Below are 912,561 nucleotides of genomic sequence, written 5' to 3' on the forward strand. Positions count from 1 at the left end.
CGGTGACCAGCGAGTTGATCTCCCGCGTGCCCTCGTACGAGTACACCGCCTCGGCGTCGGCGACGAACCGGCCGACGTGGTAGTCGAGCACGATCCCGTTGCCGCCCAGGATCTCCCGGGCCCAGCCGACCGCCTCGCGCATCCGTGACGTGCAGAACGCCTTGGCCAGCGAGGAGTGCTCGTCCCGGTAGACGCCCTCGTCCTGGAGCTGGGCCAGCCGGACGACCATGCCCAGCGACGCCGTGACGTTGCCCAGCATCTTGACCAGCAGGTCCTGCACGAGCTGGAAGCCGGCGATGGGCTTGCCGAACTGCTTGCGCTCCTTGGCATAGGCCAGCGCGAGATCGTAGGCGCCCATCATCACGCCGACCGACTGCCAGGCCACGCCGCCGCGGGTCTGCCGCAGAATGTCCGCGGTGTCCCGGAAACCGTGCGCGTTCTGGAGGCGATTCGCTTCCGGCACACGGCAATCGGTCAGGGTGATGTCGGCATTCTGCACGGTCCGCAGGGCCATCTTGTGCTCGATCTTGGTGGCGGTGAATCCGGGCGTGCCCTTCTCCACCACAAAACCCTTGACCTTGTTGTCGGCCTCGTCGCGGGCCCACACGATCACCAGGTCGGCGAAGGTGGCGTTGCCGATCCAGCGCTTGGCCCCGTTGAGGATCCAGTCGTCACCGTCGCGCCGGGCCGTGGTCTGCAGGCCGCCGGCCACGTCCGAGCCGCCGTTGGGCTCGGTCAGCGCGAAGGCGCCGATCTTCTCCATCCGGGCCATCGCCGGTAGCCAGCGCTGCTTCTGCTCGTCGGAGCCGCAGCGGTTGATGCTGCCCATGGCCAGTCCACTGTGGACGCCGAAGAAGGTGGCGATGGACGGGTCGACCCGGTTCATCTCCAGCGCCAGGAAACCGGTGAGCAGGCTGCGGGCGCCGCGGTAGGCCAGGCCGGCGATGTCCAGCTCGGCGAAGCCCTTCACGATCTGGTGCGGGAACTCGGCGTCGGCCCAGGACTCGTTGGCGATCGGCGCGACCTCGGTGCGCAGGAACTCCCGCGTCTTCTCGACGATCGCCTTCTCCTCGTCGGTGAGCAGGCCCTGGAAGTCGTAGAAGTCACCGGACATCGTCGTCACGCTCCTTCAGTGCAATGATCTCGAGCTGTTGGCGGTCGCGCTCGGCGGCGCGCTTCTCGTTGTCCGCCAACGGATAAACGGTTTCGGCCTGGTCGGCCAGCCGGGCCTGGACGTCGACCGGGATGTAGGGCATCAGGTGGGACATCATGTGTCGCAGCCCGCCCGGGCCGCCGCCGAGGTGGAACGCCAGGAACGGGCCTACCGTGGCCCACCGGACACCGACCGAGTTGGTGACGATGTCGTCCAGCTCGGTCATCGACACCACGCCCTGCTCGACCAGGTTCACGCACTCCTCGAACAGCACGCGCTGCAAGCGATTCGCGACGTGGCCGCGCACCTCCTGGTGCACCACCACCGGAACCTTGCCCAGCGAGAGGTAGAACTCCTTGGCACGAGCCACTTCGTCCGCCGAGGCCCCGACCAGTTCCACCAACGGGATCAGGTGCGGCGGGTTGAACGGGTGGCCGACCACCAATCGTGCCGGGTCGGCCATCTTCGACGACATCGAGGACGGCGTCAGGCCCGAGGTCGATGACAGGATCAGCGCGTCGGCCGGCGCGGCCTTCTCAATGGTGGCAAAGAGATCCTGCTTGAACTCCAGGCGCTCCGGCCCGTTCTCCTGCACCGCCTGGACACCGTCGACGGCTTGCTCGACCGAGCCGACGATCTCCACCCGGGACAGGAGTTCCTCGACGTCACCGGTGAAACCCGGGACGGTCGGGGCGAATTCGCGCACCGCGTCGCGTACGGCCTGCGCCAGATCGGGACGGGGGTCCGTGACCCGCACGGTGTGTCCCTTGGCCAGCATCAGGGTCGTCCACGACAGGCCGATGGTGCCGGCGCCGACAACTGCCACAGTCATGGTCAGCGCTCCTTGAGGTAGTCGAACACCGGGGTGACGCCGGACAGCGTCAGGTCGGTGATGATGTGGCTGGCCGAGACGACCTCCAGCACCGGCAGGTCGGCCAGCGGGGCCAGCACGTGCTGGAACAGTTGCAGCCGGGCCGGTCCGGTCCACGCCGCCTTCACCGTGATGTCGGTGATCTGCGTGCGGACCAGCTCGCACACCCGCGGCGCCCGCTCGTAGCCCGGCACGATCTTGACCATGTACGTGGGCAGGGTCAGCTCGGCCTTGGCCTCGTCCAGGTCCATCGGGTAGTGCTTGTAGCCCATGGTCGCGGTGGCCACCCGCTGCGAGCCGTAGTCCAGTGTGCCCACCAGGGCGCCGGCCTCGGCGAACAGCTGCGGCGAGCCGGTCGACTTCGGGTACGCGCTGATCTCCCGGCCGGCCACCGTCGCGGCCACGTTGTCCAGGTACATCGCGTGCAGGTACTCGCCGCGCTCCTCGCCGAAGCGGACCGGGATCACCTGCCCGGACTCGGTGTACGGGCCGAAGCTGGTGCTGTCGCCCATCTTCATGACCTCGAAGCGCACCAGCGGCTCGTCGAACTCCAGCGGCTCGGGAACCGCGGCCCGCAGCGCCTCGGGATCGGTGCGGTAGACGATGTTCAGGTACTCGCGGTCGGTGAACCGCGACCGGACCGGGGCCCACGCGGGCGCGGTCAGCGGGGTCGCGAGCCGACGGGCGACTTCCGATGCCTTCACTGGTTACCTCCTCACCGTGACGCCGGCCTCGGCCAGCTCACGACGGTCGTCCTCGGAGTACCCGAGCTCGCTCAGCACCTCGTCGTTGTCCTGCCCCAATCGCGGCGCGTGCCTGCGCACACTCGCAGGCGTGGCCGAGAACCGCACGGGGGAACCGATCACCCGATAGGTGCCCTCGGTCGGGTGTTCCGCGCATTCCAGCAGGCCCATGGCCTTGACGTAGGGGTCCTCGGTCACGTCGTCCAGGTCCAGCACCGGCGCGAACGGGATGCTCAGCCGGGCGCAGGTCGCCTCCCATTCGGCGGTCGTCCGCTGCGCCGCGTACGTCTCGATCAGGTCGTAGAAGGCGTCGAAGTTGGCCGCCAGACTGGCCGAATCGGCGAAACGCGGGTCCTCGAGGTGTTCGGGGTGGCCGACCTCGGCGAAGAAGTCGTCGATGTTGCGGCGGCTGTACGGGAGGATGCAGGCCCAGCCGTCCTTCGTGCGGACCGCGCGGTGGCCTGGGGACAGGCTGCGGGAGAAGCCCATCAGGCCGGCGGCCGGTTCGAACGTGCGGCCGGCGAGGTGCTCGACCAGGTTGAACGCCAGCATGGTGTCGGTCATCGGCACCTCGACGCGCTGGCCTTCGCCGGTGCGCTGCTTGTGCACCAGTGCCGCCAGAACACTGTAGACAATAGTCAGTCCACTGACCTTGTCGCCGAGAATCGTCGGCATGTACGTCGGCGTGCCGGTGGCGCGGCGCATCAGATCGGCCGTGCCGGACGCGGCCTGCACGATCTCGTCGTAGGCGGCGCGGTCGGCCAGCGTCGAGTCGCTGCGGAAACCCTGGGCGTTGCAGTAGATCAGGCCCGGATTCACCTCGGCCAGCTGCTCGTAGTCCAGGCCCAGCCGGTGCAGCGCGCCGGGGCGCATGTTGGTCACCAGCACGTCGGCCGTCTTCACCAGGTCGAGGAAGACCTGCTTGCCGCGCGGGTTCTTCAGGTCGACGGCGACCGCCCGCTTGTTGCGGTTGACGTTGAGGGCCAGCGAGCCCATGCCCTCGTTGCGGTACGGGGCGGTCAGCCGGCTCATGTCGCCGGCCGGCGGCTCCACCTTGATCACGTCGGCGCCCAGGTCGCCGAGGATCTGCGTGGCGTACGGGCCCATGACCACCGTCGCGAGGTCGATCACCCTGATGCCGTCCAGAGCCCCCATGCTCTCCGCCTCCTTCAGTTGTTTGCCTTACATCAACTACCTTGCTCCTCTCGGACGGCTTACGCAATGTGATACCGTTCTACCCATATAGGTAAGGAGGACACTGGTGGCCGAGCTCCGTCCGCACCACCGGGCCGTGGACCGGATCGCCGAGATCCTCGAGGCCGTCGTCACCGAGCCGTCCGGTCTCACCCTCACCCAGCTCGCGTTGCGTCTCGAAGCCCCCGTGTCTTCCGTGCAGAAGCTCGTCAACGGCCTCGTCGCCGTCGGCTACCTCGAGGAGGACGACAAACGCTTCCGCCTCGGCGCCGCGCCCTACCTCTTGGCCATGCGCTCCGGCCAGCGGCTCGTCTCCACCGTCGGGCACTCCGATCTTGTCGACCTACACACTCGCAGCGGTCTCAGCGCCGTGCTCGCCGTGCGTACCGGCGACACCTCCGTCTACGCCGATTGGGCCGGCACCGACGATCCCTTCAACTACCTCACCGTTCAACAGCTCCGCACCCCGTTGCCCGAGACCGCCGTCGGTCGCATCCTGTTGGCCTTCACGCCCGACCGTGAACGCCACTCCCTCGTCTCCGCCCGCTATCCTTCCGACCCCTCCGCCGCTTTGGCGTTGTTGACCGAGCTCAGCTCCATCCGCGAGGCCGGCTACACCATGGGCGACAGCGGCCCCATGCTCCGTGGCATCGCCTCCGTGGCCGCCCCGGTGTGGGAGCAGGGTTTGGTGGTCGGGGCCGTCGCTTTGGCCGGCCCCCACGACAAAGCCGTCGACCGCCTCCCCGAGCTCGTCAACCTCCTCCTCGACGCCCTGCACAAGTTCAGCCGGCGGCGGGTGAACTGACCCAGGCCGCGATGTCGTCGATCACCTGCTGGTCGACGTGGGAACCGTTGTCCTGGAAGAACATGTGGTCCAGGTCCGGGTAGATCCGGGCCTCGGCGCGGGGGACGCGACGCCAGCCGGGGAGGTCGTCCTCGACGGTGACCTGGTAGTCGCGGCCGCCCTGGAGGGCGAGGACGGGGCGGTCGATCTCGATGGCGGTGGCGACCTGGTCGTACTCGCGGAGCTGGAGCCAGTAGGTCGCGGGGAGGCCGAAGGGGAGGTCGCCGGCGGGGGTGGTGGGGGAGAGGTCGGGGCTGGCGGCGCGGGCGGCGAGGCGGGTCATGGTGTCGACCTCGAGGCCGAAGTGGCGGGCGACGCGCACGACGGCGGCGGGCATGGGGGAGGTGTCGGCGGCGAGCAGGATGAGGCCGGCGACGGTCGGGGCCCACTGGGCGACATTGGGGGCGATCTTGCCGCCGGCGCTGTGGCCGGCGACGTACACGCGGTCGACGTGCTGGCGGAGCAGGTCGACGCCGGCGACGGCGGCGGGGACGTACTCCTCGATGAGGGTCGGCGTGTCGGTGGGCTTGTCGAAACGGACAGAGGCGACGCCGAGGGAAGCCAGGCCCCAGGCGAGGTCCTTGAGCATCTTCATCGGGCCGGCGGTCTCGTCGCGGTCGAACGCGCCGGCGCCGCTGAGCAGCACGATGCCGGCGCCGTTTCCGTTGTGGGGCAACACCAACGCTCCAGGTTGATGGCCGACGAGCACCTCCTGCTCGGTGAAGCGGTCGGGCTGCACGTACGACGGCGGCTGCCACTGGGCGTCCGGAGCGGTCAGTCGAAGACCGTTGACCCGGCCGAGGGAGTCCATCGACATCCGCAGTTCGACGTCTCCGTTCAACAGAACGCTGAACCGGTTGTCGCCCAACGGGATCGGCTCGCCCACGTGGCGCACCGCGCCGACCTCCTTGGCCCAGGCGATCCGCATGATGTCAGCCGACACCGCGGCCCGCAGCTCCGGCGCGAACAGTTCGGTCAGCTCGTCGAAGCGGCCGGCGGCGGCCAGCTCCACTAACGTTCTCAACATATGCGAACGGTAGCACGATGTGAGAACATAGGGGTGTGACTGCCAAGGAGCTGCTGGCCCACCCGGTGCGGATGCGGATCGTGCATGCGTTGCGGGGCCGCGAGTTGACCACGGGGCGGCTGTGCGAGCTGCTGCCGGACGTGTCGAAGGCGATGGTGTACCGGCACGTCGAGGCACTGGCCGCCGGCGGCGTCATCGAGGTGGCCGAGGAGCGGCGGGTTCGCGGCGCGGTGGAGCGGACCTACCGGCTGCGCCAGGCGACCATCGACACCGAGGACCTGACACCGGACGACTACCGCCGCGGCTTCGACCTCGCCCTGGCCACGCTACTGGCGGAGTTCACGGCTTACATGGATCGCGACGGGGTCGACCCGACGGCTGATCTGGTCGGCTTCCGGCAGCATGCGGTGTGGTTGAGCCGGGAGGAGCTTGAGGAGCTGATCGCCGAGCTGCGCAACGTGATCGTGCCACGGCTGGGGCATGAGCCGAGTGCGGAGCGGACCCGCTACCTGTTGAGCCCCATCCTGTTTCCGGCTGCGGAATGAGCACTGCCCCGGACGCGCGAACGCGTCCGGGGCAGCATGACGTGAAAACTCAGCCCAGGCCGCCGCGCATCGCGGAGGCGAGCTCGCCGTTGGAGGTGTCACCGTCGGCGGACCAGAAGAAGGCGCCGCCGAGGCCCTGGCTCTTGGCGTAGCTCATCTTGCCCTTGACGGTCGACACGGTGTCGTAGCTCCACCACTGGCTGCCGCACTTGGCGTACGCGGTGCCGGCGATGGTGCCGGTGGACGGGCAGGACGTCTTGAGCAGCTTGTAGTCCTGGATACCGGCCTCGTACTTGCCGGGCGCGGCGCCGGTGGCCTTGCCGCCGGGGGTGGCCTGCGTGACGCCGGTCCAGCCACGGCCGTAGAAGCCGATGCCCAGCAGCAGCTTGGACGACGCGATGCCCTTGCCCTTGAGCTTCTGGATGGCGGCGTCGGCGAAGAAGTTGGCCGTCGGGATGCCGCTGTAGCTGGTCAACGGGGAGTGCGGCGCGGTGGGACCGGTGGGGTTGAAGGCGCCGAAGTAGTCGTAGGTCATGACGTTGTACCAGTTCACGGAGGCAGCCGCGCCGGCGTAGTCGGCGGCGTCGATCTTGCCGCCGCTGGTGCCGTCGGCGGTGATCGCGGCGGTCACCAGGGCGCCGGAGCCGAACTTGGACCGGACGGCCGAGACGACCTTCTTGAACGCCGCCGCGCCGCTGCTGTCACAGCTGAGGCCGCACGCGTTCGGGTACTCCCAGTCGATGTCGATGCCGTCGAAGACATCGGCCCACCGCGAGTCCTTGACCATGCTGTAGCACGAGTTGGCGAAGGCGGTCGGGTTCTGGGCGGCCTGGGTGAAGCCGCTGGACAGGGTCCAGCCGCCGACCGAGAACACCACCTTGAGCCCGGGGTGCATCTTCTTCAGCTTGCGCAGCTGCCCGAAGTTGCCGTACAGCGGCCCGGTGTCGGCCTTGCCGTCCACGCTGCTGCCGGCGTCGAACACCTTCTGGTAGTCGGCGTACGCGTCGGTCAGCGAGCACTGCCCGTTGGCCGTGCTGCCGAACGCGTAGTTGATCACGTTCAGCTTGGCCGCGGTGCCGCTGGTCTCCAGGTTCTTCACCTGGTAGCCACGGTCGTAGATGCCCCAGTTGGTGAAGTAGCCGACCATCGTCGAACCCGCGGCGGGGGCGGCCGTCGATGCGGGCGCGGCGCCGACGAGCGAGGCGGCGACCAGGCCGACCAACGCGGCGGCGCCGGCCATCAGCCGCCGCTTTCCGAACACTGCCATGCGTTTCTCCCTGAATCCGCAGGAGGGATCCCGGCACGGGGCGGCGGCGGAGGGCCCGTGCGAGGGACCGGTAAAAGGGACAAAGCGTGTGCTGCGCATCACGGTAGGTGGTCTGGACCACTTCGTCAACGGCACCGCCGCGAATGGCGTCGCGCGAGGTTGGCTAACCTGTGACTCGGCAGTATTGACAAAGCCATGACCCGATTCAATCGAGGAGTGCTGTACCCGTGATGCGCACGCACGAGGCCGGGACGCTCCGGGCCGAGCAGGCCGGGCAGTCCGTCACCCTGACCGGGTGGGTGGCGCGCCGGCGCGATCACGGCGGCGTCATCTTCATCGACCTGCGGGACGCCTCCGGCGTGGCCCAGGTCGTGTTCCGCGAGGGCGAGATGGCCGAGCGCGCCCACCGGCTGCGCGCCGAGTACTGCCTCAAGGTCACCGGCGAGGTCGTGCGCCGCCCCGAGGGCAACGACAACCCGGACATCGCCACCGGCCAGATCGAGGTCACGGTCACCGAGTTCGACGTCCTCTCCGAGGCCGCGCCGCTGCCGTTCCAGCTCGACGACAACCTGGAGGTCGGCGAGGAGGCGCGGCTGCGCCACCGCTACCTCGACCTGCGCCGCAGCGGCCCGGCCAAGGCCATCCGGATGCGCAGCCACGCCAGCCGGATCGCCCGCCGCGTGCTGGACGACCGCGACTTCGTCGAGATCGAGACGCCCACGCTCACCCGCTCCACCCCCGAGGGCGCGCGCGACTTCCTGGTGCCGGCCCGCCTGGCCCCCGGCTCCTGGTACGCCCTGCCGCAGTCGCCCCAGCTGTTCAAGCAGCTGCTGATGGTCGCCGGCATGGAGCGCTACTACCAGATCGCCCGCTGCTACCGGGACGAGGACTTCCGGGCCGACCGCCAGCCCGAGTTCACGCAGCTCGACATCGAGATGAGCTTCGTCGAGCAGGACGACGTCATCGAGCTCGGCGAGGCCGTGGTCAAGGCGCTGTGGAGCGAGCTGGCCGGCCACACCATCGAGGGCCCGATCGCCCGCATGTCCTACGCCGACGCGATGGCCCGCTACGGCACCGACAAGCCGGACCTGCGCTTCGACCTCCAGCTCACCGAGCTCACCGACTACTTCAAGGACACCCCGTTCCGGGTGTTCAAGGCCCCGTACGTCGGCGCGGTGGTCATGCCCGGCGGCGCCGACCAGCCCCGCCGCACCCTGGACGCCTGGCAGGACTGGGCCAAGCAGCGCGGCGCCAGGGGCCTGGCCTACGTGCTCGTCGCCGAGGACGGCACGCTCGGCGGCCCGGTGGCCAAGAACCTGTCCGACGCCGAGCGCGAGGGCCTGGCCAAGGCCGTCGGCGCCAACGCGGGCGACTGCATCTTCTTCGCCGCCGGCGACCCGTCCGACGCCCGTGCCCTGCTCGGCGCGGCGCGGCTGGAGATCGGCCGCCGCGTCGGCCTGATCGACGAGTCGGCCTGGTCGTTCGTCTGGGTCGTCGACGCCCCGTTGTTCGAGTCGGTCGACAAGATCGGCGACGACGTGGCCGTCGGCAGCGGCAAGTGGACCGCGGTGCACCACGCCTTCACCTCGCCGACGCCGGAGTGGATCGACCGGTTCGAGGAGGACCCGGGCAAGGCCCTGGCCTACGCCTACGACATCGTCTGCAACGGCAACGAGATCGGTGGCGGGTCCATCCGTATCCACCGCCCGGACGTGCAGAAGCGGGTGTTCGCGATCATGGGCCTCGGCGAGGCCGAGGCCGAGGAGAAGTTCGGCTTCCTGCTCGAGGCGTTCAAGTACGGCGCCCCGCCGCACGGCGGCATCGCCTTCGGCTGGGACCGCATCGTCATGCTGCTGTCCGGCGCGGACTCGATCCGCGAGGTGATCGCCTTCCCGAAGTCCGGCGGCGGCTACGACCCCCTGACCGCCGCGCCCGCGCCGATCACCGCGCAGCAGCGCAAGGAGGCCGGGGTAGACGCCAAGCCGGCCGTGAAGGGCGAGCAGGCCAAGGGCTGAGCGCCACTCCGTGCCGGGGGTACCCGATCAGGTGTCCCCCGGCCGCACCAACCCGTTACCAAGCCGTATTCCAGCGCGGTGATGCTCGAACATGACGGGCGCAGCGACTGCTCCGGGTAGCCGATTGTGCCGATCGTGTAGACGTGCTGTGCACTCGAAGGAGTAGGGTCGGAAGGGATGAGCGTGGAGACCACCGCCGGCCCCGCCAACGCCGCCGGGGCAGCGGACAACGAGGTCCTGGCAGCCGTTGCGGCCGCCGAAGCAGTGCTCACCAGGCGTTTCGGGGCGTCGATCAGACTGGCGGATCCGGAGGATCTGCGGGGCAGCGGCAAGTCGACCGTACTTCGGGTACGGGTGGCGTCGACGCCGTTCTCGCTGCCGCGCACCCTGGTGGTGAAGAGCTATCTCGAGCCGCCGGTCGGCGACCTGGTCGACCCGTTCCCCCATGAGGCGGTGAGCTACCAGCTGTTCACCGCATTGGGGCAGGACGACCGCATCTGCCCCGAGCTGATCGCGCACGACGGCGCCAAGCGGGTCATCGTGTTGGAAGATCTCGGGCGGGCTCCCACGCTCGCCGACAAGCTGCTCGACCACGACGCCCGCGGCGCCGAGCGGGCGCTGCTGGCCTGGGCGCGGGCGCTGGGCCGGCTGCACGCCACGACGGCCGGCCGTGAGGCCGACTTCGACGCGCTGACCCGACGCCTGGGCGGCAGTCCGGGCCAGGATCCGCTGGCGCGCAAGGCCAAGGTGGCGCTGGCCGAGCTGCCTGACCTGCTGCACGACGTGCTCGGCGTGACCGTCGGCGCCGATGCGCTCGGCCACGCCCGCGAGGGAGGCCGGCTGCTCACCAGCAGCAGGCACCGGGCGTTCAGTCCCTCGGACGCGTGCGCCGATAACAACCTCATCACCGGCAAGGGCCTGCGGGTGCTGGACTTCGAGGGCGGCTGCGTGCGCGACGTCGCACTGGACGCTGCCGCGCTGCGCATCCCGTTCCCGCTCTGCGGCTGCTCGTTCCGGCTGCCCAACGGCATGACCGAGGCGATGGTGGCGGCGTGGCGGGCCGAGGTCAGCCCGGTCTTCCCCGACCTGGACGACGACGAGGTGCTGATGCCCAAGCTGCTGCACGGGCAGCTGCTGTGGGTGTGGCTGTCGACCTGGATGTACCTGCCGCGGCCGGGTGTGCCCGACGGCCCGATCACCACGCGGCTGGCTTCGCCCCGGCGCAGCAGCGCGCTGCACGCCCGGTGGCAGCGGCTGCGTGACGACGCCGCCCGGCTCAAGGTGCCGGCCGTCGCCGAGCACGCCGAGCAGGTGGCGTCGGCGATCGCCGCGCAGCACGGCGCCGAGGCCGTTCACCTGCCGTTGTTCCCCGCATTCAGCTGATCCAACTATTCTCCGAGCCGTCCCCGTCACGCCACCCGGCCATCACCAGGAGTGATTCTCCGCGGGTGATCGTGGACGGGTGACGGTTCAGGCGATGTCGGAGAGCGTGCCCGCCCGCCGCGCGGTCGGACGGCTCGTGGTGCTGGGGGACTCGACCAGCGTCGGTCTCGGTGATCCGCTGCCCGGCGGCGGCTGGCGCGGCTTCGGTCCGCTGCTGGCCGACGCGCTCGGCGGCTGCGACCTGACGAACCTGTCCCGCACCGGGGCCCGCATCGGCACCGTGCGGCACGAGCAGCTGCCGATGGCGGCGGCGCTGCGCCCGGACGCCGTGGTCGTGGTCGCCGGCATGAACGACACCATGCGCTCGGACTTCGATCCGGCCCGATTGCGAGCGGACCTCGACCACGTGGTCGGCAAGCTGCTCGACGTGGGCGCGGTGGTGGTGCTGGCCAGTTATCACGACCACGCAAGGGTGTTCCGGCTGCCGGCCCCGCTTCGGCGGGCGCTGCGCCGGCGGGTGGACGAGCTCAACGCGGTGATCCGCTCGGTGGTGCTGGCCCGCGGCATCGGCTGCGTCGACCTGGACACGCTGCCCGGCGCCTACGACCTCGCGGCCTGGAGCGTTGACCGGCTGCACCCGTCCGAGCTGGGGCACCGCATGCTGGCCCAGGGCTTCTCCCAGGAGCTGGAGCTGGCCGGCTGCCAGATCGAGGCGCCGGTCAGCCTGGAGTGCGCCGGCGGCCGGGTGGTGGCCGCGTGGCAGCATGTCGCGTGGCTGGTGCTCAAGGGCATTCCGTGGGTGTGGCGACGGGGTTCGGATCTGGTTCCTTATGCGTTCACTGTCTTGTTCAGGACAGCCGTAGGCGATTCGCGCCATTCGTCGTGGGCCACCTGGACGAATTATTCACAAGAGAATTCCGTGAATAGTTGACGTAGGCTCGGTCCGTAATTGCGTGGGTACGCTCCCGATGTTGGACGAGTTCTTCCATTTCAGGAGGACAGGTGTCGGGAACGTTCGTCAGATCAACCCTGCTCGGCGTGAGCGCGGTGGCCGTCGCCGCGCTCACCGCTTTTGCCCCGGTCGCCCAGGCCGCCGGTGATCCGCACGTCGTCACGCCGCAGGTCCAGTCGCTGCGGGCCCAGGTCCACAACGGGACGCTGCTGCGGTCGCACGGCACGCTCGCGCCCTGCGCGTTCTGCCAGTCCAAGCTCGTCACCGCCGCGCCCGGGTCGAAGACACCCTGTCGACCACGGTCCCGGTCGGGTACGGCGCGGGCGACCTGGCCGCCGCGTACCACCTGCCCGACGCTGCCACCGGGGCCAAGGGCACGATCGCGATCATCGACGCCGGCGCGTACCCGAACCTCGAGGCCGACATCAACGCCTACCGGTCCCAGTACGGCCTCCCGGCCTGCACCACGGCCGGCGGCTGCCTGAAGATCGCCGGCTTCGACGGCGGCGCCACGCAGCCGCCGGCCACGTCCTTCCCGAACACCTACTACGAGGAGCAGGTCGGCGTCGAGACCGCGCTGGACGTGGACATGGCCTCGGCGGCCTGCCCCTCGTGCAACATCATCGAGCTCCAGCTGCCGATCACCGACGCGCTCACCGGCACCAAGCAGCACATGGACGCGGCCATGGCCGACTTCGGCACGGCCGTCAACACCGCGGCCAAGTTGGGCGCGTCCGCGGTCAGCATGAGCTACCAGTACCCCAGTGACACCGACGTCGAGTTCGGACAGGCCGGCCGCGACCTGTTCCACCCGGGCATGGCCGTGCTGGCCTCGTCGGGCGACTCCGGCTACGAGGGCAACGTGCACACCGGCTGGCCGCAGAACCTGCCGTGGGTCGTGTCGGTCGGCGGCACCTCGCTGTTCCAGAACGGCGACGCCTACACCGACGTGGCCTGGTCCGGCGCCGGCAGCGGCTGCGAGACCGACCTGCCGGCCGCGATCGGCGCCCCGACCTCGGTCAGCGCCAACTGCGGCGGCCACCGCGCCGCGTCCGACGTGTCCGCGGTCGCCGACCCCAACACCGGTGTGGCGGTGTTCGACACCTACTCGCCGTTCAGCGGTTCGCCGTACAACTGGATCCTCGTCGGCGGCACCAGCGCGTCGTCGCCGTTCGTGGCCGGCCTGTACGCCCGTGGCGGCCACACGTCGCAGGTGATGGGGCCGAACACGCTGTACACCGCGCCGGCCGGCGCGTTCACCGACGTGACGCTGGGCCAGAACGCCAAGCCGCACCAGTGCCCGACCGCCACGCCGGCGCTGTGCGCGGCGCAGAAGGGCTGGGATGCGCCGACCGGCGTCGGCGTGCCGAATGGACTGGCCGGGTTCTGATTCATTGATGAATTGTGGCGGGCGGTTTCGGTCACCGCCCGCCACAATTTCGTTCCGGTCCGAATAGATGGTCCGATTCACTCCGTTCGTTGTGGTCTCGTCGGCGCAATGTGTTCACAGTGGCGTCCGCGTGAATGGATTCCCGTATTTGTGTTGGTAGCCTCGCGCTGTTGGTCCCGGTAATTACTTTCCTGGAGGACCCGTGTTCGCGAGAAATTCCCTGTTCACCCTCGGTGCGGCCGTTGTCGCCGCGGTCACCGTGCTGGCCCCGGTCGCCAAGGCGGCCGGCAATGATCCGCATGCCGTCACCCCGCAGGTCCAGTCGCTGCGCGCCCAGGTGCACGCCGGCACGTTGATGAAGACGCACGGCACCAAGAAAGCCTGTGACGCCTGTCAGGCGCAGATCGTCACCACCGGATCCGGGTCGAAAACACCCTGTCGACCCCGGCCCCGGCCGGCTACGGCGCCGACGAGCTCGCCGCCGCCTACAACCTGTCCGGCGGCGCCGCCGGCACGATCGCGATCATCGACGCCGGCGCGTACCCGCCGGCCAACCTCGAAGCCGACGTCAACGCCTACCGGGCCCAGTACGGTCTGCCGGCCTGCACCGTGGAAAGCGGTTGCCTGAAGGTCGCCGGCTTCGACGGCGGCGCACCACAGGCGCCCTCCACCGACCCGAACCTCAAGCTGGGCGATGAAGAAGTCGCCGTGGAGACCGCGCTCGACATGGACATGGCCTCGGCGGCCTGCCCCGGGTGCAAGCTGGTCGAGCTCCAGCTGCCCATCCTCGACGCCTTCTTCGGCGACCAGGCCCACCTGGACGCGGCCATGGCCGACTTCGGCACGGCCGTCAACACGGCGGCCAAGCTGGGCGCGTCGTCGGTGAGCATGAGCTACCAGTACCCGAGCGACAAGACCGTGGAGTTCGGGCAGGCCGGGCGGGACCTGTTCCACCCCGGCATGGCCGTGCTGGCCTCGTCCGGCGACGGCGGCTACGAGGGCGACCAGCACGGCGGCTGGCCGTCGAACCTGCCGTGGGTCGTGTCGGTCGGCGGCACCTCGCTGTTCCAGACCGCTGACGGCTACACCAACACCGTGTGGTCCGGCGCCGGCAGCGGCTGCGAGACCGACCTGCCCGGCGCGATCGGCGCGCCCGCCTCGGTCAGCGCCGTCTGCGGTGGGCACCGCGCGTCGTCCGACGTGTCGGCCGTCGCCGACCCGGCCACCGGCGTCGCCGTGTACGACACGTACGCGCCGTTCACCGGTCAGCCGCTGAACTGGATCACCGTCGGCGGCACCAGCGCGTCGTCGCCGTTCATCGCCGGCCTGTACGCGCGGGGCGGCCACCTCTCGCAGGTGATGGGGCCCAACACCATGTACACCGCCCCGGCCGGCGCGTTCACCGACGTGACGTTCGGCCAGAACGCCCCGATCCGCTCCTGCACGCCGGCCGAGATCGCGCTGTGCAACGCCCGTGCGGGCTGGGACGGCCCGACCGGCGTCGGCGTGCCCAACGGGCTCGCCGGCTTCTGACCGATAGCGGGCGGTCTCGACGAGACCGCCCGCTTCGCTTGTCAGCTCAGGGTTTTCCCCAGTGCCCGGCCGGCCGCCCGGCCGGAGAAGATGCAGCCGCCGAGGAACGTGCCCTCCAGCGCGTTGTAGCCGTGCACGCCGCCGCCGCCGAAGCCGGCGACCTCGCCGGCCGCGTACAGGCCCGGGAACGCCTCGCCGTCCGACCGGATCACCTGGGAGTCCAGGTTGGTCTGCACGCCGCCCAACGTCTTGCGGGTCAGGATGTTCAGCCGGACTGCGATCAGCGGGCCGTGCGCCGGGTCCAGGATGCGGTGCGGCTTGGCCGTGCGGGCCAGCTTGTCGCCCAGGTAGTGCCGGGCGTTGGCGATGGCCATCAGCTGGAGGTCCTTGGTGTAGCTGTTGCGCAGCTCCTGGTCGCGGGCCCGGATCTGGCGCAGCATGTCCTCATAGGACAGTTGCGGGCCCCGGGACAGCTTGTTCATGCCGGCCACCAGGTCCTGGAGGTTGTCCGAGACGACGAAGTCGACGCCGTGCTCCTTGAACGCCTCCACCGGGCCGGGCGCGCCCTTGCCCAGCCGGCCGGTCAGCGTGAGCTTGAGGTCCTTGCCGGTGATGTCCGGGTTCTGCTCGGAGCCCGACAGCGCGAACTCCTTCTCGATGATCGACTGCGTCAGCACGAACCACGAGTAGTCATGGCCGGTGGACAGGATCGCCTTCATCGTGCCGTTGGTGTCGAAGCCCGGGAAGTTGGGGGAGGGCAGCCGCTTTCCGGTGGCGTCGAACCACATCGACGACGGGCCCGGGATGATCCGGATGGCGTGGTCGGGCCAGATCGGGTCCCAGTTGTTGATGCCCTCGGTGTAGTTCCACATCCGGTCGCGGTTGACGATGGTCGCGCCGGCCGCCTCCGAGATCGCGATCATGCGCCCGTCCACGTGTGCCGGCACGCCCGAGATCATCGTCTTCGGAGCCGGCCCCATCCGCTCGGTCGGCCAGTTCTTGCGGATCAGGTCGTGGTTGTGGCCGATGCCGCCGGACGACACGATGACCGCCTTGGCCCGCAGCTCGAACTCGCCGACCTTGGTCCGCGAGGAGGCAACGCCCCGCTCCAGGTCGGTCGGCTCCAGCACGGTGCCGCGGACGCCGACCGCGCGGCCGTCCTCGACGATGATGTCGTCGACCTGGTGCCGGAACGCGAACTCGACCAGACCGCGCTTTTCCCCTTCCAGCACGGGTTCCAGGAACACCCGGACCACCTCGGGGCCGGTGCCCCAGGTCAGGTGGAAGCGGGGGACCGAGTTGCCGTGCCCGTCGGCCAGGCCGCCGCCGCGCTCGGCCCAGCCGACCAGCGGCGTGATCCGCAGGCCCAGCGCGGCCAGATAGTCGCGCTTCTCGGTGGCCGCGAACTTCACGTAGGCGCGGGCCCACTGCCGGCCCCAGAGGTCCTCGTCGTCACGGTCGAAGCCGGCCGAGCCCTGCCAGTCCTGCCAGGCCAGCTCCTCGGAGTCCTTCACGCCCATCCGGCGCTGCTCCGGGCTGTCCACCAGGAACAGGCCGCCCAGCGACCAGAAGGCCTGGCCGCCCAGGTTGTTGCGGTTCTCCTGGTCCAGCACCAGGACCTTGCGACCCGCCTTGACCAGCTCGTGCGTGGCGACCAGACCGGCCAGGCCGGCCCCGACCACGATGACGTCCGGCTCGATTGTCATGACCGTCCTCCGGTTTCGATGCTGTAGGCCGTCAGGACCCGTTCGAACAGGTCGGTGCGGCGCCGCCACACGGCGGGATTGTCCGGTTCCAGCAGGCACTGCACCGCCGTGCCGTCGTGCACGGCCACCAGCGCCTGACCCAGCGCCACCTGATCGGGTGTTTCTCGGCCGATTTCCGCCAGCAGTGCCGCCACCACGGGCGTGATCGCCCCGCCGATGGCCTCTTCCCTGGTCTTCATCACCCGGCCGAGGCCCGGGTTGCGCAGCGCGTGCGCGGTGAACTCGGCCGTGATGCGATACCAGCTGTCGTCCACCGGCACCGCCGGCGTGACCAGCTCGACCACGCCCCTGACGTCGGTCACCTTGGTCTTGTCCATGTGGTGCAGGGCTTCTCTCAGCCCGTCGATCAGCTCCGTCGAGCGCTGCTCCCACATGGCCAGGAACAGGTCGTCCAGCGAGGCGAAGTTCGAGTAGAACGCGCCTCTCGTGTAGCCGGCGCGCTCACACACCTGCTCCACCGTCGAGCGGCCGAAGCCCTGCTCGGCGAACACGTGCAGGGCGGCGTCGAGCAGCCGCTGGCGGGTCTCGCCGCGGCGTTTGGTCACTCGTTTCGGGGTCGTCTCCATCTGATACAGAAATGTATCGGATACATGAGTGGATTGGAAGCGCGAAGTCGGGTAGTTGTCCACACACTGAGGTCACGCAGAGTGTCCGGAGGTCACCGAATGTTTGCTGCCTTGGCCGCAGTCCTGCTGGCGTCGTCGTCGCTCGTCTCCGTCTACCCCGACACCACCGCCCTGCACCACCAGGTGCAGTCCGGGACGCTGCTGCAGAACCACGGCGTCATCGCCACCTGCGACGTCTGCGACTCCGAGGTCGTCACCGTCGCCCAGGGCTCGGCGACGCCGCTCACGACGCCCGTGCCCATCGGCTACAGCGCCGCCGAGCTGGCCGCCGCCTATCACCTGCCGGCATCCGGCGGCGCGACCGGCACCGTCGCCATCGTCGATGGCGGCGGCTATCCCTCTTTCGAGGACGATCTGGCCAAGTACCGGTCGCAGTTCGCCCTGCCGCCGTGCACCTCCGCGTCCGGGTGTCTGAAGGTCGTCGACTACACCGGCGGGCCGCCGCTGCACCCGGACGGCACCGACGAGGAGAAAGAGCTGTCCCTGGAGACGGCCCTGGACGCGCAGATGGTCTCCGCCGCCTGTCCGGCGTGCAAGATCCTTCTGGTGCAGGCGCCGACGCGCGACTTCTACCTGTCGTCCCTGCACACCGCCACCGAGGCCGTGCCGTCCATCGTCAAGGGCGTGTCGACGGCCATCGCCGCCGGGGCGTCCGCCGTCAGCATGAGCTTCGGCTATCCGTCCACAAAGGACATCAACACCGGCCCGCTGTCGGCCGTGTTCTCCCATCCCGGCATCGCTTTCGTCGCCTCCTCGGGCGACAGCGGCTATCACGGCAACGTGCACGGCTACTGGCCGCAGAACCTGCCGACCGTCATCTCGGCCGGCGGCACCGCCCTGTACGAGACCTCTGACGGCTTCCTGTCCAACGCCTGGAACGAGGCCGGCAGCGCCTGTGAGACGGACCTCCCGCCGGCGCACGGGCAGCCCGCCGCCGTCGCTGCTTTCTGCGGCGGCCATCGCGCCTCGTCCGACCTTTCCGCCGTCTCCGACCCGTCCACCGGTGTCGCCATCTACAACTCCTATGCCCTCGACGGCTGGCTCACCGCCGGCGGCACCAGTGCGGCCGCACCCTTCATTGCCGCGCTGTACGTCCGCGCCGGTCATCTGTCCCGTGTGGACGGTCCCAACACCGTTTATGCCGCCCCGGCCGGCGCTTTCACCGATGTCGCCCTCGGTCAGAACGCCGCCGCCCACTCCTGTCAGACCAAGTTCCCGCAGCTGTGCGTCTCCGGTGCCGGCTGGGACGGGCCCACCGGCGTCGGCACCCCGAACGGCCTGGCCGGCTTCTAGGTGGTGCTAGCACCACCTACTTTCCTGGTCCTGGTGCCCGCTGATTTCGGGTACTGATGCCAGTGCATTCCTTGCCGCCGGCGGCAAAGCTGATCCCATGCCATCTCTGCTCAGACGCGTCACCGCCGGCCTGGCCGCCGTGGCGCTGGCCGCCGCACTGATACCCGCCGCGCCGGCCTCGGCCGCGCCGCCGCTGTCCTGGGGAGCGTGCCCGGCCGACGCGTCCGTGCCGGCCGGGGCGCTGCCGCTCGACCACTACCAGTGCGCGACACTGGCCGTGCCACTGTCCTATCGGGACGTTCATGGGCCGTCGATCTCCATCGCGGTCGGCCGCTTACCGGCGGCCGACCAGGCCCACAAGCTCGGCACGCTGTTCTACAACCCGGGCGGCCCGGGCCAGTCCGGGCGGATCCCGCCGGTGCTGACGCCCGAACTGCACCGGCGCTTCGACCTCGTCGGCTTCGACCCGCGCGGCATCGGCGCGAGCACCACCGCGCACTGCTTCACCTCGCTCGACCAGGTGGCCGTGCTCCAGCGGGTCGCCGCCCAGTTCCCGACGACGCCCGAGGAGACCAAGCAGGAGATCGCCGACGCGCTCACGGTCGACGATCTGTGCGCACGCAACGCGGGGCCGCTGTACAGCCACCTGTCCACCGCGAACGTCGCCCGCGACCTCGACCGACTCCGGGCCGCGGTCGGCTCGCCGACCCTGTCGTACTACGGCCTGTCGTACGGCACGGTGATCGGCGAGACCTACGCGAACCTGTTCCCGGACCGGATCCGCGCCGCCGTGCTCGACGCCGTCGACGATCCGGTGAACTGGACCACCGGCTACCGTCCGGCCGACGCGAACGTGCCGTTCAGCGTGCGCCTCGGGGCCGACCTCGGCGCGCAGCAGACGCTGCGGTCCTTCCTCGCCGCCTGCGCCGCTGACACGCGCTGCGCCTTCCGGCAGCCCGGAACCGACCTTCTGGCCAAGTACAACCATGTTCTGGACCGGCTTGCCGCCGGGCCGGTCACGTTCATCGACCCTGCTACCGGAAAGCCGGCCACGATCCGGTACCCGGACGCGGTCTCACGGATCATCGAGTACCTCACCGACGCCGCCAACTCGCCGGAGCTCGCCCGTTTCCTCCAAGCACTGTCGACGCCGACCGCGGCCGGTGCCGTCGCTGGGCCGGCCCCCATTCCGACCGAGTTCGACAGCCTGCTCGCCGGCGCGGCGACCTACTGCGCCGACTCCGTCAACCCGACCGATCCCGCTGTCTGGCCTCGGTTCGGCGCCGCCACCGATCTCCGTGCCCGCGGTTTCGGGCCGCACTACACGTATCTCTCGTTGCCGTGCGTGCGATTCCCGTCCGCCGACGCCGATCACTACGCCGGGCCGTGGAACCGGCCCACCGCGCATCCCGTGCTGCTGGTGGGGAACAGCCAGGGCGATCCCGCCACCCCGTACGACGGCGCGCAGCGCACCGCCGGCCTGCTCGGCAATGCCCGGCTGCTCACCCTCGACACGTTCGGGCACGGCTCGTTGGGCCACAGCCAGTGCGTCGACGATGCCGTGGACAGCTACTTCCTCCGGCTCCGCCTGCCGGCGGTCGGCACCGTGTGCGCGCCGAACCACGGGCCGTTCGAGCCGTGACCGATGGGTGTTTCGTGCACACGCGCAGTCGTCGGCGGACATGACCGATTGCCAAGTCGTTGCCACGGTGCGAAAGTCACGCCCATGACTGCACAGGCGCGGCTGCTTCCGGGACTGGTCGAGCACTGGGCGGAGGCGAAGCCCGACGCCGAGGCGATCAGCTACGAGGGGCAGAGCTACACGTGGGCGCAGTGGTGGGACCGCATCCAGCGGGTCGCCGGCGCGCTGCGGGCCGCCGGCATCGGGCGCGGCGACCGGGTCGCCTACCTGGACAAGAACAACCTGTCGTGCCTTGAGGTCGCGCTGGCCGCCGGTGCGCTCGGCGCGTCGACGGCCATCCTCAACTGGCGGCTCGCCGCCGACGAGCTCGACTACGTCGTACGCGACTCCGGGGCCCGGCTGCTGTTCGTGGCCGACGAGCTGCTGCCCGGCGTCGATGGGATCGTCGACCGGCCGGCGACCGTGCTGCTCAGCTCGTACGAGGAGCTGATCGCCGCGGCGTCGCCGGTCGGCATCGATCCCGAGGCGCAGGCCGAGGAGCCCGTGCTGGTCATGTACAGCTCCGGCACCACCGGTCGGCCCAAGGGCGTGTTGCTCAGCCACGCCAACGTGCTGGCCCATGCCCGCAACACGGGCGACGCCATGCCGGTGACCTCCGACTCCCGGAGCCTGGTGGCCATGCCGCTGTTCCACGTCGGTGGCTCCTGCTACGCGATGTCCGGCTTCCGCGAGGGCATTCCGTCCACGCTGTTGCGGGAGCCGACCGGGCCCGGGCTGCTCGGGGCCATCGCCCAGGGTTGCACCCACGCCTTCCTGGTGCCGGCCGTCGTCGCCGGCATCATGGCCGCCGGGCAGCCCGCCATCAGTGCGTTCGGGCGGCTCCGGCGCCTGGTCTACGGCGCGTCGCCGATGCCGCTTCCGTTGCTGCGCGCCGCGTTGACCGCGTGGCCGGACATGGAGTTCGTGCAGGTGTACGGCATGACCGAGATGGCCGGCGCGATCACCGTGCTCAGTCCTGCCGACCACCGCGACACCGACCACCCCGAACGGCTCACCTCCGCCGGGCGGCCGATCGGCGAGGCCGAGATGCGCGTCGTCGATCCGGCCACCTTCGAGGACTCGGACACCGGCGAGCTCTGGTTCCGTACGCCGCAGACCATGCTCGGCTACCACGGCCAGCCCGCCGCCACCGCCGACACCGTCACCGCCGAGGGCTGGCTCCGCACCGGCGACGTCGGCCGCCTCGACTCCGGCGGCTACGTGTACATCGTCGACCGGGTCAAGGACATGATCATCACCGGTGGTGAGAACGTCTACTCGCCCGAGGTCGAGCGCGTGCTGGCCGAGCACCCCGCCGTGGCCGACGTCGCCGTCATCGGCGTGCCCGACGACCGCTGGGGCGAGTCCGTCAAGGCCGTCGTCCAGGCCGCCGACGGCCAGTCCCTCGACCCCGACGAGCTCGTCGCCTACGCCCGCGCGCACCTCGCCGGCTACAAGGTCCCCCGCAGCATCGACGTCGTCGCCGAGATGCCCCGCAACGCCACCGGCAAGATCCTCAAGAAGGTCCTCCGCCGCCCCTACTGGCCCGACCGCGCCATCTAGTCCCGTATTTTCGGGATTCTCGTGAACACCGATTATTCGCCCGCCGAATATCGATCACTCCACCCGGCGGATTGACCCTCGTCCCGATTACTGCGGCCGGGGGTCAAATCCGCCGGACAAAGTGCGCATCGGCTACATCTTGTCCCTGCGTGCCGGTCGTGGGCGGAGGGAGGTCGCGGCGGTGCTCAAAGGGTTCTTTTCCTGGTTCGAGAGCTATCTGTCCAGGTCCGGTGTGGTGGGTCTGGCCGAAGGGGTGCTCGGTGTGCTGGCGTTCGGCGGGGCATTGTCGGCGGTGCTCGGCGATTCCTCGGCAAAGCTGGCCGCGGTCGTCGCGGTGCTGCTGGCGACCCTTGGTCTGATTGTGTTGCTGGCCGCGAGTCGGGCGGAGTGGCAGCGCCGCAGCGAACTCTACGATCATCTTGTCACCCGGTACTGCACCGCTTTCACCGATGACAACGTCTCGTCCTGGCAGCTGAAACAGTGGATCGAGAGCCATCGCATCGATGCCGACGGCGATGCGACCGTGCTGATCACCGTGCATGCCGTGGTCACGTGCAGTGTGCTGCGGCTCTACCGCTTTCGCGTCGGCGCCGGCTGGAACCAGCCCGAGAAGATGCGCCAGCGGGTCGATGTCCAGGTCAGGAGCCTGGTGTTCGACGGCATCGGCGGCGCCCGGTGTGATCTGACCAAGCACTGGCTCGACGACGGCCGGCTCGAGGTGCTCGTGCACTTTCCGTCACCGGTGCGGCAGGGCAGCGAGTTTCGGGTGCTCATCGAGAGCCGGTGGCCGGCCCGTTCGAAAATGCTGGTCAAGGATCGGCTGCCGGAGGATTTCTGCGTGCAGGTGAAGAGCCCTCTCGACCTGCTCGAGTACACCGTCGTGCTGCCGGCGGGTGAGGAGGCGTTCGTCGACCCGATCGGATTCCGGCCCGACGACCAGCGTTTCCTGCTCGTGTCGTCCGGTTCGGACGGAACCGGCCGGCAGGAGATCCGCCTTGTCGGCCGGGGAATCGGCGACACCGGCCGGACCGGAATCCGTCTCGATCTCAAGCGCAAAGCGCTCCTGTGACCTGCTGGAAGCGCTTTCCGACAGTGCTACTTGTCATTTCCGTCCGACTCGCCACCGGGCGCGCTGTCGGGGAGCGGGTAGATCATGAGCGTTCCTCGCGTATTATCGGGATGGTGCGGAAGACGGCGAGTGGGGGCCGTCTGGTAGCGGCGGTCCCGCTTCTTCCCTGGTTGCGGTAGGAAGATCGTACTGAACCGAACGGTCCACCTTCGGGGTGGCCCCCTCCTTGCCAACACAAGCACGACTTTCGCCGGCCATCGCCGGAACATAACGGGCCGGTCCGCCCGTCACCCTTTTGTGTGACACCGGGATCGGCGTGACCTGGAGAAACCGCTGCGCCCGCGTCCCCCGGTCGAGTAGAACCGTGCCATGGCCACGCATCGCATCGCCCCCGGACTGTTCCCGCCGCCCACCTATTCGCACAGCGTCGTCGTCGAGCCCGGTGAGCAGTTGGTGTTCACCGCCGGCGGTGTTCCGCTGGACTCCGACGGCAACCTGGTCGGCCCCGGCGACCGGGTCCGGCAGGCCGAGCAGGTGCTGGCCAACCTGGGGGAGCAGCTGGCGCAGGCCGGCACCGACCTGGAGCACGTCGTCAACACCACCGTCTACGTCGTCGCCGAGCAGCCGTCGGATCTCGTCGCCGTCTGGGATGTGGTGACGGCCTCCGGGCTGGCCAAGGGGCCGCACAGCTCCACCCTGCTCGGCGTCAGCATGCTCGGCTACGGCGGCCAGCTGGTGGAGATCACCGCCGTCGCCGTCATCCCGTCCTAGCAGCGGCAGAAGGCCGGTACGCCCGCGAAGTCCACGCTGTGACGGCCGGGTTCCGCGCACGGGACGTCGCCGCAGATGTGGACGGCGGGCCAGCCACCGGCCGCGGCCAGCGCCAGGTCGGTGCTGCTGTCGCCGGCCAGCAGGCACACCTCGCGGCCGTCCAGTGCCTTGATCAGTGCCTCGGCGAACTCCGGGCTGCCCTTGGGACGACCGACCTCACCCGACACGAAGATCCGCTCGAACCGGTCGTCGAAGCCGGAGCGTCGCAGCTTTTCTCGTTGCAGCGAACGGCAACCGTCGGTGGCCAGCCACAGGCTGTGCCCCTCCGCCAGTCGATCCAATGCCGCTACCGCACCGACGAACGGCACCACCAGCTGGCTTCGCTGCCTTACGTAGGCCCTGTTCAGGGCTTCGGCGTCGGCACCAGGGCAGGCCGCCCGCCACACCGTTACGGCATGGCCGCTCAGCGCTTCGGCGATTTCCGGCAGCACCGTGAAGTCCGCCCACAGCGCCTCCCACGAGCTGACCCGCTCGACCTCGCGATGCCCCCGATACGCATTGGCCCGCCACGTCTCACGGGCCGCGGCCAGCACCGCGTCGACGTCCTCGTGAAGGGAAAACTCCTGCAACACAAGGGAAATCGCCGCACGCGCGGCGGAGACGTCCGGGATCAGCGTGTCGTCGAGATCGACGAGGACAACCGGCCGCATCAGGCGGCCGAGGCCGTCTCGGTGGTCCAGGCGGCCAGTTCGGCGGCGGCGCGGTCGGGGGTGGTGCGGCGCATGCCGGCGTTCAGGCAGCGGCGTACGACCGCCGGCTGCTCGCGCCACAGCCGCAGGCCGCGGCGGATCAGCACGTGCAGCGGTTTGCGGGCCTCGGTGACGTCGCGGACGAAGCGGCGCACGAAGGTCTTCGCCGCCGACGGGGCCAGCACGATGGCGTCGGCCAGCACACCGGCGTCGCGGCAGCCCTGGACCAGCCGATCGGCGAACAGGCCTTCGGCCAGGAACACCGGGGAGTCACCCAGCGCGATGTCGTGGCAGCCGGTGCGGCGGTCCTCGCCGAAGGAGTAGACCGGCGCGGACACCTGGCCCGTCGAGGCCAGCTCGACGATCGCGGCCAGCGCGGCGTCGGCATGCCAGGAGTTCTCGTGGTCCCAGTCGACCCGGCCGGCATCGTCGCGCGGGAGCAGCGGATCCGTGCCTTCACGGTAGAAGTCGTCCAGACGCAGCACGGGCCAGCCCAGGTGGGCGGCGAGGGTGGACTTGCCCGAGCCCGAGGGCCCGGCCAGCAGCACGACGCGCGGATGAACGGAAGCTGACGGCACGGGTAACGAGTATCTCACACGCGCGGGCGTTGTAACGTCGAACTTATGAGCGACCAGTTGTACGACGGCGGGCTGTTCGGGGCCGACGTCGAGGAGCGGAGCAAGGCCCAGGTGGCGGCCAACGCCCCGCTGGCGGTGCGGATGCGTCCCCGGTCGCTGGACGAGGTCGTCGGCCAGGGGCACCTGCTCGGTGCCGGCGCGCCGCTGCGCCGGCTGGTCGAGGGCGCCGCGCCCGCCTCCGTGATGCTGTACGGCCCGCCCGGCACCGGCAAGACCACCCTGGCCACCCTCGTCTCGCAGGCCACCGGCCGCCGGTTCGTCGCCCTGTCCGCGCTGTCCGCGGGCGTCAAGGAGGTGCGCGAGGTCATCAACGAGGCGCGCCGCCGGCTCGGCCGGACCGGCGAGGCCACGGTGCTGTTCATCGACGAAGTCCACCGTTTCTCCAAGACCCAGCAGGACGCCCTGTTGGGGGCCGTCGAGGACCGGATCGTGCTGCTGGTCGCCGCCACCACCGAGAACCCGTTCTTCTCGGTCGTGTCGCCGCTGCTGTCGCGTTCCCTTGTGCTGCAACTGAAATCCCTCACCGACGACGACGTCCGCGAGGTCGTCCGCCGGGCCGTCACCGACGAGCGAGGCCTCGGCGGCTCGCCCACCTTGTCGCCCGAGGCCGAGGACCACCTCGTCCGCCTCGCCGGCGGCGACGCCCGCCGTGCGCTGACCGCGTTGGAGGCCGCCGCCGAGTCGGCTTCTTCTACCGGCGCCGCCGTCATCGACCTGGCCACGCTCGAGGCCACCGTCGACAAGGCCGCCGTGCGCTACGACCGTGACGGCGACCAGCACTACGACGTGATCAGCGCCTTCATCAAGTCCATCCGCGGTTCCGATGTCGACGCCACCCTGCACTACCTGGCCCGCATGATCGAGGCCGGCGAGGACCCTCGCTTCATCGCCCGTCGGCTCGTCGTGCATGCCAGCGAGGACGTCGGCATGGCCGACCCCACCGCCATCCAGGTCTGCGTCGCCGCCGCGCAGGCCGTGCAGCTCATCGGCATGCCCGAGGCTCGGATCAACCTTGCCCAGGCCGCCATCCACCTCGCCACTGCCCCCAAGTCCAACTCCGTCGTCGTCGCCATCGACGCCGCCCTCTCCGACGTTCGCCGTGGGTCCGCCGGCACAGTTCCCCCTCATCTCCGCGACGGCCACTACGCCGGCGCCAAGAAGCTCGGCAACGCCCAGGGCTACCGCTATCCCCACGACGTTCCCGAGGGCGTCGTCACGCAGCAGTACCCGCCCGACGATCTGGTGGGGACGGACTACTACAACCCGACTTCCCGGGGGAACGAGCGAGCCTTGTCCGAGCGCGTTCCCAAGCTGCGCAAGGTGATCCGCGGCCAGGAGTGAAGTCGGCGGCCTCGACGCAGGATTGTCGGTGCCCGCACCTACGATGCGAAGCATGCCCCGATATGTCGACGAGGACCTCAACGGTGCCGAGTTTCGAGAGTGCGACCTGACCGGAGCCCGGCTGATCGGCGTCGTCATGCAGGATGCCGTGATCGACGGATTCGTCACCAACCTCGTGGTGAACGGGGTCGAGGTCACCGAGTACGTCGAGGCGGAGCTTGACCGGCGGCATCCGGTGCGGGGGCTGCTCCGCGCCGAGGAGCCGGCCGATCTGCGCGAGGCGTCGCGTCAGCTCCATGCCGGCTGGGCGGACACGATTGAACGAATCCGCCGTGCGCCGGGCATCGAGCGCCGAAGCGTGAACGACGAGTGGTCGGCGGTGCAGACGCTGCGCCACCTGGTGTTCGTCCACGACTCGTGGTTCCGCCGCTGCTGCCTGGGCTCGACGGCAGGGTTCACGCCGATGGGCATCGGGCCGAGCGTCGAGCCCTACCGTGAGGCGCACGGGCTTGACCGTTCGCTCGATCCCGACCTCGACGAGATCGTGAGCGTGCGTGACGCGCAGACCGCCGAGCTGGAGGCCTGGCTGGACGAGGTCACGGCCGCGCAGCTGGCAGCGCGAGCGCCGGTGCCGGACGACGATGTCTGGCCGCCGTACGCCCGGGGCCGCTCGGTGCGGCAGTGCCTCGGCACGGTGCTCAACGAAACGTTCGAGCACCACGGCTTCTGCGTCCGCGACCTCGACCTGATCGAGGCACAGAACGCCGAATAGTCAGGCGTTGGTGTCGGCCCAGGCGTTCAACGCGTCTTCGTACACGGCCGCATCCGGTTCGAAGTTGAGGTCGTGCCCGGCGTCGGGCAGCACGGCGGCGGTGAAACGAAGCGAATGCGCAAAGTAAGGCCGTTCCTCGGAGGCCAATGCAGCGGCGGAGGAACAGGAGCCGCCGAGCAAGCCTCCGCAGAACAAGGCGTCCAACTCGCCGTCGACCAGGTACACGGGCCGGGTGATGCCCAACGACGTGGGCAGGGCGAAACCGAGGGCGATCGCGTCGGCCATCTCGGTGGCGGACACGACGCCCTTGGTGGCCTCGTCGTAGGCCAACATCGCGGGATCGGGATGGGGCCCGTAGAACAAAGCGGCGCGACGACCGGGCACGGTGGTGAGATAGCCGGGGTCGTACCGAGATGCCAGCGGCCCGGGGTCCACAGTGACCGGACGGACGTCGAAGGCCAACGCCGAAGCCAAACCCTCCGGTGACACGCGATGCGTCAGGGCGGTCAACGCCACGGCGGAAGCGTCGTTGTACAGGGAGGTCTCGATCAACGCCACAGCGCTGCCGACGGAGTGCCCGACCAGCAACACGGTCCGGAAAGAGGTCCGCAGCCACGAAACGACCTGGTGCACGGTCAGGGCCTGGGTCAAAGCGGTCAGCAGCACGCTGGGCTCACGCGTGCTCGCCCCGTAGCCGACGCGGTCGATGGCCAACGTCGCCCAACGGTCGCCAAGCGCCCGCCGCACGTACGAGAACCGGCCGCCGCCAATGGGCTCGTCCCAGTATCGGCCGTCGTAGGTCGCCCCGTGCACCAACAGCTGCACGCGGTCGGCCCCGCCCGGCGGCAGGCACAGCCGGCCGTGCACGGAGGCCGGCAACAGCACGTCGAGCTGCACGGGCACGGTGACGTCCGAGCACGAAGGAGCAGCGGCAGCGGGCGCGGCCAGACCGACGATCAGCGCCACGGCGAGGACCACCGCCTGCCAGCGCACCACGGCCTCCCGAAGATCGACTCGGGAGGGAGGGTAGACCTAGAAAGGCTTTTCCGCGCCTGGCCGGCCCAACCGAATGTGGTCCGTAAGGAGTCGCTGGGCCAACAGGGTGCCCCCGGCGGTCGCCGCCGGCATCACGATGATCGCCAGCAGCGGCACCAGACACAGCAGGTACGCCGGCAGCGCGAAGCCGAAAGCCATCGCCCGCCGCTGCCCGAGCACATGCCGCCGTGCGGCCAGCGGCAGCCCCCGCCGCGAGAACGGCACGACGCTGAGCTCCAGCCCGAACATCCAGGCGGCCACGCAGACGCCGATCACCGGCCCGACGGTCTCGCCGACGACCGGCACGAGGTCGATCAGGAACAGCGGGATGGACAGCAGCGCCGACGCCCCGACCACCTTGGCGTTGTCCACGGTGTCGGTCCACCACGACGTGTCGTGCTCGGTCGGCACGCCGCCGAAACGGTCCTCGACCCGCCGCGCGATCGACTCGTAGAACGGCGCGCCGATGGCCAGCGTGGCCGCGGCGAACACCAGCAGCCCCAGGTAGAGCAGCCCGACCACGAGCGCAACGGCGACAAGGTCCCGGAAGACCTCCTGGTAGGCGTGGTCCCAGCCGTCGGCGAACGGCGTGGCCAGCGCGACCAGGTTCGGCGCGAACACGGCGAGCGTGATCACCAGCCCCAGCAGCAGGCCGCCGGTGAGCACCGCCGGCAGCGCCCCGAGCAGCAGCAGCCGGGGCGTCCGGAAGACGATTCCGAAGCCCCGCAGCAGCAGGCCCACGCCCGCGAAGAAGTCCCTGATCATGAGGCCAGCAGGATAGCCGGTGGAAACGCCCGTAAAACCCGATTGCCCCTCGGGGCGACGACATCGACACCGAGGCGCGACAAATGCCGGGACACCCGCCCGACCACGGAGCTAGCGTGCCGCCATGACCTCACGCCGCGAGCTGATCGACGCCTCGATCCCGCTGATCACCGCCAACTACGTCTTCCCGGACATCGCCGAGAAGGTGGTGGAGGTGTTGCGGCGCAACGACTACGAGCACCTCGCGAACATCGACGAGTTCGCCGCGGCGGTCACCGCCGATCTCCAGTCGGTCAACGGGGACAAGCATCTGCGCCTGCTGCACGAGGAACCCAGGCCCCGCGCGGCGACCGAGCACCACGGCTTCGACAAGGTGGAGGTCCTCGACGGCAACATCGGCTACGTCGAGAACACTTGGCTACGGGAGGCCGGCCGGTTCGGCGACTTCGCCGTCGCCGCGATGACGCTGGTCGCCGGCACGGACGCGCTGATCATCGACCTGCGCCGGTGCCGCGGCGGCGACCCGGGCATGGTCTCGCTGATCTGCGCCTACCTGTTCGACGAGTCCAAGCACGTCAACGACATCTACAGCCGCCCGGACGACCTCACCATCCAGTTCTGGACCCCGCCCTACGTGCCGGGCCGGCGCTTCGGCGGCACGAAGCCGGTCTGGGTGCTGACCAGCTCGTTCACCTTCTCCGGCGGCGAGGAGCTGGCCTACGACCTCCAGCAGACCGGCCGGGCGACCCTCGTCGGCGAGACCACCCGCGGCGGCGCGCACCCGACCGACTGGCACGAGCTGGCCGAACACCTCTATCTCACGGTGCCCGAGGCGCGGGCGATCAACCCGAGGTCCGGCACCAACTGGGAGGGTGTCGGCGTCGTGCCGGACATCGCCGTTCCCGCTGATCAAGCCATGGACCACGCCGTCGAACTGGCTCGAAAATTCCTGGCCGACCCGGGCAACTGACGGCCCTGCCGCCGCGTCCTCGATGTGACGTATCACACCTTTTGTCGGGAGAGGTCATGAACAGAACCAAGTCGCTGGCCGCCCTGGTCATCGCCCTGCTGGCGATGCTCGCGCTCGTGCCGTCGGCCGGCGCCGCGCCCAGCGACACCACCGCGTACCTGACCAACATCCGCGTCGGCGCGCACCCCACGTACGACCGGGTCGTGCTCGACGTGACGAACCTGCCCAGCAGCTTCGCCTACACGCCGCAGGACAAGCTCTACTACGACCCGAGCGGCCTGCCGGTGAACATCCCCGGCTGCACCTTCGGCCGGCTGGCCATGCAGGGCGCCACCGAGCACACCGACAGCGGCCAGCTCACCTACACCGGCCCGCAGACCTTCACCACGCCGCAGCTGACCAACGTCCGTGCGGTCGCGGTCATCGGCGACTTCGAGAAGGTGCTGAGCATCGGCCTCGGCCTGCGGCACGCCGCCGCCGTGCACGTCTTCACCCTCACCGCGCCCAACCGTGTGGTCATCGACGTCAACCACTGAAGCTGCCGCACGGTTTTCTTGCCGGTGAAGGCAACGCGCTCGACGATCTTGGCGTTGACGAGGCGTACAGCCAACACCGCAGGGGGGAACACAACCCATGATCAAGACGAAGGCGCTGGCCGCCGTGCTGGCCACCGCCCTGGCGATGGTCGTCGCCGCACCGCTGGCCGGTGCGGCGACGCAGGGTGTCGACGGCCCGCAGCTGACCGACATCAAGGTGCAGGCGAACGCCACGTTCGACCGGGTCGAGCTGGACTTCGACTCGCTGCCGGTCGCCAGCTGGGAGCAGGTCGACGAGCTGGTGGCCGACCCGAGCGGCAAGCCCTACAGCCTGCCCGGCAACACCTACATCTCGCTGGTGGCCCAGAACTCGAGCAGCTTCGGCACCTACTCCGGCTCCCGGAAGTTCACCACCCCGACGCTGAGCAACGTCCGCGCGGTCGGCATCACCGGCGACTTCGAGCGGGTGCTCAGCGTCGGCATCGGCCTCGATCACTCCGCCGCCATCCACGTTTCGCCCCTCACGGGACCGAATCGCCTGGTAATCGACGTGGACCACTGATCGCTGGCAGTGATCGCCGCACCACTCCTTTGACCGATGACCCCGCCGCCGCCAGCCCGTAAGTTGGGGCGGGTCAGGGTCCCCTAACTGGGAGGTTTGTCGATGGAGAGCGGCCTGCTGATCAGCGTCGAGTCCCTGGACGCCGCGGTCGACCGCGGCAAGGCCAACGGCGCCGTTGCCGACAACGACGGCAACGACTGAGTGACCGGCATTCCTCAACTGGCTGACCTCGTCGCACCGATCGAGGTCAGCCAGTTCTTTGCCACGGTGCAGGGCCGGACGCACCGGCGGTTCGCCGGACAGGCCGGCCGGTTCGCCCGGCTGCTGCCGTGGGCGGACCTCAACCGCGCGCTGCGCCAGCACCGGCTGGACTTCCCGCGGCTGCGGCTGGCGCTGGACGGCGCGGTCGTGCCGGTGCACACGTACACCGAGATGGTCGACACCCGCCGCAACGGGCAGGTGCCGCGCCTGCTCAACGCGCCGCTGTCCGAGCAGCTGCGGGCCGGCGCCACCCTGGTGCTCGACTCCGTGCAGGAGATGTTCGAGCCGGTCGGCGACCTGGCCGCCGGGCTCGAGCACGACCTGCGGGAGAAGATCCAGGTCAACCTGTACGCCGGCTGGGGCACCACGCACGGCTTCGACGTGCACTGGGACGACCACGACGCGTTCATCATCCAGATCGCCGGCCGCAAGCGCTGGCGCATCCACGGCGTCAGCCGCCCGTTCCCGCTGATGCGCGACACCGAGCTGCCGCAGCGCCCCGAGGGCGAGCCGATCGACGACTTCATGATGGAAGACGGCGACGTGCTCTACCTGCCCCGCGGGCACTGGCACGACGTGTCGGCGGTGGGGGAGCAGTCGCTGCACCTGACCATCGGCTTCAACCGGGCGACCGGCGTGGACCTGGTGTCGTGGCTGGCCGACCAGCTGCGGGTGGAGCAGGTGTTCCGCGAGGACCTGCCGCGGTTCGGGTCGACCGAGGAGCGTCAGCAGCGGGCCAAGGAGATCCGCGAGCAGCTGGTCGCGCGGCTCACCGACGACGTCGTGGACCGGTTCCTGACCGATCGCGACGCCCAGGCGCCCGCGCACAGCCGGCTCGGCCTGCCGTTCACCGCGACCCCGGGCCTGCTGCCCGAGGGTGACGAGGCCGAGGTGCTGCTGGTCGTGCCGCGTGCGGTCGTGGAGCACGGGAACGGCACGGTCGCGCTCGCCGCGGCCGGAAAACGCCTGGTCTTCGCCGCTGCCGCGGCGCCGGTGCTGGAGGCTTTGCTTCCCGCGCAACCGTTGTCCGTCAAGACCTTGGTCGAGCTGGCGGCCCCGACACTCGATCGGCGTACCGTCCGGGCCTTGTTGGGCGAGTTGGTCACACACGGGGTGCTGTCGCCACGGTGACTGTGTAAGATTAGGTATGCCTAAGGTAACTTCCGAGGATGCTGCACGAGGCTGTGCCTTCGTGACCAGGCTGCTCGGTGGCAACCCGGCCGGGACCGCGGCCCTGATGACCTCGTGGCTGCTCATCGAGCAGCCCGGGCCGTGGCCGGCCGACGCGCTGGAGAACGTGCTGACCGAGGCGTTCCCGGACGGGCGGATGGAGCAGCTGCGGGCCCGTGGCCTGCGCCCGCTGCTCATCCGCACGCCGGGACGCCACCAGCGCGACCAGCAGGCATCGCGAACCGTTTTCGTCGCCAGCGGTGTGCCCGGGGCCCGTTGGCTGGAGCGCCTGACGATCACCGACCTGTCCGACCTGTCCGAGCTGGCCGCCATCGACCTCGAAGCCGTCGTGGATGGGCGGGCCGGTCACGGCGAGCCGGTGGCCGGGCCGCTGTTCCTGGCGTGCACCCACGGGGCCAAGGACATGTGCTGCGCCGTGCTCGGCCGGCCCGTCGCCGCCGCGCTGGCCGAGAACCACCCCGGCCTGTCGTGGGAGGTCAGCCACGTCGGCGGCGACCGCTGGGCCGGCAATCTGCTGGTCGTGCCGGACGGTTTCCTGCACGGGCAGCTCACGCCGGCCGAGGCCGTGCTGGTGGCCAAGGACGCCTTGAAGGGGCAGGTGCAGCTGGAGCAGCTGCGCGGGCGGACCGCTTCGCCGACCCAGTGGACCCAGTACGCCGAGATCATCGTCCGCCGGCACGCCAACCTGCGCGGTCTCGACGACGCCGTCGCCACCGGTGAGCGTCTCAACGCCGACGACACCCGTACGGTGACAGTTCGCTGCCCGTTCGGGGTGTACGAGGTGACCGTCGGTCGCGAGGCCGCGGACCGCGCCGGCACCAGCCGCTGCGCCGGCAAGGTCGCCCCCACCGGCTTCCACGCCTCCGCCCCCCGCCTCCTCGCCACGGCCTAACCCCCACCTGAGTGGCTCATTTGCGCTTGGACCCCACCTGAGTGGCTCATTTGAACCCGACAGTGCCCGAGCGACCCACGTGAGTGGCTCAGTTGGCCGCCAATGCCAAATGAGCCACTCACGTGGCCCGAAAATGCCAAGTGAGCCACTCAGGTGGGGAACGGGGTGGGCAAGATCAACTTCTGGCGGTGGAAGGGCTGGTCGGTGCGGGTCGTCCAAAGGCACGGCGATATGGTGAGCGCCACCCCACGTCTCGCCTAGGAGGATCCGTGTCACCGGAGTGGATCACCGCGCTGGTGGTGGCCGCCGTCGTCGTCGTGCTGGCGGTGGTGGTCGTGTTGGTGATCGTGCTGGTCAAGCTCGGGCGCACGCTGGACGAGGCGACCAAGGCGATCCGCAAGGCGCACGAGAACAGCGAGCCGCTGTTCGTCGAGGCCAACACCACGCTGACCCACGTCAACACCCAGCTGGAGCGGGTGGACGGCATCACCGCGAACGCCAAGGCGGTCAGCGGCAACGTCTCCGCGCTCACGTCGCTGTTCACCGCGACCCTGGGCGGCCCGCTGGTGAAAGCGGCTGCGCTTTCCTACGGGATCAGCAAAGCTGTACGGGCCCGCCGCGCGAAGACGGCGGCCAAGGAGAACCGGCGACCCAAGCGCGGGAGGCGATGATGAAGCGGCTGTTCTGGCTCGGCCTCGGCGTCGCCGCCGGTGTCGTCGCCACGCGTAAAATCGCTGGTATGACCTTCAAGGCCACCCCCGCCGGCGTTGCCGAGAACCTCGGCGACGCCATGCGCGAGATGGCCGGCGCCATCGGCACCTTCGGGGCCGACGTGCGGGCCGGCATGAGCGAGCGCGAGGACGAACTGGCCCGCGAGGTGCAGGAGAAGACCGGTCACAGCTACTCGCGTAGCGCCGAGGCGCGAGCGCGCAGGGCGGGCGGCAACTAGTTCCCGCCCGCCGTGTCCGCGCCCACCTTCACCTGACCACGCAAGGAAAACAGCCGTGCAGACCCACGACATCATCAAGCGCTTCCGCGAGCACTTCGAGCGCAACGGCCATACGGTCGTGCCCAGTGCCTCGCTCATCCTGGACGACCCGACGTTGCTGTTCGTCAACGCCGGCATGGTGCCGTTCAAGCCGTACTTCCTCGGCGAGGCCCCGGCCCCGTACCAGCGCGCCACCAGCGTGCAGAAGGTCGTCCGCACCCCGGACATCGACGAGGTCGGCAAGACCACCCGCCACCTCACCTTCTTCCAGATGGCCGGCAACTTCTCGTTCGGCGACTACTTCAAGGACGGCGCCATCCGGTTCGCCTGGGAGCTGATCACCAGGTCCCAGGACGACGGCGGCTACGGCTTCGACCCGAACCGCATCTGGGTCACCGTCTACCAGGACGACGACGAGGCCATCGAGCTCTGGCAGAAGATCGCCGGCCTGCCGCCGGAGCGCATCCAGCGCCGCGACGGCCTCGACAACTACTGGGACATGGGCGTGCCCGGCCCCGGCGGCCCCTGCTCGGAGATCTACTTCGACCGCGGCCCCGAGTACGGCAAGGAAGGCGGCCCGGTCGCCGACGAGGACCGGTACCTGGAGATCTGGAACCTGGTCTTCATGCAGGACGTCCGCGGCGAGCAGAGCCCCAAGTACGGGCACAAGCCGATCGGCGAGCTGCCGGCCAAGAACATCGACACCGGCATGGGCGTCGAGCGGGTGGCCATGCTGCTTCAGGGCGTGGAGAACGTCTACGAGACGGACCTGATCCGGGCCGTGATCAACAAGGCCGAGCAGCTGTCCGGCAAGCGCTACGGCGACAACGAGGTCGACGACGTCCGGTTCCGGGTCATCGCCGACCATGCCCGCAGCGGCATCATGATCGTCTCCGACGGCGTGAGCCCGGGCAACGAGGGCCGCGGCTACGTGCTGCGCCGCCTGCTGCGCCGCATCGTGCGCTCGTCCCGCCTGCTCGGCATCACCGAGCCGGTGCTGGGCGCCTTCGCCGCCGTGGTGCGTGACGAGATGGGCGAGTCCTACCCCGACCTGGTGAGCAGCTTCGAGCGGGTGGACGCCGTGGTCCGGGCCGAGGAGGACGCCTTCCTGGCCACCCTGACCACCGGCTCCAGGATGTTCGAGACGGCCGCCGACGAGACCCGGTCGGCCGGCGGCGCCACGCTGTCCGGCGACAAGGCCTTCCAGCTGCACGACACGTTCGGCTTCCCGATCGACCTGACCCTGGAGATGGCCGCCGAGCAGGGCCTCAAGGTCGACGAGGAGGGCTTCCGCCGCCTCATGGCCGAGCAGCGGCAGCGGGCCAAGGCCGACGCCGCCGCCCGCAAGACCGGCCACGGCGACGCCTCGGCCTACCGGGCCGTGCTCGAGGGCCACGGGCGCACCGACTTCCTCGGCTACAACCAGCTGGGCAGCGAGGCCCGCGTGGTCGGCCTGCTGGTCGGCGGCGTGTCCGTGCCGGCCGCCCCGGCCGGCGCCGAGGTCGAGGTCGTGCTGGACCGCACCCCGTTCTACGCCGAGGGCGGCGGCCAGCAGGCCGACTCCGGCCGGATCGTCGCCGACGGCGCCGTGGTCGAGGTGCACGACGTGCAGTCGCCGGTGCCGGGCCTGACCGTGCACCGCGGCAAGGTCGTCTCCGGCGAGATCCTGCTCGACGCCGCCGTGCAGGCCGACGTGGACGTCACCCGGCGCACCGCCATCGCCCGCTCGCACTCGGCCACCCACCTGGTGCACGCCGGCGTGCGCAAGGCCATCGGCGAGACGGCCGCCCAGGCCGGCTCGCTCAATGCCCCTGGTCGCCTGCGCTTCGACTTCACCTCGCCCGGCGGCGCCGTGCCGGCCAGCGTGCTGGCCGACGTCGAGGACGAGGTCAACGACGTGCTGCTGCACGACTACGACGTGCAGGCCGAGATCATGACCATGGACGCCGCCCGCAAGTCCGGCGCCATGGCCCTGTTCGGCGAGAAGTACGGCGACCAGGTCCGCGTGGTCACCATCGGCGACTACTCCAAGGAGCTGTGCGGCGGCACCCACGTCGGCCGCTCCGGCGAGATCGGCGTGATCAAGCTGCTGTCCGAGGCCTCCATCGGCTCCGGCGTGCGGCGGGTCGAGGCCCTGGTCGGCCTGGACGCCTACCGGTTCCTGGCCCGTGAGCACGTGCTGGTGTCGCAGCTGGCCGAGCAGTTCAAGGCCCGGCCCGAGGAGCTGCCCGAGCGCATCGGGCAGACCGTCGAGCGGCTGCGGGCCGCCGAGAAGGAGCTGGAGAAGCTGCGCGGCGCCCAGCTGCTGTCCTCGGGCGGCGCCCTGGCCGACGGCGCCGAGAACCTGGGCGGCACCTTCCTGGTGGCTGCCGCCGCCCCCGACGGCGTCTCCGGCAACGACCTGCGCGCCCTGGCCATGGACGTGCGTGGCCGCCTCGGCGACAAGCCGGGCGTGGTCGCCCTGTTCTCGGCCGACGGCGACAAGGTCGCCTTCGTGGTCGCCACCACGGCCGCCGGCCGTGACAAGGGCCTGGCCGCCGGCAAGCTCGTGCCGGTGTTCGGCCCGGCCATCGGCGGCCGCGGCGGCGGCAAGCCCGACCTGGCCCAGGGCGGCGGCACCCAGCCGGGTGGCATTCCCGACGCCATCGCCGCCCTGCGGACCGAGATTCAGCGTGGTTCGTAGCAAGGACAAGCGGCGGCCGGTCCCGGAGTTCCTGCCGGGGCCGGGCCGCCGCCTTGGCGTCGACGTCGGTTCCGTTCGGGTCGGCGTCGCGTTGAGCGACCCGTCGCCGATGCTGGCGTCTCCGCTGGTCACGCTGCCGCGCGACGGCAGCGTGGATGCCCTGGTGGCGCTGGTTCGGGAGCACGAGGTCGTGGAGCTGGTCGTCGGGCTGCCGCGGACGCTGGCCGGCAAGCACGGCACGGCCGCCGAGATCGCCACCGAGTTCGCCGGCCAGTTGGCTGAACGGCTCGACATGCCGGTGCGTCTAGCCGATGAGAGGCTGACCACGGTCACCGCGACCAGGGTGCTCGCCGATGCCGGCGTGCGTGGTCGGCGGCAGCGTGCCGTCGTCGACCAGGCCGCCGCCGTGGAGATCCTCCAGGCGTGGCTGGACGCGCGGGCCGCCGCACTCGCCAGGGAGGGCAGGCCGTGAACGACGTGAACGACCAGGTCGAGCAGCACGAGGACGGGTTCGATCTCTTCGAGAGCGACGAGGACGCCGGCGGCCGCGGGAAGAAGCGCAAGCCACGCCGCAAGGTCGTGCTGCTGTCCATCCTGCTGGTGGTGTTGATCGGCGGCGGCTGGGGCGCGTACTACGGCGCCGGCTCCTACCTGGGCATCGGCAGTTACGGCAACTACGGCGGCGACGGCGACCAGGACGTGCTGGTGCGCGTGGACAACGGCGCCACCACCCGGGACATCGCCGACATGCTCCAGTCCCAGGACGTGGTGCGGACCGTGCGGGCGTTCCTGAACGCCTCGGCCGGCAACGCCGAGATCGGCAACGTGCAGCCCGGTTTCTACGTGATGAAGACGCACATGTCCGGCGACGCGGCGGTGACCCGGCTGATCGCGCCGGCCAGCCGCGTCGGCAACGTGCAGATCAAGGCGGGCACGCAGCTCGACGACACCAAGAACCCCGACAACTCGGTGAAGCCGGGCATCCTGTCCCAGCTGGCCGCGGCCAGCTGCGTGACGCTCAACGGCACCAAGAGCTGCGTGTCGGCCGACGACGTGAAGAAGGCCGCGCAGACCGCCGACCCGGCCAAGCTGGGCATCCCCAGCTGGGCCGCGCCGGCCGTGGCCAAGGCCGACCCCGTGCACCGGCTGGAGGGGCTGATGGTCTCCGGCGTGTACGACGTCAAGCCGGGCACCGACGCCGTCACGCTGCTGCGGTCGATGCTGACCCAGTCCGGGGCCAAGCTGGCCACGCTGCCGCAGACCTCGCAGGACACCGGTATGTCGCCGTACCAGATCCTGGTCATCGCCTCGCTGATCGAGCGCGAGGCCATCACCTCGGACTTCGCCAAGGTGTCGCGGGTGATCTACAACCGGCTGGCCCAGGGCATCCCGATGGGCGACGACTCGACCATCAACTACGTGCTCGACCAGCCGTTGATCCGGACGTCCGACGAGAACCGGGCCAAGCCGGGGCCGTACAACACGTACCTGAACACCGGCCTCATGCCGACGCCGATCTCCTCGCCGAGCCCGGAGGCGCTGGCCGCCGCGCAGAAGCCGGCCGACGGCCCGTGGCTGTTCTTCGTCAAGTGCGACAAGGACGGCAACTCCTGTTTCGCCGTCACCCAGGCCGAGCAGGACGAGAACGCCCACAAGGCCCAAGCGGCGGGAGTGTTCTAGGTGGGGTCACGGCAGGCGGCGGTCTTAGGCTCGCCGATCGAGCATTCGCTGTCGCCGGTGCTGCACGGCGCGGCGTATCGGGAGCTGGGGCTCGACTGGACGTTCTCGCGCGTGTTGTGCACCGCCGAGGAGCTGCCCGCGTTCGTCGACGGGCTCGGGCCGGAGTGGGCCGGGCTGGCCGTGACCATGCCCGGCAAGCGGGCCGCGTTGGCGTACGCCACCGAGCTGACCCGCGTCGCCGAGCTCGTCGGTGCCGCGAACACCTTGGTGCCTCGTGACGGCGGTTGGCTGGCCGACTGCACGGACGTCGAGGGCATCGTGGGGTCGCTGACCGCCGCCGGGGGAGTGCCCGACGGTGGCCGGGCCGTGGTGCTCGGGGCCGGCGGGACCGCGACCGCCGCGCTGACCGCGTTGGAGGCCTTCAAGATCCCCGCCGCCACGATCGTCGTGCGGGACCCCGCTCGGGCCGATGAGGCGTTGGCCTGCGCCTCGCGCGTCGGGCTCGACGTCGACCTGATCCGCTGGGACACGGCCGATTTCGCCGCTTTGTGCGGCGAGGCGGATCTGGTCGTCAGCACCGTGCCGACCGGGGCCGTTGAAGCGGTTGCCTCGGACATCGTCCGGGCCGGCTGCGTTTTCGACGTCATCTACCACCCGTGGCCGACGCCCTTGGCTTTGGCGGCGCAGAAGCAGCGCACCCGGCTCGTCACCGGGTTGGACATGCTGCTGCACCAGGCTTTCGCGCAGGTTCGTTGGTTCACCGGCCAGGACGCTCCCCGTGAGGCGATGCGGGTGGCCCTGCGTTCCGCCACCGCCACCGAGCTCCAGCTCCCCGTCTAGGTCCCCACATGCGCTTCCTATGTGGCATCTGATGCCACATAGGAAGCGCATGTGGCTTTCGATCCGGTGCTTGTGGACAGACACGGGTAGTTAGCCCGGGCGTCGCTTTGCGTGACCGGAAGTGCAGTCACTTGGGCAACTCCCTTGGGACGGTTGGCTTCCGACCCATGCGGCCTCTTGACTTGCGTGATCGCCGGGCGGAGGGTGTGGCCACCAATTGGTGTAGACCAACCAGGGAGCTGGACATGCCCCGCACCAGAGGCAGGGTCGCCGTCGCGGCGGCCGTGATCGCGATGGCCGGCCCGTTGCTGGCGGTTCCGGCCGTGGCCGCGACTGCCAACCACCACCCCCGACAGGACGACGGCCGCGTCGTGTCGGCCTACTTCGCCGACTGGGACGTCTACGGACGGGCCTACAACGTCAAGGACATCCCGGCCGACAAGCTGAACGTCATCCAGTACGCGTTCGGCGCGCCCACGTTCGACCAGGCCACCGGCGCCGTCGGGTGCTCGATCCTGGACCCGTGGGCCGACTACCAGCGGCCGATCGACGCGTCGCTGGCCGTCGACGGCGTCGGCGATGTCGCCGGGCAGCCGCTGTTCGGCAACTTCAACCAGCTGCTCAAGCTGAAGAAGGCCCACCCCGGTCTCAAGGTGGAGATCTCCCTCGGCGGCTGGACGAAGTCCACGTATTTCAGTGACGTCGCGGCGACCGCGCAGCGCCGCCAGGACTTCGTGAAGTCCTGTGTGGACACTTTCATCAACGGCAACATCCCGGGCCTGGCCCCGGGTGCGGCCAAGGGCGTGTTCGACGGCATCGACATCGACTGGGAGTACCCGACCCAGTTCGCCGGCGGCAACCCGGATGCCGGGCCCGCCGACAAGCACAACGCCACGCTGCTCATGCAGGAGTTCCGTCGCCAGCTCGGCGCGGACCACCTGCTCACGGCGGCGTTCCCGGCCACCTCCAAGGCCGGTGACTACTGGGAGCTCAACGCGGCGATCGCGCCGATGAACTGGGTCAACGTCATGACCTACGACTACAACATCCCCAGTGGTGGCGTCGCCGCGCCCGACACCCTGTTCACGCACAGCTTCCGCGACCCCAACGCCGCGGACCCGTCGTGGAACACCGTGGGCACGGTCCAGTACTACCTGGCCGCCGGCATCCCGCCGAACAAGATCGTCGTCGGCGTTCCCTTCTACGGCAACCAGTACCTGCGGTCGAGCGGCCTGTGGGAGAAGTCCGACAACAGCGGCCTCGACCCCAACAGCCTGGTGCCCGACCAGAAGCCGCAGCCGACGTACCACGACCTCGTCGACACCGCCAAGATCGTCGGTGCTGGTGGCTACACGGCCAACTGGGACGTTCAGTCCGGCGAGCCCTGGCTGTTCAACCCGGCCGGCGTGCACAACCTGTGCTCGACCTTCGCCGCCGACGGGACCTGCGCCGCTCCTTACGTGGCAACGGTTCCGACCGTGATCGCCTACTCGGACCCCAAGTCCGTTGCCGAGCGCACCACGCTCATCAAGGGCTGGGGGCTGCGCGGGGCGATGGCGTGGGAGATCAGCCAGGACTCCGACAGCCACGCGCTCATCTCCGCGCTGTCGCCGCTGTTGAAGTGATGCTTGGGTAGGAAGTGGTTGCCCCGCCCGGGATTTCCCGGGCGGGGCTTCTTCTTGTGGTGCGACAGCGCACAAGCCCCAGCCGCCGCACGCCCGCTGTCGAAATGTCACATGAGCGTCGTTGTTGCCTCTATAGGGCACATCCGGACCGCATGTGACGTTGAGTGGGGGCGCACGCAAGGGCCGCACGTGACCGGGGAGTGGTCACGTGCGGCCCTGGTAGAGCGAAGGGCTCAGGCCTCGTCGTGGTCGGTGGCGATGAGCGCCGCGACCGTCTCAAGGGCCTGGTCCGCACCGGCTCCTTCGGCGGACAGGATCACCTCGTCACCGTGCATCGCGCCCAGCGTCATCAGGCCCAGCACGCTGGCGGCGTCGACCTGCTCGCCACCCTCCTTGCGGATGGAGACGGGCACGGCCTGCCCGGCGGCAGCCTTGGCCAGCAGAGCGGCCGGCCGAGCGTGCAAACCCACCTTGCTGGCCACGGTGACCCGAAGTTCCGGCATGGTCTTTCCCTTTCGTGCGGTGTGGCGGACCCGGGAGAGTCCTAGCTGGACTGGTTGCGGGAGCTGGTCGTCTCGGGCACGGAGCCGCCCTCGGCGATCTGCTCGTCGGCGTCGTCCTCACGACCCGGGGTGCGGAGGTTCCACTTGATGATCACGAAGCGGAACGCGAAGTAGTAGATCAGGCCGTAGATCACGCCGATGATCAACAACAGCCAGGGCTTCTGGGCGATGCCCCAGTTGATGACGAAGTCGATGGCACCGGCCGAGAACGAGAAGCCGTCATGGATGCCCAGCGCGTTCACGATGGCCAGCGAGGTGCCGGTCAGGATGGCGTGGATGATGTACAGCGGCCACGCCACGAACATGAACGAGAACTCGATCGGCTCGGTCACACCGGTCAGGAACGCGGTCAGCGCGGCCGAGATCATGATGCCGCCGACGATCTTCTTCTGGGACGGCTTCGCGGTCTGCCAGATGGCCAGCGCGGCCGCCGGCAGGGCGAACATGAAGATCGGGAAGAAGCCGGTCATGTAGCCGCCGGCGCTCGGGTCGTGGGCGAAGAAGCGGGTCAGGTCGCCCGTGACCTCCTTGCCGTCGGCGCCGGTGAAGTGGCCGCTGAGGAACCACACCACGGAGTTGATGACGTTGTGCAGACCGAACGGGATCAGCAGGCGGTTGACCACACCGTAGATGCCGCCGCCGACGATCGGGTTGTTCGAGACGAAGTTGCCGAACGCGGTCAGGCCGCTGTTGAAGATCGGGTACAGCAGGCCGAAGATGATGCCCAGCACGATCATGACCAGCGAGTTGACGATCGGCACGAACCGGCGACCACCGAAGAAGGCCAGGTACGGGGGGAGCTTCGTGCGGTAGAAGCGCTGCCACATCAGGGCCGACACGATGCCGACCAGGATGCCGGCGAGCACGCCGTACGGCCAGCCGCCGGGCGGGATCGGGGCGTCACCGACCTTCTTGGCCTGCACCGGCGCGAACACCTGGACGACCTGGGTGAACACCACAAAACCGACGACCGCCGCGACGGCGGTGGAGCCGTCGCCCTTGCGGGCGAAGCCGATCGCGATGCCGACCGCGAACAGCAGGGGCAGGTAGTTGAACAACCCACCGCCCGCCGCGGCGAAGATCGCCGCGACCTTCTGCATGAAGTCGTTCTTGAAGCTACCGAGCAGGTCGTCCTGACCGAGCCGCAGCAACAAGCCGGCGGCGGGCAGCGTCGCGATCGGCAGCATCAGGCTCCGGCCGAGGCGTTGCAGCCCGGCCAGACCCTTGTTGCCGCCGGCCACCGTGGGGGCGCTGGCACTCATCGGTTTCCTCCGTGGGCGGAAAGCGGACCGGAACCCGGGTCGCCCCGGTCCAATTGCATGGTTACCTGGTAGAGGTCGCCCCGGTACCAGGACGTCATGTCCTCGATGGCCTCGCCGTCGGCGGTCGAGATCCGTCGGAACACCAGCACCGGCGAACCGGTGCGAACCCCCAGCAGACGAGCGGTCTCGCGGTCGGCCGCCTCGGCCCACACCGTCTGCCGGCCGTGGCTGAGCTGCACGCCGAAATGCTCGGCCATCAGCGTGTACAGCGACCGGGTCAGGTCGAGGTCGAGCAGGCCGGACAGCCGGCCGGCGTTGTACCAGCCGCGTTCGACCGCCAGCGGCGTGCCGTCGGCCCGGCGCAGCCGGAACAGTCGGTACGCCGAGTCGGTGGACTCCAGCCCCAGCGCGGCGGCCGCCGCGGGCGGCGGCACCTCGTGGGCGCAGGACAGCACCTCGGTGCCGGGCTCGTGCCCACGCCGCCGCATGTCGTCGGTGAAGGACTCCAGATAGAGCTGGGCCTCCATCCGCCGCTGCGCGGTGAACGTGCCACGGCCACGCGCCCTGGCCAGCAGGCCTTCGGCGACCAGCTGGCCGACCGCGGCCCGCACCGTGAGCCGCGACACGCCGTACTGCTCGGCCAGGTCGCGTTCGGACGGGATGGGGGAGCCGGGCGGCAGGTCCTGCTGGGCCAGCTTGCGCAGGATTTCCCGCAGCTGGGCATGCTTGGGCTTGGGGCCGTCGACGATCCGGTCACCGGTGCCCGAAACACCGTCGAACACGGCCATGGCACCTCCCTGACGGTCTCGATTCGGCCCCACCTGTCGATCCTCGCCGCGAACATTGGTACGTTCCGGTCTAGACCAGTGGTGCGGGGAGGATGCGCCGCCGGGCGACCGGGTGTCAACCGCCGTTACGAGTTCGTGCTGCTGGCGGCGACCATCCGGCCGACTCGGGTGAGACTGGCGGAAGTCGTGTCCAAAACCGACTAGTGAGAGCAGGCGACGAGATGGCAGACGACAGGGCGGCGCAGATCATCGCCGCGATCGGCGGCGCTGACAACATCATCGAGATCGAGCCGTGCATCACGCGGCTGCGCTGCGAGCTCGAGGACGGGTCCAAGGTGGACGAGGCCGCGCTCAAGAAGATCGGCGCGCACGGCGTCATCCGCGCGGGTTCCGTGGTCCAGATCATCGTCGGCCCCGAGGCGGACACGATCGCCTCCGACATCGAGGACCTGCTGTGAGTGTCAAAGTCCTGAGCCCCGTCAAGGGTGTGCTCGCGCCGATCACCGAGGTTCCGGACCCGGTGTTCGCGCAGGCGATGGTCGGCCCCGGCCTGGCCGTGCACCCGGAGCTCACCGCCGGTGACGCGGTGTCCCCGGTGGACGGCACGGTCGTCACGCTGCACCCGCACGCGTTCGTGGTCGCGACCGCGGAGGGCCCGGCGGTGCTGGTGCACCTGGGCATCGACACGGTCAAGCTCAAGGGCGAGGGTTTTACGCTGCACGTGGCCAAGGGCGACTCGGTCAAGGCCGGCCAGCCGGTGATCGGCTGGGACCCGAAGGCGATCGAGGACGGCGGCCGCTCGCCGATCTGCCCGGTCGTGGCACTGGACGCGACCGCGGAGAACCTGGTCGACGTGCGCGAGCCCGGCCCGGTCGAGGCCGGTGACACGCTGTTCACCTGGCAGCGCTGAGCCACCAGCGACGGCGGCCCTCCCGAACGGGAGGGCCGCCGAGCTGTCCCATGTGGACGATGACACCGGCGGTCACGGCGGTCCGAGGTGATTTGCAGCGGCGCCCGAGCCGGATGTGAAAGGATCCAGGGGTGCTGCGCTGGATCACCGCTGGAGAATCGCACGGACCCGCGCTGGTCGGTGTCCTTGAGGGCATGATCGCCGGAGTGTCCGTCACCACCGAGGACCTCTCGGTGCAACTGGCCCGTCGGCGGCTGGGCTTCGGCCGCAGCCCGCGGATGGACTTCGAGACGGACAAGGTCGAGTTCCTCGGCGGTGTGCGCCACGGCCTGTCCCAGGGCGGGCCGATCGCCGTGCACATCGACAACGCCGAATGGCCGAAGTGGCAGAAGGTGATGGCCGCCGACCCGGTCGACCCGGCCGAGCTGGAGGGGTCCGCCCGCAACGCGCCGCTGACCCGGCCGCGTCCCGGCCACGCCGACCTGCCGGGCATGCAGAAGTACGGCTTCGACGAGGCCCGGCCGGTGCTGGAGCGGGCGAGCGCCCGCGAGACGGCCGAGCGGGTGGCGCTGGGCACGGTGGCCCGCAACCTGCTGCGCCAGGTGCTGGGCGCCGAGATCGTCAGCCACGTGGTGTCCATCGGCGCCGCGGAGTGCTCGCCGGACGCCCCGCTGCCCAAGCCGGAGGACCTGGCCGCGATCGACGAGAACCCGGTGCGGGCCTTCGACGCGGCCGGCACCGAGGCCATGGTGGCCGAGGTCGAGGCGGCCAAGAAGGACGGCGACACGCTGGGCGGCGTGATCGAGGCCATCGTCTACGGCCTGCCGCCGGGCCTGGGCTCGCACGTGCACTGGGACCGCCGCCTCGACGCGCGGCTGGCCGGCGCGCTGATGGGTATCCAGGCCATGAAGGGCGTGGAGATCGGCGACGGCTTCACCACCGCGCACCGCCGCGGCAGCCAGGCCCACGACGAGATCGACCGCGGCCCCGGCATCACCGGCGTCACGCGGCGGTCGAACCGGGCCGGCGGCCTTGAGGGCGGCATCACCAACGGCGAGCCGCTGCGCGTGCGCGTGGCGATGAAGCCCATTTCGACGGTGCCGCGCGCGCTGGCCACGGTCGACGTGGAGACGGGCGAGGCGGCGGTGGCCATCCACCAGCGCTCGGACATCTGCGCGGTGCCGCGGGCCGGCGTGGTCGTGGAGTCGGTGGTGGCGCTGGTGCTGGCCGACGCGCTGCTGGAGAAGTTCGGCGGCGACTCGCTGGCCGAGACCCGGCACAACGTCGAGGGCTACCTGAAGTCGCTGCAGGACCGCTGGTGAGTCCGAAAGCAGTGGTGGTCGGCCCGCCGGGCGCGGGCAAGACCACCGTCGGCGAGCTGTTGGCGGACAAGCTGGGCGTGCCGTTCCGTGACGTCGACGCAGACATCGTCGAGCTGGCCGGCAAGCCGATCGCCGACATCTTCACCGATGACGGCGAGGCGGAGTTCCGGCGCATCGAGGGCGAGGCGGTGGCCCGCGCGCTGCTGGAGCACGACGGCGTGCTGGCGCTGGGCGGCGGCGCAGTGTTGGCCGAGTCGACCCGCAAGCTGCTGGCCGAGCACACGGTCGTCTTCCTCAACGTCGGCATGGCCGAGGGCGTGCGCCGCACCGGCCTGTCCACGGCGCGCCCGCTGCTGGCCGGTGTGAACCCCCGGGCCACGTTCCGCGCGCTGCTGGACGCCCGGCTGCCGCTGTACCGCGAGGTCGCCACCGTCGAGATCGACACCGACAAGCACGAGCCCGCGGGCATCGTCGACGAGGTCGTCAAAGCACTCACCGAAGGAAGCTGATGTCCGACCCGACCCGCATCCACGTGGCCGCGGAGCGCCCCTACGACGTCATCGTCGGGCGGGGCCTGCTCGGCGACCTGGTCGACACGCTCAAGGGCGTGCCGACGGTGGCGATCCTGCACCAGCCCACGCTGACCGCGACGGCCGAGGCCGTGCGGGATGAGCTGGCGGCCGCCGGCATCGACGCGCACCGGGTGGAGATCCCGGACGCCGAGGACGGCAAGGCGCTGGCGGTGGCCGGTTTCGCCTGGGAGGTGCTGGGCCGGATCGGTCTCGACCGCACGGGTGCGGTGATCGGCCTCGGCGGCGGCGCGGTGACCGACCTGGCCGGCTTCGTCGCCGGCACGTGGCTGCGCGGCGTGAAGGTCGTGCACGTGCCGACCACGCTGCTGGGCATGGTGGACGCGGCGGTCGGCGGCAAGGCCGGCATCAACACCGACGCCGGCAAGAACCTGGTCGGGGTGTTCCACGAGCCCACGGCCGTGCTGGTCGACCTGGCCACGCTGGAGACGCTGCCGGCCAACGAGCTGGTCGCCGGCATGGCCGAGGTGGTCAAGGCCGGGTTCCTCAACGACCCTCGGATCCTGGAGCTGATCGAGGCCGACCCGAAGGCCGCGGTCGATCCGGCCGGCGAGGTCATCGGCGAGCTGGTCACCCGGGCCATCCAGTACAAGGCGAGCGTGGTGTCGAGCGACCTGCGTGAGGCCGGGCAGCGGGAGTTCCTCAACTACGGCCACACGCTGGGCCACGCGATCGAGCGCCGTGAGCGCTACCGCTGGCGTCACGGCGCGGCGGTCAGCGTCGGCCTGGTCTTCGCGGCCGAGCTGGCCCGGCTGGCCGGCCGGCTGGACGACGCGACGGCCGACCGGCACCGCTCGGTGTTGACCTCGCTCGGCCTGCCGGTGAACTACGAGCCGGGGGCGTTGCCGCAGCTCATGGAGGGCATGCGCAACGACAAGAAGACCCGTGCCGGCGTGCTGCGGTTCGTGGTGCTGGACGGCCTGGCCAAGCCGGGCCGGCTGGAAGGCCCCGACCCGAGCCTGATCGCCGCCGCCTACTCGGTCATCGCCGGCGAGGAGCCGTCGAGCGGAAAGGTGTTGCTGTGAGCCGGGTTTTCGTTCTCAACGGCCCCAACCTCGGCCGGCTGGGCGCGCGGGAGCCGCTGATCTACGGCTCGACCACGCACGCCGACCTGGTCGAGCTGTGCGTGGCCGCGGGCAAGGAGTACGGCCTGGACGTCGAGGTGCGGCAGACCGATTCCGAGGGCGAGATGATCGGCTGGCTGCACGAGGCCGCCGACGCCGAGATCCCGGTGGTGCTCAACGGGGCGGCGTGGACGCACTACTCGATCGCCATCCGGGACGCCTGCTCGCAGCTGACCTCGAAGCTGGTCGAGGTGCACATCAGCAACATCCACAAGCGCGAGGAGTTCCGCCACCACAGCGTGATCTCCGCGGTGGCCGACGGCGTGATCGCCGGACTCGGCGTGGACGGCTACAAGCTGGCCCTGCGCTGGGTGGCTGACCACAGGTAACCCACACGGGTGACCGGATTCCCTACACTGGCCGGGATTCGCCGTCACTCGATCGTGGAGGAAGCGCCGGCATGCCGAGACCCATCAGGGCCACTTTCGGCTGCCTGACGCTGGCCGTCGTGCTCACGGCGTGCGGCAGTGCCGAGGGCATCACCACGCCGTCCACGACCGGGCCGACAGCCGTGCAGAAGCGGGCGGACCAGCCGCCGGCCGACGCGGCCGAGGCGCCGTTACGCACCGATCGGCCCAGGCCGCCGGCCGGCACGCTGGTGTCCGGCGGCCCGGAGGCGCCGTACAACTACGCGCCGACCGCGATGTTCGACGGCGGCCGGTACCGGATCTGGTGGTGCAGTCAGCTGCCGGACGTCGGGGTGCCCGGCGACGACGTGCTGACCTCCTCCGCCGACAGTCTGACCACGGCGTTTCCCTGGGGAACCGCCGTGCTGCACGGTTCCGGCACCGGATTCGACGGCGAGCACACCTGCGACCCGTCGGTCATCAAGATCAACGGTGTCTACTACATGTACTACACCGGCGCGGCGAGCGACGGGGACGACCTGGTCAACTCCATCGGTCTGGCCGTCAGCGGCGACGGCGTGCACTGGCAGCGCCGGCCCGACCCGATCGTGTCGCCGTCGATGGACAAGCTGCGGCCCAACAAATACGGCGTCGGCCAGCCGTCCGTGCTGCATCTCGACGGCTGGTTCTACCTGATGTTCACCGACACCACCGGCCTCGCCGCCAATACCGCCGGGGCCGCGCAGTTCGTGCTCCGCTCGCCCGACCCGACCTTCGCCGCGTCCGTGCAAGCGTTGACCCCCAACGGTTTTCGGGACGTTCCCGGCACGAAGGCCCAGCGTTCGCTATCCGTGGCCAATGCCTTCAGTGCCGACTGGATGTGGGTCGACGCGTTGAACGCCTTCGCCATCGCCCACGAGGTCGATGGCAAGGGCACGGTGATCTCGTTCTGGGACAAGGACTTCACCACGCACCCGTACCAGGACGTGGCGCTCGGCGGGGCGTGGAAGGAAGGTCCCGGGCTCGTTCGCCGGGCCGATGGGCATGCACCCGCGTCGGCCGAGGATCCGTGCGGGCGAGTGCCGCTCGACGTCGTACGGGCCACCGGCGACGCCGGTCATGGGCCCACCGACCTGCGCCTGTTCGGCATCGACATCACCAATGCCGACGGCTGCAAAACCCTGGCCACCGCCGAGGGTGTGGCCATGCCGTCGCCCGACCGCATGATCGTCATGGTGTTCGGCGACCGGCTGGTCAAGATCGAACGGCGGTCGGTGTCGGCCCAGATCGCCGTGAAGGTCCTGGACAAGCCGGTGCCAGGGCTCGACTCGCTGCCCGTCGTGGCGTTGATCAAGGCCGGCACGCCGGCCGTGCACGCCCCGAACCGGCCCTACGCGTTCCTGTTGGACGGCAAGCTCTGGCCCGTCGGTGCGGACGCGGTGCAGGCCAACTCCTCGCCGGTCACCGAGACGACGGACGAGGATTGGGACGCGCGGCCCAAGGGCGGCGACCTCTCGGCATTCCGGGGGAATTAGCGAGGGGGCGGCCCGCGATCGCGGGGACTGCGCCGGGCGACTGTGGTGGGGTGCGGGTGGTGGGTCGGCGTGCGGCGGGCGACTGTGGTGGGGTGCGGGTGGTGGGTCGGCGTGCGGCGGGCGACTGTGGCGGGGCGCGGGTGGTGGGTCGGCGTGCGGCGGGCGACTGTGGCGGGGCGCGGGTGGTGGGTCGGCGTGCGGCGGGCGACTGTGGCGGGGCGCGGGTGGTGGGTCGGCGTGCGGCGGGCGACTGCGGTGGGCGCGGGCGGTGGGTCGGCGTGTCGTGGGGGCTGGGCGTTGGTGTGGCGGCGGTCAGCTGCGTTCTTGGTGAGGTTGGGCTAGGCCGGGACGGTGGGCAGCTGTTTTCTCGGCGGGGGCGTGGTGGATCGGGGTGGGCGTTGGGTTGGTGTGCCGTGGGGCTAGGCGTTGGTTGGGGCGGCGGGCCGGGCCATCTTGCCGAACAGCAGGCCAACTGCCGCCGGGACCAGCACCAGCAGCGCGATGAACGCGGCCCCGCCGGTGATCGCCACGGGCAGCGCCTCCGCGCCGGTGTCGTCGACGAACACGCCCTGGCCGATGACGCCGAGCACACCGCCGACGGGGCCGGCGACCAGGGACGCCTTGAACCAGGCCAGGCCCCGGCCCTCGAGGCCGCGCCAACCGTCGATGCCGCCCCACACCACGGCGACGGCGACCAACACGCTCAGCGCGGTCGGCCGTAGCCAGCCGACGGCGGTGGGATCGCCGGCGCGCACCCACGCCTGGGCGGTCTGCACCGCGGCGTGCACCACCGCCAACACCAACCCGCGCACCAGCCACACCTTCATAGGCCCAGGGTAAACCCGCGGCTGATTCCGGCTGGGTTGTGCCCCTTGTGGGTGGTGGGTGGCGTTTGGTGGGTGAGTGGGTGGGTGGCCGCGCCGCGCGGTTGGCGTTTGGGGGGATTTATTCGGTGTGGTCGCGTGGATTTGGTGTGGAGCCTCTGCGCGATGGCCCAAGGGCTAAAAGCGGGCAGGACGAGCCTGCCCTTGGCCTGTCAATTGTACGCCATCGCGCCCCTCCACACAAAATCCACGCGACTGGTACGAGTTGCCGTGTTGTGGTGTGGCGGGAGGAAATAAAAGCCTTTCTGCTCGGCGGGATTCACCCGTTAGGGATTCGTGTTCGATCTTGTGTTCGAGTATTCTCAGAAGTATGGAACTCACCTGCGAGATTGAGAACATGGAACCCATCGGGGCCATGTTCGATCTGATCGTCGGTGCGGATCCGGCGAGCCTGACCCAAGAAGACTTGGTCAATTTTGTGGGGGTGGCCCGGAAGGTGCGGGCCGTGTGTGAATGGGCCGAACATGAGGCCCTCAACCACATCGACGACCTCACCGAATTGGCAATGGCCACGAAGGTCTCGGAGCCGGCCCTGGCCCGCTCGCAAGAGATCGCCGCCGCCCTGGAGACTCACCCTGCGCTGGCGGAGCGGTTCCGCCGGGGAGAGATCGACCTCGCCCGGTTCGCGGCGGTCCACGAACGGACCCGCCACCTCTCGGACCCGGCCCAGGTCGCCGAAGTGGACCAGGCCCTGGCTGAGGAGGCCGCTGGTATGACCCGGACGCAGGTGTGCCGCAAGGCCACCGCGCTGGTCGCGAAGGCCGATCCGGATGGTTATGAGCAGCGCTGCCACAAGGCCAAAGACGACCGGCAGGTCGGGCTCTCGGCCTTGCCCGACGGCATGGCCAAACTGGTGTGGATCCTCCCCGCCGCTGAGGCCCACCAGCTGTTCCAGCAGATCTGCGCCGACGCCAAGTCCCTACCGAAGGACGAGCGCACCACCGACCAGAAACGCTCCGATGTGCTCTGGGACCGTCTGCGGGGCAAGCACACCACCTGGAACGTCCGCACCTTCGTGACCATCTCCATGGAGACCCTGCTCGGGTTGACCAACGACCCCGGCCAGCTCGCCGGCTACGGCCCGATCGCGGCCGAGGCGGCCCGCGAGCTGGCCATGCACGGCCCATTCCGAGGGCTCCTGCTGGATGAGTACCAGCAGATCTCCGCGATCAGCACCGACACCTACCGGCCCACGGCGCTGATGAAGGAGACGTCCGTTGCTCGGGCCGGCGGGACCTGCACTGCCCCCGGCTGCACCCTGCCCATCCAGGAACACGACCACATCACCCCCTGGCCAGCGGGCCCCACCCAAGCGACCAACCTGCAAGGGCTCTGCACCTGGCACCACCACCGCAAACACGACAACTACACAGTGACCCAGGATTCAGACGGCACCACCCACTGGATCACCCCGGCCGGCCGCCATCACATCACCCGCCCCCTGCGACACTAACCGGGGAACGGGCACCGGGAAAAGGACTTCCCGCAGCCACCACAAAAAGGGCGCACAGCGGGAGCAAAACCCAGCCACCGCCATTCCTTCACACCCCGATCGCCAACTCCCGAATTGGGTCGATTTTGTGTGGAGGGGCGCGATGGCGTACAATTGACAGGCCAAGGGTAGGTTTGTCCTGCCCGCTTTTAGCCCTTGGGCCATCGCGCAGAGGCTCCACACCAAATCGACCCATAACCCGAAGAACCCCGGGAAACTACGCAGCACGCGCGCAAAACCCAACCACCGCACAAACACAACCACCGCACAAACACCCCCAACCCTCCCGCACGTAATACCCTGTTCGGCATGGCTGAGGTGCACGGCAGGAGACGGAACGCGCTGCGACGGCTGCTCGACGACCGCAGTCTGGATGCGCTACTCGTGACCAATCTGCTCAACGTGCGGTACCTCACGGGCTTCACCGGCTCCAACGCGGCGCTGCTCGTGACGAGGGACAACGCCATCTTCTGCACCGACGGCCGGTACGAGACCTCAGCCCAGTCCCAGGTCCCCGACCTGCAACGCGTGATCGAACGGGACTGCGCCTTGGCGCTGGCCGCCCGCGCCAAGGGCCGCACCGGCTTCGAGAGCGATCACGTCACCGTCGACGGTCTCCAAGCCCTCACCGAAGCCGCCACCGCAGGGCTGCACGCAGAGCTGCACAAAGCCCCAGGCCTCACCGCCGAGCTGCGGATCGTCAAGGACGAGACGGAGATCGAGGCGCTGCGGATGGCCTGCGCGGCGGCCGACCGGGCCCTGGCGGCGTTGATCGAGCACGGCGGCCTGCGCCCCGGCCGCACCGAGCGCGAAGTCGCCCGCGCCCTTGACGACGGCATGCGTGACCAGGGGGCCGAGGGCCCGGCGTTCGCGACCATCGTCGCCGCCGGCGAGCACTCGGCCATCCCGCACCACGAGCCGACCGACGCCCAGCTCAAAACCGGTGACCTGGTCAAGATGGACTTCGGCGCGCTGGTCGACGGCTACCACTCGGACATGACCAGGGTGGTCGTGCTCGGGCCGGCGGCCGACTGGCAGACCGAGCTGTACGCCCTGGTGGCGGCGTCGCAGGCGGCCGGCCGCAAGGCCCTGAAGCCGGGCGCGACGTTCGCCGAGGTGGATGACGCCGCCCGCTCGGTGATCGCCGCCGCCGGCCGGTCCGAGCAGTTCATGCACGGTCTCGGACACGGCGTCGGGCTGGAGATCCACGAGGCTCCGGCACTGAGCAGGGCCGGGACCGGTACACTTGCCGCCGGCATGGCGGTCACCGTCGAGCCCGGCGTCTACGTGCCCGGGCAGGGTGGGGTCCGCATCGAGGACACTCTCATCGTGCGCGAGGGTGCGCCCGAGCTGCTCACCTTGACCACGAAAGAGCTCGTGGTCGTCTGACGCACGACCCGAACCCCGGCAGTCCGCGACTACAGGAGATTCCACCACCGTGGCCACCACCAACGACCTCAAGAACGGCCTCGTGCTCAGCCTGGACAACGGGCTGTGGACGGTCGTCGCGTTCCAGCACGTCAAGCCGGGCAAGGGCGGCGCCTTCGTGCGCACCACCCTCAAGCACGTGCTCACCGGCAAGGTGGTCGACCGGACCTTCAACGCCGGCACCAAGGTGGACACCGCCACGGTCGACAAGCGCGGCATGACCTACCTGTACAAGGACGGCGCCGACTTCGTCTTCATGGACGGCGACACCTACGACCAGATGACCATCCCGGCCGACACGGTCGGCGACGCGGCCAACTACATGCTGGAGAACACCGAGGCGATCGTCGCCGTGCACGAGGGCGTCGCGCTGTTCATCGAGCTGCCCACCTCGGTCGAGCTGGTCATCCAGCACACCGACCCGGGCCTGCAGGGCGACCGCTCCACCGGCGGCACCAAGCCGGCCACCCTGGAGACCGGCGCCGAGATCCAGGTGCCGCTGTTCGTCACCACCGGCGAGAAGGTCAAGGTCGACACCCGCGACGGCCGCTACCTGGGCCGGATCAACAACTGATGGGTGCCCGTAGCAAATACCGCAAACGCGCGGTCGACGTCCTCTACGAGGCCGACCTGCGCGCCGCGGACGCCGTGACGCTGCTCGCCGACCGGGTGGGCTCGCCCGACGTGCCGCCGGTCAGCGACTACACGATCACCCTGATCGAGGGCGTGACGGCCAACCGGACGCGGATCGACGAGCTGATCTCCGAGCACGCCGAGGGCTGGACCCTGGCCCGGATGCCGGCGGTCGACCGGGCGATCCTGCGGCTGGGCGTGTACGAGCTGCTGTGGGAGGCCGACGTGGACGACGCGGTGGCCATCACCGAGGCCGTCGAGCTGGCCAAGCAGCTGTCCACCGACGACTCGCCGCGCTTTGTCAACGGCGTCCTGGACAGTATCGCCCGTATCGCCGTGCACCTTCGCGCGGCGCTGTAGCGCTGGTTCAAATCTGGAAGGCCGCACCACCGGAACTCGGTGGTGCGGCCTTCCAGCGTTTGTCCCCAGGCTGTTGCGCGCTACGCGCGCCTTAATCCTCCTTGGACGGCCTTGCCTCAGGCGGCAGGACACCCCAGTCGATGAGCTGCTCGGTGAGCTCGCCGGGGGTCATGTCGTAGATGATGGCCAGCGACCGCAGGTCCTCGGTGCGGATGGAGAGCACCTTGCCGTTGTAGTCGCCGCGCTGGCTCTGGATGGTGGCGGCGTAGCGGGCCAGCGGACCGACCTTCTCCGCCGGCAGCTGCTGGAGCCGCTCCAGGTTTATGACGATCTTCGTGGCCGGCTCGGCCCCGGACGGCACGCGGCCCTCGGGCAGCAGCTCGGCCACGGGCACGCCGTAGAAGTCCGCCAGCTCGGCCAGCTTCTGCACGGTGACCGCGCGGTCGCCGCGCTCGTAGGAGCCGACGACGACCGCCTTCCAGCGACCGCCGGACTTCTGCTCGACGCCATGCAGTGACAATCCCTGCTGCTGGCGGATGGCGCGGAGCTTGGCCCCCAGCGCCTTGGCGTAATCGCCCATGTGGCGGTTCTCCGTTCATTCGCCCCGTCGGCCGGTAGCCATCGCCGCGGGGAGCCTGAGATCAATACGCAGAGTAATGGTCGCTCGCTGTCGTCACCAGGTCAAGCTGACTTCGCTGCGTCATGCGGGGGAGGGGGCCCCAACCACCCGGAAGGGCTACGCAGCGTGGCTGGTAACGTAGGTCCTGAGCTCGGCAGATGCCGAGCCGACCCGACGTCCTTTAAGGACCCGTCCGGTGAGGCGGGGAAGGAGGTCCACCGTGGCGCCGCGTGTTCGCGACGCGACGGACCCGGCCGAGCGTGAGCTCCTCTCGGCCGGCGATGTCGCGCGCACCATCGCCCGAATGGCCCATCAGATCATCGAGAAGACCTCGCTCGGTGGCGAGGCCCACCGCCCGGTCGTCCTGTTGGGGATCCCCAGTCGAGGGGCCCCGCTGGCCCGCCGGCTGGCCGAGTTGATCGCCGAGTTCTCCGACGTGACCGTTCCGGTCGGCGCGCTCGACGTCACCCTCTACCGCGACGACCTGCGGCGGCGGCCCAACCGGCCGCTGGAGTCCACCACGCTGCCCGACGGCGGCATCGACGACTGCCTGGTCGTGCTGGTGGACGACGTGCTGTTCTCCGGCCGCACCATCCGCGCCGCCCTCGACGCCCTGCGCGACGCCGGCCGCCCGGCCGCGGTGCAGCTGGCCGTCCTGGTCGACCGCGGGCACCGCGAGCTGCCCATCCGCGCCGACTACGTGGGCAAGAACGTGCCGACCTCGCGCACCGAGGAGGTGGCCGTCTGCCTCGCCGAGCTGGACGGGCGCGACGGCGTGTACCTGCGACGGGAAGACCACCAGTGAAACACCTGCTCTCCACCGACGGCCTCGACCCGGCGCAGGCCACCGCGGTGCTGGACACCGCGGACACGCTCAAGCGCACGCTGCTCGGCCGCGAGGTGCGCAAGCTGCCCACGCTGCGCGGCCGGACCGTCGTCACGATGTTCTACGAGAACTCCACCCGCACCCGGGTCTCCTTCGAGGTCGCGGGCAAGTGGATGAGCGCCGACGTGATCAACGTGTCGGCCGGCGGCTCCTCGGTCGGCAAGGGCGAGTCGCTGCGCGACACCGCTCTGACGCTGTCCGCGGCCGGCGCCGACCTGGTGATCGTCCGCCACCCCGCCTCCGGCGCGGCGCAGCGCCTGGCCGGCTGGCTGGAAGGCACCGGAACCGGCGTGGTCAACGCCGGCGACGGCATGCACGAGCACCCGACGCAGGCCCTGCTCGACGCGGCCACGCTGCGGGAACGCCTCGGCACCATCGCCGGCCGGCGCATCGCCATCGTCGGCGACGTGCTGCACAGCCGGGTCGCCCGGTCCAACGTCCACCTGCTGACCGCGCTGGGCGCGGAGGTCGTGCTGGTCGCGCCGCCGACGCTGCTGCCGACCGGGGTGGAGAGCTGGCCGGTGTCGGTCTCGCACGACCTGGACCCGGAGCTGCCGGCGCTGGACGCGGTGATGATGCTGCGGGTGCAGGCCGAGCGCATGCACGGCGGCTTCTTCCCGTCGGCACGGGAGTACTCGATCGCCTACGGCCTCAACGAGCGCCGGTTCAACCAACTGCCCGAGCACGCCGTCGTGCTGCATCCCGGGCCCATGCTGCGCGGCATGGAGATCGCGGCGGCCGTCGCGGACTCGCCGCGCGCCGCCATCACCGAGCAAGTCCGCAACGGGGTGCACGTCCGCATGGCCGTGCTGTACCACCTGCTCGCGGGGGAGGAAGAAGCCGCATGATGCTGATCAAGGGAGTCCGTCTCTACGGCGAGGGCGACCCGGTCGACATCCTGGTGCGCGACGGCGTGATCGCCGAGATCGGCCCGTGGCTGGACGCCGCGAGCACCCAGGAGCTCACTGATGTCGAGGTCATCGACGCCGACGGTCTCGTCGCGCTGCCCGGCTTCGTCGACCTGCACACGCACCTGCGTGAGCCGGGCCGTGAGGACACCGAGACGATCGCCACCGGCTCGGCCGCGGCGGCGCTGGGCGGCTACACCGCCGTGTTCGCCATGGCCAACACCGACCCGGTGGCCGACAACGCCGTGATCGTGGAGCACGTCTGGCGCCGCGGCCGCGAGGTCGGCCTGGTCGACGTGCACCCGGTCGGCGCGGTCACCGTGGGCCTGAAGGGCGAGAAGCTGGCCGAGCTGGGCACCATGGCCCGCAGCCAGGCGAATGTCCGCGTGTTCTCCGACGACGGCCACTGCGTCAGCGACCCGCTGATCATGCGCCGGGCGCTGGAGTACACCAAGGCGCTGGACGGCGTGATCGCGCAGCACGCCGAGGAGCCGCGGCTGACCGTCGGCGCGCAGGCCCATGAGGGCGAGCGGGCGGCCCGGCTGGGCCTGGCCGGCTGGCCGGCGGCGGCCGAGGAGTCGATCGTGGCCCGGGACTGCCTGCTGGCCAAGCAGACCGGGGCGCGGCTGCACGTCTGCCACGTCTCCACCGCCGGCACGGTCGACGTGCTGCGGTGGGCCAAGGAGCGCGGCACCAAGGTGTCGGCCGAGGTCACGCCGCACCACCTGCTGCTGACCGACGAGCGCCTGGCCACGTACGACCCGGTGAACAAGGTGAACCCGCCGCTGCGCACCGAGTCCGACGTGCAGGTGCTGCGGGAGGCGCTGGCCGAGGGCATCGTCGACTGCATCGCCACCGACCACGCCCCGCACGCCCCGCAGGACAAGGACTGCGAGTGGTCGGCCGCCCGTCCGGGCATGCTGGGCCTGCAGACGGCGCTGTCCATCGTGGTGGAGACGCTGGTGCGGCCGGGCCTGCTGGACTGGCGCGGCGTGGCCCGCGTGATGAGCGAGAAGCCGGCGGAGATCGCCGGTCTGCCCGACCAGGGCCGCCCGCTGGCCGTCGGCGAGCCGGCGACGCTCGTGCTGGTCGACCCGCAGGCCCGGTGGACGGTGCGCGGCACCGAGCTGGCGAGCATCGCCGGCAACACCCCGTTCGAGGGCATGGAGTTGCCGGGGGTGGTCCGCACCACGATGCTGCGCGGGCGGGTCACCGTGTCCGAGGGGAAGGTCCAGTCATGACGCGCCTGGTCTTGGTGCTCGTCGTGCTGGCCTTCTTCGTGCTGTGCGCCGCGGCGATGTGGTGGGGCTGGCGCAACAAGGGCCGCCGGCAGGCGCGGACGCTGCCGGCCTTCCCGACCGCGCCGGCCGAGCTGGGCAGCGAGCTGCTGCCCGAGCAGAGCGGTGTGTACGTCAGCACGACGCTGGACGACAGCTGGCAGAACCGGGTCGCGGTCGGCGATGTGGGCTTCCGCTCGGAGGCCACGCTGCACCTGCACGACAAGGGTCTGCTGATCGACCGGGTCGGCGCGAGCCCGGTCTGGATTCCCCGCGAGACGGTGCGGGACGCGCGGGTCGGCCAGGGCCTGGCCGGCAAGGTGATGTTCGGCGACGGTCTGCTCATCGTGCGGTGGCAGGTCGAGGACCAGCTGCTGGACAGCGGGTTTCGCGCGGACGAGAAAGAGCACTACCAGGAGTGGGTGGCCGCGCTGCGGTCCATGGCAGGCGTTGGAGGTGGCGCGCAGTGAGCGCTCGCGAGCAGGCGGCGTTGGTGGTCGAGGACGGCCGGGTCTTCCGTGGTGAGGCGTACGGGGCGCTCGGCGCGACCCTGGGCGAGGTCGTGTTCTGCACGGGCATGACCGGCTACCAGGAGACGCTGACCGACCCGTCCTACCACGGCCAGATCGTGGTGCAGACGGCGCCGCAGATCGGCAACACCGGCTGGAACGACGAGGACGACGAGTCGTCGCGGATCTGGGTTTCCGGTTACGTGGTGCGGGATCCCGCCCGCCGCCCGTCCAACTGGCGGGCCACCCGCTCGCTGGACGACGAGCTGGTGCGGCAGGGCATCGTCGGTATCGCCGGCGTCGACACCCGCACGCTGACCCGGCACATCCGGGAGCAGGGGGCCATGCGGGCCGGGGTGTTCTCCGGCGCCGAACTGTCCGATGTGGACACCATGCTGGCCAAGGTGAAGGCCGCGCCGCAGATGAAGGGCGCGGACCTGGCCGGCGACGTCACCACCGCGCAGACGTATGTGGTGCCGGCCGACGGCGAGCGCCGGTTCCGGGTGGCCGCGCTGGACCTGGGCATCAAGTCCAACACCCCGCGGATGATGGCCGCCCGCGGCATCGAGGTGCACGTCCTGCCGCTCAACTCCACGCTGGACGACATCCTGGCCGTCGAAGCCGACGGTGTGTTCCTGTCCAACGGCCCGGGCGACCCGGCCACGCAGGACCACGGCGTTGCCTTGACGCAGGGCATCCTGGAGCGGCGGATCCCGCTGTTCGGCATCTGCTTCGGCAACCAGATCCTGGGCCGGGCGCTGGGCCGCGGCACGTACAAGCTCCAGTACGGCCACCGTGGCATCAACGTGCCGGTGATCGACACCGCCACCGGCCGCGTGGCCATCACCGCGCAGAACCACGGCTTTGCCCTGGAGGGCGAGCCGGGGGAGCGCTTCGACACCCCGTTCGGCGCGGCCACCGTGAGCCACTACTGCCCGAACGACGGCACGGTGGAGGGCCTGCGCTGTCTGGAAGCGCCGGCGTTCTCCGTGCAGTACCACCCGGAGGCCGCCGCCGGACCGCACGACGCGGCCGCCCTGTTCGACGAGTTCTGCCAGCTGATGAGTGAGGCCCGCTGATGCCGAAGAGGACTGATATCGAGCACGTCCTGGTGATCGGCTCCGGACCGATCGTGATCGGCCAGGCCTGCGAGTTCGACTACTCCGGCACCCAGGCGTGCCGGGTGCTGCGCGACGAGGGCCTGCGCGTCAGCCTGGTCAACTCCAACCCGGCCACGATCATGACCGACCCGGAGTTCGCCGACGCCACCTACATCGAGCCGATCACGCCCGAGTTCGTGGAGAAGGTGATCGCCGAGGAGTTGGCGCTCGGCCACCCGATCCAGGCCGTGCTGGCCACCCTCGGCGGGCAGACCGCGCTCAACACCGCCGTCGCCCTGCACGAGCGTGGCGTGCTGGAGAAGTACAACGTCGAGCTGATCGGCGCGGACATCGGCGCCATCCAGCGCGGCGAGGACCGCCAGCTGTTCAAGGACATCTGCGCCTCCGTCGGCGCCGAGACCCCGCGCAGCCGGGTCTGCAAGACCATGGACGAGGTCCGCTCCACGGTGGCCGAGTTGGGTCTGCCGGTGGTCATCCGGCCGTCGTTCACCATGGGCGGCCTGGGTTCGGGCATGGCCCACACCCCGGACGAGCTGGAGCGGCTGGCCACGGTCGGCCTCGACGAGTCGCCGGTGACCGAGGTGCTGATCGAGGAGAGCGTGCTCGGCTGGAAGGAGTACGAGCTCGAGCTCATGCGGGACCGCAACGACAACGTCGTGGTCATCTGCTCGATCGAGAACATCGACCCGATGGGCGTGCACACCGGTGACTCCGTGACGGTCGCGCCGGCCATGACGCTGACCGACCGCGAGTACCAGCACATGCGCGATGTCGGTATCGACGTGCTGCGCGCGGTCGGGGTGGAGACCGGCGGCTGCAACATCCAGTTCGCCATCCACCCGCGGACCGGACGCATGGTCGTCATCGAGATGAACCCGCGCGTGTCCCGGTCGTCCGCGCTGGCCTCCAAGGCGACCGGCTTCCCGATCGCCAAGATCGCCGCCCGGCTGGCCATCGGCTACACGCTGGACGAGATCCAGAACGACATCACGAGCCGAGAAGATGGGCACAGTACCCCGGCCTCGTTCGAGCCGACCCTGGACTACGTGGTCGTGAAGGTGCCGCGGTTCGCGTTCGAGAAGTTCCCCGGCGCGGACCCGACGCTGACCACCACCATGAAGTCCGTCGGCGAGGCCATGTCCATCGGCCGCAACTTCTCCGAGGCGCTGAACAAGGCGCTGCGCTCGATGGAGACCAAGGATGCCGGGTTCTGGACCCGGCCCGATCCGGACGGCGTCACGCTGGAGGACACGCTCAAGGCGTTGGAGCGGGGCCACGACGGCCGGCTCTACACCGTGGAGCGGGCCTTGCGGCTCGGCGCGACCGTGGACCAGGTCCACGAGGCGTCCGGCATCGACCCGTGGTTCATCGACCAGATCCTCGCCCTCGGCGAACTCCGCGAGGAGATCGTCGCCGCGGCCGTGCTGGACGAGGCTCTGCTGCGGCGGGCCAAGCGGGCCGGTCTGTCCGACCGGCAGATCGCCGCGCTGCGGCCGGAGCTGGCCGGTGAGGACGGGGTCCGCACGCTGCGGCACCGCCTGAACGTGCGGCCGGTGTTCAAGACCGTCGACACCTGCGCCGCCGAGTTCGCCGCGTTGACGCCGTATCACTACTCGGCCTACGAGTCCGACCCCGCGGCGGAGACCGAGGTGCTGCCGCAGCCCGACAAGCCCAAGGTGCTGATCCTGGGCTCCGGGCCGAACCGCATCGGGCAGGGCATCGAGTTCGACTACTCGTGTGTGCACGCGGCCATGGAGCTGCGGCGGGCCGGGTTCGAGACCGTGATGGTCAACTGCAACCCGGAGACGGTGTCCACCGACTACGACACCTCCGACCGCCTCTACTTCGAGCCGTTGACGTTCGAGGACGTGCTGGAGGTCGTGCACTCCGAGCGCGAGTCGGGCACGGTCGCCGGCGTGATCGTGCAGCTGGGCGGGCAGACGCCGCTGGGCTTGGCGCAGCGGCTGGCCGACGCGGGCGTGCCGGTCGTCGGCACCTCGCCCGAGGCCATCCACCTGGCCGAGGACCGCGGCGCGTTCGGCGAGGTGCTGACCGGCGCCGGGCTGCCGGCGCCGAAGTACGGCACGGCGACGTCGTTCCCGCAGGCCAAGCGGATCGCCGACGAGATCGGCTACCCGGTGCTGGTCCGCCCCTCGTACGTGCTGGGCGGGCGCGGCATGGAGATCGTCTACGACGAGACCACGCTGGCCGGCTACATCGCCCGCGCCACCGAGGTCTCGCCGGAGCACCCGGTGCTGGTCGACCGCTTCCTCGACGATGCCATCGAGATCGATGTGGACGCGCTGTGCGACGGCGAGCAGGTCTACATCGGCGGGGTCATGGAGCACATCGAGGAGGCCGGTATCCACTCCGGGGACTCCTCGTGTGCGCTGCCGCCGATAACGCTGGGCCGTAGCGACCTGGAGGCGGTGCGCCGCTCGACCGAGGCCATCGCCCACGGCGTCGGAGTGCGTGGGCTGCTGAATGTGCAGTACGCGCTCAAGGACGACGTGCTGTACGTGCTGGAGGCCAACCCCCGTGCCTCGCGCACGGTGCCGTTCGTGTCCAAGGCGACGGCGGTGCCGCTGGCCAAGGCGGCGGCCCGGATCGCGTTGGGCGCCACCATCGCCGAGCTGCGCGAGGAGGGCGTGCTGCCGGCTACCGGTGACGGCGCGGAGATGCCCGACGACTGCCCGGTCGCGGTCAAGGAGGCCGTGCTGCCGTTCCACCGGTTCCGCACGCCCGAGGGCCACGGCGTGGACTCGTTGCTGGGCCCGGAGATGAAGTCCACCGGCGAGGTGATGGGCATCGACTTCTCGTTCGGCAAGGCGTTCGCCAAGTCGCAGACCGCCTCGTACGGGTCGCTGCCGACCAAGGGCCGGGTGTTCGTGTCGGTGGCCAACCGGGACAAGCGGGCCATGGTGTTCCCGGTCAAGCGGCTGGCCGACCTGGGCTTCGAGATCCTCGCGACGACCGGCACCGCCGAGGTGCTGCGCCGCAACGGGGTGGCCTGCACCGTGGTGCGCAAGCACTTCGAGGGCGAGGGCAACATCGTGGAGAAGATCCTGGCCGGCGAGGTCGACATGATCATGAACACGCCGTACGGCAACCACGGGCCGCGCGTGGACGGCTACGAGATCCGGACGGCGGCGGTGGCGCGGGACATTCCGTGCATCACCACCGTTTCCGGGGCTGCCGCGGCCGTACACGGCATCGAAGCCCTCATCCGGGGTGACATCGGCGTGCGCAGCCTCCAGGCGCTCCAGGCCGCGTTGAAGGGTGCGAACGCGTGAGCGAGCTTGCGAGCGAACCAATGGGCACAGTAGCGGCGCTCGCGCTGCCGACGAAGGAGGCGGCGTGAGCGAGTCTTTCGGTGTTCGGCTGGCGGCGAAGGTCGCCGCCAGCGGGCCGCTGGTGGCCGGCATCGACCCGCATCCCGGGCTGCTGGCCGACTGGGGCCTTTCCATCGATGCAAACGGCCTTGAGCGCTTCGCCCTGACCTGTGTCGAGGCGTTCGGGGCGGAAGTCGCCCTGGTGAAGCCTCAGGCCGCCTTTTTCGAGGCCTTCGGGTCCCGAGGGGTGGCCGTGCTGGAGCGGACCATCGCCGAGGCGCGGTCGGCCGGCGCGCTGGTCATCGTGGACGCCAAGCGGGGCGACATCGGGTCGACCATGGCCGCCTACGCGACGGCGTTCCTGTCCGACGACTCGCCGTTGGCCGGCGACGCGCTGACCGTCTCGCCCTATCTCGGATTCGGATCTCTTGATCCGGCTTTGGAGCTCAGTGCGAAAACCGGTCGCGGACTTTTTGTGCTGGCCTTGACATCGAACAAGGAAGGCGCGTCCGTGCAAAGGGCCCGTACCGACACGGGTGTTTCCATCGCGCAGTCGATCGTCGATTCCGCCGCCGAGCGCAATCATGGGGCCGATCCGCTGGGCCATGTGGGTGTCGTCATCGGGGCCACGGTGGGCGAGACAACGTTGGATCTGTCCCGACTCAACGGGGCCGTGCTCGCGCCCGGTCTTGGCGCCCAGGGCGGCACCGTCGCCGACCTGCGGCGACTTTTCGGCGGCATTTCCGGCCAGGTGCTGCCCAGTTCGTCACGGGATGTGCTGCGGCACGGGCCCGATGTGGCGGCGCTGCGCGCCGCCGCCGTCGCGACCAGGGAATCCGTCCGCGAGCTGGGCGAATCCACAGGCGCGGCAGGGCATTCCGTGAGTTGATCTTGGAACCCCGCTGGTCGTGCATAGCACACGGGGCCGGCGGGGCACATCACCGGTGGCGGTGATCAGGCTGTCGGGGGTCCTTGGTAGTACTTCTTTCACGTCGTGACCGCCGCAATGGTCGAGATGCACCCGACCGGGTGGGGGAGTGTCACCGCATTGGTTGTGCGTTGTCACCACGGGGACCCACGTTGTACCGGGCGATGCTCGATCGGTACGGTCGCGACACCGATCCCACTGAAGAACACCCACACCACGGAGGAGATCGTGGCCCTTCCCCAGCTGACCGAGGAGCAGCGGGCCGCAGCGCTGGAGAAGGCGGCTGCCGCTCGTCGCGCCCGGGCCGAGCTCAAGGAGCGCCTCAAGCGTGGCGGCACGAACCTGAAGGACGTGCTGACCGCCGCCGACACCGACGAGGTCCTCGGCAAGATGAAGGTCTCCGCACTCCTGGAGTCCCTGCCCGGCGTCGGCAAGGTCCGGGCCGCCCAGATCATGGAGCGGCTCGAGATCGCGACCAGCCGCCGGCTGCGTGGTCTCGGCGACCGCCAGCGCAAGGCCCTGCTGACCGAGTTCGGCGGCGAGTGACCAAGAAGGACGAGATGGGGTCGGGCACCCGTGCCCGGCCCCGCCTCACCGTGCTCGCCGGCCCGTCCGGCGTCGGCAAGTCCAGCGTGCTCGACGAGCTGCGCACGTTGGGCACCGAGGTGTACTACAGCGTCTCGGTGACGACCCGGAAGCCGCGACCCGGCGAGGTGGACGGCGAGCACTACCACTTCGTCGACCGCGACGAGTACGACCGCATGGTCGCCGACGGCGAGCTGCTCGAGCACGCCGAATACGCGGGCAACTGCTACGGCACACCGCGCCGACCCGTCGAGGCCGCGCTGGAGCGGGGAACTCCAGCGATCCTCGAGATCGAGGTCCAGGGCGCCCGCCAGGTGCGGCGGGCCATGCCCGAGGCGCTGCTGGTGCTGCTCAAGCCGCCGACGTGGGAGGTCCTGGTGGCCCGGCTGACCGGCCGGGGCACCGAGGATCCGGCGGTCGTGGCGCACCGGCTCAAGGTGGCCGAGGAGGAGCTGGCCGCCGAAGGGGAGTTCGACGTGGTGCTTGTCAACTCCGATGTTCGTACCGTTGCCCGCCACTTGCTAACCTTGGTGGTCGGCTCGCCCACCGAGCGTGTGTCCAGCGAGCCGTGACTACCTCCAGGAGCGTTGTCTTGACCATCCCGAGCCACCTGTCCGCCATCGGCGAGCCCGTCAGCACGCCTGAGGGCATCACCAACCCGCCGATCGACGACCTGCTGGAGCAGGTCAGCTCGAAGTACGCGCTGGTGATCTACTCGGCCAAGCGCGCGCGGCAGATCAACGACTACTACGCCCAGCTCGGCGAGGGCCTGCTCGAGTACGTCGGCCCGCTGGTCGAGCCGGGTCCGCGCGAGAAGCCGCTGTCGATCGCGCTGCGCGAGATCCACTCCGGCATGCTCGAGCACACCGAGGGCGAGTGACCTCTCCCCAGATCGTTCTGGGTGTGGGCGGCGGCATCGCCGCCTACAAGGCGTGTGAGGTGCTGCGCCGGCTGACCGAGTCCGGTCACCGGGTGCGCGTGGTGCCCACCGAGGCCGCGCTGAACTTCGTCGGCGCGGCCACCTTCGAGGCGCTGTCCGGTCAGCCGGTGGCCACCGGGGTGTTCACCGACGTCCCGGCGGTCCCGCACGTCAAGATCGGGCAGACCGCCGACCTGGTCGTGGTCGCCCCGGCCACCGCCGACCTGCTGGCCCGCGCCGCCCACGGCATGGCCGACGACCTGCTCACCGGCACGCTGCTCACCGCGCGCTGCCCGGTGCTGATGGTGCCGGCGATGCACACCGAGATGTGGGAGCACCCGGCCACCCAGGCCAACGTGGCCACGCTGCGCTCCCGCGGCGTGGTCGTGGCCGAGCCGGCCAGCGGCCGGCTGACCGGCAAGGACACCGGCAAGGGCCGGCTGCCCGAGCCGGTCGAGATCGTCGAGCTGGCCCGGCTGCTGCTGGCCGCCCCGACCGCGCTGCCGCGTGACCTGGAAGGCCGCCGCGTCGTCATCTCCGCCGGCGGCACCCGCGAGGCGCTCGACCCCGTCCGCTATCTGGGCAACCGGTCGTCGGGCAAGCAGGGTTACGCGCTGGCCCGGGTCGCCGCCCAGCGCGGTGCCGACGTCACGCTGGTCGCCGGGCACACCGCCGACCTGGCCGACCCGGCCGGCGTTCGCGTTGTCCGTATCGGCTCCGCGGTCGAACTGCGCGACGCCATGCACGCCGAGAGCCCTTCGGCCGATGCGGTGGTGATGGCCGCCGCCGTGGCCGACTTCCGGCCGCTGGGCCTGTCCCCGTCCAAGATCAAGAAGGGTGACCGGGAGCCGGCGCCGATCCGACTGGCGGTCAACCCGGACATCCTGGTCGAGCTGGTCAAGGCCCGTCCCAGTGGGCAGATCGTGGTCGGCTTCGCCGCCGAGACCGGGGACGAGACCGGGGACGTGCTGCACCACGGCCGGGCCAAACTGGCCCGCAAGGGCGTCGACCTGCTGGTCGTCAATGCCGTCGGCGACGGGCTGGCCTTCGAGATGGAGGACAACGCCGGCTGGCTGCTGTCCGCCGAGGGTGACGAGCGTCCCATCCCGCACGGTTCCAAGGCGCGCCTGGCGGCCACACTGTGGGACGCCGTGGTTCCGTTGCTCGGGACTTGAGTCGGCCACGACGTCACGCCCGATAATGTTGTGGCGATAGAGAGCCTGATCGAGCAGCCCACCTGGCGCCGCCAAGTGAAATACCTGTGAGGAGTTGTCGTGAGCGAACACAGCCGGAGGCTGTTCACCTCTGAGTCGGTCACCGAGGGCCACCCCGACAAGATCTGTGACGCGATCAGCGACTCCATCCTGGACGGGCTGCTGTCCAAGGACCCGCGCAGCCGCGTCGCCGTCGAGACCCTGATCACCACCGGTCAGGTGCACGTGGCCGGCGAGGTCACCACCGAGGCCTACGCCGACATCCCGACCATCGTGCGGGAGAAGATCCTCGAGATCGGCTACGACTCCTCGGCCAAGGGCTTCGACGGCAACTCGTGCGGCGTGAACGTGGCGATCGGCTCGCAGTCGCCCGACATCGCCCAGGGCGTGGACACCGCCTACGAGTCCCGCGTCGAGTCGGCCGAGGACGAGATCGCCCGCCAGGGCGCCGGTGACCAGGGCCTGATGTTCGGCTACGCCACCACCGACACCCCCGAGCTGATGCCGCTGCCGATCGCGCTGGCCCACCGCCTGTCCCGGCGGCTCACGGCCGTGCGCAAGAACGGCGCGCTGCCCTATCTGCGGCCCGACGGCAAGACCCAGGTCACCATCGAATACGCCGGCGACCAGCCGGTTCGCCTCGACACCGTGGTCGTGTCCTCCCAGCACGCCGACGGCATCGACCTGGAGAAGATGCTCGCCGTCGACGTTCGTGAGCAGGTCGTGCTGCCCGAGCTGGCCGAGCTGTCCCTGGACACCGAGAGCGTGCGACTGTTCGTCAACCCCACCGGCCGCTTCGTCATCGGCGGTCCGATGGGCGACGCCGGCCTGACCGGCCGCAAGATCATCGTCGACACCTACGGCGGCATGGCCCGCCACGGTGGCGGCGCCTTCTCCGGCAAGGACCCGTCGAAGGTCGACCGCTCGGCGGCGTACGCCATGCGCTGGGTCGCCAAGAACGTCGTCGCCGCCGGTCTGGCCACCCGGACCGAGGTCCAGGTCGCCTACGCCATCGGCAAGGCCGCCCCGGTCGGCCTGTTCGTCGAGACCTTCGGCACCGAGGTCGTCGACCCCGCCAAGATCCAGCAGGCCATCAGCGAGGTCTTCGACCTGCGGCCCGCCGCGATCATCCGCGACCTCGACCTGCTGCGGCCGATCTACGCCCCCACCGCCGCGTACGGCCACTTCGGCCGTCCGGACCTCGACCTTCCGTGGGAGCGCACCGACCGCGCCGAGGCCTTGAAGTCCGCCGCCGGCGCGTGAGTTCACCCCTTCCCGACGAAGCCGCCCGTGACCTCTACGGGCGGCTTCGCCGTTTCCTGCCCGGCCCGCTCTTGGACGTCGGCTGCGGCGTAGGCACCGTCGCCGCCCAACTCGGCGGCCCTCTCGTCTTGCTCGACGCCGTCGACCTGCGCGGCCCCGACGCACCCGCGGCACCCTTCCTCCGCGCCGACGCTTGCGCCCTACCCTTCGCCGACGGATCTTTCGCCGGCGTGCACCTCGCCCGGGTCCTGCACCACGTCTCCGATTGGCGGCTCGCCCTGCTCGAGGCCCAGCGCGTGGTCCGCCCCGGCGGCTCCGTCGCCGTGACCCTCGGCGGCCGCATGTTCGCCTCCGAGCTGTCCCGCTCCGCGACGCCGTCTTCTCCGAGGGCCAGCGCCTCGGCCTGCACGGTGCCCATCACGTCCACGGCCCCTCCGGCTACGAGGACGTCGATTCGATCCTCGGCCCCGGCGAGCCCGTCGAGGTGCGGTTCCCACAGCTCGACACCCCGCGCCAGGTCGTCTTCGACGCGGCGAGTCACCCGTATGCTTGGCTCCCCGGCCAGGACCTGTCGCCGCTACAGGCGATAGCCTCCCAGGTGCTGGCGAGGTCCGGGTTCGAGCCGGACGTGCCGGTCGTGCACGAGCGGGTCATCTCGTATCGCGTGTACCGCAAGGGGGAATGACCGATGCCGGACGACCCGGCCCCGAACGACGCGCCGACACCGCCGCAGGGCGTGCCGGTGCCGCCCTACAGCCCGCCGTCGCCATGGCAACAGCAGCCGGAGAGCTCTCCGACGCCTTACTACCCGACGTCGCAGCCCGCCAGCCCGCAACAGCCGTCGCCCCAGCAGCGGCCGGAGGGCAGCCCGGGCGGCTGGAGCGGTCCGCCCAGCTACCTCGACACGCCGGCGCCGCCCGCACCTGTGGTGAACCGGGCCGACCTCGACAAGCCTCCCGCGGATTTCGACGGCTGATGGTTCCCAGCACCTGGCTCACAGTCGTCCTGTTCCTGCTGCTGGTCTCGCCCGGCCTGCTGTTCGACCTGCTGGCGGTGCGCCGCCGCACCGGGGCGGTGGAGTCGGCGTTCCACGAGACCAGCCGGATCGTGCTGGCCAGCCTCGGGTTCACGGCGCTGGCCGTGGCCGTGCTGGCGGTGGTCGCGGCGCTGTTCCCGGGACTGCTGCCCGATCCGAAAGGTCTGCTGGATCCGGACGGCCGCTACGCCGCCGACCACTGGCCGGCGGTGATCGGCGCGCTGGCGGCGGAGTCGGTGCTGGCCCACGCGGCGGCGCTGCTGACGCACGGGATCCTGGTCCGCCGCGGTGGGGCGACGATCCGGCCGATGAGTGCCTGGACGGCGTTGTTCCGGCGGGATCGGCCCAAGGGCCACCGGCCGTACGTTCGGCTGCGGCTGACCGGCGGCATCGTGTACACGGGAACGGTCGTGAGCTTCACGTCCGACCTGCCGCTGGCCGACCGGGAGCTGGTGCTTGGGCCGCCGCTGTACAGCAAGACGGGGGACCGGCAGCTGTCCCCGCTGCCGCCGGACTACACGCGGGTGGTGATCCGCGGCGCGATGATCGAGACGATGGCGGTGGAGTACCGGCCGTCATACGACGGCGAGCCGGATGCGATAGGTCCACCACCAGGTGCGGGGGTGGGGGATACGGCGCTCGGCGACCTCGCGTAGCCGGGTGAGGCCGATCTCGTCCTCGGTGAGGCCGCGGTCGAGGAGGGCGACGACGCCGCCCTGGCTGCGCAGGATGTCGACGAAGCGGGCGGCGTCGCCGGTGTCGGTGGCGTGCAGGGCGAGCTCGGAGACGTGGCGGAACAGGCCGGACTCGCGCAGGCGGGCCACATGGTCGGCCTTGGTGGCATAGGCGGGACGAACGCCGTGCCGCACCTCGAGCACCCGGTAGTGAGCCTCGACGGAACGGTAGGTGTCGTCGCACTCGGGGTCGACGGTGGGCGGCCAGTCGCAGTCGAACGCGGCGAACACGCCACCGGGGCGCAGGATGCGGGCGATCTCGGGGAAGGTGCGCTCGGGATCGAACCAGTGCAGGGCCTGGCCGGCGGTGACGATGTCGGCGCAGGCGTCGGGCAGACCGGTGGCCTCGGCGGTTCCCTCGACGACCCGGACACCCCGAGCGGCGGCGACGGCGCGCATGCCGGGGTCCGGCTCGACGCCGAGGGCGTCCGGCCACAGCACGGTGGACAGTCCGGTTCCGGCGCCGAGGTCGACGACATCGGGCTCGGCCTTCCCGGACCACTGGGTGAGCAGCGGGACGAGCTCGGCCGGCGGCTGCGGCCGAACGCGGTCGTACTCCTCGGCGAAGCCGCCGAAGCGGGCGGTGGCGTCCGTCATGCCGGGCAGGCTAACAGTACGGACGTACGGTTTGCTAGCGGTCAGACGGCACTCATCACGTGTTTCACCCGGGTGTAGTCGTCGAGGCTGTAGCCGGAGAGGTCCTTGCCGTGCCCGGACAGCTTGAACCCGCCGTGCGGCATCTCGGACACCAGCGGCCCGTGCGTGTTGACCCAGACGCAGCCGAAGTCGAGTGCGGCGCTGACTCGCAGCACCCGGCGGTGGTTGTCCGACCACACCGACGAAGCCAGCCCGTAGGGCACGCCGTTGGCCAGCTCGACGGCCTCCTCCTCGGACGAGAAGGCCTGCACGGTGATGACCGGCGCGAACACCTCCTCCTGCACGATCTCGTCGTCCTGGCCGACCCCGGAGACGACGGTCGGGGCGAAGAAGAAACCCCGGTCGCCGAACCGGTGTCCGCCGCAGTGCACGACGGCCCCGGCGGGCAGGCGCGAGATCAGCCCGGTGACCCGGTCCAGCTGGGCCTGGCTGTTCAGCGGCCCGAAGTCGGCGGCCTCGCGCGAACCGCGGCCCGTCCGCTGCGCGGAGGCGACCTTGGTCAGCGCCTCGACCAGCTCGTCGTGCACGTTGGCGTGCACCAGGACGCGGCTGGCGGCGGTGCAGTCCTGCCCGGCGTTGTAGAACGCCGCGCCGACGATCTTCTCGGCGGTGTCGGCCACGTCGACATCGTCGAACACGATGACGGGAGCGTTCCCGCCCAGTTCGAGATGAGTCCGCTTCAGCGTCGCCGCCGCGCTTGCCGCGACCTGCATGCCGGCCCTGGTCGAGCCGGTGATGGACACCAGCGCCGGCGTCGGGTGCTCGACCAGCAGCCGGCCGGTCTCGCGGTCGCCGCAGAGCACGTTGACCACGCCGGACGGCAGGTGTTCGCCGGCCAGCTCGGCCAGCAGCACGGCGCTGGACGGCGTGGTCTCGGCCGGCTTGAGCACGGTGGTGTTGCCGGCGGCGACCGCCGGGGCGATCTTCCAGACGGCCATCAGCAGCGGGTAGTTCCACGGCGCGATCTGCACGCACACGCCGACCGGCTCGCGGCGGATCGTCGAGGTCAGCCCGGTGGCGTACTCGCCGGCTGCCTTGCCGTCGAGGTTGCGGGCGGCGCCGGCGAAGAAGCGCAGCGCGTCCACACAGGCCGGGATCTCCTCGTCCAGCATCACGTGCCACTGCTTGCCGGTCTCCGCGCATTCGGCGTCGGCCAGCAGCTTGGCGTTGTCCTCGACGGCGTCGGCCAGTCCCAGCAGCGCGTTGGCCCGCTCGCCGGGCGTGCCGCGCCGCCAGGAGCGGAACGCCGTCGCGGCGGCACGCAGCGCGTTGTCCACATCGGACGGTCCGGAGATGGGAGCGCTTCCACGGATCTCGCCCGTCGCCGGGTCGACCAGGTCGGCCGTGTGTCCGTCCACACCGGACAGTCGCTCACCGTTGATCACGTTGTGCGCCATTGCACCTCCTGGTGGGTCGGCGCGAACATCTTGAGCACCGCGGGCAGCACGACGACGCTCGGGCCGTCGACCGCCAGCGAGTTGATCATGTCGGACGTTAGCCGGGCCGGACTGCTCAGGGTCGCCGGCACGCCGAACGACCTGGCCAACGCCACGAAGTCCGGGCGGGTCAGCTCGGTCCCGTACGGGGTGTCCATGTACTCGCGGAGAATCCCATAGCCTCCATCATCCACGATCAACCACGTGACGCGCAGCTTGTGCTGGGCCGCCGTCGCCAGTTCGGCCAGTCCGTACATGGCCCCGCCGTCGCCGGAAACGGCCAACACCGGCCGGTTTCCGCGCTGTGCGGCGGCCGCGCCGACGGCCGCCGGGAACGCCCAGCCGAGACCGCCGGAACCCTGCGCGGTGTGCATGCCGCCGCGCCGGGGGTCCCAGGCTGACCAGGCCCAATAGCCGAGAATAGTCATGTCCCAGAAACTGGGAGCGTCGTCCGGCAGCGCTTCCCTTATGGCGGCCAGAGTGTCGCGCTCTAACGTCAGCGACTGCCCGTCCAGCCGTGCCCGCACCCGGGCCAGCAGGCCGGCCGTGTCCGGCGCCGGCCGGTCGGCGACAGTGATGTGTTTGACAACTTCGGACAGAAATTCCCCGGCGTCGGCGTGGATCCCCAATGCTGGGTAGTTCGCCGCCAGCCGGGCTGAGTCGGCCTCGACCTGGATGACCCGTCCCGTTGGGCGGAACGTGCCGTAGTTCGTGGACAGTTCGCCGAGTCCGGAGCCGACCACCAGCAGCACGTCGGCCGAGGCCAGGAACTCCGTGGTGTGCCGGTCCTCCAGCCAGGCCCGCAGCGACAGCGGATGCTCCCACGGGAACGCGCCGCGGCCGCCGAACGTGCTGGCCACGGGCGCGCCGAGACGTTCGGCCAGTGCCAGCAACGCTTCCTGGGCGCCGGCCCGCACCACGCCGCCGCCGGCGAGGATCATCGGGCGCTCGGCCGCGTCGAGCAGTTTTGCCGCCTCCGCGACCAGTTCTGCTTGCGGCCGCAAGGTTCTCGGCTCGGCGTCGACCGAAACCACCGGTGGCTGGATGGTCGGCCCGGCCAGCACGTCCTGCGGAATTTCCACCCATACGGGGCCGGTCGGCGCGGTCGCGGCGGTTCGCCACGCCTCGGCCAGCGCCGCCGGGATCTGCGCCGAAGTGCGTACCACGTGCACGGATTTCACCACATCGCGGAAACTTGCCGCCTGGTCGGGAAGTTCGTGCAGGTAGCCGCGCCGCCGCCCGCCAAGGCCGTCCGACGGGATCTGGCTGCTGATGCCCAACACCGGTGAAGAAGATGAGACTGCCTCATGTAGTCCGGCCAACGTGAGCAATGCGCCGGGACCCGTTGACACGACGAGCGGTGTCACCCGTCCGGTGGTCCGCGCGTGCCCGTCGGCCGCGAACGCGGCCGACGGCTCGGTGCGGTTGCCGACATAGCGCAGGTCGGAGCGGCGCAGCGCGTCGAACAGGGCGAGCGCGTGCTGCCCGGGCTCGCCGAACACGGTGTCCGCACCGAGCGCCCGCAACGTCTCGACGACAAGATCGGCCCCGATCCGAGGCAAATCTGGCCGAGTCACGCCGACACCCCCATCGCCAGCAGCGACACCAGGTCGTAGGCCACGTGCGAGGCGGCGATCGACGTGATGTCCGCGTGGTCGTAGGCCGGGGCGACCTCGACCACGTCGGCCGACACCAGGTTCGTGCCGGCCAGACCACGCAGGATCTCCAGCAGTTCACGGCTGGTCATGCCGCCGGCCTCCGGGGTGCCGGTGCCCGGCGCGTGGGCCGGATCCAGCACGTCGATGTCGACCGACACGTACAGCGGCCGGTCGCCGATGCGTTCCCGCAGCCCGCCGACCACCTCGTCGACACCGCGCCGCATGACATCGGCCGAGGTCACGATGCCGAAGCCGAGCTCCTTGTCACCGGTCAGGTCGGCACGGCTGTAGAGCGGCCCCCGGATGCCGACGTGGCACAGCGCCGAGGTGTCCAGCACGCCTTCCTCGACGGCCCGCCGGAACGGCGTGCCATGTGTGTAGGACGCACCGAAGTAGGAGTCCCATGTGTCCAGGTGGGCGTCGAAGTGCAGTAACGCCACCGGTCCGTGCCGCCGTGCCATGGCCCGGAGCAGCGGCAGCGCGATCGTGTGGTCGCCGCCGACGGTGACCAGCCGTGCGCCACTGTCCAGCAACTCGCCGGCTTCGCGTTCGATCGTGCCGATGGCCTGCGGGATGTCCATCGGGTTGGCCGCGATGTCGCCGGCGTCCACCACCTGCGCCCGCTCGAACGGCGACACGTCGAGGCCGGGGTGGTACGGCCGCAGCAGCCGACTCGCCTCGCGCACCGCCGCTGGGCCGAACCGTGCGCCCGGGCGATAGGAGACGCCGGAGTCGAACGGGACGCCGACCACGGCCACGTCGGCCCGGCTCACCTGGTCGATGCGCGGCAGCCGGGCGAACGTGGCCAGGCCGGCGAAGCGCGGGACGACGGACGAGTCGATCGGGCCGATCGGGGTCATGCGGGCACTCCAGCGAGTCGTTGTTCCCAGGTGGTCAGCACGGACGCCGCAGTGCGCGGGGTGGCCAGGCTGACCGCCACGTACACGACGAGGCTGGCGAGCAGGCCGTAGTAGATGGGCTCGTCGGCCAGCAAGCCGAAAGTCAGCATGCACGCGATGACGGTGGCCGCGCCGGCGATCATGGACGCCATGGCGCCGACCCGTGTTCCGCGCTTCCAGAGCAGCCCACCGATGATCGCCACCAAAAGGCCGCCGACCAGCAGGTTGTAGGCCACGGTGAGGGCCGCTACCACGTCGTCCACGATGATCGCAATCAAGATCACCACGACCCCCAGCGCGAGGGTGGCGATGCGGTTCGCACCCACCCCGCCGCGCCTCAGGATGTCGTTCTGGGCGACGGTCGAGCAGGCGATCAGCGCGCCCGAGGCGGTCGACATCATCGCCGCCAGCGCGGCGGCCAGCACCAGACCGCGCAGACCGGCCGGCAGCAGGCCGGTGACGATGGTGGCGAAGGCGGCGTCCGGCTTGGGCAGGTTCGGGTACAGCACCTTGGCGGCGCTGCCGATCAGCGCGCCGGCGATGGCATAGACGACGCAATACAGGCCCGAGGTGAGGCCGCCGGCCGTGGCCACGCGAGGGGTCCGTGCGGTGAACACGCGCTGCCAGATGTCCTGGCCGATGAGCAGCCCGAACACGTAGATCAGCAGGTAGGTGACGATGCGGCCGGTGCCGATCGAGCCGACGTCGAAGAAGCTGGCCGGCAGCCGCGCGTGCAGGCCGCCGAAGCCGCCCACCGCGATCAGCGCCGTCGGCAGCAGGATCAGCAGGATGCCGACCGTCTTCACGACGAACTGCACGATGTCGGTCATGGTGATCGACCACATGCCGCCCAGCGCCGAGTACAGCACCACGATCACGCCGCCGATGACCACGCCGCCCACCTTGGGCAGGCCGAACAGCACCTCGAACACCGTGGCGTAGGCGATGGTGGACGTCACCGACAGCATCAGCGTGTAGCCCCACATCACCACGCCGGAGACGATGCTGGTGGAGCCGCCGTAGCGCAGATCGAGCATCTCGGGGACGGTGTAGACGCGGAGGCGGACGATGCGCCGGGCGAAGAACGCCGACAGCGCCAGGATGCCGAGGCCGATGGTGAACACCAGCCAGGCGCCGGAGATGCCGAACTGGTAGCCGAGCGCGATTCCACCAATTGTAGAAGCGCCGCCCAGAACGACGGCGCTCATCGTGCCGGAGTACATCGCCCAGCCGAGCCGGCGGCCGGCGACCAGGTAGTCGCTGCGGGTGGTCGCGCGGCGTGCGCCCCACCAGCCGACGCCGACCATGCCCAGCACGTACGCCGCGATCACCACGTAATCGAGAGCCATCGGCTTCCTCCTGTCGTTCAGGTCACCCTAGGAAGCGACGGGGTGCGTCCGCTGTGGCCGAAGTGCACAATCTCGTGCCATGTCACCGGGCAGAACGTCCACAGTCCCTCTCGGCGCGCTGGTGCGTCGGCCGGAGCTGCGGCTGGCCGTGCTCACCGGGTCGGACCAGTTGGACCGCCCGATCCGGTGGGCCCACGTCAGCGAGCTGCGGGACCCGGTGCCGTACCTGCTCGGCGGGGAGCTGCTGCTGACCGCCGGCGTGAACTTCCCCGATGACGTCGACGGGTACGTGCGCGGGCTGGTCGTGGCCGGCGTGCAGGCACTGGGCTTCGGCGTCACGCCCGTGTACGACGAGGTGCCGCCCGTTTTGGTTGAGGCGTGCGCGCGGCACGGATTGCCGTTGCTTGCGTTGCCGCCGTCGACGCCGTTCCTCGCCGTGAGTCAGGCCGTGGGCGTGGCGCTGGCCGAGGCCGAGCACGCGGAGCTGCGGTGGCTGTCCGAGGCGCAGTCGGCGTTGACCCGTGCGGCGCTGCGACCCGATCCCGTACAGGCGGTGGTGGCGGAGTTGGCCACGCTGGCCGACTGGTGGTGCGTGTTGTTGGACGACGCCGTTGTTGCTGCGCAGGCCGGGATCGATGACGTCGATCCGGTGGTCGTGGAGTTGGCGTCGCGGCTTCGTGGAGGCAGTGGTCCGCGTAGCGCCGCCACGGAGGTCGGGCCGTGGCATGTCGTCGGCTATCCGGTCGATGCCGCCCGGGTGTTGGTGGTCGGTGCCCTGGTGCCGTTCTCCGTGGCCGATCGCGCGGTGATCGCGGTTGCCTTGGCGCTGTTGGCATTGGCCGAGCGGGCCGACGGTCGTTTGGTCACGAAAATGTTGCTCGGCGACGACGACGGCCGGGAGTACCGGGTCGTGCGGGGGCGGCGGAAATCCAGTCAGGCCAAGGACATCGACCTCGGCACCGCGTTCGTCGACGTCGAAAACGGCGAATTGCGTGCCGTCGTCACGACTTCGCCGGATGTCGTTGCGGCACAAGCGGCCGGTTGGCTGCTGGCGGTGAGCTCGCCGGTCGGTGTCGGAGAACTGCCGGCCGCTGACCGGGAAGCCGGCCGCATGCTGGACCGGGCCGTGGCCGTCGGCCGGCCCGTGACCGCCGCCGACGGCGTGTCGGCTTTGGTCGATCCCGGGGCCGCCGCCCGATTCGCCGCCTCGGTGCTGGCCCCGTTGGCCGACCGTCCCGAGCTCGTGCACACCCTGCGAATCTGGTTGGCGTGCAACGGGAACTGGGACCGGACGGCCGCCGAGCTCGGCGTGCACCGCAACAGCGTGCGGCACCGGATCGGCGTGGTGGCCCGGGAACTGGACATCGACCTGTCCGATGTGCAGCGGCGGATGGAACTTTGGTTCGCTTTGCGCTGGTCTGACTGATTCAAGGGTTCGTGCCAAGGGGTTTCCCGCTTCTGCCGGCCGGGCGTGCCTCCTTAGCGTTGCCGTGCAGCGTTTTCCCACCCCTGCACGAGGAGAACCCGTCGTGAACACGCGCCTGCGTATCGCCATCGCCGTGCTCGCCCCGCTGGCGTTGGTCGGCTTGGCCACTCCGACCGCCACCGCCGCCCCCGCGCCGCACGTCCACAAGCCTTTGAACCACGGTCTGTCGCACAGCACCAGCGGCAACTGGGCCGGCTACGCCGTGACCGGCGCCAAGTTCACCAGCGTGTCGGCCAGCTGGGTGCAGCCGTCCGTGAAGGCCACCTCCCAGGACGCGTACTCCAGCTTCTGGGTCGGCATCGACGGCGACGGCAGCAACTCCGTCGAGCAGCTCGGGACCGAGGTCGACTACATCAACGGGCAGGCAGAGTACTACGCCTGGTACGAGATGTACCCGGCCTACCCGGTCAACTTCAGCGACACCGTGCGCCCCGGCGACCACTTCACCGCATCCGTGACCGAGACCACCGGCGGCAAGTTCACGCTGAAGATCGCCGACACCACGCGGGGCTGGAGCCACACGATCAACAAGACCTACTCGGCGGCCAAGCTGGCCAGCGCCGAGATCATCGCCGAGGCCCCGTCGGACAGCAACGGCACGCTGCCGCTGGCCGACTTCGGCAGCGTCGCCTTCAGCAACGCCACCGCCAACGGCCAGGCCATCGGCGGCCAGAACCCCGACCCGATCACCCAGGCCAGCGGCGGAGTCACCAAGGACGCCGTGTCCGGCCTGTCCGGCGGCACCAACTTCACCTGCACCTGGAAGCACGTGTAAGCGTCGCGTGTGGACCTTCGCTTGGAAGGGGCCCTTCCTCACGTTGAACGTCAGGAAAGGCCCCTTCACAGCATTGGCGGGGTGTCTCTGGTAGACCTCAGGCGTGGCATCCAGCGGGCAGGTCCGGCGTGGTGAGCGGCAGCCCGCCGCCACCGCGGCTGTCGCGCGGGTGAGTGTGGACGTGCCGCTGCCGTACCACCTCGACTTCCCCTTCGACTACCGGATCCCGGCGGAGTGCGATGCCGACGCGCAGCCGGGGGTGCGGGTGCGGGTGCGGTTCCGCGGCAAGCTGACCGATGGTTTCCTGCTGGAGCGGGTGGCGCACACCGAGGTCGCGGACAAGATCAAGTACATCGAACGGGTGGTGTCGCCGGAAGTCGTGCTGACGCCGGAGATCCACGGCCTGGCCCGCGCGGTGGCCGACCGGTACGTCGGGTCGCTGGCCAACGTGCTGAGGCTGGCGGTCCCGCCCCGCCACGCCAGGGCAGAGGCGCGCCCGGCTGACGATCCGGTGGCGCCGCCGGCGCGTCCGGCGGCGGAGGGCTGGCAGCGGTACACCCGTGGCCCGGCCTACCTGGATGCCCTGGCCAACGGCCGTTCGGCCAACGCGGTGTGGCAGGCGCTGCCGGGGGAGGACTGGCCGGCGCGGCTGGCCGAAGTTGCCGCGACGGTGGCGTCCACGGGCAAGGGCGTGGTCATCGTGGTGCCGGACTACCGTGACGTGAAACGCGTTTTCATGGCGTGTGACGCCATCATCGACGGTGTCGTGGCGTTGTCGGCCGACCTCGGGCCGGAAGCGCGCTACAAGCGGTGGCTGTCGGTGCTGCGCGGCACGGTACGAGTGGTCGTCGGCACGAAGGCCGCCACGTTCGCGCCCATCGCCGATCCCGGGCTGTTCATCGTGTGGGACGACGGCGACAGCGGCCATGCCGAGCAGCTGGCGCCGTATCCGCATGTACGGGACGTGCTGGTGCAGCGAGCGCACATGGCCGGGGCGTCGCTGCTCGTGGCGGCCTTTGCCCGTACGGCCGAGGCGCAGCTGCTCGTGGACACGGGATGGGCGCCGGAGATCGTGGCGTCACGGGAGCAGCTCCGCGCCGCCGCGCCGCGCGTCACGGCCATCGGCGAGACCGACACGCAGCTGGCGCGCGACGAGGCAGCCCGTACGGCTCGGCTGCCGGCGATCGCCTTCGAGGCGGCGCGCGAGGCCCTCAAAGCCGGACGGCCCGTGCTCGTGCAGGTGCCACGCCGCGGCTACGTGCCGGCGCTGTCGTGCGCCAACTGCCGCGTACGGGCGCAGTGCCGCAAGTGCGCCGGGCCGCTGTCCCTGCCCGGCGGCAACGACGACGGCGCGCCACGCCCGGCCGAATGCCGGTGGTGCGGGGCCGTGGAGGTCATGTTCCGCTGCGCCGCCTGCGGCTCCCGCCGGCTGCGGGCCGTGGTCGTCGGCTCCAAGCGCACCGCCGAGGAGCTCGGCCGCGCGTTCCCCGGCACCGTCGTACGCACCTCCGGCGCTGGCGAGGTGCTGGCCGAGGTGCCCGACGCGCCCGCACTCGTCGTCGCCACGCCCGGCGCCGAGCCCCACGCCGTCGGCGGCTATGGCGCCGCGCTGCTCCTCGACGGCTGGGCCATCCTCGGCCGCGCCGACCTCCGTGCCACCGAGGAAGCCCTCCGCCTGTGGATGACCGCCGCCGGCATGGTCGTCCCCGGCACGCGCGGCGGCCGCGTCATCGTCACGGCCGAGTCGTCGTTGCCCACCGTGCAGGCCCTCGTCCGCTGGGACCCCGTCTGGCACGCCAACCTGGAGCTGTCCGGCCGCACCGAGCTCGGCTTCCCGCCTGCTGTGCGGATGGCCACCATCGACGGCGTCCCCGACGCCGTCAACGCCGTGCTCGACGAGCTCCGCCTACCCGCCACCGGCGAGATCCTCGGCCCCGTGCCGCTCGGCACCGATTCCCATGGGGAGGACAAGGAACGCGCCCTCGTCCGCACCTCCCGCGCCGAGGGCCGCGCCCTCGCCGAAGCCGTCGCCGCCGCCATCCGCGTGCGCACCGCCCGCAAGGACCCCGACCCCGTCCGCGTCCGCATGGACCCGCTGGAACTGCTCTAACCGACCAGCTCGACCCGGCAGAAGGACATCGCGGTACGGGCAAGCCGGCCATCCGCGGTCACGAGGGTCACGCCGCGCGCCTCGGCGAGTGCGACGTACGCGGCGTCGTAGCCGCTGACGTTGCCGCGAAGCTCCCACATCCTCGGCAGCAGCTCGTCGAGCGAAACGGTCTTCACCCCGACACGCGGCAGCAGGCCCACCACGCGAGATGCCTGTGACTCAGTGATCTTTCCGCCGAGCGTCAGCCCTCGAACGACGGAGAAGACCTCGGCCTTCCAGTGCTCCGGCGCGATCCATTCGATGTCCCTGGCCAGTACGGCGCGAGCCTTTCGACCGCGCTCGTCGGTGTATACCAGCATGTTCGACATCGCCGAGGCGTCGACCACAATCACGCGGCACCGCCGTCCCCGTGCGTCCGGCGGCCGCTGTGCCCGGCCTCGCGGCGAGCCGCGTCCAGCACATCAGCCGCGTCGGGTGCGTCGTCCCCGGCCCCGCCACCCTCGGCCAGATCCCGCTCGATTTCAACGAGCAGCTGTCGGTTACGGCTGAACGCAGCCTGTTGCTTGAGGACGGCCAGTAAATACGCCTGGAGCGACTGGCCGCGCTCCCGCGCTTCCAGGGTGAGCGCGGCCTTCACGTCGTCGGGCACGTCGCGGATGGTCAGAACGGAGGTCATGACTGCATTATGCAGTCATTTTAATGGCAGAGTCAATTTAGTTCACCGTCCCCTGCCCGACGATCCGGCCCTGGGCGTCGCGGGCGATGAGGGTGAACGGCCCGGAGGCCTCGGCGAGGAACATGCCGGTGTCGAAGGCTGCGGGGGCGTTGTCGACGGTGACGGAGGCGACGTTGCTCGCGGTGACGCCGTAGGCGAGGCCGAGGTCGTGGAAGGCGGTGTAGCTGGTCGGGCCGATGCTCTGCCAGGTGGTCGAGGACCACGTGCCGTGCCCGCCGGTGATGACGCACAGGCCGAGGGTGTTGCTGCGGGTCTCGAGGGCGAGCTGGACGCCGCCGCCGTCGGGGCGCGGCAGGTAAGGGCCGGTGACCCAGGAGCCGGAGCCGTGGTCGGGGCAGTAGGTGCTCAGGCGCAAGCCGGCGGCCAAAGCGGGAGCCGACGACGGGGACACGGAGGGCGAGGCGACGGGGGCGGGGGTGCGAGCAGGGGATAGGAGCAACGCAGTGGTGACGCACGCGGTGGCGATGAGGGCGGCGGCGACAAGGTAGGCGCCACGGTGGCTGGGGCGTGGGCTGAACGCGGGCAGCACACGGGCCCGCAACCGCAGCCGGACCTCGGGCGGCATCTCCCGGTACGGGGGCAGTTCCACGGCTACATCTCCTCCTGAAGCAACGAACGCAGCCGCGCACGGGCCCGGGACAGCCGCGACCGCACGGTGACCTCGGCGACGCCGAGCACGACGGCGGCGTCGGCGGTGGAGACGTCGCCGAGCAGGCACAGCCGCACGGCCTCCTGCTCGGCCCGGGGCAACCGGTCGACGGCGAGGAGCACTCGGCTCATCCCCTGGTCGGAGTCGACCTGGTCGGCGACGTCATCGGCATGGTCGACCTGGTCACGGCCGAGCGGCAGCCGGGCGATCAGTGAACGGAACCGGTGCGCCCGCCGGAACTCGGTACGGGCGAGGAAGCCGGCGACGGCGTAGAGCCACGGCCGGGCGCTGTCCCGCACCAGGGTGAGCTCGCGACGCCGCCGCCACGCGGTCATGAAGGTCATGGACGTCAGGTCCTCGGCCAGCGACCACGAGCCGGTCAGCCGGTAGGCGTGGTTCCACACGGCCTCGGCGTGCCGCTCGAACAGCTCGGTGAAGGCCTCGTCGGCCCACAGCTCGCCGTCACTGGGCCCCAGCACCTGTTCCCCCTGCCTCATGCCATGAGGTGTCCGGCAACCGCGAGGTTGTTGCGGTCATCCCGAGGGATGACCGACGGAATGCGACCGCACGCCGACGCCCGATGACGACCGCGGGAGCGAACCTTGAGTCACGATCCACCGGAGGAGACACCATGACCACGCTGACCGCCACCCCGACCACCATCACCGTCCACTGGCCGGCGCAGCTGCTCAAGGCCCTCCTGACCGCGGCCAGGTTCACCGGGCACTTCATCCTGGCCCTGGCGACCGTGCTGTTCGTGGGGGCCGACTACGCAGAGCACTGATCTCCTAAACTGGGGCGGCCAGACCGCCACAGCCCAGGGAGACCAGTGACCGTCCAGCCCATCCGCCTGTTCGGGGACCCGGTGCTGCGCACCCGCGCCGCCGAGGTGACCGACTTCGACAAGGAACTCCGCGGCCTGGTCGCCGACCTCTGGGAGACCATGGAGGACAAGGGCGGCGCCGGCCTGGCCGCGCCGCAGCTGGGCGTGGGCCTGCGGGTGTTCACCTACCACTGCGACGGCTTCGAGGGCCACCTGGTCAACCCCACCTTCGACGTGGTCGGCGAGGAGATGCAGGAGGGCCCGGAGGGCTGCCTGTCCATCCCGGGCATGGCCTGGGACTGCAAGCGCCACCTGCACATCGTGGCCAAGGGCTGGAACATGCACGGCGAGCCGGTCGAGATCGAGGGTAGCGAGCTGCTGGCCCGCTGCATCCAGCACGAGAGCGACCACCTCGACGGCGTGCTGTTCCTGGACCGCCTGGACCAGGCGACCCGCAAGGAGGCCATGAAGGCCATCCGCGAGGCGGAGTGGTTCACCGGCGCGGCCCCCGTGATCAAGCAGAGCCCGCACAGCCTGTTCGGCGGTGGCCACTGATGCGGCTGGTGTTCGCCGGCACGCCGGAGGTCGCGCTGCCCTCGCTGCGGGCGCTGATCGCCTCCGAACGCCACGAGGTGGCGGCCGTCGTGACCAGGCCGGATGCCCCGGCCGGCCGCGGTCGGCACCTGGTCCGCAGCCCGGTGGGGGCGCTGGCCGACGAGCACGGCATCGAGGTGCTGACGCCGGAGAAGGCCGGCGCGCCGGAGTTCCTGGACCGGCTACGTGAGATCAACCCGGACTGCTGCCCGGTCGTCGCGTACGGGGCCCTGCTGCCGCAGCGCACGTTGGACATTCCGCGGCACGGCTGGGTGAACCTGCACTTCTCGCTGCTGCCGGCCTGGCGTGGCGCGGCCCCGGTGCAGGCGTCGGTGCGGGCCGGTGACGAGATCACCGGCGCGAGCACGTTCCGCATCGTCAAGGAGCTGGACGCGGGCCCGATGTTCGGCACGCTGACGGTCGAGGTCGGCGCGCACGAGACCGCCGGCGAACTGCTGGACCGACTGGCCGTCGCCGGCGCGGACCTGCTGGTCGCGACCCTGGACGGGATCGAGGACGGCACGCTGGAGGCCCGGGAGCAGCCGGCCGCCGACGGCGTCAGCTACGCGAGCAAGATCACCGTGGACGATGCGCACCTGGACTTCTCCCACCCGGCGCAGGCGGTGGACCGGCTGGCCCGCGCGGTGACGCCGGAGCCGGGGGCCTGGGCGGTGTTCCGCGACGAGCGGCTCAAGCTGGGGCCGGTGCGGCTGTCCGATGTGGACGACCTGGCCGCCGGCGAGATCCGGGTGGAGCGCAAGCGCGTGCTCGTCGGCACGTCTACTGTCGCCGTGCAGCTGGGCGACGTGCAGGCGCCGGGCAAGAAGCGAATGGCCGCGACCGACTGGGCGCGCGGCTCGAGGATCGAAGCAGGGGAGCGGTTGGCGTGACGGAGCGAAGCGGCGGACCGAGCAGGCGTCCGTCCCGGCCGGAGCGCCAGCACCCGCCGGCCCGCCGCCAGGGACCGCGCCGCCCGCCGGAGGACGACCCGGCGCGGCAGGCCGCCTGGGACACGCTGAAGGCGATCCGCGAGCGCGACGCGTACGCCAACCTGGTGCTGCCGAAGCTGCTGCGGGACCGCCGCATCAACGGCCGCGACGCCGCGCTGGCCACCGAGCTGGCCTACGGTGCGGCGCGGGCCAAGGGGCTGCTGGACGAGATCATCGCCGCCTGCTCGGACCGTCCACTGTCCGAAATAGACGGACCTTTCCTCGACGCGATGCGGCTGGGTGCGTACCAGTTGCTGCGTACCAGGATTCCGGCTCACGCCGCGGTGGCGTCCACTGTGGACCTTGTACGGGGTGCGCACGGATCCGGGCCGGCCGGCTTCGTCAACGCCGTGCTGCGGCGGGTCGGCGAGCAGGACGAGCAGGCGTGGGTCAAGCAGCTCGCCCCCGAGGACCCGGTTGGCTACCTGGCCTTCGCCAACGCCCACCCCAAGTGGATCGCGCAAGCGTTTGCCGATGCCTTGGGGGACAAGGGCGACGAACTCGCGGCCGCGTTGACGGCCGACGACGCCCGGCCGCTGGTCCACCTGGCCGCGCGGCCGGGCGAGGTCAGCAACGAGGAGCTCGCCGCCATCACCGGCGGCGACGTCGCCCCGTACTCGCCCTACGGCGTGCACCTGGAGCCGGGCTCCGGCGACCCCGGCGACCTGGAGCCCGTACGTGAGCGGCTGGCCGCCGTGCAGGACGAGGGCAGCCAGCTCTGCGCCCTCGCGCTGACCACGGCCCCGCTCGACGGCCGGGACGAGCGCTGGCTGGACCTGTGTGCCGGTCCCGGTGGCAAGGCGGTGCTGCTGGCCGCCCTGGCCCGGTTGCAGGGGGCCACGCTGGACGCCGTCGAGAAGGCCCCGCACCGCGCTGAGCTGGTGCGCAAGGCCACCACCGGTCTGGAAATCACCGTGCACGTCGCCGACGGCCGCGACTCCGGGCTGCCCGAGGGCAGCTTCGACCGCGTGCTCGTCGATGCCCCGTGCACGGGCCTCGGGGCGCTGCGCCGCCGGCCCGAAGCCCGCTGGCGTCGCAAGCCCGATGACGTCTCCGACCTGACCAAGCTCCAGCGTGAACTGCTCACCGCCGCGCTGAAGCTGGTCCGCCCCGGCGGTGTCGTGGTGTACGTGACGTGCTCGCCGCACCTGCGGGAGACGATCGGCGTCACCAGCGACATCGTGCGCAAGGGCCTGGCCGAGGCCGTGGACACCCGGGAGTTGTTCCCGGGTGTCCCGCAGCTCGGCGACGGCCCGCACGTGCAGCTCTGGCCGCACCGGCACGGCACCGACGCGATGTTCTGCCAGGTGCTGCGCCGAATTTAGGGAAGCTCACCAGGTCCTGGACGGTGTGTCCGGGACCGGCGGCGGCGCCGGTGTTGTTCACGATGTGCGTGATCGTGCCGGCGTTGCTGCCGAGCATCACGGTCACCATGTCGTGGAACTTGACGCCGCTGCTCGGGGTCTCGATGGCGTGCGCGTTGGAGATGCTGGCGTCGTTGACGAACAGGCAGTAGACGCCGAGTCCCCACGCCTCATGGCTGGTCACCGAGCTGCCGACCTTGTACGACGCCCAGCCCTTGGTCGAGCCGTTCATGTACGCGCCCTGGTTCGGCGGGTCGTAGGGCATCTCGGACTGGTAGAAGATGGTCTTGCCGCCGTTGCCGTTCCAGATCACCTGGTACTGCTGGTAGTGCTCGGCGAACAGCCCGTACGCGGTGACGTTGTTGCCGTTCACCACCAGGCCGTTGGCCGCGGTGTTGCTGTTCCAGCCGACGCCGTTGCCGTGGTCGGCCCGCCACAGCCAGGTGTCGTCGGTGATCACGTTGTTGCTGTTGACGACCAGCGACTGGGTCGCCTTGCCGACACCGGCGCCGCCGATGCGGAAGTGCACGTCGGACAGCACGGTCGGGTCGGCGGCGTGGTTGGCCGTCGAGCCGGTCGGACCGACCCGCATGAGCACCGGCGAGTTGGTCGGGCCGGCGTCGATCAGCAGCCCGGCGATCTTCACGCCGTTCACGTCGGCGGTCTGGATGGCGGTGATCCCGTTGTCCGGCACCAGGGTCGCGATGCCCAGCCCGAGCACCACGGTGTCGGCCCGGGTCACGTTCAGCGTCTGGTTGAGGTGGTAGATGCCCGGCGTGACAAGGAGATTCTTGCCGGCGGCCAGCTGCGCGTTGATCGTCGCCGCCGAGTCGCCCGGCTTGACGATGTAGAAGCCGCTGATCGGCAACGACGTGCCGGCCGGATTGCCGTTGGCCCACGACGTGCCGGAACTGTTGGTACGCAAGGCCGGCACGAACACGTTGTAGTTGCCGGCGCTGTCCACGTACAGGAACGGCTTCTCGGCGATCACCGGAGTCTGCGCGACCGCGGTGTACGGCGGCTTCGGGAACGAGTTGGCTGCCGGCGCGCCCTGCACACCGGAGAACACCATGTTCCAGTTCTGGCCGGTCCACGCGCCGATCTGGTCGTTGCGCGACAGCCACTGCTGCTGGCTGCCCGACCGGACCTGGCCCGTCACCCGGGAATCGGCCAGGAAGCCGCCCGACGACCAGCCGCCGTCGTCCAGCTTCAGGTTGCCGTTGACCTGCACCCGTCGCAGCGGGTCGGCCTGGGACACCGCCCAGGTGTCGGTGCCGCCCGGTGGATTGATGGTCAGGTTTTCCGCGTCACGCCAGAAGTTCAGTGTGGCGTTGCCGCCCTGCCAGTCGGCCTCGGCGTGCACCTGGCCGTTGATGGTGACCTGGCCCGGAAGTAGACCAAGGCCCGAGACCTGCTCGTAGAAGCCGACGTTCGCGTCGACGTTGTAGGTGCCGGGCTTGAACAGCAGGGCGGTGCGGGCGTTGCCGAACTGCGCCTTCTCCTGCGCGGAGAACACCGAGTTGAGCTTGCTCTGGATGGACGACGCCGACATGGAGGGGTCGAAGATCGTCACGTTGGGGCCGAAGTCCGGCGTCGCCTGGGGTGCGCCGGCTGCCGGCAGTGCGCCGGCGGCGGTGGAGATCGCGGTCAGGGTCAGGGCTGCCGCGGCGATCGCCGCGGTCCGCATACGGGCCACCTCGGGTCCTCCTGCATCGGTGGGAGAGGACGGTGTCAGGGCGGCTCCGACGGCTTCGAATGCTATTGGGGGACAGGAGGAAGCGTCAATACACGACTTAATGCAAGAGTGAAGGAATGAATCCGATAGGTCGGAAGGATGCAACGGTGCCGAGGCACCCTCGCACCCCTGGGCACAGCCGACAACCGGACGTATAGTGCGAGATATGGGAGCGCTTCCAGGAGCGCACGCCGCCTCTCATCGGGTCGTCCGCGCACTTCCCTGCCAGGAGGTTCCCTTGCCCCGCATCAGGATTCCGCGCCCAGTCCTCGCCGCCGCCGCAGCACTGCTGGCCATCGCCGCGGTGACCACGCCGGCCACCGCCCAGCCGCACGCCGGCCTGCCGTACCAGAATCCGGCCCTGCCGGTCGCCGACCGGGTCAGCGACCTGATGGCGCGGATGAGCCTTGACGAGAAACTCGGCCAGATGACCCAGGCCGAGCGCACCGCGCTGAATCCGCAGAGCGACCTCGCGACGTACCGGATCGGCTCGGTGCTGTCCGGCGGCGGCTCCGCGCCCAGCCCGAACACCGCGCAGTCCTGGGCCGACATGTACGACAGCTTCCAGCGGACAGCGCTTTCCACCCCGCTCGGCATCCCGATGATCTACGGCGCGGACGCGGTGCACGGCCACAACAACGTGGTCGGCGCGACGATCTTCCCGCACAACATCGGCCTCGGCGCGACCCGTGATCCCGCGCTGGTGCAACAGATCGGCCGGGCCACCGCCGAGGAGGTCGCCGGCACCGGCGTCAACTGGGACTTCGCGCCCTGCCTGTGCGTGGCCCGCAACGACCGCTGGGGCCGCACCTACGAGTCCTTCGGCGAAGTGCCCAGCATCGCGACCTCGATGACCACAATCGTCACGGGCCTCCAGGGCACCACGCTCGGCGCGGCACCGGCGTCCGTGCTGGCCACGGCAAAGCACTACCTCGGCGATGGCGGCACCACCGGCGGCGTCAACGAAGGCAACACCCAGCTGTCCGAGGCCGACCTCAGGGCCATTCACCTGCCGCCGTTCAAGGCGGCCGTGGACAAGGGCGTCGGCTCGGTGATGATCTCGTACAGCAGCTGGAACGGGGTCAAGGACCACGGCAACCGGCACCTGATCACCGACATCCTCAAGGGCGAGCTGGGCTTCAGCGGCTTCGTGGTGTCGGACTGGGCCGGCATCGACCAGATCGACGGCCAGTCCGGCTTCTCCGCGGCCGACATCGACGCCAGCATCAACGCCGGCATCGACATGGTCATGGTGCCGACCAACTACAAGCAGTTCATCAGCATGCTGCGCACCGAGGTCAACAACGGCCACATCTCACGGGCCCGGATCGACGACGCCAACCGACGCATCCTGACCAAGAAGTTCCAGCTGGGCCTGTTCGAGCACCCGCTGGCCGACCGCACCTTCACCGGCACCGTCGGCTCCGCGGCACACCGGGCAACCGCCCGGCAGGCCGTCCGCGAATCCCAGGTGGTGTTGAAGAACGCCGGCAACATCCTGCCGCTGTCCAAGTCGGCCAAGGTGTTCGTGGCCGGCAAGTCGGCCGACGACATCGGTAACCAGAGCGGCGGCTGGACGATCAGCTGGCAGGGCGGCAGCGGCAACGTCACGCCCGGGACCACTGTGCTGCAAGGCATCCGCAACACGGTGGCCGGGGCCGGCTCGGTCACGTACAACCGTGACGGCAACGGGATCAACTCCAGCTACACCGCGGCCGTCGCGGTCATCGGCGAGACCCCGTACGCCGAGGGCGCGGGCGACCGGCCCGGCGGCATGGGACTGGACCAGACGGACCTGGCCACACTGAATCGGTTGCGTGCATCGGGCGTGCCGGTGGTGGTCGTGCTCGTGTCGGGCCGGCCGCTTGACATCAGCGCGCAGCTGCCCGACTGGCGGGCGCTGGTCGAGTCGTGGCTGCCGGGCACCGAGGGCCAGGGCGTGGCCGACGTGCTCTTCGGCACCGTCCACCCGACCGGGAAACTGCCGGTGAGCTGGCCGCAGAGCGCGTCCCAGGAGCCGGTCAACGACGGCGACGGCAAGACGCCGCTGTTCCCGCTGGGCTTCGGCCTGACCTGGTAGATGTGACCTACGGCCTATCGGGACGATCGGCGCGCGGCCGGATACATGCGGGTCCGGCAACTAGACTCGGTCTGTGCCACAGTCGCCGCTGATCGCCCCGAGCATCCTGTCCGCCGACTTCGCCCGGTTGGGCGAGGAGGCCAACGCCGTGACCGGCGCGGACTGGCTGCACGTGGACGTGATGGACGCCCACTTCGTGCCCAACCTGACCCTGGGCCTGCCGGTGGTGCAGGCGCTGCGCAAGGCGACGGACATCCCGCTCGACTGCCACCTGATGATCGACGACCCGGACCGCTGGGCCATCGGGTACGCCGAGGCCGGCGCCTACAACGTGACCATCCACGTCGAGGCGGCCGCCGATCCGGTCAAGATCGCCAAGGACCTGCGGGCGGCCGGGGCCAAGGCCGGCCTGTCGGTGAAGCCCGGCACCCCGCTCGAGCCCTATGTGGACGTCCTCAAGCACTACGACACCCTGCTGGTGATGTCGGTCGAGCCGGGCTTCGGCGGCCAGTCGTTCATGCCGGAGGTGCTGGACAAGGTCCGCACCGCCCGCCGACTGGTCGACACCGGCCACCTGACGCTGCTGGTGGAGATCGACGGCGGCATCAACGACGACACCATCGAGCAGGCGGCCGACGCCGGCGTGGACTGCTTCGTGGCCGGCTCGGCGGTCTACGGCGCGCAGGACCCGGCCGAGGCGGTCCGCAAGCTCCGGGCCAAGGCGGCCCGATGACCGACGCAATGCGGGCGGCGATCGAGGCCAGCGAGGCGACGCGGGGCGTCACCAGCCCCAACCCGCCGGTCGGGGCGGCGATCGTGTCGGCCGGCGGCGAGATCGTCGGCATCGGTGCCACGCAGCCGCCCGGCGGCCCGCACGCCGAGGTCATGGCGCTGCGCGCGGCGGGGGAGCGGGCCAGCGGCGGCACCGCCTACGTGACGCTGGAGCCGTGCTCGCATTACGGCCGCACGCCGCCGTGCACGCAGGCGCTGCTGGCGGCCGGCATCAAGCGCGTGTTCTACGCGGTCCCGGACCCCAACCCCGAGCGGCCGGCGGTGCTGACGTGCTGCGCGCCGCGGGCGTCGAGGTCGAGGGCGGCCTGCTCGGTGAGGACGTGGAGCGGGGGCCGCTGCGCGCGTGGCTGCACTACGCCCGTACGGGCCGTCCGCACGTCACGTGGAAGTACGCCGCCAGCCTCGACGGCCGCGTGGCCGCGGCGGACGGCACGAGCCGCTGGATCAGCTCCCCGATGTCCCGCGCCGAGGTGCACGACATCCGCCGCAAGGTGGACGCCATCGTCGCCGGCACCGGCACCGTGACCACCGACGACCCGCAGCTCACCGCCCGTGAGGACGACGGCACGCTGTCGGACCGGCAGCCGCTGCGCGTGGTCGTCGGCACGTCCGAAATAGACGCGGCCGCCCGCGTGTTGGACGACGCGGCGGAGACGCTGCACGTGCGGAGCCACGACCCCGACGAGGTGTTGGCCGCGCTGGCCGAACGGGGTGTGGTGGACGTGTTGCTCGAAGGCGGGCCGAGACTGGCCGGTGCCTTCCTCAAGGCGCACCGTGTGGACCGTGTGCTGGTCTACGTCGCCCCGATACTGCTGGGGGCCGGGCCCGCCGCTCTGCTGGACGCCGGCGTGAACACCATCACCCAGGCGCTGCCTTTCGCCATCGAAGACGTCACCATGAGCGGACCCGACGTGCGGATCTCCGCAGTGCCGGTCAAGACCGAGTAAGGGGATTCCCGTGTTCACCGGGATCGTCGAGGAACTGGGCGAGATCGTCGCCGTCGAGCAACTGCCCAACGCCGCGCGGTTGACAGTGCGAGGGCCGCTGGTGACCTCGGACGCCAAGCACGGCGACTCGATCGCCGTCAACGGCGTGTGCCTGACCGTGGTGGAGACCGGCGACGGCACCTTCACCGTCGACGTGGTGGACGAGACGCTGCAGCGGTCCAGCCTGGACAAGATCCACGAGGGCGACCGGGTCAACCTGGAGCGCGCGATGGCCGCCGGCCAGCGCCTCGGCGGCCACATCGTGCAGGGTCACGTTGACGGCGTCGGCCTGTTCCTGGAGCACCACGACGGCGGCCTGACCAAGTTCGGCATCCCCGCGTCGCTGTCCCGCTACCTGGTGCAGAAGGGCTCGGTCACCATCGACGGCATCTCGCTGACCGTCGTGGACGTCACCGACGACACCTTCTCGGTGGCGCTGATCCCGACCACGCTGGAACTGACCACCATGGGCCGCCGCCAGCCGGGCGACCGGGTCAACATCGAGGTCGACGTGCTGGCCAAGTACGTCGAGCGGCTGGCCACGCCGCACCTGGCCGCGCTGGGCAACAAGGAGGTCCGGTGAGCAACCCGATCAGCACCCACGCCGCCATCGAGCAGGCGATCGCGGACATCGCCGCCGGCAAGGCCGTCGTCGTGGTGGACGACGAGGACCGTGAGAACGAGGGCGATCTGATCTTCGCGGCCGAGAAGGCCACGCCGGAGCTGATCGCCTTCATGGTCCGCTACACCTCCGGCTACATCTGCGTGCCGCTGCCCGAGTCGGTGTGCGACCGACTGGACCTGCCGCCGATGTTCCACACCAACCAGGACGCGCGCGGCACCGCCTACACCGTCACGGTCGACGCCAAGCAGGGCGTGACCACGGGCATCTCGGCCGCCGACCGCGCCCACACCATCCGCCTGCTGGCCGACCCCCAGTCGGTCGCCAACGACTTCAACCGCCCCGGCCACGTCGTGCCGCTGCGGGCCCGTGAGGGCGGCGTGCTGCGCCGCGCCGGCCACACCGAGGCGGCGGTGGACCTGGCCAAGCTGGCCGGCCTGCACCCGGCCGGCGTGCTGTGCGAGATCGTCAGCCAGAAGGACGAGGGCGACATGGCCCGCCGCGACGAGCTGATGGTGTTCGCCGCGGAGCACGAGCTCCAGATGATCACCATCGCCGACCTGATCGCCTACCGGCGGCGCACCGAGCGGCACGTGATCCGGGTGGCCGACGCCCGCATCCCCACCGCGCACGGCGAGTTCCAGGCCGTCGGCTACGACTCCACGCTGGACGGCATCGAGCACATCGCGCTGGTCAAGGGCGAGCTCGGCGACGGCGAGGACGTGCTGGTCCGCGTGCACTCCGAGTGCCTGACCGGTGACGTGTTCGGCTCGCTGCGCTGCGACTGCGGCCCGCAGCTGGACGCGGCCATGGAGGCCGTGGCCGCCGAGGGCCGCGGCGTCGTGCTGTACATGCGCGGACACGAGGGCCGGGGCATCGGCCTGCTGCACAAGCTCCAGGCCTACCAGCTCCAGGACCGCGGCGCCGACACCGTGGACGCGAACCTGGCCCAGGGCCTGCCGGCCGACGCCCGCGACTACGGCACCGGCGCGCAGATCCTCGTCGACCTGGGCATCAAGTCGATGCGGCTGCTCACCAACAACCCGGACAAGCGCGTCGGCCTGGAGGGATACGGCCTCAAGGTGGTCGACCGGGTGCCGCTGCCGGTGTGGCCGAACCCGGAGAACCTGCGCTACCTGAGGACCAAGCGCGACCGCATGGGACACGACCTGCATCATCTAGAGCAGTACGAGTCCGACAGCGATGGGGTAGAGCAATGAGTGGCGACGGCCGGCCGACCATCCAGGTGCCGCAGTGGTGTGAGGACCTGCGACTCGCGGTGGTGGCCACCCGATGGCACGAGACGATCACCACCAACCTGCTGGAGCGGGCGCTGACCGCGGCGTCCAAGGCCGGCATCAAGGAGCCCACGGTGGTCCGGGTGGCCGGCGCGATCGAGCTGCCGGTGATGGCGCAGGCGCTGGCCAAGCACCACGACGCCGTGGTCGCGCTGGGTGTGGTGATCCGTGGCGGCACCCCGCACTTCGAGTACGTGTGCGACGCCGTGACGGCCGGGCTGACCCGGGTGTCGCTGGACGAGTCCACACCGATCGGCAACGGCGTGCTCACCTGCGACACCGAGCAGCAGGCGCTGGACCGCTGCGGCATGCCGTCCTCGGCCGAGGACAAGGGTTTCGAGGCGACGGTGGCCGCGCTGGACACGGCCGTGCAGCTGCGCAACATCAACCGGCCGTGGACGGATCGGGGCCTGGCATGAGCGCCGAGACCGTGACCTGCCGGCCGCGCCGCGTGCGGTTCGTCGCCATCCCGGCGGCGGCCGGCCTGGTCGCGCTGTTCGTGATCATCGCCATCCTGCTGCGCAACACGCCGACCGGCGCCTACTTCGAGGTGTCCGACCAGATCGCCATGGCCATGGTCGGCGTGCTGCTGGCCTGCGGCGTGCTGTTGCTGACCCGGCCGCGGGTGCGGGCCACGGCCGAGTGGATCGAGGTCCGCAACCTGCTCGGCGCCACCCGGTATCCGTGGTCCGAGGTGCGCGGCCTCAGCTTCCCCGACGGCTCCGCCTGGGCCCGCCTGGATCTGCCGGCCGACGAGTACGTCTCGATCATGGCCGTGCAGGCGGCCGACGGCGCTCGCGCCGTCACCGCCATGCGGGGTTTGCGGGCCCTGTACAAGGAGTCCTCGGTTTACACGGAGGCGACCAGCAAGCCGCGTTCCTGACCGAATGCGCGGATGCCTCATAGGGCAGCGATCTCCTTTTATGGTGGGGATGTCGGGCAACGCCCGGGATGCTGTGGCTCACTGACCACTGAGCCAGGAGACATCCGTGATGCGAGCCGTTCGACGGCGCGCGGTGCTGGGCGGGCTGCTCGCGGCAGCCGTGCTCGGCACCACGCTGGTCGTACCCCCGCAGGCCTCGGCCGCCGCGATCGACGACAATGCGTTGGCCAACGTCCTTGTCGGCGACTACGTGCGCTTCGCCGACAAGGACCGGGACTACGCCAAGCACCTCGTCGCCAGCGCCGAGCTGCTCGACTACCGGGCCGCGCACCCCGACAAGGACGAGCAGGCGCTGGCCAAGCACCTCAGCGACGTGCAGCTGGCCATCGAGAAGGCCGTGCCGTCCTCGCTGGGCCAGGACTACGAGATCGCCGGTGCCGCGCTGGTCGCCGTGCACAGCGTCGCCGACGCCACGATGACCGGGCCACAGATCGAGAAGCTGCTGGTCGCGCTGACCGCGCGCGACATCCGCCCGCAGTCCGGCCTGATGGTCGACCGCCTGTCCGGTGAGTTGCAGGTGTACTCCTGGACCGTCGGCTACGAGAATGCGCAGGCCGATGTGTGGGCCGGCGTCGCCGGCTCGGCCCGGGCCGACGCCAAGTTCGACAACGCCTGGTTCTCCGCCCTCGGCGCGCAGGTCGGTGCCGGCGGGTTCCACGCCAGGTCGACGGCGCTGGACGTCTCCAAGATCCCCGAGTTCAAGCTGGCCTTCAACGCGGCCGACTACCTGGCGCTGCGCGACGATCCGACGCAGCTGAAGGTGTACACCGAGAAGAAGATGCAGGACCAGATCGCGCAGACCGAGCTGGACATCAAGAACGGCAAGATCAAGCTCGAGGCGGCCAAGCCCGACGGGACGAAGACCAAGGAGCAGCTGACCAAGGAGCAGGAGGAGCGACAGCAGTACATCGACGGCGCCAAGTCCGCCTTCGACGGCCTGTCCTGGTTCCTCGGCGCGGTCGGCGACAAGGACGCGGCCCGCGACCTCAAGGCGTTCGGCAGCGGCGCGATCCAGGTCGCGACCGCGATCAACAAGTGCATCACCGCGTTCCAGGCCATCAACGCCGTGATGTCACTGGCCACGGTCGCCTTCACCGGCAACGTGATCGGCGCGATCAGCACGCTGGTCGGGCTGTTCGCCGGGGCCGGGCCGGACATGAACCTGCAGATCCTCCAGGAGATCCAGAACCTGCGGCAGGACATCCAGAACCTGCACAACGACATGCTCAAGCAGTTCGCCCGGATCGACCAGCGGCTGGCCGACATGACCCAGCGGCTCAACCTCCAGCTGGACCACATGCAGGGCACGGTCGACCAGATCAAGAGCCAGGTCGGCACCATGATGACCAACCTGACCGCGATCGACGACACGCTGCGCAACATCGGGTCCAGCACCGCGGCCGGCTTCCAGGGCACGCAGGTCGCGCCGGTGCTCAAGCAGGCCAACACCGCGCTCGACGTCACGCTGACCCACCCCGACAAGACCGTGACCGAGCAGATGTACAAGGACGCCGAGCCGGAGTTCTACACCGCGGGCAACGACATCCCGGTCATGCCGTCGGTCTTCACCACCGACACCGCCTCCCTCGGCGACCACACCACGCACACCGCCGTCGACCAGCTGGACAAGTACGGCCCGACCGGCAACATCACCTATCTCGCCGCACTGGCCAATTCCCGGTGGAGCGCGAAGATCCAGGTGCCCGACCACGTGGCCAACGCCGACATGTGGAGGTTCGGCTCGACCGCGTTCACCCTGCTCGACTTCCAGAACCCGGCGCTGGCCAGGGCCAACGGCAGCACGGTGTGGGCGAAGGACCTGCTCACCCGGGGCCACGACGTGGTCAACTCGGCGCAGGCGTTCGGCCAGGTCGGTCCGGACGGCGCGACCAGCCCGCTGTTCAACGGCCTGATGGGCGACTACAGCCGGGCGCTGGCCGGCTACTTCAACAGCCTGATCCCGCTGGAGAACGACGTCACGTCGACCAGCGACCACTCCAACTACAACCTGTGGGCCGGGCCGACCCAGCCGACCTCGCTGCTGCCCGACACCGACGCGAACGACCAGATGGAGATGTGCAACAACGGCAGCACCGACTTCCGGATCGCCCGGCCGGACAACATGAAGGCGTCCCAGCTGCCGCCGGCGACCATGTTCGCGCGCAACGTCTTCGGCGGTCACGCGGACGACCCGAAGCGGCCCGGCTACGGCGTCTGCTGGTACGCGACCTTCGAGAACGAGCACGACGTCCAGACACAGGGCGTCGAGTGCGGCCAGCAGGGCGAGCACCCGATCTACTGCACGCAGCACGACACGTACGCCGACCTGAAGGTGCGGGTGACCCAGTCGACCTGCTTCCCGGGGGTCAACTGCGGCATCGAGGGGGCCGACCAGGCCTCCCGCGGCGGCACGATGATCGTGAAGCAGAACGTCCGCCTGCGGTGGTCCTGGGTCGGGGCCGACGGCACCGGGCGCGGCGGCGCGGACTTCCACCTGGACCCGCGGGACCTGCTGAAGAAGGACTGGGACTCGACCTATCGCGGCATGTTCGAGCACAGCGCCGACGTCTGGGTCGCGGACGACGGCGAGGCCATCGCCAAGACGCAGGTGGAGAACTTCCTGCGGGCCAGCCAGGCCAAGTACTACGCCCGCGTGGCGGGCAAGGGCGATGACCCCGTCTTGGGGCAGTTGCAGGACTCGATCCGGCTGATGCGGGGCTACAGCGAGCTGGCGTTCCCGCGGTCGCTGCAGACCGACGACCAGTTCCGGGGCCTGCTCTACGGCGGCAAGTCGCTGCTGTCGAACTTCCTGGGCATGCCGGTGGACAAGGACAACGGGCCCCACCCCATGCTGAACGAGGCATTCGCGCGGGCCGCGGCCAACCTCAGGGACAGCAGTCCGCGCCTGGCCTGGGATCAGGAGCAGTTCGACGGCGACGTCAGCAAGCCGTGCGGGCACGTGGACGGCATCTTCAGCGCCGACCCGTTCGCCAATTGCATGGCCTGGAGCGCGTCGCTGCGGCTGAACTCGCTGGCCGACCGGTACAAGGCGCATCTCAACCCGCATGCCGACGAGAGCCTGCCGGACGTGCAGAACCAGCTGCGCAACCTGTGGCTGGTCACCAAGTGGGTCTTCCCGAACGCCGGCGACCTCGGCGGGCCGATCGACCCGAAGCAGGACACCGTACAGGTCGACGCCGACTACGACGGCGACCACAAGACCGACAGCGCGTTCTGGCGGCCGTCCGACGGCATGTGGTCGGTGCGGCCCAGCACCGGCGGCCCGGTCCGGACCGTCCAGCTGGGGCAGCCGGGTGACCTGCCGGTGCCGGCCGACTACGACGGCACGGGCAAGGCCGAGCCGGCGGTGGTCCGGCCCACGGCGAACCAGTTCTACGCCCGGCAGCTGCCCGGGGACACGCCGCCCGCGTCGCAGGAATGGCTGCGGCCGGACTACCAGCCCGTGCCGGCCGACTACGACAGGATGCAGCTGCTGGCCGGCCGGCTGACCCAGCTGGCGTACCAGTTCTCCAGCGGTGGCAAGGGTTCTGACGCGCCGATAGCGCAGACTGTGGCCCGGGACATCTTCCGCAAGCTGACCCAGGCCGACGCCCGCTACCGGTCGCAGCTGGCCAACGCGTCGGTCATCCTCGGCTCGTTCCTCGACGGCGCCGGGAAGAAGACCGAGGCACTGGCCCCGACCCAGGAAGGCGTGGACATCTTCCGGGCGCTCGGCGACAAGCCGAACCTGGCCTGGGCGTTGACCAATCTCGCCTACCGCTTCTCGTCGGCCGGCCGGGTCACCGACGCCCCGCCGGCGGAGCGGGAAGCGCGGGACATCTATCGGGCGCTGGGCGACAAGCCGAATCTGGCCAACTCGTCGGTGCTGCTGGGGTCGTTCGACACGGGCGCCAAGTTGTACGACGAGTCGGTGACGGCGACGCAGGAAGGCGTCGACCTCTACCGGCAGCTCGGGGACAAGCCGCATCTGGCGTGGGCGTTGACCAATCTCGCCTACCGATTCTCGGCCGCGGGCAAGCCCGCCGACGCCCCGGCGCCGGAGCAGGAGGCCCATGACATCTACCGGTCGCTCGGCGACAAGGCGAATCAGGCCAACTCGGCCGTGATTCTCGGCTCGTTCCTGAGCGGCGCCGGACGGCACGACGAGGCGATCGTCGCGGCCAAGGAAGGCGTGGACGGCTATCGACAGCTCAACGACCAGGACCACCTGGGCTGGGCGTTGAACAACCTCGGCTATCGCTACGCCGCGGCCGGCCGGCCCGCCGACGCGGCGACCGCCGAACGGGAGTCGCGGGACATCTACCGCACCCTGGCCAAGACCGACCCGCGGACGTACCAGCCGCAGTGGGCCGAGGCCGCCTTCCTGCTCGGCAGCTGGCTGAAGCAGGCCAACCAGATCCCCGAGGCCCGGACCGCGGCCCAGGAGGCCGTCGACCAGTTCACCATCCTGGCCGCCGCCAACCCCGCCTACAACGCCCGCCTCACCGACTCCCGCACCCTCCGCGCCTCCCTCGGCTAAAACGCTGGGAAGGGGGCCTTCCTACACTCCGAGTGCAGGAAGGCCCCCTTCCCAGCGTCCAACTCAGGCGGTGCGGACGGCGCGGATGGCGTCCTGGCATTCGCGGACGGCGTGGAGCTGGCGGTACTGGGCCGACTCCGTGACGAAGTCCTGGAGCTTGCGCCGGACCCGACCCGACCGCAGCCGCACCACCATCGGCAGCACGGACTGGATCAGCTCGCACGCCGCCTCCGGCTCGCCGGTGGCCAGCCGGGTGCGGGCCAGGCCGATCACGTCGAACACCCGGCTGCGGGCCCGTGACGGGTCGCGCAGCGCCAGCGCCCGGCGGATGTGGCGCTCGGCCAGGGGAGCCTGGGTGGGGTCGTGCCGGGCCAGGTCACGCAGCCGGGCGCCGATCACCCCCTCCATCTCCGCCTCGTCGAACGAGGCCATCCAGTTCGGCTCCGACGACCGGTCCCGCGCGCCGAAGCACTCCTGCGCGTGGCCGACCGCCCGGTGGAACTCGTTGACCCGGCCCATCAGCGCGTACGCCCACGCCTCACGGGTGTGCAGCAGCGCCCGCAGCGCCGGCGTGGCCGTGCGGCGGGTGCCGTACTGGCCCAGCTGCACCAGCTCCAGCCCGTCCTCGGCCCGGCCGAGGTCGAACATCTGCCGGGCCATGGACGCCAGGCACAGCGCGCCGAACGGCTCGTTGCGGCTGGCCTTGGCCATCCGCACCGCCAGCACGTAGTAGCGCTGGGCCGAGTCGTGCAGGCCGGCGTCGAACGACATGCTGGCCGCCATCTTGGACAGCTCCGCCCCCAGCTGGAACGCCTGCTGGGTGGTGGGCGAGTCCGGCGCCCGGCGCAGCCGCTCGGCCAGCTCGTTGAGCTGCCCGAGCACGGCCTTGCGGGCGACACCGCCGCCGCCCGACCAGCCGCGCAGCCCGTCGACGACCATGCGCATCGCCGCCAGCTCATCGGCGCTGATGACGCCGCCCGCCGCCCACTTGGCCAGCGGTTGCAGCGGTGTCAGCCAATGCTGCATCGGTTCGACGAGAGAGGGTCCTACCGCTACCGCGGCGCCTGCGGTCAGCGCCGCTCGTCTGCTGAGAGTCAAGTCGCTCCTCGTCACCTCTTCGACGGACCGGGCAGTGCTCAGCGCGTCCCAGGACGGGGTGAAGACGTCCTGGGCCGTGGAGCCCTCGGGGTCACGGGGTCGGGGAGGGCCCGTGCGGTCGAACCAGAGGCGTTCCGGTGGCACCCGGAGCACCTCCGCGAAGGCGCGCAGCTTGTCGATCCGGTCGATCGGGTTCTCCCCGTTCTCGTACCGGGACAGCTGTGCCTGGCTGATGCCCAGCCAGCCCGCCATCCGGTCCTGCGTTATCCGGTGCGGGTGCTGCGGGTGGTGTCGGTACGCGCCGATGAGGCCGCCCATGCTCTGGTCGGCGAAGGCCTCGGCGAGCACCGGGTGGTCCCAGAAACCCTCGGGCAACGGGGGCGGGCCGAACACCTCGTCCCGCGCGCCGCGGCGGCACGCGGTGCACAGGCGGTCGGAGTTGTCGGCCGCGATGCGGGCGCCACACGGACATGTTCGTCCGGTGCTGGCTTGCCGTAACCTGATCGGTTCCATGGCACCTCGCACCCGTCACTGAGCGTGTTCACAGTGTAATCGCTGGTGAGAGCCTGTCTATTCACCTCATGCATGAACCGGTCGACCCTTCATCCGGACCGGTGATGCAGCAGCCGGATAGAACCCATCCGGGTGCGGTTTGGCGGTGGCCCGGCGTGTCGGCGCACCCTGCTGGCACACAGGGCGCCCGGCGACGAACCCGCCGGTCACCGCCGCAGCGACCGCCCGACCCGGGAGGACGTCCGCCAATGCGTACCTCGACCCAGCCGCCACGAGCCCCGCAGGCCGTCGTGCAACCGCCGCAGCCGCCCGAGAGCAGCTTCGGCCGGACCCTTGGCGAGGTCGTCGCCAACTACCGGATGCTCGGCTGGCGGGTCAACGTCACCGAGCAGGGCGTGCTGCTGCCGCTCGGGCCGACCACCACCGCGCTGGTGATGCCGGCCCGTATCGGCTCCGCCGTGCTGGCCGAGCTGCGGGCCCGGATGCTGGCCGGGCCGACCCTGGTCATCCCCAGCCCCCAGGAGAACTGGCTGTTCCTGGCCGAGCTGGTCGCCCTGCTGCCGGCGCAGCTGCGCACCCCGTCCGAGATCCGGTTCGTGAAGTCGCCCAGCAGCATCGTGCTGCCGCCGACCATGACGCCGTACGGGCGGGTGCGGTGGGCCAACGCCCCCTCCTTCAGCCGGCACTGGCTGCCGCCGTTCACCGCCGTGCTCGCGGTGGCGCGCACCATCGCCAGCTCGGCCAACTGACCCCCTGCCGCTGCCCTGCCCGCTGAGCCCTGTCGCGGGGAATCGGCGCCTACCCGCGTTCGGGGCGCGGGTAGGCGCCTCTTTGTCGGAATTCCGCATTCTCTGAGCAGATTCCGAGGTCCGAATTCCGGCCGATTCACAGGTGATACGGATGAACCCCTGATCTCACGGCCACGTGTATCTGGTGGACTGTGCCTTACCCACCACCTTGCACGGAGGCTTGTTTTGAAGACGCCCGAGGTCATCGCCAACCCGAACCGCCGCCAGGTGCTCTGCGGCCTGGTCGCCGCCCTGGTCGCCGGCGGCGCGGTCACGACGGCGTGCAGCAGCCCGTCCAGCGCCTCGGGCGGCACCACCACCGACAACCAGCCCAAGGCGGCCGCCGGCACCGAGATCGCCAAGCTGGCGTCCGTGCCGGTCGGCGGCGGCCTGCTGGTCGACGAGCCGGGCGGCAGCGGCAGCAAGCTGCTGCTGGTGCAGCCCAGTGCCGGCGAGGTCAAGGCGTTCAGCGCCATTTGCCCGCACCAGGGCGTCACGGTCGGTGTGCCGCAGGGCGGCACCATCACCTGCCCCGGCCACGGCAGCCAGTTCAACGCGGCCAGCGGCGCCGTCACCCGCGGCCCGGCCACGACCGGCCTCACCGCGGTCAACGTGAAGGTCAACGGCGCCGCGGTCGTGCTGGCCTGACGTGCCTCCCACACGCTTCGCCCGATGCAGGGAAGGACGCCTTACCTGCGCTGGATGCAGGTAAGGCGTCCTTCCCTGCATCGGGTCGGCGACCGCGTGCGGGAACTGTCGGACCACGGCCGTAGGCTGGACGGGTGGCCGACCCGTCGACCTATCGCCCAGCCCCAGGCACGATCCCCGACAACCCTGGCGTGTACAAGTTCCGCGACCAGCACCGCCGGGTGATCTACGTCGGCAAGGCCAAGAGCCTGCGCAGCCGCCTGTCGTCGTACTTCGCCGACGTGTCGACGCTGCATCCGCGCACCCGGCAGATGGTCACCACGGCGGCCAGCGTCGAGTGGACGGTGGTCAAGACCGAGGTCGAGTCGCTCCAGCTGGAGTACTCCTGGATCAAGGAGTTCGACCCGCGGTTCAACGTCCGCTATCGCGACGACAAGTCGTACCCGGTGCTCGCGGTGACGCTGAACGAGGAATTCCCTCGCCTCTACGTCTATCGCGGCCCGAAGCGCAAGGGCGTGCGCTACTTCGGCCCCTATTCGCACGCCTGGGCCATCCGGGAAACGCTGGACCTGCTGCTGCGCGTGTTTCCGGCCAGGACGTGCTCGAACGGCGTGTTCAAGCGGCACGGCCAGATCGGCCGGCCCTGCCTGCTCGGCTACATCGACAAGTGCTCGGCCCCGTGCGTCGGCCGCGTGTCGGCCGACGAGCACCGCGACATCGTGCTGGACTTCTGCGACTTCCTGGCCGGCAAGACCGACGGTCTGATCAAGCGGCTGGAACGGGAGATGCTGGCCGCGTCCGAGGAGTTGGAGTTCGAGCGGGCAGCCCGGCTGCGCGACGACCTCGGTGCGGCGAAGATGGCACTGGAGAAGCAGGCGGTCGTGCTCGGTGACGGCACCGACGCGGACGTGGTGGCCTTCGCGCAGGACGAGCTCGAGGCGTCCGTGCAGGTGTTCCACGTGCGCGGCGGGCGGGTCCGCGGCCAGCGCGGCTGGGTGGTCGACAAGGTCGAGGAGACCGACACGAAGGGACTGGTGGACCAGTTCCTCAGCCAGTTCTACGGCGACCAGGCGGACATGGCGGAAAACGCGGAGCAGACGGGCAGCGCGGTGCCACGCGAGGTGCTGGTGCCGGAGCTGCCCGACGACGCCGAAGCCGTCCAGGACTGGTTGTCCGGCCTTCGCGGCTCGCGAGTGCAGCTCCGCATCCCGCAGCGCGGCGACAAGCGCGCGCTCATGGAGACCGTGCAGCGCAACGCCGCCGACGCCTTCACTCAGCACAAACTGCGCCGTGCCGGCGACCTGACCGCCCGCTCGGCCGCGTTGCAGGAGCTCCAGGACGCGCTGGGCCTGGACTCGGCCCCGCTGCGCATCGAGTGCACCGACGTCAGCCACGTGCAGGGCACGGACGTGGTGGCCTCGCTCGTGGTCTTCGAGGACGGCCTGGCCCGCAAGTCGGAGTACCGCCGGTTCGCCATCCGTGAGGGTGCCGAGGGCGGCGACGTCGGCTCGATCGCCGAGGTGGTCCGCCGCAGGTTCGCCCGCTACCAGCAGGAAGCCGCCGCCCCGGTCGACCCCGATCGGCCCGGCATCGACCCGGAGACCGGCAAACCGCGTAGGTTCGCGTACCCGCCGAACCTGCTTGTGGTCGACGGTGGCGCGCCGCAGGTCGCGGTGGCCGCCGACGTGCTGGCCGAGCTCGGCGTGACCGACGTGGCCGTGATCGGCCTGGCCAAGCGCCTTGAGGAGGTGTGGGTCCCGGGCGAACCCGATCCGGTGATCCTGCCGCGGACCAGCGAGGCGCTGTACCTGTTGCAGCGCGTGCGGGACGAGGCTCACCGCTTCGCCATCACCTACCACCGTCAGAAGCGCGGGCAGCGCATGACCGTCTCGGAGCTGGACCAGGTCCCCGGACTCGGCCAGACCCGGAAGGCGGCGCTGCTCAAGCACTTCGGCTCGGTGCGCAAGCTGCGCGAGGCCACCGTGGATGAGATCAGCGGTGTGCCCGGCGTGGGCCGGCGCACCGCCGAGGCCGTGTACACCACCCTGGCGAGTGCCGGGAAGGAAAGGGAAACGCCGTGAACGCACCCGCCAACAAGTCGGGCATCGAGGTCGCCGTGGTGACCGGGCTGTCCGGCGCCGGCCGCAGCACCGCCGCGAAGTGCCTCGAGGACCTGGGCTGGTTCGTCGTGGACAACCTGCCGCCGGAGCTGATCGCCACCATGGTCGAGCTGGGCGCGCAGGCCCGTGGCGCGATCACCCGGGTCGCCGTCGTGATGGACGTGCGCAGCCGCGCCTTCACCGACGACCTGGCCGCGATCATCAAGGACCTCGACGCCCGCGGCTACAAGCCCCGCGTGCTGTTCCTGGAAGCCACCGACGACGTGCTGGTGCGTCGCTTCGAGTCCGTCCGCCGCGGCCACCCGATGCAGGCCGACGGCCGGCTCGCCGACGGCATCGCCGCCGAGCGCCTGCTGCTGACCCCGCTGCGCGAGGCGGCCGACCTGGTGCTGGACACCAGCTCGCTGTCCGTGCACCAGCTGCGGGCCAAGATCGAGGACACCTTCGGGTCCGAGGCCAGCGCCCGCACCCGGGTCACCGTGCTCTCCTTCGGCTACAAGTACGGCCTGCCGATGGACGCCGACCTGGTGATGGACGTGCGCTTCCTGCCCAACCCGTTCTGGATCCCCGAGCTGCGCGAGCAGACCGGCCTCGACGCCGACGTGCGCAACTACGTGCTGAGCCAGGAGGGCGCCGAGGAGTTTCTCGACCGCTACCACGAGCTGCTCAAGCTGATCGGCGCCGGCTACCGGCGTGAAGGCAAGCGGTACTTGACCTTGGCAGTGGGGTGCACCGGTGGTAAGCACCGAAGTGTGGCCATTTCCGAAGAACTTTCAGGACTGCTGTCGACGGAGGACGGGATGACCGTGAAGGTCGTGCACCGGGACCTGGGTCGCGAGTGATCCCCGTGCAGCCTTCCGGCGCGCATGACAAGCCCCTCCGGGCCGTCGCCCTCGGCGGCGGCCACGGACTCCAGGCGACCCTGCGCGCCCTGCGCCTGCTCACGCCGGACGTCACCGCCGTGGTCACGGTGGCCGACGACGGCGGCTCCTCCGGCCGTCTGCGCCGTGAGCTCGGCCTGCTGCCGCCCGGCGACCTGCGCAAGGCGCTGGCCGCGCTGGCCGCCGAGGACGACGCCGGTCGGATGTGGGCGGAGGTGTTCCAGCACCGCTTCGGCGGCAACGGGGCGCTGGCCGGCCATGCCGTCGGCAACCTGCTCATCGCCGGCCTGCTGGAGACCCTCGGCGACCCGGTCGCCGTGCTGGACGAAGTCGCCCGGCTGATGGGCCTGCGCGGTCGGGTGTTACCGATGTGCAATGTTCCGCTGGACATCGAGGCGGACGTCACCGGGCTGGACGAGGACGTCACCGCGGTTCGCCGGATCAGGGGACAGGTGGCGGTCGCCACCACACCCGGTCAGGTGCAGCGGATCCGGCTGCGGGCCGACCGCAACGGGCCGCCGGCCGCCTGCCCGCAGGCCGTCACGGCGGTGCTCGACGCGGACGTCGTGCTGCTCGGACCTGGATCTTGGTTCACCAGCGTGCTGCCGCACCTGCTCGTGCCCGAGCTGCACGAGGCACTCGTCGAGACCGCCGCGTGCAAGGTCGTCGTGCTCAACCTCGTCCCCCAACCAGGTGAGACCGCCGGTTTCTCCCCCGAACGCCACTTGGACGTACTCTGCCAACACGCACCGAGACTGCGGGTCGACGCCGTTGTCGCCGACGTGGACTCGGTGCCGACCCCGGAGCGGCTGCGCACTGCCGCGGCCTCCCTGGGGGCAACGGCGCACCTGTCCACCGTGACGGCCGGGGGCGCCGCCGACCGGCACGATCCGGCGGCGCTGGCGCTGTCCCTGCGGGACGCCCTGCAGCTGCACGGACTGCACGACCGAGTGTGAAGTAGAGGCGGAGGAGACCACCAGTGGCGATGACCGGCGCGGTCAAGGACGAGCTGAGCCGGCTGGCCGTGGCCAAGACCTGTTGCCGCCGGGCCGAGGTCTCCTCCCTGCTGCGGTTCGCCGGTGGGCTGCACATCGTCGCCGGGCGCGTGGTCGTCGAGGCCGAGCTGGACACCGGCGCGGCCGCGCGGCGGCTGCGCAAGGAGATCCACGACCTGTTCGGGCACCACTCGGACGTGCACGTGCTGACCTCCGGCGGGCTGCGCAAGGGGACCCGCTGGGTGGTGCGCGTGGTCAAGGACGGCGAGGGGCTGGCCCGGCAGACCGGTCTGCTGGACCCGCGCGGCCGTCCGGTGCGAGGCCTGCCCGCGCCGGTCGTGTCCGGCGGCACGTGCGACTCCGAAGCCGCGTGGCGCGGGGCGTTTCTGGCGCACGGCTCATTGACCGAGCCCGGTCGCTCCAGCGCTTTGGAAGTTACCTGCCCCGGGCCCGAGGCCGCTTTGGCTCTTGTCGGCGCCGCGCGGCGGATGGGCATCCAGGCCAAGTCCCGTGAGGTGCGCGGGGCCGACCGTGTCGTGGTTCGTGACGGCGACGCCATCGGCGCGCTGCTGACCCGCCTCGGCGCGCACGACTCCGTGATGGCGTGGGAAGAGCGGCGGATGCGCCGCGAGGTCCGCGCCACCGCCAACCGCCTGGCCAACTTCGACGACGCCAACCTGCGTCGCTCCGCCCGGGCCGCCGTCGCCGCCGCCGCTCGGGTCGAGCGGGCGTTGGACATCCTCGGGCCGTCCGCGCCGACCCACCTCGTCACGGCGGGACGGCTGCGGCTGAGCAACCGTCAGGCGTCGTTGGAGGAGCTCGGCCAGCTGTCCGAGCCGCCGATGACCAAGGACGCCGTCGCCGGCCGGATCCGCCGGCTGTTGGCCATGGCGGACAAGCGCGCGCACGAGCTCGGTCTGCCCGACACCGAGTCCGCGGTGACTCCCGAGATGTTGGAGGTCGAGGAGGCCGACGTCTGACCGGCCCAGATTCCCTCCAGCACCGGCAAAGCACGCAATCCGGTCGCTGAGCGGGCGCCACCCGATCCAGACCTTGCCGCCCGGGCGGCGCTGCCGCGACCATGGCTGCGCTCGTCGCTGAGGGGAACGTGACATGACCGAGGACCGGTTAGGCGATCAGGTCCGCACCCTGCTGCGAAACTCCGGCCGCGCCCGACCGTTCCGGCGGGGCGAGGTGCTGATCGTGGAGGGCGCGCCCAGCGACGAGGTGCTGCTGATCGAGACCGGCAAGGTCAAGGTGGTGCTGCACGGCCCCAACGGCGCCGATTCCATTCTCGGCTTCTACGGCGCCGGCGAGCTGATGGGCGAGATGGGCGTGATGGGGGAGCGGCCGCGCAGTGCCGACGTCATCGCCCGCACGCCCGGCATCGCCCTGCACGTCGACGCGCACACCTTCCGCACCCTGCTGCGCGATCACCCGGTGCTGGCCGCCTACGTCACCGACGTGTTGAGCAAGCGGCTGTTCCAGGCCGACCAGCGGCAGCGGCTGCACGCCTCGTTCGAGGTGTCGGTCCGGGTGGCCAAGCAGCTGTTGAGCTGGGCTCAGTCCTCCGGCGAGGCCGTCGCCGGCGGCGGGCTGCGGGTGAAGGGCCTGACCCAGCTGGAGATCGCCCAGTTCGTCACCGCCTCGGCCAAGACCGTCGACCACGTGCTCAAGCAGCTGCGCTCGGACAAGCTGCTGGAGACCGGCCGCCGCAGCTACCTGCTGCCCGATCCGTCGCTGCTGGAACGCTGCCTGGCCGACCCCGAATGGCGGCCCGGTCGGGGCGATGTCTCCCGCTTTTCCGGGAGACCGGACACCTTCGCCCAACCAGACTCCACACGTGCCTGCTGACGCGCAGCCTGGAGGAGCCGTGGAGTCGATCGTCCCCGAAATCCGGACCCTGCTCGGGGTCGACGTGATCGACTCGGCCCGGACCGCGCCGCACCTGCGGCCGCAGGTGCCGGCGGTGCTGGAGACGCTGCTCTCGGCGGGCATGGCCGCGGTCGGGATCTCCCGGGACGAGGCCGTGGACGCGCAGTACACCGGCGACGGCTGGCTGTACGCGTTCCCGATCGGGTTGCTGGGCCGGGTGGTCGACCTGGGTCAGGCGCTGGACGGGATCGTCGCCGAGCACAACAAGTGGAACAAGCTGGAGCTGCGGCTGCGGCTGGCCGTCGACGCCGGGCCGCTGCCCGACACCCAGGGCTTCCACGCCGCGAACATCGCCCGCGCCCGGCTGCTGGAGGCGCCGGCGTTCAAGCTGCTGGCCCGGGAGTGCATGGCCGCCCGCCCGGACGGCTCGATGAGCACGGCGATGATCATGTCCGACACCGCGTACCGGACCACCTTCGACGGGGCGTACGCCAAGGTCGCGCGGGCCACCGACTTCGCGTCGCTGGCCGTGACCAACAAGGAGTTCACCGCCCGCGCCTGGGTCGCGGTGCCCGGTTTCGACGCCAGGACCCTCGCCGAGATGGCCGAGCAGGACGGCACGGCGGCATCTGCACCGGTCGAGGAGAGCGAGCCCACACGCCGCGGCCGTGTGAAGAACACCATCAAATCGAACTCCGGCCACGCCGTGCAGGCCGACTCCATCACCGGCGGCATCACCTTCGGCCGCGGCCCCCACTGACCCCCGCCGCCCACGTTTCCCGCTTGGCGCACAGCGCCTTGCGGGAATTTCCGCCGGCCTCGGTCTGGATCAATTCACCACGGTTCCCTAGCCCGAACGGAGCAGTGTCTGCTGGCTCGATCAAGAAAGCTGCCATACCACTGTGACCAGCGCTACTTCGTAACGCTAGTGTTGCCGGCAGGCAGCGTCGCCGCATCTACTGGGCTCCGGCATTCGACCGGTTCGAGTTTCGAGGAGACACACCGTGACGGTTCGCGTAGGTGTCAACGGCTTCGGCCGCATCGGCCGCAACTTCTTCAGGGCGGTCAAGGCCAGCGGGCACGACATCGAGATCGTGGCCTTCAACGACCTGGGTGACGTCGCGACCATGGCGCACCTGCTGAAGTACGACTCCATCCTTGGCCGCTTCCCGGGCGAGGTGGCGCTGCACGACGAGGGCATCGAGGTCGACGGCACCGTCATCAAGGCGCTGGCCGAGCGCGACCCGGGCAAGCTGCCGTGGAAGGACCTCGGCGTGGACGTCGTGGTCGAGTCGACCGGCTTCTTCACCGACGCCGCGGCGGCCCGCAAGCACGTCGACGAGGGCGGCGCCAAGAAGGTCATCATCTCCGCGCCGGCCAAGGGCGAGGACCTGACCGTGGTGCTCGGCGCCAACGACGACCAGTACGACGGCTCGCAGACCGTCATCTCCAACGCCTCCTGCACCACCAACTGCCTGGCCCCGCTGGCCAAGGTGCTGCACGACGCGTTCACCATCGAGCGTGGCCTGATGACCACCATCCACGCGTACACGCAGGACCAGAACCTGCAGGACGCGCCGCACAAGGACTTGCGCCGCGCCCGCGCCGCCGCGCTGAACATCGTGCCCACCTCCACCGGTGCGGCCAAGGCCATCGGCCTGGTGCTGCCGGAGCTCAAGGGCAAGCTGGACGGCTACGCGCTGCGCGTGCCGGTGCCGACCGGCTCGGCCACCGACCTCACCGTCACCGTCGGCCGCGAGGTCACCCTGGACGAGGTCAACGCCGCGTACAAGGCCGCCGCCGAGGGTGCGCTGTCCAAGTACCTGCGCTACAACACCGACCCGATCGTGTCGGCCGACATCGTCACCGACCCGGCGTCCTGCATCTACGACGCGCCGCTGACCAAGGTCATCGGCAACCAGGTCAAGGTCGTCGGCTGGTACGACAACGAGTGGGGCTACTCCAACCGCCTCGCCGACCTGGTGTCGCTGGTCGCCTCGAAGCTCTGAGAGGGCAACCGCAAGTGAAGACTCTCGACGACCTGATCGCCGAGGGCGTGGCGGGTCGGCACGTCTTGGTGCGTGCCGACCTCAACGTCCCGCTGGACGGCGACAAGATCACGGACGACGGCCGCATCCGGGCGTTCCTGCCCACCGCGCGGCGCCTCACCGAGGCCGGCGCGCGGGTCGTCGTCACGGCCCACCTCGGCCGTCCCAAGGGCGAGCCGGACCCGAAGTTCTCGCTGGCCCCGGCCGCCGCCCGGCTGGGTGAGCTGCTGGGCGCCGAGGTCGCGCTGGCCGCCGACGTCGTCGGCGACTCGGCCAAGGCCGTGGTCGGCGCGCTCACCGACGGCGGCGTGGCGCTGCTGGAGAACATCCGCTTCGACGCCCGCGAGACCAGCAAGGACGCCGCCGAGCGCGAGTCGCTGGCCGACGACCTGGTGTCGCTGGTCGGTGACAAGGCCGCTTTCGTGTCCGACGGCTTCGGCGTCGTGCACCGCAAGCAGGCGTCGGTCTACGACGTGGCCGCCAAGCTCCCGCACTACGCGGGCGGCCTGGTGCTGGCCGAGGTCGAGGTGCTGCGCAAGCTCACCGACGACACCGCCCGCCCGTACGTGGTCGTGCTCGGCGGCGCGAAGGTGTCCGACAAGCTCGGCGTCATCGCCAACCTGCTGACCAAGGTCGACCGGCTGCTCATCGGCGGCGGCATGGCGTACACGTTCCTCAAGGCCCAGGGCAAGGAGGTCGGCAACTCGCTGTTGCAGGCCGACCAGCTCGACCAGGTCAAGGGGTTCCTGGACGAGGCCGCCAAGCGCGGCGTCGAGCTCGTGCTGCCGGTCGACGTGCTGGCCGCGACGACGTTCGCCGAGGACGCCCCGTTCGAGGTCGTGTCCACCGACGCCATCCCGGCCGACCGGGAGGGCCTCGACATCGGCCCGGCCACCCGTGAGCTGTTCGCCGGCAAGCTGGCCGACGCCAAGACCGTGTTCTGGAACGGCCCGATGGGCGTGTTCGAGTTCGCCGCGTTCGCCGACGGCACCCGTGCCGTCGCGCAGGCGCTGGTCGAGTCCGACGCGTTCACCGTGGTCGGCGGCGGCGACTCGGCCGCCGCCGTGCGCCAGCTCGGCCTGCCCGAGGACGGCTTCTCGCACATCTCCACCGGCGGCGGCGCGTCGCTGGAGTACCTGGAGGGCAAGGAGCTCCCCGGCGTGAAGGTCTTGGAGGACTGATGGCCCGCCTTCCGCTGGTCGCCGGCAACTGGAAGATGAACCTCAACCACCTCGAGGCCATCGCCCTGACGCAGAAGATCGCCTTCTCGCTGCCGGAGAAGTACTTCGCCAAGGTCGAGGTGGCGGTGCTGCCGCCGTTCATCTCGCTGCGCAGCGTGCAGACCCTGGTCGACGGGGACAAGCTGCTGCTCAAGTACGGGGCGCAGGACCTGTCCCCGCACGACTCCGGCGCCTACACCGGCGATGTGTCCGGGGCGCAGCTGGCCAAGCTGGGCTGCACCTACGTCGTGGTCGGGCACTCCGAGCGCCGCGAGTACCACCACGAGGACGACGAGCTGGTCAACCGCAAGGTCAAGGCCGCGCTCAAGCACGGTCTGACGCCCATCCTGTGCGTCGGCGAGCGGCTCGAGGTCCGTGAGGTCAACGGGCACCTCGAGCACTGCAACACGCAGTTGATCGCCGGGCTCAAGGGTCTCAAGGCGGAGCAGGCGGCCAAGGTCGTCATCGCCTACGAGCCCGTGTGGGCCATCGGCACCGGCAAGGTCGCCACGCCGTCCGACGCGCAGGAGGTGTGTGCGTCGATCCGGTCCACGCTGGCCGACAAGTACGGCCAGGAGGTCGCCGACGTCGTGCGGGTGCTCTATGGCGGCTCGGTCAAGTCCGGCAGCATCGCCGACCTGATCAAGCAGCCCGACATCGACGGTGGTCTCGTCGGCGGGGCCAGCCTCGACGGCGACGAGTTCGCCAAGCTGTGTGCGCTGGCGGCCGGCGGGCCGCTGCCGTAGATCGTTGTCGCAGGTCGGGGCCTCGCTCGCGTTCGGGCGGGGCCCCGGTTCCGTTTCCGTGACTGTTCCTTTCCGGACCGTGCGCCGAAGGCCGGGGTGGAGCAGGTAACCTGTAGCGTCTATACGCCTTACAGCGAGGGTGAGATGAACCTGTTCCTGCAGATCCTGTTGATCGTCGCCAGCCTGCTGCTGATCCTGCTGGTGCTGCTGCACCGTGGTCGTGGCGGCGGTCTGTCCTCGCTGTTCGGCGGCGGCATGCAGTCGAGCCTGTCCGGGTCGAGCGTCGTCGAGAAGAACCTGGACCGGATCACGCTGTTCGTGGCCGCGATCTGGATCATCAGCATCGTCGGCATCGGTCTGCTGGCCAAGCTCGGCGGCTGAGTGCCGTCATCCGTCACTGGGGTTGTTCAACCACGTCTTGTGGGAGTGTGAGGGTCGATGACTGGCGGTAACGCGATCCGCGGTACCCGAGTCGGATCGGGCCCGATGGGCGAGTCGGAGCGCGGCGAGTCCGCGCCCCGGCACCGGGTGTCGTACTGGTGCGCCAATGGCCACGAGTCGCGTCCGTCGTTCGCCCTCGAGGCCGAGGAGCCGGAGTCGTGGGACTGCCCGCGGTGCGGGCTTCCTGCCGGGCGGGACGAGAAGGCCCCGCCCGCGCCACCGCGCAACGAGCCGTACAAGACGCACCTGGCCTACGTGAAGGAGCGCCGCTCCGACGCCGACGGCGAGGCCATCCTGGCCGAGGCGCTGGCCAAGCTCCGGGCCCAGCGCGAGGGCGAGTTCTAGCCCGATCCGACCCGAAAGGCCGCGCTGCCCCGGCAAGTCAGGGGCAGAGCGGCCTTTCCGCGCTTTCAGCCCTCCGTGGTCGCCGCCGCCCGCCCGACTTTCGGCGACGGCGGTCCGCCGGACTCTCGCCCACCGTGGACTGCCCGCCGAGTCCGGTCGCAGCGGTCCGCCTGCCGTGGTCGGTCGCCTCGGTCCGCTTGCCGCTGACCGTCCCGCTCTGCTGTTTCCGCCGGGCCTGCTCTGCGGTTCTGCCCGTCCGCTGGCCCGTTCTGCGCTGAGCTCTGCCGTCCTCTGGCGCTGCATTCCGCCCGGCCCGCAGGCTCACCGCAGGCAGTTCCGCCCCACGTCGGCCGCCTCGCCCGCCGCGTCCCGCCCTGCCGCACCTTTCCCTGCTCGCCTCCCCTTCCTTTTCCTTCCCGTCCCACCAACACGAAAGCCGCTTTGCTCGCGACGTGCGCAAGCAAAGCGGCTTTCGTTGCGTGGCTGATCAGGAGAGGGGAGTCCCGCGCCCGGCTTCCCCTCCGGCCCGACCCTCCTATGCGTGCTGGGGAGCCTGCGGCGCCGGCACACCGGGCAGGGCGAGCGGGAACCGTGAGGTCACCACGAACCCACCGTCCCGACTCGGCTCGGCATGACAGCTGCCTCCCAGCAATTCGGCCCGTTCGGTGAGTCCGACCAGGCCATGGCCGCCAGAGGGCAGGGCAGGGGTCCGCTGTCCTCGGGGCCGTCCGTTGCGCACCCGCACCTCCAGTTCGTCCTCGCCCACCTGGACGAGCACGGACACGGCGGCCGACGGGGCGTGCTTGCCGACATTGGTCAGTGCTTCCTGCACCGTCCGGTACGCGGCGGCCGACACCGGCCGCGGGATGCTCTCGATGTCGCCGTCCACGTTGAGCGTGACGGCGAGGCCGCAGTCGGAGACCATGCGGCGAAGGTCGGTCAGGTCGGTAAGGCCGTCGTCATCGTCGCTGGTGGTCCGCAGAACGCCGACCAACTGGCGCAGCTCCTCCAACGTCTTGGTGGACAGCCGGCGAATGGTGTTGGCGATCTCCCGCGAATCGGCGTCGGTGACGGTCATCTTCAGCGCGCCGGCCTGCATGGCGATCAGGGTGACCTGGTGCGACACGACGTCGTGCATCTCGCGGGCCAGCCGGGTGCGCTCCTCGGCGCGGATGGCCTGGGCCTGTAGCTGCTGCTTGCGCTCGCGTGTGGCGGCCAGCTCGGTGAGTCGGCGCACGAGCTCCTTGCGGGTGGTGACCAACAGACCCAGCGCCAGCGGCATGCCGGCGTTGATCACGGCCCACAGCAGGTTGAGCAGCTGGTGCCGCCAGTCGAGGCCGACGAACTCGGACAGCGGCCAGATGATGAACGCGCACAGCATCATCAGCACCGCGCCGGCCATGGTCTGCCAGTTCCAGGCCTTCTTCTTGGCCAGCGAGTACAGCGCGATCATGCCGGCGAGCTGGGACCAGCCGGCGAGGTAGCCGGGCACGGTGGCCAGCAGCACGAGGAACGGGTAGCGGCGGCGCAGCACCAGCGCGAGGCAGGCCACGCCGGACAGGATGTGTGAGTACAGCTCGGCGTCCTTGGGGAACACCAGCAGCACATCGAGCAGGGCCAGCGCGATGGCACCGACATCGCTCAGCGGCCCCGAGTGCCGGCGCACGAAGCGGCTGCCCCGGTCGCGCAGCTCGGCCAGCGGGCCGGGACGGTGCACGACAGTGCTCACGATGTCGGCCGCTTGCGCGCCGCTCATCGGCTGGCCGGTCCAGATCCTGTCGTCGTTGTCGCGCTGGGTCGGCACACCGACCTCGGACATGTCGGGACCGTTCACGGCGTGGCGCGGCCGATTCGGCACGGCTCCGTCCTCCTCGGGCAGGGCGAGTTGGTCTTGTGCTCTTAGACAGTCCTAACACTCGTTCGGGACGCGCCTCCCGAAACTTGTGTGCATCTGCACACGTCACGTGTCCACCCGTACACCCAACGTGACGTCTGACCTGCGGCTTTGTCGGAAGACTAACACGCCTCGTCACGCGCAGTACCGGTCGAACTACCTGTTAACGGTGTTCAGGATTAACCGAAAAGACCAGACCATCGGGGGTTGACCCAACGCGATCGATCGCGTTCGACCTCGACACGCCCTCTCGCGACGGCCGGCGGTCGGCGCTGAGGCGAGGAACAGTCGGCCCGGCCGCTGTCACTCCGTGACGAACCGTCGGCGATCGGGGACCGCGGCCAGGAACGCCTCCGTGTCGTAGAAGGCCCCGATCGGCAGTTCCTGCCACACGGCGTCCAGGAACCGGTCGACCGCCGCCCGTTCCTCGGCCGGCCAGGTCGGCAACACCTTGCCCAGCACGATGCCCGGGTCGAGCTCACCCGTGGTCACCAGACTCTGGAGCAGCGTCGGCAGCAACGCCTTCACGTCGGCCTCGGTGCCGACCGTGTTGCCCAGCTTGATCGTCAGCCAGAACAGGTCATGGTCGGCCACTCGGACGTCACCGCGGCAGTGCGGACAGCCTTCGAGCACGGCTCGTCGCGGGTAGGCGGCGAACACGGTCTCGATCTGGGCGAGTGCCTCCGTCAGCCGGGTGGTCATGCCGTCATTGTGGGATGAGGCCAGCGCTGCTCGCCTCTCCATTCCGATCCCGGTCGGATGTACCTCCAAACGTTGCAGTGACCATCAGTGGTGCGAGACGCCCGCCGGGCTCACCGTCGACGGGCGTCTCGTCGACCGCTAGAACCCGGCGCGATCCTGGCTACGCGGGTCGTCACGGATCAGGTGCGGCTCATAGAAGCCGGCGCGGGCGGTTCGCCGCCACGGCCGGGCCAGGTACTCCACGTTGCCGTCCAGATCCGCGACGGCGATCGGGCCGTCGTCGGTGCGGGCGATCCACTGGCCGTCCGGCGAGATCACGCCGGAGCCAGCGTCGGAGGCATAGCCCACCCAGTAGCTGTTGGTCGCGGCGTGGGCCTGAGCCTCGGTCGCGAACACCTCGGTCGGCGCGGCGGTCGCGAACAGCACCGCGTCCACGTCCAGCCGCTCGTACTCCAGGAACAGCTCCGGGAAGTGCACCTCCATCCCCAGCGCCAGCCCGATCCGCACGCCGTCGACCTCGAAGGTCACCGGCGCGGCGCCGGGCGTGTACAGGAAACTGACCTTGGTGTTGGACAGCATCCGCTCGTCGTAGCGGGTGACCACCTCTCCCTTGTCGGACAACACATACAGGCTGTTGTGCGGACGGTTCGGCGGGGTCAGCCGGTGCACCGCCCCGACCACCGTCCACAGGCCGAGCTCCCGGGCCAGGTCGGCGATGCGGCCCAGCTCGTCCCGCAGCACCTCCCACTCGACCAGGCTCCAGTCGGCCGGTCCGACGCGGTTCGGGTCGGCCGACATGATGCGCTTGTGCGGCGAGCAGGTCGCCCCCTCCGGAAACACCACCAGCCGCGCGCCCGCCGCGTAGGCGTCACGCATCAGCCGGCGGATCTCCCGCCCGCTCTCCCGTACCAGATCCGCGTCCCGCGGGTCCTGCCGCAGCGTGGTGCGCGCCGCGGCCAGCCGCAGGGTTTTCGTCTTCGGCATCTCGTTTCCCGATATCGGGCGGAAGTGCCGAAGCGCGGTCGTGTACGACTGCCCGGTCTTGGCCGCGCGGGCCCTGACCCGTCGTTTGAAATTGCCTCTCGCGGTCACGTCCTCGGCCTTCCACGTCCCGGATCAGCGATCCCCCAGCGATGCGCACGTCCGGAACGGACGGCTTCGGATGGCGACCCGAGACAGGAAGTCCCTTTGCCTCCGCGGGGAGCCGGGCTGGGGCCGGCTCGTGGAGGTGAGGCGTGGGTCACGCGCAGAAACACCGTAGCACGTGTCGAGGACGGTCCGTCGGCGCCGACCAGAGGGCAGGGAACCGAACAGAAGGAGTTGGCATCATGGCGATCCGCGTGCACACCTCGATGACCCTCGACGGCTTCTCGGCCGACGAGAAGGGCTGGCCGGTGCTGCTGCACATGCCCGCATTCCAGTCCGGCGTCTCGTACGGACACGAGGAGTTCTTCGCCCAGTGCACGGCCGTGATCATGGGCCGGCACACCTTCGAGCCCGCGCTGGGTGCGCAGAGCTGGCCGTGGCCCGGCAAGAAGGTCTTCGTGCTCAGCTCCGGCTCGGTGGACGTGCCGGTTGACCAGGACGTCACGGTCTGCGCCAATGTCGCCGAGGTGCTGGCCGCGTTGCCGGACGGCGACGCTCAGCTGCTGGGCGGACCCAGCACGATCGCCGCCTTCCACCAGGCCGGCGCGATCGACCGGTTGGAGATCGTCCTGCTGCCTCTGTTGCTGGGCAAGGGAAAGCCGCTGTTCCCGTTGGGCGACGACACCGCGCCGCTGGCCTTCGACGAGCAGGTCGTCTATCCGGACGGCACGGTCAAGTTGTGCTACAACGTGACGACGACCTTGCCGCGGGCGTGACCCTGTTGCACGTAGCGAATGGCGGCAACGGCTTCGGCCAGCGGGAAGGTGCGGTCGAGGACCGGCGTGACTGCTCCTTCCGCGATGAGCCGCTTGAGTTCGAGCAGGTCGGCGGGGTTTTCCGCGGTGGCGATCAGACCCTTGAGCTGGTGGCTCACGAATGGCGAGAGCAGGGCGGCGCGCAGGGTGCGGGCGACGCTGCCGACGAGCTTGCCGCCGCCTTCGCCGCCGACGATGACCAGTGTGCCCTTGGGCGAGAGGTGTTGGCGCAGTTGGGAAAGCGGTCGGTCGCCGGCGGTGTCCAGGATGACATCGTAGCGGCCGGTGATGGATTCCTTTTGTAGTCAACGATCTCGTCGGCACCGAGCATCTTGACCAGGTCGGTCTTGGCCGTGCTGCACACCCCGGTCACGTGGGCCTGCCGGGCCTTGGCCAGCTGCACGGCGTAGCTGCCGACCCCGCCGCCGGCGCCGATGACGAGCAGTCGCTGTCCGGACTGGACGGACAGTAGCCCCTTCAACGCGGTGCAGGCCGATACCGGCACGGCGGCGGCCTGGTCAAAGGCCAGATTGGCCGGCTTCGCGACGACCCTCGACGCCTTGGCGATCGCGTACTCGGCGAACGACCCGTCGGCAGTGCCGAAAACCTCGTCGCCCGGACGGAGGTCGGTGACGCCGGGGCCGATTTCCTCGATGGTGCCGGCAAGGTCGAGGCCAGGTACCAGTCTTCTCGGTCTGCGTAAGCCGAAGCCCAGCAGACGGATCAGGTACGGCTGGCCGCTGGTGAGGTGCCAGATGCTGGGGTCGACGCCGGCCGCGCGCACGCGGACCGCAACCTCTCCGGGGCCGGGCCGAGGCCGTTCGATGTCCTTGAGCTGCAACACATCCAACGATCCATAGCGGTCGCTCACGATGGCTCTCACGGTGAATCTCCCTCCGGGTACTGGAAAACGTCGTCGAGTGGCACCCCGAACACGCGGGCGATCTGGAACGCCACCTCGAGCGACGGCGAGTACTTGCCCTGCTCGATCGCGATCACCGTCTGCCGCGTCACGCCGATCCGGTCGGCCAGCTCGGCCTGGGTCATCTCGCCCTCGGCGAAACGCAGCGCGCGGATCGAGTTCGTCACCCTGGTCGGCTTCACCATGTCTGGAACCCCCGCCGGTAGCCGACGATGCGCGCTACCGAGCCCAGCACCGCTGACAGCGTGAAGGTCAGGTAGATGACGTTGGCGATCCAGAAGTGGTCCAGCCGGAACATCGCGAGGAACATCGCGAGCACCCCGCCGACCACCACGAACGACTGGCCGACGCGGTCGCCGAACTGCCCGATCTCCCGGTCGCGCTGGTCGCGCCGGCTGTCCTTGGGGTTGCGGATCGACACCGCGATGGTCAGCACGATTGTCGTCACGATCGAGGCCGCCGTGACCCACAGCAGTGTTGCCACATAGGGCACCTGGGTCAGTGGTGTCGGTCCCGATCTGCCCAGCACCATCACGGCGTACACGGCATAGCCGATCGCCGACACCACCAGCATGATCCACGCGCGCTTCTCTTCGTAGGCCACGGCCGCGCTCCTCCCCGCTCGATGGCGTCAAATGTAAAGAAGCTTGGACATCGTGTCAAACATTCTTAACTTCACCCGGTCGGTGGGGCCATGCGCGGTGACATCACCGCGGATGTGGTCGCGCTCAGCGCCACTAACGGCACATTGGTGGCGCGGCGGTCTCCCGGCCGGTCTCCGCGAAAGTGTCAGACCCTGCCGGCACGATGACGGCGTGAACGTTGAGGTGGCGAGCAAGCGGCGGAGGTCGGCGTTCCCGGCGGACGTCGTGGTGGTGGATGTGACCTCGCGCGGGCCGGAGCCCTGGGTGCGGCTGAGCCCGTTCTATCCGCATGGCGGCATCCCGGTGCCGTTGTCGCCGGGCGAGGTCGGCACGTCGGTGGAAGGCATCTGGCAGGCGCTGAAGGTCTTTGCCGACAACGATGTGGACGCGTCGAAGCTGGCCGTCACGAGGATGACCGGTCTCAAGAGGACGGTTCGCCGGTTCGGGCCGGTGCTGGGGCATCGTGGGGGCCTGCGGGGGAGTGGCCTGCTGGACTACGAGACCGCGCGGCGGCGGATCTATCTGCCGGCGTACCGCTGGATGCTGGACAACTGTGTGCAGGACGAGCTTGCGGCGCTGAGGGCGATCGCCGCGGCGAAACCGTTGGTGCTGCTGGACTACACCACCAACGGGGACGTGGCGAACCTGGTCACGCCGCTGTCGCATGCCGCCCTCGTGGCCCGATACCTGACCGACCGATGGGACGAATGAGGAGTAGGTTGCGGGCGGTTGATTTTTCTGAAGCTGTTGTGCGGCAACGAGTTAATCGCACTCGGAGGGTGACCGTGGGACGCTGTTGATCAGCGGATTGCGCATCGCGGGAAAACGTCCGGCGGGTGGAGTTGAATCGGCGGCATGAACACAGCACCGACCGACGGGGACCGGATCCACCGCACCTACGACACCACCCGACGAGGCATGGACCGCCTACTGTTCGCCGACAACATCCTCGGCCTGATGCCCACCGGCCGGGAGTGGGACCGGGAGGACCCGTCGTCTGGCTGGCCGCAGTACCCGACCTGCGGCAGGGCCCGGCCGGTCGCCTGCGCAGCGCCGGCCCTGAAATCCGTTGGACCCGATGACATGATGGGGAGGTGGAGTCCACCCGAGTGGACCGCTGGCTCTGGGCGGTCCGGCTGACCAAGACCCGTCCGGACGCCGCGGCGGCCTGCCGGGGCGGCCATGTGCGCGTGAACGACAAACCGGCGAAGCCGGCGACCGTGGTGTCGCCCGGCGACGAGGTGCGCGCCCGGGTCGGCGACCGGACCAAGGTCGTCGAGGTGGTGCGGGTGATCCAGAAGCGGGTGGGTGCCGCGGACGCCGCGACCTGCTTCATCGACCGCACGCCCGCGCCCCCGCCGGAGGCCGCCATTCCGGTCGCCCGCCGTGAGCGGGGCGCCGGCCGGCCGACCAAACGGGAGCGGCGCGTGCTGGACAGGTTCCGTTCCGGCCAATTCTAGTCAAGGAACTCGTCCAGCAACGGGAGCAGCAGCTCGGACCGCAGCGTCACGTTCATGTGCGTGGTGTTCGGCAGCACCGCCAGGTGCGAGCCGGGGATCAGCCGCTTCATCAGTGCGCCGTGCTCGATGGTCGTGAAGTCGTGGTCGCCCAGCACCAGCAGCGTCGGCGCGGTGATGCCGGCCAGCTGGTCGTCGGTCCAGCCCTTGAGGTCGGCGGCCGAGGCCGACATCGTGGCCAGGAACTCGTCGAAGTGCTCCGGGTGCGGCGACAGCCGCTGGTAGGCGTCCCGGAAGTCGGCGAAGTCCTGCTGCGTCGGCAGCCGGTCGGAGGTCGCGTGCCGGGACGGGTCGAGCAGGTCCTCGTGCATGCCGTCGGGCCGGACGCTCGCGGAGATCGGCACCACCGAGAGCACCCGGTCCGGGTGGCTGACCGCCAGCTCAAGGGCGACCGCCGCCCCCATGCTGTGGCCGAGCACGTGGGCCCGGTCGATGCCGAGATGGTCCAGCAGCGCCACCACGTCGCTCGCCAGCGCGGCCGGGGTGATCGCCCGGTCGATGTCGGCGGTGCGGCCGTGGCCCTGCATCTCTACGCCGATCACCTGGTGCTTCCGGGCCAGCGTAGGGATGAGGCCGGCGAAGTTCAGGTCGATGGTCAGCATGCCGCCGTGCAGGAGGACCAGGGTGTGCCGGCCTCGCCGTGCCGCTCGTAGTACAGGTGCAGGCCGTTCACGTCGGCATAGCCCATGACCGTTTTCCTCTCAGCGCAACGTTCGTTGTCACCAGTGCGTCGAATGGAGGTTCACCCGGATCGACACGTCCCTAGAGTTTTTCGTGACGAGTTTTCGCGTCGATGACGTGCGTACCGCGACCGAGCCGCTGCCCACCCTGCCACTGGCCGAGGTGCAGGCCGAGTTGTTCGGCGAGGTGCTGGCCAGTGGTGGTGACCCCGATACGCCGGTGATCGAGCCGAACGGCGTGCACCCGTTGCTGGACGCCGTGTCCCGGGCGTTCGGTGAGCACCGGCCGCTGGTGCTGTCGCCTGATGCCGTGTGGCTGACCATCGCCCAGGGTGTGGCCCAGCACATCCGGCTCCACGCGGAGGAGCTGCGGCCGAAGCTGGTCGGGCGTCCGGGCCGCGAGGCCCTCGTGCTGGAGATGCTGGAGCCACCAGCCAATGCCGACGAGTGGCGTGCGGTGATCGAGCAGTTGGGAAAGGAGGTGGCGAGCCGGGCAGCAGGTGCGGACCTGTTCGAGTGCGACTTCACCACCAGCACGGAGGTCGAGCGGACAGCCAGCCGAGTGATCATGCTCGACGGCTACTCGCCCTACTTCTCGTACTGGATGAAGTTCGTGTGCGGCATCCCGCGGATCACGCTTACCGGCACGGTCGAGGACTGGCGGAAGATCCGCTCGCGGGTCGATCGCCTGCCCGAGTTCGGGTTGGAGAAGTGGGTCCGGTCGCTGGTGCCGATCGCCGACGAGTTCGTCCGGGCCGCGAGCGGCGAGCCGAACCTGTGGTTCTGGCAGCGCATCTACAACCCGGCCGATGCCTATGGTGGTGCGGTGATCACGGGGTGGGCCGCGCGGTTCTACCCGTATCTGCGGGTCAGGGGCGTCAGTGACTGTTCGAATCCGCTGTTGGACCTGCCGATCGGTGAGCCGCGGAATGTCACACGCAACAGCTATGGCGCTGTCGAGAGCCCGTCGATCACGACCGAGCAGGTCCCGGCCACGCTGTCCCAGGCAGTGGTGCGGATCAACAACATGGTGACCGGCGAGAACACGGCGGTGGCGCTCCACGGCGGCCTGGTCGGGGTGACTCAGGACCGCAACTGGCAGCTGCAGCCGATCGCCGGCTGGCACATCACGTTGGCGACTCCGGCAGTCGGTCCGGTGCTGGACCGCATCATCCGGGACCACGAGACGACGCCGCCGGTCGATGTGCCGCAGTTCTTTCCCGCTTCGGCCGAGTACATCGAGCTCTATCGGCGGATGGGTTCGGCCGGCTTGCATGGCGGCGCGGCCCGGATCGTGCCGCATGAGGAACAGCGCAAGGTGTTTGCCGGTACCAGAGAGCGCACGCTGCTCGGTGTCGTCGAACTGGCCGACGGGCGGACCGTGGCCATGGCCACCGACACGGACGACATCCACTGGGTGCTGTGCCGGTTCGAGCCGGATACCGAGAACGAGCAGCCGAAGCGATGGCGGCTGGCCGAAAGTCGTGCCGACGCGCTTGACCTGGGCACGTCGCTGGCGATGGTGCTGGACGTCCTCCTCGACGGGGACGAGCTTGAGCGGTTGGAGGTGGGTCGGCTGAGCGACCTGGACTCAGGGGGTCTTTAGCAGCAGGGCACGGGTGTAGAGGAGGTCGAAGCCGCGGCGCTGGACGTTCTGCTGGGACTTCGTGCCGGGGCCGGTGGTCACGGTGGCGATGTCGCAGCCGGCGGCCTTGGCCATGCCGAGACGGGAGGCGATGAGAGCGGTCTGCACGCCGCGACGGCGGTGCTGGGCCAGGGTGGCGGTGCCGGCGAAGTAGGCGACGCCGTCGGAGATACGGAGGGCGCCGGTGGCGACCGGGATGCCGTCGATGAGGGCGAGGTAGCGCCGGGTTCCGGCGGCGTCCATGTCGCGGATGGCGTTGCGGAGGGCGTCGCGTGGGAAGTCCTCGTCGGTGGCGGCACCCTCGGTGTCGGGGGTGAGTACGGCCTCCAACAGGAGGTCCAGCGCGGTCTCGGACTCGTCGTCACGGCAGGGCCGAACCTCGACGCCGACCGGAGGCTCGACAGCGGGCAGGTCCGCGAGGGCGATGCCGAGCACGTTCTCGTAGCCGGCCAGGCGGTAGCCGCGATCGGTGAGGAACTGGCCGACGGCCGGTTCGGCAAGGTTGGACAGCTCGACCTGGACGGGGGCGCCGAGGTCATGGAAGGCCTGCTCGACCTGAGCCAGCTCGTCCGTCTCGGGCACGCCGGCGAAGCCGAGGCCGGCGACCTTGTTGAACGGCGAGTCAGGCTCGGCGTAGCAGGCGATGCCGCCGGCGATCGCGCGCGCGAAGGCGACCTGGTCGCCGCGGCGGGCGGTCGTGGCCTCGGTGGCCTTGGCCATGAAACCGGCTTCGACGCGTTCGAGCCGCTGGGCCAGGTCGGTGCCGCAGAACAAGGGTGTCCGAATCGTCATGGTGCTCGCAGTCTCGTGATCGGCGTGCCCGCGCGGCAACCGGTTTTCGTGTGGAAGTCTGCTGCACATGCGAGTGGCCGTCGTTGCCGGGCCGGACGCCGGTCACGTCTTTCCCGCGGTCGCGCTGTGCCTGCGCTTCGCGGCGGTCGGCGACGAGCCGGTCCTGCTCACGGCGGACGGCTGGCGTGATGCGGCGGTGTCGGCTGGGGTCGAGGCGCCGCCGTTGGAATGGCTGAAGTTGCGGGCCGAGGCCGACATCGGGCAGTGGCTGTACGAGCGGGCGGCGGGGTTGGCGCGACAGCTTGTGCCGACGCTGGAGGCGTTGCGCCCGGACATCGTCGTGTCGGATGTGTTGGCGAAATGCGGTGGCATGGCGGCCGAGTTGCTGGGGCTGCCGTGGGTCGAGTTGTCGCCGCATCCGCTCTACTTGCCGTCGCGGGGTCTGCCGCCGATTGGCAGTGGGCTGGCCCGAGGTGTCGGCGTTGGTGGTCGGCTGCGGGACGCCGTGCTGCGGGGCTTCACCGCTCGATCGCTGCGTCAGGGACGGCGGCAGCAGTTCGCCGCCCGTACGGGAATCGGTTTGCCGGCAAGGGATCCCGGCCCGGCCGCGCGGTTGATTGCCACGCTGCCGGCGCTGGAGGTGCCGCGTCCGGACTGGCCGCGTCGGGCGCACGTCGTCGGGCCGCTGCTGTGGGATCCGCTGCCGGTGGGGCTCGAGCCACCGCCCGGTGCTTGGCCGCTGGTGGTGGTGGCGCCGTCCACTGCGGCGAGCGGTGCCGCCGATATGTTGTCCATAACCCTTGCCGCGCTTGACGGTCTTGATGTCCGGGCGGCGATCTCCACGTTTCGGCCGCCGGATGGTCTGCCGTCGTGGGTCACTGCTGGGGCCGGCGGTCAGGACGACCTGCTCCGGCAGGCGTCCGTTGTGGTGTGCGGTGCCGGGCATGGCTTGCTGGCCAAGGCTTTGCTTGCCGGTGTGCCGGTTGTCGCCGTGCCCGGTGGTGGCGACCAGTGGGAGCTCGCCAACCGTGCCGCGAGGCAGGGGAGTGCCGTGATCGTCCGACCGCCGGATGTCGCGGCTGTGCGCGCGGCGGTACGGAAAGTATTGGCAGATCCTGATTTTGCCGCCGCGGCGGCCGAGGCTGGCAAAACCGTCGCCGATGTGGCCGATCCGGTCACGGTGTGCCGAGCCGTGCTCTAGGCTCCCCCGGCGTGGCTGCCCCGACGCTGATTCCCATTGCCTGCGAGCCTTATCGCACAGAGACGATCGGCCGGTATCGCGACGGCCAGTTCTTCGCCAAGATCCTCAGGGCCGGTCGGCCCAACGGCTGGTACGTGTACATGCATCTGTTCGACCACGAGGGGAACTACGTCTCCTCGGACATCACGATGGTCGGCGAGGCGGATGTGCTCCAAGGCGAAATGCGCGAGCGGGCGGAGCGGCGGCTGGCGGAACTGGTGGCGGGGCTGCCGGAGCGGGAGTTCTGCGACATCGCGATCCGGCTGTTCGAATTCGATCACGACGGCGTGCGGTTCGCTCTGGTCGACGAGTCCGAGCCGGAACGGGGCGACTGGGTGGAGCTCTATCCCGAGCGGTACGGGTTCCACGAGCCGTGGGACGGCCTGTACGACACGTGAGCGGGCAGGATGACCGGGTGACCGAATACCGACTTGATCCCAGCGCCGACACCGTCACCGACGTCTTCGACCGTGACCGGCCGTCGGTTCTGACCGTGGATCCGGGGGACACGCTGGTCGTCCGGAGCCTCAACGCACACGGGTATCTGGGCGCGGACCGGCACGGCGAGAAGCTGATACCGGATCGCCGGGGGCACTGCCTGACGGGACCGATCGCGGTCCGCGGGGCGGAGCCGGGGATGATGCTGGCGGTGCGGCTGGGTCACTCCAGCCGGACGATTGGGGCTTCACGGTGACCGGGGCGGACACTCCGCTGAACCGACGGCTGAACACGGTGTCGGACGAGCGGACGTGGCTGCACTGGGACATCGCGGACGGGAAAGCGGTCAACAACCTGGGGTTCGCGGTGCGGCTGGCGCCGTTCCTCGGGGTGATCGGCTTGCCGCCGGAGGAAGCGGGGGAGCACTCGACGATCCCGCCACGACCGTGTGGCGGCAACATCGACTGCCGTGAGCTGGTCGCGGGCTCGACGCTGTATCTGCCGATCACGGTGCCGGAAGCGTTGCTGTGCCTTGGCGACGGGCACGGGGCGCAGGGCGACGGGGAAGTCTGCGGCACGGCGGTGGAGTGCGGCATGACCACGCGTCTGGTGCTGGACCTGGTGACGGACCCGCCGATCCGGACGGCCCACGCGACGACGCCGGCGGGGCGGGTGACCTTCGGGTTCGACAGCGACCTCAACGAGGCGTCGGCGCAGGCGCTGTCGGCGATGCTGGACTGGATGGCGGTGAGCTACCAGGTCGACCGGACCACGGCCCTTGCACTGGCCAGTCCGGCGGTCGACCTGCGTATCACGCAGATCGCCAACGAGACGTGGGGTGTGCACGCCGTGCTGGCCGACGACGCCCTGCTCAAAGGCTGATTCGCGATCACGGTGGCGGCAGGCTGACCAGCGCGTGAACGCTACTGGCGGGCCTACCGGAGTCACGCGTGAGCTGCTACTCGTAGTGATCGCTTTGCCTCTCGTCCGCTATGCCTTCGAAGACGGAGACAGCCATGCGTCGTCTGGCCCTGCTGCTCGTCCCTGTGATCGCGATCCTGTTGCCGGCCACGGCCGCCGCCGCGCCGGCGGCGACCGCCAAGTACGTGGCGCTCGGTGATTCCTACGCCGTGGGCGTCGGCACCTACACCTACGACGACCCGAACGACGCGTGCCGCCGCGGGCCGTTGGCCTACAGCCGGCTGTGGGCGGCCGCGCACCCGTCCACCACCTACGTCGAGGCGTCCTGCTCCGGGGCGGAGGTGGCCGACGTCGTCAACCAGAGCGCGGCCCTGACGCCGGACACCTCGCTGGTCACCGTGCAGGTGGGCGGCAATGACGTGGGCTTCGTCAGCACCTTGGAGACGTGCATCCTCAACCTGCCCGACTCCACCTGCATCAACGCCGTCAACACCGCCATCAGCACCGGCCGCTCGGTGCTGCCCGGCGGCTTGGCCAACCTGTACTCCGGGATCCGGGCCAAGGCCCCGTCGGCACAGGTCGTCGTGATGGGCTACCCGCGGATGTACAAGATCGGCGGCAACTGCCTCTTCGGGCTCAGCGACACCAAGCGCACCGCCCTGAACAACGCCGCCGACGTGCTCGACGGCATCATCCAGACCGCCGCCGCCAACGCCGGCTTCCGCTTCGTCGACGCCCGTACCGTGTTCGCCGGCCACGAGATCTGCTCCGGCAACTCGGTGTGGATGACCAGCCTCCAGTGGGACAAGCTCAACGAGTCCTACCACCCGAACGCCAACGGCCACCAGGGCTACTTCGGCGCGCTGAAGGCGATCACCGGCTGATTCCCTTGTGGTGGAGGGCAGGCCGCTGCCCTCCACCGTCCAGGGCGACGGTCAGTCCGCGAGGACGACGTCGGACCGGCCCCGGCGGGGTAGTCCGTGGGGGTGATTCGGCGGTCGGGCCAGCCTGCCGTCGACGTTTCCACAACAAACTGCTGGTGTGGCTGAGCCTGCCGATGTGCGCAACGACCTTGGCGGCACGGTGCACGGGCCGGCGTTGCAGATCGGGGCCATGCACGGTGTCGTGATGACCGGCGCCGCCACGACCACCGAGCGGCCACGGCAACTGCCGTTGGCGATCGGGCAGTTCACCGGGCGCGTGACGTACCTGGAAGCGCTGAACGCACTCGTTCCGGGCGATGCCGTGGTCATCACCGCGATGGACGGCACCGCCGGCATCGGCAAGACGATGCTGGCGGTGAGCTGGGCGCACAGCGTTCAGGACCGGTTCCCCGGCGGCACTCTGTTCGCGAACCTGCGTGGCTACGGTCCCGGTGCGCCGGCCACCCCCGAGGAGGTGCTGGACGGCTTCCTCCGTGCGCTCGATCCGGCGTCGGACCGGATCCCCGTCGGCGTGGAGGCAAAGGCGGCGCGGTTCCGTTCGTTGCTGTCCGGACGACAGGTGCTGATCGTGCTGGACAACGCCGGTAGCGCGGAACAGGTGCGGCCGCTGCTGCCGGGTGAGCCCGGATCGATGGTCGTTGTGACCAGCCGCGACAGCATGCGCGGCTTGGTCGTGACGGAGTCGGCACACCGGCTGACCGTCGGACTGCTGCCGGAATCCGAGGCGGTGGAACTGGTCGCACGTATCGTCGGACCGGCCCGCGCCGCGCACGAACGGCAGGCCGTGACGTCGCTGGTCGAGCTGTGCGGACGGTTGCCCCTGGCAGTGCGGATCGCGGCGACCAGGGTCGCCGCGTCGCCGTACAACACGGTCGCCGGTGTCGTGGCCGAACTCGCCGACGAGCGTGGTCGGCTGGACGTGCTCAGCCCGGACGGTGACGAGCGGGCCGCTGTGCGGGCCGTGCTGGGCTGGTCCTACCGGCGTCTTCCCGACGACCAGGCCATTCTGTTCCGCCGCCTGGGTTTGCACCCCGGCCCCGAGTTCAGCGTGCACGCCGCTGCCGTCGTCGCGGGCCTCGAACCGCCGTCGGCGCGGCGACTCGTCGAGGCCTTGGCTGCGGCCCACCTGATCGAGCCGGTGGCGCCGGACCGCTACCGGTGCCACGACCTGCTCCGTGCCTACGCGGCGGAGCTGACCGAACAGAACGACAGCCCGGTGGTTCGCCGAGCAGCGATCGCCGCGTTGGCCATGTGGTATGCCCGGATGGCCTGGGAGTGCGACCGCCTGGCCTTTCCCGGCACTTTCCGGCTGCCGTTCGACGCTCCCTACGTCGGACCGGCGATTGTCGACGGCCTTCGGGCGTTGGACCGGCTCGATACCGAGCGGTCCAATCTCCGTGCGCTGCTGCACATGGCCGACCGGCACGGTCTGGGCGCGGAGGTTGTGCGTCTGGCCGAGGGCGTGCGGTTTCTCTGGATGAGAGGCACGGTGGAGGATGCCGTCGAGCTGACCGGTCTCGGGATGCGCGCCGCTCGGCGCGTAGGCGACCGCCTCGCCGAGTTCTGGTTCTGCATCAGGCAGTCGGAGAACCATTACCGCGGCCATGACTGGAGCGAGGCAACGGCGCTCGTCGACCGTGCCGCGGAGTTGGCCGTGGGGTTGGCCGATCCCGTGCTTCGGGGCATCGCGTTGGACAACCGTGCGTGGCTGCACGTCTATCGGGGCGACTTCGCCGACGCACTCGCATGTGCCCAGCAGGCGCTGTCGCTGGTGCAGGGCAGCGGCCGTTCAGAGGCCGTCGCCAGAGAGGCTTTGGCCTGGGCGCTCAACGGACTCGGCCGGCATGAGGAAGCCCGTCGCCAGGCCGAACTCGGCCTGGCGTGGCGGCAGGGGCGGGATCCGATCGGTGCGGCCCAGGCGATGCACCAGGTGGGGGTGGCGTGGCAGGGCCTCGGCGACGACCACAAGGCCATCGACATCCTGCGGGAGGCGATCGCCCGCGGCCGGGCCTTTGGTCACCTGGAGGAAGCCGTCGCGGCGCCGCTGATGACCATGGCCGCGTCGTTGCGGCGCGTGGGCCGGGAGGACGAAGCCGTGGCCTGCTGGCAGGAAGCGGCTGAGTTGTACGACGACTACGGCCGTCCGTGGCACGCGGCACAGGCCCGACAGAGCATCCAGGGCCTCAGCTGACCAGGTCGGCCAGTTGACGGACGACGTCGTCGAGGACCCTGGTCAAGCGCGGGCCCATTCGATGGCCTGGCGCAGCCGGGGCAGGTGGCTGGGAGCGGAGTCGAAGGGCAACGCCATGGCCAACAGGGCGGTTTCAGCCATGTAGGAACTCGACCACGTCGAGAATACGGTCCAGGGCCGAGATGTGACCGTCCGAAGGGGACGGACGGAGGGTGGCGTCGGGCAGGTGGCGGGTGAGCCACTGGGCGTGGGAGAAGGGGATGACGCGGTCCTGCTCGCCGTGCAGGAGCAGCACGGGGCGGCGGATGTCGGCGACGGAGAAGCCCCAGGGGGTGACGTAGGCGAGGTCGTCGTCGATCATGCCGTCGAAGCCGTTGGCGGTGGCGAGCTCGGCGTTGCGGCCCAGGTCGGACCACGCGCCGGTGGCGGAAGTGGCGGCATGGTCGGCGGGGGTGAAGGCGTTGGGATCGAACAGGCCGGTGGCGAGCTGCTTGGCCAAGGCCTCGCGGCCGGCGACGGTGGCGCGGAGTTCCTCGGGCGCGACCATGCCGGCCCACCAGTCCAGGTCGTCCGGTTCGAACGGGGCCAGGGCGCCGACGGTCACGCAGCGGGTGACGCGGTCGGGCAGCAAGGCGGCGCAGGCCAAGGCGTGGTTGGCGCCACCGGAGTGGCCGAGTACGGAAAACTGGGAAACGCCAAGGGAATCGGCGATGGCGGCGACGTCGGAGGCGGCCGAGGCGATGGTGCGGCCGGGGTGAGCGGTGGAGCCGCCGTAGCCGGGACGGTCGTAGGACAGCCAGCGAATCCCCGGCAGGGCAAGGAGAGGCGCGGGCACGGCGCCGATCTGCGGGGTGCCGTGATGCCAGAAGACCGGCGTGCCGGTGCCGGTGTCGTAGAGGTGCAGCGTGCGGCCGTCGGCGAGGACGAGGTCGGTCTCCATGGAACGGAGCCTAGCCGTGGGGTATGACAAACGGCCCCCGGCGGAGCCGGGGGCCGTCAGCACAACAAAGCTCAAGACAACTTGGCCGCGGCGGCGGAGTCCAGCAGCCACAAGGTGCGGTCGGTGCCACGAGCGCCGGCCGCGGGGATCTCGATCGGGGAAGCGCCGGCAAGGGCACGGGCGACGGGGTCGGCCTTGGCCTCGCCGGTGGTCATGAGCCACACCTGGCGGGCGCGGCGGATGGCGGGCAAGGTCAGGGAAACCCGGGTCGGCGGGGGCTTGGGGCAGTCGCGGACGGCGACGACCGAGCGCGAAACCTCATGCACGGCAGGGGAATCGGGGAAGAGGGAGGCGGTGTGCCCCTCCTCGCCGACGCCCAACAGCAACACGTCGAAAGCGGCGGAGCCGATGACGGAGGCGTAGTCCGAGGCAGCGGCGTCGGGGTCGTCGCCGAAACGGCCGTCGGAAGGCTCCATGGCGTGGACACGAGCAGGGTCCACACCAACATGGTCCAACAGCGCCGCGCGGTTCTGGGTCTCGTTGCGGTCGGCGTGCCCGGCGGGCAGGAAACGCTCGTCGCCCCAATAGAAATCGACCCGGGACCAATCGACGGCCTGAAGAGCCGGACTGGAGCGAACGTGCTCCAGAACGGCATTGCCGGTACGACCGCCGGTCAGACCGAGGGACGCGACGCCGTGATCGGCCTGGGCGTCCACCAGGGCGGTGATCAGACGGGCCGCAGCGGCGGCGGCCAGAAGGTCGCCGCCGCTGTGGACCACAACATCGGAACGGGTCACGAGTCAGCCTTGGCGGTCGCCTTCTTCGAAGAAGACGCACGCTTGGGCTTGTCCTCCGCCGGAGCCTCGGCCTTGGGCTTGGCGGCCTTGGCCGGCGCCTTCGCGGCAGCGGGCTTCGCGGCAGCGGACTTGGCCGCCGGCGTCGCCACCCGACCCTTGGTGACCTTCGGGACGGCCATCAGGGCGTCCTTGTAGATCTCGTCGGGGTCGAGCCGACGCAGCTCCTCGGCCAGGCAGTCCCGAACGGAACGGCGCTGCAGCGCGATCCGCCGGTCGGGCTGGCCGGGCTGCGTCAGGGTGCCGGTCTTGGCATCCGGCCGAACCAGGTCGACGGCGCCGGACCGACGCTGCAAGGTCACCTGCACGATGCCCTCGCCGCTCGACGCCTTGGACCGACCCACCGGCACGCCCAGCCGCGAGGCGAACCAACCGGCCAACAGCTCGGACGACGGCGAGTCGGCCTCACCGACCACGTTGGCCGCGGTGACCTTCTCGTGCGGCGGCAGGTCGAGCGCCGCCGCGAGCTGGGCCCGCCAGTTGGTCAACCGGGTCCAGGCCAGGTCGCTGTCACCGTCCGAATAGGACTTGCGCCGCTGCTCCAACGCCTTGATCGGGTTCTTCTCGGCGGCGGAGTCGGTGATCCGGCGGGTGGCCAGCTGCCCGATGGAGTCCTCGGCCGGCACGTCCGGCGCCTCGGACGGCCACCACGCCACCACCGGCGCGTCCGGCAGCAGCAGCGGCACCACGCAGCTGGCGGCCTGGTCGGCCAGCGGCCCGTAGAGCCGCAGCACGATCACGTCGCTGGCGCCGGCGTCGCCGCCGACCCGGATCTGGGCGTCCAACCGGGCCGCGGCCTTGCGGGCCCCGCGGGCCAGCACGATCACCCGGCACGGGTGCTCGCGGCTGGCCTCGTTGGCCGCCTGGATGGCGTCCTCGGTCTTGGCGCTGTCGTCGGTGACGATGACCAGCGTGAGCACGCGGCCGAGGGCCACCGCCCCGCCGGTCTCGCGGACCTCCACCAGCTTGCTGTTGACCTGTGCGGTCGTGGTGGACGGCAGGTCGATGATCACGGGCGCCTCCAATGACGACCGGTGCGGGTGAGCATCTGGTCGGCCGAGGGCGGACCCCAGCTGCCGGGGGCGTAGCCCTCGGGCATGCCCTGCTTGGCCCAGTGGTTGAGCACCGGGTCCAGGATCTGCCAGGACAGCTCGACCTCTTCGTTCATCGGGAACAGCGACGGCTCGCCCAGCAGCACGTCCAGGATCAGCCGCTCGTAGGCCTCGGGCGACGACTCGGTGAACGCGTGGCCGTAGCCGAAGTCCATCGTGACGTCCCGGACCTCCATGGTGTTGCCCGGCACCTTGGAGCCGAACCGCATGGTCACGCCCTCGTCCGGCTGCACCCGGATGACCAGGGCGTTCTGCCCCAGCTCCTCGGTCGCGGTGGAGTCGAAGGGCAGGTGCGGGGCCCGCTTGAAGACCACCGCGATCTCGGTGACCTTGCGGCCGAGCCGCTTGCCGTGCCGCAGGTAGAACGGCACACCGGCCCAGCGGCGGGTGTTGACCTCGAGCGTGATGCCGGCGTAGGTCTCGGTCTTGGAGTCCGGCGCGAAGCCGCCCTCCTCGAGCAGGCCGAGCACCTTCTGGCCGCCCTGCCACCCGCCGACGTACTGGCCGCGCGCGCAGGTCTCGTCGTACGGCCCGGGCACCCGCGCCGCCGAAAGCACCTTGATCTTCTCGGCCCGCAGCGCCCGCGGGTGGAAGGAGACGGGCTCCTCCATCGCGGTCAGCGCCATCAGCTGGAGCAGGTGGTTCTGGATCACGTCGCGCGCCGCGCCGATGCCGTCGTAGTAGCCGGCGCGACCACCGAGACCGATGTCCTCGGCCATGGTGATCTGCACGTGGTCCACGTAGTTGGCGTTCCAGATCGGCTCGAACATCTGGTTGGCGAAGCGCAGCGCCAGGATGTTCTGCACCGTCTCCTTGCCGAGGTAGTGGTCGATGCGGAACACCGACTCCTCGGGGAAGACGTCGTTGACGACGTTGTTGAGCTCCTTGGCCGACTTGAGGTCGTGGCCGAAGGGCTTCTCGATGACGACCCGGCGCCACTGCTCGGCGTCCTGGTCGGCCAGGCCGGCCCGGGACAGCTGCTTGGTCACCACCGGGAACGCGCTCGGCGGGATCGACAGGTAGAACGCGTGGTTGCCGCCGGTGCCGCGCTGCTCGTCGAGCTCTCGCACCGTCTTGGCCAGGTTGTCGAAGGCGTTGTCGTCGTCGAACGTGCCCTGGACGAACCGGATGCCCTCGGACAGCTGGTTCCACACCTCGGCCCGGTACGGCGTGCGGGCGTGCTGCTTGACCGCCTCGTGCACGACCTCGCCGAAGTCCTCGTTGGCCCAGTCCCGCCGGGCGAAGCCGGTGAGCGCGAAGCCCGGCGGCAGCAGACCCCGGTTGGCCAGGTCGTAGATGGCCGGCATCAGCTTCTTGCGGGACAGGTCGCCGGTCACCCCGAAGATCACCAGGCCGCACGGCCCGGCGATCCTGGGCAGCCGCTTGTCGCGCTCGTCCCGCAGCGGATTGCGCCACGTGCGCAGAGGGCTGCTCACCTCTTGACCTCCTGGACGGCCTTGGTCAGCTCGACCAGGCCGGCGGCCCGGTCGGTCAGGTGCAGGCGCAGCACCGGACGCCCGTGCTCGGCCAGCACGGAGCCGTCGCCAAGGGCCTGCGCGTGCTGGAGCACGCCCAGCGTGTACGGGCGGTCCGGCACGTCGAGATCCTGCTCCACCACACCGGTGATCTGCAGGAACACGCCGTTCTGGTGACCGCCCTTGTGGTACTGGCCGGTGGAGTGCAGGAACCGCGGGCCCCAGCCGAACGTGGTCTGCAGCCGGCTGGCCCGGGCGACGGCGGGCCGCAGCACGGCCGCGGAGGCGTCGTCGAGCCGGTCCAGGTACGCCTGCACGGCCACGTACCCGTGATCGGGGGCGGCGGCCAGGAAGGCGTTCAGCACATCGGCCAGCGTGGTGGCGGTGGCCGGCAGCCAGTCGCCGCTCTGGTGCACCTCGACCGAGCCGACGGTCAGCGCCGGAGCCGCCTCGGGCTCGCCGCCGACCGGTTTGTCGAGCAGGGCACGCGCGGCGACCTTGGCCGCCTCCACGTCCGGCTGGTCGAACGGGTTGATCCCGATCAGCCGGCCGGCGATGGCGGTGGCGAACTCCCACAACAGGAACAGGCCGCCGAGCTCGCCTGCGGTGCTCATGAACGCGGCGTCGACGTCCGGGCCGATGGCGATCGGAGTGGCGTCGGTGCCGGCGGTGACGAAGCCGGGCGCGTCCGCGTTCTCCACGGCCACCGGCAGCAGGCCGATGCCCTCCTTGCCGGTGGACTCGGCGATCAGCTGCTCCGCCCAGTCGGGGAAGCCCTTCACGCCAGAGCCGGTGTCGGCCAGGATGACCTTCTCCGCACCGTTCGCGTGCGCCGCGCCCCACGCCGCACCCAGCCACAGGGCCGGGTTCTGGTCGTCGTCACGCGACAGCAGCTCGAACGCCGCGGCGGCGTCGTTGAGCAGCGTGTTGATGTCCACACCGGCCAGGCCGGCCGGCACGAGGCCGAACGCGGTCAGCGCCGAGTAGCGGCCGCCGACGTGCGGGTCGGCGGTGAACACCTTGCGGTAGCCCGCTTCTTCCGACATCTTCTGCAGCGGCGAGCCCGGGTCGGTGACGACCACGATGCGGCTCTTGGCGTCGATACCGGCCTCGGTGAAGGCCTTCTCGAAGATGCGGCGGTGGCTGTCGGTCTCGACGGTGCCGCCCGACTTGGACGACACCACGATCACCGTGCGGGACAGGTCGCCGGCCAGCGCGTCGGCCACCTGGCCGGCGTCGGTGGTGTCCAGCACGACCAGCGGCACACCCGCGGTCGCGGTGATCACCTCGGGGGCCAGCGACGAGCCGCCCATGCCGGCCAGCACGACGCGGTCGATGCCCTCGCCGGCCAGCTCGGCCGACAGCGCCTCGATCTCACCGACCAGCGGCCGCGAGCTCTCGTGCAGCGTGGTCCACGACAGCCGGATGGACGACTCGGGCTCGGCCTCCGGCCCCCACAGCGTCGCGTCCTTCGCGGCCAGCCGGGACGCGACCTTGTCCGCGATCAGCTGGTCCACCAGCGGACGCGCCTTCTCGGCGAGTCCGTCGTGGACGATGTCGACGGAGATCCCCACAGTTATCCCCTCAGCCCTTCGCCTTGTCCAGCTGCGACTGCACCGTCTCGAGCAGCTCGGCCCACGACTTGTCGAACTTGTCCACGCCCTCGGTCTCGAGCACCTCGTAGACGTCGTCGATGTCGATGCCGGCCTGCTCCAGGGAGTCGAACAGCTCCTGGGCCTGCTCCTCGGTGCCGGAGACGGTGTCGCCGCGCAGGTTCGCGTGGTCGGCCACCGCGTCCAAGGTCTTCTCCGGCATGGTGTTCACCACGTTGTCGACCACGAGCTCGTCGACGTAGCGGGTGTCGGAGTAGGCCGGGTCCTTGACACCGGTGGACGCCCACAGCGGACGCTGCGCGTGCGCGCCGGCCGCGGCCAGCTCCTGCCAGCGCGGCGTGCTGAACGCGCCGACGTAGGCGGCGTAGGCCAGACGGGCGTTGGCGATCGCGGCCTCGCCCTTGAGCGCCTCGGCCTCGGGCGTGCCGATGGCGGCCAGGCGCTTGTCCACCTCGGTGTCCACACGGGACACGAAGAACGACGCCACCGAGTGGATCTGCGAGATGTCGTGGCCGTTGGCCCTCGCCTGCTCGATGCCGGCGATGAAGGCGTCCATCACGTCCAGGTAGCGCTGCACCGAGAAGATCAGCGTCACGTTCACGCTGACCCCCTCGGCCAGTGTGCGGGTGATCGCCGGCAGGCCCTCGACGGTGGCCGGGATCTTCACCATCAGGTTCGGGCGGTCGACCGTCTTCCACAGCTCCAGCGCCTGCGCGACGGTGCCGTCGGTGTTCTTGGCCAGGCCCGGCTCGACCTCGATGGACACCCGGCCGTCCTTGCCGCCGGAGGCCTGGTAGGTCTCGCGGAACACGTCGCACGCGTTGCGCACGTCGGTCGTGGTCAGCTCGCGCACCACGGCGTCGACGTCGGCGCCGCGGGCGGCCAGCTCACGCACCTGCTCGTCGTAGGCCTCGCCGTGCGACAGCGCGTTGGCGAAGATGGTCGGGTTGGTGGTGACCCCGACCACGTGCTTGTCCTTGATCAGGCCGACCAGGCTGCCGGTCTGCAGCCGGCTCCGCGACAGGTCGTCGAGCCAGATCGACACGCCGGCCTCGCTGAGCGCGGCCAAGTTGTTGGCGCTCATGATTACTTTCCCTCCACCTTGGCGATGCTTCGGCGTGCGGCCTCGACGACGTTCTCGGTCGTGAAGCCGAACTCGCGGAACAACGTCTGATAGTCAGCGGATGCCCCGAAGTGCTCCAGCGAAACGATCTCGCCGTTGTCGCCGGCGAACCGGTACCACGGCTGGGCGATGCCCGCCTCGACCGTGACCCTTGCACGGACGGACGGCGGGATCACCTGGTCGCGGTACGACTGGTCCTGCTCGTCGAACCACTCCACGCACGGCATGGACACCACACGGGTGGCAACGCCGTCGGCCTCGAGGACCTTCCTGGCCTCGACCGCGATCTGCAGCTCGGAGCCGGTGGCGATGATCACGACCTGCGGCTCGCCGTTGCCGGCGTCGGCCAGCACGTAGCCGCCCTTGGCCACGCCGTCGACGTCGGTGCCCTCCAGCACCGGCAGGTTCTGCCGGCTCAGGGCCAGACCCGTCGGGTGGTCGTGCCGCTTGACCAGCGCCTGCCACGCGAACGAGGTCTCGTTGGCGTCGCCGGGGCGGACGAAGGCCAGGCCCGGGATCGCCCGCAGCGCCGCGTAGTGCTCGACCGGCTGGTGGGTCGGGCCGTCCTCGCCGAGGCCGATCGAGTCGTGCGTCCACACGTAGGTGACCGGGATGCCCATCAGCGCGGCCAGGCGCACCGCCGGGCGCATGTAGTCGCTGAAGACGAGGAAGGTGCCGCCGTACGGGCGGGTCGGGCCGTGCAGGGCGATGCCGTTGAGGATCATGCCCATGGCGTGCTCGCGGATGCCGAAGTGCAGCGTGCGGCCGTACGGGTTGGCGTTCCACGTGCTGGTGGAGATGGACGTCGGGCCGAACGAGTCGGCGCCCTTGATCGTGGTGAGGTTGCTCTCGGCCAGGTCGGCCGAGCCGCCCCACAGCTCCGGCAGCGCCTCGCCCAGCGCCGACAGCACCTCGCTGGACGCCTTGCGGGTGGCAACGCCCTTGGGGTCCGGGGTCCACGTCGGCAGCTTCTCGGCCCAGCCGGCCGGCAGCTCCCGCGCGGTCAGCCGGTCGAGCAGCGCCTTGCGCTCCGGGTTGGCCGCCGCCCACACGTCGAAGGACTTCTGCCACTCGACGTGGGCCGCGTTGCCGCGCTCGACGGCCTTGCGGGTGTGCGCGAGCACCTCGTCGGCGATCGGGAACTTCACCTCGGGGTCGAAACCGAGGATCTTCTTGATCTCGACGATCTCGTCCTCGCCCAGCGCGGCGCCGTGCGCCTTGCCGGTGTTCATCTTGGTCGGCGCCGGGAAGCCGATGATCGTGCGCAGCACGATGATCGAGGGCCGCGCGGTCTCGGCGTTCGCCGCCTCGAGCGCGTCCAGCAGCCCCTGCACGTTCTCGCCGCTCTCGACGACCTGCACGTGCCAGCCGTAGGCCTCGTAGCGCTTGGCCGTGTCCTCGGACAGCGCGATCGTGGTGTCGTCCTCGATCGAGATCTTGTTGTCGTCGTAGATCAGCGTGAGGTTGCCCAGCTGCTGCGTGCCGGCAAGCGAGGACGCCTCGGAGGTGACGCCCTCCTCGATGTCACCGTCGGAGGCGATCACGTAGACGTGGTGGTCGAACGGGCTCTGCCCGGGCGCCGCGTCCGGGTCGAACAGGCCGCGCTCGCGGCGGGCCGCCATGGCCATGCCGACCGCGGCGGCCAGGCCGCTGCCCAGCGGGCCGGTGGTGATCTCCACACCGGCGGTGTGGTGCACCTCGGGGTGGCCGGGGGTCTTGGAGCCCCACGTCCGCAGCGCCTTGATGTCGTCCAGCTCGAGGCCGTAGCCGGCCAGGAACAGCTGGAGGTACAGGGTCAGGCTGGAGTGCCCCGCCGACAGCACGAACCGGTCCCGGCCCAGCCAGTGCGGGTCGGTCGGGTCGTGCTTCATGACCCGCTGGAACAGGGTGTACGCGGCCGGGGCCAGGCTCATCGCGGTGCCGGGGTGGCCGTTGCCGGCCTTCTGCACGGCGTCGGCCGCCAGCACCCGGATGGTGTCAACCGCGCGCTTGTCCAGCTCGGTCCAGTCCTTGGGCAGATGGGCGGTGGTCAGCCGGGTGACTTCGTCGGTGTCGGACACGGACCTGAGCTCCCACTCTTCACGTCAGGCAGGTGGGGGTGTGGCGGCGCTGGTCGAACGGCTCTTGATCGATACCGTAAGCCGACCGTGCCCAGCCCCTCCCGCTCGCTTCGCTCGTCGTCGGCAAGCCTAGTCCCGACGTCTCGAATATGTGATCTCAACATGGCTGAGTGAGTCGTGACGGACCTCGCAACGACCCCACAAGAGCGCGTCGGCGGCACGCGGTTACGATTCATGCGATCGGTGGGACGCCCGCCGGTCCCCATTCTTGTCAACTGTCCGATTCGAGGAGCGAGATGCCGCCGGTGAGCCCCGCCAAGGGAATGCCTGGCAGCACCGCCGTCGACGCCACCACCACATCCGGTCGCTCCGTGCGCGCCGTGCTCGGGGCCTACATCGCCCTGATGAAACCGCGCGTGATCGAACTGCTGCTGGTGACGACGATCCCAGCGATGTTGCTCGCACAGCGTGGAATTCCGTCGGTGTGGCTGGTGTTGGCCACCCTGCTCGGCGGCACCATGGCCGCCGGCAGCGCCAACGCGCTCAACTGCGTCTGGGACGCCGACATCGACGCGGTGATGAAGCGCACCAAGGCCCGGCCGCTGGCCAAGCACTCGGTGCCGGTGCGCAACGCGCTGATCTTCGGGCTGGCCCTCGGCGTCGCGTCGTTCGCCTTCCTGTGGCTGACCACGAACCTGCTGTCCGCGGTGCTGGCCGTGGCCACGATCATGTTCTACGTCCTGATCTACACGATGGTGCTCAAGCGGCGCACCGCGCAGAACATCGTGTGGGGCGGGGCGGCCGGCTGCATGCCGGTGGTGATCGGCTGGTCCGCGGTGACCGGCACGGTGGGCTGGCAGCCGCTGGTCATGTTCGGCGTGATCTTCTGCTGGACTCCGCCGCATTTCTGGGCGCTGGCCATGAAGTTCAAGGACGACTACGCCGCGGTGAACGTGCCGATGCTGCCCGTGGTGGCAACTCGGGAACAGGTTTCGCGACAGATTGTCGTCTACTCCTGGGCCATGGTCGCGCTGTCGCTGCTGTTGCTGCCGGCGACCAGTTGGATCTACGGCGTGTTCGCCGTCGTGTTCGGCGCCTGGTTCCTGGTGTTCGCCCACCGTTTGCACAATGAGGTGCGGCGGGGCCAGGAGGGCAACCCGATGAAGCTGTTCCATCTCTCCAACACGTATCTGATGCTGGTGTTCGTGGCGCTGGCGGCGGACGCCGTCGTCGGCCTGCCGGTCATCGGCCTGCCGTTCTGACGGACGCACAAAAGGGCCATTCCGTTCACGGAATGGCCCTTTCGCGTGTCAGAGCGTGATGGACGGCGTGGTGAGTGACACGTCCGTGGCGCTCACGACCAGGTGGGCCGGGCCGTGGCGAAGTCCGTTGATGGTGAACCGGCCGTGCACATCGCTGCGGGTGCACAGGCGCTGGTCGTCGGTGCGCAGCTCGACGTCGTGGCTGCCGGGCGGGGAGAGCCGGCCGTCCATGCGCACCGTTCCGTCCCGGTTGACGCCGACGCTGAGGCTGATGGTCAGCTCGTCGCTGTCGAAGGTGATGCGGCCGAGGTCGTCGGAACCGGTGCGCTGCCGGCACACCGCGACCGACGGCGGGCCCAGTCTCAGGCCGTGCAGCGCGACCGCGCAGCGCACCCGCTCGACCAGGTCGGCCGGCGGCGGGTCGGCCGCCGACCACAGGTCGCGAACGGCGGCCAGGATGCGCAGGTCCAGCTCGTCGATCGGGTCGTCAGGGCGCGGGGTCATCCCCACTCTCCTTCCGGGTCGGCGATCAGCAGTTCCCGTAACTTCGCCAGGCACCGGCCGCGGGTCGGGCCGATGCTGCCGCGCGGCATACCCAGCCGGTTCGCGACCAGGCCGTAGTCCGGGCGGGGCGTGAAGGCGACCACCCGCAACAGCTGTTGGCAGCGGGTGGACAGCTGGTCGACGGCCCTCCACAGCCGTCGCCGTTCGTCGGTGGCCATGGCCCGCTCGTCCGGGCCGTCGGCCGCGTCCAGCAGGTCGGCGAACGCCTCGTCGCTGGCCACGATCTCCTGCCGGTGCGCGTCCTTGGCCCGCCACGCCTCCCGTTTCGTGGCGGTCACCAGCCAGGCCGTCAGCGCGGCCGGGGTGTGGATGTCGGCCAGCGAGCGCAGCAGGTTCAGCCAGGTCGTCTGCACCACGTCGGCGCAGTTGGCGGCGTCGAGTCCCTGGGCCCTGGCCACGTGCCAGAGCAGCGGCGTGAGCTCGACGATGAGCTGGTCCATGCCGCCGCGCGGGTCGGCGCGGGCGGCTTCGAGCAGGTCGGCGATCTGTTCGTAGCGATTGTTGGGGTCCCCGTTGCCGGAGTCCCCGCTGGTGTCCCCGTCACCCATGTCGGTCGGTGGCCTGCCCGGTCCGTGCCGCGGGTGTCCCACCATCCACCCCCTCCTCTCGTCCTTCAATCAGGGACGGCCGGGCCGGGTGGGGATACCTGGCGGTAGGTCACGAACAGGTAACGCGGCGGGCCCGTTAGGCTCGCGGACCATGCGCACTGCCGGCCTCGCGGCCCTGATCCTCGCCACCCTGCTCTCGGCGGCCGCCTGCGGCGGCTCCTCCACCGCCGGGTCCCAGACCACGTCCACCGGGCCGACCAAGACGTGCACCGCGGACGACATCCAGGTCAGCGGCGCGTTCGGCGCCAAGCCGACGATCACCCTGCCGACCACCTGCCTGCCGCCGAAGCAGCAGCTGAGCAAGGACCTCACGCCCGGCACCGGCGCCGAGGTCAAGGTCGGCGACTCCGTCGCCACCTACTACGACCTGATCACGTGGTCGGACAAGCAGGAGGTGGACTCCTCCTGGGCCCACCAGCCGTTCCAGCCGTTCCCGGTACAGCCGGTCGGGCAGGCGCCGGTCATCCAGGGCTGGAACGACGGCCTGGTCGGCATGAAGCAGGGCGGCCGGCGGCTGCTGATCATCCCGCCCGACAAGGGCTACGGCCCCGACGGCAACTCCGGCATCAAGGGCAACGAGACCCTGGTGTTCGTCGTCGACGCCGTCACGGTGACGTCGGCCTCCTGAGCTGGGAGAACGGCACCTGCGGTCCGGTCGGTTCCGGCCGGACCGTATGGTGCGCTCGTGACCGGAGACGATGAGGAGGCCGAGTTCGTCGCGGACTCGGTGGCCGAGCAGATGTACACCGTGTGCCACCAGTGCGGTGGCATCGGCGAGGTGCCCATCCCGGTGCTCGCGGTGCTGGGCGGCGTCGGCCGCACCGCCACCGCCAACCGCACGTGCCACGTGTGCGACACCAACGGCCGGCTGACCGGCATGGTGCCGCCGATCTGACGGTTGTCCACAGCCCCCGAGTTGTCCACAGGCGGCGGGTTTGCAAGATCAACTTGGGGTCGGGGCGGGTAGAATGGTGCTGGGGCGGCCACCCCAGGGAGGGCGGGGGTTTAGGATCACTCAGCGTCGCGACTGGCGTGTTGGGGTGGAATCGACCACCGGGGAGCGACTGGAAACGGTGGCGTCGCGCGCCTGGGTGTCAGCTGCCACAACCGACATGGGAGTTTGACGATGCATCAGCCCGCACTCAACGCCCTCACCGCGGCCGATCCCGAACTGGCCGGACTGGTCGAGTCCGAGGCCAAGCGGCAGCACGACAAGATCCGCCTGATCGCCTCCGAGAACTATGTCTCCACCGCCGTGCTCGAGGCCACCGGCACGGTGCTGACCAACAAGTACTCCGAGGGCTACGCCGGCAAGCGCTACTACGAGGGCCAGCAGTTCATCGACCCGATCGAGCAGCTGGCCGTGCAGCGGGCCAAGGACGTGTTCGGCGTCGAGCACGCCAACGTGCAGCCGTACTCGGGCTCGCCGGCCAACCTGGCCATCTACCTGGCCTTCCTCAAGCCGGGCGAGACCGTGATGGGCATGGGCCTGCCCTCGGGCGGCCACCTGACCCACGGCTGGACGGTGTCGGCCACCGGCAAGTGGTTCAACGCGGTCCGCTACGGCGTGACCAAGGAGACCGGCCGCGTCGACATGGACGAGGTGCGCGACCTGGCCCTGGCCGAGCGGCCGAAGGTGATCTTCTGCGGCGGCACGGCCATCCCGCGCACCATCGACTTCCCGGCCTTCGCCGAGATCGCCCGTGAGGTCGGGGCGGTGCTGGCGGCCGACATCGCGCACATCGCCGGCCTGATCGCCGGCGGCGCGCACCCGTCGCCGGTCGGCCACGCCAACGTGATCTCCACGACCACGCACAAGACGCTGCGCGGCCCCCGTGGCGCGATGCTGATGTCCGACGCCGAGCACGCCTCCGCGCTGGACAAGGCGGTCTTCCCGGGTCTGCAGGGCGGTCCGCACAACCACACCACGGCGGGTATCGCGGTGGCGCTGAAGGAAGCCGGCACCGACGACTTCCGGACGTACGCGCACACCATCGTGGCCAACGCCAAGGCGCTGGCCGAGGCGCTGGTGGAGCGGGGCTTCGACCTGGTCTCCGGCGGCACCGACAACCACCTGCTGCTGATCGACCTGACGTCCAAGAACGTGGCCGGCAAGCCGGCGGCCAAGGCGCTGGACCGGGCCGGCATCGAGCTGAACTACAACACGGTGCCGTTCGACCCGCGCAAGCCGTTCGACCCGTCCGGAATCCGCCTCGGCACGGCCGCGATCACCACCCGCGGCCTCGGCGTCGAGCAGATGCCGCAGCTGGCCACGTGGATCGACCGGGTCGTGACGGCCGCGGCCGAGGGCGACGAGTCCGTGGTCGACGCCACCGCGGCCGAGATCTCGGAGCTGCTGGCCGGCTACCCGATGCCGGGCTGGGCCTGACCACATGTCCGGGGAGTCTCTCGGCTACGCCGTGGTCGAGGGCTCGCTGGAGCGCATCACCTACGCCAACGAGGAGACCGGGTACACCGTCGCCAAGGTCGACACCGGCCGCGGCGGCGGTGACCTGCTGACCGTCGTCGGAGCACTGCTGGGCGCGCAGCCGGGGGAGAGCCTGCGGCTGCGCGGCCGGTGGGGCAGCCATCCCCAGTACGGCAAGCAGTTCCTCGTCGACTCGTACAGCACGGTGCTGCCGGCGACCGTGCAGGGCATCCGGCGCTATCTGGGTTCCGGGCTGGTCAAAGGCATCGGGCCGCGGATCGCCGACCGGATCGTGGAGCATTTCGGGCTGACCGCGTTGGACGTCATCGAGACCGACGTCGGCCGGCTGATCGAGGTGCCGGGGCTGGGACCCAAACGCACCAAGCTGATCGCCGGCGCGTGGGAGGAACAGAAGGCCATCAAGGAGGTCATGCTGTTCCTCCAGGGCGTCGGCGTGTCGACCTCGCTGGGCGTGCGGATCTACAAGACCTACCGGGACGACTCGATCCGGGTGGTCAAGGAGGAGCCGTACAAGCTGGCCGCGGATGTGTGGGGCATCGGCTTCAAGACCGCGGACGTGCTGGCCAAGGCCGTCGGCATTCCGCACGACAGTCCGCAGCGGGTCAAGGCCGGCATCCAGTTCACGCTGTCGCAGGCCTCCGATGACGGCAACTGCTTTCTGCCGCAGGATGAGTTGATCGCCAAGGCGGTGGAGATCCTGGAGGTCTCCAGCGTGTTGGTGGGGGACTGCCTGCGGGAGCTGGTTGTTGAGGAAGGGGTCGTCCGGGAGGAGATCTTCGAGGGCGACCCGGCGGCGATCTACCTGGTTCCCTTTCACCGAGCCGAAATCTCACTGGCTAATCAACTTACTCGGCTGTTGCGGTCCGATGTGGACAGACTTGACGCCTTCGCTTCGGTGGACTGGGGCAAGGCGCTGGACTGGCTGCGGCGGTCGACCGGCACGACGCTGGCCCCGGAGCAGGAGCTGGCCGTTCGGTTGGCGTTGACGGAAAAGGTCGCCGTGCTGACCGGGGGACCGGGCTGCGGCAAGAGTTTCACCGTGCGTTCCATCGTGATGCTGGCGAAAGCCAAGGGGGCCAAGGTGTTGCTGGCCGCGCCGACCGGACGGGCGGCCAAGCGGCTGGCCGAGCTGACCGGCGTGGACGCGGCGACCGTGCACCGGATGCTGGAGCTCAGGCCCGGTGGTGACGCCGCGTACGACCGTGATCGGCCGCTGGACGTCGATCTGCTGGTCGTCGACGAAGTGTCGATGCTGGACCTGTTGCTGGCCAACAAGTTGCTCAAAGCCGTGCCGCCCGGCGCGCATGTGCTGCTGGTCGGCGACGTTGATCAGCTGCCCAGCGTCGGGGCCGGCGAGGTGCTGCGGGACCTGTTGGCGGCCGAGCCCGTGCCGCGGGTCCGGCTGACCCAGATCTTCCGGCAGGCCCAGCAGTCCGGTGTCGTCACCAACGCGCACCTGATCAACTCCGGCCGTCAGCCCGTGACCGACGGCCTGCCCGACTTCTTCCTGTTCGCCGAGGACGACACCGAGACCGTCGCGTCGCTGACCGTCGACGTCGTCGCCAACCGCATCCCGCGCAAGTTCGGCCTCGACCCTCGCCGTGACGTTCAGGTCCTTGCCCCCATGCACCGCGGTCCCGCCGGCGCCGGGGCGTTGAACACCTTGCTCCAGGAGGCTTTGACCCCGTCCAAGCCCAACCTGCCCGAGCGCCGCTTCGGCGGCCGCGTGTTCCGGGTGGGTGACAAGGTCACCCAGATCCGCAACAACTACGACAAGGGCGTCGCCGGCGTCTTCAACGGCACCGTCGGCGTGGTGACCGCGCTGTCGGCCGAGGAACAGACCCTCACCGTGCGGACCGACGAGGACGAGGACGTCGACTACGAGTTCGGCGAACTGGACGAATTGGTCCATGCCTACGCCATCACCATCCACCGCTCGCAGGGCAGCGAGTACCCGTGCGTGGTCATCCCCATCACCACCAGCGCGTGGATGATGTTGCAGCGCAACCTGCTCTACACCGCCGTCACCCGGGCCAAGAAGCTCGTCGTGCTCGTCGGCTCCCGCCGCGCCATCCAGCAGGCCGTCCGCACCCCGTCCACCGGCCGCCGCTACACCGCCTTGGCCCACCGCATCCGCACGGCCTGAGCACGGGTCAGGCCGGGGTAGGGCCCGTCGAGCGGCGGATGCTCAGCGACAGCGGGGCGGTGACGTGGGTGGGGGCGGTGCCGTCGATGTCGGCGAGCAGGGCCTGGACGGCCAGACGGCCGAGGTCCTCGGCGGGGATGGCGACGGAGGTGGCCTCGGGGGCGAGGTAGCGGGCGAGGTCGACGTCGTTGAAGCCGATGAGCGAGAGGTCGGCGGGGATGGCGACGTGGAGCTGGGCGCAGGCCCGGTAGAGGGCGGCGACGAGGATGTCGTCGTCGCAGAAGATGGCGGTGACGGGGGTGCGGCGCAGGAAGCGGGCGGCGGCGGTGGTGGCCTCGGTGATGGAGAAGGGCGAGCGGTAGCGCGCCGCCGGGGGAAGGCCGAGGCGGGAGAGCTCGGCGGCGAGGTGGTGCTCGCGGAGCTGGAAGGTGCTGCGCCGGAGATCGGCCTGGGCGTGGCCGATGTGGCGGTGGCCGAGGTCGGCGAGGTGGGTGACGACGTCGCGCATGGCGGCGGCAATGTCGATGTCGACGGACGAGCGGCCGGCGGGGTCGGGGCACTCGATGAAGACGACGGAGTCGAGGTCGGCGGCCAGACGGGCGGTGACGGGGGCGGGCTCGGCGTAGACGATGGCGCCGGCGAACAGGCCGACGCGGCTCATGTCGACCAGGCGGTCGGTCCAGGCCGGGTCGGCGGCGGTGTCGACGAGCAGCACGGCCAGGTCGGACTCGCGGGCGGCCTGCTCGGCGCCGAGCAGCACGCGGGCGAAGTACGGATTGCGCACGTCGGGCACGGCGAGGGCGAGCACCTGGGGCCGGCCGCCGCGAAGCACCCGGGCGGGGCCGGAGGGCACGTAGCCGAGCTCGGCGGCGGTGGACTCGACCAGCTCGCGGGTGCGGTCGGAGACGCGGCCGGCGGCCCGGCCCGAGAACACCAGGGACACGGTGGTCTGCGAGACGCCGGCGGCCCGGGCCACGTCGACGCTGGTCACGGACCTACGTCTGGTCAACGGTGTGTCCTCCTCGGCGAGCCCGTGCTAGCTTGCCACGTACTACGTAGTACCCAACGTGAGGACCCGCCATGACGGCCACCCGGATCGACTGGACGCGCGAGCACTGCCGGCTGCTGCACAGGATCCGGGAGGAGTTTGCCCGGACCCGCCCGTTCGAAGGCCGGACCATCGGCACCGGCATCCACATCGAGGCCAAGACGGTGGCGCTGCTGACCACGCTGCGCGCGGGCGGCGCGGCGGTGGTGGCGACCGGCAACCTGAACAGCACCCAGCCCGAGGCGGTCGAGGCGCTCCGGGCCGAGGGCGTCACGGTGATCGGCGAGCCGACCAAGGACGAGCACGAGCACCGCGGCTACCAGCGCCAGCTGCTGGCCACCCGCCCGGACCTGATCTTGGACAACGGCGGCGACCTGTTCGCGCAGTATCTCGACGACCCGTACCCGGGGCTGCTGGGCGGGACCGAGGAGACGACCTCGGGCCGGATGCGCCTCGCCCCGTTGCGGGACAAGCTGAACCGGCCGATCCTGGTGATCAACGACAGCCCGATCAAGCAGTTCGCCGAGAACCAGCACGCCGTCGGTCAGAGCACGCTGGAGTCGTTGCTGCGCTTGACGAATCGGGCAACTAACGGTCTGCGCGTTACTGTCTTCGGCTACGGCGCCTGCGGCCGTGGCGTCGCCGACAACTTCCGCGGCGCACACGCCAAGGTCTCCGTCGTCGAGGTCGACCCGGTCACCCGCCTGCGGGCCCACCTCGACGGCTTCGACACCCCGTCCCGAGACCAGGCCGTCGCCACCGCCGACGTGATCATCACGGTCACTGGCGCCCGGGACCTGATCACCGCCGATGATCTGCCGCTGCTGCGGGACGGCGTGATCCTGGCCAACGCCGGTCACTTCCCGGTCGAGATCGACGCCGACGGCCTGCTCGCGGCCGCCGACGCCGTGCGCGAGTACCAGGACGACCTGGCCACCCTGGAGCTCGCCGACGGTCGCCGCATCCATCTCGTTGCCCGTGGCCACATGGTCAACCTCGCCGGCCCGCGCGCCCTGGGCAACTCCATCGAGTCCATGGATCTCGGCTTCGCCTTGCAGGCCCGCTGCCTCGAAGCCGTTGCCCTGGGCCAGGTCGACGCCGCCAGCAGCGTGGTTCCGGTGCCCGCGGCGATCGACGCCCAGGTGGCAAACGCTTACCTGGCCGACCGGTATCAGTAGCGGACGTCCGAGGCCAACAGCGGTGGGTACACAGTGGACTCCACACCGTCCACAGTGGTCCCGGCGAACTGGAGCATCGCCTGCTGGGCGCCGTGCATGGGGGCGGGATAGTCGAGCGTCGGGGCGGAAATCTCGTCGAGGACACGGAGGTGCTCGTCGGTCAGCACGACATCCAAGCCGGCCAGGTTGTCGGTGAGGTGCTCCAGCCGGCGCGCCCCGACGATCGGCACGACAGTGCCCCGGCGAGCCCGGAGCCAGGCCAACGACACGGCAGCGGAGGTGGTCTCGAGCTCCTCGGCGATCACAGCCACGGCCTCGATCACCTCGTACTCCTCCTCGGTCGGGCCACCGACATAGGCGGTGCGCTCGGAGTCGGCGACCATGGTGCCGCGGCGGTACTTCCCTGACAGGAAGCCGTTCTTCAACGGGCTCCATGGCGTCAATGCCATGCCCTGGTCCACCGCGAGCGGCGCGAGTTCGCCCTCGACGGTCCGCGCCAGCAACGAATACTCCACCTGCAACGCGATGATCGGCGTCCAGGACCGCAGGAGCGCCATGGTCTGGGCTTGCGCGGTGACCCACGCGGGCGTGTTGGAGAAGCCGATGTAGCGAATCTTGCCGGCGGCGACGAGGTCGTCCAGCGTCCGCATGGTCTCCTCGATCGGCGTGTGCCGGTCCCAGTTGTGCAGCCAGTACAGGTCGAGGTGGTCGGTGTTGAGCCGCCGCAGGCTCTCGTGCAGCTGCGCGATGATCGACGCCCTCCCGGCGCCGCCGCCGTTGGGGTCGCCGGGATACATGTTGCCGAAGAACTTGGACGCCACCACCACGTGCTGGCGGCGACGGCCGAGGAAGTCGCCGACGATCTTCTCGGAGTGGCCGTTGGCGTAGAAGTTGGCGCAGTCGATGAAGTTCCCGCCACGTTCGAGATACGCGGCCATGATCTTCTCGGACTCGCCGACGTCGCAGCCGGCCGAGCCGGGATCGGTGCCGAAGGTCATCGCGCCCAGGGCGAACGGGCTGACCCGCAGCCCGGAGCGGCCGAGGGTGACGTAGTGGTCGAGCGGCATGGTCGGGCTCCCCGATCTTCTCGGATGTGGTGACCGCTCCATGACACCGCCCGAGGCCGGTCGACCGGTAGGTCGATCCGACCCGGCTCTTGCCCGATCCTGCCGTTCTCGCCGCGATCGGGTTGCCGGCGCGGCCGGCCGGTGCTGTCCTGGTGGCATGGCGCTCGACGAGATCCGGGACCTGATCGCCCGGCATGCCCGGCCGGACATGGCTTCCCCGATCGACGGCCTCCAGGTGTCCAGTGTGGACAGCACCGAGGAGCACCACTCGCTGACCGAACCGCTGCTGGTCGTGCTGGCGCAGGGTGGCAAGCGTTTGCTGCTGGGCGACGAGGTGCACGAGTACCGCACCGGCGACTGCCTGGTGGTCAGCGCCGAAGTGCCGGTGAGCGGCCATTTCTTCGACATCGGCAAGGACCGGCCGGCGCTGGGTGTCGGCTTGGCCCTGCGCCCCACCGTGATCGCCCCGCTGCTGCTGGCCGCGCCGGCCGATCGCCGGGCCGCGCCGGCGATTGCCACCGGCAAGGCCGAGCCGGCGCTGCTGGACGCCGTGCTGCGCATGCTCCGGCTGCTCGACCACCCGAGCGACGCGCGAGTGCTGGCCCCGCTGTACGAGCAGGAGATCCTGTGGCGGCTGCTGACCGGTCGGCACGGGCCGCTGGTCCGCCAGATCGGGCTGGCCGACAGCGGACTGTCGCTGGTCGGCCGGGCCATCCGCTGGATACGGGAGAACTACGCCGAGCCCATCCGGGTGGCCGACCTGGCCCGGCTGGCCGGCATGAGCGAGTCGGCGTTCCACCGGCACTTCCGCGCGGTCACCACGATGAGCCCGATCCAGTACCGCAAGATCATCCGGTTGCAGGAGGCGCGGGCGCTGCTGGTTGCCCGTCCGGGCGATGTCGCCGGCATCGGGCATCTCGTCGGCTACGACAGCGCGACCCAGTTCAGCCGCGAGTACCGCGAGCTGTTCGGCGCGCCGCCGGGCCAGGACGCGGCCCGGCTGCGGGCCGACGCCGGCACGTTCGGGCAGCACCGGCTCCCTTAATCGGTGGACGCCGCCGGAAATGCCGGTTTCACTGGCCCGATGCGACTTCCCGACGGCTATCGGACGCTGCGACCGGCGCTGGCCGACGTCGACGAGATCCTCGACCTGGTGCACGCCACCGAGGAGGTCTACCTCGGCTACCGCGACTACGAGCGCAGCGAGGTGGTCGACGCGCTCACCGGCCCCGGCGTCGACCTGAACGCCGACGCCTGGCTGGTGCGGGACGGCGACGACCGGCTCGTCGGCTGGGGCCAGCTGTACCCGTCGGGGCCGTTCTGCGACGCCTACGCCCGGCCCGGCGAGGGCCCGTCGGTGCAGGCGTACCTGATCGAGGCGCTGCTGGACCGTGTGGTCGAACGGGCCGACGGCAAACCGCTGGTCAAGGCCGGTGCGTTGCAGACGGAGGAGCAGTACATCGGCGTGCTCGCCGAGGCCGGCTTCGAGTTCAATCACCTCCACGCGCGGATGACGCGGCCGCTGACCGGCGACGAGCAGCCGCCCGCACCGGTCCCCGGCTACACGATCCGCCCTCCCGCCGAGGAGGAACTGCCCGCCGCCGGCGACGTGCTGCGCGCGGCGTTCACCGATCAGCACGACTACGAGGGCACGCCGAGCCTGGTGTTGGCCGAATGCCTGGTCGCCGCAGCGGAATCCGGCGAGCTGGGCGGCGTGCTGCTGGCATCCGCGCCGTCCGAGGTCACGGGCGAGGGCTGGGTGAAATGGCTCGGCGTGCATCCCGATCACCGCCGCCGCGGCCTGGCCGCGGCGCTGCTGACCACGGCGATCGCCGCGAATGCCCGACTGGGTCGGCCGTTCGTCGGATTGGGCGTTGACACCGACAGCCTGACGCGGGCCTTCGACCTGTACGAGCGGCTCGGCTTCACGGTGAAGTACCGGGCCAACGACTACCGCGTCGATCTTGGGCCGCGCATGATCGGGGATGAGGTTCATACCCCGCCGGACGGACATCCGGCCGCGCCACCCCGAGGACTTCGACGAGATCTACGCCGACCGGGCGCCGTGGGACGTCGGCCATCCGCAGCCGGCGATCCGCGCGCGGGCCGGCGAGTTCGCCGGGCGTGTGCTGGATGTCGGCTGCGGGACGGGGAACACGCGCTGCTGGCCGCGAGTCTGGGACTGGCGGCGACGGGCATCGACACCTCGCCCGTGGCCATCGAACGGGCCCGGGCCAAGGCGGCCGAGCGCGGGCTTGAGGTCCGTTTCGAGGTGGGCAACGCGCTGGAGCTCACCGGCGAGTTCGAGACCATTGTGGACAGTGCGCTGTTCCACGTGTTCGAGGACGACGACCGGATCCGCTACGTGGCCACGCTGGCGGCGGTGACCCGGGCCGGGGCCCGCCTGCACCTGCTGTGCTTCAGCGACCGGCAGGAGGGCGAGTGGGGGCCGCGGCGGATCAGCGAGGCCGAGATCCGCGCCGCCTTCGCCGACGGCTGGCACGTCGACTCGATCGAACCGTCCACAATGGACCTCGCGGGCGGCACGGTCGAGGCGTGGCTGGCCTCGATCTCCCGGCTGTGACAGAAGGGGGTGTGCCGGAGGCACACCCCCATCTGCCCTAAGCGAAGGCGAAGTAGTCCAGGTTGGCCACGCCCGGCGACGAGCCCAGCGCCACCAGGTACACGTCGTGCACGCCGGCGGTCGGCGTGATCGGCATGGACTGGTCGGTGTAGGTGTCGAAACCGCCGGTGGACAAGGCGGTCACGGTAGTGATCACCGGTCCGGTGAGGCTGTCCAGGCGGACCTGGAACTGGCGGCCGGCGTAGGCCGGGTCCTCGCCGACGCTGCCGTGGAACCAGGTTCGCCCGCTGCCGAAGTCGACGGCGGTGTACTTGGCCCAGTCGCCGCCGTCGAAACTGCCGAGCACGACACCGGTTCCGGCGGCATGCCGGGCAACGCCGCTGTTGTCGGCGTAGCGCTCGGCCTGCACGGTGGTGCGGTCGCCGGGCGCGCCGGCCGACCACTTCGGTGCGCCGTACTGGTACGCGCCGGCGCTGGGCTTGCGGTCGCGGTAGCCGTCGGTGGCCGGCGGGCGCACCACGCCGAAGTTGCGGGCCGGCGAGCCGGACTGGAGCGAGTAGTCGTACGCCGATGGGTTGGCGAACAACGGATCCGTGGAATACGGCAGGTTGTTGGTCACCGTGGCCCCGGCCCGCACGTCCACGTCGCCGATGTTGTTGGCGAACTCGCTGTTCGGGTAGCTGCTGCCGAACAGCGACACCGCCTTGGGATCGGTGCCGGACGTGTTGTTGTAGATCTTGTTGCCGGTCGAGGAGTCGCCGTTGAGCAGCACCACGCCATAGGTGTTGTGCCAGGCCACATTGTCGTACGCGGTGGCGTTGTACGCGCCGTTATCCAGGTAGATGCCGGGCGTCAGGTTGTTGTTGGGCGTGGCCGCCGGGTCGTGCAGCAGGTTGTGGTCGAACACCGTGCCGGCGAGGTTGTTGTGGCAGCACACGTAGATCGCGCCGCCGTCGTTGACCAGGTTGTTCCAGTCGGAAAGGTCGTTGTACGAGACCGTTTCGCCCGGCACGGTCTGGCTGGTCATCTTGTCGTCGATGTTGACCGGGGTACGGCCGACGCTCGAGACCGTGTTGTGCGTGACGGTCTCGTACGGGCCGATGATGTTGATGCCCGAGGCGTAGCTGGCCATGTAGTCGGTATGCAGAATGGTGTTGCCGGTGACCGTGTTGTGCGAGCCGCCGACCACCACGCCGTTGCCGGCGCTCCAGTCGATCGTGCTGTTGCGCAACGTGTTCTGCGTGCCCATGAGCATGACGCCGGAGGTGCTCTCGCCCGCGGTCAGGAACGCGCAGTCGTCCGGGTTCTCCACCATGTTCGGGTCCGGCGCGATGTCGTCGTACGCCGACAGGTAGCGCCCGGTCAGGCCGTCGATGACGTCGTGGGTCGAGGTGGCCGAGGTCTGCACGGTGGTGCCGCGCACGCCGAGGTTCTTCAGCGTGGTGTACGACCTGCCGGCCAGATCGAAGCCCAGGTTGCGCTGCTTGGCCTCCACGGCGTGGCCGGCCGGCGAGTCGCCGTCCAGCGTCCACAGGTAGAGGGAACCGTTGGTGTAGAACCATTCGCCGGCGTGGCCGAGCAGTTCGAGGCGGCCGCTGAGCGAGTACGTCTCGACGCCGTTCGGGGCCAGACCCACACAGTTGTGCCAGCCGTCGGCGGTGACACTGCCGACCGCGGAGGCCGTCACGGTCTCGGTCTCGGTGATGAACCAGTTGCGGGCGGTCAGCCGCGCACCGATCCAGTAACCGTCGGGTTGCGTGAGGGCGCTGTCGGACAGGCTCTTGGCGGTGCCGCCCTGGGCCGTGCCCAGGTTGGGGTGCATGGGATTGGTGCCGGGGTAGACCAGCGCCGCCTGGGCACTGAGCGCGCCGTCGACGAAGACCTGATTGCCGGGCAGCTTCGGGTTGAGCGTGACCGGCGCGCGGTAGATGTGGCCGGCGTTGACGCCCGCGGCGAAGGGAGAGCCGGGGATGTGGCTGTCGCCGGCGGCGAGTGTGGCCAGGTCACCGGCGGTGACCTGGGCCCAACCGGTGACCGGGTCGGTGCCGTCGACCGTGACGGCCGCGCCGGGGGCGGCGGTGTAGGTGATGGGGGAGTTCGCGGTGCCGCTGTTGGCCGGGGTCACGGTCTCGCGGTACGTGCCGGCGGCGATCACGCAGGTGTCGCCGGCGGTGAGCACCTTCGCGCACTGCTGGACGTGCTGGAAGGGCTTGGCCGAGCTGCCGGCGTCGCTGTCGTTGCCGGTCGTGCTGACGTAGAACGTGCGGCCGTGCTGGGCGGGGGCGGCGTGTGCGGTCGCGCTGGTGACCAGCAGGGCGACGGCGACCAGGGACACCAGTCCCGATCTCGAGGGCGTCATTGCCGATCCAATCGGTAATCGATTAGTGGCCGGACGGTAGGCAGCGAGGCCCGCCGGTGTCAATGGCTATCGGTTATCGTTTGATCTCGACGACGATCAGGGGGAGGGCGAGATGGCCTCGATGCCCGAGGAGGCGCTGCCGCGGGTGCTGCTGTCCGACCAGGCCTACGAGCTGGTGCGCCGGTGGATCCTGGACGGCACCCTCGAGCCGGGTGACCGCATCGTCGAGTCGGAGATCGCGCGGCGGCTCGGGGTGAGCCAGGCGCCGGTCCGCGAAGCGGTGAAACGCCTGGCCCACGAGGGTTTGATCACCTCGCTGCCGCGGCGCGGCAGCTACGTGACGCAGATCTCCACCGAGGACGTGGATGACGCCCGCGAGGTGCGAGCGATGCTGGAGGAGGCGGCCGCCCGCGAGGCGGTGACCCACTTCGACCCGCCGGCCCGGCAGCGGCTGGAGGGCTTCGTGGACGGCATGCGCCGGGCCGCCGAAGCGCTGGACTTAGCCGCGTTCCGGGCGGCCGACATGGGCTTCCACCGCAGCGTGGTCGAGCTGTCGGGCAACGTCTACCTGCCCAGGCTGTGGGACGTCATGGAGTCGCGGCTGCTCAGCCTGCGGGTGGTCGGCGACCCCGGTTTCACCGGCAGCTGGGCCGAGATGGCCGAGGCCCACCAGGACCTGATCGAGCTGCTGGCCAGCGGAAACCGCGGTCGGGCGGCGGCCGCGTTCCATGATCACGCGGCCGGCCGGGAGCTGCCGGGCCGGCCCAACCGGGACGGGTAACGGCTCCGTCACGAGGGTTGACGGCGGCCGCCTCCCCGTCTTTCGATGGTTCATCGCTAATCGATAGACGATTGAAGGTGTCCCATGAGACGCACACACCGCGGTGTGCTGGCGGTCGCCGTGCTCCTGCTGGCGACTGCCTGTGGGGGTGGCTTCCAGCAGTCCGGCGAGTCCGGTTCGACGACGTCGGCGCAGCTCAGGATGCTGGTCAACATCACGCCGGTGCTGACCAAGCAGTTCTACGCCGACCTCGTCGCCCCGTACGAGAAGGCCCACCCCGGCGTCAAGGTGACGGTCGAGGCCCCGACCGCGGCCGACGTCAGCGCCACGCTCCAGCAGGAGCTGGCCGCCGGCTCCGCGCCCGACCTGGTCACCGGCAGCCTGTCCACGGCGATCGTGCCGCAGCTGACCGCACTGCCGAACGAGCCGTGGGTCACCGACGCGCCCTATGCCGTGCAGTCCAAGGTCGGCGGCCAGATCTGGCAGGTCGGCAGCGGCACCCAGGCGCAGTCGATCGTCTTCTACAACAAGGACGCCTTCGCGAAGGCCGGCATCGCGGCGCCGCCCAAGACCTTCGACGAGTTCACCGCCGACCTGGTCAAGCTCAAGGCCGCCGGCTACGTGCCGACGCAGACCGCCGGCGACTGGGTCACCGGGGCGCAGGCGCAGATGATGGCCAATCCCAACGTGTTGAACACGACGGCGGACTGGTTCGCCCAGCGGAACAAGACTTCCGTGACCTTCGCCGACAGCAACTGGACCAAGGTGCTCGGCGTGTACCAGAGCTGGATCGGGCAGGGGCTGACCTCGCCCAACGCGATGGGCCTGAAGTACCAGGACTCGATCGACCAGTTCGTGGCCGGCAAGTCCGGCACGTACATCATGGGCAGCTGGCTGGTGCCCACTTTGGACAGTGCCAGGCTGCCGTTCCAGGCCGGCGTGTTCTCGATGCCGACCTTCGACGGCTCACCGGCGCCGCTGGCCGGCGGCCCGTCGGTGCCGTGGTCGATCCTCAAGTCGTCCAAGAACCAGGCGGCCGCGCTGGATCTGGTCAAGTACCTGGTCAGCGACAAGGCCGCGGTGACCGCCGAGCTGGCCGCCGAGGGCAACTTCCGTACCGGCTTCGACTACCCGGCTTCGGCGCTGAACAAGGAGGTCGGCGCGATCGTGGCCGCGGCCAGGACGACCGTCGTCGCTTCGGCCGGGCAGGGCGACAACTCCGCGCCGACCGGGTTCGGCGACGAGGTCAACAAGCTGGTGCAGGGCTTGTACGTCGGGCAGACGGCGCCGCAGGTGATCACCGCACTCGACGACTGGTACACCGCCAATGCGAAGTAGCGCGCAGCGGGCGCTGATGCTCGGGCCGGCGCTGGTGCTGCTGGCGGTGTTCATGCTGGTGCCCATCGCCATCGCCGGCTACCTCAGCTTCACCGACTGGGACGGGCTCACGCCGAACCCGAATCCCGTGGGCTGGGCCAACTACCAGCGCCTGCTGTCCGATGTGGACGTACGGAACGCGGCCGTGGTGACGCTGGTGATCACGGTCGTCGGCACGATCGGCTGCAACGCCGCCGGGCTCGGGCTGGCGCTGTTGCTCAACCGCCGCAACCGTTTCACCAGTCTGCTGCGGGCCGTGGTGTTCTATCCGTACGTGGTCGGGCCGATCATCATCGGCTTCCTGTGGTCGGCCATCCTCGGCGCGGACGGCGTGATCGCCAACGCGGTGATCCCCGTGCCGTTCCTGTCCGACCCGGTGTGGGCGGTCGGCAGCATCACGTTCGTCGTGGTGTGGTCCCAGTTCGGCGTGAACGTCGTGCTGTACCTGGCCGGGTTGCAGACCGTGCCACCGAGCCTGCTGGAAGCGGCCACTGTGGACGGTGCCGGGCGGTGGCAGACGTTCCGGGCGGTGACGTGGCCGGTGTTGGCGCCCTCGGTGACCGTGAACATCGTGCTGGTGCTGGTCGGGTTGCTGCGGGTGTACGAGATCGTGCTCGCCCTGACCGGCGGTGGCCCGGCCGGCCGGACCAGCACCTTCGCCTTCCTGATCCTGTCGAGTTCGTTCCGCAGCAACCAGTTGGGCTACGGGGCGGCGCAGGCGATCACGTTGATGGTGGTGATCGGCGCGCTGGCCCTTGGCGTGACGGCGTTGCGGCAGCGGGCCGAGAAGGCGGTGGCGGCATGATCCGACGCCTCATCCTGCTGCCGGTGGTGATCTTGATGGTGGTGCCGGCCTACCTGCTGGTCGTCAACTCCTTCAAGTCACAGCAGGACATCACCCAGGAGCCGTTCGGCATCCCGCTGCCGCGGCTGTCGGTCGACTACCTGCTCGGCGCGCTCAACTCGCCGGACTTCTCCTTGGTCAAGGCCTATATCGTGACGGCGTTGTTCGCCGTCGGGGTGAATGTGCTGTCATTGCTGGTCAGCGGCCCGGCGGCGTACGTGATCGCCCGCGGCACGCGGATCGGGCATCGGGCGCTGCTGGTGCTGTTCCTGGTGGGTATGTTCATCCCGAGCCAGGTTCTGGTGATCCCGGTGATCTACGTGCTCAAGACGCTGGGCCTGATGGGCACGGTGCCGGGATTCCTGTTGTTCGAGACCACGCTGACCCTGCCGATCTCCATGTTCCTCTACGTCTCGTACATCAAGACGCTGCCGCGGGAGCTGGACGAGGCGGCGCGGATGGACGGCGCGGGGCCGTTCACCACGTTCTGGCGGATCATCTTTCCGCTGATGAAGCCGGCGGTGGTGACGGCGATCGTGTTGCACACCATCGGGGTCTGGACCGACTTCGTCAACCCGCAGATCATCCTGGGGCCGGCGTCGAGCCTGTACACCGTGACGACCAGCGTGTACGCGGCGATCGGCAAGTACTCCACCGACTTCACCGTGGTGTACCCGAACCTGCTGGTCGCGGTGGTGCCGGTGTTGGCGTTCTTCGTGTTCCTGCAACGGAACATCGTGTCCGGGCTGACGACGGGGGCGACGAAGGGATGAGCACCACCGCCTCCGCGACGACGCCGCTGGTCCAGCCGCCACGCTGGGCGCTGTTGCAGCGCGAGCTGTTCGCGTTGCTGGACCAGGGTTGGCGGCGGTTCGAGGAGCTGTACTGCGCCTCGGACGGCTCGCTGGTCTACGCCGGCCGCACCTTCGGCCGTGACGGCGTCGACGACTTCTACGAGCCGTTCTTCAACTGGCCCATGCTCTATCTGCTCGGCGGGGCCGATGACCTGCTCGACGCGTGCAAGCGGCACTGGCACGGCGTGACCGCGCAGCTGACCGAGCGCGGCCTGCTGACCAATGAGTTCGAGGACGGCTACGACTGGTTCCACCAGGGCGAGTCGCTGCTGTTCTTCTACACCCTCTGCGCGGCCGATCCTGAGTATTTCCGTGACAGGGCACTGAGATTCGCCGACCTGTTCCTGCCGGACTCGCCGGTGCACAACTACGACGGTCGGCGTCGGATGATGCGGGCACCGCACGTCGGCGCTCTCGGTCCGCGGCCGGGGCTCGGCGAGGACCAGCCGTTCTCGGCGTCCAACACCGGAATGCGGAAGTACGGCCTGCCGTTGCGGGACGTGCGGGGCATTCTCGACTGGGACGATCTCGCGCAACCGCTGCTGGCGCACCGCATGGCCGACGCGATGAACGCCCGTCTCGGCGTCGGCGACGTGCCGTTGAACCTGGCCAGCACGTCGTTGGCGACCAATGCCTGGCTGTACGACCATGATCCCCGGTACTCCGGCTTCGTCAAGTCCTATGTGGACAAGTGGGCGGGCAGGACCGTGGACGGTCTGCTGCCCGACAACGTGGGGCCACGGGGCGAGGTCGGCGAGATGCACGGCGGCCGGTGGTACGGCGGCCACTACGGCTGGACCTGGCCGCACGGGCTGTACAGCGTGCTGGCCCCGGCGTTGATCGGCGCTTCGAACGCGACCGTGGTCAGCGGCAAGGACCGGCCACTTTCCCTGCCACGGGACATGATCAAGGCGATCTTGGGGTACGCGCGGCATGCGGCGATGGATCCCGACGACGCCACGTTCTTCGACCACTGGCAGGAGCGGCTGGGCGACGGCGTCCATGACGAGCTGCTGCTGGTGCCGTATCGGCGTGACGAGAAGGGCTGGTTCGACTTCCAGCCGCTGCCGCCGGCCTACCTGGCCTGGCTGTGGTGGCTGACCCGCAGTGTCGAGGACCGCCGCCTGATCGAGCGTATCGCCGCCGGCTCCGGCTACGAATGGCCGACCGTCAGGGATTTCCGTGAGAAGGAGGAAGCCGGTCACGAGCCGCCGTGGCTGACGTATCTGCTCGGCGACAACCCGGACTGGCCCGAGGAAGCTCTGGAGATGGCGATCCGCCAGGTGCGTGTGCGGCTGCGGCTGATGGAGGAGCATCCGACACCGCCGCCGGACGACAACATCCACTGGTGGCAGGAGCTCAACCCGGTGGTCACCGAGGTGTTGACCCAGCTCATCGCCGGCGCGCCGCAGATGCTGTACAACGGCGGGCTGCCGTACAGCCAGCTCCGCTGGACCGACGCCCTGCGTAATCGGCCCGGCCTGCCCGAGGACGTTGCTGCCCTGGTCGAGCAGCTCGACGACTCGACCGTCACCGTGCAGGTGCTCAATCTCGGGGCCGCCCAACAACTTCTGCGCCTGACCGGCGGCGGCTACGGCGAACATCCGTTCACCGAGCTGACGGCCGACGGCGTGACCATGCCCGTCGACCAATCCCTGCTGGTGGACCTGCCGCCGCGCACCCGTATCCGCCTGCGGCTGCGGTTCCAGCGGTTCGGCCGGCGACCCGCCCATCAACCGAGAGGACTGTGAATGAGCTGGCCCCTGCCGGTGCGCGGCCCGGCTTACACCCGCGCCGACGCCGAGATCATGGCCGCGCTGCAACCGGTCAGTAGTGCCACGGCGTGCGCCCAGCTGCACAAGGACGGCATCACGCGCACGTTCATCGAGGGCCCGAAGCCGTTGAGCCTCGGGCAGCGGATCGTCGGCTCCAGCGTGACATTGCAGTTCATGCCGCAGCGGGAGGACATCGCCAGCGGCGTGGCCCAGGAGTACGTGGAGCGGACCACCGCGCTGTGGGCCGTGCTGGAGACCGTGCAGCCGGGCGATGTCCTTGTCGTGCAGGCGTATGGCAGCGCCTATACGGGATGCCTCGGCGACATGCTCGTGCGCTACTTCAAGCGCCGCGGCGGGGCCGGGATCATCGTCGACGGCCGTATCCGCGATGCGCCTCGGGTGCGCAAGCTCGGCGTGCCCATCTGGTGCACGGGATCGACGCCGCACTATGCCTCGCAGTCGGAGCTTTTCCCGTGGGCGTATGACGTTCCCGTCGCTGTCGGCGGTGTCCTGTGCCTGCCCGGTGACGTTGTCGTCGCCGATGACGACGGGGCCGTGGTGGTGCCCCAGCGCAGCGCGGCCGATCTCGCGCGCAGCGCCGGTGATCACGAGGAGTGGGAGGTGTTCAGCCGCATGAGGATCGACCAGGGGGCGACCCTCAGCGACTACTACCCGCTCACCTCCGACAGCCGCGCCGAATACGAGGCGTGGCGGGAGGCCCGTGACACCATGGGGACATGACGACACGGGTGATCCTCGACTGCGATCCCGGGCATGACGACGCGTTGGCCATCCTGCTGGCCGCCCGGCGACTCGACCTGCGGGCGATCACCACCGTGGCCGGCAACCAGACGCTGGCCAAGACCACGATGAACGCCCGTCGGATGTGCACGGTCGCTGGTATCACCGACGTGCCCATCGCGGCCGGCGCCGACCGGCCGTTGGTCCAGGAACCGTTGTACGCCGGGGAGATCCACGGCGACAGCGGCCTGGACGGGCCCAACTTCCCGCCGCCCACCGTGGACGTCGACCCGCGCGGGGCGTATGAACTCGCCTCCGATGTACTCACCGAGCCCACCACGATCATCGCCACCGGCCCGCTGACCACTGTGGCCGGGTTGGTGGGGCACAAGAACATCGAGCGCATCGTGCTCATGGGCGGCTCGACCGGCCGCGGCAACATGGCACCGTTGGCCGAGTTCAACATCCTGGCCGACCCGGAGGCGGCGGACGTGGTCTTCCGGTCTGGAGTGCCGATCACCATGTGCGGGCTGGACGTCACCCACCAGGCCTTGGCCACGCCGGATGTGCTCGCCCGCATCGCCGCGATCGGCACGCCGTTGGCCCAGGTGTGCCATGACCTGCTGACCTACTTCAGCGATACCTACCGGACGTATTTCGGCTTCGAGTCCCCGCCCGTCCACGACCCGGTGGCCGTGGCGGCGGTGATCGACCCGACGATCCTTGCGGTACGGCCGTTGAATGTGGAGATCGAGCTGACCGGCACCTACACGCGCGGCGCGACCGTCGTCGACGTGGACCGGGTCACCGGCCGCAAGCCCAACGCCATGGTCGCCACTGGATTGGACGCCGCGAGGTTCTGGGACCTGATGATCGGGGCGATGGGGGGATAGGTGAGGGTTGGGTGCGCGTGCCGCGCGGTTTCCCGGGGGTTCTTCGGTTTGTGGGTCGATTTGGTGTGGAGCCTCTGCGCGATGGCCCAAGGGCTAAAAGCGGGCAGGACGAGCCTGCCCTTGGCCTGTCAATTGTACGCCATCGCGCCCCTCCACACAAAATCGACCCAATTCGCGGAGTTGGCGATCGGTGTGTGAAGGGAATGGCGGTGGCTGGGTTTTGACTCCCGCTGTGCACCCTTTTGGTGGTGGCTGTGGGAGGTCCTTTTCCCGGTGTCCGTTCCCCGGTTAGTGCCGCAGGGGGCGGGTGGTGTGGTGGCGGCCGGCCGGTGTGATCCAGTGGGTGGTGCCGTCTGAATCCTGGGTCACTGTGTAGTTGTCGTGTTTGCGGTGGTGGTGCCAGGTGCAGAGCCCTTGCAGGTTGGTCGCCTCTGTGGGGCCCTCTGGCCACGGGGTGATGTGGTCGTGCTCCTGGATGGGCAAGGTGCAGCCGGGTGCGGTGCAGGTCCCGCCGGCCCGAGCAACGGACGTCTCCTTCATCAGCGCCGTGGGTCGGTAGGTGTCGGTGCTGATCGCGGAGATCTGCTGGTACTCATCCAGCAGCAGTCCCCGAAAGGGGCCATGCATGGCCAGTTCGCGGGCCGCCTCGGCCGCGATCGGCCCATAACCGGCAAGCTGACCGGGGTCGTTCGTGAGGCCGAGCAGGGTCTCCATGGAGATGGTGACGAAGGTGCGGACGTTCCAGTTGGTGTGCTTGCCCCGCAGGCGGTCCCACAGCACGTCCGAGCGTTTCTCGTCGGTGGTGCGCTCGTCCTTCGGCAGCGACTTCGCGTCGGCGCAGATCTGTTGGAACAGCTGGTGGGCCTCAGTGGCGGGGAGGATCCAGGTCAGTTGGGCCATGCCGTCGGGCAAGGGAGAGAGCCTGACCTGCCGATCGTTTTTGGCTTTGTGGCAGCGCTGCTCATAACCATCCGGATCGGCCTTCGCGACCAGCGCGGTGGCCTTGCGGCACACCTGCGTCCGAGTCATACCGGCGGCCTGTTCGGCCAGGGCCTGGTCGACTTCGGCGACCTGCGCCGGGTCCGAGAGGTGGCGGGTGCGTTCCCACACGGCGGCGAAGCGGGCGAGGTCGATCTCTCCCCGGCGGAACCGCTCGGCCAGCGCGGGATGGGTCTCCAGGGCGGCGGCGATCTCTTGTGAGCGGGCCAGGGCCGGCTCTGACACCTTCGTGGCCATCGCCAATTCGGTGAGGTCGTCGATGTGGTTGAGGGCCTCATGTTCGGCCCATTCACACACGGCCCGCACCTTCCGGGCCACCCCCACGAAATTGACCAAATCTTCTTGGGTGAGGCTCGCTGGATCCACACCCACCACCAGATCGAACATGGCCCCGGTGGGTTCCATGCTCTCGATGTCGCGGGTGAGTTCCATACCTTTGAGAATACTCGAACACAAGATCGAACACGAATCCCTAACGGGTGAATCCCGTCAGGCAGAAAGGCTTTTCTTTCCTCCCGCCACACCACAACACGGCAACTCGTACCAGTCGCGTGGATTTTGTGTGGAGGGGCGCGATGGCGTACAATTGACAGGCCAAGGGCAGGCTCGTCCTGCCCGCTTTTAGCCCTTGGGCCATCGCGCAGATGGCTCCACACCAAATCCACGCGACCACACCGAATAAATCCCACCGACAAGCCGCACCTATTCGCTGAGCAGGCCTTTTCGAAGGTCCACCAGCGTCCGGGCCAACAGCCGCGACACGTGCATCTGCGAGATGCCGATCCGGTCGGCGATCTGCGTCTGCGTGAGGTTGCCGAAGAACCGCAGCAGGATGATGGTCCGCTCCCGCTCCGGCAGCTGCTGCAACAGCGGTTGCAGGGCCTCCCGGTTCTCCACGCCCATCAGCTCGGGGTCCTCGTCGCCGAGAGCGTCCCCGAGCGACACCGACTTGTCCGTGCCGACGAGCAGCTCGTCCAGCGACGAACTGCGGTAGGCGTTGGACGCCTCCAAGCCCTCGTACACCTCGTCCTTGGTGATACCGAGATGAGTGGCCAGCTCGCTGGGCGTCGGCGCGCGGCCGAGGTGCTGGGACAGCTCGTTGGTGGCGCCGGTGATGGCCAGGTGCAGCTCCTTGAGCCGCCGAGGCACCCGCACCGACCAACTGGTGTCCCGGAAGTGCCGGCGCACCTCGCCCATGATGGTGGGCACGGCGAAGGACAGGAAGTCGCTGCCCCGCGTCGGGTCGAAGCGGTCGATGGCGCTGATCAGGCCGACCGTCGCCACCTGCACGAGGTCGTCGTGCGGCTCGCCGCGCTGCCCGAAGCGCCGCGCGATGTGCTGGGCCACCGGCAGGAACTCGGTCACCAGGCGGTCCCGCAGCTCGGTCCGGCGGGGATCCGCAGCGTCCAGGCCGGCCAGCTCGGCCAGCACGGGATCCAGGTGCGCGTAGTCGTTGGTAGCGCGTTCAGAAGACTGTGTCACAGGCCCACCACGTCGTCGGCCCGCTTCTTCACCAGGTCGAACCGCAGCACATGCCCGCCACCGGGGCCGGGGACGACCCACGTGTTCACCGAGTCGGTGAGCGCGGTCAGCACCCGCCAGCCGAAGCTCTCCCGGCTCGGCGGCACGACCGTGCTGGTCGCCGACTCGGCCGAGAAGTGGATCTGCTCGCCCTCCACGGAGAACCGGCACACCAGGTCCCCGTCGGGCACCGACCGGGAGATCAGCTCTGAGCAGGCCTCGTCAACGGCCATCTTCAGGTCGGAGATCGCGTCCAACGTGAAGTCGGCCCGCATCGCCAGGTCGGCGGCGACCGCCCGGACCACGGACAGGTGCGCGGGCGAGGCCGCGATGCGCACCTCCACGTCGGCCCCGGACGCGGGCTTGTCGCTGGTGGTGGTGCTGGGCTCGTGCTCGCTCACTGTCACCTCGGTGCCGTCGACGTCTACCTCGCCCATTGTTCCCCCCAACCCCTCAGCCCGGCGCGCCGACCGCGTCGTCCCGGCTGGGAAACGTGGTCAACACCTCAGTGAGCCCGGTGATCTCCAACGGTCGCCGCACCGACCGGCCGGCCGCGACCAGGCGCAGCTCCACCTGCCGGCTCCGCGCCTCGTGCGAGGCCTCGACCAGCACGGCCAGCCCGGCCGAGCCGAGGAAATCGACCCCGGACAGGTCGATCACCAGCACCGTGCAGTCATCCAGCTCGGCCAGCACCACGGCCCGCAGGGCCGGTGCGGTGAGCATGTCCACCTCGCCGGCGACGGTGGCCACGGCCACGCCGTCGGCGGGCCGGTCGACCACCACGTCGATCGGGAGTGCACTGTTGTTCTCGGTCACGTTCAGGCCACTGTCCTCACGTCCACGGAAAGGGAACTGTCGGGAGTTCGACACCGACGAAGACGCGGCGGCTGGCTGCTCAACCACTGCGTCGAACACGTTACCCGAGCCGGTGATCATCCGAGTGCCTGCCAGGTCACCCGCGCGGCCTGCACGGCAGGCGGCGGCGGCACCGTGGTCGGACCGGTGTCCGGCTCCTGCTCGCCGACGGGCGCGCCGCCGACCACCTCGACCAGCGCGGCCGAGATGTCCCGCAGCTTGACGTTGAAGTGCTGGCTGGTCCGCACCAGCGTGCGGAACGCGGCCCCGGCGTCGCAGCCGACCCGGCCCATGACCAGGCCCTTGGCCTGCTCGATGAGCCTGCGGTTCTGCACCATCTCCACCATCTGGTCGGCCCGCAGCATCTCGTCCGCGCAGAACTCGATGACCGCGGTCGCCGTGGCCAGCAGCGGCTCGACCTGGTCGATCAGCCGGAGGTCGTCCTCCTTGGGCTCGTGGTCGGTGTACACCGACAGCACCGACGGGCCCTCCTGGGTCCAGCTGCCGGGCACGGCGGTGAGCCACGTCATGCCGTCGGGCAGGGCCTCGATCAGGGTCTCCTCGCCGGTCGCGGCGGCCACCACCGGGCCTTCGCCGCGCGCCCACTGCTCGGCGTCCCGCTTCGCGGCGGCGCCGATCGCGCGCAGGCTCCGCGAGTTCGTGCTCACCCCGGCTCCGTCGCAGCCGGGCACGCGCTCGACCAGGTGCCGCAGCAGCCGGTCCAGCAGTTCGGGGCCGAATCTCACCTCGTCCACGGGCCCCGGATACCCGGTCGGGGGAGATCGTCAAACCCGAGGTTTGGGTACTTCGCGGACGGGTACCAGATGGCGGACGACGAGTACCTCAAGGAGGCGCACATGGCCGACGTGCACCGGCTACCCATCCCGGTCTCCGAGAACTGGGACTGGCAGCGCCTGGGCGCCTGCCGCGGCGCCAACAGCGCTGTCTTCTTCCACCCGGACAGCGAGCGGGGCTCCGCGCGGCAGGCCAGGGAGGCCAATGCCAAGCGTATCTGCCATTCCTGTCCGGTGCGCGCCGAGTGCCTCCGGCACGCGATCAACGTGCAGGAGCCGTACGGCATCTGGGGCGGCATGGGCGAGAACGAGCGCCGCGCGGTGATCTCGGCAACCCGCCGGCGGCTCAAGACCCACGCCAGCTAGGCCACGACCGTCACCGATTCGGGCGCACCCGGGGACTTCGAGCTGTACAGCACGGTTCCCGGGACATCGATCTGCGTGCCGCCGAGGTTGCAGACGACCCGCAGCCGGCCGCGGTGCAGCGTGACGACGCGACGGTCCTCGTCCAGGTCGACGGTGAACTGATGCAGGCGGGGATCGGACAGCTCGGGGTGCTCGCGCCGCAGCGCGATCAGCGCGCGATAGGTGGCCAGCACCTCGCTGTTGTCGGCTTCTTCCCACCGCAGCTTGGACCGCTGGAACGTGGCCGGGTCCATGGGATCCGGCACGTCCTCGGCGGCCCAGCCGTGGTCGGCGAACTCCTTGCGGCGGCCGGTGCGCACGGCGTCGGCCAGCTTCGGGTCCGGGAAGGACGCGAAGAACTGCCACGGCGCCGACGCCGCCCACTCCTCGCCCATGAAGATCATCGGCGTGTAGGGGGAGCACAGCACGATCGCCGCCCCGCAAGCCAGCAGGCCGGGGGACACGGTGGCGGACAGCCGGTCGCCGGTGGCGCGGTTGCCGATCTGGTCGTGGTTCTGGAGGTACGCCAGGAACCGGTGGCCCGGCGTGGTGAGCGTGTTCACCGGGCGGCCGTGGTGGCGGCCGCGGAACGAGGACCAGGTGCCGGCATGGAAGAACACCCCGGTCAGGGTGGCCGCAAGCGCTTGCAGCGAGCCGAAGTCGGCATAGTAGCCCTGGGTCTCGCCGGACAGTGTCGAATGTAGACAGTGGTGCAGGTCGTCGCTCCACTGCGCGTGCAGGCCGTAACCTCCAGCCTCGCGCGGGGTGACCAGCTTGGGGTCGTTCAGGTCCGACTCGGCGATCAGCGTGAGCGGCCGGCGCACGTGGGCGGCCAGAGCGTCCACTTCGGACGAAAGCTCTTCCAGCAGGTGCGTGGCCCGGCGGTCGGACAGGGCGTGCACGGCGTCGAGGCGCAGGCCGTCGATGTGGAAGTCACGCAGCCAACTCAGGGCGTTGTCGATGACGTACCGGCGGACCTCGTCGGACTGCGGGCCGTCGAGGTTGAGCGTCGGGCCCCAGATCGTCTCGCCGGCGAAGTACGGGCCGAAGCGGTCGAGGTAGGCGCCGGACGGCCCGAGGTGGTTGTAGACCACGTCGAGCAGCACGGCCAGACCCCGGTTGTGGCAGGCGTCGACGAAGCGCTTGAAGCCGTCCGGGCCGCCGTACGGGTCGTGCGCCGCGTACCACAGCACGCCGTCGTAGCCCCAGCCGTGCGGACCGTCGAAGGCGTTGACCGGCAACACTTCCACGAAGTCGATGCCGAGCTGGACCAAATGGTCCAGTTTGCCGATGGCCGCGTCGAAGGTGCCCTCGGCCGTGAACGTGCCGATGTGCAGCTCGTACACCACGCCACCGGGTAACGGCCGCCCCGACCAGGCGGAATCCGTCCACTGGAAGGCATTGTGGTCGTACGTGCGGGACCGCTGGTGCACGCCGTCGGGCTGCCAGCGGGAGCGGGGATCGGGCAGCTCGTCGGGCTCGTCGTCCAGCTGGAAGGCGTAGTCCGGCGCGGCAGCGGGCACCTCGGCCCGCCACCAGCCGTCCGCGTCGCGGCTCATCTCGTGCACGGACAGTCCATTGTGGACCCGAACCCGGGATCGGTTCGGGGCCCACACGGAGAACTCGGTCACGAACGCACCACCAAGGCAACCGGATACGTGGACAACAGCTCGGACAGCAGGGGAGCTCCAAAGTTATCAGTGCTGCTCGTCGGTCGACCGGTGATCACGTCGGTCCACTCCCCGGCGGGCAACGGAAGCACGGTATCGCGCCAACCCCCGGCGGCCGCCAGGCCGATCGGCAATCTCGTGCACACTGCGACAAGTCGGTCACCACGGCCGAACGCCAGCGCGTGCTCGGCCGCCGGGCCCTGTGCCGGCACGACGCGGTACCCGGTGAACAGCTCCGGCCGCTCCCGTCGCAGGCGCAACACGCGGCTGGTGACCAGGAGTTTCGCCGCGCCGGACGCGTCGATCTCGGGCAGCCAGCCGTCGTCGATGCGGGCCAGCAGCGCGGCCCGCTGCTCGAAGTCCACCGGCCGCCGGTTGTCCGGGTCGACCAGCGAGAAGTCCCACAGCTCGGTGCCCTGGTACACGTCCGGCACACCCGGGCCGGCCAGCTGCACCAGCTTCTGCCCCAACGAGTTCGACCAGCCGGCCGGCGTGATCCGGTCGACCAGCTCGGTCACCTCGGCCATCAGCGCCGCATCGCCGAACACGTCATCGGGCCAGGCGGCGATCGCCTTGTCCACCTCGGGATTGCCGTCCACCCACGAGGTGGCGGTCTTGGCTTCCTTGGCCGCTTTGGCCAGATAGTCCCGCAGCCGGTCGGCGCTGATCGGATACGCGCCGACCACGGTCTGCCAGCCCAGCCGCGTCAAAGACCGCTCGGGCAACGGCTTGCGCTCGCTCCAGCGGGCGAACGCCGTCTCGAACTCCACTTCGGACAGTACGGCCAGTCGGGCCCGGACGTCCTCGGCCCGCTTGGTGTCGTGAGTGGACAGTGCCGTCATCGTCTCCGGCGACCCGGACTCGCGGGCCTGCATGGCGACGTGGAACTCGGTCGGCGACACGCCGAACCGGGACGGGTCGCTGCCGACCTCGTTCAGCGCCACGAACCGGTTGTAGCGGTAGAAAGCCGTGTCCTCGACGCCCTTGGCCATCACCATGCCGGACGTCTGCTGCACGCGCGTGGCCAACTCACCGTGCGGATCGGCCAGCATCAGCCGCGCGATCTCCGCGCACCGCGGGTTCGCCGAGGCCGCCTGCTCCAGCGAGTTCCGGCCCTCCGGCAGATAGCTGCGGTAGACCGGGAACATCGACAGCAGCTCGATGACGGCTTCTTCGTCGTCGAAGGGCAGCAACGCGTTGATGCGCCGCACCTCCGCGCGCAGCAACGTCCGGGCCGCCGTCTCCTTGCAACGATTTTCCAGGAACTGCAACGATCCCGCGTTCGGCGGCTCGCCGTTGGGGTCGATGAACAGCCCGCAGATCTCACGCATCGCGTCGTAGCCGGTGGTGCCGGCGACCGGCCACGACACCGGCAGCGACTCGCCGACGGCCAGGATCTTCTCGGCCACGATCCACATCTCCGGCGCGGCATCGCGCAGCCGGCGCAGGTAGCCGCCCGGGTCGGACAGGCCGTCCGGATGGTCGATGCGCAGGCCGTCCACGCCCCAGCTCAGCACGTGGGCATGCGTCGCCTCGAACACCTCCGGGTCTTCCACCCGTACCGCGGCCAAGGTGTTGATGTCGAAGAACCGCCGGTAGTTCAGCTCGGTGTTGGCCGTCCGCCAGTGCACGAGCCGATAGTGCTGCCGCTCATGGACTTCCTGCGGCGCGCCACCGTCCGTGCCCGGCGCGACGGGGAACATCTGCTCGTAGTAGACGAGACGGTCCCCGTCCAGCTGCAACTCCTCGAGGCCGTGCTCGTCGCCGAGGATCGGCACCATGATCGGCCCGCGCGACCAGTCGATGTCGAACTTGCTGGCGTGCAAGGACTCCTGGCCGTAGCGCAGGACGTCCCACCACCACGGGTTGGCCTGCGGCACCGAGATGCCGACGTGGTTGGGCACGATGTCGACGACGAAGCCGAGGCCCAGCTCACGCAGCCGGGCGTGCAGCGCCTGCCGGCCGACCTCGCCGCCCAGCCCGGCCGACGTCGCCGTCGGATCGGTGACGTCGTAGCCGTGCGTGGAACCGGGCGTGGCCTGCAACAGCGGCGACGCGTACAGCGCGCCGACGCCCAGCCGGTCCAGGTAGGTCGCGATCTGCTTGGCCCGCGCGAAACCCATGCCGGGCCCGAACTGGATCCGGTACGTGGACGAGGGAATCATTCGGCACTCCGACGCAGCACGACCAGCGACCGGGCCGGCACCGGCAGCGTGGCGCCACCGGCCAGCTCGGTCTCCGGCTCCTCGTTCGACTCCACGGACGTGTCCACCACGACCAGCCAGTTGCTGCCGTACTCACCGTCCGGGATACGGAAGTCGACGGCCTCGTGCCAGGCGTTGAAGCACAACAGGAACGAGTCGTCGGTGACCCACTCGCCGCGCCGGTCCAGCTCGTCCATGGCGTCGCCGTTGAGGAAAACCCCGACGGCACGGCCGAAGTCGGCGTCCCAGTCGGCCTCGGTCATCTCCTCGCCGTCCGGGTTGAACCACGCGATGTCGCGGCGGTCGTCGTCCCGGCGCAGCGGGCGGCCCTGGAAGAACTTGCGCCGCCGGAACACCGGGTGCTCGGCCCGCAGCGCCGCCATCCGCCCGGTGAACTCGACCAGGTCGGCATTGTCCTTGGCCAGCGCCCAGTCGACCCAGGAGGTCTCGTTGTCCTGGCAGTACACGTTGTTGTTGCCGTGCTGGGTGCGGCCGAGCTCGTCGCCGTGCAGCAGCATCGGCACGCCCTGGGACAGGAACAGGGTGGCGATGAAGTTGCGCCGCTGCTTGGCCCGCAGCGCCTGCACCTCGGGATCCTCGCTCGGGCCCTCGGCGCCGCAGTTCCACGACCGGTTGTCGTCGGCCCCGTCGTTGCCGTCCTCGCCGTTGGCCTCGTTGTGCTTGTCGTTGTACGACACCAGGTCGTTCAGCGTGAAGCCGTCGTGCGCGGTGACGAAGTTGATCGAGGCGAACGGCCGCCGCCCGTCGTCCTGGTACAGGTCGGACGAGCCGGTGATCCGGGAGGCGAACTCGCCCAGCGTGCCGGCCTCGCCGCGCCAGAAGTCCCGTACGGTGTCGCGGTACTTGCCGTTCCACTCCGTCCACAATGGAGGGAAGTTGCCCACCTGGTAGCCACCGGGGCCGACGTCCCACGGCTCGGCGATCAGCTTCACCTGGCTGACCACCGGGTCCTGCTGCACGATGTCGAAGAAGGCCGACAGCCGGTCGACGTCGTAGAACTCACGGGCCAGGGTGGCCGCCAGGTCGAAGCGGAAGCCGTCCACATGCATCTCGGTCACCCAGTACCGCAGCGAGTCCATGATCAGCTGGAGGGTGTGCGGGTTGCGGGCGTTGAGCGAGTTGCCGGTGCCGGTGTAGTCCATGTAGTAGCGCGGCTCGTCGTCGACCAGCCGGTAGTAGGCGGCGTTGTCGATGCCGCGCATGGACAGCGTCGGGCCCATGTGGTTGCCCTCGGCGGTGTGGTTGTAGACCACGTCGAGGATGACCTCGATGCCGGCGTCGTGCAGCGACCGCACCATCGCCTTGAACTCCTGCACCTGGTTGCCCAGCGCGCCCTGCGAGGCGTAGCGGTTGTGCGGGGCCAGGAAGGCGATCGTGTTGTAGCCCCAGTAGTTGGACAGGCCGCGCTCGGTCAGGTGGTGGTCGTCGACGAACTGGTGCACCGGCATCAGCTCGACCGCCGTCACGCCGAGCCGGGTGAAGTGCTCGATCATCACCGGATGCGCCAGGCCCGAGTAGGTGCCGCGCAGGTCCGCGGGGATGAACGGGTGGTTGATCGTGGTGCCGCGGACGTGCGCCTCGTAGATCACGGTCTCGTGGTACGGCGTGCGCGGGCGGCGGTCCTCGGCCCAGTCGAAGAACGGGTTGATCACCACCGACTTGGGCAGGTGCGGCGCCGAGTCGGCGTCGTTGCGCTGGTCGGGCTGGTCGAAGTGGTAGCCGAACAGCGACTCGTCCCAGTCGATGGTGCCGTCGACCGCCTTGGCGTACGGGTCGATGAGCAGCTTCTTCGGATTGCACCGCAACCCGTCGGCCGGCCGGTACGGGCCGTGCACGCGGTAGCCGTAGCGCTGGCCCGGTCCGATGCCCGGGAGGTAGCCGTGGTGCACGAAACCGTCCACCTCGGGCAGCCGCACCACCGTCTCCGTGCCGTCCGCCTCGAACAGGCACAGGTCGACGTACTCGGCCACCTCCGAGAACAGCGCGAAGTTCGTGCCGGCGCCGTCGTACGACGCGCCGAGCGGGTAGGAGTTGCCCGGCCACGGACGCATTGCCGCTCCTTCCAGCGTTGGTGCCGAACGATCAAATCATCCAGCCGGTCACCGGGCCACTGAACCATGAAAGTGACAGCCTGGTGTGGTGGGCGAAGAGTTCGACCGGTTCGCCGGTCAGTGGTGGCGGCCCGACGGTCCGTTCGCGATGCTGCACTGGCTCGCCGCCGCCCGGGGAGCACTTGTGCCACTCGCGGAGCGACCTGGGGCGTTGCTCGTCGATCTCGGCTGTGGCGGCGGGCTGCTCGCACCCCATGTCGCCGGCCTCGGCTACCGCCATGTCGGCGTGGATCTGGTCGACAGCGCGTTGTGGGAGGCCCGCGCACACGGTGTCGTGCCGATCAAGGGTGATGTGCTTCACGTGCCATTGGGTGACGGGTGTGCCGATGTTGTCGTCGCGGGCGAGATCCTGGAGCACGTGGCCGACCTCGACACGGCGGTCAGCGAGGCCTGCCGGCTGCTGCGGCCGGGCGGTCGGCTGGTGCTGGACACCCTGGCCGACACGTACCTGGCCCGGTTGCTGGCCGTCACGCTGGCCGAGCGGGTGCCGGGAGTGCCGCGGGGCCTGCACGACCCGGCGCTGTTCGTGAACCGCGAGCGGCTGGTCCGGTTGTGCGCGGCGGCCGGTGTGCCACTGTCGCTACGGGGTATTCGACCGTCCGTGCCCCAGCTCATCCGGTGGCTGCCGCGCCGAACGGGCAGGGTGGAGCTGGTGCCGTCGGCGTCGACGGCCGTTCTGTTCCAGGGCCGGGGGATTAAGGAGGCGGGATGACCGCCGTGAGCATCGCCGGCATGGGGCGGGCGCTGCCGGCCGCCGTGTCGCAGCACGAGCTGTGGGACGGCTACTTCCGGCAGCGCGTGGACTCACCCGGCTTCGGCGAGCGGATCTTCGCCAACTCCGGCGTCGTCCGCCGGCATGCCGCGGTGAATCCGCTGGTCGAGGACGTGTCGCGATGGTCGACCGGGCAGCGGATGAGTCGCTACCTGGCCGAGGCCGTGCCGTTGGGGTCCGGCGCGGTGTCGTCGGCGCTGGCGGAGGCTGGGATTGCCGCGTCGGAGGTCGGGCTGTTCGCCGTCGCCTCGTGCACCGGGTACGTCAGTCCTGGCGTGGACGTGCACGTGGCGGCGGAGCTCGGGATGCCGGTTGACCTGCGGCGACTGGTGTTCGGGCACATGGGCTGCTACGCCGCGATTCCCGCGTTGGGGGCGGTGTCGGACTACGTTGCCGCGCGCGGTCGGCCGGCCGTGCTGCTCAACGTGGAGATCACGTCGCTGCACGTGCAGCCCTCGTTGTCGCGGGACCAGGTCGTGGCTCACGCCCTGTTCAGCGACGCCGCCGTCGCCACCGTGCTCACGCCCGGTAGTGGTCTGGAGGTCGTGGACCTGGTGGCGCTGACCGATCCCGGCACGCCCGACCACATGACCTGGGACGTCACCGACCTGGGGTTTCGTATGGGCCTGTCACCCAAGGTGCCCGACGTGCTGGCCGTGCATCTGCGGCCGGCGGTCTCGGAGCTTCTTCGGCGCAACGGCGTCGACTCCGTCGCCGGCTGGGCCGTGCATCCCGGTGGGCCGCGGATCCTGGAGACCGTGGAGGACGTGCTGGGGCTGCCGCCGGACGCGCTGGACGCCTCCCGGGCCGTGCTGGCCGAGCACGGCAACTGCTCCTCGGCCACGGTTCTGCTTGTGTTGCAACGGCTTCTGGCCGTGGACGGGCCGATCGTGCTGCTGGCCTTCGGGCCAGGGCTGACCCTCTACGCCTTGCTGCTGCGCCACCAATGACGGCCGACGATCAGCTCCTCCAGGCCGCTGAGCCGCTCCGCCGTCAGGTCGGGTTCGTGGTTGAGGTCGTAGGCCACGAAGTACGCCTCACGGGCTTCGCACTCCGTGCGCAGCACGTCCTTGTGCGTGGCCGTCGCCTCGGCGACCAGGTCGAGCACGTCGGCCTCGTGCCGGCCGCTGAAGCGGATCAGGAAGAACCAGTCGTCCATCGGCTCGCCGAAGCGGGCCCACTCGAAGTCCAGCAGGGCAGTAACGGTCTCACCGTTACTCAGCCAGTTGTCCCAGAAGCAGTCGGCGTGCACCGGGACGGTGGTCTTGGCCCGCTCGGGCGCGTTCCCGGCGATCGCCTTCAGGCCGTCGACCAGGTGTTGCGGCACGTCCTTGAGACGGTCGATCTCCAGCTGGAGCGCGTCCTTGCTGGTGAAGCCGCCGTGGTCGAAGTCCGCACGCAGCGTCGGCAGGGCCTCGGCCGGCGGCGTCCAGTCATGCAGGCGTTCGAGCGTGTCGATCGCCTGCACGGCCAGGGTTCGCGCGGTCTTGGCGTCGATGTCGTCCATGCGGGGTGGTGAGCCGGGCAGGCGGGTGTAGCAGGCGTAGTTGACGCCGTCCTGTTGGCCGCTGGCCAGCAGCGGGGCCGTGATGCCGGCCGGCAGGTACGGCGTGAGCGCGATCTCCCGGCTCAGCCTGGTGTGGCGGTCGTTCAGCTTCACCACGATGTCCGTGCCCAGGTAGACCTGGTTGGACCGGCTGGCGGCCTTGGTCAGCGGGCCGGGGTCGCGGCCCAGCGCGGCGGCCGCGATGCCGCGGGGGTCGAGGTTCATCGCAGGCTTTCGGTGAAGGCGGCCAGGTTCTGCGTCCCCAGTACCGCGAAGACGACGTGCTCGAAGAACCTATTCTCGTCGATCGCCGCCCGGAACGCCCGCGAAACGGTGATCGGGTCGTTGCCGAAAACGCCGCATCCCCAGGCGCCCAGGACAAGTCGCGTGTGGCCATGCGCCGCCGCGACCTGGAGCACGCGGGCCGCACGCCGGCGCAGGATCGCCGGGATGTGGTGGGTCCGTTCGGGTTGGTTGCGCTCGACCGCGCCTCGGTTCGGCGCCGCGGCCGTCAGAAAGCTCACCGTGTACGGCTGGTTGAGCAGGCCGCCCCGGTCGTCGCGGAACACCGGCACGTCGGGGGAGTAGATCACCCGGTCGCTGTAGGTGAGGTCCTCGTGCGCGCGGTGGTGCGCGTAGAAGTCGCCGGCCTTCAGCTGATACGGGTACAGCGCCGAGCTGCGGGCGATGCTTTCCTCCTGGGCCTGCGCCCCGTTCAGGAAGCCGCCGCCCGGATTCCGGGCCGAGGCGAAGACCAGGGCCGCCGCGTTCGGCAGCCGCCGGGCCGCCTGGAGCGTCGACTCGTTCGTCACGTCGATCACGGGCAGCGATTGCCGCTCCGGCCGGTCCAGGGGCTCATCCGGCCGGTACAGCCGGGTGCGGTCCGGCTCGACGGTGATCTCGGCCCGGCCGGTCGCCGTCTCGTACCAGCCCCGATCACAGATCGCCACGGTCTCGGCGGCGGTCGCTCGCAGTTTCTCTCTCATCTCCCGGCCATTGTCCGGGCCCGGCGCAACCGGTTTCCGGGCCCGGACCCGGCGTCAGCCGACGACCTGCCAGTGGTTGTACTTGTTGATCATCTGGTAGGTGCGGCTCGAGCAGTGGTAGGCCGCGTCACCGGAGTCGAAGCGGGTGTCCGAGTTGGCCGTGCTGGCCGCCGTCCAGGTGGTGCCCAGCCGCACCTGGATGTTGTTGGCCGAGAACGTCTTGTTGGCCATGTCCGTGCAGGCGTAGCTCTGGCCGTTGCTCTGCAGCTCCGAGTACAGCTCGTTCACGTCCCAGCCGGTGGTGCCGGCCTGGGTGCTGCCCGAGGACGTGTAGAGCTTGTCGTAGGCCTTGGTGCTGTAGTTGTAGAGGTAGGCCACCCAGGTGCTGCCCGTCGTCTTCACGATCTGCGTCGTGTACGCGCCGCCGCTGGTGTACTTGCTGACGAAGGTCGCGTTGATCGCCACCGACGCCTCGAAGTCGATGTGGTTGCACCAGTCCCACGCCTCGACCGCCTGCGTGGTGTTCGTGTACACCGTCGTCACCTCGATGCACGAGCCGCCCGCCGGGTACAGCGTCGGCGTGTAGATCGTCGTGCCGCCGTTCTTAGGCTTCAACGCAGTGGTCACGCTCTGCGCCGCCGACGCGCCCGTGTTGTTGCCCGTGTTGATGAACGCCGTGCCGGCCGACGGGTGGATCGTCGCCGGCGCCGCCACCGCGTGGCCGCTCAGCCGCCGCCCCAGCAGGCCCTCGTGCGCCGTCAGGAACGACTCCTTCTGCTGCGCCGTCGCCTGCCGCACCGCGTCACCGCGCTGCACGCCCGCCACGTCCTGGCCCATCGGGTCGGTCGCATTCGCCGGCGCCGCCATCAGCACCACCGCCGCGCACGCCACCACCCCGGCGCCCATGCGCCGTAAAATGCTCGCTCGCATTGATTTGTCCGCTCGTCGCAGGGTTACGAGTGGCCCTCGACGCTACCGACGCCGCCGCGCCCGCGAACCGTCCGGAAGTCCTGTCCGCCGGCCAGGAAATCAACAGTGAACGGGTCGTCCGGGCTCGTCCAGCCACAGCGTCCACCCGTTCCCGCCGACCGTCAGCCCGAACCGTTCCCATCCCGGATCGCCGTGGTCCCGCCACCACTCGTAGGCCCGCTCGACTGCCGCCCACAGCGGGGTCGGTCCGCCTTCTCGTACGACGCCTTCGCTTACGTGGCACCAAGAGCCGTCCGGCGACCGCAGCATCGACGCTGTCGGCTGCCGGGTGGCCGGATCCAGTGTGTAGCCGTAGCGCAGACCGGTCGGGAGTGCTCGGGCCGCCAGGAACCACACCTCCCGGTGGTCGTCCCATGGCCGCGCCGGCGCCGTCGTCCTCCGGTGGCCGTGTCCCTCCGCCTTCGGCGCCTCGGCCAGATCGACGTCGCCGTCGTGCCGCATCGCCATGAACGCTGCCCACCGCTTCGTGAAGCGCCCCTCGAGACAGTCTTCGTGCTTGGTCAGCAGCACCAGATTGCCCGCGCCGGTGTTGACCTTGACGTCCACCAGCACCTTGCCGCCGTCAGTCACCTGGCCGAGCCAGGCCGTCGGCACGTTCGGCACCGCGCAGGTGGCGATGATTCGGTCGTACGGGCCGTGCTCCGGCCAGCCGCCGACGCCGTCCACCTCCGCCAGCCTCGGCCGCCGCCCGATCTCCGCCAGCCGCTTGCGGGCCATCCGCACCAGCTCAGGAGCCACGTCCACCGAGTACACGTTCTCGTCCCCGAGCCGATGGGCCAGCAGCGCCGCGTTGTATCCCGTCCCCGTGCCGATCTCCAGCACCCTCGGCGTCTCCGCCACCGCCGCCGCCCACGCCGGATCCGCCAGGTCACCGCTGTCCCGCAACCGCTCCGCCAGCGCCGCCGCGCTCACCGCCCAGCCCTCGCCCGTCACGCGGGCACCCCCGTCAGCAGGTCGGCGAGCTGGGCCGTCAACGGTGCACCGGTGGCGTTCTCCACGAACCCATACTGGCCGGAAGTACGAGGAGTAACCCGATTGAGGGGTACAAGCTGTCGCGGCCTGCCGGAGTGAATTCCCGGGCCCACCGGGAACGTGCTCCCTGGCGGTCGGGACGAGCCCGGTCGAATACTCGGGCAATGGTCACATTCACGGGAAAGGCGCTGCTCACGGTCGGTGTGGCGGCGGTGCTGGGGTTGGGGCTGGCGGCCCCGGCGCAGGCGGCGAACGGGCTGATCTACAACAACGGCACGGGGCAGTGCATGGCGGTGGATCCGAACCGGATCTACGTGGGAGCGCCGGTGGTGCAGGCGAGCTGCAACGCCTACGAGGCGCACTGGAACTGGGGGCCGCTGGGCCTGTTGAGCAACCAGCGGGCGGGGTTGTGCCTTGAGGTCCCGAACGGCGGCGGCTACGCGTATCTGAACAACTGCGGCGGCCCGTACCAGCAGATGGACCTGACGCCGTCGACCGGCCTGATCGGGGTGCACAACGACAACCGCCGGATGCTGGGCATCGACGGGACGGGGCGGGTGCTGTCGTCCCTTTACGGCGCGTCGAACCAGTACTGGTCCTGGTGAGCTAAAACCCTGACTCTTCGAGTCAGAACTAGAGTAGTCTGGGTTCGTGAAGATCGTGCTGCCGGGCGGGACGGGACATATCGGCGAGCTGCTGGCCGGGGCGTTGCGGGACGAGGGCCACGAGGTGGTGGTGCTGAGCCGAGGCCCGGGCCACGTGTGGTGGGACGGGCGCACCCAGGGCGCATGGACCAGGGAGATCGACGGCGCGGATGCCGTGGTCAACCTGGCCGGACGCAGCGTGAACTGCCGTTACACCCCGGCCAACCTCCGGGAGATGATGGCCTCCCGGGTCGACTCGACGCGGGCGGTGGGGGAGGCGATCGCCAACGCGAGCCGGCCGCCGGCCGTGTGGCTCCAGATGAGCACGGCGACGATCTACGCCCACACCTTCGGCCCGCCGAACGACGATGTCACGGGGGTGATCGGCGGCAGTGAGCCGGACGCGCCGGGCTACTGGGAGTACAGCGTCCGCATCGCCAAGGCGTGGGAGGAAGAGCAGCGCAAGGCGGTCACGCCGACCACCCGCAAGGTGGCGCTGCGGACGGCGATCGTGATGTCGCCGGGCCGCGGCGGAGCCTTCGACATGCTGCGCCGCATGGCCCGGCTCGGCCTGGGCGGACCGATCGCCGGCGGCCGGCAGTTCGTGTCCTGGATCCACGAGCAGGACTTCGTCCGGGCCATCGATTTCCTGCTGGCCGGCGACATCGACGGCCCGGTGAACATCGCGGCCCCGAACCCGTTGCCGCAGCGGGACTTCAACCGCATCCTGCGCACGGCCAACGGCCGCCTGATCGGCCTGCCGGCGACGAAGTGGATGGCCGAGATCGGGGCCTTCGCGCTGCGTTCGGACACGGAGCTGCTGCTCAAGAGCCGCCACGTCGTCCCGGCGCGGTTACGGCAGGCCGGCTTCGAGTTCGAGTTCCCGACCTGGTCGGAAGCGGCCTACGACCTGACGGCCCGAACCTAGAGCAGCTCCAGCGCCAGCTCACGCGCCGAGTCGACGTCCCCGGCCACCCGGACGAGGGAACTCTCGGTCACCCCGCCGGCCGGATCACCGACGACGACGTGCGGGATGCCGGCCAGCAAGGCCAGGAGATGCCCGTGCAGGTCGTCGGTCACGAGCACCCGCCCGCCGCCCAGCACGGTCAGCGCGTACTGCACGTGGGCCTTGGACAGCGGCACGAAGGTGGCGGACAGCGCCCGCCAGGTGCGACGGGCGAACTCGGGGTCGCGGAACGCTCGTGAGCGCAGCTCGGCGTTGGCCCGCGCGGTCACGCGCTGACGCGGCGTGTAGGCCGGTTCCGGCGACTCCCAGGACACGACCCGGCTGCTCACGCCCTCGGGCGGCGCGCCGTCGGCGCAGTGCCACAGCACGTCGACCTCGACGCTGCCCAGCCGCGGTAACGCCCCCAGGGCCAGCGCCAGCGGCGGCGCCTTCAGGTCGGCGAGGGACACAACCGGCAGGTCAGACCCCACGGAGACACCGCCGGCCAGCAGCAGCGGCCCGTCAACGGCCTCCGGGCACAGCGTCTCCGACAGGCACTGGTACGCCACCCGCACGCCCAGCCGCCGCAGCGCGATCCGGGTGCCCAGCCACGCGGCGGGCTCACCGGGGGAGTCGGGGTCGGGAAAGTGCACCAGGGAGACCCGGCGGGCCTCGCCGAGCACGGCGCGCAGGCCGTCGTCGACAGCCGTGTTCAGCGACCGGAGCAGCGTGCAGTCGGGATGCGGCACCAGCAGATCATGGCAGGCTCGGCTGTCACCTAGACTGGGAGGGGAGAGAAAACCACGCGCGTGTCCGAACCGCGGGTGGCTACGCTGATCGAATCAACTTGCGAATCAAATGGGATCGCCACCGGTGACTGCTGCCCACATCGAACTGCCCCAGCTGATGCTGCGCGACGAGCATCGGCTGCGTCGGCGTATCGACGGCACGCGCAAGATCCGTGACGAGGCGAAACGCCGCGCCGCGCTGGCTCAGATCGACGACGAGGTGCTGGCCGCGCAGGCCAAGCTGGCCGCCCGGGTCGCCGCGGTGCCGCGGATCGATTACCCGGCAGAGCTGCCGGTCAGCCAGCGCCGCCAGGACATCCTGGACGTGATCCGGGACAACCAGGTGGTCATCGTGGCCGGCGAGACCGGCTCGGGCAAGACCACCCAGCTGCCCAAGATCTGCCTCGAGCTGGGCCGGGGCCTGCGCGGCGTGATCGGCCACACCCAGCCGCGCCGGATCGCCGCCCGCACGGTGGCCGAGCGGGTGGCCGAGGAGCTGCGCACCGAGTTGGGCAAGGTGGTCGGCTACAAGGTCCGCTTCACCGACCAGGTCGGCGACGACACGCTGGTCAAGCTGATGACCGACGGCATCCTGCTGGCCGAGATCCAGAACGACCGGCTGCTGTCCCGCTACGACACGCTGATCATCGACGAGGCCCACGAGCGCAGCCTCAACATCGACTTCATCCTGGGCTACCTCAGGCAGCTGCTGCCGCGCCGCCCCGACCTGAAGGTGATCATCACGTCGGCGACGATCGACCCGGAGCGGTTCTCCCGGCACTTCGGCGACGCCCCGATCGTCGAGGTCTCCGGCCGCACCTACCCGGTGGAGACCCGGTACCGGCCGGTGATCGACCCGGAGGATCCGGACGCCGACCCGGACCGTGACCAGGTGCAGGCCATTCTCGACGCGGTGGACGAGCTCCAGGCCGAGGGCCCCGGCGACATCCTGGTGTTCCTGTCCGGCGAGAGGGAGATCCGCGACACCGCCGACGCACTGTCCAAACAGGACCTGCGCAACACCGAGATCCTGCCGCTGTACGCGCGACTATCCGTGGGCGAGCAGCATCGGGTGTTCCAACGCCATACCGGCCGCCGGGTCGTGCTGGCCACCAACGTGGCCGAGACCTCGCTCACGGTCCCCGGCATCAAGTACGTGATCGACCCGGGCAACGCCCGCATCTCCCGCTACAGCCACCGGCTCAAGGTGCAGCGGCTGCCCATCGAACCCATCTCGCAGGCGTCGGCCAACCAGCGCAAAGGCCGCTGCGGCCGAGTGTCCGAGGGCATCTGCATCCGGCTGTACTCCGAGGAGGACTTCGAGTCCCGCCCCGAGTTCACCGACGCCGAGATCCTGCGCACCAACCTCGCCTCCGTGATCCTCCAGATGATCGCCGCCGGCCTCGGCGACATTGCCGCCTTCCCGTTCATCGACCCGCCGGACCGCCGCAACATCAACGACGGCATCGGCCTGCTCCAGGAACTGGGCGCGCTGGACAAGGACAAGCTGACGCCGATCGGCCGCCGGCTGTCCCAGCTGCCCGTCGACCCCCGGCTGGCCCGCATGGTCGTGGCCGCCGAGGAGAACGGCTGCGTGCGCGAGGTCATGGTGATCGCCGCCGCACTGTCCATTCAGGACCCCCGCGAGCGGCCGACCGAGCAGCAGGAGCAGGCCCAGCAGCAGCACGCCCGGTTCCGGGACAACGACAGCGACTTCATCAGCTTCCTCAACCTGTGGAACTACCTGCGGGAGCAGCAGAAGGAGCTGTCCTCCAACCAGTTCCGCAAGATGTGCCGGGCCGAGTTCCTGAACTACCTGCGGGTCCGCGAGTGGCAGGACATCTACGCCCAGCTGCGCCAGGTGGTCAAGGGTCAGGGCGTGTCGGTCAACGGCGGCGACATCGACACCAAGGGCATCCACCTGTCCCTGCTGGCCGGGCTGCTCTCGCACCTGGGCATGAAGGACGTCGTCACGAAGGGCGTGCCGCGCAAGGGACCCACCGAGTATCTCGGGGCCCGTGGGGCCAAGTTCGCGATCTTCCCGGGCTCGGCCCTGTCCCGCCAGCAGCCGCAGTGGGTGATGGCCGCCGAACTCGTCGAGACGTCCCGGCTGTGGGCCAGGACCGTGGCCAAGATCGAACCGGAGTGGGCCGAGAAACTCGGCGCGCACCTGGTCAAGCGCAACTACAGCGAGCCGCACTGGGAAGCCAAGCAGGGCGCGGTGATCGCCGTCGAGAAGGTCACCCTGTACGGCCTGCCGATCGTGGCCGCACGCCGGATCAACTACGGCCGTATCGACCCCGAGGTGAGCCGCGAGCTGTTCATCCGGCACGCGCTGGTGGACGGCGAGTGGCGCACCAGCCACCAGTTCTTCCACCACAACCGCAAGCTGCTCGACGACGTCGAGCAGCTGGAGGACCGGGTCCGCCGCCGGGACATCAAGGTCGACGACGAGACCCTGTTCGACTTCTACGACAAGCGGGTCGGCGCCGAGGTGGTGTCGGTGCGGCACTTCGACACGTGGTGGAAGAAAACCCGGCGCGAGCAGCCCGACCTGCTCACCTTCGATCCGGACATGCTGATCAACGACAGCGCCGACGGCGTCACGCCGGCCGACTACCCGGACCACTGGACGCAGGGTGGCGTGGAGCTGCCGCTGACGTACCGGTTCGAGCCCGGCCGTCGCGACGACGGCGTCACGGTCCGAGTGCCGCTGCCGGTGCTCGGCCAGGTCGACGGCGACGGCCTGGCCTGGCAGATCCCCGGCCTGCGGCTGGAGCTGGTGACGGCGCTGATCAAGTCGCTGCCCAAGCAGATCCGCCGCAACTTCGTGCCCGCACCGACCTTCGCCAAGGCCGTGGTCGACCGGCTCGGCCCGAACGACCAGCACGTGCTGGAGTCCGTCGAACGCGAGCTGCGCACGCTGTCCGGCGTGACCATCCCGCGCGAGGCGTGGCAGCTGGACCAGGTGCCGGATCACCTCAAGACCACCTTCCACGTGGTCGACGAGCAGGACAAGACGCTGGCCGAGGGCAAGGACCTGGCGGCGATCAAGGAAGACCTGCGGGCCACCATGCGCGCCGCGCTGTCGGCCGCGCCCAACGACATCGAGCGCACCAACGTCACGACCTGGGATTTCGGCACCCTGCCGCGCACCCATCGCCAGGCCGTCACCGGCTACGAGGTCACCACGTACCCGTCGCTGGTCGACCGCGGCGACCACGTGGACGTGAAGCTGCTGGACAGCGCCGCCCAGCAGCGTGCGGCCATGGCCCTCGGCACGCGGCGCCTGCTGCTGCTCCAGCTGCCGTCGCCGGTGAAGCTGATAGTCCGCAGCCTCAGCAACGACGCCAAGCTCACCCTGAGCCGCAACCCGCACGGCGGCGTGCCGGCGCTGCTCGACGACTGCATCGCCACCGCCGTGGACAAGCTCGTGGCCGACGGCGGCGGTGTCGTGTTCGACCAGGCCGGCTTCGAGAAACTGCTGGTCCGGGCCCGTTCCGGGCTGAACGAGACCGTGCTGGACGTGGTGAACCGGGTGCGCCGGGTGCTCAACGCCGCGCACGCCGTGGAACGTCAGCTGCCGGCGGCCAAGTTCGCCCCGGACGCCTCCGTCGCCGACATCCGGGCGCAGCTGCGCAGCCTGGTCCACGCCGGTTTCGCCGCCGAGACCGGCTACCAGCGGCTGCCCGACGTCGAGCGCTACCTCAAGGCGATCGAGCGCCGGCTGGAGAAGCTGCCGGAGAACCCGCAGCGGGACGTGCAGCGCACCGAGGAGATCGCCGAGATCACCGGCGAGTACCGGGCGCTGCTGGCCGCCGTGCCCAAGGGCGAGCCGGTGGACAAGGCGCTGCGGGCCATCGGCTGGATGATCGAGGAGCTGCGGGTCAGCTACTTCGCGCAGACCCTCGGCACCGCCTACCCGGTGTCCGAGAAGCGGATCTACAAGGCGATGGACGAGCTGTGAGCGAGCTTGCGAGCAACTTCGGCCCGGGCCGCGGCGTCTAGCCTGTCGATGTCCTTCGACGAGTTCGTGCACGAGCACCAGCAGGCGCTGGTCCGCTATGCCACGCTGCTGTGTGGCGGGCAGGGCGACGCCGAGGACCTGGTGCAGGAGGTGCTGATCCGCGTGTACCCGCGGTGGGACGCCCTGGAGGGCTCCCGCTACGCCTACGTGCGGCGGGCCGTGACCAACGAGTTCCTGTCGTGGCGGCGACGGTGGAGCACCCGGCACATCTTCACCACCGCCGAGGTGCCCGAGGAACGGGTCGAGTTCGGCTGGGACGAGCCCGACCAGCGCCTGGCCCGTGAGCTGCGGAAACTGCCCCGGCAGCAACGGGCGGCGGTCGTGCTGCGTTATTACGAGGACCTGACCGATCCGGAGATCGCCGCCTTGCTCGGCTGCCGCGAGGGCACCGTGCGGGCCCACATCAGCCGCGGACTGGCGGCGCTGCGGTCGGTGCTGGGATCGGAACGCGTCCAGGAGGATGTCGGAGGGTGGGGCCATGAGTGACGAGGAGGACGAGCTGCGGCGGCTGTTGGCGGCTCGGGCCGACCGGGTGCACTCCAGCCTGTCCGGCCCGGCCATTCGGGCCCGCGCTTCGGTCCGCTCACCGCTGCGGCGCTTCGCACCGGTTCTGACGGCCGCGGCCGTGCTGGCGGTCGTCGTGGTCAGCCTGGTGTTGTTGCAGCGTGGCGGCGGTGCGCCGGTGCCTCAGGTGCCGCCGGCCGCGCCCGTGACCACGTCGCAAACGGTCACCGTCTCGCCGACCACGGCCGTGGAGACGACCACCAAGCATTCGTCGGACAGCACCACCTCGCCGACGAACACGACCAGGACGACCACCGAGACGACCACCACGAAGACGCACTGAAACTTTTTCCCGGCCGCTGCAACAGATCCGGCCCGGGCCGCATGGAAGTGGTGTCAGACCCTCAGAACCGAGAGGACACCCCTCCAATGCGTATCCCCGCTGTGCTGCGCTCCCGTAAGGCCATCGTGGCGGCGGCGGTCACCGTCGGCGTGCTGGGGGCCGGCACGGTCGCCATGGCGGCGACCTCGGCGTCCGGCGGCTCGCCATCGCCGACCGTGACCACCAGCCCCGCCGCGTCGGCGCCCGTGACCACGTCGCCGATCGAGACGACCAGGACCACGGAGCCGACCTCGTCGCCGATCGAGACCACCAAGGTCGCCTCGCCCACCGAGACGACCAAGGTCGCCGGGCCGACCGAGACCACGCGGACCGCGTACCCGACGGAGACGACCAACAAGTACCCGACGGAGACGACCAGGACCACGACCTACCCGACGGAGACCACGACCACCAAGCACCACTGATCAGCCGAAGCTCCGGACGACCCCGGCCGCCCAGCCGGGGTCGCCGGTCTCGGCGAACCGCACCCAGGCCGCGTTCATCTCACTGGCCAGCTCCCGCGGCGGCTCCGACCCGACCAGCCCTTCGGCACTGGCCAAGGTGTCGAAGACGAACGGCAGCTCCAGGCCGTGGCAGGCGCCGAGCCGGCCGTCGAACAGCGGCGACCGCCAGTCGAAGCGGTACCGGTAGGCGCGGCCGGGATGCTCCTCGGCCAGCCGCCGGGCGCCGTCGGCGAACACCAGGTCGGTCATCGCCTCCAGGAACATCTCGCCGGTCGGCCGCTCGCCGAGGCCGTAGCGTTTGAGGATCTCGGCCGCGTCCGGCCTCGAGTTGGCCAGGAGCGCCACCGCCTGCTCGTCGGTGATCACGTCGAGCAGACCGCTCGGCACGAAGTAGAGCCGCATCTCCTCGGCGTTGCTGCCGGCGATCAGGTCGACGTCGGCGTCCATGTTCTCGCGCGGATGGGTCGGCAGCACGTCGTCGCCGAGCACCGGCTGGAACGGCGCCAGCCCGACGCCCGTGTCGACACCGTTGGCATCACGCATGTCCAGCGTCTGGCCGGGCGTGATGATCTCCGTCTGCACCGCTTGCAGCTGCGCGGTGGACAGCGTCCGGAACGCCGCCGCGGTCGCCGGCACGCCCAGTTTCGCGGCCAGCCCGTCGACCAGCACCCGGGCGTTGTCCGGGGTGCGGACCATGTCCGGGTGGCCGGACTCCACGATGGCCCGCCGGAACAGTCCACGGGCCAGCGGCGAGCCCAGCAGGCAGGAGATGCTCATCCCGCCGGCCGACTCGCCGAACACCGTGAGGTTGTCCGGGTCGCCGCCGAACGCCGCCGCGTTGTCCCGCACCCAGTGCAGGGCCGCGATCTGGTCGCGCAGGCCGAGGTTGGTGTCACCGCCGTCGAGCGGCAGGAAGCCGTCGATGCCCAGGCGGTAGTTGATCGTCACGAGGACCACGCCGCGGCGGGCGAACGCCATGCCGTCGTACACCGCGGCCGACCCGGTGCCGTAGACGAACGCGCCGCCGTGGATGAACACCATCACCGGCAGCCCGCCGGCCGACGGGTCGGGCGTGTGGACGTCGACGGTCAGAAAGTCGCCGCCCTGCCGGTGATCGCCGCCGAGAATGGAGCCGAGGTCAAGGCCCGGCAGCTTGCGCACGGTCTGCGGCGCGATCGGTCCCGGCCTCGTCGCGTCCCGCTCACCGTCCCATGTGGACGGTTGCGGCTTGGCGAAGCGCAGCTCACCCTCCGGCGCCGCCGCGTACGGGACGGAGCGGAACCGGTGGATGCCGTCGACGACCTCGCCGCGGATCCGGCCGGAGCCGGTGCTGATCACGGTCACGCGAACACCTTCCCTGGGTTGAGAATCCCGTGCGGGTCAAGGGCTTTCTTGACCGCGCGGTGCATGTCCAGCACCGCCGGACTGAGCTCCTTGACCAGGCCCGGACGCTTGAGCAGACCCACCCCGTGCTCGCCGGTCACCGTGCCGCCGAGCCGGAGCGCGTCGTTGATGATGTCCTCGAACGCCGCCTGCGCCCGTCGTCGGGCACCGTCGTCGTCCAGCGGCGTGATCAGCAGCGGGTGCAGGTTGCCGTCGCCGACGTGCGCCACGTTCGCGATCACCGTGTCGTGCCGGCGGGCCGCCGCCTCGATCCGGCCCAGCATCTCGGCGATCTTGTTCGTCGGCACGCACACGTCCTCGGTCAGCACCGGGCCCAGCCGCTCCAGCGCCGGGTAGGCCAGTCGGCGGGCCGAGAACAGGGCGTCGGCCTCCTCCTGGTCGGTCGACATCGCCGCCCAGGTCGCACCGGCCTGCTCGAAGCACTTGAGCATGGCCGCGGCCTCGTCCTCGCCGGGCGTGTCGGTGCGGCCCAGCAGCACCACCTCGGCCTCGGCCGACAGTCCCATGTTCTTCCAGGCGTCCACCGCCTTCAGGCAGTGCTTGTCCACCAGCTCCAGCGCCGACGGCACCACACCCGCGGCGACCACCGCCGCCGCGGCCTCACCGGCCGCGACGATCGAGTCGAAGTAGCCGGCCACGGTCCGTTCCGCCGCCCGCTTCGCCTTCAGCCGCACGGTGATCTCCGTGATCACGCCCAGCGTGCCTTCGCTGCCGACCATCAGGCCGGCCAGGTCGTAGCCGGCCACCCCCTTGGCCGTGCGGCGGCCCAGCCGGACGATCTCGCCCGTGCCGGTCACGACCTCCAGGCCCAGCACGTAGTCCCGGGTGACGCCGTACTTCACACAGCACACCCCACCGGCGTTGGTGGCCACGTTGCCGCCGATCGTCGACCAGGGCGAACTGGCCGGATCCGGCGGGTACCAGAGGTTGTGCCCGGCGCACGCGGCCCGTAGGTCGTCGTTCACCACGCCCGGCTCGACCACCGCCAGCCGCTCCACCGCATCGATCTCGGTGATCCGGTTCAGCTGGTCCATGGCGACGACCACACAGCCGTCGACCGCATTCGCCCCACCGGACAGCCCCGTGCCGGCGCCCCTGGTCACCAGCGGCGTCCCGTGCTCGATGCAGGTTTTCACCACTGCCTGCACGTCCTCCGCACCACGCGGCCGCACCACGGCCGCCGGCAGCGCCCACGGCGCCCATTCGGCTTCGTCGTGCGCGTAGCTCCGGAGCACGTCCGGATCCGTCACCACGCGATCCTCGGGCAGCACCGCTCGCAGGTCGTCGATCAGCACGCCGTCCAGGCTAAGCCCGCAACCTCACTTTCTCCCGGTCAAGATCGGTGATGGAGTTGGCCCCCACCAGCCTCATCGTGCGTTCCAGCTCCTCTCGCAGGATGGCGATCGCCCTGGCCACGCCCCGTTCCCCGCCGGCCATCAGGCCGTACAGGTAGGGCCGCCCGATCAGGCAGGCTTTCGCCCCCAGTCCCACCGCGGCCGCGATGTCGCCGCCGGTGCGGACGCCCCCGTCGACGTAGATCTCCAGCCGGTCGCCGACCTCGTCGGCCACCGGTGCGACCAGTTCCAGCGGCGCCGGGCCCCGATCCAGCTGCCGGCCGCCGTGATTGGACAGCACCACCGCGTCCGCGCCGGCCTCCGCCGCCCGCTTCGCGTCGTGCCGGCTCTGGATGCCCTTGACCACCAGCGGTCCGCCCCAGGTCTCCCGGAGCCAGGACACGTCGGCCCACGTCACGTTGCGGTCGAACATCTTGGTCCCGATGTCCGACGGGGCCAGCGAGCCGTCGCCGTCGAACGTCGCGAACCGGAGCGGCTCCGTGGTCAGCAGGTGCCACCACCAGCGGGGCTTGCTCGCCCCGTCCAGCAGGGTCTTGATGCCCAGCCGCGGCGGCAGCGTCAGGCCGTTGCGGACGTCCCGGACCCGGTTGCCCGGCACCGGCGTGTCGACCGTCAGCACCAGCGCCGTGTATCCCGCGCCGCGGGCCCGTTCGATCAGGTCGGTCGTGAAGCCCCGATCACGCCAGACGTAGAGCTGGAACCAGAGATCGGTGCCCTTGAGGTCCTCCGGAGCGGTCGTGCCCATTGTGGACAGTGTGTAGGGGACACCGGCTTGCGTTGCCGCGCCGGCCACTGCCGGCTCGCCGAGGTGGTGCATCATCCGCGTGTAGCCCGTCGGCGCCAGCACCAGCGGCAGCGCCGCCGGCCGGCCCAGGATCGTCGTCCCCGTGCTCACCTCGCCGCCGACCAGCACCCGCGGGCTGAACTCCACCCGTTCGAACGCGGATCGGTTGCGCCGCAAGCTGATCTCGTCGTCGGCCCCTCCTTCCACGTAGTCGAACACCGACCGCGGCACCCTTTTCGCCGCCGCCGCACGGAGATCTCTCAGCGTGTGGGCCCTCTTGACGGGATCCAGCTCCGGTGCTCGGGGCTGCAACAGCGGTCGAAGATCCCGCCAGCGGGGCACACGTCGGCTCATGCCGGCCAGTCAAGCACTGTGCGCCAGGCGCTTTCCACCTCCTCCGGGGTCGTCGCGCCGACACTGCGCCAGGCGATGACGAAGTCCGGTCGTACCAGCGTGGCCCCCTCGGGCGTGATGCCGTACTTGGCGAAGAACTCCGGCTCCTCGATCACGTGCACGTCGATCGGCAGGCCCTTGAGCGCCGGATTTCCCGTGAGCACGACAAATCCGTGCCCCAGCCGGTCGGTGGTCGAGCCGTCGGTCAGCCTCACGAACGGGGCCCGGACGCCCGGCCGGCCCGTCGGCCGCTCCGGGTTCTCCCACAGGTCGTCGCCCGGCTCGGCCACGATCGCCCCGCCCAGTTGGCGGTAACCGAAGAACAGCGCGCTCACCGGCTCCACCGGCGCGGGCAGCGTCGGGTCGTCGGCCAGATCCGGCCGGCCGCGCTGGGTGTAGAGCAGGTACTGCTGGTCGGCCAGGATCGTCGAGTACGGCCGGCGTTCCGGGTCGTGGCCGGCCAGCAGGCCCGGGCCGGCCTCGCCCCTGGTCACCATGGCCAGCTTCCAGGCAAGGCTGAAGCCGTCCATGATCGCTGTGTTGCCGCCGAAGGCGCCCGTCGGCGGCATCATCCTGGCCGCGTCGCCGACCAGGAACACCCGGCCGTCGGTGAACCGCTCGGCCACGCCGTGCCTGGTCTGCGACCGGCCGTGCGGCAGGTCCAGGATCTTCGGCTCCAGATCCGGAATCCCCGTGGCCGTGCGGATGATCTGCTTCCAGTCCTTGTCGCCGACGGTGTTCGACACCCCGACCGCGTAGCGGCCCGGGACGTCCGTGCTCACCAGCACGCCCGCGCCGCCCGGCAGGTCCGGGTTCAGCAGGTAGGCCAGGAACTGTTGCTGGCCTTGGAGATCGGCCTCGAAGAGCGCCCCCGTCCCCTCTCCGAGCACGCCCCTCCCCACGAGTTCGATGCCCAGCGTCTGCCGGATCGGGCTCCGGTGGCCGTCGGCCGCCACCAGGTAATCGACCTCGACCGTTTCTTCCGTCCCGGTGTCGAGGTTCCTGAGCACCGCCGTGACCCCGTTGTCGTGCTGCCGCCACGACACCAGTTCCGTACTGAACCGCAGGTCCGCGCCCAGTTCGCGGGCCCGGTCGGCCAGGATCGGCTCCATCCGCTCCTGGCTCACGTCGGCCCAGGGCGCCTGCGACAGGTGCGTGAAGTCCGGGGATTCGGTCAGGATCTCCTGCAGCACCGGGCCGTTCAGGCTCACCGCCCGGATGATGCGGAACTTGCCGTCCTTCGGCGAGGCGTCGAGCACCCGTTCGTCCACCCCGGCCACCCGCAGCGCCTCCATGACGTGCGGAAACTGCCCCCTGGCCTTGGGATGCACCGATGTTGTCGGGTGCTTCTCCACCAGTAACGGCGGCGCCCCGTGCAGTGCCATGAACATCGCCGTCGACAGCCCGGACAGGCCGCCGCCCACCACCAGCACACTCATCTTCTCCACCCCTTCGAACCCCGTTCGTTTCTCCGAACACCGTTTCTAGTCGCGAACGGCGTTCGTGTCAACTAGGGTGTGGGGGTGTCACTTCCCGAACCGCCGTGGCGGCAGCCCAGGCGTCGTCAGCTCAGCCGCGAGTTGATCGTCGACGTCGCCTACCGGCTGCTCGACCAGGTCGGCATGGACGGCGTGAGCATGCGGCGGATCGCCGTCGAGCTCGACACCGGGCCCGCTTCGCTGTACGCGCACGTCAGCAACAAGGACGAGCTCCAGGAGCTGCTGCTCGAGCGCGTCCTTTCCGAGGTTCCGCGCGAGGCCCCCGACCCCGCTCGCTGGGCCGACCAGCTTCGCGAGCTCTGCCGGCACACCCTCGACGCCTTGATCACGTACAACGGCATCGCCCAGGTCGCGCTGGCCACCATCGTGCCCGCCGGCGAGGCCTCTTCTCCCAGGCCGAGGCCATGCTCGGCCTCCTTCGCGCCTCCGGCCTCCCCGACCCCCAGGTCGCCGTCGCCTTCGACGTGCTCAGCCTCTACGTCACCGCCTACGCCGTCGAGGCCAACGCCGTGCGCTCCGGGCAGTTCAGCGAGGCCGAGATCGCCGAACGCACCCGCCAGCTCGGCCAGTACATGGCCGCCCTGCCGCCCGACCGCTTCCCCGCCCTCCTCGCCCTCGGCCCCTTGTTGGGCTCCGGCGACCGCTTCGCGGCGGCGCTGGACCTGATCATCGCCGGCATCGAAGCCCTGGCGGCGCGAGCGTCAGAGATCAGCCAGAGCCAGTAGGCGGTCCATCTCCTCGACCGGCAGGACAGGCGAGCCGGCCGCCGCCTGCGCCACCCATTCCGTCTCGTCGGCCAGGAGGGCGACCAGCGCCGATGCCGGCAGGTTCGGGTGACCGGCGACGGCGAGGCGCACCTGGTTGCTGGGATCCCTGGCCAACTGCTCGGCCAGCTCGGCCGGCAGATCGGGATCGCGGGGCGCCAGTTGGCGCATCCAGCTGTCCGGGTCGGTCGCGAAGCGCCGCAACGTCTCCGGGGAGAAGTCGAACATGTCGGCCGGTCGCCACCGGGTTTTGCCGACCGGCGCGAACTCCCGGTCAATGCGCTCCATCGTCGTCGCGTCGACCTGATCCGGCGCGTGTCCGGCCATGGTCGTCCGCACCCTGCTGTCCGGATCGTCGAGCAGCCGCGCGACGACATCCGGCGCGAGTTCCCGGTTCGCCGCCGCGGCCGCCCGGAAGCACGGGTAGGGCGAGTCCACATAAGGCAGCGGATCGGCCTTGACCCAGGACAGCCGGACGGTCGCCAGCTCCAAGTTGGCCCAGTGGTCGGCAATTGCCTTCCCGCGTACCGCTTTGTCGACGTCACGGGCGAACATCGTCAGCACCGGGTCGGGGCCACTGCGGAGCTGGGCGTAGATCGCCGACCGCAGCTCCTCGGGGGTGTCCGGGCGGGTGAACACGCTGACCCTGACCCGGTTGTCGGGATCGGCGGCGAGCACGTCACGCAGCTCCGTGGGCAGCTGGGGATGCTTCGCGAGTTCTTGACGGACCGTGTGATCCGGATCTTCGACCAGGCGGGCGGCCGTCTCGTGGTCCAGGTCCACATGTCGGAGCACCCCGGTGCGGGTGGCCGGGTCGGCGAGCAGGGCCGGGATCAGGTCGGCCGGCGGCACCGGGTGCGGGCCCCGGGCGTAGTACGTCGAACAGGCCGCCGCTCGAACCTTGGCGTCCCGGTCGGTCAGCAGGGCCCGTCGAACCTCGACCGGCGCCTCCGGCCACCACCGCGCCAGCGTCGCCCTGACCTCGGGGTCCGGATCGGCCGCGAGCCTGCGGCGCTGCGCCACCGTCAACCGGTCGGACTGGGCCAGCAACTCTCGGGCGAAGCGGTCGGGGTCGTCGATCAGCGGCTCGAACAGCTCGGGCGGAGCACCTTCGCCACCGATCACCAGCGCAGACCGGATCATGTGGTCCGGATGCCGCGCCAGCCGCTGCCGGAACTCGTTGGGCAGCTGTTGGTTCAGTGCCAGCATGTGGACCAGGTCGGGCCGGTCGTCGTCGAGGATCTCGGTGATCATGTCCGCCGTGAGGTCAGGCCGCTTCGCCACCCGGCCCATGCCTCTGCCGCCCTTCAGCAGCCGCCGGACCATGTCGGCCGGCAGCGCCGGGTTCAGCCCGAGGGCGTCGAGCACCTTCACCAAATGGACGGGGACCGACATCGGCGTGCTCCCAGGGCTCCGCGCGTTCGCTACGCCGTCGATTCTGGGGTGTGGCCGATGCAGCCCGGGCAACCTTCCCCTTGGAGCGTAATCCAGCACGACAAAGCGGTCTGCCGCCGTGTCGTGATGTGCGATCCTCGCGGCGTGATGGAAGCGGCGAGACAAGAGCTGGCCAAGGTGCGGGCACGGGCGGAGTGGCCGGAGCTGGGGTACGAAGAGGGCAAGGATGCGGAAGGGCTCACGTACGACCGGAACGCGGTGCGCCGGGCGAAGGTGTTGTGGGCCCTGCAGTACGACCATGGGCCGGAAGATCTGCCGCTGGTGCGGTGGATTGCGGAGCAGGAGGCGCGCTGCCGGCACGAGGCGCCGTTTCAAGGGATGACGGAAGAGACGGAGCTGGCGGGGTTTCTGCTGGCGGAGCACGGAGAGCTCCAGGACGTCTGGCGGCACTGGCAGATCAAGCGGGCCAACTTCGACACGTGGTGCGGCTACGACCTGCAATACCTGGTGGCGGCGGGGGTGCGTGCGACGGTGGACTTCGTGCGGGCCAGTGATGATGCCGAACGGGACGGCGTGCTGGAACGGCTGCTCGACGGTGCAGGGGAGCCGCACGTGTCCGAAGAGGAGCTGGACGAGTGGCGGCAGCACATCCGCCAACGTTTCTCCACCGACCCGAACGACGAGGATCCGCTCACGTGGGTCGAACGGGCGAAGCTGGCCGGGGAATTCGAGCTGGCGCGAGGGGACTTGACCGACTGGGCCGCCGGGCGGCCGCGGGACAAGGCGACGTTGAGTGTGCTGAGCTACGAATGGGCCGACCTCGGCGATTTCGCGGCGGCGGCGGAGGCTCAACGCGAGAGTGTGGCTTTTGCCGACACGGCATGGGATTCGGCCTCGGCGTGGCAGCGGCTGGCCGGCCTTGAACGCCAGGCGGGCGATGCTGAAGCGGCGTGGCAGGCGCTGGTCGAATGCCGCAAAGCCCTGGCCGATGTCGCCGACTGGCAGGGAGTTGGGCTCGGTCGCATGTACGTGGAGGAGCTGTTCCTGCTGACCGCCACGGCCCCGGCCGACCTGGCCCCGACCGTCTTCGCCGAGGCTGACCGCCAGGCCCGAGAAGTCCCCGGTCTGCCCCTGGTCGTGCTGCGCGCAGCGGTCGACGCCGCCGAAAGCGTCAACGACCAGGCCAGCGCGGAACGGTATCGCGACCTCCGCGATGCCGAAGAAGAACGCATCCGGAAGCCGTAGGGTCGGCGGCGTGGGGAGCTTCGACAAGACGTACCGGGTTGTGGACGGCCAGCGGATCGAGGGGGTGATGCGGCCGGCGTTCATCAACAACGGCGGCCGCTACTTCCTGACCAACCTGAGGATCTACGCGGACGGCATGGTCGACTGCTGGGGCCACTGCACCCTGGAGGAGTTCGCGGACAAGGTCCGCAAGGGCTGGGTGGCGACGGTGCTGCCGGACGGCGCGCAGGCCTCGGCCCTGCACGTCGGGCACTGGACGATGTCCGAACCCGGCGGCTGGGTGGACGCGGACGGGCTGATCGGCGAGGTGGCGGACGAGATCGACACGCTGGCGGGTCGGCCGGACTCGACGAAACGCTGCCTGGCCACGGTGGACGAGTACCTGGCCGAGCCGACGGAGGAGAACCGGAAGCGGATAACCGAGGCGTACCAAGCGATCCCGGAGCACCTGAGGATGTACGCCCTGGGGGACATGGACCGCAAGGACCGGCCGCTGCAAGCGCTGGCCTTCGATCAAGGTGAAGAGGCACGGCAGCACGCCATCGCCTACTTCGCCCAACAGCGCCAGATCAAGGAGACGTACGAGACCAAGGTGCCGGCGGATGGTCCGGACACCTCGGAACGGTCGACGATCACGATCCGCGGCACGGTCTACCCGAAGGGATGGCCCACAGATCCGGGATTCGAGGTGCTGCAGAACAAGTTCCCCGCGCCGATCACGGTCGGCGACGCCACCTATCCGACCGTGATCCACGCGTACTGGGCGCTGAGCACCTCTGACGACGAGCAGCGCCAGCTGATCGCGGAAGCCGAAAACCCTTACCAGGCGCAGAAGCTGGCCGAAGCCGTGCCTCGGCGCCCAGGCTGGGCCGACGCTCGGCTGGCGGTGATGACCGGCCTGCTGCGGGCGAAGTACCGACAACACCCGCAGCTGGCCAAGGTCCTACTGTCCACAGGGGACGCCACCCTGGTGTCGAACGAATACGCATTCTCCGGATTCTGGGGCCCGAACGGCCGGCACTGGGTGGCGCGCCTGCTGGAGGTCGTCCGGTCGGAACTGGCGGCCGAACGCATCACACCGATGCCACCCACTCCTCGATGAGCTCGGCCAGCACGGACAGCGGCACCGGGCCCTCGCCGAGCACGGCCTCGTGGAAGTCACGGATGTCGAACCTCGAGCCGAGCCGGGCCTCGGCGTCCCGGCGCAGCCGCTGGATCTCCAAGCGCCCCACCATGTACGCCAACGCCTGCCCGGGAGCGGCCAGGTAACGGTCCACTTCGGACACCACGTGGTGGGGTGCCATCGGGGTGTTGGCCAGCAGGTAGTCCATGGCCTGCTGCCGCGACCAGCCCTTGGCGTGCAGGCCGGTGTCGGCGACGAGCCGGCCGGCCCGGGTGGAGTCCATCATCAGCATGCCGAGCCGGGACAGGTCGTCGGAGTACAGGCCCATCTCGTCGGCCAGCCGCTCCGAGTACAGCGCCCAACCCTCGCGGTACGCGGTGACGGAGCCGGTGCGCCGCAGCATGGGCAGCTCGGTGCGCGACTCGGCGTTGGTCACCTCGAAGTGGTGCCCGGGCACGGCTTCGTGGAACGAAGTGACCTCGTTCTTGTATCGCACGGACTCCTCGGGCACCGCGGTGTTGACGTAGTACGTGCCGGGCCGCGAGCCGTCGAGGGAGCCGTGCCGGTAGGCCGGCGGCGTCGAAGCCGGCACGGACGGCGGATACGGCATCACGGCGCACGCCGTGGCCGGCAGCCGCCGGAACCAAGCTGGTGCGGCGGCCTCGGCCCGATGCACGGCGACCTCGGCGGCGGCGACCATCTCCTCCGCCGTGGACCACCGCAGCGACGGGTCGTCCCGCAGCCGACGGAAGATCTCCTGGAGGTCGCCAACCCCGAACACAGCCGTCCCCAGGTCGACGTATTCACGGGCGAGCCCGTCGATCACGTCCAGCCCGATCTGGTGCAGCTCGTCGGGCGTCAACGCGGTGGTGGTGTGCTGACGGGCGAGGGCCGCGTAGCGCTCGTCGCCACCGGGCAGCCAACACAGCCCGGCGTTCGAGGTGTCGCGGCCGCGCGGCAGCATCTCGGCGGCGAGGAAATCCCGGTACGCCTTGATCGCCGGCGCCACCTGCTCCATGACGACCACGCGGCACGCTTCCGACCGGATGAAAGCGTCCATAGAGGTCTGATCGAGGTAGTCGATGGCCTGCTGCACGAGATGCGCCACCGGGGTCAGCCCGTCGGCCAGCCCGGCCCGCTGCCGCTGCGCGATGGTCTCCAGCACGGACGGCACCGCGGCCAGCCGCCGCGGGAAGTCCTCGCTCAGCGGCACGTCGAGCAGCGACGTGAGCATTCCGGCCACCGGCGTCAGCATCAGGTTGCTGACCGTGAACTCGACGTAGCGGCCCTCGATCTGGGCCGCCATCCCCGAGGCCTCGTGCACGATGGTCCGCTTGGTGAGCCGGTCGGACGGGCTCAGCCCCTCGTCCGGCACGGCCCGGGCCTGGTCGGCGATGGCCGTGACGGCGGCGAGGAAGCGCTGCTCGGCGGCCGTGCCGAAGTCGGTGAGCCGGTCGTCGTGTCCGGGTATGCCCATGAAGCTCGCGGCGAACGGGAACCGCTCGATCAGCAGGTCGAAGAGGTTGTCGGCGAGGTCGGTGACTGCTGACATGCATCCCCCAGGCACTAGATGTCAGTGGGGGAGGACACGACACGGCGGAAAACTGCCGTTATGCTTGCGTGCCTCGGTTCCCCCTGGCGGCGACCCTACCGGGATCGCCCTTCCGCCGGTCGGCGCCGACGAGCACGCCGATCGCCGCGCCCACCCCTACTCGCGGCTCGGGCGCAAGCACCTCTGGATCGGTCCCACCTCGGCGACTGACCGACTGGTTGAGACGTACGTCCGACTGATCCGCGGTCTTCGCCCGGCGAGCCCGGATGTAACCGTGTGACCTGCGGATTCGATATGTCACATGACCGCGCCGTCACTCCGATACACCAAGATCTGGCGGAGCGGCGGGACTGTCACCTGAACGGAGGTTAGGTATGGCTAACCTCCTAGAGAACCCCTATAAACCGAACGTAAGATCCCTAAACTTGGTTGAGTCCAAGGTTGCGCTCAGGCAGAGTGATATTGGCCACAGCGAAGTGGAGACACTGAGGGAAGCCGGAACGACATGAGATCTGGGGAGTGAGAACCCATGGGACGACTGGACATCGACGACAGCCCTCGCACCTGGAGCTGGAACTGGGGCGAGGAGGAAGGCGACGGTCAGGAGCTGCCGCAGCAGAGCCTGGTCTGGGACGCCGACCGTGAGGACGGCTACGAGCCACTCATCATGCGCGGCTTCGAGTAACCGAACCGCCAGCCGACCTTCCCCGGCCACCAGCTCGGGGCGGGACGCCACGTGATGACGGACGTGCTCCCGCGCGAAAGTGAGGGGCACTGCGGCTACCGCCGCCATGTCGATGTCGTCGCACCCGACGGCACCGAGTCCTCCGGGCCCAGTGCCCGGAGCGCGCCGAACGCGAGCAGGTCGCCGGCCAACCGCCCGACCGGCCTGCGCGTTCCGGCCAACACCCGCTCTCCGGTCACCGGAGACCACGTTCATCGCGCCCACCTCGACGGCCCGTAGCCCGCCGGGACCGCGCCCGGTAGCCACAAGCACCGCGCGCCCCCGATTCCGGTGCTGCCGGCCCCGCGCGATGGACAGCGGGAGCCCTTCAAGGGTCCCGCAAGCCGCGCGCCCGCGGCCATCGCATCGGCTCGGGCGCGGCGTCCTTCGACGTGATCACGCCGTCGAACCGGTCGAACGCCCCGCCCTCGCGAAAAGGCAGCGTTCTCTCCTGATCGGGTACTAAATCGTTTCAAACAGCAGATTGCCTGGTCGCGATGGTGATACTTGACACCATCGGGTGGAAACGGCACGCTCCACGGGGCGGCAAATTGAAACGATTTAGGAGGCGTGGGTGCGGATCGACCTGGCGGAGGTGAGCAAGTCCTTCGGCGCGGTGCAGGCCCTGCGCGAGGTGTCGCTGACGCTCGTCCCGGGTCGGGCCCACGCGCTGCTGGGCGAGAACGGCGCCGGCAAGTCCACCCTGATCAAGGTGCTGGCCGGCGTGCACCGGCCGGATGCCGGTCGGCTGCTGCTGGACGGCGCGCCGGCCCGGTTCGCCTCGCCGGCCGACGCCAAGGCCGCCGGCGTGGCCGTCATCTACCAGGAGCCGACGCTGTTCGGCGACCTGTCCGTGGCCGAGAACGTCGCCATGGGGCGGCATCCGACCCGGCGCGGCGGCATGGTCGACACCGCCGCCATGCGCGAGCAGGCCGAGCGGCTGTTCGAGCGGCTGGGCGTGGACATCGACCCGCGCCGGCCGGCCCGTGGCCTGTCCATCGCCGACCAGCAGCTGGTGGAGATCGCCAAGGCCCTCAGCTCCGACGCCCGCGTGATCGTCATGGACGAGCCGACGGCGGCGCTGTCCGGCGCCGAGGTGGCGCGGCTGTTCGGCGTGGTCGGTGCGCTGCGGGAGCACGGCGCGGCGGTGCTGTTCGTGTCGCACCGCATCGACGAGGTCTTCGAGCTGTGCCAGGACGCGACCGTGCTGCGTGACGGCGGCTTCGTCTGGTCGGGTCCGCTGGACGAGCAGACGCCGGACGGGGTCGTGCGGCTGATGGTCGGCCGCGAGCTGGCTGCGCTGTTCCCCAAGCAGGACGTCGTCGCCGGTGAGACCGTGTTGTCGGTACGCAGGCTGACCCGGGAAGGCGTGTTCACGGACGTCACGTTCGCGGTCCGCGCCGGGGAGATCGTGGCGCTGGCCGGGCTGGTCGGGGCCGGACGCAGCGAGATCGCCCGTGCCGTGTTCGGCGTCGACCGGGCCGACGCGGGCGAGGTCCTGCTGCGGGGTAAGCGGATCCGTGCCGGCTCGCCCGGCGCGGCGATGGCCGCCGGCATCGGGTTCGTGCCCGAGGACCGGCGGCAACAAGGGCTCGTGCTGGCGGCGTCGATCGAGCGCAACACCGCCCTGGCCTCGCTGAACCGGTTGTCCCGCTTCGGCTTCATCCGCCGCTCGGCCGAGCGGGCGCTGGCCCGCGACTGGGCCGTCCGGCTCCGGCTGACCTTCGCCCGGCTCAGCGACCCGGTCGGCGTGCTGTCCGGCGGCAACCAGCAGAAGGTGGTGCTGGCCAAGTGGTTGGCCCGGCAGCCACAGGTGTTGATCGTGGACGAGCCGACCCGCGGTATCGACGTCGGCGCCAAGGCCGAGGTGCATCGGCTGCTGTCCGAGCTGGCGGCGCAGGGGGTGGCGATCCTGATGATCTCGTCCGAGCTGCCGGAGGTGCTGGGCATGGCCGACCGGGTGCTGGTCGTGCGGGAAGGCCGGCTGGTGGCCGAGTTCGGCCGGGCCGAGGCCGACGAGGAGCGGGTCGTGCTGGCGGCGACGGGGGTGGCGGCCGGATGATCCGTGAGCTCGGCATTCTCATCGCGCTGGCCGTTGTCGTCGCCGTGACCGCTCTCGTGAACACGCTGTTCCTGAGCGGGCAGGGGATTCGGGACCTGCTGCTGAACGCCTGCCTGGTCGCGCTGCTGACCGTCGGCCAGACGATGGTCGTGATCACCCGCAACGTGGACCTGTCGGTCGGCTCGGTGCTCGGGCTGTCGGCCTTCGTCACGGCCGACACGTTCGCGGTCAACCCGGTGCTGGCCATCGTGGTGGGCCTGGTGGTCGGCGCGCTGTGTGGGCTGCTCAACGGGGTTCTGGTCGGACTGGGCCGGGTGCCGAGCCTGGTCGTCACGCTGGGCACGCTGAGCGTGTTCCGCGGGCTGGACTTCATGTGGGCGCAGGGCCGGCAGATCAACGCGGCCAACCTGCCGGACGGGTTCCTGGCGCTGGGCAGCGGCAGCGTGCTCGGCCTGCCGTACCTGGTGATCATCACGGTGCTCGTGCTGGCCGTCGCCGCGCTGCACCTGGGCAGTTACCGCAGCGGCCGCGAGCTGTACGCCATCGGCTCCAACCCGGAGGCGGCGGTGTTGGTCGGCATTCCCGTGGGGCGCAGGGTGTTCACGACTTTCCTGATGTCCGGCACGGTCGCCGGGCTGGCCGGCGTGTTGGCAGTGGCCCGTTACGGCACGGTCGACGCGACGGTCGGCACCGGCCTGGAGTTGCAGGTGATCTCCGCGGTCGTGGTCGGCGGCGTCGCGATCTTCGGCGGCAGCGGCACGGTCGTCGGGGCGGCGCTCGGGGCCTTGTTGTTGTCCACCATCGGAAGCGCGCTGGAGGTCGTGCACATCGCGCAGTTCTGGCAGCAGGCGATCACCGGCGCTCTGCTGATCGCCGCGATCGCGCTGGACCGGTCGGTCGCGCTGCGCGTGGCCGCGCGGCTGCGCCGGCAGTCGAGGGGAGTCAGCGCGTGAAGACCTTGCTGCGCTGGGAAAGCGCCCTCTTCGTGCTGCTGGTGCTGGTGGTCGTCGGCGGTTCGGCCGCGACGGGCGGCAGCTTCCTCACCGATCGCGGCGCGTTCAACGTGGGCAGCGACCTCGCGGTGATGGCGCTGATCGCGCTGCCGTTGACGCTGGTGATCGTGGCGGCCGAGATCGACCTGTCGGTGGCGTCGGTGCTGGGGCTGTCCAGCGCCCTGATCGGCGTGCTGTGGAACGACGGCTGGCCGCTGGAGGCGATCCTGCCGTTCGTGATCGTCGTCGGCGCGGTGTGCGGTGCGGTCAACGGGTTTCTGGTGACCAAGCTCGGCCTGCCGTCGCTGGCCGTGACCATCGGGTCGCTGGCCCTGTACCGGGGTCTGGCCTTCGTGGTGTTGGGGGACAAGGCCGTCGCCGATTTCCCCGACAGCTACACACAGTTCGGCACCACACCGGTGCCGGGAACCTGGATTCCGTACCCCATAGTGCTTTTTGTCGTGCTGGCCGTGGTCTTCGGACTGCTGTTGCACGCCACCACCTTCGGCCGCGCGGTGTTCGCCATCGGCGCCAACGAGGAAGCGGCGCGGTTCTCCGGCATCCGGGTCAAGCGGACCAAGTTCATCCTGTTCGTGCTGACGGGCGCGGTCGCCGCGCTCGCCGGCATCGTCTACACGCTGCGGTTCGCCAGTGCCCGGGCCGACAACGGCACCGGGCTGGAGCTGGAGGTGGTGACCGCGGTGCTGCTCGGCGGCGTGTCCATCTTCGGCGGCCGCGGCACGATCGGCGGTGTCGTGCTGGCCACGCTCGTGCTCGGCGGCCTGACCGACGCGCTCATCCTCGACGACGTCGCCACCGAGGTCGTCACGCTCGTGACCGGAATCCTGTTGCTGGCCAGCGTGTTCGCGCCGGCCGTCACCCATCGCCCGACGAGAGGCACACCATGAAGCGGATGATCGCCATCGTCGCCGCCGCACTGCTGCTGGCCGGCTGCGGCGGCACCACCAAGAACAACTCGGGCGGCGACAGCGGCGCCGGGCCGACCTCCGGCGCCGCCGATCCGAATGCGCCGACGGCCAAGGATCTGAAGATCACGTTCCTGCCCAAGCAGGTCAACAATCCCTACTTCACGGTCGCGCAGGGCGGCGCCGAGAAGGCCGCGGCCGCGCTGGGCGAGCAGCTCAAGGCCACCGGGCCGTCCAGCGCCGACGCGTCTTCCCAGGTCACCTACATCAACACCGCCGCGCAACAGGGCCAGAACGCGCTTCTGTTGGCCGCCAACGACAGCAATGCCGTCGCGCCGGCACTCAAGGCTGCCCGCAAGCAGGGCATGAAGGTCGTGACCTTCGACTCGGACGCCGCCCCCGACGCCCGTGACGTGTTCATCAACCAGGCCTCGTCCCAGGAGATCGCCGCCGGCCAGGTGAAGCTGATCTCCGACGCGATCGGCGGCGCCGGCGAGATCGCCATCCTGTCGGCCACGGCCAACGCGACCAACCAGAACGCCTGGATCGCGATCATGAAGCAGGAGCTGGCCAAGCCGGCGTACGCCAAGATCACGCTGGACGAGATCGCCTACGGCAACGACGACGACCAGACCTCGTTCCAGAAGACGCAGGGTCTCCTCCAGGCCCACCCCGACCTCAAGGGCATCATCTCGCCGACCACGGTCGGCGTGGCCGCGGCCGCGCGCTACCTGGACTCCTCGTCGTACAAGGGAAAGGTCGCGCTGACCGGGCTCGGCACGCCCAACCAGATGCGCAAGTTCCTCCAGGACGGCACGGTCGGCTCGATCGCGCTGTGGGACCCGGCGCAGCTGGGCGCGCTGGCCACCTATGCCGCGGTCGCGCTGGCCTCCGGCCAGATCACCGGCAAGCAGGGCGAGAAGTTCAAGGCCGGTGAGCTCGGGGAGTACACCGTCGGGGCGAACGGCGAGGTGGTGCTGGGCCCGCCGCTGACGTTCACCAAGGACAACGTGGACAAGTACAACTTCTGACCCGCTCAGCTGAAGGAGACCGGCCGTGGAAGGCGTGAAGGCGCAGCTGCGCAGGCACCGGATCGAGACGCCGTCGTGGGCGTACGGCAACTCGGGCACCCGGTTCAAGGTCTACGCCCAGGCGGGCGTGCCGCGCACGCCGCAGGAGAAGATCGCCGACGCGGCCAAGGTGCACGAGCTGACCGGCGTCGCGCCGAGCATCGCCCTGCACATCCCATGGGACCGCGTCGACGACTATCCGGCGCTGGCCCGGTTCGCCACCGATCACGGCATTGCTGTCGGGGCCATCAACCCCAACGTGTTCCAGGAGGACGACTACCGGCTGGGCAGCGTCTGCAACCCCGATCCCAAGATCCGCCGCAAGGCGATCGACCATCTCCTGGAGTGCGTCGACATCGGCATTCGGACGGGGTCGTCGATCCTCTCGCTGTGGTTCGCCGACGGCACCAACTATCCCGGCCAGGACTCGATCCGGGCCCGGCAGGACCGGCTGGCCGACGCACTGTCCGAAGTGTACGGTCAGCTGCCCGGCGACATGCGGATGCTGGTGGAGTACAAGCTGTTCGAGCCCAGCTTCTACACCATGGACCTGCCGGACTGGGGCACCTCGTTCGCGCACTGCGTGAACCTGGGGCCCCAGGCGCAGGTTCTGGTGGACACCGGACACCACGCGCCCGGCACCAACATCGAGTTCATCGTGGCGGTGCTGCGGCGGGCCGGCAAGCTCGGCGGTTTCCACTTCAACAGCCGGTTCTACGCCGACGACGACCTGATGGTCGGGGCGGCGGATCCGTTCCAGCTGTTCCGGATCATGCACGAGATCGTGGCCGCGGACGCGTTGGCGCCCGAGGCCGGGGTGGCGTTCATGCTCGACCAGTGCCACAACATCGAGGCCAAGGTGCCGGCGATGATCCGGTCCGTGCTCAACGTGCAGGAGGCCACGGCCAAGGCGCTGCTGGTCGACCAGGAGGCGTTGGCTGCCGCGCAGGCGGCCGGCGATGTGTTGGCGGCCAACGCGGTGCTGATGGACGCCTACAACACCGACGTCCGGCCGCTGCTGGCCGAGCTTCGGGCCGAGGACGGGCTCGACCCGGATCCGATCGGGGCCTATCGCCGGTCGGGCTATCAGGAGAAGATCGAGGCCGAGCGGGTGGGCGGCTCGGCGATGGGATGGGGCGCGTGAATCCCGCTGTTTCCTCGTTGCTGGACCGGGCGCACGCTCTCGGCGCGGACCGGCGGAATACGAACTTCGCCGGTGGCAACGCGTCGTGCAAGGCGGTGGACCGGGATCCGGTGACCGGCGGCGACGTGGAACTGATGTGGGTCAAGGGTTCCGGCGGCGATCTGGGCACCCTGACCTCGTCGGGTTTGGCGGTGCTGCGGCTGGATCGGTTGCGTGCCTTGGTGGACGTGTATCCGGGGGTGGAGCGCGAGGACGAGATGGTCGCCGCGTTCGACTTCTGCCTGCACGGGCGTGGCGGGGCCGCGCCGTCCATCGACACCGCCATGCACGGGCTGGTCGACGCCGCCCATGTCGACCACCTGCACCCCGATGCCGGGATCGCGTTGGCGACGGCCGCCGATGGGCCGGCGTTGACCCGGGAGTGCTTCGGCGACCGGGTGGCGTGGGTGGACTGGCGGCGGCCGGGTTTCCAGCTGGGCCTGGACATCGCCGCCATTCGACGGGCCCAGCCGGCGGCGATCGGCGTGATCCTCGGCGGGCACGGCATCACCGCCTGGGGTTCGACCTCCGAGGAATGCCAGGCACATTCGTTGGAGATCATCCGCCGGGCGCAGGAGTTCCTCGACGCGCGAGGGTCTTCGGCGCCGTTCGGCGCGGTTGTCGAGGGCGGCGAGCGCTTGCGGATGGTGATCGGCGCGCTCGTGCGGCCGCGTTGGCCCCGGTGATCCGCGGGCTGGCGTCGACCGATCACCGTCAGGTCGGGCACTTCACCGATTCCCCTGAGGTGGTGGAGTTTCTTGTCGGGGCGAAGGCTCCGGCGCTGGCGGCACTGGGGACCTCGTGCCCGGATCACTTCCTGCGCACCAAGGTTCGGCCGCTGTTCGTCGACACCGCGGCCGACGCTCCCATTGAGTCCGTTGTGGAGCGTCTGCGGATGCTGCACCACGAGTACCGTGAGGACTACCGGGCCTATTACTCCCGGCACGCTGTCGAAGGCTCGCCGGCGATGCGCGGCGCCGACCCGGCGATCGTGTTGGTGCCTGGTGTTGGCATGTTCTCCTTCGGTGCCGACGAGCAGACTGCCCGGGTGGCCGGGGAGTTCTACGTCAACGCCATCAACGTGATGCGCGGGGCCGAGTCCGTGTCCCGGTATGCGCCGATTCCGGAGAGCGAGAAGTTCCGGATCGAGTATTGGGACCTGGAGGAGGCGAAGCTGCGTCGGCGGCCCAAGCCTCGGGCGTTGGCCGGGCGGGTCGCCATTGTCACCGGCGGCGGCTCGGGTATCGGCCGTGCAACCGCTTTGCGGTTGGCTGCTGAAGGCGCATGCGTCGCGGTCGCCGATCGCGACCTGGCCGCCGCCGAGTCCGTGGCCAAGGAGATCGGCTCCTCGGCCGTCGCCGTTGCCGTCGATGTGTCCTCTTCGGACGCTGTCGACTCCGCCATCTCCGCTGCCTGTCTGGCTTTCGGCGGCATCGACCTGGTGGTCAACAATGCCGGGCTGTCGGTGTCGAAGGCGTTGGTGGACACCACCGACGAGGATTGGGACCGTCAGCACGACGTGATGGCCCGTGGCTCGTTCCTGGTGTCCCGCGCCGCCGCTCGCGTCATGATCGCCCAGGGCATCGGCGGCGACATCGTCTACGTGGTCAGCAAGAACGCCGTGTTCGCCGGGCCCAACAACGTTGCCTACGGCTCGGCCAAGGCCGACCAGGCGCATCAGGTCCGTCTGCTCGCCGCCGAACTCGCGGCGCACGGCATTCGCGTCAACGGCGTCAATCCCGATGCCGTCGTCCGTGGTTCCGGCATCTTCTCGTCTGGCTGGGGCGCGCAGCGGGCGGCCGTGTACGGGGTGCCCGAGGAGAAGCTGGGGGAGTATTACGCGCAGCGGACGCTGCTCAAGGCCGAGGTTCTGCCCGAGCACGTCGCCGCCGCTATCTTCGTGCTCACTGCCGGCGAGCTGTCCCGCACCACCGGTCTGCACGTGCCCGTGGACGCCGGCGTCGCCGCCGCCTTCCTGCGATGACTTCCTACGCCGCCGTCGACCTCGGCGCGTCCAGCGGCCGTGTCATGCTCGGTCGCGTCGAGGCCGACACCTTGTCCTTGCAGGAGGTTTCCCGCTTCTCCTACCGTCCCACCGTCCGCGACGGCGCTCTGCGTTGGGACGCTGCCCTGCTTCGTCGTTCCGTGGAGGATGGCTTGCGGGGCTTGGACGTTCGCAGCGTAGGCATCGATTCTTGGGCCGTCGACTACGGCCTGCTCGACTCTTCCGGCGAACTGCTCGCCGATCCCGTCTGCTACCGCGATTCCCGTACCGACGGCATTGTCGATCAGGTCCTTGGCGTTGTCCCGGCTCATGAGCTCTACGGCCTCACCGGCATCCAGATCCTGCCCATCAACACCTTGTTCCAGCTCGTGGCCGATCCTTTGGCACAGCGGGCTTCCCACCTCCTGCTCATCCCCGACCTCGTCGCCTACTGGCTCACCGGCGAGCTCGGGGCCGAGCACACCAATGCCTCCACCACCCAGCTGCTCGATGTCCACACCGGACAGTGGGCCACCGGTTTGCTCTCCCGCCTCGGTCTCCCCACCTCCATCTTTCCTCCGCTGCGCCAGCCGGGTTCTCCCATCGGCGGCAACCTCGTCACCGTCGGCTCCCACGACACCGCCTCCGCCGTACACGCCATTCCCGCTTCGACCGACCGCTTCGGCTACATCTCCTGCGGCACTTGGTCTCTCGTCGGCGTCGAGCTGGACCGTCCCGTCCTCACCGCTGACAGTCTCGCCGCCAACTTCACCAACGAGGCCGGCGTCGGCGGCACCGTCCGTTTCCTCCGCAACGTCATGGGCCTGTGGCTCCTCGAGGAGTCCCTCCGCGTCTGGGGCGTCGACCGGGATCCTCTGCTCCGCGCTGCTGCCTCCCTGCCTCGCCGCTCGATCATCGACCCCAACGCCCCCGAGTTCCTTCCCCCCGGCGACATGCCCGCCCGCATCATCGCCGCCTGCCGCGATTCCGGTCAGCCGATACCCGTTGACCCGCCCGAGATCGTCCGCTGCATCCTCGACAGTCTCGCCTCCGCCTACCGCTCCACCCTCCTCGACGCCCAGCGCCTCTCAGGCAAGGAGATCGACGTCGTCCACCTGGTTGGCGGCGGTTCCCGCAACTCCCTGCTCTGCCAGCTCACCGCCGACGCCTGCCGTCTCCCCGTCCTCGCCGGCCCCGTCGAGGCCACGGCCCTCGGCAACCTCCTCGTCCAGGCCGCCGTCCCCAACCCCCACCACCTCGTCGCCGCCACCCAGGAGATCCGCCGCTACGACCCGACCGGCTGAATCCTCACGCCGTGGCGATCACCCAGCGGTTGCCGGCGAGGGGGTCGGCGGGCACGGGGAGGGGGCCGGCGCCGTAGCGGGTGGTGAAGTCGAAGCAGGTGTGTACGGAGACGGACCAGCCCAGCGAAGCGAGCAAGGCGGCGGAGTCGCGGGGGACGTGGTCGGCGAACAGGGCGAGGAGGTCGATGCCGGTCTCGGCCAAGGTCTCGGCGTAGAGGGGGCCGGCAACGGCGGGCGTCGCGACGATCTCGTGGAAGAGGCGGCTGCCGGGCTCGGAGAGGGTGCTGACGGTGCGTACGAGCGAAGGGGAGAGGGTGAGCAGCACACCCTCGGCAACCCAGGTGGTGGGCAGACCGGGACGGAAGCCGGCGTCGACGAGGGCGGCGGACCAGTTGCCGCGGAGGTCCACGGGGATGGGGGTGCGCCGGACGACGGGGAGGGCCCCGACGGAGGCCAACACCTCGTGCTTGAAGTCGAGGACGGCCGGGCGGTCGACCTCGAAGACGTGGGAGTCGGCGGGCCAGCGCAGGCGGAAGGCGCGGGTGTCGAGGCCGGCGCCGAGCAGGACGGTCTGCGGAGTGCCGATGACGAAGTCATCGACCAAGCGGGTACGAAGGCCGAAGTAGCGGCCGAGCCGGCCCCACAGCGGGCGGGAGTCGAGGTCGTCGGACCAGACGGCGGGCCATGAAACGCCCGCCGCCCCGACGAAAAGGCGGGCGAACTGGTCCTGGGCCAAGGAATCGGGACGGGTGGCCTCCTGCGCCCGGGCGGCGGCGACCAGCAGGGAAGTCAGCCCGACATCGGCCATGACATCTCCTCATCGGGGCAGCCGCCCCCATGCGGGATCGTCATGGGACGCGGTCCTCACGGCCCCAGTGTCGGGGCGGCGCGAGGCGAGCACAACAACCCGTCACCGGAAGGTGTGAGCGCGTTTTCCCAGGCGGGACAAGGCAATACGGCAAACGGGGGCGATAGTGCGGCGACCGGGGGACTCGCGCTACCCGAACGTGAAGTCGTAGGCCTCGACGCCCGGTGTGAAGGCCAGGGTCATTGTCGAGCGCTGGTACGGCCCGTTGTTCACGAGCGTGTACAGCTTCGGCACACCGGACACGTCGATGGTCTTGGTCGTCTTGCCGTCCATCTGCACGGTGACAGTGCCGGATCCGCCCAGCACGAGGTACACGTCCCGGGCCTGGTAGCTGAGTTGGAGCTGGGCGTCGGGGCCGGAGGTCAGGGACTCGGGGCCGCCGCGCCACGCGCCGGCCAGCGCGAAGGTGTCCGGCTGCACGGCCGAAGGGAACTGGAACAGCTGATTGTTGTTGCCACCATTGGGAATTGGGCCGCTGGCGTGCAGCGGGGCGTACTGCGAGCCGAGGTAGGTCTCGGGGGTCTGCTGCTCGGCCGGCGTGGTGTCGGCGACCTCGGTCTCGGCGGGAAGGTCCACAGTGGACGAAGCGCTGGTCAGCAGCTGGCGGATGAGCTGCTCGGTGCCGCTGTAGTCGCCCTCGCCGAAGTTCACGTGCCGAACCGTGCCGCCGGCGTCGATCAGGTACTCGGCCGGCCAGTACTGGTTGCTGTAGGCGTTCCAGGTGCCGTAACCGTTGTCGACGGCCACGGGGTACTTCACGCCGAGCGTCTTGGACTGCGCGGTGATGTTGGCGACGTCGTGCTCGAAGGCGAACTCCGGGGTGTGCACGCCGATGATCTCCAGACCGGCCTGGTGATAGGCCTGGTACCAGGACTCGACGTGGGGCAGGGTGCGCAGGCAGTTGATACAGCTGTACGTCCAGAAGTCGATCAGCACCACCTTGCCGTGCAGCCCGGCCAGGGTGAGCGGCTTGGAGTTGATCCAGTCGCTGATGCCGGTCAGCTCGGGCGCCCTGCCGCAGTCCTTCAGGGTCTGGCCGCCGGGCTGGCAGTTCACGCCCGGCGCGGCGGTGGAGGGGGAGGTGTTGTCGGGGCTGCCGTTGAGCTTGTGCAGTTCACCCTGGGCCTGGGCGTCGCCCTCGACCGATTGCTGCAACGCGCTGGTATATCCCGGGACGGCCGTCTGCAATCCGTCGGTGAGGTTGAATGCGATTGCCACGGCCACGACCAGCATCACGACGCCGCTGACGAGGCGAAATCCACGGGCTCGCGTCCGAATGGCCGACAGGCGCCGGGTGATGGCGTCACCGGCCACCGCGAGAACGAGCAGCGGCACACCGCAGCCGATGGCGAATGCGGCGGTCAGGGCCAGCGCGCCGGCACTGAACGTGTGATTCGCGCCGATCACGGCGATCGTCGCCAGCACCGGCCCGGCACACGGCACGAATAGCAGCCCGAGGCCGAGACCGAGCACGATTCCGTTGCCGTTCGGATTGACCGGACGGCCGCTGAGCCGGGCGAACGGGCGTTCCAGCAGATCGCCGAACCGCGGCCAGATCAGGCCGACGCCGATCAGCACGAGCACGGCGATGCCGGCGTCGCGCAGCAGCGTCTGGGGCAGCCCGAGCGCGCTCAACACCAGCGAGCCGAACAGCGTGGACAGCGCGAAACTCAGCACCAGCCCGGCGATGACCAGGTACGGCCGCCCCTTGCGGCGCTGCGGCCCGCCCGAGGTGAGCACGACCGGCAGCACCGGCAGCACACAGGGGGAGAGGCTGGTGATCACCCCGGCCAGAAACCCGACGACGACCAACGTGACCATGGGGCAAGGTTACTGCCCGCGCGCACCCGACCACGTTACCGATCTCTTACGCCCGCCGGCCCAAGGGAGTCCGACTGCCGTGCTACCGTACGCGTCTGAACGGTTCCCGTTGGTGATCGACGGCGGTTCATGCGGCTTTTACGCCGATGCCGGCGTCAACTCCAGTCGCCAAGCGGGTGTATTCTGAGATTGCTGTTAACAGTTACAGTGGCGTTCTGTCCGGTAATTCGCATTAGTGCGAAAACTAGGGACGATCGGGCGTCCTGTGCTGGCGGGAAACGCGCATAGGCTCCGGCGGTCCGTTATGGAGTCGCCCGGAATGAGGTGTGCGCGGATGGTCCGCCAACAACGCCGAAGACTGGTGCTCGTCGTGGCCACGGTCACCGGCATGCTCGCCGCGACCGGCCCGAACGCGCTGGCCGCCACCGCGGCCGCCGCCGACCAGGCTTTGGCCCAGGGGAGCAAGCAGTCGGTGATCGTGGTGTTGAAGAACCAACATCCCGAGTTATCACCGAAGGCCCAGCGCAGCCAACGCCAGCAGACCGTCGGCCAGGAGCAGGCGCCGCTGGTCAACCAGGCCAAGCAGGTCGGCGCGCAGAACGTGAAGGCGTTCGACGTGCTCAACGGCTTCTCGGCCAAGGTGACCGACGCCGAGTCGGCCAAGCTGGCCGCCGACCCGAACGTCGCCGCCGTCGTGCCTGACCGCACCCGGGCCGTGAAACCCCTGAGCACGGCCCAGAAGCAGCAGATCCAGGCCACGCCGCCGCCGGACCAGCCGCTCGCCGCGGGCGCGTGCCCGACCGACCCGGGCAAGCCGGTGTTGGAGCCCGAGGCGCTACAGACCACGCACACCGCCTTCACCAACCCGAGCGTGCCGCAGGCGCAGAACATCGTGGACGGCAAGGGCGTCAGCGTGGCGTGGATCGCCGACGGCATGGACCCGAACAACCCCGACTTCATCCGGGCCGACGGCAGCCACGTCTTCACCGACTACCAGGACTTCTCCGGCACCGACCCGAACGGGCCGCAGAGCGGTGAGGAGGCGTTCGGTGACGCCAGCTCCATCGCCGCGCAGGGCCGCGTGACCTACGATCTGTCCACTGTGGTCGCCGCCGCGCACCCGCTGCCCAAGGGCTGCAACGTCACCGTGCGCGGCATCGCGCCCGGCGCCAGCCTGGTCGGCCTGAACATCTTCGGCAGCGCCGAGCTGGTCACCAACTCGATCGTGTTGCAGGCCATCGACTACGCCGTGAACAACGACAACGTCGACGTGATCAACGAGTCGCTTGGCGGCAACCCGTTCCCGGCCGACGGCGTGGACCCGGTCGCGCTGGCCAACGACGCCGCCGTCGCCGCGGGCGTCACCGTGGTCGCCTCCACCGGCGACGCCGGCCCCAGCGGCACCATCGGCACCCCGGCGGTCGACCCGCACGTGATCTCCGCCGGCTCCGTCACCAACTACCGGCTGTACGCCCAGACCGGCGAGCGGGGCGCCCGCACCTTCGCCAAGACCTGGGCCAACGACAACATGTCCTCGCTGTCCTCCGGCGGAATCGACGACCTCGGCCGCGTGCCGGACCTGGTCGCGCCGGGCGAGTCCGGCTGGTCGGTGTGCGACGCCGACCCGCGTTTCGCCGGCTGCACCAATGAGCAGGGCCGCCCGTCCGCCATCCGCACGTTCGGCGGCACCAGCGAGGCCGCGCCGTTCATCGCCGGCGGCGCCGCGCTGGTCATCCAGGCGTACAAGAACACGCACAACGGCGCCAAGCCGAGCCCGCAGCTGGTCAAGCAGATCCTCACCAGCACCGCCACCGACCTCGGCCACCCGGCCGACGAGCAGGGCGCGGGCGAGATGAACACCTACGCCGCGGTGCGGGCCGCCATGTCCATCCAGGACGGCAACGGCAAGCCCTCGGCCCAGGGCGCGGGCCTGCTGGCCACCACGACCGGCGGCGACACGCAGCTCACCGCCGTGGCCAAGCCGGGCAGCTCGGTCACCGAGCCGCTGACCATCACCAACACCAGCCCCAACACCCAGACCGTGTCCGCGCACGGCCGCGTGCTGGGCAAGACGCTGGCCGACACGACCAGCAGCATCGCCCTGGACGCCACCTCGGCCACCGCGCCGACGTTCATCGACGGCACCAGCGCCACCCGCGTGTACGCCAAGACGACGTTCCAGGTGCCGTTCGGCGCCGACCACCTCCAGGGCAGCCTGGCCTGGCCGGGCAACCCGTCGCAGAGCGCGACGGTCCGGATGGCGCTGATCGACCCCAACGGCGTCTACCAGTCCGACTCCCGCCCGCAGAACAGCGGCGCCCAGTCCAACCACGGCCGGGTCGACGTGCACTACCCGGCCCCGGGCACCTGGACCGCGGTGTTCTACGTGACCAAGGGCGCGACCGGGTTCAAGGGCAACGTGGCCTACCAGTTCACCAGCACCAAGTACGTGGACTTCGGCTCGGTCAGCCCGAAGACGCTGACCCTCAAGCCCGGCCAGTCCGGCACCTTCCACGTCACCGCCAAGACGCCGGACCAGCCCGGCGACCTGTCGGCCGCGGTCGAGCTGGACACCCCGCTCGGCGGCGTGTCCTCGGTGCCGTTCACGCTGCGCAGCCTGATCACGACGGCCAACGGCGGCGCGTTCAGCGGCACCATCGTCGGCGGCAACGGCCGTGACTTCGCGCCGGCGCAGACCCAGACGTACTGGTTCGACGTGCCGGCCGGCAAGAAGGACTTCGGCATCGACGTCAGCCTCGGCGGCGACCCCAACCAGGTCGTCTACGCGGCGCTCAAGTCGCCCAGCGGCGAGGTCGTGTCGCTGTCGACGAACCAGCAGCAGGGCGCCGGTGGCGTGGTCCGCACCAAGTCCATGCAGGGCTACGTGCACGCCCCGGAGAAGGGCCGCTGGGAACTGGTGATCAACGTCAACCAGGGCGTCAGCGGCACGGCGCTGTCCCAGCCGTTCACCGGGCACCTCAAGTTCAACGTGGTCGACGCGTCGGTCACCGGCCTGCCCAGCGGCAAGGTCGCGGCCGGCAAGCCGATCACCGTGCAGGTGAAGGTGCGCAACAACGGCGTCGCCCCGGAGTCGGTGTTCGTCGACCCGCGCCTGACCACCGAGTCCGACCAGACGCTGGTCGTGCTGGGCGGCACCTCGGCCAACCAGACGTTCCCGCAGCCGGCCACGGCCACCGGGACGGCCTGGCTGGTGCCGACCGAGTCGCGCTCGCTGACCATCCAGCAGAACGCGACGCTGCCGGCCGACTTCGACGCGTCCGGCTTCAGCGGCGTGTCGGAGATCCGCGGCACGCCGCGGGGCAACTCGGCCACCGGCAGCACTGCCGCGCCGGAGGTCACCCAGGGCCAGTGGCTCGCCGTGGCCACCCCGGTCGGCCCGGAGAACGCCGAGGTCAGCGGCTCGGCGTCGCTGGCGGCGCAGGTGCACGCGCAGGACTTCGACCGCACGGTCACCAGCACCACCGGCGACCTGTGGCGGTTCAGCGTGGACACCGACGGCAACTTCGCGCCGGTGCAGCTGGCCCCCGGTCAGAGCGCCACCATCAGCGTGACCATCACCCCGACCGGGGCGAAGGGCACGAAGGTGAGCGGCGTGCTGTACGTGGACAACTTCAACGGCGTGCTGCTCAGCGGTGACGAGCTGGCCGGCGTTCCGTACAGCTACACGATCGGTTAAGCCTGTTGCGCTTCGGGGACCCCGTCGGACACTAGGTGTCTGACGGGGTCCCCTCGCGTTTGGAGGAACCGTGCTCACCGACCACCTCGCCGCCTGGGCCGCGAGCAACTCCGACGACGCCGCCATCACCTACGTCGACCACAGCACCAGCCTCGACGGGCTGTCGGTCACCGCGACCTGGGGTTCGCTGCACCGCCGGGTCGCGTCCACCGCCGCCGCGCTGCGACGCGTCGCCGGCCCGGGCAGCCGCGTCGTGGTGCTCGCGCCGCAGGGCGTGGACGACGTCGTGGCCCTGCTGGCCGCCATGTGGGCCGGCGTGGTCGCCGTGCCCATCGACCTGGCCGACCTCGACGACCAGCCGGCACACGTGAGCGCCGTGCTGTCCGACTGCCTGGCCACGGCCGTGCTCACGACGAGCGCCGCCAAGCCGCGGGTGCAGGCGGTCTTCGACGCGCCCGTGGTCCTCGTGGACGCCATGCCCGACGACGAGCTGGCCCGCTACCCGGCCGTGCCGCGTGACATCGCGATGCTGCGCTACCCCGTCGACCCCGGCGCCGATCCGTACGGCACGCCGCTCAGCCACGGCGACCTGGCCGCCGCGGGGCAGCGCGCGGTGACGGCGTTCCGGGCCGTGACAGGCCGCTCGGTGACCGTGAACTGGCTGCCCCTGTGCTACGACCTGGGCTTCGTGCTCGCCGTCGCCGCGCCGCTGGTCGGGCGGCTGCGGGCAGTGTTGCTGGAGCAGTCCTCGGTACTTGAGCAGCCGCGCCGCTGGTTGCAGGCGTTGGCGTCCGGGCAGGACGTCATCACCGCCGCCCCCGACTTCGCGCTGGCCTACTGCGCATCGCGTACCACCGAGCAGGACCGCTCGTGGCTACGGTTGTCGCAGGTCAGCACCATGTTGGACGGTGGCGAGGCGATCAACGCCAGTACCGTGCGGGTGGCCATCGACGTCTTCGGGCAGTGCGGGCTGCCGCCGCAGTCCCTGCGTACCTGCTACACCGCGCTCGGGGCCGTCGGTCCCGTGACCGTGACGCCGGCCGGCGCGCCGCCGCGGCGGATCACCGTCGACCGGGAGCAGTTGGCCGCCGGCAAGGCCGTGCTGCGTACCGACGGGCGGTCGTCGCTGCTGGTGTCCAGCGGCCTGCCCGTCGACTGCTCCGTGCTCGTCGTCGATCCCGGGGCCAGCTGGCCGCTGCCCGACGGCATGGTCGGCGAGATCTGGATTGCCGGGCCCGCCGTCGCCGTCCGGCAGCCACTGGTCTCTTTGGACGGTCGGTCGTGGTTGCGTACCGGCGATCTCGGCTTCCTGCACGAGGGCGAGCTGTTCGTGCTCGGGCGGCAGGAGGACCTGCTCACCGTCGACGGCCGTCGCCTCGACCCCCATGAGGTCGAGCTCGTCGCCCGCGCCGCCCACCCCGCCGTCCGCCCCGACCGCGTGGTCGCACTGTCCTTCGGCGAGGCCGTCGTCATCGTCGCCGAACGCTCCCAGCACGTCCCGCCCACCGACCTCGACCTCACGGAGATCGTCTCCACCGTCCGCGCCGCCGTCGCCAAGCGCTTCAACGTAGGCGTCCGCGACGTCGTCCTCGTCGAGTCCGGCCGCATGCCCGCCGGCTGGTCCGGCCACCCCACCCGCGCCGCCATCAGGCGCCGCTACCTGGACGGCACCCTGTAGTCAGCGGCGTCGGGCCCGGCGGCGCTCCTGTCGGCGGGTGCCGACCCGGTACGGCCAGCTGTGTTCCCAGCCGCCGCCGATGTGTGGTTGGTCCGCGCCCGCCGCCAGCGCGAAACCGCCGATCATGAGGAGTGCTCCGCCGAGCGCGATCGGCAGCGGCCCGACCCGGTCGACCGCCGACAGCTCTTCGGTCGGCACCCGCCCCAGCGGATCCGCCACCACGCGCAGCGTGCTGCCCGCGACGATCGGCGAATCCGGGTTGTGGACGATCATGGCTCGCTGGATGCCGTCGAACCGGACCGTGTAGACGTACTCGTTCTTGCCGTGGCTCACCTGCACGTCGGAGACCGTGGCCAGCACGGTGTGGCCCGCGGTGGCCAACACCTGGTCGTCGATGTAGTTCGGCCCGGCCAGGCCCAGCATCACCGCGCCGGCCACCACCGGGAAGGCGGACAGCTCGAGCGACCCCAGCCACCAGGCGGCCCCGACCGCGAGCAGCGCGCCGCACACGGCGACGAGGACCTGCGAGACGCCGTCCTTGTCCGATCCGAGGGTCAACCAGGTCATCCCGGCCTGGTAGCCCAACACCGCCACTGACGCCGCGGTCGTCCAGACCACAACCTGCCGCCGGCCCCAGGCCGGCCGGTTGCGACCGATGCCGCGCAACCGGAGTCTCTTGCGGCGAACCATCACTGCCCCCTCGCGTCCCAAGCGGACGCTCGTCAAGGCGATGATCCTCCCGCCGGGTCAACCCGGCGGTGTCTGTCCGGACACAGTTTCAGGGGATGATGACGCCGAAGACCACCGTCAGTAGGTTCCAGGTGGCGAAGGCCAGGCCGAGCAGGATCAACGCCACCACCAGGGTCACCATCAACCGGCGGTGTCCCCTGGACCGGTTGGCCGACTCGGCGAAATCGGTGACACCGGCCAGATAGCCCTCCACGGTGTAGCCGTTGCGGACGCGTTCCATCCGGTCGAGATGCTCGGCGAAGGCCCTGGCCTCGGGATCGTCGCGGTCCAACCCGACAAGGTCGTCCTCGAAGCGGTCCTCAGGCCCCGGCGGCTGGTGCCCTTCCATGCCCGACACGGTACTCAGCTTGGCACCGAGACGGCCGCGCCTTAGGCTGGCGCTCCGACGCAGAGCCGAACAGGATCTCGCACATGTCCGTTCAGCCACCCGACGGCGCCCACCCCCAGTTGGCCGTAGACATCGTCGACCGGCTGGAATGGGTGTCCGGGCTCTACCCCGGCTACCGCCGGGCGCACGCGAAGGGCTCCTGCTACCGCGCGGTCTTCCTGCCGACGGGCGCGGCCGCCGAGTACACCACGGCGGCGCACCTGCAGGGCGACCCGGTGCCGGCGACCGTGCGGTTCTCCAACTTCTCGGGAAATCCCTACATCTGGGACCGGACGCGCTCGGCCCGCGGCCTGTCGGTGGCCTTCCACCTGCCCGGCGGCGTGGCCACCGATCTGGTGTCGGTCAGCCAGCCGGTGTTCGTGGCGGCGACCCCGCAGGCGTTCCGCAACTTCCTGGAGGCGGCCGAGCCGAACATGTTCACCGGCTCGCCCGACCCGGAGGTGGTCCGCCGCTACGCCACCGAGCACGCGGAGGCGATGCGCGGCCTGCGCGCGGTGAAGAACACGCCGATCCCGGTGAGCTACGCCACGATTCGCTACTGGGCGGTACATGCCTTCATCTGGCTGGACAAGATGCGCCGCCGCACGGCGGTGCGCTACCGCTGGGAACCCGAGGCCGGCGTGCAGCAGCTGTCGGACGAGCGTGCCTCGGAGAAGTCGCCGACCTACCTGTCGGACGAGCTGGCCGACCGGTTGGCCTCGACCACGGTGGCGTTCCAGCTGAAGGTGCAGATCGCCGAGCCGGGCGACCCCACCGACGACTGCACGGTGCTGTGGCCCAACGACCGCGCCGAGATCACCGCCGGGCGGCTGCTGGTCACCGGGCCGGTGGAGGACCAGGCCAAGTGGGACCGGCGGATGTTCGACCCGACCCGGCTGGTGCCGGGCATCGAGCTGTCCGACGACCCGGTGCTGCGGTTCCGTGGCCAGGTCTATTCGGTGTCGCACGGCCGTAGGACGCAGGGGAAGTGAGCATGGCGATCGTCGCCACCAGGAACGGGCGGGTCCGCGGCGTCGATCTCGGTGGGGCGGTGGCGTGGCGCGGCATCCCGTACGCGCAGCCGCCGACGGGGTCGCTCCGGCACCGGCCGCCGCTGCCGGCGGCGCCGTGGTTCGGCGTGCGGGACGCGACGACGTTCGGCGCCCGGGCCATGCAGCCCGTGCTGCCGCCCGAGACCGTTCCCGGGCCGCGACCGTCCGCTGTGGACGATCCACGGCGGATGAGCGAGGATTGCCTGTACGTCAACGTATGCGCGCCTTCTCGCCCTTCGACGGCGCCGCGGCCGGTGTTCGTGTGGATCCACGGCGGCGGGTACCTGACCGGCGCCGGGCCGGACGGCATCGGCGATGGCGAGATGTTCGTGCGCAACCACGATGTTGTCGTCGTCACCTTCAACTATCGGTTGGGGGCCTTCGGTTTTCTCGACGACACCAACTGCGGGGTGCTGGACCAGATCGCCGCGCTGCGGTGGGTGCGGGACAACATCGTGGCCTTCGGTGGGGATCCGCGGCAGGTGACCGTCGGCGGCGTGTCGGCCGGGGCCAAGAGCGTCGCGACGTTGTTGGCCGTGCCGGCGGCGGCCGGGCTGTTCCAGCGGGCCATCTCGCAGAGCGGCGGCGGTGATCACGTCACGACCGTTGACGTCGCGCGGGCCACCGTCGACCGGTTGGGCATCTCCCGTCGGCTGATTCCCGTTGTGCCGGCAGGGGAGTTGCTCGCCGCGCAGCAAGCCGTGTCGCCGCCTTTCTACGGCGTGTGGACGTGGCGGCCGGTCGTCGACGGCGCTCTGCTGTCCGACCTCCCCGTACGGCGGGTCGCCGCCGGCTCCGCCACGAAAGTCGCTTTGCTTGCATCCAGCGCCACGAACGAGTCCGGTGCCTTCGTCGGCTTGGATCCCCGAGCCGCCTCCCACGCGCCCCGCGTGCTCACCCAAGCTTTCGGCGAGGCCCGCGCCAAGGAGATCTTGGCTGTGTACGGCAATGATCTCGCCGCCGTCATGACCGACGAGCGCTACGGCATTCCCACCCTCCGCCTCGTCGACGCCCAGTCGTCCTTCGCCCCGACGTGGCGCTACCTCTTCGACGGCACCCTGCCCGGCGCCATTCCCGCCGCCCACGGCACCGACGTCGCTTTCGCTTGGGGCATCGGCGATTTCGGCGACCCCGCCGCCAACGAGCTCTCCCGCGCCATGCACACCGCGTGGGGCTCTTTCGTCCGCGACGGCAAGGTCCCTTGGACGCCGTACTCCACCGCCACCCGCCCCACCATGATCATGGCCACGCCGCCGCGGCTCGAGGACGACCCCGGCTCCACCCGCCGGCAGGCGTGGGGCGATCTCACCTGGCCTTCCGGCACCTGGTTCTAGCTTCCCCCGAGTTGTGCGGTGGTTCCGTCGGCTGCCCGCGGTTGACGACTCCCTGCGCTCACCACGTCATCGGCCTTCTCCGTCACCCATCCGTCGTCGCCTCCGCCCATCGCCACACCCCATCGCCTACCCTTCCTGGGTGAGCTCGGATCCCTCGCCGCAGCAGCGTGCGGTCGTCCACCCGCAGCCGCCTCGCGAGCGTCGCGCCCGGGTCTGGCTCGGTGGTCTCCTCCTGCTCAGCGGCGGGTTCTTCTTCGGCGACACCCTGCATCGCCTCGACACCGTCTGGGTGATGCTTGCGCAGTGGTGGCCATGGGCGTTGATCGTGTTGGCCGTGGTCAACCTGGCGAGGTCGTTCCTCCGCGTGGAATCCCTGCTTGCTCCCGGTCTCCTGGTGCTGGTCGCCGTGGTCTTCCTGGCCGTGCGTCAGGGGATCGAGGCCGGCATGGTCATCAACTTCGCCGTTCCGCTGGTTGCCATCCTGGGCGGCCTCACACTGCTCGTCTCCGTCGGCTCAGCTGCCGGCCGATCCTGGACCCGGATCCTGGTCACCGGCCGCGTGGAGGCCGTGGGGCCGGTCACCCGGACCTTGCGTCCCCGTGCCGTCCTCGGCGAGGTTCGGGTCGATCTTCGTGGTTGCCCGGGCCGCGCCGACGGTGGCCCGATCGTGGTGCATCCGACGGTGCTGTTCGGACACGTGCGGCTGGACGTACCCAAGCACTGGGTGCTGACGATGAAGCGGGACGGCGCGCTGCTCACTCAGATCCGGGATCCCGGAACGAATCCCTCCGAGGCCGACAGGACGGTAGAACTGGAGATATTCGCGCTCGGCTTTGCCGGTGTGATCAGTGTGGCGCGCGGGGACTAGTCGTGGTGGTAGCGGGGAGTGTCCCCGTTGGCGTCGGCAAGTCCGTGTGCCTCCCGGTCGGTTTCCCTTGGTGCCAACAGGAAGTCGGACAATGCTTCGAACGTGGTGCTCTCCTCCTTCCGTGTCCTCGGGAGTTTGTAATGAAGTGCCTTGAGCATGTCGAATCGGTGTAGGTCGTAAGCGACGTGCAGACACGTGTTGAATCGGGTTGCGGCGGCGATGGAACCCGTGTAGCACAAGCACATCAGGATCAGTGCGAGTGCGGGAATCCAGTAATTGACCGGCTCGCGGTAGAGGCCTGCGACGCCGAGCACCGCGACCAGGAAGAAGCTGACGGTCAGGTTGGCGGCGGTGTCGACAGCGTCCCGAGCGGCGTCGCACACCTCCGCGAATTTCGGCGAGAGCTGTGGGTACAGCCTCGGCCAGGAAGCGATCGTGTTGAGCCGGTACCGCTCGCCGGCTGAGATTTCGCCGGTACGCAGGGCATTGCCCAATGCCGTCGGCAGCAGTGGTGTCGCGTTCGGTCGATCCCAGTCATCCGGATCCAGGCCAGAATCTTGATCGTGGATGCCCTCCACCGGCGCCTCCGGATAGCGAAGTATCCGCTGTTTGACGCGGTCGAGTTCGGATCGGCGGCGGACGCTGTCGCGCAGCGCCGCCGCCTGCTCGGCCAGACCGCGCACCGGCGGCCCGGGTTCGAGCTCTTCATTCAGTTCACTCTCACGTTCCAGCAGCCGATGCAGCCGACGACGTTGGAATTCGATGAACACCGGGGCCAGTCGGGCGGTCGGTGCCCATCCGGACCAGTAGCCCTCCAGCAGGCGCACGACGCGGACCTGGAACGGTTGCAGGATCGCGGCCAGCACGGCGATCGCAACGAGGGCGAGCAGGATCGCGAACGCGTCTGAGGCGGTCGTGCTGGGCAGCACCGCGGACCAGTCGCTGTTGCCGGTGAAACTGTGTGCTCGAAGCAGGGTCCAGAGGAAGAAGACCGGGAGGGCATTGGGGATCAGCACCGTCATCAGCAGTCGGCCGAACGTCGCCGAGCCGGAGGTGAGCAGGGAAGCGAACCACATCGCTGCCTCCTAGGCCCGCCGAAAGTCTGTGGGTGTCGGCTTGGCCGCAGTCGCCCGGAAAACCGGAGCTGGATGGTGCGTGCGCCGTCCCCAGCTTGCTTCGCACTTCAATGCAGTACTCGTCGACCGCGCCGTCCCGAAAATGAGCCGCTCGCCGCAACCGGTACATTTCTTGATAGCGCGTATGGACGTACGGTGATTGTTCGCGCAGTTGGGTGCCCGCACAGGCCGCTGGGCATACACCTGCACGACTTCAGTACAGGTGAAGCAGACCCGCGCGAAACCGTCCCGCCTGGCATGCGCTGTCGGCATGCCAGGCAGCTCTTCACGTTGGTCGAGCAGCAGGAGAGCGATCAGGGTTCGGGCCAGACGAACTGGTCCCATGCTCCTCACCGCCTGATGCCGGGGACGGTACGGGCTACGAGAGTACAAGCGGGGCGGGTGCGGTCCGGATGCCTCTGCCGGGCAGCCAACCCGAATGGAGCAGCTTCAGTCGGTCCACGTCGATGGCGTGGTCTGAAAGGGGAAGCAAGGACAGGGTACGGACCGGCAGACGAACAAGCGCACCCGGCGGAGCCGGGTGCGCTTGCGGACAACAGAAGCTCAGTGCACGGTGTGCGTGGCCAGTGCCGGGGCGAAGCCGTTGGCGAAGTTGGCGTCGACCTGGCTGACCTCGGCCGCCGAGGGGATGGCGTTCTTGCAGGCGGTGCCGGGGCCGTGTCCGGACATGACCTCGCTGCACGGACCGGTGTAGTCGTCGGGCAGGCCGAGGTTGTGGCCGAACTCGTGGGTGATGATCCGGGTCGGGTCGAAGCCCTGGGCGACCTGCTGGCGGTCGATGTAGATGTCGCCGTGGCCGTGCCCGTCGGTGTTGGTGTACGAACCACCGCCGTTGATCTCGTGCAGGCGGATGGTGGCGGTGCCGCCGGCCACCAGCTGCACGTTCTTCAGCCGGGTGTCCCAGTTCTTCACGGCCTGGACGACCTGGGCCGAGTAGTGCGTGATCCCGCTCGCGCTGTAGTGCAGGGTAACCACGGCCGGCGCCGCGTCCGCGGGCGCGGCGACAGCGATGCCGGCCAACGGGAGCAGGGTGGCGGCAAGGCCGAGGGTCAAACGTCGAAGCATCTCGTCACTCCTCTGGCGTGGACGTCCGGCCAGGTTGGCAGGGCCGGATGTGACGCAGCCACCTGCGTTCGTCGGGCCGCTTTCACGGTTGACCCGGGTAATTTGAACGACCATGAGCCTGTCCGAGGAACTCTCGCTCACCGTCGACGGACCGGTGGCGACGCTGACGATCGACCGCCGGGCCAAGCGGAACGCGTTCGCGCTGCGCATGTGGCAGGCGATCCCGGACGTGGTGCGCACGGTCGAGGACGACGAGTCGGTGCGGGTGCTGGTGATCCGCGGCGCGGGCGACGGACCGTTCTCGGCGGGGGCGGACATCACGGAGTTCCAGACGGTGCGCCGAGGCGAAGAGGCCGCGGCGGCGTACTCGGAGGTGGTGCACGAGGCGGAGCGGGCATTGGCAACGATGTCAAAGCCGTCCATGGCGCTGATTCAGGGCTGGTGCGTGGGCGGCGGCTGCGAGCTGGCATTGGCCTGCGACCTGCGAATTGCCGACAACACGGCCAAGTTCGGCATAACGCCGTCGAAACTCGGCGTGGTCTACCACCAGATGTCCACCGCCCGCGTGGTGGAGACGGTCGGCGCGGCCTGGGCCCGGTACATCCTGTTCACCGGTGAGCTGCTCGACGCCGACGTGGCTCTGCGCATCGGCCTCGTGCACGAGGTGCACCCGGTGGACCGGGCCGCGGCCAAGGCCTACGCCCTGGCGGAAACCCTGGCCACCCGCGCCCCGATCACGTTGGCCGGGGCCAAGCAGCTGATCGCCCGGGCCGCCGCCGGCACCGCGGCCGACGACGAATGGGCGCACCGCTGGTACCGCGCCTCCTACGCCAGCCGCGACTACGCCGAAGGCGTCGACGCGTTCGTGGAGAAGCGCCAGCCGGACTTCACCGCCATCCCGTGGCCCAAACTGGACCAGGACGGCGCACCGTCATAACGCCCAGCCGTCACCGTGTCAACACCTTGACGTTGTGAACGGACCGTTCCAAAACTCCGAGTAGAGGAATGGTCCGTTCCGAACGATCAGGCCACGGCGGTGTCGAGGGGGTGGGAGTCGAAGAAGGACCACATGATCTCGTTGGGGTCGATCTTCGGCAGGGCGAAGCCCTTGGCCATGGACTCGGGGGTGCCGGGCCACGAGTGCCGCTGCCCGGTCACGGTGTACAGCACGACCTGGCGGCCGTCGCCGCAGTTGCTGAACGTGGTGCTGACAACCCCGGGCACGACCTGCTTCTGCACGCCCTTGCCGCAGTGGTCGGCGGCGGCCCAACGCTGCGCGGCGACGGGCACGCTGTAGGACCAGTAGAGCTGCTTGCTGCCGTTGTACGGGTTGGTGCCGTCGGAGGTGCCGTGGAAGGACAACACCGACTGCGGCCGGCCCAGCTTGCAGTTGCCGGGCATGCGCAGCCCGGACATCGGGGCGATGGCGGCGATCTCGCCGGCCAGCTCGCAACCCAGCTGCGAGGTCATCCGGGCGCCGCCGGAGAAGCCGGTGATGTACACCCGCTTGGGGTCCACGCACAGCGCCTTGTTCATGGCGGCGATGGTGTCCCGGATGAACTGCACGTCGTTGGGCGCGCCGTGCGGGACGGGCACGCCGTTCATCAGCGGCACGCCGGGCACGTTCCAGGCGAAACCGTGGGACTTGCCGGCGATGAACGGAATGCCGGCCTGGGGCGCGACGACCACGAAGCCGTGTTTGTCGGCGGTGGCGGCGATTTCCGAACCGGCCAGCTGCTGCAGCGGGGTGCTGCCGCTGCCGTGCAGGTCGAGCACCATCGGGATCGGCTTGCCGCCCGGCTTGTGCCCGTGCGGGTAGTAGACGACGACGGTGCGCCGCATCCCGCCGGACATCACGTGCTGGGTGCTCAACCCGGCCGGCACGTCGGGCTTGGCGCAGGTGGAGCCGGTGGCGGCGGACACGGCGGCCTGGGGCGACGGCTTGATCGAGGAACCCTCGACTGCACCGGACGCGCACGCGGTAGCGGTCAGCGCGACCAGGAGCGCACCCGTGGCAAGCACGGTGCGGCGGCGCGTGGCGGCGGCGGTACTCATCGGCGGTTCCTCTGGCGGCGGCGGTGGGGCCGACGTCGTCGTCGACGGTCGGCCCCAAATCTACGTTAAGAAGATTCTGAATTTTCCCTGTAGACGTGTTATCCGCCGGTGGGGTTGCAAACGTTCCGCCTGACAACGTTGTCATCGGCCGGATGTGGCCGGGATTACACGGTGTGCGGGCGCAACAGGTCGGCCAGGCCGATCCGCTCGTAGAAGGCCGAACGCAGGCGGTCGGCCACGGCGTTGACGACCTCGGCGCCGTCCTGCGACGGGTCGATGTGGGTGCGCAGCGGGCGCCGGCCGAACGGCGTGTCGACCACGCGGACCACGGCCCGGGCGACCTCGGTCGGGTCGGCGTCGGCCGGCTCGAGCTCGGTCAGCTTCTCGGTGATCTGGGCGCTCAGCCCGGCGTAGAACTCCTCGTACTGCTCGGCCACGGCGGTGTCGGCCGGCCGGCCCGAGTTGGTGAAGTGGTTGGTGCCGCCGGTGAAGGCGCCGGGCACGATGATCGAGGTCTCGATGCCGAACCGGGCCAGCTCGACGGCGTAGCTCAGGGCCAGCGAGTCCATGGCCGCCTTGGCCGCGAAGTACGGGGCGAGGTAGGGCGGCGTGCCGGCCCGGGCCGAGCTGCTGCTGCTGTTCCACACGACCAGGCCGCGGCGGGCGGCCCGCATGTGCGGCAGCACGGCGCGGTTGACCCGCTGCGAACCGAGCACATTGGACTCGTAGAGCTCGCCCAGCTGCTCGGGGGTGAAGGCCTCGGCCGGGCCGAGCACCATGTGGCCGACGTTGTGGAACAGGACGTCGATCCGGCCCTCCTCGCCGACGATCCGGGCCACCGCGGCGTCGACGGACGCCTGGTCGGCCACGTCCATCTCGACCGCCCGCAGCTTGACGCCGTTCTCGGCGGCGTACTGCTGGATCTGTACGACCTTGCCGGCGTTGCGCCCGGCGGTGGCCCGCATGCCGGCGTACACGGTGTGACCGGCGTCGGCCAGCCGGTGCGCGCTCATCCAGCCGAAGCCGCTCGACGCGCCGGTGACGACCACGACCTGCTGCTCGCTCATGGTTCCTGCTCCTCATTTGTGGACGGTGTGTACATATAAGCATTTAGGAGACAGTGTGTCCATATCTACGGGTGTGACGGCGGTCATGACAAAGCGGCCCGACCTCGCAGAGGTCGGGCCGCTGGTGAGCGCGGGGATCAGTGCACGGGGACGGTGGCGTGCCCGTTGGCCGGGCGGTTGGCGTCGCCGAACAGGTCGAGGGCGGTGTTGCCGGGCGGCAGGTCGAGGGTGAACAGCGTGACCGGGGAGCCGTTGTTGCCCGACGCATACGCCTCGTACCACGGGAACGCGTCGACCAGGCCGCTGAAGCTGACCGCGCCGGTGAACGGGTCGACGCTGAACCAGCCGTTCATGTCGGCGGCGGGCGACCCGGACAGCAGCGGCATCGACGCCGAGCCCTCGTACCAGATGTGCACGGTCTGGTCCTGGATGTGCGGCTCGGCGAAGCCGCCGTGGCACTCGGCGGTCTTGCTGTCGACCACGGTGCCGTGCGCGTCCAGCGCGTGCGACTCGCCGCACATGTTCCACTGGAACGAGATGTGCGGCCGGCCGGTGTTCAGGCCGACGATCTCGACCTCGGAGTGGATCCGCGACGAGGCGTGGATGTCCGAGCTGTAGCCCCGGTTGTCGCCGGCGAAGTACTGGTAGTTGAACAACAGCCCGGCGCCGGGCGGCGAGTCGACCCGCTCCGGCGAGATGAAGGCGTTGATCCAGAACTTCACGGTGTGCAGCCCCGCGTGCGACCAGTCCGGCGCGGTGGCCACCGGCGGCGCGGTCGTCACGCCGCCCGGCAGGCCGCCGTCCAGCGCGTCGGACGACGCGTGCGTCGCGTGCACCGGCTGCCAGTGGGTGCCGTCCCACCACCAGTTGCCGTCTTCGGACCGATGAGCGCCCTCGGGCACAGTCATGTCGCCTCCCCCTGTAGGAGAGGTCAATTCTCACCGCGACCGCCGGCCCGGCCCATGTCCGTTCGGACGGCCGAAGAGGCAGCCGGCGCAGCCCGCCAGTTGCCACATGCGCTTCCCATGTGGCACCAGGGCGCAAGTGGGAAGCGCATGTGGCGCGAGAGGTGGTGGGGGTTGGTCGGCGTGGATACGCTGCACGCGGGGCCCGACCGGTGGGGCTTTACCTGTCGTTGACGGGCGCTTGTGGGTAGGTTGGCGCGGATTCCGCACCGAGGGAGCCTTCACCATGAGCAGAACCCGGATCGCCGGGATTGTGCTGGCCGTCGCCGCCGTCGCGATCACGGCCATTCCCGCGGCCAACGCGGTGCCGCAGTCCCCGGACCACGCCTCCGGCCCGACGGTGATCGGCCACCGCGGCGCGTCGGGCTACCGGCCCGAGCACACGCTGGCCTCCTACGAGCTGGCCGCCCGGATGGGCGCCGACTACGTCGAGCCCGACCTGGTGTCCACAAAGGACGGGGTGCTGGTCGCCCGGCACGAGCCGGAGATCGGCGGCACCACCGACGTTTCCAAGCACCCGGAGTTCGCCGACCGCAAGACGACCAAGATGCTCGACGGCGTCGCGGTCACCGGCTGGTTCACCACCGACTTCACGCTGGCCGAGCTGAAGACGCTCCGTGCGGTCGAGCGCCTGCCGCAGGTCCGCCAGCGCAACACGGTCTACGACGGCCGCTACCAGATCCCGACCTTCCAGGAGATCATCGACCTGGTCCAGCGGCTGGACCGGGAGCTGCACCGGGACATCGGCATCTACCCGGAGACCAAGCACCCCACCTTCTTCAAGAACCTGGGCCTCGGCACCGACCAGAAGCTGGTGGACACGCTCAACCGCAACGGCCTCAACCGGCGAGGCGCCAAGGTGTACGTGCAGTCCTTCGAAGTGGGCAACCTCAAGGCATTGCACCGCCAGCTGCGGGTGCCGCTGATCCAGCTGACCGAGGCCACCGGCCAGCCGTACGACTTCACGGTCAGCGGCGACAAGCGCACCTGGGCCGACATCACCTCGGCCGCCGGCCTGCGTGAGGTTGCGACCTACGCACAGGGCATCGGCCCGGACAAGAACCAGGTCATCCCGCGCGACGCCACCGACCACCTGGGCAAGCCGACCTCGCTGGTCAAGGACGCCCACGCGGCCCGCCTCAAGGTGCACCCGTACACGTTCCGGCCGGAGAACGTGTTCCTGCCGGCCGACTTCCGCTCCAGCGCCGACCCGACGGCCTACGGCAACCTGTTCGGCGAGATCGAGACGTACCTGCGGGCCGGCATCGACGGCTTCTTCACCGACACGGCCGACATCGGCATCGTGGCGCGCGACGAGTTCCTGCAGGGCTGAGAAATGCCGGGCCGAGAAAAAGCTGGGCCGAGAAAGGGCTGGAGCCCCTGTCCGGGGGTAGGCAAGGGCTCCAGCTGTCGCCTGCCACCAGGGGGATTGGTAGCGGCAACCTCAGCTTAAGGCCAATGCGGCCCACCCGGGGCCGCATTGGCGGAACTCAACTGCTGGTGGAGAGCAGCTGGGCCAGCGCGGCGTCCACCCCGTTGCCGTTCTGCACCGAGGCGAGGCTGCCGCCGGTGTCCTGGGCGATGGCGCTGAGCTGGTCGTGGTCCACGTTGCCGCCGACCGCGATGATGTTGACCGACACCGGCCGCTTGCCGTCCTTGAGCTGGCCGAGCTGGGTGCGCAGCTGGTCGAACGTCGTCCCGCCGTCGTTGCGGCCGGCGACCACGACGACCACCCGGTTGTGCTTGCCGTCCTGGTAGTTGGCCAGCACCGACTGGTACACCGCGAGAATGCTGCCGTAGAGCTGGCTGCCGTTGCCGGGGGCGAGCTTGTCGATGCCGGCGTGCAGCTGGTCGGTGCCGGAATCGATGCGCACCACCGGCACCAGCTGCTTGTACGGCTTGTCGCCGTCAAGACCGGCCGCGTACGCCCACAGCCCCATCGAGCCGGACACCGTCCGGTTGACCTCGCCGGTCAGCGCGTTGCGCACCGCCCGCACGCCGTCGGCGCCCATCGCCGGCGAGGTGTCGACGAGCACCGACAGCACCTCGTTGCCCAGCGCGGCCGCGGTCCAGCTGGCCGAGATGTCCTGGGTGGTCGTGGCGTCGGCCGGCACCAGCGTCTGCGACGTGGCCGGCCAGCGCATGCCGACGGCGTCGGTCGGGTGGTCCGGCGTGGCCGCCACCCGCAAACCGGCCGTGGCGAACAGCTTCTGCTGCGCCGGCTGCCGTACGAAGTCGCGGAACTGCTGCGCCGCCTTGTTCTGCGTCGAGCCGACCCAGCTGCCCGAGAGCGTGACGAACGGGAAGTCGGCGGCCGGGGTGGCGCCGCCCATGGCCACCTCGTACAGCGGGGTCGCCGGCTTGGGCGCGCCGTCCTTGCCCAGGTTGCGCCGGTACAGGTCGACCTCGGTCACCGGCACCGCGCTGTAGCTGGCGGTGCCGATGTCGGCCGCCTTGGCCAGGCCGTCCAGCGCGTCCAGCGTGTCGGCCGGCGCGCCGGAGGCCCGCGAGTTGGCCAGCTTGCTGATGGTGTCCTTGGCCCCCTGCTGACCCAGCAGATCGGTGGTGACCGGGCCGGCGCCGTTGGCGGTTGCGCCGGCCAGCGCCGACTGGACGGCCAGCGCGGTCGCCGGGTTGGTCGCCGGATCGGGCATGGCCAGCCGGAACTTGCCCCACTGCGGCTTGCCGTAGCCCGACCAGCCGCTCGGCGCCGAGGTCAGGCCGGGCAGGTCGGTCCACTGCACGAGGTTGCCGCTGGCCAGCGCGTCCGCGCCGGCCTGCTGGGTGGCCAGCACCACCGGGCTGGTGGCGATGGACTGCGGGGCGGTGCCGACGATGCCGTTGTTCTGCGCGGTCAGCCGGTTGGCCCACAGCATGGAGTCGGGCAGCCACGCCGCCGGCTGCTCGCCGAGCTTGCCGCTGTCCCACTTGGTGGTCAGCCCGGTCAGCACGGTCTGCGAGTCGACCGACTGCACCTGGAGCCGTACGCACTCGTCGTCGATGACCGGGTGCGTGTCGGTCCAGCGCTGGGCCGCGTCCCGCACCGGCTGCGCGATGCTCGGCGTGACGGCCACCCGCAGCACCACGTCACCGCCGGTGCAGCCGTTGGCCTCGGCGGCGGCCCGCCGCTCCAGGACGCCGCCCAGCCAGGTCCAGGCCAGCCAGCCCAGCAGGATCAGCACCACCAGGCCGGTGATCGCGACCGGCCACTTGGCCATCCGCCGCCGGACCCGCGTCACCAGTGCGCGGTGTCGAGCCATCACGTCCCTCTCCGAGGCCCCCAGGTCAACTAGGTGAAAGGTGACCGACGGGCTGTGACATCTGCGTCATGAAAGCGCAGATTCTGCCCTACGCGAGAAGGCGGCGGTGCCCGATCGGGGGACTGGCCCCCCGACCGGACACCCTGGGTCACCGTCCGCTTACGTGAGTGCCATCCCGGACGGTGCCTACGTACTCCTCGACCAGGTCTTCCAGTGCCACCACGCCCAGCTGCTGCCCGTCCGCGTCCACGGCCCGGGCCAGGTGGCTCTGGGCCCGCCGCAGCGCGGCCAGGGCGTCGTCCAGGCGGGCGTCGGCCGGCAGCTCCGGCAGGCCACGGACCCGGTTGCGCGGCACCGGCGTGCCCGGCGGCTGGTCGGCCAGGTCCAGCACGTCCTTCACGTGCAGGTACCCGACCAGCCGGCGATCGGCCCCGAGCAGCGGGAACCGGGAGAAGCCGGTCGCGGCCACCGCCGCCTCCACGTCGCCAACGGTCGGCTCGGCCGGCACGGTGGTCAGCCCGTCCAGCGGCACCAGCACGTCCTTGACGGTCCGCGCCGCCGAGGACAGCGTCTTGGCCAGCCGCCGGTGCTCCGGCTCGTCGAGCAGGCCTTCCTGCCGGGACTCGCCCAGCAGCGAGGCCAGCTCGTCCGGCGTGTAGGCGCCTTCCAGCTCGTCCTTGGGCTCCACCTTGATCAGCCGCAGCAGCGCCTGCGAGATCGCGGTGAACGCGTTGAGCAGCGGCCGGGTCAGCCGGCAGAACGCGAAGTGCACCGGCACCAGCCACAGCGCCGCCCGCTCCGGGCCGGCGATGGTCAGGTTCTTCGGCACCATCTCGCCGATCACCGTGTGGCAGAACGACACCACGGCCAACGCGACCACGAACGAGATGCCGTGCACCACGGTCGCCGGCACGCCCAGCGGGGCCAGCGGCTCCTCCAGCAGGCTCGCCACGGTCGGCTCGGCCAGCGCACCGAGGGCCAGCGAGCACACCGTGACACCGAGCTGCGCGCCGGCGATCAGCAGCGGCAGCTGCTGACCGGCCCGGATCACCGTGCGGGCGCGTTGCTGCCCCTGCCGGGCCAGCTCCTCCAGCCGGTCCCGGCGGGCGGTGATGATCGCGAACTCGGCGCCGACGAAGAAGCCGTTGCCCAGCAACAACACCACGGTCAGGAACAAGGCGAGCACGTCGTTCACGCCGTCACCTCGCTCGGGGCCGGGGCGGGGACCTCGCTGACCTTGGCCACCCGCAACTCGGCGATGCGGTGCCGGTCCATGGCCATCACGGTGATCCGCCAGCCGTCCACCCGCAGCTCGTCGCCGACGTCCGGGATCTCGCCGAGCCGGGTCAGGACCAGGCCGGCCAGGGTCTCGTAGTCGCCGTCGGGCATGCGGAAACCGGTGGCCTCGGCCACCTCGTCCTCCCGCAGCAGCCCGGACACCATCCAGCTGTCCCGGCCCAGCGGCCGAACCGGCGCCTTCTCGCGCCGGTCGTGCTCGTCGCGGACGTCGCCGATGATCTCCTCGACCAGGTCCTCCATGGTCACGATGCCGGCGGTGCCGCCGTACTCGTCGACCACGATGGCGATCTGGAGCCCGGAGCCCAGCCGTTCCAGCAGCGCGTCGGCCTCCAGGCTCTCCGGCACCGTCGGCACCGGCCGCATGAGCGAGGCCATCGGCGTGGTCCCGCGTTCGGCCGCGGGCACACCGAAGACCTGCTTCACGTGCACGACCCCGCGCACGTCGTCGAGGTCGCCCTCGTGCACGAGGAAGCGCGAGAAGCCGGTGCGCAGCGCGGCGGCGGTCAGGTCGACCACGGTGTCGTCGCAGCGCAGCGCCTCGACCTGCACCCGTGGCGTCATGAGCTCGTCGGCCGTGCGGTCGCCGAAGCGCAGCGACCGGTCCAGCAGCGTCGCGGTGCCCTGGTCGAGGGTGCCGTGCGCGGCGCTGGAGCGGACCAGCGAACCCAGCTCCTGCGGCGACCGCGCCGACCGCAGCTCCTCGGCCGGCTCCACGCCGAACCGGCGCACGATCCAGTTGGCCGAGCCGTTGAGCACGGTGATCGGGGCCTTGCAGGCGCGGGAGAAGGCGTACTGGAAGCCGGCCACCGCGCGCGCGGTCTGCATCGGCCGGGCGATCGCCAGGTTCTTCGGCACGAGCTCGCCCAGCACCACCGACAGCGCCGACGCCAGCAACAGCGCCAACGCCGCGCCCACGGCCTCGGCACCGCCGGACGGCATGCCGACGGCCGTCAGCGGCACCTCGATCAGGTCGGCCAGCGCCGGCTCGGCCAGGGCACCGGTGACCAGAGTCGCCAGCGTGATGCCCAGCTGGGCACCGGACAGCTGGAACGACAGCGTGCGGTGCGCCTTCTGCACAGTGCGCGAGCGCGCGTCGCCGACCTGGGCGACCGCCGTGTCGACCTGGCTGCGTTCCAATGTGGTCAGGGAGAACTCCGCCGTCACGAACACCGCGTTGGCCGCGGTCAGCAGCAGCACGGCGAGCAGACAGAGGACGTCGAAAAGGTAGCCGGTCATCGCGGACTCACGTCCGTGACCGGGTTCGTATCGCAGCCGGGGCTTTCCCCCGGCTCACTACTGTGGCCAGGTGACCGCGCGTCAGGCACGGAGACAGTCACTCCTCAGATGGTGAACGTGGCACGTCAACTGCCAGTGTAAGGGCTGCGTATGTGCGACGGCCGGACAGCCACGTGTCCGTCACGAAGATTTCGTGCGGTGGTGTGTGCGCCGGGTCACCGTTCAGGCACACCAGGTCAGCACGGCGGCCCACCGCGAGCTCGCCCCACTCGCGCTCGGCCTGCGCCTGCCACGCCACGCCCGTGGTCTGCGCGGCGAACGCCTGCGCCACGTCCAACCGCTCGCCGGGCAGCCATTCCCGGGTGATCGCGATGCGCAGGCCCGCCAGCGGATCGGCCGGGCTGACCGGCCAGTCGCTGCCGAAGGCCAGTCGCGTGCCCAGCCGGGCCAGCGTGGCGAACGGGTACTGCCGGCCGGCGCGGACCGGGCCGAGCCGGGGGATGGTGAGCTCCGTCATCAGCGGATCGGTCTGCGCCCACTGCGGCTGCACGGTCGCGATCACGCCCAGCTCGGCGAATCGGGGCAGGTCCGCCGGATCCACCACCTGCACGTGGGCGATCACCGGCCGGCGATCCCACGGTGGATTGGCGTTGCGTGCCCGTTCGACGGCGTCCAGGGCCGCCCGCACGGCCGCGTCGCCGATGGCGTGCACGTGAACCTGGAACCGCTCGGCGTCGAACGCCGTGATCGCGGCGGCCAGCTCCGGCGGCGACCACACCGGCATCCCGTGCGAATGCGGCACATCCACGTACGGCTCCAACATGGACGCCGTGCCGGTCTCGATCACACCGTCGGCGAAGAACTTGACCGTGCGGGCGGTGAGCAGGTCCCGACCGAAGCGCTTGACCCGTTCCCGTTGGACGGCGAAAGCGTGGACCTGATCGCGCCAGTGGTCGGGATCGGCCCGCTGGGCCAGATCCGCCCGGAACAGCAGTCGTTCCTGTTCCACGGCAAGGAGATACGCGTCCACCATGGCCGGTTCGACCCAGGCATCCTGCACCCACGTGACGCCCGCGGCGGTGTAGGTTCGGCCGGCTTCCTCCAGCGCCGCAACGAGATCCTGCTCCGGTGGAATCAGGTCCAGCACGAGATCGCAGGCGTGCCACTCCAGCAGTGTCCCCAGTGGACTGCCGTCGTCACGCCGCAGAATCCGCCCCAGCCGCGGATCCGGCGTGTCTTCGCTGATCCCGGCCTTGCGCAGGGCGGCGGTGTTGCACCACACCGCGTGATAGTCCCGGGACCGCAGCGCCACCGGCCGGTCCGGCACGACCGCGTCCAGCCAGCGGGCGTCGAACGCGCCGTCGGCGGCCAGCGTCGGGTCGTAGCTCGCGCTCAGAATCCAGCCGTCGCCCGGATTCTGCTCGGCCCAGTGGCCGACCGCCGCCACGATGCCGTCCACAGTGGACTCGTCGGTGATCGGCGGCCCCTGCCGTTCCAGGCCGCCCAGCACGGGATGCGCGTGCCCGTCGCCGAAGCTCGGCGACAGGAAACCGCTTCCCAGGTCAACGACATCCGTGATGCCCAGCTCTTCGGCATCCGGTCCGATCGCGACGATCCGGTTCTCGGCGATGGCCACCGACTGGGTGGCCGTCCTCAACAGGATCAAAGCTTCCGGGTGCTTTCCCGCAGCACGACCTCGGCCGCGATGCGCACCGTGCGCGGGCTGCCGTCGTGGTCACCCAGCGCCATGTGCGCCGCCCGCGCGCCCATCTCCTCCAGCGGCAGCCGGACCGTGGTCAGCGTGGGGGAGACGTCCCGCAGCGTCGGGATGTCGTCGAAACCGGCCACCGAGATGTCCTCCGGCACCCGCACCCCGGCCGCCCGCATGGCCGCCATCGCACCCAGTGCCATCACGTCGTTGACGGCGAAAACACAGGTCGCGTCGGTGCCTTCGGCCAGCAGCTCGGTCACGGTGTCGTAGCCGCCGTCGCGCGTGAACTCACCGTACCGAATGGACTCCTCGGCCAGCTCGACGCCGGATTCGGCCAGCCCTGTCCGGAAACCCGCGACGCGGTCCCGACTGGTCAGCAGCTCCTCCGGCCCGCCGAGCACGACGAACTTGCGGTGCCCCAGCTCGGCCAGCGCCACCGCCAGCGCCTTGGCGCCGGCCCGGTTGCCCGGCACCACCGTGTCGACGGCCAGCTTGGCCTGCGACACGCACGCCACCCGGCCGCCCTGCTCGGTGAACGCGGCGACTTCTTCGGCCAGCTTGGCCGTGATGGACCGCTTCGTGGTGCGGCTGCCGATCATCACCACGGCCTTGGCCCGGTGTCCGCGCAGCGTGGCCAACAGCTCCCGCTCCCGGTCGGCGCTGCGCGCGGTCGTGCCCAGCACCACAACCAGGCCGGCGTCCTCGGCCACCCGGGTGACACCGGCGGCGATGCTGGAGAAATAGGGATCGGCGATGTCGTGCACCACCAGGCCGACCAGCGAGCTGCTGTTGCGCGCCAAGGCCTGCGCCGAGGCGTTGGGCAGGTAGCCGAGCGAGTCCGCGCTGGCCATCACCCGGTCCCGCAACGGGTCGCTGACCTGCCGATCGCTGCCGTTGATCACCCGTGACGCCGTGGCCAGCGAGACCCCGGCGTGCCGGGCCACCTCCGCGAGCGTGATCTGCCGTCCGGGCACGGGCTCACTCCCTTCGCCAACTGAACAGGGACAGTACCGGTGACCTGTGGACCGGACGCGTCACCGGTCCCGGCTTGTCGCGGACAGGGCGCGGGTTGTCACACGCCTGAGCGCGTCGGCCGTGGCCTTGATCGCCGGGCGACGACTTGTCCGCTCCCGCCACACCGTGAACAGCCGTCGCGTGGGCACCGGCTCCAGCGTCACCGCGACCACGTTGTCCGGCAGTGCAGCGCGGCCCAGTCTCGGCATCAGCGCGATCCCGATGCCGGCGCGCAGGAACTCCAGCTGGCTCTGGTATTCCGGGACCACGTAGGACACCACCGGCTCGTGGCCGGTCGAGCGGACCGTGGCGACCAGCCAGTCGTGGCAGATCGATCCCGGCGGCTGGCACAGCCACCGCTCGCCGACGAGATCCTCGGCCCTGACGGCTTTTCGTCCGGCCAGCCGGTGATCGGCCGGCACCAGCAGATCGGCCACGTCCTCGCCGATCACCTCACGGGCCAGGTCGTCCGGCATGGCCAGCGGGGCGATCTGCCAGTCGTGCACCACGGCCACGTCGAGTTCGCCGCGCTGCACCGCCGTGACGGCACCCGGCGGATCGATCTCCACCACGGTCACGTCCAGCGCCGGGTGCTCGACCATCAGCTCGGAGACCACCGACGGCAGCAAGCCGCGGCAGCCCGTCGCGAACGCGCCCAGCGCCACGTTGCCGACCGGTTGGCCGCGCTGCTCCTCGAGCTGGATCTCCGCCTGCTCGACGAGCTTGAGCACCTCGGCGGCGGTGTCGGCCAGCGCCTGGGCCGCGTCGGTCAGCACAACACCGCGGCCGCGGCGCTCCAGGAGTGTGGTTTGCGTCTCCCGCTCCAGCTTGTTCAGCTGCTGCGAGATCGCCGATGGCGTGTAGCCCAGCGCCTCCGCGGCCCCGTTCACCGAGCCGTAGACGGCAATCGCGTGCAGCGCCCGCAGCCGACCCAGGTCAATCATGTAGCGATGCTACCGCGAACCGTGAAGAACTATTTGCTGGTGCTTAACTGATCGGCCGCCGAAGCTGACGACATGCACCCTCGTCACCTGCTCGCGGCGGTCGTCGTCGCCCTCATCTGGGGCATCAACTTCGTCGTCATCGACATCGGCCTTGAGCACTTTCCGCCGTTCCTGTTCACCGCGCTGCGCTTCACCGTCGCCGCCGTGCCGGCGGTGTTCTTCATCGGCCGGCCGCAGGTGCCGTGGCGTTGGGTGTTGGCGGTCGGCCTGTCCATCGGCGCTTTCCAGTTCGGCTTGCTGTTCCTCGGCATCCATCTCGGCATGCCGGCCGGACTGTCCTCGCTCGTGATGCAGTCGCAGGCGGTGTTCACCATGGCCTTCGCCGCGCTGCTGCTGGGGGAGCGGCCGGGGCGTTGGCAGATCGTCGGCATGGTCATCGCTCTGGCCGGCATGGGGTTGGTGGCGTTGGACTACGGGCAGGCCAGCCCACTGCTGGCGTTCGTATTGGTCCTTGCGGCCGCGGCCAGCTGGGCGTTGGGCAATGTCGCCACCCGTAAGGCCGCGCCGCCGGACGCCTTCAAGTTCATGGTCTGGGTAAGCGTCGTCCCGCCATTGCCCATGTTCGCGTTGTCGTTGCTGGTCGAGGGCGTCGGGCCGGACCTTCAGGCGCTGACCCGCGTGACCTTCCCGGCGCTGTTCTCCCTCGGCTTCGTCGCGTGGCTGTCCACCCTCGTCGCCTACGGCCTGTGGGGCATGCTCATTCGTCGTTACGGCGCAACGACCGTTGCTCCTTACTCTCTGCTCGTGCCCGTGTTCGGAATGTCGTCGTCGGCGCTGGTGCTGCACGAGAAAATGTCCGGCATCGCGATCGCCTCGGCCGGCCTCGTGATCGTCGGCGTCGCTCTGACCTCGGGTTTCGGCCAGAAGCTGACGGGGTGGCAACGGGCTCGGACGGCCGCGCGCTATGGTGCGGGCCACGACGTTGAGTGAACGTCGTATTGACTGAGAGTGCACCACAGGAGGTAGTCGGTTGAGCGCCACCGTTGAGAGCGCGAAGCCGCCCCAAAAGGGCTTCTTCGGCCACCCTGCCGCTCTCGGGCCGCTGTTCTTCACCGAGTTCTGGGAGCGCGTCTCCTACTACGGGATGCGCGCGATCCTGCTGTTCTTCATGTACAGCAAGCTCAGCGAGGGCGGCCTGGGCCTCGATCCGACACTGGCCAAGAGCCTGATGTCGATCTACGGCGCCAGCGTGTTCATGTCCGGTGTCGTCGGCGGCTGGCTGGCCGACCGCGTCCTCGGCTCGCGCCGGGCCGTGCTCTACGGCGGCGTGCTGATCATGTGCGGGCACATCGCGCTGTCGTTCCCCTCGGGCGTGGCCGCGCTGTACGTGTCGATGCTGTTGATCACCATCGGCACCGGTCTGCTCAAGCCGAACATCTCCAACATGGTCGGTGGCCTCTACGACGAGAAGGACCGCCGCCGCGACGCCGGCTTCTCGATCTTCTACATGAGCACCAACCTCGGCGCCGTGGTCGCGCCCCTGCTCGTCGGCACCCTCGGCCAGCAGGTCAGCTACCACCTCGGCTTCTCCGTGGCCGCCGTCGGCATGTTCCTGGCGCTGGTCATCTACCTCTTCGGCCGCAAGCGCCTCGCCGCCGTCGGCGATGCCCCCGGCAACCCCCTCACCGCCGAGGAGCGGGGCAAGGTCCTCACCCGCATCGGCATCGGCGCCGTGATCGTCGTCGTCGCCTTCATCGGCGTCGTGCTGGCCGGCCTGTTCACCGTCAAGCTGGTCATCAACGTCATCAGTGCGCTGGGCATCATCCTGCCCACCGCCTACTTCGTGACCATGATCCGCAGCAAGCAGGTCACGTCGGTCGAGCGGTCCCGGGTGATCGCCTACATCCCGTTGTTCATCGCCTCGTTGTTCTTCTGGATGATCGAGGAGCAGGGTTCGGTGGTGTTGGCCGACTACGCCGACAAACGCACCGACCTCCACATCGGCGGTCTCCCCCTGCTCGCTTCGTGGTTCCAGACCCTCAACCCGGGTTTCATCGTCGTCTTCGCGCCCCTGTTCGCGCTGCTGTGGACCAAGCTCGGCTCCCGTCAGCCCTCCACTCCCGTGAAGTTCTCCCTCGGCCTCGGCCTTGCCGGCCTCTCGTACCTCTTGATGATCCTGCCGGCCGCTTTGTACGGCCCCGACGCCAAGGTCAGTCCTTTCTGGCTGGTCGGCAGCTTCTTCATCGTCATCATCGGCGAGCTCTGCCTTTCCCCGGTCGGCCTCTCCGCCACCACCCGCTTGGCCCCCAAGGCCTTCGGCGCCCAGATGATGAGCCTCTGGTTCCTCTCCGACGCCGCCGCCCAGGGCATCTCCGCCCAGATCGTCCCCTTCGCCACCCCCCAAACGGAGATCCCCTACTTCGGCATCGTCGGCGGCGTCACCATCGTGTTGGCCATCGGCCTGCTCTTCCTGGCCCCCGCCATCTCCCGCAAGATGCAGGGCGTCGACTGAGTTTCCGTTGCCTGGCAAAGGGCCTCGTCCTTGCGGACGGGGCCCTCTGTCATGGCATCGCCGCCGACACCAACGCCTTTGCCTTGCGCAGCGCCCGGTCCCGGATCACCGGCGGCTCCGCCCGCAGCGACATCGCCTCCGCCAGCGCTTCCATGCAGTCATCCCACTCCGGCGGTCTTTCCCAGCGTGGATCGTCCGGCGCCCAGCCGTGAAAGCAGCTCAGCAGCGCCAGTCCCACCGCCACCACGTACGCCACTTGGTTCCCGTTGCCCTTCGGCATCCGTCGTCGCGGATCCGCTTCCCCTACGGCCACCGCCAGCACCGCTTGCCTCAGCTCACACAGATACCGCCCGTCCGCGCCCGCCTTCCGCAGCGCGTTGTCGATCAGTGCCAGCAGATCCTCCGTCACCGCCGTCCGCATAATCGTCGCCACGTTCCCGTCCCTCCGGTGGATCTCCACACACCGCCGGGCCGTCCGCAGCAGATCCCTGGCCAGCCCTCCCGACCACACGTGACATCCGTGCGTCAGCACCGTCGGAAAGTTCGCCACCCTCCTCCAGGATGTCCTTCGACTCGGTCAGCGTCAGTCCCCGCATCCTGAACACCGTGTCGAACGTCGAGTCAAACGCATCCCGAGCCGCCATCCCCCGCTGCTCGAACTGCACCAGCGCATCGACGGACACCGACACCACGAAATGCACCCCCGGGATGTGCATCAGGTCTTTGATCCCGTTGACCGCCTCGGTCAAATCCTCCATCTTTGCCATCTTCTCCAGTTCGTCGATGAAGACGACAAACCGCTCCTTGCTGGGATCCGTCCGATCCCTGGAAAACTGCGTCAGCATCTCCCGGAAGTCGGCCACCAATTCCGGCAGCGACCTCTCCCGCCGCTTTCGCGTAACACTGTCCTCGCCGCCCAGTGTCAGCAGACCGGTCAGCAGCTTTATGGAGCCGGACTCCTTCTGTCCGTGTTCCAGGTTCCATGCCAGATCCTCGAGCGCATCCACCGCCAGTCGAACCGATGACGGCAGAGCGAACGGTGTCGGCCCGGTCCGGTGCAGAAGGGCCGACGCTACCGGTGCCATGACAACCAGGATCAAGAGGACGCTGGCGGCCAAGCCGAGTGTCAGCTGCCACTGCCACGCCAACGGGCTGTTGTTGTCGACGGCCCAGAGAAACACCGCGCAGGCAAGCACCGCGAACAGTCCCACCGTCAGCGCGTTGCGAATGCCCCGTTGCGTCCGGAACCGCCGGCGTCGCACCCGGTGCTCCGCCTCAACGTTGTGCCCCGATGCGGCGATGATCTCCGCCGCCGCCTGGGCAAACAGCCGTCGCGTGAAGTCCATCGCGTCGTACTTCACCGGAGCCGTCAGCAGCACATGGTGTGTGACCAGGTCTTCGGCGTTACGGACCGCCTCCATCAGCGTCGACTTTCCCGCCCCTCGCGACCCGGCGATCCCGATTGCCGACGTCTCGTGGTTCCGAATGAAGTCGACCACGTCGGCATGTGTTCGCGACGGTGATATTTTGCCGCTCGACAGTTCCACCAGGGTCGGAGCCGTCATCGGGAAGACGAGCACCCCGGTGCTTCGGTAGGCATCTGTGACACATCGCCGCAGCACCTCTCGAACTGCATGGGTCAACTGTGCGGCGTAACGGCCCTCCGCAATCCTGGTTCTCTCCCTGTGCATCTGCGTGATCAGCCTGCGGTCGCGAACCATGGTGGTGCTCAGCCAGATCATCGAAACGGTGAGGCCGATGGCTACCAAGCCGATGGTCCAGACGGACCAGGTCGGAAGTCCGGAGAACCATCCGAGGAACAGTGCCGCCGTACCGGCCAGGCCGACGGCGAGGAGGCCGAGAACGGTGGGAACGGGGACAATCAGCGGCAGAGATATCCCCAAGGCGAGCAAGGACGGGATTTGAGCATCCAGAATTAAATCCCAACGCATGGTCAGCGCGAAGGGCTCGGCCGGCTCCAGGAGGGCGTCGTACAGGGAGTCCGACAACTCCGGGCGGCTGGCCAGGAAAGCCACCCGGATCTCGGTCTCCTTCTCGCGGTAGCGGACGAACTCGTCGGTGGCCATGGCGGCGTCGAACTCACGCTCAAGCTCCGCCGCGGTGGGGCGCGACTCCTCCTCGGGCACTACCTGTCATCGCGGTGGGTACCGCCGGTGTTACTCGTGGCTACCGCCAGGAAATGGGCGCTGGCGTTGATGAGCAAGGGATCCTGTTCGACCAACCTGGCCGCTGCCAGCGCAGCCGGGGCCAACGTGTCGAAACTGTCGATGCCGGCGGCGTCGAGCGCGGTCCAGGTGGGGCCTTCGATGCCGTAGACCTCGACGTCGGGCAGGCCGGCGGCGGTGAGTTCGTCGTGGAGCTCGGAGGCGGTGTGCCAGTGGGTGGGGAGGAAGCCGGCATGGCCGTCGTAGCGGCCGGAAGCCATGACGGCGGAGAGGGAATCGGCCAAGCCGGGGTGGAGGGTGCCGGCGGAACCGGTTTCCATGAGGGTGAGGTAACGGCTGATGGCGGCGGCGATGAGGAGACCGCCGGGGCGGAGGATGCGGCGGGCCTCGGCGAGGGCCTGAGCGCGGTCGGCGGGGGAGACGAGGTGGTAGAGGGGGCCGAGCAGGAGAACGACGTCGACGCTGGAGTCCGGAGTGGACAGTTGGCGGGCGTCGCCGACGGAGGCGGTGACGCCGGGAAGTTGTGCTGCGGCCTGGACGTGGGTGGGGACGACGTCGATGACGTGCACGGTATGGCCGTCGGCGGCCAGCCACTCGGCGTGGATGCCGGTGCCGCCGCCGACGTCGAGCACGGTGGTGGGAGCGGGAAGATGTCGGCGGATGAGCTCCTGGGTGCGCAAGAATTCCAGGCGGCCATGGGGAGTCCGGGACAGCCGCAGCTCTTCGCGGCTGGCGGTGTAGTGCTCGACGATGTCCATGCGGCATGGTCGTGGCCCGAAAGCCCCCGAGGCAAAGCATTAACGCGGCCGGCGGGGAGTTTCTTGCTGCTGGCAAGGATTGTGCGACGGTCGGAGTGATCCCGCCCGCGATCGGAGTGACGGTGACGAGCGGTGGCCGCAGGGATGTCGAGTGCGTGGCGCGGGCTCACCGCCGTCATGGTCGTTGCCGGAACGTCCTTGTGGCGAAGGGCCAGCGCGGTTCGGCCGGCACGCTCCCCGTTTGCTGGCCGAGGATCGCGGGGCGGAGCCCCGCCTCGGGGGGTGTGGGGGGTCGTCCCCCCACAGTGAACGCGGGCCGAAGGCCGGCGCTTTCCGCCGGCATGCGGCGGCGAGCAAGCGAACCCCTCGATCCGCCACGGCGGCGGGGCGGCGGATCGAGGGGCGCTGGTTCCAGAGTGCCTGAAGAATGGGGAAAAGCGGAACGTCATGACCCGAACGGGTGGGTGACGCGGGTCTCGTTTGACGGTTCGTGGTCAGGCGATCGCGGCTGGTTGACGGGAAGTGACCCGAACGGGCAAGCGGAGGGGACCGCGGACAGCCCGGCTGGCGCGGCGCTGGACGGTGCCGCCAAGGCGTAGGTCGGGGAAGCGGCGGAAAAGGGCACGAAGGGCAATGGCACCCTCCATCCGGGCCAGACCGGCGCCGAGGCAGTAGTGGACGCCGGAAGAGAACGTCAGATGATCACGGGCGTTGTGACGGTCGGGGTCGAAGCGGTGGGGATCGGGGAAGACCGAAGGATCGCGGTTGGCGGCGGCGGTCAACAACACGACGGCGCGGCCCTTGGGGACGACGCGGCCGGCTATGCGGGCGTCGTCGGACAACGGGAGTCGGGCGGTGTACTGAATGGGGGGATCCAGGCGGAGGATCTCCTCGACGATGTTGTCGGCGGCGGCGGGGTCGTCGACAAGTCGTTGCCGCACAGAAGGATTGGACAGCAGGGCCAGGACGCCGTTGCCGATCAGGTTGACGGTGGTCTCGAAGCCGGCGGCCAACAGCAAACCGGAGGTGGCCAGGAGTTCGAACTCGGTCAGGTCGCCCTCGGCCAGCATGTGGCCGATGACGTCGTCGTTCGGCTCCGCACGACGTAAGGCGATCCGTGCGGACAGGAAGTCGTTGAGCTCCCGGAGGGTGGCCCGAAGCTCACGGACCTGGGCCATGCTGCCCATGCCGTCGATGGACGCGGCAAGGGTGGTGCCCCAGTCGATCATGCGGCGGTGCTCGGCATCGGGCACGCCGAGCAGGTCGCAGATGATCTTGATGGGGACCCGGGCGGCGAACTCGCCGACCAGGTCGAACTCGTCGCGGCCGGCCAGCTGGTCCAAGAAGTCCTCGACCACGGCCTCGATGCGGGCCTGGCGCTCGTGCATGGCCCTCGGCGTGAAGAGCGGCGACACGACACGACGCAGCCGGCTGTGCTCGGGCGGGTTGCGGAAGATGAACGAGTCCTCGAGCGGGTTGACCAGACCGTCCATACCGAGATCGGGCTGGCCCATCTCCTTGTTGGGCGCGACGCCGAACGCGGGATCGCGAAGGACCGCGCTGCACAGCTCGTGGTCGGACACCAACAGCATGCCGAGCTTGCTGGGCACGACCTTGCCTCGCGCCCGAATGCGCTCGTAGTGCGGATACGGATCGATGGCCTGGGACGGCCTGATCAACATCGCGCCCGGATCGTCCAGCAGCCGGAACCAGCCGAGCACGACCTTGCCCACGGCGATGGAGGTCGCGAGTTGCCTGTCGGACATGGTGTTCTCCTCACCCCGTTGCCGTCTTTGTACCACCGCCTTGACCGTGCGGGTCGGCGGATGAGAATCTCTGCCACTAAGAGATAGGGGGTGGGCATCATGTCGCTGCCCGAACCGGCCCGCTCGGAGATCGCGGTGCCGCTGCGGCTGTCCAACGACGACCGCGAGCGCGCGGTGGAACAGCTCAACCGGGCGGTCGCCGACGGCCGCCTGACCTGGCCGGAACACGCCGAACGGGTGGAGGCGGTCTACGCCGCCCGGGTCACCGACGACCTCCGGCCGCTGCTGGCCGACCTCGGCCGCGCGGACGTGGTGCCGCTGGCTGACGGCACGACCGAGGTGTCGGCGCTGCTGAGCAAGATCGTCCGTGTGCCGGACACCAGCCGCCGCATCCACGCCCGCTCGCTGTTCGGCGCGGTGGTGCTCAACCTCGCCTCGGTGCCGGCCGGCCAAGAGGTCGAAGTGCAGGTGGACGCCTTCTGCGGCAAGGTCCAGCTGATGGTGGCCGACGACGCGACGGTGATCGACGACGGCGCGGCGATCCTGGGCAAGCGCGCGGTCTACGGCGAGCAGGAAGGCCTGGACGGCCCGCGAATCCGCCTCACCGGCACGGTGAAACTGGGCAACCTCAAGGTCTTCAGGGTCTGAGGTCGGCCGCCACTTCGGCGACCCGCTCGCGCACCCACACATGCGCCGGGTCGGAGTTGAGCCGCGGGTGCCACACCATGCCGTACGGGAAGGGCGCCGCGATCTCCGCCGGCGCCTCGATCAGCCGCACCGACGAGTCGTTGCGGCGGGCCTCGACCAGTCGCCGTGGCACCAGCGCGATCAACAGGGTGCCCGGTAGGGCGGTGAAAGCCGCCTCGAAGTACGGCACCCGCAGGCCGCTGCGCTGGGTCACGCCGAGCTCGGCCAGCCGCCGGTCGATCACCATCACCTGCTGCGGCAGCACGACAACGCTGACCCGGGGGTACTCGGCCAGCTGGTCCAGGGTGAGCCGCGAGGCGGTGATCGGGTGGTCAAACGCCACCGCGCAGACGTAGTCCTCCTGGAACAGCGGCTGCCAGTGCAGGCCGGACGGCGGCTGCACCGGTGACAGCGCCAAGTCGACGCGGCCGTGCTCGATCTCGTCGTACGTGCGTGGGCTGAGCGGCTCGACGGTCAGCGACAGCCGCGGCGCCTGCTCGAAGATCCGGCCGAACAGCCGACCGCCCAACACGGTGACGGCGTAGTCGGTGCAGTTGACCCGGATCGAGTCGGCCGAGGTGGCCGGGTCGAACTCGCCGCCACGGACCAGCGCCCGCAGCCGGGGCAGGATGAACTCCAGCTCCTGCTGGATGGCCCGGGCTCGCGGCGTCAGCTCGTAGCCACGGGTGGTGCGGACCAACAGCTCGTCGCCGAAGGTCTCGCGAAGGCGGCTGAGCGTGCGGCTCATCGCCGACTGGCTCAGGTGGAACCGGGCCGCGGCCCGCGACACGTGGCGCTCCTCGAGCAGGACATCGAGCGCCTTGAGCAGGTTCAGGTCGGCGTTCTCGATATGCATGACACACATAGTACTGCTGACCAATGTGCACTGGACGCCTCGATGGGCCGGACGCAGACTCGCTGTCAGGAATCCGTGGAAAGGGGCAGTCTGATGATTCTCGACGCGATGGCGGACGCGCTCGGCGGTCGGGCGGCGCTGGCCGCGACCACCACCGAAACTGTGACGGCAACCGGCGTCCGGCGTCACCCGGGCTGGGGAAAAGTGCCGTCAGAACCGGAATTGGTGGCCGAATTCGCCTACACCCAGACGGTCGACGTGGTCGCGCCGCGCTACCGGCTGGAACTGGAGGCCGACACCAAACTGGTGCCGACCAAGCTGCGCTACACCGAAATCGGCAACGGCAGCGTCGGATATGTGGACGGCATCGACTTCATGTTCGACCCGCGCCCGGCTTCCACGGCCATCCCGTCCTGGCGGGTGGCGGCGCGGCAGCGGCACATCGACCTGACCTCGGTGCCGCGCCTGGCGACCAAGCTGCTGGACCCGGCGGCTGACGTGATGATCGACGGCTCGACCGTGACGCTCCGCGAGACCGGCCGGCCGCCGGTCCGGGTGGTGCTCGACGACGACAGCCGGCCGGCCAGGCTGGAGATCATCGAGGAGCACTCGCCGCACGGTGATGCCCTGGTCGAAGTGCGATTCGACGACTACCGCCCGGTCGGCGCGCTCGTGCTGCCGCACCACGTGGTGATCACTGTCGACGGCCTGGTCGTGCACGACGAGACCCGCACGGTCGAGCTGGACCGCGAGGCCGACTTCCGGGTGCCGGACGACGCGGTCGTCGATGCCAGCGCCGCTCAGTCGGCCTACGCGAACTACGCCACCGAATGGCTCATGAACTACGTGCTGGCCGGGGTGCGGTTCTATTTCGACCTCCAGACCACGCCGACCGATCCGGAACCGGTGGACGTCGCGCCGGGTGTGAAGATCGTGCTCGGTCCCAGCCACAATGTGCTGGTGGTGGAAATGGACGACCATGTGGTGGCCGTCGACGCCCCGCTGTACGACGAATACACCCGGGCCGCGCTGGCTCAGGTGAAGAGGGCATTTCCCGGCAAACCACTGCGCAAGGTCATTGGCACGCATTTCCACTACGACCACATCGGCGGCATTCGCGAATTCGTGGCCGACGGGGGAGTGCAGGTCATCGTCGGCGAACCGAGCGTGCGGTATTTCCGGGATCTGCTGAACAGTCCGCACACCGTCGACCCGGACCGCCTCGCCGGCCACCCGGTCGAGACCGAGGTCATCGGCGTCAAGGACAGCCTGGAGCTGCCCACGGCCGACGGCGGCGTGATGCGGATCCTCCGCATCAAGACCGACCACACCGAGGACGGGCTGGTCGTCCACCTGAGCAAGCCGGGCCTGCTGTTCGAGTCCGACCTGTGGAACCCGACGCCGGTGATGCCGGCCCCGAATTCCGGCCGCGGCCGCCTGGCCGTGCAGCTCTATGACGGCATCAAGGAGCTCGGCCTGGATGTGCAAACGATTGTCAGCGGGCACTCCGGCACCGATGGTCACACCCTTGCCCACAGTGCGCCGTTGGGGTTCTTGAAAACGGCGGCCGGTTACTAACAGCGAGGCCCCGCCCCTGCTTCGCCCGGTTGGCGGATTTCGGCCGCCGCTAGGGACGCGCCCCACCACGCACGCCGACGCGGCGGGCTAAATCCGGCAAGGGCGAGGCAGGGGTCACGAGGGGCCGAGCGGCGACGCCGGAGGCGGCGCAATCAAGCACAGTCGCTGCGGCGGTGGCGGCGGACGGTCTCCTCGACGAGGTCCAGCACGGGGCCGAGGTCGTCGGCCGGCAGGCCCATCGCCAGGTGCGAGACCAGGCCCTCCAGCACCAGCTCCAGGAAGTCGGAGAGCACCTCGACGGCCACGTCGTCACGCAGGTTGCCGGCCTCGCGCTGGCGGCGCAGGCGGTCCTGGGTGGCCTTGGTCAGCTGCTCGGACCGCTCGGCCCAGCGGGCCCGGAAGTCGGGGTCGGTGCGCAGCCGTCTGGACACCTCGAGGCGGGTGCCGAGCCAGTCGGCCGGGTGCTCATCGGCATCCGAGTCCTTGCGGCCGTCGAGCAGGTCGCGCATGACCTGGACGAGACCCTGCTCGGCGACCACCTCGGCCATCCGCAGGGCGTCGTCCTCGGCCAGCGCGAGGAACAGCGACTCCTTGTCCCGGAAGTGATGGAAGATCGCGCCGCGGGACAGTCCGGTAGCCTCTTCCAGCCGCCGTACCGTGGCCCCCTCGTAGCCGTGGCGGGCGAAACAGGCACGCGCGCCGTCGAGGATCTGGCGGCGGCGGGCCTCAAGATGGTCCTGGCTGACGCGGGGCATTCGACCATGGTCGCAGCGGAGAGCCGAAAACTGCAATCCGTACGTACGGATTGCATACAGAACGTAACCGATGAAACATCCTATGACGTCAGTGCCGAATGAAGGCAAGCGCTTTCCCCATTGACAGCGTGACGGACAAATGGTCTGATCCACCTACGGTCGCAGTTATTGCCGGCCGTTCCGCCGCCACAGACCCCGAACCCCTGCTGTGGGAGGAATCGTGGCACCCCCGTCCCGCCTGAGGCTGGCGCTCGCCTGCGGTCTGTCCGCGGTGGTCGCCCTCGCGATCACGGTCCCCGACGCGCTGGCCGCCCCGCAGGCCAGCACGGTCTACGAAGCAGAGAGCGCGTCGCTTTCCCAAGCGACCGTGGCGAACAATCACACCGGTTACACCGGAACCGGATTTGTCGACTACACAAACATCGTCGGCAGCTATGTCGAGTTCACGGTCAACGCGCCGGCCGCCGGCAGCGCGCGGCTGGACTTCCGCTACGCCTTCGACGCGCCCGACAACCGCCCGATGGACGTGACCGTCAACGGCACCACGGCGGTCAGCAACCTCGGCTTCCCGACCACCGGCAGCTGGACCACGTGGCAGGTGGCCACCACCACCGTCAACCTCAAGGCCGGCAGCAACAAGGTCCGCGCCACGGCCACCACCGCCAACGGCGGCCCCAACCTCGACAACGTGACGGTGACGCCGAACAACGTCGACACCACGCCGCCGACGCCGCCGACCAACCTGGTGGTCAGCGACATCACGCCGACCACCGCCCACTTCACCTGGGGCGCCGCCACCGACAACACGAGCGTGGTGCGCTACGAGGTCAACCGCGGCGGCAACGTGCTGAAGACCGTGGACGGCAAGACGCTGTCGGCCACTGTGGACACTCTGACGCCGAACACCGCCTACGACATCTCGGTCGGCGCGTTCGATGCCGCGGGCAACGCCTCGCAGCAGAGCAATGTCGTCACGTTCACCACGCCGCCCAGCAACGACCACACCCCGCCGTCGGTGCCGCAGAACCTGCGCTCCACCGGAGTCACCGCCGACAGCGCCGCACTGGCGTGGGACGCCTCCACCGACAACGGCGGCGTGATCGCCGGCTACGACGTGTACCAGGGCAGCACCAAGGTCGCCACGACCAACTCGACCACCACCACGGTCACGGACCTCAGCCCCAGCACCAAGTACACGTTCACGGTGACCGCGCGCGACCCCGACGGCAACACGTCCGCGGCCAGTAACGCCCTGTCCGTTACGACGTCGGCGCCCGGCGGCAAGGGCGGCATTCCCACGTACGAAAAGGATGTCGCCAAGCTCGACCTGCCGTGGGGCATCGACTGGCTGCCCGACGGCTCCGCGCTGGTGGCCGAACGGGACCGGTTCGAGATCGACCGCGTCACCCTCGACGGCCAGGTGACCGTGCTGGGCAAGGTGCCCGGCGCCGTGACGACCAGCGGCGAGGGTGGCGTGATGGGCCTGGCCGTCTCGCCCAACTTCGCCAACGACCACTTCATCTACATCGACCACACCGCGGCCAACGACAACCGGATCGTGCGGATGACCTATCAGAACGGTCAGCTGTCGACCACGTCGACGCCGATCCTCACCGGCATCCAGAAGAACCGGTACCACAACGGCGGCCGGCTGCGCTTCGGTCCGGACGGCAAGCTCTACGCCACCGCGGGCGACGCCAAGAACGGCGCCAACGCGCAGGACAAGAGCTCCCTCAACGGCAAGGTGCTGCGGCTCAACGCCGACGGCAGCGCGCCGTCCGACAACCCGTTCTTCTCGCAGGGCGGCAACGCGCGGTACGTCTACAGCATGGGCCACCGCAACCCGCAGGGCATCGCCTGGGACTCGCGCGGCCAGCTGTGGGAGACCGAGTTCGGTGAGAACAGCCAGGACGAGCTGAACCTGATCCAGAAGGGCGGCAACTACGGCTGGCCGTCGTGCGAGGGCACGCAGGGCAACTGCGGCGGCTTCATCGCGCCCAAGCAGACCTGGGCCACCGCGCAGGGCGGGCCGAGCGCCATCGAGATCGTCAACAACTGGATCTACGTCGCGGCGGTCACCGGCGAGCGCATGTACGTGGCGCAGATCAACTCGGCCGGCACCGGCACGAGCACCCCTCAGTCCATCTTCGCCGGACGCTGGGGCCGACTGCGCACCGTGGTCAAGACGCCCGACGGCGGGCTGTGGGTGACCTCGACCAACGACGACAAGAACGGCGGCACGCCGAGCTCCAAGGACAACGTCATCGTGAAGCTGAAGTTCCCCTAGTCGACGGCCGGCCGTGTCGCCTCGGGCAGCCGGGGCGGCACGGACGGTCGGAAGTCCTTACCAACAGGTGAACGAGCGCCAGGTCGGGCCGGGAACGCCGTGCGATTGTCAGACCCCCGTGTAGCGTCGGAACGACGACGATCACGAAGGGTGGTAACGGTGACTACCGTCAGTGTTCCTCCCGCCACCGACTCGGCGCCGGACTTACTCCGCGACCGTGAGCGGGCCGAGGCCTACGTGGCCTCGGTCTGCTTCAAACACGGGCCACCGCGGTACGTCGGCGCTGAGATCGAGTGGACGGTGCACCACGCGCAGGACCGATGTCAGCCGCTGGACCCGCAAGTCCTGGTGAAAGCCCTGGGGCCGCACGCCCCCGCCACGCTCCGGCCCGACAGCCCGAACCTGCCGCTTCGCGGTGGTTCCCCTGTCACCGTCGAGCCCGGTGGCCAGGTGGAGATCTCCACTCCGCCCAAGACGACCGCAGCCGACCTGCTCACCACCGTCTCCGCCGACATCACGCAGCTCACGGGGCTGCTCGCGGCGGAAGGTCTGGAACTGGGCACGGCCGGCGCCGATCCCCATCGCCCGCCGCGACGCATCCTCGACACCCCGCGCTACGCGGCGATGAACTCCCGTTTCGACCGGTACGGACCCGACGGCGTCACCATGATGTGCAGCTCCGCCGGGCTTCAGGTGTGCCTGGACACGGGGGAGCAGAAACAGGTCGCCACCCGCTGGAACGCGCTGCACGCGCTGGGTCCGGCGCTGCTGGCGGCGTTCGCCAACTCGCCGGGACTGTGCGGCCGCGACACCGGCTGGGCCTCGGCCCGCACCCGTGTGGTGCTGGGGGCCGAGCCCGCGCGCAGCGGCCCGGGCGATACCGGCGACGACCCGGCGGCCAGCTGGGCCCGGCGCGTGCTGGACACGCCGCTGATCTGCTTCCGGCACGGCGGCGACAACTGGGACGTGCCCGGTGACGTCACGTTCGCCGAGTGGATCGACGGCGCGCTGCCCGGCGTGCCCACCACCGAGGACCTCGACTACCACCTGAGCACCATGTTCACCCCGGTCCGGCCGCGCGGCTACTTCGAGGTGCGGTACCTGGACTCGCAGCCGCCGGACGACTGGAGCCCGGCGGTCGCGCTGCTCATCGCCCTGTTCAGCGCGGACGACGTCGTCGACGCCGCGCTGGACGCGGCCGCGCCCGCGGCGGGGCGCTGGCTGCCGGCGGCCCGGCACGGACTGGACGACCCGCTGGTCGCCCGGGCCGCGGCCGCCGCACTGGAGCTGGGCCTGCGTCATCTGGACCGGCTCGGCCTGCCGACGGAGCTGTCCGCGCCGGTGATCGAGAGCCTCGATCGCCGCCTCGCGACGGCCACCGCGAAGCTTGGAGGCACCTCGCTGTGACTGCAATTGATCTTCGTTTCGCCATCGCGGAGGCTCTTGAGCGCTCCCGTGACCGCAGCACCCGGCTCACCGATGCCGTCGACGACAACGACCTGGTGCGCCAGCACTCCAAGCTGATGTCCCCGCTGGTGTGGGATCTCGCGCACATCGGCAACCAGGAGGAGCTCTGGCTGGTCCGTGACGTCGGCGGCCGCGACCCGGTGCGCCAGGACATCGACGAGCTGTACGACGCGTTCCAGCATCCGCGGGCCGAACGGCCGGCGCTGCCGCTGCTCAACCCGACCGAGGCCCGCGCGTACGTGCGCGAGGTGCGGGACAAGGTGTTCGACGTGCTGGACCGCACGCCGCTGGAGGGGCGCAAGCTGGTCGAGAACGGCTTCGCCTTCGGCATGATCGTGCAGCACGAGCAGCAGCACGACGAGACCATGCTGGCCACGCACCAGCTCCGCACGGGCGCGCCGGTGCTGCACGCGCCCGAGCCGCCGGCGGCTTCGGGTGAACGCCTGCCGGCCGAGGTGTTCGTGGCCGGCGGTCCGTTCGAGATGGGCACCTCGCTGGAACCCTGGGCGCTGGACAACGAAAGGCCGGCGCACCAGGTGCAGGTCGACTCGTTCTGGATCGACACCGTGCCGGTGAGCAACGGGCAGTACCTGGCCTTCATCGACGCCGGCGGCTACGACGACCAGCGCTGGTGGAGCGAGCGGGGCTGGGCCTACCGCAACGAGGCCAACCTGACCGCTCCTCGGTTCTGGCGGCGGGACGGCGACGGCTGGCTGCGCACCAGATTCGGCGTGGTGGAGCCGATTCCGCTGGACGAACCGGTGGTGCACGTGTGCTTCTGGGAGGCGCAGGCCTACGCGGCGTGGGCCGGCAAGCGGCTGCCGACCGAGCCGGAGTGGGAGAAGGCGGCCCGCTACGACCCGGAGACCGGGCGGTCCCGCCGATATCCCTGGGGCGACGAGGATCCCACGCCCGAGCACGCCAACCTGGGCCAGCGGCACCTGCGGCCGGCCCCGGTCGGCGCGTATCCGCTCGGGCAGTCGGCCTACGGTGTGCGGCAGCTCGTCGGCGACGTGTGGGAGTGGCTCGACTCCGACTTCCGGCCCTATCCCGGCTTCAAGGCGTTCCCGTACAAGGAGTACTCCGAGGTGTTCTTCGGCGGGGACTACAAGATGCTGCGGGGCGGGTCGTTCGGCACCGACAAGGCGGCGGTCAGAGGCACCTTCCGCAACTGGGACCACCCGATACGGCGGCAGATCTTCGCCGGCTTCCGGTGCGCCCGCGACCACCGGCCGGACTGACGCCGGTGTGCCGCCATCTGGGCTACCTGGGCCCCGCCGTGCCGCTGACGGAGCTGCTGCTGGCGCCGCCGCACTCGCTGCTGCACCAGTCGTACGCGCCGCAGGACATGCGGCACGGCGGGACCATCAACGCCGACGGTTTCGGCGCGGGCTGGTTCGCGCCGGGCGAGAAGTCGCCCGTGCGCTACCGGCGTGACGTGCCGATGTGGACCGACGCCGCCTTCGCCTCGCTGGCCGGTGCGAGCACGGCCACGGCCGTGGTCGCCGCCGTGCGGTCGGCGACCGTCGGCATGCCCGTCGTGGAGACGGCCAGCGCCCCTTTGCCGAGGGGAACTGGCTGTTCAGCCACAACGGCGTGGTCCGCGGCTGGCCGGACAGCGTTTCACTGCTGGCGCAACGACTTCCCGTGGCCGATCTGCTCACTTTGGACGCCCCGACCGACGCCGCCCTGCTGTGGGCGTTGGTCCGGCATCGGCTGCGGGCCGGGCAGGAGCCCGTCGACGCCGTCGAGGCCGTCATGCTCGAGGTCGCCGCCGCGGCGCCCGATTCCCGGCTGAACCTGTTGCTGGGCAACGATGAGCTGCTCGTCGCCACCGCGTGGTGGCACTCGCTGTGGGTGCGGCCCGGTCCCGGCGCCGTGACCGTGGCGTCCGAGCCCATCGACGACGACCCGGCCTGGGTCGCCGTGCCCGACCACAGCATCGTGTTCGCCTCCAAGACCACTGTGGACATCCGACCCCTGGATCCAGGACGGCAGGAACCATGACCAACCCCGTGGTGGAAAACCACCTCACCGCCGACCACATGGCCCGCGCGCTGCGCAACGACGTGCGGGCCGGGCTGGCCGGCCCGCTGAAGTCGTTGCCGCCCAAGTGGTTCTACGACGCCGTGGGCAGCGATCTGTTCGAGCGGATCACCGAGCTGCCCGAGTACTACCCGACCAGGGCCGAGCGCGAGGTGCTGCGGGCCAGGGCCGGCGAGATCGCTGCCGTGACGCAGGCGCGGACGTTGGTCGAGCTCGGCTCCGGCTCGTCGGACAAGACCAGGACCCTGCTGGACGCGTTGCGGGACAACGGTTCCCTGCGGCAGTTCGTGCCCATGGACGTGTCCGAGAGCGCACTGCGGGCCGCCGCCGAGACCATCGTCGGCGAGTATCCCGGGCTGTCCGTGCACGCCGTCGTCGGCGACTTCACCGAGCATCTCGCCCTGCTGCCCGGCGAGGGGCCGCGGATGATCGCGTTCCTCGGCGGCACCATCGGCAACCTGCTGCCGGCCGAGCGGGAGAAGTTCTTCCGCTCCATCCGCGAGGTGCTGGAGCCGGGGGAGTGGCTGCTGCTCGGCACCGACCTCGTCAAGGATCCCGGCGTGCTGGTGCCGGCCTACGACGACTCGGCCGGTGTCACGGCCGCGTTCAACCGCAACGTGCTCCGGGTCGTCAACCGTGAGCTCGACGCCGACTTCGACCCGGACGCCTTCGCCCACGTGGCGCTGTGGGACGCCGAGAACGAGTGGATCGAGATGCGGCTGCGGGCCCTGCGGGCCATGCACGTGCGGCTGCCCGGGGCCGGCGTCGAGATCGACTTCGCCGAGGGCGAGGAGCTGCGGACCGAGATCTCGGCCAAGTTCCGCCGCGAGGGCGCCGGTGCCGAGCTGGCCGAGGCCGGCTTCGGCCTGTCGCACTGGTGGACCGACGAGGCCGGGCGGTTCGCCGTGTCCTTGTCCCGCGCGGAGTAGTGCGGGTCACCGGCGGGTGCCTTTCGGCACCCGCCGGTGTATCTTTCGACCCCCATCGTGACGGCGTAGAACCGTTCGTGCCCGCACGACCGTGTGCACGCCATGAGGACACTTCGAACCTTCCAGCTCCCCGCCGAGGTCACCGGTTCGATCTGGGACATCGCGCTGGGTGTCGAACTCGTCCGTGCCTGGCAGACCGACGGCATCCTCCAGGTGGCCACCGACAGCATCGCCAACGCCGTCACCGCTGCCGCGCTCCGTGAGAGTCGCCGGTTCTTCGCGTTGCCGCTGCGTGACAAGGCACGCCTGGTCAGCGATCTCACCTATGCCGGCTATGTCGCCTCCGGTGAGGAGGTGACCGCCGGTGAGCAGGACTTCTCCGAGATCTTCACGGTGTGCAAGGACCTGCCGACCACCGATCCGCGCGTCCGCGCCGGCTGGCCCGGCCACGGGCCGGTGCCGTGGCCCGATCCGGTCTACCGGGACGTGATGACCGCCCTGATGTTCCAGTTCGGCCTCATCGGCGACAAGATCCTCAAGCTCACCGCGTTGGGCCTCGGCCTGCCCGACATGAACGTCCTGACCGAGCTGGCCACCGACGGCTGGCACCACATGCGCGTGCTGCGGTTCCCCGCCCGCTCCGCCGTGACGGCCCGTGGCATCGGGGCGCACACCGACTACGGCATGCTGGTCATCGCCACCCAGGACGACGTCGGCCAGGGCCTGTTCGTCCGTCCCCCGGTCGACGGCGAGAAGCGGCCCCGCAACTGGCTGGAGCACGAGAGCTCGGCCGGCGTCTTCGAGCACGAGGAGCCTTGGCACCTGGTCGATCCCGTGCCGAGCACCTTCACCGTGTTCCCCGGCGACATCCTCCAGTTCCTCACCGCGGGGGAGCTGCTGTCCACGCCGCACAAGGTCAAGCTGGCCGACCGTGACCGGTACTCCGTGGCCTACTTCCACGAGCCCGACTTCCCGGTCACGCTCCGTCCGGTCAACGGCGGCGACCCCGAGGAGACCATCCACTACGGCACGCATTTCACCAACATGTTCATGCGCTGCTACCCGGATCGCGTGACCACACAACGCATCCTGGCCGAAAACCGCCTCTCCATCCTCACCCGCATGCGCGAGTCGGCGCTGACCCCCTGACCCCCGCGAGTCCCGGTTAGCGTCACACCGAAATGCGGGTTCCGGCATGCGCCCGCTGGGGTGGCGTGGCGGCGGCATACCCCGCGAGTCCCGCTCTCGGGCGCCTTGGCGAGTTCCGCCCTCGGGCCACTTCCAGCGTGGTGCGTAGGTGGGTGGGCCCGAGGACGGAACTCTCCAGCCCGAGAGCGGGACTCGCGTGGGCGTGGGGTCAGTTGGCTGGGACGAGGGTCCAGCGCTGGTTGGCCCCGTTGTTGGCGGACCACTGGATGACGGCGGCGCCGTCGGTCAGGGAGTTGTTGTAGGCGTCCAACAGCAGGCCGCTGGAGGCGCTGGTGATGGTGAGGCGGTTGGGGCCGGCGTCGGCCAGCCGCCAGCGGGAGTTGGCGTTGCCGTCGTCGTGGTACTGGATCAGCTGCGTGCCCTGCGTGGTGGAGCCGCCGGGGACGTTGAGCAGCTTGCCGCTGTTGACGTTGGTGATCGTGTAGAGGCCGCCGGCCGCCGGGGCCAGCGTCCACAGCTGGTCGGCCTGCTCGTTGTCCTCCCACTGGAGGACCTTGGCGGCGTCGGCGGTGGAGTCGTTGTCCACGTCCATCCGGCCGCCGCTGTTGAGGTTGACGAGCTTGTAGCGCGTGCCGGCGTCGATCACCGGCGTGAGCTGCCACTGCTGGTCCGACGATCCGGTGCCGACGGCCTGGCTGGCGTTGGCGCCGACGACCAACCCGTTGAGGGCGCTGGTGATCGTGCTCCCGGACACCCGCCACTGGGCGGCCCCGCCGGTGTCGTGGGACTGGACCAGAGTGGCGCCAGGGGTGGAGTTCGGCACGGTCAGCAGCCGGCCGGTGCTGCGGTTGACGAGCTTGACCGTGCCGGCGCCGGTGCTGACGGCTTGCCACTGCTGGGTGGTGCCGCCGTTGGCCGGGCGCTGGACGACGGCGGAGCCGTCCGTGGAGGACGTGACGTCGAGGGCACCGTTGGCGTTGCCGATCGTGTAGTACATGCCGGTGTAGTGGAAGCCGGCGGCGGGCACGACCCGGAGCAGCCGTGAGGCATGCGGCGCAAGGGATGCGCTGAACGTGTTCGTCGCGGTGCCGAGATCGGTGTGCGTCCACAGGTCACGCACCGAAGCCGTGCCGCCGAAACCGAGGTCGCTCCACCGAGCGGTGACGGTGGCGGTGGAACCGGTGAGGTTGAACAACGCCACGGTGTAGCTGCCGTCCGCGTTGCCGGTGGCCCAGGTCTGCAACTGGGTCAGCCGGTCCACCGGCCGGGCGGCGTTGCCGCGCTGGTCGACGGCCAGCACCTCGTCGTTGGTGAGCAGCGACAGGTCGTCGGCCGTGAGCGCGGTGAGGTCGGTGCCCAGGGTGATCGGCGAGGCCGTGACCGCCCACAGCGTCATCGCGGTACGGCGCTCGTCAGCGGTCAGGCCGGTGTTCGAACCGCCGATTTCCAGCGAGTCCGGGTCGTTCCAACCGCCGGCACTGGCCCAGTCGGTCCAGTTCGGCAGGTCGCCGAACCGCTGCGCCACGTTGTTCCAGTTCGTCAGCGTCGAGCAGTAGCACTCGACGTCGCCCTCGATGCGCCAGCCGTTGGCGTACTGCTTCCACGTCGCCGCGTCGGACAGCGCCAGCGAGTTGGACAGCTCGAAGTGGATCGGCCGCCCGGCCTGGTTGAGCGCCTGCGACCAGTGCTGCACGTCCGGGATGTCCCAGTCGCCGACGCCGTCCAGCTTGACGTAGTCCACGCCCCACGACGCCAGCTGGTTCGCCCAGGAGTTGAGGAACGCCTGCGCGGCGGCCGGGTTCTTGGCGTAGTCGATGTAGTACATCGAGCCGTTGCCGAAGTTGTAGTTCGTCTCGTAGCGGCTGGTGTCGGAGACGATGTCGCGGGCGTGCCAGCCGGTGCCCTCGATCGGCGTGTTCTGCTGGTACGCCGCGACCGGGATGCCCGGCGTCAGGTACATGCCGAACTTCTCACCGAGACCGTGCACATAGTCGGCCACGACCGCCATGCCGTGCGGGAAGTGACCCGGGTCGATGGCCCAGCGGCCGCCGGAGTCCACCGTGGTCTTCGGGTTGAGGTAGTAGAAGTCGTCGATGTTCAGATAGGTGTAACCGTGCGTGACCAGGCCGCTGTCGTGCATGGCCTTGGCCTGCCCCTCGATGTTCGCCTCGGTCGGATTGCTCCGTACGAAGCTCCAGCTGCTCCAGCCCAGCTGCGGCGTGGCCGCGACGCCGTTGGCCTGCATCGGCGCCAGGCCACCCGACGTGACCTGGTTACGGTCAGGCTCCGCGTGTGCGGCTGGCAGGGGCAGCACGCACAGCAGGGCCGCGCAGAAAAGTGAATGTGTCAACCGTCCGAAGTGCAACGCCCACCCTCACAGGGTCCGGGGCGGCGGAGACGACGTCACGTTGTCATACGAGGCCGGCACGGTCAAGACGCCGTTTGGTTCGACAATGTGAATCCGCTGTTTTATCGGCGTTACCGCCACAAAACGTGAGAAGTTGCCCGTTGAATCATTTGAATCCACGGCGCAGTGGCCTCGTCGAGATGGCGGACTCGACGATGCCCGACCCGGGGGATGTGGTCAGTCCGCGTTCTGCCGCCGCTGCACCGGGATCCGCCGGGACCGCCGGGCCGCCACCGCCGCGCTCTCCCAGCGCTCCGACGGGCAGCCCAGCACCTCGCTGAGCCAGTTGCGCCAGTAGGGACCGGGGATGCGCTTGCCGCGCTCCCAGCGCGACACCTCCTCCCTGGTCACCGCGTCGTTGCCGGACACCCCCGCCAGCTGGTCGGCCAACTCGTACTGGGTCAGCCCGTGCTGGCCCCGGAGATGGATTATCAACTCGCCGATGGAGAGTTGCGTACGCATTCCAGTGCCGCCGATCACGTTCCACTCCCTGCTGCATGCGCCGGAATAGTGGATCCACGCGCGTCACATGCTCACCGCCCAAGGACCGTTTGGGATCCTATCGGCGGGTGCCCGCCATAGCTACGGTCCGTGCATGGTTTGTCGGAGAGATTCGGCCGTGTTGCCGGCCACGGATGAACGGAACTCACGCGCAATACCCGGAATGGAGTAGATCCGGGCCGCCCCGGTCGCCGCACCGGCCGCTGCACGCGCATTCGACCGCACCCAGCCGCTGTCACGATGATCGGTCGTCCGCCACCTGGGTCTCGCGGCGCAACGCGAAGAACAACGCAGCCAGCAGACTCAAGCCGATCATGCCCACCGCCGACGCCGTCAGCGCGCCCTGCGCCGTCAGCGCAAGGATCAGCGGCGCGCCGATCAGTGCGCCGGCCGGGCTGGCCAGGGACAGCACCGCTCCCCGAGCAGCCAGCACCGGAGCCAGCTGCTCCTTGGGTACTGCACGCTGGAACAGCACCGTTGTGGTGGACGGGAACGGCCCCCACGTCAGACCACACAGCCCGAACGCGAGCCAGCCGATGTACACCGAGCCGCTCAACCCCAGCGGCAACAGCACCAGACCGAAGCACAGCACGGTACCGACCGTGGTCAGCCGCATCGGCCAGTTCTTCAGGTAGCCAGCCAGGATCGCACCCAGCACTGCGCCGATACCGAACGACGTGTAGTAGCCGGCTAGTTGTGCCGCCGATCCGTGCAGGTCTTGGGACACATGTAGCGGCAGCGCGACCGTGACCGGGCCGAACAAGACGAAGAAGCCGAAGGACAGCACCACCAATCCCAGCAGTTCCCGGCTGCGTCCGATCAGCTGGAAGCCGGCCGAGCGCCCCGACGTCGCCTTGACCGAGACGGCCTTGGCTTCCGGGGGGACGGCACGCCCATAGGTCAGTGCCAGCACCGCGAACGTGGCAGCATCCACGGCGATCACCGCCGCCGGACCGACCAACCAAATGATCAACGCGGCCAGCGGCGGACCGCCGACCGTCGAGAACTCGAGCAGCACGTTTACCACGGCGTTGCCGGCCAGCATGTGCTCGTCGGGCAGCAACTCGGCCAGCAGGGTGTACCGCCCGGCCTTGCCCCAGGCGCTGAGCAGCGAAGACAGCGCGAGCAGCACAACGTACAGCACCGGCGACAGCGCGCCGAGCACGAAGCACAGCGGGATGGCGCCCAGTAGCACGGCCCTGGTCACTGCATCCCAACCGGCGAGTTGGGCACCGGAGCGTCCGCGAAGGAAGCGGTCGAACGCCACGGCGCCCAGCGCGCCGGGGAGCACGTACGCCGCCGCCGCGAGGGCGACCCACGTGCCGCGCTGGTCAGGGGCGCGATCTGCAGTGCCAACCATGCGATGGCGATGGTGCTCATACCGTCACCGATGCTGGAAAGACCGATACCCGGCAACACCTTACGCAGCACCGGGTGGGTGACCACCGGCCAGTACGGCGTGCGCTTCACCGCAGTCAACATCGCAGAACTCCGCCCCTGTCGTTGCTTGTCCCGGCTTCAGCCGAGGTAGTTCTCCGGCCCGCCGTCGCGCACGACGTCGAGGGTCACGCAGTGGAAACCGCCGCCGAGCACCCGCTGGTGGCGCAGCCGGTGTGGGACCACGGTGATGCCGCGCCGCTCCAGCGTCGCGAGCAGCGCGGGCTGGTCGGCGTCGACGACGGCGTGCTGTTCATCGAGCATCAGCAGGTTCATGCTGATCCAGCGACCACTCAGCGCGTGATCCATGGCCAGCGGACCCTCGTCAATCGGCGGGCACCAGACGACGTCCCAGCCGGCCAACGGCGCGGGCACGGTGTCGGGCGTGATTCGCTCAGGGTTGAGCAGGACCAGACCGGGCCGCAGGAATGCGATCGTGCTGTCGATGTGCGTGTAGCCGTACACGTCGCGCAGCGGGTGCACACGCACATCGCCGACGAGTCGCATGGTCGACTCCAGCCAGCGCAGGCCTAACTCGTTGCCGCTGCGGGAGACCTGGTACAGCAGGTCTCGGCCGAGCCGGAGCACGTTGGCAGCCTCGAAGGCGGGCTCCGTCTCGCCGAGGACCGGCAGTCCCTGCTCGTCCAGCGCGAACAGCTCGTCGGTCAGCCGCGGCCGCGGCGCGGCCAGCCACTGCGCGCCCTGCGCCAGATAGTCCTGCAACAGCGGGCGCAGGCCGAACTGCTCGAAGTAGCGCGACCGTGCCGGACTCGGCGTCTCGATGAGGGTCGAGCCGACGACGAGGGTGAGGTCGCGCGGGCAGTAGGTGCTGAAGCCCGTGGTGTGCCAGTCGGGTGTGCCGAACCGCGCGCTGTGGTCGATCGGGACCGGCCGGCGCACTGTGACCCCGAATTGCTCGAGCAGGCCGACCAGACCGGCCAGGTCCTCGTTGGTCTCGTCGATGATCCACTGCGGGTAGCGGCCGGTGCGCACCGCGGCCAGTTCGGACGCGGTGAGCTCCGGGTAGTAGTTGAGCCAGGCGGACGGGTCCGCGGTCAGGTCGGGAATGGCGGCGCCGGTGGCGTCCCCTACTACCACTTCCCGCAAAGTGGTGAACTCGTCCCACGAGTTGACCACGGGACGGGTGGCGGGCTCGGCGCGGGCGTGCTCGCTCGGCGCGAGCAGGTGCTCTACGGTCATGACGGTGGTGTCTCCGGACGCGTTCAGGCCGAGCCGACCGGCAAGGCGTCGATGGTCGCGATCACGGCCTCGGCCGACTCATAGTCCTCGCCGACGATGCAGTACATGACGATGCCGTTGACGTCGACGTAGTTGCCGGTGAGCACGACACCAGTACCGGTCGTGGCATCGAACTCCAGTCCCGCCGCACGCAGCGCCTCGACGGCGGCGACGAAGGACGGGACCGTCCAGGCCGCGCGTTCGATCATGACCCGGTGGCCACGGTGTTCCGGTCGCAGCATGCGGTCGCGCAGCGTGATGTGCAGATGCGTCGACCCGGTCAGCCGGCCGTTGGTCTCGCTGAACACGATTCGGCCGTCGCTGGTGCGGATCGCGTCAGCGCTGATGTTGCCCCGGTAGCCGAGGCCACGGAACGCCTCGCACAGTCGGCGTCCCTCGTCCACGAGTTCCTGGTGCTGCTCGGGGCTGACACCCTGCGGCGGCACGATCTCGCCGATGGCCACCGGCTCCATCAGGATCTGCCCGGTACCGCGCAACTCGCTGGCACGCTCTCCGACCTCGAACTCCGAGTAGACGGTGACCGCATCGGTGAAGTACTGCTCGATGACCAGCCGGTCGTCGCGGCCGCCGGTCAGCCACGACCAGCGCTCGGCGACGTAGTCCTTGATGGCCTGTTCGTCAGGCAACACGACAACCTTGCGCGCCCCGGCCGGACGCACCCCCTCGGCCGTCGCCAAGATCTCGTTGCCGAAGCCGCCGCCGGCGAACTCCTTCTTGACGATGACGGCGTCGCCGTTGCCCAGGATCCGGGCGATCGTGGCCTCGGCCAGCTCCGGACGACCGGCGATCGCGCCCGGCGCGATGGCAACTCCGATACCCGCCGCGACGGCCCGGAAGGCGGCCTTGCTGTTGACCAATGCGTCGCCACCCTGCTCGCTGAAGGCGAAGCCGGGCAGGGCAGTCTCGATGCCTACGGCCCTGGCCAGTTCGATGACGTAAGCGTCGTCGTAACAGGTGACGATCTCGTCGATCTCCCGCCCGGTCAGCGCCTGCTCCAGTTGTGCACGCAATCCCGGGTCGGTCAGCCGGTCCGGGGTGAGCAACTCGGCACCGAGGTAGCCGGGCGACGGGACGAGCAGGGTGAGGGAAGCGCGGTCGACGCCGGTCCGGCCGAGGACGTAGTCGATGTAGTCGTCGTCCGCGATCCACGGCAGGACGAGGATGTCGCCGTCGTCGGCGAACCAGAACATGCGCTGAGCGCCCCAACCGCCCGCGACGCGCTCGGCCGGCGTCAGCAGCGACAGGTCGCCGACCATTTCCTCGGTGCGGCTGTTGGCGATGATCAGTTTCGACATGCGAAGTCCCCCTACAGGCTCACATGGTTGTGACGGATGCTCACCTGGGAGAAGACGCGCGAGGGCCCGGAACTCCGAACCCGTCCCCCCTGACGAGCCGCCGGACGTTCACCCGGCGTTCACTTCGCACCCTAAACGACCCTGGCGGTGCCTGTCCTGGGATTCGGCACCGAACACCGGGCCGAAAGGGCCGTCACCGGGAGGATCCCGGTGACGGCCCTGGACGCGGTCAGGTCAGCTGTTGACCATCTTGCGCAGCACGTACTGCATGATGCCGCCGTTGCGGTAGTAGTCGGCCTCGCCGGGGGTGTCGATGCGGACGACCGCGTCGAACTCGACGGTGGTGCCGTCGGCCTTGGCCGCGGTGACCTTGACGGTGCGCGGCGTCGAGCCGTTGTTCAGCTCGGTGACGCCGGCGAAGTCGAAGGTCTCGGTGCCGTCGAGGCCCAGCGACGCGGCGGTCTCGCCGGCCGGGAACTGCAGCGGGAGCACGCCCATGCCGATCAGGTTGGAGCGGTGGATGCGCTCGAACGACTCGGCGATGACGGCCCGCACGCCCAGCAGGCTGGTGCCCTTGGCGGCCCAGTCACGCGAGGAACCCGAGCCGTACTCCTTGCCGGCCAGGATCACCAGCGGCACACCGGCCTCGATGTAGGCGGCCGACGCGTCGAAGATGGTGGTCTGCTCGCCATCCGCGAGGAAGTTGCGGGTGAAGCCGCCCTCCACGCCGTCCAGCAGCAGGTTCTTGAGCCGGATGTTGGCGAACGTGCCCCGGATCATCACCTCGTGGTTGCCACGGCGGGAACCGTACGAGTTGAAGTCGCGGCGCTCGATGCCGTGCTCGGTCAGGTACTTGCCGGCCGGCGAGTCGGCCTTGATGGAGCCGGCGGGCGAGATGTGGTCGGTGGTGACCGAGTCGCCCAGCAGCGCCAGCACCCGCGCGCCGTTGATCTCCGTGACCGGGGACGGCTCCAGCGCCATGCCCTCGAAGTACGGGGGCTTGCGCACGTAGGTGGAGTCGTCGGCCCAGTCGAAGGTGTTGCCGGTCGGCGTGGGCAGCGACTGCCAGCGCTCGTCGCCGGCGAACACGTCGGCGTAGTCCTTGGTGAACATCTCGGCGGTGACCGCGGTCGAGATGACGTCCTGCACGTCCTGCGGCGACGGCCAGATGTCGGCGAGGTAGACGTCCTTGCCCTCGCTGTCCACGCCGATCGGGTCGCTGCTCAGGTCCAGGTCCATGGTGCCGGCCAGGGCGTACGCGACCACCAGCGGCGGGCTGGCCAGGTAGTTCATCTTGACGTCGGGGTTGATCCGGCCCTCGAAGTTCCGGTTGCCGGACAGCACCGACACGATGGCCAGGTCGTTGTCCTGCACCGCGGCGGAGATCTCCTCCGGCAGCGGGCCGGAGTTGCCGATGCAGGTGGTGCAGCCGTAGCCGACCAGGTTGAAGCCCAGCTTGTCCAGGTACGGAGTCAGGCCGGCCTTCTCGTAGTAGTCCATGACGACCTTGGAGCCCGGGGCCAGGGTGGTCTTCACCCACGGCTTGCGGGACAGGCCGCGCTCGACCGCGTTCTTGGCCAGCAGCGCCGCGCCGATCATCACCGACGGGTTGGACGTGTTGGTGCATGAGGTGATTGCCGCGATGCCGACGTGGCCGTGGTCCAGCGTGGTCTCGGTGCCGTCCTCCAGGGTCACCGACACGACCTTGCGCGGGCGGGCGCCGTTGGCGGCCGCGTTGTGCGCCGGGGCGTCGCTGGCCGGGAACGACTCGTCGATCTCCTCGTCCACGTTGTCGTCGGCCTTGACGTAGTTGCGCACGTCCTGCTGGAAGCGCTTCTTGGCCTCGGCCAGCTCGATGCGGTCCTGCGGGCGCTTGGGGCCGGCGATCGACGGCACGACCGTCGCCAGGTCCAGCTCCAGGTTCTCGGAGTAGACCGGCTCACGGCTGTCGTCGTGCCAGAGGCCCTGCTCCTTGGCGTAGGCCTCGACCAGCGCGACCTGCTCGGCCGAGCGGCCGGTGAGCTTGAGGTAGTCCACCGTCTCGCCGTCGATCGGGAAGATGGCGCAGGTGGAGCCGAACTCGGGGCTCATGTTGCCGATGGTGGCGCGGTTGGCCAGCGGCACCGCGGACACGCCGGAGCCGTAGAACTCGACGAACTTGCCGACCACGCCGTGCTTGCGCAGCATCTCGGTGATGGTCAGCACCAGGTCGGTGGCGGTGGCGCCGGCGGGCAGCTCGCCGTGCAGCTTGAAGCCGACGACGCGCGGGATGAGCATGGAGACCGGCTGGCCCAGCATGGCCGCCTCGGCCTCGATGCCGCCGACGCCCCAGCCCAGCACGCCGATGCCGTTGACCATGGTGGTGTGGCTGTCGGTGCCGACGACGGTGTCCGGGTAGGCGACGCCGTTGCGGATCATCACCACGCGGGCCAGGTGCTCGATGTTGACCTGGTGCACGATGCCGGTGCCGGGCGGGACGACCTTGAACTCGTCGAAGGCGGTCTGGCCCCAGCGCAGGAACTGGTAGCGCTCGCGGTTGCGCTCGTACTCCAGGTCCACGTTGCGCTCGAAGGCGTCGGGGCGGCCGAAGATGTCGGCGATGACCGAGTGGTCGATGACCAGCTCGGCCGGGGCCAGCGGGTTCACCTTGGCCGGGTCGCCGCCCAGCTGGGTGACGGCCTCGCGCATGGTGGCCAGGTCGACCACGCAGGGCACGCCGGTGAAGTCCTGCATGATCACCCGGGCCGGGGTGAACTGGATCTCGGTGTCGGGATCCGCGGTGGGGTCCCAGCCCGCCAGCGCACGGACGTGGTCGGCCGTGATGTTGGCACCGTCCTCGGTGCGCAGCAGGTTCTCCAGAAGGATCTTGAGGCTGTACGGCAGGCGCTCGGCGCCGTCGACCGCGCTCAGTCGGAAAACCTCGTAGGAGGCGTCTCCGACGGTGAGCGTGCCACGGGCGCCGAAGCTGTCCTTGCTCGCAGGTGCAGTCACGTCAAACTCCATCGTGCGACGGCGCTGGTCAGGTTCGGGAACGTAGGGACCGAGTGTCGCGCACCTTGGTGGGGTGCGCCGCCGGACCCTGCTCGGCTTTAACAGTACGCTTGTCCTGTATTGGCCTTCAAGTGGGGTCTTGCTCACGTCAATCTCTCATCGCGTCTGCCAGGATCGGCCACCGGGAGGGGTGCGGTTGATCACTGTCGACGGGGTCTGGATGCGCTACGGCCGGGGGCCGATGGTGCTGTGGGGCGTCGACCTGGATCTGGCGCCCGGCTCGGTGACGGTGGTGCTCGGCGAGAACGGCTGCGGCAAGTCGACCCTGCTGCGGATCGCCGCCGGCGTGACCGTGCCCAGCATCGGCACGGTCCGCGGACGGCCGGCTTCGGTGTCGTACCTCCCGGAGCGGTTCCCCGACCAGCTGCGCCTGTCGGCCCGTGCCTACCTGCGGCACTTTGCCCGCATCCGGCGGCTGCCCACCCGTGTCGAGCTGCTGGACCGCCTCGGCTTCGCCGGCGACCTGGACCAGCCGATGGCCGAGCTGTCCAAGGGCAACGCCCAGAAGGTCGGCCTCACCCAGACGTTCGGTGCGATCGACGGCTTCCTCGTCCTGGACGAGCCGTGGGCCGGTCTCGACGTCGCGGCCCGGGCGGTGCTCAGCGACCTGGTCCGCGAGGCGGCCGACGCCGGCGCGACGGTGCTGGTCACCGATCACACCGGTGCGGCGGCCAAGCTCCCCGGCGCGACCGTGTACCGCATGGTCGACGGGCTGGTGCAGCCGGTCGAGGACGTCGGCTTGGTGGAGGTCGTCGTGACCTGCACGTCCGAGGCCGTCGACCAGGTCGCGAAGCTGCCCGGCGTGCACTCGGTGCGGAGGGCCACGTGATCCGCTACCTGCTGGCCGACCTGGTCAAGTCCCAGCGCTGGCTGCCGCCCGCCTTCGTCTACCTGGCCATGATCGGCGTGCTCTACGGCGGCGACCCCGGCACACCGCTGCCGCCGTACGGCGTGTCGGCCATGGTGCTGTTCCCGTTGGCGGCGTGGGTGACCGTGGTGCTCGTCAACAACGAGGATCCGGTGCAGCGTCACGTCACCATGGCCGCCGTCGGCGGTTGGCGCCGGCTGCTCGGCAGTCTCGTCGCCACGGCGTTCGTGCTCACCGGCGCGCTGGTGCTGCTGGCCACGCTCGTGCCGGCCGTCATCCACCACCACCCGTACGCACTGTCCGATGTGGTCCTCGGCTTCACCGCCCACGCCATCAGCGCCGTCACCGGCGTCGGGCTCGGGGTGCTGTGCTCACGGCCGCTCATCCCGACCACGGGTTGGTCGCTGGTGGCCGTCCTCGGCGTGTCGCTGCTGCTGCTCGTGGTGGCCAACCGCCTGCCGCCCGTCGGGGCCATGGCCCACCTGCTGTTCACCAACGGGCCCGTGCCGGTGGCATCGGTGCTCGTCCAGGTGGCCGTGGCGCTCGTGGTCGCCACGGCCTGTTTCGTAACGGCCCACCGCCTGGGCCGCCGCCGCTTCTAGCTTTGGCACATGCGGACCGGATGTGCCGCTGGGAGGCAACAACGACGCGCATGTGACATTCGAATGTGCGTGGTAGCGGATTTCGGTGTGACGGAGAGCGGGACTCGCGGGGGTGGGCCGTCTGGTCCAATGCGGTGATTGGACTGGTCCCTTCGCGTCGAACATCCCAAGGTCGGGCGTTGACGCGCCGACAACCTTGTCAGGGAGCACCACGCCGTCCATGAGGGAGGCCCCCATGAGCCGGTCGAAACACGAGCCGCGGCCCGAAGGGCCCACGCCGGACCTGCCGATCCCGTACCCGCGGCGACCGCTCGGGTGAGTGGTTGGCGTGCGGGCCACCGCTTCCCCTTCACCAAGTGGCCCGCACGCCGGCACGTGGGTGGCGGCGCTGCTCTCCGCTACGAAGAGGCAACGTAGCGTGGCGCGGATACCCCCTGGCCGTTCTGTCACCCGATGGGCCCAGCAGCGCTGCCTCTGCGTGCCATTTGACGCAGACGAACGCCGCAGCGGTGGTTAGCCTTGCCGCGACGGGGCGGCAACTTACGATGGCCGGGCGAAGATCGTGAGCGACGGGGAGGCGCGGGTGGACTCTGCTGGCCGGCCGCGGCTGCCGGAAACCGTGCGCAACCGGCTGGTGGCGCTGCTGCTCGAGGTGGACGAACTCCAGGACCCGACCACCCGCGGCTCGATCGTGACCGAGCTGCGCAACCGCCTCGGCCCCGGTTTCGACGTGCCGACCCAGACGACCGACCGGCTCTACACGATCGCCCTGGTCGAGGAGTGCCAACGGCACTACGGCGGCCTGCGCAAGCTGGTGGACGCGCTGCGCCTGTTCTGCCAGGGGCACTACCGCGTGGAAGAGGCCGCGGACCTGATCGCCGGGCACGTGCCGCTGGAGATCCTGTTCCCGGCCGAGCGCGCGGATCTGCGCAAGCTGCTGTCGCCGCTGACCGGCGAGGTCGACGCGCACAGCGTGTACCGCGCGTCGTCGGGACCGCTGGCGCCGCCGCTGGAGTCGGCATCGGACGATCTGCTCGGCGTGGCCGACGAGCTCGTGAACCGGATGATGCTGCCCGGACAACTGCCGCCGCTGCTGAACTTCATCGAGTACCTCGCAGCCTTTGTGGACGGTCGTGGGCAGACGGCGCAGGCGTTGCGCCGCTGGAACGCGGACGTGGTGCGCCGCTGCGAACTGCCGTCGCAACTGCTGGCCGTGGCGCGGGAGAACGCGCACCTGCACGTGACCAAGCGCGTCGGCCGTGCCTCGCTGCTCGTGCAGATCGAGGAGGACGGCCTCGACCACAACCGGTACCAGGTGTCGGTGTGGCTGTGGCTGGACACCGACAGCCAGACGCTCGCGCGTGACGACCACTCGTACGCGCTGGAGGAGATCCGCGACGTCGTGGACCGCGCGTTGCAGGACTGTGTCGGCCTGTTGGTCACGGATGCCGTGGTGCCGACGGTGGAGTTCATCCTGCCGCACCGGTTGCTGGTGACGGACGTGGACAAGTGGCTCGTCACACACGGCAGTCCGTTCGGCCGCCGGCTCGGCACCTACTACCCCGTGGTCGTGCGCAGCCTGGACCGCCTGCGCACCACGTCGCTGCCCTTGCGCCAACTGTGGCGTGCGAAGTGGCGGTGGTTGCAGGAACACAGCGGACTGCACCCGGAGTCGGCGGTGCGTTGGCTCGGCGACGAAGACGGCCGCGACCCGCAGCGGTTGTACCGCGAGCTGAGTGGGGACCAGCAGCCCGTCGCAGTCGCGTGGCACGGACCGCCGCCGCCGGAACACCAGGCGGCCGACTCCGTGCTGGGCGCGGCGGTGTGGGCCGGCACGCCCGTCGCGCTGTGGTGCCGTGAGCACCACGGCGAGGGCGGTCACCTCCAGCTGGCCGACATGCTCACCAACCGTCCGCTGCCGGGACTGCCCGACCACGCGCTGCGCGCCCGTATGGAGGCCGACGCCCCCGGCGCCGCCGACGACCACTGCGGCAACCACCTCAGCCTGCTCTGGGACGACCCGTCCCGCCTGCCCGAGCCACGATTCGGGCTGTCCGCGCCGAGCTCAACGGGAGGATCCCCACCATGACCGGGGATGAGGACTGGCTGATCTACCGGGGTGCCGGCGAGCCGCACGACGGCATCGACCGCCTCCCGCCGCCACCGCGGTGGCGTGAGTTCGGCGGCCTGCCCCTGGTGGAGCCGCTGCTCGGCACGGACGGTTCGGGCGGCCGCAAGCTGGGGGAGCAGGAGCGGGCCACCACGTACCGCGCCGACAGTGAGGTCACGGAGATCGTCAACGCGGCGCTGTACCTGCGCCGGCCGCTGCTCGTCACCGGCAAGCCCGGCACCGGCAAGTCCACGCTGGCGTACAGCATCGCCCACGAGCTCAAGCTGGGGCCCGTGCTGCGCTGGCCGATCACCAGCCGCTCCACGCTCCAGGACGGCCTCTACCGCTACGACGCGGTTGGCCGGTTGCAGGACGCCAGCCTGCGCCAGGGCAGCGCGCGGCCGTTGCTGCGTACGGGAAGTGGCGAGCCGGCGGCGCCGCCGAGCATCGGCCGCTACATCCGGTTGGGCAAGCTCGGCACGGCGCTGCTGCCGCAGGCGCGGCCCCGGGTGCTGCTGATCGACGAGATCGACAAGAGCGATGTCGACCTGCCCAACGACCTGCTCAACGTGTTCGAGGAGGGCGAGTTCGAGATCCCCGAGCTCACCCGGCTGCCCGACGACCAGGCCACGGTCGAGGTGATGATTGCCGACGGCACCGACCGGGTGCCGATCCAGCGCGGTCGCGTGCGCTGCAACGCTTTCCCGGTCGTGGTGCTGACCAGCAACGGCGAGCGCGACTTCCCGCCGGCCTTCCTGCGCCGCTGCCTGCGCGTGGACATCCGCACGCCCAACCGGCAGCAGCTGACCGACATCGTGACGGCGCATCTCGGTGCCGACGCGGTGACCGCCAGCGAAGACGTGATCGATCGCTTCCTCGAGGACCGCCGCGTCGGCGACCTGGCCAACGACCAGCTGCTCAACGCCATCTACCTGGCCGCGTCCGGCGGCCGTCCGCCCGAGGAGACCCGGGCCCGGCTGCTCGACGCGCTGCTGCGGCCGCTCAGCCAGCCGGGCCAATGAGACTGGAGCGGCTCGTCGACGCGCTGGCGGCGGCCCAGGTGGACGTCACCGGCGAGGAGCTGGCCGACGCCATCTGGCTGGCCGGCTTCTTCGGCGACGCCCGGTCCGTCGGCAGCGAGCCGGTGCCGGAGCGGGAGGTGCTGCCGCCGCCGGTGGAGCCGGAGGGGCCGGTTTCCACGGACGCCGTGGAGACGGATCGCCGGCCACGCCTGGGATCCCGGCCGTCGCCGGGGGCCACGGAGGTGCCCGCGTCTTCGGCGGCCATGCACCTGCCGGGGCGCGGGAATCACGTGGATGGCATGAGCGCCTTGACCATGCTCAGCCCGGCGGCCCCGGCGCTGCCGGACACGCTGCGGCTGTCGCGCGCGCTGCGGCCGTTGAAGCGGCGGGTGCCCGACCCGCACCGGCTGGTCGTCAACGAGCAGGACACGGCCGACCACATCGCCGACACGGGCCTGTGGCTGCCGGAGTTCCAACCGGAGATGACGCGCTGGCTGGAAGTCGCGCTGGTCGTCGACTCCGGGCCGTCCATGCGGATCTGGCAACGCGCGGCCGTGGAGCTGCGGGTGTTGCTGGAGCGCATGGGGGCGTTCCGGGACGTGCGCGTGTGGGAGATGGACACCCGTGAGGACGAGCCGCGGCTGCGGCGACCGGGTGCGCCGAGCCGCAGTCCCCGTGAGCTGATCGACCCGAGCGGCCGTCGACTCGTGCTGATGCTGAGCGACTGCGTCGGCGAGGCGTGGGTTTCCGGTGCCATGTCACGGTTGTTGACGCTGTGGTCGAAGTCGGGGTCGGTGGCGATCGTGCAGACGCTGCCGCAGCGGCTGTGGCACCGCACCGGTGTGGTGCCGGTTCCGGTGCGGCTGCGGGCTTTCGAGTCGGGGCTCCCGTTCCGGCGCTTCGAGTTCCAGCCGCGCAACCAGGGTTTCGGCGCGCCGCCGCCGACCGGGATTCCCGTGCCCATCATGGAGTTGGACCCGCGGTGGATCGGCCGCTGGGCGTCGCTGCTGGCCGGCGAGAACCGCGGCTGGGTCGACGGCGTGGTGGTGTTGGCCGGCGGCGAGATCGGGGCCCGTCCGGAGTGGATGGTCGACGTGCCACCGGACACGCCGCTCGATCTCGTGCAGGCCTTCCGCGCCACGGCATCGCCGACGGCGTTCCGACTGGCCGGCTTCCTGTCCACGGCCCCGCTGAACCTGCCGGTGATGCGCCTGGTGCAGGCGACGATGCTGCCCGAATCGGGGCCGGCGCACCTGGCCGAGGTGTTCCTGGGGCAGCTGCTGCACCGTGTGGGGGAGGAGCAGCCGCGCGAGGACCCGGACGACGTCCAGTACGACTTCCACAAGGGCGTAAGGGAAACGCTGCTGGGCACGCTGCGCCGGGACGAGGCCGTACGGGTCTTCGGCGAGGTGTCGCGGTTCGTCGGCAGCCGGATGGGGCAGCCGCTGGACTTCGCCGCCATGCTCGCGGATCCCTTCGGGCACAACGGTCCTCGGCTGTCGCCGGACAGCGTGGCGTTCGCCCAGGTGTTCAAGACGGTGCTGGAATCGTTGGGACCGCCGTATTCGCAGGCGGCCAAGCGTTGGAGCGAGCTCGCGCCGCCGTCGGAGGACGACGGCTCACCGGCCATGGTCGAACTGACCACTTTGGACGGTGGGGAGACCACAGCGCAGATTGAGGCTGGTGAACTGGGCACGGAGGAAGTCGAGCGCACGGAACGGATGGCCTCGCAGATCTGCCTCTGCTACCACCCTCGGGACTACGCCTGGGCGGAATGGCTGCGCTGGGAACTGGACCGGCTCGGCTACGCCGTGGTGATCCGGCCGCTGTCCGAGGCGTCGACCCCGGACGGCCTGCGCCGGCTCGCCGCCGAGGCGCTGGAGAACGGCCGCTACGTCATCACGGTGATCTCCGCGAGCACGGTCGCGCTGCCGTTCGCCGGCGAGGCGTGGTTGCAGGCGCTGATCGACAGCCCCGGCACCCGCGGCCGCGTGCTGGCGGTGACCGTGCACGCCGGGCTGCTGCTGGCCGAACTGGTGGACCGGATCGACGGCGTCACGTTCGAGGGCAAGGACGCCCGCACGGCGCTCAACGCCATCGTCGACTGCCTCGGCCGGGTCGCGGCCCGGCCGGCGCGGACCACGCCGCCGGAGGTGCTGCGCTTCCCGCCGCCGCCGTTCCCGGGCGACGAGTCGCACGTCGGCGAGCCGGACAGCCAGGGGCCGGTGTGGGTGCTGACCGAGATCCGCGCGGGCGGGCGGTCGCTGCTGGCCCGCGGCGGCGCTGACGGCGCGGTGCGGCTGATCGACGTGGCCACCGGGCAGACCGTGCTCAACCTGGAGGGCCACACCGGCCCGGTCCGGGTGCTGGCGGCGATTCCCTCGGCCGACGGCGGCCACGACATGATCGCCAGCGGCGGCGTTGACGGCATCGTCCGCACGTGGGACCTGGATTCCGGCGCGCTGGTCCGGGAGAGCCGGTTCCTCGAGGGCGAGGTGTGGGCGCTGGCCACGGTCCGCGTCGGCGGCCGGATCTGCCTGGCCGGCACCGGATCCGGCTCGATGATCCAGCTCTGGGACCCGGAGACCGGGCAGCGGATGCGCACCCTGGTCCGCCGCGGCGGCCGCGTGTGGGCGCTGGCCTCGGTCGCGGTCGGCGGCCGCGAGCTGCTGGCCAGCGGCGGCGCCGACGGCACGATCCGGCTGTGGGATCCGGAGACCAGCGCGGTGCTGCGGACCATCCAGGCCCATCGCAGCACGGTGTGGGCCCTGACCACGATCGACGTGGACGGCCAGTCGCTGCTGGCCAGCGGCGGGGCCGACGGGATGATCCACATGTGGCATCCGCGCACCGGCGCGCTGGTCAACTCGTTCGTCGGGCACGTGAGCACCATTCGCACGCTCGCGGTCGTGCCCAGCCGCAACGGCGATCTGCTGGCCAGCGGCAGCGCCGACAGCACGGTGCGGCTGTGGAATCCGCGTGGCACAAGGGATGGCGTCGAGCACCGGTTCAACCACCACACCGGCGAGGTGTGGGCGCTGGCCGCGGTCGAGGTGGATGGCCGGGTCCAGCTGGCCAGCGGCGGCGTGGACGGCACGATCCGGCTGGCCGACCCCGTCACCTTCCAGACCGACGAGCTCCAGTCCGTACGGTCGAGTGCAGTCTGGGCGTTGACCTCCGTGCTGCTGCCGGACCGGACCCTGCTGGCCAGCGGGGCGCTGGACGGGTCGGTGCACCTGCACGAGCTGTCCGGCTTCTCCGAGGAGCGGACCCTGCGTGGACATCGCAGCACGATCCGGGCGCTGGCCTCGGTTCCCGGTCCGGGCCGGGTGCTGCTGGCCACGGGTTCCTCCGACGGCACCGTACGGATCTGGGACGCCGACACCGGTGAGCATCTGTCGACCAGGGCCGAGCACACCGGCGAGGTGTGGACGGTGACGCCGCTGCTGGTCAACGGCGAGCGTTTCATGGCCAGCGGCAGCGCCGACGGCACGATTCGGCTGTGGCCGCTGGACCGGGCCGAGGAGTCGCAGGTGCTGCGGGGGCCGGCGGCCGAGGTGGTGTCGCTGGCCGCGATCGACAGTGCCGACGGGCCGCTGCTGGCCAGCGCGGACAGCGACGGCCGGGTGCTGCTGTGGGATCCGGCCTCGTGCGAGCTGCTCGGCACGTTCGACGATGGCCTGGCCGGCGTGGTCACGCTGACCGTGGTCGACGGCCGGCTGGCCGCCGGCTGCCAGGACGGCACCATCGCCGTCGGCGATCCCGGCGGCGAGGTGCGGCTGGTGATGGACAGCGGGCTCGGCCACGTCGGGGCGCTCGGGCCGGCCCGGGTCGGTGACCGCCGGCTGTTGGCCAGCGGCGGTTTCGGTGGGCTGGTGCAGTTCTGGGACGTGCGGACCGGCGAGCTCGTCGGCGAGTACCAGGCCCACGGCGGGACCGTGCGGGCGCTGACCCGGGTCCGGGTCGACGGGCTGCCGCTGATCGCCAGCGCCTCCGACGACGGCGACTTCCTGCTGTGGGATCCGGCCAGCCGAATGCGGCCGCGGACGTGACGATGCTGAGCGAAAAGGAAACCAAGGTGCGCAGGCTGGACGCGCTGGATTGGGTGGCGATCGGGCTGCTCGCGGTGGGCCTGGTGTTCCTGGCGACGGGCCTGCTGCCGCTGGCGCAGGCCGAGGCGACCATGGTTCGGATCGGGCCGATCCTGGTGTTCCTGGGCGCGGTGATCGTGCTGGCCGAGCTGACCGCCGAGGCCGGTGTGTTCGACGCCATCGCGATCCGGCTGACCATCCTGGCCCGCGGCAACTTCGTGCTGCTTTTCGTGCTGTGCGTGCTGTTCGCCGCGATCACCACCGCGACTTTGAACCTGGACACCACGGCCGTGCTGCTCACCCCGGTCATGCTGGCCGTGGCCGCGCGGCTGGCCATTCCGGGCGCGCCGCTGGCCATGACCACGGTGTGGCTGGCCAACACCGCGAGTCTGCTGCTGCCGGTGTCGAATCTGACGAACCTGTTGGCGATGAACCGGGTCGCGCTGAGCGCCCCGGCCTTCGCGCAGCGCATGGTGTTGCCGGAGCTGGCGTCCGTGGTCGCGACGGCCGTCTGCCTGTGGATCTTCTACTGGCGGCGGGGCCGCCGCGGCATGGACCGCTACGAGCCGCCGACCGCCCCGAAACCGGCCGATCCGGTGCTGTTCGGGATCTGCGCCGTCGCCTGCGTGATCTTCATCGCCGGTGTCGTGGCCGGGGTGGAGCTGGCCATCGTGTCGCCGGTCTGCGCGGCCGTGGTGGTGATCGCCTTCGCCGTACGCAAGCGGGGCTCGCTGCGCTGGGGCCTGCTGCCGTGGCGGCTGCTGGTGTTCGTCACGGGCCTGTTCTTCGTCGTCCAGACGATCAGCGATCTCGGGCTGGCCGGCATCATGCACGCCGTGATGGGCGGCGACAACGGCCCCGGCGGCGTGTTCCGGGCCGCCGGCGCCGGCGCCGGGCTGTCCAATGTGCTCAACAACCTGCCGGCCTACACCGCGGGCGAGGCCGTGGTGCCGGTGGCCAACCACAACCAGCTGCTGGGCCTGCTGATCGGCACGAACGTCGGGCCCATCGTCACGCCGTGGGCCTCGCTGGCGACCTTGCTCTGGTACGAGCGGTGCCGCTCGGCCGGGGTGAAGGTGGCGTGGGCTCGATTCGTGCGGACCGGTCTCGTCACGGCGCTGGCCTGCCTCGCCGCCGCCACCGGCGCGCTCGTGCTGACCGGCTGAACAGGCGGATTTCCGGCAACTCGGGTACCGGCCCCTTGCTGATCGTGATCGATTCACTACAGAGTGGCGGGCATGTCTCCCCTGCGTGCACTGGCCCTCGGGGTCGCCGCGCTGACCGTCGCCGGCACGGTCACCGGCGCCGCGACCGCGGCCACCGACCACGGCCACTCGAACCACATCGTCGGCGCGTACTTCACCGCCTGGGAACACGACGCGTTCCCGGTGTCGAAGATCCCGGCCGCCGTCACCAACGTCTTCTACGCCTTCGGCGGCATCGCCAACGGGGTCTGTGCCGCGCCGGACGCCGGCAACGTCGCCGACTTCGCGGCGTTGAAGCAGCTCAAGGCCGCGCGGCCGGGCCTGCGGGTGTCGATCTCCATCGGCGGCTGGGGCGCCGGCGGCTTCTCCGACGCGGCGCTGACCGACGCCTCCCGCAAGAAGGTCGTCGCCTCCTGCCTGACCACGTTCTTCACGACCTATCCGGGCACGTTCGACGGCGTCGACATCGACTGGGAGTTCCCGGTCTCCGGCGGCCCGGCCGAGATCACCGCCCGGCCGGTCGACAAGGTGAACGCGACCTTGCTGGCCAAGGAGTTCCGGCGTCAGCTGGACGCGCTGGGCGGCGGCCACAAGCTGGTCACCGCGGCGCTGCCGGCCGGACGGCTGCAGACCGGCAAGGGCAAGTACGGGGACCCGTACGACCCGGCGGCCAGCTTCGAGCTGGGCCAGATCGCCCAGGTGCTGGACTGGATCAACCTGATGACCTACGACATGGGCACCGGTTTCTCCCCGGTGTCCACGTTCAACGCGCCGATGGGCCAGGTGCCGGCGGATCCGCTGGGCCAGCCGATGAAACGCTGGAACAACGTCACCGGCGCGGTGCGGTACTACGAGCAGCACGGGGTGCCGGCCGACCGGATGGTGCTGGGCGTGCCGTACTACGGCCGCGGCTTCCACGTGACGCAGGCCGGGCCGAACCACGGGTTGTTCCAGCCGTGGGACAGCGGTTTCGACCCGGGCAGCTGGAACGACATCAAGTCCACGCTGCTCACCGACCCGGCCTGGGAGCAGCACTGGGACGCCGACGCCCGGTCGCCGTGGCTGTTCAACCCGGGTAAGCAAGTTTTCGTCAGCTACGAAAACCCGCGGTCCATCGGCATCCGCGCCGACTTCGCCAAGGCCGCCGGCCTGCGCGGCGCCTTCACGTGGGAGATCGCCGAGGACGACGCCCAGCACAGCATGCTCAACGCCATGGCCCGCCCCTGGTGATCATCACTCCAATGCAGGTAAGGCGTCCTTCCCTGCATCACGGGTCAGTCCTGGTCCACCAGTGACGCCAGGATCGTCACCACGTCGCCGTGCAGCGCGTCGACGTCGAGGCTGTCGATGCCTTCGATGCGCTGCACGGCGGTGAGCAGCGCGGCCAGCCCGCCGTCGCGCGTCATGCACGTGCGAACGATCGCGCGAACGTCCGTGCGGGCGCGCGTGCTGCGCGGGATGGACACTCGGATCTGCATCGGCAGCTCCTCGACCACGTCCCGGCGGGCCATGTCGTCCACCATGGACGGCACGCGCAGGAACGCCTCGGCCAGCGCGTGCAGCGCCTCGTCGGGGGCGCTGCGCATGTCGTGCTGCGGCCAGCGGGTCCGAGTGGCGTCCATCAGCGACGGTGACTGCCGGATGGCCTGCACCAGCTGGCCGACCAGCCGCTCGCCGCCGGGCACCACGCGCACCACGCCCGCTTCGACGTCCAGCACCAGCGGCCGCCGGTCCGGCTTGGTCGCCACGGCCTGCGTGACGCCGCCGCGCAGCCAGCCGACGGCCTCCGTCTCCTTGGCGCTGACCTGCACTTCCGCGTAGCTGTCCGGGGCGGCGGCCGGCTCGCCCAACACGACGTGGCGGTAGAAGTCGTCCGACACGATCATCGACAGCGGCGCCTCACCGCGCTTCAACGCGTCCCGCACCGGGTGGCTGTCGACCAGCCGGCACGCGTGGATCACCGCCGCGGCCGACGCGCCGGTGGCGTCGAAGAACACCTGTCCGTGGTGCAGCGCCACCCGCAGGCGGATCTGCGCGCCGTCGGCGTAGCGGCTGTTGTGCTCACGCAGCAACAGCTCCAGCTCGTGCGGCAGCTGCCGCACGAGCCGGCTCTCCGGCACGTCCGAGGTGAGGAACACGACCACGCCGTCACCGGTGTCGTTGTGGTACCCGGCCTCGTAGTCGTGCCCGATACCGTGCAGCGATGCGGTGAGCATCTCGCGCAGACCGGCGCGGACCAGCCGCCGGTGGTCCTCACTGCGGTGGCCACCGCTGAAGCTCTCCACATCGACAACGAGGATCGCCCGGTACACCGAAGGCTGACGCTCTGACATCCGTGTCGTGCCCTCCCAGCAACTACTCTTGCCGAACACCATAGGGGAGGTGATCGCGCTGACCGGTCCGGCCGGCACGTTCTGGGGGCGGCTGTCACCGGCCGAGCAGGCCGCGTTCGCCACCGTGGCCACCCGCAGCCGGTTCGCCGCCGGCGCGGTGATCGTCGGGCAGGGCGAGCAGACCAAGCAGGTCTACGTGGTGCTCGGCGGCCACATCAAGGTGATCGCCGGGGCCGCCGCGGGTCACGGCGTGATGCTGGCCGTGTGCGGGCCCGGCGAGGTCCTCGGCGAGCTGTCGGCCATCGACGGCCGGCCGCGGTCGGCCACGATGACCGCCATCGACGCCGTCGATGTGCTGCAACTGCCGGCCAGCCGGTTGCAGGGCCTGTGCGACCTGCATCCCCGTATCGCCTGGTCGCTGCTGGAGGTCATCGCCCAGCGGCTGCGGGAGACCGACCAGCAGCGCGCCGAGTACGGCGGCGGCAGCACCATGCAACGGGTCGTCACGTTGCTCCTGGACCTCGCCAACCGCCTCGGCCGGCTCACCCCCGACGGCGTGCACATCGCCTCGCCGTTCACCCAGCAGGAGCTGGCCGAGACCGCCTCGACCTCACGTGAGTCGATGGCCCGCATGCTGCGGGAACTGCGCGAGGAAGGCGTGATCACCACCGGCCGGGGCTACTTCGTGATTCACCGGATGGAACGGCTTCGCGAGCTCGTTCGTTGAACTAGACGCCGGTGACGCCGTCGATGGCCTCCCGCAGCAGATCGGCGTGGCCGTCACGTCCAGGGACTCGCCCGCCAGGCCACCGTCTTCGATGTGGTCCCTGCGCGTCCCGCCCGGCGTCACACCGAAACCCGCTCTCACGCACCTCCGAATGTCACATGCGCGTCGTTGTTGCCTCCTAGAGGCACCTCCGGTCCGCATGTGCCGACACCGCCGTTGCTCTCACCGACCCCCCCGAAAATGTCACATGCGCGTCGTTGTTGCCTCCCAGCGGCACTTCCGGTCCGCATGTGACAACGGGGTGGGGCGGTGACCGCCAGGCGGGCGGAGGGGGCGTCGGCCGGTCTGCGAACCACAGATGGCCGGCATGCAAGTGCAGGGCGAAATTTCGTCGTGTGTGTCATGTGACGCAGAACTGGGCCGCCGTGCGGTCTACAAAGGTACTGCGTGCCTGATCAGGCAGGCAGAGGAGGGGACCACCGATGAGCACGAAGCACGAGGAGCGCCGACCCTACAACCGAGTCTTCACCCGTGTCGTCCTGACCGCTTTCTTCACCGCGGTGCAGCTGTGGGCCACGGTCGTGCTGCTGACCCAGATCCACGTCGGCGGCGTGGTCGCCGTCGCACTGGCCGTGGTGATGGCCGGCAGCGTGCTGGCCGCGATCTACGGCTGGCAGGAGGTCCGCGCGGCCAGCCGGCCGCAGACGGGTGACGACGAACTGTCCGACCGGGTCCGGTGGGCCCGCGACAACACCCGCTTCCTCGACGACTTCTACCCGATCGAGCAGCGACAGCGCCGTCGGGACCAGCGCGACCAGATCGCGGTCTAGGCCGAAAGGTCGCCCCGGATCGAGGTGGTCGTCGGCCGGGGACTCGGGACCGCCCGCCTCACGCTCGGGGGAGCGTGGGGCGGGTGAGCAGCACCGGGGGTGGGAGAGGGACCGCCCGCCCGGCCCATTCGGGGAGCCGGGCGGGTGTGCCAGGAAGAGAACCGTGACGCTTCCCGGCAGGGGCGGGAAGCGCCACGGTTCGCTTCCTTTTCGGGAAAAGCTCGACATGACCGGCCGTCGCGAGGTTAATCTCCGCCAATGCAGTTGCCGTGGCGCACGTCCGCTCGCACCGGCCTGAGCAGCGGCAGTTCCGTCGTGGTGGCGACGGTGACCGGTCTGCTCCTGGCTTTCGTCGCCGCATCGGCCGTGTTGTGTGCGGTGAGCACCGGCAACGCCGCGCTGAGTTACCAGGTCGGCCGCGCCTGCCCGCAGTCGTTGGCGGCCACGGTCAACGGGCTGGGCGCGCCGCCGGACCAGGTCGCGCGGATTGCCGAGGACGCCAAGCAGGTCGCACGACAGCAGGGCTTCCCGCAGCCGTTGTTCGGTGCCTACACCCGGCCGACCCGACTCGATCTCGGCGGCCGGCCGTCGCCGGTGATGCGGTTCGGTTACCGCGACGACGCGATGCGGAACCTGCACGCGGTGCAGGGCGGCGCGACGAGCGGCATGTGGCTGGCGCAGAGCCCGGCGCAGGACGCGCATCTGGGGCTCGGTGAGCTGAGCAGCGGGCTGCCGCCGGTCACGGCGATCTACGCCGACCTCGAGGAGCCGGTGCCGGCGTTCTGGTGCAGCGAGGTCGCCAACGTCGTCTACAACAAGCTGGCCGGCGACGGCGGCAGCGCCACCACGGAGTTCCTGCCCACGCTGGCCGACGTCACGAACTTCGGGGAGCGGCTGGACGTCTCGGTCCGCTTTCCCGTGACGGCACCGCGGACCATCGCCGAAGCCCGCGACCTGGCTGCCCGCACCGATCGGCTGGCCGCCGCGCTGCGGACGAAGTTCGCTGCCGACGGTCTGACCGCCTACGCCCCGGTGCGGCAGCCGTTCGTGTCCTCCTTGGCCGAGGCGGAGAAGGCGCAGCGCAACGTGATCGCCTTCGTGCTGCCGCTGACCGCGATCAGCCTTTTGGTCGGGCTGGTCGGCGTCGGGGCGATGGCCGCGCAGTGGTGCCAGCGCCGGCAGCCGGTGCTGCGGCTGCTGTGGGCCCGCGGCAGTTCGCCGCTGGCGTTGGGGGCCAAGGCATTGCTCGAACTCGCCGGCCCGCTGGTGGTCGGCGCCGTGGTCGGGCTGGTGGTCGCGCGGGCGGCGCTGCCCTGGTACGCCCCGGTGGCCTCGTTGGATCCCGGCACGACGACGTGGGCGGCGCTGGTGGTGCTGGGCGTGGTCCTGGCCGCCGGCGCGGTGTTGACGGCGACGGCGGCGTGGCGCACGCACCGGATGTTCCAGGCGCAGGCGCGCCGCCGGATTCCTCGTGTGCTGCGGCTGATTCCGTTCGAGCTGCCGGTCGCCGTGGCGGCAGTGTTCTCCGGGCTGAGCCTGACCCGGTCGGTGCCGTCGACCGGCGGCGTGACGCCACCGCTGGACGCGTTTGCGCTGGCGTTCCCGGTGTTGGTGGTCGTGGTGATCGCTGGCATTGCCGCCCGGCTCGGCCGACTGCTGCTCACGTGGTCGCATCGGCTGAGCGTGTGGTCGCTGCCGTCGGTGCAGCTCGCCGTTCGCCGGCTGGCCGCGGCGAGCACGGCGGCGACGGGTGTGCTGCTGGTCGGGGTGCTGGCTGTCGGCACGCTCGCGGTTGGCAACAGCGTCAACCGGGCCGAGCAGGACGCGTTGGCCAGCAAGTCCGGGAACCTGGTCGGCGGCAACACTTCCGTGCAGATCTCCACCTCGTTCGGTCAGAGCAAGCAGCCGCTGCCGGCCACGGTCGGCGCACACGCCACGGTGGTCGGCGTGGTCGACCGGGGCGCGAGCAACATGGTCGCGGTCGACCCGGACACCTTCGCCAACGGCGCGTGGATCGAGCCCTCCCGGCGGGCCGAGCTGCTGGACCTGGTCGCCAAGCTGGGCCACGGGGCGGCGATCGCCGTCGGAGGTGCGAAAACCGGTTCGGGCATCAGCATTCCCGGGTTCACGCCGCTGCACACGGTCGGCACGCTGCCGGTGTTTCCCGGGATGCCGAACAACATCGGGTACGTGACGGCCCGGTCGGACATCACCACCGCTTCGGAGATCAACTCGTTCTTCGTGTGGTCGAGCGAGGATGCCCCGGCCGTGCTCAAGGCCCTCGGCGACGCGCACATCGACCACATCGCTTACAAGACAACCGAATTGGCGCTGGATGCGTTGCCGTTCTACACGGTGGCATGGACTTTCGGGTACATCGCGTCGGTCGGCGCGCTGCTGGCCGTGATCGCGGCGGCTTCGCTGCTGCTGGCCGTCGGGGCGCGGCGCAGGCAGACGGCGTTGTCCGGGGCTCTGGCGACCCGGATGGGGCTGCGGCCGATCACGTTGATCACAAGTCATCTGCTGGAATTCGGGGCGGTGGCCGGGGCGGTGCTGCTGGCCGGGGTGACGGTCGGGCTGGTCGTGGCCGCGTTCTCCGTGCCACGCCTGGATCCCGCGCCGTGGCTGCGGCCGGTGTCGGTGCTGCCGGACTCGGTGATGTTCGTGGTGATCGCGGTCGTCATCGCGGCCGCGGTGGTCGCGGCGGCCGGTTGGATCGCGGTGCGCGGGGTGCGCACCGCCCGAGTCGGGGAGCTCATCCGTGGCTGATGTCCTTGCCGCCCAAGGGGTCGGTGTCGACTACTCGACGCCGGCCGGCACCGTGACGGCGATCGACGATGTCACGGTTGTGGTGCCCGACAACGGGATCACGGTATTCGCCGGCCCGTCCGGCTCGGGCAAGTCGACGCTGCTGCGCGTGCTGGCGCTGGTCGAGCGGCCAACGCGGGGCGCTGTGGATCTCAGCGGTGAGACGGTGAGCCGGCGTTCGCACCGGCAACTCCGAGCGCTGCGGCGTCAGACCATCGCGCTGATGTTCCAGAACCCCATGGAGAATCTGCTCCCGGAGCTCACTGCCGCGCAGAACGTCATTGCCGCTGCGCAGAGTGCTGGTCGCACAGCCGATCTCGGGTTGCTCGGCGTTGTCGGGCTCGATGGCATGGGCGATTACCGCGTGCCGGCGCTGTCCGGTGGGCAGCAGCAACGGCTGGCGCTGTGCTGCGCGCTGGCCCGTGATCCCAAGGTCGTGCTGGCCGACGAACCGACCTCACAGCTGGACGACGCGTCGGCCGGTCTGGTACTGGAATCGCTGAAAGTATTGGTGGACCGGGGAGTTCCGGTCGCGGTCGCCTCGCACGACGACCGTCTGATCAGCCTGGCCGACCGCGTGGTGCGGATGGAATCTGGGCGGGTGGCGTGATGGCGCTGGTGGCGCAGGGGATCGGCCGGTCCTTCCGGCAGGTCGAGGTGCTGCGCGGGGTGGACCTCGCGGTGGCGCCGGGTGAGTTCGTCACGATCGGCGGACCGTCCGGCTCCGGCAAGAGCGCGCTGCTGTCCATCCTGTGCGGCTTCGACCGGCCGGACGTCGGCAGCGTGCTCATCCGTGACGTGGAACTGGACGGCGCGCCGAGCTGGCAGCGCTGCGCCGTGCTGCCGCAGGCCCTCGGGCTGGCCGGCGAGCTGACGTTGGCGGAGAACACCGCGCTGCCGCTGCTGCTGACCGGGTCGCCGGAGGCCAAGTCGCGCAGCGTCGCCGTGCTGACCGAGCTCGGCATCGGCGAACTCGCCGACCGGTACCCGAACGAGGTGTCCTACGGCCAGCAGCAGCGGGCGGCGCTGGCCCGGGCGATCGTCGTCGAGCCCGAGGTGCTGCTGGCCGACGAGCCCACCGCGCACGTCGACCAGGCCAGCGCCGAAGTCGTGCTGACCGTGCTGCGGCGGGTCGCCGACCGCGGCACCGCCGTGATCGCCGCGACGCACGATCCCCGGGTGCACGCCGTGGCCGATCGGCAGCTTCGGCTGGACAAGGGTCGCCTCGTGGCGTAGCCAGGAGTACATGCGGGACGCGATGCGACTGATCGGCGGGGCCTGGCGCATCACTGTGCTCACCGGGGCCGGTGTGTCGACGTCGTCCGGGATTCCCGATTTCCGCGGGCCGAACGGCGTGTGGACCAAGGATCCCGAGGCGCAGCGGCTGTCGTCCTTGCAGGACTACCTCGCCGACCCTGCAGTACGGGTTCAGGCCTGGCGCAGCCGGGCCGTGCACCCGGCCTGGACGGCCGAGCCCAATGCCGCGCACGCGGCGCTGGTCGAGCTCGAACGCTCCGGCCGGCTGCGGGCGTTGCTCACGCAGAACATCGACGGCCTGCACCAGAAAGCCGGTTCTCAGGCGGTCGTGGAGCTGCACGGATCGTTGATCGAGACGGAGTGCCTGAGCTGCGGTGACCGGCGGCCGATGACCGAGGCCCTCGGCCGTGTCGCCGCCGGCGAGGCCGATCCGCCGTGCCTGGTGTGCGGCGGACTTCTCAAGTCGGCGACCATCTCGTTCGGGCAGGAGCTCGACCAGGACGTGCTGCGGCGGGCCCAGCAGGCCACGTTGGACTGCGATCTGTTCCTCGCCGCCGGCACCTCGCTGACCGTCTTCCCGGCCGCCGCGCTGCCGGAGTTGGCCGTACGGGCCGGGGCCGCGCTGCTGATCTGCAACGCCGAGCCCACCCCGTTCGACGACCTCGCCGACGCCGTGGTGCGTGCGCCGCTGACCGAGTCACTGCCCGCTTTGGTGGCCGCTGAAACGATCGAGCCGCGTGGTCGCCTGTCGACGTGGGGCGATCCGGCCACTTGGTAGCTAGGGTGTTGTGATGCGGGTCCCACTCACCGTCAGTGACTTCCTGGACCGTGCAGCGACGGTCCTCGCCGACAGCGTCGCGATCGTGGACGAGCCGGCCCAGCCGGCCGATCCCGTCGCCACCACCACCTACCGCGAGCTGGCCGGGCGGGTTCGCGCCTGGCAGGCCGGCCTGGACGCGTTGGGCGTCGGCGAGGGCGAGCGGGTCGCCGTCGTCAGCCACAACTCGGCGCGGTTGATGGAGTTGCTGCACGCCGTGCCGGCCAGCGGGCGCATCTGCGTGCCGGTCAACTTCCGGCTGCGGGCCGACGAGATCGCCTACATCGTCGAGCACAGCGGCGCGTCCGTGCTGTTGGTCGACCCCGAGCTGGACGACCCTCTCAAGGGCGTGACGGCGCCGCACCGGTTCGTGTTGGGGGCGGAGACCGAGCAGCTCATGCGCTTCGACACCGAGCCGCGGCCGTGGTCGGCGCCGGACGAGGACGCCACCGCCACGATCAACTACACCTCCGGCACCACCGCGCGGCCCAAGGGCGTGCAGCTGACGCACCGCAACATCTGGACCAACGCCGTCACCTTCGCCATGCACGTTCGGGCGTGGGAGCGGGATGTCTATATGCACACGCTGCCGATGTTCCACTGCAACGGCTGGGGCATGCCGTACGGGTTGACCGGCGTCGGCGCGCGGCACATCGTGCTGCGCAAGGTCGACGGCACCGAGATCCTCCGGCGCGTTCAGGACCACGGCGTGACCCTGATGTGCGGCGCGCCGGCCGTGTGGAACGCCGTTCTCGACGCCGCCCAGACCTGGTCCGGCGAGATTCCCGGGCGCGACAAGGTTCGCATCGTCTGCGCCGGCGCTCCGCCGCCCACCCGGACCATCGCTCGCGTGCAGGACGAGCTGGGGTGGGAGTTCCTCCAGATCTACGGTCTGACCGAGACGTCGCCTCTGCTCACCTTCAACCGCACCCGGCCGCAGGACGTCGACCTGCCGCCGTTGGAGCGCGCCGCCAAGCTCTCCCGCGCCGGCGGGGCCGCCCTCGGCGCCCGGATCGCCATCTCCGACAGCGGTGAGGTGCTCGCCCGGTCCAATGTGGTGCTCGAAGGCTACTGGGAGAACCCTGACGCGACCGCCGATGCGTTGGCCGACGGATGGTTCCACACCGGTGACGGCGGTTCCCTCGACGAGGAGGGCCATCTCGTCATCTCCGACCGCCGCAAGGACGTCATCATCACCGGCGGCGAGAACGTGTCGTCCATCGAGGTCGAGGACTGCCTGTTCAGCCACCCCGCCGTCGCCGAGGTCGCGGTCATCGGCGTGCCCGACGAGAAGTGGGGCGAGACCATCAAGGCCCTCGTCGTGCTCTCCGCCGAGGCCACCGAGGCCGAGCTCATCGCCCACTGCAAGCAGCGCCTCGCCGGCTACAAGGCCCCCACCTCCGTCGAGTTCCGCGAGGCCATCCCCCGCACGGCCACCGGCAAGATCCAGAAGTACAAGCTCCGCGAGCCGTACTGGAGCGGCCGGGACCGTAAGGTCAACTGACGTGAGCCGCTATCTGCTGGACAACCGCCGCCCGGAAGCCGGTGAACGGTTCGTCGCGCTGGCCGAGCTGTTCGATCCGTGGACGTTCCGCCATCTCGACGACGTGGGCCTCGGCGCGGGCTGGTGGTGCTGGGAGGTCGGCGCCGGCGGCGTCTCGGTGCCGAACGGCCTGGCCGAGCGGGTCGGGCCCGGCGGCCGGGTGCTGGCCACCGACATCGACGTGTCGTGGACCGAGCCCGCGGCCGGCGGTGCACTGGAGGTCCGTCGTCACGACGTGACGACCGACCCGCCCCCGGCCGAGCAGTTCGACCTGGTCCACGCCCGCCTGGTGCTCGTTCACCTGGAGGATCGCGCGGCCGCGTTGCAGGTCATGGTCGATGCGCTCCGGCCGGGCGGCTGGCTGGTGATCGAGGATGCGGACCCCGCGCTGCAACCGCTGGCCTGTCCGGACGAGCGCGGTCCCGCCGAGGAGTTGGCCAACCGTCTGCGCGCCGCAACCCGCGCGCTGATGGTCGAGCGCGGCGCCGACCTCGCCTACGGGCGCACGCTGCCCAGGCTGCTGCGTGAGTCGGACCTGCTGGACGTTCGCGCGGAGGCTTACTTCCCGATCGGATCACCCGCCTGCACCGTCCTGGAAGCCGCCACCATGCACCACGTTCGCGACCAGTTGCTGAGCGCGGGACTGGCGACCCCTGAGGAGATCGAGACCCACCTGGAGAACCTCGCCGCCGGCGACCTACAGCTCATGCTGGCCCCGATGGTCACTGCCTGGGGCCGGAAACCGACGCCTTGACTCTCAAGTCGGTTGAGATCCCATAGTGGCCGGTGTGAACGAGCTCTATCCCATCGGGGACGTCGCCCGCCGCACCGGCCTGAGCGTGAGCGCGATCAGGTTCTACGCCGACGAGGGCGTCGTCACGCCCAGCGGCCATACCGAGGGCGGCTTCCGGCTGTACGACGTGCACGCCATCGCCCGTCTCGAACTCGTGCGCACCTTGCGTGATCTCGGCGCCGGTCTGGACGACATCCGCCGGGTGCTGGCCGAGCAGACCACCCTGCACGACCTGGCCGTCGCGCATCTGCGGCTGGTCGAGGACCAGCTGCGCCAGTTCCGGGCCCGCCGCGCGGTGCTGCGGACCATCGTGCGCCAACACACCACTACGGAGCAGGTGAGCCTGATGCACAAGCTCGCGTCGATGTCCGACGACGACCGCGACCAGCTCATCACCCGGTTCTGGGACTTCGTGACCGACGGCCTCGACGTCCACCCCGGCTACGTCGAGCAGCTGCGCGACCGGCGGCCGCACCTGCCCGACGAGCCCACCACCGCACAGCTCGAGGCCTGGATCGAGCTGGCCGAGGTCGTGCAGGACGACCAGTTCCGCACGGCGCTGCGCGATCACCTGCACCGGATCTTCGGCACCGAGCAGGGCAAGCTGATGACCTCGCCGGAGATGATGGCGCATGCCGAGACGCAGCGGCAGCTCTTCCTGGAGGCCCAGGCGGCGCAGCAGGCCGGTGTGCCTACGACGTCACCGCAGGCCCGGGACATCGCCGAGCGCACGGCCGCCCACCGCGCCGAAATGGTCGCCGCCATGACCGGGCGGCACGACGCCGCCAAGTCCCGGCGCAGCATGGTCGACTTCGACCGGGGCCGGGCGGCCGAGCTCCGGGCCAGGATGACCGGGCTGAACCTGATCACCCGGTACGGCGCCTTGGTGGCGACGATCAACGGCACGCCCCAGCCGGATCCCGAACGAACGACGACGGTGCAGGAATGGCTGGCCGCCGCCCTGCGTCACGACCCCGCCTGACACCGCTGTCCGGCAGTCGTGAATTGGTTTCATGACTGCCTCGGGCGGAGGCCTGGTCGGGCCTGCGGTGAGTGCGCCGTCAACCACCCATTACCCCTGCTGAGGGGCCTGTGCGTAGCACGTCGCTAGGCCATTGGTGTGACACGTGTGGCTGATGATGGGTGAGTTTTGCACGGGGTATGTGGCGTGCGTGGGGCGGGAGTGGCACAGTGGCCTCGTGCCTGGTTGACGCCGTTCGGCTGTGCGCAGTACGCCGAACGGCCCAACCTTCGCGAGGAGGTGCGGGGTGGTTCGAGCAGCGGTGCTGGCCGGGGTGGTGCTGGCCCTGGTGATGGGCTCGGCCGGAGCGGGCAGCGCGGCGCCCCCGCCGCCGAACAACCCTTCGGACACCGACATCAGTGCCGGCCAGGACGCGGTCAAGGACAAGGCGGCGAAGGTCGGCGACCTGAGCAACCAGCTGGCGGCCGCGGACGCGAAGCTCGAAGACCTCCAGTCCCAGGTCGAAGCCCGGATGGAAGAGGTCAACAAGGCCCGGGTCGACCTCGAAACGGCGCAGGCGGCGGCGCAGCAGGCTGGCGACGAGGCGGCGGCGGCCAAGCTGGAGTCGGACGCGGCGTCGAAGGCGATGGACGACGCCCGCAAGCGCCTCGACGACTTCGCGGCGGCCAGTTTCTCGCAGGGCAGTGCGGTCGGCGGCTTCTCGGCCCTGTTCGACGCGACCAGCCCCGACAACCTGCTGGCCCGCGTGCAGATGCTGAACGCCGTCAGCGAGTCGGAGCTCAAGGCGATGGACGTGACGCAGCGGGCCGAGGTGGACCGCGCGAACAAGGAGTCGGCCAGCCGCAAGGCAGTGCAGGTGGCCAAGGAGAAGCAGGACGCGGCCGACGCGGCCAAGCGCAAGGTGGACGCGGCGATGGCGGCGGCGGTGGCCGCGCGGCAGAGCGAGGCGGCGCAGGAGAAGCAGCTCCAGTCGTCCAAGTCGGACATGGAGGGCCAGCTGTCGGCGGCCCAGGCCAACGTCACCGACCTCCAGGCCCAGCGCCAGCGCTACGTCGACTGGCAGGCGCAGAAGAAGAAGGAAGAAGAAGCGGCTGCGGCGGCCGCTGCTGCGGCGGCGGCCTCGCGACCGGTGGGCAACCGGCCGGCCCCGCCGCCGCGCCCGGTGCCGGTCGCGGCCGCCGGACGGGCGGCGGCGGTGATCGGCCGCGCGATGGCCGAGCTGGGTATGCCGTACGCGTGGGGCGGCGGCACGCCGAGCGGCCCGAGCCGCGGCATCAGCGACGGCGGCGGCGACGCCGACTACTACGGCGACTACAACAAGATCGGCTTCGACTGCTCCGGCCTGATGGTCTACGCCTTCGCCGGCGTCGGCATCTACCTGCCGCACTACAGCGGCTACCAGTACTACGCCGGCCAGCACGTGCCGCTGTCCCAGATGGCCCCGGGCGACATGCTGTTCTACGGCAACCCCAGCAACATCCACCACGTCACCATGTACATCGGCGGTGGCCGCATGATCGAGGCGCCGTACTCCGGCTCCTATGTACGCGTGGTACCGGTGCGCTGGGGCGAGATCATGCCGTACGCCACGCGCGTCCTCTGAGGCCGCCGCAGCGTGAACGGCGTGGCCAGCGCCAGCACGCCGGCCACAGCGATCGCCTCGCGCGGCCCGATCCAGCTGGCCAGCAAGCCCCACAGTGCCGTCATGAGCGCGATGCTGACCTTGGTCGTGACCGACCACGCCGACAACACCCGGGCGACGTTGTCGTGCGCGGAGTTCTCCAGCCGGGTGGTCGCCGACACCGGGGCGTAGATGCTGCAACACACGATGATCCCGAACTCGAGGCCGATCACCAGCAGCAGTCCGGGCAGACCCGGCCCGACGAAGGCCAGCCCCACCACCCAGATTGCCCTGAGCGCGCCGGAAAAGTACAGCACACGGTCCTGGCCGAACCGCCGCACGAGCGGCCGTGACAGCCGTGAGCCGACCAGGCCACCCAGGCACGGAATGCCGAACGCCAAGCCGTATTGCCACGGTGTGAAGCCGAGGTCGCCGAGCATCAACACCGCCAGCAGCGGGGCGGTCGCCATGAGCAAACCGTTGTACAGCGCGGAGTTCACGAACAGCGGCCGCAGCACCGGGTGGCGCACGACATGCCGCCAGCCGTCGAAGATCTCGCCGGCACCGAGCTTGCGCGCCTGACCCGGTGCCGGCTCCTGGCCGTTGATCGCCCGAATTCCCAACGCCGACAAGAGAAAGCTCACCGCGTTGGCCACGATCGTGGTCAACGGCCCGAACGCGCCGATGGCCAGCCCGCCGGCCGGCGGCCCGACAGCGGTCGCGGCCCAGGCCGTCGCCTCGAAGCGGCCGTTGGCCTGGAGTAGATCTTCCTTGGCCACCAACGACTTCAGGAACGCCCCGCTGGCCGCCGTGAACACGATGTCGGCCGTGGCGACCACCACCGACACCACGACCAGCTGCCCGAACGTCAAGGCGTGCACCAGATACGCCGCCGGCAGCGTCAACAGGGCCGTGAACCGCAGCAGGTCCATGGCCACCATCACCGGCCGCTTGCGCCGGAACTCGACCCACGGCCCCAGCGGCACCGCGACCAGCGCGCCGACGATCAGCCCGGCCGCCGCCAGCAGCGACACCTCGGCCGGCGTGCTGTGCAGCACCAGGATCGCCACGAGCGGGAAGGCGTCGAACGCGAACCAGGTGCCGACCGTGCTGGCCGCGTAGGCCGCCCACAGCCAGCCGAAATCCCTACCCATACGGCGATCTTCACGGCTGTCGGCCGTGCCGGCAAACAACCCCGGGCCGGCGAGCCACAACCGGCGGTTGTAGCCTCGCGCCGTGGACCTCAACGCCGTGCGGACCTTCGTGGTGTCGACCGAGGAGGGCCAGCTCCAGGAGGCCGGCGTCGAGCTGGGCATCAGCCAGCAGGCCGTGTCCAAACGCATTGCCGCGCTGGAGAAGGAACTCGGCGTCCGGCTGTTCACCCGCACCGCTCGCGGCATCCAGCTGACCGCCGACGGCCAGGCGTTCCTGCCGCACGCCCGCGCCCTGCTCGACGCCGCCGACCGGGCCGTCGCGTCGATCAGGCCCGGCGGCCGGCCGCTGCGGGTCGACGTGCTCGGCCGCCGGGTGGTCACCGGCACCCTGCTGCACGAATTCCACCGTCAGCACCCGGAAATCGAGCTCGACGTGGTGGTGCTGGCCCATGGCGAGGAGGCCACCGCCGCCGTGCTGGCCGGCACGGTCGACGCGGCGTTCCGCGCCCAGCTCACGCCGCCGCCGGCCGGCGTCGAGATGATGCGGGTGCACGACGAGCCCCTGGATTTTCTGGTCGGCCCCAGGCACGAACTCGCCCACAACGCCGAACTGACGCTGAAAGACCTTGTGGGCCACCGGATCTGGATTCCCGGCATCGCGCCGGGCACGGAATGGGGCGCCTACTACGGGGAGCTGGCCGCCGAATTCGGCCTCTCGATCGACGGCGACGGCCCGAACTTCGGCAGCGACACCATGCTCGACCTGATTGCCGACACGCCGAAGCTGGCAACCCTGTGGGGCACCGGCATTCGCAACGCAGTGCGAGCCGACCTGCGCAGCATCCCGCTCAACGACCCGACGCCGGCCTACCCGCACTCGCTCATCTGGCGCGCCGACAACCGTCATCCGGCGCTGGCCGAGCTCCGCCGGCACCTGGCCGACCACTGGCGGTCCAGTCGCCGGGAGAACGTCTGGACCGCCGGCTCGTTCTAGAGCGCGCGGACGATGTCCTCCACGCGTTCCTTGGCGTCGCCGAACAGCATCTTGCTGTTGTCCTTGAAGAACAACGGGTTCTGCACACCGGCGTAGCCGACGGCCATGGAGCGCTTGAACACGATGACGTTCTGCGCCTCCCACACGTGCAGCACGGGCATGCCGGCGATGGGGCTGCCGGGATCGTCGGCCGCCGGGTTGACGGTGTCGTTGGCCCCGATCACCAGCACCACCGAGGTCTGCGGGAAGTCGTCGTTGATCTCGTCCATCTCCAGCACGATGTCGTACGGCACCTTGGCCTCGGCCAGCAGCACGTTCATGTGCCCGGGCAGCCGTCCGGCCACCGGGTGGATGCCGAACCGCACGTCCACGCCGCGTTCCCGGAGCTTGCGGGTCAGATCGGCGACGGGGTACTGGGCCTGCGCGACGGCCATGCCGTAGCCGGGCGTGATGATCACGGTCTCGGCCTCGCGCAGCAGCTCCGCGGTGTCGGCCGGGGTGATCTCCCGGTGCTCGCCCTGCTCGATGGCCGCGAACGTGCCGGCCTCCACGCCGAACCCGCCGGCGATGACCGAGATGAACGACCGGTTCATCGCCTTGCACATGATGTACGACAGGTAGGCGCCGGAGGAGCCGACCAACGCGCCGGTGACGATCAGCAGGTCGTTGTCGAGCAGGAAGCCCGAAGCCGCGGCGGCCCAACCGGAATAGCTGTTCAGCATGGACACCACGACCGGCATGTCGCCGCCGCCGATGGACGCCACCAGGTGCCAGCCCAGCAGCAACGCGATCGCCGTGACGGCGGCCAGAATGCCCACATTCGGCGTGATGACGAAGAAGACGGTCAGCACGGCAAAGGCGACCAGCGCGCCGAGATTGAGGAAATGCCGGCCCGGCAACATCATCGGGGCCGACCTGATCCGGGCCGACAGCTTGAGGAAGGCCACGATCGAGCCGGTGAACGTGACGGCGCCGATGAACACGCCGATGCACACCTCGGCGTGGTGGATGCCCGGCAGCGAGCCGGCATCGGCGTCCAGATAACCGTTCCAGCCGACCAGCACGGCCGCCAGACCGACAAAGCTGTGCAGCAGTGCGATGAGCTCGGGCATGCCGGTCATCTCGACGACCCGGGCCCGCCACAGGCCGATGCCGCCGCCGGCCGCCATCGCCACGATCAGCAGCACGATGCCGAGGACGGCCATTCCCTGGAGCGCCAGCACAATGGTGGCGATCAGGGCCAGCGCCATGCCGGTGATGCCGAACAGCACGCCGTTTCGCGACGTCTCGTGCTTGCTCAAACCGGCCAGGCTGAGCACGAAGAGCAGTGCTGCCACGAGGTATGCGGCCTGCGCCGCCGTTGCCACGGTCATGGGTCAGCTCCTCGAGAACATGCTGAGCATGCGCCGGGTCACGGCGAATCCGCCGAAGATGTTGATACTGGCCAACAGCACCGCCGCCGCGGACAGCACGGTGACCGCGATCGTGCTGTGGCCGATCTGGAGCAGCGCGCCGACCACCACGATGCCGGAGATGGCGTTGGTGACCGACATCAGCGGGGTGTGCAGGGCGTGGTGCACGTTGCCGATCACGTAGAAGCCGATCACCACGGACAGCGCGAACACCGTGAGGTGACCGATCAACTCGTTGGGGGAGAAGCCGACCAGGAGGAACAGCGCGATCGCCGCGGCGGCGACGACCACGTGCCGCGCCCGTCGGGGTTTCTCTTCCTTTTGTGGCGCAGGGGTTTTCTGCACCTGTTGCGGTGGCGCGGCGCTGACGCTGATCTTGGGCGGCGGCCAGGTCGTCTCGCCGTCGCGGACCACGGTCATGCCGCGCAGCACGACATCCTCGAAGTCCAGCACCACTTCGCCGTCCTTGCCCGGCGTCAGCAGCTTCAGCAGGTTCACCACGTTGGTGCCGTACAGCTGCGAGGACTGCGCCGGCAGCCGTCCGGCCAGGTCGGTGTAGCCGATGATCGTCACGCCGTTGGCCGTGGTCACGACCTCGCCGGCCACCGTGCCCTCGACATTGCCACCCTGCGCCGCCGCCATGTCGACGATCACGCTGCCCGGCCGCATGCTGGCCACGTGTTCGGCCGTCACCAACCGGGGCGCGGGCCGGCCGGGGATCAGGGCGGTGGTGATGATGATGTCGACATCGCGGGCCTGCTCGGCGTAGATCTCGGCGGCGCGCCGGTCGTACGCCTCCGAGGTGGCCTTGGCGTAGCCGTCGGTGCTGGCCTCCTGCTCGACGTCGACGGCCAGGAAGTCGCCGCCCAGCGACTTCACCTGCTCGGCGACCTCGCTGCGCGGGTCGGTGGCCCGCACCACCGCGCCGAGGCTGTTGGCCGTGGCGATCGCGGCCAGCCCGGCCACACCGGCCCCGGCCACCAGCACCTTGGCCGGCGGCACCTTGCCGGCCGCGGTGACCTGGCCGGTGAAGAACCGCCCGAACCGGTTGGCCGCCTCGATGACGGCCCGGTAGCCGGCGATGTTGGCCATCGAGCTGAGCACGTCCAGCGACTGGGCTCGGGAGATGCGCGGCACCGCGTCCATGGCCAGCACGGTGATCGGCCGCTCGGACAGGGTCTGGACCAATTCAGGCCGTAATGCCGGGCCGATCATGCCGATCAGCGTCGCCCCGTCGTGCAGGGCCGCGATCTCGGGTTCGGTCGGCGGGTTCACCTTGATCACGACATCGGTGGCCCAGGCCTCGCCTCGGGTCGCGATCCGGGCCCCGGCCTGCGCGTACGCCTCGTCGGGGCAGCTCGCGGCGGTGCCCGCGCCGGCCTCGACGAGCACCTCGTAGCCGAGGGCGGCCAGTTGGCGCACGGTCGCCGGCGTGGCCGCCACCCGCGTCTCGCCGGCGGCCGACTCGGTGACCACGCCCAGTGTCCGACCCATCACGGCTCCCGTCTGTGTCGCTGGCCCCCACTCCATCTTCGTTCACAATGACCATTCCGCGACTCATTTCGGTTCACACGTGAATCTCGATCGGGAAATGCACCGGATGGCGGAGCGTCTACAGTGCACACGCCCAGGTAGATGTGACGGTTGCCACAAAAGGCTTGTTAGGCCTGTTCCAGCCGTCCGAGCCGGGGCATGAGCAGCAGTGACAGGGCCAGCAGCACGCCGCCGATGATGATGGGGGCTCGCACGTCCAGCAGGGTGCCGAGCACGCCGCCCAGCGCCGCGCCGATCGGGCCCGCGCCCCAGCTGATCAGCCGGTAGGCGCTGGTGACCCGGCCCATCAGGTCGCGCGGGGTGAGCCGTTGGCGGACCACGACGGCCTGCACGTTCCACAGCAGGATGCCGAAGCTGCCGATCGTGTAGCCGACCGCGACCAGCGGGATCGACCCGGCGACCCCCACCACCAGCAGCGAGACCGCCATGGCCCCGATGGCCAGGCCCAGCCCCACACCGAGGCTCAGGTGCCGTCGGACCCAGCCGCCGGCGAGGCTGCCCAGCAGGCCGCCGACCGCGCCGATGGCCAGGATCACGCCGTACAGGGCGGCCGGGGCGTGCAGCGTGTTCACGATCAGCAGCACGAGCATGGTTATCGCCATCTGCACGCTCAGGTTGGCCAGGCCGAGCTCCAGCGCCAGCAGGCGCAGGCCTTTGTGTCGCCACAGCCACCGCACGCCTTCGGCGATGTCGGCGCGGATCGTCGTCGTCACCTCGGCTCGGGCCGGTGCGTGCCGGGCTCGGATCGCGAACACCAGGCCCGCCGCCGCCACGAACGTCACCGCGTCCACCACCAGCGGCGCGCCCGCCGACACCGCGAACAGCGCCGCCCCGAGCGGCGGTCCCAGGAACTGAAAACTGATCAGCTGGGCCGCTTGCAGCCGCCCGTTGGCCTTGGCCAGGTTGTCGCCGTCGATCAGATCGGCGATGAACGATCCCGCGATGGTGTCGAACACCGCCCCCGCGCTGCCGATCAGGAACGTCATCAGGACCAGGCCCCACAGCGGCGGCGTGGTCGTCAGGACCCAAACGGCAAATGCCGCCACCAGCACTCCGCGCCCCAGATCCATGCGCCACATCAGGTTGCGCCGGTCGTGCCGGTCCGCCAGCGCCCCGCCGTACAGCGTGAACAGCAGAATCGGCACCGTGCCGGCAAACGTCACCACACTGACGGCCGCCGCCGTCGGCGACAGCACCGCCGCGAGCAGCGGCAGCGCCGCCGTGCGAATCCCGTCCCCGAGCAGCGACGTCGACGCCGCCGCCAGGAGTTTGGTGAAGTCAGTGGTACGAGTTTCCGACGATGCCCCCATCGCATGGAGGCTAGCCGACTTCGCGCTCGGCCGACTTTCCTGGTTCGGGGCGGCCGAAACGGGCGGCGGCGCGGCGGGCGGGCCAAGCGGCGCCGAGGAGTTCGTAGCGGCGGAGGGCCTCGGTCAAGGCGGCCTCGCCCTCGGCACGGCGGCCGGTGGCGGCGAGCACGACGGCGAGATCTTCCAAAGTCTGGGCCAGTTCGACCGGGCGGCCGACGGTGCGGTAGTGGGCGACGGCCTGGGCGACGGAGGCGGGATCGCGGTCGGCGAGCCCGCGGCAACGCAGGAGGGCGGCGGCGGCGCGGGTGGGGACGACCTCGCGGGCGGCCTCGCCGGCGCAGATGGAGAGGGCCTGGGTGACAAGGTCGGGGGAATCGGCCTGTAGGGCAAGGCGAACGACGTCGGGGAGCCACTGGTGCCGAAGCATCATGGGCGCATAACGGGGATCCAGAACGGGGGCCAAAGCGATGAGGGCCTCGTCGAAACGGCCGTCCCGCTCGGCGGCCTGGGCCTCGGCCATCAACAGGAAGTCGCAGTTCTCCCGGTCGGCGGTGGTGAGCATGGGCAGCTCATCGGCGGCGGCGAGATGGGCGGCGACCTCGTCGCCGTCGTCACGGAGCGCGGCGATCAAGGCGGCGACGCCGTGCGAGAGCAACAACATGGGACTGCTTTCCCGCAACCCGAGGAAAGCCAGCTCGGGCCCGGACCGGGTGATGATGCTGAGCTCCAGCAGCCCGTCGCTCCACCGGCCGGCCCAATAGTGGTTGACGGCAGTGGACATCGGCAAACCGCCGGGCAGCTGGTACCGGTGCACCAGGCTGCGTACGGCCAGCAACGCCTGGTCGGCCTCGTCGAGGCGGTCCAGGTTCTGTAGGCTGAACACGCGGTTGTCGAGCAGGCTCAAGTGCAGGTGGGCCAGGCCGGCGTCCTCGGCGACGACGGCCAAAGCCTCGTCCACGTACCGCAAAGCGGCGGCGTGATCGCGGTCGATGGACTCGAACAACCACAGTGCCTGCAAGGCGAAGGCCACGGCGAAGTTGTCGCCGGCTTTCTCGCCCCGGTCGATCGCCTCGGCGGCGGTGACCTCGGCCCGGTCGAACTCCAGCAGCCCCATGCCTTCCCGCACGGCCAGCAACGCCTGGCAACGGGCCTGCCACGTCGGCGAAATCTCCGGCGCGTCCGAAGCTTCCCGAAGCGCCGCAACGGAGTTGTCCTCCTGGCCGCGGCGATAGTAGATGACGGCCCGAATCCACTGCATCTCGCCGGACAGGTCGGGATCACGGGTCAGGGCCAACACCGACCGAACCTCGTCCTCGGGCAGCTCGCCGCGCCAATACAGCACGCGAGCCAACACGGCGGTCAGGTCCACGTGCCGGGGATCGTCGGGCTCGCAGACGGCGACAACCCGGCGCAGCAGGTCCAACCCGATGTCCGGCGCCCGGTGGGCGATGCGCTCGCCGTGCTGGAGCATCCAGTCGATCACCCACGAGTCGACCGCCACCGGTGACGCGACCAGTTGCCGGGCAACGGTTTCCATCGACGCGCCGGCCCGGTCCAACCGCTCGGCGGCCTGCCGGTGCAGCACCGTCCGTACGGTCGGCGAAGTGGCGTCGTACAGCGCCTGGCGGATCAGGGCGTGTCGGAAGGTGTAACGATTCCCGTTGGCCAGCAACACCTTTGCCGCGGCGGCCTCGTCGAGCGCGGGCAACAGCGAGGCCGCCGGGCGGTCCATCAGCACGCTCAGGTCGGCCATCACGAACTCGGTGCCGAGCAAAGCCGCACGCCGCAACACTTCCGTCGTGGCAGTACTGAGAAAACCCAGCCGGTGCGTCAAAGCCGACGACAACGAGGTCGGCACGGACACGTCCTCGCCGGCGCACACCTCGGCCTGCCCGGACGACACCTCGACGTGCCGGTCCCGCAGTAAAGCGTCGGCCAACTCGCCGACGTACAACGGGTTTCCGGCGGCACGGTCGGCCAGCCCGAGCAGACCGGCGCCGGGCGTGCCGCCGACGATTCCCCGCAGCAGCTCGGCGACCTCACCGCCGGCCAGCGGGGCCAGTTGCACCACCGCGCCACCCCGCTTGGCCACGATGTCCCGGACCCCGTCCAGCACCGCGGTCCGCGGCACCGGCCGCAGCGCGCCGACCAACAACAACGGCAGCGTGGCGGTCTCCATGGCCAGCCGGCTGAACACCAGCAGGCTGGCCTCGTCGGCCCACTGGATGTCGTCGGCGACCAGCGTGAGCGGGCCGTCGGCGCACATCTCCCGCACGATCGCGACCAGCTCGTTGACCACGGCCAGCGTCGGATCGCCGCCGCCGAGCGGGTCCCGGTTGGACTGGGCCAGCCGCATCATCTCGGCCACCCGGGCCCGGGCCGGATCGGGCGAGTCGGCGTCGATGCCCAGGCAGTCCAGCATGAGCCGCAACGGAAAACGGCTGGCCAGCTCGTCGCCCGCGCCCCAGACCAGCTGTACGCCTTGGTCTTCGCAGTCGGCCAGGCCGGTGGTCAGCAGCTCCGACTTGCCGATGCCGGGCTCGCCCTCGACGAGCAGCACGCCGCCGAGGCCGTCCGACACGCGGCGTACCGCTTGGCGCAGAACGGAAAGCTCGGCCGCCCGGGCGACGAACGTCCGGGCGCGGGGACGGGGCCGCGCGGCCCACCACGCCGGCCGGCGCTGTTCCTTCACCGGGGTGGACACGGCCGGCGCGGCCAGAGCCGGGTCGTTGGTCAGGATCTGCTGCTGGATCTCGGCCAACCGCGGACCGGGCAGCGTGCCGAGTTCGGCCATCAGCACCTGGGCCACCGCCCGGAACTGATCCACGGCGTCGGCCTGCCGACCCACCCGGTACAGCGCGATCATCAGCAGCCCGCGCAGGCCCTCGTGCAGCGGGTTCTCCCGCACGAGCGCGGTCAGCTCGGCCACCAGCTCCGCGTGCTGACCGGCGGCCAGGCCACCGACCGCACGGATCTCCAGCAGGTCGAGACGGTCGGTGAGCAGCCGGTCGCGCAGGCTGGCCGCCCACGGGCCGGGCAAACCGGACAGCGGTTCGCCGTGCCACAGGGCCAACGCCCCGTCGGCGGCTGAGACCGCGGCGACCTGGTCGCCGTCCGCGCGGGCCTGCTCGGCCTTGCGCCGCAACGCATCGAACTCGTGCAGGTCGATGTCGTCGGCCGGAATCCGCAGCCGGTAGCCGGGTCCTTCGGACAGCAGCACGGACGAGACGGCACGGTTGCCGCGATCCGGCTCCAGAGCGCGGCGCAGGCCGGAGACGTAGGTGTAGATGCTGCCGTCGGCCGACGCGGGGGCGTCCTGGCCCCAGATCGCGGTGATCAGGTCCTCGCGGGACACCACTTTGTCCGGCCGGGAGGCCAGTACGGCGAACAGCGCGCGCTGGCGCGGGGCACCGAGCTTGCGCTCGTCCCCGTCGACCCGCACGAGTACCGGTCCCAGCAGTTCGACCCTTGGTTCCCGGGCCCGTTCAGCCACTGCGTTCCCCAGTCTCGATTGCCCCCGAATGCCCGGTCACCTTACCCACCAGGTCCGGCCGCGAGTCCACCCCCAGCTTCTGCATCACCCGCGAGACATGGGCCTGCACGACCCGGCGCGACAGTGCCAACTCGGCGGCGATGTCCGGATTGGACCGGCCGAGCGCGACCAGCTCGGCGACCCGGATCTCGTCTCCCACCAGGGAATGCCAGCCGGCGACGGTCGGCTGGCCGGTCGACACGCCGGCCCGGCGGATGCCGAATTCGCGCAGCCGCGACTCGGCCCGCCGGATGTCCCAAGAGGCACCGAGTTCTGCATAGACGAGCATGGCTTGCGGAAAGATCCGGCGGGCCCGGTCGACCTCGCCGCGGCGGGCCAACAGGACGGCGGCGTCCTCGCTCGTGACCGCGAACTCGATACGCCGTCCGGATTCCCGGTACCGCTGGGCCACTTGCAGCAGTGGCTCGGCGTCGCCGTCGATCAACGCCGCGCAGCGCTCGGCGGCGTTGGAGGCCCGTGCCGGCACGGTTTCCGAGGCAGCCTCGGCCTGGGCCAGCCGCAGCGCCGCCTGCGCCACGTCGCTTGCGTCGGCGTCCAGGGCGAGCCGGGTCAGCTCCGGCAACCACTGATGCCGCAACGTCATCCGACCATAGGACGGGTCGAGGATCGGCTCGTAGGCCGCCAGCGCGGCCGGCAGATCGCCGTCCTGCTCGGCCGCCATCGCCTTGGCCGCCAGGAAGAAGTCGCTGTTCTCCTGGTCCGACGGCGCGATCACCGGGTACGAGCCGGCAGTGCGCAGATGGGCGTGCAGCTGCTCGGTGTCGCCGCGGTGCCCGGCGATCAGCGCCGCCGTGCCGTACTGCAACAGCGGCACCCGGGACCGCAGGTCGAAGATGGTGATCTCGGGCTCGCCACCGACGATGGCGTCGAGCTCGGCCAGCGCCTCGTCCCAGCGGCCGAGCCAGTAGTAGTGCACGGCCGCGCCGATGTGGATCCGCCCGGACGGGCGGCCGGCCCGACGGGCCATCGCCTTGGTGCGGGCCACCGTGTCGGTGCCGTCGGTCAGCCGGTCCAGGTTCTGCAGGCTGAACAGCCGCGCGCCGAGCAGGTTGATCTGGAGGTCGACCAGGTGCTGGTTGCCGGTCGCCGCGGCCAATGCGTTGTTCACGTGGGCCAGCGCCGCGGAATGGTTGCGGCGCACCGATTCCACGTACCAGAGCTCCTGCTCGGCGGCGGCGATGGCCGGGGCGTCGTTGGCCTCGGTGGCCTGCGTCAGGGCGGCCGTGGCGGTGACCTCCGCCGTGTCGAGGTCGTCCAGGCCTGTGCGTTCGAACTGGGCCCGCAGTGTGTCGTGCCGCGCCACCCAGAAATCCGGCGCGGCCGGATCCGCTGCCGCCGCACGGAGATCGGCGATCGCCTGCGCCACCTCGCCCCGCCCGTACGTCAAACAGGCCAGGGTCCACCGCATTTCCGCGGCATGGGCCGGATCCCGCGTCACGTCCAGCAGCGCGCGGGCGGCCGCCTCGGGCTGCCGGCCCAGCCGGAACTGCCAGCGAACCTGGCTCACCAGCAGGATTTCCCGCTCCTCGGGCGTCGGCGAGGTGCTGTCCAAGGCGCGGTCCAGCAGGTCGAGCACCAACGCCGGATCACGGCCGGCGACCGTCTCCACGTTGGCCAGCAGCCACTGCACCGACCAGTGGTCGAACTCGCCGGCCACCGCCAGCTGCGCCGCGACACGCTCCACCGGCACGCCGGCGTGGGCCATCGCCTTGGCCGACTCGCGGTGCAAGGTCGTGCGGACCGCCGCCGAGCGCTCCTCGTACAGCGCCTGGCGGACGGCCGGATCCCGGAAGGCCAGCCGGTTGCCGGCGTCGACCAGCAGGCCGGCGTCGGTGGCCTCCTCGACCGCGCCGACCAGGTCGGCCGGTGACGTGCCGACGACCGCCGCCAGGTCGGAGAGATCGAACTCGACGCCGAGCAGCGCCGCCCATCGCAGGCGATCCAAGGCGCTGGGGGAGAGGAACTCCAGTCGCCGCGCGGCCATCGCCGCCATCGTCGGTGACAAGTCGAGACCCGGATCGATCTCGGCCACACCGCCGGCGGTGTGCAGCACCGCGTCGCGGATCAACTCGTCGACGAGTTCGCGCACGTGCAACGGATTGCCGGCGGCGTGGTCGACCAGGCCACGCAGCACCGGACCCGGCGCCGCGCCGATCACCCGGGCGACCAGCTCATGCACGTCGTCGGCGTGCAGCGCGCCGAGGGCCAGCGTGCGACCGCCGGCCAGGTCCACGTGGTGCGCGGTCGGATTTGTGCGGCGTGCACCGACCAGCAACAGCGGGAGCTGCTGGGTCAGGCGGGACAGCCGGTGCCACGCCAGCAGACCGGTCTCGTCGAGCCACTGCACGTCGTCGATCACCAGCACCAGCGGCGCCTCCGCGCATGCCTGGTCGACGAACGACAGGAGCCGGCTGATCGGGGCCAGCGGGCCGTCGCCGGACAGGTCCTCGCCCAGCGCCCACACCACGCGACAGCCGGCCACCGGCGCATCGGCCAGACCCACCGCCAGCAGCGCCGACTTGCCGATGCCGGGTTCGCCCTCGATCAGCACACAGCCGCCGGCGCCGTCGGCCAGCGCCACCACCAGCGCCCGCAGCCAGCCCACCTCGCGCGGCCGGCCGACGAACTGGGCCGGCGCCTCGGGCTGACGGGTCGACGGAGCCAGTTCGTGCTGCGCGCCGATGCCGGGGATCGGCACCGTCTGCTGGGCCACGATCCGGTCGTGGATGTCCTGCAACGCCGGCCCCGGGTCCAGGCCGAGCTCGTTGACCAGCACCTCGCGGGCACTGTCGAACTCGGCCAGCGCCTCGTCGCGACGGCCGGCCCGGTACAGCGCGACCATGAGCAGCCCGCGCAGGCCCTCCCGGCGTGGATGCTCCCGCACCAGGCCGGTCAGCTCGGCAACGGCGGTGCCCTGGTTGCCCAGCGCCAGCAGCAGCGCGCACCGGCGTTCCAGCGTGGCCAGCCGCAGCTCGGCCAGCCGCGCCCGGTGCAGCTCGGCGAAGGGGCCGGACAAACCTGAGAGGGCTTCGCCTTGCCACAGCGCCAAGGCCGCCGTCACCGACCGCAGCGAGCCGCCGAGGTCGTCGGCCGCCGCGCGAAGTTCGTCGAACCGGGTGACATCCAGCTGCTCCACGCGCAGCACGTAGGCCGAGCCCATGGACTCCAGCACCGGCTCGGCCGACTGCTTGCGGGCCGGCTCGTGCAGGGATCGCCGCAGGTCGGAGATGTACGTGTGCAGGATGCCGACCGCGCGGGCCGGCGGATCCTCGCCCCAGACGCCGTCGACCAGCTCCTCGCGGGTCACCGCCCGGCCCTCGGCCAGCGCGAGGATGGCGAACACCGCGCGCCGTCCGGCCGAGCCGAGATCCACCTCCTGCTCGCCGCGCCAGGCGCGGACCGGGCCGAGGAGTTGCACCCGCAGTGGAGCGGTCACGCCTGAGCATCCCCGGGACGACCTGCGGCGACGGAGTCCATGTGCGGAGTGTAGCCATCGGCGGAGACAATGCTGTCCCGCCGAAAGGTCGTGATCGCCAGCGTTCCCCGTCACAGTGGGAGAGGAGTCGGACATGGCCGGGTACCCGCCGATCGAGCCGTACGAGCAGGGGTTGCTCGACGTCGGCGACGGCAACCAGATCTATTGGGAGACCAGCGGAAATCCCGACGGCAAGGTCGCGCTGTGCGTGCACGGCGGCCCCGGCGGCGGCGGAACCCGGGGCTCCCGCAAGGCGTTTGATCCCGAACGTTTTCGGATCGTGCTGTTCGACCAGCGGGGTTGTGGCTCCAGTCGGCCCAATGCCGCCGATCCGGCCGTGGACATGGAGGTGAACACCACCGAGCACCTGATCGCCGACATGGAGCGGTTGCGCGAGCACCTCGGCGTGGACAAGTGGCTGCTCTACGGCGGTTCGTGGGGCTCGACCCTGATCTTGGCCTATGCCCGGCGCCATCCCGAGCGCGTCTCGGAAATCATCCTGGTCTCGGTGACCCTGTCCACTGCGGCCGAGAACGACTGGCTTTACGGCGGCGGCCTGCGGCTGCTGTTGCCCGATGCCTACGAGGCGTTCGTCGCCGGTGCTCGGTCCGATGACGTGGTGGACGGGTACTGGCGGCTCGTGAACAGCCCGGACCCGGTCGTCCGGGAACAGGCCGCAGCCGACTGGTGTGCGTGGGAGGACGCCGTCATCGCGCACGAGACCCTTGGCCGTCCCGGGCAGTACAGCGATCATGCCGGCATGCTCGCGATGGTGCGGATCATCGTGCACTACGCGCGGCACGGGGCGTGGCTGGCCGACGGGCAGTTGCTGCGGGACGTGTCCAAGCTGGCCGGGATTCCGGCCGTGATCGTGCACGGGCGGCGGGACCTCAGCTGCCCGCTGCTGCACGCGTGGGACCTGGCGCGGGCGTGGCCGGACGCTTCGCTGGTGATCGTCGAGGACTCCGGGCACACCGGCAGCCAGGCCATGGCCGACGCCATCGCGGCGGCCGTCGAGCGGTTCTCACCGCCCCGGCAAGTTTGATGCCGGACCGGGTCCTGTTCCCCTCCGGTGCGCGAGCATGGCTGGTCGACGCATCGGCAAGGGGAGAAACGCATGGGCTGGAAGACAATGGCGGCGGCGGTCGTGCTGTTGACGGCGGCGTCGACGACACCGGCGATGGCAGCGGAAACGCCGCACTGGCAGGTGACGCTGTTGCCGATGCCGGCCGATGTGCCCAATGCCCTGGCCTATCTGAACGGGGCCGACGGGCACGGCGGCTACGTCGGCACGATCGGGACCGACGACCGCTTCCTGATCGTGCGGTGGCACTGCGGCGAGGTCGTCGTGCAGCCCGGGCCGCCGAACGGCAACGACTACCCGCGGGTGAACGGTGAGAGCCGGGACGGCACCGTTCTGGTCGACAGCTTCACGCTCGACCGCGCGGGCGTCTACCACCCGGTGTCGACCGGCCCGTGGCGGTACGCCGGGCCGTCGAAGATCGGCCCGCGTGGCGATCTCCTCGGCGCGGGGGACGATCCGGTCACTCTGTCGCCCGTGGTGCTGTACTGGCCGTCGCCGAGCGCCGAGCCGGTGGTACTGACGGGGGCGCTGCCGGGTTCGTGGCCGACCGCGATCGACGACGACGGCACGGTGTTGCTCGGTCACCCCGACGGGCCCTACCTGCTGCACGACGGTGTCGTGCGCAAGCTGGCGCTGCCTGAGGGCTACCGCAACGGGCGCGCCGACGCCATCCGCCACGGCGTCGTGGTCGGCGCGGCCACGCCGACGGACGGTCCGGGCGACGGAGGCTTGGTGTGGGCGTCGCCGGACTCGCCACAGGTGCTGCCCAACTCGCGCTACGCGCAGGGCCTGAACAGCCACGGCTTGGTCGTCGGCGGCGACTCCAACGGCACCACGGCCGCGTGGCAGGACGGGCAGGAGCTGGGGCCGCTGCCGGGCCCGGACGGGCTGCCGAAGGTCTTCAGCTACCTGGTCGACGACGACGGGGCCATCCCCGGCGAGGCCACGCCCGCCACGTCGGGACTCGGCTACCGTGTGGCCGTGTGGCGGCCTACCACGGGGTGAAGGGCATTCGTCGGCGGGTGATCGGCGTCGCGGCCGTGCTCATGGCGACAGCGTGCGCCGCACCGCCGCCGCCGCAAACGCCGCACTGGCAGCTGATTCCGTTGCCGCTGCCGGCCGGTTCGGCGCCCCACGCCACCGCGGAACTGCAAGCCTCTGACGGCCATGGCGGCTACGCGGGCATTGTCTACCGCGGCGGCGGCCGCCCACCGGCCATCGGGAGGTGGCACGACGGCCGGGTCGACGTGTTCGAGCTGCCGGGTGACCCCGGACCGGGTCGACGAGTGTGCTCGGGGAGAGCCGCGACGACACCGTCCTGCTCCAGGCGTCGCCGGGCTATTTCACGCTCGACCGCGGCGGCGTGTACCACCCGGTGTCGACCAGCTCGCTGGATGGCGGCTACCCGCAGTTCATGGGACCGAACGGCGATCTGGTCGGCGAGGCCCTCGACCCGGACAATCCCGGGAATTACATGGCGGTGTACTGGCCGTCGCCCGACGCCGAGCCGTCGCGGCTGGAAGGGATGCAGGGCGGTTCGAAGGCCCAGGCGATCGACGACGAAGGCACGGTGCTGGTCAACTGCGCCTGCGGCATCTACCTGCTGCACGAGGGCGATACGCGCCTGCTGGACGGGTCCGGCCAGCAGGGGTTCTCCATCGCCCACGGCGTCGTGGCCGGCGTCGGCAGTGACCGGGACGCCCCGGCCGGGGTCGGGATGCTGTGGATGTCGCCGGACTCGCCGCAGGTGCAGGAGAACTCGCAGCGCCTGTTCGCCGCGAACAGCCACGGCCTGAGCGTGGGCCAGGAGCGCAACTCGCGTCAGGCCCGCGGTCCCGTGGCCGTGTGGCAGGACGGCCACGAGCTGGGCCGCCTGCCGGCCGCGGACGGGTTGCCGTTCGTCCGGGCCAAGTTCGTCGACGAGGACGGGACCGTCGCCGGCGTGGTCTCGCCCGACGAGGCGCATTCCGACGGCGGCCCCGTGCAGTGGCGGTTCGTGAGGAGCTGACGGCGCTAGGGTCCACTGCGTGACGGATTTCGCGGCCGTACTGCTGGCCGGCGGCGGTGGCCGCCGGATGGGCGGGGTGCACAAGCCGGCGCTGGTGGTGGCCGGCAGCACCCTGCTCGACCGCTGCCTCCAGGCAGTCGCGGACGCCTCGCCCGTGGTCGTCGTGGGGCCATCCACGGAGACCGCGCGGCCCGTGCGGTGGACGCGTGAGGACCCGCCCGGCGGCGGTCCCGTCGCCGGGCTGGCGGCGGGCCTGAAGCTGGTGGACGCACCGCTGGTGGCCGTGCTGGCCACGGACCTCGTGGGCGTCACGGCGAAGACGGTGCAGCGACTGCGAGCAGCCGTCACCAACGACGGCGCGGTGCTGGACGACGGCCACCGGCAGTGGCTCATCGGCGTGTGGCGGACCGAAGCCCTGCGTAGAGTGCTGCCGGAGGACCCGGCGGGCGCGTCGCTGCGCTCCGTGCTGGGGGCGTTGGACTACGCCCCGGTGGCGGCCGAGCCGGGGGAGACAGTCGACGTGGACACGCCCGCCGACCTGGCCCGGGCTGCTTCACAGCACCCACACCGGTGATCGGGTTACCTACCGTCGGAGCACGCCGTCATCTAGGAGGTCCGCACGTGAGCGAGCCCGTTGTCACCGAGGGCACGCCGCCGAACACGCCGGCTCGGGACGCCCAGCTGCTCGAGCGCACGGTGTTCGAGGTCAAGCGGGTGATCGTCGGCCAGGACCGGCTGGTCGAGCGCATGCTCGTCGGCCTGCTGGCCAAGGGCCACCTACTGCTGGAGGGCGTGCCCGGCGTGGCCAAGACGCTCGCCGTGGAGACCTTCGCCAAGGTGGTGGGCGGCAGCTTCAGCCGGGTGCAGTTCACCCCGGACCTGGTGCCGGCCGACATCCTCGGCACCCGGATCTACCGCCAGTCCAGCGAGTCCTTCGACGTGGAGCTGGGCCCGGTTGTGGCCAACTTCGTGCTGGCCGACGAGATCAACCGCGCGCCGGCCAAGGTGCAGTCGGCGATGCTCGAGGTGATGGCCGAGCGGCACGTGTCGATCGGCGGCAAGACCTTCCCGATGCCCGACCCGTTCCTGGTGCTGGCCACCCAGAACCCCATCGAGAACGAGGGTGTCTACCCGCTGCCCGAGGCCCAGCGCGACCGGTTCCTCTTCAAGATCGTCGTGGAGTACCCGACGGCCGAGGAGGAGCGCGAGATCGTCTACCGGATGGGCGTCACCCCGCCGCAGCCGCAGCAGGTGCTCGGCACCGACGAGCTGGTCCGGCTGCAGGACGTGGCGGCCAAGGTCTTCGTGCACCACGCGCTGGTGGACTACGTGGTCCGGCTGGTGCTGGCCACCCGCTCGCCCGGCGACCACGGCCTGACCGACGTGGCCGGCTGGGTCGCCTACGGCGCGTCGCCGCGTGCCAGCCTGGGCATCGTGGCCGCCGCCCGTGCGCTCGCGCTGGTCCGCGGCCGCGACTACGTGCTGCCGCAGGACGTGGTGGACGTGGTGCCGGACGTGCTGCGGCACCGCCTCGTGCTGTCGTACGACGCGCTGGCCGACGGCGTGCCGCTGGACCACATCGTGGCCCGCGTGCTTCAGACCGTGCCGCTGCCGCAGGTGTCGGCGCGGCCGCAGGGCGGCCAGCCGATGACCGGCCCGCAGGTCCAGCAGCAGCAGCCGTTCCAGCCGCACCTCGGGCCGATGCAGCCGCCCGCGCCGGTCGGTAGGCCGTGAGCGAACCTCGTCCCCGTTGGGCTCCTCCCGTGCTGCGGGAGGAGAAGCTGGAGTCGGCGCTGCGCACGCTCGAGTTGGACGTGCGACGCCGCTTGGACGGCCTGCTTCAGGGCAACCACCTGGGCCTGGTGCCCGGGCCCGGCACGGAGCCGGGGGAGGCGCGGCCGTACCAGCCGGGCGACGACGTGCGCCGCATGGACTGGGCCGTCACCGCGCGGACCACGCTGCCGCACATCCGTGAGACGGTCGCCGACCGTGAGCTGGAGACGTGGCTGGCGGTCGACCTGTCGGCGTCGTTGGACTTCGGCACCGCGGCGTGCGAGAAGCGCGACCTGGCCGTTGCCGCCGTGGCCGCTTTCACGCATCTGACCGGCGGCGGTGGCAACCGCATCGGCGCCGTGCTGTCCACGGGGCAGGAGACGGTGCGACTGCCGGCCCGTGGCGGCCTCGCGCATGCCCGCGGCCTCGTACGCCGCGTCGCGACGACGCCCCGCGCGCCGGAGGGCGTGCGTGGTGACCTGGTGGCGCTGTTGGAGCAGCTGCGCCGGCCGCCGCGCCGCCGTGGCCTGGCCGTGGTGATCTCCGACTTCCTCGGTGACCTCTCGTGGCAGCGGCCGCTGCGCGGGCTGTCGGCCCGGCATGACCTGGTCGCCGTGGAGATCGTTGATCCGCGTGACATCGACCTGCCCGAGGTCGGCCTGGTGACCCTGGTCGACCCGGAGAGCGGTCGGCAGCGCGAGGTGAACGCGTCGCCGCTGCTGCGCCGGCAGTTCGCCGCCGCGGCCGACGAGCACCGCGCGCAGGTCGCTGCCGGGCTGCGGCAGGCCAACTGCGCGCACCTGGTGCTGCGCACGGATTCCGACTGGATCGCCGACATGGTCCGGTTCGTGGTGGCCCGCAAGCGGCGGTGGTCCGGGGAGTAGCGGGATGAGCTTGTCCGGGTTCACGGACCCGTGGTGGCTGCTGCTGATCGGCGTGGTTGCCGTGCTCGCGGCCGGCTACCTCGTCATCCAGCGCCTGCGTCGCCGGGACACCAAGCGGTTCACCAATCTCGAGCTGCTGGCCAAGGTCGCCCTCGGCGTCCCGGCTGGCAGCGCCACGTGCCGCCGGCCATGCTGGCCGTCGGCCTGATCCTGCTCAGCGTCGCGCTGGCCGGGCCGACCGCCGAGCAGAAGGTGCCGCGCAACCGAGCCACCGTGATGCTGGTCATCGACGTGTCGTTGTCCATGAACGCCAAGGACATCCCGCCGTCACGGCTGGCCGCCGCGCAGAAGGCGGCCAAGTCCTTCGCCGACCAGCTCACGCCCGGCGTCAACCTGGGGCTGATCGAGTTCGCCGGCTCCGCCACCACGCTGGTGTCGCCGACGACCGACCGCACCCAGGTCAAGGCCGGCATCGACGCGTTGAAGGCGGCCGAAGGCACCGCGACCGGCGACGCCATCGCCGCCGCCGTGCAGGCCATCCAGTCGTTCGGCAAGCTCATCACCGGCCCGGACGGGCCGCCGCCGGCCCGCATCGTGCTGCTGTCCGACGGTCGGGAGAACAACCCCGCCGACCCCAACGCCGCGCGCGGCGCGTACACCCAGGCGAGGGCGGCTCGACAGGCGCAGATGCCGATCTCCGGCATCTACTTCGGCACCAAGGGCGGCAGCGCCGACGTCGAGGGGCAGGCCGAGGACGTGCCCGGCGACCAGCAGGCCATGCAGCAGGTCGCCCAGCTGTCCGGCGGCGAGGCCTACGACGCCGAGAGCGCCGGGCAGCTGCAGAACGTCTACAGCTCGCTGGCCTCGCAGATCGGCTACGAGACCAAGACCGTCGACGCCAGCCAGCCGTGGCTGGCACTGGGCACGCTGATCTCGCTGCTGTCGGTCGCCGCTTCGGTGCTCATCACTCAGCGGATCTCCTGATCATCCTGCCCGTTTAGCCCGACAGGAGGCCGAAGGGCACCCGGTTGCTATCAGGACGCCCAGAAAGTCGATCTTGATCTTGCCTACGGGCCGTGACGCTCGCGATGATGCCGGTATGGGGCGCTGCCGGTGGTGAATGGGAACCGTCCCGGCGGCCTTGGCGGCTATTCCATCCTGTGGGCCGGGCAGATCTTGTCGGTCAGCGCGGCCCGGATGGTCAACTTCGGTTTCGGCGTCTGGCTGTTCCTCCAGACGCACAGCGCATTCGACCTGTCGCTGATGACCGGCGCCGCCTTCGTGGCCACCATGCTGTGCAGTCCCTTCGCCGGCGCCGCCATCGATCGCCTGCCCCGGCGGCTGACCATCGCCGTCGGCGATGCCGGCACCGTCGTCGTGCTCGGCACCCTGCTCGTGCTGTTCCACTTCCACGGCGTGCACGTGTGGGAGTTGTTCCTGGCCAACACCCTCATCGGCGTGCTGGTGGCCTTCGAGGTGCCGGCCTACTCGGCCACCATCTCGCTGATGGTGGCCAAGGAGGACCTGTCCCGGGCCAACGCCATGCGAACGATTGCCGACTCGGTGCAGAACGTCGTCGCCCCCACGCTCGGCGCGATCGCCTTGCAGTATCTGGGGATCGACGTGGTCGTGCTCATCGCCGTGCTCGCCGGCGCCGTCGCCGCCGGCACGGTGTTCCTCGTGCGCATCCCTCAACCCGACCGCTCCGACGCGTGCGCCACCGGCTGGTGGAGCAGCGCCGTCCTCGGCTTCCGCTACATCGCCGCCCGACCCGGTCTCGTCGGTCTCCAGCTGACGTTCTTCGTCGTCAGCATGCTGTCCGTGATGGGCTGGCAGGTCCTGACGCCGATGGTCCTGTTACGTAGCGGCAATTCGGAGCTGGCCGCCGGCCTGGTCCAGACCGTCGGCGCCTTCGGCGGCGTGGTCGGCGGTGTCGTCATGCTGTTACGCCCGCCACCGGTTCGTCCCGTCCGTTCCGTTCTGCTGGCCGTGCTGGCCTACTACTCGCTCGGCCGGATCGTGCTCGGCATGGGCGACGGCATCTTCTGGTGGTCAGCCAGCTGGTTCTGCTCCTGGGTCTGCATGCCGTTCCTGCGCGGCAATCTCGACGCCATCTGGCAGGTCAAGGTCGATCCGGCCATGCAGGGCCGCGTCTTCGGCGCCCGCCAGGTCATCGACAACCTCGCCCTGCCGCTGGCCCTGCTCATCGTTGGTCCGCTCGCCGACGACGTCCTCGAGCCCGGCATGCAACCCGGCGGCACCCTGCTCGCCGTCTTCGGCTCCCTCGTCCCCGGCGGTCCCGGCGGCGGCATGGCCCTCGTCTTCTTCGGCACCGGGGTGCTCGGCGTGGTCGTCGGCCTGTCCGGGTTCCTCGTGAAGGTCGTTCGTGACGTCGACACCGACCTGCCCGACCACGACGCCCTGCCCGATCTCGTCACCACCCCCAGCCACGCCTGAACTCCTCAGGCGACGATGCCGAACGACACGGCGATTCCGGTTGTGCTCATGGTGTTGCCTCCCTTCGGTTGTCGTTCGGTGTGGCGATGCGGAGCTCAGGCCTGGTCACCCGCCGCACCGAGCTGCCGGAGCAGACCGAGGTCGTCGCGGACAGCCCAGTGCTCGACGAACCTCCCGTCGGCCAACCGAAACACGTGCACGGCGGGCCAGCTCACGGGCCGCCCTTCGGGGACCCGCCCGTGAGCCAGCTGCGGAAACGCGTTGCCGGTGTGCCGTCCGCGCACGACCCACCAGGCCAGCACCAGCTCACCGTCGACACCAACTGCCCGCAGATCGATCGCGAGGTCGCCGAAGCTCGCCGTGAGCCAGCCGCGCACGGTGCGATAGATGTCCGGGCCGACCTGACCGCTCACGTGGTCGTGGTGGTCGTCGGCGACGACCTGGGCCAGCAGCGACTCCTCCCCGGTCAGGAAGTACCGGATCAGCGTCTGCACCTCGTCCATGCCGCTGACGCTGCCCGACGGCGCTGTCCGGGAACACCGACAACCGCACTGACAAATCGCTACCATGCCGACCATGGACCTGGCCGGGTTGCTGCGGGCCTGCCGGCTCCGCGCCGGACTCACCCAGGAGGAACTGGCGGAACTCGCCGGCCTCAGCACGGATGCGATCGGCCTGCTGGAACGCGGCGAGCGTCGTCGACCGCAGCGACACACTGTCGACCGACTCACCTCCGCGCTCGACCTCACCGGTGCCGCTCTCGACGAATTCCGCCGGGCCGCACGTGGCATGCGCGTCGTCGCGCCGCCGGCGCCGACAACGCCGCTGCTCGGCCGGGAACGTGAGCTGGCAGAGATCGAGGAACTACTGGCCGAGGTCCGCCTGGTGACACTGACCGGACCGGGTGGGGTCGGCAAGACACGGCTCGCCATCGCCGTGGCGGCGCGGTTCGGGGCCGCGTTCCTCCCGCTCGCCGAGCTGTCCGATCCGGCTCAGCTGGCGTCCGAACTGGACCGAGCCCGGCGCGGCCGGCCGCCCTGATCGTCCTGGACAATTTCGAGCACCTGCTCGGCGCTCGCGGGCTGGTCGCCGATCTGCTGGCCGACGCGAAGGTTCTGGTCACGAGCCGGGCCGCGCTGTCGCTGAGCGGCGAACACCGGTACGAGGTCGCCTGTCTGCCCGCCCGGACCGCGTCCGAGCTGTTCGAACAGCGCGCCCGCGCCGTGGTGCCCGGATTCACCACCGACCCGGCCGTCGAACCGATCTGCCGACGGCTGGACGGCCTGCCGCTGGCCATCGAGCTGGCCGCGCCCTGGCTGCGAGTTCTTTCCCCGCAACAACTTCTGGACCGGTGCCACACCCTGCTCACCGACGGGCCGCACGACAGCCCGGCCCGCCAGCGCACCCTGGACGCAACGCTCAACTGGAGCTATGAGCTGCTCGATGCCCGCCAGCGCACGCTGTTCGCGAACCTGGCGGTGTTCGTCGGCGGGTGCACCGAGGCGGCGGCCGCCGCCGTGTGCGACGCGACGCTGGGGGAGTTGGCCTCGCTCGTGGACCTGAGCCTGCTGACCGTGTCCGGCCAGCGCTTCGGCATGCTTGAGACCGTTCACGACTACGCGACCCGGCTCGACGACTCCTCACCGGACCGGCATGCAGCCTACTTCCTCGATCTGGTCGAGCACATCGAACTCGTCGGCCCGGGCGAGCTGGACCACCGGGAGACGTTGGACCGCGAGCGGGCCAACATCCATCGCGCCATCGGGCACGCGGTCGCGGCGCGAGACGTGTCGGCGTGCATGACCTTCGCTCGGCGACTCTGGCGCTACCGACCGCTCAACGCCTGGCTGCCCACCATTGTCGACGTGGTCGGCGAAGACCCCGAGCTGTGCCTGTGGGCCGGGATGGTGGCGCGGTCGCGGGATGATCACCCGCTGGCCAAGAAGCTGTTCCACACATGCATCGCCGCCTGCGACGCCACACTGTGGAACACCAGAGTGGCCGCCGAGCACAATCTGGGCGTCACGTATTTCGAAGAGGGCGACTACCAGCGGGCCGCGGAGCTCGAACGCGCGGCACTGGCCGCGGCGCGGTCCGTGAACAGCGGGTACGGCGTGCCGTTCGGTCTCGTCTCGCTCGGTGACGTCGAGTGGGCGATGGGAGATCTCGCCGCCGCGCGCGCGTGCTACCGCGAAGGCCTGACGCTGTTCGAGCAGTTGGGCCACAACGCCGGCATCTCGCACGCGCAGACCGGCCTTGGTCGGGTCGCGCTGCGGTGCGGCGACACCGCGGAAGCCGCCGAGAGGTACCGAGCCGGCCTTGCCGCCGGCGGCGATCCGGTTTTCGCCGTCGAGTGCCTGGAAACGCTCGCCGATCTCGTCGGTCCGGCGGAAGCGACGGACCTGCGTGCGCGGGCTGCCGTGCTGCGCGAGGACGACGAGACGCTCTGAGTTGGCGTTGGTTTGTCGGTGCGGTTGTCGGTGGTTGCCTCGAGGAATTGGCGAGGCTCGACGATGTGCTGGCCACCGCCGACCCCGCCACGACCTGTCGGACTCTGTGGCTGACCGAGTCGGCACCGGAGTTCTGGACCCGCCGGCACGCCCACGAGTTGGCCATCCACCGTGTCGATCTCCATCACACACTGAGCCTCGCTCGGCTACCCATCTCACCCCCTCCGGCGGGCCTTCCCCACCCCCGCCGCCGTCCCGGGCGTATGCAGAATCCATGGCCGCCCCGCTACGGCCTGGTCCGCGGCCCGGAAAAGGTGCCCCTCACCTGGTAAATCGCAGCTACGCTGCGAGCCATGCCGACCCTGTCCACGATCCTGCTCTTCATCGCGGCGACCATGGCACTGTTGGTCTTCCCCGGCCCGGCGGTGCTCTACATCGTCACCCGCTCCATCTCCCAGGGCCGTGCCGCCGGCCTGGCCTCGGTGCTGGGCGTGCACGTCGGCACGATCTTCTTCGTGCTGGCCACGTCGTTCGGCCTCTCCGCCCTCCTCGCCGCCTCGGAGACGGCGTTCCAGATCGTGAAGTACCTCGGCGTGGCCTACCTGCTCTACCTGGGCGTCCAGAAGCTGTGGCTGTCCCGCGCCACCGCCGCCGACGACAACCTCCGGCCACCGGCGCCGGCCTCCCTGCGCCGGATCTTCACCCAGGGCGTCGTCGTCAACCTGCTCAACCCGAAGACCTTGATCTTCTTCGCCGCCTTCCTGCCGCAGTTCGTGGACCCGGCCCGAGGCTCGGTGACCCTGCAACTGGTGTTCTTCGGCGTCGGCTTCATCCTGCTGGGCATTCTCAGCGACGGCACGTACGCGCTGGCGGCCAGCGCGATCGCCGGCCGGCTGCGCCGCACGGCGAAGGCCCGCCGCCGGCTGGACCGGTCGAGCGGGCTGGTCTATCTGCTGCTGGCGGCGTTCGCGGCGACGGTACGCCAGACCTGAGCGTCCCTCGATAGGGGGATGCCGGTTGCCGACCCTGGTGAGCGGGATAACGCTTTCCATCGGGAGGCCGTGATGATGACGAGTGCCGAGAAGCGCGCCGCGGTCGGTGGATTCCTGTGGATCGTCGCGATGGTGCAGTACTTCGTCGCGCAGTTCGCGGTGGCGGCGCACTGGCGGGTCCCGTACAGCTGGCGGGACAACCCGATCAGCGACCTGGGCAACACGGCCTGCGGCGACTTCATGGGGAACTACGTGTGCTCTCCGCTGTACGGGGTGATGAACGCGTCGTTCATCATCGCCGGCCTGCTGACGATCACCGGCGTCGGCCTGCTGCGCTCGATCTGGCCGGACACGGCCGTGGCGACGGTGGGCCTGCTGCTGCTGATCCTGGCCGGTGCGGGCAAGGTGCTGGTCGGGGCGGTCCCGGAGAACGAGGACGTGGGCCTGCACATGATCGGCGTGCTCAACCTGCCGGTGGCCGGCGTGGCGATCCTGCTGCTGTCGCTGGCGACCCGGCACACGAGGCTGGGCATGTTCGGCCTCGTGTGCGCGTTCTTCAGCCTGCTGGGCACGGCGATGACCTTGTTCGCGCCGCAGCTGCTTGGCGTGGGCGGCGCCGAGCGACTGGCCGGATATCCCGGCTACATCTGGGTTTTCATCGTCGGCGGCGCCGCCCTGCTGCCCAAGCGCCGGTCAGCCGAGGTGGTCCCGGAGATGGCGTAGCTGCCGCTCCACGTGCCCGCGCGGCACGTCGTGCCCGCCGAACGGGGACACGGTGATCTCCTTGGGCGCCTTGATCTCGTTGTACGCGGCGTACACAGTGGACGGTGGGCAGACCGCGTCCATCAGCCCCGCGCTGAACAGCGTGGTGGCGGTGATCCGCCGGGCCAGCAGCGCACAGTCCACGTACCGCAGGGTTTCGAACACCGCCGGCACCAGATCGATGTGCTGGGCCAGGAAATCGCTGATCTCGGTGAACGGCGCCTCGGGCGTGATCCTGACGGCCCGGTGGAAGTCGCACAGGAACGGGATGTCCGCGTGGCACACCCGAACCCGGTCCCCGCACAGCGCCGCGGCGGCCAGCGCCAGCCCGCCGCCCTGGCTGCCGCCGCTGACGGCGATCCGCGCCGGATCGACACCGTCCAATTCGGACGCGACGTCGACCGCCCGCACCGCGTCCACGAAAAGCCGGCTGTAGTAGTACGTTTCCGGGCTGGCGATACCCCGGGTCATCACGCCCGGGTACTCGGGCCCGGCCGGCGTGCGCCCCGGGTCGCCGGTCGCGCCGATGGCCCACTTCGCGCCCTGCCCCCGGGTGTCCATCACGAGCACGGCATAGCCGGCGGCGGCCCACAGCGTGTGGTCGTGCGGCAGGCCCCGCCCGCCGCCGTATCCGATGTACCGCACCACGATCGGCAGCTGCTGGCCCTCGGAACCGGCCGGCCGCAGGTACCAGCCGCGGATCCGGTCGCCGCCGTCGCCGGAGAACTCCACGTCCCACACCGGCATCGGCCCGTACGCCAGTTCATCGTGCCGCACAAGCGAAACCGGCTCGGCCACGGCCCGCGCGGCGGCGATACGGGCCGCCCACCACGCGTCAAGGCCGTCCGGCTCGGTCGCGGTCACCCTGTGCTCGGCCAGCTCCGACGGTTCCGAGAGGTCGAACAGGGGCATGTTTTCCTCCTACTGGCAACAGGTCAGGTCCTTGGGCGAGTATCGCAGCAGCACGACATCGCCGACCTGGGTGCAGCCTAGGAGTTTCATCCGGGCCGTAGTGCCGCCGGGATAGTTGGCCGGGCCGAGGAAACGGGGCGCCTCGGCCTGCCCGACAACGAGCGGCGCGATCGCCACGTGCAGCTCGTCGGCCAGGTTGAGCGCCACCAGCTGGGTGTGCACGGTGCCGCCGCCCTCGACCATGAGCCGGTCGACACCGCGCTCGCCCAGCCGGGCCAGCACGGTATGCCAGTCGAACACCGCGCCCGTGCTGACCACCTCGGCAAGGTCGCCGAGGCGGTCATGCAGCTTCTCCGCCGCCGAGTCCACGGTGAACACCAGTTTTTCGCCGCCGCAGCCCCACACGGCCAGGTCCGCGTCGAGGTCGCCGGAGCCGGTGACGACGACCTTCATCGGATACGCCGGCAGGCCCCGGGCCTGCCGCTGCGCCCGGCGTTGCTCCGAGCGCACGATCAGTCGCGGATTGTCACGGCGAACCGTGTTGGCCCCGACCAACACGGCGTCGGCGTCGGCGCGGACCGCGTCGACCCGGTCGAAGTCCTCCGGACAGGACAGCAGGAGGCGCTGGCACCCGGCGTCGTCGAGGAAGCCGTCGATGCTCACGGCCGCCGACAGCACGACATACGGCAGTTTCATGGGCCTCAACTCACGAGACTGGACAGCGTGATGGTGTGTCCGGTGTGGTCCACCTTGGCCCGCAGGTAGCGCAGGTTGGTCTCGGTGGCGAACACGCCGGTCGGCACGCGGCGGCGCACCGAGACGCCGAGCGCACGCAGCTGCTCGGCCTTGTCCGGGTTGTTGGAGAGCAGGTCGATCTTGCGCACGCCCAGCGCGGCCAGCATCTGCGCGCCCGCGGTGTAGTCGCGGCCGTCCTCGGGCAGGCCCAGCGCCGCGTTGGCCGCGTACGTGTCCAGGCCGTTGTCCTGAAGGGCGTACGCGTCGAGCTTGTTGTACAGGCCGATGCCGCGGCCCTCCTGGCGCAGGTAGAGCAGCACGCCGCCGGTGTTGGAGATGCGCTCGACGGCCTCCCGCAGCTGGGGGCCGCAGTCGCAGCGGGCGGAGCCGAAGACGTCGCCGGTCAGGCACTCGGAGTGCATGCGGACCAGGGGAGTGCCCTCGGTCGGGTCGCCGAAGACCATGGCCACGTGCTCGAGGCCGTCGGTCAGGCCGTGGAAGGTGACCGCGTCGGCAGTGACGGAGAAGCCGTCCGCGAAGCGCAACGGGATGCGCACGCGGGTGCGGACGGTTGCTTCGGCGCCGCTCGTCGACATGGTGGACTCCGATCTGCCAGTGGCCGCGCTACGACCGTGTTCCTGTTCAAATTTCAACAACATCGCGGCGGCCCGGTATGGTTTCCCGGACAGATGTGACCTGCGTCGCATGTGCTGCGCCCTGGTGAAGCATCGCCGAGCCTAACTCCTCTCCCTCTACCCCAAGACACGATCACCGAGGCCTCCTGGTTCATCCCAGGTTCAGGGAATTCGGTTGCGCGGACGTGCGCCGTACGGGCCGCCGCCTGGTCGTCCGGCCAGGTGACGGGCCGTGGTGGTGTTGTTCGGCCGGGTGTTCGGTGACAGTTGACGGTAGGTTTCGCGTCGACTGTGGAGCGACCGGAACTCGAGGTCCGTCCGGTACCTCCCGATCGCCAGGTCACGCCGCCCGGCTACCCGGTTCGGCCGGGGTGTCAAACCGACTCGGGATCCGGTCCATCCGGACGGCCGGTGCGATTCCACTCCTGACTGCCGGACAATGCCCGGATGGCGATCACTGCTGCTCGCGTGGAGATCTCCGACGCCAGCCGCCGGCGCGTCGTGGCCGTGCTGCTGCTGTCGGCCTTGATCACCGTCTCCTACATCCTGCTGTGGATCTTCGCTCGGGACGTGGTCGCCAGCGAGACCCGGCCCGGCTACGTCGAGTTCGAGAACTCCTTCCCGTTGGCCGACACCTGGCTCCTGGCCTGCCTGCTCGGGGCCACGTACACCCTGCTCACCCACCGACCGGCCGCCCTGTTCTGGCTGGTGGCCGGCGGCGGCGCCGCCATCTACCTGCTGTGCATCGATTCCCTGTACGACATCGAGAACGGCATCTGGTGGCTGCCCGGCGGGGCCGGCCTGATGGAGCTCGGCATCAACCTCACTACGCTCGTCGTCAGCGTCGGCCTGCTCCGCTGGGCCTGGCGCCGCCGCTACGCGCTGCTCTAACGCAGGATCGCGGCCAGCATCAGACCCCGGATCTCAGCGGCGATGTCGGCGACCGGCCACGGCGGCTGGTGCGCCTGCCATTCCCGCAGCAGACCGGTGATCGCGCCGACCAGCCCGATGGCCGTGAGCCGGTAGTCGCGATCGGGGGCGACGCCGTGGGCGGCGGCGTGGCGGGCCTCGGCCTCGATGAAGTCGGCCCAGCGCGTGACCCACTCCTGGTGCTGCCGCTCCAGGTCCTCGCTGACGCCGACGGCCTCCACGTAGTTCAGCCGCGGCAGCCGCGGATCGGCGGTGACGCTGGCGACGAAAGCGTCCAGCAGCAAGGAGATCCGCCTCACGACGTCGTCGGAGTCCAGCGTCGCCAGGGCGCTGCGGACCCGGTCGAGGGCGACGGAGTTGATCAGGTCGTGCAGGGTCAGCAGCACCTGCTCCTTGCCGGCGAACTCCTCGTAGAAGTTGCGGGTCGACACGCCGGCCTCGGCGCAGATCTGCACGATCTTGGTCTGCCGGTAGCCGATCGTGGTGAACAGGCCGAGAGCCGCTTCGAGCAGCCGCTGCCGGCGCTCGGCCCGGCGCTGCTCGGCGTCCACTCCCGCGTAGGCGCGTCTGGCGATGACCGGCTCCTCACCCGCGTGACAAATTCTGGTAATCGGGATTGCCAGATTACCCGACCCGGCCCTACCTTGTGAAAATCCTGATTACCACTTCAGCTCGGAGGCAACGATGCTTCGCCGAGTGCTCGCGCCGCTGCTGGGCCTGTCCCTGCTGATGGCCACCCCGACCGTCGCCCAGGCCGATGCCCGGCCGCCGTCGCCGACCCAGGACCCCTTCTACACGCCGCCCTCGCCGCTCGAAGGCCAGGCCGGCGACCTGATCCGGCAACGCCAGGTCGACTGGTACCCGGAGCCGTTCCGCGTGTTCCAGGCCCCGGTCCACACCTGGCTGGTGCTCTACCGCTCCACCTCCGCCACCGGCACGGCCAACGCCGTCTCGGGCATGGTGCTGGTGCCGCCGATCCCGTGGAACGGCCCCGGCCCACGGCCGGTCATCGCGTACGCCATGGGCACGCAGGGCCTGGGCGACGACTGCGCGCCGTCGTATCACCTGCGTACGGGCACCGAGGTGGAGATCGCCTTCCTCGCGCAGGCGATGCTCAAGGGCTACGCCGTCGCGTTGACGGACTACGAAGGCCTTGGCACGCCAGGAACTCACACCTACGCCGTGGCCAACTCCGAGGGGCACGCGCTGCTCGACGTCGCCCGCGCGGCGAGCAAGGTCGACGGCGCCGACATCAGTGCCGACGCCCCGATTGGCCTGTTCGGCTACTCCCAAGGCGGTCAGGCCGCGGCCGCGGCAGGGGAGTTGCAGCCGTCGTACGCACCGGACGTGCACGTCGTCGGCGTCGCCGAGGGCGGCGTGCCGGCCGATCTCAGCGAAGTCGCCGCCTACAACGACGGCAACCTGGGCTTCAGCCTCGTCGCCGGCGCCGCAGTCGGTTACGCCGCAGCGTATCCCGAGCTGCCGTTCGCGAACGTCTTGAACGCCAAGGGCCGTGACGTCGTGCAGAAGGTCGAGACCTCCTGCATAGTCGAACTTGCCCTCGCGGATCCCTTCGACCGCTTGGACAATCTCACCACGACACCGGGCATGATCAAGGATCCACGCTGGCAGGCCCGGCTGGCCGAGAACCGCCTCGGCGCGCACAAGCCGACCGCCCCCGTGTTGCTCTATCACGGCACACTGGACGAGCTGATCCCGTTCCACGTCGGCGAAGAGCTCCGCGACCGCCTCTGCGCACTCGGCGCTTCCGTTCAGTGGCAACCAGTTCCGCTCGCCGGGCACATCGTCGCCGTCAGCGTCTACGGCACCGCGGCGCTGAGCTGGCTCGGGGATCGCTTCGCCGGCAAAGCACCCACCCCGAACTGCTGATCGTGATAGGCAGGACGGGTGGAACTGTTCACCCGCACCTGGGGTTCGCCCGCCGCGCCGGCCATGGTCCTGCTGCACGGCGCGTCGGGCAACGGCGGCGCCTGGCAGGAATTCGCCGCCAGCTTCTCCGACCGCTGGCACGTCATAGCGCCGGACCAGCGGGGACACGGCCAAAGCCCACGGGCCGACGCCTACTCGTTCGACCTGTTCGCCGATGACCTGCACGGCCTGCTCGACGCCTTCCACGTCGAGCAGGCCGTGCTCGTCGGGCATTCCATGGGCGGCGTCGCCGCCTATCGCTACGCCGAGAAGCGCCCGTCGCGTGTAACCGCGTTGGTGCTGGAGGAAGCGCCGCCGCCGGTTCCGTTGGGGCTGCAACTGGCGCCGCGCCCCGAGGGCGAGTTGGACTACGACTGGGCTCTCCGCCCGCAGATCATCGCCGAGCTGAACGCCCCGCGGCCGCTGGGAAAGATCGCCGTGCCGACGCTGATCGTGGCCGGCGGGGAACAGAGCCACCTGCCGCAGGCCGAGATCGCCGCCATGGCCGAGCAGCTGTCGGCCGAGCTCGTCACGATCGACGCCGGCCACCTCGTGCACCGTAACCGGCCGGCCGAGTTCGCCGCCGCCGTACGAGCCTTCCTGGCCGACACCAACAGGTGAATCACCGTGCTGTCACCGGCTTTCTGGCCTAGCGTGACGGCGGGTGAGGACGGTACAGCTTGTCGCCGTTGGCGTGGCGATCGCGGTGCTCGCGACGGGCGGCATCATCGCCTTCCGGCTCGACACCGGCACCCGCAAACTCGACTACATCGCCGGCAGCAACGATCCCAACCGGGTCGAGTTGGACGTGACGCTGCAACGGGTCGACGTCACCGGGCGCGAACTCGACCTGCGCATCGTGCCGATCCTGTACGGCAACCTGGCCGACGGCACCGACGCCGTGCCGGCGCGTGACCTCGAGATCGACACCAGTTCGCTGACCACCGGCCTCCTGCGGTTCAAGGCGCACGACCGGGTCTCGTTGCAGGACGTGCGGATGGGCGTGGACGAAGGCCTGGTGTCGTCGTACCCGTTCGACAGCTACGCGGCCACGATCGGCTTCTTCGTCACCGCGGGCGACCAGAATGTGCCGGTCTCGCTGCGGTTCCGCAGCTACGACGCGCTGTTCACGGCCGAGCTGACCGACGCCGCGTGGCCGACCGGCCAGCTCAAGGCCAACGTGCTGGCCGGCCGCACGTTCAGCTCGTCGGTGCTGGCCTGGTTCCTGATGGTGGCGATGTGGGCGCTGGCGCTGTCCGTGCTCGGCGCTGCGTTGACCATAGTGTCCAAGAAGATGGGCCTGGTCTGGCCGGCGATGGGCTGGATGGCTGCCACGCTGTTCGCGCTCGTCGGCTTCCGCAACGCCGCGCCGGGGTCGCCGCCGATCGGCGCGCTGATCGACTACGGCGCCTTCTTCTGGGCCGAGCTCCTGACCACCGCTTCCCTGGTTTACGTGACAGTGAACGGGATCCGGCGCGCGCGGCTAACCTGAGCGCCGTTCGAGCAGCGGGCTGATCCGGTAGCCGACCAGCTCCCGCATCACCAGCGCCGTGCTGGTCCGCTCCACGCCGGGGATGGCCAGCATCAGGCCGGCGATGCGGTACAGGTCGTCGCCGTCCTGGGCGACGACGTGCACGAACAGGTCGGGCTGGCCGCTGATGCCGTGCACCTGGAGCACTTCCGGCACGTCGGCCAGCGCGGCGGCGACCTCGTCCAGCCGCTGCTGGGTCACGACCATCATCACGAACGCGGTCAGCGGATAGCCCAGCGCGCGGGGCGGGATGCGGTGCTCGAACGTGTCCAGCACGCCCGGTTGTTCCAGCCGCAGCAGGCGTGCCTGCACGGTGTTGCGGGACAGCCCGGTCTGCTCGGCCAGCGCCACAGCGGTGGCCCGCGGCTGCTCGGCCAGCGCACGCAGCAGGCGGAGGTCGGTCTGGTCGAAGCGGTCGTCGTTGCGCACTCTGCTCGCTTTCGCCGGGTGGTTCGGGCGCCGGATTGTGCGATCTGCTCAATTGAGCGTACTCACATTGTGCGTAGTGAGCGTTGGTGTTGTCATTCTGGCACGTTGTGCCCATGTTGGAGGGTGGCGGAGATGACCAGGCAGAGTCCGGCGGCGCCGGCCGTGCTGACCGAGATCGAGCAGCGGGTGCTGTGGCTGTCCACCGCCATGATCCATCACGCGAACCTGGTGCGCCCCAACGATTCCGGCCTCAAGGTTGGCGGGCACCAGGCGTCCAGCGCCTCGATGGTGTCGATCATGACCTCGCTGTGGTTCCGGCACCTGCGCGCGGAGGACCGCGTCTCGGTCAAGCCGCACGCCTCGCCGGTGCTGCACGCGATCAACTACCTGCTCGGGGAGCTGGACGAGTCGTATCTGACGACACTGCGCGAATTCGGCGGGTTGCAGAGCTACCCGAGCCGGTCCAAGGACCCCGATCCCGTCGACTACTCGACCGGATCGGTCGGAATCGGTGCCACCGCGCCGATCTGGGGCGCGATCGCCCGTCGTTACGTGGGCGCGGGAACCGGGCGGCAGTACTCGCTGCTGGGCGACGCCGAGCTGGACGAGGGCGCGGTCTGGGAGGCGGTGCTCGACCCGTCGGTGGCCGAACTGGGCGAGATCGTGTGGATCGTCGACCTGAACCGGCAGTCGCTGGACCGGGTCGTGCCGCAGATCGCCGGTGACCGGCTGCGCGACATGTTCACCGGCGCCGGCTGGCAGGTCATCACCCTCAAGTACGGGCGGCTGCTGGCGGAGCTGTTCACTCGTCCGGGTGGTTCGGCGCTGCGGGCGCGCCTCGACACCATGCCCAATCCGGAGTACCAGCGGCTGCTCCGCTGCGACGCCGCACAGCTGCGGGATCGTTTGCCGGCAGGGGATTCCGCCATCGCCGAACTGGTGTCCGGTGTGGACGATCCGACCCTGCTGGCGGCGATCCGCAACCTCGGCGGGCACGACCTGGCGGCGCTGGACGGGGCCTTCGAGGAGATCGACGACGGCCGGCCGACCGTGATCCTGGCGTACACTGTGAAGGGCAACGGGCTGCCCACCCAAGGGCACCCGCAGAACCACTCATCACTGCTGACCGCGGAGCAACTGGCCGAACTCGCCCGACGTCTTGGTACCCACGTCGACGATCCCTGGCTGGCCTTTCCGCCCGGCACCGATGCGGCCGACCTGTGCGAGGACACGGCAAACCGCCTGCGACGCGACGGCGTCGCGACCGCGGAACCGCCTTCGATCCCGCTCGACCTCGGCCGGGTTCAGCAGGGCACGACGACGACTCAGGCAGCCCTCGGCCGAACGCTGCTCGATCTCACCCGCCGTGCCCCCGAAGCCGCCCAGCGTGTGGTGACCGTGAGCCCTGACGTCAGCTCCAGCACCAACCTGGGCGGCTGGGTCAACAAGGTCGGCGTGTGGTCGCCCGACGAGCGCGTCGACTGGTTCGCCGACGACTCCGACACGATCCTGCATTGGAGGGAAAGCCCTGGGGGACAACACATCGAACTCGGCATCGCCGAGACCAACCTGGTCGGACTGATCGGGGAGCTCGGCGCCACCTGGAGTCGCTGGGGCCAACCGCTGCTGCCGATCGGCGTGCTCTACGACCCGTTCGTCTCGCGGGCCCTTGAGCCCTGGTCGTTCGGCATCTACGCCGGCGGGCAGTCCATTCTGGTCGGCACGCCGTCCGGGGTCACACTGGCCCCGGAGGGCGGGGCGCACCAGTCGATCACGACGCCGTCCATCGGGCTGGAGCAGCCCGGCTGCGTCACGTACGAGCCGGCGTTCGCGATCGACGTCGAGTGGACGCTGCTGGCCAGCCTGGCCCGGCTGGGCCGGCCCGACGGCACCTCGGCCTACCTGCGCCTGTCGACCCGGCCGGTCGACCAGTCGCTGGCCGACGTGCCGGCGGACCCGGCCGCCCGGGAACGCCGCCGCCGTCAGGTCGTGGCCGGTGCGTACTCGTTGCGCCGCAAGGACAATCCGGCGATCACCATCGCCGCGATGGGTGCGGTCGTGCCCGAGGCGCTGGCCGCCGCCGACCGGCTGGACCAGGTCGGCATCCCGGCCGACGTGGTCTGCGTGACCAGCCCGGGCCTGTTGTTCCAGGCCCAGCAGGCCAGGCACGGCCGCGCCGACGCCCCGTCGTGGATCCTGGACCAGGTGCTACGCCCGACGCCGCTGGTGACCGTCCTGGACGGCCATCCGCACACGCTCGCCTGCCTGGCCACGGTCAACCGGGTGCCGTCGATCTCCCTCGGCGTCACCCGGTTCGGCCAGGCCGGCGCGCTGGCCGACGTCTACCGCTACCACGGCCTCGACGCCGACAGCATCGTGCGCGCGGCGCTGGATCTCAGCTGACCTCGACCACGCGCCGGTCGAAAGCCACGTAGTCGGTGAAGTCCTGGCCGACGCGGCTGACCGCGTCGGCCGGCGGCTGGGTGTAGCTCCAGCCGGCGTCGGTCTGACCGGCCACGGTGTGGTACTGGGCCACGCCCTTCCACGCGCAGGTGTACGGGGTCGGGCTGGCCACGAACTCGCTGTCCGTGAGGGACGACGGCGGGAAGTACCAGTTGCCCTCGATCGACACGACCTCGGACTCGGGGGCCTCGGCCACGACGCGGCCGTTGATGGTTGCCTTCATGTAGGCGTCAACGGCCGGCCGTGCCGCGGTAATTCCGTCGTGTGTCCGAACGGGCAGCAATACGCTCGGTCCAGTGACCCCGCCTCCAGTGACGCCGCCGCGGCGCCTGCTGGTCGACGTCGCCCCGTTCCGCCGGTCGCCGGCCTTCCGCCGGTACTGGATCGGTGCCGGGCTCTCGGCCATCGGCACCCAGATGACCCTGTTCGCCGTCACCTATCAGGTCTTCACGCTGACCGGCAGTTCGCTGGCCGTCGGCGGCATCGGGCTGTGCGCCGCCGTGCCGGCGCTGGCCTTCGGCATGCTCGGCGGCAGCATCGGCGACGCCGCCGACCGCCGCAAGGTCGTGCTCTACACCAGCCTCGGGCTGGCCGCCGTGTCGGCGCTGTTCGCCGTGCAGGCCATCCTCGACCTGCGGCAGCTGTGGCTGCTCTACGTGCTCGCGGTGCTGGAGGCGCTGATCGTCTCGGTCAACGTGCCGGCCCGGCGAACGTTCACGCCCCGCCTGCTGCCGGCCGAACTCCTGCCGGCCGGCGCGGCGCTGAACTTGATGACCATGCACCTGAGCAACACCGTCGGCCCGCTGCTGGCCGGGGCGGTCGCGGCGGCCTGGGGACTCAAGGCCTGCTACGTGCTCGACGTGCTCAGCTTCGCGGCCGCGCTGTACGGCGTGTTCCGGCTGCCGCCGATGCCGCCCGAGGGCGGGCCGGCCAAGCCCGGCCTGAAGGCCGTCGTCGAGGCCGTCGGCTTCATCCGAGGCTCTCAGGTCCTGACTGGCACCCTGCTGGCCGACCTGTCCGCGATGACCTTGGGCGCGCCGTTCGCCGTGTTCCCGGCGATCAACGCGGCGTTGTTCGGCGGCGGGCCGCAGACCCTCGGCCTGCTCAACGCCGCGCCGGCGATCGGCGGCGTGCTCGGCTCGATGCTGTCCGGGCCGGCCGGGCGTGTGTCGCGGCAGGGGCGGGCCCAGCTGATGGCCGGCATGGCCTGGGCGGTCACGCTCGTCGGCTTCGGACTGTCCACCACGCTGTGGCTGTCGCTCGGGCTTCTGGTCGTCGGCGGTGCGGTCGACGTGATCGGCGTGGTGTTCCGGACGACCATCCTCCAGACGGCCACGCCCGACCGGTATCTGAGCCGGGTCGGGGCCGCCGAGTACGTCGTCGGCTTCGGTGGCTCGCAGCTGGGCAACTTCCGTGGCGGCGCGGCCGCCGCCCTCAGCACGCCCGGGTTGTCCGCCGTGATCGGCGGTCTGTCCACCATCGTCGGCGCGCTCCTGTTGTGGCGCAAGCTGCCCGGCTACGCCACATACCGAGCGCCATAACGGATCTGCTCGGTTTCGGGTTGGCGTTTCAGGCAACAACACCGTGACAATTGTCCCGAGCAGGTTTGAAACGCTCGCGTGCGCGGCCGGTGAGCGCTCGCACCGGCAGCGTGACCTGCGGCGAGAACCGTGACCGTGACAAAGGTTCACGCCTTCTACCGGTTGCGGACCGACCACTTTGGCGGTAGATCTCTAAACCTGCTCGTAACCCGCCGGCCACATGTGCGCGAACGTTTCGGCAACGCACGCGACATCGGGGAGAATTCCATGACAGCAGCCAGTGCCGCCGGGACGGCGACGCCACAGGTGAGCCTCGTTCCCGCCAGAATGGACCGGTTGCCGTGGACCCGGTTCCACTGGTCGATCGTGATCGGCCTGGGCGTCTCGTGGATCCTGGACGGCCTCGAGATCCAGATCGTGTCCGCGGGCGGCTTCGAGCAGACCCTGCAGATGACCACGTCCGAGGTCGCCCTCACCGGCACCATCTACCTGATCGGGCAGGTGGTCGGCGCGCTCTACTTCGGCCGGCTGACCGACAAGATCGGCCGGAAACGGCTGTTCATCCTGACGCTGGCGATCTACCTGCTGGCCAGCGGCCTGGCCGGGTTCTCGTTCAGCGTGTGGTTCCTGTGGATCTTCCGCTTCATCGCCGGGCTGGGCATCGGCGGCGAGTACACCGCCATCAACTCGGCCATCGACGAGCTGATCCCGTCCCGCTATCGGGGCCGCGTCGACATCGCCGTCAACGGCACCTACTGGGGCGGCGCGATGATCGGCGCCACCGCCAACCTGTGGCTGCTCGACCCGAACGTGATCGCGGTGGACTGGGGCTGGCGCATCGGCTTCTTCATCGGCCCGGTGCTCGGCCTGATCATCATCTACCTGCGCCGGCACATCCCGGAGAGCCCGCGGTGGCTGATGACGCACGGCAAGCTGGCCGAGGCCGAGCGCACCGTCGACGAGATCGAGGCCGGCGTGCGGCGCGAGGGCGTGACCCTGAGCGAGGTGCCGCCGGAGAAGGCGATGTCCATCGTGGAGGCGCCGCGGCTGGGCTTCCGCACCGTGTCGGGCATCTTCCTCAAGAAGTACCCGAAACGCTCGTTCCTCGGCTTCTCGATGATGGTCACCCAGTCGTTCCTGTACAACGCCATCTTCTTCACGTATTCCTTGGTGTTGCAGAACTTCTACCACATCAGCAAGGCCGACACCTCGGTGTACTTCTTCCCGTTCGCGGTGGGCAACCTGCTCGGCCCGCTGATCCTCGGGCCGTTCTTCGACACCATCGGCCGGCGGAAGATGATCCTCGGCACGTACGGCTTCGCCGGGCTGGTGCTGGCCATCTCGGCCGCGCTGTTCCAGGCCGGCACGTTGAACGCCACCACCCACACGATCTTCTGGTGTGTGTCGTTCTTCTTCGCCTCGGCCGGTGCGTCGTCGGCCTATCTGACGGTCAGCGAGATCTTCCCGCTGGAGCTGCGGGGGCAGGCGATCTCCTACTTCTTCGCCATCTCCCAGGCCGCCGGTGCGACCGCGCCGGCCGTGTTCGGCGTGCTGATCGGCGACGGCACCACCCGCGGTCCGCTGACCATCGGCTACTTCGTCGGCGCCGGCATCATGATCGCCGGCGGTCTGATCGCCTGGTTCTGCGGCGTCAACGCCGAGGGACAATCCCTTGAGGACGTGGCCGATCCGCTGTCCAAGGCGCCCGCGGCCGCGGCCGGTTAGTATCCGCGACGACGAGGAGGTAAGCCGTGGCTGATGTCATCGTCGTGGGCGTGAGTGTCCGTAGTGGATCGCCCACCGCGCTGCGCTGGGCCGCCGACGAGGCTCGTCGTCGGCGGTGCGGCCTGGTCGCCGTCCGTGCCTGGCGGGCCCCTCGGCCGCCGGCCGCCCCCGGTGGGCATCCGCCCGCCGTCAGCCGTGACGTCGACGCCGCTTTCGCCGACAGCGAGGAGAAGCTCCGCGCCGATGTCGCCGCCGCGCTGGGCGACGAGGCCAAGGTCGAGTGCCGGCTGGTCAAGGGCACGCCCGTTTCGGTGCTGCTGAAGGAAAGCGAGGGCGCCGTCATGCTGGTCCTCGACGCCCCTCGGCGCACCGACATCAAGGCCAACACCCTGTTGGCCCATCGGCTCATGTACCACGTCGGTTGCCCCGTCGTGGTCATGCCGCCCGCGCTCACCCTGCCCGGTCCCGGCCCGGCCGCCCGGCTCGGCAAGCAGGTCGGCACCCGGTTGGCCAAGGCCGCCGCGTCCGCCGGCCGTCCCGGTATCAGAATTCCGCGCCAGGCCGACTGAGCACCGTTTGCCGAAGGTCCGAGCCCACGGGCTCGGGCCTTTTCGGCGTCCGGCCCGTGATCGCGATCGCCGCACCGATCAGCACGATTCCCGCCCACTGCCCCGCCGACAGTTCCTCGTGCAGCGCCACCGCCGCGATCACCGCCGCCGCGGCCGGCTCCAGCAGCGTGATCGTCACCGCCGCAGCCGCCCCGATGTGCTTGATCCCCCGGGCGAACAGCCAGTACGACAGGCCGGTAGTCACCACGCCCAGATACCCCACCCCAGCAATCCCTTGCACCGTAAGCAGTTCCGCCGTCGCCGTCGTCACGATGACCGGTGTCATCAGCACCGCCCCCAGCGCCAGAATCCCCGTCAGCGCCGTCGCTTCATCGTGCCGCTTGGTCAGCGCTTGAATGGACACCGCCTGCAGGCTGAAAAACGCCGCCGCCAGCACCGACAGTCCCAGCCCCACCAGCGAGAACGTCACCGCTTTGGTCAGCGCCAGCAGACAGAGCCCACCCACCGCCACCGCCGTCCCGACCATCCACCCCGCACTCGGCACCCGCCGCTCGGTGATCGCGGTCCAGAGCCCCGTGAACACCGGCGACAGTCCGATGCCCACCGCCGTGCTCACCGCCACCCCCGCACTCCCGATCGCCCCGAAATAGGCAACCTGAAAGCCCGCGATCCCCACCGCCCCACCCACCAGCGGCCCCACATCCGCCCGCGTCCACGAGCCCGCCCGCCGCACCCCAGGCCCCAGCCGCCCTCTGACCCCACCCGCCGACGCCAGTGCATCGGCGCGTATCCGAGAGCGGGTCCGCCACAACCCGCGCCGCGACCGGCCGCTGGTCGAACCCGCCGACGCCAGTGCGTCTGTGCCCGCCTGCCCCGCCTCGGCCACGCCCACTGACTCCAGCCCATCCGCCCGCGTCCGCCATAACCCGCGTAGCGGCCGGCCTCTCGCCACGACGACCAACACCAGCGCGCCGACCGCCAGCCGAATGCCGCCCGCCGCGATGCGGTCGCCGGTGTTGAACAGCGCCGCGACCGGCCCCAGCGTGCCCCACAACAATGCTCCGGCGACCGCGCTGGCCGTTGCTTTCCCGCCGCTACCCATGCCGCGACGGTAATACGGTATGACAGTCATACGCAACGGTCTGACCGCTATACTCACACGCTGTGACGGCGCTTCAGACGACCAGCACGCGGGATGCCCTGGTCGCGGAGGTACGCAGGCTGATCCTCAGCGGGGAGCTGCCTCCGGGTGCGAGCCTGACCGAGACGATGCTGGCTTCGCGGTTCGGGGTGGCCCGGCCGACGATCCGGTCGGCGCTGCAAGAGCTGGTGGCGCGGAATCTGGCGCAGCGGGCCAACGGGCGGTCGCTGATCGTGCCGGTGCTGACCGAGGCCGATATCAAGGACCTGTTCCTGATCCGCACGCCGCTGGAGCTGGAAGCGGTGCGGGTGATCGTCGAATCGGGGACGTCGCTGGCCCGGCCGGAGCGCATCCTGGCCGAGATGGACGCGCTGGCCGCCGATGCGAGTTGGGCGGACCGGGTGGAGATCCACACGGAGTTCCACATCGCGCTGGTCGAGCTGGCGGGAAGTCCGCGCCTGAATCGGATCTACCCGGCGCTCCAGGAGGAGATGCAGCTCTGCCTGGCGCAGCTGCACAACTTCTACCCGGGCGGCACCAACCTGGCCGACGAACACCGCCGCCTGCTGGCCGCTATCGGGTCCGGCGATGTGGCGGTGGCGCAGGCCGAGATGCGCGAACACCTGTCCACGGCGGTCCGCCACCTGGCGGTCGGCCGCTGAGCGTCCTGCCCGTAAATCGGTTGCCCCGGTTCGGCCACTTCTGCTCAACTCCTGGCGTACCCGATCAGGGAGTTGAGATGCGAGCAGCTGTCATGTCTACCGCAGATGGAATGCACCCCCTTCTGAAGGACATGACGCTGTATGCCCGTGCTCAATCTGGGAATTCTCGCGCACGTCGACGCCGGTAAGACCAGCCTGACCGAGCGGCTGCTGTTCGCCGCCGGGATCATCGACGAGATCGGCCGCGTGGACGACGGCAACACGCAGACCGATTCGATGGCGCTGGAACGCCGTCGAGGTATCACGATCAAGTCGGCGGTGGTGTCATTCACCATGGCTGACCGAACCGTCAACCTCATCGACACGCCCGGTCACCCGGATTTCATCGCCGAGGTGGAACGGGTGCTGGGTGTGCTCGACGGCGCGGTGCTGGTCGTGTCGGCAGTGGAAGGCGTGCAGGCGCAGACCCGAATCCTGATGCGGGTGCTGCAAAGGCTGCGGATTCCGACGCTCATCTTCGTGAACAAGGTCGACCGCGGCGGCGCCCGATACGACGGGCTGCTGACCGACATCGCGGCCAAACTGTCACCGTCGATCGTGCCCATGGGATCGGTGATGGACATCGGCGCCCGGGCTGCCCGGGCCGTTCCGTTCGGTGTCGACGACGTCGATTTCGTGGAACGACTGGTCGAGCTGGACGACGAGTTGACGGCCGCCTATCTGTCCTCTTCGGACATTCCCTACGGCCGAGCATTGTCCACATTGGCCGCACGATCACGGTGTGGACTCGTGCATCCGGTGTTCTTCGGCTCGGCGATCACCGGTGCCGGCATCGACGCGTTGACCGAGGGCATCACGTCGTTCCTGCCGGTGGCCTCCGAGGACGCCGACGCGCCGGTGTCGGGCACGGTGTTCAAGGTCGAGCGCGGTCCGGCCGGCGAGAAGATCGCCTACGTGCGCATGCACGCCGGCACGCTGCGGGTCCGCGACCGGTTGCCCGACGGCGACGACAAGGTGACCGGCATCGCCGTCTTCGCCGACGGCGCAAGCGTTTTACAACCGGCCGTGACCGCCGGCCGGATCGCCAAGGTGTGGGGGCTCAACGGCATTCGCATCGGCGATGTCATTGGTTCGCCGACCGTGGCGGCCGAGCATTACTTCTCGCCGCCGACGCTGGAGACCGTCGTTCTGCCGGCGCGTTCGGGGGAGCGCGGCACGCTGCGCGCCGCCCTCGATCAGCTGGCCGAACAGGATCCGCTGATCGACGTTCGGCAGGACGAAATCCGTCGCGAGATCACGGTTTCCCTCTACGGCGAGGTCCAGAAGGAGGTCATTCAGGCCACGCTCGCCGAGGAGTTCGGCCTCGACGTCTCGTTCCGGGAGACCACCACCATCAACGTCGAACGCGTGGTCGGCGCCGGCGCCGCGGTCGAGATCATCCACGTGGCGCCCAATCCTTTCCTTGCCACCGTGGGACTTCGCATCGAGCCCGGCCCCGTCGACAGTGGCGTGCGGTACCGATTGGACGTCGAACTCGGGTCGATGCCCTATGCCTTCATGAAGACCGTCGAGGACAGTGTTCGTGAGACTCTCTCGCAGGGGCTGTACGGTTGGCGGGTCATCGACTGTGTCGTCACGATGACTCAGTCCGGCTATTCGCCGCGGCAGAGTCATATGCACCAGAAGTTCGACAAGTCCATGTCCAGCACCGGCGCCGACTTTCGCGGCCTCACGCCACTGGTCCTGATGTCCGCGTTGGCCAGCGCCGGAACGAGGGTGCACGAGCCCATTCACCGCTACCAGTTGGAGATTCCCGCCGAATCCTTCGCCGCCGTGCTGCCCGTGCTCGTGCAACTGCGCGCCGCGCCTTTGACGTCGTCCATCAGCGGCCGGACCCACGTTCTGAACGGCGACATTCCGGCGGCCGCCGTGCATGGTCTCGAACGGCGGCTGCCGTCACTGACCAGTGGCGAGGGTGTGCTCGAGGCCGCGTTCGACCACTACCGCCCCATTCCCGGCGCTGCCCCGAACCGGGCCCGCTGGGACCACAATCCGTTGAGCCGCAAGGAATACCTGCTGCATGTGCTACGCCGGGTGTGAGCTCAGCGGCGGCGGGCCATCACCCAGGCGATATTGGCCACCGTGATCGCGGACAACGCCGCCAGCAGGACGCCGGCCCAGGTCATGCCCAGGTGGAAGGAGGCAACCGTCGCCGCCAGGCAGAGCGTCAGTCCCAGCGCCGCCAGCCACAGCCGCATGCTGCCCGATCCCATCTTGATCATTGGCCCGTTTCGAGCACCCCCCGATCTCCATCCAACCAGATCAACCTGGCAGTGGGGCCGATGGCCGATCGGGGGTGATCTTGGTCGAGTCGATTGTCGGGGCGGCGTGGTTGGATGGAAGACGGGGGCTGCATTTTCAGGGGGCGAAGGATGAGCGAGATCAAGCGGCGGCTGGTGACGTGGTTCCAGCGCAGCATCGCGAACCCGGTGCTGGTGCGGATGCCGGGACGCACGGTGCTGGAGACGAGCGGCCGCAAGTCGGGGCAGAAGCGCCGGACGCCGATCGGCGGCCGGCGGGTGGGCGACGACTTCTGGCTGGTGTCGGAGTACGGCGAGAAGTCGCAGTACGTGCGCAACATCAAGGCGGACCCGAGGGTGCGGGTACGCATCAAGGGGCGCTGGCGGACGGGCATCGCGTACCTGATGCCGGAGGACGACGCGAAGGCCCGACTGCGTGGGCTGCCGGTGGTGAACAGCGCGGGCGTAAGGATGCTGGGCACGAACCTGCTGACGATCCGCGTCGAGCTGACGAATCACACTGCGGGCGGCCGCGCGACGTCGTAGCAGTCCCAGTCGAGCCGGATGAACGGGTCGAGCCCGTGTTCCCGGATGTACTGCCGCTCGACGTCGTGGATGGGGAACAGGCCGGCGATGCTCACCGGCCGCTCCTCGCCGACGTCGATGTCGGTGTAGTCGGCCGGATCGAGCACAGCCGGCGGCCCGACGACGAAGGCGGTCATGGTCGACTCGGGGGAGATCGGCTCACCGAAGTTGATGGTGTCGCCGTAGCAGAACGGGCAGCTGCCGCGGAGGGTCTGGGCCACGTTGCCGGCGACGATCGCCCACGCCGGGTCCTCGGACCGCACGCTGATGCACAGCTCGGGCTTGCTGAGCGGCCACTCCTCGTGCTCGGCCAGGGAAAGGCCGTAGGTGAGGCCGGTGATCAGGCCCTCGGGCAGGCCCCGATAGACGATCGAGGTCACGGCGGGCAGACCGGGCTTGGTCGAGTCCCAGATCTTGTACTCCGCCTCGACGCCGCCGGACAGGGCGTCCAGGTGGGCCAGGTACCTATCGACACGGCTGGTCACGGCTGACTTCCCCTTCGGAGATGGGCGAGCAGGTCGTCGACGAGGTCCTCGGGATCGGCGTTGCCCTTGCCGTCGGCGGCGAGATGCCCGGCGGACGCGAGGTCGGCGGCGCCGTGGGCGAGCGACCGAAGCAGGGACGCGAGCCGGATCGGGTCGCCGGCGGGGAGCAGGCCGGCCTGCTGGGCTGCGGCGACGGTGTCGACGAACCGGGCCTGGGCAGCCTCGGCGGCGAGGTGCAGCTCGGTGGAGTCGACGGTCCACGGCCCGAAGATCAACCGGAATCGGGCGGGGGAGTCGAGCGCCCACCGGACGTAGCTGTGCAGGGCGTCGCGAAGCCGCTCGGCCGGTGACGAGGAGGGCTCGGGGCGGGCGGCGCGGCGTTCGAGCTCACGGGCGGCGAACGCCGCCAACAACGCCTCCTTGCTGGGGAAATGCTTGTACGGGGCGTTGTGCGACACCCCCGCCTGCCGCCCGACTTCCCGCAGCGTGACGGCCTCGACCCCGCCGGCGTCGAGCAGTCGCGCCGCGGCGTCGAGCAGCGCCTCGCGGGTCCCGGAAGCCATGGCGGCATGGTAGCCCGAGGTTGACGCTGTCAACGGACAGAGCTAGGTTGACGGTGTCAACCAAGGGGGAAGTCATGCACGCGGTGGTGACCGGCGCGACGTCCGGCATCGGCGAGGCGATCGCGACGGCGCTGGCCCGATCGGCGACGGTGACAATGGTCGGCCGGGACGACGCCCGGCTCCGAGCAGCGGCAGAGCGGATCACAAAAGCTGTTCCCAGCGCCGATCTGATCCTCGAACGGGCGGATCTGGCCCTGCTCAAGGACGTTCGCGACCTGGCCGAGCGGCTGGACCTACCGGACGTGGTGGTCAGCAACGCGGCGGTGATCACGGATCTCGATGACCGTACGGAGGAGGGCACGCAGCGGCTGCTGGCGGTGAACCACCTGGCCCCGTACCTGCTGCTGCGTCTCCTGGCGCAAAGGATCGAAACTCGTCAGGCCAGGTTTGTGATCGTCGGCGCGGACCCGACAGCGCTGGCCCGCGTACCCGTGGATCTGGACGACCTGGAGTCCGGAAACCTCCACCTGCCCGATCCCGACCTGACGCCGTTCGCCGCCTACGGCCGGACCAAGAACATGAACGCGATGTTCGGCTACGAACTGGCCCGCAGGCTGCCGACGATCACGGTCAACAGCGCGCATCCGGGCATCATCGGCGGCACCGGCCTCGGCCGGAATGTTCGTGGGGCACTGCGGAAACTGGGCGACGAGCTGGGGCGCACGGCGCCAGGACCGGAGGTCGGCGCGGACACGCCGGTCTGGCTGGCGACAACGTCCGAAGTGGACGGAAGGACCGGCGGCTTCTACGTCGACCGCCGGCTCACCGAGACGGCGGAACACACCACGGACCGCGACCGATGTGCCCGGCTGTGGCGGGAAAGTGCCCAGCTGGTGGGAATTTCCCAGTGACGGCAGGGTGATCCGGTAGCGTGACGGCACGTGCGCCGCTGGAACCGTGACTTCTCCCTGTTCTTCGTGGCCCGCGCGGCGGCCCGCCTCGGCGACATGATGTTGCCGGTCGCGCTGGCCGCCGGCCTGATCCAGTACGGCTACGGCGTCGGCGCGGTCGGCGGCGCGATGGCCGCGTTCAGCGCGTGTTTCGCCGGGTTCGTCATCTTCGGCGGCGTGATCGCGGACCGGTTCGACACCCGGGCGGTGATGGTCGGCGCCGACCTGACCAGGGTGCTCACGCAGTCCTCGGTGGCGGTCATGTTCTTCACCGGCCATGTCGTGTTCTGGCAGATCTGCGCGGTGGGCGCGGTGAACGGCCTGTGCGCGGCGCTGTTCCAGCCGGGCATCGCCAGCACGATCCCGCGCATCGCCACGGATGTGCAGAGCGCCAACAGCATCATCCGCGTGGCCGAGTCGGTGATGGGCGTGGCCGGCCCGGCCTTCGCCGGTCTGCTGATCGGCGTCACGTCGGTCGGCGGCGTCTTCGCGGTGCACGCGGCCACCTATCTGACGAGTGCCTTGTGCCTGCTGGGTTTGCGTCTGGGCCGAGCACCGCGCCCGGCCCGGCGCGAGCGCTTCCGGACCGATCTGGTCGAGGGCTGGCGGGAATTCCGGGCCCGCGGCTGGGTGTGGGGCGTGATCCTGGTCTGGATGGTGCTGATGATCACCACCTTCGGCCCGCTGACCCCGCTGGTCGCCACCGAGATCATCACCACCAACGGCGACACCGCGTACGGCCTGGTCAACTCGATCGGCGGGGCCGGCATGGCGGTGGGCGGCCTGATCGCGATGCGGCTGCGCCCCCGGCATCCGCTGCGGGCCGGCGCGATCGCCATGCTGGTCTACGGGATCCAGCCGGTCATGGTCGCGCTGCACGCCCCGATCTGGCTGGTCGCCCTGGGTTTCGCGGTGGCCGGCGGCGTGCAGACGTTCTGGAGCGTGATGTGGGCGACCAGCATCCAGACCCAGATCCCGGGCTCGATCCTCAACCGCATCCACGCCTACGAGGTCGCCGGCTCGCTGGCCATGATGCCGGTCGGCCAGGCGCTGGCCGGCCCGGCCGCCGGCGTGCTCGGCAGCGGACCGGTGCTGCTCGTCGGTGCGGTCGCCGCGGTGGCCGGCATGGTCGCCCTGCTGCTGGCCCGGCCCGTCCGAGACCTCGGCCGCGCCTGCCGGACCGAGCTGGCCGCCGTGTCAGGAAGGGCCCCTTCCTGACGTTGAACGCCAGGATCGGTCCCTTGATCTTGGCGAGAGTGTCAGGAAGGGGTCCTTCCTGACGTTCAACGAGAGGAATGGTCCCTTGATCTTGGGGCGGGGTCGCGGGGGATCGGCGCTGGTGAGAAGGTGGCGGGCATGCGCACCGAGCTGCTTTCCGTCCCCGGCGAACCGGCGCGTGCCAACGAGGACTTCGCGGCGATCTCGCCACTGGGCGCCGCGGTCGTGTTGGACGGGGTGACGCCGCCGCCCGACGGCCAGACCGGCTGCGTCCACACGGTGACGTGGTTCGTGCAGCAGCTGGGCCCGGCGTTGCTGGACCAAGCGGCGGGGCGGCGGGACCAGTCGCTGGCCGACTGCCTGGCCGACGCAATCGGACAAACCAAGGCGAAGCACGAGGACACCTGCGACCTGAGCCACCGGCGAACGCCGCAGGCAACGGTCGTCGCGCTGCGGTGGGACGAAAAGCGGGTCGAATACCTGGTGTTGTCGGATTCGGTGCTGCTGCTGGACATCGAGGGCACCGTGACGCCGCTGTTGGACGGCCGGCTGGACGAAGTCACCGGCCGCCCGGAAATGCGGGAAATCCGATACACGCCAGGGTATTTCGATGCCCTGGAGAGCCTTCGAAACGCCGACGGCGGCTTCTACACGGCGGCGGCCGACGCTGAGGTGGCCAAGCGTGCGGTGACGGGGCAGTTGCCGCGAAACGACGTCCGCGCGGCGGTGGCGATGTCGGACGGGGCGAGCCGCTGGAGCGAGGTGTTCCACTTCGGCGACTGGACGGATCTGTTCGGGCAAGCCGAAAAGAGCGTCGAGGGCCTCGTCGACGCGGTACGGGCGGCGGAGACCGCCGACCCGGACCGCAAGGACTTCCCGCGCGGCAAGGCCCGTGACGATGCGTCGGTGGTGTTCATCGAGCTAGCCGATAGGTGAGGACTGCTCATCCAATCGAGCCAGCGCCGAGGTGAGGGCGGCTCGCGGATACGGCGACTGCCGGCTCTCCACGAACAGCGCGGCGTAGAAGTCGTTGAACGGCACGGCTACCGACTGGTAGCGGCGCAGCAGCTCGGCGGCGGCCGGGGGAAACTCCGTGTCATCGGTGAAGTCGCGGATGAAGTCCATCCGGGACCGCGGCACGGTCGGGTCGACGTCGGCCAGCGCCCGCACCATCATGGTGACCATATGGGCCAGCACGTGGCTGCGGTCGTGCCCGGCATTGGCCACCAGGAACTCCCGTTCCTCGGGTGACAGATCGAAACGGGTCGAGGTCGCCAGTCCGAAGTCGGCGACGTAGAGCCGGTCGCCATCGGAAAGAATGTTGCCGAAATGGGCGTCGAAATGGAACAGACCTTTGCGCTCCATGAATTCAAATGTGGATCGCAGATCGCGTTCGACCACCGGCACCACGCGATCGAACTCGCCGGCCCGCAGCTGGTCCTCGAACCACGGGTGCATCGTGTGCGGGAAGTACTCCATGAACATCGCCACGCCGGCCGGCGCGTCGATCAGCGCCTCGGCCCGTTCCCGCACACCCGGCGCGTTGTGCATGTACTCGACGCACTTGTCGACGTCGAGCAGGTCCTCCCATACCGGCGGCGGCGAGTCCACGACCCGCCAGTGGTAGAGCATCGGGAAATTGGGGCATTCGCCGGACAACACCCAGTTCGTGGCCATCGTGTGCGCGGCGACCTCGCGCCACACGCTGCCGCCGGGGCCGCCGACGCCGTACTGGGTCCAGGGCGGCAGGCCGAACAGATTGGCGGTCGAGCGCAGGTTCTCCGGCCGGCGCTCCAGCTCGGTCAGCGGCGCCTTCTTGACGAACACCTTCGCACCGGCCACGGTTACCACCCCGGCTTTGCCGCCGGCCCCGGACGAGTCGACCGGCACGGCCGACTCCACCAGGTCGGCGAGCTGACGGTCGCTGAGCAACGCCAATGCCGTGGACACGTCCGCGAATCGCCCGGTTCTCGTCACTTCACCACGTTACCGGCCGGGATGATCGGACCGCCAACGGGTTTTGACAATCCTTCTTTCGTCGGGCGTGAGGTGTTGATGCCTGTTGACGCCATATCCCAAGGAATGGGCGTCGAAGTTGTTGTTTTGTCCGCTTTGCCGGGCGATCTGTCACGATCTGTTGACCTATGACGCTCGCTACGTGACGACCCGGTCACGATATGGCCAACCGTGACGGGCGATTCCATACCTTGGTAGGGAATCCATTCCATGGCCGTTCACGGGCTGTTAGTGTTCCGCCTAACTCCCTCGCCGAGGGAAATAACCCCTGCCATTTTCATCTCCCCTGTAGGGATGGAGCAATCGTGAAGCTGACCCGTCGCGCCTCAGTGGCGCTGCTGGTTGCCGCGCCGATGGTCCTGGCCACCGGCGCCGGGTTCACCGCCGCCGCGCAGACGACCCCGAACACCACCCAGCTGGCCAACAGCGCCGCCCCGGGACTCGAGTTCGCCACGAGAACCGGCTCGGTGAGCGCCGACCAGCAGATGCAGGTCGCCGTCTCGCTGAACTACCGTGACGCGGCCGGCCTGGACGCCTTCCTGGCCCGGGTGAACAACCCGAGCTCGGCCGACTACCACCACTACCTGACGCCGGCGCAGTTCCGCGACCGCTTCGCGCCGACCCAGGCCCAGGTCGACCAGGTGCGGGCCTACCTGCAGAGCAAGGGCCTTACCGTCACCAACGTGGCGTCGAACCGGATGCTGATCGACGCCGCCGGCCCGGCCAAGACCGTGCAGAGCGCCTTCGCCACCACGGAGTCGCGCTACCACGACAACAAGACCAACAAGGACTTCACGGCCAACGACGAGGCCCCCTCGGTCGACAGCTCGGTCGCCGGCCTGATCGGCGGCATCTCCGGCCTGAACAACCACTACCAGCTGCACAACTACACCAAGGCGCCCAACGCGAACGCGCCGAAGGCGGGCAGCGGCCCGGCCGGCGGCTACACCGCGCAGGAGCTGCGCTCGGCCTACGGCGTCGACAAGCTGAACAGCGCCGGCACCACCGGCTCCGGCCAGACCGTGGCCATGCTGGAGTTCTCGCACTTCAGCCAGACCAACATCAGCAAGTACGACTCGCAGTACGGCACCGGCTCGCCGACCCCGACCGTGGTCAAGGTCGACGGCGGCGACGACGACACCGCCGGTGACGGCACCGTCGAGGTCGAGCTGGACATCGAGGTCGCGCACGCGGTCGCGCCCAAGGCCAATGTCGCGGTCTACGAGGCCCCGAACAGCGACCAGGGCGAGATCGACATGTGGAACAAGTTCATCACCGACAACGTGTCGGTGGTGTCCTCCAGCTGGGGCGCCTGCGAGCTCGACGACACCGCGTCCACCGAGACGGCCGTGGACAACGTGGCCAAGCAGGGCGCGGCCCAGGGCCAGACCTTCCTGTCGGCCGCCGGTGACTCCGGCGCCTACGACTGCTACCGCCACAGCGGCACGCAGTCCCCGAACGCCAACAACCTCGCGGTCGACTTCCCCGGCTCCGACCCGTACGTGGTCAGCGTCGGCGGCACCGTGCTGACCGAGGGCAGCGGCGGCAGCTACAGCTCCGAGACCGTGTGGAACGAGGGCACGGCCACCAAGTGGGCCGGCGGCGGCGGTGTGTCCAGCAAGTTCGCCCGCCCGTCCTGGCAGACCGGCCCCGGCGTCAACACCAGCGCGCTGCGCCAGGTGCCGGACGTCTCGGCCGTCGCGTCGGACTACTCGATCTACACCCAGGGCCAGTGGACCACCGTCGGCGGCACCAGCGCGGCCACCCCGCTGTGGGCGTCCGTGCTGACGCTGGCCAACCAGCAGGCGGCCGCCAACGGCAAGTCCCGCGTCGGCCAGGTCCAGTCCACGCTGTACCAGCTGGGCTCGTCCAGCAGCTACAGCTCGCTGTTCCACGACATCACCACCGGCGACAACCTGCACTACAGCGCGGTCGCCAACTACGACGAGGCCAGCGGCTGGGGCTCGCCCAAGGCCGACGCCCTCGTCGCGAACCTGTCCGGCGGCACCACCCAGCCGGGCTCCCCGTCGGTGACCAGCCCGGGCAACCAGTCCAACCTGGTCGGTGACAGCGTCAACGTCACCGTGCACGCCACCGGCGGCACCGCGCCGTACACCTGGTCCGCCTCGGGCCTGCCGACCGGCCTGTCCATCGCCTCGGGCACCGGCGTGATCAGCGGCACCACCAACACCGCCGGCAGCTACAACGTCTCCGTCACGGCGACCGACGCCGCCGGCAAGACCGGCAGCGCCTCCTTCACCTGGGCCGTCGGCACCACCGGCGGCAACTGCTCCGGCCAGAAGCTCGGCAACCCCGGCTTCGAGACCGGCAGCGCGTCGCCGTGGAGCTCCTCCACCGGCGTCGTCAGCAACGCCTCGGCCGGCGAGGCCGCGCACGGCGGCAGCTACCTGGCCTGGCTGGACGGCTACGGCTCGACCCACACCGACACGCTGTCCCAGTCGGTGACCATCCCGGCCGGCTGCCACGCGACCCTGTCGTTCTGGCTGCACATCGACACCGCCGAGACCACCACCTCGACGGCCTACGACAAGCTGACCGTCAAGGCCGGCTCGACCACCCTGGCCACCTACTCCAACCTCAACAAGGCCAGCGGCTACGTGCAGAAGACGTTCGACGTCTCCTCGCTGGCCGGCCAGACGGTGACGGTCTCGTTCACCGGCGCCGAGGACTCGGGCCTGCAGACCTCGTTCGTCATCGACGACACGGCTGTCACCCTGAGCTGACGCGACTGCTTGGAAGGGGCCCTTCCTGACGTTCAACGTCAGGAAGGGCCCCTTCACCGCGTTCGGAGCTTGGCCCGGAGGGCCTTGCGGGCTAGAGGGCCTAGCTCGTCCACGACCTCGACGAGGACGGCCAGCCGGTCCAAGGCGGACAGTGCGGCCTCGGCCCCGGCCGGGTCCACGCCCTCGAACAGCTCCAGGCCGATGAAACCGGCGCACAGCGCCTCGGCCAGCCCGCCGATGTCGATCAGATCGGCCACCGGCGACGTGGCCAGCAGGCGGTCCAGGGCCTGGCGGATCGGCGTCACCCACAGGCGCAGCGCGGCCCCGGTCGCCTCGGCCAGCTGCGGATCACCCTGCGCACCGGCCATCATCTGGGCCAGCACCCGCACGTTGCCGCGGGCCTGCTCCTCGGCGTGCAGCTCGCGGCCGGCGGCCAGCAGGTCGCGCAGGCTGGGCACGGTGGCCAGCCGCTCCTCGAACTGGTCCAGCCGGTCCTTGGTCGCGGCCAGACAGGCCGCCTTGAGCAGGTCGTTCACGCTGCCGAAGTGGTAGAAGACCAGCGCCTGGTTGACGCCGGCGGTGGCCGCGATGCTGCGCGCGGACGTGCCGGCGATGCCGTGCTGCCGGATCGTCTCGATCGCGCCGTCGATCAGGCGCCGGCGGGTGTCGGCCATGTGATCACCGTACGAACCGGCTCACCCGGTGAACCAGCCGGGGGCGTCCAGCCGGAAGAAGTTGCCGGGCGTCATGGTGCGCAGGCCGGCCTCCATGTCGCGGAGTCGTTGCGGCCCCAGCGTGTGCGCCCACTCCGCGCGGAGCACCTCGAAGATCTGCGCTGATCGGACGAGCGCGTCCACGCCGCGTGGGGTGAGGCGGACAAGCTTGCGGCGGGCGTCCTGGCTGTCGTCGATGCGTTCGACGTAGCCCATCGCTTCCAGCCGGTCGGCGGTCTTGCCGGCGGCCTGCTTGGACACGCCGAGGCGGCGGCCCATCTCGCTGGCCGTGGTGCCGGCGCGGCCGATCGCCTGCAACGCGAAGCCGTGCGCCGGCCGCAGGTCGGGGTGGCCCTGCGCGGCCAGGTCGGCGTGCAGGCGGTCGATGAGCGTGCGGAAGCCCGCGAACAGCAGCAGGGGCAGGGCGAAGCCAGGCTCGTCGGTATTAGCCATTGCGCAACTCGACAACCTGGTTTACCTTTTCACCGATCGCATCGACAACCATGTTGACGATCCTAGTCCATCCGGAGGAGAAAGTTGTTCGTCGACCACACCCTGGAGACCGCGCCCGAGGCGGCCCGTAGGTCGCTCAAGGCCACCGTCGACCAGCTCGGCTACCTGCCGGCGCCGATGGCCCGGCTGGCCGCGTCGCCGGAGCTGCTTGACGGTTTCCTCAAGCTCACCAAGATGTTCGAGAACACGTCGCTGGAGCCGCTGGCCCGCGAGACCGTGGTCATGACCGTGGCCGTGCGCAACGGCTGCCACGTCTGCATCGCCATGCACACCGCCATGCTCGGCGGCATCGGGGCCGACGCCGACCTGGTGGCCGCGCTGCGCGAACAGCGGCCGCTGCCCGACGTGAAGCTGGAAGCCTTGCGTACCTTCACGATCGAGGTCATGACCACCGCGGGCGGCGTCGATGACGTGGTGCTCAAGGAGTTCCTCGAGCACGGCTACACCACGCAGCAGGCGCTGGAGGTGGTGCTGGGCATCGGCACCTACACCCTGTCCACCTTCGCCAACCGCATGACCAAGGCGCCGCTGGACTATCAGCTGGCGGCGTTCGCCTGATCCTCCTGCCACTGGGCTTCTTGACGATCCGGTTCCTCACGCAGGATCGCCGCATCGAGGAAGCGTTCTGGCACAGCGAAAGCGTCGACCAGTATGCGGGCGTGCGGCCGCAGCTCGGCGCACAGCTTGTTCACCGCACCGTTCACCGCCTTGCCGCGACCGGCCGCCAGCCGGCCGTGGGCCAGGAACCAGGCCAGATCCTCGTTCACCGTGTGCACCGCGTACAGCGTGCACACCCGGTCGAGCAGGCGCTGCACCTCCGGGTCGGCACACCGCTCGACCGCGTCCGCGAACGCTTGCAGCACAACGCGTTCGGTGTGCACGCGGCCGGCGCGCAGCACGTGGTCCTGCGCGCTGTTGAACACCTCGAACGGATCGGCGTCACCACTCGCGGCCCGGCGCAGCCGCCGGGCCAGGCCGTCCAGCACGTGCGCCTCACGGTCCTCGAACGCCCGCAGCTGCCAGCCGCGGTCGTACAGGGCGTCGGCGTCCTCCCGGCCGGGGCCGAGGCTGGGCAGCCGCTCGGCGACCAGGCCGACGAACTGCTCGGCGACGAAACGGGCCAGGCCGAGCGTGCCGAGATCCTCGAACTGGCTGCGGTAGTTGGTCAGCAGGCCCTTGGCCACCAGTTGCAGCAGCACCGTGTTGTCGCCCTCGAACGTGGTGAACACGTCCGTGTCGGCCTTCAGCGTGGTGAGCAGGTTCTCGGCCAGGTAACCGGCTCCGCCGCACGCCTCGCGGCAGGTCTGGATCACGGCCGTGGTGTGCCAGGTGGACAGTGCCTTGATGCCGGCGGCGTGGGACTCCAGCTCACGCTGCCGGCGTTCGTCCGGCTCGGAGGTGCTCTGCAACTCGTCCAGGGACCGCGTCAGGTTCTCCTGGGCGAAGTGCAGCGCATAGGACTTTGCCAAAGCGGGGAGCAGTTTGCGTTGGTGCGCCTGGTAATCCAGTAGCACGACCTCGCGGGCGTCGTCCGGGCGGTTGAACTGGCGGCGGGCGTCGGCGTAGCGGACGGCGACGGTCAGCGCGCGCTTGGCCGCGCTGCCGGCGCTGCCGGCCACGCTGACCCGGCCCCGGATCAGCGTGCCCAGCATGGTGAAGAAGCGCCGGTTGTCGCTGTCGATCGGGCTGCGGTAGGTGCCGTCCGGCTCGACCTGGCCGTAGTGGTCGAGCAGGTTCTCCCTCGGCACGCGGACGTGGTCGAAGCTCAGCCGTCCGTTGTCCACGCCGTTCAGGCCGCCCTTGCGGCCACAGTCCTCAATGGACATTCCGGGCAGTGGATTGCCTTCGTCGTCACGGATCGGCACCAGGAAGGCGTGCACGCCGCGCCCGCGGCCGTCGGTGATCAGCTGCGCGAACACCACCGCCGCACGGCCGTCCCGCGCCGCGTTGCCGATGTAGTCCTTGCGTGCGGACTGATGGGGCGTGTGCAGCACGAAGTCGGTGCCGTCATACGTGGCCGTCGTGCGCAGATGTTGCACGTCCGAACCGTGACCGGTCTCGGTCATGGCGAAGCAGCCCGGCAGCGTCAGGTCCATGATGTCGGCGAGGTAGCGCTCGTGGTGCCGGCGCGTGCCCAGCAGCTGCACGGCCCCGCCGAACAGCCCCCACTGCACGCCGGCCTTCACCATCAGCGACAGGTCGCCGAAGCCGAGCGTCTCGAACGCCACCACCGAGCCGCCGATGTCGCCGCCGCCACCGTAGGCGCGGTCGAAGCCCAGCTTCGGACCGTCCGTCTTGGCCAGCGCGTGCAGCTGTTCGAACACCAGCGCTCGGTGCTCTTCGGTGCTCAGGCCGCTGGTGTCGCGGTACTCGACGCCGGCCAGCTGCTCCCGCACCGTGCGGCGCAGCGTGGCCCACCGCCCGTCCAGGACCTCGGTGATCGAACTCGGCTCCACGGGCCGAGACTACGCACATTTGCGTATGTGCGCCGATCAAGCCGCTGGCCAGGATGTCGCCATGTCACGTATTCGGGCCACCGTGCTGGCGGCTGCCCTCACCATGGTCGCGGCGCTGCTCGGCGCGCCGGCCGCGCACGCCGGCAACGGCTTCTTCACCAAGCAGGATCTCACCGCCACCGCGGGCGCGCCGACGGGATTCGGCCCCCAGGTCGGCTGGACCACGCCGTGGGACAACAAGCGGCACTTTGCCTATTACGGTGGCGACAGCGAGCTCATCGTCGCGTCGGCCGCCGTCGGAGGCGCGTGGAGCTGGACCTCGCTCGTCCGTCGCGAGCCCATCAACACGTTCTACAGCGCGTACGCGTACTCCTGGGACCACAGTTCGCGCATCGTCTATGCCGACGGCGTGACCCATCACCTGATCGAATGGTGGTCCAGCGACACCTCGCCGACCTGGCAGAAGGTCGATCTCACCGCCACCCACAACGGCCCGCTGATCCAGACCGACCCGCACGGCTACGAGCAGGACGGCCAGCAGCACATCGTCTTTCGCGATGCGAACCCGGGGGGACCGCTGTGGGAGGCCGTGTACAAGCCCGGCGGCGACTGGACGTTCACGGACCTGACCGCGCTCACGGGCATCAAGCCGGCGTACAACGAAGGCTGGTGGATCAACGCGCGGTCGCTCGGCCTCGACGGCGAGGCCGTCGGCTACATCGGTGACGACGGCTATCCGCACGTGCTCATGGGGCAGCGTGGCCGATGGCTGGACACCCGGGTCGGCGTGGCCGCCGACGACCACGAGTACTACACCGTGAACTCCATGGCGTTCCTGCGCTACGGGCACCTGCAGCGCTACGCCTTCCGTTACATCACCAGCGATCACCACATGCACGAGGCGGCGTGGCAGGTCGGCCGGTGGACCGACACCGACGTCACCGCGGTCACCGGCGCCGCCCCGCGGCAGGTGCCCAACACGACCAGCGACTCGTTCCTGTGGAATGCCGACGGCAGCGAGCACATGTTCACGGGTACCGACGACGGCACGGTGATCGAGTACGTGCGGACCTACGACGGCCGCTGGTTCCTGTGGCGGGACACCGGTCCCAACCCGAACAGTCCCGGCTGGGTCTGTGCCTTCGCCGCGGCGGACGACTTCACCAGTGGCACCGAGACCGAGTTCTACGTGTACTACGACGACGACAAGCACGTGATCGTCGGCGATCTGACCGCGCCTTTCCAGGCCTGAAAGGGAATCAGTGAGACGCAAGGGCATGCTGTCGCTCGTGTTGGCCGCCGGCCTGGCCGTGCTCGGCGCGCCGGCCGCGCACGCCGGCAACGGCTACTTCACCGCCCAGGACCTGACCACGTCGATCGGCGCGCCCATCGGTTTGGGCCAACCGGTCGGGTGGTCGACTCCGTGGGACCTGAAGCGGCACTTCGCCTACGTCGGCTATCACGGTTCCGAGCTCATCGTGGCCAGCTCGTCGCCGGGCGGCGGCTGGACGTGGACCCGGGCCGTCGATCACGTCTACGGCGGTTTCCTGTCGGCGTACTCGTATTCGTGGGACCACAGCTCGCACATCGTCTACGAGGACGGCGTGCGGCATCACTTGATGGAGACGTGGTCGAGCGACGCTTCGCCGACGTGGCAGACCGTCGACCTGACCGCGACCTACGGCGGGCCCGACGTCAGCATGGATCCGCACGGGTATGAGCAGGACGGCGAGCAGCACATCACGTTCGAGCGGGTCGACACCAACGCCGGCGAGCTCTGGCAGGCTGTGTTCAAGCCCGGTGTCGGCTGGCGTTTCGTCAACGTGTCCGCCGCCAGCGGCGTCCACATGATCGACGACCTCGGTTGGTCCCTGCACGCCACGTCCCTCGGCCTCGACGGCGAGGCCATCGGCTACCTCAGTGCCGACGGCTATCCACACGTGTTGGTCGGCCGGCGTGGCCAGTGGTCCGATCTTCGCGTCGGTGGGCAGTACCAGCTCACCTATTTCAACCTCATCTCCATGGTGTTCTTGCGTGAGGGCCACACCCAGCGATACGTGCTGCGCTATCCCGGTTCCGACGGCGACGTGCACGAGGCCGCTTGGACCGCTGCCGGCTGGACCGACACCGACGTCACCGCCGTGACCGGTTCGCGTGGCATAGCGGAGCCTTTCCTGGCCAACGACTCCTACATCTGGAACGCCGACGGCAGCGAGCACATGTTCGCCACCGACCGCTCCACCCTCGCCGTCCACGAGTTCGTCCGCACCCGCGACGGCCGTTGGTTCTTCTGGACCGACACCGGTCCCGTGCACAACGACCTCGGCTGGGTCGCCGGTTTCGCCGCCCCCGACGATTCCGTGCACGGCACCGAGACCGAGTTCTACATCTATTACGACGACAATTCCCACGTCATCGTCTCGGACCTGTCCGCGCCCTACCAGGCGTGATCGGTGTGGGGGAACAACCGCAGGGGTCCGGGGTGTTGCACGTCGTATGACGACGAGCAAGCCGGTGAAGGTTCCTGACGCGCAGCACCCGATCACCGTGACCGCCCAGGGCCAGCATGTGGTCGCGACGGTCGGCGGGCGGGTCATCGCCGACACGCGGGCCGCGTTGACCTTGCAGGAGAGCACCTATCCCGCCGTGCAGTACATTCCGCGCGCCGACGTGGACTTTTCCCTGTTGGAGCGGTCTGCGCACGAGACGTATTGCCCGTACAAGGGTGACGCCTCGTACTACAGCATTCGGGCGGGGGAGACGTCGGCCGACAACGCCGTGTGGACCTATGAGCAGCCGTATGACGCCGTCGCCGACATCAAGGACTATGTCGCTTTCTACCCGAACGTCGTCGATGTGCAGGTCCGCGAGGACTGAGCCGTGGTGAAGGTGCGGTTGGGCGTCGGCCTCGGCGCCGGCGCCGCCGACTTCCCGTCGGTGGTGGACGAGTTGGAGTCCGCCGGCGTCGATTCGCTGTGGCTGTCCGAGGTCGTGTACGGCGCGAATGTGGAGCCGTTGATCGGCATGACCCATGCGCTGGCCCGTACGGTCCGGTTGAAGGTCGGCACCGGTGTCTCGGTGCTGCCCGGCCGTCATCCCGTCCTGGTGGCCAAGCAGTTGGCCACGCTCGCCGGCTTGGCGCCGAGGCGTGTCCTGCCCGTTTTCGGCCTCCGTCCGGCCCGCCGCGCCGAGTGGAACCTGTTTCCCGTCCCTTCGGGCCGTCGCGCCGCCGTTTTCGACGAGTCGCTCCAGCTCGTGAAGCTCTTGCTCACCTCGGACAACGTCCAGTTCTCGGGCGAGTTCTTCCAGCTGGACGGTGTTTCCCTCGCCGACCGCCCCGCCCGTCCGGTGGACATCTGGGTCGGCGGCAGCGCCCCGTCCGCCCTTCGCCGCGTCGGCCGCCTCGCCGACGGCTGGCTCGGCAGTTTCGTCTCTCCGTCTCAGGCCAAGCTGGCCGTCGAGACCATCAAGGCCGCCGCCGCTGACGCCGGCCGCGAGGTCGAGGAGGACCACTACGGCCTTTCCCTGGCCGTCGCCCCGTTCGGCATTCCTCCCGAGCTGGCCCGCGCCGCTTCCGACCGTGCCCCCGGCATCGATCCCGCCGACCTCGTCGCCACCAGTTGGGACGACGCCCGGCGCCTCCTGGACCGCTACCTCGACGCCGGCCTGTCCAAGTTCGTCCTCCGCCCCGCCGGCCCCGTTTCGTGGTCCGACTTCATGCGGCATTTCCTGCCCCTGGCCGAGGCCTTGCACAACTAGCCTTCAGCAGGTCGTCGAACACCGGCACGTTGTCCTCGATCCGTACTCCCCAGTTCCCGTGATGCACCACCCGATGATGCTCACCACACAGCAACACCAGATTGTCCAACGCGGTCACCCCACCATCAGCCCAGTGCACCGCATGATGCCCGTGACACTGACGCGGCCGGCGATCACACCCCGGAAACGCACACCCCTTGTCCCGCTGTATCAACGCCTTCCTGATCGGCCCCGGGATCGTCCGCCGGGCCCGCCCCACATCCAGCACCTCCGACCTCGCCCCAAGATCACCCGCATCACCTTGCTGTCACACCCAATCCTGCGCACCGAATGCACATTCAGCACACCCCCACCCTCAATCCGCGCGGTCGCCTTCCGCTGCTCGAACTCCGCCATCGACATCGTCAACGCCAGATGCGGCCGCTCCCCACCCTCCACCGGCAGATCCTCACTCGCCGCCGCCATCCCGATGATCTCCACCAACGCATCCCCCTGCCGCTCCACCAACGTACGCGAGTCCTTGCCCGACGTCGGCTTCGCCAACGGACTCAGCAACGCCTCCAACCCCGCCCCCGCCTCCGCATCAATCCGCCCCCTGATCACCACCGACCCATCCCGGCGCGTCTCCACAGACAACTCCCGCTCAGGCCGCGCCAACTCCCGATCATCCGGCGCTTTCCCGTCCTGATCCAACAACTGCAAGATGCGCAGCCCGATCGCCTTCAACCGCGCCCCGTCAAACTCCACCGCGTTCTCCAGCAACACCGCCTCAACCTTGTCCCGATCGACCTCCGGCGCCTCATCCAGAGTCTTCCCGATCACGTTCAGATGCAGCCGACTCAGCACCCCCGCCCCCGCCGCTTCCCTGATCTGCCTGCTACGAAACAACTCCGCATGCCGCAACAGCTCCCGCCCCTGCCCCCGCGTGAGCTTCCACCGCCGCATCAGATCCGTCACCATCGCCCGGCGATCGTCCTTCGCCCCCGGCGTCCGCGACCACAACTCCGCCACCACCCCCACCTGCCGCGCATAATCCCTCCTACGCCGCTCTTCAATCTCCCCACCCACCTCCCACAACTCCCCCTCCCCATACTTCCACAACTCGTCTTCCACAGACTTCCCCCAGCCCTCTTCCATACCCCCATTCTACGCGCCCCAAAAGATCGATTTCCGTTACACACCAACCCATACACGATCGTGTCACCATCCTGAAGCCGCCTTCAGAAAAGCGCTTTCCAGCACCATTCACCCGCCTCCCTCGCGCACCCAACCCACACGACCAGGCGGGCGACATTCTGGAATGTGTTGGGAGAGAGGGATGTCAACCGCGCGGCGCGGGCGCCTGAAGCAGCCCCGGCGGAGCGGATCCTGGCTACAGGCCCCCGACAAAGCTGAGCCGGCAACCACTGCGTGCGAGGATGGGGAGATGCCATCTCGATCGCATGCTGTGGATTCTGACCTGCTGGCCCGGTGGTGTGTGGAGCATCTGGGGAGTGGGCCGGCGAAGGAGCTCTTCAGGTCGGGGCATCTGTCGGCGGTGATGGGGCTGCGGCTGGATGACGGGCGGGAGGTGGTGGTCAAGGTACGCCCGGACTCGCCGCGCCTGGCGGCATGTGTGGAAGTTCAACGCCGTATGTTCGAAGCGGGCTACCCGTGCCCGGAGCCGCTGACGGGCGTGGAGAGGCTGGGCGGCGACATGGCGACGGCGGAAAGGTACGTGCCGGGCGGGGCGGTGCTGCCGGGCGGGAAAGACGCGTCGGTGGCATTTGCGGAAGCGTTTGTGGGGCTGATGGAGCTTGCGCCGAGGCCGGAAGAGGTAGGAACGCTCAACCCGCCACCGGAGTGGATGGACTGGAATCACTGCGGGGAAGGACTGTGGCCCAAGCCCGACCTGGACGGCGTGGCGGGAGCGGAGTGGATCGACGAAGCGGGGCGGAGGGCCCGGGAAAGGCTGCGGGCGGACGAAGGCGCGGCGGTGATCGGGCATTGCGACTGGCTGGCGGGCAACGTGCGCTGGAATGAAGGCGAACTGCTGGTGGTGCACGACTGGGACAGCGTGGCGGCGGAGAGCGAAGCGGTCCTGGTGGGGTGTGCGGCGGCGCTGCATTCGACGGTCGACCCCGAAGAACTGGCCACGGTGGAAGAGACGGAACGGTTCCTCGTGGCGTACGGCCGGGCGCGGGGACGGGAGCTCGACGAGAACGAAAGAAGAAGGGCGTGGGCGGCGGGGGTCTGGACGAGGGCCTTCGACGCGAAGTGTCAACATGCGATGGGGCAACGCATCACGGCGTTGTCGGAGGGCGAGGCCCGCGAACGGCTCAAGCGGGCCTAGAAGCCGAGCCAACGAAGGACGGACTCGGTGTGCTGGCCCACAGCGGGCACGGGACCCATCGAAGGCTCCTGACCGCGAACGGTGACGGGCGGCAACAAAGCCTGGACGTCGCCGCCGGGCGTCGAGACGGTGCGCCAACGATCACGGGACTGTAGCTGGGGATGCTGAGCGAACTCGGCAACGGTGCGCTGCTGACCGAAAGCGATCCGGGCGGACTCCAATCGCCCGACGAGCTCGGAACCACTCAACCCGCCGAAGACGGAGTCGATCACGGCGTCGAGCTCCGAACGGTGCGCCACGCGAGCGGAGTTCGAAGCGAAACGGGCGTCAACAGCGACATGGGGCAGCAGAAGGACAACCCGGCAGAACTCGAGCCACTCGCGCTCGTTCTGCACGCCCAACTGGAGCACGGCGCCGTCACCGGCCCGGTAAGCGCCATAAGGCGCGATGGTGGCGTGATGGACGCCGCTACGAACGGGCGCGGAACCGCCATAAACGCCGTAGTAGTAAGGAAAACCCATCCACTCGCCCAGAGCCTCCAGCATGGACACCTCGAAAGCGCAGCCCCGCCCGGTGCGAGAACGGTCGTACAACGCGGTGAGAATGCCGCTGTACGCGTACATTCCGGCGGCGATGTCGGCGGCGGCGATGCCGACCTTCGCCGGCGACGACGGAGTACCGGTCACGGAGATGAGCCCGGCCTCGCTCTGGATGAGCAGGTCGTACGCCTTGCGGTCACGGTAGGGCCCATCGGAGCCGTAACCGGAGATGTCGCACGTGATGAGCCGCGGAAAGTCCTCGGCCAAGGACGCACCGAACCCGAGTCGACCCATGGCACCGGGGGCGAGGTTCTGGACGAAGACGTCGGCCCGGGCGAGCAGAGCCCGCAACACATGGGCGTCCTGCTTCAGGTCGAGCTCGACGCTCTCCTTGCCACGGTTGAGCCACACGAAATGGCTGGACTGACCGTGCACGGCAGCGTCGTAGTCACGGGCGAAGTCGCCGCCGGGCCGCTCGATCTTGATGACCCGGGCGCCGAGGTCGGCGAGCTGACGGGTCGCGAACGGCGCGGCGACGGCCTGCTCGACGGCGACGACGAGCAGCCCACTCAACGGTCCTGGCATCGGTACCTCCTGATCACCCGCAATAATGGACCCGTGACGCGAATCCTGATCATCGGCGGCGGCATCGCGGGCACGTCGGCGGCCCTGGCCGTGCACAAGGCGGGCTTCGACGCGACCGTGTACGAGGCCCACCCGAACACCGGCGCCGACATCGGAGCCTTCCTCACGCTGGCCAGCAACGGCATGATCGCGCTGGCCCAGCTGGACGCGGCCGAGGCGATCGCCCGGGTCGGCTTCCCGCTGACCAGCATGCGCATCACCGCGAACACCGGCGATGTGCTGGGCGTCACACCGATCGGCGAGCAGGACGACCCGCTGAAGCACTACCGCTGCATCGGTCGGGCCGAACTGGGTGCGGCGCTGCGCGAAGAAGCGGTCCGCCGGGGTATCGAGATCGTGCACGGCAAGCGCCTGACCAACATCGACGACGACACGGTGACCTTCGCGGACGGCAGCACGGCCACCGGCGACCTGATCCTCGGCGCGGACGGCCTCAACTCGACGACCCGGCAGCTGTTCGCGCCGACCACGCCCCGCTACGCCGGCCAGCGCGTCTTCTACGGCTACACCTCGGACGCGAAGCCGGACCACGAGCCGGGCCGGATCGACATGGTCCGCGGCAGCGGCGCGGCGATGGGCTACACGGTGTCGCCGCAGGGCGAGACCAACTGGTTCTGCCGCGTGGCCGACGACGAACTGAGCGCCGACGACATCGCCGCCGGTACGCCCGAGCACTGGCGCGCCGTGCTGTTGCCGCTGGTCGAAGCGGACAACACGCCGGCGGCGGAGATCATCGCGGCCACCGCGGACCGGCTGATGGTGACCAACGCCAAGGATCTGCCGGAAGGCATGCCATGGCGGTCGGGCCGGCTGCTGCTGATCGGCGACGCCGCCCACGCCGCCTCCCCGGCCACGGGCCAGGGCGCGTCGATGGCCATCGAGGACGCGGTGGTGCTGGGCAAGGCCCTGCGCGACCTCGGCGTGACGACCGAGGCGCTGGAAGCCTACGAATCCCTGCGCCGGCCCCGGGTCGAGCAGAACATCGCCACGAGTGCCCGGTTCACCGCGGCGCGCACGTCCTCGCAGACCCCGCCGCAGGCCCGGCCGGCCCCGTCCGGCGACGCGGACCTGATGGCACAGCTCGATTGGTCGCAATCGATCTGATGTTGTAGCCGGATTCGTGTATCTCGGCGCGGAGGGGCAACTCCTGGAAGCCGTGGGGCCTCGGTCGCTACGATGTCCCGTCCCGCCGCGGGTAGGGTCGAGTCACGGGTGCAGGAGAGGGAGTGCCGTTGTCAGTGGCACCGACGCGCTGCGAGACGTGCGGGAACGAGTTGCCGTCGCGCGCCGACGGACCGGGTCGGCCGGCTCGGTTCTGCTCGCCTGCCTGCCGCCAGCGGGCCTACCGCCAGCGCACCGGTGACCCCCAGCCCGAGGAGACCGGTGCCGAGCCGCAAGCCACGGCGGCACGCCGTCTGCCAGCCAGTCGGGACGCCTTCATCGGCCGCGTCCATGAGCTGACCGACACCGGCGTTCTGCTGCGCCGGGCCCGTCTGGTGAGCCTGGTCGGCCCGGGCGGCGCCGGCAAGACGCGGCTGGCCACCGAGTACGCGGCGCGCGCGGCGGCGACTTATCCGGACGGTGTCTGGATCGTCGAGCTGGCCCCGCTGACCAGCGATCACCTGCTGGCCCAGACGATCGCGTCCGCGCTGGGCGTGCGCGAGCAGGGCGGCGAGGACCTCGTCGACACGGTTGTCCATGCGCTGCAAGGAAAGCGTGCACTGCTCGTGATCGACAACTGTGAGCATCTCGTCGACGCGAGCGCGTCGATGGCCGATGCCCTGCTGACCGGCTGCCCGCAGCTGCGCGTGCTGGTCACCAGCCGCGAATCCCTTGACCTGCCAGGCGAAGCGGTGCTGCGGGTCGGGCATCTCTCGCTGCCCAACGAGGTCGTGTCCTCGCGGTCGGACGCCGTGCAGCTGTTCGTGGAGCGGGCTCGCCTGCTGCGCCCGGACTTCGAGTTGACCGACGCGAACCGCCCGGTCGTCGCCGAGATCTGCGTACGGCTGGACGGCATTCCGCTGGCGATCGAACTCGCCGCGCGCTGGGTGCGCGTGCTGTCGGTGGACGAGATCCTTGCCCGCCTTGACGACCGGTTCGAGCTGCTGTCCCGCGGCCCCCGTACGGCCGCGACGCGGCACCGCGATCTGCGTGCGACCATCGAGTGGAGCTATGAGCTGCTCGACGACACCGAACGGGAGGCGCTGCGCCGCCTGTCGGTGCTGGCCGGCGACTTCAGCCTGGACTCGGCCAGCGCGGTCTGTGGGACGTCGCCGCAGCGCACACTGCGGCTGCTGGCCGACCTCGACGCGAAGTCGCTGGTCGTGGCCGTGCCCGGGGTGATCCAGCGGTTCCGCCAGCTGGAGTCGATCCGGCTGTACGCACGGGAGAAGCTGGCCGAGGCGGGCGAGGTCGACGACACCACCGAGCGGCTGGTCGGCTGGCTGACCTCGCTCGGCGAGTCGCACTACGTGGACCAGATGCTGCTCACCGTGTACGACGACGGCCCCAAGGTGGACGATGAGCGCGACAACCTGTTGCAGGCCGTGGAATGGACGACGGCGCGCCGCGACGAGCGCCTTGCGGTGCTGGCCGCGGCGCTCGGCGGTGCCTGGCGGCGGCAGGGGCACACGGTCCAGATCCGCAAGCTGCTCGAGGCCGCGCTGACCATCACGACGGCCGACAATCCGTACCGCAGCCTTGCGTTGATCGAACTGGGCTGGTTCAACTTCACCGCCGGAGACTTCGAACACGCCCTCGAGCTGGCCGTGGAGGCGGCGGCACTGGAGGAGCCACAGGGGCGGGCGGTGGTGCTCGGCCGCAACATGACCCTGCTTTCCATGGTCTACCAGGCGTTGGGCGACCTGGACCGCAGCCTGCGCTGCGCCCAGCGTTGCGTCGACCTGGTCCGGCCCCTCGGCCGGCCGCTGGACACCGCGGTCGGCCTGCACAATCTCGGCTACGGCGCGCTGGCCGGCGGCGATCTGGTGCGGGCGGCGGAGCTGATCGAGGAGTGCCTGCCGGTCTACCTGGAGCTGGCGGATCCGGTGAAGCAGATGGAGATCCTGCACTCGGCCGGCGGCATCGCGCTGGAGCGCGGGAAGATCGACCAGGCCGGGGACTACTTCCTGCGCAGCGTCGAGGCCTGCCCGACGGCGGGCGAGCCGTCCACGTATCCGGTCGAGGGGCTGGCGATCGTCGCGGCGCTGACCGGCGAGCCCAAGCGCGCGCTGCTGCTCGGCACGGCGATGGCGGCCCAGCTGCGGAAGTGGCGGATGCGTCGGGAACCGTTCTGGCAGGGGCACGTCGATGCCGCGATGGCCACCGCGCGGGCGGCGCTGAGCGCGCAGGCCGCGCGGGAGGCGACCGAGGCCGGCGAGCGGATGACCCTGGAGCAGGCGGTCGCGTACTCGCTGCGGGCGCCGGTCGCGAACGACGACTCGCCGCTGTCGCAGCGCGAGTGCGACGTGGCCATGCTGACCGCGGAGGGCCTGACCAACCGGGAGATCGCCGGCCGGCTGTCGATCTCCGAGCGGACCGTGGAGACGCATCTGCTGCACATCCGCACCAAGCTCGACTTGCGGACCCGGGCCCAGGTGGCGGCATGGGCGGTGGAGCGGGGCCGGGTTTCGTCACGCCCCTGAGCGCTGTGGGTTTCCCCGATGTCGCGGCCCGCTCAATGGTTGAAACTCAAACCATGGCTAGGGGTGAGAAGGTCGTCCGGGCGTTGTACCAGCAGCACGGGGCCGCGCTGATGGCGTACGCGAACCGGCTGACCGGGGGCCGTCAGGCCTGGGCCGACGACGTCGTCACGCAGACCCTCGTCCGCGCCGCCACCGCCACCGACCTGGGCAAAGGCATGCAGACACGGCTGTGGCTGTTCCGCACCGTGCAGGACGTGGTCGGCGAGGGCACGGACACCGTGGTGCCGGTGGCGCAGCGCCGCCAGCTCGCCGTCGCCGACGCGCTGTTCGCGCTGCCGCCCCGGCACCGTGACGTTTTGGTCGCTCCCGGGACGACCGCCACCACAGGCGCTTTCGCGGCGCTGCACGCCTTCAAAGCCGCACTCGCGGCGCGCGGCGTGACGAAATCAGGTCTCGACGATCTGCTTGCCGAGCGGCAGCAGTGACACCGGGATCAGCTTGAAGTTGGCGATGCCGAACGGGATGCCGATGATCGTGACGCAGAGCAGGAAGCCGGTGACCAGATGACCGAGTGCCAGCCACCAGCCGGCAACCACGATCCAGATGATGTTGCCCAGCAGCGCCCCCGCGCCCGCGGTCGGCTTGTCCACCAGGGTGCGGCCGAACGGCCACAGGGCGTAGCTGGCCATCCGGAACGACGCGATGCCGAACGGGATCGTGACGATCAGCACGCAGCAGATCAGGCCGGCCACGGCGTAGCCGAGCGCCATCCAGAAGCCGGACAGCACCAGCCAGATCAGGTTCAGCAGGGTCTTCATGCCCTCATCCTGCCCGGCCGGCGCCGGGCCCGGCGGCTCATCGGGCCAGGACCAGGGTCATTTCAGGGTCGGCATCAGGGTGGCGGCGGCTGCCCCGACTGGTCAGCGCGCCAGCAGCTGGTCGAGGAACGACCGGTAGCCGCGCAGGGCAAGGCGGAGATCCTCGGTCTCGGCGTGCGACCCCTGCTGCCACTGCTCCTCGAGCAGGTGCTTGCGCTGGCTGAACGCTGAGGCCACCGACTGCATCAGCTCGGCGACCAGCACGTCCGCGTCCTGCACGGCCCGCTTCGGGTCGTCGACGAAGCCGGCCTGGACCTCGCTCCAGCGGGTACGGAACCGGGTCGCGTCGGCCTCGTCGAACAGCACGTCGGCGGCCGCGTCGGGGCGGTCGGTCGGCTGCTTCTGGCCGGTCAGGGTGGTGTCGGAGGGCCGAGCCGTCTCGTCGACCTCGGTGATCCGGTCGCCGCTCAGGTGGTCCTGGTCGTACAGCCGGTCCTCGGTGCCGGTCCGGCCGGTGTCCGTCCGGTCGAAGTCGGCACGGTCGTCGGTCCGGTCGGAGTCGATCGGGTCCGTCTCGGCGCGCGGCTCGTCGGCCGTGCCCCGGGTCGGGTTGGCGATGTCCTCGGTGGTGGTGACGTTCTCGTGCTGGCGCATCACTTGCTCCGCTCCGTGGTGGCGTGGTCGAGCAGGTCCTCGACGATGGTCCGGTAGTGCCGCATGGCGTTGCGCAGGTCCTCTGTGGACGGTGCGTCGTCGTCGCCGCGGCTGGAGATGCCGTGGGCGATCCGGTAGCTGTCCAGCACCTGGCCGTGTTCGACGGACAGGTCGGCGATCTGCTGCTCGGTGCCCTCGACCGGGTAGCCGCGCTCACGCATGATCTGGCCGACCAGCTCGTCGGCCCGGCGGACCGCGCCGTGCGGCGAGTCGACGAACTGCTCCTGGGCCCAGGTCCAGTCGCGCAGGTAGCCCTCGCGGCTCTCCTTGGTCAGCGGACGCAGCTCGAACTTGTCGTGCCGGCGCTGCCTTTCCTCGAGCTCGTGCTCGGCGCTGCGGCGATCTCCCTTGTCCCGCACCAGGTGCTCGTACTCCGGGCCGAACTTCTCCTGGAGCCGGCGGCGCTTGAGGTACGGCAGGGCGACCAGCGCACCCACCAGCAGCACGACGACGACTACGACCACGATCACGATTGCTGTGGTCGACATGGTTTCCTCCTTCGTTGGTGTGACCACCGACGATTGCCCGGTTCCCGGCAGGCGAAACGCGGTTTGGTCCGGTTCGGAGGGGGAGTGCGGCCAGCGGGAGCAGCCGGCGCTGGGCCGGCCGGGCGTTACCGCCAGGCACGCGGCGGCCGTGCGAACACGCCCGTGCGCGCAGCGTGAGAGTCGATGCCGGATATCCTTGGCGAAAATCGGGACCTGGGAAGGGATCATGGTGGCCGTCCCCGTGATCGTGCTGGCCGGTTTTCTCGGCGCCGGCAAGACGACTCTGCTCAACCACCTGCTGCGGGCCGGCGGCGGCACGCGGATCGGGGTGGTGGTCAACGACTTCGGCGCGGTCAACATCGACGCGATGGCGGTCGCCGGCCAGGTCGACTCGATGGTGTCGCTGTCCAACGGCTGTGTGTGCTGCGTGACCGACGGGGGCGGTCTCGACGACGTGCTGGGCAAGCTCACCGGCGCGGTGGACGTGATCGTGGTGGAGGCCAGCGGCATCGCCGAGCCGCAGGCGGTGGCCCAGCAGGTGCTGGGCAGCGCCGATCCGGCGGTCGACTACGGCGGCCTGGTCGAGGTGGTCGACGCGGTCGAGTTCACGGCCACCCGCGCGCGGCATCCGGAGCTGGACAAGCACCTGGCCGTGGCCGACCTGGTGGTGCTGAACAAGATCGACCGGGTGGACGCGGCCGAGCTGGCCGAGGTGTTCGCCGTGGTGACGGAGCTGGCCGACGGCGCGGCGATCGTCACGACCGAGCACGGGCGGCTCGACCCCGGCCTGCTGTTCGACCGGCGCGAGCGGCCGAAGCCGGCCCAGCTGTCGTTCGACGACCTCGAGGACCACAGCCAGCACGTGCACGCGGCGTACCAGAGCATCGTGTTCGAGTCCGACGAGCCGATGCACCCCGAGCGGCTGATGGCCTTCCTCGACGGCCGCCCGGAGGGCGTGTTCCGGATCAAGGGGTACGTCCACTTCGGACGGCACGGCACCCTCGAACTCCAGGTGGTCGGCGGCTTCCTGCGCTTCCGGCCCACCCGATCGGGCAGTCATCGCACCAGCCTGGTGTTGATCGGCGTCGACATGAGCGGACTGGAAGAACAGCTGGTCGGCTGCGTGGGGGAGGGCGAAGAACAGGCCATGTTCGCGGTGCACCGGCACACCGAGTCGTGAACTCGTTATTCAACAGCTGTTGAGTTTACCGGCGCTTGGTCTTAACCTCGGCGTCATGTCAACGCTGACCTTGGACTTCACCGGGATCGACGGCACCATGCTGGCCACGGTCGGCGGCAAGGCGGCCAACCTGGGCGTGCTCACCGCGGCCGGCCTGCCGGTGCCGCCCGGCTTCTGCGTCACCACCGAGGCGTACCGGCGGGTGGCCGCCGGCGTGCCGCTGGACCAGGTCCGGGACGTGCTCCTCGGCGTGGAGATCCCGGCCGACATCGCCGACGAGATCCGCACGCGCTACCTGGAGCTGGGCGCGGATGCCCCGGTCGCGGTGCGCTCGTCGGCCACCGCCGAGGACCTGCCGTTCGCCAGTTTTGCCGGCCAGCAGGACACTTTCCTCAACGTCGTCGGCGTCGACAGGGTGCTCGACGCCGTCCGTCGGTGCTGGGCGTCGCTGTGGACCGATCGCGCCGTTGCCTACCGGGACAGCAACGGCATCGACCACGGCGCTGTTGAGCTGGCCGTGGTGGTGCAGCTCATGGTCGACTCCGCGGTGGCCGGCGTGCTGTTCACCGCCAATCCGGTCACCGGCCGGCGGCGCGAGGCCGTGATCGACGCCAACGCCGGGCTGGGGGAGACGGTGGTGTCGGGCTCGGTCAATCCCGACCACTTCGTGGTCGACACGGCGTCGGCGACGATCCTCCAGCGGCGCTTGGGAGACAAGAAGGTTGCCATCCGGTCGGTCGCCGGCGGTGGCACCGAAGAGGTTCCGCTCGACTCGGCCGAAGCGTGCCTGTCGGACCAGCAGATCCTGGCGCTGGCGGAACTCGGCGACCGGGTCGAGCGGCACTACGGCAGCCCGCAGGACACGGAGTGGGCCATCGACGCCGACGGGCGGTTGTGGCTGACCCAGGCCCGGCCGATCACGACGCTGTACCCCGTGCCCGACAGCCCGTCCAACGACGGCCGCGGCCGGCACGCCTACCTCTGTGTTTCCGTTGCGCAGGGCCTGTATCGGCCGATCACGCCGATGGGGATCGCCTCGTTCCGGCTCATCGCCAGCGGCGGCCGCCGCATGTTCCGGCTGCCGGTGACCGATGCCCTGGCCGGGCCGGCGTTCTTCTCCGACGCCGGTGAGCGCGTGTACGCCGACGTCACCGCCGTCGTGCGCAGTCGCCTGGGCCGATTCATCGTGCCGAAGGTCTTCGACGTCATGGAGGCGCGGTCGGCCGCCGCGATGCGGTCGCTGTTCGACGACCCCGACATGTCGCTGCGGCCCGGCGCGGCCCGCGCGGCGCTGCGTATCCTGAAACTGGCGCTGCGTATGGGTTTCCCGTTCCGGCTGGTCGAGGCGATCATCCGGCCGGCGGCGGCCGAGCGGCGGCTCGACCGGCTGGGCGCGTGGTTGGCCGGTCGGGCGACCCTGACCGGCGAGCACGATTCACGGACCAGGCTCGACCACGTGATCCAGGCGCTGCCGCTGATTCCGACGATGCTGCCCCGGGCACTGCCGACGCCGCTGGCCGGGTTCGTCATGCTGGCCTGGGCACGAAAGCTGCTGGGCAGCGGCGAAGGGCTGGAGACCGTCCTTCGTGGACTCCCACACAACGTGACCACCGAGATGGACCTGGAGCTGTGGCGGGTGGCGACCGAGCTGCGGGCCGAAGGGGTTGAACCATCCGTGGCCTCGCCTGCGGTGCAACGATTCCTGAGCCGTTACGGTCATCGCGCGGTCGCCGAGATCGACCCGGGCATGCCGCGCTGGTCCGACGACCCGGCCCATATTCTCGGTGTGCTGGCCAACTACCTGCGTGTCGACGACCCCGATGCCGCACCGGATGCCCAGTTCAAGCGGGGCGCGGCCGAGGCCGAGGCGATGATCCAGTCGTTGTCCGCCAAGGCTGGTGGCGTCCGTGGCCGGCTGGTCGGCTTCGCCCTGCGCCGGACCCGGCGGCTGGCCGGGCTGCGCGAGACGCCGAAGTTCTTCCTGATCCAGTTCCTGGCCCAGGTCCGCCGCCAGCTCCAGTACGTCGGTGCGGAGTTGGCTGCCGCCAACCGGATCGACCGGGCCGACGACGTGTTCTTCCTTTCGCTCAAGGAATGCCGGGAAGCGTTGGACGGCAAGGACTTCCGGGAGATCGTCGCCGGCCGCCACGAGTCGTACGACCGGGAGATCAGGCGTCGGCGGGTGCCGCAGATGCTGCTGTCCGACGGCACCGACCCGGAGGCGATCAGCGCCCCGCCGGCCGACGGGGCCATGATCGGCACCGCCGCGTCCACCGGTCAGATCACCGGAACCGCCCGGGTGGTGCTGGATCCGGTCGGCGCACACCTCGAACCGGGCGAGATTCTCGTTGCCCCGTCGACGGATCCGGGCTGGACGCCGCTGTTCCTGACCGCCGGCGGACTCGTGATGGAGATGGGCGGCGCCAACTCGCACGGCGCCGTCGTCGCCCGGGAGTACGGAATCCCCGCGGTGGTCGGGGTTCCGAACGCCACGCTGCGCATCGCCACCGGTGACGTGATCACGGTCGACGGGGCGGCCGGGACGGTGTCGCTGCTTCCCGCAGCCGACCGAACTCCGCCGCCAGCGCCGGCAGCTGCCACTGCGCGTTGAGGCCACTGGGATTGGGCAGCACCCACACCCGGGTGTCGCCGATCACCTTGTCCTGCAAGCCAACCGTGGCCTTCGGTGCGTCGAACGCGGTCCGATAGGCGCCGACGCCCACCACGGCAAGGAATCTCGGCCGGCACTCCAGCACGACCGACACCAACCGCTGGCCGCCGGCCACGAACTCGTCGGCGGTCAGCTCGTCGGCCCGGGCGGTTGCCCGGGCGACGACGTTGGTGATGCCCAGACCCAGTCCCGGCAACAGCTTCTGCTCGGACGCGGCGAACAGTCGCGGCGTGAAGCCGGCCGCGTGCAGCGCCGGCCAGAAGCGGTTGCCGGGACGGGCGAAGTGGAAACCGGTGGCCGCCGACCACAGACCCGGATTGATCCCGCAGAACAGGACGTTCAGACCGGGAGCGATCAGGTCGTCGATGACGGTGCCGTGGGCGGCGGCCAACTCGGCCTTGCTGGGCTTGTGCACCCGTAGAACCTAGTTGAACGGGTCCAGGGTCATCGTGGCGCTGCTCGGGTTGCCGTCGTTGACCAGGGACTCGAAGTTGCCCACGTCGTCGAAGGCGAACGCGTAGGCCTTGCCGTCGACCATCTGGGCGTGGATCAGCTTGGCGTACTGGTTGGTCACGCTGTCCTTGTAGAAGTCGCCGGCGTTGTTGTCGGGCTGGTTGGCCGAGGTCAGCAGCGTGCCGCGGTTGTAGCCGGCGCACAGCGTGCGGGAGATCGGCCCGCGGACCAGGTCGTTCGGCGCGTCAAGGAGCTTGAAGCAGCCGAAGATGCTGGAGGCGTCCGGTTTCTGGAACGACGTGACCACTTGCCCGGCGCTGTTGGTGAAGTTCATGACGTTGCCCGAGACCCGCCCGAAGTACTTGGTGTTGGGCTGGTCGGCGAACGGCGTCACGGTCAGCGTCGAGCCGGCGTACTTGCTCCACACGCGATTGACGTAGTCGGCCATCGCGCTCTCGGTCAGCGCCCCGGTCTCGACCCCGTGCCCCGGTGACAGCGCGCGGATCACGCTGCTGCCGGAGGTCTGGATCAGCCCGGACCAGCCGCTCATCGCCTTCAGCCCGTTCAGCACGGCGTTGTAGCCGCCGGCTTTGAGGTGCCCGGTGGTCTTCGAGCCGACACTCACCGCGTAGGGCGCGGAGAACATGTCGACCTGGGTGCTGTTGATCCAGATGCCGGCGTCGTTGAGCGTGTACTCGGACCAGTTGAACAGGATGTTCCGGTTGGGATCGCTGGGGTTCTGCACGGCCGGCTGGACAAGGCCGCCGGTGGTCAGCTTGAACACCAGCTTCTGGCCGTAGGAGAAGTAGACCCGGCCGGAGAACTTGGGGATCCGGATGGTGACCGAGCCGCCGTTGCCCGGCCCGGCGATGGACGCGTCCGGGGCGGCGGTCGGCGGATTGCCGCCCGGCGGCCAGGCGTGGAAGCCGCCGTTGGCATCGGCCCAGCCCTGCTGGCCGGTGGCCAGGTTGGTGCCGAGGTCGTAGATGTAGACCGGGCCGGACTTGCCGGAGTTGTTGACGATCTTCAGCGGGATGGTGGCCGGCACCGCGGCCTGGGCCGGTGCGACCAGCACACCGGCGGCCACCGCGGTGGCGGCGATGGTGCACAACAACCTTGTCGTGCGCATACGTGAATTCCCCTCGTCGTGGGCAGGGTGGCGAGGCGGCCGTGCTCTCGGGTCAGGGTGTGAGAGCGCTCTCATGGTCACGCGCCGGTCATCTGCTGTCAATGTCGGAACCGGTCCCGGGTTGTTCCGGACAAAGGTCTGGACCTTCGGTACCGGTTCCGAGAGGCTGTGGGGCATGTTGACCTCACGACTGGCCCGTGGGCTGGCCGCGGCCGCGGCACTCGCCGCGGTGGCCGCCACGGTGACTCCCGCGGCGGCGGCCGAACACCACCAGCGGGCGATTCCGGCGCACGTGTTCGCGCCGTACTTCCAGACGTACAAGCCGGGCGACCCGGCGGAGCAGGCGGCGGCCTCCGGCGCCCGCTACCTGACCATGGCCTTCCTCCAGACGCCGGTCGCCGGCTCCTGCGAGGCGACCTGGGACGGCGACCCGAACCGGCCGATCTCACCGGCCCAGTACGGCGACTCCATCAAGCGGCTGCGGGCCATGGGCGGCGACGTGATCGCGTCGTACGGCGGCGGCGACGCGTCGGGCCACGGCACCGACATCGCCGACAGCTGCACCGATGTCGCCAAGATCGCCGCGAACTTCGAGAAGGTGATCACGACCTACGACATCACCCGTATCGACCTCGACGTCGAGGGGCCGATGCAGAAGAACCTGGCCGGCGTGGACCGTCGCAACAAGGCCATCGCCGAGGTGGAGAAGTGGGCGGCGGCCAACCACCGCCTGATCCAGTTCGACTACACCGTGCCGACCGACGTCATCGGCGTCACCCAGGGCTCGCGGGACATGCTGGCCAACGCCAAGGCCAACGGCGCCGAGATCCACATCGTCAACATCATGACCTTCGACTACTACGACGACAAGCCGCACCAGATGGCCGCCGACACCAAGACGGCGGCCGCCCTGCTGCTGGCCGCCCTGCGCGCGCTGCACCCGGGCACGCCGGACGCCAAGCTGTGGCCGCAGATCGGCATCATCGAGATGGTCGGCATCGACGACTACGGCTCGGGCGGCGAGACCGGCCCGCTGGAGATCTTCACCCCGCGCGACGCCGTCGACGTGACGGTGTGGTCGTGGCAGCACAACATCGGCTCGCTGTCGTTCTGGGCGCTCGGCCGCGACAGCGGCTCCTGCCCCGGCCAGCACTCCGACGCCTGCTCCGGCGTCCAGCAGGCCGACTGGCAGTACACCCACACCATGACCGCCTTCACGCACAACTGACCGACGCCATGAAGGGGCTTTCCTCCACTCCGAGTGCAGGAAGGCCCCTTCCAAGCGAAAAAGGCGTCAGGCGGGGGTGTAGATCAGCTCTATGGCGCCGCCGGGGTGGGTGCGCTGGCACTGGAGGTGCAGGGGTTGGCCGGGGGTGCCGGCGAACAGGGGGACGCCGGAACCCAGCAGCATCGGCAGCACGACGACGCCGAGCCGGGCGACGGCCCCGAGTTCGAGGAAGGCTCGGATCGTGCGGGCCCCGCCGAGCAGGTGCACGTCGCCCATGAGACCGGTGAGCTGGAGGCGGCGCAGCAGTTCCGCCGGGTCGTCGCAGGCCCGCGCCCGCACGTCGGACGGCAACGGCCGGGAGGTCAGCACGTGCACTTCTTTGTCGGTCCACGGCCAGTCCTGGGACCAACGGGCCAGGCCGCGGTCGAAGGTGGCCCGGCCCATCACCACGGCCTCGCAGTGCTCCAGCACCTCGGCGATGCCGTGCGAGCGGTGCTCGTAACCGGGCAGCGACTCCCAGGCCGCCACGCCGTCCGCATCGGCCACGAACCCGTCGAGGCTGACCCCGACGTGCGTGCGGATCACCATGCCAGCCCCTTCACGATCGGTGTCCTCGGGACACACAGGTGTCTGCCGGACACTTCGGTGTACGGTAGACACGCCTGGGGAGGACAGCAAGGGGCCGTCGGTGACAGAAAGTGCCAGGTTTTCCGGCACGGATTTGCTCTGGGAGCTGGGCGACCAGGGCGGATCGGTCACGCGAACCCCGCTGACGGTGCCCCGCATCGCCGCGGCCGGCATCACGCTGGCCGACGCGGCCGGCATGGCCTCGGTGTCCATGCAGCAGGTGGCCGGCCTGCTTGACGTGACCAAGATGGCCCTCTACCGCCACGTCACCAACAAGGCCGAGCTGGTCGCGGTGATGATCGAGATCGCGGTGGGGGAGCCGCCCGACCTGTCGACGGTGCCCGGCGGCTGGCGGCCCAAGCTGGCCGCGTGGGCCGGCCTGATGCGCGAGACCTGGCAGCGGCATCCGTGGCTGCCGGCGGCGACGGTCGGTGAGCGGGCGATGGGCCCGCGTGAGATCGGCTGGACCGAGGCGGCGGTGGCCGCGCTGGACGGCACGGGCCTGACCGGCGCCGAGCGGATGGACGCCGTTTTCCTGGTCAGCGGGCATATCCGCAACACCCGCTCGGCCTCGACCGCCGGCACGCAGCCGTGGAACCGGGACAAGAGCCTGCGGGAACGGATCGCCGCGCACGGCGACCGGTTCCCGGCCCTGGTCGCCGCGACCGACGACGCCGCCGGCGCGAAACCGGACAGCAGCTGGCAGTTCGGGCTCGACCGGATCTTCGACGGCCTGGAGCTGCTGATCACCGGCCGATAACCTGGCCGTATGAGCATCTATGTGCGCGTCGAGATCACCCCGCACGACGGCAAGCAGGCCGAGTTCGAGGAGATCGCCAAGGCGCTGGTCGCCGGCACCGCCGACGAGCCCGGCACGCTGTCCTACCGCGTGTTCTCCGACGCCCCCGGCAGCTACACCTTCATCGAGGAGTACGTCGACGCGGCCGCGTCGGCCGCCCACGGCAAGAACAGCCGCGAGCTGCTCGGTCAGCTGCCCGGCATCGCCGACATCACCCGTATCGACGTCTACGGCGGCCCCGGCGACGACGTCGCCAAGATCGCCAGCGTCTTCCCGCGGGCCACGCCGCACGCCCAGGTGTTCTAGCGCTCCGGCGTCACGATCCCGTACTCGTGGATCTTGCGGTACAGCGTCGCCCGGGACATGCCCAGCAGCTGCGCGGTCTGCACCTTGTTGCCGCCGCTGTCGGCCAGGCCCTGCACGATGGCGTCCCGCTCGATCGACTCCAGCCGGGACAGCGGCCGCCGGGTCAGGGTGCGGAACTCGGCCGGCAGGTCGCCGGGCTGGATGGTGCCCGTCCGCCGCTGCTGCACCGCGGTCTTGAGCACGTGGTGCAGCTCGGCGACGTTGCCCGGCCAGTCGGCCCGCATCAGCAGGTGCATCGCCGCCGGCGAGCAGGTCAGCTGACCGCCGTGGCCAAGGCGGTTGAGGAACAACGGGACCAGCTCGGACAGGTCCTCCACGTGCCGGCGCAGCGGGGGGACCCGCACGGTACGGGGGAACAGCGCCAGCAGCTCGGCCAGCTCCGGCCGGTTGATGGCGTTCTCGGTCAACGTCAGCGACACCCATGTGGTGCGGGAAGCCAGGCGTAGCAACCGAATCGTGGTCGCCAGCGCCGGGCCGGCCAGCCGGTCGACGTGCCGGATCACCAGCGCGTCCACCGGATCCTCGACCAGCTCGCGCCGGAGATCGTCGTGCCAGCCGGCGTTCGCGGCCGCCGCGTCGAGCAGGTGCACGCGGCCGGTCGGGTGCCGGCGCTGGTGCACGCAGCGGGCCAGCGTCGTCTTGCCCACGCCCGGATCCCCACCCAGCACCAGCCATTCGCCCGCGCTGTAAGCGGAATCCACGTCGTGGGCGCAGCGCAGCCACAGCGGCGCGGAGCCGACCGCGCCGGGCAGGAACATCGGCAGCCGCGGCTCGGGCACGCCCGCCCCCTCCGGCTCGGAGTCGATCAGCTTGCCGCACAGCACGACGCCGGCCACGTCGGTGCGGTGCTGGCCGAACACCTTGCGGCACTGGGACCGCACCTTGCTGCCGGTCGGCAGGGCCACGTCCGCGGTGCTGGACCGCCGCTCGGCCACGGCCTGGGTGGCGTGCCCGATCAGCACCGACTGGTCGGCCGGGTCCAGCAGCTGCCGGGCGTGGTCGTTCATCATCACGATGCCGTCGTTGAACGCCAGCACGATGCCGGTGGTCCGCCGGCAGGCCCGCAGATAGGCCTGGAACAGGGCCAGCTCACGGGGATTGCTGTGGGTCAACAGGGTCTGGCTGATCTGCTCGGCCGTCGACTGGGCCAGCGCCACCAGCAGCCGGCCGGCGTCCCGGCTCCAGCACGTCAGGTCGATCGCGCCGACCAGCTTGCCGGTCACCGGGTGCTGGATCGGTGCGCCCGCGCAGGCCAGGGTCTCCAGGTTCTCGGCGTAGTGCTCGTGTCCGAACACGTGGGTCGGCCGGCCCTCCTCCAGCGCGGTGCCGATGCCGTTGGTGCCGACGAACTGCTCGCCGTAGCTGAAACCGGGCACCAGCTCCACCCGCTCCAGCTTGCGGTGCAGGTCGGCGTCGCCGGTGCGCTGGGTCAGCACCACACCCGTCGGATCGGTGAGGATCAGGCTGATGGGCTGGCCGTCGAGCTGGTCGCCCAGTCGTTGCAGGACGGGCGTCGCGGCGCGGATCAGCGGCGAGTCCAGCTCGGGCTCGCGGACGTAGGGCAGCACGATCCGGTCGGCCGGCACCCGCAGCCGCCGCGACCGCCACCACGAGTCCAGAATCGCCTTGCGCACCTGGTCGGCGGCAAAGGACTCCGAGGTCAGGAACCGCTCCCGGGTGCGGGCTAGTCGCCTCTCGTCGGCCGCCACTACGTCCTGCACATGGACCTCCTACCCACGGACAGCCCTGGCCGCGGGCACCCGGCGGTGCCTCCCGCTCGGCCCAGCGTAGGCCCCTTCCCGCGTCGGCGGGTGTCTCAAATTGAGACACCCGACTTCCCCGACCGGAGTGGGATGAGAGGTCGGAGGTGTGTGGGCAATGGAGGAGAAGGAGTCCTACAACCCCTGGACGATTGTCAACGTCGTCTTCACTCACTTGGTCGAACAGGGCTACCACCCGGTGCTCGGCGAAGCCGGGCATCCCGGCGAGCCCGCGGCCCAGCTGCTGCGGGCCCTTGGCCTCACCCCCGTTGTCGGCGGCACCGACGAACGGGTGGTCCAGGAGAACCGCGCGAAGCTCGCGGAGCTGCTCGACAAGGAGTTCGGGCCCCGCTGACTGTCTCATTTTGAGACCGGGAACGACCCGTGTTCCCGGTTGTAATTCCTAGCGCGACAGGCGCAACGACGACGCGCTCACCGCCGGCGACCGGCGGGTTAGGAGTGACCATGAGCCGCCAGAGCGTGGCGAAAGCACACCAGAAGATCCAGGAGCTGAGCTGGGACCCGGTGTACCACGAGCCGGTCTCGCACTACGGCACCGACTACACCTTCCGCAAGGCGAAGAAGAAGGACCCGCTCAAGCAGGTGCTGCGGTCCTACTTCCCGATGCAGGAGGAGAAGGACCACCGCGTGTACGGCGCCGAGGACGGCGCCATTCGCGGCAACATGTTCCGGCAGGTCCAGGAACGCTGGCTGGAATGGCAGAAGCTGTTCCTGTCCATCATCCCGCTGCCCGAGATCTCGGCCGCCCGGGCGATGCCGCTGCTGTTCCGCACGGTGCCCAACCCGGAGCTGCACAACGGCCAGGCGATCCAGATGATCGACGAGGTACGGCACTCGACGATCCAGCAGAACCTCAAGCGCCTGTACATGAACAACTACATCGATCCCGCCGGCTTCAACTCCAGCCTGCGCAACTTCCAGAACGACTACTGCGGCACCATCGGCCGGCAGTTCGCCGAGGGCTTCATCACCGGCGACGCCATCACCGCGGCCAGCATCTACCTGACCATCGTGGCCGAGACGGCGTTCACCAACACGCTGTTCGTGGCCATGCCGGCCGAGGCCGCGGCCAACGGCGACTACCTGCTGCCGACGGTGTTCCACTCGGTGCAGTCCGACGAGTCCCGGCACATCAGCAACGGCTACGCCACGCTGCTGATGGCGCTGTCCGACGAGTCCAACCACCAGTTGCTCGAACGCGACCTGCGCTACGCGTGGTGGAACAACCACCGCGTGGTCGACGCCGCGATCGGCACCTTCATCGAGTACGGCACCAAGGACCGCCGCAAGGACCGTGAGAGCTACGCGGAGATGTGGCGGCGCTGGATCTACGACGACTACTACCGCAGCTACCTCGTGCCGCTGGAGAAGTACGGCCTGACCATTCCGCACGACCTCATCGAGGAGTCCTGGAACCAGATCTGGAACAAGGGCTACGTGCACGAGGTCGCGCAGTTCTTCGCCACCGGCTGGCTGGCCAACTACTGGCGCATCGACGCGATGACCGACACCGACTTCGAGTGGTTCGAGTACAAGTACCCGGGCTGGTACGACAAGTACGGCAAGTGGTGGGAGAACTACAACCGCCTGGCCACGCCGAACGGGCACCACCCGATCGTCGCCGAGAACGTCGACTACGTGTACCCGCACCGCTGCTGGACCTGCATGGTGCCGTGCCTGGTCCGCGAGGACATGGTGATGGACAAGGTCGACGGCCAGTGGCGCACGTACTGCCACGAGGCCTGCCGCTGGACCGACGCCGAGGCGTTCCGGCCGACCTACCAGGGCCGCAACACGCCGAACATGGGCCAGCTGATCGGCGCCCGCGAGTGGGAGACCCTGTACCACGGCTGGAACTGGGCCGATGTGGTGCAGGACATGGGTTTCGTGCGCGACGACGGCAAGACCATGGTCGCGCAGCCGCACCTGGACCTGAACCCGAAGAAGATGTGGACGCTGGACCACCTTCGGCGGATGCCCCCGGTGCAGAGCCCGAACGTGCTGCTCAACCAGATGACCGACGAGGAGCGGGCCGCGTTCCAGGCCGACTACAACCGGCAGGGTCCTGCCGGCAGGCCGGCTCCCGCCCGGGCCTGACACGCGGTCGAAGAGGAGGCGACCTCCGGCCGCCTCCCTCGCCCCCAGCGAGAGGCTTTTCCATGGGCGACAAGCACCGCATCCGCTTCGAGCCGGTCGGCATCGAGATCGAGGCCGACGAGGACCAGACCATTCTGCGGGCCGCCGCCGAGCAGGGCGTGATGCTCATGCACGGCTGCAAGGAGGGCCAGTGCGCGGCCTGCAAGTCGTTCATCCTCGACGGCGACGACGTCGAGCACGACCGGTACTCCACGTTCGCGCTGCCCGACTACGAGAAGGAGGAGGGCTACACGCTGCTGTGCCGGGCCCACGCGTACGAGGACGTGACCATCGAGCTGATCAACTACGACGAGGAGATGATCCGCTCCGGGCTGCCGATCCAGCAGGCGGTCGTCGAGGTCGTGTCCAAGGACCGCGTCACCCATGACCTGGTGCAGCTGGTGGTGCGGCTGGTCGAGCCGGCCGACCTGAAGTACTTTCCCGGCCAGTACCTGGACTTCGCGGTGCCCGGGCGGGACGCCACGCGGTCGTTCTCGATGGCCACCACCTCGGCCGCCGGCGGCCTGCTCGAGTTCGTCATCAAGATCTACCCCGACGGCCTGTTCTCCGGCGTGCTGGACAACGAAGTCGCGGTCGGCGACCGGTTGTCGGTGACCGGGCCGTTCGGGGTGTTCACGTTGCGGGACAGCACTTCCCGGCTGGTGTTCCTGGGCGGCGGGGCCGGCATTGCGCCGATTCTGGCGCTGCTGCGGACCATGGCCGAACGGGGCATCGACCGCGAGGCGGTGTTCTACTACGGCGCCCGCTCCCGGCGTGATCTCTGCTTCGAGAAGGAGCTCGCCGAGCTGGCCACCCGGTTGCCCCGCTTGACGTTCGTGCCGGCACTGTCCGAACCGGACGGTGAGCCGTGGGACGGCGAGGTCGGGCTGATCACCGACGTGGTCCGGCGGCGGGAGTCCGACCTGTCCGGGGCCGACGCCTACGTGTGCGGGCCGCCGCCGATGGTCGAGGCGGCGCTGGAGCTGTTGCCCGCCTTGGGCGTGGCCGACAAGCGGGTCTTCTACGACAAGTTCACCACGACCGGCGGCTGAAGGAGTTAGCCGATGACAACCACCGCAGAACCCACCACCGAACGCAGCGTGCCCAAGCCGGTGTTCACCGACGCCGAGGCGGGCGCCAAGGTGTTCCCCGACTCCGACGCACGCCGCTACAACTACTTCAAGCCGGCCAAGCGCAAGCAGAGCCACTACGAGGACGTCACCGTCGAGGTGCAGCCCGACCCACGGCACTACCTGTCCCAGGGCTGGCTGTACGGCTTCGCCGACGGCACGGGCGGCTATCCGTTGGAGTGGACCGCTTTGCGGGCTTGGGGCAGCGACCGGCCGGTGCCGGAGCGCTACGCCGGCTCCGGCGGCCAGGGCTACGAGTGGCCGGCCCACGGCTGGCACGAGTTCCGTGACCCCAACGAGGAGTGGGAGCTCACCCTCTACCGCTACAACTCCAACGTGGTCCGCCAGCTCAACCAGAACATCGAGGCGGCCCGCCAGGCCAAGGCGTTCGACCAGTGGAACCGCAACTGGGTGCAGTTCGTGGCCCAGCACGTTGGCGCGTGGATGCACGTGGACCACGGCCTCGGCCTGTACCTGTTCGCCAACGCCAACCGGCGTGCGCCGACGAACATGCACAACAACGCGATCTCCGTGAACAGCATGCACCGCATCCGGGCGGCGCAGGACCTGGCGCTGTACAACCTGACGCTGAGCGAGGAGATCGCCGACTTCGACGGCGGCGCGCACCTGGCCACGTGGAACTCCGACCCGTCCTGGCAGGGCGTTCGCGAGACCGCCGAGCAGCTGACCGGCGTGTGGGACTGGTGCGAGGCGATCTTCGCGGCCAACGTCGTCTTCGAGCCGTTGGTCGGGGAACTGTTCCGCAGCAACCTGGTCCAGCAGGCGGCACCGTCCAATGGGGACTTCATCACGCCGACCCTGATCGGCGCCGAGGAGTACGACTTCGCCGAGCGGGATCTCCGCTACACCAAGCCGATGTTCCAGCTGCTGGTCAACGACAAGCAGTTCGGCACGGAGAACCGCCGGCTGATGCAGTCCTGGCTGGCGACCTGGGTGCCGCGCTGCATCCACGCCGCCCGCACGCTGCAACCGCTGTGGTCGCAGCCGGACGCCAAGCCGCCGCGCTTCGAGGACGGCCTCGACCGGGCCAAGAGTCGGTTCAGCGCGATCCTGTCCGAACTGGAACTGACGGCACCGAAGGAGTTGGGCCAGTGACCACCTTCAAGACGGCCGAGAGCCCGTTCAAGCAGAACAGCACCGCCTCCAACATGTGCGGCTTCACCCTGATGAACAACCAGGTCGGGGCGATCGTCGCGGAAGTGATGGCCGCCAAGGACAACGTCACCGTGCTGCCGCTGCCGTCGATGATCAGGGTGGACGCGGTCGGCCGGATGGACGTCGTGTACAGCGAGATCGACGAGGCGGCCGGCGAGGAGGAGGGCTGGTTCACCGCGGCCGAGTTCGAGGAGAGCATGTCCACCCACTACGGGCGCATGATCCACGAGGACGACCGCACGATCATGTTCGCCAATCCCGAGGACGCCGCCGAGTACCTCGACTTCGACCTCGTGGCCCGGTCCTAGGAGGCAGCGTGTACGTCAAGGACGGTGTGAAGTACTTCGTGGTCGACGGCCACACCCACTTCTGGGACGCCAGCCCGGCCAACTGGGTGCCCGGCCAGGAGGAGTTCGCCAAGGGCTGGATCGAGTGCTTCCACGCGTACCAGAGCCTCGGCCCGGCGCAGACGCACTGGCCGCTGGAGAAGTTCCAGAAGTACTCCGAAGAGCAGATGATGACCGATCTGTTCGACCAGGGCCACGTGGACGTCGCGATCTTCCAGCCGACCAACCTCCGGCAGTGGTACACGGAGGGGTTCAACACCACGGAGGCCAACGGTGCCTTGGCTGAACGGCATCCCGGCAAGTTCGTGGTGAACACCAACTGGGATCCCCGCGACGGCGAGGACGGACTGAAGGCGCTCGAGGAGCGAGCCAAGCGCTGGGGTTGTGTCGGGGCGAAGCTCTACACCGCTGAGTGGAAGGGCGACTCACGCGGCTGGAGCCTCAAGAGCCCGGAAGCCGCGCGGTACCTGGAGAAGTGCCAGGAACTGGGCATCCGCAACATCCACATCCACAAGGGGCCGACGATCTGGCCGCTGGACAAGGATGCCTTCGATGTGTCCGATGTGGACCACGCGGCGACCAACTTCCCGGAGCTGAACTTCATCGTCGAGCACGTCGGCCTGCCGCGGATCGAGGACTTCTGCTTCATGGCCACGCAGGAGCCCAACGTCTACGCGGGACTGTCCGTTGTGGTCGGTGGTCTGATGCACGCGCGGCCGCGGTTCTTCGCCAAGGTCATGGGCGAGCTGCTGTTCTGGCTCGGCGAGGACCGGCTGGTGTTCGGCGCGGACTACGCCATCTGGGAGCCCAAGTGGCAGGTCGAGGGCTTCGTCGACTGGCAGATGCCGGACGGCGAGGAGTTCTCCGACTACGGCAAGCTCTCGGTGACGGCCAAGAAGAAGATCCTCGGCCTCAACGCGGCCAAGTTGTACGACCTGAAGGTGCCCCCGGAGTGCGAGGTCGACGCGCCCGAGGTCGAGCCGGTCGGTGTGCCGGCGTCATGACCTCCGTGACTCGTACCCCCGACCAGGCCGCCGCCGTGCTGGCGGCGGTCTGGTCGGCCCTGGGCACCGTGCTCGATCCCGAGCTGGACGAGCCGTTGACCCACCTGGGTTTCGTCTCGCACTGCCTGGTCACCGAGGAGGGCGAGGTTCGCGTGCGGCTGCGGCTGCCGACGTATTTCTGCGCGCCGAACTTCGCCTATCTGATGGTGGCGGACGCCTATGACGCCGTTCGCGCCGTGCCCGGCGTGACCGCGGTGTCCGTGAAGCTGGAGGACCACTTCGCCGCTGCGTCGATCAACGACGGAGTGGCTCAGCGGGCCGGCTTCGTGGACTCCTTCCCCGGTGAGGCTGTCGCCGAGCTCGACGACCTGCGCGCGGACTTCCTGCGCCGGGCCGTGCTCGCCGGCACCGACCGGGTCTGCCGGGCGCTGATCGCCACCGGCGTCGACCGTTTCAGCCTTGTCGACCTCACTCTCGGCGACGCACCGGAGGGCGCCGACCGAGAGCGGTTGCGTTCCCGCAGAAGGAACTCGGCCTGCCCAGCGGGGACTCCGATCCGCTGGTGCTCGATCCGGCGACGGGCGAGGCGGTCACCGACATCCGGGCCCACCTTGGCCTTGCCCGGCTGACACGGGTCAGCCAGGAGGCCAATTCCGGGGTGTGCCGGGGAATGCTGCTCGGCCGTTACGGAGTGAAGGAGGAGCTATGAAGGCCGTTCGGCTGCACTCCTACCACAAGCAGCCCGTCGTCGAAGAGGTGCCGGAGCCGCGGGTTTCCGACCCGTTCGACGTGGTGGTGCGCATCGGCGGCGCCGGTGTCTGCCGCACCGACCTGCACATCATCGAGGAGCAGTGGGCGTCGCGGTCCGGCGTCACGCTGCCGTACACCATCGGACACGAGAACGCCGGCTGGGTCGAGGAAATCGGTTCCGGAGTGTCCAATGTGGCCGTCGGTGACACGGTCATCCTGCACCCGACGCCGACCTGCGGCCTGTGCCACGCCTGCCGTGCCGGCGACGACATGCACTGTGTCAGCTCGGTTTTCCCGGGGATCAACGCCGACGGCGGCATGGCCGAGTACCTGCTGACCTCGGCCCGGGCCTGCATCAAGCTGGACCCGGCCACGCAGCCGTCCGACGTGGCGGCGTTGGCCGACGCCGGCATCACGGCGTACCACGCCGTGCGCAAGGCGGTTCCTCTGCTGTACCCCGGTACGGTATGCGTGGTGAACGGGGCCGGCGGGCTCGGGCACATCGGCATCCAGTCGCTGGCCGCGCTGACCGCGACCACGATTGTCGTCGTCGATCGCAACCCGGAAGCCCTTGACCTGGCGGCGAAACTCGGCGCGGACCAGACGATCGTGGCCGACGGCAAGCACGTCGACGCGGTGCTCGACCTGACCGGCGGCAACGGGGCCGAGGTGGTGCTGGACTTCGTTGCCGAGCAGGGCGCCCAGCAGGACGCCTTCGCCATGACCCGGCGCGGCGGCTCGCATTTCGTCATCGGCTACGGCAGCAACCTCGACATCCCCACCATCGACATCATCTCCACCGAGCGCAACGTGGTCGGCAACCTGGTCGGCACGTACAACGACCTGGTCGAGCTGATGGTGTTGGCGCAGAAGGGGAAGGTCACCCTGCACACCCGCAAGTACCCGCTGGACGCCGCGCCGGACGCGCTGGCCGACCTGGACGCCGGCCGGGTGCGCGGCCGGGCCGTGCTCACCCCGTAGAGAGGCTTGGACCATGGCCAAGGAACTGCGCTTCGGCGCGCAAGCCCGGGACCTGCTGCTCTCGGGGGTGGACAAGCTGGCCGAGGCGGTCAAGTCCACGCTGGGCCCCAAGGGCCGCAACGTGATCATCGAGAAGATCACCGGATCGCCGGTGGTCACCAACGACGGCGTGACCATCGCGCGGGAGATCCACCTCAAGGACCAGTTCGAGAACATGGGCGCGCAGCTGGTCAAGGAAGCCGCGATCAAGACCAACGACGTGGTCGGCGACGGCACCACCACGGCCACGGTCATCGCGCAGGCCATCATCCGCGAGGGCATGGCCCGGATCAGCCAGGGCGGCAACCCGGTGCTGATCAAGCGGGGCATCGACCACGCCGTCGGCCTGTTGGTCGAGCACCTGGAGAAGGTGGCGCACCCGGTCGGCTCGCGCCAGGATTTCGCCCGGGTGGCCGCGATTTCGGCCAACGACGACGATCACGTCGGCGCCGTGATCGCCGAGGCGCTGCACACCGTCGGCGAGGGCGGCGTGGTCAGCATCGAGGAGTCGCCGAAGATCGGCATGCGGGTCGACTTCGTCGAGGGCTTCGAGTTCGACAACGGCTACCTTTCGCCTTATCTGGTCACCGATCCCGGCCGGCTGGAGGCCGTGCTCGACGACCCGTACATCCTGATGTGCAGCGAGAAGATCACCAAGGTCCAGGAGCTGATGCCGATACTGGACAAGGTGATGCGGGATCCGCGGCCGCTGCTGGTGATCGCCGAGAACGTCGAGGGCACGGCACTGAGCATGTTGGTGCACAACCACGTCAACGGCATGTTCAAGGCCTGTGCCGTGCGGGCTCCCGGCTTCGGCGACCGGCGGCTGCACAAGCTGGAGGATCTCGCCGCCGTGGTCGGCGGGGCCGTGCTGTCACGGCAGTCCGGGTTCTCGCTGGAGACGTTGACGTTGGAGCATCTCGGCCGGGCGCAACAGGTTCGTATCACCGAGAACAGCACGACCGTGGTCGGCGGCTTCGGCAGCGAGGCCGACATCGAGTTCCGGGTGACGCAGCTGCGTTCCGAGCTGGAACGTGCGGTCAACGGCACCGACGAGGACGTGCTGACCGAGCGAATCGGCGCTCTCACCGGGAAAGTCGCGTTGATTCGGGTCGGCGCGGCGACTCCGGCCGAACTCAAGGAACTCCAGCACCGCGTCGAGGACGCCCTGTCCGCGACTCGGGCCGCCATGGCCGAGGGCATCGTGCCCGGCGGCGGGGCGGCGTTGCTGCACGCCGAGAAGGTGTTGACCGACCTCGGCGTCACCGGCGACTACGCCACCGGCGCCGAGATCGTCCGGCGGGCGCTGTCCGAGCCGGCGTTCCTCATCGCCGCCAACGCCGGCCTGCCGGCCGCGCAGATCCTGGCCCGTACTCGCGAACTCGGCGAGGACGAGGGTTTCGACGCCCTGCACGAGCGTTACGGGAACATGGTCGAGATGGGCATCATCGACCCTCTTCGCGTGTGCCGGTCGGCCCTCCAGAACGGCGCTTCCGTCGCCGGCCTGCTGCTCACGACGAACTCGTTGATCGCCGAGGAACAGACCCCGTGGGGCGGCAGCGCCGCCCTGATGACCGAATTCGGCCCCCTGGACGAGGGCCTGCACCAGCCCTCACCCGACGCCAGCACCCCCAATCCCTAGGCATGGGCCCGTCCGTCGCCTGATTTTTCGCTTGGAAGGGGGCCTTCCTGCACTCGGAGTGGAGGAAGGCCCCCTTCCAAGCATCGCACTTTGACACATGGGAGGTGGCTGTGCTTGAGCGTGATCCGGGCTCTGTCGCGTTGCGGCCGGCTGTCTCCGCGAAGCTGGTGGGACCGGCGTTCGTGGCCGCGGTGGCGTACATCGATCCCGGCAACTTCGCCACGAACGTCACGGCCGGCGGGCTGTTCGGGTACCGGCTGCTGTGGGTGATCCTGGCGGCCAACGTGATGGCGATGCTGGTGCAGTACCTGTCGGCCAAGCTGGGCATCGCCACCGGGCGGGACCTGCCGGAGCTGTGCCGGGAGCACTTCCCGCGGCCGGTGTCGCGGGGGTTGTGGGTACAGGCCGAGCTGGTGGCGATGGCGACCGACCTGGCCGAGCTGGTCGGCGCGGCGGTCGGCCTGAACCTGCTGTTCGGGGTGCCGCTGCCGATCGCCGGCGTGATGACGGCCGGGGTGGCGTTCGGGGTGCTCGCGTTGGAGCAGCACGGCCGTCGCCCGTTCGAGCTGGCCATCGCGGCGCTGTTCGGCGTGGTGTTCCTGGGGTTCGCCTACGACCTGGCCACGGTCGGCGTGCACGGGGACGTCGCGTCGGGGCTGGTGCCGGGGTTCGCCGGGTCGAGCAGCGTGCTGCTGGCCGTGAGCATCATCGGCGCGACGGTGATGCCGCACGTGATCTACCTGCACTCGGCGCTGACCAAGAAGCGTGCCCATCACCGTAGCGAGATGTCCCGGCATACGTTGCTGCGGTCGCAGGCCGTGGACGTGTTGCTGGCCTTGGGCACCGCCGGTTTGATCAACATGGCCATGCTGGTGCTGGCGGCGTCGCTGCCGATCGCCGGAGACCCGATCCTGTCCGCGCACGACTCGCTCGGGCGGCTCGTCGGGGAGGGGCGGCGTTGGCCTTCGCGATCGCGTTGCTGGCCTCGGGGGTTTCGTCGTCCAGCGTCGGGACATATGCCGGGCAGGTCGTGATGCAGGGCTTCATCCGCCGCGGCATTCCGTTGTACGTGCGGCGGGGGATCACCATGCTGCCCGGGTTGACCGTGTTGGCGCTGGGGCTGCCGACTACGGACAGCCTGGTCATCTCCCAGGTCGCGCTGTCGTTCGGCATTCCGTTCGCTCTCATTCCCTTGGTGCTTTTGACGCGGAGGGCCGACGTCATGGGGTCTTTCGTCAACCGCCGCGTCACCACCGTCGCCGCGGCCGGCTGCGCGGCGTTGATCACCGTGCTGAACGTGTACCTGGTCGTCGCGGAGGTGAGCTCGTGATCTCGTTGGTCGTGCTCGGTGGCACGCTCACGCTGTCCCTGCTGGCGTTCCGCTTCGCGGAGTTGGGCGCGGTGCCTTCGTGCGTGCGGGCGCGGGTGGCGTGGCTTTGTTCCCACGCCTCAACTTTGCTCACCATCGGCGCGGCGGTATTGATCATCGGTATCGTGGGCCTCGCCCACTCGACAGGAGGCTCGCCGTGATCTTCATCGTGGTCAGGTTCACCGTCCGTCCCGAGGTTGCCGACCGCTGGCTGGACATCGTCGCCGACTTCACCGCCGCGACACGGTCCGAGCCCGGCAACGTCTTCTTCGACTGGTCCCGCAGCGTCGACGACCCGAACGTCTATGTGCTGACCGAGGGCTTCCAGGACGACGCCGCCGAGGCCCACGTGACGTCCGCGCACTTCCAGGCGGCCATGGCTGAGCTGCCCAAGGCCATCGCCACCACGCCGCAGATCATCAACGTCACCATCCCGCAGGACGGCTGGTCCGAGATGGCCGAGCTCAAGCCCGCCTGATTCGGCTGACAGCCCCAGACCCCCGCGAGTCCCGCTCTCCGGCACACCGAAATGCGGTTTCGGGCACACCTTCTCAGCGGTGGGCCCGAACCACGCGCCACCGGGGGCCGATGCGCCGGCCGAGTTCGCCGACGAAGTCATCCCGCAGCGGCGGCCAGTTGGTGAAGCGCACGCCCAGATTGCCGACCTGGCAGGTCCATGTGCCCGGCCAGTCACCCAGCAGCGCCGCATGCCCGCACGCGGGACAGCCGACGGTCGGCTCACCGGACAGCAGCCAGGGTGTCATCTGGTCGATGTAGTGGTCGATGCCGAGGCGAACGGTGCAGGCCGGACAGTCGGGCGGCGTGACGTTCTGCGCCGAGTCGAAGACCATCCGGTCCGTGATGACAGTGACGCCGGTGTTCCACAACAAGTCGATGACCGTCTCGGTGGTGGTCCGAGACGCGGCTTCCGGGCCAGGGAGGTATGCGGGCCCGGGGGAGGTTCGGCACGACCACGCCGATGGCGAGCAGCCAGTCGAGCACCGCGTCGGCGCGGGCCGACACCTCGCTTTCCGGCACGGAGATCTCGACCACCGTCTCGTCGTTGTCGCTCACCGGGCGACCCTAACGGGCAGCCGAGGGTCGGTTCTGCGCGAAAACGTATTTCGGTGTGCCGGAGAGCGGGACTCGCGGGGGTTCAGTGGTCGATGGGGCGGCGGGTGAGCTTGCGGACGACGATGACGACGACGCCGACGGCGAGCCAGATGAGGCCGCCGATCTTGGCGTCGTCGTCGGCGTTGAGCAGGACGTAGCCGATGATCACGAAACCGATGAGGGGCACGGCGAGGTGCATGCCGAAGGTGCGCTGGCGGCGCTTGATCAGGTGGTAGACGGCCACCGAGACGTGGAGCATGAGGAAGGCGAACAGGGCGCCGAAGTTGACGAGGGTGGAGAGGAACTCGATCTGGCCGACGAAGAAGATGCCGAGGATGAGGGACACGACGGCGACGAGCAGGACGGCGCGCTCGGGGACGCGGCGTTTCTGGTTCACGTGGGCCAGGAACGACGGCAGGGTGTGGTCGCGGGCCATGGAGAACAGCAGGCGGGCGGTGGCGTTCTGGGCGACGAGGCTGTTGGCCACGGCGGCGGCCAAGGCTGACGTGATGGCGACGAGGACGGTGAGCCACGGCCCGGCGGCGAGCCCGGCGACCTGGTAGAAGGCCTGGTTGGTCGCGTCCTGGCCGACGAACTCGGTGGTGCCGGGCACCAGCATCGCGGCGAGCCAGGTCTGCACGATGAACAGCACGGCGACCAGGCACAGCGAGATGACGGTGGCCCGGCCGACGACCCGCGGCCCGCCCTGGACCTCCTCGGACTGGGTGGAAATGGCGTCGAAGCCGAGGAAGGACAACACGGCCACCGACAACGCGGCGAAGACGAGGCCGGGGGAGAACTCGGCGGCGTTGAAGAACGGGGTGAACGACCACGCCCCACGGGCGGACACGGTGATCACGGCGGCGACGACGAAGATGGCCAACACCACCAGCTCGCCGATGAGGAACCAGCGGTTGACCTGGGCCGTGGTCTCGATGCCGGCCAGGTTGACCACGGTGTTCAACACGACGAACAACACCACCCACAGCCACTGCGGCACGACCGGTACCACGGTGCCCAGCGCCGCCGCGCCGGTGACATAGAGCAGGGTCGGCACGAGCAGGTAGTCGAGCAGAATGGCCCAACCGGCCAGGAAACCGACCCACGGGGCGATGCCGCGACCGGCGTAGGAGTACACCGAGCCGGCGACCGGGAAGGCGCGGCTCATCTCCCGGTAGCTCAACGCGGTGAACAACATCGCCACCAGGCCGATGACGTACGTCAGCGGCACCATGCCCTTGGCGGCGTTGAAGACCACGCCGAAGATGGCGAACGGGGCGATCGGCACCATGAAGATCAAGCCGTACACCAGCAGGTCCCGCAGCCGCAGCGAGCGCTTGAGCTCCTGCCGGTAGCCGAAGTCGGCGAGCTCGCTCACGACAGCGTCCCCAGGAACCCGCCGACGACCTCGGCGAACCGCTCGGGCTCCTCGACGTGCGGCATATGGCTGGACTCGGCGAAGATCTCCCAGCGCACATCGGGAATGGCGTCGAAGTACGGCTGCACGGTCTCCGGTGTCGCCTCGTCGAAGTGACCGCTCACGAGCAGGGTCGGCACGGCGACGGCCGAGACCCGGTCGATGATCGACCAGTCCCGGATGCTGCCGATCACGTGGAACTCGCTGGGGCCGTTCATCGCGTGGTACACGGTGGGATCCCGATCGATCTGGCCCATCGCGTAGGCCACCTCGTCGGGCATCGGCACGATGCGACACAGATGCCGTTCGTAGAACACGTCGACGGCCTCCTTGTACTCCTGGCTGTCGGTGGTGCCGGCGGCCTCGTGCGCACGCAGCGTCTGCTCGACGGCCGGCGGCAGTTCGGCCCGCAGCCGGTCGGCGGCCGCCGACCACAGGTGCATGGACGCCGGCGAGTTGGCGATCACCAAGCCGCGCAGGCCCGCCGGCCGGCGCACGGCGTGCTCGGCGGCCAGCATGCCGCCCCACGACTGCCCGAGCAGCGCGTACCGGTCGGCGATGCCCAGCGTCTCCAGCAGATTGTCCAGCTCCGCCAGGAAGAGCTCAACCGTCCAGAAGTCGGGTGCTGCCTCCGGAAGATGAGTCGACCGGCCATTGCCGAGCTGGTCGTAGTGCACGACGGCCCGGTCGCCGGCCAACGACGTCAGCCGCAGCAGGTAGTCGTGCGTGCAGCCGGGGCCGCCGTGCAGCACGACCAGCGGCACCCCACCTGAGCCGAGCTCACCGGTGATCCGGTACCAGGTCTCGTGTTCGCCGAACTTCGCACGCCCCTCAGTGACCATGCCTCTCTCAGTACAGAGGTCGGCCGGGTCACGTCAATAGCGGTGTGAGACCGGCTCGAGCGGCTTCCAGGTCGAGCCGCTGCTGGATGTTGAACTTGTAGCTGGGGCAGGGTGATTTTCCCTCGCCCCAGTGCTTCGGGCAGCCGCCGCCGCACACCGGCAGGAACACGCAGCCGGCGCAGCTCTGCTCGCCGCGGTTGATCCGGTCGTGCCAGTCGTCGTACTGCCCGGCCGGCCGCTGCCGGTCGTGGTCGGCGTGCTCGACGAGCTCCAGCACGTCGCCCTGCTCGTGCTGGGGCACGAGCGGATGCTCGGTGCACGAGAAGATCGCGCCGCTGCTGCTGATCACCTCGGCGCTGCGGGTCACGGCCGGGCAGATCGGGCCGCGCAGCTGCCCCGGGATGAGGGTCCGGGTGACCATGCCGACGTCGTGCATCCGCCGCAGCCACCGGGGTTCCGCCGCGGCGAACCGCTGCCGGGCCACCCGCGGCGCGGCCACGTCGTTGGTCCACGAGGGCACGACGCGCAGGTCGAATTCGATCATCGGGTGGTTGAGGCCGGCCTTGACCATGACGTCGATGAAGGCGTCAACGTGGTCCAGGTTCGCCAGCTCCAGATTGCCGCGAATCGTCAGGCGCAGCAACGGGAACTCGTCGGCCTGCCGCACGACGTCGGCCATCACGCCCAACACCCGCCCGTGCCGGTCGCCGAAGCCGTCGATCGTCACGCACAGCGCATCGACCCCGCATTCCTCATACAGGACACGGAGTTTGCGCATGGTCAGTTCAGATCCGTCAGTGGTCAGCCGTGACCGGTAGCGCACGCCGGCCGTCGCGCACGCCTCGACGAACTGCCCGGCCAGGTCACGGATGACCGGATACGCCAGCAGCGGTTCGCCGCCGAACCACCCGATCCGGATCTCCTCGGTGCTCGGCCGGTGCACGGCGCGCAGGATCCGGTCCCGCACGGCGCTGCGGTGGTTGGCCGAGCTCTTGCCGCGCACGTGCACCTGGCCGCAGTACTCACAGCCCAGATTGCAGTAGCCGGTCGGCACCAGCATGTAGTTCAGCGACGCCGCCGAGCGCGACCGGGCCCGCTGCTCGTCCAGCACGTCGGTCAGCTCGTCACGGCCCTCGGGCACCAGGATCCTGAGGTCGGCGAGGTGATCGGAGACGGCCGCCGGCAACGTGCCGCAATCGCCGTGAGACAGCGTCCGGGCCACCTTGTCGCCGAGCGTGCTGACACGCGAGGTGCGGGTGTTGAGCACGAGGCGCACGGGATCGCCGTGGCCGTCGGTGTAGACGGTGTCGCTGACGACGAGATACCTGCTTGCTTGCTGACCCACGACGTGCGTTCTCCCCGGCCTGACCTGCTGATGACACGAATCCTCATCTCGCGGCCGGGCCGCCGGGTATACGCACATCTACGTAGGACGGTGATGTATCTGTTGTCTCCCAATGCTTTTCCGGTGACCTGACTGCCCGGGAGTCACTGCCGGCCGGGTAGTTTCGGGCAACCGGTGGGCTATGGTCGGTGGCATGGAGGTCGAGCCGGTCACCGTCACGACACCGCGGCCGCTGCGCCGAGCGGTGATGACGCAGTCGTGGCGCGAGCTCGCCTTCCTGCACTGGCCGGTCGAACCGGACCGCGTCGCCGGGCTGCTCCCACCCGGCACGCGACCGGACACCCTGGCCGGCGCCACCTATGTGGGGCTGGTTCCGTTCCGCATGCGGTGGGTGTGGCGCATGCCCTATCTCGGCACGTTCCCGGAGACGAACGTGCGACTGTACTCAGTGGACGATCATGGCCGACGCGGCGTGGTCTTCCGCTCGCTCGACGCCGCCCGGCTGCTGCCCGTGCTCATCGGCCAGCACGGCGTGGGCCTGCCGTACCTCTGGGCGTCGATGCGGATCGACCACGAGGGCGACGTCGTCACCTACACCAGCCGCCGCCGCGGCGGGCCGTCGAGCCGGATCCGGGTGTTGCGCGGGCCACCTGTTCCCGAACCGAGTGAGCTGGAACACTTCCTGACCGCGCGCTGGGGACTGCACGTGGCCTGGCACGGTCGCACGCGCTACATACCGAACGAGCACCCACGGTGGCCGCTGCACCGGGCCGAGCTGCTGGACCTCGAGGAGGGCCTGGTCGCGGCGGCCGGCCTGCCGCGGCCGGCCGAGCCACCGGTGAGCGTGCTGTGGTCACCCGGAGTGCCGGTGCGCTTCGGCCTGCCCTTGACCCGATGAGGTGATGCCGTCACCCACGGTGGTCCTCGCGCGGGCGGAACGCCCCGGTTGTCCAGGTCGCCCGCCCGGACGGGCGGCGGCCGCCTCACAGCGGGCAACGGCAAGGCACTATGGACGTCTAAGGGAGAGTGGGTGCACCGCCGTGCGACCCCGTTGACCACGCAGAAGGGGGTCGCGCCATGCCGGAGCGCCTCGACACGCGGCGGATGCCGCCGCGTCCGGCCGGGCCGCCGCCCCGGCCGGTCGCGCGCCGCCGCCAGAACCCGGCCCTGCGCACCGTCCAGGTGCTGCTGGCCGTGGTGTCGATGGTCGTGTTCGGCGGCACCTGGTACGCGTGGTCCCAGCTGGCCCGGCTCGACGGCCTGACCACGGCCAACGTCATCGGCAAGAGCGTGCCCCCGGCGGCCGAGCAGAACATCCTCATGGTCGGCCTGGACACCCGTACCGACGCCATGGGCAATCCGCTGCCGCAGGACGTGCTCAACCAGCTGCACGCCGGCGGCGCGGACGACGGCGGCGACACCACCGACACCATGATCGTGATCCACATCCCGGCCGGCGGCGGCGCGGCCACCGCCATCTCCATCCCGCGCGACTCCTACGTGCAGATCGCCGGCGACTACGGCAAGCACAAGATCAACTCGGCCTACAGCTACGGCCGCAACGACGCCTACGCCACGCTGTCCAAGCAGGGCGTCAAGGGCGCGGAGCTGGAGACCAAGGCGGCCGAGGCCGGCGCCAAGAGCTCCATCGCCACCATCCAGCAGTTCACCGGGCTGGAGATCACCCACTACGCCGCGGTCAACCTGGCCGGCTTCTACTTCATCAGCCAGGCCATCGGCGGCGTGCCGGTGTGTCTGATCAACCCGGTCAAGGACTCCTTCTCCGGGGCCAACTTCCCGGCCGGCCAGCAGACCGTGGAGGGCTCCAACGCGCTGGCCTTCGTCCGGCAGCGGCACGGCCTGCCCAACGGCGACCTCGACCGGATCAAGCGGCAGCAGGCGTTCATGTCCAGCATGGCCAAGACCGTGCTGTCGGCCGGCACGCTGACCAACCCGACCAAGCTGAACAACCTGATCGACGCCGTGAAGAAGGCCGTGGTCATCGACCAGGGCTGGGACGTGCTCCAGTTCGCCCAGCAGCTGCAGGGCATGAGCACCGGCAACATCAAGTTCGTGACGATCCCGATCGTCAGCATCACCCTTCAGACCCCGCACGACGGCGACGCCGTGCAGGTCGACCCGGCCCAGGTGCAGCAGTTCGTCCAGCAGACCATCGCCGGGCCGGCCGGCTCGACCGCCGCCGGCGGCACCGGCGCGGCCAAGCCCAACACCGCCGACTACTCGTCGACCATCGTGGACGTTCGCAACGGCTCCGGCGTCTCCGGCCTCGCGGCCAGCGTGCTGGACACGGCCGTGAGCAAGGGCTTCGGCCGCGGCGACACCGGCAATGCCACTGCCCGCAAGGCTTCCAGCGTGAACTACCCGGCCGGCGGCAAGGCGGCGGCGCAGGCCGTGGCCACCGCGCTGGGCGGGATTCCGTTGGTGGCCGACGATTCCATCACCGACGGCCACGTCCGGGTCATCCTCGGCAGCGACTACAACACCAAGTACGGCTTCACCGGCAACGCCGCCGTGCAGCTCAACACCTTCGCCGCCGCCGCACAGACCAGCTCGTCCAACGCGGCCATCACGGCCGACGGTGTGCCCTGCATCAACTGACCGGTCGTCGGCCGACGGCCAGACCGCGGCCGACGAGGTACTCGTAGCAGTTGTTGAGCAGCCAGTACATGTCGTAGTGCGAGCGGTCCATCTCGACGATGTTCCAGCGCACGTCGGGGTTGGCGCGGGCGATGCCGTCGACGTCGATCGTGCCCGTGCCGTAGGGGACCATGTAGTCGTCCATGCCGGTGGCCGGACCGTCCTTGATGTGGATGTACTCGACCCGGCGGCCGAGTGACCGGAGCACCTTCACCGGGTCGGCGCCGCCGGTCTGGGCCCAGTACGTGTCGAGCTCGATGACCACTGCCGGGTCCAGCGCGTTCAGCAGGATCCGGTAGGCCTGCTGGCCGTTGAAGGAGTTGCGGAATTCGGCGAAGTGGTTGTGGTAGCCGATGCGCATGCCGTACGGGCGAGCGTTGACGACCGCCTCGTTGATCCGGTCGGCCCCGCGCAGAATCGCGTCCCGGCTGTCGAACTCCTCCGGCTCCAGGCTCCACACCAGGGTGCGGGAACCCAGTTCCGCGTACGTGTCGAGGATCGACTTCGCGTCCGGGCCGGACGGGAACGGCGCGTGCGAGCTGCACAGCCCGAGGCCGAGGTTGTCCAGGTGCGCCCGCACGACCTTCGGCGAATTGTCGTACAGGTCATAGCTTTCGATCGCCACGTAGCCGATCGCCGCGACCTTGTCGAGCGTGCCGAGCAGGTCCTGCTCGGCCTGGTCGTTCAGCGACCACATCTGCAATGCGATCGGTGACGGGCAGCGCCGGTTCGTCGCGCCGGCGGCCGGCGCGGCCAGCGCACTGCCGGCCGCCAGCAGCGCGGCCGAGGTCAGCAGTGAGCGGCGGCTGAGCTGACTCATAGGGATTGTCCTTCACAGGAGGCGGAAGTCGCCGGCGGCAGGCGAAAAGTGACTCTCACTCCACCGTGGCCGGCGACCCCGGTCAACCCGTGGCGATCGATGAGGCATGAGGTCGGGGTCAGTAGTACTGGCGGGGGCGGGGTTTGCCCGCGACGAACCACAACAGGCTGCCCAGGAACGGCAGGCACAGCACCACGAAGAACCACAGGATCTTGCCGCCGCACCCGATGTCCGCCCCGAGGATGCTGAACAGCGCGGCCAGGAAGAAGACGACGAGAAACAGGCCGACCGCGACCATGACCACGATCAGCCCGATGCCGAGGCCCTGCGTGGCCAGGTCGTGGTTGATCTCCAGCGAGAGGTGCGACATGCCACGAAACTATGAGCTGATCGGGTGATCGGGCATCGATCTCGCGTCGGAACGCGGCGTACTACTTTTGTCGAATGGTGTACCGGTAGAGGTTCGACTCCCGCAGCTCGAAGCCCAGCCGCTGATACAGCCGGTTCGCGCCTTCACGGGACGGCCGCGAGGTGAGGTCGACCGTGCGGACCCCGGCCTCGCCGGCCCGGCGGACTGCCGCCATCGTGAGGGCCTCGCCGACGCCCTTGCCCCGCGCGGCCGAGTCGACGACCACGTCGTCGATGTGGGCCCGCAGCCCGGTGATGATGGGGTACAGCACCAAAGTCAGCGTGCCGACAATGGTTTCCCCGTCCCGGGCCACGAAAACGGTCGTGGCCGGGTGGGCGGCGATGGCCGCCAGCGCCGCCCTGGACAGCGGCGCGGCGGAGGAGGAAAGCTGAGGCAGCAGCCGCGTGAAGGCGTCCGCCACCTCGTCGGTGACCTCGGACAGGATGTCGATCTGCACGTTCCTACTGTGCCAGAACCTATTGGGCCAGCAGCTGCTCGAACGGCACGAAGGTGTCGGCCGGCTTGGCCACGGTCCGCAGACCGGCCGCCCGGTCGGCCAACTCCGCGCCGGCGCGGCGGACGCGGTCGTGCAGCGACGGGCTGCCGAAGTCGGAGGACGCGGCGTAGACGCCGGTCGGGGTGACCTCGGCCCGCAGGTAGGCGAACAGGGGCCGCAGCTGGTAGTCGAGCACCAGGGAATGCCGCTCGGTGCCGCCGGTGGCGGCGATCAGCACGGGCTTGCCGACCAGGGCGTCCTTGTCCAGCACGTCGAAGAAGGACTTGAACAGCCCGCTGTACGAAGCGGTGAACACCGGGGTGACGGTGATCAGGGCGTCGGCCGACGTCACGGCGGAGATGGCGGCGGCCAGCTTGGGGCTGGGGAAGCCGGTGAGCATGTTGTTGGTGACGTCGACGGCGATGTCCCGCAGCTCGATGACGGTCACCTCGGCCTCGCCCAACGCGTCCCGCGTGGCGGCGGCGAGCTGGTCGGCCAACAGCCGGGTGGACGACGGCTGGCCGAGACCGGCCGTCACGACGGCGATGGTGGTCATGCGGACACCTTCTTCGCGAGCAGCGACTGGTGGGTGGGGGCGTCGGGCACGTGGGCCGGGCGCTTGGCGTCCAGCTCGCGGCGCAGCACGGGCACGATCTCGCCGAGCAGGTCGAGCTGCTCGAGCACGGTCTTCAACGGCAGGCCGGCGTGGTCCATCAGGAACAGCTGGCGCTGGTAGTCGCCGAAGTGCTCGCGGAAGGTCAGGGTCTTGTCGATGACCTCCTGCGGGCTGCCGACGGTCAGCGGCGTCTGCGAGGTGAAGTCCTCCAGCGACGGCCCGTGCCCGTACACCGGCGCGTTGTCGAAGTACGGCCGGAACTCGCGCACGGCGTCCTGCGAGTTGCGGCGCATGAACACCTGCCCACCCAGCCCGACGATGGCCTGGTCGGCAGACCCGTGCCCGTAGTGCTCGAACCGCTGCCGGTACAGCTGGATCAGCTGCTGGAAGTGGTACGTGGGCCAGAAGATGTGGTTGGCGAAGAAGCCGTCGCCGTAGTAGGCCGCCTGCTCGGCGATCTCGGGGCTGCGGATGGAGCCGTGCCACACGAACGGCGGCACACCGTCCAGCGGCCGCGGCGTCGAGGTGAACTCCTGGAGCGGCGTGCGGAACTTGCCGGACCAGTTGACCACGTCCTCGCGCCACAACTTGTGCAGCAGCGCGTAGTTCTCGATGGCCAGCGGGATGCCCTGGCGGATGTCCTGCCCGAACCACGGGTACACCGGCCCGGTGTTGCCACGGCCCATCATCAGATCGACCCGGCCGTCGGCCAGGTGCTGGAGCATCGCGAAGTCCTCGGCGATCTTCACCGGGTCGTTCGTGGTGATCAGCGTGGTCGAGGTGGACAGGATCAGCTTCTCGGTGCGCGCGGCGACGTAGCCGAGCATGGTGGTCGGCGAGGACGGCACGAACGGCGGGTTGTGGTGCTCGCCGGTGGCGAACACGTCCAGCCCGACCTCCTCGGCCTTGAGCGCGATCGTGACCATCGCCTTGATCCGCTCCGCCTCCGTCGGCGTGACGCCGGTGGTGGGGTCGGTGGTCACGTCGCCGACCGTGAAGATTCCGAACTGCATCGTCGCTCTCCTCTCGACTCATCCAGTACTTGAACTCTCAACTACCGGACGCTCGACAGTATTCCACGGTCAGCACGGGTCTGTCGGCGAGTCCTCGCTCACATAGGTCCGCCACTCGGCGGCGCTGACCGGCGTGCCCCGCACCGCGCACACCTGGCCCGCCACGGCCTCGGGATCGGTCTGCCACAAGGAGTTCGGCCCGTTGGCCACGCCGGCGGCGATGCTGCCACCACGTGGATCGAACGCCACCGCGGTCACGTTGTCGGTCGGCCCGGACAGGGTGGCCGTCGGCTGCGGCGCATGGGGATCGCTGACGTCCCAGATGGACACCGTCCGGTCCCAGCTGGCGCTGGCCAGCGACTTGCCGTCGGCGGAGAACACCACCGACGTCACGGTGTTGGTGTGGTCGGTCAGGACGCTGACCTGCGACGGAGCGTCGCCGACGGCGTACAGCTCGACGGCGTGGTCCTCGCCGCCGGTGGCCAGCAGCGTGCCGTCGGGCGACAGGGCGATGCTGCGGATCGCGGCCGGATGCTCGGCGGCGAACCGGTATCGGCTGACCGGATGCACCGGATCGGAGACGTCCCACAGCCGGGCCGAGCCGTCGTAGCTGCCGCTGGCCAGGGTCTTGCCGTCGGCCGAGAAGGCCAGCGAGCTCACCCCGTCGGTGTGCTCGGCCAGCGGTTTCCCGATCTCCGTCACGTGTGTCGTGTCCGTCACGTCCCATAGTCTGATCAAATGATCGTCACCAGATGTGACTATCATTTTCCCTGACGGATCGTACACGACCGCTTCCAACTGCCCGGTGGACGCCGGAATGGTGGTCAGCAACCGGGCATGGGCCGGGTCGGCGACGTCCCACAGCCTCGCGGTGTGGTCGTAGCTCACGCTGGCCAGGGTCTTGTCGTCCGGGCTGAACGCCACCGAGGTCACCGGCCCGGTGTGCCCGGTCAGCGTGGCCAGGGCCGTTGGCCGGCGCGGGTCCGAGGTGCCCCACAGCCGCACGGTGCCGTCGTAGTGGCCGCTGGCCAGCACCTTGCCCGTCTTGTCGAACGCCATGCCCCAGCCCGACTGCGCATGTCCGTCGACCTCGGCGGCCCGCACGTCCCACACCGACACGCACCAGTTCGCGGCCCCGGTCGCCACCGATGAGCCGTCGGGGCTGAACATGACCGCCCGGATCGTCGAGGGGGCGGTGAAGGCGGCGACCTGCGTGCCGCCGGCGACGTCCCACAGCCGGGTGATGTGGTCGTCGCCGCCGGCCGCGACCGTGCGGCCGTCGGGGCTGAACGCGACGGCTTCGAGGAAACTGGTGGCGCCGGTGAACGTCGACACCGCAGCGCCATTGGCCGGATCCCAGACGCGCACCGACTCGTCGTAGCTGGCGCTGGCCAGGCGTCGGCTGTCGGGGCTGAACGCCACGCCCGTCACGGCATTGGTGTGGCCGGTCAGCACGCCGGCCGGCGCGCCGGTGGCGGTGTCCCACAGCCGCACCGTGTTGTCGTAGCTGCCGCTGGCGATCAGCTTGCCGTCCGGGCTGTACGCGATCGAGGTGACGGTCTTCTCGTGCCCGGCCAACGTGAACAGCGACGTGACCTGACGACCGTCCACTTGCCACAGTCGCACGGTCTTGTCCCCGCTGGCCGACGCGAGTCGCGTGCCGTCGGGGCTGAACGCCAGCGCGAACACGCTGTCGGTGTGGCCCTTGGCCACTGCGAGCTGCGCCGGGCTGTGGGGATTGCTGACGTCCCACAGGATGATCGACCCGTCGGCGATGCCGGCGGCCAAGCGTTTGCCGTCACGGCTCAACGCCACCCCGTACGCGGCGCTGGGAACCTGAAGCGTGGCAACGGAAGTGCGACCGTCCCACAGCCGAACCGACTTGTCCTTGCTGGCACTGGCCAGCAGATTTCCGCCGTACGACAAGGCAGTCACGCCGTCGTTGTGGCCTAGCAGCCGAGTCGTCGCGGGCACGCCCGAAGTCGTCAGCAGGCTGCCACGGGCCTCCGCGGTGGGGGAGATCCGGTACGCCACCAGGCTCAGCTGCGCCGCCAGCGCGGGATCGGCGGCCTGTAGGGAATTCGCGCGCAGCGCGACCTGTCTCGACATGGCATCGGCCCGCTCCCGCAACGCCGTCGACCGCTCCACAAAGGCAAAGACCGTCGAGGCCACGGCCACCAGCAACAGCACGGTCAACGCGGCCACCAGCTGCCGCAGCCGCCGGGTCTGCCGCACCGCCGCCTGCTGCTCGGCCGTCTCACGAGAACGGCTGGCGTCCAACAACTCCCGCTCGACCGGCGCCAGCGAGCCGTCGTCCGGGGCCGAGTTCAGCGCGATGGCCAGCTTCGCACCCCGGTACAGCCCCGAGTCGTCACGGCCGTCGCGCTGCCACGACCGGGCGTCCTGCGCCAGCTGTTGGTGCAGCCGCAGGCCCTCGCGGTTGTCGGCGACCCACTGCCGCAGCCGTGGCCACGACCGCAGCAGCGCCTCGTGGCTGATCTCCGCGGTGTGCTCATCCAACGTGACCAGCCGCGCGCGGGCCAGCGCGTCCAGCACCGCCGCCGCGGTGCCCGGGTCGGCGGCACCGTCGATCAGGCTGGCCCGGTCGACCCGGGCCCGGGTCACCTCGACGCCCTCGCCGACGTGCACCATGCGCAGCAACAGCCGCCGCACCAGGTCGCGGCCGGCCGGATCGAACCGTGCGTAAGTGGCGTCGGCCGTCGTGGCGATGGCCCGGTGGATGCCGCCGACCTCGGCGTACCCCTGCAACGTCAGCCGATTGCCTTCGCGGACCTGCCACGTGGCGAGCAGCGCGTGCGCGAGCAGCGGCAGCGCACCGCCGGTGTCTTCTTCGGCACCGAGATCGCGCAGCAGCAGGTCGGCGAGTCCCGGTTCCAGCTCCAACCCGGCCAGCGCGGCCGGCCGTTCGATCGTCTCCCGCAGCGCCGACGCCGTCATCGGGCCGACCACGACCGCCCGTTCGAGGGACGCCACCAGCTCCGGAAAACGCGCGCAGTGCCCGTAGAAGTCGGCCCGCACCCCGTACACCACGGCTGCGTTCAGTGCGGTCAACGCCGCGACGAAGATCCGCCGCTGGGCCTCGTCGTCGCAGAGCGTGAACAGCTCCTCGAACTGGTCGATCACCACCACGAGGCGTCCAGAGCTCCTTGGATCAGCGCCGTCCAGCACGCCGGCCAGTTCGCCCGGATCCTCCTGCATCAGCGCCAGCAGCTCGGACGGCGGCCGTCCGGTGCCCTGGGCCAGCGCAGAGGCCAGCGCCTCCACCGGTTTGTTGCCCGGCGTGAACAGCAGCCACGACCAGCGTCGCGGCGTGGCCAGATCCATGCCCTCGATCGTCGGCACCAGGCCGGCCCGCAAAAGCGAGGACTTGCCCGAGCCGGACGCGCCGACCACGGCCATCGGGCCGTCTCGGCGCGGGTCGCCCAGCCGGTCCACCAGCGTCGCCGTCAGCTGCTCACGCCCGAAGAAGTACTGCGCGTTGCCCACCGAGAAGGCCAGCAGCCCCGGATACGGACTCCGACCTTCACGCGTCGGTGTCGGCGGCTCCTCGCGGGGCAGCGTCACCGTCACGCGGGGCGTCGGCCGGCCCAGCGCCGGGTCGTTGGCCAGGATCTGCTGGTAGACGTCCTGCACCTCGGTGCCCGGGTCGACGCCCAGCTCCGCGGCCAGCATCCGGCGCAGCCGGTCGTGGTGCTCCAGCGCCTCGGCCTGCCGGCCGCCCCGGTACAGGGCGATCATGTGCAGGGCTCGCAACCGCTCCCGCAGCGGGTTGTCCTCCACGGTCGTCCGCAGGTCGACGACCACTTCGGACTCCCGGCCCAGCGACAGCAGCGCCTCCGCGCGGTCCTCGATCGCCGCCAGCCGCAGCTCCTCCAGATGCTGGCGCTCGCTCGCCGCGAACGGCCCCGGCACCCCCGGCAGCGGCGCGCCCTGCCACAGCTTCAGGCCGTCATCCCAGTACGCGATCGCCCGCTCGACGTCGTCGGCCGCGCGGGCCTGGTGGAACGCGTGCTCGAACCGCCAGGCGTCCAGGTTCGCCGGCTCCAGCGCCAGCCGATAGCCCGAGCCCACGCTGGTCAGCACGCTTTCGCGGGCCGTCGCCCTGCGGTCGCCGGCCAGCGCCTGCCGCAGCTTGGAGACGTAGGTGTGGATGATGCCGCGGACGCTTTCCGGGGGTTCCTCGCCCCACACGCCGTCGATCAGCTCGGTGCGCGAGACCACCTGGTTGCGCCGCACCGCCAGCTGCGCGAACAGGGCCCGTTGCTTGGGTGGCCCCAGGTCCAGCTCTCGTCCGTCCACTTCTGCGTGCAGCGCCCCCAAGAGCTTCACCAGCAGCATCGCGAGAGTGTATCTACAGGTAGCGGGGTCCCTGGTGAAGGTTTATCGTCCGCGCGTGGAGGCGGTACGGGTGGCGCGGGTCTACGACGATCCGAGCGCCGATGACGGGACGCGGGTGCTGGTCGACCGGCTCTGGCCGCGCGGGCTGCGCAAGGAACTGGCCCACTTGGACAGCTGGTGCCGGTCCGTGTCGCCGTCCACCGAGCTGCGCGTCTGGTACGGCCACGACCCCGATCGCTTCGAGGAGTTCGCGCAGCGGTACCGAGCCGAGCTCGACGACCCCGACCGGCAGGCGGCGCTGCGCGGACTGGTCGAGCTGGCCGGCACCGTGACCCTGTTGACCGCCACCGCCGCCGTGGAGATCAGCCACGCCGCAGTGCTGGCCGACGTGCTGCGCGCTGCGCGTTAACTCCGGCGCAGGGTCAGTTCGAACGGCGCGAATCCGTGCGAACGGTAGAACGCGATCGCCGCCTCGTTGTCGACGAACGCAGTCACCCGGAATTCGGTCGCGCCGTTCCGTTCGGCCCAGGCGGTGAATTCGGCGACCAATGCCGAACCCGCGCCGGTGCGGCGGAATTCCTCGCCGACCCGCATGCTTTCCAGCACGGCCGTCGTCGCGCCGGGCCGGAGCTCGCTGCTGTTCAGCCGGCCGACCAGGTGGCCGGCCGGCACGTCGTCGACCCGGGCCAGCAGACACAAAGCGCTGGTCAGGAGGCCTCGGTAGTAGTCGGTGCCGTGCTTGTTCGGCCAGTCGGTGTCCATCCACGGGTCGCGCCGCCCGCCGTCCTCGGCGAACAGCGCGCCCGCGGACGCCACCAGCTCGGGAATGAGTTCCTCGGTCGCTTCGACGATTGTCGTGGCCATGAAACGACCGTAGCGGGTTCTTATTTCGGTGTAAATTAATCCGCGAACTGGCCGGCTCAGGCGTGGATCTTGTTGCAGGCGTTGCCGCGCTGGCGGTAGCCGCCGTTGATGTGCTCCCAGCCGGCCACACAGACCAGCGCCTGGTCGGGCAGGTTGTGGCCGACGGTGACCCGCCAGTGGTCCGGGAAGCCCCAGCTCTGCGTGCCCGAGTTGACGTTCAGGCCGCCGCCGGAGATCTGGAAGTGCCCGAAGAACCGGCTGTTCCAGGTCAGCTGCGCCTCCACCCACTCCACCTGGAGCCCGGTGCCCTCGATCTCCTCGCACACCAGCACGTGGCAGGACCGTGCGCCCGCCTGCGCGGGGCCGGCGCCGGCCAGGGTGGCGGCGACAACGGCGGCGACGGTCAGGACAACGCGAACGGATTTCACGGCGGGCTCCCCAACAAAGTCGAGTGGTACTCGCCTCCTTGCATAGGGGAGTCGGCCGGCCGGCGCAAGCGGATTCACTCCTCGAACACGACTTCCGGGGGCGGGCGGCGGAAGCCGCGGGTGAGGTAGGCGAGGTAGCAGACGCCGAGGGCCAGCCAGATCAGGCCGAGGGTGATGGCGGTGCCGTCGAGGTGGACGAGCAGCCAGAGGTCGACGGCCGCGCCGACGACCGGCACGACGAGATTGCGCAGCACGGAGCCGCGTTGCCGCAGCCACAGGGCGATCACCGACAGGTTGACGAAGGTGAAGGCGGTGAACGCGCCGAAGTTGATGAACGACGTCGACGTGGTGACGTCGAGGGCCAGCGCGCCGAGTCCGATCAGTCCGATGAGGACGATGCCGAACACCGGCGTCTCCAGCTTCGGTTGCAGGTAGCCGAAGAACCGCTTGGGCAGCACGCCGTCGCGGCCCATGGCGAACATCAGCCGGGAGGCGCCGGCCTGGGCGGCGATGCCGGAGGCGAACTGCGCCACCATCAGCCCGGCCAGGAAGATCGCGGCGAACAGGTCGCCGCCGATGTCGGTGGCGATCTCGAAGGCGGCCGAGGACTCGTCGTGGAAGACGGCGCCGGGGTGCACCAATTGGGTGGCGTAGGACAGGATCACGAACAACACACCGCCGAGCAGCGCGGTGAGCAGGATGGCGCGGGGAATGGTCTTGCGCGGCTCGAAGGTCTCCTCGGTCAGCGTGGTCACGGCGTCGAAGCCGAGGAAGGAATACGCGGCGACGGCGGCCCCGGCCGAGATGCCGCCGAACGAGGAACCGCTGTGGTAGAAGGGAGTTCCGCTGAGCAGGCCGGGGGCGTGGCTGAACGACAGGATCACGAAGAACAGGATCACCAGCAGCTGGAAGGCCATCAGCAGGAAGTTGGCCGTCACCGCCACCCGGATGCCCAGTACGTTGAGGACGGTCGTGAGCACGATGAAGCCCAGCACCCACACGAAACTCGGCACCGACGGGAACTGGGCCGACATGTAGGCCGCGCCGATCAGCCAGATCACCATGGGCAGGAAGAAGTAGTCCAGCAACACGGCCCAGCCGACCAGGAAGCCGACGCGGGAGTCGATAGACTTACGCACGTAAGTATACGCCGAACCGGCGACCGGATACTCCGCCGCCATGCGCCCGTAGCTGGCGGCGGTGAACAGCATCGCGACGGTGGCCAGCAGGTACGCCGTCGGCACCGTGCCGTCCGTGGTGACGGCCACGATGCCGTACGTGCCAAGGACGATCAGCGGCGCCATGTAGGCCAGTCCAAAAAGGACAACGCCTCTCAGTCGCAGATGCGGGGTGAGGGTTGTGGTCATCGCTCGCCACCTCCACGCGGCCGCCAGCGGCCGGGCTCGATCCTGCCCTGGTAAAGCGGAAGCTCGATGGGAGCGTCGGATTCCGTGAACTGCTCCCACATCCGGTTCACGCCGGCGGTTCCCCGCTGCCGGACGCGGGCCACCTCGTCGACGTCCAACGCCACCGGCAGCACGGCCGGCGCCGCGTCGGGCGTCTCGGCCAGCACCTGGCCCTCGGGCCCGACGACGATGCTGCGTCCCATGCCGAACGGCCCGGCCACGTTGAGGCTGACCACGAAGACCTGGTTGACGATCGCGTTGGCGCGGGCCAACACCAGCTCCTGGACGCGGTCGGCCGTGGTCGTCTGCACGGGGTTGAGCACGACCTCCGCGCCCATCCAGGCCAGATGCCGGGTCAGCTCGGGAAACCACGCGTCGTAGCAGATGGAGAAGCCGATCCGACCGGCCTCGGGGATGTCGAAGACGACGAACCGATCACCGGGGTCGTAGGGCTCGTACGGCCGCCACGGGAAGATCTTCCGATACGAGGCGACCAGCGAACCATCGGGGGAGAAGGCCAGCGCGGTGTTGAACACCTCGCCCGCCGGCCCCAGCTCGCAGACGCTGCCCGGCACCAGCCAGATGCCCAGGTCGCCGGCCAGTTCGGCCAGTCGGCGGGTGCGCGGGCCGTCGAGCGGCTCGGCGCTGTCGGCCGGCCGCTCCGCACCGCACAGGTGCAGCTCGGGGTACATCAGCAGGCGGGTGCCGGGATGCTCGGCCAGCACCGCCGCGACCTCGTCGACGAACACGTCCAGCGGCCGGTCGAACGGCACGGGCTCGGCCTGGACCAGGACCATCGGCAGCACGGGCGGCTCCTTCCGTGTTGCCGGCAAAATAGTCCAAGCTGAACACTTTCACAAGAGTGTTCAAATTGAGCAGTTTGAACGGGTAGGGTGGCCGGCATGGACGGCCTGAGCGCGCCCGCGCTGACCGGCATTCGCCGGCTGTCCGCGCTGGACACGGTGCGGGCGCGCATCGCGCTGGCTGTCGAACTCGGGCTGCTCGCGCCGGGCGAGGCCCTGCCGCCGGGGCCGGAAATCGCCTCCGCGCTCGGCGTCGGCGAGATCACCGTGCGCCGGGCGCTGGTGTCCCTGTGCACCGACGGCGTGCTCGTCCGGCGACGCGGCCGCGGCGGCGGAACCTCGGTCGCCGCTGAGCCGGCGCTGGGCGCTGTCGCGGAAATCGCCGCCTACACCGGAGCCACGGCCGAGGTGCACGAGCTGATCGACCACCGCCTCGCGTTGGAAGTGGGCCTGGTGCATCTGGCCGCGCTGCGGCGTGACGACGACATCGTGTCCGAGCTGTGGAATCTGGTGCTACGTATGGAGAAAGCCTCCGGTTGGGCCGAATTCCACGAGCTGGACGCCCGTTTCCACACCGCCGTCGTCGAGGCCAGCGGCGTCACCGCCGGCATCCGCCGCCACGGCGAGGTCGTGCGCGAGCTCTACCGCTACTACCTGCCGTACCCCTTGGAATACCTGCGGGAATCCAACCGCGAGCACGCCGAACTGGTCGCCGCCGTCGACCGCCGCGACGCGATGACCGCCGTCGCCGTCACCTGCCGGCACGTGGAAGTGCTGCACAACACCATGTTGTCCAGTCATTCGCGCTAGTTCCCACACTCTGGATGCGCTTCCCCGCCGGGGTCGGCATTGTTAGGCATACGGCCATGCGCCTGCCCATTCTCGCGTTGGCCATCGCCGCCCTCGTCCCCGCCGCACCGGCCGCCGCCGCCGAGCCACAGCTGCCGCCGCTGACGGTGCTCACGAATGCCCCAAACGCCGGGAAGGGGGACATCTTCGTCACCCCGACCTCGGCCGACGGCAAGTACGCCAACGGCGTGGCCATTCTCAGTCCCGACGGCAAGAAGACCGTGTGGTCGCACATCTTGCCGGCCGGCCTGTCGGCCGCCGACTTCCGCAGGCAGACCTATCACGGCCGGCCGGTGCTGACCTGGTGGCAGGGCAAGGGATTGGGCGGACTGGCCGTCGGTGTCGACGAGATCTACGACGCCGACTACCACCAGATCGCCGAGGTCCGGGCCGGCAACGGCTATCAGGCCGATGGCCACGAGTTCGTCATCACGCCGCGCGGCACCGCGCTGATCCTGGCCTACCGTCAGGCCACCGCCGATCTCACGTCGATCGGCGGGCCGGCACGCCAGCAGGTGATCGACGGCGTCGTGCAGGAGATCGACATCGCCACCGGCGCGGTGCTCTTCCAGTGGGACAGCAGCGATCACGTGCCGTACGCGCAGAGCCAGCAGCCGCTGCCGGCCTCGCCCGACACGCCGTGGGACTGGTTCCACATCAACGCGGTCAAGGTGGACGGGGACAATCTGCTGCTGGATTCCCGAAACACCTGGGCGGCCTACGAGATCTCCCGGCGTGACGGCCGAATCCTGTGGCAGCTGGGAGGAAAGGCCAGCTCGTTCACGCCGGAAGGCGCGGAGCTCAACACGGCCGGTGCGCTGGTCGCCTGGCAGCACGACCCGGAGCCGCTGGGTAACGGCTACTACTCGTTCTTCGACAACGAATCCGCCGGCGTGGCCAACACCGGCAGCGGGGCCGTGTCCGAGTACGCCAACAGTCGGGTTGTCGTGGTGAAGCTGGATCCGGCCAAACACACGGCAACCCTGGTGCGGACGTACAACCAGCCGGCCGGGCTGCTCGCGACGTCGCAGGGCAACGCGCAGCCGGAGCCGGGCGGGCGGACGTTCGTCGGCTGGGGCGCGCTGCCGTACCTGTCGGAGTTCGACCGGCACGGGGCCGTCGTGTTCGGCGCGAAGTTCCCGGCCGGTGTGAACACCTACCGCGCCTACCGTTTCGACTGGCGCTGACCGAAAGCGCCGGCCGCCCGTGGGACGGCCGGCGCTGTTCGCTCAGCCGCCGACCTGGGAGGCGGCGGTGCGGGCGCGGGACATGAACTGGTTGTAGGCGCCGTTCTGGTAGGTCGTCCACGGCGTCCAGTTGCTGCCGTTGGACGAGATGCGGGCCGTCTGTTGGGCCGCGGTGACCGGGTTGAACGCCTGGGCGTCCGAGACCTCGCTGTGCCACTTGGAGTTGATCTGCCACACGCCGCGGTCGCGGCTGCAGTCGGTGTTGATCAGCACCGCCTTGGTCCAGCCCTGGCTCTCGGCCAGTGCGACCGCGATGGAGATGACCAGGCCGTTGCCGTGCAGGCCGCCGTTGTTGCGCGCGTACTGGGCGATCTGCTTGTCCGACAAATGGGTGCCGGCCAGCGTGCTCTGCTGGGTGCACAGCGGCGACGCCGGCACGGCGACGTTCGCGGGCACGGTGCCGGCCGAGGCCAGCGGGGCGGCGGCCAGCAGGCCGCTGAGCACGAGCCCGGAGAGGGCGACGAGGCGCGTCGAAACCTTCGCCATGATGTTTCCTCACAGTCATCGCAGGGGTAATGACGTGATGTCCCGTGGCGGCGTCCGCCCATCGTGACAGCGAAAGATCCGCCGGCGAAGCGTTCACCCTTGACAGATTTGGTCTAGACCTCCTCGGCGGGCACGAAAAACGCCGCCCCGACTGGGAAGTCGGGGCGGCGTCTGGTGGGTGGATCAGCCGGCGACGGGCGCGGGCGGGGCCGCGCACTCGGCGTCGGAGGCGTTGCCGGCCTTCCGCGCCGGCAACGTTCCGCTGCTGAGATAGTTGCCCAGCACGGAGTTCACACATGTGTCCGCGGTCGGCGTGACACCGTGGGTGATCGCGCCGTGCACGGTCAGCAGTGCGGAGTGGGAATACCGCTGGCGCAAGGCCATGCTGCCGGACGGCGGGGCGACACCGTCAAGTTCGTTCTGCAGCAGCAGGACACTGGCACTGGTCAGCCCGAGCACCGGCACCGGATTCGCCGCCTTGGCCGGCCATACCCGGCACGGGGCGTTGAACCAGTTGTTGCCCCACGCGATGTCCGGCGCCTGCGTGGCGGCGGCCTGCGCGTTGGTCCGCCAGGTCGACCAGTCAGCCGGCGACGGGGCGTCGGTGCAGGTCTCGGCCAGCAGCGCGGCGTACACGTTGTCGGTGCCGCGCTGGTAGAACTGCGTGTACAGGAACTGCAACGCCGAAGCGTCGCCGGTGTGCACGAAGTTGGCGAACATGCCGCCGAGCGTCGGCCAGAAGGCCTGGTAGTACGGCGTCAGCGTGAGCAGATCGGTCAGCTCGGCCGGCCCGATCAGGCCGTTGGCCGGATGGGCCGTGACCGCGGCCAGCTGCGCCGTCCACACCTGCTGGATGGCGTCACGCGTGGTGCCGAGGTGATAGGTGGCGTCGTTGCCGGCCAGCCAGTCGAAGAACAGGTGGAAGTTCCGCTCCAGGTTGGCGTTCTGGTCAAGGTTGGCCGCGTTGTACCAGACCCGGTCCGGGTTGATGGCGCTGTCCAGCACCATCCGCTTGACCGCCAACGGGTGCAGCGTGGCGTAGACCTCGCCCACGTAGGTGCCGTACGACTGGGCGTACAGGCTGGTCTGGACCACGCCGAGCGCCGCGCGGACGTCGTCGATGTCGGCGGCCACGTCGGTGGTCTTCATATGCGGCAACAGGTCCGGATTGGCCTGGCCGCACGCGGTGGCGTAACCCTGCACCCGGTTGAGCCAGTCGACCTCGTTGGTCGGCGCGGTCGGCGCGTAGTTCGGACGGTTGAAGGAGTTGTAGCCCGGATCGCAGCTCAGCGCCGGCACGCTGGGCGCGAGGCCACGGCGGGCGATGCCGATCCAGTCGTAGCCGTCGCCGCCGGGCAGCTGCTGGCCGAGCAGCGAGGACTCGTAGCCGGCGCCGGCCAGCGGATCCGGCGCCGCGATCATGACGCCCTGATAGGCACTGGAAGCCTTGTGCGCCAAGCGGGACAGTGCAAGCGTGAGCTTCGTACCCGTCGGGTTGGCGTGGTCGAGCGGCACCTGAAGGGTGCCGCACTGCGCGCCGGCGTTGGCCAGCGTCTGGTCGGAGCAGGCGCCCCAGGTGATCGTCTCGGTCGGGTAGGTCGCGCCGACGGCGGCGGCGTTGCCCATGGTGATCACTGCCGCCGCGACGACGGCGGCAGCAGACAGCACACGTCTCACCAGAAATGGCCTCTCTCACGGTGGTTCCCCGTGATCACCGTAGGCAGCGCGACTGTGCGCGTGCACAAACCCGGTCGGTTTCGGCGCATCTTTTGTTCCCCTACGGACACCGGCGTTACTGTGCGGGAATGAGCCGTTGCCCGTACGCGTCTTGGCAGGCAGGTGTGGCGTGACCGCCGGCATTCTCGGCAGCCTGGTCGCCGGTCTGTCCTGGCCGGACTGGGTCCGCTACCTCGGGCTGGCGCCGATCGTGGCCGGCGCGGCCGTCGCGTGGCCGGCTCGGCGCACCCGTGACGCGCGGCTCGGCATCGGGCTCGCCCTGGCCGGGGCCGGCCTGCTCATCGTGCTGGCCGCGTGAGAATCAGCTGACCGGGAATTAGTTGGCCGGGAATTCGGTGACCGCTGACGACAAAGGCGGCGACCGGCCTCTCTGGGGGTGAGGCCGGGCCGCCGCCGATGTCCTGTGTACTCCGTGACTCGTTGTTCGCGGTCGACGACTGGACTCTGGACATCATCTTGTGAACAATGCGGCGAGAACTCCGGGGGGATGATCGCCAATGCCACGTGTCGAGCGCCCGCTCGCGGCCGGGGACAGCCCGGTCCTGCGGTTCGCCGCTGACCTGCGCAAACTGCGGGAACGCGCGGGAAACCCGGTCTACCGCGAGTTGAGCCGCCGGGCCCACTACTCGCCGGCCGCACTGTCCGAGGCGGCGGCCGGCCGTCGGCTGCCCAGCCTGTCGGTCACGCTGGCCTACGTGTCGGCCTGCGCCGGCGACACCGTGGCCTGGGAGCGGCGCTGGCGCGACGCGATGGCCGAGATGCGCGAGCCGGTGGTCGAGGCCGAGCAGGCCGACGCACCCTACGTCGGCCTGACGCCGTTCCAGGTCGGCGACGCCGATCGGTTCTTCGGCCGCGAGGAACTGGTCGCCGAACTCGTCGAGCGGACGCGCGACCACCGCTTCGTCGGCCTTTTCGGACCGTCGGGGTCGGGTAAGTCCTCCATTCTCAGGGCCGGCCTCGTGGCCGGTAGGGGAAATCGGCCGACCATTCTTTTCACGCCGGGTCGATCGCCGGTCGAGGAATGTGCCGTGCAGCTGGCCGCTTTTCTCGGTGAATCGCCGGTGGCGCTGCGGGCCGAATTCTCGGCCGACCCGGAGAATCTCGGGCTGCGTATTCGGCAGGCGCTGGTCGACCGTGGCGACGACGTCGACCTGCTGCTGGTCGTGGACCAGTTCGAAGAGGTTTTCACGCTGTGTGAGAACCGGGCCGAGCGGGACGCCTTCATCACCACGCTGCTGCTCGCCTCGGCCGGGCGGGCGCGCGTGGTCATCGGCGTCCGCGCCGACTTCTACGGGCACTGCGCGCGGCACCAGGGCCTGGTCGCGGCGTTGCGGGACGCGCAGGTGCTCGTCGGCCCGATGAACCCGGAAGAGCTGCGCCGGGCCATCATCCAGCCGGCGGTCGGGGCCGGCTGCATCGTGTCCACGGCCCTGGTCGCGCGCATGGTGTCCGATGCCGCCGGCGAGGCCGCCGCGCTGCCGATGCTCTCGCACGCCCTGCTGGAGACGTGGCGACGTCGACAGGGAACCACGCTGACCGTGGCCGGCTACGAAGCGGTCGGCGGCATCCACCACGCCCTCGCCCGTACCGCCGACGAGGTGTACGACAGGCTGACCGAGGAGCAGCAGCGCACCGCCCGCCGGCTGTTCCTGCGGCTGATCGCCCTCGGCGACGGCACCGAGGACACCAAACGGAGGGTGTCAGGCCGGGAGCTGGACGCGGATCCGGCCACCAACGCCGTTCTTGACGCACTGGTCGACGCCCGGCTGCTGACCACGGAGGCCGACGGCGTCGAGATCGCGCACGAGGCCCTGATCCGGCACTGGCCGCGGCTGCGGGACTGGCTGGCCGAGGACCGCGAGGGGCTGCGCATCCACCGCCGGCTGACCCAGGCCACCGACGACTGGGAATCGCTCGGCCGCGACCCGGGTGCGCTCTACCAGGGCATCCGCCTCGAGTCGGCGGCCGAGTGGACCGAGCGCGCCGGCGAGGCCGTCAGCCTGCGGGAGCACGCTTTCCTCGACGCCAGCCTGTCGGCGCGACGGGGCCGCACGCGTCGCCTGCGCCAGGCCGCGGCCCTGCTCGGCGCGCTGCTGCTGATCGCCGTCGCGGCCACGGCGTACGCCGTCCAGGCGTCGCGGACCGCCACCGAGCAGCGCAATGTGGCGTTGTCGCAGCGTCTGCTGGGGCTGACGTCGCTGCGGGCAACCGATCCGGCGCTGGCCCTGCAACTGACGGTCGCCGCCTATCGGCTCGATCCGTCGCCGTCGGCGCGGGACAGCGTGCTCAGCAGCCTGGCCGCCCCGTACGCGGCGCAGGTCAGCGTGGGGAACGGCGCGGCCCTGAGCACGGCGGTGAGCCAGCGCGGGCATCTGCTCGTCGCCAGCGGCGACGACGGGGCCGTGACCCTGTTCGACGTTGCCGATCCGCACCACCCGGTATCTGTGGCGAAATTGCCCGGCCGTAGCGGCCCGGTGACCTCCGTCGCCGTCAACGCCGCCGGCACTCTCATCGCCACCGGCGGCGCGGACCACGTCGTCGAGCTGTGGGATGTGAGCGATCCTCGCCAGCCACGAAAGCGTGCTTCCTTGGCCGGACACGCCGCCATGGTGGCTTTCGTGGCGTTCAGCCCCGACGGCCGCACCCTCGCCTCCGGCGGTTACGACAACACCGCGCGGCTGTGGGACGTCGACACCGCCGGTCAGCTGGCCGTCATCCCCGGCAACGGCGGCGTCGTGCCCGGTGTCGCCTTCAGCCGTGACGGCCACACCGTGGCCACCGCCAACTACGACGGCACCGCTCGGCTGTGGAACGTCACCGACGCTCGGCAACCCTTGGCCGGGGCTGTCCTCAAGGCCCCGGGGGCGATGACCGCCGTCGCCTTCGGCCCTTCCGTGCTCGCCACTGCCGGCAATGACGCCACGATCCGGCTCTGGGACCTCGACGGCACGCAGCTCGCCACGTTGGCAGGGCACAGCAAAGCCTTGCTGGCGCTGGCTTTCAGCCCCGACGGGCGCACTCTGGCCAGCGGCAGCGCCGACAAGACCGTGCGGCTGTGGGACGTCTCGCAGCCGCGGCAGGCCCGCGAGTCCCAGTCGCTGCCAGGGCACACCAACGCCGTCTCCTCGGTCGCTTTCGGGCCCGACGGGCAGGTGTTGGCCACCGCCAGCTCCGACAAGACCGTTCGCGTCGAGGACCTCTCGCCGCGGACTCCCGCCACCGCCGTCGCCGTGCACGGCTCCCAGGCCGTCGTCGGCGGCCGCGACGGCGTCACCCGCCTGATCGACGTTTCCGCCGGCTCACGGGTGATCGCCACCTTCCCCGGCGGCTCGTCCCCGATTAACGCCGCCTTCTTCGACGGCCACGTAGTGTCCACTGTGGACGTTTCCGGTGCAGTGCGCCGTTGGGACGTCGACCATCCGGCCCAGGTCTCCGTCCAGCAGACCGATCCCGCCGTCTGGTCCGCCTTCAGTCCCGACGGGCACACCCTGGCCGGTTCCGGCATCGACGGTTCCGTTCGGCTCTGGCGTGGCACCGAGGCGTTGCGGCTGCCGTCCTCCGGCCCCACCGCCACCGCCGTCGCCTTCAGCCCTGACGGCCGTTACCTGGCCTCCGGCGCCGCCGACAACAAGATCCGCGTCTGGCGCCTGTCCGACCGCTCCCTGCTCGCCACCCTGTTCGGGCACACCGACGTCGTCAACGCCCTCGCCTTTTCCCCCGACGGTTCCACCTTGGCTTCCGGCGGCGTCGACACCACCGTGCGACTGTGGGACCTGCACCACCAGACCGCGCTGTTCACCGGCCACACCGACGCCGTCGAGGCACTTTCCTTCTCGCCCAACGGTTCCACCCTCGCGTCCGCCGGCACCGACGACACCGTGCGCCTCTGGGACGTGCATAATCCCGGCACCCCCACGGTTCTCACCGGCCACGCCGACACCGTCAACGTCGTCGCCTTCGCCGGCGGCACGCTCTTGAGCGCCGGCGACGACACCGTGCGGTCGTGGGATCCTGACGTCTCCGGCACCATCTCCCGCATCTGCGCCACCGCTTGGCCCCGGATCACCGCCGAGGAGTGGGACCGCTACCTACCCGGCGTCGAATACCAGCCGCCCTGCCCCTGATCAGGGACGACGAGCGCCCGTCCAGCACCCCCTCTGCGGCCGACGGAATTCGTGCAACCCCGGCGGCTGTCGCGGGCGTGTTCACTGGTGGAGCCGACGACACGGAGGGGACATGGCCGATCGCGACATCGCGTTCGCGCAGTTCGTCACGGCCAAGGGGGACGGGCTGCAGCGCACGGCCTACCTGCTGTGCGGGGACTGGCACCGCGCCGAGGACCTGACCCAGGTCACGTTCACGAAGCTGTACCGGCAGTGGCCGAAGCTGACCGACCGGGAGGCGCTGGACGGCTACGCCCGCAAGGTGCTGGTGCGGACGTTCCTGTCGGAGCGCCGCCTTGGCTGGTTCCGGCGGGAGCACGTCACGGCGGAGCACGAGGACGCCGCGGACCGCGGGATCGGGCAGCCGGAGGACCGGATGATGCTGCTGGCGGCGCTGGCCCGGGTGCCGAAGGGGCAGCGGGCGGTGCTGGTGCTCAGGTACTGGGAGGACCTGTCGATCGAGGACACGGCCCGGCTGCTGGAGTGCTCGGAAGGGACCGTGAAGAGCCAGGCGGCACGGGGGTTGCAGGCGCTGCGAACGCTGCTGGACGTGACACCACTGAGCCCGAGGAGGGGCGCGTGAACGAGCAGGACCTGCGGGAAGCACTCAGGGATGCGATGACGGAGGCGGTCCCGCCGCGCCCGGTGACGGCCGATGCGGCGCTGACGAAGGCGCAGCGGGCGCTGCGGGCCCGGCGGGCGAACATCGCCGGCCTGGGGGTGGGCGTGGCGGTGGTGGCGCTGGTCGCGGGGGCATTCACGGTGCCGTCGGCGCGCACGCTGCTGGGCCCGGCGGCGGGGCCGAAGACGACGCCCGCGCCGACGTCGTCGATCTCGCACGGCGACCGTACGCAGTACAAGGGCCCGCAGTACGACAAGGGCGTGCAGCTGTTGGACGCGCTCGACGGCATCCTGCCGTACCCGCTCCAGCGGGCCACCGCGGAGCAGACCAAGGGCGCGCGGTTCGACCTGCGCACGCATCAGGCCCAGGTCGAGGACTGGGACAAGAACACGTGGAGCTATTCGGCGATTGAGGCGGTCGCCCCGCCGGGGGCCAACGGCGCCGGACAGCTGAACGTCGAAGTGCACAGCCCGGGCAACGACATCCCGGCCGACCCCTGCCTGGCGGCCAAGGCCTTCTGGGGCGGGACGATCGGCGGCGACTGCCAGGACGTCCAGGTGGCCGGCAAGCACGTCGGGCTGGTCCGGCACACCACCAGCTCGCATCCCGACGCGCTCGCGGCGTACCGGTATCCGGACGGCACGGTGGTGTACCTGACGCAGAGCAAGGACTACTTCATGTCGGGCGCGGCCGGCCTGGCGACGCTGCCGCTGACCGACGACCAGTTGGCCAATCTGGTGCTCACGCCGGGCTTCAAGGTGGCCCCCTGAGGATTTCGTTGGGACGAACCGGGTCCCGTGTGTCAACCTGATCGCCGACAACGGACGATCAAGGGGGCACGGCCATGGAGAAGATTCCGACGATCTTCGAGCGGGACGGCCGTTTCCACGTCGTCGACCGCCCGCGCGCCGACTGCGCGTGGGTGTTCGACGGCGAGGGCACGGCGACGGAGAAGCTCGACGGCACCAACGTCCGGCTGACCGTGCGCTGTGGCAGCGTCGTCCGGGTCGAGAAGCGGCGCAACCCGAACCGGGAGCAGAAGCAGCGCGGCATCGTGGACGGCTGGTACGTCGACGCCGGTCCCGAGGACAAGTGGATCACGGCGGCGGCCGACGGCACCGACGTGTCGGCGTGGCCGGACGGCGAGCACTCGTGCGAGGCGATCGGCCCGCGCGTGCAGGGCAATCCGCTCGGCCTTGACGCCCATGTCTGCGTGCCGTTCAACCTGAGCGCGCCGGTGTATCTTGACGTGCCACGGGACTTCGCCGGCCTGAAGGCGTTCCTGGCCACTGTGGACAGTGTCTACTCGCCGGGGAACCTGGCCGAGGGACTGGTGTTCCACCACCAGGACGGCCGGCGGGCGAAGATCAAGCGCAAGGACTTCGGGCCGTGAAGGTTGCCCCCTTGAGAAGACACTATCCGCGCACGCCGCACCTGCCGTGGTCCCCGGGCGCCACGGCGGACGACGAGCGGACCGCGGACGTGTCCGGGCTGGCCGGGCGCGAGGTCGTGGTGACCGAGAAGCTGGACGGCGAGAACACCACGCTGTACCGCGACGGCCTGCACGCCCGGTCGTTGGACTCGGCCCATCACCCGTCGCGGGCGTGGGTGAAGTCCTTGCACGGCAACGTGTCCGGCGCGATACCGGAGGGATGGCGGGTGTGCGGCGAGAACATGTTCGCCCGCCATTCCCTCGGCTACGACGACCTGGACAGCTGGTTCTACGCCTTCTCGGTGTGGGCCGGCGACCGCTGCCTGTCCTGGGACGCCACGGTCCGGTTTGCCACGTCGCTGGGCATCCCGACGCCGAAGGTGTTGTGGCGCGGTGTTTTCGACGAACGCGTGCTGCGCAAGCTCCGGCTCGACCTGAGCAGGCAGGAGGGCTACGTCGTCCGGGCCGCCGACAGCTTCACGTTCGACAAGTTCCGGCACCGTGTGGCGAAGTGGGTGCGGACCGGCCACGTGCAGACCGACCAGCACTGGATGCTGGCCCCGGTGGTGGCCAACGGCCGCGGCCCGGCGTCGGCGCTGTGGGACGTCCGCGCCGGCATGGCGCCGGACGTGCCGGCCTTGCTGAACGCGGTAGGGTTTGACGCGGTGGAAGACCTCGGTGACGTGGTCGGTCGGCTGGATCTGCTGGGGCGTAGGGGAGACGCTCGGCTCTCCGGCGTGCTGGCGACGATGCTGCGTGGGCAGTCGCGGTGGAGGGTCGCGGCGGATCTCGTTGCACCGCTCGGCATGCGGCTCGCTCGACAGGTCGCCGACCTGACCGGTCTGTACGGCCGACTGCTGACGCCGTTCCCCGACGAGGAGCGTCGGGTCGGGCTCACGCGGTTGGCGTTGGCGGCCGATCTCGGTGTGCTGCATGCCGTTGCCGCGGCGGCCCAGCCGGACAACCCCGAGGTCGAGTGGTCTTCGCTGCATGCCGAGGAAGCCGGTCTGCTAGGCGCGAATCCGTTCGAGCCACTGAAGTCGGCGCTGCGGATGCAGGCGCTCGACGAGGACGTGGCCGACCGTTGCTGGGCCGAGGCCCGGTGCCGGATTTCCACTGCCGCCGAGGCGATTCCGCTGTCGTGGCGCTGGCGGTCGGGCGATTTCCCCCGTCTGATCGCCATGATCGGCCCGTCGGGCAGCGGCAAGAGCCAGTTCATCGCTTCCCTCAAGGGGATCGACGAGGTCGTGTCACTGGACGACCTGCGCGAGGCCCGGGGCTCTCGGGCCGACCAGAGCGCCAACTCGGCCATTTTTCACCTCGGCGTGCGGCAGCTGGATCAGACCCTCAAGCCCGGACGGACCGTGGTGTGGGACGCGACGTCGCTGAACCGCCGGCAGCGCGGCATGATCGAGACCGTCGCGGCCCGGCGGGACGCCTTGGTCACCAACGCGGTGCTGCTGGTGCCGGCCGAGGAGCTGTTCCGCCGCAACGGCAACCGCAGGCATCCGGTGCCGTCGGAGGTGCTTTCCGCCCAGCTGGGCCGGTTCTCACCGCCGTATCCGGGCGAGGCGCACCGCACGTGGTACGTCGGCCCGTCCGGTAGGGTCGAGGACGCCGCCGGGGCGCTCGGTCGCGAGGAGGGATGATGCGGACCAGCGAGGAGATCTATCACCGGGTCCGCTGGGATGCGCGGTTCGACCCGGCCCGGTTCGTGCTGGGCGTGGGCATGCGCGGCCGGCCGCCCAAGCGTGTGCCGCTGCCCGCGTTCGTGCCCGGCGGCGAGATTCCGTGGCACCGCATCGTGTTCGTGGAGGCCGACGGCGAGTTGGTGTGGGACCGCGCCAGCGGCGTCGACCGGATCGACGAGTCCGAGGCCGGCCGCGTGCTCGATCCGCGTCGACTGCACGCCCCGTTCTTCACCGCCAAGTCCCCGTTCGCGTGGGACGGCCTGGCCTGGTCGCCGGTCCGCACTGTCCAAGATGGACTTTTCGGCGATGGCCGGCTTCGGGTGTTGACGTGGAACACCTTGTGGGACCGCTACGACGCCGACCGTATCGACACCGCCGGCCGCCGTCCGCGGCTGATCGAGGAGCTGCGCAGCGCCGACGCCGACGTGATCGCCCTCCAGGAGGTCGAGGCCGGCTTGTTGACGCTGTTGCTGGCCACGCCCTGGGTGCGCACCGAGTACGTGGTCAGCGCCATCGACGGCCGGGAGGTCGACAGCACCGGCTTGCTGCTGCTGAGCCGAATTCCCGTGCGCGAGGCCGGTTTTCACGATCTCGGCCCACACAAGGCCGTCTCCGCTTTTGTCGTGGAGACCGCCGCCGGCGTGGTCGCCGTGGCCACCACGCACCTGACCAGCGACCACAGCGACCGTGGCGCCGAGATTCGTGTCACGGAACTCGCGGCGATCTTCGACGGCCTGTCCGATGTGGATTGTCCGTTGGTGCTGTTGGGCGACTTCAACGACGGCACCTCGATGCCGGCCGAGGCCCTACAGCTGACCGACGCGTGGGCCGAGGTCCACGGCCTCGCCGACCAGACCCCGACCTTCGACCCCGTGGCCAACCCGCTCGCCGCAATATCGTCGCTGACCGGCCGCGCTTCGCGGATCGACCGCGTTCTGGTCCGTGGGCTGCGTCCCGTCAACGCCTCGCTGCGGCGCGCCCCCGTCTCCGACCACTACGGCGTCGAGGCAGAGTTGTTGGTGGGCAAGGAGGACGGTGATGTCCTCGACATCCCGCCCACTGCCCGCACCGCCGTCGCCTGGCTGCCGCCTGACCTGCCCGAGGTGGCCGCCCTGCGCCGCCGGCACGATCCGCAGTTCGACCGTTGGCCCGCCCACGTGAACCTGTTGTTCGGCTTCGTGCCCGAGTCGGAATTCGAACGCGCCATACCCCTGTTGGCCGCCGCTGTCGCCCAGGTGCCGCCGTTTTCCGTGCGCCTGGACGGCGTGCACACCTTCGGCCATCGCCATGACGCCACCATCTGGCTCGACCCCGTCGCTCCCGAATGGACGGAGCTGCGCTCCGTCATCGCTCGCCCGTTCCCCGCTTGTGGTGGCCGGGACTTCACGCCGCACCTCACGTTGGGCCGCAGCAAAGACGCGCAAACGGTTGCGGCCGAGTGCGCCGCCCGACTGTCCCCTGTGGACGCCCAGGTAGGCGAGCTGGTCGTGCTCTCCCGCCGCGCCGACGAGCCAATGCGCGTCCGCGCCCGCATCGCTCTCGGCACCGGCACTGTGGGGTGGATCCCCGATGCCAGCGGCGCGACCGTGGCCGAGAGCGCCTCGGTCGACGCCATCGTCGATCGGGTGGCCGCCGCACTGGACGCCGCCGTGGTGCACGTTGTCGGTTCGCAGCGTACGGGCACCGCGTTGGCCGACTCCGATGTGGACCTTGTCGCGGCGGTAAGAGGTATCGCGGTAACAGGTCTTACCGACGCGCCGGGCATCACCGACGTCCGGCCGGTCGTGGGGGCGCGGGTGCCGGGCACGCGGATGGTCATCGATGGCCGGAAGGTGGATCTGGCGCTGGTCGACACCGGTGACCTGGACCCGGCCGAGGTGGTCGGTCGCCGCGCGGAGCTGGGATCGGCCGCTGCGATCGCGCTGAGCGCTGTCACCGATGCCGAGGCCCTCAGCGGCGTGAACACCACTGTGGTCCGTTCGGTCAAGGCGTGGGCCAGGGCTCGCGGCCTGGATTCGGCCCCGTTCGGCGGCCTGCCCGGCATCGCCTGGGCGATCATGGCCGCTTCCGTTGATTCCTCGAGTTTGGTCGACTTCTTCGCCCAATGGGCCGCTTGGGACTGGCGCGATGCCGTTGCCCTACGCGGCAGGCACACCGCCTACGGGCCCGTCACGATCATGACTCCCACCGAGCCCATTCGTTCGTGCACCGAACAGGTCGGCCTCGGTATGCGTGACCTGCTCACGCAGGAGCTCTACCGCGCCTGGGAGATCGCCGCCACCGAGCTGGATCCGTTGCCCCGCCTACTCGAATCTCCTCCGCTGCATCAGCGTCACGCCGCGTGGGCCGTGCTCGCCGCCGCCGACGATGGTCTGTTTCGGGGTCGCGTTCGGGCGCTACTCGCCTTGCTGGAGCCGGAGATGCCTGATGTGCACGCGTGGCCTCGCCCGTTCGCCCCGCACACTTACGCCATCGGCCTCGGCCGCACCCCGGTGACCGCCGACGGTCTCACCGCGCTCGCCTCCGCGTGGAGTGCTCGCACCACCGTCGAGTGGCGGCCTTCCGGTGATGTCCCCACGCTGCGCTGAAATTGGCTTGCCGTTCCGTGCCACAGTGGTGGTGTGGATCTGCTCCAGGCTGGTCTCGTGCTGCGCCCGCTGTGGCCCGATGTCTCGGTCACCGCCGTCGTCCCGCGCACCGGCGGCCAGCTCAGTCCGGTCTTCGAGCTCCGCGCCGCCGACCGCGTCGTGATCGTCAAGGCCTATGACGAGAAGTGGCGTTGGAAGCAGTCCAAGGAAGCCCACGTCTATCGCCTGTTGGCGTCCCACGGCGTCGCCCCCGTGCCCACTGTCCTTCGCGTCGAGCCCGACCCTTCCGTCATCGGCCGCGCTTTCACCGTCATGACCCATCTGCCCGGCACTCCGCTGTCCGAGACCCCGGTCGACGACCCCGCCGACGTCTACCGCCAGCTGGGCCGTTTGCTCGCCGCCATCCACACCATCCCCCAGCCCGCTTTCGGTTACGTCACCACCCATGTGCTCGACCCCGTGCCCGACAACACCACCTACATGGGCCGCCAGTTCGCCCGCAAGCTCCGCGAGTTCCTAGAGCTACAGGGCGATCCCCGCCTGCACGACCTCGTCCAGTCCTATGTCGCCGCCCACTCCGACCTCTTCTCCCGCTGCGTCGCCCCCGTCCTCTGCCACAACGACATCCACGAGGGCAACCTCCTCGTCCAGGACGGCAAGATCACCGGCCTCGTCGACGTCGAGAACACCTTGGCCGGCGACCCGTGGCTGGACGTGGCCAAGGCCGACTACTACAGCCGCCGCGCCCAGCTCCCGGCCCTCCTCGACGGCTACGGCGCTCTCCCCGACGACCGCCTGCGCCTGTACACCGTCTACCACGCCCTCGAGCTGTGGGACTGGTTCGCTTCGACCGGTCAACCCCAGTACCTCGACAGCATCGCCGCCGACATGTCCGCTCTTGTATCGGGCCCTTGACCCGCTTCGCCGCCACCCATGCATACCGGCGGGGGCTTCGTGGTAACCCTCGGTCATGGCTACGCGGACGAAGGAGACGGAGCGCAAGTACGAGCCGGTGGGGGAGGGGCTGCCGGCCGGTGTGCCGGGGGTGACCGTGGTGGGCAGCGGGGAAGACCTGCTGCTGGACGCGGTCTATCACGACACCGCCGACCTCCGGCTGGCCCGGAGCGGGGTGACGCTGCGGCGGCGCTCGGGGGTGCGGACGCGGGCTGGCATCTGAAGCTGCCGATCGAGGGTGACGCGAGGGATGAGATCAGGGCGAAGAAAGACGGGAAGCGGGTTCCCAAAGAGCTGGCGGATCTGGTGCTGGGGCTGACCAGGGGAGAACCGCTGGCACCGGTGGCGCACATCCGTACCAGGCGCAAGCGGTGGGAGCTGCTGGACAAGAACGGCAAGGTGGCGGCGGAGCTCGTAGAAGACGACGTCGAGGCGCAGACGCTCGGGGAGAACGAGCAGATGAAGGCCTGGCGTGAGATTGAAGTGGAGCTGGTGGCGGGCGGGCGAGAAGTGTTCGAGACCGTCGAGCGGACGCTGGGACGGCCGTCGAAAGCGCCGGCGAAGCTGATTCGGCTGCTGGGGGAACGAATTCCGAAACGGCCCAAGGCGGATGGGGTCACGGGGTACGTGCAACAGCAGGTGGAAGAGATGCGCCGACAAGACCTGCGGATACGGCAGGATGCCGACGACGCGGTGCACCGGATGCGGGTGGCCAGCCGACGGATTCGTAGTGTTCTGCAAGCGCATAGAGGGTCCCGCACGCTGAAGGAAGAGCTGCGGTGGCTGGGAACGGTGCTGGGAGAGGCCCGTGACCTGGAGGTTCTGTACGGACACCTGCGACAGAGCATCGGCGAGCTGCCGGAAGAACTGGTGCTGGGCAACGTCCGGCAGCGGCTGACGGAGACGTTTGCGCCACGGGAGCAGCAAGCCCGCGCCAAGGTGATGGAAGCCCTGCGTAGCAAGAGGTACTTCGCGCTGCTGAATCGGCTGGAGACGGTCAAGCTCCGGTTGAACGACCCGAAGGGGCGCCTGCGTAAGACGAAGAAGCGGGTGGCGAAGGCCTGGCGCGACGAGGCGAACAACCGAGGGTCCCTGCACGACGTGCGAAAGGCGGCGAAGCGCGCCAGGTACGCGGCGGAAGCGGCGGGCAAGGAGAAGCTGGCCCGCCGTATGAAGAAGCTGACCAAACGCCTCGGCGCGCATCAGGATTCCGTTGTGGCCAGGCAGGAACTCCGAGCGATCGGCATTCAGTCGCATTTGGACGGAGACAACGCCTATACGTACGGACTGCTGCACGGGTGTGAGCTACATCGCGCCGAAAACGCGAAGAAAGCCTTGCGGCGCAAAGTTTAGCGACCGGCCGCTCGGGAACCCTCAGGTCAGCGGAAGGGAGGCTCACAGACATGAGCACCGAAGGCAAGTTCGAAGGCAAGGCCGACGAGGTCAAGGGCAAGGTCAAGGAGGGCGTCGGCGACGCCACCGGCAACGAGCAGTGGCAGGCCGAAGGCCGCGCGGACCAGGTCAAGGGCGGCTTGAAGCAGGCCGGCGAGAAGGTCAAGGACGCCGCCGAGAAGGTGAAGGACGCGGTAAAGGGCAAGTGATCTGCCCCGAAGTCGCCCGCGCTCAGCGTTTGCTGGGCGCGGGCGACGGGTATCTATACCCGCGGTGAACGCGAACAAGGGACGCCCTGATGATCGAAGAAGACGTGAAGACGCTGCCCCTGTCCGGTGAGCTCGACGTCGGAACCCAGGCGGCGACCTCGGCGCGCATCGCCGAGGCGCTCGACGAGTCGCCCCGGTTTCTGGTGCTCGACCTGCGGGACGTCGACTTCCTCGGCTCGGCCGGACTGTCGGTCCTGATCGAGACGCAGCGCGCGGCGCAGGCCCGGGGCGTCGAGGTGTGCCTGGTGGCGACCCGCCGGGCGACGCTGCTGCCGCTGGAGCTGACCGGCCTGCTGACGATGTTCCCGGTGTTCGCGACCCCGGAGGACGCGGCCCGCTCAGCGCGCGCGCAGCGCGAGCAGGCAGGTGTCGTCCCGAGCGTTGGCTCCAACATGCGCCAATAGCCGGTCGGCGTACTGCTCAATCCCCTCGACCGTGTGCGCCGCGGTCGCCACGAGGTCGTCGAGGCACTCGTCGATGTCGAGGTTGGGCCGCTCGACGAGCCCGTCGGTGAACAACACGAGCCGATCCCCCGGCGCAAGCACCAGGGTGCTCTCCTCGTATCGGGGCGTGCTGAACGCCCCGAGCAGCGGACCGGCCGGCAGAGGCAGCAAGGACGCGACGCCGTCCCGTACCAACAGCGGCGGCAGATGCCCTGCCCGCGCCCAGACCAGCGTTGACGTCGAGGCGTCGTACAGCCCGCACAGCACGGTCCCGCTGACCCGCTCGGGCAGCGCCGCGGCGCTCGTGTTCAGCCAGGCCAGCATCTGCGCCGGCGGAGCCCCGGTCATGGCCAGCCCACGCAACGCGTTCCGCATCGCGATCATGCCCGTGACCACGGGAATCCCGTGCCCGGCGATATCGCCGATGACGAGCAGCAACTGCCCGGACGGCAGCGCGACGGCGTCGTACCAGTCGCCACCGACCAGGTGCTGCGTCGCGGCCGGCTGGTACCGCACGGCAATCTCCAGCCCGGCGGTCTGCGGCAGCTGCGTGGTCGGCGGAATGATCGCGTGTTGCAGCTGAATAGCCAGTTTCTGCTGCTCGTCGGCGTGCTCCGCGGTCACCTCCAGCGCGAATTCCGTGTGGTACTCGGATGTCACGTCCTGCCACGCCCCGCGCAGCTCGACGACGTCGCCGGCGCCCGGGTAGTCAGGCGCTGTCAACACCGGCTCGGCGAACAGCCGCAGCTGCCGGTCGGGCTTCTTGAACACGGCAGTGGCCGGCCGGCGGCCGTTGATCACGGTGTGCAGCAGCCGGCCCATGGTCGACTCGCCGTCCGGGCCGAGCTCGGCGGCCAGCTCCCGCAGCGGCATCGGATGCCCGACGCCGATCACCTCGGTCAGCCGCGGCGTCCACGTCACCCGCCCGGTGACCAGGCTTTCCTCCCACCCACCGAGCCCACCGGCCCGCAGCGCGTTCTCGGCCAGCTCGGCGTCCCCACGCTGCCGCCAGCTGATGGCCACGCCGTCGTACAGCCGGGCCACCCGCACCCGGCGCTCCTCGTCAAGGAACTCTTCGCTGACCCCGGTCTCCAGCACCCGTACGGCCCGCTCGAACAGCCCGTCGGCCTTCGCCGCGAACGGGAACAGGGCCAGCAGCCGCTCGCCGACCATGTCCGCCGGCAGCAGCGGCCAGCCCTCGCCCACGTGCTCAACGACGAAGTCGACGATTTTGCCGCCGACCCGCTCGGCCCGGGCCGTGAGCACGGCATCGACGAGACTGTCCAGCAGCCCGAGCAGCCAGGACTGCTCCCCGTCCACGTCGGTCAGGGCGCTGGCGCACAGGTCGGCCAGCGCGACCAGTTCGGTGCGCTGACCAGCGGTGAACTCCCGCCGCGGCACCGGCCAGCAGATCTCCAGCGCGCCCAGCACGGCCCGGCTGTTGCGGATCGGCAGCACGGCCCGAGCCCCGCCCGGCCAGCGCTCGGCTGCCGGCGCCAGCGCCGGATCCGACACGCCGGCCCGCAGCCAGAGCTGCCGTTGCTCCGCGACGGCGGTACGGACGTTGGCGGCGAACTGGGGCGGCAGGTGGCGCCACCGGCTGGCCTCCGACACCCCCAGGCCACGCTGGCCGACCAGCCCCAACGTGCCGTCCGGCTCGACCCGCCAGATCGCCAGCGCCACCGCGCCGGTCGGCAGCAGCGCCTCGGTGTACACGGCATCGGCCAGCGCGTCGCCGTCACGGGCGGTCGACACGCGGGCCTCGGCCAGCCGCAGGCCCAGCACGGGGATGTCGCCGCCGGCCGGCGGCGGGGCCGTCTCCATCAGCTCGGCGGCCATCTCCAGCGGCGTCAGTCCGACGCTCTCGGCCAGCGTGTGCAGGTGCTGGGTGGCATGGGCCAGGCTGCCCCCGACCCGCTCGACCAGCCGCCCCTTCGCCTGTTCGAGGACGGCGTCGGCGGCGGCGCGCGCCCGGAGCTGTGCGAGCTGCTCCCGCTGATGGGCCACCAGACGGGCGAGCCGTTCGAGGTCGGACACCGGCCGAGTGTAGAAGTGTCCGTTGCGTGATGCTCGCGTGCCAGGATGGATCTCCGGGGTACGGACGCGGTAGGAGCGGTGGATGGTGGTGGAGGGCAAGGCCGTGCAGAACGAGCGGCTCCAGCAGCTGCTCCAGGGCCTCAAGGCGGTGCGTGACGGCGATTTCAGCACGCGGCTGCCGCGGGTCGACGACGTGCTGATGGACGAGATGTCCGCCGTCTTCAACGGCATGGTCGACCAGCTCGCGCTGTTCACGTCCGAGGTGACCCGGGTGGCCCGCGAGGTGGGCACCGACGGCAAGCTGGGCGGCCAGGCCATCGTCCCGGGCGTGTCGGGCACCTGGAAGGACCTGACCGACTCGGTGAACGCGATGGCCGGCAACCTGACCGGCCAGGTCCGCGACATCGCCGAGGTGGCCACCGCGGTGGCCAAGGGCGACCTGACCCAGAAGATCACCGTTGACGTCAAGGGCGAGATGCTGGCCCTGAAGAACACCATCAACACCATGGTCGACCAGCTGTCCTCGTTCGCCGACGAGGTGACCCGGGTGGCCCGCGAGGTCGGCTCCGAGGGCCGGCTGGGCGGTCAGGCGACGGTGCCCGGCGTGGCCGGCACCTGGCGCGACCTCACCACCTCGGTGAACTTCATGGCCGGCAACCTGACCGACCAGGTCCGCAACGTCGCCCAGGTGACCACCGCGGTGGCCAAGGGCGACCTGACGCAGAAGATCACCGTCGACGCCCGCGGCGAGATCCTGGAGTTGAAGAACACCATCAACACGATGGTCGACCAGCTGTCGGCCTTCGCCGACGAGGTCACGCGCGTGGCCCGCGAGGTCGGCACCGACGGCATCCTCGGCGGCCAGGCCCAGGTGCCCGGCGTCGGCGGCACCTGGCGGGCGCTGACCACGTCGGTGAACTTCATGGCCGGCAACCTGACCTCCCAGGTGCGGTCGATCGCCCAGGTCACCACGGCCGTCGCCAAGGGCGACCTGACGCAGAAGATCACCGTGGACGTCAAGGGCGAGATGCTGGCCCTGAAGAACACCGTGAACACGATGGTCGACCAGCTGTCCTCCTTCGCCGACGAGGTCACGCGCGTGGCCCGCGAGGTCGGCACCGACGGCAAGCTGGGCGGCCAGGCCGACGTGAAGGGCGTGTCCGGCACCTGGAAGGACCTCACCGACTCGGTGAACGTCATGGCCGGCAACCTCACCGACCAGGTGCGCTCCATCGCCCAGGTGACCACGGCGGTGGCCCGCGGCGACCTGACGCAGAAGATCCGGGTCGACGCCCGCGGCGAGATCCTGGAGCTCAAGGAGACCATCAACACGATGGTCGACCAGCTGTCGGCCTTCGCCGACGAGGTCACGCGGGTGGCCCGCGACGTCGGCACGCAGGGCGACCTCGGCGGCCAGGCCATCGTGCGTGGCGTGTCGGGCACCTGGAAGGACCTGACCGACAACGTCAACGTGATGGCGTCCAACCTGACCGGCCAGGTGCGGTCCATCGCCCAGGTGGCCACCGCGGTCGCCCAGGGCGACCTGACCAAGCGGATCCGCGTCGAGGCCAAGGGCGAGATCGCCGGCCTGGCCGACACCATCAACACCATGGTCGACACGCTGTCGGCCTTCGGTGACGAGGTCACGCGGGTGGCCCGCGAGGTCGGCACCGAGGGCATGCTCGGCGGCCAGGCCCGGGTGCCCGGCGTGTCCGGCACGTGGAAGGACCTCACCGACTCGGTGAACGTGATGGCCGACAACCTGACCTCGCAGGTGCGGTCGATCGCCCAGGTGACCACGGCGGTGGCCCGCGGCGACATGTCCAAGAAGATCGACGTGGACGCGCGCGGCGAGATCCTGGAGCTGAAGACGACCATCAACACGATGGTCGACACGCTGTCCTCGTTCGCGGTCGAGTCGACCAGGGTGGCCCGGGAGGTCGGCCGCGAGGGCCGGCTGGGCGTGCAGGCCGAGGTCGAGGGCGTGTCGGGCACGTGGAAGCGGCTCACCGAGAACGTCAACGAGCTGGCGCTGAACCTGACCCGGCAGGTGCGGTCCATCGCCGAGGTGACCAGCGCCGTGGCCACCGGCGACCTGACCCGCTCCATCACGGGCGAGGCGCAGGGCGAGCTGGCCGAGCTCAAGGACAACATCAACTCGATGGTGCAGTCGCTGCGCGAGACCACGCGGGCCAACCAGGACCAGGACTGGCTCAACACCAACCTGGCCCGGTTCTCCGGTCTCATGCAGGGCCACCGCGAGCTGCGGATGGTGGCCGAGCTGATCATGAACGAGCTGACGCCGCTGGTCGACGCCCAGCTCGGCACGTTCTTCCTGGCCGAGCCGGGCGAGGAGGGCGTGACGCTGCGGCTGGTCGCCGGCTACGGCACGGTGCGGCTGGGCGACGAGCAGCACGACGAGCTGCCGACCGAGTTCCGGCTGGGCCAGTCGCTGGTCGGACAGGTGGCCAGCACCAAGAAGGCCATCGTGGTCGACCAGACGCCGACCGACTACGTGCGCATCGCCTCCAGCCTGGGCTCGTCCAACCGGGCCAGCCTGATCGTGCTGCCCATCGTGTTCGAGGACCAGGCCCTCGGCGTGATCGAGCTGGCCTCCTTCAGCCGGTTCACGCCGGTCCAGCGGGACTTCCTCGAGCAGCTGATGGAGACCATCGGCGTCAACGTGAACACGATCATCGCCAACGCCCGCACCGACTCGCTGCTGGCCGAGTCCCAGCGGCTGACCCAGGAGCTGCGGGCCCGTTCCGAGCAGCTCCAGGAGCAGCAGGGCGAGCTGCGCCGCTCCAACGCCGAGCTGGCCCGGCAGAACCGGGACATCGAGGTCAAGAACTTCGAGATCGAGCAGGCCCGCCAGGAGCTGGAGGAACGGGCCCAGCAGCTGGCCCTGACCTCCAAGTACAAGTCCGAGTTCCTGGCCAACATGTCGCACGAGCTGCGCACGCCGCTCAACAGCCTGCTCATCCTGGCCCGGCTGCTGGCCCAGAACCCCAGCCGCAACCTGACGCCCAAGCAGGTCGAGTTCGCCAACGTGATCCACTCCGCCGGCACCGACCTGCTCCAGCTGATCGACGACATCCTCGACCTGTCCAAGGTCGAGGCGGGCAAGATGGACATCCACCCGGAGCGCTTCCCGCTGCCGCAGCTGCTGGAGTACGTGCGGGCCACGTTCCAGCCGCTGACCGTGGAGAAGGGCCTCGGCTTCGGCGTGCAGGTGGCGCCGGACGTGCCCGAGCACATCTACACCGACGAGCCCCGGCTGCGGCAGGTGCTGCGCAACCTGCTGTCCAACGCGGTCAAGTTCACCGAGACCGGCCGGGTCAACCTGGCAGTGCGGCTGGCCGGCGACACCGTCGAGTTCGCCGTCTCGGACACCGGCATCGGCATCGCCCCGGACAACCTGGAGACCATCTTCGGCGCGTTCCAGCAGGCCGACGGCACCACCAGCCGCCGGTACGGCGGCACCGGCCTCGGCCTGTCGATCAGCCGCGAGGTGGCCTACCTGCTCGGCGGCGAGATCAAGGCCGAGAGCGAGCTCGGCGTCGGCAGCACGTTCACCCTGCACCTGCCGGTCGAGCCGGACTTCGCCGAGCCCGCGCCGGCCCTGGAGCCGGCCGCGCCGGACGCCCGCCGCCGGGTGCTGGTGCTGGAGTCCGGCGGCGACGAGCTGTCCACGCTGGCCCGGCAGGTCGCCGTCACCCTCGGGGATCCGCACGTCACGGTGGCCGCCACCCCGGACGAGGCCGTGTCGGCGCTGCTGGCCGCCCCGCACCAGGCCGTTGTCGTCGACCTCAACCTGCCCGAGGCCATGTCGCTGACGTTCCTCAAGCGGCTGGCCAACCACCCCGACCTGGTCGCGCTGCCGGTGTTCGCCTACCTGTCGCGGCCGCTCACGCCGGCCCAGGACCGGCTGCTCCAGTCGCACGTGCGCAACCGGGCCGTGGAGCTGGTCGGCAGCGTCGACGCGCTGCGCGAGCGGCTGGTGCGGCAGCTGTCCACCGAGGAGCACGCGCACGACGGCCTGCGCGGGCGCAAGGTGCTGGTCATCGACGACGACGTGCGCAACGTGTTCGCCATCGTCGGCATGCTGGAGACGTACGGCATGACCGTGCTGCACGCCCCCAACGGCCGCAAGGGCATCGAGGTGCTGCTGGCCAACGCCGACATCGACCTCATCCTGATGGACGTGATGATGCCGGAGATGGACGGCTACGCCACCACCGCCGCGGTGCGGGCCATGTCCCAGTTCGCCGACCTGCCGATCATCGCCGTCACGGCCAAGGCCATGCAGGGCGACCGGGAGAAGAGCCTTGCCTCCGGGGCCAACGGCTACGTGACCAAGCCGGTGGACGCCGATCAGCTGCTCGACACGATGCAGACGGTGCTGGGCGAGGCCGGCGAGAACTGACCCGTGCCGTATTCTGCGGCGTCAGTCGACCATGGGAGAGCACGTGCCCGAGAACTCCGGCTCCTTCGCCGCCGCCACCGAGCTGGTCGGCGGTGTCGCCGTCGTCCGCCTGGCCGGTGAGCTCGACATGCAGACCGTGCCGGCGGCGACCCTCGAGCTGGACAACGCCATCGAGGGCGCGCCGGCCGGCCTGGTGGTCGACCTGACCGGGCTGACCTTCCTGGCCTCGGCCGGCCTGGCCATGCTGGCCGCCGTGAGCGCGAAGGCCGGTCAGGCGTCGGTGACGCTGCGGTTGGCCGCCGACAACCGCGTGGTGCTGCGCCCGCTCCAGATCACCGGCCTCGACGCGGGCTTCGACATCCGGGAGTCCGTCGAGTCGGCGCTGGGCGATCTCGGCTAGCGGCCGAGCGCGTTGGCCAGCTGCTTCTTCGTCATCTTCGAGCGGCCCTTGATGTTGCGCTGCTTCGCCTCGTTGTAGAGCTGGTCCCTGGTCGGGCCCTGCGAGCCGGAGTGCGAGCGCTTGCCGCCGCGGTGCTGCGGCGACACGTCCTTGATGGACGACCGGCTCGCGGTGCGGGACTCGCCTTCCTGGGCCCGGTTCTTGTTCACGGTGCGGGCCGCGATCTCCTCGGCCCGTTTCGTGCTGGCGCCGCGCTCCTTCTGCGAGTCCTTGATGTGCTGGTACTGCCGCTCACGCTTGTTGCTCCACGCCTGGGGCATGACTGCGCACCTCCTTGGTGCCGGGAGTACCCGCAGGCACGGCAAGCTATGCTGAGGGCGGTTCCCATAGGAGGATGTGTGTCCGTCGACCCCGATGTCGACGTCCATATCCCGGCGCAACGGCGTGAGCTGGCCCGTACCCACGGCGGGGTGCTGGTGGTGATCGCGCTCGGCGGCGGGTTGGGGGCGTTGGCCCGCTACGGCATCTCGCAGTGGCTGCCGACCACGCCGGATCACTTTCCCTTGGGCACGTTCCTCATCAACGTGGTGGGCTGTTTCCTGATCGGCGTGCTGATGGTCCGATGGGGACAGCGGCCGCTGCTGCGACCGTTCCTCGGCGTGGGCATTCTGGGCGGTTTCACCACTTTTTCCACCTATGCCGTGGAAACGCGGGCCATGCTCACCCCGGGGCAGGTGCCGCTGGCGATGGCGTACCTGTTCGGCACGCTGGCCGCGGCCATGCTCGCGGTGCTGGGCGGCGTGGTGTTGATGCGGGCGCTGACCCGGAAGCCGGTGGCGGTGTGACGCTGGTTCTGGTGTTCGTGGGGGCGATGGTCGGCGCCCCGCTGCGCTATCTGACCGACCGGACCGTGCAGGTCCGGCACGACTCGATCTTCCCGTGGGGCACCATGACGGTGAACGTCGTCGGCTGCCTGGTGCTGGGATTCCTTGCCGGGCTGGGGACAACGCTGCCCAGCGGGGTGGCGGCGCTGGCGGGCACCGGTTTCTGCGGCGCGCTGACCACGTACAGCACCTTCAGCTACGAGACGCTGCGGCTGATCGAGCAGAAAGCCTATGTGTACGCGGTGATGAACGTGCTGATCAGTCTGATCGCCGGCCTGGGCGCGGTGTTCCTCGGCTACGCACTGGCCGCATGAGCGATACTCGGTTACTTGCCTCGCCGGGATTCCGGCTGTTCTGGGCGTCCGACGCCGTCTCCATGACCGGCTCGTACGTGACGACGGTGGCGGTGCCGCTGCTGGCGGCCAACGTGCTCCAGGCCACCGGCACCGAGTTCGGCCTGCTGCGGGCCGCGCCGTGGCTGCCGTACCTGCTGTTCGGCGTGGTCGCCGGCGTGCTGGTGGACCGGTGTCACCGCAAGCCGATCCTGGTCGGGGCCGACCTGGCCCGGTTCGTGCTGATGGCCGTGATCCCGTTGCTGGCGGCGTTCGATCGGCTGTCGATGCCGGTGCTGATCGTGCTGACGGCCCTGATCGGCACGTTGTCGCTGGCCTATGACGCCGCGCACCAGTCGTTCCTGCCGCGTCTGGTGCCGCGGGAGCAGTTGGCCGACGGCAACGCCCGTCTGCACCAGACCGATTCCACCGCGCAGATGGTCGGGCCCGCGCTGGCCGGTGCGCTCGTGCAGGCCGTCGGCGCGGCCGCCGCCGTGCTGGTCGACGCCGTGTCGTTCCTGCTCTCCGGGCTCCTGCTGGCCCGCGTCCGCGTCGACGAGCCGGTTGAGCGGCCCGAATCCCGCAACCTGCGGCGGGAGATGCGGGAGGGCCTGGCGTGGGTGTACCGCGACCCGGTGCTGGCCGCGATGGCGCTCACCGGGCACGTGTGGTTCTTCTTCAATGCCATCGCCAGCACCGCCCTGCCGCTGTACCTCGTGCGGGTGCTGCATGCCGATTCGTTGGCGTACGGCGTGACCGTCGCCGCGGCCGGCGTCGGCGGGGTTCTCGGCGCGCTGTTGTCCACTCGCCTCGGCCGGCGCCTCGGCGGCGGGCCCGTCATCGTCGCCGGGCATTGGTTGGTCCCGCTGGGCTACCTGCTGGTCCCGTTCGGCGGCGGCGGTATCGCCGGTCTGATCATGGTCGGCGCCGCGCAGTTCGTGTTCGGGCTCGGCATCGGCATCCAGAGCCCGTTGGAGATGGGCTACCGCCAAGGCGTCACGCCGGACCGCTTGCAGGGCCGGATGAACGCCACCATGCGCTCGTTCAACCGCGGCTCCCTCGTGCTCGGCGCCGCCCTCGGCGGCGTGCTCACCGACTGGATCGGCCTCTCGGCCGCGTTGTGGGTAGGCATCGCCGGGCTCGTCGCACAGGCCGTCGCCGCGATGCTGTCCCCTTTGCGCACCATTTCCTGAACGCTATCGGCGGGCCGACAATGATCGTTAGCGGCGGCCGGACCCGTGTCACTCGATCGGATGTACAGGTGTCTCGAATTCGCATACGTGGATTCCATCGCTAACACATGGCGACAGGTCGACGACGTGTCATCACAGTTCACGGGCAACGGGTCCGGAATTCGTGTGATGGAATATGCGAGGATGGTGAACCCATGGTCGACCGCTACACCAAAGGGGCTGTCGGTGTCATGGTCGCGGCCGTCATCGGTCTGGTGATCGGTGCGAGCATGCACGCCAAGTACGCCTCCGAGGTGCAGTCCTGCTCGACGTTGTTGCACCAGATCGAGCAGCGCGTCTCGTCGACGTACAAGGCGACCTGCACGACCGCTTCGTCGATGGCCGGCATCGGCACCGCAATCATGGTCGTCTGCGGCGCGGTGGCTGTGCTCGCCGCCGTCGTCGGAATCGTGCGTTACCTGCAAACCGTGCAGAGCAAGTCCGCGTAGTGCGGTTCTTGTCGCGTTTTCGTTTCGGGTCCGCACCATTTTCCTGGTGCGGACCTCGCGTCGCGCCGGGATTGACGGCGGCTCCCTCGCCGCGCACCATCCCCTAATCCTCGGCAACCGCCAGGAACGTCACCGTGATGCCGCCGCCCGTGCCGATGACGGCGCGGTCGAAGGTGTAGTGGGTCAACGGGTTCCAGCTCAGCGGACTTGGCTTGCCGGTCTCGCTCCACTGGCTCACGTAGGAGAGGTCGCAGTTGCTCCGCCAGCGCGCCTCGGGTCCGAGCAGGTCGATCAACCGCGCGAGCATCGTCGTCGCCTCGGCCGTGCGGACCGGACCTGTCTCGACGCCGTAGGCGAGATCGCGGGTGCAGGTGTTCACCAGAAACGCCAGCAGGCGGTCGGTCGGCACGTCGACCGGCAGCAGCGCCGCAGCGACGTCCTCGATTGTGGTCGGCAGCGTGCCGTGGGTGGCCGCGGGCGGGTACGGCCAGGAGATGTCTCCGGTCAGCATCGAGTGCAGCGGCTGTGCGGACTCTCCGCCGGCGTCGACCACCGAGAGCCGCAGCGGCAGGTCCTGCTCGGTCAGGTGGCGCAGCAGCGAGCGGACGGTGTCCCGGTCGGCGATCATGCCGTGCAGCCTATCCTTCTTGACCGATCGTTCCGTTATGGCTAGCGTGGCGGCATGGCCAGGACCAAGGAGTTCGATCCGGACGTCGCGCTGCGGGCGGCGCTGGACCTGTTCTGGCGGCAGGGCTACGAGGCGACGTCGGTGCAGGATCTGGTCGATCACCTTGGCATCGGCCGGGCCAGCATCTACGCCACCTTCGGCAGCAAGGACGAGCTCTACCGGCAGGCCCTGAAGCGGTACTCGGGCGATCTCGGCCTGCGCTACCTCGACCTGCTGTCCGGGCCGAGCCCGCTGGCGGCGGTGCGGGAGCTGATGGCGTCGGTGGCGTTCGAGGCGGTCACCGACCCGAAGGGCTGCCTGATCACCAACACCGCGGTCGAATGCCCGGCGGTCAGTGGCATCGAAGTGCTGGTGGAACGGGGATTCAACGGCTTGCAGGCGATGCTGGCCGGGGCGCTGGTGCGGGCGCAGGACGAGGGGGAGCTGGCGGCGGACAAGGATCCGCAGGCGTTGGCCCGGTTCCTGGTGACGTTCATGCAGGGCCTGCGGGTGATGGCCCACCGGCCGGACGAGCACCGCATCCGCGACGCCCTCGACCAGGCGCTCACCCTCCTCGCCTGACCCGGCCCGACCGACCCCCGCGCTTTTTGCCGCTACCTGAGTGGCTCATTTGCGCTCCGAAGCCAACTGAGCCACTCACGTGCATCCCCCGGGCACGTGAGTGGCTCAGTTGGGTGCTGAGGCCAACTGAGCCACTCAGGTAGCGAAAAATTATGGAACGAACGGTCTGGAAAGGTGTGAGGATGGGTGACGTCGAGCTTGCGGCGGAGCTGGGGCTGCGGAGTGGGCACGCGGAGGTGAACGGGACGCGGCTGCACTACGTGACGGGTGGCGAAGGGGAGCCGCTGGTGCTGCTGCCGGGGTGGCCGCAGACCTGGTGGTCGTACCACCGGATTTTGCCGAAGCTGGCGCGGCGGCGGGTGATCGCGGTCGATCTCAGGGGCATGGGCGGGTCGGACAAGCCGGTAATGGGCTATGACAAGAAGACCATGGCGGGGGATGTCCACGAGCTGATCCGCCACCTCGGCCACGAAAAGGCCGATGTGGCCGGGCACGACATCGGGGCGATGGTGGCGTTCAGCCTGGCGGCCAACCACCCCGAGTCCGTGAACAAGATCGCGCTGCTGGACGTGCCGCACCCGAGCGACTCCTTCCACGAGCTGCGGGTGCTGGGGCCGAACGCGCTGTGGTGGTTCGCCTTCAACCAGCTGACCACGCTGCCGGCGCAGCTGCTCGCCGGCCGGGCCCGGCTGCTGGTCGACCACATGATCGAGCGACTGGCCCTGGACCCGGCGGCGATCCCGGACCGCGACCGGGCGATCTACGCGGCGGCGTACGACACGGAAGAGGCGATCACGGCGGGCAACCGGTGGTACCAGGCGTTCGAACGGGACATCGAGGACCTGCGCTCGTACGACAAGGTGACGACCCCGGTGCTGGGCCTGCTGGCGCCCTGGGCCGCCCCGGCGGTGGAGGCGGCCATCACGCGGGCCGCCACCGACGTGCGGATCCGCGTGATTCCGGACAGCGGACACTTCCTCGCCGAGGAACGGCCGGAACAGGTGCTGGCCGAGTTCGAAGAATTCTTCGGGTAGCCGGTTTCCCGACAGCGAAGGCATACTGCGGCCATGAGTCGACCGACGCGGGGCTTCGTCGGCAAGCGACGGGCCCCGAGGGACCGGCGGTTGCCGCCCGGCCAGTACGACATCGGCCGCGACTTCCCGGTGCTGACCGCGGAAGTCACGCCACGGGTGCACACCGACCGCTGGACCATGACGGTCGACGGCCTGGTGCGCAAACCCGGCAGGTGGACGTGGGACGAGCTGCACGCGCTGCCGCAGGAGGAGTACCGCGGCGACATCCACTGCGTCACCACGTGGTCGAAGTTCGACACGCGGTTCGGCGGCGTCAGCATCGACCTGCTGCTGGACCAGGCCGAGCCGCTGGACACGGCCACGCACGTGCTGGCCACGTCGACCACGGGCTACACCACCAACCTGCCGCTGGAGCACCTGCGCAACGGCAAGGCCTGGCTGGTGTGGACGCACGAGGGCAAGCCGCTGCACCGCGACCACGGCGGCCCGGTGCGGCTGCTGGTGCCGCACCTGTACTTCTGGAAGAGCGCCAAATGGGTCACCAAGCTGACCCTGCTCGACCACGACGTGCAGGGTTTCTGGGAGCGCAACGGCTATCACGACCTCGGCGACCCCTGGCGCGAACAGCGGTACCAAGGTGACTGACCCCCGCGGCTGGCGCTACGCCAAGGTCATCTCGACGAGCCACGACACCCCGCACAGCGTGACGCTGCGGCTGGACGTGCCGGACCGGGTGCGGCATCTGTCCGGCCAGCACTACGTGATTCGGCTGACCGCCGAGGACGGCTACCGGGCGCAGCGCTCGTACTCGGTGGCGTCGGCGCCGGACGACCCGCTGCTGGAGCTGTTCGTGGAACGGCTCGAGGACGGCGAGGTCTCCACGTACCTGGCCGATGTCGTGGTGCCCGGCGACGAGCTGGAGATCCGCGGCCCGATCGGCGGCTGGTTCGCGTGGAACGGCAGCACGCCGGCGCTGGGCATCGGCGGCGGCTCCGGTGTCGTGCCGATGATTTCCATGCTGCGGCACAATTCCGACAACTTCCGCGTGGCTGCGTCGGTGCGCACGGCGGTGGATCTGCCCTATGCCGCCGAACTTACGGCCGCCGGGGCGCTGATCGCGGTGACCCGGGAGGACTTCGGCGGCCGGGCCGCGGGTCGGCTGACCGCGCACGAACTGCTGCCCCTCTACACGCCCGGCGCCGTCTGCTACGTCTGCGGATCGGCCGCTTTCGCCGAGGCGGCAAGCATGTTGCTGCTCGACATCGGCGTGCCGACGGAGGACATCCGGGTCGAAAGGTTCGGTCCCTCGGGCTGATTCACCGTACGGACAGATGGCGTTCATGGCATGGATGCTCCCTCGGCCTAGGTTCCTCGCGTTCCCGGAGCTGAGGAGACCCGCATGTCCGACAAGCGCACTGTCAGCCGAAGAGGGGCGCTGGGCCTGTTCGGCGCGACCGCCGTGGCGGCCCCGTTGCTCGGCACCGCCACCGCGGAAGCCGCCACGCCGGCGTTCGTGCCGAGCGTCGGCAACGGCAGCACCCCGGTGCAGGGCCTGCACCTCCAGTTCGGGGCCGACCCGGCGCGCCAGATGGTCGTCTCCTGGATCACCGAGAGCTCGGTGCGCAAGCCGCGGGTCGTCTACGGCACGCTGGAAGGCGGCTTCGGCGGCTGCGCCGATGCGGACACCAAGACCTATGTGGACGGCACTTCCGGTCGCACGGTCTACATCCACCACGCCACGCTGAACCGCCTGCGCCCCAACACCCAGTACATGTACGCCGCCCAGCACGACGGCGCGACCCCGGACGCCGGCACCTTCCGGACCGCGCCGTCGGGCCGGATGCCGTTCACCTTCACCAGCTTCGGCGACCAGTCCGCGCCGCAGGTCACGTGGGCCAGCAACGGCAGCGTCGGCCTCGACGCCAACTCGACGCCGGCCACCAAGGACATCGTCACCGGCATCGAGACCGTGGCCCCGCTGTTCCACCTGCTCAACGGCGACCTGTGCTACGCCAACCTGGACGTGGACCGGGTCCGCACCTGGAACAACTTCTTCACCAACAACACCCGCTCGGCGCGGTTCCGGCCGTGGATGCCGGCCGCCGGCAACCACGAGATCGAGAAGCAGAACGGCCCCATCGGCCTTGCCGCCTACCAGGCCTACTTCGACCTGCCGTCCACCGAGACCGACGCGGAGCTCCAGGGCCTGTGGTACGGCTTCACCGCCGGCTCGGTGCGGGTGATCGTGCTCCAGAACGACGACAACTGCCTCCAGGACGGCGGCGACGTCTACGTCAACGGCTACTCCGGCGGCCGCCAGCTCAAGTGGCTGGAGAAGGAGCTGGCCGCCGCGCGCCGGTCCCGTGACATCGACTGGATCGTCGTCGCCATGCACCAGGTGATGATCAGCACCTCCGACGCCAACGGCGCCGATCTCGGGCTGCGCCAGCTGTACGGGCCGCTGTTCGACAAGTACGGCGTGGACCTGGTGCTGTGTGGGCACGAGCACGACTACGAGCGGTCGCTGGCCGTGCACGGCGTCGTGCCCGGCAGCGAGACCCTGACGCCCAACCCGGTGTCGTCGGCCACCGACAACATCGACGCCACCCACGGCACCGTGCACATGATCCTCGGCGGCGGCGGCGTTTCCGGCACCACCAACGGCTCCTTCTTCAAGGACGGCACCGGCAAGGTCATCACCGCCGTGTCGGCGACGCCGGGCTCCAACGGCAAGCGAACTTCCACCTATGTCAAGGAAGAGGCCGTGTACAGCGCGGTCCGCGACCTCGACCACCCGTACGGCTTCGCCGCCTTCACCGTCGACCCGGGCCGCCACCCCGGCGACACCACGACCATGCACGTCACGTACTACAACGTGAACAAGCCGCACGGCGACCTGTCGGTGTTCGAGAAGTTCAGCCTGCACCGCAGGCGTTCCGACGGCTGAGCCCGCCGGCCCCGGTCGTCGAGCGACCGACGATCGGGGCCGGTCAGCTTCGCTGCTGGTAGAGGGCGGTGCTGGCCTTGTGGACGGCCGAGGTCAGTTCGCCGACCGCCCGCTGGAGCGCGGACGGCGAGTTCGCGTCCAGCGCCTTGCGGGTGGCCTCGACCGCGCGGTGGACCTCCTGCCGGACCGACAACGGCAGCGCCGCGGCGTTGTCGGTGACGAGCTGCTCGCTCTTGTAGATCAGCGACTCCGCGGCCAGCCGGGCCTCGGTCTCGTCCCGCCGGACCCGGTCCTGTTCGGCGTAGGTCTCGGCCTCGGCGACCATGCGGTCGATGTCGGCCACGGGCAGCGCCGAGCCGCCGGTGATGGTGATCGACTGTTCCTTGCCGGTGCCCAGGTCCTTGGCGTGGACGTGCACGATGCCGCTCTGGTCGATGTCGAAGGTGACCTCGATCTGCGGCACGCCGCGCGGCGCGGGGGCGATGCCCCGTAGTTCGAACTCACCCAGCTTCTTGTTGTGCACCGCGATCTCGCGCTCGCCCTGGAAGACGTGGATCAGCACCGACGGCTGGTTGTCGTCGGCGGTCGTGAAGACCTCGGTGCGCTTGCACGGCAGCGTGGTGTTGCGCTCGATGAGCTTGGTGAACACGCCGCCCTTGGTCTCGATGCCCAGTGACAGCGGCGTCACGTCGAGCGGCAGCACGTCCTTGATCTCGCCCATCATCACGCCGGCCTGTAGTGCGGCGCCCATGGCCACGGCCTCGTCACGGTCGAGGCCGCGGTAGGGCTCCCTGCCGCCGGTCAGCTGCCGGACCAGCTCGGCGACCGCCGGCATCCGGGTCGCGCCACCGGCCAGCACCACGTGGTCGATGTCGCCGATCGACAGCTCCGCGTCCTCGATCACCCGGCGGAACAGCGGACGGGTGCGGTCGAGCAGGTCGGCGGTGATCCGCTGGAACTCGGCGCGGGACAAGGTCTCGTCGAGGAACAGCGGGTTCCCGGCGTTGTCCGTGCTGATGTAGGGCAGGGTGATGGTGGTGGAGTTGATGCTGGACAGCTCGATCTTCGCCTTCTCCGCCGCGTCCATGAGCCGCTGCGTTGCCGCCGGATCCCGGCTCAGGTCGACGCCGGTGGCCGCCTTGAACCGCTGGACCAGCCACTCCACGATCCGCCGGTCGAACTGCTCACCGCCGAGCGTGGTGTCCCCGCTCGTGGCCCGAACCTCGACCACCCCGTCGCCGATCTCGATCAGCGACACGTCGAACGTGCCGCCGCCGAGATCGAAGACGATGATCGTGTGCTCCGGCTCGCCCCGGGTGAGCCCGTAGGACAGCGCGGCCGCGGTCGGCTCGTTGAGGATGCGCTGGATGTTCAGGCCGGCGATGCGGCCCGCCTCCAGGGTGGCCAGCCGCTGCGCGTCCCCGAAGTGCGCCGGCACCGTCGCCACCACGTCGGTGATCGCCTGGCCGAGGAAGGCCTCGGCGTCCCGCTTGAGCTTCATCAGCACGCGCGCGGCGATCTCCTGCGCGGTATAGGTTTTCTCGTCTATCCGCATCCGCCAGCTGGTGCCGAGGTGGTGCTTGACCGACCGGATCGTACGGTCGACGTTGGTCACGGCGGCGCGTCGTGCGGACTCCCCGACCAGGACGTCCCCGTTGCGGGCGAAGGAGACCACCGACGGCGTCGTCCGCTGCCCCTCGGCGTTGGGCACCACGATCGGCTTGCCGTCGCGCAGCACGCTGATCGCGGAGCTGGTGGTGCCGAACGACATTCCCACCGACAGCCTGCTGGTCGGCGCGACCGCGGGCTCGGCCGGCGGCGGGCCGACGCGCGCAGGCTCGGGCTCGCGGCGCGCGGCCTGCTTGGCCGCCTCCAGGTTCCGCAACGCGGCCTGGGCTGCCGCCGACACCATCCGGCTGTCGTCGTCGGTGAGGTGCGTCAGCGTGGTGAACGCCTGGTCGGCGTAGTTCGGGTCGTCGGCCAGCACCGCCAACAGATCCACGGCGCCGCGCCGGATCCGCTGGTCGTGATCCTCCAGCAGACGCATGACGTTGACCGGCAGCGCGCCGTGCTCGTCCTCAGTGGACGGTGCGTGCCAGGCCGGATTCCGGGCCAGCGCCAGCAGATCCGACGTGCCGGTGCCACGCCGCTGCGGCTTGGGCAGCCCGCCCGCGGTCAGCGCGGCCAGCAGGTGGATGTAGATCTGTTCGAGCGTGATGAGTTCGGAACCGGTGGCCACGCCGTGGTTGAGCAGCCGCAGCAACTCGCCGGTGAAGGCGGTGTGCCGCGCGCCGTCGGGGGCGATGGCCGGCTGGTTGGCCGGGGCCGACGTCAGCGTGTAGACCCCGCTGATCTCGATCTGTCCGGACACCACCGAGTCCCGGTCGCTCATCGCCTCGATGGCCCGCCCGGAGAAACAGCAGTCCAGGATCAGGATCCGGTTGCGCGCCGGGCTGTTCAGGAACGCTTCCCGGATGTAGTCGAACGGCATGGCCGAGTAGTAGACGCTCTCGCTGTTCGTCGTGGTCAGGCCCAGGTACAGCCGGCCCTGGGCGTCGAGCAGACCGTGCCCGGCGTAGTAGACGAGGAAGGTGTCCTGGGCTTGGCGGGCCTCGGCGGCGACCATCTCGCCCAGCAACCCGGCGTGCTCGGGGTCGGGGATCGTGGTGACGCTGTCACGGCGGAACGAGCCGGTGCGCTCGTCGCCGAGCCGGTCGGCGAGATCTTGCACATTCCCCAGTGCGCCAAGCAGATCGTGCAGGTGGTCGTCACGGTAGCGGGCCACCCCGATCAGCACGGCGCGTGAGCGGGCGAGATCCGGCAGCCGCTCGCCGCTAGGGGGTGTCTCGTGGATCATGATCGATGAGAGTCGGGATCGAGGTGGTTCCTGGCGGTGCGGCGGGAACGCCCTCATACCGGGTGTATTCGGGTGTTCCCGCGGTGCCGCCAGGGGCCGCGTCGGCGCGGCTATCGCGGTTATGATCCACGAGACGCCCCTGGTCACCGAGGGCGCTCCGGATGATTGCCTCGGCATCCGCGGCACGGTCGACGGTGACCTCGACGGTCCGGCCGTTCTCGGTGAGCTTCACGGTGACGGCGGACTTGCGCTGCCGCAGCCACACCGTGATCGAGTTGGCCAGCACGGTGATCGCGCCGCCGCTGCCGACAGCCACCACGAGCGCGTCGGCCAGCGTGCCCATCTCACCCGGCACGGGCGGGGCGTTCTCCAGCGTCACCTGGCCGCGCAGCTCGTCCTCCTGCTGCAACCACTGGTGCAGCGAACGCAGCTCGTCGGGCTGGTCGACCTGGATCCGCGCCTGCATGCGGCCACTGTAGGCGGGCTGATCGGCGGCACCGACATTTCGGGCAATCGGTCGCGCTAATGGCCTAGGGGTCGTCGGTGAAGGCCAGCAGCATCTCGTCGGCGAACACGTCGTAGCGGCCGCGGCCGTTGCGCTTGGCCCGGTACATGGCGATGTCGGCCCGGCGGACCAGGGCGGCCGGGTCGGTCATGCCGTGGGTGCTCAGCGTGATGCCGATGGAGGCGTTGACCTGCAACTGCCGGCCGGCGATGCGCATCGGCTCGTGCAGGCCGCGCAGGATGCGGTCGGCGACCTTGGCCGCGTCGACCGGGGTGGAGACGTTCTGCAGCATCACGGCGAACTCGTCGCCGCCGAAGCGGGCGGCGACGTCGCTGTCCCGCAGCTGGGCGACGATCCGGTCGGCGGTGATGGTGAGCAGGGTGTCGCCGGCGGCGTGGCCGAGGGTGTCGTTGATGGCCTTGAACCGGTCGAGGTCGATGAACAGCAGCGCCACCCGCGAGCCGCCGTGCCCGGTGAGCTCGAGCTGGTGGGACAGCCGGTCCAGGAACAGGCTGCGGCTGGCCAGGCCGGTCACGGAGTCGTGGAACGCCTGGTGCATCCGGTCGACGGTGTTGGCGTCGGTCAGCGCCAGGCTGACGTGCTCGGCGAAGGACTGGAGCATCTGCACCTCGGGCGGCGCGTAGACCCGGCCGGGCCGCTCGGCCAGTACGACGAGGCCGCCGGTGATGGTGCCGGAGTCGTGCACGGGCGCGGCCATGGACGCGATGCCGTCGGCCGAGTCGTCCTCGCACACCACGACGCCGCCGGACATGATGGCCGCGCCGACGGTGCCGGCCTCGGCCAGCGGCATCGACGGCGTCTCCAGTTCGGTGTCCACGGCCAGCCCGGCCCCGGCGACCAGGGTGATCCGCTGCGGATCGGAGTCGTCCCGCAGCCACAGGCCGACGGCCCCGTCGCCGAGCAGCTGCCGGGCCGCGGCGGCGATCATGTCGAGGACCTGGGGCAGCGGCCGCCGCCGCGAGATGGCCCGCTGCACGTCGAACAGGTGCTCCAGCAGCCGCTGCCGCTGCTGCAACGACGCCAGCAGCTCGGCGTTCTCGGCGGCCTGCCGCTCGCTGCGCTCCCGCATCTCGTGCTCGGCCTGCAAGGTGCGCAGCATGGTCAGGGCCAGCTCCAGCAGCCGGGCCATGCCCCGCACGATGTTGCGCTCCTCCACGGAGAAGCCCTGCTCACCCCACCGGGCCAGCACGAGATGCCCGGGCCGGCCGCCACCCCAGTCGGCGGCGATGGCCCGGCAGCGCCCGACCCCCGGCACGTCAACGTTGTCGAGTTCGCGGTTCGCCACCGCGACCAGGTCGTCCGCCGGGACCCGGCCCACCGGGAAGCCGACGACCGCGACCACCTCGTCGTCGATGACCACCGCGGCGACCTCGGCGTCCAGCGCCCGCGCGGCCCGCTCGACGGCGGCGTAAGCGGCCGACTCCTCGTCCGAGCACTCCGACACCACGGCCAGCAGCTCCAACAGTTGCTGTCCGTCGTGGTACGCGCCCCCGAAACTGGTCATCCGCTAGCCGAGGGCCAGCACGGCGAGGGTCTGGTTGTGGAAGCCGTGGATGCCGCGGGCCCGGGCGATCTCGCCGTACGCGTAGAAGCCGGCGAACGGGGCCGCCTCGGCCCACTTGGCCAGCCGGGCGTTGTCCCGCCGCAGCGCCTCGTCGTCGAGGATGGCCCGGATCGCCGCGCAGCTGATGGTCAGCAGCCCCACCGGTTCCCGCCCGCCCAGCCCGGCCAGTGCCTCCTGGCAGGCGGCGTCGGTGGCGGCCAGGATGGACTGCTCGTCGCCGGTCATGGCCCACACCAGGCCGCCGTGGTCGAAGTTGCCGCCGCCGCCGAGCGACCGGCCTTCCAGGTCGATCTGGGTGCTGACGTTGCGTGCGTCGACACTGTTGCGGCGCTGCAGGCCAAGCGGCCGCGGCAGCGCGAACCGCATCAGCGCCTCCTTGTCGGTGTACGCCTCCGGCGGCGCGCCGAGCCGCTCCAGGTAGACGTCCAGCGCCGGCCGGTCGTCCACGGTCTGGATGCGCCCGTCGCGACTGCCGGTGACGATCATCGGCTCGCCGACCGTGCGGAAGCCGTGCCGCACGCCGACCGACAGCGGCGCCTCGGAGTGGATCGTCGCGGCCACCACGGCGTTGGTCAGCACCCGGTCGCCGGACAGCAGATACGCCTGCTTCATCCGCCAGCCATCGGCGCCGGAACCGCCGAACAGCGGCACACTGGCGCCCAGCACGCTGTAACAGCCCCGCACGATCTGCTCCTGCTCGCGGACCAACCCGTCGGTCAGCAATACGAGCACGCGATGGGGCAGGTTCGGAATTTCGGTCACGCTGCGACCCAATTCCTCGCCGGCCTCGCGCTGCCGGCCCCGCACGTCCTCGGCCGCGGCCGTGGTTACGGCGAAACCGGGGCCGCCGATGGCCGCCACCACCACGGTGCCGTCGTTGGCGCCGCCGCCGCAGATCTCGCCGCGCGTGGTGCAGCCGATCACCGGCACGTCCGGGCCGACCACGTCCCGGACACCGGCGCGCACCAGCGCCGGGTCGTACGTGATCGCCGAGAAGACGATGAGCAGCTTGGGATCCGCCCCACTGAGGGCGGTGGTGGCTGCCTGTGCCGCTGCTGTCCTCGGTTCGGTGGTGTTGGATTGGCCGACACCCATCCAACGCCTGCCGTCGGGACGCGCGTCCATGTTCATGACGCCTCCACTCGACGGCGGTCGGTCAGACAACTTAGTCGCTCATCAGGCCCGGTGAAGAGTCGGACATGTAGATCTTCACTCAAACGGCGCATCTGTTCGGCGGCACGTGGAGCGGTTGATTGACACGGTCGGCACGCATTGGTCTAGTGCAGCACGTAATCAGCTGGCTACCGTAAGGGGTGGGCCGTATGCGGATCCGTGCGGCGACGGCGGTTTCGGCGCTGGTGGCGGGCTTTCTGACGGTCACGGTGGGTTCGCCCGCGGCCGCCGCCTCCACCGATCCGACGACGTTGGTGAACCCGTTCGTGGGCACCGAGAACTTCGGCAACACCTTTCCCGGCCCGAGCGCCCCGTTCGGCATGGTGCAGGTCAGTCCGGACACCGGCGGCCAGGGCGGCTACGACTACGACCAGAACGCCATCTACGGTTTCAGCCAGACCCATCTGTCCGGGGTCGGCTGTGGCGTGATGGGCGAAGTGCCGGTCATGCCGACCACCGGCGACGTGTCCTCGGTGGACCCGGCCCACTACGCCTCGGCCTATTCACACGGTGACGAGCAGGCCACTCCCGGTTACTACCGGGTCGGTCTGTCCACCTACGGCGTGAACGCCGAGCTCACGGCCACGCCGCGGACCGGGTGGCAGCGCTACACGTTCCCCTCGACCGGGCAGGCAAACGTCCTGTTCAACACCGGCAAGGCGAACCAGTCGGTGCTCGACTCAGAGGTCCACGTCGTCGACAACCACACGGTCGAGGGACGCGTGCACGACGGCGGCTTCTGCGCCGGGCACGACGAGCACACCGTCTACTTCACCGCCAGCTTCGACCGCCCCTTCGCCTCGTACGGGACCTGGCGCGACAGCACGACCACCGCCGGTTCGCGGGACGCCTCCGGCGCCGGCGGCAACGGCGCGTGGGTCACCTTCGACGCCTCCCAGCAGCACACCGTCACGCTCAAGGTCGGCCTGTCCTACACCGGCCCGGCCGGCGCGCGGGCCAATCTCCAGCAGGAGACCGGCGGCTCGTACGACTTCAACACCGTGCGGCAGCGGCTGCACGACGCGTGGGTCAGCGAGCTGAACAGCATCGAGGTCGGCGGCGGCAGCCAGGACCGGCAGACCGCCTTCTACACCTCGCTCTACCACGCCCAGCTGCACCCGAACCTGGCCGGCGACGTGGACGGCCGCTACGCCGGCTTCGACAACCGGGTGCACCGGGCCAGCGACTTCACGCCGTACCAGAACTTCTCGCTGTGGGACACCTACCGGCCGCAGAACCAGCTGCTGGAGATGCTGCACGCCGACGTGGCACGGGACGTGGCGCTGTCGGTGGTGGCGGCCGGTCGGGACGGCGGCTGGCTGCCGCGCTGGGCGCTGGCCAACAGCGAGACCAACATCATGACCGGCGACCCGGTGACACCGTTCCTGGTCGAGGCCTGGTCCAAGGGCCTGCTGCGCGGTCACGAGCAGGAGGCGTACGGGCTGCTCAAGGCCAACGCGACCAGCCTGCCGCCGGCCAATTCGCCGTACAACGGGCGCACCGGTGTGCCGTACTACGCCGACCGCGGCTACATCCCGTCCGGGCTCAAGCGCGGCGCCGACTGTGCCGACAAGGGCGGCGACAACGACTGCGACCACCCGGCGTCGTCCACCCTGGAGTACTCGCTGGCCGACGCCGCGCTGGCGCTGATGGCCGACGGCCTCGGACACAAGTCCGACGCCAAGATGTTCGCCGCGCGCGGGCAGTTCTACCGCAACCTGTGGGACCCGTCGATCGGCATGTTCCGGCCGCGCACCACCGACGGCACGTTCCTCACCCCGTACGACCCGGTGCCGGCCGACCACCAGTTCCACGAGGGCGGCGCGTACCAGTACCAGTGGCTGGTGCCGCAGGACCCGGCCGGGCTGGTGCAGCTGATGGGCGGCCGGGAGGCGGCCGAGCGGCGGCTGGACGCGTTCTTCGCCTACCCGCACCTGCTGTCGGACGTCGGCCGGACCGTGCACGACGACTGGATCGCCAGCCCGTACGACTACTACAGCAAGCCGACCTACAACCCGAACAACGAGCCCGACCTGCTGGCCCCGTACATGTACCTGTGGGCGGGCGCGCCGGCCAAGACGGCGACCGTGGTGCGGGCGGCGATGACGCTGTTCACCACCGGCCCCAACGGCATGACCGGCAACGACGACCTGGGCACCATGAGCGCCTGGTACGTGTTCTCCTCGCTGGGCTTCTACCCGACGGTGTCGGGCGGGCAGTTCCTGGCCCTGTCCAGCCCGCAGTTCCCGAGCATGACCGTCCACTCCGGACAGAAGAGCTTCACCGTCAGCGCGCCCGGGGTCACGGATGTGAACCGGTACGTGCAGACCGTGTCGCTCAACGGCCGGGCGGTCAACGGCAGCTGGCTCAACTGGAGCGACCTGGCCGCCGGCGGCACGCTCACCGTCAACGTCGGCAGTTCGCCGTCGCGCTGGGCCACCGCCGACCGGGACCAGCCGCCGTCGGTCGGCCGTGCCGAGCCGGACTCGCGCCGGCACGTGGACGCGTCGGTCCGCGGCGCGAGCGTCGACGTGGTGGGTCAGGCGCCGGGGGCGTTACCGATCTCGTTATCCGCCTCCGGCGGCTGGACCGTCCACCCCGGCGCGCTGCTGCTCCGCTCGAACCACGTGCCCACGCAGCAGACCGTCGCCCTCGTACCACCACCCGGCACCAAGCCCGGCAGCTACCAGGTCACCGTGACCGTCAGGGCCGCCGGCGCCAACACCGTGACCCGAACCGCCACAGTCCAGGTCACCGCTCCCTAGCCCCGCTCTTTGCTTGGAAGGGGGCCTTCCTGCACTCCGAGTGCAGGAAGGCCCCTTCCAAGCTTCGATCGGCCGCTGCCCCGGTATCCTGCGTTGTTCGGTGGCCCGGTGCTCGACGCCGGGCCGCCGGTGCGAACAGCGAAAGGATTCCCGGTGAACACGCCAGTCGAGACGCTCGAGTTCCAGGCCGAGGCGCGCCAGCTGCTCCAGCTCATGGTGCACTCGATCTACTCGAACAAGGACACCTTCCTGCGTGAGCTGATCTCCAACGCCTCCGACGCGCTGGACAAGCTCCGCCTGGAGACCTACCGCGACAAGGACCTCGCGGCCGACACCTCGGACCTGCGCATCGAGCTGGTCGCCGACCGGGTCGAGCGCACGCTGACCGTGCGGGACAACGGCATCGGCATGTCCCGGGACGAGGTGGTCGGCCTGATCGGCACCATCGCCAAGTCCGGCACGGCCGAGTTCCTGCGCAAGCTCAAGGAGTCCAAGGACTCCTCGGCCTCGCAGGACCTGATCGGCCAGTTCGGCGTCGGCTTCTACTCCTCGTTCATGGTGGCCGACCACGTCACGCTGCTGACCCGCAAGGCCGGCGAGGCGGCCGGCACCCGCTGGGAGTCGGCCGGCGAGGGCACGTACACCATCGAGACGGTGGACGACGCCCCGCAGGGGACGTCGGTGATCCTCAAGCTCAAGCCCGAGGACACCGAGGACCACCTGTACGACTACACCGCCGAGTGGAAGCTGCGGGAGATCGTCACGCGGTACTCGGACTTCATCACCTGGCCGGTGAAGCTCGAGGTGGAGCGCACGGTCGAGGACAGGACCACCCGCGAGTTCGAGACGGTGAACTCGGGCAAGGCGCTGTGGGCCCGGTCCAAGGACGAGGTGCCGGCCGAGGAGTACACCGAGTTCTACAAGCACATCAGCCGGGACTGGAATGACCCCCTTGAGATGATCCAGGTCAAGGCCGAGGGCACGTTCGAGTACCAGGCGCTGCTGTTCCTGCCGGCCAAGGCGCCGTACGACCTGTTCATGCGGGAGCGCAAGCGCGGCGTGCAGCTGTACGTCAAGCGGGTGTTCATCATGGACGACTGCGAAGCGCTCATGCCCGAGTACCTGCGCTTCGTCAAGGGCGTGGTGGACGCGGCCGACCTGTCGCTCAACGTGTCCCGCGAGATCCTCCAGCAGGACCGGCAGATCCAGCTGATGCGCCGCCGCCTGGTCAAGCGGGTGCTGGCCACCGTGAAGACCATGATGGCCGAGTCGCCGGAGAAGTACGCGACCTTCTGGTCCGAGTTCGGGCCCGCGGTCAAGGAGGGCCTGCTCTCCGACGCCGAGAACCGCGAGACGCTGCTGGACATCGCCTCCTTCGCGTCGACCCACGACGCCGAGAAGCCGACCACGCTGGCCGACTACGTCGACCGGCTGCCCGAGGGCCAGGAGCACATCTACTACATGACCGGCGCGTCCCGGTCGATCGTGGAGAGCTCCCCGCACCTGGAGGCGTTCCGGGCCAAGGGCCTCGAGGTCCTCATCCTGACCGACGCCATCGACGAGATGTGGGTCGACGCCGGCGACGAGTACCGGGGCAAGAAGTTCCAGTCGGTGGCCAAGGGCCAGGTCGACCTGGACTCCGAGAAGTCGGAGGAGGCCGGCGAGTTCGAGCCGCTGCTCACCTGGCTGTCGTCGAGTCTCGAGGACAGCGTCAAGCAGGTGCGGCTGTCGTCCCGGCTCACCACCTCGCCGGCCTGCCTGGTCGGCGAGGCCGGCGACCTCACGCCCACGCTGGAGAAGATGTACCGGGCGATGGGGCAGCCGGTGCCGGCGGTGAAGCGGGTGCTGGAGCTCAACCCGGAGCACGCGCTGGTCACCGGCATGCGAACCGCGTTCACGGCCGGCGGGCACGAGACCGAGCTGGGGGAGACCGCCGAGCTGCTCTACGGCATGGCCCTGCTGGCCGAGGGCGGCGAGCTGCCCGACCCGGCCCAGTTCACCAAGGTCCTGGCGGAGAGGCTGGCCAAGAGCCTGTGATCTGCCCGGCGGGGGCATGTGCTGGTCACATGCCCCCCGCTAGCCTTGGTCGCGGAGGTGATGGCGTATCACCGACGACGAGCAGGGTGACGAGCTGACGACGGCCGCACGGCTGGTGTTCGACGCGGCCGCCGGCGCGGTCGGGTTGGTCGCGCGGACGCATCGGGCGATCTCCCGGACCGGAGTGCTGTCGGGCTTCGTCTACGCGTGTGTCAGCGCCGGCATCACGATCGGCGGCGCGGTGGCCGACCTCACCCTGACGACCACCGGCATCGGACGTCACTACCGGCCGTTCCAGAGCACGGTGGCCGGCCGGCGGATCGGCGCGGCGCTGAATGGGGCGGTCGGGGACAGCCTCACCGGTCGCTACGCCGCGCTGGCCACGCCGATGCGGTTGCGGGCCGACGGGGCGGACCTGCCGCTGGCAGCGCTGCGCCAATGCCAAGATGCCTCGCCGCACGTGATCGTGCTGGTGCACGGCCTGCTGGAGAACGAGGAGTGGTGGCAGCAGGACGCGGCGGAGGACCGGGTCGACTTCGGGCGCGGCCTGGCCGAGGACCTCGGCGCGAGCGTGCTTCGGGTGCGCTACAACAGCGGCCGCCCTGTCGCCGACAACGGGCGTGAGCTGGCGTTGCTGCTTGACGAGGTCGTCGCCAACTGGCCCGTGCCGATCGAACGGCTCTCGCTGGTCGGACACTCCATGGGCGGCCTGGTGGCCCGCAGCGCCGTGCACCACGCGGTCACCGACGGCTTGCCCTGCGCGGGCGTGGTCGGCGACGTCGTCTGCCTCGGCACCCCGCACCAGGGTTCCGACGTCGAGCGGGCGGCCGAGGCCGTCGGCCGCACGATCGGCCTGTTCCGCCAGTCCGCGCCGCTGGCCACGCTGTTCGTGCTGCGCAGCGCCGGCATCAAGGACCTGCGGCACGGCCGGATCGCCGCCTCCGAGCGGGTCGGCCGGCAGCTGTTCGTCGCCGCCACACTGGCCCGCGATCCCGACAGCTGGCCCGGCCGGGTGTTCGGCGATCTGCTCGTCACGCCGGCCAGCGCCACCGACTCGACCCAGACGGCCGACCGGCGGACCCTCGGCGGCGTCAGCCACAACGCCCTGCTGCGCCATCCCCGTGTGTACGCCGAACTTCGCGGCTGGCTGCGTGGTTGACCGCTGGGGCTAGCCCAGCAGCTCCCGTGTCGCGGTCATGTCGAGGCGGCCGCCGACCTGGTCGCTGATGGCGTTGACCACGGCGTACCGAATGCCGCGAACCTCGATGGCGCGGATCATGATCTCGTACAGGTCGGTCTCCAGCAGGTGGAGGAACTCGTTGTACGGCAAGGGTTCCGGCTGCGTGCCCGCGGTGTGGAAGGCGCCGATGCGCAGCGCGATCACCGACAGGCCCCGCTGCTCGGCGTAGTAGCGGCCGAGGGCCTCGCCGAAAACCTTGGTGACGCCGTAGAGATTGCCGGGGTTGACCGGGTCGTCGGCGGAAATCTGTTTGCCGGCCGGATATCCGGACACGGCGTGCACCGACGACGCGAACACCACCCGCCGCACGCCGGCCTGCGCCGCGGCCTCGAACACGTTGCGGCAGCCGACGATGTTGTTGGGCAGCAACGACTCCCAGTCGGCGGCCAGGCTGGGATCGGCCCCGAGATGGACGACGGTGTCCACCTCCGCGCAGGCCCGGGCCAACGCATCCGTGTCGCCGAGGTCGGCCGGCACGTAGTCGGAGAACTCCAGCGGCCGGACGTCGGTGGCCCGCAGCACGTACCGGCCGGCCACGTGCCGCAGGAACCCGGATCCGATCCGCCCCGCCGCCCCGGTGACCAGCACCCGCCCGACGGCGGCGTCCCCGGGCAGCGGCGTGCTCAGCGTGAAGACCATGAACCTCAGGCTATCCGCACCGGCAGCTCTTTCAGCCCGCGCAGGATGATGTTGTCGTTGTACGTCGGCTCGCCGGCCAGCTCCAGCCCGTCCAGCCGGGCCAGCGCCTCGAACACGATCCGCCCCTCCAGCCGGGCCAGCGGCGCGCCGAGGCAGAAGTGCGGCCCGTGCCCGAAGGCCAGGTGCCGCGCCGGCTCCCGCCCGATGTCCAGGGTGTCCGGGTTCTCGCACACCTCGGGATCCCGGTTGGCCGCGCCGAACAGCAGGATGGCGGCGCTGCCGGCGGGCGCGTCGAACGAGCCGACCTTGGCGTCCTGCAAGGCGATCCGGGCGGTGAACTGCACCGGCGGGTCGTAGCGCAGGAACTCCTCGACGGCCCGCTCGGCCAGCGCCGGCTCGGCCCGCAGCCGGGCCAGCTCGCCCGGGTTGCGCAGCAGCGCGAGGGTGCCGTTGCCGATGAGGTTGACGGTGGTCTCGTGCCCGGCGATCAGCAGCAGGATGCACGTGGTCAGCAGCTCGGCCTCGGTCAGCACGTCACCGGCCTCCTGCACCTGCACCAGCCCGGACAGCAGGTCCTCGCCGGGGTCGGCGCGGCGCTTGTCGGCCAGCTGCTGCATGTACTGCCGGAACGCCTCGCGGGCCTTGAACTGCCGGTCCCGCACGCCTTCCGGGATGAGGAAGTCGGGGTCGAGGCCGCGGGCCATGTCGTGCGACCAGGCGACGACCAGGTCCCGGTCCTCGACCGGCACGTCCAGCAGCTCGCAGATCACCGCGACCGGCAGCGGGCGGGCGATCGCGTCCATCAGGTTGACGGTGTTGCCCAGATTTCCCTCAGCCAGTGCCGCGGAGACCAGCTCGGCGGTGGTCTGCTCGATCATCGGCGTCAGCCGCTCGACCACCTTGCGGGTGAACGCCTTCGACACCAGCCCGCGCAGCCGGGTGTGGTCCGGCGGGTTCATGCCGAGGAAGCTGCGCTGCGGCGGGGAGTGCTGTTCAGCGGGCCGGTCTGCTCGCCCTCGGCGTGGCCGAACCGGCTGTCCCGCAACACGGTCGAGCAGTCCTGCTGACGGGTCACGATCAGCGGCTGGCCGTTGCCGCCGGAGATCGGCGCGGTCTCCCGCCACTGCCGGAAGGTCGGGTACGGGTCCTGTCTGAGCGCGGGATCGAGCAGCGCGAGCAGGGACGGTGCGGTCATTGCGGCTCCTCATCTGCCAGAGCGCCGGTGAAAAGCCAGCGCAGGGCGTGGCCGAACAGCTCGTCGGGCACGCTGTCCGGATCCACCCGGCGCATCCGCACCAGCCCCTGGAACAGCGCGATGACGATGGCGGACAGCTCGCCGGCCCGCTCCGGGTCCGGCACCGACCGCGCGACCAGCTGGGTGAGCAGGTCCCGCGGCTCCCGCATCCGCTCGGCGTAGGCCTCCATCAGCTCGGGATTGCGCACGGCGTACAGCCAGAACTCGGCCTGCAGCGGCGCGAAGTCGACGTCCTTGTCGGCCACCTCGACCAGCAGCCGGCTGAACGCCCGCTGGGCCTGCGCCGGCTCGGCGTCGGCGGCGATCGCGGTGGCCTGGGTGACCCGGTCGTTGGCTCTCTCCTTGAGCAGCTCGACGAACAGCTGCTCCTTGCCGCCGAAGTTCGAGTACACCGCCCCGATCGAGTAGCCGGCCGCCTCGGCGATCTCGTCAACCGACGCGCCGGCCAGGCCCTTCTGCGCGAACACCCGGGCCGCCGCATCCAGCAGCAGCTCCCGGGTGCGCGCCTTGGCCTCTGCCCTGGTCAGCCTGGTCACATAGCCGACGCTACTCGGATAGTGAACGCTATGTCAATTGACCTCGGGTCCATCAGCTGGCGAGCGCCTTGGCGCAGATCGCGCCCACCTGGCGGGCGAAGGCGTCCGGGTCGGCCGGCTTCTTGATGCTCATGATCAGCCCGCAGCCCCGGTCGTTGCCCTGCATGGCGAAGTTGGTGCCGTTGGCGTTACGCATGGCCGGGTAGGGGAAACCGGTGACGTCGACGGCGTCCGGCCACCCGTCCTTGAAATCGGACAGCGTGCCGGTGCCGGAGAACTCGCCGAAGCCGATGCTCAGCGCCACCCGGGTGCCCGGCGTTGCCGCGCCCGACGGGTGGTAGGCGCAGGTGGAGCCGACCGGCGAGGCCGACTCGTTCTTGGCCGGCCCGGTCGGCATGCCCAGCATCGACTCGGCGTCGGCCTGGGTGAAGAACTTGCAGGCGTCGACCGGCTTGCCGGCCGTCGCCGACGAGCCGGTGGTGGCCGCCGGCGCACCGGAGGACGTGGTCTGGGCGGCGGCACAGCCGGTGGCGGCGACGGCGGCCAGCAGCAGAGTGATCACGATGCGCATGTCAGCCCAACACCTTCTTGCAGATCGCGGATTCCTTGGCCGAGGTCCCGTCCGGGTCGGACGGCTGTTCGATCATCACGGCCACCAGGCAGCCCCGGTTGCCCTTGGTCGCGGCGAACTGGGCGCCGTTGGCCGACCGCGCCGCCGCATAGCCCAGGCCGTCGACCGGACGGGCGGTGTCGTTGTCGCCCTGGAACTCCGTGACGGTGGTCGGGCCGAGCGGCCCGGTGAACACGGTGACGCTCACGGCCAGCTTGAAGCCGTCCACAGTGGCGTCGGCGGCGGCGTAGGCACAGGTGCTGTCGTTCTCGGTGATGTGCGTGAGCTTGCCGGCGGCGACGGCCTTGGCGCCCAGCAGCGCCTCCGCCTCCGAGTGCCCGATGTACTTGCAGGTGTCGACCGAGCCGCCGTCCTGGAACGTGTCGCCCTCGACCGACGGGGAGGCCGACGTCGATGTCGGCGCGGCGGCCGGGGGCGGTGACTTGGCGGGCTGACCGCAGGCCGTCACGGTGACGGCGGCCAGCAGCAGGGGGATCACTTGGCGCATAACCGCAGATGGTGGGCCATGCCCCAAGGGGCACCGCCTCCGGATCTACGCGGTTGCCCCTAAGTTCACTTGACCAGACCGATGAGCCCGACAGCCCCGAACATCAGGCACAGCACGATGTTCTTCCACCGGTTCTCCACCAGCACGGCCACGAACTCGCGCAGGAAGGCGTTGGGCCAGAAGTAGCGGGCCGTCGGCGCGCCGAGCACCTGCCCGTTCACCTTGGCCCGCCGGGCGTACAGCGCGGCCCGCAGCACGTGATAGTTGCTCGTGACGATGGTGCAGCGGTAGTCCGGCTTGTCGGCCAGCATGATCCGCCGGCTGAAGGTCAGGTTCTCCAGCGTGGTGGTGGACTTGTCCTCGAGCCGGATGGCCTCGGCCGGCACGCCGGTGGAGATCAGGTAGTCGGCCATCGCCCGGGCCTCCGACACGGGCTCGTCCGCGCCCTGCCCGCCAGACGTGATCATCAGCGGCGCGCCGCCACGGCCCCGCACCCGCTCCCACACCTGCCGGCCGCGGTCCAGCCGGCCGGCCAGCAGCTTGGACACCTCGCCGCGGATCAGCCCGGCGCCCAGCACCACCACGAAGTCCACGTCCTGGCGCTGCCGCACCCGGCCGTAGAACACCGAGTACAGCAGGAAACAGCAGAACACGAACGAGATGTAGAACAGCATGCCGCCGATGCCGATGAACGCCGAGATCAGGAACCGGTTCTCGGAGCCGACGGCCAGCAGCGTCAGCCCGAAGAAGGCGACGATCACCAGGCCGGCCAGCGTGGTCAGCACCGAGGACAGCCGCAGCCCTTCGCGCCGGATCATGGTGAAGCCGTTGACGAACAGGAACACGGTCAGCGCCACCGTGGTCAGCGGCACGCCGATGGCCAGCAGCGCCAGCGGGACCACGGCCAGCCACGGCGACACCGACCTGGCGGCGCCGAGCCCGGCGAAGGACAGGAAGAACAGCGCGAACACGAGGTACACACCGTTGCGCAGCCGGCGGCGGTCGATCAGGAAGCTGATCAGGAACACCAGCGTCCAGCCGAGGCCGAACGCCAGCCACACCACCGTGTTCATGGACCGGACTGTAGCCGGTGGGTCACGCACCGCCGTCAGCGGCCCGGCCGGCTCAGGCGCTGGTCAGCCGCCGTCGGTCGCGCTGTGCGGCCGGATCCGGCACGGGCGAGGCGAGCAGCAGGGCCTGCGTGTACGGGTGCGTGGGCTGGTGCAGCACGGTGGCGCACGGCCCCTGCTCGACCAGGTGGCCGGCCCGCAGCACGGCAACCCGCTCACAGACGCGATCAACCACCGCGAGATCGTGGCTGATGAACAGGCAGCCGAAGCCGAACTCCGCGTGCAGCCGCTCCAGCACGTCCAGTACCGCCGCCTGCACCGAGACGTCCAGGGCGCTGGTCGGCTCGTCGGCGATCAGCAGATCCGGTCCCAGCACCACGGCCCGGGCCAGGCTGACCCGTTGCCGCTGGCCGCCGGACAACTCGTGGCCGCGGCGGTCCAGCAGGGTGTGCGGCAGCTCGACGGCGTCCATCAGCTCCCGGACCTTGCGCAGCCGCTCGGCCCTGCCGGCCCTGGTGTGGATCACCAGCGGCTCGGCGATGGTCTGCGCCACGGTCTTGGTCGGGTCCAAAGAGGACGCCGGGTCCTGGAACACCACGCCAAGGCGGCGGCGGTCCAGCTTGCCGTCGAAGAGGGTGACCATGCCGGACCTGGGCTTGACCAGACCGAGCGCGCACTGGGCCAGTGTGGTCTTGCCGGAGCCGGACTCGCCGACCAGGCCGACGATCTCGCCGCGGCCGACGTGCAGCGACACGTCGTCGACGACGCGGCGACCGTGGTACTCCACCACGATGTTGTCCAGCCTGAGCACCGGGTTCTCGACGGCCGGCTGTTCCTCGTGCCGGGTGTCGCCGAGTTTCGGCACGGCGGCCAGGAGTTTCTTGGTGTAGTCGGCCTTCGGGGCGGCGAACAGTGTCTCGGTGTCCGCCTCCTCGACGACCTTTCCGTTGCGCAGCACCAGCACCCGGTCGGCGACGTCGGCCACCACGCCGAGGTTGTGGGTGATCAGCAGCGTGCCGGTGCCCTCGGTGTCGCGGATGTCCCGCAGCAGATCGAGGATCTGCTGCTGCACGGTGACATCGAGGGACGTGGTCGGCTCGTCGGCCAGGATCAGCCCGGGGCCGGCGGCGATCGCGATGGCGATCAGCACGCGTTGCCGCAGGCCGCCGGAAAGCTGGTGCGGATACTGCTTGAGCCGTTTGGCCGCCTCCGGCACGCCGACGCGTTCGAGGAGTGTGACAACGTGGTCGTGGTAGCGCTTGTGTCGTTGTGGCTTGGCGTCATGGTTGCGTATTGCCTCGGCGACCTGGAAGCCGATGGTGTGCAACGGGTTCAGCGCGGTCATCGGCTCCTGGAACACCATGCCCGCGCCACGCCCGCGCAGCTGCCGCAGCTCTTCGCCGGTTGCTTCGGCGATGTTCTTGCCGGCCACCGTGATCGTGCCGGCCACGGTGGCGGACCGGGGGAGCAGGCCGAGCGCCGCCAGCGCGACCGTGCTCTTGCCCGAGCCCGACTCGCCGACGAGGGCGACGATCTCGCCCCTGGACACGGTCACCGACAGGCCGTCGACGGCGACGGCGGAACCGTAGCTGACCCGCAGGTCGGCGATGTCCAGAACACTCATGCCCGCCCCCTCGCCGCGAACGCGTCGCGCAGCCCGTCGCCGACGAAGTTGATCGCGCAGACCACCAGCACGATCGCGATGCCGGGCGGCAGGATCAGCCACCACGCGCCGTCATAGGTGTACGTGATGCCCTTGCTCAGCATCGCGCCCCAGTCGGTGGCCGGCGGCGGCACGCCAAGCCCGAGGAAGCTCACGTACGCCACCAGCAGGATCGCCTCGGCGATCTGGAGGGTGCCGGCCACCACCAGCGTGCCGACCGCGTTGGGCAGCAGGTGGCTGAACACCACCCGCAGCCGGCCGGCGCCCATCACCGTGATGGCCTTGATGAAGTCCCGTTCCCGCAACGTCGCCGCCTCGGCCCGCAGCAACCGCGCCGGCACCAGCCAGGACACGCAGCCGATCACCAGTGACAGCACCAGCACCGATGGCGTGATCAGCGTGGCCGCGACGAGCAGCAGGAACAGTGCGGGAATGGCCACGCCGGTGTCGACGACGCGCATCAGCACCGCGTCGAGCCAACCGCCGGCGTAGCCGGCGAGCGCGCCCCAGATCGCGCCGATGGCCGTGGCCAGCAGGCCGGCCAGCACGCCGATGGCCAGCGAGGTCCGGCCGGCGACCATCAGTCGGCCCAGCACGTCGTAGCCGAGGTCGTCGGTGCCGAGCGGATGTCCCTGCTGCCCAGGGGAAAGCCGGGACGCGCCGAGGTCGGTGTGCACCTGGTCGGTGTGGTAGAGCAGCGGGCCGAGCAGGCAGAAAGCCAGCACCAGCAGCAGGATCACCGTGCCGGCGACGGCCAATCGGTTGCTGCGCAGGCGGAATCGGGCGGGCATCATGGTCATGACTTCGCTCCCGGCACCCGGACCCGCGGGTCGATCAGCAGTTGCAGCACGTCGGCCAGCAGCGACCCGAGCACCGTGGTCACCGCGATCACCAGCACCACGCCGAGCAGCACCGGGAAGTCGGCGTTGCGGGCGGCGGTCCAGAACAGCAGTCCGACGCCCGGGTAGTTGAACATCGACTCCACCACCAGCGAGCCGCCGAACACCACCGGGATCGAGTAGCCGATCAGCGACACCACCGAGGTCAGCGAGTTCGGCCAGACGTGCCGCCACAGGATCGTGCGCTCCGGCGTGCCCTTGGCCCGGGCCGTGCGGACGTAGTCCTCGGCCAGGTTGTCCACTGTGGACGAGCGCATGTATCGGCTGTAGGCGACGGCGGTGGCCGCCCCGCCGGCAATCACCGGCAGCACCAGCGATCCCGGTTGGGACAACAGGTCGGCCACGGTGTCGCCCTGCGCCGCCTGGGCCGGGAAGATCGGCCAGACCTGGGCGAACAGGATGATCAGCACCAGCGACAGGAAGAACACCGGCGTCGCGTACAGCACGAAGGCCAGCCCGGTGCTGACCACGTCCAGCGCCCGGCCGCGGCGGGTCGCCTGCCACACGCCCAGCGGCAGTGCCACCAGAATGCCCAGAATGGTGGAAGTTGCCGTCAGCACCAGGGTTTTCGGCAGCCGCTCGGCCAGCAGCGTGCTGACGTCGGTGTTGAGCGTGTAGGAGGAGCCGAGGTCGCCGTGCAGCAGCCGGAGCAGATAGTCCCAGTACTGCACGGGAATCGACTGGTCGAAACCTTGGCTCTTGTTGAAGGCGTCGATCTGCGCCGGGGTGGCCTTGACGCCGAGCACGCCGCGGGCCGGACCGCCGGGCAGCAAATGCAGGATCACGAAGGTCACCACCGTGACCAGGAAGACCACGAGCAGCGCCAACAGCAGTCGGCGGGCCAGGAATCTCGTCATGGTGTCACCTCCGGTACCAGCGCTGGGGTTGCAGGCCCGCCAGGGGATCCTGCGTGATGCCGCCGAGCGAGGTGTCGATGGCCGACACCTGGTAGGGCGGGTTGGGCATCCAGATCACCGGCAGCTGCTCGGCCAGCCGGGCGCTGTAGTCGACCATGGCCTGGGGCGAGGTGGACAGCGTGGACGCGGCGATCAGATCGTCGGTCGGCTTGTCCCGGTAGTTGCCGAAGTTGACCCCGGCGTCGGTGGCGAACAGCTGCTCGCCGCTGGGATAGGCCGGGAAGTACCAGCTGCCCTGCGTGCCGAAGTACGACAGCTGCCAGGCGCAGGCCGGGCTGCTCGGCTCGCACGTGCTTCCGTTGGCCAGCACGGTGTTCAGCGGCTGGGCGTTGATCCGCAGCTCGATGCCGACCTTCGACAGCTCGGACTTGAGCTCCTGCATGGTGCCGTCGGTCTCGTCCGAACCGGATTCGGTCAGCAGCGTCATCGACAGCCGCGTGCCCTTGTCGATGCCCTGGCCACATTTCTTCGGTTCCTGGCAGGTCCGGACACCGTCCGCGCCGGGCTGCCAGCCGTGATCGCCGAGGAGCTTTTTCGCCGCGTCCAGATCGAACGGGTAGGGATCGTTCTTCTGGCTCTCCGACAGGAAGGTCGGGTCGTTGTCCTGCGGCACCGGGCCGTGGCCGGGAGTGGCGGTGCCGCGCCAGATCACTTGCGAGATGGCCTGCTGGTCGACCGTGTGCTGGATCGCCTGCCTGATGTACAGCTGCTTGAAGACGTTTCCCAGCGCCGGATTGTTGAAGTTGTACGGGATGTAGGTGATGGACCAGCCGTTCCACGGCTCGATCCGGTAGCCCAACGACTCCAGTTTCGGCTTCTGGCCCAGGTTCGTGGTCGGCACGTAGCCGTAGTCGACGCCGCCGGCCAGCAGCACGTTGTACTCGGCGGCCGAGCTGGTGAACGTCAGGAAGGTGACCTTGTCCAGGTGCGCGGCGTCTTCCCCGGTGTAGTGCGGGTTCTTGGCCAGCGTGACCTGGCCGGTGGGGGAGAACGACTGCAACTCGAACGGGCCGTCGACGACCTTCCACAGTGGACTGGAGTTGTACCCGCCCAGGTTCTTGGCCTGGGACACCAGGTAGTCGAAGTTCTTGCGCGGATCGGTGTCGTGGCTCCAGGCGTGCTTGGGCAGCGGCGCCATCAGCGCCAGCTGGTTGGCCGTGAACCAGCCCGGGTTGTACGTCTTGTCCAGGGTGAGCGTGAAGGTGTGGTCGTCGACGACGTGGAAGTCGGTGACGTCGTCGGGCATCAGGCCCTTGGAGTAGACCGCCCACTCGTCCTTGGCCGCGCGCACCATGTCGAACCAGAACTGGACGTCGGCGCTGGTCAGCGGCGTGCCGTCGGACCAGCTCAGCGGCTTGAGCGTGATCGTCACCGACTTGCCGTCGGGCGCGTACACGGGAGCGTCGGCCGCGCTGGCCTTGTCGTCGAGGGCGACCGCGCCGGAGGAGCCGTCGTAGGCGTAGAGCGGCAGGAACAGCGCCGACTGAATGACACCGTTGTAGCTGGCGGTGTAGCCGGGGATCGGCAGCGGCAGGATCCAGTTCGGGGCGGCCGAGGGCGGCAGCGCGAAGCTCACGGTGTTCGGGCCGCCGACGCCGTGCCGCACCTGGCCGCCGGTGCACGCGGCCAACGCCAGACAACACATCAGGGCGGCCAGCCGGCCGAGCCTCCGTCGCATCCCGCCTCACTTCCAACAAAACTGTTGTAAGTCCGCTTGCTGCGAGTTTCGGGCTGACTATACTCACGGCCAGGCCCAGCTGAGGGTCGCGCGAGCAAAGGTTCTCGACACTTGAACCAGAAATGTGTCAACGATGCACGGGCTTGAGGCGAGCGCCGCGCGGGTGGTCGAGCTGGTCGCCGCCGGCCGGGCCACCTCCCGCAACGAGCTCGCGGTCGGGCTCGGGCTGCCACCGTCCACAGTGAACCTTCGCGTGCAGGCGCTGCTGTCCGCCGGAGTTCTGGTCGAGCAGGGCGAAGGCCGTTCACACGGCGGTCGCCGGCCGCGGCTGCTGACCGTGAACCCGGGCTTCGGTCACGTCTGGACCATCGACATCGGCTCCCGGCACGTGCGCCTCGGCCCCATGGACATGACCGGGTCGTTGCTCGCCACCCACGAGCTGCCGATCAGCATCGACACCGAGCCGACTTTGCTGCTCGGTGAAATCTCCGCCGCCGTGCACGCCCTGCCGCGACCGCCGGGGCGGTGGCTCGGCGTCGGCGTCGGGCTGCCCGGGCCGGTCGACGTCGTTGCCGGCACCGTGACGCTGCCGTCCCGAATGCCCGGCTGGCGCGGGTTTCCGGCCCGCGAAGCGTTGCAGCGGCTGTTCGAGGTGCCAGTGGTGATCGACAACGACGCCAACCTGATGGCGCTGGGGCAGGCTCGCCGCGGTGCGCCGGGGGAGACGCTGGTCGTGGTCAAGGCCGGCACCGGCATCGGCTCGGGGCTGGTCGTCGACGGGCGTCTGCACCGCGGTCGCGACGGGGCCGCCGGGGACATCAGCCACGTGCGCATCCCGGCCGGCGGCGACCGGCCGTGCAGCTGCGGCAACCACGGCTGCCTGGAGACCGTGGCCAGCGGCGCGGCCCTGGTGGCGCAACTTGGCCTGCACAGCACCAGCGATCTGTTGGCCGCCACCGAGGATGTCACGGTGATGACCGCGGTTCGGCGGGCCGGCGGGCTGCTGGGCGAGGTGTTGGCGACGGTGGTCAACTTCGCCAACCCCGACGCCGTGTTGCTGGGCGGCGCTTTGGCCGGCTGCGAGGCCTTTGTCGCCGCCGCGCGTGGGGCGTTGTACGAACGGTGTCTGCCGCTGGCCACGCGGCGGCTGCGCATCGACACCGTGTTCGGCGGGGCCGACGCGGGACTGCTCGGGGCCGGCTCGCTGGCCCTGGAATCCGTTCTGGACGAGGCACTTCGAGGGGAATCGCGCTGATGCGGATCGGGATCGCCGGCATTGCCATCGAGTCCAGCACCTTCTCGCCCCATCGGACCACGGTGGACGACTTCCGCATCACCCGTGGCGACGACCTGCTTGCCCGGTATGCGTTTCTCGATGCTGACGTGGAGTGGGTGCCGCTGCTGCACGCCGTGTCGCTGCCCGGCGGGGCCGTCACCGAACAGACCTACGCCGCGCTGTCCGAGGAGATCTACGCCCGGCTGCGCTCGTGCGGGCCGTTGGACGGGCTGTTCTTCGACATCCACGGTGCGATGAGCGTGGTCGGCCGGGTCGACGTCGAGGCCGATCTGATCGAGGGCATCCGGGCGATCATCGGTCCCGATGTTCTGGTGTCGGCGTCGATGGACTTGCACGGCAACGTTTCCCATCGGCTGGCCCGCGCCTTGGACCTGATCACGTGCTACCGCAAGGCCCCGCACACCGACGCCTGGGACACGCGGGAACGGGCCGTGCGGAACCTGGTCACTCGCTTGCGTGACGGCGGAAAGCCGTTGAAGGCATGGGTGCAGGTGCCGGTGCTGCTGCCCGGCGAGAAGACCAGCACCCGCATCGAGCCCGCCCGCGGCGTGTACGCCATGGTGGACGAAGTCGAGGCCCTGCCCGGGGTTCTCGACGCCGCCATCTGGGTCGGCTACGCCTGGGCCGACGAACCCCGTTGCCAGGCCGCGATCGTCGTCACCGGCGATGATCGTTCAGTGATCGAGGCACAGGCTGCCCGCTTGGCGCAGGCCTATTGGGACGCCCGGCACGACTTCGCTTTCGTTGCGCCGACGGGAAGTCTGGGCGAGTGCGTGGCGCAGGCGCTGGCCAGTGACGCCCGGCCGTTCTTCATCAGCGACTCCGGCGACAATCCGACGGCCGGCGGGGCCGGCGACACGTCGTGGAGCCTGCACGAGCTGCTGGGCATGCCGGAAGTCCTTGAGCGGACCACGATCTACGCCCAGATCGTCGATCCGGCGGCCACCGCGGCCGCCGTGCGGGCCGGCGTCGGCAACCGCGTCGAGGTGTCGGTCGGCGGGCACATCGACTCCGGTCCCTGCGGCCCGGTGCCGCTGGACGCTGTCGTGGAGGCGGTCGATGCCGACGACCCGGTTGCCGGCACGGCCGTGGTGCTCGGGGTCGGCGGGCTCAAGGTGATCGTCACCGAGCGACGCAAGCCGTACCACCTCGAATCCGACTTCCTGGCCCTCGGGCTGTCGCCGCGCACCGCCGACCTGGTCATCGTCAAGATCGGGTACCTCGAGCCCGAGCTGTACGACCTGGCCGCCGACTGGCTGCTGGCGCTGACGCCCGGCGGCGTCGACCAGGACCTGCTTCGCCTCGGACACCGAGGCATCGAGCGGCCGATGTTCCCGTTCGACCCGGACATGCCCTCGCCGTCATTCGTTCCCGTGTCCATCTGGTGAGACACGAAATTCCCCGGCGGTGGCCGGCGTTGTGCTCGGTATGACTTTCGCGGGCGAATGGCAGGCATGGCACACCGAACGTGAGCAGGCGCTGGCTGACCCGTACGGGTGGCTGGCGCTGGTCTCCCTGGACTGGCTGGAGGACAGCGCCCGGTCTTATCCCGGGCTGCCGGGGCTGTGGTGGCAGGACGCCGAGGCGGCGTATTTCGATCCGCAGGGCGCTTCCGTCACCTATGACGGCCAGCCCGTCACCGAGGTCCTTCGGCTCTCGCTGATCAACAGCGGGCCCGGCGTGCGGATCATCGTCGGCAATCTGGAGGTCGAGGTCGCCCGGCGCTCCGGATACCTGATCCGGGTCCACGACCCCAAGGCTTCGGTCCTGCGCGACTTCCACGGCGTGCCGTCCTACGACCCCGACGAGTCCTTCGTCTTCGCCGGCGCGTTCGAACCCTTCGACCAGCCGCGCCCGACCACCGTCGGCGCCGTTGTCGAAGGCCTCAGCCACGTCTACACCGCCCCCGGCATCGTCCGGTTCTCACGGGACGGCGTCGAGCACACGCTCACCGCCTTCAACGGCAAGGACGGCGGGCTCAGCATCCTGTTCACCGACGGCACCAGCGGCGTCACCACCTACGCCGCCAACCGGTCGTTGGCCGTGCCTGCCGCCGCCCCCGACGGCACCGTCACGCTCGACTTCAACCGCGCCGTCAACCTGCCGTGCGCCTTCACCGACTTCGCCACCTGCCCGCTGCCGCCCGAGGGCAACCGCCTGCCGTTCTCCGTTGAGGCCGGGGAGAAGACGCCTTACGAGCGGTCCTGATCGGGCCACAGGCTCGGCAGGTTGACCACGATGCCCTCCTGGCTGCTCCGGGCGATGATCACCACCGCCGGCTCGTCGCCCGGATTCTCCTCGCGGTGCGGCACGTACGGCGGCACGAACACGTAGTCGCCCGGGCCGGTCTCCAGCCGGACCTCCCGGTCGCCGTCGGCGAAGACGAACACCGGGTGGCCCTCCTTCACGTAGATGGCGGTCTCCGCCTCGCCGTGATGGTGGTCGCCCGAGTTCGTCGCCGGGGCGACGTGGGTCTCGCCCATCCACACCTTGCTGGAGCCGACGGTCTTGCCGGAGATCGCCTCCAGCCGAGTCATCCCGCTGGTCTGGCTGGTGTCCCCGGTCAGCGTCGCGCCCTTGATGTGCCGTAGCGGCTGGTGCCAGTGGTCCGTCACCCCGCCAGTATCGTCGTCTTGCTGCCGCCGAACCCGACGGCCTTTGTCACGAGGGCCAGCGTTGTCCGGCCAGCACGGCCAAATGCAGCGCCACCAACGTGTCCTCCAGCGCGGGCAGTTCGGCGGCCCGGTTGTGACGGACCCGCACGCTGACCAACTCCGTGGTGGCGCCGGCCAGCGCGAGGTAGGCGTCGTACGGCACGGTGGGCCAGTCGGGGTGGTGGTTGAGGGCATGCCGGTGCCAGGCGCGGTTGAGCTCGGCGAAACGGTGCTGGGCGGCGTCCATACGGTTCACGGCCCCGGCGCCGGCCGCCGGCATGTCCACGTAGAAGACGCGGGCGAAAGCGGGCTCGTCGGCCAGGAAACGCAGGAACGCCCGGCAGGATGCGCGCAGGATCGCCTCGGGGAAGAGTCCGCGGGCAGGGCGCGGGTGGCGCCGATGACCGCGTCGACCAGGAGGTTGCCGCCGTAGGCGGTGGCCGCGAGGAAGCAGTCCTCCTTGTCGCTGAAGTGCGCGTAGAAGGCGGCCCGGGAGACGCGGGCGCCGCGGACGATGTCGGCGACGGTGATGGCCGAGAAGCCGACGGCGGCCACCGCGGCGACGGTCGCGGTGAGCAGGCGCTGCCGCTGAGCGGCGCGAACCTCGTCGGCCGGCAGGCTGGAGCGGCCCCGGGGCAGCCCCGGAGCGTCGTCGTGCCGCCTGGCCAGTGAGCCCTCTTGTCCCACCCTCTGCCAACCCCTAAAGTACCGCCGCGTACCTGTGACCGGTGACACAGGCTATCGGACACCGTAGTCCGAAGGAGGCGTCGATGAGCGTCCTGTGGCAACGTCGACTCGACCACTACCCCGACACCCGACGGCGCTTCTGGTACCTCGGCATCGTGGTGGCGGCGACCGTGATCCTCTACTACGAGCTGTATGTGCCGGGCGCGGTCGCGACCGAGATCATCGCCCACTACCACATGACCTTCCCGTACTACGTCTACATCTCGGTGGTGGGCAACGCGGTCGGCGCCTTCTCGTCGCTGCTGGCCGGGCTGGCCGACCGGTGGGGCCGGGCCAACCTGGTGGCCTACGGCCTCGGCGTGACCGGCCTGCTGACGCTGTTCGGCCTGCCCAACGCCCCCGACCAGCTGACCTTCGGCGTGCTGTTCGCGGTGGTCAGCTTCGTCGAAGGCATCATCCTGGTGGCGACGCCCGCGCTGGTGCGGGACTTCTCGCCACAGCTGGGCCGGGCCTCGGCGATGGGGTTCTGGACGCTGGGGCCGGTGGTCGGCAGCCTGGTGCTGTCCGAGGTCTCCAGCAACACGATCTCCGTGCTGCCCGACTGGCGCTCCCAGTTCGTCATCTGCGGCATCGTCGGACTGGTCGTGTTCGTGATCGCGCTGTTCGGGCTGCGCGAGCTGTCGCCCAACCTGCGGGACCAGCTCATGGTCAGCCTGCACGACAAGGCGCTGATCGAGGCCCGCGCGGCCGGCATCGACGTCAGCAAGGCGATCGAACGGCCGTGGCGGCAGATGATGACCATGCGCGTGGTCGGCAGCGCCTTCGCCATCTCGGTGTTCCTGATCATCTACTACACCGCGGTCGGCTTCTTCACCATCTACTTCACCACCATCTACGGCTTCAGCCTGGCCCAGGCCAACGGCATCGGGAACTGGTTCTGGGGCATCGACGCGCTGTCGCTGATCGTGGTCGGCGTGCTGTCCGACCGGCTGGCCGTGCGCAAGCCGTTCATGCTGGTCGGCGCGCTCGGCGCGATCGTGATGACCATCGTGTTCCTCGGTCTCGGCACCGGCACCGGCTACTACACCTTCGTCTGGGTGATCAGCGTGCTCGCGGTGTTCATGGCCGTGGCCTACGCGCCGTGGATGGCCAGCTTCACCGAGACCGTCGAGCGCATCAATCCCGCTTTGACGGCAACGGGTCTGGCCGTGTGGGGCTGGATCATCCGGGCCGTGGTGGCGCTGTCGGTGTTCGCGCTGCCGTTCGTCGTGACGTCGATGACGCCGCTCGTGCAGTACGGCGGCGAGGTCGCCACGCTGGCCGCCAAGTACGAGCCCCAGATCAAGACGCTCGGCGCGGTCGACCCGGCGACGCTCGGCACCCTGGGCCGCAACCCGACCGATCCGGCGGCCGGCGCCAAGGCCGTCGCCGAGATCATGCAGGCCGAGAACGTCGACCAGGCCACCGCGCTGCAACGGCTCCAGGCCGCCGCGGCCGTGCCCAAGGCCGACCTGGCCTTCCTCCAGGAGCACGCCGCCGAGGTGCAGGCGGCCGCCGCGGCCACGCCGGGCCAGTGGCAGAACTGGTGGTGGGTCTGCGTCGGCGGCGAGGCGGTGTTCCTGCCGTTGATCTTCGTGATGGTCGGGCGGTGGCGGCCCAAGCAGGCCCGGGCCGACCTCGCCGAGCACCAGGCCCGTGTCGACGAGGAGCTGGAGCAGCTAAGTTCATCTACCGGAGGGACTTCCCGAGGCTGAGAAGAGGCACGCGTGACCGGGTTCTTCACGTCCGTCGACGAGGTGGCGGCGCGGCTGGCCGAGGCCGGCTACCTGGCGTCCGACGCGGTCGCCACCACCGTCTACCTCGCCGACCGGCTCGGCAAGCCGCTGCTGGTGGAGGGCCCGGCCGGCGTCGGCAAGACCGAGCTGGCCAAGGCGGTCGCGCAGGTCACCGGGTCGCGGCTGGTGCGGCTGCAGTGCTACGAGGGCGTCGACGAGTCCCGGGCCCTGTACGAGTGGAACCACGCCAAGCAGCTGCTGCGCATCACCGCCGGGCGGGACGAGACGTGGGACCAGACCCGCAACGACATCTTCAGCGAGGAGTTCCTGCTGTCGCGGCCGCTGCTCACCGCCATCCGCGGCGACGAGCCGACCGTGCTGCTGATCGACGAGACCGACAAGGCCGACGTCGAGGTGGAGGGGCTCCTGCTGGAGGTGCTCGGCGACTTCCAGGTGACGGTGCCCGAGCTCGGCACCATCACCGCCACCCAGCGACCGTTCGCCGTGCTGACGTCCAACGCCACCCGTGAGCTGTCCGAGGCGCTGCGGCGGCGGTGCCTGTTCCTGCACATCGACTTTCCGGACGAGGACCTGGAGAAGCGGATCGTGCTGGCCCGGGTGCCGGACATCGACGACACCCTGGCCACCTCGCTCGTACGGGTCATCAATGCCTTGCGGGCCATGGAGTTGCGCAAGTCGCCGTCGGTCGCCGAGACCATCGACTGGGCCCGGACGCTGCTGGAGCTCGGGGCCGAGGGGCTGACCGAGGAGCTGGTGCGGGACAGCCTCGGCGTGATCCTCAAGCACCAGGAGGACATCGTCAAGGCCGGTCAGCGGCTGGAGCTGGACAAGCTGTGAGTGTCGCCGACCGGCTCACCGAGTTCGTGCAGGTGTTGCGGGCCAAGGGAATCCAGGCCGGTCCCGGCGAGACCGTGGACGCCGCGGCCGCGTTGGAGGTGCTCGGCTTCGACGACCGCGAGCGCACCCGGGAGGGCCTCGCCGCGTGCCTGATCCGGCGGGACGGGCAGCGGGCCGTCTTCGACTCCACCTTCGACCTGTTCTTTCCTTTGGGCGTAGGCATTCCCGAGCAGGCCCGGCACGAGCACCTCACCCTCGACGAGCTCGACGACCGGTTGGTCGCCGCTTTCGCTGCCGACGACGAATCCGCTTTGCTGCAACTCGCCGGGCTGGCCGTCGATGCCTTCGGCCAGTACGGGCAAGGCGGCTCCGGCACCAGCGGCTGGTCCGCCCACCAGACGCTCGATCGCGTGCAGCCCCAGACCTTGCTCGTCCGGGTGTTGGCCGCCATGCGGGCTCAGGCCGGTTTCACCGAGCGGCTCGACCGTGACGAGATTCGGCGTCGTATCGAGCGTTTCCGTGAGCTCGTCCGCGGCGAGGCTCTGCGTCGCGTCGCCGAACTCCGTGGCCGGGAACGACTTTCCCGCAGCGCCGTGCCGCCGACGCCCGATCAGGTCGACTTCCTCCAGGCCGGCCGTTCTCAGGTGGCCGAGATGCGGCGCATGGTCCAGCCTTTGGCCCGCAAGCTGGCGACCCGCCTCGCCGCCCGTCGCCGCCGCGCCGCCCGTGGCCAGATCGACCTCCGCCGCACCCTCCGCCGTTCCCTGTCCACCGGCGGCGTCCCCATGACCCCCGTCTTCCGCAAGCACCGCCCCGGCCGTCCCGAGATCGTCCTCCTCTGCGACATGTCCGGCTCCGTGGCTTCTTTCGCCAACTTCACCATGCTTCTCGTGCAGGCCCTACGCGACCAGTTCTCCAAGGTCCGCGTCTTCGCCTTCGTCGACGGCATCGACGAGGTCACCCATCTCGTCACCGCCGGCGTAGCCGACCCCGCCGCCCTCGGTGCCCGGATCCTCTCCGAGGCGTCCGTCATCCGTTGGGACGGCCATTCCGACTACGGCCGCTCCCTCGAGGAGTTCTCCGACCGCTACCCCGACGTCATCGGCCCCCGCACGTCCGTCCTCATCCTCGGCGACGCCCGCAACAACCACGGCGACCCCCGCCTGGCCACCCTCGCCCACATCCTCCGCCCCGCCCGCCGCTCCTTCTGGCTCAACCCCGAGCGCCGCGACCTCTGGTCGACCGGCGACTCCGCCGCCCACGACTACGCCTCCGTCGTGGAAATGCACGAATGCCGCAACGCCAGGCAGTTGGGCACCCTGGTGTCGAGGCTGATCCCCGTCTAGCGAGGTCCTCTCACGATCGCCCATCGGCGACAGTCGTAGCGCTGCAAAGGATTTCACTGCGGCAGCAGCCGAAGTAGAGCGGCACTCGACGCTGCCTGCCACGCTCGGTGTTCGAAACATGAGCGTTGCGTGGTGACGAAGATGATCACGTGACAGGCGTCTCTTCACATGCTTGAATGAGTTAGGAAACCTTCCTAACTATTGATGGAGGCCCTGCCCTCATGTCATCTCCCTGCATGCGCTTAACCGTGGCCGCAGCTGCCGCGCTCGCGCTCGTCGTGCCGCTCGCTGTCAACTCCGCCGCCGCCACGGCGAGCACCGCCGCACCCGCGGCCGCCACATCCTCGGCCGCCCCTGCGTACACGGCCGACGAAGTGCTGGCCGGCGTGCAGCGGAACAGCACGGCCGAGAACCAGGTCAACACCGCACCGCACATCAACACCATGACGCGCGAGCAGAACGTGAACGTGTATCAGGTGGCGTCCGGCGTCTACGCCTACAGCTCCAGCCTGGCCGTCGACACCGACGGCAGCGACCCCGATTCCGATCCGGACCACCAGGGCTCGACGACCTTCCAGGACAGCAACGGCGAGTCGCTCGGCGCCCACCGCGTGCCGTACTACGTGCAGGGCGCCGACTGTTGGGATCAGCAGTCGCCCTGTCCGCACTTCTTCTACCAGGAGCACGGCATCCAGGGCCGGCAGTTCGCGCTGATGTTCTATCAGGGCAAGGTGATCGGCGCGATCCTCGGCGACACGCAGACCGCGAACAGCCAGACCACGTCGGACAACGACTCCCGTGAACTGGGCGAGGCGTCCGTGAAGGCGGCCGACCTGCTCGACATCCCCAGCAGCGGCACGTCCGGTGGCGTGGCCGGCGGTGTGACCGTGGTGATCTTCTCCGGGGACGAGTGGGTCGTCAACGGCAGCAACGACGACCTGAACGACACGGCCCAGGCCATGGTGCAGAAGGCGTTGGACAGCCTCGGCGCGAGCATGGGCGGCTCGTCCTCGCGATGAGCCCACGGTGAACGCGATCACCACCGATCTGGTGGAGATCGCGTTCACCGGTGTCAGCTCGCCGGCTGGGCCGCTGTCGACTTCTCCGAAACCCCGCCGTACGACAGTCGAAGTGCGGCCCAGCCTTCGCGTTCGGTGGCGCAGATGTCCTCGACCGCCTCCACCAGGACGACGGCCGCGCCGGGTTCGGCGTATTTGCCGTGGTGCACCGCGAAGAGCGCGATCTCCCGCTCGATGGCGTACCGGGCCCGTGTCCGGCTGGTCCAGTTCTCCTTGAAACCGCCGAGCGCGCGGAGTCCGTTGACCAGCACCGCGACCGAGCCGACCGCGGCGACGATTCTCGCGTCGAGCGCGAAGGCGGCGAGCGCGGGAATCGCCGCACTGACGACAAGGCTCGACACCTCGACAACGGAATGCCGACGCCGCGCCGACCATGAGGTCCTCTGATAGCGCTGCCACTCGGCCAGCACGGACGGCGGCACGGGTTCGCCGCCGGCTCCCTGGGCCTCCTGCACCCACTGGCTCTTGAAGACGGCACGCTGCGCTGAGGTCATGGGTGAAGGTTTCACCACAAGTCGACCCGCAACGCAAGCCATCGCGCTGCTCAGCCCTTCCTCGCCCAGTCCAGCAGCTCGTCGGCCGGCCAGGTGTTGATGACGCGGTCGGCGCCGATGCCGGCCTCCTCGGCGCGGGCGCAGCCGAGGGGTTGCCAGGTGAGCTGACCGGGGGCGTGGGCGTCGGTGTCTATGGCGAACAGGCAACCCAGGGACTCGGCCAACCTGAGCAGGCGGCGAGGGGGATCCAGGCGCTCGGGGCGGGAGTTGATCTCGACGGCTACGCCGTTGTCGCGGCAGGCGGCGAAGACGGCCTCGGGGTCGAACTCGGACTCGGGGCGGCCGCGGCCGGTGACGAGGCGGCCGGTGCAGTGGCCGAGGACGGTGACGTGCGGGTTGGAGATGGCGGTGAGCATGCGAGGGGTCATCTCGGCCGCCGGCATGCGGAGCTTGGAGTGGACGCTGGCTACGACGACGTCGAGGCGGGACAGCAACTCCTCGGACTGGTCGAGGGAGCCGTCGAGGTTGATGTCGACCTCGATGCCGGTGAGGATGCGGAACGGGGCGAGTTCGGCGTTCAAGGCGGCGATGAGGTCGAGCTGGGCGGAGAGCCGCTCAGGAGACAGGCCGTTGGCGACGGTGAGCCGAGGGGAGTGGTCGGTGAGGGCGACCCAGTCGTGTCCGAGGTCCCGGGCGGCCCGGGCCATGACGTCAGGGGGACTGCCGCCGTCGGACCAGTCGGAATGGGTGTGGCAGTCGCCGCGGAGCAAGGCCCGCAGGGAAGCGCCGGCGGAGAGGTCGGGACCGGGAGAGGAGGCGGCTTTCTCCAGGTAGGCGATGGGCTCGCCGCGGACGGCGTTCTCGACGACGCCGGCGGTGGCCTTGCCGATGCCGGGCAGCCGGGTCAGGGAGCCCATACGGACCATGTGGGCGAGCTTGTCGGCGGGGATGCCGGCGATGACCGAAGCGGCGTTGCGGAAGGCGCGGACCCGGTAGCTGGGCTCGCCGGCGCGCTCGAGCTCGAACGCGACCTGCTCCAACGCCCGTACGGGGTCCACGTCTCCTGCCTACCAGACCTCAGCCCATACCGCTGACGTCGTCGGCCGCAATGGTGACGATGAGCCGCACCTGGTCCCGCCCCCGATGCCACACGTACGGCTTGCCGGTGTAGCGCTTGGCGACGAGATCGATGTGGTCGGCGCCGCCGTCGGCGGTGATGTCGATGACGCGGCCCCGCACCCGGAAGTAGCGGAACGGGTTCGACGGGTCGGCGATGTTGAGCGCGACCCGGGGATCACGCCGCATGTTGCGCACCTTTTGGAACCCCTCGACGGTGTTGACGAGCACGTGCTCGCCGTCGGTGTCCACCCAGGTCTGGGTGAGCTGGGGCGACCCGTCCGGGTTGGCCGTGGCGATGAAGCACGGGCTGGGCTTGCGCAGCAGGTCCAGGAGGTCCTCGGGAAGTGCCATGCGGGTGATCCTAGCCACCCAGCATGGTCAACAAGGTTGATAGTCACTAATCTTGACTATACGAACCGAGGAGGCCCCGATGTCGGTCATCGAACTGACCACCTTCACCGTCAAACCCCAGAACACGGCGGCGATGCTGGCCGCCCGCCCGGGCATGGTGGACGCGTTCCGCCGCGACCGCCGCGGCTTCGTCGCGGCCAGGCTGATCCGCGTCGCCGAGGACACGTGGCTGGACCAGGTGGAGTGGACGGACGACACCGCCTGGGACGAGTCGAGGGCCAAGGGCGGCAACCAGCCGGAGATCGCGGCCTTCTTCGCCACCATCGACGCCCTGGTCAGCTCGGACCGCGGCGTCCGCTACGACGACGAGGACGGCCGTGCGGTCCGGACGGTGGCCTACGGCCCGCACCCGTCGCAGGTCGGCGAGCTGTACGTGCCGGAAGGCGAAGGCCCGTTTCCGGTGGTCGTCCTGATCCACGGCGGCTACTGGACGGCGATGTTCGACCGTCGGCAGGTCACGCCGCTGGCCGACGACCTGGTCAAGGGCGGCTACGCGGTCTGGAACATCGAGTACCGCCGCCTCGGCGAGGAAGGCGGCGGCTGGCCCGGCACGTTCGACGACGTCAACACCGCACTGGACCGGTTGGACGGCCTGGACGACCGCCTCGACCTGACGAAGGTGCAGGTCGTGGGCCACTCCGCCGGCGGCCAGCTGGCCAAGTACCTGGCCGGCCGGACCGACGGCAAGCTCCGGGAGCCGTCTCCCTCGCCGGCGTCATCGACCTGGTCGAGGCGGACAAGGATCACCTGGGCTCGGTGTTCACCGACCCGAACGCCAAGGAGCCCGCCGGCGCTCCGCCGGCCCAGGCGCCGGAGTTCGCGCCGGTGGTCGTCGCCAACGCGGGCCAGGGCATCCCGTTCTGGCTGCTCGGCGGCCACCACGACCAGGTCCCCGACCGCTACGCCGAGGTCACGGGCCCGGCCGTGGTGCCGCTGCTGACCGTGCACGGCACGGACGACGACGTCGTCGCCTCGAAGTACGCCGGCGACCCGGTCGAGTTCCAGGGTGCCCATCACTTCGACGTCATCAACCCCGAGCACGAGAGCTGGCGCATGGTGCGCGGCTGGCTCGCCGACCGATTGGCCTGACATGGATCACGAGAGGCTGTTGGACGAGGCCTGGCACCGGCCCGGCGTCACCGCGATCGACCTGCCGCCGGTGGACGTCAACCAGGTGCTGGCCGAGCGCTACGAGCTGGACCGGGAGCTGACGTTCACCCGGACCATGCTGTGGGACATGGAGTCGCGCAAGGCCGCCGCCCCGGACATCTACATCCCGACGGTGGTGCGGGCCGGCAGCGCGAAGAAGTGGCCGAGCCTGCGCCACGAGGGGCTGGAGGACTTCACCCGCGTCTCCGACCAGCGGCTGTGGGCCGACCCGGACCGCTTCGGCACGATCATCGAGCACGTCCGCCTCGACCACGGCCACCAGCGGGCGTTCTTCGTCGGCGACACGACCTTCGAGGGCCGCACCGCCACCACCGACCAGCCGGTCTTCCACGTGGAGCACTCGGTCACCGGGGCCGAGGACCGGCCGCTGAACCTGTGGCGGATCGTCCTGCTCACCGAGCAGGTCGACCGGCGCCTGCTGGACGTGTTCACCGAGCTGGGCGAGGACCCGTACCTGCGGGTGTTCATCGAGGTGTACCTGCAAAAGGACTTGGGCGTGTCGTTTCGCCGCAAGTAGCTTGACGGAGTGGACACCTTGGCCCGCGCGCTGACGGGACGGCTGCTGCTGCCCGCGGACGCCGAGTACGCGCGGGCCAAGCTCGCCTTCCTGTCCCAGTTCGACGGCCGCCGCCCGGCGGCCATCGCGCTGTGCGCGACCGAGTCGGACGTGCAGAGGTGCGTGGAATTCGCGGCCACGCAAGGGATGCCGGTGGCCGCCCGGAGCGGTGGCCACAGCTATGCCGGCTACTCCACACCGGACGGCGGCCTGATCATCGACGTGTCCGAACTCGACCTGGTCGAGGTGCGCGAGGACGGCACGGCAGTGGTCGGCGCCGGCGCGCGGATGGCCGGTGTCTACGCGGGAATCGGCCGCGCCGGGCGCATGCTGTCGGCCGGCACCTGCCCGTCGGTCGGCATCGCCGGCCTGACCCTGGGCGGCGGCATCGGCGTGCTCGGCCGCATGCTCGGCCTGACCAGCGACCAGCTGATCGCGGCCCGGATTGTCACCGCCGACGGCGTCCTCCGCGTCGTCTCGGCGGCGGAAGAACCCGACCTGTTCTGGGCGCTGCGCGGCGGTGGCGGCGGCAACTTCGGTGTCGTCACGGAGTTCACGTTCCGCACGGCACCGGCCGAGCCACTGACGGTGTGGTCGCTGGACTGCACGCCCGATCGCCGGCCGCAGATCCTGCACGCCTGGCAGGAGTGGCAGCGCGACGTACCGGACGAGATGTGGTCGCTGTGCCGCGTGAGCACGGCGCAGAACCGGTCCGACGTCGGCGGCTGCCTGGTCGGCACGGACACCGGCCTCATCGACGACCTTGCCCGGCGTATCGGCGGCGAACCCCAACGCCGGCAACGGGAACTCGACTTCCCGGCCGCGATGGACCACTACGCCGAGGGCATGAGCCGGCGGGCGGCGTTCGTGGCCACGTCACGCATGCTCACCGGCCCGATGGACGCGGAGGCCATGGTCGACCTGGTCACGGCCGGTCCGGAGCTGACGTGCCTCATCGACAGCTTCGGCGGCGCGATCGCCCGCGGCGGCGGCGCGTTCCCCCACCGGGACGCCATCGCCAGTATTCAGATCACCAACCAGATCCGCACCACCTCCTCCGACGCCCACCGTGAGCTCGCGCCGATTCGGCGCCAACTCGGCGAGTGGTTCGGTACCAACGGTTTCGTCAACTACATCGACCCGGAGATGCCCGACTGGCGCTCAGCTTACTACGGCGCGAACGCACCCGGTCTGGCCGAAGTCGCCGATGCCTTTGATCCGAATCGGGTCTTCTCGTTCCCCCAGGGCATCTAGGATCCGCGGTGTGACACTGAACGAGGCCGTGCTGGCGCTGGCCAGGGCCATTCACGCCAACGGACCCGAAGGGTGGCGGACCGCGACCATCTCGATGCGCTGCACGGAGTTCGGTCATGGCGGGCAGTCCGGCTACGACAACCGCAGTTGGCTCAGCGTCGATCACACGTTGCAGACCGACCTCGCCACCGTGCTGCTGAACGGCGAAAGCAGCGCGGTCTACGAGCTCGTGGTGCGCTCGACCGGCGAGGTTCGTCTGGCCTACACCAACGCCTCCGGCGTCGGCCCCAGCAGTGCGACCATCATGCGGGACAAGGACTTCCGCCTGCCCGGCCATCCGCTGCCCGGCAGCATACCGCGGCCGGAGCACGCACGGATCACCGACGCGCCAACGGATCCGGCCGCCCTGGCCCGTGTCCCGAAGCTCGGCGACGGCCGCAGCGAGGAGGACATCCTCGCCGCGGAAAGGGAAATCGGCTTCCGGCTGCCCGAGGTCCTCCGCGCGCTGCACCGCAACGGCCACACCGAGATCGACCAATTCATGTTGGCGACGGTGGAAGAGCTCGTCGAGTGGCGTGGCGAGGACGGCCCCCAGTTCGGCGGCTGGAACGACGACGAGCCCCTCGATCTCGATCCCGTGCCCGACGTCTGGCCGCACGGGCACGTGAAACGCCTGTGCCGCAACGATTGGTGGCTGCCGTTCGCCTACGGCGACAACTGGGACTACCTCGCCGTCGACCTCGACCCGGCCGAGCAGGGCCGCCCCGGCCAGATCATCTGGTTCGACGACAACACCGAGATGGCCGCACTGGTGGCCGACTCGGTGGACAGCCTGCTGCCGCCGTGGACCTGGTCCGACGACGTGCTGCGGAACACCGCCCTCGTACTCCGTGAGGAACCGGCCCCGGATCCGCACATCCAGGAGGTGAACGCGAACCAGGGCGGCGACATCGACCTGGCGTCCTTCGCCGTGCTGCCGAACCTGCGGGATCTGCGCGTCAACCAGGCCGGCCGGGTCCAAGCCACGGCGCTGCCCGGCCTGGAAGCGCTCCGGGTCGACGCCCGCGAGTTCGACCTCGCGCCGCTGACCGGCCACCCGACGCTGTGGAGCCTGCGGCTGTACGGCCTCCAGCACCCGGTCGACGCCCGTGTCATCGCCACCATGACCGGGCTGATCCGGCTCGACCTGGCCGGCGTCGAGGTGACGAACATCGAAGCCCTCCAGGAACTGCCGAACCTGAAGGTCGTGACGCTCAACGTCGAGCAGTGGGACGGTGTCGAGCTGCCGAACCTCGCCGTCGCCGTGCTGAGCCGGGCCGACCTGGCCCAGCGCCTGGCCTGGCTGGACCGGTACGACCCGCTCGACCGAAACCGCGAGCTGCACGTGTTCGAGGCCCCTAACCTGGAGGCGTGAGCACCGAGCTGACGCTGTTGTCGGGGGTGTGCTGCCGGGGGCGGGAGATCACCGGGCCACGGCTGCGCGACCTGCTGGCGCTGCTGGCCGGCAGCCCGCGCGCCGGCTGCGGCGTGCCGGCGCTGGTCGACGGCCTGTGGCCGGACGCGCAGCCGGACAACCCGGCCAAGGCCGTACAGGTCCTGGTCGCCCGCCTCCGCGCGCAGCTCGGCGCGGACCTGATCGCCACCACCGCCACCGGCTACCGCCTGACCCTGGCCGAGGAACAGATCGACGCCTCGTTCGTCCTGCTCCAGGCGGCGAAAGGCCGGTCGACGGACCCGGCAACGGCTCTCAAGGCCGCGGAGCAGGGCCTGGCCTGCTGGGACGGCGAACCCGAGGTCACGGCCGGCGACCCGCTGTCCCGGCTCCGGGCCGAGCGCGCGTCGACTTACCGTGACCTGCAACGGATCCGCGGCCTCGCGCTGTCCCAGCTGGGCCGGCACGAGGAAGCCATGACGGTCCTCGATCCGGACGGCGACGAGGAGACGCTCCGCGCGCTGCTGCGGTCGGAGGCGGCCACCGCCGGCCCGTCGGCGGCGCTGGCCCGTTACGACACGTACCGCCGCCGCATCCGCGACGACCTCGGTGCCGACCCCGGCCTGGAACTCCAAGCCCTGCACCGAGAACTGCTCCAGGCCCAGGCGCCGATCCGCCGGCACGGGGTCGCTCACGAGCCGAACGAGCTGCTCGGCCGTGACGACGATATTGCGGCCGTGCGGACTCTGCTGCGTACGTCCAGGGTCGTGTCCATCGTCGGTCCCGGCGGCCTCGGCAAGACCCGGCTGGCCCACGCCGTCAGCCGCGATGCCACGCAACGACTGGTGCATTTCGTGTCGCTGGCCGCAACGAACTCCGACAGTGATGTCACGGCCGAGGTCGCGTCGAGCATCGGCGACGCCCGGCCCGCCCGCGTCGGCAACGAGGTCACCGGCATCGTCAGCGCGCTCGGCCCGGCCCTGCTGGTGCTGGACAACTGCGAGCACGTGGTCGACGGTGTGGCCGAGTTGGTGCGCGCGCTGGTGGCCATGAGCCGTGAGCTGCGGATCCTCACCACGAGCCGAGCACCGCTCGGCCTGTCCTCGGAAGCCGTACATCTGCTGCCCGAGCTGACCCTGGCTGACAGTGTCGAACTCTTCCGGCAACGCGCCCGCGCCGCACGACCGAACGTCGACCTGACTGACGCCACGGAAATCTGCCGGCAGTTGGACGGCCTGCCGCTGGCCGTCGAACTCGCCGCGGCGAAGGTCCGCGTGCTGTCTGTACGGGAGATCGCCGGCCGTCTCGACGACCGATTCTCCTTGCTGCGCGGCGGTTCCCGCGACGCGCCGGAGCGCCACCGCACCCTGGCCGCGGTCGTCGACTGGAGCTGGAACCTGCTCGACGGCAAGGGCCAGGACGCGCTCGCCGATCTGTCGATCTTCCCCAACGGCTTTACCGTCGACGCGGCCGGTCACCTCGTCGATCACGACCTTGCCGACCTGGTCGAGCAGTCGCTGCTCAAGGTCGTGGACACGCCGTGGGGCAGCCGGTTCCTGATGCTGGCGACCGTGCGCGAGTTCGCCGCCGCCCGCCGGTCCGACCCGGACCGTGCGATCACCGGTTTCCTCAAGTGGGCCACGGAATTCGGCCTCACGCACCACGAGCAGGTGTACGGCGAGCGGCCGACCGCGACCGTCGAGCTGATCCGCAGCGAGCAGGACAACCTGAGCCTGGCGCTGCGCCACGCCATCGACCGTGGCGACGCCCGCAGCATGGTCGGCGTCGGGATCGTGCTGGCCAGCCTGTGGGTGGTCGAGAACCGTTACGTGCGGCTGGTTCGGCTCCAGGAAGAGACGGCCTGGCTGCTGTCACACTACGAGCCGGACGAAGAGACGCTGGACGCCACCCGCACGCTGGCCACGATCGGCGTCTCGACCACGTTCGCCGTGCAGGGACCGAAAGCCGTGCGGGCCATGGCCGTGCTGCGCCGGCTGCCGCTGGCCCCGCCGACCACGATGTACCGGGCCATCGCGACGCTGGTCGTCACGCCGGGGGAGCAGTGGCCGGCGATGTGCGAGGCGGAGGAGCCGGTGCTGGCCGCGATGGCCAACGTCGTCATGAGCTATCTGTACGAGATCGAGTGCGACGTGGACCGGGCCGTGCTGGCCGGGCGGCGGGCCCTCGAGGTGCTCGACCGGGGGCCCCGGACCTGGCTGCGGATCATGGTCCACGCCCGCTACTCCGAGCTGTGCCTCCAGGTCGGCCGGCCCGAGGAGGCGCTGGCCCAGGCGCACGCCATCCTGGCGCTGATCGGCGACCAGGGGGACTGGCCGACCGAGGCCGGCATCCGCTGGGGCGCGGCGATCGCGTGCCTGCAACTCGGCGATCCCGACGAGGCCGAGCGCTGGCTCGACGAGATCCTGCCGGACTACGGCGAGCAGAACGTGCTCGCGCCCGATCTGGGCCTGCGGGCGTCGATCAAGTTGTCCCGCGGCGACATCGACGGCGGCCTCGCGCTGTGGCGGGAGTCGCTGGCTCGGCTGCGCGACGAGGAGCTGGTGCGGCAGGACCTGCCCGGTTTCGACACCTGGGCGATGGAGAACGAGGCCGCCGCGGTCATCGCGCACGCCCTGCACGGGCGGCTCGACCTGGTGGCAGCCGTCACCCGCGGGCAGCACGAGCGGCTGGTGGCGAGGCTCGTGACCCTGCCTACCACCTCGTCGCTGTCCGTCGGCGGCTATCCGGTGCTCGGCGCGCTGCTGCTGGCCGTCGCCGCGACCGACGTCGCGCACGCGCCGACACGGTCGGCCCAGCTGGTCGCCATCGCCGAGAAATGGCGCTACACCAAGACGTTCGTCGGCATCGACCGGATGCGGCAGGTGGCCACCGACGCCGATCGGGCCGGCTACGAGCAGGCCGTCGCCGACTATGCCGGGCTGGCCAACGACGAGCTGCGCCGGGTCGCCCTCGACCTGCTTTCCGGTTAGATGGGGTGCATGACCGAGTACGGGTACTGGCAGGACGTGCCGACCAGGTGGAAGGACAACGACCACTACGGGCACGTGAACAACGCGGTGCACTACTCGGTGATGGACACCGTGATCAACACCTGGCTGATCGAGCGTGCCGGCCTCGAGCTGGACGGCGGCGGCCCGATCGGCCTCTGCGTCGAGTCGCACTGCGTGTACAAGGCTTCGGTGTCGTTTCCCGAGGTCATCGCGGTCGGGCTGCGGGTCGGGCACCTCGGGACCAGCAGCGTCCGCTACGAGACGGGCCTGTTCCGCAGCGACCGCAGCACGCTGATCGCCGAGGGCACCTTCACGCACGTGTTCGTGGACCGCGACACCCGCCGGCCGGTGCCGATCGCCGGGCCGATGCGGGACGAGCTGGAGAAGTTGGTGAACGCATGAAGGTGAACGCGGCAGTCCTGGTGGCCTCCGGCGTGGACCGGCCGTACGCCGACTCGCGGCCGTTGCAGGTCCAGGAGCTGGAGCTGGACCCGCCGGGGCGCGGCGAGATCCTGGTGCGGATCGGGGCGGCCGGCCTGTGCCACTCCGACCTGTCGGTGATCAACGGCTCCCGGCCGCGGCCGCTGCCGATGGTGTTGGGGCACGAGGCAGCCGGCGAGGTCGTCGAGGTCGGACCGGACGCCGAGTTCGCGGTCGGGGACCACGTGGTGCTGGCCTTCGTGCCGGCCTGCGGGTCGTGCCGGATGTGCCTGGCCGGGCGGCCGGCGCTGTGCGAGCCGGGGGCTGTGGCCAACCGTGCCGGCACGTTGCTGTCCGGCGAAAAGCGTTGGCGGGGCGGGGAAAACCACCACCTTGGCGTGTCGGCGTTCGCGGAGTACGCCGTGGTGTCGAGCAAGTCCGCGGTGAAGGTGGATCCAACGTTGCCGCTGGAGCTGGCAGCGCTGTTCGGCTGCGCCGTGCTCACCGGGGCCGGCGCGGCGTTCCACAGCGCCGAGATCAAGCCGGGGGAGACGGTCGCGATCTTCGGCCTCGGCGGCGTCGGCATGGCGGCGTTGCTGGCCGCTCGGGCGGCCGGCGCGAGCCAGATCGTCGCGGTCGACATCGTTGACACGAAACTCGCTTTGGCGGCACGGTTGGCCACGAAACACGTGGTTCGTGGCGGCCCGGACGCGGTCGACGAGGTCCGCGAGCTCACGCACGGCGGCGCGGACAAGGTCATCGACACCACCGGCAGCGAGCACGTGCTGGCCCAGGCGTATCACGCGACCCGGATCGGCGGCACGACCGTGACGGTCGGCCTGCCCCATCCCGACCGGCAGCTGGTGCTGCCGGCGCTGAGCCTGGTCGCCGAGGAACGCACACTGCGCGGCAGTTACCTCGGTTCCAGCGTGCCGCGCCGGGACATCCCGCGGTTCATCCAGCTCTACCAGGCCGGTCTGCTGCCGGTGGCCGAGCTGGTGTCCGGACGGTTGCGGCTGGACCAGGTCAACGAGGGCTTCGACCAGCTGGCCGGCGGTGAGGCCGTACGGCAGGTCATCGTGCCGACAGCGTCCTGACCGCGGCCACCGTCGCCTCGATCAGCTCCTCCTGCGGGAGATCGGCGCCGAGCACCATGCGGCGCAGCTGCGGCATGGCCTTGCCCCAGTTGACCAGGCCCAACGTGAAGAAGTAGACCATCGCGGCGTTCGGCACGCCGTCTTCGATCTCCGTGACCCGCTTCTGGTACTCGGCCGTGCGCACGTCCTCGGCCGGCACCTCACGGCCGCCCATTTCCAGCGCCTCCCACATCAGCAGGCGCAGCGCCTCGGGGTTGGCGGCGTGGTAGTCGAACAGCTTGCGGGCGTAGTCGGCCAGGTCGGGCTCCACCGGCACAGCGTCGGCGCAGCGGGACAGCATGCGCTCCAGGACGGCCGCGAACAGCGCCTTCTTGTCGCCGAAGTAGTCGTAGATGGCCCGCTTGTTGGCCTCGGCCGCCTCGGCGATCCGGTCGACCCGGGCCCCCGCGACGCCGTGGGCGGCGAACTCGGTGGTCGCGGCGGCCAGGATCCGCTCTTTCGTCGCTTTCGAGTCGTATCCCACGGGTCCAGGTTAACGAACCGGTTCGTTCTCGGGTTACGATCGAACTAGTTGGTTCGATTGGAAGGGGAGCCGTGCCGAACCGCTGGACCATCCCGCTGCTCACGCTGGCCTGTGCCGTGTGCGTGGCCACGATCTACTTCCCGCAGGCCATCAGCCCGCTCATCGCGGCCGACCTGCGGGTCACGCCCAGCGCCGCCGCGCAGACCGCGACCGGCGCCCAACTCGGCTACGCCGTCGGCATCTTCCTGCTGGTCCCGCTGGGGGACCGGGTCAGGGCCCGGCCGCTGATCGTCGTGCTGATGGTGCTCACCGCGGCCGCCATGCTCGCCGCCGGACTGGCCACGTCGCTGCCGATGCTGCTCATCGCCGGCACGCTGGCCGGTGCGTTCACCGTGGTGCCGCAGGTGATCATCCCGATGGTCGCCGGCCTGGTGCCGGACAACCGGCGCGGCTCCGTCGTCGGCATGCTGCTCGGCGGCGTGCTGGCCGGCATCCTGCTGGCCCGCACCTTCGGTGGCACGGTCGGCGAGTGGCTCGGCTGGCGCGCCCCGTACATCGTGGCCGCGGCTGTGATCTTGCTGCTGGCCGCCGTGCTGGCCATGGCGGTCCCGCACACCGAGCCGTCCGCGCGCCACAACTACCCGTCACTGCTGGCCGAGGCGCTGCGCCTGCTGCGCACCCAGCCCGAGCTGCGCCGATCCGCCCTGTACCAGGTGCTGTTGTTCGGCTCGTTCAGCGCCGCGTGGACGTGCCTGGCCCTGCTGATCAGCGGCCCCCGCTACGGCCTCGGTGCCCAGACCGTCGGCCTGATCGGCCTCGCCGGCGCGGTCAGCGTCTTCGTCACGCCCATCGCCGGCCGCTGGATCGACCGCCGCGGCCCCGAGCCGGTCAGCATGATCGCCATCCTCGGCGTCGTCGCCTCGGCTGGCGTGCTGGCGTTCGGCCTGCTCGGCGGAGTGGTTGGGCTGGTCGTGTTGATCGCCGGCCTGGTGTTGCTGGACGTTGCCGTGCAGTGCAACCAGGTCGCCAACCAGTCGCGCATCTTCGCCCTGCTGCCCGAGGCCCGCAGCCGCTTGAACACCGCCTACATGACGTGCACGTTCCTCGGCGGCACCCTCGGCTCATGGCTGGGCGTGCAGGCCTACGACCTCTTCGGCTGGGGCGCGGTCGCCGCCTTGATCGCGTTGGCCGCCATCGCCGCGCTCAGCCGGCACCTGGCCCATCGCTCCCGGCCAGGAACTCCTGCGCCAGCCGTTTCGGCGCCTTCAGCAGCCACGCCTCGGTGACCACCTCGTCCAGTTCGTCGACGCCGATCCGGTCCAGCCGGACCAGCACCGCCGGATAGCCGTCGAAGTGCGGGATGGTGAAGAAGACCGCCGGGTCGTCGGCGATCATGGCCTGCTTGACGCCCTCGTCGGCGACCCGGACGCCCAGGATCGGGCCGTCCTCGGCGCGGCCGTCGGACTTGCGCAGCGGGCGGTCCCAGACGAAGCTCTTGCCCTTCACCTGCCAGGCCGGCGTGCCCCAGGACAGCTTCTCGCCGGTCTCCGGCAGCGCCAGCGCGATCCGGCGCACGTCCTCCCAGGTCGCCATCCCACCCACCCCTCTTTTTCACATGCGCTTCCCATGTGGCACCAGAGCGCAAGTGGGAAGCGCATGTGGCGTTCTAGCGGTAGCGCTCGTAGAGGCTAGTGGGGAAGTGGGTGTTGTCGGGGTCGCCGACGTGCAGGAACCCGGCTTTCTCGTAGTAGCGCCGCAGTCCGGGGTTGTCCTTGGCGGCGGCCAGCCGCACGTACCGCCAGCCCTTCGCCGACGCCGCCGCCTGCACCCAGTCCAGGATCCGGTACCCCAGCCCGCGGCCGCCGGCCTCACGGGCCACCGCCAGCTGGGAGATGTAGTACGCCGGCACCGCGTTGTCGCCCCACAGGTCCGGCTCGCTGGCCGTGACCACCACCGTCGCCACCGCCGGCTTGCCCACCAGCAGCGCCTCGCCCGCGGCGATCTGCTCCCGCACCGACTCCAGCGGGAACCGCTCCGGCCACTGCTCTATGCCACGCCCGCGCAGCCACGACGAGGCCCCCGCGAGCAGGTCGAGCACCGTGTCCTCGTCGCCGGGTAACGCCGTGCGGATCGGGGCGTGGTTGAACAGCAGGATCGCCACGGGGATGAGGCTACTTGGCCGTCCAGAACTGGCGAGGGGCGTAGCCGTCACGGCGTAGCCAGTGCTCCGTGTAGACGATCCGCTCGGCCGCCACGACGACCAGGGGCCCGCCCGGCGGCTCGTCCAACGACCGCGACCGCTCCACGTGGTCGGACTGCCAACGAAAGGCCGACCAGTAGTGCCGGAAGTCGGCGTGATCGTCGTCCAGCACCCGCGCCCGGCCGAACACCTGCGCGCCCCGGCTGCCGAGCCTGCGCGTCGGGGCCGGCCCGGCCAGCCAGGGATTGGTCACCGCCATGATCAATACAATCACGGCCGGTGCGTGCGACGCGCGGAACGCACGCACCGGCCGGGCTTGAGGGCCGCCGACTTTGTGTCACATGCGCGTCATACTTGCCTCCCAGAGGCACATCCGGACCGCATGTGACAGAAAAGGTCAGCCGCCGACGATGCGGCGGGCGGTGTAGTAGTCGCTGCCGCCGCCGCTGACCGGCACCACCTTGACGACCTGGCCCACGTCCGGCGCGTGGACGATCTGGTTGTTGCCGATGTACATCGCCACGTGGTGCACGTTGCCCGAGGTGCCGAAGAACAGCAGGTCGCCGGGGATCCACGCGCCCTTGGCGACCGGGGTCCCGAGCAGCACCTGCTCGTAGGTGGTGCGGGGCAGCGTCACACCGGCCTGCCGGTAGGCGTACTGCACCAGCGAGGAGCAGTCCAGCGCGGAGCCGGGGGTGTTGCCGCCGTAGACGTACGGCACGCCGACCTGGCCCAACGCCGCCTTCACCGCTGTGCCGGCGGCGCCGGCGGGGATGTTGCTGGTGTCGAACGGCTGCCCCTTGTCGGACTTCAGCGCCGTCTTCTGCGTGCCGCTGAGCCGGTTGTACGCCGTCTGCGCGGCCTGCTGGGCCTGCACGGCGGCGTCCCGCTGCTGCTGGAGGCCGTCGGCCACCTGCTTGGCCTTGGCGGAGGCGTCGTTGGCCTTGGTCTGGGCCTGCGTCGCCGCCTTGCTGGCCGCGCTGGCCTTGTCCAACGACTTGGTCAGGCCGTCCATGGCGTCGCCGTTGAACTTGCTGACCTCCTGCAACAGCCAGGCCCGGTCAAGGAAGTCGCTCGGCGACTGACCGGTCAGCAGCGCGGACATGCTGCTCAGGTCCGCCCCCTCGGTGGTGGCCGAGACCCAGCGGTCCACGTCGCCCCGGTAGCGGTCCTCCTCGGCCTTGGCCTGCTTCTCGGCCGCCTGGTCGGTGGCCAGCTCGGCGGTGGCCCGCTGCACATCGGCCTGGCGGTCGTTGTAGGCCCCGAGCGCGGCGTTGTACTGCTCGCCGAGGGATTCCTGCTTCTGGCTCGCGTCGTGCAGCTGGGCCAGCGCGTCGTTGGCGTTGGTCGGGGGATCCGCCTGGGCCGAGGCCGGACTGAGGCTGATGACCGCCAAGGTCACGCCGAGCGCGCCGAGCACGTGCTTGTACGGGTTCTTCACTTCGCCGGTGTCTCCTTCGCAGGGGCGTCAGGAGTCGATACGCGGTTGACCGCGGCGATGGTTCAACGCCGAGCCGTGTCTTGACCGAGTGGAGTCGATGTCCTACGCTCCGTCGCGAATTGGAAAGTATCTTAACAAACTCGGCCTCCGCCGCCGTGTAGCCAGGACCGTCCGGTCCGTGACACACCGGGAGAGGACCGCGTGCGCAAGCTGCCCCAGATCACCCTGGCCTTCTGGATCATGAAGATCTGCGCGACCACCCTCGGCGAGACCGCGGGCGACCTGATCGCGCAGACCCTCCAGGTCGGCTACCTGCTCAGCTCGGCCGTGCTGGTCGGCATCTTCCTGGTCACCGTCGTGACCCAGCTGTGGACCAAGCGCTTCCACCCGGCGCTGTACTGGACGGTCATCCTGTCCACCAGCATGGCCGGCACCACCATGTCCGACTTCATGAACCGCACCGCCGGCCTCGGCTACGCCAACGGCGCGGCCGTCCTGATCACCCTGCTGGTCGCGGTGTTCGCGCTGTGGAAGGTCAGCGGCTACCCGTTCCGGGTGCAGGACATCACCACCTTCCGCGGCGAGATGCTGTACTGGACGGCGATCCTGATCTCCAACACGCTCGGCACCTCGCTGGGCGACTTCCTGGCCGACGACACCGGTCTCGGCTTCGCCGGCACCGCGCTGGTGATCGGCGGCGTGCTGCTGCTGGCGCTGGCCGCGATGCGGTTCACCGCCATCTCCAACACCCTGCTGTTCTGGTTCGCCTTCGTGCTGACCCGTCCGCTCGGGGCCTCGGCCGGGGACTTCTTCAGCAAGCCGGTCGACCAGGGGGCGCTGGGCTACGGCACGGTCGGCGCCTCGGTGATCCTGTTGTCGGTGCTGGTGCTGCTGGTCGGCCGGCAATACTGGCAGCAGTCCCGGGCGTCAACCGGGCTGCTCACGGTCGTCCCGCAGGAGTGAATCGTGATGTGGCCGCGTCGATCCGTCGGCGCGGCCACGCAACCTCGGGGCTAGATCGAACACCTTTCATTACATGAGACTGGGGAGTCGGGGGGCGTGGCCGCTGTGGGTGGCGGTGGGGGCTGCGCTGGTGTGTGTCTTCGTGCTGATCCGCGGCCTGATCGGTGACGTCGCGACGGCGGCGCAGCAGGCCGCGCCGCGGGCCACGCTGGGGATCGAGGTCTACGACCGGACCGCGGACAAGGTGCTGCTCACGTCCGGGGCGGACCGGCCGTTCGCGGCGGAGTCGGTGGTGAAGCTGCTGATCGCCATCGACGCGCTGAAGCGGCACACCGGTTCGGCCGCGAAAGTGACGCAAATGCTGGCCCGCAGCGATGATTCGATCGCCAACACGCTGTGGTCGGCCGGCGGCGGCACGAAGATCGTGACTTCGTTGGCGGCGCAGCTGCATCTCCAGCACACGACGCCGCCGCAGGATCCGGCCCGCTGGGGCGACACGCAGATCTCGGCCGACGACGTGGTGAAGGTCTACCAGTACCTGGAGTCGTCCGACCAGCAGACGATCATCAAGGCGCTCTACCACGCCCCGGCCATCGCCGCCGACGGCTTCGACCAGTCCTTCGGCATCCCGTCGCTCGGACTGGGGGAGTGGTGGGTGAAGCAGGGCTGGGGCTGCTGCCGACCTGATCGAGTTCTGCACACCACCGGACTCGTCGGCAGCGGCCAGCGATATGTGGTAGTCATCCTCAGCAGCGCTCCGAGCAGCACAAACGCCGCCGACGAGACGCGGGCGATCACCGCCGCGACACAGGCATTGGTCCCTCTTCTCAAAGCACGATAACTTCAGTGCCCATTGAAGTGAACCCTCGCTAAGGTCGTCTCGATGGCCCGACAAGACGGCTAGGGGGAACACATGCTGAAGGCACTGGCGCCGGTGATCCTGGCGTCGATGGTGGCAACGGCACTGCCAGCGGTGGCTGATCCCGTGACGCCAGGATCGCCAGGGATCACGGCCTACTTCGACACCGGGCGGAAGGACTGTCTTGGCACCGCCCGGAACACAAGATCAAGGTCTGGTACACGGTCGCCGACGGCGTGCTGTCGGACGTCTACGAACCGACGATCGACAACACCGACGTCGGCACCTTGCAGTACGTGGTGACCGACGGCCGCTCGTTCACCGACCTCCAGACCCGGGACACCACCTACACCGTGCGCGCCGACCGCACCGGCATGGTCTGCACGGTCACGTCGACCAGCGCCAAACACCGATATCGGCTCACCACCACGTACATCACCGATCCCTTACGCGACTCGGTGGTCATGCACACCACCGTCGACGGCCCGCCCAACCTGCACGTGTATGCCCGCCTCGACGCGCACGTGAACGGCAACAGCGGGGACAGCGCGGCGGTGGTCGACGGCGTGCCGGTGCTCTACGACCAGGACACCGTCAGCACGGCGACGAACCGTGACTACGCGGTACCGACGTACATCGCCCTGGCCGCGACCTCGACCCGGGCGGCGACCGTCGGCTACGCCGGCACGGCCAGCGACGGCCTGACCCAGCTCGACGCCAACCACTCGATCACCCGCTACTCGAGCGCCACCAACGGCCACGTCACCGCAACCACCGACGTGACCGCCCGGGACTTCACCCTGGCCCTGGGCTTCGGCCGCGACCAGAACCAGGCCGTCGGCACGGCTCGGGCCTCGGCCCGCTCGTGGTTCGACCGCATGAGTGACGACTACGCCGACGGCTGGCGGGACTACGACTCGGATCTCGCGCCGGGCACCCTGCCGCTGGACGCCAACGTGCTGAAAGCCAGCGAGGACAAGACGTTCCCCGGCGCCGTCGTCGCGTCGCTGGCCAGCCCGTGGGGGCAGGCGGTGAAGGCCGACAAGCCGACGTACTTCGGCTCCTACCGCGAGGTGTTCGCCCGCGACGCCTACGAGGCGTTCACCGGATTCCTTGCCGCCGGCGACAAATCGACCGCCCGGGCGATCGCCACGTTCCTGTTAGCCAAGCAGCAGCTGCCGACCGGCGAGCTGCCGCGCAACTCCCTGGTCAACGGCAAGATCGCCCCCGACACCGGCGGCGACCAGCTGGACGAGACCGCGTACCCGATCCTGATGGCCCAGCTGACCGGGCTCGACGACAACTCCCTGTGGACACAGCACATCAAGCCGGCCGCCGACTATCTGCTGGCCCACGGGCCGTCGTTCGGCGTGGAGCGCTGGGAAGAGCAGTCCGGGTACTCGCCGTCCACCATCGCCGCCGAGATCGCCGGCCTGGTCGCCGCTTCCGTGTTGGCCGACCAGCACGATGATCACGCCGACGCGCGGATCTATCGGGCCGCGGCCGACGACTTCCAGCGCAACGTCAAGTCGTGGACCGTCACCACCACCGGTCCGTACGGCCCGTCGTATTTCGTGCGGCTGACCAAGAACGGCGACCCGAACTCGGCCGTCAGCTACAACCTCGGCAACGGCGGGCCGACCGCCGACCAGCGGGCCGTCGTCGACGGCGGCTTCCAGGAGCTGGTGCGCCTTGGCGAGATCTCCCCGCAGGACAAGGACTTCACCGCGTCTCTGGCCGTGCTGGACAAGCAGATCTCGGTGCGGACATCGACCGGCGTCGGCTACTACCGTTACGGCACTTCGGCTTCGGCCGGCAGCGCCGACGGCTACGGCGACTGCTACCAGCCCAGCCAGAGCACCTGCACCGGTCAGGGCCAGCCGTGGCCGACCACCGACACCGGCACCGGTCACCTGTGGCCCGTGCTGTCCGGCGAACGGGCCGAGTCGGCGCTCGCCCTCGGCGACCGGCATGGGGCGAAGTCCTTGCTGGACAGCATGTTCGGCTCGGCCTCGGGTGTCGGCCTGGTGCCGGAGCAGGAGTGGGAGAACCCCGACCTGCCCGCGTCCCCGTACGGCACCGATCCCACCGTGGCCTCCATCGGCTTCGCCAACGGCCACGCCGCCGGTTCCGCCTCACCGCTGACCTGGGCCCAGGCGCAGCGCCTCCGCCTGGCCGCCGACCTGCGTGCCGGCCACGTGCTCGACCGCCCGTCCGCCACCACCGACCGCTACGTTTCCCATGCCGCGCCAGGCAAAGTCGATGTGACCGTGTCGGCTGTCGCCAGCGGTGCCAGCGCATCGGTCACCGGCAAGACGGTGCCGGGCGCTGACGTGAGCGTGCAGGCCCTGGCCACCGACACCGCCGGCAAGGCCGCCACTGTCGCCACAACGGCCGGGGCCGACGGGTCGTACGCCGTCACGGTGCCGCTCGGGTTCGGCTCAAACTCCATCACCGTCGGCGTTTCCGCCGCCGGCAACCGAACCGGCTATGCCCACACCACGGTCACCGGCGATCTCGTCGGCGGTACCACCGTGCTCGACACCGCCGATCCGGCCAACGACGACAACGGCCCCGGCACCTTCCAGTACCCGACCGCCCCCGACTTCGCCGCCGGCTCCTTCGACATCACCCGATTCCAGGCGATCACCTTGGGCGACACCGTCTATCTGCGCACGACCTTGCGGAACCTGGTGCCCACCTTCGGCAACACCATGGGCGCGCAGCTGTTGGACGTCTTCGTCGGCGCTCCCGGCAAACCGACCTCCACGGCCGCGCCGTTCCCGTCCCGCAACTACCAGGTTTCGCCGTGGTCCCAACGTATCGAGCTCCAGGGCTTCGCCTCGCCCGCCTGGCTCGACGCCGCCGGACACCAGGTCGGCACGCCCACGGCCGCGGTGGCGTCGGTGGACACCAAGACCATCACCGTCGCCCTGCCCAAGGCCGCCTTCGGCGAGCCCGGCCCCGGCTGGACGTTCTCGGTCGTGCTCACCGGCCAGGACGGCTTCAGCCCCGACCAGGCCCGGGCCTTCGCGCCCACCCCGGCCGGCTACCAGTTCGGGATCTGCCCGCCCGGCGGCTCCGCGCCGATCTGCGCCATCGATCCGGCCACCGCGCCCAAGGCCATGGACACCGTGCCCGCATCCCAGCTGGATCCGACGAAGGGCCAGGTGGTGATCAACGCCGTCACTGTGCCGTAGCCGCTTTCGGTGGGGTCGGGAATCGCCCGGCCCCACCCGGGAGTCAGTACCTGGATGGCGACGACCAGGTCCGATTCGCCGCGATCCCCGCCGGCCTGCTTGCTGTCCGACACCGCCGCCGAGACGGTACCTGCCCCGCGCCGCCAGCGCCGCCGCCCTCGCCAAGCGCCACCCGCTCCAGACCCGCAGCCCGCCGCGCGATTGCTGTCGGCCTGTTACCGGCCGATCGTGCTTTCGCGCCGGGAACAGTGTTGATTGTCAGCTGTCTGTGTGCTTGCTTTTTATGGATTCGGAGGTTCGGGGGGTGTGGGTGGTGGCGGGTTGAGTGGGTTGGGTTTGGTGGCCCGCCCACCCGCCCTTTGCTGGGGTTGGGTTTTGTGTCCGTGCTGCGCAGTTTTCCGGGGGTTATTCGGTTTATGGGTCGATTTGGTGTGGAGCCTCTGCGCGATGGCCCAAGGGCTAAAAGCGGGCAGGACGAGCCTGCCCTTGGCCTGTCAATTGTACGCCATCGCGCCCCTCCACACAAAATCGACCCAATTCGGGAGTTGACGATCGGGGTGTGAAGGAATGGCGGTGGCTGGGTTTTGACTCCCACTGTGCACCCTTTTCCCGGTGCCCGTTTCCCCGGTTAGTGCCGCAGGGGGCGGGTGATGTGATGGCGACCCGCCGGGGTGATCCAGTGAGTGGTGCCGTCTGAATCCTGGGTCACTGTGTAGTTGTCGTGTTTGCGGTGGTGGTGCCAGGTGCAGAGCCCTTGCAGGTTGGTCGCCTCTGTGGGGCCCTCTGGCCATGGGGTGATGTGGTCGTGCTCCTGGATGGGCAAGGTGCAGCCCGGGGCAGTGCAGGTCCCGCCGGCCCGAGCGACGGACGTCTCTTTCATCAGCGCCGTGGGCCGGTAGGTGTCGGTGCTGATGGCGCTGATCTGCTGGTACTCGTCGAGCAGGAGTCCCCGGAAGGGGCCGTGCATCGCGAGTTCGCGGGCTGCCTCGGCCGCGATGGGGCCGTAGCCGGCGAGCTGGCCAGGGTCATTGGTCAACCCGAGCAGGGTCTCCATCGAGATCGTCACGAAGGTCCGCACGTTCCAGTTGGTGTGCTCGCCCCGCAGGCGATCCCAGAGCACATCGGAGCGTTTCTGGTCGGTGGTGCGCTCGTCCTTCGGGAGGGACTTGGCGTCGGCGCAGATCTGTTGGAACAGCTGGTGAGCCTCAGCGGCGGGGAGGATCCAGGTCAGCTTGGCCATGCCGTCGGGCAAGGCCGAGAGCCCGACCTGCCGGTCGTCTTTGGCCTTGTGGCAGCGCTGCTCATAACCATCCGGGTCGGCCTTGGCGACCAGGGCGGTGGCCTTGCGACACACCTGAGTCCGAGTCATACCAGCGGCCTCCTCGGCCAGGGCCTGATCAACCTCGGCGACCTGGGCCGGATCGGACAGGTGGCGGGTGCGTTCCCACACGGCGGCGAAGCGGGCCAGGTCGATCTCGCCCCGGCGGAACCGCTCCGCCAGCGCAGGATGGGTCTCCAGGGCGGCGGCGACCTCTTGCGAGCGGGCCAGGGCTGGCTCCGAGACCTTCGTGGCCATCGCCAATTCGGTAAGGTCGTCGATGTGGTTGAGGGCCTCATGTTCGGCCCATTCACACACCGCCCGCACCTTCCGGGCCACCCCCACAAAATTGACCAACTGTTCTTGGGTCAGGCTCGCCGGATCCACACCCACCACCAGATCGAACAGGGCCCCAGTGGGTTCCCTGTTCTCAATCTCGCGGGTGAGTTCCATACTTCTGAGAATACTCGAACACAAGATCGAACACGAATCTCTAACGGGTGAATCCCGCCGGGTAGAAAGGCTTTTCTTTCCTCCCGCCACACCACAACACGGCAACTCCGACCAGTCGCGTGGATTTTGTGTGGAGGGGCGCGATGGCGTACAATTGACAGGCCAAGGGCAGGCTCGTCCTGCCCGCTTTTAGCCCTTGGGCCATCGCGCAGAGGCTCCACACCAAATCCACGCGACCACACCGAAAATGTCAACGCACAATACCGCAACAGCTTGTCGGTGAATCGACAGACCAGCGGATCGTCTTACGCGGCAACGATTACTGGTGCACCAGCGGCGGTGTGGCTTGCCGGGGGACCGGTGGTGGCTCGCGGCGTGCGGCGGTCCAGTCGATCACCGCCGCGGTGGCGTTGTCCCGGCCGCCGAGCGCCGCCGAGGCCTCGATCAACGCCTGGGCCGGCCGGACCGAGCTGGTGAGCTCGCGGTGCATGGCGATCGCCGGCACCACCTTGTGCACGCCGTCGGTGGCCAGCAGCAGGCCGGAGCCGCTGGTGCGGACCTGGGTCCAGCCGATCTGGTCGGTGGTCGTGGTCCGCACGGTGTTGGTGACGATGTGCTCCATCCGCGGCGTGGTCGGCCGCAACTGAGAACGGAGGTACGCGGCGACAGTCTGGTCCGACGTGAGCTGGTGCAGCGTCTTGTCGTCCCACAGGTAGGCCCGGCAGTCGCCGACCCAGGCGATGCGGTAGCCGGTGCTGACCCGGTCGGTGAACGGCATGGCCACGATCAGCACGCAGTCGTCCTCCGCGAGCAGCAGGGCCTGCTGGGCGGCGAGCACCGCCTGGATGGCGCCCTGGGCGACCGGCGTGGCCACGGCGGCGGCGACGGCCTTGCGCGCGGCCTCGGCCGACCGCTGGGTGTCGCCGATGCCGTCGGCGACGGCGAAGACGAGCTCGCCGGTGCTTGGGTCCCGCCGCGTGGCCACGGCGTCGGCGTTGACGGCACGCAGGTTGCGCTCGCTGGCGGTGTCCCAGCGGATGTCGAGATCGTGGTGCACGGCGATCTCCTCCCCGAACTCGGCGGTAGGAGGCAGCCCACCGCACACGACCAGGTTCGCGGACTCGCCTGTGAGGACGCTGAGACGGTCGTAGTCACTTGCTGAGGGAAATCGGGAGTCGCCCTGCCTACTGCGTTCGCCGCGCGAGCCCGAAGCGTAGGGCATGGATACCCGCAGCGCTGGCTTATGCAACCGTAGCGTGTCCGTAGATCACCCAGTTGGCGGCTTGATCCACTGTGGACACCACGGTAACCGCAGGTGAGAGGGGTCGCCGGACGATCACCACCGGAATACCGAGCCGTCGGGCGGCGACCAGTTTCGCGTCGTCGCCGCCGCTGTCCTTGGTCACGAGCACGTCGATGTCGTGCGCGCGCAGCAGGTCGAGCTCCGATTCGACGGTGAACGGGCCGCGGGCCAGCATTGCCCGCACGGGCACGTTCGGTTGCTCGATCGACCTGGCCAGCAGCCACACGTCACTGATATGGACGAAGGGCGCCAGCTCCTGGCGGCCGACCGTGAGCAATGCGCGCGTACCGACCGAGGGCAGCAGCTCGGCGGCCTCGGCCACCGAGTCCACCCAACGCCAGTCGTCGCCGTCGACCGCACGCCAGCCGGGCCGCCGCAGCACGAGAAACGGCAGCCCGAGCTCGGCGGTGGCCGTCGCCGCCGAGGCCGTGATGCGCGCCGCGAACGGGTGCGTGGCATCGACCACGGCAGCGACGTGTTCGTCACGCAGCCACGTGAGCAGACCCGGGACGCCGTCGAAGCCGCCGATCCGGACCTCGCCCGGCGGCAGGTGAGGGCGGCTCACGCGCCCGGCCAGCGACGTGACGACGCGCAGCTCAGCCACCGGGGCCAGCGCCTCGGCGAGCCGGCGGGCCTCGGTGGTGCCGCCCAGCACGAGCACGGTCCTGACCACCGCCGCACGATAGCCTGCACGAGTGGCCCGTACTGAACGTGACGACCTCGGCCGGGAGGTCACCCTGCCGGCCGAGGTGCGCCGGGTGGTGTCCCTGGTGCCGTCCCTGACCGAGGCGATCGCGGCGATCGACGCCGGCCTGCTCGTGGCGGCCACGCAGTGGTGCACCCACCCGGTCGACCTGGACGTCGAGCGGGTCAGGGGCACGAAGAACCCCGACACCCGCCGGATCGCCGAGCTGCGCCCGGACCTCGTGGTCGTGAACAAGGAGGAGAACCGGGAGATCGACGTCCGGCGGCTGGAAGACGCCGGCGTGCCGGTGTGGGTGACGGTGGTCGAGGACGTCCCCAGCGCGCTGAGCTCGTTGGATCGGCTGATCACGGTCGCGCTGGGCCACCCGGAGCCGGCCTGGCTCGCCGGAGCTCACGCCCAGCTGGACGGGCCGGTGCTGGAGCCGGAGAAGTCGGCGCTGGTGGCCATTTGGCGGGACCCGTGGATGGTCGTCGGCAGCCGGACCTTCGCCACCGATCTGCTGGCCCGGGTCGGCGTGCGCAACGTCTACGCCGACCACGCCGACCGGTATCCGAAGCAGGAACTGGCCGAGCTCAGGGCAGCGGACCTGGTGATCCTGCCGGACGAGCCGTACGTCTTCACGGCCACCGACGGCCCGGAATGCTTCGACGCCGACCGGGTTCGGCTGGTCAGCGGCCGGATGCTGACCTGGTACGGCCCCTCGCTGGCCACCGCCGTGCGCACGCTGCGCGGCCAGCTCGGGCTCGACTCAGACGGCCTTGCGTGACTCCACGGCCTCGGGACGGCCGCGGTGCTCGGCCCACTCGTGGGCCAGGATGGACATGACGTGCGCGTCGAAGCGTTGGCCCTCCCACAGCAACGCGTCCCGCAGCACGCCCTCGGCCCGGAAGCCGACCTTCTCGTACACCCGGCGCGCCCGGGAGTTGAACGAGTAGACCTCGAGGCTGATCCGGTGCAGCCCGACCCGTTCGAAGGCGTAGCCCAGCACCAGCCGGGTGGCCTCGGTGCCCAGCCCGCGGTTCTGCCCGGTCGCCCCCAGCGCGATCCGGAACGAGCAGGAGTTGTTGTTCGGGTCGAGCTCGTTGAGCACGACCTCGCCGACGTAGCGGCCGCTGGCCCGGTCGACGGCGGCCAGGTCGAGGCGGTCCTCGTGGTCGGCGCGGCTGCCGTACCACTGGCGCATCGGCTCGACGTCGTCGGGCGAGAGGGTGCCGTGCGACCCGGTCAGCCGCAGCACGTCGCCGTCGGCCAGCACCTCCAGCATGTCGACCGCGTCGTCGGCGATGACCGGGCGCAGCACCACGGTCTCGCCGGCCAGCACGGGTTTCTCACGGAAGTTCGGCATACGACGGATCATGCCGGATGCCCGGAGCGGCCGACCACCGTGCCGGCCCGATCGATCACCACGATGTCGACGGCGATCTCCGCGCCCCCGGATTGCCGCCAGCCAGGATGTCGTCGGCCACGGTCCGGCAGCGGTCCGCGACCAGGTCGCCCAGCGGAAGCCCTTCTGCTTGGCACAGCTGCAAAGCGCCAAGGGCGGTGTTGGCCGTCCGCACGGCTTCGATCAGCTCGGGCGGGCCGCCGGCCGTGGTCACGAGGGCGGCCAGCAGCTCGTGGTTGACCTGTGAACGACCGGAGTGCAGGTCCAGGTGCCCGTCGGCGAACTTGGCCAGCTTGCCGATGCCGCCGGCGATGGTCAGCCGCGGCACCGGGTGCCGGCGCAGGTGCTTGAGCATCGCGCCGACGAAGTCGCCCATGTCGAGCAGCGCGTCCTCGGGCAGGCCGTAGAGCTCGGTGACCACCCGTTCGGACGTGCTGCCGGTGCAGCCGGCGACGTGCCGGTGCCCGGCGGCGCGGGCGACGTCGATGCCGCGGCGGATGCTGTCGATCCAGGCCGAGCAGGAGTACGGCACGACCACGCCGGTCGTGCCGAGGATGGACAGGCCGCCGAGGATGCCGAGCCGCGGGTTCCAGGTGTGCCGGGCGATCTCCTCGCCGTTGTCGACGGAGATCTCCACCACCACGTCGCCGGCATCGCCGTACGCCGCCGCCACCTCGGCGACCACGCCTTGCATCAGCTGCCGTGGCACCGGGTTGATCGCCGGCTCGCCCACGGCCAGCGGCAGCCCCGGCTTGGTCACCGTGCCGACGCCCGGCCCGGCCCGGAACACCACACCCGAGCCGGCCTCGCCCAGCGACACCGTCGACCGGATCAGCGCCCCGTGCGTGACGTCCGGGTCGTCGCCCGCGTCCTTGACGATGCCGGCCGTGGCCGAGCCGTCGGCCAGCGACTCCACCGCGAGGGCGAACGCCGGCCGCTGGCCCTTGGGCAGGGTGATCTCCACCGGGTCCGGGAACGTGCCGGTCAGCAGGGCCGTGTAGGCGGCCTTGGTCGCCGCCGTGGCGCATGCCCCGGTCGTCCAGCCCCGGCGCAGCCCGGTCGCGTCCCTGCTCACGGACCACAGCATCGCACCAGCCCAGCTTCCCCCGAACGGGCGGCCAAGTCGCGCCCCACGAGTCCGAGATGTCCGGCAAGATCGGCTTGAGGTGAGGAGGAGCCGTGAACGAGGCGATCGACCAGCTCCAGCAGCAGATCACGGACGTTCGGGAACAGCTGGCCGCGATCGTGCAGCGCGGCGGGCGGCTGCGGCCGGGGCTCGACGACGTGAACGAGGACCTGGCCGATGCCGTCAAGACACTGGCCCAGGCGCACGACGCCGAGCGCCGGCAGCTGACGTCCGACCAAGCCAACGCCCTGCGCAAGCGGATCGCCGAGGTGCAGACCCAGTTGGCCAAGCCGGGCAGCCGCCGGCAGGGCGGTGACGGGTACATCAACCTCACGCCCAAGCAGGTGCAGGCCAAGTGGGCCACCGTGGAGGCGGCCCAGCGCATGATCGAGTCCGACCAGCAGAAGCTGGAGGAGGCCAACCTCGGCGGTGGTCCCGACAAGGACCAGGTCGCCGCGGCCAAGGCCCGGATCAGCGTGGTGGCCAGGCAGCGCCTCAACGACGCACTCGCCGCCAACGAGTCCTTGCCGATGTGGCTGACCAGCGCCGTCGGCTCCCCGCCGCGGCCGGACCCCGAGCCGTGGCTCAAGGCCGCCCACAACGTGCTGGTCTACCGCCTCGAGCACGGCGTCAGCGACCCGCTGCTGCCCCTCGGCGGCAAGCCCAGCGGCGACGACGCCTACGGCTCGCGCCGGGCCGGCGAGTGGAAGAAGATCGCCGAGGAGCTCAACAAGCTGCACGGCCTGGCCGGCAAGAGCGAGTACAAGCTCTAGTCAGTCCGACATCTGGTCGAACAGCACGAGCACGCCCATGCCCATGCCCAGGAGGACCGCCCCGATCACCATGCCGCGGGCCGCTGCCACCAGCCGCAGCCGGCCGCCGAAGACCAGACCCGGCAGCGCGCACGCCAGCGGGGACAGCGCCCAGGGCGTCGCGAGGTCCCACATCACGCTGGGATGATGGAGATGCGCGATCAGCCAGAAGAACAGCGCTTCCGCCAGCGCCGTCCCGAACAAGTCACGAGCCAACTTCCGCCGCACGCTTGGCGTCCCGGCCGAGTGCTGGCCGGCGACCGAACCATCGCCGCCCGTGTCCTGTGTGGACATCTTTCCTCCCTCTGTCCCGCGGAATCCTCGCCGCGGAACAGAGGGTGCGACATCCGTGGTTCTACCTAGCTACGGCTTGATCATCGTCATACCGGCGGCGGTGGAGCGGTCCATCTCGGCCAAGGCGTCGGCGGCCTCGGCGAGGGTGATGGTGCGGGCGATGAGCAGGTCGGGGCGCAGGGCGCCGGCGGCGACCAGGTCCATCATCGCGGGATAGGCGTGGGCGGCCATGCCGTGGCTGCCGAGGATCTCCAGCTCCCAGCCGATGACGCGGGACATGGGGAGCGGCGTGGTCTCGGCGGGCAGTAGCCCGACCTGGACGTGGCGGCCGCGACGGCGTAGCGACAGCACGGAATTGGCGGCCGTGACGGGATGGCCGAGGGCGTCGAGGGACAGGTGAGCGCCGCCGCCGGTGGCCGCCACAACGTCCGAGACGACGTCTGGATGCGCTTCCAGAGTGACGGTGGCGCCGAACTGCTTGGCGAGGTCCAAGGCGGCGGGGTTGACGTCGACGGCGACGACCTGGGCGCCGACGGCGGCGGCGATCATGATGGCGGAGAGGCCGACGCCACCGCAGCCGTGCACCACGACCCACTCGCCGGCCCGCGCCCGGCCCTGGGCCACAACGGATCGGAACGCGGTGGCGAAGCGGCAGCCCAGCGCGGCGGCGGTGCTGTACGACATGTCGGCCGGCAGGGCGACCAGGTTGACGTCGGCGTGGTCGATGGCGACGTACTCGGCGAACGACCCCCAGTGCGTGAAGCCGGGCTGGGTCTGCCGGGAACACACCTGCTGATCACCGGCGACGCAGGACGGACACCGCCCGCAAGCGCAGATGAACGGCACGGTGACGCGGTCGCCGACGCGCCAGCCCGTGACGTCGTCGCCGACCGCGCGCACCTCTCCGGCCAGCTCATGCCCCGGCACATGGGGCAGTTCCGTGATGTCGGCATCGTGCCCCTGCCAGCCGTGCCAGTCGCTGCGGCACAACCCGGTCGCACGGACCTCGATCACCACCCCCTCCCGCCGGGGTGACGGATCGGGCACCTCGCGGACCTGGGGTCGGCCGCCGAACGACTCGTACACGACTGCTCGCACCCGACCACCGTAACTTCAGCTGCCGAAGACCTGGAATTCCCAGAGAGAAACGCCATACGGGGTGGCCCTGGTCTGCCCGAGCACCCGCACGTAGCGCCCGCTGCCGTTGACGGCCAGGGTGTTCACGCCGCCGGTACCGGCTGAAGTGGCGTAGAGATCCGTGGACGTGGCGAAACTCGGGTCGTTGGACGCCTGGACGCGGAACTGCCGGGCGTAGGCGGCTTCCCAGTTCAGCACGACCCGGTTGATCTGCCGCGTCGAGCCGAGGTCGACCTGGATCCACTGCCCGTCCTGGAAAGCGCTGCTCCATCGCGTGGATCCGTTGCCGTCAAAGGCATTCGAAGCCGGGTAGGACGCGTTCTCGACCGACGACGACGTCGCCGGCCGCCCCTGGGACAACGGCGTGGCGCCGGAGCCGGCGGTGGCGCTGAACGAGAAGCTGTTGGTGGCCAGCCCCTGGCCGCCCTTCCAGATCTCGAAACCGGCCTCGGCGTCGAGCAGGTAGTGGTTGGCGTTGGTCACGCCGCGAGCCACCGAGTCGTCGATCAGGGCCTTGACGTTCAGACCGTTGACCGCGGTCGAGCCGCCTTGCAGCACATAGGACACGATGTTCCAGGACGTCTGCCGCCCGGTCCACACGTCCCAGTTCAGGCCGGCGATGGTGGCCGTGGCCACCTTCTGGCCGAACGGGCTGACGCCGCCGCGGCTGTTGAGCCAGATCATGATCTCGCTGCCGTCGGGCTGCCCGCCGGTTGTCGCGCTCGAGTTGGTCCACAGGTCGTAGGCCACGTCGTACGCACCGGAAGCCGGCTGGACCGTGCTCCACGACGACGTCGAGCTGGCGATCTTGTTGACCTGGATCGGCAGGCCGCTGCCGGCGGTGCAGGCGCCCCAGTGGCAGCCCTTGTAGATGGACGGATACGTGGCCGGCGCGCCGCCCGAGAGGTTGAAGTTGGCCGTGCTCACCGACCACGCGGTACCGCCGGTGTAGGTGATGCACTGCTGGTCGGACGAGTTCCACTCGTTGGCCTGAATGGTGTATTCACCGCCGGCCGCGCTGATCGTGCCCTGGGGCTGGCACGTGGTCGTCGCGGCGTGGGCGGTGGCGACGGGCAGCAGCATGGCGGCCGCGCCGACCAGCGCTGCCACCGCCAACCGTCGCAGGTGTGCTCCGGACATGAATGGGCCTTTCGCAGGGTGGGTGGCGGCCCGGGGCGGGTTCTGGAAGCGCTTCCAGAAGGTAACCCCGGTCACACCCGCCTGTAAACCCTGGCGATCGCCGAGCCGGCCAGCGCGGCCGTGACCACGCCGTGCAGCAGTGCGAACCACGGGGCGCTGACGTGCGGGCCCCAGACGTCGTCGCCGACGTAGGTGAACGTGTCGCCGAGCAGCAGCGATCCGAGCATGAAGAACACCTCGGGCCCGGCGTACGCGACGATCGCGGCGGTCACGAACAGCCGCTGCGGCGCGGTCACGGTCCGCGCCAGCACGGCCAGCACGCACAGCCCGGCCCACGGCACGACCGCCAGCAGCCCGGCCACCAGGCCGACCACGCCGCTGATGGTGAAGGAGTTGTCGAAGCCGGCGGAATCGACGTACGGCACGGCCGCGAGCAGCAGGACCAGCTCGACCACGGCCGCGCCGATGGTCACCCAGGCCAGCGGCCGCTGCGTCGGCGGCACCAGCGTCACCCGCCTCGGCACCTGGTCGAACGGCCACAGCCGAATGCCCAGCAGCACCAGCAGCGCCGCGGCCAGGACCAGTTGCAGCCACGACCACACGTTGCCGACGGAATGCAGGCTGCCCAGGCTGTCGACCAGCAGAAACACGGCGTTGGCGGTCACGATGCCGTGCCCGACGATCCGCGGCGGCCCGGTCCGCTCCAGCAGCGGGATACCGACCAGCAGCGGCCCCCAGCGCAGCGCCTCGTAGACGAAGCCGAGGAAGGTCGAATGGCCCAGCATGTCGGTGGCGGCCCCGAGCACGACCACCAGCAGCGCCACCGCGACACCGAAAAGCACGCGCCAGTCCCGGAAACGCGTCAGATCCGGCGCCGGGATCGTCGCCCGCGCCCACAATCGGCCCGCCGGCCGGCACACCACCGGCACCACGACCGGTCCGAGCCTGCTGGTCACGGTGAAGTCGCCGCGCAGCTCGCCGTAGCCCTCGGGATAGGCCGCCGGATCGGCCCGCACGATCACCGCGCCGCCCTCGTGCGACACCCGCAGCCAGCGGGTTTCCGTTGTCACGTGGAAGATCCGGGCCAGCGGCGCGCCGGCGAAAGCCACGGTCTGCTCGGTCACCTCGCCCAGTTCGACCAACGTCGGCGACGGCCGCAACTGGGCCACGACCAGCGCCTCCACCGCCGCCGTGCGGACGGCCACGCTGTCGTCGCCGGTCAAGCCCTGTAACAACATCAGCGCGCCGGCCGCCACGGCCACGTCGTCGCCGACGAGCAGCGTCCGTAATGAGCCGACGGCCGCTAATCGAACCGTTGCGTCAAGATCCTTCGCCTGCACCGCCAGGGATTCCGGCACGTCCGAAGGCGCGATGCGGCGTGCCAGCGGCGTGCGGGCGACCAGCAGCGACGCGCCGTGACCGCCGCCCGACTGGTGCGGCGTCTGATGCGCGGTCGCGGCGGTAACCCTTGCGTAGACGTACTTGTAGAGCTCGTCAAGATCCACGGAGCCGTCGCCGTTGAGGTCGGCGTCGCCGGTCCGCAGGCCCTCCACCACGGCCTCGGTGAACAGCGACGGCTGCAACCGACCGGATTCGGCCAGCTCCTCGCCCTCGAAGGCGTATTCGGTCGCCGACGACGCCGTGATCACCACGCGGCTGCGGCCCGGCCGTTGCGGGAACGACTGCTCCACATCGACGTCGTCGACCGCGCGGGACACGCTGCCCTTGGCGAACGCGCCGCCGAAGCAACAGTCCAGGAGCAACGCAACATGCTGGGCCCGGCATTCGGCCAGCTCGTCGTTGACGAACCGCGCCGCGACCGCGGTCGCGGACAGGCGGTTGGGCACGGTGTCCGAACCGGCCAGGAACAGCTCACCGGCCGCGTTCTTCAAGCCGTGGCACGAGAAATGGAGCAGCAGCACGTCGTCCCGGGCGGCGGAAGCCAGGAAGTCGGCCACCCGCCGCTGGATCTGGTGCGAGGGCAGGTCTCGCGCCACGTCCACCTCGAAGCCGCCCAGCTCCGGGTCGGCCAGCACGGCCCGTAGCGCGTCGGCGTCGTGCGCCGGCGCGGCCAACCGGCGCAGCCCCCGGTGCTCGTAGCTGCCGGTGGCCACGACCAGCGCCCGCCGGGCGCCCATCAGCACGACGTGCCCGGCCGGAGGCCGGGCACGTCCATATTCAGCTTGGCAGGAGCGGTCACATGGCGCAGGGTAGCGCCGAGATCAACTGGTTGGTGGGGAACAGGCCGGGGTCAGCTTCGCCACCTGCTGACCGGCCATCAGGTAGGCCCCGACGGCGTAGGCGCCGGTGTCCGAGGCCGTCACCGGCTGCGCGCCGTGCGGGCCGGTCGCGTCGCCCTGCACGTAGCCGAACAGCCCGCTGGGCTGCAACGCCTTCGTGGTCAGGGCATTCCAGCCCTTGGTGACGGTCGGCGTGAACTTCTTGGCGTCCAGGATGCCGTTGTTCACGCCCCAGCCGAGCGCGTAGGTGAACAGCGCGGTGCCGCTGCTCTCCGGGCCCGGGTGGTCGAACGGGTTGAGCAGATCCACGTTCCAGAAGCCGTCATTTCGCTGAACCAGCCGAAGGGTGTTGGCCATCTTCTGGAACACCCGTACGTACTCCGGACGGTTCGGGTCGTCCTTGGGCAGCCACTGCAACACGGTGGCCAGCGCGGCCAGCGCCTCGCCGTTGCCCCGCGACCAGAACTGGAACGAGCCGACCTGGCTCGCGTCGTGGTACCACAGGCCGGTGAACTCGTTGAACAGGCCGAAGCCGCCGGCCCGCTTCTCGGCGTAGTGGAACAGGTCCTGCGCCGCCTGGATGTTCTCCGGCTTCTTGTCCATCACACCGAGCCGCACGAACTGCGGCCACGCCTGGTTGAGCGCGTCGACGGTGTTCCAGTACTTGACGTGGCCGGCCTGCACGCTCGCCACCTCGTCGGCCACCCGGGCGCGCAGCGCGGCCAGGATCGGCGGGTCCGGGTGGAAGTAGGTGTAGAGGTCGAGATAGGCCTCCCCGGCGGCTTCGTTCGCCGGGGTGAACTCGTTGGCCGGGTCGGTGTCGAGCTGGTACTTCAGCGCCTGCGCCCACGGCAGGGTCTTGTGGTTGGACTGGCCACTGGTCAGCACCATGGCCAGATTCCCGACATGGAAGACGGCATTCTTCCAACTGGCCGAGGCCAGGTCGGTCCCGTGGGCGAGCCAGTAGTCGGCGGCGGTGTACATCGGCGCGACGACCGGGCAGGCTGCGGGCACCGGGTCGGCAGTGTCAACAGACGCTGCCGCGGCTTGTCCGACCAACACGGTAGTGCTCAAGGTCAGACTGGCGACCAACGTCGCAGCGACCCTCATGTCGTCCTCCTCGATCACGGGGACGCGGCGGTGCAGTCATCTCACTACGCACGTGGGTGACTGTCAATCTCGCGCGCTGCTAGCCTCACCGTGAGTTACGTCGACTCCGCCGCGTCGACCCTCTCCCTGAGGAGGTCGCATGGCAGGAAGTGTGTCCCGGCGCGGTTTTCTGGGCAGCGCGGCGGCCGCGTCGGTCGTCGGCACGGTGACCGTGGCCCCCGGTCGGGCCTGGGCCGATGTCACCCCACCGGACCGGATTCGGTTGTCCGTCAACGGCAAGGCGTACGAGATCGACGCCGATCCCACGGTCACGCTGCTGGATGCGCTGCGTGAGCGGCTCGGGTTGACCGGCACCAAGAAGGGCTGCGACCGCGGCCAGTGCGGAGCCTGCACGGTGCATGTGGACGGCCGGCGCGTGGTGTCCTGCCTGACGTTGGCGATCGCCTGTGCCGGCAAGAATGTCGTCACGATCGAGGGCATCGCGACCGGCGATTCGTTGCATCCCGTGCAACAGGCCTTTGTCGACTGCGACGGATTCCAGTGCGGCTTCTGCACATCGGGGCAGATCATGTCCGCGGTCGAGGTGGTCGCGCAGGGCGCCGCCCGCAGCGACGAGGAGATCCGGGAGGCCATGTCCGGCAACATCTGCCGCTGCGGCGCCTACCCCAACATCGTGGACGCGATCAAGCAGTGCCGGGGTGACCACTCGTGAAGACGTACAGCTACGGTTCAGCGACCAGCGTACGGCAAGCGCTTTCCCAGGACGGAGCCTATCTGGCCGGCGGCACCACGCTGGTCGACCTGATGAAGCTGGAGGTGCTGACGCCGAGCCGTGTCGTCGACATCAACTCCCTGCCGTTGCGCGGGATCCAATGCACGCCGCTGGGTCTGCGGATCGGCGCGCTGGAGCGGATGGCCGACGTGGCCGTGCACCACGAGGTGGTGCGGCGCTGGTCCATGGTGTCGACGGCGCTTGGCCTGAGCGCCTCGCCGCAGCTGCGCAACATGGCCAGCATCGGCGGCAACCTGTTGCAGCGCACCCGCTGCGACTACTTTCGTGACGTGCGCATGCCGTGCAACAAGCGCAAACCGGGCAGCGGCTGCCCGGCGGTCAACGGGGACAACCGGATGCACGCCATCCTCGGCACCAGCGCCGCCTGCGTCGCCACCCACGCCAGCGACCTCGCCGTTGCGCTGGTTGCAATGGACGCCGCGATCCGGCTCCAGGACCGGTACGGCGAACGGGTGCTGCGATTGGCCGACTTCTACCGGCTGCCCGGCGACACGCCGCAGGTGGAGAACCAGCTGCGGCCGGGGGAACTGATCACCGAGGTGATCGTGCCGGCGCTGGACTGGCCACAGGCGTACGTGAAGGTTCGGGACCGAACGTCCTACGAGTTCGCGCTGGCCTCGGCCGCCGTGGCGGTGGACGTGCACGGGGAGTGGTGCGGGACGCCCGGATCGCGGTCGGCGGCGTCGGCACGCGGCCGTGGCGGTTGCAGGCCGTGGAGAAGGCGCTGCGAGGCAAGTCGGCGACCGAGGACAGCTACCTGGAGGCGGCGAAGTTGGCGGTCGTGGACGCGCAACCGTTGTCCGGCAACGGCTTCAAGGTGCCGCTGGTGCAGCGGACCATCGCGCGGGCCTTGGCGGGTACGCGATGACCGTCTCACTGTCCCGCGTGGAATCGCATCTCAAGGTCACCGGCGGCGCGGTGTACGCGGCCGACAATGCCGCTACCGCGTACGGGTATCTGCTGACCAGCACGATCGCGCTCGGCACCGTGACCGCAATGGACACAACCGCCGCCGTTGCCGCGCCGGGTGTGTTCGCGGTGTACACGCCGTTCAACCCGTTGAAGCTCTACGGCTATGGCGACGGCTCCACCGACGAGACCGCGCCCGTGTTGCAGGACAACAATGTCCGCTACAACGGGCAGGTGATCGGCATGGTCGTCGCCGACACCTTCGAGCACGCACGGGATGCCGCCTCGCTCGTCTCGCCGACCTACGACGTCAAGCCCGGCATGGTGAACTTCGCCGCCGGCGTCGCGACCGCCACGCCGCAGGGCACGCCGACCGAGGTCCTGGCCCCCGGTGTGACGTCGATCGACGCCGCGCTGGCGGCCAGCGATGTGACCGTGTCAGCCGTGTACACAACCCCGCACCAGCACCATAATCCGATGGAGCCGCACGCGGCCGTCGCGGTGTGGACCGACGACCGGCTCACGCTCTACACGGCCACGCAGGGCGTGATGAACGTGGTCAGCCACATGGCGCGGGCCCTCGGTGTCGATCAGTCCAAAGTGCACGTGGTGAATCCCCATGTGGGCGGGGCGTTCGGCGGCAAGATCGGCAACTGGGCCAACGTCCCGCTGGCCGCCGCGGCGGCGCGGGCGCTGAGCCGGCCGGTCAAGGTCGCGCTGACCCGTGAGCAGACTTTCACCGTCTCAGGGCATCGGCCGCCGTCGCACCAGACCGTGTCGCTGGGCGCGACGCACGACGGCACGCTCGTGGCGGTCAAACACGACGGCATCGCCGGCAAGTCGCAATCCGGGCCGTCCTCGGAGAACCTGGCCAACCACTCGCTGACCGCCTACGCGTCGCCGAACCTGCACGCGTCACGGGCGATCGTGCCGCTGGACGTGTCGGCGATGACCCCGATGCGGGCTCCCGGCGAGACCCACGGCGCGTTCGCCCTGGAAAGCGCCATGGACGAGCTGGCGTTCACACTGGGCATGGATCCGTTGGCTTTGCGGCAGAAGAACTACGCCGCGAAGGTCCCGAGCAACGGCAATCCGTGGTCCAGCAAGCATCTCGACGAGTGCTACGAGGTCGGCGCAAACGCTTTCGGCTGGGAGAAGAGGAATCCCGCGCCGGGCGCGGTGCGGGACGGGGACTGGTTGGTCGGCCTCGGCATGGCCACCGCGACCTATCCGGCTTCGCGCTCGAAGTCGTCCGTCAAGGTGCGGTTGCAGGCCGACGGCACCGCGGTCGTCTCCGGCACCGGCGCGGACCTCGGCACCGGCCAGTTCACCGTGTTCGCCATCCTCGGCTCGCAGGCGCTGGGCCTGCCGGTGAGCGCGATCAAGGCCGAGCTGGGCGACTCCTCGCTGCCGCCGGCAACCCCGGCCGGCGGCTCGACGTCGACGTCCAGCAACGGGCCGTCCATCATGGTCGCCGCCGACGCCGCCAAGTCCGCGCTGCTGGCGCAGGCCGCAACGAATCCGCAGTCTCCCTTCTACGGCAAGACCCCGGTCTACGATGCCGGCAACGTCAAAGCCGACGGTGTCGCGATGAGTTTCGGCAGCCTGCTCACCGCGCTGGACCTGCCGGCCGTCGAGGGCACGTCCGCGCTGCCCAGCGGTACCACCAAGGGCTACGGCTACCTGTCCTTCGGGGCGCACTTCTGCGAGGTCCGGGTCAACCGGTGGACCGGCGAGCCGCGGGTGGCGCGCTGGCTGACCGTGATCGACGGCGGCACCATCGTCAACGAGAAGACCGCCCGCAGCCAGATCCTCGGGGCCGTGGTCATGGGCATCGGCGGCGCGCTGCTGGAGGACAGCCGGGTCGAGCCCGACACCGGCCGCTACGCCGGCGCCAACATGGCCGCCTACCTGGTGCCGGTCAACGCCGACATCCCGCCCATCGACGTCCGCTTCCTCGACCACCCGGACACCGTGTTCAGCCCGCTCGGCGCGCGCGGCATCGGCGAGCTGGGCATCGTCGGCGTGGCCGGGGCCATCGCCAACGCCGTGCACAACGCCACCGGCAAACGCGTCCGCGACCTGCCGATCACCCTCGACAAGCTGCTGTGAAGCCCGACTACACCTCGGTTGAAGCCGCGGTAGCTGGACGCCACCGGTAATCATTGAGGCATGAACGAGATGTCGGCGGAGACCGTCCTCACCACGACCAGGGCCGTGCGCAAGCGGCTCGACCTGACCCGGCCGGTGGACCTGGCCGTGGTGCGGGACTGTCTCACCATCGCCTTGCAGGCCCCGAGCGGTTCCAACCGCCAGGAATGGCAGTGGATTGTCGTCACCGACGCCGCCCAGCGCGCCGCGATCGGCGACGTGTACCGCCGGGCCTGCAACGCCTACCTGGAGTCCGCGGTGGCCGCCGGCAAGCTGTTCGCCGACGACGCCGAGCGCTCGGCCGTGCAGCAGCGGGTGCACTCCTCCGTCGCCGCCCTGGCCGACACCATGGGGCAGGTGCCGGTGCTGCTGATCCCGTGCATCAAGACCGGCCGCGACCTGCCGGCCGGCAACCAGGCCGGCCTGTGGGCCTCGCTGCTGCCCGCCGCGTGGAGCTACATGCTGGCCGCCCGCACCCGCGGTCTCGGCACCGCGTGGACCACGCTGCACCTCACGTACGAGTCCGAGGTGGCGGAGATCCTCGGCCTGCCCGACGGCGTGCACCAGGCGGCCCTCATCCCGACCGCGTACTACACCGGCGACAGCTTCAAGCCCGCCCCGCGCCAGCCGCTGGACGAGGTCCTGCACGTCGACCGCTGGTGATGCGTCAGACCCGCGGCCGGGCACCGCTGGTCGCGGCCTCCAGGACGGCGTCCGTGCCGCGGTAGGCGTACATGCCGTCGAGGAACTTGCGGCGCAGCGCGGGAACCTTGTCGGTGAGGCTGAAGTAGGTGCGGGCGGCGAACAGCGCCGCCCGCCCGGTGACTGGGTTGTACAGCGGGTCCTTGCCGCTGGTGCCGTTGTTGCTGAGCGACTCGGCGACACGGGCGGTGCCGTACGGCAGCATCTCCGCCTCGTAGTCGCCCACCGCCTTGAGCAGCGTCTTCTCGCCGCGGTTGGCGGCGGTGAGCTCGTGGCACAGCAGGGCGGCGTCGCGCAGCGCGGTGTTCGCGCCGACGCCCTGACCCGGCGTCATGGTGTGGATGGCGTCGCCCAGCAGCGTGATGTTGGTGGCCGGCCAGGGCGTGACCGGCGACGAGGTGGCGATGCGCATGGCGAACGCCGCGTCCGGGTCGGACAACTGGAACAGCCTGCGCAGGTTCGGATGCCAGTTCTTGGTGGCCCGCAGCGCGGTGGCGACCAGCTCGGCGCCGCGCTGCTTGGCCGTGCCGGCCGGGAAGTGCTCGTGCGAGCTCCAGATGGACAGGTTGATGTAGTCGCCGGCGTTGTGCTCGCCGGCCCGGAACTCCATCACGTGCAGCATGCCGACCATGCCCTTGGTGCCGAAGATCAGCGACAGTCCGTTGAGCACCTTGGGCTTGAGCAGTGCTCGGGTTTGCGGCGTGAGCGGGGTCTTGGTGGCGATCGCGGTGACGCCGGTGTCGGTGACGTCGGCGTCCGGCAGGAACTGGCGGCGCACGGCCGAGCGGGTGCCGTCCGCGGCGACCAGGAGATCGCCGCTGGCCATGGTGCCGTCGGCGAAGAAGGCGGTGACGGTGCCGTCGTCGTTGCGCTCGTAGCGGGTGAAGACCTTGCCGTAGTGCACCACGTCTTCCATGCCGCTGAACAACACCTGGCGCAGCGTGGCCCGCGAGACCGACCGCTCGGCGTCCACGTCGTCGCTGTCGTCACGCAGCTCGAAGCTGGCCGTGCTGTGCATGTTCTGGGTCAGGATGTTGAGGTGCCGGGGCGTGCGGGCGCAGGTGGCGACGAAGGTCTCGAACAGGTCCGGCGGCAGGCAGGCCTTGAGGGCACGGTTTCCGGTGGGGTCGATGCCGACCCGGTAGCCGTACAGGCCGTCCAGACGCGAGCCGTAGCGCTCGTACACCGCGACTGAGACGCCCGCCCGCTTGAGACCGTGCGCGAGGCACATGCCGCCGGTGCCACCACCGATGATCATCACGTGCATGGGCGTCTCGTCTCACTTGATTTTCAAGTATCTTGGTTGTCGAGGAACCTAGCGACGGGTATTTTGCTTGTCAAGAGAAAACGGGAGGGTCGACCGTGACACAGGACGTGCTGGCCGAACTGGGCCTGGTCGTCCAGGCCTACCAGGCCGCCGTTGACGACTTCGACCGCGAGAACGCCCGGCTGCTCGGGGTCAACGGCACCGACCTGCGCTGCCTCGAACTGCTGCTCGGCGCGGGCGAGCTCACCCCGCGTGAACTGGGCGAACGGCTCAACCTGACCACCGGCAGCGTCACCGCCATGCTGGACCGCCTCGAACGGCTCGACCTGCTGTCCCGCGCCCCGCACCCCACCGACCGGCGCAAGGTGGTCGTGCGGATGACCAAGGTCGGCGCCGGCCGCTGTCTTGACCAGATACGGCCGTTACTGGCCGAGGGCCAGCAGGAGCTCGCCGCCCGGTACAGCACCGAGCAGCTGCTGCTGGTCATCGATTTCCTGCGCACCAGCACGGCATTGCAGCAGCGGCACGTGGAACGCCTGCGGGCGGCTAAGGCTTCGTGAAACGCATGACGCCGTCGGTGACCGGGGCGTAGGTCAGGTCTACATGGTCGACGAGGTAGCTCTCCCGTGACCGCCACGGCCGGCGCGTGCCCTGCTTCGGCAGGATCGCCGCGGCGCGGTTGACGTAGCCGGAGGTCAGGTTGAGGATCGTCCTGCTGCTGTCGGCCCGGCTCGGCGGCGTAGGGGTGCAGACGGTGAACCCCTTGCGGGCCATGTGGTTGAGCAGCCGGCAGACGTAGCGCGCGGTCAGGTCGGCCCGGAGCGTCCAGGAGGCGTTGGCGTAGCCGACGCACCAGGCCAGATTGGGCACGCCGCTGAGCATCATTCCCTTGTAGACGGTCGTTTTCCCGGTGTCGACGGGCTTTCCGTCCACGGTGAGCGCGATGCCGCCGACAGCGATCATGTTCAGGCCGGTGGCCGTGACGATGATGTCCGCGGTGAGCTCCCGGCCCGACTTGAGGCGCAGGCCGTCAGGGGTGAACGTCTCGATGTGGTCGGTGACGATGCTGGCCTGCTTGGCCCGCAAGGCAGTGAACAGGTCGCCGTCCGGCACCAGGCACAGCCGCTGGTCCCACGGGTTGTACCGCGGCGCGAAATGCGGGTCCAGCGGCACGGAGTCGCCGAGCGCGGCGGCGGCGCCCTTGCGGAGCAGGGCGGCCGCACGGGTCGGGAAGCGGCGCATGTACTGGTAGAAGATGGCGCTGCGTACCAGAATCTTGGCCCGTACGACCCGATGGCCGAGGGGATCCGGCAGCTTGGCGCGGATCCTGTTGGCCGCTTCGTCCTGTTGCGGGCGGGCCACGACGTAGCTGGGGGAGCGCTGCACCATCGTCACGTGCGCGGCCTTCTCGGCCATCGCCGGCACGAGCGTGACGGCCGTCGCGCCGCTGCCGATGACCACCACGTTCTTGTCGGTGTAGTCCAGGTCCTCGGGCCAGAACTGGGGATGCACCGTGGTGCCGGTGAAGTCGCCCTGGCCGGGGAAGTCGACGACGTGGCCGCGGTCGTAGCTGTAGTAGCCGCTGCACAGGTAGAGGAACGAGCAGGTGAAGGTCTTCGGTTCGCCGTCGTGCACGGCCTCGACCGTCCACATCGCGTCCTTTGTGGACCAGCTGGCCGAGATCACCTTGTGCCCGAAGCGGATCTCCCGGTCGATGCCGTACGTCGACGCCGTGTCGCGGACGTAGCTCAAGATCGACGGGCCGTCGGCGATCGCCTGCGGGTTCGGCCACGGGCGGAACGGATAGCCGAGGGTGAACATGTCGGAGTCGGACCGGATGCCCGGGTAGCGGAACTGGTCCCAGGTGCCGCCGATCGTGTCGCGGGCCTCCAGGATGACGTACGTGCGGCGCGGCGACCGGGTGCGCAGCCGGTAGGCCGCGTTCACGCCGGACAGCCCCGCGCCGACGATCAGGACGTCCACGTGCATCTGCCGTCCCCCTTCTCCCTTACGCACGGTACCTGTTGACACACGGGGCTGATGGTAAGAATATTGAACCGGTAACGGAACTGAACCAGGAGGGCGCATGCTGTCCAGCGCAGTCAAGGCCGCCGCGGTGGCCCGCGAGCTGGCCGACGAGACCGAGCGGGGGCGGCAGCTCGCGCCCGGCCTCGTCGCCGAGCTCAAGGCGCACGACCTGCTGCGCATCGGGCTGACCGCCGACCTCGGCGGCGTCGAGCCGACCGCCGCCGAGATCCTGGAGGCCGCCGAGACCATCGCGGTCGGCGACGCCTCCGCCGGCTGGTGCGTGTCCATCGCCGCCACCAGCAGCCTGCTCGGCGCGTACCTGCCGGCCAAGGGTGCGCAGGAGGTGTTTGGCGACCCCGCCGCGGTCGCCGCCGGCGTGTGGGCGCCGCGAGCCAAGGGGTCCGTGGTCGACGGCGGCGTCCGGATCTCCGGCCGGTGGTCGTTCTGCAGCGGCGTCCGGCACTCCGACTGGATCTTCCTCGGCTTCATCCAGGACGGGCAGGTTCGCACCGCGGCCTTCTCGACGGCCGAGCTGGAGATCCTCGACACCTGGAAGACGGGCGGGTTGCGCGGCACAGGCAGCACCGATGTCGTGGCTGCCGACGTCTTCGTGCCCGATCACCGCTTGTTCTCCGTGCTGGCCGGGCCGCCGGCCGGTTCCCGTACGCTGCAACGGTTCCCGCTGTTCGGCTTCTTCGCCGCGTCCATCGCCGCCGCCGCGTTGGGCAACGCCCGTGGGGCTCTCACCGAGTTCGTCGAGCTCGCCACCGTGCGCAAGCCGTCCGGTTCCAGCCGCAGCACCGCCGAGCGGCCGACCACGCAGGGCGCTTTCGCCGCCGCCGAGGCTTCGCTGCGGGCCGCTCGGGGCTTGTACTACCAGGCCATCGACGACGCCTGGCGGGCGGCTTCGGGTTCCTCGGAAGTCTCGGTCGAGCTCCGTACGTCGCTCCGCTTGGCCTGCACCCACGCCGTTCGTACCGCCGCCGACGTCGTCAGCTCCGTCTACGACCTCGGCGGCGGCTCCGCGATCTACGAGGATTCCCCGTTGCAGCGCCGTTTCCGCGACGCCCACACCGCCACCGCGCACTTCCAGGTCAACCCGGCCAGCTTCGAGCTCGCCGGCCGGGTGCTGCTCGGGCTGCCGACCGACACGGCCCAGTGGTGAGCGACATCGGCGTGGTCGCGCCGTACTGGTTGGACCGGCCGGACAACGAGGTCGTCGGCATCGCCCTCGAGGCCGAGCGGTGCGGTTTCGGCACCATGTGGCTGGGCGAGATGGCCACCTACGACGCGTTTTCCCTCGCCACCGCCATCGGTCTCCGCACGTCTCGAATCGCCATTCGGGTCGGACCGCTGCCGATTTCCGTCCGCACGCCTGTTTCCGTGGCGTTGGGCGTGTCCTCCGTCGCCGACCTGGCCCGTCCTGTCGCCGGTATCGGCCTCGGCGGCTCCAGCCCGTTCATCGTTTCCGGTTGGCACGACCGTGAATGGGCCCATGCCGCCGGGCGCATGCGTGAGTCCGTCGGCGTCCTTCGGTCCATTCTGGACGGTGGCCGCTCCGACTTCGCCGGCTCTCATGTCCGTAGCAAGGGATTCCGGCTGCGACAACCGCTGCCCGGCTTGCCCATCACCGTCGCCGCCTTCGGGCCCGCCATGACCCGTGTCGCCGCCGAGGTTGCCGACGAGGTCGTGCTCAACCTCGTTTCCCCGGCCCATGTCGCTGCCGTTCGGGCCGACCTGGACCGTTTCGCCGCTGCCGTCGGCCGGACCCCGCCCCGGCTCGCCGTGTGGATCCCCGTCGCCCTCGACCCCGATCCCGCTGTGCTGCACCAGCTTGCGGCGCAGACCGCCGTCTACCTCGCACCGCCCGGTTACGGGGAGATGTTCGCTTCCCTCGGCTACGCTTCCCTCGTGGACCGTGCCCGGGCCGGCGAGCCTCGTGCTTCCCTCGCCGCCGACATCCCGTTGTCGTTGTTCTCCGCCGTCGGCGCCGTCGGCTCCCGCTCCGACGTCTTGGAAGGCATCGCCGCCTTCCACTCCGCCGGCGCCGACCACGTCGGCATCGTGCCTCCCACCGCCTCCGACCCTTGCGGCGCAAGGCTTCTCTCCTCGTTGGGCCGCCGATGACCGCCGAACAGGAGTTCCGCCACCGCTTCACCGCCGAGTCCGTCGGCCGGGCCCTCGAGCTCGTCGGCGAGCGGTGGACCCTGCTCATCCTCCGCGAGGCCTTCTTCGGCGTGCGCCGTTACGGCCAGTTCGCCCGCAACCTCGGCATTCCCCGCCCCACCCTCTCCACCCGTCTCAAGCGCCTCGTCGAGGCCGGCCTGCTCGAGAAGGTCCCGTACGACGAGGACCGTCACGAGTACCGCCTCACCGACGCCGGCAAGGGCCTGTTCCCCGCCGTCGTCGCCCTCATGAACTGGGGCGACACCTACCTCCCGACCCCCGACGGTCCACCCATCGTCCTGCACCACAACGACTGCCACCAGCCCGTCGCCCCTTACCTCGCCTGCCGCCACTGCTCCGGCGAGATCACCACCACCTCCGTCACCCCCCACCCCGGCCCCGGCTACGCCGGCTGATCAGGCCAGGGCAGCACCGTCAGCTCCGGCCACTGCTTGCGCCAGCGCTCGGTCTTCGTCTCGTACACGTGACGCGGCGCCAGCACCGGATTCGGTCTCACCACGAGGTTGAACACGTCCGCCAGCCCGTGCGGCGCATACACGCGCCACTTTCCGGACTCCAGCCGGATCCCCAGGCAGCACGTCGTCGCCGCGAACGAGTCGATCGCCGCTTCCGTCGAGGTGTAGGGCTGGCACGGCACCCCGAACTTCTCCTCGTACCAGAGATGCACCCGCGCCTCGTTGCGGATCTCCACCTCCGCCGGGATCCCGGCAAAGGCCGTGCCACCGGCCCGGATGGCCACGTCCTCCGCCTCCCAGGACAGGTCAGAGCCGTCGAAGTAGAACAGGTCGTAGTCCCGGATCCCTTCGGTGGCCGGCCGTCCCGTCACCACGTTCCACACCGTCTGGAACACGCAGCCCGCCGTCAGACACCACCCCGGCAGATCCAGCTCCGCCGCTCTTGCCAGCACGTCGGTGAGAACCGTGTTGCGGCTCAGGATGTCCCGCAGGGCCTCGATCTGCTCGTCGAGGGGGAGTCGGCTGATCGGCGTCAACGCGGCAGGACCAAGGTCAGGTAGACCATGCCCAACACGCCGCGCCAACCCTTCAATCGCCAGGTGCGCTGCTGGTCGGCGCGTTCGCGGACGGTGGTGTCGTCGGGGTGGTCGGCCAGCCGACGCTCGTAGGCGAGGGCGTGGCCGGACTCGAATTCGTCCCACTCGTCCTGACTGGCCTGGGAGAGCCAGCGGAGCCGATAGCCGTGGGAGAAGGCCAGGTCGACGAGGGAGTCGACGGAGCCGTACTGCTCGCGGGGGATGGGCATGGCGGCGAGCTGGGAGGGGGTGGGCTCCCGCTCCCAAAAGCCCTCGCCGAGCAGGAGACGGCCGCCGGGACGGAGGATGCGGCGGCCGGCGGCGAGGGTGTTGGCGGTGTGCCGCACGGGATCGCCGCCGAAGACCTGGGTGGAGCCGTTGACGATGAGCACGTCGGCGGAGCCGGACCACTCGCCGGCATCGCCGACGGAGAGGGTGACCCGGGAGGAGAGGCCGCGATCGGCGGCGAGTTTGCGGCCATGGGCGATGTCGTCGGCGCTGAGGTCGACGCCCTCGCCGGTGGCGCCGGCGGCGACGGTGCGGAGCAGCAGCTCGGCCCAACCGCAACCGAGGTCGACGACGTGCTGCCCATCGAGGGGCCCGAGGGAGCGCACGAGCAGATCGGCACGGTAGGAGGACATGGGGCCGTGGAAGACGAGGTCGTCGTACAGCGGAGTCAAGGTCACAGGCCCAGCCTCTCGACGGGCGCAAGCGAATATCAGCCGGTGACGACGGCGACGATGGTGGTGCCGGCGGGGAAGTGACCGGAGCGCACGTGGGCGAACACGCCGTGCAGCATCTTGGCCACGTACACACGATCGAGGGAAATGTCGTGCCGGCGGCGGAAGTCGGCGATGAACGCGTCGAGTTCAGGGGTGTGCCTGGCGTAACCGCCGAAGTGCGAGTCGACGTCGATGGACCAGTTGTCGGTCGCGGCCCCGAAGGCCTCGGTCTGTAGCCGACGGACGTCGGCGACCAGGAAATCCCCGCCTTTCAACGCGGCGAAGCCAAGGGCGCGCTGGCCGGGGCGGAGACCGGCGGCGAGGCCGGCGAGGGTGCCACCGGTGCCGCAGGCGCAGCACAAGACATCGAAATCGACGGTGATCTCGGCCGGAAGCTCCCTGCATCCCTTGAGAGCCAACGAGTTCGTGCCGCCCTCGGGCAGCAGGTAGAAGTCGCCGAACTCGGCGGCCAAAGCCTCCAGCACCGCTGAAGAAGTCTTGCGGCGGTAGGCCGAGCGGTCCAGATAGGACAGTCGCATGCCGTTGCGCACGGCCTGGGCCAGGGAATCGTTGAGCGGACGGTGCTCCTCGCCGCGAATGACGCCGATGGTGTCGAAGCCGAACCGGGCACCAGCGGCGGCGGTGGCGCGGATGTGGTTCGAATAGGCCCCACCGAAGGTGAGCAGCGTGTGGTGCGCCTGTTCACGGGCGGTGACCAGGTTGTACTTGAGCTTGCGCCACTTGTTGCCGGGGATGTCCGGGCTGATGAGGTCGTCCCGCTTCAGCCAGAGGCGAACGTCCCCGAGTCGCTCGTCGCGCAACTCGGTCAGCGGGGAGGGCACCTGCATCGAGTCACCCTATGGTGAACCGCCGCGCCCTGAAATGTCAGACCCCGCTGCGACGATGCTCTCGTGTCGGGACGGCCCACTGTCCCGCGACTCAACGAGGAGCACCATCATGAGCGCTGTGGCGCCGGGCGTGCCCGGCTGGATCGACCTCGGCTCGCCCGACCTGGAGGCGACGAGAGCCTTCTACACGGAGCTGTTCGGCTGGACCGCGCACACCGGCGGCGAGGAGTTCGGCGGCTACACCATCTTCAACCTTGGCGACGACCCGGTCGCCGGCGCCGGCCCGCTGTTCAACGAGGGCCAGCCGCCGGCGTGGAACACCTACGTGATCACCGACAGCGCCGACGACGTGGCGGCCAAGGTGGAGGCCAACGGCGGCAAGGTGCTGATGGCCCCGGGCGATGTCGGCGAGAACGGCCGGATGGCCGTGTTCATGGACAACGGCGGCGCGGTGTTCTCGGTCTGGCAGCCGGGCACCATGCCCGGCGCGACCGCGTTCAACAAGCCCGGCGCGATGAGCTGGAACGAGCTGATGACCCGCGACCCGGCCGGCGCGAAGTCCTTCTACGAGGGCGTTTTCGGCTGGGGCCACGAGGACCAGCCGGCCGCCGACAGCACGTACACGATGTGGTCGCTGAACGGCGCGCCGGTCGGCGGCATGCTGCCGATGGAGGGCGACAACTGGCCGGCCGAGCTGCCGGCGCACTGGATGGTCTACTTCGCCGTCGAGGACGCCGACGCCGCCGTGGCCAAGTGCGTCGAGCTGGGCGGCTCGGTGGTCGTGCCGCCGATGGACATCCCGCAGGGCCGCTTCTCGGTGCTCAACGACCCGCACGGCGCGGCCTTCTCGGTCATCAAGCTGACGATGTGACCGCATGCCAGGGCTCGGAGCCCCGGCTGCGCACGGTGCTGACCGCCGCGACCAGTCCGATCAGGACGGTCGCGACGGCCAGCGCCCAGGCCCGATGGACGTGCAGGACCAGCACAGCCCCGATCAGCGCGCCCAGGAACATGGTGAACACGGCCAGCGCCCGCCGCGCCGCCGTCACCCGGCCCTGACGGCGGATCTCGGCGGCCAGGCCGGACATGGTCGTCGTGAGCACGGTCGTGGTCAGGTCGGGCACGGCCAGCCGGCGCGCGGTCGAGTTCTGCAGGCCCATCGCGACGGCCAGCAGCGCGGCCGGCACCACCAGCAGGTCCGTCCACACCGAGAGGAGGAGTGTCAACGCCACTAGCGACAACTCGACAAGCGCGACGTTGCGCAGCAGCCGTCCGCGGTGCGTGTGCCGGCGGCCCAGCCGGCCGCCGACGAACGCGCCGGCCAGGAAGCCGAGCAGCGCGACCACGGAGGCGGCCAGCGAGAAGTCGGGCACGCCGGCCAGCGCGAAGCCCACGAACACGACATTGCCGGTCATGTTCGCGACGAAGACGCGGCCGAGGGCCAGCACGCTCACCGCGTCGACGACACCGGTCGCGAGCGTCAGCACCAGCAGCAGCGCCGGCAGCGGACCATGCCGGTCGCCGTCGGTCAGTTCGTGCCAGACCCGCATGCGGTCAGTCCACCGGCGCCGGGGCGGCCAGCGCGTGCCGCACGGTCGGCTCGCCCTCGGCCAGCCGCCGGGCCCGTTCCAGCACGTCGTGGTCGGCCCCGGTGTAGCGGGAGTGGTGCTGGGCCAGGTGCTCGGCCCAGGACGGCACCTGGAACGTCTCCAGGAACAGCGCCGGGTCGGCGATGTCCCGGTGCAGGCCCCAGCTGGTCGCGCCGGTGCGCCGGCGGGAGCGCTCGACCACGGTCATCGCGCGCCCGAAGTCGGTCACGTTGTCCTCGGGCACCCGGTACTCGATCTGCACGAGCACCGGCCCGTCGGTCGGCCGGAGGTCTAAAACCAGCGACGGGTCGGGCCAGCCGGAGCCGACCGTCCGGTCCAGGTTGCTGTCGTAGAGCGGCCACCACAGGCCGGTGACCGCGCCCAGCACGAGCAGCCCGGCCGCGACGACCATGGTGACGGTCAGGCCGGCATAGCCGGCCACGATGCCCCAGATCGCCGCGCCGAACGCCTGGCTGCCCATGAACACGACCAGGTAGAAGGCCAGGCCGCGGGCTCGGACCCAGCCGGCCAGGTTGAGCTGCATGGCCGCGTTCAACGTCGACAGCACGCCGATCCACGCCGCGCCGGCCAGGATCAGCACGACGCCGGCCACCAGGGCGTTCGGCGCTATCGGCAGCACCGCCGTGACCAGGGCAAACACGGTGCCGGAGATCATCAGCGTGGCCGTGCCGCTGATCCGGCCGGCCGTCGCCGGCAGGGCCAGCGCGCCCGCGACAGCACCGACGCCGAGGGCGCCGAGCATCAGGCCGTAGCCGCCGGAGTCGAGGTGCAGCACCTGCGCGGAGATCGTTGGCAGCAGCGCCCACAGCGCCGACGCCGCCGGCACGAACAGCAGCGCCCGGAGCAGGATCCGGCGGATGCCGGGGGCGTTGCGCAGGTAGCGCACGCCGGCCCGCACCGCCGCCACCGTGTGCTCGCGTTCGGTCTCGCTCGGCCGGGGCTGCGGCGCGCGCCGCCACAGCTGCAACGCCAGCAGGATGACCACGAACGACGCCGCGTTCAGCGCGAACGTCCAGCCGACGCCGGCCACCGACACCAGAAGGCCGCCCAGCGCCGGTCCGACCGCGCGAGCCGTGTTCATGTTCACCGCGCCCAGCGCCGACGCCTGTTTGAGCTGGTCGCGGGGCACCAGCTCGGGTTGGATCGCCTGCCAGGCCGGTCCCACCAGCGCGCCCCCGCAGCCCAACAGGAACGTCAGCGTCAGCAGCAGCCCCGGCGTCATGCCGCCGGTGAACGTCGCCAGGGCCAGCAGCCCCGCCACCACCGTCATGAAGAGCTGGGACCACACCAGCAGCTTCTTGCGGTCCGCCAGGTCCGCCAGCACCCCCGCCGGCAGTGCGAACAGGAAAGCCGGCAGCGTGCTGGCTGTCTGCACCAGCGCCACCACCGTCGGGCCGTGGTCCAGCACCAGCCACTGCGCGCCCACCGACTGCACCCATGTGCCCACGTTCGAGGCGAACTGCGCCAGCCACAGTGCTCGGAACGATCGGGCGGCCAGCGGCGCCCAGGCGGAGGTGCTGCTCGATGCCAAGGTCGGCTCATTTCGGCGGCGGTCGGAGGCGTTCAACCTAGTGGCTGAAGGGCGCGACCAGCGGTATCGCACGCCGCACGGCCCCCGGATCGGGGCACATGCGGTCCGGATGTGCCGCAGGGAGGCAAGTATGACGCGCATGTGACATTCGAATGTGCCGGAAGGTGGGATTCGGTGTGACGGAGAGCGGGACTCGCGGGGGTTATTGGCGGCGGGCGCGGGCGCGGCGTTTGCCCTCGTGCATGGCCTGGACGCGGGCGACCGGGATGGTGTGGCCCTCGGCGACCAGGTCCTCAGGCAACGGCTGGGGTGCGGGCATGGCGTCGGACCAGGGGTCGCCGGTGCCGAGCAGAGCGGGGGCGGTGCGGATGGTGAAGTCGGAAGGGGAGACGGTGTCGAGGGAGTCCCACGACACCGGGAAAGAGACGGGGACGCCGGGGCGGAGGCGGGGGCTGTAGGCGGCGGCGACGGTGGCGCCGCCGGCGCGGGTGGAGTCGAGGAAGACCTTGCCGTGGCGGTCCTCGACGATGAAAGCGGTGGTGGCGAGCGCCGGATCGAGGCGTTCGGCGCGGGCGGCGATGGCGCGGGTGGCGGCGGCGACGTCCTCGACGGGGGAACCGGCGACGGGCACGAAGATGTGCACGCCCTTGGAGCCGGAGGTCTTCACCGCCCCGGAAAGACCGCAGTCGGTCAAAGCCTGGCGGATCAGATGCGCGGCCTGGACGACCAGGCGGAAAGAGTCGCCCGCGGGGGGATCGAGGTCGAGGACCATGTGGGTGGGATGGGCGTACTGGTCCAGCAGGAACAGGGTGGGGTGGTACTCGACGGCCCGCTGGTTGGCGAACCACAACAGGGTCCGCCGGTCGTTGCACAGCGCGTACGAGATCTCACGCTTGGACGCCTCGGCCCAGATGGGCTGCCGGGCCACCCAGGAAGGCGTGTATTTCGGCAGGTTCTTCTGCATGAACGACGGCTGGTCGCGCAACGCGCGGATCACCGACAAAGGCCGGTCGGTGAGCACGGACACCAGCTGCGGGTGCACGGCGTCGAGGTAGTCGACCAGGTCCCCCTTGGTGGCCTCGGCCCCGTCGAACAGCGGCTGGTCGAGATTGGTCAGCGCGACACCGTCCCGTTCCATGGCACCACGATCCCCGGGCTGACGCGCCAAGGCAACCGGAACCGGTTGTGTCGGCGACGGTCACGCTATTACCCTTCGCCTCGTGACGAACGACGTGCGCTTCGGCGGGGCCCCGCGCGGCTCCCGCTCGCCCGCGCGTCGGATCAAGGGCCGCCGGGTGCGGTACCACATCGGCAGCGAACCGGGTCAGGTCCGCGGGATGCGATGGCCGGGCTGAGTTTCCCCAGCCCGATTTCCGTTATCCCGTAAGGACAACCTCATATGTCTTTCTTCCATCCCGCCCACGGCGACGGGACGGGCCGCTTCGGCCGCTTCGGCGGCCAGTACGTGCCCGAGGCCCTGGTCGCCGCGATCGACGAGCTCACCGTGGCCTACGACAAGGCCCGCCACGACGAGGCCTTCGCGGCCGAGCTGACCGACCTGCTGGAGAACTACGCCGGCCGGCCGACCCCGCTGACCGAGGTGCCGCGTTTCGCCGAGGCCGTCGGGGCCAGGGTGTTCCTCAAGCGTGAGGACCTCAACCACACCGGCTCGCACAAGCTGAACAACGCGCTGGGCCAGGCGTTGTTGGCCAAGCGCATGGGAAAGCCCCGCGTCATCGCCGAGACCGGCGCCGGCCAGCACGGTGTCGCGACGGCGACGGCCTGCGCCCTGCTCGGCATCGACTGCACTGTCTACATGGGAACGCTCGACATCGAGCGGCAGGCGCTGAACGTGGCCCGGATGCGCATTCTCGGCACCGAGGTCGTGGCGGTGCCGACCGGCGCGGGCACCCTCAAGGACGCCATCAACGAGGCGTTCCGCGACTGGGTGGCCAATGTGGACTCCACGCACTACCTGTTCGGCACGGCCGCCGGCCCGCATCCGTTCCCGACGATCGTGCGTGACCTGCAACGGGTGGTCGGAGTCGAGGCGAGGGAACAGATCCAGCGCCGTACCGGCCGGCTGCCCGACGCGGTGGTGGCCTGTGTCGGCGGCGGCTCCAACGCCATCGGCGCGTTCCACCCCTTCCTCGACGACGCCGGAACCAGGCTGATCGGCTGCGAAGCAGCCGGTGACGGTGTGGAGACCGGCCGGCACGCGGCGACGTTCGCCGGCGGCAAGGTGGGTGTCCTGCACGGATCGCGTTCGTACGTGCTCCAGGACGAGGACGGCCAAACCCGGGAAACCCACTCGATCTCGGCCGGCCTCGACTACGCCGGCGTCGGGCCCGAGCACTCCCACCTGCGGGACAGCGGCCGCGCCGAGTACGTGCCGGTGACCGACGACGAGGCGATGGCCGCGCTGCGGCTGCTGGCCCGGACCGAGGGCATCATCCCGGCCATCGAGTCCAGCCACGCCCTGGCCGGTGCGATCAAACTCAACGCCGACCTGGGCGAGGTCGTGCTGATCAACCTGTCCGGCCGCGGCGACAAGGACATGGACACCGCGGCGGGCTACTTCGACCTGGTGGGGGAGTGACCATGTTCAAGCCGAACACGAAGTCTCTCGTCGGCTATCTGCCGGCCGGTTTCCCCACGGTCGACGACGGTGTCCGGACGCTGATCGCCATGGTGGAAGCCGGGTGCGACGCGCTGGAGATCGGCCTGCCCTACACCGACCCGGTGATGGACGGCCCGGCCGTCCAGGATGCGGTGACCCGAGCCCTGGAGAACGGCACCAGGACCGAGGACGTGCTGCGCACGGTCGAGCGGGTGGCCGCGAGGACGCAGGTGCCGGTGCTGGTCATGACGTACTGGAATCCCGTTGAGCAGTACGGGATCGAGCGCTTCGCGCAGCGGCTGGCGGACGCCGGCGGGGCCGGGTGTGTGCTGCCGGACCTGCCGGTGCAGCATTCGCTGCCGTGGCGCGAAGTGGCCGGAAAGCACGGCCTGGACAGCGTTTTCATCGCCGCGCCGAGCTCGACCGACCAGCGGGTGGCCGAGATTGCCAAGGCCAGCACCGGTTTCGTGTACGCGGCGTCCACGATGGGCGTGACGGGGATGCGCTCGGAGGTCAGCGGCGCGAACCTGGTGGCCCGGATCAGGCAGGCCACCGACCTGCCGGTGCTGGTGGGACTGGGCGTCTCGAACGGCGCTCAGGCCCGTGAGATCGCCGGCTTCGCCGACGGCGTGATCGTCGGCTCGGCGATCGTGCGCCGGATGCTCGACGCGCCGGACACCGACACCGGCATCGCCGAGATCCGCGCACTGTGCGGCGAACTCGCCGCCGGGACCCACGCGCTAGTCGGCAGCCCGTGACGCGATGAGCAGCAGGCACAGCGTGGCTACGGCGGCGACCAGGCCGGCGACCAGCAACATCGGGTCCAAAGTGGACTGATCGGTCGGCGTCATCGCCTGCATCACTTGTGGGGCAGCGGTAGACGTGGTTGGTGGCGCGCTCGTCATGGTCATGGTCGTCGTGGTCCGAGGCTGGACGGCGGCGGGCGCGCCACCGGCTGTCGTGTGCCGTGCGGCAGTGGTCGTGGCCGGCCGCTGTGGCGGCGCGGTCGTGGCCGCCGGCAGCACGGTGATCTGTGCCTTCATGTCGGGGTGGATGGAGCAGATGTAGGCGTACGTGCCGGGTTGGCTGAACGTGTATGTCCAGGACTGGCCGGTGGACAGCGTCGGTGAGTGCAGCGGCACCGGCGCACTGGTCGTGGTCACGTCGTGCGGCGCCTGATCCTGGTTGGTCCAGGTGACGGTGTCGCCGACGTGCACGGTGATCGTGGCTGGGGCGAACGCGTACTGCGCCATCGTGACGGCCTGCGTCGCGGCGGTCGCCGGGGCGGGTGCCAGCACCGTCAGGAACGGCAATACCAGCAAGGCGAACAGCAGCCGGCGGGTCATCGGATGAACTCCATGGCGGCCTCGATGCGGAGTCGGCGGCGGCCGGACGCGACGGCCGTGCCGGTGGCGGCGAACACCAGCCCGTCGTCGTCCACGTGCACGACGCGGGCCGTGAGCCGGAGGGTGTGCCGTCGGTCGCGCAGGTTGAGCCAGCCGGCTATACGCAGTCGGCGCCGGCCCTCGACGACGACGGTCGCGGTGATCAGGTCGGGCAGCGTCAGTGTCGTCTCGTCGCCGACCGTCAGTTCGCCGCCGTTGGTCGGGATCCTGCGGTGCAGCAAGGGAAGCGAGGTGCGTTCGAGCACGCAGCCGGCGAGCCGGTACCCGCCGGGCGGCGGCAGGGCGGTGCGCTCGCCGACCGGCAGCACTGCGGTGTCGGGCATGGGGTCCCTTTCGGTGCGGGGCGAGGACCGCGGCGGGCCACGTTGACCGCCGGGGCCCCGCGGTCAGCAGGTCAGCTGGTTGAACACCGGTTCGAGCATGCTTTCCACCAGCACGGTGTGGGTCTTGACGTACTGGTCCACGTTCAGCAGGTCGCTGACCTGCTGGCCGAGCGACTCGTCGAGGTGGGCCGCCTTCAGGTGGGCCAGCAGCGGCGTGAGCACGTCCTTGACCGACTGGTCGGCGTCACCGTTGAGGATCGGGGCGAGCATGTTCTCGATCAGCACGGTGTGCGTCTTGATGTACTGGTCGAGGTTGAGCGCGTCGTTGACCTGCTGGCCGACGGATTCCTCCAGGTGGGCGGCCTTGAGGTGGGCGATGAACGGGGCCAGCGCCTCCTTGACCGCGCAGCCGCTGCCCGGGGTGGACGTCGGCATGGTCATGGTGGTCGTGGTGGTGGGCGGCGCCGTCGTCGTCGGCGCGGTTGTCGTGGTGGGCGGGGGAGTCGAGCCCTGGACCGTGACGCTGGCCTTCATGTCCGGGTGCACGGCGCAGTAGTACGAGTACGAGCCGGCCTTGGTGAAGGTGTAGCTGAACTTCTGGCCCTGTTGCAGGGTCGGCGACGCGAACTTCTCCGGCCCGTCGGAGACCGTCACGGTGTGCGGGGCGGTGTCCTCGTTGGTCCAGGTCACGGTGTCCCCGACGGACACGGTGAGGCTGGCCGGGGTGAACGTGTAGCTCTTGATGTCCACCGCGATCGCCGAGGACTCCGCGGACGGCGAGTACTGCGCGACGGCGGCCTTCTGCGCGTCGACAACCGATGCCGGCAGTGCGGCGGTCTGCGCGGCCGGCTGAGGGACGGCCGTGCGCTGGTTGTCGGCGTACAGCGAGGTCAGCGCGAAGACCGACCCGGCGACGGCGAGCACCGCGATCGCGGGTAGCAGCAGGCCACGCCGACGTGTGGGCAGGGGTGGTTGGTCCACAACGGTTTCCTTTCGGTGGGGACGTCAGCGGCCGGGATTGGCCGTGACGAGCACACTCGCGGCGAGCAGCACGAACACCACGAGTACGGTCTCGGCGGTGACGGAGTAGACGAACGGCCGGAGCGTGCGGGCGTCGCCGCGCAGCACGACGGCGAAGTCCAGCCGCCGGCCGACCCAGGCCTTGCTGGCCTGGGCCGCGGCCAGCACCACGGCCAGCACGCCGACCTTGATCAGCAGGATCCGGCCGTAGTCGGTGTGCAGCAAGGCATCGACCGATCCCAGCGACTGCCAGGCCAGCACCACGCCGGCCAGCACGACGGTGCCGACGCTGATCATCGCGAGCCGCGAGTAGCGCGGCACCACTCGGGCCAGCTCGTCCGGCCGCCGCCGGGGCAGCACGCCGAACAACAGCACCGCGAGCCCGCCGATCCACAGCGCCATGCCCAGCAGGTGCACCAGATCGGCGATCTCCACCAGCGCGGCCCCGGAGTCGGACGTGTGCCCGGTCAGGCCGATCGCGCGGACCAGGCCCAGCCCGACGGCGAGCGCGCCGATCCGCCACGCCGCCGATCGTGCGGCAATCTCCTTGCGCTGCAACAGGTCCGCCAGCACCACGCCGGCGAGCACCCAGAGCAGCGCGATGGCCAGCCAGACCCGGCCGAAGTCGGTGGCCAGCACCCGGGTGACCAGCGGCCAGCCGATCGGGCCGCCGCCGGCCCACACCCCCTCCAGCACGATGGTGGCGGCGGCGCCGGCGACACCGAGCAGCCAGCCGGTGGCGATCACGCGCCGGGTGGCGCGCACCGCGCTGCCGGCCGGCCACAGCAACGCGACGAAACCGCTGCCACCGAAGAAAAGCGCGATGCCGAGGTAGTCGACCAGCCGGGCGAGCACGTACCAGGACCGGGCCGCGTCGACGGTCATCGGGTGGTCGGTGTCGGCGTGGTCGTGGTGGTCGCCGGGCACGAGCCCAGCAGCGTGTCGACCAGCGGCGGCAGGCCGACGCCGGCCACCACCGGGCCGAGCAGCGGAAGCCCTTGTACGCCAGTGGTCAGCGTGTCGACGACCTGCGGCACCAGACCGGGCGTGCACGACGGCGCACTGGTCGTCGTGGTGCCGGGCGATGTCGTCGTCGGCGCTGTGGTGGTGGCCGTCGGTGTGGCCGTCCCGACCGGAACCGGTGCGATTGTCGTTGCCACGTAAGGGTTGCCGCCTTGCGGGCTGTCCCCGGAGTAGCCCGCCGGCTGATACCCGCCGCCGGCCGGCTCGCCGCTGGTGTCGGTGGTGGGCGGCGCGGCGCCGCCGGGGGTGGGCGCCGCGACCGTGCCCGTGGCGGTGTGGTGGATGCCGAGGCCGGAGGCGAATCCCAGGACCACGACCACCGAGCCGACCAGGCTCGCGGCCACCACGTGCTCGCGCCGTAAGGAGATTCGTGTCGCCACGTGTCAGCTCCCCGCTGTCGCTGTGACGCCGGTGGGCGGAGCGGGACTGCTCCGTTCGTCCGTCGGCGTGCGCGTCACAGTGGAGCAGGCGGCACATGGCGGGCAGTGACCGATCGATCACTGATCGGTAAAGGCGACCTCACCGTCGCGAAGATCGCGTTGTGCGGAAGATCGGCCCCAGCCGAAATAGGCAAGCGGGCCGATGAAGTTGACGCCGATGGCCAAGGTCCAGGCCCACTTCGGGCCGCGGACCCTGGCCGCCGGGCGGATCGCCAGATCGATCCAGGCGGCGACGGCCAGTAGCACTTGGACGATGCCGAGCGCCGCCAGTTGGCGGCGGCGATGCGGGCTCAGGTCGCCCCAGTTCAGCATCTCAGTCCTCCACGTCACGCCGCCGAGGAGCGCGGCCCGGGGGTTGCTCGCTGGGTCGCACGCGGGGAGCGGGCGGAATGGCCAGCTCCTGCACGGAGTCCAGCCGCACGGTCTGTCCATGATGGACGATCGTCAGCTCGTCCGGACCGTCCACCTCGTACCGGGCGGACGACGGCGTCACGGTCACCCGGATCCGTGAATCCCGTTGCCGCACAGTGAACTTCAGCCGGGACAGACCCGGTGGCAGCCGCGGTGCGAAACGCAGCATGCCGCCGTCCTGACGCAAACCGCCGAGCCCGTTGACCAGGGCGATCCACGCGCCGGCCAGCGAGGCGATGTGCAGGCCGTCGGCGGTGTTGTGCTCGAGGTCGGCGATGTCCATCAGCGCTGCCTCGGCCGTGTAGTCGTGGGCCAGCTGCAACTGCCCGACCTCGGCCGCCACCACGGCCTGCACACACGCCGACAGCGACGAGTCCCGTACGGTGATCCGCTCGTAGTAGTCGAAGTCGCGGGCCTTCTGCTCCGGCGTGAACTCCTCCGGGCACTGCATGATGGCCAGCACCAGGTCGGCCTGCTTGACCACCTGCTTGCGGTAGATGTCGAAGTACGGGTGGTGCAGCAGCAGCGGGTACTCGGACCGGGCGAAGTCCCATTCCTGGTGCCGGGTGAAGCCGTCGGACTGCGGATGCACGCCCAGCGCCTCGTCGTACGGCACCAGCACCGCCTTGGCGGCGTCGTGCCAGGCCGCGGCCTCCTCCTCGCCGACGCCCAGCTCACGGGCCCGGTCGGGGAAGCGGTGCACGTACTCGTAGGCGGCCATCAGGTTCTTCTTGGCCATCAGGTTCGTGTACACGTTGTTGTCGGCAATGGCGCTGTACTCGTCAGGACCGGTCACGCCGTCGATGCAGAACCGGCCCTCGCTGTTGTGGTGGCCGAGTGACCGCCACAGCCGCGCGGTCTCGACCAGCAGCGCGATGCCGGCGGCCGCGGCGAACTCCTCGTCACCGCTGGCGCTCACGTAGCGCGTGACGGCGGCGGCGATGGCGGCGTTGAGGTGGAACGCGGCGGTGCCGGCCGGCCAGTAGCCCGAGCACTCCAAGCCGGTGATCGTCCGCCACGGGAAGGCGGCGCCGTCGAATCCCAGCTGCGCGGCGCGGTCCTGGGCCAGCGGGATGGTGTCGTGCCGCCACCACAGGGCATGCGCGACCGCTTCCGGGTACGTGTAGGTCAGCACCGGCAGCACCAGCATCTCGGTGTCCCAGAACGCGTGCCCGTCGTAGCCGGGGCCGGTCAGCCCCTTGGCCGCGATGGCCCGCCGCTCGCCCCGCGCGGCCGCCTGGAGCACGTGGAACAGGGCGAACCGGACCGCCTGTTGCACCTCGGCGTCGCCGTCCACCTCCACGTCGGCGTCGCGCCAGAACCGGTCCAGGAACTCCTTCTGCTCGGCCACCAGGCCGTCCCAGCCGGTCACCTTGGCCGCGGCCAGCGCCGCCTCGACCTGGTCCCGCAGCGCCGGCACGGACCGGGTGCTGGACCAGCCGTAGGCCACGAACTTGGCGAAACCGAGCTTCTGCCCCGGTTCCAGCCGGTTGCCCACGGAGAACCGGGCCAGATCGGGTTCGACCTCGGTGCGGCAGGGCAGCTCGTCCTCACCGGACACGGTGTGGTCCATCGCCGCCGCCACGCCCAGCCCGCTGTGCTCAACCCGGTGCACCAGAACGGCTTTCGTGCCGTGGGCGGCGTGCATCACGGCGGCCAGCGGCCGGGCCAGCACGGCCGAGGACCGCGGGTCGTCGGACTGCGCCGGCTGCTCCTCGTTGGCGATCAGCTCCGACTGGATCACCACGCGGACCGTCTTGTCGACCGCCTCCACCTCGTAGCCGATCGCCGCGACGGCCCGCTGCGTGAACGACACCAGCCGGGTCGAACGGACCTTGACCGCCTTGCCGGCCGGCGACACCCAGTGGATCTCCCGCGTGAGCAGCCCGGTGCGGAAGTCCAGAGTGCGCTCGTGGCTGACCAGGGTGCCGTAGCGCAGGTCCAGCGGCTCGTCGTCGACCAGCAGCCGGATCACCTTGCCGTTGGTCACGTTGATGACCGTCTGGCTGTCCTCGGGATTGCCGTAGCCGCGCTCGGCATAGGGCAGCGGACGCACCTCGTGCACCCCGTTGAGGTAGCTGCCGGGCAGCGCGTGCGGCTCACCCTCGTCGAGGTTGCCGCGCCAGCCGATGTGGCCGTTGGACAGCGCGAACAGCGACTCGGCCTGGGCCAGCAGGTCCAGGTTGAGCGTGCACTCACGTAGTCGCCACGGCTCGACGGAGAAGTCGGGGTTGGGGATCACAGCAGGTCCGCCAGGTCCTTGACGACGTGGTCGGCCCCGTGCCGGCGCAGCGCGTCGGCCTGCCCGACCCGGTCGACGCCGACCACGAAGCCGAACTTGCCGGCGTGCCCGGCCTCGACCCCGGCCAGCGCGTCCTCGAACACGACCGCCTCGGACGGCTCGACGCCCAGCTCCTTGGCCGCGGCGAGGAACGTGTCGGGGGCCGGCTTGCCCTTCAGCCGGCGCACGGCCGCCACGATGCCGTCCACCTCGGCCTGGAAGTAGCCGTCGAGACCGGCGGCGACCAGCACCTCGCGCGTGTTGGCGCTGGAGGAGACCACGGCCCGCGACAGGCCGGCGGCCACCGCCGCGTCCAGGTACTGGCGGGAGCCCTGGTACGCCTCGACGCCGTCGCGGCGGATCAGCTCCTGCACCAGGTCGTTCTTGTGGTCGCCGATGCGGCGGACCAGGTCCTCGTCGAAGGGGATGCCGCGCGCCTGGAGGAAGCTGCGCACCCCGTCGGCCCGCGGCTTGCCGTCCACGTACTCGTCGTAGTCCACGACCGGGTCGAACGGCTCGTAGGGATCGCCCCGGGAGGCCAGGAACTCGTCGAACGCCTGCTGCCACGCCTTCGCGTGCACCACGGCGGTTTTCGTCAGCACGCCGTCCATGTCGAACAGCAGCGCCCTGGTGGAATCCGGGACACCGAGCACTCGGTTGTCACTCCCCTCAGCCGCGCCTGCGGGTCCGGTGCCGGAACAGCAGCGTGCCGCACACGGCCGCCATCACGAATCCCCAGATGGCGAGCGTGCCGCTGGCACACACGCAGCCCAGCGCGAACAAGGCAGCACCGAGAATACCCGTCGCGAGCACGATCCACCGATGACGCACCACCCAGTTCAGGGTCAGCCGGCTGGCCAGGCGCGGATCCTCGTTGCGTAGCCGTCGTTCGATCTCCTCCAGTTGGCGACGCTCGTTCTGACTCAACATCGACCGCTCCACTTCACCGCCGGCCCGACCGCACGGGCCACCCCCGCGTGGGTACCGCGTCCGGCACCGGCGAAAACGCGTGCGATTGAGCGACGCCGACCCGGGTACCCGAACCGTGAAGAGAGGAGCAGACAGCGATGACCACCATCGAGAAGAGCATCGATGTGCTGGTGCCGGTGCGCACCGCCTACAACCAGTGGACGCAGTTCGAGTCGTTCCCCTACTTCATGGAAGGCGTGGAACGCGTCATCCAGGTTGACGACCGGACCACGCACTGGGAGACCACCGTCGCCGGCGCACACCGCGAGTTCGACGCGGAGATCACCGAGCAGCACCCGGACGAGCGGGTCGCCTGGCACACCACCGAGGGTCCCTCGCACGGCGGCGTGGTGACCTTCCACCGGCTCGACGAGCACTCCACGCGGGTCAGCCTGCAGATGGAATACGAGCCCGACACCCTGGCCGAGAAGGCCGGTGCGGCGCTGGGCATCGTCGGCGGCCGGGTCAGCGGCGACCTCCAGCGCTTCAAGGAGTACATCGAGCAGCAGGGGCACGAGACCGGCGCGTGGCGCGGCAACATCGACGCCCCGCCGCAGTCCCCGATGCCGCATCCGCCGGCCCGCGACGACGCCGCCGCCGGACGTGACGACCCGGCCGATGTCGAGGCCCGGCCGATCTACCCGGGCATTCCCGGCCCTGGCCTGCCGAGGATGCAGCCATGACCGTGCCCCCCATCGACCCCGAGCCCCAGCCGGACGAGAACCGCCCCGTCGGTGACCCCGGCCGGGGCACGGTTCAGGGCCGGTGGCGCCGGACGACCCGGACGCACCGGAGGAACTGGAGGACCCGGTTCCGCTGGATCCCGAGGACTACCGCTAGTTGTGTCAGGAAGGGCCCCTTACTGACGTTGAACGCCAGGATTCGTCCCTTGATCTTGGCGGCGGTGTCAGGAAGGGGTCCTTCCTGACGTTCAACGCGAGGATCGGTCCCTTGATCATGGGGCGGGTAGCACGATGCGGGCCACGGTGGGGCCGCCGGGTGGGCTGGTGATGTCCAGGCGGCCGTCGAAGACGGCGATGCGCCGCCGGAGACCGCTGAGCCCGCCGGCTTCGACCACGCCGCCGCGACCGTCGTCCGCCACCTCGATGACGATCGCGGCGGCTTGCCGGGTCAGGGAAATCCGGGCCTGCGTGGCCTGGGCGTGCTTGCCGACGTTGGCCAGCAGCTCGGCTATGGCGAAGTACAGTGCGGACTCGATGGGCGGGTCGAGCCGGGGGAGCGAAGCGTCCACGAGTGTCTCAAGTGGACTGTCGAGGGCCAGTGCCCGGACGGCGTCGACGAGGCCGCGCTCGGTCAGCAGCGGCGGGCTGATTCCCTTTACGAGGTCACGAAGTTCGGTCAGCGACGCGGCCGCGCCGGCCCGGGCCTCGCGGAGCAGTTCGACGGCCTGGTCGGGATTGGTCTGCAACAACCGCTCGGCGGTCGCCAGTGACATGCCGAGGGCGACGAGCCGCGCCTGCGCGCCATCGTGCAGATCCCGTTCGATGCGGCGGATCTCCGAGGCCTGGGCGACCGTGGTGTCGGCCCGCTGCGTCTCCAGTTCCTTGACCCGGACGCTGAGCGGCCGCAGCAGGCGAACGATCATCGGCTCGGCGACCCGCCACACGAACGGCGACGCGACGACCGTGATGATCACGCCGACCGGGACGTTGATCAGCACCGCGACGGCGATACCGGCCAGCGGTACAGCCGCGACCAGGCCGACCGTGACCGGGGCGACCAGCACGAACCGCAGGTCACGCCAGCCGGCCGGATCCCGGAACCAGGTCCGCAGCCGCAGCTCCCGCCGGGCGTCCCGGGCCGACCGTGAGTAGGAATAGCCGTTCCACCAGTAGCCGGTGGACAGCTCGGTGACAGCGGGAAGCGGCCGATAGCCGTCCGGAATCTCGACCTGCGACCAGCGCAGGACCAGCGCGCGGAACATCCGGCACACCGGACGGGCCAGCAACGCCGTGCCGATGGCCGCCCACACGAACGGCGCGATCCACGACCACGCAGTGCCGCCCCACCACTGCCAGATCCCCACCGCGGCGGCCCAGACCGCCGGCACCAGCATGCTGACCGCGAAAACGACGCACGCCCGTGCGAACCCCAGCCCGGTGTCCACCACCCACTTCCGCATGGCGTCCGCTTCAGACCCGTTCGCCGGCAACCAGCCGTTGCACCGCGTCGGCGCTGGCCGTACCGGCCTCGGCGTGGAACACCACCAGCGTCAGCGCGGTGTTGGCGATGGGCAATTTCTCGCTGTGCAGGTCCAGCGGGCCGGCGATGGGGTGCGCGAACCGGACCATGTGCCCGGCGCGGGCCCGCACGTCGTGCCGCGCCCACAGCTCCCGGAACCGCTCGCTGCCGGCCGACAGCTCCTCGACCAGCGCCACCAGGTCCGGATCGTCCAGGTCGGCGCCGAACGAGGCCCGCAGGATGCCGACACCGTCCGTCACGGTCTCGTCCCAGTCCAGCCGGAACTCCCGCTCGGCCGGGTCGAGGAAGACCGTCCGCATCAGGTTCACACCGACCGCGTAGCACGGGCCGAGGGCGGTGGCCGCGCGGTTGGCCGCGACGACGGTGGTCAGCCGGTCCTGGACATACGCAGGCGTCGCCGGCCAGCTGTCGATCAGGTGCAGGATGCTCGCCGGGACCTGCTCGCTGCGTCGGGGCGTTATCGGCCGGGCCAGTTCGTGCAGATAGGCCGTGGCCTGTGGGTCCAGCCGCAGCACGGTCGCCAGCGCGTCCAGCACCTGTCCGGACGGATGCTGGTCGCGGCCCTGCTCGAGGCGCATGTAGTAGTCGCTGCTGATGCCGGCCAGCAGCGCCAGCTCCTCCCGGCGCAGCCCCTGCACCCGCCGCCGTCCGCCGCCCGCGGGCAGGCCGACATCGGCCGGCCGGACCTGCTCACGCCGGGCCCGCAGGTAGTCGCCGAGACGGTTCGTCACGTTCGCCAGTCTAGAACCCGGCCGCGCGGTAGGCGGCGAAGTCCAGCGGCGGGGCCACGTCGACCTGGTCGCACTGCGGGGTGTTCTCCCGGGTCTTGGGCCACTGGGTCAGGTACAGGATCCGCCGGCCGCTGTCCTTGCTGCCCTTGGCGAACCCGTCCGCGGCCACCGGGTCGTTGTAGAACGACTCGCCGACGATCACCGGCTGCGTGGCGTAGCCCTGCCGGCGCAGCTGCCGGTCGTCGCCGACGAACTGGTTGTACTCGTCGCCGTAGATGTGCAGGTCGAACACCGGCGGCGGAGTGCTGCCGTAGACCTTGGCCACATTGGGGATCTGGCCGGGATCGTTGCTGTTGACCGAGAAGCCGACCGTGTCGGCGGTGCCGTACCTGGCCGTGTAGTCCCGCCACAGCTGCTGGTCGTAGCGGACCACGATGCTCTGGCCGGTGGACGGCGTCAGCTCGTTGCCCAGGTCGATCCGGTACGGCAGCCTGGCCGCGGTGACGAGGTCGTGCACCTTCTGGATGAGCTGCCAGTTCTCGTCGTACAGGTCCTGCCGCCATGACCCCCAGTCGCTGGGATTGCTGGGGTACTGGGAGTTGAACGCCACTGTCACCTCGGCGAAGCCGGCGGTCTTCACGGTGGCCAGCAGGTCGGTGAAGTTCTTCAGGTCGGCCGGCGAGAGCGTGCCGCCGGTGGAGTCCATCACCGCGCCGCCGCCCGGGCCGTGGTGGTGGAAGACGCCGATGGTCAGCCGGTCCTGGCCGGCCTTGCGCATCTGGCCGAGCTGGAGGCGGATCATGTCCGGGGCCCGGGAGAAGCCGCTGATGACGTTGTACGGCTCGCGGTAGCAGCCGTTGAGGTAGTAGAAGTCGTAGTTGGAGCCGCCGGCCGAGGGTGGCGTCACGGCGTCCGGCGCGGCGGCGAGCGGCGCGGGATCGGCCGGCAGCGGTGCGGTGGCCGGCAGGGGCTGGTCGGCGCCGGCTCGCACGACCGGGGCCGCGACGGTCGCGACCAGCAGCACGGACAGGGACAGGATGCGGCCGATTCGCATGGGCGACCTCCTCCGCGGGTCCCACCAGCGTCGCACCACCGTCCCAAGTGGACCGATGAAGATCGGTCCAATCCACTCGTACGGGTGATTGTCGGCTCAAGCACCGTCGGCGAGCACGGCCCAGACGACCTTGCCGCCGGCCCAGGTCGGGGCGTATCCCCAGGCCCGGGCGATGACGTCGACGATGAACACGCCGCGGCCGCCGGTCGGCGCGGTGCCGACCAGGCGGCGTCGCGGCGGCGCCGGGGCGTCGTCGCGGACGGCGATCGTGAGGACTCCACGGGACAGGTCCAACCGCAGCCCGGCCGCGGAATGCCCGTGCCGGACGGCGTTCTCCACGAGCTCGGACGCGATCAGACAGGCGTCCTCGCGTAAACCGTCGATCTGCCACGCGTCACAGGTGTCGTCGACGAAGCGCCTGGCCTCGGCCGCGCTGTCGACCGCGGCCGGCAACTGCACCGAGGCCTGTTGGTGCTCGGGCACCGTGCCCAGCGCCCGGACGGCCTCGGCGACACCGGCGAAGGTCGGCACCACGCGGTCCAAAGCCGTGTGCCGCAACAACTCTCGTACCGGACCGGGCGGAACGGCCAGCGCCAGCAGGATGCCGGGCCACTCGGCCGCGCGCCGGGCCAGCGTGCCGAAGGCGTTCAGCGCGACCGGCGCGCCGATGGTCACGTCGTCGAGTTCGACGACCAGGCCGGAGGGCTGGTCGGCGAGGCATTTGAGCAGCGCCGTGCGCAGCTGATCGACCGTGCGCAGACCGATCTCACCGGAGACCCGGGCGATCGTCGCGTGTCCCCGGTGGGTGACGTCGACCGTGAGCGTGGAACCTGTCATGTCGGACACGGACTACCCGGCGTGCAGCGCCATACACCTGTCCGTTGAGGACCGAGGTTTTGGCTCGGCCCGGATCGGAAAGCCTGCGAAGGTGAGAATTGCGATGGTCGGCGAGCCCTCGCGGCCGCTCACCGCGCTCACCTCGGCGCTGGCCGCCCAGGGGCACCAGGTGAGTCACGAGGAAGTCGTGCCCGGTCACGGCGAGGTCGACGCCGGGCTGGTCGAGCGGCTGCGGGAGAGCTGGCGGGCGGAGCCGCCCGAGGTGGTGCACGCCCATTCGTGGCTGTCGGGCATGGCCTCGGCGCTGGCCGTCGGTGACCGGTCGATCGCCAAGGTGCTGACCGTGCCGACCACCGTGAGCTTCGACCCGGAGGTGCAGCGGCTGGAGCGGCTGGTGTGCCGACGGGTCGACCGGGTGCTGGCCGCGGGTGGTGCTCAGGTTCGGCGGCTGGCGGCGCTCGGCGTGCCGCGCGGCCAGATCACCGTGGTGCCGCACGGGGTCGATCATCAGCAGTTCACTCCGGACGGTCCGGCGGCGGCCAGGGGACAGCGCTTTCGGCTGCTCGGCGTCGGGGACATCGCGGTCTACCACCGGTTCGACCTGATCGTCAGCGTGCTGGCCGCGCTCAACGACGTCGAGTTCGTCATCGCCGGCGGCCCGGTGCACGGCAATGCCGAGGCGGAGCGGTTGATCCGCTGTGCCCGGCACTACGGCGTCGAGGACCGGGTGCGGCTGCTGGGTCCGGTCGAGGACATGGCGGCGCTGTACCGGTCGGCCGACATCGTCACGTGCACGCCGGCCCGCAGCACGTTCGCCACCATCGCGCTGGAGGCGATGGCCAGCGGCGTGCCGGTGATCGCCTCGGCGGTCGGCGGGCTGACCGACACCGTGGTGCACGAGGTGACCGGGCTGCTCGTGCCGCCGCTGCGGCCGGCCGACCTGCTGCGTGCGATTCGCCACATGCTGGGTGATCCGGCGCTGCGCGAGGCTTTCGGCGCGGCCGGCCGTGATCGCGCGTGTGCCCGCTATTCCTGGGAAAGGGTGGCCGCCGACACCTCACGGGCCTACGCTCGCGCCGCGTACGGCATCGCGCCGGCCCTGGGTTGATCTCGTCCGGTTGATCTTGCCCGGGCCGTTGACGCTGCGGTAAAGCTTTACCGCAGCGTGGGAGAGGAGTCGTGGTCGTGACCAAGGCAGTGACGGTGCTCGGGACCGGGCTGATGGGGGCCGGCATGGCCCGCAGCCTGCTCCGGGCCGGCCTGGACGTGACGGTGTGGAACCGCAGTGCGGACAAGGCCCGCCCGCTGGCCGCCGACGGCGCGACCGTGGCCGAGGATCCGGTGGCCGCGGTGGCCGGCGCCGATGTCGTGGTGACCATGCTTTTCGACGCCGAATCCGTCGGCGCGGTGATGACCGAGGCCATCGGCGCGATGAAGTCCGAGGCCGTGTGGGCGCAATGCGCGACCGTCGGTCTCGACGGCGTGGAAGCGCTTGCCTCGTTGGCGGCCAAGCACAATGTGCCGTACGTGGACGCCCCGGTGCTGGGCAGCCGGCAGCCGGCCGAGGACGGCAAACTGATCGTGTTGGCCGGTGGCGACTCGGGCTTGCAGGACGCGCTCGCGCCCGTGTTCGACGCGATCGGCACGCGCACGCTGTGGGTCGGGCCGCGAGCGGGTGACGGGCACCGGCTCAAGCTGGCCGCCAACTCGTGGGTGCTGTCCCTGACCGCCGGCACCGCGCAGGCCCTCGCGCTGACCCGCAATCTTGGGCTGGACCCGCAGCTGTTCCTGGACCTGATCGCCGGCGGCGGTCTGGACAACGGGTATGCGCAGCTCAAGGGCCGAGCGATGATCGCAGGCGAGTTCCCGGCCGCGTTCAGCCTCGACGGGGCGGTCAAGGACGCCGGGCTGATCGCCGCCGCGCTGCGGTCGGCCGGGGCCGACGACCGGCTGATGACCGCCATCCGGTCGCAGTACGAGAGCGCCGCGGCCGCCGGACACGGCGACAGCGACATGTCCGCCGTCTTCGTCACGCACGGTCAGGAGGACGCCCAGTGAACATCGCCGAGCTGCTCACCGACGGCTTCGGCCGGGTCCACGGCGTCGTGCACGAGGTGGTGGACGGGCTCAACGCCGACCAACTGGCGTGGCGTGTGACGCCCGAGGCCAACTCCATCGCGTGGCTGGTGTGGCACCTCACGCGCGTGCAGGACGACCACGTGTCCGAGGTTGCCGGCGTGCCGCAGGCGTGGACGGCCGAAGGCTGGGCCGAGCGCTTCTCGCTGCCGTTCGACGAGGACGCCACCGGTTACGGCCACGACTCCGACGACGTCGCCGCCGTGCGCGTCTCCGCGGATCTGCTCGCCGGCTACTTCGACGCCGTCTACGCGCGGACCATCGCCTACGTCGCCAAGCTCGGCGACGCCGACCTCGACCAGGTCGTCGACCGCCGCTGGGATCCTCCGGTCACGCTCGGTGTGCGTCTGGTCAGCGTGGTCGACGACGACATCCAGCACGCCGGCCAGGCCGCGTTCGTCCGCGGCGTCCTGCCTGGTTGACGTTTCGTCCCGGCCGCGTCAAGGGAATCCCCGCGGCATGGGAAGAGCGACACAAGAGGCGAAACAGGCGGAGACCAGCCGGCCGGTGCAGATCATCGGCCGGCTCGGCATGGGCGGGTACGGCGTGGTGCACCTGATGGTCGCGTGGCTGGCCGCCCAGATCGCGTTCGGCGGCGGTGGCGAGGCCGACCAGAAGGGCGCGGTGTCGACCATCGCCGCGCAGCCGTTCGGCGAGGTGCTGTTATGGATCCTGGCCGTGTTGCTGGTCGGCTTCGGCCTGTGGCAGCTGCTCGCCGCCGCCGTCGGGTACCGGTGGATGCAGGACGAGAAGAAGCGATTACGGCGTCGGCTCGGCGTTGCCGGACGTGGCATCGTGGTGCTCGGGCTCGCGACGTACGCGATCAAGCTGACCGTCTCCGGCGGGGGCAGCTCCGGCAACCAGGGGGAGCAGGACGCCACCGCCAAGCTGCTCGGCCTACCCGCCGGGCCCGCGTTGGTGATCGCCGTCGCCGTGGTGGTCCTGATTTCCGCCGGCATCATCGCCTATCGCGGGGCGTCGCGGAAGTTCCTCGAGGACCTCGACCTGACCAGGCTGCCGTCCAAGACCGGCCGCGTCGTCGAGTTGCTCGGCGTCGTCGGCTACATCGCCAAGGGTGTTTCCTACGGCGTGATCGGCGTGCTCACCGCCATCGCCGCGATCACCGCCGACCCGTCCAAGACCGGCGGCCTGGACAAGGCGTTGCACACCATGGCCGGCCAGCCCTTCGGCGTCGTGCTGCTGATCGCCGTCGCCCTCGGCTTTGCCGCTTTCGGCCTCTACTGCTTCGGCGACGCCCGCTGCCGCCGAATGTGAGCCTCTTTACGCCACGTTGTCGTGCCGGATCTCGTCGGCCGGCACCGAGACGCAGTCACAGCCGCCGTCCACCGCGCTGCAGTCCACGATCGCCAGGTGGCGCGTCTCCTCGTGGCTCTCGCACAGCAGTTCCGTGCACTCGACGAACTCGGTGGTGTGCACGATCAGCGTGCCGTGGCAGTGGTCCAGACCCCGAGTGCAGTTGACGCACTCCATTGTTGTGCCCTCCGTGCGATTGACCCTCACGGCCTTTCTTGCTACCACCGCGAGGCCGCAGAGTCTCGCACAACCGCCCGGCGTGTCGTCCCCGGGGCCGGTCGGTGCTCGATGGTGAGGCGGTGTATGGCGGTGGGTGGGTGGGGCATCCGACGCGCCCGCCGCGTGGGGCCGGATCGAGCAGCCCCCGAATCAATCCAACCAGACCGCCCTGACAACCTCGGCCGAGCGGATCCCGGTTGATCTTGAACGAAGAGCCCCTCCCAGGTTCGCCGAGTAGGCTCGATTCGGGGCTGCTCATTCCAGCCCGGCTCGCCGAGCAGCCCGGAGGAAGCTGGTGGACCCGAGCTCGTACGTTCCGCCGGGGCTTCTCACCCCGGCCGACGGTCGGAAGTGGGCGGAAAGGCACTGGTTGAACGTGCCGGGCCCGTTCTACACCGGGCAGACCGACAACTGTTGGTGCGCTCGACTGCACGCCCCACGTCACGTGCTCTACGGCGGCGACTTCTACAACGAGTTCGTCTACCGGCAGCCCCGGACTCGTGACGAGGTCGCCAGCCTGGTGACGGCGGCGGAGCAGGACCCCTTCGACGGCTACGCCTGCGATGGGGACGAGCGCTGGACGCCGGAGGCCGTCGCCGGCTGATTCGCCACATGCGCTTCCTATGTGGCACCAGGGCGCAAGTGGGAAGCGCATGTGGCGAATCCGGGGTGAGCCCGGAACCTACCGTCAAGCGCTGCGGGTGGGGCGGCGTTTGGCGGGCGGCTTCTTCTCGACGGCAGCGGGTTTCTTGGCGGCGGGCTTGCGCGACGACGAAGGGCGGCTGGCGGCCTTGACGCTGGCCTGCAAGGCACTGATGAGGTCGACGACCTCGGCGGTCTGCTCGACGCCGGGCGGGGTGGTGACCTCCTCGCCCTCGATCTTGGCGTCGATCAGGTTCTCCAACGCCTGCCGGTAGCTGTCCTGGTAGCGGTCGGGCTCGAAGACGGGCTCGGCCAACGAGTCGATGAGCTGACCGGCCATGGTCAGCTCCTGCTCCCGCACCTGCGGCGAATCCTGTTGCAGGAAGGCGAAATCGGGCGTACGGACCTCGTCGGGCCACAGCATGGTTGACATGGTGAGCACGTCGTTGTGCACCCGCAGCACGGCAAGGACCTCGCGCTGGCGCAGGGCGACCTTGGCGATGGCGACGTGCCCGGACTTGTGCAGGGCGTCGCGCAGCAGCACGTAAGGCTTGACGGCGGACTTCTGCGGCTCGAGGTAGTAGGCCTTGTCGAAGAACAGCGGATCGATGGCGGCCAGCGGCACGAACTCGAGCACGTCGATGGTCTTCTGGGTGGGCAGCGGCAGGCTGGACAGCTCGGTGTCGGTGAGCACGACCATGCGCCCGTCCTCGAGCTCGTACCCCTTGGCGATCTCGGCGTACGGCACCTCGGCGTCCTCGACCGAACACCAGCGCTTGTACTGGATCCGCCCGCCGTCGGCCTCGTGCACCTGCCGCAGCTGGACGCCCTTGTTCTCGGTCGCCGCGTACAGGTTGATCGGGATGGCGACCAGTCCGAAGGCCACCGTCCCCTTCCACATCGCCCGCATGGTGCACACCCTCCGGCCGCTGACCAGGGCTGACGACCTGTTCTCCATGGTGAGCGAGATCGGGGCGATGCGCCAGGTGTGACGGTTTGGCGACACCGCGGGCGGGCACCCGAAAGCATGGCCATCGCTACGGTGAACCCGACGACGGGACGCACGGAACGCTCCTTCGAGCCGCACACCGACGCCGAGGTCGAGCGCCGGATCGCGAACGCGCGTGCGGGCTTCGACGAGCTCCGCCGGACGAGTTTCGCGCAACGCGCGACGTGGCTGCGGCGGGCGGCGGAACTGCTGGACAACGAGGCGTCCGAGATCGCCGAGACGATGACCACGGAGATGGGCAAGACGCTGGTCGCGGCCAAGGCCGAGGCGAACAAGTGTGCGACCGGGATGCGGTTCTACGCCGAGCACGCCGAGGATTTCCTGGCCGACGTGCCGGCCGACGCCGAGGCGGTGAACGCCAGGAGCGCCTACGTGACGTATCAGCCGCTGGGCGTGGTGCTGGCGGTCATGCCCTGGAACTTTCCGCTGTGGCAGGTGGTCCGATTCGCCGCGCCGGCGCTGATGGCCGGCAACGCCGGCCTGCTCAAGCACGCCTCCAACGTCCCGCAAACCGCCCTCTACCTGGGCGAACTGTTCGTGCGGGCCGGTTTCCCCGAGGGTGCGTTCCAGACGCTGCTGGTCGGCTCGGACAAGGTCGCCGACATCATCGCTGACGACCGCGTGCAGGCGGCGACGCTCACCGGCAGTGAAGGGGCCGGTCGGTCGCTGGCCGCCGAGGCGGGCAAGCACCTGAAGAAAACCGTGCTGGAGCTGGGCGGATCCGATCCGTACGTGGTGATGCCGAGCGCCGACCTGGCCCGCGCCGCCGAGGTCGCGGCGACGGCCCGCTGCCAGAACAACGGTCAGAGCTGCATCGCGGCGAAGCGCTTCATCGTGCACACCGACGCCTACGACGAGTTCACCGAGCACTTCGTGAAGGCGATGTCGCAGCTGACGCTCGGCGACCCGATGCGGGAGTCCACCGACGTGGGCCCGCTGGCGACCGAGCAGGGCCGCCAGGACGTCGCCGAGCTGGTGGCTGACGCGGTCGAAGGCGGCGCGCAGGTGCTGGTCGGCGGCGAAGTGCCGGAGCGGGACGGCTGGTGGTACCCGCCGACCGTGATCGCCGGCGTCACCGAGAAGATGCGGATGTTCAAGGAAGAAGTGTTCGGGCCGGTGGCGGCACTGTACCGAGTGGACAGTTACGACGAAGCGGTCGCGCTGGCCAATGCGACCAGCTTCGGTCTTGGCGCCAACGCCTGGACGTCCGACGACGGCGAGCGCGACCGCTTCGTCCGCGATCTCGATGCGGGCCTGGTGTTCATCAACGGCATGGTGGCCTCGTACCCGCACCTGCCCTTCGGCGGCGTGAAGAACTCCGGCTACGGCCGCGAGCTCTCCGCCGTGGGCATCAAGGAGTTCTGCAACGCCAAGGCGGTCTGGATCAACTAGCGAATACCTGGAACTCCGAGACCTGTCCGGCCGGCCAGCCGGTGTTGGCGGTGAACGTCAGCCGCAGGTACCGGCGGCTGCCGGCCGGCACCGGGATGGTGACGGTGTTGCCGGTGTTGGGATCGAACGTGTAGCCGGTCGACCCGACGAGCGTGGTGAAGGTGCTGCCGTCGACCGACCCGGACACGGACAACGTCTGGGTACGGGCGCCCCAGGCGGCTACCGGCGGCAGCGTGAGCACGATCCGGCTGACCGGGGTCGAGCCGCCGAGGTCGACCTGAAGCCATTGCGGGAACGCATTGTTAGCGCTTTCCCAGTACGTGCCGGAGTTGCCGTCCACGGCGTTGCCGGACCCGTAGACCTGGGTGTGGCTGGATTCGGCGGTCGGCCGGTTCAACGCCAGGTTGGTGTTGCCGCCGGGATCCGTGGTCACGGAGGCGGCCGCCGAGGCAGGGGAGGAGTTTCCGGCGGCATCCTGTGCGGTCACGGTGAAGCTGTACGCGGTCGACGGCGTCAAACCGTTGGCGGTGAAGGAGGTCGACGCCGTGGTGCCGACCTGGGAGCCGTTGGCGAAGATCCGGTAACCGGTGACGCCGACGTTGTCGGTGGACGCGGTCCAGGCCAGGCCCGCCGAAGTTGCCGTGTGCGCGGTGACGTGGAGTCCACTTGGGACGGACGGTGCCTGGGTGTCGCCACCGCCGCCCAGCACCGGTGGTGTCGGACGTGTTGGTGTCACAGCGATCTGACCCTTGAGCATGCGGCCGCCGTCGGCGGTGAGCCGCAGGTAGTAGTCGGACGAGCAGGGGGTGCCGTCCTCGTCCAGTGCCAGCATGCCGGAGTTGACCGGCAGCATCGCCGAGGTCTCGGCCGACTTGGCGATCTGGTTGCCCTCGCCGTACTCGTCGAACATGGAGATGTAGATGCCTTGCGCCCCAACACGAACCATGTTGTAGAACTGCCGCCACATGAAGTCGCCGTGGGCCCGCTGCCGGGCGTGCACCTCGCCGGGCAGCACGCAGGGCTGGTAGTCGATGCCATGGCTGTTGCAGTCGGCCTGGTCGCCGATGTTGATCGTGTTGTAGATGTTGTCGGATCCTCCCGCGTCGCTGATCGCGCCGACCATCCACGGCGAGAGCATGTTGAACGCGTGGTAGGTGTCGATGAACCCGGTGCGGGTGCCGGCCCCGCCGACCCGCCATTCCCTCGGCACGCCACCGATCACGTAGCAGCCCTGGCCCTTGAACCAGTTGATCACGTCCAGGCAGGTGCCGGCGTCCCACGGGTGGTTGCCGTCGCTGAAGCCGAAGCCCCAGATGCAGACCACCGGTTTGCCGTTCTGCCGCGCGTACATCGGCGATGCCGTGTGCGCGGACATCTTGGTCGTCCAGTCGGCCTTGATCTCCGGCTGCATGGTGGTCCAGCCGGAGACGTCGTACATGATGTAGAACTTCACGCCGTACTTCTCGGCCGACGACCGCACCCGCGCGGCCACGGCGTCGCGGGTTGCGCCCTCGCCGCCGTTGGGGTTGAAGCGTTGCAGGGCCGCGGTGTCGCAGCCGTACTGGTGCATCCACGAGAAATGCGTGTCGACGGCCTGCTGGTCGTAGGAGGAGAACAGCGTCGCCGGCTGGCCGTTGCCGAGATTCCCGTACGCCGTCGGGTAGCCGCGGCTGTACTCGCGCATGTCCGGCCAGACGTTGATCCAGTTGTTGGTCGGCGACGGCGGCTGGCCCCAGTCGTTGCTCCAGTGCCACCAGGCGTTGATCGGCGCGCCGTCGCCGACACAGGCGAACCAGCCCTGGTAGCCGACGGTGATCTTGCCGACGACGTCGCCCGGCGGGCTGGCGGCGTACGCCGTTGCGGTGCCGAGTGGCAAGGCGGTCAAGGCTGTCGCGGCCGCGGTCGTGCCTAAGAACCTCCGGCGGGAGATTTCCACGCGTAGTTCCTCTCGTCCGTCATTGCACGAGATGGGCAGGGACCTCAAACAGTAGGCAGCACGACAACGGAGAGCAAGATAAGCACCAGTTTTCGCAAATTTGCAACGATCAAGCGCAAATGGCCCGCAGCGGTGGATTCAATGTTTCCACAATGGTCGTGACGGCCCCGGCTGACACGATCCGTGCATCGCTTACCTGGGGGCTGGGCTGTGACGCGGACACGTAGGTTGAGCTGGGTGGCGCTGACCATGGCATCGACCGTGACGGCGGGGGTGGCGGTGCCGGCGGCGGTGATGCTCTCGCGACGGGAGCCGGCCGTGACCGTCGTGCCGGTCGAGATCGAGACGGCCACGGTCGTCAACCGGGACACCGGGATCGGGCTCGGCTACCGGCCCGACATCAAGCGCTGGGTCTTCGGTTCCTAGGATCTGCGGTGTGATCGAGACCGTCGCGCTGGTGCATGTCCGGGACTCGCGGGTGCTGTTGGTGCGCACCCACGGGCGCAAGGCGTTCTACCTGCCCGGCGGCAAGTACGAGCCAGGGGAGACCGACCAGGCCGCGCTGACCCGGGAAGTGCTGGAGGAGACCGGCTGCACGCTGCTCTCCTCGTGGCCGTACGGCGTCTTCGAGGGCGACGCGCACGGGCAGGGCCCGGGCACGCAGGTGCGGATCACCTGCTATTTCGGGGAAGTCGCCGGCGAGCCCACGGCCAGCTCGGAGATCGCCGAGTGCGGGTACCACACCTATGAGCAGTACTCGGCCATGCCGGAGACGGCGCCGGTCGTCCACGCCATCGTGGACGACCTGCACCGACTCGGGCTGGTCTAGGCCTGTAGGGCGATGCCGGCTTCGCCGGTGTGCACCTGGAAGGTCAGCGACTCCTGGAAGTACAGCTCGATGCTCTCGGCGTCGTGCGACAGGTAGCCGATCGACAGGTCCTGCCCGAGATGCAGCTCGTAGTCGCCGCCACGGGCCGACAGCAGGAAAGCGCCGTCGATGGCCGGGGCCCAGATGATGTCGCCGCCCTTGATCACCCGCGACAGGTGCTCGCGGATCGGGTAACCGTGGTCGGTCGTCTCCTCCACCGCCGTGTAGGCGTCGGCCGACAGCAGCAGTGTGTACGGCCCGTCGACGCCGGCCAGCCGCAGCGCGCTCAGTGCCTGCGCGACGATGTTCGGGTACTCGCGGACGTCCTGCGGCAGCGTCAGGGCGTCGTTCGTGGTCGCGGCCCGCACACCGGCGATGTCGGCGCCGCGCAGGCCGTCGAAGATCGCCCGGTCCTCGACGAAGGCGATGCGCTTGGCCGCTTCCTTCACCGGATCCCAGTCGGCGTCCTTGGCCCCGCGCTCCACGTCGTCGACGGCGCGGCGGGACACCGTGAACGGCACCCGGATCTCCACGATCGGCTGCACCTCGCGGCTGCGCACCAGCACGCCGTCGGCGTCGGAGAGAGCCTTGAGGTGGCCGGTGCCGACCGCGGACAGCGTCTCGCCGGCCGGGCCGGTCAGGTCGACGACCCGGCGGCCGGCGACGTGGCGGGTGAAGGTGCGGCGGGCCTCCTCCTCGATGTCGGCCCACGCCGCCTCGGAGATCGGCGCGAGTTCCCGGTGCAGGTTGTTCATGGGGTCCCTTTCAGGCTGCCGACACGCAACGAGAACGTCACCGGTTCCGCGGTCTGGTCGGTTTCGGTCACGTCGGGTTCCGGCGGGTTCTCCAGGAAATCGGCGGTCGGCACGAAGAACAGCGTTCCGGTGACCGCGGTCGAGAAGTCGAGCACCCGGTCGGTGGTGCCGACCGGCCGGCCGATGAACATGTTGCGCAGCATCAGCTCGATGATGTCCGGGCTGGCCGCGTAGCCGATGAAGTAGGTGCCGTACTCGGCGCTGCCGACATGGCCGAACGGCATGTTGTCGCGCAGGATCTCCCGCTCGTCGCCGTTCTCGTCGACCACGGTGTTCAGCGCCACGTGCGAGTTCGCCGGTTTGACGTCGTCGGCCAGCTCCATGTCGCCGAGCTTGGTGCGGCCGATCACCCGCTCCTGCTCTTCCGTCGACAAGGTGTGCCATGACGTCAAGTCGTGCAGATACTTCTGCACGATCACATAGCTGCCGCCGGCGAAGTCCGGGTCCTCGTCGCCGATCGTCACCGCCTCGGCCGCCGCCCGGCCGGTCGGGTTCTCCGTGCCGTCCACGAAGCCCAGCAGGTCCCGGCGGTCGAAGTACTTGAAACCGTGCACCTCGTCGACGATCTCGACGGCCGGGCCGAGCTGCCGGGCCAGTCGGTCGGCCAGCTCGAAGCACAGGTCCATGCGGCTGCCCCTGATGTGGAACAGCAGGTCGCCGGGCGTGGACGGGGCGGTGTGCCGGTCGCCGCGCAGCTCGGTGAACGGATGCAGGCCGACCGGCCGGCCCGCGCCCGGGTAGAGCCGGTCCCACCCGTCGGAGCCGATGCCGACCACGCAGGTCAGGCCGCCGTCGGGGATGCGGAAGCCCACCGACCGGGTGATGCCGGCGACGTCGGCCAGCACCTCGGCGACCGTCGCCTCGCCGCCGTCCGCCACCGTCGCCACCAGGAAGATCGCCGCCTCGGTCAACGGCGTCAGCACCGGCTGTGGCTCAACACTCGCCATGCCGGTGATCTTAGGCATGAAACCTGGTCGGACGCCTGTCCCGCCGGTGACAACCGGGTAGGTTCGGGACCGGTTCCGTGACCGGTTCCGGACAAGTCGGTCGTGGCGGCTTGTCTGCCGGTGGGCCACGTCGTAAGAACGATTCAGCGGACGTGGTCGCGGCAGGCAAGGGGGCCTCATGCGGAAACTGCGAAGAGCGTTAGCCATCGGCGTCGCGCTGGTCTTGGGCGCGGCAACCCCCGTCGTGGCGGCCGCCGCGCCGGACAGCGGGCCGAACCCGGCCTGTCCCTGGGTCGGCTCGCACGCGCCGACCGACGTCAAGGTGTCGCGGGTGCTCGGCCGGATGACCCTCGACGAGAAGATCACCATGGTGCACGGGGCCGCGAGCTCGGCCTACACCGGCATCGTCCCCGGCAACACCAGGCTCTGTGTCCCGGCGCTGAAGATGCAGGACGGGCCGGTCGGCGTCCGGATGACCGACACCACCCAGCTGCCGGCCGCGGCCGATCTCGCCGCGAGCTTCGACCCGGCCCTGGCCCACAGCTACGGCAAGGTGATCGGGGCCGAGGACAAGGCCAAGGGTGTCGACGTGGACCTCGGGCCGACGATCAACATCGTGCGCGATCCGCGCTGGGGCCGGGCCTTCGAGAGCTACAGCGAGGACCCGTTCCTGACCGGGCAGATCGGCGCCGCCGACATCGAGGGCATCCAGTCCCAGGGCGTGATGGCGCAGGTCAAGCACTTCGCCGTGTACAACCAGGAGACCAACCGCAACACCGTCGCCGACAACGCGGTGGTCGACGACCGGACCGTGCACGAGATCTACACCGCCGCCTTCGGCGCGATCGTCGACCAGGCCAAGCCGTCCTCGGCGATGTGCTCGTACTCGGCCGTCAACGGCGTTTTCGCCTGTGAGAACGCGTATCTGAACAACATCCTGAAGAACCAGTTCGGCTTCGACGGCTTCATCACCTCCGACTGGGGCGGCACCCACAGCACCGTCGCCTCGGCCACCGCCGGCATGGACATGGAGATGCCCGGCGGCGACTTCTTCGGCGACGCCCTCAAGGCCGCCGTGCAGAGCGGCAAGGTGGCGCAGAGCCGGGTCGACGACATGGTCACGCGCATCATGCGCGAGGAGTTCCGGTTCGGGCTGTTCGACCACCCGTCGCCGGACACCCCGACCGCCGTCGCGTCCACGCCGGCCAACGTGGCCACCGCGCGCAAGGTCGCCGAGGACGGCGCGGTGCTGCTGAAGAACCAGGACAACGTGCTTCCGTTGAACGCCAAGAAGGTGCACTCGATCGCCGTGATCGGCGACGGGGCCGGCAAGGACGCCATGACCGCCGGCGGCGGCAGTGCGGTCGTCGCGGGCACGGGCACCGTCACACCGTTCGACGGCATCAAGGCCCGCGCCGGGGCTGGCGTGGACGTCCAGTACGCGCAAGGCAATCTGAGCTCGAACGGCCAGCTGCCGGCGATCGACAGCACGTACTTCACCGGCAACGGCCTGTCGGGCCAGTACTTCAACAACAAGACCCTCGACGGCACGCCGGTCGCCACCAGGACCGACCCCACGGTGTCCTTCGACTGGACCGGGAAGTCGCCCATCGCCGGCCTGTCCACCACGAACTACTCCGTGAAGTGGACCGGTACGCTCAACCCGCCGGAGACCGGCACCTACACCTTCGGCCTGTCCAGCGACGACGGCAGCCGGCTGTTCGTCAACGGCAAGCAGGTCATCGACAACTGGCGGGACCAGGCCAGCCACACCGAGACCGCCACGGTCGACCTGACCGCCGGCACCCCGGCCCAGATCGAGGTCGACTACTACCAGTCCGGCGGCGACGCGACCGTGAACCTCGGCTGGTCCCGCCCGAACCAGGATCTCCAGGGGCAGGCGGTCGCGCTGGCGGCCAAGTCCGATGTCGCGATCGTGTACGCCAACGACTTCGAGTCCGAGGGCAGCGACCTGGCGAACATCGAGCTGCCGGGCACGCAGAACTCGCTGATCTCGGCCGTCGCGGCGGTCAACCCGAACACCGTCGTCGTGCTCAACACCGGCTCCGCGGTCACGATGCCGTGGCTGGACAAGGTGAAGGGTGTCTTCGAGGCGTGGTACCCGGGTCAGGAGTCGGGCAACGCCATCGCCCGGCTGCTCTACGGCGACGTCAACCCGTCCGGCAAGCTGCCGGTGACCTTCCCGACGTCCATGGACCAGGTGCCGGCGGCGACCGCCGCGCAGTGGCCCGGCGTCGGCGGCCAGGTGCGGTACTCCGAGGGCCTGAACGTCGGCTATCGCTGGTACGACACGAAGAACCTGACGCCGGCCTACCCGTTCGGCTACGGGCTGTCGTACACCAGCTTCGCCTTCTCGCACCTGCACGTGGACGGCAACACCCTGCGGGAGAACGGAAAGATCCGAGTCAGCGCCGACGTCACCAACACCGGCCGGCGCGCCGGGGCCGAGGTGGCGCAGCTGTACCTGTCGGCGCCGGCCTCGGTCGGCGAGCCGGCCAACCAGCTCAAGGGTTTCCAGAAGGTGGAGCTGGCCCCGCGGCAGACCAGGCGGGTGAGCTTCGAGCTCAGCGCCCAGGACGCCTCGTACTGGAATTCCGACGCCCAGGCCTGGACGCTCGGCGTCGGCCAGTACACCGTCCACATCGGAGACTCGTCACGGAACCTGCCGCTGTCCGGCGGTTTCCGGGTCGACCGGACCTCCGGCCCGCGCTACACCAAGGTCGCCGCGCCGGCTTCGGCCTTGGGCGGCGGCACGTTGTCGGTGACCACGACCTTCACCAACGGGGCCACCGAGGACGTCCGGGACGCCGTCAGCTCGCTGACCGTGCCGGCCGGCTGGAAGGCAACTGCCAAGTCGCCCAACCACTTCCGGACTGTTCGGACCGGACAGTCGGTATCGACGACGTGGTCCGTGACCGTGCCGACCGGGGCCACGCCCGGCGCGGCGACGCTCAAGGGCGGCACGCGATACCAGGGCTCCGGGCGCACGTCGCCCGGTGACGGCACCGCGACTGTGCAGGTGGCGTACCAGAATCTGGCCGCTGCCTTCACAGATGTCGGCGTGAGCGACGACGCCAACCCGACCGCGGGCAACCTGGACGGCGCGGGGTACAGCTATTCGGCGCAAGCGCTTGCCGCTGTCGGTGTCACACCCGGGTCGGCCGTCGGCGGCTTCACGTGGCCGAATATCCCCGCGGGTCAACCGAACACCGTCACGACGGCTGGACAGTTGGTGCAGCTCAACGGGACCGGCAGCACGCTGTCGTTCCTCGGCACTGGTACGAACGGTGTACAGTCCGGATCGGTGACAGTCACCTATACGGACGGCACGACATCCAGCGGCGCCATCACCTTCGCCGACTGGTACAGCAACGCCGCCGTCGCCGGCTGCACACTCGTGGTGACCTCGCCGCACTGGAACCGCCCGGCCGGCAGCACATTGCCGGCCGATCACCAGGTCAGCCTGTACGCCAGCGCGATCCCGCTGACCGCGGGCAAGCAGATCGCCTCGATCAGCCTGCCCAGCAACGCCAGGCTGCACATCTTCGCGACGAACGTCGGCTGATCGGTGCGCCGGACCGCTGGCCACCCCCAAAGGGTCAGCGGTCCGGCGTGTACACACTGGTAGCCGGTGGAGATCGTGCTGTCCAACACGGCTGCCACCGCCGGATCGGCGGCGCGGATCACGTCCACCGCGCGTTTGATCGCCTTGCGCACCGAGGTTCGGGCACGCTCGGCCGGCCCGGTGAACGTGCGGCCGCGGCCGCCGAGCCCGGTGGTGACGTCCAGTTCGGCGGCGAGGGCGTCCAGCTCCCGCCGCAGCTGTTCGGCCCGTGCCGGCTCGGCGCGGGGAATCTCCTCGGCGATCTCCTGCGCCCGTGCGGCGTACGCGGCCCGGGCCTGATCGTCCAGAATGGACTGTTCCGACGACGCCTCGGCGCCCCCATGGGCCAGCTCGACCGCCGAGATCGACACGTCCGGATGGGCCAGCAGCCGGGCCAGGTGCCGCATCCCGATCAGGTCGTCGACCAGCACCTCCCGACCGGGAAAGCCGATGAGCCAACGGTTCTCGCGCCGCCGCATGGCCACGTGCCGCGCGGCCCGGCCGGCCGCCCAGGCCGCGGCCCGCTGCCCCATGCCCATCGCGGTCGCCTCGCGCGCGGCGCTGTCCAGCAGCTCCTCGGCCGCCCGGTGCTCGCCGCGCCGTCGCAGCACGGTCGCCAGGTCGGCCTGGCTCATCGCGGTCATCGGCCGGTTGCCGAGCCGCAGGTTCGCCGCCACCGCCCGCCGCAGATGCCCCTCGGCCAGGTCGACGTCGCCGAACGTGGCCGCGGCGATGCCCAGAGTCCGTTCCGTGGAGCCGAAACAGACCACAGCCATGGACGGCATCGTCGGCAGCTCGGCGAACGGCAGCAGCAGATCGTAGGCCTGCCGGGCGATATCGGCATCGCCGAGCGAGGACGCGGCCTCGACGATGGCCAGCATGCCGGACAGCCACGTGCTGGACTGCGGCAACACGTCCAGTCCCGGGGCGGTCAGCCGGGACAGCGTGGACCGGGCCCGGTCGTGCCGGCCGGTGTCGGCGGCCAGATGCGCGACCGTGGCCCGGAACGTGAACTCGGCCTCGATCAGCGTGGGGGAGTCGGCCATCTGCTCGGCCACGTCCAGCAGTTCGCCGGCCCGGCCCTGCAACCAGCGGATGGCCAGCAGGTGCGCCCCGTAGTAGGCCACGGCATCGGCGTCGCCGACCTCGTTGCCCAGCGCCAGGCAACGGCCGGCCGCCTCCTCGGCCTCGGCCAGCCGCCCCTCGCGGAACAGGCGCATCACGTCCAGCGCGGCGACGATGAACCGCACGCTGTGCACGTCCAGCAGGTCGACCCGGGTCTTGAGCTCGGCCAGCGACCGCTCGGCCCGTGGATCGCCCAGGTGGTACAGATCGACCGTCTGCCAGCACAACCCTTGCAACGCAAGGATGTCGATCCCCGCGGCGGCGGCGACCGCCATCAGCTCCTGCGCGATGCCCAGCCGCTCGTGCACGTGCTCGGGCGTCAGCAGGGCGTGGTGGCACAGGGACAACGCCTCGGCCAGCGCGCGATCGTCCTTCAGCTCACGGATCTCGTCCACGGCCTTGAGCACCTCGGCCACCGGGCCGCCGCTGTACACCAGCTCCGCGGCCAGCCGCAGCTCCAGCCGGCAGCGCAGGACGACCTCGTGCGCCGGCAACTCGGCCAGCGCTTTCCTTTGCGCACCGAGCATTCGATGTCGTTCGATCTGATCACGCCGTTCGTTGAGCCAGATGCCGCCCAACCCCAGCGCCGTTCGCGCGTACAGCACGGGATCCCGCTCGTCCTGTGCCGCGTCGGCCGCCCGGTCGTACAGGACGCGCGCCTCGGCCAGACGGCCGGAGGCCAGCACCGCTTCGGCCCACTCCAGCAGCAGTTCGGCCGAGGGTTCGCCGAAATTGGCCGCCTGGGCCAACAGTGCGGCCGCCTGCTCGTACGAGAACCGGCGCACCATCGTTGCCGCAGCTGAGCGGCACACCACGACGGCCCGCCGGGCATCCTCCGGCGAGCGCGGCGCGGCGTTGATCGCGTGATGGGCCTTGCGGGCGCTGTGGCTGACGATGTCCACCGCGCGGGCGTGGGCATCGAGCAGTTGCGCCGCCGTGAGCCGCGACAACGCCGCCCGGCGCACGAGATCATGGCTGTACTCGAACGAATCCGGGCCGCCAGTGGTCACCAGCCCGGCCTGCACGGCGTTTTCCGCGGTGTCGATGACCTGCGCCGCCCGCACGCCCAGCAGCGCCGCCGCCTCGGCCGAGGACACCGAGTCGCCGAGGATCGCGCTGGTGGCCAACAACTGCGCGGTGTCCGGCGTGAGCTGGGCAAACGACTGGTCGATCGCTTCCCTGAGCCCGCCGGCGAAATCGGCCGCGCCGAGCGCGATGAGCCGTCTCAGGAACAGCGGGCTGCCGTCGGTCAGCCGGTGGATGGTGTCGGTCAGCGGCGCTTCGAGCCGTTCGACTCCGTGCGTGACAAGGTAGTCCCGCGTCTCGGCGGCGTCGAACGGCCGCAGCATGATCGGCAGCGCCTCGGCACTGAGATCGAGGGAATGCCGATGCGTGACGACCATCGTCAACGGCAGCCGGGCCTTGGCCACGAACCGGGTCAGCAGCTGGGCCGCCGGGTCGGCCGCGTGCAGGTCGTCGATCACCACCATCGTCGGCCGCTGCGTCACCACGCGGGCCAGCTGGTCGGTCACCGCCTGGAACCGGGAAAACCGTTCCGGGTCAACACTGTGCAGGTCAACTACTTTTGGCTCGGAGCTGAGCAGACCGGCGGTCGGCGCCCCGCAGAGCTCGGCCAGCAGCGGCTGCCACGGCCACAGCGCCGGCGCGCCGTCCGACCAGCAACGACCCCACACCACACGGAGTCCGGCCGCCCGGGCGCGGTCCGACGCCTCCTCGCACAGCCGGGTCTTGCCCACACCGGCCGGTCCCGTCACCGCCACCAGACGCCCCCGTGCGGTGTCGCGCCAGGCGTACTCCAAGCGGCGTAGTTCCGCTGCCCTGCCGACGAATCGGTCCACGCATACAGATGAGCGCGCCCGGTTCGTCGGGATACGTGACACGGGATGGCACATGCCGTGTCACGCCATCCAGGTATGACAAGAATCCTGCTCGCCGACAGCCAGCCGGTGTTCGTCGACGGGCTGTGCACGCACGTGACCCGCACCGCCGACCTCGACGTCGTCGGCGTCGCCGGCACCCACGCCGAGCTCGTCGAGCTGCTGCCAACCGCGGCCGCGGACGTCGTGGTGCTCGGCATCGGCCTCGACCTCGTCGAAGGGGCCGCGGAGAACGCGGCCGTGCTGGTCGTGAGCTCGTCGACGCGGGAGGAGGACGTCACCGCCGCGATGTTCGCCGGCGCCGCCGGATACGTGACGCGGCAAGCAGTTCCCGACGACATCCTCACCGCCATCCGGGTCGTGGCGCGGGGCGGGCTGTTCGTCACCGCCGACATGGCGCCGCTGGTGCGCAACCGGCTCGGGGCCGGTCGGGTGGACTCGTTCTTCCCGCAGTTGACGCCACGTGAACAAGACGTGCTGGAACTGCTGGTGCGTGACGCCGGCACCACCGCCATCGCGCGGCACCTCGGCATCACCGTGAAGACCGTGCAGAACCACGTCTCCAACATCCTGGTCAAGCTGCCGGCGCGGACCCGGACCGAAGCCGCTTGGCTGGCCCGGGAAAAGCTCCGTGCGCACCGCCCCGCTGTGCGCACGGAGCCCGCCATCAGCTGATCACCCGCTCAGCTGATCACGATGTGGGCCTGTCGCGACCTCGTGAACATCTCGCGGTTGTCCATGTTCGATCGCTCCTGTGATCGGGATGGTGACCCGTACATCCTCCGCCCAGGCCTCCCCGGGCGTCATGGGTCGCCCGTCCCGACCACACGGGAATTCCGTGACCCAAGGGGATCCGCTCAGACGGGGACGTCCTCCACCGGTGGGACCGGACCGAGATCCATGGCCTTCGCCAGGTAGCGTGCGACCGTCTTGCGCAGCTGGTCCGCGTGGCGGTAGATATCCTCGGTGTCGGTGATCGGCATCCTGGTCTCGACCTTGTTCTCGTCGAAGACACCGAGATACTTCCTCGAGCGGTTGAACCACAGCCGTGCGATCGGTTTGCGGTTGTTGTCGTCGAGGAGAACCCCGAAATAGGTCTTGGTGTCCCTGGCGACGATCCGGGCCGCGGCGACCTCGCTGCACACGATGGCCCGGACGATCCGGTATCCCTCCAGTTCCTCCTCGGTCGTCACGACATCATCGACGTCGACCGGCCTGCTCTCCGGCTCCGGTTCGACCGGCATTTCGGTGGAAACGCTCACATACGCGTCCGGCCCGCCGAGCGCGTTCTTCAGTCGGTCGTTGACCTGTTCGTTGAGGAACTGCCGCGCGGCCTTGCTGACCAGCGGTACGAACTGGTCCCGGACGCGTTGGGTGAAGGAACCCTCGTAGACGCGGGTGGTCAGGAATCGCACCCACTCGTCCTCGGGCTGCTTGAACTGCGCGGCCAGGATCCGTTTGAGCTGACCGATGTACTTGAGCTCGCCGGCCGCGCTGATCACCGAGTCAAGGTCGAATGACTCCTTGGTGAGCTTGGCCAGCTCCGGCAGCAGTGTCTCGTCGATATCGGCGAGGTCCAGCACCAGGAACGGCTTGGCATCCATCCGGTTCGGCGCGTCGAGGTCGGTATAGAACTCGTACGTCTCGCCGTTGGTCAGGATCGCGATCCGCGCGTTGGTCACCGCGAAGTACCGGAAGAGCTGGGAGGCGTGCTCGATGCGCAACGGGTCGCTGATCTTCTTGACCTCGATCAGCACCTGCACCTGGCCGCCGTGGGCGATCGCGTAGTCGATCTTCTCGCCCTTTTTCGTGCCCACATCCGCGGTGAACTCCGGAATGACCTCGGAGGGGTTGAAGACGTCGTAGCCGAGCACGGTGCTGATGAACGGCATGACGAAGGCGTTCTTCGTCGCCTCTTCCGTCGCGATGTCGGCCTTGTGCTTGCGGATTTTCAGCGCGAGCGCCTGTGCTCTCTCCGCGATCTCCATGACGAAGCCCTTCCGGGTTTTCTGGCCTTTTCATGTGTGCGCTCTCACATCGACGACTGTTGGTGCTGTGTTACGTACGCCCGGGAATCGGAGTCGATCTGCCGCGCCGTAGCCGCGCTGACATGGGGCCGGTCGCGGGGCTGAGCGTTACTCGGGCCACATGCGGCCGATCGGTCGATGTCCGTGAGGTACGGTTTGGGCGTTTCGACAACTGCATGTTCCAAGGGGGGAACGTTGACTGTATTTCGCACGCTCACGGTCGCGGGCGTGGTCGCCGCGCTGGCCATGGCGGTGCTGCCCGGCGTGGCGGCGGCCAAGGGGCCGCAGGCGGCGTCGGCGGGGGCGACTTTCGTGCCGGTGGCGGCGAAGCGGGTGCTCGACCCGAAGACCGTGGGGGCGGAGAAGTACCTCTGGATCGACCTGAACAAGGTGGTGCCGGCCAACGCGACGGCGGTGGTGCTGGACGTGACGGCCACGAACGCGACGGCCGACACGACGGTGCGGGCGACGCCGACGCCGATCGGCAACGGGGAGGGGCGTCGAACCTGAACCTGGGGCCCGGTGAGACGCGCACGAACCTGGTGACGATCGCACTGGGACGGTCGCAGTTCCAGGGCGAGGTGTACCTGACCAACCACGCCGGCTCGGTGGATCTGACGGCCGACCTCGCGGGCTACTACGTGGACGACAACAGCGGGTCGCGGTACACGGCGATCAGCCCGCAGCGCGTGCAGAAAGCGGTTTCCGGCACGACTTCGGTCGACCTGTCGAACGTCCTGCCGAGCACGGCCAAGGCGGTCACGTTCAACCTGACCGGCGCCAATCCGACGGCGGCGACGGCGGTCACGGCCTGGCCGCACGGCACGCCGCAGCCGCAAGGGGCGAACCTGAGCCTGCTGCCGGGCGAGACCAGGGCCAACCTGGTCACGGTGGCCGTCGGCGCGGATCGCGTGGTGGACCTGAACACCGCGGCCAACGTGGACCTGGCGGTCGACGTCGAGGGCTACTACGCGACCGATCGCGGCGACGCGTACTTCACGCTGTCGCCGCTGCGGGTCAACAGCACGACGGTGGCCAATGACAGCACGGTCGACCTGTCGCCATGGCTGCCGACGACGGCGAAAGCCGTGGTGCACAACGTGACCGCGACCAGCACGGACGCCACGGCGATCACCGCCTACGCGGCCGGCGGCGCGCTGCCGACGGCGGCCAACGTGAGCCTGGCGGCCGGAAAGACCGCCGCCAATCAGACCGTCACGCCGCTCAGTGACCTGAAGTTGGCGCTGCACACCGACGGCCGCGCCGACGTGGCCACGGACATCGCCGGCTACTTCGGCACAGCGGCCTCGCCCTGCGCCGGGCAGTGCCTGTACGCGTTCGGGCGCAACGACTTCGGCCAGCTCGGCGACGGGACCGCCACCACCTACCGGACGCGGGGCGTCGGCCAGGTCGCCGGCCTGACGGCGGTCAAGCAGATCACCGGCGACTACGAAGCCGGCTACGTGCTTCGCGAGGACGGCACCGTGTGGGCGATCGGCCACACCGGCAAGACCAACGGCTACAGCACGCAGCCCGTGCCGATCCGTGGCCTGAGCGACGTCGTCTCGGTCGACGCCGGCAACGGCGAAGGCCTGGCGGTCAAGGCGGACGGCACGGTGTGGCACTGGGGCGACTCGCTGATCGCGACCCAGGTCGCCGGCCTGTCGGACGTCACCCAGGTCTCCGCCGGCTCGAACCTCGCGCTCCGGCGCGACGGCACCGTGTGGTGGTGGTTCGGCGACTACGCCCCGAGCCAGCTCACGATGCCGGGCCGGATCACCTCGGTCGCGTCCAGCGGCCTGACCAGGTTCGTCGTCCGCGACGACGGCACGGTGTGGTCCTGGGGCTCGAACTACTCGGGCGAGCTGGGCATCGGCACCGACGCCACGTACGTCGACCAGCCGACCCAGGTGGTCGGGCTCACCGGGGTGACCAAGGTGGTCGCGGCCCGCGCGCAGGCGACGTACGCGATCAAGGCGGACGGTACCGTGTGGGCGTGGGGCAGCTCCTGGCTGTCCGGGCAGGTAACCCCGTCGAACGGCCCGTACCGCTACTCGTCGCCGCGGCAGGTGCCGTCGCTGTCGCACGTGACCGATGTGGTGGCGGGCTACTACTACGCGCTGGCCCTGACCGCCGACGGCACCGTGTGGGCGTGGGGCTCGCTGGTGTCGGCCGAGGCCCTCAAGACGCCGGACATGCGGCCCGAGGAGACGCCGACCAAGGTGCCGGGCCTGGACGGGTTGCACGTCGCGAGCATCGCCGCCGGCGGCTACCAGGGCTACATCGTGGCCAACGGGTGAGGTAGCGGCTGCGCGTGCAGCACGGTGAGCCGGGAGATCGCCCGCGTCAGCGCGATGTAGAGCAGTCGCAGGCCGGTCGCGCCGGCCGCGGCGATCTCCGCCGGCTCCAGCACGACGACGTGGTCGAACTCTAGGCCCTTGGCCAGCCCGACCGGCACCAGGGACAGCTTGTGATCGGCCCCGTCCTCGTGCGGCAGCCCGGCTTCGATGCCGGCCTTGGCCAGCTGCTTGGCCACGCTCGTGAAACGCGCGTCGTCGAGCACGACCCCGACGCTGTCGGGATGGTGCTCGGCGGCGCGCAGCACGTCCACCAGTTCGATGAGCACGTCATCGCAGGCCACGGTGGCCAACGCGCCAGGCACGTGCCGGCCGGAGACGGTCGGCGGCAGGTCGTCGGCGATCACCGGCAGCAGGGCGTTGGCCACCTCGATGATCTCCCGCGGCACCCGGAAACTGGTGGTCAGCCGGACCAGATCGGTCGGCACGCCCAGGTGCCCGGCCACCGTCTCCCAGCTGCCGGCGGCCCACGGCGTCGTCCGTTGGGCCATGTCGCCCAACAGGGTCGCGGAGCCGGCGCAGCGCCGCATGATCGCGCGCAGCTGGATCGGCGACAGGTCCTGGGCCTCGTCGATCACCACATGGCCGTAGCGGTCCGGCGGGTTCATCAGACCGGCGATCTCGTCGATCAGGAACCGGTCGGCCGGTGACCACTTCGCCCGGCCCACCGACACCGGTTCTGCCGGCCACAGCAGGGATTCCTGCTCCTCATCGGTCAGCACGCCGTCGGCCGCCCGGTGCAGGGCGTCGGCGTCGGTCAGCAGCGTGAACAGCATCTGGGTCGCCGTGACGTTCGGCCACACGCCGTTGACCAAGTCCCGCAACGACTTCGCCCGCAGCAGCCGGCGCGCCTCGCTGTCGGTCAGGGCATGGCCGCGTTCTTCGAGGTTGCGGCGGACGTAGCTGACCGCCCGTTCCAGCAGGTGCTCGCGGGCTCGGGCCAACGGCACCTGACGGTCGACCAGATCCGAGCACAGCTCGGTTACGGCGTAGGGTGGGATCCGTACGTACGGGCTGGTCTCGCGGACCACGACGTCCTCGTCCGGCAGCCGCAACCCCGACCAGACCGCCCGGCGCAGCACCTCCGCCATCCGCGCATCGCCTTTCAGCACGGCAAGTTCCGGCTCCTCGGCGACGGTTTTCCTGCGGTCGGCCACCAGACCGTCGACCGAGCTGTGCACCACCTGGCTCTCGCCCAGGGTCGGCAGCACGCGGGAGATGTAGCGGACGAAGGTGTCGTTCGGGCCGACCACCAGCACGCCCTCGCGGCGCAGCCGGCTGTGCTCGTACAGCAGATACGCCGCCCGGTGCAGGCCGACGGCCGTCTTGCCGGTGCCCGGCCCGCCCTGCACGATCAGCGTGCTGGCCAGCTCGGTGCGGACGATCTCGTCCTGGTCGGGCTGGATGGTGGCCACGATGTCACGCATCGGGCCGTAGTGGGTGCGTTCGATCTCGGCGATGACCAGCCGGCTCAGGCCGGTGTCCTCGGTCAGCGGCTCGTCGTCGAAGCTGGTCAGGGTGACGCCGTCGAAGCCGAACCGGCGCCGGCGCGTCACCTCCATCCGGTCGGCCGCGCTGGCCCGGTAGAACCGGGCGGCCATGCCGGTACGCCAGTCGATCACCACCGGCTCGTCGCGCTCGTCGCTGACGTAGCGCCGGCCGATGTAGCACGGCTTCGGCTCCGGCCCGTCGATACGGCCGAAGAACAGCGGCGACTCGTTGGCGTCACGCAGCTGGTCGGCCCGCCATTCCAGCCACTCCACCATCAGCTCGTCGCCGGGACGCTTGCGCGCCCGTTCGGCCAGCTCACGCAGCTGCCGGCGGCTCTGCCGCAGACAGACGTGCGCGTGGTCCAGATACTCTCGTTCGGACAGTAGTTCCTGTTCGGCGCTCACGGCTTCCCCCTCGTCCGAATGCGGCGGGCGAGAATAGTCGGGAAAGTCGCGACGGTAAACCGAATTACCCTCGGCGCAGAAGTTGCCCGAACACCATCGCGAAGAAGTCGTCGACCGGCTGGTCGTTCTTGACCACTTTGGACCGCAGCAGCGCGCCTTCCCAGGCGTCGAGAATGAACCGGCCGAGCAGGTCCGGATCGGCGTCGGTGCTGATCTCGCCGTCCGCGCGCGCGGCGCGCAGCGTGTCGGCGATGCCCGCGGCCCAGCCGCCGAGGCTTGCTCGCACCTGCTCTCGCATCGGCTCGCTGTGGTCGGCCAGCTCCTCGCCCATGTTGCCGATCATGCAGCCGCGGGTGTAGCCGTTGCCCACGAGCACGTCGCCCATCACCCGGAACTGGGCCCGCAGCCTCTCCAGCGGCGTCAACGTCGGATCGGTGACGTCGTTCCACTCGGCCTCGGCGGTGTACTTGGCCACCACCTCGACGGCCAGGTCTTCCTTGCTCTTGAAATGGTTGTAGAACGAGCCCTTGGGCACGCCCGCGGCCCGCGTGATGGTGTCCACCGAGCAGGCGGCGAAGCCGGTGCGGTGGAACTCGCCGAGCGCGGTCTCGACGATCACGTCCCGGACGCTGTGACGAGGCATGACTCCAATATGACTAGTCGTCTTACCCGCTGTCAATCCGGGCTCGGGTGACAATGGCCGCATGACGGAGCTGCTCCCCGACGAACCGCTGCACCGGCTGCGCGAGCGGCGCAGTGCCAAGTGGCAGCGGTACGGGCCGGACGTGCTGCCGCTGACCATCGCCGAGATGGACTTCGCGCTGGCCGACGTGGTCAAGGACACCCTGGCCGACGCGGTCGAGCGCTCCGACACCGGCTACGTGATGCCCGGCGTCCTCGACGAGGCGGTGGCCGGCTTCGCCGAGCGGCGCTGGGGCTGGCGGCTCGACCCCACCGCCGTGACCATGACGCTCGACGTGAACGCCGGCGTCGTCGAGCTGCTGCGGCTGGTCGCGAAGCCGGGGGACCGGGTCGTCGTGAACACGCCCGTCTACCCGCCGTTCTTCGACTGGCTTCGGGAGGCCGGCACCGTGCTGCACGAGGTGCCGCTCCAGGACGGCCGGCTCGACCGGCCGGCGATGGAGCGGGCGTTCGCCAGCCGGCCGGCCGCCTTCCTGCTGTGCAACCCGCAGAACCCGGTCGGTCGCGTCCACACGCCCGACGAGCTGCGGTTCGTCGTGGATCTGGCCACCCGGCACGGCGTGCCGGTGATCAGCGACGAGATCCACGGCCCACTGGTCCTGCCCGGCGCGACCTTCACGCCGTTGCTCAGCCTGCCCGGTGCGGCCGAGATCGGCGTGACGGTGATGTCGGCCAGCAAGGCGTTCAACCTCGCGGCGCTGAAGTGCGCGATGATCGTCACCGGTTCGCCGCGGATGCGCGATCTGGTGGCGGCGCTGCCGCCCGACACGGCATGGCGTGCCGGCCACTTCGGCGCGCTGGCCACCGCGGCGGCCTACGCCCACGGCGATGAGTGGCTCGACCGGCTGCTGCTCACCTTGGACGACCGCCGCTCACGCCTGGCCAAGCTGATCCGTGACCGGCTGCCGTCGATCGGTTGGCGGCCGCCGGAGGCGACGTACCTGGCGTGGCTGGATTGCCGCAGCTTGGGCAGCGGTGACGAGCCCCGCGACCTTTTCTTCGACGCCGGGGTGGCGCTGGAGCCGGGCACGCGGTTCGGTGAGGACAGCGGCTACCTGCGGCTGAACTTCGGCACCAGCGTCGAGGTCCTGGAATTGGCCGTCGACAGGATGGCTCGTGCTCTCTGACGTGGAACTGGTGCGGGCCGCGCGTGACGGCGACGTCGGCGCGGTCGGCCTGCTGCTGACCAGGCACGAAGCCGGTATGAAGGCCGTCGCGCTGAGCATTCTCGGGTTCGGGCCGGACGCCGAGGACGCCGTTCAGGACGCCTCGCTGGCCGCCCTGCGCCGGATCGGCGACCTGCGGGACGCCGCGTCGGTCGGGCCGTGGCTGCGGATGATCGTCCGCAACGCGTGCCGGCTGCGGCTGCGTTCCGTGCGTACGGTCGTGCCGGTGGCCGAGCCGCCGGCGCCCGTCGACCTGCTGTCGCCGGACCGTGTGCTGGACAGCCACGCCTCTCGGGACTGGATCTGGCACGCGGTGAACGAACTCTCGCCGTCGTTGCGGCAGGCGGTGCTGCTCCGGTACTTCACCGACGTCAATTCGTACGAGCAGATCGCGACGATCCTGGAGCTGCCGGTCGGCACCGTGCGCAGCCGGCTCAACCAGGCCCGCGGCAAGCTGGCCGAGGCGCTCAAGGCCACCGCCGACCACGCCCATGTCGATGCCGGCGCGGTCAACGCCGCCTCGGCCCGTGAAGCCGTCGAGACGCTCGAAGTGGCCGAGCGCGGGGAGTTCCCGGCGCTGGTCGCCGACCGCTGGCTGCCCGAGACCGAGTTCGTCGCCGGCAACGGCTTGATCCGCGGCGGCCGCGAGATGCTCACGTACGGGATGCACAAGGACCTGTCCGAGGGCGTGCACCAGCGGTTCGTGCAGGCCGTGTCGAGCCGGGACGTGACCATCTGGACCATGGACCTGCTCAGCCCGCCCGACGACCCCGAGCACTGCCCGCCCGGCGTGGTCTGGGTGATGACCCGGCGTGCCGGCCGGTTCGCCAAGATCCGGCTGTTCCATCCGGCGTGACGACGGTCACAGGAATCGGATCGAACTTTCCGTCGGGCATCGAATCGTGTGGGCATGACCATCACCACGCACAGCGTTTTCCTGGACGGCATCGAGCAGCGCTACCACGTGGCCGGCACCGGGCCGGTCTGCGTCGCCCATTCCGGCGGGCCCGGCATCAGCTGGGACTCCGTGCGGATGCGGCCGCTCGAGGAGCACCTGACCATGGTGTACGTCGAGCCCATCGGCACCGGCGACTCCGGTCGGCTGCCGAATGACGCCGACTACACGCTGGACAACTACGTCCGATACCTGCACGCCGTCATCCAGGACCTCAACTGCGGCCCCGTCGCGCTGCTCGGCCATTCGCATGGCGGTTTCGTCGCCTTGAAGTACGCGTTGGCGCACCCGGTCGACGCACTCGTGCTGTACGACACCTCGCCCGTCACCGGGGCCGAGTTCTTCGCCGACGCCGTGGCCAACATCCAGCACGCCGGCGCCGAGGTCCTGGCCGCGTTCACCTCGCAGCACGCCGAGATGACCGACGACGAGCTGACCGGCGTGCTGCGCACGATCCTGCCCGCCTACTTCGCCGAGTGGCGCCTCGAGTTCGAGCCTTTCCGGGCGGCGACCCGGATCTGGAGCGCACCCTCCCGTGGTCAGGACGGGCCGTACGACGTGCGCGACCGGTTGGGTGAGATCACCGTGCCGGCGCTCGTGCTCGTCGGCGACCGTGACGTCATCTGCGGGCCTCGGTGGGCTCAGCAGTTGCACCAGGGGTTGCCGTCCTCGCGGTTGCGGGTGATCGAGCATTGTGGGCACATCGCGCACGTCGAACGGCCCGAGGTGTTCTACGCCGAAGTGCTCAAGTTCCTGGCGTGACCTGCGGAGGCGGGACGTCGCCCAGTGTTCGGCGTCCCGCCTCTGGCCCTCGCGGCCGGTCACGCTCGACGATCGTCGGATGAACCGACTCGGCGCGTACCTGACCGCACTGACCGCCGTCTCCTCCCTGATCGCCACCCCCGCCGCCGGTCCCGCTTTCGTGGACTCGATTTTCTTGGCCACGCACAACAGCTATTCCGGCAACGTCGACGGGGCCAAGGGCTCGATCCCGTACCAGCTGGACCATGGGGTGCGTTTCATCGAGCTCGACGTGCACGACAACGACTACGCCGCCAACCACGACTACTCCATCGGGCACAGCTCGCCCGGCGACCTCGTCGACCACGCCGGCAACCCTTCGTCCAACCTGCTGCACGACTGGCTCGCTTTGATCTCCAGTTGGTCGTCAGCTCATCCCACCCATGCGCCTCTTGTCGTCATGCTGGATTTGAAGGACGACCTGACCGACAACGCCAACTTCGCCGCCGGCAACCTGACCGCTTTGAACGCCGAGTTGCAGTCCTCGTTCGGCGCCCAGCTGTTGCACCCCGCCGACTACATCGGTTCGCCGTCGGTCGATTCCTTGCGGGGCCGGGTGCTTCCCTTGCTGTCCGGTGATTCGGGGACTCGTACCGAGTACAAGCGCGACGTCGGCTACCGGCCGGCCGTGGCCATCAACTCCCGTGGCCAGATCGTCGAGGTCCACGACTCCGGCGCCGGCGGTTTGTGGTACTGGACCGGCGTTCTCGGCTCCGACGGCACCGTTTCGTGGCTCCGGCACGGCAAGTACGACACCGGCATCTCACCCGCGGTGGCCCTCAACGATAGCGGTCAGCTCGTCGAGGTGCACCAGTCGGAGACCGCCAGCACCTTGTGGTACCACGTCGGTCAGCTCGGTTCCGACGGCGAGATCACTTGGCAGGCCAGTCACCAGTACGACAACGGCGTGACGCCCACGGTGGCCTTCACCGGCAGCGGTTCCCTGGTCGAGGTGCACCGGAGCCAGAGCAGCAGCCAGAACTGGACGTGGAACGGCGTGCTGTCCAGCGCTTCCGTCTCGTGGACCGGCAACGCCAAGACCTCCAGCCCTCTGCTCACCAAGTCTTCTGCTTCTTCTGGCGGTCGCAGCATCACCGTCTACACCGCCGCCGACGGTCCCACCGAGTCTCAGACCCTGCGCTACAACACTTCTTCTGTGACCGGTGGCCGTATCCGTTACCAGCAAACCGCTTTCGACGAGTTCCAGGCCGGCGACAGCGCCACCTTGCAGCAGGGAGCCTTGTTCTACGCCTCCACCGCCACGGATTCGTCCTTCATCGTCTCCGCCCGCCAGTCCGGCCACGTCGTCCGCGGCTGGGACTTCGACTCCGCGTCCGACGCCACCACCCCGTTGGCCAACTATCCCGCGTCCAACACCCCGTGGGCCTCGTGGTACCAGTCCCTCACCGCCGGCGCCGTCCAGTAGGCCTTTGCTTTCCGTCCGGGGCTCCGTTCGTCGGGGCCCCGGACTTCGTTGCGGGCGGATATGTTTGCACGGGTGACCACCATGGACCCGTTGCTCCCCGTCCTCGCCGGATTGGTCGTCGACGCCGTCTGGTTCCTCGACAGTTGCGGAGACGACGAAGTGAATCCCGACTCCGCGGTCACGATCGCGGAGGGCGTAGCCGGGACGCTCCATGCGCTACCCGCCGACCAGCTCGCCCGATTCCTGGACGCACTCGCAGACCTGGCCGCCGCCGAGCCCAACCCGGCGCGTCGGACATACCTGGAGTCTTTCCCCTTCTCGTGCGGACTGGTCGAGGACCAGCCCGGCTGAGTCACCACCGACCCCGCTGCCCGGTCGCGTCCTGTCTCCGCTCTCGCAGTCGCCATCCCAGGTTCAACTCCGCCGCACCGCCAGCCGCCGCCTGCGCCGGTCACTTGCTTCGCCCACTTGTGGTCGCGGAGGGTCGCCCTGGTGCGCAACCACCGTCCCCGGCCAATTCCGCCACACGAACTCACCGGCCGCTCGCAGCGATTGTCGCGTGATCACCGTTCCCCGGCTCACTGCCCGTGCGGGTCGGGTCGGCTGCCCGCGCCGCGCGCTTGCCGTCTTCGGGGTCGACCCGCGACATCAACCGGCTGTCCGCTAGCCAACACTTCCGACCGTGGTTGCGTCGGGTGCCCGCGCCGCGCGCCCGCCATCCCCGAGCCAAACCCACCACACCAACCCATTGCCCACCCACCATCGCCGGCCGAAGTTGCATCCGATGCCCACGCCACACAACTGCCATCCCCTGGCTAATCCCCACCACATCACTCCACCGCCCGCCGGTCAGCGCCTCCGACTGCGGTTGCGTCGGGTGCCCGCGCCGCGCGGTTGACATCCCTCTCTCCCAACACATTCCTCAACGTCGCTCGCCTGGTGGTGCCGGTTGGGTGCGCGAGGGAGGTGGGTGGTTGTGTGGGATCCGGCGGCGGTGGTGGGGAGCGTGGTTGCGGTTACTGAAGCTTGGGAAGGGGAAGGGGTGACCGTCTGGGCGAGGCCGGAGTTAGGTGGACGGTGCTGGAAAGCGCTTTCCTGAAGGCGGCTTCAGGGTGGTGACACGATCGTGTATGGGTTGGTGTGTAACGGAAATCGATCTTTTGGGGCGCGTAGAATGGGGGTATGGAAGAGGACTGGGGGAAGTCTGTGGAAGACGAAGCGTGGAAGTATGGGGAGGGGGAGTTGTGGGAGGTGGGTGGGGAGATTGAAGAGCGGCGTAGGAGGGATTATGCGCGGCAGGTGGGGGTGGTGGCGGAGTTGTGGTCGCGGACGCCGGGGGCGAAGGACGATCGCCGGGCGATGGTGACGGATCTGATGCGGCGGTGGAAGCTCACGCGGGGGCAGGGGCGGGAGCTGTTGCGGCATGCGGAGTTGTTTCGTAGCAGGCAGATCAGGGAAGCGGCGGGGGCGGGGGTGCTGAGCCGGCTGCATCTGAACGTGATCGGGAAGACTCTGGATGAGGCGCCGGAGGTCGATCGGGACAAGGTTGAGGCGGTGTTGTTGGAGAACGCGGTGGAGTTTGACGGGGCGCGGTTGAAGACGATCGGGCTGCGCATCCTGCAGTTGTTGGATCAGGACGGGAAAGCGCCGGATGATCGGGAGTTGGCGCGGCCTGAGCGGGAGTTGTCTGTGGAGACGCGTAGGGATGGGTCGGTGGTGATCAGGGGGCGGATTGACGCGGAGGCGGGGGCGGGGTTGGAGGCGTTGCTGAGTCCGTTGGCGAAGCCGACGTCGGGCAGAGACTCGCGTACGTTGGTGGAGCGGCAGGGGGATGCGTTGGTGGAGATCATCGGGATGGCGGCGGCGAGTGAGGATCTGCCGGTGGAGGGTGGGGAGCGGCCGCATCTGGCGTTGACGATGTCGATGGCGGAGTTCGAGCAGCGGAAGGCGACCGCGCGGATTGAGGGTGGGGGTGTGCTGAATGTGCATTCGGTGCGCCGGATTGGGTGTGACAGCAAGGTGATGCGGGTGATCTTGGGGGCGAGGTCGGAGGTGCTGGATGTGGGGCGGGCTCGGCGGACGATCCCGGGGCCGATCAGGAAGGCGTTGATACAGCGGGACAAGGGGTGTGCGTTTCCGGGGTGTGATCGCCGGCCGCGTCAGTGTCACGGGCATCATGCGGTGCACTGGGCTGATGGTGGGGTGACCGCGTTGGACAATCTGGTGTTGCTGTGTGGTGAGCATCATCGGGTGGTGCATCACGGGAACTGGGGAGTACGGATCGAGGACAACGTGCCGGTGTTCGACGACCTGTTGGCGGAAGCGGGCTAAGCCTCGGAGCGGCGGGCGCGGCTGGGGGCTACGCGAGGGGGCTCGTTGGGCATCTTGGGATAGACGGGCGGCCACGGGGCGTCCATGAGACCGGCGGCCATGTCGCGCTCCGAACGTTCCAGCAAAGGCTCCAAAGACTGGGGAGAAGCGTTCATCGCGGACCACGCGTCGCCGTGGGAGGCGACGAAGTCCGGAACGGTCTGGATGGTCAAGGCGTCGGGGTCCACAGTGGACAGGTGGTCCCAACTGATCGGGGTGGAAACCTGGCCGCCGATGCGGGGACGGGCGCACCACGCGCCGAAAACGGTCTTGTGCGGGGCGTTCTGGTTGAAGTCGACGAAAACGCGGGTGTCACGCTCCTCCTTCCACCACTGGGCGGTGATGAGAGCGGGGTGGCGGCGTTCGAGCTCGCGGGCGAGGGCGACGGCGGCGGCGCGGACCTGGTAGCCGTCCCAACGCTCGGCCAAGCGGACGTAGATGTGTAGACCGCGGGAGCCGGTGGTCTTCACGAAAGACGTGATGCCGCACGAAACGAGGAAATCCCGCACCAGGAAAGCGGCCTCCTGGATCTGGGGGAAACCGATGCCGGGAGAAGGATCCAGGTCGATGCGGAGCTCATCGGCGACCGAAGGGTTCGCGGCATGGAACGGCCACACGTGAAAGCCGAGACAACCCATGTTGACGGCCCACAAGACATGCGCCAGATCGGCGGCGACCAAGGCGTCGCTGGTGGTGCCGTTCGGGGTGGAGACGACGGTGGTTTGCAGCCACGGCGGGGCGGACTTGGGAACACGCTTCTGGAAGAACGACTTGCCGCCGGCGCCCTCCGGATAGCGCTCCAACAACAACGGCCGGCCCCGGACGGTGGACAGGAACGGGGCGGCCACGGCCTGGTAGTACCGCACCAGGTCGAGCTTGGTCGCCCCGATCCCGCCGAAGAACACCTTCTCCGGATGGGTGATCTCCACGCCCTCGACGATCATGCCCCGAACAGCGCCTTCAACTCGGCCGGGGCGACCTGGTCCAACTGCGAATAGGTGCACGACGCGGGCGTGCGATCAGGGCGGAACCGGACGAGACGGCCGCCATGGCGGAAACGGCCGGCCATCACGTGCTCGTACCGCACCTCGGCGACCAACTCGGTCCGCAGCGGCTCCCAACTCAGATCCTTGCCGGCGCTCCACCGGCTCTGCCCACCGGGCATCCGCCCGCCGGCCTCGGCCTGGGCAACCGCCCAATCCCGCCACGGGTGCGTCTCCAAAGCGCCAACACGCAACGGGGCGAGCTCATCGACGAGCTCCTTGCGGCGCGCGGCGGTCATGCTGCTGGCCACGCCGACATGGTGCAGAGTGCCCTCGTCGTCGTACAGCCCGAGCAGCAGCGACCCCACGCCGTTGCCGTCCTTGTGCCAACGGAAACCGGCCACCACGCAGTCGGCGGTCCGCTCGTGCTTGACCTTCCACATCACCCGCTTGTCCTGCTCGTACGGCAGATCGCCGGGCTTGGCCATCACGCCGTCGAAACCGGCGCCCTCGAACCGCGTGAACCAGTCCTGGGCGACCGCGGGGTCACGGGTCAACGGCGTGATGTGGATACGGGCCAGATCACCGCCGATCACGCTCTCCAACAACTCGCGCCGCCGCGTGAACGGCTCGTCCATCAGGTTCTCGGAGCCCAACGCGAGCAGGTCGAAGGCGACGAAGCTGGCGGGCGTCTCCACGGCCAGCTTGCGCACGCGCGACGCGGCGGGATGCAGCCGGTTCTGCAAGGTGTCGAAATCCAGGCCGTCGCCGGTGACCACGACGATCTCGCCGTCGACCACGCAGCGTGGCGGCAGCACCTCGAGCAGCAGGTCGACCAGCTCGGGGAAGTAGCGGGTCAGCGGCCGGTCGTTGCGGGAGCCGAGCTCCACCTCGTCGCCGTCCCGGAACACGATGCAGCGGAAGCCGTCCCACTTGGGCTCGAACAGCAACCCGTCCGCGGTCGGCACTTCATGCACGGCCTTGGCGAGCATCGGCCGCACCGGGGGCATCACTGGAAGGTCCACAGCCGGTCACGATAGGGCGTGACCGGCCGTATCGCCTGGTGACAGCGCTGTCAGAGCTCTGCGTGACCGGACTGGTCCAGCTGCGTGTCCGCCACCGGCCGGCTGGTCGTCACCCGGAAGTCGGACACGTCGTCCAGCACGAAGGTCGGCGTGCCGGCGGCCTTGTCCGCCTTGACGTGGTGGAAGTCGGCGTCGACCACGTCGCGCAGCGCGAACGCGGGCCGCAGGTCCTGCTGCTCGTAGCGGACCTCGACATTGTCCAGGGTGACGCCGTCGACGTGCCGGAGGAAGAAGCCGAACGCCGGCAGCGGGCCGAACATGCTCGGCTCCGGATAGGCGTTCTCGTTCTCGGGCGGGTTCTCCGGAATGCCGCTCATGGTCAGCCCGCCGACCATGTGGTGGCGCACGTTGCTGATCCGCACGTCCTCGATCCGGTGACCGGGAATGCCGGCGATGGCCGACGGGTAGCGCGGGTCGGAGTTGTGCGCGATCAGGTTGGCGATGCTGACCCGGCGCAGCGTGCCGACGGGCACGCCGGCCGGGCCCCGCATGCGCGAGCCGAGCCGGAAGAAGATCGGCATCTGCACCTCGCGCATGGTGATGTTGCTGACCGTGATGTCCTCCAGCGCGCCGCCGTCCACAGTCTCGAAGGCCAGCCCGCGGCAGTGCTCGAACACAACGTTGGAGATGGCGATGTTCTTGAAGCCGCCGTTGGATTCGGTGCCGCACTTGATCCGGCCGGTGCGGCCGAAGTTGGCCGTCTTGTACGTGCCGTCGACCAGTGTGCCCAGGTCGTAGCCGCTGACGAAACAGTTGTCGATCGTGACGTTCTCGGTGTCACGGGCGTAGCCCAGCGCGTACGACGCCTTGAGCACGATGGCGTCGTCGGCCGGCGAGTTGACGGTGGTGTTGGAGATGCGGACGTTCTTGCAGCAGTCGACGTCGATGCCGTCACGGTTGGTGTCGATCACGACGTTGTCGATGCGGAAGTTGTCCACGCCGGTCGGCAGGATGCAGAAATGCCCTCCGTTGACCATGGTGACGTCCCTGATCACCACGTTGCGGCACAGCTTGAGCGCGATGCTTTTGTTGCCCTGCAACGGCTGCGACTCGGCGTTGCCGCCGCTGACCAGGCCCTTGCCGTCGATCGTGCCGGGCCCGCCGATGGTCACGTTGACCAGGTTCTCGCCCCAGATCAGGCTGTTGTGCCAGTGGCTGTGCCCGAAGTCCTGGTAGTTGTTGCCGGCGCCGGGCTGCTCGGCCGGGTCGTAGCCCTTGCCGCCGGCCGGCGCGGCGGCCAGCAGGGTCGCGTTGTGGGCCAGGTAGAGCGCCACGTTGCTCTTGAGGTGCACGGAGTAGCTGGCGTAGGTGCCGGCCGGGAAGAACACCGTGCCGCCGTTGCGGGCGGCCGCGTCGATGGCACGGTTGATCGCCACGGTGTCGATCGTGACGCCGTCGCCACGGGCGCCGAACTCCGTGACGTCGAACAGTTTCCCGGCCGGTCGGGCCGGCTCCGCGGCGGCGGTGCCGGCCAGCGGCAGGGCCATCCCGGCCGCGCCCGCGGCCCCCAGCGTGACGATGCGACGACGACTCACCCGGTCCATGGGACGGAGGCTACAAACGTTTACATCTTGTTTCAATAGGCCGTTCGCAACGGCAGCCGGGACACTCCCGTGCTGTTCGTCGTGGCGGTGAGCACCGGCGGGTCGGCCGGGTCGGTTCGCAGCACCGGGAAGCGGTCGAGCAGCAGGTTCAGCGCGATCCGGCCCTCCAGCCGGGCCAGCGGCGCGCCGAGGCAGAAGTGGATGCCGCGGCCGAACGACAGGTGCGGATTGGGGTCGCGGAGCGGATCGAACTCGTCCGGACGGGCGAACACCCGCGGGTCCCGGTTGGCCTGGTTCGCCCACAGCAGCACCATCCGGTCGGCCGGGATGACCTGGCCGCCCAGCGCGGTCTCGACCGCCGTGACCCGGGCCAGCACGTTGAACGGGCTGCGCAGCCGCAGCGACTCCTCGATCGCACCCGGCAGCAGCGACCGGTCGGCCCGGATCTTGGCCGCGTGCTCGGGATTCTCGTCAAGGCACAGCACGGTGTTGGTGAGCAGCATGGTGGTGGTGATGTGCCCGGCGAGCAGCAGCACCGTGGTGAAGTTGACCAGCTGGCCGTCGGTCAGGCGCTCGCCGTCCAGCTCGGCCTGGACCAGCCTGGTCAGCAGATCCTCGCGCGGCCTGGTCCGCCGCTCGTTGAGGTGGGACAACAGGTAGTCGGCCATCGGCTGGAGCGCCGCGGCCATCTCCTGGAAGCGCCTGGCCTGTGCGCCGTCCTCGTCCTTGGCCGTGAACTCGCCGTCGTTGAGCAGCAGCAGATCGGCCCACTGCCGGAACAGCTCCCGGTCACTGACCGGCACGCCGAGCAGCTCGGCGATCACGATCACCGGCAGCGGATGGGCCAGCTGCGACACCAGCTCCAGGTCGCCGTCGACGGCGTCGAGCAGCTCGGTGGTCAGCTCGACGATGCGCGGCTGGAGGGCGGCCACGACCTTCGGCGTGAACGCGGTGTTGGCCAGCGAGCGCAGCTTGCGGTGGTCCGGCGGATCGGTCTGGACCAGGTTGCCGTCGCTGATCCGGTCGTCCGGGTGCTCGCCGAACAGACGGGGGATGTTGGACGAGAACGTCGCCGGGTCGTTGAGCGCGGACAGCATCTCCGGATGGCCGGTCACGTTCCAGGTGCCCAGCCGGTCGTCGTAGTGCACGTGGGTCGTCATGGCCGATACCCTGACGCTGTCCGGCGTTGCGGCGGTTTCACAGCGGTTTCAGCGGGTGTCAACTACGCAGATCTGCGTATGTCGTACGTGATCGGGCCATCAGGACAATTTCCGGGTGGCGTTGATCAGGATCGGTACGGCACCAGCGCCGCGACTGACGGAGACCTTCACCCTGCCGCTGCCGGACGGCGGCCTGCACAGCGTCGTCGTGCTGCCCGACGGGGACACCGGCGTGGTCAGCGCGGAGAACGACGGCACCCTGTACCTGGTGTCGCTGGCCGAAGGGCGGGCGTTCGACCGGCTGGTCGGGCACGCCGGGCCGGTGAACAGCCTGGCGCTGGGGGATGCCGGCCGGCTGCTGCTGTCGGCGTCGGACGACGGGTCGATCCGGGTGTGGGACACCAGGACCTGGCGGACCGTGACCGTGTTGACCGGGCACAGCGGGTACATCCGCCAGGTCGCGGCGCAGGGCCGGATCGCGGTGTCCGCCGGCGAGGACCGCACGGTTCGGGTGTGGGACCTGGAATCCGGGGACTGCCAGGCCGTTTTCGACGACCATGTGTCCAGTGTGGACCATGTGGCGATCAGCCCGGACGGCATGGTCGCGGCGTCGGCGGCGCGGGACAACCAGGTGCTGCTGTGGGACCTGGACGCGCTGCGGCTGAAGCGGGAGCTGTACGGGACGCCGCAGTTCATCCGCGAGATGCCGGACCTGGGATGGATGGGCGACACCTGGATCCTTTGTGGACGCAACGACACCGGTCGTGGGCATGAGGAAGCGCCGACGGCCCTGCTGTTCGACGACTCGTACCTGTACACGGCGGCGGCCGAGGTGATCCGCTGGGATCTCGGCGACGGGTCGGAGGTCGCGCGGTTTCCGCGACAGGGGTTCATCAATGCCCTTGGCGTCCATGGGGATTTCGTCGCCGCCGGGTCGCTGCACGGGGTTCGGGTGTGCGGGGACGACGGGGCGCTGGCGACGTTCGGCGTGGACATCGGGCGTGTGGTCGATCTCGCGTACCTGCCGGACGGGCAGTTGGTGACCGCGCACGAGCCCGGGGCTCTGAAGCTGTGGCCGGCCTTGCGGGGCGACGAGCGTGACGGTGGGCGGCACCAGGCGGCCGTCGCCGATCTTGTGGTGTCGGATGACGGGTCGCGGGCGGCGAGCCTGAGCCTGACCGGCGAGGTGCTGCTGTGGGACGTCGATGCCGGCGCGGTGGTTGCCGTGGTGGACAGCCACGATGTCCCGTGCGAGCCGGTGTTCCTGGCCGACGGGACGTTGGTCGTGGCCGAGCGCACCAAGCTGCATCTGGTGTCGCCCGACGGAAGTCGGCGGGTTCTGCCGCCGACCGGCAAGGAACCCAACATCGTCTCCGTGGCGGCGATCGGCGATCACTCGGTGCTGATCGTGCCGTACACCGGCGCGCCCGAACTGTGGAACCTGGACGGTCCACAGTGGACCTTCGTCGGCGCCGCCGGCAATGGCGTGCGGTTCCGGCCGCTGATCGCCGACGGGCTCGCGGTGGTCGCCGCCGGGTTGCCGTCCGAGCACGAGCTGATCGGCGGCGCCCCGGTCAACGTCGTCGGCGTGCCGGCCTTGCAGTGCTGGGACCTCGGCCGCGGCGAGCTCGTGTGGACCCGACACGGGCGGATCACCACCGAGCTCGCCTGGCCGACGTACTCCTGGACTGTGCAGCTTGCCAACGGCACCGTGGCCACCCCTGGCGACCTCAGCTCGCTGGTGCTGCTCGACGCCGCGAGCGGCGAGGTCCGCCAGGAGTTCCCGCTGCCCAAGGCGTGCCACCGTCCGTGCGTCGAGTTGTCCGACGGCACCCTGCTGTTCGTCGACCATGACGAACTCGTCAGCGCCGTGTGGGGCATCGACCCCGGCGCGGATGTCCTGCTGCCGTGGTTGCAGTTCCCCCGATCCCAGGCGCTCTGCCTGGCCCCGAGACAGAACCTGGTGGTACGCCTGGGCGAACAGCAGCTGCACGCCCATCGGCTCAGCTCCGGCCGCGACCTCGGCTGCGTCCGGCTACCGGCCGAGGCGGCCTGCCTGGCCCTGGCCGGTGACGTGGCCGTGGTCGGCGACCGCGACGGCGGTGTGCACTTCTTCCGCGTCGAGGTGTAGCGAGCACGGCGGGCGTGGTCTCAAATATGCTCGGCGAATGACCAGCTTGCAGGGCCTGTGGTCGACGCCGGCAGCATTGCGCGCGGTGCGGGCCACGGTGGTGGTGCCGGGCTTGTTCGCGTTCTGCTACGGGGTGCTCGGCGACCTCCAAGTGGCGACGTTCGCGGCGTTCGGTGGCTTCGCGACTCTGGTGCTGGCGGCGTTCGGCGGCCGGGCGCGGGACAAGGTCGTCGCACACCTGGGCCTGGCGGTGGCCGGCAGCGCGCTGATCGTGATCGGCACGGCGGTGAACGGGTCGGTGGTGGTGGCCACCGTGGTCACGCTGCCGGTGGTGTTCCTGGTGCTGTTCGCGCAGGTCGGCGGCCCCAACGCGGCCTCGGGCAGCGCGGCGGCACTGCTGGCCTACGTGCTGCCGGCGGCCTCGCCGGGCACCATGGCCATGCTGCCGGAGCGCCTGGCCGGCTGGTGGCTGGCGTCGGTGGTGGGCACGCTGGCCGTGCTGGCGCTGTCACCCAAGCCGCCGGGCGCGCAGCTGCGGCTGGCGGTGGCCGACAACGCCCGCGCGCTGGCCGACCAGCTGTCGGCGGCCCTGTCGGGCGACCGTGACCCGAAGTACCGGCAGCACTCGCTGGACCGCAAGCACAACCTGCTCACCACGTTCACCGCGACGCCCTACCGGCCGACCGGCCTGGCCGCGGCCGACCAGGCCCTGGACAGCCTGGTCGGGCTGCTGGAGTGGTGCACGTCGGTGATCTGCGACAGCCTCAGCGAGTACGACGACCTCACCGACATCGACGAGGTCGAGCGGCGCCTGCTGGCCGACACGGCCGCGGTGCTCAGGGACGTGGCCGCGCTGCTGACCGACGAGCCGACCAAGCCCCAGCTGGAGTGCCTGGAGCGCAGTCTGGCCGACAGCGTCGAGCACCTGCGACGGCTACGCAGCGACAGTGCCGAGTTCGGGGCGGCGGTGCACCTGTCGTTCCACGCCCGGGCGGCAGCCGTGGCCGCGCACACGGCCCTGGCCGACGCCCTGATCGCCGCGCACCGGGCGGACCCGGCGATCGTGTCGAACGGCCGCCGCCGCTGGTACGGCACCGACCCCACCGGCGCGGAGACCACCGGCGGCGAGAGCCGCCTGGCCGGCGTGTCGACCATCGCCAGCGCGGTGTCCCGCCACGCCAACCTGAGGTCCGTGTGGTTCCTCAACAGCGCACGGGGCGCCATCGCGTTGGCCGCGGCGGTCGCCGTCGCCGACCTCACCGGCGTGGAGCACGGCTTCTGGGTCGTGCTCGGCACGCTGTCCGTGCTCCGCACCAACGCCGCGTCCACCGGCTCCACGGTGCTGCGGGCGCTGCTCGGCACGGTGGTCGGCTTCGTCATCGGCGCCGCGCTGCTGCTGGCCATCGGCTCCAGCACCGCCGCCCTGTGGACGGCGCTGCCGCTGGCCGTGCTCGTCGCCGCCTACGCCCCCGGCGTGCTGCCTTTCGCCGCTGGTCAGGCCGCGTTCACGGTTGTCGTCTGTGTCCTGTTCAACCTCCTCGTGCCGGCTGGCTGGGAAATCGGCGTGGTGCGGATCGAGGACGTGGCCATCGGCTGCGCGGTCAGCTTCGCGGTCGGCGTCCTGTTCTGGCCGCGCGGCGCCGGGTCGCTGGTCGCCGACGACCTGGCCGATGCCTTCCGCACCGGTGGCGTCTACCTCTCCGACGCCGCCCACTGGGCCCTGGGCCTGCGCCCGGAGGCACCGGCCGCCTCGGCCGCGATCGCCGCCGGCAGCCGCCTGGACGAGGCGCTGCGCGGCTTCCTGGCCGAGCAGGGCACCAAGCGGGTGCCGAAGGAAGACCTCTGGCGGCTGGTCGCCGGGGCCCTGCGGGCCCGGCTCACCGCCCACTCCCTGGCCGGCCTGCCGGCCGCGCCGGGGAGCCGGATCCGCTGCGTCAGCAGCTCGGCGAGCACGCGGGCCAGGTGGCGGCCTGGTTCGACCACCTCGCCTCACGGCTGGACCGTGCCGACCACAGCGGCGCGCCCATGCTCGCGCCCCCGCAGCTGCGGGAACCGGTCTTGCCGAACGGGACCACGGTCCCGGACCTGTCGACGGCCCTGTGGGTGGGCGAGCACCTCAAGCACGTGACGCCCAGGCTGATGGAGTTGGTGGCGCCGGCCGGCGCGGTGGCCGCGCAGCGGCACCGCCCGTGGTGGCGTTAGAACTGGATGGTCGGCATGTCCTTCAGGTAGGAGTTCATGTACTGCTGCCAGATCCCGGTCGGGACGTCCACGCCCTCCTTCATGGGGGCGAGGTCCTTGCGATGGCCCAGCCAGACCGCGGTGACCAGCTGGGGCGTGTAGCCGACGGCCCAGGCGTCGGAGTTGTCGGGGGAGTCGAGGAACTGGGTGGCGCCGGCCTTGGCCGCCACCGGCCGGCCGCCGGCCAGCCCGGGCCCGGTGAGCAGGGACTGGGTGACCAGCTGGGCCTGGGGCTGCTCGAACACCTGCTGCGGTGTGGCGGCCGGGTCGGCCGCGTGCTCGAAGATCGTGTTGCCGTTGGTTTCGGCGATGCTGGTGATGAAGTGCGCCGGCACGTACTTGCCGCCGGTCGCCAGGGTGGCGTACGCCTGCGCCATGTCACGGGGTCGGACGGGGTAGCCGCCCGAGCCGATGATGTCGCCGGGCTGCTTGCCGTCGCTGCCGGTCAGTGCCGGGCCGGTCTTGCCGCCGATGATCTGGGTGGTGGCGATGCCGGCCTTGAACGCGGTCTCCCGCACCTTGTTCGGGCCGATGTCGTCGGTGATCTTGTAGAAGACGGTGTTGGTGTTGTTCTTCATGGCGTCGGCGACGGTGCACTGCGGGCCGCAGTCGGCGCCGCCGAAGTTCTTCACCGCCAGGCCGCCGACGGTTACCGGCGCGGTGCCGTTGTATTGGTTGGCCAGGGTGATCGGCGGGGTGTTCCGCACTCCGGCCATCAGCACCAGCGGCTGGAAGGTGGGGCCGGGCTGGGCCGCGGTGTCGGCGGCGTCGGGCAGCGACTGGCTGTCACCGCCGAACCAGGACACGACGGCCCCGGTGGCCGGGCTGATCGACACCAGCGCGTCGCCCACGTCAGGATCGGTCGACTTGAGGGAATGCGCGGCGTCCTCGGCCATGGCCTGGGCCTTGGGGTCGATGGTGGTGTGCACCTGCGCGCCGATGTGCCGCAGCGCGTCCTCGTCGAACCCCTTCTCCTTGGCCTCGGCCAGCACCTGCCGCGCGATGAGCGCGCGGGCCGGCGGCAGCGAGCCCGAGTTGGGGCTGACCGGCTTGGGCGGCTTGGTGAAGTCGGCTCGCGCGGTCGGGTCGAGCCAGCCGTTGGCCACCATCCGGTCGAGGGTGTGCGTCCACTGCTGCTCGGTCCACTTGTCGTCCTCGCTGCGGGACGGCTGGTCGATGAGACCGGCCAGGAACGCCGCCTCCGACGTGTCGAGCTTGCCCACGTCCTTGGCGAAGTAGGCCTGCGCGGCGGCCTGGATGCCGTAGGCGCCGCGGCCGAGGTAGACCAGGTTGAGGTAGCCGGTCAGCACGTCGGCCTTGCTGCGCTGCTCGGTGAGCTTGATCGCCCGCACCAGCTGCACCCACTGCGCCGGCAGGGACTGGGCGTCCTCGCCGGTGGCCAGCCGGACGAACTGGGTGCTGATGCCGCCCTGCCCGACGTTGGTCTCGTAGCCCTCGTCCTCGGCCGCCTCGACGGCATGCCGCACGACCGGCGGGATCTGGTCGTAGCCGACGACGGTGCGGGTGCCGCCGGTCGCGGTGCCGATCGTGGTCATCACCGAGCCGTCGGCGTAGTAGAGGGTCACCGTCTGCTGCTGGTCGGCGACGGCCTTGGGGTCGGGCACGTGCACCGCGGTATAGGTGACGCCGAACGCGATCACCGGTATCGCGACGATGACAGCCACCACGATGTACCCGATCCGGCGCACGCGACGCCAATTGATGTCGGGATGCGTGGCTTCCTCGTTCACGCCGGACTACCCCCTCACGTCGGAGCGTCATGTCTATCAGTTGCTTGTGTGGACACCGTCAGGCGGTGGTTGTCACGTCACCGCGTTCGGCAGGGTGAACAAAGGGAAATGCTCGGCCCCGAGGAACGAGGTCAGTTCGGCGATCCGGTCGTCGCGCAGCGTCAGCACGGTGATCGACCAGGCCAGATGCGGGCCGTCGCCGTCGCGGCGCAGGTAGAACGCGACCGCGGGTTGGCCGTTCGCCGTCAGCACCCGATGTCGCCAGCTGCCGCAGGAGCTGAGGGGCACGCGTACGGCAAAGTCCATCACGGACTCCCGTCCGCGGTACCACTGCGTCAACGGCGGCATCGACCACGTGACGTCTTCGGTCAACAGCGCCAGCAACGCGTCGGCGTCGCCGCGTTCCAGCGCGCCGGCGTATTCCGCGACGATTTCCCGGACCCGGGCGTCGCCGATCTTCCGCAGCGTCCGCTGCTGGCTCGCGGCCGGAATCCGGTCGGCCACGATCGCGCGGGCTCGCTGCAACGCGCTGTTCACCGACGCCGTCGAGGTGGCCATCACGTCGGCGATCTCGGCCGCGGAGAAGCCGAGCACCTCGAACAGCAGCAGCGCCGCCCGCTGATTGCCGGGTAAATGCTGCAACGCGGCGACGAACGCCAGTTCCACGGCCTCACGTTGCTCATAGCGGGCGTCCGGATAGGGCCCCAGCCAGGCGGTGTCCTCGGTGTGGTCCATCGGCAGCGCCCGGCGGGCGCGGGCGCCGACCAGATCCAGGCACGTGCGGGTGGCGACGGTGTAGAGCCAGGAGCGCAGCGAACTTCGCCCCTCGAAGCCGGCTACTCCCTTCCACGCCCGTAACAGGGCGTCCTGGAGCGCGTCGTCGGCGTCGTGGGTCGAGCCGAGCATTCGATAGCAGTGCGCATGCAGTTCGCCGCGCAGCGGCTGTACGAGTCGCGTGAACGCGGCGTCGTCCCCGCCGCGGGCGGCGGCGAGATCGGTGTCATGAAGCTGGACTTCGCTCACGCCGATGATTCTGCCGGAGTCGGCCGGTCTCCTTTCCCGACCGCGTTCTGACGAGAGGAACGACCGTGAAGGAAGATCTACACCACTACCTGCGCGACGCCCGCAGGTCGATGCTGTGGAAGCTGGATGACCTGGGCGAACGCGATATCCGGCGGCCGCTGACGCCCACCGGAACAAACCTGCTGGGACTTGTCAAACACCTCACCACGGTGGAGCTGCTGTACCTCGGGATCGTGTTCGACCGGCCGCCGCTGGAGCCGGTTCCGTGGCTGCGGCCGGACCTCGAGCCCAACATCGACCTGTGGGCGGCCGAGGACGAGTCCCGCGAGTACATCGTCGAGGGCTACCGGGACGCGTGGCGCCATGCCGACGCCACGATCGCCGAGCTGGATCTGGCGGCCGTCGGCACGGTCGTGTGGTGGCCGGAGAAGCAGGCGACGCTGCACCGCGTGCTGGCCCACGTCCTCGCCGAAACCCAGCGCCACCTGGGACATGCCGACATCGTGCGCGAATTGGTCGACGGGGCCGCCGGCCTGCGCAAGGGCCAGGACTTCCTGCCGTCGCGCGACGAGCTGGGCTGGCATGCGCACTACAGCCGGCTGGCCAAGCTGGCCGACAGGTTCGAGTGACACGAAAGCCGCTTTGGTTGCGTTTCGCGCAACCAAAGCGGCTTTCGTGTCACTGCAAGCTAACCAGCTGAGATCGTCGACCGCACCCACGAGGCGATGACGCTGGCCGTCGCGTCGCCGTAGATGGACTTGGTCCGGCCGCAGGTGTCGGCGCCGGGGCCGTCCGCGCCGCGGCTGTCGCTGCCGACCAGCATGCCGTTGACCACGGCCGGGCCGCCGGAGTCGCCGTAGCAGTCGCTGCCCGACACCGTGGTGGCGAAGCACAACTCGACGCTGCCGGTGATGCCGCCACAGCTGCTGTCGGTGGCCACCTTGGTGGACAGCTGGCGCAGCGTGGAGCTCATCGGGCCGCAGCCGCGGGTGCCGCAGGTCTGGCCGAAGCCGTACAGCGTCACCGCGGAGCCGACCGCCGGCGAGGTGCTGGCGATCTGGATCGGCGTCTGGCTGACCGCGGAGGTCAGCTTGTACAGCGAGAAGTCGTAGCCGCCGCCGTTGTACTTGGGATTGCGCACCCACTTGGAGACCTTGGCCAGCGTGCCGCCGCTGTTCAGGTTCTTCGAGCCGATGCGGATCTGGGTGGCGCCTTCGCAGTGGGCCGCGGTGAGCACCCACTGGCTGGCGACGAGCTCGCCGCTGCACCACATGCCGGAGCTGTCGCCGACGGCGGCGGCCCAGGACGGGGCGGTGCCGACGGTGGTGCCGCCGACGATGTCCGGCGTGCTGGCGGCCTGGGCCGGCACGGTCGTGGCGCCGAGCAGCGCCAGCGCCATCGCCGCGATGGCGGAAAGCCTGCTGATCTTCAAGGGGCACGCCTCCACAGGGATACTGGTGGCGAACCGGGTTGTGGTGTCAGGGTTTCCGGTGCGCCACGAGCGGATGGTGTGCGCCCAACGTAGGAGTAGTCACATGGGCCCGGACACGGCCGAAAGTCGGGTATTTCGGACGTGTCGGGTTGCCTGTCGTGTCAATCCGCCGAAAGCCCGGACCAGGTCCAGCGGGGCATCGGCGCATCGGTCGGCACGATGCTGTCCGTCGGGGCGTAGATCAGGACATCGCTGACCGACCATTCCATGTAGGCCCGCATCGCCGAGCGGAACTCCGGATCATCGGGCATTCCCACGTCGTCGATCGCCGCCATGAAACAGTCCACGAAGCGGCGGCCCAGGTCGTGCATGCCGATGCCGTTGTGGGCGTGCATCCGCAGCAGCGCGGACTGGTCGCCGGCCGTCGTCGAGTACGTCGGCGGCCCGCCGAGCACCTCCGCCCAGTAGGCGGCCAGTCGCGCCACGTGCTCGGGATGCTGGCCCGGGTGCGAGAACGGGTGGTTGAGCTCGGGATCGGCCAGACAGCGCTGGTGGTGTGCGGCGGCCAGCGCAAGGAAGGCCGCCTGTCCGCCGGCGTGCTCGTACAGGCTGGGTCGCATGCCGGCCAGCGTGGCACAGTGGTCGCCGGTCCGGAATGGACAACGTTGTCCCGGCTTTTCTCGAGTCGCGGACGAAAGTCCGGTGGATCGGTACACCCGTCTCTTTCGACGTATTCGACGAGGTTTGCCGTCCCATACCCAGGTTGGTGTGGTTGCATCTGTTCCTCACCACCGGAAAGGGAACGCGGATGTCCATCGAGCAGCGGCGTCGCGCCGTGCTGCTGCCGGCCGAGGCGGAGATACTGCGCCGCGGCCTCGACGCGTTCGCCGAGCTCGGCTACGAGGCGACTTCCGTGCGGGAGCTGGGCAATCGCCTCGGGGTCAGCCACAACTTCGTCAACGACCGCTACGGCTCCAAGGGCGCGTTCTGGGAGGCCGTGGTCGACTTCGCGCTGACCGAGTCCCGCCGTCAGCTGGATCCCGTGCTGCTGCGGCATTTCGAGGATCCGGCCGAGCGGCTCGCGGCGATCGTGCGGCGGTTCTACCAGATCGCCGTGCGCAGCCCGCAGCTGAGCCGGCTGATGGCGTATGAAGGGACAAGGGATTCCGCCCGACTGGACTACCTGTACGAGCGCTTCCTCACGCCGGTGCTGCTGCTGTGCGTGCCGTCGCTGGACGAACTCGTTGCGGCGGGCCGAATGCGGCCGGTGTCACTGTTCCAGTTGTACTCCCTGGTCACCGGGCCGATCGCGACCATGACGCAGAGCCCGCTGGCCCGGCGCTTCGGTGAGCCGTCGGTGAGCGACCAGGAACGCAGCGCGACCGCGGACTCGTTGGCCACCATGGTGATGTCCGGGCTGCTCCAGGACTGAGCATGCGATGATGGCCGCCGGGGTGGGGTTGTTGGTGCATGTTCATCCGTCGGCCGTCGTCGCACCCGAGGCCGAGCTGGCTGACGACGTTGTCATCGGCCCGTACGCGGTGGTGCACGGCTGCGTGCGCCTTGCCGCCGGCGTGCGTGTGGACTCACATGCCGTGCTGGGCGGGGATCCCCAGGACCTGGCGTTCACCGGCGGCCCGACCACGGTGGAGATCGGGCCGGACACGGTGATCCGCGAAGCGGTGATCGTGCACCGGTCGACCACGTCGACGCCGACCCGGATCGGGGCCGGCTGCGTGATCATGGGGCAGGTGCACGTGGCCCACGACTGCCAGCTGGGCGACGGTGTCGTGGTGTCGCAGGCGGCGTCGCTCGGCGGTCACGTCGCCGTCGACGACGGCGCGGTCGTCGGCGGCATGTCCTTGGTGCAGCAGCATGTTCGCATCGGCCGGCAGGCCGTGGTCGGCGCGATGTCCAAGGTGACAAGGGATGTGCTGCCGTTCTGCGGCGTCGAGGGCAGCCCGGCGACGCACCGTGCGCTGAACGTGGTGGGGTTGAAGCGATCCGGCATGCCGCCGGCCGACTACCGCGCGCTGCGGCACGTGTTCGACCTGTTACGCGACGGCCACGAACTAGACTCCTGGGCCGACGGTCCCGTCGCGCAGCTGGTCGAGTTCCTGGCCGGGCCGTCACGGCGTGGTATCAGCCCGTTTCGTCATGGCGGCGAGGCGGTGTGAGGATTGCTCACCACCTAGGCCCTGAGTCCGGCCAGCGCCAGGCGCAGCACCCGTTCCCGCTGCTCGTCATCCATGAACTGCACCGTGCTGACGGCGGCGATGAGCATCAGCACGTCCTCGATGGACGGGTCCGGGTTGGCCACTCCGGCCTCCTGCGCCCGCGCCAGCAGCGGCGTGCCGGCCGCGTACAGCGCCGCCCTTGACGCCTGGAACCGGTCGCCGGCGCGGTTGAGGCCGTCGGCCAGGGCCTGCTTGGCCACGATGTAGTCGATGAACCGGTGCAGCCAGCGCACCAGCGCTTCCCACGGCGGCAGCGCATCCAGGCCGTCGGCCGCCCGGCACAGGTCGTCGACCTCCTGGAGGTAGACCTCCTCGATGAGGTCCTCCTGGTCGGGAAGTTGCGGTAGAGCGTGGCGATGCTCGTGCCCGAGCGCCGGGCGATCTCGTCCAGCGAGGCCTGCGCCCCCTGCTCCGCGAACGTCTCCCGCGCGGCCGCCAGCAGCGCGTCGAAGTTGCGCCGGGCGTCCGCACGCTTGGGCCGTCGCGAGGGCAGGTCCATCGAGTCTCCTGGACAACTGAACCGTAGGAGGTCTACGGTTAAACCGTAGGGATACTTCGGATCTTAGGGGAGCTCGTTCGCATGTCCACCATTGCCCTGGTCACCGGGGCCAACAAGGGCGTCGGCCTGGCCACCGCCCGGCAGCTCGCCCAGCTCGGCATGACCGTCCACCTGGGCAGCCGTGACCTGTCGCGCGGCACCGAGGCCGCGGCCCAGCTGGCCGCGCAGGGGATCGTCGTGCATCCGTTGGAGATCGACATCACCGACGACGCCTCCGTAGGCAAGGCGGCCGACTTCCTGGCGGCCGAGCACGGGCGGCTCGACGTCCTCGTCAACAACGCCGGCATGCTCAACCGCAAGGCCGCCCTCACGGTCACCGCCTCCGACATGCGCCCCGAATTCGAGACGAACGTGTTCGGGCTCGTGCGCGTCATCCACGCCATGCTGCCGCTGCTGCGCCGCTCCGACGCCGCCCGCATCGTCAACGTCAGCAGCACGTCCGCCGTCTTCACGCACACCGCCGACCCGTCGTCGATGTTCGCGCAGTCGCACGACTCCTTCGCCTACGCTGCCGGCAAAGCCGCCGTCACGATGCTCACCCTCAAGTACGCCAACGCTTTCCGGGCCGACCCGGCACTGGCCAACGCCAAGATCAACGCCGTCACCCCGGGCTACGTGGCCACCGACCTCAACGGCTTCCAGGGCGTACGGACCACCGAGCAGGGCGCCCGCGCCTCCGTCCGGTTCGCCACCCTCGGCCCCGACGGCCCGTCCGGCGGCTTCTTCGACGAGGAGGGCCCCGTGCCGTGGTGACGCCCTACCCCAGCTGCTTGTCGACGAAGCACCAGCGCCAGCTCTCGCCGGGCTCGTAGCTGCGCATCACGGGGTGGCGGGTGTCGCGGAAGTGCTGGTCGGAGTGCTTGCCGACGGACGAGTCGCAGCAGGCGACGTTGCCGCACTTCAGGCACATCCGCAGGTGGACCCAGGTGAGCCCGGCCTCGATGCAGGCGGCGCAGCTGTCCTGGCTGCTGGGCGGGACGTCACGCCACTCGTGGGCGAGGTGCTTGCACGCTTCGGCGAGGGAGGCGGGGGCGCGGAGTTCGCGGTCCTCCTGTGACGGCTCGTCGTCGTCGCGGTCGAGCATGGACTCCTCGATGTCGAGGCGCTCCAGGACACGGCGGAGCACGACGTCGTCGGCGGAGCCGTTGTCGCGGGCCTTCAGGCAATGCTCCCGCTCGACCTGGAGCAGATCGAGGCGTAGCCGTCGATAGGCGTCGCTGGGGGTTTCGTTGAGCGCGGACTGCCGGCCCAACTGCTCCCAAGCGGCGTCGGTGCGGCCCTGGAGTCGTTCCCGAAGCCGCTCGACGACCTCGGGTGGGTCGTTCTCGGTGCTGATCTCGTCCAGCCGGACCAGGGCGACGCGGACCATGTCGTGCAGCAGAGCGGCTTCCTGCAAGGCGTCCTGCGCGGGATCGGGCCCGGGCAGGCCCATCCGGCGCACCAGCATGGGCAGAGTGGTTCCCTGGAGCAGCAAGGTGCCGGCCACGACGACGAAAGCGGCGAGCACGAGCACGACCCCGACCCGATCCGGCATGGCGGCGGGCAGGATGAAGGCGGCGGCGAGCGTCACGACGCCGCGCATGCCGGCCCAGCCGATGACCACGGAGTACCGCCACGGCCACGCCTTGTGCTTCTTGAATCCGAGCGCCTGCTTGACCCGCTTCCAGACGGCGATGACGAACAACCAGACCAGCCGGGTGAGGATGGTCGCGGCCAGCACGGCGGCGCAGATCAGGACGAGCATGGGGACGGACAGGCCGCTCCGCCCGACCTCGGTCAGGATCCGCCGCAGCTGGAGCCCGATGAGCAGGAAGACGGTGTTCTCCAGCAGGTACGCCACGGTCTGCCAGTTGTGCCGGCTGGCGGTCCTGGCCGCGCCGGACAGCACCCGCGGCGACTGGTGGCCCATGATCAGGCCGGCGACCACCACGGAGAGCACGCCGGACCCGTGGATCTCCTCGCCCAGCAGGTACGCCACGAACGGCACGGCGAACGACAAGGCGGTGTCGGCCACCGGCTCCTGGAGCTTGAGCCGGATGAACGAGGCGGCGTAGCCGACGACCACGCCGCCCACCGCGCCGCCGACGGCGGCCCACACGAAGTCCAGGCCGACCTGCCAGAGCGAGATCGTGCTGGCGATGGCCACGAGGCTGGTATTCAGTGCGACCAGCGCGGCCGCGTCGTTGAACAGGCTCTCGCCCTCCAGCAGCCGCACCAGTTTGCGCGGCATTGCCACCCGCCGGGCCACGGCGGACGCGGCGACGGCGTCGGGCGGCGCGACCACGGCACCGAGCGCGAGGCCGGCGGCGAGCGGCAGGCCGGGGATCACCAGCCACGCGACCAGGCCGACGCCGGCAGTGGTGAACAGCACCAGGCCGACCGACAGCACGGCGATGGGGCCGCGCAACCGCCGGAAGTCGAGCAGCGAGGTCTGGATCGCCGTCGAGTACAGCAGCGGAGGCAGCAGGCCGACCAGCACCACATCGGAAGTCAGCTGGTACTCCGGTACGCCCGGCACGAACGAGGCGGCGACACCGACCACGATCAGGCACAACGGCGCCGACCAGTCCAGCCGCCGCGCGATCGCGGTGACGGCCAGCACCGCCACCACCAAAGCAACAATTTCCGCCGCGATCTCCACGGCGGTGATTTTCACTCGTCGGCCGCCTCGACAGCCAACCGACCCGCCTGAGCTTCGTGAGAGCTTACTTGCACGAAGCGAGTGAGCGTGCCTAAGCTCGTGAGAGTCAACTCTTGCGAAGGAGCTCGTCATGACGTTCGATCTGGGCGACGGCCTCACGGTGGCGGTGGACCAGCGGGACGGGACCGGTGATCCGGTGCTGGTGCTGCACGGCGGCGCGGGCCCGCGCTCGGTGCGGGGACTGGCCGACCTGCTGCCGGGCGACTCGACCGTGCTGACGCCGACGCACCCCGGTTTCGACGGGCAGCCCCGGCCGGACTGGTTCGACAGCGTCCCGGACCTCGCTGTGGCCTACCTCGACCTGCTTGACCTGCTGAAACTGGACCGGGTGCTGGTCGTCGGGAGCTCGATCGGCGGCTGGATCGCGGCCGAGATGGCGACCCGCGACACGCGGGATCGCATCGGCGCGGTGGTGCTGCTCAACGCCGTGGGCATCGACCCGGCGGCGGGCCGGTTGACCGACACCCGTGACCTGAACCCGGCCCGGCTCGGGGAACTGGCCTTCGTGAACCCGGCGCTGCGCCTGGACCCGTCGACGCTGACCGACGAGCAGCGGGCGGCGAGCCTGGCCAACCAGCAGACGCTGGCGGTGTACGCGGGGGAGCCGTTCATGTACGACCCCAAGCTGCGCCGCCGGCTGCGCCGGGTCGATGCGCCGGCGCTGGTGGTCTGGGGCGAGGAGGACGGCATCGCGACCGGCGACTACGGACGGTCGTACGCGCAGGCGTTTCCCCAGGGGCGCTTCGTGTTGGCGCCCGGCGCCGGGCATTTCCCGCACATCGAGGCGGCCGCGCTGACGGCCGCCTCGATCGAGGAGTTCGTGAAGCAGCTTTAGGTCGCGGGGGTGGTGGCGTACCGCGCCATCACCTTTACGGTCGTGGCGGGGGTCAGCTCGCCGTCGGCGGCGATGGTGTCCCGCAGGTCCCGGAAGTACTGCACGTACAGGTCGGGCGTGAAGGTGTTGAGCATGACCGCCGGCTCGTCGCCGGGGTTGGCGAAGGTGTGCGGCACGCCCGGCGGCACCATGACCAGGGTGCCCTTGGGCGCGTCGTGGTCCCGGTCGCCGACGGTGAACCGGACCAGGCCGGACACCACGTAGAACCCCTCGTCGTGCTGGGCATGCCGGTGCTGCGGCGGCCCGGCGCTGTGCGGCGCGAGGGTGATCTCGCCGATGCTGAGCCGGTGTTCGGTGACGCTGCCGTCCTCCATGATCCGCATCCGGGCCGGGCCCAGTTCGATGACCTCGCCGCCGTCCGGGCCGGTGATCGAGACGTCGTTCACGGCTTCTCCCTCGTGAGAATTAACTCTCACGAGGCTAGGTGGCAGTCATGGGCAGACGCAAGTGCTCTCTCGCGAGTGGGGTAGACTGATGCGCATGCAGACCGCCTCCGGCCGGGTCAACCAGAAGACCCGCACCCGCACGGCCATCGTGCGGGCGGCCGCCGAGCTCAGCGCGACCGGCCGCGAGGTGACGATGCCGGAGGTGGCCCGGGCCGCGCTGGTCTCCGAGGCAACCGCTTACCGCTACTTCCCGGACCTGGCCTCGCTGCTGCGCGAGGCCATCGCCGACCAGATCCCCAGTCCCGAGGAGGCGCTGGCCGGCGTCGCCGACTCGGTCGACCCGGTGGAGCGCATCGCCGCCGCCACCGAGTTCCTGCTCCGGCACGTGCAGGCCCGTCAGGGCGTGGTGCGCGCGATGATCGCCGCCACCATCGTCCGTCCCGAGCAGGCCGACGCCCGCCCCGGCATGCGCTTCGGGCTCATCGACTACGCCCTGGCCCCGCTGGCCGGCACTCTCGGCGGCCGCGACCCGCAGGCATTGGCCCAGCTCAAGAACGACCTCGCCGTCGTGGTCAGCGCCGAGGCCCTGTTCTCGCTCACCGATCTGCGGGGTATGACCGCGCAGGCCGCGATCACCAGCCTGGTGCGCACGGCCACCACGCTGACCCGGGCGGCAATCGGCTGACTGCAAGCGGTTCAGGTAAGCGCTTGGTGACTTTTTCCTGGCGCTACACCATTTCGCAGCAATTGATCCTTTGTGGATGAATGCCGCCGATGTGCCGAGCCGTTGTCCGCGCTGGACAACGGCCGCCCCGTGTTGACCATCCACTGTGGACGTGACGTTGACCCGACCGAAAGTTACCGACTGGTAAGTAGTGACGGGCGAGGGATTGAAAAGTATAACTTGTTCTAATCCCTCAACGGTGAGGAAGATCACATGGACAAAGATTCTGTGTGTACCAACACCTCTGGCCAATTTTCGCGACGAGCGTTCATAGCTGGAACGGGTTCTATCTTGGGCGCGGTGGCGCTGGGCCCTGCCACCGCTTTCGGATCGGCCGCCAGGGCGGCGGCCGGGCCCATCCAGACCGGCGCGCATGTGCCCGTGCTGGTCATCGGCACCGGGTACGGCGGCTGTGTGGCGGCGCTGCGCATGGCCCAGCACGGCGTCGACGTGCAGATGATCGAGATGGGCATGGCCTGGGACACCCCCGGCGCCGACGGCAAGATCTTCGCCAACACCACCACGCCCGATCAGCGGTCGTACTGGTTGCGCACCAGGACGAAGCAGCCGCTGAGCAACTTCCTCGGCTTCCCCATCGACAAGGACATCCCGCGCTACACCGGGATCCTGGACGCCGAGGAGTTCGCCGGCATCATCGTGTACCAGGGCCGCGGTCTCGGCGGCGGCTCGCTGGTCAACGGCGGCATGGCGGTCACGCCCAAGCGGGAGAACTTCGGCGCCATCCTGCCGACGGTCAACCCGGACGAGATGTACAACACCTACTACCCCAGGGCCAACTCCGAGCTCGGCGTCGGCCTGGTCGACCCGGCCTGGTTCGACACGGTGGACTGCTACCAGTTCGCCCGGGTCGGCCGGAAACAGGCGGGACGGTCGGGTTTTCCCTTCGTGTTCGTGCCCGACGTGTACGACTGGGACTACATGAAGCAGGAGGCCGCGGGCACCGTGCCGAAGTCGGCGGTGGCCGGCGAGATCCTGTACGGCAACAACTACGGCAAGAAATCCCTGCAGAAGACCTACGTGCCAAGGATCATGGCCACCGGCAGGGTGAACATCTCCACCCTGCACAAGGTGACCTCGGTGTCGCCGGCCTCCGGCGGCGGCTACACGGTGCTCATCGACCAGCTCAACACCAACGGCGACGCCGTGACCACCAAGTCCGTCACCGCGGACCGGGTGTTCTTCGCCGCCGGCAGTGTCGGCACCAGCAAGCTGCTGACCATGTTGAAGGCCACCGGAAAGCTGCCCAACCTGAGCTCGGAGATCGGCAAGGGCTGGGGCGACAACGGCAATGTGATGGTCGGCCGGGCCAACTGGTGGTGGGACGCGACCGGCGCGGTGCAGGCCTCCATTCCCTGTGGCGGCATCGACAACTGGGCCGCGGGCGGCGCTTTCGCCGAGGTGGCCCCGCTGCCGACCGGCATCGAGACCTACGCCTCGTTCTACCTGTCCATCACCAAGAACCCCAACCGGGCCGAGTTCAGCTGGAACGCGGCCACCAACAAGGTCGACCTGTCCTGGCAGACCGCATGGAAGCAGCCGTCCATCGACATGGCCAAGACCATCTTCGACAAGATCAACGCCACCGAGGCGACGATCTACCGCTCGGATCTGTTCGGTGTCAACAAGATCTGGGGCGACCATCTCACCTACCACCCACTCGGCGGCGCGGTGCTCGGCAAGGCCACCGACAACTACGGGCGGCTCAACGGCTATCCGGGCCTGTACGCCATCGACGGCTCGCTGATCCCGGGCAACACCAGCGTGAATCCCTTCGTCACCATCACCGCGCTGGCCGAGCGCAACATCGAGAAGATCATCGCCACCGATCTGTAGCGGCGGCTGCCGGGGCGGCGCTCAGTGCCCCGGCAGCACGCACACCGCGTCGATGCCCAGCACGTGGTTGAGCCGCCCGAAGGCCAGCCACGCGCCGATGCTCATGCTCAGCTCGACGATCTCCTTCTGGCTGTAGTGCTCGGACATCCGCGTCCAGAACTCCTCGTCGATGTTGTGGTGGTCCACCGCGTAGCGCTCGGCGTACTCGGCGGCCAGCCGGGTCCGGTCGTCGAAGCGCTCGGTGGTGCGCCAGTTCAGCACCGCGTCGGCGAACTCCTCCTCGACCTTGACGCCGTCCCGGTCGGTCCGCCAGTCCAGGCAGAACAGGCACCCGTTGATCTGGGCGATCCGCAGCCGCGCGGCCTCGAACTCGCGCAGCCCCAGCGTGGTGTGCTGGTACACCGACAGCGAGAAGGCGGCCGCGGCCGTGCCGATGCCCGGCACCATCTCGCCCCACACGTAGCCGATCGCGTCCTTGCCCGCCGGGATGTCGATGTTCATCGTGATTGTCCTTCCGGAACAGTCTTGGCCAAGGACAGTCAGGCGCGGCTCAGCTTGCCGATCGCCGGCCGCAGCGGGACGTCCAGCGCGTCGTAGAGCCCCGGCTTGGCCTGCGCGAGCCAGTCGATGGCGTTGACCAGCCGGCCGACCGCCGTGGCGTTGCCGCCGGCCGAGCGGTTCTCGCTCTCGTCGGTCGCCTCCACGGTGACCTCGATGCGTGGCCGGCCTTCGATGATGACCCGGTGCGCGCCGTCGCCGCTGGGCGGCTGCGGCCAGTCCGAGGCGCACGAGGCGTGGATGCGGGTGACGTGCTCGATGACGATGCGGGCCTCGCCGTTGACGATGCCCTGCACCTCGAACCGCACCGCGCCCTGCGTGCCGGCCTCGAACTCGCCCATGGTCCGCGTGGTCACCGTGGTCTCGAGCGGACGCCGGTCCATGGTCTCGCGGATCTCGTCGAGCTCCACGCCGAGCTCGCGGGCGATCATCCGGACCTGGCCGCCCCACACCATGGTCGGCACGGTGGCGATCAGCATCGGGGCCTGGTAGTCCATCGGCTGGCCCATGCCGACCAGGTAGCGCACCGAGTCCGGCTGCTCGTAGGTCGAGTAGTCGAAGATCTCCTGGCAGCGGATCACGTCGATGGTGCTGGCCAGGCCGCTGATCAGCAGCGGCAGCACGTCGTTGCCCCAGCCCGGGTCCACGCCCGAGACGAACAGCGAGCCGCCGCCGGTCTCCACCGCCTTCTGCACCGGGTCCAGCAGCTCCGGCGGCGCGTTGCGGTAGTCGTAGAGCGGATACAGCGAGGGGGAGACGACCACCGCGCCGCACTCGATCGCCCGGACCAGGTCGGCCAGCGCCTCCATGCCGCGGATGTCCCCCGAGGCCGCGTACACCACAGCCCGCGGCTTGGCCGCCAGCACCGCGTCGATGTCGTCGGTCGCCGGCACGCCCAGTTCGACGTCCAGGCCGGCCAGCTCGCCGGCGTCGCGGCCGACCTTGGCGGGATCGTGCACCAGGACCGCGGCCAGCTCCAGCGCCGGATGGGCCTGCACGGCCCGGATCGCCGCGCGGCCGACGTTGCCTGTGCCCCAGACAACCGTGGCTATCATGCCGGCAAACCTAGCAAACGCTTGGTTGACTCTCGAGGGGCCAATGGAGTGAGCAGATCGCCCGCCGCCGATGCGCCGCGATGGAGCGCCTCTCGGCGTTCTTGATGCCGATCGAGTTGTTCTTGGCCGGCCGCCCGTCCGCGAAGCGGTTGGCTGTCCTACTTAGACTTTTCGTCTAGGCCTGGATGAAAAGTCCAGGGACTGGAGGGTGCGGAAGGCGGTGTCGGTCGTGCGCAGGGCTTCGGACGTGGAGAGGTGCCAGCCCTGGTCGTATGCCGCGTCGAAGGCCTCCGCGCCGAGCGCCGCCCGAGCGTGCCGGCTCAACGCCTGGACCTGGGGATCGGTGGGGTCGTGGGCGCCACGGAGGCGGGCGGCGGCGCCGAGCACCAGCGCCACGTCGTAGTGGCGGCCGTGCAGCGCGGACAGGCCGGCGGCGGTGACCGCGACCGAAGCCACGACCGGCATGTCCATGCTGCCGACGGCCCCGGCATAGGCGCGGGCGAGCGCGGACGAAGCGCCGGGACCGTCGCCAAGGGCGAGGCAGAGCGCCGCGCGCACGGTGTTGACGAGCGCCTGCCCGTGGTCGCGGTCGAACACGTTCGGCGTGGACAACGCCGCCTCGGCCGATTCGACGAGTTGGCTCGCACGCGCCAGGTCGCCGAGCCGCACCTGGAACCCGGCCTCGCGGGTGTCGAGCAGCAGCACGTTCTCGGGCGACGGCGCGCGTTGCACGCGTGAACGAGTCGCGGCGATCAGCACGGCGGCCACGGCGGTGTCGCCGAGCCGGAGGTGCAGGTCGATCAGGCGGAAGTCGACGAAGATCTCGTCGCTCAGGCTGAGCGACCCGAACTCGCGAGCCAGTCGCTTGGCCTCCAACAGGTCGGCCAGCGCGCCGTCGAGATCGCCGTCGTACTGCCGCAGCTGCGCCCGCAACGGCAAGGCCGACGCTAGCCCCCAACGGTCTCCGGCCGTGCCGAAGCACTCCAGGGCATGCGTCACGTCGGAACGCACGCGGTCGAGCAGGCCCTGGTTCTCCTCTGCCCGCGCCCGATACAGATGGGCCAGCCCGGCCAGCCAGCGGTCTGGATCGTCAATCACCTGCTGCACGTAAGCCGAGTTGTCCTCAAGGAACGCCTGCCGCAGCGCAATCAGCGCACCGCCGAAACCAGGCAGCTCAGCGCTGAGCTGCCCGCCGGGCGGCTGTTTGGCCAGCGCGCTCTGCGTGGCGGCGGTGTGCCGCATCATCGCCTCGGCGACGTCCCGCAGCGCACTCGGTCCCGGAACGGCGACGGTCTCGCCGAGCCAGTAGATGGCGTCGCGGAAGCGGCCGAGCAGCGTCCAGTACCAGGTCAGGTCCACGGCCAGCCCGATGGCGCGCTCGGCGTCGCCGCTGTCGCAGAGATGCCGCAGCGCGAACAGCACGTTGTCGTGCTCGGCCCGCAGCACGTGCAGCGCATCGAGCTGCGATGCCCCCCGCAGCAGCGGATCGCTGCGCGCGACCAAGTCGGCGAAGTACGAGGCCGCGAGGTCCCGCACCTCAGCGCCTACGTTCTCCTGCCCGTACTCGCGAATGGTCTCCAGCATCCGGTACCGGCCGCTGTCGGGCACGAGCTGGAGCAGCGACCGGTCGACGAGGTCGGCCAGCAGCTCACGCACGTCGTCCAAGCAGACGGCGGCGGCTGAAGCCGGAGTGATGCCGCCGGGCAGCACCGAGATCCGTGCCGCCACGTCACGCGCGGCTGGCGACAGCAGATCCCAGCTCCACGCGATGACGGCGCGCAGCGTGCGATGACGTGGGAACGCCGTGCGGCTGCCGGTGCTGAGCAAGCGGAAGCGGTCGGACAGCCCGGCGGCGAGGTCGTCCAATGAGAGCGTGCGCAGGCGCGCGGCGGCCAGTTCGAGCGCAAGCGGCAGGCCGTCGAGGTCACGCACGATGCGGAGCACCTGCGCACGGTTGCCCGCCGTGACGCGGAACCCCGGCCGCACGGCCGCCGCGCGTTCGACGAACAGCCGGACCGACGGCGCCGCCGTAACGTCGGCGTCGGACGACGGCAGCGGCAGTGGACCGAGCGGGACCAATGCCTCACCGTCTACTGCCAGGGGCTCGCGGCTGGTGGCCAGCACGCGCAGCGTGGCGCAGCGAGTGAGCAGCGCCGACACGAGGTGCGCCACGGCGTCGATCAGGTGCTCGCAGTTGTCCACCACGAGCAGGCTTTCCCGGCCGTTGAGCTGATCGGCCAGTACCTCTATCTCTGTACGCGCCGCGCCCGGCGAGAACAGCGCCGAGCCGCGCAGCCCGATCGCGGCCAGCACCGCCGCGCCGACCTTGGTCGGCTCCGTGACCGAGGACAGGTCGACGAACCATGCGTGGGAGTCCCGGCGCGCGGCCTCGATCGCCAGCCGCGTCTTGCCGGCACCGCCGGGGCCGACCACGGTGACCAAGCGCCCATCGGCAAGCAGCGACGAGATGCGCGCGAGGTCGTCCTCGCGGCCGATGAAGCTGGTCAGCGGCGCGGGCAGCGTGCTCGGCGGCGGCGCCGGCGCGGGGTCGTCGGCCCGCAGCAGGCGCAGGTGGCGGTCGCGCAGCGCCGCCCCCGGGTCAGCGCCGAGCGTGTCGGCCAGCGCCTCCCGGATTCGCTCATACGACGCGAGGGCCTCGGCCTGACGACCCTGCACGGCCAGCGCATCCATGAGCAGCGCGGCGGCGTGCTCGTGCGTAGGTTGTACCGCCAGCAACGCGGTCAGACGCGCGGCGGCCGCGTCGGCCCGGCCCAACGCCAACTCGGCCGCGGCGAGGTCTGTGGCAGCTTCCACCGACACGTGCGCCAACCGCGTCGCAACAGCGGGCGCGACCACGGCGACCACCGCCGGCTCGACGCCAGGATGCTCACCCCACAACGCCGCCGCCTCACCGAGCACGGCCGCCGCAGCGGTGACGTCACCGGCACGCAGGCGATCGCGGCCCGATGCGGCGAGCTCCTCGAACCGCAGCGCGTCCACGTCGTCGATGGCCAGCCGATAGCCGCCCGTCACCACAGCGACAGCCGCCGTCCGGCGTAGCCGTGAGACCAGGGCTTGGAGCGCGTGCGTCGGATCGGCCGGCGGGCTCTCGGCCCAGATCGCGTCGATCAGCGCGCTCGGCTCGACCGCACGGCCGCCGGCCAGCGCCAGCCGTACGACCAGCGCCTGGAGCCGTGCGCCGGGCACGGGCAGTACGGCGTCACCGCGCGACACCTGGAAGGCGTCGAGCAGCGTGACCCGAAGCCCGTCGTCCATCCGTCGATCTTCGCGCACATCCGCGTGAGCGCCATGTGCGCCCCGTGTGAGCGGCCTCGACGACTCTGGTCCAGCCCGGACGGTCCGGGCGGGAAGGGAGCAAATTCGTGCAGGCAGTCGAGTTCCGCCGCTTCGGCGGCCCGGAGGTCCTCGAGCTCGTCGACCGGCCGGACCCGCATCCGGGCCCCGGCCAGGTCCGCATCGCCGTGCGCGCGGCCGGCATCAACGCCAGCGACTGGAAGAAGCGCCAGGGCGCGATGGACCAGGAGCTGCCGCAGGCCCTCGGGCACGAAGCCGCCGGCGTCGTCGACGAACTCGGCGCGGGCGTCACCGACGTCGCCGTAGGGGATCACGTGTTCGGGTTCTCCGCGGCGAGTGGTGCGCAGGCCGAGCTGACCGTGCTGTCCCACTACGCCCCGATGCCGCCGTCGCTCAGCTTCGTTGAGGCCGCCGCGCTGCCGGCGGCCGTCGAGACCGCCGCACGGGCCCTCGACCAGCTGGGCATCGACGGCACGATCCTCATCAACGGCGCGTCCGGCAGCGTCGGCAGCGCCGCCGTGCAGCTGGCCGTGGCCAGGGGCGCACGCGTGATCGGCACCGGCAGCCCCGCCAGCCACGACTACCTGCGCTCCCTCGGCGCCGAGCCCGTGGCCTACGGTCCCGGTCTCAAGGACCGGGTCGGACCGGTCGACCGTGCGCTCGACATCGCCGGCAGCGGCGTCCTGCCCGAGCTCATCGACCTGGCCGGCGGGGCCGAGCACGTGATCACCGTCGCCGATCCGGGTGCGGAAAGGCACGGCGTGCGGTTCAGCCGAGGCGATGCCGGCCGTGCGCTGTACGTGCTGCACGAGATCGGCGGCATCACCGTGCCGGTCGGCCGGACGTTCCCGCTGGCCGAAGTGGCCGACGCCCATCGGGTCGGCGAGGCCGGGGAGTGCGCGGCAAGCTCGTCCTGGTGGTCGGCCGATGAGCCGCTGGCTCGCTCTCGTCGTCCTCAGCCTGGCCCAGCTGATGGACATCCTCGACTCGACGATCGTCACCATCGCGCTGCCGACGGCCCAACGTGACCTGGGCTTCCCGGCCGACAACCGGCAGTGGATCCTGACCGGCTACGCGCTGGCGTTCGGCAGCCTGCTGCTGCTCGGCGGCCGGCTGTCGGACTTCTTCGGCCGCAAGCGGATGTTCCTGGTCGGCGTGGGCGGATTCGCGGTGGCGTCGGCCTTCGGCGGCGCGGCCGGCGACTTCGCCACGCTGCTGGCCGCCCGTATCGGCCAGGGCGTGTTCGCGGCACTGCTGGCCCCGGCGGCGTTGTCGCTGCTGTCGGTCACGTTCGCCGAAGACGCCGAGGAACGCGGCCGCGCGTTCGGGATCTTCGGCGCGATCTCCGGCGCCGGCGGGGCCATCGGCCTGCTGCTGGGCGGCGTCCTGACGCAGGGCCTGTCGTGGCGCTGGTGCCTGTACGTGAACCTGTTCATCGCGGCGGTCGCCTTCGTCGGCGGCATCGTCGTCCTGCGTGACGGGGATCGGCCGGCGCGAGTCAGACCCGACATCGCCGGCACGGTCACGGTGGTGCTGGGCTTGATCGGCATCGTCTACGGCCTCGGCACAGCCGAGCTTCACGGCTGGTCCGACCTCCGCACGATTGGGCCGGTCGTGGCGGGCAGCGCACTCATCGGCGCTTTCGTGGCCATCGAACGCCGCGCCGCGCACCTGCTGCTGCCGCTACGGGTGATCATGGACCGGACCCGCGGCGCGGCCTACCTCTCGCTCGGCATCTGCGGCACCGGCATGTTCGCCGTCTTCCTGTTCCTCACCTACCACCTGACCACCGCACTCGGCTTCACCCCGGTCCAGACCGGGCTGGCCTTTCTCCCGATGATCGCCTCGGTGATGGCCGGCGCGGTCTTCTCCGGCGCGGTTCTGTTGCCACGCACCGGACCCCGGCCGTTGGTCCCGATCGGCTGCGTGCTCGCGGCGATCGGCATGGTGATGCTCACCGGCTCCGGTTACGCCACCGGCATCCTGCCGGCACTACTGGTCACCGGCGTCGGCTTCGGGCTGATTTTCGGCCCGGTGCAGAACGCCGCGACCAGCGGGGTCGGCCCGCACGATGCCGGCGTGGCCGCCGCGCTGGTGACCACCGCCCAGCAGATCGGCGGCTCCATCGGCTTGGCGGTGTTCAGCTCGCTCGCCGGCGACCACGTCGTGTTCGGCATCACGGCCGTCGTCTTCCTGGTCAGCGCCGTCGTCGCCGCGACCGTCTTCCGCCCCGGACCGTTGCCCGTCAACGACATGGCGTGAGGAGATCAGGTTCGGACGCCGATGCCGGTCAGCGCCCGGACCTCCATCTCGGCCTGCTTGTTCGGGTCGCCCTTGCGGCCGCCCAGGAACGTGCCGACGATCCCGCACACGAACGAGAACGGGATCGACACGATGCCCGGGTTGCTCAGCGGGAACCAGTGGAAGTCGGCCGACGGGATCAGCGAGGTCGGCGCCCCGGACAGCACCGGCGAGAAGATGATCAGCACCAGGCAGGCGCCGAGGCCGCCGTAGATGCTGAACAGCGTGCCGGTGGTGTTGAACCGCTTCCAGAACAGCGAGAACAGGATGGTCGACAGGTTGGCCGACGCGGCCAGCGCCAGCGCCAGCGACACCAGGAAGGCCACGTTCTGGCCGTTGGCCGCGATGCCGCCGATGATGGCGAAGAAGCCGACCACCAGCGCGGTCAGCCGGGCCACCCGGACCTCGCGCCGCGGGTCGGCGTGGCCGCGCTTGATGATGTTGGCGTACACGTCGTGCGCGAACGAGGCCGACGAGGCCAGCGTCAGCCCGGCGACCACGGCGAGGATGGTGGCGAACGCGGCCGCGGACACCACACCGAGCAGGACGGTGCCGCCGATGCGGAAGGCCAGCAGCGGCGCGGCCGAGTTCTCGCCGCCCGGCGCGTGCAGGATGGTGTCGGTGCCGACCAGCGCGGCCGCGCCGTAGCCGATCACCAGCGTGCACAGGTAGAACACGAACACGGTCCAGATCGCCCACACCATCGACCGCCGCGCCTGCTTGGCGTCCGGCACCGTGTAGAAGCGCATCAGCACGTGCGGCAGCGAGCAGATGCCCAGCACCAGCGTCAGCGCCAGGGACACGAAGTCCAGCTCGTTCTTGCCGTACTGCGCGCCCGGCCCGAGGATCGCGGTGCCCAGCTTGTTGTTCTGGGTGGCCTTGTCCAGGATGGCCGAGAAGTCGAAGCCGAACTTGCCCAGCAGGAACACGCTGATCAGGGTGCAGCACAGCAGCAGGAAGACGGCCTTGATGATCTGCACCCAGGTGGTGCCCTTCATGCCGCCGACCAGCACGTAGAAGATCATGATCGCGCCGACCACCACGATCAGCAGCGACTGCCCGGCCCGGTCGTGGATGCCCAGCAGCAGCGCGACCAGGCCGCCGGCGCCGGCCATCTGGGCCAGCATGTAGAAGAACGAGATGACCAGCGTGGAGATGGCCGCCGCGGCGCGCACCGGCCGGGCCCGCATCCGGTAGGCCATCACGTCGCCGATGGTGAACCGGCCGGTGTTGCGCAGCATCTCGGCGATCAGCAGCAGCCCGACCAGCCAGGCCACCACCCAGCCGACCGAGTACAGGAAGCCGTCGTAGCCGTGCACCGCGATGCCGCCGGCGATGCCGAGGAACGAGGCGGCCGACAGGAAGTCGCCGGACAGCGCGATCCCGTTCTGCGCCCCGGTGAACCCGCCGCCGGCGGCGTAGTAGTCCGACGCGGTCGCGTTGGCGCTGCTGACCCGGTAGACGATGTAGAGCGTGATCGCCGCGAACACGATGAACACGCTGACGTTGACCAACGGGTTGCCGGTGGCGGTCCCGTCCGCGAGAAGGAACGTGCTCACTTGGTCTCCAGTCCGGCCTGCGAACGGATCAGCGCGACCTGCGGATCGATGCGCCGACGGGCGAACCTGTTGTACGCCAACGTGATCAACACCGTTGAGACGAACTGGGCCAGGCCGAGCAGCAGGCCGACGTTGACCAGGCCGAAGACCTGGGTGGCCATGAACTCGTGGGCATAGGCCGACAGGAGCACATAGGTGAGGTACCAGACCAGGAACAGCGCCGTCATCGGGAAGATGAAGCGGCGCAGCCGGTGGCGCAGCTCGGCGAACTCCGGACTGTCCTGGATGGCCTCGAAGTCCGGCCGCTGCGGTCCGGCCGGGCGCCCGCCGAACGCGGGCTGCTCCGGTTCGAGCGCCGCGTGCCGACCCGTCGTCGACGCTGTGGTCACCTGTCCTCCAGGACGTGCCGACACAATATGGCCGGCCAACTCTAACGGGGGTGTGATCGGAGTCAACCGCAGGCCGGACCAGGTCCGGCCGCGCTGCGTGCCCGGCCCGTTCCGGTGCGCGGTAATGGCTCCGGCTGACGTGTCGGCCTTGACAGCGGAATTCACGCTGGAGTACACCCCAGCAGCGGCCAGAAGTCCGTAACGCGTTTCCCGTCTCGGCAGACAACCGAACACAGGGGAAGCCGGACGAACCCGGTGCGACTGCCGCGCCCCGTGAGATACCCAGGAAGGACGCATCGTGGTTCAGCCCAGCCCGGGTCCGTGGTGGCACACGGTCGCGCGGTGGCGCAACTGGCCGGTGCTGGTCAAGCTGGCCGCGGTGCTGGTGGTTCCGGTCGTGGTCGCGGTGACGCTCGGCTTCCTCCAGGTGCGCAGCGAGATCCGGCAGGCCGACAGCTACACCACCATCCAGCGGGTCATCGCGCTGCGTGACGCGATCACCCCGCTGACCTCGCAGCTGCAGCGCGAGCGCACGCTGGCCGCCCAGGTGACCGGCCAGGGCGTGGACGCGTACCACCAGCAGGCCAAGGCCGTCGACACCGCCGCGACCAAGCTCGCCGACACCGCGCACCGGACACCGGGCCTGTCCGCCGCCGCCTCGGCGTGGTTCAACGACCTCGAATTGTCACTGGGCCAGTTGCCGGCCATCCGCCGCCCGGTGGAGCAGTCCCAGGACAACGACACCGACGCCGTGTCGGCCTACACCCAGATCATCGGCACCGCGCTGAACTTCGACCAGGCGCTGGTCGTGCAGCTCGGCGACCCGTCGCTGTCCAGCCCGGCCACCGCGCTGCTCGACCTGGAGGGCGCGCAGGAGCAGATCCGGCTGGAGCAGGCCGTCGTGCTGGTCGGCATCGCCCGCGGCCACCTGGTCGACGCCGAGGCCAAGATGCTGGCCGCCTCCGAGACGCGCTTCGACGACAACGTGGCCAACTTCCAGGCGGTCGCCTCGCCCGAATGGCAGCAGGCCTACCAGCAGACGGTGGCCGGCGTCGACGTCGGCACCCGGCGGCAGCTGCTCGACTTCGCCGCCACCCAGCCGATCGGGCAGGCCGCCCCGGCCCAGAACAACGCGGTCAAGAAGACCACCGGCGTGCACAGCGCGCCGCCGCCGGCCGGGCTGACCATCCCGCAGGAGGAGTGGAACCGGACCTCGGACGCCACCGTGGCGCTGGTGAACAAGGTCACCGAGGCCATCGCGGCGCAGGTCCGCAACACCGCCACCGACCTCCAGGAGGCCAGCAGCGACCGGGCCGGCCTCGAGTCGGTCGTCCTGGTCGTGACCGTGCTGCTGGCCGGCGGCATCGGCCTGATCGTCGGCCGCTACCTGCTCGGCTCGCTCGGCGTGCTGCGCCGCACCGCCCTCGACGTCGCCTCCCGGCGGCTGCCCGAGGCCGTCGCCAAGATTCGTGAGGGTCGCGGCGAGGACGTGAAGATAGATCCGGTTCCGGTGTACACCACCGAGGAGTTCGGCCAGGTGGCCCGGGCCTTCGACGAGGTGCACGGGCAGGCCGTCAAGTCCGCGGCCGAGCAGGCCAGCCTGCGCAGCAACCTGGGCAACATCTTCGTCAACCTGTCCCGCCGGAGCCAGGGCCTGGTTGAACGGCAGCTGCGCCTGATGGAGCAGCTGGAGCGGCACGAGGAGAACCCCGAGCAGCTGGCCAACCTGTTCAAGCTGGACCACCTCGCGACCCGCATGCGGCGCAACAACGAGAACCTGATGGTGCTCTCCGGCCTCGACCTGTCCCGCCGGTTCACCAAGCCGCTGCCGCTGGGCGACGTGCTGCGCGCCGCCGTCTCCGAGATCGAGCACTACCAGCGGGCCGTGGTCCGCTCCGCGCCGACCGCGACCATCGTCGGCTACGCCGCCGGCGACCTCGTGCGCCTCATCGCCGAGCTGCTGGACAACGCCACCGCCTTCTCCCGGCCGGACACCCAGGTCACCGTGGACAGCCACCGCGAGCCCGGCGGCGACATCGTGATCCAGGTGGTCGACCAGGGCATCGGCATGGGGGAGACGGAACTCGGCGCGGCCAACGACCGCGTCTCCGCCGGCTCCGCCGTCGAGGTCCCGGTGTCCCGGCAGATGGGTCTGTTCGTGGTCGGCCGGCTGGCCAGCCGCCACTCCTTCCGCGTCAAGTTCGAAACCCGCCCCGGTGGCGGCGACGGCCTGGCCGCCGTGGTCACCGTGCCGGCCGAGCTGGTGGTCCGTGGCACCGGCGGCCGTGAGCGTCCGCTGACCACGCCGATCGAGCCGGGGTTGAACGGCAACGCCCCGGCGCCGCGGCTCGCGCCCGACGACACCACGCGGATCCGGCGCATCGACGACGAGGTCGTCTGGCCCAGTGACACCGTCGAGGACGAGCCGTGGGACCCGCCGCAGCGCAACGCCCCCGTCGTGCCCGACACGCCGCCGCCCAACGTGGTCAAGGCGATCGACCCGTCGCCGACACCGCTGCCGTCCCGCAAGGGCCCGCGCAAGCCCGTCGACCCGGGAGCGCTCGAGCCGCCGACGCTGCAGACCGGCTCCACGCCGGCGCCGTCGCCCGGTGACCTGCCACGTCGCACCTTCACGCCGCCGCCCGCGGTGCAGCCGCCGGCCAACCCGGCCGCCGGCTGGTTCGCCGCCAACACGCCGAGTGGCCCCGACAACGCGAATCCGCCGTCGCGTCCGGAATCGGAATCCGTCCGACGACCGGAGGTCTCGCTGGAACCGACCAGCTACGCTTGGTTCGAGCACATGTCGGGGGGACCGGGAAACGGGTCGCCCGTTCAGGTGAACCCGTCGGACGCGACCGTGTCCGATCCGGTCCCGGCCGCGACGCCGGAACCGGCCTGGCCGACCGAGCAGCCGACCGCGCAACCCGCGCCGCCCGCTCGGGCCCAGGGCACCCAGAACGGGGCTGGCCTGCCCAAACGCGTGCCCAAGGCGGGACTGTTCCCGTCGACGGGCGCGCCGGCGGCCGGACCCGCCAACGGTGCCGCGCACCGCGATCCGAACCGGACACGCGGGTTCCTTGCCAGCTACCAGTCTGGTATCCGTCAGGACCACACTGGTGCAGCAGCGTCGAGTGAGAACGAACGGGGGCAGGAGAGCCCATGACCGCACCCCAGTCGCGGCAGGTGAACCAGTTCGGGTGGTTGGTCAACAACTTCGCCGAGCACGTGCCAGGTGTCGCGCACGCGGTCGTCGTGTCCGTGGACGGGGTGCTGCTCACCTCGTCCTCACGGCTGCCGGCCGAGCGGGCCGAGCAGGTGGCCGCCATCGCGGCCGGCGCGGTCAGCCTCACCCAGGGCGCGTCCCGCTGTTTCGACGGCGGTCCGGTGCGTCGCACCGTCGTGGAGATGCAGGGTGGCATCATGCTGCTCATGACGATCATGGACGGCTCGTGCCTCGCGGTGCTCGCCGCTCCGAACTGCGACGTTGGCCAGGTGGCCTACGAGATGACCGTCCTGGTCGACCAGGTCGGCCCGCTGCTCACACCGGAGCTGCGGACCGAGCTCAGGGTCGCCAAGCAGGCCATGGACAGCCAGCCCGTCTGAGGGTGGAGATGAGTTCCGAGGACTGGGGCGAAGACCCCGCGGAGAGCACGTTCGCGGACGTGCTCAACGGTTTCACGCTCAACGGCGGCGGCGGGCGGACCCGCCGCGGCCGGGGCGAGCCCGACGGCCGGCACGCCGAGCAGCCGCCGGCGGCGCCCGAGCCGGCGGCGCTACCGCCGGTGGCCGCCGACCCGGACGAGTCGTCCGCCGCCATCGTCCGCGCCTACGCGTGGACCGGTGGGCGAACACGGTCCGAGGTGCCGCTCCAGATCGAGACCCTGGTCTCGACCAGCGAGCACGGCACCAGCACCGGCGAGCCCATGCAGGCCGAGTACCGGGCCATCGCCGACCTGTGCGCGCAGACCCGGTCGGTGGCCGAGATCGCCGCGCTGCTGTCGATCCCGCTCGGCGTGTCCAAGGTGTTGGTCGGCGACATGGCCAGCCTCGGGCTGGTTTTCGTGCACGCCGCCGACAACTCGGGCGACGGCGTGCCCAACCTGGGGTTGATGGAGCGGGTGCTCAGCGGGCTGCGCCGGCTGTAGTCCGCTTCTCGGCCTGGAACGCGTCCTCGTGCAGGCCGCGCCGCCAGTAGCCGGAGATCGACAGCTGGGCCACGTCCTTGACCAGGCCGCGGAGTTCCTTGACCATGCCCGCCTCGCCGTGCACGAAGGCGTGCCCGCGGCCGGCCGGCAGGGTCAGGTTCTTGACCGTCGCCACGACGTCGTCCGGGTCGACCCAGATGACGTCGTGCGGCAGGTCCTGCGGCTCGTTGCTGCCTACGATGGCAATGATCCGCGCGTTTTCGGGCAGCTGTTCGAGGGCCGCGCCGATCGCCGGCAGGGCTGCCTCGTCGCCGACCAGCAGGTGCCAGTCGGCCGTCGGGTCGGGGGTGTAGGCGCCGCCCGGGCCGAGGAAGTACAGCTCGTCGCCCGGCTTGGCGTTGGCCGCCCAGGGGCCGGCCAGCCCGCTGTCGCCGTGGTGGACGAAGTCGATCGTCAGCTCGTCGTCGTGGGCCGACCTGATCGTGTAAGTCCGGCGGGGCGGCATCTCGTTGCGGGGCAGGGTGTCCAGGTTGTCCGGGTAGACGCCGTCCACCGGGAACAGCAGTTTCACGTAGCGGTCGGTGAAGCCGTTGTCGACGGCGAGGTTGTCGCCGGTGAAGGTCACTCGGACCATGTGCGGCGTGATCCGCTCCGTGCGGCGGACGTTGATGCGGGTCGCTGGCATTGGTTCAGCTTAGCCTAACCTTACCAACGGTTGTAAACCTATAACCGTTCTTGGTCGATAGGGTAGCCGACATGAACGATCAGCGTGAGGTGCTGACCTGGGACCTTTTCGGCACCGCCAGCCGTGAGTTGGCCGCCGCCGTCGCTTCCGACGGTTTCGAGCCCGACCTGCTGCTGTCCATCGCCCGCGGCGGCCTTTTCGTCGCCGGCGCGTTGGGGTATGCGCTGGACGTCAAGAACCTGCACGTCATGAACGTCGAGTTCTACACCGGGGTGGACCAGCGCCTCGACCTTCCCGTCATGCTCCCGCCCGTGCCGTCCGCCGTCGACCTCCACGGCGCCAAGGTCCTCGTCTGCGACGACGTGGCCGACACCGGGGCGACGTTGAAGCTCGTCCGCGACTTCTGCGCCGACCAGGTCGCGGACGTGCGGTGCGCCGTCGTGTACGAGAAGCCCCATTCCACCGTCAAGTGCGAGTACGTGTGGCGGCACACCGACCGTTGGATCAACTTCCCGTGGTCGACTCTGCCCCCGGTCGTCCAGCGCCGTGGCCAGGTCCTCGATGCTTGAGCTCGTCGAGGGTGACATCACCGCCCAGGAGGTCGACGTCATCGTCAACGCCGCCAACTCTTCCCTGCTCGGCGGCGGCGGTGTCGACGGCGCGATTCACCGGCGCGGCGGCCCTTCCATCCTGGCCGAGTGCCGTCGTCTGCGTGCCGGCCACTACGGCCGTGGCCTCCGCGTCGGCCAGGCCGTCGCCACCACCGCCGGCCGCCTCCCCGCTCGGTGGGTCGTGCACACCGTCGGTCCCGTTTGGTCCGCTACCGAGGACCGCTCCGCGTTGTTGGCCGACTGCCACCGCAATTCGTTGCGGGTAGCCGCTTCCCTCGGCGCTGTGAGCGTCGCCTTCCCGGCTGTTTCCACCGGTATCTACCGCTGGCCCTTGGAGTCGGCGGCCGACATCGCGTTGTCCACCGTGGCCGAGGAGTTGGCGGGGGAGACGTCGGTGAAGCTGGTGCGCTTCGTCCTCTTTGGACAGCAGGCTTACGACATCTTCCGTTCGCGCGCCGTCTGACACGCCCTTCTTTTGCCACATGCGCTCCCCACTTGTCACCAGAGTGCAAGTAGGAAGCGCATGTGGCATCACGGCCGGCGGTCGCGACCGACCTACTTGGTCAACCGGAGTTGGAGTTGGGCGACGAGGCGCTGGTCGGGGTCGGAGAGGTCGAGGCCGCTGACTTCGCAGGCGCGGCGGACGCGGTAGCGCAAGGTGTTGGGGTGGACGTGAAGGACGGCGGAAGCGGAGCGGACGTCGCCGAAAGCGTCGAGGTAGGCGAGTAGGGAACGGCCGAGGTCGCTGCCGGCCAGAGGGTCGAGGCGAGGATCGCGGATGCGGGGGTTGTCGGCGAGCAAGGTGAGGGTCTCGCTGAGCAACACCTGGGTCCGTACGTCGGCGAGGGCGGCGACGTCGAGGGACGGCCGAGCGGCGATGGCGTCGAGCACGCGGTCGGCTTCCTGGCGGGAGACGGGAACGTCCTCGAGCCCGGCGACGACGGAGCCGATGCCGGCCTGGACGGAAACGCCGAGGTGCCGGCGGGTGGCGGCGACGGCGTCCCGGGTCATGGATGTGACGGTGGCGGCGTCGGTGACCTCAGGCAGGAGCACGTAAACGCGGCCGGCGATGGGGGTGACGAGGGCGGAACGGCGGTAAGAAGCGGCGTGCACGGAGATGATGCTGATCATCTCGGCGCGGTGCAGCTCGACCTCGGAACGGGTGCGATCGGTGCTGCGCAAGAGGAAAGCGACGACGGCGGCCGGCTTCAGAGGATCGGCGCCGATCTGGCCGGCGACGGCGGTGCCGGTGATGCGACCGCCGAGGACACCGGCGAGGAGGTTCTCCCGCAAGCGAAGACCGGCGCTGGTGGTGTTGCGGTGCTGCACGAGGTACAAGGCAGTGATCCGGGCAGCACCGAGCAGGGCACGGTCGGCGTGCTCGGCCAACGGGTGGCTGCCCTCCTGCACCCACACGGTCCCGAGCGGCTGCGACCCGGCATGGATGCCGACGGCGATCCGCCGCTTGATCCCCAACTCGGGCCGCGCGTCGATGTGCACGACGTCCTCGCCGGAACGAAGCCGCTGGTAGACGCCCCATTCCCGGAGCATCTTGAGGTACGGCTCCGGCCCCTGCCGGCCGAGAATGGACAGCCGCCGCAGCTCGTCGACCTCGTCGGAGGACCGCGAATAGGCCAGCACCCGGTTGGCGGTGTCCTCGATGCTGACGCTGCCGCCGGTCAGGGCGGCGATGGTCTGGGCCAACGAGAACAGGTCACCGAGCACCTCGCCGGCATCGGCGTCGGCGGTGCCACGGGCGGCGCTGACCACGTTGCGCGACAACGATTCCAGCTGCTCCCACCGCACCTCGGTCCGTACGTCCAACAGCGCGACACCGGCATCGGCGGCGGTCTGCCGCAACGGCTCGGCATCCTTGACGGCGACGGCGGTCGCCCCACGCTTGCCGGCCGCCCGCACATGCGCGGCGGCGGACCGGCCGCGGGCGCCGATCACCAGCACCAGGTCGCCGGCCCGGGAGTCGGGGGCGTCGTCGGGATCGAGGATGACGACGTCGCGCACCTCGGCGTCCAGGCCGTCGGGCGCGGTCAGCACCTCGACGAACGGCTCGCCGAGCGCGAGCAGCAGCTGCTGGATGGTCGAGCCGGGGATGACCACTCCTTTGTTCGGCAGAACAATCCGGTACCTCCAAGCTTAGCCGTCCGGACAACACGGCGCCGAGCGTGGCTGCATAGCCTTCTGCCATCGACGACGTCGCCGAAGGAGTGCCAGTGGATGCCGTGACGCAGGTCCCGACCCCCGTGAACGAGCCGGTGCTGCAGTACGCGCCGGGCAGCCCGGAGCGGACCGAGCTCGAGGCGAAGCTGGTTGAACTGGCCAAGGAGCAGATCGAGCTGCCGCTGACCATCGGCGGCGAGCGCCGGATGGGCGGCGGCGAGCGGGTCGACGTCGTGCAGCCGCACAACCACCGCCACGTGCTGGGCACCTTCGCCGGCGCCACCCAGGCCGACACCCGCGACGCGATCGCCGCGGCCAAGGCCGCGGCCCCGGCCTGGCGCGCGATGCCGTTCGACGAGCGGGCGGCGGTCCTGCTGCGCGCGGCCGACCTGCTGTCCGGCCCGTGGCGCTCGACGCTGAACGCGGCGACCATGCTCGGCCAGTCCAAGACGGCGATCCAGGCCGAGATCGACGCGGCCTGCGAGCTGGCCGACTTCTGGCGCTACAACGTGGCCTTCGCCCGTGAGCTCCAGGCCAAGCAGCCGGAGAGCTCGAAGGGCGTGTGGAACCGCACCGACCACCGCCCGCTCGAGGGCTTCGTCTACGCGATCACGCCGTTCAACTTCACCGCCATCGCCGCCAACCTGCCGACCGCGCCGGCCCTGCTGGGCAACGTGGTGCTGTGGAAGCCGTCCCCGACCCAGACCTTCGCCGCGCACCTGACCATGCGGCTGCTGGAGCAGGCCGGCATGCCCCCGGGCGTGATCAACCTGCTGACCGGCGACGGCATCGCGGTGTCCGAGGTGGCGCTGGCCGACCCGGACCTGGCCGGCATCCACTTCACCGGTTCGACCAAGACCTTCCAGCACCTGTGGGCGGGCGTCGGCGCGAACATCGCCAACTACCGCAGCTACCCGCGGCTGGTCGGCGAGACCGGCGGCAAGGACTTCGTGGTCGCGCACCCGTCGGCCGATCTGGACGTGCTGCGCACCGCGCTGGTCCGCGGCGCCTTCGAGTACCAGGGCCAGAAGTGCTCGGCCGCGTCCCGCGCCTACGTCCCGCGTTCGGTGTGGACCCGGCTGCGTGACGGCCTCGTCGCCGAGACCGAGGCGCTGAGCATGGGTGACGTCACCGACCTGGGCAACTTCATGGGTGCGGTGATCGACCGCCGCTCGTACGACAAGCTGGCCGGCGTGCTCGACCGGGCCCGCGCCGACAGCAAGCTGGAGGTCATCGCCGGCGGCACCGCCGACGACTCCGACGGCTACTTCGTGCGGCCGACCGTGCTCGTGGGCGATGACCCCTCGCACGACGTGTTCAAGACCGAGTTCTTCGGCCCGGTCCTGGCCGTGCACGTCTACGAGGACAACGACTTCGACTCGGTTTTGTCCACTGTGGACGCTGCCTCGCCGTACGCGCTGACCGGCTCGATCATCGCCGACGACCGCGCCGCCGTGCTCAAGGCGTCCGAGGCGCTGCGCTTCACCGCCGGCAACTTCTACGTCAACGACAAGCCGACCGGCGCCGTCGTCGGCCAGCAGCCGTTCGGCGGCGGCCGGGCCTCCGGCACCAACGACAAGGCCGGCTCCGTGCACAACCTGCTGCGCTGGGTCAGCCCGCGGTCGATCAAGGAGACCTTCGTCGCCCCGACCACCGTCCGTCACCCCCACCAGGGCTGAAGTGGCACATGCGGCGCGCATTTGACGCTGGAAGGCAAATGCGCGCCGCATGTGACAAAACGATGATTGCAGAGAGTGAGGAAACCCCATGCTGCGCACCGCTTTGCTGGCCGCCGCCCGCTCGCCGCTGGCCCGTCAGACCGTCGAGCGCACCCCACTGGCCAAGCCGGTGGTGCGCAGGTTCGTGGCCGGCTCCTCGCTCGCCGAGGCCGTCGACGTGACCGCGTCGCTGATCGCCGACGGCCGCAAGGTCACGCTCGACCACCTCGGCGAGGACACCACCGACGCCGCCCAGGCCGCGCTCACCGTGGACGCCTACGAGCGGCTGCTGGCCGAGCTGGGCGGCACCGGGCTGTCGAGCGGGGCCGAGGTGTCGGTGAAGCTCTCGGCCGTCGGCCAGTCGCTGCCCAAGGACGGCGAGAAGATCGCCCTGGACAACGCCCGGCTGATCTGCGAGGCGGCCGCGGCCGTCGGCACCACGGTGACGCTGGACATGGAGGACCACACCACCACGGACTCCACCCTGGGCATCCTCGCCGACCTGCGGGTCGACTTCCCGTCCACCGGCGCCGTGCTCCAGGCGTACCTGCGGCGCACCGAGCAGGACTGCCGTGACCTGTCCGGCGCCGGCTCCCGCGTCCGGCTGTGCAAGGGCGCCTACAAGGAGCCGGAAACCGTTGCCTACCAGGACAAGTCCGAGGTCGACCGGTCGTACGTGCGCTGCCTGAAGATCCTCATGGCCGGCGACGGCTACCCGATGGTCGCTTCGCACGACCCGCGCCTGGTGGCCATCGCCGCCGACCTGGCCGAGTCGCTGGGCCGGACCCCCGACACCTACGAGCACCAGATGCTCTACGGCGTCCGCCCCGACGCGCAGCGCGAGATCGCCGCCGCCGGTAAGACCCTAAGGGTCTACGTCCCTTACGGCGACCAGTGGTACGGCTACTTCATGCGCCGCCTGGCCGAGCGCCCGGCCAACGTCGCGTTCTTCCTGCGCTCCCTCGCCACCAAGAGCTAGCTCCCGTATTGCCACATGCGCTTCCCACTTGGCGCCAGACGCCAAGTGGGAAGCGCATGTGGCCTGAGCTGATTAGTCGAAGTTGGTGCTGCGGCTGACCTTTTCCCAGGTCGCTAGCTCGGTGCGGAATCGGTCCGAGTGGGCGAGCAGCACGTCCACGGCGTCGCCGCCGAGCGGCAGCCGCAGCGGTGTCTGCTCGGCGTCGAGTGCGGCGATGATCGCGGCGGCGGCCTTGGCCGGGTCGCCGGCCTGCTGGCCGTCGGAGGCGGCGGCCGCCGCGGCGGTGGCGCCGACCGTGGCCTCGTACGCCGGCATCGGCGTCGACCGGACGAAGCCGTTCTGCAAGCCCGTCCGGAAGGAGCCGGGCTCGACGATCAAGACCTTGATGCCGAGCGGGCCCACCTCGGCGGCCAGTGCCTCGGACAGTCCTTCCAGCGCGCACTTCGCGGCCGAGTAGGCGGAGTAACCGGCGAACGACAGCTGTCCGCCGATACTGCTGATCTGCACGATGGCCCCGGAGCCCTGGCCCCGCAGGTGCGGCAGCACGGCGCGGGTCACGGCGGCCGCGCCGAAGAACATCACCTCCATCATGCCGCGCAGCTCGGCGTCGGTGTTCTCCTCGACCGCGCCGACCAGTGCGTACCCGGCGTTGTTGACCAGCACGTCGAGCCGGCCCTGCCACTGCACGGCTTCCGCCACCGCCGCCGGGATGCGGTCGCCGTCGGTGACGTCCAACTCCAGTGGCAGTACCCGACCCGGGTACGCCGCCGCGAGGTCGGCCAGCGCCGACGGCCGCCGCGCGCTGGCCACCACGTCGTCACCCGCGGCCAGCGCCGCCTCCGCGATGGACCGCCCGAAGCCGGACGAGGCACCCGTGATCAACCAAATCCTGCTCATTCCCCCCACACCTTCCGGTCGTGATCATGCTGAGCCTCCTTTCTAGCAGCGCGGCTTCCCCAATGGCAGGACGAATCAACCGGTCACCAGGCAGGATGATCGGCCATGCGGACAGTGGTGTGGCGGCCGGTGCTGATCGTCGCGGCGATTGCCGCCGTGGTGCACCTGGCGGTGGCGCTGCGCTACGGCTGGCACCGGGACGAGTTCTACTTCGTGATCTCCGGCCAGCATCCGGACTTCGGCTACGTGGACCAGCCGCCGCTGACGCCGCTGCTGGCGGCGCTGGCGGGGAACCTGCTGGTGCTGCGGATCATGGCGATCGCGGCGCAGGTGGGCTGCATCGTGCTGACGGCGATGCTGGCGGCGGAGCTGGGCGGCGAGCGGAAGGCACAGACGCTGGCGGCGGCGGTGATCGCGGCGTGCCCGATCTTCGTGGGGGCGTCGCTGCTGTTCGGCACGACGGTGCTGGACCAGGTGGTGTGGATCGGCGTTTTCCTGACGACGGCCCGGGCACTGCGGATCGGCACGGTGAAACCGTGGCTGTGGCCGGGGGTGATCGCCGGCCTGGGCCTGGAGAACAAGGACACGGTGGCGGTGCTGCTGGCGGGCATAGGCGTCGGCCTGCTGCTGTACCGGCGAGACGTGCTGAAGACCCCTGGCCCGTGGCTGGCGGTGGGTGTGGCATTGCTGATCGCGCTGCCGAACATCGTGTGGCAGGCGGTGCACGGCTGGCCGCAGTTCGCAATGGCTTCGGTGCTGGCGGACCGCACCGGCGGCACGCTGGGCTCGCTGGGGCAGTTGCTGGTGCTGGCTTTCCTCCAGGCCGGGCCGCCGCTCGTGGCGGTGTGGGTGCTCGGGGCCCGTGAGCTGACCAAGCACCGCTGGCTGCTGGTGGTCGTGATCCTCGCACCGGTGGTGTTCACGCTGGCCGGCGGCAAGTCCTACTACCCGGCCCCGGTGCTGGCCGTGCTGTTCGCGGCCGGCGCGGTGCGGATCGGCAAGCTGTCCAAGGGATGGCTGACGGCCGTGGCCGTGACGGCCGTGGTGTCGCTGGCGGTGGCCCTGCCGGTGCTGCCGCCGACGATCCAGACCAACCTGCGGGCGGTCGACCCGGAGCCGATGGAGACCTACGGCTGGCCCGAATTCGTCAACCAGGTCAAGCAGGTCGCGCAGACCCTGCCGCCAGGAACGCCCATCTTCACCAGCAACTACGGCGAAGCCGGCGCGCTGACGGTCATCGGCGGCCTGCCCAATGTCTACAGTGGACAGAACTCCTACGGCGACTGGGGCCCGCCGCCCGGCAGTGCGCAGACCGTGCTGATGGTCGGCGGATTCACCGCCGACCAACTACGACAGGGCTGGCAGAAGGTCCAGACGATCGCCCCGATCACCCTGCCGGACGGCATCAAGAACGACGAGATCCTCTGGCACGCCACCATCTTCCGTTGCGACGAGCCCAAAGCCGGCTGGGCCCAGCTGTGGCCCAAGCTGCGGCACCTCAGCTAGGAGCCCAACGCCGCCCGGGTCACCGGCCGCGACGGCACCGGCCAGGACAGGATCATGGCGCTGGACGTCTCGCCGTAGCCCCACAGCCGTTCCAGCACGGCGGTCAGCTGCTGCACGTCCTTGGCGGCGATGTGCACGACGGAGCACACGTCGCCGGTGAGCCGGACGATGGACAGGATCTCGGCGAAGTCGGCGACCCGCTCGGGTTGCAGGGTGATGCACCGCGGCCCGTAGCAGCGCATGGACACCAGGGCCTGCACGCCGAGCCCGACGGCCGAGACGTCGACGGTGGCGCGGTAACCGGTGATCACGCCGGCTTCCTCGAGCCGCCGGACCCGTTGCGCGACGGTGGGGGAGGAGACGCCGAGACGGCGGGCCAGCTCGTTGAACGAGGTCCGCGCGTCGGCCTGGAGCTCGTTCAGCAGGCCCCAGTCGAGGTTGTCCAGCTCCATCTCACGAGTGTAAGCCGCAACCGCTCACGACTTTACGATCGGCAGTGAAACACACCGCAACCAGCGACAACGCCCATGGCGACCCTCACCCGATCGAGCGACGATGGAGCACGTGAAAACCGAGCCGAAGCTGGAGTTCGCCGAGCCGAGCCCGTACGACCGGTACGTGCACGCGTCCACGCTCACGTCCCTGCAGCAGCCGTGGTCGGACGACCCGGCGGAGATGGCGTTCCTGATCACCACCCAGGTGATGGAACTGTGGTTCACACTGCTCGTCCACGAATGGCGCACGGCCCGCGACGCCCTCAAGCAGGACCGCCTGGCCGACGCGCTGGCGGCGCTGCGCCGCAGCCTGCCGCAGCTCAAGGCGCTCAACGCCTCGTGGCAGCCGATCTCCTCGCTGACCCCGGGCCAGTTCAACTCGTACCGCTCGGCGCTGGGCGAGGGCTCGGGCTTCCAGTCGGCGATGTTCCGCCAGCTGGAGTTCGTGCTCGGCGACAAGAGCGCCAGCCTGCTCCAGCCGCACAAGGCGGTCCCGCAGGTGCACCGCGAGCTGGAGAAGGCGCTGCACGAGCCCAGCCTGTACGACGAGGTGCTGGCCTTCCTGCACCGCCGCGGCTTCGCCGTGCCGCAGGAGGTCCTCGACCGTGACGTCTCCCAGCGCTACCAGGACAATCCGGGTGTCGAGGCGGTGTGGGCGGAGATCTACCAGGATCCACGCCATGATGATCTGGTGACACTGGGAGAGGCACTGACCGACGTGGCCGAGCTCGTCGGCCGCTGGCGCACCGACCACCTGCTGGCCACCCGGCGCGCGATGGGGGCCAAGCCCGGCACCGGCGGCTCGGCCGGCGTGGCCTGGCTGGAGAAGCGGGCCAACAAGGTCGTCTTCCCCGAGCTGTGGACGGCGCGCAGCCATGTCTGAGCTCGCGGAGCGGGCGGCCAAGCTGGACGGATGCGACCCGCTGCAAGGCCGTCGGGACCTGTTCGACCTGGACGACGGCGTGATCTACCTGGACGGCAACTCGCTCGGCGCGCTGCCCCGGCACGTGCCGGCCCGGGTGGCCGACGTGTTGACCCGGCAGTGGGGGCGGATGCGCATCCGGTCCTGGACCGAGGAAGGCTGGTGGGAGGCCCCGGAGCGGATCGGCGAGCGCATCGCGCCGCTGATCGGCGCGGCCCCGGGCCACGTCGTCGTCGGCGACTCGACCAGTGTCAACGTGTTCCGGGCGGTCGTGTCCGCGCTGCGCATGACGCCCGGCCGCAGCGAGATTCTCTTTGACGCCACGACTTTCCCGACCGACGGCTACATCGCGGCGTCGGCCGCCCGCATGACCGGCGCGACGGTCCGTGCCGTGGATCCGGCCGAGGTCGCCAAGAGCTTGACTGACGACACGGCCGTGGTGCTGCTCAATCATGTGGACTACCGCTCGGGCCGCCTGCACGACATGGGCGCCCTGACCGAGGCCGTGCACAATGCCGGGGCTCGCGTGGTCTGGGACCTGTCGCACAGCGCCGGCGCGCTGCCGGTCGACATCACCGGCCACAACGTGGATTTCGCCGTCGGCTGCACGTACAAGTACCTCAACGGCGGCCCCGGCGCGCCGGCGTTCTTCGCCGTCCGGCCAGACCTGTTGCCGCAGCTGGACCAACCGCTGGGTGGCTGGTGCTCACACCGCGAGCCGTTCGCCATGGACACGGAATACGTTGCGGCGGAAGGCATCGCCAAGGCCCGTGCCGGCACGCCGGAGATCGTCTCGCTGCTGACCCTTGACGCCGCGCTGGACGTCTGGGACGGCGTGGACCTGCACCAGCTGCGCGAGAAAAGCCTGGCGCTGACCGGCTTCTTCGAGGAGTGTGTCAAGGAGCTGGCCCCGGCCGCGCGCAGCGTCACGCCGGAAATCCGTGGCAGCCAGGTCTCACTGTCCTGTGTGGACGCTGAACGGGTCATGGGCGAGCTGGTCAACCGGGGTGTGGTCGGCGATCACCGGCCGCCGGACCTGCTGCGCTTCGGCTTCACGCCGCTCTACACCCGGTTCGCCGACGCCTTGCGGGCGGCGGAGATTCTCGGTGAGATCCTGGCATGAGAACCGTCGCTTACGGCGAGCACGCCGACAACGTCGTCGACGCCTGGGACACCGATGCCGACACCGTCGCGGTGCTGGTGCACGGCGGCTACTGGCGGGTGCGCTACGACCGCTCCTACCTGACGCCGTTCGCGGAATACCTGGTGGCCCAAGGGCTTTCGGTGGCCTCGCTGGAGTACCGGCGGATCGGCAACGGCGGCGAGTGGCCGGTGCTGCACCAGGACGTGGTCGCCGGCGTCGACAAGGTGGTGGAACTGTTCCCCGGCAAGCGGATCGTGCTCGTCGGCCACTCGGCCGGCGGCCACCTCGCGCTGCTGGCGGCCGACCGGCCGGGCGTAGCCAAGGTCGTGTCCGTTGCCGGGCTGTGCGACCTCGCCCGGGCCCATGAGCTGGGCCTGAGCGACAACGCCGTCACGGAGCTGCTGGGCGGCGACATGGGTCGGCTGGCGGAGGCGGACCCGATGAACCGCATGCCGCCACCCGTGCCCGTGACGTTGCTGCACGGCGACGCCGACACTCACGTGCCGCTGGAGCTTTCCCAGCGGTACCAGGCGAAGAGCGGCGCCGAGCTGGTGGTGCTGCCCGGGATCGACCATTTCGAGCCGGTCGAGCCCGGGGCAGCGGCCACGGTCGAGGCGATTCAGCGACGGTAGGTGTACACCGCGATGTCGGTGTTGCACGGGCTCGGCGGCAGCACCTCGACCCGCAGCTCACCGGTGACGGCGTCGTAGTCGACGCCCTCGGCGGTGTACGCGCCGACGCAGGTGCTGGCCAGCGGCAGCTGCCCGAGCGAGGTCACGTGCGCCTTGACGTCCTTGCCGCGCAGCGGATGCTGGAGGTCGATCTGCAGCAGCGGCTTGCTGGTCGGGTACAGGTCGTTGTTGGAGTCGTCGGACGCGCAGATCAGTCGGGTCGAGCTGACGAAGTCGCAGCCCTGAAGGTTGCGGACCGGCTTGTCCAGCAGCACCTTCGCGGCCAGCGGCAGGGTGCCGCCGCCCGCCGGCAGCGAGTTGTTCAAGATCGGCGCCGGCCACACCAGCAGGCGGTCGACCTGGGCCAGCTCGCTGGACACCAGCCACTGCCCGTCCGGCGTGACCGCGGTGTAGGCGTTGCTGTTGGCCACGACCTCGTCCGGGCCCAGCGTGTGCGCGTACTCGTACTGCTGGCCGGTCGGGGTCGTCACCAGCATCATCTTCTGCGTGATGGTGGCGGTGGTCTGCTGGTACGGGTCGAAGACGTAGCCGTGTAGGGAGTCGGAGTCGCCGATGTGGCCCCAGCCCTCGGCCTTCAGGTTGGCCGGGATGGTGTTGCCGGCGGTGTAGTACAGCTTCGCCGGCTGGCCCGGCAGTCTGACCGTCGCCACGCCCTCGCCGCCGACGGCCGCCGGCACGGTGGTCTTGTCCACGACGTGCCACGACTCGTGGTGGGCATCGTTGGCCAGCGCCGCCGGGGCGGCGACGGTGGTCAGCATGGCCGCGAACAGCACGGCCGCAACGCCTCGGATCATCGAGCTGCCTCCTCAAGCAGGATTACCGAACAAGGAAAGCTAGAAGGCCGATCCGAGCCCGTCAATGGCCGATTTCCCGGTTCACATCGGTGAAATGGACGAGCCCGTCTTCTTGTTCCACGATGACGTCAGTGCCGACTGAAGTTCGTATATGTGAAATGAAATGGGCCGAATAGCGGCGTGAATTCCGGAAAGGTGAACGCCGGATGGCCGCCGACCGACGGTGACCCGGCGATGACGGCGCGCGAGGAGTTAATACCGTTCACTCACCCGTTCGGGTATAGCGTTGGGGCCAACGGAACCGCTCTCACGCACGGAGTCCTCGCGTTGACGATCATCGAGGAGACCGCCCTCCCCGATCTGGGGCACCTCCGCATCGGCCTGCTCGGCCCCGTCCGCGCGTGGCTGGACGACGCCGAGGTCGCGGTCGGGCCGCCGCGCCAGCAGGCCCTGCTCGCGGTGCTGGCCACCAACCCCAACCAGGTGATCTCCCGTTCCGAGCTGATCGACGCCATCTGGGGCACCGAGCCGCCGGCCAGCGCGGTCGGCAGCGTGCACACCTACGTCGCCGGCCTGCGGCGGGCCCTCGAGCCGGCCCGCAAGACGTTCCAGGTGCTGGTCAGCGCCGGTTCCGGCTACAGCCTGCGGGTCGGCCCCGAAGGTGTGGACGCCGAGCGCTTCACCCGCTACCGGCAGGACGCGCGGCAGTTGCTGGGCCGCGGCAACCCTGAGGCCGCGTTGGCCGGCTTCGACCGGGCCTTGGCGCTGTGGGCCGGCACGCCGCTGGGTGGCATCGGCGGGCCGTTCGCCGACATCGAGCGGCAGCGGCTGGCCGAGCTGCGGCTGGACGTCATCGAGGAGCGGGCCGACCTGCTGCTGGCCCTGCGCCGACCGGCCGAGGTCGTCGGCCAGCTCAAGGAGGTCCTGGAGGATCACCCGCTGCGCGAGTCGACCCGGGCGCTGCTGATCACCGCGCTGCACCAGCAGGGCCGGGCCGGCGAGGCCAAATCGGTCTACCAGGCCGGCGCCCGGCTGCTCGACGACCGGCTGGGCGTGCAGCCCGGGCCGGCGCTGCGCCGCGTGTACGAGACGCTGATCGACAGCGAGCAGCCGGCCGAGGAGATCCTGCCGCGGGTCGTGCCGTCCCAGCTGCCGCACGACACCCGGCGGTTCACCGGGCGCGGCGAGGAGCTGCGGCGACTGGACGGTCTGCTGCCCGCGGCCGGGGCCGTCGGCGGCGGCAGCACCGTCGTCATCACGACGATCGAGGGCACCGCCGGAATCGGCAAGACCTCACTGGCCGTGCACTGGTCGCATTTGGTCCGCGACATGTTTCCGGACGGTCAGGTTTATCTGAACCTGCGCGGATTCGATGTCGCCGACAAACCGGTCCAGCCGCACGACGCCCTTTACACATTGCTGTCGGCATTTCGGGTGCCGTCGGAGAAGATTCCGCAGGACACCGGTGGGCGCAGCGCCATGCTGCGCAGCGTCGTCGCCGGCCGGCGGATGCTGATGGTGTTGGACAACGCCATGTCCACCGACCAGGTCACGCCGCTGCTGCCGGCCAACCAGAGCTGCGTGGTCCTGGTGACCAGCCGCAACCGCTTGGACGGGCTGGTCGCGACCGGCGACGGCCGGCAGCTGACGCTGGGCCTGTTCGACAAGGCCGATTCGTCGGCGCTGCTGGCCAGCTACCTCAGTCCGGAGCGGGTGTCCGAGGAGCGCGATGCGTTCGCCGAGCTGCTCGGCCTGTGCGCCGGGCTGCCGCTGGCGCTGAGCATCGTCGGCGCGCGGGCCTGGTGCAGCCCGAACCTGCCGCTCGCCCAGTTCGTCGACGAACTGAGAGACGCTCACTTCCGGTTGGATGCTTTGGACACCGGCGATGACGCCGCATCCAGCGTGCGGGCCGTGTTCTCGTGGTCGTACGACGCGTTGAGCCCCGCGGCCGCGCGCATGTTCCGCCTGCTCGGCCTGCACGCCGGGCCCGACGTCAGCCGGCACGCCGCCGGCGCGCTGGCCGACGTGACCGAGGACGAGGCCCGAGCCCAGCTCGACGAGCTCGTGCGGGCGCACCTGTTGGAGCTGCGCGCCGACGGCCGTTTCCAGTTCCACGACCTGCTGCGCGTGTACGCGTTGGAGCGGGCCACCAGCGACGAGTCCGACGCCGAGCGCGACGCCGCCGCGCGACGCGGCGTCCGGTGGTACATGCACGCCGCCAACCAGGCCGACCGGGTCATGCTGACCTTCAAGCCCGTGCACAACATCATCGATCCGCCGCCGCACTGGAGCTTTCCCACGCAGGCCGATCCCGACGGGGCCAAGGCGTGGTTCATGGCCGAGGAGACCAACCTCGTCGAGGCCATCCGGCGGGCCGCCGAGCTCGGCGAGCATGCCGTGGCGTGGCGGTTGCCGCAGACCATGTCCAGCTTCTGGTACGTCTACAACAAGCGTTGGGAGCTGTGGAACGAGATGCTCCGCATCTCGTTGGAGCACGCCGTTCTCGACGCCGACACCAACGGCATCGCGTCCGCGCACTCGTCGCTCGGCATCGTCGCCAACGACCTCAAGCGTTACGACGAGGCCGTCCAGCACTACCTGCGGGCCATCGAGCTTTTCCCCCAGCTCGACGAGAAGTGGTTGGTGGGCATCACCTACAACTCCCTCGGCCACACCTACGTCGCCCTCGGCCGGTTCCCCGAGGCCATGGCCGCCCTGCGCACCGCCGCCGAGGCGTACGAGGCCACCGGCAACATCTGGGGCCGGGCGTGGGCACTACAGGGCACCGCTTCGGCCTACAACGCCATGGGCGATCACGCGAAAGCCTTGGAGTACGGCCGTTTGACCCTCGCCGCCTGGCACGACGTCGACTACAAGCACGGCATCGGCTCGGGTCTCAACCTCCTCGGCGAGATCCACCTCGCCGCCGGCGACTACACCTCCGCGATCGACTACTACGACCAGGCCGTGCAGGCCCGACAGGCCATCAACGACCGCTTCGGCATCGCCAACGCCTTGCGCGGCAAGGCTTTGTCCGAATGGCGTGCCGGTCTCGTCGACGACGCCCGCGAGTCCTACCGCCGCGCCCTGCCCATCCTGACGGCCTTGGAGTCCCCGGAGCTCTCCGAGGTCGAGGCCGAACTCGCCCAACTCGACGCCGACCACCCCTGACCCCGCGAGTCCCGCCCAGCGTCACACCGAATGTCGGAACCGTGCAGAACTGAGCTTCGGAGCTCAGTTCTGCACGAAACCGCATTTCAGTATGACGCTGGGCGGGACTCGCGGGGTTTACTCGGGGTCGTAGGCGAGGTTGGGGCGGAGCCAGCGTTCGACGACGGACAGCGGCAGGCCGCGGCGGGTGGCGTAGTCGGCGACCTGGTCGCGGCCGAGGCGGCCGACGGTGAAGTACTTGGACTCGGGGTGGGCGAAGATCAGGCCGCTGACGCTGGCCGCCGGGGTCATGGCGTAGGACTCGGTGAGGGCCATGCCGAAGGACTCGGCGTCGAGCATCTGGAACAGGTCGGCCTTCTCGCTGTGGTCGGGGCTGGCGGGGTAGCCCAACGCGGGGCGGATGCCGCGGAAGCGCTCGGCGTGCAGGTCGGCGAGCTCGGGCTGGGCGTCGGGCTCGAACCACTCGCGCCGGGCCACGAGGTGGATGTACTCGGCGAAAGCCTCGGCGAGGCGGTCGGCCAACGCCTTGACCATGATGGCCCGGTAGTCGTCGCCGGCGGCCTCGTACTTCCCGGCCAGCTCCTCGGCGCCGAGGATGGTGACGGCGAAGCCGCCGAGGTGGTCGCCGGACGGCGCGATGTAGTCGGAAAGGCAGCGGTTGGGGCGGCCGTCGGGCTTCTGGGTCTGCTGGCGCAGCATGGGGAAGTCGGGGGCGCCCTCGAGGATGATGTCGTCGCCCTCGGAGTGCGCGGGCCAGAAGCCGTACACGCCCTCGGCGCGCAGTGAGCCCTCGGCGATGATCTGGTCCAGCAAGGTGTTGGCGTCGTCGAACAGCTCCCGCGCCACCGGGTTCTCCAGGATGGCCGGGTACTTGCCCTTGACCTCCCAGGCCAGGAACAAGAACGTCCAGTCGACCATCTCACGCAACGTGGTCAGGTCGGGGCTGACCCGACGGGTGCCGGTGAACGGGGGCACCGGCAGGTCGTCGAAGGACACGACCTCGCGGTTGGCCCGAGCCTGCTCGACGGTGAGCAACGGCCGCTGCTGGCGGTTGGCGTGCTGCTCCCGCAACCGCTCCTGCTCGACGGAGTTGTTCTCGGCCAAGATCTCGGCCCGCTCGGGGTCCAACAGATCGGAGACGACGCCGACGACCCGGGACGCGTCCAGCACGTGCACGGTGGTCGATTCGTAGGCCGGCGCGATGCGCACGGCGGTGTGCTGACGGGACGTGGTCGCGCCGCCGATCAGCAGCGGCAGCTTCAACCCACGACGCTGCATCTCCGCGGCCACCGACACCATCTCGTCCAACGACGGCGTGATCAGGCCGGACAGCCCGATCGCGTCCGCGCCCTCGGCCACGGCGGTGTCCAGGATCTTGGCCGCCGGCACCATCACGCCGAGGTCGATCACGTCGTAGCTGTTGCAGCCCAACACGACACCGACGATGTTCTTGCCGATGTCGTGCACGTCGCCCTTCACGGTGGCCAGCACGACCTTGCCGTTGCCCCGCGCGGTCTCGACCACGCCGGACAGCCGCAGCTGCTCCTTCTCCTCCTCCATGTACGGCTCCAGGTAGGCCACCGCGCGCTTCATCACCCGCGCGCTCTTGACCACCTGCGGAAGGAACATCTTGCCGGAGCCGAACAGGTCGCCGACGATCTTCATGCCGTCCATCAGCGGACCCTCGATGACCTCGAGCGGCCGGGCGGCCTGCTGCCGGGCCTCCTCGGTGTCCTCCTCGATGTAGTCCACGATGCCGTGCACGAGCGCGTGCGAAAGCCGCTCCCGCACCGGGTTCTCGCGCCACGACAGGTCGACGACCCGCTTGGTTCCCTTGCCCCGCACGGTCTCGGCGAACTCGACCAGCCGGTCGGTGGCGTCCTCGCGCCGGTCGAAGATCACATCCTCGACCAGCTCCAGCAGGTCGGCCGGGATGTCCTGGTACACCGCGAGCTGGCCGGCGTTGACGATGCCCATGTCGAGGCCGGCGGCGACGGCGTAGTAGAGGAAGGCCGAGTGCATGGCCTCGCGCACCACGTCGTTGCCACGGAAGGAGAACGACAGGTTGGAGATGCCGCCGGAGGTTCGCGCGCCGGGACAGCGCTGCTTGATCAGCGGCAGCGCGTCGATGAACGCCTTGGCGTAGCCGTTGTGCTCGCTGATGCCGGTGGCCACGGCCAGCACGTTCGGGTCGAAGATGATGTCGGTGGCCGGGAAGCCGACCTGCTGCGTGAGCAGGTCGTAGGCCCGGGCGCAGATCTCCACCTTGCGCTCGGTGGTGTCGGCCTGGCCCTGCTCGTCGAAGGCCATCACGACCACGCCGGCGCCGTACTCGCGGATCTTGCGGGCCTGGGCCAGGAACGGCTCCTCGCCCTCCTTGAGCGAGATCGAGTTGACCACGCCCTTGCCCTGCACGCAGCGCAGGCCGGCCTCGAGCACGCTCCACCGGGAGCTGTCGATCATGATCGGGATCCGGGCCGCCTCGGGCTCGGTGGCGATCAGGTTCAGGAACGTGGTCATCGCCTGCTCGCTGTCCAGCAGGTCGGCGTCCATGTTGACGTCCAGCAGGTTGGCGCCGCCGCGCACCTGCTCCAGCGCCACGTCCACGGCGGCCTGGTGGTTGTCGGACTCGATGAGCCGGCGGAACTTGGCCGAGCCGGTGACGTTGGTCCGCTCGCCGATCATCACGAAGCCGGTGTCGTGGCCGATGGCGAACGGCTCCAGGCCGCTGAACCGGGTGGCCGGCTCGATCGCCGGCAGCGCGCGGGGCTTGAGGCCCTTGACCTTCTCGGCGATCTTGGCGATGTGCGCGGGCGTGGTGCCGCAGCAGCCGCCGGCGATGTTGAGCAGGCCGGACTCGGCGAACTCGCCGACCAGCGCGCTGGTCTGGTCCGGGGTCTCGTCGTAGCCGCCGAAGGCGTTGGGCAGGCCGGCGTTGGGGTGCGCGGCCACGTGGGTGTCGGCCAGCCGGGCCAGGTCGACGATGTGCGGGCGCATCTCGGTCGCGCCCAGCGAGCAGTTCACGCCGACGACCAGCGGCTTGGCGTGCTCGACGGACCGCCAGAACGCCTCCACCGTCTGCCCGGACAGGGTGCGGCCGGACAGGTCGACGATGGTCACCGAGATCCACAGCGGCAGGTCGGGGGCGACCTCCTTGGCCGCGGCGATGGCCGCCTTGCAGTTGAGCGTGTCGAAGATCGTCTCGATCAGCAGCAGGTCGACGCCGCCCTCGGCCAGCGCGGAGATCTGCTCGGCGTACGAGTCGCGGACCTGGTTGAAGGTGACCGCGCGGTAGGCCGGGTCCTCGACCCGCGGCGACAGCGACAGGGTGACGTTGAGCGGCCCGATCGAGCCGGCCACGAAGCGGCCGCCGAACTCGTCGGCCGCCTGCCGGGCCAGGCCGGCGGCCTCGATGTTCATGTCGCGGACCAGGTGTTGCAGGTCGTAGTCGGCCTGGCCGATGCTGGTCGCGGTGAAGGTGTTGGTGGTGGTGATGTCGGCGCCGGCGGCCAGGTACTGGCGGTGCACGTCCAGCACGACGTCCGGGCGGGTCAGGTTGAGCAGGTCCGGGTCGCCGGTGACGTCCTTGCTGTGGTCCTCGAACCGCCCGGCCTTGTAGTCCTCCGGCTTGAGACCCGCGTTCTGGAACATGGTGCCCCAGGCGCCGTCCAGCACGGCGATCCGCTGGTCCAGCAGTGACTTCAGCGCTTCTGCGCCCACACCGACCTCCCATGTCGTGGGAGGCGCCCTTGCATCACGGTTCACCGGCCGAGCGTGGCGGGCCCGAGCCCGTTGCAGCGCCTCTCGACCTGAGCCAAAGATTACCGGAGCGCGCTCGAGGCTCACCAGAAACCCGCTGATGTCCGGCTCGCTCCCGCTCCTACCAGGTGGAACAACGCTTCCCGGTGCGGGAAAAGTCCCGGCTCCCAGCATGTGGAACACGATCGGGCCTGGTCGGCGGTGAGTATGCCTCGGTCGAAAAGTCCGCGACGGTCGGCACTTTCACCCGGTCGTGCCCGGGGTCCACATGCCGACGGCGTCCAGATGTCGCAACAGGCGGCGTTCGCCGTCCTTGACGTGTCGGTAGACGGCCTCGCGAGCTGCGTTGGCGTCTCGGGCCCGCAACGCGGCGACGATGGCGGCGTGGTCGGCCACGACCTGCACCCGCCACTCGGGGTCGGCGGTGTAGACCCGGGCCGGTGTGTAGCGGCTGGCCATGTCCAGGAACCGGGCCAGTTTCCGGGAGCCGGCGGCCTTGTTGATCAGGCGGTGGAACTCGTACTCCAGGGTGGACAGCTCCTGGTGGCCCTCGGCCGCGGCGAGCTCGTCGGCGACCTGGGCCACGTGCGCCAGCTGCTGCTCGCTGATCAGCGTGGTGGCCCGGCCGATCAGCTGGGCGGCCAGCTCGGCCTGGAGCCCGAACATGTCCTTGACGTCCCGGCGGGACAGCGGGCTGACCACGAAGCCGCGGCGGGGCTCCAGTTCGACCATGTCCTCGCCGCGCAGCGCCAGCAGTGCCTCGCGGACCGGCGTGACGCTGACGCCCAGCTCGGCGGCGACCGCGTCGAGGCGGACGAACTGCCCGGGCTGGAGCGCGCCGGACATGATCGCCTCGCGGAGGTGCGCGGCGACCTCGTCGGACAGCTGCGGACGGGACGACAGAGGCCTGGCCATAAGATATATTATATGCGCGGTCCCATCGAGGAGGCCTGATATGCGGCTCAGCGTGCCGTTGCAGTACGCCGGCGACCCGATCCGGCTCATGGAGCAGGTGGTCGCGCTGGAACGGGCCGGCCTCGACGCCGTATGGGTGGCCGAGGCCTACGGCTTCGACGCGCCGACGCTGATGGGCTACCTCGCCGCGCGTACCGAGCGGCTGCTGATCGGCTCGGCGATCCTGCCGATCTACTCCCGTACCCCGGCACTGATCGCGCAGACCGCCGCCGGTCTCGACGCCGTCTCCGGCGGGCGGGCCCTGCTCGGGCTGGGCGCGTCCGGGCCGCAGGTGATCGAGGGCTGGCACGGCGTCCGCTACGACAAGCCGCTCGGCCGTACCCGCGAGGTCGTCGACCTGTGCCGGCGCATCTGGCGTCGTGAGGTGATCAGCAACGACGGCATCTACCCGCTGCCGCTGCCCGGCGGCACCGGCCTCGGCAAGCCGTTGAAGCTGCTGACCCGGCCGGTGCGGGACTCCATCCCGATCTACGTGGCCTCGTTGGGGGACAAGAACGTCGAGCTCACCGCCGAGATCGCCGACGGCTGGCTGCCGACGTTGTTCCTACCGGAGAAGGCATCCGCGGTGTGGGGCAAGGCTTTGGCCGCCGGCCGGGCTCGTCGCACGGTGGAGGCACCCCTGGACGTGGTGGCCGGCGGGCTGCTGGCCATCGGCGACGACGTCGCCGGGCTGCGGGACATCGCCCGCGCGTCGATCGCCCTGTACGTCGGCGGTATGGGCGCGCGGGACCGCAACTTCTACAACGACCTCATGCGCCGGTACGGCTACGAGGACGAGGCCCGGACCATCCAGGACCTGTACCTGGCCGGCCGCAAGGACGAGGCCGCCGCCGCGGTGCCGGCCGAGTTCCTGGAGCTGAGCTCGCTGGTCGGGCCGGCCGGACACGTCAAGGAGCGCGTCGAGGCCTATCGCGAGGCCGGCGTGACCATGCTCAACGTGACCCCGGTCGGGCCCGATCCGGTGGCCGACGTTCGTACCGTGCGCGAGTGGTTGGGGTGAGTCGTGGGCCGCTGGGACAACCTCAGGCACATCTTGTCGCTGGATCCCGAGCGTGACCACCAGGAGATCTACCGCTTGTCCTCGGGTTTCGAGTTTCCGTGGGACTACCAGCGGTCGATGGAGTTCGCCTTGTTCCGCACGTACTGCGTGCCGTCGATCTCCACGCTGCTCGCCGCTACCCGCGAGTTCGAGCTGCGGCCGCAACGTCGTTATGACGACACCGCGCTGCTCATCGCCGAGATGATGGAGCACGGCTACGACTCGCCTCGCGGCAAGGCCGCCCTGCGGTCGATCAACCGCGCGCACAACCGGTTCCGCATCAGCAACGACGACATGCTGTATGTGTTGTCCACCTTCGTTTTCGAGCCCGTCCGCTGGCTCGACCGCTTCGGTTGGCGGCGTTTGTCCTCCCACGAGCGCCTCGCCGCCTTCCACTTCTACCGCGCCGTCGGCGCCCGCATGGGCATCCGCTCCATCCCCTCCGGCTATGCCGAGTTCGAACAGTTCAATGTGGACTTCGAACGTCGTCACTTCACGTACACCGCAACGAATGCCGCCATCGGCCGGTACACCCTCGAGCTCTTCTGCTCCTGGTATCCGCCCGCTTCACGGCCGTTGATCCGCCCCGCCCTCCGGTCCTTGATGGACCGCCCCCTCCTGGACGCTTTCGGCTTCCCTCCCGCGCCCCCTTGGCTCACCGCCCTGTCCGAGGCCGGCGTCCGTTTCCGCTCCGCCGTCGTCCGGGAGTTGCCGCCCCGCCGGCATTCCAAGCTGGCCAACGACCCCAAGAACCGGACCTATCCGGGATATCCCACCGGCTACGACCCGTCCGAGATGGGTGCGGGGGAGCCGCCGGCGGACATCGACCCGTCGCTGCTACGGCGGTAGGGTTGGCGGCATGACGATCAACCGAAAGGGCCATGCCGCGTAGGCGCCCGAGTGAGCTGCGGTTCCGCCGCAGCGACGTCAAGAAGAAGCCGCCCGGCCTGCCGCGTGGTTCCGCTCGCCTGCTGACGGCCGTCGCGGCGTTGGAGCGCAACGGCTTCGATTCAGTCGGCGGCGCGCTGCGCAACTGGCGACTCAACGTGCAGGGACGGTGGGAACTCACTGGCTGCGACCACTGCGACTGGCTCGTGATCACGGCCCGGGAGACCCTCGACTCCGCCATGCGGGCGCTGCCGCCACCGTTGGCGCGTGAACTGGGGGCGATGGTCGCCCCGCTGGATGAGCTCTACGAAGCGCGAACCGTGCCCGATCCAGCCGCCCCTTCGAACGCCCCGGCTTGGTCCCGGCGCACGAGGTCGTAGGGTCGTGCCTATGACGATCAACCGAAAGGGCCATGCCGCGTAGGCGGCCCCGTGAGCTGCGGGACGGTCGAGTCCGCCGCAGCGAGACCCGTCACGTGCGCGGACTGCCGCGGGCTTCGGCTCGGCTGGTCGGTGCGGTCAGCCGCTGGGAGAAGTTCCCGGGTGAAGTGGCTTTGGCGTTGAAGTTCTGGGGCGACGCCGTTCGGCGGCCGCATCACGTGCGCTACCGGACCGGCGGATGGGACTTCCCGTACGAGCTCCGCGACCGGCTGGAGGATGCGCTGCGGGCGCTGCCCCGGCAGGCGGCCCGTGAACTGCGCGAACTGATACGACCGCTGGACGAGATCTACCTGGCCAACACGGCGAACGATCCCTTCGCGGCCAGGGACGAACCGTGGTGGCACCGGAGGTTGTGAGGGCACGGTGCTGGTGCACCGAATTGGGGGTGCAGGGGGCGAAGCCCGCCCTGCCTGGGGGTGTGGGGCGCGAGCCCCACAAAACACGACAAGAGCCCCATGTCTGCGCTTTCCGCAGACATGGGGCTCCCAGGATCGCGTCTCTCACACGCGGTCGGGGGACCGCTCGATGACGTGGTCGATGAAGCCGTAGGCCAGCGCGTCCTTGGCGGTGAACCAGCGGTCGCGGTCACCGTCGCGGATGATGTTCTCGACCGGCTGGCCGGTCTGGCGCGCGGTGATCTCGGCCAGCTCCTTCTTCCACAGCGCGTAGACCTCGGCGCGGATCTTGATGTCCGAGGCGGTGCCGCCGACGCCGCCGGAGGGCTGGTGCATCATGATCCGGGCGTACGGCAGCGCGTAGCGCTTGCCGGGGGCACCGGAGGACAGCAGGAACTGCCCCATCGACGCGGCCAGGCCCATCGCGTAGGTCTGCACGTCGGGCTGCACGAACTGCATGGTGTCGTAGATCGCGAAGCCCGCGGTGACCGAGCCGCCGGGGGAGTTGATGTAGAGCCGGATGTCCTCTTCCGGGTTCTCCGCGGTCAGCAGCAGCAGCTGGGCGACGATCCGGTTGGCCACGTCGTCGTCGACCTCGGAACCGAGCACGATGATCCGGTCGCGGAGCAGGCGCTCGTAGACCGAGTCGGTGAGGTTCATCCCGGACGAGGCTCGCGCCACGAGGTCCATGTTGGCGTGGTGTTCCACTTCTGTCCGCCTCTTCTTGAAAGCCAGGACTTCTGATTCCTGGCCGCTACTCTAGCCGAGCGGATCGCGGCGGAGTTGGGCGGCACGGCCGTGTTCGCCCACAGCAGTACGTCGGCCCTTGTCGACCGCTCTGAGCTGCGACAACGTGACCGCGCACCGCCTTGACGGCGTGTCGTGGCAATTTCCGTTCGCCATCGGCGGAATTGTATTTGGCGGGGAATATCACTGCCCGGTGTAGAACCCGATGGCCAGGTCGCCGCCGGCCTTGGCCTTGGCCGGGTCGGTGCCGGACGCGATGTCGGCCTCGATCCACGACCGGCCGCTGGCGGTGTAGAACTCCCTGGCCTCGTCGGAGACCATCCACGCGGCGGCCTCCTCGGGGGCCATGCCGGCGCCGGTGGACAGGTACATGGCCAGGCCGAGCACGGCGCCGTCCCAACCGATGCCGACGGCGCCGGGGCCGTAGCTGTCCCACTCCTCGACGATGACGGCGATGTGGTTGAGCTCGAACCGGGTGCCGCCGTCGACCTCGCTCAGCCGCAGCTCGATCCAGCTGACCTGGTCGCCCATCTCCCACGTGGCGTCCAGCGCCCGCGGCGCGTCGCACGCGGTGACGGTGCCGCCGGCGTTGCCCTCGAACTGGTAGTGGCCGCCGAGCTTGAGCTCGCCGCTGACCGGGAGGAACCAGCGCTGGATGCGCTCGGCCGTGGTGACGGCGTCCCACAGGTCGTCGATGTCGGTGCCGTACGTCTGGCTGATGGTGACGATGCGGGCCTCGCCCGCGTCCAGCGTCCGGTTGCCGACCTGACGGGTGACGGCATTGATCTGGTGCTTCACGTCGAACATGGCCGACAAATTATCAGCAGAGGCTTATATAAGCAATGACTGGGTTTAGGGTAATCGTTGCCGTACGGGTGAAGTTGATCGCCGGTCCCGGCCGCAGCATATCGGGCGGCCGTGGCGCGCTTCTGGTAGTGCGGCAAGGGATCCCGGAAATGCGGTGGGAGCGAAAGACGATCTTCGAGGAACCGTCGCGATGGGCGTTTTGTCGGTAGCTGGACCGAGTGATGACGGTCCGTGACCGGGGTCGGGCACCGGTGGTGGCGCCCGCTGAGCTCTGCTTACGTCCGGCCCATGGCACCAGGACGAAGTTTGAGGATGGCCGCGCTGGCGGCGGCGGTGTGCGGGCTGATGCTGCTCGCCGTCGCGCCGGCATCGGCCGATCCGAGCACGAGCGACTGGCTGAAGCTGCGCCGCTGCGAGTCCGGCAACCGCTACGACCTGAACAGCGGCAACGGCGAGTACGGCGCCTACCAGTTCACCCTGCGCACCTGGCAGGGCCTCGGCGGCGCCGGCTACCCGCACCGCGCGGCCCCGGCCGTGCAGGACGCGAAGGCGCTGGCCCTGTGGCGGCAGCGCGGCTGGCAGCCGTGGGCCAACTGCGCCCGAAGGTGTGGCTTGCACTGACGCCAACGTTTGTCGGGTCGTCGGCGGGCTACCCCACCGGCGACCCGACAAGGAGGCCGACGATGCTGAAAACGCTGGCCAGGCCGATGCTGGCGGCGACGTTCGTGACCAACGCGTGGGCCACGCTGAAGGACCCCGCGCCGATCGCCAAGCACGCGGAGCCGATGATCGAGCGCTACCGCAAGGTGCTGCCGGACTGGTTTCCGACCGACGCCATGACGCTGACCAAGGTCGACGCGTGCGTGAAGCTCGGCTGCGGCGCGCTGCTCACGGTCGGGCGGCTGCCGCGGCTGGCCTCGCTCGTGCTGGCCGCCGACCTGGTGCCGACCACGCTGGTCGGCCACCGGATCTGGGAGTCCGGCGACCCCGAGGAACGGATCCACTTCCTGAAGAACCTGGCCATCTTCGGCGGGCTGCTGGCCTCGATATGACGGCCGTCGTCCCGCCGCGCGGCGGCCTGGCCGCACTGCGCCGGGCCGCCGCCGACTGCCGCGGGTGTGACCGAGCTTGCGAGGGCACCATTCAGCACAGGGACCTGGGTCGCAGACCCGCCGAGCGTCAGCGAGGTGGGCCTGCGACCTCTACAAGGACGCCACCCAGACGGTGTTCGGTGACGGGCCGGGCACGGCGCGGGTGATGATGATCGGCGAGCAGCCGGGCGACCGTGAGGACGTGGCCGGCGAGCCGTTCGTCGGCCCGGCCGGCAGGCTGCTGGACCGGGCGCTGGCCGAGGTGGGCATCGACCGGGCCGAGGTCTACCTGACCAACGCCGTGAAGCACTTCAAGTTCACGCTGCCGGAGCGCGGCAAACGCCGTATCCACAAGAAGCCCAGCCAGGGCGAGATCACGGCCTGCAAGCCGTGGCTGCTGGCCGAACTGGACCGCGTCAAGCCGAAGCTGGTCGTGTTCCTCGGCGTCACGGCGGCATCGGCCCTGCTGGGCAAGGATTTCCGGCTCACCGAGCAACGCGGGCGGATCGTCGAGCTGGCGCAGGGGATACCGGCGGTGGCGACCGTGCACCCGTCGGCGGTGCTGCGTGCGCCCGACCGTGAGGCGGCGTACCAGGGGCTGGTCGCCGACCTCACGGTCGTCGCTCGTCACCAGGAATAGTGCTCCGGCGCGGTCTTGTAGCCCGGGAAGATCTCGTCGATCGTCGCCAGGTCGTCCTCGGACAGCGTGATGTCCACGGACTTCAGGCCGCCGGCCAGCTGCTCCGGGGTGCGCGGGCCGATGATCGGCGCGGTCACCGCCGGCTGGTGCAGCAGCCACGCCAGGGCCAGGTCGCCGGGCTGGTGCCCGAGCTTCTCGGCGAAGTCCTCCCACTGGCCGAGCTGTTCACGCTTGCGTTCCAAGGTCTTGGCCAGGAAGTCGCTGAACCGGCGCTTGCCCTCGCGCTGCCCACGCACCGAACCGCCCAGCAGACCGGAGGCCAAGGGGCTCCACGGGATCACGCCGATGCCGTGGGCCTGCGCCGACGGCAGCACCTCCAACTCGACCTCGCGGGTCAGCAGGTTGTAGTGCGACTGCTCGCTGACCAGGCCGAGGAAGTTGCGCTTGGCCGCCTCGGCCTGCGCGACGGCCAGGTGCCAGCCGGCGAAGTTGGACGAGCCGAAGTAGAGCACCTTGCCTTGCGTGACCAGGGTTTCGCAGGCCTGCCACAGCTCTTCCACGGCGTGGCCCGGTCGATGTGGTGGAACTGGTACAGGTCGACGTAGTCGGTCTGAAGCCGGCGCAACGAGGCGTCGATGGCGCGGCGGATGTTCAGCGCGGACAGCTTGCCCTCGTTGGGCCAGTCGCCGGTGGCGCCGTAGAGCTTGGTGGCGATGACGGTCCGCTCGCGGCGGTTGCCGCCGGAGGCGAACCAGCGGCCGATGATCTCCTCGGTCGCCCCCTTGCCGGCCTCCCCGCCGTACACGTTGGCCGAGTCGAAGAAGTTGATGCCGTTGTCCAGCGCCTCGTCCATGATGCCGTGGCTGGTGGCCTCGTCGGTCTGGCCGCCGAAGTTCATGGTGCCCAGGCACAGTCGCGAGACGGACAGCCCGGTCCTGCCGAGGTGTGTGTACTCCATGGCGTCCATCTAAGTACGTGACGGGGCCGCCCGCAGGCGACCCCGTCGACGTTCTCACACTCCGGTCGTCGACCGGATCCAGCTGCGGCTGGCCGCGATGCTGGCGTAGTTCTGGATGCCGTGCGGGTCGGACCCGCTGTTGCCGGCGGTCGAGGCGACGCCGACCTGGAGGCCGTTGGAGACCTCGGGGCCGCCGGAGTCGCCGTGCCAGGCCGCGCCGTTGATGCCGCGGCTGGCGATGGCCCGCCCGCCGTAGGCGTCGGTGCTGCGCCCGGTCACCTGGACGTTGGCCGTCTTCAGCACCGGCGACGGCGGACTCTGGTTCAGCGTCCGGCCCCAGCCGTAGATCTGGTTGGTGGCGCCGGTGGCCGGATCGGCGCTGCCCAGCCGCATGTACGTCGTCTGCACCGGGGAAGCCAGGTGCAGCAACGCGATGTCGCCGTTGGGCGAGGTGACCTGCCGGTCCACGGCCACGTTCGTGCCCTGGTCGAAGCGCACGTCACCGATCTTCACGTGCATGCCCGAGGCACTCTGGCAGTGATGGGCGGTGATCACCCACTGCGCCGCGATGATCGTGCCGGAGCACTCGAATCCGTCGAATTCGCTGCCGCCGCTGTTCCAGTAGACCTGTGCGCCCCACGGGGCCGAACTCACCTGCGTGCCGCCGATGATGTTCGGGCTCACCGAGGCCGAGGCCATCGCCGGCGCGGCCAGCATGGCCGCGCCGACGAGCGCGGCCGCCACTACGGACCCGCGCATCACACCCCCGCGGTGCTGCGAATGAACGAACGGCTCGAGGCGACGCTGGCGTAGTTCTGCGTGCCCTGGGGGTTGGAGCCGCTGTTGCTGCCGGTCGAGCACACGCCGACCTGGAGGCCGTTGAAGACCTCGGGGCCGCCGGAGTCGCCGTGCCACGCCGCGCCGTTGATGCCGACGCTGGCGATCGCGCTGCCGCCGAAGGCGTCCGAGCTGTGGCCGGTCACGCGCACGTTGGCCGTCTTGAGCACCGGGGACGGCGGGTTGCTGCCCTGGGTGCGGCCCCAGCCGTAGATCTGGTTGGTGCTGCCGGTGGCCGGGTCGGAGCTGGCCAGCCGGCTGTAGGTGGTGTTGATCGACGTGGTCAGGTGCACCAGCAGGATGTCGCCGTTGGGCGACGGAACCTGGCGGTCGACGGTTGCCCGCGTGCCCTGGCCCAGGTTCAGGCTGCCGACCAGCACGTACATGCCGGGGTTGTTCTGGCAGTGCCGCGCGGTCAGCACCCACTGCGGGGCGATGATCGTGCCGGAGCACTCGAAGCCGTTGCCGGAGCCGGCGTTGGTCCAGTAGATCTGGGCGCCGTAGGGGATGTTGCTGGCGGCGCCACCACCGATGATGTTCGGGTTGACGCCGGCCGAGGCCGGCGCGGCGGCAAGGCCCGCGGCCAGGGCGGCGCCGGCGATCGTGGCGGCGACGAGGGATTTACGCATGGGAAAGACACCTTTCGGCGACTGGCAGGGACAGTCGTGCGTAACCGAAAGCTAGCCCCGTGTGAGCGGCGGCGGCACCCGACGATCGTCGGTACCTTTTCCGCCGTTTTACCCCAGTTTGCGGAAGTCCCAGGAGACTATGGTGTGCGGGCACAGGCGCAGCCACGCGTGCCGGCCGTCGTGGTACATCTGGTCGAGGCCGAAGTACTTGGCGGCGAACAACTTCTCCGGTTCGACCAGCTCAGGCACGTGCTCGCCGGTGCGCGGCGCCTCGCCGACGAACTCGACCTCGCCGCGCAGCTCCACCCCGCGCAGCTCACCGTAGTCGTGGCCGGCGTCGACCAGCACCGACACCTTGGGGTCCTTCTTGAGCTGGGCCCAGCGCTTGGCCCGGGTGATCGACGTCAGCCACAGCGTCTTGTCGTGCCACAGGAACCACAGTGCGGTCAGGTGCGGGCCGTCGGCGCCGGCGGTGGCCACCCGGCAGGTGCGTTCTTCGCCGAGGAAGTCGTCGAGTTCCGTGTCGCTCATGGCGATGCGTCGGCCACGCCGCTGTTCTGCCATCGTGTTCCTCCGGCCAGTCCGTCGATCACCGTGGTCGCCTGCGCGACGATGCCGGTGATCAGTTCCTCGCAGCTTGGCAGATCCTTGAGCACGCCGACCACCTGGCCGGCGGCCAGCACACCGGCGTCGGTGTTGCCCTGCACCAGACCGGAGCGCAGCAGCATCGGCGTGTTCGCCGCCATGATCACCTGAGACCAGCTCAGTTCCCGGCCGTGTTTCATGCGCAGGCCGTCGCTGATCAGGCCACGCCAGCTCATCCCGGTCAGCGCCTTGAACTTGCGGGCGTTGGCCAGCGCCTTGACCAGCGACCGGAGCCGTCCCGACTGCTCCAACCGGTTCACGAGTTCGGTGCGCAGCACTCGGTGTGGCATGCCGTCAACCTTGGTTGTAACAACCGTTCCGTCCAGACCTCTTACGAGGTAGAGCTGTTTGACCTCGTCCGGCACCGGGCTGTCGCTGGTCAGCAGAAACCGGGTGCCCATGGCGATGCCGGCCGCGCCGTAGGCCAGGGCGGCGGCGAGGCCGCGACCGTCGTAGAAGCCGCCGGCCGCGACGACGGGGATGTCCACGGCGTCGACCACGCTGGGCAGCAGCAACGTCGTCGCCACCGCGCCGGTGTGGCCGCCGCCCTCGCCGCCCTGCACGACGACGGCGTCGACGCCCCACGCGGCGACCTTCTCGGCGTGCCGGACCGCGCCGATCGACGGCATCACCACGATGCCGTGGTCCTTGAGCCTGCTGATCAGGTCCTTTTTCGGCGCCAGCGCGAAGGATGCCACCTTGACGCCGTGTTTGATCAGCAGCTCGACCCGGTCGACGGCGTCGCCCGCGTCGGCGCGGAGATTGACGCCGAACGGATTCTCCGTTCGCTGCTTGGTTTCCGTGATCGCTCGGTCGAGTTCTTCGAGCGTCATCGTGGCCGAGGCGATGATGCCGAGGCCGCCGGCGTTGGCCGTGGCCGAGACGAGTTTCGGCCCGGCGACCCAGCCCATGCCGGTCTGCACCACCGGATGCCGTACGCCGGTGAGGCGGGTGAGGTCAGTGTCGAGCATGGTCGGGATCCAGCTTGTCGATCAGCTCCAGCTCCTGCGGCGTGGGCTCGCGGGTCGTGCCGGCCTCGCCCACGTCCAGCGGAAAGCCGGTGTTGTCCAGGACTTCCTCGACGGTGACGCCGGGATGGGTTGACACCAGCCGCATCGAGCCGTCCGGGGTGGCGAAGTCCAGTACGCACAGGTCGGTCACGACCCGGTGCACGTTGTGGAAGCCGCGATCATGGCCGACGCCGCTGACCACGTCCACCCGCGGCACGAACACCCGCTTGCTGTGCTTGGGCACCCAGTAGCTGGTGCGGTGGTTGACCGTGTTGCCGGGCGCGCCGCGGAAGCCCAGCAGCTGCCGGGTCGGCTTGTCGTGGTCGCCGATGCACGAGATGTTCTGATTGCCGAAGCGGTCCAGCTGGTTGGCCCCCATCACCACGTGCCGGCGGCCGTGGGCGACCACGTCGAACACCTTGCGGTACGGCAGCCAGCCCTCGATCCCGTGCTCGCCCAACAGGTACGCCTCGCCGTCGGACATCAGCAGATCGGGCTCGCTGGTCAGCCGGGCCAGTTTCGCGCCCAGCTGCGGGATCAACCCCATGGGACTGGCCAGGATCTCGCCGGCGCCGAGGAACAGGTCGGCACAGGCGGCGACGCACACGTCTATGCGGCTCATGACATCCCCTGCACGGCGAGTTGGTAGCCAGTCTCGCCCCTCGACAGGAACTGGTCCACGAAGGATGGCCAGAGTTCCTGGTCGGCGGCGGATTTCGCGTAGTGGCGCTGGAACTTCTCGTCCCGGCCGTAGTCGGGCACGCAGGAGGTGAAGTGCGCGCCGTTGGGGGTCTCGACCACGCCGTCGACCATCATCCGGTTGGTCAGCAGCGACTGCGGCGGCCCGTCCAGCTCGGCGGTGTCCACGATCCGTTCGCACGACAGGAAACGGCGCTTGGCCGCCAGACAGAACAGGTCGTCGAAGTACGGGTCCGGGCCGAGGTACTGGCCGTTGCCGTGCCGGTCGGCCCGGTTGAGGTGGATCAGCGCCACGTCCAGCTGAAGTGCCGGCATGGCGACCAGTTCCTCGTCGTCATAAGGAGATCGCACGGTCTTCAGGTCGGGGTTGACCCGCATGACGTCCGAGCCGAGGCCGGCCCGGATGGGCAGGAACGGCAGCCGGTGGGACGCCGCCAACAGTCCACTGTAGAGCATGCCCTCGTCGTACTCGCGGACCTCGATACCGCCCTGCTGGCGGACTCGCTGGAACCACGGGTCGTAGGCGATGCTGTCCAGGGAGACGAAACCGAACACCAGCCGGCGGACTTTGCCGGCGGCGCACAGCAAACCGACGTCCGGGCCGCCGTAGGAGACGACGGTCAGGTCCCGCACGGGCGAGTCGAGAATGGCCCGCACCAGGGCCATCGGTTTGCGCCGCGAGCCCCAGCCGCCGATGCCGACGGTCATCCCGTCGGACAGCTCGGCCGCCACCTCGGCGGCGCTCATCCGCTTGTCCCGCACTGTCATCCCTCCAGGAAGGCCCGCCGTGCCTCGTCGGACACGCCGGACAGGTTCAGCTCGAAGGTGAAGCCCTGCTCGTAGCGGTAGCTGCGGTGCACGTGCTGGGTGTCGATGCCGTTGAGCGCCTCCTTGGCGCAGCGGATCACCCGGGTGTCCTTGGCCGCGATCTCCTCGGCCAGCGCCATCGCCGCCGCGTCCAGCTTGTCCGGCTGCACCACCTCGTACACCGAGCCGTGGTGGTGCAGCTCCTCGGCCGAGATCCGCCGGGCCGTGTAGTACAGGGCGCGCATCAGATGCGGTGGCACCAGCCGGGCCAGGTGGGTGGCCGCGCCGAGCGCCCCTCTGTCCACTTCGGGCAGTCCGAAGCTGGCATCCGTTGCCGCCACGACGATGTCGGCGTTGCCGACCAGACCGACGCCGCCGCCGAGGCAGAAACCGTTGACCGCGGCGATGACCGGCACCTCGCAGTCGTAGACCGCGGCGAACGCGGCCGCACAGCCGCGATTGGCGCCGATCAGCGCGTCGAAGCCCTCGGTGCGCTGGATCTCCTTGATGTCCACGCCCGCGCAGTAGCCCCGGCCCTCGGCCCGCAGCACCACGACGTGCGTGTCCGGCCGCCGCCCGGCGGCGGTCAGCTCGTCGGCCAGGTCGAACCAGCCGCGGACCGGGACGGCGTTCACCGGCGGATAGTCGATCGTGATCACCGTGACGCCGGATCCGGTGTGGCTGCTGGAGATGCCCATCGGCACTCCTTCCCAACCTAGCGGTTGCTTGGTACGTTAACAGGCATCAGCGGACCTTGGAAGTGTCGATGGAATTGACCGACCGGGTAGTCCTCGTGACCGGTGGCACCAGGGGAGTGGGCGCGGGCATCACCCGCGTGTTCCGGCAGGCCGGGGCCACCGTCGTCACCTGCGCGCGGCGGCCGTCCGGCGATCCCGACTTCGTCGCGTGCGACGTGCGCGAGCCCGAGCAGGTGATCGCCATGATCGACGGCATCGTGGCGCGTCACGGGCGGCTCGACGTGCTGGTCAACAACGCCGGCGGCGCCCCGTACGCCGACGCCGCCGAGGCCTCGCCCCGGTTTCACGCCAAGGTCGTTGAGCTCAACCTGTTGGCCCCGCTGCTCGTCTCGCAGGCGGCCAACCGCGTGATGCAGGGGCAGCCCGACGGCGGCGCGATCGTCATGGTCAGCAGCGTCAGCGGGCAGCGGCCGTCGCCCGGCACCGCCGGCTACGGGGCGGCCAAGGCCGGCCTGGACAGCCTGACCGGCAGCCTGGCCGTGGAGTGGGCGCCGAAGGTGCGGGTCAACGCCCTGGCCGTCGGGCCGGTCCGCACCGAACTGTCCGAACTGCATTTCCCCGACCTGGCGGCGGTGGCCAAGACCGTGCCGCTGGGCCGGCTGGCCGAGCCCGAGGACGTCGGCCACTGCGCGTTGTTCCTCGCCTCGCCGCTCGCCTCGTACGTGTCGGGCGCGACGCTGCTCGTGCACGGCGGCGGCGAGTGGCCCGCTTTCCTGACTGCGCAGTATTCATCAGACCGGGGAGAACGATGAGGGTAGCCATCGTCACCGGCGCCGGCCGCGGCCTCGGCCGGGCCCACGCGCTGGCCTTCGCCGCCGCCGGCTACGCCGTGGTGGTCAACGATGTCGACGACGCCGCTGCCGATGTCGTGGCCGAGATCGGCTCACATGCCGTGGCCAACCGGGACGACATCGCCGACTGGGACGGGGCCGCGCGGCTGGTCGACACCGCGCTGAGCGCGTTCGGGCGGCTGGACGTGCTGGTCAACAACGCCGGTTTCGTGCGGGACCGGATGCTGGTCAACCTCGGCGAGTCCGAGTGGGACGACGTGGTCCGCGTGCACCTGAAGGGCCATTTCGCGCCGCTGCGACACGCCGCGGCGTACTGGCGGGGCGAACACAAGGCGGGACGGCCCGTAACGGCCCGCGTGATCAACACGACTTCCGGGGCGGGACTGCTGGGCAGTGTCGGCCAGGGCAACTACTCGGCCGCCAAGGCCGGCATCCTCGGCTTGACGTTCGTCGCCGCGGCGGAGCTCGATCGCTACGGCGTGACCGTCAACGCCATCGCGCCCGCGGCCCGGACCCGGATGACCGCGGAGACCTTCGCCGCGCAGATGGCCGCGCCCACAACGGGTTTCGACGCCATGGCGCCGGAAAACGTGTCGCCCCTTGTGGTGTGGCTCGGCAGCGAGGAAGCCGGCGACGTCACCGGGCGTGTCTTCGAGGTCGAGGGCGGCCGCATCTGCCTGGCCGACGGCTGGCGTCGCGGACCCACCGTTGAGCGGGAAGAACGCTGGCCGGTCAACGAAGTCGGCCCCGCCGTGCGAGCACTGCTCGACAAGTCCGTGCCGCCGGAGCCCGTGTACGGGGCGGGATGATCCGGTCACACAGCGGCAAATTCTGCTAACGAACCGGCAACGTCACTGTCCATTGTGGTCCATTTGGCGCAAGCTCCTGAGCGGAACTCCACTTCGCCGTCGCTTCGCTGGAGGCCGCCATGGCCAGGTCGGTCATTCGCAACACCCTCGCCGCCGCACTGATCGTCGGGGGCCTCGCCCTGTCCGTGGCCGGTGCCGCATTCGGCGCACCGCCCCCGCCACCGCCGTCCGGCGACCCACGCGCCGTCGTGCACGGCGGCAACGCCACCACGTGCTTGGAAGCGGGCTTGGACGGCGGCTTCATCACCGTCACCGACACGATCAAGGACAACACGTACATCACCATCACCGGGCTGCCCGACAACACCACCGTCACCGGCGTCGTGGTCAAGGGCAGCGACGGCTACAACGTGTATCTGCCCGGCGCGCTCGGCTCGCTGCCGTGGGTCGACCTGCACTCGCCGATCGCCGGCAACAGCGGCGCACCGGCGACCATCAGCCACTGGTTCGTGTGCGGCACCGCGACGACCACCACCACGCCGCCGACGACCACCACGACGACCACGACCACCACGACGACGACGACGAAGTCGACGACCACGACGACCGTGCCGTCGACCACCACCACCACCGACACGACGACCACGACGTCGGACACCACGACGACGACGCCGACCAGCACCACCACGACCGCCCCGGTCACCACCACCGAGGCGCCGCCGACCACCACCGAGGTGGCGTCGACCTCGTCCGGAGGGCTGGCCTTCACCGGCTTCTCCGGGGGCTGGCTGATCATCATCGCGCTGGTGCTCATGCTGGCCGGCCTGTCGCTGCTGACGGTGCCGAAGCTGCTGGCCCGCCGTCGCTGAGGGCTCGGTCCGCCCGTCCTACCGCGCTCGCGGTAGGACGGGCGGCCGCCGTCTGCGGTCGACGCGGTAGGGCGAAAGCCTGTCGTGGCCGGACGACGGGAGAGCGGCGTTTCGCCAGGCTTTCGGCATGGTTCTCGGCACGAAACGGTGGGTTCGGTGGAGCCTGCGGGGGATGGCGACGCTGGTCGCGGCGGATGCGTACGGGCAGGCGGTGCTGGCCGGGCGGTTCCTGTCCGGCGACGTCGGAATGTTGTTGGCGCACCGGTACAACGCCACGGACGGGCTCGTCTGGCTGTCGGTCGGCCTGATCGTGGTCACGGTGATCGGCTGGCGTACACGTCAGGTGTCGGGGCACATGCCGGCGCTGGCCACCGCCCTGACGGTGATGGTCGTGGTGCAGGTGGCGATGGGGTTCAACCGGGTGCTCGGCGTGCACATCCCGCTGGGCGTGGGAATCATCGCGCTGGCGACCGTGCTGGCGGTGTGGGCGTGGCGGCGATGATCACCCGACGGCAGCTGCTGGGATACCTGGGTGGGGTAGCGGCGATGGGCGTCGGCCTGCCGCTGCTCGGCGGTACGACCGAGCCGGGGACGCTGATCCCGAGCCTGCTGCCGCTGCCCACGCCGTTCCGCGCCAGGCTGCCGATACCGCGCACGCTGACGCCCGGCCGGCATCCCGAACACCCGGGCGCGGACTACTACGAGATCGTCGACCAGGTCGTGGCGCACGAGATCATTCCGGGCGTCAAGACGCGGCTCTGGGCACCGGGCGGCACGTTCCCCGGGCCGACCATCGTCTCGCGCAGCGGTCGGCCGACGGTGGTGCGACGGATCAACCGGCTGCCCGTCCCGACCGTCAACCACCTGCACGGCGGCCACGTGCCGGCGGACAGCGACGGCTTCCCCACGGACCTGGTCTTTCCGCTCGACTACGAGCCGGAGCACGAATCCATGGCCGGCATGCCGATGGTCGAGGACCCCTCAGCGGTCACCACGGTCGGTCACCGCGACTACGTGTATCCCATGAACCAGCGCGCGGCGACACTTTGGTACCACGACCACCGGATGGGCGCGACGGGCACGGATGTGTGGAACGGCCTCGCCGGCTTCCACCTGATCCGTGACGACGAGGAGCAGGCCCTGCCGCTGCCGTCGGGCGACCGGGACATCCCGCTGATGGTGGCCGACCGGTCGTTCAACCGTGACGGCTCGTTCCGCTCGCCGGACACGGCCATGGACGGCGCTCTCGGCGACGTGATCCTGGTCAACGGCGCGCCGTGGCCGGTGGCCGACGTGCATGCTTGCCGCTATCGTTTGCGCCTGCTCAACGCCTCCAACGCTCGTCGCTACCGCTTTGCGCTAGGCGGCCTTCCGTTCGTCCAAATAGGATCGGACGGCGGCCTGCTCGAACGGCCCCTGACTCACTCCACTGTGGACGTTGCCCCGGCCGAGCGGTTCGACGTGATCGTCGACTTCAGCGGCCACCAAGGCCGTTCCGTCACGTTGACCGACGAACTCGACGGCGGGCCGATCATGCGGTTCCGGGTCGGGGACCCTCTGCCGGACCGCACCGACGTCCCCGACCGGCTGAGCGAAGTGCCGCTGTTGCGCCGTGAACAGGCCGCTGTCATCAGGGAATTCGCGTTCCAGAAGGGACCGCGCTACTGGGGCATCAACGGCGAGCTGTTCGATCCGACGAAGCCGATCGCCACGCCGCGGCTCGGCGAGTACGAGATCTGGCGGCTGGTCACCGACTTCCACCACCCGGTGCACCTGCATCTGGCCCAGTTCCAGGTGCTGTCCCGCAACGGGAAGGGCCCGGGCCCGGCCGACGCCGGCTGGAAGGACACGATCGACCTGCGGCCGGCCGAGGTCGCCGAGATCATCGTGCGGTTCACCGACTACCGGGGCCGCTATGTGCTGCACTGTCACAACCTGGAGCACGAGGACATGGCCATGATGGCCCTGGTGACGGTGGTGTGAATGAGACGGCAGCTGGCCGAGGCCACGGTGCTCGGCGGCACGGCGGTGGTCGGCCTGTTCGGCGTGGCGGCCGAGTGCACGTATGCCCATCGCCCGCCGCCTCCGCTGGCCTGGGCACTCGCGCTGACCGTGGTAACGGTCTTGGCGTTACCTCTCCGGCGGCGCTTCCCGGTCGCCGTGGTCGTCGGGATCCTGGCCGCCTGCCTGGTCTACCACCTGGTCGGCTACCCCGGCCTGGCGATCGCGGCGGCGATCGCCCCGGCTTGCTACACGCTCGTCGCCGAGGGCGATGGACGGCGATCCTTGCTGGTCGGCGCGCTGGCGGCGGCTGCCGTGACGGTCATCTCGTTCCTGCCGCCGGCCAGCTTCAACCTAGGTGCCACCACCGGCATCGTGACGATCCTGGTCGCCCTGCTCGCGATGGCCGAGGCGCGCCGGGCTTGGCGGTTCGCGGCCGACGAGAGGCTGCGGGCCGTCACCCGGGAATCCGAGCGACGCCTGGTCGACGAGCGGTTGACCATCGCCCGCGAGCTGCACGACGTGCTCGCCCACACCATTACCTTGATCTCCGTACAGGCCGCGGCCGGCTTGGACGCCCTGCCGGCCCGTCCGGACAATGCCGAGGAGGCGCTGCGCACGATTCGCGGTGCGGCCAAGGAGGCCATGGCCGAGCTGCGCAGCACCGTGCGCGTCCTGCGCGAGGTCGACGAGCTGGCCCCGCAGCCCCGACTCGACCAGGTCGGCCAGCTCGTGGACGTGGCGCGGAAGGCTGGCATCGACGTCGACCTCACGACCAGCGGCGATGCACGTGAGCTACCGGCCGGCGTGGAACTGGCGGCCTATCGCGTCGTCCAGGAGGCGCTGACCAACGTCGTCCGGCACGCGCACGCCACGGCGGCAACCGTCCGTATCGACCATCGCGCCGACTGCCTGCACGTCGAGGTCGTCGACAACGGGGACGCGAGCGAGCCGCCGGTCGACGGCCACGGCATGATCGGCATGCGGGAGCGGGTCCGCGCGGTCGGCGGCTCCTTCGCCGCCGGCCCGACTCCGGGCGGCGGCTTCGCCGTGTCGGCCCGGTTGGACCTCGGAGGTGCGCGATGACCGTCCGGCTGGCGTTGGCCGACGACCAGGCCCTGGTCCGCGCCGGTTTCCGAGCGTTGCTGGAGAACACTCCCGACTTCGACGTGGTCGGCGAGGCCGCCGACGGCCGGGCCGCCGTCGACCTGGCCGTCCGTACGAAACCGGACGTCGTGCTCATGGACGTCCGCATGCCCGTCCTCGACGGCATCGAGGCCACCCGTGAGATCTGCGCCGCGCTCCCCGCGACCCGGGTGATCATGCTGACCACCTTCGAGATCGACGAGTACGTCTTCGCCGCACTTCGCGTAGGGGCCAGCGGCTTCCTGCTCAAGGACGTCGAGCCCGACGACCTCCGCAACGCTGTCCGCGTCGTCGCCGCCGGCGAGGCCCTGCTGTCCCCGAGCGTGACCCGCCGCCTGATCGCCGAGTTCGTCGCCACCCCGCAGCGCACCGCCGCCCAGACCTCGTTGCTGGACAAGCTGACCGACCGCGAACGCGAGATCACCGCACTCGCCGCCGAAGGGCTCACCAACGACGACATCGCCGAGCGCCTCGTGATCAGCGTCGCCACCGCCCGCACCCACGTCTCCCGGGCCATGACCAAGGTCGACGCCCGCGACCGTGCCCAACTGGTCGTCTTCGCGTACCAGTCAGGGTTGGTCCGCCCCTAGCCGACCTCGTACGAGGTCGGCGGGCGGTTGCCGTCGATGTCGGTGAAGCCGTAGCGCTCGGCCAACGCGGCGGTGGTCTCGACGCTGCCGGTCCGTTCGAGCCGAGCGGGATCCGTGGCCAGGCCGACGACAGCGCGGCCGATGAACCGGGGCGTCTCGGCCAGGTTGACGTCGAGCACGCGACCGTCGGGGAAGTCCAAGACCTGGTGGCCGTCGGAGGTGGTGCGGGCGGCGGCGAGCAGGAACTCGGTGCGTACGAGTCCGGGCCAGAGGGAGAACACCGCAACGCCACGGAGTTTGAGCTGGGTGGCGAGCTCGGCGACCAAGCGGTCCGTGGCGGCCTTGCCGACGCTGTAGGACACGTTCGGCACCTGCTCGCCCGGCGACGACACGGCGACGATCAGGCCACTGTCGGACATCATCGGCACGGCGTGCACGGCGGCCACATACGCCGCCCGGGTGCCGAGGCCCAGGACCTGGTCCCAACTGCCGATGGGCAGCTCCCAGAACGGCCGGGTCAGCCAACCGGCCAGGTCGGGGGAGCAGAAGGCGCTGTTGACCACGATGTCGACGGTGCCCTGCTCGTCGGCGATCCGGTCGAACAGCGCGGCGGTCTGCCCGTCGTCGAGGACGTCGGCCGCGACCGCGATGCCGACGCCGCCGGCTTCGGTGACTGCCGCGGCGGTCTCGGCCAACGGCCCGGCGCTGCGTGCGACGACGTACACCGTGGCACCTGCGGTGCCTAACTCGACCGCGATTCCCTTGCCCACGCCGCGACTGGCGCCGGTGACCACCGCGACCTTGCCCTTGAGCTCCATCCGGCCAAGCTACGTGATCATGCCGCTGACATCGGCCGCCGCTGTCCGGATGTGCACTATTTGCGGGCCCGCACCGAGAACGTCACCGGAGTCGCCTCGTCGCCCTCGCCGAACCGCTCCACGGTGAAGCCGACATCGGTGAAGGCGTTGAGCAGCTGGTGCATCGGCCAGTGCGCGGCCCCGACCCGGTTGCGCACGCCCTGGTCGGTCCACGACCTCTTGGTCCAGCTGCCGTCGCGGTACCCACCGCCGATCACGATGTTGTCCGGATCCGACCGGTCCGCGAAATGCCCACAGAAGCACGGGTGCACGCCGATGTGGACAAAAACCCCGCCCGGCTGAAGTACCCGCCGCACCTCGCGCAGCACGCTCGGATAATCGGGCATATCGGTATGGACCATCACCGACAGGACCGCCGGCAGCGAGTCGCTCGGGAACGGCAGGTGCTCGGCGTCGGCCCGCATCACCGGCAGCCGGTCCATCGCGTAGCCCAGCATCCCGGTGGACAGGTCCACCCCGATCGGCGTCCAGCCCAGCGCCTGCACCGCCGCCGCGTGCGCGCCCGTGCCGCACCCGATCTCCAGGCACACCCCGGTGCCCTTGCCGAGCATCTCGACGAGCTGCCGGGGCAAACCGGGCAGCGGGGAGAATTGTTCCTCGTACCAGTCGGCGATCTCGTCATATACGGCCTTCACCCCGTCCACGCTGGCGTGAACGGGGTGAAGGGCAACCGTGTTCGCTACGGGATGACCATCACCGGTTCCGGTGCGAACCGGATGTCGGCCAATGTGCCCGGCCGCAGGTCGACGGCGGCGGAGCTGGGCAGGTCGCTGTCCACCTCGGTGCCGTCGGCCAATTCCACGGTGACCCGGGTGACGGGACCGCGGAAACTGCTGCGTGCCACCCGGACGGTGCCGGCGACCGCCGGACTGAGCAGCACGGACTCGGGGCGCACAAGGGCCGTGATCTTGGCGCCGGCGGAGACCTCGGGCGGCTGGGTGACGGCCAGCCGCTGGCCGAGAACCTCGACCTCGGTGCCGGAGGCGATGCCGGGAATGCGGTTCATGGCGCCGACGAACGCGGCCACGAACGGCGTGGCCGGGCGGGTGTAGACCTCGTCGGGGCTCGCGCACTGCTCCAACCGGCCGGCGTTCATCACGGCGACCCGGTCGGACATGCTGAGCGCCTCCTCCTGGTCGTGCGTGACGAACAGGGTGGTGATGCCCAGACGTTGTTGCAGGCCACGGATCTCGTCCCGCAGCTGCACGCGCACCTTGGCGTCCAAAGCGGACAGTGGCTCGTCCAGCAGCAGCACCTTGGGCTCGATGGCCAGCGCACGGGCCAACGCGACGCGCTGCTGCTGGCCGCCGGACATCTGTGTGGCGTAACGGTCGTAGTGCTGGTTGAGCCCGACGAGCTCGAGCAGCTCACCGGCCCGCTTGGCCCGCGCGGCCGGGCTGACGCCGCGCAGGCGCAGCCCGAACGCGACGTTCTCGCCGGCGGTCAGGTTGGGGAACAGGCTGTAGGACTGGAAAACCATGGCCATGTCCCGCTTGTTGGCCGGCACCTTGGTGATGTCCCGGCCGTCCACGAACACCGCGCCGGCGTCGCTGTGCTCCAGCCCGGCCACGATGCGCAGCGCGGTGGTCTTGCCGCAGCCGGACGGCCCGAGCAGGCTGACCAGCTCGCCGGGCGCGATGTCCAGGTCCAGCCCGTCCAGCGCGGTCACCGGGCCGTAGCCGCGGCGCAGCCCGGCCAGCCGGACCGGGCTGCCGGGCTTGGCCTCGGTGCTGGGATCGATGGTGGCGGTCATCCGGACCTCCCGGTGCGGCGGGCCCCGCGCTGCCCGAACACGGACATCAGCAGCAACAGCGCCCAGGTGACGATGAGGATCAGCATGGAAGCCGCGGTGGCGACCTCGCCGTCCTGCTGACCGGCCTGGACCGTCCAGACCGGCAGGGTGTTCATCAGCAGCAGGTTGGCGATGGTGAACTCGCCCAACACCATGGCCGCGCTGAGGATCGAGGCGTTGAGGATGGACGTGCGCAGGTTCGGCACCACCACCCGCAGCAACACGGTCAGCCAGCTCGCGCCGAGGTTGCGGCCGGCCTCGACCAGCGTGGTCAGCGGAATCGACGACAGGCCGGCGTCCAGCGTGCGATAAGTGAACGGCAGGGCCAGCACCACGTACTCCAGCGCCAGGATGACCGGCGTGCCGGTGAGCCAGTTCGGCCCGCCGCGGAACGCCACCAACACTCCGTTGGCCAGCACCACGGCCGGGATCACCAGCGGCAGCACGCAGATCGCCTCGATCAGCCGCCGCAGCTTCGGCAGCCGCAGGTGCACCCACGCGGTGGTCGGGACCATCAGCACCAATGTGATCACCACGGTGCCGGCGGCCAGCTCGAGCGAGGTGATCAGGTTGTCCACGAAACCGGGCTGCCCGAACAGGTTCTCCCACGTGGACAGGTCGTGCGTGTCGTGAACGCCGCGCAGGCTGAACTCCACCGACGCCGCGATGGGGATCAGAAAGTACAGCGCGGCAACGATCAGCACCAGCCACGCGGCGACGCGACCCTTGCCGAGCTTGCGGCGGGGGCCCTGCGTCGCAACGGTCAGATCGGCAACTGCGGTCATCGCAACCACCTCGACGTGCGGCGCTGCATCCACGCGTAGCCGGCCAGCGCGAGGCCGACGATCAGGATCATGCCCAGACCCAAGGCATTGCCCAGGTTCTCCTGGCCGACGGCCACGTTGCCGGACATCACGGCGGCGATCTGGATCGGCACCAACGGAATGATGCCGTTGGTCAGCGCCGCGGCCGTCGCGTACGCGGCGAAGGCGTTGGCGAACAACAACATCAGTGCACCAAGGAACGGCGGCAGCAGCAGCGGGCCGCCGACCAGCCGCCAGTACTGCCAGCGGCTCGCGCCCAGGTTGCTGGCCGCCTCCTGCCACTGTGGACGGAGACCCTCCAGCGCCGGGAAGATCACCAGCACCATCAGCGGGATCTGGAAGTACAGGTACACCAGGGTGATCCCGGCGAAGCCGAACAGGCTGAAGCCGGAGATGTCCAGGCCGGCCGAACCCAGCCACTTGGTCACCAGACCCTGGCTGCCGATGGCCGCGATGAACGCGAAAGCCAGTGGCACGCCGGCGAAGTACGCCAGCACGCCGGAGGCCGTCGACACCACCTGGCGCAACGCGCCGCCGGGCGGCGAGGCGCTGACCGCGAAGGCAATGGCCAGCCCGACCACGGCCCCGATGACCGCCGTCAGCGCGGAGATCTCCGTGCTGACCACGAAAGCGTGCAGATACGGGTCGCCGGCGGCGGCGCCGATGTTGCCCAGCGTCCAGCCGCCGGCGTCGTCCTGGAACGCGCCGACGACCACGGAGATCGTCGGCACGCCCAGGAACACCGCGACGTAGGCCAGAAACGGCAGCAGCCCGAGCAGGTCGAGCCGCCGCCGCACCTTCTGCTCAGCCAACGGTCTTCGCCCAGTTGGCGGCGATGACCTTCTTGGCCGCGTCCAGCTGCGCCTCGGTCGGGAACGGCGAGTTGCCGCTGACCTTGGGCAGCGCGTCCAGCAGCGTCTTGTCCACGGTGCCGGCGCCCTGCATGGCGGCCAGCTCGACCGGACGGGCCCAGCCCTTCAGGAAGCCGTTCTGGCCCTCGGCGGAGTACAGGTACTCCTCCCACAGGCGGGCGGCGGCCGGATGCGGGGCGGTGGCGCTGACGGCCTGGTTGTAGTAGTTGGCGTACAGGCCGTCGGTCGGCACGACGACCTTCCAGTCCACCTTGCCCTTGAGCGTGTCGGCCGCCGAGACCTGGAGGTAGTCCCAGTCGATGGTGATCGGCGTCTGGCCGGACTGGATGGTCGCCTGGGTGGCGCCGACCGGGATGAAGTTGCCGGACTTCTTCAGCTCGCCGAAGAAGTCGATGCCCGGCTGGATGTTGTCGGCGTTGCCGCCCTTGGCCAGCGAGGCCGCGAACACGCCGGCGAAGGCCGCGCCGGCCTTGGTCGGGTCGCCGTTGAGCGCCACCTTGCCCTTGTAGTCCGGCTTGGCCAGGTCGGCGAACGAGGTCGGCGGCGTGGTGATCTGCTTGGCGTCGTAGCCGATGGAGATGTAGCCGCCGTAGTCGTTGAACCAGCGGCCCTGCGCGTCCTTCTGCGAGTCCGGGATGTCCTTCCAGGTCGAGACCTGGTACGGGGCGAGCAGGTTGGCGCTGGCCGCCGACAGCGCGAAGGAGGAGCCGAGGTCGAGCACGTCCGGGGCGCGGTCCTGGCCCTTGAGCTGCTTGACCGCGTTGATCTCGTCCTGGCTGCTGCCGTCCGGGTTGGCATCGTTGATCTTGATGCCGTACTTCTTGGTGAAGTTGTCCATCAGATCGCCGTAGCCGGCCCAGGTGCGGGGCAGCGTGATGACGTTGAGCGTGCCCTCCTTCTTGGCCGCGGCGATGAGGGCGTCCATGCCCCCGAGGTCGGCGGCGCTCTTCGCGGTGGCCGCCTTGTCGTCCGACGCGCTGCTCGCGCCGGACGAGGAGCCGCATGCGGTGGTGGCCAGCGCGACGACGGCCAGCAGACCGGCCGCGAGGGTACGGCTTCTGTTCACGGGGGACTCCAGGAGTACGGGGAACGACTGGCGGCAGACTTGTTCACCGAACTGACCACTTGGCTAGATAAGTGGGAACATGGTTGAACAGCGACATGAACTCCGGATGTCGGATTCCCCTCACGGCGGGTGACCGAGCGGTTGCCGGTTACGGTGCTCGGCATGGGGACGACGCTCTACCGCCGAGTGGCCGAGGACATCAGGGCAGCCATCGTTTCCGGTGCGTACCAGGCGGGAGCCCGGTTGCCGTCCGAGTCGGAGCTGGCTTCCCGCTACGGCGCGTCGAGGGGCACGATCCGGCAGGCGTTCGCCGCGCTGGTGGCCGACGGAGTGATCTCGTCACGACAGGGCGCGCGCCGGGTGGTGCTGGGCGGGCCGCGGTTGCAGACGTTCAACGAGCTGGTGAGCTTTTCCCGCTGGGCCAGGGCGATCGGTGAGGAGCCGGCCGGCCGGGTCGAGCGGCTGGAGCTGAGGCCGGCCGCCGAGGAGGAGTGCGCGCAGCTGGAGGTGCCGCCGGGCAGCCGGGTCTATCACCTGACCCGCGTGCGGTTCCTGTCCGGACGGCCGGTGATGGTCGAGCGGACCGCCTGGCGCGAGCCGGTCGGCGCCATGGTCGCCGGCATGGACCTGGACGTCGTGTCGATCACCGACCGGCTGGAGGACCTCGGCGTGATCTTCGCCGACGCCGAGCACCAGATCGACGCCGTGGCCGCGACGTCGGAGGACGCGCGGCTGCTCGACGTCCGGCCGCGCACGCCGCTGCTGCGGGAGCGGCGGCGCACGGCCGATCCGAACGGCGTCATGCTGGAGTGGTCCGATGATCGCTACGTCGGCGACGTCGTGGCGTTCACGGTGCGGAATTCCGCGGGTGCCAAGGCCTTGTCGCGGCTACCCTCGCAGCGGTGACGACGAACTGGGTGGAGTGGCACAACGCCTATGACGACCCGACGTCCGGGCTGGTTCGCCGGCTGGCCCACGTGCGGCGGCGGGTGCTGACGGCGCTGCGGGACGCGCCGGCCGGCGAGATCCGGCTGATCAGCATGTGCGCCGGGCAGGGGTTGGACGTCTTCGGTGCAGTGGCGGAGTTCGACCGTACGGACGACGTGGTGGGGCGGCTGGTCGAGCTGGACCCGGAGAACGTCGCCGCTGCGAAGGCGCGGGGTGTGCCGGGCATCGAAATCGTCGAGGGTGACGCGTCGGTCACCTCGGCCTACTACCCGGCCGATGTCGTGCTGGCGTGCGGCGTTTTCGGCAATGTGTCCGATGAGGACGTTCAGCGCACGGTGACACTGCTGCCGATGCTGTGCCGTCCGGGCGCGACCGTGGTGTGGACCCGCCACCACGAAGCGCCGGATCTGACGCCGTCGATCCGGGAATGGTTCGCTGCGGCCGGTTTCGAGGAGCTGGGCTTCGACACCGAGCCGGGCTACTCGTACTCGGTCGGCACGCACCGGCTCGTGGGAGAGCCTTTGCCTTGGCAGGACACGAAGTTGTTCGACTTCGTCGGCAAGCCGTTCGACGGCCGCCGCAGCCCTGTGTCGTAGCGGCGGTCAGATCCGTTCCAGGATGCTGCCGGTGGCCAGCGCGCCGCCGGCACACATGGAGATCAGCGCCGTCGACGCGTCCCGCCGCTCCAACTCGTGCAGGGCGGTCGTGATCAGGCGCGTGCCGGTGCTGCCGACCGGGTGGCCGATGGCGATCGCGCCGCCGTTCACGTTGACCTTGGACGGGTCGGGCTGGTGCACCGACTGCCACGACAGGACCACGGAGGCAAAGGCTTCGTTGACCTCGAACAGGTCGAGGTCGTCGATCTTCATGCCGCTGCGCTCCAACACCCGGTTGGTGGCCGCGACCGGCCCGTCCAGGTGGTAGTACGGCTCGGCCCCGACCAGACACTGTGAGACGATCCGTGCGCGGGGAGTGAGTCCCAGCTGCCGGGCCCGTTCCTCCGACACCAGCAGCACGGCGCTGGCCCCGTCGGAGATCTGCGATGAGGTGCCGGCCGTGTGCACACCGTCCTCCAGCACGGGCTTCAACCGGGCCAACGCCTCCATGCTGGTCTCGCGCAGGCCCTGGTCGATGTCCACGCCCTTCACCGGCACGACCTCGTCACGGAACCGGCCGGCGTCCCACGCGGCGCGGGCGAGTTCCTGCGACCGCAACCCGAACCGGTCCACGTCCTCACGGGTGATGCCGCGCCGCTGCGCGATCCGCTCCGCGGCCAGGTACTGGTTGGGCAGGTCGATGTCCCACGACTCCGGCCGCGGCGCGCCCGCGTCGCTGCCTCGGTTGCTGCCCAAGGGAACCCGGCTCATCGCCTCCACGCCGCAGGCGATGCCGACGTCGATCGCGCCGACCGCGATCAGGCCGGCGATCAGGTGCGTGGACTGCTGGGCCGAGCCGCACTGGCAGTCCACGGTCATGCAACCCGCGCCTTGCGGCAGGCCGGCGTGCAGCCATGCCGTTCGGGTGATGTTGTTGGACTGCTCGCCGGCCTGCGTCACGCAGCCGCCGATCACCTGCTCCACCAACGCCGGATCGATGCCGGCCCGCTCCACCACCGCCTGCTGCGCCGCGCCGAGCAGCTCGGCGGCATGAAGTCCGGCCAGCCAGCCGCCGCGCCTGCCGATCGGCGTGCGTGCCGCCGCCACGATCACCGGGGTGCCCATGACCTCAAAACTAGAACAGGTTCTCGTTGCATGCAATGGTCGTTTGAGCAGCAGGGTTCCGCTAGTTAACGCCGTATGCTAGGAAGGTCGTAGAACCCGTTCCACGCACGACGAGGTGCCTGGAGGCAGCGTGGTACCCGACGGTTACGACTTCACCGATCCCGATGTCTACGCAGACGGCGTGCCGTACGGGCACTTCGCCGAGCTGCGTCGCACCGCGCCCGTCTGGTGGAACGCGCAGAGCGGACACTGCGGCGGTTTCAGCGACGGCGGCTTCTGGGCCGTGACGCGGCACGCCGACGTGCGCGAGATCTCCCGCCGCAGCGACGTCTTCTCCTCGTGGGCCAAGGGCGCGATCGTCCGCTTCGGCCAGGAGATGCCGCCGGAGCGGATGGAGATGCTGCGGCTGATCATGCTCAACCAGGACCCGCCGCAGCACACCAAGGTCCGCGGCATCGTCTCCCGCGGCTTCACCCCCAAGTCGATCAACTCCTTACGCGACGCGCTGCGCGACCGGGCCGAGCGCATCGTCGACGCCGCGGTGGCCGGTGGCAGCGGTGACTTCGTCACCGATGTCGCGTGCGAGCTGCCGCTGCAGGCGATTGCCGAGCTGCTCGGCGTGCCGCAGGAGGACCGGCTCAAGATCTTCGACTGGTCGAACCAGATGATCGCGTACGACGACCCGGAGTACGAGATCGAGCCGGACGTGGCCAGCGCGCAACTGCTCGGCTACGCCTGGAACATGGCCGAGCAGCGTCGCGCCTGCCCGATGGACGACATCGTCACCAAGCTCGTGCAGGCCGACGTGGACGGCGAGGCGCTGGGCTCCGACCAGTTCGGCTTCTTCGTGCTGCTGCTGGCCGTGGCCGGCAACGAGACCACGCGCAACGCCATCACCCATGGCATGGCGGCCTTCCTCGACCACCCCGAGCAGTGGGAGCGGTTCAAGGCCGAGCGCACCGCAACCGCCGCCGACGAGATCGTCCGCTGGGCCACGCCGGTCGTCGCCTTCCAGCGCACGGCCAAGGAGGACGTGGAGATCGGCGGCGTGTCGATCAAGCAGGGGCAGCGGGTCGGCATGTACTACAGCTCGGCCAACTTCGACCCCGAGGTGTTCGACAACCCGCACGCCTTCGACATCGGCCGCGACCCCAACCCGCACCTCGGCTTCGGCGGCAGCGGCACGCACTACTGCCTCGGGGCCAACCTGGCCCGGCTGGAGATCGAGCTGATCTTCAACGCCATCGCCGACCGGATGCCCGACATCCACAAGCTGGCCGAGCCCGAGCGGCTGCGTTCCGGCTGGCTCAACGGCATCAAGCACTTCCAGGTCGCCTACGCCTAACCCCCGCGAGTCCCGCTCACAGACACCCCGAAATGCGGTTTCCAGCACATTCGAATGTCACATGCGCGGCGCACTTGCCTCCCTGAGGCACGTGCGGTCCGCATGTGACAGGAGAGGGCTACCGGAAGCCGTATTTCGGTGTGACGCTGGGCGGGACTCGCCGCTTTGTTCTACTTGGCCGTGAACACGAGTGGGGGCCGCGACCAAGTAGAGATGTGATGACAGCAATCGACGAGGCGGCGCCACCTGGCCACCTCGCGGATTTCGAGCAGCTGTTCGAGGCGCACGCCGATGACCTGCACCGCTACCTGGGCAGACTCGTCGGCGGCGTGGCCGACGACCTGGTCGCCGACACGTTCGTGGCGGCCTTGAAGGGCCGCGACGGCTTCGATCCGGCGCGGGCATCGGCCCGGGCCTGGCTGTTCGGGATCGCCAACAACCTCGCCCGCAACCACCTGCGCCGCCGTAAACGTGAGACGGCCGCGACCGCCCGGCTGGCCGACGCCGCCCGGGCCGAGAGCCACGAGAATCGCGTGGTCGAGCAGGTCGACGCGCAGCTACGGGCCCGCCGGCTGCGCGCGGCCATCGCCGAGTTGGACGACGCCGACCGCGATGTGCTGCTGCTGACCAGCTGGGCCGGCCTCGACTCGAACGAGATCGCGGAGGTGCTCGGCATCCCGGCCGGCACCGTGCGGTCCCGCCTGCACCGCGTGCGCCGCCACCTGCGGGTCGCCGCGCCGAGAATGGATCTTGGGAGCACCGATGATGTGGACTGACAGCGAGCTCGACCAGGCCCTGGCCGACCAGCCGGCGCCGGCCTTCAGCCCCGAGGCCCGGGCCCGTGCGCTGGCCGCCCTGCGCGCGGCCGAGGCCGCGCCGGCCCGTCGCAACGGCAAGGCGTGGTGGCTGGCCGCCGCGGCGGCGGCCGTGGTGGCCACCGGCGTGACGGCCACCTTTCTGTCCGGCGGACCCGCCCCGCAAGCCAGCGCCGCGGCAGTGCAGAGCCTCCAGCAGGCGTCAACCGTAGTCGGCGACGTGCGGGTCGGGCCGGGGCAGTACTACTACACCGCCACCCACGACTGGGACCTCGGCGCGGCCCAGACGCGCACCGGCAAGCACCTGGACGCCATGCTGGAGAACGTCCGCGAGGTATGGATCCCGGCCAACCGCTCCGACGAGTGGCTGCGGCGCTCCGGGTACACCGGCCGGCACACCTGGATCGTCGGCAGCGACGACCTGGTCAAGGCCGAGGGCGACGGCGGCCTGTTCGAGCCGGCCAAGATCACCGAGGAGCGGGGCACCTGCGGCGACTGGAACGGACGCCAGATGCCGCAGCTGGGCGGTTCCCCGGACGACGGCAAGCCGTGCGACCAGCGGATCGGCGATTTCTCCGCGCCGACTCCGAGGTTCATCGCCCAGCTGCCGACCGACCCGGCCAAGCTGTACGACCAGCTGCTGGCCGCCGCCCATGGCGACAAGTCCACCGCGCTGAAGGATGCCGCCGGCGTCCTGCTGTCGGCCGACGCCGACCATGCCGTGCGGTCCACTGTGTACAAAGCGCTGATGTTGATGCCAGGGCTGGACGTCACCGACAATGCGGCCAATTTGGACGGTCAGCGCGGTGTCGCCCTCGGTGTGTCCAACGGCACCCTGCGCCAGGAGATCGTCCTCGACCCGGGCACCGGTCGGTACATCGGTGACCGCCTGACGCTGGTCGTCGACGGCAGCGACTACTGGGCCGGGGTGAAGGCCGGCAGCGTGGTGGAGTTCAACTCGGTGCGGATCGGCGTCGCCGAGAAAATCGGTGTCGCGCCTCGGTAACGTGGAGGCATGGATACGGAGCGACTCACGTGGGCGATCGGCGAGCCGGTCGTCCGCGTGACGCCGTTCGGCGGCCGTGGCTACACGCCGGCCCGCCGGATGATCGTGGAACTGGCCGACGGCACAACGGTGTTCGCCAAGCAGGCGGTGAACGAGTACACGGCGGGGGAGTTGCGGCGCGAGCACGCGAACTACCTTCGACTGGACGCGTCGTTCATGCCCCGGCTGCGCGGCTGGGACGACGACGGCAGCGTGGAGCCGATCCTGGTGCTGGACGACCTGTCCGGCGCGCACTGGCCGCCGCCGTGGCGGCTGGACCAGGTGCGTCAGGTGCTGGACACCATCACGGCGATCGGCCGGCAGCCGGTCCCGGACGGCATGCCGGTGCTGGACGAGAGCTCGATCAATGGTGGCTGGCAGACCGTCGCCGAGGACCCGGAACCCTTTCTGTCGCTGGGACTGTGCACGCGAGCCGGGCTGAACTGGATGCTGCCGACCATGCTCGAGGCGTCCGCCGCGGCGAAGCTGTCCGGCGATTCCGTGGTGCACCTGGACGTGCGCAGCGACAACCTGTGTTTCTCCGGCGACCGCACGGTGTTCGTCGACTGGAACCACAGCTGCCTGGCCAACCCGGAGCTCGACCGCGCGGCTTTCCTGCCCAGCGTGCACGCCGAAGGCGGACCGCGGCCGGACGACGTCGCGGACATCGACATCACCCTGGTCGCGGTCGTGGCCGGGTTCTTCGCCGCCCGGGCCGGGTTGCCGCCGGTGCCGGACGCGCCGGGGTGCGCCCGATCCAGCGCAAGCAGCTGGAAGTGGCGCTGCCGTGGGCGATTCGGGCGCTAGGGCTTGGCTCGTAGCGTCTTCATCGCGCGTTCCATCTCCCAGTGCGCCCGGACCGAGCGGATCAGCCCGTCCTCGTCGATCCGGTAGACGAACACGCCGTCGGTGTCCATCAGGTTGTTGCCGGGCAGGTGGATCGTGATGGTGCCGACGTTGGCGCACTCAAGACCGTTGGCGTACGAGTCGGTCATGGTGAAGTCGAAACCCTCGGCCAGCGCGATCGCCTTGTCCCAGAAGGCCGCGATGGCCTCGTGCCCGTGATGGCCGAGGCCGTCGGGGTCGAACGGGGACGGGCCGACCGGGTCCTCCACGCTGCCGTCGAGCGCGAACAGCGAGATCCACTTCTCCTTCTCGCCGGCCACCACGGCCTCCATGGACCGCCAGGACGCCTTGCGCGCCGGGTGTTCGGCCTTCGACGCCCGCCAGTCGATCATGCCGTCACCTTCTCGATCACCTCGTGCTGGAAGCGCCGCAGCGCGTCCTGCTTGGCCGCCAGCTCGCCGTCGAAGCCGACGCCGTAGAGCAGCCACGGCATGACGATGGCGTCGGTGACACCGGCCCCGGCCAGGTCGCGGTAGCCGTCGACGCCGAACTTGTCGATCGACACGGCCTGGATCTCGAACGGCTGGTCGTCGCGCCCGTATTCCTTGCGCAGCTCGGCGAGCCGGGCGACGATCTGCTGGAGGTCACCGAACTTGATCATCGCTGACGTCCAGCCGTCACCGATGCGGGCGGCCCGGCGCAGCCCGGCCTCGGTGTGCCCGCCGACGTAGAACGGAACCGGTTTCCCGGGCGTGGGGCTCATCTGGAGCTTGTCGAAGTCGTAGTACCTGCCGTGGTACTCGACCATGCCGCCGCCGAGGATCAGCTTCAGCACGTCGATCATCTCGTCCGAGCGCGGCCCGCGGTGCGCGTATTCCGTGCCGCACCAGGCGAATTCCTCCGGCGACCAGCCGAGTCCGACGCCGAGCCCGAACCGGTCGTTGGTCAACGCGGCCACCGAGTTGACCTGCCGGGCCAGCAGCACGGGATTGCGCGAGCCGAGCTTGAGGACCTGTGTGTAGAAGCGGATCGTGCTGGTGCCGGCGCCCATCGCGGCTGCGGCGATCAGCGGGTCGGCCCACGGCGTGTCGGCGTTCCAGAACCGGCTGCCGTCCGGCGTGTACGGATAGTCGGCCGACACCTTTTCCGACCAGAACAGGGAATCCGGCAGCGCGATCGACGCGAAGCCGCACTCCTCGGCCGTCTTGGCCAGCTCGACCAGCTGGTCCAGCGGGCTCATGGCAATCGCCAGCGTGAACTTCACCGCGCACCCGGCCTTTCCGATCCGACCACCCAGAGCGAGAAGTACTGCGAGCCGCCGCCGTAGGCGTGGCCCAGCGCGACGCGCGCGCCGTCGACCTGGTGGTCGCCGGCCCGGCCGAGCACCTGCATCGCCGCCTCGGCGTAGCGCAGCAACCCTGATGCCCCAATGGGATTCGAGGACAGCACACCGCCGGACGGGTTCACCGGCAGGCGTCCGCCGATCGCGGTCTCGCCCGCCTCGGTGAACTTCCAGCCCTGGCCTTCCTCGGTGAAACCGAGGTTCTCCAACCACATCGGTTCGAACCACGAGAACGGCACGTAGATCTCGGCAACGTCCACTTCGGACACGGGATCCTTGATGCCGGCCTGCTTCCACAGCGCCGCCGAGGCATCCTTGCCGGCCTGTGGGCTGACCTGGTCGCGTCCGGCGAACGTTGTCGGCTCCGTGCGCATCGCCGTGGCGTGGATCCACGCCGCCGGGCGGCCCTTGGCCGTCTGCTCGTCGGCGATCACCACGGCCGCCGCGCCGTCCGAGGACGGACACGTTTCGTCGTACCGGATCGGGTCCCACAGCATCGGCGACGCCTGCACCGACTCGACCGTGATGTCCGGCTGTTTCAGGTGTGCGTAAGGATTGAGGGCGCCATTGCGGCGGTCCTTGGCCGCGACGATCGCGCCGATGTGGTCCGGCGCACCGGAACGCCGGATGTAGGACCGGACGTGCGGCGCGAAGTAGCCGCCCGCGCCGGCGCCGACCGGCATGTGGAACGGCGGCATCACCGACAGCGCCCACATGGCATTGGACTCGGACTGCTTCTCGAATGCCACCGCCAGCACCCGGCGGTGCACGCCCGACTGCACCAGGCTGGCCGCCACATTGCCGGTCGAGCCACCCACCGAACCCGCGGTATGCACGCGCAGCAACGGTTTCCCGGTCGCGCCGAGCGCGTCGGCCAGGAACAGTTCGGGCATCATGACGCCCTCGAACAGGTCCGGGGCCTTGCCCAGGACGACCGCGTCGATGTCGGCCCAGTCGGTGCCGGCGTCGGCCATCGCGCGGTCGATCGCCTCCCGGCAGAGGCCGGCCATGGACACGTCGAGCCGCTTGGCGGTGTGGTTGGTCTGGCCGGTCCCGATCACGGCCGCGAGTTGCCCGCCCATCAGCGTCCCTCCAGCACACAGACGAGATTCTGTTGCAGCAGCGGGCCGCTGGTCGCGTGGGCCATGGCCTTGTCGGCTCGGCCGGCGCGGATCTCGGCGGCCGCCGCGCCGATGCGGATCAGGCCGGCGGCGAACAGCGGATTTCCGGCCAGCACGCCGCCGGACGGGTTCACCCGCACCTCCTCGCCGAGACCAAGTGCTTGGCGCAGCAGGATTTCCTGGTGCGTGAAGGGCGCGTAGAGCTCGGCCACCTGGACTCCGTCGATGCCAGCCGCCTTGGCCGCCGCGATGGTCGACGGCGACGTGGTCAGGTCGCGGGCACCGATCAGGGGAGTGTCGATCCGATGCTCGAATCCGGTGATCCAGGCCGGCCGCTCGCTCAGCTCGCGGGCTTTGTCGCCGGCGGCCAGGATGATCGCCGCCGCACCGTCGGTGATCGGCGCGCAGTCGTGCGCCCGCAGCGGATCCGCGATGTACGGCTGTCGCAGCAGTTCCTCGACCGTGGTTTCACCGGACAGCTGTGCGTCCGCATTGGACAGTGCCGCACGACGGCTGGCCGCCGCCACCGCGGCCATGTCCCGTTGGCTCCACAGGCCGGCGTCGAGGCCCAGCCGGGCCTGAAGTCCGGCCAGGCCAACGGTGTCCGGCCACAGCGGCGTCGTCAGGTAGGGGTCCATCTGCATGGCCATGACCCGCCGCAGCTCGCCGGCCGACGACTTGCCGAAGCCGTACACCAGCGCAGTCTCCACCTCGCCGGTGCGGATCTTCACCCACGCCTCGTACAGCGCCCACGCGGCGTCCATCTCCACGTGCGACTCCATGATCGGCGGGAACGCGCCGATCGCGTCCACCGCAGCGATGAAGGAGAACGCCCGCCCGGCAAGGTAGTCCGACGACCCCGAGCACCAGAATCCGATGTCCTGTTTGGACAGACTGGTGTCGGCGAGCAGCCGGTGGAACACCGGCACCAGCATCTCGACGCCGTTGGTGGTGCCGGGTGTGCGGCGCACGTTCGGCGCCTGCGCGAAGCCGACGACCGCCACCTCGCTCACGAGGGCCTCCTACAGATGCTGTGAATACGATTCATAAGGCGCGTCCGGTTCGCCCGTCGGCTCGAAGTGGTCGATGTTCTCCAGCGTGGTGCCCCACTGGTCGCGCGGCCGCCAGGCCGCCCGCACCCGCATGCCCATCCGGACCTCGCTCGCCTCGCAGCCCAGCACCAGGTGCAGGAACGCGATGTCCGCGCCTTCGAGCAGGATGTAGGCGGCCACGTAGGGCGGCTTGATCCGTTGGCCCAGGAACGGCACGTTCACCACGCAGAACGTGGTCACCACGCCGTGGTCGGGCAGTTCGATCTCGTCTTCGGTCGGCACGCCGTCGGTCGGGCAGGAGCCGCGCGGCGGGATGTAGACCTTCTCGCAGGCCGGGCAGCGCTGGCCGAGCAGCTTGCCCTCGGCCAGGCCGCGCAGGTAACGGCTTTCCTCCGGCGAGGCCGCGTGCTGGTACGTGAGGTGGATCGGCGTGGTCACCATCGTGACCGGGTCGCCCGCTCCCGGCTCGCGTTCGGTGGGCTCATTGTCCAGCGGTTCAAAGCATTCGATGTCCCGGATGCTGCCGATCGGTTCGGCGGCCCAGCGCACGCGAACGCGCATGCCGGTGCTCATCCGGTCCGGCGAGCCGGCGTCGACGGCGTGCAGCAATCCGGTGTCGGCGCCGTCGAGTTTGATCAGCGCCCAGGCAAAGGGATGCTGAAGTGGTTGGCCCGCAAGCGGTTGCGGGATCCAGGACCAGGTCTGCACCACGCCTTCGGTGGCCACGTCGACGAATTCGGTGAGCTTCTCCGCGGTCACCGGGTCGTACTCGGTCGGCGGCACCAGGATTCGGCCGTCCGAGCCGCGGACGCCGGCGATCTTGTGCTCGCGCAGCCCCGTGGCGAACCGGCCCAGCACCGGCCCGAGCGAGCGGGTGTAGTCGAACCCCACGTTCAGCGGGGCGCTCAACGGTTCCGAGCTGATCGTCACCATCGAAGTGAAACACGTTCTCGTTTTTGCGGCAAGATGAAGGCATGAGGCTTGGACTGCAACTCGGCTACTGGACCCCGGTGCCGGCCCCCAACACTCCCGAGCTGGTCGCCGCGGCGGAGCGGTCCGGCTTCGACTCGGTGTTCGCCGCCGAGGCGTGGGGCTCGGACGCGTTCACCCCGCTGGCGTGGTGGGGTTCCCGCACGTCACGGCTGCGGTTGGGCACCTCGGTGGCCCAGCTGTCGGCGCGCACGCCGACCGCGTGCGCCATGCACGCCCTCACCCTGGACCGGCTCAGCGGTGGCCGCTTCATCCTGGGGCTGGGCGTGTCCGGGCCGCAGGTGGTGGAGGGCTGGTACGGGCAGCCGTTCGGCCAGCCGCTGGCCCGGACCAGGGAATATGTCTCGATTGTGCGGCAGGTGCTGGCCCGCGAGGCGCCGGTCGTCAACAACGGCCGGCACTATCCGCTGCCGTACCAGGGGCCCGGGGCGCTGGGGCTGGGCAAGCCGTTGAAGCCGATCGCCCATCCGCTGCGGCCCGACGTGCCGATCATGCTCGGCGCGGAGGGGCCCAAGAATGTGGCCCTGACCGCGGAGATCGCCGATGGCTGGCTGGCCATCTACTACACGCCGAGGCTGGCCGCGATGTACAACGAGTGGCTGGACGAGGGCTTCGCGCGGCCGGGGGCGCGGCGGTCGCGTGAGGAGTTCGAGATCGTCGCGAGCTGCCAGATCGTGCTCACCGATGACCGTGCGCGAGCCTTGCAGGCGATGAAACCCGTGCTGGCGCTGTACATCGGCGGCATGGGCGCGGCCGGCATGAACTTCCACGCCGATGTGTTCGCCCGTATGGGCTATGCCTCGGAGGTCGCCGCCATCGGCGAGTTGTTCCGGGCCGGTCGCAAGGACGAGGCCGCCGCCGTGGTGCCGGATGCCCTGGTCGAGGGCATCGCGCTGATCGGCTCCGCCGAGGAGGTGCGAGCCCAGGTGGCCGAGCTCGAGCGGGGCGGCGTGACCACCCTGCTGGTCGGCTGCGGCAACGTCGAACAGGTCGAGCAGCTGTCCTCGGCCCTTGTCGGCGAAGTGGAACACGTTCTAGATTGAGGCGTATGACGGCGCCTGGACTTTGGCACATCGCGGCTGCGGAACCCGGGTTGACGGCGGTGGTCGACCCTGACGGCGGCGAGGTGAGCTACGGCTCGCTCGCCGCTGCGGCGGATCGGTACGGGCGGGGGTTGCAGGCCATGGGCCTGCGCCCTGGCGACAGTGTCGTGGTGTTGCTGCCCAACGGGTCCGACCTGATGGCGATGTACTTTGCCGCCATGCAGACCGGGCTGTACATCGTGCCCGTGAACTGGCATCTGGTCGGTCCGGAGATCGCGTATCTGATCTCCGACTCCGGCGCCAAGGCTTTCGTCGCCTCTTCCCGCTTCGCCGAGGCCGCCGCCGTCGCCGGCGAGTCGCTGCCTGCTTCCGCACGGTTCTCGGTGGGGGAGATCCCCGGCTTCCAGCCGTTGTCCTCCCTTGGCGCGTCGGAACCCGTTGGCCGGCCCGACATCCGCACCGCCGGCGCACCCATGCTCTACACCTCCGGCACCACCGGCCGGCCCAAGGGCGTCCGCCGGGCTTTGACCGGGGCCGATCCCGACGACGTGCCCGCCGCCGGCATCTGGTTCTTCGGCATCTTCGACCTCAAGCCGTTCGACGGGCACGTGCACCTGTGCGGTTCGCCGCTCTATCACACCGCCGTGCTGAACTTCGTCGCCCTGTCCATCCAGTTCGGACACACGGCCGTGTTGATGGACCGTTGGGACGCCGAGGAGATGCTTCGGCTGATCGCCAAGTACCGCGTCACCCACAGTCACATGGTCCCCACCCAGTTCCGCCGCCTGTTGGCCCTGCCCGAGGACGTTCGTTCTTCTTACGACGTCTCTTCGTGGCGGGCCGCCATCCACGGCGCCGCCCCGTGCCCGCTCGAGGTCAAGCGCCGCATGATCGAGTGGTGGGGGCCGGTCGTCACCGAGTACTACGCCGCCACCGAGGGCGGCGGCACCGTAATCAATTCCGTCGACTGGCTCCGCAAGCCCGGCTCGGTCGGCCTCCCTTGGCCCGGCTCGGTGGTCAAGGTCCTCGCCGACGACGGCTCCGAGCTCCCCGCCGGCGAGATCGGCACCGTGTACATGCGCATGGGCGCTTCCACCTTCGAGTACTACAAGGACAAGGCCAAGACCCAGGCCGGCCGCGTCCGCGACCTCTTCACCCTCGGCGACATCGGCTACCTCGACGAGGACGGTTACCTGTTCCTCTGCGACCGCAAGGCCGACATGATCATCTCCGGCGGCGTCAACATCTACCCGGCGGAGATCGAGGGCGAGCTGGCGTGCCACCCCGCCGTCGCCGACGTCGCGGTCTTCGGCATTCCCCACCCCGATTGGGGCGAGGAGATCAAGGCCGTCGTCCAGCCCGTCGACGGTGTCTCCGGTTCCCCCGAGCTCACCGCCGAGCTGCTCTCGTACCTCGCCACCCGCCTCGCCAAGTTCAAGCTGCCCCGCACCGTCGACTACGCCGCCGAGCTCCCTCGCGACCCCAACGGCAAGCTCTACAAGCGCCGCCTGCGGGACCCGTACTGGGAGGGGCAGGAGCGCGCCATCTGAACCCCCGCGAGTCCCGCTCTCAGACACACCGAAACACGCTCTCACGCACATTCGATGTCACATGCGCGTCATACTTGCCTCCCTGAGGCACCTCCGGACCGCATGTGCCAGGGGAGAGGGGCGGGTGCCTCCTTGGCGTCGGCGCTGGGGAACAGGCGCATTCCGTGGTGGGCCTCGTGGTTGCGTCGGATGCCCGCGCCGCGCGGTCGGCACATGGTGCCTGCAGTCCCCCTTTCGACCTCGAAGTTGTGGACCGTCTAGTTCCGTCCCGATCAACCTGACGCGCCGGATCGCCCAGGTCGCGTCGACCGTGGTCGGCGCGACGGCGCGACGGCGCGACGGCGCGACGGCGCGACGGCGGGGCGGTTGGGCGGCGGCTGGCCACGGCGCAGCTGGAGGGACCCGATGGCTGTCGGCGGCGAGCAACGCCGTGAAGGGCGCAGATCCCTTGTCGAGGCGAACTTCTCTGCCGCGGACATCGAGCTGGCGCTCGAACTGCTGCCCCTGGCCGACATGGCATGGCACGACTGCTACGGCCCGAGCGTGCTGGAAATGCCCACGCCGGTGCTCGACGACGTGCGGCTCCTCGCGGCGGGTGATCTCGCACGACTGATCCGATTCGGGCGAACGGCTGTCCGGGATGTCCGAATCGCCGCGGACAACGAGCGCGCGACAGCTCCGTAAATCTCCACCAGTCCCGCTCTCGGACTACCACGGGTCGAGTTGATGTTCGCCAGAAAACGTGTTTCGGTGTGACGGAGAGCGGGACTCGCGGGGGTTTACCTGCCCTGGAAGTCGGGCTTGCGCTTGGCGGCGAAGGCGGCGGGGCCCTCCTTGGCGTCGGCGCTGAGGAACACGCGCATTCCGTGCTGGGCCTCGATGGCGAAGGCCTCGTTCTCGGGCATGGCCTCGGTCTCGCGGATGGTGCGCAGGATGGCCTGCACGGCCAACGGTCCGTTGGCGGCGATCATGTCGGCGAGTTCCAACGCCTTGGTCAAGGCCTGTCCGTCGGGGACAACGTGACCGATCAAGCCGATGCTCAACGCCTCGGCGGCGGTGATGTGCCGGCCGGTCAGCAAAAGATCGGCGGCGACGGTGTACGGGATCTGGCGGGGCAGCCGGACGGCGGAGCCGCCGAGGGGGAAGAGGCCCCAGCGGGCTTCGGAGACGCCGAAGCGGGCGCTCTCGCCGGCCACGCGGATATCGGTGGCCTGCAAGATCTCCGTGCCGCCGGCGATGGCCGGCCCCTCGACGGCGGCGATCAGCGGCTTGGTCAGCCGACGGCCCTTGAGCAGGGGCTCGATGACGGACAGGTCCCAGCCGCCGCCGGAGAAGGAATCGCCGGGATGGCTGGTGGTCATGGCCTTGAGATCGGCCCCGGCGCAGAACGCGCCGCCGGCGCCGGTGAGCACACAGACCCGGACGCTGTCGTCCGAGTCGACGCGGTCCCAGGCCTCGCGCATGATCGCCATCATCGGGCCGGACAGGGCGTTGCGTGCCTCCGGGCGGTTCATCGTCACCACCAGGACCCCGCCTCGTTGGTCTACCAGGCAGTGCTCGGACTCCTGCGTCGCCGTCATCAAGCCTCCCAGGGGATTGCCCAAAACAGTAACACGTTCTAGTTTGCAGGGGTGGCCCTGAACATCGCAGACCTCGTGGAGCACGCAGCCGATCTCGTCCCCGAGCGTGCCGCGGTGATCTGCGGCCAACGCCGGGTGACCTACGCCGAACTGGACGAGCGAGCCAACCGGCTGGCCAACCACCTGGCCGCCGCCGGCGTGCGGCCGGGCGACCACGTCGGCGTCCACTCGCGGAATTCCATTGAGATGGTGGAAAGCATGCTCGCGGCCTACAAGCTGCGGGCGGTCGCCATCAACGTCAACTACCGGTACACCAGCGCCGAGCTGCGCTACGTGTTCGACAACTCCGACCTCGTCGCGCTGGTGCACGAACGCCGTTACGCACCGTTGGTGGCCGAGGTGCTGCCGGACGTGCCGCGCCTGCGCCACGTGATCTACACCGACGACGGCTCGAACGAGAACGTGTCCTATTCCGCCGTCGAGTACGAGGCGGCGCTGGCCGGCGCGAGCCCGGCCCGGGATTTCCCCGAACGCAGCCCGGACGACATCTACATCCTCTACACCGGCGGCACGACCGGCTACCCCAAGGGCGTGCTGTGGCGGCAGGAGGACGTGTGGCGCGTGCTCGGCGGCGGCATCGACTTCATCACCGGCGTGCCGGTCGAGGACGAGTGGCAGCAGGCCCGGCAGGGCCAGGCCTACGGGCTGGTCCGGCTGTGCGCCCCGCCCATGATCCACGGCGCCGCGCAGTGGGGCGTGTTCGGTGCGCTGTTCACCGGCAGCACCGTCGTGCTGCTGCCGCAGTTCGACGCCGACGAAATCTGGCGGGCAGTGCAGCAGCACAAGGTCCAGGTGATGATGATCGTCGGCGACGCCATGGCTCGGCCGCTGATCGAGTCCTATCGGGACGGTTCGTACGACGCGTCCTCGCTGGCCGCGATCTCCAGCAGTGCGGCGCTGTTCTCCAAGGCCGTCAAGGAGGAGTACGTCGCCGCCTTCCCCAATGTCGTTATCACGGACGCGATCGGCGCGTCCGAGACCGGCTTCACGGGCATCGGTGTCGTGCAGAGCGGGGCGCCGCAGAACGGTGGCCCACGGGTGAAGGCCGACCCGGCCAGCGTCGTACTCGGCGACGACGGCCGACCGGCCCCGCCCGGCGTGATCGGGAAACTGGCCCGTGGCGGGCACATTCCGCTCGGCTACTACAAGGATGAGGCAAAGACCGCGGCGCTGTTCACCGAGGTGGACGGCAAACGCTATGCCGTGCCAGGGGATTTCGCGCGTCTCGAGGAGGACGGCACCGTGACCCTGTTGGGGCGCGGCAACATGTGCGTCAACACCGCGGGGGAGAAGGTGTTCCCCGAGGAGGTCGAGGGCGTCCTCAAGTCGCATCCCGACGTCTTCGACGCGCTGGTGCTCGGCATCCCGGACGAGCGGCTCGGTCAGCGCGTCGCCGCCGTCGTGCAGACGAGGTCGGGGCGGACACTGTCCTTCGACGAGCTCGATGCCCATGCACGCCAACAGATCGCTGGTTACAAGGTGCCGCGTAGCATCTGGCTGGTCGACGAGATCAGCCGGCTCCCCAGCGGCAAACCCGACTACCGGTGGGCGCGGGAGCTCGTCGCCGAACGCGCGCCATCGGTCGAGGTCCAGACCACCGCCGGGCTGGGAGGCTCTCGTGCGCACGGCACTGTGTGACCGGTTCGGCATCGAACACCCGATCTTCGGCTTCACGCCGTCCGAGCACGTCGCCGCGGCGATCAGCCGCGCCGGCGGGCTGGGTGTGCTGGGCTGCGTCCGCTTCAACGACCCGGCCGAGCTGGACGCCGCGCTGACCTGGATGGACGAGAACACCGACGGCCGGCCGTACGGTGTCGACGTGGTGATGCCGGCGAAGATCCCCACCGAGGGCACCGCGGTCGATCTCGACGCCCTGATTCCGCCCGGGCACAGGGATTTCGTCGATCGGACCTTGATCGAGCTCGGCGTGCCGCCGCTGGATTCCCACGGCGCCGGCGTGTTGGGCTGGCTGCACTCCGTTGCACGGTCCCATGTGGACGTTGCCCTGCAACATCCGATCCGCCTGATCGCCAACGCCCTCGGCTCGCCGCCGGTCGACGTCATCGAACAGGCGCACCGCCATGACGTGCCCGTCGCCGCGCTCGCCGGCAAGGCCGAGCACGCCCGTCGGCACGTCGACAACGGCGTGGACATCGTTGTGGCGCAAGGCTACGAGGCCGGCGGGCACACCGGCGAGATCGCCAGCATGGTGCTCGTGCCCGAGATCGTCGACGCCGTCGGGGCCGACGTGCCCGTGCTCGCGGCCGGCGGCATCGGCAGCGGCCGCCAACTCGCCGCCGCCCTCGCCCTGGGCGCGTCCGGCGGTTGGCTCGGCTCGTGCTGGCTGACCACCGCCGAATACTCCGTCGGCCTGCCCGTCTCCGCCACCCAGCAGGCGTTGCTCGCCGCCGGCTCCAGCGACACCGTGCGGACCCGGATCTACACCGGCAAACCGGCACGGCTGCTCAAGACCCGGTGGACCGAGGCGTGGGCCCGGCCCGACGCCCCCGAGCCGCTGCCCATGCCGCTGCAGAACCTGCTCGTCGCCGACGCCCACCAGCGGATCGCCAGTTCCGGCGATCCCAGCGTCGTGTCCATGCCCGTCGGCCAGATCGTCGGGCGGATGAACGAGATCCGTCCCGTCGCCGCTGTCATGGCCGACCTGCTGCGGGAGTTCGACGAGACCCTCACCCGGCTGGACAAGCTTCGTTAGCGGCTGGCCACCCAGTCCGCCAGCCGCTCGAGCGACTCCCGGCTGTGCGGGTCGATGCCGCGACGCGAGCGGCCGAACGCGTACACCCTCGTGCGGCGCTCCTCGTCCCCGTCCCGCCAGAGCAGCGCGCTGCCTTCCTGATCCACGCCCGTCACCGCGTGCGTCGGGATCGACACCGTCCTCACCCATCCGCGCACCCTGACCGTGTCGGCCGTGCAGTCGACGCCACACTCCGTGCCGCGCACGCTCAGCGTGATCGCTACCAGCAACGCCACCACCAGCAGCGGAATCCGCAGGCCGCCGCCGACCACCGGCCCCGCCAGGATGAACACGCCGAACGGCAGTAACCAGCTGAGCACGATCGTCGCCACCTGCGACAGGGCGGTCATCCGAAGTCTCAGCGGCACGGGACCTGATGGTATCCGGAGGGGGAACCCGCTGGTCTAGACGGGGGTGGCGGCCAGGGCGGAGCCGATGTGGCGGAGCTGGGTGGTGGCGCCGCCGAGGGCGAACTCATGGCGTTTGGCGGCGGTGAAATACCTGTGCAAAGAGTGGCTGAGGTCGATGCCCATGCCGCCATGGACGTGCACGGCGGTGTGGGCGACGTAGTGGCCGCCCTCGGCGGCCCAGAACTTGGCGGTGGCGAGCTCGGTGTCGCACGGCAGCCCCTCGGACAGGCGCCAGGCGGCCTGCCACAAGGTGAGCCGGATGGCCTCGACCTGGATGTACGCGTCGGCAAGCCGCTGGGTGACGGCTTGGAAGCTGCCGATGGGGCGGTCGAACTGCTGCCGGGTACGGGCGTACTCGGTGGTCAGCTCCAAAGCCCGTTCGACGACGCCGAGTTGAAGGGCGCAAAGGCCGACGATGCCGCGCTGGAGGGCGTAGGAAACGGCGGCGCCGGGCAGGACGCGGTCGGGACCGAGGTGCACGTCGGAGAGGTCGAGCAGGCAGGAGTCGCCGTCGACAACGGACTGCGGCAGCACGGCGGCCTCGTCGGCCTGCACGATGAACAGGCGCAAGCCGTCGGAAGTGCTGGCGGGCACCAGGAAGACGTCGGCGGGGGAGACCAGGGACTTGGACCCGGTCAGCCGCCAGCCGGAGGAAACCTCCGACGCCCGCGTAACCGGGGCCAGGGGATCGTCGTTGTTCTCCTCGGACAAGGCGACCGAAAGCACGATCGACCCGGTCAGCGCCGGCCGCACCCAGCGGTCGACGTGCTCGGCCGTGCCGAACCGGGCCACCGTCGACGCACCCTGCACGATGGACGGCAGGTATGGCGCCGACGACACGGCACGGCCGAGTTCGACCAGCACGCTGCACTGCTCCAACAGCCCGAAACCGTTGCCACCGGCCGATTCCGGCAAGGCGGCGGCCAGCACTCCGGACGCCGCCAGGTCCGTCCACTGTGGATGCTCACGGACCATGGCGGCCAGATCCCGCTGCGCTTCCGACAACTCGAAGTCCACCGGAGGTTCCTTTCAGCGCCGGCCGACGGGCAGGCCGAGGCCCACCGCGGCGATGATGTCCCGCTGCACCTCGTTGGTGCCGCCGCCGAACGTCAGGATCAGTGACGACCGATGCATCCGCTCGATCCGCCCGTGCAGCAGTGCGCCCGGGGATCCCTGGCGCACCACGGCGTTCGTGCCGAGCACCTCCATCAGCAGCCGGTACGCCTCGGTGGCGAACTCGGTGCCGAACACCTTGGTCGCGGACGCGTCGGCCGGGCTGGGCGACTGCTTGACGCCCCAGGCGATCCGCCAGTTCATCAGCTTGAGGAACTCGGCCTTGGCGTGCACACGGGCCAGGTGCAGCTGCACCCATTCCTGGTCGATCACGCGGTTGCCGTCGGGCAGCTTGGTCCGCTGCGCCCACGCGGTGACCTCGTGCAGTGCGGTCAGAACGGGCGCGGCCGAGGTCAGCGCGACCCGCTCGTGGTTGAGCTGGTTGGTGATCAGCGGCCAGCCCCGGTGCTCCTCACCCACCAGCGCGGAAGCAGGCACGCGCACGTCCTCGTAGTACGTGGCGCTGGTGGTCGGCCCGGCCATGGTGTGCACGGGCGTCCAGCTGAAGCCCTTCGCGTCCGTCGGCACGATCAGGATGCTCAAACCCTTGTGCTTGACCGCATCCGGATCGGTACGGGCCGCGAGCCAGACGTAGTCGGCGTACTGGATCAGGCTGGTCCACATCTTCTGGCCGTTGATCACGTAGTCGTCGCCGTCGCGCACCGCGCGGGTCCGCAGCGACGCGAGGTCGGTGCCGGCGCCGGGCTCGGAGTAGCCGATGGCGAAATGCACCTGCCCGGCGGCGATCCGGGGCAGGAACTCGGCCTTCTGCGCGTCGGTGCCGAAGCGCATGATCGTCGGCCCGATGGTGTTCAACGTCAGGAACGGCACCGGCACGCCGGCCGCGGCCGCCTCGTCCAGGAAGATCAGCTGCTCCAGCATGGACCGGTCCTGGCCGCCGTGCTCGGCCGGCCAGCCGATCACCAGCCAGCCGTCCCGGCCGAGCTGCGCGACGACCTCCTTGTAGGCGACGCCGTCGCCGTACTCGCCGCCGGTGGTGGCCAACGCCTCCCGCCGGTCCGGCGTCATCAGCTCCGCGAAGTACGCCCGCAGTTCGGCGCGCAGCCGCTCCTGCTCGGGGGTGTACGCGATCCGCATCCGCGGCCTCCCGGCTCGGCGAGGTGGAACGTGTTCTAGTAACCGTAGCACGGTGTTACCGTGAATCGCGCCCAGCTGATGCGACGGGAGGCGGTCATGGTGATCGAGGTCGACCGGACCATGTGTGAGGCCAACGGCCGGTGCGTTGCGGCCGCGCCGGACGTGTTCGAGCTGGACAACGACGAGGAACTGGTGATCACCGAGCCGTCGGCCGGCGACGAGGTGGCGCGCCGGGTCGCGGTCGCGGTGGCCAGCTGCCCGCGCAACGCGCTGCGCGTGACCGGCTGAACGGTCTTGCCCAGAACGAGAACAGATTCTAGTGTGGCCCGAGTAACACTGGCGGCAACGAGGAGCGGCGAGTGGACTTGGCGGGCAAGGTCGCGATCGTCACCGGTGCGGCGGCCGGACTCGGCCGGGCCGAAGCGCTGGCGCTGGCCGCGGCCGGCGCGTCGGTGGTGCTGGGCGACGTGGCCGACGCATCCGGTGTGCTGGACGAGATCGAGGCGCTGGGCGGCAAGGCCGAGATCGTCCCGGGTGACGTGGCCGAGCGGTCCACGGCCGACGCGCTCGTGCAAGCGGCGGTGGAAGGCTTGGGCGGCCTGCACATCGTGGTGAACAACGCGGGCGTGCTGCGTGACCGGATGTTGTTCAACATGTCCGACGAAGAGTGGGACACGGTGATCCGCGTGCACCTGCGCGGCCATTTCCTGCTGTCCCGCAACGCCTCGGCCTACTGGCGGCAGCAGTCCAAACAGGAGGGCCAGCCGGTGTACGGCCGGCTGGTCAACACCTCGTCGGAGGCGTTCCTGCTCGGCTCCGAAGGCCAGCCCAACTACGCCGCCGCGAAGGCCGGCATCGTCGCGCTCACGGTCGCGACGTCACGCGGCATGGCCCGCTATGGCGTGAAGGCCAACGCGATCTGCCCGCGCGCCCGCACGGCGATGACCGCGGGCGTCTTCGGCGACGCGCCGGAGGGCGAGGATCCCCTTTCCCCGCAACACGTCGCGCCGTTCGTCGCCTATCTCGCGTCGCCGGCCGCCGACCACATCAGCGGGCAGCTCTTCGTCGTGCACGGCGGCATGGTGGCGCTGATCGCCGCCCCGTCGGTCGAGCAGACCTTCCACGCGGCCGACGGCGACTGGGCCGCGGTCGGCGGCTACTTCGCCGACCGGGATCCGGCGCGAACCTTTGCCTGCACCGAAGTTATGACCCTCGGTTAGGAGACGGCCATGACGGGGCGACTCGACGGCAAGATCACGCTGATCACCGGCGCGGCCCGGGGACAGGGCGCGGCCGCGGCGCGGCGGTTCGTCGCCGAGGGCGCGCGCGTGATCATCGCCGACGTCAACGACGACGCCGGCAAGGCGCTGGCCGACGAGCTCGGCGACGCCGCCGACTACCGGCACCTCGACGTCGGCTCGGAAGCGGAATGGGCCGAGCTGGCGAACTCGTTGGAACGGCTGGACGTGCTGGTGAACAACGCCGGCGTGCTGCACTTCTCGCCGCTGCCGCAGACCACGCTGGCCGACTACGAGCGCGTGATCCGGATCAACCAGGTCGGCACCTTCCTCGGCATGCGCACGGCAGTGCCCCTGATGAAGGAGCACGGCGGCTCCATCGTCAACGTGTCCTCTGTGGAGGGTCTGGCCGCGATGCCACTCCTGGTGGCCTACACCGCGTCCAAGTTCGCCATCCGCGGCATGACCAAGGTGGCGGCCGTAGAGCTTGGCCGCCACGACATCCGCGTCAACTCCGTGCATCCCGGCGCGATCGCCACCGACATGGTCAAGGACGCCCTCGGCGGCCACGACGTCGACATGACGCCCATGTTGAAGAAGCTGGCCATCCGCCGCGCCGGGAAGCCGGAAGAGGTCGCGAACCTGGTGCTGTTCCTGGCCAGCGACGAGAGTTCCTACTGCACCGGCGGCGAGTTCTCCATCGACGGCGGCGCGGCCGCCACCCACGCCCTGGCCCCCTCGTGATCGTCGCGTTCCGTCAGGTCGGGCGGATCTCGCTGCTGGGTTGGGACGTCGTGCGGGCGGTGCCGCAGCGGCCCTTCCAGTGGCGCGAGCTGATCCGCCAGTCCTGGTTCTTCGCCAGCGTCACCATCCTGCCGACGGCGATGGTGGCAATCCCGTTCGGCGCGGTCATCTCGCTGCACCTGGGCTCGCTGACCAAGCAGATCGGCGCGCAGTCGTTCACCGGCGCGGCCAGCGCGCTGGCGATCATCCAGCAGGCCAGCCCGCTGATCACGGCGCTGCTGGTGGCCGGCGCGGGCGGCTCGGCGATGTGCGCGGACGTCGGCGCCCGCACCATCCGCGAGGAGATCGACGCCATGCGGGTGCTGGGCGTGCCGCCGGTGCAGCGGCTGATCGTGCCCAGGGTGCTGGCCGCGATGTTCGTGTCCATCCTGCTCAACGGCCTGGTCAGCGTGGTCGGCGTGCTGGGCGGCTACTTCTTCAACGTGATCATGCAGGGCGGCACGCCCGGCGCGTACCTGGCCAGCTTCAACGCCTTGGCCCAGCTGCCGGACCTGATGATCAGTGAGCTCAAGGCGGTGATCTACGGCTTCATCGCCGGCGTGGTCGCGGCCTACCGCGGGCTCAACCCGTCGGCCGGCCCGAAGGGCGTCGGCGACGCCGTGAACCAGGCCGTTGTCATCACCTTCCTGCTGCTGTTCCTGGTGAACGTGGTGCTGACCGGCATCTATCTCCAGCTGGTCCCGCCGAAGGGCATGTGATGACGACCCCTGCCGTTCAGCTGGAGAACCTCGGCCGCCAGATGGCGTTCTACGGCCGGGCCATCGCCTGGGCCCCACAGACCCTGCGCCGCTACCCGCGCGAGGTGCTGCGGCTGCTGGGCGAGGTCAGCTTCGGCAGCGGGGCGCTGGCGGTGATCGGCGGCACGCTCGGCGTGATGATCGGCATGACCCTGTTCACCGGCACGATCGTCGGCCTCCAGGGCTACTCGGCGCTGAACCAGCTCGGCACCTCGGCGCTGACCGGCTTCATCTCGGCCTACTTCGACACGCGCGAGGTTGCCCCGCTGTCCGCCGGCCTGGCGTTGTCGGCCACCGTGGGCTGCGGCTTCACCGCCCAGCTCGGGGCGATGCGGATCTCCGAGGAGGTCGACGCCCTCGAAGTGATGGGCGTGCCCAGCCTGCCGTATCTGGTCACCACGCGTGTACTGGCCGGTGTTGCCGCTGTCATCCCGTTGTATGTCATTGGTCTGCTCTGCTCCTATCTGGCCTCCCGTGAGATCACCGTGCTGTTCTACGGCCAGTCCGCCGGCACCTACGACCATTACTTCGCGCTGTTCCTGCCACCGGAAGACGTGCTGTGGTCGTTCGGCAAGGTCATGGTGTTCAGCGTCGTGGTGATCCTCGTGCACTGCTACTACGGCTACACCGCGACCGGCGGCCCGGCCGGGGTCGGCGTGGCCGTCGGCCGCGCGGTGCGGGCCGCGCTGGTGTCGCAGACCGTCCTGGACTTCTTCCTCAGCCTGGCGATCTGGGGTTCGTCGACCACGGTGCGGATAGCCGGATGAACCGGTATCACGTGCTCGGCGCGGCCTTCCTGGTGGTCATCGTGGCCTTCCTGACCTTCACGGTCGCGGTCTACGAGAAGGCGTTCACACCGGCCGTGCACGTGACCCTCAAGACCGACTCGATCGGCAACCAGCTCACCCCGGGCGCGGACGTGAAGGTGCGGGGCGTGGTGGTGGGGGAGGTGCGGTCCGTCGGCACCGACGGCGGCGTCGCGTCGCTCGACCTTGCGCTGCAACCGGATCTGGTCGACCAGGTGCCGGCCAACGTGACGGCGCGGCTGCTGCCGAAAACGCTGTTCGGCGAACGCTATGTGGCGCTTCAGATTCCCGCTGCCCCGGCCGCGCCGATCGCCGCAGGCGCGGTGATCGGGCAGGACCGGAGCAGCTCGGCCATCGAGATCAGCAAGGTGCTGGACGACCTGATGCCGGTGTTGCAGGCCGTGCAGCCGCAGAAGCTGGCCGGCACGCTGACCGCGTTGTCGCAGGCCCTGGACGGCCGGGGCAAGCAGCTCGGGGAAGTCCTGACGCAGGCCGATTCGTACCTCCGGCAGCTCGCGCCGTCGCTGCCGGACCTCAACGCCGACCTGGCCGCGCTGTCGCAGGTCGCCGACACGTATTCGACGGCCGCGCCGGACTTCCTGACCGCCCTGTCCGAGCTGACCACGACCAGCCGCACCCTGGTCGACCAGCGCAACCAGCTCGACACGTTGTATTCCGTGGTCACCACCACGGCAGTCGACCTGAACACCTTCCTCCGGGTCAACCAGAGCAACGTGATCGGGCTCGCCGCCTCGGCCGCGCCGACGCTGGCCGTGCTGGCCAAGTACGCGCCGGAGTACCCGTGTGTGCTGGGGCAGTTGGCCGACCAGGTGGCCAATGCCGACTTCACCTTCGGCAAGGGCACCGACCACCCCGAGATGGGCAAGTTCACGCTGTCGATCACCGCCAGCCGCGGCGCCTACCAGCCGGGCGTGGACACGCCGAAGTACCTGGACACCCGTGGCCCGCAGTGCTACCAGAAAGCCGGTCCCGGCCACCTGTTCCCGCAGTACCCGCCCGGCGGGCCCATTCAGGACGGGTCCACGCATCCCGGCGCCGGCACCACGGTCCAAGCCGCCGGGTCTCCGGCCGAGCAGCAACTGCTCAACCTGCTCGAAGCGCCTCAGCTCGGCGTGATGCCCAAGGACGCCCCCGGCTGGAGCGCGTTGCTGGTCGGTCCGCTGCTGCGCGGCTCGGAGGTGACGCTGAAGTGAGATCCACCCTCGGCGCCGGCGTGAAGATCACCATCTTCACGGTGGTCACCGTGCTGCTCACCGGCATGCTGGCGGCCACGATCGTCAATGCCAGCCTGGGCAACACGGCGACGTACCACGCGATCTTCACCGACGTCAGCGGCCTGAACAAAGGCGACGACGTCCGGGTGGCCGGTGTCCGAATAGGACAGGTCGACGACATCGCCCTGGTGGACAACAAGAATGCCGACGTGACCTTCGAACTGGCGGCCGACCGCAAGCTGCCGGGCGCGACGGCCGCCACCATCAAGTACCGGAACCTGGTGGGGCAGCGGTACATCTCGCTCGGTACCGACGTCGGCGACCCCAATGCGATCCTTGAGCCTGGCACCACCATCCCGCTCAGCCGCACTCAGCCGGCGCTGAACCTGACCGCCCTGTTCAACGGGTTCAAGCCGCTGTTCCAGGCCCTGTCGCCCAAGGACGTCAACCAGCTGTCGTACGAGATCATTCAAGTGCTGCAAGGAGAAGGCGGCACGGTCAGCGACCTGCTCGCGCACACTGCGTCCATCACCTCGGCCATTGCCGGACGGGACAAGGTGATCGGTCAGGTGATCGACAACCTGACCGCCGTGCTGGCCACGATCAACGGGCGCGGCAGCGAGCTGTCGAGCCTGATCTCGACCGTGCAGCAGCTGGTCAGCGGTCTGGCCGAGGACCGGCAGCCGATCGCCGACGCGATCACCGCGCTGGACGGCCTGACCGCGACGACCTCTGATCTGTTGTCGCAGGCCCGACCGTCGTTGAAGGGCGACATCGACGGACTCGGCCAAGTGTCCACTTTGCTCAATCGCGCCGACCCGACGCTGGACGCGTTCCTCAAGAAGCTGCCCGGCGACCTCCAGGCGTTCACCCGGACCGCCAGCTACGGCGGCTGGTTCAACTACTACCTGTGCCGACTGTCCGGCACGGTCAGCATCGGCTCGCTGGGCGTGTCGGTGCCGATCGTGCCGTTCCCGGTGTCCCAGATGCCGTCGAGGTGTGGCCCATGAGGCGGGAAGCGCTGGTCGGATTGGTCACGGTGGTGGTGTTGGCGCTCGGCGTGCTGGCCGCGTTCAACGCCGACGACCTGCCGATCATCGGCGGTGGTACGACGTACTCCGCCTACTTCAGCGAGTCGGCCGGGCTGGTTTCCGGCAACGAGGTCAGCGTGGCCGGGGTGAAGGTCGGCCAGGTGCGGCGGGTCTCGTTGGCCGGCAACAAGGTGCTGGTCGAGTTCCGGGTCAGCGATGTGTTCGTCGGCGACAAGACGAGCGCGTCGATCCAGATCCGGACCGTGCTGGGCGACAAGTACCTTGCCCTGCAACCGGACGGGACGCAGGCGCAGGATCCGCGGCAGACCATTCCCAAGTCCCGCACCCTGTCGCCGTTCGACGTTACGGACGCGATCGACCAGCTCGGCAGCACCGTCGGCCAGATCGACCCGACCCAGCTCGCCGCCAGCTTCCAGGTGATCTCCGATGCGCTCAAGGACACCCCGGAGCCGTTGAAACAGGCGGCGGCCGGCCTGTCGTCACTGTCCACGACGATCGCCTCCCGTGACAGTCAGATTGCTGGAATGTTGGCCGGCACCAATCAACTGAGCTCGACCGTGGCCTCCCGGGACAGCGAGATCGGCAAGCTGCTCGACGACGGCAATCTGCTGCTCAGCGTGGTGCAGCAACGCAAACAGGCCATCGCGCGGCTGCTCACCGGCACCCAGGAGCTGGCCAAGCAGCTCAGCGGCCTGGTCACCGACAACCAGAACCAGCTGAAGCCGGCGCTGGACCAGCTGGACGAGGTGACCGCGGTGTTGGCCCGCAACCAGGACAACCTGAGTCAGGCGCTGGCCTCGCTGGCCCCGTTCGTCCGGGTCTTCAACAACACCATCGGCACCGGCCGCTGGTTCGACGGCTACATCTGCGGCCTGCTGCCGCCGGCGCAGACCACCGCGGGACTGGAGTTCAATCCCGGCGGCTGCTCGACGCCGCTGGCCGATCCCAGCCTGGGGTCGAAATGAGGCGCCTCCTGGTCATCGGCTGCGTGGCCGCCCTGCTGCTGGCCAGCGCGTTCATCTGGCTGGCCCCGGCTTCCGGCACGATCGTCACCGCCTACTTCGACAAGACCATCGGTCTCTACGCCGGCTCGGCCGTGCGGGTGCTCGGCGTCAAGGTCGGCACCATCGATTCCGTTACGCCCGAGGGCGGCCAGGTCCGGGTTCAGTTCACTGTGGACAGTGATGTGCAGATCCCGGCCGACGTGCACGCCGTGGTCATCGCGCCCAGCTTGGTCAGCGACCGTTACGTGCAGCTCACCCCGGCTTACGATGGCGGCCCCGAGCTGCCGGCCCATTCCACGTTGACCCGTGACCGCACCGCCAGCCCGGTCGAGCTCGACCAGTTGTTCACCAGTGTCGACCAGCTCAGCCAGGCCCTCGGCCCGTCCGGTGCCAACAAGAACGGCGCACTGTCCAACGTGGTCGGTGCGGCCGCCGCGAACCTGTCCGGCACCGGCGATTCCCTCAACAACACCCTCAAGCAGCTGTCGTCCGCCGCCAGCACCCTTGACCATTCCAAGGGCGACCTCTTCGGCACCGTCGACAACCTCAGCAAGATCACGTCCACGTTGGCGTCCAGCGATCAGCAGGTGCATGACCTCACCGGCCGCCTGGCCGACACCACCGGTTTTCTCGCCGACAACCGGCAGCAACTGGCCGCCGCCGTGTCCTCGCTGGCGTCCGCGCTGACCAAGGTGCAGGGCTTCGTCACCGACAACAAGGGACTCATCCAGACCAACGTCGACAACCTGGCCGCCATCACCAAGACCCTGGTCGACCAGCGCGCCGCCCTCGCCGAGGTGCTCGACGTCGCGCCCACCGCCGCCACCAACTTCGTCAACGCCTACGACGCCAAGTCCGGCTCCATCGCCGTGCGCGGCAACATCAACGAGCTCACCTATCCGCCCGTGATGATGGTCTGCCAGCTGCTCCAGCGCAGCACCCCCACGCAGATCCCCGCAACCCTGGCCAACCTCTGCACCCAGATCGCGCCGCTGCTGGACGGCACCCTGCACCTCCCCTCCGCCGCCGAGGCCTTGGCCGCGTTGCAGCAGGGCAAGCTGCCGCCGCTGCCCTTGCCGCTGTTGGGAGGGGGAAATGAAGCGTTTGTGGGCTGTTGTGCCGGTCATGTTGTTGGCGGGGTGCAGCCTTTACGACACGCCGCTGCCCGGTGGAGCGGATCTCGGTGATCACCCCTATCACGTGACCGTGCAGTTCGCGGACGTGCTGGATCTGGTGCCGCAGTCGAGCGTGAAGGTCGACGACGTGCCGGTGGGACGGGTGGATCGCATCGACCTGGCGCCGGACAACAAGACGGCGCTGGTGTTCGTTCTCATCAACGGATCCGTGCGGCTGCCGGCCAATTCCGGTGCGCGGGTGGGGCAGTCGAGCCTGCTGGGCGAGAAGTACGTGGAGCTCACGGCGCCTGCGCAGGCCACCGGTTCGCTCAAGGAAGGCTCTGTGATCACGAAGGACCGCACGGGGCGCAGTCCAGAGATCGAAGAGGTGCTGGGGGCGCTGTCGTTGCTGCTCAACGGCGGCGACATCGGTCAGGTGCAGAACATCGTGCGAGAGCTGAACGCGGCCATGACCGGCAACGAGCCGCAGATCCGATCCTTCCTGTCCCAAGTGGACAATCTGGTGCGGGACCTGGACGGGCAGAAGGACAGCATCGTCAAGGCGATCGACGCGATGAACCGCCTCACCACGAGCTTGGCGGCGCAGCGAGACAACATCGCGACGGCGCTCGACGGGCTCGGGCCGGGGCTGAAGGTCGTCACGGAGCAGCGGGACGAGCTCACGGGCATGCTCAATGCGCTGGACCACCTGTCGTCGGTGGCGGTCGACACGGTCGACCGGAGTCGGGACGATCTGGTGGGTGATCTCCAGAAGTTGCAGCCGGTGCTGCAAAAGCTGGCCGAGACGGGCTCGAAGCTGCCGACGGCGCTGGAGTACCTGGCGACGTATCCGTTCAGCGACTATGCCGCCGGTGACGTGAAGGGCGACTACTTCAATTCCGACATCCGGTTCAACCTGGACCTGAGCGCGCTGCTGGGACCCCAGTCACCGATCATCGGGGGTGGGGGATGAGGCTGCGCGTGCAACTCGTGATCTTCCTGGTCGTCGCCCTGGTCGGCATCGTCGGGCTCTACCGGTTCCTGCAAACGCCCGGCTACCAGATCTCCGTGCAGCTGAGCGATTCCGGTGGTGTGTTCCCGAACGCCGAGGTGTCGTACCGGGGCGTGACAGTGGGTCGGGTGAACCAGCTGAAACTGTCCAGCGCCGGAGTGCAGGCCCTGCTCACGATCGACGCCTCGGCGCCGCGCATTCCGGCCAGTGCCAAGGCAGTGGTGGCGAACCGGTCGGCGGTGGGGGAGCAGTACATCGACCTGGAGCCGGCGGACGACCAAGGTCCTTACCTGGCCCAGGGATCGGTCATACCGCAGGATCGGACGGCGCTGCCGCCGAGCCCGGACCAGGTTCTGTCCAATCTGGACGCACTGGTGCGCAGTGTGCCGGCGGACAAGCTCAAGGTCGTGGTGGACGAGCTCGACAAGGCGTTCACCGGCACCGGGCCCGACCTGCAAAAGCTGTTGGACGCCAGTCACAGCCTGACCGAGGAAGCGGCGAGGAACCTGCCGCAGACCAAATCCCTGCTGAGCGATGGCAAGACGGTGCTGGGCACGCAGAACCGGGATGCCAACGAGATCACGTCGTTCGCAAAGTCGCTGAACCAGGTGGCGGCGCAGCTCAAGGGCTCGGACGGGGACATCCGGGCGCTGATCTCCGCCGCGCCGGCGGCGGCCCAGCCGGTGGACGACGTGCTCCGCACATCGGGTCGGAATCTCAGCGTCGTGCTGGCGAACCTGTACACCACAACGGCAATCACGTCGAACCGGACGGCCGGTATCGAAGAGCTGCTGGTGGCGTACCCGGTGATCACGGCGTTCACGCCGGGCCTGTCGCCGGACGGCACCGGACATCTGGGCCTGGTGCTGAACTTCTTCAACCCGTTCCCCTGCACCAAGGGCTACGAGACGACCCAGCAGCGGCCGGCCAACAGCACCGCGCCCAAGGCGGCGAACGCCCAGGCCTACTGTGCGGAGCCGCCGAACAGCCCGATCGACGTCCGAGGCTCGCAGAATGTGCCGCGCGGCAACGCAACCCGGCTGCCGGGCGCGCTCGGCACGACCACGACGACGCCGTCGCCGACGAACATGGCCCAGCTGCTGGGACTGCCGGGATGAGCCGCGTGCTGGCGGTGCTCGCGCTGCTCGCGGTGTTGGGCACCGGCTGGGCCGGCTGGACCTGCTGGCAGTCCGCGCATTCCGACGACGTGACCTACGGCCAGACCCGCGATCTGGTGCTGACCACGGCCTCGGACCAGATCAAGACGTTGAACACGGTCGACTACCGCAAGGCCGAGGAAGACCTCACGCGGTGGCAGCGGGTCACGACCGGCAACCTGCTGACCCAGCTCACCAATCAGCACGACAGCGACGTGAATTCGACCAAGGCGCAGAAAACCGTGTCCACGGCCAAGGTCGTCGACGCGGCAGTGGACACAGTGGACACTCGCGCCGGCACGGCGACCGTGCTCGTGGCGATTGAGGTGACGATCACCCAGGCCGATGGGCCGCCGTCGGTGCGGAAGAGCCGGGTCGACGCGGTGCTGTCACGCACCGAGGACGGCTGGAAGACCGGCACCGTGCAGGTGATCGAATGAGGGCGTCGATCCTGGTCATCGTGCTTGCCCTCGCGGCGACGGTCTGGTTCCTGGTCGACCGGCAACCGACGGCGGCCAACACCGCGCTGGTCGACACCGGCACCACGAATCAGGTGAAGGCGCAGGTCCGGACGGCGATCGAGAACTCGTTCTCCTACGACTACACCGACACCGCCCGCACCGAGAAGGCCGCCAGAAACGTGCTGGTCGGGGACGCGATGCGGCAGTACGAGCAGCTGTTCGAGCAGGTCCGCACCCAGGCCGCCGCGCAGAAGCTGGTGCTGGTCAGCACCGTCCGGGCGATCGCGGTCCGGGAGCTCCACGACGACGACGCGACGCTGCTGGTGTTCGTGGACCAGCAGGCCGTACGAACCGGAGACAACGGCAACACCTCCACATCGGCCCAGCTCAGAGTGGTCGCGCACCGCTCGGGCGACACCTGGCGGGTCACCGGCCTCACCGTGCTCTGAGGTTGACAGCACTCCTATAGTCGGATCCGAATAGTCGGATCCGAGGAGTGAACGTGGCCAGGAGAAGCCGCAACACGCTGGCGCTGGCGGTGCTGGGCCTGCTCATGGAGCAGCCGTCCCACCCGTACGAGATGGCCCAGCGCCTGCGGGAACGCAACAAGGGGACCAGCTTCAAGGTCACCACGGGCTCGCTGTACGACGTGGTCGAGGGCCTCGAGCGGGACGGGTGGATCCGCGCGGTGGAGATCGTCCGCGACGGCAACCGGCCCGAGCGCACCGTCTACGAGCACACCGAGCTGGGGCTGACCGGGTTCCAGCAGTGGATCGACGAGCTGATCCGGGTGCCGGTCAACGAGTTCCCGAAGTTCGTCGCCGCGGTCAGCTACGTCGGCGTGCTCGGCCAGGACGGCGCGGTCGAAGCGCTGACCGAGCGGGCCGACCGGCTGACCGAGTCGATCGAGCAGACGGATCAGCTGCTGGCCGCGGTGGCCGCGCCGCGGCTGTTCATGATCGAGGTCGAGTACGCGCAGGCGATGCGGCACGCGGAAGTGAACTGGTTGCGGCACACCGCGGCCGAGATGACCGCCGGCGCGATCACGTGGCCGAAACCGGGGGAGTACTGATGGACACCGATGTGGTGATCGCCGGCGCCGGCCCGGCCGGCCTGACGCTGGCGTGCGAGCTGGCGATCGCCGGCGTGCGCACGATCCTGCTCGAACGCGAGGAACGCCGGCCGGCGTTCTGCCGTGGCTACAACCTGAACGCCCGCAGCCTGGACGCCTTCGACCGGCGCGGCATCGCCGACCGCTTCATCGCCGAGGGCGTCAAGGTCCCGGCGGCCCACTTCGGCGGCCTGCCCGGGCCGCTGGACATCGGCGGCCTGGGTTGGGACCACCCGTACACGCTCGGCATCGCGCAGACCCGGGTCGAGGAGATCCTGGAGGACCGGGCCGTCGAACTCGGCGTCGACCTCCGCCGCGGTCAGGCCGTCACGGCCTTCGACCAGGACAGTAACGGTGTGACCGTTAGCAATGAGATCCGCGCGCAGTACCTGGTCGGCTGTGACGGCAGCCGCAGCGCCGTGCGCAAGCTCGCCGGCATCGACTTCCCGGGCACGCCGAACACCCGGTACGCCATGATCGGCGACGTCGAAACCGACCTTACGCCCGGCAGGCACGGCGGCGTGTTCGTGATCCCGCGGCCGGGATACGTCCGCGTCGTGGTGGCCGATCCGATGGTCGACCGCGCCGAGCCGATCACGCTGGCCCTGCTCAATTCCACTGTGGACGAGGCGCTCGGCCGGCACGTCGAGCTGGCCAATCCGCGCTGGCTCACCCGGTTCGGCAACGCCGCCCGACAGGCCGCCGACTACCGCAGCGGCCGAGTGCTGCTCGCCGGCGATGCCGCGCACATCCACCCGCCGGCCGGCGCCCAGGGCGTCAACGTCGCCATCGCCGACGCGATGAACCTGGGCTGGAAGCTGGCCGCCGCCGTGCACGGCTGGGCGTCCGGAGCACTGCTCGACTCGTACCACCGGGAGCGGCATGCGGCCGGTGCGCGCGTCCTGCTGCACACGCAGGCACAGGGGTTGCTCGGCGGCGATGATCTTGGCCCCTTGCGGGACCTGTTCGCGGAGCTGAGCCGGCTCGACGGCGTCGGTCGCTTTCTGGCCGAACTGACCACCGGTGTGGAAACCCGTTACGAGATGGGCGAAATCGTCGGACATCCGTGGTTGGGGCGAATGGCGCCGGATATTCCACTCGTGATCGACGGGAGGGCGGCCGGTGTCGCCGAACTGCTGCACGGCGGCCGCGGTGTGCTGCTCGACTTCGGCGTACTGGATCATCCGCCGCTGGAAAGGGTCGACATGGTGCGGGCCGAACCGCTGCGCGAAGTGCCGGTCGGCGCGATGCTGATCAGGCCGGACGGGCACATCGCCTGGCTGGCCACGACGGACGGGCGGGCCGAGCCGGGGCCGCTGGCCGCGGCGCTGGAACGCTGGTTCGGGCTGGTGCCGGTGTGACAACGCGCCGGAGCGCCCGGTTCGGCGGCTGGAACCGGGACTCGGCGTGCCGGGCGGCGCTGCGGGCGCCGCGTGCGAGGGGCGCCCGCAAGGCCGGGGGAACCGTCAGGTGGTCGGTGGCGCCGGGGGGACGCCACCGATCCGGGTGATCGCGATTACCGAGATCAACATTCCTTCCACGCGAAGCGATAAGTGGTGCGAATGCTTCCGTCCGTGGAGTCCATCGTCATGAAACTGGTGCTCGACGGGTCCGAGCTGCCGGCGGCCACACGCAGCTCGGTGTTGACATTGAGGTTACGGTCGACGCCGCAGGGAGCGAAGACCAATGCCGCTACGTCGGTCCTGTCGTTCGTCTCCCAGTCGTCCGAGAACGGGCCGGAGAACCGGTGGGCGACCCGCGCTGTCGGTGCGGTGCCCTGGAAATAATAGTTGGCCTGTTCCATGCCCGTCGCGCCCGATTGCAGGTTCGCGAAGCCGCGGTAATCGCCCTCGGCGATCGCGTACGTGAACCCCTGGGGCACGTGCACACGCAAGGAGAGCTGGCAGTTCTTGCGTATGTCGGTCGGCGCCGACTGCGGGCCGACCTGGGCCAGGTAGTCGCTGTAGGTGACGGTGAAAGCGGTGTTGTCCGAGGCGACGGCCACCGCCGTCGTACCGGCAGGGCACCCGGATCCGTTGACCGTGACGACGCTGACGGTGACCGGACCAGAAGGCGGAGCTGAAGCGGGAGCGGAAACCGGGGCAGTGATCATCGATAATGCCAGACCGGTGGCCGCCATCGTAGTAAGCATGGGTTTCCTTCCCAATACTTTTCACGACAGGATCGCACGCGTGGCTCACGGTAGCGCAGTCGTAACAACGGGGGACCCACTGAACGGTGGAACATGAAAACGGCCCGTTGTCCGATGGTGGGATGAATTGACCTCGGTTGCTTTACGTGTCGGAAACGCCTTTCCTTGTCTTTGCTGCGTACGGGCTATCGGTAAACGCTCACGCCGATGCTGCGACTGCGCAAACGCGACGGCTCCGTTCGGCCGACGCGTTTGACTCGCCGCGTATCGGGTACCCGCTGCCAACGGGCCGGACGGCCCCCAGTGGAGGTGAACGGCCATGATCGTCGGACTCGTGCTGATCGTGCTGTCGGTCGCCGCGGCGGTGGCGGCGGTGGCGTTCAACGGCGCCGGATCAGGACACGAGATCACCGCGTTCGGTCAGCACGTGACCAACGCCAACGATATGCAGATCTTCCTGGGCGGCATCGTGGTCGCCCTGGTCTTCTGCCTCGGCCTGTGGATGGTGGCCGTCGCCGGCCGCCGTCGCCGGGCCGCGCGGGCCGACTACCGGACGGCTCGACGGGAGGCGGCCGACGCGTCCCGTGAGCGCGACCGGCTGGCGGAGCAGCTCAGCACGCAGCAGGAGATCACCCAGCGGGAGCAGCAGGACACCACCGTCATCGGTCGCCACCACGACCGCGAGGTCAGGTCCTGAGCGCTCGCAGTTCCTTGCGCCACACGAATTTCAGGGCCGACCAGTCGTTCGACAGCATGGCGACCTTGACGTCGACCAGCCCGGTCGGCAGCAGCAGTTCACGGAGCACGTTGTCCGTGATGTCGCTGCGGTGGCCGCCGGCCCGACGAGGCCAGCAGATCCACAGCGACGACGACGCCGCCAGGTCCGACTCGAAGGCGGCGACGTCGTCGTCGAGGTCGGCCTGGCTGCGGTAGAAGGCGAGGACGACATCCGCCCCGGCGATGTCGTCCTCGACCATTTCTACATCCGGGAACGTGAACCCGGACGGGGCGTGCCGCAGCGTCACCTGGTGGCCCGGCTTGATGCCGAGCTTGCGATCGAGCGGCGTCGTTCCCTCGGCCATCCGGCGATTCTAGGCGGCCCCGGCGGCGGACGGCGCCCAGCGGGCGAGTTCGGCGCGGGCGGCGGCCAGCTGGCTGTCCGACGGTGACCCCTCGGTCACCAGCAGGTAGTGCAGGCCGGCCGTGGCCGGCACGAGCAGGCGATCGCCGCTGCGGGACGTGGCCAGGTCCGACACCGCGACGGCGTTCATGTCCGCCGGCACGTGCAGCTCCGTCGGGGCGTCGCCGGCGGATCCCTGCCACACCAACACACCGTACCGTCCGCTGCCGACGACCGCCGCGGTGGCGGGCATGCTGCTGGGCACGGGATTCCAGGTCAGCACCTGGCTTCCGTCACGGGAGTGGTCCTCGTAGGTGAACGCCAGCGTGTGGCCGGCCACCGCCGCCGGGTACAGGCGGTCCAGCAGGCGCGGGTCCTGGCGGAGCTGATTTCCTTGCAGCGCCGAGTAGTCCTCGCCGTTCCAGGCGTCGGCCGTGGTCTGAACCTTGCTCGGGTTGTCGTTCATCAGCTCGTGGTGCTGTCCACTGTAGACGTCCCAGTGCCACTGCGTGCCCGACAGCACCGGGCCGGACTGCGCCGGGTGGCTCCACCAGTTCGCGCCGGACAGCCGGGAGTCGAGGGCCTGGTACATCGCCTTGTCCACGGTCGGCGTCTTGTCCGAGGTGTTGCCGGTCTCCGGATGCCCGAACTCGGTGACGATCGCCGCCGTGCCCAGTGCCGTCGCGCGGTCCCGGATCGTGCCGAAGTCGTTCGAATACTGGCCGTCGCCGGCCTTGCCCGGCATGAACACGCCGGACTGCGCCAGTTCGTCGTAGAAGTGCGTGTTGAAGACGTAGCGGGTGCCCATCGCGCCCGTGTCCAGGAAACCGCCGACCTGCTTCTGGAACGAGATGTTGGCGTTCCAGAACATGTTCGGCTCGACGAAGGCCGGCTTGTCCTGCCAGCCGGCGGTGTCCATGGCCTGCCGGAAGCGCTGGAAGAACGGCCACAGCATGCTCTGCTCCCAGGACCGGCTGTTCTGGTTGCTGTCGTAGCGGCCGGCGAACGGCTCGTTCCACGGGTCCATGCCGGCGATCCCGGCGAACTCGTCGGCGTTCAGGTGGTCGTGCAGGTACTGCATGGTCTGCGTGGCCTGGTTGACGAACTCGTCCTGCACGCCGTTGGCGTTGTGCCAGAAGTCGCTGGTGGCCGCCGTGACCGCGCCGTTGTTCGTGACGTTCTGTCCCCAGTGGACACAGATGCCGCAGCTCTCCTGCGGGTAGTGGCCCTGGTCCACCACCCACTTCGGCGCGCCGTCGCCGCTGTACCAGCTGCCGGTGTTGAACAGGTAGCGGGAGTAGAGGTCCTGGTGGTAGTCCGGCAGCACCACGAAGCCGGCGTCGAGGAAGGCCCTCATCTGGTCGGTCAGCTTGGCCAGGTACGTCGTGTCGAGCTGGCCCTTCACCGGTTCCGTGCCGGCCCACGATACGAGGAACCGCACCGCGTTCGCGCCCGTCAGCCGGCGCATCGCCGCCGCCGAGGACTGCGCGTCGGCCGTGCTGGCGAACGGGAGGAAACCGTTTTCCGCCAGCTTCACCTCGCCCGCGACATTGAAGCCGCGCAACACGACCTCACGGCCGTGACCGTCCACAAAGGTCCCGTTGCGGACGGTCAGACCGTGCGCCTGTTCGGTCGCCACCGCCGCGGGGGCCGTGCTCAGCACTGCCGTCGCCGCCGCGAGCACCGCGATCAGTGCCCTCATCACCGCTCCCTGGAAAACGTGAAAAAATTCGCGCTTGACGGTAGTGAGGGGCGTGACGAGGGGTCAATGGGCCGTTCGGTGCCTTTCCGACGGCGTGGACGCACCTGAGTGGCTCATTTGGCCGCTGGAGCCAAATGAGCCACTCAGGTGGAGCGGGGGGAGTGAGGGGTGGTGGGCGGTTAGGCGTGCTGGGCTCGTTCGTACAGCGGCTTGGTGATGGTGCTGCTGAATTGCGGCCCGACCAGATGGCGCGTGCATCCGGTGTGGTCTGGCGTGGTACAGACTTTGTCTGTTCCGGTCATGAAATAGCCGCCCTGGGTATTGTCGCCGACCACGGTCCCGATGCCGTGGTGGAAGTCGGCGATGCGTGGACCGCCGCTGGAGCCGCCGCCCATGGTGCAAGCCGGGCCCCACAGGTCGGGACCGGCGGGAAAGTCCGGTGTGCCGGGATACTCGGCGGCGATGCCGTGGCAGAAGGCGAGGCGCTCGCCGGTGTACTCGGGAAGGTTCTCCCGGGCGGGATCGGTGCTGGCCCGCGGATAGCCGAACTGGAACTGGTCGCTGCTGCCGGGACGGTCGAAGCCGATGTGCTGGGCGGCATCCACGGCGTCCTGGACGCGACGGCCCTGGGCGTTCGGGTTGAGCACGTCGAAGGCCTGGTCGTAAGGGTCGTACTTGACGGCGTTCTGCTGGTCATTCTGGAGCCAGGTCGCGTCGGCCACGCCGAGCCGGCCGACGAACCTGCCGTACGGGGCCTGGCCATCGTGGTAGCCGGGGATGAACAGCACGTTGGCGTTCCAGGCGTTGTTGTCCCCCAACAGGTCCGTGTTGTTGACGCAGTGCCCGGCGGTGACGACGGTGCTGCGGTTGGCGCTGTCCACAACGGTCGCCGTGCAGCTGGCGTCCTCGCCGTGGTCGGTGAAGAACAGCCGGCCGACGGTCGGGTTCGAGCCGGTCCACGGCGCGCCGTCGGGACCGGCCTTGGGCGGATTGTCCACAGTGGACGGAACGATCAGCGCCTTGATCCGCTCGGGCGTCCAGTAGGCCAGCACCGCCTGCTGATCGGCCGCGCTGACCGCCTGCTCGTGTACGACCACATGGCCGGTCGCCGGCACCAGCGCCGTGCCGGCGAGCAGAATTCCGATACCCAGTGTGCTCAGCATGACGCGCACGGTAGGACCGCGATGTCAGGAACCTGTTGCGGTCTAATTCGGCTGCGGTAGTGGACCTTGAATCGCTACGCTGCCGGCCATCATGACGACGAAGCTGAACCAGATCATCGCGGTGGAGAAGGGCGTCAAGAGCGGCGCGCTCCGCGACCTCACCGACGCGCACCACCAGCTCCAGAAGCCGGCGCTGCTGGCCGGCATCTCGCGCACGTACCAGCCCAAGGACGAGGACGGCGAGGTGCTGCCGCCGGAGTCCACCCGCGTCCAGGTCAAGACCGAGGACGTGCTGCGGCACACCGCGACCGTGCTGACCAGGCTGTTCGACGTCACCGCGACCAAGGACTGGGCCAACTGCGTGGCCCGGGCCGACGTGGTCGTGGACGGCCGCACGCTGCTGTCCGACGTGCCCGTGTCCTACCTGCTCTTCCTCGAGAAGCAGCTGGTCGACCTGCACACGTTCGTGAAGAAGCTGCCGCTGCTGGACGCCGCCGAGTCCTGGAGCTTCGAGGAATCCGCCGACTACTGGCGCACCGAGCAGGTGCGGACCATCCGCACCAAGAAGGTGCCCCGCAACCACGTCAAGGCCGAGGCCACCGAGAAGCACCCGGCGCAGGTCGAGGTGTACTACGAGGACGTGCCGGTGGGCTACTGGACCACCGTCAAGTTCTCCGGTGCGCTGCCGGCCCGCCGGGTCAACGAGCTGGTCGACCGGGTCGAGAAGCTCCAGCAGGCGGTCAAGTTCGCCCGCGAGGAGGCCAACGCCCTCGAGGTCACCGACCAGCGGATCGGCGACGCCGTGTTCGGCTACCTGTTCGGGTAGCCTCCCTGATTCCCCGCTGGAGCGCGGGGTGCGCCCCGGACTCGGGGCGCGAAGCTGAAACTGAGTCGTCAGCCTGACAAACCCAGGCCCCAGTGGAGGTTCGAGTCCTCCTCCCGGCACTCGCGCCGGGATGGCCCAACTGGCAGAGGCAGCCCGGGCATCAACCTCAGACTCTCGCTCCAGCTTCAGCATTCCGCCGAACACCGGATCGCCCGGGGACGGGCGACGATCGCCGAGGTGCGGGTTCAAATCCCGCTGGCCGCGCCAACCATGCGGCCGTAGCTCAACGGAAGAGCGCGGCGACCTCATACTGACCCGTCCCCTTAAACGTGCCGGTGTGCGAATTGGGCGGCCAAGCGAGGCCCCGGACTGGCTATGTCCGGGGCCTCACCCTGTTTTTGCCGCGCGTTCCGCGCGGGGCTCGGCCCCTGTGGGGCCGATGCCTCGCCCTTGCCGGATTTCGACCGCCGCGTCGGCGTCGGTGGTGGGGCGCTTCGGTGGCGGCGGCCGAAATCCGGCAACCGGGCGAAGCATCGGCGGGGCCGAGCCGATTTTCGGTGTGGCAACCGGGCGAAGCATCGGCGGGGCCGAGCCGGTCTTCGGTGTGGCAACCGGGCGAAGCATCGGCGGGGCCGAGCCGATTTTCGGTGTGGCGGACTTCAACCAGCTTGGCGGTCCTCCTCCTGGGCTGCGGGGGGCTCGGTCAGGGAGGCGGCGCGCAGGGCCACTTCCAGCTCGAAACGGGCGTCGGGGCAGCGGAGCTGGTCGCCGAACAGGCGTTCCACCTGCCGCATCCGGTAGCGCACGGTCTGCGGGTGCACCCGCAGCCGGGCGGCGATCTCGGGGGCGCCGCCGCGGGTTTCGAGCCAGGCCAACAGGGTCTCGCCGAGCCGCTTGTGCTGCTTGTCGGTCAGCGGGGCCAGCGGGGCCAGGCGCTTGCGGATGAGCTGCTCGACCAGGAACTCGTCGGTCAGCAGCCACAGCGTGGACAGGTGGTCGGCGCAGCGCACCGGGGACTCGTCCTCGATGGTGTTGCGCCGCACCAGCTCCCGGGCCAGCTGCGCGTGCCGGAACGACTTGGCGGCGTCGGCCAGCGCGGTGGTCGGCCCGATCACCACGCGCCAGTCGGCCAGCGCGTCGGCGCAACGCGACCACCAGTCGGTGGCGTCGGGATCGGGCACCACCAGACAGGCCTGCGCGCCCTGGAAGTCGGCCAGCACGTGGTCCGGCAGCTCGGGGACGGCATCGGCCGGCCCGCTGACACGATCCAGCATCACCACGCACAGCTGCGCCGGCAGCGGCCACCGCGCCGCCCCGGCCAGCTCGGCCGCCTCGGCACGGTCCTTGTCCTCGTCACTGATCAGCAGGCGCACCAGGCGCTTGCGCCGTCGCAGCAGGCCCTGCGCGCTGCGCGCCTGCATGTCGGCGTAGCCCTCGACGGACAGCGCGATGAGCTCGTCGGCGTAGGCCAGCGTGGCCTCGCCCAGCGTGAACATCATCGCGGTGGGCAGGCCGCTGCGCTGCCGGAACCGGATCAGGTGGCGCCAGGCCACTCTGGTGCCCAGCCGGTAGGCCTTCTGCAGCGAGTCGAGGCTGCGGCCCTCGCTCGCCTCCAGCCGGCCGAGCTGGCGGTAGACCTCGGCGAATTCGGTACGTGGCCGGTCCGGGTCGGCGATGCGGTCCACGAACTGCGTCAGCGCCTGGTTGACGCCCAGCCGGATGGCCTGCCCGTAGCAGCCGTCCAGCGGCTTCGCGTACTCCGGGATCGTGGCCCGGATGGTGTGGACGATGTCCTCGGCCAGCGGTGCCAGCTGAGGTCTGATCAGTGTCGCCAATTCCCTGGGCAGCCGTTCGGCGGTCGTTCTCATGGCTTCATCCCCAGAACTGTCGGTGTTCGGCGATTCTGCCACACGGAGACCGGTTTTGACTCCGGTCAGTAATCGTCACAACAGTGACAGTGAACTACTCACGATCATGATAAAAACCGCAGAAAAGCCTTTCGGGGCAGGCCACTTTGTTGGCGTCGGAAAGGAACGGCGCCGGCCCGGTCGTGGCGGAGGGTGACCTGCGAGGAATCCTCAGGCCCGCACGGCCACGAGCGACTTGGTCAGGCCGGCGGCGCGCTCGCGCCAGATGTCGGAACCGGGGAACAGCAGGCGCATCTCGGTCAGTGACAACAACTCCGTGGCCAGCACGGCGTCGGTGGACTCGGCCCGGCCGGGAATGGCGGCGTGCCCGAGGGGCCAGCGGCGTACGGCGGCGGCCCGGGCCGGCAGCGGCAGGAACTGGAGCCCGGGAAAAGCCCAGTGCGGCTCGATCGGGAAATACCGGTAGGGGGTTTGCACCCAGTGTCGCGGCGCGTGCTGGTGGATGACGTCGGCCAGCTGCCGGCGCCGGGCGTAACCGCCGACGTGCTCAAGCAGGGAATTGGACACGACGAGGTCGAAATCCTTGCCGGACAAGCCTTCCGGCGCGCAGGCGTCGCCGACGACGTGGTCGAGCCACTGCTCGTCGGGCCGGCGCGGCCACCAGGTTGACGGTGGTGACGTGGGCCGGCCGCGACAGGGACTTGCGCCAGAAGTCGGGCAGCCCACCGAGATCGAGCACCCGCATGGACCGCAGCGCCGGGAACCGCCGCATCAGCTCGGCCCACCGTCTGGCCCGCGCCCGCGCGGACAGCGATCGGTGGTTGTTCGGGTCGGTCAGCACTCGTTGGATCGTTCGGCTCACGGACATGGCCGGCTCCTCTCCCCGTACCGGAACCATCGGCCCGACGGCGGGGCTGATTACGCCGGTACGAAAGGACGCCACCTTCGGGCCAGGAGCCTGTCCACCGCGCGACTACGTAGACTCCGCCGGGTGAGCGAAACGGCCGGGATCCCTGTCCGCCAACAGGGGATGCGCGACCACAACCTGGGTGTGGTGCTGCGCGCCGTCGCCGACGGCGAGGGCGTGTCCCGGGCGGAGGTGGCGGCGGCCACCGGACTGACCAAGGCGACGGTCTCCAGCCTCGTGGACGAGCTGGCCCGCAACGGGCTGATCGTCGAGGCCGGCCCGGCCGGCAACAGCGTCGGCCGGCCGGGGCAGGCGCTGCGGCTCAACCCGGACGGCCCGGTCGGTGTCGGCGTCGAGATCAACGTGGACTACCTGGCCTGCTGCGTGCTGGACCTGTCCGGACGGCCGCGGCACCAGGCGGTGTCGCTGGCCGACAACCGGGATCGCCCGGTGGCCGAGGTGCTGGCCGAGGCGGCGGGCCTGGTGGAGTCGGCACTGGACGGCGCGAAGGCGGCGAACCTGCCGGCGGCCGGCGTGGTCGCGGCGGTGCCGGGCCTGGTCCGCACGGCCGAAGGGCTGCTGGCCTCGGCCCCGAACCTGGGCTGGACGCAGGTGCGGGTCGTGGACGGGCTGGCCCGGCCGGGTTGGCCGCGGGTGAGCGTGGAGAACGAGGCGAACCTGGCGGCGCTGGGGGAGTTGTGGTTCGGGGAGCCGGCCCGCGCCGACTTCATCCACGTCTCCGGCGAGATCGGCATCGGCGCCGGCGTGGTCGTCGGCGGCGAGCTGTTCCGTGGCCGCAACGGTTTTGCCGGCGAGCTCGGTCACGTGACGGTACGGCCGGACGGACCTGTCTGTGGTTGCGGGGCTCGCGGCTGCCTGGAGGCGATCGCCGGCCAGGAGGCGATTCTGCGCGCGGCCGGCCTGCCGCCCAGCACCGGCACGACCCTGGCCACACCGGCCGGTCCGTTGGCCCGCCTGGTGGAACGGGCCGAGGCCGGCGACGAACGGGCGGTCGACGCCGTGCGCACGGCCGGCGAGGCCTTGGGCGTGGCCTTGGCCGGCATGGTCAACCTGCTCGACCTGGACGCCGTGCTGCTGGGCGGCATGTTCGCGCTGCTCGCCCCGTGGCTCCGCGAGCCGGTGCAAACCGAGTTGGCCGAGCGCGTGCTGGGCGCGCCGTGGACCGAGCCGCGGGTCGAGGTGTCCAGGCTGGGCTGGGAGGCCGCCGTGCGCGGCGCGGCCGGCTCGGTGGTCAACCGCATCGTGCAGAACCCGGCCGACCACATGCGCCGCAGCGCCTGACCGAAGATCCACACCACCCCTCTGTCTGCTCTTGGACCGAGTCCGGGAACAACGTCCCGAACTGGGACATTTTCGCGCCCCGTGACCGTTCCCGGAGATAAGGTTGTATGAGCAAACTTTCGGCTACAGTGAGGCCGCGGGGGAGGTGGGGATCTTGAACATCCGGCGGGCCTACCACCAGTACTGCGGCCTCGCGGCCGCGCTCGACGTGCTGGGGGAGCGGTGGACGCTGCTGATCGTGCGCGAGCTGCTGCTGGGGCCGCGCCGCTACAGCGACCTGCTGGCCGACCTGCCCGGCCTCGGCACCAACCTGCTGGCCGACCGGCTGAAGTTCCTGGTCGACAAGGGCGTCATCCGGCAGGGTCCGAGCCGCCCGGCCTACGAGCTGACCGAGGCCGGCGCGCTGCTGCGGCCGATGGTCCTCGACCTGACCCGCTGGGGCTTCGGCTTCACCCCGGACAAGTCCACTGTGGACGCCGTACGTCCGCGCTGGGGCTTTCTCGCCGCCGAGACACGGCTGCGGGCGGAGCGGGCCGGCGATGTCGACGAGGACTACGAGTTCCATGTGGACGACGAGGTGTTCCGCATCGAGGTTCGGGCCGGCCAGGTGCGGGCGGCCGCCGGCCGGGCCGGGGAGGCCTCGGTGGTGGTCAAGGTCGACGCCGTGACGCTGGTGCGCTTGGGTGCGGGCCAGCTGACGGCTGACGACGCGCTGGCCGCGGGTGAGCTGACGATCAGCGGTCCCGACGACGCCGTGCGGCGCTGCCGCCGCCTGCTCGATCTGGCCTGAAACCCCGCGAGTCACGCTCCGGGGCAGTGTGAATTACGGCCTCGAAACCGCATTCGACATGCCGGAGAGCGTGACTCGCAGAGGTTCGAATGGCCCGTCCGGGTTAGGGGCAGGTCTTCCAGGCGAAGTGGTAAGTGGTCTGAATGCCGAGGTCGGTGGAGTCCATGCTCAGGAAGCTGGTCGTCGTCTTCGGGTTGGACGTGCCGGCCCCGACCCGCAGTTCGGTGTTAATGTTGAAGTTGCGCTCCTGGCCGCAGGGCTCCCACACCAGAGACGCGATATCGGTGGTGTCGGTGTTCTGCCAGTCGTCGTCGAACGGGCCGTTGAGGTTGTGTGAGATAAATGCCGTCGGCGCGTTGCCCTGGAAGTAGTAGTTGGCACGCTCCTGTCCGGTGGCACCCTTCTCCAGATGGCCGAACCCGCGGTAATCGGCCTCGGCGATCGCGTACGTGAATCCTGACGGCACGTGCACCCGCAGGTTCAGCTGGCAGTTCTTGCGCAGGTCGGTCGGCTGCGCGCCCACCCCGACCTGTGCGGTGTAGCTGCTGTAGGTCACGGTGAACGCCGTGTTGTCCGGGGCGACGGCGACCGCGGCCGTGCCGGCCGGGCACCCGGAACCGTTGACCGTCGCGACGTCGATGACAATCTTGTCCGGCGGCGGCGGGGTGGTCCACGCAAACGGTTGGGCGGTTTGCAACAGGGAGAAAACCACACCAGTTGCGGCCAGCGTTTTCAGCATGGGTGTCCTTCCCGATACTCCACGACTGGGGGCGGGTGCGACCCACGGTAGCCGCAAATGCGAAAAATGTGGCCCACTGAACGGAGTAACAAGCTGAGTCGTATTCAGCTTCGTCCTGACAGGGCACGATGGGATCGTCCCATGAGCGGCTTTTATTGTGTCAGCCGCGCCCGATGAATGGCATCGCCGTTGCCATCACGGTCATGAACTGCACATTGGCGCTCAACGGCAGCCCGGCCATGTAGAGCACCGCGTCGGACACCGCGGAGACGTCCATCCGCGGTTCCGCGCGAATGGAGCCGTCGGCCTGCGGCACACCGTCGGCCATTCGGGCGGTCATCGCCGTCTCGGCGTTGCCGATGTCGATCTGGCCGCACGCGATGTCGTGCCGGCGGCCCTCGAGCGACAGCACCCGGGTCAGCCCGGTCACCGCGTGCTTGCTGGCGGTGTAGGCCACCGAGTTGGGCCGCGGCACGTGCGCGGACAGCGAGCCGTTGTTGATGATCCGGCCGCCGCGGGGCTGCTGGCGCTTCATCACCCGAAAGGCGGCACGGGCGCACAGGAACGACCCGGTCAGATTGGTGCCGATCACCTTCGACCACATCTCGGCCGACATGTCCTCGACCGGCGCCGCCCGGCCGTTCGTGCCGGCATTGTTGACCAGCAGGTCGAGCCGGCCCCAGGCCTGCTCCACGGTGTCGAACAGGGTGTCCACCTGGGCCTCGACCGCCACGTCACACGGCACGACCAGGGCGTTGTCCCGGTCGCCGGCCCTCTCGCGCAGGGTCTGCTCACGTCGCCCGGCCAGCGCCACGTGGTAGCCGGCGTCCAGCAGGGCGACCGCGACGGCCGCCCCGATACCGGCGCCCGCGCCGGTCACAATCGCAGTCCTCATGCTGGTCAAGCTACCGGCGGACGTCCATAGTGGACCCGGGTCGGGTGTGGCCAAGACCTACTGCCCGTAGTAATACATGGTCGCTATTGTGTGACCCATCGAGGGACGTGCGGGTAAGGGTGTTCACGAGGAGTAATCGGTCATCGACACGGGGCAGCTGATCGGCGGGCACTACCGGCTGGTCGAACGGGTGGGCAGCGGCGCCATGGGCGTCGTCTGGCAGGCCAGGGACGAGCGTCTCGAGCGCATGGTCGCGATCAAGCAGCTCGTGCTCCAGCCCGGCCTGTCCGAACAGGAGACGGACGAGGCGCGGCGGCGCGCCATGCGCGAGGCCCGGATCGCCGCCCGGTTGCAGCACCCCAACGCGATCACCGTGTTCGACGTCGCCGAGAACGACGGCGAGCCGTGCCTGGTGATGGAGTTCCTGCCGTCCCGCAGCCTGTCCTCGGTGCTGGCCGAGCGGGGCACGCTCTCGCCCGAGGAAGCGGCCAAGATCTGCGCGCAGGTCGCGTCGGCGCTGACCGCGGCCCACGCCGCCGGCATCGTGCACCGCGATGTGAAGCCGGCCAACATCCTGCTCACCGAGAACGGCACCGCCAAGATCACCGACTTCGGCATCTCCCGCGCGGTCGGCGACGTCACCGTCACACAGACCGGCATCTCCGCCGGCACCCCGGCCTACCTGGCCCCCGAGGTGGCCCGCGGGCACGACCCGAGCCCGGCGGCCGACGTGTTCTCGCTCGGCGCGACTCTGTTCAACGCCGTCGAGGGCCGGCCACCGTTCGGCACCAGCCAGAACCCGCTGGCGCTGCTGCACGCCGTCGCCACCGGCAAGGTCCCGCCGCCCAAGCAGGCCGGCGTCGCCACCGACCTGCTGATGGGCATGCTGGATGCCGAGCCGGAGGCGCGGCCGACCATGCGCGAGGCTGCCGACGCGCTGACCGAGATCGGCGCGGGCCGCCCGATGACGTGGACGCCGACCGCCCGGACCGCGGTGCTGGAGGCCGAAGGCGGCGCCCCGGAGCCGCCGGCGTTATTCCTGGCTACGGCGGTCATGCCGCCGGAATCGACCACCAAGCGGGACGTTCGGCAGGCGCCGGACCTGGACAAGCCGGCGTCGCGGCGGGCCATCATCATCGGCCTGGTCGTGGCGGTCGTCGTGATCGCCACCGGCCTGATCGTGATCGCCACCCTGAACGGCGGCGGCAACAACGGCGGCACCCCGCCGACCACGTCGACCCGGACGACCACGGCCGGGCAGCAGCCGCCGCCCGCCACGTCCACCACCTCGGCGTCGACGGCCCCGTCGACCACGACGTCCGGCAGCACCACCACGTCGTCCAGCACGACGACGACCACCACGACGACCAACCAGACCAGCGTCACCAACGACCCGACCGGCGGCCCGATCGACTTCGGCCAGGCCGGCCAACTGGTGATCAACTACTACGATCAGGGCAACGGGCCGGCCGGGAACTGGGCCCTGCTGTCGCCGAACGCGCAGGCCCAGTTCGGCAGCCAGGACGCCTTCTCCGCCTACTGGGCGCAGTACAGCAATGTCGTGGGCAACAACGCCCAGGGCGTGACCGCGAATCCCGACGGCTCGGACAATGTGCCGGTCGACGTCAGGTACACGAAGAACGGGCAGCCGCCGGTCACCGAGCACAAGATCATCAAGGTGATCCGGCACAACGGACAACTGCTGATCGACGGCGACACGCGTCAGAGCTGATCCGGGTCGGGGTCGCACAGGACCCCGACCCGAACACCTCAACCGGTGAACGCCTCGAAACGCTTGCTGAAGTCGTACGGCTGCTGCGTGACGTTGGTGCAGTTGGTCAGGCTGCCGTTGCACGCGTTCCGGTCGCGGGTGACCTCCCAGAACGCCAGCTCGCCCAGGTGCTTGCCGTTCGCGTAGGTGGCCAGCGACGAGGCGTTGGCCAGCGAGAACGTGCTGGAGTCGTCGTTCACGCCGAGCATCGGCGTCACACCGACCATGCCCCAGAGCTGGGCGTCGGTCTTGCTCGGGTAGATGACCTTGAGCTGGTCGTGGGTGGCCTGCGCCGCCTGCTGCGCCTTCACGCCCATGTCGATTCCGTCGTGCTGGCCGTAATCCATGGCCATCACGTTGACCAGGCTCACGTTCACGCCGTGACTGGCCGCCGACTGCACGATGTACGTGCCGTCAGAAGTCAATCCGTCCGGCATCACCGGCAGCGTGTACGAGATCTGCAGACCCGGATTGGCCGCCTGCAACTTGGCCAGCACGGCATTGCGCCGGTCGACCGAGGTGTGGTCGACGACCGCCGCGCCCTCGATGTCGAAATCGAGCCGGCTGGTCGCGTAGGCCGTGATGATGGCCTGGTACTGCTGCTGGATCTGGGTCTGGTCGGTGCACGAGCCGGACAGCTCGGTGCCGGCCTCGCCGCCGAAGGAGATCGTCACGTCGCCGCCCTGGGCCCGCAGTGCGTCGATGTCGGTCCGGTCCCAGCCGGTCGTCGGGTCGTAGGCGTTGAACCACGATGCCTTGCAGCCGTTGCCGGTGACGAAGGCCAGCGTGAAGTTCTGGAGCCCGGAGGCGTTGGCCGTGTCGGTCAGCACCGGCGTCGGCCACGAGCCCATGTCCACGTACGGCGCGACCTTCAGCGGCCAGGTGCTGCCGCTGCCGGAGCCGGCCGCCGTGGTAACGGTGATGGCGTTACTTGCCGCCGACTGGTTGCCGGCCAGGTCGTGCGCCTTGACCGTGAACGTGTACGGAGTGGACGGTGCCAGCCCGGTGACCGTCGCCGAGGTGCCGGTGATGGTCAGCGCCTTGGTCGTGCCCCGGTAGACGTCGTAGCCGGTGACGCCGATGTTGTCGGTCGACCCGGTCCAGCTCAGCGCGACGCCGGTGGTCGTCACCGTGCCGGCCTTGAGGTTGCTCGGCGCGGACGGCGGCGTGGTGTCCACGACGCCGGCGCAGGTCGCCCCGTTCAGCAGGCAGTTGGCCGGCAGCGCCGATCCGCCGGCCACGAAGCCGAAGGCGGCCGTGGCCCCGGCCGCGACGGCGCCGTTGTAGCTCTTGTTGGTGAACGTGTAGTGGTTGCCGCTGACCGTTTCCGTGGCGTCCCAGGACGACGACACGGTGGTGCCGGCCGGCAGGTCGAACTCGACCTTCCAGCTGCTGATGGCGTGGTTGCTCTGGTTGGTGACGGTGTACTGCCCCTGATATCCACCGCCCCAGACCGAGGTCTGGGCGAAGTCGGCGCTGACGGCGCCGGGAGTGGCCGCGATGGCCGGCGTGCCGATCAAGGCGAGCGCGGCGGCGGACACCAGCAGGGTGAGGCGTCGTGACATAGGGCTGCTCCAGTGAGGTGGTGGCAGCCGTTGCAGATCATGCGCGACCGTTCGGCCATCGCGCTAGCGCCGTTCGCCGTAGCCTGCACCCTCATGGGGAACGTGCTGGACTTCGTCCTGTTGGCCGGGTTCACGGTAGTGACCGGGCTGCTGTTCGCGGGCCTGATGTCGCGGCTGATGGGGATGAACTTCGGCCTGGTCCGCCGGCTGCTGGCCGGGCTGGTCGCGATCGCGCTGTTCGAGCCGGTGCTCAACGGGATGCGGAGCACGATCCTCGGCGCCGGTGGCGTTTCCCAGCTGTACCTGACCCTGCTCGGCCTCGCCGCCGCGGTGTTGGGCGCGATGATCTGCCTGGTGCTGGCCGAGGTGCTGGTGCCGACCGGGTCGCTGCCGCGGCCGACGGACCTGGTCCGTGGCCTGCGCGGCCGGCTGGCCCGGGCCCGTCGCTACTCCCGGATTCTGCGCATCGCCGTCCGGCACGGCCTCGGCCCGTACCTGTCGGGCCGTCGCCGGGCCGACTTCGAGCAGGCCGGCGGCCGGTCCCGGATGGCCGACTCGCTGGCCACCGCGCTGGACGAGGCCGGCGTGACGTTCGTGAAGCTGGGGCAGATCCTGTCCACCCGCCGCGACCTGCTGCCGCCCGAGTTCGTGGACTCGTTGAGCCGGCTGCGTGATCAGGTGTCGCCGGCGCCGTGGGAACAGGTCGCGGCCGTGCTGGCGGCCGACCTGGGCCCGGTCGACGAGGTGTTCAGCGCTATCGACCGCGAGCCGCTGGCCGCCGCGTCGATCGCCCAGGTGTACGCCGCGACGCTGCGGTCGGGGGAACGGGTGGTGGTGAAGGTGCAGCGGCCGGGCATCGGCCCGGTGGTGCAACGAGACCTGGACATAGTGGCGCGTCTGGCCACGACCTTGCACTCTCGTACCCGGTGGGGCCGGACGATCGGCGTGCGCGAGCTGGCCGCCGGGTTCGCCGACGCCATGCGGGAAGAGCTGGATTTTCGGGTCGAGACGGCGAACATGGTCGCCGTGGCGGCCGGGAGCCGTACCGGGGTTCGGTATCCGCGCCCGTACGAGGCGTTGAGCGGCAAGCGGGTGCTCGTGATGGAGCGGCTGGACGGCGTCGCGCTGAGCGCGGCCGGGCCGGACACCCCGGATCGCGAGGCCCTGGCCCGCACGCTGCTGGACACCATGCTGCGCCAGGTGATGACGGACGGCGTCTTCCACGCCGATCCCCATCCCGGCAACGTGCTGCTGCTCAGCGGCGGTGGACTCGGCATGATCGACTTCGGCTCGGTCGGCCGGCTGGACAACGCGCTGCGGGAGGCGTTGCAGCGGCTGCTGCTGGCCATGGACAGGGCCGACGTGCTCGGCGTGGCCGACGCGCTGCTCGAAGTGGTGCGCCGGCCCGACGAGATCGACCAGGTGCGGCTGGAGCGGGCGATCGGCCAGTTCCTGGCCCGGCACATGGCCCCCGGCGCGTCGGCCGGCGTGCGCATGTTCGCCGACCTGTTCCGTATCGTCGCCGACTTCGGGCTGTCCGTGCCGCCCGAGGTGGCGGCGGTGTTCCGGGCGCTGGCCACGCTGGAGGGCGGCCTCACCCAGCTCTCGCCCGGCTTCGACATGGTCGCCGAGGCCCGCGCCGTCGCCGCCGGCTACGTGCACCACCAGGACCCGGACACCTTGCGCCGCACCGCGATGGACGAGCTCATGACACTCGTGCCGATGCTGCGGCGGCTGCCGCGACGGGTCGACCGGATCGCCGGCGCGCTGGAGAACGGGCGGCTCTCGGTGAACATCCGGCTGCTGGCCGACCAGCGCGACCGCCAGTACGTCATGGCGCTGCTGCACCAGGTGCTGCTGACCGTGCTCGGTGCGACGGCCGGCGTGATGGCCGTCATCCTGCTCGTCGGCGACAGCAGCCAGCCGCAGGTCACGCTGTTGCAGACGGTCGGCTACAGCCTGCTGATCATCAGCGCCGTGCTCGTGCTCCGCGTGCTGGCGCTGATCTTCCGGCGCGACCGGTAACGTCGCCACCGTGATCGAGGACCTGCTGCCCGCCGAGGTCGTGTCGGCCGACGTGCTCGGCGACGACCCGGACGCCCGGCTGCTGCCCGAGGAGGAGCCCGAGGTGGCCAAGGCCGTCGAGAAGCGGGTGCGGGAGTTCACCATCGCCCGCGCCTGCGCGCGGCGGGCGCTGGGCAAGCTCGGCCTGCCCGAGACGCCGATCCTGCGCGGCGCCAAGCGGCAACCGCTGTGGCCGGCCGGGATCGTCGGCAGCATCACGCACACTCGTGGGTACTACGCGGCAGCGGTGGCGCGGGCCGAAGAGGTGCTGACCGTCGGCATCGACGCCGAGACCCATGCCGAGCTGCCGGACGGCGTGCTGGGCGTCGTGACGTTGCCCGAGGAGCGGGAGATGCTGTCCCGGCTGCCTTCCGGGACGTTCTGGGGACGAATCCTGTTCAGTGCCAAGGAGAGCGTGTACAAGTCGTGGTTCCCGCTGACCGAGAAGTGGCTCGGCTTCAACGACGCCCGGGTGACCATCGATCCTTTTGAGAACACGTTCTCGGTCTCGCTGCTGGTCGAGCCGCCGCTGGTGCGCGGGGAGGCGCTGACCGGATTCGAGGGGCGCTATCTGGTGCGGGACGGGTTCGTGGTGACGGCCATCGCCGTCAGCATTTGAGCCAGGACAGGTGGAAGCGGGAGCTCACCGCGCCGTCGGTCGAGTCCATCGTCATGAAGCTGTTCGTGGACTGGCCGTCCAGCTTGAGGTCGGCCGTGATCGTCAGCGGCTTGCGGTCGGTGCACGGCCCGTGCACGACTTCGTTCGCGTCCGGACGATCGGTGACCTGCCAGTCGTCGTCCTTGGGGCCGGCGAAGGTCTGGGTGCTGTGCCTGGTCGGCAGGCCGGCGAAGCGGTAGGTCGCCGTCTCCACGCCGCGGGCCTTGTCGTCCAGGTGGGCGAAGCCGCGGTAGTCCGTCTCGTCGATGCCGTAGGTGTAGCCCGCCGGCGGGTTCACGCGGACCGTCAGCGTGCAGTCCTGGTGTGCCGCCTGGCCGTGCCCCTGCACCGTGAAGGCGCTGTAGGTCACCGTGAACGCCTGGTTGTCCGGGGAGATCGCGACAGCCGTCGTCGATGGCTGGCAGCCCGTGCCGCTCGCCGTGAGCAGGTCGATCGTCGCCGGCTGGGTCGGTGGCGTGACGGTGGCCAGCAGGAGGGCCGCCGCGATGGCTGCGTGCATGCCGTGGAAGGTAGCGGTGGACCTGGGCGTCGGCACTCCGCCGTCCGGCCGCTGTGGTCAGCGGGCCGGTCGTCGGGCTATCGTTTCTAGAACACGTTCTAGTTTGCGAGGTGGGCATGAGGTTCGGAGTCGTGCTGTTCAGCAGCGACCGGGGCATCCGCCCGGCGACGTGCGCCCGGGCCGCCGAGGACGCCGGCTTCTTCTCGTTCTATGTGCCCGAGCACACCCACATCCCGGTTCGCCGCGACGCCGCCCATCCCCGTACCGGCGGCGCCGAGCTGCCCGACGACCGCTATCTGCGCACCTTGGATCCGTGGGTGTCGCTCGGCGCTGCCGCCGCCGTGACGTCCCGGATTCGCCTCGCCACCGCCGTCGCCCTGCCCGTGGAGTCCGATCCGATCACCTTGGCCAAGACCATCGCCACCCTGGACTACCTGTCTGATGGTCGGGTCACCCTCGGGGCCGGTTTCGGTTGGAACACCGACGAACTGGCCGATCACGGTGTGCCGGGCAAGTTCCGCTACACGGCGCTGCGGGAGTACATCGAGGCCATGCGCGCCTTGTGGACGTCTGATGTCGCGTCGTACCAGGGTCGGTTCGTGTCCTTCGGCGACAGCTGGGCGTATCCCAAGCCCGTGCAGTCCCATCTGCCGCTGTTGATCGGTGCCGGCGGCACCGAGCGCACCTTCGACTGGATCTCCGCCCATGCCGACGGCTGGATCACCACGCCGGGCGAGGGGGATGTCGACGGCAGCGTCCGGTTGTTGCTGGAGCGCTGGGCCAAGGCCGGCCGTGCCGGCAAGCCGTACATCGTGGCCCTGGATCGCGCCACGCCCGACCGGATTTCGCACCTGGCCGGGCTGGGCGTCGACGAGATCGTGATCGGCGTGCCTGACCAGGACGAGGAGACCGCGCTGGCCTTCATCGCCAAGATGGGGACCCGCCTGTTCTGAACCGTCGCGCCCGGGCATCTCTCCCGGTTCGGCCGGGACTAATGTTGGTGCCATGAGCAGCCGAGCCGCCCAGACCATCGCCGCGCTGCGCCGCGGCCACGACGAGTTCGTCGGCCGGTTGGCCGCGCTGGGGCCGGACGACATCGTGCGCACCTCCGGGGGCGCCCAGGACTGGACCGTCGCGCAGGTCGTCAGCCACCTCGGCAGCGGCGCCGTGATCAGCAAGGCTTCGCTGGACGCCGCCATCGCCGGCGACGACAACCCGGGCATGGAGTTCAACAAGGAGGTGTGGGCCCGCTGGGACGGCATGACACCGGCCGAGCAGGTCGCCGCCTTCCCGGCGGTGAACGAGGAACTGGTCGCCGCCTACGAGGCGTTGGACGGCCAGGCCCTCGAGCAGCTGCGGATCGACGTGGGCTTCATGCCGCAGCCGCTGGACGTCGCCGGGCACGCCGGCATGCGGCTCACCGAGTTCGCCCTGCACGGCTGGGACGTCGCCGTCACCTTCGACCCGACCGCCGCCGTCCCCCGCGACGCCGCCGTGCTGCTCGTCGACACCATCGGCCCGCTGCTGCGCTTCGCCGGCAAGGCCGACCAGATCGACGGGGCCGTCACCGTGGCCGTGCGGGCGACCGTGCCGGACCGCGACCTCGGCCTGGTCATCGACGACGTGGTCGAGCTGACCGACGTGCCCCCCGCCGCCGAAGCGAAGATCATCGCACCGACCGAGTACCTGGTCCGGCTGTTCTCCGGCCGGCACGGCGCCGAGCACACCCCGGAATCCGTCAAGGTCACCGGCTCGCTCACCCTGGACGACCTGCGCCGCGTCTTTCCCGGCTACTGAGCCGTTGGCGCCGCCTTCGGCGTCGCGGCTCGGCCCCGCCACTGCTTCGCACGGTTGCTGGATTTTTCGAGGTCCGCCACCTGACGCGCCCCACCGCGCAAAGCGATGCGGGCCTCGAAAAATCCAGCAAGGGCGAGGCAGTGGCTTAGAGGGGCCGAGCTGCGCTGCCGAAGGCAGCGCCATTAAGCACAGTGTCCAGCACCGCCATCACGGCTGGACGGTTGCGGGATCCGGCCCGGATCACCGCGTCGATGCGGCGGGAGCGGCCGGTGGGCGTGGTCGGGACGTCGACGTGGCGCAGCGCGAGCTGGGGGAGCACCGCCGCGCCGACGCCGGCCGCGACGAGGCTGGCGATGGTGGACAGGCCCATGAACTCCCAGCGGGTGTCGGGCCGTACGCCGCGTTCGGCCATGATCGTCTCGACGATGCCGCGTGACGGCTGGTCCGGCGGGGCGACCAGCCAGGTCGGGTGGTCCGCCGGGCCGGCGATGACCAGCGGGTCGACCATCAACTCGGTGCGGATGAGGTCGGGTTCGGGGTCGACGGGCCGCCACGCGTCGACCACCGCGATGTCGATCTCGCGGCTGCGCAGGCGGTTCAGCGCCTCGTCGTCGATGTATTGGCGGAGCACGATCTGCGGGCCTTGCAGCGTGACGAGCCGGGGCGCGACGACCACGGCCACCGAGGGGATCGTGCTGATCGTGATCCGGCCCGTGGTGTCGGCGGTGGCCAGGTCGGCCTCGGCCGCCTCGACGGCGTCCAGCACGGTGGCGGCGTGCTTGGCCAGCCGCTGGCCGGCTTCGGTGAGGACGGCGCTGCGGGGCGTGCGCTCCAGCAGCGCAACGCCGGCTTCCTTCTCCAGCACGGCCAGCTGCTGCGACACCGCCGACGGGGAGTAGCCCGTGGCCGCGGCGACCGCGGCGATGCTGCCCATGGCCGCGAAGTGGTGCAGGAGGGCCAGCCGGCGCAGTTCGAGCATCGGATTACCTTACGCTGGCCCCTGGCTTTTCGCGCTTTACCCGATGCTCGGCGTCGGAGAGGGTGGGGTCATGCCCGTCTCCGCCACCCTCGCCGCCAACGACACCATCGCCCGCCGCCGCGCCGCCGGCCTGCCCGTGGTGCCGCTCGGTTTCGGCGAGGCCGGCCTTCCCGTGCATCCCCTGCTCGCCGCCGCTTTGGCTGACGCCGCCGGCCACGGCTCGTACGGTCCCGTCGCCGGTATCCCGGCGCTGTTGGACGCCGCCGCCGGCTACTGGTCACGGCGTGGACTGCCCACGGAGCCGTCTCAGGTTGTCGCCGGTCCTGGCAGCAAACCGTTGCTGTGGGCCATTCTCGGCACGTGTCGTGGCGGCGTCGTGCTGCCCAAGCCCAGTTGGGTCAGCTACGCCGCCCAGGCCGCGATGCACGGCCGCGACATCGTGCGGATCCGCAGCATCGGCGGCGTGCCCGATCCGGCCGAGCTCGACGCCGTCGCGTCCGGGCTCCGTCTCTCCACCGTGATCGTCACCCTGCCCGACAACCCCACCGGGCTCCTGGCCCCGCCCTCGGTGATCCGGGATCTGTGTGCCGTGGCCGAACGGCACGACCTGCTGATCATCTCCGACGAGATCTACCGTGACCTGACCGTTGGCGATTTCCTCAGCCCCGCAAGCGTTTCCCCCGACCGCGTGGTCGTGACGTCCGGGCTCAGCAAGTCCCTGGCCCTCGGCGGCTGGCGGCTCGGCATCGCCCGCTTCCCCGACGCCTCCCTTCGCTCCCAGGTCATCGACCTGGCCAGCGAGGTGTGGTCGGCCCCGGCTCATCCCGTTCAGGTGGCGGCGTCACTGGCCCTGTCCGAGCCGCCGGCCCTGGTCGAACACGTTGCGCGGAGCCGTCTTCTGCACCATCGCGTCGCCTCCGCCGTCGCCTCGGCGTTCGGCTGCCCGCCGCCGGACGGCGCTTTCTACCTCTACCCGCGGGTCGCCGGCTTTTCCGACGATCAGGCGGTTGCCGACCATCTCTTGTCCCGCAACGGTGTCGTCGTGCTTCCAGGCTCGTCGTTCGGCGACGACCCCGAGGCCTGCCGCATCCGCGTCGCCACCAGTCAGCTCTACGGCAGCACGGACGTGCAGCGCGAGCAGGCCCTCGACAGCGACGATCCCGTTGCCCTGCCGTGGATCGCCGAGCAGCTGGACCTCATCCGCGAGGCGCTACGGTAGATTCGAGCAGCTCCAGCCTCCGCTGTTCGGCGTCCAGCGCGACGCGGACACCCACCGGCATCGGCAGATTCGCGCCGGCATGTCCGAATTCGACGTTGCCCAACACCGGAATGTCCCGGTCGCCCACGACGTCCAGCACGATCTCCGCCAACGGAACGTCGTCGAGCCCGGCGATCTCGTGCGGGATGCCCATGGTTGATCACCCCGCCGATCAGCCGGCCCTCGGCCCGTCCCGGACGCCAGCATTCCCACGACGGCGTCGACGGCAGCGCGCCGATCGGTTCTGGATCGGTCAGCAGCCTCGAATACAACTCGGCGAGTTCCGCTTGGCGCGCCGGTGTGCGCGTAGAGCAGCAGATGCAGCAGGGAGATGTCGGTGAGGCCGAGGATCATGGCCGTCGAGCCGAAGATCGCTAGGCCCCGCCCCTGCTTCGCACTGGGCGACGCAGGGGGCCGAGCCGCGACGCCGGAGGCGGCGCCATTCAACACAGTCTTCGTGACTCCGGCGATCACACGCTACGGAGTTACCATTCCCAGCGGATGCCGTGCACGCCGGGCTGCGCGTCCAAAGTGACCGTGTGCACCGATTCCCCGCCGGTCAGCGGCAACGCCGACACGACGGCCCCTCGGTATCCCCAACACCGCGCCGGCACGGCCGCCGGGTGGAAACGCACCTGGAGCACCAGATCCCAGGCGGGCGAGACCAGCACCTGTTCCCAGCGGTCGGCCAGGCCCCGGCTGACCTCGTACTCGACGATGCAGGTCTCGCCGTTGGCCAAGGGATGGTCCAGCAACAGCACCCCGTCGCCGCCAACGCGGCAGTTGCGGGTGTCGAGAAACCGGGCGCCCGTCTCGACGCCGGGCCAGAACCGGTCCACGTCGTCCCGGCAGGCGCGGAGCACGGCGCGGGTGCGGGCGGTCTGCCGCGGGGCGTGGACGACGGTGTGCAGCGAAACGATGAAGGTGTCGGTGGTGAGCAGGGGGTCGCGGGTGGATCTCGGGGCGGGAATCGTCGGCACGGTACTCCCAAGAGCGGCGGTCGTCCGGTGTCGATTGTCCGCCGTGGCACCGGCCGACGCCGTCGTTAACTCTTGCGCCGCCGCATTGACTGTTGACGAGGGAGGGACCAACATCACCTCCAACGTACTAGGATAGGCTCGCCTAAGTTAGGTTAGGGTTCCCTGAACTGAGGGCGGACTGAGGGAGCGACATGAGTGCTGAGGCCGGCGAGCAGATCCCGATCTACGACGTCGTAGGAGTGGGCTTCGGACCGTCGAACCTGGCGCTGGCGATCGCGCTCGCGGAGCACAACGCGGGCGCGGCCGAGCCGGTCACCGCGCACTTCCTCGAACGCCAGCCGCGTTTCGGCTGGCACCGGGGCATGCTGATCGACACCGCCACCATGCAGGTGTCCTTCCTCAAGGACCTGGTCACGATGCGCAACCCGACCAGCGACTTCACCTTCGTCAACTACCTGCACTCGGCCGGCCGGCTGGTCGACTTCATCAACCACAAGAACCTGTTCCCGCTGCGCGTGGAGTTCCACGACTACTTCGAGTGGGCGGCGGCCAAGGTCGACGACGTGGTTTCGTACGGCGTCGAGGTGGTGGCCGTCGAGCCGGTGGCGGACAACGGGGAAATCGCTTTCTTCGACGTGCTGACCTCGGACGGCTCCACGCTGCGGGCCCGGAACCTGGTGATGGGCACGGGTCTTCGGCCGCAGCTGCCGGCCGGCGTCGAGACCGGGCCCCGGATCTGGCACAACAGCGAGCTGCTGCACCGGATCCCGGCGATCAAGGACGCCGATCCTCGACGGTTCGTGGTCGTCGGCGCGGGGCAGAGCGCGGCCGAGGTCGCTGCCCTGCTGCACGACGAGTTCCCTCGGGCCGAGATCTGTGCCGTGTTCGCCCGGTACGGCTACAGCCCGGCCGACGACAGCTCCTTCGCCAACCGGATCTTCGACCCCGAGGCGGTCGACCAGTTCTACCGCGCCGGCGAGCCGGTCAAGGACCGGCTGATGCGCTACCACGGCTCCACCAACTACTCGGCGGTGGACGTCGACCTGATCGACGAACTGTACCGGCGGGTTTACCGCGAGAAGGTCCTCGGCACGCAGCGCCTGCGCCTGTTCAACGTGTCCCGGCCGGTCGAGGTCCTCGACACCGGCACGGTCGTGGTGGAATCCCTGACCACGGGCGAGCGCACGATCCTCGACGCCGACGCGGTCATCTACGCCACCGGCTACCGGCCGGCCGACCCGACGCCGCTGCTGGGCACGCTGTGCGCCCGCGATGTGGAGGGCCGGCTGCTGGTCGAGCGCGACTACCGCGTCACCACGGAATCCGTTGTGCGTGGCGGCATCTACCTCCAGGGCGGCACCGAGCACTCGCACGGCATCACGTCGTCGCTGCTGTCCAACACCGCGGTGCGGGTCGGCGAGATCCTTGCGTCCATTGTGGACCGCCGTGCGGCGTTGACGCCGGCCGGGGAGTACGCGGTCAGCGTCAGCTGACGCCCTGGTGGTGCCGGCTGATCGGGATCACCATCGGCGTGCCGCTGACCGGGTCCGGCGTGACCTGGCAGCGCACGCCGAACACGGTGTCCACCAGCTCCTCGGTGATCACCTCGGACGGACGGCCGGACGCCACGATGCGGCCGGCCTTCATGGCGATCAGCTGGTCGGCGTACCGGCAGGCCTGCGGGAGGTCGTGCAGCACCATCACGACGGTCCGGCCCTCGGTGCGGTTCAGGTCGACGACCAGATCCAGCACGTCGATCTGGTGGGCCAGATCCAGGTACGTCGTCGGCTCGTCCAGCAGCAGCACCGGGGTGCCCTGGGCGACGGCCATGGCGATCCACGCCCGCTGCCGCTGCCCGCCGGACAGCTCGTCCACCCGCCGGTCGGCCAGCTCGGTCATCGCCGTGGCGGCCAACGCATCCCGCACGGCGGTTTCGTCCGAAGTGGACCATTGCCGCCACCACGCCTGGTGCGGCGCCCGGCCCCGGCCGACCAAATCCGACACCGTCATGCCCTCGGGGCTGACCGGGGACTGCGGCAGAATTCCCAGCCGCTGCGCCACCTGCCTGGTCGGCAGTTCGTGGATCGACCGGCCGTCCAGGTACACCGTGCCGGCCTTCGGGGCCAACAGCCGGGCCATGGTCCGCAGCAGCGTCGACTTGCCGCACGCGTTCGGGCCGACGACGGCGGTGATCTGCCCGGGCGGGATGTCCAGGTCGAGGCCGTCGATGACGATCCGGTCGTCGTAGGCGACGCGCAGGCCCTGCACCCGCAGCGAGGGCGTGTCGGAAGTCATCGGTCAGCCTCCAGAGCCGGAACGATTGGCCCTGACCAGCAGCCAGAGCAGGACGGGTGCGCCGAGCGCGCCGGTCACGATGCCGACCGGCAGCCCCGTCGGGGTGAGCACGCGGGCCAGGATGTCGCTGCCCAGCACCAGAACCCCGCCGCCCAACGCGGACGTCACGACCGGCGGCGAGGACACGCGAGCCAGCCGTTGCGCGATCTGCGGTGCCGTCAAGGCAACGAAGGCGATGGGGCCGGCCGATGCCGTGGCGAAGGCAACGAGGCCTGCGCCGGCGAGGAGCAGCCCGAGACGGACGGGTTGCACCGGCGTGCCGAGCCCGGCGGCCACCTCGTCGCCGAGCGCGAGCGTGCCCATCCAGCGGGAAAGCCCCAGCACCAACGGAAAGAGCACAACGGACGCCACGAACAGCGGAATCACGTTCTCCCAGCCGCGATTGGCCAGGTTGCCGACGAGCCAGCCCATGGACGACTGCGCCTCGGTGATCTGCGCCTTGCTGAGCAGATAGTCGGTCAGACTCGTGCACATCGCCGAGATCCCGATGCCTACCAACAGGATCCGGTAGCCGGTGGTGCCGCGCCGCCACGCCAGCAGGTACACGACGAGCCCGGACACCAGGCCGCCGAGCAGGCCCAACGTGGTCGTGCCGAGTCCGTCGCCGAAACCGAACGCGATGCCGGCGACCACGGCGGTCGCCGCGCCCGCGTTGATGCCGATCATGTCCGGACTGGCCAGCGGGTTGCGGGTGATGGTCTGGAACACCGCCCCGGACGCGCCGAACGCCAGCCCGGCCAGCAGCCCGGTCAGCGCCCGCGGCAGCCGCAGTTCCCGCACGATATAGGCGTTTCCGGCGTCGCCGCTGGTGAACAGGCCGGTGAGCACGTCGGACAGCCCCATCGGCACGTCGCCGATGGTCATCCCCAGGCACAGCAGCAGAAACGCCGCCGCCAGCAGTATTGCGCCCACGGTGACGACCCGCGGTGTCACTCGTACCGACATCGTGCTGAGCCGGATGGTCACGGGCAGGCTCATGTCACGACTCCAGCTGCTTGCGCCTGCGGACCAGGTAGATGAACGCCGGTGCGCCGAGGAACGCGACGATCACGCCGGCCCGGATCTCGGCGGGCCGGGCCATGATCCGGCCGAGGATGTCGGCCGCCAGCAGCAGACCCGGGGCCAGCACAGCGGAGTACGGCAGCAGCCAGCGCTGGTCGGGGCCGATGACGAAGCGCACGGCGTGCGGGATGATCAGGCCCAGGAACACGATCGGCCCGGCGACGGCGACGGCCGCGCCGGTGAGCAGCGTGATGGCCAGCGCGCCGCGCAGCCGTAGCGGCCCGAGCTTCCGGCCGAGCGCCACGGCCACGTCGTCGCCGAGGGCCAGGCTGTTCAGCGCGGGGCCGCTCGTGACCGCCAGCACCGCGCCGACCAGCATGAACGGCAGGATCTGGAGCAGTTGGCCGCTGTCCGCGCCGCCGAGCGAACCGGCCGACCAGAACCGGAAACGGTTGAGCGCGACCGGGTCCTGCAACACCATCGCGCTGGTGAACGAGCCCAGCAGCGCGGTGACCGCGGCCCCGGCCAGCGTCAGTTTCACCGGGCTGGACCCGGCATTGCCGCGCGTGCCGAGGAAGTACACGACCGCGGTGGCGGCGAGCGCGCCGGCGAAAGCGAACCAGATGTAGCCGTACAGCGAGCTCACGCCGAGCACGGTGATCGAGAACACGATGGCGAACGCCGCACCGGCGCTCACGCCCAGCAGCCCCGGGTCGGCCAGCGGGTTGCGGGTCAGCGCCTGCATCACGGTGCCGGCCAGGCCGAGCCCGGCGCCGACCAGCACGGCCAGCGCGGTCCGCGGCATCCGGACACTGTGGATGATCACGGCATCGGCCGAGCCGTCGTTGTGCAGCAGCACGCGCCAGACGTCGGCGACCGAGATCTCCTTGGATCCCAGCCAGATGCTCAGCAGGCACAGCAGGGCCAACACGCCGACGGCGGCCAGCAGGCCGAGCGCCCGGGCCGCGTGCCGTGGCTGACGCGTGAGGGTGTCTGGCCGCACCACGCCTCCGTTGAGTACGAATTTAGGCAAGGCTAACACTACAGGAGTGCATCCTAACCTTCCTTTTGTTAGGGTCGCCTAAGTTTGTGCCCGGCTGGGGGCACCCTGAGCAGCGGAGGCTGGTCTACCGGTGAGCAACGGTGACGCTGTGCGGCAGGTGGCGGACCTCGGGTTCTGGCTCGATCGCCTGGGCACCGCGCCGAAGGAGCTGCTGCTGCCGGTGGACCGGCCGCACCCGGCCGAGCCCGCAGCGCCCCGTGGCCTCGTGACCCGTCCGCTGTCGGGCTTCGACCGGGCGACCGTCATGGCCGGTTTCGTCGTGCTGCTGCACCGATACGCCGGCACGGCCGACATTGTGTTCGGCACGGGTTCCCTGGTGCCGGTGCGGGTCGACCTCGGCGGTTCGCCGGTGTTCGCCGACGTCGTCGCCCGGGTCAGGGCCGCCCATGCGGAGGCCTTGGCACACGAGGTTCCGTTCGACGAGCTGGTCGGCGAGCTCCAGCCTGAGCGTGGGCGCGGCGGGTCCGTGCTGGTCAACGTGGGTTTCGACGCCTCGACCGACCTGCCCCTTGACCTCGTCGTGTCGTACGACGGCTCCGAGTTGTCCGCCCGCTATCGCGAGGACGTACTTGACCGGTCCACTGTGGAGCGCATGGTGGGGCACCTTTCGTGCCTTCTGGCCGACGCCCGTCCGGACTGCCCGATCGGGGCGTTGGATCTGTTGTCGGAGCAGGAACTCCACCAGATTCTGGTGGAGTGGAACGACACCGACCTCAGCTCCGACCTGTCGACCTTGCCAACGTTGTTCGCCGCCCGCGTTCAGGCCACACCCGATGCGATCGCCTTGGTGTTCAAGGACATTCAGGTCACCTACGCCGAACTGGACGCCTGGGCCAACCGTCTTGCCCACGTCCTGATCTCCCACGGTGCCGGCCCGGAGCGCGTTGTCGCGCTGGCCGTACCCCGCTCGGCCGAGATGATCGTCGCCGAGCTCGCCGTGCTCAAGGCCGGCGCCGCGTATCTGCCGCTGGACCAGGACTATCCGGCCGAGCGCATTGCCTTCATGGTGTCCGACGCGCGGCCGGTGTGCGTGCTCACCACCCGCGACCTCGCTGACCGCTTCGACGGCGACATCGTCCTCCTGGACGACCTTGACCTCAACTCCGTCCCCGCCACCGATCCCGCCGCGGACATCGTGCCGGCCAACGCCGCCTACGTGATCTACACCTCCGGCTCCACCGGTCGTCCCAAGGGCGTCGTCGTGTCCCACGGCGGCGTCGCCAAGCTGGTCGCTACCCAGGTCGACCGCTTCGGCGTCGGCCCGCACAGTGTGGTGTTGCAGTTCGCCTCGCCGAGTTTCGACGTTGCGTTCTGGGACCTGTGCCTGGGCTTGCTCTCCGGCGGCCGCCTCGTCGTCGTCCCGCCCGAGCTCCGCTTCCCCGGTGCCGCCCTGGTCGACTACGCCTTCGCCAACAACGTGAACTTCATGATTCTCCCGCCGGCGCTGTTGGCCGAAATGCCCGAGGATCTGGACCTCCCGCGCGACAGCGTGCTTCTCGCCGGCACCGAACGCGTGTCGCCGGAGCTGGTCCGCCGCTGGGCTCCCGGTCGTCGCATGTTCAACGCCTACGGTCCAACCGAGGCCACCACCAACTCCACCCTGGGCCTGTGCGATCCCGACAGCCTGATCGTGCCGATCGGGTTCCCCGACCCGGGCACCCGTGCCTATGTCCTGGACGCGTCCCTGCGTCCGGTGCCGCCCGGCGTGGTCGGTGAGCTCTACCTCGCCGGTTCCGGCCTGGCCCGTGGTTACCTCGGCCGTGCCGCGCTGACCTCCGAGCGTTTCGTGGCGAATCCTTTCGGTATCGGTGATCGCTTGTACCGCACGGGTGATTTGGTCCGTTGGCTGCCTGACGGGCGCCTGGTCTTCTTGGGCCGGGCCGACGACCAGGTCAAGATCCGTGGCTACCGTATCGAGCTCGGCGAGATCGAATCGGTCCTGACGGAACACCCGCGCGTCGCGCAGTCGGTTGTCATCGCCCAGGACAACCGCCTCATCGCCTACGCCGTCGCCGCCACCGGCCGCGAATCGGAGTTGGAGCATGTCAGCGAGTGGCACGAGCTGCACGAGGACGTCTTCACCGGCGCCGCCGCCGGCGGCATGGAGGAGAACTTCGCCGGCTGGAACTCCAGCTACGACGGCACCCCCATTCCGCTGGACGAGATGCGTGAATGGCACGCGGCGACCATTGAGCGCATCCGGTCGCTCCACCCGCGCAAGGTGTTGGAGATCGGCGTCGGCAGCGGCCTCATCGTCTCCCGCATCGCGCCGGCCGCCGACGAGTACTGGGGCGTCGACCTCTCCGAGCAGGCCATCGCCAACCTCCACGCCGAACTCCCGCCCGAGTGGGCCCACAAGGTCCACCTCGCCGCGCGCCCCGCCCACGACCTCGGCGAACTCCCGGCGGATTTCGACACCGTGATCATCAATTCCGTCGCCCAGTACTTCCCCAGCGCCGACTACCTCACCGACGTGATCACCACCGTCGCCGCCAAGCTGGCCCCCGGCGGCGTGATCTTCCTGGGCGACATCCGCAACCTCCGCTCCCTCAAGGCTTTCCGCACCGCCACCGAGCTCAACCACGGCCGCCACACTGTCGCCGCCGTCGAGCAGGCCATCGCCCGCGAGGGCGAACTCGTCCTCGACCCGGATTTCTTCACCGGCTTCGCCGACGTCGCCGACGTCGACGTCCTGGTCAAGTGCGGCGTGGCCCACAACGAGCTCACCCGCCACCGCTACGACGTCATCATGCGCAAGGCCCCGCGCCGAACTGTGGCCGAGCAAGTCATCGAGTTCGGCGATCTCGGCGCTCTGGAACGACTTCTGGCCACCGAGCGGCCGGCGCGGCTGCGCGTGGTCGGGGTGCCGGACGCGCGGTTGTCGGGCGAGCTGGCGGCGGTCCGCGCGATGTACGACCCAAACCCGGGTTTGGGTCTTACATCGCTCGAAGGTAAGGCCGGGATCGACCCGGAGGACCTGCACCGGCTCGGAGAGCGGGTGGGTGTCTGGGTGGCCGTCACGGTGTCGGCCGAGGTCGGTTGGTTGGAGGCCGTCTTCACGACGGGGGAGGACGGCCCCGCCTACCGGCCGACTCAGGCCACCACGCTGGCCAACAACCCGGCGGCCCGGCGCGGGACCGTCGGGCTGGTGTCGGCGCTGCGGGCGCACGTGCGGGATCGGCTGCCGCAGTACATGGTGCCGTCGGCGTTCGTGGTGCTCGACCACCTGCCTGTGCTGGCTTCGGGCAAGCTCGACCGCAACGCCTTGCCCCGGCCGGAGCTGCCGGCAGCCGCCCAGGGCCGCGCGGCCCGCAACCCCGTCGAGCAGCTCCTGTGCGAGCTGTTCGCCGACGTGCTCGACGTGCCGCGAGTCGGCCCGGATGACGACTTCTTCGAGCTGGGCGGGCATTCGCTGACCGCGACCCGGCTGATCCAGCGCATCCGCGCCACGGTCGGGGCCGAGCTGTCGGTACGCGCCGTGTTCGACGCGCCGACCCCCGCCGCGCTGTCCGATCAGGTCGCCGGGGCGGTTTCCGGCACCGTTCGTCCGGCGCTGGTGCGGACCGAGCGGCCCGCGCGGAGCCTGTTGTCCTTCGCCCAACAGCGACTGTGGTTCCTGCACCGCCTCGAAGGCGGGTCGGCGACCTACAACGTGCCATTCGTGCTGCACCTGACCGGGGCGCTGGATGTCGACGCGCTGCGGGCGGCGCTGGCTGACGTGCTCGACCGGCACGAGACGCTGCGCACGGTGTTCCCGACCGGTCCGGATGGCCTGCCGTACCAGCATGTGCTGGACTCGGCCCCGGTCTCGCTGGCTGTTCGGGACGTCACGGAGTCCGAAGTGGACTCCGCCGTGGACGACGTCGTGCGCACGGTGTTCGACCTGGAGGCCGGGCCGATCGTGCGGGCCGAACTGCTGGCCGTCGACCAGCACCGGCACGTGTTCGTGCTGGTGGTGCACCACATCGCCGCCGACGGGTGGTCCATTGCCCCGCTGTGGCGGGACATTGCTGCGGCTTACGCGGCCCGCCGGCGCGGCGAAGTTCCACAGTGGACTGAGCTGCCGGTGCAGTACGTGGATTACACGCTGTGGCAGCGGGAACTGTTGGCCAGCACGGAAGTTGGCCAGCTGGCGTATTGGCGCAAGGCCTTGGACGGCCTGCCGGAGCGTATCGCGCTGCCGCTGGACCGCCCGCACCCGGCGGTGTCGTCCTATCGGGGCGGGCACTTCACCTTCCGCTGGGACGAGGACCTGCGGACCGGCCTGGCCGATCTCGGCCGAGCCTGTGGCGCAAGCGTTTTCATGGTGGTGCATGCGGGGTTGACGGCTCTGTTGTCGCGGTTGGGTGGTGGGACGGACATTCCGATCGGTACGCCGATCGCTGGTCGGACCGATCAGGCGTTGGATGATCTGGTCGGGTTCTTCGTGAACACGGTGGTGCTGCGGGTAAGTACGGGTGGTGATCCGTCGTTCCGTGATTTGGTGGCGAGGGTTCGTGAGCGGAGTTTGGATGCGTACGCGCATCAGGATGTGCCGTTCGAGCGGCTGGTGGAAGCGCTGAATCCGGCGCGGTCGCTGGCTTATCATCCGTTGTTCCAAACCATGCTGGCCTGGCAGAACTCGCCGGCCGCGGCCGTGGCACTGCCGGGGTTGAGCGCCGAAGAGCAGCATGTCGGTACCGGCACAGCCAAGTTCGACCTGTGGATCTCGCTGACCGAGCTGGCCGACGGCATCCACGGCGAAACCGAGTTCAACGCCGAGGTATTCGACCGGGCCACGGTGGACGCGCTGTTGAGCCGGCTCGTGGTGCTGCTGCGGCAGGCCGTCGAGAACCCGGATCGCCGGCTGAGCGTGCTGGATGTGTTGACCGGCAACGAGCGGGACCGGCTGGAGATGGTGTGGTCGGGGGACACCGTCGAGGTGCCGGCCGCGACCGTGCCGGAGTTGTTCGCGGCGCAGGTGGCGCGGACACCCGATCATCCGGCGCTGTGGTTCGAGGGGGAGGAGCTCAGCTACGCCGAGCTCGACGCCGCGTCCGATCGGCTGGCCCATGCGCTGATCGCGCGGGGTGTCGGGCCGGAGGGTGTGGTGGCGCTGGCGTTGCCGCGGTCGGTGCACCTCGTGGTGTCGATCCTGGCCGTGCTCAAGGCCGGGGCGGCGTATCTGCCGGTGGACCCGGGATATCCGGCCGAGCGTATCGAGTTCATGCTGGCCGACGCCGCGCCGACGCCCGTCCTGACAACATCTGTTGTCAAGCTGCCGGGCGCGCTGGTGCTGGACGACCCGGCCGTGATCGACGAACTCGCCGGGCTGCCGGCCACGCCGGTCTCAGTTCCGGTCGAGCCGGAGAATCCGGCGTACGTGATCTACACGTCCGGGTCGACGGGCCGGCCCAAGGGCGTTGTCGTGCCGCACGCCGGCATCGTCAACCGGCTGCTGTGGATGCAGGGCGAGTACGGGTTGCGGGCCGACGACAAGGTGCTACAGAAGACGCCGTCCAGTTTTGACGTGTCGGTGTGGGAATTCCTATGGCCGCTGATCGTCGGCGCGACCGAGGTCGTGGCCCGGCCGGACGGGCACAAGGATCCGGCTTACCTCGCCCGGTTGATCCGCGAGCAGCAGGTGACGACTGTCCACTTCGTACCGTCGATGTTGCAGGTGTTCTTGCAGGAGCCGGCAGTCGCTGAGTGCGTGTCGCTGCGGCGGGTGCTGTGCTCCGGCGAGGCCTTGCCGCCGGAGGCTGTGGCGCTGTTCCATCGCACGCTCACCGCCGAGCTGCACAACCTATACGGCCCAACCGAAGCCTCGGTCGACGTGACCTCCTGGCACCTCGCCGCCGCGGAGCCGACCGTCCCGATTGGACAGCCGGTGTGGAACACCCGTACCTACGTTCTGGATGCGGTGCTGCGGCCGGTGCCGCCGGGCACACCCGGCGAGCTGTACCTGGCCGGCGTGCAGCTGGCCCGTGGATACCTGGGCCGGGCGGCGTTGACGTCCGAGCGGTTCGTGGCAGATCCCTATGGCACACCGGGATCTCGCATGTATCGCACCGGTGACGTGGCTCGGTTCCGTACCGACGGTGTGCTGGAGTTCCTCGGCCGGGGCGACGAGCAGGTCAAGGTCCGTGGCTTCCGCATCGAGCCCGGCGAGATCGCCGCTACGCTGGCCGGTCACTCCGGCGTTGCCCATGCGGTGGTCGTGCCGCGCGAGGACCGTCCCGGCGATGTGCGCCTCGTCGGCTATGTCGTGCCGACGGCCGAGGACGTCGAGCCGACCGAGCAGGTTGACGAGTGGCGCGAGCTGTACGACGCCATGTACGCCGGCGAAGGCAACGAGTTCGTCGGCTGGAATTCCAGCTACACCGGCAAACCGATCCCGTTGGCCGACATGCGCGAGTGGCGTGACGCCATCGTGGCCCGGATCGCCGAGCTCGAACCGCGACGGGTCCTTGAGCTCGGCGTCGGCACCGGTTTGCTGCTCACCGAGCTCGCCCCGCACTGCGAAAGTTATTGGGGCACAGACTTCTCGGCCTCGGTCATTGACTCGCTGAGCCGTCGCGTCGCCGCCGACCCGGCGCTGGCCGGCAAGGTCGAACTCCGCACGGCCGACGCTGCCGACCTCTCCGCCCTGCCCACCGGCTACTTCGACACCATCGTGCTGAACTCCGTGGTTCAGTACTTCCCCAGCGGCACTTACCTGCTCGACGTGCTGCGCAAGGCGTTGTCCCTGCTGGCCCCTGGCGGTGCCGTCGTCATCGGTGACGTCCGCGACCTGCGGCAGGTGCGCGCCTTCCACGCCGCCGTCGCCGAGGCCCGTGGCGAGTCCGACCGCGTCGACCAGCGTCTCCTGCGCGAGAAGGAACTCCTCGTCGCCCCCGAGTTCTTCGCCCGCCTGGACGGCATCGCCGGCGCCGACATCCGCGTCAAGCGCGGCCGGGCCGTGAACGAGCTCACCCAGTACCGCTACGACGTCGTCCTGCACACCGATCCGACGCGTGTGCACCCCGTCACCGCCGCCGCAGTGTCCTGGGGCACTGACGTTTCAACGATTGACCAGGTCGTAGGCCTGCTTCGCGATGGGGGAGAGCTCCGCATCGATGGCGTGCCCAACGCCCGCACCGGCGACGGTATCGACCCCGAGGACTGGTACCGGCTCGGCGCTCGGCTGGGCTGCCGGACCGTCGTCACGTGGTCGGCGACCGGCGACGGCTCGGTGGACGTCGTCTTCACAGCCGATGACCGGTTCCCGGTCGGCGCTTTCCGGCCTGGTGCCGAACAATTGCTGTCTTACACCGGAAATCCCGGTCGGTTCCGGCGCGTGACGGCACTGACGGCCGAGCTCAAGGCGTTGGCGGAGGAGCGGTTGCCGGAGCACATGGTGCCCTCGGCGATCGTGGTGCTGGACGCGCTGCCGGTGACGGCGAATGGCAAGCTCGACCGCCGCGCGCTGCCGTCGCCGGACCCGGTCGTGGCGACCTCGGAGCGTGAGCCGGCAACGCCGGCCGAGCGGCAGTTGTGCGAGTTGTTCGCCGAGATCCTGGGCCTGCCCAAGGTGGGCCCGGACGACAGCTTCTTTGCGCTGGGCGGGCATTCGCTGCTGGCCACGCGGCTCATCGCGCGGGTAAGGGCCGAGTTCGGCGCGGAGTTGGAGGTGCGGTCGGTGTTCGAGACACCGACCGCGGCCGGGCTGGCCGGCCTGCTCGACTCCGTAGCCTCGGCCTCGCGTCCATCGCCGACCCGCCGGGAACGGCCGGCGCTGGTGCCGCTGTCCGGAGCACAGCGGCGGCTGTGGTTCCTCGACCAGTTCGAAGGCCCGTCGGCCACGTACAACGTGCCGCTGATCATGCGCCTCGAAGGCGACGTCGATGTCGACGCGCTGGCCCTCGCACTGTCCGATGTGGTCGGTCGACACGAGTCGCTGCGTACGCGCTTCCCGCAGCGCGATGGGGTGCCGTGCCAGGACATTCTCGACGACGCCAGCGTGACATTAGGTCTGCGTGACGTTGCAACCGAGGACTTCGACGCTGTGCTGACCGGACTGGTGCGAGCGCCGTTCGACCTGGAACGTCGCGTGCCGATGCGGGCCGAACTGCTGCGCCTGAGCGACCGGGAACACGTGCTGGCCTTGGTGTTCCACCACATCGCCTCCGACGGCTGGTCGATGGCCCCACTGTGGCGCGACATTGCCACGGCCTACACCGCCCGTCTCCGCAACGAAGCGCCACAGTGGACCAATCTGCCGGTTCAGTACGCGGATTACACGCTGTGGCAGCAGGAACTGCTGGGCAGTGAGGACGACCGGGCCAGCGTGCTGTCGGCGCAGCTGGACTACTGGCGCGAGACGTTGGACGGCCTGCCGGAGCGGATCGAGCTGCCGCTTGACCGGCCGCACCCGGCAACCGCGACATTCAAGGGGGAACTGCACACCTTCAAGTGGGACAACGAGCTGCACGCCCGACTGTCCACAGTGGCCAATGAGTGTGGTGCCAGTGTGTTCATGGTCGTGCACGCGGCGTTGGCTGCGTTGCTGACGCGGCTCGGCGCGGGCACGGACGTGCCGATCGGCTCGCCGATCGCCGGCCGGACCGACCAGGCACTGGACGACCTGGTCGGGTTCTTCGTCAACACGTTGGTGCTGCGCGTCGACACCGCCGGCGAGCCCTCGTTCCGCGAGCTCGTCGGACGGGTTCGTGAGCGCAACCTCGACGCGTACGCGCATCAGGACGTGCCGTTCGAGCGGTTGGTCGAGCTGCTCAACCCGACCCGTTCGCTGTCGTACCACCCGCTGTTCCAGGTGATGATCGCCGGCCAGAACAACGCCCGCGCCGATGTGGTGCTGCCCGGCCTGACGGTCACCGAGATCGGCGTGACCACCGGCACGTCCAAGTTCGACCTGGCGATCTCGCTCACCGAGCGGGAGGCCGGCATCGACGGCGTGCTGGAGTTCAACACCGACGTCTTCGACCACGCCGGGGCCGACGCCGTCCTGCGCCGGCTGGAGGTGTTGCTGCGGGCCGCTCTGGCCGCCCCGGACCGCCCGCTCGGCGAGCTGGACCTGCTGGCCGGCGACGAGCGCGACCGGGTGCTCACGGAGTGGGCCGGCAGCCTGGAGCCGGCCGGCACCGAGACGTTCCCCGGCTTGTTCCACCAGCGCGTCCAGGAGACACCCGACAAGATCGCGCTGGTCTTCGACGACGTCAAGCTGACCTACGCGGAACTCAACGCGCGGGCAAACCAGCTGGCCCACCTACTCATCGGGCGCGGCGCCGGCCCCGAGCGGGTGGTCGGCCTGGCCGTCCCCCGCTCGGCCGAGATGATCATCGCCGAGCTCGCCGTGCTGAAGTCGGGGGCGGCCTACCTGCCGCTGGACACCGACTACCCGGCCGACCGGATCGCGTTCATGGTCGAGGACTCGGCCCCGGTCTGCATCGTCACGACCGCCGAGATCGCGGCCAAGCTACCGGCCGACGTCCCGCAGGTGCTGGTCACCGTGGCCGCCGCGATGTCCACAGTGGACCCTGATGTCGTGGTCCGCCCGGAGAACGCGGCCTACGTGATCTACACGTCGGGCTCCTCCGGCCGCCCCAAGGGTGTTGTGCTGCAACACTCCGGCGTCGCCAAGTTGGTCGCCACCCAGGTCGACCGTTTCGGCGTCGGCCCGCACAGTGTGGTGTTGCAGTTTGCCTCGCCGAGTTTCGATGTTGCGTTCTGGGACCTGTGCCTGGGCTTGTTGTCCGGCGGCCGTCTTGTCGTGGTCCCGTCCGAGCTGCGCTTTCCCGGTGCCGCCCTGGTCGACTACGCCTTCGCCAACGACGTGAACTTCATGATCCTCCCGCCGGCCCTCTTGGCTGAGCTGCCCGAGGATCTGGACCTCCCGCGCGACAGCGTGCTTCTCGCCGGCACCGAACGCGTGTCGCCGGAGCTGGTCCGCCGCTGGGCTCCGGGCCGGCGGATGTTCAACGCCTACGGCCCAACCGAGGCGACCACGAACTCCACCTTGGGCTTATGCGATCCGGCGAGCTCGATCGTGCCGATTGGCATCCCCGACCCCGGCACCCGTGCCTACGTTCTGGACGCTTACCTGCGCCCGGTGCCGCCCGGCGTGGTCGGTGAGCTCTACCTCGCCGGTTCCGGCCTGGCCCGTGGCTATCTCGGCCGTGCCGCCCTGACCTCCGAGCGTTTCGTGGCGAATCCTTTCGGTATCGGTGATCGCTTGTACCGCACGGGTGATCTGGTCCGTTGGCTGCCGGACGGCCGCCTGGTCTTCTTGGGCCGGGCTGACGACCAGGTCAAGATCCGTGGCTACCGCATCGAGCTCGGCGAGATCGAATCGGTGCTGGTCGAACACGAGCAGATCGGCCAGTCGGTGGTGATCGCCAAGGACGGCCGGCTGCTGGCCTACGTCGTCCCGGCGGCATCCCGCGACCACACCGCGGAACTCAGCCACGTCAGCGAGTGGCACGACCTGCACGAGGACGTCTTCACCGATGCCGAGGCCGGCGGCATGGAGGAGAACTTCGCCGGCTGGAACTCCAGCTACGACGGCACCCCCATCCCGTTGGACGAGATGCGGGAATGGCACGCGGCCACCATTGAGCGCATCTCGGCGCTGCGTCCGAAGCGCGTGTTGGAGATCGGCGTCGGCAGCGGCTTGATCGTCTCCCGGATCGCGCCGATCGCCGACGAGTACTGGGGCGTCGACCTCTCCGAGCAGGCCATCGCCAACTTGCAACGCGCTCTGCCGCCCAACCTCGCCGCCAAGGTCCACCTCGCCGCGCGCCCCGCCCACGACCTCGGCGAGCTGCCCGCCGATGTCGACACCGTGATCATCAACTCCGTCGCCCAGTACTTCCCGAGCACCGAGTACCTGGCCGAGGTGATCCAGACGGCCGGCGGGCACCTGCGCCCCGGCGGCGTGATCTTCCTCGGCGACATCCGGAACCTGCGTTCGCTCAAGGCGTTCCGCGCCGCGACCGAGCTCAACCACGGCCGCCGCACCATCGCCGCCGTCGAGCAGGCCATCGCCCGCGAGGGCGAGCTCGTCCTCGACCCGGATTTCTTCCTCGGCTTCGAGGGCTTCGACGACATCGACGTCTGGGCGAAGCGCGGCCGGGCCCACAACGAGCTCACCCGGCACCGCTACGACGTGATCATGCGCAAGGCCCCGGCTCCGGCCGCCGTCGAGGAGCAGGTCGTCGGCTTTACCACCATCGAGGACATCACCCGTCAGCTGGCCCAACGCCCGTCCCGCCTGCGCGTCACCGCCCTCCCCGACGCCCGCCTGTCCGGCGAGCTGGCGGCCCTCCGCGCGATGTACGACCCAAACCCGGTTTTGGGTCTTACATCGCTCGAAGACAGGTCCGGGATCGAGTCCGAGGACCTGCAAGCGCTTGCGGCCGAGCAGGGGTACCAGGCCCACGCCACCGTCATGGCCGAGCCCGGCCTGCTGGAAGTGGTGTTCACCACCGGCACGCCGACCAGCATCTACCGGCCGACCCGTTCCGCCAGCAGCGCCAGCCACACCCGCGCCGCCCGCGACACCGGCACCGTCCGCACCGGCACCGCCCGCGACGGTCGTGCCGCTCGGGCTGCGCTGGGGAACAATCCGGCCGGCCAACGTGATCACAGTGCGCTGATCGCGTCGCTGCGGGAGCATGTGCGGGATCGGTTGCCGCAGTACATGATGCCGTCGGCCTACGCGGTGCTGGACCGGCTGCCGGTGCTGGCGTCGGGCAAGCTGGATCGGCGGGCGCTGCCCAGCGTGGAGGTGCGGGAGACGACTGGCGGGCGGGCGCCGCGCACGCCGGTGGAAGAGGTGCTCTGCGGGCTGTTCGCCGAGGTGCTGGACGTTGCCGCGGTGGGGGTCGACGACGACTTCTTTGCCCTCGGTGGGCATTCGCTGATGGCTACGCGGCTGGTCGCGAGGCTGCGGGCGGTGCTGGGGGTGGAGCTTCAGCTGCGGTCGGTGTTCGAGGCACCGACTGTCGCGGGGTTGGCGGCGCTGGTGTCCACAACGGACTCGCCGGTGGCGCGGCCGGCGCTGGTCCGGGTTGAGCCGCGGCCAGAGGTGCTGCCGCTGTCGTTTGCGCAACAGCGGCTGTGGTTCCTGCATCGGCTTGAGGGGCCGTCGGCGACCTACAACATGCCGAATGCGGTGCGTCTGACCGGTGTTCTGGACGTGGAGGCGCTGCGGCTGGCCGTCAACGATGTCGTTGCCAGGCATGAGGCGTTGCGGACGGTGTTCCCGGAGATCGACGGGGAGGCCCGGCAGCTCATCCTCGATGACGTCGAGGTCCCGCTGCCCGTCCGAGCCGTTACCGAGGAGTCGTTGGCGGCCGAGGTGTCCGAGGCGGCGAACACGGTGTTCCAACTGGAAACCGAGCTGCCGATCCGGGTTACGCTGCTGCGGCTGGACGAGCGGCGGCACGTGCTGGTGCTGGTGTTCCACCACATCGCCTCCGACGGCTGGTCGACGGCACCGCTGTGGCGCGACCTGGCCACGGCTTACACGGCTCGTCGCGGCGGCGAAGGTCCACAGTGGAGCGAGCTGCCGGTGCAGTATGCGGACTACACGCTGTGGCAGCGGGAAGCGCTGGGCGAAGCGGTGATCGAGCCGCAACTGGCGTACTGGCGGAAGGCACTGGCCGACCTGCCGGAACGGATCGAACTGCCGACTCGGCGGCCACATCCGGCCGAGGCCAGCTATCGGGGGGAGCAGTTCGGGTTCGTCTGGGATGCCGAGTTGCACAGTGGCATCGTGGAGCTGGCACGGGCCTGTGGCGCAAGCGTTTTCATGGTGGTGCAAGCGGGGTTGACGGCGTTGCTGTCGCGGTTGGGCGGTGGGACGGACATCCCGATCGGCACCTCGATCGCCGGGCGGACCGATCAGGCGTTGGATGATCTGGTCGGGTTCTTTGTGAACACGCTGGTGCTCAGGGTGAATACGGGTGGCGATCCGTCGTTCCGTGACTTGGTGGCGAGGGTTCGTGAGCGGAGTTTGGATGCGTATGCGCATCAGGATGTGCCGTTCGAGCGGCTGGTGGAAGCGCTGAATCCGGCGCGGTCGCTGGCTTATCATCCGTTGTTCCAGACCATGCTGGCCTGGCAGAACAACGCCGTCGCCGAGGTCACGCTGCCGGGTCTGACCATCGACGAAGAGCCGTTTGACACCGGTACCTCCCGGGCTGACCTGGTGCTCTTCGTCGGCGAGCAGGCGGGGATCCGTGGCACCGCCGAGTACAACAGCGACGTCTTCGACCGGGCCGATGTGGAGGCGATCCTGGCCCGGCTGCGGGAACTGCTGCGCGCGGCGGTGGGCGACCCGGACGTCCGCATCGGGGACATCGACCTGCTGACGGAGACGGAGCGGGCGCAGCTGGTCGACGAGACCGCGACGGCGCTGCCGGCGAAGACCGCGGCGGAGCTGTTCGCTGCGCAGGTGGCCCGCACGCCCGACGCCACTGCATTGGTATTCGGCGGCGAGAGCCTGACGTACGCCGAACTCGATGCTCGCGCGACGAAACTGGCCCAGGGGCTGATCGCCCGCGGTGCCGGTCCGGAACGTGTGGTGGCGATCGCGCTGCCGCGGTCGGTCGAGCTCGTCACGGCGATCCTGGCGGTGCTCAAGACCGGCGCGGCCTACCTGCCGCTGGACCTGAACCACCCGGCCGCCCGTATCGACCTCATGTTGGCTGACGCCAAGCCGCACCTGGTCATCGCGACGGAAGGCTTCGGTGACAAGCTCGTCCGACCGGATGCGAGCGGGCCTGAGCTGGCCACCTGGCCGGCGATCCACCCGGGCCACCCGTCGTACGTGATCTTCACGTCCGGCTCGACCGGCCGGCCCAAGGCGGTCGCCGGCACGCAGCGGGCGTTGGCCAACCGATTGCACTGGGGTCGAAGCCAGCTGGCCGGGTCGCGGATTGCCAAGAGCGCCTTGACGTTCATCGACGGCTCCACCGAACTGCTCGGCGGCCTCGTCGCCGGCGACCCGGTGATCCTGGCCGACGACGCCACCGCGACGGATCCGCTGGCGCTGGCCGAGCTGGTCAGCCGCAGCGGGGCCCAGGTGCTGACCGTCGTGCCGAGCCTGCTGGCCAGCTTCGCCGACGACGCGCCGGCCGGCGCGTTCGACTCGGTGACCACGTGGATCACCAGCGGTGAGGCGCTGTCCTCGACGCTGGCCGAGCGGGTGGCGAGCCGCTGGCCCACCGCGCGGCTGGTCAACCTGTACGGCTGCTCGGAAGTGGCCGGCGACAGCCTGATCCACACCTGCGGGACCGAAGTCGGGCTCGTGCCGATCGGCCGCCCGATCGCCAACACGCGCGCGTATGTGCTGGACGAGCGGCTGCGCCCGGTGCCGCCGGGCGTTCGGGGCGAGCTCTACCTGGCCGGCGCCGGCCTGGCCCGTGGCTACCTCGGCCGGCCGGCCCGCACCGCGGAACGGTTCCTGCCGGATCCGTTCGGCCCGTCCGGCACGCGCATGTATCGCACCGGCGACGTGGTTCGCCGCCGGACCGATGGCGCGCTGGAGTTCCTCGGCCGCGCCGACCAGCAGATCAAGATCCGGGGTTTCCGGGTCGAACCGGGCGAGATCGAGGCCGTGCTGACGGAAGACTCGGCGGTCACCCGGTCGGTCGTGATCGCCCGTGACGACAGCTTGATCGCCTACGTGGAGCCGGCCGGTGACCCGGCCGCGCTGCGCAAACGGTTGGCGTCCAGGCTGCCCGACCACCTGGTGCCGGCGGCCATCATCGTGCTGCCGGAGTTCCCGTTCAACGCCAACGGAAAGCTCGACCGCAAGGCACTACCCGCACCCGAGACCCACACCACCGAGCGCGTCGCGCGGACGCCGATCGAGCAGGCGCTGTGCGACCTGTTCGCCGACGTGCTCGGCGTGCCGGCGGTCGGCCCGGACGACGGATTCTTCGCGCTGGGCGGGCATTCCCTGCTCGCCACCCGGCTGGTCAGCCGGATCAGGGCCATGCTCGGCGTCGAGACGCCGATCCGGGCCGTCTTCGACGCCCAGACCCCGTCTCGACTGGCCGAGCTCCTCGATGCCGGCCGTACCCGCCGTCCCGCACTCACCCGGGCCGAGCGGCCGACCGCGCTTCCGTTGTCTTATGCGCAGCAACGGCTCTGGTTCCTCGACCGCCTCGACGGCCAGACCCCGACCTACAACATCCCGTGGGCGTGGGAGCTCACCGGCCCGATCGACACCGTCGCCTTGGCCGCAGCCCTGGCCGACGTCGTGGCCCGCCACGAGATCCTGCGCACGGTCATCATCGAGCAGGACGGAACGCCGCACCAGGTCGTGCTGCCTGAGGTCCAACCGGCGCTAACGCACATTGAGTCCGCTGAAGAAGATCTCGCCGACCGGGTTGGCGAAGCGGCTGGATACTGCTTCGCGCTGGATCGGGAGATTCCGGTACGGGGGACGCTGATCTCGACCAGTCCGGAGCGGCACGTGTTCGTGTTGCTGGTGCACCACATTGCCGGGGACGGCTGGTCGCTGCCGCCGCTGAAGCGGGATCTGGACACGGCCTATGCCGCTCGCCTCCGCAACGAAGCTCCACAGTGGACTCCACTGCCGGTGCAGTACGTGGACTACACGCTGTGGCAGCGGGAGGTGTTCGGGCGTGCCGACGACCCGGACAGCCTGCTCGGCCAGCAGGCGGCGTTCTGGCGGGATGCCCTCGCCGGCATTCCGGACGAGCTGACATTGCCGGTCGACCGGCAACGGCCGGCGAGGTCGACCAACAGCGGCGGCGTCGTTGCGTTCACGGTGCCGGTTGAGGTCCATCGCGGGCTGCGCAAGCTGGCGAACGGCAACGACACCAGCACGTTCATGGTGTTGCAAGCGGCGCTGGCGGCGCTGCTGACTCGGCTCGGGGCGGGCACGGACATCCCGTTGGGCACGCCGATCGCCGGGCGGACGGATCATGCGCTGGAGGAACTCGCCGGCTTCTTCGTGAACACGTTGGTGCTGCGCACGGACACCGGCGGCGACCCGACGTTCCGCGGGCTGCTGGACCGGGTTCGAGAGGCTGATCTGGCGGCGTACGCGCACCAAGATCTGCCGTTCGAACACCTGGTGGAGCTGCTGAATCCGCCACGGTCGCTGGCCCGGCACCCGCTGTTCCAGGTGATGCTGGCGGTGTATCACTCGACGGCCGGCAGCGAGGAACTGCTGGGGCTGCCGGCGTCCTATCGGGACACCGGGTTGCGGCCGGCCAAGTTCGATCTGTCCTTCGACCTGGTCGAAACCCCGGACGGAATTGATGGCGAACTGGAGTTCAGCCGAGACCTGTTCGACGAGGCCACCGCCCGCACCCTGACCGAGCGCCTGGTGCGGCTGATGACGGCCGTGGTGGCCGATCCGGACCGGCCGCTGAGCCGTATCGATGTGCTGGAAAGCAAGGAGCGGCAAAGGATCCTGCACGAGTGGGGCACCGGAGAGCCGCTCACGATGACCGCGCCGACAGTGGTGGACCGGCTGGCCGCGCAGACAGCGGCCACACCAACCGCCATCGCGCTCAGCGACGCCCGCCGCAGCCTGACGTTCGCGGAGTTCGCCGCCAGCACCGACCGGCTGGCCCGCTGGCTGACCACCCACGGCGCCGGCCCGGAAACCGTGGTGGCGCTGGTGTTGCCACGCTCGGCCGCGGTCATCGAAGCGATCTTCGGCGTGTTCAAGTCGGGCGCGGCCTACCTGCCGGTCGACCCGGACCAGCCGGCGGAACGCATCACCGCCGTGCTCGAAGGCGCGGATCTCGTGCTGACCACCCGGGAAATCCCCAAGCCGCAAGACAATGTCCTGTACGTCGAGGACATTGTGGACACTGATGCCACGCTGACCCCGCCCGCACCGGCCAACCCGGCCTATGTGCTCTACACGTCCGGCTCGACCGGCCGGCCGAAGGGCGTGGTGATCCCGCATTCCGGTCTGATCAACCTGTTCCACAGCCACCGCGAGACGCTGTACCGCCCGGCGGTCGAAGCCGCCGGCCGGCAACTGAAAGTCGGCCACGCGTGGGCGTTCTTCTTCGACGCCTCATGGCAGCCGCAGCTGTGGATGCTGGACGGCCATGAAGTGCACGTGGTGGACGACGACACCCGCCGAGACCCCGACCTGTTGGCGGCCGTGGTCCACGACCGGAAACTGGACTTCATCGAGCTCACGCCGTCCCACTTCGCACAGCTGGCCGCGGCCGGCGTGATCAAGGACGGCCGGTGCGCGCTCGGCGTCGTCGGCGTCGGCGGCGAAGCCGTGCCCCAGCAGCTGTGGGAGACGCTGCGCGAGCTGCCCGGCACCGAGGCGTACAACCTTTACGGTCCAACGGAAACCACGGTCGACGCGCTGGTCGGCCGGGTCCGCGACGGCGACCGCCCGGCGGTCGGCCGACCCGTCGCCAACGCCAACGCGTACGTGTTGGACGACGGCCTCAACCCGGTGCCGCCGGGCGTGCGCGGCGAGCTCTACATCGCCGGCGCCGGCCTGGCCCGCGGCTACCTCGGCCGCCCCGAGCTGACGGCGGAACGCTTCGTCGCCAATCCCTTCGGCCCGCCCGGCACCAGGATGTACCGCACCGGCGACCTCGCCCGGTGGCGCCAGGACGGGCAACTCGAGTACCTCGGCCGCGGCGACGACCAGGTCAAGATCCGTGGCTTCCGGATCGAGCCGGCCGAGATCGAAACCGTGCTGGCACACCACGACAACGTCGATCAAGCCCTGGTCGTCGTGCGCGAGGACCGGCCGGGGGACAAGCGCCTCGTCGCCTACACCACGCCCGGAACCACCGATCCGCAGCTGCTACGGGACCACGTCGCCCAGTCGCTCCCGGAGTACATGATCCCCGCGGCGATCGTGCCGATGGACGCGTTCCCCGTGACCCGCAACGGAAAACTCGACCGAACACTGCTGCCCGTACCCGAGCTCACAACCGGCGGGCGCGCGCCACAGACCCCGACCGAGCACACACTCTGCGAGGTCTTCGCGGAAGTGCTGGCCGTCGACACGGTCGGGGCCGACGACGACCTGTTCACCCTCGGCGGCCATTCCATGCTGCTGGTGGTCCTGCGCAACCGGATCGCCGCGCGGCTGGGCGCCGAGATCCCCATCGCCGAGTTCTTCCGCACCCCCACCGCGGCCGGCCTGGCCGCACTGCTGACCCGAGATGCGAGGTAGTCCATGCACCGCACGCTGATGAACGGCAAGATCCACCGGGCCACGGTGACCCAGGCCGACCTGCACTACGTCGGCTCGCTGACCATCGACGCCGACCTGATGGCGGCGGCCGACATCGTGGAGGGCGAGCGGGTCCAGATCGTCGACATCACCAACGGCGCGCGCCTGGAGACCTACGCCATCACCGGCGAGCCCGGCTCCGGCGTGATCGGCGTCAACGGCGCCGCCGCGCACCTCGTGCACCCGGGCGACCTCGTGATCATCATCACCTACGCCCAGGTCGACGACGCCGAGCGGGCGCACCACAAGCCGCGGGTGGTGCACGTGGACGCGGACAACCGGCAGGTCCACCTCGGCCATGACCCGGCCGAGCCGGTGCCGGGCGACGCGACGCAGCGCACGGGCCGGGCGGTTGCCGCCGCCGCGGCCACTAACTAAGGTATGCCTACCCTAAGATCCGGCGAGAGGTCATGATGCTCAGCAGACGTGGATTCCTGATCGGGGCGGGCGGGATCGCGGCCACCGTCGCCCTGGCCGCCTGCGGCAACGGCGGCGCGCAGCCCGCGACTGCCGGCGGGCCGTGGTCGTTCACCGACGACCGCAACCAGAAGGTCTCCCGCGACCAGCGCCCCACCCGCGTCGTCGCCTACGCCAGCTCCGCCGCCGCGCTGTGGGACTACGGCGTGCACGCGATCGGCGTGTTCGGTCCGCAGAAGACGGCCGACGGCAAGAAGGAGATCCAGGTCGGCAACGTCGACCTGAGCGCCGAGACCTCGATCGGCAACGCCTGGGACGACTTCAGCCTGGAGAAGTTCGCCGCGCTCAAGCCGGATCTGGTGGTCACCGGCCTGACCGGGGCCAAGCCGACCGACCTGTGGGTGATCAAGGACGATCTCGCCGCCAAGGTGCAGCAGCTGGCGCCGGTCCTCGCGCTGTCCGAGTACAAGGTCACGCTGCCCAAGGCGATCCAGCGCTACGAGCAGCTCGCGGTGGCGCTGGGCGGTGACGCCAACTCGCCGGCCATCACCAAGGCCAAGGCCGACTTCCAGCAGGCCTCCGACGACCTGAAGGCGGCGATCAAGGCCAAGCCGGGCCTGAAGGTGCTGGTCGTCTCCAGCGACAAGGACAACCTGTACGTCTGCAAGCCGGAGTTCTTCGCCGACCTGTCCTACTACCGCGACCTCGGCCTGGACATCGTCAACGGCGCCGGCCCCGACGACTACTTCGAGACGCTGAGCTGGGAGCAGGCCGGCAAGTACCCGGCCGACCTGATCCTGTCCGACAGCCGCACCTTCGCGCTGTCCAAGCAGCAGCTGGCGCAGATCCCGACCTGGGCCCAGATCCCGGCGGTCAAGGCCGGCCAGGTCGCCGACTGGTCGACCGAGCCGCGCTTCAACCCGGTGCTGGCCACGCCGGTGATCCAGAAGCTGGTCGAGGTCGTCAAGGGCGCCCGCACCGACATCACCGCCTGAGGAGGCCGCTATGACGAATCCGTTCGAGGATCAGGACGGCACGTATGTGGTGCTGGTGAACGCCGAGCGCCAGCACAGCCTGTGGCCGGCGGCCATCGACGTGCCGGCCGGCTGGACCGTCGCGTTCGGTCCCGACACGCGGCCGGCGTGCCTTGATCACGTAGAGGCCAACTGGACGGATATGCGGCCGAAGTCGCTGGCCGACGCGATGGATTTGTAGTCCGGCCGGCCGGACGGCCCGCCGGGAGAATCCCTCCCGGCGGGCCGTCGCCGTTTGGATGGGGGCCTTCCTGCACTCGGAGTGGAGGAAAGCCGCCTTCACGCCGTTAGTTCCGTTGTCCGGACCAGGCGGTCCAGAGCTTGGCGTATTGGCCGCCGCCGGCCACCAATTCCTCGTGGGTGCCGGTTTCCACCACCGCGCCGGCATCGAGCACGACAATGCGATCGGACGCCGCGGCCTGCGTGAGCCGGTGGGCCACAACCAATGCGGTCCGGCCGGCCAATGCCGCGGCGGCCGAAGCCTCCAGAACGCGGGAACCGGCGCTGCCGGCGTCGGCGGTGGCCTCGTCGAGAATGGCGATCGGCGGATCGGCCAACACCAGACGCGCCAAGGCCAATTGCTGGGCATGAGTCACGGTCAACTGGTGTCCGCCCTCGCCGACCACGGTGCCGAGGCCGTCGGGCAGACCGTCCACCCAGGACAGTGCGCCGACCTTGGTCAACGCCGCCCGCAGCTCGTCGTCACTCGCGGCCGGCCGGGCCAGGCGCAGGTCCTCGGCCAGCGGACCGGCGAAGACGTGCACCTCCTGGCTGATCAGCGCCACGGTGCGGCGGATGCCGTCCGAGCCGAGATCCGCCAGCGGCACGCCGCCGAGCGTGATCGACCCGGCGGTGGGCCGGTGGATGCCGGCGATCAGCTTGGCCAGCGTGGTCTTGCCGGCCCCGCTGGCCCCGACCAGCGCCACCCGCTCGCCCGGCGCGACGGCGATGTCCACGTCCCGCAGCACCGGATGCCCGTCCACATAGGAGAATCCGGCCCCGGCGGTCTTGACCGAGGCGTCGACCGGACGGGACGGCGTGACCGGCTCGGCCGCCGGCGGCAGGTCGGCCACGCCGATCAGCCGGGACAGGCTGGCCGTGGCGGCCTGGGCGTCGTCGACCAGCGCCAGCGCGGTGGTGATCGGCCCGAACAGGCTGTGGAAGTACAGCGCGGCGGCGGTGGCCACGCCCACCGTCGCCAGGTTGGCCCCGACCAGCACGAAACCCATGGCCAGCACGGCCGACAACCCGATGAACTCGGCCAGGTTGAGCCGGGTGTAGAACCGCGTGACCAGCCGAACCCCTTGCAGCGCAAGGCCGACCGCGCCGTCGGAGCGTTCCCGCACCCGGTCCAGATGGCTGTCGGACAGCCGGAAGGCCCGTACGGTCCGCGCGCCGCCGATCGTGTCCAGCAGCTGTTGCTGTTGCGTGCCAACGGCTTCACGCTGCCTGGCGTACAGCGGCTTGGCCAGCGGCAGGTACCACCGCACGGTGTGCAGCTGCACCGGCACGGCGACCAGCGCGGCCAGCAGGAACCGCCAGTCCAGGACGGCCAGCGCGCCCAGCGTGAGCACGACGGTCAGCACCGACCGGCCCAGCTCCGGCAGCGCCTGCCGGACGGCGTCGGCGACGACCGAAACGTCATTGGTGACGCGCGTCGTGAGGTCGCCGGAGCCGGCCTTTTCCAGCTGGTCCAACGGCAGGCCCAAGGCACGGGCGACGAATCGCTCGCGCAGCTCGGCCAGGATCGTCTCGCCCAGCCGCGCCACCAGCGACAGGCCCAGCGCCGTCGCCGCGGCACCGGCCACAGCGACCACGACCAGCGCCACCACCGGCGTGACCAGGGAGGTGGCCGGCTGCCGAGCGGCGACGAGGTCGACGATCCGGCCGAGCAGGGGAGCGGTGAGCAGGCCGATCGCGGTGGCGATGACCAGCATGCCGAACGCGGCCGCGGTGCGGCCCTTGGCCTGGCCCAACAACGAGCCGAGGACGGCGCGAACGCGGCGGCCGTCGGCCACGGGGAGGAGTTGACGGGTCATGCCAGCACCGCCGCCCGGTAGTCGGCGCGCGCCGTGAGCACGGCATGGCTGCCTTGCTCGACTATCCGCCCGTCATCGAGCAGCACCACCCGATCCGTCGCGGCCAGCAACGCCGGGCTGGTGGTCACGATGATCGTCGTACGGCCGCGTCGCAGCTCGGCCAGACCGGCGGCGATCCGCGCCTCGGTGACGGTGTCGACCGCGGTGGTCGGGTCGTGCAACACCAGCACGGGGGCGTCGACGGCTAACGCGCGGGCCAGCGCGACGCGTTGGCGCTGCCCGCCGGACAGCGACCGCCCGCGCTCGGTCACCAGAGTCGCGACGCCGTCGGGCAGCGCGCTGGCCACCTCGTCGACCGCCGACGCAGTCAGCGCTTCCTCCGTAACAGGCCCTGAGACGTTCTCGGCGATCGTGCCGGCGAACAGGTCGGCGTCGTGCGAGGCGATCAGGACCACCTCCCGCACCCGGCTGGGATCCACAGTGGACAGATCGACGGCGTCGACCGACACCGAGCCGGCAACCGGATCCACACTGCGCCCCAGGCAGTCGAGCAGGTCGGTGGCGGCGGCGGGATCGGTCGCGACCACGCCGAGCAGCTCACCCGGCCGGGCCTCGAACTCGACCTCCCGCAGCGCGCCACGGCTCAACGCCCGAACCCGCACGTGCCCGGCGGACGGTGTCGGCAGATCGCCCGACCCCGCGACGACCGCCGGCGGCGCGGTGAGCACGTCGGCGATGCGCCCGGCCGAGGCCCGGGCCTGCGCCAGCTCGCCGTTGACCCAGGAGAAGATCGAGAACGGCGTGATCAGGTACTGGGCCAGGCCGACCGCGGCGACCAGGTCGCCGATGCTGATCGACCCTGCCGCGGCGAGATTGCCGCCGACCAGCGCGACCACGGCGATGAAGATCCCGGTCAGCGCGAGCAGCGCCCCGTTGTGCCAGGCCTGGGCCCGCGCGGCCCGCAGCGTCGCGCGCAGCGAATCCTGGCTGGTCCGGCGATAACGGTCGACCGCCGCCCGCTCCGCACCGACGCCCTTGAGCACGCGCAGCCCGGCGACCAGGTCCGTGGCGACGCCGGAGGCGAAGGCCGAACGCTCCTGCTCGGCCTCGCTGCGGCGTTCCAGCGGCTTCCCGATCACGTGGGCGATGTACAAGATCGGCGGCGTGCCCAGCAGCACCAGCAGCCCCAACGGAATGGACCGGGTGAGCAGCGCGATCGCCGTGACCAGCAGGCCGGCCAGACCGGCGGCGCCGAACGGCAGCACGCCGTTGAGCGCGCCGACCCGTTTGGCGTCCGAGGTCCCGATGCTGACCAGCTCGCCGGCCAAAGCCTCGGCCCCGCCGCCCGGGTGCAACACCCGGCGCGTGATGTCCAGCCGCAGCTCATGGGCGGCCCGTTCGGCGCCACGCTCGGCGAACCGCGCGCCCCAGCGGTAGCTGGTCGACAGCCCGGCGAACAGCAGGCCGAGGACCGCCAGGGACAACACCAGCGTCAGCACCGAGGCACCGGCCACGGCCTGGTCGATCACCACGCCGATGACCACCGGCACCAGCGCCTCGCCGCCCTGGTGGCCCGCGGTCAGCAGCGATGCCGCGATCAGCTGTCGTCGTTGCCCGGCGATCGAACGGCGGAGTACGTCCCGTCCGGTCGTGCTCACCCGCGCCTCCCTTGCCCGTAGGTAAGGTAAGGCTAGACTAAGTACGGCGAGCGTCGGCGGGGGCGGGGATTTCGGGGGTGCAGGGGGCGGGGCCCGTCCTGCCTAGGGGACGCGAGCCCCGCAGAACAGCACGGGTGAGCTGTGCCAGCGCTTTCCGCTGGCACAGCTCACCCGTCAACTTGCTCTCAATGCGCGGCCTGGAATCGGGCGACCAGGTCGGCCGGGATGCGGCCGCGATCGGAGATCTGCGCGCCCTGGCTGCGCGCCCATTCCCGGATCGCCTGGTTCTGTGCCTTGTCGCCGGTGCGGCCGGTGGGCTTGCCGATCGCCCGCTGCTTGCGGCCGCCCACCCTGCGTGCGCTGTCCACATAGACCGACAGCGAATCGCGCAGTCGTTTTGCGTTCGCCGAGGACAGATCGATGTTGTACTCGACGCCGTCCAGGCCGAATGCGACGCTCTCCGCGGCAACACCGCCGTCCAGATCGTCGACGAGTTCGACGATGGTCTTCTGTGCCATGGTTGCTCCACCTGACGTACGACCTATTTACCGGGCTCATTCCCACCGTATCGCATGGGTGGCGGTTTCGGCGGGCGGACGCGCACTGAATACCTCGGATAGGTGCATGTCCGCGTCAGTAGCAATGCGCCATTCGACGTCCGTTATTGCCGCCGCTGGGCCGCTCGTCTATGTTGGTATACCAGATACCAACGAGAGAGGGTGGCCATGCTCGAGGACGTCAAGCGGGCGCTGCGGTCCGTGGTGATGATCACCGTGACCCCGTTCGACGCGGCCGGCGATGTCGACGACGAGGCCTACCGGTCGGTGCTGCGCCGGACCTTGGACGCCGGCATTGACGTGGTCACGCCGAACGGCAACACCAGCGAGTTCTACTCGCTCACCGCCGCCGAACGGGACCACGCGCTGGCGCTGACCGTCGAGGAGGCCGGGGACCGGGCGCTCGTCGTCGCCGGGGTCGGCTACGACGTGCGGACGGCCGTCGAATCGGCTCGCACGGCCGCCGACCTGGGCGCGCGGGCGATCATGGTCCACCAGCCGGTGCACCCGTACCTTTCGGCCGAAGGCTGGGTCGACTACCACCGCGCGGTCGCCGACGCCGTGCCCGAACTCGGCGTCGTCTGCTACCTGCGCAGCCCGCACATCCCGGCCGGGGCGCTGGCCGAGCTGGCCCGCGTCACCCCCAACTTCGTCGGCGTCAAGCACGCCGTGCCCGACCCGGTGGCCTTCGGCCAGGCCGTCGCCGTCGTCGAGGACGCCGCCGGCGCCGACCGGCTGGTGTGGATCTGTGGGCTGGCCGAGACCTGGGCCCCGTTCTTCTGGCCCGTCGGCGCCGAGGGCTTCACCTCCGGCCTGGCCAACGTCACCCCCGAGCTGTCGCTGCACCTGCTCGCCGCCCTGCGCGACGGCGACCGCTCAGCCGCGATGACGTTGTGGCGCAAGCTCAAGCCGTTCGAGGACCTCCGCGCCGCCAAGGGCAGCGCCGACAACGTGACGGTCGTGAAGGAAGCCCTGGCCCAGCTCGACCTGTGCACACGCACCGTGCGCCCGCCGATCAGCGAGCTGCCGACCGCCGGCCGGGCCGAGGTCGCCGCGTGGCTGAAGTCGGTGGGCTAACGGCCGAAGTTGATGTGGCCGCTGATGTCGCCGGCTTGGAGGACCGTGCCAGCGGTGCCGATCACCACGTTGTTCGGGGCCGCGTGGCGCGCGACCGGTGTCCTCGGGGCGAACAGCACGTGCGGCCAGATCGCGTCGAGCCGCTCGGCGAACGGCTCGCTCTCCTCGTAGGCGAAGCCGAGCTCCTCGGCCAACGCCTCGCCGAGGCGGAACTTGTCCTCGCCCGTCCGGGCCGCGTCCAAGGCGTCGGCCAGCGAGGGCACGGCCCGGACCAGCTCCTCGAGATGACCGAGGGCCGGCGATTCCGGTGCCGTCCCGCGATTGATCAGCTCAGCCGCGACCGACAGCATCCACATGTCGTCCATGATCGAATCCCCCCGATGGTTGTGGGGTCAATCTAGCTGACGACCTCGACCGCCCGCTGTCCTGACAGCTCAATATGCTGCCGCGTAAGGCGTTGGGCCGAATCGGCGTCCCCGGCGTCGACGGCCTTGAGGATGCGCTCGTGCTCCACGTGCTCCTCACGCCAGGTCGGCCAGTGCGGCCACAGCAGGCTCACCGCCGCCAGCGCGGCCAGATCCCGTACGCCGTCCAGGCTGGCGATGACGAACTCGTTGCCACAGCCGGCATACAGCGCCCGGTGGAAGTCCCGGTTGGCCACGCTCAGCTCGCCGTGATCCACGGTGTCCAGGTGCGCGGCCGACCGGGCCAATGCCGCCCGGGCCGGCCCGACGTCCACGCCGAGCCGGGTCGTGGCGGCCACGGCCCACGGCTCCAGCAGCAGCCGGACCTCCTGGACCTTGCGCAGGTCGGTGGCGTCCAACAGCCGCACCGAGGTGCCGCGGCTGGGCGTCAGCACGACAAGGCCGCCGGCCGCCAGCATGATCAACGCTTCCCGGACCGGCGTCTTGGACACGCCCAACTCGGCCGCCAGCCGTCGCTCCACCAGCGTGTCACCGGGCCGGATCCGGCCGGCCAGTATCGCCGTCCTGATCGAATCGGCCACCAGGTCGGCGCGGCTGGACACCGGGCTGAGCGGGCTCAGTCCGAGCGAGGCCAACGCCGGACGGGGTTGCTCGGACACCGTCAGAAGCGGAGCAGCCGCTTGCGCCGGGTGGCCAGCGCCTGCACGGCCCGCTTCCGCTCGTCCCGCAGCTTCTCGATCACCGGGATGTCCAGCGGGGCCAGCGGCTCGCCGACCGCCCAGCCCAGCAGCAGGTCCGCGAACTCGGGGTTGCGGGCCAGCACCGGGCCGTGCATGTACGTGCCGACGACGTGCCCGTTGTAGGCCCCGTCCGCGCCGTCGCCGTTGCCGGTGCCGTACACGACCTTGGACAGCGCCCGCGAGCCCGGGCCGACCTGCGTGTGGCCCTGGTGGTTCTCGAAGCCGGTCATCGACGACTGCAGCAGCGCCGGGTCCGGCGTGGTCAGCAGCTCGCCGACGGCCCGCGCGCCGGTGCCGGGCGTGGTCCGCACGTCCAGCAGGCTCAGGCCGCGGTGCGTGACGCCGTCGGTGCCGGTGAAGTCGTGGCCGAGGATCTGGAGGCCGGCGCAGATGGCCAGCACGACAGCGCCACGCGAGGCCGCCTCCTGCATGCCGGGGTTGGCGGTCAGGTGCGCGACGGCCAGCGTCTGCGCCCGGTCCTCGCCGCCGCCGAGCAGGTAGAAGTCCAGCGAGTTGGGCACGGTCTCGCCGACCGCGAGGTCCACGACCTCGGCCCGGTAGCCGCGCCACTCCAGCCGCTTGCGCAGCACGGTCGCGTTGCCGGAGTCGCCGTAGGTGCCCAGCACATCGGGCAGCACCAGGCCGATGCGGACGACAGAGTCACGAACCATTGCTGCTCAACCCCGACTTCAGGTCCCGGAACGCGGTGTAGTTGGCCACCAGCTCGACCGCGCCCGGCGCCACCGAGTCGATCGCCTGGTACGGGTCGGGCACGTGGGTGTGCCGGACGTCGGCGTAGGTCAGCCTCACGGCCAGGTCGGCCGACCGCTCGCCGGTGGCGATCACGGTCCGGCCCTGTAGCCGCTCGAACGGCACGTCCCACAGCCACGACTTGTCCCGGCCGTCGGCCTCGCGGCCGTTGATCGCGATGATCACCGGGTGCTCCGGGCTCTTGGCCAGCAGCGGCAGCGTCTCGGCCCAGCCGGCCGGGTTCTTGGCCAGCAGCAGCCGCACCACCCGGTCGTTGCGGGTCAGCGTGGTGTAGCGGCCGCCGACGCCGGTGATGGTGCGGATCCGCTCCAGCGCCGGCCGCAGCGGCACCCCGAGGTGGGTGGACGCGGCCAGGGCCAGCGTGGCGTCGGCCTCGTTGGCGCTGCCCGGCAGGCGCAGGGCCAGCTCGAAGGACTCGCCGGTCGGGCTGGTCATCTTGCCGTCGACGACCGACCAGGTCGGGTTGGGGCGGCGGAAGCCGCAGTCGCAGTACCAGTCGGTGGCGCCGCCGTGCACCCGCATGCCGCAGCGCGGGCACGAGGTCGAGTCGCCGCGCCAGTTGCCGCCGGCGCTGACCCAGATGGTGCTGGCGGCGTCGATGGCCGCCGAGGTGACCAGCACGTCGTCGCAGTTGGCCACGACGGTGGTGTTGTGCAGCCGGGAGATGGCCGTGCGCAGGTTGCGCTCGGTGTGCCGGACCTCGCCGACCCGGTCCATCTGGTCCCGGCTCAGGTTCAGCAGCACGATGACCGCGGGCTGCACCGCGTCGGAGATCTTCGGCAGGTAGTTCTCGTCGATCTCCAGCACGCCGACCGGCGCGGTCTGGTCGGTCGACAGCGCGGCGACCAGGCCGTCGGGCATGTTGGCGCCGCTGTGGTTGGTGGCAACCGGCGCGATCACGCTCATCGCCTTGGCCAGCATCATGGTCGTGGTGGTCTTGCCGTTGGTGCCGGTGACCAGGGCGACCGTGCGGTCCTTGCACAGCCGGGCCAGCGCGTGCGGGTCAAGGGCCAGCGTCACGCGGCCGCCGATGATGCCGCCGGCGCGACCGGTCGCCTTGGACAGCTTGGCCGCCAGATTGCCGGCCGCGACCGCCGCCGCGGTGCGGGTCGGCAGCTCCCCGTTCAGGTGGCTGGACGACACGTCCAGGCCGGCGTTCGTGGAATCCATCAGCCACCCATCATCACGACTGCAAGATCTTATGTGCTTCTCAGCCTACCGAACCAGCCGCCCGCCCCCGCGCACCCCGCGATGCAGGGAAGGACGCCTTACCTGCGTTGAACGCAGGTAAGGCGTCCTTCCCTGCATGACGGCGGGGCCGTGCCGGGTGGGTCACGCCCGTACGGTCATCCACTTCCGCATGGAGTGCTCGACCAGCGTGATCAGCGTCTGCTTGGTCGACTCCCGGTTACGGGCGTCACAGGTCACGATGGGCACCGACTCGTCGATGGTCAGCGCGTCCCGGACGTCGTCGATGCGGTGGTGCAGCATGCCGTCGAAGCAGTTCACCGCGACGACGTACGGCAGCTGCCGGTCGTCGAAGAAGTCGATCGAGGCGAACGCGTCGGCCAGCCGCCGGGTGTCCACCAGCACCACCGCGCCGATCGCGCCCCGCACCAGGTCGTCCCACATGAACCAGAAGCGGTGCTGGCCCGGCGTGCCGAACAGATACAGGATGAGATCGCTGTCCAACGAGACGCGGCCGAAGTCCATCGCCACGGTGGTGGTGACCTTGTTCGGCGTCGCCGACAGGTCGTCGACGCCCAGACTGGCCTCGGTCATCACCGCCTCGGTGGTCAACGGCACGATCTCCGACACCGACCCGACGAAGGTCGTCTTGCCGACACCGAACCCGCCCGCGACCACGATCTTGGCCGACGTCGTCGCCTGCCGGGCGACCTGCGCGCCCCGGCCCTGTCCTGATTCCACTCGGCTCCAGCCCTCTAGAACCGCCGCGCCGCGCTCATCGGCGCACCGCGGCCAACTGCAACTGCTCCCGCAGCTCGGGGGTGAGCTGCTGGCCGACCCGTTCCACCAGCCTGGCCATGGCGTACCCGACCAGTCCGATCTCGCAGCCGGGCGCCGCGAGCACGGCGAGGCACGACCCGTCGCTGATGGACATCAGGAAAAGATACCCGCGCTCCATTTCGACGACCGTCTGGTTCACCGTTCCGGCCTCGAAGACCCGCGCGGCGCCGGCCACCAGGCTGACCAGACCGGACGAAACCGCAGCCAGTTGGTCCGCGCGGTCGCGCGGCAGGCCCTCGGTCGCGCACAGCACCAGGCCGTCGGCGGAGACCACCACGGCGTGCGCCACGCCGGCGACCCGGTCGACGAAGTCGTCGATGAGCCAGCCGAAGTCGGTCACCTGCTGATCGGTCGGCTGGCCCTGCTGGTCGGTCTGTTGGTCGGACGGGGAACTCACGACTGCTCCTTGCCTTGCTCGGGTGGCGGCCCGAAGGTCGTCGGCTGGGTGTAGCCGGCGTCGATGGCCTCGTCGGGGGCGGCCGTCGGGGCGGAGTGCCGGCCGAGGCTGACACCGTGCTGGTACGTGGACATCCGGGCGCGCAGCGCGTCGGGGAGCGGCGTGGCATGGCCGGCGGGGCGCTGGCCAGCGGCACGGCCTGCGGGCGCGGCGCGGCCGAACCCGGCACGAGCTGCGACTTCGGCACCCGCTTGGGCAGGCCGGCGTCGGTGACGGTGTCCGGCTCCCTGGCCAGCAGGGTGCTCGCCTTGGCCCAGCCGTCGTCACCGGCCGAATGCCAGCCGTTGGTCGACGGCTCCTCGGCCGGTGCTTGCTCGACCGGGATCGGTTGGGCGGCCGGCTCCTCGCCCTCGGCCCGGGGGACCGGCACCGACTCCGTGACGTCCTGAGGCTCCTCGACCGGCGTTTCGGCGGTCTCCGGCGCCTTCTCGGCCGGGACCTGGAACCACTGGGACAGCACTTCCTGGTAGATCGGCAGCCGCTCGGTGGGCGGGTCGTCGTAGTCGAAGCGGCGCTGTGGCGTCGGCCACGGCTCGACGCTGCTGGCCGGCGTCACCTCCGGCTCGGCCGGCGGTGTCTTGCGGCGCGGCGCGAACAGGTCGACCGACTCCGTCACGGTCGGCTCGACCGGCACGTTCGTGACGAGTGGCGGCAGCTGGCCCGGGATCCACTTGGGCAGGCCGACGATGTCCTGCGGCAGGTCCGGCTCGGGCAGGGGAGTGCGCTGGGTGGCCGCCGCGGCCACGGTCGGCGGCGCGGCCGGCAGCGCCGGCGCGGTGTCGGCCCGGTCGACCAGCGAGGCCGGGATGATCACGTGCGCGGTGACGCCGCCGTCGATGTCGGCGTTGTCCCGCAGCCGCACCTTGATGTCGTGCCGCTTGGCCAGCTGCGCCACCACGTACAGGCCCATCTGGCGGGACGCCGTCACGTCCACCTCGCCCGGATCGGCCAGGCGCTCGTTGGCCGCCGCCAGGTCGGCCTCCTGCATGCCGACGCCGCGGTCGTGGATCTCCACGGCCAGCTCGCCGCGGCGCATCTTGGCCGACCGCACGGTGACCTTGCTGGACGGCGGCGAGAACGCGGTGGCGTTGTCCAGCAGCTCGGCGATCAGGTGGGTGATGTCGTTGACCGCGCGGCCCTGGATGGTCAGGTCCGGCGCCGGCGCGATCTGCACCCTGGCGTACTTCTCCACCTCGGACATGGCCGCGCCGAGCACCTCGGCCACCGGCACCGGCCGGGTCACCCGGCGGGTCAGCGTGGTGCCGGCCAGCACCAGCAGGTTCTCGCTGTTGCGGCGCATCTGGGTGGCCAGGTGGTCCAGCTCGAACAGACTGGCCAGCTGGTCCGGGTCCTGCTCGTCCTGCTCCAGCCGGTCGATCACGCCGATCTGCCGCTCGACCAGCGCCTGGCTGCGGCGGGACAGGTTGACGAACATCGCGTTCACGTTGCCGCGCAGCGCGGCCTGCTCGCCGGCCAGCCGCACGGCCTCGCGCTGCACCGCGTCGAACGCCCGGGCGACCTGGCCGACCTCCTCGGTGGTGTGCACCGGCACCGGCTCGACGGCGTCGCCCTCGGCCTCGCGGTCGCGCATGATCCGCTCGATCGCCGCCGGCAGCTTGGTACGGGCCACTTCCAGCGCGCTGCGGCGCAGTACGCGCAGCGGGACCAGCATGGAGCGGGCGACGAAAACCGTGAGCGCCAAGGCGATCAGCAGCGACAGCACGACCAGCACGCTGTCGCGGAACGCGGCGCCGCGCGCGGCCCGGGCCAGGGTGCGCAACACGGTGTCGGCCTGGCCCTGGATCTGGCCGACGACCCGCGTGAACAACGCGGCGGTGGTCGTGGACAGCGCCTGCACGTCGGCGGCTTTGACGGTGATCGTGCCGGAGCCGTCGCCGGCCTGCACGAGAGCCAGCTGCACCACACGGTTGCGCTCGTCGACATCCGGGCCGCTGATGGTGTCCTGCACCAGCTGGCGGTTGTCGGGGTCGGCCGCGTTGGTGAAGTCCTCCATGTCGGCGGCGAACCGGGCCTGCGCGGACCGCAGCAGATCGGCCAGGTCCGGCGCGAACTGCTTGTGCAGCGCGGCGGAGACCACGATCGTGCCTTGCAGCCGCTGCTGCTCCTTGGCGTCGGTCAGCGCCTGCACCGCGGCGTCCAAAGGGGACAGTCGAGGATGACTCACGTTCGTCGCGGCGGTGCGGACGATCTGGAGCAGCGCATCGACGACCTGGGTGTACGTGGTCAGCGCGGCGACGTCCGGCAACCTGGTCGTGACGGCGCTGTTGCGCAGCGCGGCGAGCTCGTCCAGCTGCTGCAAAGCCTTGTCCACGGCATCGCGCACCGGGCCGGACGCGGTGGCCTGCTGGCCGCGCAGCGCGTCGACCGCCGTGTCCACCGGGCCGAACTTCGGCGGCTGGTCGACCCGGCCGGCGGCGATGTAGGCCACAACCGAGTCCCGCTCGGCCTGGAGCAGGTCGACCACCTGGGCCGCCTGGCCGGCGACGGCCAGCTGCTGGCGGTCGTCGCCGTACTGGCGGGCGTCGTCGAGCTGGCTGGACAGGCGCAGACCGGCCAGCGTCAGCGTGCTCAGCGCCGGCACCAGCAGGATGACCACCAGCTTGCGGCCCAGTTTCCAGTTGCGCAGCCGCCAGCTGCCGCCCGTTTTGTCCCCGACGTCCGGTTCGGTGGACCGGACGCCGGTGCCCTCAGCCTCGTCGGCCGGACCACGCACGGTCAGCACTCCCCCACGGTCAGCTCGGTCCCCCGCCGAAGGTGGATCTTGGAGTGCGAGAGGCTCATTCCGTACCGCCGATCGGAGTACTGGGCACGACAGTCACGCGCATCGTGGTGCCTTCGGGGCAATCTGATCAAGCATTCGGGGGTCTGGACGGCGGTGGCCGCCGTTGGGGATGATCCTGCACCGTATAGGGGTGGTGACGGCTGGTAGCGGTGCCGATGTCCGGGGCGGTCAAAAATTGGCACGTACCGCAAATCTCCACTCTGTCGGGTGTCATCCGCGTCCATGATTGAATCACGCACCGTGTTCGATCGGCTACGGTGGTGCCCGTTCCGGGCCAGATCTGCCCGTGAATGGGTCATTCCCTTCACAACCGCACCCCGAGTACCGCTCAGAACTGTTGATTAAAGGAGAGTCCGCCGATGGCTACCCGCGCCACTCGATGGGCCGTGATGCTGGCCGTGACCGCTTTGTCCGTCGGAGGGTGCAGTCTGCTCAACGGCGGCAGCGCCGACACGACCGCGCCGGCGCCAGGCCACCAGAAGATCAATATCGGCATCATCGCTACCGTCGACGACGCCCCGGTGAAGCTGGCCCAGGCCAAGGGCTACTTCACCGAGCAGGGCCTCGACGCCAACGTCAAGGTCTACCCGTCGGTGAACCAGACGATGCCGGCCCTGCAGTCCGGCGAGATCGACGTCACGCTGATGAACTACGTGTCGTTCTTCCAGGCGTCGGCGGCCAAGACGCTGGACGCCAAGGTCGTGTCCGACGCCTACCAGGGCACCCCCGACTCCCTGGTGCTGCTGGCCAAGCCGGACTCCGGCATCCGCGCCCCGAAGGACCTGGCCGGCAAGAAGGTCTCGGTGCACGCCAAGGGCAACATCGTGGAGCTGCTGATCAGGGCCGTGCTCCAGGACAACGGCGTCGACCCCAACGCCGTCAGCTTCGTCGAGGTGAAGTTCCCTCAGATTCCCGCCGCGGTGGCCAACGGCCAGATCGACGCCGGCGGCGACCTCGAGCCGTACATCACCCAGGGTGAGCAGCAGTTCGGCGTGCAGCCCACCTTCAAGATCGTGACCGGCGCCACCGACAACATCCCGCTGTCCGGCTACATCGCGTCGTCCAAGTTCATCGGCGCCCACGCCGACACCGTCGCCGCGTTCCAGAAAGCCATGGTCAAGGCCCAGAAGGCCGCCGCCGACCGCAGCGCCATCAGCTCCGTGCTACCCGACCTGACCGGCGTGGACAAGCAGACATCCTCGCTGCTCAAGCTCGGCGTGTTCCCGACCTCGGTCGACGCCACCCGGTTGCAGCGCGTGGTCACCCTGATGAAGACCTACGGCTATCTCCAGCAGTCGATGGACGCCAGCACGCTCGTGCTGCCCACGCCGTCCAGCTGATGTCGCTGGTCCGCAAACTGGCCGGGCTGGTCGGCTTCCTGCTCGTGTGGGAGGCCGCCGCCCGGCTGGGGCTCGTCGACACCCGCGTGCTGCCGCCGCCGTCGGAAGTGTTGGTGCGCTTCGCTTTGCTCGGCACCGAGCCGCGTTTCGTGGCCGGCGCCATCTCCACCGTGCTGTCGTGGTTCATCGCCCTGCTGTGCGCCACGGTCGTCGGTGTCGCGTCGGGGCTGCTGCTGGGTTCCGTGCCGCTGGTGCGGTTGATCAGCACGCCCATCGTCGAGTTCCTCCGGCCGCTGCCGGCCGTGGCGTTGATCCCGTTGGCCATCGCCCTGTTCGGCACCGACGCCCAGACCAAGATCACCCTGGCCGCGTTCGCCGCCACCTGGCCGATTCTGCTCAACACCAGCTACGCCTTGGGCGAGGTCGATCCCCGGTTGCTGGAGACCGCCCGGTGTTTCCGGGTCAGCCGCTGGCGTCGTCTCACCGGCGTCACGCTGCCCAGCATCGGGCCGTTCGTCGTCACCGGTATTCGCATCTCCGCGTCCATCACGCTCATCGCCATCGTCGGCACCGAGTTCCTCGCCGGCGGCAGCATCGGCCTCGGTCAGTACGCATTCCTCCAGGGCACCAGCGGCGGCCGAATGGACGTGGTGTTGGCCGCCACCGTCTTCGCCGGCCTGTTCGGCTGTGTCGTGAACGCCGGTTTCCTGGCCGTGCAAAGGCGTTGGGTGTCGTGGGGCAGTGGCGAGGTGGCCGCGTGAACGGGTGGATCCGGGCCGGCGTTCTCTGCTGCGCCCTGCTCGTCTGGCAATTGGTCGCCGTCGAGGTCGGCAATCCCTACTTTCCGCCACCGTTGCGAATCGCCGAGGCAGCCGTTCGGCTGTGGCCGTCGCAGCATTTCGGGGCCGATGTGCTACCCAGTCTGCTGCGAGTGCTCGGCGGTTGGGCGGCGGCGTCGGTGTCGGGCATCGCGATCGGCGTGCTGCTGGGCCGTTCCCGGACCGTGGCCGACTACTTCGAGTTCGTGTTCACGTTCCTGCGGACCCTGCCGCCGCCGCTGCTGGTGCCGGTGTTCATGCTGATCTTCGGCATCAGCACCGAGATGGAGGTGGCGACCATCGTGTTCGGCGCGGTGTGGCCGGTGCTGCTCAACTCGGTCGACGGCGCCCGGTCGGTCGATCCCGTGATGGCCGACACCGCCCGGGTGTTCCGGCTTTCCCGGTCCCGCTGGCTGTTCGGCGTGGTGCTGCCGGCGGCCGGTCCGAAGATCTTCGCCGGGCTGCGGGTCAGCCTGTCCATCGCGTTGATCCTGATGGTCATCTCCGAAGTCGTCGGGGCCACCTCCGGAATCGGCTACCAGCTCGGCACCGCGCAGGGGGCGTCCGACCTGCCCGGGATGTGGTCGTGGATCGCGTTGATCAGCCTGCTCGGCTATCTACTCAACAGGGGGTTGCTCGCCGTGGAGCACAGGGCGCTGGCGTGGAGCCGGCCGTGAGCATGTTGGCGGTGGCCGGGCTCGGCCACACCTACGGTGCCGTCGATGCCGTGTCGGACGTGTCGTTCGCCATCGAGCCGGGGGAGCTGGTCTGCATCGTCGGGCCGTCCGGCTGCGGCAAGTCCACCTTGCTGCGCTGCATCGCCGGCCTGGTGCCGGCCTCTCGGGGCGACGTCTTCCTGCACGGCGACCGTGTTTCCGGCGTTCCGTCGGATCTCGCCGTCGTCTTCCAGGACTACAGCCGTTCTCTGCTGCCGTGGAAGACCGTTTCCGCCAACGTCGAGTTCCCGTTGCGCGACCGTGGTCTGTCCACTGTGGAACGCCGTTCCCGCGTCGAGGAGGCCCTCGAGTGGGTCGGCCTTTCCGCGGCTGCCGGCAAGCACCCGCACGAGCTCTCCGGCGGTATGCAGCAACGGGTTTCCATCGCCCGGGCCCTGGCCTACCGTCCGGCCCTGATGCTCATGGACGAGCCTTTCGCCTCCGTCGACGCCCAGACCCGGGCCGACCTGGAGGACCTGGTCCTCAAGGTGCGCCGGGAGGCCGGGATGACCGTTCTCGTTGTCACCCATGACATCGACGAGAGCGTGTACCTGGCCGACCGGGTTCTGGTCCTGTCGCCGTCGCCCGCTACCGTCGTCGAGACCTTGAAGGTGGATCTGCCTTCGCCTCGTGACCAGATCACTACTCGGGGGAGTGACTCTTTCGTGCGACTGCGCACCGAGATCGCCCGCCTCATCCGGCGGTAGCCGCGTGGAACTCTTCGACATCGCCGCCGAGTTGCTGCCCGGCGTCAGCCTCTCGTCGGCTTTCGTCGCCACCGACGGCAATGTCCATGACGTGCTGCTCATCCCCGGCGTCGCCGCCGTCCGTGTCAGCAAGCGCCCTTTGGCCGCTTCTCTCATGCCCCGCCGCGTCGAGGTCCTTCACCAGCTCGCTTCTTCTGGCCTCCCTTTCCAGATCCCCGAGCCCCTCACCCCCGTCACCCTTTTCGACTCCCGCGCCGCCGTTGCCGTCTCGTGGGTCGACGGCACTGCACTCCCCGAAGGTCAGGGCTCCCCGTCCCAGCTCGCCGAGGTCCTCGACGCCGTCCGCTCCGTGGAGTTGACCCCATCCCTGTTGGCCGTCCTCGACGACCGCCCCGCCGGCCCTTCGTGGTCCACCGTCATCGAGTCCGCCGTGTTGCCTCTGCTCCCTCCCCGTTGGCAGCCCGAGGTCCGCCGCCGTCTGGACGCCGCGCTCGCTCTGCCTCCCGTCCCCGACGCCTTGGTCCATGGAGACCTCGGCGGTTCCAACGTCCACTACTCGTCCGACGGCAAGCTCCTCGGCATCCTCGATTGGGACCTCGCCATGCCCGGCGACCCCGCCATCGACGCCGCCCTCATGGCGTGGCACGGTTGGGACACCGTCCGCCGCTCCGTTTCCGCCGACACCTACCAGCGGGCCCGCACGTGGGATTCCCTCCTCGGCGTCGGCCACCTCGTCGCGTGCATGAACGGCCGGGCCATGACCAACCCCGACGGCTTCGTCCAGGCCGTAGTTCCCTGGCTGGAACAGAACGCCTGACGATGAGTCAACCGCGCGGCGCGGGCGCCCGACGCAACCACCGCTAGTCCACAGTGGACACGGGATGGTGTGCGGCCTCCCGGGCGATCTCGCTGCGGGAATGGGCGGCGAGCTTGACCAGGATGTGGGAGACGTGGGTCTGCACGGTCCGCCGGGACAAGAACAACGCGGCGGCGATGTCGGGGTTGGAGCGGCCCTGGGCGACGAGGTGGGCTACCCGGAGCTCGGTGGGGGTCAGGCTCTCCCAACCGGTGGTGGGACGGGCCCGGCGACCACGCTGACCCCGCCGGACGCCGTAAGGACGGGTACGGGCGTCGGCCCGGCGGATGTCCCAATCGGCCCGGAGCTCGGTGTAGACCTCGATGGCCTCTGACAACGAAGCCCGAGCCCGGACGAGGTCGTTGGCCTCGCCGAACAATACGGAAGCGTCCTCCAAGGAGTTGGCCAACTCGAGGCGCCGGCCGGCGGAGCGGTAGTGCTCGGCGGCGGTGAGCAGGCGCAACGGATCACGCTCCAACAAACCCTGGCAACGAGCGGCGGCGGCGTCCTTGACGGGCATGGGGGCCTCGTCGGCCTCGGCCTGGCACTGCTGCGTGGCCGACAGGGCGGTCTCCCGGTCGCCGGCGGCGAGGGCCAAGCGGGTCAGCTCGGGGAGACACATATATCTGACATTCATCTCCAGGCCGGTGACGGGCGACAGCAACACCGGGGCCAGCTCGGCGACGGCCTGCGCCGGCAGACCGTCCCGCTCGCACGCCAAGGCCCGGGCCAACAAGACGTAGCCGGCGTTGCGCCGGTCGTCGGCGATGGCCAACGGCTCGGTCCGCACGGCCTTGAGGTGCACGGCGGCGGTGGTGCGGTCGTCCCGATGCCCGGCGATCAACGCCAACAGGCCGTGCAGGGTCAAGAACGAATAGCGCCCCTCGCTCAGCTCGGGGATGGACTCCAGCTCGCTCAGCGCGTCGTCCCACCGGCCCTGCAAGAAGTAGTGCGCGGCCATCATCACGTGCACCTGCGTGAAACGCGCCGCCCCGGCCTGCTCGGCCAACCCGCGCACGAGGGTGATCCGCTCGTCGATGCCGGCGGTCTCGTCCAGGTTGACGTCGGCCACGATCCGGTTGCACAACAACAGCAGCCGCAGGTCCAGGTGCTCACGGTCATCCCCGAGCACGGTCAGCGCCTGGTCGATCAGCTCTCGGTTGCCGCGCTCGTCGCCGACGAAACTGCGGTCGAGGGACATCACGTGCAGCCCCATGCCCACGGCGAACCGGTCGGGCGCGGCCTGCCCGGCCTCGATGGCCTCAGCAGCCGTGACCAGAGCAGTGGCGTCCAGGTCCACGGCCTGCACGAGGGCGGTCAACGACAGCAGCCGCGCCCGCCACCCGGCGGCCAACGGCGCGGAAAGCCCCTGCGCCAACACTTCCAGCGCCTCGGCGGAGTGCCCCGTACGCAACGAGGTGTACGCCAGGACCCAACTCATCTCGGCGACCCGGTCGGGATCGGACGTACGGCTCAGCACCTGCCGGGCCTGCTGCGAGGCATCGGCGTTACGCCCCATGCCGGCCAACGACGTGGCCAGCCAGCTGGCGAACACGTCACGCCGCCGGTCGTCCGAACCGACCTGGTCGATGGCCCGCCGCAACAGCTCGATCGCGGTCTGCGGGGCCCGGTGGGTCAGGATCGGGGCGGCCCCGGCCAACCAGTCGAGGAACCACTCGTCCTCGCTGCCGGCGGCCGGCAGCAGCTGCTCGGCGACCTGCGAGATCGGCGCGCCGGAATCGGCCAGCGCCCGCGCGGCCTCCCGGTGCAAAGCGGTGCGCACGGCCACCGGCGTGCCGTCGTACAAGGCCTGCCGGATCAACGGATACCGGAACGCCAGGTGCTGCCCGGCCTCGGTGATCACGCCGGCGCCGACGGCCTCGGCCAGCAGCAGCGCCAGCTCGGACGCCGGCATCCGGGCCACCACGGCCAGGTCGTGCACGGCGAACTCGGCGCCGAGCAGCGAAGCCGCCCGCAGTGCCTCGGTGGTCTCGTCGGACAGGAAGCCCAGCCGATCGGCGACGGCGGCGGCCAGCGACGCCGGCGCACTCCAGCCGACGGCCCGCCCGGCCAGCTCGGCGACCCGCCCGGTGACGCGCACGGCGTTCTCCCGCAGCAGCGCATCGACCAGCTCGGTCAGGTAGCCGGGGTTGCCGGCGGCCCGTTCGGCCAAACGAGTGAGCTCGGGCCCGACCTCACGCCCACCGGTGCGTACGGCGATCAGCTCGGCGACCTCGTCCGCGGCCAGCGGCCGCAGCGCCAGCGGCACACCGCCGCGAGCGGTGGAACTCCGGCGCAGCTGATCCAGTTCCACCCGCCGCGGCACCGGCCGGTACGCCCCGACCAGCAGTAAAGGGAGCTGCTCGGTGGCACGGGTGAGCCGGTGCCACACCTGAAGGCTGGCGGTGTCGGCCCACTGGAGGTCGTCCAGCACCATCAACACGGGCTTGGCCTCGCAGGCCCGGTCGACCAGGGCCAGCAGCTGCTCGGCCGCACCCAGCACGGCATCGCCGGTGCCGGTCACGCCGGGGGAGTGCTCCTGCCGCAGCAGCCGGATGATGTCGGCCCGCCACGGGTCCTCGGCCCGCCCGATCACGTCAAGGCAGTCCAGCACGGCGCGCAGCGGGAACGGCTGGCCGAGCTCGTCGGCGGCCGCCCAGAACACCTCGCAGCCCAGGTCACGAGCGGTGCGCAGACCGGCCGCCAGCAGCGCCGACTTGCCGATGCCGGGATCGCCCTCGACCAGCACGGACTGGCCCCGGCCGGCGACCACCTCACGCAGCAGCCGACCGAGCAGGGCGACGTCGGCGTGCCGACCCACGAAGGTCTCCGTCGCCGCGGTTGGCCCCATGCTGTGAGGGTAGACGGATCTTGAGGCGCGTCGCTCGTCTACCACCCGTACGTCCGTGCCTCACCGGTTCGTGTGCGGAGCGTGGTGGCGAACGGTGGTGAACCGAGTGGCGGTTGCTCTGCGTCATGACACGAGAGAGTGGCGGTCACAATTCTCCGCCGGATGGCGGATGTCCTTGACTGTCCATGCGCGGATGGTAATCGTTGTGGCGGCTGCCACACCTCAACAGAGCAGTTGAGGGGCGAACTCGGAAGGCGGTGAGCACGGATGGTGCTCTCGGTACAGCACCCCGATGCCACTCCCAGCGGCGAGCGCGGTCTTGAGGCCCTGCTCGACTCGTACCACCACGTTGCCGCGGATGTGCTGAACGCGCACGTCCGGGCCGGGGAGCACTGCACGGACTGCGGTCAGGTCTGGCCCTGCGAGCCGGTCAACTCGGCGGCATTCGCCCTCGACCTCTAGGCCGCCACCGGCACTGGGGGAGTACGGGTCACCTTGGGAGGGGTTGGCCCGGAGGTTGCGCCGGACGGCGCAGCACAGGGGGACGCATCGGCTGTTGACGGCCGCGCCGGAACACCGGCGCGGCCGTCGCCATACGTGGGCCCGGAGAAGCACGTCACACCCACCTGGACCATTCGTGCACACTTTCGGTACCTGGTGGTCATACGCACGCAGCCAACCAGTGGGAACATCCGGTCTTCGCTACCGCCGCACCCTGGCCTGGCCGTAGCGTCGCTGCCGTGGGCACGGGCATTTCGCTGCAACCGATCTGGTGGGTCGAGCAGAACGAGACCGAACTGGCGATCCAGGTGACGCACCCGGAGGGCGCGCGGTTCGCCGACCGGGCGGTCAGCGAGGTCGGCGCGGAGGTCAAGGTCGAGCTGGCGACCCTGGCCGACGCCGGCGGCTCGACCAGGATCGACGCGGCGCTGTCGACGTTACGGGTCCGGCTGCGTGAACCCATGGCCGACCGGCGGCTGGTCATGCTGGTCGACGGCGAGCCGATCACCGCGGCCCGGGTCACCCCGACCATCCAGACCCTGTCCAGCGACCCGGCCGACCCGGCCCGGCACCGCGCCGGCGAGCCGGTGCGCGCCGGCATCCCCGAGGACGGGCGGGTGCCGCGCTACTACGCGGTCAAGACGCAACTGCTGGAGCTGACCGGCAAGCTCGGCGAGGGCGCGGTGCTGCCGTCCGAACGTGAGCTGGCCGAACGTTTCGGCGTGGCCCGGATGACGCTGCGCCAGGCCGTCTCCGAGCTGGTGCTGGAGGGCAAGCTGCAACGCCGGCACGGCAGCGGCACCTATATCATGCCGCCCAAGCTGGTGCAGCCGTTGTCGCTGGTCAGCCTGTCCGAGGGCATCCGCCGCCAGGGCGCGACGCCCAGCCGCAAGCTGGTCACGCTCGAGCATCTGCCGGCCGATCCCACACTGGCCGCCGATCTCAACATCGAACCCGGCGACCTGGTGCTGCACATCGAGCGCACGGTCGAGGCCACCGGCCAGCACGTCGGCCTGGAGTCGACCTACCTGGCCGCGGCCCGCTTCCCGTCGCTGCTCGACGTGTTCGACCCGGCCACCTCGCTGCACAGCTGCCTGGCCAACCGGCTGGGCGTGGTGTTCGCCGAGGCCGAGGAGCGGGTGGAGACGGTGCTGGCCACGCCGCGCGAGGCCAAGCTGATCGGCACCAACCCGGCCCTGCCGATGCTGCTGCTGCACCGGCGCTCGCTCGACCCGGACGGGGTGCCGATCGAGCGGGTCCGGTCGCTGTTCCGCGGCGACCGGTTCAGCTTCAGCACCCGGTTGCGGCCGGAGGACTGATTCACGTCGCCGGCATTTCACCCTGCTGGGCGTCTCAATTCGGCATGACCGGATGACGATGTTTACGGATCGTCTCCGGCGGGTAAGGGCCGGCCGTGCCCATTACGGTGGTCGGTTGCGGCCCGGTTCGTCCTGACGGCGGTTTCCGGCTCAGGGCTGCCCGTGGATCCGACGATCGATGCGTCCGCCGACCCGATCGGGTAATTCCCGTGCGGCCGGACCGCACCGGCTGGCCCGGGCGGGGCCGGCCGTATCATCGTGGCGGCGAGGCTGTCGACGGTTGCGCCGGCAGATTGTAGAAACCGGCGGTGAATGCCGCGTGAAAGCCGGGGCACGCCCTTGTGACCGTCGGTGTGAACGTATCCGTGAACCCGCGGCCGGACATGGTGAGGTCCTGCACGGCGGCATGTCAAGCTCGCTTGTGAAGCGAGTGATGTAGATCACGTAACACCCGAAAGAGGCGCTCCACGCCGACCGGTTCTCGATATACTCGACCCCAGTGCCGCGAATTCCGGGGACCAAGAACCGCGGCTGAATATGTGGAGAGCCACGTGTTCGTTAGGGCCCTGGTATGAGCATGTTGGACGGAGCGGCCGCCCCACGGGCGGTGCCGCGCCTGGTCAGTGCCGGCTGCGAGGAACACCTCGCGCTGGCCGCCGGCTGGCGTCGGCTGGCCGAGCTGGTGCGGCACGACGCCGAGCTGCGCCTGCACCTCGCGCTGCGTCCCCCGCGCGACCTTTCCGCCGACCTGGGCGACGGCCCGCAGCCGGCCCATCCGCGCGCGTCCGACCAGGTCCGCGTGGTGCCGTTGGCCGGGCTGCTGGATCGTCGGGCCACCGACGAGCGGAGCCTGCTGGAGCAGGTCGTCGCCAATCAGCACGAGCCGATCGACGCGCTGGACTTCGTCGCCGAGCACTTCGTGCGGCCGGTCGTCGCGGTGTGGCGAGCGCTGGTCGACCGGCACGGGCTGGTGCTGCTCGACCTGGACGCCGTCACCTTCGAGCTCACGCCGGGCGTGCGCGCCACCGGCCGGATCGTGCTGACCTCGGTCGCCGGCCTGCGCGAGACGGACGGCATCGACCCGCTGGACGTGGCGCGTGCGTCCCAGGCCCTGCACGCCACCGTGAACACCTTGGCCGCGGGCTTCCAGCAGGCCAGCTTCGACGGCCGGCAGTACAAGGGACGCACGGTCCGCGCCACTTTCGAGTCCGTGATGGCGGCCGAGCTGCGTTATCTCGCACCGGCGACCGCTGATCTGCTGCGCGGCGACCATCCGCTGGACCGGCACGTGCATTCCGTGCCCGAGGAGCAGGACCGCCTGCTGCGCGAGGTGTTGCGCCGGGTCGAGGAGAGCTCGGCCGCCCGCCGCCGCGACCCGGCGCTGCCGGTGCCGGCCGTGGTCATCGACCTGGACCTTTGTGGACTGGTGCCCAAGGCGCGGACCCTGTACGCCGCCCGCACGTTGGCCGGTCCGCGTGAGGGCGCGCCGCAGGGCATTCCGGAGCTCGCCCGGCCGGGCACGCTGCGGGCGCTGCCGTCCTACTCCAAGCCGGCCTGGGACCGGTTCCTCGAGGTGTCCGGTGTGGCCGGGCGCTACCCGGACGTCGAGTGGGACGACGTGCACGCCGAGTTCTGCCCGGCGTTCTACCGGCCGTGGGAGCGATTGCGTTCCGACTCGCTCGCGCCCGGCCTTGTCCGTTTCGTACGGGACGTGGAGGACGCCGGCGGCGAGGTCGTGTTCAACACCGGCCGGCGGGACCGGGTGCGCGAGCACACCACCGCCGTGCTGGCCCGGGGTGGGCTCAACCACGTGCGGCTGCTCACGCTGCCCAATGACCGGGTGCGGCCGATCGCCGAGCTGAAGGTGGAGAACCTGCGCCGGCTGGGCGAGTTGGACGTGGTCGCCGTGTTCGACGACCTCACCGAGAACCGCCAGGTGCTGCGGGATTCCTTCCCCGGCGCGATGGTCGTCGCCGTCGAGGCGCCCGGTTTCGTCAGCGACCGCGCGCCCGGCTGCCCGCCGCCCGACGGCGCGCCGCTGATCGCCACCTTCGAACGGCTGCCGCGGCTGGCCGGCAGCGGCGCGCCGGCCTTGTCCCACACGCATTCCATCGCCGAGTTGCAGGTCAGCGAGCTGTCCGTGGGGCTGCCCGCGCGGGGCCACGCCGTCAATCTCTCGGTGGCGCAAACGTTGTCGGTGATCGACCGGCTCGTCGCCGAAGCCGACGCCTCCGCCCAGCGCACGGCCGCCGCGGCGCCCGGACACCTGCGTGCCGCACTGTCCACTGTGGCCGATCCGTTGGAACGAACCGTGTTGCTGCTGCACCACGTGTTCATGCGCAAGCAGTTCCATCGCGGCTCCCGCGCGACGTACACGCCGGAGATGGCCCGCGACGACCTGATGCCGTTCCTGCGGCAGAACCAGCCGATCCAGGTCGTGGTGCCCGGGTTCCCGGTGAAGCAGAGCCAGAGCGGGCTCAAGGCCACCGGCGTGTTGCCCGACCTGGCCGAGCTCGGCGTGCTGGTCCGGCTGCGTGAGCTCCAGCAGACCGTGAAATGCCTGTACGCGCCCGGCCTTCGCATCACCGTGCTCACCGACGGGCACCACTTCCGGCCCCGCCCCGCCGTGATCGTCGAGTCGTACCTGCGCAAGCTCAACCAGTACCTGCGGTTGGTCGGCGGTCAGGACTTCCTGGAGTTCGCCGACATCGACGACGTGGCCCGGCGTCGAATAGGGTCCTCTTTGGACAGTGAGCGGATCGTGCTCATCGAGTACTTCCAGAACGCCTTCCGCAAGGCCTTCGGCGAGCTCGACATCGCCGCCGACCCGATGGGCGTGCTGTCACGGGTGTCCGATGTGGACCCCATGGCCGAGCACACCCCTGGCGGGCTCGTCTTCCGTGACATGTTCCGCTCCATCCTGCACTCCGTCGCCCTCGACGTGCCGCCCGGCAAGGACCGCATGTCCTGGGCCCGTGCCGTCTACGCCGACCCGTACCAGCTCGCCGACCCCGCCACGCCCGCCCCCGTCGTCCGGGCCCGCCGGCAGGTCCTCCGTCAGGCGTGGAGCGACACCGTGCGCTATCTCTCCGCCGTCCTCACCGATCGGGAACTCGGCTACGACAGCCTTTTCACCCACCGGGTCCGCCTCACCGTCAGCATGCCTTCCCCCGGCCGCGTCGGCTTCGCCGCCCTCGGCGGCTCTGCTTTGTTGCCGTGGCACGGCACCGCCGCCGTCGACGAGAAGGGCACCCTCTCCACCGACTTCGCCATCTGGCTCTACGACCAGGGTTTCGTGCCGGTCTACTCACCCGTGCTCGGCTACCGCCAGCCGTGGCTGATGGCCCCCGTGACCTCCACCGCGGTCGTCGACAGCTCCCGTGGCGCCCAGTTGATCCCCGAGCTGTTGGAGGGAATTCACTTGCGCCGCAAGTGAACTAGCGGGCGCGGCGGCGGTCCCGGACCTCGGGCAGCGGCCGCATGCCGGCCGCGGCGTAGGTGGCGACGGCGGCGATGTTGGCGCTCGTGGCGCAGACGAGCACGCTCGACGAGCCCAACTCGCGCAGCTTTGCCGCGGCGGCAAGAGTGATCGCCTTGCCGTGGCCGCGCCCGCGATGGTCCGGGTGCGCGCCCATCGGCTCGATCAACCCGGGCCGTCCCGCCCCGGCCGACCACACCGTGACCGCGGCGACCGCGTTGTCCTGGTCGTCGAACGCGATCAGACAGCGGGCATCGGCGTACGGAATCCCGGCGGCCATCGCGTGCCAACGCTCCACCGTGAACGTCGACACCGTGAACGCGGCCCGGTGCACGGCGACCCGTGCCTGTACCAGCGCCGGCCCGACCACCTCGACCCGCACGCCGGGGTCCGGCACCGGCTCCGAGAGATCGCGTCGCAGCGGCGTCCACGGGTCGTCGAAGCCCCAGCCGTCCTCGGACAGCACGTCGTGGATCACCGCACCGGCCGGCGCGTCGATGCCCACCGGGCCGGTCGGCAGCACGCTGGTCATGTCCGCGACCAGCCGCCGCGCCAGCTCCTCGTCCGGCCGCGCGTCCGGCGCGATGACCAGCCGGAGCAGCGTGGGACTGTCCAGCAGGCCGAGCGCGACCATCCGCCCGTCTCGATGCCAGATCCGGACCGCGGCGGCCGTCGTCTCGGCGCTGAGCCGCCAGTACCAGCCGAGGTCGCCAGGATGCAGCTGCATCGGCGCGTCGTCGTGCTGCCACTCCCGCAGCACGCCAACGGCCTCGGCCAGCCCGTCGACCTGCGGCTGCCCCAACGTGATCGCCATCCCTCGATGACACACCATCCGGGCAACCGATTTAGTCGGCGACCGGTGTGAGCGACGGCGAACGACAGCCGGCCGGTCGGGCGCTCAGCGGGAGAAGGGCGCCCGACCCGGACGGCGGAAACAGCTCAGCCGGAGTAGTCGTAGAAGCCGCGGCCCGACTTCTTGCCCAGCAGGCCGGCGTCGACCATGCGCAGCAGCAGCGGCGGCGGCGAGTACAGCGGCTCCTTGAACTCCTCGTACATCGACTCGGCGATGGCCTTGGTGGTGTCGAGGCCGATCAGGTCGGTCAGCTGGAGCGGCCCCATCGGGTGCGCGCAGCCCAGCACCATGCCCTGGTCGATGTCGCCGGCGCTGGCGTAGCCCGACTCCATCATCCGGATCGCCGACAGCAGGTACGGGATGAGCAGCGAGTTCACCACGAAGCCGGCCCGGTCCTGGGCGGTGATGACCTCCTTGCGCAGCTGCCCGGCGGCGAAGCCACGCGCCCGCAGCGCGGTTTCCTGGCTGGTCAGCAGGGACGGCACCAGCTCGACCAGTTTGAGCACCGGCACCGGGTTGAAGAAGTGGATGCCGATCACGTTGGCCGGCCGCTGGGTGGCCATGCCCAGCTTCATGATCGGGATGGACGAGGTGTTGGAGGCGAAGATCGCCTCCGGGTCGGTGACCACCTTGTCCAGGGTGGTGAACACCTCGGTCTTGACCTGCTCGCTCTCGGCGACGGCCTCGACGACCAGCTCGCGGTCGGCGAAGTCGCCGAGGTCGGTGGTGAAGCGCATCCGGCCCTGCGCGGCGTCGCGGTCCTGTTCGGACAGCTTGCCGCTGCGCACGCCGCGGGCCAGCGACTTGGCGATCCGCTCCCGGCCCGCCTCCATCGCGGCCGGGCTCGCCTCGCTGACGATCACGTCCAGCCCGGCCCGCGCGCACACCTCCGCGATGCCCGAGCCCATCAGTCCGGCGCCAACCACGCCCACCCGGCGGATCTCAGCCACAGGGATCCTTCCTCCTTCATCGGTTCACCGTCGCCGGACAGGATCGCTGGCCGGCGAGGCCAACTGTATCTGTTCACCGCCGGACGGCTCCTCCGAAGCACGTGACGTCGTTTTCCGCATTGATCAGAAATGCCGCGACGCCGCGCGGGAGGTGCTTCGCATTGACCGAGACCACCATGGCGCCGAGCGAGCTCGGCGTCCGATTGTTCACCCCGCCGCCCGCCGATTTCGATCCGTTCACCGCCGATCAGCGTGAACTGCTGGTGCACGGATTCCCGGCCCGTCCCGACCAGGACACCGAGCGGCCGCTCTACACGCAGTGGAAGCGCAGAGTCAGCAGAAAGTACACCAGAATCGAGCCGGTGTTCGTGCGGAACACCGACAAGGTGCACGGCCCGATGCGCGGTCCGAGTGCGGAACCCGGCCAGCTGCTCGCGGCGCACAAGGCCAACGCCACCTCGACCAACTGGTCCGGCAGCGCCGTGTTCGCCGCGGCCGGCGACTCGTTCAAGTGGGTCGAGGGCGAGTGGACGGTGGCCGACCCGGCCGACCCCAAGGGCGGCAAGACCTCGTACTACTCCTCGTCGTGGGTCGGCATCGACGGCTGGGGCTCGCCCGACGTGCTCCAGGCCGGCACCGAGTCCTCGCTGGTCAACGGGGTGAAGAAGGTCTACGCCTGGTGGGAGTGGTACCCGGACTTCGAGATCGCCATCTCCAACTTCCCGATCTCCGCCGGCGACACCATGTTCTGCCTGATCTGCGCCACCTCGGCCACCACCGCCTCGATCTGGCTGACCAACGACAGCACCGACCAGTCGGTGTCGTTCGCCATCACCGCGCCCAGCGGCACCACGCTGCGGGGCAATGTCGCGGAATGGATCGTGGAGACGCCGAACGTCGGCGGCTCGCCGACCACCCTGCCCGATTACGGCGTCGTCTATTTCGACGACGCGCAGGCATTGGCCAACAGCGCCGGCTGGATCGCCGGCAACACCGGAACGCCGCTCACGATGGTCAATTCCGGTGGCACCGCGCTGTCCACCCCGACGCTGAAGGCGACGGATCTGCTGAAGCTCACGTACAACGACGTGTGATTCAGATTCCGCCGGCCACCCGCAGAATGGCACCGGAGGTGTAGGACGCCTGGTCGGACATGAGCCAGGCGATCGCGTCGGCGATTTCCGCTGGGTCGCCTGGTCGGCCCAGCGGGATCCGGCCGGCGGCCTTCCAGGCCCGCTCCGGGTCGCCGGACAGGGCGTGGATCTCGGTGTCGACCATGCCCGGCGCGACCGCGTTGACGCGGATGCCCTCCTTGGCGACCTCCTTGGCCAGGCCCACGGTCATCACGTCCACCGCGCCCTTGGACGCCGAGTAGTGCACGTACTCGCCGGGCCCGCCGTGGATGGTCGACGACGAGGAGATGAGCACGATGGAGCCGCCGTTGCCGCCGCGGGCGGTGGACATCGACTGGATGGCCCGCCGCGCCGACAGCAGTGCGCCGAGCACGTTCACCTCGACCAGGTAGCGGAGCTGGCTCACCGGCTGGTCGGCCAGCGGCGCCATCGGGCTGGTCACGCCGGCGTTGGCCACCAGGCCGGTGATCTGCCCCAACTCCTCACGGGCCGTGCGGAACAGCACCTCGGTGTCGTCCTCACGGGACACGTCGGCCCGCACCGCGATGCACCGGCCGCCGGCGTCCACGACCTCGCGGACGATCTTCTCGGCGGCCTCGACGTTCTCACGGAACGACAGGCACACCGCGTGCCCGTCGGCGGCCAGGCGTCGCACCGCCGCCGCGCCGATGCCGCGGCTGCCGCCGGTGACGATCGTGACTGGAGACACTCGTTCCCCCAAGCTCGTGCTTGCCAATACGGGCATTATCTCCCGTGTGGGGGTGCGCTACGGGGTGCTCGGCCCGCTCGCGGTCGAGATCGACAGCAAGCCGACAGCGCTGCCGGCGGCCAAGCACCGGGTCGTGCTGGCGGCGCTGCTGCTCAGCGCCAACCGTCCGGTATCGGTGGACGAGCTGGCCGAGCGGCTGTGGGGCGAGGAGCCGCCGGCCAGCGCGAAGGCGACGTTGCAGGGCTACGTGCTGAGGCTGCGGCGCACGCTGTCCGGTGTGGACCCGCTGCGCACGCGGCCGCCGGGATATCTGATCGAGGTGGCGCCGGGGCAGCTCGACCTGGACGTTTTCCGTGCGCTGGTCACGGAGGCCGAGGAGGCGCCGCCGGCTGTCGCGGCGGAACGGCTGCGCGAGGCGTTGGACCTGTGGCGGGGGCCGGCGTTGTCGGACGTGCCGTCGCCGTCGCTGCATGCCGTGGCCGGGCGCTGGCTGGCGGAGCTGCGGATCAACGCCCTTGAGCGGCGGATCGACGCGGACCTGCGGCTCGGCCGGCACGCCGACCTGCTGGGCGAACTCGCCGGCCTGGTAGCGGATTCGCCGCTGCACGAGCCGTTCCGAGCCCAGCTCATGCTGGCTCTGCACCGCGCCGGGCGCACCGCCGACGCCCTGGAGACGTACCGGCAGGCGCGGTCGACGATCGTCGCCGAGCTGGGCATCGAGCCGGGGGAGCGGCTGCGGGAGCTGGAACGTGGCGTGCTGGCCGGTGATCCCACGCTGGACTGGACGCCGGATCGAGTGGTGATCAGGCCGCAGTCGCTGCCGCCGGACGTGGACCTGGTCGGGCGAGCATCCCTCGCCGCCGAGCTGACGGCCCGGCTGGCCGCGCCGTCCGGGCACTGCGGCCGGCCGGTGGTGCAGGTGATCGCCGGCATGTCCGGTGTCGGCAAGTCCGCCCTTGCCGTCCACATAGGCCACCAACTCCGCAGTCATTTCCCGGACGGCCGCCTGCACGCCACGTTGAGCGACGCCACCGGCCCCGTCCATCCGGCCGAGGTGCTGGGTCGACTGCTGCGGCTGTTGGGCGTGCTCGGCACTCATCTCCCGGACAGCGTCGAGGGCCGCTCCACGCTGCTGCGCGACCGCCTGGCCGGCCGGCGGGTGCTGCTGGTGCTGGACGATGTCGTGGACGAAGCCCAGGTCAGGCCGCTGATTCCGGGTGACGAGCACTCGGCCGTGCTGATCACCAGCCGCAATCGGCTCACCGGTTTGGCCGGCGCGCGGACCGTGGACCTGACCGTGCTCGATGGGCCGGACTCGCAGCGCCTGCTGGCGACCGTGCTCGGGGCTGCCCGTGTCGCCGCCGAGCCTGAGGCGGCAGCGGATCTGGTCCGGCAGTGCGGCGGGCTGCCGCTGGCGCTGCGGATCGCCGCCGCACGCCTGGCCGCCCGGACCAGCCGTCCGCTGAGCTGGCTGGTCGCCCAGCTGGACGACGAGCAGCGGCGGCTGGACGGCCTTGAGGCCGGCGACATGCAGGTGCGAGCCAGCCTCGCAAGCGGCTACCGGGCGCTGGACGACGAGCGGCGTCGGGCCCTGCGGCTGTTGGGGGCGCTGGACAACACGGAGTACTCGCCCACGCTGGCCGCCGCCGTCCTGGACCGGCCGGCGCACCGGGCTGAACGGCTCGTCGAGGACCTCGTCGACGCCCAGCTGCTCGACGAGGTCGCCGGTCGGTACCGGATGCACGGGCTGGTCCGGCTCTACGCCCGTGAACAGGTGGACGCCGCCGAGCGGGACGAGGCCGTGTCACGGTCCTTGGACGCCTGGCTTGCCCTGGCCGAGGAGGCGGAGTCGTTGCTGCCCAATGCCGGCTGGCTGCCGCACCGGCAGGGGCGGGGCGGCCTGGAGGCCGGCGATCCGATGGCGTGGTTCGAGTTGGAACGGCCGCAACTGGCCATCGCCATCGAGCAGGCGGCTTTCGGCCATGCGGAACACTCATGGCGATTGGCCGCGGCATGCGAAGGCTTCCTGGAGCTGCGGGGCCACTGGGACGACTGGCGGCGCTGCCACGAGCGGGCGTTGGCCGCCGCCGTGACGGCCGGCGACCGTTGGGGCGAGGCCCGGATGCGGTACGGCCTCGGCCGGCTCTGCTTCGCCCAGGACCGGCACGTCCTGGCCTCACGGCTGCTGGAGCAGGCCGTGGAACTGTGGGCCGACGATCGGCTGTCCCATGCGCACGCGTTGATGGCGCTGGGCGACGTGCACCATCACAACGGCCGCTTCGACCTGGCCCGGCAGTGCTTCACGCAGGCCGTCGCCGGATACGAGCACGACCACCGCGGCCGCATCAACGCCGGCTTCTGCCTGGGACTGGTGGATCGCGACCAGGGGGACGTGGAGGCGGCCAAAGCCGCGCTGGCGGCGGCGCTGGTCGGGTTCCGCGGCCTCGGCGACTCGTACGGGCAGGCCCAGGTGCTGCACTTCCTCGGGTCCTCGCACTGCAAATGGGGCGACCTGGACGCCGCCGAGCGGTACCTGGTCGAGGCGACCGCGCTGTACCGGGGCTTCGGCGACCGCCTCGGCGAGCTGCGCTGCGTCCGCCAGCTCGGGCACGTGCTCGTCACGCGCGGCGACACCGCCCGCGCCGAGCGGGTGCTCAGCGGCTGCCAGCGGGCGTTCGCCGAGATCGGCGACGTGTTCGGCGAGGCCACGACCTGCTGGAGCCTGGCCGAACTGGCCCTGCGCGACGGCGACGCCGGCCTCGGCCGGCGACGGCTCACCGACGCGCTCGACCTGTTCACCCGAGCCGGTCTCGAGCCGTGGCAGCGGCGCATGCGGGCCCGGTTGACCGAACTGGGCAGGTCAACCCCGGTATGACCAGTGCGGCCGATCGGCGGTACCGGGACCGGCGCCCGATGGTCGGTCGCGCAGCTGCGCCGAACGGCATCGACGGTGACCCCCGGCACAAGTCGATCACGTGACGGGGATCGCAGCTGGGCGAGGAATCGGCCCGGCGGGCGCGGGCGGGGCCGGAATCGGGTTTCGGCGGCGGAAACGGGTCCAGAATCGTCCGGGTCGGGGTAACGCACAGCCACCGGGCGACAACTTCCCGGACGGAACCCCTCACGGAGGATTCAGCCAGTCATGAGCGTCACTGCCGAGGCAATCAGCCAGTCCGAGGCGACCCGCACGTCCCGTCCGCTGCCGACCGCGCCGTGCAGCGTCGTATGGAGCGGTGGGCACGCGTACGTCCTGGAGGGATCGCACGGCCGGGCCCGCTGGGTCGGCGTCGACGACCGCGGCCGCCCGCGCTTCTACACCGGTGACGAGCTCCAGCTCCGCGGCTGGTCCCGCTCCCGCTGAACCCCCGCGAGTCCCGCTCTCCAGCACACCGAAATACGGTTTCCGGCACACCGCCGGAGTCCCGCCCGGCGACACGCACACAGCCGTCGGGCGGGAAGCTGTCGGTCACCTAGGCTTGGGCCTGTGGTCCAAGGCAACGCGCACGTCCGGTCCGACCGGGTGCTCACCATCCCCAACCTGCTGAGCATCCTGCGCCTGGCGGGCGTGCCGCTCTTCCTGTGGCTGCTGCTCGGCCCGCGCGAGGACGTGTGGGCCATCGTCGTGCTCGCGCTGGCCGCCATCTCGGACTGGCTGGACGGCAAGCTGGCCCGCTGGCTCAACCAGGCCAGCCGGCTCGGGGCCCTGCTCGATCCGGCCGCCGACCGGCTCTACATCCTGGCCACCGCGTTCGCCTTCGTGGTGCGGGACATCCTGCCCTGGTGGTTCTTCGGCCTGATCCTGCTGCGCGACGTCGCCGTCTCGCTCTGCCTGCCGCTGCTGCGCCGGGCCGGCTACGACGCCCCCGACGTGATCTATCTCGGCAAAGCCGGCACCTTCTGCCTGCTGTACGCGCTGCCGATCCTGCTGCTGGCCCAGGTCGGCCCGGGCACCGCCCTGATCGCCGGTCCGATCGGCTACGGCTTCGCCGGCTGGGGCCTGCTGATGCACGTGTGGTCCGGGGCCCTGTACGTCTTCCAGTGCGTCAACGCCGCCCGCCATCCCGTGCGCCGCTGATCGACCCCGACCTCGGATCCGGGTCTCGTGCGGCTTGGTTCCGTTACACCTATTGACTGTAACCCAACCTCGCCCTACCGTTGGTCGCATCCCCGACGGCAGGAGGCGCGACGTGACCACCGCTCAGGAGCTGATCGACCGCAGCATCCCGTTCCTCGACCAGGTCAAGAACCGCACCGCCGGCGGCGAGCTGGAGACCTGGCTCAACACCACGTACGGACCGGGCAGCGAGCTGTACGAGGACCTGGCCCGCATGATCACTGACGGCGTGCGCGACGGGTGGGCGGCCAACGTCGAGGTGGACGGCCCGCACTACCGGCGCAGCCGCATCGCCGACCCGGCCGACCTGCTGAACTACTTCAGCATCACCGCGGTGTACATGGACAGTGTCGAACCGTTCCGCGGCCAGTACCACCAGCACCCGTACGGCGAGCTCAACCTGGTCGTGCCGCTGACGCCCGGCGCGGAGCTGATGGGCCCGCGCGGCTGGCAGGGCCCGGGCTGGACCGCGCCGGGGCCGGGCAGCCATCACTACCCGGAGGTCCGCGGCGGTGCGCTGATCGCGCTGTTCTACCTGCCGGCCGGGCGGATCTCCTACGACATCACGCCGCCGGCCGCCTGACACTCACCTTTTTGTCACATGCGGTCCGGATGTGCCTCAGGAAGGCAAGTATGACGCTCATGTGACATTCGAGGCGGGGTGGCGGGAGTCCACAATGGATGTTGTCGAGGCGTTGTCGCGCCGGCGCAGCTGCCGCGGCTACGTGGCGAGGCCGGTGCCGCCGGAGACGGTGGAACGGTTGCTGGCATTGGCCTCCCGGTCGGCGAGCAACGCCAACTCGCAGCCGTGGCAGGTCCACGTCGTCACCGGGGCGGCCAAGCGACGCCTGACCGCCGACCTGCTGGCCGCCTTCGACGCCGACGACCGTGGCCGTGACTACGACTACCAGCCGACCGACTGGCCGGAGCCGTTCCGCGCCCGGCGGCGGGAGTTCGGCGACCGGCTCTACGGCGAGGCGCTGGGCATCGGCCGGCACGACGCGGCCCGGCGACTGGCCCACCATCGTCGCAACTACGACTTCTTCGGCGCGCCGGTCGGCATGATCCTCACGGTCAGCCGGTCGCCGCGGCAGGGCGCGCTGGTCGACGCCGGCCTGTTCCTCCAGGCGTTCATGCTGGCCGCGGGCGCGCTGGGCCTGGACACGTGCGCGCAGGCGTCGCTGATCGACTTCTCGGCCGTGCTGCGCCGGAATCTGCGGATACCCGACGAGCAACTGATCGTGTGCGGACTGTCGCTCGGTTACGGCGACGGCGACCATTTGTCTACACGTTGCCGCACCGCGCGACTACCGGTGTCGTCCTTCACCACGTTTCACCACGACGAGGATGAATACTGCGAGGCATGACCGCGGAGAATGTCCGTCGAAGACGGGACGACTGGCCCGAGGTGGGCTGGACCTCGCTGCGGCTGACGCAGTTCGACAACGCCGAGCGGGCCGAGCTGCACCTGCCGCCGAGCGACCACCAGTCCATCGTGCTGGTCAACGCCGGCCGGCAGACCGTCGAATCACGTCACGGTTCCCGTTGGCACGCTGCGCACTACGGCCCCGGCACGGTCGGCCTGACCGCCCCGGGACAGTCGACCGACATCCGCTGGTGCGGCACGGAACGCACTCTCACCACGCATGTCGAGCTGCCAAGTGCCCTGATCGACCGCACCTGCGTCGAGCTGTGGGGCCGTGACGCCACCCGGCTGGGCCGGCCGGACGCGCTCGCGGTCGAGGATCCCGTGTTGTCCTCGGTCGTCGATGCCTTGTGCGTGGCCGCCCGCAACGGAGTCGACGAGTTCTACGCCGAGTCGGCGGCGACCTTCCTGGCCGCGCACCTGCTCACCGTGCACGCCGCCGCGCCCGCGCCGCGCGAGCTCGGGCGGGAGGACCAGCGGGTGCGGCGGGCGGCGCGCTTCATCCGTGACAACCACCAGCAGCCGTTGACGCTGGCCGAGATGGCGGCGGTGGCCGACCTGAGCCCGTTCCACTTCCTGCGGGTGTTCAAGGCGGCGACCGGGCAGACGCCGTACCGGTTCCTGACCAAGGTCCGGGTCGACCGGGCCCAGCGATACCTGGCCCGATCCGAACTGTCCATCACGGAAATCGCGCACCTGTGCGGATTCGCGTCCCCGTCCCGGCTGACCGCCGCCTTCCGCAGCGAAACCGGCATGTCACCCTCCGGTTATCGAGCGGCTGGATCGCAATAATCGCCCGTCGGGTACGCAATCTCCGGAATGCGCGGCCGGGGGCGGCGACCTAACGTGACGGCGTGTCCACGAACGACTTGCCCGCCGCCATGGTCGAAGTGAGCTGCACGGTCAACGACGAGCCGGTCCGGCTGCGGCTGGATCCCCGGGAGTCGCTGCTGGACGTGCTGCGCGAACGGCTGGCCCTCACCGGCACCAAGAAGGGCTGCGACCAGGGCCACTGCGGCGCCTGCACGGTGCACCTGGACGGCCGCCGAGTGGTGTCCTGCCTGACGCCGGCCGTGCAGGCCGACGGCCTCGCGGTGCACACCATCGAGAGCGTCGGCGGCCCCGACGGCGAGCTGCATCCGTTGCAGCAGGCCTTCGTCGACAACGACGCGCTCCAGTGCGGCTACTGCACGCCCGGGCAGATCATGTCCGGCCTGGCCTGCATCGCCGAGGGGCACACCGCCCACGACGAGCAGATCCGGGAGTACATGAGCGGGAACGTCTGCCGCTGCGGCGCGTACGTCGGCATCGTGGCCGCCGTGCGCCAGGCCGCCGGGAAGGTGCAGTGATGAAGCCCTTCGCCTATGCCGCGCCTTCGAGCGTGGACGCCGTGGTCGAGGCGCTGCGGGTGGCCGAGCCGGGGACCAGGATCCTGGCCGGCGGCACCACGTTGTACGACCTGATGAAGATCGGCGTCGAGTCGCCGCCCGCGGTGATCGACGTGCACCGGCTGCCCGAGCTGACCGGCATCACCGTGACGGACTCGGAGATCGTCTTCGGCGCCGGGGTGCGGATGGCCGACGTGTCGGCCCATCCCTTCGTGAGTGCCTCGTATCCGGCGCTGGCCGAGTCGATCTGGCGCGCGGCCACCCAGCAGCTGCGGAACATGGCCACGCTGGGCGGGAACCTGTTGCAGCGCACGCGATGCGGCTACTTCCGTGACGCGGACATGGCCTGCAACAAGCGGAATCCCGGCAGCGGCTGTGCGGCAATGGAGGGCATTGACCGTCCACATGCGTTGCTGGGCGCGAGTTCTTCTTGCAGCGCAACGTATGCCGGCGACTTCGGCATCGCGCTGCGGGCTTTCGACGCCGTGATTGATGTGATCGGGCCGCGCGGTGAACGCTCGCTGGCGTTGGCCGATCTGCACGTCGAGCCGGGGGAGGACCCGAGCCGGGAACACGTGTTGGAGGCCGACGAGCTGATCCTGCGTATCCGGGTGCCGCAGACCGAGGCCGGCCGGGGTTCCACCTATCTGAAGATTCGCGACCGCGAGTCCTACGCCTTCGCGTTGGCTTCGGCGGCCGTCGGGCTGGTGATCGACGGCGACGGCGTCGTCACCGAAAGCCGGATCGCGTTGGGTGGCGTGGCCACGCGGCCGTGGCGGGCGGTCGAGGCCGAGCGGTCGTTGCTCGGTGGCCCGCTGACGCCGGACGCCATGGCCCGCGCCGGCGAGCTCGCCTTCGCGGACGCGCGTCCCGGGCGTATGAACGGATTCCGAGTCGAGTTGGGCATGCGCACGGTGGCCGATGCCGTCCGCACCGCCGGGGAGCGAGCCGTCCGATGAGGGTCGACGCGTACGAGAAGGTCACCGGGAAGGCTTTGTACGGGGCCGACCGCGTGTTGCCGAACATGGCCTACGCCGCCTTGGCCCTGGCCAAGATCGGCCGTGGCACGGTGTCCGATGTGGACACTTCGGCCGCGTTGGCCGTGCCGGGCGTGCTGCTCGTGGAGACCCGGTTCGAGTTGGCCAGTCCCGGCTTCATCATGGGCGGGCAGTTCGGGTTCCAGAGCCTGCAACCCATGACCGGCGACCACATCGCCTATCGCGGCCAGCCGATCGCCATCGTCGTGGCGGAAACCCCGGTCGCCGCCACCGAAGCCGCCGAGGCGATCACCGCGACGTACCAGGAGGAGCCCTTCGCGCTGCACCTCGACTCCGAGGGCGCCACCACGCTCGTCCAGGAAGAGGCGATCCCGCTGCCGTTCCTGGCCGACATCAAGCTCGGCGATGCCGATGCCGTGATCGACAGCAGCGCGGTGCAGATCGACGCGACGTACGTGCACCCGCCGCAGCACGCCGTGCCGATGGAGCTCAACGGCGGCGTTGTCGAATGGCAGGGCGGTACGCTGATCGTGCACGAGGGCACCCAGAACGCCAACGCCGTCCGGTTCGGGCTGGCCCAGCAACTCGGCATCGACGCGGCCAAGATCGAGGTGCGATCTCCCTACGTAGGCGGCGGTTTCGGGCAGAAGAACTCGCTGTTGGTCCACATCGGACCGTTGGCCCTGGTGTCACAGCGGTTGGGACGTCCGGTGAAGCTCGTGCTGACCCGTACCCAGACCTTCCACAACGGCAGCTTCCGTCCGGTCAGCAAGCAGCGGATCCGGCTCGGCGCGGACGAATCCGGCAAGATCAACGCCGTGGTGCACGAGGTCGACCAGCAGACGTCCCGGCACGACCTGTTCATCGCCATGCACAACGAGACTTCCAGCCGGCTCTACGGCTACTCCGCATTCCGCGGCCGGCAGCGCCTGGTGCAGACCGACGTGCAGACCCCGGGTTACATGCGGGCGCCGTTCGAGAGTCCGTCGATGTTCGCCATCGAGCAGGCGGTCGACGAGTTGGCCTACCGGGTCGGCCGTGATCCGGTGGAACTGCGGCTGGCCAACGACACCGAGAACGACCCGATCACCGGGCTGCCGTTCTCCAGTCGGCACATCGGCGACTGCCTGCGCCGCGGGGCCGAGCTTTTCGGCTGGTCCGAGCGTAGTCCGGAGCCGCGGTCGATGCGGGCCGAGGACGGGTCGCTGGTCGGTTGGGGCGTGGCCATCGGCAACTATCCCGCCAGCATCGTGGCCGCCCACGCGAGTCTTGCCGCCGGCGAGGACGGCAAGGTGACCGTGGCCGTCGACGGACACGAGATGGGGCAAGGGATTCGCTCCACCATCGCGTTGCTGGTCGCCCGCGATCTCGGGATCCCGGTGGGCGACGTGATCGTGCGGGTCGGCGACACCAGGTACGGTCCCCAGCACCTCACCGCCGGCTCGTGGGGCACCGCCAGCGCGCTGCCGGCCGTCCACTCCGGACTCCAGGAGCTCCGCAAGCTGCTCAACGTTGCTGGCACCGGCGATGTCGACGTCGCCGCCGCCGTGGCCGATATCGGTCACGCCGTCGAGGTGTCCGCTCACGGGCTGGGCCCCGGCCAGTCCGCCGATGCCTTGGGCCAGACCGAAACCGGCCACATGGCCATCGCCGGCCCGGTGTTTCCCGGTTTCGTCACCTTCAGCTGGATCGCGCATTTCGTCGAGGTGCACGTCGAGCCGACCACCTGCCGCGTTCGGGTGCCCCGGGTCGTCAGCGTCGCCGACTGCGGCCGCGTCGCCAGTCCCGTCACCGCCGCCAGCCAGGTCCGTGGTGGCGTGATCTGGGGCATCGGCGCCGCGCTGCGGGAGGAATCCTTGGTGGACGACCGTTTCGGCGGCTTCCTGAACTCCACTTTGGAGGAATATCCGGTGATGGTCAACGCCGATGTGGGCAGCATCGACGTCGACTTCGTCGACAAGCCCGACTACCAGTTCAACCCGGTCGGCGTGAAGGGCCTCGGCGAGGTCTCCATGGTCGGCGCGGCCGCGGCCGTCGCCAACGCCGTGCACCACGCCACCGGTCGTCGCCACCACAGACTGCCGATTCGCATTGAGCACATCATCTGACCCCGGCGGCGGATCGAGCCCCGCCGGCGGGGCCGGTGTCGACGGCGGGTCGGCCGCTGATGCTCGTTCCTTGGTCAGCGCTGCTGATGCCTTGAGCACGTCATCTGACCCGGGCGTCAGTCCCGTTGCCGGGGCGGGTGTCGACGGTGTGCCGGCAGCCGACGCTCGTCCCGCGGTCAGCGCCCCCGATGCCTTGAGCCCGGCGGCGCTGGCCGAGGCGCGAGCCGCCCAGCCCCGACGTGCGTTGTTGGGCTTGCTGTTCGTCATCCCCGCATCGGTGTTGTTGGCCGTAGGGTGGGGCGGGCCGGTGCATTCGCTGACCGTGCTCGGCCCGCTCTTGACCTTCGCGCTGCCCATCGTCGCCGTGATCGCCTTCTGGTGGCAGGACTGGCCGGGTTCGCTGCTGACCGGCGGTTGGTCCGGCCTCGGCGACACCGTCATCGTCGCCCTGGGCGGCGTCGTCCTGACGGTCCTCGGCCAGGGTTTGCTCTCCGGCGTTGACCTGCAAGGCATTTTCGCCCCAGACCCCGGTCATCCCTCTGTGTCCGAGACCGTGCCGCTGGCGGTCGGCATCTTCGGCCTCATCCTCCAACTCACCTTGGTCGGCGAGTGCTGGCCGCTACGTTCGCTGGCCCGAATCCCTTCCGGCATCGCCGCCCTCGTCCTGTGCTGGGCCGTCGGCTACATCCTCTACAGTGGACTCGTCAGCACCGGTCTGGTCGCCGGCGAGGCTTACGCCAGCTGGTTCGCCGCTTTGGGCATGTGGCAGATGGTCTGGTACGTCGCCTTGCGCGGTTGGCCTTTCGCCCGCATCCGCCACCACGCCACCCGACTCATCACCGGCCACCTCTCCGTCATCGCCTGCGGCGCCGTCACCTACCTCTTCGCCACGTCCGTCCTCGATTGGACGCCCGGCCGCATCGCCGAGGTCTCCGGCTCCGCCATCGCCGCCATCCTCGTCGTAGCCATGCTCTTCGAGGCGTGGCCCGCCATCCGCCTTACCGAGGTCCCCGGCCGCTCCCTCGCCCTCGTGCTCGTCGTGGCCCTGACCTTCGCGCTCGCCACGTTCCTACCGGTCGTCGCCGCCTGGCTCGGCGTGCCCGACCGCCAGGCCTTGAGCTGGTCCACCCACGCCACCCTGAACGCCTTGAGCCTCGCCGTCATCCTCCACGTCGCCGTCTGGCGCCGCTGGCTGGCTGACTGAGAAAGCCACTACGTCACAACGGCATCGCTCGGCATCAACGTCGTATCGGTGACCTACCGGTTGGCGGGCCCCCACAGCGGCTCGGGGATTTCCGGTGTGTACGGGCGATCCCAATGGTTGCGGCTGCTCACCTCGTGCACGGGACGGCGGTTGGCGGCGACGCCCCAACGGCCCAGCGGATAGCCGAGCGCGAGCATGGCGGTCATCTGCCAACCCTCGTCGGTCGGCACGCCCAACAGCTCATGCACCTGCTCGGCCTGGTACCGCAGCATGGTCGTGATGATCCCGCCGACGCCCTCGGCCCGCGCGGCGAGCAAGGCGCTCCAGATCGCGGGGTAGATGTTGGCCCCGCCGTGGTCGTCGATGGCGAACACGAACAGCGGCAACGGAGTCTGTTCGAAGTGGTCGGCGAAGTACGTGCCGGAGCGGTTGATCCGCTGGAGGTTTTCCGCGTGTGCCACGGGATCATGGATGGTTCGGGCCAGAGTGCCGGCGGAGATCTCGGCGTACTCCATGGCCCGGGCAGCCCGGTAGAGGACGGCGAGCTCGGCCTTCACGGCGGGATCGTCCACGGCGATGAAGTGCCAACGCTGGGCATTGGCCCCGCTGGGGGCACGGATCGCGGCGTCAAGGATGCGGCTCTGGACGTCGACCGGAATCGGGTCCGGGCGCATGCGGCGCATCATGCGGGTGGTGTACAGCGCCTCGTGCACGTCCATGATCACTCCGAGGCGGCGATGGCCGGCCACAACACGGCCACCACACGGTCGGCGAGGTCCTTGGTCGGCTCGCCACGGTAGAAGGCGGCGAAGTAGCTGCCGAAGCACATGATCGCGATGGTGTGCGGGTCGATGCCGTCACGAACCGCGCCGCGCTCCCGCAACTGCCCCAGCACCTCTTCCAACATCGACACCCGCGGCTCGACGGCGTGCGTGCGCAGGATGTCGAGCAGCTCGGGGGTGCGGATGGCCTCGCCGGCGAAGTTGCCCATCAGCACCATGGCGTCCGGGTTGAAGTACGCCGGGTCGAGCCGCCGGACCGCCTCGACCAGGGCCTCGCGCGGCTCGAGCCCGGACAGGTCGACGGTGTACATGTCGCGCTGCCGGCGGAAGCCGTAGTCGAGCGCGTCCACGACCAGGTCGAACTTGGTGGCCCAGCGGCGGTACAGCGTCGGCCGGGTGACGCCGGCGTCGGTCGCGATGTCGCCGATGGTCATCCGCGAGTAGCCGTCCCGCACGAGCCGTTCCCGGGTGGCCAGGATGATGGCCTCGTCGATGGCCGCGTCCCGCGGCCGGCCGCCGAGGTTGCGCTCGCTGTGGTCCGCGCCGAGCTCGCTGTCGTCCTTCGCCATGACCCCACCCTAGCGGATCCGTTACAGCTGATGGTTGTAACTCTGCGTCTGGTTCGGTTACAGTCGCATCTTGTAACGAAACCTGGGGAGGCGACGTGATGGTCAGGCACTGGTTCGACTTCATGTGCCCGTTCTGCTACGTCGCCCAGCACCGCAACGACATCCTGGCGCGGCGCGGGATCGAGGTCGTGCACCTGCCGTACCAGATCCATCCCGAGATCCCGGAGGACGGCCTCGACGCCGGCCTGCGGATCGGGCCGATGTACGAGCACCTCGACCGGGAGGCGGCCGCTGCCGGGCTGGTGCTGAACTGGCCGGCGCGGCTCTCCAACACCCGGAGAGCGCTCTCCGTGGCCGAGTGGATCAGGCGAACTGCGCCGGACAAGGCCGACGACTTCACCAAACGCCTGTTCCACGCCTACTTCGTCGACGGCGAGAACCTTGGCGACCCAGCCGTGGTCGAGCGGCATGCCACTGCGGTTGACATCGATGTCGACGAGCTTCGGGGAGCGCTCTCCGACGGCACCGCCGCTACCTGGCTGGTCGAGTCCGAGCTGGCCGGCGCCGAAGCCGGCGTGCGGGCCACCCCCAGCTGGGAGATCAACGGACAGCTGATCTCCGGGCTGCTGCCCGCGTCCGAGTTCGAGCGCCTGACCGCCGCGCGCCGTCCGGCCTGAGCCGACGCGACCGAACGATCCGACAGCGCCGCCGCATGCCCGGCTGCGCCGAGAAAATATGAGGTCTGCTCATGCGACTGGTTGTCGCCATCACCGGCGCCACCGGCACGGTGCTGGGGGTACGCCTGCTGGAGGTCCTGCGGAAGCTCGACGTGGAGACGCACCTGGTGCTCAGCGACTGGGCCCGGGCCACGCTCAGCCTGGAGACCGACTACACGGTCAACGACGTGCGAGCGCTGGCCACGTACACCCACAGCGCCAAGGACCTCGCCGCCGCCATCTCCAGCGGCTCGTTCCTCACTGACGGCATGGTCGTCTGCCCGTGCAGCATGAAGACGTTGGCCGCCATCCGCATGGGCTACGGCGACAACCTCATCACCCGGGCCGCCGACGTCACCCTCAAGGAACGCCGCCGCCTGGTGCTGGTGGCCCGCGAGGCGCCGCTGAGCGAGATCCACCTGGAGAACATGCACTACCTGGCCCGGGCCGGCGCGGTCATCTTCCCGCCGACCATCGCCTACTACACCAAGCCGAACTCGGTCGACGACGTCACCGACCAGATCGCCGGCCGCGTCCTCGACCAGCTCGACATCCAGCACTCGACGATCGACCGCTGGAAGTCGCCCCTCACGGAGGAGAAGCAGTGAGCACCAGCACCACCAGTGCCCCGGCCGCCACCTCGCGGACCGGTCCCGACCTGCGCAGCTGGCTGTCCACCCTGGAGCAGGCCGGCCAGCTGGCCCGTATCGGCGCCGAGGTCGACTGGAACGAGGAGATCGGCGCGATCACCCGGGCCAACCTCGCGCTGGAGGGCCCCGGCCTGCTGTTCGAGAACATCACCGGCCACCAGGACACCGTCTGCACCAAGTTCCTGACCTCGGCGCTGGGCAACCGCCGGCAGGTCCAGCTGATGCTCGGCCTACCCGAGGGAACCTCGGATTCGGCCATCGTCCGGCACCTGCGCGAGCGGTTCCAGCACCCCGTGCCGCCCCGTGTCGTCGAGCGCGGTCCGGTGCAGGACAACGTGATCGAGGGCGACGACATCGACCTGGAGCAGTTCCCCGTGCCCCGCTGGCACGCCGCCGACGGCGGCCGCTACATCGACACCTTCTGCGGCGTCGTGACCCAGGACAGGTACACCGGCCGCGACAACATCGGCCTGTACCGCGGGCAGATCGTGGACCGCGACAAGATCGCCAAGCTGCTGGTCCCCAGCCAGGGCTGGGGCGTGCACGCCGAGGAGTACAAGCCCGAGCCGATGCCGGTGGCCATCGTGTACGGCTGGCACGACGTGCTGCCGTTCTGCGCGGGCAGCCCGTTCCCACGCAACGTCTGCGAGTGGGACATGATGGGCGCGCTGCTCGGCCAGCCGGTCGACCTGGTGGCGTGCGAGACCGTGCCGCTGCACGTGCCGGCCACCGCCGAGATCGTGGTCGAGGGCTACATCGACCCCGACCCGGCCACCTTCATGATGGAGGGGCCGTTCGCCGAGTACCCGGGCTTCGTCGGCGACGCTGCGCCGGCTCCGGTCGTGCGGGTCACGCGCATCATGCACCGCACCGACCCGGTGCTGCGCGGCACGCTGGAGGGCATCCGGCCCGGGCTGCTCAACGAGGACAGCATCACCAACTTCGCCCGCTCGGCCATCACCTGGAACACCCTCGAGGACCTCGGCATCGGCGGCATCACCGACCTGTGGATGACCGAGGTGTCCAACGGCCAGAACACCATCGTGCAGATCCAGAAGCGCTACCGCGGCCACGCCCAGCAGATCGCCTCGGCGCTGTGGGGCACCGGCGGCTCGGTGTGGTTCCACAAGAACGTCACCGTGGTCGAGCAGGACATCGACATCCACGACCCGGTCGCGCTGGACTGGGCGCTGTCCTACCGGGTCAACGTGGGCCTCGGCGACGTCGCGTTCTTCGGCCCCGGCATCGGCTCGGCCCTGGACCCGTCGACGCCGCCGGAGCTGAACAACGGCGCCAAGTACGGCACCGGGCAGTGGACCCGGATGCTCGTCGACGCCACCCGCAACTGGGAGATCGACCCGCGGCCGGAGTGGGGCGGCCGCCGCTTCCCGCCGACCGACCGGCTGGAGCCGGAGCTGGAGGCGCGGGTGGCCGATCGCTGGGCGGAGTACGGCATCGGCGTGCCCTACCTCGACGACGCCGGCCGCGAACGGCTCACCCTGGCCGAGCTCAGCAAGCGTCTGCCCGAAGTGTGATGGGCATCCACGTCAGCGTGGCGCTGCCGGCGTCGGCCGAGTCGACCGCTCACATCGTGACGGCCGAGCGGCTGGGCTACCGCTGCGCCTACGTCTACGACACGCCGTTCGAGGGCAGCGACGTCTGGCTGGCGCTGCACGAGGCCGCCGAGGCGACGGCGAGCATCGCGCTCGGCCCGGCCGTGCTGATCCCGACGCTGCGCCACCCGCTGGTCAACGCGGCACAGACCTTTTCCTTGCACCGCAAGGCGCCCGGTCGTGTCGTGACCGCGTTCGGCACCGGCTTCTCCAGTCGTGCCGCGGCCGGACAGCCGCCGGTTCCGTGGTCCTATGTCGAGAAGTACGTCCGCGCGCACACTTCCCTGCTGGCCGGCGAGGCAGCCGAGTGGGACGGCGCGCCGATCCAGCTGATGCCGACCTCGACGCAGCACGAGACGTTGCCGCTCAAGATCCCGCTGCTGATCGCGGCCGTAGGGCCGAAGGGCGCGGAGGTGGCCCGCCGGCTCGGCGCCGACGGAATCATGTCGATGTTCCAGCCCATCCCGCAGCAGCGGGACTTCAGCCGGGCGGTGGTCTCGGCCGTCGGCACCGTGCTTGATGATGGCGAGGAGCTGAACAGCGAGCGGGTGCGGCTGGCTGCCGGCCCGCCGTGGGCCGGCGTCTTCCACTTCACGTACACCGCGCAGGGGGCCGACGCGGTGCGCGCGCTGCCCGGCGGACCGGCTTGGCTGGAGGTCATCGAGCGGTACCCGGAAGCCGAGCGGCACCTGCACATCCACCGTGGCCACATGGTGGAGATGAACGAGGCCGACCTGGCCGCGTGGCACGCCGGCGGGTACGTCACGCTGACCTCGGGCACGTTGACCGGGCCTGCTGAGGTGGTGCGTCAGCGCGTGGCCGACCTGGCCGCGGCCGGCGCCACCGAGATCATGATCGAGCCGTCCGGCCCGGACATCGAACGCGAGCTCACCGCGTTCATCGCCGCCGTGTGCGGCTGACCGGGCACGATTCCGTAGCCACGGGGCGCGCGGGCCCGATGGGATCATGGCGTGGGTGGACATCGCACGTGCGCTCAAGCCCGGCGACGGGCACTCCGTGATGATCTCCGGCTTCGGGGCGACCCTCAAGCTGGACAGCAGGGACAGCGGCACCGTCGGCATCGTGGAGCACTCGTTCGCCGTCGGCACGATCACCGTGCCGCACCGGCACAGCCGCGAGGACGAGCACTCGTTCGTGCTCGACGGGGAGATCGGCTTCCGCTCCGACGACACCGAGGTCGTGCTCGGCCCCGGCGGCTTCGTCTCGAAGCCCCGGGGCCGGCTGCACGCCATGTGGAACGCCGGCGGCCGGCCCGGCCGGATACTGGAGGTCATCGCGCCCGGCGGGTTCGAGCACTACTTCCGTGAGCTGGCCGAGCTGCTCGGGTCGGTGACGCCGGCCGGCACCGCGCTCCACGACACGTCCGAGTTCGTCGAGCTGGCCGCCCGCTATGGCCTCAGCTACGGCAATCCCGAGTGGCTGGACGACGTCGTGGCCCGCTACGGCCTCACGCCGCCGCGGCGCTGATCACTTGGTCACCACGACCATGCGCCCGAAATCCGTGCCGGCAATGCGGTCCAGCGTGAAACCGACGGCCACGGCCTCCTCGGCCAGCTCCTCCGCGCTCGGCCCGAACCGCGCCTGCTGGCCGTGCGCGATCAGCCGGCGGACCGTCCACGCCGGCCGGTCCTGCTCGGTCGGCACGGCCTCCAGCTCCTGGATGAACAGTTTGCCGCCGGGTTTGAGCGCGCGCCGGATCATGGCCAGCGTGGCCGGTCGGATCGCCGCCGGGAAGAACGGCTGGGCCCAGAACGCCCCGACGAACTCGTCGCGTTCCGGCACGTCACGGGCATCCATCTGACGGATCTCCACCCGGTCGGCCACGCCGAAGGCCTCGGCCCGACGCTTCGCCTCGGCCGCCACGGCCGGCACCAGTTCGACCGCGACGCCGTGCATCTCCGGGACCGTGGTGGCCAAGGTGAGGGTTGCGCAGGCGACGCCGCAGCCCACGTCCAGCCAGCGGCCGGCGCGGACCTGCGCGGCCAGGTCGGGAAGTTGGGCCAGGAGCTGCGCGTACACCGCGCGGGTCACGTCGGTGACGTGGCCGCCGACGGCATTGGCCACCACCAGCGCGTCGGCCTCGGTCAGGGCCAGCGGTGTCGAGTCCTCGACCAGGGCGCGGACCTGGCGGACCTCCATCTCGATCTGCGCCAGCTTGTCGCCCAGCGGGATCCAGGCGTCGTCGGCCGCGACCGTGGCGAACGGCACGGTGAGGCGGACCTTGCCGTCCTCCTGCTCGACGATGCCGTTGGCCTGCAACGCTTCGAGCACGTCCTGCACGCGTTCGGCCGGCAGCCTGGCGAAGCCGGCCAGCTCCTCGACCGTGCGGGGCTCGAGGAGGAACTCCGTCCAGCCCTTCTCGTGCACCGCCGTCAGCAGGCTGAGCAGCTGCGCCTCGGCGCGCATGCCCTCCAGCCGCTGCCGGGCCTGCATGGCCAGTGCCACCGATTCCTGTTTCACCGCACGCCTTCCGCCCGAGGACCGTTCGTCCACAATGTACAGACTGAAGCGTTATTCAGGTTGCTTCAGGATCCGTTCAGCCTCTTTTCGGCATGATTCCCGCAGCACTCGCAGAAGGGAAGCGCGATGAGGAAACGAAGCCTCGGTTCTGCCTCGTTGGTCGGCGGCGCGGCGCTGATGGTCGCCGCGGCCGCCCCGGCGGCGGCCATCGTCGGCGGCACGGACGCCACCCAGCCCTACAGTTTCATGGCCTCCATGCAGTTCGCCTCCGGCGACCCGCTGTGCGGGGCCACGCTGATCGCGCCGCAGTGGCTGGTCACCGCCGGACACTGCGTGACCGATCCGGCCACGCTCGGCGTTGCGGATCCCGCGAAGTACCAGTTCCGGATCGCCTCTGTGGACCCGGCCCAGGGCGGCGAGCTGGTCAAGGCCGACAAGTTCATCCGACATGAGGGCTGGGACGACCAGCTGCACAACGACATCGCCCTGGTGCACCTGACAAAACAGGTGCGTGCCCGCCCCATCGCCATCGGCACGGCCCCGCCGCCGGGCGCGACGGTCCGTCAGCTGGGCTGGGGGAGCACCTGCCCGCACCATGGTTGCCCCGGCGCGGCGACCCTTCAGCAGCTCGACACCGCCATTGCCGATCCATCGGGATGCACCGTGCCCGACTTCAACTCCGCCCGCCAGCTGTGCATGGACAACAAGGGCGGTACCGCCAGCGCCTGTTACGGCGACTCCGGCGGACCGGCCGTGGTGGCGGGATATGGCCGGTGGCTGCTCGTCGGCGTGACCAGCCACGGTCAGACGTCGCCGTGCGTCGACCTGCCCGGCGTCGACACCAACGTGGCCTTCTACGCCGACTGGATCGCGGCTGACACCAGGCCCGGTGGCGCCGGGTAGGACGCCACCGGGCCGCCGACTCACGGATAGTCGGTGACCGTGGAGGGGACGGTGGCCGTGCCGACCGTCGGCTGGCCGACGTCGTTGATCACGTGGTTGAACTCGCCGTCGCCGGCCAGTGACACCACGGTCAGATCGTGCATGCGGACGCCGGCCGTGATCGGCACCTCGAAGCCGTGGTCCTGTCGGATGGATTTGTCGGAGGTGTAATTGCAGTAGCTGCCTAGGCCCCAGGCCTCATGGCTGGTCACCGAGTTCTCCACCTTGTAGGCGGCGAAGCCCAGCGTCGACCCGTTCTGCACGGCGGCCTGGTTCGGGGCGTCGTAGGCCTTCTCGTTCTGGAAGAAGATGGTCCGGCCGCCGTTGCCGAACCAGTCCACGTCGTACTTCTTGAAGTGCTCGCTGAACAGTCCGGTGGCCAGCACGTTGGTGCCGCGCACCACCAGGCCGTAGTCGGCCGGGTTGTCGTTCCAGCCGACACCGTCGCCGTGGTCGGCCCGCCACAGCCAGGTGTGGTCGATGACCGTGTCGTTGCTGTCGACCTCCATCGCCGTCCCGGCGGCGGCCCGGCCGGCGCCGCCGACGCGTACGTAGACGTCCTGGACGACGGTCGGATCGGCGGCGTGGCTCGTGGTCGAGCCGGGGGAGCCGAGCTGGATCAGCTGCGGCGAGGACACCGGGCCGGCGTCGAGCAGCAGGCCGGCGACACGGACACCGTCGACGTCGGCGACCTTGAGCGGAACGACGCCGTTGTCCGGCACCACCGTGGCCTCGCCCAGGCCCAGCACCACGGTGTCCGGCCGGGTGACGTTGATCGTCTGGTCGACGTGGTAGATGCCCGGCGTGAACAGCAGGTTCAGGCCTTGGGTCAGCGCGGCGTTGATCGCCGCGGCGGTCGCGCCCGCCTTGACGACGTAGAACCGGCTCAGTGGAAGGGAGGTACCGGGCGTGTGGCCGTTGGCCCAGGACACGCCGCGCACGTTCGTCCGCTTCGACGGCACGAACACCGCGTAGCCACCGCTGCCGTCCAGGTAGAGGTACGGCTTCTCCACCGACACCGGTGTGGTGTCGAGCGTGGTGTAGGTCGGGTTCGGGAAGCCTTGTGCCGGAGCGCCCTGCACGCCGGAGAACACCTGGTTCCACACGCCGTTGCTCCAGCCGCCGATCGCGCTGTCCCTGGTGTAGAACTGCTGCTGGGCGTAGTTGCCGACCTGGCCGGAGATCCGGCTGTCGGCGATGTAGCCGCCGCTGGCCCAGCCGTAGCTGGCCGAGTCCAGGTTCAGGCCGCCGTGCACGTCCATCCGCCGGAACGGGGCCGCTTGCGCCACCGCCCACCGATCGGTGCCGCTGACCGGATTCAGCGCCATGTTTTCCGCCGAGCGCCAAAAGTTCAGGGTCGCGTTGCCCGCGTTCCAGCCGGCGTCCACGGTGATGTCGCCGTTGATCGTGACGTCGTCCGGGTCCTGGCCGAGGCCGGAGATCGAGGTGTAGAAGCCGATCTGGGCGTTGATGCCGTTGTAGGTGCCCGGCTTGAGCAGGATCTGGTAGCGGCCGGCGCCGAACTGGGCCTTCTCCTGCTGCTGGAAGATCGCGTCGAGCCGGCCCTGGAGGTTGGGCGTCGACGGGTCGAAGACCAGCACGTTCGGGCCGAGGTCGCCGCCGCCTTGCGGGGGCGTCGTTCCGCCGCTGGTGTGCACCTGGAGTTCCCAGAGCGAGTAGCCGTACCCGGTGCCGCGCTGCGTCCCCGTCAGCCGCACGTACCGGGCATTCCCGCTCACCGCCAGCGTTTCCGTCCCACCCGCTCCGGTTGTCGTCGAGTACGCGGTCGTCCAGTTAGCGCCGTCGTTGGACAGCGCTATCTGATACGCCTTCCCGTACGCCGTTTCCCATTGCAGCACCACCTGGCACACGGTCACCGCCGCGCCCAGATCGACCTGCAACCACTGCGGATCCGCCGCCGCGCTCGACCAGCGCGTGGCTGCGTCCCCGTCCACCGCCGCCGACGCCGGCGTGCCCCCGTTCTCTTGGCTCGACGCCGTCGCCGCCTTGCCTTTCGCCGCGTTGTCCGTGCCGCAGTTCGGTCCCGTGCCGCCCGTCTCCCCGTACACCTGGAATTCGTAGACCGAGTACCCGTACCCCGTCGCCCTTTGCGTTCCCGTCAGCCTTACGTACCGGGCATTCCCCGACACCGCCAGCGTTTCCGTCCCGCCCGCGCCGTTCGTCGTCGAGTACGCCGTCGTCCAGTTCACGCCGTCGTTCGACAGCGCCACCTCATACGCCTTCGCGTACGCCGTCTCCCACCTGACCACCACTTGGCCGACCGCGCTCACCGCCCCCAGATCCACTTGCAGCCACTGCGGATCCGCCGCCGCGCTCGACCAGCGCGTGGCTGCGTCCCCGTCCACCGCCGCCGACGCCGGCGTCCCTCCGTTCTCTTGGCTCGACGCCGTCGCTGCCTTCCCTTGCGACAGCAGGCCCTGCGCTCCTCTCGCCGGTCCCGCCGCCGTCACCAGCGTCAGTCCGACCAGCAGCGACAACATCAGTGCGGCAATCCCGCCGCGCGGTCCCGACCGCGCTGACCCAGGCATGGGCGCTCCTTCATTCGGGCAGGGCTCGGCCGCGGGACCCTTCACACGGCCCCGCCGACCTGAGCGGACACAGAACTGAGCCGGAGCGCCCGGCGGTTTCCGAGCCTCGGAGAGCGCTCTCCCAACGCATGCTCCCGGCAAGCTCCAGCCCTGTCAATGCCCCTCCATTCCACCCCACAAGCCGGCATTCCCGCCAAAACCGGCGAACAGGGAGAGCGCTCTCCCGCCGGCTTGTCGCCCCACCCCGCCCTCGGCCGGCCGCGCCCCGCTCAACCCACTGTTTCGCCGGTGAGGTGGTCGGGTCGGGGTGACTGCGCCGCGCGCAAGGCGCCGTCCTGTTCGGCTTGGGTGTTCGAGCCGGGCTTTCTGTGGGGCGGGATGTTCGATGACCGCGTGCGGTGCCGGGCTCGGTGGGAGGTGGCTGGGTCGGGTGCCCGCGCCGCGCGCTTGGCAATTCCCTGATCGCCATCCCTTGTGGCTTCGAGGCGGGCGTGCGGGCGCGAGAGTCGCGAAGATTGCCCAGGGTGATGACCAGATGTGCCGTGTAAACCAGTGGTAGGCGGCATGAAGCTGACCGCGCGGCGCAGGCTCCCGCCTTGACCACGTGGGTGTGCACCGCTCTGCGACCGGCGCCGGCCGCAGAGCCCGCCCCGCCGGCTCCAGTCGCGCCGGTCGCCCGCCCCGCTCCGGTCGCCCCGGTCGCGCACTCACTCGCCGCCCGCTCCGCTTGCGCACCCGCTGACTTTGGTCGCCTGTCCGCACGTCTTGATTGCCGCATTTTTCCGCGCCGGCCCCTCCCGGTGAGTCCGCTTCTCTGAGCGGCGCTTCCTTTCTCACGCCCACAGCTGACACAGACCGTGGGGTGGGAGAACCGTGGTGGGAGAGCGCTCTCCGGATCGGGTCTCACGACCTGGGACGGGACTGCTCCGAACGGGTCGGGCGGCAACACTCTCGGTGGTGTTCCTTCGCCTCCGTTTGATCACGATCCAGGTACGGTGGGCACCCACGGCGGCGGTCCGGCGGCGGCGGGTGACATCCTCGTCGGTGCGGCCGACGCGGCGATGACCAGGAAGAAGGAAGGCTCGTTAGGTGGTTCCACAGGACCTCAGGCACACCCGTGAGCGCGAGTGGGCGCAGGTGACGGCACCGGGCACGGTGCGCGTCCGCCCTCGGCTCGACAACAGGGTGCTCGTCCGACTGCCCGTTCTCGGCGCGCGGGTCGGCGCCGGTCGGACGGTGGGCGAGGTGGAGTCCACCCCGTACGGCGGCACAAGGCAACTGATCAACTCTGACGCCCGCCGGGGCGGGGCCCTGGCGTACGCGAAGCGGGCGGCGTCGGACCACACGGAACACACGGAGCAGGGCTGATGTCGATCTTCCAGAGGCTCTTCGGCTGGTTGGGGAGCCGCCAGGGGCGCGGTCAGTCCAGCACGGTAGGTTTGAGCGGTCCCGAAGGATCCACCAGCAGGAGGCGAGCTCAGGTGAGCACGAACGACGGGCCCGGTGTTCCGCCGGAGCAGTCCCCGGAGCGGACCACCGTCTTCCGGGCAGACTTCCTCACCGACGCCGAAGGCGTCGAGGCCCCTGTCCAGGAGCCCCAGGTCGCCGGGGTCGACGCACTGCCGGCCGGGTCGGCCCTGCTGGTCGTCAAGCGCGGCCCCAACGCCGGCTCGCGCTTCCTGCTCGACCAGGACACCACGAGCGCGGGCCGTCACCCCGACAGCGACATCTTCCTCGACGACGTCACGGTCTCCCGCCGCCACGCCGAGTTCCGGCGCGAGGGCGGCGAGTTCGTGGTGATCGACGTGGGCAGCCTCAACGGCACCTACGTCAACCGCGAGCCGGTCGACCAGGCGGTGCTGGCCAACGGTGACGAGGTCCAGATCGGCAAGTTCCGCCTGGTGTTCCTCACCTCCGCGGGATCCGGGGGCCAGGGGGCCTGTGACGTCGGCCGGGCGGCCACAGCGCGACGGGCTGAGCATCGGGGCGGTGCTGGCGCAGCTGCGCCCGGAATTCCCGGACGTCACCATCTCCAAGATCCGGTTCCTCGAGTCCGAGGGGCTGCTGCGCCCGGCACGCACACCGTCGGGCTACCGGCAGTTCACGCAGTCGGACGTCGACCGGCTCCGCTACGTGCTGGCCGCCCAGCGCGATCACTACCTGCCGCTCAAGGTGATCAAAGAGCAGCTCGACGCGGCATCCGACCCCGACCAGCCGGTTCGCGCGCTGGTCGGGGTCGAGCGCTACCCACGCCTGAGGACTTCGCCGCCGGCCACGAGGTGCGAATGACCCGTGAGGAGCTGTTCGCCGAGACCGGCATCGACCAGCGTCTGCTGGCCGAACTGGAGAACTACGGCCTTGTCCGGTCGGGCGCGGCCGGCTTCTACGACTCCGACGCCATGCTGGTCGCCCGCATCGTGGTGGCCATGGGGGAATTCGGCATCGAACCCCGCCACCTGCGCGCCTTCAAGGTGTCCGCGGACCGCGAGGTGGGGCTGCTGCACCAGATCGTCGGCCCGATGTACCGGCAGCGCGATCCCGACGCACGGGAGCGGGCCGACGAGATCGTCCGCGAGCTGGCGTCGCTCTCGGTTGCGCTCCATACACTTCTGGTCAAGACGGGCCTGCGCGGTGTCGCCGGTGGGTGATCTTGACAACGTGCCCGCCCGCAAGCGTCGTGCCCGCATGGCGGGTAGCGTTGAGAGAGTCCGTGGGGGATCCTCGTAGGTGCGGGGACGCCGAGGTTCAGCCCGCTGAGGGAGGCGATACCCGATGAGCGAGATGCGCGTCGTCGGAGTCCGGGTCGAGCTGCCCGCGAACAGCCCGATCCTGTTGCTGCGCGAGACCGATGGGGACCGCTACCTGCCGATCTGGATCGGGAACGCGGAAGCGACCGCCATCGCCATCGAGCAGCAGGGCGTGCGGCCGGCCCGGCCGCTGACCCATGACCTGCTCAAAGAGGTGATCGCCGCCCTCGGCCGTGAGCTGACCCAGGTCCGCATCACCGACCTGCAGGAAGGCACCTACTTCGCCGAGCTCGTGTTCGACGGCGGCATCAAGGTGTCCGCCCGCCCGAGCGACTCGGTCGCCCTCGCGCTGCGCGCGGGTGTGCCCATCCACGCCGAGGAATCCGTGCTGGCCGAGGCCGGCCTCGTCATCCCCGACGAGCAGGAGGACGAGGTCGAGAAGTTCCGCGAGTTCCTGGATTCCGTGTCCCCCGAGGACTTCCGTGGGGCGGAACAGTAAACATGACTTGGTGAAGGGCCGTTCCGTGTGACGGAACGGCCCTTTGCCTTGTGGCCGTTCGGCCACCACCGACTTTCGTAGGCGGCGGGGTCACGGGCCAGCCTCTAGGGTCTCGGGGATGATCTCCAGTCGGGTCTTCGCGATCGCCGCGTCCGCCGCCGTGCTGTGCCTGTCCGGGATCGTCTCGGCCAGCGCCGCCCCCAAGTCAACACCCTCGACGTGCCGGCCAAGCCCAAGGCGCCGGCCGTCGCCCAAGCCGCCGATCCGGCCTGCGTCTACACCAAGGCGGTGCCGGCCGACAGATTCAAGGGCCTGCCCACCTTCGACCCGGCCAAGGCGGCCCAGCCGTACACCGCCCGGCTGGTCACCGACCAGGGCCTGATCACCTTCCAGGCGCTGACCGACAAGGCGCCCTGCACGACCAACTCGTTCCGGTTCCTGTCCGAGCACCACTACTACGATCTGACGCACTGTCACCGGCTCGTCACGCAGCGCATCTTCGTGCTCCAGTGCGGCGACCCGACGGGCACCGGCAGCGGCGGCCCGGGCTACTCGTTCCCGGACGAGAACCTCACCGGCGCCACCTACCCGGCCGGCACGGTCGCCATGGCCAACGCCGGCCCGAGCACCAACGGCTCCCAGTTCTTCTTCTGCACCGAGGACACCAAGCTGTCGCCGAACTACACCCCGTTCGGGCGAGTCACGGGCGGTCAGGACGTGCTGCGCAAGATCGCGGCCGGCGGCGAGGACGACCAGAACAACACCGGCGACGGGTTCCCGAATCTGCCCGTCGACATCCTGCACGTGCAGATCTCACCCAGGTAGCCACCCACTGTCAACGCTGTCATCGGTTCAGTGACACGCAGTCGTCACCGTGACGACCACCTCCACATGACGGTTTCGCCGCCCCGCGCGTCGCGTTGACCCGTCCCATGGGCGGACTTACCGTCAGAGGGGAGTTGGTCGTGACGGTGTGAACCCCCATCGTTGCGACCTTGTGACCGGCGGTTCCCCGGACGGAGGACCGTCGGTTCCGGTCGCCGGTCGTCAGGCCGGTCGAGGGGAGGCTGTCGTGGTCGAGGGTGCGCCCGCCAGGTCCGGCGCCGGTGAACAGGGTGCCCTGTTCCCGGACGCGTCGGTGCCGGACGAGCTCGTCGGCTACCGCGGGCCGGCCGCGTGCCAGATCGCCGGCATCACCTACCGGCAGCTGGACTACTGGGCCCGCACGGAGCTGGTCGCGCCGTCGATCCGCAGCGCGCACGGGTCCGGCAGCCAGCGGCTGTACTCGTTCAAGGACCTGCTGGTGCTCAAGGTGGTAAAACGCCTGCTGGACACCGGTGTCTCGCTGCAGAACATCCGGGTCGCGGTGGACCACCTGCGCCGTCGCGGCGTGGCCGACCTGGCCAAGATCACGCTGTTCAGCGACGGCACCACGGTCTACGAGTGCACTTCGCCGGAAGAGGTCGTCGACCTGCTGCAAGGCGGCCAGGGCGTGTTCGGCATCGCGGTCAGCGGGGCGATGCGGGAGATCAGCGGCACCATCCACGAGTTCCAGGCCGAGCGGGCCGACGGACTGGTGCTGGAGCCGCAGGAGGACGACGAGCTGACCAGCCGCAGGCGGGCCCGCCGCACCGGCTGAGCCGGCACCGGACGTGATCGAGATGACACGCCGTGCTCAGCTCTGGGGCTCGTAACCCGGCCGGGGTAAACTCACGCCCGTAGTCGCACATCCCGTGCGGGAGAGTCCGGGCCGCGAGGTCCGGCGCCGAAGGAGCAAATCCTCCCCGGAACCTCTCAGGCCCAAGGACCGTACGGGACAGACGCCTCTGGAAAGTGGGCGCGCAAGCGCCCCGCCGACGGTGCAAGCCCGCGCCGCGTCCACAAGACGCAGCATGGGTGAAGCTCTCAGGTGCCCGTCACGGGCGGGGACAGAGGGGAGGGCAACGGCCCGCGCCCGCTTGCCCCCGGAGGCTCGACGCATGACGACTGACCGCATTCCCTTGGCCGCGCTCGAGCACGGCACGCCGTTCGCCGACCGCCACGTCGGTCCCCGTGCCGCCGAGCTGGGCAAGATCCTGGACGTGATCGGCGTCGGCTCACTGGAGGAGCTGGCCCAGCGGGCCGTGCCGTCGGCCATCCGCAGCGACGCGCTGGCGCTGAGCCTGCCGGCCCCGGCCACCGAGGTCGAGGCGCTGGCCGAGCTGCGCGCGCTGGCCGACCGCAACCGGCCGATGACCCAGATGATCGGCCTCGGCTACTACGGCACGGTCACCCCGGGCGTCATCCTGCGCAACGTGCTGGAGAGCCCGGCCTGGTACACCGCCTACACGCCGTACCAGCCGGAGATCTCCCAGGGCCGCCTCGAGGCCCTGCTCAACTTCCAGACCATGGTCGGCGACCTGACCGGCCTGCCGGTGGCCAACGCCTCGATGCTGGACGAGTCGACCGCCGCGGCCGAGGCGATGACCCTGGTCCGCCGGGCCGGCAAGTCGAAGTCGAACAAGTTCGTCGTGGACGCGGACACGCTGCCGCAGACCATCGCGGTGATCGAGACCAGGGCCGAGCCGCTGGACATCGAGATCGTGGTGGCCGACCTGTCCCAGGGCATCGAGGGCCTCGGCCTCGGCGGCGACTTCTTCGGCGCGTTGCTGTCCTACCCGGGCGCCTCGGGCGTGATCCGCGACCACGAGTCCGTGATCGCCGAGATCCACGCGGCCGGCGCCTCCGCGGTCGTCGCGGCCGACCTGCTGGCCCTGACGCTGCTGCGTGCCCCGGGCGAGATCGGCGCGGACGTCGTGGTCGGCACGACGCAGCGGTTCGGCGTGCCGATGGGCTTCGGTGGCCCGCACGCCGGCTACATGGCCGTGCGCAAGGGCTTCGAGCGGCAGCTGCCCGGCCGTCTGGTCGGCGTGAGCGAGGACGCCGACGGCAACCGGGCCTACCGGCTGGCGCTTCAGACCCGTGAGCAGCACATCCGCCGCGAGAAGGCGACCAGCAACATCTGCACCGCGCAGGTGCTGCTGGCGGTGATCGCCTCCATGTACGCCGTCTACCACGGCCCCGACGGCCTCAAGGCCATCGCCACCCGGGCGCACCGGATGGCCACCGTGCTGGCCGCCGGCCTGGCCGAGGGCGGCGTCAACGTGGTGCACGGCGAGCTGTTCGACACCGTGCTGGCCGAGGTGTCCGGCACGGCCGCCGCTGTCGTGGCCAAGGCCCGCGAGCTCGGGGTGAACCTGCGGCTCGTCGATGAGAACCACGTCGGCATCGCCTGCGACGAGACGACCACGCGCCAGCACCTTTCCCTGGTGTGGCAGGCCTTCGGCGTCACGGTGTCCGATGTGGACGGTCTGGACGCGGACACCGCCGACGGCATCCCGCCGGCCCTGCGCCGCACCAGCGAGTACCTCACGCACCCGGTGTTCCACCAGCACCGCTCCGAGACGGCGCTGCTGCGCTACCTGCGGGCGCTGTCCGACAAGGACGTGGCCCTGGACCGCAGCATGATCCCGCTGGGCTCGTGCACCATGAAGCTCAACGCCACCACCGAGATGGAGGCCGTCACCTGGCCCGAGTTCTCGGGGCTGCACCCGTTCGCCCCGGCGGAGGACGCCGAGGGCCTGCTGTCCGTGGTGACGGACCTGGAGCAGTGGCTGGCCGAGATCACCGGCTACGACGCGGTCTCCCTGCAGCCCAACGCCGGCAGCCAGGGCGAGTTCGCCGGCCTGCTGGCCATCCGGGCCTACCACCGCTCGCAGGGGCACGGCGAGCGTGACGTCTGCCTGATCCCGGCCAGCGCGCACGGCACCAACGCCGCCAGCGCGGTGATGGCCGGCATGCGCGTCGTCGTGGTCAAGTGCGACGAGCAGGGCAACATCGACATGGACCACCTGCGCGCCACGGTCGCCGAGCACAGCGCTGACCTGGCCGCGATCATGATCACCTACCCGTCCACGCACGGCGTGTACGAGGACACCGTCGGCGAGGTCTGCGGCCTGGTGCACGACGCGGGCGGCCAGGTGTACGTGGACGGGGCCAACCTGAACGCGCTGATCGGCCTGGCCCAGTACGGCAAGTTCGGCTCGGACGTGTCGCACCTGAACCTGCACAAGACCTTCTGCATCCCGCACGGCGGCGGCGGCCCGGGCGTCGGCCCGATCGGCGTGCGCGCGCACCTCGCGCCGTTCCTGCCCAACCACCCGCTCCAGCCGGCCGCGGGCCCGGCCACCGGTGTCGGCCCGATCAGCGCGGCCCCGTGGGGCAGCGCGTCCATCCTGCCGATCTCCTGGGCCTACGTGCGGATGATGGGCGCGGACGGCCTGCGCCGGGCCACCCTGACCGCCGTCGCGGCGGCCAACTACGTGGCCCGCCGGCTCGACGAGTACTTCCCGGTGCTCTACGTCGGCGAGGGCGGTTTCGTCGCCCACGAGTGCATTCTCGACCTGCGCGGCATCACCAAGGCCACCGGCGTGACCGTGGACGACGTGGCCAAGCGGCTGGCCGACTACGGCCTGCACGCGCCGACCATGTCCTTCCCGGTGGCCGGCACGCTCATGGTCGAGCCGACCGAGAGCGAGGACCTGGCCGAGCTGGACCGCTTCTGCGACGCCATGATCGCGATCCGGCGGGAGATCGACCGGGTCGGCTCGGGCGAGTGGCCGGTCGACGACAACCCGCTGCGCAACGCCCCGCACACCGCGGCCTGCCTGACCGAGCAGGAGTGGAAGCACCCGTACACCCGGCACGAGGCGGTGTTCCCGGCCGGCGTGAACGCGCCGAAGATCTGGCCGCCGGTCCGCCGCATCGACGGCGCCAAGGGCGACCGCAACCTGGTCTGCTCCTGCCCGCCGCTGGAGGCCTACCAGAACTGAAAGATGTGACGATTGTGCAGGGAAGGACGCCTTACCTGCGTTGGACGCAGGTAAGGCGTCCTTCCCTGCATCACACAGAGGGGGAGCGGCGTGTCCTATCCGGAGATTCGCTATGACGGGGAGGGCGGCGAGGTCACGGCCTGGCTGCGTCCCGCCGACACTCCGGCCGAGCTGGTCGGCAATTCCGGCACCAGTTTTTCGTACCTGGCCAAGGGATCGCAGACCGGCGGCGACTTCGGGCTGTACCGGCTGGACATGCCGCCCCGGACCAAGGGCGCGTCCGACCACTTCCACCGCACCATCTCCGAGTCCTTCTTCGTGCTGTCCGGCACGGTGAAGCTGTTCAACGGCGGGGAGTGGGTCGACGGGCGGGAAGGCGACTTCCTGCACGTCCCGCCGGGCGGCCGGCACGGTTTCAGCAACGAGTCCGACGACCCGGTGTCGATGCTGCTGCTGTTCACGCCGGGCGCGCCGCGCGAGGGTTACTTCGAGGGCCTCAAGACCGTGTCCGACCTGTCCGATCCGGAGCGGCTGGAGTTCTTCCTGAAGCACGACAACATCTTTCCCTAGCAAGGAAAAGCGGCGGCGAACTCCCTCGGGTTCGCCGCCACCGGTCCTCAGGGCTGGTTCTCCGACGCGATCCCGGCCGGCGCGTGGTCCAACGCCGCCGTGATCGCCGCGGCCAACGCCCGCGCTGCCTCCTCCGTGAGCTCCACGGCCACCCGCGCGCCGGGGCCGTCGGCCGGATTGAGGAAGTCGATGTTCAGCGTGTGCGTGTACCGGGCGTGCGTGGGGTGGTCCACGTAGACCGAGCCGTCGGTCAGCTTGAACCAGCCGGTCGCGCCCTTGCCGGCGCCGTCGAGCAGGATCTTCTCAGTGAGATAGGTGCACATGGGGCCCCCTTCAGGACGCGAGGTGGCGGCCGTAGAAGTTGAAGATCTTCTGCCAGCCGTCGGCGGCGGCCTCGGCGCGGTAGCTCGGCCGCTCCACGGAGAAGAAGGCGTGGTTGGCGCCCTCGTAGGTGTGGAACTCGGTGGTCTTGCCGTGCTCCTTCAGTACGGCTTCGAGCTCGGCGGTCTCCTCCGGCGTCGGGAACTTGTCGTCGGCGCCGAACAGGCCCAGCAGCGGCGACGACAGGTTGGGCGCGATGTCCAGCAGCGGCCCCATGGTGGTGATGCCCATGGCCGGGTCGGGGCCGCGGGTGACGAACGCGCCGTAGCAGTCGACGGCCGCGTCGACCTGGAGCGAGCAGGCGACGAGGAAGGTGTGCCGGCCGCCGGAGCAGTAGCCGATCACGCCGACCTTGCCGTTGCTGGACTCCAGCGACTTCAGGTGTCGCAAAGCCCCGTCGGCGTCGCCGACGACCTGCGAGTCGGGCACGCCGCCCTGCGCGCGGGCGGCCGCCGCGGCGTCGTCGGGGCTGGCGCCGGGGGCGACGCGGTAGAACAGGTTGGGCGCGATGGCGTTGTAGCCGTTCACGGCGAACCTGCGCACGATCTCCTTGGTGCCCTCGTCGTAACCGGGCATGTGGTGGATCACCAGCACGCCGCCGCTCGGCGTGGTGTCGAGCGGCCTAGCCAGGTACGCCTCGATCTCGTCACCGCCGTTGCCGGTGATGGTGATGGTCTCGGCCAGCATCGCGTCGGACACGTCTGTCGTCCCTCCGTCGTTCGTGACGACACCCACCCTACCCGGAATGGTCATTCCGGTTACCTCAGAAGATCGGCATCCAGTTCCCGAACGGTCAGCGGCTCGGAAGTGAGCACGGCGACGGCGGCCTGGTGGCGTGGACCGGGGTTCACCATGGCCAGGCGGACGTGGTCGACGGGGATGTCCAGCGGCCACGACACCAGCGTGGGCGGCTGGTCGGCGGGGGAGACCTCGATCCGGCTCATCGGCATCCGCAGCCCGTGCCCGGTGGCCTTGAGCAGCGCCTCCTTGCGCACCCACAGCCGGTGGAAGTCGGCCCCGGGATGTGCGGACCCGTCCAGGTGGGCCAGTTCCCACGAACTCAACGTGTTCTCGGCCAGCTCACGGTCGAAATGCGCGGCCAGCGGCGTGAATTCGACGTCCACGCCGACCTCGCCGAGGCGGGTGACGGCCACGGCGACGCGCTCGCCGGCGTGCGACACGGACACCTCGATGCCGCTGGCCGGCAGTCGCGGCCGCCCGTGCTGCTGGCCGCAGTCGGTGCACGTGCGGTCGACCAGGATCTCGCCCGGCCGCTCGCCGGTCTGCACGGCGACGGCCGCGCGCAGCAGCCACGCCCCGACCATCGACCGCTGCCGGTCCACCCGCTGTCGGTACCGGCCGGCGCGGCGCTGCTCGGCCTCGGGCACCACGGCCGTGAGAACGTCGTCGGGCACCTGGTCGGGACGGGCCCACCAGATCTGGCACTCACCGTCGAGCAACTGATCAGCAGCCACGTTTGCCACGGTAGGGCGGGAGCAGCGGGCTATTCCGGTGACTTTGGCGTCCGATCCGGTGTACTGTACTCACCTATCGAGTTAGACCTATCGAAAACGACTTATGGGGGACTCTTGACCAGAGGTGGCGGCCGGCCCGGTCATCGCCGGGCCGTCACGGTGCCGGACAGCGGACTGACCGGCTCGGTGGACATTCCCGACCCGGCGCCGTCCGACGAGCCCAAGGACCTGCGGTCCCGGCTCCAGCGGCTGCGCCGGTCGGTCGGCGGCCTGCTCAAGGGGCTGCCGCGGGTGGTCAAGCTGGCCTGGGACGCCGGCCGCTGGCCGACCCTGTGGCTGGTGTTCGCCACCGTCGTCGCCGGCCTCACGCCGACGGCCACGGCGTACATCTCCAAGTTGCTGATCGACTCCGTGACCCATGCGATCGCCGTGCACAGCGCGCACCAGCCGGACGTGGTGCAGGTCGGCCCGCTGGCGCTGAGCACGGTCGGCGTGATCATCGCGGTGGCCGGCCTGCAACTGGTGGTCTACGCGGTGAACTCGGTGATGTCGGCCGTGTCCACGATGAACCAGCAGCTGCTCAACGACCGGGTGTCGCAGACCATCCGGCTGCGGGTGATGGCCCACGCCAGCCGGCTCGACCTGGCCTTCTTCGAGGGCTCGTCCTCGTACGACCTGATCCGGCAGGCCCAGGACGAGGCCCCTTCCCGCCCGGTGGCCATGCTGACCTCGGTGTTCGGCCTCATCCGCACCGGCATCACGTTCACCTCGATGATCGCGCTGCTGCTGTCGATCAACCCGTGGCTGGCGCTGGTCGCCGTGCTCTCGCCGATCCCGGCGTTCATCGCCGACTCCCGCTACGGCGCCCGCAGCTACGTGTACGCGGTGTGGAGCTCGCCGATCCGCCGCCGCATGGACTACCTGTCCTCGCTGGTCACCACCGACACGTACGCCAAGGAGATCAAGCTCTTCGGCCTCGGCGACTACCTGGTCGACCGGTTCCGCCGGATCAGCGCCGTCTACTTCGGACGGCAGCGCAAGCTGATCACCGAGCGGAACCTGCGCGGCACCGGTTGGGGCCTGATCACCACCATCACGGCTTCGCTGACGTACCTGTACATCGCGCTGGAGGCGGTCAACGGGCGGCTCACGGTCGGCGACCTGCTGCTGTTCACCCAGGCCTCGACCGCCGTGCAGCAGTCGGTGTCGTCGCTGTTCACCGGCTTCACCGGCATGTACGAGAACAACCTCTACCTGGACAACCTGTACAAGCTGCTGGCCACCGAGCCGGCGGTGGTCGCGCCGTCGCGGCCCCGCCCGCTGCCGGAGCCGGTGCGCGGCCATGTCGTGTTCGAGGACGTCACCTTCAGCTATCCGGGCACGGACGCGGTGGCGCTCAACGGAGTCAGCTTCGAGATCCAGCCCGGCCAGACCACCGCGGTGGTCGGCCGCAACGGCGCCGGCAAGTCGACCCTGTTCAAGCTGCTGTGCCGGCTCTACGACCCGAACTCCGGCCGGATCCTGTTGGACGGCACCGACATCCGCGAGTTCGACCCGGACGTGCTGCGCCGGCACATCAGCGCCATGTTCCAGGACTACGTGACCTATCAGGCCAGCGCGTCGGAGAACATCGGCGTCGGCGACATCGAGCACGTCACCGACCAGGAGCTGATCGACCGGTCGGCGGTGGCCGGCGGGGCCGACGAGCTGATCGCCGGCATGCCGATGGGCATGGGCACGCCGCTGGGCCGCTGGTTCAACGAGGGCGCGAACCTGTCCGGCGGCGAGTGGCAGAAGATCGCGCTGAGCCGGGCCTTCATGCGGGACGCGCCGCTGCTCATCCTGGACGAGCCGACCTCGGCGCTGGACGCGCAGGCCGAGCACGACCTGTTCGCCCGGCTGCGCAACCTGGCCCACGGCCGGACCACGCTCTACATCTCGCACCGGTTCTCCACGGTGCGTCAGGCCGACCGGATCCTGTTGCTGGACAACGGGAAGGTCGCCGAGTACGGCACGCACGAAGAGCTGATGGCGGCCGACGAGGGCTACGCCAACCTCTTCACGTTGCAGGCCTCGGCCTACCTCGACGCACCGCAGCGGAGCGCCTGATGTCGTTGCGGCACGCGCTGTTGGGGCTGCTCGCGCTCAGCCCCAACAGCGGCTACCAGCTGGGCCAGATCTTCCAGAACACGTTGCAGCAGATCTGGCATGCCCGTAACCACCAGCTCTACCCGGAGCTGGCCCGACTGTCGTCCGATGGGCACGTGGAGTGCGTCGAGGAAGGCGCACGCGGCAAGCGCACGTACGCCATCACCGACGACGGCCGGGCCGAGCTGCGGCGCTGGCTGGTCGACGTCCAGCCGGACCGCACCATGCGCAGCGAGACGTACCTGCGGGCCTGGCTGCTGTCCGTGGTGCTGAGCCGTGAGGACGCGTTGTGCGTGCTGGGGCGGGACATCGAGGCGCTGCGGGAACAGCGTGACGGCGTGTTGGCCGTGCAGGCCCGCAGCGCCGCGATCTCGCCGCCGTACGGGCCGCACAGCCTGTCGCTGGATCTCAATCTCCGCCTGACCGAGGCGATGCTGGGCTGGTCGGAGGAGGCGGCCCGGCGTATTGCCGAACGGCCGTGACTACTCGATGACCCAGGATTGGGCGCCGGCCGGCGCGGCCTGGCCGCAGGTGAACTGCATCAGCTCGCTGCCGGCCCCGCCGACGGTGTCCAGGCACTGGTTGGTGCCCAGATGCCGCAGGCTGAGCCCTTCCACCACCCACTGCTCGGACGTCAGGCCGTCACAGGTGAACTCGTCGACCGTCTCACCGGGGGTGGCCGTGCCGTTGTTGACCTCCATGCAGAATCCGCTGGCCCGGTTGACGATGAAGAACGTGTTCGGCGCCCCGGTCGGCACGAACACCCACCTCCGGGTGGCGAGGGTGGAACAGGGGGCGAGCCTGAGTCGGACGTTGAGCACCCCGCCGGGGGCGTCGACACACTGCGTGAACGCGGCGTTGCGCATCTGGCGGAAGGCGTCACTGGCCGCCGCCGGTTTGACCGGGGCGGCGGGCGCGGCGTTCGCGACGGCGACCGAGCCGGCCACGGCCAGGAACAGCGCCGCCGCGATGCTGGCGAGCCTGCTGGGAGTTTTCATCGGCATTTCTCCTCATGGTCTGCGACATGCGGCGGCTACCGTCGCAAGCGCTGTCGACAATCCGTCGACACACCCTTGAGTGCGACCACCTGAAGGCCAAGGGTGGTGACCAGGGCCATGACCGTCAGCGGGTAGCTGTTGCGGATCACGAAGGCCAGCGGTCCCTCGAAGTCGATCGAGATGATGCCGGTGGGCATGCCATGGCCGAAGTCGATGGGCGGGAGGTCGGTGGGAATCGCCGCGCCGGCAAGGAAAACCAGCGCCGGCACGTACCACGGCAGGCGCGCGGCCAGCGCGATGATCACTGGCAGGAACCAGACCCAGTGGTGCTCCCAGGAGAACGGCGACACCGCGGCGGCGGTCATGCCGACCAGGCCGAGGGCCAGCACGCGGTCGCCGCGCCGGTCGATCGCGCCGGCCACGGCGGTGCCGGCCAGGCCGACCGCGCCGCCGAGCAGCAGCCACGGCGGCCCGGACTGCGCCTCGCCCAGGACGCGGGCCAGCATGCCGTGGATGGACTGGTCCGACCACGACAGCACCGGGCCGACCCGGGAGGAGTCGCCGAACACGCCGCCGATCCAGTAGTGCATCGCCTCGGGCACAAAGAGAATGCCGATGATCACCGTGACGGCGAAGGTCGCGACGGCGACCCCGGCCTCCCGCCAGCGGCGGGCGAACAGCAGGTACACCACGAAGATCAGCGGGGTGAGCTTGATCGCGGCGGCCAGCCCGACGCCGATGCCGGCCCACTTCGACGGCCGTCGGCGGCACAGGTCGAACACGACCAGCCCGAGCAGGATGAGGTTGATCTGGCCCAGCGCCAGGCTGGTGCGCACGGGTTCCAGCCAGACGGCCAGGCCGAAGAACACCAGGGCCAGCGGCATCGGCAGGCCGGCTGTCGCGGTGCAGCGGCGCACGATCTGCCACAGCAGCACCAGGTTGCCGATGATCCACAGTCCATACAGGACCGGATACGGGATCACGGCCAGCGGCAGGAAGAAGATGGCGGCGAACGGGGGATAGGTGAACATCATCGGGCCGAGCACGCCCTGCGAGTACAGCGGCCGGCCGGTGATGAGCGCCTGCGCGCCGGCCCGGTAGACCTGCATGTCGATCAGGCCGCCGCTGAGCCACAGCACGAACATCAGCACGGCCGCGCCGACCAGCACCGCGGACACCATCCGCGCGTGCGCGGTCAGCCAGCGCCCGACCGCGTCCAGCGGCCGGTGGAACCCGTTGTCCGCCAGTGACTTCACCAACCGCCGCCGACCGGCCTCGAAAGCCTTCGTGGTCATCGGCGGCACCTCCCGCGCGATCAGGTCGACCAGCGCTGTCTCGTTCTGCATGTGGTTTATTGCCCTTTCCGGGCCAGCGCGTTCCCGAAGGCCACCACTGCCAGCAGACCGAGTCCGAACCAGACATAGGACGCACCGGGAATGTGCTGCCACAGGGCCCAACCCAGCTCCTGGTCGCCGCTGGACGGCAGCCAGCCGTAGGGCGGACCGAAAGAGAACACTGCTGTGGGCACGATCAGGAGTGCCATGCGCCGCCAGGCCCGCTGTTGCCACAGCGGCCAGCCGACGGCCATCAGTGCCGGCACCACCCAGACCCAGTGGTGCGACCAGGAAATCGGTGAGATGAGCAGGCCGGCAGCGCCGATCGAGACCAGTGCCAGGACGTCGTTGCCGGCCCGGCCGGCGGCCCGCCAGGCCAGGGCCAGCACCAGGATCGCCAAGATCACCCACAGTAGCGACTGCACGGAGGCCAAGGCGGGCAAGCGATACAGCTCGGCCCGCAGCGACTCGTTGGTCATGATCGACAGGGTGGTGATCCGTTCCGGGTTGACCATCGCGTGGAACCAGAACTCGACCGTGTCCCGGGGTGCCAGCAGCAGCCCGAGCAGCGCGAACCCGACGAACGATGTCGCCGCGGTGATGGCCGACCTACGGTTGCGTTTGACCAGGAAGTACACGATGAACACCAGCGGGGTGAGCTTGATCGCGGCGGCGAGTCCGACGAGAACACCCCGGAACCGTGTCACGGCAAGACAATCCAGTACGACCAGGGCCATCAGGAACAGGTTGACCTGGCCGTAGCCGAACGTCGATCCCACCGGCTCCAGGGACAGCGCGAGCACCGCGGCCGCCGGCCCGAGTGTCCACTTCAGACGCTGGTCCAACCGGCCGGCCACCACCACCGTCACCACCGACAGCGCGAGGAAACTGGCCAGCGTGACCAGCGTTTTGGCCAGCCGGAACGGGATGACGGCGAACCCGCTGAACAGGACCGCGGCGATCGGGGGATAGGTGAACGGCAGCGGCGGCCCGCCGAGCGGCCCGGGAAAGCCCACGTAGAGCGGGATGTCACGGAGCCAGGCCAGACCGCCGTTGCGGTACACCTGAAGATCGAGCATCCCGGCGCCCGGCACGAGCCGCACCGACGTCCAGACCAGCGCGAGCGCCCACACGGCCCAGACGGCGCGGCGGGCGATCCTTCGTCGGCGCTCCGACCGCAGGCACGACGTCAGGCGGAGGCGGCCGGCCGCGAACGCCTCGGCCGACATCGGCGGCACGCTGCGGGCGATGGTCGCGACCAGCTCGGTTTCGTTCGGCACGATGGGTATTGCCCTCGGCCGTTCGGCCCGTTCCCGGCGGTCAGACCTTGACGCGGACTTCAGCTACTGATTGTCTCCATCCGGTCACCCAGGGCTGCGGGGTGACAACGTTGTCAGCCGAAGGGAGCGCTGTCCGATGCGTCGAACGCTGGGGCTGGGCCTGCCACTCGTCTTAGCCGTGTCCGCGTTGGCCGCCGCGCCGGCCGCCGCGGACACGGATCATGGTTCGGACCTCGCCGCCTACGTGAACCCGTTCGTCGGCGCCGCCGCCGGCCAGACGCCCGAGACCAACAGCTACGCCGGCGACACGTTTCCCGGCGCGGACGTGCCGTTCGGCATGGTGCAGTGGAGCCCGGACAACCCGCTCGAACCCAAGGCGCCCGACGGGGCCGGCCGGTACTACGTGCGCGACCGTGACAGCGGCTACGCCTGGGAGGAGAACCGGCTCCGCGGCTTCAGCCTGACCCACTTCAACGGGGCCGGCTGCGGCGGCGCGGACGGCGACCTGCCGTTCATCCCGTACGCCGGCCCGGTCACCGTGTCGCCGGCGGCCGACCAGGCCCACTACTACTCGACCTTCCAGCACGCCAACGAATCCGCGTCGCCGGGCTACTACAAGGTCACCACCGATAGTGGCATCACCACCGAGCTGACTGCCTCCCTGCATACCGGCATGGGTCGATTCTCCTTTCCCGCCAACGGTCCCGCCACCCTGCTCGTGGACACCGCCGACTCGGCCATGGGCAGCGACGACGCCTCCGTGACCGTGGACGCGGCCAAGCACACCATCTCCGGCTGGGTTGCCAGCGGCCACTTCTGTGGCGGGCCGTCAAAGTACAAGGTCTACTTCACCGCTACCTTCGATCAGCCGTTCGCCGGCGTCGGCACCTGGCAGAACGGAACCGTGACGCCCGGCGGCACGCAGGCGCACGGCGGCAACCTCAGCAATACCCCGTGGGACAAGCAGGTTGTCACCGCCGACGGTGGTTCCGGCGCGTTCGTGACCTTCGCCCCCGGTACGACCGTGCAGGCTCGGGTTGGATTGTCCTATGTGGACGCGGCCGGTGCGGCGAACAACCTGCGCGCCGAGCAAGGCGGTTTCGACCAGCTCGTGCGGCAGGCCCGGCAGGCGTGGAACTCCCGACTGGGCCAGGTCCGGATCGGGGGAGGCACGCGCGACCAGCTCACGACCTTCTACACCGCGCTGTACCACTGTCTGTTGCAGCCCAACGTGTTCTCCGATGTCGACGGCCGGTACGCCGGCTTCGACAACAAGATCCACCAGCAGCCGCGCGGCCACGCCCAGTACGCCAACTTCTCCGGTTGGGACGTCTACCGGGACGAGATCCAGCTGCTCGCGTTGCTGGCCCCGCACGAGACCTCGGACATCGCGCAGTCGCTGTACAACCAGGCCACGCAGGCCGGCGGCATCTGGGACCGCTGGTCGCAGAACAACGACTTCATGGGCGTGATGGGCGGCGACCCGTTCCATTCCATGATCGCCAGCGCGGTTGCCTTCGGGGCCAAGGACTTCGACGTACGCGGCGCGCTGGCGTCGATGGTCACCGGGGCCACCCGGATCCAGCAGCCGGGGGAGCGGGCGCTGGAGCGGCCGGGCCTGTGGGACTACGAGACGCTGGGCTACCACGCCGACAACGTCTCCGACATGCTGGAGGAGACCACCGCCGACTTCGGCATCGCCCAACTCGCCGGCCGGGTCGGGCAGGTCGAGGTGCAGAAGCAGTTCATGGCCCGCGCGCAGTACTGGGAGAACGTCTACAACCCGGCCACCGGGTATTTGCAGACGCGTGACCGCAACGGGCAGTTCGCCACGCCGTTCGATCCCGCTGCCTACCAGGAGTTCCAGTACCAGGAGGGCAATGCCGCCCAGTACACCTGGATGGTGCCGTACAACGTGTCCGGGCTGGTCACCGCCATGGGCGGGCCGGCGGCCACGATCAAGCGGCTGGACAACTTCTTCACCATCCTGAACGGTTCGGCCGATCAGCCGTACGCGTGGATGGCCAACGAGCCGTCGTTCGAGGTTCCTTGGGAGTATTCGTACGCCGGCGCGCCGGCCAAGACCGCCGATGTCGTGCGGCGCAGCGCCGAGCAGCTGTTCGGGCCCGGTCCGGCCGGACTGCCCGGCAACGACGACCTCGGCGCGACGTCGTCCTGGTACGTGTGGGCGGCGCTGGGCATGTATCCGGAGGCGCCGGGGCGGGCCGAGCTCGTGCTGGCCAGCCCGCTGTTCCCCCGCATCACCATCACCCGCGAGGATGGGCAGCGCCTTGAGATCAACGCGCCGGCTGCGTCGTCAGCGAACAAGTACGTGCAGTCGTTGCGGCTCAACGGGAAAAGCAGCAGCAAGCCGTGGTTGCCGGAGTCGTTCGCGGCCAACGGCGGCCGCCTCGACTACGTTCTGGGCAACGCGCCCAGCTCCTGGGGAACCGCTGCCGCGGATGCGCCGCCGTCGTTCCGTGAAGGCGAGGTCCCGGTTCGCGGCGCGGTTTCCGGTCCCGTGCATCTGGCTCCGGGCGGCTCGGCTGTCGCCACCGTACGGGCCGAGGGCATCACCGGCTCGGGAACCGTTGCGTGGCAGGCCAATCCACCGGCCGGCATCACCGTGACGCCGTCCAGCGGCACGCTCACCGTCGGTCCGAACGGAACGTCCACACAGGACGTCAAGGTGACGGGTTCCGCTGAGACCCATGCGACGGTTCCGTTCACCTTCAAGGGATCCGGCGCTCAGCAGCTGCCGGCCCAGCTGACCGTTGACGTGGCCAAGCCGGGAACGCTTGCCGCAGCTGCGAACAATGTCGGCGTGAGCGACGACAGCAAGGGCTGGCTGGGCAAGTTCGGCGGGACGTCGTTGTATCCCGGCAACTTCGCCTACTCCGCGCAGCAGTTGGCGGCCAAGGGCGTCACGCCCGGCGGGCAGGTCGCCGGCTTCACCTGGCCGACGTCGGCCGGCACCGGCGCGCCGGACAACGTTGTCGCCGCGGGGCAAACCGTGCAGCTGACCGCGCCCGCCACCGCGACCAAGCTGGCGTTCCTGGGCGCGGCGACGGGCGGCGACGCCACCGGCAAGGTGACCATCACCTATACCGACGGCAGCACTCAGTCGGCCGATCTCGGGTTGTCGGAGTGGTTGCTGCAAGGGGGCGCTGAGCAGCCCCGGTTCGGCAACACCGTGGTCGCGAGCACGCCGTACGTGAACTCGGCGTTCCCGCGCTACGGGTTCCGGCTGCACCGGCCGTACACGTCCTACCTGTTCGCCACCGCGCCGATCGCGTTGGCCGCGGGCAAGCAGGTTCGCAGCGTCACCCTGCCAGCCGATGTCTCCGGCGGCGCGGCGCACGTGTTCGCCGTCTCGGTGAGCTAGGCTCGGTTACGCTGTGTGTCGTCTCGTCGACATGGCGAGGCGGCGGTGGCCTCCTGATTCGAGCAGGAGGCCACCCCCGCCGCCGTCGTGGGGCCCCTTTCAGGCCACACAGTCAGGCCATGTCGTCGAACTCGCCGTCCTTGACGCCGCCGACGAAGGCGGTGATCTCCGCCTGCGTGTAGACCAGCGCCGGGCCGTCCGGGAACCGCGAGTTCCGGACCGCGATATCGCCGTTGGCCAGCCGGGCGACTTCGACGCAGTTGCCGACCGCGCCGCTGCGCCGGCTCTTGCGCCAGCTGACGCCGGCCAGGTCGGTCGCGGACATGCCGTTGTGGATGTCGATCTGGTCTGCCATGACCCCTCCCGGTCAGTAGCGGTTCCAGTGCACATGCACGTGCAGGGGCGCGTGCACATGGCGAACCGTACCAGCTAATCGTGCACGTGCATATGGCTGTGCAGTCAGTCCAGCGCCGTGACCAGCGGCAGTGACCTGGGCACTTCATCCCATCGGGTGACGATCGGGGGCCGTAGACGCACAGCCCTGGTCGGCGTTGCTGTGAGGTTTGCCCGGTAGCCGACTGATCACTCGCGGCGACAGTATCTGGTCACGATTCCAGGGAGGGAAATCGATGATCAAGCGAATCCTTGTCGCCCTGCCCGTGGCCGCCGCCGTCGCCGTGCTGGCCGGACCGGCCGCCTTCGCCGACACCACGCCGGTCGCCAGCATCGACATCGCCGCCGCGCCCGGCTCGTACCCGGTCAAGACCAGCGGCCACTGGTCCGCGCCCGACCAGGAGGTGATGGTCAGCTACCCGAAGAACGTGCTCAAGGCGCAGACCGACGACGGCCTCGGCTACGTCGCCGTGCTGCTGCAAGCCCCGAACAACGAGCCGCTGCACGTCGGCACGTACACCAACGTCGGCTACACGCCCAGCCACCCGGAGCTGTCCGGCGTGTTGGTGATCCACGACGGCCTCGGCTGCTACGCGGAGGAGGGCGGCTTCACCGTCGACCGGATCGAGACCGACCCGGCCACCGGCTTCCTCACCGCCTTCGACGGCTCCTTCGACCAGCGCTGCCCCGGCTCCACCGGCACCGCCCACGGCGAGATCCACTTCCAGCGCTGACATGCAGGGAAGGACGCCTTACCTGCATCCGATGCAGGTAAGGCGTCCTTCCCTGCACCGCCTGAGCACTACGGTCGCGGGGTGAGCTTCAATCCCCGCTTCCGGCATCTCAGCGGCCATCCCGGTGTCGTAGTTCGGCTCGACACGGAGCTCGTCGTGCGGTACCGGGCCGTCGACCGCGAGTTCGTGTGGGCGCCGGCCCACGTCGTCGACACTCCGGCCCACCTCGACCGGTTGGCCGAGAGCATCGCCGCCGACGGCATCCGGGTCCCGCTGCGGATGGGCTTCAACACCAGCTACGGCTATCTGGACGGCAACCACCGCATCGCGGTCGCCCTCCGCCTCGGCCTGCCCGACGTCCCCGTCGAGCTGGTCGAGGAGCCGGCGGACGCACCCCGCGGCCACGGCCACCCGATGGACGGCGCGGATCTCGACGTCATCCGCGCCGCCATCGAACAGGCACGTGGCTAAGGCACTCAGGGGATCAGCAGGAGCTTGCCGGTGGTGCGGCGGGCCTGGAGGTCCTCGTGCGACTGGGCGGCGTCGGCCAGCGGGTACCGGCCGCTGATCCGGATGGTGAGCTTGCCGGCCTGGATGCCGGCGAAGACCTCGCCGGCCCGCCAGTCCAGCTCTTCCCGGGTCAGCACGTGGTGGCCCAGCGTCGGCCGGGTGACGAACAGCGAACCGGCGGAGTTGAGCCGCTGGAGGTCGAACGGCGGCACCGGGCCGCTGGCCGCTCCGTACAGCGCGAGCGTGCCGCGGATGCGCAGGCTGGCCAGGCTGGCGTCGAAGGTGTCCTTGCCGACGCCGTCGTAGACCACGTGCACCCCCTGCCCGTCGGTGAGGCGACGGACCTCCGGCGCGATCTCCGTCTCGGTGTACCGGATGATCTCGTCGGCCCCGGCCTCGCGGGCCAGCTTCTCCTTCTCGGCGGTCGACACCGTGCCGATGACCCGCCCGCCCAACGCCTTGACGCCCTGCGTGAGCAGCAGACCCATGCCGCCGGCCGCGGCGTGCACGAGCACCGTGTCGCCTTCCTGCACGGCATAGGTCGACCGGGTCAGGTAGTGCGCGGTCATGCCCTGCAACATCGCGCCGGCCGCCACCTCCAGCTCCACGCCGTCCGGCACCGCCACCGCACCGGCCTCGGGGACCTTGGCCAGCTCGGCGTAGCTGCCGATCGCCGCCGACCAGGCCACTCGGTCGCCCACCTTGAACCGGCTGACGCCGTCGCCGACCGCGACAACCTCGCCCGCGCCCTCCAGACCCGGCACGAACGGCGTCGGCATCGGGTAGGCGCCGGTCCGGTGATAGGTGTCGATGTAGTTCACGCCGGCGGCGGCCACCTTGACCAGCAGCTCGCCGTCGCCCGGCGTCGGATCGGCCACCTCTCCCGCCGTCAGGACCTCGGGACCGCCGAAGCTCTCGACCACTACCGCCCGCATGGACACACTCCTGTTCGATGGAAGTCGTACTTTAGCGCCAACCAGCGTGCTCCCCGGGTTGTTCCAACACCACCCGACGGGCCAGGCCCAGCGGCAGCGCGCCGGAGCCGGCGATGCGGTCGTGGAACTCCTTCAGGCTGCCGAGGCCGCGGGCCAGGAACTCGTTCCGGATCGCCTCGATCTCCATGGCCCCGGTCAGATAAGAAGGCGCCTGCGTCGGCCACGCGCAGTACCGGTCGACCTCACCCTTGGCCGTGCCGGCGGTCAGCGTGTACTTCGTGGTCATGAACTCCTCGGCCTGCGCCGGGGTCATGTCGCCGCAGTGCAGCTCGGTGTCCACGATGATCCGGGCCGCGCGGAACAGCCGGAAGTCCAGGTGCGCCAGCTCGTGCGCCGGGTCGGCGAAGTACCCCTGCTCGCGCATCATGTGTTCCGAGTACAGGCCCCAGCCCTCGGCGAAGTACGGGGTGCGGAACACCTTGCGGGCCGGTCGCGGATTGCCGGCGTGCCACGAGAAGTGCCAGTGGTGGCCGGGATACGCCTCGTGCACGGCCAGCGTCGGCAGCGACGCCCGGGAGTTGGTGCGCAGCCGCTGTTCCACCTGCTCCGGCGTGGCGTCATCCGGCGTGAACGGCACGAAGTGGAAGCCGACGCGGGACGTGGTCATCGCCGGCGGCGCGCCGTAGAAGGGGACGACGAACAGCGGCCGCAGGAACGACGGTGAGGGCACCACCTTGCACTCCTCGCCCTCGGCGAAGGTGACCAGGTCGTGGTCCTTGAGGAACTGCCGGGCCCGTTCCGTCTCCGTGGTCACGTCGGCCAGCAGCTCGTCCATGGACGCCGCGTGGTCGTCCTGGAACGTGCGCACCTTGGCCCGCCAGTCGCCGCCGGCCAGCTCCGTCGCCTCCGCGTCCAGCGCCTGCCAGGCGGCGACGCCCCTGGTCAGCAGCTCGCCCGCGCCGTAGCCGAGCAGCTCGCACTCGGTCAGCAGGGTCGAGTACAGCTTCTCGCCCATCCGCCAGTCGCCGATCGCCCGCTCGGCGAAGTCCGTCAGATAGACGGCCAGCTCTTCCGCCGCGTCCGCCGCTCGCGCACCCGCCTCGGCCATGCGCGCCCGGTCGCCTTCGTTCTCCACCGCCCCCGGCAGCACTTCCGTCAGGAAGGCGCGGGTCGTGCGCAACTGGTTGAGGGCTCGGCGGACGATCAGCGGCGACGCCTGCTCCACGTCCAGGTTCGCCCGGCAGGCCGCGTACACGCCCGGCAGTTCCTTCAGCCGGCTCAGCGCCGAGGCCACCAGCTCCGGCTCTGGTTGCAGGCGGTGTTGGAACGTGCCGAACAGGCCTTGCATCGGCAGGCCCACGTACAGCGCCGGGTCACGCCGCCAGGACGGCCAGTCCGCCATCGCCCGCTCTCGGCGTAGGTGCGTCAGCACCAGCTCGTGGTCGATCAGAGCACTGAAGTCCGTCGGCGGCCGCGCCTCCGTGAACCGCGCCAGCCACTGGTCGTGCTCCCGCTGCCGGGCCACGAACCCGTTCTCCGTGAAGTCGCCGAGCGTGCCCTCGTGCTCGGTGAGCCCCAGGCTCGCCGCCGCGATCGGATGGGCCGGCAGGTACCAGTCGAGAAATGAGGTAACGAGCGTCACTGCGCCCAATCTAGTCGCCTGCCTGGCCATATGCTCGGGTGATGTCCGAGTCGACCACCGTTGCACGCCGCGCCGTCTCCTCCGCCAAGGCCTTCGTCGCCGCCCACGGTCGTCCCACCCGCGCCATCGTCTCCCGCCTCGGCCGTGCCGGTGCCCGCGTCGTCCTCGTCGGCCACGACGGCGCCCTCGGCGACATCATCGTCCCCTCCGTTGAGGCCGGCGACGCCCTCGTCGCCACCACTGACCTGCACGCCGCCGAGTGGGACCGCGACACCACCGCCGCCGCCAAGATCGGCCCCCGCCACCGCCGCCGCATGGCCGCCCCGAAGGTCTGACGTATTAGCTGGGAAGGGGCTTTCCCGCACTCCGAGTGCGGGAAAGCCCCTTCCCACCTTCAGTGCTGTGCCCAGGGGCGGGCCCATTGGTGTAGCGCCGCGAGCAAGGCCGGGGCGAGCGGCTGGTTGTCGACGGGGCTGCCGGCCGGGTGGAAGAAGTGGTCGAGGCCGTCGAGGGTGACCAGGTGCTCGCCGTGCAAGGCGTCGAGCAGCGGCGGCAGGGTTGAACACGGGACGTTGGCGTCGGCGGTGCCGCAGGTGACGAGGATCCTTGTGCCGCGCGGGATCCGGCGGGCGACGTCGGGTGGGTAGATGGCGTCGTCGGCGCGGAGGAAGTCGCCCTGGGCTTCGAGCACCTGGAACAGCGAGGCGATGGACGGCAGCATGCCGGTGGTGCTGACGGGTCGACCGGCACGGTAGTCGGAGACCCAGGTCGCGATCAGTCCCTTTTGGACGGTGGCCTGGTCGGGCGGTAGGGCGGCGTCGAGCTGGGCGTCGACCTGCATGGCGATCATGTCGAGGATACGGCCGTCCTGCGGGGCCAACAGGGCGAGACCGGCCGGACGTGGCCACACGGAGGTGCCGACCAGCATGGCGTTCATGCCGCCCTCGCTGTGGCCCACGACGAGCATGGCCGACGGGTTCGTCTCGGGCTGCTGGCGCAAGGTCGCGTAAGCGGCGTCGGCCTGGCGGATGAAGACGCTGTAGTCGGTGCCGGCCGGCGGCAGGGTGCGGCTGGGACCGCTGCCGTACTTGTCGAAGCGGAACGTCATGATGCCGTCCTGCCCCAAGGCATCGGCGATCAGCGCCAAGGTGTTGGGTTGCAGGCCGGGAAGCTGGTTGCCGTTGCGATCGGTGGGACCGCTGCCTGGCAGCAACAGGGCGGCGGCCAGCCGGTCGCCGTGGCGGTGCGCGGGCACGTGCAGCGCGCCGTGCGCGGTGACGCCGTCCGACTGGAACGTGATCTCCCGGTCCACGGCGGCGACGCCGTTGGCGGGGGTGACGGTGGTGGCGACCAAGGCCGCGATTACCAAGCTGTGCACGGAAAATCTCCCCTCAGCGCAGGATGAGCGGCAGGAGCAGGCCGAGCGCGACGACCACGATCGTCAGGCTGGCGCAGGTGACCAGGGCGACCCGGTTGCCCACGTTGACCGTCCAGCCGAAGCCGAAGCGCCGCTGCACGAACCAGGACGGATCGTTGGCATTGCGGTAGAGGATGCCGCCGATCCAGTTGCTGTCATCGTCCCGATGGGACAGTCCGGTGTGCTCGTCGGGCTCGTGGTCGCGGTTGCGCCGCACGATGATCACGACCAGCAGTGCAACGCCGACCAGGATCGGGCCGAGCGTCAGCGGCACCAGCACGCCGACGTTGGACGAGCCGCTCCACATCGCCCAGTCGGTGGCCAGCAGACCCACGTTGATCAGCGTGGCCATGGCGATGAATCCCTTGCCCAGCCTCGTGATGAACTCCCGGTGTGCCCGCACCGACGCCGCCGGCCGAGCCGGGTCCACGTCGGCCGGGCCGCGGAACACCAGCGCTGCGATGCCGCACAGCAGCACCGTCAGGCCGGCTTGGATGAACACGACCGTGAACACGGTGCCGACCGACTTGGGTGCGTACCGGTTGGCCATGCCGTTGAGGTCGAAGTGCACCGGCATCGGATCCGGCAGGTCCGGGTAGCGGATCACGCCCAGCACCGCGCTGGCCGCGACCACCAGCGCCGGCAGCAGCAGCCAGGCCCACGGGAACTTCGGCGGGTCACTGCGCAGCGACGTGTCCGCCGTCACCGCTTGCCGCTTGCCCGCGAACCACTCGCCCTCGTCCTTCGCCGCCGTGATGCGTCGGTTGGCGCGGAAGTAGATCAGATACCAGGCGATGACCTGGGCCAGCACCGGCAGTGGCACCAGCGCCACGCCCGCCGCGTAGATCAGGCCGACGCCGACCGCCGCGATGATCACCCCCGTGATCAGCAGCGTCGTGCGGAAACGCCGGATCTCTTGCTGTATCACCGGGTCGTCCACCCGATCGTCCGGAACCCGGACGCCGAAGCGGACCGTCCGGGCCGACAGCGACGGCGTCAGCCAGGCCACGTAGAGCACCAGAGCCGTCAATACCAGATGCACCGCAACACCGGTCGTGGTCACGATGACTCATCCCCTTGTTGTTCGTCGAAGCCCGCCAGGACCGCTCGGCACGTCGCCAGCACGTCCGGCGCGGGCACCCCCTTCGCCACCGCTTCCGCCAGCAGCGTCCGCGCCCTGGCCGTCCAGTCGGCCAGGAACGCCTCGTCCGATGGCGTGGCCGCGACCACCGCCCCCGTCTTCCGGTTCAGGCGCACGAACCCCTGCTGCCGCAACAGGTCGTACGCCTTGTTCACCGTGTGGAAGTTGATCCCGAAGTCCGCCGCCAGCTGCCGCGTCGACGGCAGCGACTCCCCGTCCGGCAGCGTCCCCGCCGCGATCCCCTCCACGATGCGGTCCCGCAGCTGCTGGTAGATCGGCACGTCGCTGGACAGATCGAGGCTGATGATCACGTGACCCCCTCCCTTGGTGAGCTGTTGTAGTAGTTATAGAACAAAGCAACGCCGTCGGCAAGACCAGCCTTATTCGGTTGCCGGCGGCGCGAAGATCGACCCATGACCCAGCCCACGTTGCGTACCCAGCGGCTGACGCTCGTGCCGCTGACCGATGACCATCTGGAGTGGGAGATCGAGCTGGATTCCGACCCCGAGGTCATGCGCTACCTCACCGGTCGGGCGCTGACCCGGGCGGAAGCCGAGCAGGCTCATCACCGTCGCCTCGCCGCCGGGCGCAAGGAGCCCGGCCTGGGCTTCTGGGCCGGCTTCGCCGAGGACGGCTTCGTGGGCTGGTGGATTCTCCAGCCACCGCACGGGCCGGACCAGCCCGACGTCCCCGGTGAGGCCGATCTGGGCTACCGGCTGTTGCGCCGGCGTTGGCGTCAGGGCTACGCCAGCGAGGGCGCGCGGGAACTCATCCGCTACGGCTTCGCCGACCTGGGCCTCACCCGCATCCTGGCCCAGACCATGGCCGTCAACACCGCGTCACGGGCAACCATGGTCTCCGCCGGCCTCTCCTTCGCCCGCGCGTTCATCTCCGCCGAAACCTACGAAGACGTGATCGCCGGCGCCGAGCAAGGCGAAGTCGAGTACGACATCACCCGGGCCACGTGGCAGCAACGCCAATCCCCGCGATAAACACCGCGACGGCTGCCGTTGTCCCTTGCACAATGGCGGCCGTGGCGGAGATCGAGGTTGTGGTGGCGCATCAGGAGCGGGCGACGCTGCGGGTGGGCGAGGCGTTCCTGAAGATCGACACGGATGAGGGGCGGCTCGATCGGGAGGTGGCGGCGATGGAGCTGGCACCGGTGCCGACGGCGGAGGTGCTGTGGCGGAAAGGGCCGGTGCTGGCCCTCGGGGCGCTGAAGGGGAAAGAGCTGGGCATGCTGGGGGAGCCGTCGACGGCGTCGAGGCAGGCGTGGGAAACGGTGGGGGCGATGGCGAAGAGGCTGCACGAAGCGCCATTGCCGCCCTGGAAGTCGCGGAGCGCGGAGGAGATTGCCGCCGAACTGGACGTGGAATGCCATTGGCTGACGGCCAACGAGGTCCTGCCGGCTGAGTTGGTCAACCGCAACCGGGCGTTGGCGGAGACGGTGTTCAGGGAATGGACGCCGGTGTTCGTGCACGGGGACTTCCAGATCAGGCACGTGTTCGTGGACGGCGACGAGATCACGGGAGTGCTGGACTGGTCGGAAGGGGCGCAAGGGGATGCCTACGCGGATCTGGCGACCCTGACACTGGGGCACGAGGAACGCCTGCCGGAGGTGGTCGCGGGCTACGGCGGGGACGTGGACCGGGAGCTGATCCGGGCCTGGTGGTCGCTGCGCAGCCTGCTGGCGTCCCGTTGGCTGGTGCAGCACGGCTTCGACCCCTCGGCGCCGGGCTGCGAGTTCGACGTGCTGAAGGCCGTCAAATGATCAAGCGGCTTCCAGCCGGCGGTGGTGAAGGCTGGGCGGTGTATCTCGCCCCGCTCACGCAATGCCAACGACACCGGCCCGGCGCCGCAGCCGGCGTCGAGAATGCGACGGCCGGTCACATCCCCGGCCAGGTCCACGATTGCCGGCCGGGTGTAGTAGGCGCCATAAGCGATAACGGGGCGATACGGCGGCCGGCTAGCGTCCGGCGGCATGCGCAAACTCCTTCTGCTTCTGGTGTTTCCCCTGGTGCTGGCCAGCGGGGTGACCGCGGACGCGGCCACCGGCACGGTGCACTTCGTCGGGGGCAGCCACCCCGACCTGAAGAACCCGACGACCGGCAAGTGCTTCGACACCTCCACTCCGACCCCGGGACCGCGTGTCGTCGAGAACAACACCGACACCAAGCTGACGGTGTACCTCAACCCCACCTGCACCGCCGACGACAATTCCCGCGTCGTGGCCCCCGGCGGCTTCTACGCGGTCAGCGGCACCTGGTGGCCGATCGTCTACATCCGCTCGATCAAGGTGGGCTGACCGAGGAAGTCGACGCTCGGGACGGGCGACCGGCGCCACTTTTGTGACCGTGCAGGCGTTCCTCGCCGAACGTGAGAATGCCGCGCGATAACGCGGCGATACGGGGTCGGGCTAGCGTCGGGCAAATGCGCAAACTTGCTTTTCTCCTGGCCATTCCGCTGTTGCTGGGCACCGCCGCGACCGCCGACGCGGCGACCGGCACCGTGCACCTCATCGGCGGCAGCCACGCCGACCTCAAGAACCCCACGACGGGCCAGTGCGTCCAGCTCGCGCCGCCGTACCCGGGGCCGCGTGGCATCGACAACCACACCAACTCCACCGTGACGATCTACCTCAACAGCACCTGCACGAGCGACGACACCGCCCGGCTGGTGCCGCCCGGCAAGAGCTACGAGGTCAGCAGCACCTGGTACCCGATCATCTCCATCGTGACGCTCAAGGTCGGCTGACACCGCGGCGGCCGTCCACACTGGGCTGGTGGATTTCGACGAGATCGCGGCAGCCCTCGGGGGAGAAGTCGTCGACGTGCGCGTGCTGGCCGGCGGCTTCTCCCATCAGACCTCGTTGCTCACGTTGACCACCGGCCCCGTGGTCGTCCGGGTCGGCGGCACCGATCATGAGATCGAGGCGGCGGTCATGGCGGCTGCCGCCAGGGATGTCCCGGTGCCCGCGGTGCTGAAGATCCTGCCGACGGCGATGGTCTTGGAGTACGTCGAGGGCACCCCGTTGAGCGAGGTCCTCGACGGCGGCGCCGAACTGGGCGCGGAGGTCGGGCGGGTCGCGGCGGCGGTCGGCGCGGTGACCTTCGACCGTCCGGGCTTCTTCGCCGATGCCACCCTGACCGTCCAGCCGCAAATCCCGTGGTCTCAACAACTTTCCGAGTTCGCCGAGACCTGTATGGCGGCCGACACTCGGCTGGATGCGGCGACCCGCAAGGCGTGGACCGAGCTCTGCGCGGCCAACGCCCCGGCGTTGGCCGCGATCGACGGCGACGCCCGGCTGGTGCATGCCGACCTGAACCCCAAGAACATCCTCGTCGCCCGTGACGACGGCCGCTGGCGGGTTGCCGCCCTGCTCGACTGGGAGTTCAGCTTCGCCGGCTGCCCGTACGCCGACGCCGCCAACATGCTCCGCTTCGGGGCCGACTACCCGGTCGACTTCGTCGACGGCTTCACCGCCGCCTTCGCCGAGCATCTCCCCGCCGGCCCGGACTGGCGGCACCTCGGCCGGGTGCTGGACATGTTCGCGCTGAGCGACCTCGTCACCCGTCCCGCCGGCCACCCGGTCGCCGACCGGGCAGCACTGGAGATCCGCCGCTGGGTCGCCCAGGACCGCACCCACTCCTTCGGCTGGTCCGCCGACGGCGTCCTGCTGGCTAAGGTGCCAGACGAGGGATGACCGGAGGGGGAGCCTTGCCGCAGCTGAGCCAGAAGATCGTCGTGCCCGTGGTGTACGTCGCAGCGGTGTTCATGTCGATCCTGGACAGCACGGTGGTCAACGTGACCCTGCCGGTGATCGCCCGCCGCTTCGACGTGCAGCCGGAGCAGGGGCACGCGGTGGTCGTCGGCTACCTGCTCAGCCTGGCGGTGTTCATGCCGGCCTCGGGCTGGCTGGCCGACCGGTTCGGCGCGAAGCGGGTGTTCCTGGCGGCGCTGGCGGTGTTCGTGGCGGCCTCGGGACTGTGCGGCCTGGCCCAGAGCCTGCCGGAACTGGTGCTGTTCCGAGTGGTGCAGGGCGCGGGCGGCGGCCTGCTGGTGCCGGTGGGCATGACGATGATGCTGCACGCCTTCCCGCCGATCGAACGCATGAGCGTGACCCGCCTGACCAACCTGGTCACGATCATCGCGCCGGCCTCGGGACCGGTGCTGGGCGGCCTGCTCACGGTCCGGCTGTCCTGGCGGTACGTGTTCCTGGTGAACATCCCGATCGGGGTGCTGGCCTTCCTGTTCGGGCTGCTGTTCCTGACCGCGACCGGGCCCACCACGGCCGGCCGCTTCGATGTGCGGGGATTCCTGTTGTCGGGCTTCGGTTTCGCCGCGGCGATGTACGCATTGAGCGAGGGCCCGGACCGGGGCTGGACCCGTCCGGACGTGATCGCCGGCGGCCTGCTCGGCCTGACGATGCTGATCACCTTGGTCCGCGTCGAACTGCGCACCGACGGACCCCTGCTGAACCTGCGATTAGTGGGCAACCGGCCGTTCCGCACGCACGGCGCGGTGACGGTGCTGAACTCGGCGGCGTTCCTTGGCGTGCTCTACCTCATGCCCCAGTTCCTGCAGACGGTCCGCGGCTTCGATCCGCTCGAATCCGGTCTGACGACGTTCCCCGAGGCGCTGGGCGTGGTGCTCTGCGTACAGTTCGTGGCCCGGATCTATCCCCGGGTCGGCCCGCGCCGGCTCCAGCTGCCCGGCCTGCTCGGGCTGGCCGTCGTGATCGCCGGCATGGCGTTGACCGGCATCGACACGCCTCGGTGGGCGATCATTGCCCTGATGTTCATGGCTGGCGTGAGTGTGGGCTTCGTGTTCCTGCCGACGCAGACCGCCGCGTTCGCGACCGTGCAGAAGGAGGAGCTGGGCCAGGCCTCCGCCCTGTACAACGTGGGCCGGCAGCTCGGGGCAGCCGGCGGCGTGGCCGCGCTGAGCAGCGTCGTTGCCGCCCTCAGCTCGGCCGGGGACGGTCCCGGCCCGTTGGCCTACCGAGTCGCGTTTTTCACCGCCGCCACGCTCGCGCTGTTTGCCGCGGCCATCGCGGTCACCACTCGAGACGCCGACGCGGCGGCGACCATGAAACCGCGTGAGCGTGTCGCCGACCGCGGTTAGCTGCTACCTCCTACACTGGGGCTTCAGTGCCGATTGAAGTTGATCGGCGGGGAGGGGTGGGGCATGGCGACGCAGAGCCAGCTGTCGGCGTGGATCGAGCGCATGGCGGCGCACTTCGTGCCGGAGGGCATTCCGCTGATCGGCGGGCGGATCCTGGCCTACCTGCTGGTGTGCGACCCGGTCGAGCGCACCGCCGCCGAGCTGTCCGAGGAGCTGGAGGCCAGCAGCGGCTCCATCAGCACCAACGTCCGGCTGCTCATGCAGCTCGGCGTCGTCACCAAGACCACGCGGCGCGGTCGGCAGGCGGCCGAGTACAAGCTCAACGAGCAGGGCTGGAACGACATGATCGACCGGCGGCTGCGCGCACTGGCCGGCACCCGCGAGCTGACGGCCGCCGGCCTGCGCCTGCTCAGCGGCGATCCGCAGCGCGCGCAGCGGCTGCGCAACATCGACGAGATGTACGGCTGGCTGGCCGACGAGCTGCCGGGCGTCTGGGAGCGCCGTCCGGTCCCACCCCGCACCTGAAACTTTTAGCCTGCCAAAACTTTGGCACTCCCAAAATATATCCGCTAGTCTGGTCGCATGGCCGGGCTCAGGGAGCGGAAGAAGGCGCTGACGCGCCAGCACATCGTCGAGACCGCCGCGCGCCTGTTCGGCGAACGCGGCTACGACCAGGTGTCGATCGTCGACGTGGCGCGGGCGGCGGAGGTGTCGGACCAGACCGTCTACAACTACTTCCCGGCCAAGCAGGACCTCGTGCTCGACCGGGCCGAGGAGTACAGCCGGCGTTATCCGCAGCTGGTGCGCGACCGGCCGGCCGGCGTCAGCCCGGCCCAGGCTTTGCGCGTCATCGCCGAGGCCGACCTGGACCGACATCGCCGCGTGACGCCCGAGCAGACGCGCGGTGAGCTGCCGGCGATCTCCGCCAGCAGCCCCACGATCCGCCGCTACGTCCTCGAAATGCGGGACAACCACGCCGACGCCGTGGCCGAGGCCATCGTCGAGACCACGCCGGGCGTGCATCCCGCCGTCGCTCGGGTGCACGGCGCGGCGATCATGAAGGCCCTCCAGCTGATGACCGACCGTCTCGGTCAGGCCGTGCTCGCCGGCGTACCGAACGACGTCGTGGCCGACGAGCTGACGCCCGTCGTCGCGGCCATGTTCGACGACCTCGACCGGCACTTCTAAGCCCTGGCAACCAGTCGCGCCGTTCCGCGGGACGGCGCTCTCCACCGTGCCCGAAAATGGAGAACTCCCATGCACGTCACGATCATCGGCGCCGGACTCGGCGGCCTCACCCTGGCCCGTGTCCTGCACGTCAACGGCATCGCGTCCACCGTCTACGAGGCCGAGTCCTCGCCGACCGCCCGTGCCCAGGGCGGCATGCTCGACATCCACGACCACAACGGTCAGATCGCCGTCGAGGCCGCCGGTCTGATGACCGAGTTCCGCCAGCACGTCCTCGAGGGGCGGCAGGCGATGCGGATCATCGACCCGGACGGCACCGTCCTGTTCGAGCAGGACGACGACGGCACCGGCGGCCGTCCCGAGATCCAGCGCGCCGACCTGCGCCAGATCCTGCTCGACTCGCTGCCCGACGGCACGGTCCAGTGGGGCCGCAAGGTCGAGCGGGCCGATGCCGACAAGGTGACGTTCGACGACGGCAGCACGGTCTCCGTTGACGTGCTGGTCGGCGCGGACGGGGCCTGGTCGAAGGTGCGGCCGCTGCTGTCCGAGGCCACGCCGGAGTACGCGGGTTCGGCGTTCGTCGAGACGTACCTGTACCACGCCGACACCGAGCACCCGGCCGCCGCGCAGATGGTCGGCGGCGGCTCGATGATGGTTCCGCAGCGGGGCACGGAGATCCACGCCCACCATGAGAGCGGCGACACCCTGCACACCTACGTGGTGCTCAACCGGAGCATGGAGTGGTTCGGCGCCATCGACTTCAGCGACAACGCCGCCGCGACCGAGCGGATCGCCGCGGAGTTCGACGGCTGGGCCCCGGCCCTCAGGTCCTTGATCACCGATGGTGACACGCCGCTGGTCTTCCGCCCGCACCACAAGCTGCCGACTGGGCACAGTTGGGACCGTGTGCCGGGCGTGACGCTGGTCGGCGACGCCGCGCACCTCACGCCGCCGAACGGCGAGGGTGCGAACCTGGCGATGCTGGACGGGGCCGAGCTGGGCCTGGCCCTCGCGGCGAACCCGGACGACGTCGAGGCGGCGCTGGCCGCCTACGAGGCCACGATGTTCGCCCGCAGCGCCGAGGTCGCGGCCGAGACCGACTCGGCCAAGGATCTGACGCTGGAGGAGATGCTGACGTTCTTCAAGCAGGCCAGGGACTAGCGGGCGGCCAGCTCCGGCTCCTCCGCCGCGACCGGCTCGGCGGCCACGAACACCGGCGCGGGACCGCGGTCGCGGCTGGCGGTCCACAGCGAAGCGCCGGCGATGAGCACCAAGGTCGCGCCGAGCACGTGGACCAAGACCAGGATGTCCGGCACACCGGTCCAGTACTGGACGAGGCCGACGAGACCCTGGGCCAGGACCACGCCGACCAAGGTCCAGTAGCGGCGCCACTGCACGGCGGTGGCGTCCTTGATCCGCAGGCCGAAGCCCAACGCGAGCAACGAGCCGATGAGCAGGAACACGAGGTCGGCGTGGATCTGGGCGAGGGTGGACACCGGAATGTCGAGTCGTGGCGTCTTGATGTCGCCGGCGTGCGGACCGGCGGCGGTGACCAAGGTGCCGGCGATGAGGATGACGCCGACGGTGATGGCCTGGACCAGCTGGAGAGTCAACAACGGCCGGGGAAGCAGCGCTCGCGGCTTCTCGTCACCCTCGCCGACGGCACGGAACAGCAACACGGCCAACCAGATCAACGGCATGGAGGCCAAGAAGTGCGGGGCGACGCTCCACCACTGGAGTCCGGTGAGGACGGTCATACCGCCGATCACGGCCTGCGCCACCACACCCAGCGGCATCATCAGCGCCAACACGGTGACCCGACGACGCCTCGGCTTCGCGAACAGGGCCATCAACACGCACAGCGCGGACACCACGCCGAGCCCGCCGCCGAGCAGCCGGTTGCCGAACTCGATCCACTGGTGCACCTGCCCGCCGACGGGATCGGCGACCGGCACGAGGCTGCCGGGCTGGCACTGCGGCCACGTGGTGCACCCGAGCCCGGACTCGGTGACCCGCACGACGGCCCCGGTGACGGCGATGCCGGCCTGTCCGACGACCGCGGCCCCGGCGATGAAGCGCTGCACGGCGCGACTGGGGGCGGGGACGCGGGACAGCAGCGAGGGGGTTGACACGACTCGATGGTAGGACCGCGGCCATCGCCGCCCGGCACCGGCCCGTTTGTCCGAAAGCAGGGGTGGGGTGATCGGAGGAGAGGGTTTTCCCGCATTGGCTGTCCGGAACCGCGTGGTTACGTTCAGGTAGCGCCCCACCGGGCGTTGTCACCCCCACACCCTGCGTGGAGGTCCCTGTGAAACTCCTGTCCCTGCTGGCTGCCGCAGCGATGGCGGCCACGGCGCTGGCCACCGCCGGCACCGCGACGGCGGCACCCACCGTCACCACGGTGCACTCCTGCGCCGCGAAACCGGCCCCCGGCTACGCGGCCTGTACGGCGCTGCGCCGCACCGACGCCGGAGCGAAGTCGTTCGGCCCGCTCGTGTCCGGCCTCAGCCCGGCCAACCTGGCGTCGGCCTACAAGTTGGGCGCGGGCGGCTCGGGCAAGACGGTCGCGATCGTCGATGCCTACGACGACCCGAACGCCGAGAAGGACCTGGCCACCTACCGGTCGAACTTCGGCCTGCCGGCCTGCACGACGGCCAACGGCTGCTTCAAGAAGGTCAACCAGACCGGCGGCACCAGCTACCCGACCGGCGACACCGGCTGGAGCGAGGAGATCTCGCTCGACATCGACATGGTGTCGGCGGTCTGCCCGAGCTGCCACATCCTGTTGGTGGAGGCCACTTCTCCCTCGTACGCCAACCTCGGCACCGCGGTGAACACCGCGGTCCGGCTGGGCGCGACGGCGGTCTCCAACAGCTACGGCGGCGGCGAGTCCTCGGCCGAGACCAGCTACGACACCTACTACAACCACCCGGGCGTGGCCATCACGGTCAGCTCCGGTGACTCCGGCTACGGCGTCGAGTACCCGGCCGCCTCCCGGTATGTAACAGCTGTCGGCGGTACGCATCTTACGTCCGGCGGAGGCACCCGCGGCTGGACCGAAACGGCGTGGAGCGGCGCGGGTTCGGGCTGCTCGGCCTACGAGCCGAAGCCGTCCTGGCAGCACGACACCAGCTGCACCCGCCGCACGGTCGCGGACGTGTCCGCGGTGGCCGACCCGGCCACCGGTGTCGCGGTCTACGACACCTACGGCGAGTCGGGCTGGCTGGTCTTCGGCGGCACCAGCGTCGCGTCGCCGATCATCGCCTCGGTGTACGCGCTGTCCGGCAACGTCAGCGGCGTGCCGGCCTCGCTGGCCTACGCCAACACCGGGTCGCTGTTCGACGTGACCAGCGGCTCCAACGGCAGCTGCGGCGGCACCTACCTGTGCACCGCCAAGGCCGGCTACGACGGGCCGACCGGCCTGGGTACGCCGAACGGCACAGGGGCCTTCTGACAGGAGACGCCGGGCGGGGTCACCCCGCCCGGCGTTTTGTCGTTTTCGGCCAAGGGTTCCTGCGTTGAGCGTATTGGCGCGCGGTGACCGGGTGCCTACCGTCGGGGAGCTTCGTCCCGCTCTCCGTGTGGAGGTATCGGTGACCAAGAAAGTCCTGACCATCCTTGCCGTCGTCGCGCTGTGGGCCGGCGTGTCGGCGCTCAGCGGCCCGGCCCAGGCCCAGACCCAGAACCCGTCCACCATCACCACCGCCCGGTCGTGTGCCGAGACGCCCGCGCCGGGCTTCGCGGCGTGCAAGGCGTTGGTGCGCACCGATGCCGGGGCGCGCTCGTTCGCCCCGGCGGCCCCGGCCGGGCTGTCCCCGGCCAACCTGAAGTCCGCGTACAAGCTGGGCGCCGGCGGCGCCGGCCTCACCGTCGCCATCGTCGACGCCCAGGACGACCCCAAGGCCGAGTCCGACCTGGCGGTCTACCGCTCCACCTTCGGGCTGCCGGCCTGCACGACGGCCAACGGCTGCTTCAAGAAGGTCAACCAGAACGGCGCGGCGAGCCCGCTGCCGGCCGGCAACACCGGCTGGGCCGAGGAGATCTCGCTCGACCTCGACATGGTGTCGGCGATCTGCCCGAGCTGCCACATCCTGTTGGTGGAAGCCACTACCGCGTCCATCAACAACCTCGGCACCGCGGTCAACACCGCCGTGCGCCTCGGCGCCGTCGCGGTCTCCAACAGCTACGGCGGCGCGGAGTTCTCGACCGAGACCTCGGCCGACTCCTTCTACAACCACCCCGGTGTGGCGATCACCGTCAGCTCCGGTGACTCCGGCTTCGGCGTCGAGTACCCGGCTGCTTCTCGGTTCGTAACAGCCGTCGGCGGTACGCATCTTACGGCCGGTGGAGGCACCCGCGGCTGGACCGAAACCGCCTGGAGCGGCGCGGGTTCCGGCTGCTCGCGGTTCGAGGCCAAGCCGACCTGGCAGCACGACACCGGCTGCGCCCGGCGCACCGTCGCCGACGTGTCCGCGGTGGCCGACCCGGCGACCGGCGTGGCCGTCTACGACACGTACAACGTCGGCGGCTGGCTCGTGTTCGGCGGCACCAGCGTGGCCGCGCCGGTCATCGCCGGCGTCTACGCCCTGGCCGGGCGTCCGGCGGCCGGCAGCAACCCGGCATCGCTGGCCTACTCGCACACCGGGTCGCTGTTCGACGTGACCAGCGGCTCCAACGGCAGTTGCGGCGGCAGCTACCTGTGCACCGCGAAGGCCGGCTACGACGGCCCGACCGGCCTCGGCACCCCGAACGGCACCGGCGCGTTCTGACCCCAACGCAGGGAAGGACGCCTTACCTGCATCCCATGCAGGTAAGGCGTCCTTCCCTGCATCAGCGCCGGACCAGCTCAGCGCCGAACAAGGGACGTGATCTTGTCGAGCGCGGGCTTCAGCTCGTGCACCCGCAGCAGGGCCATCATGCCGAACGCCGCGAGCAGCCCCAGAATCCCGCCCACGATCAGGGAAGTGAACGCGCCGAGGGCGCCGTGGATGCCGCCCGGGATGTAGGTTCGCACGCCGAGTTCAACCACCAGGGCCACGGCCGCGCCCCACACGGCGGCGACCGCCACCTTGACGTACGTGCGGACCACGCGCCGGCTGCCCAGCCGCCCGAAACGCTTGCGCAGCCACAGTTCGCCGACCAGCACGCCCAGCGTGAAGCAGATGGCGTCGGAGAAGGTGAGCCCGAACACGACCTGGCTGGGCGGCAGCAGCTGGGCGGCCAGCAGCACCACCGGCACCTTCAACGTGATCATCACCGCGTTGATCAGGGTCGGCGTGCGGGAATCCTTCATCGCGTAGAACACGCGCATCTGCAACATGGTCAGCGCGTACGGCAGCAGCCCGAAGGCCGAGGCGGTGATGGCCAGGCCGAGGCGCGGGGCGTCCGAGCCGCCCTTGCCGAACACGGTGATGGCCACGGCCAGCGCCGGCCCGAGCACGGTCATCAGGGCGCTGATCGGCGCGAGCATCACCGCCGACATCCGGCTGCCCAGCGACAGGTCGTCCAGCAGCGCCGGGATGTTCTTGGTGGCGGCGGCCTTGCTCATCCGCGGCATGATCGCGGTCAGCAGCGACACGCCGAGCACGCCGTACGGCATCTGCACCAGCAGCCACGAGTACGTGTAGATGGTGATGCTGCCGGGCGCGGCGTTCGTGCCGACGCGGGTGATCGTGATGTAGCCGATCTGGCTGACCACCACATAACCGATGACCCACAGCGCCAGGCCGCCGAACTCGGACAGCCGCTTGTCCCAGCCCCACACCCAGCGCGGCCGGTAGCCGCTGCGCAGCAGCGGCGGGATCAGCACGGCCGCCTGGATCACGATGCCGAGCGTGGTGCCGGCGCCCAGCACCAGCAGCTTGAGGTCGGTGATGTGCACCGGGTTGGTGGCGATGTCACCCGGCAGCACGAAATACGCGCCGATGGTCAGCAGCAGCGTCACGTTGTTCAGCACCGGCGCCCACGCCGGGGCGGCGAACACGTTGCGGGTGTTGAGGATCGCGCCCAGCATGGCGAACAGGCCGTAGAACAGGATCTCCGGCAGCAGCAGGTACGCGAACGCGGTCACCAGCGCCGGATTGCCGTTGCCGCTGCTGCTGTCCACGAACAGCTTGGTCAGCAGCGGCGCGGCGGCGACCGCGAGCACGGTCATGCCCAGCAGCATGGTCAGGCTGACGGTGAGCAGCCGGTGCGTGTACTCCTGGCCGCCGTCCGGGTCCTCGTGCCGGGCCCGCACCAGCAGCGGCACCACCACGCTCGTCAGCACGCCGCCGAGGAGCAGCTCGTAGATGATGTTCGGCACGGTGTTGGCCACCGTGTACGAGTCGTTGATGGCGCCGGCGGACAGGCCGATGACGGCGCCGAGCAACAGCTTCGATACGAAGCCCGTGATGCGGCTGACCAGGGTGGCGACGGCCATCGAGCCGCTGGCCCTTGCCAGCGACGGCTCTTCTTCTTGGTTCTGGTCCACAGTAGTCGTGCTCAACTTGGGGGTTTGCCCTCTCGGGGGTCAGGTCAGCCGGGTGGTCCTGGTGGCGATGCCGCCCGCGGCGGCCGCCCAGATGATCAATACCAGCACCGGTTGCCAGCCCGGCGGCCCACCCTGGGTCAGCACGGTGTGCAGCCCCTCGGCCAATGCTCCGGACGGCAGCAGCTCGGCCACGACGCCCAGCCCGTCCAGCTGGCTCGGCGGCAGCGCGATGCCGCCGGCCAGCAACAACACGAACCACACGATGTTGGCCACCGCCAACACGATCTCGGCCCGCAGCGCGCCACCCAGCAGCACGCCCAGCGCGCCGAACGCGAACGTGCCGAGCAGCACCATCACGATCGCCCAGCCGATGCCCGACACGGCGGGCGACCAGCCCAGCAGAGCCGCCACCCCGCCCAGCACGACGACCTGGATGGCCACCACGGCCAGCGCCGCCAGCACCCGGCCGGCGCCGATCAGCCAACGCGGGATTGCCGTGGCGGCAAGGCGTTTGAGCACGCCGTAGCGGCGGTCGAAGCCGAAGGCGATGGCCTGCCCGGTGAACGCCGAGGACATCACGGCCAGCGCGAAGATGCGCGGCGTCAGCTCGTTCACCCGCGGCTCGGCCAGCGGCACGATCTTCAGCAGGGTCAGGCCGATCAGCAGGGCCAACGGGATCAGCAGGGTCAGCAGCACCTGCTCGCCGTGCCGCAGCGCCAGCGCCACCTCGGTGCGGGCCTGCGTCAGCAGCATCCTGCCGAGCTTGCCGCGGCCCGGGGCGGGCGTGAAAGCACCGGGGGAGAACGCCCGGGGGCTTGATGCTGTCACGAGCGCAGCTCCCGTCCGGTCAGCTCCAGGAACACGTCTTCCAGGCTGCGCCGGGCCACCCGGAGCTCCTCGGCCAGCACGCCCTGCTGCGCGCACCAGGCCGTCACCGTGGACACCACCTGTGGGTCGATACAGCCGGCCACCAGGTACGAGCCGGGGCCGACCTCGTCCACCTTCAGGTTCTCCGGCAGCGCGTCGACCAGCAGCCGGGTGTCGAGGCCCGGACGGGCCCGGAACCGCAGCTGCTGCTCGGCCGGGCCGCTGCTGGTCAGCTCGTGCGGGGTGCCGGCGGCCACCACCTGCCCGTGGTCGACGATCACGACCTGGTCGGCCAGCGTCTCCGCCTCGTCCATCAGGTGCGTGGTCAGCAGCACGCCGACGCCGTCGTTACGCAGCGCCTGCACCAGGTCCCAGACCAGGCGGCGGGCCTGCGGGTCCAGGCCGGCGGTCGGCTCGTCCAGGAACACCAGCTCGGGCCGGCCGACCAGCGCGCAGGCCAGCGACAGCCGCTGCTGCTGCCCGCCGGACAGCCGCTTGTACGGGGTTCGGCGCACGGCCGTCAGACCGAGGACGTCCAGCAGCCAGGCGGGATCCAGCGGCGTGGCCGCGCAGGCCGCCACCAGCCGCAGCATCTCCTCGGTGCGCACGCCGGGATAGGCGCCGCCGCCCTGCGGCATCACGCCGATACGGGCCCGCAGCTCGGCGCCCTCACGGACGGGGTCGAGGCCGAGCACCCGCACCGTGCCGCCGTCGGGGCGCAGGAAGCCCTCGCACAGCTCGACGGTGGTGGTCTTGCCGGCGCCGTTCGGGCCGAGCAGGGCGAGCACGGTGCCGCGGTCCATCCGCAGGTCCAGGCCGTTCACCGCGACGGTGGACCCGTAGCGCTTGAGCAGGCCCGACACCTCGACAGCCGGGGTGGTCGGGGTGGCGGTCACAGCGATCGAGCCTAGGGGGTGGCTCGCGTGCAGGCTCGTGGGGCTCATCCGAGCTTGCCGGCGGTGGCGGGGGTCACTAGGGGTTCACCTCGGGGTTCGCGTTCGGGGAGTTTGCCCCGAACCAGCAACAGCAGCAGGCCGACCAGGATGAGGGCGGCGACCGCGGCGGTGGGGATGAGGAAGGCGCGGCCGTCGAACGTGGCCCCGGTCGGCGGGGTGACCAGGGCGATCAGCGCGCTGAACACCGTGACCCAGAACCGGAAACGCCGGCTGCACTTGGCCGCGGCCAGCGGAATGATCGCCCACAGCGGGTACCAGGGCTGCACCACCGGGCCGAGCACGTTGAACCAGACCAGGAACAGGCCCAGCCCGGCCAGCGCCGACAGGTGGCCGCGGTAGGACCGCCAGAGCAGGAACACGCCGGAGCAGGCGAAGCCGACCCAGCCGATCGCCCGGGCCGCGCCGACGGTGGCGTCGATGTGCTGGCCCAGCTGGAACAGGATGCCGAGGCCGATACCGCCCAGCGCGACCAGCGTCACCGGGGACAGCCAGGTGATGATGATCGTGCCGCCGTTGAGCGTCTTCAGCCAGCCCCAGCCGAGGCCGCTGGCCACCGTGATCAACGTCATCACGACCACGCCGACCACCAGCATCGCGCCGGCCGCCTTGAGCAGCTGGGGCAGGCCGCCGCCCCAGCGCCGGGCGATCATCACGCCGACGAAGCCCAGCGCGACCAGCGCCAGGATCTTGACGCCGCCGCCCATGGTGATCAGGGTCGCGCCGGCCAGGATGCCGACGATCTCCTCCCGGGACCACGGCGGTATCGGATCACCGGGGGCGATCCTGGGCAGCTTGCTGATCGCCACCTGGAAGCCGGCCAGCATCAGGCCGATGGCCAGCGCCTCGTTGTGCACGCCGACGACCAGGTGGAAGACCACGAGCGGGTTGGCCGCGCCGAGCCAGATGGCCGACACCGGCGGCACGTGGAAGCGGCGGGCCAGCCGGGGCAGGGCCCACACGATCAGGCCCAGCCCGACCAGCGCCAGCACCCGCTCCAGCAGGATGCCGACCACGATGTTGTCGCCGGCGATGGCGGTGATCGGCCGGCCGAGGGTGAGGAACAGCGGTCCGTACGGGGAGGGCGTGTCCCGCCACAGCGTCGGCACGTTGCGGGCCAGCAGGTTGTCCGGGCCCAGCGCCTGGGCCGCGCCGACCGTGTACGGGTCGAGGCCGTGCGAGACCACCGAGCTCTGCGCCAGGTAGCTGTAGACGTCCTGGCTGAACATCGGCGGCACCAGGATCAGCGGGATCGTCCACATCACCAGCGTGCGGTCCATCTGCGCCCGGGACAGCACGCGGGGGCGGCCCGGCCAGACCAGCCGGCCCAGCCACAGCCAGGCCAGCACCATCATCAGCATGCCGGAGAAGGCGCTGGCCATGGCCACCGTCGGGATGCGGGCGAAGACCCCGAGGATGGGCGTGTCGAGCAGCGGGTTGATCGTCGGCGACGCGCCCGCGCCGAGGCCGCCGCAGGCCAGCAGCAGCGAGCCGATGGTGCCGAAGCGCCGGATCACCTGGAGCTGGCCGCGTTCGGTCCGGTCCAGCCGCAGCGGCGTCGCGTCGCCCGGGATCGACCCGGCCGGCGCGGTCTCGCCGACCGACCCGGTCACCAGCTCGCGGATCCTGACCGCCGAGCCGGTCCGCAGCTCTCGCAGTTTGGCGGCCAACACCCCGGCAGCCTACCGAGGCCCGCGTGAGCCCCCCGTTCCGGCACATGCGGTCCGCACTTGCCGCTTGGAGGCACATGCGGTCCGGATGTGCCGCAGGGAGGCAAGTATGGCGCGCATGTGACATTCAGACGGCGGTGCCTGTCACCCGGATGGGTGTGAAGCGGGTCACTAAGCGTGGTGCTAGGGGCGTCCCCGCTTTGCTGTACCGATCGAAATAGGCAACACTTGTGTTGTGAAAAACGTCGGGAGCGATCAGGAGCTGGCCGTGGCATCGCCGCAGCCGGCCGACGGCCGCACCCGGCAGGCGGTGGCCAGGCTGCTGCTCGAACGGGGACCGGTCACCACGGCCGACGTCGCCGACGAGCTGGGGCTGAGCCATGTCGCCGTGCGCCGGCACCTGGACGCACTGCTCGCCGACGGCGAGGCGACCACGAGGGACGCGCCGTCGCGTGGCCGCAGGGGGCGGGGCCGTCCGGCCAAGCTCTTCCTGCTCACCGAGGCGGGCCGGTCCCGTTTCGGACACGCGTACGACGACCTCGCGGTGGCCGCGCTGCGCTTCCTGGCCGAGAACGGCGGGGAGCAGGCGGTCAAGGCGTTCGCCGAGCGCAGGGTCGAAGCCATGATCGAACGGCATCGGGACGCCGTGACGGAGCCGGCGCAGCCGGCGGAGCGGGCCAAGGCCCTCGCCGCCGCGCTCACCCGCGAGGGCTACGCTTCGTCGTCACGGCACGTCGGCGCCGGGGAGCAGCTGTGTCAGCACCACTGCCCGGTGGCGCACGTCGCGGCCGAGTTCCCGCAGCTGTGTGAGGCCGAGACGACGGCGTTCGCCGCCATGCTCGGGGTACACGTGCAGCGGCTCGCGACGATCGCCCGCGGTGACGCAGCGTGCACAACCCACGTTCCGTTGCTCCCGACTCAAGGCAAGACCCCGAACATGACACCACCCACCCCGGACGGAGGGGAGCTCGCATGACTGCCGCTGCCGAGCAGCGCACGCCCACCACGGCCCAGACCACGCCGCTCACCCAGGAAGAAACCCTGGAGACCCTGGGCAAGTACGAGTACGGCTGGGCCGACGCGGATGTCGCTGGCGCCAGCGCTCGCCGCGGGCTGAACGAGGACGTCGTCCGGGACATCTCGGCCAAGAAGAGCGAGCCCGAGTGGATGCTCGAGCACCGTCTCAAGGGCCTGCGGCTCTTCGAGCGCAAGCCCATGCCGAACTGGGGCTCCGACCTGTCGGGCATCGACTTCGACAACATCAAGTACTTCGTGCGCTCCACCGAGAAGCAGGCCGCTTCCTGGGAGGACCTGCCCGAGGACATCAAGAACACCTACGACAAGCTGGGCATCCCGGAGGCGGAGAAGCAGCGCCTGGTCGCCGGGGTCGCCGCCCAGTACGAGTCCGAGGTGGTCTACCACCAGATCAACGAGGAGCTGGCCGCCCAGGGCGTCATCTTCCTGGACACCGACACCGGCCTCAAGGAGCACCCCGAGCTCTTCCAGGAGTACTTCGGCTCGGTGATCCCGTCCGGTGACAACAAGTTCTCCGCGCTGAACTCGGCGGTGTGGTCCGGCGGCTCGTTCATCTACGTCCCCAAGGGCGTGCACGTCGAGATCCCGCTGCAGGCCTACTTCCGGATCAACACCGAGAACATGGGCCAGTTCGAGCGCACGCTGATCATCGTCGACGAGGGCGCGTACGTGCACTACGTCGAGGGCTGCACCGCGCCGATCTACTCCTCCGACTCGCTGCACTCGGCCGTCGTGGAGATCATCGTCAAGAAGGGCGGCCGCTGCCGCTACACGACCATCCAGAACTGGTCGAACAACGTCTACAACCTGGTCACCAAGCGCGCCAAGGCCGAAGAGGGCGCGACCATGGAGTGGATCGACGGCAACATCGGCTCCAAGGTCACCATGAAGTACCCCTCGGTGTTCCTGATGGGCGAGCACGCCAAGGGCGAGGTGCTGTCGATCGCCTTCGCCGGCGAGGGCCAGCACCAGGACGCCGGCGCGAAGATGGTGCACCTGGCCCCGCACACCTCCTCGACGATCGTGTCGAAGTCGGTGGCCCGTGGCGGCGGCCGCACCTCGTACCGCGGCCTGGTCCGGGTGAACAAGGGCGCGCACCACTCCGCCTCCACGGTGAAGTGCGACGCGCTGCTGGTCGACCAGATCAGCCGGTCGGACACCTACCCGTACGTGGACGTCCGCGAGGACGACGTGTCCATGGGCCACGAGGCCACCGTCTCCAAGGTGAGCGCGGACCAGCTGTTCTACCTGATGTCCCGTGGCCTGACCGAGGACGAGGCGATGGCCATGGTCGTGCGTGGCTTCGTCGAGCCGATCGCGCGCGAGCTCCCGATGGAGTACGCGCTCGAACTGAACCGCCTGATCGAACTCCAGATGGAAGGGGCCGTCGGCTGACATGGCCACCCCGACGACGCAGCATGGGTTGACAGCGCATTCTCACGGGGCAGCTCCCACGGCTGGAGCAGTTGTCCCGCAGAGCTCGCGCGGCGACCGGTTCACCTCCTACGACGTGGACGCCTTCGAGGTTCCGGGCGGGCGCGAGGAGGACTGGCGGTTCACCCCGCTCAAGCGGCTGAACGGCCTGCACAACGGCACCGCGGTGGCCGGCGGCACGGCCTCGGTCGACGTGGACGAGTCGCCGGAGGTGCGCGTCGAGCGCGTCGCCCGCGACGACGAGCGCATCGGTCAGGGCGGTGTGCCGGCCGACCGCGTGTCGGCCCAGGCCTGGTCGGCGTTCACGCAGGCCACCGTCGTCACCTTCCCCAAGGAGACGAAGGCGTCCCGGCCGACCCTGGTCACGGTCAACGGCCCGGGTGAGGGCGGCGTGGCCTACGGGCACGTGCAGCTGCGCGCCGAGGCGTTCGCCGAGGCCGTGGTGGTCGTCGACTACCGCGGCTCCGGCACCTACGCCGACAACCTGGAGATCGTCGCCCTCGACGGCTCCAAGCTCACGGTCGTCGTCGTGCACGACTGGAGCGACGACGCCGTGCACGTGGGCGCGCACCTGGCCAAGGTCGGCCGGGACGCCACGCTCAAGCACACGGTCGTCACCATCGGCGGCAGCCTGGTGCGGGTCAGCCCGACCGTCACCTACGCCGACAAGGGCGGCGACGCCGACCTGGCCGGCCTGTACTTCGCCGACGCCGACCAGCACCTGGAGCACCGCACCTTCGTCGACCACGCGGTGTCCAACTGCCGCAGCAACGTGGTCTACAAGGGCGCGCTACAGGGCGACGGGGCGCACACGGTGTGGATCGGCGACGTGCTGATCCGGGCCGCGGCCGAGGGCACGAACACCTACGAGCTCAACCGGAACCTGGTGCTCACCGACGGCGCCCGCGCCGACTCGGTGCCCAACCTGGAGATCGAGACCGGCGAGATCGAGGGCGCCGGCCACGCCAGCGCCACCGGCCGGTTCGATGACGAGCAGCTGTTCTATCTCCAGGCCAGGGGCATCCCGGTGGACCAGGCGCGACGGCTGGTCGTGCGCGGCTTCTTCCACGAGGTGCTGCAGAAGATCGGCGTGCCCGAGGTGCGCGACCGGCTCGAGGCCGCGATCGAGGCCGAGCTGCAGGCCGTGGGGGCGTGACGATGCTGCGGGCGTGTTCGCTGGCCGACCTGGAGGACGGCAAGCCGTTCCCGGTCGAGCTGGCGGACACGCCCATCGTGCTCGTGCGCGGGGGCGACGAGGTGCACGCGCTGCGCGACGAGTGCACGCACGCCGAGATCGCCCTGGCCGAGGGCGAGCTGACCCGCAAGGGCCTGGAGTGCTGGCTGCACGGGTCGTGCTTCGACCTGCGCACCGGGGCGCCGTCCTCGCCGCCCGCCACCGAGCCGGTGGCCGTGTACGCGGTGACCGTGTCCGGGGACGACGTCCTCGTCGACCCGAGTCACCGCACCAACTGACTTTGAACTGAACCGCCACACAGGAGAACGAAGAGCCGATGGCCACCCTGGAGATCAAGGACCTGCACGTCTCGGTCGTCACCGACGACGCCCCCAAGGAGATCCTCAAGGGCGTTGACCTGACGATCAAGGCCGGCGAGACGCACGCCATCATGGGCCCCAACGGCTCCGGCAAGTCCACGCTGTCCTACGCGATCGCCGGCCACCCCAAGTACGAGGTCACCTCGGGCTCGGTGCTGCTGGACGGCGAGGACGTGCTGGGCATGGCCGTCGACGAGCGGGCGCGGGCCGGCATCTTCCTGGCCATGCAGTACCCGGTCGAGGTGCCCGGCGTGTCCATGTCGAACTTCCTGCGCACCGCGGCCACCGCCGTGCGCGGCGAGGCCCCGCAGGTGCGGCACTGGGTCAAGGAGGTCAAGAGCGCCATGTCGGAGCTGGAGATCGACCCGTCGTTCGCCGAGCGCAGCGTCAACGAGGGCTTCTCCGGCGGCGAGAAGAAGCGGCACGAGATCCTCCAGCTGGCCCTGCTCAACCCGAAGATCGCCATCCTCGACGAGACCGACTCCGGCCTCGACGTGGACGCGCTGCGGGTCGTCTCCGAGGGCGTGAACCGGTTCCGGGCCAACGGCGAGAGCGGCGTCATGCTGATCACGCACTACACCCGGATCCTCAAGCACATCACCCCCGACTTCGTGCACGTGTTCGCCGGCGGCCGGATCGTCGAGTCCGGCGGCGCCGAGCTGGCCGCGCGCCTGGAGGACGAGGGTTACGTGAAGTACACCGGCAAGCAGGAAGCCGCGCAGGTCGGCTGACGTTGCACCAAGTGACCTGTATCCGTTGATTGCGAGGAGGCGCCGGCAGTGACCACCACCGCTGCACCCTTGGACGTCGCCGCACTGAAAGCCGACTTCCCGATCCTGGCTCGCACGGTGCGCGAGGGCAAACGGCTGGTCTACCTGGACTCCGGCGCCACGTCGCAGCGTCCCCAGCAGGTGCTCGACTTCGAGCGGCAGTACGTCGAGACGGCCAACGCGGCCGTGCACCGCGGCGCGCACCAGCTGGCCGAGGAGGCCACCGACCTCTACGAGGACGCCCGCGAGAAGATCGCGAACTTCGTCGGCGTCGGCGTGGACGAGGTGGTGTTCACCAAGAACGCCACCGAGTCCATCAACCTGGTCGCCTACGCCTTCGGCAACGCGGCCTTCTCCGACGACCCGGCGGCCAAGCGCTTCGTGCTCGGCCCGGGCGACGAGATCGTCGTGACCGAGATGGAGCACCACGCCAACCTGCTGCCGTGGCAGCAGTTGGCGCTGCGCACCGGGGCCACCCTGAAGTGGTTGTCCGTCACGGCCGACGGCCGGCTCGATCTGTCCGACCTGGACGACGTGATCACGCCGCGCACCAAGGTCTTCGCCTTCACCCACCAGTCCAACGTGCTCGGCACCGTCAACCCGGTGTCGGTGCTCGTGGCCAAGGCCCAGTCGGTCGGCGCGCTGACCGTGCTGGACGCCTGCCAGTCGGTGCCGCACGGGCCGGTGGACTTCCGGGCGCTGGGCGTGGACTTCGCCGCCTTCTCCGGGCACAAGATGCTCGGGCCGTCGGGCATCGGCGTGCTGTACGGGCGGTTCGAGCTGCTCAACGCGATGCCGCCGTTCATCACCGGTGGGTCGATGATCGAGCAGGTGTTCATGGACCGCTCGACCTTCGCGCCGCCGCCGCAGCGGTTCGAGGCCGGCGTGCCCAACACGTCGCAGGCCATCGGCCTCGGCGCGGCCGTGGACTACCTGCGGCTGCTGGGCATGGACCGGGTCGCCGCCCACGAGCACGAGCTCACCGGCGCCGCCCTGGCCGGGCTGGCCGAGATCCCCGGCGTGCGCATCGTCGGGCCCGCCGAGAACGTGGACCGTGGCTCCGCCGTGTCGTTCGTCGTCGAGGGCGTGCACGCCCACGACGCCGGGCAGGTCCTCGACAGCCTCGGCATCGAGGTCCGCGTCGGGCACCACTGCGCGTGGCCGCTGCACCGCAAGCTCGACGCCGCCGCCACCGTGCGCGCCACCTTCTACGTCTACAACGACCTCTCCGACGTGCAGGCCCTGCTCGACGGCGTGCGCGAGACGCAGAAGTTCTTCGGGGTGAACGCCTGATGCAGCTCCAGCAGATGTACCAGGAGATCATCCTGGACCACTACAAGAACCCGCACCACCGCGGCCTGCGTGAGCCCTTCGAGGCCGAGGTGCACCACGTCAACCCGACCTGCGGGGACGAGGTCACCGTGCGGGTGCACCTGGAGGGCGACGGGCCCGAGGCCAAGGTGGTCGACGTCTCCTACGACGGGCAGGGCTGCTCCATCAGCCAGGCCTCCACCTCGGTGCTCACCGACCTGGTGATCGGCCGCACCGTCGGCGACGCCTTCGGCACCCTCGACGTGTTCGTGGAGCTCATGCAGGGCCGCGGCAAGGTCGAGCCCGACGAGGACGTCCTCGAGGACGCCGTCGCCTTCGCCGGTGTCGCGAAGTACCCGGCGCGCGTCAAGTGCGCCCTGCTCGGCTGGATGGCTTTCAAGGACGCGGTCGCCCGCGTCGTCGATGGAGGACAGGCATGACCGCGGAAGACATGACCCGGACCGCCGAGGCGCTGCCCGAGGCGCCGGCCAAGGCCGATGTGCCCTCGCTGGAGGACATCGAGGAGGCGATGCGTGACGTCGTCGACCCCGAGCTCGGCATCAACGTGGTCGACCTGGGCCTGGTGTACGACATCCACCTGGACGACGACAACGTCGCGACGCTGGACATGACGCTGACCTCGGCGGCCTGCCCGCTGACCGACGTGATCGAGGACCAGACCCGCGCCGCCCTGACCGGCGGCCCGGGCGGGGGCGTGGTCAGCGACTTCCGCATCAACTGGGTGTGGATGCCGCCGTGGGGCCCGGAGAAGATCACCGACGACGGCCGTGACCAGTTGCGTGCTTTGGGCTTCACCGTCTGAGAGTTGTGAAACGGTGTTATCACCGGCCCCTCCGACCGGAGGGGCCGGTGGCTTTTGAGGGGTGACACCGTGGAACTTCCGTTCATCGACGAGCACCGGGTGCTGGTGGCCGCGCCGCCGGCCGCGGTGTGGCGGGCGCTGGGCCAGCAGTTCAAGGGCAACCGCGTGACCAAGGCGGTGGCGCCGGTGGTCGGCGCGGAACCGCGGCGGGCAGCCGGCGCTGCGCTGGAAGCGGGCAGCACGGTGGCCGGCTTCACCGTCGCCGAGGTGGAGCCGGAGCGGCTGCTGCGGCTGGCCGGCCGGCATCGCTACTCGAACTACGAGCTGACCTTCGTCCTGACCGACGAGCCCGGCGGAACGATGCTGGCGGCGCGTACCCACGCCGCCTTCCCGGGACCGCTCGGGTTCGTTTACCGGAGCCTGGTCATCGGCACCGGCGGCCACCGGCTGGTGGTGCGTCGCATGCTGGCCGGCATCAAGCGGGCTTCGCGGCCCTGACCAGGAATCGGTGCGTGCGGACGGCGAGGGAGCCCTCGGCCTCGATCCGGGCATGCAGCCGGCGCAGGGCGGCGTCGTAGCGTTCGACGGTGAAGTCCTTGATCTGCCACGGAACCATCCGCAGCTGGTAGACAACCGCGCCGATGTCGTGGAACCGCAGCAGTGGCCGTTCCTCCCGGGCGTCGATCACCCGAAGCCCGGCGGCGGTCAACGCTTCCGTTGCCACGTCGAGGTTCCAGCGCTGGTCGGAGACCCGTGCGCCGAGCGCCCGATTCAGCTCCACGCAGTCGTCACTGCCGACCTGCTGGGTGAGCAGAATGCCGCCATCGGCCAACACGCGACTCAGACCGGCCGCGTCGAAACGGCCGTGGCGGTTCAGCACGAGCGAGAATTTCCATCGGCAAAGGGAAGTCCCTCGGTGCCGACGACCTCGACCCCCGGCGGCTTCAGGCGTTCCGTCGCCACGAGAACATTCGGCGGCCAGTCTCGGCCGCCGAACGTTCCCGAGTTTGCCAGCAACATCGCTCGGCCCCGCCCCTGCTTCGCACGGTTGGTGGATTTTCGCCCGCCGCCACTCGACGCGCCTACCCGCCCAAGCCGGATGCGGCGGGCGAAAATCCGGCAAGGGCGAGGCAGGGGTCACGAGGGGTCGAGCCGCGACGCCGGAGGCGGCGCCATCAAACACAGTCGATCGACTTACGCTACGCCCCAGGTCTGCTGCTTGCGGTTCTGGGTGAGCTCGATGCCGGAGACGTCCGTGCCCAGGTGCGTGCCGTCGGAGAAGTACAGGTCGACGCGCACGTTGAAGCGCCAGGTGTCGTGGCCGTTCGGGTCGATGCGGACCGTGGACGTGCCGAAGTCCACGTCGTCCCAGCGGGCGGGCGAGACCTGGAGCGAGAACGGCCCGGCGTCCGAGTTGTCGTCGAAGTGGCCGAAGTCGTTGGAGGTGTACGCCGCGACCGTGCCGCGCTTGTCCCGGACCGTCACCGTGACGTGGGTGTCGTCGTCCTTGTCCTCGTTGTTGGTGTGGAAGAAGACGGTGGCCTTCGTCAGCACGGCCCCGGAGGCCATCGGATGGGCCGGCGCGGCGGCGGCCGGGCCCGCGGTCGCGAGTGCGATCAGGCCCAGCGCGGCCGTGGTGGCGGCGATCCTGCTGCGAACAGTCATGCCTGGTTTTTCCTTCCCCAGTAGCGGCTTCGATCACCACCAAGCTATGCGGGGGCGCGCCGGGCCGTCATCGGGGCGAGCCCCCGGTAGGGCCGGGAGGATTTCCCGGGTGACCCGGGAAGGATTCGACCCTTCCTCACCTTGTCAGTGGTGGAACAGCCGCAATCCCGTACGCACCAGCGTGATCCCGTGCTTGCGGCAGGCCTGCGCCACGTCGTCGGAGCGGATGGACCCGCCGGGCTCGGCGATGTAACTGACCCCGTGCCGGGCAGCGTGGTCCACGTTGTCGCGGAACGGGAGGTAGCCGTCGGAGACGAAGGAGACGCCGGTCAGCCGCTCCATCCACTCGGCCCGCTCGACGGCGGTGAGGTCCTCCTCGATGTAGCGGATCTGCTCGTTGACCAGATCCTGCCGACGGGTGCCGGGCGCGACGTCGAGCAGCACTCGCACCGCCGGATGCCGCCGCAGCCACCAGATGTCGACCTTGCCGCCGGCCAACCGGGTGCAGTCCACACGGGACTGCTGACCGGCCCCGATGCCCAGCGTGGCACCGTCTTTCACGTAGCAGACGGAGTTGGACTGCGTGTAGCGCAGCACGGCCATGCCCAGCAGCAGGTCGTCGACGGCGGTGGACGGCAGACCGTCACCGAGCAGATCCCGGGTCAGCGGCAGGGGATCGCGGTCCTGGGTCAGCCGCATGCCGAACACCTCGCGGGTTTCCCGTTGCGGCGGCTCGAAATCGGGGTCGGCCTCGACGACGAGGAAGCGGCCGCCCTTCTTGGCGCTCAGCGTCGCCACGGTGCCGGGCTCGAAGCCGGGGGCCACGATCCCGTCGCACACCACGGTGCTGAGCAGCGCCGCCAGCTCGGCGTCGACCGGCGCGGACACGGCGGCGAAGTCGCCGAAGGAGGACTTGGGGTCGGCGTCGCGGGCCCGCAGGTAGGCGCTGGCCACCGGGCCGACGTCGTCCATGCCGTACAGGTCGGCGGTCACCGGGTCGATCGGCCCGGACAGCGCGGCGCCGGCCGGGGAGACGTGCTTGAACGAGGCGGCCACGGTCCGGCCGAGCGCCCGGGAGGCCTCCCGCACCAGCTGCCAGGCGTTGAGCGCGTCCAGCATGTTGATGTACGAGGGCTGCCCGTTCAGTATCCGGACCGCCGCGCCGTCGTACTCGGCGGCCTGCTGCGGGTTGATGCCGTAGCGGAACTCCATCGCTGCCTCCTCAGCTTCTCGGCTGACGGAGACGCCCAGGCGGTCGACGCTCGCATCTACATCCGGCCGCTCCCCGGTGGTAGCCCACCCTCGCCAGTCACGACCTCCCCGAATGATACCTTATCGAACATGAGTTCGAGCGAACTGCCGCGGCGCTGGCCCGAGACGAACGCCGCCGACGAGCTGACCCTGCTCACCGAGTTCCTGACCTTCCTGCGCATCACGGCCGTGAACAAGCTGGCCGGCCTCGACCGGGCGGCCGCGGCGGCCGCGCCGTTCCCGGCCTCGCCGGTGTTCAGCGCCATGGGCGTGATCCGCCACCTGACCTCGGTCGAGCGCTACTGGCTGGGCATCGTCGGCGGCGGCCTCGACCTGCCCAACCGCTGGGAGAGCCCCGATCGCGACATCGACTTCCGACTGTCCGAACAGGACACGCCGGAATCCGTGGTCGCCGAGTATCAGGAGCAGTGGGCGCTCTCCGAGCGGGCCTTGGCGGACAAGGCGGCCGGCGACCGGTCCACCAAGGACGAGGACAAGACCGTGCGCTGGCTGCTGACGCACGTGGTGCAGGAGACCGCGCGCCACGTGGGACATCTGGACGTGCTCAGGGAGTTCGCCGACGGCACGACCGGCGAGTGAGGCTCACACCAGGTCGTCGGCCCCGGCGGTCTGCGCGGTCAGCAGGTCCACCACGTCGGTGAGCTTGCCGTTGCGGCCGAACGCGCGTCGCTGCCGCGCGGCCCCACAGCCCTTGGCCACCAACGACTCCAGCAGATCCAGCACGAGTTCGAGGTCGCCGGCCTCCTCCAGCGCCGGCCGTACCCGGCCGATCAGCTGCCGGACCAGCACGGGCGTGGGCAGGGTGTGCCCGGTGACCGGGTTGACGCAGCTGCCGTCGAGCCCGTCGCGGGCGGCCCGCCAGCCGGCCGCCCGCAGCAGGTGCTGCGGCATGCCCAACGGCGGCCGGGTGTCCTCCAGGGCGGTCGCGACCATCGCTCGGGTCAGCGCGGCGATCAGCACCGCCTCGTCGGCCGTCGCGGCGACGTCGCACACCCGCAGCTCGATGGTCGGATGTTGTTGCGACAGACGGATGTCCCAGTAGGCCATGGCCCGGTCCATGGCCGCGCCGACCTGCATCAGCGACCGGACGGCGTGCTCGTACTGCTCGGCCGACTCGAACACCGGCGGCGGGCCGGCCGTCGGCCACCGCGCCCACACCAGGTAGCGCCAGCTGGCGTAGCCGGTGTCGCGGCCCTCCCAGAACGGGGAATTCGCGCTCAACGCCAGCAGAACCGGCAGCCACGGCCGCAGGTAGTTGCTGGCCCGAATACCTTCCTCCGGCCCGGGAATGCCGACGTGCACATGACATCCGCAGATGGACAGCCCGTCGGTGACGGCGCCGAACTCGGCGGCCATCTGGTGGTAGCGGGCGCTGTCGGTCAGCGGCGGCGGCGCGGCCCGGCCCAGCACGGGGGTGCCGGTGGCGGCCAGCCGCAATCCCTGCCGGCGCGCGGTCCCGGCCAGCTTTTCCCTGCTGTCAACAAGATTCGCCCGTACCTCGGCCATCGTGTGGCAGATCGGGGTGGCCGTCTCGACCTGGAACTGAGTGATCTCCGGTTGCAGCCCGGGCAGCCGGCCGGCCGCCGCGGCGAGCACGAGGGGTGCTCGCGGCGACACCCGCCGGGTGCGGTAGTCGACCAGCAGGAACTCCTCCTCGACGCCGACCGTCAGTCCCGTCCGGCCGCCTCCCGATCTGGGTGCGGGCACGGCCAACCGGCCCGTTTTCCCCTGGTGCTGCCGCTCGATTCCGTCAATGGTGTGCACCGAAGCTCCCGCCGCCGACTGGACATAGTCGCGTTCCGTCACCGAGGCAATGCTATGAGTGACCAACCAAGGCGCGCGTCCGGCGTTGGTGTGGTCCGAGCTTCACGATGGTGGCAGCACTTCACCGGGCTGTGGGGAGTACTAACCCGCTTGGCGGCGGCGTGACGCATGCACGCATTCAGGCGCTGACGGTGCCGCGCCGCGCCGGCGGCACCGCGGGCGCGGCGTTGCCGCCGCGCAGCACGTCCATCCGCTCCGAACCCGGCCGGCCCAGCACCCAGCTGTCCCCGCGCAGCGCCTTGGCGTGCTTCTTCAACGGCGCCAGCAGGCGTGACACCTCGCGATAATCGCTCACACTGCCGGGTGAACACACCAACGTGGCCAAGGACATCGAGATGGCCATGCCGCCGGCCGTGTGCCCGGTGTCGAGCTGGCCCGAGGACAGCGGCACCAGGTCGTCAAGGCCGGCGACGAACACGAAGTCGTCGCCGCCGACGTGTCCGACCTGCACGGTCGGCAGCACCGCGGCGGCGTCGGCCAGGGCCCGGCCGATCGCCCGGATCAGGTCGTCGCCGGCCGCGAACCCGGCCGAGTCGTTGACCTGCTTGAAGCCGTCCACGTCCAGCCAGCCCACGGCGAAGATCTCCCGGGTGGCGATGCGCCGGTCCACCTCGCGGGCCAGCGCGTCGCTGCCGGGCAGCCGGGTCAGCGGGTTGAGCGACGCGGCCTGCTCCACCTTCATCTCGGCGATGCCCCGCACCACGTCCGAGCTGTGCACGACGCCGAGGCAGCGGTCGTGCGAGTCGACGATGACGACCTCGTCGTTCATCCGCTGCCGTTCGGCCTTGGCCAGCAGGTCCAGCAGGTCCAGCGCGGTGGCGTCGCTGGGCAGGATGTACGGCCGGTCGGCCAGCCGGGCGGCCTCCCGCTTGGCGTGCAGCGCGTGCCCGTACGGGCCGGTGACGGCCAGCAGGAACCGGTTGCGGTCCACGGTGAAGTGCGGCCGGTTGTTCTCGTCGACCAGCACCACGCCGCCGACCGCGCCCTGGTTGGCCAGGATGGACCGGACCTCCTCGGCCGTCGCGGACACCGGCAGCATGGTCGCGGGGTGCAGGAAATCCGTCACCCGAGGACCGCTCGCCCGGCGCACCGGGCCGGTCAGCTCGGCCTCCGGCAGCTTGGTCAGCGCCGCCGCGATGGTGATCTCCACGTTGGGCCGGCGGCCGGCCATGGCCAGCAGGTTGCCCTGGGCCAGGCCGAAGCCCAGCCGCCGCACGGCGGCCAGCTGGAGCTCGTTCTCCACGCCCTCGGCGACCAGCTGCGCCCCGTTGTGCTCGGCCAGCACGGTCAGGGCCTGCACCAGGGCGGCCTTGCCGGCGTCGGTGGGCAGGCCGGCCACGATCCGCCGGTCCAGCTTGATCATCTCGGGGGTCAGCTCGGTGTACAGCGACAGCGGCACGTCGCCGTCGCCGACGCCGTCCAGCGCGATGTGGAAGCCGCTGCTGCGGAGCAGGTCAAGGCCGTTGCGCAGGTTCTCCCGGCGCAGCCGGGAGAAGGGCGTGCCGACCTCCAGCCACAGCGTGTCCGGCGCGCGGCCGGTCTCCCGCATCGCGTCCAGCAGCGGGCCGATCGACTCGGCCGCCTTGGACACGGTCGCGGCCAGCACGTTGACGTGCAGCGGCACGATGTTGTTGTGCTCGGCGGCGGCCCGTACCGCGGCGGCGGCCAGCGCAACGTCCGTCTCCAGCAGCTCACCGGCGCGCGCGGCGTCGCGGAGCAGCTCGTAGACGGAACGAGAGGCGGGCCTCGCGAGCGCTTCGATCGCGATGACGCCACCCGTGTGCAGGTTGAACAATGGCTGGAACGCGAAGCGCACATCCTCCAGCAACCCGGTCACGGTCCGATCCTGGCGTGTCCGAGGTGAAATTGCCGAGTGGCTTCACTGTGTGTTCATCGAGTTGTTGCGGCAAATGCAATCGCGCTGCGTAACCGGGGTGGAGCTGACCGGAACAACGCCAGCATCGCAGCCGCCGTACCGGTGAAATTCTCACGTTCTGTGAGGTAGATCCGTTGCTTTTCCGCGGGCAACCGGAAAAACAGCTCAAAAAACTCGGGAACGCGGGTCGATGGCAGGTGGAGCAATGCCGACAGGCCCCGTCGTCGCAATCCGTGCGTCATTCTGGCCTTGGGCGACCAGATCGTGTCACGAACCCGGGTCGGTGTCTCGGCTATTGCATGCGCAACTTTTGGCGCGAGTGTCAGCGCGGTGGCCACGCTGTAGCCGGTCGCCGGGTGCACCAGGGCGGCCCGCGCGCCGAACGTGACGAGCGGACCTCTCGGCCGGGGCGGGTTGAGCGGGAAGCGCACCCGTTCGTGGTCCGGACGGTCCAAGGGCCAGCCGTGCACGGCCAGCCGCCGGTGCAGGCGCTCGCGCAGCAGCCCGAACGAAAGCCCGGGCAGATGCGCGAGCGAGGTCTCCTCGACCAGCACCCGCTCGTCGTCGAGGGGCAGCGCGTAGCAGAAGGTCGGCGGGTCGCCGGCCTGCCGCCAGTCCATGAAAACCGCTTCGCCTTTGTCCAGCACATCGGCCGGCAGCGTGACGCCGACGGCGGTCTGCTCGGCGTACCGGCCGCGCGGCGGCCCACTCGCGTCGACCACGATGCCGGCGGTGATCGTCCGGCCGTTGATCGTTGCGGTCGTGGGCGTGATGTCGGCGGCCCGGCCGGCGATGGTCTCGATGTCCGGACGGGACAGATGCCGGCGCAGATTCTCGTTGTGCAGCACCACGTACTCGCCGTCGAGGCGGTGCTCGGTGAGGGCGAACGCCTTGACGGTCGTGGCGCGGGCGGCGATGGCGTCGTGGGGGAGCGGTGGCAGCTCGTGCGCCCAGGCCCCATAGGTGTGCCGCCAGGGCCTTTCCGGGTTCCGGTCCACGAGTGTCGTGCTGAGACCGAGGTCCGTGCAGGCGGCCGCCAGGGCGGACCCGGCCGGTCCGGCCCCGACCACCAGGACGTCGACCACCCGTCCAGGCTAACGTCACACGCATGCACGACCTGCGAGCGCACCGCCGATTCTCCGATTCCTCGGCCGACCTGGCCGCCAGCCCGTTCCGGGCCGACCGGGACCGGGTCGCCAGCTCGCCGTTCTTCGCCCGGCTCGGCGGCGTGACCCAGGTGATCAGCCCTACCGGCTCCGGCCTGCTGCTGCACAACCGGCTCACGCACAGCCTGAAGGTGGCGCAGGTGGCGCGGGCCATCGCCGAGCGGCTGACCGCCCGCGGCGACACCGCCGCCGTGCTGGACAAGCTCGGCGGCTGCGACCCGGACGTGGCCGAGGCAGCCAGCCTGGCCCACGACCTCGGGCACCCGCCGTTCGGGCATCTCGGCGAGCAGGTGCTGGACCGCATCGCCCGCAACCGGTTCGGGCTGGCCGACGGCTTCGAGGGCAACGCGCAGTCGTTCCGTATCGTGACGACCACGGACGTGCGCGGGCCGGCGGCCGTCGGTCTCGATCTGACCGTCGCCGTGCGGGCCGCGCTGCTGAAGTACCCGTGGACGCGGCTTTCCCATCCCTCGCCGCATCCGCGCACGCTGCGGATCCCGCCGCGCGGCGCGTCGGAGCCGCCGGAGGCCGTTGGCAGTGGCTCGGCCAAGTTCTCCGCCTACGTCACGGAACTCGACGACTTCGAGCAGTCGCGGGCCCCGTTCCACGGGCGTGTCGAGGACTGGCAGCAGACCGTGGAAGCGTCCGTTATGGACACTTCCGACGACATCGCGTACGCCATCCACGACGTCGAGGACTTCCACCGGGTCGGCGTGTTGCAGCACGCGACCGTGGCGGCCGAGCTGACGACGTGGCTCACCGACGCGCTGGAGCTGGCTTCGTTGTCCAAAGCCGAGCTTGCCTCGCAGTCGCGGCTGCCGGGGCGATCGCTGGAGGCCATGCGGCGTCGGTTGCACGAGAAGGACTCCTGGGCCGTGGACGACGACGCCTTTGCGGCGGCGGTTCGTCGCGTGCGGACGGAGTTGGTGGACGGCCTGCTCGCCGTGCCGTTCGACGGTTCCGCCGAGGCCGAGCAGCGCGTGGCCGCGTTCTCCGGGCGGTGGACCACGCGGTTGGTCGATGGCGTCGAGGTGCTGGTGGATCCGACGCCGAGGTCCGGTCACGTTCTGCTGGCGCCGGCCCAGTGGCACGAGGTCGCCGTGCTGAAGTTCGTGCACCGGCGGTTCGTGCTGCTGCGCCCCGACCTGGCCCTGCACCAGCGCGGCCAGGCCCGGCTGCTGACCAATCTCGTTGAGGCGCTTGACCAATGGCTGTCCGACCGGCACGAGGCCGACCGGCTGCCGCGGCGGCTGCACGACCTGGTCGAGCTGGCCGACACCGAGTACCGGTCACTCGCCCGGACGGCCCCGGACCTGCTAGCCGGACCGGCCGGCGACGTTCGGACTGGGCCGGATGCCGTGCGCGCCTTGGCCAGGGGCGGGCCGTGGTGGACTTCGTCGCGTCGCTGACGGACGGTCAGGCGGCCTCGATGTTGGATGCGCTGTCCGGGCGAACCGGACAGCTGTGGACAGATGCCTTTGTCTTGTAGTTATCGACAAAACGTGATGATTGGCCCACTTGGGCGACACCCGCAAGGCTGCTGTGGGTGATCGTGCGGAAACTTTACGTTGGGCTCACTGCTGGTGATCACCAGCAGTGAGCCCGCGCCACACCCTGGGAGGGCCAGTTGCGCAGATTCGTTCGTCACAGAAGCACCGTGTTAGTCGCTGGGGCCGCGTGCCTGGCCACGGCCCTCGGCCTCGCCTCGCCCGCGGCCGCCGCGCCGCACCCCAACCCCGGCATGATGGCCGCCAACACCGCGGCCCAGATCGCCGCGTTGCAGGACCTCAAGAAGTCCGAGTCGGCCACCGACCGGAAGATCGACAGCCAGCTGCTCGTCGAGAACAAGCTGCGCACCGACCGGTCGGCCCGGTCCGCGCTGCCGCACGTGCAGTCCAACCTCAAGGTGGGGGCGGGCAACACCGTCGCCGTCGACATCCGTGCCACCAAGACGTCCGACGCGCTGGTCGACGCCGTGCGCAAGGCCGGCGGCCAGATCCGCAACGTCTCGCAGCGCGAGGCCAGCATCCGCGCCGAGCTGCCGCTGTCCGCGCTGGGCGCGCTGGCCACCCGTGACGACATCAAGCGGATCGACGCCGGCAGCGACGCCATGACGTCCGAGGCCCCCGGGTCCGCCGCCCCCGGCCGTATCTCCAGCCAGCCCGACTCCGTCTCGAAGCAGACCAGGGACGCGCGCGTCGAGGCGGCCACCAAGCCCGGCCTGCGGGCCAACATCGCCGCGGCCATCACCAGCCAGGGCGACCGGGCGCACGCCGCCGACACCGCCCGGCAGCAGAACGGGATCACCGGCGTCGGCACCAAGCTGTGCGCGCTGTCCGACGGTGTCTCCTCGCTGGCCGCGTCCGTGGCCTCCGGCGAGCTGCCACCCGTGGACGTGCTGCCCGGCCAGGAAGGCAGCGGTGACGAGGGCACCGCGATGCTGGAGATCATGCACGACCTCGCGCCCGGTGCGGCGCTGGGCTTCGCGACCGCCTTCATCAGCGACAGCAGCTTCGCCGACAACATCCGTGCCCTGCGCAGCCAGGCACACTGCGATGTCATCGTCGACGACGTCTTCTACTTCAACGAGGCCGCCTTCCAGGACGGCCCCATCGCGCAGGCCGTCAACGCCGTGACCGCGGACGGCGCGCTGTACTTCTCGTCCGCCGGCAACGAGGGCAACGTCGTCGACGGGACCTCCGGGCACTGGGAGGGCGACTACGTCGACTCCGGCCAGGTGATCGGCAAGTTCGCCGGCGGGGCGCACAACTTCGCCGCTTCCGTTGGCGGAACCCAGGTTCTGGAGCCGCTGTCGGCCTCCTCCGCCGGTGTTCCCGTGACGCTGTGGTGGAACGACCCGCTGGGGCACGCGGGCGACGACTACGACCTCTACCTGCTCGACGCGTCCGGCAACGTCGTGTCGTTCAGCCAGAACCTCCAGACCGGCACCCAGGACCCGTACGAGCGGGTCAACACCTCCGCCGGTGGGCAGCGCCTGGCCATCGTGAAGTTCAAGGGCGACAACAAGTATCTGTCGCTGTCGGCTCTTCGTGGGCGGTTCGTGTCCGGCGGTGGCCTCCAGGCTTTCGTGACGCCCGGCATGACCAGTGGCCACTCCGCCGCCAAGGACGCCTACAGCGTCGCCGCCGCGCCCGCTGCCGCCGCTTTCGGCCGGCCGCTGGAGCCCGGTGACCCGGCCAACCCGGCCGGTCCGTACCCCGGCACGTTCAGCTCGTCCTCGCAGATCGAGCGGTTCAGCTCGGACGGTCCGCGCAAGATCTTCTTCAAGGCCGACGGGACGCCCGGGGCCGAGGTCCGGCAGAAGCCCGATCTGACCGCGGCCGACGGCGTTGCCACGTCCGCGCCCGGCTTCTCCCCGTTCTTCGGCACTTCCGCCGCCGCGCCGCACGCCGCCGCCATCGCCGGTCTGGTGCTGTCCGGCAATCCCGGTATGTCGCCCGCCGATGTTCGTCAGGCCCTGACGGCGACTGCCGTCGACATCGGCGCTCCTGGCGTCGACAACCGTACGGGCGTTGGCATTCTGTTGGCCGATCGGGTCCTGGCCTACACCGGCGCCAGCCCCCAGCCGTTGGCCACCGCCCAGGTGCCGACTGTGCGCGGTCCCAACGGTTCTCCGTTCGTGAAGCCCGGTGACACGGCTACCGTGACGCTGCCCGTCTACAACGGTGGCGACGGCACCGCCGCTTCGACGAGCGTCGTCGTCGACTCGCCCACGCCTGGCGTCACCATCGCGCCTCGTAGCAAGCGCTACGGCACCATCGAGGCCGGGCAGACCGTGATCAACTCGTTCACCTTGACCGTGCCCGCCACGCAGCAGCTCGGTGTGCCGGTCGTGTTGAACGCCAAGGTCACCTTCGCCGGCGCGCATTCGCCGACCACGCAGAGCTTCCAGATTCCCATCGGGCAGCCTTCTCCCGTGGTCCAGTCGTTCGCGTATTCCGGTGCCCCCGTTGCCATTCCCGACAACAGCACCGTCGGCGCCAGCGTCTCCATCCCCGTCACCGGCGTCGGTAGGGCTTCCAAGCTCACCTTCTCCATCGACGGCACTTCGTGCAGCACCACCGCTGGTTCCACCACCGTGGGTCTCGACCACACCTACGCCGGCGACCTCACCGGCACCTTGACCTCGCCGTCCGGTGCCACCGCCGTGTTGTTCCAGCGCCGTGGCGGCGCCGGGCACAACTTCTGCCAGGTCGTCTTCGACGACTCGGCGTCCGCGGCGTTCTCCACCGTCAGTTCCGCCAATGCTCCCTTCACCGGTTCTTGGAAGCCCCAGTCCGCCCTCGGCTCGCTGCTCAACGACGTCGCCGACGGCACCTGGACCTTCAAGGTCGTCGACGGCGGCGCCGTGGACACCGGCAGCATCCGCTCCGTTTCCTTGCACCTCAACGGTTTCGTAGCCTGATGTGATGACTCGCGGGGATCCGTTCCCGGATCCCCGCGAGTCACTCGGTCGAGTGCATTCCACCGGGTCCCGGCCAGGACAGGACCTAGGTCCCGGGCTCGGTCGGGGGCGACCGGAGTAGAACGGACGCATGGGGAGAATCGGGGGATTCAAGGACAGCGGATCCGTCCGGCACTACCGGGAGATCTACGCCCGGGTGCGGGCGCAATGGCCGCCGGGAGCGGAAGACCTCCGCGTCGACACCCGCTTCGGCGGCACGCATGTGATCCGGCACGGCACGGGGCCGCCGGTGGTGCTGGTGCCGGGCTCCGGGGCAACGGCGGCGAACTGGGTCCCGAACGCCGGAGCGCTGGCCGCGAGCTACACGGTGATCGCGCTCGACACGCTGGGCTATCCGGGGCTGGGCACGCAGATCGCGCCGATCGGAAGACCGGTGGACCTGGCGCTCTGGCTGGAGGACGTGCTCGACGGACTGGGCATCGACACGGCACACGTGGGGGGACTGTCCTACGGGGCCTGGGCGTCGATGCAGCTGGCCTGGCACGCGCCCAGGCGCGTCGACTCGCTGCTGTTGCTGGAACCCGGGGGCAACAGCATCGGACGACCGCCGCTGCGCGCTCTGCCGACGTTCCTGCGCATGCTGGTCAACCGAACCGAAGCGGAGTACGAGAGGTTCGGCCGGCTCGTGGAAGGCGGCTGGCCGAACGACCCGGACCGGCAACGGCTGGTGAACTACGGCCTGGCCCACTACCGGTCCAGCGTGCCGATGATCCGGTACGCGAGCGACGAGCAGCTGCACCGGCTGCGCATGCCGAGCCTGGTGTTGTTGGGGGAGAACAGCATCGTGCACGATGCGAGCAAGGTGCGGACCCGGGTCCGCCGACTGATGCCGGAGGCGTGCGTGGAGATCATCCCGGGCGCACCGCACCCGCTGGCCGAGACCCACGCGGAGGTGGTGAACGAGAAGGTGTTGGCCTTCCTCAAGTCGCACGGATGACGGTGCGGCAGCGGTCGACGACCGACTGGCCGGGATGAGCGGCGATGCTGTGGTGCTCGAGCTCGGCGTAGCCGCCGTAGTGGCCGTCGTCCTCGAAAACCTGGATGACGTCACCGGTCAGCTGGTAAGGGCCGTCCCGGTAGTCGCCGCCGGGCTGGACGTCGATGTGTCGCTCGATGACCAAGCCGGGCAAGGTGTAGCGGAGTAGGCCGGTGGCCACCGACGAGGTGATGCCGAACTTGGACATGATCTTGCCGGTCAGGTCTATGGTGGCCATGTCGGGGGAATGTGTGAAACGTGAGGGATCCACGGGGGAAGCGAGGTGGTCGCGGAACGAGAACTCGCCGGTGACGCCGATCTCCAGGCGGCCGCCGAGCGGGACCTGGACGATGTTCCACAGATCTACAGGGTGTCCGCCCTGGACTTGGAGCACCGTCTCGGTCACGTACTCGGCGACATAGCGGGTGTCGGCCAGCACGGTGACGTGCCGCTCGACGAGAACGCTGGTGGGCTCGCCGGTGTTGCGGTCGACGAGAGCGGCGCTGAGCACGAGATCGATGCCGTCGGGACGCTGGTGCACCAGGTCCCAGTTGCCGGGATCGATCTCGGGCGGAACATGGTGCCGTGACAGGTCGTCACGAGCGGTGCCGGCCCAGAACCAGTCCCGCTCGGGACCCAGCCACAGCCGATCGCCGCCCAGGTTCCAGCCGGCCGGCTCGGCCGCGACCCAGAAGGCGTCGCGACCGCGCACCGAGACCTGGAGGATCCGGCCGGAGCGGGGATCGAACGTGATGGTCACGAGCGCTCCAACACGATCACGTCGGCGTCCGCCGACGTCCAGTCGACCGGCAGGCCGACGGACATCAGATGGGCGCCGGAGTACGAGCCGTAGCTGGCCGTGGAATCCAGACCGGACAGACGGAGCCGAGGACGCCGGCCGGACAGGGCCGGAGTTCCGTCGAGCGGTCCGGTGTTCCACGCCAGCACCACGACCTGGTCGGCCCCGGTGTACTGGAGGGCGAACGTGGGGTCGGCGGGAGTGCCGATCATCGTGACGGTGGCGGAGTGCAGGAACGGGCGAAGTTCCTTGTACTGCGCGACATAACGGGCGGCCTCGGCCCGCTGGCCCGGCGTCCACGAGCGGATGTCGGCGCCGATGCCCAAGGCGCCGGCCATGGCCAGCACGAAACGGAACCGCAGCGACCGCGGCCGCTGGTCGAACACGCCGGCGGCGTCGGTCACCCACGAGCTCATCACATGCGGAGCGTGGGCGTGCAGGAAACCGTACTGAATGGACAGACGGTCCAGCGGGCCGGTGTTGTCGCTGGGCCACACCACGTCCGTACGGGAGATGGTGGCCAGCTCGACCCGGCCACCGCCGCCGGCGCAGCCCTCGATCGCGACGGAGGGGTGCGCGGCCCGCAGGTGGTCGAGGATGCGCAGGTAGTTGCGGGCATGGGCGCCGTCGAGGTCCAACGCCTCGGGATCACCCGAGCCGGGGCGGCCCCGCTCGGTCGGCGGCCGGTTCATGTCCCACTTCAGGTACCGGATCGGATAGGAGGACAGCAGACCGTCCAGTGTGGACAGCACGAACTCGAACACGTCGTCACGGCCCAGATCCAGCAGCAGCTGGTTGCGGATCAAGGTCGGCGCGCGGCCGTCCAGGTGGTACACCCAGTCGGGATGTTCGGCGTACAGGCGGGACCTGGGGCTGATCGCCTCCGGCTCCACCCACAGCCCGAACTCCAGGCCAAGAGCCCGGATCTCGGAGACGAACGAGCCGAAGCCGGCCGGGAACTTGGCCGGGTCGGGCGTCCAGTCGCCGAGACCGCCGGTGTCGTCGTCACGGCCGACGAACCAGCCGTCGTCGACGACGAAAAGCTCGGCGCCGATGTCGGCGGCCACCTTGGCCAGCTCCAGCTGCCCGGCGGCGTCGACGGCGAACTCCGTGGCCTCCCAGGAGTTGTACAGCACCTGGCGGCCGCCGGGGGACAGGTGACGCTCGTACGAGTGCCACACCTGGGCCAACCCGCCCAGGCCGTCGGCGCTGTACGCGGCGGCGACCCGAGGCGTCTCCATGGTGGCGCCAGGGGCCAGCAGAACCGCGCCCTCGTGCGGCTGACGGCCGACGCGCACCCGGCAGGAGCCGCTCAGCTCGATGTCGGCGTCGATCCGCCAGGAACCGGGCCACACCAACTGAAAACCCCACGTGGGACCGTCAACGACATCGTCCTGCACGGCCAGCCACGGCGAATAGCCGTGCCCGGCCACGCCCTGCCGACTGTCGATCTCGAACCGGCCGGCCGGCAGCACCACCTGGCGCAGCTGGAACTCCTGACACCAGCGGCCGATGAGGAACGACACCCGCGCGGTGTCCACGGGCAGACAGAAGCCGGCGGAGTCGAAGCGCTCCAAGCGGATCGGCACCGAACCGGTGTTGGTCAGCTCGGTCCAGCGCAGCAGCACGTCGGTGCCGGGCACGACCTCGTAGTACAGGTCGGTACGCAGCCCGGTCACCTGGTCGGCGAACGTCAGCCGAAGGGAGGTTTCCTTGTACGAAGCCGAATCGAATGTCCACCACGACTCACGGGGCGCGCCGACCGGCCCGGCCACCAGATCGGCGCCGGCGAACGGCCGCAGCCCGAACGGGGCGTACTCCACGGGTGCCCCGTCGGCCTCGGTCAGGTACGGTGTGCGGCCGACGTTGGCCAGCGGCGACGGCCCGTCCTCGACGCCGGCCGGCCCCCAGGACCGGAGCTCGGCCCAGCGCCGGTGCTCCGGCAGGCCGACGGTGTACGTGGTGGTGGCCAGGTGCAGTGTCCACTGCTGGGTCACTTCACTGCCCCCAAGGCGAGTCCGGCCACGAAGTGCCGCTGGAACCGGAGGAACACCGCCACGGTCGGGATGGCCGCGATCACCGAACCGGCGGCGATCACGTTCCACTGCGACACGTACTGCCCCTGCAATCCGAGCAGGGCCGAGGTGATCGGGAACTTGGAGTCGGTCCTGATCACCGTGATCGACCAGAGCAGGTCGTTGAACACCCAGGTGAACGCCAGTGCGGCCAGCGAAGCCAGCGCCGGGCGGGTCAGCGGCAGGATGATCCGCCAGAACAGCTGTAGCGGCGTGGCGCCGTCGATCACCGCGGCCTGCTGGATCTCGTTGGGAATGGCCCGCATGAAGCCGTACAGCACGAACGTGTAGAAGCCGAGGCCGAAGCCGATCTGCACGCCGATCAGCGCGCCGAGGGTGTCGTAGATGCCGAGCATCTCGGCCATCTTCGACACCGGCACCAGCAGGATCTGCGGCGGCAGCAGGTTGCCGGCCAGCATCACCAGCAGCACGGTCCGCCGGAACGGCAGGTCGTAGCGGCTCAGCGCGAACGCCGAGATCGCGCCGAGGGCCAACGTGATGATCACGGCCGGGATGGTCACGATGAGGCTGTTGACCATGGCCTGGAACTCGCCGCCGTCCACCCACGCCTGGCCGAAGTTGTCCAGCGTGAACGAGTGCGGCAGGCTGCCGACGCCGTTGGCGGCCACGTCGTCGAAGCTGCGGATGCTGGTGACCACGACCAGGATGATCGGCAGCAGCCACAGCAGGGAGATGCCGCCGGCGACCAGGTGGTAGCCGCCGGTGCGGAGCGGTCGCCGGCTCATGCGTCGGCGTCCCGGAACGCACGCACCAGGTACGTGAGGATGACCCCGAAGGCCAGCACGAAGATCACCACGGCCAGCGCGGACGCGTAGCCGAGCCGCAGCGACTGGAAAGCGGTGGAGTACATGTAGGTGCTCAGCAGTTCCGATGAGTGGTAGGGGCCGCCGCGGGTCAGCGCCCACACGACGTCGAACGAGCGCAGCGAGTCGATGATGATCACCGACAGCACCACCGAGTTGACGCTGCTCAGCTGGGGCAGGGTGATCTTGGTGAACTGTTGCCACTTCGAAGCGCCGTCCACGGTGGCCGCCTCGTACAGGGTCGGGTCGATGCCCTTGAGACCGGCCAGGTACAGCACCATGATGTAGCCGATCTGCCGCCACAGCGCCGGCACGATCACCGCGTACAGCGCGGTGTTGGCGTCGGACAGCCACGAGTGCTGCCAGCTGTCGAGGCCGATCGCGCCCAGCACGGTGTTGACCAGGCCGTTGGGCTGGTAGATGGCCTGCCAGATCAACGCCGTGGCGACCAGGGAGAACACCACCGGGGTGAACAGCGCGGCCCGGTAGAAGCCGACGCCGCGCCGGTCCTTGAGCAGCAGCATGGCCATCGCCAGGCCGCCGACCGCGGATAGGCCGCCGAACAGCACCAGCCACAGCACCGTGTCCAGGAACGCCTTGCCGAACGTGGGATCGCTGAACAGCTCGGCGTAGTTGCCGAAGCCGACCAGCGTCGCCGCCGAGACGCCGTCCCAGCTGGTGAAGGACAGGTACACGCCCTGGAGCGCGGGCCAGAACACCCACAGCGTCTCGACGAGCAGCGGCACCAGCACGAAGGCCAGCAGCGTCGGCGAGAGGGTGCGGCGCTTGCGGCGCGGCCCCGCCGGTGAGGGCGGGGCTGCGGCCGGTGCCGTCAGTGTTGCGGTCATCTCAGGAGGTCCAGACCTTCTTCGCGGCGCTCTGCCAGTCGGTGAGGATGGAGTCGATCTGTTCCGGGTGCTGGATGAACTTGATCAGCGCCGCGTCGGCCGTCGGTTGCAGGGCGTCGCTGGAGTCGCGGTTGAAGAACTGGGTCAGGTCGGCCGCCTTGTTCAGCATCTCCTTGCCCTTGGTGATCAAGGGGGTGCCGGAGTCCTTGGCGGTGGAGTTGGCCGGCAGCGAGCTGCCGGCCGAGGACTTCAGGTACGCCTCCTGGGCCTCGACCGTGGTGAGGTACTTGAGGAACTCGAGGGTCTGCGGCTTGCGCTGGGTGTGCGCGCTGGCGTAGAAGCCGTCGGTCGGGGCCTCCTCGACCAGCGGCATGTTCGGGTCGACGATCGGGAACCGGAAGAAGTCGATGTCGTCGACGTCCTCTTTGGGCGTGGTGTCGAGCAGGAAGGTGCCGATCAGCATCATGCCGGTGCGGCCCTGCAGCAGGTTGGTCGTCGCGTCCTGGAAGGACAGTGCGGTGCCCTTGGGGTCGAAGTAGGGCAGCGCCGTCTTCCACTGGTCGAACACCTTGTGCACCTGCGGGTCGGCGAAGCTGTGCTTGCCGGCCAGCAGCTCGCGGTGGTAGTTCGCGCCGTTGATGCGGACGTTGAGGTAGTCGAACCAGCCCGAGGCCACCCACGGCGTCGAGTTGTCCGCGCCGAGGCCGATCGGGGTCACGCCCTTCGACTTGATCGTCTCGCAGACCTGGAGGAACTCGGCCCAGGTGGTCGGCGCGGTCACGCCCCACTTGGCGAAGTTGGACTTCCGGTAGAACATGCCCCAGAAGTAGTAGCTGGCCGGGATGAAGATCTGCTTGCCGCTGTCGGTGCTGAGCTGCTTGAGCGCGTCGCTGTAGCCGGCAAGGCCGTTCCAGACCTCGCTCACGTCGAGCAGCAGGTTCTTGCCGGCGTACGAGCGGGCCACCGAGCCGGCGTACCAGGTGAGCACGTCCGGCGGGTTGGCCGAGGTCAGGTACGTGGGCAGCTGGGTGCGGAAGGTCTCGGACGCGACCGTGTTCAGGCTGGCCTGGGTCCCGCCCTTCTTGTTGAAGCTGTCGACCAGGGCCTGCATGGCGGCCTTGGCCGAGGGCGCGGAGAGGTTGGACTGCAAAGTCACCGGGCCGGAGGCCGACCCGCCGGCGGCCTGGCTGCCGGTCGAGGTCACGCAGCCGCCGAGGGCGGTGGCCGCGCCTACGGCGCCGAGTCCGGCGAGAAAACCGCGCCTGGAGAAGCCCGTGGTGGTCATCGGCGACCCCTGTCGTTCACGTGGGTGGGAAGTGACAGTGAGGTTGCAACCGCGAGGCGGCGGTGTCAAGATATATTACTAAATTAGTATCTGCGGTGGCTGAGCGATACTGTAGACCCTCGGTGTGTGACGGGTGGAGGGGTGTTGAGCGGGTACCAGCTCAGGGGAGTGCACGGGCAGACCGTGGAGGCGCTCGCGCTGCGCATCCTGTCCGGCGAGATTCCGGAGGGCGCGACGCTGGACCTGCTCGCGCTGCGCGAGGAGCTGGACGTCAGCCTCACCGCGCTCCGTGAGGCGCTGAAGGTGTTGTCCGCCAAGGGAATCATCGACGCCCGGCAGAAGCGCGGCACCTTCGTGCGGCCGCGCAGCAGCTGGAACATGCTCGACGGCGACGTGCTGCGCTGGCGCTCGGCCGGGCCGCCCGACCCCGACCTGCTCGAGCACCTGGCCGAGGTCCGGTCCATCGTGGAGCCGGCCGCGGCCAAGCTCGCCGCCCAGCGGGCCACCGACGAGGACCTGGCCGAACTGGACGACGCGCTGACCCGGATGAGCGAGGCCGCCGGCAACCCCGGCAAGCTCGTCGACGCCGACCTCGATTTCCACCGGGCGCTGCTCGGCGCCACCCACAACCAGCTCGTCGTGCAGATGGAGCGGGTCATCGCCAGCGGCCTGGCCATGCGGGACCAGGTCGTGCACAACGCCGACCCGGCCGACGATCCCGTGCCCAGCCACCGCGAGGTGCTGGACGCCATCCGCTCGCGGGACGCCGAGGCCGCCGAGCAGGCCATGCGGGCCCTGGTCGACAAGGCCAGCGAGGACCTGCGTCGCATCTCCGGGCAGTGATCGGCTGACTGGCGCGGATCCGCGAGCCCGCGCTGGCACGATCGGTTCATGACCGACGTTTCCGCGCAGGCCGCGCAGGTGCTGCGCACCTTGGCCCTCGACGAGGACCTGAAGTGGCGGATCCCCGCCGATCCCGTGCTCGGCCCGCTGGCCCGGCGGATCGCCCGTCGCTACGTGGCCGGCGACAGCCTGGCCGACGCGTTGCCGCGGGCCGCCGAGATCCAGGCGGCCGGGCACCGGGTGAACGTCGAGTACATGGGCGAGAGCTGCCGCGACGCCGCTCGCGCGGTCGAGGAGACGCAGGTTTTCCTCGACGCGGCCAAGGAACTGCCGGCCGGCTGTTCGCTCTCCCTCGACCTGTCGCACATCGGGCTGGCTATCGACGCGGATCTGGCTTTGCGCAACGCCATCGCCATCGCCGAGGCCACCGCCGACACCGGCCGGGAGATGGTGATCTCGGCCGAGGGCTCCGACCGGACCGATGCCGTCCTGGCCCTGCACGGTCGCCTCTGCGAGCGCTTCGAGCACGTCGGCGTCACCGTGCAGGCCCGGCTGCACCGGACCGTCCAGGACCTGCCCCGCCTGCTCGACCGCCCCGGCCGGATCCGCCTCGTCAAGGGCGCTTTCCTGGAGCCCACCGACGTCGCCTGGCCCCGCGAGGCCCCCGAGTTGGCCGAGGCCTACCTGCGCTACGCCGATCAGCTCGACGGGCACCTCTGCTCGTACGCCACCCACGACTGGGACCTCATCCGCGCGATCGCCCAGGACCGCACGCCCCGCCCTGACGCCCCGTGGGAGTTCGAGACCCTGCTCGGCCTCGGCCCCGACCGCCTCGCCGAGATGGCCGCGCTGGGCCATCCCACGCGCGAGTACATCGTGTTCGGCACCGAGTGGTGGCTCTACGTCTGCAACCGCATCGCCGAGGACCCCCAGCGCCTCCTCCAGGCGGTGGTCGACGCCGCTACGCCGACGCCAGCTTGACGAAGCGGGCGGCGCGGTCGGCCAACGCGGACAGGTCGCCGCCCGCAGCGGCGTCGCCGACCAGCGGGGAGCCGACGCCGACGGCGATGGCGCCGGCGGCGAGGTAGGACTCGGCCTCGGCGACGCCGACGCCGCCGACCGGTACGAACGGAACGTTCGGAAACGGTTGGCGCAGGGCGGAAAGGTAGGCGGGACCGCCGAGGGAGGCGGGGAAGAGCTTGACGGCCTCGGCGCCGACGGAGACGGCGGATTCGACCTCGGTGGGGGTGAGGGCGCCGGCCAGGATGGGCAGGCCGGCGGCGACGCAGGCGGTGACCGAGGCGGTGAGGGCGGGGCTGACGGCGAACGTCGCGCCGGCGGTGATGGCGGCGGAGGCGTCGTCGGCGGACCGCACGGTGCCGGCGCCGAGCCAACAGCCTTCGGGGACCTGGATGGAGGAGATGGCTTCCAGCGCACCAGGGCCGGTCAGCGAAACCTCGACCAGCCGAACGCCGGACTCGAACAACACCCGCACGGCGTCCCGGGTGTGGCCGACGCCGTCGCCCCGGACGATGCCGACCAACCGGCTCGACCGCAGGACTTCCCCAAAGGTCACCACTCCGCGAGACTCCCGTCCTCGTGCCGCCACAGCGGCGACCGCCACGCGTGGCCGATCTCGGCGGCCCGGCGCACGGCGTCCTCGTCGATCTCGATACCCAGCCCGGCGCCGGTCGGCCGGGCCATCTGCCCGTCCACGAAGGCGAACGGGGCGGTGTCCAGAAGATACCCGGTCAGCTCGCTGCCGGCGTTGTAGTGCAGGTTCAGACTCTGTTCCTGGATCAGGAAGTTGGGCGTGGCGAACGCGACCTGCACGCTGGCGGCCAACGAGATCGGCCCGAGCGGGCAGTGCGGCGCGATGCTGGCGCCGTAGATCTCGGCCAGGGAAGCGATGCGGCGCAGCTCGGAGATGCCGCCGGCGTGTGAGGGATCGGGTTGTGCCACGGCGATGCCGGCGTCCAGCACGGGCTTGAACTCCCAGCGGGAGTAGAGCCGCTCCCCGGTGGCGATCGGCACCGGGGAGGAGTCCACAACGGACTTGAGCACATCGGCCGGTAACTCGGGCAGGATCGGCTCCTCCACGAACAGCGGCTGCACCTCCTCCAGCCGCGGCAGCAGGCGCTTGGCCATCGCGGGGGAGACGCGGCCGTGGAAGTCGATGGCCAGCCCACGCTCGGGGCCGAGCACGTCACGGGCCTCATGGGCCCGCGCCAGCACGCCGTCGACGTCGGCCGGGGTGGCGATGGCGTCGATCGGCCCGCAGGCGTTCATCTTCACGGCGGTGAAGCCCCGGTCGACCTGACCCTGCACCGCCTCGCGAATCCCTTGTGGACGGTCGCCGCCGACCCAGGAGTAGACCCGGACGCGGTCGCGTACGGGACCGCCGAGCAGCTCGTGCACGGGCACGCCGCGCACCTTGCCGGCGATGTCCCACAGCGCCTGGTCGTAGCCGGCGAGCGCGCTGGAGAGCACCGGGCCGCCACGGTAGAAGCCACTGCGCCGCAACACCTGCCAGTGCTCCTCGATGCGCAGCGGGTCCTGCCCGCGCACCAGGTCGGCCAGTTCGCGCACGGCGGCCTGCACGGTCTCGGCCCGGCCCTCGACCACGGGCTCGCCCCACCCGATGACGCCCTCGTCCGTGCTGACCTTGAGGAACAGCCAGCGCGGCGGCACGAGGAACGTCTCGATGTCAGTGATCTTCACTAGCCCCCGCCTCACGCCTGGTCGCCGGACGTTGCTCACTGTACTTCAAATCATTAATTATGGATACATATTGACATGGTTCATACCATTGCCGGCATGCTGATCGACGTCACGCTGGCCGTCAGGCCGGACATGCCGCACTGGCCCGGTAGCACGTCCCCGGTGTGCGAGTGGGAGACCCGCATGGACCGCGGCGAGGAGTCCGACGCCAGCAAGTGGACGCTGTCGGCCCACCAGGGCACCCACGTCGACGCCCCGTCGCACTTCATCCCCGGCGCGGCCGGCATCGAGGACATCCCGCTGGACGTGCTGTGCGGGCCGGTCCACGTGGTCGGGATCCCCGACGACAGCCCGATCCGCGCCGACCACGTCGCCGAGCTGCCGGCCGGCGTGGAGCGGGTGTTGTTCCGCACCACCAACTCCACCACCGGCCGGCTGTTCAAGCCCTTCGACCCCGGCTACGTCGCGGTCAGTGCGCAAGCGGCGGAAGCCTTGGTGGCCAAGGGCATCCGCCTGGTCGGCATCGACTACCTGTCGGTGGAATGCTTCGGCACCACCGACTTTCCGGCCCACCACACCCTGTTGGGCGCGGGCGTGCCGATCATCGAGGGCCTCGACCTGGCCGCCGCCGCACCGGGCCACTACCAGCTGACCTGCCTGCCCATCCGCCTCACCGCCGCCGAGGCCGCGCCGGCCCGAGTGATCCTGACCCGCTGATCACGCCGAGTCCTTGGCCACGGTCCAGCCGCCGTCGACCACCAGGTCGGCGCCGGTGACGAAGGACGCCTCCGAGGACAGCAGGAACGCCACCACCGACGCCACCTCGGCCGGGTCGCCGAGACGTCGCATAGGCGTGGAATCCTGGCTGCGCAACCGGTCCTCTTCGGACACTCGGTCCCACGCACCGGTGAGCACCGGTCCCGGCAGCACCGTGTTGACCCGCACCTCGGGCGCGTACTCCACAGCCAACTGCCGACCCAACGACACCAACGCGCCCTTGCTCGCGGCGTACGCGGGATGACCCGGCAGCCCGGCCCGCGCGTGCACCGACGACACCAGCGCGATCGCGCCGCGCCGCTCGCGCAGCGACGGCAGGAACTGGTGTGCGCCAAGGTAAGCGGCGGTCAGGTTGACGTCGATCTGACGCGACCACTCGGCCGGCGTCTGCTCGTGCAACGGCTTCACGACAACGGTGAAGGCGTTGCTCACCAATGCGTCCACGGGCCCGGCGGCGGCCTCGGCGGCGAGATCCCACGTCTCCTGGGCGCTCACGTCGCCGCGGACGGCCACCTCGGGGCCGTCGGCGATGTCGATGCCGACCACCCGGTAGCCGTCCGCGGTGAGCCGCCGGGCGGTGGCCGCGCCGATACCCGACGCGGCCCCCGTCACGACTGCAACTCTTTCAGCCAAAACTGCTCCTCACAGCACGGTCTGGTGCACGTGGTCGTCCACTCCGCGGACGGCCACCCACGCCGAGCCTCCTGCGCCGGCGGCGACACCGAGGGTGCCGACGATGGCGTTGCTGGCGTACTCGCCGCGGGGGAACCATCCTCCCCACGCGCCGTCGGTGAAGTTGCGCTGCCACAGCGTGTAGTCACTGGCTCGGGCGAACATGTACAGCCGGCCGGAGGTGGCCAGCAGCGTCGGCGCGGTGCTGATCACGCCGCCGAGACCGGTCCAGCCGGTGCCCTGCTCCCACAGCCAAGCACTGTCGTCGAAGGCTCGCACGACGATGTGCGTGCCGTTGGCGTCGGCGACCGCGCTGGGCCGGCCGTAGGTCGGCTTGTCACTGGGCGAGCCCAGCGACGTCCAGCTGCCGGTGTTGCCGCGCTGCCACACCTTGCCGTCCGCGCCGCGGGCCACCAGGGTCCACTGGGTCGGGGACGTGAAGGCGACGGTCGGGGCGTCGGTCACGCTGCCGCCGAGCTTGATCCAGCGACCCCAGCAACCGTGCTCGAAGGTCCGCTGGTACACGGCGTTGTCCGTGCCCCGCACGAAGACGTCCACCCGGTCGGTGCCGGACCCGTACGCCGCCGGCTGGCCGACGATCTGGTTGTTGGTCGGGCCGCCGAGCTTGGCCCACGAGCCGCTGCCGACCGTGCTCTCGGCGAGCTGGCCGGACACGTCACGCACGAAGACGTGCGCGTGCGTGTCGTCGAAGCGGACCAGGGCCGGGCTGTCGCTGGCGTTGCCGCCGAGGTCGGCGCCGGGGGCGAGGTCCTTGCCGGCCAGCTTCAGCATCACGGTGCCGTGGGCCGGAACCGTGGCGGTGTAGGAGCCGGTGGCGCTGCCCTTGTCGGCGCGGGCCCGCAGGTCACGCACCTGGACCGTGCCGCTGAGGCCGGCCTTGGCGAAGTCGACCGTCATGTCGGCCGGGGCGGTGCCGCGGTTGAACAGCACGACCGCGCGGTTTCCCTTGCCCGACAACACCTTGCTATAGACGCTGCCGCCGCCGGAGTCGCCGATCCGCACGCCCTGGATGGCCAGCCGGTCCTGGTCGACGGCCAGGATCTCCGGGTTCTTCAACGTGTCCAGCATGGACTGGGGCAGCGTGCGCGGGTCGGAGCCGATGATCAGCGGCGATGCCATCTCCGCCCACATCACGAACTGCGTGGTCGACTCCTCCTCGGTCAGCTCGGTGCCGCCGGTCGGGAAGGGACGCATCGGGATCAGGTAGTCGGGGTCGTTGTAGTGACCGGGGCTCTGCGCCTCCGGATGCGCCGCGTTGTCGTCCATGTTGCGCACCACGGCCGGCCATTCACCCTGGGTCGGGTTGCCGAAGGCGACGTCGGTGTCGGTGCGCCAGGAGGTCGCCGCGCCGGGGCCCCAGGTGTAGGCGTAGCCGGCCTGCCGGGTGGACGGCCAGTCGGGCACGCCCCACTCGCCGGTGACCGGGTCGCACAGGTTGAGGATCATCTTGCGGCCGGAGTTGGCCACGGCGTCGGAGAACTGCTTGAACACGACCGCCGGGTCCAGCTTCTGGGCCAGGCCGCAGAGGAAGTCGATCTTGACCGCGTCGAAGCCCCACTTGGCGAACTGGTTGGCGTCGCGCTGGTAGTAGCCGCCGCCGCTGCCGAGGCCGCAGTTCTTGCCGTCGTAGGCACCCGCGTCGGTGTAGATGCCGGCCTTCAGGCCGAGGCCGTGGATGAACTTGACCAGGTTGTCCAGGCCGTGCGGCCAGCGCGCCGGGTCGACGACCAGGTTGCCGCCCGCGTCGCGCGGGGTGTTGTCGGCCTGCCAGCCGCCGTCCAGCCACACGATGTTGTAGCCGGACCTGGCCAGGCCGCTCGACACCAGGAAGTTGGCGACGCTGTGCACGTTGTCCTCGGTCGGTCGCCCGACGCCGAAGTAGGTGTTCCAGCCCATGTACGGGGTGGGGGAGACGACGCCGGCGTCGTTGGGCGCCACCTCGGCGGTCGCGACGGGAGCCGTCAGCGAGCCGATGCCGAGCGCGATCGCGCAGGCGAGCGTGAGTCTGCGTAACAAGCGGGACATCGATGACCTCGTTCCTGGCGGCTGCGCTGCTGCCGCGAGGAAGGTAACCGGGGAGGGGCGGTGCTGTCAATAATTATTCCTAATTTAGGAGAACGGCCAATGTACGAAAAAGCCCGTCGCCGGGGCAGGGCGACGGGCTCTTCGTTCGAGAACGGCTAGCGGCTGGGCCAGTCCCAGCGGATGCCGAAGACGCCGGGGCCGAAGCCCAGGGCGACCGAGTGCACACCGCCGGAGGGGTCGAGGGTGAGGTTGCGGCGGCGGGAGGGGCCCTCCTCGCCGGCCGGCACGGCGTACTGCTGGCAGCGGGCCGGCAGGTGCGACTGGTCGAACCGCACCTCGATCACGTACTCCCGCACCGGCAGCCGGAACTTGCGGCAGTAGGCGTTGCCGCTGGCCGGATACTGCGGCCCGGGATTGTTGAGCTGGTACTCCATGATCACGGTGTCGCCGCGCGCGAGCGTGCGGTCGAAGACGAGCTCGGCCACCATGATGCTGGACTCCTCGTCCACGGCGGTACGGCCGACCCGACAGTTGCTCAGGTTGGTCAGCTCGGGAATCATCCCGGGCCCGGACTCGGCGTCGTAGACGAGCACCCAGCGGTCGGCGCCGTCCTGCTCGGCCCGCAGCACCTGGCGCACCCACAGCGAGCGCTGCCCGCCGTCCGGCGCGACCTCGATGCGGTCGTGCTGGCTGAGCCGGCCGAGCCGGCAGTCGGAGCTGGTGTCGACCCGGTTGAGCAGCGCGGCCAGGCGCTCCCGCCGCGACCACAGTGCGTCGATGGGCAGCACGCGGGTCGGCCGGCTGCGACGGCCACGCGGCCGCGGTGGGCCGAGCAGCGCGGTCAGCGAGCTCGGCGGCACGCCGAGCACGGCCTCCAGGTGGCGCAGGGCCTCCAGCGACTCCGGCCGCTCGGGACGTCTGCGGCCGGACTGCCAGTAACTGAGCGTGGCGACGCTGATCGTGATGCCGCGCAGCCCCAGCCGGTGCTGGATGCGGTCCAGGCTCAACCGGCTGGTCTTGATCGCGGCGCGCAAGGCGTCGGGAAACGGACCGGTGGCCAGCAGGCCGACCAGTTCGTCCCGGTCGGCTGGCACGGTGTCGACGAACGACAGGTCCGGATGACCAGCAGCGATCGTCATAGTGACTCCTCGCTGTCAACTTGTCACGCAGCAGTGACACTACTGGGTGAGCACGTGACCGTGGCACCTCTGAACGGAGGCTGTGTGTACTCCTGATGGCGTAAAGTATTACTTGGAGTCGCCGAGTGTCCAGCTGTAGCCGGTTCGACGGTCCCGCGTTCGAGTTGGTTCACCTTAGTGTCGGACCGTCGGCAAGCCGCCAGGTGGCCGACCCGTAGTCTTGCTCGGTGACCACACCGAGACCCGCGGGCGACCGTGTGTTCATCGACGTGGCCACGGCTGTGCTGGGTCCCGGCGACCACCGTTTCGTCGATCTGCTCGACGTGTTGGCCCAGATGCCGCCCAACCAGGTCGACGTGGTCCATGCCAATGACGACCTGCTGCCCCGGTTGGCCCACGAGAACGGCCTCGACGCCGCGTTGTCGGCCGCCCGCCTCGCGCTACGTCCGGGCGGCCTGTTCATCGCCGCCGTGCCGGAGCTGGACAAACTCCGCCGGCTGCGCCCGACCGCCCCGCCGCCGCGGGTGTCGGGGCGGGGCGATCAGCGGCAGGTGACCGTGCAGCTGTGGGACTGGGCCGACGACGGGCAGTCCTACGGCCTCGAGGTGTTGCAGCTGGCCCGCTCGGGCAGCCAGTGGGAACTGATCCGGGCCGTCTCCACCCGGCACCAGGTGATCACCGGCGCGCAGGTCACCGCCGGGCTCACCGCCGCCGGCTTCGCCGCCGTGCAGCGCCTCACGCCCAAGGAGAGCGGCCACCCGCTGCCGCTGTGGGTGGCCGTCGCCCCTTAGCCGAAGGTGACGTGCTTGGACCAGAAGGTGAGCAGGTCGGCGTCGCCGGTCACGCCGACCGGCTCCTGACGGCGGTAGATGATCAGCAGCAGCTCGGTCAGCGGGGCCTCGACCGTGACGGCCGCGTCGGAAAGGCCGCGCCCGTTGACGATGGCGTCGCCGGTGAGGTCCACGTGCCAGGCCACGTCGGCGTCGGTGGCGCGGAAGGACAAGGTGCGGCCGGGGCCGAGGAGGTCCCGCTTGGCCGGGTTGAACTCGAAGTGCTGCGGCAGCGCGTCGAGCTCCATCCACTCGTCGATCGCATCGGTCACGACCTCGGGCCCGGCCACGAACTCCCGGCCGGCGGCCAGCATCGCGTCGGCCCGGTGCACCAGCGTTTCGTGGGCCATCCGGCGGGCGAAGAAGGACACCGGCATCGGCGCCAGCGGCGTCCACACCTTGGTGTCCGGCCCGGCGTCACGGATCGAGGCCGCCAGCCGCGTCGCACCGTCCAGCAGCCACTCCACCGGCGGCTCGCCCGAGTCGTCACCGTTCACGTCACGCGACGGGTCCGGCACCGGCTCCTGAGCCCGCGTGCGGACGACCTCCTCGATCCACGCGTGCGCCCCGCCCAAGTGGCGCAGCAGCCCGCCCAGCGTCCACTCCGGGCAGGACGGCACTGTCGCGGTCAGGTCCGCCCCGGCGATGCCCTCGGCGAGCAGTTCGGTCTGGTTGACGATCTCGGCGCAGTGGCGCTCGAAGTCCATCGGGTTCCCTCCAGTAGTCAGCGGTCACCTTAAAGTCGCTGCCCCGAAGCCGTCCTCGACATTACGATGCCGCGTCATGGTGGGAATATTTCTCCTGTTTGTCGTTTTGATCGCCATCGTGCTGGCGATCGTCGGCTTCGTCCGGGCCAAGGCCGCGATGCGGCGCAACGGATACTCGACGATGCCGAGCCGGCAGCCGATGGCTGATCTGCCGAAGCCGGTACGGAAGCAGCTGCTGCGCGCGATTCAGCGCGGTCAGCCGGTGCCGCCTGAGCTCCAGGGCCACGCCGAGCGCTGGGCCCGGTTCGTCCTCGTGCTGGCCCGCTACGGCTGGGCCTACCTGTGGCTGTCGGTGGCGCTGCTCGCGTTGCTGCTGAACGCCGTCACGGGTGGCAGCGAGGTCCTGGCGGCCATGGTCTGGGTTCTGGTTGTCTGCTTGGTCGTGTTGGTCCTGGTGAGCCTGATGCTGTGGCAGTACTACGTTGCCGCCCGACGGTTTCTGAATGGCGCTGCGGCGTAGCATTCGCGCCCATGTGGGGGATGATTTTCGGGCTGGCCGAACTGGTCAGCTTCGTGGCACTGGCGGCCATCCTGATCCGGATGACGGTCGTGCTGCGCCGGCACGGCATGCGCTTGTTCGCGTTCGAGCCGTGGAAGACCGTGTCGCGGTCGGACTGGCGGCGGATGATGCGGGCGTTGCGCCGCGGCGAGCCGGTGCCGGTCGAACTGCTGGGTGTGGCCCGGGAGTGGGCCCGCCGCCAGGTGCTGATCCGGATCCAGGTGTGGGTCCCGGTGGCGCTGATCCCGCTCCTCGCCAGTGGGCTGCGGGCTGACCTCGTCGACCCGTCGCTATGGGGGCAGGTCTCCTTCTGGCTGGCCATTGTCGTGATGGTCGTGATGGTGCCGGCGGCCCTACAGACATGGCGGGACAATCAAGCGGCCGCCCGGCTGCTCAGGGACACCGCTCCGACAGCTTGACCACGCCGAAGTCGATCTTCACGCCGGCCTGGATCTGGGTGCCGGCGGCGATGTTCTGGTTGCACACCTTCCAGTCGCGGTCGAGGACCTGATGCCGGCCGCGGCCGCCGGCATCGTGCGAGCTGGTGAAGAAGATCTTGTTGTCGGTCAGCTTCTGGATGGCGTCCTGGGCGTCCTGCAGACCGGAGCCGACCAGGTTGGGCATGGCCCAGTGCTGCACGAACGACGAGGTGGGCGTGACCGGCGGACCTCCAGGCTGGGTTTGGGGACCGCAGCTGGTGGCGACGGTGGCCAGCGCCACCCCGACGACGAACTTGAGCACGTCTCAACCCTTCCAGGCGACCGGCAGGCTCTTCACCCCGTTCTGGAAACTCGACCGTAGCCGCACCGGCGGGCCGGCCGGGCGAATCTCGCCCAAACGGTCCAACACGGCGGTGAAGACGGCGGTCATCTGGGCCCGGGCCAACTGGGCGCCGAGACAGAAGTGCGGGCCGTGGCCGAACGTCAGGTGGTCGTTGGGCGTGCGGCCGACGTCGAAACGGTGCGGATCATCGAACACCAGCGGATCCCGGTTGGCCGACGAGAACCACACCACCACCTTGTCGCCGGCGCGAATGTCCACTCCGGACAGTGTGGTGTCGGCGGTTGCCGTGCGGCGGAAGTGCATCACGGGTGTCCACCACCGCAGCATCTCGTCGACGGCGGTGGGCAGCAGCGACCGGTCGGCCAGCAGCCGCCGGTACTCGGCCGGATTCGACATCAACGCGATCAGCCCGCCGGGGATGCCGTTGCGCAGGGTTTCGTTGCCGGCCACGGAAAACAGCCAGAACAGGTTCTCGAACTCCTCGATCGACACCCGTCCGCCGTCGTCGTCCACATACCGCATGAGGTTGCTCATCACGTCGTCGCCCGGCTGCAAACGCTTGTGCTCACCCAGCGCCGTGGCATAGGCGTACAGGTCGGGCATTCCGGCGCGGGTACGGGGATCGGGCATCGTGCCGTCCGGCCCCGGCTCGGGGCGCACGGCCAACGCGGCGCGAGCCAAGGAGGTCACGCCAGAAAGATCCACAGTGTCGATCGACGCGTACTCGGCGTCCTGGAAGCCGATGGCCCGGCTGCTCCAGTCGAACATCAGCCGTCGGTCCTGCTCCGGCACACCGAACACGTCGGCCAGCACCAGCAGCGGCAGATCAGCCAGCTGCTTGGCCAGATCGGCCTCGCCGTCGTCCTGCACCGCCGCGACGAGATCATCCGCCCATACGGTGATCCGATCGGTCAGCCGGGCCACCGCCCGCGGCGTGAAGGCCCGGGCCAGCAGCCCACGCAGCCGGGGATGGTCCGGCGGATCCATGTTGAGCATCATTCGCCGCACGTACCGCAGATCCTCGGCCGTGCGAGGGTCACGGATCTGCGTGCCGCCGAGATGGGACGAGAACAGCTGCGGATTGCGCAGCACCTGCCGCACCTCGGCATGCCGCAGCACCACCCAGAAGTCGTCCACCCGGACGACCGCCGCCCGCGCCCGCAGCGAGTCGAGAAGGTCGTGCGGCACACCGTGCACGTACGTCTCCGGATCAGTGATCACGCCCGCGTCCACGGCCACGACGCTAGCCCGCCGGGGCCGTGGTGGGGAAAGATCCGCCCGGTGGACACGTTGAGGGTGCGAACGGGCGGAACCGGTGGACCGACCGTGCTGCTGCTGCACGGGCTGGGCGCGACGGGCGCGGTGTGGGACGGCCTCACCGAGCGGCTCGACCGCCGCTGGATCGCCCCCGACCTGCCCGGACACGGCAGATCCGGCCGGCTCAAACGGTACTCGTTCGGCGCCATGGCCGGTGCGGTGGCCGAGCACCTGCCGGCCGGCGAGCCGGTCACGGTGATCGGGCATTCCCTCGGCGGCGTGCTGGCGATCGCCCTGGCCAGCGGCTGGTACGGGGTCGAGGTGCGGCGCGCGGTGGCCGTCGGTGTGAAGGTCGAGTGGACCGACGACGAGCTCGCCGGCGCGGCGGCGATGGCCCAGCGGCCGGTGAAGATGTTCGGCAGCAAGGAAGAGGCCGCTCAGCGCTACCTCAAGGTGTCCGGGCTCGGCGGCCTGATGCCGGCCGACCCGGACGGACTGGCCGCGACCGGCGACGGCTGGCGGCTGGCGCTGGACCCGGCGACCTTCGCGGTCGGCCGGCCGGACATGCGCGGGCTGCTGGCCGCGGCCAAGTGCCCGGTGCTGATGGTGACCGGCGAGAACGACCCGATGAGCTCGCCCGAGCAGGTCCGGGCGCTGGCCGAGCACGTCGAGGTGCTGGCCGGCCTCGGCCACAACCTGCACGTCGAGGAACCAGGCACGCTCATGGACGTGATCAACCGGACTGGTGGCTGGTAGGAAAGGCGGCATGACTGCCCTCGGCACCGTGTTCCGTCCCCAGTTCCCGCCCGAGCTCCTGCGCCCGATGGCCGAGACGGCCGAGGCCACCGGCCTCGACCAGCTGTGGGTGTGGGAGGACTGCTTCTCCGAGAGCGGCGTCGCCGCCGCGGCGGCCGCCCTGGCCTGGACGGAGCGGCTGCCCGTCGGCATCGGGCTGCTGCCGGTGCCGCTGCGCAACGTCGCGCTGGCCGGCATGGAGGTCGCCACCCTGCACCGGTTGTTCCCCGACCGGGTGATCCTCGGTGTCGGGCACGGTGTGCAGGGCTGGATGGGCCAGGCCGGCGCGCGGGTGTCGTCCCCGATGACGTTGCTGCGGGAGTACCTCGACGCGTTGCGGGCTCTGCTGCGCGGCGAGGAGGTCACGGTCGACGGCCGCTACGTGAAGCTGGACAGGGTCCGCCTCGACTGGCCGCCGTCGACCCCGGTGAAGGTCTACGCCGGCGGCCAGGGGCCCAAGACGCTGCGGCTCACCGCCGAGGCGGCCGACGGCACGCTGCTGGTCGCCGACCAGTCCATCGACGCCACGCGCGAGATCCGGAAGTTCATCGACCACGAGATCATCGCGTCGCTGCACGTCGCCACCGGACCCGATGCGCTGGAGCGTCTGCGTCGCACGGACCCGGAGAACGGCGTTGCCGGAGACGCCGAAACGGTCGCCGCCGCGGTGCGGGAACTGGTCGGCGCCGGCGCCGACACCGTGATCCTCCAGCCGACCGGTGACGAGCCCGACCCCGTCGGCTTCGTGCGCTTCGTGACCGAGCAGGTGCGGCCGCTGGTGCCCTAGCGGCCGGTCAGGAAGTGGGTCGGCGGGGCCACGTCGACGTCGGAGCACCGCCGGTCGCGGGTGAGCGGCCACTGGGTCACGTACAGCACCTGGCGGCCGGTGGCGCCGATGGCGTGGCGGATGTCGGCGGCGGCCCAGCCGTCGTCGTAGTAGGTCTCGCCGATGATCCACGGCTGGTGGTAGCCCAGCGCGGTCATCTTCTTGTCGGCGTCCACGAACTGGCGGTACTCGTCGCCGTTCCAGTAGTCGCCGTACAGGTGCACGTCGAACACGTCCGGCGGGTTGTCGCCGTAGACGGCGTGCAGCTGGGTGGCCCGGTCGGCGATCCACACCGTCATGGAGAAGCCGACCGTGTCGGCCTTGCCGAACTCCCGCGTGTAGTCGGCCCACAGCCGCTTGGCATAGGACCGCAGCACCGGTTCGGACGACATCGGCATGCCCTCGTTGAGCAGGTCGATGCGGTACGGGATGCCGGCCGCCGCGATCAGCGGGTGCAGGGTGCGGATCAGGCTCCAGTTCTCCTGGTAGGCCTGCTCGTCCATGGCCGTCCAGTCCTGCGGGGAGTCGTCGCCCTGCGGGTGGAACGCCACCTCGATCTCCTGGAAACCGGCCTTTTTGACCGCCGCCAGCAGGTCGGTGAGCTGGCCGCGGTCGGCGGGGGAGAGGTCGCCGGTGCTGGAGTCCATCACCGTGCCGGTGTCCGGGCCGTGCTGGTGGAAGATACCGATGCGCAGCCGCCGCTGGCCCGCGTCGTACATCTGGCGCAGCTGCTCGGTGATCGTGTCCCGGCCACGGTCGAAGCTGTCGACCGTGCCGAACTTCTCCCGGCCGCAGCCGTTGGCCAGGTCGTAGAAGTCGTAGTTGGAACCGCCGGCCAGCGACACGGTGCCGGTGGGACGGACCAGGGTCGTCACGACGACCACGAGGACGGCCAGCACCACGGGCAACCACCGACGCATCACCGCGTCAGACTGGCAGAGCCGGCACATCACGCTTGGAAGGGGGCTTTCCAACACTCGGAGTGTAGGAAAGCCCCCTTCCAAGCATCAGAAGCCGGCGGCGGTGTAGGCGGAGAAGGAGATGGGTGGGGCCTGGTCGACGTCGGAGCATTTCTGGGCCCGGGTCAGCGGCCACTGGGTGAGGTAGCGGACGGAACGGCCGGTGTCGGCGATCGCCCGGCGGATGCCGTCGGCCGCGGTGCCGTCGTCGAAGTAGGTCTCGCCGATGATCCACTGCTGGTGGTAGCCCAGCGAGGTCATCTTCTGGTCGGCGTCGACGAACTGCTTGTACTCGTCGCCGTTCCAGCTGTCCCCGTACAGGTGCACGTCGAACACGCTGGGCGGATTGCTCCCGTACACCGCGGACAGCTGCGTGGCCCGGTCGGCGATCCACACCGTCATGGAGAAGCCGACGGTGTCGTCGCTGCCGAAGCGCGAGGTGTAGTCGCCCCACAGGCGCTGGGCGTACGAGCGCAGCACCGGTTCGGACGACATCGGCATGCCCTCGTTGAGCAGGTCGATGCGGTACGGGATGCCGGCCGCCGCGATCAGCGGGTGCAGGTTCGAGATGACGCCCCAGTCCTCCTGGTACGCCGACTCGTCCATGGCGTCCCAGCCGTGCGGGTCGTCGGCGCCGATCGGGTGGAACGCCACCTCGATCTCCTGGAACCCGGCCGATTTCACCGCGGCGAGCAGGTCGACGAGCTGCTGGCGATCGACAGGGGAGAGATCGCCGGAGCTGGAGTCCATGACGGTGCCGGAGTCGGCGGCGTGCTGGTGGAAGATGCCGATCCGCAGCCGGCGCTGGCCGCCGGCGTACATCTGGCCCAGCTGCGCGGTGATGGTGTCCCGGCCGCGCTCGAAGCTGTCCACGGTCCCGTACGGTTCGCGGTCGCAGCCGCCGCTGAGCGAGTAGAAGTCGTAGTTGGAGCCGCCGGCGGCGATCGGGTCGGCCGGCGCGGCGGCGGCAACGGGCGTGAGCACGGCGGCAAGCAGGGTCGCGGCGGCCAACGGCAGCCACTTGTGCTTTCGGAGCAAGGAATTCCCCTCACCGGTCGGATTCCGGGCGCGCGAGGGCACACAGGGAAAGCGCTTACCCCGGAAAGAGATCATTGGCGGCGGAACGTGATCTCAAGTGGACTGCTGGCGATCACGGAAAGTTGTTGATCTAGCAACTTCCTGCGTCCGGCGGAGTGTAGGCATAGCTCGAATGGAGTAGTCAAGACATTCACATTTGACGCGTGGTAGCTGTGTGTCGTGTCACAACTGCGCGGTGAAGTGCGGGGGTTGGCGAAATCGGCTCGCGCCGGCCCGTAAACTGGTCCCGTGATCAAGCTGATCTGCTAGGCGGCCCCCGGGCCCGCCGGCCGCGAGCCGGTGGGCGGACGAGCCCTGCCCGCGATCACATCGACCCGGAGTCTGCCTTGATCACCGTCACTGACCTTGAACTGCGCGCGGGTTCGCGCATCCTGCTCTCCGACGCCACGCTGCGCGTGCAGCCGGGCGACCGCATCGGCCTGGTCGGCCGCAACGGCGCCGGCAAGACGACCTCGCTGCGCGTGCTGGCCGGCGAGGGCCAGCCCTACGCCGGCGAGGTCCGCCGCAGCGGCGAACTCGGTTACCTGCCACAGGATCCGCGCGAGGGCGACCTGTCCGTCACGGCCAAGGACCGCGTGCTCTCGGCCCGCGGGCTCGACCAGCTGCTGCGCGAGATGGAGAAGGCGCAGACGGCCATGGCCGAGCTGGTCGACCAGGACGCGCTGGACACCGCGGTCCGCAAGTACGGCCGGCTGGAGGAGCGCTTCGGCGCGCTCGGCGGGTACGCGGCCGAGAGCGAAGCCGCGCGGATCTGCGCCAACCTGGCCCTGGCCGACCGCGTGCTGGCCCAGCCGCTGCGCACGCTGTCCGGCGGCCAGCGCCGCCGGGTCGAGCTGGCCCGCATCCTGTTCGGCGCCTCGGAATCCGGCGTCGGCGGCAAGGCCGGCACCACGCTGCTGCTGGACGAGCCGACCAACCACCTCGACGCCGACTCCATCGCCTGGCTGCGCTCGTTCCTCAAGCAGCACACCGGCGGCCTGGTCGTGATCAGCCACGACGTCGAGCTGCTGGCCGACGTGGTCAACAAGGTCTGGTTCCTCGACGCCACCCGCGGCGAGGTCGACATGTACAACATGGGCTGGTCGAAGTACCTGGAAGCCCGGGCATCGGACGAGAAGCGCCGCCGCCGCGAGCGGGCCAACGCCGAGAAGAAGGCGTCCGCGCTGATGGCCCAGGCCGACAAGATGCGGGCCAAGGCGACCAAGGCGGTCGCCGCGCAGAACATGGCCAAGCGGGCCGAGAAGCTGCTGTCCGGCCTTGAGGACCAGCGCACCGCCGACAAGGTGGCGAAGATCCGCTTCCCGCAGCCGGCCCCGTGCGGCAAGACGCCGCTGATGGCCGAGGGGCTGAGCAAGTCCTACGGCTCGCTGGAGATCTTCACCGGCGTCGACCTGGCCATCGATCGCGGCAGCAAGGTCGTGGTGCTCGGGCTCAACGGCGCCGGCAAGACCACGCTGCTGCGGCTGCTCGGCGGGATGGAGAAGGCCGACGCCGGCGGGCTCGTGCCCGGGCACGGCCTGCGGATCGGCTACTACGCGCAGGAGCACGAGACCCTCGACCACGACGCCTCGGTCTGGGCCAACATCCGGCACGCCGCGCCGGACACCCAGGAGCAGCAGCTGCGCTCGCTGCTCGGCACGTTCCTGTTCAGCGGCGAGCAGCTGGACCAGCCGGCCGGCACGCTGTCCGGCGGCGAGAAGACCCGGCTGGCGCTGGCCGGCCTGGTGTCCAGCGCGGCCAACGTGCTGCTGTTGGATGAGCCAACCAACAACCTGGACCCGGCCAGCCGCGAGCAGGTGCTGGACGCGCTGCGCCGCTTCGAGGGCGCGGTGGTGCTCGTGACCCACGACCCGGGCGCGGTTCAGGCACTGGAACCCGAGCGGGTGATCCTGTTGCCGGACGGCACCGAGGACCACTGGTCCGACGACTACCTCGAGCTGATCGAGTTGGCGTGATCCGCTGGTCGAGCCGCTGATCTGCCACAATGGAAACACTGATCACTTCCATCACTCCGGTGATCAGCCAGACGTAACTCAACGATCACCGAGAGATGATTTTGCTTGATCGTCTGGCGTTCGGGCCCGTCGTGTTCGATCATTGCGACGACAGGGGCCGAACACGGCCCGACCTGCACTCCCACGGAAGGCGGGACAAGGTGGCTGACCTGAAGAAGGGCGCCCGGATCACGGGGCCCACGCGGGACAAGCTGGCCGCTGACCTGAAGAAGAAGTACGAGAAGGGCGCCAGCATCCGCGCGCTCGCGGAGTCGACCGGGCGGTCCTATGGCTTCGTGCACCGGGTGTTGTCCGAGTCCGGCGTGACTCTTCGGGGCCGGGGCGGTGCCACCAGGACCAAGAAGAAGTAGGGCGAGGCTGCACCCGGACGACTGTTCCCCTTACATCATTAGGGTGATCATCGCCGTCCGGGTGATCAGTTGGGATCAGCCGATCGTGCGCAGGAACGTGCCGGCCACGTTCACCGCGGGGCCGGACGAGTCCGCGTGCGGCAGCAGCACCGCGAAGGCCACGTCGTTGCGGTAGCCGACGAACCAGCCGTGCGCGGCCCCGTCGCCGACCTCGGCCGTGCCGGTCTTGCCGTACGTGCCCGGCAGCGACGCCAGCCCGCGAGCCGTGCCCACCGTGCACACCTCACGCATCATGGTGCGCACCTGGTCGAGCACGCCCGCCGACGGCGCCGCGACCTGCCCGGTCGCGGTGGTCTGCTGACCCTCAACAGCATCGGCGTCGTCGCGTGTCCGTTGTGGACGGTGGCGGCGACCACCGCCATGCCGAACGGGCTGACCAGGTCGGTGCCCTGGCCGAAGCCGTCGACCGCGCGATCGACCTCGTCGCTCGCCGCGTCGATACGTCCGGTGTTGGTGGTCATGCCCGGGATGTCGAAGTCCACGCCGAGGCCGAGCTGGTGGGCGGCGGTGGGCAGGTCGTTCGCGCCCAGATTCGCCGCCAGCTGGGCGAACGTGGTGTTGCACGAGTAGGCGAACGCCTCGTGCATCGCGGTCGCGTAGTCCGGCGGCGAGCCGAGCTTGAGCGTGTCCTCGTTGGGGATCGTGCGCGGTCCGATGTGGACGGTGTTGGGGCAGTTCACGGTCGAGTTGGCGGTCAGGCCGTGCTCGATGGCCGCGGTGGCCGTCACGATCTTGATCGTGGAGCCGGGCGGGAAGGTGCCGGTGAGCGGGCTCAGGTTGCCGCTGTCGAACGCCGAGTTGGTGGCGATGCCCAGCACCTCGCCGGTGGACGCCTGCAACGCGACGATCGTCGCCGCGCCCTGGACGCCGTCGACCGCCTTCTGGGCCGCGGCCTGGACGGTGCCGTCGATGGTCAGCGCGTAGGCCGCCTTCTTGGTGCCTTCCTTCTGCTCCAACGTCTTCACGTCAGTGCCGGTCGCGTCCACGATGGTGATCGAGTGCCCGTCGACCGCCTGTAGGTCGCCGCCGATCGCTTGCTGCACACCGGCTTTGACCGACTTCGGCACCGAGTCCATGGTCATCGGCTGGCCGTTGCGGTCGGTCAGCGACGAGCCGCCGGGCGTGGTCCGCAGGGCCAGCGACTGACCCTTCGCCAGCTCGGGGTGGATGTCCGCGTCCGTCCAGTGCACGGCCCACTTTCCGTTGGCCTGCACCATTTTCAGCGGCACCTGGTAGGCCATGTCGAGCTGGCCGCTGTGCCAGTCCACGTTCATGCTGGCCGTGTCGCCCACCGCGTTGCCGGCCAGGCTCGCCGTCAGTCGAGCATTGCTCATGTTCTTGAACACCAGGGTGAGCGCCGCGGTCGCCGCCGTCGGGTCGTCGGTCACCTTGGCCGCGGCCGTGGGGTCGAGTGTCTCGAAACCCTGGGCGTACGCATGGGCGACGTCGTCGGCCGTCAGCGCCTGCGGCTGCGTGGCCGGCGAGTTCTGCGGCGGCACGTAGGCCGGCCCCGGCGCGAGCAGCAGGTAGCCGGCCATGGACAGGACGACAACCACGGCCGTGCCACCCGTGCCGAGGATCCACCATCTGGTCTTCGACTGCATGAAGTTCAGGCCCCCCTTGAGCGTCACGACGGACGCTAGACCCTCCCCGACTTCCTTTCCTCGGTATTTCTACGCACTCCTGGTGTCTGTTCCGTCACGCCAGGACGTCGATCCGGGGCGTGTACCTGGCCAGCAACGCCTTGTTGGCCGCGTCGCCGCCCTCGACGTTGGCGCTGCGCCACAGCGGCAGGTCGAAACCGCTGGCCGTTGCCCGGTCCAGCAGCCGAACCAGCAGCAGGTTCCACAGGAAGGCGTTGGCCAGCGACGAACTCGGCGCGGTCACCGGCGCGGCTGGCGGATAGGCCGAATCGCCCGGAATGACCAGGTTGTCGAGCACGAACGTGGCCTCCTCGGCCAGCGTGCTTCCGGCCCGCTTGGGCGCGACCGAGCTGGTCGGGATGGAGGTGAAGGCGACGACCGGCGTGCCGGCCGCCTTGGCCTGCCGGGCCAGCTCCACCGGATAGGGGTTGATGCCCGAGGTGGAGAAGATGATCAGCACGTCCCGCTCGGACAGCTCCACGCCGGCCAGCACCTCGGCGGCCAGGCCGGACTTGCGCTCGGCGTTGGTGCTGGACACCGCGCCGTGCATGGGCAGCAGCGACGGGTGGTAGAGCGGCCGCACGCAGGCCAGGCCGCCGGCGCGGTAGAACGTCTCGGCCACGGCGGCCAGCGAGTGCCCGGCGCCGGCGGCCAGCACCGTGCCGTCCGCCTTGATCGCGGCCAGCAGCACGTCCGCGATCTTGTCCAGCGCGTCCGCGTTGTGCTGCTCGATCCGGCCCAGCTCCGCGCGCAGGAACGTGCCGTAGTCCTCGGTCATGCGGTACCCCTTCGCCGGTCTATTGGTCCAGACCACTGTGCTCTTCGCCGGCCATGTTGTCCAGGTGGCGCTCCAGCGCGTCGAGGCTGTCGGCCCAGAGCCGCCGGTACGGCGCGAGCCAGTCGTCCAGCTCGCGCAGCGGGTCCAGCCGCAGCCGGTAGCAGCGGCGCTGCGCGTCCACCCGGACCGTCACCAGGCCGGCCTCGCGCAGCACGCGCAGGTGCTTGGACACCGCGGGCTGGCTCAGCGTCAGCTGGTCGACGAGCTGGCCGACGGAGCGTTCCTCGTCCCGCAGCAGGTCGAGGATCCGGCGCCGGCTCGGCTCGGCGAGCACTTCGAAGGTCGTGGCCACCAGCTTGGAGTACGTCACCGGCTATATGCTTGTCAAGGCATGAGCGTGGCTACCCGACCGTGTTCACCCGCGGCCCAGCAGATGTTGGGGCAGGAGACCGTGTCGAAGCTGCCGGTGTCGAACGTCCGCCAGTGCCGGCCGCCGTCCCAGCTCAGGTCGCTGCCGGTCGGGCCGACCGCGATCACCGCGGTGCCGAACAGCCACGCCACACCCGATCGGTAGCCGGCGACCGTGCTGGCCTGCCAGCTGCGCCCGGCGTCCCGGCTCGTGGCCGCCGCACCGGTCGTCGGCGCGGCGTAGTCGCCGCCGACGGCGACGCCGTGGTTGCGGTCGCGAAACGCCACCGCGAACACGCCGGAGGATTGGCTGCTGGGCAGCGGAGTGGCCGTCGCGTGCCAGGTCCGGCCGCGGTCGGTCGAGTGGTAGATCCGCGTCTGCGCCCCGCCGCCGCTGCCGATCCACGCGTCGTTCGCGCCGTTGGTGGCGATGCACTGGCCGCTGGCCGCGAACCCCGCTTCGCCCGGCTGGGCCTCGGGCATGCCGCTGTTGGGCAGGATCTGCCAGCTGCGGCCGCCGTCGTCGGTGGCCAGCACCTCGAACTTGCCGTCGACCGGGTCGCCGACGATCAGGCCGTGCCGCTGGTCGAAGAAGGCCATGCAGTCGTAGAACGCCTTCGGGTCAGTGTTGGTCTGCGTCTGCTGCCAGGACTGGCCGCCGTTGTCCGTGCGGTAGACGCGGGAGGCGTCACCCTCGCCGATCGACAGCGCCACCGCGTGCTGCGCGTCGAACGCCTGGATGTCCCGGAACTCCAGCGTTGCGGTGTTGGTCGGGGCCTTCTGTTCCCAGGTCCGGCCGCCGTCGACCGTCCGCAGGATCGTGCCCGCGCTACCGCTCGCCCACGCCACCAGCGGGTTCACCGCGCTCAGCCCTCGCAGCCGCGCGTCACTACCGGTCGCGTGCAGCCGCCAGCTCGGCCCCGGTGTCGCCGCCGCTGGCACCGCCATCGCCACCGTCAGCAGCGCCGCCGCAATTCCCGTCATCCACTTCATGGAAGATCCTCCGGCCGGTCCACGTCCTGCCCGTCCGCCACATCCTCACAGGCGATCTCCACGACGTCATGCCGCCGGAGGTAGGCCCTGGCCCCCTGATCACCCTGGGCCAGCTCGTGCACGCCGGCCCAGTGCTGCCGGCCGATCAGCACCGGATGCCCACGCTTGCCCGCGTACGTCGCCGCCGCGAGCACGTCCGGCGTTGCGTGGTGCAGCACGCGTCGGATCGCCTCGGTCGTCACTCCCGGCAGGTCCACCGTCATCACCGCGACCGCGGTTTCTCCTTGCAGCGCCTCGATTCCCCGCCTCAGTGACGACCCCATGCCGCTCGGCCAGTCCGGGTTCTCCACCACCTCGGCATCTTTGAGGTCCGCCTCGCGGACCTCGTCGACCGCCGCCCCCGCCACCACGACGATCCGCGTACAGCCCGCCGCCCGCAGCCGATCGACCGTCGACTCCACGAACAGCCGGCCGTCGTGCCGGACCAGCGCCTTCGGCATGCCGTACCGTCGGCCCTCACCCGCCGCCAGCACCAGCCCCACCACGTCGGTCATCCTGCCGAGCCTAGTGCCGCTGACGTGCGAGGATGGCCGACATGCCGTCCCACGAGGTCGACGAGGTCGATGTGGCGCTGCTGGACGCGATGCACGCCAACCCGAGGGCCAGCTTCGAGCGGCTGGCGTCGGTGCTGGGGCTGTCGGCGGTGACCGTTGCGCGGCGGTGGCAGCGGCTGTCCGGGACGGGCCGGGCCTGGGTGTCGTCGGTGCCGGGCCCGCGGCTGGCGCTGGTCGGCGCGGTGTTCCAGGTCGAGGCGAAGCCGGGGGAGACCGAGCGCGTCGGCCGGCAGCTGGCGCGGATTCCGCAGGTCGGCAGCGTGTATCTGACCGACGGGGCGTTCGACGTGCACGCACTGGTGTTCACCGACGACATGAGCACGCTCAGCACGCTCGTTTTCGATCACCTGCCGCGGGTGCACGGGGCCGCTCGCGTGCGTACCAACGTCGGCGTGGAGTGGTTCAGCGGCACGCAATGGCGTCTGCACGCGATCAGCAGCGGCCAGGAGCGGTCGGTGGTGGAGGGCGAAGCTCCGGAGCGCAACGGTGACCGAACGAAGACGTTCAATCCGACTGATCGGGCGTTGTTCCTTGCGCTGCAACGGGATGGCCGCGCGACCTACCGGGATCTGGCCGACGAGCTCGGTACCTCGGACAACCAGGTGCGGCGGCGTATGACCGCGTTGAACAGGGCCGGACTGCTCGGCTTCCGCACCGACTTCGCCCGCGGCGAGGGCGGCTGGCGCACCGAGCTCGTGCTGTGGCTGCGGGTGCCGGCCGGGCAGCTGCGGGCCGCGGGCACGGAGCTGAGCGGGTGGCCCGAGACGCGGATCTGCCTGTCCCTGGTCGGCGAGGCCAACCTGCTGCTCATGGTGCAGGTGCACCGGGTTCGAGAGCTTGCGGCGATTCTTGAGCGGGTCGCTCACGCGTTTCCGCAGGTCGTGGCCCTGGACCAGCGGGTGGTGCTGCGGCCGGTGAAGTCGTGGGGCCGGCTGCTGGACGACAGCGGTCACAGTATGGGGGTGGTCCCGGTCGATCCTTGGGCATTGTCACCGGCTTCTGTGTCGGAATCCATCGTCGAAACGGCTGCTGAGTAGCTTTTCCTTCGTTTTGGGGGTGGGGTAGCGCACTCGCCGTTCACTTCCCCCATGAACGAGGTGACGGTTCCCCTGGCCGAGTGGGTGGCCGGGCTGACCTTCGACGCCATTCCGGAGCGTGTGCGAACCCGCGCAAAGCACCTGCTGCTCGACGGTGTCGCTTGCGGCCTGGTCGGCGCGCAGTTGCCGTGGTCGCGGGTGGCCACGGACGCCGTGCTGGGCGTGGAGGGCCGCGGCGACGCCGTGATCATCGGCACCGGCAAGACGACGAGCGCGCCGGCGGCGGTGCTGCTCAACAGCACATTCGTCCAGGGCTTCGAGCTCGACGACTTCCACCCGCTCGCCCCGCTGCACAGCAGTTCGCTGCTGCTGCCGGTGCTGCTGACCTCGCGCGAGGCCACTGGCGCGGCGGCGCTCACGGCGGCGGTCGCCGGTTTCGAGGTGGGGCCACGGGTCGGTTCGGCGTTGCACGGGTCGCAGATGCTGTCACGGGGTTGGCACAGCGGCGCGGTGTTCGGCCCGCATCCGGCGGCTATGGCGGCGGGCAAGCTCCGCGGGCTCGACGCCGGCAGTCTCGAGGACGCGCTCGGCCTGGCCGGCACGCAGGCCGGTGGTCTGATGGCCGCCCAGTACGAGGCGATGTCCAAACGCATGCAACACGGTTTCGCCGCCCGCAACGGTTTCTACGCCGCCGCGCTGGCCGCCGGCGGCTACACCGGCATCAAGCGGGTGTTCGACCGGCCTTACGGCGGTTACCTGTCGGTGTTCGGCGAGGGCCACGACCCGGACCCCGGTCAGATCATCGCCGGGCTGGGGGAGTTCTGGCACACCGACGTGATCATGGTGAAGTCCTTTGCCGCGCAGGGAGGTCTGCACGGCGTCATCCAGGCCGCGTTGGAGCTGCGGGCCGAGCACGAGGTCACGGCGGCGATGGTTCGGCAGATCGACATCCGCGTCGGCCACGCCGTCTACCACCACGGCTGGTGGCCGCCCTCGCGGCCGTTGACCCCGGTCGGCGCACAGATGAACCTCGGCTACGCGGCCGTGGTGGCGCTGTTGGACGGGACCGTGATGCCGCCGCAGTTCACCGATGCCCGCTTGGACGCCGACGACGTCTGGGACCTGCTGTCCCGTGTGGACGTTCAGCTGGATGAAACAATCGAGAAAGCCCCATTGAACGAACGGTTCGCCACCGAGCTGACGCTGACCATGGTTGACGGCCGCGTGTTGCACCGGCGGGTCGTGCAGCCGCACGGCGCTCCGGACGACCCGGTGACCAACGAAGAGATCGTGGCCAAGTTCCATACCCTGGTCGATCCGTTGACCCCCAGGGCCGACGCGATCGCCGACGCCGTGCTGCGCCTGGACTCGTTCGACCATCTCGGCGAGTTGGTCGACCTGCTGGCCGCCCCGGTGCGGGGTGCGTTCGAGGAGGCGGCATGACCGGGCAGGCCCAACGCGAGGCGTTGCGGGCTCGGCTGGCCGAGCGACGGCTGATCGTCGCGCCCGGGGTGTTCGACGGCATCTCCGCGTCTTTGGTGTCCCGCATCGGTTTCCCGGCCGGCTACCTGACCGGGGCCGGCGTCGCCGCGGCCGGCTTCGGGCTGCCGGACATCGGGTTGCTGACCCAGACCGAGATGACCGAGCGGGCCCGCGTGCTGGCCCGGGCCCTCGGCGACGTGCCGCTCATCGCCGACGCCGACACCGGTTATGGGGCCCCGCTCAACGTGGTTCGCACGGTCCGTGAGTACGAGGCCGCCGGTGTCGCGGCGATCCAGTTGGAGGATCAGGCGTTTCCGAAGAAGTGCGGGCACCTTCCGGACAAGGAGCTCGTGCCGGCGGCCGAGTTCGTGCAGAAGCTCGGCGCGGCACTGGATGCTCGCACGGACCCCAATCTGGTGGTCATCGCGCGGACCGACGCCCGCGGGCCGCTCGGCCTCGACGAGGCGATCTTGAGGGCCAATGCCTATGCCGCGGCCGGCGCGGACGTCATCTTCGTCGAGGCGCCTGAGGGCGTCGACGAGATCGAGCGCATTGCCAAGGAGGTCTCGGCGCCGTTGCTGATCAACCTCGTCATCGGCGGCCTCACGCCACTGGAGTCCAGCTCTCGTCTGGACGAACTCGGCTACGCCATTGCCATTCAGCCCTCGCTGCCGCTCGGCGCGGCCGCCTGGGCGATGCTCAGCACGCTGGCCGAACTGGCCGGAACCGACCCGGCGCGCTGGGCGCCGACCAAGCCGGCCGAGTTCTTCACCCTGGTCGGCCTGGCCGAATGGTCGGCGATCGGCGAGCGTTTCCGGGAAGGAGCCTGATCATGGGTATGACGATGGTGGAGAACCTGTTGGCCCGCAAGGCCGGGCTGCCCCGGGTCGGGCCGGGTGACATCGTGACGGTGGACGTCGACATGTGTGTGCTGATCGACCTCCAGTTCGCCACGGTGTGGTTGCCGCCCAACCGCATCCACGATGCCGACAAGATCGCCGTGATCATGGACCACGCCGTGCCGGCGCCGTCCGTCAAGGACGCCGACGGCGGGGCGCGGGCCCGGAAGTTCGTGGCGGACTTCGGCATCGAGAAGTTCTTCGACGTCGGCCGGCACGGCATCTGCCACCAGGTGATGGCCGAGAACGGCCTCGCCCGGCCGGGCGAGGTGCTGGCCTGCACCGATTCGCACACCTGCGCCGCCGGCGCGTACAACACCGCCGCCCGCGGGCTCGGCCCGGCCGAGGTGTATTCGATCATGTGCACCGGCTCGACGTGGTTCCAGGTCGCGCCGACCGTGCGCTACGAGTTCGTCGGCGCCAAGCCGGACACCGTCAGCGGCAAGGACATCTTCCTCTACCTGGCCGCGGAATACGGCGATGCCACCAACCAGAACCTGGAGTTCGGTGGGATCGGGCTGGCCGGCATCCCGATCAACGACCGGCGCACCATCGCCACCCAGGCCGCCGAGATCTCCGCCGACTTCGCCACCTTTGCCGCCGACGACGTGCTCCTTGCCTTTCTGGAAGCCCGTGGCGTCAAGGACTTCGAGCCCGCCGCCGCCGATCCGGATGCTTCCTACGCCGACGTTCGCGTCATCGATCTGTCCACTTTGGAACCTTACGTCGCACGGCCCGGCACCGTCAGCCGCAACGGAGTCCCGCTGTTCGGCTTCGAGAAGCAGCGCATCGACCAGGCGTTCATCGGCTCGTGCGCCAACGGCCAGCTCGAGGACCTCCGCATCGCCGCCGACGTATTGCGTGGCCGCACCGTAGCTCCCGGCGTCCGCCTGCTCGTGACCCCCGCGTCCCAGCAGGTCTACCGCGACGCCATGCGCCTGGGGTATCTCCAGGCCATCGCCGACGCCGGCGGTGTCGTCACCAACTCCACCTGCGGCGCTTGTTTCGGTTACCACATGGGCGTTCTCGGCGCCGGAGAGGTCTGTCTGACTTCCAGCACCCGCAACTTCGCCGGTCGAATGGGCAGCACGGAGGCCGAGATCTACATGGCTTCTCCCGCCACCGTCGCCGCCTCCGCCATCACCGGCTTCATCACCGATCCTCGCGAGGTCACCGCATGAGCACCACCATTTCCGGCCGCGTCTGGCTCTTCGGCAACGCCCTCAACACCGACGCCATGTACCCCGCCCATGCCATGAAGCTGGACATTCCTTCCGCGGCAAAGCATGTCTTCCACTCCGTCCGTCCCGGTTGGACAGACGCCGTCCGCCCCGGCGACATCGTCATCGCCGGCACCAACTTCGGCATCGGCTCTTCCCGCCCCGCTGCTGCCCTCTTCCGTCACCTCGGCATCGCCGCCCTCATCGCCGAGGAGTTCAACTCCCTGTTCTTCCGCAACGCCGTCAACGCCGGCCTGCCCGTGCTCACCGCTCCCGGCGTGACCCAGCTGTTCCGTGACGGCGACATCGGCACCGTCGACATCGCCACCGGCCACTACCGCAACGAGACGACCGGCGTCGATGGCACCGCCCACCCGCTCCCCGCCCTCGTCTTGGAGATCCTCTCCAGCGGCGGCGTTCTCGCTCGCCTCGCCGAGCAGGGCTACCTGCCCATCGAGCTACTGGACGCCTTCCGCTCCGGCGCCATCCCCGCTTCCGCTGAGGGTGCCGCATGACCATCCAATCCATTGCTGATGGGGTCTGGCAGGTGGCGACTGCCCATGATACCAACGCTTTCCTTGTCGAGGAGGACGACGGCGTCACCCTCGTCGACGTCGGCTGGGCGGCCGCTCCGCCCACAATCATCAGTGCCCTAGCGGAAATCGGCCGGCCCCTGTCGGACGTTCGCCGCATCCTCATCACCCACGCGCACCCTGACCACGTCCGCGGCCTTGCCGGGTTGCTCCGCCTGGTCCCCGCCCCGGTTTTCATCCACCCGGCCGACGCCCCGTGGCTCCGCGCCGGCCGGGTGCCGGTCGACGGGCGCAGCGGCTTCCTCGGGAATGTGCTGGATGCGTTGCCACTTCTGCACTGGACGCCGGTCGCCCCGGCCGGCCTCCTCGTCCACGACGAGTTGGTCGGCGGCCTGCGGGTCATCCACACGCCTGGCCACTCGCCCGGCCACGTCGCGTTCCTCCACGAGCCGACCCGGACGCTTCTCACCGGCGACGCCGTCTTCCACAGGGGCCGCCTCGCGGCCGGTCCACCCGCCCTCGCGGCGGATCCGTCCCTGCGGGACCAGTCGCTGCACCGGCTCCCGCTCGACGTCGCCGCGGTCGGCTTCGCTCACGGCAGCCCGTTGACGGGCGATGACGTCGGCGCCTATCGGGACTGGCTCGAGGCCTGAAAAGCACTGGCACCGTGCTGATGCCAGTGCCAGACTCCGCGCCGTGCCGCTCACCGAGTCGGAGTACCTCCGGCAGATCGAACGCGTGGCCCGCAGCGTCGTCGACGCGGCGTCGGGCGAGGAGTGGCTGGGCATCGACGAAACCTACGAACAGATGTGCCGCCGGCTGGGCGTCGAGCCGCGGCCAGATGGCTGGGCCCTTTGGAACACCTGGGGCGAGAACGGCCAAGCGGCCACGATGATCGTCACCGACGTTGCGCCACCGAAGGCCTGCTGGCGAACTGGGCCCGTGGCATGGGGCGAGCCGATGACGTTCTCGCCGCACGCGACGCGCCACCTGGGCTTGACCGGACAACCGTGATCACGACGGTTATCGTCGCGGTGTGCCCGACTTCGAGCGGATCCAACGGCGTGAACTCGCCGCGCTGGCTGATGATCTGAGTGCGCTGGACCGGTGGCGGGACGGCACGCTGTGCGCGGACTGGGACGTCGAGGAGGTCGTGGCCCATCTCGGGGCGGCGACGAGGTTCACCCGGTTCACCTGGTTCCGCAGCATGGCCGGGGCCAGGTTCAACGCGGACGTGCACAATCGGCGGCGGCTGGAGGAGTTTCGCGGGACCACCCCGCAGGAAACGCTCGAACGGTTCCGTGGCGTCGGAACCATTAGCCTGCCCAATCGATCGTCCCCGTTCGGACTCAGCGAAGTGATCATTCACGGCGAGGACATCCGCCGGCCGCTCGGGCTGCGGCACGGCTACGACGCCGACGGTCTGCTGGCGGTGGCGCGTTTCCTGGTGGGCAAAGACTTCGCGGTGAAGAGCAGGACACTGGCGCGGGGGCTCGCGCTGCGGGCGACCGACGCGGAGTTCCGGGAAGGCGTCGGACCGGAGGTCCACGGGCCGTTGCTGGCTCTGGTCATGGTGCTGGCCGGCCGCGCTGCGTTCCTGCCGGACCTCGGTGGTGACGGGCTGCCCGAATTGACGGGACGTCTGGGAGGGAGTGGCACGTCCTGGTGACCGCGGCGGGCCCGACCTAGCTTCGAATCGTGAAGTCCTTACCGACAACCAAACGTCGCTGGGCCGTGGTCGCGGCGGTGGCCGCCGCGCTGATCGGCTCGCCGGCGACGGCGTCCGCGGCGGTCGATGCCCCGCGGATCGTCGCGCACTTCTCCCTCGCGGCCGGTCAACAGCCGGAGAATCTGCTCGTCGAGCCGGACGGCTCGGTCGACCTGACCTTCTCGTTCTCACGGGTGCTGGCGCATCTCGACCGGCAGGGGCGACTGACCACCGTCGCCACGGTGCCGGCGCCGCCGGACGGCACCGTGGTGCCGCTGATCGGCTCGGCCTTCGTCGGCGGCATTGCTCGTACGGCGGACGGGACGCTTTATGTCACCTACGCGGCCGGCGACGCCAACCTCACGGGAATCTGGCGGATCCGGCCGGGCGGCGAACCCCAGCGGATCACGGCGATGCCGGCCGATGGCGTGCCGAACGGGCTGGTGCTGGCCGACGGCTACCTCTACACGACGGACTCGGCGCGGGCAACGGTGTGGAAGTCGCCGATCAGCGGTGGCAATCCGACGGCGTGGATCACCGATCCCGCCCTGGCCGCGCCGGCCGGCCAGTTCGGTGTCAACGGGGCCAAACTGCACAACGGTGCGATCTGGGTGACCAATTTCGCCGCCGAGACGGTGGTGCGCATACCGTTCGCCGCCTGCGCGGCGGCCGGGAATCCGGTGATCGTGGCGTCCGGTGTCGGCCATGCGGACGATTTCGACTTCACCGGCACCGGTGATGACGCGCTCGTGACGACAAATCCGGACAACACCGTGGTTCTGGTCCACGGCGACGGCAGCCACACCACGGCACTCACCGCCGCCGACGGTCTGCAGAACCCGACATCGTTGGCCCGTCACGGAAATCTGGTGTACGTGGCCGACGCGGCGTACTTCAGCAAGGCCGACCCGAACCTGCTGGTCGCCCGGCTGGAGCGCTGATCTCGGTGGGTGGGTGTGCCACACCCACCCACCGCCAACGCCGTGCAGTTACGGTGAACAGCATGAATCGACTGGGCGAGTACCTGCGTGCCCGGCGCGAGGCGACGCGCCCCGACGACGTGGGGATCGCGGGCGGGGGCCGCCGTCGCAGTCCGGGGCTGCGCCGTGAGGAAGTCGCGGCGTTGTGCGGACTGAGCACCGACTACTACGCGCGGCTGGAACAGGGACGGGAGCGCAATCCGTCCGATCAGGTTCTCACCGCGCTGGCCCGCGTTTTCCGGCTTGACGAGGAAGCCTCGGCTTACCTTCAGCGTCTCGCCCGTCCGCGGGGCGCACGCCGTCGTACCGAGAAGGTGTCGCCACAGCTTGCCCTGCTGCTGGAGTCCTGGACCGACCGACCGGCCATGGTCCTCGGCCCGCGCCTGGACATCCTGGCTGTCAACGTCCTCGGTACAGCACTGTTCAACGTGCTTGGCGCGGAGCGAAACCTGGTCCGCTTCGCGTTCCTCGACCCGGCCGCCCGCGAGTTCTACCGGGACTGGGACAGCATCGCGCGGTCCAGCGTCGCCGCGCTGCGGGCCGCGAGTGATCTCGAGGACGACCCGGCCTTCATCGGCGAACTTGTGGTGCGGAGCCAGGAATTCAGCCGGCTCTGGGCCCGTCATGACGTGCGCGGCAAGACCCAGGAGGCCAAACGCTTGCGGCACCCCGATGTCGGCGACATCGACGTGACGTACCAGTCCTTCTCGGTCAACGGCAGCGCCGGTCAGCAATTGGTTGTGTACCAAGCGGAAGCCGGCAGCCCCAGCGCGGAGCGCATCGCCCTGCTGGGCTCGCTGTGCATCACCCCGACCGAAGCCGGCCCGCGGCAGAGCCGCAGGCCGGCCGAAGATCAACTCCAGTGAGTCATCTGCTCATTCATGATCAGGAACGCCCCGAGGCCGTGCGGATCATTCGTTGCCCGAGGCCGGGCAAGGTAGAACGCGGTGTCGCCCACGTTGGTGCCGATGCAGATGTCGGCGATGTTGGTCAGACCGTCACTCCCGATCGACACCTGGGCCAGCACGCCCTTGTACCCCTTCTGCGCCACGGCCAGGTAGCTGTGGTCGAGGTAGCCCTTCTCGACGCCCTTGGACAGCATGTACGTGAACATGGCTGAGCAGGACGTCTCGGTCCAGTTCCCGGACAGCGTGGGCTTCTCGGGCACCTGGAACCAGCGCCCGGTGGCCGGATCCTGGTACTTGCGCACAGCCTTGGCCAGGTTCTGCACGTTCTTGACGATCTTCGCCCGGTTCGGGTCGGAGCGCGGGGTGTAGTCGAGCACGTCGACCGAAGCCATGGCGTACCAACCGATCGAGCGGCACCAGAACTCGGGGGAGTGGTGCGTGGTCGGATCGGCCCAGCTCTGCGTGCCGGACTCGTCGTAGGCGTGCCAGAAGAAGCCGGACGGGTCGGACAGGTGGCTGCCGTAGGTGACGAGCTGCTTGGCCGCTTCGGCGTTGGCGTACTTGGCGTCGTTGAATGCCGCGCCGTAGCGCTCCAGGAACGGCAGCACCATGTACGTGCCGTCCAGCCACAGCTGGTGCTGGCGGCTGGTGGCGTGCCAGAAGCCGCCGTCCTCGGTGCGCGGGTAGGTGTTCAGCCGGGTGCGGATCTGCGCGGCGGCCTTCTGGTACCGGGGATCCTTGGTCTCCTGGTACAGCAGCACCAGCAGGTTGCCGGACTGCATGGAGTCCAGGCTGTTGAAGCTGTTGCTGACCTTGCCGTCGGCGTCGACGAAGCGGTCCACCCAGGCCTTGATGTAGTCCAGGTAGGTCTTGTCATGAGTCCGCTTGTAGACCAGATACTGACCGTAGAGGTACAACCCGGTCTGGTAGCCCCAGCTGCCGAGCGTGGCCGGCGTGAAGCGCTTCATGGTCGAGTCGACGACGGCCTTGGACCAGTCGGTGCTGGTCGACGGGGCGGCGGTGGCCGTGACCGGCAGGATCGGGACGAGGCTGGCGACCAGGACGATCCCGATCCGGCGGATCCAGCCGCCCCGCGTGCGCGGGCTGGGCATCGTGCTCCTCTCGATGGAGCCCGCGGCGGGAGGCTCGTTGCTGTCTCTGAACGACTACTCCGGTCACGCCCACGACGTCAAGGCTGAACATCCGATCTATAGCCGTTATGTCTACGCAGAATACGATTACATTCGCGAAGTCATCGGAGGTGTCGACGGCTGCGGTGATCGGCTGGGCCGAACGCGTCGACCCCGGGGCCGATCGGTTGAACCGCGTGGCTCCTACCTGCGTAAATCCATTAGTGTGCGCAATCCGATCGAGCGCGAGGACGGGACGAACGCCAGTGGAGTCCAGGGACGGTGAGCCCCGGTCGAAGGGGTTCTGGGACGTCCAGGTCGCCGGCGTGCCGCTGCGCACCATCGTGCCGGTGGTGCTGGCGCTGCTGACCAGCGTGGGCATCGCCGTGGTGACGCTGATGCCCGCCTCCAACCCGGACGCCGCGCCGCCGGTGGTCGTGCCCACCGGACCGTCGGTGGTCACGTTGCCGCCGGCCGGATCCCCGCCGCCGGCCGGCTCGACCTCGCCCACCAGCGGGACTTCCTCGACCGGCAGCACAAAACCGACGCCCACCGCGCCGGCCGGCAAGCCACCGGCCACGCCGACGCTGCCGTCCCAGGTCACGATCATGCTCGACGACCTCACGGCCGTGTTCGAGCAGGGCAAGACCACCCCGCAGTACGCCAACATCGTCAACGACCACGACGGCTGCGGCTTCAAGGCCGGCTGGGCCAGTTTCTGCACGGCCAGGGGCGATCTGTTCACCGTGGTCAGCCAGTACACGGATGCCGTGCCCGACAACGCGTTACGTCGCTACCTGCCGGTGTTGCAGCGGCTCGGCGAGACGCACAGCGACGACACCTCCCAGCTCGGCGACGCCTTCGTCAACGACTGGCGGGCCACCGCCACCGACCGCCGGTTCGACGACGCGCAGCTGCGGGTCGGCCACGAGTTGTTCCTCACGCCGGCGCTGGCCATCGCCAACCAGCTCAACATCCGCAGCAGCCTCGGCGCCGAGGACCTGTTCGACACCGCGTTGATGATGGGTCCCAGCAGCAGCGACTGCGACGGCCTGCCCAAGCTGATCACCGAGTCCATCATCGAGGCCGAGGGCACCCCGGCGTCGGGCATTCCCGAGCAGAAGTTCCTGGCCGCCTTCAACAAGATTCGGCTCAAGCACATGCGCAACCCCTGCACCGCCGGCCGGCAGAAGGTGTGGACCGCGGCCGTCGACCGGGTGCAGGCGTTGCAGGAGCTGGCCGACAAGAACTGCTGGAACCTCAACCCGCCGCTGATCGTCGGGGCCGACTTCAACCTGACGATCAGGACGCCGAGCGAGTAGCCGTGACCGATCGGGCCATGAGCTCGGCGGCGGCCCGCACCTGGATGCCGTGGGTTGCCGGCGTCTGAGCGGTGATGACGAGCCGCTCGTCGCCGAGGTCGACCAGGTGGTGGGTCTGCCGCCAGGTGTTGCCCCCTTGTTCATACTCGAGTTCAACGGCATCGAACGCGGCCGCGGATTGCTGGTCCACCAGGGTTTGGCCCGGACCGGCCAGCTGGGTCAGCGGCGGAATCCGGTCACGGCGGTACGGTCCCTGGAGGTAGATCGCGGAGCCGGCCGGGCCGAAGAGCAGGAACGGCGAGGAGTTGTCGTCGGCCGGCGGCGAGTCGATCGAGAAGCCCTCCGGCCAGTCGATCGTGAAGGGCGATGTCTCGATCCGCCAGACGGACCCGGCCGGACCGGTCAGCACCTCGACGACCTCGCCGGGCGACTCGGCACCGGTCAGCTCGACGTCCGCGGGCCCGGTGACGACGGCGGTGTGCGCGGTGTCGCCCGCCCAGCGGGTCACCTTGACGCTGCCCGGCCGGTGTTCAACGCGATCGAACGTGTACGGCCAGATCGGGATCAGCGTCATGCCGAAACCGGTCAGCCGAGCGAAGACGTGACCCATGGTCGGAAGGGTCTCATGCCGTCCGGCGCCGGCGGTGGTCGGCGACGTAGACCCGGGTGGCGCAGCGGGTGGCGCAGAACCGGCGGCGGCCGTTGCGGGAGGTGTCGACGAAGACGGTGTCGCAGCCGGGGCGGTCGCATACGGCGGCGCGGCCGGGGTCCTCGCACAGGAGGTGGGCGAGCCCGCCGGCGGTGTAGGCCCTAACACGGTCCACAATGGACCCGCCGGGCACATGGTAGTGCAGGTGCGGCGGCTTGCCGTCGTGGCGGGAAATGTAAGGGGCGCTGGCGGAATCGGCCAGCAGCTGGTTGAGCAGAGCGACCCGGGCGTCCACATCGGACGTGGCGAACACCTCGCGCAGGCGGGGCCGCCAGTCGTGGATGGCCAACGCCTCGGCGGGGCTCACCGCGGTGACGGCCATGCCGTGATCATGCAACGTGGCCAGCACGGGGTCGGCCGACGCCAGGTTGGCCAGGGCGGCGGCCAACTGGGCGCCGGGACCGCCGTAAGGGTTGAAGTGCACTGAAGCATTACAGCACGCTGGGGCCATGACCGACGAGACCTGTCCGCGCTGCTCATGGCCGGTGGCGGAGCTGCCGCGCGAGGCCCGGCGTCCGGGGCGACACGGCGTGGAGTACCTGCGCTGCCTCTGCGGCAGCTGGCTGGCCCGGGTGGACGGGGTGATCGTCGGCGCGACCCGCGTGCGCTGAGAGTGCGCGAAACTGCTCGAATTACCTACCTTCGGCGCATGGACGAGCAGTGGTGTGCAGTCGTAGTGTCCGTTCCCGACGATGAGGTCGGCGGGAAGGCGCAGCCATGGAGATGGGCCGGCGGTGGTTCCTGGCCATGAGCGGACTGGCCCCGCTCGCGGCGGTCGCCCCAGGGCAGCCGGCACGATCGGGCGACGGCCGCTGCGGGCACCGTTTCGCCTTCGCCCCGGACGGCAGTGGCTTCCTGCTCGACTGCCAGCGCTTCCAGATCCGCAGCGGCGAGATGCACCCGGCGCGCATCCCGGTCGAGCACTGGCGGCACCGCATCCAGCTGGCCAAGGCGATGGGCCTGAACACGATCTCGATCTACGTGATGTGGAACTACGTGGAGCCGAGCCCCGGCGTGTTCGACTTCCGCGGCGAGCGTCGCGACGTCGAGGCGTTCGTCCGGCTCTGCCAGACCGAGGGCATGTGGGTGCTGCTGCGCCCCGGACCGTACGTCTGCGGCGAGTGGGATCTCGGCGGCATCCCGTCGTACCTGTTGGCCACCAAGGACATCCGCCTCCGCTTGCACGACGACGAGCGCTACATGGCGGCCGTCCGCCGCTACATCGGCCAGCTCGCGTCCCGGATCCGGCCACTGATGATCGGCAACGGCGGCCCGATCCTGATGGTGCAGATCGAGAACGAGTACGGCTCCTACGGCAGCGACCCCACCTACCTCGACCAACTGCGCCAGCTGTGGCTGGCCGCCGGCATCGACGGCCCGTTCTACACCGAGGACGGCCTCGGCCAGCTGGAACACAACCACAGCAACGTCACCGGCGGGGCGATCGCGCTCAGCGGCGGCGACGCGCCGTCGATCGCCGCCGCGCGCCAGGCGTACCCGACCGTGCCGGCGATGGCCGGCGAGGTCTACCCGGGCTGGCTGACCCACTGGGGCGACAAGAACTTCGCCGGACCGAGCGACATCTCCGGCGACCTCAATGCCTTCATGGCCGGCGGGCTGTCGTTCAACCTGTACATGCTGCACGGCGGCACCAGCTTCGGCTTCTACGCCGGGGCCAACGCCAACGACCTCTCCGGCGCGTATCAGCCCGACGTCACCAGCTACGACTACGCCGCGCCGATCACCGAACAGGGTGTGGCCACGCCGGAATTCCACCGTTACCGCAGTCTGATCGGCAGCTACGGCGTGACCCTGCCGGCGATTCCCGCCCCGAAGCCGACAATCGTGCCCGCGCCGGTCACGCCGACCGTCCACGCCTCGCTGTGGGACAATCTCCCTGACGCCACAACGTCAACCGACCCGGTGCCGTTCGAGATGCTGGGCCAGAGCTACGGTTTCGCCCTGTACCGAACGACCATCGCCGGCAAGGGCGCCCTCGACATCCGCTGGGTGCACGACTACGCCACCGTTTTCGTCGACGGGCACTACCAGGGCGGCCTGTCCCGCACGCTGATCCCGGACGCCGAGTCGACGAAGCTCAACGTCACCAACGACAACGCGCCGCTGACCCTGACCACGTCCGGCAGCACGCTGGACGTCCTGGTCGAAGGCATGGGTCGGACCAACTACGGCCAGGCCATCGTCGACCGCAAGGGCATCCTGGAATCTGCTTCGCTGCAAGGAAAGCCGCTCAAGAACTGGCAGATCTTCCCGCTGCCCATGGACGACGTCGGCACTCTCAAGCCGACGGTCGAAGACCCCGATCGTCCCGGTCTGTTCTTCCGGGCCACGCTGCGACTGGACAAGACCGGCGACACCTACCTGGACCTGTCCCGCTGGACCAAGGGCGTGGTCTGGGTGAACGGCCACAACCTGGGCCGCTACTGGGAGATCGGCCCGCAGCACCGACTGTTCTGCCCGGTGTCCTGGCTGCGGCCGGGGCGCAACGAGATCCTCGTGTTCGACCTGCACCAGACCACACCGCAACCGATCAGCTTCGCTCGCACGCTGTATTAATCACCCTCGGGCTTGAAAGGCGCATCCGCCGTGCGATCAACACTCCTGCTCGCCGCGGTCACGGCCGCTTCCCTGCTGACTCCCGTGACCGCCGCCGCAGCCGCCCCGGCCACCCCGGCGACCCTGGCCGACACGCCGCCGATGGGCTGGAACGACTGGGCGCACTACCAGTGCGACTTCACCGAGCAGACCATCCTGGCCAACGCCGACGCCCTGGTCTCGACCGGACTGGCGGCCAAGGGCTACAACACCGTCACCATCGACGACTGCTGGATGTCGAAATCCCGTGACGGCAAGGAAACCTCGTCGCCGACCCGGCGAGATTCCCCGACGGCATGGCCTACGTCGGCAGGTACCTGCACGACAAGGGCCTCCGGTTCGGCATCTACGAGGACGCCGGCACGCTGACCTGCGGCGGCTATCCCGGTAGCTGGGACCACTTCCAGCAGGACGCGGACCTGTTCGCGAGCTGGGGCGTGGACTACCTCAAGCTGGACGGCTGCAACCTGCCCAGCGTGGCCGGCCAGACCGAGGAGCAGACCTACCGCGGCGCGTACGCCGCGCAGTCGGCGGCGCTGGCCAAGACCGGCCGCGCCATCGTGTTCTCCGAGTCGGCCCCGGCGTACTTCCAGGGAACACCCGACTGGTACACGATTCTGGGCTGGGTCAAGCAGTACGGCCAGCTCTGGCGTGAGGGCTGGGACGTCGCCACGTACGACGCGAAGAAGCCGGACGCCAGCCGTTGGGGCAGCGTGCTCGGCAACTACGGCTACAACAACCCGCTCGGCCGCTACGCCGCCCCCGGCAACTGGAACGACCCGGACTTCCTGATCGCCGGCGACCGCGGCCTGACCGCCGACGAGTCCCGCAGCCAGGTCGCGCTGTGGGCGATGATGGCCGCGCCGATGATCATGAGCTCGGATGTGACCAAGCTGTCGGCCGATGCCGTGAAGACCTTGGGCAACAAGGACATCATCGCCGTCGACCAGGATCGGCTCGGCCGGCAGGGTACCGTGTACGCCCAGAACGGCACCACCGACATCCTGTACCGGCCGCTGGCCAACGGCGACCGCGCGGTGGCCATTCTCAACCGTAGCGCCGCAAGTGTCACGACGAGCACCACAGCCGGCCTGCCCAGCTGTTCCTTCACGGCCAAGGATCTGTGGACCGGCAAGTCCTCGAACGCCGTCAGCGCAACAATTCCGGCCCACGGCACCGCCATCTTCCGTGTCACCCCGGGCAAGGACTGCGGAACCGTGAAGCCGATCGGCCAGATCTCCGGCACCAGCGGCAAGTGTATGGACGACAGCAACAGCGGGACCGCGAACGGCAACCCGGTGATCCTGTGGCCGTGCACCGGAAACGCCAATCAGCGCTGGCAGCTGTCCAACGGCACCGTGCAGTCGCTCGGCAAGTGCCTGGCCAACAGCGGCAACAAGGCAGTACTGTCCACATGCGACGGTAGCGCCGGCCAGCAGTGGTCGTACAAGCTGAACGGCAACCTGGTCAACCAGAACCTCTGCCTTGACGTCACGGGTGGCGGCAGCGACAACGGGACGGCGCTGGGCCTGTACGCCTGCGGCAACAACCAGCTCAACCAGATCTGGTCCCTGCCGGCATAACGCCCCCGGAGACGGCCTGCCGGTGGTCCCCCGAACGGCCACCGGCAGTGCCCTAATCCAGTCCCAACGCGTGCAGTGTCCGGTCCAGCGCCGCCTCCTGGAGCGCGGCGCTGTACGTGTCGGGGTCGGCCGAGGCCAGCGCCGCGGCGCCTTCGGCCATACCCATCAACGCCAACGCGGCGGTCGACACCTCAGAGTCCGACCACGTGGGGGAAGCGGCGGCAACGAGTCGCAGGATTCGTTGCCGCCAGGCCCTCGTGTTCACCCGATGCAGCTCGAGCAGCTCGTCGTCGCCGACCGTGGCGGCGAGAAACCCGATCCACACCACGCTTTCCACCGTGCCGGCCTCGGTCGTGGCCAACCCTTGGGCCAGCACCGCCCGCAGCGCCTCCCGAGGCGTGGACGCGGCCGCCTCCAACGCCTCCACGCGGGCCAGGGTGCGCGAGTGCAGCAGTTCACGAGCGTGCCGGAGCAGCGCCCGCCGGTTGGGGAAGCGATGCATCACGAGGCCGGTGGTGCAGCCGGCGGCCGCCGCGACGGCCCGGATGGTGAGGTGCTCCAAACCCTGCCGGGCCAGCACGTCCCACACCGCCTGCGACAGCTGCTCGGCCGCCCGCGGATTCGCCGCTCGTGACATGCGCACCCTTCCGTCCGTAACAGACGTTACCGTAACATCTGTTCCGTGACGACCATCGAGCAGCGCCCCTGGACCGACCCGCATGGCGTCTACCTGCGGGAAAAGCAGCGCGAGGAGGTGCTGACCCGCTACGGCGGCGAGGACACCGAGCCCGGCGTACACCCCAGCGCCGACGACGTGGCGGTCTTCCTGATCGCCTTCGACGACGCCGGCACACCGCTCGGCTGCGGCGCCCTACGCCAACTCGACGACACGTCGGCCGAGGTCAAGCGCATGTTCGTGGAGCCGCAGGCTCGCGGCACCGGCGTAGCGACGGCCATCCTCCGCGCACTGGAAAACGCCGCTGTTCACCGTGGCTGGACAACCCTCAAGCTCGAGACCGGCACCGGCCAACCCGACGCCGTCCGCTTCTACGAGCGCGAGGGCTACGTCGCGATCCCGGCCTACGGCGACTACGTCGGCAGCGAGACTTCGCTCTGCTACGAGCGCGTGCTCAGCTCCGGTGTGCCAGCAGATGCTCGATGAGCAGCCGGCACAGCTCCTCGGCCGCCTCCTCCGGGATCCAGTGCGAGACGTCCTCCACGATCTCCAGCCGGTAGGGCCCGGTGACGTGCTTCTCGGTGGCCAGCACGCCGGCCGAGCCGATCGCGTTGTCCTCGGTGCTCCACACCATCAGCGTCGGCACCTCGACCGGCCCGACCGTGCCGCCCAGATCCATCGCCCGGTACCAGTTCAGTGCCGCGGTCAGCGCCCCCGGCTGCTGGAAGCGGTCCAGGTAGTGCTCGATGTGGTCCTCGGGCACCTTCCAGTCGTAGATGCGGCGCAGCTTGTCGGCCTCGTCGGCCAGCAGCGTCTTCTCCGCCGAGCCGGCCGCCCGGAACGTGCTGATGTACCGCGACCGCTCGTGCTGGTCCTCGTCCGTGGCGCGGGCGTGATCGAAGGCCGCCGGGTGCGGCACCGACACCGCGGTCAGGGTCCGCACGCGCTCCGGCATCGCCGCCGCGGCCGCCCAGGCCACGATCGCGCCCCAGTCGTGGCCGACCAGGTCGAACCGCTGCCACCCCAGCTCGTTAGCGATCGCCGCGACGTCGCCGACCAGCTCCTCCAGCCGGTAGTCGCTGACGTGTTCGGGGCGCACGCCGGGGGAGTAGCCGCGCTGGTCCGGGGCGACCGCGCGGCAGCCGCCGCCCCCGAGCACCCGCAGCTGCTGCTCCCATTCCAGCGAGGACTGCGGAAATCCGTGCAGCAGCAGCACTTCCCGCCCGTCCTCGTCGCCGCTGGCCAGCGCGTCGAAGGTGCCGGCCGGCGTGGCGATGCGCATTTTCTCGATCACACGGTCGACTCTAGCGCCGCTGCCGCGGCCGGCTGGACGGGCCACCCCGGTAGCTCACCCGGCGAGAGCCCTCGCCGGGTGAGCACCTTGAGTCGCGCCGGTCAGCAGCTACGCAGGGGGTCGGTGTTGTCGTAGATGTCGTTGTCGGAGACGAACCCGTACTTGCCGGTGTGGTCGGCCTGGGTGTAGATCCAGCGGTACGGGTGCGGGCCGCCGTGGTAGTCGCCGCTGTCGTAACGACAGTCGAAGGCGTTGCGACCGGTGTCCAGGTAGCCGACGATCTTGTAGGCGTAGGTGACCGCGATGCCCGGCTTGTTGTTGCAGTACCAGTCGTTCTCCACCGTGTAGTAGGTGCAGCTGGCCGCAGGGCTGGCCGAGGCCGTCCCGGTCAGTGCGACAGGTGCGACCAGAGCCGTGAGAACAGAAGCAGCGGCGATGAGTTTGCGCATCCCAGCCTTCTCGGTTTCCGTTGACCACCGCGATGGTGGCGGGTTCCGGTCTACGGCACCGGGGTTGTTCAGCGCCGATGGTCAGGCGCTGGACAACCATGATCTGAACAACGGCGTCTCACGCCGAACTGACGCTCAGCTCGCCCTGGTCGTCGAGGATGGTGACGGTGACGTCCCCGCTGTGGGAGCCGTCCTTCAGGATTGCGCACCGGAACTTGGCGCCCGACACGACCGGGATGGAGACGGGGCACGCCGCCCTGAGGTTTGTGCCCTGGCCGCCGAGGGTCGCCTGGTCGGCCACCTGCTGCGCCACGGCCGTCGGATCCAACACCCGCTGCTGTTGGATCTGGATGCCACCGGTGAGCGCCTTGATCGTCACCACCGCGGCGCAGACGGCGACGACGATCGCGGAGACCGGCACTGCGATACGCATGAAGCTGCTCTGTTCAGCCATGCGCGCAGTACTACCGCCAGCCGATCACGTCGGACGCCGAATGGGTCAGGCTGTGGCGCACGTCACGCGACGCGCTCCAGCTCGCGTTCAGTGGTGCTGGACACCGGCGTGAAGTGGGCGATGAACTTGTCCTGCCAGAGGAGGGTCGCGCCCCAGACGGCCAGGCCGGCGAGGGTGGACAGCAGTGCCCCGGCGGTGATGTCGGCCGGGTAGTGCACGCCGACGAACACCCGGGAGATCGCGACCAGCGCGGCCACGCCCATGAAGTACGGCCCCCACTTGGCCGACACGAAGAACCAGACGGCGATGGCCAGCGCGAAGGATGCCGTGGCATGGTCGCTGGGCAGCGACACCCCGGGGTCATGGGTGATCAACATGTGCACCTGGTGGGTCTGGAACGGCCGCAGCGACAGGTGGAACATCCGAACGGTCACCGACAACGCCAGGGCGATGCCCAACGTGACGGCGACCTGGCCGATCCGCCACGCGCCGGCCGGCCACCAGCCGTCCTGCCTGGCCCGCAGGAACGTCACCGCGGCGCCGCCGGCGAACAGCAGGAAGATCAGGTACTTGGCGGCGAAGACCATCAGCAGGTCCAGCGGGCCGAAGACGCCGGCAAGTCCGTTGACCATGCTGAAGATCTCGTAGTTCACGCCCGCTCCTCACGTTGTTGATCAAGGATGCCGCACCGGCCGTTGGCCCGTCATTCACCCCCTGGTCATCTTCTCAACACTGCCAGGACATTCGGCCGGCCGGGTGTACGGAAGGTCACACCGAACCGGATGATCGTCGCGTGCGAATGGAGTGACATGTCCACACCAGGCCTGCGGGAACGCGGGCAGCGGCCCACCGGCGTCGCCCTGCTGCTGCACGGCGGCCGCGCCCGCAGCCACGAGCCCGCGACCAGGGCGAACCTCACCTACCTGCGGATGGTGCCGTTCGCCCGCGACCTGGCCCGCTACGGCCGCCGGCACGGCCTGCTCGTCGCCCAGCTCAGCTACCGGTACCGCGGCTGGAACGCCCCGGACCTCGACCCGGTGACGGACACCCGCTGGGCGCTGGACCGGCTGCGGGACAAGCACGGGGAGCTGCCGGTGGTGCTGGTCGGCCACTCCATGGGCGGCCGCGCCGCGCTGCACGCCGCCGACGATCCCGACGTGCTGGGCGTGTGCGCGCTGGCCCCGTGGACCGAGCCGGGCGAGCCGGTGGCGCAGCTGGCCGGCAAGTCGCTGCTGATGGCGCACGGTGACCGCGAGCGCTGGACCGACCCGCGCCTGTCCTACGACTACGCGGTGCGGGCCAAGGCCGTCACCGACGACGTGTGCCGGTTCGAGGTGCACGGCGACGGGCACGCGATGCTGCGGCGGGCCCCCGAGTGGACGAGGTTGGTCCGAAGTTTTGTCCTTGGTCGCCTGGATTACGAACCGATGCCCGGGTGGATCGCGAACGCTGTGCGTGAGCCGTCGCCGCGGGGCCTGCGGGTGCCGCTGAGCCTGGAAGGGGCCGCCGGATGAGCCGGGGCAAGATCGCGGTGATCGGTGCGGGAGTGGCCGGGCTGACCGCCGCCTACCTGCTGCAACGCCGCTACGACGTGTCGCTGTTCGAGGCCGACGCACGGCTGGGCGGGCACGCGCACACGCACGACCTGGCCACCCAGGACGGCGGCTACGTCGCCGTGGACAGCGGCTTCATCGTGCACAACGAGCAGACCTACCCGAACCTGCTGCGGCTGTTCCACGAGCTGGGCGTGGCCACGCAGGACTCGGAGATGTCCATGAGCGTGCGCTGTGACGGCTGCGGCCTGGAGTACGCGGGGGCGCGGCGTCTGCCGGGGCTGTTCGCCCAGCGGGCCAACGCCGTCCGCGGCCGGTACCTGCGGATGTTGGCCGAGGTCAAGCGGTTCCACCGGCACGCGCGGCGGGTGATGGCCGACGAGCGGGCCGGCGACGTGACGCTGGGGGCGTTCCTCGCGGTCGGCGGCTATTCGACGTACTTCATGCAGCACTTCATGGTGCCGATGGTGTCGGCGGTGTGGTCGGCGGGGGAGGCGCTGTCGCTGAGCTACCCGGCGCCGTACCTGTTCACCTTCCTGGCCAACCACGGGATGTTGTCCGTCGGCGGGTCGCCGCAGTGGAAGACGGTGGTCGGCGGGTCGCGCCGATACGTGGAGCGGGCGGCGAAAGGTCTGTCGGCGGTGGAGATCTCCACGCCCATCCGGTGTATCTCCCGTACGGCCGGCGGGGTGGCGGTGCGCGACGATGCCGACGAGGTCCACGAGTTCGACAAGATCGTGGTGGCCACCCACCCGGATCAGGCGCTCCGCTTACTCGCCGCGCCGACCGTCCCGGAGCGCGAGGTGCTCGGTGCGTTCGAGTACTCCCGCAATGAAACGTGGCTGCACAGCGACCCGTCCGTGCTGCCGGTCAGCCCGCGGGCCCGGGCGTCGTGGAACTACCTCAAGACCAGCTGCCACGACGGTGGCGGGCCGGTGCTCGTCAGCTACGACATGAACCGGTTGATGCGGTTGAACACCCCTGTTGAGTACGTCGTGACACTCAATGCGACGGACCGGGTCGCGCCCGATGCCGTGATCGCGAGGATGACGTACGAGCACCCGATCTACACGCCGTCGGCCCTGGCTGCACAGCGGCGTTTGCCCTCGTTGAACGACGGAACCGTGGCCTATGCCGGGGCCTATCACGGCTGGGGGTTCCATGAGGACGGTTGCGCCTCGGGCGTGCGCGCCGCCGAGTCGTTGGGCGTCACGTGGTAGCCGCCGCCCTGTACGACGTGGAGGTCGCCCACGCCCGGCGTGAACGCATCGACTACGCGTTCAAGCACCGGGTGTTCCTGTGGTTGGTGGACCTGGACGAGCTGCCGGTGCTGCCGTGGTGGCTGCGGCCGTTCGCCCGCTTCGAATCCCGTGATCACGTCGGGGACCCCGCACGGTCGATCCGGCAGAACCTGGACGCTTTCCTTGCCGCCCATGACATCTGGTGCGACAAGGTGCTGATGCTGGCCAACGCGCGGTCGCTCGGGCACGTGTTCAACCCGCTGACCGTGTACTGGTGCTACCAGCAGGAGACCCTGGTCTGCGTGGTCGCCGAGGTGCACAACACCTATGGCGAACGGCATCGCTACCTGCTGTTCCCCGACGACGCCGGGCGGGCTCGCGTCGACAAGGAGTTCTACGTCTCGCCGTTCTTGGCACTCGGCGGCGAGTACCTGATGCGGTTCGGCGAGCCCGGGCCGACGCTGTCGGTCACCATCGCGCTGCGGCAGCACGGCACGACCCCACTCACCGCGACACTGCGTGGCCATCGCCGCCCGGCGACTCCGTTCGCACTGGTCAAGCTGCTGGTGACCCGGCCGCTGACCACGCACCGGGTGTCCGCGCTGATCCGTCGGCACGGCATCGCGCTGTGGCTGCGGCGGATCCCCATCGTTGCCCGCACCCCGCACGAGGAGAGCACGTCATGACCAAGACCAGGACGATTCCGTTGCCCAGCAAGGGAATCTGGCCCGGGTTGGCCGCCGTGCCGCGGACGCCGCTGCGAGCCGCGGTGGCCGAGCGGCTGTTCCGGCACGCCGTGCGCACGATCCCGGTCCGCGTCGAGTTCCCCGACGGGCGGGTGCTCGGGGCCGGCGGTCCGGACGCGCCGGTGCTGCGGCTGCACCGGCCGGCGCACTTCTTCCACCGGCTCGGGGCCGACGCCAAGATCGGCTTCGGCGAGGCGTACATGGTCGGCGACTGGTCCAGCCCCGACGTGGCCGACGTGCTCACCCCGTTCGCCGCGCGGATGGCCACCCTCGTGCCGCGGCCGCTCCAGGCGCTGCGGCGGATCGCCGAGCGCACCCAGCCGTCGGTCGAGGACAACGACCTGGCCGGCGCGCGGGAGAACATCCACCGGCACTACGACCTGTCCAACGACCTGTTCGAGATCTTCCTCGACGAGACCATGACGTACTCGTCGGGCTGGTTCGCCGACCCTGAGCAGGACCTGGTCGACGCCCAGCTGCGCAAGATCGACGGCGTGCTGGACCTCGCCGGCGTCGGGCCGGACACCGACGTGCTGGAGATCGGCACCGGCTGGGGCGCGCTGGCCATCCGGGCCGCGTCGCGCGGCGCCCGCGTGACGACGCTGACGCTGTCGGCCGAGCAGAAAGCGCTGGCCGAGCAGCGGATCCAGGCCGCCGGCGTGGCCGATCGCGTGCGGGTGCTGCTGCGCGACTACCGCGAGGAGCACGGCCACTACGACGCGGTCGTCAGCGTCGAGATGATCGAGGCCGTCGGCAAGGGCTACTGGCCGACCTACTTCGCCACCCTTGACCGGCTGGTGCGGCCGGGCGGGCGGATCGGGTTGCAGGCCATCACCATGCCGCACGACCGGATGCTGGCCACCGCCAACGCGTACACGTGGATGCACAAGTACGTGTTCCCCGGCGGGCTGATCCCGTCGGTCGAGGCCATCGAGGACGCCGTCGCCCAGCACACCGGGCTGCGCGTCGTGCACGACCGGGCGTTCGGCCAGGACTACGCGCTGACCCTGCGGACCTGGCGGCGGCGGTTCCTTGAGCGTTGGCAGGAGGTCGCCGCGCTCGGCTTCGACGAGACGTTCCGCCGGATGTGGGAGTTCTACCTGGCCTACTCCGAGGCCGGGTTCCGGGCCGGCTACCTCGACGTGCACCAGTTCTGCCTGGCCAAGTGAGCACGGGTCACCCGCCCGGGTGTCGTTGATCTTGGTTGCGGTGCCGGGCACGCCTAAGGTGCCAGGGGTGGCAACGGCGTCAAATGAGCAGGTCCCCGCGTTCGACGTGCTGCTGTCCGGCACGGTGTTCCTGGACATCATCTTCACCGGGCTGGCCCACCAGCCCGCGGCCGGCACCGAGGTGTGGTCCACCGGGCTGGGCTCCAGCCCCGGCGGCATCGCCAACCTGGCCGTCGCGCTGAGCCGGTTGCAGCTGCGCACCGCGCTGGCCGCCGCGTTCGGCGAGGACCTCTACGGGGATTTCTGCTGGGAGGTGCTGGCCAACCAGGAGAACGTCGACCTGTCGTGCAGCCGGCGGTTCTACGGCTGGCACTCGCCGCTGACCGTGTCGATGGCCGTGGACCGGGACCGCAGCATGGTCACGCACGGTCACCCCTCGCCGGTCGGGCCGGACGAGCTGCTCAGCCCGCCGCCGCGCACCCGGGCCGCGTATGTGCACGTCGACCTTCAGGAAGAGCAGTGGGTCGGCGCGGTGAAGGAGCAGGGGGCGCTACTGTTCGCCGACGTCGGTTGGGATCCCACCGAGCAGTGGGCGCCTTCCATGCTGCGGAAACTCGACGGTTATGACGTGTTCCTGCCCAACTCCGTCGAGGCCATGCGCTACACCCGGGAGGACACCCCCGAGCGGGCCGCCCACAAGCTTGCCGAGGTCGTGCCGGTCGTTGTCGTCACCCGCGGCGGCAACGGCGCTTACGCCGTCGACTCCGCCCACGGCGTGACCTGCGACGTCGGCGGCCTCAACATGGCCGCCCTCGACCCCACCGGCGCCGGCGACGTCTTCGGCGCCGGCTTCGTCTTCGGCACCCTCGCCGACTGGCCGCTGGCCGACCGGGTGAACTTCGCCAACCTGTGCGCCGCGCTGTCCGTGCAGCACTTCGGCGGATCCCTGTCCGCGCCCGGTTGGCACGACATCGCCAGCTGGTGGCGGCACCTCGGCCGCCGCGACGCCGACGAGCTGCACCCGTACGAGTTCCTCAACAACGTGCTGCCCACCGACCCGGCCGCCATGGTCCGCCGGGCCAGCCCCACCATCGGTCTGCGCGGCCTGAACTGACCCCTGCGAGTCCCGCTCCCAGACACACCGAAATACGCCTTCAAGCACATTCGAATGTCACATGAGCGTCGTTGTTGCCTCCCTGAGGCACGTCCGGACCGCATGTGACAACACGGGGGTGGCGAGACTCGGGGCTCAGATGTGTCCGAGAGCGTATTTCGGTGTGCTCCTGGGCGGGACTCGCGGGGGTTTTACGTCCGAACCGGTTGACTGGGCATCGTGGGGATCGATTCGTTCGCGTCGCCGGTGTGGTTCGCGCTCCTGCTGGGCGTGGGCGCGGTGTTCGGCGCGTACTTCTGGGTGTCGCGGCGCAGGCGGCGGCACGTGGTGCGCTTCGCCAACATGGCGGTGCTGGACAAGGTCGCGCCGAAGCGGCCGAACCGGCTGCGGATGGTGCCGCCGATCCTCTTCCTGGTTGCCTTCATCGCGCTGACGGCGGCGCTGGCCGGGCCGATGGCCGAAGCCAAGGTGCCGCGCAACCGGGCGACGGTGATGCTGGTGATCGACGTGTCTCCCTCGATGGACGCCACCGACATCCAGCCGTCGCGGATCAAGGCGGCGCAGGCGGCGGCCAAGTCGTTCGTGGAGAACATGACCGGCGGCGTCAACCTCGGCCTGGTCACCTACGGCGGCTCGGCCACGGTGGACGTCAGCCCGACCACGGCCCGCAAGCCGGTGGCCGACGCCATCGACAACATCCAGCTCCAGCCGGCCACCGCCACCGGCGAGGCCATCGCGGCGGCGCTCCAGTCGATCCAGCAGTTCGAACGGGGCCTCGGCGGCGCGCAAGGGGCCCCGCCGGCGCAGATCGTGCTCATGTCCGACGGCAAGCAGACCGCCGGCCGCGACGAGTTCGCCATGGCCAAGGAGTCCAAGGAAGCCAAGATCCCGATCAACACCATCTCCTACGGCACCAGCGAGGGCGTGGTCGTCCTGCAGAACCAGGAGGTGCCGGTGCCGGTCGACGACGACTCGCTGCACCAGCTGGCCGACATCTCCGGCGGCCAGTTCTTCAAGGCCGACACCAGCGACAAGCTGAACCAGATCTACGCCTCGCTGGGCCAGCAGATCGGCTACGAGACGCAGGAGGCCGACGTCAGCAAGCCGTTCGTGGCCATCGGAGCGGTGCTCGCGGTCCTCGGCGCGGCCGGCGCGCTGGTGCTGTCGCAGCGCGTTCCCTGATACCGATCGGCCGGGCGCAACCAGCGCGCTCGGCCACACGTCCCTATTGTTGACGTCTGTCCAATAGCGGAGGTGGTCTGGTGCGCATCGGGCGTGTCATCGGGATCGTGCTGGTGGTCCTGATCCTGCTCGTGCTGGGTGTGTTCGTGTACGCCGACTTCTCGTTGAAGCGGACCGACGCGCTCCACGACTACTCCGGCCGCCCCGCGGCGGGCGCGGGCACGAACTGGCTGATGGTCGGGTCGGACAGCCGTGAAGGGCTGACCGAGGAACAGAAGCAGCAGCTGGCCACCGGGGACGCGGCGGGCTCCCGCACCGACTCGATCCTGTTGCTGCACGTGCCGTCCAGCGGCAAGCCGACGCTGGTCAGCCTGCTGCGTGACTCCTATGTGGACATCCCGGGCCACGGCAAGAACAAGCTCAACGCGGCCTTCGCGTTCGGCGGCCCGCAGCTGTTGCAGCAGACCGTCGAGGGCGCGACCGGCCTGCACATCGACCACTACATGGAGATCGGCTTCGGCGGCTTCTCCACCGTCGTCGACGACATCGGCGGCGTGAACATGTGCATCGACAAGCCGATGGTCGACCCGAAGGCCGGCATCAACCTGCAGCCCGGCTGCCAGGACCTCAACGGCGCGCAGGCGCTGGGCTACGTCCGCACCCGGGCCACGCCCTCGGCCGACCTGGACCGGGTGGTGCACCAGCGGCAGTTCCTGTCGGCGGTGGTCAGCAAGATCACCAGTCCCGGCGTGATGTTCAACCCGTTCAAGGTCTTCCCGCTGATGTCCAGCGTGCCGGGCGCGCTGACGGTCAACGACGGCGACCACGTCTGGCACCTGGTCAGCCTGGCGTTCTCGCTGGCCAGCAAGGATCTCGTCACCACGACGGTGCCGGTCGGCAGCACGCCGACCGTGTCCGGCGCCGGCTCGGTGGTGGTGTGGAACAAGGACAAGGCCACGCGCCTGTTCGATGCGCTGCGCACCGACGCCGAAGTGCCCACGGACGTGCTCAGCGGCCACTAGGCTGTGCCGGGTGTCCGCCGAGCGCCCGTTGACGTTGCAGGACCTGATCCGCCGGCGGCAGGCCGGCGGGTTCGTCGGCCGCGAGCGGCAGGTGGCGGTGTTCGAGGAGAACCTGCGCCTGCCGCTCAGCGACCCCCGCCGCCGCGTCCTGTTCACCGTGCACGGGGCGGCCGGCATCGGGAAGTCCTTCCTGATACGGCAGTTCCGCCGGATCGCGACTGATCATGGCTTCGCCACGGGACTTGTCACCGAGGCGGCCTACGACCTGCCGGGCGCCCTGGCCGCGCTGGCCGCGGATCTGGGGCCCGGCAAGGAGTTCGCCAAGCGGCTGGCGACGTACCGGCAGCACCGCCAGGACCTCGACGCCGATCCCACCGTGCCCGAGGGCCTGTCCTCGCTGCTCACCAAGGGCGCGGTGCGGATCGGGCTCGGCGTCGCCGGGGAGGTGCCGGGCGTCGGCGCCTTCACCAAGCCGATCGACGCCAAATCTGCCGCCGAGGACGTCGACAAGCTGCGGGTTTTCCTGTCCCGCAAGCTCCGCAGCCGTGACGACGTCGAGTTGGTGATGTCGCCGGCCGAGGTGCTCACGCCGGCGCTCGTCCGCGACCTCAACGCAGTGAACAAGCCGATCGCCCTGTTCTTCGACACCTACGAGCGGACCTCGCCCTTCCTCGACCAGTGGCTGCGGGACCTGTTGCTCGGCGAGTACGGCACGCTGCCGGGGGAGACGCTGTTCGTGATCGCGGGCCAGCGGCCGCTGGACCTCAACCTGTGGGGCGACTACCTCAGCGTCCGCACCGACCTGCCGCTGGACGTCTTCACCGAAGCCGAGACCCGCGGCTTCCTGGCCGCCCGCAACGTGACCGACGACCACGTGGTCGAGGACATCCTCGCGCTGTCGGGCCGGCTGCCGGTGCTGGTGGCGATGCTGGCCTCGAACCAGCCGACCAGCGTCGACGAGGTGCGGGACCACAGCGGCAGTGCCGTGGAACGCTTCCTGAAGTGGGAGCCCGATCCCGCACGGCAGCGGACGGCCCTGTCGGCCGCGTTGCCCCGCCGGTTCTCGGCCGAGGTGTTCGCGGTCGCCACCGGGTCTACCGATCACCTTTCCTGGTTGCGGCAACAACCTTTTGTCACCGAGCAGGCCGACGGCTTCCACTACCACGATGTCGTTCGGTCGCAAATGCTTCGGGTCCTGCGCCGTCGTGAGCCGGAGGAGTGGCGGTCGCGGCACCTCGCGCTGGCGGCCGATGCGGAGCCGTTGGAGCGGGCCTATCACCTGCTGTGCGCCGATCGGGCGGCCGCATTGCCGCAGGCGCTGGAGGGCTTGATCACCGCCTTCTCGGTTCGCCGGTCGATGTCCGTGCAGTGGGCGTCGATGATCCTGCAAGCCGGCCGCGAGACCGAGACCCCCGAGATCATTCGGCGCGGCACCGAACTGGTCGAGACGACCGACTACACCGAGCGGATCGGCCTGCTCGTGGACGACCGGTCGCTGCCGGCCTCAGCCCGCGCGCTGGCCCATGCCCAACGTGGCATTCTCTTGCGCCGCAACCGGTTCTTCGACGAGGCACTGGCCGACTTCGAGGCCGCCATCCAACTCGCGCCGGACTGGATCGTCTACGTCGGCGAGCGCGGAGAGACGCTGCGTCGCATGGGCCGGCCGGCCGACGCGCTGCCGGATCTGGACCGCCTGCTGGCCGCGAACCCCGACGACGACTGGGCGCTGGGCTGCCGCGGGGCCGCTTTCCAGGCGCTCGGCCGATTCGACGAGTCCCTTGTGGACCTGAGCCGATCCCTCGCGCTGCGGCCGACGTACCTGTGGGCGCTCGGCACCCGGGCCGAGACCCTCCTCCGAATGGGCCGCCTGCCCGAGGCGCTCGCCGACACCGAACGCGCGCTCGGCCGCGATCCCGACTACGCCTACGGCCTGAGCCGGCGGGCGCTGATCCTGGTCGGGATGGGCGAGTTCGACCGGGCCGCCGCCGACCTGACCCGGCTCGTCGAGCTGAAGTGGCCCGACGACACCTGGGCCCGGAGTCAGCTCGACCTGATCAAGGACCGCCGCACCTAGGGCCAGTCGGCTGGATCGCCACCACGCCGTCCGGCGGTGTCGGACGGTTGGTCGAGGGCCAAGAATGCCCTCCGGAGGTGGTTCAAGGCCATGCGTCGGCACCGGCGGTCGTCACGGCGCTGGCGTTTCCTGCTGCCCGTGTTGGTCGCGGTGCTGGCGGTCGGCGCGGTCGTCACGGCGAACGCGACCAACTCGGCCCGCACCTGCACCGGCGAGCTGCCACTGAGGGTGACCGTCACGCCGGCCATGGAGTCGGTCGTCCAGCAGGCCGCGACCGGCTTCGAGAAGGACCGGTCGGCCGTCGACGGCGTGTGCGTCAAGGTCGAGGTCGTCGCCGAGCAGGCCGCCGATGTGGTCGCCGAGCTGCCGACGAAGCCGATCGACCCGCCGGCGCTGTGGATCCCGGATTCCTCGCTGTGGGCGTCGACCGCGGTGGAGAAGGACGCCGCGGTGCCGGGCGTACGGCCGAACATCACCTCGAAGGGCTCGCTGGCATCGTCACCGCTGGTAGTCGTCGGCGGTATGGACGAGGTGGCCAAGCTGGGCTGGCCGCAGTCCTCGGTGAGCTGGAAACGCCTGGTGGACCCGGACGTCCCGGTGGACATCGCCGACCCGCTGACCAACACCGAGGGCATCGCCACGCTCGGCCTGGCCGAGGGCATGGCCCCGGCGCAGAACGGCACGCCGCCGCCGGAGCTCATCGCCACGCTGCTGCGGCTGCGCGACTCGACGCAGCGGGACATCGACACCTGCTACCAGCTGATGACCAAGAACCCGGCCAAGGCCCCGCTGTTCACCGCCACTGAACAGTCGGTGATCGCGCACAACAGCAGCTCGGACGTGGCCGCCGTCGCCCTGTACCCGACCGAGGGCTCGGTGCTGTTCGACTACCCCGTGGTCCGCGTGGCCACGGCCGAGGAGCAGCACGGAACAGGCGCCGCCGCCGACGCGTTCGACCGTCGGCTGCGGGCCGACACAACGGCGAAGTCCTTGAGCGAAGCGGGTTTCCGTGAACCGGGCGGCCGGGCCGCGTGGCCGGCACGGCAGGGCGTCCGGATGGACACCCCGACCAGGCTGCCCACGCCCACCGCGTCCCAGGTGACGACCGTGCTGCGGGCCTGGGACGTGATCCACCTGGACGGCCGCACCCTGGCCGTGATCGACACCTCCGGCTCGATGGCCGAACCCATGCCCGACGGCCAGTCCCGCATCGAGGTCGCCCGGGACGGCGCGCTGGTCGGCATGTCGCTGATGCCGGACACGACGGCCGTCGGCCTGTGGACGTTCTCCGAGCACGGGAACGAACTCGTGCCGCTCGGCCCGCTCGGCGGCAAGACCTCGGGCTCACCGCAGCGACAGGCCCTGCAACAGGCCGCACAGTCCCTGCCCACCCGCGTCGGCGGCAGTACCGCGCTGTACGACACCGCTTTACAGGCGTATCGAGTGCTACGCGACGGCTACGACGCCACCCGCGTCAACTCCGAGGTGCTGATCACCGACGGCCGCAACGAGACCACCGGCGGCACCGACCTGGACGGGCTGATCACGGCGCTGAGGGCCGAGGCCGACCCGAGCCGGCCGATCCAGATCATCGGCATCGGGCTCGGCCCCGACGCCGACATGGGCGTGCTCCAGCAGCTCGCCTCGGTCACCGGCGGCAAGGCCTACCAGGCACTCAGCGGCGCCGACTTCCGCAGCGTGCTGTTCGACGCGCTGAGCCGCCGGCCCTGCTTCACGTCCAACTGCTGAGCGATTTCCGACATCGGACCCAAACGTCCACATCCGAACCGGGGATTGAACCGAAGCCGACCGGGGTCCGTGTGCTGAAGTGGCACCATCGCCGCCACCGCACGGAAGGACCTCGGCTTGTCGCTCCTCACGCGCCCTCGCCAGCAGCCCGACGAGGGTTCCGACGATCGCCGTCCCCCGTCGCCCGTCCGCCGCGTCCTCGCCGTCACGGCAACCGTGCTGGCGTTCCTGCTGGTCCTGTTCGCGCTGGTGGCGCCGAACGACCTGAGCAAGCTGACGCCGCTGGCCTTCGTGCGCATCCCGGTGGAGGGCCTGGTCGGCGTGGTCGTGCTGTTGCTGCTGCCGAGCCGGGTCCGCAAGCCGGTGGCGATCGCGGCCGGCGGCCTGCTGGGCGTGCTGACCATTCTCAAGCTGGCCGACATGGGCTTCTACGCCTCGCTCAACCGGCCGTTCGACCCGGTGTACGACTGGACGTTCCTCGGCCCCGGCCTGGAGTTCGTGCAGGGCGAGGTCGGCGACTTCCTGGGCTGGGTGGCGGCCGGCCTGGTGATCGTCGTCGCGATCGGACTGATCGTCTTCACCGCGCTGTCGGTGTCCCGCCTCGGCGGTTTCGTCGGAAAGCACCGCACCGGCACGGTTCGCGGCGTCGCGCTGCTCGCGGTGATCTGGCTCGTGCTGGCCCCGACCGGCGCGCAGCTCACCCCGGGCCAGCCGGTGGCCGCCAGCAACGCCGCCGCGCTCGCCGTCAACGACCTGCGGCAGGTCAGCGCGGACATCAGGGACCAGCAGGCATTCGCCCGCGAGGTGGACGCCGACACCTACGCCGGCCAGGCGCCCGACAAGCTGCTCAGCGGCTTGCGCGGCAAGAACGTGCTGCTGGTGTTCGTGGAGAGCTACGGCCGGTCCGCGGTGATGAACTCCAGCTTCGCCCCCGGCATCGACGCCGTGCTCGACACCGGCACGAAGGAACTCCAGCAGGCCGGATTCGCGGCCAAGAGCGGCTTTCTGACCTCGCCCACGTTCGGCGGCGGCAGCTGGCTGGCCCACTCCACGCTCGAGTCCGGTGTGGACGTCAACACCCAGTACCGCTACACGAGCCTGATCAACGGTGAGCGGTTGACCCTGGCCCGCATGTTCAAGGATGCCGGCTGGCGCACTTTCGCCGACGATCCGGCCAACACCCGCGACTGGGTGCCGGAGACCCAGTTCTACGGCTACGACAGCGTCTACGACTCGCGCAACGTCGGCTACCAGGGGCCGGTGTTCTCCTATGCCACCGTGCCCGACCAGTACACGATGAACTTCGTGCGCCAGCACGAGATGGCCAAGACCGGCCCGGTGTTCGGCGAGATCGACCTGATCTCCAGCCACGTGCCGTGGACCCCGCTGCCGCAGCTGATGGACTGGAACGGCATGGGCGACGGCTCGGTGTTCGGGCCGCAGGCGGCGAACGGCAAGCAGGTCAAGGACGTCTGGCCCGATCAGGCCAAGGTGCAGGAGGTCTACGGCGAGTCGATCCAGTACTCGCTGAACACGCTGATCTCGTACCTGAAGAACTTCGGCGACGACAACACGGTGATGGTGTTCCTCGGTGATCACCAGCCGGGCACCCTGGTCAGCGGCACCGCCGCCGACCACGACGTGCCGATCAGCATCGTGGCCAAGGATCCGGCGGTGCTGAACCGGGTCGCCGGCTGGGGCTGGACCGACGGCCTCAAGCCCAGCCCGCACGCCCCGCTGTGGCCGATGAGCGCCTTCCGCGACAAGTTCCTGGCCGCGTTCGGGGAGCAGCCGACGCGTTAGTTCGTCCGGGCGGCGGCGGGAATGCTGCCGCCGCCGTCGACCCGGATGACCTGGCCGGTGGTGTATCCGCCGTCCCGCGAGAGCAGGAAGGCGATCGCCGCCACCACCTCGTCGACCCGGCCGACCCGGCCGAGCGGGATGGGGGCGAGGAACCGCTGCTCCTGCGGCGAGCCGACTGGGGTGTTGCGGCGCAGCATCTCCGTCTCGATCGGGCCCGGCGCGACCGCGTTGACCGTGATGCCGGTGCCGGCCAGCTCGCCGGCCCACACCCTGGTCAGCGCCTCCAGCGCGCCCTTGGCCGCCGCGCCGCTCCGGCCGCGAAGGCCCTGTTGGAGCAGATCGCCGGCGGGTGAATCCCGGTACGGTGATCGACATGCGCGCTTTCCGGATCACCGACTGGGGTCAGCAGCCGCAGGTCGTTGCCGTGCCCGTGCCGACTCCCGGGCGTGGTGAGGTGCTCGTGCGCGTGGCCGGCTGCGGGCTGTGCCATACCGATGTCACCCTGCCGCACATCCCTTCGTCGGTCGGCTCGCGGCTCGGCTGGCGCGTGCCGTTCACCCTCGGCCACGAGGCCGCCGGCTGGGTCGCCGGGCTCGGCCCCGACGTCACCGGCTTCGCCGAGGGCGACCCCGTCGCCCTCGTGTCCCCGACGTCGTGCGGCCAGTGCTGGCACTGCCTCCGGGGCCTGGATTCCTCCTGCCCCAACGGTCTCGCCGGTCGCGGCTACGGCCGCGACGGCGGTCTCGCCGAGTACGTCCTCGTCTCCGGCCCGCGTTTCCTCATCCCTCTGGGCTCCCTCGACCCCGTGACCGCCGGGCCTCTCACCGACGCCGGCGCCACCTCCTACCACGCCGTCCGCCGGGCGTTGCCCCGCATCCAGGCCGGCGGTCTCGTCGCTGTAATAGGTGTGGGCGGTCTTGGGTCTTACGCCGTGCAGTTCCTCACGCTCCTCACCGCCGCGACGGTCGTCGCCGTCGACACCAACCCCGCCCGCCTCGCTGCCGCCCCCGCCCTCGGCGCTTCGTCGGCCGTCGCTGACCTCTCCGGCGTTAAAGGCACCGACGCCGTCCTCGACTTCGTCGGTACCGACGACACCATTGCCACTGGTCTCGCCGCCCTCCGCCCCGGCGGCGTCTACGGGCTCATCGGCGCGGCCGGCGGCCGGCTCAAGGCGCCTCTCTTCGGCTCCCTCCCCAGGGACGGCGAGGTCTTCACGTTCCAGGGCTCATCCATCGCCGACCTGCACGACGTCATCTCCCTCGCCACCACCGGCGCCCTGCGCACCGACGTCCAGCGCTTCGGCTTCGACGACGTCCAGGACGCCTACTCCCGGCTGACCGCCGGCACCCTGGACAGCCCGCGGGCCCTGATCGTCTTCTGAACGGGTCAGGTCACCTGGACCTGCCGCACCACCGTCGTCTCGTCGAACTCCGAGGTGCGAACCGTGATCGCCAGCCGCCACCGGCCGGCGAACGGCAGCTCCGTGCTGCCCGCGCGGTAGCCGCCCATGGCCATGCCGGTACGGCGGATCGGCACCGGCATCGGGCCGATTCCCTTGTCCGGCATGGACAACTCCGCGTCCAGCTCGGCAACGTCGATGCGCATGCCGGTGCGGTCCGTGACGGTGACGGCGATGATGTTCGGGCCGACCGTGCCCGGCACGATGCCGATCTGTAGCCGGCCCTGGCCGTGCGGGCCGCCGGTGTCGAACGCCAGCGGGCCTTCGGGGGACAGCGGCGGGCGGCCGGGATCGGTGGTGACCAGCGCGGCCGTCAGGGCGAGCACGACCATCGCCCCGAGCGCCTCGACCAGCACCGATCGCCGGACTGCGGCCGACCGCAGCCAACGTCGGGAGAACCATGCGGCGTACAGGATCACCAGCACCACACCGACTTTGACCGCCAACAGCCGCGCGTAGGCGGTGTCGAGCGAGCTGAGTTGCTGCCAGCTCTGGAAAAGGCCGGTGGCGATGAGCACCGCGACGCTGGCCAGGGCGACCCGGCTGAACCGGGCGATCGCCGCGGGTGGCGGCTTGGCCAGCAGGATCACCGCCAGCCCGCCGAGCCACAACGCCATCGCGTCCAGGTGCAGCACGTCGGCCGGCAGCGTGGCCGGGCCGGCGGCGTGCCCGGACACCGACCACGTCAGCGCCAGGCCGTTGAGCAGCAGGGCCGCGATGGTGCGGCGGCCGCGAGGGAACGCGTCGGCGATCACCGGCGCGGTCAGGGCCAGCAGGGACAGCCGAAGCACCAGGCCCGTGCCTAGCGGGATGCCCAAGGTGACCGCCAGCAGGCCGCCGTCAAGGATGTGGTCGAGGCCCAGACCGGCGCCGTACGGGCCTTGTAGCACCGCGTCCGCGACGGTGGCGACGGCCAGCGCGATCCAACTGCCCCAGGTCAGCCGCCGGTCGATGGAACCGTTGGGCCAGCACAGGAACAGGAACCCGAGCGAACCGGCCAGCCCGGCGAATGCGACGTAGCCGAGCACCCGGAAGATCCAGTACAGCAACGCGACCCCGGGGTCGCCGGTGGGCGCCGTCGCGGCGGCGACCGTCGCGTGGCCGACGGAGAACGTGAACGCACCCGACACCGGATGTGAGTCCGCCGACTGCACGTGCCAGGACACCGTGTACGTGCCCGGTGCCCGCGCCTCGATCGCCACGCCGACCGTGTCGGCCCGGCCGTCCACCGGCCCGGCCCTTCCATCGTCCACAGTGGAGCCGTCGGGGCCGAGGACCCGAATGCCTTGCGCGCCAACCTGTACGGGCTCGCCGAAGTTCAGCGTCACGCTGGACGGCGCCGTCGCCACCACCGCCGACGGGGCCGGCTGCGTGCCGAGCAGCGCCGCGTGTGCGGCGGCCTGACCGGCGCTCGCGAACAGCGCCGCGAGGACGCCGGCCAGCACCACCAGCACGGCTCTCATAGGGCTACTTGACCGGTGCGTACGGGCGCATCATCTCGTTGTCCTCGTGGTCGAGGATGTGGCAGTGCCACACGTAGCCCGGGCCGGCCGTCGGGTCGAAGGCGAACCGGTTGACGCCCGGCTGCGCGTCGCCGATCGCGGTTTCCGTTGGCGCCCAACGGATAAGCACCCGGTTCACCATGCCGGGACTGATCTTGAAGGTGTCCTTCCAGCCCGCCTCGGACTCCTCCGGCGGCTGGGCCGCAGCGGTCAGGAACGGGCCGATCGCCGGGTTGCCGCCGAGCGCGCCGTCCGCGTTGGGCGTCAGGTAGTCGCGCGGGGGCCCGTAGCCGGGAATGATCTCGCCCGGCGCGTACGCGGTGCGGCCGAAGGAGCCGTCGCACTGCTGGCCGGCGAACGTGCCGCCGGGGAACATCGCCGCCCACGCCGCGCGGTAGCCGTCCACGTCGACGGCCTGCCGGTTGAGCACCTGGAACTGGATCAGGTGGATGTGGATGGGGTGCGCGTCGTCGGTGATGTCCAGCAGCTCCCACAGTTCCGTCGCACCGACCCGTGGCAGCTCGGTCAGGAACACGCCGGTGTTGGCGCGGGCGCCGGGGATCGGCGTGGTCGTCCCGTCCCGCAGGCCGTTCCACTTGCTGTTGTTCAGGAACGCTTCCAGCGGGCCGTCGCTGACGTCCGACACCGCGCAGTCGACCGTCTCCTGCTCGAACACGACAAGCTGCCGTTTCACCGTCGGCCGCACGCCCGCCGCGATCGTGCCCGTCGCCGGGTCGGCCAGCCGCACGATCGCCGGCGGCTGCCCGTTCCCGCCGCGCAGCGCCGCACCGGTCGCCGGGTTGTAGGTCGTGTCCGGGCCAGAAAGACGCTGCGTCACGTCGAACCGCATCAGCTGGCCGTCCAGGTTCGGGTCCGGCGGGCCGCCGCTCGGGTACGGGAACAGGCCGTCGTTGGTCAGCACCAGCGACCGGCCCCGCAGGCCGCTGAAGTCGATGATCACGTCCGCCCGCTCCGACGGCGCCAGGAACAGCTTCGGCGCATCGGCCTTGGCCGGATCGGCCAGCTTCGCCGGCCGGTCGAGCAGGCCGCCGTCGGTGCCGATCTGCCACATCGCCACCGCCGACGGTGGCGTCGTCGAGGACGCGTTCGCCGGGTCGGTCAGGTTCATCCGCAGGAAACGCGCGTTGCACGCGTTGAGGAACCGGAAGCGGTAGCGCCGCGGCTCCACCGCCAGCACCGGCCAGGTCCGGCCGTTGACCACCATCGCGTCGCCGAAGAACTCCGGGATCCAGAACGGGTGCGACAGCGGGTTGGACGGCGGCCCGTTCAGGTCGGCGTCCGGGTTGCTGCCGTCCGGGAAGCGCAGCTGGCCGTTGGTGGCGAACAGCCGGTCCTGGAGCATCAGCTCGATCTCGAACCGGCCGGCCGGCAGCCGCAGCGGATTGTCCGCCCGGCCCGTGTCGAACCTGTCGCGGACGAGGTAGAACGCGGCCAGGCCGCTCAGCACGGTGACCCTGGTGATGCCCAGCGTGTGATCGTGGAACCACAACGCCGTCGCCGGCTGCGTGTTCGGGTAGCAGTACACCGCGGCGTTCGCCGCCGTCGGATTCGCCGTGCTGTAGGCCGGTCCGTGCCGGCCGTCCGGCGTGAACCACGCTTCCGGCAGGCCGTCGAAGGCCGCCGGGACCTCCGCCCCGTGCAGGTGCACCACCCCCGGCATCGGCCCGGTGTACGGCTGCGACGCCTTCACCACGCCCAGCGGGTCCGCCCAGTGGATCGTCTGGTCGACCGTCAGCAGCGGCTGCACCCGTGAACTGCGGGGGAGGCCGTTGACGTACGTGATCGTCGTCGCCGTGCCCCGGGTCGCTTCCACCGTCGCCCCCGGCCACGACGCCGGCCGGCCGTCCACCTGGTAGGCCCACACCACCGTGCCGTCCGCGTGCCCCGCCGGGTACATCGAGCTCGGCAACACCAGTTGGGGCGCCTCCACGAACCGCGTCGTGAAGGCCGATCCCGACACCCGCGCGAGCGTCCGCAGCTGGGTCACGTACTTCGGGATCCTCGAGCTCGGCAGCGGCGTCTGCGCCTGCGGCACCGACTGGGCCACCGGCCCGCCCACCGCCGCCAGCCCCTTCGCCGCCGGGAAGGCCACCGCCCCCACCGCCGCACCGGCCACGAGCAACTGCCTTCTGCTGATCCCCGCCATGACTGGCCTCCGGGTTCGCACGCCCCCGGCCGGCAACATAACCAGCGCGCATCGTGCCGATAAATAGCCGGAAACCCCTAGGAACAGGGAGAACTCCCTAGGAAACGGGCCGTCCCCACCCTGTCGGACCAGTGACGCGCGTGCCGGCCTCGCCTACCGTCGGATGTGATGGTCGACCTGGAGATCCACCCCGTGCGCCCGGACGAAGCGCCGGCTCTCGGCGCGGCAGGCGGACAGGCCGGCTACGTCCGCGACCGGCTGGCTCGCCAGTCCGAGGGCCGTGGGCTGCTCCTCGCCGCCTGGCTGGGCGGCGAGGCCGTGGGTAGCGTCTACCTGTGGCTGGAGGCCGCCGAGGAGCCCGAGATCCGCGAGCACCTGCCGGAGACGCCCCTGCTCACCCACATCGAGGTGTTCGCCGGCCATCGCAACCAGGGCATCGGCACGCAGCTGGTCGAGACCGCCGAGCAGCTGCTGCGGGCGCGTGGTCACAAGGCCGTCGTGCTGGCCGTGGAGCAATCCAATGACGGTGCGGAACGGTTGTACAAGCGCCTCGGTTACCAGGACTGGGATTTCGGCCCGGTGCGCTGCGTTCAGCGTGAGTGGCTGCCGGACGGCACCCTGGAGGAAACGCGGGAGGAATGCACCGTCCTGGTGAAGCTCCTCGGCTGAGCAATACCGAGCGTCAGCAGCACGTCGTCCACATCCTTGGGTCCGGTGAACAGCTGGGCCTGCCGTTCCAGATGCCGCCGCCATTTCGTTCGGTCCGTGCGCCATGCCTTGAGGTACGCCACGCACAATTCCGGCGTGATGAGCGTGCACCGGCCCCGCGCGGCCCGCAACGCCGATTTCATTCGCTCCCGCGCGCCATCGCCGATATCGGACTCATCGGCCCGGCGCAGCACGTCGTTGATGAACGCGTGCCGCTTGGCCAGGTACTTCCGCCAGTACTCGACATCCGCGTCCTGGACGCGCTTGCCCTGGTCCAGCAGCCAGAACACGCCCTCGGCGAGCACATCGCCGAACTCTTCGGTGCGTGCCCGCTGCTCGTTGGCGAAGGGGTCGTACGGCTTCTGCACCGCCAGCCCGGCCGTCTTGGCGATCGGGCGCAGCCGGGTGTCGTTGAGCAGGAAGAACCAGTCCTCGTTGTAGACGTCCGGAAAGAACGACTCGAACGAGGTGGCGTTCACCGCCAACGCGCCGCCGCCGACGAACGTGTCCTGGAAACCGCCGGTCTGGCGGTGCGCGTGGCACACCACGGAATTGTCCGGGAATCCGCCGACCGTGAGGCCGACCCCGTCGAAATGGTGCAGCAGCCGCACCGCGTCGGTGAGGTGCTGGTGGTCCGGGATGTCGATGTCGTCGTCGAGGAAGACGACGTGTTTCCAGCCGGCCAGCCGCGCCACCAGCAGCCCGACGTTGCGTTTGCGGCTGGTGTCCGTGCCGCGGGCGAACGGCGTGCCGGCCAGCAGCGCGGTCGTGCCGAAGGTCGGAAGCAATGCGGGGGAGACGTCCTTCATGTCCACCGCGGCGATGTCGACGCCACTGGACCAGGCCAGGCTGCGCACCTCGGCGACCCGCGAGCGCTGGCTGTTCAGCGTGACCAGCGTGCAGCGCAGCTTCGCGGCCAGCTCAACGGCTCGCCGCAGGTAGCCGGCCGGTCGGGAGGTCGGCACGACGATCGCGTCGACCTCGCAGGTGCCGAGCGGCGGCTCGGCGACGTGGGCCAGCAGAGTGCGGTGGGAGCCATGGTGGAGCGTGGCCCCGTCGACGACGGCTTCGGTCAACTCGCGGCCTCCGGCCATTCGTGCAGCCGGGTCTCGGCGACGGTCCAGTCGGGGGTGACTACCTGGCCGGCCACCACCTGCACGCGCATCAGCAAGCTGTACACGCCGTGCCGGTCGAGCTGGTTACGCACGTAGTCGTCGTTGCGCCCGCGGAACTTGGCGTCGGTCAGCGCCCGCACCGCCCCGTAGGTGCCGCGGCCGTACATGCCGTTGCAGATGGTCACCGTGCGGGCCACGTTGAACGGGTTCTCGCCCCGGTAGAAGTGGGCCACGTCCTCCAGCAGCCGGCCGCCGCGCACGGTCGGCGAGTACATCCGCGGGCCGTGCTCGTCGGTCACCTCGAAGCCGCTGGGCTCCTCGGTGGTCGGCCGGGTGATCTGCTCCACGGGGACGTCTACGCGCTCGAGCAGCTCCCGGGTCAGTCGGTTCCAGTCGACGCCGCCGAGCAGCACCAGGTGCGCGGTGTAGTCGTCCCGCTCGAGCTGGTCGACCGTCTTGAACCGGACGTTGCTGACCGAGTTGACCGCGCGGATGTGGCCGAACAGCTCGATCAGCGCGTCGGGATCCGCGTAGGTGTACAGGTCGACGTAGTCGGGGTCGTTCGGATCCGTGTAGGAGCCCATGGAGTGCATCAGGTCCCGGGGCAGCCGGGCGCAGACGATGACGATGTTGTAGCTGTCCGGGAACTGCCACAGCCCCTTCGAGTGCGGGGCCGCGGTGAGATGGGCCCCGCGCTGGCCCGGTAGCTCCGGCCGCAGCGTGGTCAGCTGGTCGAGCAGCTCCTCGTAGGCCAGCCGTTCCGCCGTGTTCAGTTCGTCCACGGTGAGCAGTCGGAACGTGCCTTCCTCGGCCGACCTGACCGTGGCGAAGAACCTCGCGTACTGCTCAAGGCGGGCCGTCGGCGGCGGCTTGGGCGAGGTCGTGCTCTCCCATGAGGAGATCAGGGGCACGCTCGTCGACCGCTCAGCGCTGAACGCCTCGGCCAGCTGGCCCTGCGTCACGGGTCGGCCCGGCCACGCGCCTTCCCGCAACGTCCGAAGGCGCTGGGGTAGAGCTTGGGGGAGAGAGGTCGGCTGCACGGCGGTGAACCCCTTCAGTTAACTTCACCCTACCCTGCTGAAGCTGGCACGGTACACCCGGGGCCAGGTGTACCGATGTAGCCATCCCACTGGCGTGTCGCCGCCCCTTGTCGACCAGCGCCTCACACTCTAAGCTGAACTTCACTAGAGCTCAAACTGAAGTTGGCTGAGTCTGGTGAAGTTCATGATGTTTCAGGAGGTGGACGATGAACCACCGTGCCAGGCAGCCCCCGGTGGCAGTGTCCCGTCCTGCCCCGTACGGCACCCGGTCGGCCGCGCCGGCGTCTTCACACCGCCCCTGACCCCGCATCACCCGCACCGCCGGGAGTTGCCATGAACAGCTCGGATATGTCCCTCATGTTCGCCGGCACGCTGGTGCTCGGCGTCCTGCTGCTGATCGCCGTGGTCCGCATGCTCGGCCGGATCCTGTCCTCGGTGCACGACCTGCTCGGCACGGCCGGCCGCGCGGTGGCGGTGATGGTGTTCGCCTCCACGGTGTGCGGCGTGCTGCTCACGACGATGGTGCTGTCGATGGGCCACGCCTGACGCCTTACGACGCCGCGGCGGCGTTGTTGTCTGCCGGGTGGCCGCTGGGCGTGGTGCCGGTGGACGCGGCGATCGAGGTCGGGGCGACCAGGGTGCTGCCCTGGGGACCGGCCTGGACGGCCTGGTGGGTGGCGCTCTTGCCGAGCAGGGTCTGCCAGCTGTCGAACCAGTCGGTCCAGCCGTCGCCGGGCGTGCCGGCCAGCGGGCTGCCGATGATGGTCACGGGGTCGCCGGGCAGCTCTTCCTCGTAGTAGGTCTGAGCGGCCTCGGGCGACATGTTGACGCAGCCGTGGCTGACGTCCTCGCTGCCCTGCTGCCCGACCGACCAGTAGGCGTCGTGCAGGTAGTCGCCGCTCCACGTGAAGCGCACGGACCACGGCACCTTGAGGTCGTAGTAGCCCGGACCGCCGGGGGCGATGTCGGACGGCTTCATCTCGACGGGGTTGCCCTTGTCGATGGTCAGGTAGGTGCCGTTGGGCGTGTCGTGCCCGGGCCTGCCGGTGCTGATGGCCCAGTCGTACTGGAGGTTGCCGTTCTTGAACACCTGCATCCGGTGGCCGGAGGTGCTGGCGACGACGACGAGGGAGTCGCCGATGCTGAACGTCTGGGTGAGCTCGGCCGAACCGTACACGCCGGGGGAGACCTGCACGCCGTTCATGTGGGCGGCGAAGGAGACCTTGGTGTTGGCCGGCCAGTAGTCCCGCGGTCGGAAGTTGAGGTGGGTGTCGTCGGCCCACGCCCACGCCCCGACGACGGGCTGTGAAGTGGTGAGCGACATGGCCTGTTCAACGGCGGCCTTGTTCTGCACGGGCTTGTCGAACGTGAGCATGATCGGCATGCCGACGCCGTAGGTGACGTTCTCGCCCTCGAAGATGTGGGTGTGCACGATCGCGTTCGGCGTGACGGTGGTGAACGTGCTGGACGCGGTGGTGGTCTTGCCGGCCGGATTGGTCACGGTGGCGGACACGGTGTACGTCTTCGACACATTGAGCGTGCCACTGCTCGTCCACGTCTTGTTGTCGGCGTCGTACTTGCCGTCGACCTTGGTGTCGCCGCCGGTGACCTGCACATCGGTGATCTTGCCGCCGTCGGCGGTGATCTTGATGGGGGTCTCGGTGGCCACGGCCTGCCCGTTGGCGGCGGGGCTGATCGCCACCTTGGCCGGCGGGGGCGGCGGAGTGGTCGTGGTGGTCGTCGAGCCGGCTGTGGTCTCGCCGGAACACCCGGCGGCCAGCAGTCCGGTCACGGCCAACACGATCGCCGGCCACCTCTTCATCGCAACACGCCCTTCCGGTAACACCAGCCTGTGGTCGATCATGCCGCGCCGTGGCGCGAACAGCACAGGCTTTCTGTGTACTCGGACGCTGTCGGGGCCGGACGGGTTGCTTCCCGACCGGCCCCGAGGCGAATTCACCGCCAGGTGAACGTGGCGACCGCCTTCGCGGGCAGGGTGTACGTGAATGAACGGCCGTGTTCGGTCACGTTGAACGTGCGCGCGGCGGCGCTGTCGGCGTTGAGCACGATCAGCGCGGTGGAGCCGTCGGGGTTGCGGAAGGCCACGTCCTCGACGTTGCCGGCGCCGAAGGTGTTCGAGTCGATCCGCACGGCCCCGGGCTTGACGAACTTGCTGGCCTGGCCGAGCACGTAGTACTCGGCGTTGTACGACACGGAACCGCCGGCATTGTCCACAGTGACCGCCCCGGTGCACGTGGTGCAGTGCATGGTCGGCCCGCCGCTGGGATCCAGGGCGACGTTCCACGTCACCACGGACTTGGCCCAGTTCCGGGTCCCGCCGATGATCAGGTGCTCGGTCTGCCAGACCAGCGAGTCGGCGAACGTGTTGGCGTGGTTGGCCGACTGCGAGCCGGAGCACTCGGTGAAGTAGGCGTCCTTGGCCGGAAACGCGTCGTGCACCACGGACTGTGCGTCCGGATTGCCGCCGTAGCAGTGCCACGCGACACCGCTGGTGTACTCGGCCGCCGCCGGGTCGCCGAGCACCGTGGACGGGTACTTGGTGTCGTCCCAGTTGTGGTCGTAGGCCAGGATTCCGGTGTGCAGTCCAGCTGAACGCAAGGCCGGGCCGAGGTAGTCGGCGATGAACGTGGCCTGGTCGGCGGCGGTCATGGTGGCGCCGGGATAGTCGGCGGGGGAGTACTCGGGCTCGTTCTGCGCCGACAGCAGCGACACCGGCACGCCGGCTTTTCGGTACGCCTGCACGAACTTCACCAGATAGTCGGCGTAGGCCCGGAGGGTCTGATCATCGGTCCTGACCGAGCCGCCGATCATCGAGCCGCTGGTCTTCATCCAACCCGGAGCGCTCCATGGCGTGGCCATCACGGTGGTCTGCGGATTCAGCCGCAGCGCCTGGCGGAGGATCGGCAGGATGTAATCCTGGTCGTGCCGCACCGAGAACCGGGACAGCGTCGGATCGGCGGCCCCGTCGTCGTAGTTGAACAGCGACCGGGAGAAGTCCGAGGCGCCGATGGGCTGGCGCAGGAAATCCAGCCCGATGCCACGCCGGGGGTCGAACAGCTTGGTCATGATCGCGTCCCGCTGCGGCGAGTTGGCGATCAGCCAGGCCGACGAGTCGGTGAACGACGCGCCGAACCCGGTGATGGACTGGTATCTCCTGGTCTGGTCGATGCTGATGTTTTGTCCGTCGGCGGTGCCGTACCGGAAGGCGGTACCCGGTAACTGGGTCAGCAGCCGGCTCTGGTCGGCGGTGGTCTCCCACACCGACACCGGAGTCCAGGGTGCGGCGTCGGCGGTGACCGCCAAGGGTGCGGTGAGTGTGAGCGTCGCGGCGATGGCCGCCACGACGGTGGCGCGGGACGTCATCGGCCCCTCCCGAGGTCCTGAAACAAAATGGAACAGAACTGGAACAATTGCCGGCGCGGACAGCAAAGCAGTCGCTTGTCGGCACTGTCAACGAGCGGTCAACCGGCCGTTCACAAATCTGATCCAGGAATGATCCAGCGGAGTTACACTGCCGGCATGAAACAAACGGCTGGAACAATTGGCTAGGCGGGACGGCGGCCGGGCCACGGTGCGGGACATCGCGGCCGACGCCGGGGTGTCCATCGCGACCGTCTCGCGCGTGCTCAACGACAGCGAGGACGTCGCCCCGGCCACCCGCGACCTGGTGCTGGCCGCCATCCAGCGGCTCGGCGGCCTCGCCCCGGTGCCGCGCGCCCGCCGCAGTCGGGTCGCCGAGGGCGCGGTGTACGTGCACTGCCCGTACGTGCTGACCGACTACTTCGGGCTGATCGTCTCCTCCGTGGCCGAGACCCTCGACCTGCACGGACGACGCCTGCTGCTCAACGCCGGCGAGGCCGCGCAGCACAAGTCCGTGCTGTCCGGGCTGCCGCTGATGAGCGGTGTCGCCGGCGCGATCATGCTCCTGCCGCCCGAGCCGAGCGAGCAGCTGCTCACCCTGCGCGGCAGCGGTTTTCCCTTTGTCGTCATCGATCCCCGCACCACCTTGCCGCGGGACATCGCCGCCGTCTCCGCCGCCCATTTCACCGGTGCCCGGCGGCTCACCCAGCACCTGCTCGAGCTCGGCCACCGTCGCATCGGCATCATCGCCGGCCCCAACAACTGGCTCGCCGCCGACGCCCGCCGGGCCGGCCACGCCGCCGCGCTCGCCGAGGTCGGCGTGCTCACCCCGCCCGCGTTGATCCGCAGCGGCGAGCCCACCACCGAGGAGGGCCTCGGCCTCGCCGGCGAGCTCCTCGACCTCCCCGAACGCCCCACCGCCCTCATCGGCTTCAACGACAAGATGGCCGTCGGCGCCATGTCCGCCGCCGCCCGCCGCGGCCTGCGCATCCCCGAGGACCTGTCCATCGCCGGCTTCGACGACATCGACCTGGCCCGGGCCACCCGCCCGTTGCTCACGACCGTCCGGCAGCCGTTGGAAGAGATGGGGCGCATGGCCGTGACCCTGTTGATGCGTCTGCTTGAACGCCACCAGTTAGAGGCACTGCACGTGGAGTTGGCCACCGAGTTGATCGTGCGCGACTCGACCGCGCCACCGGCGCTCTGACGGCGGAGTCCCGGCCGCCCCTCGCAGGTCGGGACTCCACCAGCTTGGAGGTCCTAAGAGGACGGTCGGTCGATGAAGCGGCCGTTGCCCAGCGGCCATCGGGTGGACCAGGTCTCGATGTCCGCATCGGCGACGCCGGCGGTCCAGAGCACGGCCTGGCGGATGAGCTGCCGGAACCAGGGATTGCCCCAGGCCCGGGGATCGTGCCCGAGTGCCGTGTAGCAGACCCGGCCCCGGCCGTGTTCGCGCACGTAGGCGATGGGCTGCGGCCCGGCCGGGGTGTCCCGCTCGGCCAGCACCTCGATGTCCGGCTGGCCGTCGATCAGGTAGTACTCGTCGTCGATGGCGAAGTCGCCCAGGTGCCGGGTGACCGGGTGGCCGGCCTTCACCCGCACGTCGAACCGGCCCTCGGAGCCGGCGTCGCCGTGCGAGAGATACCGCGACCCGACCAGCTCGATACCGGCGCGATCCGCGTCGACTCCGCCGGGGCCGAAGCCGAACAGGTTGCTGGCGTGGATGGCGACCAAGCCCTTGCCCGCGGCCACCAGATCGGACAACGCCTGCTGCTCGGCCGGGTCGAATCGCGGCCCGGACAGGTAAAGCACGTACACATCGGCTTCGGCGGTGGCCGGCATCGGATCGGCGAAGCGGTGCACCCCGACGCCCCGCGCGGCCGGCAGCCCGGCCTCGGTGACGATCTCCTGCAGCGCCAGGGCGGCGCCGATGAGGTCGTGGTGCAGATCGGTCCCGTCGACCAGCACCAGCGTGGACGGTATGGCACGCAGCTTCACGACCGCCGACGCTACCTAGAATACAAAGGGTAGTCCAGAGCCATACCAGTTGAACCATGGCGAACCGTGGGCTACCGTCGGAGTGGTGCCGACCACGATCCTCGCCAGTCACCTCGGCTACGACACCGCCGGCAGCAAGAAAGCCGTGCTGCTGCTGACCGAGCCCACCGAGATTCGCACGGCAGCGTTGGTGGGCAAGGACGGCGCACGCCTGGCGCTGACGCCGGGGCCCGAGATGACCGTGGATCGCTGGTCGGTCGGCGCCTTCCGCCGTCTCGACTTCAGCCAGGCCCGCGAGCCGGGCACGTACCAGGTGGAGATCGAGACGGCGGAAGGCGTGCAGCGCTCGGCCCCGTTCGCCATCGCCGACAAGGGCCTGCCGGCGACCGCGATGTCCGACTGTGTCAACTACTTCCGGGCCGTCCGCTCCACCGGCGAGATCGACCGCAAGGACCGCGCCGCCAAGTTCTACGGCGACGATTCCGGCCGCACGGTCGACGCGCGCGGCGGCTGGCTGGACGCTTCCGGCGACTTCAGCAAGTTCCTCAGCCACCTCACGTACACGCGGATGATGAGCCCGCAGCAGATTCCGTTGTGCGCGTGGGCTTTCTTCGCCGCCCGGGACAACCTGCGGGACAATGACGAGGAGCTGTCCGGCGCGCTCGGCGCGAAGCTGCGGGACGAGGGCCTGCACGGCGCCGACTTCCTGGTCCGCTTCCAGTCGCCCGAGGGCTACTTCTACACCGGTATCTTCGACGCGCTGACCAAGAACCTCGACGAGCGCGTGATCAACGCGCCGCTCCAGGACAGCGTCCGCACCCAGCGCTGGCAGGCGGCTTTCCGCCACGGTGGCGGCCTGGCCGTCGCCGCGCTGGCCCGGGCTTCGATGTCCGAGGTCAGCGGTGACTTCACGCAGGCCGAGTACCTGCGAGCGGCCCGTCGCGGCTTCGACCACCTCCAGGAGCACAACACCGAGTACAGCTTCGACGGCACCGAGAGCGTGATCGACGACTACTGCGCCCTGCTGGCCGCGACCGAGCTGTGCAACGCCGGCGAAAGCCTGGTGCCCCAAGCGGAAGCCCGCGCCCGCTCGCTGATCGCCCGCTACACCAAGGGCCCTGGGTTCGGCTATCTCGTCGGCGACGTGGAGGGCCGGCCGTTCTTCCACGCCGCCGAGCCCGGCCTGCCGATCATCGCGCTGCTCCGGTTCGCCGAGGTCTGCACCGGCTCGCCGGTGGGCGCCGAGGCCCGGGCAACGGCGTTCGCGCTGGCCCGCGATGCCGTTTTTCTCAACGAGGAAGCCGACAATCCGTTCGGCATCAACCGGCAGTACGTGCAGCCCAAGGGAGAAGAGCCGCGGACCAGCTTCTTCTTCCCGCACGGCAACGAGACCGGCTACTGGTGGCAGGGTGAGAACGCCGGCATCTGCTCGGCCGCGTACGCCGCATTGGTCGCCGCCGCCCAGCCCGACTGCGACGACCAGCTCCGCGAGCGCCTGCACGTGCTGGCCGACGACCAGGTGCACTGGGTGCTCGGGCTGAACCCGTTCGACAGCTGCCTGCTCCAGGGCCGCGGCCGCAACACACCCGAGTACCACGCGATCTTCAAGAACGTGCCCGGCGGCATTCTCAACGGCATCACCGCCGGTTTCGAGGACGAGCACGACATCGACTTCATGCCGCCCGGCCCGGTGGCCAACGGCAACGCGTGGCGCTGGGCCGAGCAGTGGATTCCCCACTCGGCCTGGTTCCTGCTCGCGGCCTCGCTGCTGAGGTGATCAGCGCTGCGGTGACAGCATGCGCAGCGCCAGTACGACACCGCCGGCGACCGGAGGCACGTCGAGCAGGCGCAGGGTGAGTGAAGGGTAGAGGTCGGCGAGTCGGGCCCGGAAACGGTCGGCCAGCCGGGGCTGGTTGACGATCACGCTGCCTGCGGCGACCACCGTGTCACCGACTGCTCCACGGGCGATCAGCTGGCATACCAACAACTTCAGGCTGCGGGCGGCCTCGTCGATGACGCGGGCGGCGAGCGCTGAGCCGGCGTCGGCGGCCTGGAAGACCGCTACTGCGGCGGGGCCCCAGTTTTCCGGGGTCGGCACGTCGTTGACGGCGCGGGCCAGGGACGGCGGGTCGGCGACGGCGTAGTGATCGAGCAACGCCTGCAATAGACCGTCGTCCGGCCGGCGGTCGTCGTACGCGGCGAGCGCCGCTTTGGTGGCTTCACGGACAATGGCCGGCGCGCTCGCCTCGTCGCCGAGTACCCAACCCCAGCCGCCGGCGAACAGCACTGTGCCGGCGGAGTCCGCGCCGACCGCGATCGAGCCGGTGCCGGCGATCACGCCGATGCCGTGTTCCAGCCCCGCCGCCGGCACCAGCAGCGCGGCGTCGTTCACCACGGTCGCCGCCACGCCCAACTCGCCGAGGGCCTCGGCCAACGCCAGGCAGTGCTCCTGCGTATCGCACCCCTGTGCGCCGATACCGACCGCGACGATCTCGTCATCGGCCGGCACCGCAAGGGAAAGCAGCGATCGCAGCCATCGAGCCGCGTCCGTCACCGGCGAAGCCGACCAGGCGTCCGCCGGCCACTGGCGGTCGCTGACCACCTCGCCGTCCAGCGTCGCCACGCGCACCGCGACCTTCGTGCCTCCGACGTCGACCCCGACCACAACTCTCATAGTCCCGGCACCTTGATGTCGTTGTTGTGGAACACGAATTCCTCGATCACCACGTCGCGGACCGCGGCGACGGCCTCGACCAGGACCTGCACCACCACGATCTGCGCGATCGCGGCCTGCGCGGGCGGCAGGGCCGGCAGGCGCACCTGGTGCACCCGGGGGTCGAACAGTCCGGTGTCGAACTCCTCGCTGGTCACCAGGATCGCCGGGTGGCCGGCGCCGGCCAGCGTCTCGGCGGCGGCGAACTCCCGCTCCCCGCCGAACAGCACGTGTACGCCACCGCCGGCGGATTCCATGGAGCCGTGCAGGTACTGGCGGGTGCTCATGCCGGTGGACGGGATCCGTGCCACCTCACGGAACAGCAGCGCGGCGGCCTCGGCCGAGCCGACGAACGGCCCGGCGCCGACGAAGTCGGCCGACGTTGCCGCGGCGAACAACGGTGCCAGCGCACGGATCTGCGGCCCGAGGTCTCGGTCGATCATCGCCACCACATCGCCGATGCGCGACCAGCCGTCGTCGATCCGGCCGCCGTGCCAGGCATCGGCGACCAGCCCGAGCGCCGCCACGGTGGCGGTGAAGCCGATGGTCGAGGCGTAGCTGTCCTCGATGTTGCCCAGGTCGACCAGGGCCGACGCGAGGTCGGCTATCGGTGACGGCACCACGTTGACCACGGCGAACCGCTTGGCGAACGGGATGGTCTCGAGCACGGCAAGAGTCTCCGCGCTGCGGCCGCTCTGCGACACCCCGAACATGGGATGGCTGCTCGGCGGAAACGGCAGCGGATGATCGCCCGCCCCCAGCCGCCACGAGTGGATGCCGCGCGAGCGCAGCGTCCACACCGGCGCGCAGGCTGCCGCCAAACTCGCGCCGATGCCGACGAAAACCGGTCCAGGACCGGCAAAACGACCCCCAGAGGCCAGCTCCGCCACCGAGCCGGCCAGACGGTCGACCGCCGCCGCGAGCTCCGCCGCCTGGGTGGCGCGGGCCCGCGTGTAGGCGATGTAGCCGTCGATCATGATTGCTCCGTTCCCACATTTCTGGTGAAGGACGTGCGGAGCCGGTAGCGGTCGCCCGCGTACCGGATGGTGGAGGACAGCAGCGGGCGGCCGGCGCGGTCGCGGACCACCTGGTGCATCTGGAGAATCGGCGTGCCCTCGGGCACACCGAGGTGGCCGGCCATGGCGGCGGTGGCGGGGCGGGCCTCGATGGTGGTGTCGGCCTGGGCCAGCTGGAAACCGCGGCCGGTGACGACGGCGTACAGGGACGCGGTGGTGAAGTCCAGGGCGTCGAAGTCCTCAGCGACGTCGACGGGCAGCACGGACTCGTCCACGGCGATCGGCACGCCGTCGAGCAGGCGTACCCGGTCCAGGCGGAACAGGGGAGTGCCGGGGGCGATCTGGAAGGCCTCGGCCTCGTCGAAGCTGGCCGGGGCGGCGGCGGCGCGCAGCACCATGGAGGTGGGTGCCAAGCCCATTCGCCGGGCCGTCTCGGAGAACGACTCCAGTGTGTTGGGCCAGTCGCCACGCTCGGGTGCGGTGACGTACCAGCCGCGGCCGTGGGCCGATCGCAGCACACCCTCGTCGACCAGCGCGCCCAAGGCTTTGCGCAGCGTCACCCGGGAGATCGCCAGCTGCTGGCACAGGTCCCGCTCCGGGGGCAGCCGCGCGCCGGGGCGCAGCTCGCCGTCCGCGATGCGGGTACGCAGCAGCGTCGCGGCCTGCGTCCACAGCGGCTCCGGATAGGCGGCGGGCAGCACCGGCTGTTCGGCGGTCACACGGGCCCCTGCATCGGCTGTACCTCCCTGTCGGCGGATGACCAGAATACCAAGTGGTATTACTTTGGTCTTGTAGCGGTCTGCTCGATGAGTCGATCGAACGCGGAATTCAGGTCCTCGTCGACCGACCGCAGCCGGGGCTCCTTGTCGTGGTGCGCGACGAGCTCCCGGGCGCCCTCGGCGAACGACACCGCCGGCGTGAAGCCCGGCACCAGCGAGCGCAGCTTGCCGGTGTCGAAGAACATCGAGTGCCGGAAGTCCTCGACCAGCACGTCCCGCCAGCCCGGCAACACCTCGGCGATGGTCTCGCTGGACCGGTGACACAGCATCGGCTCCCGCACACCGGCCGCCGCGGCCAGCTCCAGGTGGATCTGGTCCCACGTCAGGATGTCGCCGGAGACCACGTTCACGCTCTCGCCCACCGCGTGCCCGTTGCCCAGCAGCGGCACGAACCCCGTGCGAAGTCCCGGGAGTGCATGAGGGTCCACAGGGATGTTCCGTCGCCATGAACAACGACGGGCCGGCCGGCCCGCATCCGGTCGATCGCGGTCCAACCGGCCAACACCGGCACCACGGTTCGGTCGTAGACGTGGGCCGGCCGCACGATGGTCAGCGGGAAACCGCTCTCCCGGAAAGCGTTCTCCAGGAACACCTCGCAGGCGATCTTGCCGCGCGGGTAGCCGAACACCGGCTGGCGGCGCGGCGTCGACTCGGTTACCGGCAGCTGCGGCACCGGCCGGGCGAACACCGAGCACGTGCTGATGAACACGTATTGCCCGGTCCGCCCGGCGAACACCTCCGGATGCGCACGGACGTCGTCGACCGAGAAGCCGACCCAGTTCACGACCGCGTCGAACTCCTCGTCGCCCAACACCGCCACCAGCTGAGAAGCGTCGCGGATGTCGGCCCGCAGGGCACGGACCCCGGGCGGCGGCTGCCGTTTCGGCTCGGTGCGCGTGATGACCGTGACGTCCAAACCGGACGCAACGGCCTCGTCCGCGCAGGCGGAGCCGATCATGCCAGCTCCGCCGAGGAACAGCACCTTCATCGCGCCCCCAGCGAGAGTCCGTTGCCGACCAGATAGTCGTAACTGCGTTGCAGCGCCTCGAACGTGTCGATGTGCAGCCGTTCCAGCTCGACGATGTGCCAGCGCAGCCCGGACGGCACGGAAAGCGTTTGCCGCCAGTCGATCCGGCCTTCGCCGATCGGCACCATCACGTCATCGGAATAGCTGACGGCCGGCCCGTCCTTGACATGAATGAACCGAGCACGGTCACCGAGCCGGGTCAGGATCTCGGCCGGATCGGCCCCGCCCAACACCGCCCAGTACGCGTCCAACTCCACCAGCACACGATCGTCCATATGCGACAGCAGTAGGTCATAAGCCTGCACGCCGTCGAAGAACTGGGAGAACTCGGCAAAGTGGTTGTGGTACGCGATTTTCATGCTGCGGGCGGCCGCGTGCTCGGCGGCCACGTTCACCCGCTGCACGCCGCGCTTGATCGCGTCGGGCGAGTCGAACTCCTCCCGTTCCATGCTCCACACCAGGACTTCCGCGCCGAGCTCCTGGTTCTGGTCCAAAATGGACTCTGCGTCCGGGCCGGCCGGGAACGGCGCGTGCGCGCTCGTCACGGCCAGCCCGGCCGCGTCCAGCGCGCCCCGTACCCGCGCCGGACCGAAGTGCTCGACCAGGCCGTAGGTCTCGACGCCCCGGTAGCCGATCTCGGCCAGCCGGGCGAACGTGCCGTCGAGATCGGCGCGAGCCTGGTCGAGCACGGTGTACGCCATGACGGCGAGGTCGGCGGTCACGCCGGCTTCAACCTCAGCGCCACCACCACGTTGGGCACGGCGGTGAAGTACGGGCTGTCCGGGTCGGGGAAGCCGGTCACCTTGGCCGTGCTCCAGCTGCTGTAGGAACCCCAGTAGAACATGGGGATCCACGGCAGTTTCTCCACGAAGACCTTCTCGATCTTGTCCAGGATGTCCTGCCGCGCCGCGTCGGTGGTGGCCAGGGGGTACTGCTTGAACAGCGCGGCCGCCTCGTCGTCCTTGAACCGCTCGATGTTCTGGAACGACGGCGTGGACTGGCCGATCGGGTAGTACAGGTTGGGGTTCATGGTGTCGTTGTAGAACGAGAAGGCCCGCGGCGTCGGGCTCACCGGGTAGCCCATGGTGGAGTCGAAGTCGCCCTTGGCCGTGCGCGGGTTGATGTCGTCCACGGTGGTCGTGTCGATGTTCAGCTTGATGCCGATGTCCTTGAGCTGCGACACCAGCACCTGCACGCGTGCGGCGATCTCGGTGTAGGAGGCCGGGAAGCTACAGCTGAACTCGACCCGCTTGCCGTCCTTGGTGTAGTAGCCGTCGCTGCCCTTGGTGTAGCCGGCGGCCTCCAGGGTCTGCATGGCCTTGTTCTTGTCCTCGACGAAGCCGACCCCGTTGTACGCCTTGGCCACCGAGGACTGGTAGGTCGGCAGCGGCAGGCCGGTGACGCTGGTCGCCGGCTGCTCGCCGCTGGCCGCGGCCACCTGCTTGCGGTTGACGCCGAGGCTGATCGCCTTGCGCACCGCGATGTCCGACAGCGGCCAGCGCTCCAGGTTGGGGATGAGGCCGTCGGTGCCGGCCCGCGGCGCCCAGAAGTGGTAGTTCTTGTTCTTGGACGTGAAGGTCTTGTCCGCGTTGGCGATGTAGGCGCCGGCCCAGTCGGCCTGGCCCTGCACCATCGCGTTGGTGATGGTGGAGTTGTCCTTGTACGGCACGAAGCGGATGGCCGCGATCGCCGCCTTGGTCTGCCAGTAGTCGTCGTTGCGGGTCAGCAGCAGGCTCTGCGGCGAGAACTGGCCGACCTTGAACGCGCCGGTGCCGACCGGGTTCGGGTCCTGGTAGGTGGTCGGGTCCTTGACCGACTCCCACAGGTGCTTGGCCACCACCGGGGCCGACACGATGCTCGGGAACAGCTGCTCGGACGGGTCCTTGAAGGCGAACACGACCTTGTTCGGGGCCGGCGTGCTGACCTCGGCCTCGGGCACGCCCTGCAGGTTCAGTGCCGGGTACTTCTTCAGCAGCTGGTAGGAGAACACCACGTCGTCGGCCGAGAACGGCTTGCCGTCGTGCCATTTCACGTTGTCCTGCAACGTGACCGTGAAGGTCTTGTTGTCGTCCGACCACTCCCAGGACTTGGCCAGCCACGGGATGTCCTTGCCGATGTCGGCGGTGTTGATCTGCA

General features: G+C 70.0%; 832 protein-coding genes, 18 pseudogenes and 4 riboswitches (2 of these 854 running past the window's edge). Of the genes and pseudogenes, 482 read left to right on the forward strand and 368 right to left on the reverse strand.

What is annotated here, in order from left to right:
• The 4 genes in view from M3Q35_RS01430 to M3Q35_RS01445 are tightly spaced (at most 3 nt apart) and all read right to left on the reverse strand, a layout consistent with a single transcriptional unit that may run on beyond the window.
• Window positions 1-1,114, reverse strand: the 5' portion of a protein-coding gene (locus tag M3Q35_RS01430) for an acyl-CoA dehydrogenase family protein (protein ID WP_273939736.1). The gene continues 35 nt to the left of window position 1, outside the view; 1,114 of the gene's 1,149 nt are visible here — the first part of the coding sequence; its start codon is at window positions 1,112-1,114; the stop codon falls past the left edge of the window.
• Window positions 1,104-1,985, reverse strand: coding sequence for a 3-hydroxyacyl-CoA dehydrogenase NAD-binding domain-containing protein (locus tag M3Q35_RS01435; RefSeq protein WP_273939737.1), 882 nt, complete (start codon window positions 1,983-1,985; stop codon window positions 1,104-1,106). The genes M3Q35_RS01430 and M3Q35_RS01435 overlap by 11 nt, the downstream gene beginning before the upstream one ends.
• A 2-nt stretch (window positions 1,986-1,987) precedes the next feature.
• A complete protein-coding gene (locus M3Q35_RS01440; RefSeq protein ID WP_273939738.1) occupies window positions 1,988-2,728 on the reverse strand; it encodes an acetoacetate decarboxylase in 741 nt (246 codons plus the stop codon).
• Window positions 2,729-2,731: 3 nt separating this feature from the next.
• Entirely contained in the window at window positions 2,732-3,922 is a 1,191-nt protein-coding gene (locus M3Q35_RS01445; protein WP_273939739.1) for a CaiB/BaiF CoA transferase family protein, read from the reverse strand.
• 106 nt (window positions 3,923-4,028) lie between these two features.
• Between M3Q35_RS01445 and M3Q35_RS01450 the strand changes: the two genes are divergently transcribed.
• On the forward strand, window positions 4,029-4,766 hold the full coding sequence (locus M3Q35_RS01450) for an IclR family transcriptional regulator (RefSeq protein ID WP_273939740.1): 738 nt from the start codon (window positions 4,029-4,031) through the stop codon (window positions 4,764-4,766).
• On the opposite strand, the gene M3Q35_RS01455 is transcribed toward M3Q35_RS01450, so the two are convergent.
• Window positions 4,744-5,832: a hypothetical protein gene (locus M3Q35_RS01455; RefSeq protein WP_273939741.1), complete on the reverse strand. Its 1,089-nt coding sequence runs from the start codon at window positions 5,830-5,832 to the stop codon at window positions 4,744-4,746. The genes M3Q35_RS01450 and M3Q35_RS01455 overlap by 23 nt on opposite strands.
• Window positions 5,833-5,867: 35 nt before the next feature.
• On the opposite strand from M3Q35_RS01455, the gene M3Q35_RS01460 reads away from it, so the two are divergent.
• Window positions 5,868-6,377, forward strand: a complete 510-nt coding sequence (locus tag M3Q35_RS01460) for a helix-turn-helix domain-containing protein (protein ID WP_273939742.1) — start codon at window positions 5,868-5,870, stop codon at window positions 6,375-6,377.
• 49 nt (window positions 6,378-6,426) lie between these two features.
• On the opposite strand, the gene M3Q35_RS01465 is transcribed toward M3Q35_RS01460, so the two are convergent.
• Window positions 6,427-7,644 (reverse strand): glycoside hydrolase family 18 protein, encoded by a 1,218-nt coding sequence (locus M3Q35_RS01465; protein WP_273939743.1) that lies wholly within the window; start codon window positions 7,642-7,644, stop codon window positions 6,427-6,429.
• Between the two features lie 227 nt (window positions 7,645-7,871).
• On the opposite strand from M3Q35_RS01465, the gene aspS reads away from it, so the two are divergent.
• From aspS to M3Q35_RS01480, 3 genes are all read left to right on the forward strand, one after another.
• On the forward strand, window positions 7,872-9,659 hold the full coding sequence (gene aspS / locus M3Q35_RS01470) for an aspartate--tRNA ligase (RefSeq protein WP_273939744.1): 1,788 nt from the start codon (window positions 7,872-7,874) through the stop codon (window positions 9,657-9,659).
• Between the two features lie 177 nt (window positions 9,660-9,836).
• Entirely contained in the window at window positions 9,837-11,042 is a 1,206-nt protein-coding gene (locus tag M3Q35_RS01475) for a hypothetical protein (RefSeq protein ID WP_273939745.1), read from the forward strand.
• A 79-nt stretch (window positions 11,043-11,121) separates the two neighbouring features.
• The gene (locus M3Q35_RS01480) at window positions 11,122-11,973 is read left to right on the forward strand and encodes an SGNH/GDSL hydrolase family protein (RefSeq protein ID WP_337960547.1); all 852 of its coding nucleotides are present in this window, start codon (window positions 11,122-11,124) and stop codon (window positions 11,971-11,973) included.
• A 92-nt stretch (window positions 11,974-12,065) separates the two neighbouring features.
• Here M3Q35_RS01480 and M3Q35_RS01485 read toward each other — a convergent pair whose 3' ends face one another.
• A complete protein-coding gene (locus tag M3Q35_RS01485; RefSeq protein ID WP_273939746.1) occupies window positions 12,066-12,215 on the reverse strand; it encodes a hypothetical protein in 150 nt (49 codons plus the stop codon).
• 362 nt (window positions 12,216-12,577) lie between these two features.
• On the opposite strand from M3Q35_RS01485, the gene M3Q35_RS01490 reads away from it, so the two are divergent.
• Both M3Q35_RS01490 and M3Q35_RS01495 read left to right on the forward strand, forming a co-directional pair.
• Window positions 12,578-13,384, forward strand: a complete 807-nt coding sequence (locus tag M3Q35_RS01490; protein WP_337960548.1) for a S8/S53 family peptidase — start codon at window positions 12,578-12,580, stop codon at window positions 13,382-13,384.
• 609 nt (window positions 13,385-13,993) lie between these two features.
• Entirely contained in the window at window positions 13,994-14,917 is a 924-nt protein-coding gene (locus M3Q35_RS01495) for a S8/S53 family peptidase (protein ID WP_273939747.1), read from the forward strand.
• A 41-nt stretch (window positions 14,918-14,958) separates the two neighbouring features.
• On the opposite strand, the gene M3Q35_RS01500 is transcribed toward M3Q35_RS01495, so the two are convergent.
• Together M3Q35_RS01500 and M3Q35_RS01505 are read right to left on the reverse strand one after the other, a co-directional pair.
• Window positions 14,959-16,623: an FAD-binding dehydrogenase gene (locus M3Q35_RS01500; RefSeq protein WP_273939748.1), complete on the reverse strand. Its 1,665-nt coding sequence runs from the start codon at window positions 16,621-16,623 to the stop codon at window positions 14,959-14,961.
• The gene (locus M3Q35_RS01505; RefSeq protein ID WP_273939749.1) at window positions 16,620-17,228 is read right to left on the reverse strand and encodes a TetR/AcrR family transcriptional regulator; all 609 of its coding nucleotides are present in this window, start codon (window positions 17,226-17,228) and stop codon (window positions 16,620-16,622) included. Before M3Q35_RS01505 ends, M3Q35_RS01500 begins: the two co-directional genes overlap by 4 nt.
• Before the next feature lie 132 nt (window positions 17,229-17,360).
• Here M3Q35_RS01505 and M3Q35_RS01510 point away from each other — a divergent pair, with 132 nt between their 5' ends.
• The 5 genes from M3Q35_RS01510 to M3Q35_RS01530 all read left to right on the forward strand — a co-directional run bounded on the left by M3Q35_RS01510 (window position 17,361) and on the right by M3Q35_RS01530 (window position 23,686).
• Window positions 17,361-18,602: a S8/S53 family peptidase gene (locus M3Q35_RS01510; RefSeq protein WP_273939750.1), complete on the forward strand. Its 1,242-nt coding sequence runs from the start codon at window positions 17,361-17,363 to the stop codon at window positions 18,600-18,602.
• A 97-nt stretch (window positions 18,603-18,699) separates the two neighbouring features.
• Window positions 18,700-20,244 (forward strand): alpha/beta hydrolase, encoded by a 1,545-nt coding sequence (locus M3Q35_RS01515; protein ID WP_273939751.1) that lies wholly within the window; start codon window positions 18,700-18,702, stop codon window positions 20,242-20,244.
• 84 nt (window positions 20,245-20,328) lie between these two features.
• Complete coding sequence (locus M3Q35_RS01520) at window positions 20,329-21,846, forward strand: AMP-binding protein (protein ID WP_273939752.1); 1,518 nt, start codon at window positions 20,329-20,331, stop codon at window positions 21,844-21,846.
• A 181-nt stretch (window positions 21,847-22,027) separates the two neighbouring features.
• Complete coding sequence (locus tag M3Q35_RS01525) at window positions 22,028-22,915, forward strand: hypothetical protein (RefSeq protein WP_273939753.1); 888 nt, start codon at window positions 22,028-22,030, stop codon at window positions 22,913-22,915.
• Window positions 22,916-23,284: 369 nt separating this feature from the next.
• Window positions 23,285-23,686: a RidA family protein gene (locus tag M3Q35_RS01530; protein ID WP_273939754.1), complete on the forward strand. Its 402-nt coding sequence runs from the start codon at window positions 23,285-23,287 to the stop codon at window positions 23,684-23,686.
• Here M3Q35_RS01530 and M3Q35_RS01535 read toward each other — a convergent pair.
• On the reverse strand, window positions 23,683-24,396 hold the full coding sequence (locus M3Q35_RS01535) for an HAD family hydrolase (protein WP_273939755.1): 714 nt from the start codon (window positions 24,394-24,396) through the stop codon (window positions 23,683-23,685). The two genes, M3Q35_RS01530 and M3Q35_RS01535, sit on opposite strands and share 4 nt — an antisense overlap.
• Complete coding sequence (locus M3Q35_RS01540; protein WP_273939756.1) at window positions 24,396-25,013, reverse strand: uridine kinase family protein; 618 nt, start codon at window positions 25,011-25,013, stop codon at window positions 24,396-24,398. Before M3Q35_RS01540 ends, M3Q35_RS01535 begins: the two co-directional genes overlap by 1 nt.
• 45 nt (window positions 25,014-25,058) lie before the next feature.
• On the opposite strand from M3Q35_RS01540, the gene M3Q35_RS01545 reads away from it, so the two are divergent.
• Window positions 25,059-26,414 (forward strand): replication-associated recombination protein A, encoded by a 1,356-nt coding sequence (locus M3Q35_RS01545; protein WP_273939757.1) that lies wholly within the window; start codon window positions 25,059-25,061, stop codon window positions 26,412-26,414.
• Window positions 26,415-26,466: 52 nt separating this feature from the next.
• On the forward strand, window positions 26,467-27,186 hold the full coding sequence (locus tag M3Q35_RS01550) for a DinB family protein (RefSeq protein WP_273939758.1): 720 nt from the start codon (window positions 26,467-26,469) through the stop codon (window positions 27,184-27,186).
• Here the strand turns inward: M3Q35_RS01550 and M3Q35_RS01555 are convergent, their stop codons facing one another.
• Window positions 27,187-28,179: an alpha/beta hydrolase gene (locus M3Q35_RS01555; RefSeq protein ID WP_273939759.1), complete on the reverse strand. Its 993-nt coding sequence runs from the start codon at window positions 28,177-28,179 to the stop codon at window positions 27,187-27,189.
• 39 nt (window positions 28,180-28,218) lie between these two features.
• Window positions 28,219-28,986, reverse strand: a complete 768-nt coding sequence (locus tag M3Q35_RS01560; RefSeq protein WP_273939760.1) for an EI24 domain-containing protein — start codon at window positions 28,984-28,986, stop codon at window positions 28,219-28,221.
• A gap of 124 nt (window positions 28,987-29,110) precedes the next feature.
• On the opposite strand from M3Q35_RS01560, the gene M3Q35_RS01565 reads away from it, so the two are divergent.
• The 12 genes from M3Q35_RS01565 to M3Q35_RS01620 all read left to right on the forward strand — a co-directional run bounded on the left by M3Q35_RS01565 (window position 29,111) and on the right by M3Q35_RS01620 (window position 41,214).
• Entirely contained in the window at window positions 29,111-29,956 is an 846-nt protein-coding gene (locus M3Q35_RS01565; RefSeq protein WP_273939761.1) for a S41 family peptidase, read from the forward strand.
• Between the two features lie 56 nt (window positions 29,957-30,012).
• Window positions 30,013-30,492, forward strand: a complete 480-nt coding sequence (locus tag M3Q35_RS01570) for an AMIN-like domain-containing (lipo)protein (protein ID WP_273939762.1) — start codon at window positions 30,013-30,015, stop codon at window positions 30,490-30,492.
• Window positions 30,493-30,589: 97 nt separating this feature from the next.
• Complete coding sequence (locus M3Q35_RS01575; protein ID WP_273939763.1) at window positions 30,590-31,054, forward strand: AMIN-like domain-containing (lipo)protein; 465 nt, start codon at window positions 30,590-30,592, stop codon at window positions 31,052-31,054.
• Between the two features lie 201 nt (window positions 31,055-31,255).
• Window positions 31,256-32,446, forward strand: a complete 1,191-nt coding sequence (locus M3Q35_RS01580) for a cupin domain-containing protein (RefSeq protein ID WP_273939764.1) — start codon at window positions 31,256-31,258, stop codon at window positions 32,444-32,446.
• 61 nt (window positions 32,447-32,507) lie between these two features.
• On the forward strand, window positions 32,508-33,398 hold the full coding sequence (locus tag M3Q35_RS01585) for a sucrase ferredoxin (RefSeq protein WP_273939765.1): 891 nt from the start codon (window positions 32,508-32,510) through the stop codon (window positions 33,396-33,398).
• Window positions 33,399-33,667: 269 nt separating this feature from the next.
• Entirely contained in the window at window positions 33,668-34,069 is a 402-nt protein-coding gene (locus M3Q35_RS01590; protein ID WP_273939766.1) for a DUF948 domain-containing protein, read from the forward strand.
• Window positions 34,069-34,347 (forward strand): hypothetical protein, encoded by a 279-nt coding sequence (locus M3Q35_RS01595; RefSeq protein ID WP_273939767.1) that lies wholly within the window; start codon window positions 34,069-34,071, stop codon window positions 34,345-34,347. Before M3Q35_RS01590 ends, M3Q35_RS01595 begins: the two co-directional genes overlap by 1 nt.
• Before the next feature lie 55 nt (window positions 34,348-34,402).
• Window positions 34,403-37,069 (forward strand): alanine--tRNA ligase, encoded by a 2,667-nt coding sequence (alaS, locus tag M3Q35_RS01600; protein WP_273939768.1) that lies wholly within the window; start codon window positions 34,403-34,405, stop codon window positions 37,067-37,069.
• The gene (ruvX, locus tag M3Q35_RS01605) at window positions 37,059-37,541 is read left to right on the forward strand and encodes a Holliday junction resolvase RuvX (RefSeq protein ID WP_273939769.1); all 483 of its coding nucleotides are present in this window, start codon (window positions 37,059-37,061) and stop codon (window positions 37,539-37,541) included. The genes alaS and ruvX overlap by 11 nt, the downstream gene beginning before the upstream one ends.
• Window positions 37,538-38,749, forward strand: coding sequence for an endolytic transglycosylase MltG (mltG, locus tag M3Q35_RS01610; RefSeq protein ID WP_273939770.1), 1,212 nt, complete (start codon window positions 37,538-37,540; stop codon window positions 38,747-38,749). The genes ruvX and mltG overlap by 4 nt, the downstream gene beginning before the upstream one ends.
• Window positions 38,750-39,589, forward strand: a complete 840-nt coding sequence (locus tag M3Q35_RS01615) for a shikimate dehydrogenase (protein ID WP_273939771.1) — start codon at window positions 38,750-38,752, stop codon at window positions 39,587-39,589. It abuts the gene before it with no gap.
• A gap of 245 nt (window positions 39,590-39,834) precedes the next feature.
• Window positions 39,835-41,214 carry a glycoside hydrolase family 18 protein gene (locus tag M3Q35_RS01620; protein WP_273939772.1) on the forward strand — a complete coding sequence of 460 codons (1,380 nt, stop codon included), beginning with the start codon at window positions 39,835-39,837 and terminating at the stop codon, window positions 41,212-41,214.
• 233 nt (window positions 41,215-41,447) lie between these two features.
• Here the strand turns inward: M3Q35_RS01620 and M3Q35_RS01625 are convergent, their stop codons facing one another.
• From M3Q35_RS01625 to M3Q35_RS01635, 3 genes are read right to left on the reverse strand one after another with little or no spacing between them, the layout of a single operon-like run.
• Window positions 41,448-41,717, reverse strand: coding sequence for an HPr family phosphocarrier protein (locus M3Q35_RS01625; protein ID WP_273939773.1), 270 nt, complete (start codon window positions 41,715-41,717; stop codon window positions 41,448-41,450).
• Between the two features lie 41 nt (window positions 41,718-41,758).
• On the reverse strand, window positions 41,759-43,039 hold the full coding sequence (locus tag M3Q35_RS01630) for a PTS transporter subunit EIIC (RefSeq protein ID WP_273939774.1): 1,281 nt from the start codon (window positions 43,037-43,039) through the stop codon (window positions 41,759-41,761).
• Complete coding sequence (locus tag M3Q35_RS01635) at window positions 43,036-43,827, reverse strand: GntR family transcriptional regulator (protein WP_273939775.1); 792 nt, start codon at window positions 43,825-43,827, stop codon at window positions 43,036-43,038. The genes M3Q35_RS01630 and M3Q35_RS01635 overlap by 4 nt, the downstream gene beginning before the upstream one ends.
• Window positions 43,828-44,048: 221 nt before the next feature.
• On the opposite strand from M3Q35_RS01635, the gene M3Q35_RS01640 reads away from it, so the two are divergent.
• The 7 genes from M3Q35_RS01640 (at window position 44,049) to M3Q35_RS01670 (ending at window position 49,655) form a co-directional block, all read left to right on the forward strand.
• A complete protein-coding gene (locus tag M3Q35_RS01640; protein ID WP_273939776.1) occupies window positions 44,049-44,285 on the forward strand; it encodes a PTS sugar transporter subunit IIB in 237 nt (78 codons plus the stop codon).
• Window positions 44,282-44,737, forward strand: a complete 456-nt coding sequence (locus M3Q35_RS01645; protein WP_273939777.1) for a PTS sugar transporter subunit IIA — start codon at window positions 44,282-44,284, stop codon at window positions 44,735-44,737. The genes M3Q35_RS01640 and M3Q35_RS01645 overlap by 4 nt, the downstream gene beginning before the upstream one ends.
• Window positions 44,738-44,868: 131 nt before the next feature.
• Window positions 44,869-46,059, forward strand: coding sequence for a chorismate synthase (gene aroC, locus M3Q35_RS01650; RefSeq protein ID WP_273939778.1), 1,191 nt, complete (start codon window positions 44,869-44,871; stop codon window positions 46,057-46,059).
• Window positions 46,056-46,568, forward strand: coding sequence for a shikimate kinase (locus M3Q35_RS01655; RefSeq protein WP_273939779.1), 513 nt, complete (start codon window positions 46,056-46,058; stop codon window positions 46,566-46,568). Before aroC ends, M3Q35_RS01655 begins: the two co-directional genes overlap by 4 nt.
• Complete coding sequence (aroB, locus tag M3Q35_RS01660; RefSeq protein ID WP_273939780.1) at window positions 46,568-47,674, forward strand: 3-dehydroquinate synthase; 1,107 nt, start codon at window positions 46,568-46,570, stop codon at window positions 47,672-47,674. Before M3Q35_RS01655 ends, aroB begins: the two co-directional genes overlap by 1 nt.
• Window positions 47,671-48,102 carry a type II 3-dehydroquinate dehydratase gene (aroQ, locus tag M3Q35_RS01665; RefSeq protein ID WP_273939781.1) on the forward strand — a complete coding sequence of 144 codons (432 nt, stop codon included), beginning with the start codon at window positions 47,671-47,673 and terminating at the stop codon, window positions 48,100-48,102. The genes aroB and aroQ overlap by 4 nt, the downstream gene beginning before the upstream one ends.
• Before the next feature lie 71 nt (window positions 48,103-48,173).
• On the forward strand, window positions 48,174-49,655 hold the full coding sequence (locus M3Q35_RS01670; protein WP_273939782.1) for a beta-xylosidase: 1,482 nt from the start codon (window positions 48,174-48,176) through the stop codon (window positions 49,653-49,655).
• Window positions 49,656-50,074: 419 nt separating this feature from the next.
• Here the strand turns inward: M3Q35_RS01670 and M3Q35_RS01675 are convergent, their stop codons facing one another.
• Window positions 50,075-50,482 (reverse strand): B-4DMT family transporter, encoded by a 408-nt coding sequence (locus M3Q35_RS01675; RefSeq protein WP_273939783.1) that lies wholly within the window; start codon window positions 50,480-50,482, stop codon window positions 50,075-50,077.
• Between the two features lie 367 nt (window positions 50,483-50,849).
• Here M3Q35_RS01675 and M3Q35_RS01680 point away from each other — a divergent pair, with 367 nt between their 5' ends.
• The 4 genes from M3Q35_RS01680 (at window position 50,850) to nusB (ending at window position 54,452) form a co-directional block, all read left to right on the forward strand.
• Complete coding sequence (locus M3Q35_RS01680; protein ID WP_273939784.1) at window positions 50,850-51,992, forward strand: HNH endonuclease signature motif containing protein; 1,143 nt, start codon at window positions 50,850-50,852, stop codon at window positions 51,990-51,992.
• A gap of 348 nt (window positions 51,993-52,340) precedes the next feature.
• The gene (locus M3Q35_RS01685; RefSeq protein WP_273939785.1) at window positions 52,341-53,420 is read left to right on the forward strand and encodes a M24 family metallopeptidase; all 1,080 of its coding nucleotides are present in this window, start codon (window positions 52,341-52,343) and stop codon (window positions 53,418-53,420) included.
• A gap of 49 nt (window positions 53,421-53,469) precedes the next feature.
• Window positions 53,470-54,033: an elongation factor P gene (gene efp, locus M3Q35_RS01690; RefSeq protein ID WP_273939786.1), complete on the forward strand. Its 564-nt coding sequence runs from the start codon at window positions 53,470-53,472 to the stop codon at window positions 54,031-54,033.
• Window positions 54,033-54,452 carry a transcription antitermination factor NusB gene (gene nusB / locus M3Q35_RS01695; RefSeq protein WP_273939787.1) on the forward strand — a complete coding sequence of 140 codons (420 nt, stop codon included), beginning with the start codon at window positions 54,033-54,035 and terminating at the stop codon, window positions 54,450-54,452. Before efp ends, nusB begins: the two co-directional genes overlap by 1 nt.
• A gap of 91 nt (window positions 54,453-54,543) precedes the next feature.
• On the opposite strand, the gene bldD is transcribed toward nusB, so the two are convergent.
• Window positions 54,544-55,032 carry a transcriptional regulator BldD gene (bldD, locus tag M3Q35_RS01700; protein ID WP_015803953.1) on the reverse strand — a complete coding sequence of 163 codons (489 nt, stop codon included), beginning with the start codon at window positions 55,030-55,032 and terminating at the stop codon, window positions 54,544-54,546.
• A gap of 259 nt (window positions 55,033-55,291) precedes the next feature.
• Between bldD and pyrR the strand changes: the two genes are divergently transcribed.
• The 16 genes and pseudogenes from pyrR to M3Q35_RS01775 all read left to right on the forward strand — a co-directional run bounded on the left by pyrR (window position 55,292) and on the right by M3Q35_RS01775 (window position 69,705).
• Window positions 55,292-55,876 (forward strand): bifunctional pyr operon transcriptional regulator/uracil phosphoribosyltransferase PyrR, encoded by a 585-nt coding sequence (gene pyrR, locus M3Q35_RS01705; RefSeq protein ID WP_273939788.1) that lies wholly within the window; start codon window positions 55,292-55,294, stop codon window positions 55,874-55,876.
• Complete coding sequence (locus M3Q35_RS01710) at window positions 55,873-56,805, forward strand: aspartate carbamoyltransferase catalytic subunit (protein WP_273939789.1); 933 nt, start codon at window positions 55,873-55,875, stop codon at window positions 56,803-56,805. The genes pyrR and M3Q35_RS01710 overlap by 4 nt, the downstream gene beginning before the upstream one ends.
• Window positions 56,802-58,106 carry a dihydroorotase gene (locus M3Q35_RS01715; RefSeq protein WP_273939790.1) on the forward strand — a complete coding sequence of 435 codons (1,305 nt, stop codon included), beginning with the start codon at window positions 56,802-56,804 and terminating at the stop codon, window positions 58,104-58,106. The genes M3Q35_RS01710 and M3Q35_RS01715 overlap by 4 nt, the downstream gene beginning before the upstream one ends.
• The gene (locus M3Q35_RS01720; protein ID WP_273939791.1) at window positions 58,103-58,612 is read left to right on the forward strand and encodes a PH-like domain-containing protein; all 510 of its coding nucleotides are present in this window, start codon (window positions 58,103-58,105) and stop codon (window positions 58,610-58,612) included. Before M3Q35_RS01715 ends, M3Q35_RS01720 begins: the two co-directional genes overlap by 4 nt.
• Complete coding sequence (carA, locus tag M3Q35_RS01725; RefSeq protein WP_273939792.1) at window positions 58,609-59,730, forward strand: glutamine-hydrolyzing carbamoyl-phosphate synthase small subunit; 1,122 nt, start codon at window positions 58,609-58,611, stop codon at window positions 59,728-59,730. The genes M3Q35_RS01720 and carA overlap by 4 nt, the downstream gene beginning before the upstream one ends.
• Window positions 59,730-63,065, forward strand: coding sequence for a carbamoyl-phosphate synthase large subunit (gene carB, locus M3Q35_RS01730; protein WP_273939793.1), 3,336 nt, complete (start codon window positions 59,730-59,732; stop codon window positions 63,063-63,065). The genes carA and carB overlap by 1 nt, the downstream gene beginning before the upstream one ends.
• Before the next feature lie 64 nt (window positions 63,066-63,129).
• Window positions 63,130-63,993 (forward strand): orotidine-5'-phosphate decarboxylase, encoded by an 864-nt coding sequence (pyrF, locus tag M3Q35_RS01735; protein WP_273939794.1) that lies wholly within the window; start codon window positions 63,130-63,132, stop codon window positions 63,991-63,993.
• A gap of 267 nt (window positions 63,994-64,260) precedes the next feature.
• A complete protein-coding gene (mihF, locus tag M3Q35_RS01740) occupies window positions 64,261-64,578 on the forward strand; it encodes an integration host factor, actinobacterial type (protein WP_116176684.1) in 318 nt (105 codons plus the stop codon).
• A gap of 14 nt (window positions 64,579-64,592) precedes the next feature.
• Window positions 64,593-65,189, forward strand: a complete 597-nt coding sequence (gene gmk / locus M3Q35_RS01745) for a guanylate kinase (protein WP_273944223.1) — start codon at window positions 64,593-64,595, stop codon at window positions 65,187-65,189.
• A 20-nt stretch (window positions 65,190-65,209) separates the two neighbouring features.
• Complete coding sequence (gene rpoZ, locus M3Q35_RS01750; RefSeq protein ID WP_273939795.1) at window positions 65,210-65,497, forward strand: DNA-directed RNA polymerase subunit omega; 288 nt, start codon at window positions 65,210-65,212, stop codon at window positions 65,495-65,497.
• Window positions 65,494-66,711 (forward strand): bifunctional phosphopantothenoylcysteine decarboxylase/phosphopantothenate--cysteine ligase CoaBC, encoded by a 1,218-nt coding sequence (gene coaBC, locus M3Q35_RS01755; RefSeq protein ID WP_273939796.1) that lies wholly within the window; start codon window positions 65,494-65,496, stop codon window positions 66,709-66,711. Before rpoZ ends, coaBC begins: the two co-directional genes overlap by 4 nt.
• 99 nt (window positions 66,712-66,810) lie before the next feature.
• The gene (metK, locus tag M3Q35_RS01760) at window positions 66,811-68,013 is read left to right on the forward strand and encodes a methionine adenosyltransferase (protein ID WP_273939797.1); all 1,203 of its coding nucleotides are present in this window, start codon (window positions 66,811-66,813) and stop codon (window positions 68,011-68,013) included.
• A pseudogene (locus tag M3Q35_RS48730) lies at window positions 68,010-68,330 on the forward strand (class I SAM-dependent methyltransferase); the annotation flags it as partial. The gene metK and the pseudogene M3Q35_RS48730, both read left to right, overlap by 4 nt.
• Window positions 68,331-68,497: 167 nt before the next feature.
• A complete protein-coding gene (locus tag M3Q35_RS01765) occupies window positions 68,498-68,698 on the forward strand; it encodes a hypothetical protein (protein ID WP_273939798.1) in 201 nt (66 codons plus the stop codon).
• A gap of 3 nt (window positions 68,699-68,701) precedes the next feature.
• Window positions 68,702-68,989 carry a hypothetical protein gene (locus M3Q35_RS01770; RefSeq protein WP_273939799.1) on the forward strand — a complete coding sequence of 96 codons (288 nt, stop codon included), beginning with the start codon at window positions 68,702-68,704 and terminating at the stop codon, window positions 68,987-68,989.
• Complete coding sequence (locus tag M3Q35_RS01775; protein ID WP_273939800.1) at window positions 68,989-69,705, forward strand: DUF6338 family protein; 717 nt, start codon at window positions 68,989-68,991, stop codon at window positions 69,703-69,705. Before M3Q35_RS01770 ends, M3Q35_RS01775 begins: the two co-directional genes overlap by 1 nt.
• On the opposite strand, the gene M3Q35_RS01780 is transcribed toward M3Q35_RS01775, so the two are convergent.
• From M3Q35_RS01780 to M3Q35_RS01800, 5 genes are read right to left on the reverse strand one after another with little or no spacing between them, the layout of a single operon-like run.
• Window positions 69,625-70,380, reverse strand: coding sequence for a class I SAM-dependent methyltransferase (locus M3Q35_RS01780; protein WP_273939801.1), 756 nt, complete (start codon window positions 70,378-70,380; stop codon window positions 69,625-69,627). The genes M3Q35_RS01775 and M3Q35_RS01780 overlap by 81 nt on opposite strands.
• Before the next feature lie 41 nt (window positions 70,381-70,421).
• Window positions 70,422-71,837: a gamma-aminobutyraldehyde dehydrogenase gene (locus M3Q35_RS01785; protein WP_273939802.1), complete on the reverse strand. Its 1,416-nt coding sequence runs from the start codon at window positions 71,835-71,837 to the stop codon at window positions 70,422-70,424.
• A complete protein-coding gene (locus M3Q35_RS01790) occupies window positions 71,822-73,438 on the reverse strand; it encodes a thiamine pyrophosphate-binding protein (protein WP_273944224.1) in 1,617 nt (538 codons plus the stop codon). The genes M3Q35_RS01785 and M3Q35_RS01790 overlap by 16 nt, the downstream gene beginning before the upstream one ends.
• A gap of 11 nt (window positions 73,439-73,449) precedes the next feature.
• Window positions 73,450-74,394, reverse strand: a complete 945-nt coding sequence (speB, locus tag M3Q35_RS01795; RefSeq protein WP_273939803.1) for an agmatinase — start codon at window positions 74,392-74,394, stop codon at window positions 73,450-73,452.
• A complete protein-coding gene (locus tag M3Q35_RS01800) occupies window positions 74,391-75,782 on the reverse strand; it encodes a sodium:solute symporter family protein (RefSeq protein ID WP_273939804.1) in 1,392 nt (463 codons plus the stop codon). The genes speB and M3Q35_RS01800 overlap by 4 nt, the downstream gene beginning before the upstream one ends.
• A gap of 79 nt (window positions 75,783-75,861) precedes the next feature.
• Between M3Q35_RS01800 and M3Q35_RS01805 the strand changes: the two genes are divergently transcribed.
• The 3 genes from M3Q35_RS01805 to M3Q35_RS01815 all read left to right on the forward strand — a co-directional run bounded on the left by M3Q35_RS01805 (window position 75,862) and on the right by M3Q35_RS01815 (window position 80,153).
• Complete coding sequence (locus M3Q35_RS01805) at window positions 75,862-77,208, forward strand: PucR family transcriptional regulator (RefSeq protein ID WP_273939805.1); 1,347 nt, start codon at window positions 75,862-75,864, stop codon at window positions 77,206-77,208.
• 103 nt (window positions 77,209-77,311) lie between these two features.
• The gene (locus tag M3Q35_RS01810) at window positions 77,312-78,043 is read left to right on the forward strand and encodes a G1 family glutamic endopeptidase (RefSeq protein ID WP_273939806.1); all 732 of its coding nucleotides are present in this window, start codon (window positions 77,312-77,314) and stop codon (window positions 78,041-78,043) included.
• 103 nt (window positions 78,044-78,146) lie between these two features.
• Window positions 78,147-80,153 carry a primosomal protein N' gene (locus M3Q35_RS01815; protein ID WP_273939807.1) on the forward strand — a complete coding sequence of 669 codons (2,007 nt, stop codon included), beginning with the start codon at window positions 78,147-78,149 and terminating at the stop codon, window positions 80,151-80,153.
• Here the strand turns inward: M3Q35_RS01815 and M3Q35_RS01820 are convergent.
• From M3Q35_RS01820 to M3Q35_RS01835, 4 genes are read right to left on the reverse strand one after another with little or no spacing between them, the layout of a single operon-like run.
• A complete protein-coding gene (locus M3Q35_RS01820; RefSeq protein WP_273939808.1) occupies window positions 80,150-80,545 on the reverse strand; it encodes a type II toxin-antitoxin system VapC family toxin in 396 nt (131 codons plus the stop codon). The genes M3Q35_RS01815 and M3Q35_RS01820 overlap by 4 nt on opposite strands.
• The gene (locus M3Q35_RS01825) at window positions 80,542-80,829 is read right to left on the reverse strand and encodes a FitA-like ribbon-helix-helix domain-containing protein (RefSeq protein WP_273939809.1); all 288 of its coding nucleotides are present in this window, start codon (window positions 80,827-80,829) and stop codon (window positions 80,542-80,544) included. Before M3Q35_RS01825 ends, M3Q35_RS01820 begins: the two co-directional genes overlap by 4 nt.
• A 37-nt stretch (window positions 80,830-80,866) precedes the next feature.
• A complete protein-coding gene (locus M3Q35_RS01830; protein ID WP_273939810.1) occupies window positions 80,867-81,478 on the reverse strand; it encodes a hypothetical protein in 612 nt (203 codons plus the stop codon).
• 2 nt (window positions 81,479-81,480) lie between these two features.
• Complete coding sequence (locus tag M3Q35_RS01835; RefSeq protein ID WP_273939811.1) at window positions 81,481-82,035, reverse strand: RNA polymerase sigma factor; 555 nt, start codon at window positions 82,033-82,035, stop codon at window positions 81,481-81,483.
• A 134-nt stretch (window positions 82,036-82,169) separates the two neighbouring features.
• Between M3Q35_RS01835 and M3Q35_RS01840 the strand changes: the two genes are divergently transcribed.
• The 4 genes from M3Q35_RS01840 to M3Q35_RS01855 are packed head-to-tail and all read left to right on the forward strand — an operon-like array spanning window position 82,170 to window position 85,269.
• Window positions 82,170-82,322, forward strand: a complete 153-nt coding sequence (locus tag M3Q35_RS01840; protein ID WP_273939812.1) for a hypothetical protein — start codon at window positions 82,170-82,172, stop codon at window positions 82,320-82,322.
• Window positions 82,323-82,367: 45 nt separating this feature from the next.
• Window positions 82,368-82,916, forward strand: a complete 549-nt coding sequence (gene def, locus M3Q35_RS01845) for a peptide deformylase (protein WP_273939813.1) — start codon at window positions 82,368-82,370, stop codon at window positions 82,914-82,916.
• The gene (gene fmt, locus M3Q35_RS01850) at window positions 82,916-83,845 is read left to right on the forward strand and encodes a methionyl-tRNA formyltransferase (protein ID WP_273939814.1); all 930 of its coding nucleotides are present in this window, start codon (window positions 82,916-82,918) and stop codon (window positions 83,843-83,845) included. The genes def and fmt overlap by 1 nt, the downstream gene beginning before the upstream one ends.
• Window positions 83,842-85,269 (forward strand): RsmB/NOP family class I SAM-dependent RNA methyltransferase, encoded by a 1,428-nt coding sequence (locus M3Q35_RS01855; RefSeq protein WP_273939815.1) that lies wholly within the window; start codon window positions 83,842-83,844, stop codon window positions 85,267-85,269. Before fmt ends, M3Q35_RS01855 begins: the two co-directional genes overlap by 4 nt.
• Here M3Q35_RS01855 and M3Q35_RS01860 read toward each other — a convergent pair.
• A pseudogene (locus tag M3Q35_RS01860) lies at window positions 85,268-86,995 on the reverse strand (coagulation factor 5/8 type domain-containing protein); the annotation flags it as partial. The gene M3Q35_RS01855 and the pseudogene M3Q35_RS01860 overlap by 2 nt on opposite strands.
• A 301-nt stretch (window positions 86,996-87,296) precedes the next feature.
• Here M3Q35_RS01860 and M3Q35_RS01865 point away from each other — a divergent pair.
• From M3Q35_RS01865 to M3Q35_RS01900, 8 genes and pseudogenes are all read left to right on the forward strand, one after another.
• Window positions 87,297-89,123: a glycoside hydrolase family 3 protein gene (locus tag M3Q35_RS01865; RefSeq protein ID WP_379793830.1), complete on the forward strand. Its 1,827-nt coding sequence runs from the start codon at window positions 87,297-87,299 to the stop codon at window positions 89,121-89,123.
• Between the two features lie 73 nt (window positions 89,124-89,196).
• Window positions 89,197-89,856 (forward strand): ribulose-phosphate 3-epimerase, encoded by a 660-nt coding sequence (gene rpe, locus M3Q35_RS01870; RefSeq protein WP_273939816.1) that lies wholly within the window; start codon window positions 89,197-89,199, stop codon window positions 89,854-89,856.
• Window positions 89,853-90,862 (forward strand): annotated as a pseudogene (gene ribD, locus M3Q35_RS01875) (bifunctional diaminohydroxyphosphoribosylaminopyrimidine deaminase/5-amino-6-(5-phosphoribosylamino)uracil reductase RibD). The gene rpe and the pseudogene ribD overlap by 4 nt, the downstream one beginning before the upstream one ends.
• A gap of 10 nt (window positions 90,863-90,872) precedes the next feature.
• Window positions 90,873-91,484 carry a riboflavin synthase gene (locus M3Q35_RS01880; protein ID WP_273939817.1) on the forward strand — a complete coding sequence of 204 codons (612 nt, stop codon included), beginning with the start codon at window positions 90,873-90,875 and terminating at the stop codon, window positions 91,482-91,484.
• A complete protein-coding gene (locus M3Q35_RS01885; protein WP_379793801.1) occupies window positions 91,481-92,743 on the forward strand; it encodes a bifunctional 3,4-dihydroxy-2-butanone-4-phosphate synthase/GTP cyclohydrolase II in 1,263 nt (420 codons plus the stop codon). The genes M3Q35_RS01880 and M3Q35_RS01885 overlap by 4 nt, the downstream gene beginning before the upstream one ends.
• Window positions 92,740-93,240 (forward strand): 6,7-dimethyl-8-ribityllumazine synthase, encoded by a 501-nt coding sequence (ribH, locus tag M3Q35_RS01890; RefSeq protein WP_273939818.1) that lies wholly within the window; start codon window positions 92,740-92,742, stop codon window positions 93,238-93,240. Before M3Q35_RS01885 ends, ribH begins: the two co-directional genes overlap by 4 nt.
• Entirely contained in the window at window positions 93,237-93,704 is a 468-nt protein-coding gene (locus M3Q35_RS01895; protein WP_273939819.1) for a PH domain-containing protein, read from the forward strand. The genes ribH and M3Q35_RS01895 overlap by 4 nt, the downstream gene beginning before the upstream one ends.
• 109 nt (window positions 93,705-93,813) lie before the next feature.
• The gene (locus M3Q35_RS01900) at window positions 93,814-98,304 is read left to right on the forward strand and encodes a tetratricopeptide repeat protein (protein ID WP_273944227.1); all 4,491 of its coding nucleotides are present in this window, start codon (window positions 93,814-93,816) and stop codon (window positions 98,302-98,304) included.
• Window positions 98,305-98,367: 63 nt separating this feature from the next.
• Here the strand turns inward: M3Q35_RS01900 and M3Q35_RS01905 are convergent, their stop codons facing one another.
• Entirely contained in the window at window positions 98,368-99,915 is a 1,548-nt protein-coding gene (locus M3Q35_RS01905; RefSeq protein WP_273939820.1) for a helix-turn-helix domain-containing protein, read from the reverse strand.
• A gap of 248 nt (window positions 99,916-100,163) precedes the next feature.
• On the opposite strand from M3Q35_RS01905, the gene M3Q35_RS01910 reads away from it, so the two are divergent.
• The 13 genes from M3Q35_RS01910 to M3Q35_RS01970 all read left to right on the forward strand — a co-directional run bounded on the left by M3Q35_RS01910 (window position 100,164) and on the right by M3Q35_RS01970 (window position 112,022).
• The gene (locus M3Q35_RS01910; RefSeq protein ID WP_273939821.1) at window positions 100,164-100,664 is read left to right on the forward strand and encodes a hypothetical protein; all 501 of its coding nucleotides are present in this window, start codon (window positions 100,164-100,166) and stop codon (window positions 100,662-100,664) included.
• Between the two features lie 225 nt (window positions 100,665-100,889).
• Entirely contained in the window at window positions 100,890-101,351 is a 462-nt protein-coding gene (locus M3Q35_RS01915; RefSeq protein WP_273939822.1) for a Rieske (2Fe-2S) protein, read from the forward strand.
• A gap of 134 nt (window positions 101,352-101,485) precedes the next feature.
• Window positions 101,486-103,432 (forward strand): excinuclease ABC subunit UvrC, encoded by a 1,947-nt coding sequence (uvrC, locus tag M3Q35_RS01920; RefSeq protein WP_273939823.1) that lies wholly within the window; start codon window positions 101,486-101,488, stop codon window positions 103,430-103,432.
• Between the two features lie 23 nt (window positions 103,433-103,455).
• On the forward strand, window positions 103,456-104,313 hold the full coding sequence (gene rapZ / locus M3Q35_RS01925) for an RNase adapter RapZ (RefSeq protein ID WP_273944229.1): 858 nt from the start codon (window positions 103,456-103,458) through the stop codon (window positions 104,311-104,313).
• Complete coding sequence (locus tag M3Q35_RS01930; RefSeq protein WP_273939824.1) at window positions 104,310-105,308, forward strand: gluconeogenesis factor YvcK family protein; 999 nt, start codon at window positions 104,310-104,312, stop codon at window positions 105,306-105,308. The genes rapZ and M3Q35_RS01930 overlap by 4 nt, the downstream gene beginning before the upstream one ends.
• 23 nt (window positions 105,309-105,331) lie before the next feature.
• A complete protein-coding gene (whiA, locus tag M3Q35_RS01935; RefSeq protein WP_273939825.1) occupies window positions 105,332-106,327 on the forward strand; it encodes a DNA-binding protein WhiA in 996 nt (331 codons plus the stop codon).
• A gap of 133 nt (window positions 106,328-106,460) precedes the next feature.
• Entirely contained in the window at window positions 106,461-107,201 is a 741-nt protein-coding gene (locus M3Q35_RS01940) for a Crp/Fnr family transcriptional regulator (RefSeq protein WP_273939826.1), read from the forward strand.
• 19 nt (window positions 107,202-107,220) lie between these two features.
• Window positions 107,221-107,982 (forward strand): hypothetical protein, encoded by a 762-nt coding sequence (locus M3Q35_RS01945; RefSeq protein ID WP_273939827.1) that lies wholly within the window; start codon window positions 107,221-107,223, stop codon window positions 107,980-107,982.
• Between the two features lie 244 nt (window positions 107,983-108,226).
• Window positions 108,227-109,231, forward strand: coding sequence for a type I glyceraldehyde-3-phosphate dehydrogenase (gap, locus tag M3Q35_RS01950; protein ID WP_273939828.1), 1,005 nt, complete (start codon window positions 108,227-108,229; stop codon window positions 109,229-109,231).
• Window positions 109,232-109,245: 14 nt separating this feature from the next.
• Window positions 109,246-110,451, forward strand: coding sequence for a phosphoglycerate kinase (locus M3Q35_RS01955; RefSeq protein WP_273939830.1), 1,206 nt, complete (start codon window positions 109,246-109,248; stop codon window positions 110,449-110,451).
• Complete coding sequence (gene tpiA, locus M3Q35_RS01960; RefSeq protein ID WP_273939831.1) at window positions 110,451-111,236, forward strand: triose-phosphate isomerase; 786 nt, start codon at window positions 110,451-110,453, stop codon at window positions 111,234-111,236. The genes M3Q35_RS01955 and tpiA overlap by 1 nt, the downstream gene beginning before the upstream one ends.
• A gap of 144 nt (window positions 111,237-111,380) precedes the next feature.
• Window positions 111,381-111,617, forward strand: a complete 237-nt coding sequence (gene secG, locus M3Q35_RS01965) for a preprotein translocase subunit SecG (protein ID WP_273939832.1) — start codon at window positions 111,381-111,383, stop codon at window positions 111,615-111,617.
• A 57-nt stretch (window positions 111,618-111,674) separates the two neighbouring features.
• Window positions 111,675-112,022 (forward strand): RNA polymerase-binding protein RbpA, encoded by a 348-nt coding sequence (locus M3Q35_RS01970; protein ID WP_116176714.1) that lies wholly within the window; start codon window positions 111,675-111,677, stop codon window positions 112,020-112,022.
• A gap of 535 nt (window positions 112,023-112,557) precedes the next feature.
• Here M3Q35_RS01970 and M3Q35_RS01975 read toward each other — a convergent pair.
• The 3 genes from M3Q35_RS01975 to M3Q35_RS01985 all read right to left on the reverse strand — a co-directional run bounded on the left by M3Q35_RS01975 (window position 112,558) and on the right by M3Q35_RS01985 (window position 115,602).
• Window positions 112,558-113,841, reverse strand: coding sequence for a sensor histidine kinase (locus tag M3Q35_RS01975; protein ID WP_273939833.1), 1,284 nt, complete (start codon window positions 113,839-113,841; stop codon window positions 112,558-112,560).
• Window positions 113,842-114,219: 378 nt separating this feature from the next.
• Window positions 114,220-114,618, reverse strand: a complete 399-nt coding sequence (locus M3Q35_RS01980) for a hypothetical protein (RefSeq protein ID WP_273939834.1) — start codon at window positions 114,616-114,618, stop codon at window positions 114,220-114,222.
• Window positions 114,619-114,756: 138 nt separating this feature from the next.
• Window positions 114,757-115,602, reverse strand: coding sequence for a carbon-nitrogen hydrolase family protein (locus tag M3Q35_RS01985; RefSeq protein ID WP_273939835.1), 846 nt, complete (start codon window positions 115,600-115,602; stop codon window positions 114,757-114,759).
• Window positions 115,603-115,946: 344 nt separating this feature from the next.
• Between M3Q35_RS01985 and M3Q35_RS01990 the strand changes: the two genes are divergently transcribed.
• The gene (locus M3Q35_RS01990) at window positions 115,947-116,480 is read left to right on the forward strand and encodes a dihydrofolate reductase family protein (RefSeq protein WP_273939836.1); all 534 of its coding nucleotides are present in this window, start codon (window positions 115,947-115,949) and stop codon (window positions 116,478-116,480) included.
• On the opposite strand, the gene M3Q35_RS01995 is transcribed toward M3Q35_RS01990, so the two are convergent.
• Genes M3Q35_RS01995 through M3Q35_RS02010 form a run of 4 tightly spaced genes read right to left on the reverse strand, consistent with a single transcriptional unit; the run spans window position 116,447 to window position 118,045 of the window.
• Entirely contained in the window at window positions 116,447-116,752 is a 306-nt protein-coding gene (locus M3Q35_RS01995; RefSeq protein ID WP_273944230.1) for a zinc-binding dehydrogenase, read from the reverse strand. The genes M3Q35_RS01990 and M3Q35_RS01995 overlap by 34 nt on opposite strands.
• Window positions 116,635-117,402, reverse strand: a complete 768-nt coding sequence (locus tag M3Q35_RS02000) for an NAD(P)-dependent alcohol dehydrogenase (RefSeq protein WP_273939837.1) — start codon at window positions 117,400-117,402, stop codon at window positions 116,635-116,637. The genes M3Q35_RS01995 and M3Q35_RS02000 overlap by 118 nt, the downstream gene beginning before the upstream one ends.
• On the reverse strand, window positions 117,399-117,626 hold the full coding sequence (locus M3Q35_RS02005; RefSeq protein ID WP_273939838.1) for a helix-turn-helix transcriptional regulator: 228 nt from the start codon (window positions 117,624-117,626) through the stop codon (window positions 117,399-117,401). Before M3Q35_RS02005 ends, M3Q35_RS02000 begins: the two co-directional genes overlap by 4 nt.
• The gene (locus tag M3Q35_RS02010) at window positions 117,620-118,045 is read right to left on the reverse strand and encodes a hypothetical protein (RefSeq protein WP_273939839.1); all 426 of its coding nucleotides are present in this window, start codon (window positions 118,043-118,045) and stop codon (window positions 117,620-117,622) included. Before M3Q35_RS02010 ends, M3Q35_RS02005 begins: the two co-directional genes overlap by 7 nt.
• A 211-nt stretch (window positions 118,046-118,256) precedes the next feature.
• On the opposite strand from M3Q35_RS02010, the gene M3Q35_RS02015 reads away from it, so the two are divergent.
• Complete coding sequence (locus M3Q35_RS02015) at window positions 118,257-118,796, forward strand: DUF6939 family protein (RefSeq protein ID WP_273939840.1); 540 nt, start codon at window positions 118,257-118,259, stop codon at window positions 118,794-118,796.
• Between the two features lie 383 nt (window positions 118,797-119,179).
• A complete protein-coding gene (locus M3Q35_RS02020) occupies window positions 119,180-119,545 on the forward strand; it encodes an RNA-binding S4 domain-containing protein (protein WP_273939841.1) in 366 nt (121 codons plus the stop codon).
• On the opposite strand, the gene M3Q35_RS02025 is transcribed toward M3Q35_RS02020, so the two are convergent.
• Window positions 119,542-120,204: an alpha/beta fold hydrolase gene (locus tag M3Q35_RS02025; protein WP_273939842.1), complete on the reverse strand. Its 663-nt coding sequence runs from the start codon at window positions 120,202-120,204 to the stop codon at window positions 119,542-119,544. The two genes, M3Q35_RS02020 and M3Q35_RS02025, sit on opposite strands and share 4 nt — an antisense overlap.
• Before the next feature lie 196 nt (window positions 120,205-120,400).
• Between M3Q35_RS02025 and M3Q35_RS02030 the strand changes: the two genes are divergently transcribed.
• Window positions 120,401-121,888: a DUF4419 domain-containing protein gene (locus M3Q35_RS02030; RefSeq protein WP_273939843.1), complete on the forward strand. Its 1,488-nt coding sequence runs from the start codon at window positions 120,401-120,403 to the stop codon at window positions 121,886-121,888.
• Here the strand turns inward: M3Q35_RS02030 and M3Q35_RS02035 are convergent.
• A complete protein-coding gene (locus M3Q35_RS02035; protein WP_273939844.1) occupies window positions 121,874-122,719 on the reverse strand; it encodes a GNAT family N-acetyltransferase in 846 nt (281 codons plus the stop codon). The two genes, M3Q35_RS02030 and M3Q35_RS02035, sit on opposite strands and share 15 nt — an antisense overlap.
• Before the next feature lie 67 nt (window positions 122,720-122,786).
• Between M3Q35_RS02035 and M3Q35_RS02040 the strand changes: the two genes are divergently transcribed.
• The 6 genes from M3Q35_RS02040 (at window position 122,787) to M3Q35_RS02065 (ending at window position 128,453) form a co-directional block, all read left to right on the forward strand.
• On the forward strand, window positions 122,787-123,920 hold the full coding sequence (locus M3Q35_RS02040; RefSeq protein ID WP_273939845.1) for a glycosyltransferase: 1,134 nt from the start codon (window positions 122,787-122,789) through the stop codon (window positions 123,918-123,920).
• 11 nt (window positions 123,921-123,931) lie between these two features.
• A complete protein-coding gene (locus tag M3Q35_RS02045) occupies window positions 123,932-124,357 on the forward strand; it encodes a hypothetical protein (RefSeq protein ID WP_273939846.1) in 426 nt (141 codons plus the stop codon).
• Window positions 124,358-124,374: 17 nt separating this feature from the next.
• Window positions 124,375-124,653: an acetamidase/formamidase family protein gene (locus M3Q35_RS02050; protein ID WP_273939847.1), complete on the forward strand. Its 279-nt coding sequence runs from the start codon at window positions 124,375-124,377 to the stop codon at window positions 124,651-124,653.
• Window positions 124,650-125,279 (forward strand): acetamidase/formamidase family protein, encoded by a 630-nt coding sequence (locus M3Q35_RS02055; RefSeq protein WP_273939848.1) that lies wholly within the window; start codon window positions 124,650-124,652, stop codon window positions 125,277-125,279. Before M3Q35_RS02050 ends, M3Q35_RS02055 begins: the two co-directional genes overlap by 4 nt.
• Before the next feature lie 134 nt (window positions 125,280-125,413).
• Window positions 125,414-126,202: an SGNH/GDSL hydrolase family protein gene (locus tag M3Q35_RS02060; protein WP_273939849.1), complete on the forward strand. Its 789-nt coding sequence runs from the start codon at window positions 125,414-125,416 to the stop codon at window positions 126,200-126,202.
• A gap of 157 nt (window positions 126,203-126,359) precedes the next feature.
• Entirely contained in the window at window positions 126,360-128,453 is a 2,094-nt protein-coding gene (locus tag M3Q35_RS02065) for an ATP-binding protein (RefSeq protein WP_273939850.1), read from the forward strand.
• A 133-nt stretch (window positions 128,454-128,586) separates the two neighbouring features.
• Here the strand turns inward: M3Q35_RS02065 and M3Q35_RS02070 are convergent, their stop codons facing one another.
• The 7 genes from M3Q35_RS02070 to tkt form a co-directional block, all read right to left on the reverse strand.
• Window positions 128,587-129,393 carry an alpha/beta fold hydrolase gene (locus M3Q35_RS02070; RefSeq protein ID WP_273939851.1) on the reverse strand — a complete coding sequence of 269 codons (807 nt, stop codon included), beginning with the start codon at window positions 129,391-129,393 and terminating at the stop codon, window positions 128,587-128,589.
• Window positions 129,394-129,464: 71 nt separating this feature from the next.
• Window positions 129,465-130,190: a 6-phosphogluconolactonase gene (gene pgl / locus M3Q35_RS02075; protein WP_273939852.1), complete on the reverse strand. Its 726-nt coding sequence runs from the start codon at window positions 130,188-130,190 to the stop codon at window positions 129,465-129,467.
• Window positions 130,187-131,260: a glucose-6-phosphate dehydrogenase assembly protein OpcA gene (gene opcA, locus M3Q35_RS02080; protein ID WP_273939853.1), complete on the reverse strand. Its 1,074-nt coding sequence runs from the start codon at window positions 131,258-131,260 to the stop codon at window positions 130,187-130,189. Before opcA ends, pgl begins: the two co-directional genes overlap by 4 nt.
• Complete coding sequence (gene zwf, locus M3Q35_RS02085; RefSeq protein WP_273939854.1) at window positions 131,257-132,795, reverse strand: glucose-6-phosphate dehydrogenase; 1,539 nt, start codon at window positions 132,793-132,795, stop codon at window positions 131,257-131,259. Before zwf ends, opcA begins: the two co-directional genes overlap by 4 nt.
• Window positions 132,792-134,414, reverse strand: coding sequence for a glucose-6-phosphate isomerase (locus M3Q35_RS02090; protein ID WP_379793831.1), 1,623 nt, complete (start codon window positions 134,412-134,414; stop codon window positions 132,792-132,794). The genes zwf and M3Q35_RS02090 overlap by 4 nt, the downstream gene beginning before the upstream one ends.
• A 4-nt stretch (window positions 134,415-134,418) precedes the next feature.
• The gene (gene tal / locus M3Q35_RS02095) at window positions 134,419-135,531 is read right to left on the reverse strand and encodes a transaldolase (protein ID WP_273939856.1); all 1,113 of its coding nucleotides are present in this window, start codon (window positions 135,529-135,531) and stop codon (window positions 134,419-134,421) included.
• 2 nt (window positions 135,532-135,533) lie between these two features.
• Window positions 135,534-137,630: a transketolase gene (tkt, locus tag M3Q35_RS02100; RefSeq protein ID WP_273939857.1), complete on the reverse strand. Its 2,097-nt coding sequence runs from the start codon at window positions 137,628-137,630 to the stop codon at window positions 135,534-135,536.
• 323 nt (window positions 137,631-137,953) lie between these two features.
• Between tkt and M3Q35_RS02105 the strand changes: the two genes are divergently transcribed.
• Window positions 137,954-138,892 carry a heme o synthase gene (locus tag M3Q35_RS02105; RefSeq protein ID WP_273944232.1) on the forward strand — a complete coding sequence of 313 codons (939 nt, stop codon included), beginning with the start codon at window positions 137,954-137,956 and terminating at the stop codon, window positions 138,890-138,892.
• Window positions 138,893-138,940: 48 nt separating this feature from the next.
• Here the strand turns inward: M3Q35_RS02105 and M3Q35_RS02110 are convergent, their stop codons facing one another.
• Window positions 138,941-139,396: a hypothetical protein gene (locus M3Q35_RS02110; protein WP_273939858.1), complete on the reverse strand. Its 456-nt coding sequence runs from the start codon at window positions 139,394-139,396 to the stop codon at window positions 138,941-138,943.
• Window positions 139,393-140,049 carry an RNA polymerase sigma factor gene (locus tag M3Q35_RS02115; protein WP_273939859.1) on the reverse strand — a complete coding sequence of 219 codons (657 nt, stop codon included), beginning with the start codon at window positions 140,047-140,049 and terminating at the stop codon, window positions 139,393-139,395. Before M3Q35_RS02115 ends, M3Q35_RS02110 begins: the two co-directional genes overlap by 4 nt.
• Window positions 140,050-140,155: 106 nt before the next feature.
• Here M3Q35_RS02115 and M3Q35_RS02120 point away from each other — a divergent pair, with 106 nt between their 5' ends.
• The 4 genes from M3Q35_RS02120 (at window position 140,156) to recD2 (ending at window position 144,659) form a co-directional block, all read left to right on the forward strand.
• Window positions 140,156-140,692 (forward strand): FKBP-type peptidyl-prolyl cis-trans isomerase, encoded by a 537-nt coding sequence (locus tag M3Q35_RS02120; protein ID WP_273939860.1) that lies wholly within the window; start codon window positions 140,156-140,158, stop codon window positions 140,690-140,692.
• A 57-nt stretch (window positions 140,693-140,749) separates the two neighbouring features.
• Complete coding sequence (locus M3Q35_RS02125) at window positions 140,750-140,959, forward strand: hypothetical protein (protein WP_273939861.1); 210 nt, start codon at window positions 140,750-140,752, stop codon at window positions 140,957-140,959.
• Between the two features lie 118 nt (window positions 140,960-141,077).
• Window positions 141,078-141,164, forward strand: a riboswitch (ZMP/ZTP riboswitch).
• 26 nt (window positions 141,165-141,190) lie between these two features.
• On the forward strand, window positions 141,191-142,453 hold the full coding sequence (gene glyA / locus M3Q35_RS02130; RefSeq protein ID WP_273939862.1) for a serine hydroxymethyltransferase: 1,263 nt from the start codon (window positions 141,191-141,193) through the stop codon (window positions 142,451-142,453).
• A gap of 4 nt (window positions 142,454-142,457) precedes the next feature.
• The gene (gene recD2, locus M3Q35_RS02135; RefSeq protein ID WP_273939863.1) at window positions 142,458-144,659 is read left to right on the forward strand and encodes an SF1B family DNA helicase RecD2; all 2,202 of its coding nucleotides are present in this window, start codon (window positions 142,458-142,460) and stop codon (window positions 144,657-144,659) included.
• Between the two features lie 7 nt (window positions 144,660-144,666).
• Here recD2 and M3Q35_RS02140 read toward each other — a convergent pair whose 3' ends face one another.
• Entirely contained in the window at window positions 144,667-145,668 is a 1,002-nt protein-coding gene (locus M3Q35_RS02140) for a LacI family DNA-binding transcriptional regulator (protein WP_273939864.1), read from the reverse strand.
• A 71-nt stretch (window positions 145,669-145,739) separates the two neighbouring features.
• Between M3Q35_RS02140 and M3Q35_RS02145 the strand changes: the two genes are divergently transcribed.
• Window positions 145,740-146,885 carry an adenosylhomocysteinase gene (locus M3Q35_RS02145; RefSeq protein WP_273939866.1) on the forward strand — a complete coding sequence of 382 codons (1,146 nt, stop codon included), beginning with the start codon at window positions 145,740-145,742 and terminating at the stop codon, window positions 146,883-146,885.
• On the opposite strand, the gene M3Q35_RS02150 is transcribed toward M3Q35_RS02145, so the two are convergent.
• Entirely contained in the window at window positions 146,879-147,952 is a 1,074-nt protein-coding gene (locus M3Q35_RS02150; RefSeq protein ID WP_273939867.1) for an aldo/keto reductase, read from the reverse strand. The genes M3Q35_RS02145 and M3Q35_RS02150 overlap by 7 nt on opposite strands.
• Window positions 147,953-148,109: 157 nt before the next feature.
• On the opposite strand from M3Q35_RS02150, the gene M3Q35_RS02155 reads away from it, so the two are divergent.
• Together M3Q35_RS02155 and M3Q35_RS02160 are read left to right on the forward strand one after the other, a co-directional pair.
• The gene (locus tag M3Q35_RS02155; protein ID WP_273939868.1) at window positions 148,110-148,997 is read left to right on the forward strand and encodes an AraC family transcriptional regulator; all 888 of its coding nucleotides are present in this window, start codon (window positions 148,110-148,112) and stop codon (window positions 148,995-148,997) included.
• Window positions 148,998-149,036: 39 nt separating this feature from the next.
• On the forward strand, window positions 149,037-150,536 hold the full coding sequence (locus M3Q35_RS02160; RefSeq protein WP_273939869.1) for a GNAT family N-acetyltransferase: 1,500 nt from the start codon (window positions 149,037-149,039) through the stop codon (window positions 150,534-150,536).
• 37 nt (window positions 150,537-150,573) lie between these two features.
• On the opposite strand, the gene M3Q35_RS02165 is transcribed toward M3Q35_RS02160, so the two are convergent.
• The gene (locus M3Q35_RS02165) at window positions 150,574-152,895 is read right to left on the reverse strand and encodes a carbohydrate-binding protein (RefSeq protein WP_273939870.1); all 2,322 of its coding nucleotides are present in this window, start codon (window positions 152,893-152,895) and stop codon (window positions 150,574-150,576) included.
• Window positions 152,896-153,007: 112 nt separating this feature from the next.
• On the opposite strand from M3Q35_RS02165, the gene M3Q35_RS02170 reads away from it, so the two are divergent.
• The 7 genes from M3Q35_RS02170 to M3Q35_RS02200 all read left to right on the forward strand — a co-directional run bounded on the left by M3Q35_RS02170 (window position 153,008) and on the right by M3Q35_RS02200 (window position 160,160).
• On the forward strand, window positions 153,008-153,676 hold the full coding sequence (locus tag M3Q35_RS02170) for a GntR family transcriptional regulator (protein ID WP_273939871.1): 669 nt from the start codon (window positions 153,008-153,010) through the stop codon (window positions 153,674-153,676).
• A gap of 84 nt (window positions 153,677-153,760) precedes the next feature.
• Window positions 153,761-155,014 (forward strand): ABC transporter substrate-binding protein, encoded by a 1,254-nt coding sequence (locus M3Q35_RS02175; protein ID WP_273939872.1) that lies wholly within the window; start codon window positions 153,761-153,763, stop codon window positions 155,012-155,014.
• On the forward strand, window positions 155,004-155,858 hold the full coding sequence (locus M3Q35_RS02180) for a carbohydrate ABC transporter permease (RefSeq protein ID WP_273939873.1): 855 nt from the start codon (window positions 155,004-155,006) through the stop codon (window positions 155,856-155,858). Before M3Q35_RS02175 ends, M3Q35_RS02180 begins: the two co-directional genes overlap by 11 nt.
• Window positions 155,855-156,670 (forward strand): carbohydrate ABC transporter permease, encoded by an 816-nt coding sequence (locus M3Q35_RS02185; RefSeq protein ID WP_273939874.1) that lies wholly within the window; start codon window positions 155,855-155,857, stop codon window positions 156,668-156,670. The genes M3Q35_RS02180 and M3Q35_RS02185 overlap by 4 nt, the downstream gene beginning before the upstream one ends.
• A complete protein-coding gene (locus M3Q35_RS02190) occupies window positions 156,667-158,502 on the forward strand; it encodes a DUF8034 domain-containing protein (protein WP_273939875.1) in 1,836 nt (611 codons plus the stop codon). Before M3Q35_RS02185 ends, M3Q35_RS02190 begins: the two co-directional genes overlap by 4 nt.
• Window positions 158,503-159,267, forward strand: a complete 765-nt coding sequence (locus tag M3Q35_RS02195; protein WP_273939876.1) for an RraA family protein — start codon at window positions 158,503-158,505, stop codon at window positions 159,265-159,267.
• Window positions 159,264-160,160: a nucleoside hydrolase gene (locus M3Q35_RS02200; protein WP_273939877.1), complete on the forward strand. Its 897-nt coding sequence runs from the start codon at window positions 159,264-159,266 to the stop codon at window positions 160,158-160,160. The genes M3Q35_RS02195 and M3Q35_RS02200 overlap by 4 nt, the downstream gene beginning before the upstream one ends.
• 288 nt (window positions 160,161-160,448) lie before the next feature.
• Here the strand turns inward: M3Q35_RS02200 and M3Q35_RS02205 are convergent, their stop codons facing one another.
• From M3Q35_RS02205 to M3Q35_RS02225, 5 genes are all read right to left on the reverse strand, one after another.
• On the reverse strand, window positions 160,449-161,591 hold the full coding sequence (locus M3Q35_RS02205; protein ID WP_273939878.1) for an HNH endonuclease signature motif containing protein: 1,143 nt from the start codon (window positions 161,589-161,591) through the stop codon (window positions 160,449-160,451).
• A gap of 270 nt (window positions 161,592-161,861) precedes the next feature.
• Window positions 161,862-162,641 (reverse strand): SigB/SigF/SigG family RNA polymerase sigma factor, encoded by a 780-nt coding sequence (locus M3Q35_RS02210; protein WP_273939879.1) that lies wholly within the window; start codon window positions 162,639-162,641, stop codon window positions 161,862-161,864.
• Window positions 162,638-163,117 (reverse strand): ATP-binding protein, encoded by a 480-nt coding sequence (locus M3Q35_RS02215; protein WP_273939880.1) that lies wholly within the window; start codon window positions 163,115-163,117, stop codon window positions 162,638-162,640. The genes M3Q35_RS02210 and M3Q35_RS02215 overlap by 4 nt, the downstream gene beginning before the upstream one ends.
• A gap of 16 nt (window positions 163,118-163,133) precedes the next feature.
• A complete protein-coding gene (locus M3Q35_RS02220) occupies window positions 163,134-163,496 on the reverse strand; it encodes an STAS domain-containing protein (protein WP_273939881.1) in 363 nt (120 codons plus the stop codon).
• 116 nt (window positions 163,497-163,612) lie between these two features.
• A complete protein-coding gene (locus M3Q35_RS02225; RefSeq protein WP_273939882.1) occupies window positions 163,613-164,290 on the reverse strand; it encodes an ANTAR domain-containing protein in 678 nt (225 codons plus the stop codon).
• Window positions 164,291-164,392: 102 nt separating this feature from the next.
• On the opposite strand from M3Q35_RS02225, the gene M3Q35_RS02230 reads away from it, so the two are divergent.
• Complete coding sequence (locus tag M3Q35_RS02230) at window positions 164,393-164,695, forward strand: WhiB family transcriptional regulator (RefSeq protein WP_273944233.1); 303 nt, start codon at window positions 164,393-164,395, stop codon at window positions 164,693-164,695.
• Here the strand turns inward: M3Q35_RS02230 and treZ are convergent.
• From treZ to glgX, 3 genes are read right to left on the reverse strand one after another with little or no spacing between them, the layout of a single operon-like run.
• A complete protein-coding gene (treZ, locus tag M3Q35_RS02235; RefSeq protein WP_273939883.1) occupies window positions 164,692-166,365 on the reverse strand; it encodes a malto-oligosyltrehalose trehalohydrolase in 1,674 nt (557 codons plus the stop codon). The genes M3Q35_RS02230 and treZ overlap by 4 nt on opposite strands.
• Window positions 166,362-168,569, reverse strand: coding sequence for a malto-oligosyltrehalose synthase (gene treY, locus M3Q35_RS02240; protein ID WP_273939884.1), 2,208 nt, complete (start codon window positions 168,567-168,569; stop codon window positions 166,362-166,364). Before treY ends, treZ begins: the two co-directional genes overlap by 4 nt.
• Window positions 168,566-170,680, reverse strand: coding sequence for a glycogen debranching protein GlgX (glgX, locus tag M3Q35_RS02245; RefSeq protein WP_273939885.1), 2,115 nt, complete (start codon window positions 170,678-170,680; stop codon window positions 168,566-168,568). Before glgX ends, treY begins: the two co-directional genes overlap by 4 nt.
• An 88-nt stretch (window positions 170,681-170,768) precedes the next feature.
• On the opposite strand from glgX, the gene M3Q35_RS02250 reads away from it, so the two are divergent.
• Window positions 170,769-171,452 carry a methyltransferase domain-containing protein gene (locus M3Q35_RS02250; protein WP_273939886.1) on the forward strand — a complete coding sequence of 228 codons (684 nt, stop codon included), beginning with the start codon at window positions 170,769-170,771 and terminating at the stop codon, window positions 171,450-171,452.
• A complete protein-coding gene (locus M3Q35_RS02255) occupies window positions 171,449-172,462 on the forward strand; it encodes a type III polyketide synthase (RefSeq protein ID WP_273939887.1) in 1,014 nt (337 codons plus the stop codon). Before M3Q35_RS02250 ends, M3Q35_RS02255 begins: the two co-directional genes overlap by 4 nt.
• On the opposite strand, the gene M3Q35_RS02260 is transcribed toward M3Q35_RS02255, so the two are convergent.
• The 4 genes from M3Q35_RS02260 to M3Q35_RS02275 form a co-directional block, all read right to left on the reverse strand.
• Window positions 172,435-173,283 carry a phosphotransferase family protein gene (locus M3Q35_RS02260; protein WP_273939888.1) on the reverse strand — a complete coding sequence of 283 codons (849 nt, stop codon included), beginning with the start codon at window positions 173,281-173,283 and terminating at the stop codon, window positions 172,435-172,437. The two genes, M3Q35_RS02255 and M3Q35_RS02260, sit on opposite strands and share 28 nt — an antisense overlap.
• Window positions 173,280-174,044: a TIGR02452 family protein gene (locus M3Q35_RS02265; RefSeq protein WP_273939890.1), complete on the reverse strand. Its 765-nt coding sequence runs from the start codon at window positions 174,042-174,044 to the stop codon at window positions 173,280-173,282. Before M3Q35_RS02265 ends, M3Q35_RS02260 begins: the two co-directional genes overlap by 4 nt.
• A gap of 54 nt (window positions 174,045-174,098) precedes the next feature.
• A complete protein-coding gene (locus tag M3Q35_RS02270) occupies window positions 174,099-174,950 on the reverse strand; it encodes a hypothetical protein (protein WP_273939891.1) in 852 nt (283 codons plus the stop codon).
• A gap of 123 nt (window positions 174,951-175,073) precedes the next feature.
• Entirely contained in the window at window positions 175,074-175,967 is an 894-nt protein-coding gene (locus tag M3Q35_RS02275; RefSeq protein WP_273939892.1) for a methyltransferase domain-containing protein, read from the reverse strand.
• A 203-nt stretch (window positions 175,968-176,170) separates the two neighbouring features.
• Between M3Q35_RS02275 and M3Q35_RS02280 the strand changes: the two genes are divergently transcribed.
• On the forward strand, window positions 176,171-176,611 hold the full coding sequence (locus tag M3Q35_RS02280) for an RICIN domain-containing protein (RefSeq protein WP_273939894.1): 441 nt from the start codon (window positions 176,171-176,173) through the stop codon (window positions 176,609-176,611).
• Window positions 176,612-176,657: 46 nt separating this feature from the next.
• Window positions 176,658-177,578 carry a TIGR01777 family oxidoreductase gene (locus tag M3Q35_RS02285; protein WP_273939895.1) on the forward strand — a complete coding sequence of 307 codons (921 nt, stop codon included), beginning with the start codon at window positions 176,658-176,660 and terminating at the stop codon, window positions 177,576-177,578.
• On the opposite strand, the gene M3Q35_RS02290 is transcribed toward M3Q35_RS02285, so the two are convergent.
• Window positions 177,575-178,345: a hypothetical protein gene (locus tag M3Q35_RS02290; protein WP_273939896.1), complete on the reverse strand. Its 771-nt coding sequence runs from the start codon at window positions 178,343-178,345 to the stop codon at window positions 177,575-177,577. The two genes, M3Q35_RS02285 and M3Q35_RS02290, sit on opposite strands and share 4 nt — an antisense overlap.
• Window positions 178,346-178,454: 109 nt before the next feature.
• Between M3Q35_RS02290 and hrpA the strand changes: the two genes are divergently transcribed.
• The 4 genes from hrpA to M3Q35_RS02310 all read left to right on the forward strand — a co-directional run bounded on the left by hrpA (window position 178,455) and on the right by M3Q35_RS02310 (window position 183,722).
• The gene (gene hrpA / locus M3Q35_RS02295; protein WP_379793807.1) at window positions 178,455-182,351 is read left to right on the forward strand and encodes an ATP-dependent RNA helicase HrpA; all 3,897 of its coding nucleotides are present in this window, start codon (window positions 178,455-178,457) and stop codon (window positions 182,349-182,351) included.
• Window positions 182,352-182,399: 48 nt separating this feature from the next.
• Window positions 182,400-182,897, forward strand: coding sequence for a SigE family RNA polymerase sigma factor (locus M3Q35_RS02300; protein ID WP_273939898.1), 498 nt, complete (start codon window positions 182,400-182,402; stop codon window positions 182,895-182,897).
• Window positions 182,890-183,258 carry a hypothetical protein gene (locus M3Q35_RS02305; protein ID WP_273939899.1) on the forward strand — a complete coding sequence of 123 codons (369 nt, stop codon included), beginning with the start codon at window positions 182,890-182,892 and terminating at the stop codon, window positions 183,256-183,258. Before M3Q35_RS02300 ends, M3Q35_RS02305 begins: the two co-directional genes overlap by 8 nt.
• Before the next feature lie 86 nt (window positions 183,259-183,344).
• Window positions 183,345-183,722, forward strand: a complete 378-nt coding sequence (locus M3Q35_RS02310) for a superantigen-like protein SSL4 (RefSeq protein WP_273939900.1) — start codon at window positions 183,345-183,347, stop codon at window positions 183,720-183,722.
• Here the strand turns inward: M3Q35_RS02310 and M3Q35_RS02315 are convergent, their stop codons facing one another.
• From M3Q35_RS02315 to M3Q35_RS02330, 4 genes are read right to left on the reverse strand one after another with little or no spacing between them, the layout of a single operon-like run.
• Window positions 183,723-185,105, reverse strand: a complete 1,383-nt coding sequence (locus M3Q35_RS02315; protein WP_273939901.1) for a carboxylesterase/lipase family protein — start codon at window positions 185,103-185,105, stop codon at window positions 183,723-183,725.
• Window positions 185,102-186,460 carry an FAD-binding oxidoreductase gene (locus tag M3Q35_RS02320; protein ID WP_273939902.1) on the reverse strand — a complete coding sequence of 453 codons (1,359 nt, stop codon included), beginning with the start codon at window positions 186,458-186,460 and terminating at the stop codon, window positions 185,102-185,104. Before M3Q35_RS02320 ends, M3Q35_RS02315 begins: the two co-directional genes overlap by 4 nt.
• A 10-nt stretch (window positions 186,461-186,470) precedes the next feature.
• Window positions 186,471-187,658, reverse strand: a complete 1,188-nt coding sequence (locus M3Q35_RS02325; RefSeq protein ID WP_273939903.1) for an alpha-hydroxy acid oxidase — start codon at window positions 187,656-187,658, stop codon at window positions 186,471-186,473.
• Complete coding sequence (locus M3Q35_RS02330) at window positions 187,655-189,136, reverse strand: FAD-dependent monooxygenase (protein WP_273939904.1); 1,482 nt, start codon at window positions 189,134-189,136, stop codon at window positions 187,655-187,657. Before M3Q35_RS02330 ends, M3Q35_RS02325 begins: the two co-directional genes overlap by 4 nt.
• Window positions 189,137-189,495: 359 nt before the next feature.
• Between M3Q35_RS02330 and M3Q35_RS02340 the strand changes: the two genes are divergently transcribed.
• Window positions 189,496-189,921, forward strand: a complete 426-nt coding sequence (locus tag M3Q35_RS02340) for a TetR/AcrR family transcriptional regulator C-terminal domain-containing protein (RefSeq protein ID WP_273944234.1) — start codon at window positions 189,496-189,498, stop codon at window positions 189,919-189,921.
• Here M3Q35_RS02340 and M3Q35_RS02345 read toward each other — a convergent pair.
• Window positions 189,898-191,355, reverse strand: a complete 1,458-nt coding sequence (locus M3Q35_RS02345) for a hypothetical protein (RefSeq protein ID WP_273939905.1) — start codon at window positions 191,353-191,355, stop codon at window positions 189,898-189,900. The two genes, M3Q35_RS02340 and M3Q35_RS02345, sit on opposite strands and share 24 nt — an antisense overlap.
• A gap of 144 nt (window positions 191,356-191,499) precedes the next feature.
• Here M3Q35_RS02345 and M3Q35_RS02350 point away from each other — a divergent pair, with 144 nt between their 5' ends.
• Window positions 191,500-192,600 carry a hypothetical protein gene (locus M3Q35_RS02350; RefSeq protein WP_273939906.1) on the forward strand — a complete coding sequence of 367 codons (1,101 nt, stop codon included), beginning with the start codon at window positions 191,500-191,502 and terminating at the stop codon, window positions 192,598-192,600.
• Between the two features lie 10 nt (window positions 192,601-192,610).
• Window positions 192,611-193,702 (forward strand): NADAR family protein, encoded by a 1,092-nt coding sequence (locus tag M3Q35_RS02355; protein ID WP_273939907.1) that lies wholly within the window; start codon window positions 192,611-192,613, stop codon window positions 193,700-193,702.
• On the opposite strand, the gene M3Q35_RS02360 is transcribed toward M3Q35_RS02355, so the two are convergent.
• Window positions 193,674-195,275 carry a DUF885 domain-containing protein gene (locus M3Q35_RS02360; protein WP_273939908.1) on the reverse strand — a complete coding sequence of 534 codons (1,602 nt, stop codon included), beginning with the start codon at window positions 195,273-195,275 and terminating at the stop codon, window positions 193,674-193,676. The genes M3Q35_RS02355 and M3Q35_RS02360 overlap by 29 nt on opposite strands.
• 529 nt (window positions 195,276-195,804) lie before the next feature.
• Between M3Q35_RS02360 and M3Q35_RS02365 the strand changes: the two genes are divergently transcribed.
• Entirely contained in the window at window positions 195,805-195,960 is a 156-nt protein-coding gene (locus M3Q35_RS02365) for a hypothetical protein (protein WP_273939909.1), read from the forward strand.
• 95 nt (window positions 195,961-196,055) lie between these two features.
• Here the strand turns inward: M3Q35_RS02365 and M3Q35_RS02370 are convergent, their stop codons facing one another.
• A complete protein-coding gene (locus M3Q35_RS02370; RefSeq protein ID WP_273939910.1) occupies window positions 196,056-196,199 on the reverse strand; it encodes a hypothetical protein in 144 nt (47 codons plus the stop codon).
• 374 nt (window positions 196,200-196,573) lie between these two features.
• Between M3Q35_RS02370 and M3Q35_RS02375 the strand changes: the two genes are divergently transcribed.
• From M3Q35_RS02375 to M3Q35_RS02405, 7 genes and pseudogenes are all read left to right on the forward strand, one after another.
• Window positions 196,574-198,061: a sugar ABC transporter ATP-binding protein gene (locus tag M3Q35_RS02375; RefSeq protein ID WP_273939911.1), complete on the forward strand. Its 1,488-nt coding sequence runs from the start codon at window positions 196,574-196,576 to the stop codon at window positions 198,059-198,061.
• Window positions 198,058-199,014 carry an ABC transporter permease gene (locus tag M3Q35_RS02380; protein WP_273939912.1) on the forward strand — a complete coding sequence of 319 codons (957 nt, stop codon included), beginning with the start codon at window positions 198,058-198,060 and terminating at the stop codon, window positions 199,012-199,014. The genes M3Q35_RS02375 and M3Q35_RS02380 overlap by 4 nt, the downstream gene beginning before the upstream one ends.
• Window positions 199,011-199,961: an ABC transporter permease gene (locus M3Q35_RS02385; protein ID WP_273939913.1), complete on the forward strand. Its 951-nt coding sequence runs from the start codon at window positions 199,011-199,013 to the stop codon at window positions 199,959-199,961. Before M3Q35_RS02380 ends, M3Q35_RS02385 begins: the two co-directional genes overlap by 4 nt.
• A 5-nt stretch (window positions 199,962-199,966) precedes the next feature.
• Window positions 199,967-201,010, forward strand: coding sequence for a rhamnose ABC transporter substrate-binding protein (gene rhaS, locus M3Q35_RS02390; RefSeq protein WP_273939914.1), 1,044 nt, complete (start codon window positions 199,967-199,969; stop codon window positions 201,008-201,010).
• A 34-nt stretch (window positions 201,011-201,044) separates the two neighbouring features.
• A complete protein-coding gene (gene rhaI, locus M3Q35_RS02395; RefSeq protein ID WP_273944235.1) occupies window positions 201,045-202,193 on the forward strand; it encodes an L-rhamnose isomerase in 1,149 nt (382 codons plus the stop codon).
• A pseudogene (locus M3Q35_RS02400) lies at window positions 202,181-204,216 on the forward strand (bifunctional aldolase/short-chain dehydrogenase). The gene rhaI and the pseudogene M3Q35_RS02400 overlap by 13 nt, the downstream one beginning before the upstream one ends.
• Complete coding sequence (locus M3Q35_RS02405; protein WP_273939915.1) at window positions 204,213-205,520, forward strand: rhamnulokinase; 1,308 nt, start codon at window positions 204,213-204,215, stop codon at window positions 205,518-205,520. The pseudogene M3Q35_RS02400 and the gene M3Q35_RS02405 overlap by 4 nt, the downstream one beginning before the upstream one ends.
• Before the next feature lie 4 nt (window positions 205,521-205,524).
• Here the strand turns inward: M3Q35_RS02405 and M3Q35_RS02410 are convergent, their stop codons facing one another.
• Both M3Q35_RS02410 and M3Q35_RS02415 read right to left on the reverse strand, forming a co-directional pair.
• A complete protein-coding gene (locus tag M3Q35_RS02410) occupies window positions 205,525-206,328 on the reverse strand; it encodes an SAM-dependent methyltransferase (protein ID WP_273939916.1) in 804 nt (267 codons plus the stop codon).
• Window positions 206,329-206,517: 189 nt separating this feature from the next.
• Window positions 206,518-208,209 (reverse strand): cytochrome c biogenesis protein DipZ, encoded by a 1,692-nt coding sequence (locus M3Q35_RS02415; RefSeq protein WP_273939918.1) that lies wholly within the window; start codon window positions 208,207-208,209, stop codon window positions 206,518-206,520.
• Between the two features lie 334 nt (window positions 208,210-208,543).
• Here M3Q35_RS02415 and M3Q35_RS02420 point away from each other — a divergent pair, with 334 nt between their 5' ends.
• Window positions 208,544-211,906 carry a S8 family serine peptidase gene (locus tag M3Q35_RS02420; RefSeq protein WP_273939919.1) on the forward strand — a complete coding sequence of 1,121 codons (3,363 nt, stop codon included), beginning with the start codon at window positions 208,544-208,546 and terminating at the stop codon, window positions 211,904-211,906.
• 70 nt (window positions 211,907-211,976) lie between these two features.
• Entirely contained in the window at window positions 211,977-213,584 is a 1,608-nt protein-coding gene (locus M3Q35_RS02425) for an AMP-binding protein (protein WP_273939921.1), read from the forward strand.
• Here M3Q35_RS02425 and M3Q35_RS02430 read toward each other — a convergent pair whose 3' ends face one another.
• Both M3Q35_RS02430 and M3Q35_RS02435 read right to left on the reverse strand, forming a co-directional pair.
• The gene (locus tag M3Q35_RS02430; RefSeq protein ID WP_273939923.1) at window positions 213,585-214,274 is read right to left on the reverse strand and encodes a hypothetical protein; all 690 of its coding nucleotides are present in this window, start codon (window positions 214,272-214,274) and stop codon (window positions 213,585-213,587) included.
• A gap of 88 nt (window positions 214,275-214,362) precedes the next feature.
• Window positions 214,363-214,662: a hypothetical protein gene (locus M3Q35_RS02435; RefSeq protein WP_273939924.1), complete on the reverse strand. Its 300-nt coding sequence runs from the start codon at window positions 214,660-214,662 to the stop codon at window positions 214,363-214,365.
• Between the two features lie 83 nt (window positions 214,663-214,745).
• Here M3Q35_RS02435 and M3Q35_RS02440 point away from each other — a divergent pair, with 83 nt between their 5' ends.
• The 3 genes from M3Q35_RS02440 to M3Q35_RS02450 all read left to right on the forward strand — a co-directional run bounded on the left by M3Q35_RS02440 (window position 214,746) and on the right by M3Q35_RS02450 (window position 217,955).
• Entirely contained in the window at window positions 214,746-215,693 is a 948-nt protein-coding gene (locus M3Q35_RS02440) for a catalase family peroxidase (RefSeq protein WP_273939925.1), read from the forward strand.
• Between the two features lie 2 nt (window positions 215,694-215,695).
• Window positions 215,696-217,087, forward strand: a complete 1,392-nt coding sequence (locus M3Q35_RS02445) for a carboxylesterase/lipase family protein (protein ID WP_273939926.1) — start codon at window positions 215,696-215,698, stop codon at window positions 217,085-217,087.
• Between the two features lie 139 nt (window positions 217,088-217,226).
• Complete coding sequence (locus tag M3Q35_RS02450) at window positions 217,227-217,955, forward strand: hypothetical protein (RefSeq protein ID WP_273939927.1); 729 nt, start codon at window positions 217,227-217,229, stop codon at window positions 217,953-217,955.
• Here M3Q35_RS02450 and M3Q35_RS02455 read toward each other — a convergent pair.
• Window positions 217,952-219,031 (reverse strand): hypothetical protein, encoded by a 1,080-nt coding sequence (locus tag M3Q35_RS02455; RefSeq protein WP_273939928.1) that lies wholly within the window; start codon window positions 219,029-219,031, stop codon window positions 217,952-217,954. The two genes, M3Q35_RS02450 and M3Q35_RS02455, sit on opposite strands and share 4 nt — an antisense overlap.
• Window positions 219,032-219,634: 603 nt before the next feature.
• On the reverse strand, window positions 219,635-220,156 hold the full coding sequence (locus M3Q35_RS02460) for a snapalysin family zinc-dependent metalloprotease (RefSeq protein ID WP_273939930.1): 522 nt from the start codon (window positions 220,154-220,156) through the stop codon (window positions 219,635-219,637).
• A 112-nt stretch (window positions 220,157-220,268) separates the two neighbouring features.
• On the opposite strand from M3Q35_RS02460, the gene M3Q35_RS02465 reads away from it, so the two are divergent.
• Window positions 220,269-221,093 (forward strand): enoyl-CoA hydratase/isomerase family protein, encoded by an 825-nt coding sequence (locus tag M3Q35_RS02465; protein WP_273939931.1) that lies wholly within the window; start codon window positions 220,269-220,271, stop codon window positions 221,091-221,093.
• Between the two features lie 86 nt (window positions 221,094-221,179).
• Here M3Q35_RS02465 and M3Q35_RS02470 read toward each other — a convergent pair whose 3' ends face one another.
• From M3Q35_RS02470 to M3Q35_RS02480, 3 genes are all read right to left on the reverse strand, one after another.
• Window positions 221,180-222,211, reverse strand: a complete 1,032-nt coding sequence (locus M3Q35_RS02470; RefSeq protein ID WP_273939932.1) for a CE1 family esterase — start codon at window positions 222,209-222,211, stop codon at window positions 221,180-221,182.
• 164 nt (window positions 222,212-222,375) lie between these two features.
• Window positions 222,376-223,278 (reverse strand): SDR family oxidoreductase, encoded by a 903-nt coding sequence (locus M3Q35_RS02475; protein ID WP_273939934.1) that lies wholly within the window; start codon window positions 223,276-223,278, stop codon window positions 222,376-222,378.
• A 137-nt stretch (window positions 223,279-223,415) separates the two neighbouring features.
• Complete coding sequence (locus M3Q35_RS02480; RefSeq protein WP_273939935.1) at window positions 223,416-224,186, reverse strand: hypothetical protein; 771 nt, start codon at window positions 224,184-224,186, stop codon at window positions 223,416-223,418.
• Between the two features lie 283 nt (window positions 224,187-224,469).
• On the opposite strand from M3Q35_RS02480, the gene M3Q35_RS02485 reads away from it, so the two are divergent.
• Complete coding sequence (locus M3Q35_RS02485; protein ID WP_273939936.1) at window positions 224,470-225,576, forward strand: glycerophosphodiester phosphodiesterase; 1,107 nt, start codon at window positions 224,470-224,472, stop codon at window positions 225,574-225,576.
• A gap of 157 nt (window positions 225,577-225,733) precedes the next feature.
• Here M3Q35_RS02485 and M3Q35_RS02490 read toward each other — a convergent pair whose 3' ends face one another.
• The 6 genes from M3Q35_RS02490 to M3Q35_RS02515 form a co-directional block, all read right to left on the reverse strand.
• The gene (locus M3Q35_RS02490) at window positions 225,734-227,503 is read right to left on the reverse strand and encodes a substrate-binding domain-containing protein (RefSeq protein WP_273939937.1); all 1,770 of its coding nucleotides are present in this window, start codon (window positions 227,501-227,503) and stop codon (window positions 225,734-225,736) included.
• A 148-nt stretch (window positions 227,504-227,651) separates the two neighbouring features.
• Window positions 227,652-228,698 carry a hemolysin family protein gene (locus M3Q35_RS02495; RefSeq protein ID WP_273939938.1) on the reverse strand — a complete coding sequence of 349 codons (1,047 nt, stop codon included), beginning with the start codon at window positions 228,696-228,698 and terminating at the stop codon, window positions 227,652-227,654.
• Complete coding sequence (locus M3Q35_RS02500; protein WP_273939939.1) at window positions 228,695-230,038, reverse strand: hemolysin family protein; 1,344 nt, start codon at window positions 230,036-230,038, stop codon at window positions 228,695-228,697. Before M3Q35_RS02500 ends, M3Q35_RS02495 begins: the two co-directional genes overlap by 4 nt.
• Window positions 230,039-230,135: 97 nt before the next feature.
• On the reverse strand, window positions 230,136-231,695 hold the full coding sequence (locus M3Q35_RS02505; RefSeq protein ID WP_273939940.1) for an amidohydrolase: 1,560 nt from the start codon (window positions 231,693-231,695) through the stop codon (window positions 230,136-230,138).
• Between the two features lie 5 nt (window positions 231,696-231,700).
• The gene (locus M3Q35_RS02510) at window positions 231,701-232,723 is read right to left on the reverse strand and encodes a LacI family DNA-binding transcriptional regulator (protein ID WP_273939941.1); all 1,023 of its coding nucleotides are present in this window, start codon (window positions 232,721-232,723) and stop codon (window positions 231,701-231,703) included.
• A 60-nt stretch (window positions 232,724-232,783) separates the two neighbouring features.
• A complete protein-coding gene (locus tag M3Q35_RS02515) occupies window positions 232,784-233,707 on the reverse strand; it encodes a LysR family transcriptional regulator (protein ID WP_273939942.1) in 924 nt (307 codons plus the stop codon).
• 72 nt (window positions 233,708-233,779) lie between these two features.
• Here M3Q35_RS02515 and M3Q35_RS02520 point away from each other — a divergent pair, with 72 nt between their 5' ends.
• Window positions 233,780-234,697, forward strand: coding sequence for an EamA family transporter (locus M3Q35_RS02520; protein ID WP_273939943.1), 918 nt, complete (start codon window positions 233,780-233,782; stop codon window positions 234,695-234,697).
• A 40-nt stretch (window positions 234,698-234,737) separates the two neighbouring features.
• The gene (locus M3Q35_RS02525) at window positions 234,738-236,219 is read left to right on the forward strand and encodes a peptide MFS transporter (RefSeq protein WP_273939944.1); all 1,482 of its coding nucleotides are present in this window, start codon (window positions 234,738-234,740) and stop codon (window positions 236,217-236,219) included.
• Between the two features lie 49 nt (window positions 236,220-236,268).
• Here the strand turns inward: M3Q35_RS02525 and M3Q35_RS02530 are convergent, their stop codons facing one another.
• From M3Q35_RS02530 to M3Q35_RS02545, 4 genes are all read right to left on the reverse strand, one after another.
• Window positions 236,269-236,475, reverse strand: coding sequence for a hypothetical protein (locus tag M3Q35_RS02530; RefSeq protein WP_273939945.1), 207 nt, complete (start codon window positions 236,473-236,475; stop codon window positions 236,269-236,271).
• 79 nt (window positions 236,476-236,554) lie between these two features.
• A complete protein-coding gene (locus M3Q35_RS02535) occupies window positions 236,555-238,366 on the reverse strand; it encodes a P-loop NTPase fold protein (RefSeq protein ID WP_273939946.1) in 1,812 nt (603 codons plus the stop codon).
• Complete coding sequence (locus tag M3Q35_RS02540) at window positions 238,366-239,163, reverse strand: class I SAM-dependent methyltransferase (protein ID WP_273939947.1); 798 nt, start codon at window positions 239,161-239,163, stop codon at window positions 238,366-238,368. Before M3Q35_RS02540 ends, M3Q35_RS02535 begins: the two co-directional genes overlap by 1 nt.
• Window positions 239,164-239,657: 494 nt before the next feature.
• On the reverse strand, window positions 239,658-240,929 hold the full coding sequence (locus M3Q35_RS02545; RefSeq protein WP_273939948.1) for a cytochrome P450: 1,272 nt from the start codon (window positions 240,927-240,929) through the stop codon (window positions 239,658-239,660).
• 99 nt (window positions 240,930-241,028) lie between these two features.
• Between M3Q35_RS02545 and M3Q35_RS02550 the strand changes: the two genes are divergently transcribed.
• Window positions 241,029-241,577, forward strand: a complete 549-nt coding sequence (locus tag M3Q35_RS02550) for a DUF1707 SHOCT-like domain-containing protein (protein ID WP_273939949.1) — start codon at window positions 241,029-241,031, stop codon at window positions 241,575-241,577.
• Here M3Q35_RS02550 and M3Q35_RS02555 read toward each other — a convergent pair.
• Window positions 241,567-242,472, reverse strand: a complete 906-nt coding sequence (locus tag M3Q35_RS02555; protein WP_273939950.1) for a LysR family transcriptional regulator — start codon at window positions 242,470-242,472, stop codon at window positions 241,567-241,569. The two genes, M3Q35_RS02550 and M3Q35_RS02555, sit on opposite strands and share 11 nt — an antisense overlap.
• Here M3Q35_RS02555 and M3Q35_RS02560 point away from each other — a divergent pair.
• Entirely contained in the window at window positions 242,407-244,050 is a 1,644-nt protein-coding gene (locus M3Q35_RS02560) for an MBL fold metallo-hydrolase (protein WP_273939951.1), read from the forward strand. The genes M3Q35_RS02555 and M3Q35_RS02560 overlap by 66 nt on opposite strands.
• A gap of 152 nt (window positions 244,051-244,202) precedes the next feature.
• Here the strand turns inward: M3Q35_RS02560 and M3Q35_RS02565 are convergent, their stop codons facing one another.
• Window positions 244,203-244,805, reverse strand: a complete 603-nt coding sequence (locus M3Q35_RS02565; RefSeq protein ID WP_273939952.1) for a TetR/AcrR family transcriptional regulator — start codon at window positions 244,803-244,805, stop codon at window positions 244,203-244,205.
• Between the two features lie 220 nt (window positions 244,806-245,025).
• Between M3Q35_RS02565 and M3Q35_RS02570 the strand changes: the two genes are divergently transcribed.
• The 3 genes from M3Q35_RS02570 (at window position 245,026) to egtB (ending at window position 249,800) form a co-directional block, all read left to right on the forward strand.
• Complete coding sequence (locus M3Q35_RS02570) at window positions 245,026-247,092, forward strand: PQQ-dependent sugar dehydrogenase (RefSeq protein WP_379793814.1); 2,067 nt, start codon at window positions 245,026-245,028, stop codon at window positions 247,090-247,092.
• A gap of 150 nt (window positions 247,093-247,242) precedes the next feature.
• Window positions 247,243-248,499 carry a glutamate-cysteine ligase family protein gene (locus M3Q35_RS02575; RefSeq protein WP_420704754.1) on the forward strand — a complete coding sequence of 419 codons (1,257 nt, stop codon included), beginning with the start codon at window positions 247,243-247,245 and terminating at the stop codon, window positions 248,497-248,499.
• Window positions 248,496-249,800, forward strand: a complete 1,305-nt coding sequence (egtB, locus tag M3Q35_RS02580; RefSeq protein ID WP_273939954.1) for an ergothioneine biosynthesis protein EgtB — start codon at window positions 248,496-248,498, stop codon at window positions 249,798-249,800. Before M3Q35_RS02575 ends, egtB begins: the two co-directional genes overlap by 4 nt.
• A gap of 184 nt (window positions 249,801-249,984) precedes the next feature.
• On the opposite strand, the gene M3Q35_RS48735 is transcribed toward egtB, so the two are convergent.
• Entirely contained in the window at window positions 249,985-250,149 is a 165-nt protein-coding gene (locus tag M3Q35_RS48735; protein WP_420704755.1) for a hypothetical protein, read from the reverse strand.
• 6 nt (window positions 250,150-250,155) lie between these two features.
• On the opposite strand from M3Q35_RS48735, the gene M3Q35_RS48740 reads away from it, so the two are divergent.
• The 3 genes from M3Q35_RS48740 (at window position 250,156) to M3Q35_RS02595 (ending at window position 252,683) form a co-directional block, all read left to right on the forward strand.
• Window positions 250,156-250,566, forward strand: a complete 411-nt coding sequence (locus M3Q35_RS48740) for a class II glutamine amidotransferase (protein ID WP_420704756.1) — start codon at window positions 250,156-250,158, stop codon at window positions 250,564-250,566.
• A complete protein-coding gene (egtD, locus tag M3Q35_RS02590) occupies window positions 250,563-251,534 on the forward strand; it encodes an L-histidine N(alpha)-methyltransferase (protein ID WP_273939955.1) in 972 nt (323 codons plus the stop codon). Before M3Q35_RS48740 ends, egtD begins: the two co-directional genes overlap by 4 nt.
• Before the next feature lie 102 nt (window positions 251,535-251,636).
• Complete coding sequence (locus tag M3Q35_RS02595) at window positions 251,637-252,683, forward strand: 2-oxoglutarate and iron-dependent oxygenase domain-containing protein (RefSeq protein ID WP_273939956.1); 1,047 nt, start codon at window positions 251,637-251,639, stop codon at window positions 252,681-252,683.
• A gap of 208 nt (window positions 252,684-252,891) precedes the next feature.
• Here M3Q35_RS02595 and M3Q35_RS02600 read toward each other — a convergent pair whose 3' ends face one another.
• The 6 genes from M3Q35_RS02600 to acnA all read right to left on the reverse strand — a co-directional run bounded on the left by M3Q35_RS02600 (window position 252,892) and on the right by acnA (window position 262,574).
• Entirely contained in the window at window positions 252,892-254,928 is a 2,037-nt protein-coding gene (locus tag M3Q35_RS02600) for an alpha-galactosidase (protein WP_273939957.1), read from the reverse strand.
• A 339-nt stretch (window positions 254,929-255,267) separates the two neighbouring features.
• Window positions 255,268-255,570 (reverse strand): helix-turn-helix transcriptional regulator, encoded by a 303-nt coding sequence (locus tag M3Q35_RS02605; RefSeq protein ID WP_337960549.1) that lies wholly within the window; start codon window positions 255,568-255,570, stop codon window positions 255,268-255,270.
• A gap of 256 nt (window positions 255,571-255,826) precedes the next feature.
• Window positions 255,827-256,951: an MFS transporter gene (locus M3Q35_RS02610; protein WP_273939958.1), complete on the reverse strand. Its 1,125-nt coding sequence runs from the start codon at window positions 256,949-256,951 to the stop codon at window positions 255,827-255,829.
• Window positions 256,952-257,109: 158 nt separating this feature from the next.
• Window positions 257,110-258,228: an inosamine-phosphate amidinotransferase 1 gene (locus M3Q35_RS02615; RefSeq protein ID WP_273939959.1), complete on the reverse strand. Its 1,119-nt coding sequence runs from the start codon at window positions 258,226-258,228 to the stop codon at window positions 257,110-257,112.
• Window positions 258,229-258,251: 23 nt separating this feature from the next.
• Entirely contained in the window at window positions 258,252-259,583 is a 1,332-nt protein-coding gene (locus M3Q35_RS02620) for a preATP grasp domain-containing protein (protein ID WP_273939960.1), read from the reverse strand.
• 234 nt (window positions 259,584-259,817) lie between these two features.
• A complete protein-coding gene (acnA, locus tag M3Q35_RS02625; RefSeq protein ID WP_273939961.1) occupies window positions 259,818-262,574 on the reverse strand; it encodes an aconitate hydratase AcnA in 2,757 nt (918 codons plus the stop codon).
• Between the two features lie 196 nt (window positions 262,575-262,770).
• On the opposite strand from acnA, the gene M3Q35_RS02630 reads away from it, so the two are divergent.
• The 7 genes from M3Q35_RS02630 (at window position 262,771) to M3Q35_RS02660 (ending at window position 273,762) form a co-directional block, all read left to right on the forward strand.
• Window positions 262,771-263,463 carry an ATP-binding cassette domain-containing protein gene (locus tag M3Q35_RS02630; RefSeq protein WP_273939962.1) on the forward strand — a complete coding sequence of 231 codons (693 nt, stop codon included), beginning with the start codon at window positions 262,771-262,773 and terminating at the stop codon, window positions 263,461-263,463.
• Window positions 263,460-264,104: a hypothetical protein gene (locus M3Q35_RS02635; protein ID WP_273939963.1), complete on the forward strand. Its 645-nt coding sequence runs from the start codon at window positions 263,460-263,462 to the stop codon at window positions 264,102-264,104. Before M3Q35_RS02630 ends, M3Q35_RS02635 begins: the two co-directional genes overlap by 4 nt.
• A gap of 583 nt (window positions 264,105-264,687) precedes the next feature.
• Window positions 264,688-266,193 carry a VMAP-C domain-containing protein gene (locus tag M3Q35_RS02640; protein WP_273939964.1) on the forward strand — a complete coding sequence of 502 codons (1,506 nt, stop codon included), beginning with the start codon at window positions 264,688-264,690 and terminating at the stop codon, window positions 266,191-266,193.
• Window positions 266,190-267,236 (forward strand): AAA family ATPase, encoded by a 1,047-nt coding sequence (locus tag M3Q35_RS02645; RefSeq protein WP_273939965.1) that lies wholly within the window; start codon window positions 266,190-266,192, stop codon window positions 267,234-267,236. The genes M3Q35_RS02640 and M3Q35_RS02645 overlap by 4 nt, the downstream gene beginning before the upstream one ends.
• The gene (locus M3Q35_RS02650; protein ID WP_273939966.1) at window positions 267,233-271,288 is read left to right on the forward strand and encodes an SAV_2336 N-terminal domain-related protein; all 4,056 of its coding nucleotides are present in this window, start codon (window positions 267,233-267,235) and stop codon (window positions 271,286-271,288) included. The genes M3Q35_RS02645 and M3Q35_RS02650 overlap by 4 nt, the downstream gene beginning before the upstream one ends.
• A 26-nt stretch (window positions 271,289-271,314) precedes the next feature.
• The gene (locus tag M3Q35_RS02655) at window positions 271,315-272,493 is read left to right on the forward strand and encodes an ArsB/NhaD family transporter (RefSeq protein ID WP_273939967.1); all 1,179 of its coding nucleotides are present in this window, start codon (window positions 271,315-271,317) and stop codon (window positions 272,491-272,493) included.
• 72 nt (window positions 272,494-272,565) lie between these two features.
• Window positions 272,566-273,762: a glycoside hydrolase family 18 protein gene (locus M3Q35_RS02660; protein WP_273939969.1), complete on the forward strand. Its 1,197-nt coding sequence runs from the start codon at window positions 272,566-272,568 to the stop codon at window positions 273,760-273,762.
• 44 nt (window positions 273,763-273,806) lie between these two features.
• Here M3Q35_RS02660 and M3Q35_RS02665 read toward each other — a convergent pair whose 3' ends face one another.
• Window positions 273,807-274,865: an effector-associated domain 2-containing protein gene (locus M3Q35_RS02665; RefSeq protein ID WP_273939970.1), complete on the reverse strand. Its 1,059-nt coding sequence runs from the start codon at window positions 274,863-274,865 to the stop codon at window positions 273,807-273,809.
• 49 nt (window positions 274,866-274,914) lie between these two features.
• Between M3Q35_RS02665 and M3Q35_RS02670 the strand changes: the two genes are divergently transcribed.
• From M3Q35_RS02670 to M3Q35_RS02715, 10 genes are all read left to right on the forward strand, one after another.
• Window positions 274,915-275,592: a Crp/Fnr family transcriptional regulator gene (locus M3Q35_RS02670; protein ID WP_273939972.1), complete on the forward strand. Its 678-nt coding sequence runs from the start codon at window positions 274,915-274,917 to the stop codon at window positions 275,590-275,592.
• 482 nt (window positions 275,593-276,074) lie between these two features.
• Window positions 276,075-276,422 (forward strand): hypothetical protein, encoded by a 348-nt coding sequence (locus M3Q35_RS02675; protein ID WP_273939973.1) that lies wholly within the window; start codon window positions 276,075-276,077, stop codon window positions 276,420-276,422.
• Between the two features lie 258 nt (window positions 276,423-276,680).
• Window positions 276,681-279,191 (forward strand): hypothetical protein, encoded by a 2,511-nt coding sequence (locus tag M3Q35_RS02680; protein WP_273939974.1) that lies wholly within the window; start codon window positions 276,681-276,683, stop codon window positions 279,189-279,191.
• Complete coding sequence (locus M3Q35_RS02685) at window positions 279,184-279,840, forward strand: ABC transporter ATP-binding protein (protein ID WP_273939975.1); 657 nt, start codon at window positions 279,184-279,186, stop codon at window positions 279,838-279,840. The genes M3Q35_RS02680 and M3Q35_RS02685 overlap by 8 nt, the downstream gene beginning before the upstream one ends.
• On the forward strand, window positions 279,840-280,466 hold the full coding sequence (locus M3Q35_RS02690; protein ID WP_273939976.1) for an ABC transporter ATP-binding protein: 627 nt from the start codon (window positions 279,840-279,842) through the stop codon (window positions 280,464-280,466). Before M3Q35_RS02685 ends, M3Q35_RS02690 begins: the two co-directional genes overlap by 1 nt.
• 10 nt (window positions 280,467-280,476) lie before the next feature.
• On the forward strand, window positions 280,477-281,265 hold the full coding sequence (locus M3Q35_RS02695) for an SIR2 family NAD-dependent protein deacylase (RefSeq protein WP_273939977.1): 789 nt from the start codon (window positions 280,477-280,479) through the stop codon (window positions 281,263-281,265).
• A 13-nt stretch (window positions 281,266-281,278) separates the two neighbouring features.
• Complete coding sequence (locus tag M3Q35_RS02700; RefSeq protein ID WP_273939978.1) at window positions 281,279-282,808, forward strand: AMP-binding protein; 1,530 nt, start codon at window positions 281,279-281,281, stop codon at window positions 282,806-282,808.
• Window position 282,809: 1 nt separating this feature from the next.
• Window positions 282,810-283,601, forward strand: a complete 792-nt coding sequence (locus M3Q35_RS02705; protein ID WP_273939979.1) for a methyltransferase domain-containing protein — start codon at window positions 282,810-282,812, stop codon at window positions 283,599-283,601.
• A gap of 34 nt (window positions 283,602-283,635) precedes the next feature.
• Window positions 283,636-284,622 (forward strand): helix-turn-helix domain-containing protein, encoded by a 987-nt coding sequence (locus tag M3Q35_RS02710; RefSeq protein ID WP_273939980.1) that lies wholly within the window; start codon window positions 283,636-283,638, stop codon window positions 284,620-284,622.
• A 286-nt stretch (window positions 284,623-284,908) separates the two neighbouring features.
• Window positions 284,909-286,225 (forward strand): NlpC/P60 family protein, encoded by a 1,317-nt coding sequence (locus M3Q35_RS02715; protein ID WP_273939981.1) that lies wholly within the window; start codon window positions 284,909-284,911, stop codon window positions 286,223-286,225.
• Here the strand turns inward: M3Q35_RS02715 and M3Q35_RS02720 are convergent.
• Window positions 286,162-287,397: an MFS transporter gene (locus M3Q35_RS02720; protein ID WP_273939982.1), complete on the reverse strand. Its 1,236-nt coding sequence runs from the start codon at window positions 287,395-287,397 to the stop codon at window positions 286,162-286,164. The genes M3Q35_RS02715 and M3Q35_RS02720 overlap by 64 nt on opposite strands.
• An 82-nt stretch (window positions 287,398-287,479) precedes the next feature.
• Between M3Q35_RS02720 and M3Q35_RS02725 the strand changes: the two genes are divergently transcribed.
• Window positions 287,480-288,391 (forward strand): LysR family transcriptional regulator, encoded by a 912-nt coding sequence (locus M3Q35_RS02725; protein WP_273939983.1) that lies wholly within the window; start codon window positions 287,480-287,482, stop codon window positions 288,389-288,391.
• On the opposite strand, the gene pntB is transcribed toward M3Q35_RS02725, so the two are convergent.
• The 5 genes from pntB to M3Q35_RS02750 all read right to left on the reverse strand — a co-directional run bounded on the left by pntB (window position 288,388) and on the right by M3Q35_RS02750 (window position 299,656).
• A complete protein-coding gene (pntB, locus tag M3Q35_RS02730) occupies window positions 288,388-289,764 on the reverse strand; it encodes a Re/Si-specific NAD(P)(+) transhydrogenase subunit beta (protein ID WP_273939984.1) in 1,377 nt (458 codons plus the stop codon). The genes M3Q35_RS02725 and pntB overlap by 4 nt on opposite strands.
• 3 nt (window positions 289,765-289,767) lie before the next feature.
• Window positions 289,768-291,297 carry a Re/Si-specific NAD(P)(+) transhydrogenase subunit alpha gene (locus tag M3Q35_RS02735; protein WP_273939985.1) on the reverse strand — a complete coding sequence of 510 codons (1,530 nt, stop codon included), beginning with the start codon at window positions 291,295-291,297 and terminating at the stop codon, window positions 289,768-289,770.
• A 167-nt stretch (window positions 291,298-291,464) separates the two neighbouring features.
• Window positions 291,465-292,667: an MFS transporter gene (locus M3Q35_RS02740; protein ID WP_273939986.1), complete on the reverse strand. Its 1,203-nt coding sequence runs from the start codon at window positions 292,665-292,667 to the stop codon at window positions 291,465-291,467.
• A 10-nt stretch (window positions 292,668-292,677) separates the two neighbouring features.
• Window positions 292,678-296,160, reverse strand: coding sequence for an ATP-binding protein (locus tag M3Q35_RS02745; RefSeq protein WP_273939987.1), 3,483 nt, complete (start codon window positions 296,158-296,160; stop codon window positions 292,678-292,680).
• Window positions 296,153-299,656 carry an ATP-binding protein gene (locus M3Q35_RS02750; protein ID WP_273939988.1) on the reverse strand — a complete coding sequence of 1,168 codons (3,504 nt, stop codon included), beginning with the start codon at window positions 299,654-299,656 and terminating at the stop codon, window positions 296,153-296,155. The genes M3Q35_RS02745 and M3Q35_RS02750 overlap by 8 nt, the downstream gene beginning before the upstream one ends.
• A 133-nt stretch (window positions 299,657-299,789) precedes the next feature.
• Here M3Q35_RS02750 and pip point away from each other — a divergent pair, with 133 nt between their 5' ends.
• The 8 genes and pseudogenes from pip to M3Q35_RS02790 all read left to right on the forward strand — a co-directional run bounded on the left by pip (window position 299,790) and on the right by M3Q35_RS02790 (window position 307,901).
• Window positions 299,790-300,740, forward strand: a complete 951-nt coding sequence (gene pip / locus M3Q35_RS02755) for a prolyl aminopeptidase (RefSeq protein ID WP_273939989.1) — start codon at window positions 299,790-299,792, stop codon at window positions 300,738-300,740.
• A 72-nt stretch (window positions 300,741-300,812) separates the two neighbouring features.
• Window positions 300,813-301,784 carry a hypothetical protein gene (locus M3Q35_RS02760; protein WP_273939990.1) on the forward strand — a complete coding sequence of 324 codons (972 nt, stop codon included), beginning with the start codon at window positions 300,813-300,815 and terminating at the stop codon, window positions 301,782-301,784.
• Between the two features lie 283 nt (window positions 301,785-302,067).
• Complete coding sequence (locus M3Q35_RS02765; protein ID WP_273939991.1) at window positions 302,068-302,787, forward strand: hypothetical protein; 720 nt, start codon at window positions 302,068-302,070, stop codon at window positions 302,785-302,787.
• A gap of 19 nt (window positions 302,788-302,806) precedes the next feature.
• Window positions 302,807-303,361, forward strand: a complete 555-nt coding sequence (mobA, locus tag M3Q35_RS02770) for a molybdenum cofactor guanylyltransferase (protein WP_273939992.1) — start codon at window positions 302,807-302,809, stop codon at window positions 303,359-303,361.
• Between the two features lie 47 nt (window positions 303,362-303,408).
• On the forward strand, window positions 303,409-304,521 hold the full coding sequence (locus M3Q35_RS02775) for an AAA family ATPase (RefSeq protein WP_273939993.1): 1,113 nt from the start codon (window positions 303,409-303,411) through the stop codon (window positions 304,519-304,521).
• Entirely contained in the window at window positions 304,518-305,444 is a 927-nt protein-coding gene (locus M3Q35_RS02780; RefSeq protein ID WP_273939994.1) for a DUF58 domain-containing protein, read from the forward strand. The genes M3Q35_RS02775 and M3Q35_RS02780 overlap by 4 nt, the downstream gene beginning before the upstream one ends.
• A 4-nt stretch (window positions 305,445-305,448) precedes the next feature.
• Window positions 305,449-306,428: pseudogene (locus M3Q35_RS02785) on the forward strand (VWA domain-containing protein).
• A 129-nt stretch (window positions 306,429-306,557) separates the two neighbouring features.
• Window positions 306,558-307,901, forward strand: coding sequence for an MFS transporter (locus tag M3Q35_RS02790; protein WP_273939995.1), 1,344 nt, complete (start codon window positions 306,558-306,560; stop codon window positions 307,899-307,901).
• A 95-nt stretch (window positions 307,902-307,996) separates the two neighbouring features.
• On the opposite strand, the gene M3Q35_RS02795 is transcribed toward M3Q35_RS02790, so the two are convergent.
• The gene (locus M3Q35_RS02795) at window positions 307,997-308,404 is read right to left on the reverse strand and encodes an ester cyclase (protein ID WP_273939996.1); all 408 of its coding nucleotides are present in this window, start codon (window positions 308,402-308,404) and stop codon (window positions 307,997-307,999) included.
• 73 nt (window positions 308,405-308,477) lie between these two features.
• Between M3Q35_RS02795 and M3Q35_RS02800 the strand changes: the two genes are divergently transcribed.
• The 4 genes from M3Q35_RS02800 (at window position 308,478) to M3Q35_RS02815 (ending at window position 312,066) form a co-directional block, all read left to right on the forward strand.
• Complete coding sequence (locus M3Q35_RS02800; RefSeq protein WP_273939998.1) at window positions 308,478-308,942, forward strand: helix-turn-helix domain-containing protein; 465 nt, start codon at window positions 308,478-308,480, stop codon at window positions 308,940-308,942.
• A gap of 185 nt (window positions 308,943-309,127) precedes the next feature.
• The gene (locus tag M3Q35_RS02805; RefSeq protein WP_273939999.1) at window positions 309,128-310,351 is read left to right on the forward strand and encodes an ATP-binding protein; all 1,224 of its coding nucleotides are present in this window, start codon (window positions 309,128-309,130) and stop codon (window positions 310,349-310,351) included.
• Between the two features lie 353 nt (window positions 310,352-310,704).
• Window positions 310,705-311,343 carry a LysE family translocator gene (locus tag M3Q35_RS02810; protein WP_273940000.1) on the forward strand — a complete coding sequence of 213 codons (639 nt, stop codon included), beginning with the start codon at window positions 310,705-310,707 and terminating at the stop codon, window positions 311,341-311,343.
• A gap of 72 nt (window positions 311,344-311,415) precedes the next feature.
• The gene (locus tag M3Q35_RS02815) at window positions 311,416-312,066 is read left to right on the forward strand and encodes a DUF998 domain-containing protein (protein ID WP_273940001.1); all 651 of its coding nucleotides are present in this window, start codon (window positions 311,416-311,418) and stop codon (window positions 312,064-312,066) included.
• Here the strand turns inward: M3Q35_RS02815 and M3Q35_RS02820 are convergent.
• The 3 genes from M3Q35_RS02820 to M3Q35_RS02830 are packed head-to-tail and all read right to left on the reverse strand — an operon-like array spanning window position 312,037 to window position 314,348.
• Window positions 312,037-313,017 carry an acetylxylan esterase gene (locus tag M3Q35_RS02820; RefSeq protein WP_273940002.1) on the reverse strand — a complete coding sequence of 327 codons (981 nt, stop codon included), beginning with the start codon at window positions 313,015-313,017 and terminating at the stop codon, window positions 312,037-312,039. The genes M3Q35_RS02815 and M3Q35_RS02820 overlap by 30 nt on opposite strands.
• Window positions 313,018-313,026: 9 nt before the next feature.
• Window positions 313,027-313,713: a RibD family protein gene (locus M3Q35_RS02825; protein WP_273940003.1), complete on the reverse strand. Its 687-nt coding sequence runs from the start codon at window positions 313,711-313,713 to the stop codon at window positions 313,027-313,029.
• Window positions 313,714-313,718: 5 nt separating this feature from the next.
• Complete coding sequence (locus tag M3Q35_RS02830) at window positions 313,719-314,348, reverse strand: GTP cyclohydrolase II (RefSeq protein WP_273940004.1); 630 nt, start codon at window positions 314,346-314,348, stop codon at window positions 313,719-313,721.
• 486 nt (window positions 314,349-314,834) lie between these two features.
• Between M3Q35_RS02830 and M3Q35_RS02835 the strand changes: the two genes are divergently transcribed.
• Window positions 314,835-315,278, forward strand: a complete 444-nt coding sequence (locus M3Q35_RS02835; RefSeq protein WP_273940005.1) for a hypothetical protein — start codon at window positions 314,835-314,837, stop codon at window positions 315,276-315,278.
• Here M3Q35_RS02835 and M3Q35_RS02840 read toward each other — a convergent pair.
• Window positions 315,275-315,868, reverse strand: coding sequence for a TetR/AcrR family transcriptional regulator (locus M3Q35_RS02840; protein WP_273940006.1), 594 nt, complete (start codon window positions 315,866-315,868; stop codon window positions 315,275-315,277). The genes M3Q35_RS02835 and M3Q35_RS02840 overlap by 4 nt on opposite strands.
• A gap of 133 nt (window positions 315,869-316,001) precedes the next feature.
• Between M3Q35_RS02840 and M3Q35_RS02845 the strand changes: the two genes are divergently transcribed.
• Genes M3Q35_RS02845 through M3Q35_RS02855 form a run of 3 tightly spaced genes read left to right on the forward strand, consistent with a single transcriptional unit; the run spans window position 316,002 to window position 318,738 of the window.
• Complete coding sequence (locus M3Q35_RS02845; protein WP_273940007.1) at window positions 316,002-317,207, forward strand: lipase family protein; 1,206 nt, start codon at window positions 316,002-316,004, stop codon at window positions 317,205-317,207.
• An 18-nt stretch (window positions 317,208-317,225) separates the two neighbouring features.
• Window positions 317,226-317,867, forward strand: coding sequence for an alpha/beta fold hydrolase (locus M3Q35_RS02850; RefSeq protein ID WP_273940008.1), 642 nt, complete (start codon window positions 317,226-317,228; stop codon window positions 317,865-317,867).
• A gap of 43 nt (window positions 317,868-317,910) precedes the next feature.
• Window positions 317,911-318,738 carry a DUF4436 family protein gene (locus M3Q35_RS02855; protein ID WP_273940009.1) on the forward strand — a complete coding sequence of 276 codons (828 nt, stop codon included), beginning with the start codon at window positions 317,911-317,913 and terminating at the stop codon, window positions 318,736-318,738.
• Here M3Q35_RS02855 and M3Q35_RS02860 read toward each other — a convergent pair.
• Complete coding sequence (locus M3Q35_RS02860; RefSeq protein WP_273940010.1) at window positions 318,730-319,206, reverse strand: Lrp/AsnC family transcriptional regulator; 477 nt, start codon at window positions 319,204-319,206, stop codon at window positions 318,730-318,732. The genes M3Q35_RS02855 and M3Q35_RS02860 overlap by 9 nt on opposite strands.
• A 132-nt stretch (window positions 319,207-319,338) precedes the next feature.
• Between M3Q35_RS02860 and M3Q35_RS02865 the strand changes: the two genes are divergently transcribed.
• Entirely contained in the window at window positions 319,339-321,609 is a 2,271-nt protein-coding gene (locus M3Q35_RS02865) for a transketolase-like TK C-terminal-containing protein (protein ID WP_273940011.1), read from the forward strand.
• On the opposite strand, the gene M3Q35_RS02870 is transcribed toward M3Q35_RS02865, so the two are convergent.
• Window positions 321,602-321,892, reverse strand: coding sequence for a DUF427 domain-containing protein (locus M3Q35_RS02870; RefSeq protein WP_273940012.1), 291 nt, complete (start codon window positions 321,890-321,892; stop codon window positions 321,602-321,604). The two genes, M3Q35_RS02865 and M3Q35_RS02870, sit on opposite strands and share 8 nt — an antisense overlap.
• A gap of 73 nt (window positions 321,893-321,965) precedes the next feature.
• Here M3Q35_RS02870 and M3Q35_RS02875 point away from each other — a divergent pair, with 73 nt between their 5' ends.
• The 3 genes from M3Q35_RS02875 (at window position 321,966) to M3Q35_RS02885 (ending at window position 325,504) form a co-directional block, all read left to right on the forward strand.
• Window positions 321,966-323,210 (forward strand): MFS transporter, encoded by a 1,245-nt coding sequence (locus tag M3Q35_RS02875; RefSeq protein WP_273940013.1) that lies wholly within the window; start codon window positions 321,966-321,968, stop codon window positions 323,208-323,210.
• 267 nt (window positions 323,211-323,477) lie between these two features.
• Window positions 323,478-324,935 carry an MFS transporter gene (locus M3Q35_RS02880; RefSeq protein WP_273940014.1) on the forward strand — a complete coding sequence of 486 codons (1,458 nt, stop codon included), beginning with the start codon at window positions 323,478-323,480 and terminating at the stop codon, window positions 324,933-324,935.
• A gap of 26 nt (window positions 324,936-324,961) precedes the next feature.
• Window positions 324,962-325,504, forward strand: coding sequence for a universal stress protein (locus M3Q35_RS02885; protein WP_273940015.1), 543 nt, complete (start codon window positions 324,962-324,964; stop codon window positions 325,502-325,504).
• On the opposite strand, the gene M3Q35_RS02890 is transcribed toward M3Q35_RS02885, so the two are convergent.
• Window positions 325,479-326,606: a DMT family transporter gene (locus tag M3Q35_RS02890; protein ID WP_273940016.1), complete on the reverse strand. Its 1,128-nt coding sequence runs from the start codon at window positions 326,604-326,606 to the stop codon at window positions 325,479-325,481. The genes M3Q35_RS02885 and M3Q35_RS02890 overlap by 26 nt on opposite strands.
• A gap of 62 nt (window positions 326,607-326,668) precedes the next feature.
• Between M3Q35_RS02890 and M3Q35_RS02895 the strand changes: the two genes are divergently transcribed.
• Together M3Q35_RS02895 and M3Q35_RS02900 are read left to right on the forward strand one after the other, a co-directional pair.
• On the forward strand, window positions 326,669-327,307 hold the full coding sequence (locus M3Q35_RS02895; RefSeq protein WP_273940017.1) for a GntR family transcriptional regulator: 639 nt from the start codon (window positions 326,669-326,671) through the stop codon (window positions 327,305-327,307).
• Window positions 327,308-327,448: 141 nt separating this feature from the next.
• The gene (locus M3Q35_RS02900) at window positions 327,449-329,407 is read left to right on the forward strand and encodes an elongation factor G (protein WP_273940018.1); all 1,959 of its coding nucleotides are present in this window, start codon (window positions 327,449-327,451) and stop codon (window positions 329,405-329,407) included.
• Between the two features lie 2 nt (window positions 329,408-329,409).
• Here M3Q35_RS02900 and M3Q35_RS02905 read toward each other — a convergent pair whose 3' ends face one another.
• A complete protein-coding gene (locus M3Q35_RS02905) occupies window positions 329,410-329,589 on the reverse strand; it encodes a hypothetical protein (RefSeq protein ID WP_273940019.1) in 180 nt (59 codons plus the stop codon).
• A 150-nt stretch (window positions 329,590-329,739) separates the two neighbouring features.
• Between M3Q35_RS02905 and M3Q35_RS02910 the strand changes: the two genes are divergently transcribed.
• A complete protein-coding gene (locus M3Q35_RS02910; RefSeq protein WP_273940020.1) occupies window positions 329,740-330,153 on the forward strand; it encodes a nitroreductase/quinone reductase family protein in 414 nt (137 codons plus the stop codon).
• Here M3Q35_RS02910 and M3Q35_RS02915 read toward each other — a convergent pair.
• Window positions 330,123-330,677: a suppressor of fused domain protein gene (locus tag M3Q35_RS02915; protein ID WP_273940021.1), complete on the reverse strand. Its 555-nt coding sequence runs from the start codon at window positions 330,675-330,677 to the stop codon at window positions 330,123-330,125. The two genes, M3Q35_RS02910 and M3Q35_RS02915, sit on opposite strands and share 31 nt — an antisense overlap.
• Window positions 330,674-331,240 (reverse strand): TetR/AcrR family transcriptional regulator, encoded by a 567-nt coding sequence (locus M3Q35_RS02920; RefSeq protein WP_273940022.1) that lies wholly within the window; start codon window positions 331,238-331,240, stop codon window positions 330,674-330,676. The genes M3Q35_RS02915 and M3Q35_RS02920 overlap by 4 nt, the downstream gene beginning before the upstream one ends.
• Window positions 331,241-331,314: 74 nt before the next feature.
• Between M3Q35_RS02920 and M3Q35_RS02925 the strand changes: the two genes are divergently transcribed.
• The 3 genes from M3Q35_RS02925 to M3Q35_RS02935 all read left to right on the forward strand — a co-directional run bounded on the left by M3Q35_RS02925 (window position 331,315) and on the right by M3Q35_RS02935 (window position 334,344).
• The gene (locus M3Q35_RS02925) at window positions 331,315-332,151 is read left to right on the forward strand and encodes an SDR family NAD(P)-dependent oxidoreductase (RefSeq protein ID WP_273940023.1); all 837 of its coding nucleotides are present in this window, start codon (window positions 331,315-331,317) and stop codon (window positions 332,149-332,151) included.
• A gap of 30 nt (window positions 332,152-332,181) precedes the next feature.
• Window positions 332,182-333,408, forward strand: coding sequence for an MFS transporter (locus M3Q35_RS02930; RefSeq protein ID WP_273940024.1), 1,227 nt, complete (start codon window positions 332,182-332,184; stop codon window positions 333,406-333,408).
• Between the two features lie 138 nt (window positions 333,409-333,546).
• A complete protein-coding gene (locus M3Q35_RS02935; RefSeq protein ID WP_273940025.1) occupies window positions 333,547-334,344 on the forward strand; it encodes a hypothetical protein in 798 nt (265 codons plus the stop codon).
• Here M3Q35_RS02935 and M3Q35_RS02940 read toward each other — a convergent pair.
• Window positions 334,330-335,385: an AarF/ABC1/UbiB kinase family protein gene (locus tag M3Q35_RS02940; RefSeq protein ID WP_273940026.1), complete on the reverse strand. Its 1,056-nt coding sequence runs from the start codon at window positions 335,383-335,385 to the stop codon at window positions 334,330-334,332. The two genes, M3Q35_RS02935 and M3Q35_RS02940, sit on opposite strands and share 15 nt — an antisense overlap.
• 344 nt (window positions 335,386-335,729) lie before the next feature.
• Between M3Q35_RS02940 and M3Q35_RS02945 the strand changes: the two genes are divergently transcribed.
• Entirely contained in the window at window positions 335,730-338,168 is a 2,439-nt protein-coding gene (locus tag M3Q35_RS02945; RefSeq protein ID WP_273940027.1) for a protease pro-enzyme activation domain-containing protein, read from the forward strand.
• Between the two features lie 53 nt (window positions 338,169-338,221).
• Here the strand turns inward: M3Q35_RS02945 and M3Q35_RS02950 are convergent, their stop codons facing one another.
• Together M3Q35_RS02950 and M3Q35_RS02955 are read right to left on the reverse strand one after the other, a co-directional pair.
• A complete protein-coding gene (locus M3Q35_RS02950; protein ID WP_273940028.1) occupies window positions 338,222-338,842 on the reverse strand; it encodes a TetR/AcrR family transcriptional regulator in 621 nt (206 codons plus the stop codon).
• Between the two features lie 21 nt (window positions 338,843-338,863).
• On the reverse strand, window positions 338,864-339,334 hold the full coding sequence (locus tag M3Q35_RS02955) for a MarR family winged helix-turn-helix transcriptional regulator (RefSeq protein WP_273940029.1): 471 nt from the start codon (window positions 339,332-339,334) through the stop codon (window positions 338,864-338,866).
• Between the two features lie 84 nt (window positions 339,335-339,418).
• On the opposite strand from M3Q35_RS02955, the gene M3Q35_RS02960 reads away from it, so the two are divergent.
• The gene (locus tag M3Q35_RS02960) at window positions 339,419-339,952 is read left to right on the forward strand and encodes a carboxymuconolactone decarboxylase family protein (RefSeq protein WP_273940030.1); all 534 of its coding nucleotides are present in this window, start codon (window positions 339,419-339,421) and stop codon (window positions 339,950-339,952) included.
• Here M3Q35_RS02960 and M3Q35_RS02965 read toward each other — a convergent pair.
• On the reverse strand, window positions 339,931-341,850 hold the full coding sequence (locus M3Q35_RS02965) for an acyl-CoA dehydrogenase family protein (RefSeq protein WP_273940031.1): 1,920 nt from the start codon (window positions 341,848-341,850) through the stop codon (window positions 339,931-339,933). The two genes, M3Q35_RS02960 and M3Q35_RS02965, sit on opposite strands and share 22 nt — an antisense overlap.
• Before the next feature lie 61 nt (window positions 341,851-341,911).
• On the opposite strand from M3Q35_RS02965, the gene M3Q35_RS02970 reads away from it, so the two are divergent.
• Genes M3Q35_RS02970 through M3Q35_RS02985 form a run of 4 tightly spaced genes read left to right on the forward strand, consistent with a single transcriptional unit; the run spans window position 341,912 to window position 345,609 of the window.
• On the forward strand, window positions 341,912-343,102 hold the full coding sequence (locus tag M3Q35_RS02970) for a hypothetical protein (RefSeq protein WP_273940032.1): 1,191 nt from the start codon (window positions 341,912-341,914) through the stop codon (window positions 343,100-343,102).
• Between the two features lie 10 nt (window positions 343,103-343,112).
• Window positions 343,113-344,300 (forward strand): hypothetical protein, encoded by a 1,188-nt coding sequence (locus M3Q35_RS02975; protein ID WP_273940033.1) that lies wholly within the window; start codon window positions 343,113-343,115, stop codon window positions 344,298-344,300.
• Window positions 344,301-344,346: 46 nt separating this feature from the next.
• Complete coding sequence (locus M3Q35_RS02980; protein ID WP_273940034.1) at window positions 344,347-344,727, forward strand: DUF427 domain-containing protein; 381 nt, start codon at window positions 344,347-344,349, stop codon at window positions 344,725-344,727.
• Between the two features lie 3 nt (window positions 344,728-344,730).
• Entirely contained in the window at window positions 344,731-345,609 is an 879-nt protein-coding gene (locus M3Q35_RS02985; protein WP_273940035.1) for a TIGR03854 family LLM class F420-dependent oxidoreductase, read from the forward strand.
• Here M3Q35_RS02985 and M3Q35_RS48745 read toward each other — a convergent pair.
• Entirely contained in the window at window positions 345,566-345,877 is a 312-nt protein-coding gene (locus M3Q35_RS48745; protein WP_420704757.1) for an HNH endonuclease signature motif containing protein, read from the reverse strand. The genes M3Q35_RS02985 and M3Q35_RS48745 overlap by 44 nt on opposite strands.
• Window positions 345,820-346,746 carry a DUF222 domain-containing protein gene (locus M3Q35_RS02990; RefSeq protein ID WP_273940036.1) on the reverse strand — a complete coding sequence of 309 codons (927 nt, stop codon included), beginning with the start codon at window positions 346,744-346,746 and terminating at the stop codon, window positions 345,820-345,822. The genes M3Q35_RS48745 and M3Q35_RS02990 overlap by 58 nt, the downstream gene beginning before the upstream one ends.
• A gap of 310 nt (window positions 346,747-347,056) precedes the next feature.
• Between M3Q35_RS02990 and M3Q35_RS02995 the strand changes: the two genes are divergently transcribed.
• Window positions 347,057-347,941: a phosphotransferase family protein gene (locus M3Q35_RS02995; RefSeq protein ID WP_273940037.1), complete on the forward strand. Its 885-nt coding sequence runs from the start codon at window positions 347,057-347,059 to the stop codon at window positions 347,939-347,941.
• On the opposite strand, the gene M3Q35_RS03000 is transcribed toward M3Q35_RS02995, so the two are convergent.
• Complete coding sequence (locus M3Q35_RS03000; RefSeq protein WP_273940038.1) at window positions 347,938-349,065, reverse strand: CaiB/BaiF CoA transferase family protein; 1,128 nt, start codon at window positions 349,063-349,065, stop codon at window positions 347,938-347,940. The two genes, M3Q35_RS02995 and M3Q35_RS03000, sit on opposite strands and share 4 nt — an antisense overlap.
• A gap of 33 nt (window positions 349,066-349,098) precedes the next feature.
• On the opposite strand from M3Q35_RS03000, the gene M3Q35_RS03005 reads away from it, so the two are divergent.
• From M3Q35_RS03005 to M3Q35_RS03015, 3 genes are all read left to right on the forward strand, one after another.
• Entirely contained in the window at window positions 349,099-350,229 is a 1,131-nt protein-coding gene (locus tag M3Q35_RS03005; RefSeq protein WP_273940039.1) for an FAD-dependent oxidoreductase, read from the forward strand.
• Window positions 350,230-350,363: 134 nt separating this feature from the next.
• Complete coding sequence (locus tag M3Q35_RS03010) at window positions 350,364-352,769, forward strand: ATP-binding protein (protein ID WP_273944237.1); 2,406 nt, start codon at window positions 350,364-350,366, stop codon at window positions 352,767-352,769.
• Window positions 352,770-352,822: 53 nt separating this feature from the next.
• Window positions 352,823-353,254: a sigma factor gene (locus tag M3Q35_RS03015; RefSeq protein ID WP_273940040.1), complete on the forward strand. Its 432-nt coding sequence runs from the start codon at window positions 352,823-352,825 to the stop codon at window positions 353,252-353,254.
• On the opposite strand, the gene M3Q35_RS03020 is transcribed toward M3Q35_RS03015, so the two are convergent.
• The 3 genes from M3Q35_RS03020 to M3Q35_RS03030 form a co-directional block, all read right to left on the reverse strand.
• Entirely contained in the window at window positions 353,216-353,587 is a 372-nt protein-coding gene (locus M3Q35_RS03020; RefSeq protein WP_273940041.1) for a YccF domain-containing protein, read from the reverse strand. The genes M3Q35_RS03015 and M3Q35_RS03020 overlap by 39 nt on opposite strands.
• Before the next feature lie 102 nt (window positions 353,588-353,689).
• On the reverse strand, window positions 353,690-354,241 hold the full coding sequence (locus M3Q35_RS03025; protein WP_273940042.1) for a hypothetical protein: 552 nt from the start codon (window positions 354,239-354,241) through the stop codon (window positions 353,690-353,692).
• A complete protein-coding gene (locus M3Q35_RS03030) occupies window positions 354,241-354,789 on the reverse strand; it encodes a hypothetical protein (protein ID WP_273940043.1) in 549 nt (182 codons plus the stop codon). Before M3Q35_RS03030 ends, M3Q35_RS03025 begins: the two co-directional genes overlap by 1 nt.
• 226 nt (window positions 354,790-355,015) lie before the next feature.
• On the opposite strand from M3Q35_RS03030, the gene M3Q35_RS03035 reads away from it, so the two are divergent.
• Together M3Q35_RS03035 and M3Q35_RS03040 are read left to right on the forward strand one after the other, a co-directional pair.
• Complete coding sequence (locus M3Q35_RS03035) at window positions 355,016-355,969, forward strand: CobW family GTP-binding protein (RefSeq protein WP_273940044.1); 954 nt, start codon at window positions 355,016-355,018, stop codon at window positions 355,967-355,969.
• Between the two features lie 55 nt (window positions 355,970-356,024).
• Entirely contained in the window at window positions 356,025-358,580 is a 2,556-nt protein-coding gene (locus tag M3Q35_RS03040) for a PEP/pyruvate-binding domain-containing protein (RefSeq protein ID WP_273940045.1), read from the forward strand.
• Here the strand turns inward: M3Q35_RS03040 and mug are convergent.
• Window positions 358,489-359,055 carry a G/U mismatch-specific DNA glycosylase gene (gene mug, locus M3Q35_RS03045; RefSeq protein ID WP_273940046.1) on the reverse strand — a complete coding sequence of 189 codons (567 nt, stop codon included), beginning with the start codon at window positions 359,053-359,055 and terminating at the stop codon, window positions 358,489-358,491. The two genes, M3Q35_RS03040 and mug, sit on opposite strands and share 92 nt — an antisense overlap.
• 9 nt (window positions 359,056-359,064) lie before the next feature.
• Window positions 359,065-360,222, reverse strand: a complete 1,158-nt coding sequence (locus tag M3Q35_RS03050; protein WP_273940047.1) for a glycoside hydrolase family 64 protein — start codon at window positions 360,220-360,222, stop codon at window positions 359,065-359,067.
• A 175-nt stretch (window positions 360,223-360,397) separates the two neighbouring features.
• Between M3Q35_RS03050 and M3Q35_RS03055 the strand changes: the two genes are divergently transcribed.
• Window positions 360,398-361,450 carry a glycosyl hydrolase family 18 protein gene (locus M3Q35_RS03055; RefSeq protein ID WP_273940048.1) on the forward strand — a complete coding sequence of 351 codons (1,053 nt, stop codon included), beginning with the start codon at window positions 360,398-360,400 and terminating at the stop codon, window positions 361,448-361,450.
• Window positions 361,451-361,516: 66 nt separating this feature from the next.
• Here the strand turns inward: M3Q35_RS03055 and M3Q35_RS03060 are convergent, their stop codons facing one another.
• Window positions 361,517-362,038, reverse strand: a complete 522-nt coding sequence (locus tag M3Q35_RS03060) for a dihydrofolate reductase family protein (protein WP_273940049.1) — start codon at window positions 362,036-362,038, stop codon at window positions 361,517-361,519.
• A 100-nt stretch (window positions 362,039-362,138) separates the two neighbouring features.
• On the opposite strand from M3Q35_RS03060, the gene M3Q35_RS03065 reads away from it, so the two are divergent.
• Window positions 362,139-362,837, forward strand: a complete 699-nt coding sequence (locus M3Q35_RS03065) for a TetR/AcrR family transcriptional regulator (RefSeq protein ID WP_273940050.1) — start codon at window positions 362,139-362,141, stop codon at window positions 362,835-362,837.
• 9 nt (window positions 362,838-362,846) lie between these two features.
• Complete coding sequence (locus M3Q35_RS03070; RefSeq protein WP_273940051.1) at window positions 362,847-363,182, forward strand: putative quinol monooxygenase; 336 nt, start codon at window positions 362,847-362,849, stop codon at window positions 363,180-363,182.
• On the opposite strand, the gene M3Q35_RS03075 is transcribed toward M3Q35_RS03070, so the two are convergent.
• The gene (locus M3Q35_RS03075) at window positions 363,179-364,963 is read right to left on the reverse strand and encodes a sigma-54-dependent Fis family transcriptional regulator (protein WP_273940052.1); all 1,785 of its coding nucleotides are present in this window, start codon (window positions 364,961-364,963) and stop codon (window positions 363,179-363,181) included. The genes M3Q35_RS03070 and M3Q35_RS03075 overlap by 4 nt on opposite strands.
• 157 nt (window positions 364,964-365,120) lie before the next feature.
• Between M3Q35_RS03075 and M3Q35_RS03080 the strand changes: the two genes are divergently transcribed.
• From M3Q35_RS03080 to M3Q35_RS03135, 12 genes and pseudogenes are all read left to right on the forward strand, one after another.
• Complete coding sequence (locus tag M3Q35_RS03080; RefSeq protein WP_273940053.1) at window positions 365,121-365,357, forward strand: hypothetical protein; 237 nt, start codon at window positions 365,121-365,123, stop codon at window positions 365,355-365,357.
• A 110-nt stretch (window positions 365,358-365,467) separates the two neighbouring features.
• Window positions 365,468-367,120, forward strand: a complete 1,653-nt coding sequence (locus M3Q35_RS03085) for a ferritin family protein (RefSeq protein WP_273940054.1) — start codon at window positions 365,468-365,470, stop codon at window positions 367,118-367,120.
• A gap of 62 nt (window positions 367,121-367,182) precedes the next feature.
• Window positions 367,183-368,211: an NADH:ubiquinone reductase (Na(+)-transporting) subunit F gene (locus M3Q35_RS03090; protein WP_273940055.1), complete on the forward strand. Its 1,029-nt coding sequence runs from the start codon at window positions 367,183-367,185 to the stop codon at window positions 368,209-368,211.
• A 12-nt stretch (window positions 368,212-368,223) separates the two neighbouring features.
• A complete protein-coding gene (locus M3Q35_RS03095; protein WP_273940056.1) occupies window positions 368,224-369,405 on the forward strand; it encodes a ferritin family protein in 1,182 nt (393 codons plus the stop codon).
• Window positions 369,402-369,773: a propane 2-monooxygenase effector subunit MimD gene (mimD, locus tag M3Q35_RS03100; protein ID WP_273940057.1), complete on the forward strand. Its 372-nt coding sequence runs from the start codon at window positions 369,402-369,404 to the stop codon at window positions 369,771-369,773. The genes M3Q35_RS03095 and mimD overlap by 4 nt, the downstream gene beginning before the upstream one ends.
• Window positions 369,774-369,781: 8 nt before the next feature.
• Window positions 369,782-370,816: an amidohydrolase family protein gene (locus tag M3Q35_RS03105; protein ID WP_273940058.1), complete on the forward strand. Its 1,035-nt coding sequence runs from the start codon at window positions 369,782-369,784 to the stop codon at window positions 370,814-370,816.
• Window positions 370,813-371,525, forward strand: a pseudogene (locus M3Q35_RS03110) (iron-sulfur cluster assembly protein). Before M3Q35_RS03105 ends, M3Q35_RS03110 begins: the two are co-directional and overlap by 4 nt.
• Window positions 371,522-372,547, forward strand: coding sequence for an NAD(P)-dependent alcohol dehydrogenase (locus M3Q35_RS03115; protein ID WP_273940059.1), 1,026 nt, complete (start codon window positions 371,522-371,524; stop codon window positions 372,545-372,547). The pseudogene M3Q35_RS03110 and the gene M3Q35_RS03115 overlap by 4 nt, the downstream one beginning before the upstream one ends.
• Before the next feature lie 13 nt (window positions 372,548-372,560).
• A pseudogene (gene groL / locus M3Q35_RS03120) lies at window positions 372,561-374,251 on the forward strand (chaperonin GroEL).
• 168 nt (window positions 374,252-374,419) lie between these two features.
• Window positions 374,420-375,558 (forward strand): annotated as a pseudogene (locus M3Q35_RS03125) (Nramp family divalent metal transporter).
• A complete protein-coding gene (locus tag M3Q35_RS03130) occupies window positions 375,555-375,758 on the forward strand; it encodes a hypothetical protein (protein WP_273940061.1) in 204 nt (67 codons plus the stop codon). The pseudogene M3Q35_RS03125 and the gene M3Q35_RS03130 overlap by 4 nt, the downstream one beginning before the upstream one ends.
• Window positions 375,755-376,075: a putative quinol monooxygenase gene (locus tag M3Q35_RS03135; RefSeq protein WP_273940062.1), complete on the forward strand. Its 321-nt coding sequence runs from the start codon at window positions 375,755-375,757 to the stop codon at window positions 376,073-376,075. Before M3Q35_RS03130 ends, M3Q35_RS03135 begins: the two co-directional genes overlap by 4 nt.
• 73 nt (window positions 376,076-376,148) lie before the next feature.
• Here M3Q35_RS03135 and M3Q35_RS03140 read toward each other — a convergent pair whose 3' ends face one another.
• A complete protein-coding gene (locus tag M3Q35_RS03140) occupies window positions 376,149-376,487 on the reverse strand; it encodes a hypothetical protein (protein WP_273940063.1) in 339 nt (112 codons plus the stop codon).
• A gap of 53 nt (window positions 376,488-376,540) precedes the next feature.
• Between M3Q35_RS03140 and M3Q35_RS03145 the strand changes: the two genes are divergently transcribed.
• Window positions 376,541-376,684: a hypothetical protein gene (locus M3Q35_RS03145; protein ID WP_273940064.1), complete on the forward strand. Its 144-nt coding sequence runs from the start codon at window positions 376,541-376,543 to the stop codon at window positions 376,682-376,684.
• Window positions 376,685-376,753: 69 nt separating this feature from the next.
• Here the strand turns inward: M3Q35_RS03145 and M3Q35_RS03150 are convergent, their stop codons facing one another.
• Genes M3Q35_RS03150 through M3Q35_RS03160 form a run of 3 tightly spaced genes read right to left on the reverse strand, consistent with a single transcriptional unit; the run spans window position 376,754 to window position 380,314 of the window.
• The gene (locus M3Q35_RS03150) at window positions 376,754-378,088 is read right to left on the reverse strand and encodes an APC family permease (protein WP_273940065.1); all 1,335 of its coding nucleotides are present in this window, start codon (window positions 378,086-378,088) and stop codon (window positions 376,754-376,756) included.
• Window positions 378,085-378,969 carry a proline iminopeptidase-family hydrolase gene (locus M3Q35_RS03155; RefSeq protein ID WP_273940066.1) on the reverse strand — a complete coding sequence of 295 codons (885 nt, stop codon included), beginning with the start codon at window positions 378,967-378,969 and terminating at the stop codon, window positions 378,085-378,087. The genes M3Q35_RS03150 and M3Q35_RS03155 overlap by 4 nt, the downstream gene beginning before the upstream one ends.
• A gap of 28 nt (window positions 378,970-378,997) precedes the next feature.
• Entirely contained in the window at window positions 378,998-380,314 is a 1,317-nt protein-coding gene (locus M3Q35_RS03160) for a radical SAM/SPASM domain-containing protein (protein ID WP_273940067.1), read from the reverse strand.
• A gap of 193 nt (window positions 380,315-380,507) precedes the next feature.
• Here M3Q35_RS03160 and M3Q35_RS03165 point away from each other — a divergent pair, with 193 nt between their 5' ends.
• Both M3Q35_RS03165 and M3Q35_RS03170 read left to right on the forward strand, forming a co-directional pair.
• Entirely contained in the window at window positions 380,508-381,212 is a 705-nt protein-coding gene (locus M3Q35_RS03165; RefSeq protein ID WP_273940068.1) for a YqjF family protein, read from the forward strand.
• A 179-nt stretch (window positions 381,213-381,391) separates the two neighbouring features.
• Complete coding sequence (locus tag M3Q35_RS03170) at window positions 381,392-382,933, forward strand: LCP family protein (protein ID WP_273940069.1); 1,542 nt, start codon at window positions 381,392-381,394, stop codon at window positions 382,931-382,933.
• On the opposite strand, the gene M3Q35_RS03175 is transcribed toward M3Q35_RS03170, so the two are convergent.
• The 6 genes from M3Q35_RS03175 to M3Q35_RS03200 form a co-directional block, all read right to left on the reverse strand.
• Entirely contained in the window at window positions 382,926-383,792 is an 867-nt protein-coding gene (locus tag M3Q35_RS03175; RefSeq protein WP_273940070.1) for a sugar phosphate isomerase/epimerase family protein, read from the reverse strand. The genes M3Q35_RS03170 and M3Q35_RS03175 overlap by 8 nt on opposite strands.
• Window positions 383,793-383,910: 118 nt before the next feature.
• Entirely contained in the window at window positions 383,911-384,162 is a 252-nt protein-coding gene (locus M3Q35_RS03180) for a PLDc N-terminal domain-containing protein (protein ID WP_273940071.1), read from the reverse strand.
• A gap of 61 nt (window positions 384,163-384,223) precedes the next feature.
• Complete coding sequence (locus M3Q35_RS03185) at window positions 384,224-384,658, reverse strand: GNAT family N-acetyltransferase (RefSeq protein WP_273940072.1); 435 nt, start codon at window positions 384,656-384,658, stop codon at window positions 384,224-384,226.
• A 19-nt stretch (window positions 384,659-384,677) separates the two neighbouring features.
• Window positions 384,678-385,253 (reverse strand): FMN reductase, encoded by a 576-nt coding sequence (locus tag M3Q35_RS03190; RefSeq protein WP_273940073.1) that lies wholly within the window; start codon window positions 385,251-385,253, stop codon window positions 384,678-384,680.
• Window positions 385,250-386,326, reverse strand: coding sequence for an LLM class flavin-dependent oxidoreductase (locus tag M3Q35_RS03195; RefSeq protein ID WP_273940074.1), 1,077 nt, complete (start codon window positions 386,324-386,326; stop codon window positions 385,250-385,252). Before M3Q35_RS03195 ends, M3Q35_RS03190 begins: the two co-directional genes overlap by 4 nt.
• A 69-nt stretch (window positions 386,327-386,395) precedes the next feature.
• Window positions 386,396-390,685 (reverse strand): nSTAND1 domain-containing NTPase, encoded by a 4,290-nt coding sequence (locus tag M3Q35_RS03200; protein ID WP_273940075.1) that lies wholly within the window; start codon window positions 390,683-390,685, stop codon window positions 386,396-386,398.
• Window positions 390,686-390,740: 55 nt separating this feature from the next.
• Here M3Q35_RS03200 and M3Q35_RS03205 point away from each other — a divergent pair, with 55 nt between their 5' ends.
• On the forward strand, window positions 390,741-391,094 hold the full coding sequence (locus tag M3Q35_RS03205; protein ID WP_273940076.1) for a DUF488 domain-containing protein: 354 nt from the start codon (window positions 390,741-390,743) through the stop codon (window positions 391,092-391,094).
• Here M3Q35_RS03205 and M3Q35_RS03210 read toward each other — a convergent pair.
• The 4 genes from M3Q35_RS03210 to M3Q35_RS03225 all read right to left on the reverse strand — a co-directional run bounded on the left by M3Q35_RS03210 (window position 391,091) and on the right by M3Q35_RS03225 (window position 394,180).
• Complete coding sequence (locus tag M3Q35_RS03210) at window positions 391,091-391,549, reverse strand: GNAT family N-acetyltransferase (RefSeq protein ID WP_273940077.1); 459 nt, start codon at window positions 391,547-391,549, stop codon at window positions 391,091-391,093. The two genes, M3Q35_RS03205 and M3Q35_RS03210, sit on opposite strands and share 4 nt — an antisense overlap.
• A 56-nt stretch (window positions 391,550-391,605) precedes the next feature.
• Window positions 391,606-391,977, reverse strand: coding sequence for a hypothetical protein (locus tag M3Q35_RS03215; RefSeq protein ID WP_273940078.1), 372 nt, complete (start codon window positions 391,975-391,977; stop codon window positions 391,606-391,608).
• 74 nt (window positions 391,978-392,051) lie between these two features.
• Window positions 392,052-393,344: an APC family permease gene (locus M3Q35_RS03220; protein ID WP_273940079.1), complete on the reverse strand. Its 1,293-nt coding sequence runs from the start codon at window positions 393,342-393,344 to the stop codon at window positions 392,052-392,054.
• Window positions 393,341-394,180 (reverse strand): carbon-nitrogen hydrolase family protein, encoded by an 840-nt coding sequence (locus tag M3Q35_RS03225; RefSeq protein WP_273944238.1) that lies wholly within the window; start codon window positions 394,178-394,180, stop codon window positions 393,341-393,343. Before M3Q35_RS03225 ends, M3Q35_RS03220 begins: the two co-directional genes overlap by 4 nt.
• Window positions 394,181-394,285: 105 nt before the next feature.
• Between M3Q35_RS03225 and M3Q35_RS03230 the strand changes: the two genes are divergently transcribed.
• Both M3Q35_RS03230 and M3Q35_RS03235 read left to right on the forward strand, forming a co-directional pair.
• Window positions 394,286-394,996, forward strand: a complete 711-nt coding sequence (locus M3Q35_RS03230) for a FadR/GntR family transcriptional regulator (protein WP_273940080.1) — start codon at window positions 394,286-394,288, stop codon at window positions 394,994-394,996.
• A 56-nt stretch (window positions 394,997-395,052) separates the two neighbouring features.
• Window positions 395,053-396,222 (forward strand): arylsulfotransferase family protein, encoded by a 1,170-nt coding sequence (locus tag M3Q35_RS03235; protein WP_273940081.1) that lies wholly within the window; start codon window positions 395,053-395,055, stop codon window positions 396,220-396,222.
• Window positions 396,223-396,264: 42 nt separating this feature from the next.
• On the opposite strand, the gene M3Q35_RS03240 is transcribed toward M3Q35_RS03235, so the two are convergent.
• Both M3Q35_RS03240 and M3Q35_RS03245 read right to left on the reverse strand, forming a co-directional pair.
• On the reverse strand, window positions 396,265-396,768 hold the full coding sequence (locus M3Q35_RS03240) for a transglycosylase SLT domain-containing protein (protein WP_273940082.1): 504 nt from the start codon (window positions 396,766-396,768) through the stop codon (window positions 396,265-396,267).
• A 183-nt stretch (window positions 396,769-396,951) separates the two neighbouring features.
• Window positions 396,952-398,436: an alpha/beta fold hydrolase gene (locus M3Q35_RS03245; RefSeq protein ID WP_273940083.1), complete on the reverse strand. Its 1,485-nt coding sequence runs from the start codon at window positions 398,434-398,436 to the stop codon at window positions 396,952-396,954.
• A gap of 178 nt (window positions 398,437-398,614) precedes the next feature.
• Here M3Q35_RS03245 and M3Q35_RS03250 point away from each other — a divergent pair, with 178 nt between their 5' ends.
• The 12 genes from M3Q35_RS03250 (at window position 398,615) to M3Q35_RS03305 (ending at window position 412,020) form a co-directional block, all read left to right on the forward strand.
• Complete coding sequence (locus tag M3Q35_RS03250) at window positions 398,615-398,803, forward strand: hypothetical protein (RefSeq protein ID WP_273940084.1); 189 nt, start codon at window positions 398,615-398,617, stop codon at window positions 398,801-398,803.
• A gap of 199 nt (window positions 398,804-399,002) precedes the next feature.
• Window positions 399,003-402,629: an nSTAND1 domain-containing NTPase gene (locus tag M3Q35_RS03255; protein ID WP_273940085.1), complete on the forward strand. Its 3,627-nt coding sequence runs from the start codon at window positions 399,003-399,005 to the stop codon at window positions 402,627-402,629.
• Between the two features lie 112 nt (window positions 402,630-402,741).
• On the forward strand, window positions 402,742-403,251 hold the full coding sequence (locus M3Q35_RS03260; protein ID WP_273940086.1) for a SigE family RNA polymerase sigma factor: 510 nt from the start codon (window positions 402,742-402,744) through the stop codon (window positions 403,249-403,251).
• Window positions 403,248-404,060: a hypothetical protein gene (locus M3Q35_RS03265; RefSeq protein WP_273940087.1), complete on the forward strand. Its 813-nt coding sequence runs from the start codon at window positions 403,248-403,250 to the stop codon at window positions 404,058-404,060. Before M3Q35_RS03260 ends, M3Q35_RS03265 begins: the two co-directional genes overlap by 4 nt.
• A gap of 74 nt (window positions 404,061-404,134) precedes the next feature.
• Window positions 404,135-404,683, forward strand: a complete 549-nt coding sequence (locus M3Q35_RS03270; protein ID WP_273940088.1) for a hypothetical protein — start codon at window positions 404,135-404,137, stop codon at window positions 404,681-404,683.
• An 11-nt stretch (window positions 404,684-404,694) separates the two neighbouring features.
• Window positions 404,695-406,371 carry an RNA ligase family protein gene (locus M3Q35_RS03275; protein WP_273940089.1) on the forward strand — a complete coding sequence of 559 codons (1,677 nt, stop codon included), beginning with the start codon at window positions 404,695-404,697 and terminating at the stop codon, window positions 406,369-406,371.
• On the forward strand, window positions 406,371-409,001 hold the full coding sequence (locus M3Q35_RS03280) for an RNA repair domain-containing protein (RefSeq protein ID WP_273940090.1): 2,631 nt from the start codon (window positions 406,371-406,373) through the stop codon (window positions 408,999-409,001). Before M3Q35_RS03275 ends, M3Q35_RS03280 begins: the two co-directional genes overlap by 1 nt.
• 33 nt (window positions 409,002-409,034) lie before the next feature.
• Window positions 409,035-409,916: a phosphotransferase family protein gene (locus tag M3Q35_RS03285; RefSeq protein WP_273940091.1), complete on the forward strand. Its 882-nt coding sequence runs from the start codon at window positions 409,035-409,037 to the stop codon at window positions 409,914-409,916.
• A 55-nt stretch (window positions 409,917-409,971) separates the two neighbouring features.
• Window positions 409,972-410,178, forward strand: a complete 207-nt coding sequence (locus M3Q35_RS03290) for a CYTH domain-containing protein (protein ID WP_273940092.1) — start codon at window positions 409,972-409,974, stop codon at window positions 410,176-410,178.
• An 83-nt stretch (window positions 410,179-410,261) separates the two neighbouring features.
• Window positions 410,262-411,308, forward strand: coding sequence for a CYTH and CHAD domain-containing protein (locus M3Q35_RS03295; protein WP_273940093.1), 1,047 nt, complete (start codon window positions 410,262-410,264; stop codon window positions 411,306-411,308).
• 50 nt (window positions 411,309-411,358) lie between these two features.
• A complete protein-coding gene (locus tag M3Q35_RS03300; RefSeq protein WP_273940094.1) occupies window positions 411,359-411,556 on the forward strand; it encodes a CsbD family protein in 198 nt (65 codons plus the stop codon).
• Window positions 411,557-411,645: 89 nt separating this feature from the next.
• Window positions 411,646-412,020, forward strand: coding sequence for an STAS domain-containing protein (locus M3Q35_RS03305; RefSeq protein ID WP_273940095.1), 375 nt, complete (start codon window positions 411,646-411,648; stop codon window positions 412,018-412,020).
• On the opposite strand, the gene M3Q35_RS03310 is transcribed toward M3Q35_RS03305, so the two are convergent.
• Window positions 411,955-414,096: a GAF domain-containing SpoIIE family protein phosphatase gene (locus tag M3Q35_RS03310; protein WP_273940096.1), complete on the reverse strand. Its 2,142-nt coding sequence runs from the start codon at window positions 414,094-414,096 to the stop codon at window positions 411,955-411,957. The genes M3Q35_RS03305 and M3Q35_RS03310 overlap by 66 nt on opposite strands.
• Before the next feature lie 82 nt (window positions 414,097-414,178).
• Between M3Q35_RS03310 and M3Q35_RS03315 the strand changes: the two genes are divergently transcribed.
• On the forward strand, window positions 414,179-418,522 hold the full coding sequence (locus M3Q35_RS03315; protein ID WP_273940097.1) for a HAMP domain-containing protein: 4,344 nt from the start codon (window positions 414,179-414,181) through the stop codon (window positions 418,520-418,522).
• A gap of 43 nt (window positions 418,523-418,565) precedes the next feature.
• Window positions 418,566-418,922 (forward strand): STAS domain-containing protein, encoded by a 357-nt coding sequence (locus tag M3Q35_RS03320; protein ID WP_273940098.1) that lies wholly within the window; start codon window positions 418,566-418,568, stop codon window positions 418,920-418,922.
• Here the strand turns inward: M3Q35_RS03320 and M3Q35_RS03325 are convergent.
• The gene (locus M3Q35_RS03325; RefSeq protein ID WP_273940099.1) at window positions 418,919-419,242 is read right to left on the reverse strand and encodes a plasmid stabilization protein; all 324 of its coding nucleotides are present in this window, start codon (window positions 419,240-419,242) and stop codon (window positions 418,919-418,921) included. The two genes, M3Q35_RS03320 and M3Q35_RS03325, sit on opposite strands and share 4 nt — an antisense overlap.
• A 78-nt stretch (window positions 419,243-419,320) precedes the next feature.
• On the opposite strand from M3Q35_RS03325, the gene crcB (M3Q35_RS03330) reads away from it, so the two are divergent.
• The 4 genes from crcB (M3Q35_RS03330) (at window position 419,321) to M3Q35_RS03345 (ending at window position 421,819) form a co-directional block, all read left to right on the forward strand.
• Window positions 419,321-419,767, forward strand: coding sequence for a fluoride efflux transporter CrcB (crcB, locus tag M3Q35_RS03330; protein ID WP_273940100.1), 447 nt, complete (start codon window positions 419,321-419,323; stop codon window positions 419,765-419,767).
• The gene (crcB, locus tag M3Q35_RS03335; protein WP_273940101.1) at window positions 419,764-420,120 is read left to right on the forward strand and encodes a fluoride efflux transporter CrcB; all 357 of its coding nucleotides are present in this window, start codon (window positions 419,764-419,766) and stop codon (window positions 420,118-420,120) included. Before crcB (M3Q35_RS03330) ends, crcB (M3Q35_RS03335) begins: the two co-directional genes overlap by 4 nt.
• On the forward strand, window positions 420,117-421,331 hold the full coding sequence (locus M3Q35_RS03340; RefSeq protein WP_273940102.1) for an MFS transporter: 1,215 nt from the start codon (window positions 420,117-420,119) through the stop codon (window positions 421,329-421,331). The genes crcB (M3Q35_RS03335) and M3Q35_RS03340 overlap by 4 nt, the downstream gene beginning before the upstream one ends.
• Before the next feature lie 194 nt (window positions 421,332-421,525).
• Window positions 421,526-421,819 carry a hypothetical protein gene (locus M3Q35_RS03345; RefSeq protein ID WP_273940103.1) on the forward strand — a complete coding sequence of 98 codons (294 nt, stop codon included), beginning with the start codon at window positions 421,526-421,528 and terminating at the stop codon, window positions 421,817-421,819.
• Between the two features lie 103 nt (window positions 421,820-421,922).
• Here M3Q35_RS03345 and M3Q35_RS03350 read toward each other — a convergent pair whose 3' ends face one another.
• Window positions 421,923-422,447 carry a hypothetical protein gene (locus M3Q35_RS03350; protein ID WP_273940104.1) on the reverse strand — a complete coding sequence of 175 codons (525 nt, stop codon included), beginning with the start codon at window positions 422,445-422,447 and terminating at the stop codon, window positions 421,923-421,925.
• A gap of 54 nt (window positions 422,448-422,501) precedes the next feature.
• Between M3Q35_RS03350 and M3Q35_RS03355 the strand changes: the two genes are divergently transcribed.
• The 5 genes from M3Q35_RS03355 (at window position 422,502) to M3Q35_RS03375 (ending at window position 427,049) form a co-directional block, all read left to right on the forward strand.
• Window positions 422,502-423,068 carry a TetR/AcrR family transcriptional regulator gene (locus M3Q35_RS03355; RefSeq protein WP_273940105.1) on the forward strand — a complete coding sequence of 189 codons (567 nt, stop codon included), beginning with the start codon at window positions 422,502-422,504 and terminating at the stop codon, window positions 423,066-423,068.
• Window positions 423,069-423,250: 182 nt separating this feature from the next.
• Window positions 423,251-424,102 (forward strand): alpha/beta fold hydrolase, encoded by an 852-nt coding sequence (locus tag M3Q35_RS03360; RefSeq protein ID WP_273940106.1) that lies wholly within the window; start codon window positions 423,251-423,253, stop codon window positions 424,100-424,102.
• A 33-nt stretch (window positions 424,103-424,135) separates the two neighbouring features.
• Window positions 424,136-424,747 carry a sulfite oxidase-like oxidoreductase gene (locus M3Q35_RS03365; protein ID WP_273940107.1) on the forward strand — a complete coding sequence of 204 codons (612 nt, stop codon included), beginning with the start codon at window positions 424,136-424,138 and terminating at the stop codon, window positions 424,745-424,747.
• Window positions 424,740-425,417 carry an FAD-binding oxidoreductase gene (locus M3Q35_RS03370; protein ID WP_273940109.1) on the forward strand — a complete coding sequence of 226 codons (678 nt, stop codon included), beginning with the start codon at window positions 424,740-424,742 and terminating at the stop codon, window positions 425,415-425,417. The genes M3Q35_RS03365 and M3Q35_RS03370 overlap by 8 nt, the downstream gene beginning before the upstream one ends.
• Window positions 425,418-425,501: 84 nt before the next feature.
• The gene (locus M3Q35_RS03375; RefSeq protein ID WP_273940110.1) at window positions 425,502-427,049 is read left to right on the forward strand and encodes a purple acid phosphatase family protein; all 1,548 of its coding nucleotides are present in this window, start codon (window positions 425,502-425,504) and stop codon (window positions 427,047-427,049) included.
• Between the two features lie 43 nt (window positions 427,050-427,092).
• Here the strand turns inward: M3Q35_RS03375 and dnaK are convergent, their stop codons facing one another.
• The 4 genes from dnaK to M3Q35_RS03395 form a co-directional block, all read right to left on the reverse strand.
• Window positions 427,093-429,906, reverse strand: a complete 2,814-nt coding sequence (gene dnaK / locus M3Q35_RS03380; protein ID WP_273940111.1) for a molecular chaperone DnaK — start codon at window positions 429,904-429,906, stop codon at window positions 427,093-427,095.
• The gene (locus M3Q35_RS03385; RefSeq protein ID WP_273940112.1) at window positions 429,884-430,372 is read right to left on the reverse strand and encodes an effector-associated constant component EACC1; all 489 of its coding nucleotides are present in this window, start codon (window positions 430,370-430,372) and stop codon (window positions 429,884-429,886) included. Before M3Q35_RS03385 ends, dnaK begins: the two co-directional genes overlap by 23 nt.
• A gap of 64 nt (window positions 430,373-430,436) precedes the next feature.
• Window positions 430,437-431,936, reverse strand: a complete 1,500-nt coding sequence (locus M3Q35_RS03390; RefSeq protein WP_273940113.1) for a sensor domain-containing diguanylate cyclase — start codon at window positions 431,934-431,936, stop codon at window positions 430,437-430,439.
• Window positions 431,937-431,939: 3 nt separating this feature from the next.
• Window positions 431,940-433,127, reverse strand: a complete 1,188-nt coding sequence (locus tag M3Q35_RS03395; protein ID WP_273940114.1) for an FIST signal transduction protein — start codon at window positions 433,125-433,127, stop codon at window positions 431,940-431,942.
• A 191-nt stretch (window positions 433,128-433,318) separates the two neighbouring features.
• Between M3Q35_RS03395 and M3Q35_RS03400 the strand changes: the two genes are divergently transcribed.
• The 3 genes from M3Q35_RS03400 to M3Q35_RS03410 all read left to right on the forward strand — a co-directional run bounded on the left by M3Q35_RS03400 (window position 433,319) and on the right by M3Q35_RS03410 (window position 439,130).
• The gene (locus M3Q35_RS03400; RefSeq protein WP_273940116.1) at window positions 433,319-435,934 is read left to right on the forward strand and encodes a GH92 family glycosyl hydrolase; all 2,616 of its coding nucleotides are present in this window, start codon (window positions 433,319-433,321) and stop codon (window positions 435,932-435,934) included.
• A 153-nt stretch (window positions 435,935-436,087) separates the two neighbouring features.
• Window positions 436,088-437,971 carry a molecular chaperone HtpG gene (gene htpG, locus M3Q35_RS03405; RefSeq protein WP_273940117.1) on the forward strand — a complete coding sequence of 628 codons (1,884 nt, stop codon included), beginning with the start codon at window positions 436,088-436,090 and terminating at the stop codon, window positions 437,969-437,971.
• 115 nt (window positions 437,972-438,086) lie between these two features.
• Window positions 438,087-439,130: an esterase/lipase family protein gene (locus tag M3Q35_RS03410; protein ID WP_273940118.1), complete on the forward strand. Its 1,044-nt coding sequence runs from the start codon at window positions 438,087-438,089 to the stop codon at window positions 439,128-439,130.
• A 9-nt stretch (window positions 439,131-439,139) separates the two neighbouring features.
• Here M3Q35_RS03410 and M3Q35_RS03415 read toward each other — a convergent pair whose 3' ends face one another.
• The 11 genes from M3Q35_RS03415 to M3Q35_RS03465 all read right to left on the reverse strand — a co-directional run bounded on the left by M3Q35_RS03415 (window position 439,140) and on the right by M3Q35_RS03465 (window position 448,986).
• Window positions 439,140-439,850: an NAD-dependent epimerase/dehydratase family protein gene (locus tag M3Q35_RS03415; protein WP_273940119.1), complete on the reverse strand. Its 711-nt coding sequence runs from the start codon at window positions 439,848-439,850 to the stop codon at window positions 439,140-439,142.
• A 5-nt stretch (window positions 439,851-439,855) separates the two neighbouring features.
• Window positions 439,856-440,809 (reverse strand): cytochrome P450, encoded by a 954-nt coding sequence (locus M3Q35_RS03420; protein WP_273940120.1) that lies wholly within the window; start codon window positions 440,807-440,809, stop codon window positions 439,856-439,858.
• Window positions 440,806-441,045 (reverse strand): hypothetical protein, encoded by a 240-nt coding sequence (locus tag M3Q35_RS03425; RefSeq protein ID WP_273940121.1) that lies wholly within the window; start codon window positions 441,043-441,045, stop codon window positions 440,806-440,808. Before M3Q35_RS03425 ends, M3Q35_RS03420 begins: the two co-directional genes overlap by 4 nt.
• Window positions 441,042-441,641 carry a TetR/AcrR family transcriptional regulator gene (locus M3Q35_RS03430; protein WP_273940122.1) on the reverse strand — a complete coding sequence of 200 codons (600 nt, stop codon included), beginning with the start codon at window positions 441,639-441,641 and terminating at the stop codon, window positions 441,042-441,044. Before M3Q35_RS03430 ends, M3Q35_RS03425 begins: the two co-directional genes overlap by 4 nt.
• A 52-nt stretch (window positions 441,642-441,693) precedes the next feature.
• On the reverse strand, window positions 441,694-442,212 hold the full coding sequence (locus M3Q35_RS03435) for a hypothetical protein (protein WP_273940123.1): 519 nt from the start codon (window positions 442,210-442,212) through the stop codon (window positions 441,694-441,696).
• Between the two features lies 1 nt (window position 442,213).
• Entirely contained in the window at window positions 442,214-442,759 is a 546-nt protein-coding gene (locus tag M3Q35_RS03440; RefSeq protein ID WP_273940124.1) for a DUF3558 family protein, read from the reverse strand.
• A 65-nt stretch (window positions 442,760-442,824) separates the two neighbouring features.
• Complete coding sequence (locus M3Q35_RS03445) at window positions 442,825-443,832, reverse strand: YdcF family protein (RefSeq protein WP_273940125.1); 1,008 nt, start codon at window positions 443,830-443,832, stop codon at window positions 442,825-442,827.
• A 52-nt stretch (window positions 443,833-443,884) separates the two neighbouring features.
• Entirely contained in the window at window positions 443,885-445,453 is a 1,569-nt protein-coding gene (locus M3Q35_RS03450; protein ID WP_273940126.1) for a dipeptide ABC transporter ATP-binding protein, read from the reverse strand.
• The gene (locus tag M3Q35_RS03455; protein ID WP_273940127.1) at window positions 445,450-446,292 is read right to left on the reverse strand and encodes an ABC transporter permease; all 843 of its coding nucleotides are present in this window, start codon (window positions 446,290-446,292) and stop codon (window positions 445,450-445,452) included. Before M3Q35_RS03455 ends, M3Q35_RS03450 begins: the two co-directional genes overlap by 4 nt.
• A complete protein-coding gene (locus M3Q35_RS03460) occupies window positions 446,289-447,248 on the reverse strand; it encodes an ABC transporter permease (RefSeq protein ID WP_273940128.1) in 960 nt (319 codons plus the stop codon). Before M3Q35_RS03460 ends, M3Q35_RS03455 begins: the two co-directional genes overlap by 4 nt.
• Before the next feature lie 4 nt (window positions 447,249-447,252).
• A complete protein-coding gene (locus tag M3Q35_RS03465) occupies window positions 447,253-448,986 on the reverse strand; it encodes a peptide ABC transporter substrate-binding protein (RefSeq protein ID WP_273940129.1) in 1,734 nt (577 codons plus the stop codon).
• 133 nt (window positions 448,987-449,119) lie between these two features.
• Here M3Q35_RS03465 and M3Q35_RS03470 point away from each other — a divergent pair, with 133 nt between their 5' ends.
• From M3Q35_RS03470 to M3Q35_RS03480, 3 genes are read left to right on the forward strand one after another with little or no spacing between them, the layout of a single operon-like run.
• Window positions 449,120-450,241 carry an ROK family transcriptional regulator gene (locus tag M3Q35_RS03470; protein WP_273940130.1) on the forward strand — a complete coding sequence of 374 codons (1,122 nt, stop codon included), beginning with the start codon at window positions 449,120-449,122 and terminating at the stop codon, window positions 450,239-450,241.
• Window positions 450,241-451,671: a M81 family metallopeptidase gene (locus M3Q35_RS03475; protein WP_273940131.1), complete on the forward strand. Its 1,431-nt coding sequence runs from the start codon at window positions 450,241-450,243 to the stop codon at window positions 451,669-451,671. Before M3Q35_RS03470 ends, M3Q35_RS03475 begins: the two co-directional genes overlap by 1 nt.
• A gap of 40 nt (window positions 451,672-451,711) precedes the next feature.
• Complete coding sequence (locus M3Q35_RS03480) at window positions 451,712-452,491, forward strand: DUF1684 domain-containing protein (protein WP_273940132.1); 780 nt, start codon at window positions 451,712-451,714, stop codon at window positions 452,489-452,491.
• Here M3Q35_RS03480 and M3Q35_RS03485 read toward each other — a convergent pair.
• Genes M3Q35_RS03485 through M3Q35_RS03495 form a run of 3 tightly spaced genes read right to left on the reverse strand, consistent with a single transcriptional unit; the run spans window position 452,476 to window position 453,624 of the window.
• Window positions 452,476-452,898, reverse strand: coding sequence for a cupin domain-containing protein (locus tag M3Q35_RS03485; RefSeq protein WP_273940133.1), 423 nt, complete (start codon window positions 452,896-452,898; stop codon window positions 452,476-452,478). The two genes, M3Q35_RS03480 and M3Q35_RS03485, sit on opposite strands and share 16 nt — an antisense overlap.
• A 46-nt stretch (window positions 452,899-452,944) precedes the next feature.
• Entirely contained in the window at window positions 452,945-453,223 is a 279-nt protein-coding gene (locus tag M3Q35_RS03490; protein WP_273940134.1) for a hypothetical protein, read from the reverse strand.
• A complete protein-coding gene (locus tag M3Q35_RS03495; RefSeq protein WP_273940135.1) occupies window positions 453,190-453,624 on the reverse strand; it encodes a TetR/AcrR family transcriptional regulator in 435 nt (144 codons plus the stop codon). Before M3Q35_RS03495 ends, M3Q35_RS03490 begins: the two co-directional genes overlap by 34 nt.
• An 83-nt stretch (window positions 453,625-453,707) precedes the next feature.
• Here M3Q35_RS03495 and M3Q35_RS03500 point away from each other — a divergent pair, with 83 nt between their 5' ends.
• The 4 genes from M3Q35_RS03500 to M3Q35_RS03515 all read left to right on the forward strand — a co-directional run bounded on the left by M3Q35_RS03500 (window position 453,708) and on the right by M3Q35_RS03515 (window position 458,622).
• Window positions 453,708-455,378 (forward strand): MFS transporter, encoded by a 1,671-nt coding sequence (locus M3Q35_RS03500; RefSeq protein ID WP_273940136.1) that lies wholly within the window; start codon window positions 453,708-453,710, stop codon window positions 455,376-455,378.
• A 12-nt stretch (window positions 455,379-455,390) separates the two neighbouring features.
• Complete coding sequence (locus M3Q35_RS03505; protein ID WP_273940137.1) at window positions 455,391-456,257, forward strand: AAA family ATPase; 867 nt, start codon at window positions 455,391-455,393, stop codon at window positions 456,255-456,257.
• Window positions 456,254-457,603, forward strand: a complete 1,350-nt coding sequence (locus tag M3Q35_RS03510; RefSeq protein WP_273940138.1) for a vWA domain-containing protein — start codon at window positions 456,254-456,256, stop codon at window positions 457,601-457,603. The genes M3Q35_RS03505 and M3Q35_RS03510 overlap by 4 nt, the downstream gene beginning before the upstream one ends.
• 236 nt (window positions 457,604-457,839) lie before the next feature.
• Window positions 457,840-458,622, forward strand: a complete 783-nt coding sequence (locus M3Q35_RS03515; RefSeq protein ID WP_273940139.1) for a glycoside hydrolase family 75 protein — start codon at window positions 457,840-457,842, stop codon at window positions 458,620-458,622.
• Window positions 458,623-458,675: 53 nt separating this feature from the next.
• Here M3Q35_RS03515 and M3Q35_RS03520 read toward each other — a convergent pair whose 3' ends face one another.
• From M3Q35_RS03520 to M3Q35_RS03530, 3 genes are read right to left on the reverse strand one after another with little or no spacing between them, the layout of a single operon-like run.
• Entirely contained in the window at window positions 458,676-459,176 is a 501-nt protein-coding gene (locus M3Q35_RS03520) for a DUF4231 domain-containing protein (RefSeq protein WP_273940140.1), read from the reverse strand.
• Window positions 459,177-459,226: 50 nt separating this feature from the next.
• Window positions 459,227-460,234 (reverse strand): PHP domain-containing protein, encoded by a 1,008-nt coding sequence (locus M3Q35_RS03525; protein WP_273940141.1) that lies wholly within the window; start codon window positions 460,232-460,234, stop codon window positions 459,227-459,229.
• Between the two features lie 19 nt (window positions 460,235-460,253).
• The gene (locus M3Q35_RS03530) at window positions 460,254-460,646 is read right to left on the reverse strand and encodes a PPOX class F420-dependent oxidoreductase (RefSeq protein ID WP_273940142.1); all 393 of its coding nucleotides are present in this window, start codon (window positions 460,644-460,646) and stop codon (window positions 460,254-460,256) included.
• 79 nt (window positions 460,647-460,725) lie between these two features.
• On the opposite strand from M3Q35_RS03530, the gene M3Q35_RS03535 reads away from it, so the two are divergent.
• The 8 genes from M3Q35_RS03535 to M3Q35_RS03570 are packed head-to-tail and all read left to right on the forward strand — an operon-like array spanning window position 460,726 to window position 469,646.
• Window positions 460,726-461,646 carry an alpha/beta hydrolase gene (locus tag M3Q35_RS03535; RefSeq protein WP_273940143.1) on the forward strand — a complete coding sequence of 307 codons (921 nt, stop codon included), beginning with the start codon at window positions 460,726-460,728 and terminating at the stop codon, window positions 461,644-461,646.
• Window positions 461,631-461,795: an alpha/beta hydrolase family protein gene (locus tag M3Q35_RS03540; RefSeq protein WP_273940144.1), complete on the forward strand. Its 165-nt coding sequence runs from the start codon at window positions 461,631-461,633 to the stop codon at window positions 461,793-461,795. Before M3Q35_RS03535 ends, M3Q35_RS03540 begins: the two co-directional genes overlap by 16 nt.
• Window position 461,796: 1 nt before the next feature.
• Window positions 461,797-462,393, forward strand: coding sequence for a hypothetical protein (locus M3Q35_RS03545; RefSeq protein ID WP_273940145.1), 597 nt, complete (start codon window positions 461,797-461,799; stop codon window positions 462,391-462,393).
• Window positions 462,394-462,402: 9 nt separating this feature from the next.
• Window positions 462,403-463,686, forward strand: a complete 1,284-nt coding sequence (locus tag M3Q35_RS03550; protein WP_273940146.1) for an FAD-binding oxidoreductase — start codon at window positions 462,403-462,405, stop codon at window positions 463,684-463,686.
• 10 nt (window positions 463,687-463,696) lie between these two features.
• Window positions 463,697-465,100: an SMI1/KNR4 family protein gene (locus M3Q35_RS03555; RefSeq protein ID WP_273940147.1), complete on the forward strand. Its 1,404-nt coding sequence runs from the start codon at window positions 463,697-463,699 to the stop codon at window positions 465,098-465,100.
• On the forward strand, window positions 465,097-468,108 hold the full coding sequence (locus M3Q35_RS03560; RefSeq protein WP_273940148.1) for an ATP-binding protein: 3,012 nt from the start codon (window positions 465,097-465,099) through the stop codon (window positions 468,106-468,108). Before M3Q35_RS03555 ends, M3Q35_RS03560 begins: the two co-directional genes overlap by 4 nt.
• A 9-nt stretch (window positions 468,109-468,117) precedes the next feature.
• Window positions 468,118-468,531, forward strand: a complete 414-nt coding sequence (locus M3Q35_RS03565) for an acyl-CoA thioesterase (protein ID WP_273940149.1) — start codon at window positions 468,118-468,120, stop codon at window positions 468,529-468,531.
• Window positions 468,528-469,646 (forward strand): zinc-dependent alcohol dehydrogenase family protein, encoded by a 1,119-nt coding sequence (locus tag M3Q35_RS03570; protein WP_273940150.1) that lies wholly within the window; start codon window positions 468,528-468,530, stop codon window positions 469,644-469,646. The genes M3Q35_RS03565 and M3Q35_RS03570 overlap by 4 nt, the downstream gene beginning before the upstream one ends.
• Here the strand turns inward: M3Q35_RS03570 and M3Q35_RS03575 are convergent.
• Complete coding sequence (locus M3Q35_RS03575) at window positions 469,624-470,169, reverse strand: TetR/AcrR family transcriptional regulator (RefSeq protein ID WP_273940151.1); 546 nt, start codon at window positions 470,167-470,169, stop codon at window positions 469,624-469,626. The genes M3Q35_RS03570 and M3Q35_RS03575 overlap by 23 nt on opposite strands.
• Before the next feature lie 71 nt (window positions 470,170-470,240).
• Between M3Q35_RS03575 and M3Q35_RS03580 the strand changes: the two genes are divergently transcribed.
• The gene (locus tag M3Q35_RS03580; protein WP_273940152.1) at window positions 470,241-471,455 is read left to right on the forward strand and encodes an MFS transporter; all 1,215 of its coding nucleotides are present in this window, start codon (window positions 470,241-470,243) and stop codon (window positions 471,453-471,455) included.
• Here M3Q35_RS03580 and M3Q35_RS03585 read toward each other — a convergent pair.
• From M3Q35_RS03585 to M3Q35_RS03600, 4 genes are all read right to left on the reverse strand, one after another.
• On the reverse strand, window positions 471,373-471,762 hold the full coding sequence (locus M3Q35_RS03585; protein ID WP_273940153.1) for an MmcQ/YjbR family DNA-binding protein: 390 nt from the start codon (window positions 471,760-471,762) through the stop codon (window positions 471,373-471,375). The two genes, M3Q35_RS03580 and M3Q35_RS03585, sit on opposite strands and share 83 nt — an antisense overlap.
• A 73-nt stretch (window positions 471,763-471,835) precedes the next feature.
• Window positions 471,836-472,330, reverse strand: a complete 495-nt coding sequence (locus M3Q35_RS03590) for a GNAT family N-acetyltransferase (RefSeq protein WP_273940154.1) — start codon at window positions 472,328-472,330, stop codon at window positions 471,836-471,838.
• A 10-nt stretch (window positions 472,331-472,340) separates the two neighbouring features.
• Entirely contained in the window at window positions 472,341-472,643 is a 303-nt protein-coding gene (locus M3Q35_RS03595; RefSeq protein WP_273940155.1) for a hypothetical protein, read from the reverse strand.
• Between the two features lie 123 nt (window positions 472,644-472,766).
• A complete protein-coding gene (locus tag M3Q35_RS03600; RefSeq protein ID WP_273940156.1) occupies window positions 472,767-473,810 on the reverse strand; it encodes a C40 family peptidase in 1,044 nt (347 codons plus the stop codon).
• A 201-nt stretch (window positions 473,811-474,011) separates the two neighbouring features.
• Here M3Q35_RS03600 and M3Q35_RS03605 point away from each other — a divergent pair, with 201 nt between their 5' ends.
• From M3Q35_RS03605 to M3Q35_RS03615, 3 genes are all read left to right on the forward strand, one after another.
• The gene (locus M3Q35_RS03605; protein WP_273940157.1) at window positions 474,012-474,773 is read left to right on the forward strand and encodes a COG4705 family protein; all 762 of its coding nucleotides are present in this window, start codon (window positions 474,012-474,014) and stop codon (window positions 474,771-474,773) included.
• 73 nt (window positions 474,774-474,846) lie between these two features.
• Window positions 474,847-475,614 (forward strand): hypothetical protein, encoded by a 768-nt coding sequence (locus M3Q35_RS03610; RefSeq protein WP_273940158.1) that lies wholly within the window; start codon window positions 474,847-474,849, stop codon window positions 475,612-475,614.
• A gap of 254 nt (window positions 475,615-475,868) precedes the next feature.
• The gene (locus M3Q35_RS03615; protein ID WP_273940159.1) at window positions 475,869-478,832 is read left to right on the forward strand and encodes a glucodextranase DOMON-like domain-containing protein; all 2,964 of its coding nucleotides are present in this window, start codon (window positions 475,869-475,871) and stop codon (window positions 478,830-478,832) included.
• A gap of 628 nt (window positions 478,833-479,460) precedes the next feature.
• Here M3Q35_RS03615 and M3Q35_RS03620 read toward each other — a convergent pair.
• The 3 genes from M3Q35_RS03620 to M3Q35_RS03630 all read right to left on the reverse strand — a co-directional run bounded on the left by M3Q35_RS03620 (window position 479,461) and on the right by M3Q35_RS03630 (window position 482,579).
• The gene (locus M3Q35_RS03620; protein WP_273940160.1) at window positions 479,461-480,603 is read right to left on the reverse strand and encodes an HNH endonuclease signature motif containing protein; all 1,143 of its coding nucleotides are present in this window, start codon (window positions 480,601-480,603) and stop codon (window positions 479,461-479,463) included.
• A 319-nt stretch (window positions 480,604-480,922) separates the two neighbouring features.
• The gene (locus M3Q35_RS03625; protein ID WP_273940161.1) at window positions 480,923-481,660 is read right to left on the reverse strand and encodes a PP2C family protein-serine/threonine phosphatase; all 738 of its coding nucleotides are present in this window, start codon (window positions 481,658-481,660) and stop codon (window positions 480,923-480,925) included.
• A 184-nt stretch (window positions 481,661-481,844) separates the two neighbouring features.
• On the reverse strand, window positions 481,845-482,579 hold the full coding sequence (locus M3Q35_RS03630) for a cobalt-precorrin-6A reductase (RefSeq protein ID WP_273940162.1): 735 nt from the start codon (window positions 482,577-482,579) through the stop codon (window positions 481,845-481,847).
• Window positions 482,580-482,601: 22 nt separating this feature from the next.
• On the opposite strand from M3Q35_RS03630, the gene M3Q35_RS03635 reads away from it, so the two are divergent.
• The gene (locus tag M3Q35_RS03635; RefSeq protein WP_273940163.1) at window positions 482,602-483,378 is read left to right on the forward strand and encodes a helical backbone metal receptor; all 777 of its coding nucleotides are present in this window, start codon (window positions 482,602-482,604) and stop codon (window positions 483,376-483,378) included.
• Here the strand turns inward: M3Q35_RS03635 and M3Q35_RS03640 are convergent.
• Together M3Q35_RS03640 and M3Q35_RS03645 are read right to left on the reverse strand one after the other, a co-directional pair.
• The gene (locus M3Q35_RS03640) at window positions 483,361-483,957 is read right to left on the reverse strand and encodes a GNAT family N-acetyltransferase (protein WP_273940164.1); all 597 of its coding nucleotides are present in this window, start codon (window positions 483,955-483,957) and stop codon (window positions 483,361-483,363) included. The genes M3Q35_RS03635 and M3Q35_RS03640 overlap by 18 nt on opposite strands.
• 55 nt (window positions 483,958-484,012) lie before the next feature.
• Window positions 484,013-485,071: a cobalt-precorrin-5B (C(1))-methyltransferase gene (locus M3Q35_RS03645; protein ID WP_337960551.1), complete on the reverse strand. Its 1,059-nt coding sequence runs from the start codon at window positions 485,069-485,071 to the stop codon at window positions 484,013-484,015.
• Window positions 485,072-485,175: 104 nt separating this feature from the next.
• Between M3Q35_RS03645 and M3Q35_RS03650 the strand changes: the two genes are divergently transcribed.
• A complete protein-coding gene (locus tag M3Q35_RS03650; protein WP_273940165.1) occupies window positions 485,176-485,895 on the forward strand; it encodes a hypothetical protein in 720 nt (239 codons plus the stop codon).
• On the opposite strand, the gene M3Q35_RS03655 is transcribed toward M3Q35_RS03650, so the two are convergent.
• The 5 genes from M3Q35_RS03655 to M3Q35_RS03675 all read right to left on the reverse strand — a co-directional run bounded on the left by M3Q35_RS03655 (window position 485,896) and on the right by M3Q35_RS03675 (window position 491,855).
• Complete coding sequence (locus tag M3Q35_RS03655) at window positions 485,896-486,228, reverse strand: hypothetical protein (protein WP_273940166.1); 333 nt, start codon at window positions 486,226-486,228, stop codon at window positions 485,896-485,898. It abuts the gene before it with no gap.
• Window positions 486,229-486,297: 69 nt separating this feature from the next.
• A complete protein-coding gene (locus M3Q35_RS03660) occupies window positions 486,298-487,326 on the reverse strand; it encodes a zinc-binding dehydrogenase (RefSeq protein ID WP_273940167.1) in 1,029 nt (342 codons plus the stop codon).
• A 15-nt stretch (window positions 487,327-487,341) separates the two neighbouring features.
• Complete coding sequence (locus M3Q35_RS03665; protein ID WP_273940168.1) at window positions 487,342-488,505, reverse strand: GH12 family glycosyl hydrolase domain-containing protein; 1,164 nt, start codon at window positions 488,503-488,505, stop codon at window positions 487,342-487,344.
• 71 nt (window positions 488,506-488,576) lie between these two features.
• Complete coding sequence (locus M3Q35_RS03670) at window positions 488,577-490,643, reverse strand: caspase family protein (protein ID WP_273940169.1); 2,067 nt, start codon at window positions 490,641-490,643, stop codon at window positions 488,577-488,579.
• 84 nt (window positions 490,644-490,727) lie between these two features.
• The gene (locus tag M3Q35_RS03675; protein ID WP_273940170.1) at window positions 490,728-491,855 is read right to left on the reverse strand and encodes a glycoside hydrolase family 88 protein; all 1,128 of its coding nucleotides are present in this window, start codon (window positions 491,853-491,855) and stop codon (window positions 490,728-490,730) included.
• Window positions 491,856-491,994: 139 nt separating this feature from the next.
• On the opposite strand from M3Q35_RS03675, the gene M3Q35_RS03680 reads away from it, so the two are divergent.
• From M3Q35_RS03680 to M3Q35_RS03695, 4 genes and pseudogenes are all read left to right on the forward strand, one after another.
• Window positions 491,995-492,567 carry a (2Fe-2S)-binding protein gene (locus M3Q35_RS03680; RefSeq protein ID WP_273940171.1) on the forward strand — a complete coding sequence of 191 codons (573 nt, stop codon included), beginning with the start codon at window positions 491,995-491,997 and terminating at the stop codon, window positions 492,565-492,567.
• Window positions 492,564-493,516 (forward strand): annotated as a pseudogene (locus tag M3Q35_RS03685) (FAD binding domain-containing protein). The gene M3Q35_RS03680 and the pseudogene M3Q35_RS03685 overlap by 4 nt, the downstream one beginning before the upstream one ends.
• Window positions 493,517-493,533: 17 nt before the next feature.
• Entirely contained in the window at window positions 493,534-495,669 is a 2,136-nt protein-coding gene (locus tag M3Q35_RS03690) for a xanthine dehydrogenase family protein molybdopterin-binding subunit (RefSeq protein ID WP_337960552.1), read from the forward strand.
• 69 nt (window positions 495,670-495,738) lie between these two features.
• Complete coding sequence (locus M3Q35_RS03695) at window positions 495,739-496,371, forward strand: nitroreductase family protein (RefSeq protein ID WP_273944239.1); 633 nt, start codon at window positions 495,739-495,741, stop codon at window positions 496,369-496,371.
• A 4-nt stretch (window positions 496,372-496,375) separates the two neighbouring features.
• On the opposite strand, the gene M3Q35_RS03700 is transcribed toward M3Q35_RS03695, so the two are convergent.
• The gene (locus tag M3Q35_RS03700; protein WP_273940173.1) at window positions 496,376-497,677 is read right to left on the reverse strand and encodes an FAD-dependent oxidoreductase; all 1,302 of its coding nucleotides are present in this window, start codon (window positions 497,675-497,677) and stop codon (window positions 496,376-496,378) included.
• Between the two features lie 95 nt (window positions 497,678-497,772).
• Here M3Q35_RS03700 and M3Q35_RS03705 point away from each other — a divergent pair, with 95 nt between their 5' ends.
• A complete protein-coding gene (locus M3Q35_RS03705; protein ID WP_273940174.1) occupies window positions 497,773-498,237 on the forward strand; it encodes a MarR family transcriptional regulator in 465 nt (154 codons plus the stop codon).
• Here the strand turns inward: M3Q35_RS03705 and M3Q35_RS03710 are convergent.
• Complete coding sequence (locus M3Q35_RS03710; RefSeq protein ID WP_273940175.1) at window positions 498,224-499,666, reverse strand: flavin-containing monooxygenase; 1,443 nt, start codon at window positions 499,664-499,666, stop codon at window positions 498,224-498,226. The two genes, M3Q35_RS03705 and M3Q35_RS03710, sit on opposite strands and share 14 nt — an antisense overlap.
• Before the next feature lie 97 nt (window positions 499,667-499,763).
• Between M3Q35_RS03710 and M3Q35_RS03715 the strand changes: the two genes are divergently transcribed.
• Genes M3Q35_RS03715 through M3Q35_RS03725 form a run of 3 tightly spaced genes read left to right on the forward strand, consistent with a single transcriptional unit; the run spans window position 499,764 to window position 502,287 of the window.
• Window positions 499,764-500,870, forward strand: coding sequence for an acyl-CoA dehydrogenase family protein (locus M3Q35_RS03715; RefSeq protein ID WP_273940176.1), 1,107 nt, complete (start codon window positions 499,764-499,766; stop codon window positions 500,868-500,870).
• Window positions 500,867-501,832, forward strand: a complete 966-nt coding sequence (locus M3Q35_RS03720; protein ID WP_273940177.1) for an LLM class F420-dependent oxidoreductase — start codon at window positions 500,867-500,869, stop codon at window positions 501,830-501,832. The genes M3Q35_RS03715 and M3Q35_RS03720 overlap by 4 nt, the downstream gene beginning before the upstream one ends.
• Window positions 501,829-502,287 carry a winged helix-turn-helix transcriptional regulator gene (locus M3Q35_RS03725; protein WP_273940178.1) on the forward strand — a complete coding sequence of 153 codons (459 nt, stop codon included), beginning with the start codon at window positions 501,829-501,831 and terminating at the stop codon, window positions 502,285-502,287. Before M3Q35_RS03720 ends, M3Q35_RS03725 begins: the two co-directional genes overlap by 4 nt.
• Here the strand turns inward: M3Q35_RS03725 and M3Q35_RS03730 are convergent.
• From M3Q35_RS03730 to M3Q35_RS03740, 3 genes are read right to left on the reverse strand one after another with little or no spacing between them, the layout of a single operon-like run.
• On the reverse strand, window positions 502,275-502,883 hold the full coding sequence (locus tag M3Q35_RS03730) for a nucleotidyltransferase family protein (RefSeq protein WP_273940179.1): 609 nt from the start codon (window positions 502,881-502,883) through the stop codon (window positions 502,275-502,277). The two genes, M3Q35_RS03725 and M3Q35_RS03730, sit on opposite strands and share 13 nt — an antisense overlap.
• Window positions 502,880-503,608 carry an SAM-dependent methyltransferase gene (locus M3Q35_RS03735; protein WP_273940180.1) on the reverse strand — a complete coding sequence of 243 codons (729 nt, stop codon included), beginning with the start codon at window positions 503,606-503,608 and terminating at the stop codon, window positions 502,880-502,882. The genes M3Q35_RS03730 and M3Q35_RS03735 overlap by 4 nt, the downstream gene beginning before the upstream one ends.
• Window positions 503,609-503,640: 32 nt before the next feature.
• Complete coding sequence (locus M3Q35_RS03740) at window positions 503,641-504,492, reverse strand: 1-aminocyclopropane-1-carboxylate deaminase/D-cysteine desulfhydrase (protein WP_273940181.1); 852 nt, start codon at window positions 504,490-504,492, stop codon at window positions 503,641-503,643.
• 109 nt (window positions 504,493-504,601) lie between these two features.
• Here M3Q35_RS03740 and M3Q35_RS03745 point away from each other — a divergent pair, with 109 nt between their 5' ends.
• Window positions 504,602-505,363 (forward strand): VOC family protein, encoded by a 762-nt coding sequence (locus tag M3Q35_RS03745; protein ID WP_273940182.1) that lies wholly within the window; start codon window positions 504,602-504,604, stop codon window positions 505,361-505,363.
• Here M3Q35_RS03745 and M3Q35_RS03750 read toward each other — a convergent pair.
• The 3 genes from M3Q35_RS03750 to M3Q35_RS03760 form a co-directional block, all read right to left on the reverse strand.
• Entirely contained in the window at window positions 505,347-506,042 is a 696-nt protein-coding gene (locus M3Q35_RS03750) for a YoaK family protein (protein ID WP_273940183.1), read from the reverse strand. The two genes, M3Q35_RS03745 and M3Q35_RS03750, sit on opposite strands and share 17 nt — an antisense overlap.
• A 4-nt stretch (window positions 506,043-506,046) precedes the next feature.
• A complete protein-coding gene (locus M3Q35_RS03755; RefSeq protein ID WP_273940184.1) occupies window positions 506,047-507,633 on the reverse strand; it encodes an MFS transporter in 1,587 nt (528 codons plus the stop codon).
• 202 nt (window positions 507,634-507,835) lie between these two features.
• A complete protein-coding gene (locus M3Q35_RS03760; RefSeq protein WP_273940185.1) occupies window positions 507,836-508,771 on the reverse strand; it encodes a DNA polymerase domain-containing protein in 936 nt (311 codons plus the stop codon).
• A gap of 82 nt (window positions 508,772-508,853) precedes the next feature.
• On the opposite strand from M3Q35_RS03760, the gene trpM reads away from it, so the two are divergent.
• From trpM to trpA, 3 genes are read left to right on the forward strand one after another with little or no spacing between them, the layout of a single operon-like run.
• Window positions 508,854-508,988: a tryptophan biosynthesis modulator TrpM gene (gene trpM / locus M3Q35_RS03765; protein ID WP_273940186.1), complete on the forward strand. Its 135-nt coding sequence runs from the start codon at window positions 508,854-508,856 to the stop codon at window positions 508,986-508,988.
• 44 nt (window positions 508,989-509,032) lie between these two features.
• Window positions 509,033-510,232, forward strand: coding sequence for a tryptophan synthase subunit beta (gene trpB / locus M3Q35_RS03770; RefSeq protein ID WP_273940187.1), 1,200 nt, complete (start codon window positions 509,033-509,035; stop codon window positions 510,230-510,232).
• 2 nt (window positions 510,233-510,234) lie between these two features.
• Entirely contained in the window at window positions 510,235-511,011 is a 777-nt protein-coding gene (gene trpA, locus M3Q35_RS03775) for a tryptophan synthase subunit alpha (RefSeq protein WP_273940189.1), read from the forward strand.
• Here the strand turns inward: trpA and M3Q35_RS03780 are convergent.
• The 9 genes from M3Q35_RS03780 to M3Q35_RS03820 form a co-directional block, all read right to left on the reverse strand.
• Entirely contained in the window at window positions 510,994-511,599 is a 606-nt protein-coding gene (locus tag M3Q35_RS03780; RefSeq protein ID WP_273940190.1) for a cupredoxin domain-containing protein, read from the reverse strand. The genes trpA and M3Q35_RS03780 overlap by 18 nt on opposite strands.
• The gene (locus tag M3Q35_RS03785; protein WP_273940191.1) at window positions 511,596-511,982 is read right to left on the reverse strand and encodes a hypothetical protein; all 387 of its coding nucleotides are present in this window, start codon (window positions 511,980-511,982) and stop codon (window positions 511,596-511,598) included. The genes M3Q35_RS03780 and M3Q35_RS03785 overlap by 4 nt, the downstream gene beginning before the upstream one ends.
• A 63-nt stretch (window positions 511,983-512,045) precedes the next feature.
• Entirely contained in the window at window positions 512,046-512,963 is a 918-nt protein-coding gene (locus M3Q35_RS03790; RefSeq protein ID WP_273940192.1) for a cupredoxin domain-containing protein, read from the reverse strand.
• Between the two features lie 24 nt (window positions 512,964-512,987).
• A complete protein-coding gene (locus M3Q35_RS03795) occupies window positions 512,988-513,929 on the reverse strand; it encodes a copper resistance D family protein (protein ID WP_337960553.1) in 942 nt (313 codons plus the stop codon).
• Complete coding sequence (locus M3Q35_RS03800; RefSeq protein ID WP_273940193.1) at window positions 513,884-514,405, reverse strand: hypothetical protein; 522 nt, start codon at window positions 514,403-514,405, stop codon at window positions 513,884-513,886. Before M3Q35_RS03800 ends, M3Q35_RS03795 begins: the two co-directional genes overlap by 46 nt.
• A 117-nt stretch (window positions 514,406-514,522) precedes the next feature.
• Window positions 514,523-514,777, reverse strand: a complete 255-nt coding sequence (locus M3Q35_RS03805) for a PLD nuclease N-terminal domain-containing protein (protein WP_273940194.1) — start codon at window positions 514,775-514,777, stop codon at window positions 514,523-514,525.
• A 1-nt stretch (window position 514,778) separates the two neighbouring features.
• Entirely contained in the window at window positions 514,779-517,118 is a 2,340-nt protein-coding gene (locus tag M3Q35_RS03810; RefSeq protein ID WP_273940195.1) for a glycoside hydrolase family 65 protein, read from the reverse strand.
• Window positions 517,115-517,810 (reverse strand): beta-phosphoglucomutase family hydrolase, encoded by a 696-nt coding sequence (locus M3Q35_RS03815; RefSeq protein ID WP_273940196.1) that lies wholly within the window; start codon window positions 517,808-517,810, stop codon window positions 517,115-517,117. Before M3Q35_RS03815 ends, M3Q35_RS03810 begins: the two co-directional genes overlap by 4 nt.
• A 16-nt stretch (window positions 517,811-517,826) precedes the next feature.
• A complete protein-coding gene (locus tag M3Q35_RS03820; protein WP_273940197.1) occupies window positions 517,827-518,087 on the reverse strand; it encodes a DUF3040 domain-containing protein in 261 nt (86 codons plus the stop codon).
• A gap of 137 nt (window positions 518,088-518,224) precedes the next feature.
• Between M3Q35_RS03820 and M3Q35_RS03825 the strand changes: the two genes are divergently transcribed.
• Complete coding sequence (locus M3Q35_RS03825; protein WP_337960554.1) at window positions 518,225-518,809, forward strand: SRPBCC family protein; 585 nt, start codon at window positions 518,225-518,227, stop codon at window positions 518,807-518,809.
• Between the two features lie 272 nt (window positions 518,810-519,081).
• Here the strand turns inward: M3Q35_RS03825 and M3Q35_RS03830 are convergent, their stop codons facing one another.
• The 4 genes from M3Q35_RS03830 to M3Q35_RS03845 all read right to left on the reverse strand — a co-directional run bounded on the left by M3Q35_RS03830 (window position 519,082) and on the right by M3Q35_RS03845 (window position 522,971).
• A complete protein-coding gene (locus M3Q35_RS03830; protein WP_273940198.1) occupies window positions 519,082-520,269 on the reverse strand; it encodes a sensor histidine kinase in 1,188 nt (395 codons plus the stop codon).
• Between the two features lie 10 nt (window positions 520,270-520,279).
• On the reverse strand, window positions 520,280-521,080 hold the full coding sequence (locus M3Q35_RS03835) for a helix-turn-helix domain-containing protein (protein WP_273940199.1): 801 nt from the start codon (window positions 521,078-521,080) through the stop codon (window positions 520,280-520,282).
• Window positions 521,081-521,090: 10 nt separating this feature from the next.
• On the reverse strand, window positions 521,091-522,134 hold the full coding sequence (locus tag M3Q35_RS03840; protein ID WP_273940200.1) for a hypothetical protein: 1,044 nt from the start codon (window positions 522,132-522,134) through the stop codon (window positions 521,091-521,093).
• A 96-nt stretch (window positions 522,135-522,230) separates the two neighbouring features.
• Window positions 522,231-522,971, reverse strand: a complete 741-nt coding sequence (locus M3Q35_RS03845; RefSeq protein ID WP_273940201.1) for an ATP-binding protein — start codon at window positions 522,969-522,971, stop codon at window positions 522,231-522,233.
• Window positions 522,972-523,062: 91 nt separating this feature from the next.
• Here M3Q35_RS03845 and M3Q35_RS03850 point away from each other — a divergent pair, with 91 nt between their 5' ends.
• The 4 genes from M3Q35_RS03850 (at window position 523,063) to M3Q35_RS03865 (ending at window position 526,382) form a co-directional block, all read left to right on the forward strand.
• Window positions 523,063-524,079, forward strand: a complete 1,017-nt coding sequence (locus M3Q35_RS03850) for a glycosyltransferase (RefSeq protein WP_273940203.1) — start codon at window positions 523,063-523,065, stop codon at window positions 524,077-524,079.
• Window positions 524,080-524,156: 77 nt separating this feature from the next.
• The gene (locus tag M3Q35_RS03855; RefSeq protein ID WP_273940204.1) at window positions 524,157-525,029 is read left to right on the forward strand and encodes an NAD(P)-dependent oxidoreductase; all 873 of its coding nucleotides are present in this window, start codon (window positions 524,157-524,159) and stop codon (window positions 525,027-525,029) included.
• Complete coding sequence (locus M3Q35_RS03860) at window positions 525,026-525,529, forward strand: mycothiol transferase (protein WP_273940205.1); 504 nt, start codon at window positions 525,026-525,028, stop codon at window positions 525,527-525,529. The genes M3Q35_RS03855 and M3Q35_RS03860 overlap by 4 nt, the downstream gene beginning before the upstream one ends.
• Before the next feature lie 37 nt (window positions 525,530-525,566).
• Complete coding sequence (locus tag M3Q35_RS03865; RefSeq protein WP_273940206.1) at window positions 525,567-526,382, forward strand: DUF1206 domain-containing protein; 816 nt, start codon at window positions 525,567-525,569, stop codon at window positions 526,380-526,382.
• A gap of 6 nt (window positions 526,383-526,388) precedes the next feature.
• On the opposite strand, the gene M3Q35_RS03870 is transcribed toward M3Q35_RS03865, so the two are convergent.
• Window positions 526,389-526,628: a hypothetical protein gene (locus tag M3Q35_RS03870; protein ID WP_337960556.1), complete on the reverse strand. Its 240-nt coding sequence runs from the start codon at window positions 526,626-526,628 to the stop codon at window positions 526,389-526,391.
• 307 nt (window positions 526,629-526,935) lie between these two features.
• Here M3Q35_RS03870 and M3Q35_RS03875 point away from each other — a divergent pair, with 307 nt between their 5' ends.
• The gene (locus M3Q35_RS03875; RefSeq protein ID WP_273940207.1) at window positions 526,936-527,244 is read left to right on the forward strand and encodes a hypothetical protein; all 309 of its coding nucleotides are present in this window, start codon (window positions 526,936-526,938) and stop codon (window positions 527,242-527,244) included.
• An 84-nt stretch (window positions 527,245-527,328) separates the two neighbouring features.
• Here M3Q35_RS03875 and ku read toward each other — a convergent pair whose 3' ends face one another.
• Window positions 527,329-528,192, reverse strand: coding sequence for a non-homologous end joining protein Ku (gene ku / locus M3Q35_RS03880; protein WP_273940209.1), 864 nt, complete (start codon window positions 528,190-528,192; stop codon window positions 527,329-527,331).
• On the opposite strand from ku, the gene M3Q35_RS03885 reads away from it, so the two are divergent.
• Entirely contained in the window at window positions 528,146-528,274 is a 129-nt protein-coding gene (locus M3Q35_RS03885; RefSeq protein WP_273944756.1) for a hypothetical protein, read from the forward strand. The two genes, ku and M3Q35_RS03885, sit on opposite strands and share 47 nt — an antisense overlap.
• Window positions 528,275-528,309: 35 nt before the next feature.
• Complete coding sequence (locus M3Q35_RS03890; RefSeq protein WP_273940210.1) at window positions 528,310-529,683, forward strand: NADP-dependent succinic semialdehyde dehydrogenase; 1,374 nt, start codon at window positions 528,310-528,312, stop codon at window positions 529,681-529,683.
• On the opposite strand, the gene M3Q35_RS03895 is transcribed toward M3Q35_RS03890, so the two are convergent.
• Window positions 529,676-531,559, reverse strand: a complete 1,884-nt coding sequence (locus M3Q35_RS03895; RefSeq protein WP_273940211.1) for a discoidin domain-containing protein — start codon at window positions 531,557-531,559, stop codon at window positions 529,676-529,678. The genes M3Q35_RS03890 and M3Q35_RS03895 overlap by 8 nt on opposite strands.
• A gap of 297 nt (window positions 531,560-531,856) precedes the next feature.
• On the opposite strand from M3Q35_RS03895, the gene M3Q35_RS03900 reads away from it, so the two are divergent.
• Together M3Q35_RS03900 and M3Q35_RS03905 are read left to right on the forward strand one after the other, a co-directional pair.
• Complete coding sequence (locus M3Q35_RS03900; protein ID WP_273940212.1) at window positions 531,857-532,045, forward strand: hypothetical protein; 189 nt, start codon at window positions 531,857-531,859, stop codon at window positions 532,043-532,045.
• A gap of 10 nt (window positions 532,046-532,055) precedes the next feature.
• The gene (locus tag M3Q35_RS03905; RefSeq protein WP_273940213.1) at window positions 532,056-532,448 is read left to right on the forward strand and encodes an NUDIX hydrolase; all 393 of its coding nucleotides are present in this window, start codon (window positions 532,056-532,058) and stop codon (window positions 532,446-532,448) included.
• Here the strand turns inward: M3Q35_RS03905 and M3Q35_RS03910 are convergent.
• On the reverse strand, window positions 532,445-533,242 hold the full coding sequence (locus M3Q35_RS03910; protein WP_273940214.1) for a family 1 encapsulin nanocompartment shell protein: 798 nt from the start codon (window positions 533,240-533,242) through the stop codon (window positions 532,445-532,447). The two genes, M3Q35_RS03905 and M3Q35_RS03910, sit on opposite strands and share 4 nt — an antisense overlap.
• On the reverse strand, window positions 533,239-534,249 hold the full coding sequence (locus tag M3Q35_RS03915; RefSeq protein ID WP_273940215.1) for a Dyp-type peroxidase: 1,011 nt from the start codon (window positions 534,247-534,249) through the stop codon (window positions 533,239-533,241). The genes M3Q35_RS03910 and M3Q35_RS03915 overlap by 4 nt, the downstream gene beginning before the upstream one ends.
• Window positions 534,250-534,427: 178 nt before the next feature.
• On the opposite strand from M3Q35_RS03915, the gene M3Q35_RS03920 reads away from it, so the two are divergent.
• A complete protein-coding gene (locus M3Q35_RS03920; RefSeq protein ID WP_273940216.1) occupies window positions 534,428-537,835 on the forward strand; it encodes a glycoside hydrolase family 3 C-terminal domain-containing protein in 3,408 nt (1,135 codons plus the stop codon).
• Here the strand turns inward: M3Q35_RS03920 and M3Q35_RS03925 are convergent.
• On the reverse strand, window positions 537,721-540,858 hold the full coding sequence (locus tag M3Q35_RS03925) for a tetratricopeptide repeat protein (RefSeq protein WP_273940217.1): 3,138 nt from the start codon (window positions 540,856-540,858) through the stop codon (window positions 537,721-537,723). The genes M3Q35_RS03920 and M3Q35_RS03925 overlap by 115 nt on opposite strands.
• Window positions 540,859-540,933: 75 nt before the next feature.
• On the opposite strand from M3Q35_RS03925, the gene M3Q35_RS03930 reads away from it, so the two are divergent.
• On the forward strand, window positions 540,934-541,572 hold the full coding sequence (locus M3Q35_RS03930) for a LuxR C-terminal-related transcriptional regulator (RefSeq protein ID WP_273940218.1): 639 nt from the start codon (window positions 540,934-540,936) through the stop codon (window positions 541,570-541,572).
• A 182-nt stretch (window positions 541,573-541,754) separates the two neighbouring features.
• Here the strand turns inward: M3Q35_RS03930 and M3Q35_RS03935 are convergent, their stop codons facing one another.
• Complete coding sequence (locus M3Q35_RS03935; protein WP_273940220.1) at window positions 541,755-542,885, reverse strand: type I restriction endonuclease; 1,131 nt, start codon at window positions 542,883-542,885, stop codon at window positions 541,755-541,757.
• Window positions 542,886-543,119: 234 nt separating this feature from the next.
• On the opposite strand from M3Q35_RS03935, the gene M3Q35_RS03940 reads away from it, so the two are divergent.
• Window positions 543,120-543,434 (forward strand): hypothetical protein, encoded by a 315-nt coding sequence (locus M3Q35_RS03940; RefSeq protein WP_273940221.1) that lies wholly within the window; start codon window positions 543,120-543,122, stop codon window positions 543,432-543,434.
• 32 nt (window positions 543,435-543,466) lie between these two features.
• A complete protein-coding gene (locus M3Q35_RS03945) occupies window positions 543,467-545,224 on the forward strand; it encodes an RCC1-like domain-containing protein (protein ID WP_273940222.1) in 1,758 nt (585 codons plus the stop codon).
• On the opposite strand, the gene M3Q35_RS03950 is transcribed toward M3Q35_RS03945, so the two are convergent.
• Complete coding sequence (locus M3Q35_RS03950) at window positions 545,203-547,176, reverse strand: HelD family protein (protein WP_273940223.1); 1,974 nt, start codon at window positions 547,174-547,176, stop codon at window positions 545,203-545,205. The two genes, M3Q35_RS03945 and M3Q35_RS03950, sit on opposite strands and share 22 nt — an antisense overlap.
• Before the next feature lie 64 nt (window positions 547,177-547,240).
• The gene (locus tag M3Q35_RS03955; RefSeq protein ID WP_273940224.1) at window positions 547,241-547,819 is read right to left on the reverse strand and encodes a TetR/AcrR family transcriptional regulator; all 579 of its coding nucleotides are present in this window, start codon (window positions 547,817-547,819) and stop codon (window positions 547,241-547,243) included.
• Between the two features lie 61 nt (window positions 547,820-547,880).
• On the opposite strand from M3Q35_RS03955, the gene M3Q35_RS03960 reads away from it, so the two are divergent.
• The 6 genes from M3Q35_RS03960 (at window position 547,881) to M3Q35_RS03985 (ending at window position 554,557) form a co-directional block, all read left to right on the forward strand.
• Entirely contained in the window at window positions 547,881-549,005 is a 1,125-nt protein-coding gene (locus M3Q35_RS03960; RefSeq protein WP_273940225.1) for a MalY/PatB family protein, read from the forward strand.
• Complete coding sequence (locus M3Q35_RS03965; RefSeq protein WP_273940226.1) at window positions 548,995-549,900, forward strand: RNA polymerase sigma factor; 906 nt, start codon at window positions 548,995-548,997, stop codon at window positions 549,898-549,900. The genes M3Q35_RS03960 and M3Q35_RS03965 overlap by 11 nt, the downstream gene beginning before the upstream one ends.
• Before the next feature lie 54 nt (window positions 549,901-549,954).
• The gene (locus tag M3Q35_RS03970; protein WP_273940227.1) at window positions 549,955-550,761 is read left to right on the forward strand and encodes an alpha/beta fold hydrolase; all 807 of its coding nucleotides are present in this window, start codon (window positions 549,955-549,957) and stop codon (window positions 550,759-550,761) included.
• A gap of 79 nt (window positions 550,762-550,840) precedes the next feature.
• Window positions 550,841-552,226 (forward strand): PI-PLC domain-containing protein, encoded by a 1,386-nt coding sequence (locus M3Q35_RS03975; protein ID WP_273940228.1) that lies wholly within the window; start codon window positions 550,841-550,843, stop codon window positions 552,224-552,226.
• A 72-nt stretch (window positions 552,227-552,298) separates the two neighbouring features.
• Window positions 552,299-552,577 carry a hypothetical protein gene (locus M3Q35_RS03980; RefSeq protein ID WP_273940229.1) on the forward strand — a complete coding sequence of 93 codons (279 nt, stop codon included), beginning with the start codon at window positions 552,299-552,301 and terminating at the stop codon, window positions 552,575-552,577.
• A gap of 831 nt (window positions 552,578-553,408) precedes the next feature.
• Window positions 553,409-554,557, forward strand: coding sequence for an HNH endonuclease signature motif containing protein (locus M3Q35_RS03985; RefSeq protein ID WP_273940230.1), 1,149 nt, complete (start codon window positions 553,409-553,411; stop codon window positions 554,555-554,557).
• Here M3Q35_RS03985 and ligD read toward each other — a convergent pair.
• The 4 genes from ligD to M3Q35_RS04005 are packed head-to-tail and all read right to left on the reverse strand — an operon-like array spanning window position 554,554 to window position 559,368.
• Window positions 554,554-555,540: a non-homologous end-joining DNA ligase gene (ligD, locus tag M3Q35_RS03990; RefSeq protein ID WP_273940231.1), complete on the reverse strand. Its 987-nt coding sequence runs from the start codon at window positions 555,538-555,540 to the stop codon at window positions 554,554-554,556. The genes M3Q35_RS03985 and ligD overlap by 4 nt on opposite strands.
• Window positions 555,537-556,604 (reverse strand): ATP-dependent DNA ligase, encoded by a 1,068-nt coding sequence (locus M3Q35_RS03995; protein WP_273940232.1) that lies wholly within the window; start codon window positions 556,602-556,604, stop codon window positions 555,537-555,539. Before M3Q35_RS03995 ends, ligD begins: the two co-directional genes overlap by 4 nt.
• A gap of 50 nt (window positions 556,605-556,654) precedes the next feature.
• Window positions 556,655-558,208, reverse strand: coding sequence for a rhamnogalacturonidase (locus tag M3Q35_RS04000; protein WP_273940233.1), 1,554 nt, complete (start codon window positions 558,206-558,208; stop codon window positions 556,655-556,657).
• Window positions 558,209-558,240: 32 nt separating this feature from the next.
• The gene (locus tag M3Q35_RS04005) at window positions 558,241-559,368 is read right to left on the reverse strand and encodes a cytochrome P450 (protein WP_273940234.1); all 1,128 of its coding nucleotides are present in this window, start codon (window positions 559,366-559,368) and stop codon (window positions 558,241-558,243) included.
• Between the two features lie 115 nt (window positions 559,369-559,483).
• On the opposite strand from M3Q35_RS04005, the gene M3Q35_RS04010 reads away from it, so the two are divergent.
• Both M3Q35_RS04010 and M3Q35_RS04015 read left to right on the forward strand, forming a co-directional pair.
• On the forward strand, window positions 559,484-561,499 hold the full coding sequence (locus tag M3Q35_RS04010) for a WD40 repeat domain-containing protein (protein WP_273940235.1): 2,016 nt from the start codon (window positions 559,484-559,486) through the stop codon (window positions 561,497-561,499).
• 37 nt (window positions 561,500-561,536) lie between these two features.
• Window positions 561,537-563,627, forward strand: coding sequence for an FUSC family protein (locus M3Q35_RS04015; protein ID WP_273940236.1), 2,091 nt, complete (start codon window positions 561,537-561,539; stop codon window positions 563,625-563,627).
• A gap of 70 nt (window positions 563,628-563,697) precedes the next feature.
• Here the strand turns inward: M3Q35_RS04015 and M3Q35_RS04020 are convergent, their stop codons facing one another.
• Window positions 563,698-565,491: a transglycosylase domain-containing protein gene (locus M3Q35_RS04020; RefSeq protein ID WP_273940237.1), complete on the reverse strand. Its 1,794-nt coding sequence runs from the start codon at window positions 565,489-565,491 to the stop codon at window positions 563,698-563,700.
• A gap of 72 nt (window positions 565,492-565,563) precedes the next feature.
• Entirely contained in the window at window positions 565,564-566,514 is a 951-nt protein-coding gene (locus M3Q35_RS04025; protein ID WP_273940238.1) for a sigma-70 family RNA polymerase sigma factor, read from the reverse strand.
• Window positions 566,515-566,579: 65 nt separating this feature from the next.
• On the opposite strand from M3Q35_RS04025, the gene M3Q35_RS04030 reads away from it, so the two are divergent.
• Window positions 566,580-567,143, forward strand: coding sequence for a DinB family protein (locus tag M3Q35_RS04030; RefSeq protein ID WP_273940239.1), 564 nt, complete (start codon window positions 566,580-566,582; stop codon window positions 567,141-567,143).
• Window positions 567,144-567,202: 59 nt separating this feature from the next.
• Here M3Q35_RS04030 and M3Q35_RS04035 read toward each other — a convergent pair whose 3' ends face one another.
• Window positions 567,203-567,946, reverse strand: coding sequence for a S1 family peptidase (locus M3Q35_RS04035; protein ID WP_273940240.1), 744 nt, complete (start codon window positions 567,944-567,946; stop codon window positions 567,203-567,205).
• 161 nt (window positions 567,947-568,107) lie between these two features.
• Window positions 568,108-568,566: a group II truncated hemoglobin gene (locus M3Q35_RS04040; RefSeq protein WP_273940241.1), complete on the reverse strand. Its 459-nt coding sequence runs from the start codon at window positions 568,564-568,566 to the stop codon at window positions 568,108-568,110.
• Between the two features lie 188 nt (window positions 568,567-568,754).
• Between M3Q35_RS04040 and M3Q35_RS04045 the strand changes: the two genes are divergently transcribed.
• Both M3Q35_RS04045 and lpxA read left to right on the forward strand, forming a co-directional pair.
• A complete protein-coding gene (locus M3Q35_RS04045; RefSeq protein WP_273940242.1) occupies window positions 568,755-569,378 on the forward strand; it encodes a TetR/AcrR family transcriptional regulator in 624 nt (207 codons plus the stop codon).
• Window positions 569,379-569,388: 10 nt separating this feature from the next.
• On the forward strand, window positions 569,389-570,123 hold the full coding sequence (gene lpxA, locus M3Q35_RS04050; RefSeq protein ID WP_273940243.1) for an acyl-ACP--UDP-N-acetylglucosamine O-acyltransferase: 735 nt from the start codon (window positions 569,389-569,391) through the stop codon (window positions 570,121-570,123).
• A gap of 14 nt (window positions 570,124-570,137) precedes the next feature.
• Here the strand turns inward: lpxA and M3Q35_RS48435 are convergent, their stop codons facing one another.
• Window positions 570,138-570,416 carry an SbtR family transcriptional regulator gene (locus M3Q35_RS48435; protein ID WP_337960557.1) on the reverse strand — a complete coding sequence of 93 codons (279 nt, stop codon included), beginning with the start codon at window positions 570,414-570,416 and terminating at the stop codon, window positions 570,138-570,140.
• A 146-nt stretch (window positions 570,417-570,562) separates the two neighbouring features.
• Window positions 570,563-570,682, reverse strand: a pseudogene (locus M3Q35_RS48440) (TetR/AcrR family transcriptional regulator); the annotation flags it as partial.
• 81 nt (window positions 570,683-570,763) lie between these two features.
• On the opposite strand from M3Q35_RS48440, the gene M3Q35_RS04065 reads away from it, so the two are divergent.
• Window positions 570,764-571,495, forward strand: coding sequence for an SDR family oxidoreductase (locus M3Q35_RS04065; RefSeq protein ID WP_273940246.1), 732 nt, complete (start codon window positions 570,764-570,766; stop codon window positions 571,493-571,495).
• Between the two features lie 4 nt (window positions 571,496-571,499).
• Here M3Q35_RS04065 and M3Q35_RS04070 read toward each other — a convergent pair whose 3' ends face one another.
• Window positions 571,500-573,383: a Na+/H+ antiporter gene (locus M3Q35_RS04070; RefSeq protein WP_273944243.1), complete on the reverse strand. Its 1,884-nt coding sequence runs from the start codon at window positions 573,381-573,383 to the stop codon at window positions 571,500-571,502.
• 130 nt (window positions 573,384-573,513) lie between these two features.
• Between M3Q35_RS04070 and M3Q35_RS04075 the strand changes: the two genes are divergently transcribed.
• Window positions 573,514-574,278, forward strand: coding sequence for an alpha/beta fold hydrolase (locus tag M3Q35_RS04075; protein ID WP_273940247.1), 765 nt, complete (start codon window positions 573,514-573,516; stop codon window positions 574,276-574,278).
• Here the strand turns inward: M3Q35_RS04075 and M3Q35_RS04080 are convergent.
• Window positions 574,275-574,724: a cupin domain-containing protein gene (locus tag M3Q35_RS04080; protein WP_273940248.1), complete on the reverse strand. Its 450-nt coding sequence runs from the start codon at window positions 574,722-574,724 to the stop codon at window positions 574,275-574,277. The two genes, M3Q35_RS04075 and M3Q35_RS04080, sit on opposite strands and share 4 nt — an antisense overlap.
• A 94-nt stretch (window positions 574,725-574,818) precedes the next feature.
• Between M3Q35_RS04080 and M3Q35_RS04085 the strand changes: the two genes are divergently transcribed.
• The gene (locus M3Q35_RS04085; RefSeq protein ID WP_273940249.1) at window positions 574,819-575,409 is read left to right on the forward strand and encodes a TetR/AcrR family transcriptional regulator; all 591 of its coding nucleotides are present in this window, start codon (window positions 574,819-574,821) and stop codon (window positions 575,407-575,409) included.
• A gap of 339 nt (window positions 575,410-575,748) precedes the next feature.
• Window positions 575,749-577,302, forward strand: a complete 1,554-nt coding sequence (locus tag M3Q35_RS04090) for a GMC oxidoreductase (RefSeq protein ID WP_446685287.1) — start codon at window positions 575,749-575,751, stop codon at window positions 577,300-577,302.
• A 21-nt stretch (window positions 577,303-577,323) separates the two neighbouring features.
• Here the strand turns inward: M3Q35_RS04090 and M3Q35_RS04095 are convergent, their stop codons facing one another.
• The 3 genes from M3Q35_RS04095 to M3Q35_RS04105 form a co-directional block, all read right to left on the reverse strand.
• Window positions 577,324-577,803 (reverse strand): carboxymuconolactone decarboxylase family protein, encoded by a 480-nt coding sequence (locus tag M3Q35_RS04095; RefSeq protein ID WP_273940250.1) that lies wholly within the window; start codon window positions 577,801-577,803, stop codon window positions 577,324-577,326.
• Window positions 577,804-577,841: 38 nt separating this feature from the next.
• Window positions 577,842-578,915, reverse strand: a complete 1,074-nt coding sequence (locus M3Q35_RS04100) for an NAD(P)H-dependent amine dehydrogenase family protein (RefSeq protein WP_273940251.1) — start codon at window positions 578,913-578,915, stop codon at window positions 577,842-577,844.
• 162 nt (window positions 578,916-579,077) lie between these two features.
• Window positions 579,078-582,191 (reverse strand): ATP-binding protein, encoded by a 3,114-nt coding sequence (locus tag M3Q35_RS04105; protein WP_273940252.1) that lies wholly within the window; start codon window positions 582,189-582,191, stop codon window positions 579,078-579,080.
• A gap of 107 nt (window positions 582,192-582,298) precedes the next feature.
• Here M3Q35_RS04105 and M3Q35_RS04110 point away from each other — a divergent pair.
• Both M3Q35_RS04110 and M3Q35_RS04115 read left to right on the forward strand, forming a co-directional pair.
• Window positions 582,299-583,161, forward strand: a pseudogene (locus M3Q35_RS04110) (NADP-dependent oxidoreductase).
• A complete protein-coding gene (locus M3Q35_RS04115) occupies window positions 583,158-584,492 on the forward strand; it encodes an MFS transporter (protein ID WP_273940253.1) in 1,335 nt (444 codons plus the stop codon). The pseudogene M3Q35_RS04110 and the gene M3Q35_RS04115 overlap by 4 nt, the downstream one beginning before the upstream one ends.
• Window positions 584,493-584,497: 5 nt before the next feature.
• Here the strand turns inward: M3Q35_RS04115 and M3Q35_RS04120 are convergent, their stop codons facing one another.
• Together M3Q35_RS04120 and M3Q35_RS04125 are read right to left on the reverse strand one after the other, a co-directional pair.
• Complete coding sequence (locus M3Q35_RS04120) at window positions 584,498-586,090, reverse strand: solute symporter family protein (RefSeq protein ID WP_273940254.1); 1,593 nt, start codon at window positions 586,088-586,090, stop codon at window positions 584,498-584,500.
• Complete coding sequence (locus M3Q35_RS04125; protein ID WP_273940255.1) at window positions 586,087-586,479, reverse strand: DUF485 domain-containing protein; 393 nt, start codon at window positions 586,477-586,479, stop codon at window positions 586,087-586,089. The genes M3Q35_RS04120 and M3Q35_RS04125 overlap by 4 nt, the downstream gene beginning before the upstream one ends.
• Before the next feature lie 298 nt (window positions 586,480-586,777).
• On the opposite strand from M3Q35_RS04125, the gene M3Q35_RS04130 reads away from it, so the two are divergent.
• The 3 genes from M3Q35_RS04130 to M3Q35_RS04140 are packed head-to-tail and all read left to right on the forward strand — an operon-like array spanning window position 586,778 to window position 590,624.
• Entirely contained in the window at window positions 586,778-589,642 is a 2,865-nt protein-coding gene (locus M3Q35_RS04130; RefSeq protein WP_273940256.1) for a sensor histidine kinase, read from the forward strand.
• On the forward strand, window positions 589,639-590,082 hold the full coding sequence (locus M3Q35_RS04135; protein WP_273940257.1) for a roadblock/LC7 domain-containing protein: 444 nt from the start codon (window positions 589,639-589,641) through the stop codon (window positions 590,080-590,082). The genes M3Q35_RS04130 and M3Q35_RS04135 overlap by 4 nt, the downstream gene beginning before the upstream one ends.
• A gap of 8 nt (window positions 590,083-590,090) precedes the next feature.
• On the forward strand, window positions 590,091-590,624 hold the full coding sequence (locus tag M3Q35_RS04140; protein ID WP_273940258.1) for a DUF742 domain-containing protein: 534 nt from the start codon (window positions 590,091-590,093) through the stop codon (window positions 590,622-590,624).
• Here M3Q35_RS04140 and M3Q35_RS04145 read toward each other — a convergent pair.
• Complete coding sequence (locus M3Q35_RS04145; RefSeq protein WP_273940259.1) at window positions 590,602-591,309, reverse strand: siderophore-interacting protein; 708 nt, start codon at window positions 591,307-591,309, stop codon at window positions 590,602-590,604. The two genes, M3Q35_RS04140 and M3Q35_RS04145, sit on opposite strands and share 23 nt — an antisense overlap.
• Before the next feature lie 71 nt (window positions 591,310-591,380).
• On the opposite strand from M3Q35_RS04145, the gene M3Q35_RS04150 reads away from it, so the two are divergent.
• A complete protein-coding gene (locus M3Q35_RS04150) occupies window positions 591,381-591,878 on the forward strand; it encodes a phosphoribosyltransferase (protein WP_273940260.1) in 498 nt (165 codons plus the stop codon).
• Entirely contained in the window at window positions 591,871-592,383 is a 513-nt protein-coding gene (locus tag M3Q35_RS04155; protein ID WP_273940261.1) for an O-acetyl-ADP-ribose deacetylase, read from the forward strand. The genes M3Q35_RS04150 and M3Q35_RS04155 overlap by 8 nt, the downstream gene beginning before the upstream one ends.
• Before the next feature lie 92 nt (window positions 592,384-592,475).
• On the opposite strand, the gene M3Q35_RS04160 is transcribed toward M3Q35_RS04155, so the two are convergent.
• The gene (locus M3Q35_RS04160; RefSeq protein WP_273940262.1) at window positions 592,476-594,035 is read right to left on the reverse strand and encodes a helix-turn-helix domain-containing protein; all 1,560 of its coding nucleotides are present in this window, start codon (window positions 594,033-594,035) and stop codon (window positions 592,476-592,478) included.
• 113 nt (window positions 594,036-594,148) lie between these two features.
• Here M3Q35_RS04160 and pruA point away from each other — a divergent pair, with 113 nt between their 5' ends.
• Window positions 594,149-595,774 (forward strand): L-glutamate gamma-semialdehyde dehydrogenase, encoded by a 1,626-nt coding sequence (gene pruA / locus M3Q35_RS04165; protein ID WP_273940263.1) that lies wholly within the window; start codon window positions 594,149-594,151, stop codon window positions 595,772-595,774.
• An 88-nt stretch (window positions 595,775-595,862) separates the two neighbouring features.
• The gene (locus M3Q35_RS04170; protein ID WP_273940264.1) at window positions 595,863-596,792 is read left to right on the forward strand and encodes a proline dehydrogenase family protein; all 930 of its coding nucleotides are present in this window, start codon (window positions 595,863-595,865) and stop codon (window positions 596,790-596,792) included.
• A 72-nt stretch (window positions 596,793-596,864) separates the two neighbouring features.
• On the opposite strand, the gene M3Q35_RS04175 is transcribed toward M3Q35_RS04170, so the two are convergent.
• On the reverse strand, window positions 596,865-597,689 hold the full coding sequence (locus M3Q35_RS04175; protein WP_273940265.1) for an oxidoreductase: 825 nt from the start codon (window positions 597,687-597,689) through the stop codon (window positions 596,865-596,867).
• Window positions 597,690-597,794: 105 nt separating this feature from the next.
• Here M3Q35_RS04175 and M3Q35_RS04180 point away from each other — a divergent pair, with 105 nt between their 5' ends.
• Window positions 597,795-599,195 carry an ArnT family glycosyltransferase gene (locus tag M3Q35_RS04180; protein WP_273940266.1) on the forward strand — a complete coding sequence of 467 codons (1,401 nt, stop codon included), beginning with the start codon at window positions 597,795-597,797 and terminating at the stop codon, window positions 599,193-599,195.
• On the opposite strand, the gene M3Q35_RS04185 is transcribed toward M3Q35_RS04180, so the two are convergent.
• Window positions 599,192-599,647, reverse strand: coding sequence for an Lrp/AsnC family transcriptional regulator (locus tag M3Q35_RS04185; RefSeq protein WP_273940267.1), 456 nt, complete (start codon window positions 599,645-599,647; stop codon window positions 599,192-599,194). The genes M3Q35_RS04180 and M3Q35_RS04185 overlap by 4 nt on opposite strands.
• 103 nt (window positions 599,648-599,750) lie before the next feature.
• Between M3Q35_RS04185 and M3Q35_RS04190 the strand changes: the two genes are divergently transcribed.
• Genes M3Q35_RS04190 through M3Q35_RS04200 form a run of 3 tightly spaced genes read left to right on the forward strand, consistent with a single transcriptional unit; the run spans window position 599,751 to window position 602,387 of the window.
• The gene (locus tag M3Q35_RS04190; RefSeq protein ID WP_379794745.1) at window positions 599,751-600,572 is read left to right on the forward strand and encodes a tryptophan 2,3-dioxygenase; all 822 of its coding nucleotides are present in this window, start codon (window positions 599,751-599,753) and stop codon (window positions 600,570-600,572) included.
• On the forward strand, window positions 600,565-601,734 hold the full coding sequence (gene kynU, locus M3Q35_RS04195) for a kynureninase (protein WP_273940269.1): 1,170 nt from the start codon (window positions 600,565-600,567) through the stop codon (window positions 601,732-601,734). The genes M3Q35_RS04190 and kynU overlap by 8 nt, the downstream gene beginning before the upstream one ends.
• The gene (locus M3Q35_RS04200; RefSeq protein ID WP_273940270.1) at window positions 601,731-602,387 is read left to right on the forward strand and encodes an alpha/beta hydrolase family protein; all 657 of its coding nucleotides are present in this window, start codon (window positions 601,731-601,733) and stop codon (window positions 602,385-602,387) included. The genes kynU and M3Q35_RS04200 overlap by 4 nt, the downstream gene beginning before the upstream one ends.
• Here M3Q35_RS04200 and M3Q35_RS04205 read toward each other — a convergent pair.
• Window positions 602,375-603,241, reverse strand: a complete 867-nt coding sequence (locus tag M3Q35_RS04205) for a hypothetical protein (protein ID WP_273940271.1) — start codon at window positions 603,239-603,241, stop codon at window positions 602,375-602,377. The two genes, M3Q35_RS04200 and M3Q35_RS04205, sit on opposite strands and share 13 nt — an antisense overlap.
• Before the next feature lie 327 nt (window positions 603,242-603,568).
• Between M3Q35_RS04205 and M3Q35_RS04210 the strand changes: the two genes are divergently transcribed.
• Window positions 603,569-606,412: an AfsR/SARP family transcriptional regulator gene (locus M3Q35_RS04210; RefSeq protein WP_273940272.1), complete on the forward strand. Its 2,844-nt coding sequence runs from the start codon at window positions 603,569-603,571 to the stop codon at window positions 606,410-606,412.
• A 117-nt stretch (window positions 606,413-606,529) separates the two neighbouring features.
• On the opposite strand, the gene metH is transcribed toward M3Q35_RS04210, so the two are convergent.
• On the reverse strand, window positions 606,530-610,132 hold the full coding sequence (gene metH / locus M3Q35_RS04215; protein ID WP_273940273.1) for a methionine synthase: 3,603 nt from the start codon (window positions 610,130-610,132) through the stop codon (window positions 606,530-606,532).
• A gap of 282 nt (window positions 610,133-610,414) precedes the next feature.
• Window positions 610,415-611,086, reverse strand: a complete 672-nt coding sequence (locus M3Q35_RS04220; protein ID WP_273940274.1) for a GntR family transcriptional regulator — start codon at window positions 611,084-611,086, stop codon at window positions 610,415-610,417.
• Between the two features lie 40 nt (window positions 611,087-611,126).
• Here M3Q35_RS04220 and M3Q35_RS04225 point away from each other — a divergent pair, with 40 nt between their 5' ends.
• From M3Q35_RS04225 to M3Q35_RS04240, 4 genes are read left to right on the forward strand one after another with little or no spacing between them, the layout of a single operon-like run.
• Entirely contained in the window at window positions 611,127-612,146 is a 1,020-nt protein-coding gene (locus M3Q35_RS04225; protein WP_273940275.1) for an LLM class F420-dependent oxidoreductase, read from the forward strand.
• Window positions 612,147-612,149: 3 nt separating this feature from the next.
• Window positions 612,150-613,034 carry an oxygenase MpaB family protein gene (locus tag M3Q35_RS04230; protein ID WP_273940276.1) on the forward strand — a complete coding sequence of 295 codons (885 nt, stop codon included), beginning with the start codon at window positions 612,150-612,152 and terminating at the stop codon, window positions 613,032-613,034.
• Window positions 613,035-613,066: 32 nt separating this feature from the next.
• The gene (locus tag M3Q35_RS04235; protein ID WP_273940277.1) at window positions 613,067-613,453 is read left to right on the forward strand and encodes a hypothetical protein; all 387 of its coding nucleotides are present in this window, start codon (window positions 613,067-613,069) and stop codon (window positions 613,451-613,453) included.
• A 32-nt stretch (window positions 613,454-613,485) separates the two neighbouring features.
• Complete coding sequence (locus M3Q35_RS04240) at window positions 613,486-613,869, forward strand: hypothetical protein (RefSeq protein ID WP_273940278.1); 384 nt, start codon at window positions 613,486-613,488, stop codon at window positions 613,867-613,869.
• 144 nt (window positions 613,870-614,013) lie between these two features.
• Here the strand turns inward: M3Q35_RS04240 and M3Q35_RS04245 are convergent, their stop codons facing one another.
• Both M3Q35_RS04245 and M3Q35_RS04250 read right to left on the reverse strand, forming a co-directional pair.
• Window positions 614,014-614,568 carry an ATP-dependent Clp protease proteolytic subunit gene (locus M3Q35_RS04245; protein WP_379794759.1) on the reverse strand — a complete coding sequence of 185 codons (555 nt, stop codon included), beginning with the start codon at window positions 614,566-614,568 and terminating at the stop codon, window positions 614,014-614,016.
• Between the two features lie 270 nt (window positions 614,569-614,838).
• Window positions 614,839-615,462 (reverse strand): SRPBCC family protein, encoded by a 624-nt coding sequence (locus M3Q35_RS04250; protein WP_273940280.1) that lies wholly within the window; start codon window positions 615,460-615,462, stop codon window positions 614,839-614,841.
• A gap of 312 nt (window positions 615,463-615,774) precedes the next feature.
• On the opposite strand from M3Q35_RS04250, the gene M3Q35_RS04255 reads away from it, so the two are divergent.
• The 3 genes from M3Q35_RS04255 to M3Q35_RS04265 all read left to right on the forward strand — a co-directional run bounded on the left by M3Q35_RS04255 (window position 615,775) and on the right by M3Q35_RS04265 (window position 617,193).
• Window positions 615,775-616,083, forward strand: a complete 309-nt coding sequence (locus M3Q35_RS04255) for a transglycosylase family protein (protein ID WP_337960560.1) — start codon at window positions 615,775-615,777, stop codon at window positions 616,081-616,083.
• A 62-nt stretch (window positions 616,084-616,145) separates the two neighbouring features.
• The gene (locus tag M3Q35_RS04260; RefSeq protein WP_273940281.1) at window positions 616,146-616,514 is read left to right on the forward strand and encodes a DoxX family protein; all 369 of its coding nucleotides are present in this window, start codon (window positions 616,146-616,148) and stop codon (window positions 616,512-616,514) included.
• A 76-nt stretch (window positions 616,515-616,590) separates the two neighbouring features.
• Window positions 616,591-617,193: a UdgX family uracil-DNA binding protein gene (locus tag M3Q35_RS04265; RefSeq protein ID WP_273940282.1), complete on the forward strand. Its 603-nt coding sequence runs from the start codon at window positions 616,591-616,593 to the stop codon at window positions 617,191-617,193.
• Here M3Q35_RS04265 and M3Q35_RS48750 read toward each other — a convergent pair.
• From M3Q35_RS48750 to M3Q35_RS04310, 8 genes and pseudogenes are all read right to left on the reverse strand, one after another.
• Window positions 617,181-618,160 (reverse strand): annotated as a pseudogene (locus M3Q35_RS48750) (aldo/keto reductase). The gene M3Q35_RS04265 and the pseudogene M3Q35_RS48750 sit on opposite strands and share 13 nt — an antisense overlap.
• Before the next feature lie 45 nt (window positions 618,161-618,205).
• On the reverse strand, window positions 618,206-618,910 hold the full coding sequence (locus M3Q35_RS04280) for a S1 family peptidase (RefSeq protein WP_273940284.1): 705 nt from the start codon (window positions 618,908-618,910) through the stop codon (window positions 618,206-618,208).
• Entirely contained in the window at window positions 618,910-619,617 is a 708-nt protein-coding gene (locus tag M3Q35_RS04285; protein WP_273940285.1) for a S1 family peptidase, read from the reverse strand. The genes M3Q35_RS04280 and M3Q35_RS04285 overlap by 1 nt, the downstream gene beginning before the upstream one ends.
• A gap of 108 nt (window positions 619,618-619,725) precedes the next feature.
• On the reverse strand, window positions 619,726-620,148 hold the full coding sequence (locus tag M3Q35_RS04290) for a pyridoxamine 5'-phosphate oxidase family protein (RefSeq protein ID WP_273940286.1): 423 nt from the start codon (window positions 620,146-620,148) through the stop codon (window positions 619,726-619,728).
• Entirely contained in the window at window positions 620,145-621,233 is a 1,089-nt protein-coding gene (locus tag M3Q35_RS04295; protein WP_273940287.1) for an NAD(P)H-dependent flavin oxidoreductase, read from the reverse strand. Before M3Q35_RS04295 ends, M3Q35_RS04290 begins: the two co-directional genes overlap by 4 nt.
• Complete coding sequence (locus tag M3Q35_RS04300) at window positions 621,220-621,894, reverse strand: CoA-transferase subunit beta (RefSeq protein ID WP_273940288.1); 675 nt, start codon at window positions 621,892-621,894, stop codon at window positions 621,220-621,222. The genes M3Q35_RS04295 and M3Q35_RS04300 overlap by 14 nt, the downstream gene beginning before the upstream one ends.
• Entirely contained in the window at window positions 621,891-622,733 is an 843-nt protein-coding gene (locus tag M3Q35_RS04305) for a CoA transferase subunit A (protein WP_273944245.1), read from the reverse strand. The genes M3Q35_RS04300 and M3Q35_RS04305 overlap by 4 nt, the downstream gene beginning before the upstream one ends.
• Before the next feature lie 2 nt (window positions 622,734-622,735).
• Entirely contained in the window at window positions 622,736-623,476 is a 741-nt protein-coding gene (locus M3Q35_RS04310; RefSeq protein WP_273940289.1) for an enoyl-CoA hydratase family protein, read from the reverse strand.
• A gap of 68 nt (window positions 623,477-623,544) precedes the next feature.
• Here M3Q35_RS04310 and M3Q35_RS04315 point away from each other — a divergent pair, with 68 nt between their 5' ends.
• The 7 genes from M3Q35_RS04315 (at window position 623,545) to M3Q35_RS04345 (ending at window position 629,742) form a co-directional block, all read left to right on the forward strand.
• Complete coding sequence (locus M3Q35_RS04315) at window positions 623,545-624,288, forward strand: SDR family oxidoreductase (protein WP_273940290.1); 744 nt, start codon at window positions 623,545-623,547, stop codon at window positions 624,286-624,288.
• Window positions 624,285-625,136: an SDR family oxidoreductase gene (locus tag M3Q35_RS04320; protein ID WP_273940291.1), complete on the forward strand. Its 852-nt coding sequence runs from the start codon at window positions 624,285-624,287 to the stop codon at window positions 625,134-625,136. The genes M3Q35_RS04315 and M3Q35_RS04320 overlap by 4 nt, the downstream gene beginning before the upstream one ends.
• Before the next feature lie 119 nt (window positions 625,137-625,255).
• Window positions 625,256-626,005 carry a hypothetical protein gene (locus M3Q35_RS04325; RefSeq protein WP_273940292.1) on the forward strand — a complete coding sequence of 250 codons (750 nt, stop codon included), beginning with the start codon at window positions 625,256-625,258 and terminating at the stop codon, window positions 626,003-626,005.
• Between the two features lie 172 nt (window positions 626,006-626,177).
• Window positions 626,178-626,507, forward strand: coding sequence for a hypothetical protein (locus M3Q35_RS04330; protein WP_273940293.1), 330 nt, complete (start codon window positions 626,178-626,180; stop codon window positions 626,505-626,507).
• On the forward strand, window positions 626,504-627,988 hold the full coding sequence (locus M3Q35_RS04335; protein ID WP_273944247.1) for a multicopper oxidase family protein: 1,485 nt from the start codon (window positions 626,504-626,506) through the stop codon (window positions 627,986-627,988). Before M3Q35_RS04330 ends, M3Q35_RS04335 begins: the two co-directional genes overlap by 4 nt.
• A complete protein-coding gene (locus tag M3Q35_RS04340; RefSeq protein WP_273940294.1) occupies window positions 627,989-629,092 on the forward strand; it encodes a sensor histidine kinase in 1,104 nt (367 codons plus the stop codon).
• Complete coding sequence (locus M3Q35_RS04345) at window positions 629,089-629,742, forward strand: response regulator transcription factor (RefSeq protein WP_273940295.1); 654 nt, start codon at window positions 629,089-629,091, stop codon at window positions 629,740-629,742. Before M3Q35_RS04340 ends, M3Q35_RS04345 begins: the two co-directional genes overlap by 4 nt.
• On the opposite strand, the gene M3Q35_RS04350 is transcribed toward M3Q35_RS04345, so the two are convergent.
• The 6 genes from M3Q35_RS04350 to M3Q35_RS04375 are packed head-to-tail and all read right to left on the reverse strand — an operon-like array spanning window position 629,739 to window position 635,174.
• Window positions 629,739-630,560, reverse strand: a complete 822-nt coding sequence (locus tag M3Q35_RS04350; RefSeq protein ID WP_273940296.1) for an SDR family NAD(P)-dependent oxidoreductase — start codon at window positions 630,558-630,560, stop codon at window positions 629,739-629,741. The genes M3Q35_RS04345 and M3Q35_RS04350 overlap by 4 nt on opposite strands.
• 56 nt (window positions 630,561-630,616) lie before the next feature.
• A complete protein-coding gene (locus M3Q35_RS04355; RefSeq protein WP_273940297.1) occupies window positions 630,617-631,255 on the reverse strand; it encodes a class I SAM-dependent methyltransferase in 639 nt (212 codons plus the stop codon).
• A gap of 44 nt (window positions 631,256-631,299) precedes the next feature.
• Window positions 631,300-632,373 (reverse strand): ABC transporter ATP-binding protein, encoded by a 1,074-nt coding sequence (locus M3Q35_RS04360; RefSeq protein WP_273940299.1) that lies wholly within the window; start codon window positions 632,371-632,373, stop codon window positions 631,300-631,302.
• Window positions 632,370-633,197, reverse strand: a complete 828-nt coding sequence (locus M3Q35_RS04365) for an ABC transporter permease (protein ID WP_273940300.1) — start codon at window positions 633,195-633,197, stop codon at window positions 632,370-632,372. The genes M3Q35_RS04360 and M3Q35_RS04365 overlap by 4 nt, the downstream gene beginning before the upstream one ends.
• Window positions 633,194-634,048 (reverse strand): ABC transporter permease, encoded by an 855-nt coding sequence (locus M3Q35_RS04370; RefSeq protein WP_273940301.1) that lies wholly within the window; start codon window positions 634,046-634,048, stop codon window positions 633,194-633,196. Before M3Q35_RS04370 ends, M3Q35_RS04365 begins: the two co-directional genes overlap by 4 nt.
• Complete coding sequence (locus M3Q35_RS04375; RefSeq protein ID WP_273940303.1) at window positions 634,041-635,174, reverse strand: ABC transporter substrate-binding protein; 1,134 nt, start codon at window positions 635,172-635,174, stop codon at window positions 634,041-634,043. Before M3Q35_RS04375 ends, M3Q35_RS04370 begins: the two co-directional genes overlap by 8 nt.
• Before the next feature lie 162 nt (window positions 635,175-635,336).
• Between M3Q35_RS04375 and M3Q35_RS04380 the strand changes: the two genes are divergently transcribed.
• On the forward strand, window positions 635,337-636,080 hold the full coding sequence (locus tag M3Q35_RS04380) for a GntR family transcriptional regulator (protein WP_273940304.1): 744 nt from the start codon (window positions 635,337-635,339) through the stop codon (window positions 636,078-636,080).
• Window positions 636,077-636,718, forward strand: coding sequence for a class I SAM-dependent methyltransferase (locus M3Q35_RS04385; RefSeq protein WP_273940305.1), 642 nt, complete (start codon window positions 636,077-636,079; stop codon window positions 636,716-636,718). Before M3Q35_RS04380 ends, M3Q35_RS04385 begins: the two co-directional genes overlap by 4 nt.
• Window positions 636,719-636,724: 6 nt before the next feature.
• On the opposite strand, the gene M3Q35_RS04390 is transcribed toward M3Q35_RS04385, so the two are convergent.
• Complete coding sequence (locus M3Q35_RS04390; protein ID WP_273940306.1) at window positions 636,725-637,843, reverse strand: steroid 3-ketoacyl-CoA thiolase; 1,119 nt, start codon at window positions 637,841-637,843, stop codon at window positions 636,725-636,727.
• A gap of 130 nt (window positions 637,844-637,973) precedes the next feature.
• Between M3Q35_RS04390 and M3Q35_RS04395 the strand changes: the two genes are divergently transcribed.
• The 4 genes from M3Q35_RS04395 to M3Q35_RS04410 all read left to right on the forward strand — a co-directional run bounded on the left by M3Q35_RS04395 (window position 637,974) and on the right by M3Q35_RS04410 (window position 641,855).
• Window positions 637,974-639,188: a cytochrome P450 gene (locus M3Q35_RS04395; protein ID WP_273940307.1), complete on the forward strand. Its 1,215-nt coding sequence runs from the start codon at window positions 637,974-637,976 to the stop codon at window positions 639,186-639,188.
• Window positions 639,189-639,406: 218 nt separating this feature from the next.
• Entirely contained in the window at window positions 639,407-639,964 is a 558-nt protein-coding gene (locus M3Q35_RS04400; protein ID WP_273940308.1) for an RNA polymerase sigma factor, read from the forward strand.
• Window positions 639,951-641,009, forward strand: coding sequence for a CU044_5270 family protein (locus M3Q35_RS04405; protein WP_273940309.1), 1,059 nt, complete (start codon window positions 639,951-639,953; stop codon window positions 641,007-641,009). Before M3Q35_RS04400 ends, M3Q35_RS04405 begins: the two co-directional genes overlap by 14 nt.
• A 9-nt stretch (window positions 641,010-641,018) precedes the next feature.
• A complete protein-coding gene (locus M3Q35_RS04410; RefSeq protein ID WP_273940310.1) occupies window positions 641,019-641,855 on the forward strand; it encodes a phosphotransferase in 837 nt (278 codons plus the stop codon).
• Here M3Q35_RS04410 and M3Q35_RS04415 read toward each other — a convergent pair.
• The 5 genes from M3Q35_RS04415 to M3Q35_RS04435 are packed head-to-tail and all read right to left on the reverse strand — an operon-like array spanning window position 641,852 to window position 646,342.
• Window positions 641,852-642,286 (reverse strand): nuclear transport factor 2 family protein, encoded by a 435-nt coding sequence (locus tag M3Q35_RS04415; protein WP_273940312.1) that lies wholly within the window; start codon window positions 642,284-642,286, stop codon window positions 641,852-641,854. The genes M3Q35_RS04410 and M3Q35_RS04415 overlap by 4 nt on opposite strands.
• Window positions 642,283-643,158, reverse strand: a complete 876-nt coding sequence (locus M3Q35_RS04420; protein WP_273940313.1) for a TIGR03619 family F420-dependent LLM class oxidoreductase — start codon at window positions 643,156-643,158, stop codon at window positions 642,283-642,285. Before M3Q35_RS04420 ends, M3Q35_RS04415 begins: the two co-directional genes overlap by 4 nt.
• A complete protein-coding gene (locus M3Q35_RS04425) occupies window positions 643,155-644,318 on the reverse strand; it encodes a thiolase domain-containing protein (RefSeq protein ID WP_273940314.1) in 1,164 nt (387 codons plus the stop codon). Before M3Q35_RS04425 ends, M3Q35_RS04420 begins: the two co-directional genes overlap by 4 nt.
• Window positions 644,318-645,370 carry a thiolase domain-containing protein gene (locus M3Q35_RS04430; protein ID WP_273940315.1) on the reverse strand — a complete coding sequence of 351 codons (1,053 nt, stop codon included), beginning with the start codon at window positions 645,368-645,370 and terminating at the stop codon, window positions 644,318-644,320. Before M3Q35_RS04430 ends, M3Q35_RS04425 begins: the two co-directional genes overlap by 1 nt.
• A 9-nt stretch (window positions 645,371-645,379) precedes the next feature.
• A complete protein-coding gene (locus M3Q35_RS04435; RefSeq protein ID WP_273940316.1) occupies window positions 645,380-646,342 on the reverse strand; it encodes a Zn-ribbon domain-containing OB-fold protein in 963 nt (320 codons plus the stop codon).
• A gap of 41 nt (window positions 646,343-646,383) precedes the next feature.
• Between M3Q35_RS04435 and M3Q35_RS04440 the strand changes: the two genes are divergently transcribed.
• The 3 genes from M3Q35_RS04440 (at window position 646,384) to M3Q35_RS04450 (ending at window position 649,676) form a co-directional block, all read left to right on the forward strand.
• Complete coding sequence (locus tag M3Q35_RS04440) at window positions 646,384-647,442, forward strand: LLM class F420-dependent oxidoreductase (protein WP_273940317.1); 1,059 nt, start codon at window positions 646,384-646,386, stop codon at window positions 647,440-647,442.
• Between the two features lie 5 nt (window positions 647,443-647,447).
• Window positions 647,448-648,992, forward strand: coding sequence for an acyl-CoA synthetase (locus M3Q35_RS04445; protein WP_273940319.1), 1,545 nt, complete (start codon window positions 647,448-647,450; stop codon window positions 648,990-648,992).
• A gap of 405 nt (window positions 648,993-649,397) precedes the next feature.
• A complete protein-coding gene (locus M3Q35_RS04450) occupies window positions 649,398-649,676 on the forward strand; it encodes a hypothetical protein (protein ID WP_273940320.1) in 279 nt (92 codons plus the stop codon).
• A gap of 95 nt (window positions 649,677-649,771) precedes the next feature.
• On the opposite strand, the gene M3Q35_RS04455 is transcribed toward M3Q35_RS04450, so the two are convergent.
• Window positions 649,772-650,572 (reverse strand): crotonase/enoyl-CoA hydratase family protein, encoded by an 801-nt coding sequence (locus M3Q35_RS04455; protein ID WP_273940321.1) that lies wholly within the window; start codon window positions 650,570-650,572, stop codon window positions 649,772-649,774.
• Window positions 650,573-650,623: 51 nt separating this feature from the next.
• On the opposite strand from M3Q35_RS04455, the gene M3Q35_RS04460 reads away from it, so the two are divergent.
• Complete coding sequence (locus M3Q35_RS04460; RefSeq protein WP_273940322.1) at window positions 650,624-652,270, forward strand: acyl-CoA synthetase; 1,647 nt, start codon at window positions 650,624-650,626, stop codon at window positions 652,268-652,270.
• Window positions 652,251-653,345 carry an NAD(P)H-dependent flavin oxidoreductase gene (locus M3Q35_RS04465; RefSeq protein WP_273940323.1) on the forward strand — a complete coding sequence of 365 codons (1,095 nt, stop codon included), beginning with the start codon at window positions 652,251-652,253 and terminating at the stop codon, window positions 653,343-653,345. Before M3Q35_RS04460 ends, M3Q35_RS04465 begins: the two co-directional genes overlap by 20 nt.
• Here M3Q35_RS04465 and M3Q35_RS04470 read toward each other — a convergent pair.
• Genes M3Q35_RS04470 through M3Q35_RS04480 form a run of 3 tightly spaced genes read right to left on the reverse strand, consistent with a single transcriptional unit; the run spans window position 653,342 to window position 656,005 of the window.
• Entirely contained in the window at window positions 653,342-653,752 is a 411-nt protein-coding gene (locus M3Q35_RS04470; RefSeq protein WP_273940324.1) for a hypothetical protein, read from the reverse strand. The genes M3Q35_RS04465 and M3Q35_RS04470 overlap by 4 nt on opposite strands.
• A gap of 36 nt (window positions 653,753-653,788) precedes the next feature.
• Window positions 653,789-654,811: an acyl-CoA dehydrogenase family protein gene (locus tag M3Q35_RS04475; RefSeq protein WP_273940325.1), complete on the reverse strand. Its 1,023-nt coding sequence runs from the start codon at window positions 654,809-654,811 to the stop codon at window positions 653,789-653,791.
• 12 nt (window positions 654,812-654,823) lie between these two features.
• Entirely contained in the window at window positions 654,824-656,005 is a 1,182-nt protein-coding gene (locus M3Q35_RS04480; RefSeq protein WP_273940326.1) for an acyl-CoA dehydrogenase family protein, read from the reverse strand.
• Window positions 656,006-656,065: 60 nt separating this feature from the next.
• Between M3Q35_RS04480 and M3Q35_RS04485 the strand changes: the two genes are divergently transcribed.
• The 15 genes from M3Q35_RS04485 (at window position 656,066) to M3Q35_RS04555 (ending at window position 669,098) form a co-directional block, all read left to right on the forward strand.
• Window positions 656,066-656,293: a ferredoxin gene (locus tag M3Q35_RS04485; protein WP_337960563.1), complete on the forward strand. Its 228-nt coding sequence runs from the start codon at window positions 656,066-656,068 to the stop codon at window positions 656,291-656,293.
• A 71-nt stretch (window positions 656,294-656,364) separates the two neighbouring features.
• Window positions 656,365-657,225: a 3-oxoacyl-ACP reductase gene (locus tag M3Q35_RS04490; protein WP_273940327.1), complete on the forward strand. Its 861-nt coding sequence runs from the start codon at window positions 656,365-656,367 to the stop codon at window positions 657,223-657,225.
• A gap of 9 nt (window positions 657,226-657,234) precedes the next feature.
• Entirely contained in the window at window positions 657,235-657,987 is a 753-nt protein-coding gene (locus M3Q35_RS04495) for a glucose 1-dehydrogenase (RefSeq protein WP_273940328.1), read from the forward strand.
• Window positions 657,984-658,745 (forward strand): MlaE family ABC transporter permease, encoded by a 762-nt coding sequence (locus M3Q35_RS04500; RefSeq protein WP_184857697.1) that lies wholly within the window; start codon window positions 657,984-657,986, stop codon window positions 658,743-658,745. The genes M3Q35_RS04495 and M3Q35_RS04500 overlap by 4 nt, the downstream gene beginning before the upstream one ends.
• The gene (locus tag M3Q35_RS04505; protein ID WP_273940329.1) at window positions 658,745-659,551 is read left to right on the forward strand and encodes an MlaE family ABC transporter permease; all 807 of its coding nucleotides are present in this window, start codon (window positions 658,745-658,747) and stop codon (window positions 659,549-659,551) included. The genes M3Q35_RS04500 and M3Q35_RS04505 overlap by 1 nt, the downstream gene beginning before the upstream one ends.
• The gene (locus M3Q35_RS04510; protein WP_273940330.1) at window positions 659,548-660,804 is read left to right on the forward strand and encodes an MCE family protein; all 1,257 of its coding nucleotides are present in this window, start codon (window positions 659,548-659,550) and stop codon (window positions 660,802-660,804) included. Before M3Q35_RS04505 ends, M3Q35_RS04510 begins: the two co-directional genes overlap by 4 nt.
• Window positions 660,801-661,835, forward strand: coding sequence for an MCE family protein (locus M3Q35_RS04515; protein WP_273940331.1), 1,035 nt, complete (start codon window positions 660,801-660,803; stop codon window positions 661,833-661,835). The genes M3Q35_RS04510 and M3Q35_RS04515 overlap by 4 nt, the downstream gene beginning before the upstream one ends.
• Complete coding sequence (locus M3Q35_RS04520; RefSeq protein ID WP_273940332.1) at window positions 661,832-662,842, forward strand: MCE family protein; 1,011 nt, start codon at window positions 661,832-661,834, stop codon at window positions 662,840-662,842. The genes M3Q35_RS04515 and M3Q35_RS04520 overlap by 4 nt, the downstream gene beginning before the upstream one ends.
• Window positions 662,839-664,068: an MCE family protein gene (locus M3Q35_RS04525; protein ID WP_273940333.1), complete on the forward strand. Its 1,230-nt coding sequence runs from the start codon at window positions 662,839-662,841 to the stop codon at window positions 664,066-664,068. Before M3Q35_RS04520 ends, M3Q35_RS04525 begins: the two co-directional genes overlap by 4 nt.
• Complete coding sequence (locus tag M3Q35_RS04530) at window positions 664,007-664,969, forward strand: MCE family protein (RefSeq protein ID WP_273940334.1); 963 nt, start codon at window positions 664,007-664,009, stop codon at window positions 664,967-664,969. The genes M3Q35_RS04525 and M3Q35_RS04530 overlap by 62 nt, the downstream gene beginning before the upstream one ends.
• Window positions 664,966-666,126: an MCE family protein gene (locus M3Q35_RS04535; RefSeq protein ID WP_273940335.1), complete on the forward strand. Its 1,161-nt coding sequence runs from the start codon at window positions 664,966-664,968 to the stop codon at window positions 666,124-666,126. The genes M3Q35_RS04530 and M3Q35_RS04535 overlap by 4 nt, the downstream gene beginning before the upstream one ends.
• Entirely contained in the window at window positions 666,123-666,605 is a 483-nt protein-coding gene (locus M3Q35_RS04540) for a hypothetical protein (RefSeq protein ID WP_273940336.1), read from the forward strand. Before M3Q35_RS04535 ends, M3Q35_RS04540 begins: the two co-directional genes overlap by 4 nt.
• The gene (locus M3Q35_RS04545) at window positions 666,602-667,075 is read left to right on the forward strand and encodes a hypothetical protein (protein ID WP_273940337.1); all 474 of its coding nucleotides are present in this window, start codon (window positions 666,602-666,604) and stop codon (window positions 667,073-667,075) included. The genes M3Q35_RS04540 and M3Q35_RS04545 overlap by 4 nt, the downstream gene beginning before the upstream one ends.
• Window positions 667,076-667,128: 53 nt before the next feature.
• On the forward strand, window positions 667,129-667,698 hold the full coding sequence (locus M3Q35_RS04550; protein WP_273940338.1) for a PadR family transcriptional regulator: 570 nt from the start codon (window positions 667,129-667,131) through the stop codon (window positions 667,696-667,698).
• Window positions 667,698-669,098 (forward strand): FAD-dependent monooxygenase, encoded by a 1,401-nt coding sequence (locus M3Q35_RS04555; RefSeq protein ID WP_273940339.1) that lies wholly within the window; start codon window positions 667,698-667,700, stop codon window positions 669,096-669,098. The genes M3Q35_RS04550 and M3Q35_RS04555 overlap by 1 nt, the downstream gene beginning before the upstream one ends.
• Window positions 669,099-669,262: 164 nt before the next feature.
• Here the strand turns inward: M3Q35_RS04555 and M3Q35_RS04560 are convergent, their stop codons facing one another.
• Window positions 669,263-669,889 carry a DUF4360 domain-containing protein gene (locus M3Q35_RS04560; RefSeq protein WP_379794735.1) on the reverse strand — a complete coding sequence of 209 codons (627 nt, stop codon included), beginning with the start codon at window positions 669,887-669,889 and terminating at the stop codon, window positions 669,263-669,265.
• A 319-nt stretch (window positions 669,890-670,208) separates the two neighbouring features.
• Here M3Q35_RS04560 and M3Q35_RS04565 point away from each other — a divergent pair, with 319 nt between their 5' ends.
• Entirely contained in the window at window positions 670,209-670,586 is a 378-nt protein-coding gene (locus tag M3Q35_RS04565) for a hypothetical protein (protein ID WP_273940340.1), read from the forward strand.
• Here the strand turns inward: M3Q35_RS04565 and M3Q35_RS04570 are convergent.
• From M3Q35_RS04570 to M3Q35_RS04580, 3 genes are all read right to left on the reverse strand, one after another.
• Entirely contained in the window at window positions 670,576-670,971 is a 396-nt protein-coding gene (locus tag M3Q35_RS04570; RefSeq protein WP_273940341.1) for a DUF3052 family protein, read from the reverse strand. The two genes, M3Q35_RS04565 and M3Q35_RS04570, sit on opposite strands and share 11 nt — an antisense overlap.
• A 9-nt stretch (window positions 670,972-670,980) precedes the next feature.
• Window positions 670,981-672,711: a glycoside hydrolase family 5 protein gene (locus M3Q35_RS04575; RefSeq protein WP_273940342.1), complete on the reverse strand. Its 1,731-nt coding sequence runs from the start codon at window positions 672,709-672,711 to the stop codon at window positions 670,981-670,983.
• Window positions 672,712-672,890: 179 nt separating this feature from the next.
• Entirely contained in the window at window positions 672,891-673,874 is a 984-nt protein-coding gene (locus M3Q35_RS04580; protein WP_273940343.1) for a trypsin-like serine peptidase, read from the reverse strand.
• A 91-nt stretch (window positions 673,875-673,965) separates the two neighbouring features.
• Between M3Q35_RS04580 and M3Q35_RS04585 the strand changes: the two genes are divergently transcribed.
• A complete protein-coding gene (locus tag M3Q35_RS04585; protein WP_273940344.1) occupies window positions 673,966-674,700 on the forward strand; it encodes a DUF7873 family protein in 735 nt (244 codons plus the stop codon).
• Between the two features lie 659 nt (window positions 674,701-675,359).
• Here M3Q35_RS04585 and M3Q35_RS04590 read toward each other — a convergent pair.
• The 3 genes from M3Q35_RS04590 to M3Q35_RS04600 all read right to left on the reverse strand — a co-directional run bounded on the left by M3Q35_RS04590 (window position 675,360) and on the right by M3Q35_RS04600 (window position 677,436).
• Window positions 675,360-676,568 carry a PucR family transcriptional regulator gene (locus tag M3Q35_RS04590; RefSeq protein ID WP_273940345.1) on the reverse strand — a complete coding sequence of 403 codons (1,209 nt, stop codon included), beginning with the start codon at window positions 676,566-676,568 and terminating at the stop codon, window positions 675,360-675,362.
• A gap of 210 nt (window positions 676,569-676,778) precedes the next feature.
• Window positions 676,779-677,135, reverse strand: coding sequence for a hypothetical protein (locus M3Q35_RS04595; protein WP_273940346.1), 357 nt, complete (start codon window positions 677,133-677,135; stop codon window positions 676,779-676,781).
• Window positions 677,116-677,436 (reverse strand): hypothetical protein, encoded by a 321-nt coding sequence (locus M3Q35_RS04600; protein ID WP_273940347.1) that lies wholly within the window; start codon window positions 677,434-677,436, stop codon window positions 677,116-677,118. Before M3Q35_RS04600 ends, M3Q35_RS04595 begins: the two co-directional genes overlap by 20 nt.
• Before the next feature lie 123 nt (window positions 677,437-677,559).
• On the opposite strand from M3Q35_RS04600, the gene M3Q35_RS04605 reads away from it, so the two are divergent.
• Complete coding sequence (locus M3Q35_RS04605) at window positions 677,560-678,777, forward strand: ROK family transcriptional regulator (protein ID WP_273940348.1); 1,218 nt, start codon at window positions 677,560-677,562, stop codon at window positions 678,775-678,777.
• Window positions 678,778-678,931: 154 nt separating this feature from the next.
• On the forward strand, window positions 678,932-679,567 hold the full coding sequence (locus M3Q35_RS04610; protein ID WP_273940350.1) for a winged helix-turn-helix transcriptional regulator: 636 nt from the start codon (window positions 678,932-678,934) through the stop codon (window positions 679,565-679,567).
• A gap of 103 nt (window positions 679,568-679,670) precedes the next feature.
• Here M3Q35_RS04610 and M3Q35_RS04615 read toward each other — a convergent pair whose 3' ends face one another.
• Both M3Q35_RS04615 and M3Q35_RS04620 read right to left on the reverse strand, forming a co-directional pair.
• A complete protein-coding gene (locus tag M3Q35_RS04615) occupies window positions 679,671-680,306 on the reverse strand; it encodes a DUF4360 domain-containing protein (RefSeq protein ID WP_273940351.1) in 636 nt (211 codons plus the stop codon).
• 160 nt (window positions 680,307-680,466) lie between these two features.
• Window positions 680,467-681,201, reverse strand: coding sequence for an SDR family oxidoreductase (locus tag M3Q35_RS04620; protein ID WP_273940353.1), 735 nt, complete (start codon window positions 681,199-681,201; stop codon window positions 680,467-680,469).
• A gap of 205 nt (window positions 681,202-681,406) precedes the next feature.
• Here M3Q35_RS04620 and M3Q35_RS04625 point away from each other — a divergent pair, with 205 nt between their 5' ends.
• A complete protein-coding gene (locus tag M3Q35_RS04625) occupies window positions 681,407-682,933 on the forward strand; it encodes a serine/threonine-protein kinase (RefSeq protein ID WP_379794732.1) in 1,527 nt (508 codons plus the stop codon).
• Between the two features lie 38 nt (window positions 682,934-682,971).
• Here the strand turns inward: M3Q35_RS04625 and M3Q35_RS04630 are convergent, their stop codons facing one another.
• Window positions 682,972-684,537: a cellulose binding domain-containing protein gene (locus M3Q35_RS04630; protein WP_273940354.1), complete on the reverse strand. Its 1,566-nt coding sequence runs from the start codon at window positions 684,535-684,537 to the stop codon at window positions 682,972-682,974.
• 93 nt (window positions 684,538-684,630) lie between these two features.
• On the opposite strand from M3Q35_RS04630, the gene M3Q35_RS04635 reads away from it, so the two are divergent.
• Together M3Q35_RS04635 and M3Q35_RS04640 are read left to right on the forward strand one after the other, a co-directional pair.
• Window positions 684,631-686,562, forward strand: coding sequence for an AarF/UbiB family protein (locus M3Q35_RS04635; RefSeq protein ID WP_273940355.1), 1,932 nt, complete (start codon window positions 684,631-684,633; stop codon window positions 686,560-686,562).
• Window positions 686,563-686,572: 10 nt separating this feature from the next.
• Window positions 686,573-687,220, forward strand: a complete 648-nt coding sequence (locus M3Q35_RS04640; RefSeq protein ID WP_273940356.1) for a 4'-phosphopantetheinyl transferase family protein — start codon at window positions 686,573-686,575, stop codon at window positions 687,218-687,220.
• On the opposite strand, the gene M3Q35_RS04645 is transcribed toward M3Q35_RS04640, so the two are convergent.
• Window positions 687,210-687,779, reverse strand: a complete 570-nt coding sequence (locus tag M3Q35_RS04645; protein WP_273940357.1) for a DUF4360 domain-containing protein — start codon at window positions 687,777-687,779, stop codon at window positions 687,210-687,212. The two genes, M3Q35_RS04640 and M3Q35_RS04645, sit on opposite strands and share 11 nt — an antisense overlap.
• 116 nt (window positions 687,780-687,895) lie before the next feature.
• Between M3Q35_RS04645 and M3Q35_RS04650 the strand changes: the two genes are divergently transcribed.
• Window positions 687,896-688,732 (forward strand): LLM class F420-dependent oxidoreductase, encoded by an 837-nt coding sequence (locus M3Q35_RS04650; RefSeq protein ID WP_273940358.1) that lies wholly within the window; start codon window positions 687,896-687,898, stop codon window positions 688,730-688,732.
• Between the two features lie 52 nt (window positions 688,733-688,784).
• On the forward strand, window positions 688,785-689,576 hold the full coding sequence (locus M3Q35_RS04655) for a maleylpyruvate isomerase family mycothiol-dependent enzyme (RefSeq protein WP_273940359.1): 792 nt from the start codon (window positions 688,785-688,787) through the stop codon (window positions 689,574-689,576).
• A gap of 145 nt (window positions 689,577-689,721) precedes the next feature.
• Here the strand turns inward: M3Q35_RS04655 and M3Q35_RS04660 are convergent, their stop codons facing one another.
• Window positions 689,722-690,555 carry a LysR family transcriptional regulator gene (locus M3Q35_RS04660; RefSeq protein ID WP_273940360.1) on the reverse strand — a complete coding sequence of 278 codons (834 nt, stop codon included), beginning with the start codon at window positions 690,553-690,555 and terminating at the stop codon, window positions 689,722-689,724.
• A gap of 70 nt (window positions 690,556-690,625) precedes the next feature.
• Between M3Q35_RS04660 and M3Q35_RS04665 the strand changes: the two genes are divergently transcribed.
• Window positions 690,626-691,774, forward strand: a complete 1,149-nt coding sequence (locus M3Q35_RS04665; RefSeq protein ID WP_273940362.1) for a pyridoxal phosphate-dependent aminotransferase — start codon at window positions 690,626-690,628, stop codon at window positions 691,772-691,774.
• On the opposite strand, the gene M3Q35_RS04670 is transcribed toward M3Q35_RS04665, so the two are convergent.
• Both M3Q35_RS04670 and M3Q35_RS04675 read right to left on the reverse strand, forming a co-directional pair.
• Window positions 691,752-691,967, reverse strand: coding sequence for a hypothetical protein (locus M3Q35_RS04670; protein ID WP_273940363.1), 216 nt, complete (start codon window positions 691,965-691,967; stop codon window positions 691,752-691,754). The genes M3Q35_RS04665 and M3Q35_RS04670 overlap by 23 nt on opposite strands.
• A 331-nt stretch (window positions 691,968-692,298) precedes the next feature.
• Window positions 692,299-692,793, reverse strand: coding sequence for a hypothetical protein (locus tag M3Q35_RS04675; RefSeq protein WP_273940364.1), 495 nt, complete (start codon window positions 692,791-692,793; stop codon window positions 692,299-692,301).
• Between the two features lie 191 nt (window positions 692,794-692,984).
• Between M3Q35_RS04675 and M3Q35_RS04680 the strand changes: the two genes are divergently transcribed.
• Window positions 692,985-694,286: a lysine N(6)-hydroxylase/L-ornithine N(5)-oxygenase family protein gene (locus tag M3Q35_RS04680; RefSeq protein ID WP_273940365.1), complete on the forward strand. Its 1,302-nt coding sequence runs from the start codon at window positions 692,985-692,987 to the stop codon at window positions 694,284-694,286.
• On the opposite strand, the gene M3Q35_RS04685 is transcribed toward M3Q35_RS04680, so the two are convergent.
• Genes M3Q35_RS04685 through M3Q35_RS04695 form a run of 3 tightly spaced genes read right to left on the reverse strand, consistent with a single transcriptional unit; the run spans window position 694,279 to window position 697,153 of the window.
• Window positions 694,279-695,088 carry an ABC transporter ATP-binding protein gene (locus tag M3Q35_RS04685; protein ID WP_273940366.1) on the reverse strand — a complete coding sequence of 270 codons (810 nt, stop codon included), beginning with the start codon at window positions 695,086-695,088 and terminating at the stop codon, window positions 694,279-694,281. The genes M3Q35_RS04680 and M3Q35_RS04685 overlap by 8 nt on opposite strands.
• Window positions 695,089-695,091: 3 nt before the next feature.
• Window positions 695,092-696,126 (reverse strand): FecCD family ABC transporter permease, encoded by a 1,035-nt coding sequence (locus M3Q35_RS04690; protein ID WP_273940367.1) that lies wholly within the window; start codon window positions 696,124-696,126, stop codon window positions 695,092-695,094.
• Between the two features lies 1 nt (window position 696,127).
• Window positions 696,128-697,153, reverse strand: a complete 1,026-nt coding sequence (locus M3Q35_RS04695) for a FecCD family ABC transporter permease (protein ID WP_273940368.1) — start codon at window positions 697,151-697,153, stop codon at window positions 696,128-696,130.
• A 130-nt stretch (window positions 697,154-697,283) separates the two neighbouring features.
• On the opposite strand from M3Q35_RS04695, the gene M3Q35_RS04700 reads away from it, so the two are divergent.
• Genes M3Q35_RS04700 through M3Q35_RS04715 form a run of 4 tightly spaced genes read left to right on the forward strand, consistent with a single transcriptional unit; the run spans window position 697,284 to window position 717,092 of the window.
• Window positions 697,284-715,400, forward strand: a complete 18,117-nt coding sequence (locus M3Q35_RS04700; RefSeq protein WP_379794728.1) for an amino acid adenylation domain-containing protein — start codon at window positions 697,284-697,286, stop codon at window positions 715,398-715,400.
• Between the two features lie 3 nt (window positions 715,401-715,403).
• Window positions 715,404-715,838: an aspartate 1-decarboxylase gene (panD, locus tag M3Q35_RS04705; RefSeq protein ID WP_273940370.1), complete on the forward strand. Its 435-nt coding sequence runs from the start codon at window positions 715,404-715,406 to the stop codon at window positions 715,836-715,838.
• 32 nt (window positions 715,839-715,870) lie between these two features.
• Window positions 715,871-716,872, forward strand: coding sequence for an ABC transporter substrate-binding protein (locus tag M3Q35_RS04710; RefSeq protein WP_273940371.1), 1,002 nt, complete (start codon window positions 715,871-715,873; stop codon window positions 716,870-716,872).
• 10 nt (window positions 716,873-716,882) lie between these two features.
• Window positions 716,883-717,092, forward strand: a complete 210-nt coding sequence (locus M3Q35_RS04715) for an MbtH family protein (protein ID WP_273940372.1) — start codon at window positions 716,883-716,885, stop codon at window positions 717,090-717,092.
• Window positions 717,093-717,198: 106 nt separating this feature from the next.
• Here the strand turns inward: M3Q35_RS04715 and M3Q35_RS04720 are convergent, their stop codons facing one another.
• The 3 genes from M3Q35_RS04720 to M3Q35_RS04730 form a co-directional block, all read right to left on the reverse strand.
• Complete coding sequence (locus M3Q35_RS04720; RefSeq protein ID WP_273940373.1) at window positions 717,199-718,950, reverse strand: ABC transporter ATP-binding protein; 1,752 nt, start codon at window positions 718,948-718,950, stop codon at window positions 717,199-717,201.
• Complete coding sequence (locus tag M3Q35_RS04725) at window positions 718,947-720,608, reverse strand: ABC transporter ATP-binding protein (RefSeq protein ID WP_273940374.1); 1,662 nt, start codon at window positions 720,606-720,608, stop codon at window positions 718,947-718,949. Before M3Q35_RS04725 ends, M3Q35_RS04720 begins: the two co-directional genes overlap by 4 nt.
• A gap of 185 nt (window positions 720,609-720,793) precedes the next feature.
• Window positions 720,794-721,126 carry a histone-like nucleoid-structuring protein Lsr2 gene (locus tag M3Q35_RS04730; protein ID WP_273940375.1) on the reverse strand — a complete coding sequence of 111 codons (333 nt, stop codon included), beginning with the start codon at window positions 721,124-721,126 and terminating at the stop codon, window positions 720,794-720,796.
• A gap of 207 nt (window positions 721,127-721,333) precedes the next feature.
• Between M3Q35_RS04730 and M3Q35_RS04735 the strand changes: the two genes are divergently transcribed.
• Window positions 721,334-722,242, forward strand: a complete 909-nt coding sequence (locus M3Q35_RS04735) for a dihydrodipicolinate synthase family protein (RefSeq protein WP_273944253.1) — start codon at window positions 721,334-721,336, stop codon at window positions 722,240-722,242.
• Here M3Q35_RS04735 and M3Q35_RS04740 read toward each other — a convergent pair.
• The 7 genes and pseudogenes from M3Q35_RS04740 to M3Q35_RS04770 all read right to left on the reverse strand — a co-directional run.
• Window positions 722,239-722,607, reverse strand: coding sequence for a hypothetical protein (locus M3Q35_RS04740; RefSeq protein WP_273940376.1), 369 nt, complete (start codon window positions 722,605-722,607; stop codon window positions 722,239-722,241). The two genes, M3Q35_RS04735 and M3Q35_RS04740, sit on opposite strands and share 4 nt — an antisense overlap.
• A 32-nt stretch (window positions 722,608-722,639) precedes the next feature.
• Window positions 722,640-723,326 carry a GntR family transcriptional regulator gene (locus tag M3Q35_RS04745; RefSeq protein WP_273940377.1) on the reverse strand — a complete coding sequence of 229 codons (687 nt, stop codon included), beginning with the start codon at window positions 723,324-723,326 and terminating at the stop codon, window positions 722,640-722,642.
• A gap of 2 nt (window positions 723,327-723,328) precedes the next feature.
• Window positions 723,329-724,078: a type 1 glutamine amidotransferase gene (locus M3Q35_RS04750; protein WP_273940378.1), complete on the reverse strand. Its 750-nt coding sequence runs from the start codon at window positions 724,076-724,078 to the stop codon at window positions 723,329-723,331.
• Window positions 724,068-725,348, reverse strand: coding sequence for a DUF1727 domain-containing protein (locus M3Q35_RS04755; RefSeq protein ID WP_273940379.1), 1,281 nt, complete (start codon window positions 725,346-725,348; stop codon window positions 724,068-724,070). Before M3Q35_RS04755 ends, M3Q35_RS04750 begins: the two co-directional genes overlap by 11 nt.
• Before the next feature lie 162 nt (window positions 725,349-725,510).
• Window positions 725,511-726,107: a GTP-binding protein gene (locus M3Q35_RS04760; RefSeq protein ID WP_273940380.1), complete on the reverse strand. Its 597-nt coding sequence runs from the start codon at window positions 726,105-726,107 to the stop codon at window positions 725,511-725,513.
• Window positions 726,108-726,141: 34 nt separating this feature from the next.
• The gene (locus M3Q35_RS04765; RefSeq protein ID WP_273944254.1) at window positions 726,142-726,546 is read right to left on the reverse strand and encodes a roadblock/LC7 domain-containing protein; all 405 of its coding nucleotides are present in this window, start codon (window positions 726,544-726,546) and stop codon (window positions 726,142-726,144) included.
• Window positions 726,547-727,522: 976 nt separating this feature from the next.
• Window positions 727,523-729,406 (reverse strand): annotated as a pseudogene (locus M3Q35_RS04770) (sensor histidine kinase); the annotation flags it as partial.
• 419 nt (window positions 729,407-729,825) lie between these two features.
• On the opposite strand from M3Q35_RS04770, the gene M3Q35_RS04775 reads away from it, so the two are divergent.
• The 5 genes from M3Q35_RS04775 to M3Q35_RS04795 are packed head-to-tail and all read left to right on the forward strand — an operon-like array spanning window position 729,826 to window position 733,864.
• On the forward strand, window positions 729,826-730,806 hold the full coding sequence (locus M3Q35_RS04775) for an ABC transporter substrate-binding protein (protein ID WP_273940381.1): 981 nt from the start codon (window positions 729,826-729,828) through the stop codon (window positions 730,804-730,806).
• The gene (locus tag M3Q35_RS04780; RefSeq protein WP_273940382.1) at window positions 730,806-731,567 is read left to right on the forward strand and encodes an ABC transporter permease; all 762 of its coding nucleotides are present in this window, start codon (window positions 730,806-730,808) and stop codon (window positions 731,565-731,567) included. The genes M3Q35_RS04775 and M3Q35_RS04780 overlap by 1 nt, the downstream gene beginning before the upstream one ends.
• A complete protein-coding gene (locus M3Q35_RS04785; RefSeq protein WP_273940383.1) occupies window positions 731,564-732,301 on the forward strand; it encodes an ABC transporter permease in 738 nt (245 codons plus the stop codon). The genes M3Q35_RS04780 and M3Q35_RS04785 overlap by 4 nt, the downstream gene beginning before the upstream one ends.
• A 2-nt stretch (window positions 732,302-732,303) precedes the next feature.
• Window positions 732,304-733,047 carry an ABC transporter ATP-binding protein gene (locus M3Q35_RS04790; protein ID WP_273944255.1) on the forward strand — a complete coding sequence of 248 codons (744 nt, stop codon included), beginning with the start codon at window positions 732,304-732,306 and terminating at the stop codon, window positions 733,045-733,047.
• 4 nt (window positions 733,048-733,051) lie between these two features.
• Window positions 733,052-733,864: a phosphotransferase family protein gene (locus M3Q35_RS04795; protein ID WP_273940384.1), complete on the forward strand. Its 813-nt coding sequence runs from the start codon at window positions 733,052-733,054 to the stop codon at window positions 733,862-733,864.
• Window positions 733,865-733,907: 43 nt separating this feature from the next.
• Here the strand turns inward: M3Q35_RS04795 and M3Q35_RS04800 are convergent, their stop codons facing one another.
• The gene (locus M3Q35_RS04800; RefSeq protein ID WP_273940385.1) at window positions 733,908-736,754 is read right to left on the reverse strand and encodes an ATP-binding protein; all 2,847 of its coding nucleotides are present in this window, start codon (window positions 736,752-736,754) and stop codon (window positions 733,908-733,910) included.
• Window positions 736,755-737,021: 267 nt separating this feature from the next.
• On the opposite strand from M3Q35_RS04800, the gene M3Q35_RS04805 reads away from it, so the two are divergent.
• From M3Q35_RS04805 to M3Q35_RS04815, 3 genes are all read left to right on the forward strand, one after another.
• Complete coding sequence (locus M3Q35_RS04805) at window positions 737,022-737,216, forward strand: hypothetical protein (protein ID WP_273940386.1); 195 nt, start codon at window positions 737,022-737,024, stop codon at window positions 737,214-737,216.
• Window positions 737,217-737,842: 626 nt separating this feature from the next.
• Window positions 737,843-738,574 carry a GntR family transcriptional regulator gene (locus M3Q35_RS04810; protein WP_273944256.1) on the forward strand — a complete coding sequence of 244 codons (732 nt, stop codon included), beginning with the start codon at window positions 737,843-737,845 and terminating at the stop codon, window positions 738,572-738,574.
• Window positions 738,575-739,145: 571 nt separating this feature from the next.
• Window positions 739,146-742,010 (forward strand): L-tyrosine/L-tryptophan isonitrile synthase family protein, encoded by a 2,865-nt coding sequence (locus M3Q35_RS04815; protein WP_273940387.1) that lies wholly within the window; start codon window positions 739,146-739,148, stop codon window positions 742,008-742,010.
• Window position 742,011: 1 nt separating this feature from the next.
• On the opposite strand, the gene M3Q35_RS04820 is transcribed toward M3Q35_RS04815, so the two are convergent.
• Window positions 742,012-742,866: a GNAT family N-acetyltransferase gene (locus tag M3Q35_RS04820; protein ID WP_273940388.1), complete on the reverse strand. Its 855-nt coding sequence runs from the start codon at window positions 742,864-742,866 to the stop codon at window positions 742,012-742,014.
• 125 nt (window positions 742,867-742,991) lie between these two features.
• Window positions 742,992-743,855, reverse strand: coding sequence for a 3-hydroxybutyryl-CoA dehydrogenase (locus tag M3Q35_RS04825; protein ID WP_273940389.1), 864 nt, complete (start codon window positions 743,853-743,855; stop codon window positions 742,992-742,994).
• Window positions 743,856-744,016: 161 nt separating this feature from the next.
• Here M3Q35_RS04825 and M3Q35_RS04830 point away from each other — a divergent pair, with 161 nt between their 5' ends.
• Entirely contained in the window at window positions 744,017-744,949 is a 933-nt protein-coding gene (locus M3Q35_RS04830) for a G1 family glutamic endopeptidase (RefSeq protein ID WP_273940390.1), read from the forward strand.
• Between the two features lies 1 nt (window position 744,950).
• On the opposite strand, the gene M3Q35_RS04835 is transcribed toward M3Q35_RS04830, so the two are convergent.
• Window positions 744,951-745,697, reverse strand: a complete 747-nt coding sequence (locus M3Q35_RS04835) for an SDR family oxidoreductase (protein WP_273940392.1) — start codon at window positions 745,695-745,697, stop codon at window positions 744,951-744,953.
• Window positions 745,698-745,743: 46 nt separating this feature from the next.
• Between M3Q35_RS04835 and M3Q35_RS04840 the strand changes: the two genes are divergently transcribed.
• From M3Q35_RS04840 to M3Q35_RS04885, 10 genes are all read left to right on the forward strand, one after another.
• The gene (locus M3Q35_RS04840) at window positions 745,744-748,572 is read left to right on the forward strand and encodes an AfsR/SARP family transcriptional regulator (RefSeq protein WP_273940394.1); all 2,829 of its coding nucleotides are present in this window, start codon (window positions 745,744-745,746) and stop codon (window positions 748,570-748,572) included.
• Between the two features lie 267 nt (window positions 748,573-748,839).
• The gene (locus M3Q35_RS04845) at window positions 748,840-749,058 is read left to right on the forward strand and encodes a hypothetical protein (RefSeq protein WP_273940395.1); all 219 of its coding nucleotides are present in this window, start codon (window positions 748,840-748,842) and stop codon (window positions 749,056-749,058) included.
• 123 nt (window positions 749,059-749,181) lie between these two features.
• The gene (gene clsA, locus M3Q35_RS04850) at window positions 749,182-749,772 is read left to right on the forward strand and encodes a cardiolipin synthase ClsA (protein ID WP_273940396.1); all 591 of its coding nucleotides are present in this window, start codon (window positions 749,182-749,184) and stop codon (window positions 749,770-749,772) included.
• A 112-nt stretch (window positions 749,773-749,884) separates the two neighbouring features.
• Window positions 749,885-750,394 (forward strand): DUF4863 family protein, encoded by a 510-nt coding sequence (locus M3Q35_RS04855; protein ID WP_273940398.1) that lies wholly within the window; start codon window positions 749,885-749,887, stop codon window positions 750,392-750,394.
• 94 nt (window positions 750,395-750,488) lie between these two features.
• Complete coding sequence (locus tag M3Q35_RS04860) at window positions 750,489-751,178, forward strand: nitroreductase (protein WP_273940399.1); 690 nt, start codon at window positions 750,489-750,491, stop codon at window positions 751,176-751,178.
• Entirely contained in the window at window positions 751,175-752,029 is an 855-nt protein-coding gene (locus M3Q35_RS04865) for an AraC family transcriptional regulator (protein ID WP_273940400.1), read from the forward strand. The genes M3Q35_RS04860 and M3Q35_RS04865 overlap by 4 nt, the downstream gene beginning before the upstream one ends.
• 89 nt (window positions 752,030-752,118) lie before the next feature.
• Window positions 752,119-752,586 carry a (2Fe-2S)-binding protein gene (locus M3Q35_RS04870; RefSeq protein WP_379794757.1) on the forward strand — a complete coding sequence of 156 codons (468 nt, stop codon included), beginning with the start codon at window positions 752,119-752,121 and terminating at the stop codon, window positions 752,584-752,586.
• Window positions 752,586-753,584 carry an FAD binding domain-containing protein gene (locus tag M3Q35_RS04875; RefSeq protein WP_273940402.1) on the forward strand — a complete coding sequence of 333 codons (999 nt, stop codon included), beginning with the start codon at window positions 752,586-752,588 and terminating at the stop codon, window positions 753,582-753,584. Before M3Q35_RS04870 ends, M3Q35_RS04875 begins: the two co-directional genes overlap by 1 nt.
• Window positions 753,581-755,731 carry a xanthine dehydrogenase family protein molybdopterin-binding subunit gene (locus tag M3Q35_RS04880; RefSeq protein WP_273940404.1) on the forward strand — a complete coding sequence of 717 codons (2,151 nt, stop codon included), beginning with the start codon at window positions 753,581-753,583 and terminating at the stop codon, window positions 755,729-755,731. Before M3Q35_RS04875 ends, M3Q35_RS04880 begins: the two co-directional genes overlap by 4 nt.
• A gap of 148 nt (window positions 755,732-755,879) precedes the next feature.
• Window positions 755,880-756,935: a hypothetical protein gene (locus tag M3Q35_RS04885; protein ID WP_273940405.1), complete on the forward strand. Its 1,056-nt coding sequence runs from the start codon at window positions 755,880-755,882 to the stop codon at window positions 756,933-756,935.
• A 53-nt stretch (window positions 756,936-756,988) separates the two neighbouring features.
• On the opposite strand, the gene M3Q35_RS04890 is transcribed toward M3Q35_RS04885, so the two are convergent.
• Together M3Q35_RS04890 and M3Q35_RS04895 are read right to left on the reverse strand one after the other, a co-directional pair.
• Complete coding sequence (locus M3Q35_RS04890) at window positions 756,989-757,654, reverse strand: nitroreductase family protein (RefSeq protein WP_273940406.1); 666 nt, start codon at window positions 757,652-757,654, stop codon at window positions 756,989-756,991.
• 2 nt (window positions 757,655-757,656) lie between these two features.
• Complete coding sequence (locus M3Q35_RS04895) at window positions 757,657-758,286, reverse strand: TetR/AcrR family transcriptional regulator (protein ID WP_273940407.1); 630 nt, start codon at window positions 758,284-758,286, stop codon at window positions 757,657-757,659.
• 98 nt (window positions 758,287-758,384) lie between these two features.
• On the opposite strand from M3Q35_RS04895, the gene M3Q35_RS04900 reads away from it, so the two are divergent.
• The 5 genes from M3Q35_RS04900 to M3Q35_RS04920 all read left to right on the forward strand — a co-directional run bounded on the left by M3Q35_RS04900 (window position 758,385) and on the right by M3Q35_RS04920 (window position 762,753).
• A complete protein-coding gene (locus M3Q35_RS04900; protein ID WP_273944257.1) occupies window positions 758,385-758,963 on the forward strand; it encodes a DsbA family oxidoreductase in 579 nt (192 codons plus the stop codon).
• Window positions 758,964-759,034: 71 nt separating this feature from the next.
• Window positions 759,035-759,610 (forward strand): UbiX family flavin prenyltransferase, encoded by a 576-nt coding sequence (locus M3Q35_RS04905; RefSeq protein WP_273940408.1) that lies wholly within the window; start codon window positions 759,035-759,037, stop codon window positions 759,608-759,610.
• The gene (locus M3Q35_RS04910; RefSeq protein WP_273940409.1) at window positions 759,607-761,187 is read left to right on the forward strand and encodes a UbiD family decarboxylase; all 1,581 of its coding nucleotides are present in this window, start codon (window positions 759,607-759,609) and stop codon (window positions 761,185-761,187) included. The genes M3Q35_RS04905 and M3Q35_RS04910 overlap by 4 nt, the downstream gene beginning before the upstream one ends.
• Entirely contained in the window at window positions 761,187-762,185 is a 999-nt protein-coding gene (locus tag M3Q35_RS04915; protein ID WP_273940410.1) for an LLM class flavin-dependent oxidoreductase, read from the forward strand. The genes M3Q35_RS04910 and M3Q35_RS04915 overlap by 1 nt, the downstream gene beginning before the upstream one ends.
• Before the next feature lie 55 nt (window positions 762,186-762,240).
• Entirely contained in the window at window positions 762,241-762,753 is a 513-nt protein-coding gene (locus tag M3Q35_RS04920) for a cupin domain-containing protein (RefSeq protein WP_273940412.1), read from the forward strand.
• Here the strand turns inward: M3Q35_RS04920 and M3Q35_RS04925 are convergent, their stop codons facing one another.
• Window positions 762,754-763,746 (reverse strand): SAM-dependent methyltransferase, encoded by a 993-nt coding sequence (locus M3Q35_RS04925; protein WP_273940413.1) that lies wholly within the window; start codon window positions 763,744-763,746, stop codon window positions 762,754-762,756. It lies immediately after the preceding gene.
• A gap of 126 nt (window positions 763,747-763,872) precedes the next feature.
• On the opposite strand from M3Q35_RS04925, the gene M3Q35_RS04930 reads away from it, so the two are divergent.
• A complete protein-coding gene (locus M3Q35_RS04930) occupies window positions 763,873-764,649 on the forward strand; it encodes a S1 family peptidase (protein WP_273940414.1) in 777 nt (258 codons plus the stop codon).
• 20 nt (window positions 764,650-764,669) lie between these two features.
• Here M3Q35_RS04930 and M3Q35_RS04935 read toward each other — a convergent pair whose 3' ends face one another.
• Entirely contained in the window at window positions 764,670-767,237 is a 2,568-nt protein-coding gene (locus M3Q35_RS04935) for a discoidin domain-containing protein (protein ID WP_273940415.1), read from the reverse strand.
• 1,089 nt (window positions 767,238-768,326) lie between these two features.
• Between M3Q35_RS04935 and M3Q35_RS04940 the strand changes: the two genes are divergently transcribed.
• The 8 genes and pseudogenes from M3Q35_RS04940 (at window position 768,327) to M3Q35_RS04975 (ending at window position 775,924) form a co-directional block, all read left to right on the forward strand.
• Window positions 768,327-768,605, forward strand: a complete 279-nt coding sequence (locus M3Q35_RS04940) for a biotin/lipoyl attachment domain-containing protein (RefSeq protein WP_273940417.1) — start codon at window positions 768,327-768,329, stop codon at window positions 768,603-768,605.
• A 113-nt stretch (window positions 768,606-768,718) separates the two neighbouring features.
• Window positions 768,719-769,177 (forward strand): annotated as a pseudogene (gene garA, locus M3Q35_RS04945) (glycogen accumulation regulator GarA); the annotation flags it as partial.
• Window position 769,178: 1 nt separating this feature from the next.
• Window positions 769,179-769,885 (forward strand): annotated as a pseudogene (gene ftsR / locus M3Q35_RS04950) (transcriptional regulator FtsR).
• 124 nt (window positions 769,886-770,009) lie between these two features.
• Window positions 770,010-770,483: a bifunctional nuclease family protein gene (locus M3Q35_RS04955; protein WP_043715722.1), complete on the forward strand. Its 474-nt coding sequence runs from the start codon at window positions 770,010-770,012 to the stop codon at window positions 770,481-770,483.
• A gap of 219 nt (window positions 770,484-770,702) precedes the next feature.
• Window positions 770,703-771,308, forward strand: coding sequence for a peptidylprolyl isomerase (locus tag M3Q35_RS04960; protein WP_273940418.1), 606 nt, complete (start codon window positions 770,703-770,705; stop codon window positions 771,306-771,308).
• Between the two features lie 247 nt (window positions 771,309-771,555).
• Window positions 771,556-772,122, forward strand: coding sequence for a MerR family transcriptional regulator (locus M3Q35_RS04965; RefSeq protein WP_273940419.1), 567 nt, complete (start codon window positions 771,556-771,558; stop codon window positions 772,120-772,122).
• An 87-nt stretch (window positions 772,123-772,209) separates the two neighbouring features.
• A riboswitch (glycine riboswitch) is annotated at window positions 772,210-772,303 on the forward strand.
• A gap of 3 nt (window positions 772,304-772,306) precedes the next feature.
• Window positions 772,307-772,418, forward strand: a riboswitch (glycine riboswitch).
• A gap of 44 nt (window positions 772,419-772,462) precedes the next feature.
• Window positions 772,463-775,354: an aminomethyl-transferring glycine dehydrogenase gene (gcvP, locus tag M3Q35_RS04970; RefSeq protein ID WP_273940420.1), complete on the forward strand. Its 2,892-nt coding sequence runs from the start codon at window positions 772,463-772,465 to the stop codon at window positions 775,352-775,354.
• Between the two features lie 90 nt (window positions 775,355-775,444).
• Window positions 775,445-775,924, forward strand: a complete 480-nt coding sequence (locus M3Q35_RS04975) for a cupin domain-containing protein (protein ID WP_273940421.1) — start codon at window positions 775,445-775,447, stop codon at window positions 775,922-775,924.
• A gap of 47 nt (window positions 775,925-775,971) precedes the next feature.
• On the opposite strand, the gene M3Q35_RS04980 is transcribed toward M3Q35_RS04975, so the two are convergent.
• From M3Q35_RS04980 to M3Q35_RS04990, 3 genes are read right to left on the reverse strand one after another with little or no spacing between them, the layout of a single operon-like run.
• Window positions 775,972-776,247, reverse strand: a complete 276-nt coding sequence (locus tag M3Q35_RS04980) for a DUF6295 family protein (RefSeq protein WP_273940422.1) — start codon at window positions 776,245-776,247, stop codon at window positions 775,972-775,974.
• 10 nt (window positions 776,248-776,257) lie between these two features.
• A complete protein-coding gene (locus M3Q35_RS04985) occupies window positions 776,258-777,004 on the reverse strand; it encodes a dienelactone hydrolase family protein (RefSeq protein WP_273940423.1) in 747 nt (248 codons plus the stop codon).
• A 59-nt stretch (window positions 777,005-777,063) separates the two neighbouring features.
• The gene (locus tag M3Q35_RS04990) at window positions 777,064-777,780 is read right to left on the reverse strand and encodes a 4'-phosphopantetheinyl transferase family protein (RefSeq protein ID WP_273940424.1); all 717 of its coding nucleotides are present in this window, start codon (window positions 777,778-777,780) and stop codon (window positions 777,064-777,066) included.
• 114 nt (window positions 777,781-777,894) lie between these two features.
• On the opposite strand from M3Q35_RS04990, the gene M3Q35_RS04995 reads away from it, so the two are divergent.
• A complete protein-coding gene (locus M3Q35_RS04995) occupies window positions 777,895-779,889 on the forward strand; it encodes an ABC transporter ATP-binding protein (RefSeq protein ID WP_273940425.1) in 1,995 nt (664 codons plus the stop codon).
• Complete coding sequence (locus M3Q35_RS05000) at window positions 779,889-780,410, forward strand: PadR family transcriptional regulator (protein WP_273940426.1); 522 nt, start codon at window positions 779,889-779,891, stop codon at window positions 780,408-780,410. Before M3Q35_RS04995 ends, M3Q35_RS05000 begins: the two co-directional genes overlap by 1 nt.
• On the opposite strand, the gene M3Q35_RS05005 is transcribed toward M3Q35_RS05000, so the two are convergent.
• From M3Q35_RS05005 to M3Q35_RS05015, 3 genes are read right to left on the reverse strand one after another with little or no spacing between them, the layout of a single operon-like run.
• Window positions 780,411-780,926 (reverse strand): RICIN domain-containing protein, encoded by a 516-nt coding sequence (locus tag M3Q35_RS05005; protein WP_273940427.1) that lies wholly within the window; start codon window positions 780,924-780,926, stop codon window positions 780,411-780,413. It abuts the gene before it with no gap.
• Between the two features lie 35 nt (window positions 780,927-780,961).
• Window positions 780,962-782,272, reverse strand: coding sequence for a glycosyltransferase 87 family protein (locus M3Q35_RS05010; protein WP_273940428.1), 1,311 nt, complete (start codon window positions 782,270-782,272; stop codon window positions 780,962-780,964).
• A gap of 5 nt (window positions 782,273-782,277) precedes the next feature.
• Window positions 782,278-783,540 carry a glycosyltransferase 87 family protein gene (locus M3Q35_RS05015; RefSeq protein ID WP_273940429.1) on the reverse strand — a complete coding sequence of 421 codons (1,263 nt, stop codon included), beginning with the start codon at window positions 783,538-783,540 and terminating at the stop codon, window positions 782,278-782,280.
• A 136-nt stretch (window positions 783,541-783,676) separates the two neighbouring features.
• On the opposite strand from M3Q35_RS05015, the gene M3Q35_RS05020 reads away from it, so the two are divergent.
• Window positions 783,677-786,925, forward strand: a complete 3,249-nt coding sequence (locus M3Q35_RS05020; protein ID WP_273940430.1) for a GH92 family glycosyl hydrolase — start codon at window positions 783,677-783,679, stop codon at window positions 786,923-786,925.
• A 112-nt stretch (window positions 786,926-787,037) separates the two neighbouring features.
• Here the strand turns inward: M3Q35_RS05020 and M3Q35_RS05025 are convergent, their stop codons facing one another.
• Window positions 787,038-787,280, reverse strand: a complete 243-nt coding sequence (locus M3Q35_RS05025; RefSeq protein ID WP_273940431.1) for a DUF397 domain-containing protein — start codon at window positions 787,278-787,280, stop codon at window positions 787,038-787,040.
• 274 nt (window positions 787,281-787,554) lie between these two features.
• Between M3Q35_RS05025 and M3Q35_RS05030 the strand changes: the two genes are divergently transcribed.
• Window positions 787,555-788,052 (forward strand): hypothetical protein, encoded by a 498-nt coding sequence (locus M3Q35_RS05030; RefSeq protein ID WP_273940432.1) that lies wholly within the window; start codon window positions 787,555-787,557, stop codon window positions 788,050-788,052.
• A gap of 81 nt (window positions 788,053-788,133) precedes the next feature.
• Window positions 788,134-788,523, forward strand: coding sequence for a ParB N-terminal domain-containing protein (locus M3Q35_RS05035; protein WP_273940433.1), 390 nt, complete (start codon window positions 788,134-788,136; stop codon window positions 788,521-788,523).
• Window positions 788,524-788,528: 5 nt separating this feature from the next.
• Here the strand turns inward: M3Q35_RS05035 and M3Q35_RS05040 are convergent, their stop codons facing one another.
• Window positions 788,529-789,497, reverse strand: coding sequence for a quinone oxidoreductase family protein (locus M3Q35_RS05040; protein ID WP_273940434.1), 969 nt, complete (start codon window positions 789,495-789,497; stop codon window positions 788,529-788,531).
• A gap of 31 nt (window positions 789,498-789,528) precedes the next feature.
• Entirely contained in the window at window positions 789,529-791,139 is a 1,611-nt protein-coding gene (locus M3Q35_RS05045; RefSeq protein ID WP_273940435.1) for a DUF885 domain-containing protein, read from the reverse strand.
• A gap of 41 nt (window positions 791,140-791,180) precedes the next feature.
• Here M3Q35_RS05045 and M3Q35_RS05050 point away from each other — a divergent pair, with 41 nt between their 5' ends.
• Entirely contained in the window at window positions 791,181-791,474 is a 294-nt protein-coding gene (locus M3Q35_RS05050) for a hypothetical protein (RefSeq protein ID WP_273940436.1), read from the forward strand.
• A gap of 59 nt (window positions 791,475-791,533) precedes the next feature.
• On the opposite strand, the gene M3Q35_RS05055 is transcribed toward M3Q35_RS05050, so the two are convergent.
• From M3Q35_RS05055 to M3Q35_RS05065, 3 genes are read right to left on the reverse strand one after another with little or no spacing between them, the layout of a single operon-like run.
• The gene (locus tag M3Q35_RS05055; RefSeq protein ID WP_273940437.1) at window positions 791,534-792,517 is read right to left on the reverse strand and encodes an alpha/beta hydrolase; all 984 of its coding nucleotides are present in this window, start codon (window positions 792,515-792,517) and stop codon (window positions 791,534-791,536) included.
• 13 nt (window positions 792,518-792,530) lie between these two features.
• Window positions 792,531-793,619, reverse strand: a complete 1,089-nt coding sequence (locus tag M3Q35_RS05060) for a DUF1648 domain-containing protein (RefSeq protein WP_273940438.1) — start codon at window positions 793,617-793,619, stop codon at window positions 792,531-792,533.
• Window positions 793,616-794,008 carry a GntR family transcriptional regulator gene (locus M3Q35_RS05065; protein WP_273940440.1) on the reverse strand — a complete coding sequence of 131 codons (393 nt, stop codon included), beginning with the start codon at window positions 794,006-794,008 and terminating at the stop codon, window positions 793,616-793,618. Before M3Q35_RS05065 ends, M3Q35_RS05060 begins: the two co-directional genes overlap by 4 nt.
• Window positions 794,009-794,110: 102 nt before the next feature.
• On the opposite strand from M3Q35_RS05065, the gene M3Q35_RS05070 reads away from it, so the two are divergent.
• Entirely contained in the window at window positions 794,111-794,689 is a 579-nt protein-coding gene (locus M3Q35_RS05070; protein WP_273940441.1) for a GNAT family N-acetyltransferase, read from the forward strand.
• 32 nt (window positions 794,690-794,721) lie between these two features.
• Window positions 794,722-795,468, forward strand: a complete 747-nt coding sequence (locus M3Q35_RS05075; RefSeq protein ID WP_273940442.1) for a phosphotransferase family protein — start codon at window positions 794,722-794,724, stop codon at window positions 795,466-795,468.
• 41 nt (window positions 795,469-795,509) lie between these two features.
• On the opposite strand, the pseudogene M3Q35_RS05080 reads toward M3Q35_RS05075, so the two are convergent.
• Window positions 795,510-795,629, reverse strand: a pseudogene (locus M3Q35_RS05080) (SAM-dependent methyltransferase); the annotation flags it as partial.
• Between the two features lie 49 nt (window positions 795,630-795,678).
• Here M3Q35_RS05080 and M3Q35_RS05085 point away from each other — a divergent pair.
• From M3Q35_RS05085 to M3Q35_RS05115, 7 genes are all read left to right on the forward strand, one after another.
• The gene (locus M3Q35_RS05085) at window positions 795,679-796,002 is read left to right on the forward strand and encodes a hypothetical protein (RefSeq protein WP_273940443.1); all 324 of its coding nucleotides are present in this window, start codon (window positions 795,679-795,681) and stop codon (window positions 796,000-796,002) included.
• Window positions 796,003-796,127: 125 nt separating this feature from the next.
• On the forward strand, window positions 796,128-796,451 hold the full coding sequence (locus M3Q35_RS05090; protein ID WP_273940444.1) for a hypothetical protein: 324 nt from the start codon (window positions 796,128-796,130) through the stop codon (window positions 796,449-796,451).
• A gap of 28 nt (window positions 796,452-796,479) precedes the next feature.
• Complete coding sequence (locus M3Q35_RS05095) at window positions 796,480-797,400, forward strand: phosphotransferase family protein (RefSeq protein ID WP_273940446.1); 921 nt, start codon at window positions 796,480-796,482, stop codon at window positions 797,398-797,400.
• Complete coding sequence (locus M3Q35_RS05100) at window positions 797,397-798,821, forward strand: DHA2 family efflux MFS transporter permease subunit (RefSeq protein ID WP_273940447.1); 1,425 nt, start codon at window positions 797,397-797,399, stop codon at window positions 798,819-798,821. The genes M3Q35_RS05095 and M3Q35_RS05100 overlap by 4 nt, the downstream gene beginning before the upstream one ends.
• Window positions 798,822-798,884: 63 nt before the next feature.
• Entirely contained in the window at window positions 798,885-799,346 is a 462-nt protein-coding gene (locus M3Q35_RS05105; protein ID WP_273940448.1) for a GbsR/MarR family transcriptional regulator, read from the forward strand.
• A gap of 57 nt (window positions 799,347-799,403) precedes the next feature.
• Window positions 799,404-800,009 (forward strand): TetR/AcrR family transcriptional regulator, encoded by a 606-nt coding sequence (locus M3Q35_RS05110; RefSeq protein ID WP_273940449.1) that lies wholly within the window; start codon window positions 799,404-799,406, stop codon window positions 800,007-800,009.
• 69 nt (window positions 800,010-800,078) lie between these two features.
• On the forward strand, window positions 800,079-801,170 hold the full coding sequence (locus M3Q35_RS05115; RefSeq protein WP_273940450.1) for an FAD-dependent oxidoreductase: 1,092 nt from the start codon (window positions 800,079-800,081) through the stop codon (window positions 801,168-801,170).
• Here the strand turns inward: M3Q35_RS05115 and M3Q35_RS05120 are convergent.
• Window positions 801,167-802,141 (reverse strand): COX15/CtaA family protein, encoded by a 975-nt coding sequence (locus tag M3Q35_RS05120; RefSeq protein WP_273940451.1) that lies wholly within the window; start codon window positions 802,139-802,141, stop codon window positions 801,167-801,169. The two genes, M3Q35_RS05115 and M3Q35_RS05120, sit on opposite strands and share 4 nt — an antisense overlap.
• A gap of 176 nt (window positions 802,142-802,317) precedes the next feature.
• On the opposite strand from M3Q35_RS05120, the gene M3Q35_RS05125 reads away from it, so the two are divergent.
• Together M3Q35_RS05125 and M3Q35_RS05130 are read left to right on the forward strand one after the other, a co-directional pair.
• Window positions 802,318-803,463 carry a S53 family peptidase gene (locus tag M3Q35_RS05125; RefSeq protein ID WP_273940452.1) on the forward strand — a complete coding sequence of 382 codons (1,146 nt, stop codon included), beginning with the start codon at window positions 802,318-802,320 and terminating at the stop codon, window positions 803,461-803,463.
• A gap of 139 nt (window positions 803,464-803,602) precedes the next feature.
• Window positions 803,603-804,778 (forward strand): S53 family peptidase, encoded by a 1,176-nt coding sequence (locus tag M3Q35_RS05130; RefSeq protein WP_273940453.1) that lies wholly within the window; start codon window positions 803,603-803,605, stop codon window positions 804,776-804,778.
• 77 nt (window positions 804,779-804,855) lie between these two features.
• Here the strand turns inward: M3Q35_RS05130 and murJ are convergent, their stop codons facing one another.
• From murJ to mptB, 4 genes are all read right to left on the reverse strand, one after another.
• The gene (gene murJ / locus M3Q35_RS05135) at window positions 804,856-806,496 is read right to left on the reverse strand and encodes a murein biosynthesis integral membrane protein MurJ (RefSeq protein WP_273940454.1); all 1,641 of its coding nucleotides are present in this window, start codon (window positions 806,494-806,496) and stop codon (window positions 804,856-804,858) included.
• Between the two features lie 24 nt (window positions 806,497-806,520).
• Window positions 806,521-807,234 (reverse strand): ABC transporter permease, encoded by a 714-nt coding sequence (locus tag M3Q35_RS05140; protein WP_273944258.1) that lies wholly within the window; start codon window positions 807,232-807,234, stop codon window positions 806,521-806,523.
• A gap of 71 nt (window positions 807,235-807,305) precedes the next feature.
• On the reverse strand, window positions 807,306-808,244 hold the full coding sequence (locus tag M3Q35_RS05145) for an ABC transporter ATP-binding protein (protein ID WP_273940455.1): 939 nt from the start codon (window positions 808,242-808,244) through the stop codon (window positions 807,306-807,308).
• Window positions 808,245-808,288: 44 nt separating this feature from the next.
• Window positions 808,289-809,974, reverse strand: a complete 1,686-nt coding sequence (mptB, locus tag M3Q35_RS05150) for a polyprenol phosphomannose-dependent alpha 1,6 mannosyltransferase MptB (RefSeq protein ID WP_273940456.1) — start codon at window positions 809,972-809,974, stop codon at window positions 808,289-808,291.
• Window positions 809,975-810,206: 232 nt separating this feature from the next.
• Between mptB and M3Q35_RS05155 the strand changes: the two genes are divergently transcribed.
• The 9 genes from M3Q35_RS05155 to M3Q35_RS05195 all read left to right on the forward strand — a co-directional run bounded on the left by M3Q35_RS05155 (window position 810,207) and on the right by M3Q35_RS05195 (window position 817,396).
• Window positions 810,207-810,947 (forward strand): helix-turn-helix transcriptional regulator, encoded by a 741-nt coding sequence (locus M3Q35_RS05155; protein WP_273940457.1) that lies wholly within the window; start codon window positions 810,207-810,209, stop codon window positions 810,945-810,947.
• Window positions 810,944-812,401 carry a Fe-S cluster assembly protein SufB gene (gene sufB / locus M3Q35_RS05160; RefSeq protein WP_273940458.1) on the forward strand — a complete coding sequence of 486 codons (1,458 nt, stop codon included), beginning with the start codon at window positions 810,944-810,946 and terminating at the stop codon, window positions 812,399-812,401. The genes M3Q35_RS05155 and sufB overlap by 4 nt, the downstream gene beginning before the upstream one ends.
• Before the next feature lies 1 nt (window position 812,402).
• Window positions 812,403-813,596 carry a Fe-S cluster assembly protein SufD gene (gene sufD, locus M3Q35_RS05165; RefSeq protein WP_273940459.1) on the forward strand — a complete coding sequence of 398 codons (1,194 nt, stop codon included), beginning with the start codon at window positions 812,403-812,405 and terminating at the stop codon, window positions 813,594-813,596.
• Between the two features lie 2 nt (window positions 813,597-813,598).
• Complete coding sequence (locus M3Q35_RS05170) at window positions 813,599-813,913, forward strand: non-heme iron oxygenase ferredoxin subunit (protein ID WP_273944259.1); 315 nt, start codon at window positions 813,599-813,601, stop codon at window positions 813,911-813,913.
• Window positions 813,914-813,951: 38 nt separating this feature from the next.
• Window positions 813,952-814,725, forward strand: a complete 774-nt coding sequence (sufC, locus tag M3Q35_RS05175) for a Fe-S cluster assembly ATPase SufC (RefSeq protein ID WP_273940460.1) — start codon at window positions 813,952-813,954, stop codon at window positions 814,723-814,725.
• Between the two features lie 48 nt (window positions 814,726-814,773).
• Window positions 814,774-816,057: a cysteine desulfurase gene (locus tag M3Q35_RS05180; RefSeq protein ID WP_273940461.1), complete on the forward strand. Its 1,284-nt coding sequence runs from the start codon at window positions 814,774-814,776 to the stop codon at window positions 816,055-816,057.
• The gene (sufU, locus tag M3Q35_RS05185; protein ID WP_273940462.1) at window positions 816,057-816,515 is read left to right on the forward strand and encodes a Fe-S cluster assembly sulfur transfer protein SufU; all 459 of its coding nucleotides are present in this window, start codon (window positions 816,057-816,059) and stop codon (window positions 816,513-816,515) included. The genes M3Q35_RS05180 and sufU overlap by 1 nt, the downstream gene beginning before the upstream one ends.
• Entirely contained in the window at window positions 816,512-816,898 is a 387-nt protein-coding gene (locus M3Q35_RS05190; RefSeq protein WP_273940463.1) for a metal-sulfur cluster assembly factor, read from the forward strand. Before sufU ends, M3Q35_RS05190 begins: the two co-directional genes overlap by 4 nt.
• Before the next feature lie 69 nt (window positions 816,899-816,967).
• Window positions 816,968-817,396 carry an SRPBCC family protein gene (locus tag M3Q35_RS05195; protein WP_273940464.1) on the forward strand — a complete coding sequence of 143 codons (429 nt, stop codon included), beginning with the start codon at window positions 816,968-816,970 and terminating at the stop codon, window positions 817,394-817,396.
• Here the strand turns inward: M3Q35_RS05195 and M3Q35_RS05200 are convergent.
• The 3 genes from M3Q35_RS05200 to M3Q35_RS05210 all read right to left on the reverse strand — a co-directional run bounded on the left by M3Q35_RS05200 (window position 817,374) and on the right by M3Q35_RS05210 (window position 819,775).
• Window positions 817,374-817,778, reverse strand: coding sequence for a hypothetical protein (locus M3Q35_RS05200; RefSeq protein WP_273940465.1), 405 nt, complete (start codon window positions 817,776-817,778; stop codon window positions 817,374-817,376). The two genes, M3Q35_RS05195 and M3Q35_RS05200, sit on opposite strands and share 23 nt — an antisense overlap.
• A 314-nt stretch (window positions 817,779-818,092) precedes the next feature.
• Window positions 818,093-818,563: a hypothetical protein gene (locus tag M3Q35_RS05205; protein ID WP_273940466.1), complete on the reverse strand. Its 471-nt coding sequence runs from the start codon at window positions 818,561-818,563 to the stop codon at window positions 818,093-818,095.
• A gap of 144 nt (window positions 818,564-818,707) precedes the next feature.
• Entirely contained in the window at window positions 818,708-819,775 is a 1,068-nt protein-coding gene (locus M3Q35_RS05210) for a 5-aminoimidazole-4-carboxamide ribonucleotide transformylase (RefSeq protein WP_273940467.1), read from the reverse strand.
• Between the two features lie 26 nt (window positions 819,776-819,801).
• A riboswitch (ZMP/ZTP riboswitch) is annotated at window positions 819,802-819,886 on the reverse strand.
• 18 nt (window positions 819,887-819,904) lie between these two features.
• Between M3Q35_RS05210 and M3Q35_RS05215 the strand changes: the two genes are divergently transcribed.
• Entirely contained in the window at window positions 819,905-820,414 is a 510-nt protein-coding gene (locus tag M3Q35_RS05215; RefSeq protein WP_273940468.1) for a mycothiol transferase, read from the forward strand.
• Between the two features lie 3 nt (window positions 820,415-820,417).
• Here M3Q35_RS05215 and M3Q35_RS05220 read toward each other — a convergent pair whose 3' ends face one another.
• From M3Q35_RS05220 to M3Q35_RS05230, 3 genes are all read right to left on the reverse strand, one after another.
• On the reverse strand, window positions 820,418-821,641 hold the full coding sequence (locus M3Q35_RS05220; protein ID WP_273940469.1) for a carboxylate-amine ligase: 1,224 nt from the start codon (window positions 821,639-821,641) through the stop codon (window positions 820,418-820,420).
• Between the two features lie 136 nt (window positions 821,642-821,777).
• Entirely contained in the window at window positions 821,778-823,496 is a 1,719-nt protein-coding gene (locus M3Q35_RS05225) for a GGDEF domain-containing protein (RefSeq protein ID WP_273940470.1), read from the reverse strand.
• Between the two features lie 53 nt (window positions 823,497-823,549).
• Window positions 823,550-824,620: a lycopene cyclase family protein gene (locus M3Q35_RS05230; protein WP_273940471.1), complete on the reverse strand. Its 1,071-nt coding sequence runs from the start codon at window positions 824,618-824,620 to the stop codon at window positions 823,550-823,552.
• Window positions 824,621-824,643: 23 nt separating this feature from the next.
• Between M3Q35_RS05230 and M3Q35_RS05235 the strand changes: the two are divergent.
• The 3 genes and pseudogenes from M3Q35_RS05235 (at window position 824,644) to M3Q35_RS05245 (ending at window position 830,124) form a co-directional block, all read left to right on the forward strand.
• Window positions 824,644-826,190: pseudogene (locus M3Q35_RS05235) on the forward strand (deoxyguanosinetriphosphate triphosphohydrolase family protein).
• 168 nt (window positions 826,191-826,358) lie between these two features.
• The gene (locus M3Q35_RS05240; RefSeq protein ID WP_273940472.1) at window positions 826,359-829,127 is read left to right on the forward strand and encodes a S8 family serine peptidase; all 2,769 of its coding nucleotides are present in this window, start codon (window positions 826,359-826,361) and stop codon (window positions 829,125-829,127) included.
• Window positions 829,128-829,257: 130 nt separating this feature from the next.
• The gene (locus M3Q35_RS05245) at window positions 829,258-830,124 is read left to right on the forward strand and encodes an alpha/beta fold hydrolase (protein WP_273940473.1); all 867 of its coding nucleotides are present in this window, start codon (window positions 829,258-829,260) and stop codon (window positions 830,122-830,124) included.
• Here the strand turns inward: M3Q35_RS05245 and M3Q35_RS05250 are convergent.
• From M3Q35_RS05250 to M3Q35_RS05270, 5 genes are read right to left on the reverse strand one after another with little or no spacing between them, the layout of a single operon-like run.
• On the reverse strand, window positions 830,108-830,923 hold the full coding sequence (locus M3Q35_RS05250; protein WP_273940474.1) for a hypothetical protein: 816 nt from the start codon (window positions 830,921-830,923) through the stop codon (window positions 830,108-830,110). The two genes, M3Q35_RS05245 and M3Q35_RS05250, sit on opposite strands and share 17 nt — an antisense overlap.
• A complete protein-coding gene (locus M3Q35_RS05255; RefSeq protein ID WP_273940475.1) occupies window positions 830,920-832,959 on the reverse strand; it encodes an alpha-galactosidase in 2,040 nt (679 codons plus the stop codon). Before M3Q35_RS05255 ends, M3Q35_RS05250 begins: the two co-directional genes overlap by 4 nt.
• Window positions 832,956-833,783 carry a carbohydrate ABC transporter permease gene (locus tag M3Q35_RS05260; protein ID WP_273940476.1) on the reverse strand — a complete coding sequence of 276 codons (828 nt, stop codon included), beginning with the start codon at window positions 833,781-833,783 and terminating at the stop codon, window positions 832,956-832,958. The genes M3Q35_RS05255 and M3Q35_RS05260 overlap by 4 nt, the downstream gene beginning before the upstream one ends.
• A complete protein-coding gene (locus M3Q35_RS05265; protein WP_273940477.1) occupies window positions 833,780-834,709 on the reverse strand; it encodes a carbohydrate ABC transporter permease in 930 nt (309 codons plus the stop codon). Before M3Q35_RS05265 ends, M3Q35_RS05260 begins: the two co-directional genes overlap by 4 nt.
• A gap of 1 nt (window position 834,710) precedes the next feature.
• Window positions 834,711-835,994, reverse strand: coding sequence for an ABC transporter substrate-binding protein (locus M3Q35_RS05270; protein WP_273940478.1), 1,284 nt, complete (start codon window positions 835,992-835,994; stop codon window positions 834,711-834,713).
• Between the two features lie 144 nt (window positions 835,995-836,138).
• On the opposite strand from M3Q35_RS05270, the gene M3Q35_RS05275 reads away from it, so the two are divergent.
• Entirely contained in the window at window positions 836,139-836,837 is a 699-nt protein-coding gene (locus M3Q35_RS05275; RefSeq protein WP_273940479.1) for a FadR/GntR family transcriptional regulator, read from the forward strand.
• A gap of 48 nt (window positions 836,838-836,885) precedes the next feature.
• Window positions 836,886-837,818 carry a proline dehydrogenase family protein gene (locus M3Q35_RS05280; RefSeq protein WP_273940480.1) on the forward strand — a complete coding sequence of 311 codons (933 nt, stop codon included), beginning with the start codon at window positions 836,886-836,888 and terminating at the stop codon, window positions 837,816-837,818.
• Here the strand turns inward: M3Q35_RS05280 and M3Q35_RS05285 are convergent.
• On the reverse strand, window positions 837,799-838,413 hold the full coding sequence (locus tag M3Q35_RS05285) for a bifunctional 4-hydroxy-2-oxoglutarate aldolase/2-dehydro-3-deoxy-phosphogluconate aldolase (RefSeq protein ID WP_273940481.1): 615 nt from the start codon (window positions 838,411-838,413) through the stop codon (window positions 837,799-837,801). The two genes, M3Q35_RS05280 and M3Q35_RS05285, sit on opposite strands and share 20 nt — an antisense overlap.
• Complete coding sequence (gene dgoD, locus M3Q35_RS05290) at window positions 838,410-839,558, reverse strand: galactonate dehydratase (protein ID WP_273940482.1); 1,149 nt, start codon at window positions 839,556-839,558, stop codon at window positions 838,410-838,412. The genes M3Q35_RS05285 and dgoD overlap by 4 nt, the downstream gene beginning before the upstream one ends.
• A gap of 96 nt (window positions 839,559-839,654) precedes the next feature.
• Between dgoD and M3Q35_RS05295 the strand changes: the two genes are divergently transcribed.
• The gene (locus M3Q35_RS05295; RefSeq protein WP_273940484.1) at window positions 839,655-840,275 is read left to right on the forward strand and encodes a cyclase family protein; all 621 of its coding nucleotides are present in this window, start codon (window positions 839,655-839,657) and stop codon (window positions 840,273-840,275) included.
• Here the strand turns inward: M3Q35_RS05295 and M3Q35_RS05300 are convergent, their stop codons facing one another.
• The 3 genes from M3Q35_RS05300 to M3Q35_RS05310 all read right to left on the reverse strand — a co-directional run bounded on the left by M3Q35_RS05300 (window position 840,276) and on the right by M3Q35_RS05310 (window position 844,192).
• Window positions 840,276-840,947: an SDR family NAD(P)-dependent oxidoreductase gene (locus M3Q35_RS05300; RefSeq protein WP_273940485.1), complete on the reverse strand. Its 672-nt coding sequence runs from the start codon at window positions 840,945-840,947 to the stop codon at window positions 840,276-840,278. It lies immediately after the preceding gene.
• A gap of 30 nt (window positions 840,948-840,977) precedes the next feature.
• Complete coding sequence (locus M3Q35_RS05305) at window positions 840,978-843,053, reverse strand: DUF8189 domain-containing protein (RefSeq protein ID WP_273940486.1); 2,076 nt, start codon at window positions 843,051-843,053, stop codon at window positions 840,978-840,980.
• A 155-nt stretch (window positions 843,054-843,208) separates the two neighbouring features.
• Window positions 843,209-844,192, reverse strand: a complete 984-nt coding sequence (locus tag M3Q35_RS05310; RefSeq protein WP_273940487.1) for a helix-turn-helix domain-containing protein — start codon at window positions 844,190-844,192, stop codon at window positions 843,209-843,211.
• Window positions 844,193-844,419: 227 nt separating this feature from the next.
• Here M3Q35_RS05310 and M3Q35_RS05315 point away from each other — a divergent pair, with 227 nt between their 5' ends.
• The gene (locus M3Q35_RS05315) at window positions 844,420-844,983 is read left to right on the forward strand and encodes a hypothetical protein (protein WP_273940488.1); all 564 of its coding nucleotides are present in this window, start codon (window positions 844,420-844,422) and stop codon (window positions 844,981-844,983) included.
• Here the strand turns inward: M3Q35_RS05315 and M3Q35_RS05320 are convergent.
• A complete protein-coding gene (locus tag M3Q35_RS05320) occupies window positions 844,980-845,729 on the reverse strand; it encodes a maleylpyruvate isomerase family mycothiol-dependent enzyme (RefSeq protein ID WP_273940489.1) in 750 nt (249 codons plus the stop codon). The genes M3Q35_RS05315 and M3Q35_RS05320 overlap by 4 nt on opposite strands.
• A 118-nt stretch (window positions 845,730-845,847) precedes the next feature.
• On the opposite strand from M3Q35_RS05320, the gene M3Q35_RS05325 reads away from it, so the two are divergent.
• Window positions 845,848-846,249, forward strand: coding sequence for a hypothetical protein (locus M3Q35_RS05325; protein WP_273940490.1), 402 nt, complete (start codon window positions 845,848-845,850; stop codon window positions 846,247-846,249).
• Window positions 846,250-846,260: 11 nt separating this feature from the next.
• Window positions 846,261-846,707: a hypothetical protein gene (locus M3Q35_RS05330; protein ID WP_273940492.1), complete on the forward strand. Its 447-nt coding sequence runs from the start codon at window positions 846,261-846,263 to the stop codon at window positions 846,705-846,707.
• On the opposite strand, the gene M3Q35_RS05335 is transcribed toward M3Q35_RS05330, so the two are convergent.
• On the reverse strand, window positions 846,682-847,029 hold the full coding sequence (locus M3Q35_RS05335; RefSeq protein WP_273940493.1) for a PASTA domain-containing protein: 348 nt from the start codon (window positions 847,027-847,029) through the stop codon (window positions 846,682-846,684). The genes M3Q35_RS05330 and M3Q35_RS05335 overlap by 26 nt on opposite strands.
• Window positions 847,030-847,032: 3 nt before the next feature.
• Window positions 847,033-848,304, reverse strand: a complete 1,272-nt coding sequence (locus tag M3Q35_RS05340) for a cytochrome P450 (protein WP_273940494.1) — start codon at window positions 848,302-848,304, stop codon at window positions 847,033-847,035.
• Between the two features lie 48 nt (window positions 848,305-848,352).
• Between M3Q35_RS05340 and M3Q35_RS05345 the strand changes: the two genes are divergently transcribed.
• Together M3Q35_RS05345 and M3Q35_RS05350 are read left to right on the forward strand one after the other, a co-directional pair.
• Window positions 848,353-849,084, forward strand: coding sequence for an alpha/beta fold hydrolase (locus tag M3Q35_RS05345; protein WP_273940495.1), 732 nt, complete (start codon window positions 848,353-848,355; stop codon window positions 849,082-849,084).
• A gap of 10 nt (window positions 849,085-849,094) precedes the next feature.
• Window positions 849,095-849,910, forward strand: a complete 816-nt coding sequence (locus M3Q35_RS05350) for an LLM class flavin-dependent oxidoreductase (RefSeq protein ID WP_273940496.1) — start codon at window positions 849,095-849,097, stop codon at window positions 849,908-849,910.
• Here M3Q35_RS05350 and M3Q35_RS05355 read toward each other — a convergent pair.
• Window positions 849,907-850,872, reverse strand: a complete 966-nt coding sequence (locus M3Q35_RS05355) for a hypothetical protein (RefSeq protein WP_273940497.1) — start codon at window positions 850,870-850,872, stop codon at window positions 849,907-849,909. The genes M3Q35_RS05350 and M3Q35_RS05355 overlap by 4 nt on opposite strands.
• Before the next feature lie 84 nt (window positions 850,873-850,956).
• Window positions 850,957-851,946 carry a hypothetical protein gene (locus tag M3Q35_RS05360; RefSeq protein WP_273940498.1) on the reverse strand — a complete coding sequence of 330 codons (990 nt, stop codon included), beginning with the start codon at window positions 851,944-851,946 and terminating at the stop codon, window positions 850,957-850,959.
• A gap of 386 nt (window positions 851,947-852,332) precedes the next feature.
• Between M3Q35_RS05360 and M3Q35_RS05365 the strand changes: the two genes are divergently transcribed.
• Window positions 852,333-853,961: an ABC-F family ATP-binding cassette domain-containing protein gene (locus tag M3Q35_RS05365; protein ID WP_273940499.1), complete on the forward strand. Its 1,629-nt coding sequence runs from the start codon at window positions 852,333-852,335 to the stop codon at window positions 853,959-853,961.
• Window positions 853,962-854,161: 200 nt separating this feature from the next.
• Window positions 854,162-854,371, forward strand: coding sequence for a helix-turn-helix domain-containing protein (locus M3Q35_RS05370; RefSeq protein ID WP_043728482.1), 210 nt, complete (start codon window positions 854,162-854,164; stop codon window positions 854,369-854,371).
• Between the two features lie 75 nt (window positions 854,372-854,446).
• Here M3Q35_RS05370 and M3Q35_RS05375 read toward each other — a convergent pair whose 3' ends face one another.
• The 6 genes from M3Q35_RS05375 to M3Q35_RS05400 all read right to left on the reverse strand — a co-directional run bounded on the left by M3Q35_RS05375 (window position 854,447) and on the right by M3Q35_RS05400 (window position 858,807).
• Entirely contained in the window at window positions 854,447-854,665 is a 219-nt protein-coding gene (locus M3Q35_RS05375; protein WP_337960564.1) for a penicillin-binding transpeptidase domain-containing protein, read from the reverse strand.
• Window positions 854,662-856,062, reverse strand: coding sequence for a penicillin-binding transpeptidase domain-containing protein (locus M3Q35_RS05380; protein WP_273940501.1), 1,401 nt, complete (start codon window positions 856,060-856,062; stop codon window positions 854,662-854,664). Before M3Q35_RS05380 ends, M3Q35_RS05375 begins: the two co-directional genes overlap by 4 nt.
• Window positions 856,063-856,129: 67 nt before the next feature.
• The gene (locus M3Q35_RS05385; RefSeq protein ID WP_273940502.1) at window positions 856,130-856,852 is read right to left on the reverse strand and encodes a sugar isomerase domain-containing protein; all 723 of its coding nucleotides are present in this window, start codon (window positions 856,850-856,852) and stop codon (window positions 856,130-856,132) included.
• Window positions 856,853-856,871: 19 nt separating this feature from the next.
• A complete protein-coding gene (locus M3Q35_RS05390) occupies window positions 856,872-857,204 on the reverse strand; it encodes an ArsR/SmtB family transcription factor (RefSeq protein ID WP_273944261.1) in 333 nt (110 codons plus the stop codon).
• 32 nt (window positions 857,205-857,236) lie between these two features.
• Window positions 857,237-858,253 (reverse strand): WD40/YVTN/BNR-like repeat-containing protein, encoded by a 1,017-nt coding sequence (locus M3Q35_RS05395; RefSeq protein ID WP_273940503.1) that lies wholly within the window; start codon window positions 858,251-858,253, stop codon window positions 857,237-857,239.
• Complete coding sequence (locus M3Q35_RS05400) at window positions 858,250-858,807, reverse strand: nucleotidyltransferase family protein (protein ID WP_273940504.1); 558 nt, start codon at window positions 858,805-858,807, stop codon at window positions 858,250-858,252. The genes M3Q35_RS05395 and M3Q35_RS05400 overlap by 4 nt, the downstream gene beginning before the upstream one ends.
• A 41-nt stretch (window positions 858,808-858,848) precedes the next feature.
• Between M3Q35_RS05400 and M3Q35_RS05405 the strand changes: the two genes are divergently transcribed.
• The 10 genes from M3Q35_RS05405 to M3Q35_RS05450 all read left to right on the forward strand — a co-directional run bounded on the left by M3Q35_RS05405 (window position 858,849) and on the right by M3Q35_RS05450 (window position 867,592).
• Window positions 858,849-859,904 (forward strand): Lrp/AsnC family transcriptional regulator, encoded by a 1,056-nt coding sequence (locus M3Q35_RS05405; protein WP_273940505.1) that lies wholly within the window; start codon window positions 858,849-858,851, stop codon window positions 859,902-859,904.
• A gap of 51 nt (window positions 859,905-859,955) precedes the next feature.
• Entirely contained in the window at window positions 859,956-861,347 is a 1,392-nt protein-coding gene (locus tag M3Q35_RS05410; RefSeq protein ID WP_273940506.1) for an MmgE/PrpD family protein, read from the forward strand.
• Complete coding sequence (locus M3Q35_RS05415; RefSeq protein ID WP_273940507.1) at window positions 861,344-862,216, forward strand: isocitrate lyase/PEP mutase family protein; 873 nt, start codon at window positions 861,344-861,346, stop codon at window positions 862,214-862,216. The genes M3Q35_RS05410 and M3Q35_RS05415 overlap by 4 nt, the downstream gene beginning before the upstream one ends.
• 2 nt (window positions 862,217-862,218) lie before the next feature.
• Entirely contained in the window at window positions 862,219-863,466 is a 1,248-nt protein-coding gene (locus M3Q35_RS05420) for a 3-isopropylmalate dehydratase large subunit (RefSeq protein WP_273940508.1), read from the forward strand.
• Entirely contained in the window at window positions 863,463-864,020 is a 558-nt protein-coding gene (locus M3Q35_RS05425; RefSeq protein ID WP_273940510.1) for a LeuD/DmdB family oxidoreductase small subunit, read from the forward strand. Before M3Q35_RS05420 ends, M3Q35_RS05425 begins: the two co-directional genes overlap by 4 nt.
• Entirely contained in the window at window positions 864,017-864,691 is a 675-nt protein-coding gene (locus M3Q35_RS05430) for an MBL fold metallo-hydrolase (protein WP_273940511.1), read from the forward strand. Before M3Q35_RS05425 ends, M3Q35_RS05430 begins: the two co-directional genes overlap by 4 nt.
• 43 nt (window positions 864,692-864,734) lie before the next feature.
• Window positions 864,735-865,052, forward strand: a complete 318-nt coding sequence (locus tag M3Q35_RS05435; RefSeq protein WP_273940513.1) for a hypothetical protein — start codon at window positions 864,735-864,737, stop codon at window positions 865,050-865,052.
• A gap of 22 nt (window positions 865,053-865,074) precedes the next feature.
• Window positions 865,075-865,707: a maleylpyruvate isomerase family mycothiol-dependent enzyme gene (locus tag M3Q35_RS05440; protein ID WP_273940514.1), complete on the forward strand. Its 633-nt coding sequence runs from the start codon at window positions 865,075-865,077 to the stop codon at window positions 865,705-865,707.
• A 29-nt stretch (window positions 865,708-865,736) separates the two neighbouring features.
• A complete protein-coding gene (locus M3Q35_RS05445; RefSeq protein WP_273940515.1) occupies window positions 865,737-866,687 on the forward strand; it encodes an SMP-30/gluconolactonase/LRE family protein in 951 nt (316 codons plus the stop codon).
• A 62-nt stretch (window positions 866,688-866,749) separates the two neighbouring features.
• The gene (locus M3Q35_RS05450; protein WP_273940516.1) at window positions 866,750-867,592 is read left to right on the forward strand and encodes a helix-turn-helix domain-containing protein; all 843 of its coding nucleotides are present in this window, start codon (window positions 866,750-866,752) and stop codon (window positions 867,590-867,592) included.
• Here M3Q35_RS05450 and M3Q35_RS05455 read toward each other — a convergent pair.
• Entirely contained in the window at window positions 867,580-868,746 is a 1,167-nt protein-coding gene (locus M3Q35_RS05455; RefSeq protein ID WP_273940517.1) for a glycoside hydrolase family 88/105 protein, read from the reverse strand. The two genes, M3Q35_RS05450 and M3Q35_RS05455, sit on opposite strands and share 13 nt — an antisense overlap.
• 284 nt (window positions 868,747-869,030) lie before the next feature.
• On the opposite strand from M3Q35_RS05455, the gene M3Q35_RS05460 reads away from it, so the two are divergent.
• The gene (locus M3Q35_RS05460; RefSeq protein WP_273940519.1) at window positions 869,031-870,086 is read left to right on the forward strand and encodes a chitosanase; all 1,056 of its coding nucleotides are present in this window, start codon (window positions 869,031-869,033) and stop codon (window positions 870,084-870,086) included.
• Here M3Q35_RS05460 and M3Q35_RS05465 read toward each other — a convergent pair.
• A complete protein-coding gene (locus tag M3Q35_RS05465; RefSeq protein WP_273940520.1) occupies window positions 870,067-870,696 on the reverse strand; it encodes a hypothetical protein in 630 nt (209 codons plus the stop codon). The two genes, M3Q35_RS05460 and M3Q35_RS05465, sit on opposite strands and share 20 nt — an antisense overlap.
• A gap of 13 nt (window positions 870,697-870,709) precedes the next feature.
• Complete coding sequence (locus tag M3Q35_RS05470; protein WP_273940521.1) at window positions 870,710-871,219, reverse strand: CGNR zinc finger domain-containing protein; 510 nt, start codon at window positions 871,217-871,219, stop codon at window positions 870,710-870,712.
• Between the two features lie 25 nt (window positions 871,220-871,244).
• On the opposite strand from M3Q35_RS05470, the gene M3Q35_RS05475 reads away from it, so the two are divergent.
• The 4 genes and pseudogenes from M3Q35_RS05475 to M3Q35_RS05490 all read left to right on the forward strand — a co-directional run bounded on the left by M3Q35_RS05475 (window position 871,245) and on the right by M3Q35_RS05490 (window position 874,994).
• Window positions 871,245-871,406 (forward strand): hypothetical protein, encoded by a 162-nt coding sequence (locus M3Q35_RS05475; RefSeq protein ID WP_273940522.1) that lies wholly within the window; start codon window positions 871,245-871,247, stop codon window positions 871,404-871,406.
• A gap of 106 nt (window positions 871,407-871,512) precedes the next feature.
• Complete coding sequence (locus tag M3Q35_RS05480) at window positions 871,513-873,372, forward strand: beta-galactosidase (RefSeq protein WP_273940523.1); 1,860 nt, start codon at window positions 871,513-871,515, stop codon at window positions 873,370-873,372.
• 141 nt (window positions 873,373-873,513) lie between these two features.
• Window positions 873,514-874,304, forward strand: a pseudogene (locus tag M3Q35_RS05485) (glycoside hydrolase family 27 protein); the annotation flags it as partial.
• Complete coding sequence (locus M3Q35_RS05490) at window positions 874,284-874,994, forward strand: ricin-type beta-trefoil lectin domain protein (RefSeq protein WP_273944262.1); 711 nt, start codon at window positions 874,284-874,286, stop codon at window positions 874,992-874,994. The pseudogene M3Q35_RS05485 and the gene M3Q35_RS05490, both read left to right, overlap by 21 nt.
• Window positions 874,995-875,046: 52 nt before the next feature.
• Here M3Q35_RS05490 and M3Q35_RS05495 read toward each other — a convergent pair whose 3' ends face one another.
• Window positions 875,047-875,631, reverse strand: a complete 585-nt coding sequence (locus M3Q35_RS05495) for a TetR/AcrR family transcriptional regulator (RefSeq protein WP_273940524.1) — start codon at window positions 875,629-875,631, stop codon at window positions 875,047-875,049.
• Between the two features lie 45 nt (window positions 875,632-875,676).
• Here M3Q35_RS05495 and M3Q35_RS05500 point away from each other — a divergent pair, with 45 nt between their 5' ends.
• Window positions 875,677-876,156: a GNAT family N-acetyltransferase gene (locus M3Q35_RS05500; RefSeq protein WP_273940525.1), complete on the forward strand. Its 480-nt coding sequence runs from the start codon at window positions 875,677-875,679 to the stop codon at window positions 876,154-876,156.
• Here M3Q35_RS05500 and M3Q35_RS05505 read toward each other — a convergent pair.
• The 4 genes from M3Q35_RS05505 to M3Q35_RS05520 form a co-directional block, all read right to left on the reverse strand.
• A complete protein-coding gene (locus M3Q35_RS05505) occupies window positions 876,125-876,964 on the reverse strand; it encodes an alpha/beta fold hydrolase (RefSeq protein WP_273940526.1) in 840 nt (279 codons plus the stop codon). The genes M3Q35_RS05500 and M3Q35_RS05505 overlap by 32 nt on opposite strands.
• A gap of 101 nt (window positions 876,965-877,065) precedes the next feature.
• Window positions 877,066-877,413 (reverse strand): hypothetical protein, encoded by a 348-nt coding sequence (locus tag M3Q35_RS05510; RefSeq protein WP_273940527.1) that lies wholly within the window; start codon window positions 877,411-877,413, stop codon window positions 877,066-877,068.
• A gap of 118 nt (window positions 877,414-877,531) precedes the next feature.
• Window positions 877,532-877,867 carry a DUF4333 domain-containing protein gene (locus M3Q35_RS05515; RefSeq protein ID WP_273940528.1) on the reverse strand — a complete coding sequence of 112 codons (336 nt, stop codon included), beginning with the start codon at window positions 877,865-877,867 and terminating at the stop codon, window positions 877,532-877,534.
• 62 nt (window positions 877,868-877,929) lie between these two features.
• Window positions 877,930-878,520 (reverse strand): phosphatase PAP2 family protein, encoded by a 591-nt coding sequence (locus M3Q35_RS05520; protein WP_273940529.1) that lies wholly within the window; start codon window positions 878,518-878,520, stop codon window positions 877,930-877,932.
• A 156-nt stretch (window positions 878,521-878,676) separates the two neighbouring features.
• Here M3Q35_RS05520 and M3Q35_RS05525 point away from each other — a divergent pair, with 156 nt between their 5' ends.
• From M3Q35_RS05525 to M3Q35_RS05570, 10 genes are all read left to right on the forward strand, one after another.
• Window positions 878,677-879,381 (forward strand): alpha/beta hydrolase, encoded by a 705-nt coding sequence (locus M3Q35_RS05525; protein WP_273940530.1) that lies wholly within the window; start codon window positions 878,677-878,679, stop codon window positions 879,379-879,381.
• Window positions 879,378-880,640 carry an NAD(P)/FAD-dependent oxidoreductase gene (locus M3Q35_RS05530; protein ID WP_273940531.1) on the forward strand — a complete coding sequence of 421 codons (1,263 nt, stop codon included), beginning with the start codon at window positions 879,378-879,380 and terminating at the stop codon, window positions 880,638-880,640. The genes M3Q35_RS05525 and M3Q35_RS05530 overlap by 4 nt, the downstream gene beginning before the upstream one ends.
• Window positions 880,634-881,347: a DUF1365 domain-containing protein gene (locus tag M3Q35_RS05535; RefSeq protein ID WP_273940532.1), complete on the forward strand. Its 714-nt coding sequence runs from the start codon at window positions 880,634-880,636 to the stop codon at window positions 881,345-881,347. Before M3Q35_RS05530 ends, M3Q35_RS05535 begins: the two co-directional genes overlap by 7 nt.
• Window positions 881,344-882,576 carry an SAM-dependent methyltransferase gene (locus tag M3Q35_RS05540; protein ID WP_273940533.1) on the forward strand — a complete coding sequence of 411 codons (1,233 nt, stop codon included), beginning with the start codon at window positions 881,344-881,346 and terminating at the stop codon, window positions 882,574-882,576. The genes M3Q35_RS05535 and M3Q35_RS05540 overlap by 4 nt, the downstream gene beginning before the upstream one ends.
• A 67-nt stretch (window positions 882,577-882,643) precedes the next feature.
• A complete protein-coding gene (locus tag M3Q35_RS05545) occupies window positions 882,644-883,690 on the forward strand; it encodes a carbohydrate kinase family protein (RefSeq protein WP_273940534.1) in 1,047 nt (348 codons plus the stop codon).
• Between the two features lie 219 nt (window positions 883,691-883,909).
• A complete protein-coding gene (locus M3Q35_RS05550) occupies window positions 883,910-884,872 on the forward strand; it encodes a VWA domain-containing protein (protein WP_273940535.1) in 963 nt (320 codons plus the stop codon).
• An 80-nt stretch (window positions 884,873-884,952) separates the two neighbouring features.
• Window positions 884,953-885,894 (forward strand): LCP family protein, encoded by a 942-nt coding sequence (locus tag M3Q35_RS05555; RefSeq protein ID WP_273940536.1) that lies wholly within the window; start codon window positions 884,953-884,955, stop codon window positions 885,892-885,894.
• A gap of 10 nt (window positions 885,895-885,904) precedes the next feature.
• Entirely contained in the window at window positions 885,905-887,968 is a 2,064-nt protein-coding gene (locus tag M3Q35_RS05560) for a tetratricopeptide repeat protein (protein WP_273940537.1), read from the forward strand.
• Window positions 887,969-888,058: 90 nt separating this feature from the next.
• Complete coding sequence (locus M3Q35_RS05565; protein ID WP_273940538.1) at window positions 888,059-889,717, forward strand: substrate-binding domain-containing protein; 1,659 nt, start codon at window positions 888,059-888,061, stop codon at window positions 889,715-889,717.
• Between the two features lie 117 nt (window positions 889,718-889,834).
• Window positions 889,835-891,520, forward strand: a complete 1,686-nt coding sequence (locus tag M3Q35_RS05570; protein ID WP_273940539.1) for a sulfatase-like hydrolase/transferase — start codon at window positions 889,835-889,837, stop codon at window positions 891,518-891,520.
• On the opposite strand, the gene M3Q35_RS05575 is transcribed toward M3Q35_RS05570, so the two are convergent.
• Entirely contained in the window at window positions 891,517-891,858 is a 342-nt protein-coding gene (locus M3Q35_RS05575; protein ID WP_273944263.1) for an SDR family oxidoreductase, read from the reverse strand. The genes M3Q35_RS05570 and M3Q35_RS05575 overlap by 4 nt on opposite strands.
• 35 nt (window positions 891,859-891,893) lie before the next feature.
• Between M3Q35_RS05575 and M3Q35_RS05580 the strand changes: the two genes are divergently transcribed.
• A complete protein-coding gene (locus tag M3Q35_RS05580) occupies window positions 891,894-892,901 on the forward strand; it encodes an alcohol dehydrogenase catalytic domain-containing protein (RefSeq protein ID WP_273944264.1) in 1,008 nt (335 codons plus the stop codon).
• Window positions 892,902-892,906: 5 nt separating this feature from the next.
• Here M3Q35_RS05580 and M3Q35_RS05585 read toward each other — a convergent pair whose 3' ends face one another.
• Window positions 892,907-894,442, reverse strand: a complete 1,536-nt coding sequence (locus M3Q35_RS05585; protein ID WP_273940540.1) for a copper resistance CopC/CopD family protein — start codon at window positions 894,440-894,442, stop codon at window positions 892,907-892,909.
• A gap of 4 nt (window positions 894,443-894,446) precedes the next feature.
• Window positions 894,447-896,648: a multicopper oxidase family protein gene (locus tag M3Q35_RS05590; RefSeq protein WP_273940541.1), complete on the reverse strand. Its 2,202-nt coding sequence runs from the start codon at window positions 896,646-896,648 to the stop codon at window positions 894,447-894,449.
• Window positions 896,649-896,816: 168 nt separating this feature from the next.
• Between M3Q35_RS05590 and M3Q35_RS05595 the strand changes: the two genes are divergently transcribed.
• A complete protein-coding gene (locus tag M3Q35_RS05595; RefSeq protein ID WP_273940543.1) occupies window positions 896,817-897,317 on the forward strand; it encodes a GNAT family N-acetyltransferase in 501 nt (166 codons plus the stop codon).
• Here the strand turns inward: M3Q35_RS05595 and M3Q35_RS05600 are convergent.
• Together M3Q35_RS05600 and M3Q35_RS05605 are read right to left on the reverse strand one after the other, a co-directional pair.
• Window positions 897,239-898,432: a hypothetical protein gene (locus M3Q35_RS05600; protein WP_273940544.1), complete on the reverse strand. Its 1,194-nt coding sequence runs from the start codon at window positions 898,430-898,432 to the stop codon at window positions 897,239-897,241. The genes M3Q35_RS05595 and M3Q35_RS05600 overlap by 79 nt on opposite strands.
• Window positions 898,429-899,433 carry an XRE family transcriptional regulator gene (locus M3Q35_RS05605; RefSeq protein WP_273940545.1) on the reverse strand — a complete coding sequence of 335 codons (1,005 nt, stop codon included), beginning with the start codon at window positions 899,431-899,433 and terminating at the stop codon, window positions 898,429-898,431. The genes M3Q35_RS05600 and M3Q35_RS05605 overlap by 4 nt, the downstream gene beginning before the upstream one ends.
• Window positions 899,434-899,844: 411 nt before the next feature.
• Here M3Q35_RS05605 and M3Q35_RS05610 point away from each other — a divergent pair, with 411 nt between their 5' ends.
• A complete protein-coding gene (locus M3Q35_RS05610; RefSeq protein WP_273940546.1) occupies window positions 899,845-900,057 on the forward strand; it encodes a hypothetical protein in 213 nt (70 codons plus the stop codon).
• A 4-nt stretch (window positions 900,058-900,061) separates the two neighbouring features.
• Here the strand turns inward: M3Q35_RS05610 and M3Q35_RS05615 are convergent, their stop codons facing one another.
• Both M3Q35_RS05615 and M3Q35_RS05620 read right to left on the reverse strand, forming a co-directional pair.
• Window positions 900,062-901,333: a L,D-transpeptidase gene (locus M3Q35_RS05615; protein ID WP_273940547.1), complete on the reverse strand. Its 1,272-nt coding sequence runs from the start codon at window positions 901,331-901,333 to the stop codon at window positions 900,062-900,064.
• A 134-nt stretch (window positions 901,334-901,467) separates the two neighbouring features.
• Window positions 901,468-902,895, reverse strand: coding sequence for a glycoside hydrolase family 30 protein (locus M3Q35_RS05620; protein ID WP_273940548.1), 1,428 nt, complete (start codon window positions 902,893-902,895; stop codon window positions 901,468-901,470).
• Window positions 902,896-903,073: 178 nt separating this feature from the next.
• Here M3Q35_RS05620 and M3Q35_RS05625 point away from each other — a divergent pair, with 178 nt between their 5' ends.
• The gene (locus M3Q35_RS05625) at window positions 903,074-904,099 is read left to right on the forward strand and encodes a LacI family DNA-binding transcriptional regulator (protein ID WP_273940550.1); all 1,026 of its coding nucleotides are present in this window, start codon (window positions 903,074-903,076) and stop codon (window positions 904,097-904,099) included.
• 53 nt (window positions 904,100-904,152) lie between these two features.
• Here the strand turns inward: M3Q35_RS05625 and M3Q35_RS05630 are convergent, their stop codons facing one another.
• Complete coding sequence (locus M3Q35_RS05630; RefSeq protein ID WP_273940552.1) at window positions 904,153-904,890, reverse strand: ThuA domain-containing protein; 738 nt, start codon at window positions 904,888-904,890, stop codon at window positions 904,153-904,155.
• Window positions 904,891-904,975: 85 nt separating this feature from the next.
• On the opposite strand from M3Q35_RS05630, the gene M3Q35_RS05635 reads away from it, so the two are divergent.
• Entirely contained in the window at window positions 904,976-906,667 is a 1,692-nt protein-coding gene (locus M3Q35_RS05635) for a glycoside hydrolase family 9 protein (protein WP_273940553.1), read from the forward strand.
• On the opposite strand, the gene M3Q35_RS05640 is transcribed toward M3Q35_RS05635, so the two are convergent.
• The 7 genes in view from M3Q35_RS05640 to M3Q35_RS05670 are tightly spaced (at most 59 nt apart) and all read right to left on the reverse strand, a layout consistent with a single transcriptional unit that may run on beyond the window.
• Window positions 906,668-907,564: a BadF/BadG/BcrA/BcrD ATPase family protein gene (locus tag M3Q35_RS05640; RefSeq protein ID WP_273940555.1), complete on the reverse strand. Its 897-nt coding sequence runs from the start codon at window positions 907,562-907,564 to the stop codon at window positions 906,668-906,670. It abuts the gene before it with no gap.
• A complete protein-coding gene (locus tag M3Q35_RS05645) occupies window positions 907,561-908,580 on the reverse strand; it encodes an SIS domain-containing protein (RefSeq protein ID WP_273940557.1) in 1,020 nt (339 codons plus the stop codon). Before M3Q35_RS05645 ends, M3Q35_RS05640 begins: the two co-directional genes overlap by 4 nt.
• Entirely contained in the window at window positions 908,577-909,338 is a 762-nt protein-coding gene (locus M3Q35_RS05650; protein ID WP_273940558.1) for a GntR family transcriptional regulator, read from the reverse strand. Before M3Q35_RS05650 ends, M3Q35_RS05645 begins: the two co-directional genes overlap by 4 nt.
• 59 nt (window positions 909,339-909,397) lie before the next feature.
• Window positions 909,398-909,760: an NAD-dependent epimerase/dehydratase family protein gene (locus tag M3Q35_RS05655; protein WP_273940559.1), complete on the reverse strand. Its 363-nt coding sequence runs from the start codon at window positions 909,758-909,760 to the stop codon at window positions 909,398-909,400.
• Complete coding sequence (locus M3Q35_RS05660; protein ID WP_273940560.1) at window positions 909,745-910,386, reverse strand: NAD-dependent epimerase/dehydratase family protein; 642 nt, start codon at window positions 910,384-910,386, stop codon at window positions 909,745-909,747. Before M3Q35_RS05660 ends, M3Q35_RS05655 begins: the two co-directional genes overlap by 16 nt.
• Window positions 910,383-911,147, reverse strand: coding sequence for a sugar phosphate isomerase/epimerase family protein (locus M3Q35_RS05665; RefSeq protein ID WP_273940562.1), 765 nt, complete (start codon window positions 911,145-911,147; stop codon window positions 910,383-910,385). Before M3Q35_RS05665 ends, M3Q35_RS05660 begins: the two co-directional genes overlap by 4 nt.
• A protein-coding gene (locus M3Q35_RS05670) for an ABC transporter substrate-binding protein (RefSeq protein ID WP_273940564.1) crosses the window boundary here: on the reverse strand, window positions 911,144-912,561 show its 3' portion. The gene runs 235 nt beyond the window's last position; the window shows 1,418 of its 1,653 coding nt (coding positions 236-1,653); the start codon falls outside the window, past its right edge; its stop codon occupies window positions 911,144-911,146. The genes M3Q35_RS05665 and M3Q35_RS05670 overlap by 4 nt, the downstream gene beginning before the upstream one ends.

This window comes from Kutzneria chonburiensis (genome assembly GCF_028622115.1).
GTDB classification, from domain to species: Bacteria; Actinomycetota; Actinomycetes; order Mycobacteriales; family Pseudonocardiaceae; genus Kutzneria; species Kutzneria chonburiensis.

Bases quoted from the DNA above. Each gene is read 5' to 3' on its own strand.
- M3Q35_RS01595 (WP_273939767.1), top strand. From the start codon at position 34,069: ATGAAGCGGCTGTTCTGGCTCGGCCTCGGCGTCGCCGCCGGTGTCGTC.
- M3Q35_RS02650 (WP_273939966.1), top strand. From the start codon at position 267,233: ATGAGACTGGAGCGGCTCGTCGACGCGCTGGCGGCGGCCCAGGTGGAC.
- M3Q35_RS02950 (WP_273940028.1), bottom strand. From the start codon at position 338,842: ATGGCCGACACCCGCCGGCGCCTGATCGACGGCGCGATCGAGACGATC.
- sufU (WP_273940462.1), top strand. From the start codon at position 816,057: ATGCAGCTCCAGCAGATGTACCAGGAGATCATCCTGGACCACTACAAG.
- M3Q35_RS02475 (WP_273939934.1), bottom strand. From the start codon at position 223,278: ATGAGCGAGCAGCAGGTCGTGGTCGTCACCGGCGCGTCGAGCGGCTTC.
- M3Q35_RS03345 (WP_273940103.1), top strand. From the start codon at position 421,526: ATGGTCGACCGCTACACCAAAGGGGCTGTCGGTGTCATGGTCGCGGCC.
- M3Q35_RS04040 (WP_273940241.1), bottom strand. From the start codon at position 568,566: ATGCGACCCAGCCTGTACGAGCACGCCGGCGGACAGGCGGCCTTCCTT.
- M3Q35_RS03955 (WP_273940224.1), bottom strand. From the start codon at position 547,819: ATGCCTCGTCACAGCGTCCGGGACGTGATCGTCGAGACCGCGCTCGGC.
- M3Q35_RS04220 (WP_273940274.1), bottom strand. From the start codon at position 611,086: ATGGCCAGGCCTCTGTCGTCCCGTCCGCAGCTGTCCGACGAGGTCGCC.
- M3Q35_RS04935 (WP_273940415.1), bottom strand. From the start codon at position 767,237: ATGCCTGGGTCAGCGCGGTCGGGACCGCGCGGCGGGATTGCCGCACTG.
- M3Q35_RS05280 (WP_273940480.1), top strand. From the start codon at position 836,886: ATGACCGACGTTTCCGCGCAGGCCGCGCAGGTGCTGCGCACCTTGGCC.
- M3Q35_RS03515 (WP_273940139.1), top strand. From the start codon at position 457,840: ATGCGCTTAACCGTGGCCGCAGCTGCCGCGCTCGCGCTCGTCGTGCCG.
- M3Q35_RS01985 (WP_273939835.1), bottom strand. From the start codon at position 115,602: ATGCCGAAGACGAAAACCCTGCGGCTGGCCGCGGCGCGCACCACGCTG.
- M3Q35_RS04805 (WP_273940386.1), top strand. From the start codon at position 737,022: ATGGTGCTCTCGGTACAGCACCCCGATGCCACTCCCAGCGGCGAGCGC.
- M3Q35_RS03000 (WP_273940038.1), bottom strand. From the start codon at position 349,065: ATGCCAGGACCGTTGAGTGGGCTGCTCGTCGTCGCCGTCGAGCAGGCC.
- M3Q35_RS02935 (WP_273940025.1), top strand. From the start codon at position 333,547: ATGCGCACCGAGCTGCTTTCCGTCCCCGGCGAACCGGCGCGTGCCAAC.
- M3Q35_RS05205 (WP_273940466.1), bottom strand. From the start codon at position 818,563: ATGACTGTTCGCAGCAGGATCGCCGCCACCACGGCCGCGCTGGGCCTG.
- M3Q35_RS03500 (WP_273940136.1), top strand. From the start codon at position 453,708: ATGAGCGTCCTGTGGCAACGTCGACTCGACCACTACCCCGACACCCGA.
- M3Q35_RS02740 (WP_273939986.1), bottom strand. From the start codon at position 292,667: ATGGGGGCATCGTCGGAAACTCGTACCACTGACTTCACCAAACTCCTG.
- M3Q35_RS04250 (WP_273940280.1), bottom strand. From the start codon at position 615,462: ATGTTCGACGTGAAGCACCAGATCAATGCCGTCACCCGTCAGGTCGGC.
- gcvP (WP_273940420.1), top strand. From the start codon at position 772,463: ATGACGACTGACCGCATTCCCTTGGCCGCGCTCGAGCACGGCACGCCG.
- M3Q35_RS04135 (WP_273940257.1), top strand. From the start codon at position 589,639: ATGACCGCACCCCAGTCGCGGCAGGTGAACCAGTTCGGGTGGTTGGTC.
- M3Q35_RS02865 (WP_273940011.1), top strand. From the start codon at position 319,339: ATGACCAGGCAGAGTCCGGCGGCGCCGGCCGTGCTGACCGAGATCGAG.
- M3Q35_RS02255 (WP_273939887.1), top strand. From the start codon at position 171,449: ATGACCGCCGTGAGCATCGCCGGCATGGGGCGGGCGCTGCCGGCCGCC.
- M3Q35_RS04880 (WP_273940404.1), top strand. From the start codon at position 753,581: ATGAGGGTCGACGCGTACGAGAAGGTCACCGGGAAGGCTTTGTACGGG.
- M3Q35_RS02615 (WP_273939959.1), bottom strand. From the start codon at position 258,228: ATGACCGTAGAGCACCTGCTCGCGCCGAGCGAGCACGCCCGCGCCGAG.
- M3Q35_RS03620 (WP_273940160.1), bottom strand. From the start codon at position 480,603: ATGGAACTCACCCGCGAGATTGAGAACAGGGAACCCACTGGGGCCCTG.
- M3Q35_RS02610 (WP_273939958.1), bottom strand. From the start codon at position 256,951: ATGGTTGGCACTGCAGATCGCGCCCCTGACCAGCGCGGCACGTGGGTC.
- M3Q35_RS03395 (WP_273940114.1), bottom strand. From the start codon at position 433,127: ATGAACATGGACGCGCGTCCCGACGGCAGGCGTTGGATGGGTGTCGGC.
- dnaK (WP_273940111.1), bottom strand. From the start codon at position 429,906: ATGATCCACGAGACACCCCCTAGCGGCGAGCGGCTGCCGGATCTCGCC.
- pip (WP_273939989.1), top strand. From the start codon at position 299,790: ATGGCCGGGTACCCGCCGATCGAGCCGTACGAGCAGGGGTTGCTCGAC.
- M3Q35_RS04750 (WP_273940378.1), bottom strand. From the start codon at position 724,078: ATGGTTCGTGACTCTGTCGTCCGCATCGGCCTGGTGCTGCCCGATGTG.
- M3Q35_RS01840 (WP_273939812.1), top strand. From the start codon at position 82,170: ATGACCACGCTGACCGCCACCCCGACCACCATCACCGTCCACTGGCCG.
- M3Q35_RS02415 (WP_273939918.1), bottom strand. From the start codon at position 208,209: ATGGTCACGTTGGTCGTCGTCGGGTTTCTGGCCGGGGTGATCACCAGC.
- M3Q35_RS02405 (WP_273939915.1), top strand. From the start codon at position 204,213: ATGACTTCCTACGCCGCCGTCGACCTCGGCGCGTCCAGCGGCCGTGTC.
- M3Q35_RS02470 (WP_273939932.1), bottom strand. From the start codon at position 222,211: ATGAGTACCGCCGCCGCCACGCGCCGCCGCACCGTGCTTGCCACGGGT.
- trpA (WP_273940189.1), top strand. From the start codon at position 510,235: ATGTTCAAGCCGAACACGAAGTCTCTCGTCGGCTATCTGCCGGCCGGT.
- M3Q35_RS02700 (WP_273939978.1), top strand. From the start codon at position 281,279: ATGCGGGTCCCACTCACCGTCAGTGACTTCCTGGACCGTGCAGCGACG.
- M3Q35_RS01680 (WP_273939784.1), top strand. From the start codon at position 50,850: ATGGAACTCACCTGCGAGATTGAGAACATGGAACCCATCGGGGCCATG.
- M3Q35_RS04565 (WP_273940340.1), top strand. From the start codon at position 670,209: ATGATCGTCGGACTCGTGCTGATCGTGCTGTCGGTCGCCGCGGCGGTG.
- M3Q35_RS02215 (WP_273939880.1), bottom strand. From the start codon at position 163,117: ATGGGCGAGGTAGACGTCGACGGCACCGAGGTGACAGTGAGCGAGCAC.
- M3Q35_RS01520 (WP_273939752.1), top strand. From the start codon at position 20,329: ATGACTGCACAGGCGCGGCTGCTTCCGGGACTGGTCGAGCACTGGGCG.
- M3Q35_RS04105 (WP_273940252.1), bottom strand. From the start codon at position 582,191: ATGGACGACGGGCTTCGGGTCACGCTGCTCGACGCCTTCCAGGTGTCG.
- M3Q35_RS04405 (WP_273940309.1), top strand. From the start codon at position 639,951: ATGATGTGGACTGACAGCGAGCTCGACCAGGCCCTGGCCGACCAGCCG.
- M3Q35_RS05010 (WP_273940428.1), bottom strand. From the start codon at position 782,272: ATGCAGAACGAGACAGCGCTGGTCGACCTGATCGCGCGGGAGGTGCCG.
- carB (WP_273939793.1), top strand. From the start codon at position 59,730: ATGCCGAAGAGGACTGATATCGAGCACGTCCTGGTGATCGGCTCCGGA.
- M3Q35_RS01530 (WP_273939754.1), top strand. From the start codon at position 23,285: ATGGCCACGCATCGCATCGCCCCCGGACTGTTCCCGCCGCCCACCTAT.
- M3Q35_RS03195 (WP_273940074.1), bottom strand. From the start codon at position 386,326: ATGCAGTTCGGAATCTTCACGGTCGGCGACGTGACCACCGACCCCACC.
- sufC (WP_273940460.1), top strand. From the start codon at position 813,952: ATGGCCACCCTGGAGATCAAGGACCTGCACGTCTCGGTCGTCACCGAC.
- M3Q35_RS02160 (WP_273939869.1), top strand. From the start codon at position 149,037: ATGCGACTTCCCGACGGCTATCGGACGCTGCGACCGGCGCTGGCCGAC.
- M3Q35_RS03080 (WP_273940053.1), top strand. From the start codon at position 365,121: ATGGAGGAGAAGGAGTCCTACAACCCCTGGACGATTGTCAACGTCGTC.
- M3Q35_RS04320 (WP_273940291.1), top strand. From the start codon at position 624,285: ATGAGGGTAGCCATCGTCACCGGCGCCGGCCGCGGCCTCGGCCGGGCC.
- M3Q35_RS02920 (WP_273940022.1), bottom strand. From the start codon at position 331,240: ATGGCTTCCGGGACCCGCGAGGCGCTGCTCGACGCCGCGGCGCGACTG.
- M3Q35_RS03210 (WP_273940077.1), bottom strand. From the start codon at position 391,549: ATGGCCACGACAATCGTCGAAGCGACCGAGGAACTCATTCCCGAGCTG.
- M3Q35_RS05000 (WP_273940426.1), top strand. From the start codon at position 779,889: ATGTCGTTGCGGCACGCGCTGTTGGGGCTGCTCGCGCTCAGCCCCAAC.
- M3Q35_RS01515 (WP_273939751.1), top strand. From the start codon at position 18,700: ATGCCATCTCTGCTCAGACGCGTCACCGCCGGCCTGGCCGCCGTGGCG.
- M3Q35_RS04175 (WP_273940265.1), bottom strand. From the start codon at position 597,689: ATGAGCAGGATTTGGTTGATCACGGGTGCCTCGTCCGGCTTCGGGCGG.
- M3Q35_RS02810 (WP_273940000.1), top strand. From the start codon at position 310,705: ATGCCGACCCTGTCCACGATCCTGCTCTTCATCGCGGCGACCATGGCA.
- M3Q35_RS04570 (WP_273940341.1), bottom strand. From the start codon at position 670,971: ATGGCCGAGGGAACGACGCCGCTCGATCGCAAGCTCGGCATCAAGCCG.
- M3Q35_RS03435 (WP_273940123.1), bottom strand. From the start codon at position 442,212: ATGCGCATCGTGATCACTCTGCTGCTGGCCGCCGTCGCCGCCACCGGC.
- tal (WP_273939856.1), bottom strand. From the start codon at position 135,531: ATGAGCGCCAACAACTTGGCCGCGCTCAGCGAGGCCGGCGTGTCGATC.
- M3Q35_RS04860 (WP_273940399.1), top strand. From the start codon at position 750,489: ATGGATGTTGTCGAGGCGTTGTCGCGCCGGCGCAGCTGCCGCGGCTAC.
- M3Q35_RS05455 (WP_273940517.1), bottom strand. From the start codon at position 868,746: ATGCCCAGCCCGCGCACGCGGGGCGGCTGGATCCGCCGGATCGGGATC.
- M3Q35_RS01825 (WP_273939809.1), bottom strand. From the start codon at position 80,829: ATGACCTCCGTTCTGACCATCCGCGACGTGCCCGACGACGTGAAGGCC.
- M3Q35_RS03220 (WP_273940079.1), bottom strand. From the start codon at position 393,344: ATGACCACAACCCTCACCCCGCATCTGCGACTGAGAGGCGTTGTCCTT.
- aroB (WP_273939780.1), top strand. From the start codon at position 46,568: ATGTCCGACCCGACCCGCATCCACGTGGCCGCGGAGCGCCCCTACGAC.
- M3Q35_RS05425 (WP_273940510.1), top strand. From the start codon at position 863,463: ATGAGCACCACCATTTCCGGCCGCGTCTGGCTCTTCGGCAACGCCCTC.
- M3Q35_RS04240 (WP_273940278.1), top strand. From the start codon at position 613,486: ATGCCGCGTAGGCGGCCCCGTGAGCTGCGGGACGGTCGAGTCCGCCGC.
- M3Q35_RS05050 (WP_273940436.1), top strand. From the start codon at position 791,181: ATGTCCGAGTCGACCACCGTTGCACGCCGCGCCGTCTCCTCCGCCAAG.
- M3Q35_RS03165 (WP_273940068.1), top strand. From the start codon at position 380,508: ATGGAGGTCGAGCCGGTCACCGTCACGACACCGCGGCCGCTGCGCCGA.
- M3Q35_RS05305 (WP_273940486.1), bottom strand. From the start codon at position 843,053: ATGTCCCGCTTGTTACGCAGACTCACGCTCGCCTGCGCGATCGCGCTC.
- M3Q35_RS04330 (WP_273940293.1), top strand. From the start codon at position 626,178: ATGGCGACGCTGGTCGCGGCGGATGCGTACGGGCAGGCGGTGCTGGCC.
- M3Q35_RS03305 (WP_273940095.1), top strand. From the start codon at position 411,646: ATGATCGAAGAAGACGTGAAGACGCTGCCCCTGTCCGGTGAGCTCGAC.
- M3Q35_RS03465 (WP_273940129.1), bottom strand. From the start codon at position 448,986: ATGCGACGGAGGCTCGGCCGGCTGGCCGCCCTGATGTGTTGTCTGGCG.
- M3Q35_RS03960 (WP_273940225.1), top strand. From the start codon at position 547,881: ATGACGGAGCTGCTCCCCGACGAACCGCTGCACCGGCTGCGCGAGCGG.
- nusB (WP_273939787.1), top strand. From the start codon at position 54,033: ATGGGTGCCCGTAGCAAATACCGCAAACGCGCGGTCGACGTCCTCTAC.
- M3Q35_RS03710 (WP_273940175.1), bottom strand. From the start codon at position 499,666: ATGCACGTGGACGTCCTGATCGTCGGCGCGGGGCTGTCCGGCGTGAAC.
- M3Q35_RS01800 (WP_273939804.1), bottom strand. From the start codon at position 75,782: ATGGCTCTCGATTACGTGGTGATCGCGGCGTACGTGCTGGGCATGGTC.
- M3Q35_RS02660 (WP_273939969.1), top strand. From the start codon at position 272,566: ATGTCTCCCCTGCGTGCACTGGCCCTCGGGGTCGCCGCGCTGACCGTC.
- M3Q35_RS01640 (WP_273939776.1), top strand. From the start codon at position 44,049: ATGGCAGACGACAGGGCGGCGCAGATCATCGCCGCGATCGGCGGCGCT.
- M3Q35_RS05640 (WP_273940555.1), bottom strand. From the start codon at position 907,564: ATGAGAGTTGTGGTCGGGGTCGACGTCGGAGGCACGAAGGTCGCGGTG.
- M3Q35_RS04255 (WP_337960560.1), top strand. From the start codon at position 615,775: ATGGCCGCGCTGGCGGCGGCGGTGTGCGGGCTGATGCTGCTCGCCGTC.
- M3Q35_RS01435 (WP_273939737.1), bottom strand. From the start codon at position 1,985: ATGACTGTGGCAGTTGTCGGCGCCGGCACCATCGGCCTGTCGTGGACG.
- M3Q35_RS02300 (WP_273939898.1), top strand. From the start codon at position 182,400: ATGTCCTTCGACGAGTTCGTGCACGAGCACCAGCAGGCGCTGGTCCGC.
- M3Q35_RS02955 (WP_273940029.1), bottom strand. From the start codon at position 339,334: ATGGCTAATACCGACGAGCCTGGCTTCGCCCTGCCCCTGCTGCTGTTC.
- M3Q35_RS02200 (WP_273939877.1), top strand. From the start codon at position 159,264: ATGACGACACGGGTGATCCTCGACTGCGATCCCGGGCATGACGACGCG.
- M3Q35_RS01575 (WP_273939763.1), top strand. From the start codon at position 30,590: ATGATCAAGACGAAGGCGCTGGCCGCCGTGCTGGCCACCGCCCTGGCG.
- M3Q35_RS03400 (WP_273940116.1), top strand. From the start codon at position 433,319: ATGCGGATCCGTGCGGCGACGGCGGTTTCGGCGCTGGTGGCGGGCTTT.
- M3Q35_RS04590 (WP_273940345.1), bottom strand. From the start codon at position 676,568: ATGAGAACGACCGCCGAACGGCTGCCCAGGGAATTGGCGACACTGATC.
- M3Q35_RS02305 (WP_273939899.1), top strand. From the start codon at position 182,890: ATGAGTGACGAGGAGGACGAGCTGCGGCGGCTGTTGGCGGCTCGGGCC.
- M3Q35_RS02190 (WP_273939875.1), top strand. From the start codon at position 156,667: ATGAGCACCACCGCCTCCGCGACGACGCCGCTGGTCCAGCCGCCACGC.
- M3Q35_RS05375 (WP_337960564.1), bottom strand. From the start codon at position 854,665: ATGATGCGTGAGGTGTGCACGGTGGGCACGGCTCGCGGGCTGGCGTCG.
- M3Q35_RS03460 (WP_273940128.1), bottom strand. From the start codon at position 447,248: ATGACGAGATTCCTGGCCCGCCGACTGCTGTTGGCGCTGCTCGTGGTC.
- M3Q35_RS04845 (WP_273940395.1), top strand. From the start codon at position 748,840: ATGAGCGTCACTGCCGAGGCAATCAGCCAGTCCGAGGCGACCCGCACG.
- M3Q35_RS04580 (WP_273940343.1), bottom strand. From the start codon at position 673,874: ATGCTGAGCACACTGGGTATCGGAATTCTGCTCGCCGGCACGGCGCTG.
- M3Q35_RS05480 (WP_273940523.1), top strand. From the start codon at position 871,513: ATGGAGATGGGCCGGCGGTGGTTCCTGGCCATGAGCGGACTGGCCCCG.
- M3Q35_RS04450 (WP_273940320.1), top strand. From the start codon at position 649,398: ATGGCTGTCGGCGGCGAGCAACGCCGTGAAGGGCGCAGATCCCTTGTC.
- M3Q35_RS03665 (WP_273940168.1), bottom strand. From the start codon at position 488,505: ATGTCCGGAGCACACCTGCGACGGTTGGCGGTGGCAGCGCTGGTCGGC.
- M3Q35_RS03270 (WP_273940088.1), top strand. From the start codon at position 404,135: ATGGAGAAGATTCCGACGATCTTCGAGCGGGACGGCCGTTTCCACGTC.
- M3Q35_RS02310 (WP_273939900.1), top strand. From the start codon at position 183,345: ATGCGTATCCCCGCTGTGCTGCGCTCCCGTAAGGCCATCGTGGCGGCG.
- M3Q35_RS01535 (WP_273939755.1), bottom strand. From the start codon at position 24,396: ATGCGGCCGGTTGTCCTCGTCGATCTCGACGACACGCTGATCCCGGAC.
- M3Q35_RS04930 (WP_273940414.1), top strand. From the start codon at position 763,873: ATGAGGAAACGAAGCCTCGGTTCTGCCTCGTTGGTCGGCGGCGCGGCG.
- M3Q35_RS02230 (WP_273944233.1), top strand. From the start codon at position 164,393: ATGGCCGACGTGCACCGGCTACCCATCCCGGTCTCCGAGAACTGGGAC.
- glyA (WP_273939862.1), top strand. From the start codon at position 141,191: ATGCATCAGCCCGCACTCAACGCCCTCACCGCGGCCGATCCCGAACTG.
- M3Q35_RS03445 (WP_273940125.1), bottom strand. From the start codon at position 443,832: ATGAACACGGTGGTGTGGCTGGCGTTCGGCCTCGGCTGGACGCTGGTG.
- M3Q35_RS04800 (WP_273940385.1), bottom strand. From the start codon at position 736,754: ATGGGGCCAACCGCGGCGACGGAGACCTTCGTGGGTCGGCACGCCGAC.
- rhaS (WP_273939914.1), top strand. From the start codon at position 199,967: ATGATCGCCATCGTCGCCGCCGCACTGCTGCTGGCCGGCTGCGGCGGC.
- M3Q35_RS05170 (WP_273944259.1), top strand. From the start codon at position 813,599: ATGCTGCGGGCGTGTTCGCTGGCCGACCTGGAGGACGGCAAGCCGTTC.
- M3Q35_RS04185 (WP_273940267.1), bottom strand. From the start codon at position 599,647: ATGGAGCTGGACAACCTCGACTGGGGCCTGCTGAACGAGCTCCAGGCC.
- M3Q35_RS02155 (WP_273939868.1), top strand. From the start codon at position 148,110: ATGGCGCTCGACGAGATCCGGGACCTGATCGCCCGGCATGCCCGGCCG.
- M3Q35_RS05350 (WP_273940496.1), top strand. From the start codon at position 849,095: ATGACTGCCCTCGGCACCGTGTTCCGTCCCCAGTTCCCGCCCGAGCTC.
- M3Q35_RS05615 (WP_273940547.1), bottom strand. From the start codon at position 901,333: ATGAAGAGGTGGCCGGCGATCGTGTTGGCCGTGACCGGACTGCTGGCC.
- M3Q35_RS05115 (WP_273940450.1), top strand. From the start codon at position 800,079: ATGCACGTCACGATCATCGGCGCCGGACTCGGCGGCCTCACCCTGGCC.
- M3Q35_RS04085 (WP_273940249.1), top strand. From the start codon at position 574,819: ATGCAGACCGCCTCCGGCCGGGTCAACCAGAAGACCCGCACCCGCACG.
- M3Q35_RS02880 (WP_273940014.1), top strand. From the start codon at position 323,478: ATGACAGCAGCCAGTGCCGCCGGGACGGCGACGCCACAGGTGAGCCTC.
- panD (WP_273940370.1), top strand. From the start codon at position 715,404: ATGCACCGCACGCTGATGAACGGCAAGATCCACCGGGCCACGGTGACC.
- M3Q35_RS04635 (WP_273940355.1), top strand. From the start codon at position 684,631: ATGGGGAACGTGCTGGACTTCGTCCTGTTGGCCGGGTTCACGGTAGTG.
- M3Q35_RS04560 (WP_379794735.1), bottom strand. From the start codon at position 669,889: ATGCTTACTACGATGGCGGCCACCGGTCTGGCATTATCGATGATCACT.
- M3Q35_RS03440 (WP_273940124.1), bottom strand. From the start codon at position 442,759: ATGCGCCAAGTGATCCCCCTGCTGCTGGCCGCCGTCACCGTGACGGCC.
- M3Q35_RS04895 (WP_273940407.1), bottom strand. From the start codon at position 758,286: ATGGCGAAGGACGACAGCGAGCTCGGCGCGGACCACAGCGAGCGCAAC.
- M3Q35_RS03820 (WP_273940197.1), bottom strand. From the start codon at position 518,087: ATGTTGAGTCAGAACGAGCGTCGCCAACTGGAGGAGATCGAACGACGG.
- M3Q35_RS02500 (WP_273939939.1), bottom strand. From the start codon at position 230,038: ATGACCGGCTACCTTTTCGACGTCCTCTGTCTGCTCGCCGTGCTGCTG.
- M3Q35_RS02365 (WP_273939909.1), top strand. From the start codon at position 195,805: ATGGGACGACTGGACATCGACGACAGCCCTCGCACCTGGAGCTGGAAC.
- M3Q35_RS02515 (WP_273939942.1), bottom strand. From the start codon at position 233,707: ATGATTGACCTGGGTCGGCTGCGGGCGCTGCACGCGATTGCCGTCTAC.
- M3Q35_RS03290 (WP_273940092.1), top strand. From the start codon at position 409,972: ATGGCTACGCGGACGAAGGAGACGGAGCGCAAGTACGAGCCGGTGGGG.
- M3Q35_RS04630 (WP_273940354.1), bottom strand. From the start codon at position 684,537: ATGTCACGACGCCTCACCCTGCTGGTGTCCGCCGCCGCGCTCGCCTTG.
- M3Q35_RS04350 (WP_273940296.1), bottom strand. From the start codon at position 630,560: ATGGAGCTCAAGGGCAAGGTCGCGGTGGTCACCGGCGCCAGTCGCGGC.
- M3Q35_RS03225 (WP_273944238.1), bottom strand. From the start codon at position 394,180: ATGGTCCTGGTCCAGGCCGAGCCCGTGCCGTTCGACCGGCCGCTGGAC.
- M3Q35_RS04720 (WP_273940373.1), bottom strand. From the start codon at position 718,950: ATGACCCGTCAACTCCTCCCCGTGGCCGACGGCCGCCGCGTTCGCGCC.
- M3Q35_RS05090 (WP_273940444.1), top strand. From the start codon at position 796,128: ATGCGCAAACTTGCTTTTCTCCTGGCCATTCCGCTGTTGCTGGGCACC.
- M3Q35_RS03780 (WP_273940190.1), bottom strand. From the start codon at position 511,599: ATGACCCGCCGGCTGCTGTTCGCCTTGCTGGTATTGCCGTTCCTGACG.
- M3Q35_RS03235 (WP_273940081.1), top strand. From the start codon at position 395,053: ATGCGCCTGCCCATTCTCGCGTTGGCCATCGCCGCCCTCGTCCCCGCC.
- M3Q35_RS04425 (WP_273940314.1), bottom strand. From the start codon at position 644,318: ATGGGCGGGCAACTCGCGGCCGTGATCGGGACCGGCCAGACCAACCAC.
- M3Q35_RS05475 (WP_273940522.1), top strand. From the start codon at position 871,245: ATGACCGACGAGACCTGTCCGCGCTGCTCATGGCCGGTGGCGGAGCTG.
- M3Q35_RS04415 (WP_273940312.1), bottom strand. From the start codon at position 642,286: ATGATCGACTGGCGGGCGTCGAAGGCCGAACACCCGGCGCGCAAGGCG.
- M3Q35_RS04715 (WP_273940372.1), top strand. From the start codon at position 716,883: ATGACGAATCCGTTCGAGGATCAGGACGGCACGTATGTGGTGCTGGTG.
- M3Q35_RS01715 (WP_273939790.1), top strand. From the start codon at position 56,802: ATGATGCTGATCAAGGGAGTCCGTCTCTACGGCGAGGGCGACCCGGTC.
- M3Q35_RS05410 (WP_273940506.1), top strand. From the start codon at position 859,956: ATGAACGAGGTGACGGTTCCCCTGGCCGAGTGGGTGGCCGGGCTGACC.
- M3Q35_RS04245 (WP_379794759.1), bottom strand. From the start codon at position 614,568: ATGAACCTCACCGACTCGGTCTACGAGCGCCTGCTCCGCGACCGGATC.
- M3Q35_RS02120 (WP_273939860.1), top strand. From the start codon at position 140,156: ATGCGCACTGCCGGCCTCGCGGCCCTGATCCTCGCCACCCTGCTCTCG.
- M3Q35_RS03155 (WP_273940066.1), bottom strand. From the start codon at position 378,969: ATGGTCACTGAGGGGCGTGCGAAGTTCGGCGAACACGAGACCTGGTAC.
- M3Q35_RS04310 (WP_273940289.1), bottom strand. From the start codon at position 623,476: ATGGGCATCTCCAGCAGCCACACCGGATCCGGCGTCACGGTGATCACG.
- M3Q35_RS05270 (WP_273940478.1), bottom strand. From the start codon at position 835,994: ATGACCACCACGGGCTTCTCCAGGCGCGGTTTTCTCGCCGGACTCGGC.
- M3Q35_RS02870 (WP_273940012.1), bottom strand. From the start codon at position 321,892: ATGAAGGCAACCATCAACGGCCGCGTCGTGGCCGAGGCCCCCGAGTCC.
- M3Q35_RS02070 (WP_273939851.1), bottom strand. From the start codon at position 129,393: ATGGAGACCGACCTCGTCCTCGCCGACGGCCGCACGCTGCACCTCTAC.
- M3Q35_RS01675 (WP_273939783.1), bottom strand. From the start codon at position 50,482: ATGAAGGTGTGGCTGGTGCGCGGGTTGGTGTTGGCGGTGGTGCACGCC.
- M3Q35_RS02555 (WP_273939950.1), bottom strand. From the start codon at position 242,472: ATGCATATCGAGAACGCCGACCTGAACCTGCTCAAGGCGCTCGATGTC.
- M3Q35_RS02620 (WP_273939960.1), bottom strand. From the start codon at position 259,583: ATGTCGAAACTGATCATCGCCAACAGCCGCACCGAGGAAATGGTCGGC.
- M3Q35_RS05430 (WP_273940511.1), top strand. From the start codon at position 864,017: ATGACCATCCAATCCATTGCTGATGGGGTCTGGCAGGTGGCGACTGCC.
- M3Q35_RS02900 (WP_273940018.1), top strand. From the start codon at position 327,449: ATGCCCGTGCTCAATCTGGGAATTCTCGCGCACGTCGACGCCGGTAAG.
- speB (WP_273939803.1), bottom strand. From the start codon at position 74,394: ATGACCCCGATCGGCCCGATCGACTCGTCCGTCGTCCCGCGCTTCGCC.
- M3Q35_RS05005 (WP_273940427.1), bottom strand. From the start codon at position 780,926: ATGAAAACTCCCAGCAGGCTCGCCAGCATCGCGGCGGCGCTGTTCCTG.
- M3Q35_RS05530 (WP_273940531.1), top strand. From the start codon at position 879,378: ATGAGCCGGGGCAAGATCGCGGTGATCGGTGCGGGAGTGGCCGGGCTG.
- M3Q35_RS02195 (WP_273939876.1), top strand. From the start codon at position 158,503: ATGAGCTGGCCCCTGCCGGTGCGCGGCCCGGCTTACACCCGCGCCGAC.
- M3Q35_RS04525 (WP_273940333.1), top strand. From the start codon at position 662,839: ATGAGGCGCCTCCTGGTCATCGGCTGCGTGGCCGCCCTGCTGCTGGCC.
- M3Q35_RS04665 (WP_273940362.1), top strand. From the start codon at position 690,626: ATGCCCGTCTCCGCCACCCTCGCCGCCAACGACACCATCGCCCGCCGC.
- M3Q35_RS05030 (WP_273940432.1), top strand. From the start codon at position 787,555: ATGATCAAGCGAATCCTTGTCGCCCTGCCCGTGGCCGCCGCCGTCGCC.
- M3Q35_RS03415 (WP_273940119.1), bottom strand. From the start codon at position 439,850: ATGGTCTTCACGCTGAGCACGCCGCTGCCCGGGGACGCCGCCGTCGGG.
- M3Q35_RS05450 (WP_273940516.1), top strand. From the start codon at position 866,750: ATGAATCGACTGGGCGAGTACCTGCGTGCCCGGCGCGAGGCGACGCGC.
- M3Q35_RS02910 (WP_273940020.1), top strand. From the start codon at position 329,740: ATGAGCGAGATCAAGCGGCGGCTGGTGACGTGGTTCCAGCGCAGCATC.
- M3Q35_RS04615 (WP_273940351.1), bottom strand. From the start codon at position 680,306: ATGCTGAAAACGCTGGCCGCAACTGGTGTGGTTTTCTCCCTGTTGCAA.
- M3Q35_RS01560 (WP_273939760.1), bottom strand. From the start codon at position 28,986: ATGATCAGGGACTTCTTCGCGGGCGTGGGCCTGCTGCTGCGGGGCTTC.
- M3Q35_RS02490 (WP_273939937.1), bottom strand. From the start codon at position 227,503: ATGGCTCGACACCGCGCACTGGTGACGCGGGTCCGGCGGCGGATGGCC.
- M3Q35_RS04875 (WP_273940402.1), top strand. From the start codon at position 752,586: ATGAAGCCCTTCGCCTATGCCGCGCCTTCGAGCGTGGACGCCGTGGTC.
- M3Q35_RS04555 (WP_273940339.1), top strand. From the start codon at position 667,698: ATGGACACCGATGTGGTGATCGCCGGCGCCGGCCCGGCCGGCCTGACG.
- M3Q35_RS03090 (WP_273940055.1), top strand. From the start codon at position 367,183: ATGGGCGACAAGCACCGCATCCGCTTCGAGCCGGTCGGCATCGAGATC.
- M3Q35_RS04400 (WP_273940308.1), top strand. From the start codon at position 639,407: ATGACAGCAATCGACGAGGCGGCGCCACCTGGCCACCTCGCGGATTTC.
- M3Q35_RS03030 (WP_273940043.1), bottom strand. From the start codon at position 354,789: ATGTCGACCACAGCAATCGTGATCGTGGTCGTAGTCGTCGTCGTGCTG.
- M3Q35_RS01975 (WP_273939833.1), bottom strand. From the start codon at position 113,841: ATGTCCGAGGTCGGTGTGCCGACCCAGCGCGACAACGACGACAGGATC.
- M3Q35_RS02360 (WP_273939908.1), bottom strand. From the start codon at position 195,275: ATGTCAGCAGTCACCGACCTCGCCGACAACCTCTTCGACCTGCTGATC.
- M3Q35_RS03070 (WP_273940051.1), top strand. From the start codon at position 362,847: ATGAGCATCTATGTGCGCGTCGAGATCACCCCGCACGACGGCAAGCAG.
- M3Q35_RS05020 (WP_273940430.1), top strand. From the start codon at position 783,677: ATGCGTCGAACGCTGGGGCTGGGCCTGCCACTCGTCTTAGCCGTGTCC.
- M3Q35_RS05510 (WP_273940527.1), bottom strand. From the start codon at position 877,413: ATGCGCAAACTCATCGCCGCTGCTTCTGTTCTCACGGCTCTGGTCGCA.
- M3Q35_RS04000 (WP_273940233.1), bottom strand. From the start codon at position 558,208: ATGGACCGGGTGAGTCGTCGTCGCATCGTCACGCTGGGGGCCGCGGGC.
- M3Q35_RS05210 (WP_273940467.1), bottom strand. From the start codon at position 819,775: ATGGAGTTCCGCTACGGCATCAACCCGCAGCAGGCCGCCGAGTACGAC.
- M3Q35_RS05620 (WP_273940548.1), bottom strand. From the start codon at position 902,895: ATGACGTCCCGCGCCACCGTCGTGGCGGCCATCGCCGCGACGCTCACA.
- M3Q35_RS04980 (WP_273940422.1), bottom strand. From the start codon at position 776,247: ATGTGCACCTATCTCACTGAGAAGATCCTGCTCGACGGCGCCGGCAAG.
- M3Q35_RS02905 (WP_273940019.1), bottom strand. From the start codon at position 329,589: ATGATCAAGATGGGATCGGGCAGCATGCGGCTGTGGCTGGCGGCGCTG.
- M3Q35_RS01835 (WP_273939811.1), bottom strand. From the start codon at position 82,035: ATGAGGCAGGGGGAACAGGTGCTGGGGCCCAGTGACGGCGAGCTGTGG.
- M3Q35_RS04820 (WP_273940388.1), bottom strand. From the start codon at position 742,866: ATGGCGATCACGTTGGGGCAGCCGCAGGTCGACGGGCTGGCCGAGGCC.
- M3Q35_RS02735 (WP_273939985.1), bottom strand. From the start codon at position 291,297: ATGGGTCGGACACTGGGCGTGGTCACCGAGTCGGCCGCCGGCGAGACG.
- M3Q35_RS03700 (WP_273940173.1), bottom strand. From the start codon at position 497,677: ATGCACGTGATGATCATCGGTGGTGGCACCGGCGGCATGTGCCTCGCG.
- M3Q35_RS03640 (WP_273940164.1), bottom strand. From the start codon at position 483,957: ATGCCGAACTTCCGTGAGAAACCCGTGCTGGCCGGCGAGACCGTGGTG.
- M3Q35_RS03420 (WP_273940120.1), bottom strand. From the start codon at position 440,809: ATGAACCCGCCGGACCACACCCGGCTGCGCGGGCTGGTGTCGAAGGCG.
- M3Q35_RS05215 (WP_273940468.1), top strand. From the start codon at position 819,905: ATGAGTTCGAGCGAACTGCCGCGGCGCTGGCCCGAGACGAACGCCGCC.
- M3Q35_RS03255 (WP_273940085.1), top strand. From the start codon at position 399,003: ATGCCACGTGTCGAGCGCCCGCTCGCGGCCGGGGACAGCCCGGTCCTG.
- secG (WP_273939832.1), top strand. From the start codon at position 111,381: ATGAACCTGTTCCTGCAGATCCTGTTGATCGTCGCCAGCCTGCTGCTG.
- M3Q35_RS04870 (WP_379794757.1), top strand. From the start codon at position 752,119: ATGGTCGAAGTGAGCTGCACGGTCAACGACGAGCCGGTCCGGCTGCGG.
- M3Q35_RS02265 (WP_273939890.1), bottom strand. From the start codon at position 174,044: ATGAGAGAGAAACTGCGAGCGACCGCCGCCGAGACCGTGGCGATCTGT.
- trpB (WP_273940187.1), top strand. From the start codon at position 509,033: ATGTCTTTCTTCCATCCCGCCCACGGCGACGGGACGGGCCGCTTCGGC.
- M3Q35_RS04670 (WP_273940363.1), bottom strand. From the start codon at position 691,967: ATGGGCATCCCGCACGAGATCGCCGGGCTCGACGACGTTCCGTTGGCG.
- M3Q35_RS01570 (WP_273939762.1), top strand. From the start codon at position 30,013: ATGAACAGAACCAAGTCGCTGGCCGCCCTGGTCATCGCCCTGCTGGCG.
- M3Q35_RS03565 (WP_273940149.1), top strand. From the start codon at position 468,118: ATGACCGAGTACGGGTACTGGCAGGACGTGCCGACCAGGTGGAAGGAC.
- M3Q35_RS04260 (WP_273940281.1), top strand. From the start codon at position 616,146: ATGCTGAAAACGCTGGCCAGGCCGATGCTGGCGGCGACGTTCGTGACC.
- M3Q35_RS01970 (WP_116176714.1), top strand. From the start codon at position 111,675: ATGACTGGCGGTAACGCGATCCGCGGTACCCGAGTCGGATCGGGCCCG.
- M3Q35_RS05310 (WP_273940487.1), bottom strand. From the start codon at position 844,192: ATGACGATCGCTGCTGGTCATCCGGACCTGTCGTTCGTCGACACCGTG.
- M3Q35_RS03040 (WP_273940045.1), top strand. From the start codon at position 356,025: ATGTCAACGCTGACCTTGGACTTCACCGGGATCGACGGCACCATGCTG.
- M3Q35_RS04755 (WP_273940379.1), bottom strand. From the start codon at position 725,348: ATGGATTCCACGAACGCCGGCCTGGACGTGTCGTCCAGCCACCTGAAC.
- M3Q35_RS03350 (WP_273940104.1), bottom strand. From the start codon at position 422,447: ATGATCGCCGACCGGGACACCGTCCGCTCGCTGCTGCGCCACCTGACC.
- M3Q35_RS03985 (WP_273940230.1), top strand. From the start codon at position 553,409: ATGGAAGAGGACTGGGGGAAGTCTGTGGAAGACGAAGCGTGGAAGTAT.
- M3Q35_RS04095 (WP_273940250.1), bottom strand. From the start codon at position 577,803: ATGAACATCGACATCCCGGCGGGCAAGGACGCGATCGGCTACGTGTGG.
- M3Q35_RS03675 (WP_273940170.1), bottom strand. From the start codon at position 491,855: ATGAGGGTCGCTGCGACGTTGGTCGCCAGTCTGACCTTGAGCACTACC.
- M3Q35_RS05490 (WP_273944262.1), top strand. From the start codon at position 874,284: ATGAGCTCGGATGTGACCAAGCTGTCGGCCGATGCCGTGAAGACCTTG.
- M3Q35_RS02060 (WP_273939849.1), top strand. From the start codon at position 125,414: ATGCGTCGTCTGGCCCTGCTGCTCGTCCCTGTGATCGCGATCCTGTTG.
- M3Q35_RS05100 (WP_273940447.1), top strand. From the start codon at position 797,397: ATGACCGGAGGGGGAGCCTTGCCGCAGCTGAGCCAGAAGATCGTCGTG.
- M3Q35_RS04410 (WP_273940310.1), top strand. From the start codon at position 641,019: ATGGATACGGAGCGACTCACGTGGGCGATCGGCGAGCCGGTCGTCCGC.
- M3Q35_RS03830 (WP_273940198.1), bottom strand. From the start codon at position 520,269: ATGCGGAAGTGGGTGGTGGACACCGGGCTGGGGTTCGCACGGGCGTGC.
- M3Q35_RS03535 (WP_273940143.1), top strand. From the start codon at position 460,726: ATGTCGGTCATCGAACTGACCACCTTCACCGTCAAACCCCAGAACACG.
- M3Q35_RS01550 (WP_273939758.1), top strand. From the start codon at position 26,467: ATGCCCCGATATGTCGACGAGGACCTCAACGGTGCCGAGTTTCGAGAG.
- M3Q35_RS04480 (WP_273940326.1), bottom strand. From the start codon at position 656,005: ATGCGGATCGCGTACACCCCCGAGCAGGAGCGGCTGCGCGCCGAACTG.
- M3Q35_RS02925 (WP_273940023.1), top strand. From the start codon at position 331,315: ATGCACGCGGTGGTGACCGGCGCGACGTCCGGCATCGGCGAGGCGATC.
- M3Q35_RS03190 (WP_273940073.1), bottom strand. From the start codon at position 385,253: ATGACCACCATCGCCGTCGTGACGGCCGGTCTCGGCCAGCCGTCGTCC.
- M3Q35_RS02040 (WP_273939845.1), top strand. From the start codon at position 122,787: ATGCGAGTGGCCGTCGTTGCCGGGCCGGACGCCGGTCACGTCTTTCCC.
- M3Q35_RS02445 (WP_273939926.1), top strand. From the start codon at position 215,696: ATGGCGATCGTCGCCACCAGGAACGGGCGGGTCCGCGGCGTCGATCTC.
- M3Q35_RS02690 (WP_273939976.1), top strand. From the start codon at position 279,840: ATGGCGCTGGTGGCGCAGGGGATCGGCCGGTCCTTCCGGCAGGTCGAG.
- M3Q35_RS02205 (WP_273939878.1), bottom strand. From the start codon at position 161,591: ATGGAACTCACCCGCGACATCGAGAGCATGGAACCCACCGGGGCCATG.
- M3Q35_RS01630 (WP_273939774.1), bottom strand. From the start codon at position 43,039: ATGAGTGCCAGCGCCCCCACGGTGGCCGGCGGCAACAAGGGTCTGGCC.
- M3Q35_RS02380 (WP_273939912.1), top strand. From the start codon at position 198,058: ATGATCCGTGAGCTCGGCATTCTCATCGCGCTGGCCGTTGTCGTCGCC.
- M3Q35_RS02665 (WP_273939970.1), bottom strand. From the start codon at position 274,865: ATGTCAGAGCGTCAGCCTTCGGTGTACCGGGCGATCCTCGTTGTCGAT.
- M3Q35_RS02345 (WP_273939905.1), bottom strand. From the start codon at position 191,355: ATGTCGGTCCCCGTCCATTTGGTGAAGGTGCTCGACGCCCTCGGGCTG.
- M3Q35_RS03365 (WP_273940107.1), top strand. From the start codon at position 424,136: ATGAGTCGACCGACGCGGGGCTTCGTCGGCAAGCGACGGGCCCCGAGG.
- M3Q35_RS05590 (WP_273940541.1), bottom strand. From the start codon at position 896,648: ATGGCGGGGATCAGCAGAAGGCAGTTGCTCGTGGCCGGTGCGGCGGTG.
- M3Q35_RS04600 (WP_273940347.1), bottom strand. From the start codon at position 677,436: ATGTCCGTGAGCCGAACGATCCAACGAGTGCTGACCGACCCGAACAAC.
- tpiA (WP_273939831.1), top strand. From the start codon at position 110,451: ATGGCCCGCCTTCCGCTGGTCGCCGGCAACTGGAAGATGAACCTCAAC.
- M3Q35_RS04455 (WP_273940321.1), bottom strand. From the start codon at position 650,572: ATGACGGCGACGCAGGAGTCCGAGCACTGCCTGGTAGACCAACGAGGC.
- M3Q35_RS04710 (WP_273940371.1), top strand. From the start codon at position 715,871: ATGATGCTCAGCAGACGTGGATTCCTGATCGGGGCGGGCGGGATCGCG.
- M3Q35_RS01905 (WP_273939820.1), bottom strand. From the start codon at position 99,915: ATGGAACCGATCAGGTTACGGCAAGCCAGCACCGGACGAACATGTCCG.
- M3Q35_RS05330 (WP_273940492.1), top strand. From the start codon at position 846,261: ATGTGGGGGATGATTTTCGGGCTGGCCGAACTGGTCAGCTTCGTGGCA.
- M3Q35_RS02645 (WP_273939965.1), top strand. From the start codon at position 266,190: ATGACCGGGGATGAGGACTGGCTGATCTACCGGGGTGCCGGCGAGCCG.
- M3Q35_RS03050 (WP_273940047.1), bottom strand. From the start codon at position 360,222: ATGCGCACGACAAGGTTGTTGTGCACCATCGCCGCCACCGCGGTGGCC.
- M3Q35_RS04365 (WP_273940300.1), bottom strand. From the start codon at position 633,197: ATGACCGCAGTTGCCGATCTGACCGTTGCGACGCAGGGCCCCCGCCGC.
- sufB (WP_273940458.1), top strand. From the start codon at position 810,944: ATGACTGCCGCTGCCGAGCAGCGCACGCCCACCACGGCCCAGACCACG.
- M3Q35_RS04285 (WP_273940285.1), bottom strand. From the start codon at position 619,617: ATGCGTAAATCCCTCGTCGCCGCCACGATCGCCGGCGCCGCCCTGGCC.
- M3Q35_RS02970 (WP_273940032.1), top strand. From the start codon at position 341,912: ATGTCACGTATTCGGGCCACCGTGCTGGCGGCTGCCCTCACCATGGTC.
- M3Q35_RS03610 (WP_273940158.1), top strand. From the start codon at position 474,847: ATGAGACTGGGGAGTCGGGGGGCGTGGCCGCTGTGGGTGGCGGTGGGG.
- M3Q35_RS03840 (WP_273940200.1), bottom strand. From the start codon at position 522,134: ATGCGAATCGGCCGCATCCTGTCCCTGTCCGTGCTGCTGGTCGCGACC.
- M3Q35_RS03230 (WP_273940080.1), top strand. From the start codon at position 394,286: ATGGACGGCCTGAGCGCGCCCGCGCTGACCGGCATTCGCCGGCTGTCC.
- M3Q35_RS03360 (WP_273940106.1), top strand. From the start codon at position 423,251: ATGGGTGACGTCGAGCTTGCGGCGGAGCTGGGGCTGCGGAGTGGGCAC.
- M3Q35_RS05265 (WP_273940477.1), bottom strand. From the start codon at position 834,709: ATGACCGCAACACTGACGGCACCGGCCGCAGCCCCGCCCTCACCGGCG.
- M3Q35_RS04065 (WP_273940246.1), top strand. From the start codon at position 570,764: ATGTCCACCATTGCCCTGGTCACCGGGGCCAACAAGGGCGTCGGCCTG.
- M3Q35_RS04510 (WP_273940330.1), top strand. From the start codon at position 659,548: ATGAACCGGTATCACGTGCTCGGCGCGGCCTTCCTGGTGGTCATCGTG.
- M3Q35_RS01670 (WP_273939782.1), top strand. From the start codon at position 48,174: ATGCCGAGACCCATCAGGGCCACTTTCGGCTGCCTGACGCTGGCCGTC.
- M3Q35_RS03670 (WP_273940169.1), bottom strand. From the start codon at position 490,643: ATGGGCGCCCGGCGGGCGCTGGTCGTGGCCACCGGCAGCTACGAGCAC.
- glgX (WP_273939885.1), bottom strand. From the start codon at position 170,680: ATGCGTCCGTGGCCGGGCAACTCCTACCCGCTCGGCGCGTCGTACGAC.
- lpxA (WP_273940243.1), top strand. From the start codon at position 569,389: ATGGCCGCCGGGGTGGGGTTGTTGGTGCATGTTCATCCGTCGGCCGTC.
- M3Q35_RS03015 (WP_273940040.1), top strand. From the start codon at position 352,823: ATGGCTAGGGGTGAGAAGGTCGTCCGGGCGTTGTACCAGCAGCACGGG.
- M3Q35_RS03760 (WP_273940185.1), bottom strand. From the start codon at position 508,771: ATGGAACGGGACGGTGTCGCGCTGACCAATCTCGACCAGCCGCTGTTC.
- M3Q35_RS01620 (WP_273939772.1), top strand. From the start codon at position 39,835: ATGCCCCGCACCAGAGGCAGGGTCGCCGTCGCGGCGGCCGTGATCGCG.
- M3Q35_RS02110 (WP_273939858.1), bottom strand. From the start codon at position 139,396: ATGACCCCGCGCCCTGACGACCCGATCGACGAGCTGGACCTGCGCATC.
- M3Q35_RS02550 (WP_273939949.1), top strand. From the start codon at position 241,029: ATGTCGCTGCCCGAACCGGCCCGCTCGGAGATCGCGGTGCCGCTGCGG.
- M3Q35_RS03530 (WP_273940142.1), bottom strand. From the start codon at position 460,646: ATGGCACTTCCCGAGGACCTCCTGGACCTGCTGCGCAAGCCCAGCCCG.
- M3Q35_RS03240 (WP_273940082.1), bottom strand. From the start codon at position 396,768: ATGGCGAAGGTTTCGACGCGCCTCGTCGCCCTCTCCGGGCTCGTGCTC.
- M3Q35_RS03570 (WP_273940150.1), top strand. From the start codon at position 468,528: ATGAAGGTGAACGCGGCAGTCCTGGTGGCCTCCGGCGTGGACCGGCCG.
- M3Q35_RS05295 (WP_273940484.1), top strand. From the start codon at position 839,655: ATGCTGATCGACGTCACGCTGGCCGTCAGGCCGGACATGCCGCACTGG.
- M3Q35_RS04380 (WP_273940304.1), top strand. From the start codon at position 635,337: ATGGGGACGACGCTCTACCGCCGAGTGGCCGAGGACATCAGGGCAGCC.
- M3Q35_RS04155 (WP_273940261.1), top strand. From the start codon at position 591,871: ATGCTTGAGCTCGTCGAGGGTGACATCACCGCCCAGGAGGTCGACGTC.
- M3Q35_RS03180 (WP_273940071.1), bottom strand. From the start codon at position 384,162: ATGTCGCACCTCTCGCTGGAGATCAACCACGACCTGGCCACGCAGGGC.
- M3Q35_RS04540 (WP_273940336.1), top strand. From the start codon at position 666,123: ATGAGCCGCGTGCTGGCGGTGCTCGCGCTGCTCGCGGTGTTGGGCACC.
- M3Q35_RS02795 (WP_273939996.1), bottom strand. From the start codon at position 308,404: ATGGACGAGGTGCAGACGCTGATCCGGTACTTCCTGACCGGGGAGGAG.
- M3Q35_RS05610 (WP_273940546.1), top strand. From the start codon at position 899,845: ATGAACAGCTCGGATATGTCCCTCATGTTCGCCGGCACGCTGGTGCTC.
- M3Q35_RS05395 (WP_273940503.1), bottom strand. From the start codon at position 858,253: ATGAAGTGGATGACGGGAATTGCGGCGGCGCTGCTGACGGTGGCGATG.
- M3Q35_RS05040 (WP_273940434.1), bottom strand. From the start codon at position 789,497: ATGCGGGCGGTAGTGGTCGAGAGCTTCGGCGGTCCCGAGGTCCTGACG.
- M3Q35_RS04955 (WP_043715722.1), top strand. From the start codon at position 770,010: ATGAGCGAGATGCGCGTCGTCGGAGTCCGGGTCGAGCTGCCCGCGAAC.
- M3Q35_RS04685 (WP_273940366.1), bottom strand. From the start codon at position 695,088: ATGACTTCCGACACGCCCTCGCTGCGGGTGCAGGGCCTGCGCGTCGCC.
- M3Q35_RS05585 (WP_273940540.1), bottom strand. From the start codon at position 894,442: ATGAGAGCCGTGCTGGTGGTGCTGGCCGGCGTCCTCGCGGCGCTGTTC.
- M3Q35_RS04530 (WP_273940334.1), top strand. From the start codon at position 664,007: ATGTTGTTGGCGGGGTGCAGCCTTTACGACACGCCGCTGCCCGGTGGA.
- M3Q35_RS03680 (WP_273940171.1), top strand. From the start codon at position 491,995: ATGGCAGGAAGTGTGTCCCGGCGCGGTTTTCTGGGCAGCGCGGCGGCC.
- M3Q35_RS04915 (WP_273940410.1), top strand. From the start codon at position 761,187: ATGGGCATCCACGTCAGCGTGGCGCTGCCGGCGTCGGCCGAGTCGACC.
- M3Q35_RS04295 (WP_273940287.1), bottom strand. From the start codon at position 621,233: ATGCTCGACACTGACCTCACCCGCCTCACCGGCGTACGGCATCCGGTG.
- M3Q35_RS01900 (WP_273944227.1), top strand. From the start codon at position 93,814: ATGCGAGCCGTTCGACGGCGCGCGGTGCTGGGCGGGCTGCTCGCGGCA.
- M3Q35_RS01940 (WP_273939826.1), top strand. From the start codon at position 106,461: ATGACCGAGGACCGGTTAGGCGATCAGGTCCGCACCCTGCTGCGAAAC.
- M3Q35_RS02420 (WP_273939919.1), top strand. From the start codon at position 208,544: ATGGTCCGCCAACAACGCCGAAGACTGGTGCTCGTCGTGGCCACGGTC.
- M3Q35_RS04445 (WP_273940319.1), top strand. From the start codon at position 647,448: ATGACGGCGCCTGGACTTTGGCACATCGCGGCTGCGGAACCCGGGTTG.
- M3Q35_RS02005 (WP_273939838.1), bottom strand. From the start codon at position 117,626: ATGGTGAAGCCGACCAGGGTGACGAACTCGATCCGCGCGCTGCGTTTC.
- M3Q35_RS03520 (WP_273940140.1), bottom strand. From the start codon at position 459,176: ATGACCTCAGCGCAGCGTGCCGTCTTCAAGAGCCAGTGGGTGCAGGAG.
- fmt (WP_273939814.1), top strand. From the start codon at position 82,916: ATGCGGCTGGTGTTCGCCGGCACGCCGGAGGTCGCGCTGCCCTCGCTG.
- M3Q35_RS03325 (WP_273940099.1), bottom strand. From the start codon at position 419,242: ATGCCCCAGGCGTGGAGCAACAAGCGTGAGCGGCAGTACCAGCACATC.
- M3Q35_RS02325 (WP_273939903.1), bottom strand. From the start codon at position 187,658: ATGAGCCGACGTGTGCCCCGCTGGCGGGATCTTCGACCGCTGTTGCAG.
- M3Q35_RS05565 (WP_273940538.1), top strand. From the start codon at position 888,059: ATGCGTCGGCACCGGCGGTCGTCACGGCGCTGGCGTTTCCTGCTGCCC.
- M3Q35_RS04280 (WP_273940284.1), bottom strand. From the start codon at position 618,910: ATGCGCGGGTCCGTAGTGGCGGCCGCGCTCGTCGGCGCGGCCATGCTG.
- M3Q35_RS05420 (WP_273940508.1), top strand. From the start codon at position 862,219: ATGGGTATGACGATGGTGGAGAACCTGTTGGCCCGCAAGGCCGGGCTG.
- M3Q35_RS03450 (WP_273940126.1), bottom strand. From the start codon at position 445,453: ATGAGTGTTCTGGACATCGCCGACCTGCGGGTCAGCTACGGTTCCGCC.
- M3Q35_RS04300 (WP_273940288.1), bottom strand. From the start codon at position 621,894: ATGAGCCGCATAGACGTGTGCGTCGCCGCCTGTGCCGACCTGTTCCTC.
- M3Q35_RS02035 (WP_273939844.1), bottom strand. From the start codon at position 122,719: ATGACGATTCGGACACCCTTGTTCTGCGGCACCGACCTGGCCCAGCGG.
- M3Q35_RS04645 (WP_273940357.1), bottom strand. From the start codon at position 687,779: ATGCACGCAGCCATCGCGGCGGCCCTCCTGCTGGCCACCGTCACGCCA.
- M3Q35_RS04335 (WP_273944247.1), top strand. From the start codon at position 626,504: ATGATCACCCGACGGCAGCTGCTGGGATACCTGGGTGGGGTAGCGGCG.
- M3Q35_RS05260 (WP_273940476.1), bottom strand. From the start codon at position 833,783: ATGAGCCGGCGACCGCTCCGCACCGGCGGCTACCACCTGGTCGCCGGC.
- M3Q35_RS02430 (WP_273939923.1), bottom strand. From the start codon at position 214,274: ATGGTTCGCCGCAAGAGACTCCGGTTGCGCGGCATCGGTCGCAACCGG.
- M3Q35_RS04905 (WP_273940408.1), top strand. From the start codon at position 759,035: ATGCGACTGGTTGTCGCCATCACCGGCGCCACCGGCACGGTGCTGGGG.
- M3Q35_RS05140 (WP_273944258.1), bottom strand. From the start codon at position 807,234: ATGCTGCTGACGCAGGCCCGCACCGAGGTGGCGCTGGCGCTGCGGCAC.
- M3Q35_RS03825 (WP_337960554.1), top strand. From the start codon at position 518,225: ATGACCACCATCGAGAAGAGCATCGATGTGCTGGTGCCGGTGCGCACC.
- M3Q35_RS02435 (WP_273939924.1), bottom strand. From the start codon at position 214,662: ATGGAAGGGCACCAGCCGCCGGGGCCTGAGGACCGCTTCGAGGACGAC.
- M3Q35_RS03915 (WP_273940215.1), bottom strand. From the start codon at position 534,249: ATGGCGAGTGTTGAGCCACAGCCGGTGCTGACGCCGTTGACCGAGGCG.
- M3Q35_RS02280 (WP_273939894.1), top strand. From the start codon at position 176,171: ATGGTCACATTCACGGGAAAGGCGCTGCTCACGGTCGGTGTGGCGGCG.
- kynU (WP_273940269.1), top strand. From the start codon at position 600,565: ATGTCTGAGCTCGCGGAGCGGGCGGCCAAGCTGGACGGATGCGACCCG.
- M3Q35_RS03375 (WP_273940110.1), top strand. From the start codon at position 425,502: ATGTCCGACAAGCGCACTGTCAGCCGAAGAGGGGCGCTGGGCCTGTTC.
- M3Q35_RS05025 (WP_273940431.1), bottom strand. From the start codon at position 787,280: ATGGCAGACCAGATCGACATCCACAACGGCATGTCCGCGACCGACCTG.
- M3Q35_RS03035 (WP_273940044.1), top strand. From the start codon at position 355,016: ATGGTGGCCGTCCCCGTGATCGTGCTGGCCGGTTTTCTCGGCGCCGGC.
- M3Q35_RS04140 (WP_273940258.1), top strand. From the start codon at position 590,091: ATGAGTTCCGAGGACTGGGGCGAAGACCCCGCGGAGAGCACGTTCGCG.
- M3Q35_RS05105 (WP_273940448.1), top strand. From the start codon at position 798,885: ATGGCGACGCAGAGCCAGCTGTCGGCGTGGATCGAGCGCATGGCGGCG.
- M3Q35_RS03545 (WP_273940145.1), top strand. From the start codon at position 461,797: ATGGATCACGAGAGGCTGTTGGACGAGGCCTGGCACCGGCCCGGCGTC.
- M3Q35_RS04890 (WP_273940406.1), bottom strand. From the start codon at position 757,654: ATGGACGTGCACGAGGCGCTGTACACCACCCGCATGATGCGCCGCATG.
- M3Q35_RS03910 (WP_273940214.1), bottom strand. From the start codon at position 533,242: ATGAACAACCTGCACCGGGAACTCGCGCCGATCTCCGAGGCGGCGTGG.
- M3Q35_RS02465 (WP_273939931.1), top strand. From the start codon at position 220,269: ATGAGCCTGTCCGAGGAACTCTCGCTCACCGTCGACGGACCGGTGGCG.
- M3Q35_RS05415 (WP_273940507.1), top strand. From the start codon at position 861,344: ATGACCGGGCAGGCCCAACGCGAGGCGTTGCGGGCTCGGCTGGCCGAG.
- M3Q35_RS04690 (WP_273940367.1), bottom strand. From the start codon at position 696,126: ATGAGCCTGCCCGTGACCATCCGGCTCAGCACGATGTCGGTACGAGTG.
- M3Q35_RS03200 (WP_273940075.1), bottom strand. From the start codon at position 390,685: ATGCTGCTGGTGAAGCTCTTGGGGGCGCTGCACGCAGAAGTGGACGGA.
- ribH (WP_273939818.1), top strand. From the start codon at position 92,740: ATGAGTGGCGACGGCCGGCCGACCATCCAGGTGCCGCAGTGGTGTGAG.
- M3Q35_RS03170 (WP_273940069.1), top strand. From the start codon at position 381,392: ATGCCGGAGCGCCTCGACACGCGGCGGATGCCGCCGCGTCCGGCCGGG.
- M3Q35_RS04620 (WP_273940353.1), bottom strand. From the start codon at position 681,201: ATGAGGACTGCGATTGTGACCGGCGCGGGCGCCGGTATCGGGGCGGCC.
- M3Q35_RS04015 (WP_273940236.1), top strand. From the start codon at position 561,537: ATGACCAGCTTGCAGGGCCTGTGGTCGACGCCGGCAGCATTGCGCGCG.
- M3Q35_RS04325 (WP_273940292.1), top strand. From the start codon at position 625,256: ATGGCCAGGTCGGTCATTCGCAACACCCTCGCCGCCGCACTGATCGTC.
- M3Q35_RS03340 (WP_273940102.1), top strand. From the start codon at position 420,117: ATGAGCGATACTCGGTTACTTGCCTCGCCGGGATTCCGGCTGTTCTGG.
- M3Q35_RS04435 (WP_273940316.1), bottom strand. From the start codon at position 646,342: ATGGTGACGATCAGCTCGGAACCGTTGAGCGCCCCGCTGAACGTGGGG.
- M3Q35_RS04585 (WP_273940344.1), top strand. From the start codon at position 673,966: ATGACGACGAAGCTGAACCAGATCATCGCGGTGGAGAAGGGCGTCAAG.
- M3Q35_RS05580 (WP_273944264.1), top strand. From the start codon at position 891,894: ATGCGCGCTTTCCGGATCACCGACTGGGGTCAGCAGCCGCAGGTCGTT.
- M3Q35_RS02540 (WP_273939947.1), bottom strand. From the start codon at position 239,163: ATGGACATCGTCGAGCACTACACCGCCAGCCGCGAAGAGCTGCGGCTG.
- M3Q35_RS02480 (WP_273939935.1), bottom strand. From the start codon at position 224,186: ATGACTGTGCCCGAGGGCGCTCATCGGTCCGAAGACGGCAACTGGTGG.
- M3Q35_RS02270 (WP_273939891.1), bottom strand. From the start codon at position 174,950: ATGGGCGCCGGGGTGGTGGCGTGCGCGGCGGTGGTGCTGATGGCGGCG.
- M3Q35_RS02460 (WP_273939930.1), bottom strand. From the start codon at position 220,156: ATGCTTCGACGTTTGACCCTCGGCCTTGCCGCCACCCTGCTCCCGTTG.
- M3Q35_RS02330 (WP_273939904.1), bottom strand. From the start codon at position 189,136: ATGAGTGTGCTGGTGGTGGGCGGCGGCCTGTCCGGGCTGTCGACGGCG.
- M3Q35_RS04045 (WP_273940242.1), top strand. From the start codon at position 568,755: ATGTCCATCGAGCAGCGGCGTCGCGCCGTGCTGCTGCCGGCCGAGGCG.
- M3Q35_RS03970 (WP_273940227.1), top strand. From the start codon at position 549,955: ATGACCATCACCACGCACAGCGTTTTCCTGGACGGCATCGAGCAGCGC.
- M3Q35_RS01565 (WP_273939761.1), top strand. From the start codon at position 29,111: ATGACCTCACGCCGCGAGCTGATCGACGCCTCGATCCCGCTGATCACC.
- M3Q35_RS01785 (WP_273939802.1), bottom strand. From the start codon at position 71,837: ATGGCGCACAACGTGATCAACGGTGAGCGACTGTCCGGTGTGGACGGA.
- M3Q35_RS01780 (WP_273939801.1), bottom strand. From the start codon at position 70,380: ATGACGGACGCCACCGCCCGCTTCGGCGGCTTCGCCGAGGAGTACGAC.
- recD2 (WP_273939863.1), top strand. From the start codon at position 142,458: ATGTCCGGGGAGTCTCTCGGCTACGCCGTGGTCGAGGGCTCGCTGGAG.
- M3Q35_RS04225 (WP_273940275.1), top strand. From the start codon at position 611,127: ATGCGGCTCAGCGTGCCGTTGCAGTACGCCGGCGACCCGATCCGGCTC.
- ku (WP_273940209.1), bottom strand. From the start codon at position 528,192: ATGCGGGCGATGTGGAAGGGGACGGTGGCCTTCGGACTGGTCGCCATC.
- M3Q35_RS05525 (WP_273940530.1), top strand. From the start codon at position 878,677: ATGTCCACACCAGGCCTGCGGGAACGCGGGCAGCGGCCCACCGGCGTC.
- M3Q35_RS02545 (WP_273939948.1), bottom strand. From the start codon at position 240,929: ATGTCCGACAGGCAACTCGCGACCTCCATCGCCGTGGGCAAGGTCGTG.
- M3Q35_RS04345 (WP_273940295.1), top strand. From the start codon at position 629,089: ATGACCGTCCGGCTGGCGTTGGCCGACGACCAGGCCCTGGTCCGCGCC.
- M3Q35_RS04440 (WP_273940317.1), top strand. From the start codon at position 646,384: ATGAGGCTTGGACTGCAACTCGGCTACTGGACCCCGGTGCCGGCCCCC.
- M3Q35_RS02800 (WP_273939998.1), top strand. From the start codon at position 308,478: ATGGACCTGGCCGGGTTGCTGCGGGCCTGCCGGCTCCGCGCCGGACTC.
- M3Q35_RS04005 (WP_273940234.1), bottom strand. From the start codon at position 559,368: ATGACGACCCACGTGCACTACGACGACCGGCTGGGCACCTGGAACGTG.
- M3Q35_RS01500 (WP_273939748.1), bottom strand. From the start codon at position 16,623: ATGACAATCGAGCCGGACGTCATCGTGGTCGGGGCCGGCCTGGCCGGT.
- M3Q35_RS04190 (WP_379794745.1), top strand. From the start codon at position 599,751: ATGGAGCACGTGAAAACCGAGCCGAAGCTGGAGTTCGCCGAGCCGAGC.
- M3Q35_RS03260 (WP_273940086.1), top strand. From the start codon at position 402,742: ATGGCCGATCGCGACATCGCGTTCGCGCAGTTCGTCACGGCCAAGGGG.
- M3Q35_RS05660 (WP_273940560.1), bottom strand. From the start codon at position 910,386: ATGAAGGTGCTGTTCCTCGGCGGAGCTGGCATGATCGGCTCCGCCTGC.
- M3Q35_RS02830 (WP_273940004.1), bottom strand. From the start codon at position 314,348: ATGTCGACGAGCGGCGCCGAAGCAACCGTCCGCACCCGCGTGCGCATC.
- M3Q35_RS02600 (WP_273939957.1), bottom strand. From the start codon at position 254,928: ATGCAGGCCAACGGCGTCGCGGCCACGCCGCAGCTGGGCTGGAGCAGC.
- M3Q35_RS03390 (WP_273940113.1), bottom strand. From the start codon at position 431,936: ATGACCAGTTTCGGGGGCGCGTACCACGACGGACAGCAACTGTTGGAG.
- M3Q35_RS01545 (WP_273939757.1), top strand. From the start codon at position 25,059: ATGAGCGACCAGTTGTACGACGGCGGGCTGTTCGGGGCCGACGTCGAG.
- M3Q35_RS04780 (WP_273940382.1), top strand. From the start codon at position 730,806: ATGTCGCTGGTCCGCAAACTGGCCGGGCTGGTCGGCTTCCTGCTCGTG.
- M3Q35_RS02175 (WP_273939872.1), top strand. From the start codon at position 153,761: ATGAGACGCACACACCGCGGTGTGCTGGCGGTCGCCGTGCTCCTGCTG.
- M3Q35_RS02105 (WP_273944232.1), top strand. From the start codon at position 137,954: ATGCCTGGCAGCACCGCCGTCGACGCCACCACCACATCCGGTCGCTCC.
- M3Q35_RS04505 (WP_273940329.1), top strand. From the start codon at position 658,745: ATGACGACCCCTGCCGTTCAGCTGGAGAACCTCGGCCGCCAGATGGCG.
- M3Q35_RS03745 (WP_273940182.1), top strand. From the start codon at position 504,602: ATGAGCGCTGTGGCGCCGGGCGTGCCCGGCTGGATCGACCTCGGCTCG.
- treY (WP_273939884.1), bottom strand. From the start codon at position 168,569: ATGATTCCCTCGTCCACGTACCGGATCCAGTTCGGGCCCGGCATGGGT.
- hrpA (WP_379793807.1), top strand. From the start codon at position 178,455: ATGGGATCGCCACCGGTGACTGCTGCCCACATCGAACTGCCCCAGCTG.
- M3Q35_RS04340 (WP_273940294.1), top strand. From the start codon at position 627,989: ATGAGACGGCAGCTGGCCGAGGCCACGGTGCTCGGCGGCACGGCGGTG.
- M3Q35_RS02675 (WP_273939973.1), top strand. From the start codon at position 276,075: ATGAGCACGAAGCACGAGGAGCGCCGACCCTACAACCGAGTCTTCACC.
- M3Q35_RS04575 (WP_273940342.1), bottom strand. From the start codon at position 672,711: ATGAGGGCACTGATCGCGGTGCTCGCGGCGGCGACGGCAGTGCTGAGC.
- M3Q35_RS04775 (WP_273940381.1), top strand. From the start codon at position 729,826: ATGGCTACCCGCGCCACTCGATGGGCCGTGATGCTGGCCGTGACCGCT.
- M3Q35_RS01805 (WP_273939805.1), top strand. From the start codon at position 75,862: ATGTCACCGGGCAGAACGTCCACAGTCCCTCTCGGCGCGCTGGTGCGT.
- M3Q35_RS03865 (WP_273940206.1), top strand. From the start codon at position 525,567: ATGGGAAGAGCGACACAAGAGGCGAAACAGGCGGAGACCAGCCGGCCG.
- M3Q35_RS03085 (WP_273940054.1), top strand. From the start codon at position 365,468: ATGAGCCGCCAGAGCGTGGCGAAAGCACACCAGAAGATCCAGGAGCTG.
- M3Q35_RS03315 (WP_273940097.1), top strand. From the start codon at position 414,179: ATGGTGGTGGAGGGCAAGGCCGTGCAGAACGAGCGGCTCCAGCAGCTG.
- M3Q35_RS02180 (WP_273939873.1), top strand. From the start codon at position 155,004: ATGCGAAGTAGCGCGCAGCGGGCGCTGATGCTCGGGCCGGCGCTGGTG.
- M3Q35_RS01895 (WP_273939819.1), top strand. From the start codon at position 93,237: ATGAGCGCCGAGACCGTGACCTGCCGGCCGCGCCGCGTGCGGTTCGTC.
- M3Q35_RS03750 (WP_273940183.1), bottom strand. From the start codon at position 506,042: ATGCGGGTCTGGCACGAACTGACCGACGGCGACCGGCATGGTCCGCTG.
- M3Q35_RS03095 (WP_273940056.1), top strand. From the start codon at position 368,224: ATGACAACCACCGCAGAACCCACCACCGAACGCAGCGTGCCCAAGCCG.
- M3Q35_RS03715 (WP_273940176.1), top strand. From the start codon at position 499,764: ATGCTGTCCAGCGCAGTCAAGGCCGCCGCGGTGGCCCGCGAGCTGGCC.
- M3Q35_RS02115 (WP_273939859.1), bottom strand. From the start codon at position 140,049: ATGGTGGGACACCCGCGGCACGGACCGGGCAGGCCACCGACCGACATG.
- M3Q35_RS03300 (WP_273940094.1), top strand. From the start codon at position 411,359: ATGAGCACCGAAGGCAAGTTCGAAGGCAAGGCCGACGAGGTCAAGGGC.
- M3Q35_RS02145 (WP_273939866.1), top strand. From the start codon at position 145,740: ATGACGGCCACCCGGATCGACTGGACGCGCGAGCACTGCCGGCTGCTG.
- M3Q35_RS02720 (WP_273939982.1), bottom strand. From the start codon at position 287,397: ATGGGTAGGGATTTCGGCTGGCTGTGGGCGGCCTACGCGGCCAGCACG.
- M3Q35_RS02170 (WP_273939871.1), top strand. From the start codon at position 153,008: ATGGCCTCGATGCCCGAGGAGGCGCTGCCGCGGGTGCTGCTGTCCGAC.
- M3Q35_RS03145 (WP_273940064.1), top strand. From the start codon at position 376,541: ATGCGGGCCCGGGGGAGGTTCGGCACGACCACGCCGATGGCGAGCAGC.
- M3Q35_RS03655 (WP_273940166.1), bottom strand. From the start codon at position 486,228: ATGTCCACACAGGACACGGGCGGCGATGGTTCGGTCGCCGGCCAGCAC.
- M3Q35_RS03115 (WP_273940059.1), top strand. From the start codon at position 371,522: ATGAAGGCCGTTCGGCTGCACTCCTACCACAAGCAGCCCGTCGTCGAA.
- M3Q35_RS04150 (WP_273940260.1), top strand. From the start codon at position 591,381: ATGAACGATCAGCGTGAGGTGCTGACCTGGGACCTTTTCGGCACCGCC.
- M3Q35_RS03425 (WP_273940121.1), bottom strand. From the start codon at position 441,045: ATGACCGCACCGTCCCTGCTCGCGCTGCTCGATCCCGCGCTCAGACAG.
- M3Q35_RS05070 (WP_273940441.1), top strand. From the start codon at position 794,111: ATGACCCAGCCCACGTTGCGTACCCAGCGGCTGACGCTCGTGCCGCTG.
- M3Q35_RS04790 (WP_273944255.1), top strand. From the start codon at position 732,304: ATGTTGGCGGTGGCCGGGCTCGGCCACACCTACGGTGCCGTCGATGCC.
- M3Q35_RS03725 (WP_273940178.1), top strand. From the start codon at position 501,829: ATGACCGCCGAACAGGAGTTCCGCCACCGCTTCACCGCCGAGTCCGTC.
- M3Q35_RS01445 (WP_273939739.1), bottom strand. From the start codon at position 3,922: ATGGGGGCTCTGGACGGCATCAGGGTGATCGACCTCGCGACGGTGGTC.
- M3Q35_RS04865 (WP_273940400.1), top strand. From the start codon at position 751,175: ATGACCGCGGAGAATGTCCGTCGAAGACGGGACGACTGGCCCGAGGTG.
- M3Q35_RS05465 (WP_273940520.1), bottom strand. From the start codon at position 870,696: ATGGGTCACGTCTTCGCTCGGCTGACCGGTTTCGGCATGACGCTGATC.
- M3Q35_RS03020 (WP_273940041.1), bottom strand. From the start codon at position 353,587: ATGAAGACCCTGCTGAACCTGATCTGGCTGGTGCTGTCCGGCTTCTGG.
- M3Q35_RS04495 (WP_273940328.1), top strand. From the start codon at position 657,235: ATGACGGGGCGACTCGACGGCAAGATCACGCTGATCACCGGCGCGGCC.
- M3Q35_RS02455 (WP_273939928.1), bottom strand. From the start codon at position 219,031: ATGTGGTTCGCTTCCCTGCTCACCTCCGGCTCGGCGACGTTCGGCCGA.
- M3Q35_RS03885 (WP_273944756.1), top strand. From the start codon at position 528,146: ATGGCGACCAGTCCGAAGGCCACCGTCCCCTTCCACATCGCCCGCATG.
- M3Q35_RS04390 (WP_273940306.1), bottom strand. From the start codon at position 637,843: ATGGGCACCCCGGTGATCGTGGCGGCGGCACGCACGCCGATCGGCAGG.
- M3Q35_RS04235 (WP_273940277.1), top strand. From the start codon at position 613,067: ATGCCGCGTAGGCGCCCGAGTGAGCTGCGGTTCCGCCGCAGCGACGTC.
- M3Q35_RS03060 (WP_273940049.1), bottom strand. From the start codon at position 362,038: ATGGTGATCCGCACGCACGTCGGGGTCAGCCTCGACGGGTTCGTGGCC.
- M3Q35_RS05645 (WP_273940557.1), bottom strand. From the start codon at position 908,580: ATGATCGACGGCTACATCGCCTACACGCGGGCCCGCGCCACCCAGGCG.
- M3Q35_RS04360 (WP_273940299.1), bottom strand. From the start codon at position 632,373: ATGACCGCCACCATCGATCCCAGCACCGAGGCCAAGCCCGGCAGCCCG.
- M3Q35_RS03890 (WP_273940210.1), top strand. From the start codon at position 528,310: ATGGCCATCGCTACGGTGAACCCGACGACGGGACGCACGGAACGCTCC.
- M3Q35_RS02565 (WP_273939952.1), bottom strand. From the start codon at position 244,805: ATGCCCCGCGTCAGCCAGGACCATCTTGAGGCCCGCCGCCGCCAGATC.
- M3Q35_RS03805 (WP_273940194.1), bottom strand. From the start codon at position 514,777: ATGCTGAACTGGGGCGACCTGAGCCCGCATCGCCGCCGCCAACTGGCG.
- M3Q35_RS01990 (WP_273939836.1), top strand. From the start codon at position 115,947: ATGGCGATCCGCGTGCACACCTCGATGACCCTCGACGGCTTCTCGGCC.
- M3Q35_RS03470 (WP_273940130.1), top strand. From the start codon at position 449,120: ATGCACGGGCTTGAGGCGAGCGCCGCGCGGGTGGTCGAGCTGGTCGCC.
- M3Q35_RS04290 (WP_273940286.1), bottom strand. From the start codon at position 620,148: ATGAGCGACACGGAACTCGACGACTTCCTCGGCGAAGAACGCACCTGC.
- M3Q35_RS04520 (WP_273940332.1), top strand. From the start codon at position 661,832: ATGAGGCGGGAAGCGCTGGTCGGATTGGTCACGGTGGTGGTGTTGGCG.
- M3Q35_RS03935 (WP_273940220.1), bottom strand. From the start codon at position 542,885: ATGGAGATCGCGGAGAGAGCACAGGCGCTCGCGCTGAAAATCCGCAAG.
- M3Q35_RS04145 (WP_273940259.1), bottom strand. From the start codon at position 591,309: ATGCCAGCGACCCGCATCAACGTCCGCCGCACGGAGCGGATCACGCCG.
- M3Q35_RS02760 (WP_273939990.1), top strand. From the start codon at position 300,813: ATGGGCTGGAAGACAATGGCGGCGGCGGTCGTGCTGTTGACGGCGGCG.
- M3Q35_RS02260 (WP_273939888.1), bottom strand. From the start codon at position 173,283: ATGAACCTCGACCCCCGCGGCATCGCGGCCGCCGCGCTGGGCCGCGAC.
- ligD (WP_273940231.1), bottom strand. From the start codon at position 555,540: ATGATCGTCGAGGGCGTGGAGATCACCCATCCGGAGAAGGTGTTCTTC.
- M3Q35_RS05495 (WP_273940524.1), bottom strand. From the start codon at position 875,631: ATGTCACGAGCGGCGAATCCGCGGGCGGCCGAGCAGCTGTCGCAGGCG.
- M3Q35_RS02485 (WP_273939936.1), top strand. From the start codon at position 224,470: ATGAGCAGAACCCGGATCGCCGGGATTGTGCTGGCCGTCGCCGCCGTC.
- M3Q35_RS03845 (WP_273940201.1), bottom strand. From the start codon at position 522,971: ATGACAGGTTCCACGCTCACGGTCGACGTCACCCACCGGGGACACGCG.
- M3Q35_RS01475 (WP_273939745.1), top strand. From the start codon at position 9,837: ATGAGCGTGGAGACCACCGCCGGCCCCGCCAACGCCGCCGGGGCAGCG.
- M3Q35_RS03975 (WP_273940228.1), top strand. From the start codon at position 550,841: ATGAACCGACTCGGCGCGTACCTGACCGCACTGACCGCCGTCTCCTCC.
- M3Q35_RS02815 (WP_273940001.1), top strand. From the start codon at position 311,416: ATGATGACGAGTGCCGAGAAGCGCGCCGCGGTCGGTGGATTCCTGTGG.
- M3Q35_RS03355 (WP_273940105.1), top strand. From the start codon at position 422,502: ATGGCCAGGACCAAGGAGTTCGATCCGGACGTCGCGCTGCGGGCGGCG.
- M3Q35_RS04200 (WP_273940270.1), top strand. From the start codon at position 601,731: ATGAGAACCGTCGCTTACGGCGAGCACGCCGACAACGTCGTCGACGCC.
- M3Q35_RS01770 (WP_273939799.1), top strand. From the start codon at position 68,702: ATGCCGGACGACCCGGCCCCGAACGACGCGCCGACACCGCCGCAGGGC.
- M3Q35_RS03475 (WP_273940131.1), top strand. From the start codon at position 450,241: ATGCGGATCGGGATCGCCGGCATTGCCATCGAGTCCAGCACCTTCTCG.
- sufD (WP_273940459.1), top strand. From the start codon at position 812,403: ATGGCCACCCCGACGACGCAGCATGGGTTGACAGCGCATTCTCACGGG.
- M3Q35_RS01465 (WP_273939743.1), bottom strand. From the start codon at position 7,644: ATGGCAGTGTTCGGAAAGCGGCGGCTGATGGCCGGCGCCGCCGCGTTG.
- M3Q35_RS02980 (WP_273940034.1), top strand. From the start codon at position 344,347: ATGACGACGAGCAAGCCGGTGAAGGTTCCTGACGCGCAGCACCCGATC.
- bldD (WP_015803953.1), bottom strand. From the start codon at position 55,032: ATGGGCGATTACGCCAAGGCGCTGGGGGCCAAGCTCCGCGCCATCCGC.
- M3Q35_RS05245 (WP_273940473.1), top strand. From the start codon at position 829,258: ATGGGGAGAATCGGGGGATTCAAGGACAGCGGATCCGTCCGGCACTAC.
- M3Q35_RS03455 (WP_273940127.1), bottom strand. From the start codon at position 446,292: ATGACCATGATGCCCGCCCGATTCCGCCTGCGCAGCAACCGATTGGCC.
- M3Q35_RS04180 (WP_273940266.1), top strand. From the start codon at position 597,795: ATGCGGACAGTGGTGTGGCGGCCGGTGCTGATCGTCGCGGCGATTGCC.
- M3Q35_RS03695 (WP_273944239.1), top strand. From the start codon at position 495,739: ATGTCGGCGGAGACCGTCCTCACCACGACCAGGGCCGTGCGCAAGCGG.
- M3Q35_RS02820 (WP_273940002.1), bottom strand. From the start codon at position 313,017: ATGCCCCTGTTCGACCTCTCGGAACCGTCGGAGCTGGCCGAGCACAGG.
- M3Q35_RS02890 (WP_273940016.1), bottom strand. From the start codon at position 326,606: ATGGGTAGCGGCGGGAAAGCAACGGCCAGCGCGGTCGCCGGAGCATTG.
- M3Q35_RS01455 (WP_273939741.1), bottom strand. From the start codon at position 5,832: ATGTTGAGAACGTTAGTGGAGCTGGCCGCCGCCGGCCGCTTCGACGAG.
- M3Q35_RS02835 (WP_273940005.1), top strand. From the start codon at position 314,835: ATGGCGATCACTGCTGCTCGCGTGGAGATCTCCGACGCCAGCCGCCGG.
- M3Q35_RS04315 (WP_273940290.1), top strand. From the start codon at position 623,545: ATGGAATTGACCGACCGGGTAGTCCTCGTGACCGGTGGCACCAGGGGA.
- M3Q35_RS04075 (WP_273940247.1), top strand. From the start codon at position 573,514: ATGACGTTCGATCTGGGCGACGGCCTCACGGTGGCGGTGGACCAGCGG.
- M3Q35_RS04535 (WP_273940335.1), top strand. From the start codon at position 664,966: ATGAGGCTGCGCGTGCAACTCGTGATCTTCCTGGTCGTCGCCCTGGTC.
- M3Q35_RS02025 (WP_273939842.1), bottom strand. From the start codon at position 120,204: ATGCTGACCATCGACCTGAACTTCGCCGGCCTCATCCCTACGCTGGCC.
- gmk (WP_273944223.1), top strand. From the start codon at position 64,593: ATGGGGTCGGGCACCCGTGCCCGGCCCCGCCTCACCGTGCTCGCCGGC.
- M3Q35_RS02680 (WP_273939974.1), top strand. From the start codon at position 276,681: ATGCAGTTGCCGTGGCGCACGTCCGCTCGCACCGGCCTGAGCAGCGGC.
- M3Q35_RS03025 (WP_273940042.1), bottom strand. From the start codon at position 354,241: ATGCGCCAGCACGAGAACGTCACCACCACCGAGGACATCGCCAACCCG.
- M3Q35_RS02595 (WP_273939956.1), top strand. From the start codon at position 251,637: ATGAGGACACTTCGAACCTTCCAGCTCCCCGCCGAGGTCACCGGTTCG.
- M3Q35_RS01775 (WP_273939800.1), top strand. From the start codon at position 68,989: ATGGTTCCCAGCACCTGGCTCACAGTCGTCCTGTTCCTGCTGCTGGTC.
- M3Q35_RS04735 (WP_273944253.1), top strand. From the start codon at position 721,334: ATGCTCGAGGACGTCAAGCGGGCGCTGCGGTCCGTGGTGATGATCACC.
- M3Q35_RS03055 (WP_273940048.1), top strand. From the start codon at position 360,398: ATGTTGACCTCACGACTGGCCCGTGGGCTGGCCGCGGCCGCGGCACTC.
- M3Q35_RS03930 (WP_273940218.1), top strand. From the start codon at position 540,934: ATGACAAGAATCCTGCTCGCCGACAGCCAGCCGGTGTTCGTCGACGGG.
- M3Q35_RS03585 (WP_273940153.1), bottom strand. From the start codon at position 471,762: ATGGCGACCTGGGAGGACGTGCGCCGGATCGCGCTGGCGCTGCCGGAG.
- M3Q35_RS02150 (WP_273939867.1), bottom strand. From the start codon at position 147,952: ATGCCGCTCGACCACTACGTCACCCTCGGCCGCTCCGGGCTGCGGGTC.
- M3Q35_RS05075 (WP_273940442.1), top strand. From the start codon at position 794,722: ATGGCGGCCGTGGCGGAGATCGAGGTTGTGGTGGCGCATCAGGAGCGG.
- M3Q35_RS05400 (WP_273940504.1), bottom strand. From the start codon at position 858,807: ATGACCGACGTGGTGGGGCTGGTGCTGGCGGCGGGTGAGGGCCGACGG.
- M3Q35_RS02695 (WP_273939977.1), top strand. From the start codon at position 280,477: ATGCGGGACGCGATGCGACTGATCGGCGGGGCCTGGCGCATCACTGTG.
- M3Q35_RS04205 (WP_273940271.1), bottom strand. From the start codon at position 603,241: ATGATCCGAGGCGTTGCGGCCGTGCTGTTCGCGGCCATGCTGACCACC.
- M3Q35_RS04815 (WP_273940387.1), top strand. From the start codon at position 739,146: ATGAGCATGTTGGACGGAGCGGCCGCCCCACGGGCGGTGCCGCGCCTG.
- M3Q35_RS05320 (WP_273940489.1), bottom strand. From the start codon at position 845,729: ATGGACTTCGAGCGCCACTGCGCCGAGATCGTCAACCAGACCGAACTG.
- M3Q35_RS05515 (WP_273940528.1), bottom strand. From the start codon at position 877,867: ATGGCTGAACAGAGCAGCTTCATGCGTATCGCAGTGCCGGTCTCCGCG.
- M3Q35_RS02165 (WP_273939870.1), bottom strand. From the start codon at position 152,895: ATGACGCCCTCGAGATCGGGACTGGTGTCCCTGGTCGCCGTCGCCCTG.
- M3Q35_RS01910 (WP_273939821.1), top strand. From the start codon at position 100,164: ATGCGTACCTCGACCCAGCCGCCACGAGCCCCGCAGGCCGTCGTGCAA.
- M3Q35_RS05385 (WP_273940502.1), bottom strand. From the start codon at position 856,852: ATGACCGAGGACTACGGCACGTTCCTGCGCGCGGAGCTGGGCCGGATC.
- M3Q35_RS04650 (WP_273940358.1), top strand. From the start codon at position 687,896: ATGAGGTTCGGAGTCGTGCTGTTCAGCAGCGACCGGGGCATCCGCCCG.
- M3Q35_RS02440 (WP_273939925.1), top strand. From the start codon at position 214,746: ATGTCCGTTCAGCCACCCGACGGCGCCCACCCCCAGTTGGCCGTAGAC.
- M3Q35_RS01980 (WP_273939834.1), bottom strand. From the start codon at position 114,618: ATGACCACCCGGCTGACGGAGGCACTCGCCCAGATCGAGACCGTGTTC.
- M3Q35_RS01685 (WP_273939785.1), top strand. From the start codon at position 52,341: ATGGCTGAGGTGCACGGCAGGAGACGGAACGCGCTGCGACGGCTGCTC.
- M3Q35_RS03175 (WP_273940070.1), bottom strand. From the start codon at position 383,792: ATGAGTCAGCTCAGCCGCCGCTCACTGCTGACCTCGGCCGCGCTGCTG.
- M3Q35_RS05595 (WP_273940543.1), top strand. From the start codon at position 896,817: ATGGTCGACCTGGAGATCCACCCCGTGCGCCCGGACGAAGCGCCGGCT.
- M3Q35_RS04625 (WP_379794732.1), top strand. From the start codon at position 681,407: ATGGGCGTCGTCTGGCAGGCCAGGGACGAGCGTCTCGAGCGCATGGTC.
- M3Q35_RS03480 (WP_273940132.1), top strand. From the start codon at position 451,712: ATGACTTTCGCGGGCGAATGGCAGGCATGGCACACCGAACGTGAGCAG.
- M3Q35_RS03740 (WP_273940181.1), bottom strand. From the start codon at position 504,492: ATGCAGGTGCCCTCCCCGCTGACCGAGTTGCGCGACGAGCGACTCGGG.
- M3Q35_RS04545 (WP_273940337.1), top strand. From the start codon at position 666,602: ATGAGGGCGTCGATCCTGGTCATCGTGCTTGCCCTCGCGGCGACGGTC.
- M3Q35_RS03785 (WP_273940191.1), bottom strand. From the start codon at position 511,982: ATGCCCGACACCGCAGTGCTGCCGGTCGGCGAGCGCACCGCCCTGCCG.
- M3Q35_RS04170 (WP_273940264.1), top strand. From the start codon at position 595,863: ATGCTGCGCACCGCTTTGCTGGCCGCCGCCCGCTCGCCGCTGGCCCGT.
- M3Q35_RS04900 (WP_273944257.1), top strand. From the start codon at position 758,385: ATGGTCAGGCACTGGTTCGACTTCATGTGCCCGTTCTGCTACGTCGCC.
- egtD (WP_273939955.1), top strand. From the start codon at position 250,563: ATGACCAACCCCGTGGTGGAAAACCACCTCACCGCCGACCACATGGCC.
- M3Q35_RS01635 (WP_273939775.1), bottom strand. From the start codon at position 43,827: ATGGCCGTGTTCGACGGTGTTTCGGGCACCGGTGACCGGATCGTCGAC.
- M3Q35_RS04740 (WP_273940376.1), bottom strand. From the start codon at position 722,607: ATGGACGACATGTGGATGCTGTCGGTCGCGGCTGAGCTGATCAATCGC.
- M3Q35_RS05110 (WP_273940449.1), top strand. From the start codon at position 799,404: ATGGCCGGGCTCAGGGAGCGGAAGAAGGCGCTGACGCGCCAGCACATC.
- M3Q35_RS04660 (WP_273940360.1), bottom strand. From the start codon at position 690,555: ATGCTCGAACTGCGCCGGCTGGCCCTCCTGCACCACTTCGCGGCCATG.
- M3Q35_RS03920 (WP_273940216.1), top strand. From the start codon at position 534,428: ATGCGGAAACTGCGAAGAGCGTTAGCCATCGGCGTCGCGCTGGTCTTG.
- M3Q35_RS05540 (WP_273940533.1), top strand. From the start codon at position 881,344: ATGACCAAGACCAGGACGATTCCGTTGCCCAGCAAGGGAATCTGGCCC.
- M3Q35_RS02990 (WP_273940036.1), bottom strand. From the start codon at position 346,746: ATGGAAGAGGGCTGGGGGAAGTCTGTGGAAGACGAGTTGTGGAAGTAT.
- M3Q35_RS04730 (WP_273940375.1), bottom strand. From the start codon at position 721,126: ATGGCACAGAAGACCATCGTCGAACTCGTCGACGATCTGGACGGCGGT.
- M3Q35_RS02845 (WP_273940007.1), top strand. From the start codon at position 316,002: ATGCTTCGCCGAGTGCTCGCGCCGCTGCTGGGCCTGTCCCTGCTGATG.
- M3Q35_RS03280 (WP_273940090.1), top strand. From the start codon at position 406,371: ATGCGGACCAGCGAGGAGATCTATCACCGGGTCCGCTGGGATGCGCGG.
- pntB (WP_273939984.1), bottom strand. From the start codon at position 289,764: ATGACCGTGGCAACGGCGGCGCAGGCCGCATACCTCGTGGCAGCACTG.
- M3Q35_RS02825 (WP_273940003.1), bottom strand. From the start codon at position 313,713: ATGAAACTGCCGTATGTCGTGCTGTCGGCGGCCGTGAGCATCGACGGC.
- M3Q35_RS04100 (WP_273940251.1), bottom strand. From the start codon at position 578,915: ATGATAGCCACGGTTGTCTGGGGCACAGGCAACGTCGGCCGCGCGGCG.
- M3Q35_RS02520 (WP_273939943.1), top strand. From the start codon at position 233,780: ATGCACCCTCGTCACCTGCTCGCGGCGGTCGTCGTCGCCCTCATCTGG.
- M3Q35_RS04115 (WP_273940253.1), top strand. From the start codon at position 583,158: ATGAGCCGCTGGCTCGCTCTCGTCGTCCTCAGCCTGGCCCAGCTGATG.
- M3Q35_RS02410 (WP_273939916.1), bottom strand. From the start codon at position 206,328: ATGGCCGATGTCGGGCTGACTTCCCTGCTGGTCGCCGCCGCCCGGGCG.
- M3Q35_RS02185 (WP_273939874.1), top strand. From the start codon at position 155,855: ATGATCCGACGCCTCATCCTGCTGCCGGTGGTGATCTTGATGGTGGTG.
- M3Q35_RS04655 (WP_273940359.1), top strand. From the start codon at position 688,785: ATGAGCAGCCGAGCCGCCCAGACCATCGCCGCGCTGCGCCGCGGCCAC.
- M3Q35_RS01625 (WP_273939773.1), bottom strand. From the start codon at position 41,717: ATGCCGGAACTTCGGGTCACCGTGGCCAGCAAGGTGGGTTTGCACGCT.
- M3Q35_RS04680 (WP_273940365.1), top strand. From the start codon at position 692,985: ATGAGTGCTGAGGCCGGCGAGCAGATCCCGATCTACGACGTCGTAGGA.
- M3Q35_RS05405 (WP_273940505.1), top strand. From the start codon at position 858,849: ATGCCGTCCCACGAGGTCGACGAGGTCGATGTGGCGCTGCTGGACGCG.
- M3Q35_RS03385 (WP_273940112.1), bottom strand. From the start codon at position 430,372: ATGCAGGCGCGGATCCAGGTCGACCAGCCCGACGAGCTGCGTTCGCTG.
- M3Q35_RS01720 (WP_273939791.1), top strand. From the start codon at position 58,103: ATGACGCGCCTGGTCTTGGTGCTCGTCGTGCTGGCCTTCTTCGTGCTG.
- M3Q35_RS05190 (WP_273940463.1), top strand. From the start codon at position 816,512: ATGACCGCGGAAGACATGACCCGGACCGCCGAGGCGCTGCCCGAGGCG.
- M3Q35_RS05085 (WP_273940443.1), top strand. From the start codon at position 795,679: ATGCGCAAACTCCTTCTGCTTCTGGTGTTTCCCCTGGTGCTGGCCAGC.